The sequence below is a fragment of the Azospirillum sp. VT-I1 genome (assembly GCF_055698305.1).
In genome coordinates this window covers 341,010-1,235,357 of record NZ_CP168800.1, presented here as the reverse complement: position 1 = coordinate 1,235,357, position 894,348 = coordinate 341,010, and the positions used below count along the sequence as shown (strand labels likewise).

General features: G+C 68.3%; 849 protein-coding genes, 12 tRNA genes, 2 other RNA genes, 12 pseudogenes and 2 riboswitches (2 of these 877 running past the window's edge). Of the genes and pseudogenes, 438 read left to right on the top strand and 437 right to left on the bottom strand.

Features of this window, described 5'->3' with window-relative positions:
• Nucleotides 1–46, top strand: the end of a protein-coding gene (locus tag AB8P05_RS05960; protein ID WP_455172327.1) for an SMc00767 family acetate metabolism repressor. It extends 179 nt beyond the left edge of the window; the window shows 46 of its 225 coding nt (coding positions 180–225); its start codon lies beyond the left edge, outside the window; it ends in the stop codon at nt 44–46.
• 172 nt (nt 47–218) lie between these two features.
• The gene (locus tag AB8P05_RS05955; RefSeq protein WP_472759168.1) at nt 219–443 is read left to right on the top strand and encodes a hypothetical protein; all 225 of its coding nucleotides are present in this window, start codon (nt 219–221) and stop codon (nt 441–443) included.
• A gap of 34 nt (nt 444–477) precedes the next feature.
• Here the strand turns inward: AB8P05_RS05955 and AB8P05_RS05950 are convergent, their stop codons facing one another.
• On the bottom strand, nt 478–2,613 hold the full coding sequence (locus AB8P05_RS05950; protein WP_472759167.1) for an ATP-binding protein: 2,136 nt from the start codon (nt 2,611–2,613) through the stop codon (nt 478–480).
• 108 nt (nt 2,614–2,721) lie between these two features.
• A complete protein-coding gene (locus tag AB8P05_RS05945) occupies nt 2,722–3,573 on the bottom strand; it encodes a TorD/DmsD family molecular chaperone (protein WP_472759166.1) in 852 nt (283 codons plus the stop codon).
• A 277-nt stretch (nt 3,574–3,850) separates the two neighbouring features.
• Here AB8P05_RS05945 and AB8P05_RS05940 point away from each other — a divergent pair, with 277 nt between their 5' ends.
• Nucleotides 3,851–4,240 carry a carboxymuconolactone decarboxylase family protein gene (locus tag AB8P05_RS05940; RefSeq protein WP_472759165.1) on the top strand — a complete coding sequence of 130 codons (390 nt, stop codon included), beginning with the start codon at nt 3,851–3,853 and terminating at the stop codon, nt 4,238–4,240.
• A gap of 7 nt (nt 4,241–4,247) precedes the next feature.
• Here AB8P05_RS05940 and AB8P05_RS05935 read toward each other — a convergent pair whose 3' ends face one another.
• Nucleotides 4,248–4,559 carry a hypothetical protein gene (locus tag AB8P05_RS05935; RefSeq protein ID WP_472759164.1) on the bottom strand — a complete coding sequence of 104 codons (312 nt, stop codon included), beginning with the start codon at nt 4,557–4,559 and terminating at the stop codon, nt 4,248–4,250.
• 117 nt (nt 4,560–4,676) lie between these two features.
• Nucleotides 4,677–5,336 carry an XRE family transcriptional regulator gene (locus AB8P05_RS05930; protein WP_472759163.1) on the bottom strand — a complete coding sequence of 220 codons (660 nt, stop codon included), beginning with the start codon at nt 5,334–5,336 and terminating at the stop codon, nt 4,677–4,679.
• A gap of 93 nt (nt 5,337–5,429) precedes the next feature.
• Here AB8P05_RS05930 and AB8P05_RS05925 point away from each other — a divergent pair, with 93 nt between their 5' ends.
• Nucleotides 5,430–5,630: a helix-turn-helix domain-containing protein gene (locus AB8P05_RS05925; protein ID WP_109105773.1), complete on the top strand. Its 201-nt coding sequence runs from the start codon at nt 5,430–5,432 to the stop codon at nt 5,628–5,630.
• Nucleotides 5,631–5,700: 70 nt separating this feature from the next.
• Here AB8P05_RS05925 and AB8P05_RS05920 read toward each other — a convergent pair whose 3' ends face one another.
• The 9 genes from AB8P05_RS05920 to AB8P05_RS05880 all read right to left on the bottom strand — a co-directional run bounded on the left by AB8P05_RS05920 (nt 5,701) and on the right by AB8P05_RS05880 (nt 14,778).
• Nucleotides 5,701–6,636 carry a ribose-phosphate pyrophosphokinase gene (locus tag AB8P05_RS05920; protein WP_014248495.1) on the bottom strand — a complete coding sequence of 312 codons (936 nt, stop codon included), beginning with the start codon at nt 6,634–6,636 and terminating at the stop codon, nt 5,701–5,703.
• 201 nt (nt 6,637–6,837) lie between these two features.
• A complete protein-coding gene (gene pgeF / locus AB8P05_RS05915; protein ID WP_472759162.1) occupies nt 6,838–7,605 on the bottom strand; it encodes a peptidoglycan editing factor PgeF in 768 nt (255 codons plus the stop codon).
• Nucleotides 7,606–7,739: 134 nt separating this feature from the next.
• Nucleotides 7,740–8,894, bottom strand: a complete 1,155-nt coding sequence (locus tag AB8P05_RS05910; protein WP_472759161.1) for a class I SAM-dependent methyltransferase — start codon at nt 8,892–8,894, stop codon at nt 7,740–7,742.
• 4 nt (nt 8,895–8,898) lie between these two features.
• Nucleotides 8,899–9,720, bottom strand: coding sequence for a prolipoprotein diacylglyceryl transferase (gene lgt, locus AB8P05_RS05905; RefSeq protein WP_455172319.1), 822 nt, complete (start codon nt 9,718–9,720; stop codon nt 8,899–8,901).
• A gap of 11 nt (nt 9,721–9,731) precedes the next feature.
• Nucleotides 9,732–10,718 (bottom strand): ADP-glyceromanno-heptose 6-epimerase, encoded by a 987-nt coding sequence (rfaD, locus tag AB8P05_RS05900; protein WP_472759160.1) that lies wholly within the window; start codon nt 10,716–10,718, stop codon nt 9,732–9,734.
• Between the two features lie 268 nt (nt 10,719–10,986).
• On the bottom strand, nt 10,987–12,678 hold the full coding sequence (gene leuA / locus AB8P05_RS05895; RefSeq protein ID WP_472759159.1) for a 2-isopropylmalate synthase: 1,692 nt from the start codon (nt 12,676–12,678) through the stop codon (nt 10,987–10,989).
• 413 nt (nt 12,679–13,091) lie between these two features.
• Nucleotides 13,092–13,814 carry an LrgB family protein gene (locus AB8P05_RS05890; protein WP_472759158.1) on the bottom strand — a complete coding sequence of 241 codons (723 nt, stop codon included), beginning with the start codon at nt 13,812–13,814 and terminating at the stop codon, nt 13,092–13,094.
• Nucleotides 13,811–14,206 (bottom strand): CidA/LrgA family protein, encoded by a 396-nt coding sequence (locus AB8P05_RS05885; protein ID WP_472759157.1) that lies wholly within the window; start codon nt 14,204–14,206, stop codon nt 13,811–13,813. The genes AB8P05_RS05890 and AB8P05_RS05885 overlap by 4 nt, the downstream gene beginning before the upstream one ends.
• Nucleotides 14,207–14,328: 122 nt before the next feature.
• Nucleotides 14,329–14,778 (bottom strand): pilus assembly protein TadG-related protein, encoded by a 450-nt coding sequence (locus AB8P05_RS05880; RefSeq protein ID WP_472759156.1) that lies wholly within the window; start codon nt 14,776–14,778, stop codon nt 14,329–14,331.
• 373 nt (nt 14,779–15,151) lie between these two features.
• Between AB8P05_RS05880 and AB8P05_RS05875 the strand changes: the two genes are divergently transcribed.
• Together AB8P05_RS05875 and AB8P05_RS05870 are read left to right on the top strand one after the other, a co-directional pair.
• Nucleotides 15,152–15,328: a hypothetical protein gene (locus AB8P05_RS05875; protein WP_472759155.1), complete on the top strand. Its 177-nt coding sequence runs from the start codon at nt 15,152–15,154 to the stop codon at nt 15,326–15,328.
• Nucleotides 15,329–15,398: 70 nt separating this feature from the next.
• Complete coding sequence (locus AB8P05_RS05870; RefSeq protein WP_472759154.1) at nt 15,399–16,802, top strand: 3'-5' exonuclease; 1,404 nt, start codon at nt 15,399–15,401, stop codon at nt 16,800–16,802.
• Here the strand turns inward: AB8P05_RS05870 and egtB are convergent.
• The 10 genes from egtB to AB8P05_RS05820 all read right to left on the bottom strand — a co-directional run bounded on the left by egtB (nt 16,799) and on the right by AB8P05_RS05820 (nt 28,017).
• Nucleotides 16,799–18,124, bottom strand: a complete 1,326-nt coding sequence (egtB, locus tag AB8P05_RS05865) for an ergothioneine biosynthesis protein EgtB (protein WP_472759153.1) — start codon at nt 18,122–18,124, stop codon at nt 16,799–16,801. The genes AB8P05_RS05870 and egtB overlap by 4 nt on opposite strands.
• 242 nt (nt 18,125–18,366) lie before the next feature.
• Nucleotides 18,367–18,534, bottom strand: a complete 168-nt coding sequence (rpmG, locus tag AB8P05_RS05860) for a 50S ribosomal protein L33 (RefSeq protein ID WP_012974790.1) — start codon at nt 18,532–18,534, stop codon at nt 18,367–18,369.
• Nucleotides 18,535–18,692: 158 nt separating this feature from the next.
• Nucleotides 18,693–20,273, bottom strand: a complete 1,581-nt coding sequence (locus tag AB8P05_RS05855; protein ID WP_472759152.1) for a S41 family peptidase — start codon at nt 20,271–20,273, stop codon at nt 18,693–18,695.
• 357 nt (nt 20,274–20,630) lie between these two features.
• A complete protein-coding gene (rnr, locus tag AB8P05_RS05850) occupies nt 20,631–22,787 on the bottom strand; it encodes a ribonuclease R (protein ID WP_472759151.1) in 2,157 nt (718 codons plus the stop codon).
• Nucleotides 22,788–22,835: 48 nt separating this feature from the next.
• Entirely contained in the window at nt 22,836–23,420 is a 585-nt protein-coding gene (locus AB8P05_RS05845; protein ID WP_472759150.1) for a hypothetical protein, read from the bottom strand.
• 64 nt (nt 23,421–23,484) lie between these two features.
• The gene (gene aroC / locus AB8P05_RS05840; RefSeq protein WP_472759149.1) at nt 23,485–24,564 is read right to left on the bottom strand and encodes a chorismate synthase; all 1,080 of its coding nucleotides are present in this window, start codon (nt 24,562–24,564) and stop codon (nt 23,485–23,487) included.
• 138 nt (nt 24,565–24,702) lie between these two features.
• Nucleotides 24,703–24,777: transfer RNA gene (locus tag AB8P05_RS05835), tRNA-Thr, on the bottom strand.
• Between the two features lie 36 nt (nt 24,778–24,813).
• Nucleotides 24,814–24,888, bottom strand: a tRNA-Thr gene (locus tag AB8P05_RS05830).
• Between the two features lie 171 nt (nt 24,889–25,059).
• Nucleotides 25,060–26,994 carry a polysaccharide biosynthesis protein gene (locus AB8P05_RS05825; protein WP_472759148.1) on the bottom strand — a complete coding sequence of 645 codons (1,935 nt, stop codon included), beginning with the start codon at nt 26,992–26,994 and terminating at the stop codon, nt 25,060–25,062.
• Nucleotides 26,995–27,072: 78 nt separating this feature from the next.
• Nucleotides 27,073–28,017 carry a UDP-glucose 4-epimerase family protein gene (locus tag AB8P05_RS05820; protein ID WP_472759147.1) on the bottom strand — a complete coding sequence of 315 codons (945 nt, stop codon included), beginning with the start codon at nt 28,015–28,017 and terminating at the stop codon, nt 27,073–27,075.
• Between the two features lie 172 nt (nt 28,018–28,189).
• Here AB8P05_RS05820 and AB8P05_RS05815 point away from each other — a divergent pair, with 172 nt between their 5' ends.
• Entirely contained in the window at nt 28,190–29,239 is a 1,050-nt protein-coding gene (locus tag AB8P05_RS05815) for a glycosyltransferase family 2 protein (protein WP_472759146.1), read from the top strand.
• On the opposite strand, the gene AB8P05_RS05810 is transcribed toward AB8P05_RS05815, so the two are convergent.
• The 3 genes from AB8P05_RS05810 to AB8P05_RS05800 are packed head-to-tail and all read right to left on the bottom strand — an operon-like array spanning nt 29,201 to nt 32,068.
• Entirely contained in the window at nt 29,201–30,040 is an 840-nt protein-coding gene (locus AB8P05_RS05810) for a glycosyltransferase family 2 protein (RefSeq protein ID WP_472759145.1), read from the bottom strand. The two genes, AB8P05_RS05815 and AB8P05_RS05810, sit on opposite strands and share 39 nt — an antisense overlap.
• Nucleotides 30,041–30,045: 5 nt before the next feature.
• A complete protein-coding gene (locus tag AB8P05_RS05805; protein ID WP_472759144.1) occupies nt 30,046–31,050 on the bottom strand; it encodes an MraY family glycosyltransferase in 1,005 nt (334 codons plus the stop codon).
• Nucleotides 31,051–31,084: 34 nt separating this feature from the next.
• Nucleotides 31,085–32,068, bottom strand: coding sequence for an SDR family NAD(P)-dependent oxidoreductase (locus tag AB8P05_RS05800; RefSeq protein ID WP_472759143.1), 984 nt, complete (start codon nt 32,066–32,068; stop codon nt 31,085–31,087).
• A 168-nt stretch (nt 32,069–32,236) separates the two neighbouring features.
• Between AB8P05_RS05800 and AB8P05_RS05795 the strand changes: the two genes are divergently transcribed.
• Entirely contained in the window at nt 32,237–32,575 is a 339-nt protein-coding gene (locus AB8P05_RS05795) for a hypothetical protein (RefSeq protein WP_472759142.1), read from the top strand.
• A 35-nt stretch (nt 32,576–32,610) separates the two neighbouring features.
• On the top strand, nt 32,611–32,757 hold the full coding sequence (locus AB8P05_RS05790) for a hypothetical protein (RefSeq protein WP_472759141.1): 147 nt from the start codon (nt 32,611–32,613) through the stop codon (nt 32,755–32,757).
• Nucleotides 32,758–32,904: 147 nt separating this feature from the next.
• Here the strand turns inward: AB8P05_RS05790 and AB8P05_RS05785 are convergent, their stop codons facing one another.
• Nucleotides 32,905–33,336, bottom strand: coding sequence for a GNAT family N-acetyltransferase (locus tag AB8P05_RS05785; RefSeq protein WP_472759140.1), 432 nt, complete (start codon nt 33,334–33,336; stop codon nt 32,905–32,907).
• A 163-nt stretch (nt 33,337–33,499) separates the two neighbouring features.
• Here AB8P05_RS05785 and dcd point away from each other — a divergent pair, with 163 nt between their 5' ends.
• The 3 genes from dcd to AB8P05_RS05770 all read left to right on the top strand — a co-directional run bounded on the left by dcd (nt 33,500) and on the right by AB8P05_RS05770 (nt 35,945).
• A complete protein-coding gene (dcd, locus tag AB8P05_RS05780; RefSeq protein ID WP_014248468.1) occupies nt 33,500–34,054 on the top strand; it encodes a dCTP deaminase in 555 nt (184 codons plus the stop codon).
• A 55-nt stretch (nt 34,055–34,109) separates the two neighbouring features.
• Nucleotides 34,110–35,402, top strand: a complete 1,293-nt coding sequence (murA, locus tag AB8P05_RS05775; protein ID WP_455172297.1) for a UDP-N-acetylglucosamine 1-carboxyvinyltransferase — start codon at nt 34,110–34,112, stop codon at nt 35,400–35,402.
• A 63-nt stretch (nt 35,403–35,465) separates the two neighbouring features.
• Nucleotides 35,466–35,945, top strand: coding sequence for a DUF2948 family protein (locus tag AB8P05_RS05770; RefSeq protein ID WP_472759139.1), 480 nt, complete (start codon nt 35,466–35,468; stop codon nt 35,943–35,945).
• 48 nt (nt 35,946–35,993) lie between these two features.
• Here AB8P05_RS05770 and AB8P05_RS05765 read toward each other — a convergent pair whose 3' ends face one another.
• Entirely contained in the window at nt 35,994–36,350 is a 357-nt protein-coding gene (locus AB8P05_RS05765; RefSeq protein ID WP_472759138.1) for a hypothetical protein, read from the bottom strand.
• A gap of 133 nt (nt 36,351–36,483) precedes the next feature.
• Here AB8P05_RS05765 and AB8P05_RS05760 point away from each other — a divergent pair, with 133 nt between their 5' ends.
• Nucleotides 36,484–37,056: a type 1 glutamine amidotransferase domain-containing protein gene (locus tag AB8P05_RS05760; protein WP_472759137.1), complete on the top strand. Its 573-nt coding sequence runs from the start codon at nt 36,484–36,486 to the stop codon at nt 37,054–37,056.
• 151 nt (nt 37,057–37,207) lie between these two features.
• Here AB8P05_RS05760 and AB8P05_RS05755 read toward each other — a convergent pair whose 3' ends face one another.
• Entirely contained in the window at nt 37,208–37,876 is a 669-nt protein-coding gene (locus AB8P05_RS05755; protein ID WP_014248463.1) for a LuxR C-terminal-related transcriptional regulator, read from the bottom strand.
• Between the two features lie 470 nt (nt 37,877–38,346).
• Here AB8P05_RS05755 and AB8P05_RS05750 point away from each other — a divergent pair, with 470 nt between their 5' ends.
• The 13 genes from AB8P05_RS05750 to AB8P05_RS05690 all read left to right on the top strand — a co-directional run bounded on the left by AB8P05_RS05750 (nt 38,347) and on the right by AB8P05_RS05690 (nt 48,469).
• The gene (locus AB8P05_RS05750; protein ID WP_472759136.1) at nt 38,347–39,000 is read left to right on the top strand and encodes a LuxR C-terminal-related transcriptional regulator; all 654 of its coding nucleotides are present in this window, start codon (nt 38,347–38,349) and stop codon (nt 38,998–39,000) included.
• Between the two features lie 90 nt (nt 39,001–39,090).
• A complete protein-coding gene (locus tag AB8P05_RS05745; RefSeq protein ID WP_472759313.1) occupies nt 39,091–39,972 on the top strand; it encodes an urease accessory protein UreD in 882 nt (293 codons plus the stop codon).
• Nucleotides 39,973–40,096: 124 nt separating this feature from the next.
• Entirely contained in the window at nt 40,097–40,399 is a 303-nt protein-coding gene (locus tag AB8P05_RS05740) for an urease subunit gamma (protein WP_085089984.1), read from the top strand.
• A gap of 12 nt (nt 40,400–40,411) precedes the next feature.
• Nucleotides 40,412–40,717: an urease subunit beta gene (locus AB8P05_RS05735; RefSeq protein WP_136704390.1), complete on the top strand. Its 306-nt coding sequence runs from the start codon at nt 40,412–40,414 to the stop codon at nt 40,715–40,717.
• A 26-nt stretch (nt 40,718–40,743) separates the two neighbouring features.
• Nucleotides 40,744–42,453 carry an urease subunit alpha gene (ureC, locus tag AB8P05_RS05730; RefSeq protein ID WP_472759135.1) on the top strand — a complete coding sequence of 570 codons (1,710 nt, stop codon included), beginning with the start codon at nt 40,744–40,746 and terminating at the stop codon, nt 42,451–42,453.
• A gap of 142 nt (nt 42,454–42,595) precedes the next feature.
• Complete coding sequence (gene murI / locus AB8P05_RS05725; RefSeq protein ID WP_472759134.1) at nt 42,596–43,438, top strand: glutamate racemase; 843 nt, start codon at nt 42,596–42,598, stop codon at nt 43,436–43,438.
• On the top strand, nt 43,438–43,920 hold the full coding sequence (locus AB8P05_RS05720) for an urease accessory protein UreE (protein ID WP_472759133.1): 483 nt from the start codon (nt 43,438–43,440) through the stop codon (nt 43,918–43,920). Before murI ends, AB8P05_RS05720 begins: the two co-directional genes overlap by 1 nt.
• The gene (locus AB8P05_RS05715) at nt 43,904–44,635 is read left to right on the top strand and encodes an urease accessory protein UreF (protein ID WP_472759132.1); all 732 of its coding nucleotides are present in this window, start codon (nt 43,904–43,906) and stop codon (nt 44,633–44,635) included. Before AB8P05_RS05720 ends, AB8P05_RS05715 begins: the two co-directional genes overlap by 17 nt.
• Entirely contained in the window at nt 44,632–45,276 is a 645-nt protein-coding gene (gene ureG / locus AB8P05_RS05710; protein WP_042694999.1) for an urease accessory protein UreG, read from the top strand. The genes AB8P05_RS05715 and ureG overlap by 4 nt, the downstream gene beginning before the upstream one ends.
• An 85-nt stretch (nt 45,277–45,361) precedes the next feature.
• Entirely contained in the window at nt 45,362–46,267 is a 906-nt protein-coding gene (locus AB8P05_RS05705) for a PRC-barrel domain-containing protein (RefSeq protein WP_455172288.1), read from the top strand.
• A gap of 61 nt (nt 46,268–46,328) precedes the next feature.
• Entirely contained in the window at nt 46,329–46,769 is a 441-nt protein-coding gene (locus AB8P05_RS05700; protein WP_472759131.1) for a YgaP family membrane protein, read from the top strand.
• 321 nt (nt 46,770–47,090) lie between these two features.
• Entirely contained in the window at nt 47,091–47,876 is a 786-nt protein-coding gene (gene fabI / locus AB8P05_RS05695; RefSeq protein ID WP_472759130.1) for an enoyl-ACP reductase FabI, read from the top strand.
• 182 nt (nt 47,877–48,058) lie between these two features.
• The gene (locus AB8P05_RS05690) at nt 48,059–48,469 is read left to right on the top strand and encodes a bacteriohemerythrin (RefSeq protein ID WP_455172285.1); all 411 of its coding nucleotides are present in this window, start codon (nt 48,059–48,061) and stop codon (nt 48,467–48,469) included.
• Between the two features lie 18 nt (nt 48,470–48,487).
• On the opposite strand, the gene serB is transcribed toward AB8P05_RS05690, so the two are convergent.
• Nucleotides 48,488–49,381: a phosphoserine phosphatase SerB gene (gene serB / locus AB8P05_RS05685; protein WP_472759129.1), complete on the bottom strand. Its 894-nt coding sequence runs from the start codon at nt 49,379–49,381 to the stop codon at nt 48,488–48,490.
• A 133-nt stretch (nt 49,382–49,514) separates the two neighbouring features.
• Here serB and miaA point away from each other — a divergent pair, with 133 nt between their 5' ends.
• The 7 genes from miaA (at nt 49,515) to AB8P05_RS05650 (ending at nt 58,797) form a co-directional block, all read left to right on the top strand.
• Nucleotides 49,515–50,519, top strand: coding sequence for a tRNA (adenosine(37)-N6)-dimethylallyltransferase MiaA (gene miaA / locus AB8P05_RS05680; RefSeq protein ID WP_472759128.1), 1,005 nt, complete (start codon nt 49,515–49,517; stop codon nt 50,517–50,519).
• Nucleotides 50,520–50,536: 17 nt separating this feature from the next.
• A complete protein-coding gene (locus tag AB8P05_RS05675) occupies nt 50,537–51,748 on the top strand; it encodes an aminotransferase-like domain-containing protein (RefSeq protein WP_472759127.1) in 1,212 nt (403 codons plus the stop codon).
• A gap of 325 nt (nt 51,749–52,073) precedes the next feature.
• Nucleotides 52,074–53,837 carry an acetolactate synthase 3 large subunit gene (locus tag AB8P05_RS05670; protein WP_472759126.1) on the top strand — a complete coding sequence of 588 codons (1,764 nt, stop codon included), beginning with the start codon at nt 52,074–52,076 and terminating at the stop codon, nt 53,835–53,837.
• A gap of 34 nt (nt 53,838–53,871) precedes the next feature.
• Nucleotides 53,872–54,378, top strand: coding sequence for an acetolactate synthase small subunit (ilvN, locus tag AB8P05_RS05665; protein ID WP_472759125.1), 507 nt, complete (start codon nt 53,872–53,874; stop codon nt 54,376–54,378).
• A gap of 184 nt (nt 54,379–54,562) precedes the next feature.
• Complete coding sequence (ilvC, locus tag AB8P05_RS05660; RefSeq protein ID WP_455172279.1) at nt 54,563–55,582, top strand: ketol-acid reductoisomerase; 1,020 nt, start codon at nt 54,563–54,565, stop codon at nt 55,580–55,582.
• Between the two features lie 271 nt (nt 55,583–55,853).
• On the top strand, nt 55,854–56,516 hold the full coding sequence (locus AB8P05_RS05655) for an acetyltransferase (protein WP_472759124.1): 663 nt from the start codon (nt 55,854–55,856) through the stop codon (nt 56,514–56,516).
• 61 nt (nt 56,517–56,577) lie between these two features.
• Nucleotides 56,578–58,797, top strand: a complete 2,220-nt coding sequence (locus AB8P05_RS05650; protein ID WP_472759123.1) for a glycosyltransferase — start codon at nt 56,578–56,580, stop codon at nt 58,795–58,797.
• Between the two features lie 147 nt (nt 58,798–58,944).
• Here the strand turns inward: AB8P05_RS05650 and mrdA are convergent, their stop codons facing one another.
• The 5 genes from mrdA to AB8P05_RS05625 form a co-directional block, all read right to left on the bottom strand.
• A complete protein-coding gene (gene mrdA, locus AB8P05_RS05645; protein ID WP_455172276.1) occupies nt 58,945–60,831 on the bottom strand; it encodes a penicillin-binding protein 2 in 1,887 nt (628 codons plus the stop codon).
• A 17-nt stretch (nt 60,832–60,848) separates the two neighbouring features.
• Nucleotides 60,849–61,361 (bottom strand): rod shape-determining protein MreD, encoded by a 513-nt coding sequence (gene mreD / locus AB8P05_RS05640; protein WP_455172275.1) that lies wholly within the window; start codon nt 61,359–61,361, stop codon nt 60,849–60,851.
• Between the two features lie 37 nt (nt 61,362–61,398).
• Nucleotides 61,399–62,268 carry a rod shape-determining protein MreC gene (gene mreC, locus AB8P05_RS05635; protein ID WP_455172274.1) on the bottom strand — a complete coding sequence of 290 codons (870 nt, stop codon included), beginning with the start codon at nt 62,266–62,268 and terminating at the stop codon, nt 61,399–61,401.
• A gap of 95 nt (nt 62,269–62,363) precedes the next feature.
• Nucleotides 62,364–63,404 (bottom strand): rod shape-determining protein, encoded by a 1,041-nt coding sequence (locus AB8P05_RS05630; protein ID WP_012974729.1) that lies wholly within the window; start codon nt 63,402–63,404, stop codon nt 62,364–62,366.
• Nucleotides 63,405–63,774: 370 nt separating this feature from the next.
• A complete protein-coding gene (locus tag AB8P05_RS05625) occupies nt 63,775–64,314 on the bottom strand; it encodes a TIGR00645 family protein (RefSeq protein WP_472759122.1) in 540 nt (179 codons plus the stop codon).
• Nucleotides 64,315–64,534: 220 nt separating this feature from the next.
• Between AB8P05_RS05625 and phoU (AB8P05_RS05620) the strand changes: the two genes are divergently transcribed.
• Both phoU (AB8P05_RS05620) and hisE (AB8P05_RS05615) read left to right on the top strand, forming a co-directional pair.
• The gene (gene phoU / locus AB8P05_RS05620; RefSeq protein ID WP_455172272.1) at nt 64,535–65,266 is read left to right on the top strand and encodes a phosphate signaling complex protein PhoU; all 732 of its coding nucleotides are present in this window, start codon (nt 64,535–64,537) and stop codon (nt 65,264–65,266) included.
• A gap of 159 nt (nt 65,267–65,425) precedes the next feature.
• Nucleotides 65,426–65,752, top strand: coding sequence for a phosphoribosyl-ATP diphosphatase (gene hisE / locus AB8P05_RS05615; RefSeq protein WP_455172271.1), 327 nt, complete (start codon nt 65,426–65,428; stop codon nt 65,750–65,752).
• 42 nt (nt 65,753–65,794) lie between these two features.
• Here hisE (AB8P05_RS05615) and AB8P05_RS05610 read toward each other — a convergent pair whose 3' ends face one another.
• Nucleotides 65,795–67,324 (bottom strand): methyltransferase regulatory domain-containing protein, encoded by a 1,530-nt coding sequence (locus AB8P05_RS05610; protein WP_472759121.1) that lies wholly within the window; start codon nt 67,322–67,324, stop codon nt 65,795–65,797.
• 254 nt (nt 67,325–67,578) lie between these two features.
• Between AB8P05_RS05610 and AB8P05_RS05605 the strand changes: the two genes are divergently transcribed.
• Together AB8P05_RS05605 and AB8P05_RS05600 are read left to right on the top strand one after the other, a co-directional pair.
• Nucleotides 67,579–67,654 (top strand) — tRNA-Lys (locus tag AB8P05_RS05605).
• Nucleotides 67,655–67,677: 23 nt separating this feature from the next.
• Nucleotides 67,678–67,753, top strand: a tRNA-Lys gene (locus tag AB8P05_RS05600).
• 247 nt (nt 67,754–68,000) lie between these two features.
• On the opposite strand, the gene AB8P05_RS05595 is transcribed toward AB8P05_RS05600, so the two are convergent.
• From AB8P05_RS05595 to AB8P05_RS05585, 3 genes are all read right to left on the bottom strand, one after another.
• The gene (locus AB8P05_RS05595) at nt 68,001–68,399 is read right to left on the bottom strand and encodes a bacteriohemerythrin (RefSeq protein ID WP_472759120.1); all 399 of its coding nucleotides are present in this window, start codon (nt 68,397–68,399) and stop codon (nt 68,001–68,003) included.
• A gap of 104 nt (nt 68,400–68,503) precedes the next feature.
• The gene (locus AB8P05_RS05590; protein WP_472759119.1) at nt 68,504–70,318 is read right to left on the bottom strand and encodes a M3 family oligoendopeptidase; all 1,815 of its coding nucleotides are present in this window, start codon (nt 70,316–70,318) and stop codon (nt 68,504–68,506) included.
• A 60-nt stretch (nt 70,319–70,378) separates the two neighbouring features.
• The gene (locus tag AB8P05_RS05585; protein WP_472759118.1) at nt 70,379–71,278 is read right to left on the bottom strand and encodes a LysR family transcriptional regulator ArgP; all 900 of its coding nucleotides are present in this window, start codon (nt 71,276–71,278) and stop codon (nt 70,379–70,381) included.
• 96 nt (nt 71,279–71,374) lie between these two features.
• On the opposite strand from AB8P05_RS05585, the gene AB8P05_RS05580 reads away from it, so the two are divergent.
• Nucleotides 71,375–72,016: a LysE/ArgO family amino acid transporter gene (locus AB8P05_RS05580; RefSeq protein WP_472759117.1), complete on the top strand. Its 642-nt coding sequence runs from the start codon at nt 71,375–71,377 to the stop codon at nt 72,014–72,016.
• Here the strand turns inward: AB8P05_RS05580 and AB8P05_RS05575 are convergent.
• Entirely contained in the window at nt 72,013–72,945 is a 933-nt protein-coding gene (locus AB8P05_RS05575) for an NAD(P)/FAD-dependent oxidoreductase (protein WP_472759116.1), read from the bottom strand. The two genes, AB8P05_RS05580 and AB8P05_RS05575, sit on opposite strands and share 4 nt — an antisense overlap.
• 158 nt (nt 72,946–73,103) lie before the next feature.
• Between AB8P05_RS05575 and AB8P05_RS05570 the strand changes: the two genes are divergently transcribed.
• Complete coding sequence (locus tag AB8P05_RS05570; RefSeq protein WP_472759115.1) at nt 73,104–73,547, top strand: Rrf2 family transcriptional regulator; 444 nt, start codon at nt 73,104–73,106, stop codon at nt 73,545–73,547.
• Between the two features lie 3 nt (nt 73,548–73,550).
• On the opposite strand, the gene AB8P05_RS05565 is transcribed toward AB8P05_RS05570, so the two are convergent.
• On the bottom strand, nt 73,551–73,916 hold the full coding sequence (locus AB8P05_RS05565; RefSeq protein WP_472759114.1) for a hypothetical protein: 366 nt from the start codon (nt 73,914–73,916) through the stop codon (nt 73,551–73,553).
• 105 nt (nt 73,917–74,021) lie between these two features.
• Here AB8P05_RS05565 and AB8P05_RS05560 point away from each other — a divergent pair, with 105 nt between their 5' ends.
• Nucleotides 74,022–74,489 (top strand): DUF3574 domain-containing protein, encoded by a 468-nt coding sequence (locus tag AB8P05_RS05560; RefSeq protein WP_472759113.1) that lies wholly within the window; start codon nt 74,022–74,024, stop codon nt 74,487–74,489.
• Between the two features lie 186 nt (nt 74,490–74,675).
• A complete protein-coding gene (locus AB8P05_RS05555; RefSeq protein WP_472759112.1) occupies nt 74,676–76,613 on the top strand; it encodes a propionyl-CoA synthetase in 1,938 nt (645 codons plus the stop codon).
• 54 nt (nt 76,614–76,667) lie between these two features.
• Here AB8P05_RS05555 and AB8P05_RS05550 read toward each other — a convergent pair whose 3' ends face one another.
• Nucleotides 76,668–77,321: a DsbA family oxidoreductase gene (locus AB8P05_RS05550; RefSeq protein ID WP_455172260.1), complete on the bottom strand. Its 654-nt coding sequence runs from the start codon at nt 77,319–77,321 to the stop codon at nt 76,668–76,670.
• Between the two features lie 166 nt (nt 77,322–77,487).
• Between AB8P05_RS05550 and AB8P05_RS05545 the strand changes: the two genes are divergently transcribed.
• Nucleotides 77,488–77,943 (top strand): hypothetical protein, encoded by a 456-nt coding sequence (locus AB8P05_RS05545; protein WP_472759111.1) that lies wholly within the window; start codon nt 77,488–77,490, stop codon nt 77,941–77,943.
• A 6-nt stretch (nt 77,944–77,949) separates the two neighbouring features.
• Here AB8P05_RS05545 and AB8P05_RS05540 read toward each other — a convergent pair whose 3' ends face one another.
• Both AB8P05_RS05540 and AB8P05_RS05535 read right to left on the bottom strand, forming a co-directional pair.
• Entirely contained in the window at nt 77,950–78,309 is a 360-nt protein-coding gene (locus AB8P05_RS05540; RefSeq protein ID WP_472759110.1) for a hypothetical protein, read from the bottom strand.
• Between the two features lie 178 nt (nt 78,310–78,487).
• A complete protein-coding gene (locus AB8P05_RS05535; RefSeq protein ID WP_472759109.1) occupies nt 78,488–78,775 on the bottom strand; it encodes a hypothetical protein in 288 nt (95 codons plus the stop codon).
• Between the two features lie 166 nt (nt 78,776–78,941).
• On the opposite strand from AB8P05_RS05535, the gene AB8P05_RS05530 reads away from it, so the two are divergent.
• The 30 genes and pseudogenes from AB8P05_RS05530 to AB8P05_RS05385 all read left to right on the top strand — a co-directional run bounded on the left by AB8P05_RS05530 (nt 78,942) and on the right by AB8P05_RS05385 (nt 106,426).
• Nucleotides 78,942–79,169: a hypothetical protein gene (locus AB8P05_RS05530; RefSeq protein WP_455172256.1), complete on the top strand. Its 228-nt coding sequence runs from the start codon at nt 78,942–78,944 to the stop codon at nt 79,167–79,169.
• A 197-nt stretch (nt 79,170–79,366) separates the two neighbouring features.
• Nucleotides 79,367–79,443: transfer RNA gene (locus tag AB8P05_RS05525), tRNA-Asp, on the top strand.
• Between the two features lie 314 nt (nt 79,444–79,757).
• Nucleotides 79,758–80,126 (top strand): NADH-quinone oxidoreductase subunit A, encoded by a 369-nt coding sequence (locus AB8P05_RS05520; RefSeq protein ID WP_014248419.1) that lies wholly within the window; start codon nt 79,758–79,760, stop codon nt 80,124–80,126.
• Nucleotides 80,117–80,662: a NuoB/complex I 20 kDa subunit family protein gene (locus tag AB8P05_RS05515; protein ID WP_174470176.1), complete on the top strand. Its 546-nt coding sequence runs from the start codon at nt 80,117–80,119 to the stop codon at nt 80,660–80,662. The genes AB8P05_RS05520 and AB8P05_RS05515 overlap by 10 nt, the downstream gene beginning before the upstream one ends.
• Before the next feature lie 93 nt (nt 80,663–80,755).
• A complete protein-coding gene (locus AB8P05_RS05510) occupies nt 80,756–81,385 on the top strand; it encodes an NADH-quinone oxidoreductase subunit C (protein WP_455172255.1) in 630 nt (209 codons plus the stop codon).
• A 107-nt stretch (nt 81,386–81,492) separates the two neighbouring features.
• Entirely contained in the window at nt 81,493–82,641 is a 1,149-nt protein-coding gene (locus AB8P05_RS05505) for an NADH-quinone oxidoreductase subunit D (protein ID WP_335645184.1), read from the top strand.
• Nucleotides 82,638–83,285, top strand: a complete 648-nt coding sequence (gene nuoE / locus AB8P05_RS05500) for an NADH-quinone oxidoreductase subunit NuoE (protein ID WP_455172254.1) — start codon at nt 82,638–82,640, stop codon at nt 83,283–83,285. The genes AB8P05_RS05505 and nuoE overlap by 4 nt, the downstream gene beginning before the upstream one ends.
• A gap of 15 nt (nt 83,286–83,300) precedes the next feature.
• On the top strand, nt 83,301–84,590 hold the full coding sequence (nuoF, locus tag AB8P05_RS05495) for an NADH-quinone oxidoreductase subunit NuoF (RefSeq protein WP_472759108.1): 1,290 nt from the start codon (nt 83,301–83,303) through the stop codon (nt 84,588–84,590).
• Between the two features lie 15 nt (nt 84,591–84,605).
• The gene (gene nuoG / locus AB8P05_RS05490) at nt 84,606–86,669 is read left to right on the top strand and encodes an NADH-quinone oxidoreductase subunit NuoG (protein ID WP_472759107.1); all 2,064 of its coding nucleotides are present in this window, start codon (nt 84,606–84,608) and stop codon (nt 86,667–86,669) included.
• Nucleotides 86,662–87,672: an NADH-quinone oxidoreductase subunit NuoH gene (gene nuoH, locus AB8P05_RS05485; RefSeq protein WP_063635036.1), complete on the top strand. Its 1,011-nt coding sequence runs from the start codon at nt 86,662–86,664 to the stop codon at nt 87,670–87,672. The genes nuoG and nuoH overlap by 8 nt, the downstream gene beginning before the upstream one ends.
• 113 nt (nt 87,673–87,785) lie before the next feature.
• A complete protein-coding gene (gene nuoI, locus AB8P05_RS05480) occupies nt 87,786–88,274 on the top strand; it encodes an NADH-quinone oxidoreductase subunit NuoI (RefSeq protein WP_063635035.1) in 489 nt (162 codons plus the stop codon).
• 18 nt (nt 88,275–88,292) lie between these two features.
• The gene (locus tag AB8P05_RS05475; RefSeq protein WP_455172250.1) at nt 88,293–88,907 is read left to right on the top strand and encodes an NADH-quinone oxidoreductase subunit J; all 615 of its coding nucleotides are present in this window, start codon (nt 88,293–88,295) and stop codon (nt 88,905–88,907) included.
• A gap of 2 nt (nt 88,908–88,909) precedes the next feature.
• Entirely contained in the window at nt 88,910–89,218 is a 309-nt protein-coding gene (gene nuoK / locus AB8P05_RS05470; protein WP_014248409.1) for an NADH-quinone oxidoreductase subunit NuoK, read from the top strand.
• Nucleotides 89,219–89,227: 9 nt separating this feature from the next.
• Nucleotides 89,228–91,324 carry an NADH-quinone oxidoreductase subunit L gene (nuoL, locus tag AB8P05_RS05465; protein ID WP_472759106.1) on the top strand — a complete coding sequence of 699 codons (2,097 nt, stop codon included), beginning with the start codon at nt 89,228–89,230 and terminating at the stop codon, nt 91,322–91,324.
• Nucleotides 91,325–91,349: 25 nt separating this feature from the next.
• Nucleotides 91,350–92,876 carry an NADH-quinone oxidoreductase subunit M gene (locus tag AB8P05_RS05460; RefSeq protein ID WP_455172248.1) on the top strand — a complete coding sequence of 509 codons (1,527 nt, stop codon included), beginning with the start codon at nt 91,350–91,352 and terminating at the stop codon, nt 92,874–92,876.
• A 13-nt stretch (nt 92,877–92,889) separates the two neighbouring features.
• Nucleotides 92,890–94,338, top strand: coding sequence for an NADH-quinone oxidoreductase subunit NuoN (nuoN, locus tag AB8P05_RS05455; protein WP_472759105.1), 1,449 nt, complete (start codon nt 92,890–92,892; stop codon nt 94,336–94,338).
• 10 nt (nt 94,339–94,348) lie between these two features.
• Nucleotides 94,349–95,143: a biotin--[acetyl-CoA-carboxylase] ligase gene (locus AB8P05_RS05450; protein ID WP_472759104.1), complete on the top strand. Its 795-nt coding sequence runs from the start codon at nt 94,349–94,351 to the stop codon at nt 95,141–95,143.
• A gap of 32 nt (nt 95,144–95,175) precedes the next feature.
• Nucleotides 95,176–95,949 (top strand): type III pantothenate kinase, encoded by a 774-nt coding sequence (locus AB8P05_RS05445; RefSeq protein WP_063635030.1) that lies wholly within the window; start codon nt 95,176–95,178, stop codon nt 95,947–95,949.
• The gene (locus AB8P05_RS05440) at nt 95,946–97,661 is read left to right on the top strand and encodes a ribonuclease J (RefSeq protein ID WP_472759103.1); all 1,716 of its coding nucleotides are present in this window, start codon (nt 95,946–95,948) and stop codon (nt 97,659–97,661) included. The genes AB8P05_RS05445 and AB8P05_RS05440 overlap by 4 nt, the downstream gene beginning before the upstream one ends.
• A 71-nt stretch (nt 97,662–97,732) precedes the next feature.
• A complete protein-coding gene (mce, locus tag AB8P05_RS05435) occupies nt 97,733–98,137 on the top strand; it encodes a methylmalonyl-CoA epimerase (protein WP_063635029.1) in 405 nt (134 codons plus the stop codon).
• A gap of 34 nt (nt 98,138–98,171) precedes the next feature.
• Nucleotides 98,172–98,426: a DUF1467 family protein gene (locus AB8P05_RS05430; RefSeq protein ID WP_149222098.1), complete on the top strand. Its 255-nt coding sequence runs from the start codon at nt 98,172–98,174 to the stop codon at nt 98,424–98,426.
• A gap of 22 nt (nt 98,427–98,448) precedes the next feature.
• On the top strand, nt 98,449–99,024 hold the full coding sequence (locus tag AB8P05_RS05425) for a DNA-3-methyladenine glycosylase I (protein ID WP_472759102.1): 576 nt from the start codon (nt 98,449–98,451) through the stop codon (nt 99,022–99,024).
• A gap of 476 nt (nt 99,025–99,500) precedes the next feature.
• Nucleotides 99,501–100,403 (top strand): hypothetical protein, encoded by a 903-nt coding sequence (locus AB8P05_RS05420; protein ID WP_472759101.1) that lies wholly within the window; start codon nt 99,501–99,503, stop codon nt 100,401–100,403.
• A complete protein-coding gene (locus AB8P05_RS05415) occupies nt 100,400–100,867 on the top strand; it encodes a hypothetical protein (protein ID WP_472759100.1) in 468 nt (155 codons plus the stop codon). The genes AB8P05_RS05420 and AB8P05_RS05415 overlap by 4 nt, the downstream gene beginning before the upstream one ends.
• Before the next feature lie 144 nt (nt 100,868–101,011).
• Nucleotides 101,012–102,325, top strand: a complete 1,314-nt coding sequence (proS, locus tag AB8P05_RS05410; protein ID WP_472759099.1) for a proline--tRNA ligase — start codon at nt 101,012–101,014, stop codon at nt 102,323–102,325.
• A gap of 291 nt (nt 102,326–102,616) precedes the next feature.
• Nucleotides 102,617–102,904: a hypothetical protein gene (locus tag AB8P05_RS05405; protein WP_472759098.1), complete on the top strand. Its 288-nt coding sequence runs from the start codon at nt 102,617–102,619 to the stop codon at nt 102,902–102,904.
• Between the two features lies 1 nt (nt 102,905).
• Nucleotides 102,906–103,352, top strand: a complete 447-nt coding sequence (locus AB8P05_RS05400; RefSeq protein WP_472759097.1) for a hypothetical protein — start codon at nt 102,906–102,908, stop codon at nt 103,350–103,352.
• Between the two features lie 127 nt (nt 103,353–103,479).
• Nucleotides 103,480–104,726 (top strand): annotated as a pseudogene (locus AB8P05_RS05395) (lipoprotein-releasing ABC transporter permease subunit).
• Entirely contained in the window at nt 104,719–105,459 is a 741-nt protein-coding gene (locus AB8P05_RS05390; RefSeq protein ID WP_472759096.1) for an ABC transporter ATP-binding protein, read from the top strand. Before AB8P05_RS05395 ends, AB8P05_RS05390 begins: the two are co-directional and overlap by 8 nt.
• Before the next feature lie 109 nt (nt 105,460–105,568).
• Complete coding sequence (locus AB8P05_RS05385) at nt 105,569–106,426, top strand: dienelactone hydrolase family protein (protein WP_472759095.1); 858 nt, start codon at nt 105,569–105,571, stop codon at nt 106,424–106,426.
• Nucleotides 106,427–106,569: 143 nt separating this feature from the next.
• Here the strand turns inward: AB8P05_RS05385 and AB8P05_RS05380 are convergent, their stop codons facing one another.
• A complete protein-coding gene (locus tag AB8P05_RS05380; RefSeq protein ID WP_472759094.1) occupies nt 106,570–107,145 on the bottom strand; it encodes a cysteine hydrolase family protein in 576 nt (191 codons plus the stop codon).
• A gap of 109 nt (nt 107,146–107,254) precedes the next feature.
• Here AB8P05_RS05380 and crcB point away from each other — a divergent pair, with 109 nt between their 5' ends.
• The 4 genes from crcB (at nt 107,255) to AB8P05_RS05360 (ending at nt 110,107) form a co-directional block, all read left to right on the top strand.
• Nucleotides 107,255–107,656 (top strand): fluoride efflux transporter CrcB, encoded by a 402-nt coding sequence (gene crcB, locus AB8P05_RS05375; protein WP_455172236.1) that lies wholly within the window; start codon nt 107,255–107,257, stop codon nt 107,654–107,656.
• 109 nt (nt 107,657–107,765) lie between these two features.
• Nucleotides 107,766–108,722 carry an RluA family pseudouridine synthase gene (locus AB8P05_RS05370; protein WP_472759312.1) on the top strand — a complete coding sequence of 319 codons (957 nt, stop codon included), beginning with the start codon at nt 107,766–107,768 and terminating at the stop codon, nt 108,720–108,722.
• Entirely contained in the window at nt 108,722–109,408 is a 687-nt protein-coding gene (locus AB8P05_RS05365; RefSeq protein WP_472759093.1) for an HAD-IA family hydrolase, read from the top strand. The genes AB8P05_RS05370 and AB8P05_RS05365 overlap by 1 nt, the downstream gene beginning before the upstream one ends.
• Before the next feature lie 3 nt (nt 109,409–109,411).
• Nucleotides 109,412–110,107: an ATP12 family chaperone protein gene (locus AB8P05_RS05360; protein WP_472759092.1), complete on the top strand. Its 696-nt coding sequence runs from the start codon at nt 109,412–109,414 to the stop codon at nt 110,105–110,107.
• Nucleotides 110,108–110,254: 147 nt separating this feature from the next.
• Here AB8P05_RS05360 and AB8P05_RS05355 read toward each other — a convergent pair whose 3' ends face one another.
• Both AB8P05_RS05355 and ygfZ read right to left on the bottom strand, forming a co-directional pair.
• Nucleotides 110,255–110,830 carry a PRC-barrel domain-containing protein gene (locus tag AB8P05_RS05355; protein ID WP_472759091.1) on the bottom strand — a complete coding sequence of 192 codons (576 nt, stop codon included), beginning with the start codon at nt 110,828–110,830 and terminating at the stop codon, nt 110,255–110,257.
• A 95-nt stretch (nt 110,831–110,925) separates the two neighbouring features.
• Nucleotides 110,926–111,834 (bottom strand): CAF17-like 4Fe-4S cluster assembly/insertion protein YgfZ, encoded by a 909-nt coding sequence (ygfZ, locus tag AB8P05_RS05350; protein WP_472759090.1) that lies wholly within the window; start codon nt 111,832–111,834, stop codon nt 110,926–110,928.
• A gap of 282 nt (nt 111,835–112,116) precedes the next feature.
• Between ygfZ and AB8P05_RS05345 the strand changes: the two genes are divergently transcribed.
• The 5 genes from AB8P05_RS05345 to AB8P05_RS05325 all read left to right on the top strand — a co-directional run bounded on the left by AB8P05_RS05345 (nt 112,117) and on the right by AB8P05_RS05325 (nt 117,405).
• Entirely contained in the window at nt 112,117–113,694 is a 1,578-nt protein-coding gene (locus AB8P05_RS05345) for an ABC transporter ATP-binding protein (RefSeq protein ID WP_455172230.1), read from the top strand.
• Between the two features lie 27 nt (nt 113,695–113,721).
• Nucleotides 113,722–114,798 carry an ABC transporter permease gene (locus AB8P05_RS05340; RefSeq protein ID WP_472759089.1) on the top strand — a complete coding sequence of 359 codons (1,077 nt, stop codon included), beginning with the start codon at nt 113,722–113,724 and terminating at the stop codon, nt 114,796–114,798.
• The gene (locus AB8P05_RS05335; protein WP_455172228.1) at nt 114,795–115,724 is read left to right on the top strand and encodes an ABC transporter permease; all 930 of its coding nucleotides are present in this window, start codon (nt 114,795–114,797) and stop codon (nt 115,722–115,724) included. The genes AB8P05_RS05340 and AB8P05_RS05335 overlap by 4 nt, the downstream gene beginning before the upstream one ends.
• 79 nt (nt 115,725–115,803) lie before the next feature.
• Nucleotides 115,804–116,880 carry a BMP family ABC transporter substrate-binding protein gene (locus tag AB8P05_RS05330; protein ID WP_472759311.1) on the top strand — a complete coding sequence of 359 codons (1,077 nt, stop codon included), beginning with the start codon at nt 115,804–115,806 and terminating at the stop codon, nt 116,878–116,880.
• 84 nt (nt 116,881–116,964) lie between these two features.
• The gene (locus AB8P05_RS05325) at nt 116,965–117,405 is read left to right on the top strand and encodes a DUF29 domain-containing protein (protein WP_472759088.1); all 441 of its coding nucleotides are present in this window, start codon (nt 116,965–116,967) and stop codon (nt 117,403–117,405) included.
• 19 nt (nt 117,406–117,424) lie between these two features.
• Here AB8P05_RS05325 and AB8P05_RS05320 read toward each other — a convergent pair whose 3' ends face one another.
• Nucleotides 117,425–117,895: a hypothetical protein gene (locus AB8P05_RS05320; protein ID WP_472759087.1), complete on the bottom strand. Its 471-nt coding sequence runs from the start codon at nt 117,893–117,895 to the stop codon at nt 117,425–117,427.
• 131 nt (nt 117,896–118,026) lie between these two features.
• Here AB8P05_RS05320 and AB8P05_RS05315 point away from each other — a divergent pair, with 131 nt between their 5' ends.
• Together AB8P05_RS05315 and AB8P05_RS05310 are read left to right on the top strand one after the other, a co-directional pair.
• Nucleotides 118,027–118,725 carry a phosphatidylserine decarboxylase gene (locus AB8P05_RS05315; RefSeq protein ID WP_455172226.1) on the top strand — a complete coding sequence of 233 codons (699 nt, stop codon included), beginning with the start codon at nt 118,027–118,029 and terminating at the stop codon, nt 118,723–118,725.
• Nucleotides 118,722–119,645, top strand: a complete 924-nt coding sequence (locus AB8P05_RS05310) for a CDP-alcohol phosphatidyltransferase family protein (protein WP_472759086.1) — start codon at nt 118,722–118,724, stop codon at nt 119,643–119,645. Before AB8P05_RS05315 ends, AB8P05_RS05310 begins: the two co-directional genes overlap by 4 nt.
• Before the next feature lie 30 nt (nt 119,646–119,675).
• Here the strand turns inward: AB8P05_RS05310 and AB8P05_RS05305 are convergent, their stop codons facing one another.
• Entirely contained in the window at nt 119,676–120,011 is a 336-nt protein-coding gene (locus AB8P05_RS05305) for a hypothetical protein (RefSeq protein ID WP_472759085.1), read from the bottom strand.
• Between the two features lie 335 nt (nt 120,012–120,346).
• Between AB8P05_RS05305 and AB8P05_RS05300 the strand changes: the two genes are divergently transcribed.
• Nucleotides 120,347–120,502, top strand: coding sequence for a DUF3309 family protein (locus tag AB8P05_RS05300; protein ID WP_082860756.1), 156 nt, complete (start codon nt 120,347–120,349; stop codon nt 120,500–120,502).
• 8 nt (nt 120,503–120,510) lie between these two features.
• Here AB8P05_RS05300 and AB8P05_RS05295 read toward each other — a convergent pair whose 3' ends face one another.
• On the bottom strand, nt 120,511–120,756 hold the full coding sequence (locus AB8P05_RS05295) for a hypothetical protein (protein ID WP_472759084.1): 246 nt from the start codon (nt 120,754–120,756) through the stop codon (nt 120,511–120,513).
• Between the two features lie 160 nt (nt 120,757–120,916).
• Here AB8P05_RS05295 and AB8P05_RS05290 point away from each other — a divergent pair, with 160 nt between their 5' ends.
• Nucleotides 120,917–121,399, top strand: a complete 483-nt coding sequence (locus AB8P05_RS05290) for a CYTH domain-containing protein (RefSeq protein WP_472759083.1) — start codon at nt 120,917–120,919, stop codon at nt 121,397–121,399.
• Between the two features lie 34 nt (nt 121,400–121,433).
• On the opposite strand, the gene AB8P05_RS05285 is transcribed toward AB8P05_RS05290, so the two are convergent.
• The 7 genes from AB8P05_RS05285 to AB8P05_RS05255 all read right to left on the bottom strand — a co-directional run bounded on the left by AB8P05_RS05285 (nt 121,434) and on the right by AB8P05_RS05255 (nt 130,515).
• Entirely contained in the window at nt 121,434–123,851 is a 2,418-nt protein-coding gene (locus tag AB8P05_RS05285; protein WP_472759082.1) for a methyl-accepting chemotaxis protein, read from the bottom strand.
• Between the two features lie 119 nt (nt 123,852–123,970).
• Entirely contained in the window at nt 123,971–125,179 is a 1,209-nt protein-coding gene (locus AB8P05_RS05280; protein ID WP_472759081.1) for a GNAT family N-acetyltransferase, read from the bottom strand.
• A 36-nt stretch (nt 125,180–125,215) separates the two neighbouring features.
• Nucleotides 125,216–126,304, bottom strand: a complete 1,089-nt coding sequence (queG, locus tag AB8P05_RS05275; RefSeq protein ID WP_472759080.1) for a tRNA epoxyqueuosine(34) reductase QueG — start codon at nt 126,302–126,304, stop codon at nt 125,216–125,218.
• Nucleotides 126,291–126,755 (bottom strand): preQ(1) synthase, encoded by a 465-nt coding sequence (gene queF / locus AB8P05_RS05270; protein WP_472759079.1) that lies wholly within the window; start codon nt 126,753–126,755, stop codon nt 126,291–126,293. Before queF ends, queG begins: the two co-directional genes overlap by 14 nt.
• Complete coding sequence (gene tgt / locus AB8P05_RS05265; RefSeq protein WP_472759078.1) at nt 126,748–127,962, bottom strand: tRNA guanosine(34) transglycosylase Tgt; 1,215 nt, start codon at nt 127,960–127,962, stop codon at nt 126,748–126,750. The genes queF and tgt overlap by 8 nt, the downstream gene beginning before the upstream one ends.
• Nucleotides 127,959–128,987 carry a tRNA preQ1(34) S-adenosylmethionine ribosyltransferase-isomerase QueA gene (gene queA, locus AB8P05_RS05260; protein ID WP_472759077.1) on the bottom strand — a complete coding sequence of 343 codons (1,029 nt, stop codon included), beginning with the start codon at nt 128,985–128,987 and terminating at the stop codon, nt 127,959–127,961. The genes tgt and queA overlap by 4 nt, the downstream gene beginning before the upstream one ends.
• 181 nt (nt 128,988–129,168) lie before the next feature.
• Entirely contained in the window at nt 129,169–130,515 is a 1,347-nt protein-coding gene (locus AB8P05_RS05255) for an ABC1 kinase family protein (protein WP_472759076.1), read from the bottom strand.
• Between the two features lie 584 nt (nt 130,516–131,099).
• Between AB8P05_RS05255 and AB8P05_RS05250 the strand changes: the two genes are divergently transcribed.
• The 4 genes from AB8P05_RS05250 (at nt 131,100) to guaB (ending at nt 135,847) form a co-directional block, all read left to right on the top strand.
• A complete protein-coding gene (locus tag AB8P05_RS05250; protein WP_455172215.1) occupies nt 131,100–132,323 on the top strand; it encodes an ABC transporter substrate-binding protein in 1,224 nt (407 codons plus the stop codon).
• Between the two features lie 113 nt (nt 132,324–132,436).
• Nucleotides 132,437–133,459 carry a Ppx/GppA phosphatase family protein gene (locus AB8P05_RS05245; protein ID WP_455172214.1) on the top strand — a complete coding sequence of 341 codons (1,023 nt, stop codon included), beginning with the start codon at nt 132,437–132,439 and terminating at the stop codon, nt 133,457–133,459.
• Nucleotides 133,460–133,553: 94 nt separating this feature from the next.
• Nucleotides 133,554–134,261, top strand: coding sequence for an RlmE family RNA methyltransferase (locus AB8P05_RS05240; protein ID WP_455172213.1), 708 nt, complete (start codon nt 133,554–133,556; stop codon nt 134,259–134,261).
• A 107-nt stretch (nt 134,262–134,368) separates the two neighbouring features.
• A complete protein-coding gene (gene guaB, locus AB8P05_RS05235; RefSeq protein WP_455172212.1) occupies nt 134,369–135,847 on the top strand; it encodes an IMP dehydrogenase in 1,479 nt (492 codons plus the stop codon).
• Between the two features lie 161 nt (nt 135,848–136,008).
• On the opposite strand, the gene AB8P05_RS05230 is transcribed toward guaB, so the two are convergent.
• Nucleotides 136,009–136,527 carry a hypothetical protein gene (locus AB8P05_RS05230; protein ID WP_472759075.1) on the bottom strand — a complete coding sequence of 173 codons (519 nt, stop codon included), beginning with the start codon at nt 136,525–136,527 and terminating at the stop codon, nt 136,009–136,011.
• Nucleotides 136,528–136,683: 156 nt separating this feature from the next.
• Here AB8P05_RS05230 and ligA point away from each other — a divergent pair, with 156 nt between their 5' ends.
• Nucleotides 136,684–139,050, top strand: a complete 2,367-nt coding sequence (gene ligA / locus AB8P05_RS05225) for an NAD-dependent DNA ligase LigA (protein WP_472759074.1) — start codon at nt 136,684–136,686, stop codon at nt 139,048–139,050.
• A gap of 217 nt (nt 139,051–139,267) precedes the next feature.
• Complete coding sequence (locus tag AB8P05_RS05220) at nt 139,268–139,687, top strand: bacteriohemerythrin (RefSeq protein WP_472759073.1); 420 nt, start codon at nt 139,268–139,270, stop codon at nt 139,685–139,687.
• A 274-nt stretch (nt 139,688–139,961) separates the two neighbouring features.
• Here AB8P05_RS05220 and lpxC read toward each other — a convergent pair whose 3' ends face one another.
• The 24 genes from lpxC to AB8P05_RS05100 form a co-directional block, all read right to left on the bottom strand.
• Nucleotides 139,962–140,897 (bottom strand): UDP-3-O-acyl-N-acetylglucosamine deacetylase, encoded by a 936-nt coding sequence (lpxC, locus tag AB8P05_RS05215; RefSeq protein WP_472759072.1) that lies wholly within the window; start codon nt 140,895–140,897, stop codon nt 139,962–139,964.
• A 389-nt stretch (nt 140,898–141,286) separates the two neighbouring features.
• Nucleotides 141,287–143,221, bottom strand: coding sequence for a cell division protein FtsZ (gene ftsZ / locus AB8P05_RS05210; protein WP_472759071.1), 1,935 nt, complete (start codon nt 143,219–143,221; stop codon nt 141,287–141,289).
• A gap of 122 nt (nt 143,222–143,343) precedes the next feature.
• Nucleotides 143,344–144,618: a cell division protein FtsA gene (gene ftsA / locus AB8P05_RS05205; RefSeq protein ID WP_455173055.1), complete on the bottom strand. Its 1,275-nt coding sequence runs from the start codon at nt 144,616–144,618 to the stop codon at nt 143,344–143,346.
• Nucleotides 144,619–144,702: 84 nt separating this feature from the next.
• On the bottom strand, nt 144,703–145,665 hold the full coding sequence (locus AB8P05_RS05200; RefSeq protein ID WP_472759070.1) for a cell division protein FtsQ/DivIB: 963 nt from the start codon (nt 145,663–145,665) through the stop codon (nt 144,703–144,705).
• Nucleotides 145,650–146,597 carry a D-alanine--D-alanine ligase gene (locus AB8P05_RS05195; RefSeq protein WP_472759069.1) on the bottom strand — a complete coding sequence of 316 codons (948 nt, stop codon included), beginning with the start codon at nt 146,595–146,597 and terminating at the stop codon, nt 145,650–145,652. Before AB8P05_RS05195 ends, AB8P05_RS05200 begins: the two co-directional genes overlap by 16 nt.
• A complete protein-coding gene (murB, locus tag AB8P05_RS05190) occupies nt 146,594–147,526 on the bottom strand; it encodes a UDP-N-acetylmuramate dehydrogenase (RefSeq protein ID WP_472759068.1) in 933 nt (310 codons plus the stop codon). Before murB ends, AB8P05_RS05195 begins: the two co-directional genes overlap by 4 nt.
• Before the next feature lie 14 nt (nt 147,527–147,540).
• Nucleotides 147,541–148,959, bottom strand: a complete 1,419-nt coding sequence (gene murC, locus AB8P05_RS05185) for a UDP-N-acetylmuramate--L-alanine ligase (protein WP_472759067.1) — start codon at nt 148,957–148,959, stop codon at nt 147,541–147,543.
• Nucleotides 148,960–148,966: 7 nt separating this feature from the next.
• Entirely contained in the window at nt 148,967–149,152 is a 186-nt protein-coding gene (locus tag AB8P05_RS05180) for a hypothetical protein (RefSeq protein WP_455172202.1), read from the bottom strand.
• 59 nt (nt 149,153–149,211) lie between these two features.
• Entirely contained in the window at nt 149,212–150,453 is a 1,242-nt protein-coding gene (gene murG / locus AB8P05_RS05175) for an undecaprenyldiphospho-muramoylpentapeptide beta-N-acetylglucosaminyltransferase (RefSeq protein WP_472759066.1), read from the bottom strand.
• Complete coding sequence (locus AB8P05_RS05170) at nt 150,450–151,571, bottom strand: FtsW/RodA/SpoVE family cell cycle protein (protein WP_455172200.1); 1,122 nt, start codon at nt 151,569–151,571, stop codon at nt 150,450–150,452. The genes murG and AB8P05_RS05170 overlap by 4 nt, the downstream gene beginning before the upstream one ends.
• The gene (murD, locus tag AB8P05_RS05165; protein WP_472759065.1) at nt 151,568–152,977 is read right to left on the bottom strand and encodes a UDP-N-acetylmuramoyl-L-alanine--D-glutamate ligase; all 1,410 of its coding nucleotides are present in this window, start codon (nt 152,975–152,977) and stop codon (nt 151,568–151,570) included. The genes AB8P05_RS05170 and murD overlap by 4 nt, the downstream gene beginning before the upstream one ends.
• Nucleotides 152,978–152,990: 13 nt before the next feature.
• Nucleotides 152,991–154,076, bottom strand: a complete 1,086-nt coding sequence (mraY, locus tag AB8P05_RS05160) for a phospho-N-acetylmuramoyl-pentapeptide-transferase (RefSeq protein ID WP_472759064.1) — start codon at nt 154,074–154,076, stop codon at nt 152,991–152,993.
• A 9-nt stretch (nt 154,077–154,085) separates the two neighbouring features.
• Nucleotides 154,086–155,594, bottom strand: coding sequence for a UDP-N-acetylmuramoylalanyl-D-glutamyl-2,6-diaminopimelate--D-alanyl-D-alanine ligase (locus AB8P05_RS05155; protein ID WP_472759063.1), 1,509 nt, complete (start codon nt 155,592–155,594; stop codon nt 154,086–154,088).
• The gene (locus AB8P05_RS05150; protein ID WP_472759062.1) at nt 155,591–157,066 is read right to left on the bottom strand and encodes a UDP-N-acetylmuramoyl-L-alanyl-D-glutamate--2,6-diaminopimelate ligase; all 1,476 of its coding nucleotides are present in this window, start codon (nt 157,064–157,066) and stop codon (nt 155,591–155,593) included. Before AB8P05_RS05150 ends, AB8P05_RS05155 begins: the two co-directional genes overlap by 4 nt.
• Entirely contained in the window at nt 157,032–158,927 is a 1,896-nt protein-coding gene (locus tag AB8P05_RS05145) for a peptidoglycan D,D-transpeptidase FtsI family protein (RefSeq protein WP_472759061.1), read from the bottom strand. The genes AB8P05_RS05150 and AB8P05_RS05145 overlap by 35 nt, the downstream gene beginning before the upstream one ends.
• Entirely contained in the window at nt 158,924–159,709 is a 786-nt protein-coding gene (ftsL, locus tag AB8P05_RS05140) for a cell division protein FtsL (protein ID WP_472759060.1), read from the bottom strand. Before ftsL ends, AB8P05_RS05145 begins: the two co-directional genes overlap by 4 nt.
• On the bottom strand, nt 159,706–160,680 hold the full coding sequence (gene rsmH, locus AB8P05_RS05135) for a 16S rRNA (cytosine(1402)-N(4))-methyltransferase RsmH (protein ID WP_472759059.1): 975 nt from the start codon (nt 160,678–160,680) through the stop codon (nt 159,706–159,708). The genes ftsL and rsmH overlap by 4 nt, the downstream gene beginning before the upstream one ends.
• Nucleotides 160,680–161,126: a division/cell wall cluster transcriptional repressor MraZ gene (locus AB8P05_RS05130; protein ID WP_455172193.1), complete on the bottom strand. Its 447-nt coding sequence runs from the start codon at nt 161,124–161,126 to the stop codon at nt 160,680–160,682. The genes rsmH and AB8P05_RS05130 overlap by 1 nt, the downstream gene beginning before the upstream one ends.
• Nucleotides 161,127–161,974: 848 nt before the next feature.
• Nucleotides 161,975–162,376: RNase P RNA component class A (rnpB, locus tag AB8P05_RS05125), an RNA gene on the bottom strand.
• An 85-nt stretch (nt 162,377–162,461) separates the two neighbouring features.
• Nucleotides 162,462–163,154, bottom strand: a complete 693-nt coding sequence (locus tag AB8P05_RS05120; protein WP_472759058.1) for an N-acetylmuramoyl-L-alanine amidase — start codon at nt 163,152–163,154, stop codon at nt 162,462–162,464.
• A complete protein-coding gene (locus tag AB8P05_RS05115) occupies nt 163,151–164,029 on the bottom strand; it encodes a DMT family transporter (RefSeq protein WP_455172191.1) in 879 nt (292 codons plus the stop codon). The genes AB8P05_RS05120 and AB8P05_RS05115 overlap by 4 nt, the downstream gene beginning before the upstream one ends.
• Entirely contained in the window at nt 164,026–165,858 is a 1,833-nt protein-coding gene (locus tag AB8P05_RS05110; RefSeq protein WP_472759057.1) for an ATP-binding cassette domain-containing protein, read from the bottom strand. Before AB8P05_RS05110 ends, AB8P05_RS05115 begins: the two co-directional genes overlap by 4 nt.
• A 123-nt stretch (nt 165,859–165,981) precedes the next feature.
• Nucleotides 165,982–167,118 carry a hypothetical protein gene (locus tag AB8P05_RS05105; RefSeq protein ID WP_472759056.1) on the bottom strand — a complete coding sequence of 379 codons (1,137 nt, stop codon included), beginning with the start codon at nt 167,116–167,118 and terminating at the stop codon, nt 165,982–165,984.
• A 131-nt stretch (nt 167,119–167,249) separates the two neighbouring features.
• Entirely contained in the window at nt 167,250–168,029 is a 780-nt protein-coding gene (locus AB8P05_RS05100) for a TerB family tellurite resistance protein (protein ID WP_455172188.1), read from the bottom strand.
• Nucleotides 168,030–168,321: 292 nt separating this feature from the next.
• On the opposite strand from AB8P05_RS05100, the gene AB8P05_RS05095 reads away from it, so the two are divergent.
• Nucleotides 168,322–168,903, top strand: coding sequence for a GNAT family N-acetyltransferase (locus AB8P05_RS05095; RefSeq protein ID WP_455172187.1), 582 nt, complete (start codon nt 168,322–168,324; stop codon nt 168,901–168,903).
• A 197-nt stretch (nt 168,904–169,100) separates the two neighbouring features.
• Nucleotides 169,101–172,769 (top strand): hydantoinase B/oxoprolinase family protein, encoded by a 3,669-nt coding sequence (locus AB8P05_RS05090; RefSeq protein ID WP_472759055.1) that lies wholly within the window; start codon nt 169,101–169,103, stop codon nt 172,767–172,769.
• Nucleotides 172,770–172,923: 154 nt separating this feature from the next.
• Here the strand turns inward: AB8P05_RS05090 and AB8P05_RS05085 are convergent, their stop codons facing one another.
• Both AB8P05_RS05085 and AB8P05_RS05080 read right to left on the bottom strand, forming a co-directional pair.
• A complete protein-coding gene (locus tag AB8P05_RS05085; protein WP_472759054.1) occupies nt 172,924–174,345 on the bottom strand; it encodes a sigma-54-dependent Fis family transcriptional regulator in 1,422 nt (473 codons plus the stop codon).
• Complete coding sequence (locus tag AB8P05_RS05080; RefSeq protein ID WP_472759053.1) at nt 174,276–174,860, bottom strand: GAF domain-containing protein; 585 nt, start codon at nt 174,858–174,860, stop codon at nt 174,276–174,278. Before AB8P05_RS05080 ends, AB8P05_RS05085 begins: the two co-directional genes overlap by 70 nt.
• A 256-nt stretch (nt 174,861–175,116) precedes the next feature.
• Here AB8P05_RS05080 and AB8P05_RS05075 point away from each other — a divergent pair, with 256 nt between their 5' ends.
• A complete protein-coding gene (locus AB8P05_RS05075; RefSeq protein ID WP_472759052.1) occupies nt 175,117–176,031 on the top strand; it encodes a GGDEF domain-containing protein in 915 nt (304 codons plus the stop codon).
• 116 nt (nt 176,032–176,147) lie between these two features.
• On the opposite strand, the gene AB8P05_RS05070 is transcribed toward AB8P05_RS05075, so the two are convergent.
• The 7 genes from AB8P05_RS05070 to epsC form a co-directional block, all read right to left on the bottom strand.
• Nucleotides 176,148–176,222, bottom strand: a tRNA-Met gene (locus AB8P05_RS05070).
• 178 nt (nt 176,223–176,400) lie between these two features.
• Nucleotides 176,401–177,564, bottom strand: coding sequence for a tRNA 2-thiouridine(34) synthase MnmA (gene mnmA / locus AB8P05_RS05065; RefSeq protein ID WP_472759051.1), 1,164 nt, complete (start codon nt 177,562–177,564; stop codon nt 176,401–176,403).
• A gap of 132 nt (nt 177,565–177,696) precedes the next feature.
• Nucleotides 177,697–178,026 (bottom strand): ferredoxin family 2Fe-2S iron-sulfur cluster binding protein, encoded by a 330-nt coding sequence (locus AB8P05_RS05060; RefSeq protein ID WP_014248228.1) that lies wholly within the window; start codon nt 178,024–178,026, stop codon nt 177,697–177,699.
• Nucleotides 178,027–178,078: 52 nt separating this feature from the next.
• Nucleotides 178,079–178,768, bottom strand: coding sequence for a molecular chaperone DnaJ (locus AB8P05_RS05055; protein WP_472759050.1), 690 nt, complete (start codon nt 178,766–178,768; stop codon nt 178,079–178,081).
• 201 nt (nt 178,769–178,969) lie between these two features.
• A complete protein-coding gene (locus tag AB8P05_RS05050; protein ID WP_472759049.1) occupies nt 178,970–180,109 on the bottom strand; it encodes a cysteine desulfurase family protein in 1,140 nt (379 codons plus the stop codon).
• A 35-nt stretch (nt 180,110–180,144) separates the two neighbouring features.
• Nucleotides 180,145–180,630 (bottom strand): Rrf2 family transcriptional regulator, encoded by a 486-nt coding sequence (locus tag AB8P05_RS05045; protein ID WP_085089868.1) that lies wholly within the window; start codon nt 180,628–180,630, stop codon nt 180,145–180,147.
• On the bottom strand, nt 180,627–181,421 hold the full coding sequence (epsC, locus tag AB8P05_RS05040) for a serine O-acetyltransferase EpsC (RefSeq protein WP_472759048.1): 795 nt from the start codon (nt 181,419–181,421) through the stop codon (nt 180,627–180,629). The genes AB8P05_RS05045 and epsC overlap by 4 nt, the downstream gene beginning before the upstream one ends.
• 346 nt (nt 181,422–181,767) lie before the next feature.
• Here epsC and AB8P05_RS05035 point away from each other — a divergent pair, with 346 nt between their 5' ends.
• Nucleotides 181,768–182,430 (top strand): alpha/beta hydrolase, encoded by a 663-nt coding sequence (locus tag AB8P05_RS05035; RefSeq protein ID WP_149222034.1) that lies wholly within the window; start codon nt 181,768–181,770, stop codon nt 182,428–182,430.
• A 172-nt stretch (nt 182,431–182,602) separates the two neighbouring features.
• Here the strand turns inward: AB8P05_RS05035 and AB8P05_RS05030 are convergent, their stop codons facing one another.
• The 6 genes from AB8P05_RS05030 to AB8P05_RS05005 form a co-directional block, all read right to left on the bottom strand.
• Nucleotides 182,603–183,007 carry a DUF2155 domain-containing protein gene (locus tag AB8P05_RS05030; RefSeq protein WP_472759047.1) on the bottom strand — a complete coding sequence of 135 codons (405 nt, stop codon included), beginning with the start codon at nt 183,005–183,007 and terminating at the stop codon, nt 182,603–182,605.
• 168 nt (nt 183,008–183,175) lie between these two features.
• Entirely contained in the window at nt 183,176–183,442 is a 267-nt protein-coding gene (locus tag AB8P05_RS05025) for a hypothetical protein (RefSeq protein ID WP_472759046.1), read from the bottom strand.
• Nucleotides 183,443–183,570: 128 nt separating this feature from the next.
• Nucleotides 183,571–184,092, bottom strand: coding sequence for an outer membrane lipid asymmetry maintenance protein MlaD (gene mlaD, locus AB8P05_RS05020; protein ID WP_452002719.1), 522 nt, complete (start codon nt 184,090–184,092; stop codon nt 183,571–183,573).
• Nucleotides 184,093–184,184: 92 nt separating this feature from the next.
• A complete protein-coding gene (locus AB8P05_RS05015) occupies nt 184,185–184,577 on the bottom strand; it encodes an NADH:ubiquinone oxidoreductase subunit NDUFA12 (RefSeq protein WP_455172174.1) in 393 nt (130 codons plus the stop codon).
• 550 nt (nt 184,578–185,127) lie between these two features.
• A complete protein-coding gene (locus AB8P05_RS05010) occupies nt 185,128–186,378 on the bottom strand; it encodes an MFS transporter (RefSeq protein WP_472759045.1) in 1,251 nt (416 codons plus the stop codon).
• 155 nt (nt 186,379–186,533) lie between these two features.
• On the bottom strand, nt 186,534–187,475 hold the full coding sequence (locus AB8P05_RS05005; protein ID WP_472759044.1) for a LysR family transcriptional regulator: 942 nt from the start codon (nt 187,473–187,475) through the stop codon (nt 186,534–186,536).
• A 117-nt stretch (nt 187,476–187,592) separates the two neighbouring features.
• Here AB8P05_RS05005 and AB8P05_RS05000 point away from each other — a divergent pair, with 117 nt between their 5' ends.
• A complete protein-coding gene (locus tag AB8P05_RS05000; RefSeq protein ID WP_472759043.1) occupies nt 187,593–188,057 on the top strand; it encodes an NUDIX hydrolase in 465 nt (154 codons plus the stop codon).
• Here the strand turns inward: AB8P05_RS05000 and AB8P05_RS04995 are convergent.
• From AB8P05_RS04995 to hisS, 9 genes are all read right to left on the bottom strand, one after another.
• Nucleotides 188,014–188,886, bottom strand: a complete 873-nt coding sequence (locus AB8P05_RS04995; protein ID WP_455172167.1) for an EAL domain-containing protein — start codon at nt 188,884–188,886, stop codon at nt 188,014–188,016. The two genes, AB8P05_RS05000 and AB8P05_RS04995, sit on opposite strands and share 44 nt — an antisense overlap.
• Before the next feature lie 200 nt (nt 188,887–189,086).
• Nucleotides 189,087–190,757, bottom strand: a complete 1,671-nt coding sequence (locus AB8P05_RS04990) for a Na/Pi cotransporter family protein (RefSeq protein ID WP_472759042.1) — start codon at nt 190,755–190,757, stop codon at nt 189,087–189,089.
• A gap of 146 nt (nt 190,758–190,903) precedes the next feature.
• Entirely contained in the window at nt 190,904–192,004 is a 1,101-nt protein-coding gene (gene ychF / locus AB8P05_RS04985) for a redox-regulated ATPase YchF (RefSeq protein WP_455172165.1), read from the bottom strand.
• 104 nt (nt 192,005–192,108) lie between these two features.
• Complete coding sequence (gene pth / locus AB8P05_RS04980; protein WP_310112770.1) at nt 192,109–192,681, bottom strand: aminoacyl-tRNA hydrolase; 573 nt, start codon at nt 192,679–192,681, stop codon at nt 192,109–192,111.
• 89 nt (nt 192,682–192,770) lie between these two features.
• On the bottom strand, nt 192,771–193,364 hold the full coding sequence (locus tag AB8P05_RS04975; RefSeq protein ID WP_472759041.1) for a 50S ribosomal protein L25/general stress protein Ctc: 594 nt from the start codon (nt 193,362–193,364) through the stop codon (nt 192,771–192,773).
• A gap of 290 nt (nt 193,365–193,654) precedes the next feature.
• Nucleotides 193,655–195,295 (bottom strand): TolB family protein, encoded by a 1,641-nt coding sequence (locus AB8P05_RS04970; RefSeq protein WP_472759040.1) that lies wholly within the window; start codon nt 195,293–195,295, stop codon nt 193,655–193,657.
• Between the two features lie 241 nt (nt 195,296–195,536).
• Nucleotides 195,537–196,505, bottom strand: coding sequence for an SDR family oxidoreductase (locus AB8P05_RS04965; protein ID WP_472759039.1), 969 nt, complete (start codon nt 196,503–196,505; stop codon nt 195,537–195,539).
• A 77-nt stretch (nt 196,506–196,582) separates the two neighbouring features.
• A complete protein-coding gene (locus AB8P05_RS04960; RefSeq protein WP_472759038.1) occupies nt 196,583–199,627 on the bottom strand; it encodes a transglycosylase domain-containing protein in 3,045 nt (1,014 codons plus the stop codon).
• Nucleotides 199,628–199,725: 98 nt separating this feature from the next.
• The gene (gene hisS, locus AB8P05_RS04955) at nt 199,726–201,075 is read right to left on the bottom strand and encodes a histidine--tRNA ligase (RefSeq protein WP_472759037.1); all 1,350 of its coding nucleotides are present in this window, start codon (nt 201,073–201,075) and stop codon (nt 199,726–199,728) included.
• Between the two features lie 271 nt (nt 201,076–201,346).
• Here hisS and AB8P05_RS04950 point away from each other — a divergent pair, with 271 nt between their 5' ends.
• Together AB8P05_RS04950 and pyrC are read left to right on the top strand one after the other, a co-directional pair.
• On the top strand, nt 201,347–201,883 hold the full coding sequence (locus AB8P05_RS04950) for a hypothetical protein (RefSeq protein ID WP_472759036.1): 537 nt from the start codon (nt 201,347–201,349) through the stop codon (nt 201,881–201,883).
• Nucleotides 201,884–202,041: 158 nt separating this feature from the next.
• On the top strand, nt 202,042–203,097 hold the full coding sequence (gene pyrC, locus AB8P05_RS04945) for a dihydroorotase (RefSeq protein ID WP_455172158.1): 1,056 nt from the start codon (nt 202,042–202,044) through the stop codon (nt 203,095–203,097).
• Nucleotides 203,098–203,127: 30 nt separating this feature from the next.
• On the opposite strand, the gene tcuB is transcribed toward pyrC, so the two are convergent.
• The 3 genes from tcuB to xseA form a co-directional block, all read right to left on the bottom strand.
• Nucleotides 203,128–204,261 carry a tricarballylate utilization 4Fe-4S protein TcuB gene (gene tcuB / locus AB8P05_RS04940; protein WP_472759035.1) on the bottom strand — a complete coding sequence of 378 codons (1,134 nt, stop codon included), beginning with the start codon at nt 204,259–204,261 and terminating at the stop codon, nt 203,128–203,130.
• Complete coding sequence (tcuA, locus tag AB8P05_RS04935; RefSeq protein WP_472759034.1) at nt 204,248–205,615, bottom strand: FAD-dependent tricarballylate dehydrogenase TcuA; 1,368 nt, start codon at nt 205,613–205,615, stop codon at nt 204,248–204,250. Before tcuA ends, tcuB begins: the two co-directional genes overlap by 14 nt.
• A gap of 137 nt (nt 205,616–205,752) precedes the next feature.
• Nucleotides 205,753–207,375, bottom strand: a complete 1,623-nt coding sequence (gene xseA, locus AB8P05_RS04930) for an exodeoxyribonuclease VII large subunit (protein WP_472759033.1) — start codon at nt 207,373–207,375, stop codon at nt 205,753–205,755.
• 73 nt (nt 207,376–207,448) lie between these two features.
• Here xseA and purD point away from each other — a divergent pair, with 73 nt between their 5' ends.
• The 3 genes from purD to AB8P05_RS04915 all read left to right on the top strand — a co-directional run bounded on the left by purD (nt 207,449) and on the right by AB8P05_RS04915 (nt 209,523).
• Complete coding sequence (gene purD, locus AB8P05_RS04925; protein WP_472759032.1) at nt 207,449–208,735, top strand: phosphoribosylamine--glycine ligase; 1,287 nt, start codon at nt 207,449–207,451, stop codon at nt 208,733–208,735.
• A 69-nt stretch (nt 208,736–208,804) separates the two neighbouring features.
• A complete protein-coding gene (locus AB8P05_RS04920; RefSeq protein ID WP_472759031.1) occupies nt 208,805–209,134 on the top strand; it encodes a nucleotidyltransferase domain-containing protein in 330 nt (109 codons plus the stop codon).
• Nucleotides 209,131–209,523 carry a HEPN domain-containing protein gene (locus AB8P05_RS04915; RefSeq protein ID WP_472759030.1) on the top strand — a complete coding sequence of 131 codons (393 nt, stop codon included), beginning with the start codon at nt 209,131–209,133 and terminating at the stop codon, nt 209,521–209,523. The genes AB8P05_RS04920 and AB8P05_RS04915 overlap by 4 nt, the downstream gene beginning before the upstream one ends.
• 71 nt (nt 209,524–209,594) lie before the next feature.
• Here the strand turns inward: AB8P05_RS04915 and AB8P05_RS04910 are convergent, their stop codons facing one another.
• A complete protein-coding gene (locus AB8P05_RS04910; RefSeq protein ID WP_472759029.1) occupies nt 209,595–211,100 on the bottom strand; it encodes a methyl-accepting chemotaxis protein in 1,506 nt (501 codons plus the stop codon).
• Between the two features lie 229 nt (nt 211,101–211,329).
• On the bottom strand, nt 211,330–211,782 hold the full coding sequence (locus AB8P05_RS04905; protein WP_472759028.1) for a nucleoside deaminase: 453 nt from the start codon (nt 211,780–211,782) through the stop codon (nt 211,330–211,332).
• A 105-nt stretch (nt 211,783–211,887) separates the two neighbouring features.
• Here AB8P05_RS04905 and AB8P05_RS04900 point away from each other — a divergent pair, with 105 nt between their 5' ends.
• From AB8P05_RS04900 to oxlT, 3 genes are all read left to right on the top strand, one after another.
• Nucleotides 211,888–213,201, top strand: a complete 1,314-nt coding sequence (locus AB8P05_RS04900) for a pseudouridine synthase (RefSeq protein ID WP_472759027.1) — start codon at nt 211,888–211,890, stop codon at nt 213,199–213,201.
• Nucleotides 213,182–213,742: a 16S rRNA (guanine(966)-N(2))-methyltransferase RsmD gene (gene rsmD, locus AB8P05_RS04895; RefSeq protein ID WP_472759026.1), complete on the top strand. Its 561-nt coding sequence runs from the start codon at nt 213,182–213,184 to the stop codon at nt 213,740–213,742. Before AB8P05_RS04900 ends, rsmD begins: the two co-directional genes overlap by 20 nt.
• A 661-nt stretch (nt 213,743–214,403) precedes the next feature.
• Nucleotides 214,404–215,747 carry an oxalate/formate MFS antiporter gene (oxlT, locus tag AB8P05_RS04890; protein ID WP_472759025.1) on the top strand — a complete coding sequence of 448 codons (1,344 nt, stop codon included), beginning with the start codon at nt 214,404–214,406 and terminating at the stop codon, nt 215,745–215,747.
• A gap of 105 nt (nt 215,748–215,852) precedes the next feature.
• Here oxlT and AB8P05_RS04885 read toward each other — a convergent pair whose 3' ends face one another.
• On the bottom strand, nt 215,853–216,074 hold the full coding sequence (locus tag AB8P05_RS04885) for a hypothetical protein (protein ID WP_472759024.1): 222 nt from the start codon (nt 216,072–216,074) through the stop codon (nt 215,853–215,855).
• Nucleotides 216,075–216,405: 331 nt separating this feature from the next.
• Between AB8P05_RS04885 and AB8P05_RS04880 the strand changes: the two genes are divergently transcribed.
• Nucleotides 216,406–218,085: an alpha-amylase family protein gene (locus AB8P05_RS04880; protein WP_472759023.1), complete on the top strand. Its 1,680-nt coding sequence runs from the start codon at nt 216,406–216,408 to the stop codon at nt 218,083–218,085.
• Nucleotides 218,086–218,127: 42 nt separating this feature from the next.
• Here the strand turns inward: AB8P05_RS04880 and AB8P05_RS04875 are convergent, their stop codons facing one another.
• Nucleotides 218,128–218,565 carry a winged helix-turn-helix transcriptional regulator gene (locus AB8P05_RS04875; protein ID WP_472759022.1) on the bottom strand — a complete coding sequence of 146 codons (438 nt, stop codon included), beginning with the start codon at nt 218,563–218,565 and terminating at the stop codon, nt 218,128–218,130.
• A 164-nt stretch (nt 218,566–218,729) separates the two neighbouring features.
• Here AB8P05_RS04875 and AB8P05_RS04870 point away from each other — a divergent pair, with 164 nt between their 5' ends.
• On the top strand, nt 218,730–219,341 hold the full coding sequence (locus tag AB8P05_RS04870) for an NAD(P)-dependent oxidoreductase (RefSeq protein ID WP_472759021.1): 612 nt from the start codon (nt 218,730–218,732) through the stop codon (nt 219,339–219,341).
• Between the two features lie 57 nt (nt 219,342–219,398).
• Here AB8P05_RS04870 and AB8P05_RS04865 read toward each other — a convergent pair whose 3' ends face one another.
• The 6 genes and pseudogenes from AB8P05_RS04865 to AB8P05_RS04840 all read right to left on the bottom strand — a co-directional run bounded on the left by AB8P05_RS04865 (nt 219,399) and on the right by AB8P05_RS04840 (nt 223,623).
• On the bottom strand, nt 219,399–219,773 hold the full coding sequence (locus AB8P05_RS04865) for a helix-turn-helix domain-containing protein (RefSeq protein WP_472759020.1): 375 nt from the start codon (nt 219,771–219,773) through the stop codon (nt 219,399–219,401).
• Nucleotides 219,774–219,775: 2 nt separating this feature from the next.
• Nucleotides 219,776–220,072 (bottom strand): type II toxin-antitoxin system HigB family toxin, encoded by a 297-nt coding sequence (locus AB8P05_RS04860; protein ID WP_324869510.1) that lies wholly within the window; start codon nt 220,070–220,072, stop codon nt 219,776–219,778.
• Nucleotides 220,073–220,074: 2 nt separating this feature from the next.
• Complete coding sequence (locus AB8P05_RS04855) at nt 220,075–220,332, bottom strand: AbrB/MazE/SpoVT family DNA-binding domain-containing protein (RefSeq protein ID WP_472759019.1); 258 nt, start codon at nt 220,330–220,332, stop codon at nt 220,075–220,077.
• 144 nt (nt 220,333–220,476) lie between these two features.
• Complete coding sequence (locus tag AB8P05_RS04850; protein WP_472759018.1) at nt 220,477–221,145, bottom strand: L-2-amino-thiazoline-4-carboxylic acid hydrolase; 669 nt, start codon at nt 221,143–221,145, stop codon at nt 220,477–220,479.
• 126 nt (nt 221,146–221,271) lie between these two features.
• A pseudogene (gene mutL, locus AB8P05_RS04845) lies at nt 221,272–223,197 on the bottom strand (DNA mismatch repair endonuclease MutL).
• A gap of 60 nt (nt 223,198–223,257) precedes the next feature.
• Entirely contained in the window at nt 223,258–223,623 is a 366-nt protein-coding gene (locus tag AB8P05_RS04840) for a hypothetical protein (protein ID WP_455172139.1), read from the bottom strand.
• A gap of 280 nt (nt 223,624–223,903) precedes the next feature.
• On the opposite strand from AB8P05_RS04840, the gene AB8P05_RS04835 reads away from it, so the two are divergent.
• Entirely contained in the window at nt 223,904–225,148 is a 1,245-nt protein-coding gene (locus AB8P05_RS04835; protein ID WP_472759017.1) for a DUF3095 family protein, read from the top strand.
• Nucleotides 225,149–225,164: 16 nt separating this feature from the next.
• Here AB8P05_RS04835 and AB8P05_RS04830 read toward each other — a convergent pair whose 3' ends face one another.
• Nucleotides 225,165–225,605, bottom strand: a complete 441-nt coding sequence (locus AB8P05_RS04830) for a YccF domain-containing protein (protein ID WP_455172137.1) — start codon at nt 225,603–225,605, stop codon at nt 225,165–225,167.
• A gap of 271 nt (nt 225,606–225,876) precedes the next feature.
• Here AB8P05_RS04830 and AB8P05_RS04825 point away from each other — a divergent pair, with 271 nt between their 5' ends.
• Together AB8P05_RS04825 and AB8P05_RS04820 are read left to right on the top strand one after the other, a co-directional pair.
• Nucleotides 225,877–226,425, top strand: a complete 549-nt coding sequence (locus AB8P05_RS04825; RefSeq protein WP_472759016.1) for a hypothetical protein — start codon at nt 225,877–225,879, stop codon at nt 226,423–226,425.
• A 215-nt stretch (nt 226,426–226,640) separates the two neighbouring features.
• On the top strand, nt 226,641–227,354 hold the full coding sequence (locus tag AB8P05_RS04820; protein ID WP_472759015.1) for an alpha/beta fold hydrolase: 714 nt from the start codon (nt 226,641–226,643) through the stop codon (nt 227,352–227,354).
• A gap of 140 nt (nt 227,355–227,494) precedes the next feature.
• Here AB8P05_RS04820 and AB8P05_RS04815 read toward each other — a convergent pair whose 3' ends face one another.
• Entirely contained in the window at nt 227,495–228,166 is a 672-nt protein-coding gene (locus tag AB8P05_RS04815) for a LuxR C-terminal-related transcriptional regulator (RefSeq protein ID WP_472759014.1), read from the bottom strand.
• 322 nt (nt 228,167–228,488) lie between these two features.
• Nucleotides 228,489–229,169 (bottom strand): LuxR C-terminal-related transcriptional regulator, encoded by a 681-nt coding sequence (locus AB8P05_RS04810; RefSeq protein ID WP_472759013.1) that lies wholly within the window; start codon nt 229,167–229,169, stop codon nt 228,489–228,491.
• A gap of 541 nt (nt 229,170–229,710) precedes the next feature.
• Here AB8P05_RS04810 and AB8P05_RS04805 point away from each other — a divergent pair.
• The 11 genes from AB8P05_RS04805 to AB8P05_RS04755 all read left to right on the top strand — a co-directional run bounded on the left by AB8P05_RS04805 (nt 229,711) and on the right by AB8P05_RS04755 (nt 245,677).
• Complete coding sequence (locus tag AB8P05_RS04805; protein WP_472759012.1) at nt 229,711–232,092, top strand: ATP-dependent helicase; 2,382 nt, start codon at nt 229,711–229,713, stop codon at nt 232,090–232,092.
• A 125-nt stretch (nt 232,093–232,217) separates the two neighbouring features.
• Entirely contained in the window at nt 232,218–233,414 is a 1,197-nt protein-coding gene (locus tag AB8P05_RS04800) for a hypothetical protein (RefSeq protein WP_472759011.1), read from the top strand.
• A 122-nt stretch (nt 233,415–233,536) separates the two neighbouring features.
• Nucleotides 233,537–234,427 (top strand): 50S ribosomal protein L11 methyltransferase, encoded by an 891-nt coding sequence (locus AB8P05_RS04795; RefSeq protein ID WP_014248173.1) that lies wholly within the window; start codon nt 233,537–233,539, stop codon nt 234,425–234,427.
• 65 nt (nt 234,428–234,492) lie between these two features.
• Entirely contained in the window at nt 234,493–234,966 is a 474-nt protein-coding gene (locus AB8P05_RS04790) for a tellurite resistance TerB family protein (RefSeq protein WP_472759010.1), read from the top strand.
• Between the two features lie 270 nt (nt 234,967–235,236).
• Nucleotides 235,237–237,288, top strand: coding sequence for an aminopeptidase P family protein (locus AB8P05_RS04785; RefSeq protein ID WP_472759009.1), 2,052 nt, complete (start codon nt 235,237–235,239; stop codon nt 237,286–237,288).
• Between the two features lie 285 nt (nt 237,289–237,573).
• Nucleotides 237,574–237,939 (top strand): chemotaxis response regulator CheY, encoded by a 366-nt coding sequence (locus AB8P05_RS04780; protein WP_012974572.1) that lies wholly within the window; start codon nt 237,574–237,576, stop codon nt 237,937–237,939.
• A 115-nt stretch (nt 237,940–238,054) separates the two neighbouring features.
• Entirely contained in the window at nt 238,055–239,167 is a 1,113-nt protein-coding gene (locus AB8P05_RS04775) for a protein phosphatase CheZ (protein WP_472759008.1), read from the top strand.
• A 212-nt stretch (nt 239,168–239,379) separates the two neighbouring features.
• Nucleotides 239,380–240,105: a protein phosphatase CheZ gene (locus AB8P05_RS04770; protein WP_472759007.1), complete on the top strand. Its 726-nt coding sequence runs from the start codon at nt 239,380–239,382 to the stop codon at nt 240,103–240,105.
• Between the two features lie 127 nt (nt 240,106–240,232).
• Nucleotides 240,233–241,048, top strand: coding sequence for an outer membrane protein assembly factor BamD (locus AB8P05_RS04765; protein ID WP_455172126.1), 816 nt, complete (start codon nt 240,233–240,235; stop codon nt 241,046–241,048).
• A gap of 8 nt (nt 241,049–241,056) precedes the next feature.
• Nucleotides 241,057–242,733, top strand: coding sequence for a DNA repair protein RecN (gene recN / locus AB8P05_RS04760; RefSeq protein ID WP_455173053.1), 1,677 nt, complete (start codon nt 241,057–241,059; stop codon nt 242,731–242,733).
• A 394-nt stretch (nt 242,734–243,127) separates the two neighbouring features.
• Nucleotides 243,128–245,677: an HWE histidine kinase domain-containing protein gene (locus AB8P05_RS04755; RefSeq protein WP_472759006.1), complete on the top strand. Its 2,550-nt coding sequence runs from the start codon at nt 243,128–243,130 to the stop codon at nt 245,675–245,677.
• Between the two features lie 129 nt (nt 245,678–245,806).
• On the opposite strand, the gene AB8P05_RS04750 is transcribed toward AB8P05_RS04755, so the two are convergent.
• The 3 genes from AB8P05_RS04750 to mltA form a co-directional block, all read right to left on the bottom strand.
• Nucleotides 245,807–246,571: a TrmH family RNA methyltransferase gene (locus AB8P05_RS04750; protein ID WP_472759005.1), complete on the bottom strand. Its 765-nt coding sequence runs from the start codon at nt 246,569–246,571 to the stop codon at nt 245,807–245,809.
• 70 nt (nt 246,572–246,641) lie between these two features.
• Nucleotides 246,642–247,199, bottom strand: coding sequence for a GNAT family N-acetyltransferase (locus AB8P05_RS04745; protein ID WP_472759004.1), 558 nt, complete (start codon nt 247,197–247,199; stop codon nt 246,642–246,644).
• Complete coding sequence (gene mltA / locus AB8P05_RS04740) at nt 247,196–248,362, bottom strand: murein transglycosylase A (protein ID WP_472759003.1); 1,167 nt, start codon at nt 248,360–248,362, stop codon at nt 247,196–247,198. The genes AB8P05_RS04745 and mltA overlap by 4 nt, the downstream gene beginning before the upstream one ends.
• Before the next feature lie 310 nt (nt 248,363–248,672).
• Between mltA and AB8P05_RS04735 the strand changes: the two genes are divergently transcribed.
• The 5 genes from AB8P05_RS04735 (at nt 248,673) to AB8P05_RS04715 (ending at nt 253,751) form a co-directional block, all read left to right on the top strand.
• The gene (locus tag AB8P05_RS04735; RefSeq protein WP_472759002.1) at nt 248,673–248,807 is read left to right on the top strand and encodes a hypothetical protein; all 135 of its coding nucleotides are present in this window, start codon (nt 248,673–248,675) and stop codon (nt 248,805–248,807) included.
• Nucleotides 248,807–250,111, top strand: coding sequence for an RsmB/NOP family class I SAM-dependent RNA methyltransferase (locus AB8P05_RS04730; RefSeq protein WP_472759001.1), 1,305 nt, complete (start codon nt 248,807–248,809; stop codon nt 250,109–250,111). Before AB8P05_RS04735 ends, AB8P05_RS04730 begins: the two co-directional genes overlap by 1 nt.
• Nucleotides 250,112–250,401: 290 nt before the next feature.
• Complete coding sequence (locus tag AB8P05_RS04725; RefSeq protein ID WP_472759000.1) at nt 250,402–251,910, top strand: leucyl aminopeptidase; 1,509 nt, start codon at nt 250,402–250,404, stop codon at nt 251,908–251,910.
• Between the two features lie 20 nt (nt 251,911–251,930).
• Nucleotides 251,931–252,380, top strand: coding sequence for a DNA polymerase III subunit chi (locus AB8P05_RS04720; RefSeq protein WP_472758999.1), 450 nt, complete (start codon nt 251,931–251,933; stop codon nt 252,378–252,380).
• Between the two features lie 114 nt (nt 252,381–252,494).
• A complete protein-coding gene (locus tag AB8P05_RS04715; protein ID WP_472758998.1) occupies nt 252,495–253,751 on the top strand; it encodes an ATP-binding response regulator in 1,257 nt (418 codons plus the stop codon).
• Here the strand turns inward: AB8P05_RS04715 and AB8P05_RS04710 are convergent.
• Together AB8P05_RS04710 and AB8P05_RS04705 are read right to left on the bottom strand one after the other, a co-directional pair.
• On the bottom strand, nt 253,738–254,505 hold the full coding sequence (locus tag AB8P05_RS04710; protein WP_310112848.1) for a class II glutamine amidotransferase: 768 nt from the start codon (nt 254,503–254,505) through the stop codon (nt 253,738–253,740). The genes AB8P05_RS04715 and AB8P05_RS04710 overlap by 14 nt on opposite strands.
• A gap of 149 nt (nt 254,506–254,654) precedes the next feature.
• Nucleotides 254,655–255,719, bottom strand: coding sequence for a DUF2125 domain-containing protein (locus AB8P05_RS04705; protein ID WP_472758997.1), 1,065 nt, complete (start codon nt 255,717–255,719; stop codon nt 254,655–254,657).
• A gap of 93 nt (nt 255,720–255,812) precedes the next feature.
• Between AB8P05_RS04705 and AB8P05_RS04700 the strand changes: the two genes are divergently transcribed.
• The 3 genes from AB8P05_RS04700 (at nt 255,813) to AB8P05_RS04690 (ending at nt 260,297) form a co-directional block, all read left to right on the top strand.
• Nucleotides 255,813–256,418 (top strand): gamma-glutamylcyclotransferase, encoded by a 606-nt coding sequence (locus AB8P05_RS04700; protein ID WP_472758996.1) that lies wholly within the window; start codon nt 255,813–255,815, stop codon nt 256,416–256,418.
• Between the two features lie 181 nt (nt 256,419–256,599).
• Nucleotides 256,600–258,279 carry a methyl-accepting chemotaxis protein gene (locus tag AB8P05_RS04695; RefSeq protein ID WP_472758995.1) on the top strand — a complete coding sequence of 560 codons (1,680 nt, stop codon included), beginning with the start codon at nt 256,600–256,602 and terminating at the stop codon, nt 258,277–258,279.
• 44 nt (nt 258,280–258,323) lie between these two features.
• Nucleotides 258,324–260,297, top strand: a complete 1,974-nt coding sequence (locus AB8P05_RS04690; RefSeq protein ID WP_472759310.1) for a M1 family metallopeptidase — start codon at nt 258,324–258,326, stop codon at nt 260,295–260,297.
• 209 nt (nt 260,298–260,506) lie between these two features.
• On the opposite strand, the gene AB8P05_RS04685 is transcribed toward AB8P05_RS04690, so the two are convergent.
• From AB8P05_RS04685 to rpsU, 8 genes are all read right to left on the bottom strand, one after another.
• Complete coding sequence (locus tag AB8P05_RS04685; RefSeq protein ID WP_472758994.1) at nt 260,507–261,691, bottom strand: CobW family GTP-binding protein; 1,185 nt, start codon at nt 261,689–261,691, stop codon at nt 260,507–260,509.
• Nucleotides 261,661–262,131, bottom strand: a complete 471-nt coding sequence (locus tag AB8P05_RS04680; protein ID WP_455172110.1) for a Fur family transcriptional regulator — start codon at nt 262,129–262,131, stop codon at nt 261,661–261,663. The genes AB8P05_RS04685 and AB8P05_RS04680 overlap by 31 nt, the downstream gene beginning before the upstream one ends.
• A gap of 281 nt (nt 262,132–262,412) precedes the next feature.
• Nucleotides 262,413–263,882 carry a cryptochrome/photolyase family protein gene (locus tag AB8P05_RS04675; RefSeq protein ID WP_472758993.1) on the bottom strand — a complete coding sequence of 490 codons (1,470 nt, stop codon included), beginning with the start codon at nt 263,880–263,882 and terminating at the stop codon, nt 262,413–262,415.
• 67 nt (nt 263,883–263,949) lie between these two features.
• On the bottom strand, nt 263,950–264,633 hold the full coding sequence (gene pdeM / locus AB8P05_RS04670) for a ligase-associated DNA damage response endonuclease PdeM (protein WP_472758992.1): 684 nt from the start codon (nt 264,631–264,633) through the stop codon (nt 263,950–263,952).
• A 126-nt stretch (nt 264,634–264,759) separates the two neighbouring features.
• Nucleotides 264,760–265,611, bottom strand: a complete 852-nt coding sequence (locus tag AB8P05_RS04665; RefSeq protein WP_472758991.1) for a class I SAM-dependent methyltransferase — start codon at nt 265,609–265,611, stop codon at nt 264,760–264,762.
• A 20-nt stretch (nt 265,612–265,631) separates the two neighbouring features.
• The gene (locus AB8P05_RS04660) at nt 265,632–268,139 is read right to left on the bottom strand and encodes a ligase-associated DNA damage response DEXH box helicase (RefSeq protein ID WP_472758990.1); all 2,508 of its coding nucleotides are present in this window, start codon (nt 268,137–268,139) and stop codon (nt 265,632–265,634) included.
• Between the two features lie 85 nt (nt 268,140–268,224).
• Nucleotides 268,225–269,058 carry a 3-methyl-2-oxobutanoate hydroxymethyltransferase gene (gene panB, locus AB8P05_RS04655; RefSeq protein WP_472758989.1) on the bottom strand — a complete coding sequence of 278 codons (834 nt, stop codon included), beginning with the start codon at nt 269,056–269,058 and terminating at the stop codon, nt 268,225–268,227.
• A gap of 204 nt (nt 269,059–269,262) precedes the next feature.
• Nucleotides 269,263–269,466: a 30S ribosomal protein S21 gene (gene rpsU / locus AB8P05_RS04650; protein ID WP_012974546.1), complete on the bottom strand. Its 204-nt coding sequence runs from the start codon at nt 269,464–269,466 to the stop codon at nt 269,263–269,265.
• Between the two features lie 203 nt (nt 269,467–269,669).
• On the opposite strand from rpsU, the gene def (AB8P05_RS04645) reads away from it, so the two are divergent.
• Together def (AB8P05_RS04645) and AB8P05_RS04640 are read left to right on the top strand one after the other, a co-directional pair.
• Entirely contained in the window at nt 269,670–270,221 is a 552-nt protein-coding gene (def, locus tag AB8P05_RS04645) for a peptide deformylase (protein ID WP_472758988.1), read from the top strand.
• Nucleotides 270,222–270,245: 24 nt separating this feature from the next.
• On the top strand, nt 270,246–270,941 hold the full coding sequence (locus AB8P05_RS04640; protein WP_455172104.1) for a COQ9 family protein: 696 nt from the start codon (nt 270,246–270,248) through the stop codon (nt 270,939–270,941).
• Between the two features lie 41 nt (nt 270,942–270,982).
• On the opposite strand, the gene AB8P05_RS04635 is transcribed toward AB8P05_RS04640, so the two are convergent.
• From AB8P05_RS04635 to ssrA, 3 genes are all read right to left on the bottom strand, one after another.
• Nucleotides 270,983–271,345 carry a TfoX/Sxy family protein gene (locus AB8P05_RS04635; RefSeq protein WP_472758987.1) on the bottom strand — a complete coding sequence of 121 codons (363 nt, stop codon included), beginning with the start codon at nt 271,343–271,345 and terminating at the stop codon, nt 270,983–270,985.
• 13 nt (nt 271,346–271,358) lie between these two features.
• On the bottom strand, nt 271,359–271,856 hold the full coding sequence (locus AB8P05_RS04630; protein ID WP_472758986.1) for an SspB family protein: 498 nt from the start codon (nt 271,854–271,856) through the stop codon (nt 271,359–271,361).
• Nucleotides 271,857–271,933: 77 nt separating this feature from the next.
• Nucleotides 271,934–272,294: a transfer-messenger RNA gene (gene ssrA, locus AB8P05_RS04625) on the bottom strand.
• A 118-nt stretch (nt 272,295–272,412) separates the two neighbouring features.
• Between ssrA and thyX the strand changes: the two genes are divergently transcribed.
• Together thyX and AB8P05_RS04615 are read left to right on the top strand one after the other, a co-directional pair.
• Nucleotides 272,413–273,354, top strand: coding sequence for an FAD-dependent thymidylate synthase (thyX, locus tag AB8P05_RS04620; RefSeq protein WP_472758985.1), 942 nt, complete (start codon nt 272,413–272,415; stop codon nt 273,352–273,354).
• A gap of 16 nt (nt 273,355–273,370) precedes the next feature.
• Nucleotides 273,371–273,823: a tetratricopeptide repeat protein gene (locus AB8P05_RS04615; protein WP_472758984.1), complete on the top strand. Its 453-nt coding sequence runs from the start codon at nt 273,371–273,373 to the stop codon at nt 273,821–273,823.
• A 33-nt stretch (nt 273,824–273,856) separates the two neighbouring features.
• Here AB8P05_RS04615 and ruvX read toward each other — a convergent pair whose 3' ends face one another.
• Nucleotides 273,857–274,399, bottom strand: coding sequence for a Holliday junction resolvase RuvX (gene ruvX, locus AB8P05_RS04610; protein ID WP_455172099.1), 543 nt, complete (start codon nt 274,397–274,399; stop codon nt 273,857–273,859).
• A 76-nt stretch (nt 274,400–274,475) separates the two neighbouring features.
• Here ruvX and AB8P05_RS04605 point away from each other — a divergent pair, with 76 nt between their 5' ends.
• From AB8P05_RS04605 to gatA, 4 genes are all read left to right on the top strand, one after another.
• Entirely contained in the window at nt 274,476–275,018 is a 543-nt protein-coding gene (locus AB8P05_RS04605; protein ID WP_472758983.1) for a GNAT family N-acetyltransferase, read from the top strand.
• Between the two features lie 118 nt (nt 275,019–275,136).
• Nucleotides 275,137–275,454 (top strand): hypothetical protein, encoded by a 318-nt coding sequence (locus tag AB8P05_RS04600; RefSeq protein ID WP_472758982.1) that lies wholly within the window; start codon nt 275,137–275,139, stop codon nt 275,452–275,454.
• Nucleotides 275,455–275,542: 88 nt separating this feature from the next.
• Nucleotides 275,543–275,830: an Asp-tRNA(Asn)/Glu-tRNA(Gln) amidotransferase subunit GatC gene (gatC, locus tag AB8P05_RS04595; RefSeq protein ID WP_014248134.1), complete on the top strand. Its 288-nt coding sequence runs from the start codon at nt 275,543–275,545 to the stop codon at nt 275,828–275,830.
• On the top strand, nt 275,830–277,311 hold the full coding sequence (gene gatA, locus AB8P05_RS04590) for an Asp-tRNA(Asn)/Glu-tRNA(Gln) amidotransferase subunit GatA (RefSeq protein WP_472758981.1): 1,482 nt from the start codon (nt 275,830–275,832) through the stop codon (nt 277,309–277,311). The genes gatC and gatA overlap by 1 nt, the downstream gene beginning before the upstream one ends.
• Nucleotides 277,312–277,508: 197 nt before the next feature.
• Here the strand turns inward: gatA and AB8P05_RS04585 are convergent, their stop codons facing one another.
• Nucleotides 277,509–277,694 (bottom strand): hypothetical protein, encoded by a 186-nt coding sequence (locus AB8P05_RS04585; RefSeq protein WP_149221960.1) that lies wholly within the window; start codon nt 277,692–277,694, stop codon nt 277,509–277,511.
• Between the two features lie 74 nt (nt 277,695–277,768).
• Nucleotides 277,769–277,963 (bottom strand): hypothetical protein, encoded by a 195-nt coding sequence (locus AB8P05_RS04580; RefSeq protein ID WP_149230039.1) that lies wholly within the window; start codon nt 277,961–277,963, stop codon nt 277,769–277,771.
• A gap of 175 nt (nt 277,964–278,138) precedes the next feature.
• Between AB8P05_RS04580 and AB8P05_RS04575 the strand changes: the two genes are divergently transcribed.
• Complete coding sequence (locus AB8P05_RS04575; RefSeq protein ID WP_472758980.1) at nt 278,139–278,438, top strand: hypothetical protein; 300 nt, start codon at nt 278,139–278,141, stop codon at nt 278,436–278,438.
• Nucleotides 278,439–278,477: 39 nt separating this feature from the next.
• Here the strand turns inward: AB8P05_RS04575 and glnA are convergent, their stop codons facing one another.
• Together glnA and AB8P05_RS04565 are read right to left on the bottom strand one after the other, a co-directional pair.
• Nucleotides 278,478–279,887, bottom strand: a complete 1,410-nt coding sequence (gene glnA / locus AB8P05_RS04570) for a type I glutamate--ammonia ligase (RefSeq protein ID WP_200192932.1) — start codon at nt 279,885–279,887, stop codon at nt 278,478–278,480.
• A 292-nt stretch (nt 279,888–280,179) separates the two neighbouring features.
• Entirely contained in the window at nt 280,180–280,518 is a 339-nt protein-coding gene (locus AB8P05_RS04565) for a P-II family nitrogen regulator (RefSeq protein ID WP_012974531.1), read from the bottom strand.
• 368 nt (nt 280,519–280,886) lie between these two features.
• Between AB8P05_RS04565 and AB8P05_RS04560 the strand changes: the two genes are divergently transcribed.
• The 10 genes from AB8P05_RS04560 to AB8P05_RS04515 all read left to right on the top strand — a co-directional run bounded on the left by AB8P05_RS04560 (nt 280,887) and on the right by AB8P05_RS04515 (nt 291,623).
• Nucleotides 280,887–280,962 (top strand) — tRNA-His (locus AB8P05_RS04560).
• A 177-nt stretch (nt 280,963–281,139) separates the two neighbouring features.
• A complete protein-coding gene (locus AB8P05_RS04555; RefSeq protein WP_472758979.1) occupies nt 281,140–282,603 on the top strand; it encodes an NAD(P)H-hydrate dehydratase in 1,464 nt (487 codons plus the stop codon).
• Nucleotides 282,604–282,693: 90 nt separating this feature from the next.
• Nucleotides 282,694–284,232 (top strand): malonyl-CoA decarboxylase, encoded by a 1,539-nt coding sequence (locus AB8P05_RS04550; protein WP_472758978.1) that lies wholly within the window; start codon nt 282,694–282,696, stop codon nt 284,230–284,232.
• Between the two features lie 137 nt (nt 284,233–284,369).
• A tRNA-Leu gene (locus AB8P05_RS04545) sits at nt 284,370–284,454 on the top strand.
• A gap of 91 nt (nt 284,455–284,545) precedes the next feature.
• Complete coding sequence (gene tig / locus AB8P05_RS04540; RefSeq protein WP_472758977.1) at nt 284,546–285,877, top strand: trigger factor; 1,332 nt, start codon at nt 284,546–284,548, stop codon at nt 285,875–285,877.
• Nucleotides 285,878–285,989: 112 nt separating this feature from the next.
• Nucleotides 285,990–286,616: an ATP-dependent Clp endopeptidase proteolytic subunit ClpP gene (gene clpP, locus AB8P05_RS04535; protein WP_111066576.1), complete on the top strand. Its 627-nt coding sequence runs from the start codon at nt 285,990–285,992 to the stop codon at nt 286,614–286,616.
• Nucleotides 286,617–286,870: 254 nt separating this feature from the next.
• Entirely contained in the window at nt 286,871–288,133 is a 1,263-nt protein-coding gene (gene clpX / locus AB8P05_RS04530) for an ATP-dependent Clp protease ATP-binding subunit ClpX (RefSeq protein WP_111066575.1), read from the top strand.
• 426 nt (nt 288,134–288,559) lie between these two features.
• Nucleotides 288,560–290,971 carry an endopeptidase La gene (gene lon, locus AB8P05_RS04525; protein WP_472758976.1) on the top strand — a complete coding sequence of 804 codons (2,412 nt, stop codon included), beginning with the start codon at nt 288,560–288,562 and terminating at the stop codon, nt 290,969–290,971.
• A 197-nt stretch (nt 290,972–291,168) separates the two neighbouring features.
• On the top strand, nt 291,169–291,441 hold the full coding sequence (locus AB8P05_RS04520; RefSeq protein ID WP_455172089.1) for an HU family DNA-binding protein: 273 nt from the start codon (nt 291,169–291,171) through the stop codon (nt 291,439–291,441).
• A 107-nt stretch (nt 291,442–291,548) separates the two neighbouring features.
• Nucleotides 291,549–291,623 (top strand) — tRNA-Val (locus tag AB8P05_RS04515).
• Between the two features lie 91 nt (nt 291,624–291,714).
• On the opposite strand, the gene AB8P05_RS04510 is transcribed toward AB8P05_RS04515, so the two are convergent.
• Together AB8P05_RS04510 and AB8P05_RS04505 are read right to left on the bottom strand one after the other, a co-directional pair.
• On the bottom strand, nt 291,715–292,905 hold the full coding sequence (locus AB8P05_RS04510) for a hypothetical protein (RefSeq protein ID WP_472758975.1): 1,191 nt from the start codon (nt 292,903–292,905) through the stop codon (nt 291,715–291,717).
• A 133-nt stretch (nt 292,906–293,038) separates the two neighbouring features.
• Nucleotides 293,039–295,303, bottom strand: coding sequence for a DNA topoisomerase (locus tag AB8P05_RS04505; protein WP_472758974.1), 2,265 nt, complete (start codon nt 295,301–295,303; stop codon nt 293,039–293,041).
• A 75-nt stretch (nt 295,304–295,378) separates the two neighbouring features.
• On the opposite strand from AB8P05_RS04505, the gene AB8P05_RS04500 reads away from it, so the two are divergent.
• The 11 genes from AB8P05_RS04500 (at nt 295,379) to AB8P05_RS04450 (ending at nt 304,743) form a co-directional block, all read left to right on the top strand.
• Entirely contained in the window at nt 295,379–295,582 is a 204-nt protein-coding gene (locus AB8P05_RS04500; RefSeq protein WP_472758973.1) for a hypothetical protein, read from the top strand.
• Nucleotides 295,504–296,124 (top strand): trypsin-like serine peptidase, encoded by a 621-nt coding sequence (locus tag AB8P05_RS04495; RefSeq protein WP_472758972.1) that lies wholly within the window; start codon nt 295,504–295,506, stop codon nt 296,122–296,124. The genes AB8P05_RS04500 and AB8P05_RS04495 overlap by 79 nt, the downstream gene beginning before the upstream one ends.
• A 96-nt stretch (nt 296,125–296,220) precedes the next feature.
• Nucleotides 296,221–296,568 (top strand): RidA family protein, encoded by a 348-nt coding sequence (locus AB8P05_RS04490; protein ID WP_014248117.1) that lies wholly within the window; start codon nt 296,221–296,223, stop codon nt 296,566–296,568.
• A 228-nt stretch (nt 296,569–296,796) separates the two neighbouring features.
• On the top strand, nt 296,797–298,938 hold the full coding sequence (fusA, locus tag AB8P05_RS04485) for an elongation factor G (RefSeq protein WP_472758971.1): 2,142 nt from the start codon (nt 296,797–296,799) through the stop codon (nt 298,936–298,938).
• Nucleotides 298,939–299,291: 353 nt separating this feature from the next.
• Nucleotides 299,292–299,762, top strand: coding sequence for a tetratricopeptide repeat protein (locus tag AB8P05_RS04480; RefSeq protein WP_472758970.1), 471 nt, complete (start codon nt 299,292–299,294; stop codon nt 299,760–299,762).
• Nucleotides 299,763–299,921: 159 nt separating this feature from the next.
• Nucleotides 299,922–301,313 (top strand): hypothetical protein, encoded by a 1,392-nt coding sequence (locus AB8P05_RS04475; protein ID WP_472758969.1) that lies wholly within the window; start codon nt 299,922–299,924, stop codon nt 301,311–301,313.
• Between the two features lie 171 nt (nt 301,314–301,484).
• Nucleotides 301,485–301,853 (top strand): 30S ribosomal protein S13, encoded by a 369-nt coding sequence (gene rpsM / locus AB8P05_RS04470; RefSeq protein WP_014248113.1) that lies wholly within the window; start codon nt 301,485–301,487, stop codon nt 301,851–301,853.
• Between the two features lie 15 nt (nt 301,854–301,868).
• Nucleotides 301,869–302,267 carry a 30S ribosomal protein S11 gene (gene rpsK, locus AB8P05_RS04465; RefSeq protein WP_012974490.1) on the top strand — a complete coding sequence of 133 codons (399 nt, stop codon included), beginning with the start codon at nt 301,869–301,871 and terminating at the stop codon, nt 302,265–302,267.
• 136 nt (nt 302,268–302,403) lie between these two features.
• On the top strand, nt 302,404–303,420 hold the full coding sequence (locus tag AB8P05_RS04460) for a DNA-directed RNA polymerase subunit alpha (protein ID WP_085089782.1): 1,017 nt from the start codon (nt 302,404–302,406) through the stop codon (nt 303,418–303,420).
• A gap of 160 nt (nt 303,421–303,580) precedes the next feature.
• Complete coding sequence (gene rplQ, locus AB8P05_RS04455) at nt 303,581–304,009, top strand: 50S ribosomal protein L17 (protein WP_455172082.1); 429 nt, start codon at nt 303,581–303,583, stop codon at nt 304,007–304,009.
• 155 nt (nt 304,010–304,164) lie between these two features.
• Nucleotides 304,165–304,743, top strand: coding sequence for a YqaA family protein (locus tag AB8P05_RS04450; protein ID WP_455172081.1), 579 nt, complete (start codon nt 304,165–304,167; stop codon nt 304,741–304,743).
• Between the two features lie 14 nt (nt 304,744–304,757).
• On the opposite strand, the gene AB8P05_RS04445 is transcribed toward AB8P05_RS04450, so the two are convergent.
• On the bottom strand, nt 304,758–305,030 hold the full coding sequence (locus AB8P05_RS04445) for a hypothetical protein (protein WP_455172080.1): 273 nt from the start codon (nt 305,028–305,030) through the stop codon (nt 304,758–304,760).
• 124 nt (nt 305,031–305,154) lie between these two features.
• Between AB8P05_RS04445 and AB8P05_RS04440 the strand changes: the two genes are divergently transcribed.
• Together AB8P05_RS04440 and AB8P05_RS04435 are read left to right on the top strand one after the other, a co-directional pair.
• Nucleotides 305,155–305,526, top strand: coding sequence for a hypothetical protein (locus tag AB8P05_RS04440; RefSeq protein ID WP_455172079.1), 372 nt, complete (start codon nt 305,155–305,157; stop codon nt 305,524–305,526).
• A gap of 10 nt (nt 305,527–305,536) precedes the next feature.
• Nucleotides 305,537–306,880: a replication-associated recombination protein A gene (locus AB8P05_RS04435; protein ID WP_472758968.1), complete on the top strand. Its 1,344-nt coding sequence runs from the start codon at nt 305,537–305,539 to the stop codon at nt 306,878–306,880.
• 134 nt (nt 306,881–307,014) lie between these two features.
• Here the strand turns inward: AB8P05_RS04435 and AB8P05_RS04430 are convergent, their stop codons facing one another.
• The gene (locus tag AB8P05_RS04430; protein WP_455172077.1) at nt 307,015–307,242 is read right to left on the bottom strand and encodes a hypothetical protein; all 228 of its coding nucleotides are present in this window, start codon (nt 307,240–307,242) and stop codon (nt 307,015–307,017) included.
• A 173-nt stretch (nt 307,243–307,415) separates the two neighbouring features.
• Nucleotides 307,416–308,273, bottom strand: a complete 858-nt coding sequence (locus AB8P05_RS04425) for a cell envelope integrity EipB family protein (RefSeq protein WP_472758967.1) — start codon at nt 308,271–308,273, stop codon at nt 307,416–307,418.
• 109 nt (nt 308,274–308,382) lie between these two features.
• On the opposite strand from AB8P05_RS04425, the gene AB8P05_RS04420 reads away from it, so the two are divergent.
• The 13 genes from AB8P05_RS04420 to arfB all read left to right on the top strand — a co-directional run bounded on the left by AB8P05_RS04420 (nt 308,383) and on the right by arfB (nt 321,990).
• Nucleotides 308,383–309,384: a 2-hydroxyacid dehydrogenase gene (locus AB8P05_RS04420; RefSeq protein ID WP_472758966.1), complete on the top strand. Its 1,002-nt coding sequence runs from the start codon at nt 308,383–308,385 to the stop codon at nt 309,382–309,384.
• Between the two features lie 242 nt (nt 309,385–309,626).
• Nucleotides 309,627–310,361, top strand: a complete 735-nt coding sequence (locus AB8P05_RS04415) for a GGDEF domain-containing protein (protein WP_472758965.1) — start codon at nt 309,627–309,629, stop codon at nt 310,359–310,361.
• Nucleotides 310,362–310,647: 286 nt separating this feature from the next.
• Nucleotides 310,648–311,055 (top strand): response regulator, encoded by a 408-nt coding sequence (locus AB8P05_RS04410; RefSeq protein WP_472758964.1) that lies wholly within the window; start codon nt 310,648–310,650, stop codon nt 311,053–311,055.
• A 42-nt stretch (nt 311,056–311,097) separates the two neighbouring features.
• The gene (locus AB8P05_RS04405) at nt 311,098–312,492 is read left to right on the top strand and encodes a PleD family two-component system response regulator (protein ID WP_472758963.1); all 1,395 of its coding nucleotides are present in this window, start codon (nt 311,098–311,100) and stop codon (nt 312,490–312,492) included.
• Between the two features lie 102 nt (nt 312,493–312,594).
• On the top strand, nt 312,595–313,260 hold the full coding sequence (locus AB8P05_RS04400) for a phosphatase PAP2 family protein (RefSeq protein ID WP_472758962.1): 666 nt from the start codon (nt 312,595–312,597) through the stop codon (nt 313,258–313,260).
• A gap of 511 nt (nt 313,261–313,771) precedes the next feature.
• Nucleotides 313,772–314,416: a hypothetical protein gene (locus tag AB8P05_RS04395; RefSeq protein ID WP_472758961.1), complete on the top strand. Its 645-nt coding sequence runs from the start codon at nt 313,772–313,774 to the stop codon at nt 314,414–314,416.
• Nucleotides 314,417–314,592: 176 nt separating this feature from the next.
• Nucleotides 314,593–316,962: a DEAD/DEAH box helicase gene (locus AB8P05_RS04390; RefSeq protein ID WP_472759309.1), complete on the top strand. Its 2,370-nt coding sequence runs from the start codon at nt 314,593–314,595 to the stop codon at nt 316,960–316,962.
• Between the two features lie 111 nt (nt 316,963–317,073).
• Nucleotides 317,074–318,624 carry a tetratricopeptide repeat protein gene (locus AB8P05_RS04385; RefSeq protein WP_472758960.1) on the top strand — a complete coding sequence of 517 codons (1,551 nt, stop codon included), beginning with the start codon at nt 317,074–317,076 and terminating at the stop codon, nt 318,622–318,624.
• Nucleotides 318,625–318,702: 78 nt separating this feature from the next.
• Nucleotides 318,703–319,587 carry a helix-turn-helix domain-containing protein gene (locus AB8P05_RS04380; protein ID WP_472758959.1) on the top strand — a complete coding sequence of 295 codons (885 nt, stop codon included), beginning with the start codon at nt 318,703–318,705 and terminating at the stop codon, nt 319,585–319,587.
• Between the two features lie 10 nt (nt 319,588–319,597).
• Nucleotides 319,598–320,332 carry an AzlC family ABC transporter permease gene (locus tag AB8P05_RS04375; RefSeq protein WP_472758958.1) on the top strand — a complete coding sequence of 245 codons (735 nt, stop codon included), beginning with the start codon at nt 319,598–319,600 and terminating at the stop codon, nt 320,330–320,332.
• Nucleotides 320,325–320,633 (top strand): AzlD family protein, encoded by a 309-nt coding sequence (locus tag AB8P05_RS04370; protein WP_472758957.1) that lies wholly within the window; start codon nt 320,325–320,327, stop codon nt 320,631–320,633. Before AB8P05_RS04375 ends, AB8P05_RS04370 begins: the two co-directional genes overlap by 8 nt.
• Nucleotides 320,634–320,689: 56 nt before the next feature.
• Complete coding sequence (gene rsmA, locus AB8P05_RS04365) at nt 320,690–321,574, top strand: 16S rRNA (adenine(1518)-N(6)/adenine(1519)-N(6))-dimethyltransferase RsmA (protein WP_472758956.1); 885 nt, start codon at nt 320,690–320,692, stop codon at nt 321,572–321,574.
• A complete protein-coding gene (gene arfB, locus AB8P05_RS04360) occupies nt 321,571–321,990 on the top strand; it encodes an alternative ribosome rescue aminoacyl-tRNA hydrolase ArfB (RefSeq protein ID WP_472758955.1) in 420 nt (139 codons plus the stop codon). Before rsmA ends, arfB begins: the two co-directional genes overlap by 4 nt.
• Nucleotides 321,991–322,000: 10 nt before the next feature.
• Here arfB and AB8P05_RS04355 read toward each other — a convergent pair whose 3' ends face one another.
• Both AB8P05_RS04355 and AB8P05_RS04350 read right to left on the bottom strand, forming a co-directional pair.
• Nucleotides 322,001–322,345 carry an HVO_A0114 family putative DNA-binding protein gene (locus tag AB8P05_RS04355; RefSeq protein WP_472758954.1) on the bottom strand — a complete coding sequence of 115 codons (345 nt, stop codon included), beginning with the start codon at nt 322,343–322,345 and terminating at the stop codon, nt 322,001–322,003.
• A complete protein-coding gene (locus AB8P05_RS04350) occupies nt 322,342–322,635 on the bottom strand; it encodes a toxin-antitoxin system TumE family protein (RefSeq protein WP_472758953.1) in 294 nt (97 codons plus the stop codon). The genes AB8P05_RS04355 and AB8P05_RS04350 overlap by 4 nt, the downstream gene beginning before the upstream one ends.
• 210 nt (nt 322,636–322,845) lie before the next feature.
• Between AB8P05_RS04350 and AB8P05_RS04345 the strand changes: the two genes are divergently transcribed.
• Nucleotides 322,846–324,084 (top strand): MFS transporter, encoded by a 1,239-nt coding sequence (locus tag AB8P05_RS04345; RefSeq protein WP_472758952.1) that lies wholly within the window; start codon nt 322,846–322,848, stop codon nt 324,082–324,084.
• Between the two features lie 22 nt (nt 324,085–324,106).
• On the opposite strand, the gene AB8P05_RS04340 is transcribed toward AB8P05_RS04345, so the two are convergent.
• The 7 genes and pseudogenes from AB8P05_RS04340 to dprA all read right to left on the bottom strand — a co-directional run bounded on the left by AB8P05_RS04340 (nt 324,107) and on the right by dprA (nt 332,820).
• On the bottom strand, nt 324,107–325,402 hold the full coding sequence (locus tag AB8P05_RS04340; RefSeq protein WP_472758951.1) for an O-acetylhomoserine aminocarboxypropyltransferase: 1,296 nt from the start codon (nt 325,400–325,402) through the stop codon (nt 324,107–324,109).
• A 21-nt stretch (nt 325,403–325,423) separates the two neighbouring features.
• The gene (locus AB8P05_RS04335) at nt 325,424–325,960 is read right to left on the bottom strand and encodes a CoA-binding protein (protein ID WP_472758950.1); all 537 of its coding nucleotides are present in this window, start codon (nt 325,958–325,960) and stop codon (nt 325,424–325,426) included.
• Entirely contained in the window at nt 325,957–326,775 is an 819-nt protein-coding gene (locus tag AB8P05_RS04330) for an enoyl-CoA hydratase (protein ID WP_472758949.1), read from the bottom strand. Before AB8P05_RS04330 ends, AB8P05_RS04335 begins: the two co-directional genes overlap by 4 nt.
• Nucleotides 326,776–326,989: 214 nt before the next feature.
• Nucleotides 326,990–328,378 carry a tetratricopeptide repeat protein gene (locus AB8P05_RS04325; RefSeq protein ID WP_472758948.1) on the bottom strand — a complete coding sequence of 463 codons (1,389 nt, stop codon included), beginning with the start codon at nt 328,376–328,378 and terminating at the stop codon, nt 326,990–326,992.
• A 230-nt stretch (nt 328,379–328,608) separates the two neighbouring features.
• Nucleotides 328,609–328,803 (bottom strand): annotated as a pseudogene (locus tag AB8P05_RS04320) (tetratricopeptide repeat protein); the annotation flags it as partial.
• Nucleotides 328,804–328,838: 35 nt separating this feature from the next.
• The gene (gene topA, locus AB8P05_RS04315; RefSeq protein WP_472758947.1) at nt 328,839–331,637 is read right to left on the bottom strand and encodes a type I DNA topoisomerase; all 2,799 of its coding nucleotides are present in this window, start codon (nt 331,635–331,637) and stop codon (nt 328,839–328,841) included.
• A gap of 46 nt (nt 331,638–331,683) precedes the next feature.
• Nucleotides 331,684–332,820 (bottom strand): DNA-processing protein DprA, encoded by a 1,137-nt coding sequence (gene dprA / locus AB8P05_RS04310; RefSeq protein ID WP_472758946.1) that lies wholly within the window; start codon nt 332,818–332,820, stop codon nt 331,684–331,686.
• Nucleotides 332,821–333,487: 667 nt separating this feature from the next.
• On the opposite strand from dprA, the gene AB8P05_RS04305 reads away from it, so the two are divergent.
• A complete protein-coding gene (locus tag AB8P05_RS04305; RefSeq protein WP_472758945.1) occupies nt 333,488–335,017 on the top strand; it encodes a methyl-accepting chemotaxis protein in 1,530 nt (509 codons plus the stop codon).
• 19 nt (nt 335,018–335,036) lie between these two features.
• Here the strand turns inward: AB8P05_RS04305 and AB8P05_RS04300 are convergent, their stop codons facing one another.
• Nucleotides 335,037–335,834, bottom strand: a complete 798-nt coding sequence (locus AB8P05_RS04300; protein ID WP_472758944.1) for an oxepin-CoA hydrolase, alternative type — start codon at nt 335,832–335,834, stop codon at nt 335,037–335,039.
• 234 nt (nt 335,835–336,068) lie between these two features.
• Here AB8P05_RS04300 and AB8P05_RS04295 point away from each other — a divergent pair, with 234 nt between their 5' ends.
• The 3 genes from AB8P05_RS04295 (at nt 336,069) to AB8P05_RS04285 (ending at nt 339,593) form a co-directional block, all read left to right on the top strand.
• Nucleotides 336,069–336,785 (top strand): rhomboid family intramembrane serine protease, encoded by a 717-nt coding sequence (locus AB8P05_RS04295; RefSeq protein WP_472758943.1) that lies wholly within the window; start codon nt 336,069–336,071, stop codon nt 336,783–336,785.
• Nucleotides 336,786–336,885: 100 nt separating this feature from the next.
• Entirely contained in the window at nt 336,886–337,761 is an 876-nt protein-coding gene (locus AB8P05_RS04290; protein WP_472758942.1) for an S-methyl-5'-thioadenosine phosphorylase, read from the top strand.
• 743 nt (nt 337,762–338,504) lie between these two features.
• Complete coding sequence (locus AB8P05_RS04285) at nt 338,505–339,593, top strand: TRAP transporter substrate-binding protein (protein ID WP_455172051.1); 1,089 nt, start codon at nt 338,505–338,507, stop codon at nt 339,591–339,593.
• Nucleotides 339,594–339,749: 156 nt separating this feature from the next.
• Here AB8P05_RS04285 and AB8P05_RS04280 read toward each other — a convergent pair whose 3' ends face one another.
• Nucleotides 339,750–340,112 (bottom strand): MaoC/PaaZ C-terminal domain-containing protein, encoded by a 363-nt coding sequence (locus AB8P05_RS04280; RefSeq protein ID WP_472758941.1) that lies wholly within the window; start codon nt 340,110–340,112, stop codon nt 339,750–339,752.
• 148 nt (nt 340,113–340,260) lie between these two features.
• Here AB8P05_RS04280 and AB8P05_RS04275 point away from each other — a divergent pair, with 148 nt between their 5' ends.
• Nucleotides 340,261–340,854, top strand: a complete 594-nt coding sequence (locus AB8P05_RS04275; RefSeq protein WP_472758940.1) for a TetR/AcrR family transcriptional regulator — start codon at nt 340,261–340,263, stop codon at nt 340,852–340,854.
• Between the two features lie 96 nt (nt 340,855–340,950).
• Here AB8P05_RS04275 and sciP read toward each other — a convergent pair whose 3' ends face one another.
• From sciP to AB8P05_RS04245, 6 genes are all read right to left on the bottom strand, one after another.
• Nucleotides 340,951–341,277 carry a CtrA inhibitor SciP gene (sciP, locus tag AB8P05_RS04270; protein ID WP_455172048.1) on the bottom strand — a complete coding sequence of 109 codons (327 nt, stop codon included), beginning with the start codon at nt 341,275–341,277 and terminating at the stop codon, nt 340,951–340,953.
• Between the two features lie 188 nt (nt 341,278–341,465).
• The gene (locus tag AB8P05_RS04265; RefSeq protein WP_472758939.1) at nt 341,466–342,215 is read right to left on the bottom strand and encodes a flagellar hook assembly protein FlgD; all 750 of its coding nucleotides are present in this window, start codon (nt 342,213–342,215) and stop codon (nt 341,466–341,468) included.
• 63 nt (nt 342,216–342,278) lie between these two features.
• Nucleotides 342,279–344,171, bottom strand: coding sequence for a flagellar hook-length control protein FliK (locus AB8P05_RS04260; protein WP_472758938.1), 1,893 nt, complete (start codon nt 344,169–344,171; stop codon nt 342,279–342,281).
• 310 nt (nt 344,172–344,481) lie between these two features.
• A complete protein-coding gene (locus AB8P05_RS04255) occupies nt 344,482–344,991 on the bottom strand; it encodes a flagellar basal-body protein (protein WP_472758937.1) in 510 nt (169 codons plus the stop codon).
• Nucleotides 344,984–345,313, bottom strand: coding sequence for a rod-binding protein (locus tag AB8P05_RS04250; protein ID WP_472758936.1), 330 nt, complete (start codon nt 345,311–345,313; stop codon nt 344,984–344,986). The genes AB8P05_RS04255 and AB8P05_RS04250 overlap by 8 nt, the downstream gene beginning before the upstream one ends.
• Nucleotides 345,313–346,455, bottom strand: a complete 1,143-nt coding sequence (locus tag AB8P05_RS04245) for a flagellar basal body P-ring protein FlgI (protein WP_472758935.1) — start codon at nt 346,453–346,455, stop codon at nt 345,313–345,315. The genes AB8P05_RS04250 and AB8P05_RS04245 overlap by 1 nt, the downstream gene beginning before the upstream one ends.
• A 230-nt stretch (nt 346,456–346,685) precedes the next feature.
• Here AB8P05_RS04245 and AB8P05_RS04240 point away from each other — a divergent pair, with 230 nt between their 5' ends.
• The 3 genes from AB8P05_RS04240 (at nt 346,686) to AB8P05_RS04230 (ending at nt 348,283) form a co-directional block, all read left to right on the top strand.
• Nucleotides 346,686–347,111, top strand: a complete 426-nt coding sequence (locus AB8P05_RS04240; RefSeq protein ID WP_472758934.1) for a flagellar assembly protein FliX — start codon at nt 346,686–346,688, stop codon at nt 347,109–347,111.
• A 189-nt stretch (nt 347,112–347,300) separates the two neighbouring features.
• The gene (gene dksA, locus AB8P05_RS04235) at nt 347,301–347,720 is read left to right on the top strand and encodes an RNA polymerase-binding protein DksA (protein WP_012974451.1); all 420 of its coding nucleotides are present in this window, start codon (nt 347,301–347,303) and stop codon (nt 347,718–347,720) included.
• A gap of 302 nt (nt 347,721–348,022) precedes the next feature.
• The gene (locus AB8P05_RS04230) at nt 348,023–348,283 is read left to right on the top strand and encodes a DUF6494 family protein (RefSeq protein WP_472758933.1); all 261 of its coding nucleotides are present in this window, start codon (nt 348,023–348,025) and stop codon (nt 348,281–348,283) included.
• Here AB8P05_RS04230 and AB8P05_RS04225 read toward each other — a convergent pair.
• Nucleotides 348,258–349,403: an ATP-grasp domain-containing protein gene (locus AB8P05_RS04225; RefSeq protein WP_472758932.1), complete on the bottom strand. Its 1,146-nt coding sequence runs from the start codon at nt 349,401–349,403 to the stop codon at nt 348,258–348,260. The two genes, AB8P05_RS04230 and AB8P05_RS04225, sit on opposite strands and share 26 nt — an antisense overlap.
• Nucleotides 349,404–349,608: 205 nt before the next feature.
• Here AB8P05_RS04225 and AB8P05_RS04220 point away from each other — a divergent pair, with 205 nt between their 5' ends.
• Nucleotides 349,609–349,773 carry a DUF1289 domain-containing protein gene (locus AB8P05_RS04220; RefSeq protein WP_472758931.1) on the top strand — a complete coding sequence of 55 codons (165 nt, stop codon included), beginning with the start codon at nt 349,609–349,611 and terminating at the stop codon, nt 349,771–349,773.
• 67 nt (nt 349,774–349,840) lie between these two features.
• Nucleotides 349,841–350,008 carry a hypothetical protein gene (locus AB8P05_RS04215; RefSeq protein WP_472758930.1) on the top strand — a complete coding sequence of 56 codons (168 nt, stop codon included), beginning with the start codon at nt 349,841–349,843 and terminating at the stop codon, nt 350,006–350,008.
• A 29-nt stretch (nt 350,009–350,037) separates the two neighbouring features.
• Here AB8P05_RS04215 and AB8P05_RS04210 read toward each other — a convergent pair whose 3' ends face one another.
• From AB8P05_RS04210 to flgF, 5 genes are read right to left on the bottom strand one after another with little or no spacing between them, the layout of a single operon-like run.
• Entirely contained in the window at nt 350,038–351,051 is a 1,014-nt protein-coding gene (locus AB8P05_RS04210; RefSeq protein WP_472758929.1) for a class I SAM-dependent methyltransferase, read from the bottom strand.
• 58 nt (nt 351,052–351,109) lie between these two features.
• Complete coding sequence (flgH, locus tag AB8P05_RS04205; protein ID WP_472758928.1) at nt 351,110–351,874, bottom strand: flagellar basal body L-ring protein FlgH; 765 nt, start codon at nt 351,872–351,874, stop codon at nt 351,110–351,112.
• 13 nt (nt 351,875–351,887) lie between these two features.
• The gene (gene flgA / locus AB8P05_RS04200) at nt 351,888–352,655 is read right to left on the bottom strand and encodes a flagellar basal body P-ring formation chaperone FlgA (RefSeq protein ID WP_472758927.1); all 768 of its coding nucleotides are present in this window, start codon (nt 352,653–352,655) and stop codon (nt 351,888–351,890) included.
• 51 nt (nt 352,656–352,706) lie between these two features.
• Nucleotides 352,707–353,492: a flagellar basal-body rod protein FlgG gene (gene flgG, locus AB8P05_RS04195; protein ID WP_472758926.1), complete on the bottom strand. Its 786-nt coding sequence runs from the start codon at nt 353,490–353,492 to the stop codon at nt 352,707–352,709.
• A gap of 31 nt (nt 353,493–353,523) precedes the next feature.
• Complete coding sequence (flgF, locus tag AB8P05_RS04190; protein WP_472758925.1) at nt 353,524–354,246, bottom strand: flagellar basal-body rod protein FlgF; 723 nt, start codon at nt 354,244–354,246, stop codon at nt 353,524–353,526.
• Between the two features lie 530 nt (nt 354,247–354,776).
• On the opposite strand from flgF, the gene AB8P05_RS04185 reads away from it, so the two are divergent.
• The 4 genes from AB8P05_RS04185 to AB8P05_RS04170 all read left to right on the top strand — a co-directional run bounded on the left by AB8P05_RS04185 (nt 354,777) and on the right by AB8P05_RS04170 (nt 358,073).
• The gene (locus AB8P05_RS04185; RefSeq protein WP_455172033.1) at nt 354,777–355,328 is read left to right on the top strand and encodes a flagellar basal body-associated FliL family protein; all 552 of its coding nucleotides are present in this window, start codon (nt 354,777–354,779) and stop codon (nt 355,326–355,328) included.
• A 28-nt stretch (nt 355,329–355,356) separates the two neighbouring features.
• A complete protein-coding gene (fliM, locus tag AB8P05_RS04180; protein WP_085089732.1) occupies nt 355,357–356,430 on the top strand; it encodes a flagellar motor switch protein FliM in 1,074 nt (357 codons plus the stop codon).
• Nucleotides 356,427–357,059, top strand: a complete 633-nt coding sequence (locus AB8P05_RS04175) for a DUF6468 domain-containing protein (RefSeq protein ID WP_472758924.1) — start codon at nt 356,427–356,429, stop codon at nt 357,057–357,059. Before fliM ends, AB8P05_RS04175 begins: the two co-directional genes overlap by 4 nt.
• Nucleotides 357,060–357,488: 429 nt before the next feature.
• A complete protein-coding gene (locus AB8P05_RS04170; protein WP_472758923.1) occupies nt 357,489–358,073 on the top strand; it encodes a MotE family protein in 585 nt (194 codons plus the stop codon).
• A gap of 227 nt (nt 358,074–358,300) precedes the next feature.
• Here AB8P05_RS04170 and parC read toward each other — a convergent pair whose 3' ends face one another.
• Nucleotides 358,301–360,526 carry a DNA topoisomerase IV subunit A gene (parC, locus tag AB8P05_RS04165; protein ID WP_472758922.1) on the bottom strand — a complete coding sequence of 742 codons (2,226 nt, stop codon included), beginning with the start codon at nt 360,524–360,526 and terminating at the stop codon, nt 358,301–358,303.
• A 21-nt stretch (nt 360,527–360,547) separates the two neighbouring features.
• Nucleotides 360,548–361,270, bottom strand: a complete 723-nt coding sequence (gene recO, locus AB8P05_RS04160; protein ID WP_472758921.1) for a DNA repair protein RecO — start codon at nt 361,268–361,270, stop codon at nt 360,548–360,550.
• A 195-nt stretch (nt 361,271–361,465) separates the two neighbouring features.
• Between recO and AB8P05_RS04155 the strand changes: the two genes are divergently transcribed.
• Genes AB8P05_RS04155 through AB8P05_RS04145 form a run of 3 tightly spaced genes read left to right on the top strand, consistent with a single transcriptional unit; the run spans nt 361,466 to nt 364,011 of the window.
• Nucleotides 361,466–361,999: a PAS domain-containing protein gene (locus tag AB8P05_RS04155; protein ID WP_472758920.1), complete on the top strand. Its 534-nt coding sequence runs from the start codon at nt 361,466–361,468 to the stop codon at nt 361,997–361,999.
• Nucleotides 361,986–363,593: a putative bifunctional diguanylate cyclase/phosphodiesterase gene (locus AB8P05_RS04150; protein ID WP_472758919.1), complete on the top strand. Its 1,608-nt coding sequence runs from the start codon at nt 361,986–361,988 to the stop codon at nt 363,591–363,593. The genes AB8P05_RS04155 and AB8P05_RS04150 overlap by 14 nt, the downstream gene beginning before the upstream one ends.
• 34 nt (nt 363,594–363,627) lie before the next feature.
• Nucleotides 363,628–364,011 (top strand): hypothetical protein, encoded by a 384-nt coding sequence (locus AB8P05_RS04145; protein WP_109096859.1) that lies wholly within the window; start codon nt 363,628–363,630, stop codon nt 364,009–364,011.
• Between the two features lie 116 nt (nt 364,012–364,127).
• Here AB8P05_RS04145 and AB8P05_RS04140 read toward each other — a convergent pair whose 3' ends face one another.
• Genes AB8P05_RS04140 through AB8P05_RS04130 form a run of 3 tightly spaced genes read right to left on the bottom strand, consistent with a single transcriptional unit; the run spans nt 364,128 to nt 366,873 of the window.
• Nucleotides 364,128–364,910 carry an SGNH/GDSL hydrolase family protein gene (locus AB8P05_RS04140; RefSeq protein ID WP_472758918.1) on the bottom strand — a complete coding sequence of 261 codons (783 nt, stop codon included), beginning with the start codon at nt 364,908–364,910 and terminating at the stop codon, nt 364,128–364,130.
• Nucleotides 364,907–365,674: an SGNH/GDSL hydrolase family protein gene (locus AB8P05_RS04135; RefSeq protein WP_472758917.1), complete on the bottom strand. Its 768-nt coding sequence runs from the start codon at nt 365,672–365,674 to the stop codon at nt 364,907–364,909. The genes AB8P05_RS04140 and AB8P05_RS04135 overlap by 4 nt, the downstream gene beginning before the upstream one ends.
• A 20-nt stretch (nt 365,675–365,694) precedes the next feature.
• Nucleotides 365,695–366,873 carry an OpgC family protein gene (locus AB8P05_RS04130; RefSeq protein WP_472758916.1) on the bottom strand — a complete coding sequence of 393 codons (1,179 nt, stop codon included), beginning with the start codon at nt 366,871–366,873 and terminating at the stop codon, nt 365,695–365,697.
• A gap of 589 nt (nt 366,874–367,462) precedes the next feature.
• Between AB8P05_RS04130 and AB8P05_RS04125 the strand changes: the two genes are divergently transcribed.
• Nucleotides 367,463–368,560 (top strand): TRAP transporter substrate-binding protein, encoded by a 1,098-nt coding sequence (locus AB8P05_RS04125; protein ID WP_472758915.1) that lies wholly within the window; start codon nt 367,463–367,465, stop codon nt 368,558–368,560.
• A 210-nt stretch (nt 368,561–368,770) separates the two neighbouring features.
• Here AB8P05_RS04125 and AB8P05_RS04120 read toward each other — a convergent pair whose 3' ends face one another.
• The 9 genes from AB8P05_RS04120 to AB8P05_RS04080 all read right to left on the bottom strand — a co-directional run bounded on the left by AB8P05_RS04120 (nt 368,771) and on the right by AB8P05_RS04080 (nt 377,505).
• The gene (locus AB8P05_RS04120; protein WP_472758914.1) at nt 368,771–369,580 is read right to left on the bottom strand and encodes an MBL fold metallo-hydrolase; all 810 of its coding nucleotides are present in this window, start codon (nt 369,578–369,580) and stop codon (nt 368,771–368,773) included.
• The gene (locus AB8P05_RS04115; protein WP_472758913.1) at nt 369,577–370,356 is read right to left on the bottom strand and encodes a TatD family hydrolase; all 780 of its coding nucleotides are present in this window, start codon (nt 370,354–370,356) and stop codon (nt 369,577–369,579) included. The genes AB8P05_RS04120 and AB8P05_RS04115 overlap by 4 nt, the downstream gene beginning before the upstream one ends.
• 9 nt (nt 370,357–370,365) lie before the next feature.
• Complete coding sequence (metG, locus tag AB8P05_RS04110) at nt 370,366–372,069, bottom strand: methionine--tRNA ligase (protein WP_472758912.1); 1,704 nt, start codon at nt 372,067–372,069, stop codon at nt 370,366–370,368.
• Entirely contained in the window at nt 371,964–373,076 is a 1,113-nt protein-coding gene (locus tag AB8P05_RS04105; RefSeq protein WP_472758911.1) for a DNA polymerase III subunit delta', read from the bottom strand. The genes metG and AB8P05_RS04105 overlap by 106 nt, the downstream gene beginning before the upstream one ends.
• Nucleotides 373,073–373,732 carry a dTMP kinase gene (tmk, locus tag AB8P05_RS04100; protein ID WP_472759308.1) on the bottom strand — a complete coding sequence of 220 codons (660 nt, stop codon included), beginning with the start codon at nt 373,730–373,732 and terminating at the stop codon, nt 373,073–373,075. Before tmk ends, AB8P05_RS04105 begins: the two co-directional genes overlap by 4 nt.
• Before the next feature lie 11 nt (nt 373,733–373,743).
• Nucleotides 373,744–374,946 carry a D-alanyl-D-alanine carboxypeptidase family protein gene (locus tag AB8P05_RS04095; RefSeq protein ID WP_472758910.1) on the bottom strand — a complete coding sequence of 401 codons (1,203 nt, stop codon included), beginning with the start codon at nt 374,944–374,946 and terminating at the stop codon, nt 373,744–373,746.
• An 86-nt stretch (nt 374,947–375,032) separates the two neighbouring features.
• Nucleotides 375,033–376,004 (bottom strand): septal ring lytic transglycosylase RlpA family protein, encoded by a 972-nt coding sequence (locus tag AB8P05_RS04090; RefSeq protein ID WP_472758909.1) that lies wholly within the window; start codon nt 376,002–376,004, stop codon nt 375,033–375,035.
• Between the two features lie 159 nt (nt 376,005–376,163).
• Nucleotides 376,164–377,018: a YdcF family protein gene (locus AB8P05_RS04085; RefSeq protein ID WP_472758908.1), complete on the bottom strand. Its 855-nt coding sequence runs from the start codon at nt 377,016–377,018 to the stop codon at nt 376,164–376,166.
• A 139-nt stretch (nt 377,019–377,157) separates the two neighbouring features.
• Nucleotides 377,158–377,505, bottom strand: coding sequence for a hypothetical protein (locus tag AB8P05_RS04080; protein ID WP_472758907.1), 348 nt, complete (start codon nt 377,503–377,505; stop codon nt 377,158–377,160).
• Nucleotides 377,506–377,710: 205 nt separating this feature from the next.
• Here AB8P05_RS04080 and AB8P05_RS04075 point away from each other — a divergent pair, with 205 nt between their 5' ends.
• A complete protein-coding gene (locus AB8P05_RS04075; protein WP_472758906.1) occupies nt 377,711–380,578 on the top strand; it encodes a [protein-PII] uridylyltransferase in 2,868 nt (955 codons plus the stop codon).
• A 151-nt stretch (nt 380,579–380,729) separates the two neighbouring features.
• Here AB8P05_RS04075 and ccoG read toward each other — a convergent pair whose 3' ends face one another.
• Together ccoG and AB8P05_RS04065 are read right to left on the bottom strand one after the other, a co-directional pair.
• Nucleotides 380,730–382,247, bottom strand: coding sequence for a cytochrome c oxidase accessory protein CcoG (gene ccoG, locus AB8P05_RS04070; protein WP_472758905.1), 1,518 nt, complete (start codon nt 382,245–382,247; stop codon nt 380,730–380,732).
• Between the two features lie 122 nt (nt 382,248–382,369).
• Nucleotides 382,370–382,948 (bottom strand): HD domain-containing protein, encoded by a 579-nt coding sequence (locus AB8P05_RS04065; protein ID WP_472758904.1) that lies wholly within the window; start codon nt 382,946–382,948, stop codon nt 382,370–382,372.
• 85 nt (nt 382,949–383,033) lie between these two features.
• Here AB8P05_RS04065 and AB8P05_RS04060 point away from each other — a divergent pair.
• Both AB8P05_RS04060 and AB8P05_RS04055 read left to right on the top strand, forming a co-directional pair.
• Nucleotides 383,034–384,223: pseudogene (locus AB8P05_RS04060) on the top strand (vWA domain-containing protein).
• A gap of 136 nt (nt 384,224–384,359) precedes the next feature.
• A complete protein-coding gene (locus tag AB8P05_RS04055) occupies nt 384,360–385,652 on the top strand; it encodes a hypothetical protein (RefSeq protein WP_472758903.1) in 1,293 nt (430 codons plus the stop codon).
• 198 nt (nt 385,653–385,850) lie between these two features.
• Here AB8P05_RS04055 and AB8P05_RS04050 read toward each other — a convergent pair whose 3' ends face one another.
• Genes AB8P05_RS04050 through AB8P05_RS04040 form a run of 3 tightly spaced genes read right to left on the bottom strand, consistent with a single transcriptional unit; the run spans nt 385,851 to nt 386,655 of the window.
• Nucleotides 385,851–386,027: a hypothetical protein gene (locus AB8P05_RS04050; protein WP_472758902.1), complete on the bottom strand. Its 177-nt coding sequence runs from the start codon at nt 386,025–386,027 to the stop codon at nt 385,851–385,853.
• Between the two features lie 45 nt (nt 386,028–386,072).
• The gene (locus AB8P05_RS04045) at nt 386,073–386,423 is read right to left on the bottom strand and encodes a type II toxin-antitoxin system RelE/ParE family toxin (RefSeq protein ID WP_472758901.1); all 351 of its coding nucleotides are present in this window, start codon (nt 386,421–386,423) and stop codon (nt 386,073–386,075) included.
• Nucleotides 386,424–386,430: 7 nt separating this feature from the next.
• Nucleotides 386,431–386,655 carry a hypothetical protein gene (locus AB8P05_RS04040; protein ID WP_472758900.1) on the bottom strand — a complete coding sequence of 75 codons (225 nt, stop codon included), beginning with the start codon at nt 386,653–386,655 and terminating at the stop codon, nt 386,431–386,433.
• 225 nt (nt 386,656–386,880) lie between these two features.
• Here AB8P05_RS04040 and AB8P05_RS04035 point away from each other — a divergent pair, with 225 nt between their 5' ends.
• On the top strand, nt 386,881–387,621 hold the full coding sequence (locus tag AB8P05_RS04035; RefSeq protein WP_472758899.1) for a hypothetical protein: 741 nt from the start codon (nt 386,881–386,883) through the stop codon (nt 387,619–387,621).
• Between the two features lie 115 nt (nt 387,622–387,736).
• Here the strand turns inward: AB8P05_RS04035 and AB8P05_RS04030 are convergent, their stop codons facing one another.
• Entirely contained in the window at nt 387,737–389,965 is a 2,229-nt protein-coding gene (locus AB8P05_RS04030) for an SLC26A/SulP transporter family protein (protein ID WP_472758898.1), read from the bottom strand.
• A 274-nt stretch (nt 389,966–390,239) separates the two neighbouring features.
• Between AB8P05_RS04030 and AB8P05_RS04025 the strand changes: the two genes are divergently transcribed.
• The 7 genes and pseudogenes from AB8P05_RS04025 to AB8P05_RS03995 all read left to right on the top strand — a co-directional run bounded on the left by AB8P05_RS04025 (nt 390,240) and on the right by AB8P05_RS03995 (nt 395,891).
• The gene (locus AB8P05_RS04025; RefSeq protein WP_472758897.1) at nt 390,240–392,348 is read left to right on the top strand and encodes a multicopper oxidase family protein; all 2,109 of its coding nucleotides are present in this window, start codon (nt 390,240–390,242) and stop codon (nt 392,346–392,348) included.
• Between the two features lie 148 nt (nt 392,349–392,496).
• Complete coding sequence (locus tag AB8P05_RS04020) at nt 392,497–393,942, top strand: NADP-dependent isocitrate dehydrogenase (RefSeq protein ID WP_472758896.1); 1,446 nt, start codon at nt 392,497–392,499, stop codon at nt 393,940–393,942.
• A 75-nt stretch (nt 393,943–394,017) separates the two neighbouring features.
• Nucleotides 394,018–394,536, top strand: coding sequence for an RNA polymerase sigma factor (locus AB8P05_RS04015; protein ID WP_472758895.1), 519 nt, complete (start codon nt 394,018–394,020; stop codon nt 394,534–394,536).
• Nucleotides 394,536–394,604: pseudogene (locus AB8P05_RS04010) on the top strand (hypothetical protein); the annotation flags it as partial. The gene AB8P05_RS04015 and the pseudogene AB8P05_RS04010, both read left to right, overlap by 1 nt.
• 185 nt (nt 394,605–394,789) lie before the next feature.
• Nucleotides 394,790–395,092 (top strand): hypothetical protein, encoded by a 303-nt coding sequence (locus tag AB8P05_RS04005; RefSeq protein ID WP_472759361.1) that lies wholly within the window; start codon nt 394,790–394,792, stop codon nt 395,090–395,092.
• Between the two features lie 41 nt (nt 395,093–395,133).
• On the top strand, nt 395,134–395,349 hold the full coding sequence (locus AB8P05_RS04000) for an anti-sigma factor family protein (RefSeq protein WP_472759360.1): 216 nt from the start codon (nt 395,134–395,136) through the stop codon (nt 395,347–395,349).
• A 173-nt stretch (nt 395,350–395,522) separates the two neighbouring features.
• A complete protein-coding gene (locus AB8P05_RS03995; RefSeq protein WP_063634799.1) occupies nt 395,523–395,891 on the top strand; it encodes a GcrA family cell cycle regulator in 369 nt (122 codons plus the stop codon).
• Between the two features lie 126 nt (nt 395,892–396,017).
• Here the strand turns inward: AB8P05_RS03995 and AB8P05_RS03990 are convergent, their stop codons facing one another.
• The 10 genes from AB8P05_RS03990 to rpsF all read right to left on the bottom strand — a co-directional run bounded on the left by AB8P05_RS03990 (nt 396,018) and on the right by rpsF (nt 403,378).
• Nucleotides 396,018–396,464 carry an NfeD family protein gene (locus tag AB8P05_RS03990; protein WP_455171999.1) on the bottom strand — a complete coding sequence of 149 codons (447 nt, stop codon included), beginning with the start codon at nt 396,462–396,464 and terminating at the stop codon, nt 396,018–396,020.
• Nucleotides 396,465–396,468: 4 nt separating this feature from the next.
• Entirely contained in the window at nt 396,469–397,425 is a 957-nt protein-coding gene (locus tag AB8P05_RS03985; protein WP_472758894.1) for an SPFH domain-containing protein, read from the bottom strand.
• An 89-nt stretch (nt 397,426–397,514) separates the two neighbouring features.
• On the bottom strand, nt 397,515–397,895 hold the full coding sequence (locus tag AB8P05_RS03980) for an oxidoreductase (RefSeq protein WP_472758893.1): 381 nt from the start codon (nt 397,893–397,895) through the stop codon (nt 397,515–397,517).
• A gap of 131 nt (nt 397,896–398,026) precedes the next feature.
• The gene (locus AB8P05_RS03975; protein WP_455171996.1) at nt 398,027–399,250 is read right to left on the bottom strand and encodes an NADP-dependent isocitrate dehydrogenase; all 1,224 of its coding nucleotides are present in this window, start codon (nt 399,248–399,250) and stop codon (nt 398,027–398,029) included.
• Nucleotides 399,251–399,575: 325 nt separating this feature from the next.
• Entirely contained in the window at nt 399,576–399,917 is a 342-nt protein-coding gene (locus AB8P05_RS03970; RefSeq protein WP_472758892.1) for a class I SAM-dependent methyltransferase, read from the bottom strand.
• Nucleotides 399,884–400,831 carry an SAM-dependent methyltransferase gene (locus AB8P05_RS03965; protein ID WP_472758891.1) on the bottom strand — a complete coding sequence of 316 codons (948 nt, stop codon included), beginning with the start codon at nt 400,829–400,831 and terminating at the stop codon, nt 399,884–399,886. The genes AB8P05_RS03970 and AB8P05_RS03965 overlap by 34 nt, the downstream gene beginning before the upstream one ends.
• Nucleotides 400,832–401,095: 264 nt before the next feature.
• Nucleotides 401,096–401,659, bottom strand: a complete 564-nt coding sequence (rplI, locus tag AB8P05_RS03960) for a 50S ribosomal protein L9 (RefSeq protein WP_472758890.1) — start codon at nt 401,657–401,659, stop codon at nt 401,096–401,098.
• Nucleotides 401,659–402,618 (bottom strand): YybS family protein, encoded by a 960-nt coding sequence (locus AB8P05_RS03955; RefSeq protein ID WP_472758889.1) that lies wholly within the window; start codon nt 402,616–402,618, stop codon nt 401,659–401,661. Before AB8P05_RS03955 ends, rplI begins: the two co-directional genes overlap by 1 nt.
• Nucleotides 402,619–402,667: 49 nt before the next feature.
• The gene (rpsR, locus tag AB8P05_RS03950) at nt 402,668–402,937 is read right to left on the bottom strand and encodes a 30S ribosomal protein S18 (protein WP_012974291.1); all 270 of its coding nucleotides are present in this window, start codon (nt 402,935–402,937) and stop codon (nt 402,668–402,670) included.
• Complete coding sequence (rpsF, locus tag AB8P05_RS03945) at nt 402,938–403,378, bottom strand: 30S ribosomal protein S6 (protein WP_012974290.1); 441 nt, start codon at nt 403,376–403,378, stop codon at nt 402,938–402,940.
• 419 nt (nt 403,379–403,797) lie between these two features.
• On the opposite strand from rpsF, the gene AB8P05_RS03940 reads away from it, so the two are divergent.
• The 7 genes from AB8P05_RS03940 to AB8P05_RS03910 all read left to right on the top strand — a co-directional run bounded on the left by AB8P05_RS03940 (nt 403,798) and on the right by AB8P05_RS03910 (nt 410,063).
• Nucleotides 403,798–404,784 (top strand): acyltransferase family protein, encoded by a 987-nt coding sequence (locus AB8P05_RS03940; protein ID WP_472758888.1) that lies wholly within the window; start codon nt 403,798–403,800, stop codon nt 404,782–404,784.
• A gap of 269 nt (nt 404,785–405,053) precedes the next feature.
• A complete protein-coding gene (gene fabD / locus AB8P05_RS03935; protein WP_472758887.1) occupies nt 405,054–405,995 on the top strand; it encodes an ACP S-malonyltransferase in 942 nt (313 codons plus the stop codon).
• 39 nt (nt 405,996–406,034) lie between these two features.
• Nucleotides 406,035–406,772, top strand: a complete 738-nt coding sequence (gene fabG, locus AB8P05_RS03930) for a 3-oxoacyl-[acyl-carrier-protein] reductase (protein ID WP_455171990.1) — start codon at nt 406,035–406,037, stop codon at nt 406,770–406,772.
• 188 nt (nt 406,773–406,960) lie between these two features.
• Entirely contained in the window at nt 406,961–407,200 is a 240-nt protein-coding gene (locus tag AB8P05_RS03925; protein WP_014247969.1) for an acyl carrier protein, read from the top strand.
• Between the two features lie 127 nt (nt 407,201–407,327).
• Nucleotides 407,328–408,590: a beta-ketoacyl-ACP synthase II gene (fabF, locus tag AB8P05_RS03920; RefSeq protein ID WP_472758886.1), complete on the top strand. Its 1,263-nt coding sequence runs from the start codon at nt 407,328–407,330 to the stop codon at nt 408,588–408,590.
• Between the two features lie 48 nt (nt 408,591–408,638).
• Complete coding sequence (gene mltG, locus AB8P05_RS03915) at nt 408,639–409,646, top strand: endolytic transglycosylase MltG (RefSeq protein WP_472758885.1); 1,008 nt, start codon at nt 408,639–408,641, stop codon at nt 409,644–409,646.
• Nucleotides 409,647–409,760: 114 nt separating this feature from the next.
• Nucleotides 409,761–410,063 carry a DUF2934 domain-containing protein gene (locus AB8P05_RS03910; RefSeq protein ID WP_472758884.1) on the top strand — a complete coding sequence of 101 codons (303 nt, stop codon included), beginning with the start codon at nt 409,761–409,763 and terminating at the stop codon, nt 410,061–410,063.
• A 61-nt stretch (nt 410,064–410,124) separates the two neighbouring features.
• On the opposite strand, the gene AB8P05_RS03905 is transcribed toward AB8P05_RS03910, so the two are convergent.
• Together AB8P05_RS03905 and AB8P05_RS03900 are read right to left on the bottom strand one after the other, a co-directional pair.
• A complete protein-coding gene (locus AB8P05_RS03905; protein WP_455171986.1) occupies nt 410,125–410,364 on the bottom strand; it encodes a hypothetical protein in 240 nt (79 codons plus the stop codon).
• A gap of 244 nt (nt 410,365–410,608) precedes the next feature.
• Nucleotides 410,609–412,603 carry a methyl-accepting chemotaxis protein gene (locus tag AB8P05_RS03900; RefSeq protein ID WP_472758883.1) on the bottom strand — a complete coding sequence of 665 codons (1,995 nt, stop codon included), beginning with the start codon at nt 412,601–412,603 and terminating at the stop codon, nt 410,609–410,611.
• Nucleotides 412,604–412,818: 215 nt separating this feature from the next.
• Between AB8P05_RS03900 and AB8P05_RS03895 the strand changes: the two genes are divergently transcribed.
• From AB8P05_RS03895 to recG, 7 genes and pseudogenes are all read left to right on the top strand, one after another.
• Nucleotides 412,819–414,030, top strand: coding sequence for a methyl-accepting chemotaxis protein (locus AB8P05_RS03895; protein WP_472758882.1), 1,212 nt, complete (start codon nt 412,819–412,821; stop codon nt 414,028–414,030).
• A 128-nt stretch (nt 414,031–414,158) separates the two neighbouring features.
• Nucleotides 414,159–414,925 (top strand): annotated as a pseudogene (locus AB8P05_RS03890) (CheR family methyltransferase).
• Complete coding sequence (locus tag AB8P05_RS03885) at nt 414,922–416,334, top strand: chemotaxis protein CheW (protein ID WP_472758881.1); 1,413 nt, start codon at nt 414,922–414,924, stop codon at nt 416,332–416,334. Before AB8P05_RS03890 ends, AB8P05_RS03885 begins: the two are co-directional and overlap by 4 nt.
• Nucleotides 416,331–417,398 (top strand): chemotaxis-specific protein-glutamate methyltransferase CheB, encoded by a 1,068-nt coding sequence (cheB, locus tag AB8P05_RS03880; RefSeq protein WP_472758879.1) that lies wholly within the window; start codon nt 416,331–416,333, stop codon nt 417,396–417,398. The genes AB8P05_RS03885 and cheB overlap by 4 nt, the downstream gene beginning before the upstream one ends.
• A gap of 56 nt (nt 417,399–417,454) precedes the next feature.
• Nucleotides 417,455–417,868: a response regulator gene (locus tag AB8P05_RS03875; protein WP_472758878.1), complete on the top strand. Its 414-nt coding sequence runs from the start codon at nt 417,455–417,457 to the stop codon at nt 417,866–417,868.
• Nucleotides 417,869–417,908: 40 nt separating this feature from the next.
• Complete coding sequence (locus tag AB8P05_RS03870; RefSeq protein ID WP_472758877.1) at nt 417,909–420,872, top strand: chemotaxis protein CheA; 2,964 nt, start codon at nt 417,909–417,911, stop codon at nt 420,870–420,872.
• A gap of 413 nt (nt 420,873–421,285) precedes the next feature.
• Complete coding sequence (recG, locus tag AB8P05_RS03865; protein WP_472758876.1) at nt 421,286–423,367, top strand: ATP-dependent DNA helicase RecG; 2,082 nt, start codon at nt 421,286–421,288, stop codon at nt 423,365–423,367.
• Here recG and AB8P05_RS03860 read toward each other — a convergent pair.
• Nucleotides 423,319–424,128: a DUF502 domain-containing protein gene (locus AB8P05_RS03860; protein ID WP_472758875.1), complete on the bottom strand. Its 810-nt coding sequence runs from the start codon at nt 424,126–424,128 to the stop codon at nt 423,319–423,321. The genes recG and AB8P05_RS03860 overlap by 49 nt on opposite strands.
• An 82-nt stretch (nt 424,129–424,210) precedes the next feature.
• The gene (locus AB8P05_RS03855; protein ID WP_472758874.1) at nt 424,211–424,612 is read right to left on the bottom strand and encodes a hypothetical protein; all 402 of its coding nucleotides are present in this window, start codon (nt 424,610–424,612) and stop codon (nt 424,211–424,213) included.
• A gap of 219 nt (nt 424,613–424,831) precedes the next feature.
• On the opposite strand from AB8P05_RS03855, the gene AB8P05_RS03850 reads away from it, so the two are divergent.
• Nucleotides 424,832–425,536, top strand: a complete 705-nt coding sequence (locus tag AB8P05_RS03850; RefSeq protein WP_472758873.1) for a Crp/Fnr family transcriptional regulator — start codon at nt 424,832–424,834, stop codon at nt 425,534–425,536.
• A 141-nt stretch (nt 425,537–425,677) separates the two neighbouring features.
• On the opposite strand, the gene AB8P05_RS03845 is transcribed toward AB8P05_RS03850, so the two are convergent.
• Nucleotides 425,678–425,875: a hypothetical protein gene (locus AB8P05_RS03845; RefSeq protein ID WP_472758872.1), complete on the bottom strand. Its 198-nt coding sequence runs from the start codon at nt 425,873–425,875 to the stop codon at nt 425,678–425,680.
• A 36-nt stretch (nt 425,876–425,911) separates the two neighbouring features.
• Nucleotides 425,912–426,106 (bottom strand): hypothetical protein, encoded by a 195-nt coding sequence (locus AB8P05_RS03840; RefSeq protein ID WP_472758871.1) that lies wholly within the window; start codon nt 426,104–426,106, stop codon nt 425,912–425,914.
• Between the two features lie 262 nt (nt 426,107–426,368).
• Between AB8P05_RS03840 and hisE (AB8P05_RS03835) the strand changes: the two genes are divergently transcribed.
• Nucleotides 426,369–426,758: a phosphoribosyl-ATP diphosphatase gene (gene hisE, locus AB8P05_RS03835; RefSeq protein ID WP_455171972.1), complete on the top strand. Its 390-nt coding sequence runs from the start codon at nt 426,369–426,371 to the stop codon at nt 426,756–426,758.
• A 7-nt stretch (nt 426,759–426,765) separates the two neighbouring features.
• Here hisE (AB8P05_RS03835) and AB8P05_RS03830 read toward each other — a convergent pair whose 3' ends face one another.
• Nucleotides 426,766–428,478 (bottom strand): sensor histidine kinase, encoded by a 1,713-nt coding sequence (locus tag AB8P05_RS03830; protein ID WP_472758870.1) that lies wholly within the window; start codon nt 428,476–428,478, stop codon nt 426,766–426,768.
• Nucleotides 428,479–428,972: 494 nt separating this feature from the next.
• Here AB8P05_RS03830 and AB8P05_RS03825 point away from each other — a divergent pair, with 494 nt between their 5' ends.
• From AB8P05_RS03825 to AB8P05_RS03810, 4 genes are all read left to right on the top strand, one after another.
• The gene (locus tag AB8P05_RS03825) at nt 428,973–430,742 is read left to right on the top strand and encodes an ATP-binding response regulator (RefSeq protein WP_472758869.1); all 1,770 of its coding nucleotides are present in this window, start codon (nt 428,973–428,975) and stop codon (nt 430,740–430,742) included.
• Nucleotides 430,743–430,844: 102 nt separating this feature from the next.
• On the top strand, nt 430,845–431,396 hold the full coding sequence (locus tag AB8P05_RS03820) for a SiaB family protein kinase (protein WP_472758868.1): 552 nt from the start codon (nt 430,845–430,847) through the stop codon (nt 431,394–431,396).
• A 23-nt stretch (nt 431,397–431,419) separates the two neighbouring features.
• Nucleotides 431,420–431,818, top strand: a complete 399-nt coding sequence (locus AB8P05_RS03815) for a DUF1987 domain-containing protein (protein ID WP_455171968.1) — start codon at nt 431,420–431,422, stop codon at nt 431,816–431,818.
• Nucleotides 431,815–432,840, top strand: a complete 1,026-nt coding sequence (locus AB8P05_RS03810) for a sensor histidine kinase (RefSeq protein WP_472758867.1) — start codon at nt 431,815–431,817, stop codon at nt 432,838–432,840. The genes AB8P05_RS03815 and AB8P05_RS03810 overlap by 4 nt, the downstream gene beginning before the upstream one ends.
• Before the next feature lie 35 nt (nt 432,841–432,875).
• Here the strand turns inward: AB8P05_RS03810 and AB8P05_RS03805 are convergent, their stop codons facing one another.
• The 4 genes from AB8P05_RS03805 to ftsH form a co-directional block, all read right to left on the bottom strand.
• Entirely contained in the window at nt 432,876–433,637 is a 762-nt protein-coding gene (locus tag AB8P05_RS03805) for a response regulator transcription factor (RefSeq protein ID WP_472758866.1), read from the bottom strand.
• A gap of 189 nt (nt 433,638–433,826) precedes the next feature.
• Nucleotides 433,827–435,398 (bottom strand): SpoIIE family protein phosphatase, encoded by a 1,572-nt coding sequence (locus AB8P05_RS03800; RefSeq protein ID WP_472758865.1) that lies wholly within the window; start codon nt 435,396–435,398, stop codon nt 433,827–433,829.
• Nucleotides 435,395–436,195 carry a substrate-binding periplasmic protein gene (locus AB8P05_RS03795; protein WP_472758864.1) on the bottom strand — a complete coding sequence of 267 codons (801 nt, stop codon included), beginning with the start codon at nt 436,193–436,195 and terminating at the stop codon, nt 435,395–435,397. The genes AB8P05_RS03800 and AB8P05_RS03795 overlap by 4 nt, the downstream gene beginning before the upstream one ends.
• 134 nt (nt 436,196–436,329) lie before the next feature.
• Entirely contained in the window at nt 436,330–438,111 is a 1,782-nt protein-coding gene (gene ftsH / locus AB8P05_RS03790) for an ATP-dependent zinc metalloprotease FtsH (RefSeq protein WP_472758863.1), read from the bottom strand.
• A 239-nt stretch (nt 438,112–438,350) separates the two neighbouring features.
• On the opposite strand from ftsH, the gene AB8P05_RS03785 reads away from it, so the two are divergent.
• From AB8P05_RS03785 to AB8P05_RS03770, 4 genes are all read left to right on the top strand, one after another.
• On the top strand, nt 438,351–439,172 hold the full coding sequence (locus AB8P05_RS03785; RefSeq protein WP_472758862.1) for an ABC transporter ATP-binding protein: 822 nt from the start codon (nt 438,351–438,353) through the stop codon (nt 439,170–439,172).
• A 7-nt stretch (nt 439,173–439,179) separates the two neighbouring features.
• Nucleotides 439,180–439,980, top strand: a complete 801-nt coding sequence (locus AB8P05_RS03780; RefSeq protein WP_472758861.1) for an ABC transporter permease — start codon at nt 439,180–439,182, stop codon at nt 439,978–439,980.
• A gap of 24 nt (nt 439,981–440,004) precedes the next feature.
• Nucleotides 440,005–441,033 carry an ABC transporter substrate-binding protein gene (locus AB8P05_RS03775; RefSeq protein WP_455171960.1) on the top strand — a complete coding sequence of 343 codons (1,029 nt, stop codon included), beginning with the start codon at nt 440,005–440,007 and terminating at the stop codon, nt 441,031–441,033.
• Between the two features lie 150 nt (nt 441,034–441,183).
• Entirely contained in the window at nt 441,184–441,618 is a 435-nt protein-coding gene (locus tag AB8P05_RS03770; RefSeq protein WP_472758860.1) for an ArsC/Spx/MgsR family protein, read from the top strand.
• A 240-nt stretch (nt 441,619–441,858) separates the two neighbouring features.
• Here the strand turns inward: AB8P05_RS03770 and AB8P05_RS03765 are convergent, their stop codons facing one another.
• Nucleotides 441,859–442,254, bottom strand: a complete 396-nt coding sequence (locus AB8P05_RS03765) for an acyl-CoA thioesterase (RefSeq protein WP_149221828.1) — start codon at nt 442,252–442,254, stop codon at nt 441,859–441,861.
• Nucleotides 442,255–442,362: 108 nt separating this feature from the next.
• Between AB8P05_RS03765 and parE the strand changes: the two genes are divergently transcribed.
• Both parE and AB8P05_RS03755 read left to right on the top strand, forming a co-directional pair.
• Complete coding sequence (gene parE, locus AB8P05_RS03760; RefSeq protein WP_472758859.1) at nt 442,363–444,351, top strand: DNA topoisomerase IV subunit B; 1,989 nt, start codon at nt 442,363–442,365, stop codon at nt 444,349–444,351.
• Between the two features lie 99 nt (nt 444,352–444,450).
• The gene (locus AB8P05_RS03755; protein WP_472758858.1) at nt 444,451–445,005 is read left to right on the top strand and encodes a hypothetical protein; all 555 of its coding nucleotides are present in this window, start codon (nt 444,451–444,453) and stop codon (nt 445,003–445,005) included.
• Nucleotides 445,006–445,021: 16 nt separating this feature from the next.
• Here AB8P05_RS03755 and AB8P05_RS03750 read toward each other — a convergent pair whose 3' ends face one another.
• Both AB8P05_RS03750 and AB8P05_RS03745 read right to left on the bottom strand, forming a co-directional pair.
• Nucleotides 445,022–445,741, bottom strand: a complete 720-nt coding sequence (locus AB8P05_RS03750; protein ID WP_472758857.1) for an alpha/beta fold hydrolase — start codon at nt 445,739–445,741, stop codon at nt 445,022–445,024.
• 16 nt (nt 445,742–445,757) lie between these two features.
• A complete protein-coding gene (locus tag AB8P05_RS03745; protein WP_472758856.1) occupies nt 445,758–446,303 on the bottom strand; it encodes a hydrolase in 546 nt (181 codons plus the stop codon).
• Nucleotides 446,304–446,560: 257 nt separating this feature from the next.
• Between AB8P05_RS03745 and AB8P05_RS03740 the strand changes: the two genes are divergently transcribed.
• Together AB8P05_RS03740 and AB8P05_RS03735 are read left to right on the top strand one after the other, a co-directional pair.
• Nucleotides 446,561–448,147 carry a DEAD/DEAH box helicase gene (locus AB8P05_RS03740; protein ID WP_472758855.1) on the top strand — a complete coding sequence of 529 codons (1,587 nt, stop codon included), beginning with the start codon at nt 446,561–446,563 and terminating at the stop codon, nt 448,145–448,147.
• Nucleotides 448,148–448,151: 4 nt separating this feature from the next.
• Entirely contained in the window at nt 448,152–448,394 is a 243-nt protein-coding gene (locus AB8P05_RS03735) for an Lrp/AsnC ligand binding domain-containing protein (protein WP_451974621.1), read from the top strand.
• An 82-nt stretch (nt 448,395–448,476) separates the two neighbouring features.
• Here AB8P05_RS03735 and AB8P05_RS03730 read toward each other — a convergent pair whose 3' ends face one another.
• From AB8P05_RS03730 to AB8P05_RS03715, 4 genes are all read right to left on the bottom strand, one after another.
• Nucleotides 448,477–449,322: a class I SAM-dependent methyltransferase gene (locus AB8P05_RS03730; RefSeq protein ID WP_455171953.1), complete on the bottom strand. Its 846-nt coding sequence runs from the start codon at nt 449,320–449,322 to the stop codon at nt 448,477–448,479.
• A complete protein-coding gene (locus AB8P05_RS03725) occupies nt 449,319–449,630 on the bottom strand; it encodes a hypothetical protein (protein ID WP_472758854.1) in 312 nt (103 codons plus the stop codon). Before AB8P05_RS03725 ends, AB8P05_RS03730 begins: the two co-directional genes overlap by 4 nt.
• A 139-nt stretch (nt 449,631–449,769) precedes the next feature.
• On the bottom strand, nt 449,770–450,105 hold the full coding sequence (locus AB8P05_RS03720) for a hypothetical protein (RefSeq protein ID WP_455171951.1): 336 nt from the start codon (nt 450,103–450,105) through the stop codon (nt 449,770–449,772).
• A 203-nt stretch (nt 450,106–450,308) separates the two neighbouring features.
• Nucleotides 450,309–451,226, bottom strand: a complete 918-nt coding sequence (locus tag AB8P05_RS03715) for a transglycosylase SLT domain-containing protein (protein WP_472758853.1) — start codon at nt 451,224–451,226, stop codon at nt 450,309–450,311.
• Between the two features lie 676 nt (nt 451,227–451,902).
• Here AB8P05_RS03715 and AB8P05_RS03710 point away from each other — a divergent pair.
• The gene (locus AB8P05_RS03710) at nt 451,903–452,685 is read left to right on the top strand and encodes an RNA polymerase sigma factor (protein ID WP_455171949.1); all 783 of its coding nucleotides are present in this window, start codon (nt 451,903–451,905) and stop codon (nt 452,683–452,685) included.
• A 293-nt stretch (nt 452,686–452,978) separates the two neighbouring features.
• Here AB8P05_RS03710 and AB8P05_RS03705 read toward each other — a convergent pair whose 3' ends face one another.
• Nucleotides 452,979–453,143 (bottom strand): DUF1328 domain-containing protein, encoded by a 165-nt coding sequence (locus tag AB8P05_RS03705; RefSeq protein ID WP_042689062.1) that lies wholly within the window; start codon nt 453,141–453,143, stop codon nt 452,979–452,981.
• A 341-nt stretch (nt 453,144–453,484) separates the two neighbouring features.
• Here AB8P05_RS03705 and AB8P05_RS03700 point away from each other — a divergent pair, with 341 nt between their 5' ends.
• A complete protein-coding gene (locus tag AB8P05_RS03700) occupies nt 453,485–453,892 on the top strand; it encodes a hypothetical protein (protein ID WP_472758852.1) in 408 nt (135 codons plus the stop codon).
• A 2-nt stretch (nt 453,893–453,894) separates the two neighbouring features.
• On the opposite strand, the gene AB8P05_RS03695 is transcribed toward AB8P05_RS03700, so the two are convergent.
• Together AB8P05_RS03695 and AB8P05_RS03690 are read right to left on the bottom strand one after the other, a co-directional pair.
• The gene (locus AB8P05_RS03695; protein ID WP_472758851.1) at nt 453,895–455,973 is read right to left on the bottom strand and encodes a YjbH domain-containing protein; all 2,079 of its coding nucleotides are present in this window, start codon (nt 455,971–455,973) and stop codon (nt 453,895–453,897) included.
• A gap of 98 nt (nt 455,974–456,071) precedes the next feature.
• Complete coding sequence (locus tag AB8P05_RS03690; RefSeq protein WP_455171946.1) at nt 456,072–456,491, bottom strand: OsmC family protein; 420 nt, start codon at nt 456,489–456,491, stop codon at nt 456,072–456,074.
• A gap of 165 nt (nt 456,492–456,656) precedes the next feature.
• Here AB8P05_RS03690 and AB8P05_RS03685 point away from each other — a divergent pair, with 165 nt between their 5' ends.
• On the top strand, nt 456,657–457,598 hold the full coding sequence (locus tag AB8P05_RS03685) for a cation diffusion facilitator family transporter (protein ID WP_472758850.1): 942 nt from the start codon (nt 456,657–456,659) through the stop codon (nt 457,596–457,598).
• Between the two features lie 4 nt (nt 457,599–457,602).
• On the opposite strand, the gene AB8P05_RS03680 is transcribed toward AB8P05_RS03685, so the two are convergent.
• The 3 genes from AB8P05_RS03680 to murJ all read right to left on the bottom strand — a co-directional run bounded on the left by AB8P05_RS03680 (nt 457,603) and on the right by murJ (nt 461,186).
• A complete protein-coding gene (locus AB8P05_RS03680; protein ID WP_472758849.1) occupies nt 457,603–458,118 on the bottom strand; it encodes a phasin family protein in 516 nt (171 codons plus the stop codon).
• A gap of 82 nt (nt 458,119–458,200) precedes the next feature.
• On the bottom strand, nt 458,201–459,409 hold the full coding sequence (gene metZ, locus AB8P05_RS03675) for an O-succinylhomoserine sulfhydrylase (RefSeq protein WP_472758848.1): 1,209 nt from the start codon (nt 459,407–459,409) through the stop codon (nt 458,201–458,203).
• A gap of 79 nt (nt 459,410–459,488) precedes the next feature.
• Nucleotides 459,489–459,568: riboswitch (SAM riboswitch) on the bottom strand.
• The gene (gene murJ, locus AB8P05_RS03670; protein WP_472758847.1) at nt 459,552–461,186 is read right to left on the bottom strand and encodes a murein biosynthesis integral membrane protein MurJ; all 1,635 of its coding nucleotides are present in this window, start codon (nt 461,184–461,186) and stop codon (nt 459,552–459,554) included. (Overlaps the previous riboswitch by 17 nt.)
• A 354-nt stretch (nt 461,187–461,540) precedes the next feature.
• Here murJ and AB8P05_RS03665 point away from each other — a divergent pair, with 354 nt between their 5' ends.
• The gene (locus AB8P05_RS03665; RefSeq protein ID WP_472758846.1) at nt 461,541–463,574 is read left to right on the top strand and encodes a sensor histidine kinase; all 2,034 of its coding nucleotides are present in this window, start codon (nt 461,541–461,543) and stop codon (nt 463,572–463,574) included.
• Nucleotides 463,535–463,948 carry a response regulator gene (locus AB8P05_RS03660; RefSeq protein WP_472758845.1) on the top strand — a complete coding sequence of 138 codons (414 nt, stop codon included), beginning with the start codon at nt 463,535–463,537 and terminating at the stop codon, nt 463,946–463,948. The genes AB8P05_RS03665 and AB8P05_RS03660 overlap by 40 nt, the downstream gene beginning before the upstream one ends.
• Nucleotides 463,949–463,963: 15 nt before the next feature.
• Here AB8P05_RS03660 and AB8P05_RS03655 read toward each other — a convergent pair whose 3' ends face one another.
• The 8 genes from AB8P05_RS03655 to AB8P05_RS03620 all read right to left on the bottom strand — a co-directional run bounded on the left by AB8P05_RS03655 (nt 463,964) and on the right by AB8P05_RS03620 (nt 471,851).
• The gene (locus tag AB8P05_RS03655) at nt 463,964–465,835 is read right to left on the bottom strand and encodes a PAS domain-containing sensor histidine kinase (protein ID WP_472758844.1); all 1,872 of its coding nucleotides are present in this window, start codon (nt 465,833–465,835) and stop codon (nt 463,964–463,966) included.
• 225 nt (nt 465,836–466,060) lie between these two features.
• Nucleotides 466,061–466,201 (bottom strand): hypothetical protein, encoded by a 141-nt coding sequence (locus AB8P05_RS03650; protein ID WP_472758843.1) that lies wholly within the window; start codon nt 466,199–466,201, stop codon nt 466,061–466,063.
• A complete protein-coding gene (locus tag AB8P05_RS03645) occupies nt 466,198–466,947 on the bottom strand; it encodes a VOC family protein (RefSeq protein WP_472758842.1) in 750 nt (249 codons plus the stop codon). Before AB8P05_RS03645 ends, AB8P05_RS03650 begins: the two co-directional genes overlap by 4 nt.
• Nucleotides 466,948–467,057: 110 nt before the next feature.
• The gene (locus tag AB8P05_RS03640; protein WP_472758841.1) at nt 467,058–467,984 is read right to left on the bottom strand and encodes an electron transfer flavoprotein subunit alpha/FixB family protein; all 927 of its coding nucleotides are present in this window, start codon (nt 467,982–467,984) and stop codon (nt 467,058–467,060) included.
• A gap of 166 nt (nt 467,985–468,150) precedes the next feature.
• Nucleotides 468,151–468,900 (bottom strand): electron transfer flavoprotein subunit beta/FixA family protein, encoded by a 750-nt coding sequence (locus AB8P05_RS03635; protein WP_472758840.1) that lies wholly within the window; start codon nt 468,898–468,900, stop codon nt 468,151–468,153.
• Between the two features lie 40 nt (nt 468,901–468,940).
• Entirely contained in the window at nt 468,941–469,471 is a 531-nt protein-coding gene (locus AB8P05_RS03630) for a thioesterase family protein (RefSeq protein WP_472758839.1), read from the bottom strand.
• A gap of 115 nt (nt 469,472–469,586) precedes the next feature.
• On the bottom strand, nt 469,587–469,979 hold the full coding sequence (locus tag AB8P05_RS03625; RefSeq protein WP_111066436.1) for a MerR family transcriptional regulator: 393 nt from the start codon (nt 469,977–469,979) through the stop codon (nt 469,587–469,589).
• Between the two features lie 114 nt (nt 469,980–470,093).
• Complete coding sequence (locus AB8P05_RS03620) at nt 470,094–471,851, bottom strand: long-chain-fatty-acid--CoA ligase (protein ID WP_472758838.1); 1,758 nt, start codon at nt 471,849–471,851, stop codon at nt 470,094–470,096.
• A gap of 173 nt (nt 471,852–472,024) precedes the next feature.
• On the opposite strand from AB8P05_RS03620, the gene AB8P05_RS03615 reads away from it, so the two are divergent.
• From AB8P05_RS03615 to AB8P05_RS03605, 3 genes are read left to right on the top strand one after another with little or no spacing between them, the layout of a single operon-like run.
• Nucleotides 472,025–472,327: an SCP2 sterol-binding domain-containing protein gene (locus AB8P05_RS03615; protein WP_014247907.1), complete on the top strand. Its 303-nt coding sequence runs from the start codon at nt 472,025–472,027 to the stop codon at nt 472,325–472,327.
• Between the two features lie 50 nt (nt 472,328–472,377).
• A complete protein-coding gene (locus AB8P05_RS03610) occupies nt 472,378–473,046 on the top strand; it encodes a DUF6134 family protein (RefSeq protein ID WP_472758837.1) in 669 nt (222 codons plus the stop codon).
• 21 nt (nt 473,047–473,067) lie between these two features.
• Nucleotides 473,068–473,352 (top strand): DUF1488 family protein, encoded by a 285-nt coding sequence (locus AB8P05_RS03605; protein ID WP_455171933.1) that lies wholly within the window; start codon nt 473,068–473,070, stop codon nt 473,350–473,352.
• A gap of 9 nt (nt 473,353–473,361) precedes the next feature.
• Here the strand turns inward: AB8P05_RS03605 and AB8P05_RS03600 are convergent, their stop codons facing one another.
• Nucleotides 473,362–473,853 (bottom strand): flavin reductase family protein, encoded by a 492-nt coding sequence (locus AB8P05_RS03600; RefSeq protein WP_472758836.1) that lies wholly within the window; start codon nt 473,851–473,853, stop codon nt 473,362–473,364.
• 303 nt (nt 473,854–474,156) lie between these two features.
• Here AB8P05_RS03600 and AB8P05_RS03595 point away from each other — a divergent pair, with 303 nt between their 5' ends.
• The 6 genes from AB8P05_RS03595 to AB8P05_RS03570 all read left to right on the top strand — a co-directional run bounded on the left by AB8P05_RS03595 (nt 474,157) and on the right by AB8P05_RS03570 (nt 481,094).
• Complete coding sequence (locus AB8P05_RS03595; protein WP_472758835.1) at nt 474,157–475,356, top strand: flagellar motor protein MotB; 1,200 nt, start codon at nt 474,157–474,159, stop codon at nt 475,354–475,356.
• A 256-nt stretch (nt 475,357–475,612) separates the two neighbouring features.
• Nucleotides 475,613–476,995 (top strand): circularly permuted type 2 ATP-grasp protein, encoded by a 1,383-nt coding sequence (locus tag AB8P05_RS03590; protein WP_472759307.1) that lies wholly within the window; start codon nt 475,613–475,615, stop codon nt 476,993–476,995.
• Nucleotides 476,992–477,969, top strand: a complete 978-nt coding sequence (locus AB8P05_RS03585) for an alpha-E domain-containing protein (RefSeq protein WP_455171930.1) — start codon at nt 476,992–476,994, stop codon at nt 477,967–477,969. Before AB8P05_RS03590 ends, AB8P05_RS03585 begins: the two co-directional genes overlap by 4 nt.
• 72 nt (nt 477,970–478,041) lie before the next feature.
• The gene (locus AB8P05_RS03580; protein WP_472758834.1) at nt 478,042–478,785 is read left to right on the top strand and encodes an arginyltransferase; all 744 of its coding nucleotides are present in this window, start codon (nt 478,042–478,044) and stop codon (nt 478,783–478,785) included.
• A 236-nt stretch (nt 478,786–479,021) separates the two neighbouring features.
• Nucleotides 479,022–479,561, top strand: a complete 540-nt coding sequence (locus AB8P05_RS03575) for a TRAP transporter small permease subunit (RefSeq protein ID WP_455171928.1) — start codon at nt 479,022–479,024, stop codon at nt 479,559–479,561.
• Between the two features lie 18 nt (nt 479,562–479,579).
• Nucleotides 479,580–481,094 (top strand): TRAP transporter large permease, encoded by a 1,515-nt coding sequence (locus tag AB8P05_RS03570; protein ID WP_472758833.1) that lies wholly within the window; start codon nt 479,580–479,582, stop codon nt 481,092–481,094.
• Nucleotides 481,095–481,197: 103 nt separating this feature from the next.
• Here the strand turns inward: AB8P05_RS03570 and AB8P05_RS03565 are convergent, their stop codons facing one another.
• From AB8P05_RS03565 to metC, 4 genes are all read right to left on the bottom strand, one after another.
• A complete protein-coding gene (locus AB8P05_RS03565) occupies nt 481,198–481,692 on the bottom strand; it encodes a PRC-barrel domain-containing protein (RefSeq protein ID WP_455171926.1) in 495 nt (164 codons plus the stop codon).
• A gap of 140 nt (nt 481,693–481,832) precedes the next feature.
• The gene (locus AB8P05_RS03560) at nt 481,833–482,513 is read right to left on the bottom strand and encodes a calcium-binding protein (RefSeq protein WP_455171925.1); all 681 of its coding nucleotides are present in this window, start codon (nt 482,511–482,513) and stop codon (nt 481,833–481,835) included.
• 570 nt (nt 482,514–483,083) lie between these two features.
• Nucleotides 483,084–483,518, bottom strand: a complete 435-nt coding sequence (hisI, locus tag AB8P05_RS03555) for a phosphoribosyl-AMP cyclohydrolase (protein ID WP_472758832.1) — start codon at nt 483,516–483,518, stop codon at nt 483,084–483,086.
• Between the two features lie 28 nt (nt 483,519–483,546).
• Nucleotides 483,547–484,725 (bottom strand): cystathionine beta-lyase, encoded by a 1,179-nt coding sequence (metC, locus tag AB8P05_RS03550; protein WP_472758831.1) that lies wholly within the window; start codon nt 484,723–484,725, stop codon nt 483,547–483,549.
• A gap of 361 nt (nt 484,726–485,086) precedes the next feature.
• On the opposite strand from metC, the gene AB8P05_RS03545 reads away from it, so the two are divergent.
• From AB8P05_RS03545 to AB8P05_RS03525, 5 genes are all read left to right on the top strand, one after another.
• Nucleotides 485,087–486,106: an amino acid ABC transporter substrate-binding protein gene (locus AB8P05_RS03545; protein ID WP_455171922.1), complete on the top strand. Its 1,020-nt coding sequence runs from the start codon at nt 485,087–485,089 to the stop codon at nt 486,104–486,106.
• A gap of 216 nt (nt 486,107–486,322) precedes the next feature.
• Nucleotides 486,323–487,522, top strand: coding sequence for an amino acid ABC transporter permease (locus AB8P05_RS03540; protein ID WP_472758830.1), 1,200 nt, complete (start codon nt 486,323–486,325; stop codon nt 487,520–487,522).
• Nucleotides 487,523–487,527: 5 nt separating this feature from the next.
• Nucleotides 487,528–488,634, top strand: a complete 1,107-nt coding sequence (locus tag AB8P05_RS03535; protein WP_455171920.1) for an amino acid ABC transporter permease — start codon at nt 487,528–487,530, stop codon at nt 488,632–488,634.
• 29 nt (nt 488,635–488,663) lie between these two features.
• Nucleotides 488,664–489,452, top strand: coding sequence for an amino acid ABC transporter ATP-binding protein (locus AB8P05_RS03530; RefSeq protein ID WP_455171919.1), 789 nt, complete (start codon nt 488,664–488,666; stop codon nt 489,450–489,452).
• Nucleotides 489,453–489,615: 163 nt separating this feature from the next.
• A complete protein-coding gene (locus AB8P05_RS03525; RefSeq protein ID WP_472758829.1) occupies nt 489,616–490,701 on the top strand; it encodes a pyridoxal phosphate-dependent aminotransferase in 1,086 nt (361 codons plus the stop codon).
• Between the two features lie 315 nt (nt 490,702–491,016).
• On the opposite strand, the gene AB8P05_RS03520 is transcribed toward AB8P05_RS03525, so the two are convergent.
• The 8 genes from AB8P05_RS03520 to AB8P05_RS03485 form a co-directional block, all read right to left on the bottom strand.
• On the bottom strand, nt 491,017–491,259 hold the full coding sequence (locus AB8P05_RS03520) for a hypothetical protein (RefSeq protein ID WP_236783757.1): 243 nt from the start codon (nt 491,257–491,259) through the stop codon (nt 491,017–491,019).
• Between the two features lie 321 nt (nt 491,260–491,580).
• Entirely contained in the window at nt 491,581–492,198 is a 618-nt protein-coding gene (locus AB8P05_RS03515) for a GNAT family N-acetyltransferase (RefSeq protein ID WP_472758828.1), read from the bottom strand.
• Entirely contained in the window at nt 492,174–492,608 is a 435-nt protein-coding gene (locus AB8P05_RS03510; RefSeq protein WP_472758827.1) for a GNAT family acetyltransferase, read from the bottom strand. Before AB8P05_RS03510 ends, AB8P05_RS03515 begins: the two co-directional genes overlap by 25 nt.
• Entirely contained in the window at nt 492,605–493,507 is a 903-nt protein-coding gene (locus AB8P05_RS03505) for a sulfurtransferase (protein ID WP_472758826.1), read from the bottom strand. The genes AB8P05_RS03510 and AB8P05_RS03505 overlap by 4 nt, the downstream gene beginning before the upstream one ends.
• Nucleotides 493,508–493,541: 34 nt before the next feature.
• Nucleotides 493,542–494,249 carry an alanyl-tRNA editing protein gene (locus tag AB8P05_RS03500; RefSeq protein ID WP_472758825.1) on the bottom strand — a complete coding sequence of 236 codons (708 nt, stop codon included), beginning with the start codon at nt 494,247–494,249 and terminating at the stop codon, nt 493,542–493,544.
• 28 nt (nt 494,250–494,277) lie between these two features.
• On the bottom strand, nt 494,278–495,279 hold the full coding sequence (locus AB8P05_RS03495; RefSeq protein WP_472758824.1) for a cysteine synthase A: 1,002 nt from the start codon (nt 495,277–495,279) through the stop codon (nt 494,278–494,280).
• 127 nt (nt 495,280–495,406) lie between these two features.
• Nucleotides 495,407–496,015 (bottom strand): NUDIX domain-containing protein, encoded by a 609-nt coding sequence (locus AB8P05_RS03490; protein WP_472758823.1) that lies wholly within the window; start codon nt 496,013–496,015, stop codon nt 495,407–495,409.
• A gap of 97 nt (nt 496,016–496,112) precedes the next feature.
• Complete coding sequence (locus tag AB8P05_RS03485; RefSeq protein ID WP_472758822.1) at nt 496,113–497,129, bottom strand: S1C family serine protease; 1,017 nt, start codon at nt 497,127–497,129, stop codon at nt 496,113–496,115.
• A 230-nt stretch (nt 497,130–497,359) separates the two neighbouring features.
• Here AB8P05_RS03485 and AB8P05_RS03480 point away from each other — a divergent pair, with 230 nt between their 5' ends.
• Together AB8P05_RS03480 and AB8P05_RS03475 are read left to right on the top strand one after the other, a co-directional pair.
• Nucleotides 497,360–497,539, top strand: coding sequence for a hypothetical protein (locus tag AB8P05_RS03480; protein ID WP_455171910.1), 180 nt, complete (start codon nt 497,360–497,362; stop codon nt 497,537–497,539).
• Nucleotides 497,540–497,603: 64 nt separating this feature from the next.
• A complete protein-coding gene (locus AB8P05_RS03475) occupies nt 497,604–497,843 on the top strand; it encodes a hypothetical protein (RefSeq protein WP_310113376.1) in 240 nt (79 codons plus the stop codon).
• Nucleotides 497,844–497,853: 10 nt separating this feature from the next.
• Here AB8P05_RS03475 and AB8P05_RS03470 read toward each other — a convergent pair whose 3' ends face one another.
• The 3 genes from AB8P05_RS03470 to AB8P05_RS03460 form a co-directional block, all read right to left on the bottom strand.
• Entirely contained in the window at nt 497,854–498,108 is a 255-nt protein-coding gene (locus tag AB8P05_RS03470) for a hypothetical protein (RefSeq protein WP_472758821.1), read from the bottom strand.
• A 264-nt stretch (nt 498,109–498,372) separates the two neighbouring features.
• Nucleotides 498,373–498,448, bottom strand: a tRNA-Asn gene (locus AB8P05_RS03465).
• 242 nt (nt 498,449–498,690) lie between these two features.
• A tRNA-Cys gene (locus tag AB8P05_RS03460) sits at nt 498,691–498,764 on the bottom strand.
• Between the two features lie 340 nt (nt 498,765–499,104).
• On the opposite strand from AB8P05_RS03460, the gene AB8P05_RS03455 reads away from it, so the two are divergent.
• From AB8P05_RS03455 to AB8P05_RS03435, 5 genes are all read left to right on the top strand, one after another.
• Nucleotides 499,105–499,761, top strand: a complete 657-nt coding sequence (locus tag AB8P05_RS03455) for a protein-L-isoaspartate O-methyltransferase family protein (RefSeq protein WP_455171908.1) — start codon at nt 499,105–499,107, stop codon at nt 499,759–499,761.
• A gap of 103 nt (nt 499,762–499,864) precedes the next feature.
• Entirely contained in the window at nt 499,865–500,191 is a 327-nt protein-coding gene (locus tag AB8P05_RS03450; RefSeq protein WP_472758820.1) for a rhodanese-like domain-containing protein, read from the top strand.
• Nucleotides 500,192–500,193: 2 nt separating this feature from the next.
• Entirely contained in the window at nt 500,194–501,597 is a 1,404-nt protein-coding gene (locus AB8P05_RS03445) for a TolC family outer membrane protein (RefSeq protein ID WP_472758819.1), read from the top strand.
• A gap of 126 nt (nt 501,598–501,723) precedes the next feature.
• Nucleotides 501,724–502,383, top strand: a complete 660-nt coding sequence (locus AB8P05_RS03440) for a DUF2497 domain-containing protein (protein WP_472758818.1) — start codon at nt 501,724–501,726, stop codon at nt 502,381–502,383.
• Nucleotides 502,384–502,434: 51 nt separating this feature from the next.
• On the top strand, nt 502,435–505,083 hold the full coding sequence (locus AB8P05_RS03435) for a valine--tRNA ligase (RefSeq protein ID WP_472758817.1): 2,649 nt from the start codon (nt 502,435–502,437) through the stop codon (nt 505,081–505,083).
• 102 nt (nt 505,084–505,185) lie between these two features.
• Here the strand turns inward: AB8P05_RS03435 and mutS are convergent, their stop codons facing one another.
• Nucleotides 505,186–507,882, bottom strand: a complete 2,697-nt coding sequence (mutS, locus tag AB8P05_RS03430) for a DNA mismatch repair protein MutS (RefSeq protein WP_472758816.1) — start codon at nt 507,880–507,882, stop codon at nt 505,186–505,188.
• Between the two features lie 244 nt (nt 507,883–508,126).
• Here mutS and AB8P05_RS03425 point away from each other — a divergent pair, with 244 nt between their 5' ends.
• The gene (locus AB8P05_RS03425; RefSeq protein ID WP_472758815.1) at nt 508,127–508,633 is read left to right on the top strand and encodes a hypothetical protein; all 507 of its coding nucleotides are present in this window, start codon (nt 508,127–508,129) and stop codon (nt 508,631–508,633) included.
• A gap of 5 nt (nt 508,634–508,638) precedes the next feature.
• On the opposite strand, the gene AB8P05_RS03420 is transcribed toward AB8P05_RS03425, so the two are convergent.
• The 5 genes from AB8P05_RS03420 to AB8P05_RS03400 form a co-directional block, all read right to left on the bottom strand.
• Nucleotides 508,639–509,220, bottom strand: coding sequence for a class I SAM-dependent methyltransferase (locus AB8P05_RS03420; RefSeq protein ID WP_472758814.1), 582 nt, complete (start codon nt 509,218–509,220; stop codon nt 508,639–508,641).
• 43 nt (nt 509,221–509,263) lie between these two features.
• Nucleotides 509,264–509,983 (bottom strand): exopolysaccharide biosynthesis protein, encoded by a 720-nt coding sequence (locus tag AB8P05_RS03415; protein ID WP_472758813.1) that lies wholly within the window; start codon nt 509,981–509,983, stop codon nt 509,264–509,266.
• On the bottom strand, nt 509,980–511,875 hold the full coding sequence (locus AB8P05_RS03410; RefSeq protein ID WP_455171900.1) for an ABC-F family ATP-binding cassette domain-containing protein: 1,896 nt from the start codon (nt 511,873–511,875) through the stop codon (nt 509,980–509,982). The genes AB8P05_RS03415 and AB8P05_RS03410 overlap by 4 nt, the downstream gene beginning before the upstream one ends.
• Nucleotides 511,876–511,944: 69 nt before the next feature.
• A complete protein-coding gene (sppA, locus tag AB8P05_RS03405; protein ID WP_472758812.1) occupies nt 511,945–513,696 on the bottom strand; it encodes a signal peptide peptidase SppA in 1,752 nt (583 codons plus the stop codon).
• Nucleotides 513,697–513,753: 57 nt separating this feature from the next.
• On the bottom strand, nt 513,754–514,326 hold the full coding sequence (locus tag AB8P05_RS03400; RefSeq protein ID WP_472758811.1) for a peroxidase-related enzyme: 573 nt from the start codon (nt 514,324–514,326) through the stop codon (nt 513,754–513,756).
• 168 nt (nt 514,327–514,494) lie between these two features.
• Here AB8P05_RS03400 and AB8P05_RS03395 point away from each other — a divergent pair, with 168 nt between their 5' ends.
• Nucleotides 514,495–515,568 (top strand): response regulator, encoded by a 1,074-nt coding sequence (locus tag AB8P05_RS03395; protein WP_472758810.1) that lies wholly within the window; start codon nt 514,495–514,497, stop codon nt 515,566–515,568.
• A 54-nt stretch (nt 515,569–515,622) separates the two neighbouring features.
• On the opposite strand, the gene AB8P05_RS03390 is transcribed toward AB8P05_RS03395, so the two are convergent.
• Complete coding sequence (locus tag AB8P05_RS03390; RefSeq protein WP_472758809.1) at nt 515,623–517,695, bottom strand: methyl-accepting chemotaxis protein; 2,073 nt, start codon at nt 517,693–517,695, stop codon at nt 515,623–515,625.
• A 316-nt stretch (nt 517,696–518,011) separates the two neighbouring features.
• Here AB8P05_RS03390 and AB8P05_RS03385 point away from each other — a divergent pair, with 316 nt between their 5' ends.
• The 5 genes from AB8P05_RS03385 (at nt 518,012) to AB8P05_RS03365 (ending at nt 523,594) form a co-directional block, all read left to right on the top strand.
• Nucleotides 518,012–519,286 (top strand): LL-diaminopimelate aminotransferase, encoded by a 1,275-nt coding sequence (locus AB8P05_RS03385; protein ID WP_455171893.1) that lies wholly within the window; start codon nt 518,012–518,014, stop codon nt 519,284–519,286.
• Complete coding sequence (locus AB8P05_RS03380) at nt 519,286–520,590, top strand: homoserine dehydrogenase (protein ID WP_472758808.1); 1,305 nt, start codon at nt 519,286–519,288, stop codon at nt 520,588–520,590. Before AB8P05_RS03385 ends, AB8P05_RS03380 begins: the two co-directional genes overlap by 1 nt.
• A gap of 77 nt (nt 520,591–520,667) precedes the next feature.
• Nucleotides 520,668–521,669, top strand: a complete 1,002-nt coding sequence (gene glpX / locus AB8P05_RS03375) for a class II fructose-bisphosphatase (RefSeq protein WP_188092220.1) — start codon at nt 520,668–520,670, stop codon at nt 521,667–521,669.
• Between the two features lie 233 nt (nt 521,670–521,902).
• Nucleotides 521,903–522,115 (top strand): DUF1127 domain-containing protein, encoded by a 213-nt coding sequence (locus tag AB8P05_RS03370; RefSeq protein ID WP_455171890.1) that lies wholly within the window; start codon nt 521,903–521,905, stop codon nt 522,113–522,115.
• A gap of 279 nt (nt 522,116–522,394) precedes the next feature.
• On the top strand, nt 522,395–523,594 hold the full coding sequence (locus AB8P05_RS03365; RefSeq protein ID WP_472758807.1) for a hybrid sensor histidine kinase/response regulator: 1,200 nt from the start codon (nt 522,395–522,397) through the stop codon (nt 523,592–523,594).
• 35 nt (nt 523,595–523,629) lie between these two features.
• Here the strand turns inward: AB8P05_RS03365 and AB8P05_RS03360 are convergent, their stop codons facing one another.
• Nucleotides 523,630–523,947 carry a hypothetical protein gene (locus AB8P05_RS03360; RefSeq protein ID WP_472758806.1) on the bottom strand — a complete coding sequence of 106 codons (318 nt, stop codon included), beginning with the start codon at nt 523,945–523,947 and terminating at the stop codon, nt 523,630–523,632.
• A gap of 126 nt (nt 523,948–524,073) precedes the next feature.
• Between AB8P05_RS03360 and cutA the strand changes: the two genes are divergently transcribed.
• The 3 genes from cutA to AB8P05_RS03345 all read left to right on the top strand — a co-directional run bounded on the left by cutA (nt 524,074) and on the right by AB8P05_RS03345 (nt 526,724).
• Complete coding sequence (gene cutA / locus AB8P05_RS03355) at nt 524,074–524,406, top strand: divalent-cation tolerance protein CutA (protein WP_472758805.1); 333 nt, start codon at nt 524,074–524,076, stop codon at nt 524,404–524,406.
• 186 nt (nt 524,407–524,592) lie between these two features.
• On the top strand, nt 524,593–525,822 hold the full coding sequence (locus tag AB8P05_RS03350) for a molybdopterin molybdotransferase MoeA (RefSeq protein ID WP_472758804.1): 1,230 nt from the start codon (nt 524,593–524,595) through the stop codon (nt 525,820–525,822).
• On the top strand, nt 525,819–526,724 hold the full coding sequence (locus tag AB8P05_RS03345; RefSeq protein WP_472758803.1) for a LysR substrate-binding domain-containing protein: 906 nt from the start codon (nt 525,819–525,821) through the stop codon (nt 526,722–526,724). The genes AB8P05_RS03350 and AB8P05_RS03345 overlap by 4 nt, the downstream gene beginning before the upstream one ends.
• 12 nt (nt 526,725–526,736) lie before the next feature.
• Here AB8P05_RS03345 and AB8P05_RS03340 read toward each other — a convergent pair whose 3' ends face one another.
• Together AB8P05_RS03340 and AB8P05_RS03335 are read right to left on the bottom strand one after the other, a co-directional pair.
• Nucleotides 526,737–528,092, bottom strand: a complete 1,356-nt coding sequence (locus AB8P05_RS03340) for a PepSY-associated TM helix domain-containing protein (protein ID WP_472758802.1) — start codon at nt 528,090–528,092, stop codon at nt 526,737–526,739.
• A gap of 49 nt (nt 528,093–528,141) precedes the next feature.
• Complete coding sequence (locus tag AB8P05_RS03335; protein ID WP_472758801.1) at nt 528,142–528,588, bottom strand: hypothetical protein; 447 nt, start codon at nt 528,586–528,588, stop codon at nt 528,142–528,144.
• A gap of 179 nt (nt 528,589–528,767) precedes the next feature.
• Between AB8P05_RS03335 and AB8P05_RS03330 the strand changes: the two genes are divergently transcribed.
• Nucleotides 528,768–533,981: an MG2 domain-containing protein gene (locus AB8P05_RS03330; RefSeq protein WP_472758800.1), complete on the top strand. Its 5,214-nt coding sequence runs from the start codon at nt 528,768–528,770 to the stop codon at nt 533,979–533,981.
• 227 nt (nt 533,982–534,208) lie between these two features.
• Entirely contained in the window at nt 534,209–536,248 is a 2,040-nt protein-coding gene (gene pbpC / locus AB8P05_RS03325) for a penicillin-binding protein 1C (RefSeq protein ID WP_472758799.1), read from the top strand.
• Nucleotides 536,249–536,258: 10 nt separating this feature from the next.
• Here pbpC and AB8P05_RS03320 read toward each other — a convergent pair whose 3' ends face one another.
• A complete protein-coding gene (locus tag AB8P05_RS03320; protein ID WP_472758798.1) occupies nt 536,259–536,465 on the bottom strand; it encodes a hypothetical protein in 207 nt (68 codons plus the stop codon).
• Nucleotides 536,466–536,627: 162 nt separating this feature from the next.
• On the opposite strand from AB8P05_RS03320, the gene AB8P05_RS03315 reads away from it, so the two are divergent.
• The 3 genes from AB8P05_RS03315 to AB8P05_RS03305 all read left to right on the top strand — a co-directional run bounded on the left by AB8P05_RS03315 (nt 536,628) and on the right by AB8P05_RS03305 (nt 538,685).
• On the top strand, nt 536,628–536,873 hold the full coding sequence (locus AB8P05_RS03315; RefSeq protein ID WP_472758797.1) for a hypothetical protein: 246 nt from the start codon (nt 536,628–536,630) through the stop codon (nt 536,871–536,873).
• 56 nt (nt 536,874–536,929) lie between these two features.
• Nucleotides 536,930–537,079, top strand: coding sequence for a hypothetical protein (locus AB8P05_RS03310; protein WP_472758796.1), 150 nt, complete (start codon nt 536,930–536,932; stop codon nt 537,077–537,079).
• A gap of 79 nt (nt 537,080–537,158) precedes the next feature.
• Nucleotides 537,159–538,685, top strand: a complete 1,527-nt coding sequence (locus AB8P05_RS03305; protein ID WP_472758795.1) for a multicopper oxidase family protein — start codon at nt 537,159–537,161, stop codon at nt 538,683–538,685.
• Nucleotides 538,686–538,712: 27 nt separating this feature from the next.
• Here the strand turns inward: AB8P05_RS03305 and AB8P05_RS03300 are convergent, their stop codons facing one another.
• The 4 genes from AB8P05_RS03300 to AB8P05_RS03285 form a co-directional block, all read right to left on the bottom strand.
• Nucleotides 538,713–538,925 carry a SlyX family protein gene (locus AB8P05_RS03300; protein ID WP_455171879.1) on the bottom strand — a complete coding sequence of 71 codons (213 nt, stop codon included), beginning with the start codon at nt 538,923–538,925 and terminating at the stop codon, nt 538,713–538,715.
• Nucleotides 538,926–539,009: 84 nt separating this feature from the next.
• Complete coding sequence (locus AB8P05_RS03295) at nt 539,010–540,299, bottom strand: Nramp family divalent metal transporter (protein ID WP_472758794.1); 1,290 nt, start codon at nt 540,297–540,299, stop codon at nt 539,010–539,012.
• 230 nt (nt 540,300–540,529) lie between these two features.
• The gene (locus AB8P05_RS03290; protein WP_472758793.1) at nt 540,530–542,731 is read right to left on the bottom strand and encodes a helicase-related protein; all 2,202 of its coding nucleotides are present in this window, start codon (nt 542,729–542,731) and stop codon (nt 540,530–540,532) included.
• Nucleotides 542,728–543,537, bottom strand: coding sequence for a TrmH family RNA methyltransferase (locus AB8P05_RS03285; protein WP_472758792.1), 810 nt, complete (start codon nt 543,535–543,537; stop codon nt 542,728–542,730). The genes AB8P05_RS03290 and AB8P05_RS03285 overlap by 4 nt, the downstream gene beginning before the upstream one ends.
• Nucleotides 543,538–543,692: 155 nt before the next feature.
• On the opposite strand from AB8P05_RS03285, the gene AB8P05_RS03280 reads away from it, so the two are divergent.
• A complete protein-coding gene (locus tag AB8P05_RS03280) occupies nt 543,693–544,775 on the top strand; it encodes a patatin-like phospholipase family protein (RefSeq protein WP_472758791.1) in 1,083 nt (360 codons plus the stop codon).
• A 3-nt stretch (nt 544,776–544,778) separates the two neighbouring features.
• Here the strand turns inward: AB8P05_RS03280 and AB8P05_RS03275 are convergent, their stop codons facing one another.
• Genes AB8P05_RS03275 through AB8P05_RS03265 form a run of 3 tightly spaced genes read right to left on the bottom strand, consistent with a single transcriptional unit; the run spans nt 544,779 to nt 549,139 of the window.
• The gene (locus AB8P05_RS03275) at nt 544,779–547,907 is read right to left on the bottom strand and encodes an efflux RND transporter permease subunit (RefSeq protein WP_472758790.1); all 3,129 of its coding nucleotides are present in this window, start codon (nt 547,905–547,907) and stop codon (nt 544,779–544,781) included.
• Nucleotides 547,908–547,922: 15 nt separating this feature from the next.
• Nucleotides 547,923–548,807, bottom strand: coding sequence for an efflux RND transporter periplasmic adaptor subunit (locus AB8P05_RS03270; protein ID WP_472758789.1), 885 nt, complete (start codon nt 548,805–548,807; stop codon nt 547,923–547,925).
• Entirely contained in the window at nt 548,705–549,139 is a 435-nt protein-coding gene (locus tag AB8P05_RS03265; protein ID WP_472758788.1) for a hypothetical protein, read from the bottom strand. Before AB8P05_RS03265 ends, AB8P05_RS03270 begins: the two co-directional genes overlap by 103 nt.
• 394 nt (nt 549,140–549,533) lie before the next feature.
• Here AB8P05_RS03265 and AB8P05_RS03260 point away from each other — a divergent pair, with 394 nt between their 5' ends.
• Entirely contained in the window at nt 549,534–550,550 is a 1,017-nt protein-coding gene (locus AB8P05_RS03260; protein ID WP_472758787.1) for a lytic transglycosylase domain-containing protein, read from the top strand.
• Between the two features lie 483 nt (nt 550,551–551,033).
• On the opposite strand, the gene AB8P05_RS03255 is transcribed toward AB8P05_RS03260, so the two are convergent.
• From AB8P05_RS03255 to AB8P05_RS03245, 3 genes are all read right to left on the bottom strand, one after another.
• Nucleotides 551,034–553,217, bottom strand: a complete 2,184-nt coding sequence (locus AB8P05_RS03255; RefSeq protein WP_472758786.1) for an eCIS core domain-containing protein — start codon at nt 553,215–553,217, stop codon at nt 551,034–551,036.
• Between the two features lie 319 nt (nt 553,218–553,536).
• Complete coding sequence (guaA, locus tag AB8P05_RS03250; protein ID WP_455171870.1) at nt 553,537–555,105, bottom strand: glutamine-hydrolyzing GMP synthase; 1,569 nt, start codon at nt 555,103–555,105, stop codon at nt 553,537–553,539.
• A gap of 36 nt (nt 555,106–555,141) precedes the next feature.
• The gene (locus tag AB8P05_RS03245; RefSeq protein WP_455171869.1) at nt 555,142–555,720 is read right to left on the bottom strand and encodes a GNAT family N-acetyltransferase; all 579 of its coding nucleotides are present in this window, start codon (nt 555,718–555,720) and stop codon (nt 555,142–555,144) included.
• 270 nt (nt 555,721–555,990) lie between these two features.
• Between AB8P05_RS03245 and lptG the strand changes: the two genes are divergently transcribed.
• The 3 genes from lptG to pdxA all read left to right on the top strand — a co-directional run bounded on the left by lptG (nt 555,991) and on the right by pdxA (nt 559,756).
• Nucleotides 555,991–557,085, top strand: a complete 1,095-nt coding sequence (lptG, locus tag AB8P05_RS03240) for an LPS export ABC transporter permease LptG (protein ID WP_472758785.1) — start codon at nt 555,991–555,993, stop codon at nt 557,083–557,085.
• Between the two features lie 185 nt (nt 557,086–557,270).
• Complete coding sequence (locus tag AB8P05_RS03235) at nt 557,271–558,731, top strand: peptidylprolyl isomerase (protein WP_472758784.1); 1,461 nt, start codon at nt 557,271–557,273, stop codon at nt 558,729–558,731.
• Nucleotides 558,731–559,756, top strand: coding sequence for a 4-hydroxythreonine-4-phosphate dehydrogenase PdxA (gene pdxA / locus AB8P05_RS03230; RefSeq protein ID WP_472758783.1), 1,026 nt, complete (start codon nt 558,731–558,733; stop codon nt 559,754–559,756). The genes AB8P05_RS03235 and pdxA overlap by 1 nt, the downstream gene beginning before the upstream one ends.
• Nucleotides 559,757–559,828: 72 nt before the next feature.
• Here pdxA and AB8P05_RS03225 read toward each other — a convergent pair whose 3' ends face one another.
• Entirely contained in the window at nt 559,829–560,476 is a 648-nt protein-coding gene (locus tag AB8P05_RS03225; RefSeq protein ID WP_455171865.1) for a LabA-like NYN domain-containing protein, read from the bottom strand.
• A 261-nt stretch (nt 560,477–560,737) separates the two neighbouring features.
• On the opposite strand from AB8P05_RS03225, the gene rpoZ reads away from it, so the two are divergent.
• Entirely contained in the window at nt 560,738–561,172 is a 435-nt protein-coding gene (gene rpoZ / locus AB8P05_RS03220; protein WP_149221747.1) for a DNA-directed RNA polymerase subunit omega, read from the top strand.
• Between the two features lie 142 nt (nt 561,173–561,314).
• The gene (locus AB8P05_RS03215; protein ID WP_455171864.1) at nt 561,315–563,474 is read left to right on the top strand and encodes a RelA/SpoT family protein; all 2,160 of its coding nucleotides are present in this window, start codon (nt 561,315–561,317) and stop codon (nt 563,472–563,474) included.
• Nucleotides 563,475–563,850: 376 nt separating this feature from the next.
• Here AB8P05_RS03215 and AB8P05_RS03210 read toward each other — a convergent pair whose 3' ends face one another.
• Nucleotides 563,851–564,270: a hypothetical protein gene (locus tag AB8P05_RS03210; protein WP_472758782.1), complete on the bottom strand. Its 420-nt coding sequence runs from the start codon at nt 564,268–564,270 to the stop codon at nt 563,851–563,853.
• Nucleotides 564,271–564,584: 314 nt separating this feature from the next.
• On the opposite strand from AB8P05_RS03210, the gene AB8P05_RS03205 reads away from it, so the two are divergent.
• From AB8P05_RS03205 to era, 5 genes are all read left to right on the top strand, one after another.
• Complete coding sequence (locus AB8P05_RS03205) at nt 564,585–565,334, top strand: pyridoxine 5'-phosphate synthase (protein ID WP_472758781.1); 750 nt, start codon at nt 564,585–564,587, stop codon at nt 565,332–565,334.
• Complete coding sequence (gene acpS / locus AB8P05_RS03200; RefSeq protein ID WP_472758780.1) at nt 565,331–565,801, top strand: holo-ACP synthase; 471 nt, start codon at nt 565,331–565,333, stop codon at nt 565,799–565,801. Before AB8P05_RS03205 ends, acpS begins: the two co-directional genes overlap by 4 nt.
• The gene (lepB, locus tag AB8P05_RS03195; RefSeq protein WP_472758779.1) at nt 565,798–566,571 is read left to right on the top strand and encodes a signal peptidase I; all 774 of its coding nucleotides are present in this window, start codon (nt 565,798–565,800) and stop codon (nt 566,569–566,571) included. The genes acpS and lepB overlap by 4 nt, the downstream gene beginning before the upstream one ends.
• A complete protein-coding gene (gene rnc / locus AB8P05_RS03190) occupies nt 566,572–567,357 on the top strand; it encodes a ribonuclease III (RefSeq protein WP_455171860.1) in 786 nt (261 codons plus the stop codon).
• A gap of 247 nt (nt 567,358–567,604) precedes the next feature.
• Nucleotides 567,605–568,510, top strand: coding sequence for a GTPase Era (era, locus tag AB8P05_RS03185; protein WP_472759306.1), 906 nt, complete (start codon nt 567,605–567,607; stop codon nt 568,508–568,510).
• 71 nt (nt 568,511–568,581) lie between these two features.
• Here the strand turns inward: era and AB8P05_RS03180 are convergent, their stop codons facing one another.
• Nucleotides 568,582–568,887 (bottom strand): hypothetical protein, encoded by a 306-nt coding sequence (locus tag AB8P05_RS03180; protein ID WP_472758778.1) that lies wholly within the window; start codon nt 568,885–568,887, stop codon nt 568,582–568,584.
• A gap of 500 nt (nt 568,888–569,387) precedes the next feature.
• Entirely contained in the window at nt 569,388–569,672 is a 285-nt protein-coding gene (locus AB8P05_RS03175) for a (2Fe-2S)-binding protein (protein ID WP_455171858.1), read from the bottom strand.
• Nucleotides 569,673–569,939: 267 nt separating this feature from the next.
• Between AB8P05_RS03175 and AB8P05_RS03170 the strand changes: the two genes are divergently transcribed.
• The gene (locus AB8P05_RS03170; RefSeq protein WP_472758777.1) at nt 569,940–570,851 is read left to right on the top strand and encodes an SAM-dependent methyltransferase; all 912 of its coding nucleotides are present in this window, start codon (nt 569,940–569,942) and stop codon (nt 570,849–570,851) included.
• A 10-nt stretch (nt 570,852–570,861) separates the two neighbouring features.
• Here the strand turns inward: AB8P05_RS03170 and AB8P05_RS03165 are convergent, their stop codons facing one another.
• From AB8P05_RS03165 to AB8P05_RS03155, 3 genes are all read right to left on the bottom strand, one after another.
• Nucleotides 570,862–571,680: a M10 family metallopeptidase C-terminal domain-containing protein gene (locus tag AB8P05_RS03165; protein ID WP_472759305.1), complete on the bottom strand. Its 819-nt coding sequence runs from the start codon at nt 571,678–571,680 to the stop codon at nt 570,862–570,864.
• 74 nt (nt 571,681–571,754) lie between these two features.
• Entirely contained in the window at nt 571,755–572,441 is a 687-nt protein-coding gene (locus AB8P05_RS03160; RefSeq protein ID WP_472758776.1) for a matrixin family metalloprotease, read from the bottom strand.
• An 81-nt stretch (nt 572,442–572,522) separates the two neighbouring features.
• Complete coding sequence (locus AB8P05_RS03155; protein ID WP_472758775.1) at nt 572,523–573,527, bottom strand: patatin-like phospholipase family protein; 1,005 nt, start codon at nt 573,525–573,527, stop codon at nt 572,523–572,525.
• A gap of 321 nt (nt 573,528–573,848) precedes the next feature.
• Here AB8P05_RS03155 and AB8P05_RS03150 point away from each other — a divergent pair, with 321 nt between their 5' ends.
• From AB8P05_RS03150 to AB8P05_RS03130, 5 genes are all read left to right on the top strand, one after another.
• Complete coding sequence (locus tag AB8P05_RS03150) at nt 573,849–573,977, top strand: hypothetical protein (protein WP_455171854.1); 129 nt, start codon at nt 573,849–573,851, stop codon at nt 573,975–573,977.
• Nucleotides 573,978–574,256: 279 nt separating this feature from the next.
• A complete protein-coding gene (locus tag AB8P05_RS03145) occupies nt 574,257–574,964 on the top strand; it encodes a protein phosphatase CheZ (RefSeq protein WP_472758774.1) in 708 nt (235 codons plus the stop codon).
• Between the two features lie 4 nt (nt 574,965–574,968).
• Nucleotides 574,969–575,745: a hypothetical protein gene (locus AB8P05_RS03140; protein ID WP_472758773.1), complete on the top strand. Its 777-nt coding sequence runs from the start codon at nt 574,969–574,971 to the stop codon at nt 575,743–575,745.
• Nucleotides 575,742–576,449, top strand: a complete 708-nt coding sequence (locus AB8P05_RS03135) for an OmpA/MotB family protein (RefSeq protein ID WP_472758772.1) — start codon at nt 575,742–575,744, stop codon at nt 576,447–576,449. Before AB8P05_RS03140 ends, AB8P05_RS03135 begins: the two co-directional genes overlap by 4 nt.
• A gap of 1 nt (nt 576,450) precedes the next feature.
• Nucleotides 576,451–580,020 (top strand): tetratricopeptide repeat protein, encoded by a 3,570-nt coding sequence (locus AB8P05_RS03130; protein WP_472758771.1) that lies wholly within the window; start codon nt 576,451–576,453, stop codon nt 580,018–580,020.
• Between the two features lie 65 nt (nt 580,021–580,085).
• Here AB8P05_RS03130 and AB8P05_RS03125 read toward each other — a convergent pair whose 3' ends face one another.
• The 6 genes and pseudogenes from AB8P05_RS03125 to AB8P05_RS03100 form a co-directional block, all read right to left on the bottom strand.
• Nucleotides 580,086–580,631 carry a fasciclin domain-containing protein gene (locus AB8P05_RS03125; protein WP_455171849.1) on the bottom strand — a complete coding sequence of 182 codons (546 nt, stop codon included), beginning with the start codon at nt 580,629–580,631 and terminating at the stop codon, nt 580,086–580,088.
• Between the two features lie 180 nt (nt 580,632–580,811).
• Nucleotides 580,812–582,709 (bottom strand): annotated as a pseudogene (locus AB8P05_RS03120) (potassium transporter Kup).
• Nucleotides 582,710–583,007: 298 nt separating this feature from the next.
• Nucleotides 583,008–583,796, bottom strand: coding sequence for a flagellar type III secretion system pore protein FliP (fliP, locus tag AB8P05_RS03115; protein WP_472758770.1), 789 nt, complete (start codon nt 583,794–583,796; stop codon nt 583,008–583,010).
• Nucleotides 583,793–584,173, bottom strand: coding sequence for a FliO/MopB family protein (locus AB8P05_RS03110; RefSeq protein WP_472758769.1), 381 nt, complete (start codon nt 584,171–584,173; stop codon nt 583,793–583,795). Before AB8P05_RS03110 ends, fliP begins: the two co-directional genes overlap by 4 nt.
• Nucleotides 584,174–584,194: 21 nt before the next feature.
• The gene (locus tag AB8P05_RS03105; RefSeq protein ID WP_472758768.1) at nt 584,195–584,548 is read right to left on the bottom strand and encodes a hypothetical protein; all 354 of its coding nucleotides are present in this window, start codon (nt 584,546–584,548) and stop codon (nt 584,195–584,197) included.
• Between the two features lie 44 nt (nt 584,549–584,592).
• Complete coding sequence (locus AB8P05_RS03100) at nt 584,593–584,937, bottom strand: EscU/YscU/HrcU family type III secretion system export apparatus switch protein (protein ID WP_472758767.1); 345 nt, start codon at nt 584,935–584,937, stop codon at nt 584,593–584,595.
• Between the two features lie 283 nt (nt 584,938–585,220).
• Between AB8P05_RS03100 and flgB the strand changes: the two genes are divergently transcribed.
• The 8 genes from flgB (at nt 585,221) to recA (ending at nt 592,569) form a co-directional block, all read left to right on the top strand.
• Nucleotides 585,221–585,625: a flagellar basal body rod protein FlgB gene (gene flgB / locus AB8P05_RS03095; protein ID WP_472758766.1), complete on the top strand. Its 405-nt coding sequence runs from the start codon at nt 585,221–585,223 to the stop codon at nt 585,623–585,625.
• 43 nt (nt 585,626–585,668) lie between these two features.
• Nucleotides 585,669–586,079, top strand: a complete 411-nt coding sequence (gene flgC, locus AB8P05_RS03090) for a flagellar basal body rod protein FlgC (protein ID WP_455171842.1) — start codon at nt 585,669–585,671, stop codon at nt 586,077–586,079.
• A 49-nt stretch (nt 586,080–586,128) separates the two neighbouring features.
• Nucleotides 586,129–586,428 carry a flagellar hook-basal body complex protein FliE gene (fliE, locus tag AB8P05_RS03085; RefSeq protein ID WP_472758765.1) on the top strand — a complete coding sequence of 100 codons (300 nt, stop codon included), beginning with the start codon at nt 586,129–586,131 and terminating at the stop codon, nt 586,426–586,428.
• Between the two features lie 60 nt (nt 586,429–586,488).
• A complete protein-coding gene (locus AB8P05_RS03080; RefSeq protein WP_472758764.1) occupies nt 586,489–586,848 on the top strand; it encodes a flagellar biosynthetic protein FliQ in 360 nt (119 codons plus the stop codon).
• Complete coding sequence (fliR, locus tag AB8P05_RS03075; RefSeq protein ID WP_472758763.1) at nt 586,845–587,615, top strand: flagellar biosynthetic protein FliR; 771 nt, start codon at nt 586,845–586,847, stop codon at nt 587,613–587,615. The genes AB8P05_RS03080 and fliR overlap by 4 nt, the downstream gene beginning before the upstream one ends.
• Before the next feature lie 13 nt (nt 587,616–587,628).
• Nucleotides 587,629–588,708 (top strand): flagellar biosynthesis protein FlhB, encoded by a 1,080-nt coding sequence (flhB, locus tag AB8P05_RS03070; RefSeq protein WP_472758762.1) that lies wholly within the window; start codon nt 587,629–587,631, stop codon nt 588,706–588,708.
• Nucleotides 588,709–588,802: 94 nt separating this feature from the next.
• On the top strand, nt 588,803–591,337 hold the full coding sequence (locus AB8P05_RS03065; protein WP_472758761.1) for an ATP-binding protein: 2,535 nt from the start codon (nt 588,803–588,805) through the stop codon (nt 591,335–591,337).
• A 152-nt stretch (nt 591,338–591,489) separates the two neighbouring features.
• A complete protein-coding gene (recA, locus tag AB8P05_RS03060) occupies nt 591,490–592,569 on the top strand; it encodes a recombinase RecA (RefSeq protein WP_472758760.1) in 1,080 nt (359 codons plus the stop codon).
• Between the two features lie 244 nt (nt 592,570–592,813).
• Here recA and AB8P05_RS03055 read toward each other — a convergent pair whose 3' ends face one another.
• On the bottom strand, nt 592,814–593,389 hold the full coding sequence (locus tag AB8P05_RS03055; RefSeq protein WP_472758759.1) for a hypothetical protein: 576 nt from the start codon (nt 593,387–593,389) through the stop codon (nt 592,814–592,816).
• Nucleotides 593,390–593,478: 89 nt separating this feature from the next.
• Nucleotides 593,479–596,088 (bottom strand): glycosyltransferase family 2 protein, encoded by a 2,610-nt coding sequence (locus tag AB8P05_RS03050; RefSeq protein WP_472758758.1) that lies wholly within the window; start codon nt 596,086–596,088, stop codon nt 593,479–593,481.
• Between the two features lie 253 nt (nt 596,089–596,341).
• On the opposite strand from AB8P05_RS03050, the gene AB8P05_RS03045 reads away from it, so the two are divergent.
• Both AB8P05_RS03045 and AB8P05_RS03040 read left to right on the top strand, forming a co-directional pair.
• Nucleotides 596,342–596,812, top strand: coding sequence for an HIT domain-containing protein (locus tag AB8P05_RS03045; RefSeq protein ID WP_472758757.1), 471 nt, complete (start codon nt 596,342–596,344; stop codon nt 596,810–596,812).
• The gene (locus AB8P05_RS03040) at nt 596,809–597,006 is read left to right on the top strand and encodes a hypothetical protein (protein ID WP_472758756.1); all 198 of its coding nucleotides are present in this window, start codon (nt 596,809–596,811) and stop codon (nt 597,004–597,006) included. The genes AB8P05_RS03045 and AB8P05_RS03040 overlap by 4 nt, the downstream gene beginning before the upstream one ends.
• Nucleotides 597,007–597,183: 177 nt before the next feature.
• Here the strand turns inward: AB8P05_RS03040 and AB8P05_RS03035 are convergent, their stop codons facing one another.
• From AB8P05_RS03035 to AB8P05_RS03025, 3 genes are read right to left on the bottom strand one after another with little or no spacing between them, the layout of a single operon-like run.
• Nucleotides 597,184–598,137, bottom strand: coding sequence for an ACT domain-containing protein (locus AB8P05_RS03035; RefSeq protein WP_472758755.1), 954 nt, complete (start codon nt 598,135–598,137; stop codon nt 597,184–597,186).
• Nucleotides 598,125–601,778, bottom strand: coding sequence for a transcription-repair coupling factor (mfd, locus tag AB8P05_RS03030; RefSeq protein ID WP_472758754.1), 3,654 nt, complete (start codon nt 601,776–601,778; stop codon nt 598,125–598,127). The genes AB8P05_RS03035 and mfd overlap by 13 nt, the downstream gene beginning before the upstream one ends.
• 54 nt (nt 601,779–601,832) lie before the next feature.
• Complete coding sequence (locus tag AB8P05_RS03025; protein ID WP_472758753.1) at nt 601,833–602,039, bottom strand: FAD assembly factor SdhE; 207 nt, start codon at nt 602,037–602,039, stop codon at nt 601,833–601,835.
• Nucleotides 602,040–602,423: 384 nt separating this feature from the next.
• Here AB8P05_RS03025 and sugE point away from each other — a divergent pair, with 384 nt between their 5' ends.
• Entirely contained in the window at nt 602,424–602,741 is a 318-nt protein-coding gene (gene sugE, locus AB8P05_RS03020; protein ID WP_472758752.1) for a quaternary ammonium compound efflux SMR transporter SugE, read from the top strand.
• An 81-nt stretch (nt 602,742–602,822) separates the two neighbouring features.
• Here the strand turns inward: sugE and AB8P05_RS03015 are convergent, their stop codons facing one another.
• The 4 genes from AB8P05_RS03015 to tldD all read right to left on the bottom strand — a co-directional run bounded on the left by AB8P05_RS03015 (nt 602,823) and on the right by tldD (nt 606,005).
• A complete protein-coding gene (locus tag AB8P05_RS03015; RefSeq protein WP_455171827.1) occupies nt 602,823–603,362 on the bottom strand; it encodes a glycine cleavage system transcriptional repressor in 540 nt (179 codons plus the stop codon).
• Nucleotides 603,363–603,480: 118 nt separating this feature from the next.
• On the bottom strand, nt 603,481–603,768 hold the full coding sequence (locus AB8P05_RS03010; RefSeq protein ID WP_472758751.1) for an immunity protein Tsi6 family protein: 288 nt from the start codon (nt 603,766–603,768) through the stop codon (nt 603,481–603,483).
• Between the two features lie 88 nt (nt 603,769–603,856).
• Nucleotides 603,857–604,429, bottom strand: coding sequence for a polymorphic toxin type 46 domain-containing protein (locus tag AB8P05_RS03005; RefSeq protein WP_472758750.1), 573 nt, complete (start codon nt 604,427–604,429; stop codon nt 603,857–603,859).
• Between the two features lie 142 nt (nt 604,430–604,571).
• A complete protein-coding gene (gene tldD, locus AB8P05_RS03000) occupies nt 604,572–606,005 on the bottom strand; it encodes a metalloprotease TldD (protein WP_472758749.1) in 1,434 nt (477 codons plus the stop codon).
• 247 nt (nt 606,006–606,252) lie between these two features.
• Between tldD and AB8P05_RS02995 the strand changes: the two genes are divergently transcribed.
• On the top strand, nt 606,253–607,626 hold the full coding sequence (locus AB8P05_RS02995) for a DUF3422 family protein (RefSeq protein ID WP_472758748.1): 1,374 nt from the start codon (nt 606,253–606,255) through the stop codon (nt 607,624–607,626).
• A 185-nt stretch (nt 607,627–607,811) separates the two neighbouring features.
• Here the strand turns inward: AB8P05_RS02995 and AB8P05_RS02990 are convergent, their stop codons facing one another.
• From AB8P05_RS02990 to cobS, 3 genes are all read right to left on the bottom strand, one after another.
• Nucleotides 607,812–608,342, bottom strand: coding sequence for a pyridoxamine 5'-phosphate oxidase family protein (locus tag AB8P05_RS02990; protein ID WP_472758747.1), 531 nt, complete (start codon nt 608,340–608,342; stop codon nt 607,812–607,814).
• 75 nt (nt 608,343–608,417) lie between these two features.
• Nucleotides 608,418–609,038 carry a histidine phosphatase family protein gene (locus AB8P05_RS02985; protein ID WP_472758746.1) on the bottom strand — a complete coding sequence of 207 codons (621 nt, stop codon included), beginning with the start codon at nt 609,036–609,038 and terminating at the stop codon, nt 608,418–608,420.
• Nucleotides 609,035–609,769: an adenosylcobinamide-GDP ribazoletransferase gene (cobS, locus tag AB8P05_RS02980; RefSeq protein WP_472758745.1), complete on the bottom strand. Its 735-nt coding sequence runs from the start codon at nt 609,767–609,769 to the stop codon at nt 609,035–609,037. The genes AB8P05_RS02985 and cobS overlap by 4 nt, the downstream gene beginning before the upstream one ends.
• 378 nt (nt 609,770–610,147) lie before the next feature.
• On the opposite strand from cobS, the gene def (AB8P05_RS02975) reads away from it, so the two are divergent.
• Genes def (AB8P05_RS02975) through truA form a run of 3 tightly spaced genes read left to right on the top strand, consistent with a single transcriptional unit; the run spans nt 610,148 to nt 612,392 of the window.
• Complete coding sequence (gene def / locus AB8P05_RS02975) at nt 610,148–610,660, top strand: peptide deformylase (RefSeq protein WP_472758744.1); 513 nt, start codon at nt 610,148–610,150, stop codon at nt 610,658–610,660.
• A 32-nt stretch (nt 610,661–610,692) separates the two neighbouring features.
• Nucleotides 610,693–611,649, top strand: coding sequence for a methionyl-tRNA formyltransferase (gene fmt / locus AB8P05_RS02970; protein ID WP_472758743.1), 957 nt, complete (start codon nt 610,693–610,695; stop codon nt 611,647–611,649).
• Between the two features lie 5 nt (nt 611,650–611,654).
• A complete protein-coding gene (gene truA, locus AB8P05_RS02965) occupies nt 611,655–612,392 on the top strand; it encodes a tRNA pseudouridine(38-40) synthase TruA (RefSeq protein WP_472758742.1) in 738 nt (245 codons plus the stop codon).
• Here the strand turns inward: truA and AB8P05_RS02960 are convergent.
• The gene (locus AB8P05_RS02960) at nt 612,386–613,270 is read right to left on the bottom strand and encodes a LysR family transcriptional regulator (RefSeq protein WP_472758741.1); all 885 of its coding nucleotides are present in this window, start codon (nt 613,268–613,270) and stop codon (nt 612,386–612,388) included. The genes truA and AB8P05_RS02960 overlap by 7 nt on opposite strands.
• Before the next feature lie 85 nt (nt 613,271–613,355).
• On the opposite strand from AB8P05_RS02960, the gene AB8P05_RS02955 reads away from it, so the two are divergent.
• The gene (locus AB8P05_RS02955; RefSeq protein WP_472758740.1) at nt 613,356–613,961 is read left to right on the top strand and encodes a cysteine hydrolase family protein; all 606 of its coding nucleotides are present in this window, start codon (nt 613,356–613,358) and stop codon (nt 613,959–613,961) included.
• A 38-nt stretch (nt 613,962–613,999) separates the two neighbouring features.
• On the opposite strand, the gene AB8P05_RS02950 is transcribed toward AB8P05_RS02955, so the two are convergent.
• Nucleotides 614,000–615,610, bottom strand: a complete 1,611-nt coding sequence (locus tag AB8P05_RS02950) for an ABC transporter substrate-binding protein (protein ID WP_472758739.1) — start codon at nt 615,608–615,610, stop codon at nt 614,000–614,002.
• A 201-nt stretch (nt 615,611–615,811) separates the two neighbouring features.
• Here AB8P05_RS02950 and AB8P05_RS02945 point away from each other — a divergent pair, with 201 nt between their 5' ends.
• From AB8P05_RS02945 to AB8P05_RS02900, 10 genes are all read left to right on the top strand, one after another.
• A complete protein-coding gene (locus tag AB8P05_RS02945) occupies nt 615,812–616,831 on the top strand; it encodes an aspartate-semialdehyde dehydrogenase (RefSeq protein WP_455171814.1) in 1,020 nt (339 codons plus the stop codon).
• A gap of 764 nt (nt 616,832–617,595) precedes the next feature.
• Complete coding sequence (gene coxB, locus AB8P05_RS02940; RefSeq protein ID WP_472758738.1) at nt 617,596–618,453, top strand: cytochrome c oxidase subunit II; 858 nt, start codon at nt 617,596–617,598, stop codon at nt 618,451–618,453.
• Nucleotides 618,454–618,593: 140 nt separating this feature from the next.
• Nucleotides 618,594–620,222 (top strand): cytochrome c oxidase subunit I, encoded by a 1,629-nt coding sequence (gene ctaD / locus AB8P05_RS02935; protein ID WP_472758737.1) that lies wholly within the window; start codon nt 618,594–618,596, stop codon nt 620,220–620,222.
• A gap of 141 nt (nt 620,223–620,363) precedes the next feature.
• Nucleotides 620,364–621,275, top strand: coding sequence for a heme o synthase (gene cyoE / locus AB8P05_RS02930; protein WP_472758736.1), 912 nt, complete (start codon nt 620,364–620,366; stop codon nt 621,273–621,275).
• Nucleotides 621,272–621,457, top strand: coding sequence for a hypothetical protein (locus AB8P05_RS02925; protein WP_455171810.1), 186 nt, complete (start codon nt 621,272–621,274; stop codon nt 621,455–621,457). The genes cyoE and AB8P05_RS02925 overlap by 4 nt, the downstream gene beginning before the upstream one ends.
• Nucleotides 621,457–622,119, top strand: a complete 663-nt coding sequence (locus AB8P05_RS02920; RefSeq protein ID WP_472758735.1) for a cytochrome c oxidase assembly protein — start codon at nt 621,457–621,459, stop codon at nt 622,117–622,119. Before AB8P05_RS02925 ends, AB8P05_RS02920 begins: the two co-directional genes overlap by 1 nt.
• A 21-nt stretch (nt 622,120–622,140) precedes the next feature.
• Complete coding sequence (locus AB8P05_RS02915; protein WP_472758734.1) at nt 622,141–623,016, top strand: cytochrome c oxidase subunit 3; 876 nt, start codon at nt 622,141–622,143, stop codon at nt 623,014–623,016.
• A gap of 100 nt (nt 623,017–623,116) precedes the next feature.
• On the top strand, nt 623,117–623,458 hold the full coding sequence (locus AB8P05_RS02910) for a DUF983 domain-containing protein (protein ID WP_455171807.1): 342 nt from the start codon (nt 623,117–623,119) through the stop codon (nt 623,456–623,458).
• Nucleotides 623,455–624,309 (top strand): SURF1 family protein, encoded by an 855-nt coding sequence (locus AB8P05_RS02905; protein ID WP_472758733.1) that lies wholly within the window; start codon nt 623,455–623,457, stop codon nt 624,307–624,309. The genes AB8P05_RS02910 and AB8P05_RS02905 overlap by 4 nt, the downstream gene beginning before the upstream one ends.
• Nucleotides 624,287–625,774: a carboxypeptidase M32 gene (locus tag AB8P05_RS02900; RefSeq protein ID WP_472758732.1), complete on the top strand. Its 1,488-nt coding sequence runs from the start codon at nt 624,287–624,289 to the stop codon at nt 625,772–625,774. Before AB8P05_RS02905 ends, AB8P05_RS02900 begins: the two co-directional genes overlap by 23 nt.
• Nucleotides 625,775–625,807: 33 nt before the next feature.
• Here AB8P05_RS02900 and AB8P05_RS02895 read toward each other — a convergent pair whose 3' ends face one another.
• The gene (locus tag AB8P05_RS02895) at nt 625,808–626,272 is read right to left on the bottom strand and encodes a hypothetical protein (protein WP_472758731.1); all 465 of its coding nucleotides are present in this window, start codon (nt 626,270–626,272) and stop codon (nt 625,808–625,810) included.
• 228 nt (nt 626,273–626,500) lie between these two features.
• Here AB8P05_RS02895 and AB8P05_RS02890 point away from each other — a divergent pair, with 228 nt between their 5' ends.
• Nucleotides 626,501–628,492 carry a PAS-domain containing protein gene (locus AB8P05_RS02890; protein WP_472758730.1) on the top strand — a complete coding sequence of 664 codons (1,992 nt, stop codon included), beginning with the start codon at nt 626,501–626,503 and terminating at the stop codon, nt 628,490–628,492.
• Nucleotides 628,493–628,508: 16 nt separating this feature from the next.
• On the opposite strand, the gene AB8P05_RS02885 is transcribed toward AB8P05_RS02890, so the two are convergent.
• Nucleotides 628,509–630,563, bottom strand: a complete 2,055-nt coding sequence (locus AB8P05_RS02885; protein ID WP_472758729.1) for an ATP-binding protein — start codon at nt 630,561–630,563, stop codon at nt 628,509–628,511.
• Nucleotides 630,564–630,829: 266 nt separating this feature from the next.
• Between AB8P05_RS02885 and AB8P05_RS02880 the strand changes: the two genes are divergently transcribed.
• Complete coding sequence (locus AB8P05_RS02880) at nt 630,830–631,042, top strand: hypothetical protein (RefSeq protein WP_472758728.1); 213 nt, start codon at nt 630,830–630,832, stop codon at nt 631,040–631,042.
• A 79-nt stretch (nt 631,043–631,121) separates the two neighbouring features.
• Here AB8P05_RS02880 and AB8P05_RS02875 read toward each other — a convergent pair whose 3' ends face one another.
• The 3 genes from AB8P05_RS02875 to AB8P05_RS02865 form a co-directional block, all read right to left on the bottom strand.
• Nucleotides 631,122–634,622 (bottom strand): indolepyruvate ferredoxin oxidoreductase family protein, encoded by a 3,501-nt coding sequence (locus AB8P05_RS02875; protein WP_472758727.1) that lies wholly within the window; start codon nt 634,620–634,622, stop codon nt 631,122–631,124.
• A gap of 269 nt (nt 634,623–634,891) precedes the next feature.
• A complete protein-coding gene (locus AB8P05_RS02870; protein ID WP_472758726.1) occupies nt 634,892–635,266 on the bottom strand; it encodes a hypothetical protein in 375 nt (124 codons plus the stop codon).
• The gene (locus AB8P05_RS02865; protein ID WP_472758725.1) at nt 635,266–635,901 is read right to left on the bottom strand and encodes a response regulator; all 636 of its coding nucleotides are present in this window, start codon (nt 635,899–635,901) and stop codon (nt 635,266–635,268) included. The genes AB8P05_RS02870 and AB8P05_RS02865 overlap by 1 nt, the downstream gene beginning before the upstream one ends.
• 367 nt (nt 635,902–636,268) lie before the next feature.
• On the opposite strand from AB8P05_RS02865, the gene AB8P05_RS02860 reads away from it, so the two are divergent.
• Nucleotides 636,269–636,829 carry a hypothetical protein gene (locus tag AB8P05_RS02860; protein WP_472758724.1) on the top strand — a complete coding sequence of 187 codons (561 nt, stop codon included), beginning with the start codon at nt 636,269–636,271 and terminating at the stop codon, nt 636,827–636,829.
• A 178-nt stretch (nt 636,830–637,007) separates the two neighbouring features.
• Here AB8P05_RS02860 and AB8P05_RS02855 read toward each other — a convergent pair whose 3' ends face one another.
• Nucleotides 637,008–638,294: a lytic murein transglycosylase gene (locus tag AB8P05_RS02855; protein ID WP_472758723.1), complete on the bottom strand. Its 1,287-nt coding sequence runs from the start codon at nt 638,292–638,294 to the stop codon at nt 637,008–637,010.
• Nucleotides 638,295–638,635: 341 nt separating this feature from the next.
• Between AB8P05_RS02855 and AB8P05_RS02850 the strand changes: the two genes are divergently transcribed.
• Both AB8P05_RS02850 and AB8P05_RS02845 read left to right on the top strand, forming a co-directional pair.
• Nucleotides 638,636–639,703, top strand: coding sequence for a glycosyltransferase family protein (locus AB8P05_RS02850; RefSeq protein WP_472758722.1), 1,068 nt, complete (start codon nt 638,636–638,638; stop codon nt 639,701–639,703).
• 97 nt (nt 639,704–639,800) lie between these two features.
• On the top strand, nt 639,801–640,295 hold the full coding sequence (locus AB8P05_RS02845; protein ID WP_455171796.1) for a GNAT family N-acetyltransferase: 495 nt from the start codon (nt 639,801–639,803) through the stop codon (nt 640,293–640,295).
• A gap of 24 nt (nt 640,296–640,319) precedes the next feature.
• Here the strand turns inward: AB8P05_RS02845 and AB8P05_RS02840 are convergent, their stop codons facing one another.
• Nucleotides 640,320–640,535 (bottom strand): hypothetical protein, encoded by a 216-nt coding sequence (locus AB8P05_RS02840; protein WP_472758721.1) that lies wholly within the window; start codon nt 640,533–640,535, stop codon nt 640,320–640,322.
• 512 nt (nt 640,536–641,047) lie between these two features.
• Complete coding sequence (locus tag AB8P05_RS02835; protein ID WP_472758720.1) at nt 641,048–641,182, bottom strand: hypothetical protein; 135 nt, start codon at nt 641,180–641,182, stop codon at nt 641,048–641,050.
• A 395-nt stretch (nt 641,183–641,577) separates the two neighbouring features.
• Here AB8P05_RS02835 and fumC point away from each other — a divergent pair, with 395 nt between their 5' ends.
• From fumC to AB8P05_RS02815, 4 genes are all read left to right on the top strand, one after another.
• Nucleotides 641,578–642,969, top strand: coding sequence for a class II fumarate hydratase (gene fumC, locus AB8P05_RS02830; RefSeq protein ID WP_472758719.1), 1,392 nt, complete (start codon nt 641,578–641,580; stop codon nt 642,967–642,969).
• Nucleotides 642,970–643,056: 87 nt separating this feature from the next.
• On the top strand, nt 643,057–643,272 hold the full coding sequence (locus AB8P05_RS02825; RefSeq protein ID WP_472758718.1) for a ribbon-helix-helix domain-containing protein: 216 nt from the start codon (nt 643,057–643,059) through the stop codon (nt 643,270–643,272).
• A gap of 110 nt (nt 643,273–643,382) precedes the next feature.
• Nucleotides 643,383–644,105 carry a DUF599 domain-containing protein gene (locus tag AB8P05_RS02820; protein WP_472758717.1) on the top strand — a complete coding sequence of 241 codons (723 nt, stop codon included), beginning with the start codon at nt 643,383–643,385 and terminating at the stop codon, nt 644,103–644,105.
• 86 nt (nt 644,106–644,191) lie between these two features.
• Nucleotides 644,192–644,467: a hypothetical protein gene (locus tag AB8P05_RS02815; RefSeq protein ID WP_472758716.1), complete on the top strand. Its 276-nt coding sequence runs from the start codon at nt 644,192–644,194 to the stop codon at nt 644,465–644,467.
• A gap of 13 nt (nt 644,468–644,480) precedes the next feature.
• On the opposite strand, the gene AB8P05_RS02810 is transcribed toward AB8P05_RS02815, so the two are convergent.
• The 4 genes from AB8P05_RS02810 to purE form a co-directional block, all read right to left on the bottom strand.
• A complete protein-coding gene (locus tag AB8P05_RS02810) occupies nt 644,481–645,533 on the bottom strand; it encodes a sensor histidine kinase (protein WP_472758715.1) in 1,053 nt (350 codons plus the stop codon).
• A gap of 90 nt (nt 645,534–645,623) precedes the next feature.
• Entirely contained in the window at nt 645,624–647,372 is a 1,749-nt protein-coding gene (locus AB8P05_RS02805) for an EAL domain-containing protein (protein ID WP_472758714.1), read from the bottom strand.
• Between the two features lie 336 nt (nt 647,373–647,708).
• On the bottom strand, nt 647,709–648,833 hold the full coding sequence (locus AB8P05_RS02800; protein ID WP_472758713.1) for a 5-(carboxyamino)imidazole ribonucleotide synthase: 1,125 nt from the start codon (nt 648,831–648,833) through the stop codon (nt 647,709–647,711).
• A gap of 21 nt (nt 648,834–648,854) precedes the next feature.
• Nucleotides 648,855–649,406: a 5-(carboxyamino)imidazole ribonucleotide mutase gene (purE, locus tag AB8P05_RS02795; RefSeq protein WP_472758712.1), complete on the bottom strand. Its 552-nt coding sequence runs from the start codon at nt 649,404–649,406 to the stop codon at nt 648,855–648,857.
• A gap of 213 nt (nt 649,407–649,619) precedes the next feature.
• Here purE and AB8P05_RS02790 point away from each other — a divergent pair, with 213 nt between their 5' ends.
• Nucleotides 649,620–650,072: a group III truncated hemoglobin gene (locus tag AB8P05_RS02790; protein ID WP_455171785.1), complete on the top strand. Its 453-nt coding sequence runs from the start codon at nt 649,620–649,622 to the stop codon at nt 650,070–650,072.
• A gap of 42 nt (nt 650,073–650,114) precedes the next feature.
• Here AB8P05_RS02790 and AB8P05_RS02785 read toward each other — a convergent pair whose 3' ends face one another.
• Nucleotides 650,115–650,315: a YdcH family protein gene (locus AB8P05_RS02785; protein ID WP_012974357.1), complete on the bottom strand. Its 201-nt coding sequence runs from the start codon at nt 650,313–650,315 to the stop codon at nt 650,115–650,117.
• Between the two features lie 267 nt (nt 650,316–650,582).
• Here AB8P05_RS02785 and AB8P05_RS02780 point away from each other — a divergent pair, with 267 nt between their 5' ends.
• Nucleotides 650,583–651,677 (top strand): ATP-dependent 6-phosphofructokinase, encoded by a 1,095-nt coding sequence (locus AB8P05_RS02780; protein ID WP_455171784.1) that lies wholly within the window; start codon nt 650,583–650,585, stop codon nt 651,675–651,677.
• Entirely contained in the window at nt 651,674–652,129 is a 456-nt protein-coding gene (locus AB8P05_RS02775; RefSeq protein ID WP_472758711.1) for a TIGR02444 family protein, read from the top strand. Before AB8P05_RS02780 ends, AB8P05_RS02775 begins: the two co-directional genes overlap by 4 nt.
• 17 nt (nt 652,130–652,146) lie before the next feature.
• Here the strand turns inward: AB8P05_RS02775 and AB8P05_RS02770 are convergent, their stop codons facing one another.
• Nucleotides 652,147–652,572 carry a hypothetical protein gene (locus tag AB8P05_RS02770; protein WP_472758710.1) on the bottom strand — a complete coding sequence of 142 codons (426 nt, stop codon included), beginning with the start codon at nt 652,570–652,572 and terminating at the stop codon, nt 652,147–652,149.
• A gap of 181 nt (nt 652,573–652,753) precedes the next feature.
• Between AB8P05_RS02770 and AB8P05_RS02765 the strand changes: the two genes are divergently transcribed.
• Both AB8P05_RS02765 and AB8P05_RS02760 read left to right on the top strand, forming a co-directional pair.
• Nucleotides 652,754–653,887 (top strand): tetratricopeptide repeat protein, encoded by a 1,134-nt coding sequence (locus AB8P05_RS02765; RefSeq protein WP_472758709.1) that lies wholly within the window; start codon nt 652,754–652,756, stop codon nt 653,885–653,887.
• Nucleotides 653,833–654,528, top strand: coding sequence for a glycosyltransferase family 9 protein (locus AB8P05_RS02760; protein WP_472758708.1), 696 nt, complete (start codon nt 653,833–653,835; stop codon nt 654,526–654,528). The genes AB8P05_RS02765 and AB8P05_RS02760 overlap by 55 nt, the downstream gene beginning before the upstream one ends.
• Here AB8P05_RS02760 and AB8P05_RS02755 read toward each other — a convergent pair.
• The 5 genes from AB8P05_RS02755 to AB8P05_RS02735 all read right to left on the bottom strand — a co-directional run bounded on the left by AB8P05_RS02755 (nt 654,504) and on the right by AB8P05_RS02735 (nt 658,271).
• Entirely contained in the window at nt 654,504–654,770 is a 267-nt protein-coding gene (locus tag AB8P05_RS02755; protein ID WP_472758707.1) for a hypothetical protein, read from the bottom strand. The two genes, AB8P05_RS02760 and AB8P05_RS02755, sit on opposite strands and share 25 nt — an antisense overlap.
• A gap of 114 nt (nt 654,771–654,884) precedes the next feature.
• Nucleotides 654,885–655,565: a carbonic anhydrase gene (locus tag AB8P05_RS02750; protein WP_455171779.1), complete on the bottom strand. Its 681-nt coding sequence runs from the start codon at nt 655,563–655,565 to the stop codon at nt 654,885–654,887.
• Nucleotides 655,566–655,689: 124 nt separating this feature from the next.
• Nucleotides 655,690–656,283 carry a UbiX family flavin prenyltransferase gene (locus AB8P05_RS02745; RefSeq protein ID WP_472758706.1) on the bottom strand — a complete coding sequence of 198 codons (594 nt, stop codon included), beginning with the start codon at nt 656,281–656,283 and terminating at the stop codon, nt 655,690–655,692.
• 46 nt (nt 656,284–656,329) lie between these two features.
• Nucleotides 656,330–656,944 carry a DUF1013 domain-containing protein gene (locus AB8P05_RS02740; RefSeq protein WP_472758705.1) on the bottom strand — a complete coding sequence of 205 codons (615 nt, stop codon included), beginning with the start codon at nt 656,942–656,944 and terminating at the stop codon, nt 656,330–656,332.
• Nucleotides 656,945–657,254: 310 nt separating this feature from the next.
• Nucleotides 657,255–658,271, bottom strand: a complete 1,017-nt coding sequence (locus AB8P05_RS02735; protein WP_472758704.1) for an NAD(P)H-quinone oxidoreductase — start codon at nt 658,269–658,271, stop codon at nt 657,255–657,257.
• Between the two features lie 140 nt (nt 658,272–658,411).
• Here AB8P05_RS02735 and AB8P05_RS02730 point away from each other — a divergent pair, with 140 nt between their 5' ends.
• Nucleotides 658,412–658,609 carry a DUF1192 family protein gene (locus AB8P05_RS02730; RefSeq protein WP_455171775.1) on the top strand — a complete coding sequence of 66 codons (198 nt, stop codon included), beginning with the start codon at nt 658,412–658,414 and terminating at the stop codon, nt 658,607–658,609.
• Nucleotides 658,610–658,668: 59 nt separating this feature from the next.
• Here the strand turns inward: AB8P05_RS02730 and AB8P05_RS02725 are convergent, their stop codons facing one another.
• Nucleotides 658,669–659,481 (bottom strand): DUF2189 domain-containing protein, encoded by an 813-nt coding sequence (locus tag AB8P05_RS02725; protein WP_472758703.1) that lies wholly within the window; start codon nt 659,479–659,481, stop codon nt 658,669–658,671.
• Between the two features lie 189 nt (nt 659,482–659,670).
• Nucleotides 659,671–659,853, bottom strand: coding sequence for a DUF4169 family protein (locus AB8P05_RS02720; protein ID WP_472758702.1), 183 nt, complete (start codon nt 659,851–659,853; stop codon nt 659,671–659,673).
• Between the two features lie 366 nt (nt 659,854–660,219).
• On the opposite strand from AB8P05_RS02720, the gene AB8P05_RS02715 reads away from it, so the two are divergent.
• From AB8P05_RS02715 to AB8P05_RS02670, 10 genes are all read left to right on the top strand, one after another.
• A complete protein-coding gene (locus AB8P05_RS02715) occupies nt 660,220–662,331 on the top strand; it encodes an AsmA family protein (protein WP_472758701.1) in 2,112 nt (703 codons plus the stop codon).
• Nucleotides 662,262–663,458, top strand: a complete 1,197-nt coding sequence (locus tag AB8P05_RS02710) for an AsmA family protein (protein WP_472759304.1) — start codon at nt 662,262–662,264, stop codon at nt 663,456–663,458. Before AB8P05_RS02715 ends, AB8P05_RS02710 begins: the two co-directional genes overlap by 70 nt.
• A gap of 114 nt (nt 663,459–663,572) precedes the next feature.
• The gene (locus tag AB8P05_RS02705; protein WP_472758700.1) at nt 663,573–663,968 is read left to right on the top strand and encodes an accessory factor UbiK family protein; all 396 of its coding nucleotides are present in this window, start codon (nt 663,573–663,575) and stop codon (nt 663,966–663,968) included.
• Between the two features lie 291 nt (nt 663,969–664,259).
• Complete coding sequence (locus AB8P05_RS02700; RefSeq protein WP_014247736.1) at nt 664,260–664,763, top strand: type III secretion system chaperone family protein; 504 nt, start codon at nt 664,260–664,262, stop codon at nt 664,761–664,763.
• Nucleotides 664,764–664,801: 38 nt separating this feature from the next.
• Nucleotides 664,802–665,626 (top strand): pyrroline-5-carboxylate reductase, encoded by an 825-nt coding sequence (proC, locus tag AB8P05_RS02695; protein ID WP_472758699.1) that lies wholly within the window; start codon nt 664,802–664,804, stop codon nt 665,624–665,626.
• An 11-nt stretch (nt 665,627–665,637) separates the two neighbouring features.
• Entirely contained in the window at nt 665,638–666,120 is a 483-nt protein-coding gene (locus AB8P05_RS02690; RefSeq protein WP_472758698.1) for a YbaK/EbsC family protein, read from the top strand.
• Nucleotides 666,121–666,198: 78 nt separating this feature from the next.
• Nucleotides 666,199–666,885, top strand: coding sequence for a TetR family transcriptional regulator (locus tag AB8P05_RS02685; protein ID WP_472758697.1), 687 nt, complete (start codon nt 666,199–666,201; stop codon nt 666,883–666,885).
• A gap of 181 nt (nt 666,886–667,066) precedes the next feature.
• Complete coding sequence (locus AB8P05_RS02680; protein WP_455171767.1) at nt 667,067–667,501, top strand: phasin family protein; 435 nt, start codon at nt 667,067–667,069, stop codon at nt 667,499–667,501.
• Nucleotides 667,502–667,642: 141 nt separating this feature from the next.
• Nucleotides 667,643–667,978 carry a tRNA-binding protein gene (locus AB8P05_RS02675; RefSeq protein ID WP_472758696.1) on the top strand — a complete coding sequence of 112 codons (336 nt, stop codon included), beginning with the start codon at nt 667,643–667,645 and terminating at the stop codon, nt 667,976–667,978.
• 244 nt (nt 667,979–668,222) lie between these two features.
• A complete protein-coding gene (locus AB8P05_RS02670) occupies nt 668,223–670,169 on the top strand; it encodes a methyl-accepting chemotaxis protein (RefSeq protein ID WP_472758695.1) in 1,947 nt (648 codons plus the stop codon).
• Between the two features lie 75 nt (nt 670,170–670,244).
• Here AB8P05_RS02670 and AB8P05_RS02665 read toward each other — a convergent pair whose 3' ends face one another.
• Nucleotides 670,245–670,985 carry a response regulator transcription factor gene (locus AB8P05_RS02665; protein WP_324871367.1) on the bottom strand — a complete coding sequence of 247 codons (741 nt, stop codon included), beginning with the start codon at nt 670,983–670,985 and terminating at the stop codon, nt 670,245–670,247.
• Between the two features lie 948 nt (nt 670,986–671,933).
• Here AB8P05_RS02665 and AB8P05_RS02660 point away from each other — a divergent pair.
• The 4 genes from AB8P05_RS02660 (at nt 671,934) to der (ending at nt 676,351) form a co-directional block, all read left to right on the top strand.
• Nucleotides 671,934–672,575 (top strand): response regulator transcription factor, encoded by a 642-nt coding sequence (locus AB8P05_RS02660; protein ID WP_455171764.1) that lies wholly within the window; start codon nt 671,934–671,936, stop codon nt 672,573–672,575.
• Between the two features lie 303 nt (nt 672,576–672,878).
• Nucleotides 672,879–673,523 (top strand): DUF2659 family protein, encoded by a 645-nt coding sequence (locus AB8P05_RS02655; protein WP_455171763.1) that lies wholly within the window; start codon nt 672,879–672,881, stop codon nt 673,521–673,523.
• A gap of 9 nt (nt 673,524–673,532) precedes the next feature.
• Nucleotides 673,533–674,915 carry an outer membrane protein assembly factor BamB family protein gene (locus AB8P05_RS02650; protein ID WP_455171762.1) on the top strand — a complete coding sequence of 461 codons (1,383 nt, stop codon included), beginning with the start codon at nt 673,533–673,535 and terminating at the stop codon, nt 674,913–674,915.
• A gap of 41 nt (nt 674,916–674,956) precedes the next feature.
• Nucleotides 674,957–676,351, top strand: a complete 1,395-nt coding sequence (gene der / locus AB8P05_RS02645; RefSeq protein WP_455171761.1) for a ribosome biogenesis GTPase Der — start codon at nt 674,957–674,959, stop codon at nt 676,349–676,351.
• A gap of 225 nt (nt 676,352–676,576) precedes the next feature.
• On the opposite strand, the gene AB8P05_RS02640 is transcribed toward der, so the two are convergent.
• From AB8P05_RS02640 to map, 4 genes are read right to left on the bottom strand one after another with little or no spacing between them, the layout of a single operon-like run.
• The gene (locus tag AB8P05_RS02640; protein WP_472758694.1) at nt 676,577–677,023 is read right to left on the bottom strand and encodes a cupin domain-containing protein; all 447 of its coding nucleotides are present in this window, start codon (nt 677,021–677,023) and stop codon (nt 676,577–676,579) included.
• Nucleotides 677,016–677,609 (bottom strand): Uma2 family endonuclease, encoded by a 594-nt coding sequence (locus AB8P05_RS02635; protein WP_472758693.1) that lies wholly within the window; start codon nt 677,607–677,609, stop codon nt 677,016–677,018. The genes AB8P05_RS02640 and AB8P05_RS02635 overlap by 8 nt, the downstream gene beginning before the upstream one ends.
• Before the next feature lie 38 nt (nt 677,610–677,647).
• Nucleotides 677,648–678,238, bottom strand: a complete 591-nt coding sequence (locus tag AB8P05_RS02630) for an NUDIX hydrolase (protein WP_472758692.1) — start codon at nt 678,236–678,238, stop codon at nt 677,648–677,650.
• On the bottom strand, nt 678,235–679,044 hold the full coding sequence (map, locus tag AB8P05_RS02625; protein ID WP_472758691.1) for a type I methionyl aminopeptidase: 810 nt from the start codon (nt 679,042–679,044) through the stop codon (nt 678,235–678,237). Before map ends, AB8P05_RS02630 begins: the two co-directional genes overlap by 4 nt.
• Nucleotides 679,045–679,233: 189 nt before the next feature.
• Here map and radA point away from each other — a divergent pair, with 189 nt between their 5' ends.
• The 4 genes from radA (at nt 679,234) to AB8P05_RS02605 (ending at nt 683,738) form a co-directional block, all read left to right on the top strand.
• Nucleotides 679,234–680,682 (top strand): DNA repair protein RadA, encoded by a 1,449-nt coding sequence (radA, locus tag AB8P05_RS02620; protein ID WP_472758690.1) that lies wholly within the window; start codon nt 679,234–679,236, stop codon nt 680,680–680,682.
• A 27-nt stretch (nt 680,683–680,709) separates the two neighbouring features.
• A complete protein-coding gene (locus tag AB8P05_RS02615) occupies nt 680,710–681,399 on the top strand; it encodes a CvpA family protein (protein ID WP_455171756.1) in 690 nt (229 codons plus the stop codon).
• 103 nt (nt 681,400–681,502) lie between these two features.
• The gene (gene purF / locus AB8P05_RS02610) at nt 681,503–682,951 is read left to right on the top strand and encodes an amidophosphoribosyltransferase (RefSeq protein WP_455171755.1); all 1,449 of its coding nucleotides are present in this window, start codon (nt 681,503–681,505) and stop codon (nt 682,949–682,951) included.
• Nucleotides 682,952–683,030: 79 nt separating this feature from the next.
• A complete protein-coding gene (locus AB8P05_RS02605) occupies nt 683,031–683,738 on the top strand; it encodes an SDR family NAD(P)-dependent oxidoreductase (protein WP_472758689.1) in 708 nt (235 codons plus the stop codon).
• Nucleotides 683,739–683,823: 85 nt separating this feature from the next.
• Here AB8P05_RS02605 and AB8P05_RS02600 read toward each other — a convergent pair whose 3' ends face one another.
• The 3 genes from AB8P05_RS02600 to purM form a co-directional block, all read right to left on the bottom strand.
• Entirely contained in the window at nt 683,824–683,967 is a 144-nt protein-coding gene (locus AB8P05_RS02600; protein WP_455171753.1) for an aa3-type cytochrome c oxidase subunit IV, read from the bottom strand.
• Between the two features lie 124 nt (nt 683,968–684,091).
• The gene (purN, locus tag AB8P05_RS02595; protein ID WP_472758688.1) at nt 684,092–684,745 is read right to left on the bottom strand and encodes a phosphoribosylglycinamide formyltransferase; all 654 of its coding nucleotides are present in this window, start codon (nt 684,743–684,745) and stop codon (nt 684,092–684,094) included.
• A 21-nt stretch (nt 684,746–684,766) separates the two neighbouring features.
• On the bottom strand, nt 684,767–685,828 hold the full coding sequence (gene purM, locus AB8P05_RS02590; RefSeq protein ID WP_472758687.1) for a phosphoribosylformylglycinamidine cyclo-ligase: 1,062 nt from the start codon (nt 685,826–685,828) through the stop codon (nt 684,767–684,769).
• Nucleotides 685,829–685,970: 142 nt separating this feature from the next.
• Here purM and AB8P05_RS02585 point away from each other — a divergent pair, with 142 nt between their 5' ends.
• The 7 genes from AB8P05_RS02585 to AB8P05_RS02555 all read left to right on the top strand — a co-directional run bounded on the left by AB8P05_RS02585 (nt 685,971) and on the right by AB8P05_RS02555 (nt 693,315).
• Nucleotides 685,971–687,305 (top strand): DUF2066 domain-containing protein, encoded by a 1,335-nt coding sequence (locus tag AB8P05_RS02585; protein WP_472758686.1) that lies wholly within the window; start codon nt 685,971–685,973, stop codon nt 687,303–687,305.
• A complete protein-coding gene (locus AB8P05_RS02580) occupies nt 687,302–687,862 on the top strand; it encodes a CDP-alcohol phosphatidyltransferase family protein (protein WP_472758685.1) in 561 nt (186 codons plus the stop codon). The genes AB8P05_RS02585 and AB8P05_RS02580 overlap by 4 nt, the downstream gene beginning before the upstream one ends.
• Complete coding sequence (locus AB8P05_RS02575; RefSeq protein WP_472758684.1) at nt 687,859–688,926, top strand: AI-2E family transporter; 1,068 nt, start codon at nt 687,859–687,861, stop codon at nt 688,924–688,926. Before AB8P05_RS02580 ends, AB8P05_RS02575 begins: the two co-directional genes overlap by 4 nt.
• A gap of 13 nt (nt 688,927–688,939) precedes the next feature.
• Nucleotides 688,940–689,662, top strand: coding sequence for an HdaA/DnaA family protein (locus AB8P05_RS02570; protein WP_472758683.1), 723 nt, complete (start codon nt 688,940–688,942; stop codon nt 689,660–689,662).
• 37 nt (nt 689,663–689,699) lie between these two features.
• Nucleotides 689,700–690,479 carry an SDR family oxidoreductase gene (locus tag AB8P05_RS02565; RefSeq protein ID WP_472758682.1) on the top strand — a complete coding sequence of 260 codons (780 nt, stop codon included), beginning with the start codon at nt 689,700–689,702 and terminating at the stop codon, nt 690,477–690,479.
• Between the two features lie 207 nt (nt 690,480–690,686).
• On the top strand, nt 690,687–691,178 hold the full coding sequence (locus AB8P05_RS02560) for a MarR family winged helix-turn-helix transcriptional regulator (protein ID WP_472758681.1): 492 nt from the start codon (nt 690,687–690,689) through the stop codon (nt 691,176–691,178).
• Nucleotides 691,179–691,779: 601 nt separating this feature from the next.
• The gene (locus AB8P05_RS02555) at nt 691,780–693,315 is read left to right on the top strand and encodes an AAA family ATPase (protein ID WP_472758680.1); all 1,536 of its coding nucleotides are present in this window, start codon (nt 691,780–691,782) and stop codon (nt 693,313–693,315) included.
• Nucleotides 693,316–693,387: 72 nt separating this feature from the next.
• On the opposite strand, the gene hutG is transcribed toward AB8P05_RS02555, so the two are convergent.
• Nucleotides 693,388–694,212 carry an N-formylglutamate deformylase gene (hutG, locus tag AB8P05_RS02550; protein ID WP_472758679.1) on the bottom strand — a complete coding sequence of 275 codons (825 nt, stop codon included), beginning with the start codon at nt 694,210–694,212 and terminating at the stop codon, nt 693,388–693,390.
• Between the two features lie 368 nt (nt 694,213–694,580).
• On the opposite strand from hutG, the gene AB8P05_RS02545 reads away from it, so the two are divergent.
• From AB8P05_RS02545 to AB8P05_RS02525, 5 genes are all read left to right on the top strand, one after another.
• On the top strand, nt 694,581–695,084 hold the full coding sequence (locus tag AB8P05_RS02545) for a hypothetical protein (RefSeq protein WP_472758678.1): 504 nt from the start codon (nt 694,581–694,583) through the stop codon (nt 695,082–695,084).
• Between the two features lie 73 nt (nt 695,085–695,157).
• A complete protein-coding gene (locus AB8P05_RS02540; RefSeq protein WP_472758677.1) occupies nt 695,158–696,339 on the top strand; it encodes a hypothetical protein in 1,182 nt (393 codons plus the stop codon).
• Between the two features lie 19 nt (nt 696,340–696,358).
• The gene (locus AB8P05_RS02535) at nt 696,359–697,666 is read left to right on the top strand and encodes a glycosyltransferase family 4 protein (RefSeq protein ID WP_472758676.1); all 1,308 of its coding nucleotides are present in this window, start codon (nt 696,359–696,361) and stop codon (nt 697,664–697,666) included.
• Nucleotides 697,659–698,639 (top strand): hypothetical protein, encoded by a 981-nt coding sequence (locus AB8P05_RS02530; RefSeq protein ID WP_472758675.1) that lies wholly within the window; start codon nt 697,659–697,661, stop codon nt 698,637–698,639. Before AB8P05_RS02535 ends, AB8P05_RS02530 begins: the two co-directional genes overlap by 8 nt.
• Nucleotides 698,636–699,619: a glycosyltransferase family 2 protein gene (locus AB8P05_RS02525; protein WP_472758674.1), complete on the top strand. Its 984-nt coding sequence runs from the start codon at nt 698,636–698,638 to the stop codon at nt 699,617–699,619. Before AB8P05_RS02530 ends, AB8P05_RS02525 begins: the two co-directional genes overlap by 4 nt.
• Here AB8P05_RS02525 and AB8P05_RS02520 read toward each other — a convergent pair.
• The 3 genes from AB8P05_RS02520 to AB8P05_RS02510 form a co-directional block, all read right to left on the bottom strand.
• A complete protein-coding gene (locus AB8P05_RS02520; protein ID WP_455171737.1) occupies nt 699,529–699,996 on the bottom strand; it encodes a helix-turn-helix domain-containing protein in 468 nt (155 codons plus the stop codon). The genes AB8P05_RS02525 and AB8P05_RS02520 overlap by 91 nt on opposite strands.
• Nucleotides 699,997–700,130: 134 nt before the next feature.
• Entirely contained in the window at nt 700,131–700,925 is a 795-nt protein-coding gene (locus AB8P05_RS02515; protein WP_472758673.1) for a glycosyltransferase, read from the bottom strand.
• Entirely contained in the window at nt 700,922–703,756 is a 2,835-nt protein-coding gene (locus AB8P05_RS02510; protein ID WP_472758672.1) for an SLBB domain-containing protein, read from the bottom strand. The genes AB8P05_RS02515 and AB8P05_RS02510 overlap by 4 nt, the downstream gene beginning before the upstream one ends.
• Before the next feature lie 348 nt (nt 703,757–704,104).
• On the opposite strand from AB8P05_RS02510, the gene AB8P05_RS02505 reads away from it, so the two are divergent.
• Together AB8P05_RS02505 and AB8P05_RS02500 are read left to right on the top strand one after the other, a co-directional pair.
• Nucleotides 704,105–705,139, top strand: coding sequence for a histone deacetylase family protein (locus AB8P05_RS02505; RefSeq protein ID WP_472758671.1), 1,035 nt, complete (start codon nt 704,105–704,107; stop codon nt 705,137–705,139).
• A gap of 86 nt (nt 705,140–705,225) precedes the next feature.
• Nucleotides 705,226–705,801, top strand: a complete 576-nt coding sequence (locus tag AB8P05_RS02500) for a putative metalloprotease CJM1_0395 family protein (protein ID WP_472759303.1) — start codon at nt 705,226–705,228, stop codon at nt 705,799–705,801.
• Between the two features lie 31 nt (nt 705,802–705,832).
• On the opposite strand, the gene aguB is transcribed toward AB8P05_RS02500, so the two are convergent.
• Nucleotides 705,833–706,741, bottom strand: a complete 909-nt coding sequence (aguB, locus tag AB8P05_RS02495; RefSeq protein ID WP_472758670.1) for an N-carbamoylputrescine amidase — start codon at nt 706,739–706,741, stop codon at nt 705,833–705,835.
• A 558-nt stretch (nt 706,742–707,299) separates the two neighbouring features.
• Between aguB and AB8P05_RS02490 the strand changes: the two genes are divergently transcribed.
• Complete coding sequence (locus tag AB8P05_RS02490; RefSeq protein WP_472758669.1) at nt 707,300–707,815, top strand: MarR family winged helix-turn-helix transcriptional regulator; 516 nt, start codon at nt 707,300–707,302, stop codon at nt 707,813–707,815.
• 61 nt (nt 707,816–707,876) lie between these two features.
• Here AB8P05_RS02490 and AB8P05_RS02485 read toward each other — a convergent pair whose 3' ends face one another.
• Complete coding sequence (locus AB8P05_RS02485; protein ID WP_472758668.1) at nt 707,877–709,193, bottom strand: pentapeptide repeat-containing protein; 1,317 nt, start codon at nt 709,191–709,193, stop codon at nt 707,877–707,879.
• A gap of 188 nt (nt 709,194–709,381) precedes the next feature.
• Between AB8P05_RS02485 and phoU (AB8P05_RS02480) the strand changes: the two genes are divergently transcribed.
• From phoU (AB8P05_RS02480) to AB8P05_RS02470, 3 genes and pseudogenes are all read left to right on the top strand, one after another.
• Nucleotides 709,382–710,101, top strand: a complete 720-nt coding sequence (gene phoU / locus AB8P05_RS02480; protein WP_472758667.1) for a phosphate signaling complex protein PhoU — start codon at nt 709,382–709,384, stop codon at nt 710,099–710,101.
• Nucleotides 710,102–710,374: 273 nt separating this feature from the next.
• Nucleotides 710,375–712,006 (top strand): anthranilate synthase, encoded by a 1,632-nt coding sequence (locus AB8P05_RS02475; RefSeq protein ID WP_472758666.1) that lies wholly within the window; start codon nt 710,375–710,377, stop codon nt 712,004–712,006.
• A pseudogene (locus AB8P05_RS02470) lies at nt 711,904–712,634 on the top strand (glutamine amidotransferase-related protein). Before AB8P05_RS02475 ends, AB8P05_RS02470 begins: the two are co-directional and overlap by 103 nt.
• Before the next feature lie 47 nt (nt 712,635–712,681).
• Here AB8P05_RS02470 and AB8P05_RS02465 read toward each other — a convergent pair.
• Nucleotides 712,682–714,058 (bottom strand): ATP-binding protein, encoded by a 1,377-nt coding sequence (locus AB8P05_RS02465; RefSeq protein ID WP_472758665.1) that lies wholly within the window; start codon nt 714,056–714,058, stop codon nt 712,682–712,684.
• A complete protein-coding gene (locus tag AB8P05_RS02460) occupies nt 714,055–714,756 on the bottom strand; it encodes a response regulator (protein WP_455171727.1) in 702 nt (233 codons plus the stop codon). The genes AB8P05_RS02465 and AB8P05_RS02460 overlap by 4 nt, the downstream gene beginning before the upstream one ends.
• Before the next feature lie 168 nt (nt 714,757–714,924).
• On the opposite strand from AB8P05_RS02460, the gene AB8P05_RS02455 reads away from it, so the two are divergent.
• Nucleotides 714,925–715,194: a hypothetical protein gene (locus AB8P05_RS02455; RefSeq protein ID WP_472758664.1), complete on the top strand. Its 270-nt coding sequence runs from the start codon at nt 714,925–714,927 to the stop codon at nt 715,192–715,194.
• Between the two features lie 19 nt (nt 715,195–715,213).
• Here AB8P05_RS02455 and AB8P05_RS02450 read toward each other — a convergent pair whose 3' ends face one another.
• Nucleotides 715,214–715,726 carry a MarR family winged helix-turn-helix transcriptional regulator gene (locus AB8P05_RS02450; protein WP_098739700.1) on the bottom strand — a complete coding sequence of 171 codons (513 nt, stop codon included), beginning with the start codon at nt 715,724–715,726 and terminating at the stop codon, nt 715,214–715,216.
• A 113-nt stretch (nt 715,727–715,839) separates the two neighbouring features.
• Nucleotides 715,840–716,796: an iron exporter MbfA gene (mbfA, locus tag AB8P05_RS02445; protein ID WP_472758663.1), complete on the bottom strand. Its 957-nt coding sequence runs from the start codon at nt 716,794–716,796 to the stop codon at nt 715,840–715,842.
• 274 nt (nt 716,797–717,070) lie between these two features.
• Between mbfA and tpiA the strand changes: the two genes are divergently transcribed.
• The 3 genes from tpiA to AB8P05_RS02430 all read left to right on the top strand — a co-directional run bounded on the left by tpiA (nt 717,071) and on the right by AB8P05_RS02430 (nt 720,237).
• A complete protein-coding gene (gene tpiA / locus AB8P05_RS02440; protein ID WP_472758662.1) occupies nt 717,071–717,826 on the top strand; it encodes a triose-phosphate isomerase in 756 nt (251 codons plus the stop codon).
• 167 nt (nt 717,827–717,993) lie between these two features.
• Nucleotides 717,994–718,335, top strand: a complete 342-nt coding sequence (secG, locus tag AB8P05_RS02435; protein WP_455171723.1) for a preprotein translocase subunit SecG — start codon at nt 717,994–717,996, stop codon at nt 718,333–718,335.
• 270 nt (nt 718,336–718,605) lie between these two features.
• Complete coding sequence (locus tag AB8P05_RS02430; RefSeq protein WP_472758661.1) at nt 718,606–720,237, top strand: CTP synthase; 1,632 nt, start codon at nt 718,606–718,608, stop codon at nt 720,235–720,237.
• Nucleotides 720,238–720,324: 87 nt separating this feature from the next.
• On the opposite strand, the gene lexA is transcribed toward AB8P05_RS02430, so the two are convergent.
• The 8 genes from lexA to AB8P05_RS02390 all read right to left on the bottom strand — a co-directional run bounded on the left by lexA (nt 720,325) and on the right by AB8P05_RS02390 (nt 726,478).
• A complete protein-coding gene (gene lexA / locus AB8P05_RS02425; RefSeq protein ID WP_455171721.1) occupies nt 720,325–721,047 on the bottom strand; it encodes a transcriptional repressor LexA in 723 nt (240 codons plus the stop codon).
• Between the two features lie 211 nt (nt 721,048–721,258).
• Nucleotides 721,259–722,488, bottom strand: coding sequence for a molybdopterin molybdotransferase MoeA (locus tag AB8P05_RS02420; protein ID WP_472758660.1), 1,230 nt, complete (start codon nt 722,486–722,488; stop codon nt 721,259–721,261).
• 4 nt (nt 722,489–722,492) lie between these two features.
• Nucleotides 722,493–722,993 carry a cyclic pyranopterin monophosphate synthase MoaC gene (moaC, locus tag AB8P05_RS02415; protein ID WP_472758659.1) on the bottom strand — a complete coding sequence of 167 codons (501 nt, stop codon included), beginning with the start codon at nt 722,991–722,993 and terminating at the stop codon, nt 722,493–722,495.
• Nucleotides 722,990–723,463, bottom strand: coding sequence for a GNAT family N-acetyltransferase (locus AB8P05_RS02410; RefSeq protein ID WP_472758658.1), 474 nt, complete (start codon nt 723,461–723,463; stop codon nt 722,990–722,992). The genes moaC and AB8P05_RS02410 overlap by 4 nt, the downstream gene beginning before the upstream one ends.
• 4 nt (nt 723,464–723,467) lie before the next feature.
• The gene (gene trpC / locus AB8P05_RS02405; protein ID WP_472758657.1) at nt 723,468–724,271 is read right to left on the bottom strand and encodes an indole-3-glycerol phosphate synthase TrpC; all 804 of its coding nucleotides are present in this window, start codon (nt 724,269–724,271) and stop codon (nt 723,468–723,470) included.
• Entirely contained in the window at nt 724,271–725,305 is a 1,035-nt protein-coding gene (trpD, locus tag AB8P05_RS02400) for an anthranilate phosphoribosyltransferase (protein WP_472758656.1), read from the bottom strand. Before trpD ends, trpC begins: the two co-directional genes overlap by 1 nt.
• Nucleotides 725,302–725,910, bottom strand: a complete 609-nt coding sequence (locus AB8P05_RS02395) for an anthranilate synthase component II (protein WP_472758655.1) — start codon at nt 725,908–725,910, stop codon at nt 725,302–725,304. Before AB8P05_RS02395 ends, trpD begins: the two co-directional genes overlap by 4 nt.
• A 112-nt stretch (nt 725,911–726,022) precedes the next feature.
• Nucleotides 726,023–726,478, bottom strand: a complete 456-nt coding sequence (locus AB8P05_RS02390) for an STY0301 family protein (RefSeq protein ID WP_472758654.1) — start codon at nt 726,476–726,478, stop codon at nt 726,023–726,025.
• Between the two features lie 432 nt (nt 726,479–726,910).
• On the opposite strand from AB8P05_RS02390, the gene AB8P05_RS02385 reads away from it, so the two are divergent.
• The 3 genes from AB8P05_RS02385 to AB8P05_RS02375 all read left to right on the top strand — a co-directional run bounded on the left by AB8P05_RS02385 (nt 726,911) and on the right by AB8P05_RS02375 (nt 728,369).
• Complete coding sequence (locus AB8P05_RS02385; protein WP_472758653.1) at nt 726,911–727,786, top strand: divergent polysaccharide deacetylase family protein; 876 nt, start codon at nt 726,911–726,913, stop codon at nt 727,784–727,786.
• A gap of 27 nt (nt 727,787–727,813) precedes the next feature.
• Entirely contained in the window at nt 727,814–728,020 is a 207-nt protein-coding gene (locus AB8P05_RS02380) for a heavy-metal-associated domain-containing protein (protein ID WP_455171712.1), read from the top strand.
• A 118-nt stretch (nt 728,021–728,138) separates the two neighbouring features.
• Nucleotides 728,139–728,369 carry an FmdB family zinc ribbon protein gene (locus AB8P05_RS02375; protein WP_455171711.1) on the top strand — a complete coding sequence of 77 codons (231 nt, stop codon included), beginning with the start codon at nt 728,139–728,141 and terminating at the stop codon, nt 728,367–728,369.
• 145 nt (nt 728,370–728,514) lie between these two features.
• Here the strand turns inward: AB8P05_RS02375 and AB8P05_RS02370 are convergent, their stop codons facing one another.
• Nucleotides 728,515–730,500, bottom strand: coding sequence for a lytic transglycosylase domain-containing protein (locus AB8P05_RS02370; RefSeq protein ID WP_472758652.1), 1,986 nt, complete (start codon nt 730,498–730,500; stop codon nt 728,515–728,517).
• Between the two features lie 35 nt (nt 730,501–730,535).
• Between AB8P05_RS02370 and dapA the strand changes: the two genes are divergently transcribed.
• The 3 genes from dapA to AB8P05_RS02355 are packed head-to-tail and all read left to right on the top strand — an operon-like array spanning nt 730,536 to nt 732,955.
• Nucleotides 730,536–731,411, top strand: a complete 876-nt coding sequence (dapA, locus tag AB8P05_RS02365; protein WP_472758651.1) for a 4-hydroxy-tetrahydrodipicolinate synthase — start codon at nt 730,536–730,538, stop codon at nt 731,409–731,411.
• A gap of 30 nt (nt 731,412–731,441) precedes the next feature.
• Nucleotides 731,442–731,915 carry an SsrA-binding protein SmpB gene (gene smpB, locus AB8P05_RS02360; RefSeq protein WP_014247453.1) on the top strand — a complete coding sequence of 158 codons (474 nt, stop codon included), beginning with the start codon at nt 731,442–731,444 and terminating at the stop codon, nt 731,913–731,915.
• A 5-nt stretch (nt 731,916–731,920) separates the two neighbouring features.
• On the top strand, nt 731,921–732,955 hold the full coding sequence (locus AB8P05_RS02355) for a methyltransferase (RefSeq protein ID WP_472758650.1): 1,035 nt from the start codon (nt 731,921–731,923) through the stop codon (nt 732,953–732,955).
• Nucleotides 732,956–733,045: 90 nt separating this feature from the next.
• Here AB8P05_RS02355 and AB8P05_RS02350 read toward each other — a convergent pair whose 3' ends face one another.
• On the bottom strand, nt 733,046–734,029 hold the full coding sequence (locus AB8P05_RS02350; protein ID WP_472758649.1) for an aldo/keto reductase: 984 nt from the start codon (nt 734,027–734,029) through the stop codon (nt 733,046–733,048).
• Nucleotides 734,030–734,151: 122 nt separating this feature from the next.
• Here AB8P05_RS02350 and AB8P05_RS02345 point away from each other — a divergent pair, with 122 nt between their 5' ends.
• A complete protein-coding gene (locus AB8P05_RS02345) occupies nt 734,152–734,772 on the top strand; it encodes a TetR/AcrR family transcriptional regulator (protein WP_472758648.1) in 621 nt (206 codons plus the stop codon).
• Here AB8P05_RS02345 and AB8P05_RS02340 read toward each other — a convergent pair.
• The 5 genes from AB8P05_RS02340 to AB8P05_RS02320 form a co-directional block, all read right to left on the bottom strand.
• The gene (locus AB8P05_RS02340) at nt 734,744–735,604 is read right to left on the bottom strand and encodes a helix-turn-helix transcriptional regulator (RefSeq protein WP_472758647.1); all 861 of its coding nucleotides are present in this window, start codon (nt 735,602–735,604) and stop codon (nt 734,744–734,746) included. The two genes, AB8P05_RS02345 and AB8P05_RS02340, sit on opposite strands and share 29 nt — an antisense overlap.
• Before the next feature lie 33 nt (nt 735,605–735,637).
• Nucleotides 735,638–736,195, bottom strand: a complete 558-nt coding sequence (locus AB8P05_RS02335; protein ID WP_472758646.1) for a YbhB/YbcL family Raf kinase inhibitor-like protein — start codon at nt 736,193–736,195, stop codon at nt 735,638–735,640.
• Nucleotides 736,196–736,288: 93 nt separating this feature from the next.
• The gene (hemB, locus tag AB8P05_RS02330) at nt 736,289–737,293 is read right to left on the bottom strand and encodes a porphobilinogen synthase (RefSeq protein ID WP_472758645.1); all 1,005 of its coding nucleotides are present in this window, start codon (nt 737,291–737,293) and stop codon (nt 736,289–736,291) included.
• Nucleotides 737,294–737,309: 16 nt separating this feature from the next.
• Nucleotides 737,310–738,329 (bottom strand): metallophosphoesterase family protein, encoded by a 1,020-nt coding sequence (locus AB8P05_RS02325; protein ID WP_472758644.1) that lies wholly within the window; start codon nt 738,327–738,329, stop codon nt 737,310–737,312.
• 39 nt (nt 738,330–738,368) lie between these two features.
• On the bottom strand, nt 738,369–739,241 hold the full coding sequence (locus AB8P05_RS02320; protein WP_472758643.1) for a diacylglycerol/lipid kinase family protein: 873 nt from the start codon (nt 739,239–739,241) through the stop codon (nt 738,369–738,371).
• Nucleotides 739,242–739,559: 318 nt separating this feature from the next.
• On the opposite strand from AB8P05_RS02320, the gene AB8P05_RS02315 reads away from it, so the two are divergent.
• From AB8P05_RS02315 to AB8P05_RS02285, 7 genes are all read left to right on the top strand, one after another.
• Nucleotides 739,560–740,621 (top strand): enoyl-CoA hydratase/isomerase family protein, encoded by a 1,062-nt coding sequence (locus tag AB8P05_RS02315; protein ID WP_472758642.1) that lies wholly within the window; start codon nt 739,560–739,562, stop codon nt 740,619–740,621.
• A gap of 252 nt (nt 740,622–740,873) precedes the next feature.
• The gene (locus AB8P05_RS02310) at nt 740,874–741,347 is read left to right on the top strand and encodes a MarR family winged helix-turn-helix transcriptional regulator (RefSeq protein ID WP_012974024.1); all 474 of its coding nucleotides are present in this window, start codon (nt 740,874–740,876) and stop codon (nt 741,345–741,347) included.
• 297 nt (nt 741,348–741,644) lie between these two features.
• Nucleotides 741,645–742,937 carry a cation:proton antiporter gene (locus AB8P05_RS02305; RefSeq protein WP_472758641.1) on the top strand — a complete coding sequence of 431 codons (1,293 nt, stop codon included), beginning with the start codon at nt 741,645–741,647 and terminating at the stop codon, nt 742,935–742,937.
• 210 nt (nt 742,938–743,147) lie between these two features.
• Nucleotides 743,148–744,377, top strand: coding sequence for an ABC transporter substrate-binding protein (locus tag AB8P05_RS02300; RefSeq protein ID WP_472758640.1), 1,230 nt, complete (start codon nt 743,148–743,150; stop codon nt 744,375–744,377).
• A 112-nt stretch (nt 744,378–744,489) separates the two neighbouring features.
• Entirely contained in the window at nt 744,490–745,377 is an 888-nt protein-coding gene (locus AB8P05_RS02295) for a branched-chain amino acid ABC transporter permease (RefSeq protein WP_149223622.1), read from the top strand.
• A gap of 4 nt (nt 745,378–745,381) precedes the next feature.
• On the top strand, nt 745,382–746,386 hold the full coding sequence (locus AB8P05_RS02290) for a branched-chain amino acid ABC transporter permease (protein ID WP_472758639.1): 1,005 nt from the start codon (nt 745,382–745,384) through the stop codon (nt 746,384–746,386).
• A gap of 245 nt (nt 746,387–746,631) precedes the next feature.
• Complete coding sequence (locus AB8P05_RS02285; RefSeq protein ID WP_472758638.1) at nt 746,632–747,294, top strand: phasin family protein; 663 nt, start codon at nt 746,632–746,634, stop codon at nt 747,292–747,294.
• A 142-nt stretch (nt 747,295–747,436) separates the two neighbouring features.
• Here the strand turns inward: AB8P05_RS02285 and AB8P05_RS02280 are convergent, their stop codons facing one another.
• Both AB8P05_RS02280 and AB8P05_RS02275 read right to left on the bottom strand, forming a co-directional pair.
• Nucleotides 747,437–748,279, bottom strand: a complete 843-nt coding sequence (locus AB8P05_RS02280) for a 23S rRNA (adenine(2030)-N(6))-methyltransferase RlmJ (protein WP_472758637.1) — start codon at nt 748,277–748,279, stop codon at nt 747,437–747,439.
• Nucleotides 748,280–748,348: 69 nt separating this feature from the next.
• A complete protein-coding gene (locus tag AB8P05_RS02275) occupies nt 748,349–748,951 on the bottom strand; it encodes a transglycosylase SLT domain-containing protein (RefSeq protein WP_472758636.1) in 603 nt (200 codons plus the stop codon).
• Between the two features lie 681 nt (nt 748,952–749,632).
• Here AB8P05_RS02275 and AB8P05_RS02270 point away from each other — a divergent pair.
• Complete coding sequence (locus AB8P05_RS02270) at nt 749,633–750,976, top strand: tetratricopeptide repeat protein (protein WP_472758635.1); 1,344 nt, start codon at nt 749,633–749,635, stop codon at nt 750,974–750,976.
• Here the strand turns inward: AB8P05_RS02270 and AB8P05_RS02265 are convergent.
• Together AB8P05_RS02265 and AB8P05_RS02260 are read right to left on the bottom strand one after the other, a co-directional pair.
• Nucleotides 750,894–752,519, bottom strand: a complete 1,626-nt coding sequence (locus AB8P05_RS02265; RefSeq protein ID WP_472758634.1) for a hypothetical protein — start codon at nt 752,517–752,519, stop codon at nt 750,894–750,896. The genes AB8P05_RS02270 and AB8P05_RS02265 overlap by 83 nt on opposite strands.
• Nucleotides 752,520–752,609: 90 nt before the next feature.
• Nucleotides 752,610–752,834 (bottom strand): anti-sigma factor family protein, encoded by a 225-nt coding sequence (locus AB8P05_RS02260; protein WP_455171691.1) that lies wholly within the window; start codon nt 752,832–752,834, stop codon nt 752,610–752,612.
• A gap of 346 nt (nt 752,835–753,180) precedes the next feature.
• On the opposite strand from AB8P05_RS02260, the gene AB8P05_RS02255 reads away from it, so the two are divergent.
• On the top strand, nt 753,181–754,047 hold the full coding sequence (locus AB8P05_RS02255; RefSeq protein WP_472758633.1) for an SDR family oxidoreductase: 867 nt from the start codon (nt 753,181–753,183) through the stop codon (nt 754,045–754,047).
• Nucleotides 754,048–754,119: 72 nt separating this feature from the next.
• Here AB8P05_RS02255 and AB8P05_RS02250 read toward each other — a convergent pair whose 3' ends face one another.
• The 3 genes from AB8P05_RS02250 to AB8P05_RS02240 form a co-directional block, all read right to left on the bottom strand.
• On the bottom strand, nt 754,120–755,811 hold the full coding sequence (locus AB8P05_RS02250; RefSeq protein ID WP_472758632.1) for a methyl-accepting chemotaxis protein: 1,692 nt from the start codon (nt 755,809–755,811) through the stop codon (nt 754,120–754,122).
• A 322-nt stretch (nt 755,812–756,133) separates the two neighbouring features.
• Nucleotides 756,134–756,607, bottom strand: a complete 474-nt coding sequence (locus AB8P05_RS02245) for a sigma-70 family RNA polymerase sigma factor (RefSeq protein ID WP_085089358.1) — start codon at nt 756,605–756,607, stop codon at nt 756,134–756,136.
• A 472-nt stretch (nt 756,608–757,079) separates the two neighbouring features.
• The gene (locus AB8P05_RS02240) at nt 757,080–757,439 is read right to left on the bottom strand and encodes a GNAT family N-acetyltransferase (protein WP_472758631.1); all 360 of its coding nucleotides are present in this window, start codon (nt 757,437–757,439) and stop codon (nt 757,080–757,082) included.
• 364 nt (nt 757,440–757,803) lie between these two features.
• Here AB8P05_RS02240 and AB8P05_RS02235 point away from each other — a divergent pair, with 364 nt between their 5' ends.
• From AB8P05_RS02235 to AB8P05_RS02215, 5 genes are all read left to right on the top strand, one after another.
• The gene (locus AB8P05_RS02235; RefSeq protein WP_455171687.1) at nt 757,804–760,302 is read left to right on the top strand and encodes a glycogen/starch/alpha-glucan phosphorylase; all 2,499 of its coding nucleotides are present in this window, start codon (nt 757,804–757,806) and stop codon (nt 760,300–760,302) included.
• A 390-nt stretch (nt 760,303–760,692) separates the two neighbouring features.
• Nucleotides 760,693–761,733, top strand: a complete 1,041-nt coding sequence (locus AB8P05_RS02230) for an aspartate-semialdehyde dehydrogenase (protein WP_455171686.1) — start codon at nt 760,693–760,695, stop codon at nt 761,731–761,733.
• Nucleotides 761,734–761,867: 134 nt separating this feature from the next.
• The gene (locus AB8P05_RS02225; protein WP_472758630.1) at nt 761,868–763,475 is read left to right on the top strand and encodes a peptide chain release factor 3; all 1,608 of its coding nucleotides are present in this window, start codon (nt 761,868–761,870) and stop codon (nt 763,473–763,475) included.
• Between the two features lie 213 nt (nt 763,476–763,688).
• Nucleotides 763,689–765,260: a sensor histidine kinase gene (locus AB8P05_RS02220; RefSeq protein ID WP_472758629.1), complete on the top strand. Its 1,572-nt coding sequence runs from the start codon at nt 763,689–763,691 to the stop codon at nt 765,258–765,260.
• Nucleotides 765,253–765,633, top strand: a complete 381-nt coding sequence (locus tag AB8P05_RS02215; protein WP_472758628.1) for a response regulator — start codon at nt 765,253–765,255, stop codon at nt 765,631–765,633. The genes AB8P05_RS02220 and AB8P05_RS02215 overlap by 8 nt, the downstream gene beginning before the upstream one ends.
• A gap of 29 nt (nt 765,634–765,662) precedes the next feature.
• Here AB8P05_RS02215 and AB8P05_RS02210 read toward each other — a convergent pair whose 3' ends face one another.
• The 4 genes from AB8P05_RS02210 to AB8P05_RS02195 form a co-directional block, all read right to left on the bottom strand.
• Complete coding sequence (locus tag AB8P05_RS02210; RefSeq protein WP_472758627.1) at nt 765,663–766,586, bottom strand: transglutaminase family protein; 924 nt, start codon at nt 766,584–766,586, stop codon at nt 765,663–765,665.
• Nucleotides 766,587–766,590: 4 nt separating this feature from the next.
• Entirely contained in the window at nt 766,591–769,200 is a 2,610-nt protein-coding gene (locus AB8P05_RS02205) for a circularly permuted type 2 ATP-grasp protein (RefSeq protein ID WP_472758626.1), read from the bottom strand.
• 222 nt (nt 769,201–769,422) lie between these two features.
• A complete protein-coding gene (locus AB8P05_RS02200; protein ID WP_472758625.1) occupies nt 769,423–771,474 on the bottom strand; it encodes a di-heme-cytochrome C peroxidase in 2,052 nt (683 codons plus the stop codon).
• Nucleotides 771,475–771,649: 175 nt separating this feature from the next.
• Nucleotides 771,650–775,003, bottom strand: coding sequence for a transglutaminase family protein (locus AB8P05_RS02195; RefSeq protein WP_472758624.1), 3,354 nt, complete (start codon nt 775,001–775,003; stop codon nt 771,650–771,652).
• 291 nt (nt 775,004–775,294) lie between these two features.
• Here AB8P05_RS02195 and AB8P05_RS02190 point away from each other — a divergent pair, with 291 nt between their 5' ends.
• The gene (locus AB8P05_RS02190) at nt 775,295–776,182 is read left to right on the top strand and encodes a hypothetical protein (protein WP_472758623.1); all 888 of its coding nucleotides are present in this window, start codon (nt 775,295–775,297) and stop codon (nt 776,180–776,182) included.
• Between the two features lie 34 nt (nt 776,183–776,216).
• A complete protein-coding gene (locus AB8P05_RS02185) occupies nt 776,217–777,065 on the top strand; it encodes a lysozyme inhibitor LprI family protein (protein ID WP_472758622.1) in 849 nt (282 codons plus the stop codon).
• Between the two features lie 28 nt (nt 777,066–777,093).
• Here AB8P05_RS02185 and AB8P05_RS02180 read toward each other — a convergent pair whose 3' ends face one another.
• A complete protein-coding gene (locus AB8P05_RS02180; RefSeq protein WP_472758621.1) occupies nt 777,094–777,873 on the bottom strand; it encodes an SDR family oxidoreductase in 780 nt (259 codons plus the stop codon).
• Nucleotides 777,874–778,039: 166 nt separating this feature from the next.
• Here AB8P05_RS02180 and AB8P05_RS02175 point away from each other — a divergent pair, with 166 nt between their 5' ends.
• Nucleotides 778,040–778,954 (top strand): LysR family transcriptional regulator, encoded by a 915-nt coding sequence (locus AB8P05_RS02175; protein ID WP_472758620.1) that lies wholly within the window; start codon nt 778,040–778,042, stop codon nt 778,952–778,954.
• A gap of 18 nt (nt 778,955–778,972) precedes the next feature.
• Here the strand turns inward: AB8P05_RS02175 and AB8P05_RS02170 are convergent, their stop codons facing one another.
• Nucleotides 778,973–779,869 (bottom strand): aldose 1-epimerase, encoded by an 897-nt coding sequence (locus AB8P05_RS02170; RefSeq protein ID WP_472758619.1) that lies wholly within the window; start codon nt 779,867–779,869, stop codon nt 778,973–778,975.
• Nucleotides 779,870–780,173: 304 nt separating this feature from the next.
• On the opposite strand from AB8P05_RS02170, the gene AB8P05_RS02165 reads away from it, so the two are divergent.
• Both AB8P05_RS02165 and AB8P05_RS02160 read left to right on the top strand, forming a co-directional pair.
• Nucleotides 780,174–781,280, top strand: coding sequence for a hypothetical protein (locus AB8P05_RS02165; protein ID WP_472758618.1), 1,107 nt, complete (start codon nt 780,174–780,176; stop codon nt 781,278–781,280).
• A gap of 8 nt (nt 781,281–781,288) precedes the next feature.
• Nucleotides 781,289–782,860: a serine/threonine-protein kinase gene (locus tag AB8P05_RS02160; RefSeq protein WP_472758617.1), complete on the top strand. Its 1,572-nt coding sequence runs from the start codon at nt 781,289–781,291 to the stop codon at nt 782,858–782,860.
• A 75-nt stretch (nt 782,861–782,935) separates the two neighbouring features.
• On the opposite strand, the gene AB8P05_RS02155 is transcribed toward AB8P05_RS02160, so the two are convergent.
• On the bottom strand, nt 782,936–783,505 hold the full coding sequence (locus AB8P05_RS02155; RefSeq protein WP_455171673.1) for a peptidylprolyl isomerase: 570 nt from the start codon (nt 783,503–783,505) through the stop codon (nt 782,936–782,938).
• A gap of 187 nt (nt 783,506–783,692) precedes the next feature.
• Here AB8P05_RS02155 and AB8P05_RS02150 point away from each other — a divergent pair, with 187 nt between their 5' ends.
• From AB8P05_RS02150 to AB8P05_RS02135, 4 genes are read left to right on the top strand one after another with little or no spacing between them, the layout of a single operon-like run.
• The gene (locus AB8P05_RS02150) at nt 783,693–785,363 is read left to right on the top strand and encodes an intermembrane phospholipid transport YdbH family protein (RefSeq protein ID WP_472758616.1); all 1,671 of its coding nucleotides are present in this window, start codon (nt 783,693–783,695) and stop codon (nt 785,361–785,363) included.
• Between the two features lie 8 nt (nt 785,364–785,371).
• Nucleotides 785,372–785,635 (top strand): YnbE family lipoprotein, encoded by a 264-nt coding sequence (locus AB8P05_RS02145; RefSeq protein WP_455171671.1) that lies wholly within the window; start codon nt 785,372–785,374, stop codon nt 785,633–785,635.
• Entirely contained in the window at nt 785,635–786,003 is a 369-nt protein-coding gene (locus tag AB8P05_RS02140; protein ID WP_472758615.1) for a YdbL family probable chaperone protein, read from the top strand. The genes AB8P05_RS02145 and AB8P05_RS02140 overlap by 1 nt, the downstream gene beginning before the upstream one ends.
• Entirely contained in the window at nt 786,000–788,021 is a 2,022-nt protein-coding gene (locus AB8P05_RS02135) for an O-linked N-acetylglucosamine transferase, SPINDLY family protein (RefSeq protein WP_472758614.1), read from the top strand. Before AB8P05_RS02140 ends, AB8P05_RS02135 begins: the two co-directional genes overlap by 4 nt.
• Here the strand turns inward: AB8P05_RS02135 and AB8P05_RS02130 are convergent.
• The 7 genes from AB8P05_RS02130 to AB8P05_RS02100 form a co-directional block, all read right to left on the bottom strand.
• Nucleotides 788,012–788,737 (bottom strand): hypothetical protein, encoded by a 726-nt coding sequence (locus AB8P05_RS02130; RefSeq protein ID WP_472758613.1) that lies wholly within the window; start codon nt 788,735–788,737, stop codon nt 788,012–788,014. The genes AB8P05_RS02135 and AB8P05_RS02130 overlap by 10 nt on opposite strands.
• Nucleotides 788,738–788,863: 126 nt before the next feature.
• Nucleotides 788,864–791,254 (bottom strand): LPS-assembly protein LptD, encoded by a 2,391-nt coding sequence (locus AB8P05_RS02125; RefSeq protein ID WP_472758612.1) that lies wholly within the window; start codon nt 791,252–791,254, stop codon nt 788,864–788,866.
• A gap of 155 nt (nt 791,255–791,409) precedes the next feature.
• Nucleotides 791,410–792,831 (bottom strand): homospermidine synthase, encoded by a 1,422-nt coding sequence (locus AB8P05_RS02120; protein ID WP_472758611.1) that lies wholly within the window; start codon nt 792,829–792,831, stop codon nt 791,410–791,412.
• A 143-nt stretch (nt 792,832–792,974) separates the two neighbouring features.
• A complete protein-coding gene (locus tag AB8P05_RS02115; RefSeq protein ID WP_472758610.1) occupies nt 792,975–794,258 on the bottom strand; it encodes a type III PLP-dependent enzyme in 1,284 nt (427 codons plus the stop codon).
• A gap of 437 nt (nt 794,259–794,695) precedes the next feature.
• Nucleotides 794,696–795,100 carry a 1,2-dihydroxy-3-keto-5-methylthiopentene dioxygenase gene (locus AB8P05_RS02110; RefSeq protein ID WP_472758609.1) on the bottom strand — a complete coding sequence of 135 codons (405 nt, stop codon included), beginning with the start codon at nt 795,098–795,100 and terminating at the stop codon, nt 794,696–794,698.
• Nucleotides 795,064–795,258, bottom strand: a complete 195-nt coding sequence (locus AB8P05_RS02105) for a hypothetical protein (protein WP_472758608.1) — start codon at nt 795,256–795,258, stop codon at nt 795,064–795,066. Before AB8P05_RS02105 ends, AB8P05_RS02110 begins: the two co-directional genes overlap by 37 nt.
• Nucleotides 795,259–795,366: 108 nt before the next feature.
• The gene (locus AB8P05_RS02100) at nt 795,367–796,575 is read right to left on the bottom strand and encodes an MFS transporter (protein ID WP_455171663.1); all 1,209 of its coding nucleotides are present in this window, start codon (nt 796,573–796,575) and stop codon (nt 795,367–795,369) included.
• Nucleotides 796,576–796,792: 217 nt separating this feature from the next.
• Here AB8P05_RS02100 and serS point away from each other — a divergent pair, with 217 nt between their 5' ends.
• From serS to AB8P05_RS02080, 4 genes and pseudogenes are all read left to right on the top strand, one after another.
• Nucleotides 796,793–798,064: a serine--tRNA ligase gene (gene serS, locus AB8P05_RS02095; protein ID WP_472758607.1), complete on the top strand. Its 1,272-nt coding sequence runs from the start codon at nt 796,793–796,795 to the stop codon at nt 798,062–798,064.
• Entirely contained in the window at nt 798,064–798,846 is a 783-nt protein-coding gene (surE, locus tag AB8P05_RS02090) for a 5'/3'-nucleotidase SurE (protein WP_472758606.1), read from the top strand. The genes serS and surE overlap by 1 nt, the downstream gene beginning before the upstream one ends.
• Complete coding sequence (locus AB8P05_RS02085; protein ID WP_455171660.1) at nt 798,843–799,496, top strand: protein-L-isoaspartate(D-aspartate) O-methyltransferase; 654 nt, start codon at nt 798,843–798,845, stop codon at nt 799,494–799,496. Before surE ends, AB8P05_RS02085 begins: the two co-directional genes overlap by 4 nt.
• Nucleotides 799,493–800,632, top strand: a pseudogene (locus tag AB8P05_RS02080) (LysM peptidoglycan-binding domain-containing protein); the annotation flags it as partial. The gene AB8P05_RS02085 and the pseudogene AB8P05_RS02080, both read left to right, overlap by 4 nt.
• Before the next feature lie 90 nt (nt 800,633–800,722).
• Here the strand turns inward: AB8P05_RS02080 and AB8P05_RS02075 are convergent.
• A pseudogene (locus AB8P05_RS02075) lies at nt 800,723–801,610 on the bottom strand (ATP-binding protein); the annotation flags it as partial.
• 225 nt (nt 801,611–801,835) lie between these two features.
• Between AB8P05_RS02075 and yajC the strand changes: the two are divergent.
• The 4 genes from yajC (at nt 801,836) to AB8P05_RS02055 (ending at nt 805,369) form a co-directional block, all read left to right on the top strand.
• Nucleotides 801,836–802,267, top strand: a complete 432-nt coding sequence (yajC, locus tag AB8P05_RS02070) for a preprotein translocase subunit YajC (RefSeq protein WP_472758605.1) — start codon at nt 801,836–801,838, stop codon at nt 802,265–802,267.
• A 126-nt stretch (nt 802,268–802,393) separates the two neighbouring features.
• Nucleotides 802,394–803,992 carry a protein translocase subunit SecD gene (secD, locus tag AB8P05_RS02065; RefSeq protein ID WP_472758604.1) on the top strand — a complete coding sequence of 533 codons (1,599 nt, stop codon included), beginning with the start codon at nt 802,394–802,396 and terminating at the stop codon, nt 803,990–803,992.
• Between the two features lie 11 nt (nt 803,993–804,003).
• On the top strand, nt 804,004–804,960 hold the full coding sequence (gene secF / locus AB8P05_RS02060) for a protein translocase subunit SecF (RefSeq protein ID WP_455171655.1): 957 nt from the start codon (nt 804,004–804,006) through the stop codon (nt 804,958–804,960).
• A gap of 31 nt (nt 804,961–804,991) precedes the next feature.
• On the top strand, nt 804,992–805,369 hold the full coding sequence (locus AB8P05_RS02055; RefSeq protein WP_472758603.1) for an Mth938-like domain-containing protein: 378 nt from the start codon (nt 804,992–804,994) through the stop codon (nt 805,367–805,369).
• 76 nt (nt 805,370–805,445) lie between these two features.
• Here the strand turns inward: AB8P05_RS02055 and AB8P05_RS02050 are convergent, their stop codons facing one another.
• From AB8P05_RS02050 to AB8P05_RS02030, 5 genes are all read right to left on the bottom strand, one after another.
• Nucleotides 805,446–806,039, bottom strand: a complete 594-nt coding sequence (locus AB8P05_RS02050; RefSeq protein WP_063634414.1) for a superoxide dismutase — start codon at nt 806,037–806,039, stop codon at nt 805,446–805,448.
• A 6-nt stretch (nt 806,040–806,045) separates the two neighbouring features.
• On the bottom strand, nt 806,046–806,357 hold the full coding sequence (locus AB8P05_RS02045; protein WP_472759302.1) for an FAD-dependent oxidoreductase: 312 nt from the start codon (nt 806,355–806,357) through the stop codon (nt 806,046–806,048).
• Nucleotides 806,354–807,433, bottom strand: a complete 1,080-nt coding sequence (locus tag AB8P05_RS02040) for a hydroxysqualene dehydroxylase (protein WP_472758602.1) — start codon at nt 807,431–807,433, stop codon at nt 806,354–806,356. Before AB8P05_RS02040 ends, AB8P05_RS02045 begins: the two co-directional genes overlap by 4 nt.
• Nucleotides 807,434–808,357 carry a presqualene diphosphate synthase HpnD gene (gene hpnD, locus AB8P05_RS02035; RefSeq protein ID WP_472758601.1) on the bottom strand — a complete coding sequence of 308 codons (924 nt, stop codon included), beginning with the start codon at nt 808,355–808,357 and terminating at the stop codon, nt 807,434–807,436.
• 70 nt (nt 808,358–808,427) lie between these two features.
• Nucleotides 808,428–809,300, bottom strand: a complete 873-nt coding sequence (locus tag AB8P05_RS02030; RefSeq protein ID WP_455171651.1) for a squalene/phytoene synthase family protein — start codon at nt 809,298–809,300, stop codon at nt 808,428–808,430.
• A gap of 123 nt (nt 809,301–809,423) precedes the next feature.
• On the opposite strand from AB8P05_RS02030, the gene AB8P05_RS02025 reads away from it, so the two are divergent.
• A complete protein-coding gene (locus tag AB8P05_RS02025; protein WP_472758600.1) occupies nt 809,424–810,278 on the top strand; it encodes a phytoene/squalene synthase family protein in 855 nt (284 codons plus the stop codon).
• A 22-nt stretch (nt 810,279–810,300) separates the two neighbouring features.
• Here the strand turns inward: AB8P05_RS02025 and trmFO are convergent, their stop codons facing one another.
• The 6 genes from trmFO to AB8P05_RS01995 form a co-directional block, all read right to left on the bottom strand.
• Nucleotides 810,301–811,644 carry a methylenetetrahydrofolate--tRNA-(uracil(54)-C(5))-methyltransferase (FADH(2)-oxidizing) TrmFO gene (gene trmFO, locus AB8P05_RS02020; protein ID WP_472758599.1) on the bottom strand — a complete coding sequence of 448 codons (1,344 nt, stop codon included), beginning with the start codon at nt 811,642–811,644 and terminating at the stop codon, nt 810,301–810,303.
• 176 nt (nt 811,645–811,820) lie between these two features.
• Complete coding sequence (locus tag AB8P05_RS02015; protein WP_455171646.1) at nt 811,821–812,015, bottom strand: hypothetical protein; 195 nt, start codon at nt 812,013–812,015, stop codon at nt 811,821–811,823.
• 61 nt (nt 812,016–812,076) lie between these two features.
• A complete protein-coding gene (gene uvrA, locus AB8P05_RS02010) occupies nt 812,077–814,944 on the bottom strand; it encodes an excinuclease ABC subunit UvrA (protein WP_472758598.1) in 2,868 nt (955 codons plus the stop codon).
• 169 nt (nt 814,945–815,113) lie between these two features.
• The gene (locus AB8P05_RS02005) at nt 815,114–816,718 is read right to left on the bottom strand and encodes a CYTH and CHAD domain-containing protein (protein ID WP_472758597.1); all 1,605 of its coding nucleotides are present in this window, start codon (nt 816,716–816,718) and stop codon (nt 815,114–815,116) included.
• A gap of 82 nt (nt 816,719–816,800) precedes the next feature.
• Entirely contained in the window at nt 816,801–817,004 is a 204-nt protein-coding gene (locus AB8P05_RS02000; RefSeq protein ID WP_472758596.1) for a hypothetical protein, read from the bottom strand.
• The gene (locus AB8P05_RS01995) at nt 817,004–817,318 is read right to left on the bottom strand and encodes a SixA phosphatase family protein (protein ID WP_472758595.1); all 315 of its coding nucleotides are present in this window, start codon (nt 817,316–817,318) and stop codon (nt 817,004–817,006) included. The genes AB8P05_RS02000 and AB8P05_RS01995 overlap by 1 nt, the downstream gene beginning before the upstream one ends.
• Nucleotides 817,319–817,508: 190 nt before the next feature.
• Between AB8P05_RS01995 and AB8P05_RS01990 the strand changes: the two genes are divergently transcribed.
• Nucleotides 817,509–819,656: an RNA degradosome polyphosphate kinase gene (locus tag AB8P05_RS01990; RefSeq protein WP_472758594.1), complete on the top strand. Its 2,148-nt coding sequence runs from the start codon at nt 817,509–817,511 to the stop codon at nt 819,654–819,656.
• 23 nt (nt 819,657–819,679) lie between these two features.
• Nucleotides 819,680–821,230 (top strand): Ppx/GppA family phosphatase, encoded by a 1,551-nt coding sequence (locus AB8P05_RS01985; protein WP_472758593.1) that lies wholly within the window; start codon nt 819,680–819,682, stop codon nt 821,228–821,230.
• A 68-nt stretch (nt 821,231–821,298) separates the two neighbouring features.
• Here AB8P05_RS01985 and AB8P05_RS01980 read toward each other — a convergent pair whose 3' ends face one another.
• From AB8P05_RS01980 to AB8P05_RS01960, 5 genes are all read right to left on the bottom strand, one after another.
• Entirely contained in the window at nt 821,299–822,063 is a 765-nt protein-coding gene (locus AB8P05_RS01980; protein ID WP_472758592.1) for an SDR family oxidoreductase, read from the bottom strand.
• A gap of 96 nt (nt 822,064–822,159) precedes the next feature.
• Nucleotides 822,160–823,344 carry a glycosyltransferase family 4 protein gene (locus AB8P05_RS01975; protein WP_472758591.1) on the bottom strand — a complete coding sequence of 395 codons (1,185 nt, stop codon included), beginning with the start codon at nt 823,342–823,344 and terminating at the stop codon, nt 822,160–822,162.
• A gap of 127 nt (nt 823,345–823,471) precedes the next feature.
• Nucleotides 823,472–824,776 (bottom strand): CCA tRNA nucleotidyltransferase, encoded by a 1,305-nt coding sequence (locus AB8P05_RS01970; RefSeq protein ID WP_472758590.1) that lies wholly within the window; start codon nt 824,774–824,776, stop codon nt 823,472–823,474.
• Between the two features lie 54 nt (nt 824,777–824,830).
• Nucleotides 824,831–825,493 carry a CoA pyrophosphatase gene (locus tag AB8P05_RS01965; RefSeq protein ID WP_472758589.1) on the bottom strand — a complete coding sequence of 221 codons (663 nt, stop codon included), beginning with the start codon at nt 825,491–825,493 and terminating at the stop codon, nt 824,831–824,833.
• A gap of 71 nt (nt 825,494–825,564) precedes the next feature.
• Complete coding sequence (locus tag AB8P05_RS01960) at nt 825,565–826,077, bottom strand: DUF1285 domain-containing protein (RefSeq protein WP_472758588.1); 513 nt, start codon at nt 826,075–826,077, stop codon at nt 825,565–825,567.
• A gap of 384 nt (nt 826,078–826,461) precedes the next feature.
• Between AB8P05_RS01960 and AB8P05_RS01955 the strand changes: the two genes are divergently transcribed.
• From AB8P05_RS01955 to AB8P05_RS01935, 5 genes are all read left to right on the top strand, one after another.
• The gene (locus tag AB8P05_RS01955; protein ID WP_455173049.1) at nt 826,462–827,427 is read left to right on the top strand and encodes an AAA family ATPase; all 966 of its coding nucleotides are present in this window, start codon (nt 826,462–826,464) and stop codon (nt 827,425–827,427) included.
• Nucleotides 827,428–827,446: 19 nt separating this feature from the next.
• Nucleotides 827,447–828,358 (top strand): DUF58 domain-containing protein, encoded by a 912-nt coding sequence (locus AB8P05_RS01950; RefSeq protein WP_472758587.1) that lies wholly within the window; start codon nt 827,447–827,449, stop codon nt 828,356–828,358.
• Nucleotides 828,359–828,453: 95 nt separating this feature from the next.
• Nucleotides 828,454–831,177: a DUF4159 domain-containing protein gene (locus AB8P05_RS01945; protein ID WP_472758586.1), complete on the top strand. Its 2,724-nt coding sequence runs from the start codon at nt 828,454–828,456 to the stop codon at nt 831,175–831,177.
• The gene (locus AB8P05_RS01940) at nt 831,177–833,282 is read left to right on the top strand and encodes a glutamine amidotransferase (RefSeq protein WP_472758585.1); all 2,106 of its coding nucleotides are present in this window, start codon (nt 831,177–831,179) and stop codon (nt 833,280–833,282) included. Before AB8P05_RS01945 ends, AB8P05_RS01940 begins: the two co-directional genes overlap by 1 nt.
• A 116-nt stretch (nt 833,283–833,398) precedes the next feature.
• Nucleotides 833,399–833,473, top strand: a tRNA-Gln gene (locus tag AB8P05_RS01935).
• Nucleotides 833,474–833,618: 145 nt separating this feature from the next.
• Here AB8P05_RS01935 and AB8P05_RS01930 read toward each other — a convergent pair.
• A complete protein-coding gene (locus tag AB8P05_RS01930; RefSeq protein ID WP_472758584.1) occupies nt 833,619–834,467 on the bottom strand; it encodes a helix-turn-helix transcriptional regulator in 849 nt (282 codons plus the stop codon).
• A 109-nt stretch (nt 834,468–834,576) separates the two neighbouring features.
• Between AB8P05_RS01930 and AB8P05_RS01925 the strand changes: the two genes are divergently transcribed.
• On the top strand, nt 834,577–835,341 hold the full coding sequence (locus tag AB8P05_RS01925) for a class I SAM-dependent methyltransferase (RefSeq protein ID WP_472758583.1): 765 nt from the start codon (nt 834,577–834,579) through the stop codon (nt 835,339–835,341).
• Here the strand turns inward: AB8P05_RS01925 and AB8P05_RS01920 are convergent.
• A complete protein-coding gene (locus tag AB8P05_RS01920; protein ID WP_472758582.1) occupies nt 835,338–836,519 on the bottom strand; it encodes an MFS transporter in 1,182 nt (393 codons plus the stop codon). The two genes, AB8P05_RS01925 and AB8P05_RS01920, sit on opposite strands and share 4 nt — an antisense overlap.
• A 129-nt stretch (nt 836,520–836,648) precedes the next feature.
• Here AB8P05_RS01920 and AB8P05_RS01915 point away from each other — a divergent pair, with 129 nt between their 5' ends.
• Complete coding sequence (locus AB8P05_RS01915; protein WP_472758581.1) at nt 836,649–837,551, top strand: LysR substrate-binding domain-containing protein; 903 nt, start codon at nt 836,649–836,651, stop codon at nt 837,549–837,551.
• Nucleotides 837,552–837,637: 86 nt separating this feature from the next.
• On the opposite strand, the gene AB8P05_RS01910 is transcribed toward AB8P05_RS01915, so the two are convergent.
• The 3 genes from AB8P05_RS01910 to AB8P05_RS01900 form a co-directional block, all read right to left on the bottom strand.
• Nucleotides 837,638–838,132, bottom strand: coding sequence for a single-stranded DNA-binding protein (locus AB8P05_RS01910; RefSeq protein WP_472758580.1), 495 nt, complete (start codon nt 838,130–838,132; stop codon nt 837,638–837,640).
• A 304-nt stretch (nt 838,133–838,436) separates the two neighbouring features.
• Nucleotides 838,437–838,865 carry a response regulator gene (locus AB8P05_RS01905; protein WP_472758579.1) on the bottom strand — a complete coding sequence of 143 codons (429 nt, stop codon included), beginning with the start codon at nt 838,863–838,865 and terminating at the stop codon, nt 838,437–838,439.
• A gap of 204 nt (nt 838,866–839,069) precedes the next feature.
• Nucleotides 839,070–839,891, bottom strand: a complete 822-nt coding sequence (locus AB8P05_RS01900) for a hypothetical protein (RefSeq protein ID WP_472758578.1) — start codon at nt 839,889–839,891, stop codon at nt 839,070–839,072.
• Nucleotides 839,892–840,222: 331 nt separating this feature from the next.
• Between AB8P05_RS01900 and AB8P05_RS01895 the strand changes: the two genes are divergently transcribed.
• Nucleotides 840,223–841,029: a hypothetical protein gene (locus AB8P05_RS01895; RefSeq protein ID WP_472758577.1), complete on the top strand. Its 807-nt coding sequence runs from the start codon at nt 840,223–840,225 to the stop codon at nt 841,027–841,029.
• Nucleotides 841,001–841,789 carry a hypothetical protein gene (locus tag AB8P05_RS01890; protein ID WP_472758576.1) on the top strand — a complete coding sequence of 263 codons (789 nt, stop codon included), beginning with the start codon at nt 841,001–841,003 and terminating at the stop codon, nt 841,787–841,789. The genes AB8P05_RS01895 and AB8P05_RS01890 overlap by 29 nt, the downstream gene beginning before the upstream one ends.
• Before the next feature lie 71 nt (nt 841,790–841,860).
• Here AB8P05_RS01890 and AB8P05_RS01885 read toward each other — a convergent pair whose 3' ends face one another.
• The 3 genes from AB8P05_RS01885 to AB8P05_RS01875 all read right to left on the bottom strand — a co-directional run bounded on the left by AB8P05_RS01885 (nt 841,861) and on the right by AB8P05_RS01875 (nt 844,429).
• Nucleotides 841,861–842,418, bottom strand: coding sequence for a hypothetical protein (locus tag AB8P05_RS01885; RefSeq protein WP_472758575.1), 558 nt, complete (start codon nt 842,416–842,418; stop codon nt 841,861–841,863).
• Nucleotides 842,415–843,050, bottom strand: a complete 636-nt coding sequence (locus AB8P05_RS01880; protein WP_472758574.1) for a hypothetical protein — start codon at nt 843,048–843,050, stop codon at nt 842,415–842,417. The genes AB8P05_RS01885 and AB8P05_RS01880 overlap by 4 nt, the downstream gene beginning before the upstream one ends.
• A 149-nt stretch (nt 843,051–843,199) precedes the next feature.
• Entirely contained in the window at nt 843,200–844,429 is a 1,230-nt protein-coding gene (locus AB8P05_RS01875; RefSeq protein ID WP_472758573.1) for an acetoin utilization protein AcuC, read from the bottom strand.
• A 23-nt stretch (nt 844,430–844,452) separates the two neighbouring features.
• Nucleotides 844,453–844,560: riboswitch (TPP riboswitch) on the top strand.
• 85 nt (nt 844,561–844,645) lie between these two features.
• Between AB8P05_RS01875 and AB8P05_RS01870 the strand changes: the two genes are divergently transcribed.
• From AB8P05_RS01870 to AB8P05_RS01855, 4 genes are all read left to right on the top strand, one after another.
• Nucleotides 844,646–845,362, top strand: coding sequence for an ABC transporter ATP-binding protein (locus AB8P05_RS01870; protein ID WP_472758572.1), 717 nt, complete (start codon nt 844,646–844,648; stop codon nt 845,360–845,362).
• Nucleotides 845,359–846,126, top strand: coding sequence for an ABC transporter permease (locus AB8P05_RS01865; protein WP_455171613.1), 768 nt, complete (start codon nt 845,359–845,361; stop codon nt 846,124–846,126). Before AB8P05_RS01870 ends, AB8P05_RS01865 begins: the two co-directional genes overlap by 4 nt.
• Before the next feature lie 16 nt (nt 846,127–846,142).
• Entirely contained in the window at nt 846,143–847,084 is a 942-nt protein-coding gene (locus AB8P05_RS01860; RefSeq protein WP_472758571.1) for an ABC transporter substrate-binding protein, read from the top strand.
• Between the two features lie 107 nt (nt 847,085–847,191).
• Nucleotides 847,192–848,019, top strand: coding sequence for a universal stress protein (locus AB8P05_RS01855; RefSeq protein ID WP_472758570.1), 828 nt, complete (start codon nt 847,192–847,194; stop codon nt 848,017–848,019).
• Between the two features lie 37 nt (nt 848,020–848,056).
• On the opposite strand, the gene AB8P05_RS01850 is transcribed toward AB8P05_RS01855, so the two are convergent.
• The 14 genes from AB8P05_RS01850 to AB8P05_RS01785 form a co-directional block, all read right to left on the bottom strand.
• Nucleotides 848,057–848,869, bottom strand: coding sequence for an inositol monophosphatase family protein (locus tag AB8P05_RS01850; protein WP_472758569.1), 813 nt, complete (start codon nt 848,867–848,869; stop codon nt 848,057–848,059).
• A gap of 37 nt (nt 848,870–848,906) precedes the next feature.
• Complete coding sequence (locus AB8P05_RS01845) at nt 848,907–849,506, bottom strand: hypothetical protein (RefSeq protein ID WP_472758568.1); 600 nt, start codon at nt 849,504–849,506, stop codon at nt 848,907–848,909.
• Nucleotides 849,507–849,590: 84 nt separating this feature from the next.
• Entirely contained in the window at nt 849,591–849,896 is a 306-nt protein-coding gene (locus tag AB8P05_RS01840; RefSeq protein ID WP_455171608.1) for a hypothetical protein, read from the bottom strand.
• Between the two features lie 198 nt (nt 849,897–850,094).
• The gene (gene hflX / locus AB8P05_RS01835) at nt 850,095–851,363 is read right to left on the bottom strand and encodes a GTPase HflX (protein ID WP_472759301.1); all 1,269 of its coding nucleotides are present in this window, start codon (nt 851,361–851,363) and stop codon (nt 850,095–850,097) included.
• 52 nt (nt 851,364–851,415) lie between these two features.
• Nucleotides 851,416–851,664, bottom strand: a complete 249-nt coding sequence (hfq, locus tag AB8P05_RS01830) for an RNA chaperone Hfq (RefSeq protein ID WP_012974114.1) — start codon at nt 851,662–851,664, stop codon at nt 851,416–851,418.
• Nucleotides 851,665–851,727: 63 nt separating this feature from the next.
• On the bottom strand, nt 851,728–852,456 hold the full coding sequence (locus tag AB8P05_RS01825) for an HAD family hydrolase (protein WP_472758567.1): 729 nt from the start codon (nt 852,454–852,456) through the stop codon (nt 851,728–851,730).
• A 39-nt stretch (nt 852,457–852,495) separates the two neighbouring features.
• The gene (locus AB8P05_RS01820) at nt 852,496–852,903 is read right to left on the bottom strand and encodes a type II toxin-antitoxin system VapC family toxin (protein ID WP_472758566.1); all 408 of its coding nucleotides are present in this window, start codon (nt 852,901–852,903) and stop codon (nt 852,496–852,498) included.
• 7 nt (nt 852,904–852,910) lie between these two features.
• Entirely contained in the window at nt 852,911–853,180 is a 270-nt protein-coding gene (locus AB8P05_RS01815) for a type II toxin-antitoxin system Phd/YefM family antitoxin (protein WP_472758565.1), read from the bottom strand.
• A gap of 62 nt (nt 853,181–853,242) precedes the next feature.
• Nucleotides 853,243–854,643: a nitrogen assimilation response regulator NtrX gene (gene ntrX, locus AB8P05_RS01810; RefSeq protein ID WP_455171604.1), complete on the bottom strand. Its 1,401-nt coding sequence runs from the start codon at nt 854,641–854,643 to the stop codon at nt 853,243–853,245.
• A complete protein-coding gene (locus tag AB8P05_RS01805; protein WP_472758564.1) occupies nt 854,633–856,951 on the bottom strand; it encodes a sensor histidine kinase NtrY-like in 2,319 nt (772 codons plus the stop codon). Before AB8P05_RS01805 ends, ntrX begins: the two co-directional genes overlap by 11 nt.
• A gap of 205 nt (nt 856,952–857,156) precedes the next feature.
• Nucleotides 857,157–858,602: a nitrogen regulation protein NR(I) gene (ntrC, locus tag AB8P05_RS01800; protein WP_455171602.1), complete on the bottom strand. Its 1,446-nt coding sequence runs from the start codon at nt 858,600–858,602 to the stop codon at nt 857,157–857,159.
• Nucleotides 858,602–859,816 (bottom strand): two-component system sensor histidine kinase NtrB, encoded by a 1,215-nt coding sequence (locus AB8P05_RS01795; protein ID WP_472758563.1) that lies wholly within the window; start codon nt 859,814–859,816, stop codon nt 858,602–858,604. The genes ntrC and AB8P05_RS01795 overlap by 1 nt, the downstream gene beginning before the upstream one ends.
• Nucleotides 859,816–860,802, bottom strand: a complete 987-nt coding sequence (gene dusB, locus AB8P05_RS01790; protein ID WP_472758562.1) for a tRNA dihydrouridine synthase DusB — start codon at nt 860,800–860,802, stop codon at nt 859,816–859,818. Before dusB ends, AB8P05_RS01795 begins: the two co-directional genes overlap by 1 nt.
• A 125-nt stretch (nt 860,803–860,927) precedes the next feature.
• Nucleotides 860,928–861,755: a cytochrome C assembly family protein gene (locus AB8P05_RS01785; RefSeq protein WP_455171599.1), complete on the bottom strand. Its 828-nt coding sequence runs from the start codon at nt 861,753–861,755 to the stop codon at nt 860,928–860,930.
• Nucleotides 861,756–861,920: 165 nt separating this feature from the next.
• Here AB8P05_RS01785 and AB8P05_RS01780 point away from each other — a divergent pair, with 165 nt between their 5' ends.
• The 3 genes from AB8P05_RS01780 to AB8P05_RS01770 are packed head-to-tail and all read left to right on the top strand — an operon-like array spanning nt 861,921 to nt 863,865.
• Complete coding sequence (locus tag AB8P05_RS01780; protein ID WP_472758561.1) at nt 861,921–863,093, top strand: bifunctional 2-C-methyl-D-erythritol 4-phosphate cytidylyltransferase/2-C-methyl-D-erythritol 2,4-cyclodiphosphate synthase; 1,173 nt, start codon at nt 861,921–861,923, stop codon at nt 863,091–863,093.
• Between the two features lie 37 nt (nt 863,094–863,130).
• Nucleotides 863,131–863,634, top strand: coding sequence for a CinA family protein (locus AB8P05_RS01775; protein ID WP_472758560.1), 504 nt, complete (start codon nt 863,131–863,133; stop codon nt 863,632–863,634).
• Nucleotides 863,635–863,676: 42 nt separating this feature from the next.
• A complete protein-coding gene (locus AB8P05_RS01770; protein ID WP_014247666.1) occupies nt 863,677–863,865 on the top strand; it encodes a 4-oxalocrotonate tautomerase in 189 nt (62 codons plus the stop codon).
• Nucleotides 863,866–863,895: 30 nt separating this feature from the next.
• Here AB8P05_RS01770 and AB8P05_RS01765 read toward each other — a convergent pair whose 3' ends face one another.
• The 9 genes from AB8P05_RS01765 to AB8P05_RS01725 form a co-directional block, all read right to left on the bottom strand.
• Nucleotides 863,896–864,351, bottom strand: a complete 456-nt coding sequence (locus AB8P05_RS01765) for a type II toxin-antitoxin system RatA family toxin (RefSeq protein ID WP_472758559.1) — start codon at nt 864,349–864,351, stop codon at nt 863,896–863,898.
• A 36-nt stretch (nt 864,352–864,387) separates the two neighbouring features.
• The gene (lipA, locus tag AB8P05_RS01760) at nt 864,388–865,344 is read right to left on the bottom strand and encodes a lipoyl synthase (RefSeq protein ID WP_111066153.1); all 957 of its coding nucleotides are present in this window, start codon (nt 865,342–865,344) and stop codon (nt 864,388–864,390) included.
• Nucleotides 865,345–865,406: 62 nt separating this feature from the next.
• Nucleotides 865,407–865,892, bottom strand: coding sequence for a DUF29 domain-containing protein (locus AB8P05_RS01755; protein WP_472758558.1), 486 nt, complete (start codon nt 865,890–865,892; stop codon nt 865,407–865,409).
• Between the two features lie 43 nt (nt 865,893–865,935).
• A complete protein-coding gene (gene lpdA / locus AB8P05_RS01750; protein ID WP_472758557.1) occupies nt 865,936–867,333 on the bottom strand; it encodes a dihydrolipoyl dehydrogenase in 1,398 nt (465 codons plus the stop codon).
• A 15-nt stretch (nt 867,334–867,348) separates the two neighbouring features.
• Nucleotides 867,349–867,651, bottom strand: a complete 303-nt coding sequence (locus AB8P05_RS01745) for a chorismate mutase (RefSeq protein ID WP_472758556.1) — start codon at nt 867,649–867,651, stop codon at nt 867,349–867,351.
• 19 nt (nt 867,652–867,670) lie between these two features.
• Complete coding sequence (locus tag AB8P05_RS01740) at nt 867,671–869,005, bottom strand: pyruvate dehydrogenase complex dihydrolipoamide acetyltransferase (protein WP_472758555.1); 1,335 nt, start codon at nt 869,003–869,005, stop codon at nt 867,671–867,673.
• Between the two features lie 16 nt (nt 869,006–869,021).
• Entirely contained in the window at nt 869,022–870,431 is a 1,410-nt protein-coding gene (locus AB8P05_RS01735; RefSeq protein ID WP_472758554.1) for a pyruvate dehydrogenase complex E1 component subunit beta, read from the bottom strand.
• Nucleotides 870,432–870,551: 120 nt separating this feature from the next.
• A complete protein-coding gene (pdhA, locus tag AB8P05_RS01730; protein ID WP_472758553.1) occupies nt 870,552–871,571 on the bottom strand; it encodes a pyruvate dehydrogenase (acetyl-transferring) E1 component subunit alpha in 1,020 nt (339 codons plus the stop codon).
• Between the two features lie 192 nt (nt 871,572–871,763).
• The gene (locus AB8P05_RS01725) at nt 871,764–872,135 is read right to left on the bottom strand and encodes an FtsB family cell division protein (RefSeq protein ID WP_455171588.1); all 372 of its coding nucleotides are present in this window, start codon (nt 872,133–872,135) and stop codon (nt 871,764–871,766) included.
• 387 nt (nt 872,136–872,522) lie between these two features.
• On the opposite strand from AB8P05_RS01725, the gene AB8P05_RS01720 reads away from it, so the two are divergent.
• A complete protein-coding gene (locus AB8P05_RS01720; protein WP_455171587.1) occupies nt 872,523–872,834 on the top strand; it encodes a hypothetical protein in 312 nt (103 codons plus the stop codon).
• 63 nt (nt 872,835–872,897) lie between these two features.
• On the opposite strand, the gene modC is transcribed toward AB8P05_RS01720, so the two are convergent.
• From modC to modA, 3 genes are read right to left on the bottom strand one after another with little or no spacing between them, the layout of a single operon-like run.
• On the bottom strand, nt 872,898–874,016 hold the full coding sequence (gene modC, locus AB8P05_RS01715; RefSeq protein WP_472758552.1) for a molybdenum ABC transporter ATP-binding protein: 1,119 nt from the start codon (nt 874,014–874,016) through the stop codon (nt 872,898–872,900).
• Nucleotides 874,017–874,018: 2 nt separating this feature from the next.
• Nucleotides 874,019–874,714: a molybdate ABC transporter permease subunit gene (gene modB / locus AB8P05_RS01710; RefSeq protein WP_324872017.1), complete on the bottom strand. Its 696-nt coding sequence runs from the start codon at nt 874,712–874,714 to the stop codon at nt 874,019–874,021.
• Between the two features lie 10 nt (nt 874,715–874,724).
• The gene (gene modA / locus AB8P05_RS01705; RefSeq protein ID WP_472758551.1) at nt 874,725–875,534 is read right to left on the bottom strand and encodes a molybdate ABC transporter substrate-binding protein; all 810 of its coding nucleotides are present in this window, start codon (nt 875,532–875,534) and stop codon (nt 874,725–874,727) included.
• A 219-nt stretch (nt 875,535–875,753) separates the two neighbouring features.
• On the opposite strand from modA, the gene rpe reads away from it, so the two are divergent.
• Entirely contained in the window at nt 875,754–876,407 is a 654-nt protein-coding gene (gene rpe, locus AB8P05_RS01700; RefSeq protein WP_455171584.1) for a ribulose-phosphate 3-epimerase, read from the top strand.
• A 97-nt stretch (nt 876,408–876,504) separates the two neighbouring features.
• Here rpe and AB8P05_RS01695 read toward each other — a convergent pair whose 3' ends face one another.
• Nucleotides 876,505–877,326, bottom strand: a complete 822-nt coding sequence (locus AB8P05_RS01695) for a DUF4142 domain-containing protein (RefSeq protein ID WP_472758550.1) — start codon at nt 877,324–877,326, stop codon at nt 876,505–876,507.
• A 262-nt stretch (nt 877,327–877,588) separates the two neighbouring features.
• On the opposite strand from AB8P05_RS01695, the gene AB8P05_RS01690 reads away from it, so the two are divergent.
• Complete coding sequence (locus tag AB8P05_RS01690; RefSeq protein ID WP_455171582.1) at nt 877,589–877,846, top strand: GlsB/YeaQ/YmgE family stress response membrane protein; 258 nt, start codon at nt 877,589–877,591, stop codon at nt 877,844–877,846.
• A 107-nt stretch (nt 877,847–877,953) separates the two neighbouring features.
• Here the strand turns inward: AB8P05_RS01690 and AB8P05_RS01685 are convergent, their stop codons facing one another.
• The 3 genes from AB8P05_RS01685 to AB8P05_RS01675 form a co-directional block, all read right to left on the bottom strand.
• Complete coding sequence (locus AB8P05_RS01685) at nt 877,954–878,757, bottom strand: response regulator (protein WP_472758549.1); 804 nt, start codon at nt 878,755–878,757, stop codon at nt 877,954–877,956.
• A gap of 234 nt (nt 878,758–878,991) precedes the next feature.
• On the bottom strand, nt 878,992–879,579 hold the full coding sequence (locus tag AB8P05_RS01680) for a thermonuclease family protein (protein ID WP_472758548.1): 588 nt from the start codon (nt 879,577–879,579) through the stop codon (nt 878,992–878,994).
• Nucleotides 879,557–880,297 (bottom strand): SOS response-associated peptidase, encoded by a 741-nt coding sequence (locus AB8P05_RS01675; RefSeq protein WP_472758547.1) that lies wholly within the window; start codon nt 880,295–880,297, stop codon nt 879,557–879,559. The genes AB8P05_RS01680 and AB8P05_RS01675 overlap by 23 nt, the downstream gene beginning before the upstream one ends.
• Before the next feature lie 151 nt (nt 880,298–880,448).
• Here AB8P05_RS01675 and AB8P05_RS01670 point away from each other — a divergent pair, with 151 nt between their 5' ends.
• Together AB8P05_RS01670 and AB8P05_RS01665 are read left to right on the top strand one after the other, a co-directional pair.
• Complete coding sequence (locus AB8P05_RS01670) at nt 880,449–882,782, top strand: xanthine dehydrogenase family protein molybdopterin-binding subunit (RefSeq protein WP_472758546.1); 2,334 nt, start codon at nt 880,449–880,451, stop codon at nt 882,780–882,782.
• A gap of 204 nt (nt 882,783–882,986) precedes the next feature.
• The gene (locus AB8P05_RS01665; protein WP_472758545.1) at nt 882,987–883,685 is read left to right on the top strand and encodes an EAL domain-containing protein; all 699 of its coding nucleotides are present in this window, start codon (nt 882,987–882,989) and stop codon (nt 883,683–883,685) included.
• Here the strand turns inward: AB8P05_RS01665 and AB8P05_RS01660 are convergent.
• Nucleotides 883,682–884,167, bottom strand: coding sequence for a GNAT family N-acetyltransferase (locus AB8P05_RS01660; protein ID WP_472758544.1), 486 nt, complete (start codon nt 884,165–884,167; stop codon nt 883,682–883,684). The two genes, AB8P05_RS01665 and AB8P05_RS01660, sit on opposite strands and share 4 nt — an antisense overlap.
• A gap of 159 nt (nt 884,168–884,326) precedes the next feature.
• On the opposite strand from AB8P05_RS01660, the gene cysQ reads away from it, so the two are divergent.
• From cysQ to rnhA, 4 genes are read left to right on the top strand one after another with little or no spacing between them, the layout of a single operon-like run.
• Complete coding sequence (gene cysQ, locus AB8P05_RS01655; RefSeq protein ID WP_472758543.1) at nt 884,327–885,103, top strand: 3'(2'),5'-bisphosphate nucleotidase CysQ; 777 nt, start codon at nt 884,327–884,329, stop codon at nt 885,101–885,103.
• On the top strand, nt 885,100–885,933 hold the full coding sequence (locus AB8P05_RS01650) for a ferritin-like domain-containing protein (protein ID WP_472758542.1): 834 nt from the start codon (nt 885,100–885,102) through the stop codon (nt 885,931–885,933). The genes cysQ and AB8P05_RS01650 overlap by 4 nt, the downstream gene beginning before the upstream one ends.
• A 13-nt stretch (nt 885,934–885,946) precedes the next feature.
• Entirely contained in the window at nt 885,947–886,930 is a 984-nt protein-coding gene (locus AB8P05_RS01645; RefSeq protein WP_472758541.1) for a homoserine kinase, read from the top strand.
• A 51-nt stretch (nt 886,931–886,981) separates the two neighbouring features.
• Nucleotides 886,982–887,410, top strand: a complete 429-nt coding sequence (gene rnhA, locus AB8P05_RS01640) for a ribonuclease HI (RefSeq protein ID WP_472759300.1) — start codon at nt 886,982–886,984, stop codon at nt 887,408–887,410.
• Between the two features lie 126 nt (nt 887,411–887,536).
• Here the strand turns inward: rnhA and AB8P05_RS01635 are convergent, their stop codons facing one another.
• The 3 genes from AB8P05_RS01635 to AB8P05_RS01625 all read right to left on the bottom strand — a co-directional run bounded on the left by AB8P05_RS01635 (nt 887,537) and on the right by AB8P05_RS01625 (nt 890,676).
• Complete coding sequence (locus AB8P05_RS01635; protein WP_149230328.1) at nt 887,537–888,019, bottom strand: peroxiredoxin; 483 nt, start codon at nt 888,017–888,019, stop codon at nt 887,537–887,539.
• A 137-nt stretch (nt 888,020–888,156) separates the two neighbouring features.
• Nucleotides 888,157–888,510, bottom strand: coding sequence for a zinc ribbon domain-containing protein YjdM (locus AB8P05_RS01630; protein ID WP_472759299.1), 354 nt, complete (start codon nt 888,508–888,510; stop codon nt 888,157–888,159).
• 90 nt (nt 888,511–888,600) lie between these two features.
• Nucleotides 888,601–890,676: a protein-disulfide reductase DsbD family protein gene (locus tag AB8P05_RS01625; protein WP_472758540.1), complete on the bottom strand. Its 2,076-nt coding sequence runs from the start codon at nt 890,674–890,676 to the stop codon at nt 888,601–888,603.
• Nucleotides 890,677–890,870: 194 nt separating this feature from the next.
• Here AB8P05_RS01625 and AB8P05_RS01620 point away from each other — a divergent pair, with 194 nt between their 5' ends.
• The gene (locus AB8P05_RS01620) at nt 890,871–891,461 is read left to right on the top strand and encodes a YqgE/AlgH family protein (RefSeq protein ID WP_455171570.1); all 591 of its coding nucleotides are present in this window, start codon (nt 890,871–890,873) and stop codon (nt 891,459–891,461) included.
• Nucleotides 891,462–891,483: 22 nt separating this feature from the next.
• Here the strand turns inward: AB8P05_RS01620 and moaE are convergent, their stop codons facing one another.
• The 6 genes and pseudogenes from moaE to mobB form a co-directional block, all read right to left on the bottom strand.
• A complete protein-coding gene (moaE, locus tag AB8P05_RS01615) occupies nt 891,484–891,936 on the bottom strand; it encodes a molybdopterin synthase catalytic subunit MoaE (RefSeq protein WP_455171569.1) in 453 nt (150 codons plus the stop codon).
• 9 nt (nt 891,937–891,945) lie between these two features.
• Nucleotides 891,946–892,191, bottom strand: a pseudogene (gene moaD / locus AB8P05_RS01610) (molybdopterin converting factor subunit 1); the annotation flags it as partial.
• A 10-nt stretch (nt 892,192–892,201) separates the two neighbouring features.
• On the bottom strand, nt 892,202–892,468 hold the full coding sequence (locus AB8P05_RS01605) for a hypothetical protein (protein WP_472759298.1): 267 nt from the start codon (nt 892,466–892,468) through the stop codon (nt 892,202–892,204).
• Between the two features lie 66 nt (nt 892,469–892,534).
• Nucleotides 892,535–893,421 (bottom strand): annotated as a pseudogene (locus AB8P05_RS01600) (molybdopterin molybdotransferase MoeA); the annotation flags it as partial.
• 114 nt (nt 893,422–893,535) lie between these two features.
• On the bottom strand, nt 893,536–894,207 hold the full coding sequence (locus AB8P05_RS01595; RefSeq protein ID WP_472758539.1) for an HAD hydrolase-like protein: 672 nt from the start codon (nt 894,205–894,207) through the stop codon (nt 893,536–893,538).
• A 33-nt stretch (nt 894,208–894,240) separates the two neighbouring features.
• A protein-coding gene (mobB, locus tag AB8P05_RS01590) for a molybdopterin-guanine dinucleotide biosynthesis protein B (protein WP_455171564.1) crosses the window boundary here: on the bottom strand, nt 894,241–894,348 show its 3' end. It continues 393 nt past the right edge of the window; the window shows 108 of its 501 coding nt (coding positions 394–501); its start codon lies off the right edge, out of view — the gene reads right to left on this strand; its stop codon occupies nt 894,241–894,243.

Genomic DNA, 894,348 nt, shown 5'->3' with positions numbered 1-894,348 from the left:
CAACTGGGGCGACCAGCTCACCCCGGTGATCCGCCCGGGCAAGTGAGCGCGTCCGGCCCAGCCGGCCGGAACCTCAGCGAAAAGGCCCCATCCGTCCAGCGGATGGCGGCCTTTTTCGTATGCCGATAAAATTCCACCGATGACGGAAGAAAGGGTGGCCGGCGGCGGCGGCGGCTACAAACTTCCTGGGCATTCCGCCATCGATGCGAGGCCCAGCCATGCCGTCACCCGACCCCGACCGGCGCGCAGCCGCAAGCCGTGAACAGACCGACTTCCGCAACGACCCCGACGATGCCTCCCCGACGCCCGGCGACCTGAACGCCATGTGGAGGCTGCACCGCCTGGAACAGCCGACCTTCGACGACTTCACCCGCGGCCTTTGCCTGGGTCTCGTCTGGTGCATGGCGATGTGGACGCCGATGTTCGTCAGCGCCCTGACCTGACCCCGGCGGGCGCCGCCGGGTTCAAACGCCGAACCTACGGATTGGCCAGCGCCCTGATTCGCGCTGCCAGCTGATCGGGCGTGAAGGGCTTGGCCAGTACCGAGGCGGTGTCCGCCCCCATGGTCGCCAGTGACTCCGGGCTGTAGCCGGACGCCAGCAGGACGCGCAGCTGCGGCCAGCGTTCGCGGATGTGACGGGCCAGATCGATGCCCGACACGCCGCGGGGCATGACGACGTCCGACACGACCAGATCGAACTCGCGGTCGGTCTCCAGCAGCTCCATGGCCGCCACGCCGTCCTCCGCGGTCTCCACCGTGAAACCCTCCTGGGTCAGCCCTTCCACCGTCGCCATCAGGACCAGCGGATTGTCCTCCACCACCAGGATGCGCAGCGGGCGGTGGACCGGTTCCGGCGCGTTCGGGGCGGGGGGCGGTTCCGGCGGCTTCGCCTCGGTCAGCGGCAGGTCGATGCGGACGCGCGTGCCTTCGCCCGGCCGGCTGTCGATGGCGGCGTTGCCGCCGGACTGGCGGGCGAAGCCGTAGACCATCGACAGGCCGAGCCCGGTGCCCTTGCCGACGCCCTTGGTGGTGAAGAAGGGATCGAAGGCGCGGGCGATCACGTCCGGCGGCATGCCGGCCCCGGTGTCCGACACCTCGATGCGCGCGCTGCGGGGCTCCGGTCCCGGCGACGCGGCGATGCGGATCCGTCCGCCGCCGGGCATGGCGTCGCGGGCGTTCAGCACCAAATTCAGCACCGCCATTTCCAGCTGGACCGGATCGACGGCGACCGCCATCGGCACCAGCGCTATGTCCCATTCCAGCGCGATATCGGCCCGGACCGACCTTTCCAGCAGGTCGCCCATCCGGCGCAGGCTGTCGCCCAGATCGACGACGGTCGGATTCACCGCGTCCTGGCGCGAGAAGGACAGCAGCTGGCGGGTCAGCTTCTCCGCCCGTTCCAGCGCGGTGTTGGCGCCGGTCAGGAAGCGCTGCCCTTCCGCCGGCAGATGGCGGCCCAGCAGATGTAGATTGGCCATCGCCGCGGTCAGCAGGTTGTTGAAATCGTGGGCGACCCCGCCGGTCAGCTGGCCCAGCGCCTCCATCTTCTGGCTCTGGCGCAGGGCCTCCTCCAGCCTTTCGCGGTTGCGCACCTCCTCCGCCCAGCGGCGCACCGCCGCGTTTTCGGAGGCGGCGCGGCTGTAGGCCAGCCAGGCGATCAGCGCGAGCGCCAGCGTGGCCGGGGCGACGAAGGCGCCGTCCAGCGCCATATTGCGCCACCACGACCGGGTGATCTGCGCCTGGTCCAGCCCATAGACGACATAGACCGGGAAATCCCCGACCCGCTTGTAGGCGAACACGCGGGCCAGCCCCTGCACATGGCTGTTGTCGGTGCGGAACAGCCCCTCGGCAGGCTGCTTGCGGATTTCCTCGCGCAGGCCGCGGTCCGGCGGCAGGGTTGGGAACGCCGCCGGCCCCTGCCGTCCTTCCAGCGGCGGATAGCGCATCAGGATCACGCCGTCGTCGCGGATCAGCGAGATGGATTCGCCCTCGGTGCCGATGACCTGCCGGTAGAAGCTGAAGAAATAGTCGGGATTGACGATGGCGGCGATGATTCCGTCGAAGCTGCCGTCGGGGCCGCCGGGGCTGCTTCGGCGCCGGCTGATGCCGAAGGTGGCCCGGCCGGTGCCCGCATCCGCGATCGGTCCGGCGATCAGCAGGCCGGCGTCGCTCTCCCGCTGCTCCTGGAAATCGGCGCGGTTCCCGATATGGCTTTTGCGGGACGGGAAGACGCGGCTGGAGTTGCGCACGATCCCGTCCGCATCGGTCAGACCGATGGCGCCCACCTGCGCCAGCTCCCCTGTCAAGGTCCGCAAGTAGCGGTGCAGCGATTCCGATTCGGCGATCTCGCTCCAGCTGCGGCCGTGGATGCGCTCGTCCACCCGGTCCAGCACCTGCGACATGGTGTCGAAGACCTTCAGCACATGTTCGTGCAGGATCAGCGCGTTCTTGCTGGCATTCCGCTCCGCCTCCTCCTGCGCTTCCCAGCGTTCGCGCCATCCGATGCCGGCGAACAGCACGAGCGGCAAAGCCACCGACACCGCCAGCAGGAGGCGAAGCAGCCGCAGGGAGCCCCTGCGGTCGGTCCGGCTTTCGGGGCTGCGAAGGAGCATCACCATCCAATATTGGGAAAGGCCGAGGGACGTCGCACGGGCGCCGTCCCCATCACCTTGGACGATGCACTGAAGCCGGGGCAACTCCGACTTCCGGCAGGGCGAACCTTACGATTCGCAGGTGCAGGCGCGGGGGAACCGTCCCTCCGTCCAGCGGCGGCGGCGGATGTCCGAGTCCTCTTCCCCCTGGCGCGGCATGCCGCAGGCGGCGCCCAGCCGGTCGCGGAGATGATCGAGATGGGCGTTGGTCAGGATGGCGATGCCGGCGAAGAAGGGCTCCCGGCAGCGGGTGGCGACCCGGCTGCAGAAATTCGGCACCCAGCGCAGCGGATGGCGGTCGAGGAAGCGGACCGCGTCGGCCGTCCGGCCGCGGTCGAGCAGGGCGGCCAGCAGCGCCAGTTCCGCCGCGACATGGTCGTCGGGCAGTCGGTCGAACGGCGGGCGGCGCAGTTCCGTCTCCAGCCCCGTCCGCCAGCGCTGGAGCGAGGCGGCGGCGTCGGACCGGACCCGCTCGTCCAACCACGCCGCTTCGGTCGGGCAGGCGCGCAGGTCGCCGCCATGATGGATGGCGGCGAAATCGGCGGCCAGCGGGCCGAGGCTGCGGCGGGTAATCCGGTCGGGCAGGTCGCTCACCACCTCGTCCACCAGGGCGGCGGCCTGCAGGGCGTCGTCACGGTCAAGCGCCAGCGGGCCGCGGCCGACCGGGCTTTGGCGCAGCGCCGCCAGCTGGGCCGGCGTCGGCTCTTCCGCATGGAAGCGGGCGAGGCGGCGCAGGGCCTCGGCCGAGTCGCACAGTCCCGGCTCTTCCCGACGGAGATCCGCGGGCGCGGCGGCGGCGCCGTCCCGGCAGGGGGTGCTTCGGCCGTTCCAGGACGCTTGGCCGTTTCGAGAAGCATGCTCTCCACGCTGTTCCTCCCGGCAGTCGGGCCTGACCGGGCGTGTGCCGGAACCGGGCCGCATGGGAACGCTGCACGAATGGGCTTCGTGTCTTGTCGATGTCTTGGTTTGATGTCCGTCGGCGGCCGGCTGGCGGTCCGAACGTTTGCGCGATCTTGTTCGTTGTCTTTACTACCAGCGGGACGGTCCATGGTCAACGCGGCCGATCGGCAGGGGCATGGGCAAGGGGCATGTGCAGCACGGCGGGCATGGGCATAGGCCGGCGATTGCCTTGCGGCGCGGTGTCCGGCCATATCGCCGTGTCGAAGTGTCCCACCCCCTGCGAGGAGCCCCGGCCATCATGCCGCTTCCCCTTATCGAACAGGACGCCGCCGCACCGGAGGTGCGCGCCGTCTACGACGACATCAAGGCGACGCGCAACGTCCCCGACGTGAACAATTTCTGGAAGATGATCGCCCACCACCCGCCGACCCTGGCGCGGACCTGGGACAGCCTGAAGGAGGTGATGGCTCCCGGCGCGCTGGACCCGCTGGTGAAGGAGATGATCTTCGTCGCGGTCAGCGTCACCAACAACTGCCAGTACTGCATCCGCTCCCACGAGGCTGCGGCGCGCCGGCTGGGCATGACCGATGCGCAGTTCGGCGAACTGATGGCGGTGGTCGGCATGGCGAACGAGACCAACCGCCTCGCCGTCGGCTATCAGGTGGAACTGGACGAGCGGCTGAAATGACGCTGCCTCAGGCGGCCCGCTTCCGCGGCCGGGCCGCCGTTTCATCCAAAGGCTTCTGCACACCGATCTCCGAGCGCTGCTCCAGGCGACGTTGCGGAAGTCCGTTGATCAGGTCGCTGCGGACGGTGAAATGGGCGATGCTGCGTCCGTCCCCCAGCTCTTCGCTGGCGATGCGCTCCACCCGCACCTCCACGTCCCAGCCGATCTTCGCCCAGGCTTCCCGGATGCGGCGGGCCAGCTCGCGGGCGCCGCGCTCGCTGAAGCCGTCGAGCCGCCCGCCGCAAGGGCCGGGATGGAAGCGGGGGTAGAGCTGGGGCATGGCCGTTTCTCCTTGGCTGGTCGGTGCGCCGGGCGTGTCCGGCGGTCCGTGCAGCCAAGGAATAATCCAAATTGGATTATATGAGCCAGCGAATGCCGATACCGGATCGGTATAGCCTCAGGGCTCCTGCAGCCCGACGACGGTGTGCAGGGTGTCGAGCTCTTCCAGCGGAACGGCAAACTCGCGGTCGGCCGGCTGGTATTCGCGCAGCACCACGGCCTCGGCACCGCGGCGCACGAACTCCTTCACCAGCACCGCCTTGTTGCGCTTGACCACCACCACACCGGCCCCCGGCGCCGGCGGCTTGTGCGGGTTGACGTGCAGCAGCTGCGCCGGCCGGAAGCGCGGCATCATCGATTCGCCGACGACATACATGGCGTAGGGATCGCGGGCGTTCTTCAGGTAATCGGGGCGTGCGATCCAGTCGATCGGCCCATCCTCCAGGAACATCTCCTGGTCCACCCCGCCGCGCGCCGCCGCCCGCACCGGCATGGATGCGGCCGCCTGGGCTTGGGTGCCGACGGGCGGGGTGCGCAGCAGCGGCGGCATCGCCGGCCGTGCCGGGCGCGCCGCCACGGGGGCGGCCGGCAGGTCGAGGCCGAGCAGGACTGCCGGTTCCACGCCCAGCGGCTGGGCGAGCTTGACCGCCCAATCGACGGTCATCTTGCGCTGGCCGGTCTCCAGCTTGTTGATCTGGGGCTGGGAGGTGCCGGCCAGCTCGGCCAGCTTCTCCTGGCTCAGCCCGGCGGCTTGCCGCAGTTCGCGCATGGTGGTCATGGACCGTTCATACCAAAACGGCTTTGGAAAGTCCAATGCTGCGGAATAAATCCAGTTGCGCGCAGAAGCCGGCCTGGTCTAAACCATTGCGGTATGACGCTTGATGACTGGCTCACCCGGACCGCAACCAAGGAAGAGGCCTTCGCCGCCCTGATCGGGACGAGTCAGGCCACGGTCAACCGTTACCGCCATGGCCGCCGGGTTCCCCGTCCCGCGGTGATGGCCCGCATTGCCGCCGCGACCGGTGGGCAGGTGACGGCGAACGACTTCCATGGGCTGGCGGGTGAGGGCTGATGACGGAAGGCGCACAACAAAAAAGGCCCTCTCCCACCGGGAAAGGGCCTTTTCCGTGAAGTTGCCGCTGTTACGAGAACAGGCTCGACACCGACCGCTCCTCGCTGATGCGCATGATGGCTTCGGCGAGCAGGGGGGCGATGGTCAGCTGGCGGATGTTGCGCGACACGCGGACCGCCTCGGTCGCCTGGATGCTGTCGGTGGTGACCAACTGTTCCAGCGGGGAGACGGCGACGCGGGCAACCGCACCGCCGGACAGCACGCCGTGGGTGCAGAAGGCATGGACCGACTTGGCGCCGGCTTCCATCAGCGCGACGGCGGCGTTGCACAGAGTGCCGCCCGAGTCGACGATGTCGTCCAGCAGGATGCAGCGGCGGCCGTTGGCGTCGCCGATGATGTTCATCACCTCCGACACGCCGGCGCGCTCGCGCCGCTTGTCGATGATGGCCAGATCGGCGTCCAGGCGCTTGGCCAGCGCGCGGGCGCGAACCACGCCGCCGACGTCCGGCGACACGATGGTGACCTCGCCGATGTTCTCGAAGGACTGGCGGATGTCCTTCTCGAAGACCGGGGCGGCCATCAGGTTGTCGGTGGGGATGTCGAAGAAGCCCTGGATCTGGCCGGCGTGCAGGTCCATCGTCAGCACGCGGTTGGCGCCGGCCTGGGTGATCAGGTTGGCGACCAGCTTGGCCGAGATCGGCGTACGCGGGCCGGTCTTGCGATCCTGCCGGGCATAGCCGTAGTAGGGGATGACCGCCGTGATGCGCCGGGCCGACCCGCGCCGCAGCGCGTCAATCGTCACCAGCAGTTCCATCAGGTTGTCGTTGGCCGGGAACGAGGTCGACTGGACGACGAACACGTCCTCGCCGCGCACGTTCTCCAGGATCTCGACGAACACCTCCATGTCGGAGAAACGGCGCACGCTCGCTTTCGTCAGCGGCACGCCGAGACAGGTGGAGATCGCCTCGGCCAGCGGACGGTTGCTGTTGCCGGCAAGCACCTTCATCGGGGTCGGCTCTCTTTGCAGGGAAACGGCTCAAGGCACGTCCGCCGCTCGCGCGCCGCCGCCCCTTGAAAACGGGGCGGACCATAACAAAGGGGCGTGCCCATGTAAACGTTCGATGACGGTAGGGTCTTTCCCCATTGGGGAAGGCCGCCCTGCGCGGGCGGCATGACCGTGGCGTTGAAGCTGTCCGTTCGGGGGGACTCAGTTCTGCAGGACGATGGCCGAAAGACCGCGTCCGTAATCCGGTTCACCCCGAAGGCAGGAGCGGCGGTAGCTGAAAAAGCGGTCCTCCTCCGCCACCGTGTCGTTGGGGCAGCGCTGGATCACCGTGACGCCGGAGTCGCCCAGCCGCCGGGTGACGTAGGCAGCCAGATCGAACAGGAAATGGCCGGGTTTGCGGGCCGGGGCGAAATAGTCGCGGTTGCGCGGGTCCTCCTCCTCGAACGGGGCGGGGAACTCCGGCCCCACCTCGTAGGAGCGCTGGGCGATGCAGGGACCGATGCAGGCGACGATCCGGTTCGGCTTGGCGCCAAGCTCCACCATGCGGGCGACGGTCGCCTCGATGACGCCGCCCTTGGCGCCCTTCCAGCCGGCATGGGCGGCGCCGATGACGCGGGCCTTGCTGTCGGCGAACAGCACGGGCGCGCAGTCGGCGGTCAGGATGCCCAGCGCGATCCCCGGGCTGCGGGTCGCCATGGCGTCGGCCTTGGGCGCCGTCTCCGGCGTCCACGGCTCCTCCACCACCACGCAGGTCGGGCTGTGGACCTGATGGCAGGTGACGAGGTTTTCGGCCGCGACTTCCAGCCGGGCCGCTGCGCGGGCACGGTTCTCATGCACCGCCGCGGCTGAGTCGTTGGAGCCCAGCCCGCAGTTCAGCGAGGCGTACAGTCCGGTGGACACCCCGCCGGTGCGGGTGAAAAAGGCGTGGCGGATATGGGTGATGTCGTTCAGCGCGCCGAGTGTGATCACGAACGCCGTCCTTCCCTGTTCAGTGGCCCCCGCATGCCCAACAGGGCAGGAAGCCGCGATGCACGGTCCGCCCGGTTTGGTTCGGGGGCGGTTCCGGTGCTCTTGCCTCTAACCGGTTGTCTGCGCTTGCGCCGTCAGAAGCCCGCCGGCGGGGTATCGTCGGCGAAGGCTCCGGGCGTGGCCAGCGCGACCAGCTTGAACAGCCTGCCCATTTGCGCAGGATCGATCAAGCGGTCCATCGCACTTCGGATATCCTTGGCCTGTGCCGGGGTAGCCTTGGCCGCCAGGGACGATGCCCGTTGGTGGATGCCCAGGCGGGTCAGCCAGTCCCCCTGTTCGACCGGGCCGAAGGACTGGGCGCCGCCCTCCCGCGCCGCGGCGGCGATGCCGGCGAAATCGACATGCGCGGTCAGGTCGGCTTCGCCCGGCGCCTCCAGCACCGGGGCGAAGGCATGGCGGCGCAGTGCCTGCAGCGTGTCGCCCACCGCGGGGCCGTGGGCATAGCCGTAATCGATCACCAGCGCCGCGCCGGGGGCGGCGGCCAGCCGGGCGCCGATCAGCCGCGCCACCGCCTGCGAGGCGGGGGAGACCTCGACCACGCTGCCGTCCGGCGCATCGCGGAGCGCATCGGGCACCAGCCGGCTGCCGGAACTGCCGAAGGCCTCCAGCACGAAGCGGAAGCGCGGGTCGGAGTCGGTGCTTTCCGGCTCCAGGTCCACCAGCCGTTCGAACCAGCCATGGCCGGTCTTCTGCACCTGACGGATCGGCAGGGCGTCGAAGAACTCGTTGGCGATCAGGATGGTCGGGCCGTCCGGCACATCCTCCAGCCGGTCGTGCCACTGGATGGCGTCGCCGAGGATGGGCTGAAGCGTCCGGCGCTGGCGCTCGCGCAGGGCCGGGCTGGTCTCCACCAGATGGACGGCGGCGTTGTCGCGGAACAGCGGCAGCACGGCCGCGGCCCGCAGCAGGTCGGCCATCAGCGTGCCGCGGCCGGGGCCAAGCTCCACCAGATGGAAGGGGCCGGGGCCGCCAAGCCGCGCCCAGCTGTCGACGCACCACAGCCCGACCAGCTCGCCGAACATCTGGCTGATCTCGGGCGCGGTGGTGAAGTCGCCGCCGCTGCCGAACGGGTCCTGGCGGATGTAGTAGCCGAGCCGCGGGTGGCCCAGCGCCTCCGCCATGAAGGCGCCGACGCTGATCGGGCCGTCCAACAGGATGCGGCGGGCCAGCAGGCGGGCCAGCGTCTCGGCACCGGTGTCTTCGGGTCCCGCGTTCTCTTCCCCCGCCATGGCGTCAGGCCGGGATGGCGTGGCGCCGGCCGCGCAGGACCAGCCACAGGCCGACCGCGACCATCGGCAGCGACAGCAGCTGCCCCATCGTGGCCCCGGCGAACAGGAAGCCCAGCTGCGGGTCGGGCTCGCGGAAGAACTCCACGATGATGCGCGACACGCCATAGCCGATCAGGAACAGCCCGCCGACGGTGCCCGGCCGGTTGCGCAGCGCCGGGCTGCGGATGGCGATGGCCAGCAGGATGAACAGGACCACACCCTCCAGCGCCGCCTCGTACAGCTGGCTGGGATGGCGCGGCACCTGCAGCGGATCGCGCGGGAACACCATGGCATAGGCGAAATCGGGCGCCGCCCGGCCATAAAGCTCGCCGTTGATGAAGTTGGCGATGCGGCCGAAGAACAGGCCGATTGGCGCGCAGGCGGCGATGATGTCGCCGAAGACATAGGGCGAGATGCCGCGGCGCCAGCAGAACAGCCCGATGGCGGTCAGCACGCCGACCATGCCGCCATGGAAGGACATGCCGCCGTGCCAGACCTGCAGCGCGTCCAGCGGGTTTTCCAGATAATAGGGCAGGTTGTAGAACAGCACATAGCCCAGCCGCCCGCCCAGGATGGTGCCGATCACCGCCCAGGTCAGGAAGTCGTCGAACTCCTCCGGCTTCGGCCGCCGGTCGGGATCGAGCCGCGCCAGCCCCAGGCAGTAGCGCCAGCCCAGCACGAAGCCGGCGAGATAGGCCAGCGCGTACCAGCGGACGACGACCGGGCCGACGGAAAAGGCGACCGGATCGATGGTGGGAAAGGCGACGACTGGCAGGGCGGCGAACATGGGAACTCCGGTCAGCGATACGGGTCTGGCTGCGACAGGAAATCCTGCACATAGCGCCGGACACCCTCTTCCAGCTCGGTGAAGGGCTGGTCGAACCCGGCGGCGCGCAGGCGATCCGTCGTCGCCTGCGTGAAATATTGGTATTTGCCGCGCAGATGCTCGGGCATGTCGAAGTACTCAATCCGGGGAGGCAGCCCCAGTGCCGCGAAGGTCGCCAGCGCCAGATCCTTGAAGCTGCGCGCCTTGCCGGTGCCGACGTTGAACAGGCCGCTGACCTCGGGATGGTCGTACAGCCACAGCATCACCGCGACGCAATCGTCGACGTAAATGAAGTCGCGCAGCTGGCCGCCGTCCTCGAAGCCGTCCTTGTGCGACTTGAACAGCCGCGCCGGCTGGCTGGCCGTCAGTTGCGGATGCAGCTTGGCGACCACGCTCATCATGTCGCCCTTGTGGGCCTCGTTGGGGCCGTAGACGTTGAAGAACTTCAGCCCGGCCCATTGCGGCGGCAGGAGGTCGCCGGTGGCGACCGCACGGGCGATGCGGCGGTCGACCAGATGCTTGGACCAGCCATAGGCGTTCAGCGGCCGCAGCCGCGCCAGCCCGTCGCAGGACCCGTCATCGTCGAAACCGGCGGACCCGTCGCCATAGGTAGCGGCGGAGGAGGCGTAGATCAGCCGGCAGCCGCGCCAGGAACACCAGCGCCACAGGTCGAGCGTCAGCGCGACGTTGTTGGCGACGATCTTGTCGACGTCCCGCTCGGTGGTGGCGGAGACGGCGCCGAGATGGAAGACCGTGTCGATCTCGGCGGCATGCTGGTCGAGGAAGGCGAGCGTCTGCTCGGGCGGCACCAGCGTCGCGACCTCGCGCTTGGCGAGGTTCTGCCACTTCTCGCCGTCGCGGAAGCGGTCGACCACCGCCACGTCGGTGATGCCGCGCGCGGCCAGCGCCGCGACAAGGTTGGACCCGATGAAGCCGGCCCCGCCGGTGACCACGATCATAGCGCTGTCCGCTGTTGCTCGACGCGTTTCGTGGGGACTTATAGGCGGGGAGGGGCTTGGGGGCAAGGTTGGGGGAGTGCGGGCGGGCGATGCCCCCACCCTGACCCTCCCCGCTTTCAGCGGACCTATGGTCCGCCTGCCGCGTCAGCACAAAGCGGAGCTTTGTGCGAGAGCTGGGCGGGGGAGGGGATTGGACTTTTGTCGGCGTTCGGCGGCAGTCCCTCCCCGCCCAGCGGGGAGGCTAGGTGGGGGTATCGAAGCCGACCCCTTACCGCGCCGCCCGATTGGCCGCGCTCACCAGCGCCCGCAGCGAGGCGGTCACGATGTCGGCGTCGATGCCCACGCCGAACAGGGTCTTGTCGCCGGCCTTCACCTCGACATAGGCGCAGGCCTGGGCGTCCTCGCCGGCGCCGATGGCGTGCTCGCGGTAGTCGACGACGTGCATGTCGGTGCCGCAGCCCTGGCGCAGGGCGTCCAGGAAGGCGTCGATCGGACCGTTGCCCTTGCCCTTGGTGGTGATGATCTCGCCGTTGCGGCGCATCACCACGCTCATGGCGCGAGCGCCGGAGTTCGGGCCACGTGGCTCGGTCGAATGCTCGACCAGTTCCAGCGGGCTGTCGGCGTCCAGATACTCGGCCTTGAAGGCGGCGTGGATGTCGGCGGGCGACAGCTCCTTGCCGGTCTCGTCGGCGACGCGCTGCACCACCTTGGAGAACTCGATCTGCAGGCGGCGCGGGATCTGCAGGCCGTAGTCCTTCTCCAGCACATAGGCGATGCCGCCCTTGCCGGACTGGCTGTTGATGCGGATCACCGCCTCATAGCTGCGGCCCAGATCCTGCGGGTCGATGGGCAGGTACGGGACCTCCCACTTGCCGGTGTTGGACTTGGACAGCGCCTTCAGCCCCTTGTTGATGGCGTCCTGGTGCGAGCCCGAGAAGGCGGTGAACACCAGCTCGCCGGCATAGGGATGGCGCGGATGCACCGGCAGCTGCGTGCAGTATTCGGAAATGCGGACGATCTCGTTGATGTCGTCGATGTTCAGCTCCGGATCGACGCCCTGGGTGAACATGTTCAGCGCCAGCGTGACGACGTCGACGTTGCCGGTACGCTCGCCGTTGCCGAACAGGGTGCCCTCGACGCGGTCGGCGCCGGCCAGCAGCCCCATCTCCGCCGCGGCGACGCCGGTGCCGCGGTCGTTGTGCGGATGCAGCGAAATGATCGCCGACTCGCGGTTCTTCAGGTTGCGGCAGAACCACTCGATCTGGTCGGCATGCACGTTCGGCATCGACATCTCGACCGTGGCCGGCAGGTTCAGGATGACCTTGTTGGCGGGGGTGGCGCCCCAGGTCTCCATCACCGCCTCGCAGATCTCGACCGCGAAGTCCAGCTCGGTGCCGGTGAAGCTTTCCGGCGAGTATTGCAGGACGATCTCGGTCTCCGGCGTCTCGGCGGCCAGCTGCTTGACCAGCTTAACGCCGGCGACGGCGATGTCGATGATGCCCTGGCGGTCCAGCCCGAACACCACGCGGCGCTGCAGCTCCGAGGTGGAGTTGTACAGGTGGACGATGGCGCGCTTGGCGCCCTTGATGCCGTCGAAGGTGCGGCGGATCAGCTCCTCACGCGACTGGGTCAACACCTGGATGGTGACGCCGTCGGGGATCTTGCCCTCGTCGATCACCTCGCGGCAGAAGTCGAAATCGGTCTGCGACGCGGCGGGGAAGCCGACCTCGATCTCCTTGAAGCCCATGCGCAGCAGCAGGTCGAACATCGCGCGCTTGCGGTCCGGCCCCATCGGCTCGATCAGCGCCTGGTTGCCGTCGCGCAGGTCGACCGAGCACCACATCGGCGCCTTGTCCAGGGTGCGCGACGGCCATTGGCGGTCGGTCAGCTTCACCTGGGGGAAGGGGGCGTACTTGGACGGGGACTTCGGCAAAGTCGGAATATTGGTCGCGGTGCTCATGACGTCGTTCGGCTCCAGTGGCGGCTCCGGCGCTCTGAAATTTTTTGCGGCCGGGAGCGGCGGATCGGATTTTGAAAGGCGGAGGGACCGGCGAGGGGTACGGCCGCGGAGCCGCCGGATGTGGCTCAGCGACCGTCGGTAAGTCGCAGTCCCGGCCCCGGCCGGGCGACGCCGATGCCGGCGCCTTTGGAAACATCGCTCATGGAACAGACACTTCGACCGATGGAAATGGTGTGCGAACGCGACAAACCCGGACGCTTAAAGCGCCGGGCCGAGAAGTCGAAGAAGGGCGTTCTGGCGGTCGATGCAGGTCATGGGCCGCACTGTGCGCAGGTGCGGCAACGCTGTCAAGCCCGGATTGGCGGAAAACGGACTGCGGGACACGCGAACCATCGCTCCCATCCAGGTCCGGATCAGCCCCAGATCAGATGATAGAGCGTCGGCAGCAGCAGCGCCGTCGCCAGCCCGTTCAACCCCATGCCCAGCCCGGCGAAGGCGCCCGCCACCTCGTTGACCTGCAGGGCGCGGGCGGTGCCGATGCCGTGCGCCGCCACCCCCATGCCGAATCCGCGGGCGCGCCAGTCCTTCACCCGCACCAGGTTCAGCACCCAGGTGCCCAGGCTGGCGGCGACGATGCCGGTGATGATGACGAACACCGCGGTCAGCGACGGCAGCCCGCCGATCTGTTCCGACACGCCCATGGCGATGGGGGAGGTGACCGATTTGGGCGCCATCGACAGGATCGTCGCCGCCGATCCGCCGAAGGCCCAGACCAGCGCCACCGCGCTCAAGGCCGACGCCGCCGACCCGACCAGCAGCGCCACCACCAGCGCCAGGGCCGAGCGGCGGACCTCCTGGAACTGGTTGTAGAGCGGGACGGCCAGCGCCACGGTGGCTGGACCCAGCAGGAAATGGACGAACTGCGCGCCATCGAAATAGGTGCGGTAATCGATGCCCGACAGGCTCAGCACCCCGGCGATCAGGATGACCGCGATCAGCACTGGGTTCAGCACCGGGCGCCGGCCCAGCTTCTCGAACAGCCACAGCCCGCACTGGTAGGCGACCAGGGTCAGGGTCAGCCCGGCCAGCGGGTTTGCCGACAGATAGACCCAGATCTGGTGAAGGTCGTCGCTCATGCCCGGTCCCCCTCCCCTGGTTTTCCGGCCGCCGGTTCCTCCTCCAGCCGCGGATCGGTGCGGCTCAGCAGGAATGCCATCAGCTTGGCCGTCACCGCGATGCCGAACAGGGTGCTGCCAAACAGCGCGACGACGATGGGCAGCGCCTCCGCCTCCAGGCGGGTGACATGCACCATCACCCCGACGCCGGCCGGCACGAACAGCAGGGACAGATGCCGCAGCAACCCGCCCGCCGTATCCTGCACCGCAGCCGGCACGCCGCCGCGCAGCAGAAGGCCGGCGAACAGCAGCAGCATGCCCAGCACCGGCCCGGGAACAGGTAGGTGCAGCAGGCGGGCGGCCAATTCGCCCGCCAGTTGGCAGAGCAGCAGAAGCGTCAGGGTTCCGAGCATCGCGGACTCCGGTGGAAGGGGCGCTGTCCGTCCTTCTACCGCAGTGGCGAAGCCGCCGGGCTGCATTCCGCGAATGCGAGCGTCGCGAATCGGCTATGTGGCGGCGTGGCCGCGAAGGGTGCTTACTGCAGCTTGCTGCGGGCGTGGTGTCCGCGGCGGACGATGGACTGAGCCTCCACCGTCACTTCCTTCTTGCCGAACAGGCGCAGGAAGATGGCGTTGACGGTGGCGTGGGCGCTGACCGTCAGGGTGCCGGCTGCCGCATCTTCCGCGATCGTCAGGGGCGACAGATGCGATCCCAGGAAGCCGCTGGGGAACGCCTTGTCGAAGAAGCTGCGGATATGCCCGTCGCGCTGGGAGTCGAACATCACCCGTCCGCCGGCCAGTGCGGCGGCATCGACGGCCTGCGCCAGCCGAGCCTCCACCGCATAGCTGCGCAGGGCATCGACAGTGCAGCCGGCACCGAGCACGGTCGGAATGGCAAGGATCAGGGCCACCACCAGAATGAGGTGGCGGCCTGTCCGCCGGTCTTCGTGCCCGCCATAGGGCAGGGGACGATAGACCAAAGTCATTGCCGGCCTCCCAAGGAATTGCCTATGCGGAAAGGAGTGTTGTCGCTGGATGACCTACTCTTAGCACCATCCGACAAGCAGGCAAACCAGGAAATGCAACAGAGCGATAGCAAAAGATCGGTCGGGAGTTGGTATGTATTTTACGCAAAGGCGGTAATCCGTGTTTGCGGCGGCTACCGCAAAGGGTAACCCGGCGGGTTTGAAGCGAAAAGCGCGGACTCGACTTGAAAAAACGCTTCGGAATTGCGATTCGACGGTGTCAAAAGCAGGACAAGCCATTCGATCCCCGTTGCCGTTAAGCATTCGTTGGGCTTTCCCGCGGGTAGGCTGGTGCGCATTCCGCATTTTTGTCCCGTGCCGGAGCCCGCCTGCCATGCCGCCGATCCATCCGCATTTCCGCAACCGAGCGAATCGGCCTTTCCTCGACCATGCGCTGGCCGTCGTGCTGGTGGCGCTGCTGATGCTGGGACTGTCGGGAGAAGTCAGGGGGGCGCTGGCCGGGCTGATGCAGCAGGTGGACGGCGCGCGGGCCGCGCTGCTGGCACGCTGAACACGCGCGCGGCTTCTCCGTTTCCCTTCAGCCCGGTAGAATCGGAGCACAACGAGGGGGAGGCGGCCCGATGAGGGGCGGCGTTTGGCGCGTGGCGATGCTGGGGCTGGCGGTGGCGGCGGCCACGCTGGTCTTTCTGGGCGTGGAGATCACGCAGCTGGCGGCGGCGGACCGGACCGCCTTCACGCGCGACCTGACAGTCTGCGGGATCGGCCTGCTGGCGGTCTGGTTCGTCTTTTCCCGCCTGACCCGCCATTTCGGCGACCTGGAGCGCTTGGCGGACCGCCTGTCCGGCGGGCGCAACCGCGTCGACCTGGAGCCCTGGTCCGGCGGGCGCGGCGGCGAAGTCGGGCGTCTGGCCGAGGCCGCCGCGGGGCTGATCCGCGGCGGGGAGCCGATGCCGGCGGATGGTCCGTCGGCGGATGGCCCGCTCGGGGGCGGACCGCAAGGGGTCGGACTGCTGGGCGGCGGACGCATGGACCGGGCGGTCCGCGCGGCGCTGGTCCTGGCCGACGACCCGTTGCTGATCGTCGACGAGCGGGGACGGGTGGAGCGGCTGAACCCCGCCGCCGCCCGGCTGCTGGAGGTGGAGGAGGGCGCCGACATCGGCAAGGCCCTGCTGCGTGACGATCTGGCCCGCGCCATCGAGCGTGCGCGCGGCGGCGGGGCACCCGTCACCGCGGTGCTGCGCCGGACGGAGGAGGGCGAGCTGTCGGCGAGGCTCGTCGATCTCGGCCTGAATTCCGGCGTGATCCTGTCCTTTCCCGCCCGTGGCATGGCCAACGGCGCCGGGCTGACCGGCAAGCGCGCGCTCACACTTCACCAATCCCACCCTGCGGCCCCCCTGGGTGACGACGAACCGCTGGCCGCGCTGCCCTTCGTCGCGCTGTGGGTGGCGACCGCCGGGGTGGAGCCGGATGCCGGCCCGGTCATCGCGGTGGGTACGGTGCGGCTGGCGGGATCGCGCATCTTCCGCACCGTCTCGCTGGCCCTCCTGATCGACCCCATCGACCCGGTGCCGGAGGAGGCGACCGCCCGTCACGGCATCGCCACTGCCATGGTGGCGGGCGAGCGTCCCTTCGCGGCGGTCTGGCCGGCGATCCAGGACGCGCTGCACAATTGCATCGCCGTCGGCATCGGCATCGACCAGGCGCTCGCCGCGCTGGCGCGCTCGGCCGCCCAGGCGGGCGTCGCCGAGCCGGCCCTGCCGCAGGCCCTCGACCTCGGGGTGCTGGCGGCGGCTCTGGACCCGGCGCTGGCCGGTGCCTCCACCGACCAACTCGCCGACGCGTTCGGCCTGCCCCGCCGACCGCGCAGCGGTCCCCAGGGAGAGGCCATGGCCGTGGCGGAACTGGCCGCCGCGCTGTTCACCCGCCTGACCGAACGCGGCATCCTGACCCAGGGGCAGGCGAGGGCGCTTGTGGCCGGGGACGGGGCGGCAGGCGCGGCCGCGGTAGCGTCAGGCCAATCCTAAGCCGCATCCTCCGCCAACCGGAAGCCGCTCACCGACAGGCGGGTCTCCGGCCTCAGGTAATGCCGAGTCCAGGGGCCGGCATGGTCGAAGGGCGTCAGGCAGCTGCCGCCGCGCAGCACCATGCGGTTGCCGGCAAGCCGGCCGTTGACCGCCTCGTCCGGGCCGTCGGGCCGGCGGTAGCCGGGATATGTCGCGAAGGCGTCGGCGGTCCATTCCCACACATCGCCGCACATCTGCCAGGGCCCGGTGCCGTGACAGGTGCCGGCGCGCGGGTGGCGGTGGCCGGTGCCCAGCAGATTGCCCATGCTGTCGCAGCCGGCGGCGACCGTCTCCCATTCTGCTTCGCGGGGCAGGCGCTTGCCGGCCCAGCGCGCATAGGCGTCGGCCTCGTACCAGCTGACATGGCAGACCGGCTCGTCCGGGTCGAGCGGCTGCATCCCGTAGAGGGTGAAGACCCGCCAGCCGGACCCGCCGCCCAGGTCGCTGCTGCCGCGCTCCCAATAGAGCGGCGCGCTCCAGCCCTCCGCCAGCGCGGCGTCCCAGCCGTCGGACAGCCAAAGCGAACGGTCGCTGTAGCCGCCGGCCTCGATGAAGGTCAGGAACTCGCCGCAGGTGACCGGGCGGGCGGCCAAACGGTAGGGCTCCAGCCAGACGCGGTGGCGCGGCCCCTCATGGTCGAATCCGGGGAGCGGGGCGGGGCGGCCGACCTCGACCAGACCGCCCGCCTGCTCCACCCAGCCGTCGGGCGGCGCTCCCAGATGGGGGTGGTCCGGCGCCGGCTCGTAGGCGGGGCGCAGGGGGTTGGACCACAGGGCGTGCTTGATGTGCAGGAGCATGCGCTCCTGGTGGCGGCGTTCGTGGGCGATGGCCATCACCAGCGCCGTTTCCACCGCGTCCCACAGCCCGTCTTCGACCTGCTCGATCAGATGCAGCACCGCGGCGTTGATCTGGTCGCGGTGGCGCATGATCTCCGCGGCGCCGGGTCGGGACAGCACGCGCGGCGGGGCGGCGAAGCGCTTACCGCGCGCCGCGAAAAGGTCGAGGAAGACGGGGTCGAAGGGGCGGTAGCCGGGGCTGAAGGGGATCAGCACCGCCGCCTCGAACAGCCAGCTGGTATGGGCGAGGTGCCATTTCGCCGGCGCGCCGTCGGGCACGGTCTGGACCATCAGGTCTTCCGGCGACAGGGTGGCGACCAGCTCCGCCGTGCGGGAGCGCGCCTTCTGGAATCGGGTGGCGAGTGCCTGCCGCCGGTCGCCGTCCGGCATGGTCGCGCCGGAGTCGGCAAGCGGTCCGGCGGATGGGATGAGATGCGTGTCGGGCATGATCGGTCCCTCCGGAGTCGGTTACCGTCCGACCAGTGTCCGCCCGAAGTGGCCCGTTTGGAATGCACGCATCCGTGGTGCGGCGGTCACCGCAAATAGCGGCAGCGACCGGATGCCGCACCGGCCATGGTGCGGAAGATGCAGCGCTTTGGCGAGAAAAAGAAAAGAGTCCTGGGAAACGAAAAGGCCGCCCGAAAAGGCGGCCTTGTTCATTCGAAGCACAGCTCAGTGTCGGACAAGACTTACTTGATCTTGGCTTCCTTGAACTCGACGTGCTTGCGCGCCACCGGGTCGTACTTACGGAACGACAGCTTCTCGGTGGTCTTCTTCGGGTTCTTCTTCTTCACGTAGAAGAAACCGGTGTCAGCCGTGCTCACCAGCTTGATGAGGACGGTGTTCTGCTTGGCCATGATCTCGATCCCGACAAAAAATCCGTGCCCCGCCGGCCCGGCGGGGCGGCGTCGTAGCGGCGGAAAATACCGTCTGACGCCGCAATGTCAAGCCTTATGGGCGGTGAAATCGGTGTCCGACTTCGATTGCCACAGGCCGGCCGTTCCCCCGGCTGGACTCAGCGCTCCGCCACCGTGTTGACGACGGCGCTGGCGACCGCGCGCTGGTATAGTGCCGGTTCGGCCAGCAGCCGCATGGCGACCTTCAGGTCCAGGTCCGGCTCATGCTCCTTCCAGGGGCAGGCCTCGCGCAGCGCGCTCAGCGCCTTTTCGTCGTCGGCCGCCTTGGAGCGCCAGCTGGCGATCTGCGCCGGGCGCAGGCGCCCTTCGCGCAGGTCGGACAGCAGGGAGTCCGGATCGGTCTGGCCGGCGCGGCTGGTGCAGACGGTGGGCTGCACGCCCTGGCGGTGCAGGGTGTAGCCGGCCGGCGTGTAGATGCGGCTCCAGGTCAGGAACAGTTCGCCGTCGTTGGGAAGCCGGGTGACGGTCTGGACGCTGCCCTTGCCATAGCTGGACGCGCCCACCACCACCGCACGGCCCGAGTCCTGCAGCGCCGACGCCACCACCTCCGCCGAGGAGGCGGAGCGGCCGTCGACCAGCACCACCAGGGGCAGACCGTCCAGCAGATCGTCCGGGTTGGCGTCGAAGCGCTGGCGGCTTTCGGGGTTGCGGCCTTCGGTGGAGATGATCCGGCCGCGGCGCATGAACAGGTCCGCCACCGCGACCGCCTGGTCCAGCAGCCCGCCCGGATTGCCGCGCAGGTCCAGCACCATCCCGCTCAGGGTCGGGCCGGCGGTCTGGCGAAGGGTGTTGACCGCCGTCCGCAGGCTGGAGGCGGTGGTGGCGTTGAAGCGGTCGAGCTTGACGATGCCGACGTCGCCGGACAGCGAATAGGTGATGGTGTTGGGCACCACCCGTTCCCGCCGCAACGGCAGGCGGCGCGGGGCGCCGTTGTCGCGGGCGACGGTCAGGGTGACCAGGGTGCCGGTCGGGCCGCGTAGCCGGTCGCGCATCTCGGCCGGGGTCATCCGCGTGGTCAGCTCGCCGTCGATCGCCAGAAGCTGTTCACCGTCGGTGATGCCGGCGCGCTCGGCCGGGCTGTGCGGCATGATGTCGTGCACGGTGACGCGGCCGTTGGTGCCGCTGTCCAGCGAGATGCCGACGCCGCCGTAGCCTTCGCGCTGCGCCCGCTCGTTGGTCGCGCGCTGGACGCCGGTGTAGCGGGAATAGCCGTCGAGGTCGGCGGTGATGCCGTCGAACACCACCTGGTACAGCCGTTCCGGCGTCGTCTTGGACAGGACGGGGGAATAGCTGCGCGCGCGGTCGATGACGCGGGTGGTCAGGGCTGCCCAGCCGCCGGCATCGGCATCGGGCGCCGCCCCGTACTCCGCGGCCAGCGTACCCGACACGTACAGGCGTACGGTGCTGCCGGCGCGTTCCACCGTCACCGCGGGATCGAGCGCGCTCAGGCCCTTCAGCCCGTCCATGCCCAGGCGGTTGAAGGACACGGCGTCCAGATAGACCTCGGCGATCTTGCCGAAGCCGACGGCGAACACCTGTTCGCTGACGGACGGCGGCGCGCTGGCCGGAACGGATTGGCTGGGAGCTGCGACGGCGGCGGAGGCGAGGAGCGCCACGGCCGAAAGAGAAAGGGCGGAATGACAAATGGAGCGGCGCAGGCGGCGCGCCAGGCTCGACATCGCGGGGATCCGAAACGGCGACACGCGTGACGGTACGGTGTGATCGCACGCGCTGTGATCGCAATTGGCCATGGGGCGAACCGCGGCCTCCCTTTCCTGCAGCCGGACCGGACGAGGATGATGCCGGTCCCGGATGGGGGATAGATACACCTTCGTTCAGGAGGGTGTGCGGGACAAAATTGCGGAGCGATTCGCAATGTTGCGGATTGTCCCGGCCTGTGTCGCCAAGGCCACGCTTGTATGGTGCGGCAACGCTGCAGCTGTGGCGAACCCTTGGCTTTGCCACGAGATTGCCATCGGTTCGCCACACCGCTTAAGCGTTGCCGCAAAGCAACGGTATCGGACGGAGACCGAGGCTCACTCCGAGTCGGCCAGCCGGAAGAGCATGCTGCCGCTGACCGGATCGGCCTCCGTCAGCAGCACCTTGACCGGGCTGCTGAGGCGGTATGTCCGCCCCGTACGCTGCCCCACCAGGGCGTGCGCCGCCTCGTCATGGTCGTAGCGGTCGTCGGGCAGGGTGCTGACCGGGATCAGCCCATCGGCGCCGCTCTCGTCCAGCCGTACGAACAGCCCGAAGCGGCTGACGCCGGCGATGCGGCCGCTGAAGCGTTCCCCCACCCGGTCGGCGAGGAAGGCGGCGGTGTAGCGGTCCACCGCGTCGCGTTCCGCGGCGGCGGCGCGGCGTTCGGTTCCGGACAGATGCTCCCCGATCTCCGCCAGTCGGCCCAGTGTCTCGTCGTCCAGCCCGCCGACCCCCAGCCCCAGCGTGCGGATCAGCGCCCGGTGGACGATCAGGTCGGCATAGCGGCGGATCGGCGAGGTGAAATGGGCGTAGCGGTGCAGAGCCAGCCCGAAATGGCCGATGTTGTCCGGGCTGTAGGCGGCCTGGGCCTGGGCGCGTAGGATCACCTCGCTGACCAGCGGCGCGTGCGAGGTGCCCTCCACCTTACGCAGGATTCGGGTGAAATGGCTGGGCGTCAGGTCGGCGCTCTTGACCAGCGGATGGCCGATGCCGGCCAGGAAGCCGCGCAGCGCCTCCATCTTGTCCATCGAGGGGCGGTCGTGGATGCGGTAGAGGCCGGGCATGGTGCGCCGTTCCAGCACCTCCGCCGCCGCGACGTTGGCGGCGATCATGAACTCCTCGATCAACCGGTGGCTGTCGTGGCGTTCGCGCACCGCGATCTCGGCGACGCAGCCGCGTTCGTCGATGCGGACCCGGCGTTCCGGCAGGTCAAGCTCCAGCGTGCCGCGCCTGGCACGGGCGGCGGCCAGCCGGGTGTACGCGCCGAACAGCGGAGCGATCACCCCGTCGGCCAGCGCCGCCGTCACCTCGTCCGGCCGGCCGTCGTGGCAATCCTGCACCTGTTCATAGGTGAGGCGCGCCGCCGACCGCATGAGTCCGCGGACCAGCCGATGCCGGATCAGCACACCGTTGCGGTCGATCCACAGGTGGAAGGCCAGGCAGGCGCGGTCCTCCCCCGGCCGCAGCGAGCACAGCCCGTTCGACAGCGCCTCCGGCAGCATCGGCACGACGCGGTCGGGGAAGTACACGGAGTTGCCGCGTTCGTACGCCACCCGGTCGAGCGCCGATCCGGGACGCACGTAATAGGATACGTCGGCGATGGCGACGATCAGGTGCCAGCCTTCCGGATTCTCAGGATCGCTGTCCGGTTCGGCCCACACCGCATCGTCGAAGTCGCGGGCGTCGGCGCCGTCGATGGTCACCAGCGGGAAGTCGCGCAGATCCTCCCGCTGCATCAGCGCCGGCACCGCCGCCAGTTCCGCCTCGCGCAGGGCCGCGTGGGGGAAGACGGTGGGAATGCCGTGGGCGTGGATGGCGATCAGGCTGAAGGCGCGCGGCTCGTCGGTGGAGCCCAGCCGCTCCACCACGCGGGCCTGGGGCTGCCCGGCGCGCCCGGCCGGCAGGATGTCGGCGAAGACGAGGTCGCCGGCCTCCGCGTCGCCGCGGTTGGGCGGCAGCACCAGGAACTCGGTCTTGTGGCGGCGGTCGGTGGGGTGGATGCGTCCGCCGTCGGCGCTCGGCCGGTAGACGCCGAGGATGCGGCCCTCGCGCTCGCCATCGATGCGGCGGATGACGCGGGCCTCGTACAGGCGGTCGTTGATGCGGGCGAGCTTCGCCAGCAGCGTGTCGCCGACCGCCAGCGGCTTATCCTCGCCGCGCGACCTCTTTTCCGGCAGCAGGAAGATGCGCGGCGGGTCGCCCTCGCCGGTCCAGGTCAGCGGGCGGGCCGACAGCTCGCCGTCCGCATCGATGCCGGTGACCAGCAGCACGGCGACGGCCGGCAGGGCCTGCGGCGGGGCCATGCGCTTGTTGCGGCCACGCTCCACCGCGCCGTCGGCCTCCAGCTCGCGCAGCAGGTCCTTCAGCATCTCGCGGTCGGCCGATCCGGACAGCTTGAAGGCGCGGGCGATCTCGCGCTTGCCGACGGGGGTGGTGCTGGACCGGATAAAGGCGAGAATGGCGTCCTTGCCGGGGAAATGGCTGTCGGTCACGGGGCGGGGAGTCCGTCGGTTCTTGTCGCTGGTATCGCTATATAGGGATCAATCGGCATCGGGGCGGGTCGCCCACGGTCTGCCGGCCATCGCGCGGATGGCGTCGCTGCGCTCCACCGCCTCGCGGAAGCCGGCAAGCGGGAAGCGCACCTCCGTCTTCTCGCCGGCCGGCGACTGGCCGACGATGGAGACTTCCGGCGCCGGAGCGATCCGCTCCACCATGCGGCGGTTGATGTCGGGATCGGTCACCGCGCAGGTGTTGGTCTCGAACCGGTAGGGCTTGCAGGGGGAATCGGGCTTGAACACCGCCCGGTCGGACCAGACCCGCACCAGCTTGTCGAGGTCCAGCGATTCGGCGGAAACGCGGAAGCGCAGCCCCTCGCGCCATTTCTCGGTCGAGCGCAGCCAGACCAGCCGCGCGGTGCGGTCGTTGACGCCGCGGGCGGTCAGTTCGCATTCCACCTGACGCGTGGCGGTCCAGAGCTGGCAGTAGAGCTTCCAGGATTTGAAGGTCTCGTCGAACTCCCGGAAGGGCCTGTCGTTCGCCATGGCCGCCGGAACCGCGCCGGCAGAGAGAGCGGCCAGCATCGCCAGGGCGAGGATCAGGCGCTGTCCGTGGCGGAGGGCGGGCATGGGGTGGTCCTGTGGGGCTGATTGAAAGGGGTGGGGGTCTAACCTTGCAAGGCTCTCCTACCCCTCACTCCCGCCGCTCGGCCCGCCGCCGCAGCAGATGGTCGGCCAGCACGCAGGCCATCATCGCCTCGCCCACCGGCACGGCGCGGATGCCGACGCAGGGGTCGTGGCGGCCCTTCGTCAGGATGTCTGTGTCGTTGCCGGCGGTGTCCACCGTCTGGCGCGGCGTCAGGATCGAGCTGGTCGGCTTCACCGCGAAGCGCACGACGATGTCCTGCCCGGTGGAGATGCCGCCCAGGATACCGCCCGCGTTGTTGGACAGGAATTGCGGCTGGCCGTCAGGGCCCATCCGCATCTCGTCGGCATTCTCCTCGCCGGTCAGCTCGGCGGCGGCGAAGCCGTTGCCGATCTCCACCCCTTTCACCGCGTTGATCGTCATCATCGCGCAGGCGAGGTCGCTGTCCAGCTTGTCATAGAGCGGGTCGCCCAGCCCCACCGGCACGCCGGACGCCACCAGCTCCACCACCGCGCCGACGGACGAGCCGCTCTTGCGGATGCCGTCGAGATACTCGGCCCACTGGGTAGCAGCGACCGGGTCGGGGCAGAAGAAGGGGTTGTTGTCGATCTCCGCCCAGTCCCAGCGGCTGCGGTCGACCTTGTGCGGGCCGATCTGCACCAAAGCACCGCGCACCTGGATGGTGGAGCCCAGCACCTTGCGTGCCACCGCACCTGCGGCGACCCGGCAGGCGGTTTCCCGCGCCGAGGAGCGGCCGCCGCCGCGGTAATCGCGGATGCCGTACTTCTGCCAGTAGGTGTAGTCGGCATGGCCGGGGCGGAATTTGCCGGCGATGTCGCTGTAGTCCTTGGAGCGCTGGTCGGTGTTCTCGATCAGCAGCGAGATCGGGGTGCCGGTCGTCTTGCCCTCGAACACGCCGGACAGGATCTTCACCTGATCGGGTTCCTGGCGCTGGGTGGTGTAGCGCGACTGGCCGGGCCGGCGCTTGTCCATCCAGGGCTGGATGTCGGTTTCCGCAACGAGGTCGATCAGCGACGGGCAGCCGTCCACGACGACACCAATGGCCGGACCGTGGCTCTCGCCCCAGGTGGTGAAGCGGAAAAGCGTGCCGAAGCTGTTGCCGGCCATGGTGACATCCTCCCGAGACGAACCTGCGCCTGTGACTTCACAAAATGTGAAGAAGCGGGAGGTTTCTTGCGGCCTTTCGGCGGCAAGGTCAAGGAAGCGATGAACCGATTTTTAAGGGAAGTTTTTAAAAGAGGAGGATGGTGCTGCCAGAGAGGATTGAACTCTCGACCTCTCCCTTACCAAGGGAGTGCTCTACCACTGAGCTACGGCAGCGCCAGATGCAGGCGCCCGGTGACAAGATCGGAGGAATGGTGCTGCCAGAGAGGATTGAACTCTCGACCTCTCCCTTACCAAGGGAGTGCTCTACCACTGAGCTACGGCAGCCCCGATAACCGATCATCGCTGAGGCGATGCGTTCGGGTGAGGCGTTCAGGCTTGACCGCCCCCCGAAGTGGCGCGGGTTATGCCACAGGCTTTTGGGGGATGCAAGCGCTTAAAATCACCTCATCACTCACTTTTTTCGCGCCCGGAACGAGCCCCCCGATCAGGTCCCGATCACGCCTGCGTGGCGGCGGGCGGAAGCACCGCTTCGGCACGGAAATCGGGCACGACGGTGCCGAGGATCGACAGCACACGGTCGCCGTCGCCGGCCCGCGCCGCCGCCTCCAACTCGCCCACCGCGCGGTTGACCAGCGCATAGTCGATCAGCCGGGGGGAGGCGAGGAAGACGCCGTCTGCCTCGGTGCGGCTCGGCGCCTCCGCGGCGGTCAGGATCTCCTCGAACAGCTTCTCGCCCGGGCGCAGGCCGGTGAAGGCGATCTCGATGTCCACCCCGGGCCGGTAGCCGGCCAGCCGGATCATCTGGCGGGCGAGGTCGGCGATCTTCACCGGCTCACCCATGTCCAGCACCAGGATCTTGCCACGGTCCTCAGCGCGGGTGGCGCCGTGGGCGGATGCCTGCAGGACCAGTTCCACCGCCTCGCGCACCGTCATGAAATAGCGGCGCATGTCCGGGTGGGTCACGGTCAGCGGACCGCCATTGGCCAGCTGCCGGGTGAAGAGCGGCACCACCGAGCCGGAGGAGCCCAGCACATTGCCGAAGCGTACGGTCATGTAGCGGGTGGCATGCTCCGTCCCGTCGCGCGGCGGCAGCACGTCCAGCGCTTGGCAATAGGTCTCGGCGAAGCGCTTGGCCGCCCCCATCACGCTGGTGGGGCGGATCGCCTTGTCGGTGGAGATCAGCACCATGGCGAGGCAGCCGGCGGCGCGGGCCGCATCGGCGACGTTGCGGGTGCCGACCACATTGGTCAGCGCTCCCTCGCACGGGTTGGCCTCCACCAGCGGCACATGCTTCAGCGCCGCGGCATGGAAGACCAGGGCGGGCCGCTCGTCCTGGAACAGGCGCATGACGCGGTCGCGGTCGCGCACGTCGGCGATCACCGCGCGGGTGTCGAGGGCGGGGAACTTCTCCCGCACCTCCATCTCGATGCTGTAGAGGTTGAACTCCCCGGCATCGAGCAGGATCAGCCGTTCCGGACCCAGTGCCGCAATCTGGCGGACCAGTTCGCTGCCGATGGTGCCGCCGGCGCCGGTGACGATCACCCGCCGCCCGCCGATCAGCCCGGATATGGCGCCGCGGTCCAGCACCGCCTGCGGGCGGCCGAGCAGATCCTCCAGCGCGATGGGTCGCACCTCGACACCCTTGCCTTCGCCTAGTGCCGATTTGAACTCGGTCAGGCTGGGCAGGCGGGACATGACCAACCCCAGCGCCTCCGCCCGGTCGAGCAGGCTGCGCAGGGTCGATCCCTTCAGCTCGGCATTGCCCTTGGTGACGATCAGCCGCTGCGGCCGTTCGCCCTTGCGTTCCAGAGTCTGGACCACCTGTTCGAGATCGTCGGGGCCGCCCAGCACCGGCACGCCGCGCACGGCATGGCCGATGCGTCGGCCCTTGTCGTCGAGGATGCCGACCACGCGGTAGGCCGACTGTCCCGGCTGGTCGAGCGAGCGGATGAACAGCTCCGCCGCGTCGCCGACGCCCAGCAGCAGGACGGGGATGCGCGGCACGCCCTCCACCGCCTCGGCCCAGCTGAAGCGGCGGTCCTTCAGGAAGCGGTAGGCGAAGCGCGGTCCGCCCAGCAGAAGCATCTGCACCAGCCACAGGATCGGCGGCAGCGAGCGGGGCAGCAGTTCGGCGCGCGTCAGCAGGAACATCGCCAGCACGAAGCACAGCACCGCCACGGTGACCGCGCGCACCACCTGGATCAGGTCGGGAATGGAGGCGTAGCGCCAGATGCCGCGGTACAGCCCGAACAGCACGAACACCGCCGCCGAAACGCCGACCAGCACCGGCAGCGCGATGGACAGCGCGTCGGAATAGAGACCGAAGGCGGAACCGCCCACCCGCAGATAGAGGGCGACGACCAGGGCGACCCCGGTCATCACCAGATCATGCAGGAACACCAGGAATGCCCGTGCGGACGGGATGCGCATGCCGCTAAACCTTGTTCATTCGTTCGGCTTTGAGACCCGGCGGCCGGACCCGGCGATGGCGGGTTCCGGCCTCGGCAATCAGCCGCGGGAAGCTTTGAACCATTCCGCGGTGGCGCGCAACCCGGTCGCAAGGTCATGGGGCGGGCGCCAGCCGAGCCGGTTGCGGATGGGGCCGTCATCCACCGTCAGCGTGCCGGCCAAGCGGTCGAACACCGCCCGCGTCCCGGTCAGCGCCGCGCCCAGCGCCATCAGCCCCTGCGGCACCGGGATCAGCCGGGCCGGCCGGTCGAGCGCGGCGGCGATGGCGCGCACCAGATCGGCGGTCGAAACCGGTTCCCCATCCTGGACCAGAAAGGTCTGTCCGGCGGCGTCCGGATGCTCCAGCACCGTCACCACCGCATCGGCGAGGTTGCCGACATAGATCAGGCTGCGCCGGTTGTGGATGCCGCCCAGGGGCAAGGGCAGGCCGGTCGCCACCAGTTTCAGCAGAGCGCGCATGTTACCGGCGGCACCGGGGCCATACACCAGCGGCGGGCGGATCACCGCCACCTCCATGCCGGTGCGGGCCGCGATCTCCACCAGCGCCCGCTCGGCCTCCAGTTTCGAGATGCCGTAGGGGCTGTGCGGGTCGGGCGTGGTTGCCGCGTCCAGCGGGGCAGGGCGGCTTTCGTCCACCATTGCCTTGATGCTGCTGAGATAGACGAAGCGCTTCACCCCGGCGGCCGCGGCCTGCTCCGCCAGCCGGATCGTGCCGGCGGTGTTGACGCGGCGGAACTCCGCCAGCGGATCGGAAGCCGTGTCGCGCATCACATGGACACGGGCCGCCATGTGGATCACCGCGTCGATGCCGGCGAGCGCTGCCGTCCAGTCGGTATCGGGGCCGATGTCGCCGACGACGGACGGCTCCCATGGTCCCTCGGAGGCGGTGCGCAGCGCCGCGCGCACCCTATGTCCGCGGGCGGCCAGCAGCGGGACGGTGTGGCGGCCGACGAAGCCGGTCGCGCCGGTCAGGAGAACGCGCATGGGCAGGATGGTCCGGGCTGGGATCGGATGGTGGATGGGGCGGTGATTTATTATCCGGTTTGGCCAGGGGGCGCCACGGCGCAAAGTCCCACGCCTGTTTTCCGGCTTTCGGTCGATGAAGGGAATGGTTATAAGCTGGACAGGGACGCGTGAATAAGGACGCTACCAAGACATGTCACATCTCGTGGACGATGCGAATGATCGGCACAGCCGAATCATCATCGTCAGCTTTAATTGCGCCGACTTCGTCAATCGCGTCATTGGCTGTCTGCTCGACCAGACCGATCCCGCATTCGAGGTGGTGATCGTCGACAACGCCTCGAAGGACGTCGACGGCATCGCTCTGCCCGCCGATCCGCGGTTCCGGATGTTGCGGCTGGACACGAATGTGGGCTTCGCCAAGGCCAACAACATCGGTGCCGCCGGCGCCACCGTTCCCTGGATCGTCACGCTGAATCCCGACGCCTTCCCGCGCCGCGACTGGATGGAGCGGCTGCAGGCCGCCGCCCGGGCGCAGCCCGACGTGGCGATGTTCGGCTCGACCCAGCTCTTCTCGCACGATCCCCGCATGATCGACGGGGAGGGTGACCAGTATTCCATCTTCGGCTTCGCCTGGCGGGTCAATTACCGCCGCATGCTGAAGCCGCCCTACTACAGCGGGACGGTCTTCTCGCCCTGCGCCGCCGCCGCCATGTACCGGCGCGACTGTTTCGAGGCCGTCGGCGGCTTCGACGAGGATTTCTTCTGCTATTGCGAGGATGTCGACCTCGGCTTCCGCATCCGCCTGAACGGCGGCCCGGCGGTGCAGGTCGGCGACGCGGTGGTGGAGCATGTCAGCAGCGGCGTGTCCAAGCAGTACGGCACCTTCGCCCAGTATCACGGCGTCCGCAATCTGGTGTGGACCATGGTGAAGAACATGCCGCTGCCGCTGCTGCCGCTGGCCTTCGCCGGCCATGCGCTGCTGGTGGTCTATCTGGTGGTGCGCAGCCTGGGCAGCGGGCGCACCGGCGCCATCGGCCGCGGCATCCGCGACGCGCTGTGCGGCCTGCCGCGCATGATCGCCAAGCGCCGCGCCATCCAGCGCGACCGCAAGGCCACGCTGGGGCAGGTCGCCCGCATGATCGCCTGGAACCCGCTGCTGCTGAAGACCCGCGGCCGTCCGGGGCTGCGGAAGTCGCACAGCTCAGACCAGCCGCCATCCGTGGGTGTTGAAAAAGCGTAGGGCGGAGCGGGCGAACATCCGGATGTGCGCGCCGCCCTTGCGCGCCGCCTTGCCGCCGAAATGGACCATGCGCACGTCGGGCACATAGGCGATCTCGCCCAGCGCCATCGCCCGGCGCGACAGGTCGAAATCCTCGAAATACAGGAAGTATCCGTCGTCGAAGCCGCCCAGCCGGGCCAGCGCGTCGCGCCGGAACAGCATGAAGGCGCCGCTGACCTGCTCCAGCCCGGTGACGACCGAGTCGCGGGTGACGTCGCGCATCTCATAGCGGTCGAGCCGCCGGGCGAACATCCGCTTGACCGAAGCGGGGGCGAAGGCGCGCAGGCCGAGGTCCAGCACGGTCGGCCGGCGCTTGCACAGGAATTCCTGCTCCCCCGAGGGGCCGAACACCTTGGGCGTCAGCAGCACCGTGCCCGGATGCGCCTCCATATAGCGCCAGCCGGCGAGCAGCGCGTCGGGCTCCAGCAGGATGTCGTAGTTCAGGATCAGGTGATAGGGCGCGTCGCCCTGCCGGATTGCCAGATTGTGCCCGGCGCCGTAGCCGACATTGCCGTGTCCTGCGATCAGCGTCACCGGCGGCCGGCCGGCTTCCGCATAGCGGTCCAGCAGCGCCCGGAACGGGTTGGATCCTGGGTCGCTGCCCTCCGGTGCGCCATTGTCGATGATCCACAGCCGGGTCTGCACCCCGGTCCCCTGGGCCAACCGGTCGGCGGCGGCACCGATGGTGTCGAGGGAGCGGGCCAGCAGGTCCGGATCGGGATGGTAGAGGACGACCGACAGGTCGAGGAATGCGGCGGTCATCGGGATCAGGCCTTCGACATGCGCGTCAGCGTCGCCAGCAGCAGCGCGACGGTCACCGCACCGGGCAGGAGGGTCCAGGCGCCGAAGCTGCCGGCGGCCAGCGCCGCGACGACCAGGACGAGGCTGTAGGCGATGATGGTCAGCACGACGCGGTCGTGCCGGCCGACACCCTTGGCGGCCTTCTGGTAAAAATGCTCGCGGTGGGCCCGCCAGATCTTCTCGCCGCGCAGCAGCCGGCGCAGCAGCGTGATGGTGGCGTCGGTCAGGTAGTAGGCCGGCAGGATCAACGCCGCCGCCCAGTCGCCGCGCGCCGCCAGCGAGGCGAGCAGGAAAGCCAGGATATGGCCCAGCGGGATGCTGCCGACATCGCCCATGAACATGCGGGCCGGCCGCCAGTTGTGGGTCAGGAACCCCGCAGCCGCCCCGGCCAGCGCCGCCCCGGCGACTCCGGTCAGCCCGAAATCGCCCATCACCAGCGAGACCAGCGCTACGCCGCCGCCGATCAGGATGGTCTCGCTGCCGGCCAGCCCGTCGATCCCATCCATGAAATTGTAGAGGTTGACGAACCACAGCCACAGGAAGGCGGTCGCCGCACGGTCCAGCGCCCAGGGCAGCCAGCCCTGCCAGACCAGCTGGTCGGACGGCAGTGCCAGCAGCCCGAACGCCACCGCCAGCGCCTGCACCGCCAGCCGCAGCAGCGGCGACAGCTCGCGCCGGTCGTCCATCCACGACACCCCCATCAGCGCCAGCGTGCCCAGCAGCACCGCCCCGGTCTCCAGCGGCCGGCCGAAGACGATCCCGGCGACGGCGAAGACCGGCACCACCGTCAGCATCACCGCCCAGCCGCCGCCGCGCGGGGTGGGGGCCTGATGGCTCGACCGTTCGTTCGGGATGTCCATGATGCTGCTGGCCAGCAGATAGCGCAGCACGCGGGTGGACAGGTACCAGCCGGCGGCCAGACACAGCAGGAAGACGCCGATCAGCGCGGTCGAATAGGCGGTGGAGGTCATGGTGGCTCGGGCGGTCGGGGGCGGGGCAAGACGGTCAGAGCTTGTGATAGCCCTTGTACCACTCCACGAAGCGGGGCAGGCCGATCTCGATCGGGGTCTTCGGCTCGAAACCCAGGATCTGGCGGCTCAGCTTGATGTCGGCGGCGGTCTCCTGCACGTCGCCGGCCTGCATCGGCTCCATCACCTTCACCGCCTCGCGGCCGAACGCCTGCTCCAGCACGCCGATGAAGCGCATCAGCTCCTCGCACCGGTTGTTGCCGAGATTGAAGACGCGATGCGGGGCGCCGGTCTCCGCATCGACCGGGGCCGGGCGGTCGAGCGCGGCCAGCACGCCGGCGACGATGTCGTCGATGTAGGTGAAGTCGCGCTTCATCTTGCCGCCGTTGAAGACGCGGATCGGCCGGCCGGCGGTGATGGCGTCGGCGAACAGCCAGGTCGCCATGTCCGGACGGCTCCACGGACCATAGACCGTGAAGAAGCGCAGGCCGGTCATCGGCAGCTGATAGAGGTGGCTGTAGGTGAAGGCCAGCATTTCCGCCGCCTTCTTGGTGGCGGCATAGACCGAGACCGGGCTGTCCACCCGGTCTTCCACCGAGAACGGCATTTTGCGGTTGGCGCCATAGACCGAGGAGGTCGAGGCATAGACGAAATGCCGCAAGGCCGGCATGCGCCGTGCCGCCTCCAGCAGCGTCACCTGGCCGGTGACGTTGGCGTCGACATAGGCATAGGGGTTCTCGATGGAGTAGCGCACGCCCGGCTGCGCCGCCAGATGAACCACGCCCGTCACGTCACCGAACTGCGGCCAAAGCCCCTCGACCGTCGCGCGGTCGGAAATGTCGGCCTTTATGAAGCGGAAGCCGGGGCGGTCGGTCAAACGGGCGAGCCGCGCCTCCTTCAGCGCCACCGCGTAATAGTCGTTCAGGTTGTCGAGGCCGAGCACGCTCTCCCCGCGGTCCAGCAGCGCAGCCGCGACATGCGATCCGATGAAGCCGGCGGCCCCGGTGACGAGGATGGTCATGGTCTCAAGGTCCTTATGACGATGGTCCGACGGACTTATGCCCCAGCGGCGGCCGGGGCGCCAGCCTGCATCCATGCCGGTCCGCCGACCGGTTCGCATGCTTGACAGCCGATCCGCCCTGCCGGTCTACTGCGCGACCGCGACACATCAGGACCGATGGGACCATCGATGCCCCCGAAGAAGAATCCGCTGAACCTGAACCCGCTGCAGCTGCGCACCCTGACCCTGCTGCAGGAACTCGCCCGACTGGAGAACAAGCCGGCCGAGGACGAGGAGGGTGGCTTCCAGATCACCGCCCTGCCGCACGCCCACGGCAACCATTTCCATCTCGGCCATTCCGTCGTTTCCGCCAAGGACGCCACCGGCCTGCAGAACGACGCGGTCTGGACCATCCTGGAGCGCAAGGGCATCGTGAAGCGCACCCCGGGCGCCGCGATCCTGACCGCGACCGGCGTCGAGTACGACACCGGCCTGCGCGACCAGATCCTGCACCAGTCCAACCACTGAAGCTGGCCACTGAGGCTGGCTGCGGAGCCGCTCCGATGGACGACACCGCCGAGACTTTGAATACTCCGCCGGCCTCGGTGAAGCCGAAGCCGGCGGCACCGTCCCGCGACGAACGCCTCGCCGCCCGCCTGCGCGAGAACCTGCGCAAGCGCAAGGAGCAGGCGCGGCAGCGCGGGGAGTGAGTGGGGCGCAATGCACCGATGCCCCCTCCCTAACCCTCCCCCACCTTTGGTGGGAGAGGGGACTGCCGCCGCTTCGCATAAGGCACCCTCTCCCTCGAAGAGGGGGAGGGTCGGGGAGGGGCGAGCGACCGAAGGCCGCTCCACCCCCTAAGCCAAATCCTTCCTGAACCAGATCTGCCTGTGTCCGGGCGGATATCCTTCCATCTCCGCCCACACCTGATAGCCCTGCTTCGGGTAGAAGCCCGGCGCCTGGAAGTCGTAGGTATAGAGCCGCGACCAGCGGCAGCCGCGCGTCTTCGCCTCCGCCTCCGCCGCGGCCAGCAACCGGCCGCCGAGACCGCTGCCGCGCGTGGAGTCGTCCACCCACAGCAGGTCGACATACAGCCATTCCCAGTTGGTGTAGCCGACCAGGCCGCCCTTCAGCGTGCCGTCCGCATCGCGGGCGACCGCCACCAGGTCGCGGCGGTCATAGGCGCGGCCGAGCGACGCCTCGTTGTAGGCGCGCAGGCCGTCGAAGACTCCGGCGAGGTCGGCCGGGGCGGGGGTGTCCGTCACGGACAGGGTGAAGTTCTGGATCATGGCGGGGAGCTTAGCCGCGGCGGCGGGCAAGACCAGCGCCGTGATAAAGAACCGTCCATGCGTCCCAAGCGGCCTACCTTTCCTTGAGCCCCGCCGCGTGCTCGGCTACAAACCAGCCTTCACGACCCTCAATCCAATCGATACGCCAAGGAGTACCCCCGCGATGGGCATCATGCCGGACAGCTGGATCCGCGAGATGGCCGAGACCAAGGGCATGATCGAGCCCTTCGTCGAGACCCAGAAGCGCGAAGGCGTGATCTCCTATGGCGTGTCATCCTACGGCTACGACGCCCGGGTCGCCGACGAGTTCAAGATCTTCACCAACGTCGACAACGCCATCGTCGACCCGAAGCGCTTCGACGATTCGAGCTTCGTCGACCGCAAGACCGACGTCTGCATCATTCCGCCCAACAGCTTCGCGCTGGCCCGCACGGTGGAGTACTTCCGCATCCCGCGCGACGTTCTGGTCATCTGCCTGGGCAAGAGCACCTATGCCCGCTGCGGCCTGATCGTGAACGTCACCCCGCTGGAGCCGGAGTGGGAAGGCCACGTCACGCTGGAGATCTCCAACACCACCCCGCTTCCCGCCAAGGTCTATGCGAACGAGGGGCTGTGCCAGTTCCTGTTCCTGAAGGGCGACAGCGTGTGCGAGGTGTCCTACGCCGACAAGTCCGGCAAATACATGGGGCAGAAGGGCGTCACGCTGCCCCGGCTCTGAGCACTCCTAATCTGAACGCCTTTTCCGAAGGCGTATCCGCGAAAGAAACAGGTCCATGGACAAGATCCGCATCCGCGGCGGCCGCCCGCTGAACGGCTCCATCACCGTTGGTGGGGCCAAGAACGCCGCCCTGCCGCTGATGACGGCGTCGCTGCTCACCGACGAGACGCTGACGCTGACCAACCTGCCGATCCTGGCCGACATCAACACGCTGTGCAATCTGCTGTTGCAGCATGGCGTGGCGATCCACATGGCCGGGGCAGGCGGCGATTGCGCCGGCCGCGCCGTGGACTTCACCGCCCGCGACATCACCAACACCACCGCCCCCTACGATCTGGTCCGCAAGATGCGCGCCAGCGTGCTGGTGCTGGGGCCGCTGCTGGCCCGCTGCGGCGAGGCCAAGGTGTCGCTGCCCGGCGGCTGCGCCATCGGCGCGCGTCCGGTGGACCTGCACATCAAGGGTCTGGAGGCGATGGGCGCCGACATCCGGATCGAGGCGGGCTATATCGTCGCCAAGGCGCCGGCCGGCGGCCTGCGCGGCGCGGAATACGTCTTCCCCAAGGTGTCGGTGGGTGCGACCGAGAACCTGCTGATGGCTGCCACGCTGGCCAAGGGCACCACCATCCTGGTCAACGCCGCGCGCGAGCCGGAGGTGACCGACCTCGCCGAATGCCTGGTCAAGATGGGGGCGAAGATCACCGGCATCGGCAGCGACCGGCTGGTGATCGAGGGTGTGGACCGGCTGCACGGCGCCCGCCACATGGTGGTGGCCGACCGCATCGAGACCGGCACCTACGCCATGGCCGCGGCCATCACCGGGGGCCGTCTTGACATCATGAACACCCGTCTCGATCTGATCAAGGCGGCGGTCAAGGCGCTGGCTCCGGCCGGCGTCGCCTTCGAGGAGATCGAGAACGGGATCCGCGTTTCGCGCGCCAACGGCGAACTGCACGGCGTCGACGTGATGACCGAGCCGTTCCCCGGCTTCCCCACCGACCTTCAGGCCCAGATGATGGCCCTGATGTGCACGGCCAAGGGTGCGGCGATGATCACGGAAACGATCTTCGAGAACCGCTTCATGCACGCGCCGGAACTGACGCGCATGGGCGCGCGGATCACGGTCCACGGCTCGTCGGCCCTGGTGCGTGGCGTGGAGCGGCTGACCGGTGCGCCCGTGATGGCGACGGACCTGCGCGCTTCGGTGTCGCTGGTGCTCGCCGGGCTGGCGGCGGAAGGGGAGACGACGGTCAACCGCGTCTACCACCTCGACCGCGGCTATGAGCGGGTGGAGGAGAAGCTGGCGGCCTGCGGTGCGGAGATCGAACGCATCCACGGCGGCGACGAGTAAGCGGCGGGGGCGCCCCTCCCGCCTTCCCATGAGGTTGGCCTTTCCCGAGAGGTGCCCCCGATTATGACGGCCATCACCCCGATCCGCCTGCGTGCCGAGGACGAGGAGGACCTGAAGGTCGTCTCCGCCTGTCTGCAGGACGCCATCCTGCCGGTCGGCGACATGTGCTTCCAGCCCGACGAGAAGCGGTTCGTCATGGTGGTCAACCGCTTCCGCTGGGAATCCGCCGACCAGCCCCGGCCCGGCCCCAGCGCCGACGACGACGATCTGGCTCCCTATGAGCGGGTCCATTGCGGCCTGCGGGTGGAGGGGGTGACCGGCGCCAAGCTGCGCGGCTTCGACCTGAAGGACCGCGGCCGGATCCTGGAACTGCTGTCGATGGAGACGGTGGAGGGCGGCGTCGCCCTGCATTTCGCCGGCGGCGGCTGCGTCCGCCTGGATGCGCCGTCCTGGCGCATGGTGGTGGAGGATCTGGGTGAACCCTGGCCCACCGGCTGCAAGCCCTGCCACCCCGAAGAAAGCGCTCCCGACCAGACCGCCTGAGTTCCCGGGCGGCCGGCGGAGCGCCGGTTCAGCGCTCCGCGGACCGGGTCAGCGCTCCGCGACCTGGGTATCGCTGTGCAGGCGGCGGATCACCTCCTGCGCGGTCTTCCTATAGGTGACGGTGTCCTCGGCCTCGCCCGGCGTCAGTTGCGAGCGGTGGACGGTGAAGAAGCGGTGGCCGACGTCCAGCATGCCGCTGGCCTCGACCAGGATGCTGTCGTCCTTGCCGTGGGCGGCGGGTGAAACGGAAACGATCTGGCCCAGCTCTTCGCCGAGCAGGCCGGTCACCTCGACGCCGATGAGGTCGTCGCCGCCGCGCGGATCGGCGGCCAGCGCCGACTCGGCGTGGGCAAAGGGAAGGGTCGCCGCCAGCGCAAGGCCGGCCAACAGGGTCTGGAACCGCATGGATCGGGCTCCCATCGCTGATGTGTGTCTCGTATGTCACAATCAACATAGGAATTGCGGGACAGTTCCCAGGGAACCATCCAGGGGTAATCCGGTTGCTGCGGCATAGGCCCTCAGCGAAGGAGACTACCCAATGGCTCAAAAACTCGACGGAAAGACCGTCGCCGTCCTCGCCACCGACGGCTTCGAACAGGTGGAACTGACCGAACCGGTGAAGGCGTTGCGCGATGCCGGCGCCACCGTGCATGTGGTGGCACCCAAGGGCGGGCAGATCCAGGGCTGGAACCACCATGACCGCGGCGACATGGTCGATGTGGACGTGACGCTCGACCAGGCCGATGGCGACCGCTACGACGCGCTGCTGCTGCCGGGGGGCGTGATCAACCCGGATGCGCTGCGGCTTGAGCCCAAGGCGATCGAGTTCGTGAACAGCTTCGTCACGTCCGGCCGTCCCATCGCGGCGATCTGCCACGGCCCGTGGACGCTGATCGACGCCGATGGTGTGCGCGGCAAGCGCATGACCAGCTGGCCGTCGCTGCAGGCCGACCTGCGCAACGCGGGCGCCACCTGGGTGGACGAGCAGGTGGTGACCGACCACGGGCTGGTCACCTCGCGCAAGCCCGACGACATCCCGGCCTTCTGCCGCAAGATGATCGAGGAGTTCTGCGAAGGCCGGCATACGGGCCATCGCCACGCGGCGGAGTAGGGGGTGCTTTTGCCCCCTCCCTAACCCTCCCCGCTTCGCGGGAGAGGGGACTGCCGCCGCATTGCAAACTTACCCTCTCCCGCGCAGCGGGGAGGGAGGGACCCGCGGCGGAGCCGTGGGAGGGAGGGGGCAACCCTACTGCAACAACCCCCTACGCCGTCACCAGCGGCGACAACCCATTCTGGATCGCCCACACCGCGGCCTGGGTGCGGTTCTGCGCGTTGATCTTCCGCATCACGTTCTTGAAATGCATCTTCACGGTCGATTCCGTGATGTGCAGGTTTCGCGCGATGGCCTTGTTCGACTGGCCGGCCAGAAGACAGCGCAGGATCTGCACCTCGCGCTTCGACAGGTCGCCGCTGGGCGGCATGGCGATGGGTGTCGGCGTGTGCTGCGGGCGCTCGTTCGCCGCGGCCATCAGAAGGCCGGCGACATGGGTGGGATAGACCACCTCGCCCAGCATCACCAGCCGAAGGGAGCGCAGCAGGCTCTCGCTCGACATGCTCTTGTTCAGATAGGCGTCGGCACCCGCCTTCAGCGACTGCGACAGGCTGCGGTCGGCGATGGTGTCGGCCAGCACGACGATCCGCGCCGACGTGCCTTCGCGCAGGCGGCGGATGCCGGCGATCTCCTCGGGCATGCCGTCCTGCAGCGCCAGCACGATCAGGTCGGGCTGGTCGCCGTCGGCAATCAGGTCGAGCGCGTCGTCGGCGCTGGCCGCGTGGGCGCTGACCCGGAAGGGGCCGCCGCCGATCAGCGTTGCCAGGGCCGCCGAAAACAGCCGGTCATGGTCGACCAGCATCACAGTCCATGTCTTCATCGATCATCCTCCGCTGGGCCGCCCTTTGCCGGGCGGCGGCGATCCCCCTTTGATCTGCTCCCCCTGGAACCCCGATCCGAAGACCAGGGCCAAGGACCGGGCCGTTCGATCCGGTCCAGGCAGACTCCGAACATGAAAAATTAGAACAATATTGTTCGGAACAGCGGGCTTTACGCTTCGTGCCGGGATGATTTATACGGTTCATTAACCAACGGCGCAAGATGAGAACAGGAAAGTCACAGCCAATAGATCGGATTTGGGCAGAAATTGAACGGAGATCCGTTCATTCGATATTTAGAGGTAGGCGAGCCATAGAGCGGCGCGAATGAACCGCTTTCCCAATGGGGCTTTTTGGTGTTCTTGGCCCTTCTGGTAAAGCGGTCCGCTGAGCATAAGGGGACACGATGGAGTTCGAGCTTCAAGCGCGCGGCAGTTCGCGTAGCGCGGGCAATCCGACGCGGATTTTTCTGGTGGTCGACGAGCAGCCGATGGTCCGCCACGGCTTCGCCCTGTCCATCGGCGAAATCTGCCCCGGAACGCGCGTGCTGGAGGCGGGGTCGTTGGATGAAGCGCTGGATGTCGGCCGCAAGACTCCCGAATTGGCCCTGATTCTGTTCGATCCCGGCCCGCCGCGCGGGGATGAGGACGAGGCCGGCGGCGGCGCCATCGCCGGCCTGCGCCGCCTGAAGGAGACGCTGGGCGAGGTGCCCGTGCTGATCCTCACCAACTCCGACGAGGTGGCCGACATCGTCGACAGCGTCCGCATGGGTGCCCGCGGCTATGTGCTGAAGACCAGCCCGCCGGAAGTGCTGGAGCATGCCATCTCGCTGGCGCTCAGCGGCGACGTCTTCCTGCCGCTGCCGCGCGCGGTGCTGAACGGGGCGCTGAGCGAGGGGCCGCGCGGCAACGACGACATCCTGGACCGGCTGACCGACCGCCAGCGCGACGTGTTCGAACTGCTGCTGGCCGGCCATTCCAACAAGGAGATCGCCCGCGGACTGGGCGTGCTGGAAGGCACGGTGAAGGTGCATGTCCGCGCCATCATGCAGAAGCTGGGCGTGCGCAACCGCACCCAGGTCGCGGTGGTCGCCGCCCGCAACGGCTGCTTCTCCGGCGAAGGATAATCCGGACCCTCGTCCGCATTGCCTGAACCGCTCCGCTTCCGGCAGACTGGCGCCCGCAACATCCAGGGTGGGAGCGGGCGCTTGGTTGAAGTGGCGGTGGCCGACAGGCCGGAGGACTCTGCACGCGAGTGGAACGCGCAAGAGGAGAAGAAGGTCGCCGTCCATGGCGCCGCGACCGTCCGGTTCGAGCATCGCCATGGGCAGACCCGGCTGGCGACGCTCTACCACCATGACCCGCTGCGGGTGCTGATGCCGACGCCGCGCCGCGACGACCTTCCCATCGCGGTGCTCGCCACCACGTCGGGCGGCATGGTCGGCGGCGACCGCATGGACATCGCCCTGTCCGTCGGGTCGGGTGCCAGGGCCCTGGTCACCACCCAGGCGGCCGAGAAGGTCTATCGCTCCACCGGCGCCGACTGCCGCATCGACACCGCCTTGTCGGTGGAGGACGGCGCGTGGCTGGAGTGGATGCCGCAGGAAGCCATCGTCTTCGAAGGCTCGCGCCTGCGCCGCCTGACCCGGATCGACCTGTCGGGCGACGGTCGCGCCATCGCCGGCGAGATGCTGGTCTTCGGCCGCGCCGCCTTCGGCGAGACGGTAACCCGCGGCCTGATCCGCGACGCCTGGGAGGTCGCCCGCGACGGCCGCCTGATCTGGGCTGACGCCCTGCATCTGGACGACGACATCGCCGAGGCGCTGGCCCACCCCGCCGGCTTCGGTGGAGCCGCCGCCTGCGCCACTCTGCTGCACGCCGCCCCCGACGCCGCCCGCCATCTCGATGCCGTCCGCGCGCTGGCGGAGGCGCAGGAGGGTACGCGCATCGGCGCCACCGCGCTGGACGGTCTGCTGGTCGTCCGCATCCTTGGTGGCGATGCCCGCACGGTGCGCCGCGCCTATGCCGCGCTGTGGTCCGGCCTGCGCAGCGAGGCTGCCGGCCTGCCCACCCGCCTGCCGCGGCTGTGGGAGGTGTGAGGGCGGCGTTCGAGCTTTCCCGCCAGCACTTTCAAGCGTCTACGTCATACGACGCACTTGGCGAGCCGCATCGGCGTGGCATAATCGCCGGCAACGAACAGGGTGGCGAAAGGGCAATCCCCCGATGAACCTGACAGGGCGCGAGAAGGACAAGCTGCTCGTCGCGATGGCGGCGATGGTGGCGCGGCGGCGGCTGGAGCGTGGCGTCAAGCTGAACCATCCGGAGGCGGTTGCCCTCATCACCGATTACGTGGTGGAAGGTGCGCGCGACGGCCGCACGGTGGCCGAGCTGATGCGCGACGGCGCTACCGTCCTGACCCGCGATCAGGTGATGGACGGCGTGGCCGACATGATCCACGACATCCAGGTCGAGGCGACCTTCCCCGACGGCACCAAGCTCGTCACCGTCCACCAGCCGATCCGTTGAGGGGGAGATCCCATGAAACCCGGTGAAATCTTCCCCGCGGCCGGCGAGATCGTGCTGAACGACGGCCGCGCCACCGTCGAACTCGACGTCGCCAATGCCGGCGACCGGCCGATCCAGGTCGGCTCGCACTTCCATTTCTACGAGACCAACAGCGCGCTGACCTTCGACCGCGAGAAGGCGCGCGGCTTCCGGCTCGACATTCCGGCCGGGACGGCGGTGCGCTTCGAGCCCGGCCAGACCCGCCGCGTGACGCTGGTCGCCTATGGCGGCGACCGGGTGGTGATCGGCTTCAACCGCAAGGTCAACGGCGCCCTCTGACGGGCCGACAGGAAGGGCGAACGACAATGGCGCACCGCATCGACCGGGCCGAATATGCGGCCCTCTACGGCCCGACCACCGGCGACCGCGTCCGGCTGGCCGACACCGACCTGATCGTGGAGGTCGAACGCGACCACACCGTCTATGGCGAGGAGGTGAAGTTCGGCGGCGGCAAGGTGATCCGCGACGGCATGGGGCAGTCCCAGCGCTCGCGCCACCAGGGGGCCGTCGACACCGTCATCACCAATGCCCTGATCATCGACCATTGGGGCATCGTCAAGGCCGACATCGGCATCACCGGCGGGCGCATCGCCGCCATCGGCAAGGCCGGCAACCCCGACATCCAGCCCGGCGTCGACATCATCGTCGGTCCGGGCACCGAGGTGATCGCGGGCGAGGGCAAGATCGTCACCGCCGGCGGCATCGACGCCCACATCCATTTCATCTGCCCGCAGCAGGTGGACGAAGCGCTGAACAGCGGCGTCACCACCATGCTGGGCGGCGGCACCGGCCCGGCCGCCGGCACGTCCGCCACCACCTGCACGCCCGGCCCCTGGCATATGGAGCGGATGCTCCAGGCCGCCGAAGGGCTGCCGATCAACCTGGGCTTCTTCGGCAAGGGCAACGCCAGCCGTCCCGACGCGCTGCTGGAGCAGATCGCCGCCGGCGCCTGCGGCCTGAAGCTGCACGAGGATTGGGGCACCACGCCCGACTCCATCGACACCTGCCTGACGGTGGCCGACCAGCTTGACGTCCAGGTGGCGATCCACACCGACACGCTGAACGAATCGGGCTTCGTCGAGGACACCATCGCCGCATTCAAGGGCCGCACCATCCACACCTTCCACACCGAAGGGGCGGGCGGCGGCCATGCGCCGGACATCATCCGGGTGGCCAGCCTCGGCAACGTGCTGCCCAGCTCGACCAACCCGACGCGGCCCTTCACCATCAACACGGTGGACGAGCATCTGGACATGCTGATGGTGTGCCACCACCTCAGCCCGCGCATTCCGGAAGACGTCGCCTTCGCCGAAAGCCGCATCCGGCGCGAGACCATCGCGGCGGAGGACATCCTGCACGATCTGGGCGTCTTCTCCATGATCTCGTCGGACAGCCAGGCGATGGGCCGGCTGGGCGAGGTGGTGATCCGCACCTGGCAGACCGCCCACAAGATGAAGCTCCAGCGCGGCCGGCTGCCGCAGGAGACCGGCGACAACGACAATTTCCGGGTCAAGCGCTACATCGCCAAATACACCATCAACCCGGCGCTGTCGCACGGCATCGGCCATGTCGTCGGCTCGGTCGAGGTCGGCAAGCTGGCCGATCTGGTGGTGTGGTCGCCGGCCTTCTTCGGGGTGAAGCCCGACATGGTCATCAAGTGCGGCACCATCGCCGCGGCGCTGATGGGCGACCCCAACGCCTCGATCCCGACGCCGCAGCCGGTGCATTACCGCCCGATGTTCGGCGCCTTCGGCCGGGCGATGCAGGCCAGCAGCGTGACCTTCGTCAGCGCCAAGGCGATGGAGCTGGAGGTCGGCCGGCAACTCGGCCTGCACCGCGAGCTGATCGCCGTCCGGGGCACCCGCACCGTCGGCAAGAAGGACATGATCCACAACGATGCCACCCCGCACATCGAGGTGGACCCGGAAACCTACGAGGTGCGGGCAGACGGGCAACTGCTGACCTGCGAACCGGCCGACGTCCTGCCGATGGCGCAGCGGTATTTCCTGTTCTGAGGCGTTTTTTTAATCCCCTCTCCCCTCCGGGGAGAGGGTTAGGGTGAGGGGGAACCGCTTCGAGGATTTCTTCGGCTTTGCCGAACCCCCTCATCCCAACCTTCTCCCCAGGGGGAGAAGGAGTCTTACGCAGGGTCTATTCGTGATCGGTGTATTCGACTCAGGACATGGCGGATTGACGGTGCTGCGCGCCCTGGTGGACGCCGCACCCGACCGGCCATTCGTCTATCTCGGCGACCATGCCGCGGCTCCCTACGGTCCGCGCAGCGAGGACGATATCTACCGGCTGACCATCGCCGGGATGGACCGGCTGTTCGCCCAGGGCTGCCGGCTGGTCGTCATCGCCTGCAACACCGCAGCCGCGGTGGCGTTGCGCCGGCTGCAGCAGGAATGGCTGCCGTCGGCCCATCCGGGCCGCAATGTGCTGGGCGTGCTGGTGCCGATGGTGGAGGCGATCACGCGGGTGCCGTGGATGATCGACACCGTTCCACCCGACCATCTCGCCGAGCCGCGCAGCGTCGGCATCTTCGCTACGGCGGCGACGGTCAACTCCGGGTCCTTCCCGCGGGAGATCGGCAAGCGCGCACCCTCAATCCGCGTCGTCCAGCAGGCCTGCCCCGACCTCGTGCCGCTGATCGAGCGCGGCGCGTCGGATGACGAGATCGAACCCGCGGTCGCCGGCTATGTCCGCGTGCTGCTGGACAAGATGGGCAGCCAGCCGTTGGACACGGTGGTGCTGGGCTGCACCCATTATCCGCTGGTCCGCCACCTGTTCGCCCGCGCCCTGCCGCCGGGGGTGGAGGTGCTGTGCCAGCCGACGCTGACCGCCCGCTCGCTGGAACAGTATCTCGACCGCCACCCCGAATACCGGCCCGACCTGGCCGAGCGGGGCCTCAAATTCTTCACCACTGGGGACGCGGCGCTGGTCAGCGAACTGGCCGGCCGCTTCTTCGGCCACCCGACCCCCTTCGAACGGCTTAGCTGATGACCGACCCCACCCGCCGCGCCACCCGTGTCCATGCCCGCGACCATTGGCCCGCCGAGCAGGCGGCCGGCACCGTGACGCTCGCCTTCGACGACCGCTTCCGCCGCCGCATGGCGATGACCGACGATGCCGGCGGCGCCTTCCTGCTCGACCTGCCGCGGGCGGTGGCGCTGGATGACGGCGACGGGCTGGAACTGGGCGACGGCAGTTTCCTGCGCGTGGTCGCCGCCGCGGAAGACCTGATGGAGGTCCGCGTGCCCGGCCCGGTCGAGGCCTTCGCGCGGGTCGCTTGGCATCTCGGCAACCGTCACCTGCCGGTGCAGATCGTCGGCGACACCATCCGCCTGCGCCGCGACCATGTGATCGAGGACATGCTGCGCGGCCTGGGGGCCGAGGTGCGCGACGTGACGGCACCCTTCATGCCGGAAGGCGGCGCCTATGGCGGGCATTCGCATGGCGGCGGGCATGGGCATTCGCACTGAGATCGGATCCAGTGGGGTGGACGGCGTTTCCACCCACGCCCTGACGCGGCTGCTGGCGTGGCTGTCGCCCAGCTTTCCGGTCGGCGGCTTCTCCTACAGCCATGGCATCGAGGCGGCGGTGGAGCAGGGGCTGGTGCGCGACCGGGCGACGATGATCGTCTGGTTCGACGGCATCCTGCGCCATGGCGCCGGGCGGACCGACGGCATGCTGTTCGCGGCCGCCCACCGCGCCGTGCTGGCCGGTGACGAGGCCGCCTTCGCCTGGGCGGTGGAGCGCGCCGACATCCTGCGCGCGTCCTCCGAAACCGCGCTCGAATCGCGGGCGCAGGGACAGGCTTTCCTGCTGGCGATCCGCGCCGCATGGCCGCTCGAAGACCTGCCGCGCTGGGACGCGGTGATCGCCTCAACCGGCCGGCCGGTCGCCTATGCGGTGGCGGTGGCACTGGCGGCGGCGTTGATCGGCGTGGCGGAAGGGCCGGCGCTGACCGCCTATCTGCATGCCTTCGCCGCCAACCTCGTTTCAGCCGGCGTGCGGCTGGTCCCGCTGGGCCAGACCGACGGGCAGCGGGCGCTGGCGGCACTCGACCCCATCACCCACAGCGCGGCGGAGGCGGCGCTGGCGGCCCCGCTCGACGATCTCGGCGGCCGGGCGATGGCCGTCGACTGGACCTCGATGATCCACGAAACCCAATATACGAGGCTGTTCCGCTCATGAGCGCTCTCCCCGCTATCGAAAAGAGCCACGCCGGTCCGCTTCGCGTCGGCATCGGCGGCCCCGTCGGCTCCGGCAAGACCGCGCTGACCGACGCGCTGTGCAAGCGCATGCGCGACGATTGGGAGGTCGCGGCGATCACCAACGACATCTACACCAAGGAGGACGCGGAATTCCTCACCCGCTCCGGCGCGCTGAAGCCGGAACGGATCATGGGTGTCGAGACCGGCGGCTGCCCGCACACCGCGATCCGCGAGGATGCCTCGATCAACCTCGCGGCCGTCGACCAGATGAACGCAAAGTTCCCCAACCTCGACCTGATCTTCATCGAATCGGGCGGCGACAACCTCGCGGCCACCTTCTCGCCGGAACTGGCGGACATCACCATCTACGTCATCGACGTGTCGGCCGGCGACAAGATCCCGCGCAAGGGCGGGCCGGGCATCACCCGGTCGGACCTGCTGGTCATCAACAAGACCGACTTGGCCCCGATGGTCGGCGCCAGTCTTGAGGTGATGGACCGCGACGCCCGCAAGATGCGCGGCGACCGCCCCTTCGTCTTCGCCAACGTCAAGGCGGGCGAGGGGCTGGACGCCATTCAGTCCTTCATCGTCCAGCGCGGTGGCCTGCCCCTGCCGGGCTGACCGGCCCCCAGGGATGCTTCGGGAACCTCCGGCTTGACCATGCTGTTCATGCAGCATGAGACGATTCAAGCCGGAGGATGCCCTGATGACGCGCCCGACCCCCGCAACGGCCTTGGGCACTGCGCTGCTGCTGGCCGCGCTGGCACCCATCGCCGCGCCCGCGCTGGCCGCCGATGACTGCGCGGCCGGGCTCGACCGGCTGGGACAGCAGGCGGCGGCACTCGAAGCCGCGGCACCCAACAATCCGGCGCCGGTGACCCAGCAGGAAATCGCGCAGCTGCGTGCCCTGCAGCAGGCGGCCCAGGGCGCGGCGCAGAAGGGCAATGCGCCGGCCTGCCACGCCATCCTGGGCGAGGCCACGGCGCTGCAGGAGTCCATCGCCCATCCCCGCGCGATTGCTGCCGACGATCTCGAAGACGCCAAGCTGCGCAGCCCGGACGGCAAGGACATGGGCAGCGTCTCCGAACTGGTGATTGATCCGGCGACCGGGCGCATCGCCTATGCGGTGGTCGAACTGGGCGGCTTCCTCGGCATCGGCGACAGCGACTTTCCCGTTCCGTGGGCGTTGTTCACTCCGTCCGGCGACGGCTATGTCCTGAACGTCCCGAAGGACAAGCTGACCAACGCCCCGCGTTTCGACGACAGGAACCGCCCGAACATGAACGACCGCCAGTGGGCGATGGCGGTGCACACCTATTATGGCGTCGCTCCCTATTGGATGCAGCAGTCGGCGACGCTGGCCGCCATCGCCGGTACGACGGGCGGCGGCAGCGACGCCGCGGCGGCCCCGCTGCGCCAGGAGGTGCAGCGCCTGTCGCAGGAGGTGTCGCGGCTGAATCAGGAACTGCAGCAAGCGCGGGCATCCGGTTCCAGCGCCGCGCCGGCCGGCGGCGGGAGCGGGCAGGGCGGCGCGACGCAGACGTCCCCTCAGGCATCTCCCCAGGCGCCGGCTGGGAACGACACCCCCCAGCCGCCGGTTTCCCAACAGTGACACGATAACGATCCGATCGCGGGGGCACCCGGCCACGGGCCCCGCATCCAGGAGGACCGACATGGAACTCTCTTCCATCACCGAGACGGCCCAGCGCAACCTGCGCGGCTTCAACGACCGCATCCATGGTCCCGGCGGCGGCTACACCATCAATGTCGGCCACAGCGAACGGCTGGCCTCGCTGGCCGGAGGCGTGGCGCTGGCGGTGCTGGGCCTGCGCCGGCCGAACTGGACCGGCGCCGCCATGGCACTCGCCGGCGGCGTGCTGGTGGCGCGCGGCCTGACCGGCTTCTGTCCCGGCAAGTCGATGCTGGCCGATTGGGCCCGAGGCGACCGCGCGGCCATTCCGTCGCAGGATGTGGAACGCGGCATCGACCGCTATTCCCGCCATCCCGGCGACATCTATCAGGAGACCTGCGAGGAGGAGATCGTCGACGAGGCGTCGCAGGAATCCTTCCCGGCCAGCGATCCGCCCTCCTTCACGCCCGGTGTCGCCCGGTAAGAGGTGGGTCGGATAAGCGGTGTGGCTACATAACAAAAATTTCATCAAGAAACGACCTTCCAGACCGACCTCGGAAGGCCGTCTTGATATGGATCAATGAAAGGGGTGGCAGGTAGGACTTCTGCTTTTACTGAACATGCCTGCATCAATGCTGCGCGTTGATTGGGTCTGGGGTGTGGATTGCATCCATTACATGTTGCGGACCTCCCGTGATTGGTTTATGGTGCACCGCACAAGGAACGCCGCGTGTCCTGGCTTTGCCCGAAGCCACCGGGGTTGCGGCCGCTCCTCCCGTCACACCCGACCGCAGGACCGTCCGCCATGACCACGATCATTCCCGCCGCCGCCACGCTCGAAGGCAAGAAGGGGCTCGTCCTTGGCATCGCCAACGACCAGTCGATCGCCTGGGGCTGCGCCCGCGCCTTCCGCGCGCTGGGTGCCGACCTTGCGGTCAGCTATCTGAACGACAAGGCCAAGAAGTTCGTCGAGCCGCTGGCCCAGCAGCTGGAGGCCGAGATCTTCGAACCGGTGGACGTCACCGGTGAAGGCCAGCTTAAGGCCATGTTCGACAAGATCGGCGAGAAGTGGGGCAAGCTGGACTTCGCTCTCCACAGCATCGCCTTCGCGCCGAAGGAGGACCTGCACGGCCGCGTCGTCGACTGCTCGCGCGAAGGCTTCCAGCAGGCGATGGACGTGTCCTGCCACTCCTTCATCCGCATGGCGAAGTACGCCGAGCCGCTGATGAAGGACGGCGGGTCGCTGTTCACCATGTCCTATTTCGGCGCCAACCGCGTCATCGACAATTACGGCGTGATGGGTCCGGTCAAGGCCGCGCTGGAGGCCAGCGTGCGCTATCTGGCGGCGGAACTCGGCCCGAAGGGCATCCGCGTCCATGCCATTTCTCCCGGCCCGATCAAGACCCGCGCCGCTTCCGGCATCGCCCATTTCGACGAGCTGATGAACAAGGCCGCCGAGCGGGCTCCGGAAGGCCGGCTGGTGACCATCGAGGAGGTCGGCTACACCACCGCCTTCCTCGCCACCGATGGCGCCAAGGGCATCACCGGCGACACCACCTACGTCGACTGCGGCTATTCCATCATCGGCTGAAGCCGGCCGATTTCCGGTTGAAGAACGGGGCGGGTGCGGCGACGCACTCGCCCCGCTTCGTTTGAAACACCTCTCCCAGGTGCGTCAAATTGCCATGTGACGTCCCGACTGTTTGGGTACGGTGGTAGCACCAGCCATAATCCGCCCAAACGGGGTGCCGGCAAGGGGGAGGCCGCAAGGTCATGGGCGCCATCACATGGCGACGGCAGTTGAGCGTCGGCCAGCCGGCCATCGACGACGATCACAAGCACCTGATCGAGTATCTGAACGAACTCGACGCAGCACTGGCCGCCCCGCGGTTCCAGCCGGTTCGCGTCGCCAAGATTCTGGTCAAGCTGCTGGAATACACCAAGGAGCATTTCGCCCGCGAGGAGCGGATCATGCAGATCGTGCGCTACCCGAAATTCGAGGAGCACGTCGCCATGCACCGCGCCGCGGTCAAGATGGTCAGCGAACTGTCCAACCGCTTCTCCGTCGAACCCACCCACGAGAACGCCGAGAAGCTGTACAAGTTCACCGCCGACTGGCTGGTCCGCCACATCATCCTGATGGACACGCAGCTGACCCCCTATGTCCGCGGCGTCTGGGCCTGAGCGGACGGGGACGGGCGCTTACCCCACGAACTCCGTGGCGCGATAGCCCTGGGCGTAGAGCAGGGCGGTCAGGTCGCCATGGTCGACGCGGGCGCGGGCTTCGGCCGCAACCACAGCCTTGGCGTGGAAGGCGACGCCCAGCCCGGCGGCCAGCAGCATCGGCAGGTCGTTGGCGCCGTCGCCGACGGCCATGGTCTCGGCCACCGGCACGCGGTGCTCGCCGGCATAGGCCATCAGCGCCTGCAGCTTGCTGTCCTTGTCCAGGATCGGCTCGATCACCTTGCCGGTCATCACGCCGTCCACCACCTCCAGCTCGTTGCCGCGGTCGTCGTCGAAGCCGATCCAGCTGCGCACCCGGCCGGTGAAGCAGCGGAAGCCGCCCGATACCAGGACACAGACGGCGCCGTTGGCCCGCATGGTGCCGATCAGCTGGGCCGCACCCGGCATCAGGGTGGCGCGCTGCCACACCTCGTCGATCACCGTTTCCTTCAGGCCCTTCAGCAGGGCGACCCGCTCGCGCACCGCGTCCTTGAAGTCGATCTCGCCGTTCATGGCGCGGGCGGTGATGGCGGCGATGTGGTCCTTCAGCCCGACATAGTCGCCGAGTTCGTCCAGCATCTCCTGCTCGATGATCGTCGATTCCATATCGGCGACCAGCAGCCGCTTACGCCGGGTCGCCGCCGGCTGGGCCACGATGTCCAGCGTCGCGCCTGTCAGGGCGTGGCGGATCGCCGCCTCCGCCTGTTCCGGCGCGAGGTTGCCGAAGGGCAGGTCGCAGGCGGTGCCGGGCGCCAGCCAGTCCGGCGCCCCGGCATCGGCGCCCAGCCCGACCAGCGCCGCCTTGGCGGTCTGGACGGCGGACTCGTCGAGCGTGGCGGTGCGGGGGGCGATCAGCGTGGCGACGGCGTTCATCGGCGGGTGTCCCGAGGAAAAGAGGGCCTTTGCGCGCTGCCTACCACAGGCGGGGAGCCGGGTCCAACGAAGCTTCGGCGTCGGCATGCGGTTGGGTGTTGCAAAGAGAGCGCCGGAACGCCATGGAAGGACGATGAGCGACCTTACCACCCATCTGACCGACGTCATCGTCATCGGCGGGCCGACCGCGTCGGGCAAGTCGGGGCTGGCGCTCGCCGTCGCCGAGACGTTCGGCGGCATTGTCATCAATGCCGACAGCATGCAGCTCTACGCCGACCTCGATCTGCTGACCGCCCGTCCGCCGGCCGAGGATCTGGCGCGGGCGCCCCACCGTCTTTATGGCGTACTGCCGGCGGCGGAGCGCGGATCGGCGGCGCGCTGGCGTGACATGGCTCTGGCGGAGATCGACGCTGCCAGGAAAGACGGCCGGCTGCCCGTGGTGGTCGGTGGCACCGGTCTCTATCTGCGCGCGCTGATGCAGGGCTTGAGCGAGGTGCCGCCCATTCCCGACGAGGTGCGCGCCGCCGCCCATGCCCGGCTGGCGTCCATCGGCGGCGAGGCCTTCCGTGCCGAACTGGTCGACCGCGATCCGGCGTCGGCCAAGCTGAACCCCGGCGACACCACCCGCCTGACCCGCGCCTGGGAGGTGCTGGAGGCGACCGGCCATCCGCTGTCCCACTGGCAGAGCCAGACCGCCCAGGGTGCCCCGGAGCATCTGCGCTTCACCGTCATCGTGCTCGACCCGCCGCGGGCCGACCTCTATGCGCAGTGCGACAAGCGCTTCCACCTGATGATGGAGCAGGGTGCGCTGGAGGAGGTGCGGCAATTGGACGCCCTGGCGCGGGCGCAGGATCTCGCTCCCGACCTGCCGGTGCTGAAGGCGCTGGGCGTGCCGGAACTGCGCCGCCACCTGCATGGCGAACTCCCGCTGGCCGAGGCGGTCGCGCTGGCCCAGCAATCCACCCGCCGCTATGCCAAACGGCAGGTCACGTGGTTCCGTCATCAGATTGTTGGCAAAACACCCGATATGCTGGTAAGTCATACAGGACAGCATAGCTGCCATACCATCGATCTGCCTTGTTCGTCTGCGGTACGAAATGCAATGCTCGACCGCCTGAGAACGATACTAAATTACTGATCCGAAGGAGAAGCACCGTGTCGGTTGATTGGGGTCATGTGTTCGCGGGCCGCGTGGGCGGCATGACGGCGTCCGAAATCCGGGAACTGCTGAAGCTGATCGACCGTCCGGAGATCATCTCCTTCGCCGGCGGCATTCCCGATCCGGACCTGTTCCCCAGCTCCGCCATCGCGCGGTCCTACGAGAAGATCTTCCAGTCCAACGCCGGTGCCGGTGCCGCGCTGCAATATTCCATCACCGAAGGCTACACGCCGCTGCGGGAATGGATCTGCGACTACATGGGTGGCAAGGGCGTCAACATCGGGCTGGACGGCGTGCTGGTCACCAACGGCTCGCAGCAGGTGCTGGAGTTCGTCGGCAAGCTGCTGATCGGCCCCGGCGACAAGATCGTCGTCACCCGCCCGACCTATCTCGGCGCGCTGCAGGCGTTCTCGCCCTATGAGCCGACCTATCTCTCGATCCCGATGGACGAGGAGGGGCCGGAGATGACGGTGCTGACCGAGGCGCTGGCGCAGAAGCCGAAGTTCTTCTACCTCGTCCCCGATTTCCAGAACCCCAACGGCACCACGGTGACGCTGGCCCGCCGCCACGCCATCCTGGACGCCTGCGAGGCGGCCGGCGTGCCGGTGATCGAGGACACCGCCTATTGCGAGCTGCGCTATGACGGCGAGCATCTGCCGCTGATGGCGGCGCTCGATTGCGAGCGCAACGGCGGCAAGCTGACCAACGTCATCTTCGGCGGCACCTTCTCCAAGACGATGGTGCCGGCGATGCGCGTCGGCTGGGTCAATGCGGCGCCGGAGGTGGTGAACCGGCTGGTGCTGATGAAGCAGGCGGCCGACCTGCATGCCAGCACGATCAACCAGATCGTCATGCACGACGTCGTCTCGCAGATCTTCGACAGCCACATCAAGCTGCTGCGCACCCAGTACAAGGAGCGCCGCGACGCCATGCTGGCGGCGCTGGACGAGTTCGCCCCGCCGGGCGTCACCTGGACCAAGCCGGAAGGCGGCCTGTTCGTCTGGATCGAAGCGCCGGAGGGCGTGGACGGCACGGAGTTGCTGGCCCGCGCCATCAAGGAGGCCAACGTCGCCTTCGTCCCCGGATCGGCCTTCCACGCCGACCGGTCGGGCAAGAACACGCTGCGCCTCGCCTTCTCCGTCACCAAGCCGGCCCAGATCCGCGAGGGCATCCGCCGGCTGTGCGAGCTGCTGAAGACGGCCGCCTGACGGCACGTCCCTCCCAGTCGTCGCCTGTTCGGAACGGCGGCCGCGCTTCGGTGCGGCCGCCGTTTCCGTTTCGGGCAAGCGGTGGCCTGGCAGGGTGGACACCACCAACGGGCGCGCAACAATTGGAAAAACTGCGGCAAAAAAACTTTGCGAACATTCGCGAATTGGGTTGACCTATGACGGATGATTTGACTAATTTGCCGCTCCCAGCACACGCCATCGGGGCTAAGCCGTTGTTCTGAACGGCATCCCCTCCCGGCAGGGTTGGTGTTCCCAAGGAACCGGGCGCCCTAGAGGAGGCGCCCACATGAGAAGGTCGTGAGCGATGTCCGAACAGAAGCTGACCGGCGCCCAGATCGTCATCAAGGCCCTGAAGGATCAGGGCGTTGACATCATCTTCGGCTATCCCGGCGGCGCCGTACTTCCCATCTACGACGCGCTGTTCCAGCAGAACGACCTCAAGCATGTCCTTGTACGCCACGAGCAGGCCGCGGTTCACGCGGCGGAGGGCTACGCGCGCTCGACCGGCAAGGTCGGCTGCGTGCTGGTGACCTCCGGCCCCGGCGCCACCAACGCGGTGACCGGCCTGCTGGATGCCCTGTGCGACAGCATTCCGCTGGTCTGCCTGTCGGGGCAGGTGCCGACCCATCTGATCGGCAACGATGCCTTCCAGGAAGCCGACACCACCGGCATCACCCGTCCCTGCACCAAGCACAATTACCTGGTGAAGGACGTCGACAGCCTGGCCCGCACCCTGCACGAGGCCTTCTATGTCGCGCGCAGCGGCCGCCCCGGCCCGGTGCTGGTCGACATCCCGAAGGACGTGCAGTTCGCCGACGGCACCTACGTCCCGCCGGCGGAGGTCAAGCACAAGACCTACCGTCCGCAGGTGAAGCCGGAGATGGCCCGCATCGAGGAGGCGGTGGAACTGATCGCCAACGCCAAGCGGCCGGTCTTCTACACCGGCGGTGGCGTCATCAACGCCGGTCCCTTCGCGGCCAAGCTGCTGACCCAGTTCGTCAAGGCCACCGGCTTCCCGATCACCTCCACCCTGATGGGCCTGGGCGCCTTCCCGGCGTCGGACAATCAGTGGCTGGGCATGCTCGGCATGCACGGCACGTACGAGGCGAACCTCGCCATGTACGAATGCGACGTCATGATCAACATCGGCGCCCGCTTCGACGACCGCGTGACCGGCAAGCTGTCGGCCTTCTCGCCGGGGTCCAAGAAGATCCACGTCGACATCGATCCCAGCTCGATCAACAAGAACGTGGCGGTCGACATCCCGATCGTCGGCGACTGCGGCGCCGTGCTGGAAGACATGCTGCGGATCTGGAAGGCGCGCGCCAAGTCGCCGGACAAGGCCGCGCTGAAGGAGTGGTGGGGCAAGATCGAGGGCTGGCGCGCCCGCAACTGCCTGAACTACAACCGCACCGAGTCGGTCATCAAGCCGCAGTATGCGCTGGAGCGCCTGCGCGAGGCCCTGCGCGGCAAGGACCACTACATCACGACCGAAGTCGGCCAGCACCAGATGTGGGCCGCGCAGTTCCTGCCCTTCGACCAGCCGAACCGCTGGCTGACCTCGGGCGGGCTCGGCACCATGGGCTACGGCCTGCCGGCGGCCATCGGCGCCCAGATGGCCCATCCCGACGCCATCGTGGTGGACGTGTCGGGCGAGGCCAGCTTCCTGATGAACATGCAGGAGATCGGCACCGCCGTGCAGTACCGCGCGCCGGTCAAGATCTTCATCTTGAACAACCAGTATATGGGCATGGTGCGCCAGTGGCAGGAGCTGCTGCACGGCTCGCGCTATTCCCAGAGCTATTCGGAAGCCCTGCCGGACTTCGTGAAGCTGGCGGAGGCCTGGGGCTGCGTCGGCCTGCGCGCCACCACGGTGGCCGAGGTCGATCAGGTGATCGAGAAGATGCTGGCCGTCACCGACCGTCCCTGCATCGTCGACATCGCCGTCGACCAGAAGGAAAACTGCTTCCCCATGATTCCGGGCGGCAAGGCCCACAACGAAATCCTGTTCGGTCCGGACGACAGCCCGTCCGACGCCACGCCGGAAGACGGCATGGTGCTGGTCTGATCGGCTGACGACGAACGAACAGGGGGAAGACGTCATGGACAACGTGATCGAGAAGCACACCATCGCCGTGCTGGTGGACAACGAGCCGGGCGTTCTCGCCCGCGTCATCGGGCTGTTCTCCGGCCGCGGCTACAACATCGAAAGCCTGACGGTGGCGGAGGTGAACAACGCCGACCACCTGTCGCGCATCACGCTCGTCACCTCCGGCACCCGGATGATCATCGAGCAGATCAAGGCGCAACTCGGCCGGCTGGTTCCGGTCCACCGCGTCCACGACCTGACCGACGAGGGACCGTCGGTGGAACGCGAACTGGCGCTGGTCAAGGTGGCCGGCACCGGCGACCGCCGGATCGAGGCGCTGCGCCTTGCCGACATCTTCCAGGCCAAGGTGGTGGACGCCACGCTGAACAGCTTCGTCTTCGAGCTGACCGGCACCACCGAGCAAGTCGATGATTTCGTCGGCCTGATGGGCCAGCTCGGCCTCGTGGAGGCCAGCCGCACCGGCGTGGTCGCCATGTCGAAGGGGGCGGCGGCGTTCTAAGGCGCTGGCACCCGCAGAAAAACATTCTGCGAAAGATTGGGGCGGCAAAAACGCAAGGAAGCTTTGCATTTTGCCGTTCCGTCGAGCGATTGTTTCCCTTGACGTGCGGCATTGCTCAATGGAGTAATCCGCCGCAGGAAACGCACTCTGTCTTCGTTCGTTGCGAATTCAAGGAACCATCTCCATGCGCGTCTATTACGATCGTGATGCCGACGTCAACCTGATCAAGGGCAAGAAGGTCGTCATCGTCGGCTACGGCAGCCAGGGCCACGCCCACGCCCACAACCTGCGTGACAGCGGCGTGAAGGACGTGCGGATCGCGCTCCGCCCGGGTTCGGCCACCACCAAGAAGGCCGAGGCCGCCGGCTTCACCGTGATGAACCCGGCCGAGGCTGCCGCCTGGGCCGACGTGGTGATGGTTCTGACCCCCGATGAGCTGCAGGCCGACCTGTACCGCGACGATCTGGCCCCGAACATGAAGCAGGGCGCCGCCCTGGCCTTCGCGCACGGCCTGAACGTCCACTTCAACCTGATCGAGCCGCGCGCCGACCTCGACGTGTTCATGATCGCGCCGAAGGGCCCCGGCCACACCGTGCGCAGCGAATACCAGCGTGGCGGCGGCGTGCCGTCGCTGGTCGCCGTTCACCAGAACGCCTCGGGCAATGCGCTGGACATCGCTCTGTCCTACGCCTCGGCCAATGGCGGCGGCCGCGCCGGCATCATCGAGACCACCTTCAAGGAAGAGTGCGAGACCGACCTGTTCGGCGAGCAGGCCGTGCTCTGCGGCGGCCTGACCGAGCTGATCCGCGCCGGCTACGAGACGCTGGTCGAGGCGGGCTACGCCCCCGAGATGGCCTACTTCGAGTGCCTGCACGAAGTGAAGCTGATCGTCGACCTGATGTACGAGGGCGGCATGGCCAACATGCGCTACTCGATCTCCAACACGGCCGAATACGGCGACTACCGCACCGGCCCGCGCATCATCACCGCCGAGACCAAGGCCGAGATGAAGCGCGTGCTGACCGACATCCAGGAAGGCCGCTTCGTCCGCGACTGGATGCTGGAGTGCAAGGCCGGCCAGCCGTCCTTCAAGGCGATCCGCCGCCGCAATGCCGAGCACGAGATCGAGAAGGTCGGCGAGAAGCTGCGCGCCATGATGCCGTGGATCGCCGAGCGCCGTCTGGTCGACAAGTCGAAGAACTGATCCGGCGAAAGCCAAGTCGGTTTGCCGGAAAGCGCGTCCCTTCGGGGGCGCGCTTTTTCTATTGGAGATGCGCATTTTCGCGAAGCCATCTTTTCCTCCCCGACCAGCTGGAGCGGGAAGGTGCAAGGGACTCGACGGGGACTGCTACCCTAAGCTGAAAGCTGCATCCTTGTATCGCTTTTGTCTCATTATATTGTTCGAATGAGTAAGAGATGATAGGATTTAGTTGGCTGGTTATGAATATGCGTAACACCTAAGAAGCGTGATTGAAATGAGTGTTTCCTTTCCCCCTGTATCCGAGGGCCTGTTGCTGGTTGGCGGGGGCAGGAACGCTCGCAATCTAATTTGTATTCTGGAAACCGCGGGAATTACCATCAGCAGAGTTGTGGATGACCGACCTGCCGGATCGGTTCTCGGGCATGAGGTCGGTTTCATCGATGAAGTGGATGGCGCGCAGGTCGACGCTCTCCTGACGGTTGCGGACCCCGATCATGCTCAATCCATCCGCGAACGCCCGGCCTTGCGTGGCTGTCGGTGGCCTCGAATCATCCATCCATCCTCGGTGGTTTCGTCTCACGCCCGGATCGGCGAGGGGGGCTACATCGGTCCCTTCGCGGTCGTCACCGATGTCGATCTCGGCAGGCACGTTCATCTCTTTGCGCACAATGTTCTGGGTGCGCGGGTCGCGGTCGGTGATTTCAGCGTCGTCCTGCCCCATGCGACCGTGGCAAGCGATGTGCAGATCGGTAAGCGGTGCATGATCGGGATGGGCGCACGCATTCATGCCGGGGTCACCATCGGTGACGACTGCCGGATCGGCGTCAATGCCGTCGTCCGAAATGACATGCCGGATGGCTCCATAGCCATTTGCAATCGTCCGACATCCATCCGGAACCGTCTTGCCTTCGCGAGAGCAGGACGCAGCGGTGCGTGATCCATAGGGTAAGCGGCCCGTAGCCAAGCGGACGCCCAATCACCCTGTTCGCCGCCGCCACATGAGCAAGACCATGATCCTTGTCCTTACCTATGCCAAGGTCTGCACAACCTCCATAACCGAGCTGCTGGCCGCGCGATTTCCGGGTGAGGTCTTCAACAGCCATGGGCTCGAATCCTGGCTGCACGAACCTTTGGCGCGTGCTCTTGCCTCACGGGCGACGACCGGGCAGAACATGCCGCTGTTTCACACCGAGGCGCCCGGGGTTGCCCGCCGTCTGGCCGAGGCCATGGCCGCCGGTGAGTCCGTAACCATCGTCAGCGGTGTCCGCGACCCGATCGCCCGCTCGATCTCGGTCGCCATGCAGAACCTCGAAGCCGACTTCGCGGACTGCCTTGCCGCCACGGCGGAAGCGACGGCGGAGGCTCTCGCCGCGCGCATCGGCGATCTGTGGCTCCGGGATACGCCCGACGGCGATCCGAATCGCCTTTATCTGGAGCGGATGATCCGGGCGCCCCTGATCTGGTTCCGGGAAGAGATCGAGAAGCCATTCGGTTTCGATCTGCAGGCGCATGCTTTCGATCGGGAGCGCGGCTATTCGATCCTCACCAGGGGAAATGTCCGCCTCCTGCTGTTCCGTCACGAGAGCGCACCGACGGCGATCCAGAACGGATTGGCCGAACTCTTTCCGGGAATGGAGTTCCAGCTGCCGCATTCCAATGACGGCACGACCAAACCGACGAGCGAGATCTACCGGGCTCTGAAGAGCCGGTTTCGTCTGCCCCGTCCGGCATTGGAGGCGATCTACAGCCACCCGAACGTCAGCAGCTATTATGGTGCGGATGAAATCGCCGGCGCTATCGACCGGTGGTCCGAGGATAGCTCCGTCCAGCCGCCGGCCGCTCCGCATCAGAGCTTTGCGGCGACGGTTTTCATCCCATTGCGAAATCATGCGGGGTGGATCGGCCAGCAGTTGGACAGCCTGTTTTCGCAATGGCGATCAGACACTGAACTCGTTCTGATCGACGACGGGTCCGAAGACGGCAGTTTTTCCATCGCGCTGGAACGGCTGGCCGGCCGGCCGGAGGTGGCTGCGACGGTGATGCGGAACAGCCAGGCCATCGGTCACGGCATGCTGCCCGCCCTCGTCTCCTTCTCGCGGGCACCGCTGCTCATCCAGGCGGACAGCGACGACATCACCCTGCCGGGTCGGCTCGACACGATCATCGATCATTTCGCCGCCCATCCGGATTGCCGGCTGTTCACGTCCAATGCGGTCCTGCTGAGCGAGGGGGGCGTCCCGATCTCCCTGAGCGGTGCGGAGATGCCGGACATGGATTTCGACGACCCCAGCACGCTGGTCGACCGGCAGACGGAACCGTGCTGGCTGGGCGCCTCGTCGGCCTATCATCGTTCCGTGATCGAGGCATTTCCTCCGCTTGACCCGGAACTCTGCCCTTACGGCCTCGATCTGCTCACCGGCTTCAGGGCAACCCTGCTCGGAACCCACCATTACCGGTCACGCCCTTTGGTCGGCTGGCGGCAGCATGCCAGAAACAGCCATCGGGTCAGCGGGTGGTCGGGTTCGGAACTTGCCGGTCAGGAACACTCCGCGGCCTTGAAGCTCATGGTCTGTGCCCAGCGGCTGCGCGACGTCGCTTGGCTGCGCACCCAGGGAAAGCTGGATCCGGTGCTGGCGGCTGCGACCGAGGCCCGCTGGAATGCCGATTTCATGGCGCAAACCGACCATTGGATGCGGTCCCGCAACCGCCTCACCGGGACGCATGCCGCTTCGGCTCCCCAGGCGGCCGGAGGCAATGACGGGAGCAGGCGCTACATCCCGGCAATTCCGCCGATCGTCACCCTGCTGCGGGGGCGGGAATACCCGGTGGCGGGGGGAATCGGCTCCGTTCTGTCTGGCTGGACCGGCTTCCATGACCATGAGGGGAATTGGATCTGGACCAGCAGGCAGGCGATCGTCGTTCTGCGCATACCGGGGACCGCGCCTCAATCGCTGCTCGTCACGCTGGCAGGTCTACCCTATCGCGAGCGGCAGTCGGTCTTCCTCTCCCTGAACTTCGCACAGCCGGTCGAGGCCAAGCTGGGTGCCGGTCAAGCCGTGTCGGTGGCCGTGCCGATTCCCCGGCGCGAGGACAGGGAGGGCGATCTTGTGACCCTGTGGATCGACGCGCCTGATGCTGTCCGCCCTGTGACGGTCGATCCTCGCAACAACGATGCCCGTCTTCTCGGCACGGCGCTGTTCGGGTTGCAGGTGGTCTGAGGGCGCAGGGAGCCCGGACAGGCTCTTGTCGGCAGCATCGCTCCGATCACGAGACCTCATATCATCGAGCGTAAAGCATGACACATCAGGCTTTACGCTCGCCCTCAAACGGCGGGCGCGGCCGTCCGGCCGCTTGCCTTCGCAGTATCAGCCCCGCGGCTCTGCCAGTCCGCTGGGTGGAGTTTCGGCGACGGCGGCGCGGCCGGGGTCGCGCTTCTGGGTTTCCAGCAGGATGTCGCGGGCGATCGGCGCCGCCGCGGTGGAACCGCCGCCGCCATGCTCCACGAAGACGGCGCAGGCATAGCGCGGCGCCTGGACCGGGGCGTAGGCGACGAACAGGGCGTGGTCGCGCTCGCGCCAGGGCAGATCCTCGTTCTTCTTCACGCCGGTGGTGCGTTCCGCCATGGTGATGCGGCGGACCTGGGCGGAGCCGGTCTTCCCGGCCATCTCGTACCCGACCTCGGTGATGCGCGACTTGAAGGCGGTGCCGTTGGGCGCGTTGGTCACCTCGTTCATGCCGCGCAGCACGATGTCGAGATTCTCCTTCTTCACGCCGATGCTGGGCCAGGCGGTCTGTTCGCCGCTGACGGTCTTGATCTGCTTGGTCAGGTGCGGCTTGACCGCATAGCCGCCATTGGCCAGCCGGCAGGTCATCACCGCCAGCTGCAGCGGCGTCGCCAGCACATAGCCCTGACCGATGGAGGCGACCAGCGTCTCGCCCATGTCCCAGCCCTTGCCCAAGGTCGCCTTCTTCCAGGCGATGGACGGCATCAGCCCGGCGCGCTCATGCGGCAGGTCGATGCCGGTGCGGGCGCCCAGCCCGAAGCGGTTGGACATTTCGGCGATGCGGTCGATGCCGATGCGGCGCGACACGTCGTAGAAGAACACGTCGCAGGAATGGCGCAGCGCCCCGACGAAATCGACCGTGCCGTGGCCGCCGCGCTTCCAGCAGTGGAAGCGGTGGTCGCCCAGCTCCATGTGGCCGGGGCAGAAGACGGTGTGCCGGCTGCTGACGATCCCCGATTCGAGCGCCGCCAGCGCCGCCATCATCTTGAAGGTGGAGCCGGGCGGATACTGGCCAACCACCGCCTTGTTGTTCAGCGGCGTCGCCTGGTTGGACAGCAGCTCCTCCCACAGCTCGGCGCTGATGCCCATGGTGAACTGGTTGGGGTCGTAGCTGGGATGGGAGGACAGGGCGTAGATGCCGCCGGTGTGCACGTCCATCACCACCGCCGACGCGCTGACCTCCTTCGACAGGCGTTCCTGGACGAAGCGCTGCAGCGCCATGTCGATGGTCAGCTGGATCTCGCGGCCCGACTGCCCTTCGTCGCGCGACAGCTCGCGGATGACGCGGCCGACGGCGTTGACCTCCAGCTGGCTGGTGCCGGCGGTACCGCGCAGGACCTTCTCGTGATAGCGTTCGATGCCGGCCTTGCCGATGCGGAAGCCGGGAAGCGACAGCACCGGATCGCTGTTGCCGCTCAACTCCGCTTCCGACACCGCGCCGACATAGCCCAGAATATGGGCGGTGGCCTCCGCCTGCGGGTAGTGGCGCAGCTCGCCCACCTCGATCGCCACGCCGGGCAGGTCGGGGGTGTTGGTCTCCAGCGTCGCCACCTGCTCCCAGGTCAGGTTTTCGCGCACCGTGACGGGGACGAAGCGGCGCTTGCGGTGAAGCTCGCGCAGGACGCGGCGGCGGTCGCCGTCGGTCAGCGGCACGATGCGCGAGATCTTGTCGAGCGTTTCCTGGATGTTGTGGGTGCGCTCCGACACGACGACGACGCGGTAGTTCTGCTCGTTCACCGCCAGCGGCACGCCGAACCGGTCGACGATGGTGCCGCGCGACGGGGCGATCAGCCGCAGGCTGATGCGGTTCTCCTCCGCCAGCATGGTGTAGCGCGCGGATTCGACAACCTGCAGGTAATAGAGCCGACCGACCAGCGCGGACAGCCCGGCCAGCTTGATGCCGCCCAGCACCAGGGCGCGGCGCGCCAGCAGGCGGGAACGGTCGGTATCGCGATCGATCGAACTCATGAAACCGCCGGGACCCTTTACCCGTTCAAGAACGCGCGATGGACGCGGATCAGCAGCCAGCCCACCGCAGGAAACACCGCCACCGTCAGCAGGCCCTGGAACAGCGCCGGCAAGATCGACAGCGCGGCTGAATCCAGCGCGGAGAAGGCCAGCCATTGCAGCACCACCGCACCGGCCATCACCAGGGTGAAGCCGAACCACAGCAGCGCGAAGGTGCTGGCCAGGAAGACCCGGCGCTGGTTCAGGACCGCCCACTGCGCCACGACCAGCATCAGGGCATTGACGCCCAGCGGCCCGCCGATCAGGAAATCCTGCAGCAGCCCGATCAGAAAGGCCACCCCCGGACGCATCAGGTCAGGCCTGTGGATCGTCCAGTAATAGACGGACACCAGCGTCAGGTTCGGCGCCACCGGGGCATAGCCCGGCACCGGCACCGGGATCATGCCGACCAGGACCATCATGACGGTGACGGCGAAGGGCGCCAGATTGCGCCCGGCCTTGTCCACCCGTTGCCAGAACGTCGCCGTCATGCCGGCGGCCTTCCCGCCGGAGCGCTGTCGGATCGGCTCACTTCCACTCCGGCGACGAATCCAGGTCGGTGCCGGGCAGTCCGAAATCCACCAGGCGCAGATGCTCGATGCGCGACAGGTCGGCGCTGGGCAGCACGCGCACGCCGCGCTCGCTCACCGCCGTCACCACGCCGACCGGCAGGCCGGGCGGGAACAGGCCGCCGTCGCCGGAGGTCACCACCTGTTCGCCCACCTGGATCGGCGATTCCGGCGGGAGATAGAGCAGCTTGGCCTGATCGGAATTGTCCCCGGCCAGGATGGCGCGCTGGCGCGTGTTGGCCAGGACCACCGGGACACGGGCGTTGATGTCGGTCAGCAGCAGGATGCGGGACGACCATTCGCCGACCTCGATCACCCGGCCGACCAGACCGGCCCCGGCCAGCGCCGCCTGTCCCTTGCGCACCCCGTCGCGCCGGCCGGCGGTGACCACCAGCGTGCGGACGAAGGAGCTGCCGGGGGTCGCGATGACGCGGGCGGCGATGTAGTTGACGGAGGGCTCCGGGCGGACGCGCAGCAGGCTGCGCAGGCTGTTGTTCTCCGCCTCCAGCCGCAGGGCCGCCTGCTTCCACTGCAGCAGCCGGGCGTTCTCCGCCTTCAGCCGCTGGTTCTCGTCGAAGGCGTTTTCAAGCTCCACCACCGACTCGACGACGCGGGCGGCGGTCGCGGCAGGGCGGGAGATGGCATCGAGGATCGGGGCGAAGGCGTCCGTCACGCGCGCGCGGGCGCTGTCCACCGAGACGGACTCGATCTTGCCGACCATCATCAGCGCGATGGAGGCCAGGACCAGGAGGAGGAAGGAGAAACGCTGCGCGAGGGCCCGCAAAGGCGCGGCAAGGCGGATGACGGAGCCGGATGAGCGTGACTTCACAGGAAATTCCCGTCCAGATACGCGGTCCGTCTCCGGTCCTCACCGCCCGGGGGATGGGCGTCGGACCGGAGGCCTTCCAACCAGGGATACACCAATCAGTAGGCGCTGACCAAGACGTTTCGCAGCGTCTTCATCTCCTCCAGCGCGCGGCCGGTGCCGAGCGCCACGCAGGAGAGGGGATCGTCGGCGATCGACACCGGCAGGCCGGTGGCGTGGCGCAGGACGAAGTCCAGGTTACCCAGCAGGGCGCCGCCGCCGGTCAGCACGATGCCCTTGTCGACGATGTCGGCAGCCAGTTCCGGAGCGGTGTGCTCCAGCGCCACCTTCACCGCCTCGACGATGGCCGAAACGGGTTCGGCCAGCGACTCGGCGATCTGGCGCTCCGAGATGATCAGCTCCTTCGGGACGCCGTTCATCAGGTCGCGGCCCTTGATCTCGAGGATGCGGCCCTCGCCGTCCTCGGGCGGGCAGGCGGAGCCGATTTCCTTCTTGATCCGCTCGGCGGAGCCTTCGCCGACCAGAAGGTTATGGCTGCGGCGGATGTAGCCGATGATGGCCTCGTCCATCTTGTCGCCGCCGACGCGCACCGACCGCGAATAGACGATGCCGCCCAGCGACAGCACGGCCACCTCGGTGGTGCCGCCGCCGATGTCGACGACCATCGAGCCCGTCGGTTCCGTCACCGGCAGCCCGGCGCCGATCGCGGCGGCCATCGGCTCTTCGATCAGGAAGACGCGGCGGGCGCCGGCGGCCTCCGCCGATTCCTGGATCGCCCGGCGTTCCACCGCGGTCGAACCCGACGGCACGCAGATGATGACCTGCGGGCTGGCGAAGCTGCGGCGGTTGTGAACCTTGCGGATGAAATGCTTGATCATTTCCTCCGCGACTTCGAAATCGGCGATGACGCCGTCGCGAAGCGGCCGGATGGCCTGGATGTTGCCGGGGGTTCGGCCGAGCATCATCTTCGCCTCGTCGCCGACGGCGAGGACCTGCTTCTTGCCGCGCACGTTGGCGATGGCGACGACGGACGGTTCGTTCAGGACGATGCCGCGGCCCTTGACATAGACCAGGGTGTTGGCCGTGCCCAGATCGATCGCCATGTCGGCGGACAGAACGCCCAGCAGTTTGGAGAGCATGGAGCTGACGAACTCTATCAAAGCGGTTGAGACGGCCGAGCCGGCGGCGACTGGCATAGCATGCCCGCCGCCGGTTCCATAGTCGAATGCGTCCGCACGCTCAAGCGGAGAGTGCGCCCGGCAGGCCTGACCCGTGTCGCGAAAGCAGGTTCCGGTTCGCCGGCGCCCGCCGCCCCTTGCGGTGTCTGGTGAAGGCGAAACTGGCGGATCAGGGTTAATTTTCCGTCAACGGACGGACTCTTGCGGCCGGCCCTTGCGGTGAACCCCATCCTGATCTGCCGATGGCCTGTCCGCCGGTGTGACCCTTCAGTGTCTAGTCCGAACCATGTTGCGCCGCAACGGGCAATTGGCCGCCGACCGGTGGAGATTCTCAGTGATGCGCAGTGCCGGTCTTGCCGGCCGGCTTGGCCGCATGGGCGTGGTGCCCCTCCAGCCGGTCCATGAAGGCCAGCAGAACGCCGGACAGCACGAAGGTCATGTGGATGATGACCAGCCACATCAGTTCCTCTTTCGAGGTCTGGGCCAGATTCATGAAGGCCTTCAGCAGATGAATGCCGGAAATGGCGACGATGGAGGCGATCAGCTTCAGCTTCAGCCCGCCGAAATCGACCTTGCCCATCCAGTCCGGCCGGTCTTCGTGATTGGCCACGTCGATCTTGGACACGAAGTTCTCGTAGCCGGCGAAGATCACCATCAGCAGAAGGTTGCCGGCGAAGGACAGGTCGATCAGCGTCAGCACGGCCAGCAGCACGTCCTTCTCGCTCATGTCCAGCACATGGGGAAGGATATGCAGGATTTCCTGGGTGAACTTCACCAGCAGGACGACCAGCGAGACCACGAGCCCGAGATAGAAGGGGGCGAGCAGCCAGCGGCTGGCGAAGATGATCTGTTCAAAACGGCGTTCGATCATGGCAGGTTCGGCGGGGCTGTTGATTAGGGAAGATGCGGAGACGGCAGAGGTGTGCCGATGCTGCGGCGCAAAATCAACCGGGCAATTCAACCGCCGCGCAGGGGAGCGGATCTCCCGTTCGTCATAGGGGCCGTTCGTCATAGGCGTTGTCATCGTACCGTAACGTCCGGGCGTTATGGTCCTGGCTTCGGATGAGACCGCCGGGAAGGGTTTGGCGACCATGAAGACCTCCGCTCCGCACATCGTGTCCGCGTTCGAGGACGCGCTGAAGCGGATGAAATCCGCCATCGTTCAGATGGCCGGCGCTGCGGAGACGCAGATCGATCAGGCGCTGACCTGCCTGGCCCAGCGCAATCCCGAGCTGGCGCGGGAGATCGTCGAGTCGGACGCGCGACTCGACTCCTTCGAACATGACATCGAGGCGCACTGCATGCGCCTGCTGGCCCTGCGCCAGCCGGTGGCCGACGACCTGCGCGAGGTGGTGGCGGCGCTGAAGATCGCCGGCAACCTGGAGCGCATCGGCGACCATGCCGCCAACACCGCCAAGCGCGCGGTCGCCATCTTCAGCCTTGCCGACTCAGCCTCGCTGTCGGGCCTGCCGCAGCTCGGCCGGCTGGTGCGCGAACGGCTCAGCGCCGTGGTCGACGCCTATGTCGACAGCGACAGCGAGGCCGCCCTGCGCATCTGGCGCACCGACGACGAGGTGGACGCGCTCTACACCAGCCTCGTCGCGGAGGTGGAACGGTCGGCCCTGGCCGCGCCGGACCAGTTCATGGCGCACATGCACCTGATGATGATCGCCAAGAACCTGGAGCGCATCGGCGATCACGCCACCAACATCGCCGAGGTCGTCCATTTCGTCAGCACCGGCCACACCCTGCTGGAAGAGCGCCCGAAGGCCGACCATTCCTACGATCCGGTGGGCGGAAGCGGCGGGCCGGGGACGAACTGAGGGCGCGCCGCGCGAACCGCGGCCTCGGGGGGCGATACCGCAAGGCATAAGGCGATGGTGCGGCTTGGGACCGGGCCGATGGGGGATAGCAATTTCGTTGCGGAACGATCAGGTTAACAAGATGCAGTTCCCTCCCGCAGACGAGACACACCCTTCCTGATGACCGACGACCTGATCCGCCTCTACGCCGCCATCCTCGACCGCCAGCAGATGGACCCGGCGCAGTCCAAGACGGCCCGGCTGATCGCCGCCGGTCCGAAGAAGATCGCCAAGAAGGTGGGCGAGGAGGCGGTCGAGGTGGCGCTGGACGCCATGAACGAGGATCGCCAGGGCGTCATCAACGAAAGCGCCGACCTGCTGTACAACCTGTCGGTCCTGTGGGCGACGCTGAACATCCATCCGGACGACGTGTTCGCCGAAATCCGCCGGCGCGAAGCGCTCTACGGCATCGCCGAGAAGCTGCCGAAGGTCGTCGTCGAGCGCTGAAGCCGGGTGGGGGCGTCGAGGCCGATCACCGCCCCGAGCCCATCAAACCACCCCCAACCTTTCCAGCAACGGCAGCCGCCGCTGCGTGAAGGCCGTATGCCGGCGCGCCAGTTCGGCCCGGCTGGCCTCATCCCCCTCGCACCGCTCGCCGTCGCGGCCGAGCGTGATGCCGTCGGCCGACAGGTGGCGCCAGGCGAAGGCGGCGGGCTCCTCGCCCAGCCGGGCGGCCAGCAGGAACAGCGCCTCGATCCGTGACAGCGGCACGCCGGCACCCAGCAGCGGCGAGGCGAGTTGCCCCGGCGTGTCGCCGAAGCGGTGGCGCTCCAGAACCGCGGCGTTGAAGCGGTCGGTCGAGGCGCGGCGCTCGGCAAGCCCATCCTCCGGCATCACCGGTGCGGCCAGCGACAGGCTGGTCAGCAGGACCAGCGCGCGCAGCACCGCCTCCTCCCCTTGCGCCGCCAGGGACGGGCGGGCGAGCAGCGCGTCGAGGCTCTGCGGCCCGTCGGCCAGCGCCTCGCCCAGCGGCTGGTAGAGCGCACGGGGGAAGGGCAGGCGGCCGACGGGGGTGGAGGCGACCTCCGGCAGGTCGTCGGCGGCCACCAGGAGCGCGAAGCCGGTGCCGCCGAGCAGCGTGCGCCGCTCCGCCTTGCCCAGCCGCTCGCCCCCCTTCACGAACAGGTCACGGCGGAAGCTGCGGTTGGTCATCACGTCGCGCAGGGTCTCGGCCTGGGCCGGGTCGCTCGCCTCCGCCGCCAGCGCCTGCTGCGCCGGAGACAGGATGAGGTCATGCAGCTGCTCCATCGGCACGGCGGCGCCGGCGAACTCCAGCTTGGCGGCTGCCAGCTCGCGCGCCACGTCGGCGTGGTAGAAGGCCGTCCAGTCGCCGTTCAGATATTCGTGGGCGATGTAGTTCGGCGACTTGTGGCGAAGCTGCTCGATCCGCTCCACCACGCCGTCGGTGGCGCCGAGCCAGCCGCCTCCCTGCGCCGCCATCCGCGAGGCGAACTCGACCGCCCGGGCGATGCGGTCGGGCAGGGGGCCGTCGCCCTCGGCGCAGCGTTCCACCAGCAGGCGGCGCAGCGGCATATGGACCAGCGTGCCGGGCAGGGCATTGTAGCTGACGAAGACGACCCCGCCGGGCGCCAGCCGGCGGCGCAGCACCTCCAGCAGGATCGCCCGGTTCTCGGCACTCACCCAGGACCAGACGCCGTGCAGGGCGACCGCGTCCAGCATCGGCCCGTCGCGCCGGGCATACTCCGTGAAGCTCTCTTCCAGGAAGTCGGCATTGGCCAACCCGGCATCGGCGGCCAGCCGGCGGACACCGGCGATGTGCGAGGGGTTGAAGTCCATCGCTTCGAACCGCGCCGCCGGGTGGGCGCCGGCCAGCAGCGCGCTGGTCAACCCATGGCCGCATCCCGGTTCCGCCATGGCGAAGCTTCCGCGGCGCAGCGCCTCGGGCGGACGCCAGCCGCGCAGCGTCAGGGCGAAGCACAGCAGGGCCGGCGACCAGTCACGATAGACGGCGCGGATATAGTCGATGCCGCCGACATAGCCTTCGGTCCAGCCGCCCATTCCCGATCTCCCGTTCCGATGCCCTGGCCCGATGCCCAAGCCCGATGCCCAAATTCGACAGCGCCGGTGTAGCCGCCGGGGGTGGAATTCGGCCACCGAAAAGCGCGCGCCAAAAAATTCACATGGGGTGCGATTTTGCTATCGACAGGCCAAAAGCCCTTCGCTATAAACCGCGCCACACCGGCCGGGACAACGGCTTGGCCGGCGCGATGAACAGTCGGCTCGTTTCGGCTAAGTTCATGGCATCAAGAGATGGGCGCATAGCTCAGTTGGTAGAGCAGCTGACTCTTAATCAGCGGGTCCAAGGTTCGAGTCCTTGTGCGCCCACCATCTCTTGAACATTTCCTACGGATGGGCGCATAGCTCAGTTGGTAGAGCAGCTGACTCTTAATCAGCGGGTCCAAGGTTCGAGTCCTTGTGCGCCCACCATCCATAAGGGGCTGGAACCGAGCAGGTTCCGGCCCCTTTCCAGTTTTGGGGTTTCTGTTGGAGGGCGTGGCGTCTCGCGTGATGCCCCCTCCCTAACCCTCCCCGCCCTCGGCCGGCCAAAGGCCGGTCCGATCGCGGGAGAGGGGACTGCCGCCGCTTTTCGACGACGTCATGCTTACAAGCGTCCTACCCCCTCTCCCACCGAAGGTGGGGAGGGATGGGGAGGGGGCAGCCAGCTGCCGAATCCTCACGCCTCCGCCTGCGCCAGGAAATCTGCGGTCACCCGGTCCATCGTCGCCAGATGGGTGTGGAACCAGTCGGGGAAATGCTCGGTGACGTACAGGCGGGCGCGGTCCTCCTTGCCCTCCGCTAACTCCGCTTCCATCGTCGCGACCACCTTCAGGACGCGGGCGTGTTCGTCCATGTGGCAGTGCAGGGCGAAGAAGCCGTGCTGCGTCATCAGCGCATTCTCGCGGGCGAAATGCTCGCGCAGATGCTTGGCGAAGGCGGCGAAGGGCGCCCGGAGTTCGCCGGTCGGCGCATCGCAGGCGGCCTGCAGCAGGGCAACGGAATCGACATGGTCGCGGTCCATGACCGCATAGCCGAGCATGGGGACATCGCCGGCGGGCGTGGTGGTCGCAAGCATGATGTTCGCTTCCAAAAAGATGGCCTTCGGAGACGACGCTCCGAAGGCCACCATACCCGCACTGCCGTCATGGTCTCTTGACGGCGGTCAAGACACCCGAATCGTCAGCCCTTCGCCTCGCCGGCCTCCAGCTCGTCGATGAAGCCGCGGATGACGCCGAGGCCCTTCTGCCAGAAGGCCGGGTCGGAGGCGTCCAGCCCGAAGGGGGCCAGCAGCTCCTTGTGGCGCAGCGTGCCGCCGGCCGACAGCATCGCCAGATACTTCTCGGCGAAGCCCTTCTCCGCATCCTGGTAGACCGCGTAGAGCGAGTTCACCAGGCAGTCGCCGAAGGCATAGGCGTAGACGTAGAAGGGCGAGTGGATGAAGTGGGGGATGTAGGACCAGTAGTGCCGGTATCCCTCGTCGAAGCGCAGCGCCGGGCCGAGGCTCTCGGTCTGCACCGCCATCCAGATCTCACCAATGCGGTCCGAGGTCAGCTCGCCCTCCCGCCGTTCGGTGTGGACGCGGCGTTCGAAATCGAAGAAGGCGATCTGGCGGACCACCGTGTTCAGCATGTCCTCGACCTTACCGGCCAGCATGATGCGGCGGCGCTTGGGGTCAGTCTCCGCCGCCAGCAGCGCGCGGAAGGTCAGCATCTCGCCGAACACAGACGCGGTCTCCGCCAGCGTCAGCGGGGTGTCGGACAGGAAGTGCCCCTGCTTGCCGGCCAGGATCTGGTGGACGCCATGGCCCAGCTCATGGGCCAGCGTCATCACGTCGCGCGTCTTGCCCTGATAGTTGACCAGCAGATAGGGGTGGACGCTGGGGACGGTCGGATGGGCGAAGGCGCCCGGCGCCTTGCCGGGGCGGACCGGCGCGTCGATCCAGGGATTGTCGAAGAAGCGTTTTCCCAGGCTGGCGAGGTCGGGGGAGAAACGGCCATAGGCGCCGAGCACGATGTCGCGCGCCTCCTCCCACGGGATGCTGCGGTCGGCATCCTCCGGCAGGGGAGCGTTGCGGTCCCAATAGTCCAGATGGTCCTGGCCGAACCACTTGGCCTTCATCGCGTAATAGCGGTGGGACAGGTCCGGATAGGCGCCCTTGACGGCGGAGACCAGCGCATCGACCACCTCATCCTCGACCCGGTTGGACAGGTTGCGGGCGGAGGTCGGCGTCGGGTAGTTGCGCCAGTCGTCCTCGATCTCCTTGTCCTTGGCCAGCGTGTTGGTGACCAGCGCGAACAGCCGCGCATTCTCGCCCAGCACCTTGCCCACCACCTCGCCGGCCTCGCGGCGGATCGCGGGGTTGCGGTCGGACAGGCGGTTCAGCGCCTCCGCGCAGGTCAGGTCCTTCCCGCCCATGGGGAAGCGCAGGCTGGCGATGGTCTCGTCGAATAGGCGGTTCCAGGCGGCGCGGCCGACGACATGCTTTTCGTGCAGCAGCCGCTCGATCTCGTCGGACAGCTGGTGGTCGCGATAGAGGCGGACATCACGCAGCCACGGCTCGTAATGGCGCAGCGCCGCGGAAGCCTTCTGCTTGGCCGCCAGATCGGCCTCGTCCAGCCGGTTGATCTCCAGCGTGAAGAAGATCAGGTGGGCGGAGATGTCGTTCACCCGCTCCTGCGCCGACTGGTAGAATTTGGCGATGGTCGGGTCGACCATGTTGCCGTTGTAGACCAGCCCGGCATAGGACATGACGCGCGACAGCGTCTCGTCGATGCTCTCATAGCTGTGGATCGCGGCGGCCAGTTCTTCGCCCTTCAGCGTGGCCAGCTTGCCGGCGTAGCGTTCGCGGAAGGCCTTGCACTCCCGCTCCATCCGGTCGAGGTCGGCCTTCAGCTCCGGCGAGTCCATGCCGGGATAGAGGTCGCTCAGGTCCCAGGTGGGAAGCGCGCCCAGTTCGGGGGTGTCGTTTGCGGCCGTGGCGGCGCTGCTGGTCATCGAATCCCTCCAGAGATTGGTTGGATCCATATAAGCGCGCACGCGCCGCGGGCAAAGTCCTCATGCGGACCCATGCAACGCCTGCCGGCCGGCGCGCAGGACGGCACGCGACAGCCGGGCCAGCGCCGTTCCGGCGATGCGGCTCTGCTGCCAATGGAGCGGCACGTCCAGCGGCCGGCCGGGCACCAGCTCCACCAGCCGGCCGGCCGCTAGATGGTCGGCCACCAGCGGATCGGGGTTCATCCCCCATCCCAGCCCGGCCAGCGCCCCGTCGACGAAGGCGTGGGTGGAGGGCAGCCAATGGGTGGGCGGAGTCGGCACCGGCGAGTCGTGGTCGCCCAGCACCGACTTCAGCCACTGCGCCTGCAGCCGGTCCTTGCGGTTGAAGGTCAGGCAGGGTGCGCGGGACAGCGAATCGGCGGTCACGTCATCCGGGAAATGGCGGCGCACATAGTCGGGGCTTGCGGTGGCGCGGTAGCGCAGCGCGCCCAGCGGATGGCTGTTGCAGCCGGGGACCGGCGCCGCGCTGGCGGTGACGGCGGCCAGCACCTCGCCCTTGCGCAGCCATTCGGCGCTGTGGTCCTGGTCGTCAAGGACGAGGTCGAACAGGCAATCGGGCAGCTCGGCCATCGCCGCGACGAACCAGGTGGCGAGGCTGTCGGCGTTCACCGCGATGCGCAGGGTGGCCGGCCCCTCCGCCGGGATCAGGCCGGGCAAGGCGCCGCGCAGCTCGCTCTCCAGCAGGGCCACCTGCTCCACATGCTGGCACAGGCGCTGGCCGGCGGCGGTCCCGGTGCAGGGCTGGCCGCGCACCACCAGCACGCTGCCCAGCCGCTCCTCCAGCAGCTTGACCCGCTGCGACACCGCGGAGGGCGTGACGTGCAATTGCTGCGCGGCGCGTTCGAAGCTGCCGGTGCGGATCACCGCGGCCAGGGCGGTCAGCAGCGGATAGTCCAGCATGGATTAGCTCTGCTTAATCGGATCAAGCAGGATTAAGTACGGCAAAGGGCGGTCCGATGGTAGCGGATTGGTGTCCACCGCCTCCGGAACCGTGCCATGAACGATCCCTTCACCGCTTCGATGGTTTCCTCCGCCCTCGTGACCGCCTTTCTGCCGGGCCTGTTCCTGGGGTTCAGCCTGATCGTCGCCATCGGGGCGCAGAACGCCTTCGTGCTGCGCCAGGGCCTGCGCAACGAGCATGTGCTGGCGATCTGCGCCACCTGCGCCCTATCCGACGCGGTGCTGATCCTGGTCGGCGTCAGCGGATTCGCCACGGCCGGCGCACGCTGGCCCTGGTTGGAGCCGTTGATGCGCTATGCCGGTGCGGCCTTCCTGCTGATCTATGGGCTGCGCAGTGCCCGGTCCGCCCTGCGCGGCGGGAGCGGGCTGACCCCGGCGGAGCGGGAGCCGGCCGGGCTGCTGCCGGCGCTGCTGACCTGTCTGGCGCTGACCTGGCTGAACCCGCATGTCTATCTGGACACGGTGGTGCTGGTCGGCTCCGTCTCCGCCCGCTTCGCCGAGGCGCGGGGAGCCTTCGCGTTGGGGGCGATGACGGCGTCCTTCCTGTTCTTCTTCGCACTCGGTTATGGCGCCCGCCTGCTGCGCCCGCTGTTCGCCCGGCCGGCGTCCTGGCGGGTGATGGACGGCCTCATCGCGCTGGTGATGTGGGCCATCGCCGCCGGGTTGCTGATCGGCTAGGGACGGGCGAACAGGGCTACGTCCTCGCAGAACAGCAGCGAGCGGTGCAGCGCCGTTCCGGCGATCGTGCCGGCGCCGACGGCCAGCGCCACCGATCCCGCCGCCCGCGCCGCGTCGCCACAGGCGAAGACGCCGGGGACGCTGGTCTCCTGCATCGCATCGACCCGGATGTGGGTGCCGAGCGGCCCGTCCTCGGTCGCGCACCCCAGCTGTGCGGCGAGCGGGCTCGCGATGCGGCTTCTCGGCACCACGAACAGGCCGGCGAAGGGCAGACGGCGCCCATCGGCGAGCGTGACCTCCGCCGGATCGCCGCCGATTTCGGTGATGGGGCTGGTTTCCACGGCGACACCGCGCCGGGCCAGATGGGCCGACTGGTCGGCGTCGGGCTCGAACGCCCCGTTCAACAGCAGGGTCGTCGGTCCCCAGTCCGGCAGCATCAGCGCGTGGTGCATCGACTGCCCGGACACGGCGACGACGCCGATCCGGCCCTGCATCAGCTCATAGCCGTGGCAGTAGGGGCAATGGAAGACCGAGCGTCCCCAGCGTTCCTGCAGGCCCGGAATCGCCGGCAACTCGTCGACCACCCCGACGGCGAGCAGCAGCCGGCGTCCCCGGTGGCCGACGCCATCCGAATCGGCGATGTGAAATCCCTCGGCCGTCCGCGCGGCGTTCTCGGCCCGGCCGGTCTTCCAGGTGACGGTGGGATAGCGCATCAGCTGCTCGCGGGCCTCGGCGGCGATGTCGCCCGGCGGACGGCCGTCCTGGCTGAGAAAGCCATGGGAGTGGGAGGCGAAGCGGTTGCGCCGCACCCCCTCGTCGATCACCAGCACCCGGCGCCGGGCGCGGGCCAGCTGAAGTGCTGCGGCCATGCCGGCATAGCTGCCGCCGATGATGATCGCGTCGTAGGTCGTCCTGTCGTTGGCGTCCATGACCGTACCTTTCCACGGATTGGCCGGGCGCGCCGTCCGCACCCGATCACGACACACGATAAGTTACATGAAAGGCCGCGGTCAATGTGCCATGTAACTTATGAAGTGGCCTGACTTGACTGGCTACCCGGCGCGATGGGGGAGGGGACCGACCACCGATGAGACAGGACAGCCGTCTTTCCCGCATGCTGCATGTGCTGATCCACATGGACCGGCATGACGGCGCCCTGACGTCGGAAGCTATCGCCGACATGCTGAACACGAATCCGGTGGTCATCCGCCGGACCATGGCGGGGCTGCGCGACGCCGGCCATGTCCGGTCGGAAAAGGGCCATGGCGGCGGCTGGCGGCTGGCACGGCCGCTTGGCGCGATCACGCTGCTCGACATCCACCGGGCGTTGGGAGAACCGGGGATCTTCGCCATCGGCCCGACGGCGGACGAGCCGAGATGTCTGGTGGAACAGGCCGTCAACGCTGCCCTGGACGAGGCATTGCGCGAGGCGGAGGCGGTGCTCGTCCACCATCTCGGCCGGGTGACGCTTGCCGACCTCGCCGCCGATTTCGACCGGCGCATGACGGCGCGGGGGAGTTGCGGAGCCTAGAGCCTACGCCCTTTCGGTCGTCTCCCCCTCCTGCGCCCGGCGGATCGCCGCCTCCACGCATTGCAGGTGCAGCTTCTTGCGGGCGAGCTGGCGGGCGCGGCGCTCCTCCAGGTCGGTGGTCGCCATCGCTTCGATGCTGCAGCCGCGCCAGCCGTTGCCGTCCAGCGCGCGGGCGACCTCCGCATAGCCGAAATAGCCCTTATCCGGCTGTTCCCACGGCGCGCGGAAATCGGCGCGGCGCAGGACGAAGCGGTTGGACTGGCTGCCGCCGCCCAGATTGGTGAGACGGGCCACGATCAGCCGTTCGCCGTTGGCGTGGACGACGGTCAGGATCGGGCGAATCCCGGTGATGGGTGGATCGGTGGCCATGATCCATGCATAACGGTCCGGGGGCGTCCTGACCAGAGCATCGCTGCTCCTCATGGTGCCCGCCCGACCTGACGCGCCGTCCGGCGCCCGAACGGAGACACGCCGATGCGTCCCGTCCCCACCCTGTGGTCCGTCCTTTTCCCGCTCCTGCTGCTGAGCGCGCCGGCCGCGGCCCAGCTGGCGCCCCCTTCCGCTCAGCCCGCCTTTGCCCCGGCCGCGCCGACGCTGGCCTGCGAGACCTATTCGGCCGCCCCGATGATCGAGGCGCAGCTGTTCTTCGGCCGCAACATCGGCGCGGACGTCGGCGTCAGCGACCACGACTGGGCCGATTTCCTGGATGGGGAGGTGACGCCGCGCTTTCCCAACGGCCTGACCGTCATCGACGCCTCCGGCCATTGGCGCGACAGCGAGACCGGCCGGCTGATCCGGGAGCCGAGCAAGGTGCTTACCCTGCTGGCCGAAGGCGGTCCGGCGACCTTGGCTCTGATCCGCGAAATCGTCGAATCGTACAAGGAGCGCTTCCACCAGCAGTCGGTCGGACTCGCCATCCGGCCGGTCTGCGTTTCCTTTTGAATTCCAGGTTCCGGAACGGAGTTTCACGAACGGGGAATGCGACAGCTCGCCGCACCCCCGACCTTCTGACATTTGCCTGCACTTATGCTTTTGTCGCAGATTGTGGAGGCGGCGGAACTGATCGTTTCGCGGCCGAGAGGAAATACGCACCGAATAGTACCAAAATAGAACGAGGGACGCCCTGCCATGAGCCCGACCGCCAGCACCACGACTGCAGAGCTTTTCGACCAGATGCATGCCCGCTCCCTGTCGGACCCCGCCGGGTTCTGGGGCGAGGCGGCGAAGGACATTTCCTGGTTCAAGCCGTGGGACAAGGTGCTGGACGACAGCAACGCCCCCTTCTACCGCTGGTTCACCGGCGGGGAGCTGAACACCTGCTACAACGCGGTGGACCGCCATGTGGAGGACGGGCGCGGCGCCCAGGCGGCGATCATCTATGACAGCCCGGTCACCCAGACCGTCCAGACCATCACCTATGCCGAGCTGCAGGACCAGGTCGCCCGCTTCGCCGGCGCGCTGCGCGCCCAGGGCGTGGAGAAGGGCGACCGCGTCCTCCTCTACATGCCGATGATCCCGCAGTCGGTCGTCGCCATGCTGGCCTGCGCCCGTCTCGGCGCCGTGCATTCGGTGGTGTTCGGCGGCTTCGCCCCGCATGAGCTGGCGACCCGCATCGACGACGCCAAGCCGAAAGCCATCGTCTCCGCCTCCTGCGGCATAGAGCCGAACCGCATCGTCAAGTACAAGCCGATGCTGGATGCCGCCATCGAACAGTCGTCCCACAAGCCCAGCAGCGTCATCGTCTGGCAGCGCCCGCAGGAGACCGCGACCCTGGTCGCCGGCCGCGACGTCGACTGGACGGAAGCCGTTACGACGGCCGAGCCGGCGGAGTGCGTGCCGGTCAAGGCGACCGACCCGCTCTACATCCTCTACACCTCCGGCACGACCGGCCAGCCCAAGGGCGTGGTGCGCGACAACGGCGGCCATGCGGTGGCGCTGCGCTGGACCATGACCAACATCTACAACGTCAAGCCGGGCGAGGTGTATTGGGCGGCGTCGGACGTGGGCTGGGTCGTCGGCCACTCCTACATCGTCTATGCGCCGCTGCTGACCGGCTGCACCACCGTGGTCTTCGAAGGCAAGCCGGTCGGCACCCCCGATCCGGGCACCTTCTGGCGCGTGATCGAGCAGCACAAGGTCGGCACGCTGTTCACCGCCCCCACCGCCTTCCGCGCCATCAAGCGCGAGGATCCGGATGCCAATTACCTGAAGAAGTATGACCTGTCCCACTTCCGCGCCCTGTTCCTGGCCGGCGAGCGGTCGGACCCCGACACGCTGCATTGGGCCGAGGACAATCTGAACGTTCCGGTCATCGACCACTGGTGGCAGACCGAGACCGGCTGGGCGATCTCCGGCAACCCGCTGGGCGTCCACCTGTTCCCGATCAAGTACGGCTCCGCCACCCGTCCGATGCCGGGCTGGGACGTGCGGGTGCTGAACGCCGAGCTGCAGGAGGTCCCGCGCGGCGACATCGGCGCCATCTGCGTCAAGCTGCCGCTGCCTCCGGGCACGCTGCCGACCCTGTGGAACGCCGACGATCGCTTCAAGAAGTCCTACCTCGCCGATTACCCGGGCTATTACCAGACCGGCGACGCCGGCTTCATCGACGATGACGGCTATGTCTACGTCATGGCCCGCACCGACGACATCATCAACGTCGCCGGCCATCGCCTGTCCACCGGCGCGATGGAAGAGGTGCTGTCGAGCCACAAGGACGTCGCCGAATGCGCGGTGATCGGCGTTGCCGACGACCTGAAGGGTCAGGTTCCGCTCGGCTTCGTCTGCCTGAAGGCCGGCGTCACCCGCCCGCATGAGGAGATCGTCAAGGAGGTCGTCCAGCTGGTGCGCGAGCAGATCGGCCCGGTCGCCGACTTCAAGCGCGCCCTGGTGGTCGACCGCCTGCCGAAGACGCGGTCGGGCAAGATCCTACGCGGCACCATGCAGAAGATCGCCGACAGCCAGGACTACAAGATGCCGGCGACCATCGACGATCCGGGCATCCTGCCGGAGATCGCCGACGCGCTGAAGACGCTGGGCTACGCCAAGTCCAGCACCACGCCGGCCTGATCGGGCGGACAGGGAAGGGGCGGCCTACGGGCCGCCCTTTCTCATTTCAGGGGCTCAGCCGGAAACGACCGACAAATTCTCCGGCTCCTCGCTGCCGAGGTCGAGCAGCGGCAGGAAGCTCGCCGGCTCCTGCGCGCCGGACAGCGCGTAGCGGCGGTTGAAGATATAGCAGGGCACCGCCTGCAGCCCCATCTGGCGGGCCAGCGCATCGGCCGCATGCACCGCGGCCGATTCGGCGTCGGTGGACAGCTGGCGCCGGGTCTCGGCGAAGTCCAGCCCCAGCCCGGCGGCGACGCTGGCCAGCGCGTCACGGTCGCCGATGTCCACGCCCTCGACGAAATAGGCGGCGAACAGCGCATCGGCCATGGCATTGCCCAGCCCGTGGCGTCCGGCGATGCGGACCAGCCGGTGCGCGTCGAAGCTGTTGGGCGTGCGCTGGATGCGGTCGAGCGCCAGCGGCAGCCCGTCGCGCGCCGCCGTATCCTCCACCACCCGGTGAATCTGCCGGGCCCGTTCGCCGCCGCCGAATTTGGCGGTCAGGTAATCCTCGCGCGACATCCCGCCGCGCGGCATGTCGGGGTTCAGCTGGAACGGCTGCCAGCGCAGTTCCGGGCGCAGGCCGGGCCGCTGCATCAGCGCACGGTCGAGCCGGCGCTTGCCGATGTAGCACCAGGGGCAGATCAGGTCGGCGAAGGTTTCGATCAGCATCCCGCCACTATCCGCGCGTCCCCAACCGACGGCAACCGCTTCTTCCACCCTTCCGCAAGGTGCAGAGCTTCTTGCAACCGTTTGTTAACCGAGTTGGCCCGACAGTCCCGGATGGCTCCGCCGATGACGACGCGGCTGGCGGACATATCCCGGTGGGCGATTCCCGATGAGCAATTCATACGTCGACGGCAAGGTCCGCGAAGCGATCCTGGCAGCCAAGGGCAGCCGGATGAACGCCCAGAAGATCCTGATGGCCTGGGCCGTCGAGGACCCCGACCTGCTGCGGGGCATCGCCCAGCCCTTCCTGAAGGCCATCGCCGCCGCCGCCATCGAGCGCGCCGGCCGTCCGCCCAGCCGAAGCCCGGCATCGCGCCCGGCTGCCGGCGGCGGGGCTGGGGGAGGGCGGCCCTCCGCCTCGGGACTCAGCCGCGACGCACTTGAAAACCTGCTGAACCAGTTGGGCCGCGACTCAGCAGAGCCGGTTCCGCAGCGCGGCGCCCCCGCCGGAAAGGCCGCCGCAGCGAAGGGTGCCACCGTTCACGAGGCCCCGGCCGGCGGCCCGTCGCACGAAAAGGCGATGATGGCCATCGCCAAGGCATTCGTCGCCAAGAAGGTGCGCTGAGGCCCCTCAGGTCCCGTTGTTCGCGGTATAGGGCGTGGCGTCGTCGAACCAGCCCCTTTTGCGCGGCACCGTCCGGATGTCCGGCGGCGGGCTGGCGAGCGCGGCGCTGCCGTTGCGGTAGGGGTCGGGAATGTGGTGGCAATCGACATCGGCCAGCGTGCGGTAACAATAGACCCGCGAACGGTCGATCACCACCTTGTCCGGGCAATAATCGCCGGTCTGCTCGAAGCTGATGATGGAGCAGTCGCGGCCGGTCGCGGCCGACACCACATGGTCGCCGATGGTCTTCTTGGTGGCGTTCAGCGTCACCACATCCGCGCCGGCGGCCGCCAGCCCGAGCGGGGACGTGCAACCGGCCAATGCCATGACCGCTCCCGCCAGCGCAATCGCCGGCCAACCCCGCATTGACGCCGTCCGTGCCATTCCCATCACCATCCGGCCCCTCATCCGGCCCCCGTTGCACGCGCGCACCGCATGCGATCCGCCATGTTCCGCAATTGCGCGCGACCGCGGTTAAAAAGCGGTGAATTCGGCCATGCGGGCTTCAGCGCGCCAGCGCACAGATGCGCGACCGGCACTGAACGACCACGAAGGCGTCCTTGTCCTCGCTGCAGCCGATCTTGAAGGTCGTCGCCCCCTCGCGCCCCACGGTATAGCGCAGCACCTCGACCTTGGCCGGGGTGCAGTTGCCCATCGACTTGGCGATCTCCTTCGCCTCCGCCTGGGCTGCGGAGACGTTCGAGGCGGCCAGCGACGGTCCTGCCGCCAGGGTGAGGGCGGCGGTCAGCAGAAGGAAACCGAGAACATGGCGGGGCTGTGCTTTGAACGGCATGGGCGGACTATCGCATGGGGCGGCCCCGAATCGGAAGGGGTGCCTCCGAAATGTCGCAGCGTGCGATTCACGCCGCTCCGGTGCGGCGAAACTGCTATCCTGCATAGATGAACCGGAACGCGGCGGCAGAACGTCGTCCGCAGAAATCAACGGGCTGGGGAAACGCATGACTTCGAACGACCGGCGGCTCGGCGACCGCATCCTCGCCGCACTGGAACTGGCACTGGAGCAGAAGCATCTGGACGTCGCCGAACATCTGGCCCGCGCCCTGGAAGAGACGCTGACCCGGTTCGGTGGACCCGATGCGGTCGACCATCGTGAATTGTCGACAGGCATGATCCAGGCCTTCGACCGGCTGGAAGCGTTGCGCCGGGAAGCGCATCGACTGCCTTGAGCGGGGCAGGGAGACCCCCGCGCCAAGCCGGCGGCCGGGCATGAATTTTTTGCAATTTGGTGATTGACAGGCGGCCTTCCGGGCGACTACAAACCGCCCACCGAACGACGGGGGCCGCAACGGTCCCGGTGAAAAACAGCAGGCGGTTCAAAGCGTTGGCTTTGCGATTGGCTGGTGTGGATCGCAAGTCGCTCTGCGCGGGTGTAGCTCAGTTGGTTAGAGCGCCGGCCTGTCACGCCGGAGGCCGCGGGTTCAAGTCCCGTCACTCGCGCCACTTTCATTTTGAAAATCGTCGCCATTCGCCAGTAAGGCCCAAGGACTCGCCGATCGCGGGTCCTTTTTCGCATGCGTACAGTCTTCCCTTTGTCCTTTTTTAAAAACGTGGTATTACCAGGCTCTAGCGCGGGGACCGGCTTGTCCTTCCGCGTAGTGAAAAGCGATTCAAAGCGCTTTCCTTGCCCACGGTCTCGGCATATATTCCGGCCCGTCTGATGGGCTAATCCAAGGCATGGCTGCCACGGCTTTGCGCTTCCGCCGATTTCCCGGCCGGAACGGCGCCCGTGGTCGTGGGCTTATGGGAGGAACGCGGTGTCGACTCCGCTGATCATTGAGTATCTTCCGATCCTGGTGTTTCTGCTGATCGGCATCGCGCTGGCCGCGGTGATGGTGGGGGCATCCTACGTCATCAGCCCGAAGAACCCGGACGCCGAGAAGGTCTCCCCCTACGAATGCGGCTTCGAGCCGTTCGAGGACGCGCGCACCAAGTTCGACGTGCGGTTCTACCTGGTCTCGATCCTGTTCATCATCTTCGACCTGGAAGTCGCCTTCCTGTTCCCGTGGGCGATCGCCCTGGGCGACATCGGGCTGTTCGGCTTCTGGTCGATGATGCTGTTCCTGGGCATCCTGACCATCGGCTTCATCTATGAGTGGAAGAAAGGAGCTCTGGAATGGGAGTAGAGGTCGCCAAGCCGCTGGCGCCGATTCCGCCCGGACCGGAACAGGACGCCTACATCCGCGCGGTCTCCGACGAGATCCAGGACAAGGGCTTCGTGCTGGCGAAGTACGAGGATCTGCTGGCCTGGGCCCGGACCGGCTCGCTGTGGCCGATGACCTTCGGCCTGGCCTGCTGCGCGGTGGAGATGATCCACGCCTATATGAGCCGGTACGACCTGGACCGCTTCGGCGTGATCCCGCGTCCCAGCCCGCGCCAGTCCGACTGCATGATCGTCGCCGGCACCCTGACAAATAAGATGGCCCCCGCGCTCCGCAAGGTCTACGACCAGATGCCGGAGCCGCGCTGGGTGATCTCCATGGGGTCCTGTGCCAACGGCGGCGGTTACTATCACTATTCCTACGCCGTGGTTCGTGGCTGCGACCGGATCGTGCCGGTCGACATCTATGTGCCCGGCTGCCCGCCGACGGCGGAGGCGCTGATCTACGGCATCCTCCAGCTCCAGAAGAAGATCAAGCGCGGCAACCGCATCGCCCGCTGACCACGGCGTACCGCCCCGCAACCGGGCCATCCGCCCGGATGCGGGTCGAACGACAAGCGCGCTGAAGACAAGTAGGAAGGCAGGGTCCCACCCATGTCCGAACAGGCGTTGAAGGAACTCGGGGACGTCATCGCGGCCAAACTCGGCGGCGACGTCCTGAAGGTCGAGGTGAGGCTCGGCGAGCTGATGGTGACGGTCAAACGGCCGGCCATCCTGACGGTGCTGACCGCGCTGCGCGACGATCCGGCCACCCGGTTCGAGCAGCTGACCGACATCACCGCGGTCGACTACCCGGATCGCGTCGAGCGGTTCGAGGTCGTCTATCAGCTGCTCAGCTACACCCACAACCGGCGCATGCGCGTGAAGCTGACCACCGACGAGGACACGCCCGTCCCGTCGGCCGTTTCCGTCTTCAGCGCGGCCAACTGGTTCGAGCGCGAGGTGTGGGACCTGTTCGGCATCTTCTTCGAGAATCATCCGGACCTGCGCCGCATCCTCACCGACTACGGGTTCGAGGGGCACCCCTTCCGCAAGGATTTCCCGCTGACCGGCTATGTCGAAGCCCGGTACGACGAGGACCAGAAGCGCGTGATCTACGAGCCGGTCCGTCTGACCCAGGATTTCCGCGCCTTCGACTTCCTCAGCCCGTGGGAAGGCATGACCAACGTCATGCTGCCCGGCGATGAGAAGGCGGCCCTCCAGGACGGGAGCAAGAAGCCGTGAGCATGACCGTTTCGACCGAATCGGCGACCGGCGTCGTCACGACTGGCCCCACCGGGCCGATCAGCGCGTCGGGGCCCGAGACCAAGACGCAGATCAAGCCCTACACGATGAATTTCGGGCCGCAGCACCCGGCCGCCCACGGCGTGCTCCGTCTGGTGATGGAGCTGAACGGCGAGGTGGTAGAGCGCTGCGACCCGCACATCGGCCTGCTGCACCGCGGCACCGAAAAGCTGATCGAGTACAAGACCTACGTCCAGGCCGTGCCGTATTTCGACCGTCTGGACTATGTCAGCCCGATGTGCATGGAGCACGCCTATGTGCTCGGCATCGAGAACCTGCTGCAGATCAAGGCGCCGCTGCGCGCCCAGTACATCCGCGTGCTGTTCTCGGAGATCACGCGCATCCTGAACCACATCCTGTCGATCACGACGGGTGCGCTCGACGTCGGCGCCATCACGCCGGCCCTGTGGGGCTTCGAGGAACGCGAAATCCTCATGGAGTTCTACGAGCGCGTGTCGGGTGCCCGCCTGCACGCCAACTATTTCCGGCCGGGCGGCGTCGCATGGGACCTGCCGGACGGCCTGCTGGACGACATCTGGGCCTTCACCGAGCGTTATCCGAAGTTCATGGACGACCTCGAGAGCCTGCTGACCGAGAACCGCATCTTCAAGCAGCGCACGGTCGACATCGGCATCGTCACCAAGGAGCAGGCGCTCGACTGGGCCTTCACCGGCCCGATGCTGCGCGGCTCCGGCGTCGCCTGGGACCTGCGCAAGTCGCAGCCCTACGAGGTCTATGACCGCATGGAGTTCGACGTCCCGGTCGGCCTGACCGGCGACTGCTGGGCGCGCTACCTGGTGCGCATGGAGGAGATGCGGCAGTCGCTGCGCATCATCCGCCAGTGCTGCAAGGAGATGCCGGCCGGTCCCTACAAGATCGAGGACCGGAAGGTGTCGCCGCCGCCGCGTGGCGAGATGAAGCGCTCGATGGAGGCGCTGATCCACCACTTCAAGCTCTTCACCGAGGGCTTCCACGTCCCCGCCGGCGAGACCTACACCGCCATCGAAGCGCCCAAGGGCGAGTTCGGCGTGTATCTGGTTTCCGACGGCACCAACAAGCCCTATCGCTGCAAGATCCGCGCGCCGGGCTTCGCCCATCTTCAGGGCCTGGACTTCATGTCGAAGGGTCACATGCTGGCCGACGCCGTCGCCAACATCGCCTCGATGGACATCGTTTTCGGAGAAATCGATCGATGAGCGCGCCCGCTTCCGATCACGGCCACGCCGAGCCGACCAGCTTCACCTTCACTCCGGAAAACCTGGAGCTGGCGAAGCGCATCATCGCCAAGTACCCGCAGGGCAAGCAGGCCAGCGCCTGCATGCCGCTGCTGGACGTCGCCCAGCGCCAGAACGGCGGCTGGCTGCCGCGCGTCGCCATGGACGCCGTGGCCGACCTGCTCGGTATGCCCCGCATCCGCGTGTACGAGGTCGCGACCTTCTACACGATGTACAACAAGAACCCGGTCGGCAGGCACCACATCCAGGTCTGCACCACCACGCCCTGCTGGCTGCGCGGGTCGGACGACATCGTCCACACCTGCAAGAAGAAGCTCGGCATCGAGGTGGGCGAGACCACGGCCGACGGCCAGTTTACGCTGGGCGAGGTCGAGTGCTCGGGCGCCTGCGTCAACGCGCCGGTTGTGCAGATCGGTGACGATTACTACGAAGACGTGGCCCCGGAGCACATGGAGCGCATCCTCGACGCGCTGGCGCGCGGCGAGACGCCGAAGCCCGGTTCGCAGATCGGCCGTCAGTCCTCGGAGCCGGTCGGCGGCCCGACGACGCTGAAGGCTTTCACCACCGCGCAAGCGGACGCCACCACCGCGCAAGCGGACGATTGAGGGGAGGGGACAGCGATGCTTCGCGATGAGGACCGCATCTTCACCAACCTCTACGGCTACCAGGACTTCGGTCTCGAGGCGGCCCGCAAGCGCGGTGACTGGGACAACACGGCATCCTTCCTGGCCAATGGCCGGGACTGGATCATCGAGCAGGTGAAGGAATCGGGGCTGCGCGGCCGCGGCGGCGCCGGCTTCTCGACCGGCATGAAGTGGTCCTTCATGCCGAAGAACGTGACCGACAAGCCCGTCTACCTCGTCATCAACGCCGACGAGGGCGAGCCCGGCACCTGCAAGGACCGCGATATCCTGCGTCACGATCCGCACAAGCTGATCGAGGGCTGCCTGATCGCCGGTTTCGCCATCGGCGCCAGCGCCTGCTACATCTACATCCGTGGCGAGTTCTACAACGAGGGCTCCAACGTCCAGCGCGCCATCGACGAGGCGTATGCGGCGGGGCTGATCGGCAAGAACGCCTGCGGCACCGGCTACAACTACGACGTCTACATCCACCGCGGTGCGGGCGCGTACATCTGTGGCGAGGAAACCGCGCTCATCGAGTCGATCGAGGGCAAGAAGGGGCAGCCGCGCAACAAGCCGCCGTTCCCCGCCCAGGCCGGTCTCTATTCCTGCCCGACCACGGTGAACAACGTCGAATCCATCGCGGTTGTTCCCACCATCCTGCGTCGCGGCGCCTCCTGGTTCGCCGGCCTCGGCCGTCCGAAGAACTCGGGCACCAAGCTCTTCTGCATCTCCGGGCACGTCAACAAGCCGTGCAACGTGGAAGAGGAGATGGGCATCCCGCTGAAGGAGCTGATCGAAAAGCATGCCGGCGGCGTGCGCGGCGGCTGGGACAACCTGCTGGGCATCATCCCCGGCGGCTCGTCGGTTCCGGTCCTGCCGAAGTCGATCTGCGACACCGTCCTGATGGACTTCGACTCCTTGCGCGAAGTGCAGTCCGGCCTCGGCACCGCCGCGGTGATCGTGATGGACAAGTCCACCGACATCGTGAAGGCCATCGCCCGCCTGTCGCAGTTCTACGCGCATGAGTCCTGCGGCCAGTGCACGCCGTGCCGCGAAGGCACCGGCTGGATGAACCGCGTCATGCAGCGCATGGTCACCGGCAACGCGCGCATGGAAGAGATCGACATGCTGCTGCAGGTCACCAAGCAGGTCGAAGGCCACACCATCTGCGCGCTCGGCGACGCCGCCGCCTGGCCGATCCAGGGCCTGTTCCGCCACTTCCGTCCGGAAGTCGAGCGGCGCATCCAGGCCTACCGCAACAGCGCCCCGCTGGCGGCCGAGTAAGGAGTTCCCGTTCCCATGCCGAAACTGACCATCGACGGGATCGAGATCGAGGTCGAGCCGGGCACCTCGATCCTCCAGGCTTGCGAGCAGCTGGGGATCGAGATTCCGCGCTTCTGCTACCATGAGCGCCTGAGCGTGCCGGCCAACTGCCGCATGTGCCTGGTGGAGATGGAGCGCGCGCCCAAGCCGGTCGCGTCCTGCGCCATGCCCTGCGGCGACGGAATGGTCGTCCGCACCAACAGCGAGACCGTCCTGAAGGCCCGCAAGGGTGTCATGGAGTTCCTGCTGATCAACCACCCGCTGGATTGCCCGATCTGCGACCAGGGCGGCGAGTGCGACCTGCAGGACCAGGCCATGGCCTACGGCTTCGACCGCGGCCGCTACGGCGAGAACAAGCGGGCGGTCAAGGACAAGTATATGGGTCCGGTCATCAAGACCATCATGACCCGTTGCATCCATTGCACCCGCTGCATCCGCTTCATCAACGAAGTGGCCGGTGTTCCCGATGTCGGCGCCATCTATCGCGGCGAGCATATGGAGATCACCACCTTCGTCGAGAAGGCGATCGGTTCGGAGCTGTCGGGCAACCTCGCCGACGTCTGCCCGGTCGGTGCGCTAACCCACAAGCCCTACGCCTTCACGGCGCGGCCGTGGGAGCTGCGCAAGACCGAGACCATCGACGTCCTCGACGCCGTCGGCTCGAACATCCGCGTCGACGCCCGTGGCGCCGAGGTGATGCGCGTCCTGCCGCGCGTCAACGACGATATCAACGAGGAGTGGCTGAACGACAAGAGCCGCTACTCCTATGACGGTCTGAAGCGCCAGCGCCTGGACCGCCCCTACATCCGCCAGAACGGCAAGCTGGTCCCGGCCAGCTGGGCCGAGGCCTTCACCGCCATCGCGGCGCGTCTGAAGGGCCTGCCCGGCAACCGCATCGCCGCCATCTCGGGCGATCTGGTCGATGTCGAGGCGCAGTTCGCTCTGAAGGAGCTGCTGTCGCGTCTGGGTTCCGCGAACCTGGACTGCCGTCAGGACGGTGCGCGGTTCGACACCTCGGTGCGCGCCGGCTACCTGTTCAACTCGGGCATCGCCGGCATCGAGAAGGCCGACGTCATCCTGCTGGTCGGCACCAACCCGCGCTGGGAAGGCACGCTGGTCAACGCCCGCATCCGCAAGCGCTATCTGGCTGGCGGCGTCACCATCGCCTCCATCGGCGAGCAGCGTGACCTGACCTATCCCTACAGCGTGATCGGCTCCGGTCCGGAGACGCTGCGGCAGCTGGTCGACGGCAGCCACCCGTTCGCCGAGACCCTGCGCGCCGCCAAGAACCCGATGATCATCGTCGGCATGGGCGCCTTCCAGCGCGCCGACGGTCTCGCGGTCCAGGCCGCAGCCCGTCTGGTCGGCGAGGCCTACGGCATGTTCCGCGACGACTGGAGCGGCTTCAACGTGCTGCACACCGCCGCGGCGCGGGTCGGCGGCATCGAGGCCGGCTTCCTGCCGGGCGAGGGCGGCCGCGACCTCCACGGCATCCTCGACGGCGCGTCGAAGGGCGAGATCGACGTCGTCTATCTGCTGGGCGCCGACGAGATCGACACCGCCAAGCTGGGCAACGCCTTCGTCGTCTACCAGGGCCACCATGGCGATGCCGGCGCCCACCGCGCCGACGTCATCCTGCCGGGTGCCGCCTACACCGAAAAGAACGCGGTCTACGTCAACACCGAAGGCCGTCCGCAGCTTGCCCGCCTCGCGGTGTTCCCGCCCGGCGAAGCGCGCGAGGACTGGAAGATCGTCCGCGCCCTGTCGGAAGTCCTGGGCACCACGCTGCCCTTCGATACCCACGGCCAGCTGCGCCAGCGGCTGATGGCGGCCAACCCGATCTTCGGTGCGATCGGCGAGATGACCCCGGCCGCCTGGGCACCCTTCGGCGCACAGGGTCCGGTCGACGCCGCACCCTTCGTGACGCCGATCACCAACTTCTACATGACCGACCCGATCAGCCGGGCATCGGTGACGATGGCCAACTGCACGGAAGCGCTGGTGGGCCCTGCTCAGGAGAGGACTGGCACCCATGGCTGAGTTCTGGAGCGGCTTCCTCCTGCCGCTGATCATTATGGTCCTGCAAATCCTGGCGATCACCGTGCCGTTGCTGGTGGCGGTCGCCTTCATGACCTATGCCGAGCGCAAGATCATGGGCGCGATGCAGCTCCGTCAGGGTCCGGCCATCGTCGGTCCCTTCGGCCTGATGCAGCCCTTCGCCGACGGCCTGAAGCTGTTCGCGAAGGAGCAGGTCCTGCCGGAAGGTGCCAACCGCGTCGTCTTCTACATCGCGCCGATGATTACCTTCTTCCTGGCGCTGATCGCCTGGGCGGTCATCCCATTCGACTACGGGGTGGTGCTGTCCAACATCAACGTCGGCGTGCTGTACCTGTTCGCGATCTCGTCGCTGGGCGTGTACGGCATCGTGATGGCCGGCTGGGCGTCGAACTCGCGCTACGCCTTCCTGGGCGCGCTGCGCTCCGCGGCGCAGATGGTGTCCTACGAGGTCTCGATGGGCCTCATCATCATCACCGTGCTGCTGTGCGTCGGCTCGCTGAACCTGACCGACATCGTGAAGGCGCAGGAAACGGTGTGGTTCGCCATCCCGCTGCTGCCGATGTTCGTGATGTTCTTCATCTCGGCGCTGGCCGAAACCAACCGCGCCCCCTTCGACCTGCCGGAAGGCGAGTCGGAGCTGGTTGCCGGCTTCATGGTGGAGTACAGCTCCGCTCCCTTCGCGCTCTTCTTCCTTGGCGAATACGCCAACATGATCCTGATGAGCGCGATGACGAGCATCCTGTTCCTCGGCGGCTGGCTGCCCCCGCTGCCCTTCGCCCCCTTCACCTGGGTGCCGGGCATCGTGTGGTTCGCGCTGAAGATCGCGCTGTGCCTGTTCACCTTTGTCTGGGTTCGCGCCACCATGCCGCGCTACCGCTACGACCAGCTGATGCGGCTGGGTTGGAAAGTCTTCCTGCCCTTCTCGCTGTTCTGGGTCGTGCTGACCGCCGGCGTCCTGGTGACCTTCGGCTGGCTGCCCAAGTAACCGGGCCCCACAAGCCAGCCTGCACCGAACCCATCACTGATGTGTCGATTTGAGTGCCGGCGAGCCGTCCGAACGAAAGGGCGTCCGCCGGCGAGGAAGGAGACGAAGAGGCCATGGCGTTCCTCGACCGCGCGGCGCGCAGCCTGTTCCTGACCGAGCTGCTGGGCGGCATGGCGCTGACCTTGCGCTATATGTTCAAGCCCAAGGTCACGATCAACTATCCCTATGAGAAGGGCCCCATCAGCTCGCGCTTCCGCGGCGAGCATGTGCTCCGCCGCTATGCGAGCGGCGAGGAGCGCTGCATCGCGTGCAAGCTCTGCGAAGCGGTGTGCCCGGCTCTCGCCATCACCATCGAGGCCGAACCGCGTGACGACGGCAGCCGCCGCACGACGCGCTACGACATCGACATGACCAAGTGCATCTACTGCGGCCTGTGCCAGGAAGCCTGCCCGGTCGACGCGGTGGTCATGGGGCCGAACTTCGAGTTCTCCACCGAATCCCGTGAAGAGCTCTTCTACAACAAGCAGAAGCTGCTGGCGAACGGCGACCGCTGGGAGGCGGAAATCGCCCAGAACCTCGCGGCCGAGGCTCCTTACCGGTAAGCGGAAGCGAGAAAAACGATGATACTCCAAGGCATCGCCTTCTACGTGTTCGCCGCGCTGCTGGTGGCCTCCGGTGTGATGGTCATCTCGGCGCGGAACCCCGTTCATTCGGTCCTTTTCCTGATCCTCGCCTTTTTCCAGGCGGCCGGTCTCTGCGTCCTGATGGGCGCCGAGTTTATCGCGATGATCCTCGTCATCGTCTATGTCGGCGCCGTGGCCGTGCTGTTCCTGTTCGTGGTGATGATGCTCGACATCAACTTCCGCGAACTGCGGAAGGGTGCGATGGAAGCGCTGCCGCTGGGCGCGCTGGTCGGTCTGATCCTGCTGGCGGAACTGGCGGCCGTGCTCGGCGGCTGGATCGTGGCTCCGAACGTGGCGACCGTCGCCGGCGCGCCGACCCCGGCGCTCGACCAGGTGACGAACACCCACGCGCTGGGCCGGCTGATGTACACGCAGTACGTCTACCTGTTCCAGGCGTCGGGTATCGTCCTGCTGATCGCCATGATCGGCGCCATCGTGCTGACGCTGCGGCACCGTCCGGGCGTGCGCAAACAGAATGTCGGCGTCCAGATTGCCCGTCGCCGGGAAGACGTGGTCGTCGTTCGCAAGGTCACGACCGGGGAGGGCGTGTGATCATGGAGATCGGTCTCGGACATTACCTGACGGTCTCGGCCATCATCTTCACGCTGGGTGTGCTGGGAATCTTCCTGAACCGGAAGAACGTCATCATCATCCTGATGTCGATCGAGATGATGCTGCTGGCGGTGAACCTCAACCTCGTCGCCTTCTCGACCTTCCTGCACGATCTGGTCGGCCAGATCTTCGCCATGATCATCCTGACCGTCGCCGCCGCCGAGGCGGCCATCGGCCTCGCCATCCTGGTGGTCTACTTCCGCAACCGCGGCTCGATCCGAGTCGAAGACATCAACATGATGAAGGGCTGAGGCGGCGCCATGGAAGTGCTAGTCGTATTCCTTCCGCTCCTGGCGTTCCTCGTCGCCGGATCGATCGCGCTGTTCGGCGGGCCAAAGGCCGAGCCGGCGGCTGCCGGTCACGGAAGCCACGGTCATGGCCATGACGATCACGGGCACGCCCAGATCGCCCACGCCCATGACGATCATTCCCACGACGATCATGGCCATGACGACGGTCATGACGACCATCACGTCGTTGCCGGTCCGCCGACCGTCGGCGACCGTGCCGCGCAGTTCGTAACTGCGGGCGCCGTGCTGATCTCGGCGATCCTGTCCTGGGTGCTGTTCTTCGACGTCGCCGTCGGCGGTCATCCGCGCACGATCGAGCTGATGACCTGGATCCAGAGCGGCACGCTGGACGTGAAGTGGGCGCTGCGCGTCGACCAGCTCACCGCGGTGATGCTGATCGTCGTCAACACCGTCTCGGCCTGCGTGCACGTCTACTCCATCGGCTACATGGCCGAGGATCCGCAGAAGCCGCGCTTCATGGGCTACCTGTCGCTGTTCACCTTCGCCATGCTGATGCTGGTGACGGCGGACAACCTCGTTCAGCTGTTCTTCGGCTGGGAGGGCGTCGGTCTGGCCTCCTACCTGCTGATCAACTTCTGGTACGAGAAGCCCTCGGCCAACGCCGCCGCCATGAAGGCCTTCCTGGTCAACCGCGTCGGCGACTTCGGTTTCGTGCTCGGCATCTTCGCGATCTTCGTGCTGACCGGTTCGGTCCAGTTCGATGCGATCTTCGCCAAGGCCCCGACGCTTACCGGCGAGACGCTGCATTTCCTCAGCTGGGACTTCAACGGCCTGACCATCGCCTGCCTGCTGCTGTTCATCGGCGCGATGGGCAAGTCGGCGCAGCTCGGTCTGCACACCTGGCTGCCGGACGCCATGGAAGGCCCGACCCCGGTGTCGGCCCTCATCCACGCCGCCACCATGGTCACCGCCGGCGTCTTCATGCTCTGCCGCCTGTCGCCGGTCTTCGAATACGCGCCGACGGCGCTGGAAGTCGTCGCGGTGGTCGGCGGCCTGACCGCCTTCGTCGCGGCGACCATTGGCTTCACCCAGTTCGACATCAAGCGGGTCATCGCCTATTCGACGATGTCCCAGCTCGGCTACATGTTCTTCGCCATCGGCGTGTCGGCCTACGGCGCCGCCATGTTCCACCTGTTCACGCACGCCTTCTTCAAGGCTCTGCTGTTCCTTGGCGCCGGCTCGGTCATCCATGCCCTGCACCATGAGCAGGACATGCGGAAGATGGGCGGCGTCTGGCGCAAGATCCCCTTCACCTACGCGGTGATGTGGATCGGCAATCTGGCGCTCGCCGGTCTGCCCTTCTTCGCCGGCTTCTACTCCAAGGACATGATCCTGGAGGCGGCCTTCGCGTCGGGCAGCGGAGTTGGACGCTTCGCCTTCGCGCTCGGCATCGCCGCCGCGCTGATGACCGCCTTCTACTCCTGGCGCCTTCTGTTCATGACCTTCCACGGCACGCCGCGGATGGACAAGGAAGTGTACGACCACGCCCATGAGTCGCCGGTCGTCATGCTGGTGCCGCTGGCGGTTCTGACGCTGGGCGCGCTGTTCGCCGGCGTCGGCTTCCACGAGTGGTTCATCGGTCACGACCGCGCCGAGTTCTGGGGCAAGGCCCTGATGGTCCTGCACGACCATGACACCATCGAGGCCGCGCACCACCACACCCCGGGCTGGGTCAAGCTGGCTCCGCTGGTGGTCGGCCTGCTTGGCATCGCCATGGCCTATGTCGGCTACATCATGATGCCGGGCCTGCCGGGCCGGATCGCCGGCACCTTCCGCGGCATCCACCAGTTCCTCTACAACAAGTGGTACTTCGACGAGCTGTATGACGCGCTGTTCACCCGTCCGGCCAAGGCCCTGGGTTATGGGCTGTGGAAGGCCGGCGACGGTGCGGTGATCGACGGCGTCGGTCCCGACGGCGTTGCCGCCGCCACCCGCGATGTCGCGGCGCGCGCCAGCCGTCTGCAGTCCGGTTACGTCTATCATTACGCCTTTGCCATGGTGATCGGGGTCGTCCTGTTCGTCGCCTGGCTGTCGGTCTTCGGCTGAGCGGTATCGAAGGAGAACAACAACAATGGCTAGCTGGCCGATCCTGTCGTTCGCGACCTTCCTGCCGCTCGTGGGCGTCGCGCTGATCCTGCTGTTCTGTCGGGGCAACTCCCCGGACGTGCTGCGGAACGTGCGGTACATCTCGCTGTGGACGACGCTCGTCACCTTTGTGCTGACCCTGCTCGTCTGGGCCAACTTCGATCCGCGCAATCCCGGCTACCAGATGGTCGAGAAGGCCGCCTGGATCCCGGAATTCGGCATCAACTACCACATGGGCGTCGACGGCATTTCGGTGCTGTTCGTCGTCCTGTCCGGCTTCCTGATGCCGCTGTGCGTCCTGGCGAGCTGGGAGTCGGTGCAGGTCCGGGTGAAGGAATACATGATGGCCTTCCTCGCGCTGGAAACCCTGATGATCGGGATGTTCTGCGCGCTGGACTTCGTGCTGTTCTACATGTTCTTCGAAGGCGTGCTGATCCCGATGTTCCTCATCATCGGTGTCTGGGGCGGTCCGCGCCGCGTCTATGCCGCCTTCAAGTTCTTCCTGTACACGCTGCTCGGCTCGGTCCTGATGCTGCTGGCGATCCTGGCCATGTATTTCGTGGCCGGCACCACCGACATCCCGACCATCACCGCCACACAGTTCCCGCGCAACATGCAGCTGTGGCTGTGGCTGGCCTTCTTCGCCTCCTTCGCGGTGAAGGTGCCGATGTGGCCGGTCCACACCTGGCTGCCGGACGCCCACGTCGAGGCGCCGACCGCCGGTTCGGTCATCCTGGCCGGCGTGCTGCTGAAGATGGGCGGCTACGGCTTCCTGCGCTTCAACATTCCGATCCTGCCGGAAGCCACCGAGTATTTCGCGCCGCTGATCTACACCCTGTCGGTCGTCGCCGTGATCTACACCTCGCTGGTCGCTCTCGCCCAGGAGGACATGAAGAAGCTGATCGCCTACTCGTCGGTCGCCCACATGGGCTTCGTCACCATCGGCATGTTCGCGCTGAACCAGCAGGGCATCGAAGGCTCGATCTTCCAGATGCTGTCGCACGGCATCGTGTCGGGCGCCTTGTTCCTGTGCGTCGGCGTCGTCTATGACCGGCTGCACACCCGCGAGATTGCGCGCTACGGCGGTCTGGTGAAGAACATGCCGAAATACGCGGTGATCTTCCTGTTCATGACCATGGCCTCGGTCGGCCTGCCGGGCACCGCCGGTTTCGTCGGCGAGTTCCTGGTGCTGCTCGGCGTCTTCCGCGACAACACCTGGGTCGCCGCCCTGGCCGCCACCGGTATGGTTCTGGGTGCCGCCTACGCATTGTGGCTATACCGCCGCATCGTGTACGGCAAGCTGGTGAAGCCGGACGTCAAGGCGATGTTCGACATAACCCCGCGCGAGATCGCGGTGTTCCTGCCGCTGGTCGCCGTCGTCCTGTGGATGGGCGTCTATCCCAGCAGCTTCCTGAACGTCACCTCGGCATCGGTCGAGCAGCTGATCCAGACCTACCAGACCAAGCTGGCCGCGTCGCATGCCGCGTCCGGTGTCTCGGTCGCCGCTCGGTAAGGGGTTCTTCGACATGACCGCAGTGTTTCCCGACATCTGGCCGGCCCTGCCGGAGATCTTCCTGGCGCTCTCGGGCGTCGCCCTGCTGATGCTGGGCGTGTTCCGCGGCGACGGTTTCACCCGTCCCGTCTCCTACCTGTCGATTGTCTGCATGCTGCTCGCCGCCGTCCTGGCGATGGGCTACGGCAGCGGCCGCGTCGTCACCTTCAACGGCATGTTCGTGATGGATGCCTTCGGCGTCTTCATGAAGGTGCTGGTGCTGGTCTCGGCGGCCTTCGCGGTCATCCTCTCGCTCGGCTTCAACGAGCGGGAGCAGATGGCCCGCTTCGAGTTCCCGGTGCTGATGATCTTCGCGACCCTCGGCATGCTGATGATGATCTCGGCCAACGATTTCATCTCGCTGTATGTCGGGCTGGAGACGCAGAGCCTCGCGCTCTACGTCATCGCGGCCTTCCGCCGCGACAGCGCCAAGTCGTCGGAAGCCGGCCTGAAGTATTTCGTCCTCGGCTCGCTCTCCTCGGGCATGCTGCTGTACGGCGCTTCGCTGGTCTACGGCTTCGCCGGCACGACCTCCTTCGACAAGGTGGCGGCCCTGTTCGCCGGCGGCGCCCATGTGTCGCCGGGTCTGGTGATCGGCCTCGTCTTCGTGATGGCCGGCTTGGCCTTCAAGATCTCCGCGGCCCCGTTCCACATGTGGACCCCGGACGTCTATGAGGGCGCGCCGACCCCGGTCACCGCCTTCTTCGCGGCGGCCCCGAAGGTCGCGGCCATCGCCCTGCTGACCCGCGTGGTGATGGAGCCGTTCGGCCATCTCGCCGCCCAGTGGCATCAGGTCCTGGTCGCCGCCGCCGTGCTGTCGATGGTGATCGGTTCCTTCGTCGCCATCATGCAGACCAACATCAAGCGCCTGATGGCCTACAGCTCCATCGGCCATGTCGGCTATGCGCTGGTCGGCCTGACTACCGGGACCCAGGACGGTGTGCGCGGCGTGCTGATTTATATGGCGCTCTACATTGCCATGAATATCGGCGCCTTCGCGGTCATCCTCAGCATGAAGGCCAAGGGCCGGATGCTGGAGGAGATCAAGGACTTCGCCGGCCTGTCGAAGACCAACCCGATGCTGGCCGCGACCATGGCGATCTTCATGTTCTCCATGGCTGGCATCCCGCCGATGGCCGGTTTCTTCGGCAAGCTCTATGTCTTCCTCGCCGCCATCGCCGCGCAGGAATACACGCTGGCCGTGATCGGCGTGCTGACCAGCGTCGTCGGCGCCTTCTACTACCTGCGCATCATCAAGATCATGTACTTCGATGAGCCCGCGGTGGTGGTCGACAAGGTGGACGACGACGGCATGACCGGCGTCCTGGTGGTCACAAGCCTGTTCACCCTGCTGTTCTTCGTCGCTCCGGCGCCGATCCTGAACGGTGCGGCGGCTGCCGCGGCGGCCCTGTTCGCCGGCTGACGGCGGAGCGATGTCGTTATCTCTCGAAGCGGAGGCGGCGCGTCTGCGCCTGCCTCCGGGCTTCCAGGTCAAGGCCTTCGACTCCGTCGGCAGCACGAACGACGAAGCGAAGGCCTTGTCGCGTTCCGGGGCACCCGAAGGCACCATCGTCTGGGCCCGCCGGCAGGAAAGCGGGCGCGGCCGGCGCGGCCGGGCCTGGACCTCGCCCGAAGGCAACCTCTACAGCACGACCATCCTGCGGCCCGGCCTGCCGCCCGCGGAGGCCGCCCAGGTCTCCTTCGTCGCCGCACTCGCCATTGCCGAGACAGCCGAATCGGTGTTGCCCGATCCCGGCGGCGTGCGCTGCAAATGGCCGAACGACGTGCTGGTGCATGACCGCAAGCTGTCCGGCATCCTCCTCGAGTCGGAGCCGGCGGCGGATGGCAGCGTGGCCTGGGTGGTGCTGGGCGTCGGCATCAACCTGCGGCATTTTCCCGCGACCGCCGATTACAGCGCGACATCGCTGATCGCCGAAGGGGCGCCGCCGATGGGGGCGGGCGCGCTGCTGGAGGTCTTCGCCGGCCATCTGGCAACCTGGTACGGCCGCTGGCGGGCCCATGGCTTCGCCCCTGTGCGGGAGGCGTGGCTGTCGCGTGCCCGCGGGCTCGGCGGGCCGATCGTGGTTAGGCTGGCCGATCGGACGATCCCCGGCACCTTCGCCGATCTGGACAGCGACGGCGTTCTGTTGCTTGATCCAACAGACGGCGGACCGCGTCAGCGGATCGCCGCCGGGGACGTGTTCTTCACGCCGCCGACCGAAAGCTGATTCCAAGCGACCAGAGCCTTCAGGACCACGCCATGCTGCTTGCCATCGACGCCGGAAACACGAACGTGGTGTTCGCCATCTATGACGGCGACCGCCAGCGCGGCATCTGGCGCACGGCGACCGACCCCAAACGCACCTCCGACGAATACATGGTGTGGCTGACGCACCTGATGGCGCTGAAGGGGCTGAAGCCGGTCGACATCCACGGCGCCATCATCGCCAGCGTCGTGCCAGGTGCCACCTTCAACCTCAAGCGGCTGTGCAAGGACCATTTCGGTTGCGAACCGGTGATCGTCGGCCAGCCAGGGGTCGATCTGGGCGCCAAGGCACTGGTCGACCGGCCGGAGGAGGTCGGGGCCGACCGGCTGGTCAACACGGTGGCCGCCGCCGCGACCTACAAGACCCCGCTGATCGTCATCGATTTCGGCACGGCGACGACCTTCGACGTGGTGGATGCCGATGGGAACTACTGCGGCGGCGTTATCGCGCCCGGACTAAACCTGTCGCTGGAGGCGCTGCAGATGGCCGCCTCCAAGCTGCCGCGGGTGGAGATCCAGCCGCCGGCCGAGGTGATCGGCAGGAACACCATCGCCTGCATGCAGTCGGGCATCTTCTGGGGGTATGTCGGCCTGATCGAAGGGCTGGTGGCCCGCATCCGGGCGGAGTACGGCGAACCGATGCGGGTTGTCGCCACTGGCGGATTGGCTGTTCTTTTCGCCAAGGCTACCCATGTGATCGAACACACCGACAATGAGCTGACGCTCCGCGGTCTCCTCCTGATCCACAAGCGCAACACGGTCCAATGACACAATCCTCCAAGACAGCCGCCGGAACCCATGACGCCCCGGCGGACACCTTCGTTCCGGAGGATGGCGCCCTGTATTTCCTCCCGCTCGGCGGTTCCGGCGAGATCGGGATGAACCTCAACCTGTACGGTCACCAGGGCAAATGGCTGATGGTGGACCTCGGCATCTCCTTTGCCGACGACACCATGCCCGGGCTGGACGTGATCATGCCCGACCCGGCCTTCATCGCCGAGCGGCGGGCGGATCTGGTCGGGCTGGTGCTGACCCACGCGCATGAGGACCATCTGGGCGCCGTGCAGTATCTGTGGCCGGAACTGCGCTGCCCCGTCTATTGCACGCCCTTCACCGCGGCTTTCCTGCGCGCCAAGCTGCATGAGAAGGGCCTGAGCACCACGGTGCCGATCCACGAGATACCGCTGGGTGGCACGGTGGAGATCGGTCCCTTCTCCGTCGAATACGTCACCATGACGCATTCGATCCCGGAGCCGAACGCGCTCGCCATCCGCACCTCCGCCGGCACGGTCCTGCACACCGGCGACTGGAAGCTCGACCCCGATCCGCTGGTCGGCGACACCGCCGATGAGGCGCGGCTGCGCGCCATCGGCGACGAGGGCGTGCTGGCGCTGGTCGGCGACAGCACCAACGCGCTGGTTCCGGGCTCCGCCGGGTCGGAGGCGACGGTGCGCGCCTCGTTGATGGAGCTGTTCGGCCGCTACCGCGACTCGCGCATCGCCGTCAGCTGCTTCGCCACCAACGTGGCGCGGCTGGAGAGCATCGCCGCCGCCGCCGCCGCCCATGACCGCCATGTGGCGCTGGTTGGCCGGTCGCTGTGGCGGATCAACGAGGCGGCGCGGGCCAGCGGCTATCTGACCGGTGTGCCGAAATTCCTGTCGGAGCATGACGCCAGCTATCTGCCGCGGGAGAAGCTGGTGCTGATCTGCACCGGCAGCCAGGGGGAGCCGCGCTCCGCCCTTGCCCGCATCGCCGCCAACGACCATCCGCAGGTGACGCTGTCGCGCGGCGACGTGGTGATCTTCTCCTCCCGCGAGATCCCCGGCAACGAGCGCGCCATCGGCCGCATGCAGAACCAGCTGGTCGCCCAGGGGGTTGAGCTGGTGACGGCGGACGACGCCGCGGTCCATGTCTCCGGACATCCGGCGCGGGACGAGCTGGTGCGCATGTACCAGTGGGTCCGGCCGCGGATCGCCGTACCGGTCCATGGCGAGCAGCGCCACCAGCAGGCCCATGCCGCGCTGGCGGAGGATTGTCAGGTCGCCCACAGCATCGTTCCGGCCAACGGCGAGCTGATCCGGCTCGACGGGGCGGAGGGCGCGCAGGTGGTGGCCCATGTGCGGGCCGGCCGCATGGCGGTGGACGGCAAGCGGTTGGTGCCGCTCGACACCGGCATGATGCGGGCGCGCAACCGCATGGTGAACAACGGCGCCGCCGTGGTGACGCTGGTGATGACCGGGACGGGCGAGCTGCTGACCGCGCCGCAGGTGGCGGTGATGGGGCTGATCGACGAGGCGACCGACCGCGACCTTCTGCTGGACGTGATCGACGCGGTGCGCGAATCGGTGGCGATGCTGCCGAAATCGGCACGGGCCGACGATGCCCAGGTGAAGGAGGCGGCGCGGATCGCCGTCCGCCGCTGCTTCAACGCGTCCCATGGCAAGAAGCCGGTGACGGAGGTCCATCTGGTCCGCGTCTGACGGAAACTGTGTATAACAGGCTTATCAGAGCCCGCTAACGGGCCGAATGGACAGCCAGCGAGAGGACACGCATGATCGGGAAGCTCAACCATGTCGCCATCGTCGTTCCGGACCTGCCGGCGGCGACGGCGCTCTACCGCGACACGCTGGGGGCCGCGGTGTCGCAGCCGGTGGATCTGCCGCCGCACGGCGTCACCGTGGTGTTCGTCACCCTGCCCAACACCAAGATCGAGCTGCTGCATCCGTTCGGCGAGAAGTCGCCCATCGCCGGCTTTCTGGAAAAGAATCCGTCCGGCGGCATCCACCACATCTGCTACGAGGTGGACGACATCCTCGCCGCCCGCGACCGGCTGAAGGAGCAGGGCGCCCGCGTGCTGGGCGACGGCGAACCGAAGATCGGCGCCCACGACAAGCCGGTCCTGTTCCTGCATCCCAAGGATTTCTGCGGGACGCTGGTGGAGCTGGAACAGGCCTGATCCGGCCTGACGGGATGCGAGCGCGGAGAGGGCGATGGACAACTGGGTGACGGCGGTCTTCGTCTACATCGTCGTGTGGTGGGTGGTGCTGTTCGGCGTGCTGCCCTGGGGTGTCAGGACGCCGGACGAGCCGGAGCCCGGCATGGCCTCTTCCGCGCCCGTCGAGCCGCGCATCCTGCGCAAATTCATGATCACCTCGGTGGTCGCCCTGCTGGTGTGGCTGGTGATCTTCGGCGTGGAGCGGTCAGGGATCATCTCCTTCCGCGAGATGGCGCGGCATATGTATTGACCGACTGGAGAGGAGAGGGCGGGTGAGCCTGACCTATTGCGCGGCCGCACCCGGCCATCCCCACCACGGCCCCTACCATGACGGCGAATACGGCTTCCCCAGCACCGACGACCGGGTGCTGTTCGAGCGGCTGGTGCTGGAGATCAACCAGGCCGGGCTGTCCTGGCTGACGATCCTGAAGAAGCGCGAGGCGTTCCGCGCCGCCTTCGGCGATTTCGACATCGACCGGGTCGCCGCCTATGGCGAGACCGAGCGGGCGCGGCTGCTGGCCGATGCCGGCATCATCCGTAACCGGCTGAAGGTCGATGCGGTGATCGAGAATGCCCGCCGCATCGTCGCCCTGCGCGAGACCCACGGCTCCTTCGACGGCTGGCTGCGCGCCCACCATCCGCTGACCAAGGCGGAGTGGGTGAAGCTGTTCGGCCGGACCTTCCGTTTCACCGGCGGCGAGATCGTCGGCGAGTTCCTGATGAGCCTGGGCTATCTGCCGGGCGCACACCAGCCGGATTGTCCGGTCCACGCCGTGGTGCTGGCGCAGAGTCCGCCCTGGAAAGCCGCTGTCGACGACGGCTATCGCGGGTACGAGCCCATGAAATAGGCAAAGGCCCGGTCAGAATGGCGGCATTCGCCGAAGCGCTGGGCAAAAATGCAAAAACTTTGAGCATGGCAGGGTTCTGCCTCTGTTTTGGGCTTGCCATGGCTGCGGCTCGGGTTCACTCTTTTCCTGTGACGAGGGGGGATCTTCCTCCCTTTCCGACGCCTGGTGGCGATTCCTCCCTAAACTCGACAGGCCGCGCCGCATTTGCCGCGCGGCCTTTCTTTATCCGCAATGCAGATGATTCGCCTGCGGACAGGAAATTTCCGCTGCAGGTCCAGAAAACGTTAACGGTTTACTTGTTAGCGTTGCTCGGGCCAACTTGGGCCTGGGGTTTCCCCAATCCGGCCGGATTGGCCGTGAGAACACCGCCGGGAGGCAATAACCGCCCCGGTGGCCGTTTGCATTGGCTGATCGGGCCAGCCGGTCAATCGCCCGCTCCGGCGGGCGTCAGAAGAAGGACGACAGTCGAGGCGCCGATGGCCGCGAACGAAAACGAACGGTTCGATCAGTTCGCCGCGGTTCTGACGACCGAACTGTTGGAGCGGACCAGGAAAAGCATGGAGTTGCTGGCGCCGGATCAGCAGCCTTGCTCCATGCTGCCCTTCATCCAGACGCCGTCCTTCGTCGAATTCTATCAGGAGTTGGTGCGCGTCGGCATCCTGCCGGTGGTGCTCAGCCGCCGTCCGGTCCGCGCCATCGTCGGCGACGTCGATTGGGCGCGCGAGGGGCGCGAATATCTGCTGACCGTTCTGGACGACCGGTCCAACGCCATCTTCACCGCCTGGGAATATGCCTGGGATTCGCTGTGGGACGAGCGCAAGGTCGGGCAGGACGGCGGCGGGGCCGGTGGTGGCGCCAAGCCGAAGAAGGGCTTCTTCAGTTCCCTGTTCAGCCGCAAGCGCGAGGAGAAGGCCGACGGCGGCAACGGTGCGGGTGCTGAGGGCGGCGTGATGGCCGGGCTGCACATCATGCTGACCGAACTGGCGGAGAAGCGTGGTTTCCTGCCATTGTTCCACGAAGACGTGCGCATCCTGAAAGCGTTGCCGCGGCTGAAGCCCGGCCGGGTCGCCCAGGCGTGGAAGGAGATCTCGCAGTACCACCACCAGGAATTCTATATGCCCGAACCGGAGCAGGCGAAGCCTGGCGCGACCTCCGACTGCCTGCAGAAATGGCACTACAATCTGCCGGACAAGATCGGCGAGTTCCTGGTGCTGAAGGCTGCGGTGGACCTGGAGCATGTGAACAAGCCCTTCATCGGCAAATACATCCGCCAGTCGGCGCGGACCCAGGAGGAGGCGGAAAAAGGAATGCCCTACCTGTCGCTCTACTGGAAAGCCATGCGCAACCCGGCCCCGGTGGCCGAGCGGCACACGCTGTGACGGCCCGCAAGACCCTGCGCGCCGGGCTGGCGGCGTGCCTGCTGGTCCTGGCGGCCGGTTCGGCCTCGGCCCAATCGCAGGCGCAACTGCCGGGACCGATCCAGCTGACCCCCGACGCCGCCCGCGACCGGCCGGTGATCGATCTGTCCGTGTGCCAGCGGCTGACACGCCATGTGCCGGCCGCCGATGTGGAATACCGGCCGGGCGTGGATGTGAACGGCCGCCCGGTGGCGCCGGCCGACCTGCCGGGAAGTGCGGGCGCGCAGCCGCCGATCCCCATCGACCTGCCGCTGTCGGTCGATCTCGCCCGGCGGATGGGCATCGCCCTGCCATCGGTGCCCTTCCTGCCCGACGACGTGACGGCGGTCTGGCTCAGCGTGGTGGGCGACCGGCTCTACCTCAACGGCCAGCCGATCGATCCGGGGGCGGAGGAACGCCTCTACGCCTATTGCCGCACCCGGTAGCGGGAGAAGCGGGCGGGGGGCTTACAGTGGACAAGTGCGGGCGACCTTCCTAAAGTCGCTCACCCGCCGCCCGAGTCCGCCCTTTCCTTGCAAGGGGCATGTCCGTGCGGCCTTGTCGAACACCTCGCACACGAGAGCAGAGCCATGCGGCTGTCCAGCTTCTTCATGCCGACCCTCAAGGAGACCCCGACCGAGGCGCAGATCGTCTCGCACCGCCTGATGCTGCGGGCCGGGATGATCCGCCAGACCAGCGCCGGCATCTATGCCTGGCTGCCGCTGGGCTATCGGGTTCTGCGCAAGATCGAGCAGATCGTCCGCGAGGAGCAGGACGCCGCCGGCGCGCAGGAACTGCTGATGCCGACCATCCAGTCGGCCGATCTGTGGCGCGAGAGCGGCCGTTACGACGATTACGGCAAGGAGATGCTGCGCATCACCGACCGTCACGACCGCGAGATGCTGTTCGGCCCGACGAACGAGGAGATGATCACCGACATCTTCCGCTCCTTCGTCAAGAGCTACCGCCAGCTGCCGCTGAACCTCTACCACATCCAGTGGAAGTTCCGTGACGAGATCCGCCCGCGCTTCGGCGTGATGCGCGGCCGCGAGTTCCTGATGAAGGACGCCTATTCCTTCGACATCGACCCGGCCGGCGCCCGCCGCTCCTACCAGAAGATGTTCCTGGCCTACCTGCGCACCTTCGCCCGCATGGGTCTGAAGGCGATCCCAATGCGCGCCGACACCGGCCCGATCGGCGGCGACCTGAGCCACGAGTTCATCATCCTGGCCGAGACCGGCGAGAGCGGCGTCTTCTGCCACAAGGACTGGATGAACCTGGACGTGCTGAAGGACGCCCCCGGCATGGAGGACGACCTGCAGCCCTTCTTCGACCGCGTTACCGCCATCTACGCGGCGACCGACGAGAAGCACGACCCGGCCAACAGCCCGGTTCCGGAGTCCGATCTGGTGTCGGCCCGCGGCATCGAGGTCGGCCACATCTTCAACTTCGGCACCAAATATTCCAAGCCGATGAACGCCGTGGTCGCCGGCCCGAACGGCGAGTCGATCCCGGTGGAGATGGGCAGCTACGGCATCGGCGTGTCGCGCCTGATGGGTGCGATCATCGAGGCCAGCCATGACGACAACGGCATCATCTGGCCGGACGCCGTAGCACCCTTCAACGTCGGCCTCATCAACCTGAAGTCCGGCGACGCCGAGACCGACCGTGTCTGTGCCGAGCTGAACGCGAAGCTTGAGTCGGCCGGGCTGGAGGTCGCCTATGACGACCGCGACGAGCGCCCCGGCGCCAAGTTCGCCGACATGGACCTGATCGGCGTTCCCTGGCAGCTGGTCGTCGGCCCGCGCGGCCTGAAGAACGGCGTCGTCGAGCTGAAGCGCCGCGCCACCGGCGAGAAGGAAGAGCTGTCGGTCGAGGCTGCGCTGGCGAAGCTGCTGGGCTGACCTCCCCGCAAGTTCGATCAAAAAAGCGCCGGCTGCGTCCGGCGCTTTTTTTGTTGGGCGCGAGTCGCGGTCGAATTTGCAGCATTCTGCGCCGCGGGAAGGCGCGCAATGATTGCCGATATTGGTGCCCATGATAACTAGGGCGGTGATTCTCTTACATTTTTCAACTAATATTTGACCGGCCCAGTGGCGTGGGGAAGGATCAAGTTCCGACCAATTCTGTCCGGGCGGCATCCCGAATATGACCGTTCGGCGGGAGTGGAACGTGGAAATGCAATGGGAGATCGATCAATGGCCTTCGCCTTTTCGCCGATTGAGAGCCAGCGCATCAGCCTTACATCCACCAGCACAGGAACCTTCGCGCTGCCGGCAATCGGCCGCAATGTCCGGGTGGCCAATCTCGGGCCGTCGGATGCCCGGATCAAGTTTACCGCGGCCTTCACCTCGACCGGTGTCAATACGCTGACCATCATGGCGCGCACCGTCGAGATTTTCGATCGTCAGGCCAACGGTTTCATCACCGGCATCGGCGTAAATGGCGGGACGGTGCTGGACGTCACCACGGGTGAGGGCCAGTGACATGGCGTTGCGAGCGGTCGCACCCGCTGCGGCGACACGATGGGGAGTGTTCCGTCTTTCCGCCAACCAGACCGCCGGTCTGACGGTCAACAGCCCCATCCGGTTCGACATGGTTGCTGATGGCAACCTGACGCTGGCAACCTATTCCATACAGTTGCCCGAAAATCGGACCTTCCGGCTGACGTCCGGTCTTTCCTTCAGCTTTTCCAGCAACAACGGTTCGGTGCAGACCTGCTGGTACGACCAGACCGCCGGCAAATATGTCGGTGTCGCATCGCAGCACATTCCGCCGACCAACACCACGCCATGGTCGCAGCAGCCGGTCGCTCACGCGGTGATCGGCACCGCTGGCGGGGCGCGCTCGGTCCAACTCCGCATTTCCGCTGCAAGCAGCCCGAATGGCGTGTTCGCGGCGTGGTCCTTCGCAGAGGTGATCGAAATCGTCTGAAGGGCAAACCGACGGACGATGCCACAAGGCAGCCTTTGCGCCGCCTTCCAAGGTGTCCTATCTTCCGGTGGCGAACCTCAAGGTTCGCCACTTTTTCGTCTTCCCCACCGGCAGGCCGGATTTTCTCATGATCTTCAACGCCTTCGAACGCATGGTCGCGATGCGTTACCTCCGGGCGCGCCGCCAGGAAGGGTTCATCTCGGTCATCGCGGGGTTCTCGCTGCTGGGCATCGCGCTCGGCGTGGCGACGCTCATCATCGTGATGGCGGTGATGAACGGCTTCCGGGCGGAGCTGCTGGGCCGCGTGCTCGGCCTCAACGGGCATCTCAACGTCTACAACATGCGCGGCGGGCCGCTGCCGGACTTCGACATCCTGGCCGGCAAGCTGCGCAACACGCCCGGGGTCAGCACCGTCACCCCGACGGTGGAGGGGCAGGCGCTGGTGTCGGTGCGCGGCGTCGCCTCCGGCGCCGTCATCCGCGGCGTGCGGGCGGAGGATTTCCGGGTGCGGCCGACGCTCGCCAACAACGTCATCCGCGGCTCGGCCGAGGAGTTCGGGGAGGACCGCGTCGCCATCGGCTCGCGCATGGCGCAGCGGCTGGGGCTCAGCGTCGGCGACCAGATCACGATGATCGCGCCGCAGGGCAACGTCACCGCCTTCGGCACAGTGCCGCGGATGCGCAGCTATCCCATCGGCGCGATCTTCGACGTCGGCATGTTCGAGTACGACAACAGCTTCATCTTCCTGCCGCTGGAGGAGGCGCAGGCCTTCTTCCGCACCGGCGACGCCGTGACCTCGCTGGAGGTCTTCGTGAACGACCCGATGCAGATCGCGTCCGCCCGCGCCGCCGTGCAGTCCGCGGTCGCGGGGGAGGAAGGGTGGTCGACTGGCAGCAGTCGAACGCAAGCTTCTTCACCGCCCTTCAGGTCGAGCGCAACGTGATGTTCCTGATCCTGTCGCTGATCATCATGGTCGCGGCCTTCAACATCATCTCCAGCCTGATCATGCTGGTGAAGGACAAGGGGCGCGACATCGCGATCCTGCGCACCATGGGGGCGACGCGCGGCATGGTCATGCGCATCTTCTTCCTGTCCGGCGCCAGCGTGGGCGTGACGGGGACGCTGCTGGGGCTGGCGCTGGGCGTGTCCTTCGCGCTGAACATCGAGAGCATCCGGCAGGTCATCCAGGGCCTGACCGGCACCAACCTGTTCAACGCCGAGATCTATTTCCTCTCCCACCTGCCGGCCAAGATCGACTGGAGCGAGGTGGTGCAGGTGACGCTGATGGCGCTCGGCCTGTCCTTCGCCGCCACCATCTACCCGTCCTGGCGCGCCGCCCGGCTCGATCCGGTGGAGGCCCTGCGCTATGAGTGACGCCGTCATGAAGCCGATGCTGGAGCTGAAGGGCATCGTCCGCCGCTTCGAACAGGCGGGCGAGACGCTGGAGGTGCTGCGCGGGGTCGAGCTGACCGTCGGCGCCGGCGAACTGGTCGCCCTGGTCGGCCCATCGGGCGCCGGCAAATCGACCCTGCTGCATATCGCCGGCCTGCTGGAACGCCCCACCGGCGGCACCGTGCGCATCGCCGGCGCCGACGTGTCGAACCTGGACGACGGCAAGCGGACCGAGGTGCGCCGCCGCTCCATCGGATTCGTCTACCAGTTCCATCACCTGCTGCCGGAATTCTCTGCGCGGGAGAACATCGTCCTGCCGCAGATGATCGCGGGCGTGTCAAAGTCGGTCGCCCGCCAGCGTGCGGACGAGCTTCTGCGCATGGTTGGGCTGGAGCAGCGCGGCACCCACCGCCCGGCCCGCCTGTCGGGCGGCGAGCAGCAGCGTGTCGCCATCGCGCGTGCGCTGGCCAACGCCCCGTCGCTGCTGATCGCCGACGAGCCGACCGGCAACCTCGACCCCCACACGGCGGAGCATGTCTTCACCATGCTGTCGGCCATCGTCCGGCAGGCCAAGGTCGGGGCCCTGGTCGCCACCCACAACCTGGACCTCGCGCGCCGCATGGACCGGGTTCTGGAGATGCGCGACGGGCGGCTGGTCGAATACCAGCCGTCGGAACTGGTCCCGCTGGCCGAGGCGGTGCCGGACGCGTCATAGGCCGAAAGCGCGTCGTCCCCCCGGTTGCCAAGCCGGTGCCGTGCCCCCACTCTCAAGCGCGACCGCACCGGCTGAGATGCGGTGTACGCAAGAACTGGGGGCATCGGGGATGGACCAGCGTATCATCGACCTCTACGACGAATACACCCATGCGCCGCTGCCGCGCCGTGTCTTCCTGGAACGGCTGGCGGTGCTGGCCGGCAGTGCGGCAGCGATCCCGGCCATCCTGTCGGCGATCGAACCGAACTATGCCCACGCCGCCATCGTTGGCGAGGACGACACCCGTCTGGCGGCGGAAAAGGTCAGCTTCCAGGGCGCGACCGGCGACGTGGCCGGCTATCTCGCCCGGCCGAAGCTGTCGGACAAGGCCCCGGCGGTGATCGTCATCCACGAGAACCGCGGCCTGAACGCCTATGTCGAGGATGTTACCCGCCGGCTTGCCACCGAAGGCTTCGTGGCGCTGGCGCCAGACCTGCTGTCGCCGCTGGGCGGCACGCCGCAGGATCCCGACAAGGCCCGCGACATGATCGGCCAGCTCGACGCCGACAAGACGGTCAACAACCTGATCGCGGCCATGAGCTACCTGATGGCCTACCGCTATTCCTCGGCCAAGGTCGGCGCCGTCGGCTTCTGCTGGGGCGGCGGCATGGTCAACCGGCTGGCGATCAAGGCCCCCGACCTGAAGGCCGGCGTCGCCTTCTACGGCCCGGCGCCCGACCCGTCGCTGGTCACCACCGTCAAGGCGCCGCTGATGCTGCATTACGCCGGGCTCGACCAGCGCATCAACGCCGGCATCCCCGCCTATGACGAGGCGTTGAAGAAGGCCGGCGTCGAACACGAGATCCACATGTACGAGGGCGTCAACCACGCCTTCCACAATGACACCTCGGCCGAGCGCTACAACAAGGAGGCCGCCGATCTGGCCTGGAAGCGGACGGTGGAGTTCTTGAGGGCGAAGCTGGCTTAGGGGCCAAGTTAGACCCCCACCCTAACCCTCCCCCGCTGGGCGGGGAGGGGACAGGTGCTGATGCGTAAATGCGGCGGCAGTCCCTCCCCCGCGGTCGGACCGGCCTTCGGCCGGCCGAGAGCGGGGAGGTTAGGTGGGGGCAGTCACCGCAACGCCTCTCCCAACACCTCCGCCGTCTCCACCACCGTCGCATATTCGCCGTCCATGTTGGAGAGCGACAGGTCGTGGACCTCGTCCGCCGTCCACACTCTGCCCGATCGGCCGGTTCTGGCGAAGGTGAAGCAGGCGTCGGCGACCAGACGCACGTCGTAGCCCAGGTTCCCGGCCGTCCGCACCGTCGCCTCGACGCTGTTGTTGGTGATGACGCCGGCCACCACCAGCGTGCCGATGCCGCGGCTGTGCAGCCACTCGTCCAGCTCCGTGCCGATGAAGGCGCTGTTCACCCGCTTGCCGATCACCGTCTCACCCGGAAGCGGCATGGCCTCCGCCTTGAAGGCATGGCCGGGGCCGCCGGGGCGGTAGGTGGAGTCGGGTTCCACCGAATCGTGGCGGATGTGGACGATGGGCCGGCCGTCCCGCCGCCACGCGGCCAGCAAGGCGGCGATGTTGGCCTCGGCCTGCGGGTTGTTGCGCGGGCCGACGCGGCTCCAGCGCGGATCGTCGATGGCCTTCTGCAGGTCCACGATCAGCAGGGCGGCATTCCGGGGGAGCGTTTCCATGCAGACGATCCTGCCGCGATTGTCCACCGCGTGACAAGTGGCGCGGTTTCTGGCTCTAATCCGGCGCTCGATGCCAACTTCCAACGTCCTGTGCCGAATCGGAGGCGCCGTGCTCGCATCCCCCATGTCCCTGCTTGCCGTCGCCGTCGGAGGCGCCGCCGGATCGGTGGCGCGCTATCTGATGCTGCTGGCGGTCATGCAGTGGGCCGGCACCCGGTTTCCGGTGGGGACGATCATTGTCAACGTGATCGGCTGCACGGTGATGGGCGTGCTGTCGGAACTGGCGGCGCTGGCGTGGTCGCCGTCGCCGGAGCTTCGGGCATTGCTGCTGGTCGGCGTGCTCGGCGGCTTCACCACCTTCTCCTCCTTCACGCTGGACATCGGCGTCCTCGTCGCCCGTGACGAGTTCGCCGCGGCGGCGGGATATTTCCTCGCCTCGACGCTGTTCAGCGTGGTGGGCTTCTTTGCCGGCCTGTGGGCCGTGCGTTCTCTTGTTCCGGTGTCCCTCTGATGACTGACTCCCCAATCCCGCTGCCGATCACGTCGATACCACGTCGACCGAAGCCAAGAACGGCGACAGCAAGGTCGAAATCCGCACCGTGACGGCCGACGAGGCCGACATGCGGCTCGACCGCTGGTTCAAGCGGCATTTCCCCGACGTGAACCACAGCTACCTGCAGAAGCTGCTGCGCACCGGCCAGGTCCGCATCGACGGCAAGCGGGCGGAGACGTCGTCGCGGCTGGCGGCCGGGCAGGGCGTGCGCATCCCGCCGCTGGCCGCCTGGGCCGCACCGGTCAAGGGGCCGAGCCCGGCGGCTGGCAAGCCCAAGGGCATGTCGGACAAGCAGATCGCCGAGCTGCAGGCGCTGGTGCTCTACCGCGACGCCGACGTGATCGCCATCAACAAGCCGGCCGGTCTGGCGGTGCAGGGCGGCACGGGCACCTCCAAGCATCTCGACGCCATGCTGGACGCCCTGCGCTTCGACGGCACCGAGCGGCCGAAGCTGGTCCACCGGCTGGACAAGGACACCTCGGGCGTCCTGCTGCTGGCCCGCAACACCTTCGCCGCCAGCAAGCTGACGGAGCTGTTCCGCGGCAGTGCCGTGCGCAAGATCTACTGGGCCGCCACCGTCGGCGTGCCGAAGCCCTACCAGGGCAAGATCGACCTCGCGTTGGCCAAGGAAGGCGGCCCGCATGGCGAACGGGTGGCGGAGAACAAGGAAGAGGGCAAGCGCGCCGTCACCGTCTATTCGGTGCAGGAGAATGTCGGCAAGCAGGCGGCCTTCGTCGCCATGTGGCCGCTGACCGGCCGCACCCACCAGCTGCGCGTCCATATGGCCGCGGTCGGCACGCCGATCCTGGGCGACGGCAAATATGCCGGGCAGGGCGCCTTCCTGGCCGGGGCGGAGGTGGCGAAGAAGCTGCACCTGCATGCCCGCCGGCTGATCCTGCCGCATCCGCGCGGCGGCAAGACCATCGACGTCACCGCGCCGCTGCCCGACCACATGCAGGCGACCTGGAAGTATTTCGGCTTCAGCCCGAACCTGCGCGACGACCCGTTCGAGGATTTCGAGTGATGCCGACCCCAGGCAGACCGTCCCTGCGCCTCGCCCTGTTCGATTGCGACGGCACGCTGGTCGACAGCCAGTTCGCCATCATCGACGCCATGACCCAGGCCTGGGCCGAGCATGGGCTGGGCGAACCGGATCCGATGGCGGTCCGCCGCATGGTCGGGCTGTCGCTGGTGGAGGCGGTCGCCCTGCTGCTGCCCACCCACGACGCCGAGGCCCATGTCGCGGTGGCGGAGAGCTACAAGCGCGCCTTCTCCGCCGCGCGCGGGCGGGGCGAGGTGGACGAGCCGCTGTTCCCCGGCATCGTCGACACGCTGGCGGCGCTGGAGGAGGCCGGCGTCCTGCTGGGTGTCGCCACCGGCAAGTCGCGCCGCGGACTGGACGCGGTGCTGAAGGGGCATGGGCTGACCGGCCGCTTCGTCACGCTGCAGACCGCCGATGTCGGGCCGGGCAAGCCGAACCCGCATATGGTCCAGCGCGCGCTGGCGGAGACCGGCGCGGAAGAGGCAGGCACGATTGTGATCGGCGACACGACCTACGACATTCAGATGGCCCGCAACGCGCGGGTGCGGTCGGTCGGCGTCTCCTGGGGCTATCACGCGGTGCCGGAGCTGGAGCGGGCCGGCGCGGACCGCATCGTCCATCGCGGGCGCGACGTCGCCACCGCGGTGCTGGAGCTTTTGGAAGGGTAAGCGATGAAGCGTTTCTACAAGGCGGCGGGGGTCGGCGAGACCGAGGGCGGTTTCCGGGTCGAGCTTGACGGCCGTCCGGTGCGCAGCCCGGCCAAGGCGCCGCTGGTCTTCCCCAGCCGGCCGCTGGCCCAGGGCGTGGCCGACGAATGGGCGGCGCAGGGCGACCAGATCGATGCCCATTCCATGCCGCTGATGCAGCTGTCGAGCACCGCCGTCGACCTGATCCCCGCCAAGCGGCCGGACATCGTCCAAGCCATCAGTGCCTATGCCGGCACCGACCTGCTGTGCTACCGCGCCGAACATCCCCAGCCGCTGGTGGACCGTCAGGCGCAGCTTTGGCAACCGCTGCTCGACTGGGCGGCGCTGACCTACGACGCGCCGCTGCAGGTCTGCGCCGGCCTGATGCCCAAGCCGCAGCCGGAGGAGGCGCTGGCCGCCCTGCGGCGGGTGGTGGAGCGGACGGACGACTGGTATCTGTCGGCGCTGCAGACGGCGACCGGCGTCTGCGGCTCCATCGTCGTGGCGCTGGCCCTTCTGGAAGGGCGTCTCAGCGCGGAAGAAGCTTTCGAGGTCTCGCAGCTGGACGAGACCTACCAGATCGAACAGTGGGGCGAAGACGCCGAGGCCACCAAGCGCCGCACCAACGTGCGTGCGGAGATCGTGGCCTGCCGGCGCTTCGTGGATCTGCTGCGGGGGTAGGTTGCTGGGATGGAGGCCCCCTCCCTCCCACGGCTCCGCCGCGGGTCCCTCCCTCCCCCGCCTAGGCAGGAGAGGGGGGATTTCCGATAGCGGCGGCAGTCCCCTCTCCCTCGAAGAGGGGGAGGGTTAGGGAGGGGGAAAGCGGCGTTACTTCGCCGTGCTGCTGCCGGTGGTCCCGGTCGAACCGGCGGTCGGGGCGGCGCCCGGCGCCATCTTTTCGTCCTCGGCCGGCTTCCGGTTCTTGTTCAGCGACGTCATGGTGTCGTCGTACTTGAACTCCGGCATCGCCTTCACGTCGTCGCGGCTCATGCCGGCGAGGTTCAGGCGGTTGTTTTGCGAATCCCAGTTGGCAGCGGTGTAGTCGACCGCGACCTGCTTCTCGCCGATGCCGAGGAAGCCGCCGGAGCTGACCACCAGCTGCTTGGCCTGCCCGTTGGCGTCGAGGATGACGTCGTCGACCTCACCGATCTTCTCGTTGTCGCGGCCGTAGACGTTCTTGCCGATCAGTTCGTCGGCGCTGGCCAGCTGGCCGCCGGTGGCGCCGGTGGTGGCCGCCGTGCTGCCGGCCGTGCTGCCGGTGGTCGCGCTGTCCGGCGCGGCGGTGTTCGACATGCTGGAGGTCGACGAGGACGGGTTGCCCACGGTCGGCGAGGTGGTCTGCGCGACGGCGGCGCCGGAGAGCAAAGCCAGCGTGGCGGCGGTGGCGATCAGGGTGCGACGCATGGGGTGGCTCCTTTGTCGTTGTGTCGAAAGACACCGGTACAACAGGCCCAAGTCGCGTTTTGATCTAACCTTCCGTGAACTCTTTCGGTGTGGGACTAGCCCTTCGTGGTAGGGTCCCAGTCCGGCTCACTGGGCGTCAGCGTCGCTGCACCTGCCTGGAAGCGCAGCCCGTTCTCGGCCGCGCGCCGCACCTCCTCCAGCCGCAGCAGGGCGAGCGCCGCGCCGCCATGGACGCTGCGGACCTCCCCGGCCTCCTTGCCGTCCAGCGTCACCGGGCTGCCGGGCTCCGGCGCCGGCCCGTCGATGGCGGCGGGGAACAGCTTCTTCTTGATGAGGGCGCGGTACTTGGTGCGGGCGGTCAGCTCCTGCCCCATGTAGCAGCCCTTGTCCCAGGAGATGGCGTTCAGCGCGTCCATCCGGTTCTCCAGGGGAATCGACTTCTCCGGGATCAGTTCGCCGCTGCCGTCCGGCACGCCCAGCGACAGGCGAAGGCCGTCATAGTCCGCGGCATCCCGTCGCACCAGCCCGGCCTCCTCCAGCGCAGGGATGCCCTCCGCCGGCAGGAAAAGGCGGGCGCCGAGCGCCGGCAGACGGGGATCGATGAAGGCGATGCCGCCGCCGAAGGGCCGCGCCGCGCCGGCTTCCGCCGGCAGGCCGAGCGCCGCCAGCGCGCCGTCGCCGAAGGCCACGACGACCTGCAGTGCCCCGGCCCGGTCCTCCAGCGCGATCTTCGAGCGCAGCTTGTACATCTTCAGCCGGCGCAGCAGGTCGGCCCGCCGGTCCGTCTCCGGATCGAGCAGCAGGGCGGTGTCCGAACCCGACTCGACGACGGTGAAATCATGCAGGAACTTGCCCTGCGGGGTCAGGAACAGGGCGTAGGCGGCATGGTCCGGGGTGACGCGCAGCATGTCGTTGGACACCAGCCCCTGCAGGAAGGCCTTGCGGTCCTCCCCCGTCACCGCAACCACGCTCCGCCGGTCCAGCACCGCGTAACCCGCCGACATCCTTGCCTCCGCCTAATCCGGTCGGCAAAACCGCCGACCATCCGGAGTGTTGGTCCGAACGTGCCGGCTGGCAAGGGTCTGCCGCATCGCAGCAGCCCCCCGGGCGAAAGGCTGGGTTGCCGCCGCGGACTGTGGCATGATGACCAAAGCGGCAAATGCATTGCGTATAGGCAGAGGATCGGCTGTTGACGGCCGGTGGTGCCACCGGATTACTCTGTTGGTAGCGGTGGCACGGCTTTGGCATTGCCATGCAGGTTTGACCTTATCCCGGATTTCCCCTCCTTGCCTTCGCACGCCGAGACTATTCCCCCGGACGCTCCGCCGCCCCGCCTGGAGTTGCGCGGCATCACCAAGCGATTCCCCGGATGCCTCGCCAACGACCATGTCGACCTCGTCCTCCAGCCGGGCGAGATCCACGCGCTGCTGGGTGAGAACGGCGCCGGCAAGTCGACCCTGGTCAAGATGATCTACGGGGTGCTGCATCCCGATTCCGGAACCATGCTGTGGCAGGGGGCGGAAACGACCGTCCCCGATCCGGCCGGCGCCCGGCGGCTGGGGATCGGGATGGTGTTCCAGCATTTCTCGCTGTTCGACACGCTGACGGTGACGGAGAACATCGCGCTCGGCCTGGACGATGCCGGCCGGATGGACGATCTCGCCGCCCGCATCCGCAGCGTGTCCGAGCGGTACGGCCTTGCGCTGGATCCCGAACGCCACGTCTTCCACCTGTCGGTGGGCGAGCGGCAGCGGGTGGAGATCGTGCGCTGCCTGCTGCAGGACCCGAAGCTGCTGATCATGGACGAGCCGACCTCCGTCCTGACGCCGCAGGAGGCCGCCAAGCTGTTCGAGACGCTGCGCGTCCTGGCGGCGGAGGGCTGCACGATCCTCTACATCTCGCACAAGCTGGAGGAGATCCGCGCGCTGTGCAGCCGCGCCACCGTGCTGCGCGCCGGCAAGGTGGTGGGCGCCACCGACCCGCGGCAGGAGACCGCGCGCAGCCTTGCCGAGATGATGATGGGGGCGGAGCTGTCCACCCCCGAACGACCGCCGCAGGGTGCCGCCGGGGCCGCGCGCCTGTCGGTGCGCCACCTGTCCACCACCTCCGACAACCCCTTCGCCACCAACCTGAAGGATGTCAGCTTCGAGGTGCGGGCCGGCGAGATCCTGGGCATCGCCGGCGTCGCCGGCAACGGGCAGGCGGAGCTGATGGCCGCGCTGAGCGGCGAGATGCTGATCGCCGACGCCGGCGCCGTGGTGATCGAAGGCACGTCTGCCGGGCATCTGGGGCCGCGGGCGCGCCGTTCGCTGGGCCTCGCCTTCGTGCCGGAGGAGCGGCTGGGCCGCGGCGCCGTGCCGGAACTGAGCCTGTCGGAGAACGCGCTGCTGTCGGGCTATGCCCGCGAACCGCTGGTGCGCGGCGGCATGGTCCATTTCGGCCGGGCGCGGGCCTATGCCGAGACGATCATCCGCGGCTTCAACGTGGTCGCCCATGGCCACCGGGCGGAAGCGCGCTCGCTGTCGGGCGGCAATCTGCAGAAGTTCATCATCGGCCGCGAGATCCTGCAGAAGCCCAAGCTGCTGGTCGTCGGCCAGCCGACCTGGGGCGTCGATGCGGGCGCCGCGGCGGCGATCCACAAGGCGCTGATCGGGCTGGCGCGCTCGGGCGCCGCGGTTCTGGTCATCAGCCAGGATCTGGACGAGCTGTTCGTGCTGAGCGACCGGATTTCCGTGCTGTTCCACGGCCGCCTGTCCGACAGCCGGCCGACGCACGAGACGACGGTGGAACGCATCGGCCTGCTGATGGGCGGCCTGTTCGGCACGCCGCCGGACGAAGACGGGGAGATCACGCGTGCGGTCTGATGGTTTCGTGAACGCCGGAGACGCCGCATGAGCCTCATCCGTCTGGAACCGCGCGGGCAGGCGTCGAAGACCATGGTCTACGTCACGCCGCTGCTGGCGGTGGCGCTGACCCTGCTCAGCGGATTCATCCTGTTCCTGGCGCTGGGCTTCGATCCGGTGAAGGCGCTCCATGCCTTCTTCATCGCGCCGCTGACCTCGGTGCGCGGGCTGGGCGAGCTGGTGGTGAAGGCCACCCCGCTGGTGCTCTGTGCCGTCGGCCTCGCCATCGGCTTCCGCGCCAATGTCTGGAACATCGGTGCCGAAGGGCAGCTGACGCTGGGCGCCATCACCGGCGGCGGGCTGGCGCTGGCCTTCTATGGCGAGGGCGGCTGGTGGCTGTTGCCGATGATGGTGATCGGCGGTGCGGTCGGCGGTGCTGTGTGGGCGGCGGTTCCGGCCTTCCTGCGGCTGCGCTTCAACGCCAGCGAGATCCTGACCAGCCTGATGCTGAACTATGTGGCGCTGCTGCTGCTGAACTATCTGGTCCACGGGCCTTACCGCGACCCCGACGGCTTCGCCTTCCCGGAGTCGCGGCTGTTCGAGGCCGACGCCGTGCTGCCGATCCTGTGGAGCGGCACCCGCGTGCATCTGGGCGCACTGTTCGCCCTGTTGGCGGTGGCCGGCGGCTGGCTGCTGATCGCGCGGACCTTCATCGGCTTCCAGATCAAGGTGATCGGCCTGACCCCGGCGGCCGCCGGCTATGCCGGTTTCGACCAGAAGCGGATTGTCTGGCTGGCCCTGCTGCTGTCGGGCGCCCTGGCCGGCATCGCCGGCATGGGCGAGGTCGCCGGCCCGATCGGCCAGATCACTGCCGGCATCTCGCCGGGCTACGGCTATACCGCCATCATCGTCGCCTTCCTGGGCCGCCTGCATCCGGTCGGCATCCTGCTGGCGGCGCTGCTGATGGCGCTGTCCTTCATCGGCGGCGAGGCGGCGCAGATCGCCATGGGCCTGCCCAAGGCCATCACCGGAGTGTTCCAGGGCATGCTTCTGTTCTTCCTGCTGGCGAGCGACGTGCTGATCCGCTACCGGGTCCGCTTCGGGGCGCGGAGGGCCGCGGCATGAACGACCTCGCTCTGATCGGGCCGATCCTGGCGGCCATGTTCGCCGCCGCCACGCCGCTTCTGTTCGCCGCTCTCGGTGAACTGGTGGTGGAGAAATCCGGCGTCCTCAATCTGGGTGTCGAGGGCATGATGCTGGTCGGCGCCGTCTGCGGCTTCGCCGTGACGATCCAGACCGGCAGCGCCGTCACCGGCTTCCTGGTCGCGGCGCTGGCCGGTGCCGCCACCGCCTCGCTGTTCGCCGTGCTGACCCTGTTCCTGCTGGCCAACCAGGTGGCGACCGGCCTTGCGCTCACCCTGTTCGGCGTCGGCCTGTCGGCGCTGATCGGGCAGGGCTTCGTCGGCATCCCGCTGGAGGGGCTGCCCAAGCTGTACATCCCCGGCCTGACCGACCTGCCGGTGGTGGGGCAGGCGCTGTTCGGGCAGGACATCATGGTCTATCTGGCGGTCGCCGCGGTGCCGCTGGTCCATCTGTTCCTCTACCGCACCCGCGCCGGGCTGGTGCTGCGCGCGGTGGGGGAGAACCACACCGCCGCCCATGCGCTGGGCTACAAGGTGCTGCGCATCCGCTTCCTGGCGGTGCTGTTCGGCGGCGCCATGGCCGGGCTGGGTGGCGCCTTCCTGTCGATGGACTACACGCCGATGTGGGCGGAGAACATGACGTCCGGCCGCGGCTGGATCGCGCTGGCGCTGGTGGTCTTCGCCACCTGGAAGCCGGTGCGCGCCATGCTGGGCGCCTGGCTGTTCGGCGGCGTCACCATCCTGCAACTGCACGTTCAGGGGCTGGGCATCGACGTGCCGTCGCAGCTCTTGTCGATGCTGCCGTATCTGGCTACCGTTCTGGTCCTGGTGCTGATTTCGCGGGACGTCGCCCGCATCCGCCTGAACGCGCCGGCCTGTCTGGGAAAACTGTTTCATCCCGATGCTTGACGCGTCGTTTTGAAATCGAAACAAAGCCCATATCACACAGATATCAAGAACAAGGAGCTTCGACGTGAACAGAAGGACGATGGGCAAGGCGGTGCTGGGTCTGGCCGGTGCCGCCATCGCGCTGAGCGTAGGCATGGGCTCCGCCCTGGCGCAGGACAAGCTGAAGGTCGGCTTCGTCTATGTCGGCCCGGTCAGCGACCACGGCTACAGCTATCAGCACGACCAGGGCCGTCTGGCCGTGGAGAAGGCGCTGGGCGACAAGGTCACCACCACCTTCGTCGAGAATGTGCCGGAAGGCGCCGACGCCGAGCGCGTGATCGAGCAGCTGGCCGCCAGCGGCCACAAGCTGATCTTCACCACCTCCTTCGGCTTCATGAACCCGACGCTGAAGGTGGCCAAGCGCTATCCCGACGTGAAGTTCGAGCACGCCACCGGCTACAAGCGTGCCGAGAACGTGGCGACCTATTCCGGCCGCTTCTATGAGGGCCGCACGGTCATCGGCGCCATCGCCGGCAAGATGACCAAGTCGAACATCATCGGCTATGTCGGTTCCTACCCGATTCCCGAGGTGGTCGGTGGCATCAACGCCTTCACCATCGCGCTGCGCGAGCAGAACCCGAAGGCCGAGGTCCGCGTGGTGTGGGTCAACAGCTGGTACGACCCCGGCAAGGAGGCCGAGGCGGCCAAGGCGCTGATCGACCAGGGCGCCGACGTCATCGTCCAGCACACCGACAGCCCGGCCCCGATCCAGACCGCGCAGGAGCGCGGGCTGTGGTCGGTCGGCCAGTCGTCCGACATGACCCGTTTCGGTCCGAAGTCGCACCTGACCGCGATCGTCGAGGACTGGAACGGCTACTATGTCCAGCGCGTCAAGGCGGTGCTGGACGGCAGCTGGAAGCCGATCGACACCTGGGGCGGCATCAACACCGGCATGGTCGAACTGGCCCCCTACAACCCGGCCATTCCGGCCGACGTCGTGAAGATGGCCGACCAGCTCAAGGCCGACATCGTGACGGGCAAGCGCCACTCCTTCCAGGGCCCGGTCAAGGACCAGGCCGGCAAGGTCGTGATCCCGGAAGGCAAGACCGCCACCGACGAGCAGATCCTGAAGATGGACTGGTACGTCGAGGGCGTGCAGGGCAAGGTTCCGAAGTAAGCACGCGCGATGCGCGGCATCGGGTCGGGGACGTAAGCCTCCGGCCCGAGGCCCGCGCGCGGCGGCGATGTGGGGAGGTGGGCCATGGACGGAAGCAGCCTCTACGACCGCGATTTCTACGCCTGGGCGAACGAACAGGCGGCCCTCCTGCGGGCCGGCAAACTCGACGCGGCGGACATCGAGCACATCGCCGAGGAGATCGAGAGCATGGGCAAGACCGAGAAACGCGAGTTGATCAGCCGGCTGCGCGTGCTCTTGCACCATCTGCTGAAATGGGCACATCAGCCGGCGCGGCGCGGGAACTCCTGGCGTCTGTCCGTCGCCAACAGCCGCGACGAGATCGAGACGCACCTGCGCGACAATCCAAGCCTAAAATCGAAACTCGACGAATCGATTGCCGACGCATACCGCTTGGCGCGGCGTGATGCCGCTGCCGAAACAGGCTTCGACGAAGCGGTTTTCCCGGTGCATTGCCCGTGGAGCTTCGCCCAACTTATGGATGAGGCGTTCTGGCCGGAGGGCTGAAGGCGTCCGGCCGTCCCGTTTACAGATACTCCCCCAGCAGCCGCAGGAACGGACGCGCTTCCTGCAGGACCAGGGTGGTCTGGTGGAACAGGTCCTCGGGCGAGGCGTGGTGTTCCAGCCTGATTTCCGAGAACAGGATGATCTTCTGCCCGCCCTGGACGATGAAGCGGACGGTGGGCAGTCCCTCGATCCCGCGCAGGACCGCCAGCAGGGCGCGGCGGCGCTCCGGCGCCTGGGCGGTGTAGGGCACATGGCCGACATCGGCCCAGATCTGGCAGATCGACCCGCCGCCTTCCTCTTCGCTCTCGTGGCGGACGGCGACGTTGAAGGGCAGGCCGTCGGCCATGAAGGTCAGCTTGCAGGGGCGGGGCGGCTTGGCGATGCCCAGCACGCCTTCCGGCGTCATCTCGATGGAGCCGGGGCTGATCGGCAGGGCGCCGTCGGGCACCTCGGCCAGCGATTGAATGGTCTTCAGATCGGGAACGGACAAGGCGGTACGCTCGGCTTCAGGGGCGACGGAGACGACAGCATGGGCTTCGCCAGCTAAAATTCTGTAAAGGCTCGGAACGCGCGTCTAGAATGGCTGTTCGCTGTGGTCTGAAAATACGAAGAAAGCAGGCGATGTCCGCCATCGATACCGTCGTCGTCCCCATCCACCGTGCCGGCTGGCCCTTCATCGCCGGTTTCGCCGTGGTCTCCCTGGTTCTCGGTCTCGCCGTCTGGGCGCCGCTCGGCTGGATCGGGCTGGTCCTCACGCTCTGGTGCGCCTACTTCTTCCGCGATCCCGACCGCGTGACGCCGACCCGGCCCGGCCTGCTGGTCAGCCCGGCCGACGGGCGCGTGACGATGATCGTCCAGGCCGTGCCGCCGAAGGAACTGGGCATGGGCGACAAGCCCCTGACCCGGATCAGCGTGTTCCTCAACGTCTTCAACGTCCACGTCAACCGCGTGCCGGCCGACGGCACCATCGTGGCGGCCGAATACCACAAGGGCACCTTCGTCAACGCCGCGCTGGACAAGGCCAGCGACGAGAACGAGCGCATGGCCTTCCGCCACCGCCTGCCCGACGGGCGCGAGATCGCCTATGTCCAGATCGCCGGTCTGGTGGCGCGCCGCATCCTGTGGTGGGTCAAGGCGGGGCAGGAGGTGAAGGCGGGCGAGCGGTTCGGCCTGATCCGATTCGGCAGCCGCACCGACATCTACCTGCCGGACGGCGTCGCCCCGCTGGTCTGCGTCGGCCAGACCGCCATCGGCGGCGAGACGATCCTGGCCGACCTGGACGGCACGGAACCGCAACGGCAGGGGGATGTGCGGCGATGAAACGACCGCCCGTCTTCCGCCAGCAGATCTTCCGCCCGCGCCGGGCGCGCCGCCCCGGCCGGCCGCACCCGCGGCTGAAGGGGCTGTCGATCAACCACCTGCTGCCGAACGTCCTGACGGTGCTGGCGCTCTGCTCCGGCCTGACCGCGATCCGATTCGCCATGCAGGAGCGGTGGGAGCCGGCGGTCATCGCCATCGTCATCGCCGCCATCCTGGACGCGCTGGACGGCCGGATCGCCCGCCTGCTGAACGGGCAGAGCAAGTTCGGCGAGGAGTTGGACAGCCTGTCCGACGCCATCAGCTTCGGCGTCGCGCCGGCCTTCATGATGTATCTGTGGGGGCTGAACGGGGCGGGGAGCCTGGGCTGGATCGCCTCCATGGCCTATGCCGTGTGCTGCGCGTTGCGCCTTGCGCGCTTCAACTCGCGACTCGGCGTGGTCGACCTGCCGCCCTGGGCCTACAACTACTTCACCGGCGTTCCGGCGCCGGCCGGCGCCGGTCTGGTCCTGCTGCCGATGATCCTGGGCTTCGAGATCGGGCCGCAGTTCCTCGGCCATCCGGCGGTGATCGTGCCCTGGACCCTGCTGATCGGCGGGCTGATGGTCAGCACCCTGCCGACCTTCTCCTTCAAGGGCGCCCGCGTGCCGGCCCAATGGGTGGTGCCGGCTCTGGCCGGCGTCGGCCTGCTGGCGGCGATGCTGGTCAGCCAGCCCTGGTGGACGCTGTCCATCGTCGGGCTGGCCTATCTGTCGATGCTGCCCTTCTCCGTCCTCCAGTTCCGCAAACTGCAGAGTGCCGCGGAACTGATGCGGACGGAGATCGAGGAACCCGGCCCTGAGCCGGCGGCGTCCGAGCCTTCGCCGGAGCCGCAACAGCCGGACGCCGCCGTGCCGGGAGAGGAGCCGCGGAAGCCGGTCTGACCGGCTTTCCGACCGTTACTCCCGCAGCCGTTACTCCGCCGCAACCAGTTCCGCGGCGGAGGCGGTGGCGGCAAGCTCCGCAACGGTGACCCGCGCCACCATCGGGATCTGTCCCAGGCAGCGGCCGATATGGTCGGTCTCCGCCTGGGGCAGGTCGCCCACTTCCATTGCGATGGCGAGCCTATCGTCGGTCAGGCGGCTGTGCAGGGCGAGCGGAACCAGCCCGCGCTTCGCGACGAATTCCAGAACGCGGGGCAAGGTGCCGGGATCGGCATCGGCGACCAGGGAAAAGGCGACCCGGCGGCCGGGCGCGGTGGCGCGCGCGTCCGGAGCGGACGCAACGGCGGTGTTCACGGTGTTGGACATGGCGTGATCGTGCCTTCAGACGGTTCTGCGAAACGGACGAGCGAAATCCCCGGCTCTCAAAGGAGAACCGGGCCGCTAATTCGCAGAATGCCGTCGAAGCGATGCATGATCATGATGCCAGCCTAAGCCGCCGCGGCCGGTCCGTCAACAGGGGCCGACCGGCCGAAGAACCGCAGTCCGCCGTTCGGAGAGCGCCGGAGGAGCCGCATCCCCCTTGGGGACCTCCCTTGGTGGTGGAGAACGGTCACGTTCGAGCCGGACAGGAACAATGTCCACGGATACCCGTTCCGTTTCCGCTTGTCCGTCACGAACGCTCCACCAGAAGGGAGAAGGCCATGCTCGGCACGATTCTGCTCATCATCTTGATTCTGCTTCTTCTTGGCGCCGTCCCGGCCTGGCCGCACAGCCGCGGCTGGGGCTACGGTCCCAGCGGCATCCTCGGTGTGCTGCTGATTGTCCTGATCGTTCTGCTTTTGATGGGCCGGATCTGATCCCCGTCCTATCCGTTTGATGCCCGGCGGGGCCGGCGGAGGGCGAACATAAGCCACCCGACCGGCCCCAGCATCAGCACCATCACCAGCCAGCCGGCGCGCGGGCCGAAGGGGCAGCGCGATCCCGCAGGCGGGCGCCAGCCGCCACCGCGGCGCGACAGCGCCACATGGAGCAGCGGCAGCCCGTAGAAGGCGAACAGGACCGCCCAGGGAATGGTGGCCTGGAGGATGTCTGCGGAGGACTCGGCGTTCATCGCTCCAGGATAGCACCGAAGCGGTCGCATTTGCGACCGATCGTCACGGCATAGTACGCCCGCATGCAGTCTCGGTTGCGTCGCACACAGGGCAGCGAGGTTGAAGGCGGGCGGGACTTTCGGCTAGGGTCGTCGGCGAGTTCGTCCGAAGGGCCTGGTCATGGCACTGGAAATCGAGCGACGGTTCCTGGTCCGCAAGGACGTCCGGCATATCTGCCGGGACGGGGTGCGAATCGTCCAGGGATACCTACCGTCCGACGGCATCAGCACGGTCCGCGTCCGCATCGCCGACGACCGCGCCACGCTCACCATCAAATCCATGAAGCAGGGGGCTTGCCGCGAAGAGGTGGAACATCCTCTCTCGCTGGATTTCGCTCGCCGCCTGCTGCTCCATGGCTGCGAAGGGCGGGTGATCGACAAGACGCGATACCGTCACTGCCAGGACGGCCTGTGCTGGGAGATCGACGTCTTCCACGGCGAGAACACCGGCCTGGTCATCGCGGAGGTCGAGCTGGAAGACCCCGACCAGACCGTTCCGTTGCCGGACTGGATCGGGGCGGAGGTCACCACGCTGCGCGCCTACGGCAACTCCTCGCTGTCCCGCGCGCCGATCCAGCGCTGGCCCTCGCCGGCCGCCGCCTGAACGGGAAGCCGCGGACGTTGGCCTCCTGACGGCGTTACGCCGTCCGCACCTTGTCGAGGAAGCCCTGCACCTCGCCGCGCAGGCGGTCGGCCTGGGCGGCCAGCGTGCGGCTGGCGTTCAGGACCGCATCGGCGGCGCCGCCGGTCTTGGTGGCGGCGGTGGTCACCTCGGCGATGTTGCGCATCACCTGCTGGGTGCCTTCCGCGGCCTGCTGGACATTCTGGGCGATCTCGCGGGTGGCGCTGCCCTGCTGCTCCATCTCATGGGCGATGTCGGTCACGGTTCCGCTGATGGCGGTCACCGCTTCGGAGATGGTGCGGATCGCCTCCACCGCGCTGGAGGTGGCGGTCTGCATTTCCGCGACCTGGGCGGAGATCTCCTCCGTCGCCTTGGCGGTCTGGCCGGCGAGGTTCTTCACCTCCGTCGCCACCACGGCGAAGCCCTTGCCGGCCTCGCCGGCGCGGGCCGCTTCGATGGTGGCGTTCAGAGCCAGCAGGTTGGTCTGCTCGGCGATCTCGCCGATCAGTCCGACCACCTGACCGATTCGCTCCGCGGCAAGCGACAATCCTTCGACGATGCTGTTGGTCTGCACCGCCTTGTCGGCCGCACCGGACGCGGTGGCGGAACTGGCGTTCAGCTGGCGCGAGATTTCGGCGATGGAGGCGGACAGCTCCTCTGCCGCGGCGGCGACGGTCTGGACATTCGCCGTCGCCTGCTGCGAGGCGGTGGCGACGGCGGTCGACTTGGCGGTGGTCAGCGCGGCGTCCGACGACATCTCCTGCGCGTCGCGGCCCAGCGAGCCGGCCGATTCGGTCAGCGACATCACCACGCCGGACACCGCCTGTTCGAACCCGTTGGCGAACTCGTTCATGGTGCGGCGGCGGTCGGCGTCGATCTGGATGCGCATCTCCTCGCGTTCGCGCTCCATCCGCCGCATCTCCAGGGCATTGTCCTTGAAGATGGTCATGGCCGCGGCCATGTGGCGCAGCTCGTCCTTGCGGTCGCCGCCGGGGATTTCGACCGTCAGGTCGCCTTCGGCCAGCCGGCCCATCGCCCCGGTCATGGCGTGCAACGGGTGGGTGATCGCGCGGTCGATGATCCAGGCCATCAGCGCGCCCAGCAGCAGGGCCACGGCGGCACCGATGGCGATCACCATCCCGGCGCTGGCGCGGCCGGCCTCGCGGTCCTCACGCTGCAGGGTGACCAACTGGCCGACCTGTCCGCTGACGGCGGCGGAGGCCCGCGCCATGGCGGCCGACGCCTCGTGCTGCTTGGCGGAGGCGGACGACAGCGCTGCGAACTCCGAATCGAAGGCGTGGGCGGCGTCGGTGATGGCGGCGATCAGCGCGCGCCCTTCCTGGTCGACCAGCACGGATCCGGCCTGCCCGGCGATGACGAGGATGTCCTTGACCGCCGCGGCGACCGCCGCCTTCGCGCCGGCGGTGGCATCCGGCGTGCCGGACAGCAGGAAGTCGCGCTGGCCCAGCATCGCGCCCTGGGCGTCCTGGACCAGACGCATCGCCAGTCCGCGCAGCATCACCGCCTCGTTCACCTCGCTCTGGGCGAATTTGGAGGCTTCGCGCAGGGCTTCGGTGACGATGGCCTGGTTCTGCTGAAGCTCCACGGCGCGCTCCTGTACACCGCGGGCGGCCTCGTCCAGACCGGCGGCAACCCCGGCATCGGCCAGCGCCGCGGCTCCCCGGCCGCGCAGGGCCTGCACGGTGTCGTGATAGGCGCGCGTGTCGTCGGCGATCCGCGCGGCCAGCGCCTCGTCGTTGGTGCCGACGAGGTCCTTGGCGACGGTGTCGGTGGTCTGCACCAACTCGTCCAGCGCCTCCAGGATTTGGGCGGCCAGCGCCTCCTCGGGATTGCGGCGCAGCTCGCTCTGCCGGCGGCGGACCTCCAGCACCCGTTCGATCACGCGGTTGGCGCGCTCGGCGGTGTCCATGGCATGGCGCAGTTCGGCGTCGGCGTCGCGCTTGCTGGCCATGTTCAGGTCATAGCGCTCCGACTGCTGGGCGCCGATCTTCTCCGCGATCTCGCGCAGGGCGCGCGCGCGCGTCTCCATGCTGGCGGTGCGGGCGTGCGCCTCGGCGTCCTGGGCGACGAAGTTGGTGAAGGCGGCGCGATAGCCGTCGATGCCGGAGCGCACCTCGTCCAGCAGGCGCCGGCCCTCTCCCTCGGCGAGCGCGGCGCGGGTCTGCTGCGCTTCGGCCTGAAGGGCATCCAGCATGCCCGGAACGTTGGCCGCGGCCTTGGCGTCGCGCTCGGTCACGAAGCGCGCCTCTTCCAGCCGCACCGACTTCAGCCGCGTGTCGAGATCGGCGGTGTGGGCCGCCAGATCGACGCGTTCGGCATAGGTGCTGAGGCTGTTCCAGCCGACGAACGCCACGCCAACCGTCAGAAGCAGCACGGTGGCGAAGCCAATCGCGATCCGCGTTCCGATCGTCATGAATGGTGGACTCCCCGCTCGCGTCGCCGTTTCGCAGACGCTTTTCTCCCGATCATCATCCGATTGAACCACAGGTCGGTTAACGTCCGGTTTGATTCAGGTCAGGAAACCGCCTTATTTCAGAAGCGATCGGGCATCCAGGGCGCCGCGCCGCAAAATATGCGATGCAGCCGGTCGATCATCTTTTCTTCACCATAAAGCAATCCAGCCCGCCACAATGCGCGAGCGCTTGCGTGCCCCGTGAACAGAGTGGCGAAGGTGCCGATCGCCATCCGGACCGGTGCTTCGACAACTTGCCCTGTTTGAGAGATATTCCCTCTGGTGTTGGCAACCTCAAGGTGGTATTGCCCGCAATTATCGAGAATTAACGAATCTTTTATCTCGAAGGTGGCCGATTCCGCCAGGCCGGCCGGATAACCCCGCTTCTCAAGCGCCGCAGCGACATCCAGCGGACGGACCATCCATTCCTCCCGCCCATCCAGGCGCAGGCCGTCACCGGCCAGGAGCGCCAGCGGGTCGTCGGGGCCGCCGCACCATGTCACGCGATCCACCTGGGCGTGGAAGCCCGCCAGCACCCCCATCGCCGCAGTCAGCGTCGGGCCGGAGGGCAGGCAGTGATCGGCGACCGCGAGCTTCCGGTCCCGCGGCGGAACGATGGCGATGTAGCCGTCATCGCTGCGGAACAGGTCGGCCGGCTCGCCGTCCGGGCAGAGCGCGAGCGTCCACAGCGCCTCCGTCCGTTCCGGCAATCCGTTGCCGTCCGCCAGCAATGGACGGCGGAGCAGCGCCAGCGGCACGGCATCGAGCGGATCCGCAGGCCGAAGGGCGGCGGCGCCGGACGACGTGGCGGCGAAGGCGGCAGGCGGCGCGCTCCACTGGCAGGTGACGCCGCCGCAGCCGTACCCAAGCCCGCGATAGAAGGGCAGCGTGGCGGGGCAGAGGACGGACAGGGCCGCCCCGGCGGCACGCGCCTCCGTCAGCAGCGACCGCATCATCGCCTTGCCATGGCCGGCGCCGCGCATCGCCGGATCGACGGCCACCATGGCGACCGCCTGCACCGGGACCGGCCGGCCGCCGAACCACTGGTCCATTATCCAGTGCGCCGCACAGGCGGCCGGGATGGTGCCGGTGGCCAGCGGGATTCTCAGCAGCCGGATGGTGTCGGGGCCGAACAGCGCCGCATAACGGTCGAACAGGTCGCGCGACAGCCCGAAGCCGAGCCGGGCAAGCCGGGCGACGGCGCTCAGTTCGTCGGGATGGGCCGGACCGTAGTCATGCGATGCTGTCGGGATGGGATTGATGGTTGGCCTCCACCGGTTCTGCCCCATGATGCGGGACCGGATGATAGCACAACGGCTTCGGCCTCATGCTGAAGTGCGTGCCGCCCCGGCCAACCGACCTGCTGCCCACCCGGCCGCCTCGCGCACCACGTCGCTCGCATCCTCGCACAGGGCTTCCGCCACCGGGCGCAGAGCCGGATCGCCGCTGTTGCCGATGGCGACCAGCACGTTGCGGACGAAGCGGTCGCGGCCGATGCGCTTGATGGGGGAGCCGCTGAACACCTGCCGGAAGCCGGCATCGTCCAGCTGCGCCAGATCGGCCAGCCGCGGCGCCGTCAGTTCGGCGCGCGGCAGGAAGGCGGGCTCGGTCGTCGCGCGGGCGAACTTGTTCCAGGGGCAGGCGGCCAGACAGTCGTCGCAGCCGTAGATGCGGTTGCCCATCAGCGGCTTCAGATCGTCGGGGATCGGTCCCTTGTGCTCGATGGTCAGGTAGCTGATGCAGCGCCGGGCGTCGATCTGGTAGGGCGCCGGGAAGGCCGCGGTCGGGCAGGCGACCTGACAGCGGTCGCAGGAGCCGCAGCGGTCGCGCGCCGGCGGGTCGGGCGGCAGTTCCAGCGTCGTGTAGATCTCGCCCAGGAACAGCCAGGAGCCATGGTCGCGCGACACCAGATTGGTGTGCTTGCCCTGCCAGCCCAGCCCGGCCTGCGCCGCCAGCGGCTTTTCCATCACCGGGGCGGTGTCGACGAACACCTTCACCCCGGCCTTGGTCTGGTGGGCCAGCCATTGCGCCAGGGTCTTCAGCCGCCCCTTCACGAGGTCGTGGTAATCGCGGTTGCGGGCATAGACCGAGACGATGCCGCGGTCGGGATGCTCCGCCAGCCGGCGCGGGTCGTCGTGCGGGGCGTAGCTGGTGCCGAGCGCGATGACGGTGCGCGCCTCGTCCCACAGGGATTGCGGATGGCTGCGCTGGTCGCTGCGCTCGGCCATCCATCCCATGTCGCCGTGCCGTCCCTCGGCGACGAAGCGGGCGAGGCGCTCGCGCGCCTCCGGCCCCAGAGCAGCGGGGGCGAAACCGACCGCGTCGAAACCCACCGCCAGCGCGCGGTCGCGGATGGCGTCCCGCAACCGCGCCGGGTCGGCGGAAGCCAGTGGGGCGGGCTTAGCCGCGGCCACGGTAGGTCGGGACGTCCTGCGACGGGATCCAGACGCCCTTCGGCGGCTCACCGGTCTGGAAGAAGACGTCGATGGGGATGCCGCCGCGCGGATACCAATAGCCGCCGATGCGCAGCCACACCGGCGACAGCTCGTCCACCAGCCGCTTGCCGATGCCGACCGTGCAGGCCTCGTGGAAGGCGCCATGGTTGCGGAAGCTGGTCAGGAACAGCTTGAGCGACTTCGATTCGACCAGCCAGTCGCCGGGCACATAGTCGATGACCAGATGGGCGAAGTCCGGCTGGCCGGTGATCGGACAGAGCGAGGTGAACTCCGGCGCCGTGAAGCGCACGCAATAGGGATCGCCGGGGTTCGGGTTCGGCACCCGTTCCAGCACCGCCTCTTCCGGGGTCTTGGGCTGGATTGTGGAGCCGCCGAGCTGGGTCAGGCCGGCATAGATGTTCTCACTCATCGGTCTTTTCCTCCGCCGCCCGGTCCTTCTTCGGCGGGCGGCCTTGTTTCGGCGGCTTGCCGGGCTTGGCGATGGGGTCCAGGGTCGCCTCGATGTCGCCTTCGTTCAGGCGGGCTTCCATGGCGCCGGCGACCTCCTCGAAATTGCCGTTCTCGATGGCCTGCCGCATCGTCCGCATCACGTCCTGGTAGTAATGCAGGTTGTGCCAGGTCAGCAGCATCGGCCCCAGCATCTCGTCCGCCTTGAACAGATGATGCAGATAGCCCCGGCTGTAGCTGCGGCAAGCCGGGCAGTTGCATTCCGCGTCGAGCGGACGCTCGTCATGGGCATGGCGGGCATTGCGGATGTTGATGGTGCCGCGGCGGACGAAGGCCTGACCGGTGCGGCCCGAGCGGGTCGGCATCACGCAGTCGAACATGTCGACGCCGCGCCGGACCGCGCCGATCAGGTCGCTCGGCCGGCCGACGCCCATGAGGTAGCGCGGGCGGTCCTTGACCATCAGCGGCTCGGTGAAGTCCAGCACGCGGAACATCGTCTCCTGACCCTCGCCGACCGCCAGCCCGCCGATGGCGTAGCCGTCGAAGCCGATGTCGGTCAGGGCGGCGACGCTCTCCGCCCGCTGCTCCGGATAGATGCCGCCCTGGACGATGCCGAACAGGCCGTAGCCGGGCCGTTCGACGAAGGCGTCCTTGCTGCGCCGTGCCCAGCGCATCGACAGGCGCATGGAGGATTCGGCCTGCGCCTCGGTCGCCGGGAAGGGCGTGCATTCGTCCAGGCACATGGTGATGTTGCTGTCCAGCATGTGCTGGATCTGGATGGAGCGCTCCGGCGTCAGGTGGTGGCGGCTGCCGTCCAGGTGCGATTTGAAGGTGACGCCTTCCTCCGACATGGTGCGCAGGTCGGACAGGCTCATCACCTGGAAGCCGCCGCTGTCGGTCAGGATCGGCTTGTCCCAGTTCATGAAGCGGTGCAGTCCGCCCAGCTGCGCCACCCGCTCCGCCGTCGGGCGCAGCATCAGGTGATAGGTGTTGCCGAGCAGGATTTCCGCACCGGTCGAGGCCACCGCGTCGGTGGTCATCGCCTTCACCGTCGCCGCGGTGCCGACCGGCATGAAGGCCGGCGTCTCGATGGTGCCGTGGGCGGTGGTCACGCGGCCGCGCCGCGCCCGCCCGTCGGTCGCCAGAAGGTCAAAGCCGATGCCGGTCATGATGGGTCCGTCCTGTGCAGCAGCGAGGCGTCGCCATAGCTGAAGAAGCGATAGTTGGTGTCGATGGCGTGGCTATAGGCCGCCCGCATGCGGTCATAGCCGGCGAAGGCGCAGACCAGCATGAACAGGGTCGATTTCGGCAGGTGGAAGTTGGTCCACAGGAGATCGACGATGCGGAACCGGTAGCCGGGGGTGATGAAGATGTCGGTGTCGCCGCTGAACGGGATCAGCGTCCCGTCCTCGCGCCCCGCCGTCTCCAGGATGCGCAGCGCCGTGGTGCCGACAGAGACGATGCGGCCGCCGGCCTTGCGCGTCTCGTTCACCGCGGCGGCGGTCTCCGGAGAAATCTCGCCCCATTCGCTGTGCATCTTGTGGTCGGCGATGTCGTCGACCTTCACCGGCAGGAAGGTGCCGGCGCCGACATGCAGCGTCACCGGCACCCGCCGCACCCCGCGTTCGTCCAGCGCCGCCAGAAGCTCCGGCGTGAAATGCAGACCGGCAGTGGGGGCGGCGACGGCGCCTTCGCGGGCGGCGAAGACGGTCTGGTAATCGGCATTGTCGCCCTCGTCGGCCTTGCGGCGGATGTAGGGCGGCAGCGGCATCCGGCCATGGCGGTGCAGCGCCTCCATCAGCTCCGCCCCGCCGGCGGAGAAGCGCAGCCGCACCTCCATCCCGTCCTTGGCGATCACCTCGGCGCCGAAACCGTCTGCGATGTCGATGGTGTCGCCGGGCTTCAGCCGCTTGCCGGGCTTGGAGAAGGTCGCCCATTCCCGCTCGCCCAGCCGCTTGTGCAGCGTGATCTCCACCGCGACCTCGCCGCGCCGGCCGTCGAGCCGGGCGGGGATGACGCGGGTGTCGTTGACGACCATCAGGTCGCCCGGTTGCAGCAGCGTCGGCAGGTCCCGCACGATGAAGTCGCGCAAGGTCGGGCCCACCTCCAGCAGGCGGGCGGCGTCACGCGGCCGGACGGGATGCTCGGCGATCCGGTCGGGCGGCAGGTCGAAGTCGAAGTCGGCGGTCTTCATGGGAGGGGCAAGCTATAGACTGAACGGTGGGCGGATGGGAAGGGTTTGGGGGCCGCGAACCTATGCCCCTCCCTAACCCTCCCCGCCTATGGCGGGAGAGGGGATTCAGTGCGGGAGCAGCGGAGTTCCCTCTCCCTCGAAGAGGGGAGGGTTAGGGAGGGGGCATTCGCCCACCACTCCCTCACTCCGCCTGCGGCAGCCCCTGCGCCGCCAGCGCCGCGCTCTGCCGTGCCGTCAGCGCCTCGACATCGAAGTCGCGGATCAGCCCCTGGAACATCTGGTACCAGTTCAGCTCCGCCTTCAGGTGCAGGAAGACCGATCCCAGCCCCACCGCGGCGCGGTCCATGAAGACGAACTCGCGCGGGATCTCGACGCCGCCGACGCGGCGCAGTTCGGCATGGACCTTGGTGGCGGTCTCGCGGCCGTAATGGCCGCCGTTGGTCTCCTCGATCTTGCGCTGGCGGTCTTCCATGATCGGGGCATAGACGAAGCGCGCCCAGATGTTCAGCACGTCGACCAGCTCGTTCGACGGATTGACGAAGCCCCAGGTGCGGTAGGCTTCCACCGCCTGCTCGCGGTTGTCGGTGCGCAGCGCGTTGTAGAGGTCGATCACGCCCTTCACGAAGCTGGGCTTGAAGACGCGGATGCAGCCGAAATCCAGGAGGTTGATCGAGCGGTCGGGCCGGACCGTGTAGTTGCCCAGATGCGGGTCGCCATGGATGACGCCGTAATTATAGAAGGGCACGTACCAGGCGCGGAACATGTTCATCGCCAGTTCGTCGCGGGCTTCCGGATGCTCGGCGACGAAGTCCAGGATCTTGCGGCCATGCACCCAGCCCATGGTCAGCAGCCGCTTGGTCGACAGCTCCGGCACCACGTCCGGCACATGGACGCCTTGTGTCCCGTCCAGCATCGACCGGTAGAGGCGGGCGTGCTTGGCTTCGCGTTCGTAATCCAGCTCCTCGCGCAGGCGGGCGCCGATCTCCGCCTGGATCTGGCGGGTGGAGATGGCGCTGTCGGTGCGCTCGAAGATCGCGAAGATCAGGCCCAGCTGCCGCAGGTCGGCCTCCACGGCCGAGGCCATGTCGGGATACTGCAGCTTGCAGGCAAGCTCCCGCCCATCCGGTCCGATCGCCTTGTGGACCTGGCCCAGCGACGCGGCGGCGGCGGCCGTGTGCTCGAAGCTCTGGAACCGCGACTGCCAGTTGGGGCCAAGCTCGCTCGCCATCCGCCGCTTGACGAAGGGCCAGCCCATCGACGGCGCATCGGCCTGAAGCTGCGCCAACTCCTGGGTGTATTCCTTCGGCAGTGCGTCGGGGATGGTGGACAGGATCTGCGCCACCTTCATCAGCGGCCCCTTCAGCCCGCCGAGTGCGGCGCGCAGTTCCGCCGCGTGGCGTTCCCGCTCCACGCGGATTCCCAGCACGCGCTCGCCCGCCAGCCGCGCGGCCAGCCCGCCAACGGCGGTGCCGACCCGCGCATATCGCGCGACCCGTCCGCCCCATGTGTTCTCATCGTGTTCCGGCATGCCCACAAGGTGGGTGCGCCCCTGGCAAAAGGCCAGCCCTCCCCCGTTCGGAGACTGCCGATGGAATCTCCTCCGATGGCGTTGCGGCGCAGCATGCGATTTTCTTGACAGCTCTGTGAAAGGGGAGCAGGCTTCGTCTTACAGTAATCGACATCGAGGTGAAGTGAGCGAGCATCGGAAACGCCTTACCGTTCAAGCGGATAGCTTGGGCGGAACAGTAGAGACCGATACCAGGGAGGGTGAGTAAGATCATGACTCCACCGGCGCTTACCTGATTATGCCGATCTGCTCGGCCGATATAACTGAGATTCCAGTTTCCATTTCTTTCGCCTGATTGGCGACTTCATCCGGGCCGTAGATGCCCGCTGCGAAAGCCCTCGCCCCATCTCGGAGCGAGGGCTTTTGTTTTGCCCAGAGCTTTACCCCTTCCCGAGACAGGCGAGGCAAAGCTCGAAGCAAGACGTTTCAAACGATACTGTTTGCGCATGAAACCAAATCCCGCTATCCACGGACTCGAACGGTGCGGCAGGACGCCGCAGGTCGGCACACGCCCGTCACACAAAACGAGGATGGGGGAGGATCGCATGGGTCGGTTGCTCAAGCCTTTGGCGCTGGCGGCTCTGCTCGCCACAACGGCGTTGTCCGGGACGACCTTGTCCGCGCAGGCGCAGACCGCCAAGCCGGTGCGCATCGGCGTGCTGGCGGACGAGGCCGGATTCGCATCGGACATCGGCGGCAAGGGGGCGGTCCTCGCCACCCGGATGGCGGTGGAGGATTTCGGCGGCAGCGTGCTCGGCCGGCCGGTGGAGGTGCTGTCGGCTGACATGCAGAATAAGCCGGACGTGGCGTCCAACATCGTGCGCAGCTGGTTCGACGTCGATGGCGTCGACATGGTGACGGACATCCCGGTCTCTTCCGTGGCGCTGGCGGTACAGGCGGTGGCCCGCGAGAAAAAGAAGGTGCTGATGATCAGCGCCGCCACGACCACCGAACTGACCAACGCCCAATGTTCGCCCTACAGCATCCATTGGGCGGACGATACCGCGTCGCTGGCGGTCGGCACGACCAAGGCGGTGGTACAGTCGGGCGGCACCAGCTGGTACTTCATCACCGCCGACTTCGCCTTCGGCTCGGCGATGGAGAAGGCGGCGACCGAGGCGATCAAACAGGCCGGCGGCACGGTGGTCGGCGGCGTGCGCCACCCGATGGGCACCAGCGATTTCGGGTCCTACCTGCTGAGCGCCCAGGGCAGCGGCGCCAAGGTGGTGGCGCTCGCCAATGTCGGAGCCGAGACCATCGGCACCATCAAGCAGGCGGGCGAGTTCGGGCTAACCGAGTCCGGACAGCGGCTGGTCGGCTACATCGTCTTCATCACCGACATCCACTCCCTCGGCCTCGACCTCGCCAAGGGGCTGTACGTCACCAGCGGCTTCTATTGGGACAAGAACGACCAGACGCGGGCATGGTCCAAGCGCTTCTTCGAGCGCCAGGGCAAGATGCCGACCAAGGAGCAGGCCAACACCTATCTCGCCACCCTGCACTGGCTGAAGGGCGTCAAGGCGGCGGGAAGCACCGATGCCGAGGCCGTCACCGCCGCGATGAAGGCGATGCCGACCGACTATTTCGGCACCCCCGGCAGCATCCGTAAGGACGGCCGCGTGCTGTACGACCTTGAGCTGTACCAGGTGAAGACCCCGGCGGAGAGCAAGGCGCCGTGGGACTATTACAAGCAGGTCCGCAGCATCCCGGCAGCCGAAGCCTTCCTGCCGCTGGAAACCAGCGCCTGCCCCTTCGTCAAAGCCCAGTAACACGCGCAGGGGAGACCTGCGGGGTCCGGCCGGCGGGATCGGGGTCGAGAGGGGTTCCCGCCGGACTGCGATCCGGGTTACACTCCGCTCTTTAGGCGCAGCGGGGACGGTACGTGGATCTACAGGTGCAAAGCGAGCGGCAGAACGACACCGGACGGTTGCGTTCGTCGGCGCTGGCGCGCCCGGTCTTCGCCGCCCTGGATCTCGGCACCAATAATTGCCGGCTGCTGATCGCCAAATCCGCACCCGGCGGTTTCCGCGTCATCGACGCTTTTTCCCGCATCGTTCGGCTGGGCGAGGGGCTGAGCCGCAACGATCATCTGTCGGAACCGGCGATGGAGCGCACCATCGCCGCTCTGCGGGTCTGTGGCTCCAAGATCGAACGGCGCGGGGTGACATCCGTGCGCGCGGTGGGGACGGAAGCCTGCCGCCGTGCCGCCAACGGCGCCGCCTTCGTCGAGGCGGTGGAGCGCGAGACCGGCATCTCCCTCGAAATCATCTCCAGCCAGGAGGAAGGGCGTCTGGCGCTCGCCGGCTGCGCCGCCCTGCTGGAGCCGACCCATCCCTATGCCATCGTGTTCGATATCGGCGGCGGCTCCACCGAACTGATGTGGTTGGCGGTGGAAAAGGGGCGGGTGCCGCGCCTGCTCGACCAGACCTCCATCCGCTGCGGCGTGATCGGCCTGACCGAGGAGTATGGCGGCCCCAACGTCACCCGCGTCAATTACGACCAGATGGTGGAGGCGGTGGCCGACGCCATCGCCCCGTTCGAGGCGCGCAACCGCATCCAGGACCGTATCGCCGCCGGCAAGGTGCAGATGCTCGGCACCTCCGGCACGGTGACGACGCTGGCCGGCGTGCATCTGGGGCTCTGCCGCTATGACCGGCGGGCGGTGGACGGCAGCTATCTGCGCGTCGACCATGCCCGGACGGTGATCGACCATCTGGTCTCGCAGGATTTCGACGGCCGCGCCCGCCATCCCTGCATCGGGCAGGACCGCGCCGATCTGGTGGTCGCCGGCTGCGCCGTGCTGGATGCGCTGTGCGACGTCTGGCCGGTGGAGCGGCTGCGCATCGCCGACCGCGGCCTGCGCGAAGGGATTCTGGTGGACCTGATGGGGGCCGCCGGCGAGTGACCGGATTTGGCCGGCGAGCGGCCGGAATTGTATAAGCCGGGCAGGGGAGACGGTTCCCCCGCCCGTGCCGGATGACCGAGGAACTGCAGCGATCATGACCGAAAAGACTCCGTCGACGCGCCCGGGCGGGCGCCGTGCCACGGTCCGTGTGAAGACCGCCGGCAAGCGCACGGAATCCTCCAAGCGCTGGCTGGAGCGCCACCTGAACGACCCCTATGTGGCCGAGGCGACCAAGCGCGGCTACCGCTCGCGCGCCGCCTTCAAGCTGCTGCAGTTGGACGAGAAGTTCCGCCTGCTCGGCCCCGGCAAGCGCGTGGTCGATCTGGGCGCCGCCCCCGGCGGCTGGACCCAGATCGCGGTGGAGAGGGTGCAGACCGCCAAGGACGGCTGGAAGGTCGTCGGGCTCGACATCCTTCCCATGGACCCGGTGCCCGGCGCCACCACCATGCAGGCCGACTTCCTGGAAGAAGGCGCGGCGGACAAGCTGAAGGAAGCGCTGGGCGGCCCGGCCGACCTGGTGCTGAGCGACATGGCCGCCCCCACCACCGGCCACCAGCAGACCGACCACCTGCGCATCATGGGACTGGCCGAGGCCGCCTATGATTTTGCCGAGGAGGTGCTGGCCCCCGGCGGCGCCTTCGTCGCCAAGCTGTTCCAGGGCGGGGCGGAGCGCTCGCTGCTCGACCGGCTGCGGCGCGACTTCGCCGTGGTCAAGCACGCCAAGCCGCCGGCCAGCCGTGCGGAGTCGTCGGAGACCTACGTCGTCGCCACCGGCTTCCGCGGCGGCAATGTGAACGACTGACTACAACTCTTTTCGCACTTGCATAACAGATGCTGTGTGCGCACGGGTTCACAAGCCCATGGTCTTGTGTATAAGTGCGCCACGTTTATCTTCCGGGAGATTCACACATGGCGCGCGACACCAAAATCCGCGAAGCCCTGACCTTCGACGACGTGCTGCTGGTTCCGGCCGAAAGCTCGGTCCTGCCGAACGACGTGGACACCCGGACAAGATTGACGAAGACCATCGAGCTGGGCATCCCCCTGATGTCCTCGGCGATGGACACGGTGACCGAGAGCCGGCTTGCCATCGCCATGGCCCAGGCCGGCGGCATCGGCGTCGTCCACCGCAACCTGACCATCGAGCAGCAGGCCGAGGAGGTCCGCAAGGTCAAGCGGTTCGAATCGGGCATGGTCGTCAACCCGATCACCATCACGCCGAACGCCACGCTGGCCGACGCGCTGCAGCTGATGGCCGACTATCGCATCTCCGGCATCCCGGTGGTGGAGAGCCGCGACCAGCTCGGCAGCGGCAAGCTGGTCGGCATGCTGACCAACCGCGATGTCCGCTTCGCCAACGATCCCAAGCAGCCGGTCAGCGAACTGATGACCAAGGAGCTGGTGACGGTCCGCGAGGGCGTCAGCCAGGAGGAAGGCAAGCGCCTGCTCCACCAGCACCGGATCGAGAAGCTGCTGGTCGTCGACGAGGATTACCGCTGCATCGGCCTCGTCACCGTCAAGGACATCGAGAAGGCGCAGGCCTATCCGAACGCCTGCAAGGACAGCAAGGGCCGCCTGCGCGTCGCCGCCGCCACCGGCACCGGCAATGACGGTCTGGCCCGTGCCGAGGCGCTGTTCGACGCCGGCGTCGACGTGCTGGTGGTCGACACCGCGCACGGCCATTCCGCCAAGGTGCTGGAGCAGGTCCGCGCCGCCCGTGCCATGTCCGGCTATACCCAGGTCATCGCCGGCAACGTCGCCACCGCCGAAGCGGCCAAGGCGCTGATCGACGCCGGTGCGGACGCCGTCAAGGTCGGCATCGGTCCGGGGTCCATCTGCACCACCCGCATCATCGCCGGCGTCGGCGTGCCGCAGCTGACCGCGGTGATGGACGTGGTGGATGAGTGCGAGAAGCACGGCATCCCGGTAATTGCCGACGGCGGCATCAAGTATTCGGGCGATCTGGCCAAGGCCATCGCCGGCGGCGCCAGCGTCGCCATGCTGGGCAGCCTGTTCGCCGGCACCGACGAGAGCCCGGGCGAGGTCATCCTGTTCCAGGGCCGCTCCTACAAGAGCTATCGCGGCATGGGCTCGGTCGGCGCCATGGCGCGCGGCTCGGCGGACCGTTACTTCCAGCAGGAGGTTTCGACCATGAAGCTGGTGCCGGAAGGCGTCGAGGGCCGCGTCCCCTACAAGGGTCCGGTGTCGGCGGTCATCCACCAGCTGGTCGGCGGCCTGCGCGCGGCCATGGGCTACACCGGCAGCGCCTCCATCGCCGAGATGCGCGAGAAGTGCCAGTTCGTCCGCATCACCAACGCGGGCCTGCGCGAAAGCCACGTCCACGACATCACCATCACCAACGAGTCGCCGAACTACCGTCAGGGGTGAGGGTGTGTTTTGGGGGCTTCGCGGATAATCGCCGTCTTCGATTGCCCCCACCCCAACCCTCCCCCGCTGGGCGGGGAGGGGGTAAATGCTTGTTTGGGCAACTGCTTGCTGCGAAGGCGGCGGCAGTCCCTCCCCGCCCCGCGGGGAGGATAGGTGGGGGTCTAACTCGCCACCTGCTTCCAGAACTGCCACCCGCCCAGCCGCACGCCGACGGCGAGGCTGGTGAAGGGGATCCGCAGCTCGATGTCCCGCGGCTGGAAGAAGGTCAGCCGTTCCGGCTCGCCGCGCGCGTCGAATTCCAGCCGGGCGCCCTTCGGTTCCGGCGCATATTCGTCGCTCATCACCTGCCAGATTTCCAGGTCGCCGCCATGGTTGGTGATCTTGTACTGGCCACAGCGCCAGGCCGTCGATTCGCCGACGCTGCCCTCCACCACCTTCTTGTCGCCTTCCATCCGCACGTCGCCGACCCCCGCGGCCTCGCCCTTCATCGAGGGGCCCTGGGTCTCGGCACGGAAGCCCAGCCGCAGCCAGCCGGAGCGGCCGTAGGGGATCAGGCGGCGCACGGTGCGCGCGTCCTCCGCCGCGAAATGGTCGGGGTCGTCGTAGAGGATGCGGTCCAGAGCGGCGGCGACGATCATGCGGTCGTCGATGCGCAGGTCCGGGACATGGGCTTTGCTCATCAGGCAGGCGGACTCCGAAAAGATGTGCCCGTCAGTATATAGGGACTCCCGCCGGCCGTCGCCCCGATGGACTCCCGAAACCGGTCTGCAGGCGCTATCCTGCGCGGCCCCCCGGAAGCCTCCGCGGGAAGCCCCCGATTCGTCACGAGACGCGCCATGCAGGACCTGTTCGACACGCCGCCCAATCCCCGCAGCATCGATGTCGAGGCGCTGACCCCGGATCAGGCCGCGGCGGAACTGGCGGCGCTGGCCGCCGAGATCGCCCATCATGACCGGCTCTATCACCAGCAGGACCAGCCGGAGATCTCCGACGCCGATTACGACGCGCTGGTCCGCCGCAACCTCGCCATCGAGACGCGCTTCCCCGACCTGCGCCGCGCCGATTCGCCCAGCCTGCGCGTCGGCGCCGCCCCGGCGGCCGGCTTCGGCAAGGTGCGCCATGCCATCCCGATGCTGTCGCTGGGCAACGCCTTCGCGCCCGAGGATGTGGCGGAGTTCGACGCCCGCGTCCGCCGCTTCCTCGGCCTGTCCGACGATGCGCCGCTGACCTTCGTGGCGGAGCCGAAGATCGACGGGCTGTCCTGCTCGCTGCGCTATGAGAAGGGCGAGCTGGTGCTGGCCGCCACCCGCGGCGACGGGGCGGAGGGCGAGAACGTCACCGCCAATGTCCGCACCATCCGCGACGTGCCGCACCGCCTGCCGGCACCCTTCCCCGACGTGCTGGAGGTCCGCGGCGAGGTCTATATGAGCCGCGACGACTTCCTGGCGATGAACGCCGCCCGCGCCGAGAAAGGCGAGCAGCTGTTCGCCAACCCGCGCAATGCGGCGGCCGGCAGCCTGCGCCAACTCGACCCGTCGATCACCGCCGCCCGGCCGCTCTGCTTCTTCGGCTATGCGCTGGGCGAGCTGTCGGAGCCGATCGCCGAGACGCAATGGGGCATCCGCGAGCGGCTGAAGGGCTGGGGCTTCCAGCTGAACCGGCCGGCGGAGCTGTGCGACGGCAAGGACAAGCTGCTGGCCTATTACGAGGGCATCGGCCGGCGGCGCGCCGGCCTGCCCTTCGACATCGACGGCGTCGTCTACAAGGTCGACAGCCTGGAGCTTCAGCAGCGGCTCGGCTTCGTCAGCCGGGCGCCGCGCTGGGCCATCGCCCATAAATTCCCGGCGGAGCAGGCGCAGACCCGTCTGAAAGCCATAACCATCCAGGTCGGCCGCACCGGCGCGCTGACCCCCGTCGCCGAGTTGGAGGACATCACCGTCGGCGGCGTCGTGGTCAGCCGCGCCACCCTGCACAATGAGGACGAGATCGCCCGCAAGGACATCCGCGTCGGCGACCTCGTGGTCGTCCAGCGCGCCGGCGACGTGATCCCGCAGGTGGTGGAGGTGGTGCTGTCCCAGCGCCCGGCCGACTCGGTCCCCTATGTGGCTCCGGAGACCTGCCCGGTCTGCGGCAGCCTCGCCATCCGCGAGGCGGGCGAGGTGGTGCGCCGCTGCACCGGCGGCCTGATCTGTGCCGCCCAGGCCAAGGAGCGCCTGCGCCATTTCGTGTCCCGCGACGCCTTCGACATCGAAGGGCTGGGCGAGAAGATCATCGAGGAATTCTGGGAGGAAGGCTTCATCAAGTCGCCGGTCGACATCTTCACGCTTGAAGGGCGCGTTGAGCTGATCGGCCGGCCGGGCTGGAAGGAGAAGTCGGTCCAGAACCTGTTCAAGGCCATCGAGCAGCGCCGCAACGGCATCGAACTGCACCGGGTGATCTACGCGCTGGGCATCCGCCATGTCGGCGAGGTGACGGCCAAGTCGCTGGCCCGGCAGTACAGGACGATGGCGGCTTGGGTCGACGGCATGCTGGCGGCGGAACAGGCCATGCCGGGGCAGGAATGGCGCGACCTGCATGAGCTGAAGGGGGTGGGGCGGGCGACCGCCGACGCCATCCTCGGCTGGTTCGCCGATCCCGACTGCGGAGCGAAGCTGGACTTCTATGCCGGCAACGACGCGCTGCGGCTGGAGACCATCATCGCCTCGCTGGGCATCAAGGGCGTGAAGAAGCCGGCGGCCCAGGCGCTGGCCGAACGCTACGGCACGCTGGCCGACTGGCGGGCGGCGATGGAGCGGGCGGCCGGACAGCTGCCGGGGCAGCCCTGGCTCGATCTGGTCGCCACCCCCGATGTCGGCGAAGTCGCGGCCGAGGAGCTGGCCGGCTTCTTCGCGGAGGAGCGCAACCTCGCCATCGTCCGCGGCCTGATGGAGCGGCTGACCGTGCTGGAGGCGGAAGCGCCCAAGGCCGGAAATTCCCCCATCGCCGGCAAGACGGTGGTGTTCACCGGCACGCTGGAGCGGATGACCCGGTCGGAGGCAAAGGCGCGCGCCGAGTCGCTGGGCGCCAAGGTCGCCGGGTCCGTCTCCGGCAAGACCGACTATCTGGTCGCCGGGGCCGATGCCGGCAGTAAGGCGGCCAAGGCCAAGGATCTGGGTGTCGAAATCCTGACCGAGGATGAATGGCTGGCCAAGATCGGCGGTTGACCCGACGCTTCGTCCGCCGCATTGCCAAAATGTCGCATCTCCGTTCGGTCGGATTGACGGACGGGGACAGGGGGAGTGAGATCAGACAACGCTTATAGTCGAAAGCCAAACGATGCCAGGCAGGCGGCCCCGGCCCGGATCCCGGGCGGTGCCGACGGGCGGCCAACGCCCGCATCCGCCTGCCTGGCAGCCAACGAAGGGGGACGAAGGAAACGCCATGGAGCCAATTCAGTGGTCGCGCTGGATGAGCGTGGGCAACGACGCTCTGGACGAGGATCACCGTGTCCTGATCGGTATCGTCAACAAGCTGTATGACGAGGCCAACCGCCAGGACCCCGCCCTGATCGAAGCGATCCTGGACGAGCTGATCGTCTACACCCGCCACCATTTCGCGGAGGAGGAGGCGCAGATGCAGCGCCTGAACTACCCGACCTTCGCCGCGCACAAGGCCCTGCACGACCGTCTGACCCGACAGGTCGAAAGCTACCGCGACGATTTCCGCGTCAACGGTGGCGCCATCAGCGGCGAGGAGGTGTTCCTGTTCTGCTCCGACTGGCTAGGCAAGCACATCCTGAAGGAGGACACCCGCTTCGGTGAATTTGCCGGCAGCGAAGCGGAACTGGTGGCGGCGGGGTAGGGGGCACTCCCTCTCCCGTCCCGGGAGAGGGCAATTTCAGTGTTCTCGAAGCGCCATATGAAGAAAATTACTTAAAATACTGAAATAACTCGGAAAACGGCAAGCAGCTGTGGAAATGAGACCGGCGCCCACCCCGAAAGGGGAGGGCGCTTTCTTTTGCGTGACTCTCCCTGCCGGCAGGGGAGGGGAGTGCGCGCAAAGAAAAAGCCCTCCCCGGTAGGGGAGGGCAGGGGCAAACCCAATCGAAAACAGGCCCAACCGAAAACGGCTGTGGTCAGGCGACCGCCAGCTGCTCCAGGCCGCGGCGCGCCACCGGCAGCGACACCGCCGTCTCGTAGCGCCAGGCGCTGCGGTCGGCGAACAGGGCGCGCAGCAGCTGGTTGTTCAGGGCATGGCCGGACCGCACGCCGTGGAAATGCCCGACGATCGGGGCGCCGGCCAGATACAGGTCGCCGACGGCGTCCAGGATCTTGTGGCGCACGAACTCGTCGGTGAAGCGGAGGCCCTCGGCGTTCATCACCGTGTCGCCGGAGATGACCACCGCGTTGTCCAGCGAGCCGCCGCGGGCGAGGCCCATCTTGCGCAGCCCCTCCACCTCGTGCAGGAAGCCGAAGGTGCGGGCGCGGCTGATCTCGTCCTTGAAGCTGTCGGTGTCGATCTCCAGCGCATGCGCCTGCCGGGAGATGGCGGCGCTGTCGAAGTCGATCTCGAAGCTGTAGGTGGTCGCGACGTCGGGGGTGAAGGACGCGCTCTTCACGCCGTCGCCGATGACGACCGGCTTCAGGATGCGGATGACGCGGCGCGGGGCCTTCTGCACGGCGATGCCGGCCTGCTCGATGGCGGCGACGAAGGGGGCGGCGCTGCCGTCCATGATCGGCACCTCGATGCCGTCCAGCGAGACGACGGCATTGTCGATGCCGCAGCCGGCCAGCGCGGACATCAGATGCTCGATCGTGCCGACGGTGGTGCCGTGTTCGTTGCCGATCACGGTGCACAGGCGGGTGTCGACCACCGTGTCCCAGCGCGCCGGAATGACGGCGGCGGCGCCACGGAGATCGCTGCGCAGGAAGGTGATCCCGGAATTCGCATCGGCCGGCGAAATCGTCAGCGTGACGATGACGCCCGAATGCAGACCGACGCCGGCGATGGTCACCGACTTCTTCAGGGTCTGCTGGAACATACCGTCCGCGTTGCTGCGATTGTTGGCCACGATGTCTTTTCCATCTTGGTCATGAAAGGGAGGTTCCCGGCGACGCCGCGCCGCATGATCTTGGGAGATCATCGCGTCGGCGGCTTTCGCTTTCGACCATGCTGATAGGTAACACTTGGGTTCGGAAATCGGCAAATCACTCATTGTTACCGTTTGTTGCAGGGCAAAAGAGGTGCGGTCTGCAAGCAATCGGGTATACGCACAATAGTGATGCAACAAAAAATCCCCGGAGACGCACGCAGGCGTCCCGGGGTCCGAAAGGTTCGGTCAGGTTGTGGAGCCGCCGGCGCCGCGATTGATAGGCTGCGGCGACGGCGGTTATCTCCGGCTTTCGCCGGGATCGGCCGACCGCCGCGGGAGGCTCCGCGGCGGTCCGGAACGGTGGGTGCTCAGTTCGCCTGGCGGCGCAGGAAGGCCGGGATGTCCAGTTCCTCCTGCTCACCCGGCTTGGCGTCGGCGCGCGGGGCCGGGGCCATCGGCTGCGGAGCGGCCGGATAGCTGGGCGCCTGCGGAGCCTGCTGCGGCGCCGCCTGCTGCGGCGGATAGACCGGAGCCTGCTGCGGGGCGGCCGGGTAGGACGGGGCCGGCTGGTAGGCCTGGGGCGCCTGCGGCTGCTGCGGGTAGGCCGGCTGCTGCTGCGGATAGGCCTGCGGAGCCGGCTGGTACTGCTGCGGGGCCGGCTGCGGCTGGTAGGCCTGGGGCGCCGGCTGCGGGGCCGGTGGGTGCGCCGGTTCGGACTTGCGGCCGAGGCCGGTCACCAGACCGAACAGGAAGTTGCCCTTGCGGGCCGGGGCCGGTTCCGGTGCGGGGGCCGGCGCCGGGGCCGGGCCGACCGACAGGCCGCCCGGATGCGGCTGGTGGGCCTGCGGGGCGGCATGGTGGTGATGCTGCTGGGCCACCGGAGCCTGCTGCGGCTGCGGCTGGAGCTGCGGCTGCTGCTGGTGGGCCTGCGGCGCATGCTGCTGGACGGCGGGCTGCTGCGGCTGGGGGGCGGACAGCGGGGCGGCGCCGACGGTCACCGGCTGGCGCGGACCGGCATCGGCCGGCTTCGGCGCGAAGAAGTGGCCGCCCTGGTTCTCGCCGTGCAGCGGGCCGCCGGCCGGCTTCGGCGCCTCGGCGTGCTGCTGCGGGGCCTGCGGCTGCGGGGCATGCTGCTGGGCCGGGTCGTGCTGGATCGCGGCGGCGCCGGCGGTCACCGGCTGCGGGGTGCGCAGGCCGGCGGCGGCGCTGGGGATCGCCGAAGCCGGGGCGGCGGCGGGCGCGCCGGTCAGGTTGCCGGGAGCGGCCGGCTTCTTGGCGCGGTCGCCGGGGACCAGCGACAGGTTGACCGGGTGCAGGGTGCGCGGGTTGCTCATCGCCGCGGCGTCGATGCCGGTGGCGACGACCGACACGCGCATCACGCCGTCCAGCGAGCTGTCGAAGGTCGAGCCGAAGATGATGTTGGCGTCGGGATCGACCTCGTCACGGACGCGGTTGGCGGCCTCGTCGACCTCGAACAGGGTCATGTCGTAGCCGCCAGTGATGTTGATGAGGACGCCGCGGGCACCCTTCATCGACACGTCGTCCAGCAGCGGGTTGGAGATGGCGGCCTCGGCGGCTTCGATGGCGCGGCGCTCGCCGCTGGCCTCGCCGGTGCCCATCATCGCCTTGCCCATCTCGGTCATGACGGACCGGATGTCGGCGAAATCCAGGTTGATCAGGCCGGGCATCACCATCAGGTCGGTGACGCCGCGGACGCCCGAATGCAGAACGTCGTCGGCCATCTTGAAGGCGTCCGCGAAGGTCGTCTTCTCGTTGGCGATGCGGAACAGGTTCTGGTTCGGGATGATGATGAGGGTGTCGACATACTGCTGCAGCTCGGCGATGCCGCCCTCGGCCAGCCGCATGCGGTGGCCGCCCTCGAAATGGAAGGGCTTGGTGACGACGCCGACGGTCAGGATGCCGCGCTCGCGGGCCGCGCGCGCGATGACCGGGGCAGCGCCGGTGCCGGTGCCGCCGCCCATGCCGGCGGTGATGAACACCATGTTGGAGCCTTCGAGATACTGGACGATCTCGTCGATCTGCTCCTCGGCCGACGCACGGCCGACATCCGGCTTGGAGCCGGCGCCGAGGCCGCGGGTGGTGCCGGTGCCCAGCTGGATGCGCTTTTCGCACAGCGAACCCTTCAGCGCCTGCGCGTCGGTGTTGCCGACGACGAAGTCCACGCCTTCCAGGTTCGACTTGATCATGTTGTTGACGGCGTTGCCGCCAGCGCCGCCGACGCCGAACACGGTGATGCGCGGCTTCAGCTCGGGCTCGATCTGGGGAATGGTCACGTTGATCATGCTGTTCAGGCCTCCACAACCTGTTTTCGTTGGGTTTGATGTTTGATATGCCGCGAACGGCGCCCGGTTGTGTCCGGTGTCTGTCCGTTCGGGAATCGGTGGATGGCGGCGGGAAGAGTCATCTACAGATTCTCCCGCAGCCACAGGCCGACACGGCCGATGAGCCCGGTGGACGCGACCGCCTCTTGGCCGGTCACCATCAGCTCCGTCGGGTTGCGGACGGCGTGTAGCAGAAGGCCCGCGACCGTCGCGAAGGCCGGTCCGCCATGCGCCTCGTTGAGGCCGGCGATCCGGGTCGGACGGGCGATGCGGACCTGCTTGTCCAGGATGGGGGCGGCCATGTCGCGCGTGTTGGGCAACTGGCTGGCGCCGCCGGTCAGCACGACGCGCCGGCCGACCAGCCGGGAATGTCCCGACTGCTCGATGGCGCTGCGCACCTCTTCGAAGATTTCCTCCATCCGCGCCTGGATGATGCTGACCAGGAAGGAGCGCGGGTGGCTGGCGGTGCCGCTGCCGCTGCGCTCGTCCTCGCCGATCTGCGGCACCTCGATCATCTCGCGCTCGTCGGCCGGGTTCACCCGGGCGCTGCCGTAGAGCACCTTCAGCCGTTCGGCATGGACCAGCGGCGTGGCCAGCCCGTGGGCGATGTCGTTGGTGACGTGCCGGCCGCCCAAGGGCACGAAGCCGGTCCAGACCAGATTGCCCTCGGCGAAGATCGAGATGGTGGTGCCGCCGCCGCCGATGTCGACGCAGGCCGCCCCCATCTCCATCTCGTCCTCCACCAGACAGGCGAGGCCGGAGGCGAAGGGGCTGACCACGATGGACTCGATGTTCAGGTGGCAGCGGGCGATGCAGGCGTGCAGCGTGCGGATGGCGCCGGCCGCGGCGGTGACGACATGCAGCTGGGCGCCCAGCGAATGGCCGCTCATCCCCTTGGGGTCGCGGATGCCGCGGCTGCCGTCCAGGCTGAAGCCCAGCGGGATGGTGTGGATCAGCGCCTGATCGGGGCCGGCCTGCAGGGTGCGGGCATGGGCCATGGCGCGGCGGATGTCGCCCTCCGTCACCTCCTGGCCGGAGACGGGGACCGTGGCGGTGAAGGCGTGGGAGCGCGGCTGGCCCATCGACAGGTTGACCACCACGTCGTGCACCGTCTCGCCGGCCATCTGCTCGGCGGCATGCACGGCGGCGCCGATCGAGGTTTCGGCCGCCTCCATGTCGATGATGGTCCCGGCGCGGATGCCCGTGGCGATCTGGTGGCCGACGCCGATCACGCGGAGGGAGCCGGGCTCCTCCATCCGCGCGATGACGCAGCACACCTTCGTCGAGCCGACGTCCAGCGCCGTGACGATCCCGCCACGGGCCGGCCGCTTCGGCTTCTTGGCGCCGTTGAATCCCATCCCGAACATGCCCCCCAAACGTCCCCTCTACTCCTGTCCGCCGGCGGCGGGCTTCCCCCGGAAAGGCCCGGCGCCGGTCCGTCCCTACGATTTCTTGCCGTTCTTCTTCTTCGCCTCATCGTCCCAGCCCGGAAGCTGGGCGGTGGCGGAGGTCTGGATCGCGGCGCGGCCGGGCAGCCGCAGGTCGATGGCGACGATGTCGCGGTCCAGCACATGGCTGGCCGCATGCATCTGCTCCAGCTGCTGAAGGGCGCGGCGCATCTCCGCGGTGCCCTCCGGCAGCTTCACCGTCACGCCGTTGCTGAGCTGCAGGTTCCAGCGCCGGTCGCTGATCCAGCTGGCCGAGGACAGCAGCGGGGCGACGGTGGGGGCGCTGTCCAGCGCCGACAGCAGGGTATGGACCTGCTGCGGGGCGTTGGCGCCGATCACCTGGGGCAGCGTCTCGATGCGCTGGTTGCCGCGGCGCGCCAACTCCGCCGCGTCGGCCAGCGGACGGCCGGCGCGGTCGATGACGGTGAACTGCCGCTCATGCTGCCAGATCGCCATCGGCTGGCGTTCCGACAAGCGGATGTAGAGGAAGCCGGGCAGCCGGCGCTCGATGGAGGCCGACGACACCCAGGGCAGCTCTTCCAGCCGCTGCTTGGCCTCGGCGAGGTCGATGGACAGGATCGGCTCGCCCCGGCGCACGCCCAGCGCGTCGAGCACGGCGTCGCGCTCCGTCTCGCTGCGGCCGACAACCAGGATCTCCGACAGGCGGAAGCCCAGGTCGCCGGTGGTCTGGATGACGCTGTCGCGCGCCGCGTCCAGCGTATCGGCCAGGGTGCCGCGCTTCCAGGTCGTGCCGGCGGCGGCGGTCAGCCCCAGCACCGGCACCAGGATCAGCGCCGCTTTGACGGCCGAGCGGGTCCAGCGCGGCCAGGCGCGCCGCCGCTTGCCTTTCTGCGCCGACGCGGCCATGGCGCGTGGCGGGGTCGGCATCTCGTCCCGGGCGCGCGCGCCGGCAGCGGCGGCACGAAAGTCCGGATCGGCCATCAGGCGAGCTGACATGCGGCATTCTCCACCAGCCAGCCGACCAGCGCGCCGTAGGAGATCCCCACATGCGCCGCCTGCTCGGGCACCAGCGACAGGGGCGTCATGCCCGGCTGGTTGTTGATCTCGAGGAAGTACAGCCCGTCCGTTCCCGGCCGGCTGTCATCCCAGCGGAAGTCGCTGCGCGAGACACCCCGGCAGCCCAGGGTGTGGTGCGCCAGCACCGCCAGCCGCTTCGCCTCCTCCGCGACGGCCTCGGGGACCGCGGCGGGGATGGTGTGGACGGCATGGCCGGCGCTGTATTTCGCGGTGTAGTCGTAGACCTGAGCCTGAAAGACGATCTCGGTCACCGCCAAAGCGCGGTCACCCATGACGCCCACGGTCAGCTCGCGACCGGGGATGAACTCCTCGACCAGCGCACGCTCACCGAAGGTCCACGCGTCGCCGACCGGGCTGTTCTGCCCCTCGCGGACCAGGGTTACGCCAACGGTCGAGCCTTCGTCCACAGGCTTGACGATATAGGGCGCCGGCATGGGGTGGGCCCCGCCGGTGATCTCCCCACGGGACAGCACCATTCCTTTGGGGGAGCGGATGCCGACGGTGTCCAGCACGCGCTTGGTCATCGCCTTGTCCATGGCGATGGCCGCCGCCTGGACGCCGGAATGGGTGTAGGGCAGGCCCAGGAACTCCAGCACGCCCTGGATCGTCCCGTCCTCGCCGCCTCGGCCGTGCAGGGCGTTGAACACCACGTCGGGGCGCGGGTTGGACAGGGCGTGCATCAGCCCGCCCAGGTCGCGCTGCACGTCGATGGCGGTGACGCGGTAGCCTTCCTCTTCCAGCGCCTTGGCGACGCCGGCCCCGCTGACCAGCGACACCTCGCGCTCGGCCGACCAGCCGCCCATCAGGACGGCGACATGCTTCTTGTGGGCGTGGAGAAGGGCTTCGGTCATTGGGCGGTGCTTCCTTCGGCGGCGGGGACGCCGATGCGCTTGATTTCCCATTCCAGCGTCACGCCGCTGGTCTCGAACACGCGGCGGCGAACCTCCTCGCCCAGCGCTTCCAACTGGGCGGCGGTGGCCGTGCCGTTGTTGATGAGGAAGTTGCAGTGCTTTTCCGAAACCTGGGCGTCGCCGATGGACAGGCCGCGGCAGCCGGCCTTGTCGATCAGTTCCCAAGCCTTATACCCGTCAGGGTTCTTGAAGGTCGAACCGCCGGTGCGCGAGCGGACGGGCTGGCTGTCGGCGCGCTTGTCGGAGATCTCCGCCATGCGCCGCGCGATCTCCAGCGGGTTGCCGGGTTCGCCGCGCAGGACGGCGCCGGTGAAGATGCAGTCCTCGGGCGCTGCGCTGTGGCGGTAGGTGAAGCCCATGCCGGCATGGCTGAACTCCAGCCGCCGGCCGTCGCGCGCAACGGCGGTGGCGGAGACCAGCACGTCGGCCAGCTCGCGGCCATAGGCGCCGCCGTTCATGCGCAAGGCACCGCCGATGGTGCCGGGGATGCCCGACAGGAACTCCAGCCCGGCGATGCCGGCATCGCGGGCGACCATGGCGACGTTGAGGTCGAGCGCCGCCGCGCCGGCGGTCAGCGTCATCCCATCGGCCGCGATGTCGGTGAAGCCGCGGCCGAGCCGGATGGTGATGCCCGGCACGCCGCCGTCCCGCACCAGCAGGTTGGAGGCGACGCCGATCACCGTCACCGGCACCTCGGTGGGCACGGCCGCCAGGAAGTCGGCGAGATCGTCGGCGTCGGCCGGGCGGAACATCACCTCCGCCGGGCCGCCGACGCGGAACCACGTCACCGGCGCCAGCGGGGCGTCGGCGGTCAGCCGGCCGCGCACTGCAGGCATCCGTTGGATCAGATGGCCGTCAGGGAGGCTCATGCGCGGCGCCGCCGTCATCGGCCGGCGCCGTAGAGGGCCGACAGCTCGCCCGGCAGGGCGTTCGCCCACTGGGTGATGTTGCCGGCGCCCAGGCAGACGACGAAGTCGCCGGGCTTGGCCATCTCGCGCACCACCTGCGCCAGCTCCTGCTGGTTGTGCAGGGCCACGACATGGCGGTGGCCGTGCATGCGCAGGCCCTCCACCAGGCTGTCGCGGCTGACGCCCTCGATGGGCGCCTCACCGGCGGCATAGACGTCGGCGACGATCACGGCGTCGGCGTCGTTGAAGCAGGTGCAGAACTCCTCGAACAGGGCGGCGAGGCGGGAATAGCGGTGCGGCTGGACCACGGCGATGGTGCGGCCGGTGCCGGCGGTGCGCGCGGCCTTCAGCACCGCGGCGATCTCCACCGGGTGGTGGCCGTAATCGTCGATGACGGTGATGCCGTTGGCCTCGCCGGTCTTGGTGAAGCGGCGCTTCACGCCCTGGAACTTGGCCATGCTGTCGCGCATCACCACGTCGGGCAGGCCCATCTCGTTGCCGACCGCGAAGCAGGCCAGCGAGTTCTGGACGTTGTGCGGCCCGTACATCGGCAGGCGCACGCCGGCGATGGCGCGGCTCTCGCCGGTGTGGCGGTCGTAGATCAGCACGTCGTACTTGGCGCCGTCGGGGCCCAGCTCCACGTTCACCGCGCGGATGTCGGCCTGCGGCGAGAAGCCGTAGGTGACGATGCGGCGGTCGGACACGCGGGGGATCATCGCCTGCACTTCGGGATGGTCGATGCAGAGTGCCGCGAAGCCGTAGAAGGGGATGTTCTGGACGAAGCTGTCGAAGGCGGCCCGCGCGTTGTCGAAGGTGCCGTAGAAGTCCAGATGTTCCGGATCCATGTTGGTGACGACGGCGATGCAGGCCGGCAGCTTCACGAAGGTGCCGTCGCTCTCGTCCGCCTCCACCACCATCCAGTCGCCGGTGCCGAGCCGGGTGTTGGAGCCGTAGGCGTTGATGATGCCGCCGTTGATGACGGTCGGGTCGAGATTGGCGTGCTCCAGCATATGGCCGACCATCGAGGTGGTCGTGGTCTTGCCATGGGTGCCGCCGATGGCGATGGCCCATTTCAGGCGCATCAGCTCGCCCAGCATCTCGGCGCGGCGAACCACCGGCACCAGGGCCGCGCGGGCGGCGACCACTTCCGGATTGTCGCGCTTGACGGCGGAGGAGACGACGACGACCGCCGCACCAGCGATGTTCTCGCCGCGATGGCCGACGAACACCTTGATGCCCAGTTCGCGCAGGCGCTTGACGTTGGCGTTCTCGGCGAGGTCGGAGCCCTGGACGGTATAGCCCAGGTTCCGCAGAACCTCGGCGATGCCGCTCATGCCGATGCCGCCGATGCCGACGAAGTGGATGGTGCCGATCGAGAGGGGGAGGGCGCGCATGTCAGGCTTACTTTCCGCGGCGAAGCATCAGGCGAAGGGTGGCGTCGACCGCCTCGTCGGACAGGTCGTTGGGGAGAGGCTGCGATCCGTGGATCATCGACAGGCGGTCGCGCAGGAAACCGCCTTCGGCAAGGAAGCGCGGCACCAGCGGGCAGCCCGGGCGGTTGTACCAGCCGCCCTCGGTCCGAGTCATGTCCGCCGGCCAGTCCTGCAGCGGTCGCGGCGTCGGTCGGGTCAGAGTCCTGGCTTTGATCATTCCGCGGCCCCCTTGGCGCTGGCGCCGGCGGCAGACCGCCGGGCGTTGTGGGATCGGTCGTGGTCGGTCGTGGTCTGGTCGGACCCGGCGCCGGCGCCGTGAAGCGTCCGCTTGCCGCCGTCCAGCATCGCCAGAACGGCGTCGGCCAGGGCGCTGGCGGCGTCGGCGGTGCCCCAGCCATGGGCGGCCTGTGCCGCGACGGCCAGGGACTGCGGGTCGGCCAGCAGGGCGGACAGCCGTTCGGCAAGCGCGCTCGCGGTGAAGGCGGGCTGCGGCACCAGCCAGGCGGCGCCGGCCTCGGCCAGATGGCGGGCGTTGGCGGTCTGGTGGTCGTCGGTCGCGTGCGGATAGGGCACCAGGATCGCCGGACGGCCGACGCAGGTCAGCTCGGCGATGGTGGAGGCGCCGGCGCGGGTGACGGCGAGATGGCAGGCGGCCAGCCGTTCCGGCACGTCGCGGAAGAAGGTCTGCAGCTCCAGCCGGGCGAGGCCCAGCGGCTCCAGCGCGTCGCGGGCGGCCTCCAGGTCTTCGGGGCGGCATTGTTGCGCCAGATGGATGCGGGCGCGCAGGTCGTCCGGCAGCAGGGCCAGCGCCGCGGGGATCACCTCGGAGAAGACGCGGGCGCCCTGGCTGCCGCCCATCACCAGCAGGCGGACGGGGCCGCCGGGCTGCGGCGCCTCGTAGGGGGACAGGCGGCGGGCGGCGACGGCGGGACGGACCGGGTTGCCGGTGCGGACGATCTTGCCGCGCTGCGCCTCGCCCAGCTTCTCGATGCCGGGGAAGGCGACGGCGATGCGGCGGGCGCCCGCGATCAGCATCCGGTTGGCACGGCCGAGGACGGCGTTCTGCTCGTGCAGCAGGGCCGGCAGCTTGGACTGGATGGCGGCATAGACGGTGGGGACGGACGGGTAGCCGCCGAAGCCGACCACCGCCGCCGGGTCGAGCTGCCGCATCAGCGCGCGCGCCTCCAGCAGGCCCAGCCCCATCTGCAGGGCGGCCTTCAGCTTGCCCACGATCCCGGCGCCGGGGGAGGCGGCGCGGATGCGGTGGACCGGCACCTCCGGCAGATTGTCGCCGAAGGCGTGGCCGCGCTTGTCGGTGACCAGGGTCACGGCGCGGCCGCGGGACAGCAGCTCGCGCGCCAGCGCCTCGGCCGGGAACATATGCCCGCCGGTGCCGCCGGCGGCCAGCACGATCACCTTGTGCGCGGTGGGGTCCAAGTCCGTCGGCCTCCTCATTCCGCGGGGCCGAAACGTTTGCGTGTCAAAGCCAGTACCATGCCCATGCCGAACCCGAGTGCGAGCAGCGAAGAGCCGCCGTAGGAAATGAAAGGCAGGGTCATGCCCTTCGTCGGCATAAGATGCAAGGCCGATCCCATGTTGATCGCCGCCTGAAGCCCGAACTGGATCAGCAGGCCGGCGGTCGCCAGCAGGACGAAGTAGTTGTTGTCGTTGAAGACCCGCGCGAATCCGCGCAGGACGACGAAGGCGAACAGCACCACCAGCCCGAGGCAGAAGATCAGCCCCATCTCTTCCCCGGCGACGGCGAAGATGAAGTCGGCGTGGCTGTCGGGCAGATAGAACTTCACCGTGCCCTGGCCGGGGCCGGTTCCCATCAGCCCGCCGTTGGCGAAGGCCTCCAGCGAGCGGTTGACCTGATAGTTGTCGCCGGCATGCGGGTCGAGGAAGCGGTCGATGCGGCTGGTGACGTGCGGCAGCGTGTAATAGGCGCCGATCAGCCCGACCACGCCCAGCCCGCCGAGCGCCATCACCAGCACCAGGTTCAGCCCGGCCAGGAAGAATTGGGTGAACCACACGGCGGAGACGACGAAGGTCATGCCCAGGTCGGGCTGCAGGATCAGGCCGGCCACGGTGATGCCGTACAGCACCATCGACACCAGCGCGCCGGGAAAGCCGGGGTTGGTGCGCGACAGCGAGAACAGCCACGCCGCCACCACCGCGAAGGCGGGCTTGACGAACTCCGACGGCTGGATCGACAGGCCGGGGATGTGGATCCAGCGCCGCGCGCCCTTGATCTCCATGCCCACCACCAGGGTGGCGAAGACCAGCAGCACCGAGAACAGGAACACGCCCAGCGCCACCCTCCGCACCCCGCGCGGGCTGAGCAGCGAGACGCCGACCATGATGATGATCGCCGGGATCAGCATCATCAGATGGCGTTCGACGAAATAGAAGGTGTCCTGGATGCCGATCCGCTCGGCGACCGGCGGGCTGGCCGCGGTGATCAGGACGGTGCCGAGGAACATCAGCAGGGCGATGGCGCCCAGCTGCCAGCGGTCGACGGTCCACCACCAGCGGCCGAAGATGGATTGGTCGGTACGGTCGAAGGTGATCATGCAGCGTCCCCGCTCGTCGCATCGCGCGCGCCGAGTATGCCCGCGACATAGGCCGCGAAGGCCTCGCCACGCTTCTCGAAGTTGGCAAACTGGTCCCAGGACGCGCAAGCTGGGGACAACAGCACGCAGGCGCCGTCCAGCCGTTCCGCCAGAGCCAGACCGGCCGCCTTCGCGGTTGCGATATCCAGCGTTCCGCAGCGTGTATAAGCAACGCCTTGTGCGTCAAGCCATGCGGCGAATTGTTCCTGCGCCTCGCCGATCAGGAAGGCGTGGCGGACACGGCCCATATAGCCCTCCAGCCCGTTCAGTCCGGTGTCCTTGGCCTGTCCGCCGAGGATCCAGTAGATCGGGTCGAAGGTCGCCAGCGCCTTTTCCGTCGCGTCGGCGTTGGTCGCCTTGCTGTCGTTGACGAAGCGCACGCCGTCCGCCTCGCCGACCAGCTGCTGGCGGTGGGCGAGGCCGGGGAAGGTCGCCATCGCCGCGACGATGGCCGGCACCGGCAGGCCGGCGGCCTTGCAGGCGGCGAAGGCGGCGGCGGCGTTCTGCCAGTTGTGGGTGCCCAGCAGGGTGGGCAGGGTGGACAGTTCCACCACGCGGGCGGCCTCGCCGTCGGTGTCGTCGACCAGCCAGCCGTCGGCGGCATAGACGCCGCCCGCGACCGGCCCCAGGGCGGAGACCGGCCAGATGCGCTGGTCGCCGGCCGCCACGAGGTCGGCGTGGATCTTGCGGCAATGCTCGTCGTCCACGCCGATCACCGCCGTGCGCGGCCAGGTCTGGCGGTGGAAGATCAGTTTCTTGGCGGCGACGTACCCCTCCATCCCGCCATGGCGGGCGAGATGGTCGGGCGTGATGTTCAGCAGCACCGCGATGTCGAAGGTGATGGAGTGGGTCAGCTCCAGCTGGTAGCTCGACATCTCCAGGACGCAGGTGCCGCCGGAACCGATCGGGTCGAAGCTCAGCACCGGCGTGCCCAGGTTGCCGCCCACAGCGGCCTTGCGCCCGGCGGCGGCCATGATGTGGCCGATCAGGGTGGTGGTGGTCGACTTCCCGTTGGTGCCGGTGATGCCGATGAAGGCGCAGTCGCGCTCCGCCCGGCCCAGCAGCTCGATGTCGCAGATCAGCTCGATTCCCATCGCCTTGGCGCGCTCGGCCACCGGGTGCGGCTTGGGGAAGCTGTGGGGGATGCCGGGCGACCAGACGATGGTGGTCAGGTCAGACAGGTCGGCGGTGGCGAGATCGACCACGGCGAAGCCCTCGGCCTCCGCCGCGGCGCGGGAGGCGGGGTTGTCGTCCCACACCCGCACCTCCGCCCCGCTGTCGCGCAGAGCGCGGGCGGTGGCGAGGCCGGACTTGCCCAGCCCCATCACCGCGACGGGCAGCTCCTGCATATAGAACAGGTCGATCATCGCCTAGGCCCCCTCAGCGCAGCTTCAGCGTGGACAGGCCGACCAGTGCCAGGATCGAGGCGATGATCCAGAAGCGGATCACCACCGTCGGTTCGGCCCAGCCTTTCTTCTCGAAATGATGGTGCAGCGGCGCCATGCGGAACACGCGCTTGCCGGTCAGCTTGAAGGACGCGACCTGCACGATCACCGACACCGTCTCCAGCACGAACAGGCCGCCGATGATGGCCAGCACGATCTCGTGCTTGGTCACCACGCTGACGGCGCCGAGCGCGCCGCCCAGCGAGAGCGACCCGGTGTCGCCCATGAAGACCATGGCCGGCGGGGCGTTGTACCAGAGGAAGCCCAGACCGGCGCCGACCAGCGCGCCGCAGAAGACCGCCAGCTCGCCGGAACCCGGCACATGGTGGATCTGCAGGTAGTTGGCGAAGATGGCGTTGCCCGACAGGTAGGAGATCAGGCCGAAGCAGCCGGCCGCGATCATCGTCGGCACGATGGCCAGCCCGTCCAGCCCGTCGGTCAGGTTCACCGAGTTCGAGGCGCCGACCATGATGAAGGCGCCGAAGGGGATGAAGAACCAGGACAGCTGGATCAGGAAATCCTTGACGAAGGGCACCGCGACGCCGCCCGACAGCGGCGGGGCCGACACCCACATGATGAGCGTGGAGGCGACCAGCCCGATGGCGATCTCCCAGCCCAGGCGGAAGCGGCCGGACAGCCCCTTGGTGTTGCGCTTGGTCAGCTTCAGGTAATCGTCGCCGAAGCCGATCAGGCCGTAGCCGATGGTCACCAGCAGGACGATCCAGACATAGGCGTTGGTCAGGTCGCCCCACAGCAGGGTGCTGACCGTCATGGCGATCAGGATCATCAGGCCGCCCATGGTGGGCGTGCCCTTCTTCTTGAAGTGGCTTTCCGGGCCGTCGGCGCGGATGGGCTGCCCTTCGCCCTGCTTGCGCTTCAGCCAGGCGATCAGGCGCGGAAAGAACACGAAGCTGATGACCAGCGACGTGATGACGGCGCCGCCGGTGCGGAAGGTCAGGTAGCGGAACAGGTTGAACGGCGTGAAGACGTCGGCCAGTCCGAAGAGGAGGTTGTAGAGCATTTGGGTCCGTCAGCCTCGCGGGCCTTGCTGGCCTTGCGCGGCCGCCTGCGGCTGGTTGGTGGTTCGGGAGGCGGCTTTGTCCTCGCTTTCGCGTCCGCTGTCGAGTGCCGCGAGCGCATCGACGACCAGACCTGTACGACTGCCCAGGGACCCCTTGACCATGATAACGTCGCCGCCCTTCACGGCTGCGGTCACGATGGGGGCGAGGTCCGGGCTGGTCTCGGTCCAGGCGCCGCGCATGGCCTCCGGCAGGCGGTCGAACAGGGCCTTCATGTGGGGGCCGCAGGCATAGACGGTGTCGACCTGCGCGGCGCGCAGCGGCTCTGCCAGGGCGATGTGCAGCGCGTCGGCGCGGTCGCCCAGCTCGCGCATGTCGCCCAGCACCGCGATGCGGCGGCCGCCGGCACCGGGATCGATCTTGCCCAGCACCTCCAGCGTCGCCGCCATGGCGGCCGGGCTGGCGTTGTAGCTCTCGTCGATCAGGGTGAAGGCGCCCTGCGGCAGCTTGATCCGCTTGCGGGTGCCGCGGCCCTTGACCGGCTGCAGGCTGGACAGGGACCGGGCCGCGGTGGCGACGTCGGCGCCCAGCGCCTTCACCGCCAGAAGGACCGCGAGGCTGTTCATCACCCAATGCTTGCCGGGCAGCGACAGGCAGTATTGCAGCCGCTCGCCGCGGATGACCGCGGTCACCGCGCTGCAGGTGGCGTGCAGCGAGCAGTCGATCAGGCGGGCGTCGGCCTCCTCATGGGCGCCGAAGCTCCAGATGTGGGTCAGCCCCTGGCGGCGGGCGGCGGCGGCCAGCCGGGCATACTGCCCGTTGTCGCGGTTCAGCACGGCGACGCCGTTGGCATCCAGCCCCTCGAAGATCTCGGCCTTGGCGTCGGCGATGGCCTCGACGCCGGAGAAGAACTCCAGATGCGCCGCCTCGACCGTGGTGATGATGGCGACATGCGGCTTCACCTGCCGCGACAGCGGGCCGAGTTCGCCGGCATGGTTCATCCCCAGCTCGAACACGCCATAGGCGCTGGCGGCCGGCAGGCGGGCGAGCGACAGCGGCACGCCCCAATGGTTGTTCAGGCTGCCTTCGGTCGCATAGGTCGTGCCTTGCGCCGACAGGACGTGGCGCAGCGTCTCCTTGGTGCCGGTCTTGCCGACGGAGCCGGTGACGCCGACGATCCGCGCGCCGCAGCGAGCGCGCGCCGCGGCCCCCAGCGCCGCCATCGCCTCCAGCGTATCGGCCGACGCGATCAGCAGCGGCGCGTCGGCGGGCAGTCCGTCCGGAACATGGTCGACCAGCGCCGCGACGGCTCCGGCGGAGAGGGCGGCGGCGACGAAGGCGTGCCCGTCGAAATTCGGCCCGCGGATGGCGACGAACAGGTCGCCCGGCGCCACCTTGCGGCTGTCGATGGTGACGCCGGTGGCGGTCCAGGCGGCCGGGCCGGTCAGGCGCCCGCCGGTGGCGGCCGCCGCGTCCCCCGCGGTCCAGAGGACCGTCTTATCCGTCTCGTCCTGGCTCATGCTCCAACCTCCGCTACGGCTTTCCGGGCCTCGTCCGCGTCGTCGAACGGACGCACCTCGGTGCCGATCGTTTGTCCCTGCTCGTGGCCCTTGCCGGCGATGACCAGGACGTCGCCGGGCTGAAGCTGCCGCACCGCGGTGCGGATCGCCTCGGCCCGGTCGCCGATCTCCTCCAGCTTTCCGGCCAGTTCCCCGGTGGCGCCGGCCAGCACCTGCCCCCGCACGAAGGCGGGATCCTCGGTGCGCGGGTTGTCGTCGGTGACGATGGCGCGGTCGGCCAGTCTGGCTCCCAGCGCTCCCATCACCGGCCGCTTGCTGCGGTCGCGGTCGCCGCCGCAGCCGAACACCGCCACCAGATGGCGCGCGGCATGCGGCTTCAGCGCCCGCAGCACCGTTTCCAGCGCGTCGGGCGTGTGGGCGTAATCGACGTAGACCGTCGCCCCGTTGGGGTGGGTCGCGACATGCTGCAGCCGGCCCGGCACGCCTTCCAGCGAGGGAAGGGTGGCGAGCGCCCGCTCGGCGTCGCCGCCGGATCCGATGACCAGACCGAGAGCGCAGAGCACGTTCCAGGCCTGGAAGCGACCCGCCAGCGGCAGGTCCACCGTCACGTCGCGGCCGAGCACGGACAGGGAGAGGCGCTGGCCATGGGCCAGCGGCTCCACCCCGGTCACCCGAAGCTCGGTTCCGGCCAGACCATAGGACAGGACCCGGTGTCCACGGTGGTTACAAATGGTGGCAAAATGTTGAAATTCCGGAGAGTCGGCGTTCAGTACCGCGACGCCGCCCGGCGGCAGGACCCGGTCGAACAGCATCGCCTTGGCGTCGCGGTACGCCTCCATCGTGCCGTGATAGTCCAGATGGTCCAGCGTCAGGTTGGTGAAGCCGGCGGCCTTGATCGTCACGCCGTCGAGCCGGAACTGCTCCAGCCCGTGGCTCGACGCCTCCATCGCCAGATGGCCGATGCCGGCGCCGGCCGCGGCGGCGAGATCGCGGTGGAGCGACACCGGGTCGGGCGTCGTCATCCCGCCATAGCCGTGCAGACCGGGGCCGAGCAGTCCCAGTGTGCCCAGGCTGGCGGCGGGCAGGCCGAGCCGCGTCCAGATCTGGGCGGTGAACTGGACGGTGGAGGTCTTGCCGTTGGTGCCGGTCACGGCGACCACCGTCTCCGGCTGGCGCCCGCCATGGAAGGCGGCGGCCATGAGCGCGAAGGCGAGGCGGGGCTGGGGATCGGTCAGCAGGATGGCGGTGGAGCCGGCGGGCAGTTCCGTGCCCTCGGGCGCCAGAACCGCGACGGCGCCCTTGGCGAGCGCGTCGGCGATGAAGGCGCGGCCGTCGGCCTTCACGCCGGGCAGGGCTGCAAAGACGAAGCCGGGCCTGACCGCACGGCTGTCGGCGGTCAGCCCGGCGATGTCGGGGTCGGCAGCGCCGAAAGTGGCGTCAGCGCGGCTTGGTCTGAGTTGGGAAAGACGCAACGGTGCTTCCCTTCGACGGGGGTGGGGCGGAGACGGGAGGCAGGGACTGCTGCCAGTTGGTGGAGCCGGCGGCGTTCAGGTAGGTGGCGTTCAGCACCTCGGGCGAGCTTTCGTCCACCGTCGGCACGTTCAGCAGCGGACCGATCTGCTTGACGATGCGGCCGGCCGCCGGGGCGGCGACCCAGCCGCCGGTGGCGAAGCCGTAGGTCTTGGCCGTCGCCTTGGGCTCGTCGACCAGCACATAGACGACATAGCGCGGGTCATGCATGGGGAAGGCGCCCAGGAACGACGACATGCGCGAGTTCTTCTGGTAATGCCGACCCTTCTGCTTGTCGGCGGTGCCGGTCTTGCCGCCGACGACATAGCCTTTTACATCGGCCGACTTGCCGGTTCCTTCGGTGACGACGAAGCGGAACATGCGCCGCATCATGTCGGAGGTCTGGCGCGACACCACCTGTTCGGTCGGGATGTCGCCGTCCGGGTTGCGCTTCAGCAGGGTCGGCTTGTGGAAGAAGCCGCCGTTGATGACGGACGCGGCGGCGGCCACCGTGTGCATCGGGCTGACCGAAATGCCGTGGCCGAAGGAGATGGTGTAGCTGTTCACCTCGCGCCACGGGTTGGGCACCAGCGGCCAGCCGCTTTCCGGCAGCTCCAGACCGGTGGGCTTGGTGAAGCCCATCTTGGTCATGAAGGCCTTCTGCGCCGCGATGCCCACCTGCTGCACCATGCGCACGGAACCGAGGTTGGAGGAGTGCTGGAACACTTCCGCCACCGTCAGGGCGCGATGCAGGCTGTGGTAGTCGTTGATGGTGAACCGGCCGACCTTGATCGGATTCTTCGCGTCGAACATGTCCGACGGGCGGATCCTGCCGGTGTCGAACGCCAGCGCCGTGTTGAAGATCTTGAAGGTGGAGCCCATCTCGTACACGCCGAGCGTCGCCCGGTTGAACAGTGTGTCGGGGTTGAGGCCGGTCGGGTCCTGCGGGTCGAAGTCGGGAAGCGAGACCATCGCCAGGACTTCGCCGGTGCGCACGTCGAAGACGATGCCGGCGGCGCCGATGGCGCTGAACTCCTGCACCGTCGCGGTCAGTTCCTTCTTCAGGACATGCTGCAACCGCAGGTCTAGGGACAGCTGCAGCGGCGTGCCGGGATCCTCGGTCAGGCGCTTGTTGAAGCCCTGCTCCATGCCGGCGAGGCCGTTGTTGTCGATGCCGGTGAAGCCGACCACATGCGAGGTCAGGGGTCCGGCCGGGTAGAAGCGCCGCTCCTCCCGCTCGAAGGCGATGCCGGGGATGCCCAGGCGGTGGACGGCGGCCTGCTGCTTCGGCGTCAGGTTGCGCTTCAGCCAGACGAAGCGGCGGTCGCCGCTCAGCTTGCCCACCAGATCCTTGTAGTCCAGCTCCGGCAGGACGCTGACCAGCTTCTGCGCGGCCTCTTCCGGGCGCGAGACCAGCTTGGGGTCGGCGAAGAGCGACTGGGTGACCAGCGAGGTCGCCAGCAGGTTGCCGTTGCGGTCGATGATGTCGGCGCGGTTGGTGGTGGTGTTGTCCACCTCCAGCGCCACATGCTGGCGCGGCTCGCCGCCGCCGGCGACCAGCGTCGCCATCGCCAGCTTGATGCTGATCGCGGTGAAGACCGTCGTGACCACGGCAGCCGTCACCAGCAGGCGGTAACGGCTCTGTTCCAGCGCGACGGCCAGCGAGGTCCGCGGTCTGGCGGACGGCTGCTGGGGCGGCTGCTGGTAGGGCGAGGGCGCCGGGGGCGGAACATAGGTGCTGCCGGGGCTTCCGGGCACCCCGCCGCCTGATCCGCCGCCGGGCTGGCCGTAGCCGGCCGGACCGCCGTGGTCGTAACCGCTCATCGATTGACCCCCAGGCGCGCGACGAGCAGGCCCAGGCTGTCGGTCGGCTTGGGCTGGTAGGGCTGCTCGGCCGCCGCTGGCTTGGGAGCGGCTGCCGGCGGCGCCGGCCGGGTCGCCACCTCGGTCGTCCGGTTGGGCGCGGTCGGGGCGTTCGGAGCCAGCTTGCCGGCGGCGCGGTCGGGCGAGGCCTTTTCAGGGGCCTTCTCCGCCGGCGCGCGGGCAGCGCCCGGCACCAGAGCCGACGGCTTGACGCGCGAGGCCGGATCGGCAAGGCGGGCGCCCGACGGCAGGGAGGCGGGCACGACGACCGCCGCGCGTTCCAGCGCCTTGTCCATCGGCAGCGGCTTCGCGGCGGCCGGAACGATTCCGGCGGCGGCCGTGTTGTTGGGGACGGCAGGAACGCGGGCGGAGGCGACCTGCGAGGAGCCGGTGCCGGGCGCGCGGACCATCGGCGGCAGCGGAGCGGCACCGGGCAGGGCAGGGGCCGGCGGCGGAACGGCGTCGGCCGGGCGCATCGGGATCAGGTCCATCGCCATGTGCTGGCGCGGCTCGGTCGGCTGCAGCGCCAGATAGGCTTGCGCCATCTGCTCCAGCTTCGTCGGGTCGTTCAGGTAGCTCCATTCGGCCTTCAGGACCTGGATGGACTCCTGCTCATGGATGATCTTGCGGTTCAGCCCGGCGAGCTTTTCCTCCAGATCCTGGACGTCGTAGCTGGTCTGGAACAGCACGCCACCGGCGGCCGCGATCAGGCCACCCCAGAACAGCCAGGTCTTGCCTTTCATGCTGCCTCCTTGCCGGGCGCCGGAAACGCGGGCGCCTCGGTACGTTCAGCCGCGCGCAGCCGGGCGGACCGGGCGCGGGGGTTGTTGCGGGCTTCGGCCTCGCTCGGGTCCACGGGTTTCCGGGAGAGCAGGCGGAAGGATGGGTGATGCGCCGCGACCGCGGTCACGGGCGTATGGCGGGAAGGGGAGGGCGGCGGCGAGGAGCGTTCCCGCAGGAACGCCTTGACCTCGCGGTCCTCCAGCGAATGGAAGGAGACGACGGCCAGACGCCCGCCGGGCGCCAGCAGCGACTCGGCGGCGGACAGGCCGCGCCGCAGTTCGCCCAGCTCGTCGTTCACATGGATGCGCAGCGCCTGGAAGCTGCGGGTGGCCGGGTCGATCCCGTCGCCCTTCCCCTTCGGCACCACGGAACGGATGATCTCGGCCAGCCGCGCCGTACGCTCGATCGGCGCCTCGCGGCGGGCGGCGACGATGGCGCGGGCGACGCGGCGCGCCATCCGCTCCTCGCCCAGGTGATAGATGATGTCGGCCAGCTCCGCCTCGTCGGCGGTGTTGACCACGTCGGCGGCGGTCGGCCCATCCCGTCCCATCCGCATGTCGAGCGGACCGTCGAAGCGGAAGGAGAATCCGCGCTCCGGCTCGTCGATCTGGGGCGAGGAGACGCCGACGTCGAGCGCCACGCCGTCGACCTTGTCCACGCCATGGTCGGCCAGCAGCCGGTCCATATCGCCGAAACGGCCTTCGATCACCTCCAGCCGGCCCGGAAACTCCTGGGCCAGCACACGGCCGCGCTCGATCGCGGCGGGGTCGCGGTCGATGCCGATGACGCGGCAGGAGGCTGACCGCAGCAGGGCGCGGCTGTAGCCGCCGGCGCCGAAGGTGCCGTCGACGTAGAGGCCGCCGTCGCGAGGGGCGAGTGCGGCGATCACCTCGTCCAGCAGGACGGGGATATGGATGGGGGTGTCGGTCATCAGGCGCCCTCCCCGCTCCGGCCGGCGGCGCCGCGGGAGGCCTTGGCGACGATCTGGCTGAGGGAGATGTCCTTGCGCACGACCTGCTCGCGCAGGGCGGCCTCGTGGGCCTTCAGGGCGTCGGGTTCCCAGATCTGGAAGGTCTTGCGGCGGCCGATGAAGGCGGCCTCCTCGGTGATGCCGGCGAATTCCGCCAGCTCCTTGGGCAGGACGATGCGGCCTTCGGCGTCGGAGGAGACGGGGATCAGCTTTCCGAAGATGAAGGTCTCGATCATGTCGCGCTCGTCGGCATCGAGGTCGGGGGATTCGAGGCTTTCGGAGAGTACGTCGAGATAGTCCTGGTCGGCGCCTTCCAGCGCCTGGTGGTTCAGCGAGGGCCAGAGATAGACGGTGTTGGGAGCCGACGTTTTGGCAAGCGACTGCCTGAACTGTGCCGGGATGGACACACGCCCTTTCCTGTCAACCTTGTTGACGTATGTGGACAGGAAAACGGCCATAGGCCCGGCGATCCCCCCTGCTATCCCCCGTGCGCGGTCGGGTGCTCCGCGCTAGCCCCGCTTGGCCCATTCAGCTCCCGCCCCCGGTGTTAACCAGAATGGGTAGAAGCCCCCTTAAATGGGCATTCTTGGGATAGCATGGGACGGCATGGGCGTCAACGGCCCCCGAGTATTCAGACGGGGGTGTCAAGACTTTCGGGTCAGGCTGTGGCATCTGCGCAAGTTGGTGTACGAATTCTCAGAATCTTCGCAGTATTCCGCTGGACTCCGCCGATGTGGATAAAGTTATCCACACAGGTTCCTTGAATGTTCCAAAATTTTAAGAAAATGTGACTGATCCATGGTTTGTTACACCGCCGAATCGACCCCCTCCGACGGCATAGAACCTTGGGTGGGAAAGGGCGGTCCGGCATGGGACGGCATGGGAAATCGCCCCACAGTTATCCACCGGCTGTGGATTAGTCTGGGGAAAATGTGGATGGGGCCGTGCACATCCTGGGGATGGCCGTGGGAAAGCCCGGCGGACCGCGAGATGCGGGGGAGGGGTGGTCGCATCCGCCCTGTGGATGAAGCCGTCATCCGCCCATGCCGTCCCATGCCGCCCCGCCCAAAGGGGCGGGGCGGGGGCAAATGGGTGCCACCATGGGGCGGCATGGGATAACCGCCGCCTGGAGGGCGCCATGGGACTATCGCCGCCGGAAGGCGGCATGGGACCATTGCCGCCGGAAGGCGACATGGGATCATGCGCCCCGGCCGGCTGCCCGAACTGGGAGGGACTGGGCAAATGAGATGGGAAAAGCGCCAGATGGCCTGTAAGCCGGGTTCTGTATCCCGCCCCGAAGGGCAGGCGATGGCCATTCGTCTGGGACGCCGGTTGCCCGGACGCCTCGCGCGACCAACCCGAGCGGCGGCGCGGAAACGCGCTTGACCCACGCCCGTCCCGTTGCGGGGACGGTGGTCGGGCCGCTCCTATTCGGTCTTGCTCCCGGTGGGGTTTACCGTGCCGTCCCCGTTGCCGGGTCCGCGGTGCGCTCTTACCGCACCCTTTCACCCTTACCTGCGTCGAAACGCCGGCGGTTTGCTTTCTGTGGCACTTTCCCTAGGGTCGCCCCCGCCGGTCGTTAACCGGCACCGTGTTTCCGTGGAGCCCGGACTTTCCTCCCCCGGCCGAAACCGAAGGCGGCCATCCGGCCATCTGGCGCGGTCGTTCATATAGGGAAGCGGCCGGGGGGCAAATCCCAAATCACGCAGCGGTTCGATCGATCGGAAGAACCGCGCGTGCCATCACCGTCCCGTCAGCCGCAGCAGCGCGCGCAGGCGCCGCACCGTTTCGGGATCGGCGGTGCCGGTCAGGCGGCCGGGATGGAAATGGCGCTGGAAGGCGAGCAGCGCCCGCGGTTCGGCCGGGTCGTACCCATAGCGTCCCAGCAACGCTGCGACCTCCGCCTCGCCGAAGGAAGCGTCGTCGGCCTGGGACAGCGTGGGCCAGAGCCCGATCCCCTGGGCGGCAAGGCCCGGCCAGTCGAACAATTCGCCCGGATCCTCCTTGCGGGCGGGCGCCACGTCGCTATGGCCCAGCACGTCGGCGGGGGCGATACCGTGGCGCTCGATGATGGCCCGGCACAGATCCGCCACCGCCGCCATCTGCACGGGCGGGAAGGGGCGATAGCCGAACTCGTGGCCGGGGTTGACGATCTCGATGCCGATGGAGCGGCTGTTGACGTCCTCCGCCCCGCGCCAGCTCGACCGGCCGGCATGCCAGGCGCGCCGGTCCTCCGGCACATGGGCGTAGACGGTGCCGTCCTCGTCCACCGTGTAATGGGCGCTGACCTGGGCTGCCGGATCGCACAGCCGGTCCAGCGCATGGGCGGCGGTCGGCATGCCGGTATAGTGCAGGATCAGTAGCTCCACCCGCGCGCCATCGGCCCGCGGGCCGTGGTTGGGGGAGGGGCGGTCGATCCGGCGGAAGGCGCTCATGTCGGATTCGTGACCGTCTCGTTGACCGCCTTCGCTCCGCGCCGGACGATCACCGCGACGCCGCCGATGGTCAGCAGCCCGCCGATGGCGAGGTTGATCGTCAGCGGATCGCCCATCAGCAGCGCGCCCGACGCGACGCCGAAGATCGGCACCGTCAGCAGGTAGGGCATGGTCTGGTTGACGGAGTAGCGGCCGAGCAGCGGATACCACAGCCCATAGGCGATGATGGTGACCGCGACCGCCATGTAGACGATCGATGCCCAGCCCACCCAGGTGGAGTTGGCGAGCGCCTCCATCTGCCCATGCTCCAGCAGCAGCGACAGGACCAGCAGCTGCGGCATGGCGAACAGCGCCATCCAGCCATTGACGGCGAAGCCGTTCACCGCGCCGATCAGCTTCATCTGCACGCTGGCCACCGCGAAGGCGAAGCTCGCCGCCAGGATCAGCAGCAGCGAATAGAGCGACTCGCCCAGCCGCGGCTCGCCCGCGATCACCGCCACCCCGGCGAAGGCGGCGGCCATGCCGATGCCGCGGCGCCAGCCCAGCTTGTCCTTGAACACAACCGCCGCCAGCAGGGAGGAGAAGGGCACCTGCGCCTGCGCCGCCAGCGAGGCGGTGGCGGCGTCGATCCCCTGCAGCCCGGTGAACATCATCGGGAAATGGATGCTGCCGAGCGTCACCGACAACAGCGCGATCTTCCACAGCTTGTCGCGCGGCATGCGGAAGAAGGGGATGATCAGCACCGCCACCAGGGCGAAGCGCAGGAACATGACGAACAGCGGCGGGAATTCCGCCAGCGCCCATTTCGCCACGACGAAGTTCAGCCCCCACAGCGCCATCACCGCCAGCGCCTGGAGCGTGTGGGCGAAACTCATGCCCGGCCGCCTTCCAGCTCCTCGCGCATCGCCTCCAGCTCCAGCCAACGCTCCTCCGCCGTTGCGAGATCGGCCTGTTTGGCGTGCAGCTGCTCGCTGGTCTTCTGGAATTTGGCAGGATCGCGGGTGAACAGGTCGGGGTCGGCCAGCGCCTTCTCCAGCTTGGCGATCTCGGTCCCGAGCCCGTCCATGCGGGCCGGCAGCTCGTCCAGTTCGCGCTGGTCCTTGTAGCTCAGCTTGCCGCGCGGCTTGGCCGCGGCGGCAGGCGCCTGGACGGCGGGCTTCGGCTTGGTCGCGGCGACGACAGGGGCCGCCTTGGCCGGGCGCTGCACCAGATAGTCGGAATAGCCGCCGGCATATTCGGTGGCGGTGCCGTCACCCTCCAGCGCGATGGTGGCGGTCACCAGCCGGTCGAGGAAGTCGCGGTCGTGGCTGACCAGCAGCAGCGTGCCCTGATAGTCGCCCAGCACGTCCTCCAGCAGGTCCAGCGTGTCCATGTCGAGGTCGTTGGTCGGCTCGTCGAGGATCATCATGTTGCTGGGCTTGGCGAACAGCCGGGCCAGCAGCAGCCGGTTGCGCTCGCCGCCCGACAGCGCCTTGACCGGGCTGTCCAGCTGCCGGGTGTCGAACAGGAAGTCCTTGATGTAGCCGGCGACATGGCGCGACACGCCGTTGACCATCACGGCGTCGCCGCCGAAGGGGCACAGCACCTTGCGGATGGTGTCCTCCGGGTCCAGCCCCTCGCGCCGCTGGTCGAAATAGGCGGTGTCCAGGTTGGTCCCCAGCTTCACCGTGCCCTCGTCGGGGTCCAGCTGGCCGGTCAGCATCTTCAGCAGGGTGGACTTGCCGGCGCCGTTCGGCCCGATCAGACCCACCCGGTCGCCGCGCAGGATGCGGGTGGAGAAGTTCTTGACGATGGTCTTGCGCCCCTCGGGCGTGTCGAAGCCCTTGGAGATGCCGGTCGCCTCGATCACCAGCCGGCCGCCGCGTTCGGCTTCCGCGATGGCGAGCTTCGCCTGCTGGCCGCCCTTGATCTGCTCCGCGCGCCCGGCGCGCAGGTCCAGCAGGTTGCGGACGCGCCCCATGTTGCGGGTGCGCCGGGCGGAAATGCCCTCGCGCAGCCACTTCATCTCGCTTTCGATCTTGCGGTCCAGCTTGTGGGCCGCGGCCTCCTCCGCCTCGAACACTTCGGCCTGCCAAGTCTCGAACTCGGCGAAGCCGCGGTCGGTGGCCCGCACCGTGCCGCGGTCGAGCCACAGCGTCCGCTTGGCCAGCCGGTTCAGGAAGGCGCGGTCGTGGCTGATCAGCAGCAGGCCGCCGCGGAAGGACAGCAGCTCCTCCTCCAGCCACTCGATGGTGGGGAGGTCGAGGTGGTTGGTCGGCTCGTCCAGCAGCATGACGTCGGGATTGCCGACCAGCGTGCGGGCCAGCGCCGTGCGGCGCGACTCGCCGCCCGACAGGGTGCGGGGGTCGAGCCCGCCGTCCACCTGCAGCTTGTCCAGCACGGCGTCGACCCGGTGCGCCTCGTCCTGCTCATCGGCAGGCAGGCCCTGCACGACATAATCGTGGACGGTGGCGCAGCCGGCGAAGTCCGGTTCCTGCGGCAGATAGGCGATCCGGGCGCCCGGCTGGACAAAGACGGTGCCGCCGTCGGGGTGGATCATCCCGGCCAGCACCTTCATCAGTGTCGACTTGCCCGACCCGTTGCGGCCGACCAGACAGGCGCGGTCGCCGCGGGCGATGGACAGGTCGATGCCGTCGAACAGCGGACGGCCGCCGAAGGTGACGGAGACGCCCTGGAGCGCCGTGATGGGTGCGGGAGGAGCCATGGACCGTTCGTGCGCCGGAAAATCGAGGGAAGGGGATGGGTTATAGCGCGCCGTCCCCCTTCACCGCGACCCGGAAAAACGGTTGGGCGGGTTGCGTCCGGCGGAGCCGGGCGTCCCCCGTCCTCAGCCCGCCGCCGGAATCGGACCCGTCGGCGTCGCCACCTGCTGCTCCTGCATCTTGAAGCCGAAATAGGTGCCGTTGCTGATGCCGGTCAGCGCCAGCAGGTTGGCCGACAGCTCCGGCATGCCCAGCGTGCGGGTGACCTCGTAGAGGAAGGTGATGCCCAGCACCATGGTCCAGGCCAGCAGCTGCAGCCGGTGGATGTTGTAGCCCGCGGCGTCGCTCAGTAGGTCGGGCAGCAGCCCCTGCGTCGGCGGATAGACCTCGTTCAGGCTGGCGGCCATCGTCGCCTGGTCGGACGGATTGGCGGCCGCGGCGGCGCGGTAGGCGGCGGCATGCTGCTGGCGCCGGGTCTCGTCGTCGCCCGGCCGGCGGTCCTGGAAGGCGGCCAGCACGGAGGTGCCGCCGACGATCCCCATCAGCGCCATGGTGCCGGTGGTGACGGTGTCCATCGACCCGGTGATGGTCAGGATGGCGACGTAGGAGGAGGTGACGATCCCGCTCCACCACAGCAGCTGGAAGCGGGAGAGGCTGTAGGGCGCCCGGTAGCCGGCCGGCATCGGCACGCCCGGCACGGCGGTGATCGAGTCCATGCGGCCGAAATGGCGGAAGAAGGCGAACAGGAACAGCGCCGCCACCAGGGCGAACCAGATCGCCGCCAGCCCCAGGTCGCGGTCGCTCGCCCCCTGGATGGAGACCAGCTTCGGCGGGGTGGTCATGCCGCCGGTGGCCGGGCCGAAGGCGACCGGCAGGGTCTTGGTGGTGGCGAGGCTGAAGAAGCCGCTGAAGGCGGCCTGCCATGCAGCCCGCCGCTGGGCCGCGTCGTCGCCGTTGCCGGCGATGGAGGTGGAGGCGGTTCCCACCAGTTCGCCCTTGGCGGAGCAGCCGAAGCTGGCGCGCGCCCCCGGGATGGTCTGGCCGTTGGCGACCAGGACCAGCGCCTGCGCGTTCAGCGCCGCGGCCTGGGTCGGGCAGTCGGTGCCGGCCGGCGGAGCCCCCAGATTGAGCGTCAGCGGCTGGCCCAGCACCACCGGGCCGTCGATGGAGGCCGTCTGCGCCTGGGCGCCGCAGGGTGTGCCCGCCGCCAGCAGGCCACCCAAAGCCGCAGCGAAGATCGTCCGGATGATCATGCGTTGCATGTCGTGTCGTTCCCAATGCCGGCGGGCAACCGGTCGCCCGCCCCCCGCCGGGAACGATACGTCAGGAAACGAGATAAAGCCTAAGGTAAAGCAATTTAAAATCCAGTAATCCCGTGACGAATCCCGACATGCTAGATCAGCGCCGCTGCTCCTTCCCGTTCGCGGCGGATGCGGTCGTAGGCGGCATTGACCAGAGCCAGCTTCTGCGTCGCGACGTCCACGAACTCCTGCGGCATTCCCTGGGCGATCAGCCGGTCGGGATGATGTTCGCGCACCAGCGCCCGGTGGGCGGCCTTGATCGTTTCGGCCGCGGCATGGCGCGGCACGCCAAGCACCGCATAGGGATCGGTCTCGGTCGGGGTGCCGGCCAGATGGTGGCCGGCGACGATGCGGCGGAAATCGGCCTCGTCGAAGCCGAAGATCACGGCGACGGCGCGCAGATACTCAACCTCGGTCTCGTGCAGCTCGTCGTCGGCCTCGGCGATCATCAGCAGGCTGTCGAGCAACTCCTCCAGCACCGCGTGCTTGTTCTCGAACAGCTTGGCGATCTGGCGGGCATACTCCTCGAACCCGCGGGTGTCGCGGCGGGCAAGGTCGAAGACGCGGCCGACATTCGCCAGCTCGTCCGGCGGGACGCGGAACAGCCGCTTGAAGGTATCGACCTCCACGCGCTTCACCACGCCGTCGGCCCGCGCCATCTTCGCCGCCAGGGCGATCACGCCGATGGTGAAGGCGACGGTCTGCTTCGCTTCCTCCGCCTCGGCTTCGGTCATGGGCTTGCGCTGGTCGCCCGCGCCGCAGGGTGACCACAGGTCGGCCGCCTGCCCGGCAAGGCTGCCCAGAAGGCTGGCCAGTGGCCCACCGCTGAACAGGCTGGCCGCGCTGCCCAGGATTCTGCCCCAAATGCTCATGCTTCGCCTTCCGCGTTCCGCTCGCCGGTCATCCCGTCGGCCGGCAGCATAGCGACCGTATGGTTATTGTCCAACTGTGGCGCAGCTGCAACAGGCCAGCATTGTTCGCATTGCGAATTTCTAATAAGCGCTTGCGAATCCCGCCCGAGGCGCCATGTTGCACTGCAATAAATGGCGCCGCAGAGAGCGCCGGTTTCGATAAGAACGGCTGCCGCCGCTTGCGGTGCCGGGTTCTGGGGAAAAACGTTCTGCGCGAATGCGTTTTCGGATTTCGAGAACCGTGAGCAGAGCCATGCCTGTCATCCGCAAGATCATGCCGACCGAACTGCCGCAGTACCGGGCGCATCTCCTCCGCCTGGACCGCGCCGACCGCTATGCCCGCTTCACCGGCACGTTGTCGGACGAGGCGGTGGAGCGGCATTGCGCGGCCATCGACTGGGGCCGGACGGTCCTGCTGGGCGCCTTCGAGGACGGTGTCCTGCGCGCCGCGGTGGAGCTGTGCGGCGACCGCATCCTCTGGCCCGATCAGGCGGAAATCGGCATCAGCGTCGAATCGGGTCTGCAAGGCAAGGGGATCGGCAGCACGCTGGTCCGCCGCATCCTGACCGTCGCCCGCAACCGCGGCATCCGCCACGTCCACATGATGTGCCTGGCGGAGAATGTGCGCATGCGTGCCCTGGCCCGCCGGTTCCGCGGCCGGCTGGCGCTGGACGGCGGCGAGGTCGCCGCCCTGTTCGAGTTGCCGCCGCCCAACCAGTTCTCCCTCGCCCTGGAAGCGCTGGAGGACGGCAGCGGCGCCTTCAACAGCATCCTGTCCGGCAACGCCATCCTGGCCCGCCTGCCCGGCACCACGCCGGAGCGGCTCGCCGCCTGATCGGATAGCGGCCTACCGTCTGATGGGCGGGCCGGTTCATCGGTGATCCTGTGTTCTTTCCGCCGCGGCCGTCTGTCTTGATGGCTGTCCTGACGGGCGAGGGACACGGTGGCGGTTGAAATTCGCTGCCGGATCGCGAAACTCCGGCCCACGCGCGGTGCGGTTGCCGCGCATGGACTCCGGCGGGTGCGACGACGATGGCTGAGAATGAAGGCGCGGCGATGGGCGGAACGGCGGAGGCCAAGCCCGCCCGGTGGCAATTCTGGGTCGACCGCGGCGGCACCTTCACCGACATCGTTGGCCGCCGGCCGGACGGATCGGTCGTCACCCATAAGCTGCTGTCGGAGAATCCGGAGCGCTATGCCGACGCCGCCGTCCAAGGCATCCGCGAGTTGCTGGGCCTGAAGCCCGGCCAGCCGATCCCGCAGGATACGGTGGAGGTGGTCAAGATGGGCACCACCGTCGCCACCAACGCCCTGCTGGAACGCAAGGGCGAGCCGACCGTCCTGCTCATCACCGAAGGGCTGGGCGACCAGCTGCGCATCGGCCATCAGGCCCGCCCGAAGATCTTCGCCCGCCACATCCACCTGCCCGACCAGCTCTATTCCCATGTGGTCGAGGTGCCGGAACGGGTGATGGCCGACGGCCGGGTGCTGAAGCCGGTCGACCTGCACGCCGTCCGCCGCGGCCTGGAGGAGGCCTACCGCCAGGGCTTCCGCGCCGCCGCCATCGTGCTGATGCACGGCTACCGCTATCCGGAGCATGAGCGGCAGGTCGCCTCGCTTGCCCGCGCGGTCGGCTTCACCCAGGTCTCGGTCAGCCATCTGGTCAGCCCGCTGATGAAGCTGGTCGGCCGCGGCGACACCACGGTGGCCGACGCCTATCTCTCCCCCGTGCTGCGCCGCTATGTCGACCGGGTCGCCAACGACCTCAGCGTCGACGGCACGCCGGTGCCGCTGATGTTCATGCAGTCGAACGGCGGCCTGACCGACGCCCGGCGCTTCCAGGGCAAGGACGCCATTCTGTCCGGTCCGGCCGGCGGCGTGGTGGGTGCGGTGCGCACCGCCGGCATGGCCGGCTTCGACCGGGTCATCGGCTTCGACATGGGCGGCACCTCCACCGACGTGTCGCACTATGCCGGCGAGTATGAGCGCGCCTTCGACGCGGTGGTGGCCGGCGTGCGGGTGCGCGCGCCGATGATGCACATTCACACCGTGGCAGCCGGCGGCGGCTCGCTCTGCGTCTTCGACGGCACCCGCTTCCGCGTCGGGCCCGACAGCGCCGGCGCCAATCCGGGCCCGGCCTGCTACCGCCGCGGCGGGCCGCTGACCGTCACCGACTGCAACGTGATGGTCGGCAAGATCCAGCCGCGCTTCTTCCCGCATGTCTTCGGCCCGAACGGCGACCAGCCGCTGGATGCCGAGGTGGTGAAGGCCCGCTTCACCGAACTGGCCGCCACCGTCAACGAGAAGCTCGGCACGACGATGACCCCGCAGGAGGTCGCCGAGGGCTTCCTGCGCATCGCCGTCGACAACATGGCGAACGCCATCAAGAAGATTTCCGTCGAGCGCGGCTATGACGTCACCGGCTACACGCTGAATGGCTTCGGCGGGGCGGCGGGCCAGCATGTCTGCGCTGTCGCCGACGCTCTCGGCATGACGCGGGTGTTCCTGCACCCGCAGGCCGGCGTGCTGTCCGCCTACGGCATCGGTCTGGCCGACACCGTCGCCATCCGCGAGCGCGCGGTGGAAGGTCCGCTGAGCGACGCCGTGGTCGACCGGCTGACCATGCTGTTCACCGACCTGGAGACCGAGGGGCGGGCGGAACTGGCCCGCCAGGGCGTCGCCGCCGACCGGCAGGCGATCAACCGCCGCGTCCATCTGAAGGCCGCCGGTTCCGACACCACGCTGACGGTGGCCTTCGGATCGAAGGTCGCGATGACCAAGTCCTTCGAGGAGGCGCACCGCCGCCGCTACGGCTTCCTCACCCCCGGCACCGCGCTGGAGGTGGAATCCGTGACGCTGGAGGCGGTCGGCCTGACCGACGTGCTTGAGGATCCGGAGCTTCCCGCCACCACCGCGGTCCTGCCGCGCCGGCTCGCCACCGTTGCCATCCATAGCGGCGGCCAGCGCCGCGAGGCGCCGCTCTACGACCGCCGGCAGCTCCAGCCCGGCAACCGCGTCGTCGGCCCGGCGATTCTGGCCGAAGCGGTCTCCACAACCGTGGTCGAGCCAGGCTGGATGGCGGAGGTCACCCGCAAGAACCATCTGGTTCTGACCCGGTTGGAACCGGCGACCCAGCGTCAGGCCGCCGGCATCAAGGGCGGGGCGAAGGTCGATCCGGTGATGCTGGAGGTCTTCAACAACCTGTTCATGTCCATCGCCGAACGGATGGGCGTGACGCTCGAGAAGACCGCACGCTCGGTGAACATCAAGGAGCGGCTGGATTTCTCCTGTGCCCTGTTCGACCGCGACGGCGGGCTGATCGCCAACGCTCCCCACATGCCGGTCCATCTGGGATCGATGGGCGAGAGCGTGCGCGCCGTCATCCAGCGCCGCGACGGCAAGTTCACCGCGGGCGAGAGCTTCGCGCTGAACGACCCCTACCATGGCGGCACCCACCTGCCGGACATCACCGTCGTCTCCCCGGTGTTCGACGAGGCGGGCAAGGAGCTGCTGTTCTTCGTCGCCTCACGCGGGCATCACGCCGACGTCGGCGGCATCACCCCCGGCTCCATGCCGCCGGATAGCAAGACCATCGCCGACGAAGGCGTGCTGATGGACTGCGTGCCGCTGGTCGAGGACGGCCGGTTCCGGGAGGAGGCCCTGGTGGAGCTTCTGCGCTCCGGCCCGCACCCGGCGCGCAACCCGGCGCAGAACATCGGCGACCTCAAGGCGCAGGTCGCCGCCAACGAGCAGGGTACCCGCGAACTGCACCGCGTCGTCCGCCTGCACGGCCTGTCCACCGTCATCGCCTATATGCGCCACGTCCAGGACAATGCGGAGGAGCAGGTCCGCCGCGCCATCGGCGTGCTGAGCGACGGCGATTTCGCGGTGACGCTGGACAATGGGGCGGTCATCAAGCTGCGGGTTTCCATCGACCATGCCGCGCGCTCGGCCATCGTCGATTTCTCCGGGACCAGCACGCAGCTGACCAACAACTTCAACGCTCCTTCGGCGGTCTGCCGGGCAGCGGTGCTCTATGTCTTCCGCTGTCTGGTGGATGACGAGATCCCGATGAACGAGGGCTGCCTGCGTCCCATCGAGATCGTCATCCCGCCGGGCTCCATGCTGTCGCCCAATTCGCCCGCCGCGGTGGTGGCCGGCAATGTGGAGACCAGCCAGTGCATCGTCGATGCGCTGTTCGGCGCGCTGGGGGTGATGGCCTCGGCCCAGGGCACCATGAACAACACCACCTTCGGCAACGAGCGGCACCAGTATTACGAGACGGTCTGCGGCGGGTCGGGCGCCGGCAACGGCTTCGACGGCACCGACGCGGTTCAGACCCACATGACCAACTCCCGCCTGACCGATCCGGAGGTTCTGGAATGGCGCTTCCCGGTGCTGGTGGAGGGCTTCCGCATCCGCCGCGGCTCCGGCGGGGCAGGGCGCTGGCGCGGCGGCGACGGTGTGATCCGCCGCCTGCGCTTCCTGGAGCCGATGACCGCCGCCATCCTCGCCAACCACCGCAAGATCGCCCCCTTCGGCCTGAAGGGCGGCGCCGACGGCGCGCTCGGCCGCACCTGGGTCCAGCGCACGGACGGCAGCGTGCAGGAACTGGCCTCCCAGGACAGCACGGCGATGCAGCCCGGCGACGCCCTGGTGGTAGAGACGCCGGGCGGCGGCGGGTTCGGTGGGGTGGGGTGAGGAAAGGCTTCGGGGGCGTGATGCGCCCCTCCCTAACCCTCCCCGCTATCGCGGGATAGGGGACTGCCGCCGTCCTTTGCTGAAACTCTACAAGCGTCCAACCCCCTCTCCCGCGAAGCGGGGAGGGATGGGGAGGGGGCAACCGCTACCGCACTCACTCCGCCCTATGCGGCGCCACGATGCCGAAGCGGTGCATCTGCCGGTGGACGGTCGACCGGTCGACCCCCAGCGCCCGCGCCGTCGCCGACACGTTCCAATGGTGCCGCCGCAGCGTCTCGCGCAGCCGGGAGGCGGGGTCCTCCTCCTCCTCTGCCGCGACCGTCTCCGCGGCTTCCGCCGGCCAGGCCTGGAACAGGCCGCTGTGCTGCACCGGCTCCGGAATGTCGGCGAGGTCGATCAGCCCGCCGTCGCTGACCGCGCAGGCATAGTCCAGCGCATTGACCAGCTCCCGCACATTGCCCGGCCAACCATGGCCGCGCAGGGCTGCCAGCGCCGCCGGGGTGAGGCGATAGGCGACGCCGTCGCGCTCGGCCCGCTCGGCCAGCAGCCGTTCGATCAGCCAGTCCAGGTCGCCGCGCTGGCGCAGCGGCGGCACGGTGAACACCGCGCCGTTGAGACGAAAGTACAAGTCGTCGCGGAACTTGCCGGCTTTGACCAACTCCACCAGATCGCGGTGGGTGGCGCCGATGACGCGGACGTCCACCGACACCGCCCTGGTCCGGCCGATCGGCGTCACCTCCCGCTCCGCCAGCACGCGCAGAAGGCGGGTCTGCGACGACAGCGGCATGTCGCCGATCTCGTCCAGGAACAGGGTGCCGCCGTCGGCCTCCAGGATCAGCCCCTTCTTGCCGCGGGCCGTCGCCCCGGTGAAGGATCCGGGCTCGTAGCCGAACAGTTCGCTCTCGATCAGGTTTTCCGGCAAGGCGGCGCAGTTGACGGCGACGAAGGGCTTGTTTCGGCGGACGCTGGACTTATGCAGCGCCTTGGCTAGATGCTCCTTGCCCGTGCCGGTCTCGCCATGGATCAGCAGGCTCATGCGGGTGTTGACCAGCTTCGCCGCCCGCGTCAGCACCGCCTTCAGCGCCGGGTCGCCGCCGGACACCACGCGCAGCGGTTCCGGCAGCGGGTCGTTCCCCTGGTCGTGGGAATGGCTGCGGGGCAGGGACACGGCGGGCGGCGGCATCGCCTGGGCGAACAGCGGCAGGCCGGTGCGGCGCAGGCGCAGCGTGCGCTGTTCGGTCGGCAGGGCGCGGACGAAGCGGACCAGATCGTCCACCTCGCAGTCGAACAGCTCCGCGAAGGACCGGCCGAGCGGCGACACCCCGTCCTCAGCCAGCAGGTCGTGGGCCTTGTGGTTGAAGCCGACCACCCGGCCGCCGCCGTCCAGCGCCAGCACGAAGTCGGGATCGACCTCCGCGAACTCCTGCGACGCCGACAGCTTCACCACCCAGTCGCGGCGGAAGTTGTTGTAGAGGTTGGCGGTTTCGATCTTGTGGACATAGGCCTTCACCATCTGCAGCGCCAGATACTGGCTGATCTTCGGTTCCGGCGAATGCAGGGCGGAGATGTCCAGCACGGCGGCCAGCTCTCCCCGCTGTCGAACACCGGGGCGGCGGTGCAGGTCAGTGGGATGTGGGTGGTGTCGAAATGGTCGGTCTGGTGCACGGTCAGCGCCTGGGCGGTGGCGATGCAGGTGCCGACTGCGCAGGTGCCGGCATGCCCCTCGTTCCAGTCGGAGCCGAGATACAGCCCGGCCCGGCGCAGATGGTTGTCGAAGGTCGGGTCGCCGATGAAGTCCACCGTGACGCCGTTGCTGTCGGTCAGCAGCAGGACATAGCCCATGCCGGCAACCTGCCGGTACAGCGCCTCCAGCCCGAAGCGGGCCATGCGCAGGAATTCGTCCATCGCGTCGCGGTGCTCGCGCAGCCGTTCCTGCGGCAGGATGTGCGCCTCGCGCCCGATGGTGGGGTCAAGCTTGTGGTCGGCGACGCAGCGGCGCCAGGAGCTTTCGATGATCGGATCGCGGGCTGACGGCACACCGGCGGAGACACGGACGAGTTCATCGATGTGGGCCGCGCGCGCGCTGTCCATGGTCGTGCCTCCCGCAGATATCGTCCGCTTGTCCCGCGAACAAATTTAAACGAAACATTACCAACCGCTCGGGCCGCTAGGCAACATGTGCAAAAGCATCAGACGGCCGCCGGCAGCCCGGCATGGACACGCCATGCGCTATGCATGCGTATGACCTCGGCGTTTTGTTATCGTTCTGCGACATGACGTTAAGGACATTTGCACATGTCGGGCCTCATGCTCCATAAACGGGCAGGGATCGCCGGGAGCTTTCGATTTGCGGATTCTGATCGTCGACGATTCGCCGCGTCACCTGACGATGATGGTGTATGAGCTGACGAAGCTCGGCTACGCGACCAGCGTGGTCGAGACCGGCGCCGCCGCCATCGAGGCGGTGGCGAACGAGCGGTTCGACGTGGTGATGGCCGACATCCGCCTTGCCGACATGACCGGCATCGAGCTGTGCTGGCACCTGCGTACCGCCCAGGGGCTGCGCCACCTCTACCTGATCCTGATGATCCCCGGCAGCATGACCGACCAGTTCCACGAGCTGGTGGAGGCCGGTGCCGACGAGTTCCTGCGCAAGCCGCTGGACTGGAAATGGACGGCGGCGCGCCTGCTGGCCGCTTCGCGCGTGGTGGCGATGCAGCGCGACCTGGAACGGCTGGCCACCACCGACGCCCTGACCGGCGCCCTGAACCGCCGCCGCTTCATGGAGCGGGGGGGCGAGGAGTTCGGCCGCTCGCGCCGCTACGAGCGGCCGCTGTCGGTGGTGATGCTGGACATCGACCATTTCAAGCGGGTCAACGACACCCACGGCCACGCCACCGGCGACGAGGCGATCCGCAGCACGGTGCGTGCCTGCAAGGAGGCCCTGCGCACCAGTGACATCATCGGCCGCCTGGGCGGTGAGGAATTCGCCGTGGTGATGCCCGAAACCCCGCCGGTCAACGCCTACGCCGTCGCGCAGCGCCTGCGCCAGGCCGTCGCCGCCATGCCGGTGCGGCTGGAGACCGGCGGCGAGATGAGCGTGACCGTCAGCCTGGGGCTGAGCTGGCTGAACGCGACCGACGCCGGCATCGAACCCCTGCTGGCCCGCGCCGACGCCGCCCTCTACCGCGCCAAGCACGCCGGCCGCAACCGCGTGGAGGTGGAACCGCGGATTGCGCTGCCGAAGTCGATGATTGGGTAGGGGAGGCCGTCGTCGGTATTTCGATTGGCTGTGCCGCAGTCGAGGCTGCGTCACGCCGACGATGCGCAAAGAAAAACCCCCTGGTCTCCTTTCGGAAATCAGGGGGTTTTCTATGATGGTAGCAGCGGAGGGATTTGAACCCCCGACCAAGGGATTATGATTCCCCTGCTCTACCACTGAGCTACGCTGCCATCGTGTTCGCCGTTGTTGGCGTTTCCGCCGCCGTGGCTACCATCGTGTCCCGTCGTTGCCGCCGGGAGCCGCTATATAGGATAGGGCGACTTGGCCTGTCAACGCGGAATTTTCGGGGGTGCGATTTTTTTCGGCCCACTGTCGGCCCAATGGCGGAAAGCCGCTTAACCCCCTGATTCAGGCCGCCGTTTCACTCACCTCCGTCCTCGCGTCCACAGCCCCGGCGGTGCCGGAGATCCAGCCGCCGCCCAGCACGCGGTCGCCCTGATAGACGACGCAGGCCTGTCCCGGAGCGATGCCGTGCTGGGGCTCCTGCAACTCCACCCGCGCGCTGCCGTCCGGGCCGGCGCGCCAGATCGCGGGGGCGGCGGGCTGGGCGGAGCGGAGCTTCACCGACACCTCGATGCCGTCCCCCCCGGCCAGATCGGGACCCAGCCAGTTCACGTCGCGCACCATCACCAGCGAGCGGGCGAGATCGCGGCGCGGGCCCACGATGACGCGGCGGCGGGCGGGCTCCAGGCGGACGACGTAGAGCGCCTCCTCCTCCTGGCCGCGGATGCCGCCGATGCCCAGCCCCTTGCGCTGGCCGACCGTGTAGTGGACGACGCCCTTGTGGCGGCCCAGCACACGGCCGTCGACATGGACGATGTCGCCGGGCTCGACGGAGCCGGGGCGCAGCTTCGCCACCACCTCGGCATAATTGCCGTTGGGGACGAAGCAGATGTCCTGGCTGTCGGGCTTGGCCGCCACCTCCAGCCCGTGCCGCTCGGCCAGCGCGCGGGTCTCCGGCTTGGTCAGGCCGCCCAGCGGGAAGCGCAGGAACTCCAACTGCTCGCGCGTGGTGGCGAACAGGAAATAGCTCTGGTCCTTGGCGGGGTCGACGGCGCGGTGCAACTCGGCACCGTTCGGGCCGGCGATGCGGCGGACGTAATGGCCGGTGGCGAGCGCATCGGCGCCCAGGTCGCGGGCGGTGTTCAGCAGGTCGCGGAACTTGACGCGCTGGTTGCAGCGCACGCAGGGGATCGGCGTCTCGCCGCGCAGATAGCTGTCGGCGAAATCGTCCATCACGTCCTGGCTGAAGCGGCCTTCGTAATCCAGGACGTAATGCGGGATGCCGATGCGGTCGGCGACCTGACGGGCGTCGTAGATGTCCTGTCCGGCGCAGCAGGCGCCCGGCTTCTGCAAGGCGAGGCCGTGGTCGTAAAGCTGCAGCGTGATGCCGACGACGTCATAGCCCTCCTCCCGCAGCACGGCGGCGGTGACGGAGGAATCCACCCCGCCGGACATCGCGACGACGACGCGGGTGTCCTGGGGGCGCTTCGATAGACCGAGGGAGTTCATGGCGCCCTATATGGTACGGGCAGGCGCCCGGAAAAGTAGGAAATCGAAACGGAGGAGGGGCGGGGAAAGGGGCCGCCGGATATTGCGTCGCCTGACGCGGGTCCGGCGGCCGGAACAGGTTCCCCTGGCCCTTTACTTCATCGCGTTGTTGCTGCCGCCCGGCAGGCGGACGACCAGGCCGTCCAGCTCTTCGGTCATGATGATCTGGCAGCCCAGCCGCGAGGTCTTGGTCAGGCCGAAGGCGAGGTCCAGCATGTCCTCCTCGTCCTCCTGCGCTTCCGGCAGGACGTCGAACCATTCCGGCTCGATCACGACATGGCAGGTCGAGCAGGCCAGCGAGCCCTCGCAGGCGCCTTCCAGGTCCAGGCTGTTCTTGTGCGCGATCTCCAGCACGGACAGGCCGAGCGGGGCGTCCACCTCGCGGCGGCTGCCATCGGGCTCGATGAAGGTCATCTTGGGCATGGGGTCCTCGTTCTTCTAAGGTTGCCTAGCGATTGAAAGGGAAAGAGCCGGGTCAGGGACGCGGCGGCGTCCGGGCGGCGCGGCGGTCGCGGACGTCGGCGGCCAGCGCCTCCAGCCGTTCCAGCCGGGCCAGGATGCGGGCGGCGCCGTCGGTGGCCGGCGGGCTGTCCGGGGCCGACGCCGTCTGCGCCTTGCGGAAGGCGGGGGCGAGATACTTGATGCAGGCCTCGATCCGTTGGCCGAGGTCCAGGCCGATGCGGTCCAGCTCCAGCGCGTCGTCGGCGCGGGCCAGCCGGGCGGCGATGTCTGCGATCTCCTCGTCTCCATTTCCGGCCTCATCGCCGGCGGCCGGCGTGCCGCCCAGCAGCGACAGCAGCGCATGGGCGCGGCGGATGGGATCGCGCAGCACCTCGTAAGCCTCGCGCAGGGCATCGACCTGGGCCTTGGCGTTGGCCTGCTGGCGCGGGCCGCGGGCGGCGAAGCGTTCGGGGTCCATGGCGCGGGTGAAGCCGGCATGCTGCTTCGACAGCTGTTCCAGGTCGATGTCGAAGCGCCGTTCCAGCCCCAGCCGGGTGAAGGGGTCGAGCGGCCGCGGCGGCTGCGCCGCACCGCAGGCATGGCAGAACAGGGCGCGCGGCGCCACCGAGCGGCCGCAGGTGCCGCAGGGCTCCAGATCGCCGGCGATGGCGCCGGAAATACCGCCGCTGTTGTTGCCGGGCGGGCCGGATTTGGAACGGGTCATGCGCGCAGTCCGTCAAAACGCCGATGGGATCGGCCGATAGGATGGTTTACCCGACATCATGCCACCACCGCCATCCGGTCCGACACCAAAGGGGCCTTGCGCGGGGTCATACCCAGAAGCCGCATCCGGCGCAATGCGCGAATGCAGGCTTTCCGGACGGGAGACAGATGGTCGCGCAGCCATGCCGGCGGTTCGGTGTCTTCAGCCATCCGCGGGAGCGTTTCGCCGCGCCATCGCGGTCCAGGCCGTCAGGAACCGGTCGACCGCCTCGTCATCGCTGGTCCAGCCCAGGCTGACGCGGATGGCGCTGGCGGCGGCGCGGTCGTCCTCGCCCATCGCCGCCAGCACATGGGACGGCTTGACCTTGCCGCTGGAGCAGGCCGAACCGGCGCTGACCGCCACCCCGGCGAGGTCGAGCGTCATCACCTGGGTCTCGCCGGGCAGGCCGGGCAGCATCAGGCAGCTGGTGTTGGCGACCCGCGCCGCGCCGGCGCCCATCACGCGGGCGCGCGGCATGGCGGTCAGCGCCTCGCGCTCCAGCCGGTCGCGCAGGGCCGCGAGGTCGGCGGCCTCCGCCAGCCCGTCCAACGCCAGCCGCGACGCGGCGCCGAAGCCGACGATGCCCAGCAGGTTTTCGGTGCCGGCCCGCTTGCGCCGCTCCTGTCCGCCGCCGCGGATCAGCGCGTCGGGCTCCAGCCCTTCGGCCAGGATCAGGGCGCCGACGCCGGTCGGGCCACCCAGCTTGTGGGCTGACAGCGTCATCAGGTCCACGCCGAGACCGGACAGCGACAGCGGCAGCCGTCCCGCCGCCTGGACGGCGTCGCAATGGACCAGCGCGCCATGGGCATGGGCGATCCGGGCGGCATCGGCAACCGGCTGGATCACCCCGGTCTCGTTGTTGACCAGCATCAGCGAGACCAGCGCCGGTCCGGTCCCGCCGGCCAGCCGGCGTTCCAGATCCTCCAGGTCGGCGACGCCGTCGCGGGTGACGCCGAAGCGCTCCGCCTCGGGCCGGGCGGCCAGCACCGACTCATGCTCGATGGCGGAGGTCAGCAGCCGGCGGCCGGCGAAGCCGCGCAGGGCGAAGTTGTTGGCCTCCGTCCCGCTGCCGGTGAACAGCACCTGGGCCGGCTTGACCCCGGCGAGCGCGGCCACGGCGGCACGTGCCTCCTCCACCGCGCGCCGGGCGCTGCGGCCGAAGGCGTGGACCGAGGACGGGTTGCCGACCAGATCCATCGCCTGACCCATCGCCGCCTTCACCTCCGGCTTCAGCGGGGCGGTGGCGTTGTGGTCGAGATAGACTCCGGTCCGCCGGAACGGGGTGACGGGCGGGGTTGTCACTTTTCAGGCGTGCTCGCGTCCGGAAAGGGTCGTCTTCACTCGGCCGCGGCGACCGCGGTGCTGTCGGCGGCCGGTGCCGGGCGCAGCAGGTTCAGGCCGCTGGTGCCGATGATCCGCCGCTCCACCACGTCGGCCACGGTGACCGAGCTGAGATACATATGGATCTGGTTGCCCAGCTCTTCCCACAAATCGTGGGTCAGGCAGCGCGATCGGTTGGTTCGGCAGCCCTGCGGCGTGCCATTGGCGCAGCGGGTGGTGCGGATCGGCTCGTCCACCGCGAGGATGATGTCGGACACCCGGGTGGCGTCGGCCGGATGGGCGAGCAGATAGCCGCCGCCGGGGCCGCGCACGCTCTTCACCAGCCCGCCCTTGCGCAGCTTGGCGAACAGCTGTTCCAGATAGGAGAGCGAGATTTCCTGCCGTTCCGCGATGTCCGCCAGCGCGACCGGGCTGCCCTGGCTGGTGGCGGCCAGATCGACCATCGCCATCACGGCATAGCGTCCCTTGGTGCTGAGTCTCATCGCGGTTCTCCTTGGGCTTCTTGCATCCCGACAGCATGGGACGCCACCGCTTCCAGCGGTGTGGGTGTTGAACGGGGAAGGGCGGGGGCGGACGGGGGCGGGTTGGCCGCCTCCAGCTCGCCGACACGGGCCTGCAGCGCCGTCACCTGATCGAGCAGACCGGACAGCGCGCGGGCCACCAGGTCGGGGATCTCGCCGCAGGGGGTGCCGTAGGGCATGAACTTGCGCGTTTCCGCCTGGTCGCGCGGGGCGACGGGCTTGGCCGGGATGCCGACGACCGCGGTCTCGGCCGGAACGTCGGCCACCACGACGGCGTTGGCGCCGATGCGCGCGCCGCGCCCGACGGTGATGGCGCCCAGGATCTTGGCGCCGGCGCCGACGATCGCGCCGTCGCCCAGCGTCGGATGGCGCTTGCCGGGATTGAGCGAGGTGCCGCCCAGCGTCACCCCATGATAGAGCATGACGTCGTCGCCGATCTCCGCCGTCTCGCCGATCACGACGCCCATGCCGTGGTCGATGAAGAAGCGGCGGCCGATGGTGGCCCCGGGATGGATTTCGATGCCCGTCAGCGAGCGGGCGATCTGCGAGACGAGGCGAGCGGTCAGGTGCCAGCCGGCGTCGCGGGCACGCCGGGCGATGCGGTGGAGCACGATCGCATGAAATCCAGGGTAGCAGAGCGCCACCTCCAGCCGGGACCGCGCCGCCGGGTCGCGCGCCATGATCCCGTCGATCTCTTCGCGAAGATGCTTGAACACGCCATCACCCGCCGTGGTATAGTCCGCCGCTCTCATCGGCCGCCCGCGCCCGGCTTCGGCCTGTCGGACCCTTGCGGTTCAGGACCTTCCGGTCCGGAACCTTGCGGATCCGGCCGGCATGGACCCGGTCTAACGGCCGGTCCCGCCAGCGCTGGGCCGATCGGGCGGGTCAGGCGGGTTGCCCCGGAGGACGTTACGACGCATATATGATGACCAAGCAAAACGGTCAAGAATTGTGTGCGAAAAACCCCACTCCAATGCGGGAAAATCCGTGACGGGCTCCCATATGGACCCGTGCGTCGGGGCGGCAGGCCGGATCATCTCCGGTTCGTCGCCGTGGCGGTCCCAATAACCCTTTGTCCGCGTCAGGAACGTCGTTCCCATGCCTGAAGTGCTCTTCAACGGTCCCGCCGGTCGCCTGGAAGGCCGTTACACCCACGGCAAGCAGCCGAACGCCCCGGTCGCGCTGCTGTTGCACCCGCACCCGCAGCACAATGGGACGATGAACAACAAGGTGGTCTTCACCCTGTTCCAGTCCTTCACCAAGCGCGGCTATTCGGCGCTCCGCTTCAATTTCCGCGGTGTCGGGCGCAGCCAGGGCACCTACGACAAGGGGGAGGGGGAACTGGCCGACGCCGCGGCGGCGCTCGATTGGCTGCAGACCTACAATCCCAACGCGCCGGTCTGCTGGATCGGTGGCGTGTCGTTCGGCGCCTGGATCGGCATGCAGCTGCTGATGCGCCGTCCGGAGATCGACGGCTTCGTCTCGGTCTCGCCGCCGGCCAACCTGTTCGACTTCTCCTTCCTGGCGCCGTGCCCGTCCTCCGGCCTGATCATCCATGGCGACAAGGACGAAGTCGTGCCCCAGGCCGCGGTGACCAAGCTGGTGACCAAGCTGTCGCACCAGAAGGACATCCGCATCGACCACCGCGTCGTCCCCGGCGCCAGTCACTTCTTCGTCAACCGCACCGACGATCTGGCGACGCAGGTCGACGATTATCTGGACAAGGCGCTGGGCAATCCCATCGCGGCGGTGGCGGAGTAAAGGGGAGGTTCCGTGGCGGATGCCCCCTCCCTAACCCTCCCCCTCTTCGAGGGAGAGGGAACTGCCGCCGCACGGTGACAGCGTCACACTCTCGCAAAGTTCCTACCCCCTCCACCGCAAAGCGGGGGAGGGATGGGGAGGGGGCAATAAGCCCGACCCTTCCCCACACACCTCACTCCTCGCAGCTCAGAACCCACACGTCGTAGATCGGGTTCTCCATCGCCGACAGGGCGGGGCTGGAGGCGAACATCCAGCCGCTGAAGACCTGCTCCGCCTGCTCGCCGGGCTTGATCTCCGTCACCTCCAGGAAGGCGGCGGATTCCGGCGTTTCGATCGGCGGGTTCTCGCGGCAGGCACGCAGGGTGATGCGCAGGCTGCTCATCGCCTTGGTCTCCCCCACCTTCATGGTGAAGGTGGAGGTGCGGGCGGTGACCTTGTCCAGCCATTGCAGCTTTGCCGCCGGCCGTTCGATCATCTGGTTCGGGACCGGGGCGGCCTGGACGGCCAGCGGGGCCAGCACCGCCGCGGCACCCATCAGCCGGGCGGCCGGACGGATAAAGCTTAAGAGTCGCGTCACGTCGGATCGCTTCCGTTATTGCGGACGGCGCTCTTGCGGCCAGACCTGCCTGTCGGCGTGGGGTCGGCCGGGGGGCGCTCCGCCTTCTAGCCCGGAAGCGGGGGCAGCGTCCAGTGGCGGGGACGCCGGGATGGGTTGTCCGTGTGGGATGGTTCGGCGCCGGATGGCTCAGCGCGTGACGCTGCTGCGCGACGCCGGGGCGCTGTAGGTGGAGCCGGTGCCGGTCTGCGGCTCGTTGCGGTCTTCGATCTTCTGGGTCGCCGCCCCGGCCCCTGCACCGGCCGCGGCGCCGACGACCGCACCCACCGGGCCGCCGACCACGGCGCCCGCGGCGGCACCGCCAAGTCCGCCGCTGGCCGACTTCTCTTCCATGTTGGCGCCGCAGGCGGCGGTCGCCAGGGCCAGGCCAAACACGGCCAAGTGGGAGAGACGCATCGCACTTCCTCCTGCTTCGTGATCCGGCGGCGCCGCCTCTGGGGTCGGGGCCGTCCGGATACGGGGAGGAACGCTTGAGCGTGGCCACTGGTTCCGGCCACGGCCCTGCTTCGTATCGTAGCCTGGTATCAGAGCTTCGGCGGCTGGGCCGGGGCCTGTGCCGGCGCCTGGGAGGACTGGCCGCTGGCTTGGTCGCCCGGCTTGCTCATGCTCTGCAGCGAGAAGATGACCTGACCCAGCAGCTGTTCCAGGCCCGGCGTGCTCTGCGTGAACTCGATCTTGCCGTTCGGCTTGATCGTGTCGGGATCGCCGCCCGGTTCCAGCGACAGGAACTTGCCGCCCAGCAGGCTTTCCGACGCGATGACCGCCGCGGTGTCCTTCGGCAGCTTCACCGAATTGTCGACCGACAGGTGGACCACCGCCTGATAGCTGGTGGGGTCGAGGGACAGCCCGGTGACCGTGCCGACCTTCACGCCGCTGATGCGGACGTCGGCGCCGCCCTGCAGGCCGGTGATGCTGGTGAAGTTGGCGGTGATGTCATAGCCCTGCACCTTGCGCAGATCGGCGCTTTTGTAGGCGAAGGCAAGGAACACGGCGGCCACGGCGAGCACGACGCCGCCCAGCACGGTTTCGATCACATTCCGGCGCATAGAGCTATCCTGCTGCGAGTTCCAGAAACGAAACCCGGCCCGAAAGGGGCCGGGCTTTCCGCTCTGACGTGAGGGTCAGTCCTTGGCAGGGATCAGCTCGGCGTCCAGGGCTCGTAGTCGCCGGTGGCCGGCACGCGCTTGCCGCCGGCCAGCGCATGGCCGGGCGGACGATAGGCCTGCACCGAGCCCGACATGTTGGGCAGATGCTCCTTCTGCCACGGCTTGTGGAACGCGCTCGACCCTTCGGGCAGCGGCTCCTTCGTGGTGTGGTGCAGCCAGGCATGCCATTCCGGCGGGATCTTGGACGCGTCCGGCTCCCCGGCATACAGGACCCAGCGGCGCTCGCGCGTGCCGGCCTTGGTGTCCTTGCTGCGGTAATAGACATTGCCGAAGCGGTCGCTGCCGACCTTGGCGCCCCGACGCCACGTGACGTAACGGATGTGGATGTTCGCCAGTTTGGTGAACAGGGAGATCGGCTCGCTCATCGTCGCTCACGAATTCCGGAGTCTGGCCCCGCGGACACGGGGCTGGTCGAATGCGGGCCGCACTATGACACCGCAAGGGACGCGCGTCCACCGTTGGTGAGGCCCAAGCTGCTCCACAGGGCGGAAAGACACGCCTATTGCAGGCGGGTCGAGGCGATCTTGGCGGCGTCGACCGGGGTGGCCGTGCAGCCGCCCAGGGTCGGGCCGACCGGAAGCTCGCCGAAGGCGGCAATCGCGCCCTCCGCCTTCAGCCGGCCGACGAATCCGGGTTCCGTCCCGCGGGCGACCCAGGCGATCCGAGCCAGGTGGAGCGCACCGGCTCACCCCCGCCCGCACCATCGCCGCCAGGGCTTCCGCGTCGCTGGTGCCGGGGGAGAAGACCGCCAGCATCATGCCGTCGGTCGCATCGGGCAAGGCGGCGCGCTGCAGCGACAGCCCCATCAGCCCGGCCCACACCAGCAGGACGCCGCCGAACAGCGCCGCGGCGAGGCCGTGGCCGATGGGCAGTCCGGAAGGGGAGGGGGCGGGGTTGTCGCTCATGACGCTCACCTTACGCCTTCGCCTCGGCCGCCGCCAGCGACGGGGCGGGCTTTTCGGCGATCGGCCAGTGGACGATGGTCGCGAACATGGCCAGCGCCACGCCCAGCCACCAGACCACGTCGTAGGAGCCCGTGCGCTCATACAGAACGCCGCCCAGCCAGACGCCCAGGAAGCCGCCGACCTGATGGCTGAAGAAGGCGAAGCCGTAGAGCGTGCCCATGTAGCGGGTGCCGAACATCAATGCGACGAGGCCGGAGGTCGGCGGCACGGTGGACAGCCACAGCAGCCCCATCACCGCGGCGTAGACGATCACCGTCACCGACGAGATCGGCAGCAGGATGAAGATCGCCGTGGCGATGCCGCGCGAGAAATAGTTGGCGCACAGCAGGTAGCGCTTGCTGACCTTACCTGCCAGCACACCCGAGGCGTAGGAGCCGATGACGTTGAACAGGCCGATCAGCGCCAGCGCCCAGGCGGCGAGCGACGCGCTAATGCCGGCCTCGGTCAGGTAGGGCGGCAGATGGGTGGTGATGAAGGCCAGCTGGAAGCCGCAGACGAAGAAGCCGGCGACCAGCAGCACATAGCTGCGGTGCTGGAAGGCCTGCCGCACCGCGGCGATGTAGCCGATGTTGGCGCCGGTCACCGCCGGGGTGCCGCTCGCCGATATGCCCTTCGGTCCGGGGAAGACGCCGGCCAGCAGCGGCACCGCGATCATCGAGGCCGCAAGCAGGAGCAGGGCGGTCTGCCAGCCGAAGCCGGCGATGAAGGCCTGACCCATCGGCGCGAACAGGAACTGGCCCATCGATCCGGCGGCGGTGGCGATGCCGACCGACCAGCTGCGCTGCTCCGGCGGCAGCAGCCGGGTGAAGCCGGCGATGATGATGCCGAAGGAGGCGCCCGACAGCCCCAGCCCGATCAGCACGCCGGCCGTCAGGTACAGCTCGACGCTGGTCGTCGCATAGGGCATCAGCGCCAGCCCGGCGGCATAGAGCAGGCCGCCGCCGGCCAGAACCGGGGCGGGGCCGTAGCGGTCGGTCAGCGCCCCGGCGAAGGGGCCGCCGGCCCCCCACAGGATGTTCTGGATCGCCATCGCCAGCGCGAAGACGTCGCGGCCCCAGCCGCGGGTTTCCGAAAGTGGGCCGATGAACAGGCCCATGCTGGACCGCGGTCCGAAGGCCAGCATCGAGATCAGGCAGCCGCAGACGACGACGAGTGCTGGCGTCCTCCAGGAGGGCGCCGGTGTGGGGGTGGCGGTGGTCAAGGCATCCTCCCGGAAGGGGCTGGCGCCGCGCGCCGGTGGTTCGGAACTGCGCGCCGTCGAGTTGCACGCCGTGGAGCGGCGCGTTGTGGCGTTATGCTGCCACCGACGATAGGCCGGGCATCAACAGTTCGGCAAATTCATAATCGGTAACCGGGTCATTCCGCAGCGGAATGCAGGAATGCGACCCGTTCCATCGCTTGCTTCACCGGCTGAGCGGCGGGCAGCTCGCCCCGAAGTGCCTCTTCCAGCCGGTCGAACACCGGGGCGATGCGTCCGGTCGCTCGCGACTGGATCAGCCAGATGGTGACCGACATCCGAAAATTGGGCAGATCGACTGGCCGGACCATGGCGAACCCGGCGATCGGCGCGATCAGCCCCATCGGCGCCAGCCCGAAGCCGACGCCGCGCGCCACCAAAGACACCAGCAGGCTCTGGTCGTAGGCCTCCACCGTCACGTTCGGCTGCAGCCCCAGCGGCGCCAGCGCCTGATGAAGCGCCTCGCGGTACCGGCAGCCGTTGGGCTGCAACACCCAGCCGCGCTCGTTCATCGATGCCAGATCGGTGCCGACCGAACTGTCGGGGGAGGCGACGATGCTGACCGCCTGGGTTCCGATCCGTCGGGCCGGCAGATCGTCGGGCGGCGCCTGCTCCTCACACAACAGGATCAGCCCGCCGTCGAGCGTTCCGGCGCGGACCTGTTCGATCAACGGGTTGCTCCAGTCCGAATGCAGCCGCAGCGTCAGCCCCGGAAAGCCGGCGCGCAGATCGTCCAGCGGCCGCCCGGCGGCAAGCGCGGTCAGCACATGCGCCACACCGAGCCGCAGCAGCCCGCGCGGTTCGGCGGATCCGGCGAAGGCGTCGGCGAAGTCGCAGGCCGCCGCCAGGATGCGCCGCGCATGGGCCAGCGCCAGTTCGCCGTCGCGGGTCAGCGCCAGCGGCTTGGTCTGCCGGTCGAACAGGATGACGCCCAGCTCCGCCTCCAGCCGCTGGATCAGCCGGGACACGGCCGACTGGGTCAGCCCCAGCCGGTTGCCGGCCTCCTGCACCGACTGCGCATCGGCCACGGCGATGAAGGTGCGGATTTCGTTGAGCTTCATGGGGTGGCCATGGGGACTGTTGGGGAGCCGGTGGGACGCGGAGATGCGTCTTCGCGTCTGGTGTACCAGTGTCGGATCGCGCTAACGTCGGGTCAAGCCATCGATAGGGAGCCGCGCATGTCCACCACCCAGCCCGACCGCTCCAGCCGCGAATATCCCGACCGTCCCTGGGTGGGGGTGGGGGTCGTCGTCTGGCGCGGGGACCGGGTCCTGCTGATCCGGCGGGGCAAGGCGCCGCGGCTGGGGCAGTGGAGCCTGCCGGGCGGGGCGCAGTCGGTGGGCGAGACTGTCTTCGAAACGGCGATCCGCGAGGTGCGGGAGGAAACCGGGCTGGAGGTGGTGCCGACCGGCATTGTCACGGTGGTGGACGCCATCACCCCCGATGCCGAAGGACGCGTCCACTACCACTACACGCTGGTGGAGGTGGCGGCGGACAGCGCAGAGGGCGATCCGCTCTGCGCCGACGATGCGCTGGAAGCCTGCTGGGCCACCGCCGACGAGGCAGGAGCGTTGACGGAGTGGGACGAGACCCGGCGGGTCATCCTGATGTCGGCGGAACAGCGGAAGGCCCGGACGGCTTGAGGCCGACGACGACGTTGCGCTCGGACAGGAATGCCGCCACGCCATCGGCGGTCAGCGGGCGCGACAGCCAGTAGCCCTGCAGCGTGTCGCAGCGGTAGGCCTGGAGATACAGGCGCTGCTCCGCCGTCTCCACCCCCTCCGCCACCACGCCGAGGTCGAGGGCATGGGCGAGGGCCACCACCGCCTGGACGATGGCGGCGGCGTCGCGGTCCTCCACCATCGCCTGGACGAACTGCTTGTCGATCTTCAATGCCTCGACCGGCACCCGGCGCAGGGTGGCGAGCGACGACCAGCCGGTGCCGAAATCGTCCAGCACCATCCGGATCCCGGCGCCGCGCAGCTGCAGCAAGGCTTCCCGCGCGTCGGCAGTATGGCTGAACATCGCGGTCTCGGTCAGCTCCAGCTTCAGGTTGGCGGCGGGCAGGCCGGTTTCGGCCAGAATCCCCAGCACCTTCAGCACCAGACCGGGGTCATCGAGCTGACGGGCCGACAGGTTCACCGACACCGGTACGTCGACGATGCCGGCGCGCAGCCAGCCGGCGGCAGCCGTGCAGGCGGCACGCAGGGTCCATTCGCCCAGAAGGTGGATCGCCTCCCCCTGTTCGGCCATCGGCACGAAGACGTCGGGGGGCAGCATGGTGCCGTCGGACAGGCGCCAGCGCGACAGCGCCTCGAACCCGGTCAGGCGGTTGGTGAAGACGTCGGCCTGCGGCTGGAAGACCAGCGACAGCTCCTGCCGGTCGATGGCGTCGCGGACCCGCTCGACGAATCCGGCGTCGGATGTCCCCGGTGTGTCGGGCCCGTTCGACGTCGCGCGCGTGTTCGCCACCGTCCGCTCCATTCCGCCAACCATCGCCGGCCGCTGCCCGGCTCTCCCTGGCATAACAACCACAGCAACGGTTTGTTAACCATGTCGCGAAAGAGCTTGACGAATTTTATATGGTTACGAAAGAGTTAACGTTGCTGGGCTGGTGACAAGAAAAGGGCGAAGCGCGGGCCTCGCCGCACTCCTTTCTTTAAGTACACGACTCACCCGTGGGTTGCCCCATGCTTGAGCCGGCTGGGCAGCAACTCCCCCGATTGATCGAGCACCGGGTAGGCCGCGGCGACCAGATGGGCGTTGATGCGGCGCAGGTCGCGCAGGATGTCCAGGTGGAGGGCGCTGGTCTCGACGCTCTCGGTGCGGCCGGCGCGCAGGCGGGCGAAATGGGCATCGGTGGCACTGGTCTCCAGGTCGCGGATCACCTCCTTCTCGCGCATCAGCGCGCGGGCGGACCGGATGTCGCCGGACACGAAGACGGCGGCGGCCAGCCGCTGGGTCTCGCTCAACCGCTCCAGCATGCCGGCGATCTCCGCCGCTCCTTCGGTGGAGAAGCGCAGCTTGCGCCGGATCTTCTTCGATGCCGCCTCCATCAGGTTGCGGTCGACGATGTCGCCGACATGTTCGAGGTTGATGGTGAAGGTCAGCACGTCGGACACCCGGCGGGCGTCGCGCTCGTCCAGATCCTCCACGTTGATCTGGGTGAGATAGCGTTTGATCGCGTCATGCAGCCGGTCGAGGACATTGTCCATCCGGCGGATCTCCTGCACCCGCTTGCGGTCGTCGCTCTGGATCACGTCCAGCGCGCCGCGCAGCATGCTGTCCACCGTGTCGGCCATGCGCAGCGCCTCGCGCGAAGCGTTGGCGATGGCGAGGTGGGGGACGCGCAGCGCGCTGCGGTCGAGATAAAGCGGCATCGCCGGGTCGGCGACCGCCACCCGCTCCGGGAACAGCCGGGTCAGCGCCTGCGCGAACCAGGGCAGCGGGCCGATGAACAGAGCGGCCATCGCCAGATTGAAGGCGAGGTGGAAGTTGGCGGCCAGCCGCGTCGCGTCCGGCGACACGGTCTGCAGCCCGGCGGTGATCGGCTCCAGCAGCGGCACGACGATCAGGCATCCGACGACGCGGTTGACCAGATTGCCCACCGGCAGCCGCCGGGCCGCCGGGTTGTGGCCGTCACCGCCCGGCCCCTCGATGATCGGGTTGATCGCGCTGCCCAGATTGGCGCCGGCCACCATGGCGATGGCGGCCTCCGGCCCGATCACCCCGCCGCCGGCCAGCGAGGCGATCAGCAGGATCGCGGCGACGCTGGAATGGGCGGCCCAGGACAGGATGGCGGCCAGCAGAACCGCCACCACCGGATCGGCGGTCAGCATGCCCAGCATCCGCCGCAGCATCGGCGCATTCTCCGCCGGGGCGATGGTCGCCAGCAGCAGGTGCAGGGACAGCAGCATCAGCCCCAGCCCGATGGCGACCCGGCCCAGGTCGCGGCTGCGCGTCCGCCCGCCGCGGCGGAAGGCGAGGAAGCCGCCCAGCAGCAGCACCGGCGCCACATGGGCGACGTCGAAGGCAAGGACCTGGACGATCAGGGTGGAGCCGACATTGGCCCCCAGCATCACCGCCAGCGCCGGCATCAGCGACACCAGCCCGCTGGCGGTGAAGCCGGTCGCCATCAGGCCGGTGGCGGTGCTGCTCTGCAGCAGCATGGTGATGCCCATGCCGGACAGGAAGGCGGTCCAGCGGTTGCGCAGCCCGGCCCCCAGGATGCGGCGCAGGTCGCCGCCCAGCGCGCGGGTCAGCCCGCTCTGCACCATGTGCAGCCCCCACAGGAGCAGCACGACATTCCCGGCCAGTTCCAGCAGCACCCGCGTCGCCTGCATCGCACCCCCTCTGTCGGATCGGGGGTACGGTCTGGCCTCACCCCTGGCTTAAGGGTGGGGAGTGCGGAATGTTACGACAATATGACAGTTGGGTGACAGCGGAGGTGGAGTGGGGGGCGGTTGAGGCCCCCCAGACCCTGGTCCGATCAGACGTTGAAGCGGAAGTGGAAGATGTCGCCGTCCTGGACGACGTATTCCTTGCCTTCCTGGCGCATCTTGCCGGCGTCCTTCGCCCCCTGCTCGCCGCCCAGCGTGGTGTAGCTGGTGAAGTCGATGGTCTCGGCGCGGATGAAGCCGCGTTCGAAGTCGGTGTGGATGACGCCGGCGGCCTCCGGGGCCTTGGCGTTGCGGCGCACGGTCCAGGCGCGCGCCTCCTTCGGGCCGACGGTGAAGAAGGTGATCAGGTCGAGCAGCTTGAAGCCGGCGCGGATCAGCTTGTTCAGGCCGGTTTCCTCCAGCCCCATCGATTCCAGGAACTCGGCCTTCTCGGCCGGATCGGAGAGCTGGGCGACCTCGGACTCGATGGCGGCGGAGATGACGACGACCTCGGCATTCTCGGCCTTGGCCTTCTCGGCGACGCGGGCGGAGAAGCTGTTGCCGGTGGCGGCCGACGCCTCTTCGACGTTGCAGACATAGAGAACCGGCTTGGCGGTCAGCAGCATGAACTGCTTGAACACCGGCCACTCCTCGTCCGACACCTCGACCACGCGGGCCGGCTTGCCGTCCTGGAGCACCTTGAGGGCGCGCTCCATCAGGTCGGCCTTGATCTTGCTGTCCTTGTCGCCGCCCTTGGCCTTCTTCTGCAGGCTGGTGAGCTGGCGTTCCAGGCTTTCCATGTCGGCGAGCATCAGCTCGGTCTCGACCACCTCGGCGTCGCGCAGCGGATCGACATTGCCCTCGACATGGGTGATGTCGTCGTCCTCGAAGCAGCGCAGCACATGGACGATGGCGTCGACCTCGCGGATGTTGGCGAGGAACTGGTTGCCCAGCCCTTCACCCTTCGACGCGCCGCGGATCAGGCCGGCGATGTCCACGAACTCCAGCTGGGTCGGGATGATCTTCTGCGACTTGGCGATCTCCGCCAGCTTCTCCAGCCGCGGGTCGGGCACGCCGACGCGGCCGACGTTCGGCTCCTTGGTGCAGAAGGGGAAATTCGCCGCCTCGGCCGCCTGGGTGGCGGTCAGCGCGTTGAACAGGGTCGACTTGCCGACGTTCGGCAGGCCGACGATGCCGCAATTGAAGCCCATGGGTGGGTGCTCGCCGTCGGAAATGCTGGAATTGACGCGCTTTATCCTACGATGGGGACCAAAGCGCAAACGCGAAGTGGGGGAAGGGGCGGGCAGGCCGCGGCTTATCGCGCCTGCGTCGCCACCGTCACCTTGTTCATGAACAGCTCCGGCTGGCCTTCCACCATCAGGGGAAGGTTGTCGGAGACGGCGTCGAGCAGCGGGTCGATCCAGCCCTGGTCGGCCTTGGCGAAGTCGTGCAGGACATAGCCGCTGACCAGATCCTTGTTGCCGGGGTGGCCGATGCCCAGGCGGATGCGCCAGTATTCCTTGCCGATATGCGCGTCGATGGAGCGCAGGCCGTTGTGCCCGCCATGGCCGCCGCCCTTCTTCACCCGGATCTTGCCGGGGGGCAGGTCCAGCTCGTCATGGATGACGACGACGTTCTCGGGCTTCAGCTTGTAGAACTGCAGGGCCGCCACCACGGACTGGCCGGACAGGTTCATGAAGGTGGCGGGCTCCAGAGCCAGCACCTTGTCGCCGGCGACGGTACCCTCGGCGGTCTGGCCCTGGAAACGCTTCTTCCAGGGCGTGAAGCGGTGGCGCTGGGCGATGGTCTCCACCGCCATGAAACCGATGTTGTGGCGGTTGCGGGCATACTCGTTGCCGGGGTTGCCCAGTCCGACCAGAAGCAGCATGTCCCTCACCCTTTGGAAAGCACTCTCCACAAACGAAGCGGGGGGCCGAAGCCCCCACTGTAACCATCCCTGGCGGATGAACGCTCCGTTTAGGAGGCGCCCTCTTCCGACTTCAGGCCCGACGGAGCAACGATGGTCGCGATGGTGAAATCGCGGTCGGTGATCGTCGAGGTCACACCCTCCGGCAGCTTGACCGAGGAGATGTGGATCGAGTCGCCGACGTCGAAGCCCTCGCACGAGATGGTGATGTGCTCGGGGATGTTGTCGGCCGGGCAGCTCAGCTCCAGCTCGTGACGGACGATGTTCAGCACACCGCCGCGCTTCAGGCCGGCCGACTTGTCCTGGTCGACGAACTCGACCGGAACCTGCACGTTGGTGCGGGTGTCGGCCGAAACGCGCAGGAAGTCGACATGCAGCGGGATGTCGGTCACCGGGTGGAACTGCACGTCGCGCGGCAGGACGCGATGGGCGGTGCCGTCGACGGTGACGTCGAACAGGTGCGTGAAGAAGCCCGGCTGATGCAGGACGCGGGTGAACTCGAACTTCTCGAGCGAAATGGTCAGGGGAGCCTGCTTGCCACCGTAGATGACGGCCGGAATGCGGCCGTCACGGCGGGTCTGGCGGGCGGTCCCCTTGCCGGCCCGTTCGCGCGTCTCAGCGCCGAGCGGAATGATCTTGGTCATGACGATGCTCCAAAACGAAAAGGGCGCCGGCCTCCAGGGGTGCCGACGCGTGCGCGGCGTGCTTACGGCAATCGGGCCGGCGCGTCAAGGGGCGTGGCGGAAATTCACGCCCACCGGCGGCGGATGGAACGTTTGGAACGGCATGAAACAGATTCCACGCCGCTGTTCAGTGTTCACTTCGCCGGTGCCGCCCGATGGCCATGACGGACCGGCCCTTGGCCCGTCCATCCTATCATGGACGGCTTGGCGGCTTAAGCATTGCGGGAAAAAGGGGGCGGCGAAGCCTGCGGTCACACCGCAATGAACCATGCGGGGGTGACGTCGTCCGGTGCGATGCCGGCCAGCGTCAGGCTGCCGGAGCCCCTGACATCGACCACCGCGTCGCCCGATCCGTTGGTGCGGACCCGCCAATGGGGACCGCCGGCAAGGCCGATGCGGTCGCCCTCGGCGAAATCGAAGTCGGTGACCAGATCGCGGCCGCCGCCCCGGCCGGTCACGAACAGGTCGGCGCCCTCGCCGCCGGTCAGCGTGTCCTTTCCCCGGCCGCCGATGAGCAGGTCGTCGCCCGCCCCGCCGGCAAGCAGGTCGTTCCCCGACCAGCCGCACAGCGTGTCGTCGCCGCCGCCGCCGGTCAGGGTGTCGGCCCGCCGCGTGCCCCGGATCTTCCGGCCGGGCTCGGGCTCGGCCCCCAGCGTGGCGACGAAGACGTCGAGGAGGGGGCCGTTGGCGTCGTCCGGCGACAGGTCGGGGGCGGCGCTGCTGAAGGCGACGCGGCTGCCGTCGAAGGAAACCGTCGCCGCATCGCCCCAATTCGCCCCGCTGCCGGTCCGGCCATCCGGCGACAGGCTGACCAGCGCGATCTCACCGGTGGTCAGGTCCTTCATGAACACGTCGGTCAGACCGTTGCTGTCGTTGGGCACGAGGTTGGTGGCATTGCTGACGAACACCACCTTCGTTCCGTCGCCGGAGATGCGCGCGTCGCCCGACCAGCCGTTGGATTGCACGCCCCCGGCCGTCTGGCTGACCAGGGTCAGGGAGCCGGTCGTCAGATCCTTCACGAACACATCGTCGGTATCGTTGGGTTCGTTCGGCACCAGATTGTCGGCGGCGGTGGCGAACACCACCCTGGTTCCGTCGGCCGAAAGGGAGGTGCCGCCGGAAAGCCGGTTCGGTTGGGTCCCGTCGGCCGCCTGGCTGACCAGCGTGATCTGCCCCGTGGCCAGATCCTTGAAAAAGGTATCCATCTCCCCATTCGCGTCGCCGGGCACGAGGTTGGTGGCGGCGCTGGTGAAGACCAGCTTCGTCCCGTCGGCCGACAGCAGCGGAGAGACGCTCATGCCGTCGGTCTGGGCGCCGCCTGCGGTCAGGCTCGCTAGGGTGACGGCCCCCGTGGCCAGATCCTTCACGAAGATGTCGGGCAGGCCGTTGCCGTCGCCGGGCACGAGGTCGCTTGCCGAACTTTCAAAGGCGACGATGCGTCCTTCGGCGGAAAGGGCAGGCGCTGTGCTGCGGCCGTTGGCGGGAATGCCGCTGGCCGATTGGCTGACCAGCGTCACCTGCCCGGTGACCATATCCTTCACGAACACGTCGAAGGTGCCGTTGGTGTCGCCGGGAACGAGCGAGTCCGAATCGCTGGCGAAGGCCACCGTCCGTCCATCGGCCGACAGCTGGAAATTGGAGAAGAATCCGTTTGCAATCGTGCCATCGGCAGTCTGGTTGACCATCGCGATGGCGCCGGTCGTCAGATCCTTCAGGAAGAGGTCGTACTCGCCGTTGGTGTCGCCGGGGACCAGATCGTCGGCGGCGCTTTGGAAAACCACCTTGGTCCCATCGGCGGAGATCACCGGGGCGGAGGAGTTGGAGTTGCCCCCCATACCCTCTGCGTTGGAACTGGCAAGCTCGAGGTCGATGACAGGCGTGGTCGCAGCCATGGCGTATCCTCCCCCCGTGCCCTTCCCGGGGCTTCGGTGTTGTGGCGGTTCCGAAGGGTGGCGGGGGCAGTCGTTCTCCAGCGCCGCTCTGGGATCAATTCGCGGTCGTTCACCGTCCGCCGCCGATCGAGATCAGGCAGGATCTTTAGCGAGTCGAGTGTAGCGGAATGCAGCTTCCGGCGCGGTGAAATTTAAGGTTACGGATGATCCCTATCGGTGCGAGCGGAAGCTGCAAGAGCGGTCAGTGCCGCCGCAAGCTGCGGTAGGCGGCAAAGGCGGCGACCGCGGCACCGGCCATCAGCACCGGCGAGACCCAGGCGGGCGGCGGGGTGTAGAAGCCGCCGGTGACGTCGCGGCCCCGCTCGACCGGCTGGAACAGGTTGCCGTCGCTGTGCGGTGCCGGGGGCTGGCGTTCGAAATGGCGGTGGGCGCCATAGCCGGCCACCGCCTCCACCAGACGCGGCGCCAAGGCATGGCCGAGCCGGGCCAGCGGAGTCAGCGCCCCGACCATCGCCTTGGCGCGCGGCCGGCGGGCGACTGCCACCATCGTCGCCGCCACGTCTTCGGGATCGTCGTAGATCGGCCCTTCCGGCGACAGCTCGTGCCCGGTGTAGTTGGCCCCGTGCATCATGCCGGGCGTGTCGGTGAAGGCGGGATAGACGCCGCAGACATGCAGGCCGGGGCTGTCGACCAGCTCCGCCCGCAGGCTTTCCAGCAGCCCGTCCAAGCCGTACTTGCTGGCGGCATAGGCGGCGGCATAGGGCGCCGGGGCGAAGGCGCCGACCGACACGGTGGCGATGAAGGTGCCGTGGCCCTGGCGGCGGAACAGGGGCAGCACGGCATGGGCGCCGTGGAGCGGTCCCAGCAGGTTGGTCTCGATCACCCGGCGATGCGCCTCGACCGGGGTGTCCTCGAAACGGCCGACCGCGCCGACGCCGGCATTGGCAATCCAGATGTCGATGGAGCCGAACTCCTCCACCGTGCGCTCGGCGAGGCGCTTCACCGCGTCGGCATCGGTCACGTCGGTGGGGACGGCGACGGCGCTGGCACCCAGGCCGCGGCACTCCTCCGCCACCTCCTCCAGCAGCTCCTCCCGGCGGGCGGCCAGCGCCAGCCGGGCGCCCTCGCGCGCGAAGGCCAGCGCGGTGGCCCGACCGATCCCGCTCGATGCTCCGGCCACCACGACGGCGGCGCCCTGCAGATCCCGCATCCTTCTCCCCTCCGGCTTACGCTGTGTCGACAGCCTCAACAGGAGGGGAGGGCGGTTGTCGCGCTCCGTCGCGGCTCTTACAGCCCGGCCGGGGCCGGCCGCGTGTCGGCGGTGCGGGTGGCGTTCTGGTCGACCAGCGGCTGCAGCGCCGGGGCGAGGCTCTTCAGCAGCTGGGCGGGCAGGGCGCTGGTGAAGCGGTAGTCGTCGGCCTCCGGCCCCTGGACGAAGGCGGTCATGGTGCCGAAGAAGCGGTCGCCGATGTAGAAGACGAAGGTGGCGGTGCGGGCGACCGCCTTCGATTCCAGCAGAACGCCGCCCGGACCCCAGCGCTCCAGCCGGTGGTCGCCGGTGCCGGTCTTGCCGCCCATGGGGATCGCGGCACCCGACGGATCCTTGAAGGAGCCCCAGACCCGCTTGGCGGTGCCGTTCTGTGCCACGTCCATCAGCGCGCGGCGCAGGGTGGCGCAGACCTCCGGATGCAGCACGCGCTCGCCCTTCAGCGGACCCAGCCCCAGCTTCGTCTCGTAAGGCGTGCCGGCGGCGAAATGCAGCGAGCGGATGCGCACCGTCGGCTGGCGCACCCCGTCGTTCAGGATCAGGCCCATCAGCTCCGCCAGCGCCGCCGGGCGGTCGGCCGAGCTGCCGATGGAGGTCGCCAGCGACGGCACCAGCGTGTCGAAGGGATAGCCGACGCTGCGCCACTGGGCGGTGATGCGCTTGAACGCCTCCTCCTCCAGCCCGATGCGGATGCGGGTGTTCTGGGCGGCCATGCCCTTCTTGAACAGCCAGCGGTAGCTTTCCTGCCGCTGGTCGGCGCTGGCGGTCAGGATCTCGGCCCGCGTGGCGTTCGGATTGTTCTGGAGATGGGCGACCAGCCACAGCTCCAGCGGATGGACGCGGGCGAGATAGCCCAGGTCGTTCAGCGGGAAGCGGTCCGGCCCGTATTTGGCGTAGAGCGCCGACAGCTCGCCGTCGGACAGCGCCTTGTCCGGCAGCCGGCCGCGCAGGAAGGCGGAGAACTCGGCCAGCCCGGCCTTGGGCCGAACGGTGCGGAAGACCACCGCCAGCCGGTAGGGCACCGGCCGGGACCGGGACGCCAGCCGGGCCAGCGCGTCGTCGGGCGTGCGCCTGCGGTAGTCGTTGTAGAAGCGGTTGAGGAAGTCCGACCCCTCGCGGTCGGCGAAGCGGGCCAGATAGGCCTGACGGGCGGGGTGGTCGGGCGTGCGCAGGATCTCGGCGCCGTCGTCGGCCCCTTCGTCCATGTAGAACTGGACGATGTCGCGCATCAGCCGGATGAAGGGCAGGTTGACGCTGCTCCGCAACGCTTCCTGTATGGTCAGGATGCGGCCGTTGTCGTCCTTGTTGAAATTCACGAAGCTGTGCTGGCCGCCGCCGGTGAAGAACACCTCGCCCGGGCTGGCGGAATAGCGCCGCTCCATCGCCGCATCCAGCATGGCCGGCAGGCGGCGGTCGGGTGCGGTCGCCAGCCAGGAGGCGGCCCAGCGCGTCAGGTTGTCCGACGCCTCGTCCTGGACGTCGGCGAGGAAATCCTTCGGCAAATGAGCGTAGCGGCTGTGCAGCTCCGCCACGATCTGCAGATAGGTGACCAGCGTGCGCAGCTTGGCGGTGGATCCCAGGTCCAGCTTGGCGCCCTCGTTGATGTCCAGCGGCTGGTCGAGGTTGTCGGCCTGGACGCGCAGATAGTTGGCCTCGGGGCCGCGTTCGTAGAGGGTGATCGAATAGACCAGCTTGGACAGGTCGTTGTTGCGGGCGTCGAGCAGCCGTTCGCCGGTCAGCCCCAGCGTGCGGGCGTAATCGGGATCGTTCAGCTTGCCCAGCACCTCCACCACCCGGGCCTGGGTTTCCGCATCCAGGGTCGATTGCGCGGTGAGGTCGAGCCGGTCGAGCTGGTAGAGGCTGGGCACCCCCAGCATGCCGAGTAGCCGGGCGCGGACGGCGTTGGTCGCCTTCTGTTCGATGAAGGAGGTGGCGGCCGGCATCGGCGCCTCCTCGCGGAAGACCAGCGGGATGGCGAGGGCGGCGTCGCGCAGCGCCGGGTCGATCACGCCAGCCTGGGCCAGCGCCCGCAGATGGGCGTCGGCCAGCCGGTCGAGCGCCGCGCGGTCCTGGATCAGGTAGTAAGAGGGCCGCCGCTGGGCCAGCAGCAGCGCCAGCACCTGCTTGTAGGCCAGCGCCTTCAGCCGCAGGGCGCGCGGCTCCGCAGCCGGTTCGGTCAGCACGCGCTTGGCGATGGACAGGTCGGTGCCGAACCAGGCCCACAGCCCGTCGCCCAGCCCGTTCACCTCGCCGAAGCCCTGCCGCGCGGTCAGCGGCGTGGAGTTCAGGTAATCGACCAGCACATGGCGGCGCGCCTCGGTGGTGTCCTCGCCGTTGCGATAGGCGCGGACGCTGGCCGACACCATCTGGCGCAGCTTCTCCACGCTGCCGGTGGTCTGGCCGTCCGGCGAATGGCGGTACTTCTCGATCTGGGTGGCGAGAGTCGAGCCGCCGGGGGAACGCTGGCCCGGCCGCACCATCTGCAGCGGCAGCATCGCCACCGCGGCGCCGAAACGGTCCCACTCCACCGCCGGGTTGCGGCGCGGCTCGTCCTCGTTCAGCAGTTCGCGGTTCTCGATGAACAGCAGGGTGTCGGCGACCAGGGGCGGCACGTCCCCGAAGCCCTCGAACACGCGTTCGGGGAAGCGCGCGGCGTACATCGGCACGCCGTTGCGGTCGAGCAGGGTCAGGCCGGCCTGCGTCTTCTCGTGATAAATCGGAAAGCCGCCGCCGGCCATGAAGCGGTCGAGCGCCGGCGACAGAACCGCCTGCTGTTCGACGGCGTAGAGATCGCGGGTCAGCGTCTCCAGATAGCCGGGCAGGGCGGTGTAGCCGAGGCGCTCGTTATAGGGGCCATGGGCGGGATAGCGCGCCGCCGGGTTGGGGCCTTCGCGCAAGGACACGGTCATCGACTGGGCGACGCCGGACAGCAGCCGCGCCTGGAGCCGCGACGTTTCCATCTCGCGCCAGCCGGCATAGCCGGCGGCGGCCACGGTGGTCGTCAAAGCGACCCCGATCACCGCCCGCCGCGCCCAGCGCCCCGCCTGCACCCACGCCTTTGCCATACCGGATGCGTGTCCCCTGCCGCCCGACCCACATGGTCGGTGTCGGCCGGAACGGTAGGGGATTCATGGTTAATAGGGGTTTAAGGGCGGGGCTCCTCTCACCCCTCCAGCAGCGCCTTCGCGCGCATGGCCAGTTCGGCCAGCGGGACCTCGACCTGTTCGCCCTTGACCAGGTGCTTCAGGGTCGCGGTGCCGCGGGCCTTCTCGTCGGAGCCCATCAGCAGGACGACGGGGATGCCGGCGCGGTCGGCATATTTCATCTGCTTGGCGATCTTGCCGCCGTCCAGCTGGATTTCCGTGTTGATGCCGGCGGCGCGCAGCTCGCTGGCCATGCGGAAATAATCGGCGGACAGGGCCGGGTCCATCTGCGTCACCAGCACCTGGGCGGTGGGGGCGGCGTCCTTGATGAGGCCGGCCTCCATCAGCTGGTAGAACAGGCGGGTGGCGCCGATGGAGATGCCGACGCCCGGCAGCTTCGACTTGGTGTAGTGGCTGGCGAGATTCTCGTAGCGGCCGCCGGAGCAGACCGAGCCGATGCCGGGATGGTCGTTCAGGAAGGTCTCGTAGACGGTGCCGGTGTAGTAATCGAGGCCCCGCGCGATGGCGAGGTTGATGCGCACCGTCCCCTCCGGCACCTGGAAGGCGTTCAGCCCCTCGATGACGGTGGTCAGCTCGCCCACGCCTTCGCGGAAAATGGCGTTCTCGATGTCGAGGGCGCCGAGTGCGGCCAGAGTCTCGGCGTTGGTGCCCTTCATGGCGATCAGCGACAGGATGGTGTCGGCGGCATGCTCCGTCACGCCGAGGCCGAGCAGGCTCTCGCGCACCTTGTCGCGGCCGATCTTGTCCAGCTTGTCGATCTCGCGCAGCACCAGCACGCGGGTGTCGGCGTCGGCGACGCCAAGGCCGTCGAGCAGGCCCAGCAGGATCTTGCGGTTGTTCACGTTGATGGTGAAGCCGCCGAGATTCAGCTCGGTGAAGACGTGGTGGATCACCGCCGGGATCTCGGCGTCGTAATGGGCGGACAGGCTGTCCTTGCCGATCACGTCGATGTCGCACTGGTAGAATTCGCGGAAGCGCCCGCGCTGCGCCCGCTCGCCGCGATAGACCCGCTGGACCTGGTAGCGGCGGAAGGGGAAGGCGAGGTCGCGCTCATGCTCCGCCACATAGCGGGCGAGCGGCACGGTCAGGTCGAAGCGCAGGGCCAGCTCCGGCTTGTTGCCCTGCTGGATGGCGCCGGTGGACTGGACGAAATAGACCTGCTTCTCCGTCTCGCCGCCCGACTTGGTCAGCAGCGTGTCCACCGTCTCGAACACCGGGGTTTCGACGGGGACGAAGCCGAACCGCTCGTAACCGCGGCGGATGGTGTCCAGCATGCGCTGGAAGGCCACCTGCTGGCGCGGCAGCAGCTCCATCGTTCCGGGCGGGGTGCGGGGCGTGATCAGGCTCATCGGAGAAGGTCCGCGCTTGGATAGGAAAAGCGTGCGTTTTCTAGCCCCTTTCGCCGGCCCCGTCACCTGCGCCCAAAAAGGCGGGGAAAAAATTTTCGGGGCCCGCGAAAATTTTTTGGAATGGCGTGGAATGAAGAGCAGCGGGGCCGCGTTCATCTAAGCACGATCCCGCAACGAGGATCGCTCACCGAAATGGAGAAACCAAATGTCCGGCACCGTCTTTGGGTCGCGTATCCGCTCGTCCGTTTCGACCTTTGCGTTTGTCGCCCTGATGGCGACGGCCCCCGTGCTGAGCGCGGGTGCGGCAACGGTCGCGCCGGCCGCTCCGGCGACGCCGGCCCCCGCCGCGACGACCGACTCCACCACCGCGACGCCGGCCCCGAAGGCCGAGCAGAAGGCGGTTACCAAGAGCGAGGGCACCAAGACCGAAGCCACCAAGGCCGAAGCCCCGAAGGCGGACGCCACCAAGGCGGATGCTGGCAAGGCCGATGCCACCAAGGCCGACGCCGGCAAGACCAAGCATGAGCAGGTCGCCGCCACGCCGAAGGCCGAAGTGACCAAGGCCCAGGCCGACGCCGTCGCCAAGGAGCTGGGCGCCAAGCCGAGCGACCAGCTGTCCGCCCAGCTCGGCAAGTACCACGAGCAGATGCTGGCCGCCCATGCGCTGAAGGACAGCGCCGCCCGCGACAAGGCCGTGGCTGACGCCCGCCAGCAGCTCGCCTCCATCGGCGGCAAGCCGGTGACCGCCGAGCAGGCCGCGAAGATCGACGGCATCCTGGGGGTGAAGACCTCGACCAACATCCAGTAACGCCTCTGCAGGACGGCCGCCCACCCGCCAACGCCGGCCGGCGGGTGGGCGGCCTGTCCCGGCAACCGGACCGCCTCTGTTGAGATGCGGCGGCGATGGCGATAGAACGTCGTCCAAGCTCACCGCCCCCTACGACAGCAGCGCCGGGACCCCGATCCATGCCGAACGACCGTCTTGTCATCCGCCGTCCCGACGACTGGCATGTCCATCTGCGCGACGGCGCCATGCTGAAGGCGGTTCTGCCCTTCACCGCCCGCCAGTTCGGCCGCGCCATCGTGATGCCGAACCTGAAGCCGCCGGTGACCACGGCCGCCGATGCCGTCGCCTACCGCGAGCGCATCCTGGCGGCACTGCCGGACGGCGTCGCCTTCACCCCGCTGATGACCGCCTACCTGACCGACGGCACCGACGCCGCCGATCTGGCGCAGGGCTTCAAGGATGGGGTGTTCGCCGCCGCCAAGCTCTATCCCGCCAACGCCACCACCAACAGCGCCCATGGTGTCACCGACATCGGCCGCCTCGCTCCGGTTCTGGAGCGGATGGCGGAGATCGGCATGCCGCTGCTGATCCATGGCGAGGTGACCGACCAGTCGGTCGACATCTTCGACCGCGAGGCGGTGTTCATCGACAGCATCCTGGCCCCGCTGCTGGAGCGGCACCCGAGCCTGCGCGTCGTGCTGGAGCATGTGACGACCGCCGACGCCGTGCAGTTCGTGCGGGCGCATGCCGCCAGCGGCCGGATCGGCGCCACCATCACCGCGCACCATCTGCTGATCAACCGCAGCCACATCTTCCAGGGCGGCATCCGTCCGCACCTGTACTGCCTGCCCATCGCCAAGCGCGAAACGCACCGGGTCGCCCTGGTCGAGGCGGCGATCTCCGGCGAGGGGCCGTTCTTCCTGGGCACCGACACCGCGCCGCACACCGTCACCGCCAAGGAATCCGCCTGCGGCTGCGCCGGCTGCTTCACCGCCGCCAATGCGCTGGAGCTTTATGCCGAGGCCTTCGACGAGGCCGGGGCGCTCGACAAGCTAGAAGCCTTCGCCAGCATCAACGGTCCGCGTTTCTACAACATGCCGGTCAGCGAGGAGCGCGTGGCGCTGGAGCGCCGTCCGTCGGTCGCCCCCGACCTGATCCTGGTCAGCGAGGGTGACGCGGTCCTGCCCTTCCGCAGCGGCGAGACCCTGCGCTGGAGCTTCGCCGGCCCGGTCTGAGGCAGGGCCGCGACGGTCCCGCCCTGTCCGTCAGGCGCGGGGCCGGTCGCGGGCTTCGGCCTGCCGTTCCATCGCCGCCCGCAGCAGGGCGGCGACGCGGAACGGGGCGTGCAGGAACTTGCCGTAGGGCAGAGTCGCGAACAGGCCGAGCACGATGCCGAGATGGACCAGCAGCAGCGGTCCCATCGCCGCCGTCTCGCGCAGAGCCAGCAGGGCGAATCCGCTGGCTGCCGTCAGGAACAGCAGCAGCAACAGGGCATAGTCGGCGCCGGTGACGCTGGCCGCCACCGGTCCGGGGTCGGCGCGGCGCTTCAGCAGGGCGAGCCCGGCCGTCCCGGCAATCATTCCGGCGCCGCCCAGGCTGCCCAGCAGGACCGGCAGGCTGAAGAGCGGATAGGGCGCCTGCCAGCCCAGCAGATGGTCGTACAGCGTGGCGACCCCGGTGGCGGCGAAGCAGAGCGCCACGCCATAGAACAGCGCATGGTGGCAGCGCCGCCGCGCCTGGGACAGCCCGCCGTCCCTACCGTCGCAGCCGGCCCCGCCCCCGCCCAGATTGCGCAGGGTGGCGGCGTCGCGCAGCGTCTCCCACAGCACCGGCAGCAGCGGCACGCCCGAGGGGGCCGGCCCCATGCTGCGCCAGAAGGCGGCGACGCTGAAGCCGATGGCCAGCAGCGACCACAGCATCACGAGTCCGGCCAGTCCGGCCATGATCTCCCACGGCACCACCCGGTAGAAGGCGCCGGGGCCGGCATGCTGCCCGAACAGTGTCTCCGGCGGAACCGCGAGGAAGGCGGCCAGCGAGAGGACCGCGACCGCCAGCAGGGCGACGACGACGACTGCCCGCCCTGAATAGCGCAGTCGCCCCCGCAGGACCGGCGGCCAGGTATGGTCGCGGTAGGAATCCTGCCGGACCAGGCTGAGGCTCTTCGGCAGGTTGACAGCGAAGGCGTGCGGCGGGGCGTACTGGCAGGCGTGATAGCAGGACCGGCAGCTGTGACAGAGGTTCGCCAGGAAGAGCATGTCTGCCGTCCCGACCTGCCGCCGCAACTTCAGCGCCAGGAACACGGCGCAATAGCCGTTGCAGTACTGGCAGGCGTTGCAGATCTCCAGCGCCCGCCGCGCCTCCGCCGCGATCCGCTCGGGGCTGTCGTCAGTGCAGGGCATAGGCCGCGGCCTCCCGGCCGGCGATGCGTCCGAACACTGCGCCGATGGACATGGCGCTCCCCGCCAGATAGCCGCGGCCGAGGATGTTGGGGGCCATGATGACGCCTGCGGCGAAGACGCCCTCCATGGCCCGACCATCCTCCCGCAGGACCCGCGCCTGTCCATCGACCCGCACGCCGAGGCAGGTGGAGGTGACGCCGGCCCGCATCGGGTAGGCGCCGAAGGGCGGCACCCGGATCGGTGTGGCCAGCCGCGTCTTCGGCGGCTGGATGCCCATGGCGGAGCCGTCGTCGCCGATGGCGGCGTTGAAGCCTGTCACAGTGGCCTCCAGCGCTGCCGGGTCGATGCCCAGCTTCACCGCCAGTTCGCCGATGCCCTCCGCGCGGACCGCCGGGAAGATGGAGGGGCGGAAGCGCGTCTCGATGGCCGAGTCGAAGACCGAGAAGGCGACGGCGCCCGGACAGCGCGCCACACGATCTCCCCAGGCCGAGAAGCGCGTCGGCCCGGTGTGGGAGCCCTCGTCGGCGAAGCGGCGGCCGTCGCGGTCCACCACGATGCCATGGGCGATTCCGTCCAGCCGCGTGACGATGCCGGCGTCGAAGCCGGGGGATCGGCCGTCCACCGCGACCATGTGGCAGTGGCCGGCGGCCCCCACCGGCCGCGCCCCGTCCTCCAGCAGCGCTTTCAGCATGGTGCCGGTCGCGTGGGGGGTGCCGCGGATCACGAAGCGGTCGGCCGCGTCGCCCCAGTCGTCGCGCAGCCAGCCGCGGTCCGCCTGGAACCCGCCGGAGGCGACGACGACCGCCCGCGCCCGGATCACGCGCATCGCCTTGGGATGGCGGACGGTGACGGAGGGCAGCCCGTCCTTCGCGTGAAGCGCGCAGGCATCGCTGTCGTAATGGATGGTGACGCCAAGCCCCTCGGCGGTGGCGTAGAGCGCATTGACCAGCGCCTTGCCGCCGCCGAGGAAGAAGGCGGTCTTGCGCGAATAGGGCAGGGCGTCGTCGGCGCCGCTCTGGAACCGCACGCCGTTCCCGCCCATCCAGCCGACGATCCCGGCGGACTCGGCGATCAACAGGCGCGCCAGCCTCTCGTCGGCCGCACCGTCCGTCACGGCTTCCAGGTCGGACCAGTAATCCTGTGCCGGGTAACGGCCCTGCAGCCAGGGCGTCGGATTGTCATGCATGACGCGGAAGTTGCGGGAATGGCGGGCGTTCCCGCCGCGCAGCGCCTTGGGCGCACTCTCCAGCAGGGTGACGGCGGCGCCGGACCGGCGGGCGGAAATGGCGGCGCAGAGCCCTGCATTCCCGCCCCCGATCACCAGGACGTCGCAGTCGCGCGGAGCAGAGGTCATGAATCGGCCATCGGGAGGAGGCCCGCCACGGATCGTCCGAAGCGGGCCGGTGAAGCCGATGGCTTTAGTCCCGGCGGCTGCCGCCTGGGAAGGGGTGCTGCCTGCGACAGATGGCAGCGGACGGCAGGGCTATGCCGTCAGAACAGCGTGCCCTGCACCGGCGCCACGCGCGGCTTGGCCTTCTTCTCCGGCTTCGGCTCGGGCTTCGGCTCGGGTTTCGCCTCGGTCTTAACGTCCGCCTTGGGCGCGCCGCCGTCGATGGTTGCAGCAACTTTGGCGTCATCGGCGAAGACGATGTTGACGGCCAGACCCGGCGTCGCCTGATCGGCGCGGGTGACCGGCCGGCCGTCGCGGTCCTCCACCAGGGCGAAGCCGCGGGCCAGCACGCCCTTGTAGCTGTAGCTCTCCAGCAGCTGGCCGAGCGACGCCAGCTTGGCCGCCTTGTCGGCAACCCCCTTGGCATAGCTGCGGTCCAGTCGCGGCGTCAGGTCGGCGATGCGGCGGGCGCCCTCTTCCTGCTTCACCCGGGCCGGGGACAACGACAGCCGGCCGGCGATGCGGTCGAAGCGGCCGGCTGCGGTGGTCACGGCATGGCGCAGCGCGGAGTCGAGCGCGCGGCTTTCCGACGCCAGCTTCTGCTCCGCCTGGGCCAGCTTCTCGCGCGGGTGGCGCAGCTTGGCGGCCAGTTCGCCGACGCGGGTGCGGCGCCGTTCCAGCAGGGCCATTGCTGCGAGGTTCAGGCGTTCGGCCCGGTCGTCCAGCCGCTGGGCATGGCCTTCCAGCAGGGCGCGGGGGTCGCCCAGGCCGCGGGCCAGCCCCTCCACCCGGTTGCGGCGGTCCTCCACCGCGCGCGAGGCGCAGGCGAGCAGGCGGCGCTCGTCGTCCAGGATCTGGGCCATCAGCTCTCCGCGCACCGGCACCGCCATCTCGGCGGCGGCGGTCGGGGTGGGGGCGCGCAGGTCGGACGCGAAGTCGATCAGGGTGGTGTCGGTCTCGTGCCCGACGGCGGAGATCAGCGGGATGGCGCTGCTTGCTGCGGCGCGGACGACATTCTCCTCGTTGAAGGCCATCAGGTCTTCGAGCGAACCGCCGCCGCGCGCCACGATGATGAGGTCGGGGCGGGGAATGCGCCCGCCCGGCTGGATGCGGTTGAAGCCCTCGATGGCCGCCGTCACCTCGGCCGCCGCGCGCTCGCCCTGGACGGCGACCGGCCACAGCAGGACATGGCGGGGGAAGCGGTCGTTCAGCCGGTGCAGGATGTCGCGGATCACCGCGCCGGTGGGGGAGGTGACGACGCCGATCACGTCGGGCAGGAAGGGGATGCGCTTCTTGTGGGCGGGGTCGAACAGCCCTTCCGCCGCCAGACGGCGCTTGCGCTCCTCCAGCATCTTCAGCAGCGCGCCTTCGCCGGCCAGCTCCATCGACTCGACGATCAGCTGGTATTGCGAGCGGCCGGGGTAGGTGGTCATCCGCCCGGTGACGATGACCTCCAGCCCTTCCTCCGGCCGGACCGCCAGCTTCGCCATGGTGCCGCGCCAGCACACCGCCTCGATCACCGCGGTGTCGTCCTTCAGGCGCATGTAGCAATGGCCGGAGCTGTGCTTCTTCGGCTGGCTGATCTCGCCGCGGACGCGGACGAAGCCGAATTCCTCCTCGATGCTGCGTTTCAGCCGGCGGGCGAGGTCGCCGACGGTGAATTCCGGAAGGTTGGAGCCGGGGCGCGGTTCGGGGGCGATGAGGGGTGCGTTTTCGGACGTCATGGCGCTCTTGAGTTGGGGCGCCGCCATGATACAAGGCGCGCAGATCGCAACAAGGCGGAAGGAGCGCCACCCCATGAAAGTCCTCGTCGTCGGATCGGGCGGTCGTGAGCACGCGCTCTGCTGGGCCATTTCCAACTCGCCGCTGTGCGATGCACTCTATTGCGCGCCGGGCAATGCCGGCATCGCCGACGTCGCCACGCTGGTGCCCATCGGGTCGGAGGACGTGGATGCGCTGGTGCGCTTCGTCCAGGACACCGCCATCGACTTCGTCGTCGTCGGCCCGGAAGGCCCGCTGGTGCTGGGGCTGGTGGACCGGCTGACCGCGCTGGGCGTCAAGGCCTTCGGGCCGAGTGCGGCGGCGGCGGAGCTTGAGGGCTCCAAGGGCTTCATGAAGGACATCCTGGCGAAATACGGGGTGCCCACCGCCTTCTACGAGCGCTTCAAGGATCCGGAAGCCGCCAAGGCCTATGTCCGCAAGCATGGCGCGCCCATCGTGGTGAAGGCCGACGGTCTGGCCGCCGGCAAGGGCGTCACCGTCGCCCGCACCGAGCAGGAGGCGTTCGAGGCCATCGACGACGCGCTGGTCGGCGGCCGCTTCGGCGCCGCCGGGGCGGAAGTGGTGGTGGAAGAGTTCCTGGACGGCGAGGAGGTCAGCTTCTTCGCGCTGTGCGATGGCGAGAACGCGCTGCCGCTGGCCTCGGCCCAGGACCACAAGGCGGTGGGCGACGGCGACACCGGCCCCAACACCGGCGGCATGGGCGCCTATTCCCCGGCCCCGGTGCTGACCCCCGACCTGCAGGACCGCGTGATGCGCGAGATCATCCTGCCGACGGTCAAGGGCATGGCGGCGGAAGGCAAGCCCTTCAAGGGCGTGCTGTTCGCCGGCCTGATGATCATGCGGACGCCGGACGGCCCGGTGCCGAAGACGCTGGAGTTCAACGTCCGCTTCGGCGACCCGGAATGCCAGACGCTGATGATGCGGCTGAAGTCGGACGCGCTGGCGGCGCTGGTCGCGGCGGCCGACGGGGTGCTGGACAGCATCGACCTGCGCTGGCACGACCAAACCGCGCTGTGCGTGGTGATGGGGGCCAACGGCTATCCGGGCGACTACGCCAAGAACACGGAAATCCGCGGGCTGGACAAGGCCGGGGCGGTGGACGGCGTGACCGTGTTCCATGCCGGCACCAAGCGGGCCGAGGATGGCCGGGTTCTGTCGGTCGGCGGCCGGGTGCTGGGCGTCACCGCGCTGGCGCCGACGGTGGCCGAGGCGCAGGCGGCGGCCTACAAGGCGGTGGATGCGCTGGACTGGCCGGACGGCTTCTGCCGCCGCGACATCGGCTGGCGGGCGGTGGGGCGGTAAGGGAGCTACAAAAATAGTCCGGGAAGGGCTATTTTGGGCTTGGTCCCAACAGATGCCGTTTGCTCCGGTATGGACACCGCTCCCCAGACCCGCGCGGCCATCGCCGCATTCCGCCAGGGGGCCGAAGCCGTCTTCGGCTCCCGTCTGGAATCCATCCTGCTGTTCGGGTCGCGCTCACGCGACGATTACACCGAGGAATCCGACCTGGATTTGGCGGTGATCCTGAAGGACGAACCGGCGGATCCGCTGGAGGAGGCGGACCGCGTCATGGACATCGCCTTCGTGCCGACCATGGAAGCGGGGAGGGTCGTCCAGCCCTTCGTCTGGTCGGCGCAGACATTGCGCACGTCCCAGCACCCGCTGATCCGGACGGTGCGGGAGCAGGGAGTTCCGGTGTGAGCGGAACCATCGAGCCTCTGGCGCGTCTGGGCCGGGCCGAAGAGGCTCTGAATGCGGCAAGACTGCTCTATTCAGGCGGGTTCCCGCGCGACAGCGTCAATCGTGCGCATCTTGCGATGGAATTGGCCGCATTGGCGATCCTGACCCGGTACGGTTTCGGGTCGAAGTCGCATCGCGGCGTACAGGCCCTTTTCTTCGAGCATGTCGCCAAACCCGGCCTGATGCCGATGGAGCACGCCCAGGCGCTGGCGGCGGCATTGCGTGATCGCCTGCTGACCGATTACGAGGAACCTGCGGCGGATGTGACGCGCGAACGTGCGGCCAAGCATCTTGCCAACGCCGAGCGTCTTCTTGCCGATGTCCGCTCCATCCTGACCGCATCTCCCTGACATAGGTCGCGGCTTCCCGGTTCGACGGAGATGCGGGGGCGCATCGCTGCGCCCCCTTTTCATTTCCGCATTTAAGCCCGCAGACGTTCCGACGCGGTGGCGATGTTCTGCGACACCACTTCGATGTCGCGGACCACGCGGGTGACGCTGTGGGCGATCTCCTTGGTCGCCGATTCCTGCTGCGACACGGCGGCGGCGATGGTGGTGGAGATCTGCTGGACGTCGGAGACGATGGCGCCGATGCGGCGAATGGCGTCCACCGCGTGCAGGGCCTCCTGCTGGACCGAGGCGATCTGGGCGGCGATGTCGTCGGCGGCGCTGCCGCTCTGCTGGGCCAGCGACTTCACCTCGTTCGCCACGACGGCGAAGCCGCGGCCAGCCTCGCCGGCGCGGGCGGCTTCGATGGTGGCGTTCAGCGCCAGCAGGTTGGTCTGGGACGCGATGCTGTTGATGAGTTTGGTGATCGCGCCGATCCGCTCGGCCGAGGTGACGAGCGCCTCCACCGCGGCGTTGGTGCGGGTCGCCTCCTCCGACGCCTTCAGCGAGGCGCCGGACGCCTCGCTGGCGCGGGTGCTGATGTCGGAGATCGAGGCCGACAGTTCCTCCGTCGCGGCGGCGACGGTCTGGGCGTTGGCGGTGGCGCGGTCGGCGGCGGTGCCCACCTCGCGGTCCAGCGATTCGGCCAGAGAGGTGACGCTGCGGCGGCGCTCGCCGTCCATCTCCACCTGCCGCAGTTCGGCCAGCTTCTCCGCGTCGATGTCGATCAGCGACCCGCAGGCGCGCAGCGCCAGACCGTTCGCATCGCGGGCGACGCCGCCGATGGCGCGGAACCAGCGGTAGCTGCCGTCCTTCAGCTTCAGCCGGTAATCGACGTCGTAACCGGTGCGGCCGCTGCGGTCGTTCAGGCAGGCCATGAAGGCGTCGAAGGTGCGCTTGGCGTCGTCGGGATGCAGCCGGTCGGCCCAGGACCCGACCTTGTCGGGGAAGCCGGCCTTGTCGTCGCGGTCGAAGCCGGCAAGACGGCGGAATTCCGGCGACCAGTGCCAGCGGCTCTGCGCATGCATCGGGTCGGCGTTGTGGAAGACCGCGTCCCATAGCCCGACGCCGGCATGGCGGTCGAGCAGCTTGGCCCGCTCCAATTCGTTGCGCTCGGCGTCGATGTCGATCAGGGAGCCGCAGGCGCGCAGGGCAAGGCCGCTGGAGTCGCGGGCGACGCCGCCGATGGCGCGGAACCAGCGATAGCTGCCGTCCTTCACCTTCAGCCGGTAATTCACGTCATAGCCGGTGCGGCCGCTGCGGTCGTTCAGGCAGGCCATGAAGGCGTCGAAGGTCGGCTTGGCATCGTCGGGATGCAGCCGGTCGGCCCAGGAGCCGACCTTGTCGGGAAAGCCGGCCTTGTCGTCATGGCCGAAGCCGACGAGGCGGCGGAATTCCGGCGACCAGTGCCACCGGCTCTGCGCGTGCATCGGATCGCCATTGTGGATCACCGCATCCCACAGCCCCACGCCCGCATGGCGGCCCAGCAGCGCCAACTCTTCGGCAGCCTGATTGTCCTGCGGCTTGCGGAACGACAACATTCGTAACTCCTGATGGCTGGAAGCGGTCAGCACATCTCTGGCATATATTCGCTGAACAAACACTTAACAGAATATACTGTTTTTATAAGAACGACGCACCAGGTTGTGTGGGGTCGGCAGATTTTCATCCGAGCTATTGGGATGGATCCCGGGTTCGTTTATGGATGACTTCCTGTTTTTATATTTCTAACAACAGAAACGATGTTACGGAAACCGATCCGGCGCAGCTTCAGCGCCGCTGCCTGAAGAAGTCGCGCAGCAGGGCGCCCGCCCGCGTCTCGCCGATGCCGCTGTAGACCTCCGGCGCATGGTGGCAGGTGGCCTGCGTGAAGAAACGCGGGCCATGGTCCACCGCGCCGCCCTTGGGATCGTAGGCGCCGTAATAGACCCGCCGGATACGGGCGAAGCTGATCGCGGCGGCGCACAGCGCGCAGGGCTCCAGCGTCACATACAGGTCGCAGCCGGGCAGGCGGGGCTGGCCGCGGGCGGCGCAGGCTTCACGGATCGCCAGCAGTTCGGCATGGGCCGACGGGTCGCACAGCTCCTCCGTCCGGTTGCCGGCGGCGGCGAGCACGGCGCCCGTCGCCGGATCGACGACGACGGCGCCGACCGGCACCTCGCCGCGCGCGGCGGCGGCCTCGGCGGCGGCGAAGGCGAGGTCCATATAGCGGGGAGACGGCATGGCCGGGCAGGGTGCCAACCGCCCGCCGAGCGCGTCAACCGGATTCCGGTGTCCGGGCGCGGGACTCGTGTTGCGGGCGGCGCGTCCAGGCCCTATGGTCCGGCCATGGACCGCTCCGATACTGCCAAGAAATCCGATTCCGCCACCAATGGCGGTGAACGCATCGCCAAGCGACTGGCGCGCGCCGGCCTCTGCTCGCGCCGCGACGCCGAACGCTGGATCGCCGAGGGCCGCGTCGCGGTCAACAGCCGCGTGCTCGACAGCCCCGCCTGCGTGGTGCGCCCCGGCGACATCGTGCAGGTCGACGGCAAGGTCATTCCGGAGCCGGAGCCGGCCCGCCTGTGGCGCTATCACAAGCCGTCGGGGCTGGTCACCACCGCCCGCGACGAGAAGGGGCGCGAGACCGTCTTCGACCGGCTGCCGGCGGACCTGCCGCGCGTGGTCTCCATCGGCCGTCTCGACCTGACGACCGAGGGGCTGCTGCTGCTGACCAACGACGGCGAGCTGGCCCGCTTCCTGGAGCTGCCGGCCACCGGCTGGACCCGCCGCTATCGCGTGCGCGTGTTCGGCGAGGTGGACGAGAAGCAGCTGGCGGCGCTGGAGAAGGGGCCGACCATCGAAGGCGTGAAGTACGGCCCGATCGAGGCCGTGCTGGACCGCATCCAGGGCCGCAACGCCTGGCTGACCGTCAGCCTGAAGGAAGGCAAGAACCGCGAGATCCGCAAGGTGATGGAGTCGCTTGGGCTCCAGGTGAACCGGCTGATCCGCGTCGCCTACGGTCCCTTCCAGCTCGGCAAGCTGGAGGAGGGCGCCGTCGAGGAGGTGCCGAAGCGCGTCGTCCGCGAACAGATCGCCCCCTTCTTCGGCACGCCCGAAGGGGCGGAGCCCGCCGAGTCCGGCACCAAGCAGCGCGCCAAGGCGAGGGCCGATGCGGCGGTGAAGGCCGCGCCCGCCAAGACGGCGCCGACCAAGACTGCGCCGGGAAAGGCCGCAGCGGCGAAGGCCGATGCCAAGGCGGCGCCGAAGCGCGCCCCGCGCTCCGCCACCAAGCGGCACGAGGCCGAAGCCGCCCGCGCCGAAGAGGCCAAGCCCGCCCGGCGCGGCACGCTGTCGCTCGGCAAGTCGGCGACCGGTGCGGCCAAGTCCGGCCGTCCCGGCAAGCCGGAAGGCCGCGACGGCGCCAAGCCGGCCGGTCCGCGCGGCTCGAAGCCCGGCGGGTTCAAGTCCGAGGGGTTCAAGTCGGACTCTTCCCGGTCCGAGGGCGTCAGGTCCCGTGACTCCAAGCCCGCCGGCCCGAAGGGTGCCGGTCCGGGTCCGAAGGGCGGGCCGAGGTCGGGCGGCGACAGGTCCGGTGGTGACAGGTCCGGCGGCGGGGCCGGCGGACGGACGGAGCGCCCGCGTGCGGATCGTCGGCGGTAAGCACCGCGGCCGCGGTCTGGTGGCACCGGTCGGACGCGACACCCGCCCCACCACCGACCGCACCCGGCAAGCCATCTTCAACATCCTGGCCCATGCCGACTGGGCGCCCGAATTCGAGGGCGCCGCGGTCGTCGATGCCTTCTGCGGAACCGGCGCGCTGGGGCTGGAGGCCCTGTCGCGCGGAGCGTCCTGGTGCGGCTTCCTCGACATGGGCAAGCCGGCGCTGGACGCGGTGCGCGCCAATGTCGAGGCGCTGGGCGAAACCGGCAACGCACGGATCCTGCGCGCCGACGCGACGAAGCCGCCGACCGCCCCGCGGGCCTGCGGCCTCGCCTTCCTCGATCCTCCCTATGGCCAGGATCTGGCGCCGCGTGCGCTGGATGGGCTGCTGAAGGCCGGTTGGCTGGCCGACGGCGCGCTCGCCGTGGTCGAGGTGGCCGACCGCGACCCCCTGCCTCTGCCCGACGGCTTCACCGCCGTCGATGAACGCCGCTACGGCGATACCCGCGTCGCTTTCCTGACGGTCCGCCGCCCGGCCTGACCCGCGGCGGCGCACTGCGGCTCCCGTCCTTGGGGTGCCCGGCCCGCCGCCTCTCTATCCGAGTTTCATTTTTTGCGCCTGCGGCCACCGGCCGGATGGGGAAGGGCTCTGCATGTTCCAAGGCGCCCTCCGGTGTTTTTCCATCATACGGAAAGCCCAAACGGACTGTTGAGTTCCAAAACAATCCGAGCAAAAGATTATGTGTCGCCGATGCGGTTCCTCTATGGAAACGGCGGCATCTATCTATCTCCTAAGACTGCACACCCTCGTTCGAGGGGGCCGTGCAGGTACCGGCACGGCTTCTTTTTACAGGATGTGCGTCGCTTCGAGTGATCGGACACAAGAACCGATGTGGACCGAACAGGTCGAGCGGCATCGAGCGTAAGTTTTACTTGGTCAGTATGTGTGCATACGGCGTCGGACCATTCGTCCGGGTCTTTCTGTCCCCGGTTTTGGCATACCAGATTTCATATCTGGTATTCCTAAATCGGGACAATCGAACTCCGAGCGATTGTCGGCATCCGCGCCGAGTTCCGGAACGGAACCGTCAGCAAGAGCGGTCCGTCCGGGTCATTCCGCAATCGTGATTGGTGTGCCGGTCCCCGGGAGAGGGGTCGAGCCACCGGCTCAGGCAAGATCATTGGGAGGCACGATGGCTCATATGAATTCACAACCGGCGGCGGCACAGGCGCCGGTGTCCGACGCGGTCCGCTGGACGCAGATCGTCGTTGGCATCGTCTGCATGGTGGCTGCGGCCAACATCCAGTACGCCTGGACGCTGTTCGTCCCGGAAATCCAGGCGACCCACGGCTGGACGCGCGCTTCGATCCAGACCGCCTTCACCATCTTCGTCGTCGTGCAAACCTGGCTGACGCCGATCGAGGGCTACTTCATCGACAAGTACGGTCCCCGCGTGATCGTCGGCGTGGGCGGCTTCCTGACCGGCATGTCCTGGATCATCGACAGCTATGCCGGCTCGCTCAGCATGCTGTATGTCGGCTCGGCCATCGGCGGCGTCGGCGTCGGCTGCGTCTATGCCACCTGCGTCAACAACGCGCTGAAGTGGTTCCCGGAGAAGCGCGGTCTGGCGGTCGGCCTGACGGCCGGCGGCTATGGCGCCGGCTCGGCCCTCACCATCCTGCCGATCTCGGCCATGATCGCCAGCAGCGGTTACCAGGCGGCCTTCTTCTGGTTCGGCCTGCTGCAGGGTGCCATCATCATCGCCGCCGCGTTCTTCCTGCGCATGCCGCAGAAGGAGCAGGTCAAGGCCTCCACCAAGGTCGCCCAGACCCGCCGCGACTACACGCTGGGCGAAGCCGTCCGTACCCCGGTGTTCTGGGTGATGTGGGCGATGTTCATCGGCACCGTCACCGGCGGCCTGATGGCTGTGGCCCAGCTGGGCGTCATCGCCCACGACCTGGGCGTGAAGGAAGCCCCGGTCAGCATCTTCGGCCTGACCATGGCCGCTCTGCCCTTCGCCCTGATGCTGGACCGCGTGATGAACGGCATCTCCCGTCCGCTGTTCGGCTTCATCTCGGATCACATCGGCCGTGAAGCGACCATGTTCGTCGCCTTCACCCTGGAAGGTCTGGGCATCATCATGCTCAGCAAGTTCGGCCACGACCCGATGATGTTCCTGCTGCTCAGCGGCATGGTCTTCCTGGCCTGGGGCGAAGTGTACAGCCTGTTCAGCGCCACCTCGGCCGACACCTTCGGCACCAAGCATGCCGGCAAGATCTACGGCGTCCTGTACTGCGCCAAGGGTGTCGCCGCCCTGCTGGTCCCGCTGGGCAACCTGCTGATGGAAGCCACCGGCACCTGGGCCACCGTGCTCTACGTCACCGCCACCATGGACCTCACCGCCGCGGCCTGTGCGCTGCTGGTCCTGAAGCCGATGCTGGCCCGCCACCACGCCCGCAACGAAGAGCTGGCGCGCCGTGCGGAACAGGGTGAAGCCGCCCGTGCCGTCCCGGTCGGGGTGGCCACCGGCACCGCCAACGGCTGAAAAGCCGACAGGCAGGAGCGCAAGCGTAAGGGATCGGTCTGAAAGACCGGCGTAAGAAGACAGGGAACGGGCCGGGGACGCGGAAAGCGGTCCCGGTCCGTTCCGTCATTCAAGCCAGAAGGGACGATCCTCACCCTTCGTGGACCCGGGCTTCTTCTGGGGCGTCTGCTGGAAGCGGTCGGAGGTGAACAGGATCGTCTCCTCCTCCGTCTCCTCCTTCTCCGGCTCGATCACGGTGAAGCCGCCCCGGCCGCTGGCGGCCATGTAGACGGCATGACCGATCATGCCGGTCAGCGCGAGGAACAGAAGGGCCTGGGTCTCGATCATGGCGGGGCATCCTTATCGTGTGGGAGGAAGGCCAGGGGAGGGGCATCGACAGGGACAACAGCGCATGACACCGATTTGCTTCGGCCGCGGACGGGAGATTCCGGCGGTCAAGCCTGGGCCATGCTGTACCGCAACATAAGCAAACTGGCATGCCATCGCAAAAAGTTTTGCATGCCAGATACCGGGGGCCTGACCTGCAACTTTGCCGCAGTGCTACCGGCCCAAATGGTCAGTGCACCCCGCAACCAAAGTGGCCTTGCCGCTGTTGCCCCGCTGTCGCTCCCGGTCCGGGACGGCGATCGCCACCGGTATGATGCGGGACGGAACGGCCATGATCGGGGATCTCTGGTACAAGAATGCGGTGATCTACAACCTGTCGCTGGCGACCTTCATGGACGCCAACGGCGACGGCATCGGCGATTTCCAGGGGCTGCTGCGCCGGCTGGACTATCTGCACGGGCTGGGGGTGACCTGCCTGTGGCTGGGGCCGTTCCAGACCTCGCCGATGAAGGACGACGGCTATGACGTCGCCGACTACTACACGGTCGATCCGCGATACGGCACGCTGGGCGACTTCGTGGAGTTCACCCACGCCTGCGAGCAACGCGGCATCCGGGTCATCATCGATCTGGTCATCAACCACACCTCCGACCAGCATCCCTGGTTCAAGGCGGCCCGCAGCGACCCGAACAGCAAGTATCGCGACTGGTATGTCTGGTCGGACAGGAAGCCGGAGAATGCCGACACCGGCATGGTCTTTCCCGGCGTGCAGAAATCGACCTGGACCTATGACCGCGAGGCGAAGGCCTGGTACTTCCACCGCTTCTACAAATTCCAGCCCGACCTGAACACCGCCCATCCGGAGGTGCATGCCGAGCTGCTGAAGATCATGGGCTTCTGGATTCAGCTGGGCGTCGCCGGCTTCCGCATGGACGCCGTTCCCTTCATCATCGCCGAGAAGGGGCCGGACGTGACCACGCCCAAGGAACAGTTCGGCATGCTGCGCAGCTTCCGCGAATATGTGCAGTGGCGCCGCGGCGATGCCGTTCTGCTGGCGGAGGCGAACATCCTGCCGGAGGACGACCTGCATTATTTCGGGTCGGACGGCGACCGCTGCCACATGATGTTCAACTTCCAGGTCAACCAGAACCTGTTCTATGCGCTGGCCACCGCCGACACCACGCCGCTGGCCAAGGCGCTGCAGGTGACGAAGCCGCGCCCGGCCACCGCGCAATGGGGCTGCTTCCTGCGCAACCACGACGAGCTGGACCTCGGCCGCCTGAGCGAGGAGCAGCGGCAGGCCGTCTTCGCGGCCTTCGGCCCCGACAAGTCGATGCAGCTCTACGACCGCGGCATCCGGCGGCGGCTGGCGCCGATGCTGCACGACGACCGGCGGCGGATCGAGCTGGCCTACAGCCTGATGTTCACCCTGCCGGGGACGCCGGTCATCCGCTATGGCGACGAGATCGGCATGGGCGACGACCTGTCGCTGCCGGAGCGCAACTGCGCCCGCACGCCGATGCAATGGTCGGACGAGCCGCATGGCGGCTTCACCAAGTCGGACGAGCCGGAGATCCCAGTCATCAGCGGCGGGGTGTTCGGCTATCAGCGGATCAACGCCGCCGTGCAGCGCCGCGACCCCGAATCGCTGCTGAACTGGACCGAGCGCATCATCCGCATGCGCAAGGAATGCCCGGAAATCGGATGGGGCGACTTCCAAATCCTGAAGACCGGGCGGAAGCAGGTCCTGGCCCTGCGCTATGACTGGCGCAACAACGGGCTGGTCGTCCTGCACAACCTGTCGGACATGCCCTGCGAGATCGTGCTGGACGTGGAGGGCCACGGCGAGACCTGCCGGCTGGTCAACCTGCTGTCGGAGGACCACAGCGAACCCGACGCCGAGGGGCGCCACCATCTGGTGCTGGAGGCCTACGGCTACCGCTGGTTCCGGGTGGGCGGGCTGGACTATCTGCTGCGCCGGACGGAGGCGGAGGAGAAGCCCGAGAAGTGACCGGCGGCGGGGGCGGGGTGGCGGGTTTCAGGCGATCCCGGTTCAGGCGACGTCGAGGCGGGTTGGGGCGTCGCGCTCCTCGCGGTCGTAGGCGGCGCGGGCCTCCAGCATCCGGGCGATGTGGGTCTCGGCCCAGATGCGCAGGGGCACCAGCGTTTCGGCCAGCGTGGCACCCAGCGGCGTGATGGCGTATTCGACGGTGACCGGCACGGTGGCGAACGCCTTGCGGCTGACCAGCCCGTCGCGCTCCAGGCTTCTCAGGGTCTGCGACAGCATCTTCTGCGAGATGCCCTCGATCTCGCGGCGCAGCTGGTTGAAGCGCATCGGGCCGCCTTCCAGCAATCCCAGGATCAGCACCGTCCATTTGTCGGCGATGCGGTCCAGCGCCTGCCGCGTCGGACAGGCGGATACATAGGCGTCGGGCAGCTGGTCCACCTCCGACGGCTTCTTTCCGCCCAGCCCAAGCAGAGTCCTGTCCATCCGCATCCACTCCTTGAAAGGCGAGGCTCCCCGGCGGTTGCGCCCACCGGTTACGCCCACCGGTTACACTGGGGTGACCATGTCACGAAAAGGTGCCTTCTTTACACCAGATTTCCAAAGCGGCATCAAGTCACTATTGGAAACCTAGTGAGGGGACACCCGCCATGAACATCGCCATCATCGGCGCCGCCGGCCGCGCCGGCAGCCGCATCCAGGCCGAACTGCTGCGCCGCGGCCATAGCGTGACCGCCATCGTCCGCGATCCGTCCAAGGTCGCCGCCGCTCCCGGCCTGACCGTGAAGGCGGGCGACGCCAACGACGCCGCGACGCTCGCCCCGCTGCTGGCCGGTCATGACGCGGTGGTCAGCGCCGTGATGTTCCTGATGGGCGATGCCGACAGCCTGATCGGTGCGGCGAAGGCGTCGGGCGTGCCGCGCTATCTGGTGGTCGGCGGCGCCGGCAGCCTGGAGGTGGCGCCGGGCGTGCGCGTGCTCGACCTGCCGGAATTCCCCGAGATCTACAAGGCCGAGGCCACCAAGGGCGCCGAGTTCCTCGACCGCCTGAAGGCCGAGCCCGACCTGAACTGGACCTTCCTGTCGCCGTCGGCGGAGTTCGTGCTGGGCGAGCGCACGGGGAAGTTCCGGCTTGGCGACGACGCGCTTCTGGCGGACGCGAGCGGCCGCAGCTGGATCAGCTACGAGGACTTCGCCGTGGCGCTGGCCGACGAGATCGAGACGCCGAAGCACGAGCGCAAGCGGTTTACGGTGGGGTACTGAGGGGAGGCGAGCGGCGTGTTCGGAAAGGAGCGCCGCCCGCTTAGTTTGGAAAGCGCGTCAGGCCGCCCGCTGGACGGGATAGTCGCGCACCAGGATATCGACGGGGATCTTCAACCCTTCCGACAAGCGGCGGATCATCGGCAAGGTCAAGGCCCGCTTCCGGTTCAGGATTTCGGCGACACGGGCGCGGCTGCCGATCATCGGTTCCAGATCGTGCCGGGTCAGCCCGCGCTGCTCCATCATGAACTCGATGGCGCTGATCGGATCGCTCCGCGGGATCGGGTGGTTGGCTTCTTCATAAGCCTCCACCAGCATCATCAGGATTTCGAGCCGCGCACCGTCGGCGGTGCCGGGATCGGCGCCCCACAGGCGTTCGATCTCCTCCAGGGAAGCGGCGTGGTCCTCATCGGACCGGATCGGGCGGATATCCATGATTACACCGTCCTCACATCGATGGCGTCGTATTCGCGATGCGTGCCGACCCATTTCACATAAACCGTGCGATACCGGTAATCGATCCCGGCAACGAGCCGGTACTTGTTGCCGGCAATGTTGAAGACCACCCGGTCACCCACGAACGACGCCGAGCGGAATTGAGCCTTGACCGCTGCCGTATCCGGCCAATCGACATTGCGAACGACGTTGAACCAATCCGTCAACGGCGCCTCGCTGTCGCCCCGTCCGGGCTTCTCCCAATGCTCCCGCAGGGTTCGGCGTGAAATGATCCGCATGGTTAGAGTTTACAGCGCTCCCATCGTGGGAGCAAGTCAGGCGATCCATCGTCGAAGGACTCGTCCGGCAGATTGTCCGCGGTGATGCCGGCGAGCAGATCGTCCAGGGCGTAGTGTGGGACAGCCGGGCGAATGACGATCCGTCCGTCCTCAATTTCGATTTCGACCGGCGTACCTTCGGCAAAGCCGGTCTGATCGGCAATCGGTCGCGGCAGACGAAGGGCGAGACTGTTGCCCCAACGAATGACTTCGGTGCGCATGATGGGCTCCCGTCGCAGATGCGGGGACTATATGGAAGATAGATCGGGAAGTTGATGAATGCGCGTGTATGACAAGCTCATATGGTTAAGGGGTGTTGTTACGCCGCTTCCACTCGGAAAGGCGTTGAATGCGGCCTTCTATTTTCACTTGATTCGCGAGAACCGGAAATTGCAATGGCTTGCACCGCCGGCCAGCGTTTGCGTCCGTTCGAGGTGAATGCCCCGTGTGCCGTAAGCTTCAAAATCCAGTCCGCAAATGTGGGTTAGAATTGCCTCATCACCATATCGTCTGGCAAACTTGCAAAAGCCGCATTCCTTGTAATCGATGCCGAACTCGAAATTATCTCCTGGACCGGGTTCGATAAAATCATAGACAAAGTCCTCTGCGTACTCCCGTTTGTGGCTCTTCTCTGCCTGCTCGCCCATAAGAGCTTGATTTTCCGGAGACATAAATTGATGTCCCGACGCTAGGCGTTCCTCCTCCGGGATGGTCAGCAGCTGGGCCTTATAGCTTTCTCGTTCGATATCGCCGATTACGGCGGGCGCAACGCCATGCCGATGAAGTACGCGCCCGATTGCCATGAAACCCAGTAAACGCATGAAAAAGTCCGTCATGCGACTGGCGGAACCGCCGACATAAGGCATCTGGACGAGCACGACTTCAAACTCGTCCATCACCTCTTGCTTGATTTTATCGGTATCCGAGAGCTGCGCGTTCTCGCGCAACATTGTCTCGGCAAGATCGAGGCGCTGACGCAAGGCGCCCTCCATCGCATCACGATGAGCCAGATAAAAGGGATGAATGTCAGCCATGAGCTTCCCCCATCTGCAAAGCAAAATTTTCCTGTATGAACTTGGTCTAGATTACTCCGGCCTACACGTGGAGAGTTGCAACAGGTCCGTCACTTTCACAATGCGGACTTTGGTTGGGCTATTCCCCTACCTCCGCCCAAACAGCCTCTCGATATCCGCCAGCTTCAGCTCCACATAGGTCGGCCGCCCGTGGTTGCATTGCCCACTGTGCGGAGTCGCTTCCATCTGCCGCAGCAGCGCGTTCATCTCGTCGACGCTGAGCGTGCGGCCGGCGCGGACGGACCCGTGGCAGGCCATGGTCGCGCAGACCTCCTCCAGCCGCTCCTTCAGGGACAGGGCATCGCCCAGTTCGGACAGTTCCTCGGCTAGGTCGCGGATCAGGTTCTTCACGTCGGACTGGCCGAGCAGGGCCGGAACCTCGCGCACCATGACGCAGCCGTGGCCGAAGCCCTCGATCACCAGACCCAGCTCGGCCAGTTCGGCGCTGCGGGCCAGCAGGCGGTTGGCGGAGGGCTCGTCCAGCTCGATCAGTTCGGGGATCAGCAGGGCCTGGCGCTTGACCCCGCCTTCCAGAAGGGCGGTCTTCATCCGCTCATAGACCAGCCGTTCATGGGCGGCGTGCTGGTCAACGATGACGATGCCCTCGCGGGTCTGCGCCACGATGTAGGTGGTGTGGACCTGCGCCCGCGCCGCACCCAGCGGGTGGCTGTCGGGCGGCGGCTCTGGCTTGTGGGCGGACGGGTCGGGGGTGCGGTATTCCGGCGGGCGGGCCGAGGGGGCGAAGCCGTTGCCGAAGCCGCTGAGGCGGCCCTGCAGCGGCGGCAGGCCGGTCTGGGTCGGCGCCTGGAAGGCGGCGGAGCGCTCCGCCAGACCGCGCGGCACGGCGGCCGGCGTGTAGGAGCCGCCCCAGCTTCCGCCCGACCCGCCACCGCCCGACCGGCCGTAGGGCAGGGGGAGGGGGTGAAGCCGCCATCCCTTTGGCCGTCGGTCTCTCCCGCCGATTCGGGCCGCAGGGCGCCCAGCGTGGCGAGGCCGACGGTGGTGGAGGCGCGGTGGCCGGCCTCGGCCAGGGCGTGCTTCAGCGATCCGACGATCAGGCCGCGCACCAGACCCTGGTCGCGGAAGCGCACCTCGGCCTTGGCCGGGTGGACGTTCACGTCGACCTCCTGCGGGTCGATGTCGAGGAACAGGGCCAGCATCGGGTGGCGGTCGCGCGGCAGGAAATCGGCATAGGCGGCGCGGACCGCACCCACCATCAGCTTGTCGCGCACCGGGCGGCCGTTGACGAACAGATGCTGGTGCTTGGCGGTCGGGCGGTGCAGGGTGGGCAGGCCGATCCAGCCGGCCAGCGTCACGCCCTCGCGCGCCGCCGTCACCGGCACGGCGTTCTCCTGGAAATCGCGGCCCATCAGCGCGCCCAGCCGGGTCAGCCGGGCATCCAGCAGGTCGCCCTGCGCCGCACTCAGCCGCAGGCCGCCGCGCCCGCCGTCGCTGAGCGTGAAGGCGACGCCGGGATGGGCCATCGCCAGACGTTCCAGGCAATCGGCGATGTGGTCGTATTCGGTGCGCGACGCCTTGAGGAACTTCAGTCGGGCAGGCACGGCGGCGAACAGGTCGCGCACCTCGATCCGCGTGCCCTGGGCCAGCGCCGCCGGCTGCGGCGACCCCTTGGCCCCGGCATCGACCGTCAGGCTCCAGGCGCTGTCGGCACCGCGGGCGCGGCTGGTGATGGTCAGGCAGCTGACGGCGCCGATGGACGGCAGCGCCTCCCCGGAAACCGAGGGAGCGGATGTCGAGCAGGTCATCGCCCGGCAGCTTGGAGGTGGCATGGCGTTCGACCGCCAGCACCAGCTCGTCCGCGGTCATGCCGCAACCGTCGTCGGTGACGGCGATCAGCGACTTGCCGCCATCGCGCGCGACCACGTCGATGCGGGTGGCGCCGGCGTCGATGGCGTTCTCCACCAACTCCTTCACGGCGGCGGCGGGACGTTCGACCACCTCGCCGGCGGCGATGCGGTTGACGAGCGTTTCAGGGAGAAGACGGATCGGCATGCCCATAGATATAGTGGCAGCCGGCGTTCGGCACCACCATCTTCGGGCGCGATTGCGGCATTACAGCCCCTTCAGCGCCTTCAGATATTCGATCAGCTTGCGTTCGTAGAAGGGCTGGGGCGACTGGAAGCGGGCGACCAGCCCGGCCTCCTCCGTCAGCTTCACCACCATGCCGATGCAGGACACGTCCACTGGATCGCCGCCGAGGTCGAACTGCAGGCGGAAATCGAACTTCTGCTTGGCGATCAGGTCGCCGTCATAGGGGCGGATGCGGAAGGAGCCGAGGACGAACTCCTCCGGTACATATTCGTGGTGGTCGATGACGATCGTCGGCGGCGCGGACGGACGCTCCCTCTGCGGTCCGGCGCTGGATTTCGCGTCGCCGGACGCTTTGTTGCCCCCGGAAAAAATCGACAGCCAAGACATGAAGAGCGATGTCCCCTCGTTCCGGAAGCCTGAAACCACACCGACATTTTCCGACAGTTTCGGGGGCATATCCTTTAGTAACGGTTAATGACGTAAGCATCGGTTACAGCGCGGAAATTTTCGCACTGCAAACTCGCTCATGCGGCAATGATGCGCCCGACAATCGGGGGCCACCGCTCTGCCGCGACGGCCAGGGCCATGCTAGGGTGAGCGCCGAGCGGCCGGCTCCGGCCAGCGCCGGTCCCCGATCATGGCCGTCCCAGACAGCGGAGGTGCCCCCATGCCTCTATTGCCGGTGATTCGCGATTTCGCCGCCGAAGCCTCGGACCCCCGACATTATGCAAGGCTGGGCGAAGGCTGGTCGCTGGCGGTCGCCGACGTCACCGGCAGCACCCGGCTGGCCGGGCAGGGGCGCCACCGCGACGTGAACTTCGTCGCGGCCGGGGTGGTCGCCGTGCTGTCCGACGCGGTGCGGCTGGAGGGGGAGCCGGCGGCCTGCCAGTTCGGCGGCGACGGCGCCATCGCCGCGGTCCCGCCGGGGCGGGAGGATGCGGCGGGGGCGGCCCTGTCGGCCCTTGCCCACTGGTCGGCGGAGGTGATGGACGTGCCGCTGCGCGTCGGTCTGGTGCCGGTGGGGGCCCTGCTCGACCGCGGGCTGGAGGTTCTGGCCGCCCTGCAGGATGTCGGCAACGGCAACAGCTTCGGCCTGTTCCTGGGCGCCGGGGTGGTGGCCGCCGACGCCTGGGTGAAGGAGGATGCGCGCTGGCGCTTGCCCCCGCGGCCGGGGCCTCTGCCGGGGCTGGAGGCGGTGTCCTGCCGCTGGAACCCGGTGCCGCCGCGCCGCGGCACGGTGCTGTGCGTCATCGTCGATGCGGTCGAGCCCGGGGCGGCGGGTCTGCTGGAACTGGCCCGCGTCCAGCGCGCCATCGAGGCCATCGTGCCGACGGCCGGCGCTGCCCCGCTCGGCGGCGGCGAAGGTCTGGAGGCGCGCTGGCCGCCGGCCTGGCGCTCGCTGTGGATGGAGGCGCGGGGCGATCGGGACGGGGATGCGGCGGGGCCGGCGGCGCGCGCCGGCAGGGTGGTGAAGGCGCTGGCCGGGTCGGGCCTGCTCGCCCTGCTGCTGAGGATGGGATGGACGCTGCGCGGCTTCGATCCCGAGATCTACCGCAGCCGGATGGCGGAGCGCACCGACTTCCGCAAGTCGGCGGGCGGGCCGCGGCTGGTGCTGGACGTGACGGAGGCGGAGGCCGACGCGATCGAGGAGCTGCTCGCCCGTGCCGCCGGCGCCGGTTCGATCCGCTACGGCACCGCGCGGGCCGATGCCACCACGGTGACCTGTCTGGTCGGCGACGTCATGGCCGACCGCCATGTCCATTTCGTCGACGGCGCCGGGCTGGGCTTCTGGCGCGCCTCGGTGATGCTGAAGGCCATGAAGGCCCGGGAGGCCGGCGGCGCGGCGGCGGAGCCGGGAGCCGCTGCCGCCTTGCCGGCCCCCGACCCAATCCCGGCCCCGGCTGGGCGCTGAGGCCGGGGGCGAAGCGTCAGATCCGGCCGAGCATGCGGCGGCGGTCGGCGTTCTCGGCCGGCACGATCTCGGTCCCGACCGGCCAGAGGGCGAGCAGCGCCAGCTTCAGATGCGCCCAGGCGAAGGGCAGGCCGATGATGGTGATGGCAAGGCCCACCGCGGCGATCAGATGCCCGGCGGCCAGCCACCAGCCGGCCAGCACGAACCACACCACGTTTCCGATGAAGCCCAGCGCGCCGGTGCCCATGTCTTCGCGCCCGCGGAACTCATCCCGCCGTACGGCGGTTTGTCCAAAGGGAAGCAAGGTGTAATGGGCGATGGTCAGGGCGGACCGGGCCCAGGGCAGGCCGATGATGGACAGAGCCATCAGGACCGCGGCCAGGAGCCAGCCGAGCGCCATCCAGATGCCGCCCGTGACCAACCACAGCACATTGAGGAGAAGACTGAGCAGAGGCATGACACGAACCCTCCCTTTCGCCGCAGATGTGGGGACGGCCCCCGCCGCGGACCAGAGGGGCGGCTTTCGATTGCGGGAACCGCCACGAAGATGGGGCACCCCGTCCGGCGGCGCGAAAGAGAGGGAGGTTCATGCAATCCGTGCCTTGAACCGGATCCATCGGGTCCACAGATCCGGAACAGGCATCATGACGACGAGTCCGGACGGGTCCATCCGCCGGCAGCACCGCCGGCGGGCCGCTCGCATCCGGACCATACGGATCGGAGGCCGCATGAACGAGGCTTTGAACACCGACCCCGGCGCCGATGCGCCGAACATGCCGCGTGAGGGCGAATCGCTGTCGCCGGTGGTCGCCGCCATCCTCGGCACCGCCGTCGCGGCGGCGACCAAGCGCGGCAGCGGCGGCGACGTCGTCCGCGGGCTGATCGCCGGCCTGCGCGTCCTGCGCGCCACCGTCGAGGAGGAGGCCGGCTACACCATGGCCGCCGCGGTCGACAACGCCATCCGCACCCGCCTGCTGGCCGACAACCTCTCTCGCCTGCGCGTGAGCGGGGAGAAGCCGCAGGCCATCCCGCTGCCCGATCCCGGGCCGGGCACCAGCGCCGCCGCCGCCATCTTCGAGAGCGCGGCCGAGTCCTGCCTGACCGTCAACGCCCATGCCGAGGACAACGGGCCGCTGGAGCACGCGGTCTTCGCCTTCACAGCGCAGTTGCTGCAACAGCTGGGCGGGGCGCCGGAATGGCGGAGTCTGGCCGGCGAGCTGCGCCGCCCGATGGCGGTTGCCCCGGACGGCGAGGATGTGGAGGTGACGCTGCATTGAGCCGTTGCGAAGAGCGCCGGCAAGTAATGGAATTTGGTTTGCTTTTGAGCCGTTTCGGCGGCGGCTGAAACCTTTTGCGGGCAAGGCGGCCTCCAGGGCCGCGTTAAGGGTTTTGCCCGATTTATCGTACGGGACGACTTGCGTTCGGCTTCGTTAGGGTTGGGTTCGGCGGTGGGAACGTCCCATCGCAAACGCCAGCACCGGGGAACCCGAACGTGTCCTTTCACACCCAGCCCTCCACCGTCCGCAGCGGACGGGCAGAGTCCGTCCGCGTCCCGGTGACCGGCACGGCACCGGACCGGATGGATGCCCGGAAGGATGCCCAGTTCGACGTCGGGACGGCCTGCGATCGGGCGGGCGATCCGTTGGGCCGGCGGGTGATCTTCCTCCATCCCGGAAAGGGCGCCTGGTGGCGCCTGCTCGACCATGTGCCGGCGGGCCAGGAATGGCTGACCTTGCCCGCCTCCGCGGCGGCGCGGCTCTCGCCGCTGCTGGTGGAGCGCGGCGGCCGGCGGCCGGTGCTGGTGGCCAGCGCGGCGACGGCGCCGCTCGCCATCGTCGCGGCGCTGGATTTCCCGGATCAGGTCGGCGGCGTGATGATCGTCGACGACGTCGGCGCCGATTCGCCGCTGCGCCGGCATTGGAACGCCCTGTCCGCCCGTTTCGGCCGGCCGCGGCCGCGCGACCTAACAGACCGTCTGGGCGAACTGGAGGCGGAACTGCCGGCGGTGCGCGTGCCGGTGACCCTCATGCAGGGAAGCGAACCGGCGGAGCTGTTTGCCCGGCTGGAGAGCCGGCTGACCGGCTGCCGGACGCTGACCGTCGTCGCAGTGCCGTCCGCCGCCGCCGTCCGCCCGCGCACCCATGCCGCCGAACTGCGCGGCGCCCTGCTGGCCCTGGTCTCCGCGGTGGAGCGGGCGCAGCGGTAGGGAGCGCTTGCGCTAAGGGAGACACCTTCCGGTCGTCATTCCCGCGAAGGCGGAAACCAGCCGGCTGAGCGGCTGAACCGTGAGGTCTCATGGATCCCCGCCTTCACGGGGATGATCGTGGAAGAGTAACGCTTAGGGGGTCACAGGCTCTGCGCCGTCAGCGCGGCCTGGGTGCGGTTGCGCACGCCCAGATGTCGCAGGATGGCGGTGACATGGACCTTCACCGTCCCTTCCGTCAGCCCCAGCTCGTGGGCGATCTGCTTGTTGGACTTGCCGTCGCGCAGGCGGGCCAGAACGTCGCGCTGGCGCGGCGTCAGCTGGTCGCCGCTGCCGTTGCCGAGCGCCGCGGTGTCGTCCAGCGGCTCGCCCGCGCTGCTGCCGCCGTAGCCGCCGTGCGTCTGGTCGAGACGGTCGCCGCCGCGGATCGCCTGTTCGGGAAGATAGATGCCGCCGGCGAGCACCAGTTGCAGGGCACCCAGCAGCACCTTGGCGCTTGAGGATTTCGGGATGTAGCCGGCCGCACCGTTCTCCAGCGCGGCCAGGAGGTCGGAGCGCTTCTCCGATCCCGACACCACCACCAGCAGGGCCTTGGGCAGGCCGGCATGGATGTCGCCCAGCGCGGAGAAACCGGTCCAGCCCGGCATTCCGAGATCGAGCAGGATCAGGTCGAAGGGCCGCGTCCCGTCGCAGAGCGCCCGCACCTCGTCATAGGTGCTGGCCTCGAAAAACGTCATGTCGGCGTCGAATTGCGCCAGCAGGCGGCGCAGACCGTCTCGGAACAACAGGTGATCGTCGGCGATCAGCACGTTCATCGCGGGCATTTCCAAGGAGGGTTGCGGCGATGGCACACCGGGATGGCGTCATCGGCCCGGACGTTCACATAGGCATGGTCATTCTGGCGCTGTAGTTCGCTTTTGGTCTTAGACCGCTTCCTCTATGCCCGTGCCTTTCGCGTCCGCGCCGGGTCGCGTCCGCATCGGGGCGGTCAGCCGGTCCTGCGGCCCGAATCGGAAAACGGCACCGCGCCGCTCCGCCGACCGCCGGCCCCGGATGGAAGGGGCGGGCGGCCGGGACGGAAAGCGGGCGAGACCTTGCGAAACGCTGGGCTGCGCGAAACGCCGGGCAGCGAGGAAATCAGACGGTGGCGGCGACGCCGGTCTCGGCGGCCTGGTCGCCGATGCCGTTGTTCAGCGCCCAGATGGCGGCCTGGGTGCGGTTCGACGCGTTGATCTTGCGCAGCAGGCTCTTCAGGTGAACCTTCACGGTGGCTTCCGTGATGTTCAGGTGGTTGGCGATCATCTTGTTGCTGTTGCCGTTCAGCAGGCAGCGCAGGATCTGCACCTCGCGCTGCGACAGGCCCTTGCGGCGGGTCGGCAGCTCGGCGCCCATGTCCTCGGTGCGGCCGTTGACCAGCAGCTCGGCCAGATGGGTCGGGAACACCTTCTCGCCCATCATCACCAGCTTCAGCGACTGCATCAGCGCCTCGCAGGCGATGTCCTTCAGCAGGTAGCCGCCGGCGCCGGCGCCCAGCGCGCCCGACAGGCGGCGGGTGTCCAGGTCGTTGGTCAGAATGACGATCTTGATCGACGGATGGCCTTCGCGCAGCGTGCGCATCGCCTCGACTTCCTCGTCGGCACCGCTCGGCAGATCGATCAGGATCAGGTCGGGGGTGCTGCCGGTGCCGAGCGCCGTCAGGCCCTCGCGCAGGGTGCCGGCTTCGCCGACGACGTTGAAGGACGTGCCTTCGAACAGGCGCTTCATGCCCTCACGGAAAAGCTTGTTGGCATCGATGAGGAAAACGTTGATGGCATCCATGGTCTCAGCCCGCCTTTTGTTCCGTTCCGATCAAAGTTGCGCCGAATGGCGCTTCCGGGGCATCCCCGACCGCCGCTCCCGCGTCCGGCCCGCTTCCCCCTCAGGGTGTGGGGTGCCTCGTTGTGATCCATAGATACCCCCGATTTGCGCGGCGCAAAATTTCGCTTAGGTAAATTTCGCGTCGAGCAATGGGCATATGCCGTAAGACCGCATAAGACAAGATGCGGACATAATTCGAACTTTGATGGTCGGGTGGAATAACGGACTGTGACAGAAAAGGGGAAATCGTTAACCGCCGCCCTCTGACTTGGTCATGTTTCTCGGATGCAATATGGCGGGACTTCGGCGCTGGCCGGCATAGGCCGCGTGAGAATTGTGCCCCTGTCCGATGGGTGGAGTCCTATGTCCTGAACATCCGCCCTACGGCCTAGGCTTGGCCGCCCGGCGGCGCATTCCCGAACGGGGACGCCGCCTCGCGCGGGGTTCGTGCCGGGGCGCCCTGTGCTATATACGTTCCGACCGCAAGACAGCATTCCCATGCTTGAGCCGATTTTTCTTCTTTTCCCCAAGCCGGGCCGCCCATGTCAGACGCGTACGACGACGATCCGTTGAGCCATGCCGCTCCCCCGCCGCCGCTTCGGCCGGGGGCTTTCCAAGCGCGGCGCAGCGCTTCGCCTATCTGGACGGGCTGAACCCGACCCAGCGGGCGGCGGTGGAGGCGCTGGACGGGCCGGTGCTGGTCCTGGCGGGTGCGGGCACCGGCAAGACGCGGGTGCTGACCACCCGGCTCGCCCATCTGCTGATGACCCGCCGCGCCGCGGCCTTCCAGATCCTGGCGGTGACCTTCACCAACAAGGCGGCCCGCGAGATGCGCGAGCGCGTCGCCCATCTGGTGGGGATCGAGCCGGAGGGCTGGTGGCTGGGCACCTTCCACGCGCTGGCCGCGCGCATCCTGCGCCGCCATGCCGAGCTGGTCGGGCTGAAGTCGAACTTCACCATCCTCGACACCGACGACCAGGTGCGGCTGATCAAGCAACTGCTGGAAGCCGAGAACATCGATTCCAAGAAATGGCCGGCCCGGCAGGTTCTGGGCGCCATCGAGCGCTGGAAGGACCGCGGCCTGACCCCCGACCGGCTGGGCGACGCCGACGGCGGCGACGTGGCCGGCGGCCGGGTGGTGGCGATCTACCGCGCCTATCAGGAACGCCTGCGCACGCTGAACGCCTGCGACTTCGGTGACCTGCTGCTGCACAACCTCGCCATCTTCCAGAACAATCCGGACGTGCTGGCGGAGTATCACCGCAAGTTCAAGTATGTGCTGGTGGATGAATATCAGGACACCAACGTCGCTCAGTATTTGTGGCTTAGAATACTGTCGCAAGCTCACAAGAATATTTGTTGTGTCGGTGACGAGGATCAGTCGATCTACGCCTGGCGCGGTGCGGAGATCGGCAACATCCTGCGTTTCGAGACCGATTTCCCCGGCGCCACCATCATCAAGCTGGAGCAGAACTACCGCTCCACCGGCCATATCCTGGCGGCGGCATCCGGGCTGATCGCCAACAACCAGGGGCGTCTCGGCAAGACGCTGTGGACCGAGGCCGACGGCGGCGAGCCGGTCAAGGTCAAGGCGGTGTGGGACGGCGAGGAGGAGGCGCGCTGGGTCGGCGAGGAGATCGAGACGCTGCAGCGTAAGGGAACGCCGCTGTCGCAGATCGCCGTGCTGGTCCGCGCCGGCTTCCAGACCCGTGAGTTCGAGGAACGCTTCATCACGCTCGGCCTGCCTTACAAGGTGCTGGGCGGTCCGCGCTTCTACGAGCGGCAGGAAATCCGCGACGCGATGGCCTATTTCCGCGTGGTCAATTCCGGCGACGACGACCTCGCCTTCGAGCGCATCGTCAACCTGCCCAAGCGCGGCGTCGGTCCGGCCGCCATGCAGACCCTCTACACCGCGGCCCGCGCGCAAGGCATTTCGCTGACCGAGGCCGGCTGGGCGCTGACCGAGACGGACGAGCTGAAGCCGAAGCTGCGCGCCACCCTGCGCGGGCTGCTGCAGGACTTCTTCCGCTGGCGGACCCTGATGGCGACGGTGCCGCACACCGAGCTTGCCCGCACCATCCTGGACGAGTCCGGCTACACCCGCATGTGGCAGGAGGACAAGACGCCCGAGGCACCCGGCCGGCTGGAGAACCTGAAGGAACTCATCACCGCCATGGCGGAGTTCGAGAACCTGCCGGGCTTCCTGGAGCATGTCGCCCTGGTGATGGAGAATGCCGAGGCCGCCGGGATCGAGCAGGTCACGGTGATGACGCTGCACGGCGCCAAGGGGCTGGAGTTCGACCATGTCTTCCTGCCGGGCTGGGAGGAGGGCGTGTTCCCCAACCAGCGCGCGCTGGACGAGACCGGCATCGCCGGGCTGGAGGAGGAGCGGCGGCTGGCCTATGTCGGCCTGACCCGCGCGCGCCGCCGCGCCTATGTCAGCCATGCCGCCAACCGCCGCCTCTACGGCAACTGGGTCAGCGCCGTGCCGTCCCGCTTCGTCGAGGAAATCCCGCAGGACAATGTGGAGGCCGAGGCCGCCAACGGCCTGTTCGCCGGCAGCGGCGGGCGCGGCAGCTTCGGCGGAGGATTCGGCGGCGGGGCGGGGGGCTATGGCGGGGGCGCCGGCGGCTTCCAGTTCCGCGGCTCCACCCGGCAGGCACCGGCGCCCAAGACCATCACGCTGGACCAGGGCGCCTATGCGGTGGCGCCCCGGCCGCGGCCCGATGCGCCCTTCGCCAAGGGGGCGCGCGTGTTCCACCAGAAATTCGGTTACGGTACCGTCACCGCGGTGGCGGAGGACAAGCTGGAGATCGACTTCGACCACTCCGGTGCCAAGAAGGTGATGGACAGCTTCGTCGTCCCCGCCGACAAGGCGGGGTGACGGGACGGGGCAGGGGACGGGGCAGGACCGGCTGACGGTTTGCCGCACTGTGACGGCCGTCACAGCGGCGGCCCCCGCCGCCGGCCAGTATTGCAGCATTGCAACGGAGCCGGAGGTCGTCCGCCGTGTTCGGAACGGGCAGCGTCAGCTATGAGGTGCAGAGCCGCCGGGAGGGGCGCTGGCTCATCGAAGGCGCCTACACCGACCAGGAGGCGGCGCTGTCCGCCGCCCGCTCCCAGTTGGCCGCTTCCGGGGTGCAGGAGGCGAAGGTGGTGAAGTTCCGCACCATCGCCGGCCTGTCGCTGGAAACGGTGATCCTGCACAAGACGGTGCCTCAGACTGCGCGCAAGGGCATGACCCTGGGCGGGACGGCGGAGGGGGCGCCGCTCTGCCGAACGCCGGACGACCTGTGCGGTTTCGAAAGCCGGGTGGTCATCGGCCGGCTGCTGCGTCCCTATCTGGATGCCCAGCGCATCACCCCGACCGAACTGCTGCATTCCTGGCCGCTGTTCCGCCGCCTGGAGGAGCAGGGCGCGCTGCTGGGCGCCGCCATCCATGCGGCGGCCCGCCATCATGCCGACCTTCACGGAGTTTCCCACGCCGCCCGTGCCCGCGAGCTGCGGCAGATGGTGGAGGCGGTCGCCGGAGCCGCCCGCGACGCGCTGGCCGACCGGCGCCGGCTTCCGCGCTTCGACGCCGCCGACCTGCCCGGCACCAGCAACAGGATCGAGGAGGCGGTGGGGGAGGCCGGGCATGACCGGCTGTTCCTCATCCTCCTGTGCCAGCATCTGGAAGGCGGCGGCCCGCTGGCCGGCAAACTGGACCTGCTGCTGGCGATGATGGGCGAGGATGTCTGGCCGCGGCATCTGGCCCTGCTGGACGGCGTGGTCGCCGACATCATGGGCTCCGCCGACACGATGAAGGAGCTGCTGGGGGCGCAGCCCAGCCTGCATGCCGGGCTTTGCGCGCTGGCCGACGCGCTGTTCGACCGCGATCCCGACCCCGGGCTGGCGCCGATGGCCGCGTCGCTGCGCCGGGTCTGCCGTCTCGGCCTGCAGGGCCGCGCGCCGCAGAGCCGGGCCGTCCTGCTGGACCGGCTGTGCCGGAGCATCGCCGGCGACCAGCCGCTCGACCGCCGCGACGCGAAGGCTGACGGGATGCTGACCCACGACCTTGCCGGCCGGCTGAAGGGTGCCGACGGCGCGCTGCTGGGCGGCGCGGCGATGGAGAAGGCGCTGGACCGCCGCCTGCTGCGCCACCGCCAGTCGGTGCTGCGCGCGCAGGGCATGCACGACATCGCCGACCGGCTGTCGGGCAGATAGAAGCGGGGCGGTGGAAGCGCACGGATAAGGGTTCCCCCAATATCCGGAATCCTTGGTGTCTTTCCGGCTTGATGCTAAAAACGCCGCTTCTGTTCTCGCGTCGTCGTCGGAAAGCCCCTGTCATGTCGCAAACCCCGCTCTGGCGCATCGCGCTGGTCGTTCCCGAAGCCCATGCGCCCGCCTTCGCCGAGGCGGTGGGGGACCATGCCGATGCGGTGTCGACCTTCGAACTGGAGGAGGGCGGCAACTGGCTGGTCGAGGCGACGCTGTACGGCGCCCCCGACGAGGCCCGGCTGCAGTCGCGCGTCGCCGTGCTGGCCAAGGCGCTGGGGATCGAGGAGCCGCGGCTGGCGGTCGAGAACCTGCCGCCCATCGACTGGGTGTCGCACAGCTACCAGGGCTTCCCGCCGATTCGCGCTGGCCGCTTCTTCGTCCACGGCTCCCACCATGAGGGCATCGTGCCGGCCGGCAGCATCCCGCTGCTGGTGGACGCCGCCACCGCCTTCGGCACCGGCGAGCATGGCTCGACCAACGGCTGCCTGCAGGCGCTCGACCGGCTGTCGCGCCATCTGAAGCTGCCGCGCGGCGGCCGTCGCGGCGCGCTCGACATGGGCTGCGGCTCCGGCATCCTGGCGCTGGCGGTGGCCAAGCGCTGGCGCGTCGCCGTGACCGCCGTCGACATCGATCCCGAAGCGGTGCGCGTCACCCGCATCAACGCGGCGCTGAACGGGGCGAAGAACAGCATCCGCGCCCAGGGCGGCGACGGCTACAACACCCGGATCGTCGGCCGGCACAAGCCCTACACGCTGATCACCGCCAACATCCTGGCCCGCCCGCTGTCGCGCATGGCGCCGCAGCTGCGCCGCCACCTGAAGAAGGGCGGCTATGCCGTGCTGGCCGGCCTGCTGAACCGGCAGGAGCGCCACGTCATCCAGGCCCACCGCAACCAGGGCCTGCGGCTGGTCGCGCGCATTCCGGTCGGGGAATGGACCACTCTTGTGGTGAAGCGTTGAAACCAAAGGGCCGGGTTGCGACTTCCCCTAGGGACGATGTTTCGACATTCACCTGGGGAGCCACCATGCTGAACCGCATCCGGTCCTTGTTCGCAGGCGACGACGACGGCGCCGAGCCGGGCGAGGACGCCCTGCAGGCCGCCGCCGCCGCCCTGATGGTCGAGGCCGCACGCACCGACGACACCATCACCCAGGCGGAGCGCGACCGGATCATCTCCGTCGCCCAGCGCCACTTCCACCTGAACGAGGAAGAGGCGCAGGACCTGCTGTCCGCCGCCGTGTTCGACACCGAGGACGTGTCGCCCTACCACCGCTATATCAGCGTAATCATGGACCGCTGCCCGCCGGGCAGCCGCGTCTGGATCATCGAGATGCTGTGGGAAGTGGCCTATGCCGACGGCGTGCTGAACGACCTGGAGGCCAGCCTGCTGCGCCGCATCGGCGGCCTGCTGCACGTGTCCGACCTGGAGCGCGGCGAGGCCCGCAAGCGCGTGCTGGAGCGGCTGGGGCTGCCGGACGATGCGGGGTTGCCGGTTTAGGGGTGCTGCATCGGGTACCCCCTCCCTAACCCTCCCCGCCCTCGGCCGGCCAAAGGCCGGTCCGATCGCGGGAGAGGGGGCTGCCGCTGTCCTTTGCATAGACATTCACAAGAGTCCGATCCCCTCTCCCGCGAAGCGGGGAGGGATAGGGAGGGGGCATTCGCTTTTGCCCCACCCCAACCGGCATAGCCGCCGCCCCGCCGCTTGCGCCGGACCGGCCGGGTGCCTAGCCTGTAGCCACAGGCTTCACCCTTCCGAGGAACACGTTCCGTGTCCAGCGCGACTCCTTCCGGCGCTTACCGTGGCGACGACGCCCTTGCGACCCTGTTGACCGAGGCCGGGACCGGCCGCACCCCCGCGGATGTCCGCGCGCTGCTGGCCGGCGTGCTGGCGGCGCCGGAAGGGGAGGACCCGTCGGAGTGGCTGGTGCTGGTTGGCGAGACCCTTCCGCCGGCCCTGGCCGAACAGCTCCAGGCGCTGAAGGCGGTCCTCGCGGCGGAGACGCCGGCGGCCCGGCCCGGCGCGGCCGAACGGCTGGCCGATCTGCGCGCGGCGCTGAAGCGCCGGGAACTCGACGGCTTCATCATCCCGCGCGGCGACGAGCACCAGGGCGAGTATGTGCCGCCGCGCGCCCAGCGCCTGAGCTGGCTGACCGGCTTCACCGGCTCGGCCGGCAACGCGGTGGTGACATCCGGCCGTGCGGCGATCTTCGTCGACGGCCGCTACACCCTCCAGGTCCGCAGCGAGGTGCCGGCCGACCTGTACGAGTACAAGCATCTGGTCGAAGACCCGCTGACCGACTGGATCGTCGCGGCATTGCCCGAAGGCGGGCGCTTCGGCTTCGATCCCTGGCTGCACACCATCGGCTGGGTGGAGAAGACCCGCGCCGTGCTGGAGCGCGCCGGCATCCTGCTGATCGCCTGCGAGGACAATCCGCTCGATTCGGTGTGGCAGGGCCAGCCGCCGCCGCCCCTCGCCCCGGTGGTGCCGCAGGACGAGGCGCTGGCCGGCGAAAGCTCCGCCGACAAGCGGGCCCGTCTGGCCGAGGAGCTGGCGCAGAAGGGCATCGCCGCCGCGGTGCTGACCCAGCCGGACAGCATCGCCTGGCTGCTGAACATCCGCGGCGCCGACGTGCCCTGCACGCCACTGCCGCTGTCCTTCGCCATCCTGTCGGCCGATGCGTCGGTGGACCTGTTCCTCGACCCGCGCAAGCTGGCGCCGCAGACCCGGCCCCATCTGGGCAACCGGGTGCGGGTGCGGCCGGTGGAGGAGTTCGGCCCGGCGCTGGACGCCGTCGCCCGCGGCTCCGCCCGCGTGCTGGCCGACCCGTCCTGCACCTCGGCCTGGATCGTCGACCGGCTGCATCTGGCCGGCGCCAAGGTGGAGCGCGACGGCGATCCCTGCGCCCTGCCGAAGGCCGGCAAGAACGCGGCGGAACTGGCCGGCACCCGAGCCGCCCACACCCGCGACGGCGCCGCCATCGTCCGCTTCCTGCACTGGTTCTCGGAGGAGGCGCCGAAGGGCGGCCTGACCGAGCTTGCGGTGGTGGAGCGGCTGCTGGCCTTCCGGCGGGAGAACGAGCGCTTCCGCGGCGTCAGCTTCGACACCATCGCCGGAGCGGGGCCGAACGGCGCCATCGTCCATTACCGCGTGACGCCCGAGACCGACCGCCGGCTGGAGCCGGGCAGCCTGTTCCTGCTGGACAGCGGCGCGCAGTATCTCGACGGCACCACCGACGTCACCCGCACGCTGGCGGTCGGCGACCTCGACCCGGCGACGGCGGCGGAGATGCGCGACCGCTTCACCCGCGTGCTGAAGGGCCACATCGCGCTGTCCACCGTGCGCTTCCCGCGCGGCACCACCGGATCGCAGCTGGACGCGCTGGCGCGGCTGCCGCTGTGGCAGGCGGGGCTGGACTACGACCACGGCACCGGCCACGGCGTCGGCAGCTTCCTGTCGGTGCATGAGGGGCCGCAGCGCATCTCCAAGGTCGGCAACACCGTCGCCCTGCAGCCGGGCATGATCCTGTCGAACGAGCCCGGCTACTACAAGACCGGCGCCTACGGCATCCGCATCGAGAACCTGATCGTCGTCCGGCCGGTGGAGCCGGAGGGCGCGCTTGCCGGTGCCGAGCGCCAGATGATGGAGTTCGAGCCGCTGACCCTGGTGCCCATCGACCGCGCGCTGATCGACCGCGCGCTGCTGTCCGATGCGGAGGCGGCCTGGGTCGACGCCTATCATGCGCGGGTGCGCGAGTCGCTGTCGCCGCTGCTGGACGAGGCGGCCCGCCGCTGGCTTGCCGGGGCGACGGCGCCGCTGTGACCCGTGAGGCGGCGGCATCGGAACGGGTGCCGCCGTCCATTCCGGCGCGATCCGGGGCGATCGGCCGTAAACGAATTTGGGGATGACCCTGATTCGGCAAGATGATGTCCCGCGTGGTAACACGTTCTTTACCAGGCTGATGCAGTGTGTCCCAAGGGGATGACTTTTGGCGGCAGTTAGGGCACTACAGTCGGCATCACTTCCCGGATTACGGCGCAGCCCCCGCGCCGGGTGGGCGTAACGGCCGGACAGACACCGGCAACGGATTATTGCGGAGACGTCTAGATGAAGATCCTCGTCGTCGATGATTACGCCACCATGCGGCGCATCGTGCGGAACCTGTTGACCCAGATCGGCTACACCGACATCGACGAGGCCGGCGACGGTGTGTCGGCGCTGGCGAAGCTGCGTGAGAGCAAGTTCGGCCTCATCATTTCCGACTGGAACATGGAGCCGATGACCGGCCTCCAGCTGCTGAAGGAAATCCGCGCGGACGCGAAGCTGGCGGCGACGCCCTTCATCATGGTCACCGCCGAAAGCAAGACCGAGAACGTCATCGCCGCCAAGCAGGCCGGCGTGAACAACTACATCGTCAAGCCCTTCAACGCCGACACGCTGAAGCAGAAGATCCAGGCCGTCATCGGCGGCTGATCCCGCAAGGGAAGATCTGGGCCTATCGCGACCGGTCCGGGTGGACGGCGGCCTATGCCGGCCGGCACCCGGTCCAATGGGCGGCTGGCGAATCCAGTTTGGGGAGTGGACCGGTTTGGAGCAGCTTCCGCAGCTGTCCGATGAGGAGTTCGAGCAGATCGAGGACGCCATCGCCCGATCGGCGAAGGGCAGGGCGTTCCTGCGGCGGCTCCACCGGCGGTCCCTCGGGGCCGCGACGGAAGAGGTGCGCGCCATGCTCCAGGAGTTCCGCGACTCCTGGAACCGTCAGAACGACGCGGTGGAGGCCGGCAAGCATGTCGGCGTCCTGCGGCGCGAGCTGATGGAGATGGCGGCTTCGATCGAGCAGGCCCGGCGGGAGGTTGCGGCACTGCGGCCGCCCGACGGTTCCGGCGACAAGATCCTCTCCGCCACCAACGAACTCGATGCCATCGTCATCTCGACCGAACGGGCGTCCTTCGAGATCCTGAACGCGGCCGAACGGCTGATGGATCTGGCGGGCAAGCTGCGCGCGAGCGGGGCCGACCCGTCGATGTGCAACGAGATCGACACGCAGGTGAACGACATCTTCACCGCCTGCTCCTTCCAGGACCTGACCGGCCAGCGCACCAGCAAGGTGGTCAACGCGCTTCGCTACATCGAGCAGCGCGTCATGGCCATGATCAGCATCTGGGGCGAGGACGGGCTGGCCGGCATCGTCGTCAAGGAAGAGCAGACCGACAGCCGTCCCGACGCCCATCTGCTGAACGGCCCGCAGCTGGACGGCCACGGCGTCAGCCAGGCCGACGTGGACAGCATGTTCGACAGCCCGGCCGCCATCCCGGCGCCGGTTCCGGCCGCACCGCCGCCGCCGCCGGCGGCCCCGGTCCAGGCGAGCCAGGCCGACATCGACAGCATGTTCGACGCCCCGGCGCCTGCGGCCGCCCCGGCGAAGGCAAGCCAGGCGGACATCGACAGCATGTTCGACACGCCGGCGCCCGCCGCCGCACCGGTGCAGGCCAGCCAGGCCGACATCGACAGCATGTTCGACAGCCCCGCCCCTGCGCCGGCACCGGCCCCGACGACGGCAAAGAAGCCGGTGCCGAAGCCGCCCGGCGCAGCACCCAAGGCCAAGGCCGCCCCCAAGCCCGCCGCACCGCCCCCGCCGCCCGCGGCGGCGGAACCGCCGGTGCCGCTCGATCAGGCGGCCATCGACGCTCTCTTCGGATAGGAGGGGGAAAGCCGCGCCGGTCCGCCCGGCGGCCGACCTCCCTCCCAGGTTTCCCCCGATTGACCCGCCCGGCCGGCCGATGGCTTCCTGCGGTGCGGTCGACGGCTCCAGAACGCAGACCCGGTACGCAACCAGACATTCCACCACCCCACATATTCACCACCCAGGCCACAGGCGGCCGTTTCCGAGAGGCGGGACCGAGGATGAAGCAGATGACCAAGCCCTTCATGGCCGAGCTTCAGAAGGCCCGCAAATCCGGGCACCCGTTCCAGGCGCTGATCGAAGACGCTGCGGCCGTTGCGGCGCTGCCGGTGCCGGCCCAGATGGTCCAGGCCGACAACACCGAGGTGCTGCGGGCCATCGGCGACCTGGGTGCCAAGCTGGACCGCTTCCTGACCATGGACGCGGCGCAGATCGACCAGATCCAGGTGGAGATCGCCGACATCTCCGGCCGCATCAAGGCGACCAAGGTGGAAATGGCGGCCATCCGCCACCCGCTGGCCGGTGACGACAAGTTCCAGCAGGCAAGCCAGGAGCTGAGCGCCGTCGTCGCCGCGACGGAGGCCGCGACCAACACCATCATGGCCTGTGCCGAAGAGCTGGAAGAGGTGGTGTCGGAGCTGAAGTCGTCGCTGCCGGAGGGCTATCACAATGACCGCGTCAACGACATGGTCGACGTCATCGTCCGCATCTACGAGGCCTGCAACTTCCAGGATCTGACCGGCCAGCGCATCACCAAGGTCGTCCGCGCCATGTCCTTCATCGAGGAGCGCGTGGACGCCATGATGGGCCTGTGGAACAAGCGCGAGTTCGAGGCGATGCCGCTGCCGCCGTCGGTCACCAAGAAGGACGAGGACCTCGACCTGCACGGCCCGGCCGAGGCCACCCCCGACAGCGGCAACATCAGCCAGGCCGACATCGACGCGCTGTTCGGGTAAGGGCGCATTCGATCCATTTTCCGCGAGCGGCGGGGAGGGGCATATCGCCCACCCCCGCGTTACCGCTTGCGGCGCCCTTACCCCGGCGTGCTATACAGGGGCAACTTCGAAAGCGCCCAAGACGACGATGCTTCCTCGCCCGTACCGCCTGCCGCTGACGGCCATCCTCCTGTCGGCCGCCCTGACCGCCTGCTCCTCCACCAAGGAGGACGCGTATGTCGAACGTCCGGCCGACCAGCTTCTGTCGGAAGCGGATGCTGCGATGCGCGAGGAGTCCTTCAAGAAGGCCGCAAGGCTCTACGACGAGGTGGAGCGGCAGCATCCCTATTCGGATTCGGCCAGCAAGGCGCAGCTTCTCGCCGCCTACGCCCACTATCAGGATCTGAAGTACGACGACGCCATCCTGGCGCTCGACCGCTTCATCCAGCTTCATCCGGGCAGCCCGGATGTGGACTACGCCTATTACATGCGGGCGCTGTGCTATTACGAGCAGATCACCGACGTGCGCCGCGACCAGCGGATGACCCGGCAGGCGCTCGACGCCCTGTCGGAGGTGGTGCGCCGTTTCCCGGACAGCAAATACGCCCGCGACGCCAAGCTGAAGATCGACCTGACCAACGATCACCTTGCCGGCAAGGAGATGGAGGTCGGTCGCTTCTACCTGCGTCAGCAGCAGTACACCGCCGCGATCAACCGCTTCCGCGTCGTCGTTGAAAATTACCAGACCACGTCCCATGTGGCGGAGGCGCTGCACCGCTTGGTGGAGTGCTATCTGGCGCTGGGCGTGACCGACGAGGCGAAGGCCGCCGCGGCCGTGCTCGGCCACAACTTCCCCGGCAGCGAATGGTACACGGACAGCTACGCACTGCTGGTGGACGCCAATCTGCGTCCCGAGCGAAACGAGAAGTCGTGGATCAGCAAAGCCTGGAACTCCCTGTTCTAGGCCGCTCCATGCTCGTGTCGCTGACGATCCGGGACGTCGTCCTGATCGAGCGGCTGAGCCTGTCCTTCCGCAAGGGCCTGTGCGCCCTGACTGGCGAGACCGGTGCTGGCAAGTCGATCCTGCTCGACGCGCTGGGGCTGGCGCTCGGCGCGCGCGCCGATTCCGGTCTGGTCCGCCACGGCGCCGATCAGGCCGCGGTCACCGCGGAGTTCGAGCTGTCGGGCGACCATCCGGCCTTCGCCATCCTGAAGGAACAGGGGCTCGACGCCGATGCAGGCGATGGCGCCCTGGTGATCCGCCGCACCGTCAACACCGACGGGCGCAGCCGCGCCTGGGTCAACGACCAGCCGGTCGGCGTCGGCCTGCTGAAGACGCTGGGCGCCGAGCTGGTCGAGGTGCATGGCCAGTTCGACACCCATGGCCTGCTGAACCCGCAGACGCACCGCGGCGTGCTGGACGCCTATGCCGGCCTGTCGGCCCAGGCGGCGCAGGTCGCCGCGGCCCACCGCGCCTGGAGGCAGGTGGAGGACGCGCGCCATTCCGCCGCCGCCGACATCGCCCGCGCCCGGTCCGAAGAGGAATATCTTCGCCACGCCGTGGCCGAGCTGGACGCGCTCGCCCCCAAGCCCGGCGAGGAGGAGGAGCTGTCGGAAACCCGCGCGGTGCTGATGCACCGGGAAAAGCTGGTCGACGGCATGAACGCGGCCTATGCGGAGCTGTCGGGCGACCGCGGCGTCGAACGGGCGCTGTCCTCTGCCATCCGCACACTGAGCCGCATCGCCGACAAGGCCGGCGGCACGCTGGACCCGGTGATCGCCGCGCTCGACCGCGCCGCGACCGAGGCGGGGGAGGCCATCGCCGCCCTGCAGGCCGCCTCCAGCGGCGTCGACATGGACCCGCGCGCGCTGGAAAAGCTGGAGGAGCGGCTGTTCGCGCTCCGCGCCGCCGCCCGCAAGCATGGCGTGGACGTCGACGCGCTGGCCCGCCTGCGCGAGGAGATGGCCGGGCGCCTGCTGCTGATCGAGGATCAGGGCGACCTGCTGGCCAAGCTGGCGAAGGAGGCCGAACAGGCCCGCGCCGCCTTCCACAAGGCCGCCGAGGCGCTGAGCGCCGCCCGCCGCGAGGCCGCCGGCCGGCTGGACGTCGCGGTCGCCGGTGAACTGGCGCCGCTGAAGATGGAAAAGGCGAAGTTCCGCACGCTGGTCGAACCGCTCGACGAGGCGGAATGGAACGCGTCCGGCATCGACCGCGTCGCCTTCCAGGTCGCGACCAACCCCGGCTCCCCGCCGGGTGCCTTGAACAAGATCGCGTCGGGCGGCGAGCTGGCGCGCTTCATGCTGGCGCTGAAGGTGGTGCTGGCCCAGACCTCCACCGTCGGCACGCTGGTGTTCGACGAGGTGGACACCGGCATCGGCGGCGCCGTCGCCGCGGCGGTGGGCGAGCGGCTGGAGACGCTGGGCCATGGCCTGCAGGTGCTGGTCGTCACCCACAGCCCGCAGGTGGCGGCCCGCGGTGCCGTCCATCTGAAGGTGCAGAAGTCGCAGAAGGGCGAGCAGGTGACCACCGGCGTCGCCGAACTGGACGGCGACGAACGGCGCGAGGAGATCGCCCGCATGCTGTCCGGCGCCACCGTCACCGCGGAAGCCCGCGCGGCTGCCGACAGCCTGATCGCCGGCCGCGGCTGACGGTCGAACCCACCCCCTCATCCGAAAGCCGGGAGTCCGCCGTCGGGGCCGGACTCCCGGCTTTTCTGCTTCGCCGATCGCTCCATTCCCTGCGGAGGGACCGATGGAGGTGGCAATGCGGAAATCGCGATTCAGGGTTGTGCAACTGACCTGAATAGCCCTAAGAACCGCTCGCAAAAATACTGCGCTTGAGCAAAATCATGGGCGCGACGCTTCGTAGATTATCCTATGTTAAGTTAACGCTGCTTAATCAGAGCATAGGAATAGCCATTTTGGAGCGTTGCGGCGCTTCGTAGTCCTGCCTAGATTGTTATCCACATCCCTTGGCAGGGCGTGACAAACGCCGCTGGTCTAGCTTCCGCTCGAGGTTGCGTTTGTCCGAAGTCTTCGTTCGATGAACGGCCCGGTTCCTTCGGGGTCTGTCGACCTCACCGATTGTGACCGGGAGCCCATCCATCAGCTGGGTCTGATCCAGCCCACTGGATTCCTGATCGCCGTCACGGCCGATTGGATCGTCCTGCACGCCTCCGCCAACATCGGCCGCTGGCTGGGGGTGGAGCCCGAGGATCTGCTCGGCACGCCGCTGTCCCGCGTCATCACCATGGACGCGCTGCACACCATCCGCGGCAGGCTGCAGGTCGCCCACATCAACGGCAGCGTCGAACGCGCCTTCGGCGTCCATCTGTCGGCAACCGCGCCGGTCTGCGACGTCGCCGTCCATCTCTCGGGCTCCACCATCGTGATCGAGGCGGAACCCAGCGAGGGGGAGGGGCCGCAGGATTCCGGATCGCTGCTGCGCTCCATGATCGGGCGGGTGCAGAACACCCGCGGCTTCGAAGGCTTCTGCCGCGAGGCGGCGCGCCAGATGCGGGCGCTGACCGGCTTCGACCGGGTGATGGTCTACCGCTTCGACGCCGACGGGGCGGGGGAGGTGATCGCGGAATCGGCGGTGCACGGCATCGGCAGCTTTCTCGGCCAGCGCTATCCGGCCTCCGACATCCCGCAGCAGGCCCGGCGCCTGTACGAGCGCAGCTGGCTGCGCTGCATCGCCGACGTCAACGCGCCGCCGGTGCCGGTGGTCCCGGCGCTGGACCCCACCGGCCAGCCGCTGGACCTGTCGCTCAGCCTGCTGCGCAGCGTCTCGCTGATCCATGTCGAGTATCTGCGCAACATGGGGGTCAACGCCTCGCTGTCGGTGTCGATCCTGCGGCACGGCAAGCTGTGGGGCCTGTTCGCCTGCCATCACCGGCAGGCCCGCTCGCTCTCCTTCGAGCGTCGCACCACGGCGGAGCTGTTCGGTCAGATGGTCTCGCTGCTGCTGGAAGGGCGGGAGCGCGAGCAGGAGGACCAGCGCGAGGCGCAGGTGCGCCGCGCCCATGTCCGCATCATGTCGATGCTGGCCGACAGCGAATCGCCGCTGGAGAGCCTCGTCACCTTCGCCACCGAACTGCGCACGCTGATCCGGTGCGACGGCTTCGCCTGCTGCATCGACGGCCAGCTGCATATGGAGGGCGAGACACCGACGCGGGAGGAGACGCAGGGCGTCATGCGCTTCCTGCACCGGACCCCGCCCAGCAAGGTCTATTTCACCGACCAGCTCGGCACCGTCCATCCGCCGGCCCGCGACTTCACCGAACGGTCCTGCGGCCTGCTCGCCATCCCGGTGTCGCGCACGCCGCGCGACTATCTGGTGTTCTTCCGCAAGGAGATGGTCCGCACCGTCACCTGGGGCGGCGACCCGTCCAAGCCGGCGCAGTACGGCCCCAATGGCCCGCGCCTGACACCGCGCAAGAGCTTCGAGGCCTGGAAGGAGACCGTGCACGGCCGGTCGCAGCCCTGGACCGAACTGGACCAGCGCAGCGCCGAATCGCTGCGGGTCACCCTGCTGGAGGTGGTTCTGCGGCTGGCCGACGTCGCCGGCCGCACCCGCAAGGAGGCGACCGAGCGGCAGGAGCTGCTGATCGCCGAACTGAACCACCGGGTCCGCAACATCCTCAGCCTCGTCCGCGCGCTGGTGCGCCAGAGCGAAAGCGGGGCGGAGACGGTGCAGCAGTTCGCCGCCATCGTCGCCGGCCGCATCGAGGCGCTGGCCCGCGCCCACGACCAGATCACCGCCGACAATTGGGGGCCGGCCTCGCTCCGCGCGCTGATTGCGGCGGAGATCGGCGCCTATCTGTCGGCCAAGAGCGAGCGGGTGCGGCTGACCGGCCCGGAGGTGCTGCTGGCGCCCCAGGCCTTTTCCGTCTTCGCGCTGGTGGTGCATGAGCTGACGACCAACTCGGCCAAATACGGCGCGCTGAGCGACAGCGGCGGCTGGGTCGAGGCCGAATGGTCGATCGACGAGGGCGGGCGGCTGCTGATCGAGTGGGAGGAGAATGGCGGTCCGCCGGTGCGTGCGCCCTCGCGGACCGGCTTCGGCACCACGGTGATCGAACGCTCCGTCCCGCACGACCTGCGGGGCGAGGCCGAGGTGACCTATGCGCTGTCGGGCCTGCGGGCGCGCTTCATGATCCCGGCCCAGTATGTCACCGTCGCCGACAGCCTGCCCGGCGGCGGCCGGACCAGCCTGCCGGTGCCGGCGGCGGACTTCTCCATCGACGGCCCGGTGCTGCTGCTGGAGGACAACATGATCATCGCCATGGCGACGGAGGACGTGCTGCTGAGCTTCGGCGCCAGCCGCGTCAACACCGCCGCCGGCGTCCGCCACGCCCTGCGCCTGCTCGACGAGGATCCGCCGGTGGTCGGGGTGCTGGACATCAATCTGGGCAACGAGACCTCGGTCGCGGTGGCCGACCGGCTGCGGGAACTGGGCATCCCGTTCGTGTTCGCGACCGGCTATGGCGAGTCCGCCGCGGTGCCGGAACGCTTTTCGGACGTGCCGGTGCTGAAGAAGCCCTACGGGTCGGACCAGGTGGTGCAGGTGCTGGCTTCGGTGATGGGGTAGGGGGCTTCGGCTGACGATTGCCCCCTCCCCAACCCTCCCCGCTTTGCGGGAGAGGGAGTCGAGCGCAAGGGCGGCGGAGTTCCCTCTCCCACCAAAGGTGGGGGAGGGTTAGGGAGGGGCATCCGAAGCCTACCCCCTCACCACCCCATACCGCGCGAACAGCGCCACGCTGACCGCCACGGTGGCGTTCAGCGACTCCACGGCACCGGTCGTCGGCACCGACAGCCGCGTCGCCGGGCAATCGGTCGGCACGCCCTGGCCTTCCTCGCCCAGGATCAGCCGCATGTCCGTCGGCCAGTCGAAGCGGGTCAGGTCCTCGCCGCCGCCGTCCAGCGCGTAGAGCGGCCCCGCCGCCTCGTTCACCGCGTTCCAGCGCGGGCCGCGCAGCAGAGTCAGCGCGAACTGCGCGTTCGACGCCGCGCGCAGGCATTTGGGGTGGAAGGGATGCGCCGCCCCCTCCAGCAGCACGATCCGCGACACGCCGAAGGCCGCCGCACTGCGCAGCAGCGCGCCCAGGTTGCTGGGATCGCCCAGCGCGCACAGCAGCTCCAAGCCCTGCGGCGGCTGCGACAGGTCGATGGCCGGCATCTTCGGCACCGCGCCGACCAGCAGCGGGAAGCCGGTGCCCGACACGTCCAGCGTCCGGAACAAGGCGGGGGCGAGCTGCACCGGCTCCACCCCCGGCGGCAGGCGCCAGCCCGCGATCTGGGCGGGGTCGGTGAACAGGATGCGCTCGAAGCGGTCGGGGTGCTGGCGCAACGCCTCCGGCACCGTCTTCAGGCCGGCCAGCAGGAACTTGCCGTTCTTCTTCAGCCCGCGGCTTTCCAGCGCCGATTCCCACAGCTTGAACTGCGGGTTCTGCGGGCTTTCGATCAGCAGGGGTGGGCGGGTCATGGCAACGGGCTTTCCGGCAGGGAGTTGCTCCTGCCTAGCACAGCCATGCCTTCAAAGTCAGGGGCCGAAGTCAGGTGTCGAGGCGCAGGCCGAGGAACAGCAGCGGCCCGCGCTGGCAGGCGTCGGTGAAGCCGGCGCGCTGGTAGAACTCGACATTGCGGGCGAAGACGGCGGTGACCAGATGCAGGCCGGGCAGGCCGTCGGCCCGGCAATCCTCGGCGAAGCGGTCGACCAGCCGTCGGCCCAGCCCATGCTCTCGCCAGCCCGGCCGGACATTCACATGGAAATGGGCGGGGTAGGCGGCGAAACGGTCGGCGAAGACCTCGTATTTCGGGATGCGGCGGGCAAGCTCCGGCGTGCCGGCGCTGTCCTTGCAGCCGGTGAGGTAGCCCACCACCAGCCCGTCGCCCGTCACCGCCATCCAGATGTCCCGCGGCGCCGCCGCCACATACCAGCCGGTCCAGGTGTCGAGGAAGGCGGCGCGGTCGGCGGCCGACGCGAACTCCGTCCGGGTGGTGGAGGCGAAGAAGATCTCCTCCAGCGCCGCCAGCGCGGCATCCCGGTCGGGAAGGGCGGTCAGCCGTTCCAGCCGGATGTCGCCGCCGGCGGTCGTCACTTCGGCGGTCATCGCCGCTGGGCGGTCTCGACCGACAGGTTGCGCGGGGCCAGCATGGTGTAGCGACCGCGCGCCTTCATCACGCCGGCCCCTTCCTCCGCCTGGGCCCCGTGACCCCAGAACAGGTCGCCGCGCACCGGTCCCTTGATGGCGCCGCCGGTGTCCTGCGCCACCACCAGCCGGTTGATGGCGCCGCCCGGCACCGGGGCGTCGCGCACCTCCAGCCACAGCGGCACGCCCAGCGGGATATGCTCGGCATCCACGGCAAGGCTGCGGCCGGGCGTCAGCTCCATGTTGCGGGCGCCGCGGGCGCCGACCTCGGGCTTCACCTTGAAGAAGACGTAGGAGGGATTCAGGTTCATCACCCGCTGGGCCTCGGCCGGATGGTCCTTCAGCCAGCGCCGGATCGTCTGGAGCGACATCTGCTCCGGCGTGGCGTCGCCGCGGTCGATGATATGGCGGCCGATGGGGTAATAGCTATGGCCGTTCTGGCCGCCGTAATGGATGCCGACCACCGACCCGTCCGCCATGATCGCCCGGCCGGAGCCCTGGATCTCCAGGAAGAAGGCGTCGATGGGGTCGTCCACCCACATCAGTTCCAGCCCCTTGCCCTTCAGCGCGCCGGCTTCGATCCGTGCCCGGCTGGGCAGGCCCTTCTTGCCGCGCGGCGGCATGCGGTAGAGCGGGACGTTGTAGCGCTCGGTCCGGGTCCAGCTGCCGCGCAGCTCGATCTCGTAATAGCCGGTGAACAGGCCGTCCTCGCCGTTGGCGACGTCGCGGGGGGCGAAGAAGGCTTCGAAGAAGCGGCGGGCCGCCTCGCTGTCGCCGGGGGGAAGATCGCGGGCGGCGGCGCAGATGGCGCGCCAGTCGTCGGTGGTGCCGGCGGCGCGCAACTGTCCCAGCGGCTTGCCGGGCGGCTGGTTCTTCACCCAGCCGCAGGTGCGCTGCACCGCGGGCACCGCCTGGGCATGGTCGTCGTCGATCCAGCCGGCGAGGTGGCGGAAGTCGGGCGCCACCTGATCGAGCGTCGGCCGCTGCGAGACCCGGCGCTGTCCCTCGACCGCCGGGGTGGTGCCGGCGCAGGCTGCCAGCGTCGCCAGAAGGCCCGCGACCAGCGACAGCCGTCCGGCCCGCTTCAAGACACGCGCACACGCCACCCCAGCCGCAGCCGCCATCGCGCAACTCCGCCGTAAAATCCGTCATGTCGGTCGAAGACCCCGCCGCCCGCCGGTCGAAGGGCCGGGACGGTCACGACAAGGTCATATCACCCGATCGTTTGTGCCGATGGTTACCCCGAGTCGTCAATCCCCAACCTGCACTTTCGGATAGGTCGCGGCCGGTTGTCACGGGGGTGGGGCGGAGCGGTGTGCCCGAGTCGCGGTCTGGGCAGCCGCGCGGCGGCGAAGCGTGACAGCGGGCGGCAAACGCGGTATCGACAGCCCATACGCGAAGGACCGCCCGAACTCCGGATCATCGACCCGGAACATGCCGGCCCCGGTCCTGTTCGCCGCCATGAGACACCCCAAGGGACCAGACGCCATGACACCCGCCGCCCGCCTCCAGGCGGTCATCGATCTGCTGACCGAGATCGACGAGACCCTCGCCCCGCCGACGCGGTGATGAGCGCCTATTTCCGCAACCGCCGCTACATCGGGTCGAAGGACCGCACCGCCATCGCGCAGATGGCCTACGCGATCCTGCGGCGCCACGCGCGGCTCGGCTGGTGGATCGAGCGCGGCGGCTACGAGCGCGCCACCCCGCGCGCCCGCGTCCTGGCCTATCTTCTGCTGGAGGAGAACCGCAACGCCGGTGTGGTGCTGGAGATGTTCAGCGGCGGCAAGTTCGCTCCCGCCCGCCTGACCGAAGACGAACTGGCGATGGTCGGCAAGCTGGAAAGCCACACGATGGACCATCCCGACATGCCGGAGACGGTGCGGGTGGAGTGTCCGGAGTGGGCGGAGGGGCCGATGCGCGCTTCGCTCGGCGACCGCTTCGGGGTGGAGATGGAGAAGCTGCTGGAGGCCGCACCCCTCGACCTGCGCATCAACCCGCTGAAGGCCAACCAGCAGAGCGCCATCAAGGCGCTGGCCAAGGCGCAGATCACGGCGGAGACCACGCGCTGGTCGCCGCTGGGCCTGCGCGTCAAGGGCCGGCCGCCGCTGGGCAGCGTCGACGCCTTCAAGGACGGTCTGGTCGAAATCCAGGACGAGGGCTCGCAGCTGGTGGCGCTGGCGGTGGCGCCGAAGCCCGGCCATCAGGTGGTGGATTTCTGCGCCGGGGCGGGCGGCAAGACGCTGGCGGTCGCCGCGCTGATGAAGAACAAGGGCCGCGTCGTCGCCTGCGACGTGCTGGACAAGCGCCTGAAGCGCGCCGCCGAGCGGTTCCGCCGCGCCGGCCTGCACAACATCGAGGCGCATCCGCTGACCAGCGAGCGCGACCCCTGGGTGAAGCGCCACAAGCGCAAGTTCGACCGCGTGCTGGTCGACGCGCCCTGCTCCGGTACCGGCACCTGGCGCCGCAACCCGGACGCCCGCTGGCGCCAGCTCGGCCCGGGATTGGAACAGCTGCTGCCCTTGCAGGCCAACATCCTGGACAGCGCGGCGCGTCTGGTGAAGCCGGGCGGGCGGCTGATCTACGCCACCTGCTCCATGCTGCATGACGAGAACGAGGCGCAGGTCGAAGCCTTCCTGCAGACCCACCACGACTTTATCGTGAAGCCGGTCGCCGAGGTGTGGGCGGAGGAGGAGGCCGGCGCGCCGCCGCCGGTCGAGGGTCCGTACCTGCGCCTGACGCCGGCCAAGCACGATACCGACGGCTTCTTCGCCGCCGTGCTGGAACGCCGCGCGGAGGAGACGGTGTCGGAGGTGGCGCTGGAGCAGGGCGAGGTCGATCCGGTCGAGCTGGGCAAGGCGATCGATGCGTGAGTGAGGGGGAGGTTAGACCCCCACCTATCCTCCCCGCACTCAGCGGACCTACGGTCCGCCTGCCGCGTCAGCACAAAGCATAGCTTTGTGCGAGAGCTGGGCGGGGGAGGGACTGCCGCCGCTCTCCCGCTTAAGCACTTGCCCCCTCCCCGCCCAGCGGGGGAGGGTTGGGGTGGGGGTCTGACGCCGCAAGACTCCAACCACCGCCCCGCCCTTGACAGCCGGGGTGGCGCGCTCCTTATCGGTGGGGTAGGCTTTCCGCCGCGCAAACTCCCCCTCAAGAGGACCAGATGAAGTTCTCCTTCGCCAAGCCGTCGCTGCCCGCCTCCGGCGTGCTCGCCGTGACCGTCGCCGCCGACCGCAGCCTCGGCCCGATCGGGCGGGAGCTGGATCAGAAGACCGGCGGTGCGCTGGCCCGCGCCATGGCCGCCGCCCGCTTCAACGGCAAGAAGGACGAGACGCTGACGCTGCTCGCCCCGGCCGGGACCGAGCTGGACCGCATCCTGCTGGTCGGCATCGGCAAGGGCGCCGACCTGACCGACCTGATCCTCCAGGCCGCCGGCGGTGCCATCGCCGTTCAGCTGGACAAGGCGACCGACGAGGCGGCGCTGCTGGTCGAACTGCCCGACGGCGCCACGCTGTCGCCCGCCGCCGCCGCTGCCGAGATCGCCTTCGGCGCGCAGCTGCGCAGCTACAAGTTCGACAAGTACCGCACCAACGACAAGAAGTCCGACAAGAAGGAGCCGAAGCCCAGCCTGCGCAAGCTGACGCTGCTGGTCGAGGACGAGGGTGCGGCCAAGTCGGCCTTCAAGAAGCTGGACACGCTGGCCGACGCTATCCGCTTCACCCGCGACCTGGTGTCGGAGCCGGCCAACGTCATCTATCCGGAAAGCCTCGCCGAAAAGACGAAGGAACTGGAGCAGTTCGGCGTCGAGGTCGAGATCCTCGACCAGAAGAAGCTGAAGAAGATCGGCATGGGCGCCCTGCTGGGCGTCGCCCAGGGCAGCGCCTTCGAGCCGCGCGTGGTCGTCATGCGCTGGAACGGCAACCCGGACGCCGACGACAAGCGTCCGGTCGCCTTCATCGGCAAGGGCGTGACCTTCGACAGCGGCGGCATCTCGATCAAGGGTGCGGCCGGCATGGAAGACATGAAGTGGGACATGGGCGGCTCCGCCACCGTGATCGGCACCATGTACGCGCTGGCCGCCCGCAAGGCGAAGGTGAACGCCATCGGCATCGTCGGGCTGGTGGAGAACATGCCGTCCGGCACGGCGCAGCGTCCGGGCGACATCGTCACCTCGCTGTCGGGCCAGACCATCGAGGTCATCAACACCGACGCCGAAGGCCGTCTGGTGCTGGCCGACTGCCTGTGGTACGCGCAGGACGTCTACAAGCCCAAGCTGATGATCGACCTCGCCACCCTGACCGGCGCCATCATCGTGGCGCTGGGCCACGAGCATGCCGGCCTGTTCGCCAACGACGACGACCTCGCGATGAACCTGACGGCCGCCGGCCTGAAGGTAGGCCAGCCGGTGTGGCGCATGCCGCTGGGCGACGCCTATGACAAGGAGATCGAATCGCCGGCCGCCGACATGAAGAACACCGGTTCGGGCGGCGGCGCCGGCAGCATCGTCGGCGCGCAGTTCCTGAAGCGCTTCGTCAACGACGTGCCCTGGGCCCACATCGACATCGCCGGTGTCGCCTGGGCGAAGAAGGACGGCGCCACGGTTCCGAAGGGCGCCTCCGCCTTCGGCGTGCGCCTGCTCGACCGCTTCGTGGCCGACTTCCACGAAGCTTGATACGCGTGCGTGAAGGAGCCATGACCGAAGTCCGCTTCTACCACCTGCAACGGCGCACGATGGAGCAGGCGCTGCCCAAGATCCTGGAAAAGGTTCTTGAGCGGAACTGGCGTGCCGTCGTGCTCGCCGGCTCGGCCGAGCGGGTGGACATGCTGAACCAGCATCTGTGGACCTACGATCCCGGCTCCTTCCTGCCGCACGGGGCGGCGCGCGACGGCTTCGCCGACAAGCAGCCGGTCTGGCTGACCGACGCCGACGAGAACCCGAACAACGCCACCGTGCTGGTGACGGTGGACGGCTGCGTCAGCGACCGGATGGAGGGCTATGACCTCGTCTGCGACCTGTTCGACGGCAACGACGACGAGGCGGTGCTGGCCGCCCGCCAGCGCTGGAAGGCCTGCAAGGCCGCCGGCCATGCCTTGACCTACTGGCAGCAGAACGAACGCGGCGGCTGGGAGAAGCGGGCCTGACCGGGCCGGATCGGGGTGATCCGGCGGCGGGTTCCGCTCATTTCATTTGCATTTGATCCGTTCAGAGGCGAATCTGATTGCCCGTGTGGATGGTTCAAAGGTGCGAACTCCCCGATGAACAGGAGCCAGTTCGACCCGGCGCTCGCCCAGCAGGTCAGGGACGCCAGCATCCTGATCGTGGACGACAACCAGTCCAACGTCGACCTTCTGCGCGAAATCCTGAGCCATGACGGCTACACGCGCGTGCGCGGCGAGACCGATCCGCGCAAGGTGCCCGACCTCTGCGCGGCCGAGCCGTTCGACCTGCTGCTGATCGACATCCGCATGCCGCACATGAGCGGCTTCGAACTGATGGAGCGGCTTAAGCCGGTCTTCGGCGACGATTACGTGCCGGTGCTGGTGCTGACCGCCCAGACCGACCAGGACACCCGGCGCAAGTCGCTGGAACTGGGCGCCAACGACTTCCTGACCAAGCCCTTCATCGCCTGGGAACTGCTGCACCGCGTCCGCAACATGGTGGAGATCCGCAAGCTCTACCGCCGCGCCGCGGAGCAGAACCGCGAGCTTGAACATCGGGTGTCGGAACGCACCGCCGAACTGTCCGACGCGCTGGAGGCGGCGCGCAAGGCCGACCGCGCCAAGCTGGATTTCCTGGCGGTGATGAGCCACGAGCTGCGCACGCCGCTGAACTCCATCATCGGCTTCGCCGACGTGCTGGCGGGGGAGGGGATGGGCAAGCTGGGCCATCCCGATTACCTGGAATATGTGAAGCTGATCGAGGACAGCGGCCGGTCGCTGCTGACCATGGTCAACAACATCCTGGACTACACGCGCGGCTCCACCGGCTCGATCGAGATCCAGGAGAGCGATGTCGACGTCCCCCAGCTGCTGGCCGGCTGCGCCGACATGCTGTCGCCCAAGGCTTCGGCCAAGCGGCTGACGCTGACGGTGCATCCTTGCCCGTCCTTCCGCATGCGGATCGACCGCCGCCGGCTGCGCGAGATGGTGCTGAACCTGCTGGACAATGCGGCGAAGTTCACCCAGCCCGGCGGCCATGTCGCGCTTGCGGTGGAGGATCGCGGCAGTTTCGTCGGCGTGACCGTGCGCGACGACGGGCCGGGGATTCCGTCGGAGCTGATGGGCCGCATCTTCAACCCCTTCACCCAGGCCGAACGCTCGCTGGTCCGCCAGCATGAGGGGGTGGGACTGGGGCTGCCCATCGTCCGGCGCTTCGCCGAACTGCATGGCGGCGGCGTGGAGGTGGACAGCGCACCGGGGCGGGGTACGGCGGTGACGATCCTGCTGCCGAAGGAGCGGTTGCTGGGGGGTGAGGGACACGCGGCGTTCGCCCCCTCCCTCAATGAAACGTGAACATCTCCGGCGCGGCGCCGATGCGGGCGACCAGCCCGCCGCCGGGCGGGACCGGGCGCCACTGGTCGCGCTGGGAATCGACCGGCTCCGACACCACGATCAGGCCGTTGTCGCCGCGCCGCCAGTAGAGGCTGGGCGGCTTGTCGTCGGACGCCCAGCGCACGGCCCAGACCCGCTCGCCGTCGGTCCAGGTCGCGGTGAAGCGCAGGGGGGACGTGATGTGCAGCGCCCGCATCTCGTCGCGGATGGCATGCAGGACGCGCTGGAAGGCGCCAACCGAATCCCGCTCCAATCCCTGGCCGAGCGCAGCGAGGAAGATCGCCTCGCTGTCGGTGGTGCCGGTCCGGGCGCCATACAGCTCGTCCGGGATCATCGCCTCCACCTTGCGGCGCAGGCGGGGCCAGTCGCCGACCTGCCCGTTGTGCATGAACAGGAAACGTCCGGCCTTGAAGGGATGGCAGTTGGCGCGGCTGACCGCCGTGCCGGTGGCCGCCCGGACATGGGCGAAGAACAGGTGAGAGCGGACATGGCTGCAGATCGACTGCAGGTTCTCATCCGACCAGGCCGGGCGGATCTCGCAGTAACGGCCGGGCTCGGTCCGCTCGCTGTACCAGCCGACGCCGAAACCGTCGCCGTTGGTCTCGGTCTTCGCCTCCGCGGCGTGCATCGACTGTTCGATCAGGGAATGGCAGGGCGTGCAGACCAGCGTTTCCAGGAACACAGGCTCGCCGCAATAGGCAAGGAACCGACACATCGACCGACGCACCATGGCAGCCGCGACAGGGACTGCGTCAATTTGACCCGATGCCGGGTGTGAAACAAGGGGGCGGAGTCACGGAACCGTCATGCCGCCCGCCGGGTGTTGCATTTCCGCCGGTTCCGCAAGGCGGCGCCCCGTTTTTGTCACCACACGACTCTGGGCAGGGCGGCGACGCGCAGCGGGCCGACGAACAGGGCGCGGTCCTGCACGGTGACGGGGGCGGTGACCACCGGCTCGCCGTTCGGGCCGGTCGGGCGGGCCAGCATGGTCAGGACGGTGCGGGCGATGGCGGCCTCGTTCGGGCGCATCATCGGCTTCACCGCGTCCAGGATGGCGGGGGCGCCGCGGATCTCGGCGGTCAAGGCCGCCTGCGGCTGCAGTTGCGCGTCCAGCGCCAGCGTGCCGGACAGCACCGCTCCCAGCGGTCCCCAATCCAGCGCCAGCCGATCCACCTCCACCGTGCCGCCGTCGCGGCTCCAGGCCGACAGGCTGGCCGGTTCGGGGCGGGGCGGGGTGCCCATGACGCGCAGGGTCAGCTCCGTCCGTTTCACCTCGCGGCCCAGCGTCGGCGGCATGCCGTCGGGCAGGGTCAGGCCGTCGGCGGACAGCGTCAGGGTCAGGCCGGCGGTGGTGCGTTCGGCCGGCGGCTGGTCCGGCTGGGCGGCGCTGACGTCCAATGCCGCGACCGGCACCGTCTGTCCGGCGACCTGGGCGGTCAGGCCGGTGAAGCGCAGGGCGAGCCGCTCCAGCGTGCCCGACATCCGCATGGTCACGTCGCCGCTGCCGCCCTGCGGGGCCAGGACGTCGATCGGCGGCTGGCCGGGCTGCACCACCGACAGGCGCTGTTCGCCGGGGAAGGTCAGGGCGATCCGGGTGGGGTTCCAGGGGGCGGCCTCCGCCACCAGCCGCGTGCCCTGCCATTCGGCGCCGCGGGTGGCCAGATGCGGCTTTTCCAGCTCCGCCCGCAGGGCGAAGGGGAAGCCGCCGACGGTGAGGCCGCCATGCTCCACCACCGCGCCGTTGTCGCGCTGGGCGGCGACCCAGTCCTCCAGCCCGCCGCGCACGGCGCGGGCCGCCTGCCACCACCACAGGGAATAGACGACGGCGGGCAGCAGCAGGACCATCAGCAGCAGGATCATGGCGATCCTGCGCCCGGTCAGCAGGCGGCGCGGCGCGGAAGTGGTGGCGGTGGGTCGCATCGGTGGCATGTCCGTTCCATCTCCGTACCCTTATAGCGACCCCGGGAGGCGCATGCTAGGTTTGGGCATCGCCGATTCGCCTCCGGACACCCTTCATTCTCCATGGCCCCCGATTCGCAGCTTCCGCGCCCCGCCTGGTCCGCCGACATCACGGTCGAACCCGGCAGCGACCTCTGGGTGTTCGGCTATGGCTCCCTCATGTGGAACCCCGGCTTTCCCTTTGCCGAGCGGCATGCAGCGACGCTGCCGGGCTATCACCGCAGTTTCTGCGTCGCCTCCCACCGCTACCGCGGCACGCCGGAACGGCCAGGGCTGGTGCTGGGGCTCGACCGTGGCGGCTCCTGCCGCGGGATCGTCTTCCGGGTGCCGGCGCCGGACGTGCCGGCGGCGCTCGACTATCTGTGGGAACGGGAGATGGACAACCGCGTCTATCTGCCGAGGATGCTGCAGGTGCGGCTGCGCGACGGCCGGTCGTCCGAGGGGCTGGAGACGGTGCGCGCCTGCTGCTTCGTCGTCGACCGCAGCCATCCCCAATATTGCCGGGGCATGGAGGAGACTGCGGTCGTTTGTCGCATCGCCGGCTGCCGCGGCCAGCGCGGCCCCAACATCGATTACCTCGCGAACACAGTCCGACATCTGGAGGAGCTGGGGATTCGCGACGAAAGGTTGTCAAAGTTGTATGATCGGGTGCGCCGCTATCCTGGTTGACCTATGTCTGTGCGTGCTTGCTCTGAACATTTTCGGCAAATGTGATTATTTGTGCCAGTCTTGACGTTACCTTGTAACGCGGCTCTGAACTTTGTCAGCGAATTATGTCTGAATTGTACGGTTTTGACTCGGACCAACCGGATCCATAGAGTTCGAATTGTCTATCCGGGAGGTCGTTTGAATGCAAAACGTCAGTATAAGAAAAAAGTTCCTCACCATTTCCGCAGTCATGCTCTGCGCGATCATTGGTATCGCAACGATCCTGCTGTCTTCCCTCCGCGATACCCAAGAGGAATCAAGCCGGGAAAGGGTCCAGTCCATCGTCGAGGTGGCGATCGGCACAATCAGGGACTTCGAAACGCGCGCTGCCAAGGGCGAGATGCCGCTGGACGCCGCCCGTGCGGCGGCGCGGAACGCCATCCGCGCGATGCGGTATGATGGAGACGAGTATCTGTTCGTTACAGACTTGGACTCGCGTATCGAAGTCCACGGCGGGCAACCGCAGATCGAAGGGCAAAATCTCGGAAGTGCCAAAGACCCGAACGGCGTTCCCTTCGCACAGCTTCTGGTAGAGGCGGCGCGCAAGGGCGGCGGCTACGTCTCCTATTCCTGGCCCAAGGCCGGGCAGACGGCGCCCAGCCCCAAGATCGCCTATGCGCAGATGACGCCGGGCTGGAACTGGGTGGTCGGCACCGGCGTCTATGTCGACGACATCGAGGCCGATTTCCGCCGCCATGCGATCGAGGCGGCCCTGCTCGGCGGCGTGCTCGGCATCGGCGCGCTGCTGCTGTCGCTGTGGATCGCGCGGTCGATCACGCAGCCGCTGTCGCGCCTGACCGCGGCGATGCGCCGGCTGGCCAATGACGATCTGGACGTCGAGGTCACCGATACCGGCCGGCGCGACGAGATCGGCCAGATCGCGGTGACGGTCGGCGTGTTCAAGGAACGCGGCCTGGACAACCGCCGGCTCCGCGCGGAGCAGGAGGAGATGCGGGTGAAGGCGGAGGCGGAACGGGTCGCCCTGCTGTCCAGGCTGGCCGACGGGTTCGAACGGTCCATCGGTGAGGTGGTGCGGCAGGTGACGGCATCGGCCGGAACGATGCGCCAGACCGCCCAGGCGCTGACCGTCAGCGCCGCCACCGCGGCGACCCGCAGCAGCGCCGCCGCCCAGGCCGCGGAAGAGGCTGCGGTCAGCGTCAACACCGTCGCCGGCGCCACGGAGGAGCTGTCCAGCTCCATCGGCGAGATCGGGCGGCAGGTTAGCGCCTCCAACGAGGTCGCCAACCAGGCGGTGGCCGAGGCGACCAAGACCAACGAGGTGATGAACGGTCTGGTCCGCGCCGCCAACGAGGTGGGCGAGGTGGTGAGCCTCATCAACTCCATCGCCGGGCAGACCAACCTGCTGGCGCTCAACGCCACCATCGAGGCGGCGCGTGCCGGCGAGCACGGCAAAGGCTTCGCCGTCGTGGCGAGCGAGGTGAAGGGGCTGGCCAACCAGACCGCCCGCGCCACCGAGGACATCCAGCGCAAGATCGCGGAAATCCAGCAGGCCACCAACGTGGCGGTGGTGGCGATCCGCGACATCGGCCATGTCATCGGCGAGATGACCAGCATCTCCAGCGCCATCGCCGCCGCGGTGGAGCAGCAAGGGGCGGCGACCCGCGACATCTCCGCCAATGTTCATCAGGCGGCACAGGGGGCGCAGGCGGTCTCCGCCAACGTCGCGGTGGCCAGCGAGGCGACGGGCGACGCCGGCACCAAGGCCGACGAGATGCTGGGCGAATCCGGCCGCCTGACCGGTGTCGCCGACCGGCTGCGCGGCGAGGTCGACGGCTTCCTGGCGAGCATCCGCGCCGCGTAAGGCGGCGCTGGCGCAGCGGCCGGACGTGGCCCATCTTGAGTGGCATGACGACCCTGCGCATCCGGGCCCCAGTCCTTGGGGCCCTGGCGGGAGCGGCGCTGGTCCTGGGCGTGGTCGCCCCGGCCGGCGCCGCCCCGCTTCACCATGACATCGACCTGACGCTCGACCCGGCCGCCGGCCGGCTGGAGGCGGTGGACCGGCTGACCCTGCCGGCCGGGGCGCAGTCGCTGCGCCTCGACCCCGCCCTGACCCTGCACGAGCTGCGGGTGGGCGACCGCGTGGTCCCCGCCGACCGGCGCGGCGACCGGCTGCACCTGGAGGTGCCGGAGGGGGGCGGACAGGTGACCATCCGCTATGGCGGGCGGCTGCCGGGCTTCACCGCCAGGACCGGAGTGGCGCTGGACGGGGAGGGGGCCTTCCTGCCGGGGCAGGGCGGCTGGTTGCCCGACCATGTGGCCGGTTCGGCCGCCGATGGCGACGGGCCGCCCAGATGGCGGCTTTCGGTGCGGGTGCCGGCGCCTTACGTCGCGGTCGCCACCGGCCGGCTGGTGGAGGAGGGACGCGACGCTGCCGGCTACCGTGCCGTCTTCGAGGAAACCCGCAGCGTCGAGGAGCCGTCCGTCTTCGCCGGCCCCTGGACGGTCGAGGAGCGGATGGCCGGCACCCTGCGCCTTCGGCTCTACCGCCATGCCGAGCAGACCGGGCTGGCTGACGGCTATCTTGCCCTGTCGGAGCAGGCGATTGCCGCCGGGGCCGCCCGCATCGGCGCCTATCCCTTCGACGGCTTCAGCATCGTCTCGGTTCCGCCGCCGGTGGGGTTGGGCTTTCCGGGGCTGACCGCCATCGGCCGCTCCGTCCTGCCGCTGCCCTTCATCCGCAGCCAGTCGCTGACCCACGAGATCATGCACAACTGGTGGGGCAACGGCGTGCGCGTAGGCGCCGGCGGCAACTGGGCGGAGGGGCTGACCACCTACATGGCCGATTATGCCGCCGCGCGCGACCGCGGCGCCGACGCGGCTCGGGCGATGCGGCTGGACTGGCTGCGCGACTATGCCGCCCTGCCGGCCGAGCGCGACCGTCCGCTGACGGAGTTCCGTTCCAAGACGCACGACGCCGCGCAGATCGTCGGCTACGGCAAGGCGGCGATGCTGTTCCACATGCTGGAGGCGGAGATCGGCCGTGACGCCTTCGATGCCGGCATCCGGCGCTTCTGGAGCGACCATGCCTTCCGCGACGCCGGCTGGTCCGACCTGCGCCGCGCCTTCGAGACGGCGTCCGGCCGCGACCTGGGCGGGCTGTTCGCCCAATGGCTGGAGCGGCGGGGGGCGCCGCTGCTGACGCTGGCGGATGCCCGTGCCGACGGTGACGGCGTGTTGCTGACGCTGCGGCAGGAGGCCGACCGGCCCTATGCCCTGACCGTGCCGGTGCGGCTGGAGACGGCGGCGGGGGTGGAGAACCGCAGCGTCCGCTTCGATGCGCGGGAGGCGACCCTGCGCGTGCCGGCCGGCGCGGCGGTGCGGGCGGTGGCGGTCGATCCCGATTTCGACCTGTTCCGCCGGCTGGCGCCGGGCGAGGCGCCGCCGATCCTGCGCGACGTCACCCTGCGCCCCGGTGCCGAGCGGGTGATCGCCGCCGACGGCGGCGCGGCCGAGGCCGCAAGGGCGCTGGCCGGCCGGCTGATGGACGGCGCGGCGCGGGAGAGCGGCGGCAGGGCGGCACCCCTGCTGCTGGTGGGGACCGATGCGGCGGTGTCGCGGGAGTTGGAGCGGCGCGGGCTGCCGCCGGTGCCGGCGGAACTGGCCGGACGGGGCAGCGCGCGGGTGTGGGTGTCGCGCGCGGCGGACGGGCGGACGGCGCTGGTGGTGTCGGGCGCCGATGCCGCGGCGCTGCAGGCGCTGGTCCGCCCACTGCCGCATTACGGCCGGCAGAGCTGGCTGGTGTTCGACGGGGCGAAGGTGGCCGACCGCGGGGTGTGGGCGGTCGGCGACAGTCCGCTGCGGCGGGTTGTGGGGCGGTGAGGTGTCGGCTGACGATGCCCCCACCCCAACCCTCCCCCGCTGGGCGGGGGAGGGGGTAAGTGCTTGTTTGGAAAGGCAGTGGCAGTCCCTCCCCCGCCCAGCTCTCGCACAAAGCTCCGCTTTGTGCTGACGCGGCAGGCGGATCGAAGGTCCGCTGAGAGCGGGGAGGATAGGTGGGGGTCGAACGTAGGCAAGCAAGAGGACTGACTCTACTTCCCCTCACCCCAGACCAGTCCGTTGAACAGCGGCTCGATCACCGACTGCCCGACGTCGCGGGTGATGAAGACCAGCTTGGTGCGGTGGTCGTCGCTGGGCCAGTCCTCCAGGCGGACGGGCGGGTGGAACATGTGCTGGACGCCGTGGACGACCACCGGCAGCTCGCTTTCCTGAACGTTCAGCAGACCCTTCACCCGCAGCAGGTTCTCGCCGGCCTGGGCGATCAGTGCCTCCATGAAGTCGACGAAGCCGTTCCACGGAACTGGCCGGTCGATCACCATGCAGAAGGCGCGGATGTGATCGTCATGGCGGTTGGCGTCATGGTGATGATGGTCGTGGCCGCAGTCGGGACCGCAATGGTCGCCATGGTCATGCCCATGGTCATGATGATGATGGTCGTGCCCGTGGTCATGATGTCCGTGATCGTGGTCATGGTGCTCGTGCGCCTTGGCCTGTTCCTCGCGATAGGCCTCCTCGCGCAGCCAGCGGGCGACGTCGGGGCTCTTGGTCTCGGGATTGTAGAGCCCGGCGTCGAACAGCCGCTTGGGATCGACCTCGCCATGGGCGGCGGGAAGGACCGGGGCGGCCGGGTTGATGGCGGCGAGGCGCTGCATCAGGGCGGCGGTCGCCGCCGGGGTGGCGACGTCGGTCTTGGTCAGGACGATGCGGTCGGCGACGGCGGCCTGCTTCACGCTTTCCGGCTGGCGGTCGAGCTGGAGGGAGCCGTGCGCCGCGTCCACCGTGGCGATCACCCCGTCCAGGCGGAAACGGGCGGCCAGCAGCGGGTCCGACATCAGGGTGTGGATGATGGGTGCGGGATCGGCCAGCCCGGTCGTCTCCACCACCACCCGGTCGAAATCGGGGATCTCGCCCTTCACCCGTTTCAGGAACAGGTCGCGCAGCGTATCGACCAGATCGCCGCGGATGGTGCAGCACAGGCAGCCGCTGTCCATCAGCACCATGTTCTCCGACGCCTTGGCGACCAGCAGATGGTCCAGCCCGACCTCTCCGAACTCGTTGATGACGATGGCGGTGCGCGCCATGGCCGGGTTGCGCAGCAGCGCCTGCAGCAGCGTGGTCTTGCCGCTGCCGAGGAAACCGGTCAGCACCGAGACGGGAAGGCGGGCGGGAGTTGCGGCGGGAGCGCTCAACGGGGTTTCTCCTGACAGGATTTGCACAGGCCGCGCACCTCGACGGTGGGGCGCTGGACGCGGAAGCCGCGCTCCGCCGCCGCGGCGACAATCGCCGAGCCGACGCCCGGGTCGTCGATCTCGGCCGCATCGCCGCAGGCATCGCACACCAGGAACTGCCCGGCATGGACGGCCCCCGGTGCTGCGCAGCCGACATAGGCGTTCAGCGATTCGATGCGGTGGACCAGCCCCTGTTCGACCAGGAATTCCAGCGCGCGGTAGACGGTCAGCGGCGCCGCCGCCTTGCCGTCCTGCTGGCTGAGGTCTTCGAGGATGGCGTAGGCGCCGCGCGGCCGGTGGCTGGACCACACCAGTTCCAGCACGCGGCGACGCAGCGCGGTCAGCCGCGCGCCCCGTTCGGCGCACAGCGCGTCGGCACGGGTCAGGGCGTCGGCGATGCAGTGGGTATGGTCGTGGAGCGAGGACATGGGTGTTACTTTATAACATCCGGGTCCGTGACGCAACGCGCATGGAAAAGGCGGCCCCGGGGCTGGGGCCGCCTTGCCGAGTGGCGGTTGTTCTTTTTGGGGCCGGGCTCTTGTCCGAGCCTGGACATGCATCGGCCGCGGCGGAGCGGCCGGCGTCCTTATCGCTTCTGACCCTTGACACTGGGCGGGACAGGGCGGCCGCACCGGGCCACCACAGGCAGATTAGCAGCCGGGAATGACCGTTTGCGGGCATGGCGGTGACGCTTCGGTGAAGATGGCGGTCACGACGCCGGCTCCACCCGTCCCTTGCGCTCGTTGTACAGCGCCAGCGCGCGGTCGCGGGCGGCGCCATGGTCGAGGATCGGCCGCGGGTAATCGTCGCCCAGCCGGACGCCGGCCTGCCGCAGCACCTCGGTCGGCGCGGCCCAGGGCTGGTGGATCCAGCGCGGCGGCAGCCGGTCCAGTTCGGGGACGTAGCGGCGGACGTAATCTCCCTCGGGATCGAACTTCTCGCCCTGCAGGACGGGATTGAAGACGCGGAAGAAGGGGGCGGCATCGGCGCCGCAGCCCGCCACCCATTGCCAGTTGCCGGCATTCTGGGCGAGATCGCCGTCGACCAGCGTGTCCCAGAACCAGCGCTCTCCCTCCTGCCAGGGCAGCAGCAGGTCCTTGACCAGGAAGGAGGCGACGATCATCCGCACGCGGTTGTGCATCCAGCCGGTCTCCCACAGCTGGCGCATGCCGGCATCGACGATGGGATAGCCGGTGCGCCCGCGCTGCCACGCCCGCAGGCCCGCCGCATCCTCGCGCCAGGGAAAGTCGGCGAAGCGGGGATCGAGCGGCCTGTCGGGCAGCTCCGGCGCATGGTGCAGCAGATGATACTGGAACTCGCGCCAGCCGACCTCGCGCAGGAAGGAATCGACGCCGGGGGCCAGTTCCGGCCGGGCGTCGGCGGCATGGCGGGCGGCATGCCAGACCTGCCGTGGCCCGATCTCCCCGAATGCCAGATAGGGGGACAGGGCGGAAGTGCCGTCGCGGTCCGGCCGGTCGCGCTCCGTCGCATAGACGCCGACCGGTCCGTCTAGGAAATCGGCCAGATGGGACAGCGCCGCCGTCTCTCCGGGAACCCAGCGCTTGCGCAGGCCGGCGGCCCAATCGGGCCTGGTCGGCAGCAGACCCCAGCTTTCCAGCTCATCACTGGCCGGTGCCTTGTCCGGCGCCTTCAGGGCGGCGGGCGCCCGGTTCGGCAGCGGCGGGTTCAGCGTGGCCGACAGGTGGCGCCAGAAGGGGGTGAAGACCTTGAACGGGCCGCCGCTCTTGTTGCGGACGGTCCAGGGTTCGGCCAGCAGGCCGGCATTGAAGCTGCGGGCATCGACGCCGCGTGCCTTCAGCCGCTCCTTGATCGCCGCATCCCGCGCGGTCTGGGCGGGGGTGTAGCGGCGGTTCCACAGCACGCACTCCGCCCCCGTCTCCGCCACCAGCGCGTCGAGCACGGCGCCCGGCTCGCCACGGCGCAGAACCAGCGGCGAGCCGTGGCGGGCGCAGCAGGTGGCGAGCCGTTCCAGGCTGCCGTGCAGCCACCAGCGCTGTGCCCCGCCGAACGTCCAGGGATCGCCGGTCTCCTCCTCCAGGATGTAGAGCGGGATGACCGGCGCGCCGCGCTCGGCAGAGGCTTGGGCGGCTGCCGTCAGCGCCGGGTTGTCGGCCAGACGAAGGTCGTTGCGGAACCAGACGATGATGGGGGCGGACATGCACGGCGCTCGGTTGGTCTACTCCGGACCAACCGATATAGGCCGCGCTCACGCTTCGGCCAGAGCGTCAACGTGCGCGGTCCGGCGACAATCGGGCGCAGGGGAAGCGGTAGACCCGGTCGCGCACCGTCATCAGCACCTCGAATTGCCGCGCCAGCAGCCCGTCGAAGGCGGGATCCAGCACATTCAGCCCGCCGGTGAAGCTGCCGAAGGCCGGCAGGATCAGCTTGGCGCCATCGGTGACGAAGCAGCGCTCGCGCACCCGGCGTCCGGCCAGCGCCAACGCGGCGGCGGGGTGCAGGTGGCCCGACAGCTCTCCCACCGCGCCGGGCTGCGCCTCGTGCCGGAAGGTGAGCGGGCCGAGCGACAGCTCCGCCGCCACCCGGCCGCCAAGGCCCTGCGGCGGTTCGGGATCGTGGTTGCCGGTGATCCACACCCAGTCGGTGACGGCGGCGGTCAGGCCGCGCAGCCGATCCACGTCGGCAGAGGCCATCCGCTCGGCCGCCCGCCGGTCGTGGAAACTGTCGCCGAGGCAGAGGACCCGCGTCGGCCGGAACCGCGCGATCAACTCCGCCAGCCGGTCCAGCGTCGCCCGCGTGTCGTAGGGCGGCAGCATCCGTCCGCGCGCGGCGAAGGCCGACCCCTTTTCAAGATGCAGGTCGGCGACGGCGATCAGGTCCTGCTCCGGCCAATGGACGGCACCGGACGGGTCCGCCGCCAGCGTCACGCCGGCGAGGGGGAGAGGATGCATGAGTACTTCCCCGTTGCAACGCGTGTTGTTTCCCATATTCGGCAGGAACGGTCTTGCGCGATCCTCTCCGGCAGTCGCGCCGGGTCCGAGCGAGCGCGGCACCGGCGCAAGCCGATGCAGGCCGTCTTACCGGCCCTTCCTCGCGACAAGGCCGTACATGAGCGGAATACGCGGCATGCCCTCCGGTGGAACCATGCGCCGTCCGCCGATGTCGCGCATGCCTTCAAAGCCGCGCCACCCGTTGGCATAGGGGAACTCCTCCATCCTCTCGAGCGTCAGTCCCGCCCGGATGAGTGCCGACACCACCTCGCCGATTCCCCAATAGAACTCGTATGAATTGTGGGGATTTCGGAAGTCCACCACGCCGGTCTCGCTGCCCCCCGGCGTAAGGCCGGTGCCGGAGTCTGCCACATAATCGCCGACGCCATCCTCCTCGACCGGCGCGTTGTTGAAATAGTCGTAGAACGGCTGCCACCGTTCATTGAACACCATGGCGAAGGGGTGGAATTCCATGAACACGAACCGCCCGTCCGGCCTCAGCACATTTGCGATGCCGCGCGCCCAGGCGTCGAGGTCGGAGAGCCAGCAGATCGTCCCGTACGAGGCGAAGACCCGGTCGAACGATCGGTGTTCATCGGCCGCTTGCTCGAACCATGCGAACAGATCCTCCCGCTCGAATCGCGCCGGGATGCCGCTTTCCTGCGACAAGCGACAGGCGAATGCGATCGCCTCGTCAGAGATGTCGACACCCGTCACGTCGGCACCGAGTCTCGCGAGACTCAGGCTGTCCTGGCCGGAGTTGCATTGCAGGTGAAGCAGGCTCAGGCCGCGAACCTCGCCGAGGAGTTCGATCTCCTCCGGAAAGAGCGTCGAACCACCGTTCCGGAAGAAGGCGGCCTGGTCGCCCTTGTGGCTGTTGTGCGCGGTTGTCGCGGCGTTCCAGGAGAGGCGGTTCGCCTCGTGAAGATCCTTGCGCATTATGACGGTCTTTCAGGTGGTCATTGGCCCAAGCGGCGCGGCGCGTCCATGCCGGGCAAGCTCGCCTCGTCGCGCCGCGGTTCCTTCACAAGCTCCGGCATCGCCTCCGCCAGCAATTCGGCCTCGGCGGCGGCAAGCAGTTCGTCGGTGGCGCTGCCGTCCACACGCTCGCGCCCGATCTCCAGGATCACCGGCACCGCCAGGGGGGAGATGCGGTCGAGGTCCTTGTGGGTGATGCGCCCGCGCACCCGGGCCAGGAAATCGGACAGGCGGCGGATGTCTGTCAGCCCGCCCGCGGCATCGGCCCGCGTCGCCCGCAGCAGCACATGGCCGGGGTCATGCTTGCGCAGCACGTCATAGATCAGGTCGGAGGAGAAGGTGACCTGCCGTCCGGTCTTCTCCTGTCCCGGATGGCGGCGGTCGATCACCCCGGCGATCAGCGCCACGTTGCGGAAGGTCCGCCGCAGCATCGACGACTCGTCCATCCAGGCTTCCAGATCGTCGCCCAGCATGTCCTGGTCGAACAGCGCGTCCATATCGGTTGGCGACCGCAGCGACCACACCGCCAGCACGTAATCGGTGGCGACGAAGCCCAGCGGTCCCAGCCCGAACCGTTCCATCCGCCGGGTCAGCAGCATGCCCAGCGTCTGGTGGGCATTGCGCCCCTCGAAGGCATAGGCGACGAGGAAGCGCTTGCCGGCCTTCGGGAAGGTCTCCACCAGCAGCCCGTCGCGGTTGGGCAGGACGGAGCGGTAGCGCTGCAGCCGCAGCCATTCCTGCACATCCTCCGGCAGCCCGTCCCACTGGCGCGGGTCGGCCAGCATGGCGCGCACGCGGTCCGCCAGATGGGTGGTCAGCGGCAGCCGCCCGCCGGCATAGGCGGGAACCTTCGGGTCACCGGTGCCGCCCTTGGCGACCTGCGCCTCCATCTCGCGCACGCCAAGGAACTTCAGCAGCTGGCCGGCGAACAGGAAGGTGTCGCCGGGGGTCAGTCCCTGGATGAAATACTCCTCCACCTCGCCCAGCACCGGCCCGCGGTTCAGGCGGACGCGCAGCAGCGCCTCCTGCGTGATGGTGCCGACATTCATGCGGTACTGGCGCGCCACCGCCGGACCGGCCACCGCCATCCGCCCGTCCTCGCGCAGCTTCAAGCGCTGGAAACGGTCATAGGCGCCGAGCGCGTAGCCGCCGGTGGCAACGAAATCCAGCACGTCGTCGAACTCGTCGCGCGTCATCGCGGCATAGGGGGCGGCGGAGACCACCTCCTCATACAGCTCGTCCGCCAGGAAGGGCGCGGCGCAGGCCATGCCGAGCAGATGCTGGGCCAGCACGTCCAGCCCGCCCGGCCGCGGCGCATCGCCGTCCAGCGTGTGGTCGTGCACCGCCTCCAGCGCGGCGCGGCATTCCAGCACTTCGAAGCGGTTGGCGGGGACCAGCAGGGCGCGGCTGGGCTCGTCCAGCCGGTGGTTGGCGCGGCCGATGCGCTGGACCAGCCGGCTCGACCCCTTGGGCGCGCCGATCTGCACCACGAGGTCGACCGCCGCCCAGTCGATGCCGAGGTCGAGCGAGGAGGTGGCGACCACCGCCCGCAACTCGCCGCGCGCCATGGCGCCTTCGACCTTGCGGCGCTGTTCCACCGCCAGCGAGCCGTGGTGGAGCGCGATGGGAAGGTTGTCGTCATTGACCCGCCAGAGCGCCTGGAACACCAGCTCCGCCTGGGCACGGGTGTTGACGAACAGCAGGGTGGTGCGCTGGCGGCGGACGCGCTCGTAGATCTCCTTCATGGCGTGCATCGCCATGTGGCCGGCCCAGGGCACCCGCTCCTGCGAGGTCAGGATCTCCACCTCCGCCTGGGCGCCGCTGCGGCCGACCACGAGGCGAACGTCGTCGGAGTCGGTGCCGTCATGCCGGCCGCGGCGCGACAGCCAAGCCAGCAGCCGCTCCGGCTCCGCCACCGTGGCCGACAGCCCGACCCGCCGGGCGGCGGGGGCGAGGCGCGACAGGCGGGCGAGCCCGAGGGCCAGCAGGTCGCCGCGCTTGGTGCCGGCCAGCGCATGAAGCTCGTCGATGATGACGCAGCGCAGGTTGCGGAACAGCCGGTCGGCGTCGGTGTAGGACAGCAGCAGCGCCAGACTTTCGGGCGTCGTCATCAGCATGTGCGGCGGATGGGTGCGCTGGCGCTTGCGCTTGGCCTCCGGCGTGTCGCCGGTGCGCGTCTCCGCCCGGATCGGCAGCCGCATCTCGGCGATCGGCTGTTCCAGGTTGCGCTGGATATCGACGGCCAGGGCCTTCAGCGGCGAGATGTAGAGCGTGTGCAGCCCTTCGCGCGGCCGTTCGGCCAGTTCGATCAGCGAGGGCAGGAAGCCGGCCAGCGTCTTGCCGCCGCCGGTGGGCGCGATCAGCAGGGCGCTCTCGCCGCGCTCCGCCGCCTCCACCATGGCGACCTGATGCGGGTGCGGCGCCCAGCCGCGTGACTGGAACCAAGCGGCGACGTTGGGCGGGATCAGGGCAGGGGAGGGGGCATCCATGACGGCCGGACTTTACCGGATCGCCTGGAACGGAGGAAGAACGAAGTGCACTGAGTTTTCCCTCTCCCGCCCCCGGGAGAGGGCTTTACACCGCCGCGGCCTTCTTCACCCCGAAGCAATGCTCCGGTCCCGGGAAGGCGCGGGTCCGCACCTCCGCGGCGTAGGCGGCGGCGGCCTCGCTTACCGTCTCGCCCAGATTGGCGTAGCGCTTGACGAATTTCGGCTGGAAGGCGCCGAACAGGCCGAGCATGTCGTCGGTGACCAGCACCTGCCCGTCGCAGGCCGGCGAGCCGCCGATGCCGATGGTGGGGATCGCCACCTCCTCAGTGATGCGGCGGGCCAGCGGCTCCATGGTGCCCTCGATCACCAGGGTGAAGGCGCCGGCCTCGGCAATCGCGCGGGCGTCGGCGGCGATCCGTTCCGCCGCCTCGGCGTCGCGGCCGACGGCCTTGTAGCCGCCGAGCGTGTTGACGGATTGCGGCGTCAGCCCGACATGGCCCATCACCGGGATGCCGCGGGCGGTCAGGAAGGCCACCGTTTCCGCCATCTCCAGCCCGCCTTCCAGCTTGACCGCCTGGGCGCCGGTCTCCGCCATCACGCGGGCCGAGGCGCGGAAGGCGGCCTCCTTGCTTTCCTGGTAGCTGCCGAAGGGCAGGTCGACCACGACGCAGGCCCGTTCGGAGGCGCGGACCACCGCGGCGCCATGGGCGATCATCATGTCCAGCGTCACCGGCAGCGTGCTGTCCAGCCCATAGACCACCATGCCCAGCGAATCGCCGACCAGCAGCAGGTCGACATGCGGATCGAGCAGCCGAGCCACCGGGGCGGTGTAGGCGGTCAGGCAGACGATGGGCTCGCCCCCCTTGCGGGCGCGCAGCGCCGGGACCGATTGGCGGGCGGTGAGGTTGGAAGCGCTCATGAATCGGGCCTTTCCACGACGGCCGGGCGCTTGGCTGGCTGGCCGTTCAATACGCTTGTCCGACGCACAGTTCCGGCAAAGCGAAATGACGCAGATACACCAAAACCGCCCACGCGAAGATCGCGGGACGGTCGGGTGCAAGACACAAGGGGTCTTGGGCGCGCATCACACGCGCCCTTCGCAGTCGCTAAGCGCGACCGGCGATTAGTAGCCCTCGCGTTCCATCCGCTTGCGGAGAAGCTTGCGGGTGCGACGCACCGCTTCGGCCTTCTCACGCGCGCGCTTCTCCGAGGGCTTCTCGTAGTTGCGACGCAGCTTCATTTCACGGAAAATGCCCTCGCGCTGCATCTTCTTCTTGAGCGCGCGGAGGGCCTGATCGACGTTGTTGTCTCGGACCAGAACTTGCACGTTTACCGTCACCCTTCCAAGTGAAGCATGTTGCGCAAAGGCAACAAATAGGCATGCGCGGCGGGCGCACCCCTTGTGTGGGCGCAGTGTGTAGCACGCCCCATCGCCTTTGTGAAGGGGAGTCTTCGGTTCGCAAGCATGAACCGGGCTGGACGCACAGGAAACGGTTGCTCCGGCCGTGTCCGCACTCCAGATATAGCGTCATGCCAGTGCTTCCAATCGCCCGGATGGGCAATCCCGTTCTCCGCAAGATCGCGGAGCCCATCGCCGATCCCACCGATCCGGCCGTTGCCCGGCTGGCGGCCGACATGATCGCCACCATGCTGGACGCTCCCGGAGTCGGTTTGGCCGCGCCGCAGATATCGGAGTCGCGGCGGATCATCGTCTTCCGCGTTCCCGCCGACCGCGGGGAGGGGGAGGAGGTGGCGAACACCGTCCTGGTCAACCCGGTGATCGAACCGCTGTCCGACGACAAGGTTCGCGGCTGGGAAGGCTGCCTGTCGATTCCGGGGCTGCGCGGTCTGGTGCCGCGCCATCCGCGCATCCGCTATCGCGGCTATGGCCTGGACGGCGCCCGGATCGAGCGCGAGGCGTCGGGCTTCCATGCCCGTGTGGTCCAGCACGAGGTCGACCACCTGGATGGCGTGCTCTATCTTGATCGCATGGACGATCTGCGGCTCCTCGTCTGCACCGAGGAGATGCATCATATCAACGCCGCGCTCGCCGCGGCCACGGACGCGCCGTCCCGGACCTGAGGGCGGGCGCAGGGAGAGTTGGCTATGAGCATCGACACGCTTCGCGACGACATCCTGGTTGCGAGCCTGCCCAATGTCGTCTTCGACGGCTGGAGCCTGCAGGCCCTGCGCGACGGCACCCAGATGGCCGGGCACGAGCCGTCGGCGCTGCTGCGCGCCTTCCCCGGCGGCGTGACCGACGCGGTGGAGCATTTCGCCGACTGGACCGACCGCCAGATGCTCGACCGGCTGGAGGCCCTGCCGCTGGCCGAGATGAAGGTGCGCGAGCGCATCTCCCTCGCCGTCCGCACCTATTTCGAGGTGCTGGAGCCCCACCGCGAGGCCAAGCGCCGGCAGCTCTCCTATCTGGCGATGCCGCAGAATGTGGCGCTCGGCCTGCGGCTGCTCTACCGCACGGTGGACGCCATGTGGTTCGCCGCCGGCGACACCTCCACCGACTATAACCACTATACCAAGCGGGCGCTGCTGTCCGCGGTGGTCAGTTCCTCCACCTTCTATTGGCTGGACGACAAGTCGGAAGGCCATGTGGAGACCCGCGCCTTCATCGACCGCCGCCTGGCCGACGTGATGGCGGTGGGCAAGGCGACCTCGTCGGTCGGCAAGCTCGGCTCGCTGCTGAACGTCTTCCCCAACCCCCTGCGCTTCGCCCGCCAGATGCGCCAGCGCACCACCGGCGCCCAGGCCAGCAACGCGACGATCCACATGGCGGAGAATATCTGAGGGCGCTTGAGTTACCCTCTCCCGTCCCGGGAGAGGGTGTCTCACTTCCGCTTTACCTTCGCCGCCTTCTTCGCGGCGGCCCGCAATGCCGCCTCGAACCCCGACCGGGCCCAGGGCAGCAGTTCGTCGCGGTCGTCCAGCGCCGAATCGGGTGGGGGATAGTAGGACAGGGTGGTCGGCTTGTCCGGCATCGGCCGGAAGGGCTCCAGGCCCAACTCGACGAACGAGCCGCGGTTCACGTCGTCCGCCTTGAAATACAGCGTCTCATCCGCGACCAGCGCGAAGGTCAGCCCGTCGATGGACAGGCCATAGCCGCCGAACATGCGGCGCGCCCGCACATCGCCCAGCGGCGCCATCATCTCGCAGAGACTGGCGACATACTCGCTGGGCGGCCGGGCGGGCATCGGTGGGAGGCGGTTACTTCTTGCGGAAGGCGTCCAGCGCCACGACCTCGCCGCGCTTCGGCTCCTCGGCCGGAGCGGCTTCCTCGGCCTTCTCCTCGGCGCGCTCGGCGGCGGCGCGGGGCGGCATGGAGGAGACCTCCGCCGACTCGGCGGCGGCCAGCGGCTGGAACTGCAGCGCGAAATTCACCGACGGGTCGGCGAAGGTGGTGATGGCGGCAAAGGGGATCACCAGCCGCTCATGCACGTTGTTGAAGCTCAGCGTCACCTCGAAATGATCGTCCGTGACGTCCAGCCCGTAATACTGGAACTGCAGGACGATGGTCATCTCGTTGGGATACTGGGAGGCCAGATAGTCGGGAATCTCGACGCCGGGGAAACCGGTGCGGAAGGTCAGGTAGAAATGGTGATTGCCCGGCAAGCCGCGCTCGGCAACCTCGGTCAGCGCGTCGCGGACAACGCCGCGCAACGCGGTCTCGACCATGCGGTCATAGCGGAGCTGCTCTTTCGGCATGCTTGGGCGGGTCCCTGATAACGCGTCGGTCTGGCATCCCGCCGGCAGGCAAGCCTGGTCCGGATGCCGGGAAGAGAGGTGTGGGCCTTCTGTTGCTAGGCGGCCCACGGCCCCACCCTTGGGCGCTAACCCGCGGGGATTAGGTTTAGGCTACCAGCCGCCGTTAGGCAGCGAGGCGAGCCTGAGCAACGTTGTCGTTGGCAACTATTGCAACGGCCCGATAACGGCGGAACCATGCCGAGCGAAAACCATGCCTTTACCACGCGTGTCGATCCTGTTTCGCCCCCAACGACCCCGGTCAACGAGTCCGGTGTATGGTTGGTGGAGGCGCCGGGTACCGCCCCCGGGTCCACAACGCTTATTCCACAAGGCGTTTATCGCCATAGTCGGCGAACCGACGACGCGAATATAGGCACTCCCGTCCGGCAAGGGAAGGGGTGTGTGCATGATCGCCGAATGCGTTGCTGTGACGCGGGTGGGACGGTCGGTAGAAAGGCGGCTTGCACCCCGGTGCCGCACTGCTTAAGAGTCCGGCCGTTGCAGCCCCGGAGTCACCATGCCGATCACGCCCGAGCAGCGCGACGAAATCGATCGCCTGCGCGCCGTCACCGCCACCACCCGCCGCGCCACCGTCCCGGCCCTGGAGGAGATCCTCTATCAGCCGCTGGAGGTGCTGGACCACGGCTTCGTCCGCGTCATCGACTATATGGGCGACGATGCGGCGGTCGTGCAGGCGGCGCGCGTGTCCTATGGCAAGGGCACCAAGAAGGTCAGCGAGGATTCCGGCCTCATCAAGTATCTGATGCGCCACCGCCACTCGACCCCGTTCGAGATGTGCGAGATCAAGTTCCATGTGAAGCTGCCGATCTTCGTCGCCCGCCAGTGGATCCGCCACCGCACCGCGAACGTGAACGAATATTCGGCCCGCTACTCCATCCTCGACCGCGAGTTCTACGTGCCGGCGCCGGAACAGCTGGGCGCCCAGGCCGTGGTGAACCGCCAGGGCCGCGGCGACGTGCTGGAGGGCGAGGAGGCGGCCGACGTCATGCGGCTGCTGCGCGAGGATTCCGAACGCGCCTACATCCACTATGAGGAGATGCTGAACCACCGCGAGGACGGCACCGTCATCGACCCGTCCCGCCAGGGGCTGGCTCGCGAGCTGGCGCGGATGAACCTGTCGCTGAACTATTACACGCAGTGGTACTGGAAGGTCGATCTCCACAACCTTCTGCACTTCCTGTCGCTGCGCGCCGACAGTCACGCCCAGTACGAGATCCGCGTCTATGCCGAGGCGATGCTGGACGTGGTGAAGCGCTGGGTCCCGGCGGTGTTCGAGTCCTTCACCGAATACCGCATGGGCGGCGCCCACCTGTCGCGCACCGGCCTGGACGTGGTGAAGCGCCTGCTGGCCGGGGAACCGGTGACGCAGGAGGCCAGCGGCCTGTCCAAGCGTGAATGGCGCGAGCTGATGGACCAGCTCGGCCGCCCCGAAGCCTGAGCCGGGAGCAGGGACGATGACGCCGGATCAGGCCGAAAGCATCTACCGCCAGGGCCTGATCGCCGCGCAGGCCGGCCGCTGGGCCGAGGCGCAGGAGATGATCGCCCAAGCCATCACGGCCCGGCCGGGCGTTCCCGTCTGGTGGGCCACCTACGGGCTGGTGCTGGAAAGCCAGGGGGATCTGCCGGGTGCGGTGCAGGCATTCGCCGGGGCGCTGAACCTCGACGGCGATCTCGCCATGGCGATGAACGGCCTGCTGACGGTGGCGGAGACGCTGGCCGCTGCCGGCCACGCCGATCTGGCGGAGGGGATCTACTGCCGCGCGCTGGCGCTCACGCCGGACACGCCGGCCGCCCTCGTCAAGGCCAGCGCCCTGCTGCTGGTGCAGGAGTCGACCCGGCAAAGCTTCTTCGCCGTGCCGCACTGCTTCAGCCCGAGCGCCATGCCCCCGAGCACCATGCCTGAATGACCCGCGACTTGCGACCGGCGGCCGGGACCGGTCTCAGTCGCGGTCGTCGTAATCCTCGTCGCGGTCGTCCTCTTCATCCGCTTCCGCGGCGAGGCGGCGCTGGTTGGCCAGCATGTCGAGCGCGCCCTGCAGGATGTAGGCGGCGGCCATCTTGTCCACCACCTCGTCCCGGCGCTTGCGGGTCATGTCAGCCTCGCCGATCATGAAGCGCTCAACCGCCGAGGTCGACAGCCGCTCGTCCCAGAAGGCGATCTCGGCCTCCCAGCCCAGCAGGTCGGGACGCTCCAGCAGATTCTTGGCGAAGGCGCGCACCGATTCGGCGCGCGGCCCCTCCGTCCCGTCCATGTTCAGCGGCAGCCCGACCACCAGACCGCCGATGCCGTAATCGCGGATGGTCTTGGCAAGCTCGCGCGCGTCCTGGGTGAATTTGGTGCGCTTCAGCGTGCCGATCGGGGATGCGACGATCAGTCCGGGATCGGCCACCGCCAGCCCGACGGTCTTGGTGCCGACGTCAAGGCCAAGCAAACGTTGGTTTTTGCCCAGCCGGGCCGCGAGTTCGGAGAGGGTGTGGATCATCCCCCGACCATAGGGCCGCAGCCTTGTCACCGCAAGATCGCTTGAGTTGTTGTTAAAGATACTTATTCTTCTAAGTATGAGCAGCGCATCGCCCCCGTCCATCCTGTCGCACCGGCCCCTTACCGACGGCGACATCCCGACCGTCTGCGGTTTCCCCCGCAGTGCGGAGGAATTGTATTTCCTGTTCCCGCGCGCGGTCTGGCCGCTGACCCCGGATCAGGTGCGGGCCACGCTCGGCACCCGGCGCGACCCGACCGTCGCGACCCTGGCGGAGAATGGGCGGGAACGGGTGGTGGGCTATGCCAACTACGCCACCTTCGAGGATGGACGGACCGCCAGCATCGGCAATGTCAGCGTCGATCCGACCCTGCGCCGCCGCGGCGTCGCCGAGTATCTGGTGCGGACGATGATCGACCGCGCCTTCGACCATCACCGCCTGCCTGAACTGACCCTCTACTGCTTCAACACCAACACGCCGGCCCTGCTGCTCTATGCGAAGCTGGGCTTGGTGCCGGTGGCGCTGGAAACACGGGTGACGCCCTGGGGCGAGCCGATCGCGCTGTTCAAGCTGCGCATGGACCATGCCAGCTGGCATTCGGCCACGCGCATCGCCGCCTGAGCTTGCGGCTATTTAATGATTCGGCCGCTGGCGGTCCGGACCGCGCGGCGTATAGTCGGTTCCCTGCGGAAACGGCTGCCCCCGGCGCGCAGCCCGAACCCATCGACGGAGCGGACGGATGAGCAGGACTGGGACAGGTGCGAACCGGCGTGCGGTGCTGGCCGGGCTGGCGGCCGGCGGAGCCGGGCTTTTTGCCGCCGGCGGAACGCAGGCGATCACCGCGCAGCCGCGCTCCGACTATGGCGCGATGCTGGATGCCGCCTGCGGCGCCAGCGCCGACCACCGGCGGCAGATCGCGGAGGTGGAACGCGCGCTCGGGCTGGCGCTGCCCGATGCGCGGCTGCTGCAGGTGCTCCAGCAGACCACCTGCCGGTCCTGCGGCTGCCCGCTGGCGCTGGCCGCCGCGGTGCCCGGCGGCCGTCCGGACGCCTTCTGAGCGGGTCCTGGGCCGCAAACGTTGCGGTGGACGTGCGCGGGTGATAGCTTCGCGGCCGATTTCCAATGTTTTGGAAGAGAGTAGAGGCATGTCGCTCGACAAGGCCACGGTGGCCAAGATCGCGCATCTGGCCCGCATCAAGGTGCCGGACGAGGAACTGGAATCCCTGGCCGGGGAACTGAGCCAGATTCTGACCTTCGTGGAACAGCTCAACGAGGTCGACACGAAGGACGTGCCGCCGATGACCAGCGTGGCCGCGCAAAAGCTGCGCCGCCGCAAGGACGAGGTCACCGACGGCGGTTACGCCGCGCAGGTCCTGTCGAACGGTCCGGAAACGGCCGAAGGCTTCTACGTCGTGCCCAAGGTGGTCGAGTGATGACGGCGCTCACGCATCTGACGATGGCGGAGGCCCTGGACGGCCTCGCCAAGAAGGAATTCACCGCGGTCGAGCTGACCGAGGCGCATGTGCGCGCGGTCGAGGCCGTGCGCCCCTTCAACATCTTCATCACCGAGACCCCGGACGCCGCCCTGTCGATGGCCAAGGCCAGCGACGAGCGCCGCGCGAAGGGAGAGGCCGGGCCGATGGACGGCCTGCCCATCGCGGTGAAGGACCTGTTCTGCACCAAGGGCGTTTCGACCACCGCCGGCAGCCACATCCTGGACGGCTTCAAGCCGGAATATGAATCCACGGTGACCTCCCAGCTGTGGCGCGACGGCGCCGTCATGCTGGGCAAGGTGAACCTGGACGAGTTCGCCATGGGCTCCGCCACCATCACCGCCCACCAGGGCGAGACGGTCAGCCCGTGGAGCCCCGGCGCGCCCGGCGCCTGGGAGAAGAAGATCGTCGCCGGCGGTTCGTCGGGCGGGTCCGCCGCGGTCATCGCCGCGCGTGCTGCGCTGGGCGCCACCGGCACCGATACCGGCGGCTCGATCCGCCAGCCGGCCGGCTACACCGGCACCGTCGGCATCAAGCCGACCTACGGCCGCTGCTCGCGCTGGGGCATCGTCGCCTACGCCTCCTCGCTGGACCAGGCCGGGCCGATGACCCGCACGGTCGAGGATGCGGCGATCATGCTGCGCTCCATGTGCGGCTTCGATCCGAAGGACTCCACCTCCGTCGACATGCCGGTGCCGGATTTCCGCGCCGCCCTGACCGGCGACATCCGCGGCCTGCGCGTCGGCATTCCGAAGGAATACCGGGTGGAGGGCCTGTCGCCGGAGATCGCCGCGCTGTGGGACCAGGGCATCGCCTGGCTGAAGGAGGCCGGTGCCGAGCCGGTCGAGGTCAGCCTGCCGCACACCAAATACGCTCTGGCCGCCTACTACATCATCGCGCCGGCCGAGGCGTCGTCCAACCTCGCGCGCTATGACGGCGTGCGCTACGGCCTGCGGGTCGAGGGCGGCAACCTCAAGGAGATGTACGAGAACACCCGCGGCGCCGGCTTCGGCAAGGAAGTGCAGCGCCGCATCCTGATCGGCACCTATGTGCTGTCGGCCGGCTATTACGACGCCTACTACAATAAGGCCCGTCAGGTGCGCACGCGCATCAAGTGGGACTTCGACGAGGCGTTCAAGAGCTGCGACGTCATCCTGACGCCGACCGCCCCCAGCACGCCCTTCGCAATCGGCGAGAAGATGGACGATCCGGTTCAGATGTACCTGAACGACGTCTTCACCGTTCCGATCAACCTCGCCGGCCTGCCGGCGATGTCGGTCCCGGCCGGTCTCGGCGCCGACGGCCTGCCGCTCGGCCTCCAGTTGATCGGCCGTCCTTTCGACGAGGAGACGCTGCTGCGCGTCGGCCAGGTCGTGGAGAAGGCCGCCAACTTCACCGCCGTTCCGCCCTTCGTGGCGTGACGCTGGTGTGATGACAGCGAAAGGGCCGGCTCGCAGGAGCCGGCCCTTTTCGTTTGGGCGGTTGGTCGCTTGTGAGGGTTTGACAAAGGGCATCGGCAGTTCCCTCTCCCGTGATCGGACCGGCCTTCGGCCGGCCGAGAGCGGGGAGGGTTAGGGAGGGGCATCGCCAGCCGACGCTTATCCATCACACCCACCCATCACGCCCCGCCGATCCCCTGCACATAGGTCTCGCCGGTCTTCGGATCGATGTTCTCGCCCGTCCCCGGTGTGCCCGGCGGCGCTTCGTCCTTGTCGCTCATCGGCTCGACCGCCGGCTTCACCGGGATCGGCTTGGTGGCGGGACGGTCACCCTGCGGCATGTCGGACGTCTTCTCTTCGGCCATGGCGGCAGTCTCCCTCTGGTGGACGCTTCACCCCCACCAACAGGCCGGCCGCCGCTTCGTCACCCCCGGCCCCGCTATTCCGCGGCCTCCAGCGCCACGCGCGCAAGTTCCAGCAGCTTCTTGTCCACCTCCTCCTCGTCATAGCCGGGGTTGTCGGCCAGGGAGTCGCGCAGGCGCATGGTGATGAACTCACCGGTGTGGTGCTTCTCGTACAGGCGGACGTCGCCCAGCGCCTTGGCGACGCGGTGCAGCCGATCGCGATCCATCATGCTCTCCCGTCCTGGTCACTCGTCTCGAACACTGCTGCGGCAACAGCCGGGCCGGCGCATCATTCCTGTGCGTTGAGTTCCCCTTGCGCCGTACTGCGCATGGATGCCGGAACAGGACGCGGCTTTCGGGCGTCCCTGTTCATGGCTGCAATCATTGGCGACTGGGGGCGAAGGCATGGACCCGGGGCACGATCAACGACGCGAACTGCTCACCCGCGTGCGCCATGTCGTGGAGCATTACGAGCGCCACAGCACCGCCGGCCCCGCCATCATGCGCGGCGTCCGCTATGACCTCGCGGTACGGGCCACCGACCTGAACGGCGACGGCTGCCTGTTCCCCGCCTGCACCTGTGCCAAGGCCGACTGCGCAGAGCGCAGGGGCTGTGCGCCGCCGGACGTCGGCGTCTGGATCGAACAGACCAAAAAGAAAACCGCCCCCGGCGCGAACCGGGAGCGGCTTTCGAATGATGCGTGACCGGCCGCGGCGCCCGTTGCCGGACGCCGCGAGGCAACATCAAACCGAGTAGTACATCTTGTACTCGATCGGGTGCGGCATGGTCTCGAAGGCCATCATCTCTTCCGTGCGGAGGTCGATGTAGCCGTCGATCATGTCCTGCGTGAAGACGTCGCCCTTGCGCAGGAACTCGTTGTCCTCGCGCAGAGAGTTCAGGGCTTCGCGCAGCGAGCCGCAGACGGTCGGGACCTTGGCCAGCTCTTCCGGCGGCAGGTCGTACAGGTTCTTGTCCATCGCGTCGCCCGGATGGATCTTGTTCTGGATGCCGTCCAGGCCGGCCATCAGCATGGCAGCGAAGGCCAGGTACGGGTTGGCCGACGGATCCGGGAAGCGGACCTCGACGCGCTTGCCCTTCGGCGAGGCGACGTACGGGATGCGGCAGGACGCCGAACGGTTGCGGGCCGAGTAGGCCAGCAGGACCGGGGCCTCATAGCCCGGGACCAGGCGCTTGTAGCTGTTGGTCGACGGGTTGGTGAAGGCGTTCAGCGCCTTGGCGTGCTTGATGATGCCGCCGATGTAGAACAGCGCCAGCTCCGACAGGTCGGCATACTGGTTGCCGGCGAACAGCGGCTGGCCGTCCTTCCAGATCGACTGGTGGCAGTGCATGCCCGAACCGTTGTCGCCGAACACCGGCTTCGGCATGAAGGTCGCGGTCTTGCCGTAGGCGTGGGCGACGTTGTGCACCACGTACTTGTAGTACTGCATGTTGTCGCCGGTGCGGACCAGCGTGTCGAACTTGATGCCCAGCTCATGCTGGGCGGCGGCCACCTCGTGGTGGTGCTTCTCGACCGGGACGCCCATCTCGGCCAGGACGCTCAGCATCTCGGCGCGCAGGTCGTTGCAGCTGTCGATCGGGGCGACCGGGAAATAGCCGCCCTTGGTGCCCGGGCGGTGGCCCAGGTTGCCGTCCTCATACTCCTTGCCGGAGGAGTAGGAACCCTCGTCCGAGGCGAACTCGTAGGACACCTTGTTCATGTCGACGGAGTACTTGACGTCGTCGAACACGAAGAACTCGGCTTCCGGACCGAAGAAGACGGTGTCGCCGATGCCGGCCGAAGCGGTGTACTTCTCGGCGGCCTTGGCGATGCCGCGCGGGCAGCGGGCATAGGCGCCGCCGGTGCCCGGATCATACACGTCGCAGAGGATGTTCAGCGTCGGCTGGGCGGCGAACGGATCCATGACGGCCGTCGTCGGGTCCAGCTTCAGGATCATGTCCGACTCTTCGATGCCCTTCCAGCCGGCGATCGAGGAACCGTCGAACATGATGCCATCCTCGAACACATCCTCGTCGATGGTCGAGACGTGCTGGGCCGTGTGGTGCAGCTTGCCGCGCGGGTCGGTGAAGCGCAGGTCCACGTACTTGACGTCGTGTTCCTTGATCAGGTCGAAGACCTTGCTGATGTCGGACATGTCTCTTTTTCCACGCTTTAAGAGGGTTGGATCCCGCTGCGTCAAGCCGCCGCCCAGACCCCGGAGGGGCTTCGGCGGCGGAGGGCGGCGCTCGCGGCGGACGTTATCTCACGCCTTTCTTCCCCGTACAACGCGCCAACCCAAAAAGTCGCACGTTCGCCATAGGCGGCCATCGGCCGTTCGGCGGAGGGTGCGGCCGGGGCCGGCGAGAAGGGGCGGGGAAAGCGGCGCATGTTGGCGGATGCTGGTCGGAAGGGAGCCGGTTGGAAGGGCGGAGGGTGGCTGGGCGCGATCAGATCGCGTCCGCACCCTTCTCGCCGGTGCGGATGCGGACCACTTCCTCCACGGGCGTGACGAAGATCTTGCCGTCGCCGATGCGGCCGGTATGGGCGGCCTGCTGGATCGCCTCGATCGCCCGTTCCACCAGGGAGTCTTCCATCACCACCTCGATCTTCACCTTCGGCAGGAAGTCCACGACATATTCCGCGCCGCGGTAAAGCTCGGTGTGGCCCTTCTGGCGGCCGAAGCCCTTGGCTTCGGTGACGGTGATCCCCTTGATCCCGACCTCGTGAAGGGCTTCCTTCACCTCGTCGAGTTTGAACGGCTTGATGATGGCTTCGATCTTCTTCATGGGTCTCTCGTGTACGAGGTGCCAACGCCGGCAGGCACCGTCCACGGCACTGCCGACAGCGACGACGGTAAGCATGGAGCGTGCCACATTCGGCCGATCCGGTCCGGCGGCATCGACGCTGGTCATAAGACGGTCGGGTGCCGTCCGATGGGGCAGGGTGCTGCCGAAGGATTCAGCGGAGTGAACAATATTTGTGCAACTGGCGCAAGCGCTCCGCTGCCTGCGCGTCGTCGAAGGCGGCATTTGCGGTCGAAAGGGGTGCCCGCCGGCCCCGAAAGAAGTTTTTTCGCTTTTTGTGAAAAAGACGCTTGACCGGAAAGCCGAGGTGGAGGATAACGCGGCTCCCGACGGCGGAAACGCTGACGGCGGCGGTGGTAGCTCAGTTGGTAGAGCCCTCGGTTGTGGTCCGAGTGGTCGTGGGTTCGAGTCCCATCCATCGCCCCATCTTCCCTTTCCTTTCCTCTTAAAATCCGCTCTTCTTATCGTCCGCACGGCTTACTGGCCGTCTTGCGGGCGTTTATGCTTGTCTGCGCCGTCCGTTCCGGGCAAAGACGCAGCCCACGGGTAGAGTGGGGGCGTGCAAGTTCGCCCGCAACGGAATGCAGCGCCGGGGAGTGGGGGATGGATGAGCTTCTGTCCGTCGCGGAGATGTATCGGGCCGACCAGCTGGCCATCGCCGCCGGGGTTCCCGGCCCGGCCCTGATGGAGGCCGCCGGCGCTGCCGTGGTCCGCGCGGTGTGCGAACGCTGGGCGCCGCACCCCACCGCCGTGCTCTGCGGACCCGGCAACAACGGCGGCGACGGCTTCGTCATCGCCCGGCTGCTGCTGGAGGCCGGCTGGCCGGTGCGTCTGGCGCTGCTCGGCACGCGCTCCGCGCTGACCGGCGATGCCGCGCTGGCCGCCGACCGCTGGCCCGGCCCGATCGAGGCGGCCGATCCCTATATCCTCAAGGGCAACCCCCTGGTCATCGACGCGCTGTTCGGCGCCGGACTGTCGCGGCCGCTGGACGGGCACGCCCGCGCCATCGTCGAGGCGATGGAGGGGCGCACGGTGGTGGCGGTGGACGTGCCGAGCGGCCTGCACGGCGACAGCGGCCGGGTGCTGGGCGCCGCTCCCCAGGCGGCGCTGACCGTCACCTTCTTCCGCCGCAAGCCCGGCCATGTCCTGCTGCCCGGCCGCACCTTGTGCGGCGAGGTGGTGGTCGCCGACATCGGCATCCCGGATCGGGTGCTGGACAGCATCGCGCCGCAGACCGCGGTGAACGAGCCGTCGCTGTGGCGCCACCGCTTCCCCTGGCCGGCGCTGGACGGCCACAAATACGCGCGCGGCCATGCTGTGGTCCTCGGCGGGGCGCGGATGACCGGCGCGGCGCGGCTGGCCTCGGTGGCCGCTCTGCGCGCCGGCGCCGGGTTGGTCACCATTGCCTGCCCGCCGGAAGCGTTTCCGATCTATGCCGCCGGCTGCGCCAGCGTGATCGTCGATCCGCTGGAGGATGACGGCGCCTTCGCCCGGCTGCTGCAGGACCAGCGGAAGAACGCGGTGCTGATCGGGCCGGGGGCGGGGAAGGGCGCGCAGACCCGCGCCGCGGTGATGGCCGCGCTGGACGCCCGCAGAGCCTGCGTGCTGGATGCCGACGCGCTGACCAGCTTCGCCGAGTCGGCGGACGAACTGCTCGACCGGCTCGGCAAGCGCTGCGTCCTCACCCCGCATGAGGGGGAGTTCGCGCGGCTGTTCGGCGACTCCGTGGGCATGGACGGCGACAAGCTGTCGCGGGTGCGCGCCGCCGCCGCCCGGTCGGGGGCCGTGGTGGTGCTGAAGGGGGCCGACACCGTGGTCGCCGCGCCTGACGGCCGCGCGGTGGTGAATGTCAACGCGCCGCCCGATCTGGCGACCGCCGGGACCGGAGACGTGCTGGCCGGCATCGTGCTGGGCCTGCTGGCGCAGGGGATGGACGGGTTCGAGGCCGCCTGCACAGCCGTCTGGCTGCATGGCGAGGCCGGGCGCTCGCTCGGCCCCGGCCTGATCTCCGACGATCTGGCGGGCGCGCTGCCCGGCGTGCTGAAGGCGCTGAAGGCGCAGGGCTGAGGGCTGCCAAGCGGCCGTTGGCGGTACTCCGGACGATGGCGTCCGCGCGCCCCCTTGCGGCGGCGGTCGAGGCAGGTCAGACTCCGGTCTATGAGCGACGCACCCGACACCACCACGCTGGAGCCTGTGCCGCCATCCCCGGCCGCGCAGCCCAATTTCTTCGACCGCGCGCTGGACAACCTGCGCACTCGCTGGCGCGAGATCGCGGCATCGGCCCGCGGCGCCGTCGGCGCGGCGCCGCGCACTCACCTGCCCAAGGAGGATGCCGAGCGGCTGAAGGAGCAGATCGAGGCCTGCCTGGAATCGCGCGGCGGCGAGGTTTCAGCCCGCGCCCGCGCCGCCCAGCTCGGCCGCACCTATCTGGCGCTCGATCCCCAAGGCCGGCGCAATTTCCTTGTTATGCTCGCGCGCGACTTCGACGTCGACCGCGACGCGGTGACGGACGCGATGGCGACCTTCCAGGCGGCAACCGATCCGGTCGCCCGCGGCCATGCCGAACGCGCGCTGCGCCGGGCGCTGGAACCGCCGCGCCTGCGCCTGCTGACCCAGTTCAACGCCCTGCCGGAAGGGGTCAAGTTCCTGGTCGACCTGCGGGCCGAGCTGATGGAGATGGCGCGCGGCGAACCGCTGCTGCAGGCGCTGGAAGACGATCTGAAGAACCTGCTGCGCGCGTGGTTCGACGTCGGCTTCCTGGAGATGCACCGCATCACCTGGGACAGCCCGGCCTCGCTGCTGGAAAAGCTGATCAAGTACGAGGCCGTGCACGAGATCAGCGGTTGGCAGGACCTGAAGGACCGGCTCGATTCGGACCGGCGCTGCTTCGCCTTCTTCCATCCGCGCATGCCGCACGAGCCGCTGATCTTCGTCGAGGTGGCTCTGGTCCAGGGCATGTCGGACAATGTGCAGGCGCTGCTCGACCCCACCGCCCCGGTCTGCGACCCGAAGAGCGCGGACAGCGCCATCTTCTATTCGATCTCCAACGCCCAGACCGGGCTGGCCGGCATCAGCTTCGGCAATTTCCTGATCAAGCGGGTGGTCGACGGGCTGGCGACCGAGTTCCCCAACATCAAGTGCTACGCCACCCTGTCGCCGATCCCCGGATTCCGCCGCTGGTTCGACCGGACGCTGGACCGCGACGGCGACGCCGTGCTGACCAACACGGAGGCCGAGCGCATCGCCGAGCGGCTGGCCGAGCTGGAGCAGGCCGACGATGCCGGGGCGATGACGGAGGGCGGCGTCGGCACCGACGAATCGCCGCTGCTCGCCCGCGCGATCGCGCGCCCCGGCTGGGCGGAGGACGAGGAGCTGCAGAAGCGCCTGCGCGGTCCGCTGATGCGGATGTGCACGCATTACCTGACCGGCGTGCAGGAGGCGAAGGGCCATGGCCGCGCCCGCGCGGCCCGCGCGCAAGATCCGGTGGCGCATTTCCACCTCACCAACGGCGCGCGGATGGAGAGGCTGAACTGGCTGGCCGACCGCTCGGCCAAGGGGCTGAAACAGTCGCTCGGCATGATGATCAACTACCGCTACCGGCTGGGCGAGATCGATGCCAACCACGAGGCCTACACCGGCGAGGGGCGTATCATCACCTCGTCGGCGGTGCGGTCGCTGGGTAAGGCCGGCGGTTGAGGCGAACAGAGCGGGCCTCACTCTCTTGAGTGGGGCCATTTTGCCTGTTTGCTTCCGGCGCGCTGTGCTATAGACCGGACTTCGCCGGCGGTCCGGCGGGTGTTTGCGCACCCGTCGCGGCTGCCTTTGCCATGAACGCGGGCGTGGCGGAATTGGTAGACGCGCTGGATTTAGGTTCCAGTGACTTCGGTCGTATGGGTTCAAGTCCCTTCGCCCGCACCATGGCAACACCTTGGACCGCATGGACAACACGGATTCGGGCCGCCCGGACGGGCGCCGCCGGGCCGGAACAACGAGATAGGCTTTCGTTCCGATGAACATCACCGAGACCAGCACCGACGGCCTCAAGCGCGAATTTCAGGTCGTCATTTCCGCCAAGGACATCGAAGAGAAGGTGAACGGCAAGCTGGAAGAGCTGCGCCGCACGGTCCAGCTGCCGGGCTTCCGTCCGGGCAAGGTGCCGGTCACCGTGATCAAGCAGCGCTATTTCGGCGGCGTGCTGTCCGAGGTGCTGGAGGACGCCATCTCCGACAGCTCGCGCCAGGCGCTGAACGAGCGCGGCCTGCGCGTCGCCCTGCAGCCGAAGATCGAAGTCGAGAAGTACGAGGACGGCGGCGACCTCACCTACAAGATGGCGGTCGAGCTGCTGCCGGACGTCGAGCCGGGCGACTTCACCGGCATCGAGCTGGAGAAGCCGGTCGCCGAGGTCAGCGAAGAGGCGGTGCAGGAAGCGCTGACCCGTCTGGCGTCGGCCCACTCGACCCAGGCCCCGGTCACCGAGGACCGCGCCGCCGAGAACGGCGACATCGCCGTGATCGACTTCGCCGGTTCCGTGGACGGCGAGGCCCTGCCGGGCATGGACGGCAAGGACTATCCGCTGGAGCTGGGCGCCGGCCGCTTCGTTCCGGGCTTCGAGGAGCAGCTGGTCGGCGCCAAGGCCGGCGAGCACCGCACCGTCAACGTCACCTTCCCGGAAGATTACCCGCACGAGCGCCTGAAGGGCGCCGCGACCGTCTTCGAGGTGGACGTGAAGGAGCTGCGCAAGAACGTCCCGGCCGAGGTCAATGACGAACTCGCCAAGGAGTTCGGCATGGAGAGCCTGGAGAAGATGCGCGAAGCCATCCGCGACCGCATCAAGGGCGAGTATGACGGCCTGTCGCGCCTGCGCGTGAAGCGCCAGCTGCTCGACAAGCTGGCCGAGGCCCATTCCTTCGAGGTGCCGGCCGGTATGGTCGACATCGAGTTCGAGGGCATCTGGGCCCGCCTGCAGGAAGAGCTGAAGAACGGCACCGCCGGCGAGGACGCCAACAAGTCCGAGGACGAGTTGAAGGCCGAGTACCGCTCGATCGCCGAGCGCCGCGTCCGCCTGGGTCTGCTGCTGTCGGAAGTCGGCCGCCGCAACAACATCCAGGTCACCCAGGACGAGGTGAACCGCGCCCTGATCAACGAAGCCCGCCGCTTCCCCGGTCAGGAGCGTCAGGTGTTCGAGTTCTTCAAGCAGAACCAGCAGGCTCTCGAGAACCTCCGCGCCCCGATCTTCGAGGACAAGGTCGTCGACCACATCCTGGATCAGGCCAAGGTCACCGAGAAGACCGTCAGCGTCGAAGAGCTGACGAAGGACGACGACGAGGCTGAGGCGGCCTAACTCCCCAAAAGGAGTGGGGGCGGACTACCATCCGCCCCCAAAGGTTCCTATATGTGGTTCCGTGCCGGCAACGATCACCGGTTCAGCCAACTGCGGGGGCAGGGAAGAACACATGTACGACTTCGAGCCGAAGATGAATGCTCTGGTCCCGATGGTCATCGAACAGACCAACCGGGGCGAGCGCGCGTACGACATCTATTCGCGCCTGCTGAAGGAGCGGATCATCTTCCTGATCGGCGGAGTGAACGACGCCGTCGCCAGCCTGATCTGCTCGCAGCTGCTGTTCCTTGAGTCGGAGAACCCGAACAAGGACATCGCGCTCTACATCAATTCGCCGGGCGGCTACGTCTCGGCCGGCCTCGCCATCTACGACACCATGCAGTACATCCGCCCGCAGGTGTCGACGGTGTGCATGGGGCAGGCCGCCTCGATGGGCTCGCTGCTGCTGGCCGCCGGCGCGCCGGGCAAGCGCTTCTCGCTGCCCAACAGCCGCATCATGATCCACCAGCCGTCGGGCGGTGCCCAGGGCCAGGCCTCGGACATCGAAATCCAGGCCCAGGAGATCCTGAAGCTGCGTTCGCGCCTGAACGACATCTACGTCAAGCACACCGGGCAGGACCTCGACACCATCGAGTCCGCCATGGAGCGCGACAAGTTCATGTCGCCGGAAGAGGCGAAAGCCTTCGGTCTGATCGACGAGGTGGTGGAGAAGCGCCCGGGCGTCGACCACCATTCGTGAGCCGCGGGACCTGAGCCCTCCCAACAAAGGGTTGATCGGGTCGTGACGCTGTTGTTGAATGGCAGTGACACGATCCGGTCATGGGAGAGTCCCGGACAGGGACCCGGCCATGCGGATCGTGATGCGTCGCAGATCGGCGCATGACCTTGTCGCGGGCGTCGTCCGCGATAACCTGAGTAGGACCGGCGTCGGGGGGCGCCGCGAACGGGCATGGTCCCCTGGGGCCACGCCTCCCGCGAGATGACGGAGTACCGATGAGCAAGTCCAGCAGCGGCGATTCGAAGAATACGCTCTACTGCTCCTTCTGCGGCAAGAGCCAGCACGAGGTCCGCAAGCTGATTGCCGGTCCGACGGTGTTCATCTGCGATGAATGCGTCGAACTGTGCATGGACATCATTCGCGAGGAGAACAAGACGACCCTCGTGAAGTCCCGCGACGGGGTTCCGACTCCGCGCGACATTCATGCGGTGCTCGACGATTACGTCATCGGACAGTCCTACGCCAAGCGCGTGCTGTCGGTGGCGGTCCACAACCACTACAAGCGCCTCGCCCATGGGACGAAGCACAACGACGTCGAACTGGCGAAGTCGAACATCCTGCTGATCGGCCCGACCGGCTGCGGCAAGACGCTGCTGGCCCAGACCCTGGCCCGCATCATCGACGTTCCCTTCACCATGGCCGACGCCACGACGCTGACCGAGGCCGGTTACGTCGGCGAGGATGTCGAGAACATCATCCTCAAGCTGCTGCAGGCCGCAGACTACAATGTCGAGCGGGCGCAGCGCGGCATCGTCTACATCGACGAGGTCGACAAGATCAGCCGCAAGTCCGACAACCCGTCGATCACCCGCGACGTGTCCGGCGAGGGCGTGCAGCAGGCCCTGCTGAAGATCATGGAGGGCACCGTCGCCTCCGTGCCGCCGCAGGGCGGGCGCAAGCATCCGCAGCAGGAATTCCTGCAGGTCGACACCAGCAACATCCTGTTCATCTGCGGCGGCGCCTTCGCCGGCCTGGACAAGATCATCGCCCAGCGCGGCAAGGGCACCAGCATCGGCTTCGGCGCCGATGTGCGCTCCGCTGACGAGCGCGCCACCGGCGAGATCCTGCACGAGGTCGAGCCCGAGGATCTGCTGAAGTTCGGCCTGATCCCCGAGTTCATCGGCCGTCTGCCGGTGCTGGCCACCCTGTCCGACCTGGACGAGGCGGCGCTGGTCGAGATCCTCAGCAAGCCGAAGAACGCCCTGGTCAAGCAGTACCAGCGCCTGTTCGAGATGGAGGACGTCCATCTGGAGTTCTCCGAGGACGCCATGCGCGCCATCGCCCACAAGGCGATCCAGCGCAAGACCGGCGCCCGCGGCCTGCGCTCGATCATGGAAGCCATCCTGCTCGACCCGATGTTCGACCTGCCGGGCCTGACCGGCATCGAGAGCATCCTGGTCAACAAGGAAGTGGTCGAAGGGCGCGCCAAGCCGCTCTACGTCCATGCCGAACGTCGCAGCGAGGCGCCGGGCGCCTGACCCGGTGACACTCCGCCGCAACTCTTGCGGCAAGCGGACAATGAGGGGCGCTTCGGCGCCCCTTTTCTTTTGCCTGACTGTCTCCGGTGCGAATCGTCGTCCCGCTCAAGCCATCCTGCCGGTCCGGCGGCGTGTTGTGGCGCGAACGGGGCCGTAATGCTCCCCTTCGGGCGGCCGAACGGGCACCAAACCGGTCCGAACCGGCGTTCAAGCCGTCCGAAAGGGGAGTAAAGGCTGCGTTGGCCGGCGGAATGGCCGTCTCACCCGGTGGAAACGGCGCGGAGGGCGGCGGAGCCCCCTTGAAGGGCGCATGACCGTGTGCCACGTTAGTCGGGTGCCGTAGGCGATCCCCGCGCTCAACCCGAGGCGGGGGCTGTGTCAGGCCCATTCCGGGCTGGCGGCGATCCATTCATTGAGGCCCTGCCCATGATCGAACTCTCCCGTGGTGCCCTCTACCCGGTCCTGCCGCTGCGCGACATCGTGGTTTTCCCCCACATGATCGTTCCGCTGTTCGTCGGGCGCGAGAAGTCCGTGCGCGCGCTGGAAGACGTGATGAAGGATGACAAGCAGATCCTCCTGGTCACCCAGAAGAACGCCGCGCAGGACGATCCGACTCCGGCCGACATCTACAGCGTCGGCACCGTCGGCACCGTGTTGCAGCTGCTCAAGCTGCCGGACGGGACCGTCAAGGTGCTGGTGGAAGGTGGCCAGCGCGCCGCCATTACCAAGTTCGCCGACAATGAGGAGTTCTTCCAGGCCCAGGCCGAACTGGTCGAGGAAAAGACCGGCGAGAACCAGGAGCTCGAAGCCCTGAGCCGCGCCGTTGTCTCCCAGTTCGAGCAGTACATCAAGCTCAACAAGAAGATCCCGCCGGAAGTGCTGGTCTCGATCAACCAGATCGAGGAAGCCGGCAAGCTGGCCGATACCGTCGCCTCGCATCTGGCGCTGAAGATTCCGGAAAAGCAGCAGCTTCTGGAATGCGCCACCGTGTCGGAGCGTCTGGAGCGGGTCTATGCCTTCATGGAAGGCGAGATCGGCGTGCTGCAGGTGGAAAAGCGCATCCGCAACCGCGTCAAGCGGCAGATGGAGAAGACCCAGCGCGAGTACTATCTGAACGAGCAGCTGAAGGCGATCCAGAAGGAACTCGGCGAGACCGAGGACGGCCGCGACGAATCGGCGGAGCTGGAAGAGAAGATCAACAAGACCCGCTTCTCCAAGGAAGCCCGCGAAAAGGCTCTGGCCGAGCTGAAGAAGCTGCGGTCGATGAGCCCGATGTCGGCGGAAGCCACCGTGGTCCGCAACTACCTGGACTGGATGCTGTCCATTCCGTGGAAGAAGCGCACCAAGGTGAAGCGCGACCTGAAGCTGGCCCAGAAGGTGCTGGACGCCGACCATTACGGTCTGGAGAAGGTCAAGGAGCGCATCCTTGAGTATCTCGCGGTCCAGAACCGCATGAACAAGGTCAAGGGCCCGATCCTCTGCCTCGTCGGTCCGCCCGGCGTCGGCAAGACCTCGCTCGGCAAGTCGATCGCCAAGTCTACCGGCCGCAACTTCGTCCGCATGTCGCTGGGCGGCGTCCGTGACGAGGCCGAGGTCCGCGGTCACCGCCGCACCTACATCGGCTCGATGCCCGGCAAGGTCATCCAGGGCATGAAGAAGGCCAAGTCCTCCAACCCGCTCTTCCTGCTGGACGAGATCGACAAGCTCGGCGCCGACTGGCGCGGCGACCCGTCGTCCGCCCTGCTGGAGGTCCTGGATCCGGAGCAGAACGGCACCTTCAACGACCATTACCTGGAGGTCGATTACGACCTGTCCGACGTGATGTTCGTCTGCACGGCCAACACGATGCGCATGCCGCAGCCGCTGCTGGACCGCATGGAGATCATCCGCGTCGCCGGCTACACCGAGGACGAGAAGGTCGAGATTTCCAAGCGTCACCTGATCGAGAAGCAGGTGGAGGCGAACGGCCTGAAGAAGGGCGAGTTCACCATCTCCGACGACGCGCTGCGCGATCTGGTCCGCTACTACACGCGGGAAGCCGGCGTCCGTTCGCTGGAGCGCGAGATCGCCAACCTCTGCCGCAAGGCGGTGAAGGAGATCCTGCTGAAGGGCGGCAATGCCAAGGTCGCGGTGACCCGCCGCAACCTCGACAAATATGCCGGCGTCCGCCGTTTCCATTATGGCGAGGCGGAGCTGGAGGATCTGGTGGGCGTCACCACCGGTCTGGCCTGGACCGAGGTCGGCGGCGAGCTGCTGTCGATCGAGGCCGTCGGCCTGCCTGGCAAGGGCCGCGTCACCACCACTGGCAAGCTGGGCGACGTGATGAAGGAATCGGTCCAGGCGGCCGAGAGCTACGTCAAGTCGCGCGCCATCGCCTTCGGCATCAAGCCGACGCTGTTCGAGAAGAAGGACATCCACGTCCACGTTCCCGAAGGCGCCACGCCGAAGGACGGCCCGTCGGCCGGTGTCGCCATGGCCACCTCCATCGTCTCGGTGCTGACCGGCATTCCGGTGCGCAAGGACGTGGCGATGACCGGCGAGATCACGCTGCGCGGCCGGGTCCTGCCGATCGGCGGCCTGAAGGAGAAGCTGCTGGCCGCTCTGCGCGGCGGCATCAAGCATGTGCTGATCCCGAAGGACAATGAGAAGGACCTTGCCGACATCCCGGACAACGTGAAGCGCGGGCTGGAGATCATGCCCGTCAGCACGGTGGACGAGGTGCTGCGCAACGCGCTGGTCCGCCCGCTGGAGCCCATCGAGTGGACCGAGCCGGAGGTCGATCCGGCCGCGGCGAAGGTCCAGGAGAAGGGCGCCGACGGCGAGGCCCTGCGTCACTGATCCGGGGTCGGCGGTTGCGATCCGATCGTGGCCGCCTCCGGACACGCGACTTTTGGGACATCAGGAGCTTTGCCGCCCGTCGGGAATTGACGGGCGGCAAACGCTGTGCTTATCCTTTGCTTCCAAAAAGTCGTGGACGAAAAGTCCTGGGGCGGCTTTTGTCTTTCAGTATTTGCTGAATTTGGAAGGGGGATTGCGTGAACAAGAACGATCTCGTGGCGCATGTTGCCGAAGCGTCCGGTTTGTCCAAGACGGATGCTACGAAGGCCGTCGACGCCGTGTTCGACAGCATCGCCGAATCGCTGAAGAAGGGCGATGAGGTCCGTCTGGTCGGCTTCGGCACCTTCGCGGTGGCTGAGCGTCCCGCGACCGAGGGCCGCAACCCGCGCACGGGCGAGAAGATCGACATCCCGGCGTCCAAGCAGCCGAAGTTCAAGGCGGGCAAGACCCTCAAGGACGCGCTGAACTGAGCGTCGTCCGACCGGGCTTGAAGTTTCCTGCCCGTTCAGGGCATAGTGCGGCCGGCCGGGTATCCCCGGCCGGCTTGTGTTTGAAAGCAAAGCGTTTTTCAAGGTTCGGGCGATTAGCTCAGCGGTAGAGCGTCTCGTTTACACCGAGAATGTCGGGGGTTCGATCCCCTCATCGCCCACCATTCCCAGCCCCTTATCGGCAGACAGGCCCCGCTCCGGGGCTTTTTTCATGCCCGGACAGTGAGGGGCGCCGGAAGGGCGCCCCTTTGCCGGTCACTGCTCGCCGCAGGGATTCGGCTGGTCCTTCATGCCGACATATCCCTGGCTCGCGTCATACAGGAACTGGTACTGCCGCAGGAAATGGCGGCCGGTGTTGATGAAGGGCGCCTTCTTGGGGGCGGGCGGCGGCGGCTCGGTGCTCATGGGGATCACCTGCGCCGGTTCGTTCGGGACGCCGCTGCCGATGATGAAGGCGTCGGTGGCGATGCTGACGTTCGCGGTGTCGAGGATGTGCACGGCGACCGAGGTTTGCGGCGCCATCACGTTCACCGTCTTCGTCGGCTCGCTCAGATCGGGCTGTTCCACCCGGTTGAACTGGATGCTGGGCGGCAGCGTCACGTAGCTCTGCGGGATGCCGGTATCGACCAGGATGTTGGCGGGGGTGCAGATCGGACCGTTGGCGTCGCGATTCACCTCCGGATTCACTCCGATGCAGCCGCGGGGCATCATCCAGTCGCCGGGATACTGGGTGTAGGGCTCCAGCTTGGCGAAGCGGAAGCCGGCGGTGTTGTCGGCGGTCAAGCCGACCTGGATGCCCTGGCGGCCGATGATGTAGCCCTTGTTCAGCGAACCGTCGGCCACCGGCTGGCCGTTGACGCTGCGCAGATTCAGCAGGACGTTCTTGTCCGGCGTGCCCTGCGGCTGGAAATCCGCCTCCTGGCCGAAGCCGACGCCCATGTAGAGGACCGGCTTTTCCGGCGCCGGCAGGCCGGAGCAGATCTGCTGGTCGGTCTGGTAGCTGTCGCAGCGGCCGGATTTCTCCACGCCCAGGATGAAGACCTCCGACGTCGCGACCGGCTTGTTGGCGCGGTCATACAGGGTGACCGTCATCGGAACCCAGGTGCCGACCCACAGAACCTTGCTGCTCGAAAGGAACTGGGTGCCCGGCTTGGCGCCCGGCGCGATCTTCAGCGTGTCGTAGTTGGGGATGTTGGTGGCGGACATGGCGACGCCGACCGATCCGGTGTCCATCGTCACCGTGTGGATGGTGCTGTCGCCGGCGATGCTGAAATTCAGCTTCGGTGGATCGGTGAAGGACACCGACTGGAAATTCGCGAAGGGAATGCATTGCGTCACACTGGCACCGCCGTAGCTCGGCAGGGTTTGGGCCAGGGCAGGGACCGTCGCGACCAAGGTCAGCGCGGCGGCGGTGACGATGCGCGATGTCCGACCGGAGACTCTCATGGGAAATGCTCAGCATTGATTGAGAATGCCCTGAGAGTTGCCTCTCGTGCGGTCCGGGTCCAGCAATCAATATCGTCAAAATCGCGCATTTCTAGACGTGGATGCAACCGTTGGCGCGGCAGTTCAGCCACGGTCAGCGGGCGTGCTGATCCAGGAAGCTGCGGCATTGATCGAAATCGCGCAGGCAGGGGTCGGGCAGGGCAATGCCCTTGCGCTCCGCCAGACTGCGGGCGAAGGCCACCATGCGTTCGGTCGGCTCGCGCCGCCGCCGCGCCTCCTGCAAGGGCTGGTCCGTGACCGGTGCACTTTCCGCGCCCTTCGCCACCGGCGGTGGGCCACCGTCGACCTTCACCTTGCGGGTGCGGCGCGGCTTCGGCGTGGCGGGCTCCCCATCGGTGGATGCCGTGGTTTTGCGTGTCCGCCGCCGCACCGGCTTCGCCGCGTCGCTGGACATTGCAGCGCCGCCGCGGGCAGCCTTCCCCCTTGCGGTCGTAGCCGTGCCGGTGCCGCGGCGGGCGAACCGTGCCTTGGGGGCGGGCAGGCCGAGGTCGAGCGCCGTGCCGCGCTGCCCGACCAACGCACCGATCAGCCGTTCCGCTTCCGTCGCGATAGCGTCGATCACGCGGCGGAAATCGGCGCGGCCGGTGACCACCTCGTCCAGCTTCATTTCCCACAGGGCGGTGGTGCCGGGATCGACCAGCGTCGGAGCGGCGGCGCGCAGCGTCTCGAACAGGTGCAGGCCGGCCGGCGTCGGGACCAGCCATTTGCCGTCCGCCCCCAGCAGGTTCTGCCGGCGCAGCCCCTTGATGACCTCCGCGCGGGTGGCCGGGGTGCCGATCCCCTTGGCCTCCTTCAGCCGGTCGCGCAGGGCCGGGTCCTCGACGAACCGCCAAGCGTTCTGCATGGCGTCGACCAGCGTGCCTTCGTTGTAGCGCGGCGGCGCCTGGGTCCGCTTGGCCTCCACCTTCGGATCGCTCAAGCTGGCCGATTCGCCGTCGGTCAGCGGCGGCAGGGTCTGCTCGGTCTCCTCCTCCGGCTTGCCGTCGGACTCGGCGGAGCCGAAGGCGGCCTTCCAGCCCAGCTTCAGCGGGATGCGCCCGACGGCGCGGAAGGCGACCGGCTTGCTCCCCTCGGGCGTCGGCACCGGCACCGGCATGGTCACGCTGGTCTGGCGGTATTCGTAATCCGGCATCACCGCGGCGAGGTAGGAGCGGCAGATCAGCGCGAACAGCCGCTTCTCGTCATCGGTCAGCCTGACCAGCCGCGATTCCAGGTCGTCCAGCACATTGACGTTGGGGATCACCGCATGGTGCGACACGCCTTCCAGCGCCTTGTCGCAGAAATGGCCGGACTTGCCCTTGCGGATCACCGGGCGGGCAATGTCGAGATGGGCGAAGCCGCGCAGCCGGGTCAGCGCCCCGACGATGGCGGGTGCGTCGACGATCTGGTTCTCCGACAGATAGCGCGCCTCGGCGCGCGGGTAGGTGATGAGCTTCTTGCCCTCGCCGTCATACAGCTCCTGCGCCACCGCCAGGGTGCGGTCGGCGGTCCAGCCCCAGCGCTGTCCGCAGGTCTTCTGCAGCGAGGGCAGGTCGTAGAGCTTGGGCGGCGCCTGCCGCTTCTCCTCCACCGTCACGGTCAGCGGGCCGCGATGGTTGTCGGCGGCCCGCGCGATGGCCTCGGCGGTGGCGCGGTCCTTGATGCGGTCCTTCGGCGCCGGGGCGTGGCGCATCTGGAAGCTGCCCTCCGCCACGTTGGCGGTCGCCACGACCTCGAAATAATCCTCGGGCTTGAAGTTGCGGATTTCCAGTTCGCGCAGACAGACGATGGCGAGGGTCGGAGTCTTCACCCGGCCGATGCCGATGACGCCGCGGGTGCCGGGGGCGAGCAGGGTCTTGGTCGCGGTGCGGGTCAGCGACAGGTTGTAGATCTGGTCGGCCTGCTGGCGCGCCACCGCCGCCTCATAGAGCGGGCGCATGCTGTCGTTGGGCTTCAGGGCGGAGAAGGCGTCGCGTAGGGTCTTCGGATCCTGGGCGGTGAAAAGCGCGCGCCGCACCTTGCCGCGATAGCCGACATGCTCCAGGATCTCCTGCCCGATCAGCTGGCCTTCGCGGTCGCAGTCGGTGGCGAGGATCACCTCGTCGCAGGCGCGCAGCGCCGCGGTGATGGCCTGCAGCTTCGCCGCCTTGTTGCCGCCCTGGTCGGGGCGGGTGGGGTAGAGCCCGTCCGGCTTCAGCAGGGTCGGCGACCAGCGCTTCCAGGCGGGATCGACCTCGTCCGGTTCGGCCAGCCGCAGCAGATGCCCCTCGGCCGGCAGGATGCGGCCGTAACGGTCGCCCAGGGCCGCGCGCAGGTCCTTCGCCTGGCTGGATTTCTCGGTGATGATCAGCGTCGCCATGCGCCGGAGGATACGGGATTGAGGGAAACGGAGCAAGAACATGCACGCGGCCGGCGTCACCTCGGCCTCGGCACCATGGCCGCAGCCGCGCTTGCCCTGACGGTGCTGGCCGGTGCGCCCGGCGCCCATGCGGAACGGCCGCTGCTGCCCGGAGTCGGGCCGGGGGACCGGCGGGTGCCGGTCGATGCGACTGCGGCGCCGTGGCGCAGCGTCGTCCGGGTGCAGACGATCTGGCCGGCCGCTGCACCGGGGCGCTGGTCGGGCCGCGCACGGTGGTGACTGCCGGCCATTGCCTGTTCAACCCGCGCACCCGGCGCTTCCTGCAGGCGTCCTCGCTGCATGTGCTGTTCGGCTACGACCGGGGGGAATTCACCCGCCATGTCAGGGTGGCGGGGGTGGCGACCGATCCGGCTTACGATCCCGCCGCCGCGACGCCCATGGTCGCCGCCGACTGGGCGGTGCTGACCCTGTCCGAGCCGGCGCCGGAGTCGGTCCCGCCGCTCCCCGTCGGCGCCGCTCCCCTGCCGGCCGGGACGCCGCTGATGCTCGGCGGCTACAGCCAGGACCGGGCGCAGGTGCTGATGGCCGACCGCGACTGCCGGCTGCTGGGCGAGAGCGCCGGGCTGCTGGTGCATGATTGCGACGCCACGCGCGGGACCAGCGGCGGACCGCTGCTGGTGCGCTCGGCCGATGGACAGGGCTGGGCCGTCGCCGGAGTCGGCGTCGCCGCCGGAAACGCGCCCGCCGTGCGTAATTTCGCGGTCCCCACCGCGCGTTTCGCCGCACTTTTGGCGAAGGATACCGCTGCGGGTCAGCCCTGAGCGGCGGATGCGCATTTTTTGCTTCGCGCGCGGCCCCGAATGGCATAGACGTACCCGCGTCTTTTTCGAGCCCCCGGAACCCGGAGTCTTTCCGTCATGTCGATCCAGCGCTTCCACACCGGACCGCGCATGAGCCAGATGGTCGTCCATAAGGACACGGTCTATCTCGCCGGTCAGGTCGCCGACGAGCCGACGCCCGACGTCGAGCGTCAGACCGCCCAGATCCTGGCCCAGATCGACGCCTTGCTGGCGGAAGCGGGCAGCGACAAGAGCAAGCTGCTGTCGGCCACCATCTATCTGGTGGACATCGCCAGCTTCGGCGCGATGAACAAGGCGTGGGAAGCCTGGGTCGACCCGGCCAATCCGCCGGCCCGCGCCACGGTGGAAGCCAAGCTGGCGGCCCCGGAATATCTCGTTGAAATTCAGGTCACCGCCGCTAAATAAGGCGGCGGAAACGGGGCGACCCGGCAGCCTCGGTTGGGGTGTGCCGGCGTGGCCCGAACGCTGTGAGGGCCGCGCGCTTCAATATTCCGACAAATTGCTTGTCGGTTTACGGAATGTTAATGACGCCTTAACAGATCGCCCGTAAAACCCCGACCAACCTCTGCCGCCGAAGCGGACGACCCTGACGGTCGCGCTTCGGTTGTCGCGTTACTGCAATGGAACCGCAACATGCCGCGCCAAACGCCACTGTCTGACATTCGGAACATCGGCATCATCGCCCACGTCGACGCGGGCAAGACGACGACCACCGAGCGCATTCTGTACTATACCGGTCGCAAGCACACGATCATCGACGTCCACGAGACGAAGGATCTGAAGTCGTCGACCACGACCGACTACATGGAGCAGGAGCAGAAGCGCGGCATCACCATTCAGTCCGCCGCGGTCTCGGCTTTCTGGCGCGACAAGAAGATCAACGTCATCGACACCCCCGGCCACGTCGACTTCACCATCGAGGTGAACCGCAGCTTGCGCGTGCTCGACGGTGCGGTCGTGGTGTTCGACGGCGTCGCCGGCGTGGAGCCGCAGTCGGAAACCAACTGGCGTCTGGCGGACAACTACAACGTTCCGCGTATCTGCTACGTCAACAAGATGGACCGCTCGGGCGCCAACTTCCAGCGCTGCGTCAGCATGATCCGTCAGCGTCTGAACGCCCGTCCGGTCTGCATCCAGGTTCCGCTCGGCTCGGAAGACAACTTCCGCGGCATGGTCGACCTCGTCGAGATGAAGGCCTATGTCTGGTTCTCGGACGACAAGGACGCCAAGTGGGAAGTCTGGGAGATCACCGACGATCTCGCGGCCAAGCTCAACCTGACCGTCAAGGAAGACCTGGACAACGTCGCCAGCATCCCGGCCCTGCGCGCCGAACTGGTCGATACTGCTCTGGAGCAGGACGACGCGGCGATGGAAGCCTACCTGGAGTCGGGTGAGGAGCCGTCGCCGGACGTGCTGCGCGCCTGCCTGCGCAAGGGCACCATCTCCGGCGCCTTCACCCCGGTGCTGTGCGGCTCGTCCTACAAGAACAAGGGCGTCTGCCAGGTTCTGGACGCGGTCGTCGACCTGCTGCCGGCCCCGACCGACGTCGAGGCCATCAAGACGGTGGACGAGGACGGCAACCCGAACGGCGAGCGTCTCAGCTCCGACGACGCGCCCTTCTCGGCGCTGGCCTTCAAGGTGCTGAACGACACCTACGGCTCGATGACCTTCATCCGCGTCTATTCGGGCGTGCTGACGAAGGGCATGTCGATCCTGAACTCGACCCGCGGCAAGCGCGAGAAGATCGGCCGCATGGTCGAGATGTTCGCGAAGGACGCCAACCCGATCGAGGAAGCCCGCGCCGGCGACATCATCGCGCTCGTCTCCCTGCAGGAGACCGAGACCGGTGACACGCTCTGCGACGCCGCCCACCCGGTCATCCTGGAGCGCATGCGCTTCCCCGACCCCGTCATCAGCGTCTCGGTCGAGCCGAAGACCAAGGGCGAGCAGGAGAAGTTCTCGATCGCGCTCGGCAAGATGGTCCGCGCCGATCCGTCGCTCCGCCTGGAGACCGACCGTGAAACCGGCCAGACCATCCTGCGCGGCATGGGCGAGCTGCACCTGGAAGTGACGCTGGACCGCATGCGCACGGAGTTCGGCGTGGAAGGCAACATGGGCAAGCCCCAGGTCGCCTACCGCGAGACGATCACCAAGCCGGTCGAGTACACCTACACCCACAAGAAGCAGACCGGTGGTTCGGGCCAGTTCGCCGAAGTGAAGATCATCTTCGAGCCGCTGGAGCGTGGCGCCGGCTTCACCTTCAAGGACGAGACGGTCGGCGGTTCGGTTCCGCGCGAATACGTGCCGTCGGTCGGCAAGGGTCTGGAAATGCAGAAGGAAGACGGCGTGCTCGCCGGCTACCCGACTGTGGACTTCAGCGCCCGCCTGGTGGACGGCAAGTACCACGACGTCGACTCGAACGCCCTGACGTTCGAAATCGCCGCCAAGGCCTGCTTCCGCGAGGCTCTGCCGAAGGCCGGCCCGATCCTGCTCGAGCCGGTGATGAAGGTCGAGATCGTCACGCCGGAGGATTACCTGGGCGACGTCATCGGCGACGTGAACCGTCGTCGCGGTACCGTCCTGGGCCAGCTGGAGCGTGGTTCGAACATCGCCGTCGAGGCCAATGTCCCGCTGAACGAAATGTTCGGCTACATCGGCCAGCTGCGCGGCATGACCTCGGGCCGTGCGTCCTACTCGATGGAGTTCAGCCACTACGAGCCGGTGCCGCGCAACGTCACCGACGAAATCGTGGCCGGCCGCAACAAGGCCGCCTGATTGCCTATCGGGCAATCGGGACACATCCGGTAAAGCAGACGGCCGGCGGAGCGATCCGCCGGCCGTTCGCCGTTTCAAGGGCTTGCGAACCGATCTTCAACTTCCGGCTCAGGTCGGTTCCGACATCCGTTGGGGACTGTACCGATGGGATAACCGTCATAGATCGGCGGCTCAGGGCGCCGAGGCAGCGCCTCAGACCAATTCCTTACCGTTTTGCAACCAAAAAATAGTTGGCAGCTCGACGAATCCGTGCCCAAATTTGGGGCATGATGATTCGACGCTTCTTTTCCTTGACTGTGCTTTTGCTGCTGACCCTCGGGGTGCCGGCCGGGGCAGGACAGGGGAATCTGCGTTTGGACGGCCTTTTCCAAGCCCTGCACAGCACCACCGACGCGGCCTATGCCGAATCGGTGGAGGAGCATATCTGGGACTTCTGGCTCGACCATCCCGATCCGGCGATGGTCCGCGACATGCGCGCCGGCGTGCTCAGTCTGAACGGCGACGACTACGAGTCCGCCCTGAGCGCTTTCGACGCGGTGATCGCCCGCGACCCCTCCTATGCGGAAGGCTGGAACAAGCGCGCCGCCACCCACTACATGCTGGGCGACTATCGCTCCGCCATGCTGGACCTGCGTCACGCCCTGTCGCTGGAGCCCCGGCATTTCGGGGCGCTGGTCGAACTCGGCCTGGTCTATCTCGCCCTGGGGGACGAGAAGCCCGCGCTGCGCGCCTTCGACGCCGCGCTGAAGATCAATCCCCATCTCGGCCGGGTGCGGGCGCAGGCCGACGCCATCCGGCACCGGGCTGCCGGAACCGATCTCTAGGCAGGGTGCCGGGCCGTCTGTCACCTATTGTCACGAGTATTAGTCTCCTAAAAAGCGCGCGATGGGGGTATAACCCGCGGCGGTGCGACCGCAGGGTGGTCGCCGTCTCAAGCCCGTGCGCCCGCATCCGGTGTGGCCGGGCCGGATGCCGGGGGGACGATGTTCGACGAAGTTATCCATGTCGTTGGCGAGTTGCGGGTGCTGAGCGCGATCGGCCTGCTCTGCCTGTCCTTCATATTGCCGCTGACGATCTTCATCGGCCGCAGCAACATCAAGAATGTCCGGCAGAAGATCATCGCCGACCTCGAATCGGTCTTCCGCATCGAGGGGCGCGCGCATGACCAGCTGATCCCGTCCTTCGAATTCGCCGCCTACAAGTACCGCGCCCTGCCGCAGGGGCCCGACAACACGCAGACGTCGGAATGGCGGGCCTATTTCTTTCCCGTCCTGGTTTTCATCATGGTGTCCTTCAGCGGCTTCCTGACCTCCAGCGGCATGCTGCTGAGCAAGGACCGCCTGGATCATTTCCAGCCGCTGTTCAGCGGGATGACGTTGTACGGGGTCGACGGGGTCACGCCGGTCGATCTGGTGCATTACCAGCTCCAGACCGTGGCGGTGCTGTCCTTCACCTTCTTCGGCGCCTATGTGTGGTCGATCAACTACCTGATCCGCCGCATCTCGAACTACGACCTGTCGCCGATCTCCTTCCTGCGGGTGACCGGCCACATCATCCTGGCCTGCGTCACCTCTGTCACCCTGCATCACGGCTATATGGATCTGGCGCAGATGGTGCCGCAGGGGGCGGTCGGCGACCGGGTGCCGGAGCTGATCGTGGCCTTCCTGGTCGGCTTCTTCCCGACGCTCGGCTTGCAGACGCTGCTCAGCCGGGTGCCGCAGCTGCAGATCCGGCGGATCGACCCGCGGGCGCAGGGCTTCATCCGCGAATATCCGATCGACATGATCCTGGGCATCGACGCCTCCATCAAGTTCCGGCTGGCCGAATTCGAGATCGAGGACGTGCAGAATCTCGCCACCGCGAACCCGATCCTGCTGTTCGTCGAGACGCCCTACGGAATCTACGAAACGGTGGACTGGGTGGCGCAGGCGCAGTTGATCCTGGCGCTCGACCTCGACCAGATCGAGGCGCTGCGGGTCGTCAATGTCCGGACCATCTTCGACATCGAGCGCTTCATGGCGCGGCCGGAGTCGCGGCCCCGGCTGGCCCAGGCGCTGAACTGCCCGAAGACGGACGGCAAGGGCAACGTGCTGCTGGCCGACCGCGGCATCACGCTGGAGAACCTGGAGTCGGTGGTGCAGGCCATCGGCGAGGACCTCCATGTCCAGCGGCTCCGCCAGATCTGGCGCAACATCGAACTGAAGCTTAGCATCGACCTGCCCCAGGTGAACCGCGACCGCGCGCTGCTGGACGCCGGACGGCTGCCGCTGAACCCGGTGCCGGCCAGGGGCATGGCGGTCAACGACACCGACACCGGTTGCGAGCCGCCCGATGCCGCGCCGGGGCTCGTCCGGCCGGCGGTTCCGGCCGAGTAATCGGCCTTGACAAGTTCCGGGGTTTTTCTATAGTCCCACCCTCTCGCCGCCCCACCGGGTGGCGGGTAACATTGTGCGTTCCCGGGTCCGGCCTTGTGCCGGTTGGGATTTGCTCGGTGTGTAGGCGGCCCGACGGGCTGCCGTTGAGATATCGAGATCGAGGAGAGTAACGTGGCGCGTATCGCTGGCGTCAACATCCCCGCGCAGAAGCGCGTGGAGATCGGGTTGACCTACATCCATGGCATCGGCCCCTTCAAGGCCAAGGAAATCTGCGCGAAGCTGGACATCCCGGCCGAGCGTCGCGTGAACGAGCTGACGGACGACGAAGTCCTGAAGATCCGCGAGACCATCGACGCCGATTACCGCGTCGAGGGCGATCTTCGTCGTGAAGTCGCCATGAACATCAAGCGTCTGATGGACCTGGGCTGCTACCGTGGCCTGCGTCACCGCAAGGGCCTGCCGGTCCGCGGCCAGCGCACCCACACGAACGCCCGCACCCGCAAGGGTCCGGCCAAGCCGATCGCCGGCAAGAAGAAGTAAGAGGACGAACGCAAAATGGCCAAGCCCTCCGCCGCTTCTCAGCGCCTGCGTCGCCGCGAGCGCAAGAACATCACCGCTGGCGTCGCTCATGTGAACGCCTCGTTCAACAACACGATGATCACCATCACCGACGCGCAGGGCAACACCATTGCCTGGTCGTCGTCGGGCACCATGGGCTTCAAGGGTTCGCGCAAGTCGACGCCCTACGCCGCCCAGGTCGCTGCCGAGGACGCGGGCCGCAAGGCCCAGGAACACGGCATGAAGACCCTGGAAGTCGAAGTGAAGGGCCCGGGTTCGGGGCGTGAGTCCGCCCTGCGCGCCCTGCAGTCGATCGGCTTCCAGATCACGTCGATCCGCGACGTCACGCCGATCCCGCACAACGGCGTTCGCCCGCCGAAGAAGCGCCGCGTTTAAGTTCAGTACCGTTTCCGCACCCGCGGGGACCGACCGTTCCGGGACAGGGGGCCGCCGCCATCGCGGCCCCCTCAGCATGGGAATGGTTCGGGCCCCGCGGGTTCGTGTTCACCCGATGGCATCTTGAGGTCGATCCGTGCTTCAGAAGAACTGGCAGGAACTGATTAAGCCGAGCAAGCTGGACATCCAGCCCGGTGACGACGCCGACCGCTTCGCGACCGTGGTCGCCGAACCGCTGGAACGCGGCTTCGGTCTGACGCTCGGCAACGCGCTGCGCCGCATCCTGCTCTCCTCGCTGCAGGGTGCCGCCGTCACATCGATTCACATCGACGGCGTGCTGCACGAGTTCTCGTCCATCCCCGGCGTCCGCGAGGACGTGACCGACATCGTCCTGAACATCAAGACGATGGGTCTGCGCATGGGCGGCGACGGCCCGAAGCGCATGCGCCTGCGCGCCGAAGGCCCGGGCGAGGTCAAGGCCGGCATGATCGAGACCGGTCCCGACATCCAGGTCATGGATCCGGAACTGGTCATCTGCACGCTGGACAACGGCGCGCGCCTGAACATGGAACTGACGGTCGAGACCGGCAAGGGCTACGTCCCGGCCAGCCAGAACCGTCCGGAAGACGCGCCCATCGGCCTGATCCCGATCGACGCCCTGTTCTCCCCGGTCCGCAAGGTGTCCTACAAGGTCGACAATGCCCGCGTCGGGCAGGTCACCGACTATGACCGCCTGTCGATGACGGTGGAGACCAACGGTTCGGTCAAGCCGGACGACGCGGTGGCTCTGGCCGCCCGCATCCTGCAGGACCAGCTGCAGCTGTTCATCAACTTCGAGGAGCCGACGCACGCCGTCTCCGAGGAGAAGCACGAGGAGGTTCCGTTCAACAAGAACCTGCTCCGCAAGGTGGACGAGCTGGAGCTGTCGGTCCGTTCGGCCAACTGCCTCAAGAACGACAACATCGTCTACATCGGCGACCTGGTGCAGAAGACGGAAGCGGAAATGCTCCGCACGCCGAACTTCGGCCGCAAGTCGCTGAACGAGATCAAGGAAGTGCTGTCCCAAATGGGCCTGCACCTCGGTATGGAAATCCCGAACTGGCCGCCGGAGAACATCGAAGAGCTGGCCAAGCGTCTGGAAGAGCCGTACTAAGCATCTCGCTTGTTTCCGCGTCCTTTCCGTCCACGGGCGGGGAGGGCGCGTTTCCCAGGGCCGCCACGGCCCGACCCCGCGGCCGTACCAGCGCTATGACTGGGCGGCGGGGTTCACGATCGGCTCCCCGAGGGGGGCCATGCCATGAAGGAGGACCGCCATGCGTCACGGCGTTTCGGGACGTAAGTTCAGCAAGACCAGCAGCCACCGCAAGGCCATGTTCTCGAACATGGCGAACGCGGTGATCAAGCATGAGCAGATCACCACCACCCTGCCGAAGGCGAAGGACCTGCGTCCGATCGTCGACAAGCTGATCACGCTCGGCAAGAAGGGTGGCCTGGCCAACCGTCGTCTGGCTTTCGCCCAGCTGCGCGACAACGAGACGGTCACCAAGCTGTTCACCGTTCTGGCGGACCGTTACAAGGACCGTCAGGGTGGCTACAGCCGCGTCCTGAAGGCCGGCTTCCGCTACGGCGACGCCGCCGACATGGCCGTGTTCGAGCTGGTCGACCGCGACGTCTCCGCCAAGGGCCAGAACTCCGGCCCGACGCAGAACGCCGCCGAGGCCGAAGCCGAGACCGCCGAGTAACATGACCGGCAATCGCGCCGGTCTCCCGCCCTGTGCGGCATCGGGTCTCAGACCCCCGAGTTGCACAGGACGGAACCGCCGATATCGGTGATATATTAGACCCTTCCTTCGGGGCCATCCCCGGAGGAGGGGTTTTCTCTTATGTGGCCGGTCAAATGTTGCGTTCTCTTTACACGCGCCTCCAGCGCCTCTCCGCCCGCGACGATGCCGTTTGGTGGATGTCGGCGATCTCCTTCGCCGAAAGCTCCTTCTTCCCGTTGCCGCCGGACGTGATGCTGGTGCCGATGTGTCTGGAGAAGCCGAAGAAGCTGTGGTTCTACACCAACATCTGCGCGTTCGCGTCGCTGCTGGGCGGGCTGCTGGGCTATGCGCTGGGCTTCTATCTGTTCGAGAGCGTCGGACGGATGATCATCGACTTCTACAACGCGCAGGAGTCGTTCCAGCATTTCCAGGAGATGTTCGCCGAGTTCGGCCCCTGGTTCCTGATCCTGAAGGGGGTGACGCCGATCCCCTACAAGCTGCTGACGATCACCGCCGGCTTCGCGCATCTGGACCTGACGGTCTTCATCCTCTGTTCGATCGTCGCGCGCTTCTCCCGGTTCTACATGATCGCCATCCTGCTGCATTTCTACGGCCCGCAGGTTCAGCAGATCATCGAGAAGCGTCTGATGCTGGTGGCCACCGTCCTTCTGGTCGTGGTGGTCGGCGGCCTGCTCAGCTTCAAGTTCGTCTGATCAAGAGCGCCCGATCAGTCCGGCATGCCCTGGTCCTGGCGGTTGCGCCGGGACGGGGGCAGCGCGTCGCGGTCGGCACGGTCGCGGCGCACGATCATGACGATGGCGACCGCCACCAGCAGCCCGCCGAGCAGCGGGATGATCATCTCCGCCATGCCGATGTTGGGCAGCGCCAGCGCGCGCGATCCCAGCATGACGAGACCCAGGACGAGCAGGGCCAGCAACAGGCGCAGGGAGCGGTTGCGTGGCGGGTTGCGTGTTGATCTGCCGTCCGATTCCGGTGTCATTTCAGTCATTCCCTTATCGATGCGGTTATCGGCATAGTGGGGGGCGAACGGGGGATGGTCCAGAGGGGTGTGGCATTCCGCCATGCCTGCGGCCGTCCTCACAACAAGAACAATAGGAGCCGTCGTGGCTATGTTCCGTCCGGTCCGTCTCATCGCCCCGCTGGTGGCCGTTGCCCTGCTCGGCCTGTCGGCCTGCGCCGACCGTCCGTCAGACCGTCCGTCCGCCTCGGGCCCGGCGCCCACCGTCACCGTCGTGCCCGGCCCGTCGACCCCGCGGGGTGGCGCCGACGACCAGTCGCTGCGCCTGGACAACGGCGCCGCTGTCGGCGGCACCTGTCAGGCCCAGTGCGAGCGCAGCCACAATGTGTGCATGGATTCGGTGGCGGCGCGCAACCAGGGCGGCATCGACCGCACCGACTCGACCCCCTTCAGCCCGACCGACAACTGCGGCTTCCAGCTGAAGCAGTGCTACCAGCGCTGCGGCGCGGCGCGCTGAGGCAGCGGCCATGGCGAAACGCGGCGAGTCGGGCGGGGATGCCGGCCTGTTCGAGTCGGCGGCTCCCCGCCCGCTCGCCGACCGGCTGCGCCCGCGCACGCTGGACGAGGTGGTCGGCCAGGACCATCTGCTGAAGCCGGACGGGCCGCTGGGCCGCACGGTCGCGGCGCGGCGGCTGGCCTCCATGATCCTGTGGGGGCCGCCCGGCTGCGGCAAGACCACCATCGCCCGGTTGCTGGCGCACAGCACCGACCTGCATTTCGAACCGCTGTCGGCGGTGTTTTCCGGTGTTGCCGACCTGCGCAAGGTGTTCGACGCCGCCCGCGCCCGGCGGGTGGCGGGGCAGGGCACTCTGCTGTTCATCGACGAGATCCACCGCTTCAACCGCTCGCAGCAGGACGGCTTCCTGCCCTTCGTCGAAGACGGCACCGTCACGCTGGTGGGCGCCACCACCGAGAATCCGTCCTTCGAGCTGAACGCCGCCTTGCTGTCCAGGGCGCAGGTGTTCGTGCTGAACCGGCTGGACGACGCGGCGCTGGAAAAGCTGCTGTCGCGGGCGGAGGCGGAGATGGGCCGGCCGCTGCCGCTGGACGCCGATGCGCGGGCCGCGGTGAAGGCGATGGCCGATGGCGACGGCCGCTTCTGCCTGAACCTGTGCGAGGAGCTGTTCGCGCTTCCCGGCGAGACCGTGCTGGACACCAACGCGCTCGCCGCCACCATCCAGCGCCGCGCTCCCCTGTACGACAAGTCGCAGGAGGGGCATTACAACCTCATCAGCGCGCTCCACAAGTCGCTGCGCGGGTCGGACACCGACGCCGCGCTCTACTGGTACAGCCGGATGCTGGACGGCGGCGAGGACCCGCGCTACATCGCCCGCCGCCTGACCCGCTTCGCGGTGGAGGATGTCGGGCTGGCCGATCCCAACGCGCTGACGCAGGCCATCGCGGCGTGGGAAGCCTATGAGCGGCTGGGCAGCCCGGAGGGCGAGCTGGCCCTGGCGCAGCTGGTCATCTATTTGGGGACGGCGCCGAAATCGAACGCCGGCTATACCGCCTACAAGGCGTCGGTGCGCGCGGCGAAGGAAACCGGCTCGCTGATGCCGCCCAAGCACATCCTGAACGCCCCGACCAAGCTGATGAAGACCATCGGCTACGGCAAGGGCTACGAGTACGACCACGACACGGCGGAGGGATTCTCCGGCCAGAACTATTTTCCGGAGGGGATGGCGCGGCGCGAGTTCTACCAGCCGGTGGAACGTGGCTTCGAGCGCGACCTGCGCAAGCGGCTGGACTATTGGGCCAAGCTGCGCGAGCGGCGGGGGAGGAGTAGGGGGCTCGGCGTCTTGCGGAGTTAGACCCCCACCTAACCTCCCCCACTGGGTGGGGGAGGGACTGCCGCCGCTTTTACGATCAAGCACTTGTTCCCTCCCCGCTCAGCGGGGGAGGGTTAGGGTGAGGGTAACCGGCCGAGGATTTTTCGAGTCTCTACTTACGCCGCCATCCCATCCGACGGCGCAGCCGCGATCAGGCGGTAGTGGCTGGTGTCGGCCAGGACCGAGCAGCTCAGGGTCTTGGACACGCCGTCGTCTTCGGTGCTGACGACGCGGGCGTGGGGGATGCCCAGCAGGTTGACCGTTGCCGTCACCCGCCAACCGCGGACGCCGGCGGTGCCGACCGGTTGGAAAACCTGCCCGATCTGGACATGCTTCTTGCTCATGACGGATAAACCCTTGGTCGGCCGCCAGCACCCCGTCACGGGGGCGGGCCGGCCTGTTGCGCGAAACTCAACCCGCAGTTAAGCGCAGCAACGAGTCGCGATCAACAGGGAAACCACCGTTCTTCCGCCTGATGCGATAAAGCCCGCGTGATTGTCACGGGGACGGCGCCCGGTCAGCACCCCGACTTGGGCAGCGCCTCGATCTTCTCCAGCACGGCGTTGACGGTGAAATCGCCGTAGTCGATCTGCATGGACTCGGCGATGCCGTTCTCCAGCAGGCGCAGGCTCATCTCATATTCCGGCTGGGCCGAATCGCTCTGCAGGGGGAAGAAGGCCATGCGGACCGGCCAGGACTTCTCCACCTTCAGCAGTGGATCCTTGCCGGATTCCTTCGGTGCGCCCGGCTTGCCGGCGACGGTCGACACCTCGGTCGGCCCCTCGGCGTCAGAACCGTCGAAGATGGTCCGGGTGAAGAAGGGCTCGTTCCGCTCGGCATGGTCGAGGATCGCCAGCGTATGGGCGGTGGGGAACATGGTTCCGGCCGGCAGCTCCATCTCCTGCGGTTCCGGCTTGGTGAACTGGGCGGTGCCGGCGCCGTCGGCCTGCAGGTTGGCCTCGCCGCGCACCTCCTCGTCCAGCTCGCCGTTCACCAGCTTGCGGACGTTGAAGCGGTAGCGCAGGCCGTTCTTCGCCTCCCACGTCGTATAGTTGGTGTTCATCGCCATGTCGTCGCCCTCGCTGTAGACGAAGCGCAGCTGGAAGCGCTGCTCCGTCGTCCAGCCGTCGCAGGCGTCGGCCCATTCGAACATCATGCGGCCGCGGACGTCGCTGACCTTCGACCCGTTGCGCGCCGATCCCAGCGACATGGCGTAGATCGCCCGGTGCGGCTGGATCTTGGCCGCGACCGCCGCCATCGAGGTGGCGGCCGGCTGTGCCAGGACGGGAGTGGCCGCGAGGAGCGCACCGGCGGTGACGGCGGTGGCGAGGACCGTGCCGACGGTCGCCGGCAGGGCAGAGAGACGGTCGAGCAAGACGGGATCCACAGGTGATTGACGGCTCTGGGTGAAGTATGGGTGTTTTTGCCGCGGTCCGAAAGAGCCGCCACCCTTGATTCCTAATCAATGGAAGGGAACAGCCGGAATGACAAGCCCTGCCGAGACCCCGCCGGACGGCGCCGCCCGCCCGGTGCTGCTGCTGACCCGCCGCCTTCCCGACGCGGTGGAAGCGCGGGCGTCGCGCGATTACCGGGCGGTCCTGAACCCGGACGACCGGGCCTTCAGCGGGGCGGAGATCGCCGCCCGCGCCGCGGAGGCCGGGGCCGACGCCGTCCTGTGCTGTGCCGGCGACCGGCTCGACGCCGCCGCCATCGCCGCCCTGCCGGAGCGGGTGCGGGTGCTGGCGACCTTCTCCGTCGGGACCGACCATATCGACCTGGAGGCGGCGCGCGCTCGCGGCCTGACCGTTACCAACACGCCCGACGTGCTGACCGACGCCACCGCCGACATCGCTCTGCTCCTGCTGCTGGGGGCGGCGCGCCGCGCCTCGGAGGGGGAGCGGTTGATCCGGGCGAACGCCTGGACCGGCTGGACCCCGACCCAATTGATGGGCACCCATGTCGGGGGCAAGCGGCTGGGCATCGTCGGCATGGGCCGCATCGGGCAGGCGGTGGCCGCCCGCGCCCGCGCCTTCGGCATGGCGATCCACTATAGCAACCGCCGCCGCCTGCCTCCGGACCTGGAACTGGGCGCCACCTACCATGCCGACCCGGAGGAGATGCTGGCAGTCTGCGACGTGTTGTCGCTGCATTTCCCCGCCACGGCGGAGACCCGCCATTGGCTGAACGCCGAGCGGATCGGGCGGATGCCGCCGGGGGCGATCCTGGTCAACACCGCCCGCGGCAGCGTGGTGGACGACGAGGCGGTGATCGGCGCCCTGAAGAGCGGACGGCTGGCGGCGGCCGGGCTCGACGTGTTCGAGAACGAGCCGAACCTGCATCCCGGCTACCGCGACCTGCCCAACGCCTTCCTGCTGCCGCATCTGGGCAGTGCCACGGTGGAGACGCGCAACGCCATGGGCTTCAAGGCTCTGGACAACATCGACGCGGTGACGTCCGGCCGCCCGGCGCCCGACCGGGTGGTGTGAGGCGCCGGCCGGGCCGGCGTTGCGGAATGCCGCCCGGCAGGGATTTCCTGCCTCGAAAGAGCGGCGGTGGGCAGAAGATGCCGGTCGGGTGGGAAAGACGCTCCATGCCCGGCCGGTGATCGGCAGGCACAATTCGCCGGAAATCGATAAAATGCTTTGTATCTGCGGGGTGCGGCGGGTTGGCACAGCGGTTGCTTAGGTGAGGTCGAAGTGTTCCGACCTTCATCAGAGGAGCCGACCCCATGAACGCCATCGTCGCCGCCCTGGACCTGAAGCATCATGCCTCCGACCGTTTCGACGTGCCGGCCGGCTGGTCTCCGGTTGCGCTGGCCTCGCGCGTCGGGCTTCTGCGGGGGACCGAGCGCCAGACGCTGGACGAGACGATCGGCCTGCTTGCCGAGGCCAAGGAAACCATCGCCGAGCTGCAGGAGCGCATCGCCTACCTCGAAAGCCTGACGATGACGGACGAGCTGACCGGTCTGCTGAACCGGCGCGGCTTCTACAGCCACTTCCGCCGCGAGCTGGCATCCGCCCGTCGCAACGGGTCCGCCGGCGGACTGCTGGTCATGATCGACCTGGACGGGTTCAAGGCGATCAACGACACCCACGGCCATGTCGCAGGCGACGCCTATCTGCGGCAGGTCGCGCGGATGATCGTCGGCAACGTCCGCCAGGAGGACGTGGTCGCCCGGCTGGGCGGCGACGAGTTCGCCGTGCTGCTGACCAACACCGACACCGCCAGCGGCCTTGCCCGCGCCCGCCAGCTGGCGGCCATCGCCGACGCCACCCATGTGGAATGGGGCGGGCACAGCTTGCCGGTCCGCTTCTCCGTCGGCACCCAGCCCTATGGCGCCGAGGACAACGAGGACGAGGTGATGCGCCGCGCCGACGCCATGATGTACGGCGCCAAGGGCGCCCGCCGCCGCGACGCCAAGCGCAAAGGCGAGGTCAAGCGCAAGGTCAGGCGCGCCGCCTGAGGCGCGGTTCCCCATCCGGCCATTGCTGGATCGGAAAACACCGGACCGTATCCAAGACCGCCCGCGCCCGCCGCGGGCGGTTTTTCCTGTCCGGACAGGGCGATCGACGGTATCAGGGGTGCCTTCCATTGGTCGGGTAACGACTATTTAACCGTCGCGACCTAATCAGAAAGGGGGTATACCGGAGTGCGATGCCGCACGCGCGCCCGTCGCCCGATGGTCGAACGGCAGGCGCATCCGGGTAACGGACGGCGTGACGGCGGGGGCCAGACCCAGGGGAGGATGCATGTCAGCGGAGCCGGGCGGTCCATCCTTGGCCGGTGGTAATCCGACGAAGACCGTCCTCATCGTCGAGGACAACGAGCTGAACATGAAGCTCTTTCATGACCTGCTCGAAGCGCACGGCTACGGCACCCTGCAGACCCGCGACGGCATGGACGCGATGCGGCTGGCCCGCCGGCACCGTCCCGATCTGATCCTGATGGACATCCAGCTGCCCGAGGTATCGGGGCTGGAGGTCACCCGTTGGATCAAGGACGATCCGGACCTGAAATCGATCCCAGTCGTGGCCGTTACCGCCTTCGCGATGAAGGGCGACGAGGAAAAGATCCGTCAGGGTGGCTGCGAAGATTATGTGGCAAAGCCCATTTCAGTCGTGAAGTTCCTCGAAACCGTTAAGAAGTTTCTTGGGTAAGTCGGTTTTCTCTGTAGCAATTCTGCAGGAATTTGCCTTCCGATGTCCGCGCGTGTCCTTGTCGTCGATGACGTTCTGCCCAATGTGAAGCTGCTCGCGGCGAAGCTGACGCGCGAGTACTTCAATGTGCTGACGGCGTACAACGGGCCGGACGCGCTGGAGATGGTGCGCCGGGAATCGCCGGACATCGTCCTGCTGGACGTGATGATGCCGGGCATGGACGGGTTCGAGGTGTGCGAGAAGATCCGCTCCGATCCCGCGACCATGCACATCCCCATCGTGATGGTGACGGCGCTGTCAGACATCGCCGACCGCGTGCGCGGGCTGGAGGCCGGGGCCGACGATTTCCTGACCAAGCCGGTGAACGACATCGCGCTGTTCGCGCGCGTGCGCTCCCTGGTCCGCCTGAAGATGATGATGGACGAATGGCGCCTGCGCGAAAGCACGTCCGGCCAGTTCGGCGTCATCGAACGCAGCGGCACCATGCTGAGCGAATCCTTCGAGCACGCCAACGTGCTGGTGCTTGAGGACTCCGTTCTCGACCTGGAAAAGGTGACGGAGACGCTGCGGCGCGACCACGGCACGGTGATGTCCGCCGACACCTGCGCCAAGGCGCTGGAACGCGCGCTGGGCGGCGATCTGGACCTCGTGGTGGTCAGCCTGACCCTGCTGAACGAGGACGGGCTGCGGCTCTGTTCGCAGCTGCGCTCGCATGAGCGGACGCGGCAGGTGCCCATCCTGCTGATGGTGGACGAGGGCGACCTGGGTCAGGTGGCCAAGGGCCTGGAACTCGGCGCCAACGACTATGTGGTCAAGCCGGTCGACCGGAACGAGCTGCTGGCCCGCGCCCGCACCCAGATCCGGCGCAAGCGCTATCAGGAACGGCTGCGCTCGAACTACGAGCAGAGCCTGTCGATGGCGCTGACCGACAGCCTGACCGGCGTCTTCAACCGCCGTTACGTCAACGCCCATCTGCCGCGGCTGCTGGAACGCGCCATCGACAGCCACAAGCCGGTGTCGGTGCTGATGTTCGACATCGACCATTTCAAGGTCGTCAACGACACCTACGGCCACGCCATCGGCGACGAGGTGCTGCGCGAGGTCTCCGCCCGCGCCAGCCGCAACCTGCGCACCTTCGATCTGGTCGCCCGGCTGGGCGGCGAGGAGTTCGTCGTCATCTTGCCGGACACCGACGGGGAAGCGGCGCTGATCGTCGCCGAGCGCCTGCGCTCGCGCATCGCCGACACCCCCTTCGCCGTGTCGGCCGACCGCGGCGAGATCAACGTGACCGTCTCCATCGGCATCTCCATCGGCGGCCGGCTGGGCGACACCGCCGAAGGGCTGGTCCGCCGTGCCGACGAAGCGCTGTACGAGGCGAAGCGGTCAGGCCGCAACTGCGTCATCGCCGACGCGCGCGCCGATCAGGTGGAGGGGTAGGGGGACGGCCCGTCCGTAGCCCTTTTTCGTCCCCTTGCTGTCCGTGCTGCGCCGCACCATCTGGCAAAGCCGTTCCTTTCCACCGGCATCCACGGGGACCCGATGTTCGCCACCGCCAGCGGCGCCATCACCCATCTGGGCAGCAGCAGCCTTCTCGTTCCGCTTTCCGCCCTCTATGCGACCGCGCTGTGGCGGCACCATTCGGCGCCGCTGGCGCTGCGTTGGCTGCTGGCGCTGTCGCTCTGCCTCGGCGCCATGGTGGTGCTGAAGCTGGTGGGGCACGGCTGCGGCCTGCCGGACTTTCCGCTGTTCCCCTCGCTGTTCGCCGGCGACCGTTTCGTCAGCCCCAGCGGGCATGCCGCCTTCGCCGCGGTCTTCTACGGGTCGGTGGCGGCGCTGGCGGCGCGCGACGCCGGCTCCGTCTGGCTCAGGGTCGGGCTGCCGCTGGCGGCGGTGGCGCTGGTGCTGGCCATCGGCGCGTCCCGCGTCGCCGTGTCTGCTCATTCGGGGGCGGAGGTGGTGGCCGGGCTGCTGATCGGCGGCCTGTCGGTCCTGCTGTTCCTGTGGACCAGCCGGAAGGACGGTGCACCGCGGCTGCGCATCTCGCCCTGGCTGCTGGGGGCGCTGGCGCTCGGCCTTGCCCTGCTGGTCCATGCCGGCGACCCGTCCTTCGTCGAGGGGACCATCCGCCGCGTGGCCTATCATCTCGGAAGCGGCGCCGGACTGTGCGAGCTGGCCGGCCGGGTCTTCCCGGGTGCCCGCGGATAAGCCACCAATCGGGATGAAGCCGGCGGCGTCCTGTGGTATGACGGGCGGTCGCGCATCACCCGGAGGCTTGGGCCCCCGGAAGCCCGGCACCCCCGCAAGCTTGAGCCAGGGGGCTTGCGTCCCGCGGCGCAAGAGCCTATACCGACGCCCCGTTTCCGTTCCGTTCCGGACAGGTCACTTCCGCACCGCATGTCGCTTTTCGATGCCCTGCCGCGTGGCCCTTCGGGGGCGCCGCCGTCCCCTTCGCCCAGGAGGACCTGACGCGCGTCTTCGATGCCAAGACGCTGCAGCGCGGCCGCACGCTGATGATGACCGGCGCGGTGACGCTGGGGCCACCCGGCGGCGACCGGATCAAGGCGGAGGTCAGCGACCTCGGCCGCCGGCTGGGGGTGACGGTCTATCCGGTGCAGGGCAAGCGCGGTGTCGTGCTCGACCGCAGCTGCACCTGCGGCCGCAACGCCTGCGCCCACATGGCGGCGGCGGCGATGCTTGCGTTGGAGAGCCGCCCGGAATGGCGCCGCGCCTCCCTGTTCGACGTCGCCGACGTGAAGGCGCCGCTGGCGCCGCCTCCGCCGCCCCCGCCTCCGCCGTCCATGCCGGCTGCCGCGCCGGTGAGCCTCCCGCCGACCCTGCAGCCGAAGCCGCCTGCCGCACCGTCGGCACCCCCGGCACCCAAACCCCCGCTGTCCCTGGTCCGCCCGCCGGTCCCGCCGCCGATCCGCAACGTCGCGCCTCCCCTCCTGCGCCAGCCCCGCAGAGGCCGGAGCCGGCGCGCAGCCTGCGCTGGACGCTGGAGCCGGGGCAGGGCGACGTCGCCTGCTACATCCTGGCGGAGTTCGCGGCGGAGGGTTCGGCCGACGCCAGCCCCGCCACGCCGCGCGATGTGCTGGCCAAGGCCCCACGCTCGCTGGACGGCGACGCCGACCGCGCCATCGCCCGGCTGCTCGGCGGCGGCGGGACCGAGCGCACCCCCGTCGCCAAAAGCCGGGGGAGGCGGTGGATCGCCTGCTGCGCCGCCTGCTCTCCACCGGGCGGCTGCGCTGGCGCGACGGCACCCCGCTGGCCGAGGCGCCGGGCCGCACCGTCCGCGCCTTCCGCGACCCCGCCACCCGCAAACTGCGCCCGACCGGCCTGCCCGAACGCAGCGTGCTGGTGAAGGGCCAGTCCTATTGGTGCGTGGACAGCGCCACCGGCACCGTCTTCCCGGTCGATCTCCAGGTGGTGGAGGTGCCGAAGGCCAAGTCGGTGCCGCCGGCCCCGGTCCCGCCGCCGGTTCCGTCCAAAGCGACGCCGTCCCGCCTGTTCGGCCCGTCGCGCGGTTCCGTCGCGTCGATGCCGCGCATCACGGCGCCGCCGTCGGCCCCGGGTTCCAGCTTCCGCGACAACGCCATTCCCGGCGTGCGCAGCGGTGCGGCCGACGCCGCGGCCATCGTCGAGCGCTCCCCCCGCATCATCGCCCGGCTGGGCCGCGTGGTGACGCCGGCCGACGGGCTGGTCGACGTGCTGCGCCTGTCCTTCGACTATGGCGAGCCCGGCCGGCCGGTGGAGATCGAGCCCGACGACCAGCGCCAGTTCGCCCGTTACGAGGATGATTTCGGCGACGTCACCTTCGTCCGCCGCGACAAGGCTGACGAGCAGGGGGCGCTGGACCGTCTGTCCGGTCTCGGCTTCGCCCAGGCGCGGATCGAGCCGCCGAAGGGCGCCTTGAACGCCCGCGGCTCGCGCGTCCACTGGCTGACCGGCCGCGACGTGGAGGAGCGCTGGCAGCATTTCCTCACCACCGAGGTCCCGGCCCTGACCAAGGCCGGCTGGGTGGTGGAGGTCGGCGCCGATTTCGGCACCAAGGTGATCGAGCCGGGCGCCGAGGTGGAGGTCGCGGTGCGCGACGCCGGCGACGGCTGGTTCGACCTGGATGTCGGTGTCGAGATCGACGGCGAGCGCCAGCCGCTGCTGCCCATCCTGGCCCGGCTGGTGGAGAAGGGCGGCCTGTCGACCACCCGCATCATCGACGGGCGCGCCCACATCGTTCTCGATGACGGCAACGTCCTGGCCCTGCCGGCCGAGCGGATCGAGCGGCTGCTGAGCGTTCTCGAAGCCATGCTGGACAGCGGGCGCAGCAGCGGCGACCGGCTGAAGGTTCCGCTGGCCGAAGCCGACTCCCTGCTGGACATCGACGACCTGATCGCCCGGCGCGGCGACGAGACGGCGCAGATCGACGGCTATCTGCAGCGCCTGCGCGCCGACGAGGTTCCCGGCGATATGACGCCGCCGCCGGGCTTCCGCGGCGAGCTGCGCGATTACCAGCGCGCCGGGCTGGCCTGGATGCAGAGCCTGCGTGCCAACAACGTCGCCGGCATCCTGGCCGACGACATGGGGCTGGGCAAGACCGCCCAGACGCTGGCCCACATCGCCATGGAAGAGCATGAGGGCCGGCTGACCGAGCCCTGCATGGTGGTGGTGCCGACCAGCCTCGTGCCCAACTGGACGGCGGAGGCGGAGCGCTTCACCCCGCATCTGCGGGTCGTGGTGCTGCACGGCGTCGACCGCCACGGCAAGCTGGCCGACATCGACCGCGCCCACATCGTGGTGACCACCTACGGTGTGGTGGCGCGCGACGTCGACCTGCTGAAGCGGCTGACCTGGCACATGCTCGTCCTGGACGAGGCGCAGGCGATCAAGAACCCCGACGGCAAGGCGACCCGCGCGGTGGCGGCGCTGCCGGCGCGGCACCGGCTCTGCCTGTCCGGCACGCCGGTGGAGAACAATCTGGGCGAGCTGTGGAGCCAGTTCGCCTTCCTGATGCCGGGCCTGCTGGGCGACCGCAAGGAGTTCGGCAAGCGCTACCGCGTGCCGATCGAGAAGCGCGGCGACAACACCCGCGCCAACCTGCTGATGCGCCGCATCCGCCCCTTCCTGCTCCGCCGCACCAAGGAGGCGGTGGCGAAGGAGCTGCCGCCGAAGACCGAGGTGGTGGTGCGCATCGACCTCGACCGCGACCAGCGCGACCTGTACGAGACCATCCGCCTGTCGGTGAACGAGACGGTGCGCGCCGCGCTGGCCGCCAGCGGCAAGGGGCTGGGCCAGAACGCCATCGCGGTGATCGACGCGCTTCTGAAGCTGCGGCAGGTCTGCTGCGACCCGCGCCTGCTGAAATCCGTCGCGGCGATGGGCGGCAAAACACGCCAGAGCGCCAAGTTGCACGCCCTGACCGAGATGGTGAAGGAGATGGTGCCGGAAGGCCGGCGCATCCTGATCTTCTCGCAGTTCACCACCATGCTGGACCTCATCAAGCTGGAGCTGGAGAAGGCCGCCGTCCCCTATGTGGAGCTGACCGGCCGCACGCTGGACCGCGCCGAGCCGGTGAACCGCTTCCAGAACCGCGAGGTCCCGGTCTTCCTCATCAGCCTGAAGGCCGGCGGGCGCGGCCTGAACCTGACCGCGGCCGACACGGTGATCCATTACGATCCCTGGTGGAACCCGGCGGCCGAGGATCAGGCCACCGACCGCGCCTATCGCATCGGCCAGGACAAGCCGGTCTTCGTCTACAAGCTGATCGCCGCCAACACGGTGGAGGAACGCATCCTCGACCTGCAGCGCCGCAAGGGCAGCCTGTCCGCCGCCACCATCGAGGGCAAGGGGCTGGTCAGCGCGCTCGACGGCGGCGACATCGACTATCTGCTGGGCGACGGCGAGGAGGAGTAGGCGTCTGCGCGGCCTTGGCCGATAGGCAGCGGATTGCGGCTGTGCGACAGTGTGCGCCGCTGTTTTCGGCCGTTCCGCCCGTCATTGTCCGGGATGTGTTTGGGGAGTGTCATGGCCTCGATTCAGGAAGCCTTGCGGGTCGCTGTCGACCACCACGGGGCCGGGCGGCTGCGGGAGGCGGAAATCCTCTATGGCCGCATCCTCGACGCCGCTCCCGACACAGCCGCCGCTTCCCATCTGCTGGGCATGCTGCTGGCGCAGACCGGTCGTCTGGAGGACGCGGCGACACGCATCGCCGATGCGGTGCGGGGCCAGCCGGACATCGCCGACTACCACCGCGACCTCGGCAAAGTCCATCAGGCGCTCGGGCTGCCTGTGCAGGCCATGGCCGGCCAGCGCCGCGCCGCCGCCCTGCGGCCGGGCGACGCGGCGGCCCTCGCCCTCCTCGGCGTGGCGGCGCAGATGACGGGCGACACCGGCGCCGCCATCGATGCGCTGGACCGGGCGTTGACGCTCGACCAGCAAGACGGCGAGACCCGGCGACGGCTGGGCCTGTTGCTGGAGCTGCGCGGCCTCGACCATCTGGAGCAGCGGCGGGCGGAGCCGGCGGTCGCCGATCTGTCGCGCCTGAACGCCTTGGAACCGCCGACGGCGGAGCGGCTGTTCCAACTCGGCAACGCCCTGTCACGCGCCGGGCGGCCCGGCGATGCGCTGGCCCGTTACCGGCGGTCGCTGGCGCTGCAACCCGACCATGTCGGGGCGGTCTTCAACCTCGGCGTCGTCACCCGGCAGGTGGCCGGGCTCGATCTGGCGGCGCTGGAGCAGGCGGCGGCGATTCTGGGCCGGGCGGCGGCGCTGGCACCCGATTTCCTCGACGCCCGCGAGAACCTCGCCATCACCCTCTTCCAGTCCTACCGGGAGGAGGAGGCGCTGGCCGAGGGCGACAGGCTCCTCGCGATGAAAAAGCGGATCGCGGCGCAGGAAGGCGCGGCGCTCGCCCTGCCGCCGCTTCGCGAGCGCCCGGCCGCTCCGGAGGGCCGCATCCGCGACGTGGTCGCCTTCAGCCTATGGGGGACGGCCGACATCTACCGCCGCGGCGCGGTGGAGAATGCCCGGCTGGTGCGGTCGGTCTATCCCGGCTGGACCTGCCGGATTTACCACGACGACAGCGTGCCGCCGGAGATTCTGGCGGAGCTGGACGAACTGGGGGCGGAACGGGTGGCGATGCCGCCCGGCAGCGGCCCGGTCAGCGGCCTCTACTGGCGCTTCCTGGCTTCCGACGATCCGACCGTCCGCCGTTTCGTCTGCCGCGATTGCGATTCGCGCGTCGGTCCGCGCGAATGGGCGGCGGTGGAGGCATGGATCGCCTCGGGCAAGCCCTTCCACGTCATGCGCGACCACCCGCTGCACAGCGAATTGATGCTGGCCGGCATGTGGGGCGGGACCGCCGGTCTGCTGCCGCCGCTGGCGCCGCTGGTCGAGCGCTTCGCTGCGGTGGAAGCCGACCGCTGGCAGGACCAGCGCTTCCTCCGCTCCCACCTGTGGCCATTGATCGCCGATGCGTGTCTTGTCCATGACAGCCACCAGCCGGGCCACGGCGTCCCCTTCCCCGACCATACCGGCAACCCGGCGGAGCATGCCGTCGGCCGACGCATAGCCTAGGCCGCAATCCGGTCCCGGCAATCCTGTCCCCGCAATCCTGTCCAAGACGACCGCCGTCCCCGCCTGTTAGACTGCGGCATGGACCAGCAATCCGCATTGATGCAGGCACCGGCCGCCGGCGGCGATTTCGCCCGGCTGTGGCGGGAAGCGCGCTTCGACGGCATGGAATGCCTGAACGCCCGCTTCCAGCGCCACAGCTACGCGCCGCACACCCACGAGACCTATGTGGTCGGCGTCATCACCGCCGGGACCGAGCTGTACCGCTGCCGCGGCACCGAACGGGTGGCGCGGGCGGGGCAGGTGGTGGTGCTCGACCCGGAGGTCCTGCATGACGGCCGTCCGGCGGAGGACGGCTATGCCTACCGCATGTTCTACCCGTCGGTGGCCCTGTTCGAGCAGGCGATGGCCGACGCGCTGGGCCGGACCGTCACGCCGCATTTCGCCGCCACCGAACTGGACGACCCGGCGCTGTTCCAGGCCCTGCGCGGCCTGCATCATGGGCTGGAGGGACCACATCGCGAGGCGCTGCGCACCGACACGGACGCGCTGCGCGCCTTCACCGCGCTGGCCCTGCGCCACGGCGACCTGACGGTGCGTCCACGGGATGCGGGGCGGGAGCCGGCGGCGGTCCGCCGCGCGCGGGAGTATCTGGACGCCCATCTCGACAGTCCGGTGGAACTGGCCGATCTGGCCGAGGCGGCGGGGCTCAGCCGCTTCCATCTGCTGCGCGTGTTCCGCGCGGCGGTGGGAACGACCCCGCACGGCTACCTGACCGACCGGCGGGTCGCCCGGGCCAAGCGGCTGCTTGCCGGGCCTTTGCCGCTCGCCGACGTGGCGCTGGCCTGCGGCTTCTGCGATCAGGCGCATTTCAACCGGGTGTTCAAGGGGCGGGTCGGCGTCTCCCCCGGCCAATACCGGCGCGGCAGCAATCCCGTCCAAGACGCCGCCGCCGCGGCCGCCTAGCTTGCCGCGCATGAGCATGGACAGCATCACCATCCCGGCATCCCCGCGACAGGAGTTCGCGGCGGGCGTCGTCCATTGCCTGCCCATCGTGGCGGGCGCGGTTCCCTTCGGCTTCCTGCTGGGCAGCCTCGCCGCCAAGGCCGGCCTGTCGGCGCTGGACATGGGGCTGATGAGCGCCCTGGTCTTCGCCGGCAGCTCCCAGTTCGTCGCCGTCGAGCTTCTGGACAAAAATGGGAGCGGGGGCACCGCCGGTCTGGCCGTGGTCGGCGCGATCCTGCTGGTCAACCTGCGCCACCTGCTGATGGGGGCGACGCTGGAGCCGCGCTTCCGCGGCATCCCCCGCGCGCGGGCCGGTCTGGCGCTGTTCTTCATGACCGACGAGCAATGGGCGCTGGCCCTGCGCCGCGGGCCGGAACTGACGCTGGCCTATTGGTACGGGGTGGCGGCGACGCTCTATCTGGCGTGGCTCGCCAGCACGGTGGCCGGCACGCTGGCCGGCGCCCTGATCGCCGACCCGACCGCCTGGGGGCTGGATTTCACCTTCATCGCCGTCTTCCTCTGTCTGCTTGCCGGATTCTGGCAGGGAGCCGGCTCGCTGCCGCCCTGGCTGGCGAGTGCTGCCGCCGCGCTGGCCGTGCATGCGCTGTCGCCCGGCGGCACCTGGCACATCATCGCCGGTGCGCTGGCCGGCGGCGCCGTCGCCGCGGTTCAGGCCAAGTGGCAGGGGAGGGCGGGCGATGCTTGAGTCGCTGCATCTGGACTGGAGCATCCTCGCCATCGCACTGGGCGGGGCGCTGGTCACCTGGATGACCCGGATCGGCGGGCCGTGGCTGGTGGCGCGGGTGCGGCTCGGCCCGGCGGCCAATGCGGCGCTGGAAGCCACGCCGGGCGCGGTGCTGGTGGCGCTGGTGGCGCCCGCCGCCCTGTCGCGCCCGTCCGACGCGCTGGCCGCCGCCTTCGTCTGCCTGATCGCCCGGCGCGTGCCGATGGTGGTGGCGGTGGCGGCCGGCGTGGCCACCGTCGTGCTGCTGCGCCGCCTGCTGTAGCAACTGTTGCAAACTGCCGTCTGGTGAAGCGCGCGGGGGATGCCTATAAGTCGGGGATGACCGACCCGATCTCCGCCCCTGCCGCGCCCGCCGCTTTCGACCCGCATGCCCTGCCGCCGCTGCGCGACGTGATCGCGCGCTTCGGGCTGGAGGCGCGCAAGGCGCTGGGGCAGAACTTCCTGCTCGACCTGAATTTGACGGGACGGATCGCGCGCTCGGCCAACCTTCCGGCCGGCACCACCGCCATCGAGGTCGGCCCCGGTCCCGGCGGCCTGACCCGCGCGCTGTTGGCGACCAACGCGGTCAAGGTGATCGCCATCGAACGCGACCGCCGCTTCATCGAGGCGCTGCAGGACGTCATCGAGGCATCGCAGGGCCGGCTGAGCATCGTGGAGGCCGACGCCCTGACGGTGGACCCGGAGGACCTCGCCCCCGCGCCGCGCGCCATCGTCGCCAACCTTCCCTACAACGTCGCGACGCCGCTTCTGCTCGGCTGGCTGGCGCGCATCGACGCCTATGTCAGCCTGACGCTGATGTTCCAGAAGGAGGTCGCCGACCGGCTGGTGGCGAAGCCGGGCAGCAAGGCCTATGGCCGGCTGTCGGTCATCACCCAATGGCGCTCCGACGCCCGCGTGCTGTTCAACCTGCCGCCGCGCGCCTTCACCCCGCCGCCGAAGGTCGAATCGACGGTCGTCCACCTCACCCCGCGGGCCAATCCGGAGCCGGCCGACTGGCGCGCGCTGGAGCAGGTCACCGCCGCCGCCTTCGGCCAGCGCCGCAAGATGCTGCGCCAGAGCCTGAAGTCGCTGGGCAACGCCGAGGCGCTGCTGGAGGAGACCGGCATCGCCCCGACCGCGCGGGCGGAGGAGATCGACGTCGCCGGCTTCGCGGCACTCGCCCGCGCCTTCCGCGCCCGCCACCCGCTGGAGAGTCCGGCATGATCCGGGTCAACCCCCGCATCAGCCTGGACGAAAGCGAGCTGCAGGAGGAGTTCGTCCGCGCCTCCGGCCCCGGCGGCCAGCATGTCAACAAGACGGAGACGGCGGTCCAACTGCGCTTCGACGTGCGCCGCTCGCCCAACCTTCCCGACCCGGTGCGCCACCGGCTGGAGCGGCTGGCCGGCTCCCGCCTGACCCAGGACGGCGTGCTGATCCTGGTGGCCGACCGCTACCGTTCGCAGATGCGCAACCGCGAGGACGCCCGCGAACGCCTGATCGACCTGATCCGCGAAGCCGCCGCCCCTCCGCCGCCGCCCCGCCGCCCGACCAAACCGACCAAGGGTTCCAAGGAGCGGCGGCTGGAAGGCAAGGCCAAGCGGTCGGAGGTGAAGAAGATGCGCGGGAACGTTCACGACTGAGCATTGCCGGTCAGAGCGCCATCTTCATCTCGACATCGTCGTATTCGACGCGCAATCCATCCTGATCGTCGATCAGACCGGCCTCGACCAGCGCCGTCACATCCAGGTGGACGTTGCGATAATCGCGGCCCAGCGCTCCGGCAAGCGCCCGGATGCTCGCGGTGGGATTGCGGTGCAGATACCGAAGGATTTCCAGCCGCTTCGGCGTCAGGATCCGGGCCATCCCCTCGAAGGACTCGAAGGTGATGTGGTGTTCCCGGACGGTCTCCCCCGCTTCATGGCGGCGGAGAGCATCCTTGATCGCAGCCGCCTCGGCATGGAGATCGACACCGATGTGGATCTGAAGCGTCGTCATAATCTTCCCTCCCTGACCGCGGCAACATCGGTGAAGAACTCGTCGATCAACCGCTCGATGGTTTCGAACCGAACCGGCACTTCCTGACCCCGGATGTGCTTGTGGTCGCCCTTGCCCTTCTCGTTGTCGTACCCGACGATCCGCTCGCCGTGCCTGCCGTAGAACAGGCTGTATTTGTACCGGTGTTCCGACGGCGGCACCGGAGCCGCAACCGACCAGACCCGCACTTGTACGATGCTACCGTCGTCGTAGACGGTCTTGCGGGAAAGGATGAGCGCGGCTTTATGCATGCTTCAATATAGGTCGCCCCCGCGATGTGGTGAAGACACATATGGCAGTTCACCACATCAGGCTGCTCGCTGCAGCTCTCCGACTCCATGCAGCATGCCCGCCATGAGGCAGGCGCATTGGACGGTTCAACCATCCCGTGCCAGCCTTTGCTCTTCGCTTGCCCGTGAAACATTCCCCCGCGAGGACAAATCCGGGGCCGGAGACGTTCGATGAGCCATCCATCCGCCAGCGCCCTGCCGTCGCCGACCTCGGCCCGGCTGTCCGTCGGCTTCGCCTGGGTCGGGCACACGCTGATGCACATCGTGTCGGCGCTGTTCCTCACCATCGTTCTGGCGCTGGAGACCGAATGGAAGCTCTCCTATGACGAGCTGATCCGGCTGTGGACGCTGGGCGCCTTCATGATCGGGCTGGGGGCGCCGCTGGCCGGCTGGCTGGGCGACCGCTGGAGTTCGGCCGGCATGATGGCCGTCTTCTACCTGATGACCGGCGGCGGGGCGGTGCTGGCCGGGCTGTCGAACGGGCCGGAGATGCTGATGTGGTCGCTGGCCCTGCTGGGGCTGGGGGCGTCGATCTACCACCCCGTCGGCATGGCCTGGATGATGGCGAATGCGGAGAATCGCGGCAAGGCGATGGGCTGGCTCGGCCTGTTCGGCACCTTCGGCGTCGCCACCGCCGCGGTGGTCGCCGGCAGCCTGACGGAATGGCTGAACTGGCGCATGGCCTTCATCATCCCCGGCGCGCTCTGCCTCGTGATGGGCGCCGCCCTGGCCCTGCTCATCATGAGCGGCATCGTCCAGGACCGCCACGCCGACGTGAAGCCGCAGCCCAAGCCGTCGCGCGGCGACGTGGTGCGCGCCTTCTTCGTGCTGTCGCTGACCATGGTCTGCGCCGGGCTGATCTTCAACGCCATGCAGGTCGTGCTGCCCAAGCTGTTCGAGGCGCGTCTGGGCGGCTGGCTCGGCGGCGGAACGCTGGGGGTCGGCGGGCTGGTGACGGCGGTCTACCTGATCTCCGCCCTGCCGCAGATGATCGGCGGCGTGCTGGCCGACCGCCATTCGCTCAAAAGGGTTTACATGCTCTGCCTGCTGGCCCAGATCCCGCTGATGGCGGCGGTCGCGGTGCTGGCCGACCTGCCGCTGGTGGCCGCCGCCGCCCTGGTCGTCATCGCCTCGCAGACGCAGATTCCGGCGGAGAACATGCTGCTGGCCCGCTACACCCCGGACAAGCACCGCGGTCTGGCCTTCGGCGCCAAATACATCCTGTCCTTCGGCGCAGGCCCGCTGGCGGTCCAGCTGGTCGCCTGGGTCTATGAGCGCACCGGCGAGTTCACCATGCTCTACCTGACCCTGTCGGCGCTGGCCGCCCTGGCCTTCGCCGCCGCCCTGCTGCTGCCCGACGACCGCCGCAAGGCCGAGCCGGTGGCGGAGCCCCTGCCGGCGGCGGAGTGACCCCGCCGCCGGACCGAGAGCCTTACGCAATCGTCTTGTTCAGCGCCTGATCCAGGTCGGCGATGATGTCCTCCGGCGTCTCCAGCCCGATGGACAGGCGGATCACCTCGGGGCCGGCGCCGGCCGAGGCCTGGGCCTCCGCCGACAGCTGGCGGTGGGTGGTCGAGGACGGGTGGATGATCAGCGACCGGGCATCGCCGATGTTGGCGAGGTGGCTGAACAGTTCCACGCTCTCCACCACCTTCACGCCGGCCTCGAAGCCGCCCTTGACGCCGAAGGTCAGAACCGCACCGGCGCCGCGCGGCAGGTACTTCTGCGCGAGCGCGTGGTACTTCGACGATTCCAGCCCGGCATAGCTGACCCAGCCCACCGCGGGGTGGCTTTCCAGGAACCGGGCCACCTTCAGCGCGCTGTCGGCGTGGCGCTGCATGCGCAGCGGCAGCGTCTCGATGCCGTTCAGCGTCAGGAAGGCGTTCATCGGCGCCTGGCTCGGCCCCAGATCGCGCAGGCCGACGGCATGGCCGTGGATGGTGAAGGCCAGATGGCCGAAGGTCTCATGGAAGCGCAGGCCGTGATAGCCAGGGTCGGGCTCGCTCAGCGCCGGGAACTTGCCGGACTTGCTCCAGTCGAACTTGCCGCTGTCCACCACCACGCCGCCGACCGAGGTGCCGTTGCCGGACAGGAACTTGGTGGTCGAATGCACCACCAGCGTGGCGCCCCACTGGATCGGGTTGATGAGGTAGGGCGTCGCCAGCGTGTTGTCGACGATCAGCGGGATGCCGGCCTCGTCGGCGATCTTCGCGATGGCCTCGATGTCGGTCACCACGCCGCCGGGGTTGGCAAGGCTTTCCACGAAGATCGCCTTGGTCTTCTCGGTCAGCGCCGCCTTGACGGTGTTCACGTCGTCGGTGTCGACGAAGCTCGGCTGCCAGCCGAAGGCACGCGGGAAGCTGATGCCGAGCTGGTTCAGCGAGCCGCCATAGAGCTTCTTCGACGCGACGATGTGGTCGCCCGGCGCCATCAGCGGGAACAGGGCGAGCAGCTGGGCCGCGTGGCCGGACGAAGTCGCGGTGGCGCCGGCGCCGCCCTCCAGGTTCGCCAGACGCTCCTCCAGCACCGCCACCGTCGGGTTGGTCAGGCGGGAATAGATGAAGCCGACCTTTTGCAGGTTGAACAGCGAGGCGGCGTCGTCGACATCCTCGAAGACGAAGCTGGTGGTCTGGTAGATCGGCGTCTGCCGCGCGCCGGTCGCCGGGTCGGGAGCGGCGCCGGCATGGATGGCGCGGGTCTCGAATCCGAAGCTCTTCTGCTCAGTCATCTGCGTGGTTCCCCCAGTTTTTCAGATCAGCTTTTTGAACGATTTCGTCGGCGCCATGCGGCGCGTCACCAGCACATTGGAATTGACCCCGATCCGGCCGATCTCGCCGTACAGGCGCTGGATCTCCATCTTGGGGCAGCGGTCCATCACCACGGTCAGGCCGGCGGCCTGCGCCCGCGCCGCGGCCTCGTCGTTGCGCACGCCCAGCTGCATCCACACCACCTTGGCCCCGGCGGCGATGGCCTCGTCCGTCACCCCGCCGGCGGCGGCGGAGTTGCGGAAGACGTCCACCATGTCCGGCGGCTCCGGTAACTCCTTCAGGCTGGCGTAGACGGGCAGGCCGAGAATGGTCTGCCCGGCCATCTTCGGGTTGACCGGGATCACCGTGTAGCCCTTGTCGCGCAGATACTTCATCACGAAGAAGCTGGCCTTCACCGGATCGGCGCTGGCCCCAACCACGGCGATGCTCTTCGCGTTTTCCAGGACGGTGCGCAGGAAGACGTCGGTGTAGCCGGCCGGATCGGTGACCTTGATCTCGCTCGTCTTGAGGTCGGTCATCGGCCGCACCAGACCGGCGTCCGCTTGCCCAGGAAGGCGTCGATGCCCTCGGCGGCGTCCTGCGCCATCATGTTCTCGGTCATCACCCGGGCGGCATAGGCATAGGCCCCTTCCGCGTCCAGTTCGATCTGGCGGTAGAAGGCCTCCTTGCCGGTGGCGAGCGTCAGCGGCGACTTCGACGCGATCTTGGCTGCGACGCCGTCCACCACCTCGTCCAGCTGGTCGGCGGGAACCGCGCGGTTGACGAGGCCGATGCGCTCCGCCTCCTCGGCGTCGATCAGGTCGCCCAGCAGCAGCATCTCCATCGCCGCCTTGCGCCCGACCGCGCGGGTCAGCGCCACCATCGGCGTCGAGCAGAACAGCCCGATATTCACCCCCGGCGTGGCGAAACGCGCGTCCTCTTCGCAATAGGCGAGGTCGCAGGTCGCCACCAGCTGGCAGCCGGCGGCGGTCGCCACGCCGCGCACCTTGGCGATCACCGGCTGGCGGATGCGGTTGATCGTCAGCATCAGGCGGGAGCACTGGGTGAACAGCGCTTCGTACAGCTCGCGCGACGGGGCAGCGCGCATCTCCTTCAGGTCATGCCCGGCGCAGAAGGCCCCGCCGGCCCCGGCCAGCACCACGGCGCGGACGGAACGATCCTCGTTTATGGCGTCCAGCGCGTCCTGCAGCGCCGCCATCAGCCCCACCGACAGCGCGTTGCGCGCCTTTGGCCGGTTCAGCGTCAGCGTGGCGACCCCATCGCGGTCCTGGCGCAGGACCATCGGGGCATCCTGCGGGGCATGGGGCTCATGTGTGGAAACCGCGGCGCTCATGGTCGTTGTCCTCCCGTATTGCTTGGGTTGCGCAGCGCCGGCAGCTTAACGCGCCCGGCCTGCGGGTAACACGGGGAACCTGCGGGCCGGGTGGAATGAGACGACAGCCGGCGAAAGAGTTCAACGGAAAAATCTGCTATAACTGAAATTAAATCTACTTCACAAATAGGGAATTTGGCCGCCGATGTGGCACAGACCGTCGCGGCAGGGATGGTCAGATCGAGAAGTGAAGGCGTCCGGCGATGTAGCTCAGGCCGGCTTCGACCATGTCGCCGGCTTGGACCGTCCGGTCGCTCGTCAGGAACTGCAGGGCCTGCTGCCAATGGCGCGACTCCGACCCGGGGGCGGTGGACAGCACCGTCCGGTCGTCGATGTGCAGTTCGAACCAGAAGGCGATGGCGTGCAGGGCACCGTCGGCGGCAATGGAGAGGCGGGCGGAGCCGACCGGACCATGCGCGGGCGGATTGCGCAGGTCGATCCAGCAGACATCGGTCGGCGGCCCCAGAGGCCGGTGCGGCAGGTCGTTCAAGGCCAGCACCATGTAGGAGGGGTTGCGATACGCCTCCAGCCGGGACAGGTCGAAGCCGGCGATGGTGCCGACCGGGTTCACGCTGCGCAGGGCCGGGCATTCGATCGGCATCGCCTTGATGACCGCGCCTTGCGGCAGGATCGCGGCGCCGGGCTTCACCAGGGATCGCGCGGCCTTGGCGACGCTTGCCGCGGCCCCCTCGCCCAGCAGTCCGGCGTCGAGGATTTCGGAGATCAGCAGATCGGCCGGTTCGGGAAGATCGAGTCCGACGCGCAGTTCCGACGACCGCTTGTTGATGATGGTGATCCGGTCCGACAGTCCGTTATCGGCCACGATCCCCCGCGCAAGCTCCGCCAGCGGCCGCGACAGTTCGCAGCTGTAGACATGGGCGGCGCCGGCCCTCGCGGCCATCAGGGCGAGCAGGCCGGCACCGGTGCCGATCTCCAGAACGATCATGCCGGGCTTCACCGCCGCGCCGATCGCACGCTGGTAGGCGGCATTGCGGGCCTGATCGGCCAGCATGGTGAAATGCCAGGCCGGAAACTGACGGCCGAGCACGAGGCGAAGATCGAGTTGCGCCGCCTGGAGAGACGGATCGACGGCCAGCGCCCGGCGGTATCCCGCGGTTGCGGCATCCATCCGGTGCCGGTCCTTCTCGACGGACGCGAGGCTGTACCATGCCTCGGCATCGCCCGGCGTCAGCGCAAGCGTCCGGCGGTAGCCGGCCGACGCGGCCTCCAGGCTGCCCGATTCGTGATGAAGGCCGGCGCGGTTGAAGTGGGCCTCCGCCAAATCCGGGGCCTTGCGGACCAGATCGTCGAGGAGCGCAATGGCGCCGTCCACCGCGCCGGATCGCGACAGGGCCATGGCGGCGCGAAGGGTCGAGCCGAAGGAGTCCGGGACCAGACGGGCGACCCGCAGGAAGGTGACGGCGGCCTCCGCCGGCCGGTCGGCTTCCAGCAGTTCGGCCGTGGCATGAAGCGCCGCGGCATGGGCGGGCGACAGCGGCAGGCAGGCGCGGAAGCTGTCCAGCGCCTCTCCCCGCGCCCGAGCCGGCGCAGCAGAACGCCGCAATTGAACGCCGTCTCTTCCTTCAGCGGGTCGAGACGGCCACTGCGGCGGGCAAGCGCCAGCGCTTCGGCCGGATCGGCGGTCATGGCGGCGAGATTGCCCAGCGCATCCGGATGATCGGGTTCCAGGGCAAGCGCGACGCGGCAGCAGGCGCGCGCGTCGTCCTGCCGCCCGAGCGCCTTCAGGGCATTTCCGGCATTCGACCGGTAGGAGGCCAGTTCCGGCCCGAGACGGATCGCCGTCCGGAAGGACGCGACGGCCTCGGCCGCGCGCCCCATCTGCGTCAGCGCTACGCCCAGCAGATGATGGGCATCCGCCTGGCCGTGATCGGCCTCGATGATGCGGCCGTAGAGCGTCGCTGCCGCATCGAGCCGGCCGGCGGCGTGGTGGTCGAGGGCGGCAAGCAGCGCTTCACGGATCGTCGCCATCGCTCAATCCCAGCCATGCGCCGCCTGCCGCCCGGTCACGATGCCTTGGCGGTCTTCTTCTTCGGTGCCGCGGCCTCCGCCGGAGCGTCCTTGGCCGCCTTGGCCTTGGTCGCCTTCTTGGCGGCGGGCTTCTTGGCCGCGGTCTTTGCCGGGGCCTTCGCCTTGGCGGGCTTCTCCGCCTCCGTGCCCTCGGCCTTGGCCGGTTCGGCGTCCTTCGGGGCCTTGCCCTTCTTGGCGGCGTCCTTGGCGACCTTGGCGTCGATCAGCTCCAGCGCCTGTTCCAGCGTGACGCTGTCCGGCTCGGTCCCCTTGGGGATCGAGGCATAGACGCTGGCGTGCTTCACATAGGGGCCGAAGCGGCCGGAGCCCATGGTGATCGGCTTGCCGGTCTTGGGATGGTCGCCCAGCGTCTTGGCCGGGGCCGACGCCTTCTTGGCCGCACCGGCCAGCAGGTCGACAGCGCGGTTGATGCCGATGGTCAGCACGTCGTCGTCCGGCGTCAGCGACTTGTAGACGCTGCCATGCTTCAGGTAGGGACCGAAGCGGCCGATACCGGCGCTGATCTCCTCGCCCGTTTCCGGGTGATTGCCGATGCTGCGGGGCAGGGCCAGCAGCTTCAGCGCGGTGTCGAGATCGACGTCGGCCGCGGCCATGCCCTTGGGCAGGGACACCCGCTTGGGCTTCGGCGTGTCGTCCTTCTTCTTTTTCTTCGCCTTGGGCTTCTTGCCGTCGGCAGCGGGCTCCTCGGCGGCCGGTTCCTCAGGCGGAGTCGCGGCGGCCGGCGCCGGACCCAGCTGGATGTAGGCGCCGAAGGGGCCGCGGCGCACCGTCACCGGCAGGCCGGTTTCCGGATCGTTGCCCAGCTCGCGCGGGCCTTCCTGCGCCTCGCCGTTCTCGTCGTTGGCGACGGCCAGCGGCCGGGTGTAGCGGCACTCCGGATAGCGCGAGCAGCCGATGAAGGCGCCCATCTTGCCCAGCTTCAGCCCCAGCCGGCCCTCGCGGCAGACCGGGCAGACGCGCGGGTCGTGGCCGTCCTCGGTGGCGGCGGGGAAGAAATGGGCGCCCAGCTCGTTGTCGAGCGTGGTCAGCACCTGGGTGATCGTCAGATCCTTGGTGCCGTTCACCGCCGCGTCGAAGGCGGTCCAGAAATCGCGCAGGACGGTCTTCCAGTCGATCTTGCCGTCGGAGATCTCGTCCAGCTGGTTCTCCAGCTCCGCCGTGAAGTTGTACTCCACATAGCGGTGGAAGAAATTCTCCAGGAAGGCGGTCACCAGCCGGCCGCGGTCCTCCGGAATGAAGCGCCGCTTGTCCAGCCGGACGTAATTGCGGTCTTGCAGCACCTGCAGGATCGAGGCGTAGGTGGACGGCCGGCCGATCCCGAGTTCTTCCAGCTTCTTGACGAGGCTGGCTTCGGAATAGCGCGGCGGCGGCTGGGTGAAATGCTGTTCCGGATTGATGTCGCCGCGGTCGAGCGCATCGCCCTGGTCCATCGCCGGCAGGCGGCGCTCCTGCTGGTCGTCCTCGGCCGCGTCGTCGCGGTCCTCCTGGTAGACCTTCAGGAAGCCGTCGAACACGACGATGGAGCCGGTGGCGCGCAGCACCACGTCCTTCGACGGGCTGGCGATGTCCACCGCCACCTGGTCCAGAACGGCGCTTTCCATCTGGCTGGCCAGCGTGCGCTTCCAGATCAGCTCGTAGAGCCGCAGCTCGTCCCCTTCCAGATAGGCGGAGACCGTGTCCGGGCGGCGCTGCAGGTCGGTCGGCCGGATGGCCTCGTGGGCCTCCTGGGCGTTCTTGGCGGCGGTCTTGTAGACGCGCGGCTGGGCCGGCACGTAGCGCTCGCCATACTGGGAGCCGATCAGGCTGCGGGCGCCGTCGATGGCTTCCTGCGACAGGCTGACGCCGTCGGTTCGCATATAGGTGATGAGGCCGACCGTCTCGCCGCCGATGTCCACGCCCTCATACAGCCGCTGCGCCGTGCGCATGGTGCGGGTGGCGCCGAAGCCCAGCTTGCGCGAGGCCTCCTGCTGCAGGGTGGAGGTGGTGAAGGGCGGCGACGGGTTGCGGCGGCTCTGCTTGCGCTCCACCTGCGACACGGCGAAGGCCTGCGGGCGGATCTTCGCCACCGCGGCCTCGGCCGCCTCGCGGTTGGGCAGGCCGAACTTGTCGAGCTTCTTCCCGTCCAGCTGGGTCAGCGACGCCGTGAAGGAGGAGCCGGCCGGCGTGGTGAAGCCCACCGCGATGGACCAGTATTCCTGCGGCTTGAAGACCTCGATCTCCGACTCGCGCTCGCAGATCAGGCGCAGCGCCACAGACTGCACGCGGCCGGCCGACTTGGAGCCCGGCAGCTTGCGCCACAGCACCGGCGACAGGGTGAAGCCGACCAGATAATCCAGCGCCCGGCGCGCCAGATAGGCGTCGACCAGTTCGCGCGACACGTCGCGCGGGTTGGCGATGGCGGCCTGCACCGCGCTCTTGGTGATCTCGTTGAAGGTGATGCGCTGGACGTCGCGATTGTCGGTCAGGTGCTTTTCGCGCAGCAGCTCCGACAGGTGCCAGGCGATGGCCTCTCCCTCGCGATCCGGGTCGGTTGCGAGATAGACGCGGTCGGCCGACTTCACCGCCTTGGCGATCTCGTCGATGTGGCGCCGGGAGCGGTCGCCCAGCTCCCATTCCATCGCGAAGTCTTCATCCGGGCGCACCGACCCGTCCCGCGCCGGAAGGTCGCGGACATGGCCGAAGCTGGCGATGACGGTGTAGTCGTCGCCCAGATACTTGTTGATGGTCTTCGCCTTGGCCGGCGATTCGACGATGACGACGTTGCTGCCCGGCAAGAAACCAGCCCTTCGCGTATGCCCACTCAAACCACGGCGCTGCCGATCAGGCGAGAGAGACCTGATGACCGGGAAGACGCTGGACTCGGCCGGCAAGCTCAAGTTCCAGAACCACGGTCAGCACCACCGGAGCGGACAATTGGCACCCGCGGACGAGTTCGTCAATGGTGACGGGCGAGGGGCCGAGGTTTTCCAGCACCAGGGCGCGTGCCTTCGCAAGGTCGGATTCGTCCGGTTCCGCGGTGGGTCCGGCGGTCAATCCGGCGGCGCTGAACAGGTCGCGCGGCCGTTCCGCCAGCGTCGGCGGGCGCAGGTTTTCGATGGCGCGCAGCACGTCGTCGGCCCTCTCCACCAGCGTCGCCCCCTGGCGCAGCAGATTGTTGGTGCCGTGGCAGCGCGGGTCGAGCGGGGAACCCGGCACCGCCATCACCTCGCGCCCCTGTTCCAGCGCCATCCGAGCGGTGATGAGCGAGCCGGAACGCAGCGCCGCCTCCACCACCAGCACGCCCAGCGACAGGCCGGAGATCAGGCGGTTGCGGCGGGGAAAATGACGGGCCTGCGGCTGGGTGCCGATGGCGCTTTCCGCCACCACCACGCCCTGCGCCACGATGTCGCGGTAGAGTCCTTCATTCTCCGGCGGATAGACGACGTCGATGCCGCCCGCCAGCACCGCGGCGGTGCCGCCGGCGATCGAGCCGGCATGGGCGGCGGTGTCGATGCCGCGGGCAAGGCCGGAGACGACCAGCAGCCCGGCCGCGCCAAGCTCCCGTGCCAGCGACTCGGCGAACTTCTTGGCGTTCAGCGAGGCGTTGCGCGCCCCGACGATGGCGACCGCGCGCCGCCTCAGCAGATGGGCATGCCCTGCCACCGAGATCACCGGCGGCGCATCGTCGACCGCGGCCAGCGGTTCCGGATAGTCGGGTTCGCAGGCGCAGATCAGCCGGGCGCCGAAGCGGCGGTTCGCCTGCATCTCCCGCTCCGCATCGGCCTTGGACGCCACACGAAGCGGCTTCGTCCGTCCGCCGCGCCGCGCCAGTTCCGGCAGGGCGTCCAGCGCCGTGCGGGCGCTGCCATACTGCTCCAGCAGGCGATGAAAGGTGATCGGCCCCACATTCTCGGTGCGGATGAGGCGAATCCAATCGAGCCTTTCGGCATCGGACAAGGGACGGCGCGGTTGTGTCATGCCCGAAGCTTATACAACTATGCGGCTTGGGGCGGCAACATGCAAACGTATGGCGGCATGTTCGTCGGGCGCGATCTCCTCCCAATGGCGGGTCTGCCGCCGCTGCAATCCATCGGGCGGTGTCGTGTCGTCCGTCTGCCGCCTTGAACTCCGCGGCGGCCATGGTAGCTTTGTGGGCAGGAGGTGACGCGAGTTTCCATCCTGAAGGCGAAGCCGGTTTCCCGGCCCCGCCCGTCGGCCCTTAGCTATCCCGGTCCTTGTTGAAGCCGGCTTGGAACTCGATCTTCAACTTGAACCAGAAGCGGTCGAGCCACTTCAGGAACTTCTTCACTCGCGTCACCTCCTTTCGGATCGCCGGGCGGGAGATATCCCCGCCGGCCCCGCAACACCATGTGGAACCTGCGCATGTGTCAATTGCGGCGGGGTGTCGCGTGGTCGCGCAACGGGAGCCAAATGGTCGCCTTGTTGCTCCCGACGATAAACTTCATGCATCGAGTAATAAGAACTTCAGTCCATTGACTGGCCGCCAAAGCGATATCTTGTTAATTGGGGCGTGTGTTGGTGGGCGGCAACTTCAATCGGGGATTATAGAATTCTTCTAGAAAAGCGTATTGTGACATTTTCAAATTTCGGCGATTGCCGGAGTTTCCCCAATAGAACCGTTCGCATGCTTATGTATCATCAGTCCACATATTATGGACTGTGGTGGGGTGGGGCGATGTTCGGACGGGGAAAAGTCAACCGGGCGCTGGCGCGGAAGATGTCGGCGCTCGATGCCCTGCGGGCGAAGGTGATGGTGGCCGACGAGGATCTGACCATCGTCTACGTCAATCCGGCGGTGGTGACGCTGCTGCGCGAAGCGGAAGGCGACCTGCGCAAGGATTTGCCTCGGCTGGACGTCAGCCGGCTGGTCGGCAGCAACATCGACGTGTTCCACAAGAACCCTGACCACCAACGCCGGATGCTGGCCACGCTGACCAAGCCGTACAACGCCACCATCAAGGTCGGCGGCCATCAGTTCGACCTGCTGGTGACCCCGCTAACCGAAGGCACCCAGCGCATCGGCTTCGTCGTCGAATGGGCCGACGCCAAGGAACGGCTGGAAAATCTCGACTATGCGGCGCAGATGGCGGCGATCAGCCGGTCTCAGGCGGTGATCGAATTCACCACGGACGGAACCATCACCAAAGCGAATGACAATTTCCTGAAGGTGATGGGCTATCGCCGGGACGAGGTGATCGGCAAGCATCACAGCATGTTCGTCGAACCGGCCCAGCGCAACAGCGCCGACTACACCCGCTTCTGGGACACCCTGCGCCGCGGCGAGTTCCAGGCCGCACAGTACAAGCGCATCGGCAAGTCCGGCAACGCCGTTTGGATCGAAGGGGCCTACAACCCGATCTTCGACGAGAAAGGGCAGGTCACGAAGGTCGTCAAGTTCGCGGTGGACGTCACCGCCCAGGTCGCCCTGCTGAACAATCTGAAGGTGATGATCGACAAGAATTTCGGCGAGGTCGATCAGGCTCTTCGCCTGTCGCTGGGGGAGGCGGGCTCCGCCAACACCGCTGCCGGCTCGACGTCGGCCAGCGTCCAGGCGGTGGCCGCCAGCGCTGAGGAACTGGTCGCCTCTATCGCCGAGATCTCGCAGAGCATGGTCCGCGCGCGTGCCGCGACCGATGGCGCCTTCGACCGCACCGTGGCGGTGGCGGAAAGCACCGACCGGCTGGCCGCCGCCGCCCAGGCGATGAACGGCATCGTCGGGCTCATCAACTCCATCGCCGGCCAGATCAACCTGCTGGCCTTGAACGCCACCATCGAAGCGGCCCGCGCGGGGGAGGCCGGCAAGGGCTTCGCCGTCGTGGCGAGCGAAGTGAAGAACCTTGCCAATCAGGCCGGCAAGGCGACGGAACAGATCTCCGCCGAAATCGAGGGCATCCAGTCGACCTCCACCGAAGTGGCCGGCGCCCTGAACGCCATCCGCGAGGCGGTCTCCGTCGTGCGGGAGCATGTGACCGGCACCGCCTCCGCGGTGGAGGAGCAGAGCGCCGTCACCCAGAACATGTCGGCCAACATGCAGACCGCATCGGCCGCCGTGGCGACGGTGACCGCCAACATCACGGCGATCTCCACGGCGGTCAATCAGGTGGCCGGGGCGGTCGAACGGACCAAGGAGGCGGCGCACGTCCTGGTCCGCTGACGGCCACCGGCCGGCCCGGTCAGCGCCTGTGGAACACCGGCGGGCGCTTTTCGAAGAAGGCGGTGATGCCCTCCTTCGCTTCGCCATGGTGCAGGGCTTCGACGAACAGGTCGCTTTCGCGGGCGAGCTGGGTGGCGAAGCTGCCATAGGCCAGCTCCATCAGCTTCTTGGCCCGGCCCATGGCGCCGCTCGGGCCCTCGGCGATGGTCTGCGCCCAGGCGACCGCCTCCGGCAGCGCCCGTCCCGGTGCCGTGACGCGGTTGACGACACCCGCCGCATGCAGGCGGGCGGCGTCCACCGGGCCGCCGGTCAGCATCAGTTCCGCATAAAGCTGCGGCGGCAGCGCGCGGGCCAGCGAGGCGGAGGCGCCGCCGTCCGCCGTCAGCCCGACCTTGACGTAGGCGGTCAGGAACTGCGCGTCCTCCGCCGCGACGATCAGGTCGCAGGCCAGCGCCAGCGAGAATCCGGCCCCGGCCGCCGGACCTTCGACCGCTGCCACGATCGGCTTGGGGCATTCGCGCATGGCGCGGACCCAGCCGTGGAAGCGCTCGATCCCGTCCCGGTTCTCCGACCGCGAGCGGCTGCCGTGGTGATAGAGGTTGTTCAGGTGCCCGCCCGAGCTGAAGGCGCCGCCGGCCCCCGTCAGCACGACGGCGCCGATGCCGGGGTCGTGCGTCGCCTCGTCCAGCGCGTCGCGGCCGGCGGCCATCATGCGCAGGCCGAGCGCGTTGCGGGTGCCGGCGTCGCTCATGGTCAGCACCATGACGCGGCCCTGGCGTTCCACCGTCATGCTGCCGGTATCCTGACGTTCGTTCATGGTCGTTTCTTCCCCGGTCGTCATTGTCCGGCGGAGGGATCCTCGCCGGATGGTAGAGCCACTGTGACAGTCGGCGGGTTCCTCTCCAATCCGTCCGACCGGTATAGGAAGGAGCCGGGCGCCGCGGAAAACGCCTGTTCTTCCACAATACCCCTTCCTACATTGGGGTGAGACCGATCGCCGCGGCAAAGCTTGGCGGACCGGCGTGGCGTGACCGAAGGGCGGAGGCGGGGGATGGCGCTGGCTCTGGATCGGCAGGGGGATGGGCAGGGGGACCGGCAGGGGCGGGGCAGGGGAGGCGGGAAGCGTCCGGTCATCGCCGCGCCCCTGCCGCCCTATGCCAACCGCAGCGTCATCCTGGTCTGCGTCCTTGCCTTCGTCCTGAAGCTTCCGCCGGAATCCTTCGCCTTCGTGCCCGCCTATTTCTTCGGAACGGTCGAGCTGGCCGGGCCGCTGCCCACCGCCGCCCTGTGGCGCGGGCTGTTCGGGCATGTGCTGATCCACGGCGACCTCACGCACCTGACCTCCAACATGGCGGTTCTGTGGCTGCTGGGCGACGTGGTGGAGCGCGAGGCCGGGCACTTGCGCTATCTGCTGCTGTTCTTCGCCGGCACCGTGGCGGCGGCGCTGACCGAGGGGCTGCTGGCCGCCGACCGGATGGCGCCGCTGATCGGGGCGAGCGGGGCGATCTGCGCGCTGATGGGGGCTTTCCTGTGGATGCGCCCGCGCTTCGGTCTGCTGTCGCGGCGGCTTCCCCGGCGGCTGGTGCAGGGGGCGATCCTCGTCTTCGCGCTGCTCAACGCGGCGATGACGCTGATGCCGCCGCCTGCCGGCTCTCCTCTGGCGGAGGTCGGCTGGGGCGCCCATGCCGGCGGGCTGGCCGCCGGGCTGCTGCTGGGGGCATTGCTGCTGTGTCTGGCCGGACCCCGGCGGCCGGCGGCGGCCGGGTAGAGGCGGCCGGGTAGCGGCCTCCGGTCCCGGCTCTGCGACGGTTGCAATCCTCCTCCATGCCCGAAATACTCGCGCCATCGTCAGCGGGAGAAAGCGGACCATGGGGAACGACGCAGTTCTGGGCGTGATCGGCGGCAGCGGCCTTTACGACATCGACGGGCTGGAGAACACACGCTGGGTCACGGTGACGACGCCCTTCGGCGACCCGTCCGACCAGCTGCTGACCGGCGAGTTCGAGGGCCGCAAGCTGGTCTTCCTGCCGCGCCATGGCCGCGGGCATCGGATTCCGCCGTCGGAGCTGAACTTCCGCGCCAACATCCACGCGCTGAAGCAGCTGGGCGTGACCGACATCCTGTCGGTTTCCGCGGTCGGTTCGCTGAAGGAGCATCTGCCGCCGGGCACCTTCGTGGTGATCGACCAGTTCATCGACCGCACCTTCGCCCGCGACAAGACCTTCTTCGGCAGCGGGCTGGTCGCCCATGTGGCGCTGGGCCATCCCGTCTGCGGCCGGCTGGGCGACCTGATCGAGCAGGCGCTGGCCGAACTGGACATCCCGCACCAGCGGCGCGGCACCTACATGGTGATGGAGGGGCCGCAATTCTCCACCGTCGCCGAATCGAACCTCTACCGCAGCTGGGGCTGCGACGTGATCGGCATGACCAACATGCCGGAGGCCAAGCTCGCCCGCGAGGCGGAGATGTGCTACGCGACCGTCGCGATGGTCACCGACTATGATTGCTGGCACGAGGGGCACGACCATGTCTCGGTCGATGCGGTGATCAAGGTGGTGGTCGCCAATGCCGGCAAGGCGCGCTCGCTGGTGTCGGCGCTGGCGCCCAAGGTGGCGCACCGCGACGGCCCCTGCGCCCAGGGCTGCCACACCGCGCTCGACAACGCGATCATGACCGCTCCGTCCCACCGCGACCCGGCGATGCTGGACAAGCTGTCGCTGATCGTGAAGCGCGCGCTGGGGTGAATCCTTGCGGGTTGAACCGTTGCCGACGGCGTGAAAACGCATTACTTTTTGGGGTGGGTGTGCCGGGGCGTCCTCCCCGGCACACCCACCCGATCAGCGGTTCAGATACTCAAGCACCAGCTTAAGCAGCTGCAACAGCAGGATCAGGAGAGTGAGGATCTGGTTCATCCTCTTGCCCTCCGTCGGTGCGGCGCGGGCGGTGGCCAATCCACCGCCCCGACCGCGGCGCAAACACGCCAAGCATCCCCGCCGGCTCGAAGCCGCAAGCTGTATGTAATTTTGCGCGCTCGCTTTTATGTGTGCACGAAGCGCTTGCCCGCGGCATGGGGAAGCGACTCCCGTCCTGCCTGACCCCTGAACGAAAGTAGGGGTGTGTGCCTTTCCGGACGTCGAATATATCATCGGTACACGTAACCATTCAGGTGACGGCAAGACGGTTCCGCGGTTGATCGATGCGGCTGATGGATGCTCTCAGGAGCAGACCCCGGTCTTCGCATGGTCCTGCGATGCATCGCTTTGAAAATTCCGGGGGCGGCGACGAACTGTCGGCGCCGGTACAGTCGCGCATGCGCGCTGTATTTTCCACGCGATGGAATAAAACCGGAATGGATGCCATGCATTTTGGCGATTTGCCGGAAAGCCGCTGCGATTTCTAGGATTGTTCAGGCACCATAGTGTCTGCTGTTCGGTGAAAGACGCCTTTACGCAATGGGCGTCATGGCCACAACGATGAGGAAACGTTCATGAAGCGTCGTTCCTTCCTGACCTCGGCTGGCGTCGGCGTCGCCGCCAGCACGCTGGCGGCTCCCGCCATCGCGCAGTCCCAGCCGGAAATCCACTGGCGTCTCGCCTCCAGCTTCCCCAAGAGCCTGAACACCATCTATGGTGGCGCCGACACCATCGCGGCGCGCGTCGCCGCGGCGACCGACGGCAAGTTCACCATCCGCGCCTTCCCCGCCGGTGAAATCGTCCCCGGCCTGCAGGTGCTGGACGCCGTGCAGAACGGCACGGTCGAATGCGGCCACACCGCCAGCTATTATTATGTCGGCAAGGATCCGACCTTCACCTTCGACGCGACGGTGCCGTTCGGCCTGAACGCCCGCCAGCAGAACGCCTGGATCTACAGCGGCGGCGGCATGGCCCTGCTGCGCGAGTTCTTCGACGGCTATGGCGTCATGAACTTCCCGGCCGGCAACACCGGCGTGCAGATGGGCGGCTGGTTCCGCAAGGAGATCAAGACCGTCGAGGACCTGAAGGGCCTGAAGTTCCGCATCGGCGGCTTCGCCGGCCAGGTTCTGTCGAAGCTGGGCGTCGTGCCGCAGCAGATCGCCGGCGGCGACATCTATCCGTCGCTGGAAAAGGGCACCATCGACGCCGCCGAGTGGATCGGCCCGTATGACGACGAGAAGCTCGGCTTCAACAAAGTCGCCAAGTACTATTACTATCCGGGCTGGTGGGAAGGCGGGCTGAACGTCTCGCTGCTGGTCAACAAGCAGCAGTGGGAACAGCTGCCCAAGCAGTACCAGGCCGTCCTGGAGGCCGCCTGCTTCGAGGCCAACCTGACCATGGCCGCCAAGTACGACGCCGAGAACCCGGCGGCGCTGAAGCGTCTGGTCGGCGGCGGCGCCCAGCTGCGTCCCTTCCCGCGCGACGTGATGGAGGCCTGCTACAAGTCCGCCACCGAGCTGTACGAGGAAACGGCCAAGACCAACCCGAAGTTCGCCAAGATCTACGAGCCGTGGAAGAAGTTCCGCGACGACGAGTATCTGTGGTTCCGGGTGGCCGAGAACTCCTTCGACAACTTCGCCTTCACCGCCGGCCTGAAGCGCTGACGGCAGAAGGCAAGGTCCAAAGCCCCCGCGGCCCGTCCGGTCGCGGGGGCTTTTTCTTGTTCAGGCGTTTTCTTGTTCAGGTTGGGCGGCCGGGCGCCAGCAGGTTGGCGACCATGGTCTGCACCACCTCGTCCTTCTGGTTGAAGGTGGTGGTCTTCACCCGCAGCACGCCCTGGTCGGGACGCTTGGCGGAGCGCCGGGCCTCCAGCACCTCCATTTCGATCGCAGGACGTCGCCGGGGCGGGTCGGCCGCGGCCAGCCGATCTCGTCGACGCCCATGCCGATATAGCCGCCGGCCAGTTCGGCATCGCTGCCGACGATCATGCGCATGGTCATCCCGGCGGTGTGCCAGCCGCTGGCCGCCAGCCCGCGGAACAGCGTGTCCTTCGCCGCCTCCGGGTCCAGGTGGAAGGGCTGCGGGTCGAACTTCTCGGCATAGGCGACGATCTCCGCCGCATCGACCGTCAGCGGCCCGCCGGTGAAGCGGTCGCCCACCGTGACATCTTCGAAATAGCGCATCCCCCGGAACTCCGTTCGTCGTTGTGGTCAGGGCCGGACCGGCCGGCTATGATACAGACCTGTCTCTTCCGGTCGATGGTAGAGACAGGTCTGTATCATTGTCAACGGCCAAGCCCTGGGCGCGGCCGTCCTGAACGGGTGGGGTCGGATGGCAGAGGCGGCAGCGGCCAGGAAGCCGGCGCGCGAGCGGATTCTGGATACGGCGGCGGAGCTGTTCTATCGCGAGGGCATCCGCGCGGTCGGCATCGACACGATCATCGCCAGATCCGGCGTCGCGAAGATGAGCCTGTACCGGAACTTCGCATCCAAGGACGATCTGGTCTGCGCCTATCTGGAGCGCAACATCGCCCAGCATGCCGCGTGGTGGGACCGGGTGACCGCCCGCCATCCCGGCGACCCGCGGGCGCAGATGAAGGCGCTGTTCGTAGCGCTCGGCCACTGGATCGACCATCCGAAGTTCCAGGGCTGCCCCTTTACCACCGCCGCCGCCGAACTGCGCGATCCGGCCAACCCCGCCCATGCGCTGGCTCTGGCCCACAAGCGGATGGTCGGCGACCGCCTGCGCGCGCTGGCCGCCGCCGCCGGTGCCGACGATCCGGACCGGCTGACCGGGCAGCTGCAATTGCTGATGGAAGGTGCCTACGCCGCCGGCCGCGCGCTGGATCTCGGTCCGGGCAACGGAGCGGTGGCGAGCGCGGCGGCGGCGCTGATCGACGGAGCGTGTGGCGAAGGGCGGGAATAGGCGACGGATGCCATCCTCATCCCAACCGACACGGACCCGAACGCAAAAAGCGCCGCAGGACAGCCCTGCGGCGCTTCTTCGATTCGGCAGGCCGCGTCAGTCGGCGCCGATGCGGTCGCGGACGGACTGGCCGGGGCGGTAGTCCTGCAGGCGGGTGGCGCGCAGGCCGCGCATGCCGTGGCTGTCGATCAGCCGCTGCCAGGACAGGAATTCCTCCACCGACAGCGTGTAGCGGCGACAGGCTTCCTCCAGGCTGATCAGGCCCGATCGGACGCCGGCGACCACCTCGGCCTTGCGGCGCATCACCCACCGCTTGGTGTCCGGCGGGGGAAGGTCGTTTTCGGTCATGGGACGCCCCTCAGGACCAATGACCGATGCACCGGCCGCAGAGTCGTCGCCGGTGTCGAGTTCTATGAGTGCCATGCGCGGACGCTCCAACCCAAAATGTGGATTCCACGATTTCGGGGTACTGTAGGAGCCGGCACTTAACAAATGGCTAAACGATAGGGTTAACTTTTTATCGCGGGTTAACCCCTAACCCGAATGGACAGCTGCCCGGCCAGACCCGGGCGGCGGCCCCAGACGCCCGGCCGCCGCCGCCGCAATCGCCGTCAGTAGACCATGGTCAGCTTGGACAGCGGGACTTCGCTGGAGCCGATGTTCAGCACGGTCTCGCCGGCCTTGTTGTTGCCGATGCCGGCCACGGTGCCGAAGGTGTAGGTGGTGGTCTTGATGGTGGTGTCCTTGTTCTCGGACACCGGGGCGACGTTCATGCGGTAGGCGCCCGGCTGGACGGCGCGGCCGTTGTTGTCCTTGAAGTCCCAGTTCACGGCATGCTTGGTCCCGGCGCCGGTCTCGCCCTGCATGGAGCGGACGATGTTGCCCTTTGCGTCCAGGATGTCGACGCGGACCGACTTGGCGGAGGTCGCCAACTCGTAGCCCAGCGGGGCCTGGGTCATGCCCTGGGTGTACTGGAAGCTGTCGCCTTCGAAGGCGACCATGCGGCCGAGATAGGCCAGGTTGGTGGAGGCGGTGCCGGCGGACTGCAGCTGCACCAGCTTGTCCAGGCGGCTGTTGGTGCCGATGTTCTGCTCGACATTGGCGAAATCGACCAACTGCTTGGTCATGTCGTTGGTGTCGAGCGGCTTCAGCGGGTCCTGGTTCTTCATCTGCGTGGTCAGCATGGTGAGGAACGTCTGGAAATTGTCACCCAGCCCCTTGGTTGCCGACGCGGTCTTGTCGGCGTCGGTCTGAGGAATCTTCGCCGTCTCGTCCGCCGTCTTCGACCCGGTGGACTTGCCGCCCGAATAGGTGCCGTACTGGTTGACGGGCAGGCCGAAGCTGTTGGTGGTCGTGGTCATGGCGGTCGTCCTTCGTGGCTCTTGCGGCCGGTGTCTTGAGTGCGGCGGCTGGGCTGCCGGTTATCAGGCGCGGATGTCGAGACGTCCGTTGCCGAGCGTCGCGGTGTAGACGGCGGCGTCGGAGTCGTCGTCGCCGCTTCCGTCGGTGCCGCGGCCGCGCCGTCCCGCTCCGGTCCCCTTGCCGTCGCCACGCCCGTCGTTGCCGAAGGGATTGCCTTCGCCGCGCAGGCTGAAGTTCAGGCTGTTGGAATCCGTCTGCAGCCCAGCCTCTTGCAAGGCGCGTTCCAAGCCGCGGCTGTCCCGCTGCAGAAGTTCGAGCGTCTGGGCCCTTTCCACCGCGACCATCGCGCTGACCCGGCCGTCGGCGCCGATGTCCAGCTTGATGTCGATCCGCCCCAGCTCGGCCGGGTGCAGGTTGATGGTGAACTGGTCGACCTCGTCGGCGACCTGCTTCTTGATGTGGACGGCGATCTGGTCATGGACGCCCATCGGCATGCCGGCGGCGCCGCGCGACGGGCGCAGCGTCGCCGTCGCCTGCGGCTGGTCGATGCCGGGAATGCCTCCGGCAATGCCGCCATGCATCCCCTCCATGGCGGCCAGCGCCGGATGGGTGTGCATGCCGGCGGCACCATGGGCGGAGCCGGCGGCCGCGGCGGCCCCCTCGATCCCGTCGAGCGCGCCGGTCGCCTTGACGGTCGACGCGGCAATTGTTTCCGCCGGTTGGGGAGCCGCTTGGGCGGCTGCGGCGGGCTGCGGCATGGTCTGGGGCTGGGCATCGTTCCGGCTGCCGCCGTCGGTGCCGGCCTGCCTGCCGCCCTGCTTCGCTTCGCCGGACTTCGCCTTGGCGGCGGCCAGCAGGTCGGCGAAACGGTCGGGCAGGGCGGAGTCATCGTCCGGCAGAGCTTCCGCCGCGTCCTCACCGCTTTCCGTGCCGCTTCCGGCACCGTTCAGGGCCGCGGCCTGGGCCTGCCGGGCGGCGTCCCCGTCCACGGGCTTTGCGTCGGCACCGCCGGCAAGCTTCGCCGCGGCATCCGCAGCGCCGGTCGCCGCGGCCTGGGCCAGTTGGGCGGCGGGATCGACGGTGCCGGCCGCGGGGGCGCCGGCCGCCGCTGCGGCCCCATCGCCGCCCTGGCCTTCATCGCCGGACGCACCGTCGGCGGTCTGGCCGGGAGCCGTCAATCCGGCGAGGATGATCGCGCTGGGCTGCGGCACCGGCTGCTGCAGGGCGGACTCGGCGATGGCGGGCAGCGGCTGGTCGCCGGTCTGCTCTTCCGCGCCGGCATCACGGGCGGACGGATCGTCGCTGCCGCCCCCTTCGGCCATCGCCGTTTCGAGGTCCGCCGGTTCGGCCCCTGCGTCCGCAATCAGCGCGTCCGTTTCATCCTCCGCCAGCGCCTGCTCCGCACCGGCGGCCTCGGTGCCGCTCTTCGCCGCATCGCTCTTCGCCATGTCGGACTTTGTGCCGCCGGACTTCGTGCTGTCGGATTTGGCGCCATCGGCCCTGGAGCCGTCGGCCTTGCCGCCTTCGGTCCTGGTGGATTCCTTCGCCTTGTCGGTTCCGGCCGGCTTGCGGTCGTCCTGCCTGGCCTGGACCTCGCGGTCGCCGTCCGTCCCGGCGGCCTTCGGGGTCTGCGGCCGGGCGGGTTCGGCATCCGCATCATTCCGGCGCGCGGCCTGGGCGCGGGTGTCGCGGCTGAGGTCGGGCTTCGGCTCCGCCCGGATGGCCGCCTTGCGCTGGGCCTCGGCTGCGCGGGCGTCGCGGGCCTCCTTCGCCTGACTGGCGGAGTCGCGGGCGGCGTCGGCCGCCTGCTCGCGCTTGCGCGCGGCGGCGTCGGCCAGCATGCGGTCCATCATCTTGGAGAACAGGTCGCTCTTCGCCGCCGTCCCCTGATTCTGCTGGGACTGGGCGAGACCGTCGAACAAGGATGCGGCGATGTTGTTCGATTGGATATCCATGGAACGGCCTCTCAGGATGGCGGAGCGCACCGACGGCGATGCGGCGGGAACAATGCAACGGGCGGGCCAATCTCAGAACGGCCTCCGCCATGGTGCCGGACGGGCGGACGGGTGGGGCAGGGCGGCAGTTCCGGCCCCCTGCCGGGACCGCGACCGGCAAAAATCTCCACCCGCGGGGTCGTTCTTGCCGCAACAGCCCACAGTTGACGCGAGAGCCGGCCCCGCAAAGAGAAAGGCCGCCCTCCGGGTCGGGAGGGCGGCCGTTCGAGCGGTCTCGGCAGTCACGGATGAAGGCGGCGGGCGGCGGCGGTCAAAGCCGGGTGTTGAGCGCCGCCGAGGTGCGCGGTCCGCTGGGCGGCGGGGAATAGCCGCGGCCGCCGCCCATGTGCGCGGCATAGGCGGTTGCAGGCGCCTTCTGCTGGCGGGTGATGACGGTGACGACGGTATCGACCATCACCTTCTGGGCCTCGCCGCCGATCCGCAGGGCCTCGGCATTGTCGGCGGTGGCGGCATAGAGCTTGCCGGTGGCGTCCTTCAGGGCCGTCTTCAGCTCCGCCGGCAGCGCCATCAGGCCATCGCGGTCGACGCGCAGCAGGCGGCTGATCTCCTCATAGACCAGCGTCATCGGCTGCTTGTCCCTCACGATCTGGGCCAGCTCCTTCGCCGGGCGGCGGGCGCGGACGGCGGCGGCCTCGCGCTCCAGCAGGGCGGTCAGGCGGCCCATCAGCTCGACCAGGGCCACCGCGCGCTCCTGGGCGTTCTTCGGCAGGTTGGCGGCCGGCTTGGGCTGTTGGGGGAAACGGACGTCGACCTTATCCATGGCTGGCCTCCTGGGCGCGAAGAAGCTCTCCGTAAACCTGATTGGCGATGCCAAAACCGCCGCGCTGGGTGATCTGCTTGCCGAACTGCTCGATCAGCATCGGGCGGAACATCTCCTCGCCGCGCCCGCCGCCGAAGGTCTCGTCGGTGCCGATCCCCTCGAACATCGGCCCCAGCATCTGCGAGATGAACTGGCTCTCGAACTCGTTGGCCGACTTGCGCAGCTGGGCAAGCTTTGCCGGGTCGGTCTTTGCCTCCAGATCGGAAATCTTCGCCTGGGTGCGCACGCCGAAACCGGCGGAAATGGCGGAGCTCATGGACATCAGATCACCTCGATCTCGGCTTGCAGGGCGCCGGCGGCCTTGATCGACTGGAGAATGGCGATCATGTCCCGCGGTCCCACCCCAAGCGCATTCAAGGACTGTACCAACTCCTGCAGCGTCACCCCGGCATTCATCACGGCGAGGCGGTTGTTGGACTGGTCGTCGACCTGGATGTCGGTGCGCGGCACCACCGCGGTCTGGCCCTGGCTGAACGGGCCGGGCTGGCTGACCTGCGGGGTCTCGGTGATGCGGATGGTCAGGTTGCCCTGGGCGATGGCGACGGTGGAGATGCGGACATTCTCGCCCATCACGATCACGCCGGACTTCTCGTCCACCACCACGCGGGCGACCTGATCGGGGGTGATGCGCAGCTGCTCGATCTCCGTCACCAGTCCCACCACGTCGCCGCGCCGCGTCTCCGGCACGTTGATGAGGACGGAGGACGGGTCGGTCGCCTGGGCGCGGTTGCCGCGCAGCTGGATGTTGATGGCGGTCGCCACCCGCTGGGCGGTGGTGAAGTCGGGGTTGCGCAAGCTGAGGCGCAGGACCGGCAGCTCGGCCAGCGAGAACTGGATTTCCCGCTCCACGATGGCGCCGGAGGAAATGCGGCCGGAGGTCGGCACGCCGCGCGTCACGCTGGCGCCCTGGCCCTGGGCGGTGAAGCCGGAAACCGCGATCGGCCCCTGCGCCACGGCATAGACCTCGCCGTCGGCGCCCATCATCGGGGTGACCAGCAGGGTGCCGCCCAGCAGGCTCTTGGCGTCGCCCATCGCCGACACGGTGACGTCGATGCGCGTGCCCTGCGCCGCATAGGCGCCCAGCGTCGCCGTCACCATCACCGCCGCCACGTTCTTGGTGCGCAGGTTGGTGCCGCGGGTGTTGACGCCCATCCGCTCCAGCATGCCGGTCAGGCTCTGCTCGGTGAAAGGCGAGTTGTTCAGGCTGTCGCCGGTGCCGTTCAGGCCGACCACCAGCCCATAGCCGATCAGCATGTTGTCGCGCACGCCCTCCACATCGACGATGTCCTTGATGCGGGCGGACGCGGCGAGCGCCGGTGCGGCCTGGACACCGAACGCCAGCAGGGCGGTCAGCACGACCAGGACGGTGCGGCGGCGCAGAAGGCGAAGGGCGGTGGGGATCATGACGCGGACACTCCTGAACTCGTGCCCGGTCCTATACAAACGCCGTGCCAGCGGCGGCCGGCGGCCGATTCCGGTCGTTGCCCTGAAAAACGCCCGCGATATGACGCGTTTCGGTCACAGCCGGCCGGCAATTTTTGCCCGATTGCGGCAAGCCTTGACCGGATGTTAAGGTTGATCCATCTACAGTGCGCGCGTTTACGCATCCTTTACTGCAAACGGTTGCACGGATCATGAAAGTCGAAGGCACCGGAAACATTCGCGGCAGTGGTTCGGTCCGCCGCACCGGCAAGGCCGAAGGCTCGTCCGGCGCCGCGTTCTCCAAGCAGCTGGTGGGAGAGACCGGCTCCGCCCACGGGGTCAGCGGCACCGCCGCGACGGCTGGGGTTTCGGGCGTGCTGGCCCTGCAGGAGGTCGATGCGACCGACGACGCCACCGCGCGCGCGTCGCGCGGCAAGATGCGGGCGGAGGAGATGCTGGACCGGCTGGAGGAAATCCAGCACGGCCTGCTGTCCGGCACCCTGTCGGTGCAGAAGCTGGTGGACCTCGCCAAGGTGGTCCAGTCCCGCCGCGTCCAGGTCGACGATCCCGGCCTTGCGGAAATTCTCGACGAGATCGACCTGCGCGCGCAGGTGGAGCTGGCGAAGCTGACCTCCTGACATGATGGCGGCCTTGCGGCCGCTGCGCGCGCACGGGTTGTGGCGGCGAAATCGCCACGGTCACAAATCTTTTTTATTCCAAGGGCTTGTTTGGTCGTTGCGGGGGCGAACCATAGGGTTGCGGTCCTGACGTGGCGTGCCTATACTCCGCGCCGCCCGGATCACCCCTTTTTCGCTGGATGCTTTCGGATGACGTCGCCGCTTCTGCCCCAGAACTATTCCCCGTCGGAAGACGAGGAGTTCATGAACCCGATCATGCGGGAGTATTTCCGCCAGAAGCTGCTGCGCTGGCGCGCGGAACTGCTGGCGGAATCCACCGGCACGCTGAACAGCCTCCAGGAAGGCGGTATCCAGGAACCGGATATCGCTGACCGCGCCTCGGCGGAGACCGACCGCGCGCTGGAACTGCGCACCCGCGACCGCGAACGCAAGCTGATCTCCAAGATCGACGCGGCGCTGGAACGCCTCGTCGACGGCAGCTACGGCTATTGCGAGGAGACGGGCGACCCCATCTCCGTCCGCCGGCTGGATGCCCGCCCGATCGCGACGCTGAGCCTGGAGGCCCAGGAGCGTCACGAGCGGATGGAGCGCACCCAGCGCGACGACTGACGGACGGTCCGCGGCCGCAAGGGCGACCCGCCGGTCCCGGTCGCCGGCGGCGATGCTCCGCGCGTCCCCCGGACCCGACGGCCGCGGTTCGCCGTCGGCATCGGCAATAGGCTGCGGCAGCCGGCCGCGGCAGTCCGGCGCAGCGCCGGCTCTCAAGAAGGCATCGGTCGTCCCCGGCCGGTGCCTTTGCCATATGTAGGGTTCGGCTTTCCCATGGAAGGGGCGGGCGGTGCGGAACCAAAGCCGCCCCGCAGGGTTCGCAACGGCAGGGCATGCTGCGGTTCCGACTCCGGGGGCGATCCATGGACAACGAGACCTTCAACCTCGACCTGCGCAAATTCCTGAAGCAGGTCGGCGTCACCTCCCAGCGGGAAATCGAACTGGCCGTCGGCCGTGCGCTGGCGGACGGGAGGCTGGACGGCGTGGCTTCCCTGCCCGTGCGCGTGGTCCTGACCGTGGAGGGAATCGGCCTGACCCACGAGGTCGGCGGCGAGCTTTCGCTGGAACCGTCACCGGGACAGGCGCCGGGTCGGGCGGTCAGTTCGGGTGGATCTGCGGGGTGATGCCGAGGATCGCCGCGGTCATCCGGCGCTCGTTCCACGGGACGTCATGGTGGGCCGCCGTCAGATAGCGGCTGTTGGGGTCGCGGATCCATTCGGCCGGAAACAGGGCGACCGGCATGCCGGGGATCCGGCCGAAGCTGCCGTCATGCGGGCGCCCTTCCAACGCACAGGCCAACGCCCGGCACAGGTCGGCCCCCACCAGGCCGCCGAGATGGCTGGTCTGGGTGGGGCGGGCATTGAACTCAAGGAAAACCGGTGCGCTGCCGTCCTCCGGCAGGATCGCGTCGATCCCGCCGAAGCCGGAATAGCCGGTCAGCTCCACGATGCGGCGGGCCATGTCGATCAGGGCCGGATGGTCCGCCACCTCGATGACGGAGGCCGGGCCGAAGGGCTCCGGCTGGCGGTGCAGCGCGGTGTAGGCGAAGCCTTCCAGCATCCGTCCGCGCAACGCGCTGAACGAAACCGACGCCGCGCGCCCTTTCACGAATTCCTGCGCGACGATGCGTCCATCGGCCGGCATCGCGGTCCCGTTCTCCCGCCAGCCCTGTGCGGCCTGCGCCGCAAGGTCCAGTGCAATCCGCGGACTGCAGGCCAACTGCACCCCACGCCCGGCCGAACTGTAATCGCACTTCACCAGCAAGGGCGCGCCCAGTTCCGCCAGATCGGCCGTGCCGGTGCGTCCCGGATCGACCGCGATCTGCCGCGGCGTGCGGATGCCGGCGGCGGAGACGCGCTCCACGCACTGCGAGCGCATCGTTTCCCAACGCTGTCCGCCGTACCACGCACGGACCATGCGCAGGCAGCGAGCATCGGCGCCGTCCCCCGGCACCTGTTCCAGCAGCCGTCCGGCGGAGCCCAGCACCGTGGCAGCGCTCTCCTCGCAGGCGATCACGATGTCGGCCCGAAGCTGTCCCGCCGCCCTGGCCGCGATCACCGTCAGGTCGTCGCGACTGAAGCCGGGGGCGAAGCAGTGCCTGCCGTCGATGCTGTCGCTGAACTCCAGAAGGGAATTCTGCGGACAGATGGCGAAGACGCGAAAACCCGCCGCCTTCAAGGCGGCCGGCATCCGGGCGGTGCCGTAACGATAAATCGCGCAGGACACGAGCAACGCCGTGGGCATGCACACCTTCATAAGTGATCGGCCGCAAGAATGGTTTAATCCCTTAGTATCGCGGCTGCAATCGGGACCGCCCCGCGGAAGGACAGGCATGCATATCCGGGTAGGTTGGGACAGGGCGGCCTTTGCCGGTGCGCATCTTGAGACGCGGGCGGATTTCGGCTAGGGATGGGGCCGCTTCACCATCAGTCGGAAGGGCCGGACCGGCATGAGCGACGATCCCGATTGCCTGGGCATGTGCGCCATCGACGGCGACGTCTGCACCGGCTGCGGCCGCACTCTGGACCAGATCAACGCCGCCCGCGACGATTCCGCCGCCGATTCCGCCGCCGATTCCGCCGCCGAAGCCGGGGGCGCAAGGTCGGCCGGCTGACCGGCGGGGACGATCCCGTGCTCCGGCTGTTTCCTCGTCACACCCTATGCGACGGAGGAGCATCCCGATGACGGACCGGCCCACCCATCAGCCCGAAAACGCCAAACCCGAAAACGCCAAACCGGATGGCGGGCCGCAGAAGCCCGCGGGCGACGCCGGCAAGATCGACAGCCGCACCGAAAAGGCCCAGGAGGAGGCGGCAAAGGACCGTGCCCGCGAAGGCGGCTATCAGTAAGACGGAGCCGGCGGCCCGGGGTCCGGCGGTCAGTCGGCGCGTTCGACGACCCACAGCCGGTCACCGGGTTCGACGGCCGGGGTCGCGTCGAAACCGCCCAACTCGGCCAGCACCCGGAATCCGTGCCGCTGCAGCAGCGCCTTCATTTCCTCCGGCAACATCCAGCGGAGGGTGAGGTCCTCATCCCGGCTCTGAAGGATCGTCCCCGCCTTGTCCATGATGTCGTAGGTCACGGTGAAGACCGCGGTCTGCGCTTCCCAATCGATGGCTTCGCTTTTGAAGGTCCGTGCCACCGAGAAGCGCGACCCTTCGATGTTGACCACGGCCCGCCGGTGCGGGCTTGCCGGACGCATCGGCTTGGGACCGTTCGACACTCCCCAGCAATCCAGTACGGCCCGGCCACTGGAGGACAGGTGGCGGTGCAACGCGTTCAGGAACAGGCTCTGGTCGTCGTCGGTCAGGAGAAAATTGAACAGGCGGTAGGGGGCGATCGCCAGATCGAAGGTCCGGCCCAGATCGAGCCGGCGTGCGTCGCCCGATGCGAAGGTCACCCGCTCCCGAACGTCCGGCGCGGCCGCTTCCAGCTTTCGGTTCGCGATGTCGAGCATGGCCGCCGAAAGCTCGACGCCGATCACCCGGTGCCCGGCCTCGGCGAGAGAGAAGGAAAGCCGTCCCGTGCCGGCGCCGATTTCCAGGACCGGCGTCGTCGTTCCGATGGCCATCGTCCTGTAGAAGGTCGGCTCGCTTTCCGGACACAGGGCGCCATCGATCAGATCGTAGAGCGCGGCGCTGAAGCTGCCCTGATCATAGTAGGGGGTGCCATGGTCCTGCTGCGGTCCTCCCGCCCTTGGGATCGATGCGGAAGGGCTATAGTCAATTTCGCGCGCATCCGCCAGCCCGGCCGGGCTGTTCCCTGGGGAGAACGCCGGAGCCCCTGGTGCCGAGGCCGCTTCCCGGCAACATCGGCCCGGCACGTCCCGCCGGGCGGCAACATTTTCCCGGGTGAGCTCCCGATCCGACGGCCGGCAGGCGGGCGGGGCCATCCCGCATGGGTGGCCCCGCCCGCCCGGTCAATTCAGGCGCCGATCCTCAGTACCGTCCTCAGAACGGCATGATGATGTCGTACAGCTGCTGGCCGTAGCGCGGCTGCTGGACGTCGGTGATCTGGCCGCGGCCACCGTAGGAGATGCGGGCCTCGGCGATCTTCTCGTAGCTGATGGTGTTCTGCGCGGTGATGTCCTCGGGACGGATCACGCCGTGGATCTGCAGGTCGCGCAGCTCGTAGTTCACGCGGACCTCCTGGTGACCCTGGATCACGAGGTTGCCGTTGGGCAGGGTCTGGGTCACCAGCGCCGCCACCTTCAGCTCGATCTTCTCGTTGCGGTCCACCGAACCCTTGCCGTCGTTCGACGTGTCGCTCGACAGGTCCACCAGGCTGGAGGCCGAGGCGCCGGCCGGCAGGACGCGGCTCAGCGTGGCGCCTTCCAGGCCGAACAGGTTCGGCATGCCGGCCTTCTCGCTGTTGGCGCGCGACCGCTTGCTCTCGTTCGACAGCTTGGCCTGGTCGGCGATGGAGATGTTGATGGTCAGGATGTCGCCGACCTTGGCCGCGCGCTGGTCCTTGAAGAAGGCCTTGGAGCCGTTCCGCCACAGCGAGTTCGGGTTGCGCTCCGTCGGCAGCGGGGTCGGCATCGGCAGGCTGATCGGCTGGTAGCCGGGGCGGGCCTGCGGGTCCTGGATGCCGCTCATCTCGGGCGCCTTGCCGATGTCGGCGATGCGCGAGGCGGCGCCGCAGGCGGTCAGCGAGGTGGCGGCGGCGGCGATCATCGCGAAGCGGATCAGGCGGGCGGTCATGGTGGCGGACATTGGAGCTTTCTCCTCACTGCGCGATGGTGCCGGGCTTTGCCACGGCGACGACGTTGGGGCCCGCGACCGTCGCTTCGACGATGCGGTTGGATTGGGTGTTCACGACGCGGATGACCTCGCCCTTGCCGCCGTCCTGCAGGGCCTTGCCCTGGGTGGTCAGCGTCATGGACGGCGTCGACAGGGTGATGGTGACCAGGGATCCCTTGTCGACCATGCGCGGCGACTGCAGGTCGCGCAGGCGGACGGGCTGGTTGGTGGACACGCCGCGCTTGGGCGTCATGCCGATCAGCTGGGCGTCGGTGGCGGCGGTGTCGCTGGTGGTCTGGTCGGCGCGCACGTCCTGCCAGTCGATGTCGCCCGGGCCGATGACGTCGCCGGGGATGATGCGGCGGGACAGCACCGGGATCTGCACCACGCCGAAGGCGCGGCCCGACACCGGCAGGCGGACCTGGCTGCCCGTCACCACGATCTCGGCGGCGAAGCGGCCCTGGATCGGGCTGTAATAGAGGTTCTCCACCGCCAGCCCGCCGGCGCCCTGGGGCGCGCGCAGCTCCACCGCCCGGTTGTCCAGCTCCATCTGCAGCCGGCCGACGGTGACCACCCGCGACAGCGCGTCCGACAGCACCGCCTCCACATGCGGCATGCCGTAGACGACGTCCGGAACCGGCGCCGTCACGCCCGTGGCCGGAACCGTGGCGGCCGGCACCGCGACCGGGGCGGTCAGCAGGGCGGCGCCGAGGAACAGGGCGGGCAGGCGGCGGGCGGCGAGGTGGCGGATCATGGCGGTGGTTCCCGGTTTCGAGGCTGGAGCGAGGCGCCGGCGGTGCCGGCGTTACCTCATCTGGCTGGCCTGCTGCATCATCTCGTCGGTGGTCTTGATGACCTTGGAGTTCATCTCGTACGCGCGCTGGGCGGTGATCAGGGTGGTGATCTCCTGCACGACGTTGACGTTGGAGGTCTCCAGCGCGCCCTGGACGACGCGGCCGAAGCCGGGGGCGCCGGGGTTGCCGGTCACCGACTGGCCGGAGGCGCCGGATTCCAGGAACAGGTTGTCGCCGGTGGCTTCCAGGCCGGCGGCGTTGGCGAAGGTGGCGAGCTGGATCTGGCCGACATTCTGCGTGGCGGTCTGGCCGTCCAGCTTGACCAGCACCTCGCCCGACGAGTTGATGGACACGTCCACCGCGTTGGCCGGGATGGTGATGTTCGGCTGGATCGGATAGCCGTCGGCGGTGACCATCATGCCTTCCGGCGACAGCTTGAAGTTGCCGGCGCGGGTGTAGGCGGTGTCGCCGCTGGGCAGCGTCACCTGGAAATAGCCCGACCCGTTGATCGCGACATCCAGCTTGTTGTCGGTGATGTTCAGGTTGCCCTGTTCCAGCACGCGGGCCACCGCGGCGACGCGCACGCCGGCACCCACCTGCACGCCGGTCGGCACGATGGTGCCGGCATCCGACGAGGTCGAGCCGATGCGGCGGAAATTCTGGTACAGCAGGTCCTGGAATTCCGCCCGCTGCTTCTTGTAGCCGGTGGTGGTCGAGTTGGCGATGTTGTTGGAGATCGTCTCGACGTTGAGCTGCTGGGCGATCATGCCGGTGGCGCCGATGGCGAGGCTGCGCATGGTGGTCTTCTCCTCTCGTCGTCGGTCTGGTTCAGACGCTGCGGCCCAGCCGCTGAAGCATCGTGCGGACGCGCTCGTGTTCGGTGTCCATCATCCGCTGTGCGGACATGTATTGGCGCTGGAGTTCGATCATCTGCGTCATCTCGACCACGGGCTTCACGTTCGAACCTTCTAGCAAGCCCTGTGCCACTTTCGTCTCGGCCGGGGCGGGCTCCGGCTGCTCGTCGCTGACGTACAGGCCGCTGCCGACCTCGGTCATCAGCTGCTCGTTCTTGAAGGTGACGATGTTCAGCCGGCCGACCGGGCCCAGTTCGGTGGAGACGGTGCCGTCGCCGCTGACCTTCACGTCGCTGGTGCCGGCCGGGATGGTGATGGGCTGGCCGTTGTTGGCCAGAACCGGCAGGCCGCCGGCATCCACCAGCTGGCGCTGGTCGTTCAGGCGGAAATTGCCGGCGCGGGTGTAGCGGGGGCCGCTGGCGGTATCGACGGTGAAGTAACCCTGGCCGGTCAGCGCCAGATCCAGCGGGTTGCCGGTCTGGGTCATGGCGCCGTTGGACAGGTCGCGCACCACGGCGCGGTCCTGAACGAAGCTGACCTTCTCATGCAGGCCGGGCCGTTCCAGGAACTCCGTGAACAGCATCCGCTGGTTCTTGTAGCCGGTCGTGTTGACGTTCGCGATGTTGTTGGAGGTCACGTCCAGCTGGCGCCGCAGGGCCATCTGGTGCGACAGGGCGACGTAGATCGAGTTTTCCATCTTGCGGCCTCTTCACCTTGCGAACGGATCGGGCGACAGCGTCCGACCGGCGAAAGGGGTATTGCAGGCGCCGTGCCAACTTCGCCGGACCGCTGGAAACCGCTGAATCCGGGCAAGGCGGGGGCGGTCCCGCCGGATGGGGCAGGGGATGCCGGGCAGAATCTGCCGGGACAGGGGCGAAGCTTGCCGGGTATCGCCGGGCAAGACTCTCCCGTTCCCGCCGCGGGGGAGGGGCGGCGGGGTGATGGGCGGCGGCCCGGCCGGCCCAGGGAAGGGCGGCGGGTCGCGGCGGGCGGAATCCGGGCGTGGCCCGGCCGGTCTTGCCGGACGGGCGGCGGACTGCCGGGCAGCCCCAATCAAGAACCGTGCCGAAACGGCCACAACAAGGCGAAACCTGCTCGTCCGGGGTGTCCCATCAGCCACTCGAAAGGAGTTATTAACTATCCCAAAAGTAGCTTTGGCATGGACAGACGGTGGGGCGGGCGGCGGATGCCTGCACCTGTTGCGCACCTCGAACGATCCAGGATGTCATGGCTGCCGAAACCGACGCTGGCGAACTTTCGACCGACGGCCTGCCGCGGAAGAAATTCAGCGGCAAGAAGCTGGTCCTGTTCGTTGTCCTTCCCCTGGTCCTGCTGATCGGCGCCGGTGCCGGGGTGTATTTCTCCGGCCTGCTCGACAGCCTGCTGGGCAAGGAGGAACAGGCCGCCGAGGGCGAGCATGCCGCGGCGGAGGGCGACCACAAGGCGGAGCCGGGCAAGCCCGATCCGCATGCCGCCCCGGTCTTCTACGACCTGCCGGACATGCTGGTGAACCTGAACACCGGCAACAAGCGTCCGGCCTTCCTGAAGATCAAGATCTCCATCCAGCTGTCGAAGCCGGAGGATGTGGGCGCGGTGGAGCATGTGCTGCCGCGCATCATCGACAACTTCCAGGTCTATCTCCGCGAATTGCGGCTGGAGGATCTGCGCGGGTCAGCCGGCATGTACCGGCTGCGCCAGGAACTGCTTCTGCGCATCACCGCCGCCGCCTATCCGGTGAAGGTGAAGGACGTGCTGTTCAAGGAAATGCTGGTCCAGTGAGGGCGCGGTCAGGTGGGGATGTGGGCCGATGAGCGACACCGGTGAACTGAGCGAAGAGGAACGGCTTGCCGCGGAATGGGCGGCGTTGGCCGAGGACAGCGGCGATGTCGGCGACATGGGCGGCGGCGGGTCCACCCGCGTCCTGAACCAGGACGAGATCGACAGCCTGCTGGGCTTCGACCAGGGCGGCGCCGGCGACGGCGACAATTCCGGCATCATGGCGCTGGTCAACTCGGCGCTGGTCAACTACGAACGCCTGCCCATGCTGGAGGTGGTCTTCGACCGCCTCGTCCGCATGATGTCCACGTCCTTGCGCAACTTCACCTCCGACAACGTCGAGGTCAGCCTCGACCAGATTTCCTCCGTGCGTTTCGGCGACTACCTGAACTCCATCCCGCTGCCGGCGATGCTGTCGGTCTTCAAGGCGGAGGAGTGGGACAATTACGGCCTGATGGTCGTCGATTCCGCGCTGATCTATTCCATCGTCGACGTGCTGCTGGGCGGCCGGCGCGGCACGGCGGCGATGCGCATCGAAGGCCGTCCCTACACCACCATCGAACGCAACCTCGTGGAACGCATGGTCCATGTGGTGCTGTCCGACCTGTCGGCCGCCTTCGATCCGCTGTCGCCCGTCACCTTCCGCTTCGACCGGCTGGAGACCAACCCGCGCTTCGCCACCATCGCGCGGCCCGCCAACGCGGCGGTGCTGGTCAAGCTGCGCATCGACATGGAGGATCGCGGCGGCCGGCTGGAGCTGATGATCCCCTATGCGACGCTGGAGCCGGTGCGTGAACTGCTGCTCCAGATGTTCATGGGCGAGAAGTTCGGCCGTGACTCGATCTGGGAAACCCACCTGGCCTCGGAGCTGATGGTGACGGACGTCGATCTGTCCGCCGTGCTCGACGAGGTAACGATGACCCTGCACGACGTGCTGAACTGGCGCGTCGGCACCCGCATCCTGCTGAACGCCACCCCCGACGGCGCCATCGAGCTGCGCTGCGGCGACGTGTCGATGTTCCAGGGGCGGATGGGGCGCAAGGGCGGGCACATCGCCGTCCGCCTGGAAAAGGAACTGCCCAAGCAGGAGGTCATGAGGTTATGAGTCCGCTGATCTCCATCATCATCGACGTCGTGATGGTCGGCCTGCTGGCCGCGACCATCGCCTATGCGATCATCCTGAACCGGCAGATCATCGCGCTGCGCGAGAGCCGCGGCGAGATGGCCGAACTGATCCAGGGCCTGAACGACGCGATGGCGCGGGCGGAGACCGGCGTGCGCACGCTGAAGAAAGCGGCGAGCGATACCGGCGAGGAGCTTCAGCGCACCGTCAACAAGGCGCAGACCCTGCGCGACGAGCTGGAATTCATGATCGAGGCGGCCGACGCGCTGGCCAACCGCCTGGGCAGCGTCGGCGAGCGTGACGGCGGCAGCCGGCGCGAAGGCGGACGTTCGGCGGCGGTGGCTCCGGCGCTGGCCTCGCGCATTCCGGCCAAGGCGCCGCTGGTGGCGCCGCGCCCGGCCCTGCGCAGCCTGCCGGCCGAGGACGACCGCGACCATGACGACCACGCGCCGCCGCCGGCCCGGCTGGACGCGCCGCCGCGTCGCGCCGCCGCCCGCGCCGAACCGCCGGCCGAGCCGCGCGATCCCATCACCCGCGATGGCGAGAGCCTGTCGCGGGCCGAACGCGAACTTCTGCAGGCGATCGAGAATGCCGGTAAGGGGCTCGGATGACCATGCGCAGCAGTGACGGCAAGCCCGCCGCGGCGGGCGGCGAACCCAAAGTCGTGATCCGCCCGGCCGGTGCCGCGCCGACCGGCGTCCGCACCTCTTCCACACTGGCGGCCCAGCAGGTTCAGCAGGCGCAACTGCCGGCGGTCCGCCCCGCGACGGGCAAGGTCCTGGCGAAGAAGGGCAAGGCCAAGGGCAAGGCGCGCAAGCCGGCGACGCCGCGCGTGCCGCTGACCGAGCGTCTGCGGGCACGTCTGCGCGGCTTCCGCTTCCGTCTGCTGCCGCTGACCATCTTCGTCGCGGTGATGATGCTGGGGGTCCGGGTCGGCGACCTGTGGCGCCTCGCCACCCATGACGCCCGTCTGCCGGATTTCCCGGTCAGCCTCGCCCAGGGGCCGCAAAGCTCCCCCGGCGACGCCGCCCGCCCTGACCGTGGCCCAGGCTTCCGCCCAGACCCCGGCCCAGGCGCCCGCCGCCACCACCAAGCCCGCCGGCAAGGAAGCCCCGCCGGCCCCCGGCGGGTCGAGCGGTGCCGCGAATGCCCCGGCCGCCAACGCTCCGGCCGCGGCCGCGCCGCTGGCGCCGCTCGGTCCGATCAACAACCAGGAACTGCTCCAGCATTTCGCCGACCGCCGCGCCGAGATCGAGCGCCGCACCAAGGAGATGGAGCAACGCGAAGCCCTGCTGGCCGCTGCCGAAAAGCGGATCGAGCAGAAGGTGGCGGAGATGGAGAAGACCAAGGCCGACATCCAGAAGCTGATGGCCCAGGGTGACGAGAAGCAGTCGGCCCAGTTGGAAAGCCTGGTGAAGATCTACGAGACGATGAAGCCGAAGGAAGCGGCCCGCATCTTCGAGGAACTCGACATGCCGGTGCTGCTGGGCGTCATCCAGAAGATGAAGGAACAGAAGACAGCGCCGATCCTGGCGGCGATGGATCCGGTCAAGGCCAAGGAAGTCACCTCGGCATTGGTGGAGCGGCGCGTGCCGCTGTCGGCGACGGTGACGGTGCCGAAGTAAGGTTCATTCGGCGAGGTCAGGCCCCCACCCTAACCATCCCCCGCTGGGCGGGGGAGGGGACTAGCGCTTGTTCGGGATGGCGCTTTCAGGAAGAGCGGCGGCAGTCCCTCCCCCGCTCAGCTCTCGCACAAAGCTCCGCTTTGTGCTGACGCGACAGGCGGACCGCAGGTCCGCTGAGAGCGGGGAGGCTAGGTGGGGGTTTAACTTCCCCACCCAATTCACCCACCTCACATGAACCGGTTGTTCTTCGGGAACCCGTTCGGCGGCATCTTGCCCTGGCCGGCGCGGTCGCCCATCCAGCCGGTCAGGTCGGTGACGACGAAATTCCGCTCGCCGTTCTTCCAGCTCAGCCCCTCAGCCAGCGTGAAGGTCTTCACGTCGGCAACGCTGGCGTCCTTGTATTTCTGAAGCTGGACGCCCTTGCCGCGGGTCATCACCGGCACCTGCTCCAGCGGGAAGACCAGCATCTTGCGGTTGTTGCCGATGATGGCGAGGGTGTCGCCGGTCACCGGATGGCAGATGCGGGCGGACTTGCCGTCCTCCAGGTTCAGCACTTGGCGGCCGGCGCGGGTCTGGGCCAGCACCTCGGCTTCCTCGACGCGGAAGCCGCGGCCGTCCTCCGACACCACCAGCAGGGTGCGGCCGGGCTGGTGGCGGAACAGGTCGACGATGTCCACGTCGTTGCCGAGGTCGATCATCAGACGCACCGGCTCGCCGAAACCGCGGCCGCGGGGCAGCTTGTCGACGCCGATGGTGAAGAACTTGCCGTTGCTGGCGAAGACCAGAAGCTTGTCGGTCGTCTCGCACCGCTCGACGAAGCCGCGGGCGTCGCCGTCCTTGTACTTCACGTCCTCCGCTTCCGCGTCGGTCAGGTGGCCGCGCACCGTGCGGATCCAGCCCTTGGCGGAGCAGATGACGGTCACGGGCTCACGCTCCACCAGCGCGTCCAGCGGCACCTCGATCACGGCCGGCGCGTCGGCCACGTCGGTCCGCCGCTTGCCCAGCGCGCCGCCGCCGAACTTCTTCTTGATCTCGGCGACACCCTCGGCGATCCGCTTCCAGCGCAGGGTCTCGTCGCCCAGCAGCTCCAGCAGGCCGTTCTTCTCGGTGGTCAGCGTGTCGTGCTCGCGCCGGATCTCCATCTCCTCCAGCTTGCGCAGGTTGCGCAGCCGCATGTTGAGGATGGCGTCGGCCTGCACGTCGGTCAGGGTGAAGGCGCGGATCAGCTCCTGCTTCGGCTCGTCCTCCTCGCGGATGATGCGGATGACCTCGTCCAGGTTCAGGTACGCGGCGAGATAGCCGCCGAGAACCTCCAGACGGTGGTCGATCTGCTTCAGCCGGTGGTTGGACCGGCGGACCAGCACCTCGTGCCGGTGGTCGAGGAAGGCCTGCAGCACCTCGCGTAGGTTCATCACCCGCGGCACATGGTCCGCACCCAGCACGTTCATGTTCAGCGAGAAGCGGATCTCCAGGTCGGTCGCCTGGAACAGCGAGGCCATCAGCACCTCGGGATCCACGTTCCGGCTCTTCGGCACCAGGACCAGGCGGACATCCTCCGCCGACTCGTCGCGGACATCCTCCAGCAGGATCAGCTTCTTGGCCAGCAGCAGCTCGGCGATCTTCTCGACCAGCCGGGCCTTCTGCACCTGATAGGGCACCTCGGTGACGACGATCTGCCAGGTGCCTTGCCCCAGCTTCTCCACCTCCCAGCGGGCGCGCAGGCGGAAGGCGCCGCGGCCGGTGCGGTAGGCCTCCACCACATTCTCCCGCGACTCGACCAGCACGCCGCCGGTGGGGAAGTCGGGGCCGGGCATGAAGTTGACCAGCGTCTCGATCGAGGCGTCGCGGTGCTTGATGAGGTGGCGCAGCGCGTCGCAGATCTCGCCGACATTGTGCGGCGGGATGTTGGTCGCCATGCCCACCGCGATGCCGCTCGACCCGTTGGCCAGCAGGTTCGGGAAGTTGGAAGGCAGCACCGCCGGCTCGTCGCCGTCGCCGTCGTAGGTCGGGCGGAAATCGACCGCGTCCTCGTCGATGCCTTCCAGCAGGGCCTTGGCGACCTCGGTCAGGCGGGCTTCGGTGTATCGCATCGCCGCGGCGTTATCGCCGTCGATGTTGCCGAAATTGCCCTGGCCGTCGACCAGCGGATAGCGGACGGAGAAGTCCTGCGCCAGCCGCACCAGCGCGTCGTAGACGGAGGTGTCGCCGTGCGGGTGGAATTTGCCGATCACGTCGCCGACGACGCGGGCCGACTTCTTGGGCGGCGTCGTCGGCTCCAGCCGCAGCTGGCTCATGGCGAACAGCAGGCGTCGGTGCACCGGCTTCAGCCCGTCGCGCACGTCGGGCAGCGAGCGGGACATGATGGTGGACAGCGCGTAGCTGAGGTAGCGCTCGCCGAGCGCGTCGGCCAGCGGCTTTTCCAGAATCTCGGAGGCGGGGTTTTGCGGCTTCATGATCGGGTCGGTTTAACAGTTTCAGGCGGAGCGCGCTACCGCGTTCGCGTAACGTTCTCTCAGGCGTTCGCGCGCGGGCGGCAGCGGCCCGTTCAGCACGTGGCGTTCCAGGAAATGCGCGGTCAGCCGCAGCCCGTCGGACACCGAGGCCGGCCCGCCGCCGCCGCGTCCGGCCAGGAAGTCGGGCAGGGGCAGCAGCCGGTCGCGATAGGGCTCTCCCACCGATGCGGTCACCGCGCGGCCGGTGCGCGGGCTGACATAGGCGAGATAGTCGTTAGCCCCTGACACCGCACAGCGGTCGAGGTCGAGGCCGAATCCAAGCTCCGCCAGCAGCCCGACCTCCCACCGCACATAGCTTTCCGCCCAGGCCGGGCTGTCCAGCAAATCGAACAGGGCGAGCAGCCCGTCGAACAGGGCAGGGTGCGCCTCCCGCTCCGGCAAGGCCGCCTCCACCAGCGCGCAGGCGCTGATGAGTGCCGCCAGCGCCTGTGCGTCGTCGAAGAAGTTGGCGGCATAGCCCTTCACCGGCTCCAGCGTGAAATGGCCGAGATGCTCCGGCAACCGGCCGCGCCAGCGGGCATGGACCAGCGTCCCCGGCTCCAGCGTGCCGCGCTGGCGCGCCGACCGGCCGCCCATCACCATGCCGGCATGGCGGCCATGGTCGCGCGTCAGCAGGGTCGCCACGGCGGACCCTTCCCCCTGGGGGCGGGCGGACAGAACGATTCCCTGGTCGGACCAATCCATCGGTGCCGTTCGCGGATGAGGTGGCGAGCTATCCTAATATAGGAAAAAATCTCCACAAGGGAACCGGTCACGAAGAAGGGGACCGCCCGCATTGGGGGCATTCACCGATTCTTCACCAAACCTCCCCTACAATCGTGAGCTAAACGGTGGGAAGCCCCACCAATCGCTGGCCGCCAACGGGTCCGACGAGGGGTTTTGCACACCAACATCGACCGATATCTGCTGGCTGAAAAGGCCGGCTCCGAAGGCGTCTGGGATTGGGACCTGCGTAGCGACACGCTGTATCTCTCCCCGCGCTTCAAGGATTTTCTCGGTCTGCCCCCGGCCGATTCCGGCCGCGAGGCCAACCGGCCGAACGACTGGCTGTCGCTGGTCCACCCTGAGGACATCGACTGGCTGCACGCCTCCTTCGAGGCGCAGATGGTCGGGCTGACGGTTCCCTTCCAGATCGAACACCGCGTCCGCCGCGCCGATGCCGCCGCCGCCACGCCGCAATGGCGCTGGCTGGTCTGCCGCGGCATGGCGGTGATGGACGATGCGGGGATGCCGATCCGGCTGGTCGGGTCCGTCGCCGACATCACCGACCGCAAGCTCGCCGAGCAGCGCCTGCGCCAGAGCGAGGAGCGCTATGCGCTGGCCGCCGCCGGCGCCGCCGACGGTCTGTGGGACTGGCACATCGACAGCGGCGAGATCTACTACTCCCCGCTGGAAGGCGATGCTGGGCTATGAGGATGCCGAGATCGGCGGCACTGTCGACGAGTGGTTCGGGCGCGTCCAGCCCGGCGACCTGGACGGGCTGCGCACCGCGATCAATCTGCACCTGACCGGCGAGCGCCCGCATCTCCAGTATGAATTCCGCATCCGCGACAAGGCCGGCGGGGAGATGTGGATGCTGGTGCGCGGGCTGGCGGTGCGGAACGAGAAGGGCTGCGCCGTCCGCATGGCCGGCTCGATGACCGACATCACCGCGCGCAAGCGGGCCGAGCAGCAGATCCTGTTCGACGCCGTCCACGACGCCATGACCGGGCTGCCGAACCGCACGCTTCTGCTCGACCGCATCGGGCAGGCGCTGGACCGCAACCGCCGGGTCGGCGCCCGGCCCTTCGCCGCGATCATCATCGACCTGGACCGCTTCAAGGCGATCAACGACGCGCTGGGCAGCAGCGCCGGCGACCGCGTGCTGCGCATTGTCGCCAGGCGGCTCGACACCAGCCGCCGCGTCGGCGACACGCTGGCCCGCCTGTCCGCCGACGAGTTCGCCGTGCTGGTGGACGAGCTGGACGATGCCGGCGACGCGCTGGAGGCGGCGGAGCGCATGGCTCGCGCCATCTCCCGCCCCATCACGCTGGAGGAGGGGCGCGGCCTCGTGCTGACCGCCTCCATCGGCGTGGCGCTGAGCCAGACCGGTTACGACCGGGCGGAGGACATGCTGCGCGACGCCAGCCTGTCCATGTACCGCGCCAAAAGCGGCGGGCGGGCGCGCATCGACGTGTTCGACGCCAATCTGCGCCGGCAGGCGATGGCCGCCATGCGGATGGAGGCCGATCTGCGCGCCGCTCTGGAACAGGGGCAGCTCTGCCTGCACTACCAGCCCATCGTCCTGCTGGAGACCGGGGCCATCGCCGGCTTCGAGGCGTTGATGCGCTGGAACCACCCCGACCGCGGGCTGGTCCCGCCGGCGGAGTTCATCCCGCTGGCCGAGGAGACCGGCCTGATCGCGCCGATGGGCCGCTGGGCGCTGGGGGAGGCGGTGCGGCAGCTGGCGCTGTGGCAGGCGCGTTTCCCGCGCACCACGCCGCTGTTCATGAGCGTCAACGTCTCCACCCGGCAGTTCCGCGACGACGATCTGGTCGGGGCGGTGCGCGACCTGCTGGACGCCGTGCCGATCCCGCCGTCCAGCCTGAAGCTGGAGCTGACCGAAAGCCTGCTGATGCAGGATCCGGACGAATGCCGGATGCTGATGCAGAGCATCCGCGACATGGACGTCCGCCTGTCCATCGACGATTTCGGCACCGGCTATTCCTCCCTGGCCTATCTGCACAAGCTGCCGGTGGATGTGCTGAAGATCGACCGCAGCTTCGTCCGTGCGGTCTCGACGGGGGAGGGCAACGCCGCCATCGTCCAGGTCATCGCCGGCCTTGCCACCATTTTGCGGCTGGACGCGGTGGCGGAAGGGGTGGAAACGGCGGACGAAGCGGTGTATCTGCGCGGTCTGTGCAAGTACGCCCAAGGCTATCACTTCGCCCGCCCGGCCCCGCCGGACGCGGTGGAGCGGCTGCTGGCCGCCGAAGACGAGCACATCGCCCTGCCAGCACCGGCTTGAGGCCGCTGCGAGCCGCTGATTTGGAGTTTGCGTGATGTCGGACCGCACCTGCGGTGAATGCACCCTCTGCTGCAAGCTGATGGGGGTGCCGGAGCTGAAGAAGCCTTCGGCCAAATGGTGCGCGTCCTGCGACCAGGGCAAGGGCTGCTCGATCTACGAGGAGCGGCCGCAATCCTGCCGGAACTTCCAGTGCTTCTGGCTGATGGACGAGAATTTCCCCGACGAGTTCCGCCCCGACCGCATCCACGCGCTGGCCGCCTTCAACGACGTGAAGGACAGCTGCGTCCTGCATGTCGACCCCGCCAAGCCGCGCGCCATGGGCAGCCCCGAGGTGCAGGCGCTGACCGACGCCCTGCTGAAGGTTTATTCGAAGGTGTTCTTCCTGTGCGGCAAGGAAAGCGCGATGATGCAGCGGTGATATCCCCTCTCCCCGCTTTCGCGCAAACGAAGTTTGCGCTGTCGCGGCGGGCGGACCAAAGGTCCGCTGAGAGTGGGGGAGGGAGACCTCCCGGAGAGAGGGGCTCTGAGAGCCCCCTACCGCTTCACCCCGCTCTCATGGACGCGCACCGCGTCCTCGATCCCCATCGCCAGCATCCGCGCGACGCAATCGTAACCGCCGTCGTTCTGGTGGACGCCGTCCGGACCGATCAGGTCGGTGACGGCCATGCCGCGCTTTTCCACCAGCGACCGCATCACCTCGAAGCGATGGAACAGGCCGACCCGCTGGTCGGCGGCGATCCCGGCGATGCGCGTCAGCATCGGGGCGACGCCGGTCTTCTCCAGCATCTTCGGGGCGTATTGCAGGTCCATCAGCACCACGTCCACCCCGGCGGCGCGTAGCCGTTCCACCCCCTGGCGGACGGAGCGCTCGCTCAGGTCCTGGTCGCCGTCGCGCAGCACCGTGTTGGCGCCGACCTGCCAGATCACCAGATCGGGCTTGGCGCCCAGGGCGTCGGCGTCGATCCGCTTTTCGGTCTGGTCGTCGGTCTCGCCGTTGACGCCGCGGTTCAGCACGGCAATCTCCGCATTGCGGAACCGTTCGGCCAGATAATGCGACAGGCGGGCCGGATAGGTCTTGTCGGGCGCGCTCGCCCCCGCCCCGGCGGTGGAGGAGGAGCCGATGGCGACGATCCGGATCGGCGCGCCGGTGGCGATGCGCTGGGACAGATGGGGCAGGGGCGCCGAAAGCGCCGCGTCGCCGCGCGGCAGCTGGCACTGCGCCGGGCTGGCGGGATCGGCGGCCAGGGCGGGAATGGAAATGGTGAGGGTGGCGATCAGTGTCAGGGTGCGGGCGGCGCGATGCAGGATGCTGCTCAAGGACTCGTTCCATTGCTTCGGGCGACCGCCGGCGGGGCGATCATCGTGGCGATGCTTTCCGCCAGCAATTGTCCGATGCATTGGTGAACGAAATCATAAGACCTCCGCTTCGCCTCTTCCCCCTCGTCGGTGAAATCGACCCGGCCTTCCTCCACCCAGCGCCGCATGATGTCGTAGCGCGGGAAATGGAAGACGTCGGAGCCCTGGGCCAGCCACGCGATGTAGGACAGGTAGGGGGCGAAGTCGATCAGCTGCGCCGTGTGCATGCTGTACTGCATGTCCATGATGACGATGTCGGCGCCGCGGCGCTGGACCTCGTCGATGCCGGCCTGCAGCGCCGTGCCGAAGCTCTCGGGATCGAGGTTGCGCATGGCGTCGACGGTGCCGGTCTGCCAGACCACCAGCGTCGGGCGCTGGTCGTCGACGGCCTGGGTCAGCGGCGCCACCATGGCGGGGGCGGGCTCGCCGGGCAGGCTCAACACGGTGGTCCGCACGGCGCGGCCGGGCAGGCGGCGCTTCAGCTCCTCCTCCAGCCGGGTGGGGTAGCCGACGATGCCGGGCTTCGACGCCTGCTTGCCGGAATGGACGATCAGGACCGACAGCGGCCGGCCGGCGGCGAACTTCGCGGCGGCCCGCGGCAGCCGCTCACCGGATGCGAGCAGGGAGTCCGGAACGGCACAGGCCGGGTCGATCGCCACGGACGACGCGTGGCCCGGACCTGAAAGGGTGGAAACCGCCAGCACCACGGCCGCGGCCGTCAGCAACCGTCTGAACCCCCGTCCCTTCATGCGCCCACATTCCTGCTGGCCGTGACCCTGCCGTGGCGGCGCGCCCGTTCGGCCGACTGGTACCATATCAGGAAGCGGGCCAGCAGCACCATCGTGGCGATGCCGAACACCGTGACAAGGAATTGTGCCGAAAGCGATCCGCTGACATGGACCAGCACGGTCTGCCCGGCGAAGGACAGCAGCACGCCCAGGCAGAACACCTGCAGCGACTGCCGCCCGCAGTCGAGCACCGGGGCGGCCAGCGGCCCGCGCAGCCAGGACGCGCCGGGCGGCACCAGCCACAGGACCAGATAGGTCAGCGCGAAGAAATGCAGCAGCCGCAGCGGGTCGAGGTCGGTCTTGCTGATGGGGTAGAGGATCTCCGCCACCCTTTCCGGGATCACCGTGTGCAGCGGGGGGAACTTCCAGGACAGCGTCAGGAACAGGCTGGCCAGCAGGATGGCGACCGCGACGGCCATCACCGGCAGGCGGAAGCGGGTCAGGGACGCGCGCAACTCCGGCTGGAACTGAAGCGCGCCGCCGGCCACGAACAGCAACTGCCAGGTGAAGGGGTTGAAGTACCAGACGCCGCCGTCGGGATGGGTGGGCAGGTTCCAGCCCCAGTAACGCGCCGCCAGATAGACCGCGCCGGAGCCGGCCAGGACCGCCAGCGGCCGGCGGCGCAGCGCTGGCAGCAGCAGGGGAAAGGCCAGCAGAAGCACGATGTAGAGCGGCAGCACGTCCAGGTTGGCCGGCCGGAACTTCAGCAGAAGGGCCTGGGTCAGGGCGGTGACGGGATCCTGGAAATAGCTGGCGATGCCCATCTCCTCCGCGAACAGCGGACTGTCGAAGGCGCGGGCGGTGTAGGCGATCTGCGCGGTGAAGGCGAAGAACAGGATGATGTAGGTGGCGTAGAGCGTCCAGCAGCGGTGCAGAACCTGCGCCGCCGTCATCGGCATGCCCTGCCGCTCCAGCGTCCGGCCATAGACCAGCGCCGCGGTGTAGCCGGAGATGAAGACGAAGATCTCCGTGGCGTCGCTCAGGCCGAAATTGCGCGGCGTCAGCCAGGAGATCTGGTTGGCCGGGATGTGGTTGACGAAGATGAACCACAGGGCCAGCCCGCGGAAGAAATCCAGCCGCAGGTCACGCGCCGCGGCGGCTTCCGCCCCGCGCTCCGTCGCAGTCGCCTCTTTCATGGCCATCCAACCCGCAAGTTCCCGTTCTCCCTCATCAACACTCCAGCCCGGCCGCTGCTCCGCGGCTGGACGATTTCCAGGACCTTCGGCTGTTCCTGCAACAAATGGGGGTATCGCCGCCGGTTTCGAGTGGGTGGGTGGCGGACCCTGCGCAGCCGGCGCCGGAGCGGAGTGGTTGAGCACCCCCGCGGCTTCGCGCCGCACCGTTAAACCTCTGAAATACGGACGTCAATTCCGCTTCGCGCTTGATCCCGACCGTTGGCTTACTGCATAATCCGGTCAGCGAAAGAAAGCTGGGACGGATCGGCCCAAAGGCCGGCTGCAACCCGGATGGATGGGAGGAAGCGCGAGTAGAGACCGGAAACGGCCGGGCCGCCCATGCGCAGGCGCCTGAGTTTCCGCGATGTCCCCAATGCGCCGTCCGGCTTGGCCGGGCGTGCATCCCGACCACTCCCGCTTTTCCCGCTCAACCGGTGCCGTCCGGTCCCGTCGAGGGGCCGGCTTTGCCGGTTGCGGGCCGGCTGACCCCGGTCCGGCTATAAGAACGCATAACAACGCATAACAGAGAACGGACAAAGGGAGCTTCTGGATGAAACGTCGTGCATTTCTGACCTCGGCCGGTGTGGGCGTCGCCGCCAGCACGCTTGCCGCCCCCGCCATCGCCCAGTCCTCGCCCGAGATCAAGTGGCGTTGCGCCTCCAGCTTCCCGAAGAGCCTCGACACCATCTATGGCGGTGCCGAGTTCGTGTCCAAGCGCGTGGCCGAGCTGACCGACGGCAAGTTCCAGATCCGCGTTTTCGCGGCCGGTGAGATCGTCCCGGCGCTGCAGGTTCTGGATGCGGTCAAGGACGGCACGATCGAGTGCGGCCATACCGTCTCCTACTATTACGTCGGCAAGGATCCGACCTTCGCCTTCGACGCGGCGATGCCGTTCGGCCTGAACGCCCGCCAGCAGAACGCCTGGATGACCCATGGCGGCGGCAAGGAGCTGATGGCGGAGTTCTTCGCCGGCCACAACCTCGTCGCCATCGGCGCCGGCAACACCGGCACCCAGATGGGCGGCTGGTTCCGCAAGGAAATCAAGTCGGTCGAGGACCTGAAGGGCCTGAAGTTCCGCATCGGCGGCTATGCCGGCACCATCATGGCCCGCCTGGGCGTCGTGCCGCAGCAGATCGGCGGCGGCGACATCTACCCGGCGCTGGAGAAGGGCACCATCGACGGCGCCGAGTTCGTCGGCCCCTATGACGACGAGAAGCTCGGCTTCAACAAGGTCGCTAAGTACTACTACTATCCCGGCTGGTGGGAAGGCGGCCCGCAGGTCTCCATGATGTTCGGCAAGGAGAAGTTCGAATCGCTGCCGCCGGCCTACAAGGCGGCGCTGCACGCGGCCTGCGCCGACGCCACGCTGGACATGCTGGGCAAGTACGACGTCCAGAACATGACCGCGCTGAAGCGTCTGGTCGCCGCCGGCACCCAGCTGCGTCCCTTCCCCAACGAGGTGATGCAGGCCTGCTATCAGGCCGCCATCGAGGTGTACGAGGAAGAAGCGGCGAAGAACGAGAAGTTCCGCAAGATCTACGAGGCGTGGAAGAAGTTCCGCGAGGAGGAGTATCTGTGGTTCCGCGTCGCCGAATACAGCTTCGACCGCTTCGTCTACGCGGCCCCGCCGCTTGAGAAGAAGAAGTAAGGCGGAGTTTGGGGGGCGTCGGCTTCGATTGCCCCCACCCCAACCCTCCCCCGCTGGGCGGGGAGGGGGCAAGTGCTTAGGCGGGAGAGGGGCGGCAGTCCCTCCCCGCCCAGCTCTCGCACAAAGCTATGCTTTGTGCTGACGCGGCAGGCGGACCGTAGGTCCGCTGAGAGCGGGGAGGTTAGGTGGGGGCATTCGTAAGCCAACCCCTCACACCTCGATCACCATCCCATCAAACGCCGGCTCGACCCCCTCCGGCAGCATCCGCCGCAGGCTGTCGTAGTCCATCGTGTTGTCCATGTGGGTCAGATAGGCCCGCCGCGGCTGCACCCGCGCGATCCATTCCAGCGTCAGCGCCAGATGCGCATGCACCGGATGCGGCGGCTCGATCCGGCCGCAATCGACCATCCAGGTGTCCACCCCCGCCAGCGCTTCGAACGCGCGTTCGTCCAGCCGCACCACGTCGGTCGAATAGGCGAAGCGCCCGAACCGGTAGCCGACCGTCCGCATATAGCCGTGGTCCTGCTCGAACGGCGTCACCTCCAGCCCGCTCACGCTGAACGGGCCGTCGATGCGGTGCGACCTCAGCACCGGGCGGTAGAAGGGATAGCCGTCGGGCAGCGGATCGAAGCAGTAGGGGAAGCGGATCTCGATGTCGCGCAGATGCTCGTCCCAGCCATAGGCGTCGATGGGCGCATGCATCTGCCGGCAGATCTCGCGCAGTTCGTCGATGCCGTGGCAGTGGTCGGCATGCTGGTGCGTCCACAGCACGGCGTCCAGCCGCGCGCAGCCGCTGTCGAGCAGCTGCTGCCGCAGGTCGGGGGAGGTGTCGACCAGGACCGACACTTCGCCGCTCTCGACCAGCACCGACGGGCGCATGCGGCGGTTCTTCGGGTTGGTCGGATCGCAGCGGCCCCACTGGCCGCCCGGCACCCCGGCGATCACCGGCACGCCGCGCGACCCGCCACAGCCAAGGACGGTTACGCGCACAGCACCGGTTGATGCGCCGTCCACACTCATGCAGCCGCCTTGGCGAACAGGCGGAAGAAGTTGTCGGTGGTGACGCGGGCCAGCTCGTCTGCCGACACGCCCTTCACCTCCGCCACGCAGGCGGCGGTGTGGGCGACATAGGCCGGCTCGTTGCGCTTGCCGCGGAAGGGGATCGGCGCCAGATAGGGCGCGTCCGTCTCCACCAGGATGCGGTCGAGCGGCACGTCCTTCACGATGGCGCGGAGATCCTCCGACTTCTTGAAGGTGACGATCCCCGACAGCGACAGGCTGAAGCCGTACTCCACCGCCTCCTCCGCCAGCGCCCGGCCGGAGCTGAAGCAGTGCAGCAGCCCCTTCACCTTTTGTCCGGCCGCTTCCTCCTTGACGATGCGCATGGTGTCGTCGTCGGCGTCGCGGGTGTGGATGATCAGCGGCAGGCCGGTCTCCAGGCTGGCGCGGATGTGCCGGCGGAAGCACTCCTGCTGCTGGTCGCGCGGGCTCTTGTCGTAGAAATAGTCGAGCCCGGTCTCGCCCAGCCCGATCACCTTGGGATGGCGCGACAGCTCCACCAGCTTGTCCACGGTGGTGATGGCGAACTCCTCTGCCGCCTGATGGGGATGGACCCCAACCGAGCAGAGGATGTCGTCATAGCGCTCGGCCACCGCCAGGATGCGGTCGAACCGGCTGATATAGGTGCAGATGGTGACCATCCGCCCGATGCCGGCCTGCCGGGCGCGGTCGACGACCGCGTCCAGCTCTTCGGCGAAATCGGGAAAGTCGAGATGGCAATGGCTGTCGACGAGCATAAGGGAAACTCAGGCCTTCGGTTCTTCGACGTAACGCGGGAAGACGCCCTGCGGCGTCGGCAGCGGCGTGCCGGCGACCAGCGCCCCCAACGGACCCAGCGTGCCGAAGCCGCGCGCGTCCGGACCCAGCGCCAGCAGGTCGAGGATCCGGGCGGAGGCGTCCGGCATCACCGGCTGGGTCAGGATGGCGAGATGGCGGATCGTCTCGGCCAGCACATACAGCACCGTCGCCATGCGCGCCGGATCGGTCTTCTTCAGCGCCCAGGGGGCCTGTTCGTCGACATAGCGGTTGGCGTCGCCGACCACGGCCCAGATGGCGTCCAGCGCCTTGTGGAAGGCCTGCGCCCTGATCTCCGCCCGCACGATATCGAGCATGCCGTAGGCCGAGCCAAGCAGCGCGTTGTCGGCTTCGGTGAACTCACCCGGCGTCGGCACGGCGGCGCCGCAGTTCTTGCCGATCATCGACAGGACGCGCTGCACCAGATTGCCGTAATCGTTGGCGAGGTTGCCGTTGATCCGGTTGACCATCTGCTTGTGCGAGAAGTCGCCGTCATTGCCGAACGGCACTTCGCGCAGCAGGAAATAGCGGGTCTGGTCGAGGCCGTAGGTGTTGACCAGCGTTTCCGGCGCGATGACGTTGCCCAGCGACTTCGACATCTTCTGGCCTTCGATCGTCCACCAGCCATGGGCGAAGACCCGCTTGGGCGGCTGCAGGCCGGCGGCCATCAGGAAGGCCGGCCAGTAGACGGCATGGAAGCGCAGGATGTCCTTGCCGACCATGTGCAGGTCGGCCGGCCAGTATTTGGCATACTCGCCCGTCGTGTCGGGATAGCCGACGGCGGTGATGTAGTTCGCCAGTGCGTCGAGCCAGACATACATGATGTGGGCGTCGTCGCCCGGCACCGGGATGCCCCACTTGAAGGTGGTGCGGCTGACCGACAGGTCCTTCAGCCCCGACTTGACGAAGGCCATCACCTCGTTGCGCTTGCCGGCCGGCGCGATGAAGTCCGGATTCTGCTCGTAGAACTCGATCAGCCGGTCCTGCCAGGCCGAGAGCTTGAAGAAGTATGAGGGCTCCTCGACCCACTCGCACTCGGCGCCGGTCGGGGCGATCTTCTTGCCCTCGGCGTTGGTGGTCAGCTCGTCCTCGCCGTAGAAGGCTTCGTCGCGAACCGAATACCAACCGGCATAGGAGCCGAGGTAAATCTCGCCCTTCTCCTTCAGCACCGTCCACAGCGCCTGAACCGACTTGACGTGGCGCGGCTCGGTGGTGCGGATGAAGTCGTCGTTGGAATAATTCATCAGCGACACGAGATCGCGGAAGTTCTGCGACACCCGGTCGGTGAAGTCCTGCGGCGGGATGCCGGCCTTCTCCGCCGACTTCTCCACCTTCTGGCCGTGCTCGTCGGTGCCGGTCAGGAACTTCACGTCATAGCCGTCGAGGCGCATGAACCGGGCGAGGACGTCGCAGGCAAGCGTCGTGTAGGCGTGGCCGATGTGCGGCACGTCGTTCACGTAATAGATCGGCGTCGTCAGGTAGAAGGTCTTCGGCCCGGCCATTTGCGGCACTTTCTTCCAGTAGGTTTGTCGGCTCGTCTCGAAAAACGCTAGGCGGCGGCCGTTTCCAGCGCCGACAGCGCGTTCAGGACCACCTGCTTGCGGTCCAGGTTTGCGGATTCCGCGCGCGCGAAAAGACGCTGAACCTTTTCCCACACCTCCACCCAACGTTCAAGGCCGCGGGCGTTGGCCAGCCGGGTCATCAGGGCGGCCTCGCCCGGCACCACCTCCGCCGGCCAGGAGCCGCGGGCGAGCGACCGGGCGAAGCGGGCCAGCCACCAGACCAGCAGCTCCGTCGCCGTCTCGAACATCCCGTCGTCCTGTTTGCGGGTCAGCTTGTCGCCGAAGGCGTGGGCCGCGACGATGTCGATGCGCGGCAGGTCCGACAACAGCCCGATCATCTCGCGGTAGAGCGCCAGCCCGCCCGCATCGGCCAGATCGATGGCGCGGCCGACGCTGCCCTCCGACAGGCGGGCCAGCGCCGGACGGTCGTCGGCGGCGATGTCGGGCCGGTGCTGCCCCAGCAGGTCGATCACCGTTTCCTCCGCCAGCGGCTTCAGCGTCAGCTTGCGGCAGCGCGAGCGGATGGTCGGCAGCATCCCGCCGGGATTGTCGCTGACCAGCAGCAGCAGGGCGCCGGGCGGCGGCTCCTCCAGGATCTTCAGGATGGCGTTCAGGCCGCTCAGGTTCATGCGGTCGGCGCCGTCGATCACCGCGACGCGCCAGCCGCCTTCCGCCGAGGTGCGGCGCAGGAAGGGGCCGATCTTGCGCACGTCGTCCACCGCGATGTCGCGCTTCAGCCGGTCCTTCTTCTCGTCGCGCTGGCGCTCCACCGTCAGCAGGTCGGCATGGCCGCCCGAGGCCACCCGCCGGAACACCGGATGGTCCGGGCCGATGTGCAGGGACGTGACCGGAGCATTCCCACCGAACAGGCTGTCGCCCGGCTGCTCCTGCGCCAGGACGAAGCGGGCGAAGCGGAAGGCCAGCGTCGCCTTGCCGATTCCCGGCGTCCCGCCGATCAGCCAGGCATGCGGCAGCCGGCCGGAGTTCCACGCCTCCAGCAGCAGCCGCTCCGCCTCCTCATGGCCGACGAGGTCGGGGTTGCGCCGGGGGGCGAGCGCCTCCTCCGCGGCCGGGGCGGCCGGGGTGCGCGCCTTGCTCAAGACACCAGCCCCAACCGGCCGGACACCGCGTCCCAGATGCGCGCCTGCACGGTGTCGAGGTCGGCATCGGCGTCCACCACCGCGCAGCGCTCGGGCTCCCGCCGGGCGATGTCGAGGAAACCGTCGCGCAACCGCTGGTGAAAGCCGATGTCCATCCGCTCATAGCGGTCCTCGCCGCCATGGCGCGCCACCGCGCGGCGCAGCCCCGTCTCCACGTCGATGTCGAGGATCAAGGTCAGGTCGGGGCGGAAGCCGCCCAGCGCCGCCGTCTGCAGGGTCTCCACCAATTCCCGCCCCAGCCCCAGCCCATAGCCCTGATAGGCCATGGTGCTGTCGAAGAAGCGGTCGCACAGCACCCAGTTGCCGGCCTCCAGCGCCGGCCAAACCGTGCGCTCCAGATGGTCGCGGCGGGCGGCGGTGTGCAGCAGTGCCTCGGTCACCGGGCTCCAGCGCCCGGTCTCGCCGGTCACCAGCAGGCCGCGGATCTCCTCGGCCCCCGGTGACCCGCCCGGCTCCCGCGTCGTCACCAACTCCAGGCCGCGGGTGCGCAGGGCCTCCCGCAGGGTTTCGGCCAGCCGGCGCAGCTGCGTCGACTTGCCGGCCCCTTCGCCGCCTTCCAGCGTGATGAAGCGCCCGCGATGTGGAGAGGTCGGCATGGTCGTCACGGTCACAGGCTGTTGCCGAAGACGAGATACTTGGCGGCGGCGAAGGCGCGGCCGAAGATGCCGGCCTTCGGCACGTCCTGGGCGGCCACCACCGGCACCTCCTTGCCCGGGAAGCCGGGGGCGGTGATCACCAGCTTGCCCACCGTGTCACCCTTCTTGATCGGTGCGGCGACCGGGGCGTTGCTGACCAGCGACACCTTCATGCCGGGGCGGTCGGCGCGGCCCATGGTGACGCTCAGGTTCTGCGGCACGGTGACGGGCACCGTCTCCTGCTCGCCCAGCCAGACCGGCACCTGCTCGATCGTCTCGCCGCCCTTGTAGAGCGTGTAGGTGGCGAATTCGCGGAAGCCCCACTCGATCAGGCGGGCCGACTCATCGGCGCGCGCCTGCATGCTGGGCAGGCCGTTCACCACCAGCAGCAGGCGGCGCCCCTCGCGCTCGCCCGACGCGGTCAGGCCGTAGCCGCCGGCTTCGGTATGGCCGGTCTTCATGCCGTCCACGTCCATGCCGCGGTACAGCAGCGGGTTGCGGTTGCCCTGGTTGATGCCGTGATACTTGAACTCCCGGATCGAGTAGTAGTGGTAGTATTCCGGATAGTCCTTGATGAGATGCTCGGCCAGCAGCGCCAGATCGCGCGCGGTCATGTAGTGGTTGGGGTCGGGCCAGCCGGTGGAATTGACGAAGTTGCTGCCCTTCAGCCCCAGCTCGCGCCCCTTGCGGTTCGCCTGCTCGGCGAAGGAGCCCTCGGACCCGGCCAGACCCTCGGCCAGCACGATGCAGGCGTCGTTGCCGGACTGGACGATCATGCCCTTGATGAGGTCGTCAACCTTGATGTTGTTGTGAAGCTCCACGAACATCTTGGAGCCCTGCATCCGCCACGCCCGCTCGCTGACCGGCAGCGAGCTCTCCAGCGTCAGGCGGCCGGCCTTGATCGCCTCGAAGGTCAGGTAGGCGGTCATGATCTTGCTCATCGACGACGGCGCCATGCGCTCGTCGGCGTTCTTCTCGAACAGCACGGTGTTCGAGGTGAGGTCGAGCAGGATCGCCTGCTTGGCGATGGTGTCGATGGTCGCAGCCTGGACGGAGGCCGCGGTCATGCCGGCGCCTATCGCGGCCCCGGCCATCGCGATTCCGGCCGCCATTCCGGCCGAAAGGGCGACGGAACGGCCGAAAACGGCGCACAGGCGGACGACAACAGCGTTCATGGCAACAATCCTCCAAGGGCACTCGGTCACAGGCGCTGGGCACAGCGGTCGAGGTGGGCGGTCACAGTGGACATCGGCTGGCCGGTTCATTCCACCACGATTTTGGCCTCCGTAAGGCCGGCCTGTATGATCTGGTTGAGCAGGGTGTCGGCACGATCGACGCTGTCCAGCGGCCCGACCCTGACGCGATGCAGGGACATGCCGCCCGACCGCGTCAGGCTGACGCTGGCGCGCTGGCCCATGGCGGACAGCCGGGCGCGGGCCTTCGCCACATTCTCTTCGCTGCCGAAGGCGCCGACCTGGACATAGATCGCCTCCTGCGGCTTCACCGGCAACTGCGCCACCACCGGCGCCGGGACGAACCGGCCTTCCGACATGCTGCCGGCGACGGTGGCGGGCGGCGGCACCGGGGCGCCGACCACCGCCGGGCGCGGCGCTCCGGTCGAAGCCGACACCGTCGTCACCGGCCCGGCCGGTCCGGACACCTCGATCCGGCCACGCGGAGCGGCCTTGGGCGGCGGGCCGTCGATCTCCGCCAGCAGCGGGGCCGGGGTTCCCTGGCGCGCCGCGGCGGCGATGGCCCGGCTTTCCTCCGCCAGGATCTGCACGCGGACCTTCGCCGTGCCGGGACCGTCGAAGCCCAGCAGTTGGGCGCCGCGGCGCGACATGTCGATGATGCGGCCGTTGGCATAAGGACCGCGGTCGTTGACCCGCACCACGATGGAGCGACCGTTGTCCAGGTTGGTGACGCGCACCAGGCTCGGCATCGGCAGGGTCCGGTGCGCGGCGGTCAATTCGTTCTGGTCGTAGATCTCGCCGTTGGCGGTGTTCTTCTCATGGAAGCCGGGCCCGTACCAGGAGGCGATGCCCGTCTCGTCGTAGCTGTAGTCTTCCTTGGGATAATACCAGACGCCGTTGATCTGATAGGGCTTTCCCACCTTGTAGATGCCGCTGGTCGGCAGGCCCGAGCCGGTGCCGGCGGGCTTCTGCGCACAGGCGGCGAGCGTTGCCACGCCGACCAGCACGACGATCCTGCCCACCCCGCGCCAGCGACGCATCCGCCAAACCCCTCGATCTCCCGGTCGCCTCGAACCGCCAAGGCGGCGGCACTCTAGCGGAGTGGCACGGCCACGCCAATGGCTGGAAACGCCCGGAAACACGATGACACAGGCGGAGCGGGATCCTGGCCCCCGGGCGTCGAACTCAGGACGTCGAATTCAGGGCGCCGGAAACAGCGCCGCGGTGCGCCCCATCATCCAGTAGGCGGTCAGGCCGATCCATTCCCGCACCGCATCGTCCAGGATCACCAGATTCTGGGCGAACTCGAAGCGGATATAAGGCTTGGCGCCGGTCCGCGTGCGGTAATCGACGGGGTAGGGGATCACCTCCCAGCCGACGGCACGGAAGATGCCGACCGACCGCGGCATGTGCATGGCGGAGGTGACGAGGACCCAGCGCTCGCCCGGCGCCGGCTTCACCAGCTCCTTGCTCAGCACGGCGTTCTCCCAGGTGTTGCGGGACTGCGCCTCGTAGATCACGCGGTCCTCGGGGATGCCGGCCTGCAGGAGGGCGGCGCGGGCGGTCACGTCCTCCTTGTATTCCTGCCCGAGCAGCCGGCCGGACCCGCCGGTGAAGACCGCCTTGGCTTGCGGATGGCGGCGGACGAGGTCGGCGAAGCCCAGGATCCGCTCCGCCGCATCATTCAGGGAGGGATCGCCGCGGTCGGCGGTGATCGGCGGGTTGAGGGCGCCGCCCAGCATGATGATGCCGTCGATCCGCCCGTCCGGCTCGCTCTTGGGAAAGCGGTTTTCCAGCGGCAGCGCCACCAGCGCGCCCAATCCGGTGTAGGTCACCAGCAGCAGCAGGACCGCCGCCAGCGTGACCATCCGCTTGCCCGCCCGCTGCCAGCGCCGCGTCCGCAGCAGCAGCGCTCCCAGAGCCACCGTCAGAACCAGCGCATTGCCCGGCGCCATCACGGCCCAGAACAGCTTCGACAGGATGAAGGACAGCACCGGACGGTCCATGGCCGTGGAAGGGTGGCCAGCATAAGCGCGGCGGTCGCCGGTGGGCAACGGCGCTAAACTCCCAAATCCCCCTCTCCCCCCGGTGAGAGGGTCGGGGTGAGGGGATGCATTGGGTGGATTCTCGGTAAAATCCCGCCGCGCTTCCCCCTCACCCTAACCCTCTCCCCGGGGGGAGAGGGGATCCTTTTCACGCCGCCGCTCTGACCGCCATCCGCCGCTCCACCATCTGCAGCCCATGCGCCCGGTACTGCGCCTGGACGATGGACGCCCAGCCCATCCGGATCAGCGTCAGCTTCACCGCGTCCGACACGTCGTCGCCGGTGACGAGGTCGGTGACCTGCCACATCAGCGTGTCGTCGACCGAGCGCGGATACATCGCCGCCACCCGCAGCAGCCGCGCCATCAGCGCCGCCGTCGACTGGCGGCCGAGACCCCGTTCGGCCAGCGTCAGCGCATCGTTCAGCGCCGCCAGCTCCCGCCGCGCCTTCACCGAAACTTCGCCCGCCGCGCGACCCGTGCTTTTTCCGCCGGTCATGGCCCGTCTCCCCTATTGCGATCCATGTGGGACAGTCTCTCCTCGCAATCCGGGTGCCGCTGTGACGGCCGTCACTCCCCCATGGCCGCGGGGCTGGTTTTCCAGTGCGGGCGTGCTACCTGAAGGCTTTACCGCTATAGTGCGGATGCCGCGGCCCGTCCGGATCGCCCGAAAGCCGCCAGAATGCCGAGGTTTTCCCCGACCGATGCTGTCCGCCCGCTCCAAGACGCCGACGCCGCCCGAATCCGTTGCGCCGGCCATCCCGAACAAGCGCGCCATCATCTCCCGCCGCAAGCTGTCGGGGGAGTTGGAGGATCTGGTCGCCGAACACGGCACCGGCGACAAGCTGCGCCCGGCGCTGATCGCCTGCCTGCGCAAGGCGCTGGCCGACGGCCGGGCGGAGGTGCGGCGCCGCTTCGACGACGGCGGGTCGGGCGAGCAGTGCGTGCGGGAGAACTGCTATCTCGCCGACCGGGTGGTCGGCACGCTGGCCGACTTCACCGTCCGCCACATCTTCCCCACCGCCAATCCGACCTCGGGCGAGGTGTTCGACGTGGCGGCCACCGGCGGCTACGGCCGCGGCGAGCTGGCGCCCTTCTCCGACATCGACCTCTTGTTCCTGCTGCCCTACAAGCGCACGCCGCGGGTGGAGCAGGTGGTCGAATACATGCTCTACATCCTGTGGGATCTGGGGCTGAAGGTCGGCCATGCCGTGCGCAGCGTGGACGACTGCATCCGCCAGTCCAAGGCCGACGTCACCATCCGCACCGCCATCCTCGAATCGCGCTATCTCTGGGGTCCCGGCAAGCTCTTCGCCGAGCTGCGCAAGCGCTACGACAAGGAGGTCGTCGCCGGCTCCGGTCCCGAATTCGTCGAGGCCAAGCTGGCGGAGCGCGACAACCGCCACCTGAAGATGGGCGACAGCCGCTATGTGCTGGAACCCAACCTGAAGGACGGCAAGGGGGGCCTGCGCGACCTGCAGACCCTGTTCTGGATTGCCAAGTACCTCTACCGCGTCGAGGGCGTGGACGAGCTGGTCGGCAAGAAGGTGCTGACGCCGGAGGAGGCGCAGCGCTTCGCCAAGGCGCAGAACTTCCTGTGGACCGCGCGCTGCCACCTGCATTACCTGACCGGCCGGCTGGAAGACCGCCTGACCTTCGACGTCCAGACCAGCATCGGCGCCGCCATGGGCTACACCGACCATGCCGGCACCAAGGGCGTCGAGCGCTTCATGAAGCATTACTTCCTTGTCGCCAAGGACGTCGGCGACCTGACGCGCATCTTCTGCGCGGCGCTGGAGGCCGAATCGAAGCGTCCGCCCAAGTTCAACCTGCTGCGGCTGGCCTCGGTCGCCCGGCGCAAGGACGTGGACGGCTTCATCGTCGACGGCGAGCGGCTGAACGCCCGCAGCGACAAGCAGTTCAAGGAACAGCCGATCGACATGATCCGCCTGTTCCACACCGCCCAGATCCACGACATCGACATCCATCCGGCGGCGCTGCGCGCCATCACCCGCTCGCTGTCCGCCATCGGGCCGAAGCTGCGCAACGATCCCGAAGCCAACCGGCTGTTCCTTGAGATTTTGACCGGTCCCAAGGATCCGGAGATCACGCTTCGCCGCATGAACGAAGCCGGAGTGATGGCCCGCTTCATCCCCGACTTCGGCCGGGTCGTGGCCCAGATGCAGTATGACATGTACCATGTCTACACGGTGGACGAGCACACGCTGTTCGCCCTCGGCATCCTGCACAAGATCGCCTCGCGCGAGCATGCCGACGAGCTGCCGCTGTCCACCGAGGTGATCCACAAGGTGGTGTCGAAGCGCGCGCTCTATGTCGCCGTGCTGCTGCACGACATCGCCAAGGGTCGCGGCGGCGACCATTCGGTGCTGGGCGCCCGCGTGGCGGAGAAGCTCTGCCCCCGCCTTGGCCTAACGGCGGAGGAGACGGAAACGGTGGCGTGGCTGGTGCGCTGGCACCTCGCCATGTCCCACACCGCCTTCAAGCGCGACCTGGAGGACGACAAGACCGTCCGCGACTTCGTGGCGCTGGTCCAGTCGCCGGAACGCCTGCGCCTGCTGCTGGTGCTGACGGTGGCGGACATCCGCGCGGTGGGGCCGCAGCGTTGGAACAACTGGAAGGCCACGCTTCTCCGCGAGCTCTACAACCGCTCCGAAGAGGTGATGTCCGGCGGCATGACGGTGGAGGGCAGGGGACGCCGCATCCAGGCCGCCCAGTCCGCCCTGCGCGCCGAGCTGACCGATTTCGACGATGCCGCCTTCGAGCATCACAAGGGGTTGGGCTATCCCGGCTACTGGCTGGCCTTCGACACCGACACGCTGGCCCATCAGGCCCGCATCGTCCGCGACGCCGAGCGGGAGCAGCGCCCGTTGACGGTGGAAACCCGCGTCGACCGCGGCCGCGCGGTGACGGAGGTGACGATCTACGCCACCGACCACAGCGGCCTGTTCTCCCGCCTCGCCGGGGCGCTGGCCGCCTGCGGGGCGGACATCGTCGATGCCCGCATCTTCACCATGACCAACGGCATGGCGCTCGACGTCTTCTCGGTGCAGGACGCCGCCGGCGGCGGTGCGTTCGAGAGCGGCGACAAGCTCGCCAAGCTGTCGGTGATGATCGAGAAGGTGCTGTCGGGCCAGCTGAAGCCGCTGAACGACCTGTCCACCCGCCGCACCACCCAGGCCAGCCGCACCCGCGTCTTCCATGTGCCGCCGCGCGTGCTGATCGACAACAACGCCTCCACCACCCACACGGTGATCGAGGTGAACGGCCGCGACCGACCCGGCCTGCTCTACGACCTGACCCGGGCGCTGTCGAACCTGACCCTGCAGATCAGCTCGGCCAAGGTCTCCACCTTCGGCGAGAAGGCCATCGACGTCTTCTATGTGAAGGACGTCTTCGGCCTGAAGGTGACGCATGACGGCAAGCTGGCGAAGATCAAGGAACGCCTGCTGAGCGCGCTCGACGACCCCACCGGCGACGCCCCGCCGCCCGCGACCGTGAAGCGGACAAGGACGAAGGTGACGGGGGTAAGGAAGGCCCTTCCGGAGCGGTAACCCTCTCCCGTAGCGGATACCCTCTCCCCCCGGGGAGAGGGCTGGGTGAGGGGGATGCACATGCCGAACCTTCGTCGAAGTCCCGCCGCGCATCCCCCTCACCCTGACCCTCTCCCCAGGGGGAGAGGGGATTGGTTCCCCGAAACGGCCGTTACGGCGCCATGAACACGCTGGCGTGCTTGCCGACCTCGCCGCTCGCCTGATCCTTGGCGATCACCGACACATCCGTCGAGCCGGACTTCACAGCCGACGCCGGCACCTTCACGAACACGCGGTAGGTCGCCACCGAGTCCGCCTCCCCCTTCAGCGTCAGGCTGCCGCCGCTTCCGGCCTCGTCATTGCCGGCCACCGACAGATGCGCGTCGCGCAGCCCCTCGACCGTCACCGCATAGCTGCGGGCGATGTGCGTCTTGTTCAGCAGCTTGATGGTGTAGGCGTTCTGCACCGACCCGTCCGACAGGGTCACGAACAGCGGCGCCCGGTCGCGCAGCACGCTGACGTCCAGCGTCGGGCGCAGCACCAGCGCGATGGCCATGGCGCAGACGACGATCACCATGATGAGCGAATAGATGACGGTGCGGGCGCGCACCAGCTTCACCCGTTCCGGCTTGCCGTCGATCTTGGCGATCTGGTTCGACTGGGTGTCGAAGCGCACGAGGTCGAGCGGCCGGCCGATCTGCTTCATCACGTCGTTGCAGGCATCCACGCACAGGCCGCAGCCGATGCAGGAGATCTGCTGGCCTTCGCGGATGTCGGTGCCGGTGGGGCAGACATGGACGCACTGCTTGCAGTCGATGCAGTCGCCCAGCCCCGCCGCCTTGCGCTCCTCCCAGCTCTGCGACTTGCGCAGCGGCGCGCGGCCCTCGCCGCGCCAGTCCTCATAGGTGACCAGGAAGGTGTCCTCGTCCACCATCGCCGACTGGAAGCTGCGCCACGGGCAGACATAGATGCAGATCTGCTCGCGCGCCCAGCCGGCGAAGAAATATGTGGTGAAGCTGAACAGCGCGATGAAGGTGGCGACGCCGCTGGTGATGTTGCCATGCAGCAGGTCGTTCATCAGCGTCGGCGCGTCGTTGAAGTAGAAGACCCACGCCCCGCCGGTCAGCACGGAGATCGCCACCCACGCCGCATGCTTGGCGGTCTTGCGCGCCAGCTTGGCCCCGGTCATCGGCGCCTTGTCCAGCCGGATGCGGGCGGTGCGCGGCCCTTCGATCTTGCGTTCCACCCACATGAACAGGTCGGTCCACACCGTCTGCGGGCAGGCATAGCCGCACCAGACGCGCCCGAACAGGGTGGTGGCGAAGAAGATGCCGAAGGTGCCGAGAATCAGCAGGCCGGTCAGGTAATAGACCTCCTGCGGCCAGATTTCGATCCACAGGAAGTAGGCCCGGCGCCCGACCATGTCGATCAGCACCGCCTGGTCCGGGATGCCCGGCCCGCGTTCCCAGCGAATCCACGGCGTGACGTAGTAGATCGCCAGCAGAACGATCAGGGCCGCCCATTTCAGTTGGCGGAAGCGCCCTTTGACGTCGGCGGCATAGACCTTCGGCCGGTTCACGAACCAGTGCCGGCCCGGCTCCTCATGCGGTTCGGCGTGGGAGGAGGCGGCCGGCCTGGCCGCTTGCGCGGGGCGGCGGGTGAGGGTGGAGTCTTCTTGCGGAAGGGACATGGCGTGGTTCCTCGGCCGTCGGCGGCACGGGTGGCGTCAGCTTCGTCCCTTCTCCATAAGACTTCCGTCATGGAGCCGCATTGCGCGATATCAATCGGCCCCCGCTTTATCCCTCCCCAGCCTCACACCGTCTGCCCGCGCAGCTCCGCCAGCCCGTCGTGATAGGCGCGGTCGAACAGGGCCTCCAGCCGGGCGTCGGTGCCGCGCAGGCCGGCGACCACCGCATGGGCCCATTCGAAATACTCGACCTTGCGCGACAGCGGCCAGTCGGCGGGCGGGCTGTGCGCCATGGACCGCAGGTTCGACACCTTGTCGGCCAGCTTCACCAGCTTCGCCCGCGTCGAGGCATGGGGGGCGGCGTCGATCTGGTGCTGCTTGCGCTCGGCCTTCGACATGCGCTTGTCGTCGGTGGTCTCGGCGACGACCTGCACCACCTCCGCGCCGAACAACTGCTCGATCTCCTCATAGCTGGCGTCGGTGTCCTCCAGCGTGTCGTGCAGCAGGGCCGCGATCACCACCACCGGGTCCTTGCCCGCCGTCGCCTCCGCCACCAGCAGGGCGACCTCCGACAGGTGGTTGACGTAGGGTTCGGCGCGCACGCCCTTGCGGCGCTGGTCGATGTGCTTGTGCGCGGCGAAATCCAGCGCCCGCGCAAAATCGAGGAGGGGAGCGCCCGGCAAGGAAGAGTTTGGAAGGCTCATGCTGTTCTCTCGGCTGGGGCATTGCATTATTCTCCGCCCCGGGGGAATCCCGCCCTTGGGGAACTCCGTGCGAAGGACCGCGCCCATGTTCACGTCTTTCTTCTTCGATCTGCGCAAGGCCGGCGTCCCCGTCTCGCTGACGGAGTACCTGACGCTCATGGAGGCCATGAAGCAGGGCACCGCGTCCTTCCGCGTCGAGGATTTCTATTATCTCAGTCGTGCATGCTTGGTTAAGGACGAACGCAACCTCGACCGCTTCGACCGCGTCTTCGGCGCCACCTTCAAGGGCCTGACCGACGAAACCCCGGCCGCCGACGAGGTCCCCGTCGCCGACCTGCCGGAGGAATGGCTGCGCAAGCTGGCCGAACGCTTCCTGACGGACGAGGAGAAGGCGCAAGTTCAGGCGCTCGGCGGCTGGGACAAGCTGATGGAGACGCTGGCCCAGCGCCTTGCCGAGCAGAAGGGCCGGCACCAGGGCGGATCGAAATGGATCGGCACCGCCGGCACCTCCCCTTCGGCGCCTACGGCTACAACCCGGAGGGTGTCCGCATCGGCCAGCACGAGAGCCGCCACCGCCGCGCCGTCAAGGTGTGGGACCGCCGCGAGTTCAGGAACCTGGACGACCGGGTGGAAATCGGCACCCGCAACATCAAGGTGGCGCTCCGCCGCCTGCGCAAATTCGCCCGCAGCGGTGCGGCCAGCGAACTGGACCTTCCCGGCACCATCCGCGCCACCGCCAACAACGCCGGCTGGCTCGACCTGAAGATGGTCCCGGAGCGCCACAACACGATCAAGGTGCTGCTGTTCCTCGACATCGGCGGCTCGATGGACGACCACATCCGGCTGGTGGAGGAGCTGTTCTCCGCCGCGCGCAGCGAATTCAAGCACCTGGAGCATTTCTACTTCCACAACTGCGTCTACGAGGGCGTCTGGCGCGACAACGCGCGGCGCCATACCGAGCGCATCTCCACCTGGGACGTGCTGCACACCTATCCCGCCGACTACAAGCTGGTCTTCGTCGGCGACGCCGCCATGAGTCCCTACGAGATCGTCTACCCCGGCGGCAGCGTCGAGCACTGGAACGAGGAGGCCGGGCAGGTGTGGATGCAGCGCCTGCTGTCGGTCTACGGCAAGGCCGTCTGGCTGAACCCGACCCCGCCGCAATACTGGGACTACACGGAAAGCACCCGCCTGCTCCAGCGCCTGATGGGCGGCCGGATGTTCCCACTGACGCTGGAGGGGCTGGACGGGGCTATGCGGGAGTTGGGGAGGTGATAGGTATTCAAAATCCGCTGTTCCATGAGTTTTAGTATACTAATTGGCTTATTAGGGATGGCTATAATAACCTCAGATGGATATTCAGATTAATTTTACTTTTTAAGTTTAGGAGTGCAGGAGTGCGCAATAATTTATGATTGTGGTGACCAAAGTGACAACCATTAGAAGTGTAAGGCTTTCCATCGATAGAAAAACCTGGAACCCGCCGAGAACGCCAACTTTTCCAACCGCATTCAATCCTATCAATCGCATTATTAATTTAGATGTACAGTCTATGCTTCACAGGTTGGGGCTGCTAACTACCCCTGTAACAGCATTGGGAATGTCTCTTGCGGAGCATTGGGCCTGGATAAGGTATTTTTATGCCTTTACCACTGCGCCAGCTGACAAGACTTTAACGTTGGCGCCGGAGTACGTTAACCTTGATCCCCATCAGAAAACGATTCTGAGTGATGACATTGGCGTTGCTGTGCCTGTGCACTGGCTGATGAATACACTCAACATTCATGAAATGCCAGTTGATGGTGTTTACTTTGTAAAAAGGATGGCTCATCTTCTTAATAAGCCGATTCGACGTACTAATAAGAGGGGGCCATTGAAGACTCCTGATTTTGTAATGAGAGATATATATGGCAAATGGCACGTTCTCGAGTGTAAAGGGACACAGTCAAGCATTTCTGCTAGAAATAAGCAGCTATCTCACAATACAAAGAAAGGAGCGAATGGCGCTGTTATTCAAAAAACAATGATTGAACTACGACCGGAGATTTCCGGTCAGCGCTTAGGTAGTGGATTGTTTATTGGAGTCCAGGGCGGAAAAGAGAAAAGTCATCTTAAGATTGTTGATCCTGAATATGTTCCTTTGATTGATGTGTCCAAAAATGACGAAACTCTTCTGGAGGATGTTGTTGTTAGAAGTGCGGTGTCTAAGTCTTTGATTTTGTCTGGCATGACCTCCGCGGGCTCGGCTTTTGGATCTCCTGAAGGCTTCCTTGAGTATTTTGATGATGTGTCGCCTATGAAGTTTCGGCCTCCATCCGGTAGTGGACGATTTGCTGGTAGGGAGGTGGAGGCGAGGCAAGAATTATCCGATTTAAGGAACAATGATACCGTTTTGATCAATAATGAGCTTTATTACATTGTGAATAGAAGAGTGGAGCTTCCAAGGCCACTGTATTTCGGTGGGCGTATGCTGAGCGCTTTCTTAGTACGGAATTATATATCAAATACAATGGTGGATGCTATTGAGGAAGGTGGATTTAAAGATAAGCCAATTGAAGGTGGTTCATCTGAATGGGGCGAAATGGTTGGCGGGACATCGATTGAAAGACATGGAGGGGCAACTGAATTATCTGTTGGGAAAATTTTCAAAATGAAGTTGATTGCAATGGAAGGTAATAAGGAATCTATCCCTATCGATCAATAACGACTAGGGGTACCCGTCGAATCACGCCACCCGAAACTTCTCCAGCGCCCGCAACACCGCTTCCGGTTCATGCTCGATCACGGCCAGATAGGCCGTGGTCGCGGCGGCCTTGCTCCCAGTCGCGCAGGCTGGCCGTGGGAAAGCCGAAGCGTTCGGCGAAGGCCGGCTGGGTCAACCGCAGCCGCTCGCGAATCTCCTTCACGCGCTGCCGAAGGTCGCGCGAATCAGGTCGGCGTCGGACAGGATCGGGGCGGCATCAGGGTTGCCGGCGACTTGCCGCGCGATCTCTTCGTCGGTCGTCGCGTCCACGGCCGCCCAGTCGATCCCCCGGAGCGGGTCTTCCGCCATTTCCTTGGTGACCTTTACCGTAGCCATGTCCGTTGCTCTCCCTCACCGGCTTTGTGGTGCCGAAGTTCCTATTCACCGCTCACTGAATTCACGCACCCGCTTCTTCAACGCCTTCCCGCGCGGCCCATACAAATCATCATGCTGGCAGATCAGCAGCGGTCGCACGATGTTGTTCTTGTCGGTGTAGATCAGCAGTATATCCGCCGCCAGATGGCATTCGCGGAAGCCGGACAGGTCGCCGGTCAGGTGGTGGTCGCGCATGCTGCGCGGCAAGTCGGTGGGCGGGCGTTCGATCTTGCAGCGGACGAAGGCGTGAAACGCCTCGACGATCTCCGGATGGTCGTCCCTGTAGCGCCGGTATAGCCTCTGGAATTCGTCGATCGGTTCGAAGCGCGCAACGACAGGTCCAGAGGGCGGCGCCATGAGGATGTCAGCCGTTTAACCAGCGGAGATAGTCTTCGCCGTTCATCGCCTCTCCGGAAGCCGGGGCTTCCGACAGAGTCTTCACCCGCTCGACGGTCTCCGTCTTATAGGACGGTTCGGCCACCGGGCGCGCAGCCACCACGAAGCGACCGGTTACGCTGTCGCGGTTCACGCGGACAGTGCCGACCTTCTTCTCGCTGCGATGCTCCAACGGTCTGCGTTGGGTGCCCATGGTCGAACTCCGACAAGCTGTCTTCGAAGACTACAGGTGGTGTCTTTCAGCGTCAAAAGCAAAGAGGCGCGTGGTCCGGTCCCGTTGCCGCACCCCGCAGTCTTCCGGCGGCAGGGCCAGTGCAAGCGGTCTCCGCAATCCGCAGAATATGAAAATTATCCTAGAATCCTGCAGAAAACCTCGCTGAAATAGGAGCGTCCACCCACCCACTCCCGGAGACACCCCATGCCCGACTGCCTGAACCCCGCCGAAGCCGCCACCTCCACCGCCCGTCCCGCCGACCGCTTCCCCTGCTGGGCCGAAGAGCCGCCGGTCCCGCCCGATGGCTCCCTCGTTCCCGGTTCGCGCTTTCACGAGGAACAGTGGGTGATGGCCGCCGGCATGCTGGCGCGGGGCGCTTCCTTCCAGCAGGTCGCCCGTGCCATGGGCTGCAGCCGCACCACGCTGTGGCGGGCCTATTACGGCTCGCAGCCCTTCCGCCATCGCGTCTGGTGGGAGAGGCAGGCGCTGAACCGCGAGGCGGATCTCCGCCTGGCCTCGCTCCGCGATCTGGTGACGGAGCAGATCGAACGGCTGGTGTCCATCGGCGATCCCGGCACCGTGCGCTGGCTGGCCGAGAAGCTGGGCCTGCTGAAGGAGTTCGGTGCCGACCGCACGGACACCGCCGCGGCCACCGCGAACAACCGCACCCCCGCTCCGGCCGCCGCGGAAGCCCCGGCCGCCGAATCGTCCGCCGCTCCGCCTCCGGCCTTCGACTCCACCTTCGATGACGACAGCATCCCCGGCGCGATCCGCGAGCGCCGCCTGCCGGAGCCGGAAGACATCGCCGCCATCCTCGCCCGGCCGGAGGCCGAGGGGCCGAAGGGCGTCTATCCCTGGACCTACAATCCCAGCGATCCCTACCCCAACCTGGGTTCGGCGTTGGAACGGCAGGGCGGGGAGGGGCCCTACACCCGCCGCCGGTGAACGGCTCCCGGTGAACGGCCCCCGCCGAAGGGAGTGAACGGTTGAACGCCTCCCGGATAACGGTTCACGGCGTTCCAGACGTTCCATTCCCGTCCCAAGGCGCTGACCGACCGCCTCAGCCAGCCGCCTGCTCGATCACCCGGTTCGCCAGTGTCACCTTCTGGGCCAGCGTGGTCGCCAGGATGCGGTGCAGGAGCAGCGCCAGTTCCGGGTCCTCGCGCTCCAGCCGGGCCAGGGTCGCGGCGGTCAGGCGGTGGATGGTGGAGGGTGCCTCCACCACCACGTCGGCGCCGCGGGTCTGGCCCAGCAGCAGGGCGATCTCGCCCACCACCGCCCCGGCGGTCATGGTGCGCAGGCGCAGCGGACGGCCGTCGGGCAGGGTGATCTGCACCTTCACCCGGCCGCTGCCGATGATGAAGATGTCGCTCGCCGCCTCCCCGGCGCGGATCAGCAGCTCGTCCGGCTGCAGATGCAGGGTGTCGAGCGCCGCCACCGCGTCGGCCAGCCGTGGGTGCGGTCCGGTCATCCCCTCCAGATGGCGCAGCAGCGGGGCGTCGCCGCCATCCCGCCCGGTCTCGGCCAGCAGCGCCTCCTCGCAGGATTCCAGCGCATGGTCCAGGTCGGGGGCGCGGCGCAGCACCGGGTCGCGGTCGGGGTCCAGGCCGCTGTTGCGGAAGGTCTCCGCCACCGCGGCGGGCAGGGCGCTCAGCACCAGGGTGGCGCCGGCCGTCTCCATCAGGTTGCGGATGCGCCTGAACACCCCGGCCGCCGCCGAATCCATGCCCTTGATGTGGCGGAAATCGATGACCAGGAAGCGCAGGGACGGCCCGCCCGCCTGCTCCAGCCGACGGCGGACCGGGGCGACGATCTGCTCGGCGGTGCCGAAGAACAGGTATCCCTGCAGCTGCATCGCCTCGATGGCCGCACCGGCGCCGGTCAGATGCAGGCTGGCCGCCGGGCTGCGGTCGACGCGGCTGCGCAGCTCGGTCCCGCTGTGACGGCCGCGGATCACCGGCAGCCGGGAATAGCTGTAGACGAACATCGCCAGCGACACCGCCAGCCCCAGCGCCAACCCTTCCATGAAGCCGATGCCGGCAATCGCCAGCACCACGGCCAGCACGATCAGCCATTCCGTCCGCGGCAGGCGGTGGCGGGCCTCGATCAGCCATTCCATCAGCAGCTCGATGCCCAGGAACAGGATCAGCCCGGCGGTCAGGAACACCGGCGTCACCGACACCAGCCACCCCGCAACGAACAACCCGCCCAGGATCACCGCCGCGGTCGCCAGCCCGGCCCCGCGCCCGGTGGCGCCCATCCGCCCGGCCAGCAGGGTCATCCCCAGCCCGACATAGCCGGACGGCCCGCCCAGCGCCCCGGCCATCAGGTTGGCGGCGCCGGTGGTCCGCAGCTCCGCATCGGCGTCGATGTCGCGGCCCTGCGCCAGCTCGATCCCGCTGACATTCAACAGAAGGCCCAGCATGCCCAGCACCGCGACCGACACCATCGCCGGCAGCGCCTCCGCCACCCGGCCCCAATCGGCCAGGGCCAGGATCTCGGTCGGCACCGGCAGGCTGAACCCCGCATCCCCGGCCATGCCGGGCAGCCATCCCCAGCCGCGCGCCTGCTCCGCCGTCAGCCCCAGCAGGGGCAGGGCGGCATGGAAGGCCAGCGCCGCCGCCAGCAGAACCAGCGGCATGGCGAAGGGGCTGTCGCTGCGCCGCATCACCGCGACCAGCAGCGCCGCCAGCCCGACCGCCGCCGTCGCGGTGACGGCCATCGCCGGGCTTGCCAACTCCGCGATGCCGGCCGCCAGCCCGTGCCGGCCGCTGACCATCGCCAGCGCGCCCTCCACCAGAAGCCAGCCCGACCCGGCCAGGAAGCCGGCCACCACCGGATATGGAAAGAACCGCACCAGCCGGCCCAGCCGCAGCCGACCCACCGTCCAGAACAGCAGCCCGGTCAGCAACGTGCTGCCGCCCAGGATCGCGAAGGCGGTGGCGACCCTCACCCCGTCCGGCGCGTCCTGCAGCCCAGCCGCCATGGTCGCGACGGTGGAGGCGAGGATGGCAACCCCCGTCTCCTGCACCAGGGCGACGGAGTTCGGCTGCGTGCTGCGCAAGGCGACCAACAGGGCCAGGATTGCGGCGCTCAACAGGACCACGCCCACCCCGGCGCCCAGCCCGGCGGCCAGCGGGCCGGTGAACAGAAGTGCGGCAATCGCCAGCCCGTTGCCCAGATTGTCGATGCCGGCGATCAGCCCGATCATCGCCGAAGCGGCCAGTCTTCTGCCGCGTCCGGCCTGTCCGTTCTGCGCCTCTCTGGTCCGGGGAAGGGCGTCGCTCATGATGTCGGGTCTGGTCCGGTGTTCCTGGCCGGGGGCGGCCATTGCTGTCGGGGGGCCTGATTTCTACGGCGCCGGCCACCGGCGCAGGCGTGACAGTGAGCAGATTTCCACGCCCCCGGGCAAGCAGTAAGCGGTGATGATTTGTGTTCCTCCACCCAGCATTGCGCCGCCACCCATCGATGGGCGCCGCATGACTCAACGTGTGACAATGTTACAATTCACAATTTTCAGGACGCGTCATACGCTCCGTCATCGGTATATGATGGAGAATTTTATGAAGAATACATATTTATGGGGTCTGCTGCTGCCTCTGGCGCTGGGCATCGCTCCGGCTGCCATGGCGGCGGATGCCCCCGCGAAGGGCAGCGCCGAAACGGCGGGCGAGGCGTTTGGCAATCCGCCGGTCCTGACCAATTCGGACTCCCCGCGCGCCGGCTCGCTCCTGCTGCGCCAGCCGCAGGCGGCTCCCCGGCCGCACACCGGGCAGGTGCGCAATTACGACCTGTTCGTGACCTTCACCGACGGCTACATCCGCAACCCGGCGCAGGGGCGGCCCGACCCGGTGCGGCTGCGCAGCTACCGCGGCACCGCCGTCGATCCCAACCATCCCTATGTCGCCCCGACCATCGAAGCGACGCCGGGCGACACGGTGCGCATCAAGCTGCAGAACCAGCTGCCGGCCGATCCGGACTGCAACAATCAGGCGTCGGCGGACATCAACACCCCGCACTGCTTCAACGGCACCAACCTGCACAGCCATGGCGTCTGGGTCAGCCCGACCGGCAACAGCGACAATGTGCTGGTGTCGATCAATCCCGGCGTCAGCTTCGAATATGAATACAACATCCCGGCCGACCATCCGGCCGGCACCTTCTGGTATCACCCGCACCGCCACGGCTCCACCGCGCTGCAGGTGGGCAGCGGCATGGCGGGCGCGCTCATCATCCGCGGCGACCGCCCGCCGACGCGCGAGGCCAACGGCGATCTCGACACTCTGCTGAAGAGCCCCAAGGGCGTCGCGATGACCGAGCGGGTCCTGCTGTTCGAGCAGATCCCCTACGCCTGCACCAAGGACGGCAAGCTGAAGACCAAGTCCGACGGGTCCATCGACTGGAGCTGCGCGCCGGGCGAGGTGGGCGAGATCGTGTCCTACGACCAGTTCGGTCCGAACACCTGGGAACAGTCCGGGCGCTTCACCACCGTCAACGGCCGCGTGCGCCCGATCTTCGCCAATGCCAAGGTGGGCGAGACCGAGCGCTGGCGCCTGATTCATGGCGGCGTGCGCTCCCCCATCACGGTGGAGTTCCGCAAGCTCGACGTCACCGACTTCTTCCAGCGGGAGAAGACCCTGTCGGCCGCCGAGCAGGACCGCTTCGCCAAGGAGCGCTGCACCGGGCAGCCGGTGCCCTACATCCTGGCCGCCGCGGATGGCCTGACCATGAACGAGGGGCAGGTGCGCACCAGCGTTCCGATGCAGCCCGGCTATCGCGACGACCTGCTGGTGAACTTCCCGGAACCCGGCATCTACTGCGTCGTCAACAAGCCGGCGGCGGCCAACGCCAGCCCGGACCAGACCGCGACCTCCACCGGCGTGCTGGGCTTCGTCCGCGTCCGCGGCGACCGGGTGGTCAAGGACCCGGTGAAGGAGATCATCCGCCAGCTGTCGGTCAACGCGACCAAATATGCGCCGGATGTCGCCAAGGAGGTGATCGGCGACCTGAACGCCCGCTGTTTCGGCAAGACGATGGTGGACACCCCTTACTGCCCGCGCTTCACCCGCTTCACCGCCCACCCGCCGATCACCGAGCATGAGGTGGTGCACCAGCCCAAGCAGGAACTGGTCTTCTACATCAACCTCCCGCCCAAGGGGGCGACGCGGACCAACCCGCTGTTCCAGGTCTCCAACAGCTTCGAGGTGGTGCAGAACCCGGACGGCACCTATGGCCCCAAGGGGGCGTCGGCCTATCAGCCGGGCGTGGTAGACTGGCCGGTGGTGCTGGGTACGGCCCAGCAGTGGGAACTGCAGTCCTACTTCGTCAGCCACCCCTTCCACATCCACGTCAACCCGTTCCAGGTGGTGTCGATCATCGGTCCCGACGGGCGCGACGTCAGCGAGGCCGGCTCCGGCGATCCCGACTATGCCGGCATGAAGGGCGTGTGGAAGGACACCATCTGGGTGAAAAGCGACATCACCCAGCCGCTCACCTCCACCGAGCCGCCGAAGGGCACCTACAAGGTGACCGTCCGCACCCGGTACGAACGCTTCATCGGCGAGTATGTCCTGCACTGCCACATCCTCGACCATGAGGACCAGGGCATGATGCAGAATGTCAGCATCGGCGTTCCGGACGGCCGCGGCGGCCTTGCCGGGGCCCATCACTGACCGGTTGCTGCCCCCTCTTCCCCGCCCATGCGGGAAGAGGGGGTTCCCCCGCCGTCCCCGGCCGGTTGCTGCGATCCGTCGCTGCCTCCAACCATTGAAAAATCCCCCGGTTTCCGTCTACGGTCGCGCGTCCCCTTGGAGCGAGTGCATGCGCGATATCACCCCCATCACGGTCGCCCGCGGCGACGGCATCGGCCCCGAGATCACGGACGCGGTGCTTCATGTGATGACTGCCGCCGGCGCGCGGCTGAAGGTGGAAGAGGTCCCGGCGGGCGAGGCGGTCTACAAGCGCGGCCATCCCGGCGGGCTGGATGCCGCCGGCTGGGGGTCGATCCGCCGCACGCGCGTCTTCCTGAAGGGGCCGATCACCATGCCCCAGGGATACGGCAACAAGTCGCTGAACGTCGTCGCCCGCACCACGCTTGGCCTGTTCGCCAACGTCCGTCCCTGCGTGTCATACCACCCCTATGTGCGGACCCGGCACCCGCGCATGGACGTGGTCATCATCCGCGAGAACGAGGAAGACCTGTATGCCGGGATCGAGCACCGGCAGACCGACGACGTCATCCAGTCGGTGAAGCTGATCTCTCGTCCGGGCTCTGAACGCATCGTCCGCTACGCCTTCGACTTCGCCCGCTCCAACCACCGGCAAAAGGTGACGGCCTTCGTCAAGGACAACGTCATGAAGATGACGGACGGGCTGTTCCTGAAGATCTTCTACGAGATCGCCGCCGACTATCCGGAGATCAAGGCAGACCACATGATCGTCGACATCGGCGCCGCCCGGCTGGCCGACCAGCCGGAGCGCTTCGACGTCATCGTCACCCTGAACCTGTATGGCGACATCGTGTCGGACATCGCCGCCCAGCTGACCGGATCGGTCGGGCTGGCCGGCTCCGCCAACATCGGCGAGACCTGCGCCATGTTCGAGGCGATCCACGGCTCCGCCCCGATGATCGCCGGGCAGGGGATCGCCAACCCGTCCGGCCTGCTGATGGCCGCGGTGATGATGCTGGTCCATATCGGCCAGGGCGACATCGCTGCGCGCATCCACAATGCGTGGCTGAAGACTATCGAGGACGGCATCCACACCGCCGACATCTACGCCCGCGGCCTGGGCCGGGTGCGCGCCGGCACCGGCGCCTTCGCCGAGGCGGTGGTTGAGCGGCTGGGCCAGACCCCCGTCACCATGCCGCCGGTCGGCTATTCCACCATGCGCCCGGCCTATGACGGCTTGAACCGGCTGGCGCCGCGCGTCCGCGCCTTGAAGGAGCTGGTGGGGGTCGACGTCTTCCTGCAATGGTCGGGCGGCCTGCCCGATGATCTGGCGGAACTGGTGCTGCCGCTGTCGACCGAGGCGCTGACACTCGCCAGTATCTCCAACCGCTCCCAGCGGGTCTGGCCCGACGGCAATGCCGACGTCTTCTGTACCGACCACTGGCGCTGCCGCTTCCTGTCTCAGCATGGGCCGGTGCAGCATGGCGCCATCGTCGAACTGCTGGGCCGGCTGGCGGCGGCCGGGATCGACTTCACCCAGACCGAGAACCTCTGCAATTTCGACGGCAAGGCCGGCTTCTCCTCCCCGGGGCTGTGAATCCGTGGCGGCGGGCGGAATAAAGCGGCGGGGCAGGGCGTCATGACCGGTGACGACGCCCTTCCCGGACCCTTGATGAGCCCGCCCGACATCGATGACCGCGCCATCGCCGACCATGTGCCGCGGCTCCGGCGCTATGCCACCGCCCTGGTGGGCAACCGTTCCGACGCCGACGATCTGGTGCAGGATTGCGTGGAGAAGGCACTGGCCAACCGCCATGCCCTGCGCGATCCGTCGAAGCTGGGCGGCTGGCTGATGACCATCCTGCACAACCTCCATATCTCAGGTCAGCGTGGCCGGCGGCGGCGCGGGGCGGAGGTGCCGGTGGAGGATCTGGCCGACGATCTGGCGCTGAGTGCGCCGCCGGCCGACCGTGGGGCAATGCGTGACTTCGTCCGCGCCTTCGCGCAGCTGAGCGACGAGCACCGCACCATCCTGCTGCTGACGGGAATGGAAGGGCTGTCCTACCGCGAGGTTGCGGAGGTTCTGGAACTGCCGATCGGGACGGTGATGTCGCGGCTGGCCCGGGCGCGCGAGAAGTTGAGGGTCCTGCTGGACGGTGGAACTCAGCAGGCGGTCAGGAGGATCAAGTGATGAGCGGCACCCGCAATCCCGTGACCGAGGCCGAGCTGCATGCCTGGCTGGACGGCGAATTGCCGGAGGAGCGGTTGGCCGATGTCGAGCGCCACCTCGCCGACCATCCCGAGGTCGCCCAGCGTTTCGAGCGCTACCGGTCGCAGCGTGCCATGCTGGGGCAGTGTTTCGGCCCGCTGATCGACCAGCCCTTGCCTGACCGCCTGACCCCGCCCTTCACCGCGCGCGAACATCCGGTGTCCACGCCCAGCCGTTGGAGTGTCGCACGCTGGGGCAGGGGGCGCTGTGGGGTACGGCGGTCGCCGCCTCCCTCCTGGTCTTCGTCGCCGGCGGGGCCAGCGGCTGGCTTCTGCGCGACCGGATGGCCGGGGCGGGAGCGCCGCCGACCGCCGCCTTCATCGCCGACGCGGTTGCCGCCCACCGCGTCTTCTCCGTCGAGGTCCGCCATCCGGTCGAGATTTGGGTGGATGAGGAGGCGCATCTGGTCAACTGGCTGTCGAAGCGGTTGGGCAAGAATATGCGTTGCCCAAAAGTCACACGAGGGGGTACCAACTGATCGGCGGCCGTCTTTTGGCCGATTCCGCTGGACCTGTGGCCTTGTACATGTACGAGGATGCGGCCGGGCGTCGCATTACGTTGTATATCCGCCCTGCTCCCAACACCCCAGGTTCAGCATTCCGTTTCGCCCAGGATGGCGGAGTGCGCGCTTTGTATTGGCAAGACAATGGCTTAGCGTTGGCCGTCACCGGCGAGCTTGATCGGGACACTCTGTCCGGCGTCGCCGAGGAGGTGTATGGCGCGCTGAATTCATGAGTCTACCCACGGACTTATCAACAGGAATGTTGCCGCGCCCCCTATCGTCATCGGCCGTCATCTGGTAGCTTCTTCACCGGCTGGCACAAAATGTTGCGGCTTATGGAAAACGGCACTAGACCGTGACCTGTTTGCCACAGCATAACCGGACACCGGATCGGGAGTACTCGGGGATGAGTTGGACGGACGAGCGGATTCAACAGCTCAAGGATCTCTGGTCCCAGGGGTTGAGCGCGAGCGAGATCGCCGACATTCTGGGAGACATCACCCGCAACGCGGTCATCGGCAAGGCCCATAGGCTGGGTCTGTCGGGACGGCCGTCGCCCATCAAGAAGAAGCCGACGCGCGGCGCCACCATCCTCGCCCTGACGGAGCGGATGTGCAAATGGCCGGTCGGCGACCCCAAGCACCAGGATTTCCATTTCTGCGGCAAGACGGCCTTGCCCGGCATGCCCTATTGCGCCGAACACGCTGCACTGGCCTATCAGCCTGCTTCGGGCAGCAAGAAGCGTGACGAGGAACGCAACGTCGGCGCTGCCTGAGCCGCCGACCGCCTGTTCAAAAAGCCCGCTCTCGGGGGAGAGGCGGGCTTTTTTGTTGCGATGTTCGTCGCCTGCGGCCGTCGCAGGGGGCTGAAGACGTGTGTGCAGGCGCCCGCCCGGCGGGTCCTACCGCGCCTCCACCGCATCCCTCAGCACCAGCACCAACCCCTTGTGCCCGGCGACCACCATCGCGGTACCAGCCGGCCTGTCCGGTCCTTCGACGGACCACAGCGTGTCGCCGACGAACACTCGCCCGCGTCCGTTCGTGATCGGCTCTGTCAGCGTCACCGCGCGTCCGACAAGCTGTCCCGCCCGGTCGTTGATCCGCACCGCGTCGGCAGCACCGGCCCGCGCATTGCGCCTCCGTGCCAGCATGATGGCCGTGACCACCGCGGCACCTGCGGCAATGGTGAAGAAGCCGGCCTCGTTGACCGCCCCCCAATCGTGCCAGAGCGCGGTGACGAGGCCGGTCAGCAAAGCGGCCCCGCCGAACCAGATCAGGAAAATCCCGGGCAGCACCAGTTCCGCTGCGATCAGCAAAGCGCCCAGTGCTCCCCACAGCAGAGGCGACATGCGATCACTCCCCATCCGGCGAGGAGGAGGTCGGCGGCACGGACCAGGGATTGCGCGGAGGGGAGGGCGGTGCGGCGGGCGTGCGGGGCGGGGTGGCGTCACGCACCAGCTCACCCAACCCGGCCAGGGCGCCGGCGACGCCGGCCAGCTCCACCGGCAGGATCATGGTCTTCTGGTTCGGGGAGGCGGCGAAGGCCTTCAGCGCCTCCATGTATTTCTGGCCGAGGAAATAGCCCAGCGCCTGGTTCGATCCCTGGGCGACGGCTTCGGAGACCATACGGGTCGCCTTGGCCTCCGCTTCGGCCAGCCGTTCCCGTGCTTCCGCCTCCAGCTTGGCAGCTTCAAGCTTGCCTTGGGCAATGCGGATCTGGCTTTCCTTCTCGGCGTCGGCCTCAAGGATCTGGGCACGGCGGTCGCGTTCGGCTTTCAGCTGCCGGCCCATCGCCTGGACAATGTCGTCGGGCGGGGTGATGTCGCGCAGCTCGATGCGCGTTACCCGCACGCCCCAGGACGCGGTTGCCTCGTCCACCGCGCGCAGCAGGCTGGCGTTGATCGCCTCGCGCTGGCTCAGCAGCTCGTCCAGATCCATGGAGCCCATTACCGTTCGGGTGGTGGTCATCGCCAGGGTCTGGATCGCCCGCTGCAGGTCGTTGACCTCATAGGTCGCCTTCATCGGGTCGAGCACCTGGAAATACAGCACACCGTCGGCGGTCACCGCGGCGTTGTCCTTGGTGATGACGCTCTGCGACGGCACGTCCACCACGGTCTCGCGCATGTCGACCTTCGCGCGGACCGAGCTGATGACCGGAAAGATGACGTTGAAGCCCGGCAGCAGCGTTTCCTGATAACGGCCCAGCCGCTCGACGATGAAGTTGAAGCCCTGGGGGACGATGCGGACGCTGGTGATCGCCAGGATGACGACCAGCACGAACGCCGCGATGACCAGAATGCCGAGTTCCATGGATGGCCGCTCCTGACATGGGCGGGTGTCGCAGCGGACACCCCGCGCCCATCATGAGACAATTCACGGAAGCTGCAAATCCCGCCGCCTCAATAGTCCTGCGTGTCGTGCTTCAAGCGCACCAGCTCGCCGTTCAGCAGCGACAGCATCAGTTGCACGACCATCTCGTGGACGATCACCGTGTGATGGTTGCCGGTTTCCTGCATCGCCTTGCGCAGGGATTCGCGGACCGCCGGCACGCCGGTGACGTCGATCAGCACGTCCAGCCGCTCGCCCAGGTCCGCCAGTTCGCGGAAGTCGGTGGCGGTCTTCACGCCGCGATGGTTGGCGAGACGCATGCCCGGCGCCTCCGGATCGAGGTCCGCAACGCCAAGCAGTTCGACGAAGGGGGCCGACAGCAGTTTGCGCAGCAGGGGCGTTCCGGTCTCGCCGGCGCCGACGACGGCGACGCGGAACAGATCGTTGGGCATGGGGTTCGGTCCTTTCCTGAACTGGACAAGAAAAAAGCGGGGAGCCGAAACTCCCCGCCCGAACCCTAGCCGAGCCGCGGTCCGGTTTGACCCGGACGCGGCGTCGCACCCTGAGAAAGACGGTGCCGGCCTTACGACCAGGCGGCCATCTTCTTTTCCAGATTGTCCGACAGCTTGTCCAGGAACTGCTTGGTGGTCAGCCACGGCTGCTGCGGGCCGATCAGGATGGCCAGATCCTTGGTCATGTAGCCGGACTCGACGGTCTCGACGCAGACGCGCTCCAGCGTCTGGGCGAACTTGACGACATCCGGCGTGTTGTCGAACTTGCCGCGATAGGCCAGACCCTGGGTCCAGGCATAGATCGAGGCGATCGGGTTGGTCGAGGTTTCCTTACCCTTCTGGTGCTCGCGGTAATGGCGGGTCACCGTGCCGTGGGCGGCCTCGGCCTCGACGGTCTTGCCATCCGGCGTGACCAGAACCGAGGTCATCAGGCCCAGCGAGCCGAAGCCCTGAGCCACGACGTCCGACTCCACGTCGCCGTCGTAGTTCTTGCAGGCCCAGACGAAGCCGCCTTCCCACTTCAGGGCGGAGGCGACCATGTCGTCGATCAGGCGGTGTTCATAGACCAGACCCTTGGCCTTGAACTGGTCGGCATAGGTCTCGTCGAAGATCTTCTGGAAGATGTCCTTGAAGCGGCCGTCATAGGCCTTCAGGATCGTGTTCTTCGTCGACAGATAGACCGAGTAGCCGCGCTCCAGGCCGTACATGAAGCTAGAGTGGGCGAAGCCTTCGATCGACTCGTCCAGGTTGTACATGCCCATCGCCACGCCGGCGCCGGGGAAGTCGTAGACTTCATGCTCGATCTTCTCGCCGCCCTCGGCCGCTTCCCACTTGATGGTCAGCTTGCCCGGACCCGGAACGACGAAGTCGGTGGCCTTGTACTGGTCGCCGAAGGCGTGACGGCCGATGATGATCGGCTTGGTCCAACCCGGGACATAGCGCGGAACGTTGGAGCAGACGATCGGCTCGCGGAAGACGGTGCCGCCCAGGATGTTGCGGATCGTGCCGTTCGGCGACTTCCACATCTTCTTGAGGTTGAACTCCTTCACCCGCGCCTCATCCGGGGTGATGGTCGCGCACTTCACGCCGACGCCATACTGCTTGATGGCGTTCGCCGACTCGACGGTGACCTTGTCGTCGGTCTTGTCGCGGTTCTCGATGCCGAGGTCGTAGTACTTCAGGTCGATGTCGAGGTAGGGCAGGATCAGCTTGTCTTTGATGAACTGCCAGATGATGCGCGTCATCTCGTCGCCGTCGAGTTCGACGACCGGATTGGCTACCTTGATCTTGGTCATGGGTGCGAGATCTCCCCGAACGGGTAAGGGCGTTGTCATTCCTTGGGAGCCGGGCGCGTCGTCCAGCGGGCGCTTGTTGCCGGGGAGCATGCCGCATGGGTGGCTCCCCGGTACCCCGGGCGGAAATCAATCGCGGTTATATAGCATCGCCCCGTGACGGAAAGGAAGGCACGGCGGCGGCTTAGGCGTCGATGTCGCACGATTCCGCTTGCAACACGGCGCGTCGGCCGGCCATGATGATCAATTGGTATTACCGGTTGGCCGGATCACCCCCTTCCAGCGGCCGGAAGCCTCCTGAAAAGTTCGGAATGCGGCCGTCGGCCGGTCAGTTTGCCGACTCCGGGGCGTGTGCGGGCCGCAGCCCCAGCCTGTCGTCGGCCAGATGGCGTTCCGCATTCACCATGTAGTCGCGGGTCAGCGGCACCGCGCCCAGGGAGCGTGCGAGCTGCACCTGGAACACCATGTGCCCCTGCAGCCGGAACGACAGTTCCGCCCCGGCCAGATAGAACTCCCACATCCGGCAGAAGCGCTCGTCGTACAGCGCCTTCGCCTCCTCCCGCCGGGCGTCGAACCGGGCCCGCCAGTGGCGCAGCGTTTCCGCATAATGCAGGCGGAGCACCTCCAGGTCGGTCGTCAGCAACCCTGACCGCTCGATGACCGGCAGCACCTCCGACAGGGCGGGGGAGTAGCCGCCGGGGAAGATGTACTTGCGATCCAGGGGTTGGTGGTCCCCGGTGTATCCAGCCGGCCGATGGAATGGATCAGCGCCACGCCGTCGTCGTTCAGCATGCCGCGCACGGCGTCGAAGTAATCGCGGTAATGCGGCACGCCGACATGCTCGAACATGCCGACCGAGACAATGCGGTCGAAGGCGGCCGGGTGGGCTGCGGCGAACTCGCGATAGTCGCGCAGCTCGAAGCTGACGCGGTCGGCCAGCCCCGCCTCATCCGCCCGCCGCTTCGCCACCGCCAACTGCTCCGAGGACAGCGTGATCCCGGTCACCCGCGCTCCCGTATGCCGGGCGAGATAGAGTGCCATGCCGCCCCAGCCGCAGCCGATGTCGAGCACGCGCATCCCCGGCACCAGCAGCAGCTTGGCCGCGATGTGGCGCTTCTTGGCCTCCTGCGCGTCGTCGAGCGACATGCCCGGTTCGGAGAAATATGCGCAGGAATACTGCATGTCGCGGTCGAGGAAGAGTTCGTAGAACCGGCGCGACAGGTTGTAGTGATGCTCGACGTTCCGTCGTGAGCGCCGCATCGGGTTGTGCTGCTGCATGAGGCGCAGAAGCGGCGACAGGGTCCCGACGGCGCGGCCGAGCGCCCCCTGCACCTCGCTGCCGCTCATCAGCATCGACAGCAGGTCGTAGATGGTGCCGCCCTCGATGGACAGGCGGCCGTCCATATAGGCTTCGCCGAAGCGCAGGCGCGGATTGATCAGCAGGTCCCGCTCCACCGCGCGGTCGTGAAGGCGAAGCGTCAGCGTCGGAGGACCGGCGCCGATGCGGTGGTGTCTTCCATCGGCGGTGACGAGATTCAGGGTTCCGTCGCCCTTGGCGGCGGCAAGCAGACGAACCAGCAGCATGCCGAACTCCTTCCGCGGTGCCGAATTCAGCATGGCGCCGGGGTGGGGGAGCGGCAATCCGTCAATCGGTCAGGACTGCTACCCAAATCGGGCATTACGGATGTATGCGTGCCCGCCGATAGCTCGCCTGGGCGGTGAAGCCTGTCCCTGAATGCGGAAAACCGCCCGGCCCCGGGTGTGGGGCGGGCGGTTTCCGGACGAGCGGTACGACGGTGCCGCGGCGATTCCGGACATCGATCCGGACCGCCGGCGGCAGAAGGGCGATCAGCCCTCCTCTTCCTCGGTCGCGGTCTCTTCGACGAAGGTCTCTTCTTCGTCCTCGTCGTCGCGCAGGTCGGCGGCGGTGATCATGCCACCGCGCTGGGCCTGCAGTTCGGCCTCTTCAGACGAACGGGCGACGTTCACGGTGACCGTGATCGACACTTCCGGGTGCAGGACGACGCGCAGCTTGAACAGACCCAGGGTCTTGATCGGGGTATCGATCTGGACCTGCTTGCGGTCGGTCTTATAGCCGGCGGCGGTCAGCGCATCGGCGACGTCGCGGGTGGTCACCGAGCCGTACAGGACGCCGGTCTCGGCAGCCTGACGGATCACGACGACCGTCACGTTGTCCATCTTGGTCGCGACCTGCTCGGCGTCCTTGCGGCGCTCCAGGTTCACGGCCTCAAGGTGGGCCTTCTGCTTCTCGAAGACCGCCATGTTCGCCTTGGTGGCGCGCATGGCCTTCTTCTGCGGCAGCAGATAGTTGCGGGCGAAGCCGGGACGCACCTTCACGACCTGGCCCATCTGGCCGAGCTTCTCGACCCGCTCCAGCAGAATAACTTCCATCACTCGTCCTCCTGACCGGGGGCCGCGGGGGAAAACCGGCGGCGCAGCCCGATCCATTGCTCGATCATGCCCAGGCCGACCAAAAGCAGGATCGGCCACCCGAAGAGAAACAGCATCATGTAGAAGCCAACGAGGATCAGCGTGCGCGCCGATCTGCTGCTGGCGAATACATGAACCACCGAAAGCCCGGCGAAGGCGAAAGGTACCGCCAGGATCAGCGCCAGATTGACCGCCAGGAACCCGACGGTCCCCGGCACGACCGAAGCCGCCGCGACCGACACCGCGAACAGCGGCGCCAGCCAGTTGGGTAACTCCAGCTCGGCCAGACGCATGGCAGGGCGCCGGTTGCGGCCGAACCGCATCAGCGCCCCCTGCGCCAGCGCCGCGTTGACGATCGTCATGACAAGCCATGAGACCGCAACCAGCCCCGGCAGGACGGCCGCCACCCAGAACGCCTCGGGATCCGGGGCCTGCTGGCCCTGCATGCGGAAGGCCGGCTCGACGACTCGGGCCAGGGTCTGCCGCATCAGCCCTTCGAGCCCACCGGGCTCTCCGAGCGTCAGGATCACCGCGGCGAGCAGCGCCGCCACGCCCATCCCGGTCAGGCCCATCAGGACCCGGCCGGGCGGATACCATTCCAGGGTTCCATCCTCCCGCGAGCGGGCCAGCAGCGCCTGCCGCACCACCAGGATCGCCGGGGCGGCCCCGGTCACCAAGTAGGACAGCGCCACCAGCATGCTGCCGGAAGTGCCCAGCATCACCGCGGCGGCGCCGGCCAGACCGGCCACCGTCACCGCGGGCGCCCCCAGCCACAGTCCCGTGAGGAACAGGGGCAGGGGGGCCAGATAGCCCAGGATCAGCGCTCCCATCCCGCCGAACATGACGGACAGGTAGAAGAACGCGCTTATCAGACCGCCGCCGACGGCGACCACCAGCGGACCGGCCGGACCCAAGGCCATGGAAACCCCTTGACTGCCTTCACCGAAACCCTTCGGCCGTTTGCCGGGCTTACTTCACCACGTAGGGGAGAAGGGCCAGGAAACGGGCGCGCTTGATGGCGCGGGCCAGTTCGCGCTGCTTCTTCGTCGAGACCGCGGTGATGCGGCTCGGGACGATCTTCCCGCGCTCGGAGATGAAGCGGGACAGCAGCTTGACGTCCTTGTAGTCGATCGCCGGAGCGTTCGCACCCGAGAACGGGCAGGTCTTGCGGCGGCGGAAGAACGGACGGCGGGCGCCGCCGGTGCGGGCGGGAGCGCCCGTGGTCTGCTTGTCGGACATTTACGCGGTCTCCCCTTCGGCGGCGGCAACGTTTTCCTGGCGGCGCGGCGGACGCGGGCCACGGTCGTCGAAGCGACGCGGGCCACGGTCGCCACGCTCGCCGCGCTCACCACGCTCGTTGCGGCTCTGCATCATCGCCGACGGGTTGGCATCGAGGGCGTCGACACGCACGGTCATGAAGCGCAGCACGTCTTCGCTGATGCTCATGTTCCGCTCCATCTCGGCGACGGCGGCGGCCGGCGCGTCGATGTTGAAGAGGGTGTAGTGACCCTTGCGGTTCTTCTTGATCTTGTAGGTGAGGGTCTTCAGACCCCAGTATTCGCTCTTGGCGATCGTGCCGCCGTTGTCGCGGACGATCTGGGCGAACTGCTCAGAGAGCTGCTCGGCCTGGGCGGCCGAAATGTCCTGGCGCGCGATCAGCACGCACTCGTAAAGTGCCATTGCACTCCCCATGGCTGTTCATGGTCCGGCGCTGCACCCCATCCCTCATGGATCGGATCAGCCGCCCGGGCCTAGCCGACGGCGGACCGCCGGCAAGGAGTTATGAAGCGGCGCAGTATGCACAGGCCGGCGGTGGTAGCAAGCGAAAATCCAGCGGTCTTCGCTGCCACTTTCAGAAAATCCATCCCCTTTCTAGGAAATCGCCCGGATGAGCCCGGGCGCGTCGTTTCGGCCGTGTGCAGGGTAGGCCCGGTGCAACGGTGGATATCGCGCGGGATAGCTTCGGCGCATTTGACCGAAGTGCAATCGACCTGCTCAGGCGCCATGTTCCGCTAGCCGTTCAAGGCGGAGCTTGCGGTCCGGTGCGTCCGGTCGCGCGGCCGGCCGGCGGCGATGACAGCCCGGTGTCCGGAGTAGCCATGCGCAAGAACCAGTTGCCGTATCATGTGGTGGAGTTGAGGGGGCTGGCCTGCATCCTGTTGGTCGCCTACCATGTGGTCGGCATTCCCGGGGCGGGCATGCAGGTGGCGGACGGATCGATCTACCGCTACGCCACCGACAGCTTCGAGCTGATCCGCATGCCGCTCTTCACCTTCATCTCCGGGCTGGTCTATGCCCTTAACCCGGCCCGGGTCGAACGGCTGACGACCTTCTTCATCAAGAAGCTGCGCCGGCTGGGCTTCCCGTTCCTGGTGGTGTCCGCCCTCTTCTACTTCCTGCAGACCCACGCACCCGGAGCCAACGGGACCCTGGTTCCCGATTCGATGTGGAAGATCTACGTCTTCCCCTATGCCCATTTCTGGTACCTGCAGGCGCTGTTCCTGATCTTCTCCGTGGTCGGCCTGCTCGATGCGGCCCACCTGATCGACCGGCCCGGCGGATTCGCGCTGGCGATGGCCGTGGCGGTGACCGCCTGCCTGACCGTGCACTTCGACTCGAATATCCTGTCGGTGAACGAAGCCTGCTTCCTGTTGCCGCATTTCCTGCTGGGGGTGGGGGTGACCCGCTTCCGCGCCATGGTGCCGCGGACCGTGCTGCTGGCCGCCGCCGGGACCGCGCTCGGGCTCGGGGTTTCCCTGCATCAGGCCTCGCTCTGGGGATATCTGCCGCATTTCGGCTGGAACAGCGGCGTCGCCCTGCTGTGCGGCATGGGCGGGGCGGTGACGCTTCTGCATGCGATGCCCTCCAGCCGCGTTTTCCGCACTGTGGGAGCGTCGTCCTACGCGATCTATCTGCACCATGCGATGTTCGCCGCCGGAGCCCGCGTGGTGCTGCACCGCATGGATGCCGGGGACGGCGTGATCTTCTGCGTTGCGTTGATGTCTGGGCTGGTCGGGCCGATGGTGCTGGAGGCTCTCGCCCAACTGAGGCCCTGGACCCGGGTGGCCCTGGTCGGCAAAGCCTGATCGTCGGCCCGCGATGCGCCGTTGATTTGCGTGCTTTGTTTGCGGTGCAGGATACAGCGCAAGACCCGGCGGACAACGCCTGCGAACAACCCCTTCCGGCCGGCGGTTTTTCGTGGGCGTTCTGCCTTATTACGTGACGTTTTATCGCACCATTGGCGCTTTGGTCATCGCGCGTCGCTTGACTTGCTAAAAAGTGAGGGTATGACTGTCGCCCAATCCATGGTGCCGCCGCAGGGGCGGGGCGCTTTCATCCAGGGTTTCACCGAAGCATGACCAGGGCGTTCGTCTTTCCGGGGCAGGGCAGCCAGGCCGTCGGCATGGGCCGCGAACTCGCCGAGGCGTTCGAGGTCGCTCGTCACACCTTCGAAGAGGTGGACGATGCGCTGAACCAGCGGCTGTCGCGCCTGATGGTCGAAGGCCCCGAGGCCGACCTGACCTTGACCGAGAACGCGCAGCCCGCCCTGATGGCGGTCAGCGTCGCGGTGATGCGGGTTCTGGCGAGCGAGGGCGGGGTCGACCTGTCCAAGCACGCAACCTTCGTCGCAGGCCACTCGCTGGGCGAATACTCGGCGCTCTGCGCCGCCGGCGCCTTCACGCTGGCCGACACCGCGCGCCTGCTGAAGCTGCGCGGCCAGGCGATGCAGAAGGCGGTTCCGGTGGGGCAGGGCGCCATGGCCGCCCTGCTGGGTGCCGATCTGGAGCAGGCCCAGGCGATCGCCGCCGACGCCGCCCAGGGTGAGGTGTGCAGCATCGCCAACGACAATTCGGTCGGGCAGGTGGTGATCTCCGGCAGCGCCGAGGCCATCGATCGCGCCATCGTGCTGGCGGCTGAACGCGGGCTGAAGCGTTCGGTGCGGCTGCCGGTGTCGGCACCCTTCCACTGCTCGCTGATGCAGCCGGCCGCCGACGCCATGGCGGAGGCGCTGGCGAACGTCACCATTTCCGCGCCGGTCGTTCCGGTCGTCGCCAACGTCACGGCGTCGGCGGTGTCGGATCCCAACGCCATCCGCCGCCTGCTGGTGGAGCAGGTGACCGGCATGGTCCGCTGGCGCGAATGCGTTCTCTTCATGAAGGAGCAGGGCGTCGAGCGGCTGGTCGAGGTCGGGTCGGGCAAGGTGCTGGCCGGGCTGACCAAGCGCATCGACAAGGATCTGGCTGCGGTGTCGGTCGGCACTCCGGCCGATGTCGAGTCGTTCCTGAAGACCCTGTGACCGTCAGTCCCCCGATACATCAGCCTCGTGAGGCCATCCATGTTTGACCTGACCGGCAAGTCGGCCCTCGTCACCGGCGCGTCCGGCGGCATCGGCGCGTCGATCGCCCGTGCCCTGCACGCCCGGGGCGCCGCCGTCGCGCTGTCCGGCACCCGCGTCGCCCCGCTGGAGGCGCTGGCCGCCGAACTGGGCGAGCGCGCCTTCGTCGTGCCCGGCAACCTGTCCGAGGCCGCCGCGACCGAGCAGCTGTTCAAGGATGCCGAGGCGGCGCTGGGCAAGATCGACATCCTCGTGAACAATGCCGGCCTGACCCGCGACCAGATCGCGATGCGGCTGAAGGACGAGGACTGGCAGTCCGTCATCGACGTGAACCTGACGGCGGCCTTCCGCCTGTCGCGGGCCGCCATGCGCGGCATGATGAAGCGCCGCTGGGGCCGCATCGTCAACATCACGTCGGTCGTGGGTGTCACCGGCAATCCGGGGCAGGCCAACTACGCCGCGTCGAAGGCCGGCCTGATCGGCATGTCCAAGTCGCTGGCGGCCGAGTTGGCCTCGCGCAACATCACCGTCAACTGCGTCGCGCCGGGCTTCATCGCCACGGCCATGACCGACGCCCTGAACGACGAGCAGAAGCAGAAGCTGCTCCCCGCCATCCCGGCCGGCCGCATGGGCCAGCCGGAAGAGATCGCCGCCGGGGTCGTGTACCTCGCGAGCGAGGAGGCCGCCTACGTCACCGGCCAGACGCTGCATATCAACGGCGGCATGGCCATGATCTGATGAGGATCGGACGGGGCGGCATCGCCACGTGTGAAGAACGGCGCCTGCCGGGCTCCCTCGCGGGTGCTGGTCAAGGCTGCTGAAATGTGTTATCGGACGGGGCTTTTCGCGGCAGGACGGCACGTTCTTCGCGTGTTGCTCCGACCGGATTATCCCGAGCGGTTTCAAGGATTGGAAGGTCTTAAAAGATGAGCGACATCGCCGAGCGCGTGAAGAAGATCGTTGTGGACCACCTGGGTGTCGAGGAGTCGAAGGTGGTGGAGAACGCCTCCTTCATCGACGATCTGGGCGCCGACAGCCTCGACACCGTCGAGCTGGTCATGGCCTTCGAGGAAGAGTTCGGTGTCGAGATCCCGGACGACGCCGCGGAGAAGATCCTGTCGGTGAAGGACGCCATCGACTTCATCAAGGCCAACGCCGCCGCCTGATCGGGCCGCGGGCATTGAGCCCCCGAGGGCCAGGCGTACCGCAACTGCATCTTCCGCAACGCGGGGCCTGGCCGTCGACGACCAGATCGTCGACTTTATTTTCGAGGAAAGGTCAAGGAACAGCCTCATGAGACGTGTCGTCGTCACCGGCCTCGGTATGGTCACGCCGCTCGGCGTCGGCCACTCGCTGAACTGGGAGCGGCTGATTTCCGCGACGTCGGGAATCCGCGGCATCACGGGGTTCGACGCTTCGGACCTGGCCTCGAAGGTCGCCGGGCAGGTCCCGCGCGGAACGGGTGACGGCGAGTTCAACGCCGACGCCTTCGTTCCGCCGAAGGATCAGCGCAAGATGGATGACTTCATCATCTTCGCCATCGCCGCGGCGCAGGAAGCAATCAAGGATTCCGGCTGGGTTCCCCAGACCGATGAGGAGCGCGAGCGGACCGGCGTCATGGTCGGGTCCGGCATCGGCGGCCTTCCGGGCATCGCCGACGGCGCCGTGACCCTGCACGAAAAGGGTCCGCGCCGCCTGTCGCCCTTCTTCATCCCTGCCTGCCTGATCAATCTGGCCTCCGGCCACATCTCGATCCAGCACGGCTTCAAGGGCCCCAACCACGCGGTCGTCACCGCCTGCTCGACCGGCGCGCACGCCATCGGCGACGCCGCCCGCCTGATCATGTGGGACGATGCCGACGTGATGGTCGCCGGCGGCACGGAGGCGGCGGTCAGCCGTCTCGGCGTCGGCGGTTTTGCCGCCATGCGCGCTCTGTCCACCAACTTCAACGACACGCCCGAGAAGGCCTCGCGTCCCTATGACAAGGACCGCGACGGCTTCGTCATCGGCGAGGGCGCCGGCGTCGTGGTGCTGGAGGAGCTGGAGCACGCGAAGAAGCGCGGTGCCACCATCTATGCCGAGGTCGTCGGCTACGGCATGTCGGGCGACGCCCACCACATCTCCGCTCCGGCGGAGGACGGCAATGGCGGTTTCCGCGCCATGAAGGCGGCGCTGAAGCGCGCCGGGCTGAACCCGTCCGACGTCGATTACGTCAACGCCCACGGCACCTCGACGCCGCTCGGCGACGAGATCGAGCTTGGCGCCGTGAAGCGCCTGTTCGGCGATGCCATGGACAATCTGGCGATGTCCTCCACCAAGTCGGCCATCGGCCACCTGCTGGGCGCCGCCGGTGCGGTCGAGGCGATCTATTCGATCAAGGCGATCAACCACGGCGTCGTTCCGCCCACGCTGAATCTCGAGAATCCCTCGGAAAGCTGCCTGGGTGTGAATCTGGTTCCGAAGGTGGCGCAGGAGCGCCGGGTGCGTGCCGCCCTGTCGAACTCCTTCGGGTTCGGCGGCACCAACGCCTCGCTGGTGTTCAAGGAATTCGCGTAAGCGAAGCCCTGACCGGCGTTGCGTCATACTGCCATCAAGAGGTGAGCGATGGGCTGGGGTCTCCGAATCTTCGCGGGGACGCTGGCCCTCGCTGCTGCCGCGGCGGGTGGGGTCGGCGTCTGGGGGAGCCAGCGCTACACGGCTCCCGGTCCGCTGGACCAAGCCGAGACGGTCGTCATTCCCCGCGGCAGCGGGTTGGAGGCCATTGCCATCACGCTGGGCGACTCCGGCGTGATCGGCTCTCCCTTGGTTTTCGCCGCCGCAGCCAAGCTGACCGGAACCTTCCGTGAGTTGAAGGCCGGCGAGTATCAGTTTCCCGCGGGAATCAGCATCGAAGGCGTTCTGGAGCAGATGCGCCAGGGCCGCACCGTGGTGCGCCGCATCACCGTACCGGAAGGCCTGACCTCCGCCCAGGTGGTGGCGCTGCTGGAACGCGAAACGGTGCTGACCGGCGAGATCGCGAAGTCGCCGAAGGAAGGCTCCCTCCTGCCGGAGACCTATCACTTTGCCTATGGCGACAGCCGCGCGGCACTGGTCGAGCGCATGCAGACGGCGATGACCCAGGCGCTGGCGGAAGCGTGGAAGAACCGGGAGCCCGGCCTTCCCCTGGAAACGCCGCAGCAGGCGCTGACGCTGGCCTCCATCGTCGAGAAGGAGACCGGCGTGGCGGCGGAACGACCGCGGGTCGCCGGCGTCTTCGTCAACCGGCTCGAAGCCGGCATGAAGCTGCAGTCCGATCCCACCGTGATCTATGCCCTGACCGACGGCAGCGGTGAATTGGGGCGGGCGCTGACCCGCAACGACTGGAAGCTCGAGTCGCCCTACAACACCTACCAGATCGCCGGCTTGCCGCCGGGTCCGATCGCCAATCCGGGTAAGGCCTCGCTCCAGGCCGTGATGAAGCCGGAGCGGCACGACTACCTGTATTTCGTCGCCGACGGCACCGGCGGCCATGTCTTCGCCAAGTCGCTGCCGGATCACAACCGCAATGTCGCGAAGTGGCGCGAGTTCCAGCAGAACCGGCAGTCGGATCCCGGCGAAACGTCATCGGATTGACGGCCGAGGACTGGGGCGGAGGGCCGATAACCATCCGCTTGGTTGCACGCTCTCCGCAATTTCGGCAGTCTTTGCATCGCAGCAAACCTGACCACCATTCCCTGGGGAGATGTGATGACCGTGGATGTCGAGCAGCGCATCCGTGACCGCGCCTATGCGATCTGGCTGGACGAGGGCTGTCCGGACGGTCGCGATGCCGAGCACTGGTTGCAGGCCGAGCGCGCGATCCTGGCCGAAGCGGCTGCCGTTCCCGACCGCTCTCCGGTCGTGGCGGTGGTGAAGGCGCCGCGCAAGACGACGAACGCCAAGCCGAAGACGGTCAAGACCATCGAACAGACCACCGTCCAGCCGGAAACCGTGGCGGCCGAGCCCCCCAAGGCGCGCAAGCCACGGGCCCGCAAAACGGTAACGGCCTGACCGGAAATCGGCGTAGCCGGGCTGGCGAGAGGCTGCCGGCCCCAAATCGGGCGACCGGGGATCAGGCGGCGTTGGAGGCCTGCGGCAGCGGCAGGTTCGAGACGACCATCACACCGGCGGTCGTGCCATAGGATTTGCGGGCGGCGCGCAGCCCCTCCAGCGCCTCCAGCAGGCTTTCCTCGGCGAAGCCCGGGGCCAGTCCGGCCAGTTCCCGCTCCGTCAAGTCGATGAAGGCGTCCAGAAGGCGCGCGTGGATGCGGCTGGCCATGCGGACTTCATCGGCGACCATCTGTGCGGGCATGGGTAGCTCCCTTGGTATCGTGTGGGTCTAATGTTCGGGTGTGCGTCTTCTCGGGATCATGCGTTCCCGCGTGTGGATTAGGCGCGGAATAGGGTTAAAAGAAGTTTAAATGCCAGATATCTCCGCCGGGGATTAAGAATTACCACTTCGGATATTTGGCGTGTACGGGATGTCCGGCTCCCGGTCACCGATGGCCGGGCCTCGCATTCACGCTACGTGAAACGACTTCGGCAATTGCCGCGCTTCAGCCGGCCTGGAAACGCGAGACCTGACGCCGCGTCTCGTCGGCCAGCCGGGACAGGTGGACCATGGTGGCGGCGATCTCCTCCGACGCGGCGGCGTTCTTGGAGGCGACGGTGCGAACGCTCTCCACCGACCGTTCGATCTCGCGGACCGACGCCTGCTGTTCCTCCATCGCCACGGCGACCGACTGGAAGGCGCCGTCGATGCGGTCAACCCGTTCTGCCAGCCCGTCCATGCGGCGGCGGGCCTGCTCGGTGACGGCCTTTCCTTCTTCGGCCAGGGCTGCGGCGGCCTCGATGATTTCGGCGATCTGACGGGCGCTTTCCACGGCGTTGTCGGCGAGCTTGCCGACCTCCTCGGCGACGACCTCGAAGCCCTTGCCCTGCTCGCCGGCGCGCGCCGCCTCGATGGAGGCGTTGACCGACAGGATGTTGGTCTTCACCGCGATCTGGGTGATCGCCTCGGTGATGCGGCCGATGCGGCGGCTGTTCTCCGCGATGGTCTGCGACACGCGCAGCAGCCGCGCCATGTCCTCCCGCCCGCGGTCGGCGAAATCCGCGGCGTCCTTCACCATGTCGGAGGCATCGCGCGTGCTGTCGGTGACATGGGCGATGGCGCGGGCCGATTGGCCGACCGCGGTCGCCACATGGTCGAGGTCGTCGGTCTGCTCCGACGCGCCGTCCGAGACATGGGCGATGGCCGTGCTGGCCTGGCCCGCCGCGACGGCCACCTGGGTCGCCTGCTCCCCGATGGCCCGAAAGGCGGCGCCGGTTTCCTGCAGCAGCGCCACCATCTCGCCATAGGCGCCATTGAAAACCGGGGCGTTCGCCGTTGCGGCGTCGTCCAACGGCTTGCCGGACAGCCGGTGCATTTCCCCATGGAGCCCGTGCAGAACCTGGATGACCGTGGCGACCGCGCGCCCGATGGAGCCCAGCTCGTCGCGCCGGCCGGTGTTGGGCACCGCGACCGTCAGGTCGCCGTCCGAAAGCCGCTGGACCGCGGCCGTGGTGGCGGCGATCGGGCCGGTCAGGCTGCGGGCGATCAGCATCGACAGCACCGCGCCGGCCGCCAGCGCGCCCAACGTGCCGCTCCACAGCAGCATCACGGCGCGCGACCGGCCGGCCTCCCGCTCCGCCGTCTGGGCGTGGACCAGCTGTGCGACCTGATCGCTGACGATCGCGGCGGCATCGCGCATCGCCGCGCGGGCGGCGCTGCGCCGGACCACGATGTCGGCGACCAGCAGGAACTCCGTTTCCACGCCCATGACGGCGGCGGTCAGCTTCTCCGTCTCGCGCAGCGTTTCGGGGTCGCTGGAGGCCTTCTGGACATCGCCGATGATGGTCAGCAGCCGGTCGATGGCGGCGTTGGGCGAATTGCGGCCGGACCCGCCCTGTTCGATCAGGTATTGCTGGACGTCCAGCAGGGCGCCGCGGGTGTCCTGGATCAGCCGTCCGGCGATGCCGGTCAGCAGCACGGACGACTCCAGCGTCCGCAAGGCGGCTGCGTCGCCGGGATCGGCCTTCACCCGTGCCAGCGCGTCGGCATAGCGCGCCGACTGCTCGTGCGTCAGCGTCTGTGCCACCACCAGCAGGGAGGCCGTCTGCTTGCGGAGCTTCGCGAGGCTGGCGAAGCGGTCGACCTCCAGCTGCACCACCTCGTCGAAGGATTTGCGGTAGGCCGCCAGCTTCGCCAGCACCTCCGTCAGCGCGTCGGGGGCGACGGCATGGCCGGGCAGGGCCTGCAGCGCCTCCGCCTCCGCCTTCAGCTGCTCGGTCAACTGGCGCACCCGCCGGCTGGCGGACGGATCGACGTCGATCAGATAGCGCGCCTCCTCCTGCCGCGCGCTGAGCAGCAGCGTGTCGAGGCGGGAGGTGCGGGCGGCGATCTCCACCTGCGTGGCGTAGGTGTTCAGGCCGCTCCAGCCGACGACGGCGACGGCGAGGGTCAGCAGCAGGACGGCGGCGAAACCCAGGGCGATGCGGGTGGCGATCGACATGCCGGTGGAGGTCCATTCAGGGCCGCGTGGCGGCGGAGCCGGGTCGGGCGGGGCAGGGCATGGGCGGCCGGTGCCGCGGGATGCGGCATCCGACACCACCCACAGGAATCACCTTGCTTCGGTTGGGGTGCATCCGGCAAGTCATAAGGGTGGCGTGCGTCGTCCGCGAGTTGTCGCGGGGCGCCGCTGGTCGATCGTGAGGAGCCGTTACCGCAATGTCCTTTCCGGCCAGCCTGCGAGTTCTTCCCCGGTTCGGCATCGCCGTCCTGCTGCCTTCCGCCGCGGCGCTTCTGCCGCTTCTGCTTCCCCGCCTCGTTCCGGACATCGCGCCGCAAGCCCTGTGGCTGGCGACGGGCGGGGCGCTCGCCCTTGGGCTGCTGGTCGCGTCGGTGCTGGCGCTCGACCTGTCGGACGCGATGGCCCGGCTGCAGGATGCCGCCTCGCGGCTCGCCGAAGGGACGGAAGGCGATGCTCCCGCCCCGGTGTCCCGCGGGGACGAGGCCGGCGCGGTCGCCGCGGCCCTGGCACGCAGCATGGCGTCCCAGGATGCGCTGCATGCCGCCCTCGTCCGCCTGACCCGCGAGGCGGAGGACGGCGACCATCCACTGCCGGCACTGCCCGGCCGCTATGCCGAGATGGCGGCGCTGGTGGAGGAGGCCCGCAGCTCCTTCCTGCGCATCGGCCAACAGGCGGCCCAGGTCGCCGTCGCCGCGGGCCAGGCCAGCACGGCGGTATCCCAGGTCGCGGACGGCGCCTCCATCCAGACCGAGGATCTCGACCGGGTAGTGAACGCCGTCGGCCGGTCCGTCCGCGCCATCGCGGAGGTGACGGACAGCACCCGCGCCGCCTCCGACATGGTGCGCGTCACCGCCGGCTTCGCCGACAAGGGCAAGGCGGAGATGGCGCGGCTCGTCCGGGTGTCGCAGACCATCGGCGACAACAGCCGCCGCATCGGCCGCATCACCGAGGCGATCACCCAGATCGCGGTGAAGACCAACATCCTGTCGGTCAACGCCTCCATCGAGGCGGCGCGCGCCGGCGAGCAGGGCAAGGGCTTCGAGGTCGTTGCCGAGGAGGTCGGCAAGCTCGCCGACAATGCCGTGGAAAGCGCCCGCCAGATCGCCGAGATCGTCGAGGCCGCCGCGGCGATGGCGGAGGAGGGCATGGCCGCCACGGCGGAGGTGGTTCAGATGATGGACGGCATCGCCGAGCGCGTGGCCCAGATCGACCGCATGGTCCAATCGGTCGCCGCCGCCATGGCCCATCAGCAGGACCACATCGTCGAGATCGAATCGAACGTCGGCAACATCCGCACCGTCGCGTCGAAGAATGCCGCCGCGTCGGAGGAGATCACCGCCACCATGGTCCACCTGTCACGGCTGGCCGACGACACGCGGCGGCTGGCCGAGCGCTTCCGGGCGTCGTGAGCGGGGGCGTCGCTCCTCCCGGCCCGCTCGACGCCCTGGCCCGGCGGCTGCTGGACGATGTCCGGCGCAAGGCGGGCATCCGCCACGACCGCCCGCTGGAACGCAAGCTGGCGCGCATCCTGGCGGCGATGCCCCTGCCGGTGCTGGAGGAGTGGGTGGCGCAGATCGAACGGGCGCCGGCCGACAGTCCGGACTGGCTCAGCCTGATCGAGAACCTGACCATCCACGAAACCTATTTCTTCCGCGACCTGCCGCACCACGCCCATCTGCGCGGCCATCTGCTTCCCCGGCTGATCGCCGACCGGCGGGCGGACCGGAGCTTGCGGATCTGGAGCGCCGGCTGCGCCACGGGGAGGAGGCCTACAGCCTCGCCATCGTGACACTGGAGGCGCTGGCCGACGCCGGGGAGGCCCGCCGGACCGCGCAGGGGCTGGAAACCGACTGGGACCTGCAGGTTCTGGGGACCGATCTCAGCCGCCTCGCCGTGCGGCAGGCCGCCAACGCCTGCTATGGCGGGGAGGGGCTGGGGCCGTTCCGCGAGATGCCGGACGGCTATGGCGGCTGGTTCGTCCCGCTGGGGAGCGAGGCGCCGCTGCACCGCCGGGTGCATGCCGACGCCCGCCGGATCGTCCGCTTCGCCCGCCACAACCTGATGGATGCCGGACTGCCGGACGGCGCGCCGGCGGGGGGCTTCGACCTCGTGTCCTGCCGCAACGTCATGATCTATTTCGACGACGACAGCCGCGACCGGGCGCTCTCCCTGCTGACGGCGGCGGTGGCTCCGGGCGGCTGGCTGGTGCTGGGCACCACCGACCGGCTGGCGGAGGATGGCCGGTTCGAGCGTCACCGCGGCGACCGGGCGCTCGCCTACCGGCGGCGGGAGACGGGGCCATGACCGCCCGCGGTTTCCTGACCTTCGACATCGCCGGCACGCCCTTCGCCGTTCCGGCCGACCGGGTGGAGGAGGTCGCCGAATCGACCGGCACCACCCGCCTGCCCTTCGCGCCGCCACAGGTGGAAGGGCTGGCGACCGTCGGGGGACGCATCCTGCCGGTGCTGGACGTCACCGGCTATCGGTCGCTCGGGCTGGCCTGGGCCGGCGGCCGGCGGGGCGGGCTGCTGATCGTCCTGCGTGCCGGTGCCGGGCTGCTGGCCCTGCGCGCCGGCCGGATCGGCGGCACCCTGCCGGCGGAGCGGGTGACGCTCGCCGAAGCGGAGCCGGAGGATGGCGGGACGCCGGTGGCCGGCCGCCTGCGCCATGGCGAGCGCTCGCTGCGCCTGCTCGACCCGGACCGGATGGAGTTGGGGCGCGGTCCCTTCCGGGCCGGGCCGTTCGATGCCGAGGCGCTGACCGGCGCCGCCGCCGAACCGCCCGACCCGTCGCGCGAGCGCGCCAGCGTCCGGTTGCTGATGGTGGAGGTCGCCGGCCAACCGCAGGCGCTGGAGATGGCCGACCTGCTGCTGGTCTTCCCGCTGGCCGACCTGCGCCCTCTGCCCAACGCGCCGGCCATCGTCCGCGGTGTGGCGCCGGTGCAGAAGCGCTCCGTCCTGGTCACCGACCCGCTGGGGGTGGGCGACCGTCCCGGCGGCTATGCCGCCGTGCTGCGGACGGGGCGCGGTCCGGTCGGCGTGCGGGTGGACGGCGTGCGCGGGGTGGTGCGCGTGCCGCTGGACCGCGTGCGCGCCGGGGAGGCCGGTGCGCCGGCACGGGTGGTGGATTACGATGGGACTTGGCTCGACGTGAGGAGCGGAGCGCGCATGCTGGGCGATCATCTCGACGACATCGGCGGCTTCGTTCCGGAGGGCGGCGACCCGGACGACGATCTGGCCGAAAGCCGCCTGCCGCGCCGCTTCTACCGCCGCTTCCTGACCTTCGTGGTGGAGGCGCGGGTCTATGCGCTGGAGTTCGAGAAGGTGCGCCGCGTCGTGGAGGCGTCCGACCGCCTGCGCCTGCCGCAGGGGGCGGAGAGCTTCGACGGGTTGACCGACGTGGATGGCCGCATCCTGCCCGTGCTCGACCTGCGCCGGCTTCTGTCGCAGGGACCGGTCGGCACCGCGCCGCCGACGGCGGGAATCGCGATCCTGGTGGAGATCGACGGGGGCACAGTGGCGGTGATCGCCGACGAGATCCAACGCATCCGCAAGATCGCCGCCGAGGACGTCGATCCGCTGTCCGACCGCCTGACCGCCGCCGTCATCCGCCTGGACCATGCGCTGATCCCCGTGCTGAGGCCGGAGGGGCTGACCGCCGCCGCCTCACCCACCGCAACCAGGGCCCTCCCGGCCGGGACCGCCGCGCCATGACCGGCCCGCGCATCCGCCTGCTGGTGGTGGACGACAGCAACTTCGTCCGCATCGCGCTCCGCAAGATGCTGGAGCCGGCATCGGACATCGAGATCGTCGGCGAGGCGCGCAACGGCGCCGAGGCGCTGCGCCTGTCGCGCAAGCTGAAGCCGCATGTCGTGGCCATGGACCTGAACATGCCGATCATGGACGGCATCGAATCGGTGCAGGCCATCGCGGCGGAAAAGGGACCGCCCTGCATCATGGTCTCCAACGAAACGTCGGAGGGGGCGGCGGCCACCATCCGGGCGCTGGAGACCGGGGCGGTGGATTTCGTCTGCAAGAACAGCTCCTTCATCACCTTCGACATGGCGTCCATCGAACGCCAGTTGACCGAGAAGGTGCGCCACTGGGGCCGCTGGCGCATGGCCCTGACCGGGGAGGCCGGCGGCGTCCCTGCGCCCGTGCTCTCGGTGGAGCCGCCGGCGCCGCCGCGCCCCGTCATCCGCGGGCATCGTCCCGACCTGATCGTGGTCGGCGTCTCCACCGGCGGGCCGGTTGCGCTGGCGGAACTGCTGGGCGCGCTGGGGCCGCTGCCCTGTCCGCTGGTGGTGGCGCAGCATATGCCGGCCAGCTTCACCGCGGGCTTCGCCGCCTCCCTCGTCCGCTCGCTCGGCCGGCCGGTGGTGGAGGGCTGCGACAATGCGGCGCTCGACCCCGGCGTGGTGACCATCCTGCGCGGCGGCGGCGACTGGACGGTGCGCCGTCCGTCCTCCGGCCGATTCTCCCTGCATGCGGCGGACCCGGCGGAGACCATCTACCACCCCTCCGCCGACCGGCTGTTCCGCAGCGCCGCCGAGGCGGCGGAGTCGCCGGTCGCCGTCGTGTTGACCGGCATGGGCGAAGACGGCAGCCTCGGCGCGGCGGCCTTCGCCGAGCGGCGCCTTCCCGTCCTGGTCCAGGATCCGGCGACCTGCGCCGTCGACGGCATGCCCAAGGCGGCGATCCGCGCCGGCGTCGCCACGGAGGTGTTGCCGGTCGCGGGAATCGCCCGCAAGCTGAACATCCTCTTCACACCCGCCTGACCCGAACGCGGATTCCGAACGCCGACTGGCACTGCAAGCATAGGAAATTCTCACCCATGGCGAAGCCGACGATCCTGCTGGTCGATGACTCGGTGCTGATGCGCACCATCATCGGCGACATCGTGCGCGCGGACGACGAGCTGTCCCTCGTCGGCGCGGCCGAAAACGGCAAGGTGGCCCTGGAGATGGTCAAGAACCTGAAGCCGGACATCGTCCTGCTGGACATCGAAATGCCGGAGATGTCGGGGCTGGAGGTGATGGAGCATCTGTCGCTGATGTCGCGCGCCAAGGTCATCATCATCTCCTCCGTCGCCCAGGTCGGCTCGCCCGAGGCGAACGAGGCCCGCGCGCTGGGCGCGGTGGAGATCATCGCCAAGCCGTCCGGCACCATGAGCCTCGACCTCGCCCACAAGAAGGGCCACGACATCGTCGCCGCCATCCGCCGCGCCGCCGGTCTTCCCCGCCCGTGAAGCCCTGATCCCAGGCTCTACGCCTCCTGAGCGGTGAACAATGAGCAGCGAACTGATCGAGACCCTGTGGCGGCAGTTCGGCGTCGAGGCCGGCGAGCATTTCGACCTGCTGGAAAAGCTGCTCTCCGCCACTCCCGGCGGCGTGCCGGACGCGGAACGGATCGCCGCCCTGTTCCGCTCCTTCCACTCGCTGAAGGGCGCGGCGCGCGCCATGGACCTCTTCGCGATGGAGGCGGTGGCCCACAGGGCGGAGACGATTCTCGGCCGCGTCCGCACCGGCGCGCTGCCCCTGACGGAGGACGTCGCCGCCCCGCTGCTGGAAGCGCTGGACGCGCTGCGCGGACTGGCCGAGTCCGGCATGCGCGACCGCCGCGACGGGCAGGCGCCGGCCGACCTGCTGGCGCGGCTCGACGCGCTGGGCGGCGAAGCCCCGGCGGCCAAGCCGGTTCCGGCATCGCCGCCTCCTCCGCCGGTGCGGCTGCACGAAAACGAGCGGATGCTCGGTCTCTTCGTCGGGCTGCTGCATGACGGCATGGCGACGCTGACCCGCGCGCTCGACCTCGACAGCCTGGACGGGGAGGGGCTCAGCAGCGTCGACGACACCGCCGACCGGCTGCAGCTGGCCTGCGAGAGGCTGAATTTCCTGCCCTTCGCCGATACGCTGCGCCGTTTCCGCGAGGCGCTGGCGGCCCGCGATGCGGACGGCATCCTGCGGGAACTGCAGGCGGTCGCCACCGCCAGTGCCCGCATCGGCCGGCTGACCGGCAAGGATGCCGGTGCGGCGATCCTGGCCACCCTGCTGGCCGACCACAATGCCCAGCTGCTGGCCCAGGGCGCTGCCCGCGCCGATGCGCTGCTGGCTGACCCGGCATCCCTGGTCGACGGGGCCGCGGCCGAACTGGCGGGGCTGCTCGACCGCATGGCCTCGACGCTGGACATCGTCCGGCTGCCGCGCGGCTCCGCCCTGCTGCGGGTGCTGGCCGACGTGATGCGCCGGGCGCCCGCCGCCGGCCATGCCGACTGGCCGATCCTGCTGGCCGATGCCCGCAGCGCGCTCGCCGATCTGGCAGCGCGCGCGTCCTGCGACCCGGCGGAGGATTTGGACGCCGACGGCGCCATGGTGCTGGAAGGGCGCCTGCGCGCCTTCGTCGATGCCGTCTCCGCCGAGAGGGAGGCCGGGGAGGCGCGCCGGCCGCTGACCGCCGAGGAGCTGTCCGCCCTCGGGCTCGATCCCGGGCTGCTGCGTTTCCTGTCGCCGGACAGCACCGCCGATCTGCGCGCCGCCATCGCCGATCCTGCCGTCCGCCTCTACGAGGTCACCGCCTTCCTGGAGACCTCGGCTGAGGTTGCCTCCGGCTTCGTCCAGTGGATGGGCAGCAAGGTGCGGGCGATCACCAACTGGCCGGAGTTCATCGAAGGCAAGACCTGGCTGCGCGTCCTGATCGCCTCCCCCCAGGAGCTTCCCGCCCTGGCCGACGCCCTGGCCGGCATCGATCCAAGCGGCGGGTTCCTGCGCATCCGCCCCTGCACTCCCATGGAACCGGCCGGGGCGGGCGGGGTGTCGGCGGACGCCGAACCGGCCACCGAATCGGCCGGGGATCAGCCGAGTTCGGCCTTGCCGGCGGTCGCGCCCGCCGCCGCAATGACGCCCGGCTTCACCCCCGATCTGCCGCCGGCGATGCCCGCCGCCCCGTCGCGCCCGGCCGCGGCGCCCGGCGGCGGCGTGCTGCGCGTCCCTGGCGAGGTGGTTGACCGCTTCATGGCGCGCATCGACGGCATGGTCCTGCTGTCCGGCGACCTGAACGCCACCGCCAACGACCTGCGCCTGGAAAGGGCGCTGGCGGGGCTGGCCGAGCGGCTGGGCGCCGGCGACCCCGACCTGCGCGCCCTGCAGGAGGCGGTGGAGCACCACCGCCGCGACCTTCTGGACCTCGACACCCAGCTCAGCCGCTCCGTCGACCGGCTGCGCGAGGCGGCGCTCGACCTGCGCGTGGTGCCGATCGAAACCCTGTTCAACCAGTTTCCCCGCATCGTGCGCGAACTGGCACGGATCCAGGGCAAGTCGGTGCGTCTCGCCATGGAGGGCGGCGAGGTGCGCATCGACAAGAGCATGGTGGAGACGCTCTACGACCCGCTGATGCACATGGTACGCAACGCGATCGACCACGGCATCGAGACACCGGCCGACCGCGAGGCGGCGGGCAAGCCGGCCCAGGCGACGCTCTGCCTGCGCGCCATCCAGCGCAACAGCCGCGTGGTGGTGGAGATCGCCGACGACGGCCGCGGCATCGCCGCCGAGGCGGTGCGCGCCAAGGCGGTCCGCCAGGGCTTGATCGGCGAGGAGGACAGCCTGCTGCTTTCGCCGGAGGCGGTGCGCGAGTTCATCTTCGCCCCCGGCTTCTCCACCGCCGACACGGTGACCGAAACCTCGGGCCGCGGCGTCGGCATGGACGTGGTGCGAAACGCCATCAACCGGCTGGGCGGCAGCATCGCCATCCGCACCCGGGAAGGGGCGGGCACCGCCTTCGCCATCGACCTGCCGCTGTCGGCCGCGATTCTGCGCACGCTGCTGGTCCAGGTGGACGATCAGGTGCTGGCGATACCCGACCGCTTCGTCGAGGAGGTCTGCGGCTTCACCGCCGACGATTTCCACCAGCTGTCCGGCTGCTGGACCGTTCTGCGCCGCAAGCGGGTGCTGCCGGTGGTCCGGCTGGCCGACGCGCTGGGCTTTCCCGCCGAAGGCGAATGGCCGCCGGCCGGCCCCGGCCAGAGCCTCGTCGTTGTGCTTCGCCACGGCAACCGCCGCATCGGGCTGGAGATCGACAGACTGTTGCGCCGGGGCGACCTGTTCGTCCGCGAAAGCCATCCCGGCCTTGCCGACGTGCCGGGGGTCGGCGGCGTGTCGCTTCTGAACGACGGGCGCATCGTCATCATCCTGGACGGCGACGAACTCTATCGTCTGGCTGCTGCGGCACAACGGCGCGAGGCGTCCACCCCGGCATGAACGCCGGTTCATGACGTGGATTTCATGGTCGGGTCAGGTTCGGGACAGGGCCACGGGGCTACAGTCCTTCTTGTGACGCGGTCGGGCCAGCCCCCCTGAAACACCGGCCAGTCATCCAGAGCGTCTTCTCATCTGGTGTCTCTTCCCGATGGTCCCCTGCCATCGGACATGACCGTCCGGCTCTCCCGTTTGCCACTGGACGGTACCTATCGGCGGAGCGCGTCCAGGGCCATTTTCCGGCCGACGTTGCCCCCCACCGCAGGCCCCGGCCCTGGGTGTGCTCCGCCGTTCCTTCCCCCGGCAGCCAATTGCCCTGCAGCCTTTTGCCCGGCCACCGTCCAGCGGCCTTGACGCCGCCCCGCCCAAGCGGCTTTCTGAAGGCCGTCCAAGGCTTTCCCGATAGCGTCCCGCTCGTGCGTCCCGCCATCCTGTTTCCGCTGTTCAAACCGGTCACGGCTCTCCCCGGCCTCGGCCCCCGGCTGGGCAAGCTGGTGGAGAAGCTGGCCGGCGCCCATGTGGTCGATCTGCTGTGGCATCTGCCCTGCGGGGTGGTGGACCGCCGCTTCTCGCCGAAGATCGCGCAGGCGCCGCACGGTCGCATCGCCACCCTGACGGTGCGCATCGATTCGCACGCGCCGCCGGTGAACCCGCGCCATCCCTACAAGATCCGCTGCACCGACGAGACCGGCGTCCTGGAACTGGTGTATTTCCACGTCCGCGGCGACTGGCTGTCGAAGCAGATCCCGGCGGGAACCACCATGGTGGTCTCCGGCAAGGTGGAGTGGTTCAACGACACCGCCCAGATCACCCATCCCGACGCCGTGGTCCCGGTCGATTCGAAGGAAGACCTGGAACTGGTGGAGCCGGTCTATCCGATGACCGCCGGCCTGCCGGCCAAAACCCTGCGCAAGGCGGTGCGCGCCGCCCTCGGCGACGTTCCGAAGCTCGACGAATGGCAGGACCCGGCCTGGCTCGCCCGCCGGCAATGGCCGGGCTGGGCCGAGGCGCTGACCCGCGCCCACACGCCGGAGGATGAGGGCGACCTCGCCGCCACCGCCCCCATCCGCTGCCGCCTCGCCTATGACGAGCTGCTGGCGAACCAGCTGGCGCTGATGCTGGTACGGGCCAGCCAGCGGCGGCTTGCCGGGCGGGTGACGCAGGGCGACGGCAGCCTGCGCCGTGCCGCGCTGGCGGCGCTGCCCTTCTCCCTGACCGGATCGCAGGCGGCGTCGCTGGAGGACATCTACGCCGACATGGCGGCCGAACGGCGCATGTTGCGGCTTTTGCAGGGCGACGTTGGCAGCGGCAAGACCGTCGTCGCGCTGATGGCAATGCTGAACGCGGTGGAGGCCGGCGCCCAGGCCGCCCTGATGGCGCCGACAGAGATCCTCGCCCGCCAGCATGCCGAAAGCCTGGCGCCGCTGTGCAAGGCGGCGGGGGTGGAGATCGGGCTGCTCACCGGGCGCGACAAGGGCAAGGCGCGTCAGGCGGTGCTCGACCGGCTGGCGTCGGGCGAGCTGCCGCTGCTGGTCGGCACCCACGCCTTGTTCCAGGAGGATGTCGCCTTCAAGGATCTGGCGCTGGCGGTGATCGACGAACAGCACCGCTTCGGCGTGCACCAGCGCCTGCAGCTGTCGGCCAAGGGGCGGGCGGTGGACGTGCTGGTGATGACCGCGACGCCGATCCCGCGCACCCTGACGCTGACCGCCTACGGCGACATGGACGTGTCGCGCCTGACCGAGAAGCCGGCCGGCCGCAAGCCGGTGCAGACCGTCACCATCGCGCTCGACCGGCTGGAGGAGGTGGTTGGCGGCATCCATCGCAAGGTGGCGGAGGGCGCGAGGGTCTATTGGGTCTGCCCGCTGGTCGACGAATCGGAGCAGAGCGACCTCGCCGCCGCCACCGAACGCCATGCCTTCCTGCGCGCCACCTTCGGCGACCGCGTCGGACTGGTGCATGGCAAGATGCGCGGGCCGGACAAGGACGCGGTGATGGCCGCCTTTGCGGAGGGCAGCCTGGACGTGCTGGTCGCCACCACTGTGATCGAAGTCGGCGTGAATGTGCCGGAAGCGACGGTGATGGTGATCGAGCATGCCGAGCGCTTCGGTCTCGCCCAGCTCCACCAGCTGCGCGGCCGGGTCGGGCGTGGCGAGAAGCCGTCGAGCTGCCTTCTGCTGTTCGATTCGAACCTGACCGAAACGGCGCGGGCGCGTCTGAAGACCCTGCGCGACACCGAGGACGGCTTCGTCATCGCCGAGGAGGATTTGCGCCTGCGCGGTGCCGGCGAGGTGCTGGGCACGCGCCAATCCGGCCTGCCCGGATTCCGGCTGGCCGATCTGGCGGTGCACGGCGATCTGCTGGCGGTTGCGCGCGACGACGCACGGCTGGTGGTGGAGCGCGACCCGGACCTCGCCAGCCCGCGCGGACAGGCCTTGCGGACCCTGCTCTATCTCTTCGAACGCGACGCGGCGGCGAAGACCTTGCGGTCGGGCTGATCCCGGCCGTCATCCGGGCTTCGGCCCTCCTCGTCGGCGGGCGGCGGCGCCACCAGAGTCGGTCGGCGGTCGGGCGGAACCACGATGCCCCCGGACATCACCAGCTTCAGGCCGTCCTCAACCGACATGTTCAGCGCGGTCACCTCGTGCCGCGGCACCATCGCCAGATAGCCGGCGGTGGGCGGGGCGCAGGGGATGAAGACGTTGACCATGTCGTCGGCCTGTCCGGCCAGCTGCAACTGCACCTCCGGATGGGCATTGCCGGTGATGAAGCCCAGCGACCAAACACCGGGCCGCGGATACTGGATCACCACCACCTCGCGGAAGGCGTTGGATTTCTTGGCCAGCACGGTCTCGAAGATCTGCTTCACCGCGCCATAGACGGAGCGGACGACCGGCATGCGCCCGACCACCCCTTCGCCCACTCCGAGGACCAGCCGGCCGACATAGCCGGCGGCGAAGGCGCCGATCAGGGTGACGACGACGATCACCACCAGCAACCCAAGACCGGGGATCGAGAAGGGCAGGTAGTTTTCAGGATTGTAGGCGCTGGGGATCAGGGGCCTGATATGGCCGTCGATCAGCGACACGAACCACCAGGCGATATAGGCGGTGATGGCGATGGGGGCGGTGACCAGGATGCCTGCCAGGAAATAGGCGCGCAGGCGTCCCATGAATCCGATGCCCTCGCGGCGGTGCCGCGCCGGTTCCGTCGGCTGGGATTTTTCCTGTGCCTTCAGGTCCTTCTGATCTCCGCTCACGCCTGCCCACCCGCCTGTCGTCTGCCTGCGCCATAGTGGGGCAAGCGCGCCGCGCTCTCAACTGCCGTGTGGTGCGGACGGGTCAGCCGACAAGCGATCCGGCGATCACGCACAGCAGGGTGACCGCCCCGGCAATGGCGGCGCCATCGACATGGTTGGGGAAGGCCTGCCAGAACTCCTCACCGGAGATCGGTTCCGGCGCGTCGAACTCGTCCATCGACAGGCCGGCGGCCATGCCGCCGCAGGTGCGGTCGGCGATTGCACCCGACAGGTGGGCCATGGCGACGGCCAGATAGCAGAATGTGGTGAAGTCCAGCAGGAAGCCGAGCGTGCTGGTCGATTCGCCGAGCGGGCTGGCGGTGAAGCCGGTGGCGGCGACCGTGCTCGCCATGGCGACGGACGCTGCGAAGGGGATCAGCGCGACCGACAGCAGGCGCTGGGAATCGACGCGGCGGGCGGTGGGCACGGGGAACAGGTTGGGCATGGTCGGCACTCCGGCAACAGAGGAGGGGGCGGAGAAGGGCTGATTGGCGAGGCGTCAGTCCCTTCTGCCCCCTCAGCGTTAACGGAGGGTTGACACCGGCCATTGGTCACAACGCCTTCCCCTTTGTGCAGGTCGAGCTATCCTTTCGCGCAAGAAGCAATCCGGGCCGGAGGCCGAAACAGTCCCGTGTCAAAAGCCGAGTTGCCGAATCCAGACGCCATGCCGGACGCACCGCCCGGCGGGCTGGACCGCATCGCGCTGCTGCACCCGCTCTCGGCGGATCAGCGGGCGGCCGTGGCGCGCCAATGCCGCTGGCGTCGCTTCGCCCCGGACGAGCAGCTGATCGACCATTGGGCGGACACCCGTGACGTCGCCTTCATCGTGGACGGCAGCGTGCGGGTGGTCAGCCACTCGGCCGGCGGGCGCGAGGTGAGCTTCAGCGACATCGAAAGCGGGGAACTGGTGGGGGAGATGTCGGCGCTCGACGGCCGGCCGCGCTCCGCCTCCGTCGTGGCGCTGGGGGAGGGGGCTTTGATCGCCTTCCTGCCGGCCCGGCCCTTCCAGCAGCTGGTGGCCGCCCATCCCGAACTGGCGATGGCGATGATGCTGCGGCTTTGCGACAAGCTGCGCAGCGCCACCGACCGCATCATGGAACTGTCGACGCTGGGGGCCAACAACCGCATCCATGCCGAACTGCTGCGCCTTGCCAAACGGGGCACGCGGCGGGGGGCCTCGGCGATCATCGCCCCAATTCCGGTTCATTCCGATATCGCGTCCCGCGTCAGCACGACGCGCGAGACCGTGGCGCGCGTGCTGAGCGATCTGACCCGCGACGGCATTCTGGAACGGCGCCCCGATGCCCTGGTGGTGCGCGACCTGCCTAAACTGGAACTGTTGGTCGAGGATGTCCGCGGCGGCGTGTGACGCGCCGGCGGCGGGGAGCGGCCGGTCGACGACCAAGCTCAAGGAAGTAGCGAATCTGGACATGAAAAGGCCGCGGCCGCCCGTTGGAACGGGCCGTGCCGCGGTCGCCTTTCGGATCCGGTCTAGCGTGCCGCGCGGGTGTCAGCGCTGCAGCGAGCGGAACAGGATCGCCATGGGAGTGGCCTGCACCCAGTCCGCCAGGAAGGTGCCGACCGGACGCAGCAGGATGGCCGCCGGGGTGGCTTCCAGCCAGTCGGCGACGAAATCGCGGACCGGATGCAGCGACAGGCCGTCGCCATGGATGTCGTGATCGCCGCGATGAAGGCTGAGGCTGCTCATGATGGTCTCCGTCGAACAGAATGGATAGGAAAGGGGTCAACGCTTCAGCAGGCCGAGGACGATGCCGGCGGGAGTGGCGGCGACCCATTCGCGCAGGAAGGCCGCGACCGGGCGCAGGACCAGATAGGCCGGGGTGGCTTCGAACCAGGCCACCGGAAATTCGGCGACGGCATGCAGGGCATCGGTCGAAGTGTTGTGATCGGTGCCGGGCTGGAAAGTGGTGGTGGTCATGATCGGTCTCCATCAAGCTGGTGAGGAGACTATATACTGGTATACCCAATGCCAAATACGCTCTGTCTGCATTGCTGGCTGCTGCAAAAATTACAGCTTGACCGAGATTTTCTTCGGCAGATCATCAGTCGCATTATTAATCAGCGATACTGACGTTCGGTGATTGAAATATCCGTTGGAGGGGTTCCCGTTTCGCCGCTGAAATGTTCGGACATCAAACCAATATCTTGACAGCGCATCCCGAAAAAACGACTTCAAGCCCATGGTTCAGTACATTGGTCCCGATCCGCTCCGCAGCCTGTACGAAGCGGTGCAATCCCTGCGGCGCGAGCCCTCCGCCGCACCTGAAGCCTCACGCACGGCAAAGCTGCTGGCCCAGGGGCGTGCCCGCATGGCCCGCAAGGTTGGGGAGGAGGCGATAGAGGTGGCGATCGAGGCCATGCGCGGCGACCGCGACGCGCTGGTGATGGAGGGGGCCGACCTCCTCTACAACCTCGTCGTCCTGCTGGCGGACCTGGACATCGCCCCGGACGAAATCCTGGCTGAACTGCGCCGCCGGGAACTGGCCTTCGGAATCGCGGAAAAGCTGCCGAAGTCCGACGACCCGATCAACGGCGTGGCGACCGCGCCGGCCAAACGGAGCAAGCGCTGAGCGGTGTCTAGGACGCCTCCTCCTCCTGCGGAAAACAGAGGTCGAATCGCGTGCCGTCCGCGCGGGTGAACCGGTACTCGCCACGGATTTGCCGGGCAAAGGCGCGGATCAGGTCCATGCCCATGGAGCGCCGTCCGGGTTCCGCCGCCGGCTGCGGTTCGGGAGCGCCGGTGCCGTCATCCGCCACCGTCAGGTGCAGCATCCTGTCCTCCGCCGTGACGGTGATGGTGATGGTGCCGGAACAGCGGTCCGCAAAGGCATGCTTGAAGGCGTTCGACACCACCTCGTTCAGGATCAGGGCGAAGGGCACCACCCGGTTCAGGTCGACGGCGAGCGGTTCCACCCGGTGGCGGATGGTGATCTCCCGGCCCGGGCGCCGGTGGAAGCTGCCGAGGTGACCGGCCAGCGCCTCGATGAAATTGTCGAGCCGGACCGAAGACACCCCTGTCGAGCGGTAGATCTGCTCGTGGATCAGCCCCATCGTGTTGATGCGGCTCAGCGCTTCGCTGAACGGCGCCTCCAGTTCCGGCGAACGCTGCGCCTGCAGTTCCAGCAGGCTGAGGATGACCTGCAGGTTGTTCTTCACCCGGTGGTGGATGTCGCGCAGCAGCACCTCCTTGTCGGCCAGCGCCTGGTCCAGGTGGCGGGTACGCTCGGCGATCCGGCTTTCCAGCGCTTCGTTGGCGAGGCGCAAGGCATCCTGCGCGTCGGCGGCCTGCCGGGACCGGCGCAACGCGATGAAGCCGAGCAGCCCGAGCAGGCCGAAAGACGGAAGGGCGAACAGGGCATAAGGCTCAACTCGGCTTCGCCATGCCGCCTCGATGGAAGCGAGGTCGGTGCCATACACCACATAGACCGGGAGATTCGGCACCTTGCGACGGGCCAGCACCCGCTCCACCCCGTCGAAGGAGGTCACGGCGCGGAAGGTGCCGTTCCTGTCGGGTGTGGTGACCAGCTCCGGAAAATGGCCGATGTCGGCACGGTTGGGGTCGCCGCCCAACGGCTCCCGCACCATCAGCTGACCGTCTTCGCGCAGAAGCAGGATGACGTCGCGCGGATCATGCAGGACCGACCGGTAGAATTCGGCGAAATAGTCGGGAAGCAACGAGATCTGGACCACGCCCTGGAACCGGCGGTCGGGCAGTTCCATCCGGCGGCTGAGGGTGAAGAAGATCTCCGAGTTGATCTTGCCGCTCAGCCGCGGACCGATGTGGATGGTGTCGCCTTTGCCGAGATGCGCGCGGAAATACTCGCGATCGGCCGCGCTCAGCATCCGCATAGGCCATTCGAAGCTGCTGGCGCGGACGCGACCCGTCTCGTCGGTGATCCAATAGGACTGAACCTCCGGCGTCTGCGAGGCGAAGATCTTCAGCCGTTCGTGCAGCAGGGGCGAAGCGTCGATGCGGTCCCATCCCAGATCGTCGACCATCCATTCCAGGTGCAGCAGCGTCATGGCATGGATGCCGAGCGTCTTGGCCGCATGTTCTTCCAGCACGCGGGCGATGGCCGTGCTTCGGTTCTCCGCCTCCGCCGTCACCTGGCTGCGGTACTGGTGGGCGGCGATCGCCAGCATGGCGACGGTAAGGGCAAGGGCGACGGCAAGCAGCGCCAGGACTGCCGGAGAGGCGGCCTTGCGCCCCGCCCGTACGCTGTCCGGTCCATGCAGCGCTGTCGAATCCCCGGCGGCGTGCGCATGCTGTTCGAAACCGGCGGGGGTCATCTGGGCAAGACGTTCCGTTGATGAAGGGCGATGGTTACGGTCAAGCATAGCGCAACGCCCGACCTTCGTCACCCTGCAACCAGGCAGGGATTTTGTTCTCATGATTATCTCGCTATGGTCGGGCTGTGGACCGGCGGCTTCGCCGCAAGGCACGGCAGCGGCCGTGGAGCGGGAGGTAACCATATGGAGCCTGATGCAAAGGGAAGCACAGAGGCGCGGTGCCGCCGGACGCAAGCCTCGTGGTCGTAAACACACTGAACGTTTCCATAGACAAGCTTCCGGCACTTCGCGGGCAAGCATCTTCTTCCGGATGATTATCGGCGGGCGGCGACGATCCTCCGTCATATGCGACAAATTGAAACGAATGCTACCGAACGGGTCGAATCGGCCTTGGAAGTGGTCGCGGACAGTGCTTCCATCCTGACTGAACGTCGTACAGGCAGGTCGGGCGGGCGGGCCGGGGCCGACCTGTGCCGGCCAAGGGGGAGACGGGAATGATGGGGAAGGATGGCGGACCGGACGACGAGCTGCTGTTCGGTCCGGAGGACGGGGCCGTCACGGCGGTGCGTCCCCAACGGCCTTCCGGCTCGCCCTGGCCCATCCTGGTGGTGGACGACGATCCGCAGGTCCATGCCATGACCGCGGTGCTGCTGCGCGACTTCGACTTCGACGGCCGCCCCTTCGAGGTGGTGAGCGCCCTGTCGGCGGAGGAGGCGAAGGAGATCCTGGCCCTGCGGCCGGACCTGCCGGTCGCACTGCTGGACGTGGTGATGGAAACGGAGGATGCCGGCCTCAGGCTGGTCCGCCACATCCGGCAGGATCTGGGGAACCAGCGCATGCGCATCATCCTGCGCACCGGGCAGCCGGGGCAGGCGCCGGAGCGCGACGTCATCGTCGGATACGACATCAACGACTACAAGGCCAAGAGCGAGCTGACCGCCCAGCGCCTGTTCACCACGCTGGTCAGCGCGCTGCGGGCGTGGCGCGACATCGTGACCATCGAACGCAACAGGCAGGGTCTGGAGCGGATCCTCAACGCATCGTCGTCGCTGTTCGAGATGCGGTCGATGGGCGCCTTCGTCGAACGGTTAGCGGAGCAGATTGCCCGCCTCGTCGATCCGGGCGGCACGCCCTCCGTGCTCGCCTGCCGGCCGCTGGAACGCGGTGACGGCAGCCGGACGGTCGCGCTGGTGGCCGGCCTAGGGGAGTTCGCCGGCAGCATCGGCATGCCGGTCGCCGCCGTCCTGCCGGCCGGCGCGGTGGCGGAGATCGAGGATGCGCTGCGGACCCAGCGCAATCTCTACCATGACGACCGCTGCGTCCTGGTCTTCCGCACGCGTGAGCATGGCGTGACCGTTTTCCGGCTGGAACGGGCGGAGCCCTACACCCCCGACGAACACCGGCTGCTGGAGCTGTTCTGCAACCGGGTCGCCATCGGCTTCGACAATGTCTGCCTTTACGAAGAGCTGGTGGCGCTGAACCGCTCGCTCGAGCGGCGGGTGGAGGAGCGCACCAACGAGCTTGCCGCCAACCAGAAGGCGCTGATCCTCGCCAAGGAGCGGGTGGAGCGCGCGCTGGAGTGCGAGTTGCTGGCGCGCGACCGCCAGCGCCAGTTCCTGGGCATGGTCAGCCACGAGTTCCGTACCCCGCTCGCCATCATCGACAGCGCCGCCCAGCTGCTTGCCATGAAGGCGGAGCAGGTGGAGCCGGAAATGCTGGAGAGGCTGGCGGTGATCCGCGGCAGCGTCCAGCGCCTGACCGGCTTGATCGACGCGCATCTGACCGACGAACGGCTGCAGAGCAACGCGCTGGTCCTCGACCGCGCCGAGATCGATCTCCCGGACCTGATCCGCAGCGTCGTCCGGCCTTTCCGCGTCGCCTACCCCGACCGCGAGTTCCGGATGGAGCTGGACGGCCTGCCGCGTCTGGCGGAAATCGACGCCCATCTGATCGGTCTGGTTCTGACCAACCTCGTCAACAACGCGGTCAAGTATTCGGGGCGGGACGAACCGATCCTGCTACATGGCGAAAAGGACGGCGCCATGGCCGTGATCGAGGTGACCGACCATGGCCGGGGCATCCCTGCCCAGGAGATCCCGCGCCTGTTCGACCGCTTCTTCCGGGGGTCCGGCGCCTCGGGCGTTCCGGGGACCGGCATCGGGCTGCATACGGTCCAGCAGATCGTCCTGCTGCATGGCGGCGCTGTGGCGGTGGACAGCGAACTCGGCAAGGGATCGACCTTCCGGGTCCTGTTGCCGGTGTGATGGCGCCCGATGTCAAGCCCGAGCGAAATGCTATGGCCCTTTGGGATAAGGAATGAGATAGTCGGCACATGTCCGGCACTGACGGAAAATCAGGCGGCTCCCATGCTTGCACAGCAGTATGCGGCGATCAAACGCGATCTGGATGACAAAGGTATTCTGTTTTCCTTCAGTGGATACTTGTCGGAAGGGATACTTTATTCTCTGGGCGAGGCGTTGCGCGAAAAGATGGCTCTGGAGGAGGCCGATGGTCCCACCATCCGCCGGGTCTTTTCCGTCTTTGTTGAGCAGATGCAGAACATCATCCGCTATTCGGCGGAAAAGATGTCGGGCAGCGCTGGCCGCGCGGTGGAACTCAGCGCCGGCATGGTGACCATCGGGGTGGAGGACGGCAAGGTCTTCATCGTCTGCGGCAATGCCGTCCGCAACGGCGACGTCCCGCGACTGAGGCAGCGCCTGGATTATCTGAAGAGCCTCGACCGCAACGGCATCAAGAGCTACTACCGCGAGCAGCTTCGGGAGGAGCCGGACGACGGCAGCCGGGGTGCGACCCTGGGGCTGATCGAGATCGCCCGGCGGGCCAGCGATCCCATCGACTATGATTTCGATACGATGGACGCGGACCGCAGTTTCTTCTGCCTCAAGGTCCGCGTCTGAGCGGCCGAACCGAGCGACGAGCCATGGACAGCCTGACCATTCCCGCCACCGGACGCACGCCGGGCGTCTCCTTCGACTTCGCCGGCGGCCATTTACGCATGACCGGCGAATCCTATCCCGACGACGTCGCCGGCTTCTTCGGCCCGGTGTTCGACGCGCTGCGCGGCTATCTTGCCCGCGCCGACGGCGGCCCGATCCGCTTCGACATGGAACTGCTGTATTTCAACAGTTCCAGCGCCAAGGCGCTGATGAACATCTTCCAGATGCTGGAGACCGTGGCGAAGGCCGGCCGCCCGGTGACGCTGACCTGGTGCGTGGAGGAGAACGACGAGTCCATGCGCGAACTGGGCGAGGATTTCGCCGAGGATCTGCGGCATGTCGTCTTCCGGATGCGGGAGATCCCCGCCGGCGGCGGTCCATGAGCTTCAACCTCTTCGCGGCCGAGGAGGAGGCGCTCGCCAAGGCCCGCGCGCTGGAGAAGAGGCTGGAGGCGCTGGCGCCGCAGTGCCTGTCCGAGTTCCGCGAATTCGTCGCCGCCTTCGAACTCAGCACGCGGGAGCAGCAGCGGCTGGTCCGGGTCAGCGACCGCCTGCAGGCCCAGCTGAGCGACGCCAACCACGAGCTGGAACGGCGGCGCAGCGAGGCCGAAGCCGCGCTGGAAAGCCTGCGCGAGGCGCAGGAGGCGATGGTTCAGTCGGAAAAGCTGGCGTCCCTCGGGGCATTGGTCGCCGGGGTCGCGCACGAGATCAACACGCCGGTCGGGATCGCCGTCTCCTGCGCCTCCCACCTTGCCGATGCCACCCAGTCCCTGCGCCGCCGGGCGGCGGATGGGGAACTGGGCAAGGCGAAGTTCGCCCGCTACCTCGCCACCGCCATCGACACCACCGACCTGATCCTGGGCAACTGCGAACGGGCGTCGCAGTTGATCGCCGGCTTCAAGCAGGTCGCGGTCGACCGGGCAAGTGCCGTGCGGCGCTGCGTCAACCTTGCCGCCTACATCCAGGATACGCTGGTCAGCCTGCAACCGAAGCTCCGGCCCTCCGGCCATGCGGTGTCGGTGAGTTGTCCCGGCGATCTGGAACTGGACAGCTATCCGGGCGTGCTGTCGCAGATTCTGTCGAATCTGGTGATGAACGCCCTGACCCATGCCTTCGCCGACGGTCGGCCGGGAGACATGGCGATCACGGTGGACCTCCCGACTCCGGATACGGTCCGCCTGTGCTTCACCGACACCGGCCGCGGCATGAGCGAGGAGCACCGCGCCCGGATCTTCGAGCCGTTCTTCACCACGCGCCGCGGGCGCGGCGGCAGCGGGCTGGGGCTGCACATCGTCCACAATCTGGTGGTCGGCGTGCTGAAAGGGTCCATCGCGGTGGACAGCGCGCCGGACCGCGGAACCAGTTTCACGCTGCTGTTCCCGCGCCGGACGCCGGGTCAGGACTGATACCAGCGGTCATTGAGGATGACCGCTGGTATCAGTCAGCCCTGTGCCGCGCCCACCACCCGGATCGGCGCGGAAAAGACATAGCCGACACCGTGCACCGACTTCAGCGGGGCGGGACCGCCAATGGCGCCCTCCACCTTGTGGCGCAGCCGGCCGACGACGGTGTCGATGGAACGGTCTTCCGGGTTCCAACGGCGGTTGTAGAGGGCCTGCGAGATCTGGTCGCGAGTCGCCGGCTTGCGTGCCTGGGCGGCCAGCAGGCTGGTCAGCTTCATTTCCATGCTGGTCAGGCTGATGCGGATACCGGCCGGATTGGTCAGGCTCCATTCCGTGGGATCCAACGACCAGCGGGCCTCGTCGATGCCGTCGTGACCGGCGTCGGCGGGCGGCGTGCCGCCGGCCGCCTGGGCTGCCGATTCGGCGGCGCGCTCGCTCAGCCGGCGCAGCAGCGACTTCACCTGCGCTTCCAGTTCGCGCAGCTCCACCGGCTTCACCAGATAGGCGTCGGCGCCGATCTCCAGCCCGACCACCCGGTCCACGGTGGAACCGCGGGCGGTGACCATGATGATGCCCGCACCATGGCCGTCGCGCAGACGCGCCGCGATCTTGAACCCGTCCTCGTCCGGAAGGTTGACGTCCAGGATCACGACCGCCGCATTGTGATCCTGGAGCAGACGGTCGAGTTCCGCACCGTCGCGCGCGCCGATCGCATGGAATCCGCAGCCCGTCAGGTATTCCACCATATCGGAGCGGAGCGAACTCTCATCTTCGACCACGACGATCGTCGGACCTGCCATGCCGTGCTCTCCCTGATGCCGCGCCTGTGCACACCACTACAACGGGTGGAACATACCCTAGAATGCCTAAATTTTAAAACAAAGTTGATGGGCTTCGGAATCTGGGCTGGACCTGCTGCGGACGGCGCGTCACAACCTGTCACAAAAGGTGTCATCTCTGTAACAGATTCGCGCGGACGGTCCAGGCCTTTATGCGGCGCGACGGCCTGATCCGGCCCGGTTCGCGGCTGCTGCGTCGGTCAGCCGCACGCGGAAGCCGAAAAGAGTGATGTCGTCGCGCTGTTCGCGTCCCGACTGGAACCGGTCGAGGGAGGATTCCAGCTCCGTCTTCAGCCGGTCCAGCGGGCCGGTTCCGCCCTGGCGGAGCATGTCCCGCAAGCGTGTCCTGCCGAAGCTGCGCCCATGTTCCCCGCCATTCTGGTCGGCCAGCCCGTCGGTACCCAGGATGAAGGTCTGGCCCGGCCGCAGGGCGATGCCGTGGTTGGTGAAGGACGACTCGGCAACCGACCGGTCCGCCGCCTGCCCGGCCGGACGGTAGCCAAGGCTCCTCCGGTCGCCGCGCAGCTCGGTCACGCCGTCGTCCGTCACGATCAGCAGGGGGATGCGGGCGCCGGCAAAAACCAGCCGCCCCTCGGCGGGCCTGATGTGGCAGAGCGCGAGATCCAGCCCGTTGTCGAAGCATTCGGCCCCGCTTCGGGCTTCCCCCTCCTGATGCAGGGCGGCGCGCACCTTGCGGTCGACGGCGGCAAGCACCGCCGCCGGGTCGGCGGCGCCCAACTGGTCCAGCGCGTTGTTCAGCATCGCGCTGCCGGTCATCGTCATGAAGGCGCCCGGCACGCCATGCCCCGTACAGTCGGCGACCGCGACGACGAATCCGTCCGCCACCTCCCGGCAGACATAGAAATCGCCGCTGACCACGTCGCGCGGGCGCCACAGGACGAAATGCTCGGTCAGGCCGGCCGACAGCGCATCGGCGGACGGCAGGATGGCGGACTGGATCAGCTGTGCGTAGTTGATGCTGTCCATGATGGCGCGGTTGGTGGCGGCCAGCGCCTCCGTCCGTTCGCGGACCCGGCTTTCCAGCATGCCGGTGTGATCCTGCACGGTGGCGGCCATGCGGTTGAAGCCGTCGGCCAGCACGCCGATCTCGTCGGTGCGGCCGGCATCCACGCGGGCGCCATAATCGCCGCGCGCCATGGCGCTGGCCAGCTGGGTCAGCCGGCGCAACGGGCGCAGCACCATGCGGTTCATCGTCAGGCCCAGCACCGCCATCGCCCCCAGCAGCGAAAGCAGCAGCAGCCCGACCACCGGCACCAGCGCATCCAGGGTGGCCTGCCGGACCTCCGCCGTCGAATAGGCGATCCGCAGGGTGCCGACCGTCTGGACCCGGCCTTCGCGCCCGTGCAGGACGATGGGGCGTTCGACGGTGATGCGCTCCGCCTTGTCCTCGCCGGTCGCCGTGATCTCCGCCAGCGGCAGGTCGCGGTCGGTCTCGAACACCGTGATGGAGCGGATGGCGGGGTCGCGGCCGGTCAGCGCCTCGATCATCCGCTGGGCGCTGCGGTTGTCCAGTTCCCACACCGGGCCGCTCAGCGCGTCGGCCTGGGTCGCCGCGACCAGTTCGGCGCGGCGCAGCAGGTCCTGGTGGCGCTGGTCCTCCACGATCCGTTCCGACAGCAGCACGGCCGCCGACCCGATGGTCGCGGTGGTCAGCAGGATGGCCCCGGCCACCCGCGCCAGCAGGGAGGATCGGCGCCTCACGTCAGAATCCCGCTCCGTCGCCACAGCGACTCCAGCCGCCCGTCCGCGGCGAGGCGGTCGAGCAGCGAGTCGAGCCACGCGGTCGCGACGGTTCCGCCCCGGCGGGTCAGGATGGTGTGCTCGTAAATCTGGTCGGTACGCTCCGACACCAGCAGCTGCCGGCCGAGGTCCGGCTCGCGCTGCAGGAAGCGGGTCAGGAAGGAGCGGGTGACGATGGCCAGATCGGCCCGGCCCGCGACCACGCTGCGGACATTGCCCTCATGCGTCACCGTGACGCGGGTGCGGAAGCGCTGTTCGAGGATTTTCGGGTCGGCCTCGAACCCGGCGAAGGCGTAGTGGAACCCCAGCCGCCCGAGAATCGACTTGCCGGACAGATCGTCGAAAAAGCGCTGGTCGATGCCGGGGGCCGCGCGGGCGACGAAGACCTCGGCGTCGCGCAGGAAGGAGCGGGTGGCCTCGACCGGCCGGTCCTGCCAGCCCCAATTTCTGCATTCGAAGGCGATCATATCGAACCGCCCCTGCTCCAGGTCGTCGTACCGCCGCTGCGGGGCGGTGCGGACCATCTCGAACCGCCGTTCCGACTGCGCTGCGTTGAACAGGTCCAGCAGGTCGCGGGTGACGCCGCCGCCCTTTTCATCGACATAGGGCGGGAATTCGTAAGCGCCGACCCTGATGACGGCGGCAGCGTCGGCTGCTGCAGTGTGTGCCCCGGCCGGTCGGCCCGGAAGCAGGGGCAGGGATGCGAGGAGGGGCAGCGCGGTCCGCAGAACCGTGCGGCGGGATAGCGGCCCCGTCATCGCGCCCCCTCTGTTACCCAGTTCCCATCCGGATTAATCTACCCCGGTATGCACCTGCGCCGCAATGCGGGACATTTCCTGTCGGGTTGATGGGGCTGCATGCCCGCCCTTGGCTGCCGCCGCGTTGCGCGATCTCAGGCCGCCTCGGTCGCGCGCTCCTCCTCGCGGTCGGCCAGTTCCGTGATCTCGTCGCCGCTCAGGGTCTCCCGCTCCAGCAGGGCCTGGGCGATGCCGTCCAGGGCGGCGCGGTCGGTGCGCAGCAGGCGGCGGGCATGCTCCATGCCTTCGTCGGTGATGCGGCGGACCTCCTCGTCGATGCGCCATGCGGTGCGCTCGGACCGGGCGCCCGGCTCTGCGGCGGCATGGGCGACATAGCCGATCTCCTCGCTCATTCCCCAGGCCGTGACCATGCGGCGGGCGAGGTCGGTGGCGGCGCGGAAATCGGCCTCCGCACCGGTGGTGACATGATCGGGGCCGAAGACGATCTCCTCGGCGGCCCGGCCGGCCATGGCGACGGCGATGTCGGCCATCAGCTTGGCGCGCGAGACCGAGACGCGGTCACCCTCCGGCAGCCGCACCACCATGCCCAGCGCGCCGCCACGCGGGATGATGGTGGCCTTGTGGATCGGGTCGGCCTGCGGGCAGCGCAGGGACACCAGCGCGTGGCCGGCCTCATGGACGGCGATCAGCCGCCGCTCGTGCGCCGACAGGGCGAGGCTGCGGCGCTCGGTGCCCATCAGCACGCGGTCCTTGGCGGCCTCGTAATCGGCCATGGTGACGACGACCCGGCCCTGGCGCGCCGCCGACAGGGCGGCCTCGTTGGTCAGGTTCGCCAGCTCCGCGCCGGAGAAGCCGGGCGTGCCGCGCGCCACCGTGCGGGCGCAGACGTCGGGCGCCAGCGTCAGCCGGCCGGCATGGACACCCAGGATGGCCTCGCGTCCCGCCACGTCGGGCAGGCCGACATGGATGTGGCGGTCGAAGCGGCCGGGACGGAGCACGGCGGCGTCCAGCATCTCCGACCGGTTCGTGGCGGCGATCACCACCACCTCGCCGCCCTCGACGATGCCGTCCATTTCGACCAGCAGCTGGTTCAGCGTCTGCTCGCGTTCCGAATGGCTGTTCGATTCGCCGCGCTTGCCGGCCAGCGCGTCGATCTCGTCGATGAACAGGATGCAGGGCGCGCTGGCGCGGGCGGTCTTGAACAGGCTGCGGACGCGCGCCGCACCCAGCCCGACGAACATCTCGACGAAGTCGGAGCCGGAGGCGGCGAAGAAGGGCACGCCGGCCTCGCCCGCCGCCGCCTTGGCCAGCATGGTCTTGCCGGTGCCGGGCGGGCCGACCAGCAGGATGCCTTTGGGCACGCGGGCGCCGGCCATGGCGAAGCGGCGCGGGTCCTTCAGGAATTGCACCGTCTCGCGCAGTTCCTCCTTGGCCTCGTCCACGCCCGCCACGTCGGCGAAGACGGTCTTGGTGTCCTCCGGACGCACGCGGGTGGTCCGGCCCATGCCGAAGAACTGCCCGCTGCTGAGCAGCAGCCCGCCGATCAGCAGGGCGACCACCAGGAAGGGCGCTGCGCGGTCGAGCACGCGGACCGTCTGCGCCATCAGCCCGTCCGGCCCTTCGTCGAAGGCGATGGCGACCTTGTGGCTGCGCATCTCCTTCAGCAGGTCATCGGTGACCGGCATCACGATGCGGTAACGGCTGCCGTCGGTCGCCACCGCATGGCCGGCGCCGTTGGAAAAGGTGACGGACTCGATTTCGCCGCGGCCGGCCCGTTCGATCAGCGCGCTGTAGGTTGCCGGCTGTTCGTCCGCCCGCCGGCTGTGATCGTACCATGCCGCGAAGCCGAGCCACGCGGCGAGCAGGGCGGCCAGGACGGCAAGCGCGATCATCGGGCGTTTCGGCAGCGTGGGCATCTCGGCTCCGCGGAATGGTAGGGACTGGCTTTCGGTCTATGACATTGATGCGGGACATGCTGCCGTTGCGGCAACCGATAACGCCCCCGGTCCCTTCTTTGACACCGTAAGCGGTGCGTTTGCGGAATGGCTCCCCTCGGATTCGGTGGCGATCTCAAGAGGTTGCCGATACGCCGATGATCGGACAGTATGGCTTCCCAACCAAATTGCACCGCCCGAACGATAAGGACCACACCGATATGGCCGAGGCCGCCGCGGCACCCGCCCTCCAACTGGACGGCGTGACCTGCACTTTTCCCTCACCCGACGGCCGGGGACGATCCTATACCGCCGTGCAAGGCGCCAGCTTCACCGTCGCCGACGGGGAGTTCGTGTCGATCGTCGGCCCGACCGGCAGCGGCAAGTCGACGATGCTGAACGTCGCCGCCGGCCTGCTGAAGCCCAGCGAAGGCCGCGCGCTCTCCTTCGGGGAGCCGGTGACCGGCATCAATCCCAAGGCCGGCTACATGTTCCAGGCCGAGGCGCTGATGCCCTGGAAGTCGGCGCTGGACAATGTCGCCGCCGGGCTGGAGTTCCGCGGCGTCCCCAAGGCGCAGGCGCGGGAGCGCGCGCGGCCCTGGCTGTCCCGCGTCGGGCTGGAAGGGTTCGGCGACCGCTTCCCGCACCAGCTGTCGGGCGGCATGCGCAAGCGCGTGGCGTTGGCCCAGACGCTGATCGTCGATCCCAAGATTATCCTGATGGATGAGCCCTTCTCGGCGCTCGACGTCCAGACCCGCCAGATGATGGAGAACGAGCTGCTCGACCTGTGGGCGGCGGACCGCAAGTCGGTGGTCTTCATCACCCACGACCTGGAGGAGGCGATCGCCATGTCCGACCGGGTGCTGGTGCTGTCCGCCGGCCCGGGCGCGCGTCTGATCGGCGAATACCGCATCGACCTGGAGCGCCCGCGTGACGTGGCGGAAATCCGCATGACGCCGCAGTTCCTGGCCCTTCACAAGGAGATCTGGGGCCAGCTGCGCGACGAAGTTCTGAAGGGCTACGCCCAGACCAAGCTGCGGTGACGACATCATGAGATCCCATGTCAAACGCCTGCCCGGCCGTCCGGTCATCCTGCTGCTACAGCTGGGCGTCCTGGTCGCCTTCTTCCTGGTCTGGCACGTCCTGACCGACACGAAGATCCTCAGCCCCTTCTTCTTCGGCACGCCGGGGGCGGTGCTGGCCCGCACCTGGGCCGACTTCGCGTCGGGCGTCATCTGGTATCACCTGGGCATCACGCTGCTGGAAACGGCGCTGGCCTTCGTCATCGGCACGGTGGCGGGCATCGCCTTCGGCTTCTGGTTCGCCCGGGCGCCGCTGGTCTCGCTCGTCTTCGACCCGTACATCAAGGCGATCAACGCGCTGCCCCGCGTGGTGCTGGCGCCGATCTTCGCGCTGTGGCTCGGGCTCGGCATCTGGTCGAAGGTGGCGCTGGGGGTGACGCTGGTCTTCTTCATCGTCTTCTTCAACGTCTACCAGGGCGTGAAGGAGGTCAGCCCGGTGGTGCTGGCCAATGCGCGCATGCTGGGCGCCAGCTCCCGCGACCTGTTCCGGCATGTCTATCTGCCCTCGGCCCTGTCCTGGGTTTTCTCCTCGCTGCACACCGCCGTCGGCTTCGCGATGGTGGGGGCGGTGGTGGGCGAGTATCTGGGCTCCGCCGCCGGGCTCGGCTACCGCATCCATCAGGCGGAAGGCGTGTTCGACACCGTCGGCGTCTTCTCCGGCATGCTGGTGCTGACGATCTTCGTCGTCCTGATCGACGCCGGCGTCACCATGATCGAAAAGCGGCTTCTGCACTGGCGCCCGCAGGACACCCATGGCGGGCAGCACTGATTTCAAATTTGGGGGAGGAAAACGATGACGCTCAAATCGCTGATCGCGGCCGCCGCGGTCGCCCTGACTCTCGGAACCGCCGGACTGGCGGCAGCCCAGCAGAAGCTTGAGAAGACCGACATCAAGATAGCGGTCGGTGGCAAGCCGCTGCTCTATTACCTGCCGCTGACGCTGGCGGAACGGCTGGGATACTTCAAGGAAGCCGGTCTGACCGTCGAGATCAGCGACTTCGGCGGCGGGGCCAAGAGCCTGCAGGCCCTGGTCGGCGGCTCGGCCGACGTCGTCACCGGCGCCTACGACCACACCATCCAGATGCAGGCCAAGGGCCAGCCCATCGTCGCGGTGGCCCAGCTCGGCCGCTATCCCGGCATCGTGCTGGCCGCGGTCAACAAGTCCGGCGCCGTCAAGTCGGTGCAGGATCTGAAGGGCAAGAAGGTCGGCGTGACCGCCCCCGGCTCCTCCACCAACTTCATGCTGAACTATGTGCTGACCTCCATGGGCATGAAGCCGGAGGATGCCTCGGTCATCGGCGTCGGCGGCGGCCCCAGCGCCATCGCGGCGATCAAGCGCGGGGAGATCGACGCCATCGTCAACCTGGACCCGGTCATCAGCCAGGCCCAGGCCGACGGCGACATCACCGTCCTGCTCGACACCCGGACGGAAAAGGGCACCATGGACGTCTATGGCGGTCCCTATCCCGCCGCGGTGCTCTACATGAAGCCCGACTTCATCAAGGAGAACCCGAAGACCACGCAGGCGCTGACCGACGTCTTCGTCCGCACCATGCTGTGGCTGAACAAGGCCAGCACCGACGACGTGCTGAAGGTCCTGCCGGAGGAGTATTTCCTGGGCAACAAATCGCTCTACGCCCAGGCCTTCGAGCATTCCAAGCCGACCTATTCGCCGGACGGCCGCTTCACCCAGGACGGCGCCGATGCCGCGCTGAAGGTGCTGAAGGCCTTCGACCCTGCGGTGGCGTCGGCCAGCATCGACCTGTCCAGGACCTACACCAACCAGTATGTCGAGGATGCGCTGAAGCGCCTGCAGAAGTGAGCCTTGCCGGCCCATCCCGAATACCCATAGAAAAAATGTGGGCGCGACATTCCGTCGCGCCCTTTTTCATGCTGCACCGCCGTTAGACTGGACGAAATCGGTCCTGATTGCTCCCCGATCTCGACCGTCCACCCGACAGCGGAGTGCCCCATGGCCGAGGTGATTTTCTACGGACTGGCCGGTTGCCCGGCGAACGCCAAGCAGAAACAGCAGCTGGTCGCCGCCGGCCACACGCTGGTCGAACGCGACCTTGCCACCGCCGACCTGACGGCGGCCGACCTCCGGGCCTTCTTCGGCGACAAGGACGTCGATGCCTGGTTCAACCGCCGCGCCGCCGCCGTGAAGTCGGGCGCGGTCAATCCCGATGCGCTCGACGAGGCCGCCGCGCTGTCCGCCATGCTGGCCGACCGCGAGTTGATCCGCCGTCCGCTGATCCAGTCCGGCGACCGCCGCGAGGCCGGCTTCGATCCGACCACGCTGCATGGCTGGATCGGCCTGACCTCCGGCGAGAGCTGCGACGACAAGCACGCCCGCGGCCAGTGCGACCACGGCCACCAGCATTTCGTCAAGGCGCCGGCGGCGTAAGGACAGGCAACTGCCTGACCGCGACTTGCGGCAAGCGCCGACAAGAATCGACACGGATTACACGGATTGGAGCCGGATTTCACGGAACTGTGCAGCGCAGCGCTTTCCGTACCCGCGGGTGCGCTCTGCGGAAACAACCCGATCCGTGTAATCCGTGTCAAAATCCGTGTAATCCGTGTTTCAGCTTGTCCGCGACGATGCGGCTTGGCATTCCAACCACCGCCCCGGACCAGACGAACCTCACTCCGGCGGCACTTCGCGCGGCTTGCGGTCCTCGCCGATGGCGACGTAGGTGAACACGCCCTCCGTCACCTTGATCGGGTCGGAGCCGGAGCGTTCGCGTCGCACCCAGGTCTCGATGCGGACGCGCAGCGAGGTGCGGCCGACCTTCTCGATCCGGGCGAAGCAGCTGACCTCGTCGCCGACGAAGACCGGCTTGTGGAAGGTCATCGCCTCGATGCCGACGGTGGCGACGCGGCCATGGCTGCGCCGCACCGCCACCGTGCCGCCGGCCAGATCCATCTGCGCCAGCAGCCAGCCGCCGAAGATGTCGCCGTTCGGATTGGTGTCCGCCGGCATCGCGATGGCCCGCAGGGCAGGGCCATTGTCGAAGTCGTATGCGTGGGCTGCGCTCATGCTTCCTCCGGCGTCACGAAAATTTCCTGCACAAAAGCTTGTGGCACCGCACTATAAACGGCACAGGATGCGCTTGCGCACCCCTGACGAAATTCCTATCATCCCGTCATGAGCGATCTTTTCGAGAACACGGCCCCCAAGGCCGACAGCTACTCCGCCCAGGATATCGAGGTTCTGGAGGGGCTGGAGCCTGTCCGGCGCCGGCCGGGCATGTATATCGGCGGCACCGACGACCGTGCGCTCCACCATCTGGTGGCGGAGGTGCTGGACAACGCCATGGACGAGGCGGTGGCCGGCCATGCCAGCCGCATCGACCTGGAACTGGCCGCCGACGGCACGGTGATGGTGCGCGACAACGGGCGCGGCATCCCCATCGACGACCACCCGAAATACCCGGGCAAGTCGGCGCTGGAGGTCATCATGACCACGCTGCACTCCGGCGGCAAATTCTCCAACAAGGTCTACCAGACCTCGGGCGGTCTGCACGGCGTCGGCCTGTCGGTGGTGAACGCCCTGTCGGACCGCCTGACCGTCGAGATCGCCCGCGAAAAGCAGCTCTACGTCCAGGAATACAGCCGCGGCCTGCCGCAGGGGCCGCTGGCCCACCGCGGCAACGTCAACCGCCGCGGCACCACCATCCGTTTCCATGCGGATGCGGAGATCTTCGGCGAGACCGCCCATTTCGAACCGCACCGGCTGTACCGGCTGGCGCGCTCCAAGGCCTATCTCTACCGCGGCGTGGAAATCCGCTGGAGCTGCGACCCATCGCTGCTGTCGGTCGACGCCACCACGCCTGCGTCGGAGACCCTGCATTTCCCCGGTGGGCTTCAGGACTACCTGACCGCCGCGCTGAAGGACCGCAAGACGCTGACCCCGTCGCCCTTCGCCGGCGCGCTCGACTTTCCCAACAGCCAGGGCCGGGTGGAGTGGGCGGTGGCGTGGCCCGACGACGACGAAGGCTTCTCGCACACCTACTGCAACACCGTGCCGACCCCGCTGGGTGGCACGCACGAGGCCGGCCTGCGCACCGCCCTGACTCGCGGCCTGAAGGCCTATGGCGAGTTGACCAACAACAAGCGCGCCGGACAGGTGACCGCCGACGACGTGATGGGCGACGCCTGCATCCTGCTGTCGGTCTTCATCCGCGAACCGCATTTCCAGGGCCAGACCAAGGAAAAGCTGGTGACGGCGGAGGCGCAGCGCCTCGTCGAGACCGCGGTGAAGGACCATTTCGACCATTGGCTGTCCGGCGATCCGCAGAGCGCCAACGCCCTGCTCGAACGCCTGATCGAGAAGGCGGAGGAGCGGGCCCGTCGCAAGCAGTCCAAGGAGATGACGCGCAAGTCGGCCACCCGCCGCCTGCGCCTGCCTGGCAAGCTGGCGGACTGCTCGCGCAACTCCCCGGAAGGCACCGAGCTGTTCCTGGTGGAGGGCGACTCGGCCGGCGGCTCGGCCAAGCAGGCGCGCCAGCGCGAGACCCAGGCTATCCTGCCGCTGCGCGGCAAGATCCTGAACGTCGCCAGCGCTTCGGTCGACAAGATGAAGGCCAACCAGGAGCTGAACGATCTGGTGCAGGCGCTGGGCTGCGGCGTCGGCAAGGACTTCTCGACCGACAAGCTGCGCTACGAGCGGGTCATCATCATGACGGACGCCGACGTCGACGGCGCCCACATCGCCTCGCTGCTGATGACCTTCTTCTACCGCGAGATGCCGGGCCTGATCCAGGAGGGCCACCTGTATCTCGCCCTGCCGCCGCTCTACCGCCTCAGCCACGGCAACAAGCAGGTCTACGCCCGCGACGACGCCCACAAGGACGAGCTGCTGTCGAAGATGTTCAAGGGCAAGAAGCCTGACATCAGCCGCTTCAAGGGCCTGGGCGAGATGATGCCGGCCCAGCTGCGCGACACGACGATGGACCCGTCCAAGCGCTCGCTGCTGCGCGTGGTGGTGCCCAACGCCGCCGATCCGGAGGAAAAGCCGGAGTTCGAGCGCACCCGCTCCCTGGTCGAGGAGCTGATGGGCAAGAAGGCGGAGCTTCGCTTCCGCTTCATCCAGGACAATGCGAAGTTCGTGAAGGCGGACGACATCGACGTGTAGGTTCAATGGGCGGCTGGCGAGCGCGATTGGGAGCACCACTCGCCATGCCGACCGCCGCTTCCCATATCGGAGGCAGGAATCCCAACGGACGATCCGATCATGCGCATGCTCCCGCCGCTCGCCGCCCTTGTGCTGGGCGCCTTGGTCCTCGCCGCCTGCTCCAACGAGCGGGTGGTGGCGAGCGAACCGGCCCCCGCCTACACGCGCAGCGAGGTCTCCTATGCGGCGGGGAACCGCGACCTGCGGGTGGTGCTGCATGGCAACCCCTTCGGCCTGCCGCCGGAACGCTTCGCGGAGAAGGTCCTGCCCCACATGCAGAACCGCGTGTCCGGGGTGAAGACCAACCTCACCACCACGCCGAACGAAACGGCGCGGCGCGACTACAAGGTGGTTCTGGCCTTCAACGTCGCGGAGAACATGCTGAACTCGTCGCTCTGCACCGACGGGCCGATCCCGACGTCGCCGCCGGGCGGTCCCATCGTCGTCCAGGGGGCGTTCTGCCGCTCCGGCGGAGCGCTGACCTCGGCGACCGGCTGGCTCGACCGGCCGCAGGGGCCGGACGATCCCGATTTCCGCAGCCTGATCAGCGATATGACCTTCACCCTGTTCCCCAGCCGGCGGGCAGACCTGTTCTGCGGCGCCATCGACTGCTGAGGGAGGCGGGGAGCCGTCAGTCCCGCAGCAGCCAGTCGCGCATCAGGGCCGTCACCGCCTGCGGCTGCTCCATCGCCGCCAGATGCCCGCAATCCTCGATCAGCACCAGCCGGGCGCCGGGGATGCCCTCCGCCATCTCCTCGTGCAGGGCGGGCGGGGTCAGCGCGTCCTGGCGCCCGCAGATCACCAGGGTCGGGCAGCGGACGGCGGCGAGGCCGGGCCGGCTGTCCGGACGGTTGATGATCGCCTCCTGCTCGCGGGCATAGCCGTCGACGCCCACCCGCTCCATCTGGGCCAGCACCGACCGGACGAAGGCTTCGTCGGCCATGCGGCCGGGGTGGATCAGGCGGGGCAGGGCGGCACGGATCACCTGCCCGTACCGCCCCTGGCGGGCGAGCGCCACCGCCTCGCGCCGGGTGGCTGTGGCCTCGGCCGTGTCGGGGCGGGCGTTGGTGTCGAGCAATGCCAGCCTGTCCACCCGCTCCGGCGACCGGCGCAGGATTTCCAGGGCGACATAGCCGCCCATCGACAGGCCGGCCACAGCGAACCGCCCTGGTGCCGTCGCCAGCACCTTGTCGGCCATGGCGGCGATGGAGTCGCAGTCCGCCAGCTCGACCACCCGCGGGTCGGCGACGTCGGCGAGATGGCGGACCTGATGGTCCCACAGCGCCGCGTCCAGCGGCATGCCGGGCAGCAGGATCAGGGTGGGGCGTTCAGGCGGACGACCGTTCGGCATGGGGCTTCTCCCGCGCTCACTTGACCAGGGCGCTGACGACCTTGAAGACCGGCGTGCCGGCCCGTTCCATCCATTCGAACAGCACCATCTCGGTGGTGACGATGGTGACGCCGGCGGCGCGCATCCGCTCCAGCGCGGCGGCGTGGTTGGTGGGCGTGCGGGAGGACACGGCGTCGGCGACCAGATAGACCGCATGGCCCTGCTGGCGCAGCCCCAGCGCCGTCTGCATCACGCAGACATGCGCCTCCATCCCGCACAGCACGATCTGCGGACGCTTCAGCTCATCGATCGCGGCGTTGAAGGCCGGTTCGCCGGTGCAGCCGAAGGTGATCTTCTCGATCACCGGGGTGCCGGGCGGCAGGTCGGCGCGCACCGCCTCCACCGTCGGCCCGAGGCCGCGGGGATATTGCTCCGTCACCAGCACCGGGACGGACAGGGCGGCCGCGGCCTTCAGCAGCATCCCAGCATGCCGGACGACGCGGTCGGATTCGTGGATGGCCGGCAGCAGGCGTTCCTGGACGTCGACCACCACCAGCACCGATTCCTGGGCACGAAGAATCATCAAATGCACTCGACCGTTCCATTTGGGGCTTGGCGTCCCTGTTCAGGGCGCCGGCAATGGCCGCGACTCGCGGCAATGCCGTCGGACAGCCTAGCGCAGGGCGTCGATTTCGCCAACGCGGCGTGTTTTCGCGCCTATTTTCGGTATCGGAACATCGGATCTATTGACATGGCGCTTTGACTTCCTATTCTTCGGCCTCATCCAGGCATCGGGCGATGATCGCTCGATTTGCGCACTCCAGAACAGAAACAGGTTGGATGCTTTTTTCGGAACTTGGGCTTGGCCCTGACGTCCTGCGCGCCATCGAGGACAAGGGTTACACCCAACCGACGCCCATTCAGGAACAGGCAATTCCCTGTGTCCTGCAACGCCGCGACGTGCTGGGCTGCGCGCAGACGGGCACCGGCAAGACGGCGAGCTTCACCTTGCCCATGATCGACATCCTGGCGTCGGGCCGTGCCCGGGCGCGGATGCCGCGGTCCCTGATCCTGGAGCCGACGCGCGAGTTGGCCGCCCAGGTGGCGGAAAGCTTCGAGACCTACGGCAAGCACCACAAGCTCAGCATGGCGCTGCTGATCGGCGGAGAGACCTTCACCGAACAGGTGAAGAAGCTCGACCGCGGCGTGGATGTACTGATCGCGACTCCGGGTCGTCTGATCGACCTGTTCGAGCGCGGCAACATCATGCTGAACGACATCAAGGTCTTCGTCATCGACGAAGCCGACCGCATGCTCGACATGGGCTTCATCCCGGACATCGAGCGCATCGTCAGCAAGCTTCCGAAAAGCCGCCAGACCCTGTTCTTCTCGGCCACCATGCCGCCGGAGATCCGCCGCCTGGCCGACGCCTTCCTCAGCGATCCCATGGAGATCAGCGTCGCCCCGCCCGCCTCGCCGGCGGAGACGGTGACGCAGGCCATGGTCCTGGTGCACGAGATGGACAAGCGCAAGGCGCTGCGCCATCTGCTGCAGACCGAGGACGTCAAGAACGCCTTCATCTTCTGCAACCGCAAGCGCGACATCGCCGTGCTGCAGAAGTCGCTGGAGCGCCACGGCTTCAACGCCGGCGCGCTGCATGGCGACATGGTGCAGTCCAAGCGGACCGAGACGCTGGAGCGCTTCAAGCAGGGCGAGATCACCCTGCTGGTCTGCTCCGACGTCGCTGCGCGTGGTATCGACGTGCAGGGCCTCAGCCACGTCTTCAATTTCGACGTGCCGCTGACCCCCGACGATTACGTCCACCGCATCGGCCGCACCGGCCGCGCGGGCAACAAGGGCCGCGCCTTCATGCTGGCGACGCCCGACGACACGAAACTGGTCGGCGCCATCACGCGCCTCATCAAGCGGGAGATCCCCATGATCGCCATCGACGGCCTGGAGACGGCCGAGTTCGGCGAGGAAGACAGCAGCTCCCGCGGGCGTGGTCGTGGCCGTGGTGGCCGTACCGCCAAGTCGGAAGCCCGTCCGCCCCGTGGCGGCCGTGAAGACCGCGCCCCGCGTGAGGAACGCGCGCCCCGCGAAGAGCGTGCCGCCCGTGAGGAACGTCCCGTTCGCGAGGAGCGCCCCGCCCGTGAAGAGCGCCCCGTTCGTGAGGAACGGTCTGCCCGAGACGACCGTCCGGTGCGCGAGGAGCGTCAGCCCCGCGAATCGCTGGCCGCCGCCGAGGCGCGCCGCGGCAACGACCCGCGCCGCGATCGTGACCGCGACCGCCGCCGCCGCCGTGACGATGACGACGACGATGTGCCGGTGATCGGTTTCGGCGACCATATGCCGGCCTTCATGCTGCGCTCCGCCCGTCCGCGTCCGTCCGCCGAAACCTCGACCGACTCGTCGCAGGAGGGCTGAGCCCGTGCAGACCATCTTCGTCATGGTCAAATGCGATCTCGGCAAGGCTTATGGGGTCGCCGATCAGGCCGTGCAGCTGATCGAACAGGTGTCGGAGGTGCATTCCATCTCCGGCCAGTACGATCTGCTGATGAAGTGCTATCTGAAGCAGGACGACGACATCGGCCGCTTCGTGACCGAGCATGTTCAGACCCTGCCGGGGGTGCGCGACACCTTCACCCTGATCGCGTACAAGGCGTTCGCCTAAGCATTGCTGGTTCGACAACGGAAAGGCCGGGCGTTTGCCCGGCCTTTCTGCTTTTCGGAGATGATTGGCCGGAATTCGGCCTTTACCATCCCACGACGATGCGGGCATGCGACGGCACCGGCACGATCCCGTCCACCGCCTGTGCATCGAAGCGCCGCGCGATATCGGCCTCCAGCGCGCCGCGCCGTTCGGCGTCCAGGCCGCCCAACCGGTGGCCGAAGCTCATGTCGAGGGCGGCGCGCCAGAAGGGCTGGCCGGCCGGGGCCTTGCGGACCGGGGTCAGGTCGGTCTCCGCGGTCTCGCCGAATCCCGCGGCCCGCATCGCGTCGGCGAGCAGTCCCGGCCCGGCGAAGCGGAACAGCGGGTCGAGGCTGCCGTCCTCGCCCAAATGGTCGGCCACGACGTCGCCGATCTCGGCGAACAGCCCGTTGCCGGCGCGCGGTCCCCACACCATGAAGGCGGCCTTGCCGCCGGGGCGAAGCACGCGCCGGACCTCGCGCAGGGCGGCGTCCACCGCCGGTACGAACATGATCCCGAAGCGGCAGGTCACGCGGTCGAAGGCGCCGTCGGCGAAGGGCAGGGCGGTCATGTCCGCCGCGGTGAAGGCGGGCGCCGGCCCGTCGATGCCGCGGGCGCGGCGGACCGCGCCGGCCATCATGCCGGGAACGAGATCGCTGCCGACCACCAGCCCGCCCGGCCCGGCGCGGCGTGCGGCGCTCAGCGCCGGCTCCCCCGCCCCCGACGCAAGGTCGAGCAGCCGCTCCCCCTCCGCCAGTCCGGCGGCGTCCAGCAGCGGGCGGTTCAGCTTGTCGGCCAGATCGGCCATCGGATCGGCCCAGCGGTCCCAGGCGTCGGCGCTGGCGGCCCAGCGGTCGCGCTCGCGGGTGGCATCGGGGCTTGCGGAGTCGGAAAGCGGTGTCGCGGTCAATGAAGAAGCCTCGCCGTGCCGGCCACGCGCTGGACCGTGTCGGCATCGCTCAGCCGCTCGCCGAGAGCGGTCAGCTCGTCGGACATCTTGCGGTTGGCGTCGGTCAGTTGCTGGATGCGGGTCTGCGCCGCCTGATGCTGCGCCGACAGCGTCGCCACCGTCTCCGTCAGCTTGCGGATTTGCTGGGACTGGCGCACCGACGCCTCGTTCAGGCTGCGGCGGATCGATCCGACGGCCAGCAGCACGACAAGGCTGATGGTCACGCCGGCCGCGATGGCGACGATGCTGATCCCCGTGAACCAGTCCATGGGCGGCAAGCTTCCGCCCATTTCACCGATTGGTCAAGCTGCCCGACAATCCGTGACCGCCGCGCAAATGCCGAAAACCCGGCGCCGTCTGCGGCACCGGGTCCATCGGGGCAAAACTCTGTTCAAAGGAAGGCGGCGGTCAGCCGACGGTGCCGCTCACCGGACGCTCCGCCTTCATGCGCACTTCCTTCAGGTGGTCGCCGAAGGCGCGCAGGACCGGCAGGATGCGCTGGGTCTGGTCGGCGGTGACGTGGGCGTCCGTCTTCAGCACGATGGTCGGCGCCTCGCCCATCAGGCGCTTGGCCCGCATCGGGCCGACCTTGTCGTCGAGGAACATGGCCATGCCCATCAGGATGCCCAGCGTGACGTCGTCCGGAGCCTTGGGCAGGGCCAGGACGTCATGAAGCTCGTTCAGCAGCGTATAGGCGACGATGGAGGTGCGTTCGATGGTGTCGACGTCGGCGGCCATGGGCATCGGGCAGGTCCTCGGGAAACGTTCGGATGAAACGTTGCGGGTGAGACGCTGGCGGGTGACGCGGGATGGCGTCCTTTCCAGGGCGCCAGCGCTTGCGAAATCCGTCGTTCCCCGAGGGTAATCGTCACTTTATAACCAAAGTGTTAACCAAACGCGCCCCGAGTCGCCCGAGTCGCATTTTTCCGAGTCGCAATCTTGCGTTCTCAGCGTTTTCCGCTGCTGCGCGTCCTGGTCGAAAGCGACAGCTCGGCGACCTCTTCTCGCGCTGTGCTGACCAGACCGGCGGACTGCACGATTCCGCGGTTGAAGGGATGATAGGTCTGCGCGTAGATGCTGCGGATCTTGACCACGTAATCCTGGGTCTCGCGGTAGGGCGGGATGCCCTTGTACTGCAGGACCGCCCCTTCGCCGGCGTTGTAGCCGGCCAGCGCGTGGGTGACATTGCCGTCGAAATAGGCCAGCAGCCAGCGCAGATACTTCATGCCGCCGCGCAGGTTCTGTTCCGCGTCGAACGGGTTGGTGACGCCGAAGCGCTCCGCCGTTTCCGGGATCAACTGCATCAGCCCCTGGGCGTTCTTGTTCGACACCACGTCGATGCGGTAGCCGGACTCCACCGCGATGACCGCCAGGACGAGGTCGGGGTCGAGGCCGTAGGTCGGCGCCATCTTCTGCACCATGGCGCGGATCTCGGCGGGCGGCTTGCGGATGACGCCCCAGCGCAGGTTGGGCGGCTCGCAGCGGTCGGGCGTCTTCACGCTGCCGCTCGGGCTGCCGACCAGCCGTTCGGCCTGCTCGCTGCCCAACGCCGCGGCCTTCCTCAGCCAGGCCCGGCCCAGATCGGCATCCTTCGTGACGCCGCCGACTCCGGCCATGTGCATCCGCCCGGCCATCAGCGCCGCGTCGGCATAATCCTGACGCGCCGCCCGGCAATAGAGCGATAGCGCAAGCCGCGGGTCGACCTTCACCCCGCTGCCCCGTTCGTAATGCTGTGCCAGTTCATACTGGGCCCGGACGCTGCCCTTGCTGGCGAGGGCTTCCAGCGCCGCGACGGTCTTCTCCGCGATGCCGGCCTGGGCGGGAACCGCCGCCAGCATGCCCGGCAGCATCAGGGCCGCGGCCACGGCACCGATGCGCGCACGGCTAGCGATGTGCCGGCGGGTACGCTGAAGGGTTGCGGAAACGGTCAGCGCGGACGGTGTACCGCAAAGGTTCGTGTGGTGTTCCACCGGACCCCCCTGTATGATTTTCTTGAAGCCGTTTGAGACCATCGAAAGGTCGAGGTCAGAACTCACAGGGAGGACGCCGCAGCGCCTGCTGCACCGACTGGCAGAGCTGGCGGCATAACACGAAACGGAAGGTTGGCGGCCTGTCAATACATCGCCGGAAGTGCTTGATGTGGCGCCACCAATAAAAAATTCATAGACCGATCGACGTGTTTCGGTCGGTCTTTTTCTTTTCATGTTGGTCATGCGTCCTCCAATCGTGTTGGAGAGATAACGAAAGACCAAATTTTAAGCCAATGCCCGAACGGTGACCTTCGCGGGATACACGGGGTACTCTAGGGGTAATCTGGCCCGATTGTATGACCCACTAGCCTTTTTCCCAACTGGCAGCCCGTTTGTACGCTCATTACGTAGGGATCGGGCCAGATAATCGGCTGCAAATTCGACGGCCCCGGACGAAGGAAGCACTCCTCGTCCGGGGCCGTCGCGCCGGAGGCCCCGGCTGTGTCGGCAAGCCGCGAAAGCGGCAGGCGCGGCCGTGGCGAACGGCATTGAAGGAGGCATCGTTTCACCGATGGCGAACCACGTCGCGACCACCTTGAGCCACCGAATGCGCGGCCCGGCCCCGGTCGAGCCTGCTGTCTTCGTCGCCGAGGCCGTCGGCCGGACCCGTTCGGACCGCAAGCCGACCTATAGTGACCAGACCCCCACCGACGGCGCGCAGGATGCCGCGGCCCAGACGGAGACCCATTTGAACGTTCATGCGGAGGCCATCGAGGCCGAAGCCGGGAGCGATCCAGCCGCCGACACTCCCGCCGACGACGAGTTCCGTCCCGATCCCAATGCCCCGCCCGACCCGGCGGTGATCCGCCAGATCGAAGAGGAAATCCCGCGCCTGCGCCGTTTCGCGCGCGCCATGGTGCGCGACGCCACGCTGGCCGACGATCTGGTCCAGGAATGCCTGGAGCGCGCGCTGTCGCGGCTGCATCTGTGGCGCCCCGGCACCAACCTGCGCGCCTGGCTGTTCACCATCCTGCGCAACCTGCACATCAACGGCGTCCGCCGCCGCCAGCCCGTCGTCGATATCGATGCCGAGGCGCAGGCCGCCATCGGCGCGGCGCCGGGATCGCAGTTCGTGCGGATGGAGCTTCGCGACCTGCGCCGCGCGCTGGCCCTGCTGCCGAACGAACAGCGCGAGGTCGTGCTGCTGATCGGCCTGGAAGGGATTTCCTACAACGAGGCGGCCGACATTCTCGGCATCTCGATCGGGACCGTGAAGTCGCGCCTGTCGCGCGGGCGCCGTGCGCTCCGCCTGCTGATGGAGGGCCGCGACCCGGGGGAGGACGCCGACGCCTGATCCTTCGGAAGGCTGGTTGGAAAAAGCGGGGTGTCCGGTTGCCGGGCGCCCCGTTTCCATGTCCGGCTCCGGAAAAGTCCGGGCTTTCCAAAAGAACGGCGGCGTCTTGGGGGAGACGCCGCCGAAGGCGGGGACAATAGAAGCACCATCCGGGCTCGCCGGCCCTGACGTCACTTCCGGGGGAGAGAGAGTGCTGCAGCATCGGGAGATGCCGCAATCAACCGGGCGATCCGCCGATGGTTCCATCCCGCGGCGGGAAGACCGTCGGCCGATCGCCCGGCCTGTGCCGCGGTCTACCGTCGCCGCACCAGACCCATGATCAGGCTGATGGCGAACAGCACCAGGAACAGGAAGAACAGGATCTGCGCGATGCCGGAACTGGCCGACGCGATCCCACCGAACCCGAGCGCGCCGGCAATCAGCGCGATGACGAAGAAAACAAGAGCCCAATAGAGCATCATACCCTCCCTCGCTCGGCCGAAGATCCGGAAAGGACTTCGGGCGTCGCGCATGAGACAAGTCGTGGCCGCACCCGCCGTCCCGTCGTCTCCGCCCCCCGTTGTCTTCCTCTGCGGAAAGACGGGCCAAGGTGACGGTAAGCACAGCCGGTGCGGCGGCATTCGAAGATCAGAACAATGCCGTGGGCACGATGTTCCCGGCTCCTGTATCGGCCGGAGTATACGTGCATGGCGGGACCGCGAAGGTCTGGCATTTATGCAACAACGGGCGGTCTCGGGCGTTTCCTTCCCCTGACGGCCGGCGGTTCGACCTCCGGCGACCATCCGCAGGAGAGGGAAAGATGAAGAGCAGGCTCTGGCTGGCGGCCTTCGCCGTCACGCTCGCGGCGGCACCGGCCGCCATGGCGCAGTACACCTATTCAAGCACCTATTCCGGCAGCACCGGCTCCGACCGCTCGACCTCGACCGGCATGGGTGGCTCCGGTATGGGAAGCTCCGCGGGTGCGTCCTCCGACATGGCCGGCCGCCGCGTTCCCGGACAGAAGCCCGTCGAACTGCAGCAGACCACGCTGCTGAACCAGCTCAGCGCCGCCGGCTATGTGTCGGTGCGCGATTTCCGCAAGGATGGCGACCGCTACGTCGCCAGCGCCATGGACCGGCAGGGTCAATGGACGACCGTGGTCCTCGACCCGCACGCCGCCACCACGACCCCCGCCACCACGACCCCCACCGCCGCGCCTGTCCGCTGACCTCAGTTCAACAGGCGGGACCATGTGCCGGCGAGGCGCCCGTAGCCTCCCGGCACCCGCAGGTCGTAGAGCGGCAGCGGCTGCCGCAGGCGCTGCCCGGCATCGCGGCCCAGGGTGCGGACCGCCGTCTCCACGCTGCCGCCGACCGGTAGCCAGCCCGAAGCGCCGATCGGCACCACCAGCGCCAGCCCCCAATCCATCCGTCCGCCGAACCGGCTCTGGGCACCGTCCGGCCCCTCGGTCCAGGTGGCGTGGGCGGTCAGGCCGATGCCGCCGTCGAACCGCCGCATCACCTCCACCGTTCCGCCCCAGTCGCCGCCCAGATAGCGCCCGAGCCGCAGGGCGGTCGTGGTGCCCGCCCCCGGCGCCTCCCAATAGAGGCTGGCATGGCCGGTGCCGCGCGCATCGCCGCGGTCGATGCCGAACAGGCTGTCCGGACGCCGCTTCCACACCCGGTTGAGGTCGAGGCCGACGGCCCAGCGGGCGGCCAGCGGCTGGTACAGCGCTTCCGCTCCGATGCCGCCATACATCTCCTCCAACTGCCCCAGCGACAGCCGGGTGGTCACCCCCTCCGCCGGAGTGGCGAGCCACGCCGCATAGGCATGGTCGAGCGACAGCGGACGGTCCACATAGCGCGGCAGGTCGCTGCGCACCGGATGGGCGGCGGGCAGGGCGTTGGTGTCGAGCAGTTCCAGTTCGCTGCCGGCGTCGATGCGCAAGCCCCCGCCCAGCACCAGCCCGCGCAGAGGCTCGCCGCGCAGCATCACGTCGGTGTGGGTGCGCTGGGCGAGCGTGGTCCCGAGTTCCGCCAGATCGAAGGTCGCGACCAGCCGGGTCGACAGGTCGAGCCGCGGACGCCAGTCCGGCGGCGGGCCGTCGGCCGGTCCGATGACGGTGGTGCGCCAGATCTCCTCCGGGCTGCCGCGGTGACGGGCGGCACGCTCCAGGTCGCGGCGCAGCAGGGTGGTGGCTGCCGACGCGATCCCGGCGGCACCGGTGACCACGCGCAGCCTCTCCACCTGCGGCGGAGCCAGATCGGCGAGCAGCCGCGCCGCGTCCCCCACCTCGCGGGCCGGCGGCAGCCGCCCGCCGCCGGCCGGGTCGAGCCACAGGGTCGCCATGTCGCCGTCGAGGCTGACCGACCGGACGGGCAGGCCGCGGCTGCGGGCGACCAGCGCGATGGCCTCGGCCGACAGCGCAGCCCCTTCGGACGGTCTCGGTCCGACTGTCGGCGGCGGACCTTCGAAGCGGTCGCCGTCCACGGCCGGATCGAAGCGGACGGACAGGCGCAGCATCAACCGCCGTCCCTGCTCGTAGGCGGCACCCAGATCGGCCCAGGATGCCGGCCGCCAGGACAGGCCGAGGCTGTAGCGGCTGCCGGGAACGAAGCCGGGCTCGTCCTGCCGTTGCGCCCGGAACCGGTCGCCGGACGATTCCAGCTTCAGGCTCAGCCCGTCCAGCGGTCCCACGGCCGGCATGTGCCATTCCGCCCCGCCGAACAGGGCCACCCGCTCGCCGCTGAACCATGCTCCCGGTCCGCGGCTGGTCGGCCATGCCGACGGGTCGCGGTCGTGCCGGAACCGGCCGCCGAGGAAGCGCAGCGGGTTGCGCAGATGCCCTGCCTCGCCAAGCGTTCCCCATCCCATGCCGACCGTCAGGTCCACGTCCCACCAGCGGCGCGACAGGGCGATGTATTCACCGGCGAAGCGCCCCTTGCCCGGCAGGTCCAGCCCCGATCCGGTGACGTCCCGCCCGCCGACGACCAGCGCCGGCCCATGTTCGTCCTCCCGCCGCAGACGGAGCTTCAGGTCCAGGCCGGGTTCGCTGAGGCCGTAATAGCCGGGATAGGCGCTGTTGCGCGCCGTCACCTCCAGCCAGGGCAGTGGCTGCGCGGAGATCGCATAGTGACGGTGCAGATCGCCGAGAGCGGTCAGTCCGCCGCTCATCGACCCGTCGGGGGCCATCCGCGCGTTCGGCATCTGCAAAAGCCCGACCCCACCCCAGTCGGACAGGCTGGATCGCGAATCGTCTGCAAGGGCAGGGAAGGCTGCGATAAGGATAAGGAATATGGTGATGCGCACGCGATGATCGCGAAGGAGCGGACGGTCTATCCGATCCTTCGCTTTTCATGCGTATGGATGCAACTGAAAAAGGCGGCGGAAGCCGCCGGGGAGCGTCCTTACGGCGCCTCGACCACTTCGAAGTCGTGGGTGATGGTCGCGGTCTGGCCCAGCATGATGGAGGCGGAGCAGTATTTTTCCGCCGACAGCGCGATGGCGCGTTCCACCTTGGCCGGGTCCAGCTTGCGGCCAGTGACCGTGAAATGGACGTGGATCTTGGTGAAGACCTTCGGGTCGGTCTCCGCCCGCTCGGCCTCGATGGCCGCGACGCAATCGGTGATCTGCTGGCGGCCCTTCTCCAGGATCATCACGACGTCGAAGCAGGTGCAGCCGCCCATGCCGATCAGCAGCATCTCCATCGGGCGGATGCCGGCGTTGCGGCCGCCGGATTCGGGCGCACCGTCCATCACCACGGCATGGCCGCTGCCGGATTCGCCGACGAACATCTTGCCGTCCACCCAGGTGACGCGCGCCTTCATGACCAGTTCCTTCGTTCACGGTTGATGCGAGTGACCGCGCGAAGCTAGGCGCCATGGCGGATCGGCGCAAGAGGGCGGTCCGCCGCCGCACGGGCCTTGTCCTCCCGCGGCCGCGGGCCCAGAGTTGCGTGCGCTGCAATGTTCCTTCCGACGAGGTTTTCCACCATGCCGCATGGACACACCCACGGCGGCCATACCCATGGCTCCCACACCCATGGCGGCCATCATCACGCCCCCGCACGCTATGACCGCTCCTTCGCGCTGGGCGCGTTGCTGAACATCGGCTTCGTGGTGGTGGAGGCGGTCTATGGTCTGCTCGCCAACTCCACGGCACTGCTGGCCGACGCCGGTCATAACCTCAGCGACGTGATGGGGCTTCTGCTGGCCTGGGGGGCGGTGTGGCTGGGGCGGCGGTTGCCGAAGGGGCGCTACACCTACGGATTCGGCAACGCCTCGATCCTGGCGTCGCTGCTGAACGCGATGATCCTGCTGATCGCCGTCGGCGCCATCCTGCTGGAGGCGGCGACCCGGCTGGTGCAGCCGGAACCGGTGGCGGAAACCACCGTGATGGTGGTGGCGATGATCGGCATCGTCATCAACAGCTGGACCGCCTGGCTGTTCATCGGCGGGCAGAAGCAGGACATCAACCTGCGCGGCGCCTATCTGCACATGGTGGCCGACGCGGCGGTGTCGGCCGGCGTCGTGATGGCGGCGCTGGCGATCCGCTTCACCGGCTGGTTCTGGCTCGATCCCGTGACCAGCATCGTCATCGCGCTGGTGATCGTCGCCGGCACCTGGGGACTGCTGCGCGATTCGGTGCGGCTGGCGATGAACGCGGTGCCCGACGGCATCGACCGGGCGGGCGTGGAGCGCTATCTGGCCGGACTGCCGGGCGTCGTCGCCGTGCACGACCTGCACATCTGGCCGATCAGCACGACCGAAACGGCGCTGACCGCCCATCTCGTTCGTCCCGGCATTAGCCAGGACGACGCACTGCTGCTGGAGGTCGCCACCGTGCTGAAGGACCGCTTCGGCATCGGCCACGCCACCATTCAGGTGGAGCATGACGGCAGCTGTTGCCGTCTGGCTCCGGCTGACGTGGTGTGAGGGGTCAGGCCTGCTCGCGGGCGAGACGGCGGGCGTTGGCCCGGACCGTGCGGTAGGCGGGGTTGATGCCCGCGGCAGCCAGCGCGGCCGTCGTCTCGATCAGGTGCAGGTTGGCGTGGATGCCGGCATCGACGGCGTCCGCCAGCAAGCGTTGCTGGACGTCGACGATCTCCACCGGGTTTTTGCAGGCGGCAAGACCGCCGATGGTCACGGCAGCCGCCTGGGTCTGCTTCGTCACCATGGTGAACCAGGCCTGTCCGAACTCGCTGATACCGGTGGCGACGGCGTGGAAGGCCTCCACCATCGCCTCGACCTTTTCGGAGCCCATGCGGATGAATTCCGGGTTGGCGAAGTCGATGGGATTCGACATCGCCGCCGCCATCATCGCCGTGCGGTAGCCGATGGTCTGTGCCGCCGCGACGCCCATTTCGCTGCTGCGAAGGCCGGTCTTGGTGAGCTGGCCCGCCACCGCCATGAGCCGGTCGGTGGGGTGGCCATTGCCGGCGTTCTTTCGTGACATGGGCGTCGCCTCTCTCAAATCGTTGCCGGAACCACAGCTTCAGCGTCAACGCTGCACTGCAGCATAAGTTCCGGCACGATCTTTACGCCTCGGCGAGCGCGCGGTCGAGATCTTCGATGATGTCCTGCGGATCCTCGAGACCAACGGACAGGCGCAGCAGGCCGGGTTCGATCCGGGCGGCGACCTTCTCCTCGTCGGTCAGCTTGGAATGGGTGGTGGTGGCGGGGTGGGTGATGAGGCTCTTCGAATCGCCGAGATTGTTGGAGATCATCACCATCCGCAGGCCGTTCAGCGCATTGAACGCCTCGGTCTTGCCGCCCTTCAGGAAGACCGATAGCATGTTGCCGCCGCCGGTCATCTGCTTGCGCACCAGATCATATTGCGGGTGGCTGGGCAGCAGCGGGTACAGCACCTGGGCGACCTTCGGGTGGCTTTCCAGGAACTCCGCCACCTGCAGCGCCGCCGACGACTGGGCGTGCACGCGCAGCTCCAGCGTCTCCATGCCCTTCAGCAGCAGCCAGGAATTGAAGGGGGAGATGGTCGGGCCGGTGTGGCGCAGGAAGGGATGGATGACGTCCGCGCCGTACTTCCTGTCCTTGGCCAGGATGACGCCGCCCAGACAGCGGCCCTGGCCGTCGATGTGCTTGGTCGCGGAATAGATGACGACGTCGGCGCCGAATTCGAACGGGCGCTGCAGCACCGGCGTGGCGAAGGCGTTGTCGGCGACGACCACCGCGCCCGCCTGGTGGGCCAGCTTGCAGACCGCCTCCAGATCGACGACCTCCAGGCCGGGGTTCGACGGGGTTTCCAGGAAGACCGCCTTGGTCGGCTTGGACAGCGCCTCTTCCCACTCCGCCAGATTGGTGCCGTCGACGAACACCGATTCGATGCCGAAGCGGCTGCACAGCTCCTTGACGATCCAGTAGCAGGAGATGAAGAGGGAACGCGGCGCCACCACCCGGTCGCCGGTGCGCAGCCCGCTCATCAGCGCGCCATGCACCGCCGCCATGCCGCTGGAGGTCGCATAGGCCCACTCAGCCCCTTCATATTCGGCCAGCCGGTCCTCGAACATTGCCGAGGTCGGGTTGCGGAAGCGCGAATAGACATGGCGCGAGCCGTCGTTGGCGAAGGCGTGCTCCGCCTCCTCCGCCGAGCCGTAGACGAAGCCGGAGGTCTGGTACAGCGCCTCGCAGGTCTCGTCGAACTGCGAGCGGCGGATGCCGCCATGAACCAGCTTTGACCGCGGGCGCAGCCCCGCGACGTTCGGATTGCGATGATCGGTGCGCGACATTCCGCCACTCTCCCCTGATGATCGCCGGTGGGGCAGGGCCGGCCGCAAACGAAAAAGCCCCGACCGATCGGGTCGAGGCGCGGACGCGGCTCGGACCTTTTTAGCGGGTTGTTTTACGTGGCCCGCAAGCCGGTCGACCAAATCACCACGTGGGCTCGCTTGTACGACTGCCTATGACCGCCGTCAAGTGGGGTAGCCCTGCATCATCCTCCTCTCTCCTCTGCGGGAGCAGGGATTTCGACAGCATCCCCTTCACATCCCCCAGGCTCGCCCCGCCCAGCGCCACCGCCAGCGCCGCGAAGGCGGCGGCACCGCCGCAGACCAGCAGGGCCAGCGCGGCGAAGCGCACCGCGGTGGACGGTGCCTCCAGCCAGGGGGCCAGCAACCCGCCGCCCAGCGCCAGCGCCGCTCCCATGCCCGCCGCCGCCATGGCGATGCGCGGGGCGCGGCGCTTCAGCCGGTCATCCAGGTCGAACAGGCCGCGCCTGCGCATCGCCGCCACCAGCAGCCCGACATCCAGCCATGCCGTGAGCCCGGTGGCGAGCGCGATGCCGACATGCTCCAGCCACGGCATCAGCGCCAGCGCCAGCGCGGCGGTCGCGACGGTCACGATGACCGCGACGCGCACCGGCGTCACCGTGTCGTGGCGGGCGAAGAAGGCGGCGTTCAGCGACTTCACGATCACATAAGCCGGGATGCCGAGGGCATAGGCGGCGAGCGCCATGGAGGTGGCATGCGCCTCCTCCGGGCCGAAGGCGCCGCGCTGGAACAGGACCGACACCATCGGCGCCCCCGCCACTCCCAGCGCGACCGCTGCCGGCAGGCCGAGCAGCAGGCTGAACTCCAGTGCGCGGCTCAGGTAATGGCGCACCATGCCCTCGTCGCCGGCAGCGGCGTGGCGGGCCAGCACCGGCAGCAGGGCGGTGCCGATGGCGATGCCGATGACGCCCAGCGGCATCTGGTTCAGCCGGTCGGCATAATAGAGGAACGACACCGCGCCTGACGGCAGAAGCGAGGCGAGCACGATGTTCAGGAACAGGTTGATCTGCATGACGCCTGCCCCGATGGCGCCCGGCCCGATCAGCCGGAACAGCCGCCGCATGCCCTCCGTCATCCTGGGCGGCCGCAGGCGCAGCGTCACGCCGGCATTTCGGCAGGCCCAGGCCATCCACGCCACCTGCACAACACCCGACAGGGTGACAGCCGCCGCCATGGCGATGCCGGGCTCCAGCCCCAGCCGCGGCGCGACCAGCAGGGCGGCGACCAGCGTCAGGTTGAAGGCGATGGGTGCTGCGGCGAAGGGGCCGAAGCGGTCCAGCGCGTTCAACACCCCGCCCAGCAGCGCGACCAGGGAGATCAGCGCCAGATAGGGGAAGGTCAGCCGGGCCATGTCCACCGCCAGGGCGAACTTGGCTGGCTCGTCGGAGAAGCCGGGGGCGAGGCCGTGCATCAGCAAGGGCATGGCGACGACGGCCGCCAGCGTGAAGGGCAGCAGCATCGCCAGCAGCATCGCCAGCGCTTCTTCCGCGAAGCGGATGGCGGCCGTGCGGCCGCGGGTCTGCAGTTCCGCGGCGAACAGGGGGACGAAGGCGACGCCGAAGGCACCTTCCGCGAACATACGGCGGAACAGGTTGGGCAGCTTCAGCGCGACGAAGAAGGCATCGGCGACCGGACCGGCGCCAAGTACGGCGGCGGTCAAAATGTCGCGTGCGAATCCGGCCAGCCGGCTCAGCAGGGTCAGGCCGCCGACGGTGGCGATGGCGCGGGCAAAGCTCATCGCCGCGGTATAGCCGCCGGCAGGAGCGCAGCAAAGCAGGCATTTCGGCGGGCAGACCCCACGCAACCGGCCGGCGGGCGTGCCGGATCGCATAGCCGGAGAGAGTATGAGGTGCGCCGTGGCCGCGAATGGTTCGCATGGGTGGAGCAACTTTGTTGCGCTGCCACCTTCCCGGTAACGTCGTTGCGTCCGCACCTGCGTTGCGGCATGCTTGCGTCCGCCTGCCGCCGCCGTCCGCCTTTTGCCGATGGACGCGGCCGGCGGACGATCCACTGCGTTCGGGGTATACGTGAAGCGGGCGCTCTGGCTTTTTCCGGTTTCGGCGGGCGCCTGGTCCTGCCCGCCCTGGCGGTCGTGCTCGCGATAGCCGCCCTTTGGTGGATTCTGCTCGACCGGCTGCACCGGGAGGAGCAGCTGCTGGACCTCACGGTCCATGAAAAGACCGCCGTCGTCGCCCGGCTGGTGGAAGAACATGCGATCTCCACCTTCCGCCGCGTCGACGACCTGCTGCTGGACCTGATCGCCAACACCGAGCGGAACCGGACCATGCGCCTGGACACCCGCCGTGCCTTCGAGGAAGGGCTGGTGGTGGGGGTGCGCGTCTATGACTCGGCCGGGCTGCTGACCATGGGCGGGGGGCGGGCGACCTTCCAGGGCAGCGTCGCCGACCGCGACGAATTCAGCATCGCCCGCGACAGCGCTCCGCGCGGGCTGGTGATCGGCATGCCCTATGCGTCGTCGGAGACGCAGGATGTCCTGATCCCGGTGTCGCGCCGGCTGGAGAACGGCGACGGCACCTTCGCAGGCATCGCGGTGGCCGACATTCCGGTCGAATCCTTCGTCCGCTACTACCGGGTGCTGGGACTTCCCATGGACGGTGCAGCGGCGCTTCTGCGCGCCGACGGCGTCATCATCGCCCGCAATGCCAGCTCCAGTTCCGTGTCCGGCCGCGGCACCGCCAACACCGAGCTTTGGCAGGCGGTCAAACAGAACCCCATCGGCCATCTCCGCATGATCAGCCCGGTCGATGGGGTGGAACGCATCCTGGCCTTCCGGTCGGCCCCGGACTATCCGGTGATCGCCATCGTCGGCGAATCGGTGGAGACGGTGTTCGGTCCCTGGCGCGACAATGCCCGCCTCTATATCGGCTGGGCGGTCGCCACCACGGTGGTGATCCTGCTGTTCATCGTCGCCTTCATCGTCGAGTTGCAGTGGCGCCGCCACACCGACCGGGCCCTGCGCGTCCGCAACCGCGCGCTGGCCTGGAGCAACGACGGCATCATGATCGCCGACGCGACCCAACCCGGCATGCCCATCGTCTATGTCAATCCGGCGCTGGAAAAGCTGCTGGGCACGCCGATGTCTGGCCTGATGGGCAGCGGCGCCCTCACCGCGCTGGAACGGGCGACGAACGACCGGGTGGCGTTGCAGCCGTTGCGCGACGCCATCGTCGTCGGCCGCGACGCGCGGGTCGAACTTCCGCGCGCGGGCGACGGGCCGGCGGATCTCCGCTGCCTGGAGCTGAGCGCCTCGCCGGTGCGCGACCACGACAACCGGCTGGTCAGCCTGATCGCCACCGTCCGCGACATCTCCGAACACAAGCGCGCCCAGGCGGCGCTGACCGACGCCCGGCGGGAGGCCGACCGCGCCAACGTCGCCAAGTCGAAGTTCCTGGCCGCCGCCAGCCACGACCTGCGCCAGCCCGTCCAGTCGCTGATGCTGCTGATGGAGGTGCTGTCCAGCCGCGTCACCGACGGGATGACCCGCAACGTCCTGGGCACCATGGAGCGGGCGCTCGGCGCGCTGAAGATGCTGCTGGACGGCCTGCTCGACGTTTCCCGGCTGGAGGCCGGCGCCGTGGTGCCGGAGGTGGAGGTGTTCCCCCTGTCCGAGGTGATGGACCGCGTCGCCGCCAGCAGCCGGTCCGTCGCCGTCCAGAAGGGGCTGATCCTGCACATCGTGCCGTCCCGCGCCCATGTGCGCAGCGACCCTATGCTGCTGGGGCGCATCCTGCAGAATCTGGTGGAGAACGCGCTGCGCTACACCGACAGGGGGCGCATCCTGATCGGCTGCCGCCGCCGCGGCGGGACCCTGCGGATCGAGGTGTGGGACACCGGCATCGGCATCCCGGCCGACCAGCAGGACGACATCTTCCAGGAGTTCGTGCAGGTCGGCAACGCCAGCCGCAACCGCGACCAGGGGCTCGGCCTCGGGCTGGCGGTGGTGCGGCGGCTTTCGGTGATGCTCGGCCATCCGGTGACGGTGCGCTCCGCTCCCGGCCAGGGCTCCGTCTTCTCGGTCGAGGTGCCGCTGGCCCCTCCGCCCCCGCCAAGGCGCCGATCCCGGCATTGGCGCCGCGTCCGGCCTTCGCGACCACGGTGCTGGTGATCGAAGACGACGGGATCGTCCGCGAGGGGCTTCGCGCCATGCTGGCCGAATGGGGCTACACCGTGCTGGCCGCCGAATCCTGCGCCGAGGCGCTGGATCTTGCCCATCGCGGGCCGCCGCCCGACCTGATCGTCGCCGATTACCGCCTGCGCGACGGCCGCACCGGGACGGAGGCGATCCGCGAGGTGCGTCTGGCCCTCGGCCGCATCCTGCCGGGCATCCTGGTCACCGGCGACACCGCCCCCGCCCGCGCCCAGGAGGCGGAGGCCGGCAATTTCCGCGTCATGCACAAGCCGGTGATCGCCGCCGACCTGCGCCGTGCCGTCGCCGAGGCGCTGGAGCCGCTGCTGCGCGAACGTCAGACGGTGGCGTAGGCAAGGCCCGGCCTTTCAGTCGAGGTCCGGCGCCCGCCGCGGCACCCGCAGGGTGAAGACGGCTCCCCTGCCGGCACCCCCATCCGCGGCATTGCCGGCGCTCAGCTGACCGCCCAGCGTCTGCGTCGCCAGATTGTAGGCGATGTGCAGCCCCAGCCCGACGCAGCCGGCATGGCGCGCGGTCGTGAAGAAGGGGTCGAAGATCCGCGGCAGATCGGTCTCCAGGATGCCCTGGCCGTCGTCGCTATGCACCACCTCGATCCAGTCGTCGCCGTCGGCATGGATGTCGATGACGATCCGCCCGCTCTGTTCCGGACGGAAGGCATGCATCAGCGCGTTGCGCACCAGATGGGTCAGCACGCGGGCGAAGGCGCCGGGGAAACTCTCCAACTGCAGCGCCTCCGGACAGATCAGCTCCACCCGGTGGCCGGACGATCCGATCTGCGTGTGCAGGCTCAGCAGCACATCCTCCGTGTATTCGCGCAGGTAGAAGGTGCGGCGCTCGTCGCCGGTCTGGTCGGCGGCCACCTGCTTGAACATATGGACCAGCGACGCGATCCGTTCGGTGTTGCCGACCAGAAGCTGCCCCGCCTCCTGTGCCACCTCCAGGAACCCGGCAAGGGCGGAGCGGGTCAGGGCGTTGGCGGCGAACTGGCGCTTCACGTCCTCCGCCCTGCTCAGCAGGTGCGAGGCGGTGGTCAGCGCCACGCCGACCGGGCCGTTCACCTCATGCGCCACCCCGGCGACCAGCTGGCCGAGCGAGGCCATCTTCTCGGTCTGGACCAGGCTGTCCTGCGCGTCCTGCAACTCGCGGTAGGCCTGCTCCACCCGGTCCTTGGCGGCGCGCAGCGCCTCCGCGGCGCGTGCCCGCTCCGTGGTGTCGAGCATCACCCCGAACAGGTGGGTCAGTCGCCCGTCCAGGTCGAAACGCGGCGCGCAGGAGGAGGAGACGTAGCGGACCTCGCCGCCAGCATCGATCACCCGGTATTCGACATAGACGCGCCTGGAATTGCCGATCACGCTTTCCAGCATGTTGCCGAAGGACAGGCGGTCTTCGGGGTGGAGGATGTCCAGCAGGCCGTCGAAGGTCGGCGCGAACCGCTCCGGATCCTGGCCGTAGATGTCGAAGGCCTCGCGGTTCCAGACCAGCGTGCCGCTGTGGATGCCGTATTCCCAGTAACCGAGATGGCCGGTGCGGTAGGCCTCCTCCAGCCGTTGCTTGGCGGCTTCCAGCTGTGCCGCCGCCTCGGCCCGTTCGGTGCTGTCCATCATCACGCCGAAGACATGGGTCAGCCGCCCGTCGGCATCCAGCCGCGGCGCGCAGGAGGAGGAGACGTAGCGGACCCGCCCGTCCCCGTCATGGACGCGGTATTCCACATAGACCCGCTTGGGGTTGTCGACCACGCTTTCCAGCATGTTGCCGAAGCGCGGCCGGTCGTCCGGATGCAGGATGGCCAGCAGAGCGTCGAATCCGGAGGCGAAGCGGTCGCGGCCATGGCCCAGCACGGCCAGCGCGGAGTCGTTCAGCACCAGCTCGCCCGACTGGATGCCGTATTCCCAATAGCCGAGCTTGGCGGTGTGATACGCCTCCTCCAGCTTTTCGGTCGCCAGATCGAGGCTGCGGGCGGTGCGACGCTGGTCCGTTACGTCCTCCACCGTCGCGATCCATGGCGGGCCGCCGACGCGGACCAGCAGGTCCAGCACTTCGCCGGAGCCGGCACAGGCGGAAACCTCCCGCACCGTGCCGGGACGCGCCTCCGCCAGGTCGGCCGGCATGGAATCGGCACTTCCGTAGCGGGCAAGGAAACTGCGGTTGCCGCACAGCCGGCCGCCCTCGTCGCGCAGCAGGGCCGGAACGGGCAGGGCGTCGAACAGCGGATCCGGCATCGGGTGGATCCCCGCTCCCGGAGCCCCCGCCGAATCCTCGGTTCCGCCCGCTGCCATCATATGCGTCTCCACAGCCGGCACCGTCCGCAGGTGCCACTGTCGGTGAACACTACACAAGCAACTTTGCCCGTCCTATGCCCAATTCGACGCGAATTGTCGCTAGTCCATGTCGGGATCGATATGGACCGGATGGGGCCGCCGCCGGCGCGTCCGATCTCCGGGAGATCAGGGAATCAGGCCGTTGAGGTCGAATTCCTGGGCGAACGCGATCATCGCACCGCAGGCGCCGGGCGAGTTCACCCGCATCACGCCGTTGCCGACCACGGTCGGCACCTTGCTCTTCTGCAGGGCCTGCTGGGTTTTCACCGGATCGGTGACGCGAACGACGAAGCCGGCGAAGAAGGGAAGGGGGTTGCGAAGGCCGGGTCGGCGGTCCAGGCCCAATGCAGCCGGTCCGGCGTGGCGACCAGCACCGGAACCTGCCCGTCGCCGGACCGGCCGGGCTCCACCACGCGCGCCGCACCCCGGTCGGTGACGGTGCCGCCCAGCAGCAGGGCATAGGTCGCGGCCACCGCGTCGGGATCGTCGGCGGCGATCACCAGGGCCTCCAGTCCGACGGCGCTGTTGGCATGCTCAAGCTGGTCGGGGCGCCAGACGAGATCCGGCGTGTGGTGCTGGCACAGGAAGACGCGGCCGGCCGGGGTGGCGGCGGGGTCGATCTGGGTGATGGTGAAGCTGGCGTCGCGCGTGCCCTCCGGCAGTTCCACCGGCCGGCCGAAATCGACGGACTCCGGCGCGGGGAAGCCGGCGGCGGCCAGCGGCCCGGCGGCGGCGCGGGCATCCGGCGTCTTCAGCGCGATGGCGGCGATGCCCTCGCGCTGGCGCAGGAAGGCGGCGTAATGGGCGTTGGCGGGGCGCTGCTCCTCGATCCCCAGCAGTTCCAGATAGGTGCCGGTCGGGAACAGGATGGTGTGGTTGGCGGACTTCAGCTGCGTGTGGTGCCCGCGCGGCGTCACCGTGAAGCCGAGCCGGCTGTAGGCATCGCGCGCCGCGTCCAGGTCGCGGGTCGCGATGACCAGATGATCCAGTCCGGTGATGCCGTCGATGCTCATGGCGTCCTGCCGCTGTCGGGTTGCTGTGCCGCCAGCGATAGAACAGCCGGCCCGCCGCGGCAAGGGCGAAGCGGCCGGGCCTCTCTCCGTGGGAGGGCCCGGCCATGCGATCACAGCGCCTGCTGCAATTCCGGCATCGCCTTGAACAGGTCGGCGACGAGGCCGTAGTCGGCGACCTGGAAGATCGGCGCCTCCTCGTCCTTGTTGATGGCGACGATCACCTTGCTGTCCTTCATGCCGGCCAGATGCTGGATGGCGCCCGAGATGCCGACGGCGACATAGAGGTCCGGCGCCACGATCTTGCCGGTCTGGCCGACCTGATAGTCGTTGGGCACGAAGCCGGCATCGACGGCGGCGCGGCTGGCGCCGACGGCGGCACCCAGCTTGTCGGCGATGGCCTCCAGCAGGTGGAAGTTGTCGCCCGACTGCATGCCGCGACCGCCCGAGATGACGATGCGGGCCGAGGTCAGCTCCGGACGCTCCGACTTCGACAGCTCGGCCGAGACGAAGCCCGACAGGCCCGGATCGACGGCGGCGGCGACGCTCTCCACCGGGGCGCCGTTGGTGGCAGCGGCGGCCTCGAAGGCGGTGGTGCGGACGGTGATGACCTTCACCGTGTCGCCGGACTGCACGGTGGCGATGGCGTTGCCGGCGTAGATCGGCCGCTCGAACGTGTCGGCGGAGACCACGGCGGTGATGTCGGAGATCATCGCCACGTCGAGCAGTGCCGCGACGCGCGGCAGCACGTTCTTGCCCACCGAGGTGGCGGCGGCGAGGAGATGGCTGTAGCCGGGGGCGAGCGAGACCAGCAATGCTGCGACCGGCTCGGCCAGGGCATGCTCGTAGGCGGCATCGTCGGCGAGCAGCACCTTGGCGACGCCGGCCAGCTTGGCGGCGGCATCCGCGGCCGGTGCGGCGTTGCGGCCGGCGACCAGGATGTGGATGTCGCCGCCGAGCTTGGCGGCGGCAGTGACCGCGTGGGCGGTGGCGGGCTTGAGGCTGGCGTTGTCGTGGTCGGCGAGGATCAGGATGGGCATGGGGCGGGTCCTTGGTTGGCGGGTGGCGAGGTGTCGGCTTCGAATGCCCCCACCCCGACCCTCCCCCGCTGGGCGGGGGAGGGGGCAGGATGTTTGCGGGCGTTCGGCGGCAGTTCCCTCCCCGCCCAGCGGGGGAGGGTTAGGGTGGGGGCACCGGGGCCGGCGCTCAGATCACCCGCGCCTCGTTCTTCAGCTTGTCGACCAGGGTGGCGACGTCCGGCACCTTGATGCCGGCCTGACGCTTGGCCGGCTCGGCCACCTTCACCGTCTTCAGCCGCGGCGTGACATCGACGCCGAGCGCGTCCGGCGTGACCGTCTCCAGCGGCTTCTTCTTCGCCTTCATGATGTTAGGCAGCGAAGCATAGCGCGGCTCGTTCAGGCGCAAATCGGCCGTCACCACCGCCGGCAGCTTCAGCTCCACCGTCTCCAGACCGCCGTCGATCTCGCGCGTCACCGCGACCGAGCCGTCGCCGGCGACGACCTTCGAGGCGAAGGTGCCCTGGCCCCAGCCGAGCAGGGCGGCCAGCATCTGGCCGGTCTGGTTGCAGTCGTCGTCGATCGCCTGCTTGCCGAGGATCACCATCCCCGGCGCCTCCTTGTCCACCAGCGCCTTCAGCACCTTGGCGACGGCCAGCGGTTCGGTGGTCACATCAGTCTGCACCAGAATGGCGTGGTCGGCACCCATCGCCAACGCCGTGCGCAGCGTCTCCTGTGCCTGGGCAACGCCGACGGACACCACGACGATCTCGGTCGCCTTGCCGGCTTCCTTCAGGCGCACGGCCTCCTCGACGGCGATTTCGTCGAAGGGGTTCATGCTCATCTTCACGTTGGCGGTCTCGACGCCGCTGCCGTCCGCCTTCACGCGGACCTTCACGTTGTAGTCGACGACCCGCTTCACGGGCACCAGCACCTTCATGATGGCGTGTCTCCTCTCGGATGGTGTTCTTGATTGGACTCTAGGCGGCGGCGGACAGACCTTGTCCGCGCAAGGCGGCGACCGCATCGGGGATCGGCGGGGAGGCGGCGGTGGAGCCCAGTGTCGCCAGCACCTCGGCCGGCGGGACGACGCTCCCGGAACCGACGAAGGCGCCCTGGACGACGGCCAGCGCCGCCAGCCCGCCCCGCGTTTCCATGCGGTGTTCGATGAAGATGTACTTGTCGTCCCAGCACAGCACCCGGCTGACCAGGGTAAAGCGCTGGAACGGCCGCAGGGAGCGGCGATAACGGATGGTGGCCCCGCCCAGAACCGGCTGCCAGCGGTTGCGCAGGATCGCCGGCCCCAGCCCGACGCGGATCATCAGATCGGTCCGCCCCAGGTCCATCACGCTGAAATAGCGCGCGTTGGTCATGTGCAGGTTGATGTCCAGGTCGGTCGGCCAGACCCGGAAGCGCAGCGTCGACGGCTCCAGCAGCCCGGCGCGGCGCCCGCGCAATGCCGCGAGGATGGCGGCGGCGGCGACCGCCAGCAGGCGGAAGATCAGGTTCATGACCGCTCGCCCCCACCATACGGGAGGAGGCCGACTGCCGCCTGTGGCCGAGACTGTCCCTTCATGCTCCGATCCCTCGTCAGGGCCGGCCGGAGCGCGTCGGGCGTCCGGCCGGTCAGCTGTCCTTCGCGGCGGCCTTCAGCTCCGCCAGGGTGTTGGTGACCTGCACCTCGATGTCGTGCAGTTCCTGCACGGTGGCCTCCAGGTCCTCGCGCTGCTGGGCGAGGTCCTTCAGCCGCTTCTGCACGCGCTTCAACAGGTTCTTCTGCTGCTCCACCCCGCCATTGACGTTGTAGAGGTCGAGATATTCGCGGATCTCCGCCAGCGAGAAGCCCAGCCGCTTGCCGCGCAGGATCAGCTTCAGCCGGGCGCGGTCGCGCTTCGTGTATACCCGGTTGTTGCCGACACGGTTGGGCGCCAGCAACCCCTTGACCTCGTAGAAGCGCAGAGCCCGCGGCGTGATGCCCAGCTCTTCAGCAAGCTGGTTGACCGTGTAGAGCTGTTCCATCCCTGGGAAGACCTTTTGTTCGTGTCCGGCACAATGCGCCTGTCGCTTGGTAGCACAGCTGCCGTCGCGTGATAAGGCTTCCCTTTACGTCCGGGTCAGGACGGTGACTTCGGGTCATCCTCCGTTCGATAGAGCCTGCTGCGCCTCGGCGATCAGTTCCTTCTTCGACAGCTTGCCGACGGCGGTTTTCGGCAGCTCCTCGCGGAACTCGATGGCGGTCGGCATCTCGATGCGGGAGATCTTGTCGCGCAGGAAATCGCGCAGAGCCTCCGCGGTCAGGGTGGCGCCCGGCTTCAGCTGCACGAAGGCCTTCGGCGTCTGGCCGCGGTAGTCGTCGGGCAGGCCGATGACGCAGGCGGCGACCACGTCGGGATGCTGGTAGATCGCCTCCTCGATCATGCGCGGATAGACGTTGTAGCCGCTGCAGATGATGAGGTCCTTCAGCCGGTCGAGCAGGAAGACGTAACCGTCCTCGTCCATCGTCCCGACATCGCCGGTCAGCAGGAAGCCGTCGACCACGGTGCGATCGCTCTCTTCCGCCCGGCCCCAATAGCCGGCCATGACGTTGGGGCCGGCAATCGCCACCTGACCCTTCTCGCCGATGCCGAGCTTGCGGGTCGGGTCCTCCAGGTCGCGGATCTCGATGGCGATGCCGGGCAGCGGCAGGCCGATCGAGCCCTCCTTGTTGACGCCGTTCAGCGGGTTGGCGGCGCAGACCGGGGACGCTTCGGACAGGCCGTAGCCCTCGATCAGGACGCAGCCGGTGGCCGTCTCGAACTGGCGCTTCAGCTCCATCGGCAGCGGCGCGCCGCCGGAAATGCAGTAGCGGATCGAGGTCATCGGATAGCGGCCGACCTGCGGGTGGCCCAGCAGCGCCTTGTACATGGTGGGCACGCCGGGAACGAGGGTCGGCTTGCGCTTGGCGATGGTCTTCAGCACCTGCTCCGTCTCGAAGCGCGGCAGCATGATCAGTTCGGCCCCGCAGGCCAGCCCCATGTTCAGCACCACGGTCATGGCGAAGACATGGAAGAAGGGCAGCACCGCCAGCATGCGCTCCTGCCCCAGCGCCACGTTGGGGAACCAGGCCTGCACCTGCCGGGCATTGGACAGCAGGTTGTGGTGCGTCAGCATCGCGCCCTTCGGCACGCCGGTGGTGCCGCCGGTGTATTGCAGCACGGCGACGTCGCGCAGCCCGTCGATGCGCACCGGGCGCAGCTTGCCGTCATTGGCCAGCAGGCCATCGAAATCGAGGTGACGGTTGTCGCGCGGCACCGCGGCGATCTCGCTGCGCTTCAGAACGCGGAACAGCGCGCTCTTCACCGCCGGCAGGATGGTGGGCATGCGGCAGACGACGATCCGCTTCAGCGGCGTGCGGTCCAGCATCGCGGCGACGCGCGGATAGATCTGCTTGAGGTCCAGCGTCACCATGATCTCGGTCTGCGAGTCGGTGATCTGGTGTTCCAGCTCCCGCTCGACATAGAGCGGGTTGTAGTTGACGACGGTCCCGCCGGCCTTCAGCACCGCGAAATAGGAGATGACGTAGGTCGGGCAGTTGGGCAGGCACAGGCCCACCCGCACCCCCGGACCGACGCCCAGGTCCTGGAAGCCGCGAGCGGCACGGTTCACCAGATCCAGCACCTCGGCATAGCTGTAGCGGCGGCCCAGGAAGTCGAGGCAGGGGCGGTCGGCATAGCGCCCGGCCGCCTCCTCGAACAGCATGTGCAGCGGCATCGGCGCGAAATGCTGGTCCCAGGCGATCCCCTGGGGGTAATGCGCCAGCCAGGGCCGGGCGGAGTTGGCGGCGGCGGCGTTTACGGCGTCATTTTGGGCGGCGGTCGGCGGGTTGGCGCTCTGCGCAAGCGGCTCGGGCATGTTTCGCTCCCCTTGGCGGTGGCGCGTTCCGGATCACCTGTCTGCCGACATTTGGGCCAGCCGGCCGATGGGGCGGTGGGCGTCTGAAACGCTTTCGTTATGACGTTGACGTAAACGTAATGCACGCCTACTGTCAAGACCAGTCCTACGAACAATCCTGAGGGCACGCTTTCATGGTCGACGACATTCTGCAGGAACTGCGCAGCCGCAGCGGCGATCTGCGCTCGCTCAACGCCTCGGTCCGCTTCCTGCTGGGGAAGGAGGGCGAGGTGATCCGGGTCGATGGCCGTGCCAACCCGATCAGCATCAGCCGCGAAGATGCCGAGGCGGACTGCACCATCCGCATCTCGCCCGAAAACCTGCAAAAGCTGATCAACGGCAAGCTGAACCCGATGCTGGCCTTCACCATGGGCAAGCTGAAGGTCGAGGGATCGATGGGCGTCGCCATGAAGCTGGCGCAGCTGCTGGACGACTGAGCGAGCGGCCGGAAGAGCCGCCGACCACATCCAACCGGGAGGAAATGCACATGACGACGACGCGCACCAAATGCGCCACCCTGTCCGCTGCCCTGGTGGCGGCCTCGCTGCTGACCGGCCTGCCGGGTTCCGCCTCGGCGCAGGGCGCCGCCCAGGGAACCGCACGGACGCTGACCTACCAGATCCTGATGGGCGAGGATCCCATCGGCAGCGAGCAGGTGAAGATCGAACCGCAGGGCGACCGCACCAAGGTCACCGTCACCGCCACCACGCGGGTGAAGGTGCTGTTCATCAACTTCCGCTACGACCACAAGCGGGAGGAGCTGTGGAAGGGCGGGGTCCTGGAATCGATGACCGCCACCACCGACGACGACGGCACGCCCCACAAGATCGAGATGGCGCGCGAGGCCGGCGGCTATCGCCTGACAATCGACGGCAAGACCCAGCAGGCGCCGGCCGGCGTCCTGCCGCTGACCCTGTGGACGCCGCAGGTGCTGAAACACACGCAGCTTCTGTCGGTCATCGACGGCGCTCCCTACAAGGTCGCGGCGCGCAAGGTCGGGGCTGAGCCGGTTGAGACCGGCGGCAAGGCGGTGGAGGCCGCCCATCACCGCATCGAGGGCGATGTCGAACGCGACCTGTGGTTCGCGGCGGACGGCACGCTGCTGAAGACGCGCTTCAAACGCAGCGGCTATGATATCACCTATCTTCTGAAGTGATTCCTGCCTGCCGAGGACCCGATGCCCATTTTCCTGTTTCCCGACGAGCCCTTCTGGAACGAGGAGGCAGACGCCGTGGAGTTTCCGGTGCAGGTCGGGGAATATCAGGGCCGGGTCTTCGTCACCCGCCGCACCCTGCAGGGCATCGTCGGCCATACGCCGAAGCCGGAGGAGGCGGTTCAGCAGGTCTGCATGAACCGCCCCCTGTTCGAACGGGCGACCGAACAGCGCATCATGGCCCGCGCGCTCGACCCCGACGCCAACATCCACCTGACCGGCCGCGACCTTCACCGCGCGGCCGGGTAGGAGGGCTCCTCACCCCAGACGGGCGTAGCGGCCGCGGAAATACAGAAGCGGGTCGCCGTCCTCGCGCGAGGTCAGCTTGCGCACGCGGCCCAGCACGATTACGTGGTCGCCGCCGTCCAGCAGATGCTCGCGGTCGCATTCCAGCGTCGCGAGGCAGCCGGTCAGCAGGCGCACGCCACCGCGGCCGGTGGTGGTCTCCAGGCCGGCCCAGCGCTCCTGCAGGTCGCGGCGGGAGAAGCGGTTGGACAGCTCCTCCTGGTCGGCGGCCAGAATGTTGACCGCGAAATGCTGGGCGACGTTGAAGGCCTCATAGGACATCGCCGCCCGGCCCAGGCAGAACTGCACCAGCGGCGGATCGAGCGACACCGACGAGAAGGAATTCACCGTGACCCCCAGCGGCAGCCCGTCGGGGGCGATGGTGGTGATGACGGCGATCCCGGTGGCGAAGCAGCCGAGGGCGGAACGGAACGCAAGCGGATCGATCGGCTGTTCGGTGGTCATGACGTCCTGTGATGCGGGCCAAAGTGGAGGGGACTGACAGGGCAGAGCAACTGCCGACGGCCGTGGAGCCGCCGAAGATGACACTCAAAGTAGGAAATACCGGGAATTAATCCAGCACGCCACCCCGTGCAAGCCGCATCTCGGCCGCGTCCGCGCCTCCGGCAACGTCGTTAAACGGATCTTAATGAAACCCCGTCAGGGTTTTGCCGCGGCGGACGGCCGCCGCTTCGATTGCGGTTTCCGTCTGGGGGCCGCGCGCGAAATTAGGCCTTCGGGCCGCGAACCATTCGCCACGGCCAGGGCATGAGCGGGAATTCCGGCGGCAACGAGCGGCCGATCATCATCAAGAAGAAGAAGGGCGGGCACGGCGGCCACCATGGCGGCGCGTGGAAGGTTGCCTATGCCGACTTCGTGACCGCGATGATGGCCTTCTTCCTGCTGCTGTGGCTGCTGAACGTCACCACCTCGGACCAGCGCAAGGGCATCGCCGACTATTTCTCGCCCGTCTCGGTCAGCCGTGAGCAGTCGGGGTCCGGCGGCATGCTGGGTGGCAAGACCATCACGGTGCCGGGCGCGCAGATCTCCCCCAGTTCGCCGATGTCGGCCGACGTGCCGGTATCGGGACCGCCGGGCTATTCCTCGCAGCAGACCGACGACGCCGACGACCCGACCGAATCCACGGCCGGCGCCGGCCAAGGCACCGGTCCCGGCCAGTCCGGAACGGAGGCCGCCGCCAACGGCTTTGCGGCGAACGCCGACGTGGCCGACCAGAAGCCGAACGAGACCCGCGCCGAGTTCCAGAAGCGGATGGAGGAGATGGCCAGGCAGCTGGGCATCCCCGGCCAGAAGCCCGGCGAGAAGCTGTCCGACTTCGGCGAGCGGGTGAAGGAGGCGATGGAGAGCCTGCAGGGCGCGGCCAAGGAGGCCCGCCAGTTCCAGCAGGCCGCGACCGAGATCCGTCAGGCCATCCAGTCGGTGCCGGAGTTGGAGCCGCTGGCCCAGAACCTGATGATCGACCAGACGCCCGAAGGTCTGCGCATCCAGATCGTCGACCAGGACCGCGTGTCGATGTTCCCGGGCGGCTCCGGCCAGATGTATCCGCAGACCCGCCAGCTGGTGCAGCAGGTGGCGAAGGCCCTGTCGAAGCTGCCCAACAAGCTGTCGATCAGCGGCCACACCGACTCCACCCCCTTCCCGGCAGGGTCCGGCCGCGACAACTGGGATCTGTCGACGGAGCGGGCGAACGCCACACGCCGAGCCCTGCTGGCCGGCGGCATCGACCCGACGCGATCCAGGACGTCGTCGGCAAGGCCGACCGCGATCCGCTGGTCGCCGACCAGCCCAACAGCCCGCGCAACCGGCGCATCACCATGGTCCTGCTGCGCGAAACCCAGGCGGCTCCGGCCGCCGGCGGGCGGTCGGGCGGCGGTGCCGCGCCCAATGCCGCCGCGAGCGCGACCAAAGCACGATAACACTTTCGCGCTTCTGGTACTTTGGCGCTAACTTCCGAAAGCGTCTGCGTCCGATTTCTTGCTTTGTCATTGCGTCGCACAACGGGTCACGCGTTTGCCCTGTTCAAAGCGCGCAGCGATGGGTCATACTTCCTGCACAATGCGACATGGCCGGGGCGATGCCGCCCGGCCCGCGATGATCGGTCAGATACAAGCGCGGGGAGTCTGTGAGCGTACCCGAGGGCAAACCGTCCGACCTTTTGTCATCCTACAATCCTGGCCTGTACTTCGACGAGCTGTTCGGAGCCATGGATTTGCCGGCCGAACATACGGCGCTGATCCGTCAAAGGCTGGCCGCGCTCGACTTCGATGAACTGCGCCGCCGCGCGCAGGATGCGGAGCGGGAGCTTTACAATCTCGGCATCACCTTCATCGTCTATTCCGACAAGGACGCCGTCGACCGCATCCTGCCGTTCGACGTCATCCCGCGGGTGATTTCCGCCCCGGAATGGTCGCATCTGGAGGCGGGCGTCAAGCAGCGGGTCGCCGCGCTGAACCTGTTCCTGCACGACATCTATCACGACCAGAAGATCCTGAAGGACGGCGTGATCCCGCGGGAACTGGTGGAAGGGAACCATAACTTCCGCCCGCAGATGATCGGGCTGGACGTTCCCTTCAACACCTACATCCACATCATGGGCACCGATCTGGTGCGCGACCGGCACGGCACCTTCCGGGTGCTGGAGGACAACGGCCGCGTGCCGTCGGGCGTCTCCTATGTCGTCGAGAACCGCCACATGATGCAGCGGGTCTTCCCCGACCTGATGCAGGACATCGGCATCCGCCCCGTGGACAATTACGGCCACAAGCTGCTGGACGCGATGGTGGAGATCGCGCCGGTCGACGACCCGCAGGTGGTTCTGCTGTCGCCGGGCACCTACAACTCCGCTTACTTCGAGCACATCTTCCTGGCGCGCGAGATGGGCGTGCCGCTGGTGGAGGGGCGCGATCTGGTGGTGGACAACGACCGCGTCTTCATGAAGACGACCAACGGTCTGGCCCCGGTCCATTCCATCTACCGCCGCCTGGACGACGCCTTCCTCGACCCCAAGGCCTTCAACCCCGACAGCCTGCTGGGCGTGCCCGGCATCCTGGAGGCCTACCGCAAGGGCAATGTCGCGCTGGCCAACGCCATCGGTACCGGTGTCGCCGACGACAAGGCGGTCTACTGCTACGTCCCGCGGATGATCAAATACTATCTGGACCAGGACCCGATCATCCCCAACGTCGACACCCGCATCTGCCGCGAGCCGGACGCCCTGCAATACACGCTGGACAATCTGGCCGATCTGGTGGTGAAGCCGGTGGGCGAGGCCGGCGGCTACGGCATCACCATCGGCCCGCGCGCCAGCAAGGCGGAACTGGAGGATTGCCGGGCCAAGCTGCTCGCCGATCCGTCCAACTACATCAGCCAGCCGGTCGTCGACCTGTCGGTCTGCCCGACCGTCTGCGACGACGCCATCGAGCCCCGCCACGTCGATCTGCGCCCCTTCGCCATCACCGGCAAGAGCACCTGGGTCCTGCCCGGCGGCCTGTCGCGCGTGGCGCTGAAGAAGGGCACGCTGATCGTCAACTCGTCCCAGGGCGGCGGCTCCAAGGACACCTGGGTTCTGGAAGGTGGTGCGGCATGAACCTGCTGTCCCGTTACGCCGAGTGCATTTTCTGGATGGCCCGCTACATGGAGCGGGCAGAGAATCTGGCCCGCATCCTGGACGTGCACGAAACCTTCGCGCGCGACACCCGCGGGGCCACCAATTGGTTCTCCATCGTCCAGCTGAACGCCGACGAGAAGGACTTCTTCAGCCGCCACGACCGCCCGACGGCGGAAGCGGTGATCCACTATTACATGTTCGACGCGCAGAACCAGAATTCGCTGCTGTCGATGCTGCGGATGGCGCGGGAGAACGCGCGGACGCTGCGCCCCTGGATCTCGACGGAGATGTGGACGCAGATCAACGTGTTCCACAACAAGCTGCTGGAGATGTCGGTCAAGGACGTGGCGACGCAGAACCTGTCCAAGGTCTGCACCTGGATCAAGGAGGAATGCCAGACCCACACCGGCATCACCGAAGGCACCTTCTACCGGGACCAGGGCTGGTACTTCTACCAGATGGGCAAGTATATCGAGCGGGCGGACCAGACCACGCGCCTGCTCGACATCAAGTACCACACGCTGCTGCCGTCGCCGGTTGAGGTCGGGTCCACGCTGGACGTCAGCCAGTGGACGACGGTCCTGCGCTGCACCGCCGGCTACCACGCCTTCCGCCGCGTCTATCCACGCGGCATGTCGCCGACCACCGTTGCCGGCTTCATGCTGTTCAACGAGGGGTTCCCGCGGTCGGTGGTGATGTGCGTGCGGCAGATCGACGGGGTTCTGACGCGGATGCGCTCGCGCTATGACCTGCGCGGTGGGTCTGCGGCGATGGAGCGGGTGGACGAGCTGCTGGCCGCCCTGCTGTCCCGGCCGATCGACGCGGTGCTGCGCGACGGCCTGCACGAGTATCTCGACTGGATCCAGCTGCAATTGAGCGGCATCACCACCGAGATCGCCCAGGCCTTCTTCGGCGTCCAGCCGCCTCTGGCGGTTCAGAGCCAGTCGCAGTAAGCTGCGGGTCCGGCGGAGGGGCGGCGACGCTCCTCCGTCTCCTCCTCACTGTCGTGGTGGTCGTCGGTCAGAATGTCGGTCATCCAGCCGCCGCAGCGTCCCCTGCAGCAATTCTTCCGGTCGGGGCCGATGCCCTGTCCCTACCTGCCCGGACGTGTGGAACGCAAGCTGTTCACCCGCCTGATCGGTCCCTACGCGACCGAGGTGAACTCCACCCTGTCGCGGGCCGGCTTCCGCCGCAGCCACGACATCGTCTATCGCCCGGTCTGTCCCAACTGCCAGGCCTGCGTACCCGTGCGCGTTCCCGTGGCGGAGTTCATCCCCAGCCGGTCGCAGCGCCGCGTCCTGAAGCTGAATGCCGGCGTCACGCTGGCCGAACGGCCGGCCTACGCCACGTCCGAGCAGTACCGGCTCTTCTCGCTCTACCAGAACTCCCGCCACGGCGATTCCGACATGGCCCGCATGGCGATGGGCGATTTCGCCGCCATGGTGGACGAGGGCAGGGCGGATACCAGCCTGCTGGAGGCCCGTGACGACCGCGGCCAGCTGGTGGGCTGCATGCTGACCGACCGATTGTCGGACGGCTATTCGGCTGTCTACAGCTTTTACGATGCGGCGCAGGACCGCCGCAGCCTCGGCACCTTCATGATCCTCGGCCTGATCGAGCGGGCCCGGCTCGCCGGCATGCCCTATGTCTATCTCGGCTACTGGATCGCCCACAGCCGCAAGATGGCCTACAAGGCGAAGTTCCATCCGCTGGAATGCCTGGGCGAGGACGGCTGGCGCGTCGCCGACATCCCGGCGGACGAGGAATAGGGCGGTCGCGCCGCTGCGCCGCCGGTCCTGTGCCGCATCGGGATCTACGGGTTTCTACGTAGCTCCAACGTAGCCCTTGCCGGTGAATGCCCGGAAAGGAATAGTCCCGCCCAATCCTATCTTTTGGTATACCCTCCGTCCGAGAGAGGGTTGCGACCTGCCGCGCCTATGCGGCTGCAACAAAAGCAAAAGGGGACGGCCGCGGCCGCTCCCCCTGCAACAGGGAGGTTTCTCCTTTGAGAGGTCTGCTCAAACTTAGCGGGCTGATCGATGCCGTGAACGAGGGCATCGGCAAGCTGGCATATTGGCTCGTGCTGGTCGCCGTCGTCGTCAGTTCGGCCAACGCGGTCATCCGCTACGCGCTCAACACCAGCTCCAACGCCTGGCTGGAGCTGCAGTGGTATCTGTTCTCCGCGGTGTTCCTGCTTTGCGCGGGCTACACGTTCCTGCGCAACGAACACATCCGCATCGACATCGTGCTGGGCCGCTTCTCCAAGCGCGTCCAGGCCTGGGTCGACATTTTCGGGATCCTGGTCTTCATGTTCCCGATGACGATCCTGATCATGGTGCTGTCCTGGCCGATGTTCCTGGACAGCTATCTCACCCACGAGATGTCCAGCGATGCCGGCGGCCTGATCCGCTGGCCCGCGAAGATCCTGGTCCCGGTCGGCTTCTTCCTGCTCACCGCACAGGGTGTGTCGGAACTGATCAAGCGCGTCGCCTATCTCACCGGCCATCGTGACGAGCCGGGCGAGAAGATGCACAGCCATTCCTAAGGACCGGGAGCGCCCCTGATGGTCGAGTTCGTAACCGCCAATATGGCGCCGCTGATGTTCGGCGCCCTGGTTCTTTTCCTGTTGATGGGTTTTCCGGTCGCTTTCGCGCTCGCCGCGAACGGCCTCGTGTTCGGTCTGATCGGCATTGAGCTTGGTCTGCTGACCCCGGCGCTGTTGCAGGCGCTGCCGGAACGCGTGTTCGGCATCATGCGCAACGACACGCTGCTGGCCATTCCCTTCTTCACCTTCATGGGCCTGATCCTGGAACGCTCCGGCATGGCCGAGGATCTGCTCGACACCATCGGGCAGCTTTTCGGTCCGATCCGTGGCGGTCTGGCCTATGCGGTGATCTTCGTCGGCGCGCTGCTGGCGGCGACCACCGGCGTCGTCGCCGCGTCGGTCATCTCCATGGGCCTGATCTCGCTGCCGATCATGCTGCGCTACGGCTATGACCGCCGCATCGCATCCGGCGTCATCGCCGCGTCGGGTACGCTGGCCCAGATCATTCCGCCGTCGCTGGTGCTGATCGTGCTGGCCGACCAGCTCGGCCGTTCGGTCGGCGACATGTATGCCGGCGCGCTGATCCCCGGTCTGGTCCTGACCGGCCTCTACACCGGCTACATCCTGGTCACCAGCATCATCCGCCCGTCGGCGGTTCCGGCCCTGCCGCCGGAAGCCCGTACGCTGCGTGGCTTCCAGCTGCTTCTGCGCGTCATCACCTCGCTTGTGCCGCCGCTGGTGCTGATCTTCCTGGTGCTGGGCACCATCTTCCTCGGCATCGCCACCCCGACCGAAGGCGGCGCCATGGGTGCGGCCGGCGCCATTCTGTTGGCGCTCGCCAAGCGTCAGCTCAGCTGGAACCTGATGCGTCAGGCCATGGACTCCACGGCCAAGCTGTCGTCCTTCGTGGTGTTCATCCTGATCGGCTCGACCGTGTTCGGCCTGGTGTTCCGCGCCGTCAACGGCGACCTCTGGGTCGAACATCTGATGACCAGCCTGCCGGGCGGCCAGTTGGGCTTCCTGATCGTCTGCAACATCCTGATCTTCGTCCTGGCCTTCTTCCTCGACTTCTTCGAGCTGGCCTTCATCATCGTCCCTCTGCTGGGGCCGGTGGCGGACAAGCTGGGCATCGATCTGATCTGGTTCGGCGTGCTGCTGGGCGTCAACATGCAGACCAGCTTCATGCACCCGCCCTTCGGCTTCGCCCTGTTCTTCCTGCGGTCGGTGGCGCCGAAGACGGACTACATCGACAAGATAACCGGGCAGAAGATCGCAAGGATCACAACCGGCCAGATCTACTGGGGTGCGGTGCCCTTCGTGGTCATCCAGCTCATCATGGTCGCCCTTGTCATCGCCTTCCCGCAGATGGTCGATGCCGGCCGCGACAAGGGTCCGGCGATCAATCTGGACGATGTGAAGATCGAGATTCCGGCCTTCGACAACCAGGAGGTGGCGCCGCCCTTCGGTGCCGCTCCCGGCAGTCAGGAGAACAACCAGGCCGACGACATCATGAAGCAGCTTCAGGGCAAGTGACGGCGGAAAGCCTGAACGGATACCTGAACGAAAATGGGGGCCGGTTCGTCCGGCCCCCTTTTTTATGCGTGCGCTTCCAACGGGAAAGGGTCAGCGAAGGAGATCAGCGCGGCTGGGTGGCTCCGGCCCAGTTGGTCGGCGCCGTGCCGCCGGCCGCAAGGGGAGCCCCGCCGCCGGGACCGCCGCCAAGCGACATCATGCGGTCGCTGACGCCGGTGGGCGGCAGGGCGGCGAACTGCTCCACCGTCATGCCGGTCAGGATCACGGCCTGACGGTTGTGGGCGTAGCGCAGGTTCTCGCTGTTGACCGTCACCTTGTGTTCGGTCGGGTAGCGGGGGGCGCCGACGGTGACGATCGCCTGCTCCACCCGGTTGGTCGGCCCGATCACGAGGTCGGAGACGTTCCCCAGGATGCGCCGTCCGTCCGGCGTCTGCACGGTCAGTCCGACCAGTTCGATCGGTGGCTTGGTCGCGACTTCGGCCGATGGCACGCCGCCCATGTCGGAGGAACCGGCGCAGGCGCCGAGCACCAAGACCGACAGGATGGGCGCCGACAGCAGGAGGCGGCGCGGTCGCAAGGATTGGCGGCGTTGGTCCATCGGTTCTTGGCCCTTCTTCTGGCGGCGCGCCTTGCAACGGCGCGGATGTGTCCGCCGATGCAACAGCGCAAGCCGTGCCGGAGGTCCCGCGCGCCGACGGGGTGACCCCATCGCCCGCGGGAGTCCTCCGTCCGGACAGGTCAGGTGAAGATGAAGTCCTGGCCGGCGCTCAGCCCGATCTGGTCGACCGTCAGCGACGACCCGTCGGTGAAGGCGAAGGTCGTGGCGGTGCCGTTGTTGGTCATCCCCATCTCCCAGGCGCGATAGCCGCGGAACTCGATCTGGTCGATGCCCTTCTCGAAGTAGTTGATCGTGTCGGTGCCGAAGCCGCCGGTCGCCTGTTCGATCAGGAAGCGGTCTACGAGACCGTCGGTGTAGCTGACCATGCTGTCGTTGCCGGTGCCCGGCTGGAACAGGTCGGCGCCGCCGTCACGGTAGCTGTCGTACAGCATGTCGTTGCCGCTGCCGCCGATCATGGTGTCGTTGCCGCGCATGCCCTTGACGATGTCGTCGCCGGTGCCGCCGTTCAGCCAGTCGTCGCCGTCGCCGCCGAACAACTGGTCGTTGCCGGCGTCGCCCCACATCGAGTCATTCCCGGCCTCGTTCCCATAGGGATCGCCGAGCCAGTCGTTGCCATCGCCGCCATAGAACTTGTCGTTGCCCAGCCCGCCGATCAGCGAGTCGTTCCCGCGTTCGCCATACAGCAGATCATTCCCGCCGGCGCCGTTGATACGGTCGTCCCCGTCCAGACCGTCGAGGCGGTCGTCATTGGCGGTGCCGGTCATGGTGTCGTTTTTCGAAGTCCCCCAGAACTGGCGCATGGCGTCTCTCCATCAGTGCCGTTAACGTGCTGTTAACGATTAACCAGATGTTAACCATGGGTCCTGGGCGGTCGAAAAGCGATAAAGGAGCAATACAAAGGGGATTTGAGGAAATGACACAGATGTTCGTAGATTGATTAAATGTTCGTCCCTTTATGTTTCTTTTTTCGATGTATTTGTGACCGAAAGCGGTCGGTTCTTGGGACAGGAATGGGATTTCTTCTCCCATATGGACAGGCTTCGGCTCGCGGAAGGGCAGCGTCGGCCGTGCCGAAGGCCATGTTGCGCATTGGAAGGCCCTACGCCCCGGTCGGATGACAGTGCCGGAGCGGATCGTCCGGAAGAGGTTCGGCGGCGCAAACGCGTCATCCGCTGTCCGGGATTGCGGGGCAGGCGACCGCGCAAAATTACCGGGCGTTCGAGGGAACGCCCGGTGCAGTCATATACAGGGAGGGTTAGAGACAAGAAGATGTCTATACCCTTCGGCGGGGGCGCTGCTTTGATGTGGATCAACGAATGGGCATGTGCCGTCGCCGACGGGGCGGCGACTCGACCCCCGCCTGCCGTTCCTCAGCCGTGGCTGTGCGAATGCCCGCCATAGAGGATGGCCGGATCGGTCTCGACCTCCTGGATGGTCTCCAGCCGACCATCGCGCCAAGCGCGATAGAAGCAGCTGCGCCGCCCGGTGTGGCAGGCGACGCCGTCCTGCTCCACGATCAGCAGCAGGGTGTCGCCGTCGCAGTCCACCCGGAAATCCTTCAGCCGCTGCATCTGGCCCGAAGTCTCCCCCTTGCGCCACAGCCCGCCGCGCGACCGCGACCAGTAGCAGACCCGGCCGGTCGCCAGCGTCTCCACCACCGCGTCGCGGTTCATCCAGGCCATCATCAGGATCTCGCCGGTGCCGTCCGCCTGGGCGATGGCGGGCACCAGCCCGTCGGCGGTGAAGCGGATGGCGGCGAGCACCTCTTCGAACGGCGCCGCGTCGATGGACGGTGTGTCCGTCATGGCAAATCACTCCTTGCAGGGCCGCCGGTCACAGGGCGGCGGCCATCCGGCGGAAGCCGGCGTCCAGGTCGCGGATCAGGTCGTCGGCGCTTTCCAGCCCGGCATGCAGGCGCAGGACCTGCCCCGGTTCGGTCCAGCGGGTGGCGGAGCGCACGGCGGCCGGGCGCGTCGGTAGGATCAGGCTTTCGAAGCCGCCCCAGCTGTAGCCCATGCCGAACAGCTCCATCCCATCCAGCATCGCCGCCAGCGCCTTGCGCGGGACTTGGTTGATGACGATGGAGAACAGGCCGCTCGACCCGGTGAAGTCGCGCTTCCACAGGGCATGGCCGGGGAAATCGGGGCGGGCGGGATGCAGCACGCGCGTCACCTCCGGCCGCGCCGCCAGCCAGTCGGCCAGCGCCAGCGCGCTTTCCTGGTGCTGGCGCATGCGCACCGACAGCGTCCGCAGGCCACGCAGGCCGAGATAGAGGTCGTCCGGGCCGCCGCAGATGCCGAAGCGGGTCGCGGCCTTCTTCACCGCGGTCCAGGTCGCCTCGTCGCGGCAGGTGACGACGCCCAGCATCGCGTCGGCATGGCCCACCATGTATTTGGTGGCGGCATGGATCGACACGTCGACGCCATGGTCGAACGGGCGGAAGAACAGCGGAGTCGCCCAGGTATTGTCGATCATCACCGTGGCGCCGGCCTTCCTGGCCGCAGCCGCGATGGCCGGCACGTCCTGCACCTCGAAGGTCAGCGACCCCGGCGATTCGAGGAAGACCACGCTGGTGTTCGGCCGCAGCAGCGCGTCGATGCCGGCGCCGATGCAGGGATCGTAGAACTCCACCTCCACGCCGTAGGGGGCCAGGGTCTCCTTGGCGAAGCGGCGCGTCGGGCCATAGGCGCTGTCGGTGATCAGCACATGGTCGCCGGCCTTGGTGAAGGCCGACAGGGCCACCGCGATGGCGGCAAGCCCGGAGCCGGTGTTCACCGCCCTGAATCCGCCCTCCAGCGCCGCCGCCGCCTCTTCGAAGGCGAAGGTGGTGGGCGTGCCCATGCGGCCGTAATGCACGCCTTCCAGCGTGTTGCGGTCGCTCGCCTCCAGCGCGTCGAGCGTCGGGAACAGCACGGTCGAACAATGATAGACCGGCGGATTGACAATGCCGTGGTTGTTCCGCGGATCGCGGCCGGCGTGAACGAGAATCGTGTCCTGCGTGACGTCCTTCATCGACTGTCCGTTTTGCTGGAGCGGTATCGCGCCCGCCCTTGAGTCGCCCCGCGGGAAGCTGGCCTCCCGGAGCAGCGGCGGCGCGGCCGAACATTGTGTCATTCCCGAAGCCCCGCGGCCATCGCCGATTGCGTCGGACGGGTCGCCCGCCGTCGGGATCTTCTGGTAACACCACCAATGCACAGAGGATTCGACAAGCCGGATCAACTTGATGCACTCTTGTGCCACGCGCATGGCTGCGTCGCGATCCCCACAGGGTTGGCCCGGTGCCGACCCGTCGGGAGCCATCGGCCGGCGTGGTCAGGCGCGTCGTCAGACCGCTCAAATGCGAAGAACGCAAGAACAGGGTGGAGTTCATAATATGAAGTCAGGGTTCCTGGCCGCCGCCGCAGCGGCCGTGGTCGTTTCCGCCAGTGTCGCCGCCGGCGCCGCCACGCTCGACACCGTCAAGCAGCGCGGCTTCGTCCAATGCGGCGTCAACGCGGGCCTGCCGGGCTTCGGCAACCCCGACAGCGCCGGCAACTGGACCGGCCTGGACGTCGACTATTGCCGTGCCGTCGCCGTCGCCATCTTCAACGACCCCAACAAGGTCAAGTTCACCCCGCTGTCGGCCCAGCAGCGCTTCCCGGCCATCCAGTCGGGCGAAGTCGACCTGCTGTCGCGCAACACGACCGCCACGCTGACCCGCGACACCTCGGTCGGCCTGAATTTCGCCCCCGTCACCTATTATGACGGCCAGGGCTTCATGGTTCCGAAGAAGCTCGGCGTGAAGAGCGCCAAGGAGCTGAACGGCGCCACCGTCTGCGTCCAGTCCGGCACCACGACCGAACTGAACCTCGCGGACTATTTCCGCGCCAACGGCATGAGCTACAACCCCGTCGTCATCGAGTCGAACGACGAGGTGAACGCCGCCTACTTCGCCGGCCGCTGCGACGTGCTGACCACCGACGTGTCCGGTCTGGCCGGCACCCGCGCCGGCGTCGCCCCGGTTCCGGACGATCACGTCATTCTGCCGGAAGTCATCTCCAAGGAGCCGCTGGCCCCGGCCGTGCGCCATGGCGACGACCAGTGGTCCGACATCGTGAAGTGGACGGTCTTCGCGACCATTCAGGCCGAGGAATTCGGCATCACCTCCAAGAACATCGACGAGTTCACCAACTCCAAGAACCCGGACATCCAGCGCTATCTCGGCACCACGCCGGGCATGGGCAAGGCCCTGGGCCTGGACGAGAAGTGGGCCTACAACGTCGTGAAGAAGGTCGGCAACTACGGCGAGATCTTCGACCGCAACGTCGGCCCGGGCACCCCGCTGAAGCTGGAGCGCGGCCTGAACGCGCTGTGGACCAAGGGCGGCCTGATGTACGCCCAGCCGTTCCGGTAAGGCACGGAACCGCTTGAAGCGCCGCCCGCAGGCCCGTTGCCGGGGGCGGCCTTCCGGTTCTTTGAGGAGCGGTCGCGCAGGGCGCCGGTGAAGCGCCCGCGCAGGGGACCGCATTGGGAGACATGTCGCATCCCCTACGGTGTGGGAAATGCCCGGAAGAACGTCCGGGACCGCGTGGGCACCGTATGGGGCGCGATGGTTGGGGGAGAGTAGTCCGTGGCGACCGAGACCCGGACCACCCAAGGCGCTCCGCCGCCGGGTGGCGTATCGTTTTCCCTCAGCGACCCGACGTTCCGCGCCATCGTCTACCAGATCCTGGTGGTCGGCGCGGTCGTCCTGGTCGGCTGGTTCTTGATTTCAAACACGCTCGACAACCTCGCGCGGCGCTCGATCGCGACCGGTTACGATTTCCTGGAGCGTGAAGCGGCCTTCGGCATCGGCGAATCGCTGATCGACTATTCGCCGAAGGACAGCTATGGCCGTGCCTTCCTGGTCGGCGTGCTGAACACGCTGAAGGTGTCGATCATCGGCGTCATCCTGGCGACGATCATCGGTACGATCATCGGCGTCGCCCGCCTGTCCAGCAACTGGCTGATCGCCAAGCTCGCCTCGACCTATGTCGAGGTCGTGCGCAACATCCCGCCGCTGCTGCAGCTGTTCTTCTGGTACGCCCTGGTGTCGGAAAGCCTGCCGCCGGTGCGCCAGGCGCTGAACCCGATTCCGGGCGTCTTCCTGTCGCAGCGCGGCCTGCGCGTGCCGGTTCCGGCACCCGATCCCGTCTGGGCCAACATGGGCATCGCCCTGCTGATCGCCGTCGTCGCCGCCTGGGGCGTGTCGCGCTGGGCCAAGGCGCGGCAGGCGCGGACCGGGCAGCCCTTCCCGGCCGGCTGGACCGGGCTGGGCCTGATCGTCGGCCTGCCGCTGCTGACCTGGATCGCCGGCGGTGCGCCGGTGGCGATGGACGTGCCGAAGCTGGCCGGCTTCAACTTCGCCGGCGGTGCCGCCATCTCGCCCGAGTTCTTCGCCATCCTGACCGGCCTGACCATCTACACCGCGGCCTTCATCGCCGAGGTGGTGCGCAGCGGCATCACGGCGGTCAACTGGGGCCAGACGGAGGCGGCGCGCGCGCTCGGCCTGCCCAGCGGCCCGACCTTGCGTCTCGTCATCCTGCCGCAGGCGCTGCGGGTGATCGTGCCGCCGCTGACCAGCCAGTATCTGAACCTGACGAAGAACAGTTCGCTGGCGCTCGCCATCGGCTATCCCGATCTGGTGTCGATCGCCAACACGACCCTGAACCAGACCGGTCAGGCGATCGAGGGCGTGACGATGATCATGGGCACCTACCTGATCATCAGCCTCAGCATCTCGATCTTCATGAACTGGTACAACAAGCGCATCGCGCTGGTGGAGCGGTAACGGCCATGACCGACAACGTGCAAAGCGTCGGCCTGCCGGACGAGCGTCCGCCGGCCAACACCGTCGGCCCCCTCGCGTGGCTGCGGAACAACCTGTTCAACACCTGGTACAACGCCATCCTGACGGTGCTGGTGCTGGCGCTTCTGGCGTCGGCGATCCCGCCCTTCGTCAACTGGCTGCTGATCCGCGCCCACGGATTCGATGCCGCCTCCACCGTCTGCCGGCAGGATGCCGGCGGCGCCTGCTGGGGCTTCATCAGCGAAAAGCTGCGCTTCATCATGTTCGGGATGTTCCCGTGGGATGAGCAGTGGCGCCCGCTGCTGACGATCTGCATCATCATCGCCCTGCTGGTCGTCAGCTGCGACCGCCGCTTCTGGAAGCCTTGGCTGGGGCTGGTCTGGGCGGCCGGGCTGGGGCTGGTCGGCGTGCTGATGTGGGGCGGCGTCCTCGGCCTGACCTATGTCGAGAACACGCTGTGGGGCGGCCTGCCGCTGACCCTCATCCTGTCGGTGATCGGTCTGGCCGTGGCCTTCCCGGTGGCGATCCTGCTGGCGCTGGGCCGGCGGTCGAACATGCCCGCGGTCAAGGTGCTGTGCGTCACCTACATCGAGCTGATCCGCGGCGTGCCGCTGATCAGCCTGTTGTTCATGGCGTCTGTGATGCTGCCGCTGTTCCTGCCCAATGGCGTGTCGATCGACAAGCTGCTGCGCGCGCAGATCGCCTTCATCATGTTCGCCGCCGCCTATATGGCCGAAGCCATCCGCGGCGGCCTGCAGGCGATCCCGAAGGGCCAGTACGAGGCCGCGGACGGGCTGGGGCTCAGCTATTGGCAGAAGATGCGCAAGATCATCCTGCCGCAGGCGCTGGCCATCGCCATTCCGCCGCTGGTGAACACCTTCATCAGCTTCTTCAAGGACACCTCGCTGGTCATCATCATCGGCCTGTACGACCTGCTCGGCACCGCGAAGGCGGCACTGTCCGATCCGTCCTGGCGCGGTTTCTACCGCGAGGCCTATCTGTTCATCGGCGTGATCTATTGGGTCTTCTGCTACAGCATGTCCAAATATAGCCAGAAGCTGGAACGCGATCTCAATCGCGGCCACCGTCGCTAGATCCACGCCGTCAAGGGAGACCACGTCACATGTCCCAGGCCATGTCCCAGGGCACCGCCAAGGCCAAGCACGTCCTCAGCGGCGAGGAGATCATCCGCTGCACCGGCGTCAACAAATGGTACGGCGAGTTCCACGTCCTGAAGAACATCGACCTCAGCGTCCAGAAGGGGGAGCGTATCGTCGTCTGCGGCCCGTCGGGTTCCGGCAAATCGACGATGATCCGCTGCCTGAACCGGCTTGAGGAGCATCAGAAGGGCACCATCGTCATCGATGGGATCGAGCTGACCAACAACCTGAAGAACATCGAGCTTGTCCGGCGCGAAGTCGGCATGGTGTTCCAGCACTTCAACCTGTTCCCGCACCTGACGGTTCTGGAGAACTGCACGCTCGCCCCGATCTGGGTCCGCAAGAAGCCGAAGGCGGAAGCGGAAGAGATCGCCATGAGCTACCTGAAGCGGGTGCGCATCGCCGAGCAGGCCCACAAGTATCCCGGCCAGCTGTCGGGCGGCCAGCAGCAGCGCGTCGCCATCGCGCGGTCGCTGTGCATGAGCCCGAAGGTGATGCTGTTCGACGAGCCGACCTCCGCCCTCGACCCCGAAATGGTCAAGGAGGTGCTGGACGTCATGATTGGTCTGGCCGAGGACGGCATGACCATGCTCTGCGTGACGCACGAGATGGGCTTCGCCAAGTCGGTCGCCGACCGCGTCATCTTCATGGACCGCGGCGAGATCGTCGAGCAGGACACGCCGGACAACTTCTTCTCGAACCCGAGGTCGGAGCGCACGCGCCTCTTCCTCAGCCAGATCCTGAACCACTGATCCCCGGGGTCGGACCGGCGATTTCGTCCGGTCCGTCATTGGGAAACAAAACACCTCGGCCAATGGTGCGCGGCGCAATGTCCTGTAGCGCTGCGCACCGGTTTGCGGTTCAATCGGTCGCCTGACGTGCTGTTCGACCGAATCGCTCACGGAGACCGAGGTTATGGACCTGCTCAGCCCCCGTCCCAGCGTTGGCCAGATCAAGCCGTACCGTCCCGTTCGCCCGCCCCGCGACGGCCGCCGGTGGATCGACCTGTCCCTGACCCACAATCCGCTCGGACCCAGCCCGCTGGCGCTGGATGCCTATTGCGAGGCGGCCACCCGGATCCACTGCTATCCCGACTGGGATCAGGATCCGCTGCGCCATGCCATTGCGCGCCGCCATTCCATCGACGCCGACCACGTCGTCTGCACCGCCGGATCGGAGGAGCTGATCCATCTGGTGGCCCAGGCCTTCGCCGGCCCCGGTGACGAGGTGCTGTGCCACGAACGTGGCTATCGCGGTTTCCTCAAGGCGATCCGCGCCACCGGCGCCACAGCTGTCATCGCGGCGGAGCGCGATATGGTCGTGGATGTGGAAGCCATGATCGACCGCGCCAGCGAACGCACGCGAATCTGCTTCCTCGCCAACCCGAACAACCCGACCGGCACCTATATCCCGGCCGACGCTGTGCAGCGGCTGCGCGCCGGCCTTCCGCCGCACACGCTGCTGGTGCTGGATTCGGCCTATGCCGACTATTGCCGGATGCCGGACTACAGCGATGGGACGGAGATCGTCGAAAACTCCGACAATGTCCTGCTGATCCGCACCTTCTCCAAGATGCACGGGCTGGCCGGGCTGCGGGTTGGCTGGGGCTACGGCCCCTCCACCGTGATCGAGGCGGTGAACGCCATCCGCGGCGCTTTCAACGTCTCGCTGCCCGCCCAACTGACCGCCGCCGCCGCGCTGAGCGACGCGGAGCATGAGGAGGCGACCTTTGCCCACAATGCGCGATGGCTGCCCTGGCTATCGCGCGAGCTGGAGCGGGTGGGGCTGCGCGTCTATCCCAGCGTCTGCAATTTCGTGCTGGCCCGCGTGCCGACCGATCCGTCGCTGGGCACCCAGGCGGTGATCGATCATCTCGCCCGCCGCGGCATCCTGGTGAAGCCGGTGGCCGATTATGGCCTACCGGACTGCCTGCGCATCACCATCGGCCGCGAGGAGGAGAACAAGGCACTGGTCGTGGCGCTGGCCGAGATCCTGGGCTGAGGACTTTGGGGCGATCAGTCGGCAGGGATTTTCACTGGTTTTGATTCAGATCAACGAAGGGCATATCCGGTTCAGAATAGGGTCCTTCTTGTCTCTAACCCTCCCTGTATCACTGAACCGGAGCATCCGCATGGATGTCTCCGGTTTTTCTTTTCCCCGATGCAGGCCGGCGGAAAGTGCCGCTCCGTTGACATGCATCAACGCGGCAGGCGGGGTGAGGGCGTAGACCTATGACTGTCTCTAACCCTCCCTGTTTCACAGGAGGCCCCGGTTCCGGTGCCTCCTGTTTTTTTGTCTGCGATCGGGCTGCGGGGGTCAGGAGGGCGGACGGGAGCGGTTCCAGCGCAGGATCAGCCCCAGCAGGGACAACGGCACCACCACCACGGCGCCGATCAGGATATAGGGCAAGGCCCAGCCGCCGGCCTCGACAAGCAGGGCCGCGATGTCCTGCACCGTCTGCCAGCTGTTGGTCAGGATGTTGGCCGGGTTGATGTTCAAAAACGACAGCACGAAGCCGACGACGAAGCACAGCACCAGCGTCCGAATGATCCAGCCCACCAAGGCCCCATCTCCCGTTCGTCACGGCGGAGCTTCCGCCTTGCCCGAAGAAACGCGCCGGCCCGCGACCGGGTTCCGGCATCCCGCGGTAGATGGGGCGGGGTGGACGGGGTGGTCAAGGGGGAGATGTCGGCTGGCGATGCCCCACCTTATTCCTCCCCGCTGGGCGGGGAGGAGACAAGTGCTTGTTCGGAGAAGCAGCGGCAGTCCCTCTCCCGCCCAGCTCTCGCACAAAGCTATGCTTTGTGCTGACGCGGCAGGCGGACCGTAGGTCCGCTGAGAGCGGGGAGGGTTGGGGAGGGGGCAAACGGCGCTTCAGCCTCACCCCGCCAGCGGCACATGCTCCCCCGCGCTGCGCGGCAGGACGCCGTCCAACCGCGGGTCGCGGACTTCGCGGGTGACGTGGCGGGTGGGGACGAATCCCATGCTCTGGTAGAGCGGCAGCGCCTTCGGGTGGTCGAAGCTGCAGGTGTTGACGAGCAGCTTCTTCGCGCCGCCCTCCCACGCCTTGCGGATGGCGGTGTCGAGCAGCCAGGGGCCGAGCTTGTGGCCGATGAAGTCGGGGATCAGGCCGAAATAGGCCAGATCGGTCTCGTCGGTCCGCCGGTCCAGCTCGGCGAAGCCGGCGGGCGTGCCGTCGACATAGAGCACCCAGACCTCCACCAGCGGGTCTAGGATCGAACGCTCCAGCTCCTTGCGCGGCATGCGGCGGCGTTCGTGCCACAGCCAGGGCTCGCCCACCGTGTCGTAGAGATAGCGGTAGAAGGACCAAGTCGGCGGGTTAGCCCGCAGCAGCGACAGGTTGCCCTTCGGCTGGCGCACCGGCTCATGGGCTGGAGGCGCCGTCATCTGCAGATAGGTGACGATCACCGGCAGATGGCCCGGCCGGCTGGCGGCGGGAAGGGCGGGGCGGGTCAGGGGGAGGGGTTGGTCAGCCATTTCTGCATCATCGTGACGGGCGATCTGGCATAGCCGAGGCGTTCATAGAAGGCCAGCACCCGTTGGCTGGTCTCGCGGACGAGGAGTTGCGCCTTGGGCATGCCGGCAGCCGCCAGCCAGCCCTCGGCTTCCGCCACCATGCGGCGGCCAAGGCCATGGCCTTGCCGGGCAGGGGCCACCGCGACGTAATAGATCCAGCCGCGATGCCCATCCTGCCCGACCATGGCGGTGGCGACGATCCTGCCGTCTTGAAACGCGCCAAGCACCGTGGAACTGGTCTTCGACAGCGCCAGCGCGAAGTCCGCCGCCGGGTCGTTCCACGGCACCACCAGCCCGCAGGCGGTCCACAGCGCCACGACGGCGTCGCGGTCCTCCGCCCTGCAGGGCCGGACGGTGAGGGGATCGGTCACGGCTGCCGCGTTTCGGCTTCGCGCGGTCCGGTTTCCAGCGGCAGATCCTCCCGCAGGCCCCATTCGGCCCAGGAGCCGTCATAGATCGCCACGTCCGGCTTACCGGCGGCGGCGAGGCCCAGCGCGAGGACGCAGGCGGTGATGCCGCTGCCGCAGGACGCGACCACCGGGCGGCCGAGATCCAGACCGGCGGCGCGCGCCTTGGCGGCGATGGCATCCGGCGGCAACAAGGTCTTGGCGTCGGGGTCGATCAGGTCGGTGTGGGGCAGGTTGAAGCTGCCGGGAATGCGGCCGCTGCGCCGTCCGGGCCAGGGCTCCGCCACCGCGCCTTCGAATCGCGGCTGGGCGCGGGCGTCGGTGACCTGATCGGCCTTCGCGTCGATGTTGGCGAGAATCTGATCGGCGCTGCGGATCAGCTCCGGCCGCTTGCGCGCGGTGAAGACTGCCGGCTCGGCCGGGGCGGGCTCGCCCGATTCGGTCGGGCGCCCTTCCGCCAGCCATTTCGGCATGCCGCCGTCCAGAACCGCCACCCGGTCGAAGCCGAACAGGCGGAACAGCCACCAGACGCGCGCCGCGGCGGTCGCCATGCCGGCGGTGTCATAGACCACCACCGTGTCGCCGTCGCCGATGCCCAGCGCGCCGATCTTCGCGGCGAAGGTCGCCTCGTCCGGCGCCATGTGCGGCAGCGGGTGGGTGTCCGGTGCCGCCACCTCGTCGACATCGCACAGGCGGGCGCCGGGGATGTGGCTGGCCGCGAACTCCGCCCGGATGTCGCGCTTCAGGGCCGGCATGTGCCAGGACCCGTCGAGCAGCTTCAGGCCCGGCCGGCCGAGGTTGCGGGCAAGCCAGTCGGTGGAGACGACGGGGCCGGTCAGCGGATCAACGGTGCTGTCGCTCATGCTGCGCGTCCTTCAAGGGGCTCGGTGAATGGGCTCAGTCCTTCAGCGCGATGACGACGCGCCGGTTCTGCTTGCCCTTGTTTTCGATCTTCGTCACCTCGATTCCGCCGATCTCGCCGGTGCGGGCGACATGGGTGCCCCCGCAGGGCTGCAGATCGACCCCTTCCACGTCGAGCAGGCGGACGCGGCCGCTGCCGGTCGGCGGCTTCACCGACATGGTGCGCACCAGGTCCGGCTGGGCCGCCATCTCCTCGTCGGTGATCCAGCGGGTGCCGACGGGGGTGTCGGCGGCGATCAGCCGGTTCACCGCCTCCGCGATGGCGTCCTTGTCCAGCGATTCGGCCGGGACGTTGAAGTCGAGCCGGCTCTTGTCCGCGCCGATCTGGCCGCCGGTGACAGATCCCGGAACGACCGCGCACAACAGGTGCAGGGCGGTGTGCATCCGCATGTGGCGGTAACGGCGGTCCCAGTCGATCTCCGCCTCCACCGCCGTGCCGGGGGTGGGCAGCTCCTGCCCGTCCTCCGGCACATGGATGACGTCGTCGGGGCCGCCATCGCCTTTCACCGTGTCGCGGATGCGGACTTCCAGCCCGTCGAAGCGCAGGGTCCCGCTGTCGCCCGGCTGGCCGCCACCGGTCGGGTAGAAGACGGTGCGGTCGAGCCGGATGCCGCGTTCGTCCACCGCCGTGACGGTGGCGATGCAGTTGCGGGCGTAGGCGTCCTCGCGGAAAAGCGCGTCCATGTCTCCCCTGGGTCTCCCTTGGAAGGAATCAGGCCAGCCAGTCTGGCACCGGAAGATTCTTCTCACGGAGGAAGTCAGGATTGAAGAGCTTCGATTGGTAACGCTGCCCCCCGTCGCACAGGATGGTCACCACCGTGTGGCCGGGGCCGAGGTCGCGCGCCACCCTGATCGCCGCGGCGATGTTGATGCCCGACGAGCCGCCCAGCACCAGACCCTGGGTCTTGATCAGGTCGAAGACGATCGGCAGCGCCTCCTCATCCGGAATCTGCAGCGCGTCGTCGATCGGGGCGTCCTCCAGGTTGGCGGTGATGCGGCCCTGGCCGATGCCTTCGGTGATGGAGCTGCCTTCCGACTTCAGCTCCCCCTTGGTGTAGTAGCTGAACAGGGCAGCACCCATCGGGTCGGCCAGCGTGATGCGGATGTTCGGGTTCCGCTCCTTGAGCGCCAGCGCGATGCCGGCCAGCGTGCCGCCGCTGCCCACGGCGCAGGTGAAGGCGTCGATCTTGCCGCCGGTCTGCTCCCAGATCTCCGGGCCGGTGGTGGTGCGGTGGCCTTCGCGATTGGCGGTGTTGTCGAACTGGTTGGCCCAGACGACGCCGTTCGGCTCCGTCTTCGCCAGTTCCTCGGCCAGCCGGCCGGAATAGCGGACGTAATTGTCGGGGTTGGAATAGGGGACCGCCGGGACGAGGCGCAGGTCGGCGCCGATCAGCCGCAGCATGTCCTTCTTTTCCTGGCTCTGCGTCTCCGGCATCACGATGACGGTGCGATAGCCGAGCGCGTTGCCGACCAGGGCCAGCCCGATGCCGGTGTTGCCGGCCGTGCCCTCTACGATGGTGCCGCCGGGGCGCAGCAGCCCGCGCTGTTCGGCATCGCGCACGATGGCAAGCGCTGCGCGGTCCTTCACCGACCCGCCGGGGTTCAGGAACTCCGCCTTGCCCAGGATCTCGCAGCCCGTCGCCTTCGAAGGTCCTTCCAGGCGGATCAGCGGCGTGTTGCCGATGGCGCCGATGAAGCCGTTGCGGATGTCCAAGGCGGGTACTCCTAAGGTCTGATGTGGATTTCTGCCGATACTATCAGGGCTGCGGTCCGCTGTTTCAAGGTGGCGGTGTGAAATGCTGCATTGAACATTTCGGAGACGTGAAAAATCAGGCAGGATTTCAGGTGTTGAGCCAGCGCTCGCGCAGGGAGTCGCGGTGGCGGGCCAGCCAGCCGATAGCGATGATGGCGACGGAATTGCGAAGGCGGTTCTCGTCCATCATGCGGATCGCCTCATCCGCGGGCATGGCCAGGATGCGGATGTCCTCGTGCTCCTCCTCCAGCCCGCCGGTGGCGGCGAGGTTGCGGCTGTCGACCCGGCCGCAGAAGACGGTGACCAGTTCGGTGAAGGCGCCGGGGCTGACGTAATAGTCGCAGATCCTCTCGATCTCCCGGATTTCGCAGCCGGCCTCCTCAAGCGATTCGCGGCGCGCTACCTCCTCCGGCGTCTCGCCTTCACCGACCATGCCGGCGACGATCTCGGTCATCCAGGCGGGGCCGCCGGCCGCGGCGGAGCCGACGCGGAACTGCTCGATCATCACCACGGTGTCGCGGTCCGGGTCGTACAGCAGGACGCCCACCGCCTCGCCGCGGTCGCAGACCTCGCGCGGGGGCAGCACGTCGGTCCAGGTCCCGTCGAACTTCTTGTGGCGCAAGCGGTAGACATCGATGGTGAGGAAGCCCTTGTAGGGGGTCTTCTTGTCGAGGATCTCGATATCGGGATGGTTCATGGTCGGCGCGGTCCCACGGGATGGCTGTTGCCGGCAGGGTGCACCGCCGGAACGGCGCCGACAAGCACGCGGCCGGGCAAAAGGCTTGAGCGCCCGGTCACAGCGTCGGGTTCAGCCGCAGGAACCTCACGCGGTCGGCCGAGGGCACCGGCACCGGGGTCAGGGTGGCGCCGCGCATCACCTCCAGCGGGACGACCACCCCCGCCGGCCCCAGGCCCCAGAGCTTGCGGTAGAAGTCGGCCAGTCCGGTGAAGCGCTGCCCGCCGAGGCCGACGATCCGGTCGCCGGGACGCAGGCCCGCCGAGTCGGCCGGGCTGCGCGGCGACACCTTCTCCACCATCAGCTGGCCCATCTCCTCCCGCAGAGTGACGCCCAGCCAGGGCCGCGCCGGCTCCTGCCGCCGGCCGTAGGCGAGCAGGTCGGCCAGGATCGGTTCCAGGGCGGAAATGGGGACGAACATGTTGCCGGGAACGCCGCGGCCTTCCATGGCCTCCATCACCAGCAGCGACCCGATGCCGACCAGCCTGCCTTCGCGGTTGACCAGGGCGGCGCCGTTGAAGGCGCGGATCGGCGGGAAGGTGAAAAGGGCCTCGTCCAGCAGATACTCCCAATAGCCGGCGAACTCCCGCTTGCTGACCAGCTTCACGGCGGCGGCGCCGCGGCCGTCGCCGCCGCTCAGCGCCAGCAGCGTATCCCCCTCCTTCACCGCCGACGAATCGGCCAGCCGCAGCCAGGGCGCCTGGAATCCCAACTCCGCCCGCAGCAGGCCGAACCCGCTGACGTGGTCGTAGGCGACCATGTTGGCGGGATAGCTGCGGCCGTCAGCGGCGGTGACCTGAATCTGCGAGGCCTCCATCACCGTATAGCCGATGGTCAGGATCAGGCCGGAGCCGTCGATGACGACGCCGCTGCCCTCGCGTTCGGTCCCCAGGCTGCGGGCGCTCTGGCTGTCGGGCGGCACCACGGCGCGGATGCCGACGATGGAGCGGACGACGCGCTCCGGATCCAGCTGATCCGGTTCGGCCGCCGGGGCCGGTCCGAAGGCCAGGGCGAAGGCAAGGAACAGGATGCCGGCCGCCCAGCGCGGCGCGACCGGTGTTGAGACGACCCGCATGACACCGCACTCCCGCGCAAGGGCAGGGCCAGAAGGCACCCCCGCTGCCGCGCAGCCCTGTCCGTCGCGACTCGGGTGACACTCACATGACATTGCGTGCGAGTCGCCGCTCATCAAGCGGTCATTCATCGCGAGCCGGGCGTCTCGGGCCGGGCGGGAGGCGCGGAAACATACCGGGGTCGGCCGCTGTTGTCCTGAACGACCGAAAAGCCAGAGGGAGAGACGGTATCATGCCCATCGACAGCGATCAGGACCTGGAGCGGGCGGTCCAGGAGTTCCAGCGCCTGAGCGACGCGCCGGAGGACTCGGAGGAGGGGCGTCGCCGCAGCGTTCTGGACGCGGACATCAAGGCGTATTACGCCAAGTGCGCCAACACGCTCCGGCCGGGAAAGCCGCCCTCCACCGGCTGAGGGGAGGGATCGCGGCACATGCGGTGACCGGGGCGGCCGGCGACGAGAAGGAGACCGGTCCGCGATGAAGCGACTCGATACCTGCTACACCTGCCGCTTCTGGGAGGGGCAGGGGCTCCGCCAGCGCGGGCCGAAGGGGACCTGCCGGCGCTATCCGCCGGTGGTGACCCCGCGCAGCCCCGAAGGCGATTTCCCCATCACCCTGTCCACCGACTGGTGCGGGGAGTGGAAACGGGTGGCCGTCGCGGCCGGCGCCGATCCGTCCGACCCCGACGGGACCATCTACGACGATCTGGTCGAATAGGCCGGGCGCCTCAGCGCGGGTGGGGCGGGATGACCAGGACCGGCGTGTTCTCGTAGGCCTGCGGCCTGCTGTCGGTCGCCGTCCCGTCCCAATCGGCGCTGAAGGCAAGCAGGGCCAGCAGCACGGCCGCGAAGAACAGCAGGATTGCGGTGACGCAGTCGGTGGTCCGGACCGGCTGTTCGCCGTTGTCGGGCGACCGTCGATGGCCGGGGCCGTCGACCGGGGGTGCGGTGCGGAAGCGTTCGGACTGGAATGGCAGAAGCACGGCGAACCTCCATCGGCTGGAGACGCCCGGCCCACGACTTAGGTCCGGAATTGTTATCAAGTCTAACGCCGCGCGGCTTCACGCGGCATTTCGCTTCCGGCAAGTCTGGATCGTCTTTTGGGTCTAGTTCTGAGTAGGGCGGGCAGCCATGGGACCTAGCCCGGCCGCTTTAAACCGAATTCGGGTACTGAAGCGCCACAGTCAAGCGTCAATAGCCGTCAAAGAGAAAAGGCCGGATGCGCTGGGCATTCGGCCTTTTCGATCTGGCTCCCGGTGCTGGACTCGAACCAGCGACAAGCGGATTAACAGTCCGCTGCTCTACCAACTGAGCTAACCGGGATCGGTGACCCACCTTTCGGCGGCCGCCGTTGTTGGCGTGGCGGGTGTATAGCCGAACCGTTCGGCCCTGCCAAGCCAATTCCGACAGAAAAGCGAATTTATTTTCCGAAGGGGTTGGGCGGCCGTTTCGCCAACGAAAACAAGGCCCAAACGCGAAAAGCCCCGCCGGGGGCGGGGCTGTGGTCTGACCGCTGCGCTGGGGCTTTGGCTGTCTTCGTTACTCTGTCTTCAATTGGTCAGGTATGGAGGCACGGGCGGGAATCGAACCCACGTACACGGATTTGCAGTCCGCTGCATCACCACTCTGCCACCGCGCCATCCTGACCGGCACCGGCGCGCCGTTTCCGGTGCGCCCTCGGTGTGGAGCGGTGGTATAGCGGCACGGAACGGAGCGGTCAAGGCGAATGGTGACGATTTTTGAACATCGTCGAACGTCCCGGCCGGACAGGTCCGCAGGCCCCATCTGCCCCCCTGTCCGATGCAGCCGTGCGGGATGCGTTTTTCCAGTCCCCGGCAAAGCCCCTCGGCGGCCCGGCGCCGGGATCCCTGTGGCGTTGTGTTCGCCCGGCCTTTGCGGCTATATACCGCCATGGCAGGAAGCCGTCCGCTGTTCGGCTTGGTGCCGGTGTCGTCACAACACATCAATAAGCGACCGCCATGACCGATTTCGCCGCCGCACGCTATTTCATGGTCGAGGGACAGATCCGCCCCAACAAGGTGACCGATCATCGTCTCGTCGATGTCCTGTCGGAGCTTCCGCGCGAAGCCTTCGTCCCTCCGTCGGCGCGCGGCGTCGCTTATGTCGACGACGATCTTCCCATCGGCAAGGGCCGCTTCCTGCTGGAGCCGATGGTGTTCGCCCGCATGCTGCAGGCGGTCGCCGTGCAGGAGACCGACCGGGTGCTCGACGTCGGTGCGGCCGGCGGCTACTCCACCGCGGTGCTGGGCCGTCTGGCCGCCTCCGTGATCGGCCTCGACTGCGACGAGGAGCTGACCGCCGCCGCCACCGCGGCATTGGCCGGGCAGGGCATCGCCAACGCCAAGGCCGTCACCGGCCCGCTGGCTGAGGGGTACGCCCAAAACGCCCCTTACGATGTCATCGTCGTCGAAGGTACCGTGCCGGAAGTGCCGGCCGCGCTGACCGAGCAGCTGGCCGAAGGCGGGCGTCTCGTCGCGGTGGTGCAGGGCAGCGGCAGCGTCGGGGAGGTCCGCCTGTTCCAGCGCATCGCCGGCATCGTGTCCAGCCGCATCCTGTTCGAAGCCAAGCCGCACGCCCTGCCGGGCTTCGAAAAGAAGGCGTCTTTCGTGTTCTGACCGGTTTCACCGGTTGGATGAGGTCTTGAACTGAACCGTGCAGTTTACCTCTGCGCGGTTCTGCGCTACCGTCGCCGCCGCCCTTGCACGAAAGTGAGCATCCATGGCCGCACCGTTTGAGATCGAGGTGGAAGAGCTAGACCGTCGCCGGAAGGCCGGCGACGAGATGGTTGTCCTCGACGTGCGCGAGCCGTGGGAGTTCGCGCTGTGCGCCATCGACGGCAGCCTGCACATCCCGATGAACGGGCTTCCCGGCCGGGTGGGCGAGCTGCCGACGGACCGCGACGTCGTCGTCGTGTGCCATCACGGTGGACGCAGCGCGCAGGTCACCATGTGGCTGCGTTCCAAGGGTTTCGACCGTGCCATCAACCTCGATGGCGGCGTCGACGCCTGGGCGCGCCGAATCGACCCGAACATGAAGGTCTACTGAACATGACCGTGCGAAGCCGTTTTGCGCGCCGCTGGCTGCTGGCGACGGCCCTGACCCTGACCGCCACCATGGGCACAGCAGTGACCGGCGGTGGTACGGCCCAGGCGCAGACCCTCGAACAGGCCCTCGCCCAGGCCTATGCCAACAACCCGACCATCGGCGCCCAGCGCGCCCGCCTGCGCGCCGTCGACGAAGGCGTGCCCCAGGCGCTGTCCGGCTACCGCCCGACCGCGCGGGTCACCGCCGGCATCACGCGCTCGATGGGCGAATCGAAGTTCGACGGCGGATCGACGGGGTCGGAGGCCAATGCGAAGAGCGTCGGCGTCACCGCGACCCAGCCGATCTACGACGCCACCGTGGCGCCGGCCGTCCGCCGCGCCGAACGGCTGGTCGAGGCGCAGCGCGCCACCCTGATCGCTTCCGAGCAGTCGGTGCTGCTGGCCGCGGCGCAGGCCTATCTGGACATCGTCCAGAATCAGGCCATCCTGCAGCTGCAGACCAACAACGAGCAGGTGCTGCGCCGCCAGCTGGACGCCGCCCGCGACCGCTTCCGCGTCGGTGAGTACACCCGCACCGACGTCAGCCAGTCCGAGTCGCGCCTGTCGGCCGCCATCGCGTCGAAGATCTCGGCCGAAGGCACGCTCCGCGCCTCCCGCGCGACCTACGAGCGTCTGGTGGGATCGGCTCCCGGCGAACTGAAGGCTCCCAAGCCGGCCTTCCGCCTGCCGAAGAACCTGGACGAGCTGGTCGAGCTGGCCCGCGCCAACAACCCGAACGTCCTGTCCGCCTCCTACTCCGAGGCGGCGCAGCGCGAGGCGGTGGACCAGCAGTACGGCCGCCTGTTGCCGTCGGTGAACCTGTCGGCAAGCGGCACCCGCACCTATGATCCGGGCCGCACGTCCGGCGTCGAGCTGAACCGCTCCGACAGCGCGCAGATCACCGCCCAGGTGACCATCCCGCTCTATCAGGCCGGCCAGCCCGAAGCGCTGGTCCGCGAGGCGAAGCAGACGGCCAACCAGGCCCGCCTGCAGATCGAGGAAAGCCGCCGTCAGGTGACCGAATCGGCGGTCAGCGCCTGGCAGGCCCTGCAGACCGCGCGCGCCAGCATCGAGTCCTACACGGCGCAGATCAAGGCGGCGCAGATCGCCCTGGAAGGCGTCCGGCAGGAGGCGCAGGTCGGGTCGCGCACCGTGCTCGATGTGCTGAACCAGGAGCAGGAACTTCTGAACGCCCGCGTCTTCCTGGTCCGTGCCCAGCACGACGAGATGGTCGCGGCCTTCAATGTTCTGGCGGCCAGCGGACAGTTGACCGCCGACCGGCTGAACCTGCCGGTCCAGAAATACGACCCGCAGGCGAATTACGACAAGACGCGGGGCAAGTGGTTCGGAACTTCGGTGACCGAATGAACGAAGCGGCCCGCGAAAGCGGGCCGTTTTTGTATTATGGCTTTTTTGTCAGCCCTGCCCTAGGTTTGGGTCAGGTTGACGTCTCGGGTTGCCACGATGAGCGATAAGGGCCAGCAAGAACCTTCGATGGAGGAAATCCTCGCCTCCATCCGGCGGATCATTTCCGAGGACGGCGAGCCGGCCAAGTCGGAAGCCCAGGCGCCTTCGCCGCCTCCTCCGCCGCCACCCCCTCCGCCGCCGCCCCCGCCACCCCCGCCGGTGGATGAGGACGACGACGTCCTGGAACTGACCCAGATGGTGGAGGACGAGCCGGACGAGCGGCCGGACTTCGGCCAGCCGGACCCCGATCCCTGGCCCGACGAACCGGCGTTCCCGGAACCGTCGCCGCCGCCCCCTCCGCCGCCGCGCTGGGAGGAGCCGGAACCCGATCCCGTGCCGCCGCCGCGCCCGGCGCGCCGGCCGATGCCGGCCTTCGACGAGTTCGAGGACGACGAGCCGCCGCCCCCGCCGCGTCCGCGCCGCCGGCCGGTGGAGGTCGATGACGGGCTGATCTCCCGCCGGACGGCGGAGGATGCCTCGCATCACCTGACCCATCTGGCGCGCGAGTTGGGCGACGACCTGTCTATCGGCCCGATGCCCATCGGCATCCGCACGGTGGAGGAGGTGGTGCGCGAACTGCTGAAGCCGCTGTTGAAGGAGTGGCTGGACGAGAACCTGCCGACCGTGGTCGAGCGGCTGGTCCAGCAGGAGATCGACCGCATGATCCGGCGGTCGCAGAAGTTCTGATCCTGCCTCCCCAAGCCCTGGTTGAGACGTTTCTAGCGAAAGTTCGTGGTGATGTTGGAAAAGACGTACCGGCCCGCCGAGGTCGAGGAGAAGCACTACCGCCTGTGGGAAGAGTCGGGCGCTTTCGCCGCCCAGCCGCAGGGGAACGGCAAGCCCTACACCATCATGATGCCGCCGCCGAACGTCACCGGCAGCCTGCACATGGGCCATGCGCTGACCTTCACCATCCAGGACGTGCTGACCCGCTACAACCGCATGCGCGGCCGCGACGCGCTGTGGCAGCCGGGCACCGACCACGCCGGCATCGCCACCCAGATGGTGGTTGAGCGCAATCTGGCCAAGGACGGCAAGACCCGCCACGATTTCGGCCGCGACGCCTTCATCGACAAGGTGTGGGAGTGGAAGGCCGAGTCGGGCGGCACCATCACCCGCCAGCTGCGCCGCCTGGGCGCCTCGCCCGACTGGCCGCGCGAGCGCTTCACCATGGACGAGGGGCTGAGCCGCGCCGTCCGCAAGGTGTTCGTGGAACTGCACCGCCAGGGGCTGATCTACAAGGACAAGCGGCTGGTCAACTGGGACCCGAAGCTGCACACCGCCATCTCCGACCTCGAGGTCGAGCAGAAGGAGATCAAGGGCAACCTCTGGCACTTCCGCTATCCGATCGACGGGGAGGAGGGCCGCTACATCGTGGTCGCCACCACCCGTCCGGAAACCATGCTGGGCGATACCGGCGTCGCGGTGCATCCGGAGGATGAGCGGTACAAGGACCTGATCGGCAAGATGGTCCGCCTGCCGCTGGTCGGCCGGCTGATCCCCATCGTCGGCGACGAGTATGCCGATCCGGAGACCGGGTCGGGCGCGGTGAAGATCACCCCGGCCCACGACTTCAACGACTTCGAGGTCGGGAAGCGCTGCGGGCTCGAGCAGATCAACATCATGGATCGCGATGCCCGGCTGAACGACAATGTTCCCGAGGCTTATCGCGGGCTCGACCGGTACGAGGCGCGCAAGAAAATCGTCGCCGAGCTTGAGGCGCTGGAGCTTCTCGAGAAGATCGAGCCGCACACCCACATGGTCCCGCACGGCGACCGTTCCGGTGTCGCCATCGAGCCGTGGCTGACCGACCAGTGGTATGTCGACGCCGCGACGCTCGCCAAGCCGGCCATCGAGGCGGTGGAGACCGGCAAGACCGTGTTCGTGCCCAAGCAGTGGGAGAACACCTATTTCGAATGGATGCGCAACATCCAGCCCTGGTGCATCAGCCGCCAGATCTGGTGGGGCCATCAGATCCCGGCCTGGTACGGTCCGGACGGCACCTTCTTCGTCGAGGAGACGGAGGAGGAGGCGCGCGCCGCCGCAACCAAGCACTACGGCAAGGATGTCGAACTGACTCGCGACGCCGACGTGCTCGACACCTGGTTCTCGTCGGCGCTGTGGCCCTTCTCGACGCTGGGCTGGCCCGACCAGACGCCGGAGCTGGACCGCTATTACCCGACCGACGTGCTGGTGACCGGCTTCGACATCATCTTCTTCTGGGTCGCCCGGATGATGATGATGGGCCTGCACTTCATGAAGGATGTGCCCTTCCGCACCGTCTACATCCATGCCCTCGTCCGCGACGAGAAGGGGCAGAAGATGTCGAAGTCGAAGGGCAACGTCATCGACCCGCTGGAGATCATCGACCAGTACGGCACCGATGCGCTGCGCTTCACCCTGTCGGCGATGGCGGCGCAGGGCCGCGACATCAAGCTGGCGGTGAACCGGGTCGAGGGCTACCGCAACTTTGCCACCAAGCTGTGGAACGCCGCCCGCTATTGCCAGATGAACGGCTGCGAGCCGGTCGCCGGTTACCAGCCGGTCGGCCTGACCCAGACGGTCAACCGCTGGATCGTCGGCGCGCTGGCCGATGCGGCGAAGAAGGTCGCCGAGTCGATCGGCGCCTACAAGTTCAACGAGGCCGCCGCAGCCGCCTACCAGTTCACCTGGGGCACCTTCTGCGACTGGTACATGGAGTTCACCAAGCCGATCCTGGCCGGGTCGGATGAGGCGGCCAAGGCGGAGACGCGGGCGACCACCGCCTGGGTGCTCGACCAGATCCTGCACATCCTGCACCCGCTCATGCCCTTCATCACCGAAGAGCTGTGGGAACAGCTGTCGCCGGCCCGCGCCAACCGCCTGATCTCGGCGGAATGGCCGGAGTTCGCCGCCGACATCGTCGATCCGGCCTCGCGCGACGAGATGGATTGGGTGGTGCGGCTCATCACCTCGGTCCGCTCGATGCGGTCGGAGATGAACGTCCCGCCGGCGGCGCAGATCGAGCTGAAGCTGAAGGATCCGAACGCGGTCAGCCTGAAGCGGCTGGACACCCACCGCGACCTGATCCTGCGCATGGCCCGCCTGTCCAGCGCCGAGCCGCTGCAGGGCGACGTGCCGAAGAGCAGCGTGCAGGCCGTGCTGGACGAGACCACCCTGGTGCTGCCGCTGGAAGGCATCGTCGATCTCGACAAGGAGAAGGCGCGCCTGTCCAAGGAGATCGACAAGCTGACCGGCGAGATCAAGAAGATCGACGCCAAGCTGTCGAACGAGCAGTTCGTCGCCAAGGCCCCGGAAGAGGTGATCGAGGAGCAGCGCGACCGCCGCGAGGCCGCCGACCAGGCCCGCGACAAGCTGCAGAAGGCGTTGGAGATGCTGGCCGGCTGATCGTCGGCGAGCGGTAAAGGAAAAGCCCCTCTCCTGCGGTAGCGGGAGAGGGGCTTTTTGCTTTCGGCGTTCAGCGCCGAAGAGTGGGGCAGGGGCTTCGGCTCAATGCCGCAGCAGCCCGCGCAGGCGGTACAGCTCGTCCAGCGCCTGCCGTGGCGTCAGGCTGTCAGGGTCGATGCCCGCCAGGGCTTCCTCCACCGGCGACGGTCCTGAAGGCGCCTCGGCCACCGTTTCCGCCTTCGGTGGCGGCCGCTTCAGAGCGGCGCTGAACAGCGGCAGGTCTTCGGCCAGCCGGTGGATCGTCGCGTTCTGGTCTCCCGATTCCAGCAGTTTCAGAACCTCGTCGGCCCGGCCGACCACGGCGGGGGGCAGGCCGGCCAGCTTGGCGACATGGATGCCATAACTGCGGTCGGCGGCGCCGGCCGTCACCTCGTGCAGGAACACCACGTCGCCCTGCCACTCCTTGATCCGCATCGTGTGGCAGGACAGCGCCGGCAGCTTGGAGGCCAGCATTGTCAGTTCATGGTAATGGGTGGCGAACAGCGCGCGGCAGCGGTTCACGTCGTGCAGATGCTCGACGCAGGCCCAGGCGATGGACAGGCCGTCGAAGGTCGCGGTGCCGCGGCCGATCTCGTCCAGGATCACCAGGGCGCGCGCGCCGGACTGGTTCAGGATCGCCGCCGTCTCCACCATCTCGACCATGAAGGTGGACCGACCGCGGGCGAGGTCGTCGGCGGCGCCGACCCGGCTGTAGAGCCGGTCGACCACGCCGATATGCGCCCGCTCCGCCGGAACGAAGCTGCCCATCTGGGCCAGCACGGCGATCAGGGCGTTCTGGCGCAGGAAGGTCGACTTACCGGCCATGTTCGGGCCGGTCAGCAGCCACAGACGGTTGTCGGGCGCAAGATCGCAGTCGTTCGCCACGAACGGCCCGCCGTGGACGGCGTCCAGCACCGCCTCCACCACCGGGTGCCGGCCGCCCTTGATGGCGAAGGCGAGGCTGTCATCCACCAGCGGCCGGCTGTAGCGCCGCTCCTCCGCCAGTTCGGCCAAGGAGGTGGCGACGTCCAGGGCCGCCAGCGCATGGGCGGCCTGGGCGATGGCATCGGCGCGGGCACTGACCGATTCCACCAGCCCGGCAAACAGCTCCAACTCAACCGCCAGCGCCTTGTCGGCTGCCTCGGAGATGCGGCGTTCCAGATCCGACAGCTCCACCGTGCCGAACCGCACGGCGTTCGCCATGGTCTGGCGGTGCATGAACACCTCGCGGCCCTTGTCCGACATCAGCTTGTCGGCATGGGCGGCGGTGACCTCGATGTGATAGCCCAGCACGTTGTTATGCTTGACCTTCAGCGACGGAACCCCGGCGATTTCCGCGTATTTGGCCTGCAGCCCGGCGATCAGCCGGCGGCTCTCGTCGCGCAGCGTCACCAGCTCGTCGAGCGCATAGCTGTAGTCGCGGGCGATGAAGCCGCCGTCGCGGGCCAGCAGCGGCAGCTCCGGCGCCAGCGCCTGGGTCAGTTGGTCGACCAGTTCCGAATGGGCGCCCAGCCGCTTGTCGAGCGCCGCCAGCCCGTCCGGCAGCGGCATAGCCCCGGCCAGCAGCTCGCGGATCAGCCCCGCCTGCCGCAGCCCGTCGCGGATGGCCGCCAGATCGCGCGGACCGCCGCGGCCCAGCGTCAGGCGCGACAGCGCGCGTTCCAGGTCGGGACAGCTGCGCAGGGACTGGCGCAGGTCGCCGCGCAGACGCTCCTCCGTCAGCGCGAACTCCACCATGTCGAGCCGGCGGCCGATGGCGGCGGGATCGGTCAGCGGGGCGGCGAGATGGGCGCAGAGCAGCCGGGCGCCGGCCCCCGTCACCGTGCGGTCGATGGTGGCGAGCAGGCTGCCGCGCCGCTCCCCGGTCAGCGTCCGTGTCAGCTCCAGGTTGCGGGCGGTGGAGGCGTCGATCTCCATCACCGCGCCCGGCCCGACGCGCCGCGGCGGCGACAGGCGCGGCACGCGGCCCTTCTGCGTCAGCTCGACATAGCCGACCAGCGCGCCGGCCGCCGCGACCTCTGCCCTGGTGAAGCTGCCGAAGGCGTCCAGCGTGCCGACACCATACTGGGTCAGCAGGCGCTGCTTGCCGTTCTCGCTGTCGAAACGCGGGGTGGGCTGCACGGTCAGCCGCGACTTCCATTCGCCCCAAAGCTCGAACAGCTCCGGCGTCTGCGACAGCTTTTCGGAGATCAGCACTTCCTGCGGATCGAGCCGGCCCAGCGCGGCGCCGAGTCCCGTCCGCTCCACCGGCTGCACCACCAGTTCGCCGGTCGACATCTCCAGCCATGCCAGCCCCAGCCCGCCGGCCGCCTCCGCCACCGCCGCCAGCCAGTTGGAGGAGCGGGAATCGAGCAGGCTGTCCTCGGTCAGGGTGCCGGGGGTGACGATGCGGATGACGCCGCGCTTCACCACGGATTTGGAGCCGCGCTTCTTCGCTTCGGCCGGGTCTTCCATCTGTTCGCAGATGGCGACGCGGAAGCCCTGGCGGATCAGGCGCTGCAGGTAATTCTCGTGGCTGTGCACCGGCACGCCGCACATGGGGATGTCCTCGCCCAGATGCTGGCCGCGCTTGGTCAGCGCGATGTCCAGCGCCGCCGCGGCATTGACCGCGTCGTCGAAGAACATCTCGTAGAAATCGCCCATCCGGTAGAACAGCAGGCAGTCGGGATGCGCCTGCTTGATTTCCAGATACTGCGCCATCATCGGGGTGGCGTCGGGCGGAATAACGATCTCTGCAGCGGTGTCGGACACGGGAACCATGAAGCGGTGGATGGGTGTGAGTCAGGGGCGCACCCTATCACGGGATATGCAGCCGCGGGATAGGCGGGATGGCCGGTGCTGGGACAATCCGGCCTGCAGGACCGATCCTGGCCTGCGTCCCCGTGGCGGTTGACGGGCGCTTACCGCCGGTCGCTACAATAGGGCAGGGCCCCGCCGGGACGCTTGCGGGGGAACCCGCGCGATCGGACGGAACTCCGACCATGAAAATAGGGAGACGGCCATCATGACGCAAACGACCCAGGACACGGCGCCCGCCGAGGTGCGGGAGGTCGTTGCCCTCTTCTCCACCCGCGCCGGCTTCAACCGGGCGGTCGACGCTCTGCTGGCCGCCGGTTTCGACCGCGCCGACCTGTCGGTGCTGGCCAGCCACGCCTCGCTGGACGCGGCCGACCCGAAGGGCAAGCCGCGGGACGAGGCGCTGACCGGTCTGGTGGGCGAGCTGAAATACGCCTTTCCCCTGACCACCGCCGGCCTGATCGCCATCGTTGGCGGTCCGATCGAAGCGGCGCTTGCGGCCCTGGTCGCCGCCGGTGTCGGCGGGGCCGCGATCAAGGACTATCTGGACGAGCTGACCAGCCACCCCAAGCCCGACGAGTTCACCCGCGCGCTGGAGGCCGGCGGCGTCATCCTGTGGGTGCGCGTCGGGACGCCGGAACAGGAACGGGAGGCGTCCGCCCTGCTCGACCGCGAGGGCGGCGGCAACGTCCATGTGTCGGTGCGCGAGGCGTAAGGCCGTCAGGCCCGCCAATAGCCCCAGACGGACGCGGGCGGCAGGTTCCGCAGGGTGAAGCCCAGCCTGCGGCCCTCCAGCCCCAGCGCCGCCCGGTCCAGCGGGGAATGCGGCATGAAGCTGTAGAGCAGGAAACGGCCGCCCGGCCGCAGGATGCGGAAGGTCGCGTCCAGCACCTCGCGCTGGAAGGCGAGCGGGAAGGTGATCATCGGGATGCCGATCACCACCGTGCCCACCTTGCCGCACAGCGACTCGCCCAGCAGCTCCGGCGCCTTGCGGCAATCGTCGGCGAAGACGGTCACGGCGGGGCAGCGGTTGCGCAGGTGGCGGGCCAAATCCCGGTCGATCTCGAAGCTGAACAGGCGGTCCGCCGGAATGCCGGAGTCGAGGATCGCGGCGGTGATCGGACCGGTGCCGCCGCCGAACTCCACCACCACCTCGTCCGCATCGCAGCGGATCTCGCGGGTGATGCGGCAGCGCAGGGACCGGGAGGACGGGGCGACGGAGCCCATCGCCCAGGGATCGGCCAGCCAGCGGCGGAAGAACAGCCAGGATTCGGAAAGCGGGGCGGGTGCCGTCTGGGTCATCGGAGCCTCCCTGTGTCGGGACGGCCCGTCGGCGGCCGCCCTGCTACAGCGTTGCTGCCAGAAGTTGGTGACCTGCGTATGACAGGCTGCTCGCCACCAGCGTCAGAAACACCAGTGCGGCCACGGTCAGGCCCAGCCCGACGCCGATGGCCCCGCCGTCGCGCTCGATCAGCCCCAGCGAGATCAGCACCAGCGCGAAGCCCGGCAGCCAGCCGGTCAGCGGCAGCGGGATGATGCAGGTCAGCGTCAGGATGAACAGCAGCAGCCCGAACCAGCGTTCCTGGTCGATGCGGGCAAGGCGGTGAAGCCGCGGCTTCAGCATCCGCTCGATCCACACCAGCCGCGGCATGGCGGCGTCCAGCGTGCGGGCGGCCAGCCCGGTGCCGATGGAGCGGCGCAGCAGCCAGTCCGGCAGCCCCGCCCCACGCCGCCCGAAGGCGAGATGGGCGGTGTAGAGCACGATGGGCAGGTCGAACAGGCAGGACACGCCCAATGGCACCGGGGCGATGGTGGGCAGTGACAGCGCCAGCAGGATGGTGCCGAGCGACCGGTCGCCCAGCGCCCGGATCAGGTCACCCAGCGTGACCCGGCCGGCAGGCAGGTTGGCGCGGAAGCGGGCCAGAACGTCGGAGGTCCGTTCCTCCTCCGCTTCGGCGCAGACGGCGGGCAGGGCGACGGTGCCGTCCCGCTGGGCCTCGCGTTCCAGCGACTCGCCATCGAACGCGTCGCTGTCGGCGTCGTCGATGCGGCGGCGGGCGTTCAAACGCCGGCCTCCGCCGCGGCGCTCTCGTAGCTTTCGAGCGCCTCCAGCCAGCTTTCCTCGGCGGTCGCCAGTTTCTTTTCCACCGTGCCCAGTTCGATCTGCAGCTTGGTCAGCTTGTCGGAGGGGCCGGTGTAGAGGGCGGGATCGGCCATCTTCGCCTCGATCTTACGCTTTTCCTCGCTCAGCTTGTTCACCAGCGCCTCCGCGTCGGTCGCCTTGCGCTTCAGCGGGGCGAGCGCGGTGCGCGCCTCGGCGGCGGCGCGGCGCTGGTCCTTCTTGTTCGGGCCGGCGTCGCGCTCGGTGCCGCCCTTCGCCACCGCCCGTTCCGCCTTGGCGCGGTCCAGCAGATAGCGGCGGTAATCGTCCAGGTCGCCGTCATAGCTCTGCACCGTGCCGTCGGCGACCAGGAGCAGCCGGTCAACGGTCATCTCGATCAGGTGAGGATCGTGGCTGATGATGATGACGGCGCCGGGGAAATCGTTGATCGCCTCGATCAGCGCTTCGCGGCTGTCGATGTCCAGATGGTTGGTAGGTTCGTCCAGCATCAGGATGTGCGGGACTTCCCGGCTCATCAGCGCCAGCAGCAGGCGCGCTTTCTCGCCGCCCGACAGGCTGGCGATCTTGGTCTCCGCCTTCGCCTGGGGGAAGCCGAAGCGGCCCAGATGGGCGCGGACCTTCTCCTCCAGCGCCAGCGGCATGATGCGCTGGGTCTGCTGGATCGGCGTCAGCGACAGGTCCAGCTCCTCGGCCTGATGCTGGGCGAAATAGCCGATGCGCAGCTTGGACGACCGCCGCATCTCGCCGGCCATCGGCTGCAGCCGGTTGGCCAGCAGCTTGACCAGCGTCGACTTGCCGTTGCCGTTGGCGCCCAGCAGGCCGATGCGGTCCTCCATATCGATGCGCAGGTTGACGCGGCGCAGGATGACCTTGTCGCCGTAGCCGATGCTCACCCCCTCCAGCGCGATCAGCGGCGGCGCCAGCTCGTCGGGCGGCGGGAAGTTGAAGACGACCTCGGGATCGTCCTCCATCAGCGTGATCGACTCCATCTTCTCCAGCAGCTTCAGGCGGCTCTGCGCCTGACGGGCCTTGCTGGCCTTGAAGCGGAAACGGTCGACATAGGACATCATGTGCTTGCGGCGCGCCTCCTGCTTGGCGGCCATGGAGGCGAGGCGCTCCTGGTTGGCGCGGCGCTGTGCCAGGAACTGGTCGTAATTGCCGCTGTAGGTGACGAGCTTGCCCTGGTCGATGTGGATCGTCGTGGTGGGCACCGCGTTCAGCAGCTCGCGGTCGTGGCTGACCAGCAGGATGGTGTGCGGGTAGTTCTTCAGATAGCCCTCGAGCCAGATGGTGGCTTCGAGGTCGAGGTGGTTGGTCGGCTCGTCCAGCAGAAGCAGGTCGGGGCGGGAGAACAGCACGCCGGCCAGCGCCACGCGCATCCGCCAGCCGCCGGAGAAGTCGGAGCAGGGGCGTTGCTGCGCCTCGGCGTCGAAGCCCAGGCCGGAAAGAACCTGCGCCGCGCGCGACGGGGCGGAATGCGCCTCGATGTCGGCAAGCCGGGCGTGGATCTCGCCGATCCGCATCGGGTCGGTCGCCGTCTCCGCCTCCGCCAGCAGGGCGGTGCGTTCGGTGTCGGCGGCCAGCACGGCGTCGATCAGGGTGGTGGGGCCGCTGGGCGCCTCCTGCGCCACCATGCCCATCCGCATACCGGCCGGCAGCGTGACCGCACCGGCATCGGTCTGCAGCTGGCCCGAGATCAGCTTCAGCAGGGTGGACTTGCCGGTGCCGTTGCGGCCGACCAGCGCCACGCGGTGCCCCTTGGGCACGACCGCCGTCGCGTGGTCGAACAACACTCGGCCGCCGAAGCGGAAGGTCAGGTCATTGATGTGCAGCATAGCGGCGAGGATGTAGCACGGGACCCCGCGGATTTGAAGCGGGGCCCGCCGATTGGCACGGCTTTGTCCTCAACGCTCCAGCGACATCGCCGGCATCCGGGCCTGCACGCCGTCGCCCTGGACGGCAGCGACCAGCGGGCGCAGCTGGGCCAGCAGGGGGCGCAACTCCGCCACCGCGGCCATGGCGCCCACCAGCTCGCCGCGGCCGGACATCAGCTCCATCAGCTGTTCGGTGACGGATTTCGGCGGCGGGTAGGGGGCCAGCGTCACCGCGGCGTCCGGCGACAGGCCGGCGGCGGTCCGCGCCAGGACCAGCGCCTGTTCCTGCCCGCCCAGCTCGTCGACGAGACCGAGTTCGCGGGCCTGCGCGCCGGTCCACACCCGCCCCTTGGCGACGTTGCGCGCCTGATCCGGCGACATGCGGCGGGCTTCGGCGACCCGCTGCAGGAAATTGGCGTAGGTGTCGTCGATGATGGCGTTCAGCCGCTCCGCCCCGCTGTCGTCGAAGGGGCGCAGCGGCGACCACAGGCCGGCGTTGCGGGCGCCCTGCACGCGGTCCCAATGGATGCCCAGCTTGTCGGACAGGCCGCCGACGCCGAACTTGCCGGCGACGACGCCGATGGATCCGGTGACGGTGGCGGGCGAGGCGACGATGCGGTCGGCCGCCAGCGCGATCCAATAGCCGCCCGACGCGGCGGCGTCGCCCATGCTGGCGATGACCGGCTTGCCGTTCTGGCGCGCCTTTTCCAGAGCCCGCCGGATCGCCTCCGACGCGGAGACGGAGCCGCCGCCGCTGTCGATGCGGAACAGGATGGCGCGCACGTCGGGGTCGTCGGCGGCCTCCTCGATGGCTTCGACGATGCTCTCGGACCCGGCGGCGACCTCGCCCAGCGCCGGCTTCTCGCTCTTGCCGCCGGAGATGGTGCCGACGGCGTGGATCAGGGCGATGGTCGGGCCGCTGTCGTTGGGACCGCCGGCCACCGACAGGTAATCGAAGGGTTCCACCAGTTCCGCCCCGGCGCCGGCGCGCTTCAGCGCCGCGTCGCGCGCCTCGTCGGCATAGCCGAGCCGGTCGACCAGCTTCTGGTCCAGCGCCTCGCGGCTCAGCAGCGGGGCATTGTCCATGGCGGTCCGTACCGCGGCGGGGGCGAGGCGTCGGCTGGCGGCGATGCCGTCGACCAGCTGCCTGGTGAGGTCGGCGACCAGCGCCTCCATCATCTCGCGGTTGGCCGGGGTCATGCCGGACTTGGTGAAGGTCTCGGCGAAGCTCTTGTATTCCTCGCGCTGGGCGAATTGCGGCTGCACGCCCAGCTGTTCGAAGGCGTCGCGGGCGAAGGGCAGCTCCACCGACATGCCGGTGATGCCCAGCGTGCCGAGCGGCTGCAGCCACACCTCGTCGAAGGCGCTGGCCAGCAGGTAGGAACGGTTGCCCGGCCCGGCGCCGCCATATTCCTCCGCGAAGGCGACGGCGAAGCGGCCGGACGCGCGGAAGCGCTCGATGGCCGCCCGCAGCTCCTGCGTTTGGGCGAAGCCGATGCTGTCGTCGCCGAAGCGGGCCAGCACGCCCTTCACTTTCGGGTCGCGCCGGCCGCCGTCCAGCGCATCCAGCACTTCCCGCAGCGTCGTTTGGTGCTCGAAGAAGCTGCCGATCCTGCCGCTCTCGCTCTCGGCCAGCGGCTTGGTCAGGTCGAGTTCCAGCACCACCGCGTCGGGCAGGGCGGGCTCGTGGCGGACGGCCAGCACCACCACCGCCACCGCACCGGCCACCAGCAGGAAGCCGATGACGGCGAACAGTCGCACGAAGAAGCGGACGATCCTCATGATTCCAACCCTGTGTGGCCTCGGTGGTGCCGGAAGACGGGCGTCGGCGGCCCGGCGTTAACGATCCTGGCTGTGGTACTCGCGGTTGGGGATCATGTCCACCGCGGTCGCGAGACGGTTGGACATGTTGTAGAAGCCGACCGTATCGGCAATGTCGAAGATGTCCTCCGCGCTGAATCCGACGGCGCGCAGGGCCTCGCGGTCGGGCTCGCCCACCGACATCGGCTCCTTCGTCAGCTTCCAGGCGAAGTCGAGCATGGCGCGCCGGCGCGGCTCCAGCGGGGCGACGCGGTAGTTCGCGACCAGCATCTCGCCCAGCTCAGGGTCGCCGGACAGCTTGCGCACCGCCTGCCCATGGGCGACGAGGCAGTAATAGCAATGGTTGGCCGAGGAGACGACGACCGCGATCATCTCGCGCTCCAGCTTGCTGAGGCCGCTCTCGCCCAGCATCAGCTCGTTGTAGAGCATGGCGAAGTTGCGCAGCTTCTTCGGCCGCAGGCTGTAGGCCTGGAGCACGTTCGGCACGAAGCCCAGCTTCTCCACGCATTTGTCGAACAGCGCCTGCATGTCGGGATCGAGGTCCGGCTTTTCCGGCAGGGGCAGGGCCATGACGTGATCGGGCTGCGGCATCGGGCGAATCCTCTCGTTGTTGGTTGGTGCGTCTGTTTGCAGGGCGGAGGGTAACCGCCGCGACGCCTTCTGTCTCGTTCGGCTTGTCTCTCGCCAAAGGCGCGTGGCTGTGCCAGAAGAATGGGTGGTGAATGCGGGGATATGGCCCGGTTTCTCAAGCAGAGGGCGATGACCCAGCCGAAGCTCGATCTTCTGTCGGTCCTTGTGGTGGAGGACAGCAGCTTCATCCGCGCGGTCCTGACCGCCACCCTGCGCACCATTGGCATCGGCCGGGTGGAGGGGGTGGCGAGCGGCGCCGACGCCATCCGCTGGCTGGAGGAACGGCGCGCCGCCCTGCCGCCGGGGACCGCCCCGGTCGACCTGATCCTGTCCGATCTGGTGATGCCCGAGGTCAACGGGCTGATGCTGCTGCGCTGGATCCGCTACAGCCCCAGGAGCCCGGACAAATTCCTGCCGGTCCTGATGCTGTCGGGTGCGGCCGACCGCCAGTATGTGGAGCAGGCGCGCGATCTCGGAGCCACCGACTTCATCGCCAAGCCATTCTCCGCGCACACCATCGCCAGCCGGCTGCTGTTCGCCATCGCCCGGCCGCGCCGCTTCGTCCTGGCCAAGGGCTATTTCGGCCCCGACCGCCGCCGCGCCGACAAGCCGGTCGCCATGGATTGCCGGACGACCGCGCCGTCGGAAATCCTGGTGGTGCACAGCGCGTCGAAGGCGCGCGGGATCGACCGCTTTCCGGTGATCTATTTCGACCTGCCCAACCGGCTGGGCGCCAAGGTCGGCCTCGCCCCGCGCGACCCGGTTCCCACTCTGCCGCCGGAAGTGCTGGCCGCCGCGGAGGAGGAAATCCTGAACCGGGCCGGCGACTACGCCGTCTGGATCGGGGCGGAGGTTGAGGAGATGGGCCGCCGCATCGACCGCCTGCCGCGGGAACCGGACGCCGTGTCCGGCCTGCTGGCCCAGGTCAACCGCTCCGCCCACGAGATGCGCGGGCAGGGCGGCATCTTCGGCTATCCGCTGATCACCCACATCGCCAAGTCGCTTTACGAAGCGACCCGCGGCGGCCTGACCACGGTCACCGCCAACGAACATCTGCTGTTCAAGGCCCATGTCGACGCGATCAAGGCGGTGATGACCGGCCGCGTCAGCGGCGACGGCGGCGCTACCGGTCAGCAACTGCTGGCGTCGCTGGAGGTGGCGAAGAAGAAGTATGCCAAGGCGGCGGAGATGGGGCGGGGGTGAGGTCGTCCGTCAGCGAAGTGATTTCGCTCCGGCTATGCGACCTCACCCATCCCCTCACGCCGCCCGGATCTGCTCGATGAAGTTCGTCACGTCGCTGCGCAGGCTGTCGGCGTTCTGCTTGAGGGCGTCGGCCATCGACAGCACCTCCTTCGCCATGGCTCCGGCACGGCCGGCTTCGGTGCTGACCAGGGCCGCGTTGTGGGAGACCTGGTCGGTGCCGTCGGCCGCCTGACGGACGTTGCGGCCGATTTCCGCGGTGGCGGCGTTCTGCTCTTCCACCGCGGCGGCGACGGCGGAGATGTTCTCCTCGATGCGGGTGACGATGGTGCCGATGCCGCCGATGGCCTGCACGGTCTGGTCGGTGGCCGCCTGGATTTCCGTGACCTTCGCCGTGATGTCGTCCGTCGCCTTGGCCGTCTGGTTGGCGAGGCTTTTTACCTCCTGAGCGACCACGGCGAAGCCCTTGCCGGCCTCGCCCGCGCGTGCGGCCTCGATGGTGGCGTTCAAGGCCAGCAGATTGGTCTGGCTGGCGATCTCGGTGATCATCCGCACGATCTCGCCCACCTGCTGGGCGGCGCCGCTGAGGTCGGCAATCACGTCGGCGGTGCGGCGCACGTCGGTGACGGCACGTTCCGCCATCTGGGTGGAGCCCGCCATCTGGCGCCCGATCTCGGCGATGGAGGCGGTCAGCTCCTCCGTCGCGGCGGCGACGGCCTGGACGTTGCTGGATGCGCCTTCGGACGCGCGGGCGACCGAGAGCACATGCTCTTCGGTGTCGGAGGCGATGCGGCTCATGTGCTCGGCATTGCCGCGCAGCCCGGTGGCGGCACCCGCCAGCCGTTCGGCCACCGATTCGATGTGGCGGTCGAACTCCGCCACCAGCCGTTCCAGACGCTCGGCCTCGCGCAGGCGTTCCTCCTGATGCCGCTGCTGTTCGGCGGCGAGCCGGTCGGCCTCGGCGAGGCTGAGGCGGAACTGGTCCAGGCGGCGGGCAATGGCGCCCAGTTCGTCGGCGCGCCCGGCCCCGGCGATGGCCAACTCGCGCTCGCCCGCTTCCAGCCGGGCCATGTCGCCGTTCAGGCGGGCGATGGGACGGGTGATGTTGCGGGCGACCAGGAAGGCGATCAGCGTCATCATCACCAGCAGCACCGCCACCCCGATGATGACGCCGGTCAGACGGGTCATCGAATCCCGCACGTCCCGGTTGGCCAGCGCGATCAGATTGTCGGCCACCCGGGTTTCGACGGTGCGCAGCATGTCGATGGTGACGGTGATGGCGTCGAACCACTTGCCGGCATCCACCCCCTGGTTCCCGGCGCCATAGGCGGAGGCGATGCCGATGCGGCGCATCCGTTCCACCTCCTCGACCGCGCCGCCCGCAAGGGTCCGGTCGAAGAAGGCCGCCTCATCCGCCGTCAGCTTGGCCTTCAGGCCGGCCATCAGCGCCTTGTATTCGCCGTTCAGCTCGATGAAGCGTTCATGCGCGTCGGTGGGGAACCGGTCCTTGCGGAAGGCGGCCCCGCCGACCGCGCGCTGCTGGCCCAGCCGCTCCTTCGCCTCCGACAGGGAGACCATGGCGTCGGCCGCGCGCAGCTGGTCGCTGTCGTCGGACATGCTGCGGGCCTGTCCGGCGGCGTCCAGCAGCTTGCGGATCATGACGGTGTAGCTCGCCACCGTTTCCAGCGGCGACTGGGTCATCGCGTTCACGCCGCTGCGCAGGCCGGTCAGCTGCGACAATGCGTCGCGGGCGCTGTCCATCGCCGTGGCCACATGGCGGTCGCGGATGCGGGCGGAGGCGAACTGCGGCATCAGCTCCGCCAGCTTGGCGTCCGACGCGGTCCGCACCGTCTCCATCCGCCGGCGGTCCTCGTCAAGCTTGCCGCTGAGGAACACGGAAGACGATCCGCGTTCCTTCTGCAGCTCGTGCACGAGGCTGGTCATGCCGACCGACAGGCGGGTCACGGACGCCAGATCCTCGGCGCTGCGGCTGGCCTGCAACTGATCCCACACCAGCAACGACGATGTCACCACCACGCCCGCCATCGGAATGGATAGGGCGAGCGCCAGCTTCCGCGTGACGCGCATGTTGCCGAGCAGGCCGTCGACCGCCCTCAAAAGCGAAACCATCTCATCTCTCCAGCAGACCGGACCGTCTGATCACGTTCAGGTGCTTCTGCCATGCACTCTGTCATAAAGGTATGGAAGCTAATGAGTTAAGGCACAGTTAGGTTTAACCATGACATAGTTGAGGGAATTACTCGGCTGTTCCGCCGTTGCGCCGTCCGGGCATCGCATCCGGGCGCCCCGCCGCCAATGCGCCGATTCCGCCGTGCTTCACGCGAAATTTGCCTCGCTTCCGTCGCGTTAGGGCGGTAGAACGTCAGTCCCGGTCCGCAGGTCTCTTGGGTTCGTGGCGTGACCGGAGCGGTCTTCCGGAGCGTCCATGTCCAACACCGAATTCCATCGCATCAAGCGCCTGCCGCCCTACGTCTTCGCCGAAGTGAACGCGATGAAGGCGCGAGCCCGAGCTAACGGCGCCGACATCATCGACCTCGGCATGGGCAACCCCGACCAGGCGACCCCGCAGCACATCGTCGACAAGCTGGTCGAGGCCGTGCGCGACCCGAAGACGCATCGCTACTCGAACTCCCGCGGCATCCCCGGCCTGCGCAAGGCCCATGCCGCCTATTACAAGCGCCGCTTCAACGTCGACATCGACCCCGAGACCGAGTGCATCGTCACCATCGGCTCGAAGGAGGGGCTGGCCAACCTCGCCCAGGCGATCACCAGCCCGGGCGACATCATCCTGGTGCCGAACCCCAGCTATCCGATCCATCCGTTCGGCTTCATCCTGGCCGGCGCCTCGGTGCGCCACCTGCCGGTGGGCATGGAGAACGGGGCGTCGACCGACATCGACAGCTTCATGATCATGCTGGAGCGCGCCGTGCGCCACAGCGTGCCGAAGCCGCTGGCGCTGGTGCTGAACTACCCGTCGAACCCGACGGCCGAGGTGGTCGGTCTGGACTTCTACCGCCCGATCGTCGAGTTCTGCCGCAAGCACGGCATCTACATCCTGTCCGATCTGGCCTATGCCGAGATCTTCTTCGACAACGACCCGCCGCCCTCGATCCTGGAGATCCCGGAAGCGCGCGAGATCGCGGTCGAGTTCACCTCGATGTCGAAGACCTATTCGATGGCCGGCTGGCGCATCGGCTTCGCCACCGGCAACAAGACGCTGATCACGGCGCTGGCCCGTATCAAGTCGTACCTCGACTACGGCGCCTTCACGCCGATCCAGGTCGCCGCCGCCGCCGCGCTGAACGGTCCGCAGGACTGCGTGCAGCAGGTCCGCGACATGTACAAGCAGCGCCGCGACGTGATGATCGAGGGTCTGGCCGCCGCCGGCTGGGAAGTGCCCAGCCCGAAGGCGTCGATGTTCGCCTGGGCTCCGATCCCGCCGCAGTTCGCCCATCTCGGCTCGCTGGAATTCTCCAAGCTGCTGCTGCAGCAGGCGGAGGTCGCGGTGGCGCCCGGCATCGGCTTCGGCGAATACGGCGACGGCCATGTCCGTCTGGCGATGGTGGAGAACGTTCACCGCATCCGTCAGGCGACCCGCAACATCAAGGAGTTCTTCCGTTCCAACGCCGGCGGCGTTGCGGCGAGCAAGGACCCGGCGGCCCGCGCCGCCCTTCTGGAATCCGAGAAAGCGAAAGCCTGATGCCGAACGCCCAGCAAGCCCCCCTGAAAATCGCCGTCGCCGGCCTCGGCACGGTCGGCGCCGGTGTCCTGAAGCTGCTGGAGACGCAAGGCTCGCTGATCGAACAGCGCTGCGGCCGCCGGATCGAGGTGGTCGCGGTCAGCGCCCGGTCGAAGGGCAAGGACCGCGGCGTTGACCTGTCGCGCGTGCAATGGTTCGACGATCCCGTCGCCATGGCCGCCCAGGCCGGCGCCGATCTGGTGGTGGAGCTGATCGGCGGATCGGAAGGCCCGGCGCGCGACACCGTCGCCACCGCGCTGGAGACTGGCAAGCATGTCGTCACCGCCAACAAGGCTCTGCTGGCGGTCCACGGCACCGAAATCGCGCAAAAGGCCGAATCGCGCGGCCTGACCGTCGCCTTCGAGGCGGCGGTGGCCGGCGGCATCCCGATCATCAAGGGACTGCGCGAAGGTCTGGCCGGCAATGCCGTGTCGGAAATCCACGGCATCCTGAACGGCACCTGCAACTACATCCTGACGGAGATGCGGACCACTGGCCGCGACTTCGCCGACGTGCTGGCCGACGCCCAGGCTCTCGGCTATGCCGAGGCCGATCCCAGCTTCGACATCGACGGCGTCGATGCCGCGCACAAGCTGGCGATCCTGGCCTCCGTCGCCTTCGGCACGCCGGTCGATTTCTCCTCTGTCTACATCGAGGGCATCCGGCAGGTTTCGGCGGTCGATTTCGACTATGCCGACCAGCTGGGCTTCCGCATCAAGCTGCTGGGCATCGCCCGCCGCACCCACGCGGGCGTCGAGCAGCGGGTGCATCCCTGCATGGTGCCGAAGACCGCCCCCATCGCGTCGGTGGACGGCGTGTTCAACGCCGTGGTGGCCCAGGCCGATTTCGCCGACCGGGTGCTGTTCGTCGGCCGCGGCGCCGGTGCCGGGCCGACCGCCTCGGCGGTGGTCGCCGACCTGATCGACATCGCCCGCGGGCGGTCTACGCCCACCTTCGGCGTTCCGGCCGATCGGCTGGGCGCGGCAATCCCCTCGCCCATGGAATCGCGCCGCGGGTCGTACTACGTCCGCCTGATGGTCGTGGACCGCCCCGGTGTGATAGCGGATATCGCAGCGGCGATGCGCGACCAGAACGTCTCCATGGAGCAGTTCCTGCAGCGCGGCCGCTCGCCGGGCGAAGGCGTTCCGGTGGTCCTCACCACCCACGACACCGACGAGGCGGCCATGCAGCGCGCGCTTGCGACCATCGCGGCCAGCGACAACGTGCTGGAGCCGCCGCGGATGATCCGGATCGAGCAGTTCTGAAACAATCCTGACCTGCCCCGTTTCCCAGAATAACCAAACACAGCCTTATACGACCGAAGAGTCGGGGGGAGCACACGATGTCTACGCCGTCTACGCATGTCGACCTGTCCCACATGGACCGCAACCTCGCGCTGGAGGCCGTCCGCGTGACCGAGGCCGCCGCCCTGTCGGCCTCGCTGCTGATGGGTCGCGGCGACGAGAAGCTGGCCGACCAGGCCGCGGTCGACGCCATGCGCCAGGCGCTCAACACGCTCTACATCGACGGCACCGTCGTGATCGGCGAGGGTGAGCGCGACGAGGCCCCGATGCTGTACATCGGCGAAAAGGTCGGCGCCGGCATCGGCTCCGGCCCGAAGGTCGACATTGCGCTCGATCCGCTGGAAGGCACCACCATCTGCGCCACCGGCGGCCCGAACTCGCTGGCCGTCATCGCCATGGCGGAGGAGGGCGGCTTCCTGAACGCCCCCGACGTGTACATGGACAAGATCGCCGTCGGCGCCGGCCTGCCGGACAACATCGTCGACCTGGACGAGACGCCCGCCAACAACCTGAAGGCGCTGGCCGCCGCCAAGGGCACCGAGGTGCAGGAACTGCTGGTCTGCATCCTGAACCGTCCGCGCCATGCCGAGCTGATCGCCCGCGTCCGTGAAGCCGGCGCGCGCATCATGCTGATCAACGACGGCGACGTGTCGGGCGTCATCGCCACCAGCCAGGCCGGCACCGGCGTCGACATGTATGTCGGCTCCGGCGGCGCGCCGGAAGGCGTGCTGGCCGCCGCGGCCCTGCGCTGCATCGGCGGTCAGTTCCAGGGCCGCCTGCTGTTCCGCAACGACGACGAGCGCGCCCGCGCCGCCAAGTGGGGCGTCACCGACCTGGACAAGAAGTACAGCCTGCACGAGCTGGCGCGCGGCAACGTCATGTTCGCCGCCACCGGCGTCACCGATGGTGCCATGCTGAAGGGTGTCCGCCGCGTTCCGGGCGGCGCCTACACCCACTCGGTCATCATGCGCTCCAAGTCGGGCACGGTCCGCTACATCGAGGCGCACCACAACCTGTCGCGCAAGCCGGCCGTGAAGTAAGCTGGTCGTGAAGTAAGCCGGTCGCGGCTAAGCCACTGTTCCAAAAAGCGCGCGGGGGAAACCTCCGCGCGTTTTTTTGTGCCCGCTTTGATCTGGCTCCATTTGCCTACAAAGGTTCTATCGAATTCGTGCAGGTCTGCCGCCGCCGCGCCGCAGAGGCCCAGCCATTGATTTCGCGGGTGCAAAAGGCAAAATAGGCTCATGTAATCGAGCGCCAAGCGCAGGAGATCATCATGGCCTACTCTTCGATCCACTCTACGTCCGGCGAATTGTTCGGCGCTGGAACAAAGGGCAACACTGTCTTTCAACGTGTCGTTCATTGGGTCCGCGAACGGATTGAGCTTCGCCGCGCGGAAAGTGAGCTGAACCATATGTCCGACGCCGAACTGTCCGACATCGGGCTGACCCGGGGCGAGATCCACAACGCGGTTCGCCGCGGATTCTGATCGACAGACTATCGAAGGGTTTGCCCAAGGCGTCTGGCGCCCGGCGACCCATCCGAGTCCCGAATGCGGAAAGCCCCGGAACATTCCCGGGGCTTTCGCATATGCACACGCATTAACCTTTTCTTCATCGACCCTGCCCATGCGGCACATATGCCTGGGAGGGGTTGCGCGCTGCAGCACAGTTATGGTTAATGCAGTTTAACATTAACCCCGGTTCTGTTCTAAAATGGAAACGGGGCGCCTTCGGGAACCCCAATCCTCCGTGAGAGCCGTGGCCGCATGAGTCTCATTCATCGCCTTCAGTCGCTGGAAGCGGAGCGCGACGCCGCCCGGGAGGAAGCCGAGCGGGCCAACCTCGCCAAGTCGAAGTTCCTCGCCGCCGCCAGCCACGATCTCCGCCAACCCCTGCAAGCGCTGTTCTTCCTGTCCGCGGCCCTGGCGCGCCATGTCGGCGACCACAGCGGGCGCGACCTGCTGTCCCGGCTCGACCAGGGGCTGGACACCATGAAGGGGCTGCTGGACGGCCTGCTGGAGGTCTCCCGGCTGGAGGCGGGGGTGGTGACGCCGGTGCTGGACACCTTCGCCGCCGGCGAGATCACCGACGCGCTCGACGCCGCCTATGCCGAGCAGGCCACCGCCAAGGGGCTGGTCTGGCGCGTGGAGGGCTGCGACGCCGTCCTGCGGACCGACCGCGGCCTGTTGATGCAGCTGCTGCGCAATCTTGTCGACAACGCCCTGCGCTATACCGAGGCCGGCGCCATCCGCATCCGCTGCCGGGTGGATGGCGAGAGGCTGGCGATCGAGGTGCAGGACACTGGCATCGGCATTCCGCCCGAACATCTGGACCGCATCTTCGAGGAGTTCCATCAGGTCGGCAATCCGGAGCGCGACCGGCTGCGCGGGCTCGGGCTGGGGCTGGCCATCGTGCGGCGGCTGTCGCAGCTGCTCGACCATCCGGTCCAGGTGCGCTCGGTGCAAGGGCAGGGCTCCGCCTTCCGCGTGCTGGTGCCGCTGGCCCCGGCCCGCCTCATTCCCACCCGTGCCGGCGGGGTGGACCGTCGGCCGGTGATCGACCGGCCGCGGCTGGCCGTGCTGGTGGACGACGACGCCGTGGTGCTGCTGGGCCTGCAGACGGTTCTGACCGAATGGGGGTTCCGCGTGGTGGCGGCGGACGGGGCCGACCGGGCGATGGACCGGCTTGAGGCGCTGGACCGCGCGCCGGACATCGTCATCGCCGATTACCGGCTGCGCGAAGGCCGCGTCGGCACCGAGGTGATCCGTCGTGTGCGCGAACGCTATGGGGCGGAGGTCCCCGCTATGATCCTGACCGGGGAGACCGGCATCGACACGCTGGCCGACGTCTCCGCCCACGGGGTGTCCGTGCTGCACAAGCCGGTGACCCCGCGCCAGCTGCAGGCCGAGGTGGACCGGCAGCTGCGGATCAAGCGCGGCGACGGCGTCGCCCGGGCCGCGCAGTAGGGACCGGCCCGCGGCAGGGCGTCGCCATCATCCTGTCAGATCAGCGCCCCCTGGCGCGCATCGTCCTCCGCCCCGTCGGCGGGGGTTTCGTCGTTGCGGCCGTTGCCGTTCAGCGCGATGCGGCCGGCTTCGGTCAGGCGGCAGACCAGCCAGTCTGGCTTCAGCGGATTGTCGAACCAGCGTTCCGCCCAACCGGCCTTCAGGCAGGCCTCGACCGTCGCCTTCTTCACGCGCTGCCCGCGCTCGTCGAACAGCGGCAGCTTGCCGCCCGGCTGGTCCAGACCGCGGCGCAGCCATGCCCCTTGGACGTCTGACGGGGCGCTGCGGGACGGGGAACGGCGGGGCTTGGCCATGGACGGGCAACTCTTGCGGATGCGGGATCGGACAGGGGATTGCCGGCCCCGGCGGGGGCTGTGGCAAAGTGGGGGCATCCTACGCGAAAGCGCATCCCGGATGCATCGAAAAGGAGGAGCCCACCCATGCCCGAGACCGGGACCGACCCTCTCGTCTTCGCCTATGTCACCGCCGGCTCCCGCGAGGAGGCGCTCCGCATCGGCCGCACATTGGTGGAGGAGCGGCTGGCCGCCTGCGCCAACGTGCTGGACGGCATGACGTCCGTCTATCGATGGAACGGCGCCGTCGAACAGGCGGAGGAGGCGGTGCTGATCGCCAAGACCCGGTCCTCTCTGTTCGACCGGCTGACCGCCCGTGTGCGCGACCTGCACGGCTACGACACCCCGTGCGTGGTGGAGCTTGCGGTGGGGCGCGGCAATCCCGCCTATCTGGACTGGCTGCGGGCGGAAACGGCCTGACCGCGTGGCAGGCGGACGGGCGGCGCAACCGGCACATGCCGAAACAGGATCTTGACGTCGATCAAGGTCGCGCGCTGCAGTTGACGCTAGGGATCGCGGGACTTGGCCGCTCCTTCGCGCCGACAGCCGACATCGGCCGGCCGCGTTGCCGGACCACCTTATCGAGGACATCGAGACCATGGACGATTGCTCCGCACACGGCCCCACCCCCTGTCGCTGGACGAGGCGGTCGCGCGCGTCGCGCAGGGCTACGGCGCCGTGACCGGAACGGAGGAGGTGCCGCTGCGCCAGGCCCTCGGCCGCATGCTGGCGGAGGAGGTGGTGGCACCGGTGAACGTGCCGCCGGCCGACGTTTCCGCCATGGACGGCTGGGCCTTCGCCGCCGAGTCCGGGGAGGGCTTCCGGCGACTGGAGATCGTCGGGCGCGTGCCGGCCGGCTCGAAGTACGAGGGAACCGTCGGGCCGGGGCAGGCGGTGCGCATCTTCACCGGCGCGCCGGTCCCGGCCGGCGTCGACACCGTGGCGATGCAGGAGGATTGCCGGACCGACGGCGACGCCGTTCTGGTCCCGGCCTCGCTGAAGCGCGGCTCCAACGTCCGTTCGGCCGGAGAGGACATGACGGCCGGTGCCGTCGTGCTGCACCCCGGCCAGCGGATGCGCGCTCAGGAGGTCGGCCTCGCCGCCGCGGTTGGCCGCTCCAGCCTGACGGTGCGCAAGCGGCTGACGGTGGTGCTGTTCTCCACCGGCGACGAGCTGCGGGAGCCGGGGGCGCCGAAGCCCGACCATGCCATCTATGACGCCAACCGCTACACGCTGGCCGCACAGCTCGATGCGCTGGGGGTGGAGGTGCGCGACCTCGGCATCCTGCCCGACCGGCCGGACGCCACCCGCGCCGCCCTGGCCGAGGCGGCCGGCACCGCCGACCTGATCGTCACCAGCGGCGGCGTGTCGGTCGGCGAGGAGGACCATGTCAAGGCGGCGGTCAACGCGCTGGGCTCCATCGACCTGTGGACGCTGGCGATCAAGCCGGGCAAGCCGCTGGCGCTGGGGCGGGTCGGCGATACGCCCTTCCTGGGGCTGCCCGGCAACCCGGTGTCGGCGATGGTGACCTTCCTGCTGGTCGGCCGGCCGCTGGTGCTGCGCCTGTCGGGGGCAACAAGCATCGCCACGCCGCGCAGTCTGGTGGTCGCCGATTTCACCTTCACCAAGAAGCCCGGCCGCCGCGAGTTCCTGCGCGCCCGGCTGGAGCGCGGCGAGGACGGCCGCCCGGTCGCGGTGAAGTTCCCCAGCGACAGCTCCGGCGTGCTGACCTCGATGGTGGAGGCGGACGGGCTGGTCGACATGCCGGCGGAGGCCACCGCGGTGCGGCCGGGCGATCTGGTGGACTTCCTGCCTTTCACCGGCCTGTTCGCGTGACGCTGGAGCAACTGCGCATCTTCGCCACGGTTGCGGAGATGCTGCACTTCACCCGCGCCGCCGAGGTGCTGCACCTGTCGCAGCCGGCGGTCAGTGCCGCCATCGCCGCGCTGGAGGCGGAGCATGGACTGCGCCTGTTCGACCGCATCGGCCGGCGGGTGGAACTGACCGCTGCCGGCCGGCTGCTCCATGGTCAGGCCCGCGCCATCCTGGCCAAGGTGGAGGAGGCCGGCACCATGCTGGCCGAGCTGTCGGGCCTGTCGCGCGGCTCCTTGCGCCTGGCGGCGAGCCAGACGGTCGGCAACCACTGGCTGCCGCCGCGCCTGCTGCGCTTTGCCGAGGCTTATCCGGGCATCCGCGTGGATCTGTCCATCGGCAACACCGAACAGGTGGCCGAGGCGGTGCGCGACGGCCGTGCCGAACTGGGCATCGCCGAGGGCGCGGTGGCCGATCCGGCGCTGGTCAGCGAACCGATCGAGGGCGACCGGCTACGGCTGGTGGTCGGGGCGGGACATCCCTGGGCCGGGTTGGGCCGGGTGCATCGCGATGCGCTGGCTGCGGGGCGCTGGATCCTGCGCGAATCCGGCTCCGGCACCCGCGCGCTGCTCGAGGCGGCGATGCGCGGCGCAGGAGTGGAGCCGGACGGGCTGGATGTGGCGATGACGCTGCCCGGCGGCGGGGTCATCCGGGCGGCGCTGCTCGCCGGGATCGGTGCCAGCGTGCTGTCAGACCTGATCGTCGCGGAGGATCTGGCGGCGGGGCGGATCGTGGCGCTGGAGGGGCTGGACTTGCCGGCCCGGCCCTTCCATCTGCTGCGCCACAGGGACCGCCACCGCAGCCTTGCCGAACGGGCGTTCGTCCGAGCCGCGCTGGACGGCGGATCGGCGACGGCCCCGCCCTGACGGGATCGCCTATCAGGCTGTCCGCAACCGTCGTGCGCCGAAGGCGGCGGCTTCGATGGCGGCGAATGCCAGCATCGAGATGCCCACCATCGGGAAGAAGAGGCCGCCTGCGACCGCGATGACGATCAGCCCCTTCGGCACGGTGGTTCCGGCCGGCAGCCGCGGTGCACCCAGGCTGCCCGCCGGGCGGCGCTTCCACCACATCACCAGCCCCGACAGCGTCAGCCCCACAATCGCCACCAGCGAGGCGAGCAGGACCAGCTGATTCGCCAGTCCGAAGGCCTGTCCCATGTGGATGCTGACCCCCCATTCGGCCAGACGGCCGAACAGTCCAAGGTCCTTCAACTGCATGTCGAACAGCGGCTTGCCGGTATACTGATCGAGATGGACGACGCGCTCCTTCGTGATGTCGTCTGGATAGACCGATGCCGTGAAAACGCCGTCCGGCTTGGTCGGAATGACGATGGCGTAGCCCGGCTCCATTCCCAGTTCATCGACCGTCCGCACCACGTCGTCCAGCTTGGCGGGAACGCCGGATGCCGTCTTGGACAGCGGGGTCGGCAGATTCTCGACGATCCAGGGGGCGCGGTCGATGGTATCCTTCAGCGGCACGGTGGAGACCGGATACTTGTCCCAGTAGCCGTCCGGCATGCCCATGCCGACCGCATAGGCGGCGCTGTAGAACTGCTTGCCCCAATATCCGGACCAGGGCAGGCCGGTCATCGCCAGAAAGACGATGAACACGCTGACGAAGATGCCGGTGACGGCATGGAGATCGCGCCAGAACATCCTTTTCCCCGGCCGGCCGCGGACGGTCACGACACCGCCCTTCTGACCGCGCGGCCACCAAAGATAAATGCCGGAGGCGGTCATCAGCACCATCCAGCCGGCGACGCCTTCGACGATGCGTTCAGCGAACCAGCCGACATATTGCAGGCTGTGCAGCTTGCGCACGACATACATGGTGGGCGATCCGGCGAAACCGCCATCCCACAGGCTGCCCAGCACCCGGCCGTCGTAAGGATCGACATAGACGATGTCCTTCAACCCGTCGGTGCCGACGATCTTCACCTCGGCAGGACGGTCGGGCGCGGCGGGTGGGGCGTAGCCCTTCAGCGTGCCGGGATGGGCTTCAAGCGCCTTCGCCACCAGGGCGGACGGAGCCAGCCGCTCCGTCGTTCGGGGGGCGACGATGCGCAGGTCGCGGTGCAGGCTGTCGTTGATCTCATCCTTGAACAGATAGATGGCGCCGGTGACGGACAGCAGGATGACGATGGGGGCGCAGATCAGGCCGGCAAAGAAATGCCAGCGCCACAGCGCACGATAAAGGGCAGAGCCGATGGCTCCGCCTTGCAGAGGTCCAGTCATGATTTTCCATTCGGTCGTCGCAGTGCGGATAGCCCGAAGTTCGGGCTGTTCAGTGCTTCGGCTGACGACCGGATGGCGGGGCCTGGGACTGGAAGGGCTTCCGCTCCTTCGGATGGAAGAGCCCGTCGGGCTTCGGCAGCTCCGCGGACAGCAGGATCGCAAGCGGCATGACCGGCATCTGGAAGGCCGGCAGCAGAGCGACATAGTGACCGAGCCAGCTGCAAGGCAGATGCAGCGGGGAGAGCTTTTGCGTGTCGGTGCCGTCGGCATCCGTCAGGGGAACGCTGTCCCGCAGGGGAACGCCGTCCCGCAGGGGAACGCCGTCCCGGTCGACCGGAAGATAGACGATCTCGCCGCCGGTGCAGATGGCGACATAGCCGTCGCGGTCGGCGGCGCCGGCAGCGGGAGCGGCGATGCGGACGAAGAGGCTCAGCGCCAGCGCGAGTGCAAGCGCCAGCCCCCACCGTTCCTGCAGTCCGCGGCAATAAGCCAGCATCCCGTTGCGACCGTCTCGCAGATCAGATGGTCGGGATCGTTACCTGATCCGCGACAGGCGAACAAGCGCCGTGAGTTCACCCTACGGCCGAAAGGTGCATCGGCGGTTCGCCATATCGCCAGCATCCGATTATCGGCGCTATAAACGGAGCGTCCCGTTTCCGGTGGTAAGGCGATATGATGGCACGGCTTTTGACGCTGCTCTGTGTCCTGGTGGTTATGGCCGTCGCGGCCGGTCCGGTCCGGGCCGACTACACTCCGCCGGGGGCGCTGTCCGACGCCACCGCCTATGCCAATGGGCTGCTGCTGAAATCGCCGCCGCAGCCGAAGCCGCAGGTGATCGCCGACCTGTTGAAGCAGGCGCGCGCCGCCCGCGACCGCAAGGACATGGCCGGCGCCATCCAGGCCTATGAAAAGACCATCACCCAGGGTGGCGGCTCGCCGTCGGTCTGGCTGGAGCTGAGTGCGGCCTGGATGGCCGCGACGCCGCCCAACCGCGACCGCGCGCTGCAGAGCGCCGTCATGGCCGGCCAGTTCAACCCGAAGGACGAGGAGCGCGTCGCCATCCTCTGGCGCATCGCCACCCTGATGGACGAGGCGTTCGGCAAGCCGGACGAGGCGGTCAAGGCGCTGAACGCCATCCGCCAGCTGGCGCCGAAGCTGGAGGCGGCCACCCTCGACACCCAGGCGCCGAAGCTGGAGGAGCGGTTCGTCGCCATGCGCCGCAAGGCCGGGCTGGCGATGACCGGCGTCACCGTCAATGCGGAGGGTAGCAGCCCGCGCGTCTGCTTCCAGTTCTCCGACCGGCTGAGCGGCAAGCAGGGCGTGCGTTTCGACGATTACGTCCGGGTGGAGCCGCCGACCAAGACCGCGCTCGAAGCGCGGGAGAACAGCCTGTGCCTGCGCGGCGTCAGCCACGGCAATGGCTATACCGTCACCCTGCGCCAGGGCCTGCCCGGCGAGGACGGGGTGGCGCTGAAGGCCGACGAGACCCAGCGCGTGCGCGTACCCGACCGGCCGTCGATGGCCGCCTTCCGCGGCTCCGCCTACATCCTGCCGCGCAAGGGCGCCGACGGCATCCCGGTGGTCAGCGTCAACACCGATCGGCTCGACGTGTCGGTCTACCGCATCGCCGACCGTGCGCTGGTGTCCAACAAGTACGAAGGCAGCATCTTCAACGAGCTGACCGGCTATTCCGCCGACCGGCTGGCACAGGAGAACGGCGAGCTGGTGTGGTCCGGCTCGCTGGAGGTGAAGGGGGAGCGCAACCGCGACGTCACCGCCGCGATTCCGTTCCGGCAGGCGGTGGGCGACGATCCCAAGGCCGGGCTCTATGTCGTCACCGCCCGTCCGCATGACGTGGAGGAGTCCGACCGCTGGGACGCGCTGGCGACCCAATGGGTCCTGCTGTCCGACATCGGCCTGACCAGCTTCCGCGGCGCCGACGGGCTGACCGTCTTCGCCCGTTCCTTCGGGTCGGCCAAGCCGCTGCCGGGGGTGGATGTGGCGCTGGTCGCCCGCAACAACTCCGAACTGGCCCGCGCCAAGACCGACGAGTTCGGCCGCGCCCGCTTCGCGCCCGGCCTGCTGAAGACCGGCGGCAATGCGCCCGAGATGGTGATGGCCTATCTCGGCACCGATTTCGCCATGCAGGATCTGACCGGCGCCGCCTTCGACCTCAGCGACCGCGGGGTGGGTGGGCGCCCGGCGCCCGGGCCGATGGACGCCTTCGTCTATTCCGACCGCGGCGTCTATCGCCAGGGCGAGACGGTGAACCTGTCGATCCTGCTGCGCGACGACAAGACAGAGGCGGTCGACAATTTCCCGCTGACCGTGAAGGTCCTGCGTCCCAGCGGCACCGAATATTACAGCGGCGCCCTGAAGGGCCAGGAGGCCGGCGGCTTCTTCCTGCCGCTGACCCTGACCCGCACGGCGCCGCTCGGCGGCTGGTCGGTGCTGGTCTACAGCGATCCCAAGGGCGAGCCGATCGGCCACGGATCCTTCCAGGTCGAGGATTTCGTGCCGATCAAGCTGGCGCTCGACCTGACCGCCAGCGCGCCGATCCTGGTGCCGGGACAGCCCTTCGAGGTGACGGCGCAGGGCCGCTTCCTCTACGGCCCGCCGGCCGCCGGTCTGGACGGCACCGCCGAGGTGGCGCTGAAGACCGACCCGATGCCCTATCCGGCCTTCAAGGACTATCGGTTCGGCCGGGTGCAGGACAATCCGACCGAGCGGCTCGACCCGCTGGAGTTCCCGACCACCGACGATCAGGGCGTGTCGCATGTCGCCGTGACGCTGCCGGAACTGCCCGACACCAGCAAGCCGCTGCGCGCCGACATCCGCGTCACCCTGTCGGAGCCGGGCGGCCGCCCGGTGCACAAGTCGGTGAGCGTGCCGGTCCGGCCGAAGACCCATGCGCTGGGCCTGCGCCCGCGCTTCTCCGACGGCCGCATCGGCGAGGGGGCGGAAGCCGCCTTCGACCTCGTCGCGGTGGCACCGGACGGCAGCGCCATCGCCAAGCCCGGCATCAAGTGGGAGTTGGTGGAGGAGCGGGTTTCCTTCGTCTGGTTCCGCCGCGATGGCCGTTACAGCTACAACGCCACGGTGCGCGACGTGCCGCTGGCGTCCGGCACCGTCGATGTCGCCGCCGACAAGCCGGCGCAGGTGGCGCTGGGCAGGCGCGACTTCGGCCGCTACCGGCTGGAGGTGACGGACAAGGCGGCGGGCGTCGCCAGCTCCTACCGCTTCTATTCCGGCTGGGCCAGCGGTGACGAGACCGCCGACATCCCGGACAAGCTGGAAGTCTCGACCGACAAGCAGTCCTACAAGCCCGGCGAGACCGCCCGCATCCGCGTCGCTCCGCCGTTTGCCGGCGAGTTGCTGGTGACGGTGGCGACCGACCGCATCTTCGACGTCCGCACCCTGTCGGTTCCGGCCGAAGGCGCGACGGTGGAAATCCCGGTCGATGCCGCCTGGGGTCCCGGCGCCTATGTCACCGCCACCGCCTACCGTCCGCCGGTCAAGGGGCGGGAGCGTCAGCCGGTCCGCGCCATGGGCGTGGCCTGGGTCGGCGTCGATCCGTCGGTGCGCACGCTGGCCGTCACGCTGGATGCGCCGCAGGTGATGCGCCCGCGCAGCCGGCTGGATGTCGGGGTGAAGGTCGCCGCCGCCGATGGCGGTTCGTTGGAGGACACCTATGTCACGCTGGCCGCGGTGGACGAGGGCATCCTGCGGCTGACCGACTTCGCCAGCCCGCAGCCGGAGAAGCATTATTTCGGCAAGCGCCGGCTGGGGCTGGACATCCGTGACGATTACGGCCGGCTGATCGACCCGCTCGACGGCCCCTATGGCGCCATGCGCCAGGGCGGCGATTCCAGCGGCGCCGGTCTGCCGGTGGTGCCCTTCACCGTCGTCTCGCTGTTCCAGGGGCCGGTCAAGGTGGGGGCCGACGGCATGGCCCGCATCGGCTTCGACGTGCCGGACTTCAACGGCGAGCTGCGCGTCATGGCGGTGGCCTACAGCCGCGGCCGGGTCGGCTCCGCCGCCGGTCCGGTGACGGTGCGCGATCCGCTGGTGGCCGACGCCATCCTGCCGCGCTTCCTCGCCCCCGGCGACGACAGCCGCGTGACCCTGTCGCTGCACAATGTGGAGGCGGCGGCCGGCACCTATGAGGTGGCGGTCACCGCGCGCGATGCGGTGTCGGTGGAGGGCGGCAACCTGTCGGTCCCGCTGGCGAAGGGCGAGCGCAAGACCCTGGTGGTGCCGCTGAAGGGTGTTGCTGCCGGCATCGGTCATGTCGCCGTGGCGGTGAAGGGGCCGGAAAACTTGGCGCTGAACCACGATTACGGCATCACCGTCCGCCCGGCCCGCGCGGTGGAGACGCAGTTCGTCACCCGCCAGATCGCGCCCGGCGAGAGCGTCCGCTTCGACGGGGCGGAGCTTGCCACCTACCTGCCGGGAACCACCAGCTGGTCGGCCAGCTTCACCACCGCCCCGCCCTTCGACGTCGCCGGCATCCTGCGGGCGCTCGACCGCTACCCGTACGGCTGCCTGGAACAGACGGTCAGCCGCGCCCTGCCGCTGCTGGTGGTGCGCGACGTGGAGCTGGCGCTGGGCAAGGACCGCAAGTCGGACGACGGGCTGGAGGCGCGGGTTCAGCAGGCGATCTCCCGCACGCTCGACAAGCAGCGCTTCGACGGCGCCTTCGGCCTGTGGGGCGCCCATGACGAGGCGGACGGCTGGCTGACTGCCTATGCCGCGGAGTTCCTGGTCCGCGCCAAGCAGAAGGGGGAGGCGGTTCCCGACAAGCCGCTGACCGATGCGCTGTCCTGGCTGCGCCAGCGCGCCATCGCCAGCGCGTCGGAGCCCAACGAGCTGGCGGTCCGCGCCTATGCCCTGCACACGCTGGCGCTGGCCGGCGTGTCGCTGCCGGGGCCGGCGCGCTATCTGCACGACACCGCTCTGGAGAAGCTGCCGACACCGCTCGCCAAGGGGCAGCTGGGGGCGGCGCTGGCCCGCATGGGCGACCAGGAGCGGGCGGCCAGCGCCTTCGACAGCGCGGTCGGTCATCTGGCGCGCGAGGAATGGCATGTCGATTACGGCTCCACCGTGCGCGACTCCGCGGCGCTGGTGGCGCTGATGACCGAGGTCAACATGGCCGGCAACCGCATCCCGGCCCTGATCGACCGGCTGCCCGCCTCGGCCACCGCCGCCAACCGCACCAACACGCAGGAGAAGGCGTGGTCGGTGCTGGCCGCCGACGCGCTGCTGCGCGGCGCGCCGGCCAAGGTGGAGGTGACGCTGGGCGGCACGCGGCGCGACGGATCGCGGGTCGATCTGACTCCGACGCTGGCCCAGCTGAAGGCCGGGATTCCGGTCGCCAACGCCGGCAAGGCGGCGGTGTGGCAGGCGGTGTCGCTGTCCGGCGTGCCGGTGGCGCCGCAGCCGGCGGCGCGCGAGGGGCTGCGCATCAAGCGCAACTTCTTCACCCGGAAGGGCGAGGTGCTGAACCTCGACACCATCAAGCAGAACGACGTCTTCGTCGTCGTGCTGGAGGGCGAGGCGAACACCAAGCTGTTCCACCAGGGCATCGTGACCCACGCGCTGCCCGCCGGCTGGGAGATCGAGAACGCCAAGCTGGGCGGCGGCACGCCGGAGGAGATGCAATGGCTGGGCGAGCTCAGCTACACCCGCACGACCGAGGCGCGAGACGACCGTTATGTCGCCGCGGTGGACCTGACGGAGGACCAGCAGACCTTTAAGCTGGCCTTCATCGTCCGCGCCATCACCCCCGGCACCTATGAGCTGCCCGGCGCGACGATGGAGGACATGTACAAGCCGCGCTTCTTCGCCCGCCAGACCACCGGGCGGATCACGGTCCATCCGGCGGAGTGACGATTGCGGAGGTGGTTTCGGCCATTGCGCCTGAGGTCAGACCAGCAACTCACAGTCTCGGATGCCCTTCTCCCCTTGCGGGAGAAGGGTTGGGATGAGGGTGCGGCGGCCAAAGGCCGGGTGCAAATCCAAATAGGATTGCGCCCCCTCACCCCAACCCCTCTCCCGCGAGGGGAGAGGGGCTTTCTCATCGGCGCATCTCGACCCTGCTCATTCGGCGGACGGGTATGGCGGCAGCCGGTGTCGCCGCCCTGATGGGGACGGCGCTGGTGCTCGACCGGCTGTTCCCGCCGCCGCTGGACCGGCTCGCCGACCTGTCGGTGACGGTCACCGACCGCAAGGGCCAGCCGTTGCGTGTCTTCACCAACGGGGTGGGGGCGTGGCGGCTGCCGGCGACGGCGGATGACGTCTCGCCCCTGTTCATCGAACTTTTGCTGGCCTATGAGGATCGGCGGTTCGAAAGCCATGCCGGCGTCGATCCGCTGGCGGTGCTGCGGGCGGCGGCGCAGAATCTCGGGGCCGGGCGGGTGGTCTCCGGCGCCTCCACCATCACCATGCAGGTCGCCCGCCTGCTGGAGCCGCGACCGCGCACCTTCTCCGCCAAGCTGATCGAGGCGGCGCGGGCGGCGCAGCTGGAATGGCGCTACGACAAGCGCGACATCCTCAGCATGTACCTGACGCTCGCCCCCTATGGCGGCAACATCGAGGGGATCCGCGCGGCCTCCCTGATGCTGCTGGGCAAGGCGCCGGTGGAGCTGGACGCGGCGGAGGCGGCGCTGCTGGTCTCGCTTCCGCAGTCTCCGTCCCGGCTGCGGCCCGACCGCTATCCCGAACGGGCGCAGGCGGCGCGCGACAAGGTTCTCGACCGCGTGGCTGAAGCGGGCGTCCTGACGCCCAAGGCGGTGGCGGAGGCCAGGACGCTGCCGGTTCCATCGGCACGCCTCGCCCTGCCGGCCTCCGCCCCGCATCTGGCCGACCGGCTGCGCAGCGCCAACCCCGGCCGCGCGGCCATCGCCACCACCATCGACGGCACCCTGCAGCAGGCGGTCGAGGCGCTGGCCCGCCGGGCGGCGGAGACGCTGAACCCGCAGGCCGGGCTGGCGGTGCTGGTGGTGGACAACCGCGACCGCTCGGTGCTCGCCTATCTCGGCAGTCCCAACGCGCTGGACGAGACGCGGCAGGGACCCATCGACATGGTGCGGGCGGTGCGCTCGCCGGGGTCGGCGCTGAAGCCCTTCATCTATGGACTGGGCTTCGACGACGGCATCATCCATCCGCTGACCCAGATCGCCGACGTCTCAACCCGCTTCGGCGACTGGGCGCCGCGCAATTTCGACCGCAGCTTCACCGGCGACCTGACGGTGATGGAGGCGCTGCAGCGCTCGCTCAACGTGCCGGCCGTTCTGGTGCTCGACCGCGTCGGGCCGTTGCGCTTCGCCGAGGCGTTGCGGCGGGCCGGCGCGCGGCTGGTGCTGCCCCATGGCATGGCGCTGCCCGGCCTGCCGGTGGCGCTGGGCGGGGCGTCGATCAGCCTGTGGGACATGACGGCGCTCTACAGCGGGCTGGCACGCGACGGGCTGGTGGCGCCGCTGCGGACCGGATCGGAGGACCCCGGCGGGGCGGAGCACCGGTTCCTGTCCGCCACGGCGGCGCAGCAGGTGCGGGCGATCCTGGAGGGCGCACCGCCGCCGCCGGGCGTGGTGCAGGCGCAGGAACTGCGCGGCAGCGGGCCGGTGGCGCTGAAGACCGGCACCAGCTACGGCTTTCGCGATGCCTGGGCCTTCGGCGTGACCGGGCGCTACACGGTGGGGGTTTGGGTCGGACGGCCGGACGGCACGCCCAGCCCCGACCATTACGGCCGCAACACGGCCGCACCCCTGCTGTTCGAGGTGTTCGACCGGCTTCCGGCCGAGCGTGGCCGGCCCGCCGGCCCGGTGCGCAACGATGCGCCGCCGGAACTGCTGCGCCGCCTGCGACCCGGCGAGGCGGAACTGGCCGGACCGCGCCAGACCGACCGGCTGCGCCTGACCTTCCCGGTCAGCGACATGGTTCTGGAGGCGCTGGGGCCGGACGGCAAGGGGGAACCGATGACCCTGACCGCCACCGGCGGCCGGCGGCCGTTGTCCTGGCTGATCGACGGGCGCCGGATCGCCCAGTCGCCCATCGCGCGCGAGGTGGTGTGGCGGCCGGAGGGACCGGGGCCGGTGCGCGTCACCGTGCTGGACGCCGACGGCCGCAGCGACAGCGCGACCGTCGAGATTCGCTGAGGAGTCGAGGCTAGGACGCGCGGCGGAGGAAGGGCGAGTCGTCGCGCCGGCTCCAGACCCGCGTGCGGACCCGCATCTGCTTCTGGCAATCCACCGAGCAATAGAGCGGTGCCGGCCCCCGGCTGGACGGACGGACGAACGGACGGCCGCAGCAGGCGCAATGAAGCTGGCGGGTCGCGGTGTGCGGGCTGTTGGCCGGACGGGCGGAGGCGGACATGGTCTCGATTGGGGTGGTCTGTTTCGGGTGAGCGCGAATATAGGCGAGCTGTGTTGCAGTTCCATGCTCGGGAAAGCTCTTAGGACTGAATGGGTAGAGGGGCTGTCCGGGGGTCGGCGGCGATTGACCGCATCCACCCGACGGCCTATCTGGAAAGGCGGAATGACAACCGGGAGCGTTGCGGTGCCGACCTGCATCTCCAGCCGGCTGCGGAGGCTGACGGGTATCGCGGGGGCTTTGGCCCTGGCGATGCTCGCCCTGCTGCTGTGGCAGGGGGCGCCGCCGCATGCCCGCACGGCGGCCACGGTGACGGTCCTGCGCCTGCGGCTTTGGTGCAGCATCACCTGCAGTCCGCCGCCGACCATTGCCAGTCCGCACCGGTCCACCGGCAAGGGCCGGGCGGGGTAGGAACGGGCAGTCAGGGATCGCATCCGCATGGTGCGCCGCAGCCCTGTTGCGGCGGCATGGCCTGCGCCGCCGTGGCGGTGGCAGCCCCCGGCGAAGGGTTGACGGCGCCGGTGGAACTGGCGGGGTCGGCGCCGGGCTGGCCCGCCGGTCCGCTGCGCAAAGGGCAGGGGGTGCGGCCGGATCTGCCGCCGCCGCGGCTGGGGTGAGACCTCCGCGCCGTTCCCTCCCTTCGGGGGGCTGTGGCGCCTTCGGCACTTTCCCCAATTCCAAAATCCGGTGTCCGCTATGACTATCGCGCTTTCGCGCCGCCGTCTGCTGTCGACGGCCATGGCCGGCGGCTGTGCCGCCCTGCTGCCGGCCTTTCCCCGTTCTGTCCTGGCCGCCACGCCGGCCGCGGATCGGCCCTTTCACCTGACCATCGAGCGCCGCACGCTGGACGTGAACGGCAAGGCGGCCAGCGTGTTCGGCATCCGCCAGCCCGACGGCACGCATGGGCTCGCGCTTGACCCCGGACGTCGCTTCCTGGTCGATCTCGCCAACCGGGCGGGGGAGGAGGCGGTGATCCACTGGCACGGCCAGACGCCGCCCTATGCCCAGGACGGCGTGGCCGACATGAACCGGCCGACCATCGGTGACGGCGCCTCCGCTTCCTACGATTTCGCGCCGCGGACGGGGACGCACTGGATGCACTCCCACCATGGGCTGCAGGAACAGCTGCTGATGGCCGCGCCGCTGGTGGTCCGCAGCGCGGACGACCTCCGCGCCGACGAGCAGGAGGTGACAATCCTGCTGCACGACTTCACCTTCCGCGATCCCGCCGAGGTTCTCGCCTCGCTGACCGGGTCGGCCGGCGGCACGGGACATGGTGGGCATGGCGGGCATGGCCAAATGGGGCATGGCTCCCACGGTTCCATGGGCCACGGTTCCCACGGATCCATGAACCATGGCCAGACGGGGCATGGCTCCATGGGGCACGGCATGCCGGGCGGCATGGCGATGGACCTGAACGACGTCGAGTATGACGCCTATCTCGCCAACGACCGCACCCTTGCCGACCCGGAGGTGGTGCGGGTGGAGCGGGGCGGACGGGTGCGGTTGCGGATCATCAACGGCGCCACCTCCACCGCCTTCCATCTCGACCTCGGGCGCCTCACCGGGCAGGTGATCGCGGCGGACGGCAATCCGGTGCATCCGGTCGAGGGGAACCGCTTCGGCATCAGCATGGGCCAGCGGCTTGACATCCGGCTGACCCTGCCCGCCGACGGCGGCGCCTTCCCGATCCTCGCCCTGCGCGAAGGGGCGGTGCAGCGGACCGGTATCATCCTCGCCACGCCCGGCGCCGCGGTGCAGCGCGTGGCGGAGCAGGGACAGGCGGCAACCGGAGCGCTCGACCTGTCGCTGGAGCGGCGGCTCGTGGCCGGGCAGTCTCTTCCCACCCGCGCGGCGGACCTGACGGCGCGGGTGCGGCTGACCGGGTCGATGGAGCCCTATGTCTGGAGCCTGGACGACCGGACCTTCGGCACGCACGCGCCGCTGGTGGTGCGCCTGGGACAGCGGGTGGAACTGACCTTCGAGAACCCGTCGATGATGGCCCACCCCATGCACCTGCACGGCCATCATTTCCAGGTGGTGGCAATCGACGGCCAGCCCCTAGTGGGTGCGGTGCGGGATACCGTGCTGGTCCCGACCATGGGCAGCGTGACGGTGGCCTTCGACGCCGACAATCCCGGCCGCTGGCCGCTGCACTGCCACAACCTGCTGCACATGGCGACGGGGATGATGACTGAGGTGGTGGTCGAGGGGGTGGGATGATTCTTGTGGCGTTAGGCCCCCACCCCCTCAATAATGCGGCGGCGGCCGGTCGTCCTGCGGTGAGGCTATCGCGTATTCCGCCGCCTCCACCCGGTCGCGCATGCGCTTCAGCTGGGCGGTCAGGCGGTCGATGGTCTGGCCCTGGGCGAAGATGACCTCGGACATCTCCTCCGCCATGCGCTCGTGGTGGGCGAGGCGGCTTTCCAGGTCGGCGATGCGCTGTTCGAGGGCGGGATCCATGGGGGCACCGGTCAGGACAGAAGGAAACGGGGAGGGGCCGCAAGATGGACCATTCCCCGCTTCGGGTCGAGGGTGCCGTTCCGCTCAGACCATCGCCGTGGTGCCGGCCAGCCAGCCCGACAGGCCGGTCAGCAGCAGGACGGTCAGGCTTGCCAGCCGCAGGGTCATCGGCGCCATCGCCAGCCCACCCATCAGCTTGGCATTGCGCAGCAGCAGCAGCATCGGGATCAGGATGAAGGGCAGGGTCAGGGCCAGTACCACCTGACTCAGCACCAGCAGTTCGTCCACCGCGCCGTCACCGGCGCTCCCCAGAACTGCCAGCGCCGGGACCAGCGAGGCGCCGCGGGTGATCAGTGCGCGGGTGACGGGGCGCAGTCGCAGGTTCAAGAAGCCTTCCGTCACCATCTGCCCGGCCATGGTGCCGGTGGTGGTGGAGCTTTGGCCGGCGGCCAGCAGGGCGATGGCGAAGATCAGCGCGGCGCCGCCGCCGATGCTGCTACCCAGCAGGGCGTGCGCATCCTCGATGCCGGGCGTGGCACCGGTCGCAACCCCCTGGAAGGCGACCGCGGCCACCGCCAGGATGGAGCCGTTGACCAGACCGGCCAGCGCCAGCGCGGTCGACAGGTCGATGGTCAGCCAGCGGGCGGCCTGCCGGCGCTCCTCCTCCGTCTTCACCTGGGCCAGCCGCGAGCGGACCAGGCCGGAGTGCAGGAACAGGTTGTGCGGCATGACGGTGGCGCCGATGATGCCCAGCGACAGGTACAGCATCTCCGGATCGCGGGCCAGCTCGATGGTCGGGACCAGCCCGGCCAGCAGGGCGCCGGGATCGGGGCGGGCGATCACCAACTCCCAGGCGAAACACACCACGACCACGCTCATCAGCGCGCCGACCACCAGTTCGGGCGCACGGCCCCGCGCGCCGGGCAGGGCCAGGATGCCGAAGGTCAGCACGGCGGAGATCACCACGCCGGCCATGATCGGGATGCCGAACAGCAGCTTCAGCGCGATGGCGCTGCCCAGCAGCTCGGCCAGATCGGTGGCGATCATCGCCAGCTCAGACACCACCCAGACCGCCATCGCCACCGGGCGGGGGAAGCGGTCGCGGATCAGCCGGGCCAGATCCTTGCCTGTCGCCAGCGTCAGCCGGACGATCAGCCCCTGCAGGAAGATGCCGGCCAGACTGGCGATCAGCACCGCCGACAGCAGCGCGAAGCCGAAGCTGGAGCCCGCCGCGATGTCCGTCGCCCAGTTGCCCGGGTCCATATAGCCGACCGCCACCACGAATCCGGGGCCGAGCATGGTCCAGAACCTGCGCCCCGCTGCGGGGTTGCGGGTGGGAATGTCGGTGTCGATGGTGGGGGATGCGGTCTTCACGCCGGTTGCTCCTGAACGGTCCCTGGCGGCCGGAGACTTGGCCGCCGATACAAGAATGGGCGGCCGCTTCGATAGTGTCCAATCGATGATTCCGAACACCTCAATAGGACGTGTCTATCGACATGGGGGCTCAGCCGGAGCAGGTCCAGTTCAGAACAGCAGGAGTGTCACTTCGTTCGCAGTGCAGCAGTGCCTTGCGGACGAATTTCGTCGGGAACCAATCGCGACCCTCAGCGCCGCCGGGGTCCGAAGCGCTTGCGGGGAGCGCCGCGGAAGCCTGCGGCGGGCGGCGGTTCGCGGCGGCGGGCGCGGGAGGCGAGCGCGTCCGACAGCCGCTGGCCGATGGCGTCGCGGGCGCTGCGCACCCGGTCGCGGTCGGGCAGGGCGTCTGGGAACTTGCGCGATGCCCAGAAATAGAGGTCGCAGGCCCGCGATGCCGCCTCCAGCACCTCGGCGGTCAGCCCGTCGAACCGGGCGGGGATCAGGCGCGCGAGCGGCAGCACCTCCCCCGCCTCCACCGCGTCGAGGATGGCAGCGAAGACCTTGGCATCCTCCGGCTCCTCGAGGTCGGCGGGGGCGAGCAGCAGGTCGAGCTTGGCGGACAGGGTCAGCCGCCGGGCGTCCAGCATCGGCGCGGCCCGGCGCAGGGCGGACAGATCGGCCAGCCGGAAGGGGGAGCCGGCAGTGGCCGCGGTGCCGAAGCACTCCACCAGCAGCCGGGTCTCGTCGCTGTCGATGTGGCTGGCGAGGCGGGCCAGCATGGCGCGGGTCGGGCGGACCGGCAGCGGCGCGTCGGCGCGAAGCCGACGGTCGGGCGCCTCCAGCAGGCGTTTCAGGGCGGCGGGGGTGCCGCGGGCGATGACGCCGAAATGCCCTTCCTCGAACTGGCCGAAACGGCCGGCGCGGCCGGCGATCTGCTTCACCTCCGTCGCGGTCAGCGGGCGGACGCTGCTGCCGTCGAACTTCTCCAGCGCCGTGAACAGCACGCGGCGGCAGGGCAGGTTCAGGCCCATGCCGATGGCGTCCGTCGCCACCACCACGTCGGCCTCGCCCGACAGGAAGCGCGCCGCCTCGCGCCGCCGCACCGCCGGGGCCAGCGCGCCATAGACGGCGGCGACCGACAATCCCTGGGCCAGCAGCGTGTCGCGGACGCTGTGCACCTCGCGGCGGGAAAAGGCGATCAGGGCGTCGCCGCGCTCCACCTCCGCCCATTCCAGCCGGCGGTCGAGCATCGACAGCGGGGTCTTGCGGTCGAGTTCCACCACCTCCAGCGCTTCGCCGAGATGGGCGGCGGCACGCTCCACCAGCGGGCGGACCTCGGGCGCGCCGAGGATGTAGACGGTCTCCGCCGGGACACCCATCAACGCGGCGGTCCAGGCCCAGCCGCGCGCCGGGTCGGCCAGCATCTGGATCTCGTCGATGACCGCCACCTCCACCGGTCGGTCGGGGTCCATCACCTCAATGGTGGAGGCGGTGTGGCGGGCGCCGGGGGTGCGGATTTCCTCCTCCCCGGTGATGAGGGTGGTGGGGGTGCCCTCGGCGTTCAGCCGCTCCATCACCTCCAGGGCCAGCAGGCGCAGCGGGGCGAGATAGACGCCGTCGCGCGCCTCGCGGAGTGCCGTGATGGCGCGGTGGGTCTTGCCGGAGTTGGTCGGGCCGATCACCAGAACCAGCCGGCGGTTCATGCCGCGGGCCACGGGGAACAGGCGTTCGAAGCGGGAGAAGTCGAAATGCCGGTCGACATAGGCCCGGCCGCGCGCCTCCGCCCGGTCGCGGCGCCACTGGTCGTACTCGCGGTCCCAGCGGTCGAGCAGCTCGTCGGCGTCGGTGCGGTTGCGGGCGGCCTTGTTCAGGCGTTCGGCGAGACTGGCGAAGCCCCAGTCGAAATCGTCGCCGGCCCGTTCCGCCAGATCGCGCAGACGGGCGGCGACGCGCGACAGCGCGTCGTCGAGGGCGGTGCGCAGGGCCGGGTCGTGGTCCAGCCGCGCCGACAGCTCGGCGTCGGACAGGTCCGACAGCTCCAGCGCATCGAAGGTCCGCGAGACCTGCAGCCGGACCGCGGGCGACAGGCCGGGCCAGGGCAGCTCGTCGCCGCGGACGGCGCGGACGCGGGTGCGGTCCTCGCAGGACAGCAGCGCGGTATGGCCGCCGGACAGCGCCCGCCGGCCCTGCGCCAGCAGCGCGTCGCGCCGATAGGCACGGTCGATGCGGCCGGCGATCTCCAGCAGGATGGCCTCCCGCCGCTCCGCCGGGACCAGCAGGTCGCGCTTGCCCTTGGGCAGCGGCAGGCCGAGCGGCACCAGCCCGCGCGCCTCGGCGTCAGGCATCCGCAGCAGGCCGGCGGCCCCCAACGTCGTCACCTCCGGATGGGAGACGGCGAGGTCGTGGACCAGATGCGGGTCGGCTGCAGGCGTGTTGCTGTCGTCGGTCATAGGGCCTGTCCGGAGGCGACATGGTGCAGCACGATGCCGCTGGTGGTCGCCACGTTGAGGGAATCGAAATCGCCTGCCATCGGGATGCGGACGCTGCGGGCGCGGGCCAGCAATGCTTGCGGCAGGCCCGGCCCCTCCGACCCGAACAGCAAGGCGGCGCGGCGGGGCGGGGTAAGGGCGGTAAGCGTCTCGGCACCGGCGGGGCTCAGCGCCACCGCCTCGAACCCGAACCGGTCGAGCAGGGCGAGCGGGTCCTCGCCGGCGGCAAGCCTTGCGGTCGGCACCAGCAGGGTCGCTCCCACCGAGACGCGGATGGCCTTGCGGTAGAGCGGATCGCAGCAGCCGGGATCGAGGATCACCGCGTCGGCGCCAAAAGCGGCCGCGTTGCGAAAGATGCCGCCCATGTTGTCGTGATTGCCGATGCCAAACAGCATCACCACCCGGGCGACTGGACCGCAGGCGCCCAGCAGATCGGCTGCCGTAGGCACCTCGGTCCTCTCGCCCACCGCCAGGATGCCGCGGTGCAGGGGAAAGCCGGCGATGCGGTCGAGCACGGGCTGGGTGGCGGTGTAGACCGGCGTGTCGGCGGGCAGTGCCGCCAGCATCGGCTCCAGCGCCTCCACCCGCTTGTCGGCGATCAGCAACGAGCGGGCGCGATAGCGGGTGGATTGGACGAGGCTGCGCACCACCACCGCACCTTCCGCGATGAACAGACCGTCCCGGCCGACGAGATCGCGTTCCCGCACGTCGCGGTAGGGCTCGATGCGCGGATCCTCAGGATCGGTGATGGGGATGATGGTGGGCAAGGGGACGCTCGGCATCTGGAGTGTGCGCCTACTTAGTGCATATGGAGGCGGCTTTCCAATCCCATGGCGCGGCCCCCATGGACATACCCCCTTGCCGAACCGGAAGGCCCCGCTCATGTTGCAATGCAGCATAAGCGAGCGGGGACGTGCCGACCATGACCATCATTCGCAAGCTGTGGAACCGCGTTTGCGGCAAGCCCGCAACCGTCCAGCCGGCCGAACCGACCGACCCGCTGGAACTCGCCGGTCCTGGGCCGATGCTCGCCCTGCCGCCGCCGAAACCCACCCTGGCGCTGGCGTTGCAGGGTGGTGGGGCGCATGGGGCCTTCACCTGGGGCGTGCTCGACCGGCTGCTGGAGGAGGACATCCGGCTGGTCGGGGTCAGCGGTGCCAGTGCCGGGGCGATGAATGCCGCGATGCTGGTTCAGGGCTGGGCGCGGGGCGGATGCGCGGGCGCGCGGGCGGAATTGGCGACTTTCTGGGAGCGGGTGAGCGCCGCCGGACGGCTGGGGCCGATCCGCCCGAGCGTGACCGACCGGTTGCTCGGCCGCTGGAACGTCGACAATGCGCCGGGGTCCCATCTGGTGGAGTGGGCGAAGCGCTGGATCACCCCCTATCAGACGCAGTCGGCGGATTTCCACCCCCTGCGCGGCCTGCTGGCCGAGATGGTGGAGCCGGAGCTGATCCGGCGGAGCGGGCTGCGCCTGTTCGTCAGTGCCACCAACGTTCGCAGCGGCGCCCTGCGCCTGTTCGACGAGACGGAGGTCGAGGTGGACCATCTGCTGGCGTCGGCCTGCCTGCCGCACCTGTTCCGCGCGGTGCGGATCGATGGGCAGGATTACTGGGACGGCGGCTATCTCGCCAACCCGCCGCTGTCGCCGCTGGCGGAGGCCTGTCCCGGCGCCGACCTGCTGGTGGTGGCGATCAACCCCTTCACCTGCGCCACCACGCCGGAGGATCCGGCCGGCATCGCCGCCCGCCTGAACCAGATCACTTTCAACGCCGCCCTGCTGCAGGAGCTGCGCTGCCTGTCCGCGCGCGCCGACTCCCCGCGCCTGCATCTGATCGATGCCGACGAGCATCTGCAGGATCTGGGCGTCTATTCGAAGCTGATGACCGACTGGACCTTCCTCAACTGGCTGCGCGATGCCGGGCGGGAGGCCGCAGGGCAGTGGGTGGAGCGGAACCTGCACCGTGTCGGCAGCGAGGGCTCCGCCCGGACGCCGGCCCTGGCATGACGCTCACTCCGCCGGGTGGCGCTGGGCGGCGTCGGGGTCGGGGTGGGCGAACCAGCGCTTCATCCGGCGCGACAGGGCGTCCAGATAGGTCAGCACCACCGGCACCACCAGCAGGGTCAGGATGGTGGAGGACAGCAGGCCGCCGATCACCGCATGCGCCATCGGCGCCCGCTGCTGCGCGCCCTCGCCGATGCCGAGCGCCAGCGGGACCATGCCGAAGATCATCGCGGCGGTGGTCATCACGATGGGACGCAGGCGGATGATGCCGGCCTCCACCAGCGCGTCGTGCAGGTCGGCGCCGCGCCGGCGCGCCTGGTTGGCGAAATCGACCAGCAGGATGGCGTTCTTGGTCACCAGACCCATCAGCATGATGAAGCCGATGGCGCTGAAGATGTTCAGCGTCGATCCCGCCACCAGCAGCCCCAGGAACACGCCCACCAGCGACATCGGCAGCGAGGCCATGATGGCGAGCGGCTGAAGGAAGCTGCCGAACTGCGAGGCCAGGATCAGGTAGATCAGGATGACGGCCAGCGCCAGCGCCTGCGCCGCGTAGCTGCTGGTCTCCGCGATGTCCTTGGTGGAGCCGCCGAAGACGATGCGGTAGCCGGGCGGCAGCTCGATCTTCGCCAGTTCCGCCTGCAGCTCGCGCCCGGCGTCGCCGGCGGCGCGGCCCTGGACGTTGGCCTGGACATTCACCTCGCGCTGCAGGTCGCGCCGGTTGATCTGCGAGGCGCCCAGCGTCGTCACCACCTCCGCCACCTGGGACAGCGGGACCATGCGCGGCGTGCCGTTGGCGTCCACCCCGCCGGAGAAATAGATGCGGTCGAGGTCGGCGCGGCCGGCACGGTCGCCCTCCGGCAGCCGGACCAGCACGTCGTAGCTCTCGCCGTCCGGCGCCTTCCAACTGGACACCGTGTCACCGGCGAACAGCGGGCGCAGCGTGTCGGCCACCTTCGCGGTGCCGATGCCGAGGTCGCTGGCGATGTCGCGCCGCAGCCGCACCGCCAGGGTCGGCTTGGCCGCCTTCAGCGTGCTGTCGACGTCGACGAAGCCGGGGATGGCGCGCATGGCGCCGATGACCTTCTGCGACAGACGGTCCAGCTCGGCGATGTCGCGGCCCTGCACCGACACCTGGATCTGCTTCTGCACGCCGCCGACGCCGGGAATGGCGATGCCGGTGGTGACGCCGGGGATCGCCGACAGCCTCTCGCGCAGCAGCGGGGCGAGGTCGTTGGGAGAGCGCCTGCGCTGCTCGATCGGGGTGTAGCGCAGATAGATGCTGCCGCGGTTGCGTCCGACCGAAACGCCGGTGTTGACGGTGCTGTAGGTGTAGGCGATCTCAGGAAACTCGCGGATCGCCGCCTCCACCTGCTTGGTCTTGGCCGTGGTGGTGGCGAGGGAGGAGCCGACGGGGGTTTCCACCTCCACGATCTGCTCGCCCAGGTCGGCGGCCGGCACGAACTCCACGCCGATGCGCGGCACCAGCAGGAAGCTGCCGAAGAAGGTCGCCAGCGCCACGATCATCACCAGCCAGCGCCGCCGCAGGCCCCAGCGCAGCACCGCGCCGTAGCCGTGCGAGACCGCGTCGAAGCCTCGTTCGAACCATGCGGCGAAGCGGCCGAAGATGGAGCGGCCATGCTTGCCGTGCGCCGCCGGGTCGTACCACACGCTGGACAGCATGGGGTCGAGCGTGAAGGACACGAACAGCGAGATCAGCACCGCCGCCGAGACGGTGATGCCGAATTGCAGGAAGAAGCGGCCAATGATGCCGCCCATGAAGGCGACCGGCAGGAACACCGCGACGATGGTCAGCGTGGTCGCCAGCACCGCCAGCCCGATCTCCGCCGTGCCGTCGAGTGCGGCCTGCCGGTGGCCCTGGCCGCGGGCGAGGTGGCGCATGATGTTCTCGCGCACCACGATGGCGTCGTCGATCAGGATGCCGATGGCGAGCGACAGCGCCATCAGCGTCATCATGTTCAGTGTGAAGCCCATGGCGGCCAGCATGCCGAAGGTGCCCAGCACGGCGACCGGCAGGGTCAGCGCGGTGATGACCGTGCTGCGCCACGATCCCAGGAACAGCATGACGATCAGGATCGTCAGGATGCCGCCCTCGATCAGGGTCTTCTGCACGTTGCTCAGCGAACTGGTGATGCCGCGGGAACTGTCGCGCACCACCGCCAGCGTCACGTCCGCCGGCAGCGAGCCGTTGGTCCGCAGATCCTGGATCGCCGCGTGCAGGCCGCGCGCGACCTCCACCGTGTTGGCACCCTGGACCTTCACCACGTCGACCGCCAGCGCCGGCTTGCCGTTCAGCAGGGCGGCGGAGTCCTGCTCCTCCTGCCCGTCGATCACCTCGGCGACCTGACCCAGCCTGACCGGGCTGCCGCCGCGGCGGGCGACGATCAGGTCCAGCAGGTCCAGCGGGTTGCGCACGCGCCCTTCCACCTGCACCACGCGCTCCCGCCCCTGGCCGGTGACGGTGCCGGCGGGCACGTCCTGGTTCTCGCCGGTTACGGTGGCGATCACCTCATCGACGCCGATGCTCAGCGCCTCCAGCTTTTCCGGCTTCAGCCGGACCAGGATCTGGCGCTTCACCCCACCGGCGATGGTCGCCTTGCCGACGCCGCGGACATTCTGCAGTCGCTTCAGGATGATCTGGTCGGTCAGGGTGGTGAGGTCGCGCAAGGACCGCAGGTCCGACGTCACCGCGATGGACAGGATCGGCTGGTCATCCGGGTTGAAGCGGGTGATCTGCGGGTCCTTCACCTCGTCGCGGAAGCCGGCGCGGATGGCCGACACCTTCTCGCGCACGTCCTGCAACGCCTGGACCGAGGAGGTCTTCAGGTCGAACTCCGCAATCACCACCGACTGGCCTTCGTAGGAGCGCGAGGTCAGCGTCTTGATGCCGGCGATGGTGTTGATCGCATCCTCGACCGGGCGGGTGATGTCGGTCTCCACCGTCTCCGGGCTGGCGCCGGGATAGGCGGTGCTGACCACCACCACCGGGAAATCCACGTCGGGAAACAGGTCGACGCCCAGCCGGTTGTAGGAGAAGAGGCCGAGCACCATCAGCGCCACCATCATCATGGTGGCGAAGACGGGATTGTCGACGCTGATGCGGGTGATCGGCATGGGGCGGTCCGTGGATCAGGAGCCGGTGCCGGCGACCGTGACGGCGCGGCCGGCGGTCAGGCCGGGCAGGTTGCCGGTGACCACGCGGTCGCCCGGCGCCAGCCCCTCCACCTGCACCAGATCGCCGCGCGCCCATTGGGCCACGCGCGTGACCGGACGGCGTACGGTACGGCCGTCGGCGATCGCCAGAACGAAGTCGCCCCGGTCGTCGTGGCGGATGGCGACCGGCGGCACGGCGATGGCGTCCGACGCCTCCGCCACCAGCACCTCGCCGCTGGCGAACATGCCGCCGCGAAGCGCGCCGTCGCGGTTGTCGATGGTGACATAGACCGGGATGGCGCGCGAACCCGCCCGTGCCATCGGGTTGATGCGGGCGACGCGGCCGGCGAACTCCCGCTCGCCGAAGCCCTCCACCCGCAGCCGGACGGACTGGCCGACTGCGAGCCGGGCCACCTGCTCCGCCGGGACGGTCGCCTCGACCTCCACCCGCGACAGGTCGACGATGGTGAACATGGCGGCATTCACCGCAAGATTTTCGCCGGGATTGACCAAGCGGAGGGCGACCATCCCGTCGATGGGGCTGACCACCACCGCGTCGCGCAGGGCCTTGCGCGCCAGCTCCACCTGGGCGGCCAGCGCATCCACCTGCGCCCGCTGGAAGCCGAAGCTGCTCTCTGCCTGATCCAGGCTGGTGTCGGAGACGATGTTGCTGCGGTTCAGGGTGCGGTTCTTGGCCAGCGTCTTCTCCGCCAGGACCAGCTGGGCGCGGGCGCCCTCCAGGTTCGCTTGCTTCTCGTTCAGGCGGGCGGCGAGTTCGACGATTTCGAAACGGGCGAGCACCTCGCCCCGGCGAACGGCCTGCCCCTCGCGCACCGGCACCTCGGCCAGCCGGGCCGCCACCTCCGCCTTGATCGCCGACTGTTCCAGGGAGAGATCGAACCGCTGAGGCGGACGGTCTCGGTCAGCGCGCGCGGGGCGACGGCCGTCACCTCCAGCGCCGACAGTTCCACCGGGCGTTCGCCGGCGGGTACCGGCGGGGCGGCCGGCGTCGCCGCCGGACCCTGGGTCCGCCACAGGGCAACCCCGCCTGCCGCCAGCAGCAGGACGAGCAGCCAGACGACCCAGCGGAAGCGCCGCGGGCGGGGCAGGGGTGGCGTGTCGTACTGCGGGGAGGGCCGTTGCGGCTGCAGCGGCTGCGGGGCCGGCGGAACGGTCCGTTGGGGGGCGGTCATGATGCTCGATCCAGGTTCGGCCGGTCCTGCACGGTAGTCAGCGTCGGCACCGGTTGAGGGCGCGGCCGCCATCCATTAAGTGTGGCGCCGATGTTCCGTCAAGGTTCCCATTGTCGCGGCTTGTGACGGTATTGTCCTGCTCGAAGGGACAGCGAACATAGGCATACCTGCATTTGCCGAAAATCCTAATTGCCCACTTCAGGACAAGGGATCAATAGGGCTTTTTTGGGGCATCTTCGGGACAGGATTCGGAAAACGGTCGCGTTGTCGCTTGACAGGCGTGGGCTATACATTGAAAAGCGATCCATCTCTTGTCCCGCCCGCGCCAACAGCACGGAAATCACCTCGTGGTCAAACGGAACCTCGCGACGATCAACGCCGCCGGAGCTATGCTGTGCCTCGCGCTCGGCCTGGCCGGCTGTGCCACCGAAGCGCCGCAGGTGCAGACGGCACCCCTGTCGAAGCCGCCTATGTCCCCGACCCGAACGATCCGCTGTCGCGCTGGGTCCCGCTGATCCGCGAGGCCTCCCAGCGTTACGACATGCCGGAGAAGTGGATCCGCGCGGTGATGATGCGGGAAAGCAACGGCCGCGCCACCAACCGCGACGGCAAGGTTCTGACCAGTTCCGCCGGGGCCATCGGCCTGATGCAGGTGATGCCCGGCACCTACGAGCTGATGCGGGCGCAATACGGCCTGGGCCCCGACCCGTCCGACCCGCGCGACAACATCCTGGCCGGCACCGCCTATCTGCGCGAGATGTACGACCTGTTCGGCGCACCCGGTTTCCTGGCCGCCTACAATTGCGGGCCGGGCTGCTATGCCCAGCATCTGGCCGGCAAGCAGCGCCTGCCGCGCGAGACCAAACTGTATCTTGCCGCCCTGACCCCGGTTCTGCGCGGCTCGGCCCCCCGCGAGCCGTCGCTGGCGGCCGGTGCCGGCGCCATCGAGATCGCGGTGGTGCCGGACGACGCGCCGAAGCCGCGCGGCGGCCAGCCGGCGGCCCCGCAGCGCGTCGAGCCCGCCCCCGTGGTGGTCGCATCCGCCGAAGCGCCGCCGTCCCGCGCCGTCGAGCCGCGCCGCATGGAACCCCGCCCGGCCGAGCAGAAGGCTGTGGAACCCGTGGCGGCTCCTGTTCCGGCCCCGGCACCGGTGGTGGTCGCGTCGCTGCCGCAGCCGGCCGCCGCACCCGCCATGCCGGTCCAGGTCGCCAGCGTCGAACCGCCGCCGGCCCCGGCGACCCACAGGGTCAGCCCGCAATTCACCACCCAGGTCGCCGAGGCTCTGCTGCCTCCGCAGTCGGTCGGCAAGGGGGAGCGCGTGGTGATGCGCTTCGTCTCGCAGCGAGCCGATGGCTGCGGCAGCCTCGCCGGCCGCGACCGCGCCTGCGTGGCGCTGGCGGACGCACGGTAACGGGAATCCACCGCAAGGGGATCGGGGCTTGCGGCCCCGTCCCGGCGTCGACGGAGGGCGGATCGCGGACGCGGTGCCGCCCTCACCTTGAGCTGAACAATTTTTCTCTTCTTGCGGTCGGATTTGATCCGCATCACTTACGGATCGCCCCGTCACTGGCATAACGGTGTGATGGACCGGTCCGAACGCACATCCAGCCCATATCCGCCCTGCACCCGCTGCGGCGAAGAGGTTCTGCTCGGCGAGCCGATGTACTGGACGCCGGAGCGTCCGGGGCATGTCTGGCACGACCCTTGCGCGCAGAGAGAGGGGCTTTTGCCGTCCACGCTTAAACCGATGCGCAGCAAACGGCGTAAGAAGGCGGAAGGCGAGCCGCTGTTCTGAGCGGAGATTCTGAGTGGAGCGGAGGGCCCATTGCGAAATCGGGCGCCTGCCGCCACCCGTCGCCGGCCGGTGGTGTCCGGGCGCTTTCCGGTCCAGTGATCACGATAGGATGCGTTCCAGTATTTTTTTGTTTTCGATGTCCGGATATTCCATCAAGTCAAGGATTGCGTGGAACAGCTGAGGTCGGTTCGCCCACAAAATTGCGAATGATTTTGGGTAGGCACTCCGCATGGTGAGCAGGTGTTGCTTGATGCTGTCAGCGGCCACCAGCGTTCCATCTTCTTGAGGATCGATGCCGGGGGCATCTTCCGGCTCCAGGTCATGATCAGCGACCTTTCTGACCGCCTTGTGGTCGTAAAGATTCCAGAACGCGTTGAGAAGGGTTTGAAAGGTCCTGGCGGGTTCCTGTTCATTCAGCGTCCAAATGAGGAAGTCGGACTCGAAGAAGCGCATGATGGCTCGGTTGCGCCGTTCGGAGTTGGCATTGGCAAGGCCGCCGTTACTCTGTGACAGCGGAACCGTATTGCGGAAGGCGAGATAGGCTTTGATCAACTGCTGCAACCGCGGCTGGAGTTCCAAATCGGTTGCAGGAACCTTCGCGGCCGCTTCCGCTTTTTCTAGGTCGATTGCCGCCTGTTCGAGCCAAGGTCTCTGATTTTTAGTCAAATTGCCGATACGCGTGATGCCGGGCAGGTCCCGCAGTTGCTCGCACAATGTCAGCATGCCCTCTGTCGCGCCCGCATAACTCTTGTTGAGGACCGCGAGCCGGACGGCGTCCCCATAGACCAGCCACGCCGTCGAATGACTGCCCTGTGCGGTTCCCAAGGCGGTTGTCGGCCGGCTGCCGATGTGGAGCTTGTCGATCTTGCCATCGGCGCTGGTTTCGATCTGCACGGAAAAGAGCCCCTGATTGGCGGGGCCGTTCGTCAGCACCCTGTCGTCGTTTTCGCTGGATATCCTTTCGGGCGCCTGACCATAAAGCGCCTCGATCTCGCCATAGATCTCGTTCTGGTATGGGCCGATGCACCCGATTTGGGTGAGGTAGTCGCGGACCGAGTTCTCACCGTCCATCTCGGCGTTGCGAAAAGCTGTCTCGTAAGTGCTTTCAAGCGTCCAGAGATGTTGGACGATCACTTCGGCGATACGGCGGGTCGGGCCTCCATGCTCTCCTTCGACCATTCCGGGGGTGGTCTGCGGCGTGGCGGCAAGGTCTTGGAAATGCTTGATGACCCCTTGGTCCAGCAAGCTCCACATCGCGCCGCGTGTTTGCTCCGCTGCAGTTTCCGTCAACCTTAAGCGGTCTGCCTCATGGGGGTTGTCCTCCCATCCAACCTGCAAATCGTTGACGGGTCTCAATTTTTCCAAAGCTGCGGGTTCACCGTGGCCGGTGGCCGCCCCGATATCCACCTGCGACAGCGGAATGACGTTGCGGTATGCCAGGAATCCTTTTGCCAAGCGCTGCAAGTGGTCGATCTTCAACACCTCGGCGAGCGCCGCGTGATCCGTCGCGACAAGCGCCTCCATGGTGGCCTTGGCGCTGTCGTACTGGGCTTTGGCGGCGCCGGTCAGATTGTCGGCCCGCGCGACGCCCGGCAGATTTTTGGCGTCGAGATAGAGATCGTGCACCGCCGTCACCGCACCATCCACGGTACGGCCCAGGACGGCGTTGCGCAATTGATCAGTGTACAGCGCCCAAGCCGTGGTGTGGCTCTTTTCGGCGTTTTTGAACAACCCGTGAGGCCGACCTGCAATGTGGACCGCCGAGATTCGGATCTCCTTATGCGTGGTCTGCATCATCCCTTGCATATTCGGATCGTCGATCTCGAACTCGCCCAAGCTCACCTCGACGGCGAATTTGCCCTGGACCACCTTGGTTCCGGAGTGCGGCCGGGTATCCAGCGCGATCGGGCCGGAAAGCTGGCTTGCGGCGGCCCGCCGTCCCATGACGTCGGCCTCCCGCTCCAACCCGGTGTCGTCGTTGATCTGCACGTTGGCCTTCAACGACATAGTCGGCCGAACTCGTCCCTGCGCCTGCTGGACCACATGCCAGGCTTCATGTGCCAGATGCTTCGACTGTCCGGGACCCAGATAGATGTCGCGGCCCTGCGTGTAAGCGAAAGCGTTCAGCTGCGCCGGCTTGGGCGAGTTGTGATGAACCGCGACGCCGCCCATCGACATGCCGGACAGCGCCTCGATTCCCCGTCTCAACGACTCCGGCAGGCCGCTGCGGTGGGGAGCGAGGGCTGTTAGTCGCTGGACTGCCGGGGCGGCGTTGAGCCGCACCGACAAATTGGAAAGTTGGTCATGGTATGGCCCGGCGGCACCTGGAGCCGCTTCCGCCGACCTCGTCGTCGCCGAGCCGGCATTCGCCAAATTGGGATGAGGGGCTTGCCGCCGTGGCATGTTCTGGAGAGGCATGCCTCATTAATATAGGAATCAATCCCACATTACAACTGAACGACGAACGATTGAGGCATGCTTTCGCGTTCTTTGCCCGTTCTGCGCCGGCTGCGGCGATGGTGACTTCGGTGGCCGCCTTGCGGAGGCCACCGTTGAAGCCGCGTGCATCGGCGGAATGCTCAGATCCGCGGCGCCGTGTCCATCATTCCCACTCGATGGTGCCGGGCGGCTTCGACGTGATGTCGTAGACCACGCGGTTCACGCCGCGGACTTCGTTGACGATGCGGTTGGACACGCGCGCCAGGAAGTCGTGGGGGAAGGGATACCAATCGGCGGTCATGCCGTCGGTGGAGGTCACCGCGCGCAGAGCCAGCACATGGTCGTAGGTGCGGCCGTCGCCCATCACGCCGACGGTACGGACCGGCAGCAGCACCGCGAAGGCCTGCCAGATCGCGTCGTAAAGGCCGGCGTTGCGGATCTCCTCCAGATAGATCGTGTCGGCCTTGCGCAGGATCTCCAGCTTCTCCGGCGTGATCTCGCCGGGGACGCGGATGGCGAGGCCCGGGCCGGGGAAGGGATGGCGGCCGATGAAGGCGGCGGGCAGGCCGAGTTCGCGGCCGAGCGCGCGGACCTCGTCCTTGAAAAGCTCGCGCAGCGGCTCGACCAGCTTCAGCTTCATGCGGTCGGGCAGGCCGCCGACATTGTGGTGCGACTTGATGGTGACCGACGGGCCGCCGGTGAAGGACACGCTCTCAATCACGTCGGGGTAGAGGGTGCCCTGGGCCAGGAACTCCGCACCGCCGACCTTGTGGCTTTCCTCGTCGAAGACCTCGATGAACAGGCCGCCGATGATCTTGCGCTTCTGCTCCGGATCGGTGACGCCGGCCAGCTTGCCGAGGAACAGGTCCGACGCCTCGCGGTGGACCAGCGGGATGTTGTAGTGGTCGCGGAACAGGCGCACGACCTCCTCCGCCTCGCCGGCGCGCATCAGGCCGGTGTCGACGAAGATGCAGGTCAGCTGGTCGCCGATGGCCTCGTGGATCAGCACGGCCGCGACCGACGAATCGACGCCGCCCGACAGGCCGCAGATCACCTTGCCGGTGCCGACCTGGGCGCGGATCTTCTCGATGGCCTGCTGCTTGAAGGCGGCCATGGTCCAGTCGCCCTTGATGCCGGCGACGCGGTGGACGAAGTTCGCCAGCAGCTGGGCGCCGTGCGGGGTGTGGACCACCTCCGGGTGGAACTGCACGCCGTACATGCGGCGCTGGTCGTCGGCGATGGCGGCGAAGGGCGCGCCGTCGCTGACCGCCACGGCGCGGAAGCCGTCCGGCAGCACGGTGACGCGGTCGCCGTGGCTCATCCACACCTGTTCCTTGGACCCGACCTCCCACAGCCCGTCGAACAGGGCGCAGGGCTCCTTGATCTCGATGAAGGCGCGGCCGAACTCGCGATGGTCGGACCCGGAGACGGTGCCGCCCAGCTGGTGGCACATGGTCTGCTGGCCAAAGCAGATGCCGAGCACCGGGACCTTCAGGTCGAACACCGCCTGCGGGGCGCGCGGGCCGTTCGCCTCGGTGACGGAGGCCGGGCTGCCGGACAGGATGATCGCCTTCGGGTCATACTCGCGGATACGCTCGTCGCTCATGCCGAAGGGGTGGATTTCGCAATAGACCCCGCTCTCGCGCACGCGGCGGGCGATGAGCTGGGTCACCTGCGACCCGAAATCGAGAATGAGGACGCGTTCGGCGGAAAGGGAAGCGGCGCTGGACATCGAAGAATCCTGATGCGGGGGACTCAAGGCCCCTCACTACCGCACCTCCGGCCCCGCCGACAAGCGTGCAAGCGGCGTCAGGTCGCGCCAGCCATAGGCGATCTCCACCAGATCGGTGTTGGCGAAGCGGATCGGACGCTCCGCCACCTTGATCCCGCCCAGCCGCTCGTAGAACCAGCGCGACGGGTTGTCGCGCAGGCACCACACCGCGGCGGAGCGGACCCCGGCCGCCAGGAAACGGTCGGCCATCGCCGCCATCAGCCGACGCCCGATGCCGTAACCCTTTGCGTCGTCTAGCAGATAGAGCGCGTGGAACTCCCCGGTGTGCCCCTGAACCGTCACCCGCCGCGTCCCGAAGGAGGCGATGCCGACGATGGTGCCGGGCGCCGCGATCAGGCCGGCGACGTCGACCGCGACGAAGGCGCCCTGCCCGGGGCCGCGCGTTTCGGCGATGGCTGCCCAGCGCTGGGCGGCGGGCGGTTCCGACAGGTTGACCAGGAACTGCGCCGGGATCAGGCCGGGGTAGGTGGACCGCCAGCTCTGCACATGGACGCGGGCCATGCCGGCGGCGTCTGCCGCGTTCGCCTGGCGGATTGCGACCGTGGTGTCCGTCATCGACCGACCCTCCCGTGCAGCCTCTGTACCAACAGTTTGGATTGCCGATGCAGGAAGTCCAGCCGGAAAAGGAGGCAGGAATTTGGCGCTGTCGATACGGTCCGGCGGGGCGCGCCGCCCCGGCCCGGTTGTCATCGCTGCGCAACGGGGGTAAACAGCCGGAACCTGTTCCGGCGGGTGCCGCGTTCGACCCCATCGGCCGCGGCGGCCCGCCAGTCCGCCCCAAGCGCCATGCCGGTGCCGGGCGGGGCTCCGGAGACCGGACACCGCATGTATTCCTCGCCTACGCTCTCCCGTTACATCGGACGGCAGTTCATCGTCTGGTTCTGCCTGCTGATGGTGATCCTGCTCGCCATCGTGCTGCTGCTGGATACGGTGGAACTGCTGCGCCGCGCCGGCAGCAAGCCGAACGTCACCTTCGGGCTGGTGATCCAGATGGCTCTGCTGAAGCTGCCGGAGATCGGCCAGCAGATCTTTCCCTTCGTCATCCTGTTCGCGGGCATGTTCACCTTCTGGCGGCTGACCCGCAGCGCCGAGCTGGTGGTGGCGCGTGCGGTCGGCGTGTCGGCCTGGCAGTTCCTGATGCCGGTGATGTTCGCTGCCGCCGCCATCGGCGTGGTCAAGGTGACGCTGATCAACCCGGTCGGCGCGGTGTTCGTCGCCAAGTACGAACAGCTGCAGGACCGCTACCTGAAGCTCCAGTCCAGCACGCTGAACATCTCCCGCTCCGGCCTGTGGCTGCGCCAGACCAACGAGAAGGAGCAGTTCTTCATCCATTCGGAACTGGTGAACCCGGTGACCTTCGAACTGTCGAACGTCATCGTCTTCCTGTTCGACGCCGACCAGAACTACCTGGGACGCATCGACGCCCCCAGCGCCGTCCTGAGGGACCGCAAGTGGGAACTGCAGGACGCCGTCCTGAACCGGGCGAAGAAGGATCCGGAGCTGCTGGACACCTACACCATCCCGACCGAACTGGACATGGCGACCATCGAGGAGAGCTTCGCCCCGCCGGAAACCATCTCCTTCTGGGAGCTGCCGCGGTTCATCCACACGCTGGAGACCACCGGATTCCCAGCCGTGCGCCACCGGCTGCATTACCAGTCGCTGCTGGCCCAGCCCTTCCTGTTCCTGGCGATGGTGCTGTTCGCCGCCGCCTTCTCGCTGCGGCTGCCGCGGCGGGGCGGGACGATGGCGATGGTAACCGGCGGGGTGCTGACCGGCTTCGTGCTGTTCGTGATGACCGACGTGGTGCGCACCTTCGGCATGTCGGAGACGATCCCGATCATCATGGCCGCCTGGAGCCCGGCCGGAATCAGCCTTCTGCTCGGTACCGCGGCGCTGCTGCATCTGGAGGATGGCTGAGACGCGGTCCCGGCTTTCCCGAGAGAGGGCGGGGTGGGGCCATTCGCCGCAAAGCGGGGGTTATCCCTGTCGGTCATAATTCCGCCCCGTTGGTTTTGCACTGAAAGGGTGGGGTCGGATTCCGTTTGCATGGGGCACCGGCCCCACCGTAATAACGGGCGACCCGTTTTTGGAGCTTGAGCACCATGTCGAGTTTGCGAGCCGTCCGGACCACCGTCGCCGTGGCGACCGCCTGCGCGCTTCTGGCCCTGCCCGCCGCGGCGCAGTCCAGCAAGGCCGCCGCCGGTGCCGCGGCGCCGAAGACGGGCGACGAATCCACCCGTCCGGCACGGGCGCCGGGGGCGGAGGGCATCGCCGCGGTCGTGAACGACGAGGTTGTCTCGGTCTCCGACGTCAACGCCCGCATCCGCATGGCCCTGCTGAACGCCGGTACCGCCGGCAATCCGGAGACGATCCAACGCCTGACGCCGCAGGTCATGCGCCTGCTGATCGACGAGCGGCTGCAGATGCAGGAGGCCAAGCGCCTGGGCATCACCGTGTCGGCGGCCGAGATCGACGAGGCGATCAAGCGCATCGCCGAACAGAACCGCATGAACGGCCAGCAGCTTCAGGACATGCTGAAGCGGCAGAACGTGCCGGTCTCCACCCTGAAAGACCAGATCCGCTCGCTGCTGGCCTGGCAGAAGGTGATGCAGCGCCGCATCCGCCAGGAGGTCGTCGTCGGCGAGGACGAGATCGACGCGGCGATGGAGCGGCTGAAGGCCAACATCGGCAAGCCCGAATATCTGGTCGCCGAGATCTTCCTTGCGGTGGACAGCCCCGACCAGGACGACGAGGTGCGCCGCAACGCCGAGCGTCTGGTGGAGGAGGTGAAGCGCGGCGGCAACTTCGCGGCGCTGGCCCGCCAGTTCTCGCAGTCCGCCGGTGCCGCCGCCGGCGGCGACCTGGGCTGGGTGCGCAGCGGCGAGCTTTCGCCGGAGGTCGACAAGGCACTGGCGGGAATGCGCGGCGGCCAGCTTTCGACGCCGATCCGCACGGCCACCGGCTATCACATCCTGCTGGTGCGCGGCCAGCGGCCGTTCGGCACCAGCGGCGGCGAGGTGCCGATGCCCGCCGCCCAGCCGGCGGCGCCCCGTCCGCAGCCGCGGCCCGACGTGGCCAAGGCCACGGTCAACATGAAGCAGATCATCATCCCGATCGAATCCCCCGATCAGACCAAGGCCGTCAAGGAGCAGGCCGAGAAGCTGCGGAAGTCGATCAAGAGCTGCGGCGATTTCCAGGCCCGCGCCAAGGAGACCGGCATGCCGGAATCGGGCGACATGGGCACCATGCGCGTCAAGGACATGGCGCCCGGCCTGCAGAACCTGGCGCTCGGCATTCCGCTGGGGCAGGCCAGCCCGGTCCTGATGAGCCAGGCCGCCGCGGTGATCCTGATCGTCTGCAAGCGCGACGTCCCGATGATCCAGCCGCCGCCGGAGGCCCGTCCGGCCCCGCCGCCGCCGCCCGCGCCGACTCCGATCAAGGAGGCCACGCTGCCGGGCCGCGAGGAGGTGGAACGCGACCTGATCAACGAGCGTGCCGAACTGCTGTCGCGCCGCTACCTGCGCGATCTGCGCCGTACCGCCTTCATCGAGACGCGCCTGTGATGGCCGCCCTGCCGGACAGCCTGCCGCTGGCCCTCACCATGGGCGAGCCGGCCGGCGTCGGCGGGGACATCACCCTGAAGACCTGGGCGGCACGCCACGACGCGGTGGTGCCGCCCTTCGTCGTTCTGGACGATCCCGCCCGGCTGGCCGCGCTGGCGGCAAGGCTCGGGCTGGAGGTACCGGTCCGGGAGGTCGCGTCCCCCGGCGAAGCGGCGGCGCTGTTCGACCAGGCCCTGCCGGTCCTGCCGGTGAGCCTCGGCAACCCGGTCGTCGCCGGAACGCCGGACCCGGCCAACGGGGCGGCGGTGATCGCCAGCATCGACCGCGCGGTCGCCCTGGTGCAGGCGGGGCAGGCGGCGGCGGTGGTCACCAACCCGATCCAGAAATCGTCGCTCTACGCCGCCGGCTTCCGTCATCCCGGCCATACCGAATATCTGGCGCATCTGGCCGGCCTGACGGAGGAGCCGATCATGATGCTGGCCGCCGCCGACCTGCGGGTGGTGCCGGTCACCATCCATGTGTCGGTGCGCGATGCGGTCGATCTGCTGACCACGGACGCCATAATCCATGCCGGCCGCGTCACCGCGGCGGCGCTGTCGCGCGACTTCGGCATCGCGCGGCCGCGGCTGGCCGTCGCCGGCCTCAATCCCCATGCGGGGGAGGGCGGGGCGATGGGGCGGGAGGAGATCGACGTCATCGCCCCCGCCGTCGCGGCGTTGCGCGCCGACGGCATCGAGGTGTCCGGCCCCCGTCCGTCCGACACCATGTTCCACGCCGCCGCCCGCCGCGGCTATGACGTGGCGCTGTGCATGTACCACGATCAGGCGCTGATCCCGGTGAAGACGGTGGATTTCGACGGCGGCGTGAACATCACGCTGGGCCTGCCCTTCGTCCGCACCTCGCCCGACCACGGGACGGCGCTGGACATCGCCGGGACCGGGGCGGCGAATGCGACCAGCCTGATCGCCGCGCTGAAGACCGCGGACGAGATGGCGCGGAACCGGCGGCGGCCGGTCACCGCCTGAGGGCGGCCTGTTCCGCAAATGAAAAAGGAGCGCCGTTGCGCTCCTTTTTCCATGCCGTGCTCGGTATCGGCCTCAGCCGCGGTCGTCCGGGTCGTACATCGTCGGACCGCCCTGGTGGTCGTGGTGCGACGGCGCCTGTTCGCGGTGATGGTGGGTGCGGGCGATGAAGGGCGCCAGTTCCTGCAATTCGATGAAGTTGTCGGCCTGACGGCGCAGTTCGTCGGCCACCATCGGCGGCTGCGACCGCACGGTGCTGACGATGCTGAAGCGCACGCCCTTGCGCTGCACCGCCTCCACCAGCCGGCGGAAGTCGCCGTCGCCGGAGAAGAGCAGGATGTGATCGACATGGTCGGCCATCTCCATCACGTCGATGGCCAACTCGATGTCCATGTTGCCCTTGATCTTGCGCCGGCCCGACGCGTCGGTGAACTCCTTGGTGGGCTTGGTCACCATCGTGTAGCCGTTATAGTCGAGCCAGTCGACCAGCGGACGAATCGGGGAGTACTCCTGATCCTCGACAAGCGCGGTATAGTAGAAAGCCCGGACCAGCCGGCCTTCCGCCGCAAAGCCGTCCCGCAACCGCTTGTAATCAATGTCGAAGCCCAATGATCGCGCGGCGGCGTAGAGGTTTGCGCCGTCGATGAAAAGAGCGAGACGCTCTTCCTTGTAAAACAACTTGCTGACATCACGCGGCAAAGTCGAATTGCGCTCCAATGCCATAATCCTTTCATAGCAAATCGGGTAATTTCATGGAACATGCGCAAAAAGCTCGCGTTCCAATTTTGAAATCTAGTGTATTATCGGCGGACGTACAAGGGGGCAACGGTCCGCCGACTGTGATTGCCGGCCCTTTGAACCGGTCTTCGACCGGCATCCGGCTGTTCCACTGACGCAATGCAGCAACGCTGTCGTTCGCGCTTGCACCTATCGGGCCACATCCATATAGTCTAGAGCCTCCTATGAATCCGGAGTTCGTCTGGCATGGCCCGCGTTACCGTTGAAGATTGCGTCCTGAAGGTTCCGAACCGTTTCGAGCTGGTCATGATGGCTGCCCAGCGCGCCCGCGAGGTCGCGAGCGGCGCTCCCCTGTCGATCGACCGCGACAACGACAAGAACCCGGTCGTGGCGCTCCGCGAGATCGCGGACGAGACGGTGTCGCTGGAGTATCTGAAGAACGCCCTGATCAAGGGTCACCAGAAGCATGTCGAGCCGGACGAGCCGGAGGAAGAGATCGTCGAGCTGATGGCCGGCGAGAACGACTGGGCCGCCCGCGGCAACAACTCGCTGGGTGACGAAGACGGCATGAGCGAGAGCGACGGCGAGGAGTTGGGCGAGGACGACGACGTCGCCGCCGACATGGACGCCGAGCCGGGCGCCGGTTTCGCCATGACCGAGGATCCCGACGGAGACCTCTGATTCTGGACAACGACCACAGGACCCGGAGGGGGCGCGACGTCCCCTCCCCGAAGAGAAGGGCGGGGGGCATCCGGCTCCCCTCCGGTTCGAACAGAACCACCACGAACACATATGAGGCGCCGCGCGCGCCGGGTCGGGCCGCATGATCCGGCAGTACGAGCTTGTCGAGCGCGTCAAGGCGTATGATCCCTCGGCCGACGAGGATCTCCTCAACCGCGCCTATGTCTATTCCATGAAGGCGCATGGATCGCAGACGCGCGCGTCGGGCGATCCTTATTTCCTCCATCCGCTGGAGGTCGCCGGCATCCTGACCCAGATGAAGCTGGACGCCGGCACCATCGCCACGGCGCTGCTTCACGACACGGTCGAGGACACCGTCGCCACGCTCGAGGACATCGAGCGGGTGTTCGGCAAGGAAATCGCCCGGCTGGTCGACGGCGTCACCAAGCTGTCGCGGCTGGAGCTGAACAGCGAGCAGGCCAAGCAGGCGGAGAATTTCCGCAAGCTGGTGCTGGCGATGTCGGAGGACATCCGCGTCCTTCTGGTGAAGCTGGCCGACCGGCTTCACAACATGCGCACGCTGTTCCACCTGAAGAAGCCGGAAAAGCGCAAGCGCATCGCCCGCGAGACCATCGAGATCTACTCGCCCTTGGCCGAGCGCATCGGCATGCACAAGATTAAGGACGAGCTGGACGATCTTGCCTTCGCGGAACTGAACCCCGACGCGCGCGACAGCATCCTGGCCCAGCTTGCCCGTCTGCGCAGCGAGGGCGAGAACCGCGTCCAGACCATCATCAGCGAACTGCGCGAGCTGCTGGCCGCCGAAGGTCTGCCCGATGCGTCGGTTACCGGGCGCGAGAAGTCGGCCTATTCGATCTGGCGCAAGCTTCAGCGCAAGAATGTCAGCTTCGAGCAGCTGTCCGACATCATGGCCTTCCGCATCACGGTCGGTTCGGTCGGCGAATGCTATCAGGCGCTGGGCATCGTGCATGCCCATTACCCGGTGGTGCCGGGGCGCTTCAAGGACTACATCTCCACGCCCAAGCCCAACGGCTACCGCAGCCTGCACACCGGCGTGATCGGTCCCGGCCGCAACCGGATCGAGGTTCAGATCCGCACCCAGGACATGCACGAAATCGCCGAGCTGGGCGTGGCCGCCCACTGGGCCTACAAGCAGGACCACCAGCCGCGCCCGAACGGCGGCGAGTACCGCTGGCTGCGCGAGCTTCTGGACATCCTGGAGCATGCGCAGAAGCCGGAAGAATTCCTGGAACACACCAAACTGGAGCTGTTCCAGGACCAGGTGTTCTGCTTCACGCCGAAGGGCGACCTGATCGCGCTGCCGCGCGGGGCGACGCCGGTCGACTTCGCCTATGCTGTCCATTCGCAGGTTGGCGACCATTGCGTCGGCGCCAAGATCAATGGTCGCATGCTGCCGCTGCGCACCCAGCTGCAGAACGGCGATCAGGTCGACATCGTCACCTCCAAGGCGCAGACGCCGGTTCCGGGCTGGGAGCGCTTCGTCGTCACCGGCAAGGCCCGCGCCCGCATCCGCAAGTTCCTGCGCACCCAGCAACGTGCCCAGTACATGGAACTGGGCCGCGGCATGCTGATGCGGCAGTTCAAGTCGGAAGGCTACGAGTTCACCGAAAAGGCGCTGGAAAACGCCATCAAGATCTTCCAGCAGCCGACGGTGGACGATCTGATGGCCGGTGTGGGCTCCGGCCTGCATTCGGTACGCGAGGTCTTCCACGCCGTCTTCCCCGGCCACAAGGCCCAGGCGGCACCCGCCCTCCGCGAGGTGGAGGAGACCGCGCCCAAGCCGAAGGCGAAGGCCCGCAAGGAATCGGCCCTGCCGATCCGCGGCCTGATCCCCGGCATGGCCGTGCATTACGCCCGCTGCTGCCACCCGCTGCCCGGAGACCGCATCGTCGGCATCGTCACCACCGGCAAGGGCGTGACGATCCACACCATTGACTGCGAGACGCTGGAGAGCTTCCACGAGTCGCCGGAACGCTGGATCGACGTGTCGTGGGAGACCGGGCCGGATTCGCCGGAGGAGCATGTCGGCCGCATCAGCGTCGTCATCGCCAATGAACAGGGCTCGCTCGGCACGTTGTTCACGGTGATCGGCAAGAATCAGGGCAACGTCATCCATCAGAAGATCACGAACCGCAGCACCGACTATTTCGAGCTGCTGATCGACATCGACGTGAAGGATGCCAAGCACCTGACCAACATCATGGCCGCTTTGCGCGCCACCCCGGCCATCCATTCGGTGGAGCGGGCGCGGGGACGGTGAAACCGCCTTTGGCGACCGCGTCCATTCATGGACGCGGTCGCCGCAGATATCCGCTGGCGGAAGCGCTGCGAATCATGATCCACATTCGCTGGCACACATCCTTCCACGAGTGGGCCAGCCATGGGATTTCAGGCATTCTGCCACTTCGGCATCGTGAACCATCATACTCTTGATCGCGCGATTGTATTCAAGGCACTCGTCAAGGTTGGATTTGTACCGCTGTTGGCAGTTAGAGCACTGCTGTTGGCGAAGTGATTGACGCTGGTATTCAGCGTCTGGTGCACTGTAAACCGGCTGAGAGTTGTAAGTTGAGGTTGGTCTGCTGGAGCAAGAGCTGAGCAGAAGGCCGGAGAAAATTATCAGAAACGCGGCTCTTTTAGTATTGAAGAGCCTCACCATGCTTTCCTCCAATGTAAATGATATCATTTTCGTCGTATCCTTTTGAGCGCAAGCATTCTATCCTGGCTTGTAATTTGTATATAAAATTTTGGTCTCCCATTCGGTTTCCAGCTCTTGTGCATGTTAAAAGGGCTTCGGTAGCCTTCTTATCAAATTTCTCGACGTCATAAGATGTGTGAATGCCGTTCCTGACAATAAATTGTTCGATAAAGAGTGTGCCTTCTTGAGGAACGATGCTGTTCCTGGGTATCGTCACAGATTTTTCGGCCGCATTGGCGGAAGCAATGCGCAAGTTCAATCCAAGCAATTCGATGCCTTGCTTGAAGATGTTGGCAGCTACGCTTATGCCAGGCGGTGTTGGTGGTGGGATATACTGAGGATTTTCGGACTTCGTCATGTAATTAACCCATATTACAAGACCGATGAAAAAGAGAATCCACTGGAGACGCATTTATAGCCTCTATACAAGCAATGGTTGAGAAAAGCGAAAAAGGTATCCCTAAGATCGTGTGAATATAGTGCAATGCACGCGATGAGTCTCTAATGAAGTTGCCTAGTCTCATGGCGCGAGTGCTTGCATGTGCGGTGGCGCCATTCGTCTGCCGGTTCGAACGGAGTTCCCATGGGTGATGACGCGCACCGGCCGGAGGGCTATATAGACGCTGTCAGCACCGACTCCATGGCACGGTGGAGCGTTACCGGAGTTCTTTGATGTCCCGTTTCCTGCGCCTCGGCGTGAACATCGACCATGTGGCGACCGTCCGCAACGCACGCGGCGGGGCGCACCCCGATCCCGTGCGCGCGGCGAGGCTGGCCATCGAGGCGGGGGCCGACGGCATCACCGCCCATCTGCGCGAGGACCGGCGCCACATCGTGGATCGTGACATCGAGCGTCTGATGGCCGAGATCGACCGTCCGCTGAACTTCGAGATGGCGGCGACGGATGAGATGCTGGGGATCGCGCTGCGCCACAAGCCGCACGCCGCCTGTCTGGTTCCGGAAAAGCGCACGGAGGTGACGACGGAAGGCGGGCTGGACGTGATCGGCCAGTACGATCATCTGGTGCGGCCGGTTGGCGAACTGGGTGAAGCCGGCATCCGCGTCTCGCTGTTCATCGATCCGGAACCGGCGCAGCTCGACGCCGCCAAGCGGCTGGGCGCCCCGGTGGTCGAACTGCACACCGGCGCCTATTGCGACGCCGTCGAACCGGCGGAGCGCGAGGCGGAACTGGCGCGCATCGTCCGCGCCGCCGCGCATGCCGAGGCGATCGGGCTGGAATGCCATGCCGGCCATGGGCTCAGCTACGACACCGTCGGTCCGGTGGCGGCGATTCAGACCATCGTGGAGCTGAACATCGGCCACTTCCTGGTCGGCGAGGCGATCTTCGTCGGGCTGACCAACTCCATCGCCCGCATGCGCAAGGCCATGGACAGGGCGCGAGCCGCGGCGGCCTCCGCATGATAATGTCCGGCACCATTCTCGGCATCGGCAACGACCTGATCGACATCCGGCGGGTCGAGAAGTCGCTGGAGCGCTTCGGGCAGCGTTTCATCGACCGCATCTTCACCGAGGTCGAGCAGGCGAAGTCAGAGCGCCGCGCCGGTTCGGCCGCCAAGAACAATGCCCGCGCCTCCACCTACGCCAAGCGCTTCGCTGCCAAGGAGGCCTGTTCCAAGGCGCTCGGCACCGGGTTCCGTGACGGGGTGTTCTGGCGCGACATGGGGGTGGTCAACCTGCCGTCGGGCCAGCCGACCATGCGTCTGACCGGCGGGGCGTTGGCCCGGCTGGAGGCGATTACGCCGCCGGGCATGCGCGCCCGCATCCATGTGACGCTGACCGACGAATACCCGATGGCCGAGGCCTTCGTCGTAATCAGTGCCGAACCGATCGATTCTGCAATGCCCACCAACACGGCGACCCCAGAATGACCTTTCAAAAGCAAACGGCGGCCAAAGCCAAAGGCAACACCAAGGAATCCGGGTTCGTCGAGACTGTGAAGACGGTGTTCTTCGCCGTGCTGATCGCGTTCGGCGTGCGGACTTTCGCGTTCGAGCCCTTCAACATCCCGTCGGGGTCGATGATCCCGACTCTGCTGATCGGCGATTACCTGTTCGTTTCGAAATTCAGCTACGGCTACAGCAAGTACACGGTCGGCTTCGGCCTGCCGCTGTTCGAGGGCCGGATCCTGGGGGCGGAGCCGAAGCAGGGCGATGTGGCGGTGTTCAAGCTGCCGCGCGACAACAAGACCGATTACATCAAGCGCGTCGTCGGCCTGCCCGGCGACAGCATCCAGATGATCGGCGGCATCCTGCACATCAACGGCAAGCCGGTGAAGCGGGAGCGGATCGAGGATTACGTGACCACGGATTCGCTGGGCCGCAGCATCCGCACCGCCCAGTTCCTGGAGACGCTGCCCAACGGCCGCAGCCACCGCATCATCGAGGAGTCGGACAACGGCCCGCTCGACAACACGCCGGTTTTCAAGGTTCCGGCCGGCCACCTGTTCATGATGGGCGACAACCGCGACAATTCGCTGGACAGCCGCGTGCCGTCGCAGGTGGGCTTCGTCCCCATCGAGAACATGGTCGGCCGCGCCGAATTCCTGTTCTTCTCGCTCGACGAGGGCACGCGCTTCTACGAGATCTGGCGCTGGCCGGTCGACCTGCGCTTCAGCCGCCTGTTCAACGGAGTCCGGTAAGTGTCAACCGTCACCAAGGCGCCCGCCGATGCGGGTGCCGGCTCCGAAACCGAGACCGACGGCGCCGTCCAGTCCGCAGACGTGGCGGAACTGGCGCGCGCGCTGGGCTACAGCTTCTCCGATCTCTCCTTGTTGCGCGATGCCGTCACCCATCCCAGCCTGATGGGTCTGGAACGGGCCGGCCGCAAGTCGCACAAGGGTCCCGGCATCGCCTATGAACGGCTGGAGTTCCTGGGCGACCGCGTCGTCGGGCTGGTCGTCGCGCAATGGCTGCTGGAACGCTATCCCAACGAGCGCGAGGGCGCGCTCGCCAAGCGGCACGCCGCGCTGGTGCGCCGGGAATCGCTGGGCCGCGTCGCCGACGCCATCGGGCTGGGCGCCTATCTGCGCCTGTCCCCGGCGGAAGCGCAGAGCGGCGGCCGAGAGAACCGTACCATCCTGGGCGACGCCTGCGAGGCGGTGCTGGGCGCCATGTATCTCGACGGCGGGCTGGAGCCGGTGACGCGCTTCGTCCGGCAGGCCCTGGCCGGCGAGATCGACAAGGCGACGCCGCCGCCGTTGGACAGCAAGACGACGCTGCAGGAATGGGCACAGGGGCGCGGCAAGCCGCTGCCCCGTTATGAACTGATCGAACGCAGCGGCCCGGCGCACGAGCCGCTGTTTGTGGTCGCTGTGCATGTCGCGGGCATGGATCCGGTCAACGGCTCCGGCTCGTCCAAGCGCATCGCGGAAAAGAAGGCGGCCAGCGCGTTGCTGCGCCAGGTGGGAGTGCAAGTCGATGACTGACGGTCGCGACGACATCGACAAGACGAAGATCGGGACGCCCGGATCCGAAGCCGCGGAGCCGGCACCGGAGTCCGTGCCCCCGGAGTCCTTGGAGGACGACGAGACGCTGGACCATGAGGGCGGCGACGTCGAGGGTGAGGACGCCGAAGAAGGCGACTTCGACGACGAAGACTATGAGGACGAGGAGTTCGACGATGAGGACGCCCCGCGCGGGCAGCCCATCTCCGTCCTGCCGCCGCTGCCGACGATGCCGGAGCATCCGCGCTGCGGCTTCATCGCGCTGGTCGGCGCGCCGAATGCCGGCAAGTCGACCCTGCTGAACGCGATGATCGGCAGCAAGGTGTCGATCGTCAGCCCGAAGGTGCAGACCACGCGCACCCGCGTGCTGGGCATCACCATCCAGGGCGACGCCCAGATGATCTTCGTCGACACCCCCGGCATCTTCAAGCCGAAACGCCGGCTGGACCGCGCCATGGTGGCGGCGGCCTGGCAGGGGGCGGAAGACGCCGACGTGATCGGCGTGCTGTACGACGTGTCGCGCCGTTCCATCGACGAGGACACCCGCAGCATCGTCGCCCGCCTGAAGGAGCAGGGGCGCGAGGCGATCCTGATCCTGAACAAGATCGATCTGGTCAAGCGCGACGTCCTGCTGGGCATCGCCGACGCCTTCCGGCAGGAGGGGATCTTCTCCGACATCTTCATGGTGTCGGCCTTCACCGAGGACGGCGTCGCCGACCTGAAGCAGTTTCTGGCCGACCGCCTGCCGGAAGGCCCGTGGCATTTCCCGGAGGACCAGATCTCCGACATGCCGATGCGCCTGCTGGCGGCGGAGATCACCCGCGAGAAGCTGTTCCTGCAGCTTCACCAGGAGCTTCCCTATTCCGCCACGGTCGAGACCGAGGTGTGGGAGGAGTTCGAGGACGGGTCGGTGAAGATTTCGCAGGTCATCTTCGTGCAGCGCGAAAGCCAGAAGGCCATCGTGCTGGGCAAGGGCGGCCAGCGGATCAAGGCTCTCGGTTCCGCCGCGCGGTCCGAACTGGAAGGCATGCTGGAGCGCCGCGTCCACCTGATCCTGTTCGTGAAGGTGCGCGAAGGCTGGGTCGACGATCCGGAACGCTACTCGGCCTGGGGCCTGGATTTCGGGGCTTCGTGATGAAAAAGGCCCTCTCCCGAACGGGAGAGGGCCTTTTCCTTTTGGCAAAGCGCTGCGGTTCGGCTGCAGGCTTATGCGGCCAGCAGGCGCAGGTGGCCGTCGAAATCGTCGAGCGCGCGCATGAGGTCCATCATCGCCTGATCGGCCTGGGCGCGGGCGAAGGGCCATGCGTCGTCGTCCGCCAGATGGGCGGCCTCGATACGGGCGATGGCGCGGTTGTTCAGGCCGCGGAGTCGGTCGAGCGTGCGCTCCCACGTCTCGCGCCGGCTGCTGTCGGCGCGCTCCACCATCGACCGGAGGGTTTCCATGCGGTCGGTGGCGCGAAGGACGAGATCGCGGCTCAGCGTGTCGAAGGCGTGCCGGTTGCGGCGGCTCATGAAAATCCTCCTTTGATCCTCAACCGTTCAAGACGTCTCGGCCGGACAGAACGATAGCGCCGCGCCCATGCTGCGAGAACGCATCGGAAGCGCAGTCGGCACAGCCCCTTTGGGAGATGGCCGCGATGCGTTTGCGAAATGCGTGAGCAGTTGCGGTACGGCTGCCTGAATCCAAATCTCGCCGGGCTGCCCCGATCCTTTACGGACAAGGCAAACCCGGTGTCCAAGGAAGTCTTCCCGGTTGGATTGCGTTTCCTCCAGGACCGGTTTCATCCGGCCCATTGGCTTTTTTATACGCCGCCATTTTGACGACGTTCTTTTGTTTTGGTGACGCTTTTGTGCCGGATTGGGGGTGCTGGGTCAATCCGCCCAAAAATCATAGACGGAGCGCATTCTGTCGCAGCCGAAAGGCGAGGTTGTAGTCCCGGTATCGACCTGAAAGTCGGAAGTGGTAGAGCTTGCGATAACGCAGCCGGCCCGGAGGCGGTCGTCCGCAGCGATCACTCGGCCGCGATGGCGTAGGCGGGAACGGCTTCGGCATTGGCGGGCTCGGGCACCGCCGCGCCGCAGCAGGGGACCGGAACGGCCGCCGCGGCGATGGTTGCGGCCTGCTGGGCCATGGCGGCGCGATGCTCGCTGGCCATGCTGCGCATCATCGGCACGCATTTGCCGCACTGGACCTGGCAATTGTGGTGGCGGAACACCGAGGCCGGGGTCGTGGCGCCTTTGTCCAGCGCAGCCTTGACCTTCTTGTCGTTCAACGCGTGGCAGATGCAGACGTACATAAGCCCTCGGCGATCGTCGGTGTGAGAAGATTGTCCTGAACCCAGCATTACCTGAGAGTGAGAATCGTTGTCAACGTCCACCTTGCGAACCAGTCGCATATAAGAAGTTCCGAGACGCTTTGTCACAGCCCCCTTCGCGTCACCGCGAAAGGGGCAGGCCGCATCCTTGCGCTTGCAATCCCCGGCCGGCGGCGGTAGCCCGTGGGACATGGACGACAGCACCCCCAAAACACATCCGCTCCCCAGCCGCAGGCCGCTCCCGGCGCGGTGGTGACCCCGCTCGGCCAGACGGTCTATCTGGCGGCCGACGGCTTCCTCGACGATCTGGTGGCGGAACTGGGAGAGGTCGCGTCGGTCGACGGCCGGCTGGTCTTCACAGACGGCCCGGCACGGCCCGCCGCCTGGGCGCAGAACATCTGGTACGACCCGGTGCGCATCGAATTCGCCTCCATCAAGAGCGGGGCGAAGGCGCTGCGCGGCATCCAGCGCAATTGGTCGCTGTGGTCGCAGCGGCACCACCGCCGCGCCGCGCTGATCCAGGAGAACCTGCCGCACGTCTCGGCCAAGCCGGTGGTCTTCCCGTCGCCCTTGCCGACCGCCCCTCTGGGGTCCTGGACGCTGGCCGACGAGTCCACCATCATCGCCGCGGCGCACTGTTCCAGCCCCTTCCGCAACGGCGAGGTCACCTTCGTCGAGAACCGCACGGCCCCGCCCAACCGCGCCTATCTGAAGCTGTGGGAGGCGCTGACCCTGTTCGGGGAGCAGCCGGGGCCGGGCGACCGCTGCCTCGACCTCGGCGCCTGTCCGGGCGGCTGGACCTGGGTGCTGCACGAGCTGGGCGCGTCGGTGGTCAGCGTCGACAAGGCGCCGCTCGACCCCGCCATCGCCGCCCTGCCGCGGGTGGAGATCCGCCAGGAAAGCGCCTTCGGCCTGAAGCCGGCGACCGTCGGCCCGGTGGATTGGCTGTGCTGCGACGTGATCTGTTACCCAACCCGCCTGCTGCGGCTGGTGAAGGACTGGATGGACAGCGGACTGGCCAAGCGCTTCATCTGCACGCTGAAGTTCCAGGCCGAGACCGACCACGAGACCGCTCGCGCCTTCGCTGCGATCCCCGGCGGCCGGGTGCTGCACCTGCACCACAACAAGCACGAGCTGACCTGGATGTGGCCGGCGAAGTGAGCGCCGACGCTCAGGCGAACGCCCGGCCCTCGGCGAAGCCGTAGCTGACGTAATGCTGCTTGGCGGCGGCGATGTTGCCGCCGACGGCGGCGTTCACGTCGGGGTTGGCAGCCAGATAGCCGGCGGTGTTGAATCCGTCGAGGGAACGGCCCTCGAACCGGCCGTTGACGATGTAGTGAAGCTCTGCCGCCTCGCGGTTGCTGCCATAGGCGGCGATCAGGTCGCGGTTTCCGGCCTGATAGGACAGCGTGTCGAACAGGGTGGAACTGCGGCCCTCGCGGTTGCCGACCTCGATGTAATGGCGGGTGGCGGCGCCGACATCGCTGCCGAACGCGCCCAGCAGGTCGCCATGGCCGGCCAGATAGTTGTAGGGGTTGAACCCGGTCAGGCTGCGCCCCTCGAACACGCCGGCGCCGGTGAGATGCTGCGTCGCGGCGGCGCCGTCGGTGCGGAAGGCGGCCATCAGGTCGGGGTTGGACGCAATGTAGCGCAGGGCGTCGAAATTGCCGGAAACGCTGGCCGACAGCGTCGTCCCGGCATCGGAAAAGCGCAGATACTCGATGTTGGTCAGCAGATCGACGCCGTCGGCGCCGCTGACGACGTAGCGGCCGCCGTCCATCTGCTGCACGCGGTATTGCGACCGGCTGCCGCTGAACACCACGCTGTCGGTGCCGGCGCCGCCGTCCAGCACATTGCCCAGCCTGTTGACCGTGAACGTGTCGTCGCCCTTGCCGCCAACCGCCAGCTGGACCGTGGTGCCGTAGGCCAGCGCCAGGAAGGTGGTGCCTCCGGCGCTGCTGAATGCGCCTGACCGCAGATCCAGCGACAGTGCCGCCGTCTGCGCGCTGCCGTTCAGCGTGTTGCGGCCGTTGGGGTCCCACAGCGTGGTGAAGCTGGCGGTGTTCAGCGCATAGCTGGAATCCCCGCCCCGGCGGCCATGTTGGCGCCGTAGAGATACTGGATCGCCGCGATGTCGTAGAGGCTGGGTCCGGTCAGGTAGGTGCCCGACGGCAGCGCGCCGTTCGCGACATAGGACATGATGCTGTAGGCGTAATTGTCCGTCGCCGACGGGAGATAGGGCCCCTCCGTTCCCGTGCTGTCGCCGGCGTCGTAGTTGCCGGGATGCTTCAGGCCCAGTGCATGGCCGATTTCGTGGACGACCGTCATGTAGGCATAGCTTCCGGGCGTCGGGTTGACGTTTGCGGCGCTGTCGTTGGCGAGGAAGACGTCGCCGCCTTGCGACGAGGGGAACGGGTAATAGGCGTAGGCGGCGGTCTGGCCGTTCTGCCGGTTGGTGCCGAACCGCATCGTGGCGCTGGAAACGTCGGCCGTCTCGACGAAGGAGATGTTGGCGACCGCGCTCCAGGCCGCCAGCGCCTGCCGGACGGCGGCGCGCTGCTCGCCGTTCATCGTTGCGAAGCCGTTGGCGTCGGTGGCGGCCACCTGACGCGCGCTGGTCGCGAAGGCGAAGGTGACGGTGACCGCAGCCCCGACGGAACTGCCGTCCAGCACAGTTCCGCCGGGACCCCAATGCGACGTTCCGCTGGTCAGAAGGGCGGAGATGTAGTCGGTCGGCGCGGATTGGCTCATGGACTCTCAACTCTCGCGGGGATCGGGGACGGACGGCGGCACAGGGGCGTGCCGGTCGGTGGCAGGGGGATGGGGGAGCGGTCAGGCGCGGCGCAGGGCCAGCTCGATTGACGGGCGGAGCATCGACGCGGCGGCGTAGCCGATCTCCACCGCCTCCGCCGCGCGGTCGAACTCCAGGATGCCGATATGGGCGAGCCTCGGCGCGATCAGCACGTCCGGCGGCTCGCCGGCAAGGCGGGAGCGGGTGATGCGGTCCTGCATGATGTCGATGGAGCCCGCCATCACCTCCAGCGCGTTCGGCATCTGCTTGTGCGCATGGGCATCGTCGATCTGGTCGGCCAGGAACTGGGTGCGCCGGCTGGGCTTGCGGCCGAGCCAGGTGGAGATCTGGCTGGTCAGATGCGACAGCGCCGGAGAGCCCGCATCGCCGCCGGCCACCACGGCCTCCGGCACGGGAGCCTTGGCGACGGGAGTCTTGACGTTCGACTTGCCGTTCCCGCGACCGTTCGGGCGGCCGAGCGGGGACAGTTCGCTGTTCAGGTTCACCGCCACCACGACGTCGGCGCCCAGAGCCCGGCAGAGCGACACCGGCACCGGGTTGACCAGCGCACCGTCCACCAGCAGGTGATGGTCGCGCCGCACCGCGGGGAACAGGCCGGGCATGGCGGCCGACGCCATCACCGCCGACATCAACGGCCCGTCGCGCAGCCAGATCTCGCGCCCGGTCGACAGGTCGGTGGCGACGGTGGCGAAGGGCAGCCGCAGATTCTCGATCAGGATGTTGCTGCGTTCGTTGTCGAAGCGGCCGAACGCCTTTTCGGCGGCGACCAGACCGCCGCGGCGGAAGGTGAGATCGATGATGCCCAGCATGCCGAGCCAGCCCATCTTCTGCGCCCAGGCCTGAAGCTCGTCCAGTTGGCCGGTCAGGTAGGCGGCCCCGACGGCCGCGCCGATGGACGTGCCGCAGATCACGTCCGGTTCGATCCCGATCTCCTCCAGCGCGCGCAGGACGCCGATATGCGCCCAGCCCCTTGCGGCCCCGCTGCCCAGCGCAAGCCCGATCTTCAGGTCGGTTCCCTTCGCCATCCGCATCCCCTGTCGGTGCCGCCCGGCCGACCCCGGCGGCTTGGTCTAGAGCGTATCATCTAGGCATTGCCGGCCGGTAACGGAAGCGGCCGGAAGGGGCACGCCGCCGGCGCCCGGCCCATCGCCGCGCGGGCGCTGGGAAATGTCGAAAATTTGGCCGATCTTTGACCTGCATCATCGGCCGGGATGCGGGGACTGTGGCATTTCTGTGCCAGTTGGTCGGGAAGAGTGCTTCTGTGCTGGGTGTTAACCATGCGTCAACTGGACCCGGCGCAGTTTCGTTGCGTTGCAGTGTAGTATCTCGAAACCGGAAGGTCTGTCATGGCCGACGAACTGAAAAGCTTCAGGAAGGACTGGAAACGCTGGTCGCCGGCGGAACGGCTGGTTGCCGTCACCGTCCTGATCCTGATCGCCCTTCTGGGCGCGCCGGCCGCCGCCGGCCTGTTCTGAGCGCGCACCCCTGACCGCTTGGCCGGACCGCATACGGACCGGTCACACTGTGGCGGACAGGCAACGACTGCGCTCCTGCGGGAGCGTCTTTACGGGCTCTTAACCCTCGCGCCATAGGCTTGGTCGGCTCGGACAGTTCCTGGGACGGTCGGGCGCCACATGCGGCCGGAGCGTTGAGGCTCCGCCCTGCGGCACCGACGGGCGCTCGCTGGAGGGCGCCGACCGGGGAGGATCCGGCATCTTCCGCCAAGGCCTAGCCCCTCTCGCTGGACACGCCCGATGACCTTCTCCGCCCATTCCGCCGTGACGGAACAGAAGCTTCTGAGACAGCGCCTCGACGCCGCTTTCGCGGAGGCTGCCAAGCCCCTGTCGCGGGAGGAGGTGACGGACATCGTCCGGACCATCCTGGGCAGCATGGACGGCGACATTTCCGCCACGGACCTGCGCCTCTACAAGGAGGTGGTGGACCTCGCCAAGTACATCGAGAACGCCAAGCAGGAGATCGCGGCGCTGCAGCCGGCGGAGATCCGCGACGAGCATATCCGCACCGCCACGGACGAGCTCGACGCGGTGATCGGCGCGACGGAGAAGGCGACCTTCGCCATCTTCGACGCCTGCGACGCCATCGGCGCCATCGCCGGCCAGTCGGATGCGGAAACCGCCGCCAAGCTGAACGACCAGATCACGGCGATCTACGAGGCCTGCAACTTCCAGGACATTACCGGCCAGCGCATCAGCAAGGTGGTGCGGACGCTGAAGCACATCGAATCGAAAGTGGACATGATCGTCGCCGCCTTCGGCAGCGAGGTGCGCCAGAACCACGCCCCCCGGCTGGCCAAGCTGGCGGCGGAGGACGCCGAGGCTGCCGTCCATTACGAGCCGATGAGCGCGGAGGAGGCGGACAAGCAGCTTCTCCACGGGCCGCAGCTGCCGGGCAACGCCATGGACCAGGACGAGATCGACCGCCTGCTGGCCAGCTTCGACTGACGCCATGCTGGCCGGCAAACCCACCAGCGGGCCGAGCAGCGGTCTGACGACCCAAAGCCGCGGACCGGGTCCGGCCGCCGCCGGGTTTCCGACGCTGCGGGTTGGCCGCGGGGGCGGGCAGGGGCATGCCAATCCCAACAACGGCAGCATCCTGCTTTTGCTGTCGCTGTTCCTTCTGCTGCTGGTCTTCTTCATCGTCCTGAACGCCCATTCGGTGCAGACCGTGCAGAAGGTGAAGGCGGTCGCCGCGTCGCTGGAGCGGACCTTCCCGAGCTTCGTCATCGACCCGCGCCTGCGCGACGGGACGGAGCCGGTGGCCTCGCGCGCCGGAACGGTGTTCGCGGTGCAGCGGCTGGACGGCATCGGCACGCTGTTCGCCACCGAGGTCGCGGTCGCCAAGGTGGAGGTGGTCGCTCCCGGCCAGCTGCTGGAGGTGCGTCTGCCGGCCGACGACCTGTTCGTTCCCGGCACCATGATGCTGCGGCCCGACCGCCAGGGCCTGATCGACCGCATCGCCGACGCGCTGCGCCAGTCGCGCCAGGGCGAGCGGGTGGAGCTGGACGCGCTGTTGGGCATCGGCCCGACCGGAACGCCGAGCCAGCCGCCGGGGCCGGTCGCCCGCGCCGGGGCGCTGGCCCGCGCGCTGATCGCGGACGGCGCGCCGGCCCGCAACGTCACCGTCGGGATCGAGCGCGGCGAGCCGGGCGGGGTGCGCCTGCTGTTCTCCCTGCGCTGGGACGAGGACGGAGCGGCAAGGCGCAAGCCGGAGGTGCGGAAATGATCCGCGTTCCCAATGTGACCGGCCGGTCGGCGGCGGAGGATCACGGCGGCCAGCGCAAGACGCTGTGGCTGATCAGCTTCACCGACCTGATCTCCTTGATGCTCGCCTTCTTCGTCCTGATGTATTCGATGAGCGAGCCCGAGGCCGAACGCTGGACCCGTCTGGCGAAGGGCGTGGCGGAGACGATCCCGGCGGCGCGGTCCACCGCCGCCGCCCCGTCGGACCGGCCGGCCGACCCGTCCGCGGCCTTCAACGCCCAAGCGGTCGAGCCGCGGGCGGCCATCGACCTGCATTATCTGGCGGCCCTGCTCGGCAGCCAGCTGCGGTCGAACGCCGAGCTGTCGGTGGTCGATGTCCGGCGCGAGGACGACCGCGTCGTCATCCGCCTGCCGGGGGAGCGGATGTTCGATCCCACCGGCGGCGCCTTCACCGAGGAGGGGCGGCGGGTGCTGTTCCTGCTGGGCGCCGTCATCGGCCGCATCGGCAACCGGATCGAGCTGGTCGGCCATGCGGAGCGCGAGGATCCGGCCGGCGGCGTGGCCTGGGAACGGGCGCTGACCCGGGCGGTCGCCGTCTCCGCCGCGCTGCGTGAGACCGGCTATCGCCGCGATCTGGTGGCGCGGGCGGTGATGATGCCGGTCGAAGGGACTGGCGCAGGACGCCTGCCGGTGGATATCGTGGTGCGAGAGGAAGGAGCGGATTGAGGTGACGGACCGGTCGGCATATCGGAGAAGGCGTTGGCTGCGCGGCTGTGCCGCCGCGGTGGCGCTGCTGGCCGTGCCGGTCCTGCTGTCCCCCCTGCCGGCGGACGCCGCCACGGTGCCGGTGCGCGGCGGCACCCACAAGGAATTCGGACGGCTGGTCTTCGACTGGCCGGGCAAGGTGGATTTCACGGCGTCGGTGGACGGCGACCGGCTGGTCATCGCCTTCACCGAGCCCATCGACGCGCAGCTGGACCGTCTGGTGCGGGCGCTGCCCGGCTATCTGGCCGGCGGCCGGGTGGAGGCGGACGGCAAGACGGTCATCTTCGACCTGAAGCGCCCGGTCTCGCTGAAGAGCTTCCGCAACGGCAATGCCGTCGCCATCGACCTGTCCCCGGCTACGGCGCAATCGGCCGCGATCCAATCGACTGGGGCGCAATCCACTGCGGCGGGTTCGACGACGATGGAGTCTGCGAGGGCGGAGCCTGCGAAGGCGGAGCCCGCAAAGGCGGAAGCCGCCAAGCCGGTGCCGTCGGCCGGGCGGGTCCGGGTGCGGGGTGCCGACCAGCCGGACCAGAGCCGCCTGACCTTCGACTGGCCTTCGCCGGTCGGCTATTCGGTCAAGCGCGACGGGGCGGCGGTCACCGTCTCCTTCGACAAGGGCGGAACGGCCGACCTGTCGGCGCTGGCCAGGGCGACGCTGCGCAACATCCGCAACGTGGAATCCTACCGCCAGCCGGACGGATCGCTGGCCGTGACGCTGGCCGTGCCGCAGGACGCGGAGGTCAGCGACAGCGCCTCCGGCAAGAGCATTGTGCTTTCCGTGGGTAATCCCGGATCGCGCGCCGGCCTGCCGAAGACCGAGGCCGCGCCGCCGGTCGCTGGATCGCAAGGGGCGGCACCGCCGCCGGGCGGCCAGGGAAGCAGCCAGACCCCGGCATCCGGCGGGCCGATCGTGGCGTCCACCACCACCGTCCGCTCCGCAACCGCCGCCAACGCCGCGGCTGCGACGTCGGCTGCGCAATCGGCCGCCGCCCCGGCGGAGGTGAAGGCAGCGCCGCAGGCGCCCGCGGATGCGAACGCTCAGCCGGCGGCCGGGCTGCGGGGGCCGGTTCTGACCTTCGAGACCGGCGGGCCGTCGTCCATCGCGGTCTATCCACGCGCCGGGCAGCTCTACATCGTGTTCGACCGGCCGATGCCCATCGGCGCCGGCAAGCTCAGCGGCCCCGGTTCGGAGTTGATGGGGGCGGTGGAGCCGGTTCCGGCGACCGGCGGCAGCGTGTTCCGCACCAAGATCGGTCCGATGGTGTGGCCGACGGTGGAGCGGCAGGGCACCGCCTGGCGCATCCTGTCCTCCGGCCGGCCGGCCAACATGGGCAGCGCCGGCGACCTGCGGGTCGAGCCCGATCCTGATTTCCTGCTGGGTGCCCGACTTCTGGTCCGCGCGCCCGACGCTGCCAATGTCGTGCAGTTCGCCGATCCCGACGTCGGCGACCGCATCCAGGTGGTGCCGCTGCCCACCCCAGGGCGCGGCCTGCCCGAGCCCCACCGCTATCCCGACCTGGAGGTCATGCCCTCCTATCAGGGTGTGGTGGTGCGGCCGATCTCCGACAATGTGACGGTCCGCGCAATCAAGGAGGGGGTGGAGCTGACCACCGCCGGCGGTCTCCACCTCTCGCCGGCCGCCGATGCCGGCAATCCGGCCGTGGCGCCGCCGCCCGCGATGCCGGCCCCGCAGGCGGCACCCCAGCCGGTGCCGGCACAGCTTGCCGCCGCCCCGCAGCCGGTTCCGTCCACCGGCGGCGCCTCCTCCGCCATGGAACCGCCGAAGGCGCAGGCGGCCCCGGCCCAAGCCCAGGGTCGCCGCCTGTTCAACCTGCCGGCCTGGAAGCGTGGCGATCTCGACCAGTTCACCCAGGCCCGCCAGGACCTGCAGCTTGCCGTCGTCAACGCCCCGGAATCGGAACGGGCGAAGGCGCAGCTCGACCTCGCCCGCTTCTATTTTGCCAACGGCTTCGGTCAGGAGACGCTGGGACTGCTCGACGTGCTGCAGCAGAACCAGCCGGACCTGGAAGGCTGGCCGGAATTCCGAGCGCTGCGCGGAGCCGCCCGCGTGCTGGCCGGCGACCTCGACGGCGGCGAGGCGGACCTGTCGATCCCCGCCCTGGCCAACAACCCGGAAGCCAGCCTGTGGCGTGCCGCCATCGCCGCCGACCGGCGCGACTGGCCGAAGGCGATGGCGGGCTTCAAGGCATCGGGCCAGATCCTGAACAGCTACCCTGAGCCGATGATCGGCAAGCTCGGCCTGCGGGCGGCCGAGGCGGCGCTGGAGACGCGCGACACGGCGACCGCCAAGCGGCTGTTCGACCGCGTGATCGAACACAGCGGCCCGGAGCAGGAGGAGAATCCGCAGACCCAGTATCTGCGCGGCCTGCTCTATGCCCAGACCGGCGAGATCGATCAGGCGCGCGAGCAGCTGACCGCCGCCTACAATAGCTATGACCGGCTCTATCGCGCCAAGGCGGGGCTGGCGCTGACCAATCTGGAGCTTTCCGAAGGCAAGATGTCGCCGACCGCGGCGGCGGAGCAGCTGGCCGGTCTGACATTCACCTGGCGCGGCGACGATCTGGAGATGCAGATCCGCTCGCGCATGGGGGAGGTGCTGATCGCCGGCGGCGAATATGCCAAGGGCTTCAACACCATGAAGGAAACGGCTGCCCTGGTCGCCGACACGCCGCGGGCGGAGGCGATCACGCGCGAGATGTCGCGCATCTTCGCCGACCTGTTCAAGGACGGGGCGCAGCGCCTGCCGACTCTGGACGCGATGCAGCTCTACGACCAGTTCCGCGAACTGACTCCGGTGGGCGAGGCCGGCGACGACATCATCCGGCAGCTGGCGGAACGGCTGATCTCCATCGACCTGCTGAACCGCGCCGCCGATTTGCTGCAGCATCAGGTGGAATTCCGCCTGTCCGGGCTGGACAAGGCGCGGATCGGCACGCGTCTGGCCTCCGTCCGCCTGCTCGACAACAAGCCGGAAGAGGCGCTGAAGGCGCTGGAGCTGTCGAACGTCGCCGGCCTGCCGGCCGAACTCGCGGCCGAACGCCGGCTGATGCAGGCGAAGGCGCTGGCCGAGCTGAACCGCGGCGAGGAGGCGATGCAGCTGCTGGCGCAGGACGACAGCGGCAACGCCAACCTGCTGCGGGTCGACATCGCCTGGAAGGGCCAGAAGTGGGATGCGGCGGCGCTGGCGCTGAACAAGGTGATCGGCCCGCCCCCGGCGGCAGGAAAGCCGCTGGACCCCAACATGTCGCAGCTGGTTCTGAACCGGGCGGTGGCGCTGGCCCTGGCCGGCGACGGCAACGGGCTGAACCTGCTGAAGAGGGACTTCGAAGGGGCGATGAAGGGCGGTCCGAACGAGGACGCCTTCCGCATCCTGACCCGCCCGGAGCAGGCGATGGGGCTGATCGATGTCGGGACCATCCGCTCCCGCGTGGCGGAAGTGGATATGTTCAAGAAGTTCCTGAAGGAATACCGCGGCGCCAAGCAACCCGCGGACAAGCCCACGTCCTGAAGAATCTGAGGCGGCGGAACGCGCCCTTGGGGGCTCGGACCCGCCCCGCCGCCCCGTCCGCGCCGTTACTTCGGCAGCAGGACCTTGTCGATGACGTGGACCACGCCGTTCGACTGCTGCACGTCGGCGATGGTGACGCGGGCGGTGTTGCCCGACGCGTCGGCGACCATCACGGCATCGCCGGACTGGGTGAATGTCAGCGGCATGCCTTCCACCGTCTTCAGCATCGCCTTGCCGTTGCCCTTCTTGATGTCGGCCACGAGGTCCTTGGCGTCCAGCTTGCCGGGGACGACGTGGTAGGTCAGAACCTTGGTCAGCTGGCCCTTGTTCTCCGGCTTCAGCAGCGTGTCGACGGTGCCGGCGGGCAGGGCGGCGAAAGCCTCGTTGGTGGGGGCGAAGACGGTGAAGGGGCCCTTGCCGCTCAGCGTGTCGACCAGCCCGGCGGCCTTCACGGCGGCGACGAGCGTGGTGTGGTCCTTCGACTGGGACGCGTTCTCCACGATGGTCTTGTTCGGGTACATCGGCGCGCCGCCGACCATCTTTTCCATGGCGGCATTGGCGCAACCGGCAAAAAGAAGGGCGGCGATCGCCACGGTGGCAACCTTCTTCATAGCATTCCCTCTTATCGGTGAAGGTCCGCTTCCCGCGGACACAGCACCGTTACGGGGAAGGCTTCCGGTCAGATCACAGGGAGTTGACGGCGAAGCGCCGATTCTTGTGCGTGCGAAAGGGGTAATTCTTTGGAAGTGCTTTGCCCCGACCCATAGGACGGGGCAAAGCGCGACGTTCCCCTACAACTGCACCTGCGTTCCCAGCTCCACCACCCGGTTGGGCGGCAGCTTGAAGAAGTCGGTGGCGCTGACCGAGGTGCGGGACATCACCACGAACAGCTTCTCGCGCCACAGTGCCATCTGGGAGTTCATCTGCGGGATCAGCGTCTCGCGGCCCAGGAAGAAGGAGGTCGCCATCACGTCGAACTCCAGCCCGAACGCCTTGCACAGCCGCAGCGCCTTCGGGATGTTCGGTTCCTGCGAGAAGCCGTAGCGCACGGTGATGCGGTAGAAGCCCTCTGCCAGCCCCTCCACCACCACGCGATCCTTGGCGGGCACGCGCGGCACGTCCTCCACCACCACGGTAACGAAGACGACACGCTCGTGCAGGACCTGATTGTGCTTCAGATTGTGCAGCAGCGCGATCGGCACGGTGTTGGAGCTGGAGGTCATGAAGACCGCCGTCCCCTTCACCCGGTGGATGTCGGTGGATTTCGCCTGTCGCTTGATGAAGGCGTCGAGCGGCAGCGACTCCTCCGCCAGCCGCATGGTCAGCACGGCCCGGCCGCGGCGCCAGGTGGCCATCAGGCCCAGCGTGATGACCGCGATCACCAGGGGCACCCAGCCGCCATGGGGGATCTTCACCGCGTTGGCGGCGAAGAAGGAAATCTCCACGGTCAGGAACACCGCACCGACGGCGAGGCACAGCGGCAGGCTCCAGTTCCAGCGCCGCCGCGCCACCACCAGGAACAGGGTGGTGGTGATGATCATGTCGCCGGTCACCGCGATCCCGTAGGCCGCCGCCAGCCGGCTGGAGGACTGGAACACCACCACCAGCCCAAGCACCGCGGCCAGCAGGCCCCAGTTGGCGCGGGGGATGTAGATCTGCCCCTCCTCCTCGTTGGAGGTGTGGCGGATGTCCAGCCGCGGGCAGAGGCCCAGCTGCACCGCCTGCCGGGTCAGGGAGAAGACGCCGGAGATCACCGCCTGGCTGGCGATGACGGTGGCGGCGGTCGACAGGCCGATCAGGGGATAGAGCCCCCATTCCGGCGCCAACAGGTAGAAGGGGCTGCGCACCGCCGACGGATCGCTCAGCAGTAGCGCGCACTGCCCCAGATAGTTCAGCAGAAGCGCCGGCAGCACCACGGTCAGCCATGCCACCTGGATCGGGCGGCGGCCGAAATGGCCCATGTCGGCGTAGAGCGCTTCGCCGCCGGTCACCGCCAGCACGACGGCGCCCAGCACCAGGAATCCGGCCACCCCATGCTCGATGAAGAAGGACACGGCATAGACCGGGCTGAAGGCGACCAGGACGCCCGGCTGCTGCACCACCTCCACCAGCCCCAGGATGCCGAGCGTGGAGAACCACGCCAGCATGATCGGGCCGAACAGCGCGCCGACGCGCGAGGTTCCGTGGCTCTGGATGGCGAACAGGGCGATCAGGATGGCGACCGTCAGCGGCACCACCACCGACTCCAGCGCCGGTTCCGCCACCTCCAGGCCCTCGACCGCCGACAGCACGGACATCGCCGGGGTGATCATGCCGTCGCCGTAGAACAGGGCGGCCCCGAACAGCCCCAGCGCCGTCAGCAGGGTCAGCCGGCCCGACGCATCGGGCCGCGTCTTCGACGCCAGTGCCAGCAGGGAGAGGATGCCGCCTTCGCCCTTGTTGTCGGCCCGCATGACGAAGCCCACATACTTGACGGTGACGACCATCACCAGGGCCCAGAACACCAGCGACATGATGCCGAGGATGTTGTCGGGGTCAGCGGCAGCCCGTGTTCGCCGCCGAAGCATTCGCGCAGCGTGTAGAGCGGGCTGGTGCCGATGTCGCCATAGACGACGCCGAGCGCGCCCAGGGTCAGCGTCGCGAGCTTGCCGTTGTCTGGCGGCGCGGCCTTCAAAGCGGTGTCAGTCATGCAGTGGTTGCGGTCCGAGGTTGGTCCGTCGTTTGCGATGGCGCCCGGTGCGACGGTGACAGCCCGCACTGTCCAACGCCGGTCCGGCGGTGGCGACAGGTCGGAGCCATCCGGCGGGCCGGCCCCCAGCCGCTCCCCCGCCGACGCTCATCGGCTTCCTCATACGCGTTTACGAGCGCGGACGCCAGCGCCCGCTTGCGCGGCGAAGCCCAAGTGCGGGGGATGCGACGAAGTGCCCAGGGCAGTTCGCGCTCCGCGTGTGCTCTCTCCCGCAGCCGCCTTCAAGAGGGGACCGTCTTCAGAGCGTCCCGAAGCTGCGCGCCAGCGATCCGGCGATCAGGTACCAGCCGTCGACCAGCACGAAGAAGATGATCTTGAACGGGATGGCGACCATGGTCGGTGGCAGCATCATCATGCCCATCGACATCAGGATCGACGACACCACCATGTCGATGATCAGGAAGGGCAGGAACAGCAGAAACCCGATCTCGAACCCGCGCTTGATCTCCGAGATCATGAAGGCCGGGACGAGGACGTGCAGCGGCATGTCCGACGGTTCCGGCACCGACTGGATGCGCGCCATGTCCATGAACAGCCGCAGGTCCTTCTCGCTGGTGTGGTTCAGCATGAACTCGCGCAGCGGCGCCACCGTGCGGCGGAACGCCTCCATCTCGTCGATTTCCTGGGCAATCAGCGGCTGGATGCCCTGGGTGTAGCTGCGCTCGAACACCGGGGCCATCACGAAGAAGGTCAGGAACAGGGCCAGCGACATCATCACCGTGGTCGGCGGCACCTGCTGCACGCCCAGCGCGTTGCGCAGGAAGGACAGCACGATGACGATGCGGGTGAAGGCCGTCATCATGATCAGGATCGACGGCGCCAGCGACAGCACCGTGATCAGCGCCACCATCTGGACGATGCGGCCGGTCGCGGTGCCGCCGGCGTCGCCCAGGTCGAAGGTCAGGCTCTGCGCCAGCGCCGGCCCGGCGCCGAGGCCGACGGCGGCCCCGACGGCCAGCGCCAGCAGCAGCCCGGCGGACAGCGGCTTCCAGCTGCCGGCGATGCGGCGGAGGAGGACCGACGTCATTGCGGCTGGCTCCCGGTCGCGGCCGGAGGCGCCGGAACGGGGAGCGCCGGGGAGGGCGCAGACGGCGTGTCGGCCGCCCTATCGGTCGACTTGGCGAGCGCGCTGTCGAAGCCGCCGGCCGTGCCGCTGTCGACCAGCAGGTCGCCATTGGCGCTCAGCAGGATCAGATGCTCGCGGTCGTCGCGGCGGACCAGGATCAGCCGCCGCTTGGCGTCGATCGGCAGCGCCTCCACCACGCTCAGCCGGCGCTGTCGGGCGCGGCCGCGGACGGTGCCGCCGGCCATGCCGACGCGGCGCATCACCCAGGCGACGACCATGATCAGCGCCACCACGAAGAACAGCGCCAGCAGGAAACGGATATACTGATCGAGATCCATGGAAGCGGCAGGCTTTCTGTATCAGGGCAGGTCGTCGGTGCGGCCGGGGCCGGAACGCCCGTAGGCGGCGGCCGCGCGCTGGCGGGCGGTGTGCGGATCGTCGCGGCCGGCCAGCGCGGCGGCGATGGTCTGTTCGCGCTTGGCCTGCTGATCGGTCAGGGCTGCGGCCAGCGGGTCCAGTGCCGCCACCAGATCGCCGAGCGGGCCGAGCAGGGCCCGCGCCTCGTTCCGCGACATTCCCTCCGCCTCGGCGCAGAGGCGGGCGATGCTCTCCTCCAGCCCGGCAAGGTCGATCAGGACGCCGGCCTCGGCCTCCTGCCGCGCCTCCTCCAGGGCGGCGCCGAGGCTTGCCGCCCGTTCGGCGAGTACGGCCACGGAGTCGGCGCCTTCAGGGGAGCGGGGCGGGGATGGCGGACGGGTCACGGCTTGTCCTCCATATGTACGGCGGGCGAGGGGGCGGCGGGCATGGGTTTGGCTGGATCTTCCGCCTGCAGTTCCGGCGGCAGGGTGCCGTTGGCGCGGTAGACGTGGGCCAGGATCTCCGCCACGGCGGCGATGGCCTCCACCGGGATGTCGCTGTCGACCTCGATCGCCGACAGGATCTCCACCAGATCGGCGTCCTCGCGCACCTTGACGCCGTTGGCGAAGGCGACCTCCAGGATCTGCTCCGCCACCGTTCCCTTGCCGGTGGCGACGATCCGCGGCAGCGTCTCGGTCCCCAGCTCGTACTTCAGCGCGACGGCGACCGGACGCCGCGCAGGCATGCGCCCGGACGGACGCGGGGACGCGCCAGCCGGCTGCGATGCGGGGGTGCGGGACTGCGCGGACAAAAGGCGGCCTTTTCAAGGGGTCCTTCCTGGCCCGCATCCTGGACCGGTAGGCTTAACGAACTGTAAAGGCGGTCGCCCGGCACGATTCGCGACCACCGGGATTCATCCTTCGTTAACGCAAACGGGCGACCATTGGGAGTGCTGCCTTGCCGTCCTTTGTGTCGGCCGCGCGGCATCGTTTGGCGGGACACTCGGCATCAGGGACGGGATCAGGGCCATGGACCTCGGAAATCTCGGCATCTTCAAGCTGATGTCGCGCAAGATGGACTGGCTGACCCAGCGTCAGGAGGTCGTCTCGCAGAACATCGCCAACGCCAACACGCCGGAATACAAGGGCCGCGACCTGAAGCCCTTCACCTTCCGCGACGCGCTGGGCGACAACCGTCGGCTGACCCCTGTGGCGACGAATCCGTCCCATCTGGCCGGCACGCGCGGTGCCGGCGGCCTCGCCAAGGAAGAGAAGTTGCGCGACCCGTACGAGACGGCGCCGGACGGCAACAACGTCGTCCTTGAAGAGCAGATGATGCGGATGAGCCAGAACGCGATGGATTACCAGACCATCACCAACCTGTACAAAAAGCAGGTCACGATGATCAAGTCGGCGATCCGCTCCGGCGGCTGAGCGGGTGTCTTGCGGATAGCGGTTGTTTGAGGAGGCGGTTGCTATGGATCTCTACAAGTCGATGGCGGTGTCCGCCTCGGGCCTGAAGGCGCAGGGCACGCGCCTGAGGGTCATTTCGGAGAATCTGGCCAACGCCAACACCACGGCGGAAACGCCGGGCGATCTTCCCTATCGGCGCAAGACGGTGATCTTCAAGAACGAGCTGGACCGGGCGATGGACGTCGAGAAGGTCCGCGTCGCCAAGGTCGGCGTCGACAAGGGCGACTTCCAGCGCCGCTACGACCCGTCCCACCCCTCGGCCGACGCCGACGGCTATGTCCTGCTGCCCAACGTCAATTCGGTGGTGGAGGCGATGGACATGCGCGAGGCGCAGCGCAGCTACGAGGCGAACCTGTCCGCCATCGACACCGCGCGCCAGATGCTGACCCGCACCATCGACATCCTGCGCACCTGATACCGTCCGCTCCACCGTTCCATCTCCCTGACCGACCGGAAACGCCGCCATGATCAATCCGCTGAACGCCGCCGCGGCCTACGCCACCACCGCCGCCAAGACCACCGGTCCCGGCATGACCGCGCGCGACGGCGTCTCATTCGGCGACGTGCTGGAGCAGGCGGCCAAGGAGAGCATCGGCACCCTGAAGAAGAGCGAGGACATGTCGGCGCTGGCCGCGGTCGGCAAGGCGGACCTGAACGACGTGGTCCAGGCCGTGACCAATGCGGAAGTGACCCTGCAGACCGTCACCGCCGTCCGCGACAAGGTGCTGAACGCCTATCAGGAAATTCTGCGCATGCCGATGTGACGGCGGGCCGTCGCCCCGCAACCGCATCGAAGCAGCCGCACCGAAGCAGCAGTCATCGTCATGAGCGAGACCGAAGTCATCGAGCTTTGCCGCACCTCGATCATCACGCTGGTGATCGTGTGCGGGCCGATTCTCGTCATCATGATGATTCTCGGCACGGTCATCTCGATCTTCCAGGCCGTCACCCAGATCAGCGAGCAGACGCTGGCGATGGTGCCGAAGGTGATGCTGGTCTTCGGGCTCAGCATCCTGCTGATGCCCTTCATGCTGGGCAAGCTGACGGAGTTCTTCGAGCATGAGGTCGCCGACCGCATCGTCGCCATCGGCGTCGGCGCCCACGACAACGGCGGCGCTCCCTTCACGCCCGGCACCGGCATAACGCCGGCCCCGGCGCCGACCCCCGCCGCGGCGGGCGGATGAACGTCCTCCAGCAGCTTCTGGGCGAACAGATCTTCGTCTGGATGTTGGTCTTCCTGCGGGTCGGCACCGCCTTCAGCGTGATGCCGACCATCGGCGACGCCTTCATCACCCCCCGCACGCGCCTGCTGTTCGCGCTGGCGGTCAGCGTGGTGGTGGCGCCGGTAATCCGGCCGCAACTGCCGCCGATGCCCGGCAGCCCCTTCCAGCTTCTGGTGCTGGCGGCCGGCGAGATGACGGTCGGCATCTTCCTCGGCACAATCGCACGGCTGCTGATGGGCACGCTTGAGGTCGCCGGAACGATCATCAGCCTGCAGAGCGGCCTGGCCAACGCCCAGATCTTCAACCCCGCGCTGGCCACCTCAGGGTCGCTGCCGGGTGCGCTGATGGGCTGGCTGGGGCTGCTTCTGCTGTTCGTGACCGACCTGCACCATCTGCTGATCATGGCGGTGGTCGACAGCTATGTCACCTTCACGCCGGGGGCTGCGATCCCGGTGGACGACATGGCGAACGTGGTCGGCCAACTGGTGTCGAAGACTTTCCTGCTGGGGGTGCAGATGTCGGCCCCCTTCCTGATCACCGGCATGCTGTTCGCCCTGGCGCTCGGCCTGCTGAACAAGCTGGCGCCGCAGGTGCAGGTGTTCCAGATCTTCACCTCGGTCCAGGTGCTGCTGGGGCTGTTCCTGTTCGCCCTGACCCTGGGCGCCATGATGCTGTTCTGGCTGTCGCGCTTCGAATCGAGCTTCGTCGAGCTTCTGAAGCCGCTATAGAGGAAGGAAGCCGATGTCTTCGGAAGAGCCGGACGAGTCCTCCAAAACAGAAGACCCGACATCCAAGAAGCTTGACGAGGCCCACAAGGAGGGCCAGTTCGCGATGACGCGCGAGGCCGCGAACTGGCTGATGGTCGCGGCGATGCTGGTGGTCCTGATCTCCATCCTGCCCGGCACGATGAAGGGGATGGTCTTCCGCCTGAACTACTACTTCGAGAATCTTGACCATTTCACCTTCGATCGCGCCGGGGTCGGGGCGCTGCTGTACCGGGTGATGGCCGATGTCATGTGGGCCCTGTGGCTGCCGATCCTGCTGTTCGTGGTGGCCGGCGTGCTGTCGACCGTCGGGCAGACCGGGTTCCACGTCTCCTGGAAACTGATCGAGCCGAAATTCTCCAAGCTGAATCCGCTTCCCGGCCTGATGAATCTGTTCAAGGCCGACCAGGCGGTGGAACTGCTGAAGAGCATCGCCAAGCTGGCGGTCGTCGGCGGCGTCGCCTACATGGCGCTGAAGCCGATGTTCGCGGGGGTCGAGGCCTTCATCGGCATCGACATGATCGCGATGCTGCTGCAGCTCGATTCGCTGACCACGCGCCTGCTGATCTGGGTTCTCGTGGTCCTCACCTTCATCGCCGCCGGGGACTTCATCTGGCAGAAGACCCAGTTCGACAAGAAGATGAAGATGACGAAGCAGGAGGTGAAGGACGAGCACAAGCAGGCGGAAGGCGATCCCACGGTCAAGGGCCGCATCCGGCAGCTCCGCTTCGAACGCGCGCGCAAGCGCATGATGGCAGCGGTGCCCAACGCCGACGTGGTGGTCACCAACCCGACCCACTTCGCAGTGGCCTTGAAGTACGATCCCAGCCAGATGGGCGCGCCGCTGGTGCTGGCGAAGGGCGTGGATCAGGTCGCCTTCAAGATTCGCGAGATCGCCGAATCGAACAATGTTCCGGTCATAGAGAACCCGCCTCTCGCCCGTGCGCTCTATGCCGCATGCGATATCGACGAGGAAGTCCCATCCGAGCACTATCGGGCGGTCGCCGAAGTCATTACCTATGTCTTCAAGCTGAAAGGCCGGTCGCTGCGCAACTGATGCGCGTCCGAAGCGGTTGACGGCATCGGGTGGGACGACTGACCTTCGCGCGCTCTGACATTTGGGGCTTGGGGTTCTGGTGCCTGGAGATCTGGTGGACGAAACGACTTCCCTTTCCGACAGCGCACGCAACGCAGCCCGCCGTGCGGCACCGTCCGGCGGGGCCCTGATGCTGCTCCAGTACTGCGTGGCGCCGGCCGGGCTGCTGGTTCTGGCCGCCGGCCTGCTGCTGGACCGTGAAGAGATCGGATGGATTGGGGCGGTGCTGGCGGCGGCGGGGGTGGCCCTGCTGATCGGCCGCAGCATCGCCGTCGTCCGGCGGTCGGCGCGCATCGGCGCGCTGCTGGGCGGGGCGCTGGAAGGCATGCCGGCGGGTCAGCTGGTCTGCGACGGCTCCGACGAGGTGGTCTTCGTCAATGCGGCCTTCCGCGAGCTTGCCGGCTGGCGCCGCGGCGAGCGGCCGCTGGATGCGCTGGCGCGCCAGTTCTCCGACGATCCCGACAGCGCGCGCGAGTTCCGCCGCCTGCGAGAGCGGGTGCGGGCGGGTGCCGCGGCGTCGGCCGAACTGGCGATCCCGGCGCTGGACCACAATCCGCCGGAATGGCGCAAGGTGCAGGGCCAGCCGGTGCCCGGTTTCCCCGGCTCCGTCCATTGGCGGATCGAGGACATCACCGCGCGGCGCGAGCTGGAGCATGTGATGCTGCGCGAGCAGGCCAAGCTCGCCGACTTCATGGAGCATGCGCCGGTCGGCTTCTTCTCCGTCGATCAAAACGGCCAGTTCCTGTTCGTCAACGCCACCCTGGCCCAATGGCTGGAGGCTTATCCCGGCGACCTGACCGATGGGGAAGCGCGCCTGCACGGCATCCTGGCCGCGCCGCCGCAGTCCGCCGCCCCCTACGACCTGTTCGATCATGGCGGCAGCGAGCAGCGCGGCGAGCTGACCATGGTGGGCTTGCGCGGCCGGCGGTTCCAGGTGGCGGTGGCGCAGAGCGTGGTCCATGGCGACGACGGGACGATCCACACCCGGTCGGTGGTGCGCGACCTGTCGCCCGAACGCGAATGGCAGGAGGCGCTGCGCCAGTCCGAACAGCGGTTCCAGCGCTTCTTCGAGGATGCGCCGATCGGCATCGCGCTGGTCGACGAGACCGGCCAGCTGACCGAATGCAACGAGGCGTTCCTGGCGCTGATCGGCAGCGAGGCCGGCAGCGTCATCAACCGCCCGATGGCCGACCTGATCGTCCCGGCGGAGCGCGAGGCGGTCACCGCCCGGCTGAAGTCGGTCCAGGGCGGCGCCGACCCGGCCCATCCGCTGGAGGTGCGGCTGTCCGGCGGGCGGGAGCTGACGGCCCAGCTCTATGCCCGTCGCCTTGCCAACCCGGTCCGCACGGACGGGCGCGGCGAGGCGGACAGGAACGGGCTGGGCGTCGGCCTGATCCTGCATTTCATCGACATGACCGAGCGCAAGAGCCTGGAGGCCCAGTTCGCCCAGTCGCAGAAGATGCAGGCGGTGGGCCAGCTGGCCGGCGGCGTCGCGCACGACTTCAACAACCTGCTGACGGCGATGATCGGCTTCTGCGACCTGCTGCTGCTGCGGCACAAGCCGGGCGACCAGTCCTTCAGCGACATCATGCAGATCAAGCAGAACGCCAACCGCGCCGCCAACCTCGTGCGGCAGCTGCTGGCCTTCTCGCGCCAGCAGACCCTGCAGCCGCGCGTCATCAACGTGACGGACGTGCTGGCGGAGTTGGCGAACCTGCTGCGCCGGCTGATCGGCGAGAACATCGAACTGAAGATGATCCATGGCCGCGACCTGGGGCTGGTCAAGGTGGACCAGAACCAGCTGGAGCAGGTCATCATCAATCTGGTGGTCAACGCCCGCGACGCCATGGCCGGTGGTGGTAAGCTGACCATCAACACCACCAACTACGTCGTCACCCAGCCCGAGCGGCGCGAGCATGAGACGGTGCCGCCCGGCAGCTACGTCTCAATCGAGGTGATCGACACCGGTTGCGGCATCGCGCGGGAGAACCTGCAGCGTATCTTCGAGCCGTTCTACACGACCAAGGAGGTCGGGTCGGGCACAGGTCTCGGCCTGTCGACGGTGTACGGCATCGTCCGGCAGACCGGCGGCTTCGTGCTGGTCGATTCGGCGGTGGGGGAGGGGACGACCTTCACCATCCTGCTGCCGCACCACCAGGGTGAACTGCGCCCGGTCGACACCGCCGAACCGCGCGAGCGGCGCGGCAGCGACCTGACCGGCAGCGGCACCATCCTGCTGGTGGAGGACGAGGACGCGGTGCGCGTCTTCTCCGCCCGTGCGCTGCGCAACAAGGGCTATCAGGTGCTGGAGGCCAAGAACGGCGAGGCGGCGCTGCAGCAGATCGAGGCCAACGGCGCGTCCATCGACCTGCTCATCACCGACGTGGTGATGCCGCAGATGGACGGCCCGACGCTGGCCCGCCATGTGCGCAAGCTGCGTCCGGAGATGCGGGTGATCTTCATCTCCGGCTATGCCGAGGACCGCTTGGGCGAGATCGACGGCGTCGAGGTTGCCCATTTCCTGCCCAAGCCCTTCTCGCTGAAGCAGTTGGCCTCCAAGGTGAAGGAGGTCATCCGCGACGGGCGGTGAGGGGTTGGGGAGGGGGCAAAATCCCATCTCGCAGGCCCCTCAAAAATAGGAACACACAGGCAACATCAGTCCTTGCAAACGAGAACGAAGAGAGTACATTTAGCCTCGTTGCAAGAGCGCCGACCGTGTGTTCTAAGAGAGGGGTACCGGGCATGTCGTCCGCACAGCTTCGTTTGGTCGAGAAGGATTCCATGGACAAGCAGAAGGCGCTCGATGCCGCCCTGAGCCAGATCGAACGCGCGTTCGGCAAGGGCTCGATCATGAAGCTCGGCGCCAAGGAGAACTTGGTCGAGACGGAGGTTGTGTCCACCGGCTCGCTGGGTCTCGACATCGCGCTGGGCATCGGTGGCCTGCCGAAGGGCCGCATCATCGAAATCTACGGGCCGGAAAGCTCGGGCAAGACCACGCTGGCGCTGCACGCCATCGCCCAGGCCCAGAAGGCCGGCGGTACCTGCGCCTTCGTCGATGCGGAGCACGCGCTCGACCCGTCCTACGCCCGCAAGCTCGGCGTCAACATCGACGAACTGCTGATCTCGCAGCCGGATGCCGGCGAGCAGGCGCTGGAGATCGCCGACACGCTGGTGCGCTCCGGCGCCATCGACGTGCTGGTGGTCGACTCGGTCGCCGCGCTGGTTCCGCGCGCCGAACTGGAAGGCGAGATGGGCGACAGCCATGTCGGCCTGCACGCCCGCCTGATGAGCCAGGCGCTGCGCAAGCTGACCGGCTCGATCTCCAAGTCGAACTGTCTGGTGATCTTCATCAACCAGATCCGCCTGAAGATCGGCGTGATGTTCGGCAACCCGGAGACGACGACCGGCGGCAACGCGCTGAAGTTCTACGCCTCCGTCCGCCTCGACATCCGCCGCATCGGTTCGATCAAGGACCGCGAGACCGTCGTCGGCAACCAGACCCGGGTCAAGGTGGTGAAGAACAAGATGGCCCCGCCTTTCCGCGTGGTCGAGTTCGACATCATGTATGGCGAGGGCGTGTCGAAGGTGGGCGAGTTGCTCGACCTCGGCATTCAGGCCGGCGTGGTCGACAAGTCGGGTGCGTGGTTCAGCTATGACGGCACCCGCATCGGCCAGGGCCGCGAGAACGCCAAGAACTATCTGCGCAACAACCCCGAGGTCGCCGACGCGATCGAGGCCAAGATCCGCGGCAACGCCGGTCTGGTCGCCGATGCGATGATGGGCACCCCGGAAGCCGACGGCGAAGCCTCCTCTCCGGAGTGACGCCGCGGCGTGTGGGATGAAAAGCCCCGCCTTCCGGAAGGGAGGCGGGGTTTTTGCTTTTGGTGGTGTGGATGATGCGGGGGGCGAATGCCCCTCCCTAACCCTCCCCACCTTCGGTGGGATAGGGAACTGCCGCTGCTTCGTGATCAACTCACGCCCACAAGCATCCTGCCCCCTCTCCCTCGAAGAGGGGGCAGGATGGGGAGGGGGCACCCGGCAGCCTACACCCCACCAACGCGGCCCCTCACACATCCACCACCATATGCGGCCGGAACGCCCCCTCCAGCGTCAGCAGCAGGTGCAGGTAGACCGCCACCTTGCGCGCGCGGTCGGTGTTGCGGGCGAGGCAGTCGCGCAGCTGTTCCGCCAGCCGGGCAGTCTCCTCGTCCTGTTCCGGTGCGGCGGCGGTGACCGCTTCGACGATATGTTCGGGATCGACGGGGAGCGGGGCTGCCGGGTCCTTCAGCAGGGCCTCGGCCAGTGCCTCTTCGTCGTGATGGACAGCGGGCTGAGCGGTAGCGGGTGGTGGTGCGCGCCGCGACAGATGGCTTCGCAGATTGTCCTTCAGCCGCGTCCGCTGGCGCTCGTCCAGCCCGTCGAACTGATCGACTTCCTCGAACAGAAGGTCATAGAGGCGGCGGCGTTGCGGATTGGGCGGGTTGTGGTCGCGCCGTTCCCGTTCGCGGTCGTGTCGTTCCTGGCGCGGGTCGCGGCGGTGGTTGCGGTCTGTGGCGCTGCCGGCCCGCTCGACGCCGGCGGTGGTGCGGACGCTGAATTCCGGAGGGCCGATACCGCGGCCGGAGGTGAGATTGCCGGACATGAGCCGCCTCCCGGGAAATGTTTCCCCTGCGAATCAAGTCTGGCAGAGCCGGCGCTTTCGTCAATCCGAAAGCGCCGGCTTGTCCCAGGTCAGTCGCCGGCTCCGGCCCCGACGGCGTCGTCGGCCGCCGGCTTGCTCTTGCCGAAGCCGATGGTGGGGAAGACGTTGATCAGCGCGGTGATGAAGGCGGCCAGATAGGGCAGCGACTGCACCACCAGCAGACCCGACCACATGAAGGCGTCGCGGTTTTCGTGGCCGAAGACCATAACGATGGCCAGTGCGGCACCCCACAGCGACACCAGCAGCACCAGCTCTTCCCGCGCCATCAGGAAGGCCTGCATCAGCGCCGGCTGGTTCTCGCACTTCGGCGTGCGGACGAAGGGCCGGCCGGAGGTGAAGATGCCCAGCCACATGGCTCGGCCGACCGTATGGGTCAGCGCCATGCCGGCCACCGCCGCGCCGACCTTGTCCCAGAAGCCGCACTTCACCCGCGCCTCGTAGAGCCAGAGCGAAGCGCCGACCTTGAAGGCGAAGACGCTGAGCGTCGGGATCATGAAGACGTTGGGCGGGAACTCGAAATATTTCGGGAAGGCCATCAGGCCGATCGACCACAGGATGCCGGCGATGCCGAAGATCATGTGGGCGGCGTCGGCGAACCAGGGCAGCCAGCCGGTGATGAAATGGTACTTCTGGCCGGCCGTCAGCTCCTTGGCACCCGGCGACAGCTGCCGCCAATGGTGCTTCAGGATCTGCACGGCGCCGTAAGCCCAGCGGAAACGCTGCGTCTTGTAGGCGGAGAAGCTGTCGGGGACGAGGCCCTTGCCATAGCTCTCCGGCATATAGACGGCCTCATAGCCATGCTCGAACAGGCGCAGGCCGAGATCGGCGTCCTCGGTGATGCACCACTCGCCCCAGCGGCCGACCTTTTCCAGGGCCGACTTGCGGATGATGGTCATGGTGCCGTGCTGGATGATCGCGTTGCGCTCGTTCCGCTGGATCATGCCGATGTGGAAGAAGCCGGCATATTCCCAGTTGGTCATGCGCTGGAACAGGTCGTGTTCCCACTCGCGATAGTCCTGCGGCGACTGGACGAAGCCGACCTCCGGCCGGTTGAAGTGCGGGATGGTCGCCTTCAGCCAGTCGGGATGGACCTGATAGTCGCTGTCGATGACGGCGATGTGTTCGGCATCGGGCGCGGTCTGCGCCAGACCGAAATTCAGCGCACCGGCCTTGAAGCCCGGCCAGTTGTCTAGGTGGAAGAAGCGGAACTTCGGCCCCAGCTTCTTGCAATATTCCTCGACCGGGCGCCAGACGGCCGGATCCTTGGTGTTGTTGTCCAGCAGCAGGACTTCGTAGTTCGGGTAATCGAGCCGGGCCAGCGCGTCCAGCGTCTGCATGACCATGTGCGGCGGCTCGTTGTAGCAGGGCACATGGATCGACACCTTCGCCGCGTTCGGCAGCGGGGCGGCGGAGCAGGGGACGAACTTGCGCTTGAACTTGTGCTGCCAGACGACCTCCGTCAGCTCCATGCCGTCGATCAGCATGACCGCGAACAGCACCAGCTGGCAGAAGATCAGCAGGCCCCAGGCGATTTCGGTGGTGAGCGCGAGGCCGGCGGCCGACGCGGCGCTGACGGTGAAGACCAGGACGGAAGCCACCGCCTGGATCAGCGCGCCGTAGAAGATCTGCCCGCCGATCTTCAGGTCGCTGCGGCGCCACAGGAAGAACACCAGCGGCAGGAAGCCCAGAGCCACGGCGGTGGCGCACTTGACCTCCCAGTTGCGGATCTCCTGCACCCCGCCGATCATCGGGAATTTCGGGTTGCGCTGATAGTCCCACAGGCCCCAGCTGGTGCCCGCCGTGCCCTCGATCTCCCGCTTCCAGGGCTGGTCGAAGGCTTCCATGATGAAGTAGTCGAGCTTGTTCTGCGCGGCGACGTTCAGGAAGTTGCGGATGAACTTGGCCTGGTTGACCTGGCTGGCCTCGGCGCCGCGGCGCCACGGGCCGTCGGCCGGCCAGCCGATTTCGCCGATCAGGATGTGCTTGTTCGGGAACTTCTGCTTCAGCTCGTTGTAGCGGAACATGGCGTAATCGACCGACTGGTCGACCGGAACGCCTTCCCAGTAGGGCAGCAGGTGGACGGCGAGGAAGTCCACGGCATCGGCCAGTTCCGGGTGCTTCAGCCAGACGTGCCACGGCTCGGCGATGGAGACCGGGACGTTGACCTTCTTCTTCACCCGCTTGACGTACTCGATGGCCTGCGGAACGGTCAGGTCGGCGCGCAGGATCGCCTCGTTGCCGACCAGCACGCGGCGCACGTTGCTGTTGGCCCGCGCCAGCTTGATCAGGCCGGCCAGCTCGGGTTCGTCGATCTCGGGCTTGCCGGCGGTCCAGGCGCCGGCGGTGACCGGCAGGCCATGCTTGGCGGCGATGGCCGCAACCATTTCCGAGCCGTCGGTGGTGGAATAGGTGCGGACGGCCTTCACGGCGCCTTGCAGCGCGGCCATGTCCTTTTCAATGTCGTCTGCGGTCGCCTTGTCGCCCTTCGACGGGCTCTTGTCGGTGTGGAAGGGGGTATAGGCGACGCCGGTGATGGCGCCGGCCCAGGACCGTTCGTCCACCGGGCGGTTCCACAGCGCCCAGAGGGCGACGTTGCCGAGGATCACCAGGATCAGAACCGCGAAGGCTGATTTGCGCATGTGGGTCGTTCTCGCTCGCCGCACCAAAAACATGGATACGGCCCGGAAAATGGCGCAAAGCGACTGTTGCCGCCCCGACCATGACCCGGACCGAACTCAATCATCGTCCAACGAATGCCGCTGCGCCGTATGGCCGGCGCGCACGGCCTTCTATACAAGCTTCGCGGTTGCCCCGCCACTGCCGGCTATAACAGAGCAGCGTCCGGTTTATTCCCCGAGTTGCGTCCCCGGGACGCCACCAACGGAGTGAAGCATGTTTTCCCTTAACGAACGGCTACGGGCCGACACCCGCCATGTGACCGATCTGGATCTATGCCGGGTGTTGCTGATGAACAACGCCCTGTGGCCATGGCTGATCCTGGTGCCGATGCGCGAGGATGCGGTGGAAATCCACCGGCTTGACGAGGGCGATCAGCTGGCCCTGATGCGCGAGATCGCGCTTGCCTCCCGCGTGGTGGAGCGGCTGTTTGCGCCGGACAAGATGAATGTCGGGGCGCTGGGCAACATGGTGCCGCAGCTGCACGTCCATGTGATCGGCCGGACGCGCGGCGATCCGGCCTGGCCCGGCCCGGTCTGGGGGCCGGCCATGCCCGGCCCTACGAGCCGGCGGAGGCGGAAGTGCTGGTGGGTCGGCTGGCGGAGGCCCTGCGCGCGGGCGCGTGAACTTTGCCGGGGCTGGGGTGTTTGTGTGGTCAGCCACCATTTTGGGAGACCGCCGCCATGACCGACCAGGACCGCCCCAAATCCGTGACCTCCGACGCGCCGTCGGACGCCGCCCAGCGAATCGAGGACAAGCTGGTCGACAAGACCGGCAAGGCGTCCGGCGATCCCGACAAGCCCGTCCAGAAGAAATGGGAGGAGATGGGCGAGCGGGAGGAGATCATCGAACGGAGCCAGCGGGAAGGTGGCGGCGGCTGAAGGGCGAACTGTTGCCCCCTCCCTAACCCTCCCTAACCCTCCCCGCCCTCGGCCGGCCAAAGGCCGGTCCGATCGCGGGAGAGGGGACTGCCGCCGCGATGCGAATCCACCCTCTCCTGCGAAGCGGGGAGGGTGGGACCCACGCGCCAGCGTGGGAGGGTGGGGGCAATCGGGCCCCTACCGCTTCACCGTGCAGCTCAGCGAGAGCACGTCCGCGGCCTTGTCCAGGTCGTCGGCGCGGACCAGCACATAGTCGGTGTTGTAGGTGGAGATCGCGAAGATCGGCACATGAGCCTGGGCCAGCGGCACCGCGATGCGGGCCAGGATGCCGAACAGGGAGAAATCCACCACCCCCTCCACCCGGAAGGCACGCCAGCCGCGTTCGGCCTTCACCCCGTCGGGAACGCGGTCCTCGCGGCAGAGGATCGACAGCTCCTCGCCGGTGCGGGTGGCGCCGACCAGCGGGTCGGTCCAGTCCAGCCAGTCGGGCAGGCCGCTGCCGGGGGGCAGCTGCGCCACCGCCAGCCGGTCGGGCAGCACAGACAGGGTCAGGCCCGTCTGCTCGCGCACCAGCGCCGCGGTCAGCGTCGCCTCGTCCACCTCGAAGGGCTTCAGGATGCGGCGGGCGCGGGCGGCCAGCGACGGCACGCCGGAGCGCATGGCGCGGCCCAGCATCTCCGCCGAGGTGGCGCGCAGGTTCGCGTCCGATTCGGCGAGGTCGACCACGGCCTGCAGCGCGCTGGTCTGGACGATGCGGCTGGGGCTGTTCTCGAACCAGTCCGCCAGCAGGACAGCGGCTCGGTGGCGCTGTTCGTCGTCCATGGTCAGGCGCGGCACGATCTGGGCGATGTGCCAGCGCACCTCCGCCTGCTCGATGGCGACGGCGTCGGTCAGCAGATGGTCGACATACGGATCGAGCCAGCCGGGGTTGCCGCGAGACACCCGCTCCAGCGCATCGGCGGCGCGCATGCGCACGCTGGCATCCTTGTCGAACAGGCAGCCGACCAGTTCCGCCAGCTTGCCGCGGTCGGCCGAAACCTCGTCGGCGACGGAGGGGGCATCGCCCACCGTCCGCCGGTCGCCGCGCGCCAGCCGGCGGGCGAGCGACGCGTCGCGGGTCAGATCGTCCATCTCAGCGCCGCCCGGTCGGACGGCCGAAGCGCGACGGCGTGCCGAAACGCGACGCGATCTTGGCGCCGGTCGGCTTGGGCGGCGGCGGTGGAGGGGGGCGGCGGGGTTTCGCCGCGCGGCACGCCGCCGCCCGACGCCATTTCCGCCAGATCCTTCACCAGCTTCTGCACGCTGCGCACCCGAGCCTGCGGATCGGGCCATTCGCGGCTGTAGACCAGCTTGTGGTCAGGGCGCAGCTTCATCAGCGTCAGGTGCTGGGCGATGTAGGTCAGCAGCTTGGCCGGCTCGGCATAGAAATTGTCGTGGAAGGCGAGGACCAGACCCTTCGGCCCGGCATCGACCCGGTCGATGTTGGCCTGCTTGCACCAGCGCTTGATGGTGACGACGTCCAGCAGGTTCTCCACCTCCTCCGGCAGCTTGCCGAAGCGGTCGATCAGTTCGGCGGCGAAGCCGTCCACCTCCGCCCGGTCGACCAGATCGGCGATGCGGCGGTAGAGCGACAGGCGCACCGTCAGGTCGGGGACGTAGCTTTCCGGGATCAGCACCGGCGTGCCCAAATTGATCTGCGGCACCCACTCCTGCGCCGCGGCGGCGGCCACCGCCCCCTCCTGCATCGCCGCGCGGGCATTGGCGACGGCCTCCTCCAGCATCTGCTGGTAAAGCTCCACGCCAACTTCGCGCACCTGCCCCGACTGTTCCTCGCCCAGCAGGTTGCCGGCGCCGCGGATGTCCATGTCGTGGCTGGCCAGCTGGAAGCCGGCGCCCAGACTGTCCAACGTCTCGATGACGTGCAGGCGCTGCTGGGCGGTGCTGCTCAGCGGCTTGTTGGGGGCGTAGGTCAGATAGGCGTAGCCGCGCTTCTTCGACCGGCCGACGCGGCCGCGGATCTGGTAGAGCTGGGCCAGCCCGAACAGGTCGGCGCGGTGGACGATCAGCGTGTTGGCGTTGGGGATGTCCAGGCCGCTTTCGATGATGTTGGTGGCGAGCAGCACCTCGAACTTGCCTTCGTCGAAGGCGGTCATCACCTCTTCCAGCTCGCTGGCCGCCATCTGGCCGTGGGCGGTGACGATCTTGACCTCCGGCACCAGTTCGCGCACCCGTTCCGCCACCTTCGCCAGATCCTCCACGCGCGGGCAGACATAGAAGGTCTGGCCGCCGCGGTAATGCTCGCGCAGGATCGCCTCGCGGATTACCACCGGGTCGTAGGGCAGGACGAAGGTGCGCACCGCAAGACGGTCCACCGGCGGCGTGGCGATCAACGACAGCTCGCGCACGCCGGACAGCGCCATCTGCAGCGTGCGCGGGATCGGCGTGGCAGTCAGGGTCAGGACGTGGATGTCGGCGCGCAGCTCCTTCAGCCGTTCCTTCTGCTTCACGCCGAAATGCTGCTCCTCATCGACGATGACCATGCCCAGCCGCTTGAAGTCGAGCCCCTTGGCGAGCAGGGCATGGGTGCCGACGACGATGTCGGCCGTGCCCTCCGCCAGTTCCTTCTTCACCAGCGTCTGTTCGCGGGCGGTGACCATGCGCGACAGCTGGACCACGCGCACCGGCAGCCCGGCAAAACGGGTGGAGAAGGTGCGGAAATGCTGGCGCGCCAGCAGGGTGGTCGGCACGACGACGGCGACCTGCTTGCCGCTCATCGCCACCATGAAGGCGGCGCGCAGAGCCACCTCGGTCTTGCCGAAGCCGACGTCGCCGCAGACCAGACGGTCCATCGGCCGGCCGCTGCCGAGATCGGTGAAGATGTCCTCGATCGCTTTCAGCTGGTCGTCGGTTTCGGGATAGGGGAAGCGGGCGGCGAATTCCTGATAGACGCCCTCCGGGGTCAGCACCGGATCGGCCTTCTTCAGCATGCGTTCCGCCGCGATCTTCAGCAGGGCTTCCGCCATGTCCTTCAGGCGCTTCTTGACCCGCGCCTTGCGGCCCTGCCAGCCCGCACCACCCAGCTTGTCGAGCTGGACGTTGGCGTCCTCGGAGCCGTAGCGCGACAGCACCTCGATGTTCTCGACCGGAACGTAGAGCTTGTCGCCGCCCTCGTAGATGATGCGCAGGCAGTCGTGCGGGGCGCCGGTGACCTCCAGCGTCTCCAGCCCGTCATAACGGCCGATGCCGTGGTCCATGTGGACGACGATGTCGCCTTCATGCAGGGCGGAATGCTCGGCGATGAAGTTGGCGGCCTTGCGCTTCTTCTTGGCCGGGCGGACCAGACGGTCGCCCAGGATGTCCTGTTCGGTGATGACGGCCAGATCGGCGGAGGTGAAGCCATGCTCCATCCCCAGCACGATGGTGCCGATGATGCCGCGGTCGAAGCGGCGGACATCCTCCATGCTCTCCGCCGGCTCCAGGCCGGGGATGCCGTGGTCGGCCAGCACGTTGGACAGGCGGTCGCGCGACCCGGCGGAATAGCCGGCGATCAGCACCCGCCGCCCGTCGGCGCGCAGCGCCCGGATATGGTCCTTCACCGCGTCGAAGACGTTCACGTCGGGGCGGTTGCGCTCCTCAGCGAAGTCGTGGCCGCGCTTGCCGCCGGCGTCCACCGTGCCCTTGATGCCGGGGGGCGTGGAGAAGATCTGGAGCTGCGCCAGCGCGCGCTCCGCCATCAGCGCGTCCCAGCCGGTGGAGTCGAGGAACATCGAGGCGACCGGCACCGGCTTGTAGACCGGCGAGCCGGTGCGCTTCTCGATGGTCATCATGCTGTCGCGCGAGGCGTGGAAATCCACGATCTGCGCGATGCGGGCGTCGCGCGCTTCGTTCGCCTGATGGTCCAGGCTGACAATGCCGCGCGGCAGGTAATCCAGCACCGTATCCATGCTCTCGTGGAACAGCGGCAGCCAATGCTCCATCCCGCCATAGCTGCGGCCGGCGGAAATCGCCTCGTACAGCGGATCGTCGTCGGTCACCGCGCCGAACAGCTCGCGGTAGCCGGAGCGGAAGCGGGCGATCCCGGCATCGTCCAGGAACACCTCCGACATCGGCTTCAGCTCGACGCGGTCACGCTTGTCGGTGGTGCGCTGGGTCATCGGGTCGAAGGCGCGCACCCCCTCCAGCTCGTCGCCGAACAGGTCGAGGCGCAGCGGCTCCTCCGTGCCGGGCGGGAACAGGTCGACGATGCCGCCGCGCACCGCGAACTCGCCCGGCTCCCGCACCGTCTGGGCGCGGGTGTAGCCGTTGCCGGCGAGGTAGCGCTGCAGCTTCTCCAGGTCGATCCGGTCGCGCAACTTGGCGGAGAACACCGCGTCCTTGAAGGCGCTGCGCGGCGGCACCTTCTGCACCACGGCGTTGACGGTGGTCAGCACGATCAGCGGGGCCAGCCCATCGCGGTTCGACGCCGCCTCTCGCCGGGCGATCAGCCGGGTCAGCGTGTCGATGCGCCGGGCGACGATGCCGCCGTTCGGCGACACCCGGTCATAGGGCAGGCAGTCCCAGGCCGGGAAGGTCAGCATCTCCAGTTTCGGCGCGAAGAAGGCCAGAGCCTCCGCCAGCAGGGCGCAGCGCGTGTCGTCCAGCGCCACATGCAGCAGGCCATAGGCCCCGGCCTTCTGCGCAAGCTCCGCCAGGATGCGGGCGTCATGACCCTCGGGCGCGCCGCCGATCAGGAGACGGCCGGCGCGGCCGGGCTGGAGATCGTAACTGACCAAAGGAGGATGCCTCGGAGAAGGGGAACGCTGGTCGTGGAGCCTTGACCGGCTCCGTCAGGAGCCTTGACGTGGTGTGTAACGGAACGCCGTCAACAGGCGCATCACGTCGCTGTCATGTTCGGCCGGCACCGGTTCGCGACCCGACATCCAGTCGTAGAGGTCGGGATCGCCAAGCTCCAGCAGCGCCTCAAAGCGGTCGAGCATGGCATGGTCGAAGTCGCCGACATGGGCGTCGGCGAAGCTGCCCATCAGCAGGTCCATCTCGCGCGTGCCGCGATGCCAGGAGCGGAAGCGCAGCCGCTTGCGCCGGTTCTCAAGCGATTCGGCCTTCTCGGAAGCCGGCGTTTCGGAAGCCGGGGGTGCCGTTTTCGGTCATTGCTGTCCAACGTCGAAAGCCCCCAGCGCCACCAGCGGCGAAGGGGGAACCATTCAGGAACCCCATCCTGCACGGGCGGGCGCCGCGATGCAACCTCGGCCGCCTGCCCAGACTGCCGCCATCTTGACCGCTGCAATCTTGAACGCCGCCATCTTGACCATGGGTGGTGGATGTCCTATCTGCCCTCTGGCCCGCGGGGACGACCCCGCCGATGAAAGAGGGTTACCGGGTGGGGACGACCCCGCCATTCCAAGACGGAGGTACCCGTCATGGCGTGGGTCACGCTGTTCTTCGCCGGTCTTTTCGAAATCGGTTGGGCCGTCGGCCTGAAATATACCGAAGGCTTCACCCGTCTGGTCCCGAGCGTCCTGACCGCCGCGGCGATGCTGATAAGCATCCTGCTGCTGGGGGCGGCGTTGAAGACGCTGCCGCTGGGCACGGCTTACGCGGTGTGGACCGGGATCGGCACCTTGGGCACCGCGGTGCTGGGCATGTGGCTGTTCGGCGAGCCCGCCGGCGCGCTGCGGCTGCTGTGCATCGCGGCGATCGTCGGGGGGATCGTGGGGCTGAAGGTTCTGCATGGGTGAGTGGGGTTCAGGTCCGCACTTGCCCCCACCCTAACCCTCCCCGCCCAGCGGGGAGGTTAGGTGGGGGTCTAACTTATCCCCTCAAACCCCCTCCGCCCGGCAGGTCAGCCCCAGCGTCTCCGCCGTGTTCGCCACCGCCGAGAGGCAGACCTCCGCCCGTTCCGCCGGGATCGACACAGAGAAGCGCAGGACATAGCGCTCGCCCGCGCGGTCGGGCAGGGTCTGCGCGTCCAGCCGCACGATGTTGGCGTCGAACTGCGTGAAGATCTCCGACAGGCGGGCAACGAGCCCCGGCTGGTCGCCGCCCGACACCTCGACGCGGTGGGTGACCATCGCCTGCGGACCCGGCTGGGGATCGAAGGCGAAGGGCGTGACCTTCACCTCGGCGCCGGCCAGGACGGGGAGGGACGACAGGCTGGCCTGGACCTCCGCCACCGTCAGGCCGGACGGCAGTTCGCAGACGGCGGAGAACTCCGCCCCGGTGCCGAGCGAGGCGAAGGTGGCGTCGCGCAGGTTGATGCCCTGTTCGAACAGGTGGCTGGTGATGCCGGAGACCAGCCCGACCCGGTCGGGGCAGAAGGTGGAAACCAGGGCCAGCCCGGCAGTCGATTCCGTCGCCATCGCACGTCTCCCGTATCGCATTTTCTCGCGGGCACGGTTTCGGCCGTGCCGTCCGGAGGGCCGATCATCGAAGCGGGCTGCAGCGAACGCCAGCAGAAAATGACCCTCGGCCGCAAGGTCAGCCGCCGAACAGCCGGCGGGTGGCGGCGCTGATGGCGTGAAGCTCCGCCGCCAATGCCGGGTCGACGTCGTCGACATAGTGGGAGGCGAGCAGGCCGAAGTTCAGGTCGTCGGCACGGTCGAGCCGCTCGGCTCCATCCCGTGCCGCGCCGTCCACATAGTCGAGCTGGCGCTGGATGCTGGTCAGCCAGCTGTTCTCCGGTTCCCGTCCGGCCAGTGCCGCGACCCCGGCGGAGGCGCGTGCGATGCGCCGGCGCAACTCGTCGGTGGTGGCGATGTCGGACATGGCGAGACTCCGTTGCTGAAGGACCGCGGCCAGTCTGGACCACCGCCGCCTTCCGGTGAACAGTGGAAGGCGGCGTCCGGTTGCGGAGTTACGGGACCAGCCCGCCGTTGGTGACACCGGCCTTTACGGTGTTCGGCACCACCACCTGGGTGCAGCCGCCCTGGGTCTGTACGCAGGTGCCGGGGACGGTCCAGCAGTCGGGGATCGGGGCCGCAACCGACTTCAAGCCCTGGCCGGCGGGCATCACCGCCTTGTATTCGGCCCGGCCGGTGCCGGAGATTCCCAGGCAGGTGGGCGTCGCCGTCGCTACGGGAGAGAAGAAGTTCCCGAATCGGATGCTGTCGTAGCCGGTGCGGACATACTGGTACCAGGTCGTGCCGGCGGTCACGTCGATCACCTCCAGCGGCTTGGAGAAATCGATCCCCTTGGAGTCGTCGGCATAGCGGGCGGAGGTGAGATCGGTCGAAGCATAGAAATAGCTCGCCACCACCACGCGCGCGTTCAGCTGCTCGGCGCTGGACCCTGTGGCCTTGGCGACCGCCACCTGCTCCCCGGTCGGAGCGGTCTGGGCATTGCCCGGCAGCGCCGCCGCCACCGACAGGCCCAATGCCAGAGAAAGGGCGAGCAGCGGCGCCCTGAGAAGACGTGAAAAGGACTTCATTGGTATTCATCCTATCCGGAAAATTGAAAATCTACGACAGGATGATACCAATGCAATCGGCCGGTCCAAGGCTCGAATGTAAAAGGGGCCGGACCATTGCCGGTCCGGCCCCTTCCTCGCTTGCGGTGCGGCGGGTTCGCCGTCAGGCGGCGGTGCCGCCCACGGTCAGTCCCTCCAGCTTCAGCGTGGGCTGGCCGACGCCGACCGGCACGCCCTGGCCGTCCTTGCCGCAGGTGCCGACACCGGGGTCGAGGCGGCTGTCGTTGCCGATCATCGACACCTTGGTCAGGCTGTCCGGGCCGTTGCCGATCAGGGTGGCGCCCTTCACGGCGGGACCGAGCTTGCCGTCCTCGATCAGGTAGGCCTCGCTGGCCGAGAACACGAACTTGCCGTTGGTGATGTCCACCTGGCCGCCGCCGAAGTTCTTGGCGTAGATGCCCTTCTTGACCGACGCGATGATCTCGTCCGGCGTGTGGTTGCCGTTGCGCATCACCGTGTTGGTCATGCGCGGCATCGGGTTGTAGGCGAAGCTCTGGCGCCGGCCGTTGCCGGTCGGGCGCATGCCCATCAGGCGGGCGTTCATGCGGTCCTGCATGAAGCCGACCAGGATGCCGTCCTCGATCAGCGTGGTGCACTGGCCGGGCGTGCCCTCGTCGTCGACGCTGATCGAGCCGCGTGAGTTCTCGATGGTGCCGTCATCGACGATGGTGACGCCGGGGGCGGCAATGCGCTGGCCCATCAGGCCGGCGAAGGCGGAGGTCTTCTTGCGGTTGAAGTCACCCTCCAGCCCGTGGCCGATGGCCTCGTGCAGCAGGATGCCGGGCCAGCCGCTGCCCAGCACCACCGTCATCTCGCCGGCCGGGGCCGGGACGGAGGACAGGTTGACCAGCGCCTGCCGCAGCGCCTCGTCGACGAAGCCGCGCCAGGTTTCCGGCTGGATGTAGTGTTCGTAGGTGACGCGGCCGCCGCCACCATAGCCGCCGGTCTCCATCCGGTCGCCCTCGGCCACCACGACCGAGACGTTCAGGCGGACCAGCGGGCGCAGGTCGGCGACGCGCACGCCGTCGGCGCGCATGATCTGCACCGCCTGCCATTCGCCGCTGATCGAGCAGCTGACCTGCCGCACCCGCTCGTCCTTGGCGCGGGCATAGGCGTCGATGTCGGCCAGCAGCTTCACCTTCTCCTCGAAAGGGACGAGGTGCAGCGGGTTGTCGGGGATGTAGAGCGCGCGGTTGGTGCCGGCCGGCGGCTCCGCCAGGGTGCCGGTGTGGCCGGCCTGCACGGCGCGCACGGTGGATGCTGCACGTCGGATCGCCTCTTCCGACAGGTTGCTGGCATGGGCGTAGCCGGTCGCCTCGCCGGCGATGGCGCGCAGGCCGAAGCCCTGGGTCGTGTCGAAGCTGGCGGACTTCAGCTTCCCGTCGTCCCAGCCCAGCGATTCGCTCTGGGCGTATTCGAGGTAAAGCTCCCCATCGTCGGCACTGTGCAGGGCGTCCTGCACGACGCCTTCAACGCGGGCGCGGTCCATGCCGGCGCGGTTGAAGAAGAGATCGTCGGTGACGGCAAGCGCGCTCATGTAAACTCCGAACCTGTGATGGGGCGGAACCCGGCTTGGGGCAATCGCCTGCCGGATTCCATCGCCTGATTCCATAGTAGGACACAGTGTCATAGCGGGCGGCCTCGCGCCCTGCCGTACGATGTGTTCTAACGGTCAGACTATAGTGTGGCGACGCTGGCGCGATCCGGCAAGTTCGCCGATGCCTGATTGTGTAACCTGATGGCAGGCGTGGGCAGGGGGCGGTGCTGAGATGGCGGAGGGAAGCATGACCGACGGCACGGTGCGGACAACCACGGATAGCCTGAACCGTGCCGGCGTGCCCGGAACCGGTATCACCGGCCCGCGCCCGCTACGCGACCATCCTCTGCGCCAGGTCCTGACCAACGAGGTCCATGCCCGTCCGCCGGAATCGGTGGCGGCGCCGGTGCGGGCCACGATGCTGGCGATGCTGTCGGGGGAGGGGGCGACCGAGGCCGACCGCCGCCATCTGGAGGCGCTGTGCGACTGGGCCGGCGTCGTCCGCCCGCCGCAGGGCGCTACCCACCACAGCGCGTCCTTCGGCAGCTTCCATCTGAAGTGGGAGCGTCACACCGAATTCTCAACCTGGACCGTCTTCCGCCCCAGCGCGATGCCGGCGGGTGCCCTGGTCGATCCCTTTCTGGAGCCGGCGCTGCATGCCCTGCCGCGCGAGTGGCTGGCCGGGCTGCCGGGCGAACTGCTGGTCGGCATCCATGTCGCCGTTCTCGACGCCGACACGCCGGAACCGTCACCGTCCATGATGGCGGCGATGTTCGGGTCGGAGAGCTATGTCGGATCGCGAATCGCCGGCCGGTCGGCGACCGCCTGGACCGATTTCCGCATCCACGGCGACGGCTTCTCCCGCATGCTGGTCGCCGACCATTCGATGACTCCGCGCCAGACCGGCCGGGTGGTGCAGCGCCTGCTGGAGATCGAGACCTACCGGGTGCTGGCCCTGCTGGCGCTGCCGATGGCCCGCGGCGTGCTGCCGCGCATCGGCCCCATCGAATCGGGGCTGGCGGAAGTCACCAACCGCATCGCCAGCCTGCGCGGCCTGCAGGACGAACGCGACCTGCTCGACCGGCTGACCCTGCTGGCGGCGCAGACCGAGCAGATCTCGGCCGAGACCGCCTACCGGTTCGGCGCCGCCCGTGCCTACTACGAACTGGTGGAACGGCGGATCGAGGAACTGCGGGAGATCCGCATCGAGGGGCTGCAGACCGTCCAGGAGTTCATGGACCGCCGCCTGACGCCGGCCATCCGCACCTGCGAGGCGGTCGAGCAGCGGCTCGAGTCGCTGTCGCAGCGGGTGGCGCGGGCGAGCACCCTGCTGCGCACCCGCGTGGAGATCGCGGTGGAAGGCCAGAATGCCGAGCTTCTCCAATCGATGGACCGCCGCGCCCAGTTGCAGCTGCGCCTGCAGGAGACGGTGGAAGGGCTGTCGGTGGTGGCGATCAGCTATTACCTCGTCGGCATCGTCGGCTATGCGGCGAAGGGGCTGAAGGGATTCGGGCTGAAGGTCGATCCCGACCTGCTGGTGGGCGTGATGATCCCCATCGTCATCGCCTTCGTCTGGTCGGGGGTGAGGCGGATCCGCAAGGTGCTGGTCGGCGGGCATTGAGGGCGAACTGCTCGGGAAACCATAGACCCAATCGCCCTCTTCCTAACCCTTTCCCGCTCAGCGGGGGAACCGCTGGGAGTGGCAACCCCCAGCGGTTCGATCCGTCAGAGACACGGTAACCCAAACCCAACATGCAAGGGATGGGTAGGGGGCATCCGGCAGCGACCTAAAGGATCACCGGCAGCTTACTGAAACGCGATCTTCGCGTTGTCGCCCGGATCCGGCGACTGGCCGGTCAGCTTCGCCTTCACATAGCCATAGGCGTAGACCATGGTGCTCGACGGGCTGTCCCAATACTCGGCCTGATCGACCGACACCTTCAGCAGCGCCACTTCCGGGTCGTCCGGCCCCTGCGGGAACCAGGTGCTCATGATGTCGCGCCACAGGAAGCGGATCTTGTCGCGGTCGCGCACCACTTCGGCGATGCCGGAGACGGAGACGTAATCCTGCTTGTCGGGGTTGGAGTAGGCGAGGTTGACGCGCCAATGGCGGTCGATCTCCGCCACCTTTTCGGAATGGGCGCGGGTGAAGAACCACAGGGTGCCGTCTTCGAACCCCGCATGGGACAGAGTCGCCATCGGACGGGAGTTCAGCCGGCCGTTGTCGTCCAGCGTCGTCATCATCGCGACCTGAACGCCCTTCATCATCTCCCAGAGCTTCTTGATTTCGCCCTGGTCGGGGCTGTGGCCGTGGCCGGCGGTGGTGCTATGGACCATGGTCTGCCTCTCGTTCGGTAGCCCAGCGGAGACAGGGGAACGCCCACGGCGGTCAGAAAGTTCCAGCCTGCTGGTTCACTCCCCGACCGACCAGGATCCTGTCCCGGCGTGGTAGTGGTCGATCCGGGTCAGCGACCAGGGGTCGATCCGCAGCCGCAGCGCCGCCTCCGGCGTCAGATCCAGCGCCAGTGCCAGCGCGCCGCGGATGGTGCCGGCATGGATCACCGCAACCAGATCGCGTCCGGCATGGCTGTCGGTCAGCCGCCGCAGCGCCTCGGCCGTGCGCTCCATCACCGTGGCGAAGCTCTCGCCGCCGGGCGGGGCATGGCGGGCCGGATCACGCCAGAAACGGGCCGCGGCTTCCGCATCGCGCAGGGCGGCGGTGTCGTGGCTGATGCCCTCCCACTCACCGAAATCCTGCTCGGCCAGCGCCGGCTCCACCACCGCCGTGTCGGCAAGCCTGGGATTGCGGGTCCACAGCGCCTGCGCGGTCTGCCGGCTGCGCCGCAACGGGCTGGTCAGCCACAGGGCATCCGCGGGCAGGCCGGCCGCGAGTGCCGCCGCCGCCGCGCGGTTGCCGGTGTCGGCCTCGCGGTCGCTCGACCCGCAGATGACGTTGTCCGGATTGCGGACCGGCGCATGGCGGATCAGCCACCAGCGGGTGACGGTCAGGGGGGTGAGGCTCACCGCGTTCATGCCGATGCTCCCAGGACGGTGGAAAGGGTCAGCAGCACCGCGGCCTCCGCCACCTGCTGGGCCGCGCCGAAGACGTCGCCTGTCTGCCCGCCGAGGTGGCGCCGGGCGAGGGCGCCCATCGCGACCACCGCCAGCAGCGCCGCCGCCAGCGCCGGCAGGGCCAGCCCGCCGAGCGCCGCCGCCGCGATGGCGATGCCCGATCCCAGCGCCAGCAACACCGTTGCCATCGCCGGCCGTCCCTGCGCCGCCGCAAGCCCGTCGCGCCGCGCCGGGGACAGCACGCGCGCCATCGCCGCCAGCCCGCAGCGAGACAAGGCACCCGCCGCCACCAGTGCCGCGACCGCCGCCGGCACCGGCAGGGCCGCCAGCGCCGCCGCACGGATGCCGACCGAGAAGACCAGCGCCAGCACGCCATAGCTGCCGACGCGGCTGTCGCGCATGATCTCCAGCTTGCGGGCCAGATCGCGCCCGCCGCCGAAGCCGTCGGCGACGTCGGCCGCGCCATCCTCGTGCAACCCGCCGGTCAGGCGCACCGTCGCCGCCAGCGCCAGAAGCGCCCCGGCCAGCGGCGGCAGGTTCAGCGCCGCGGCGGCCGCGAACACGGCGCCGCCCGCCAGCCCGACGAGCGCCCCCACCAGAGGAAACCATCCCATTGCCCGCGCCGCCGCACCCTCGGCGAGCGGCCCGTTGAGGGGACCCAGGGGCGGGAAGGGCAGGCGGGTCAGGAACACCAGCGCCAGGGCGGCGTCCTGGGTCCAGCGCGGGGAGGGGTGGGGGCGGTGGTCGCGTCACGCATGATCGGCATCGACTACGCCCAACCGGCGCCCGGCGCAACCTCATCCACTCCCTCTCCCGCCCCGGGAGAGGGAAGGGGCCCAAGCGGAGCTTGGGAAGGGTGAGGGGTAGTGCAAGGAACCATGCGCTTCTGGATGCTTGGATCACCCCTCACCCTCCCCACGCCTGCGGCGCGGGTCCCCTCCCTCTCCCGAGGCGGGAGAGGGCATGACGCAGCCCATTTCACATCATTCGCATAGGTCCGATTCCTTGACCAAAACACTCGGTCCGCCTACCTTGTCCGTTTGAACTCCCCCTATCAGCATCGAGCACCCATGGCCCGTCTTCCGATCCTCGTCGCCCCGCATCCGATCCTCAAGCGCAAGGCGCAGCCCGTCGCCGAAGTGGATGCGCGCGTCGCCAAGCTGATGGACGACATGGTGGAGACCATGTACGACGCCAACGGCATCGGTCTGGCCGCCCCGCAGGTCGGCGTGCTCGACCGCGTCATCGTCGTCGACGTCCATGAAAAGGACGAGCCTGCGAACCCCATCCGCCTCGCCAACCCGGAAATCGTCTGGTCGTCCGACGAGAAGTCGGTGTGCGAGGAGGGCTGCCTGTCGGTGCCGGAGCAGTATGCCGAGGTCACCCGTCCCCAGCGCATCCGCGTCCGCTATCTGGACGAAAAGAACCAGCAGCAGGAGCTGGAGGCCGACGGGATGCTCGCCACCTGCATCCAGCACGAGATCGATCATCTGAACGGCGTTCTGTTCGTCGATTACCTGTCGATGCTGAAGCGGAACATCCTGCTGAAGAAGGTCCAGAAGCTTCAGAAGGCGACGGCCTGACCCGCCCAAAAGCAGATCGGCGATAGAAAAAGATGACCCCGCTCCGTCTCGTCTTCATGGGCACGCCGGACTTCGCCGTGCCCAGCCTTGCCGCGCTGATCGAGGCGGGGCATCAGGTCGTCTGCGCCTACAGCCAGCCGCCGCGCCCGGCCGGCCGTGGCCAGCAGGTGCAGAAATCGCCCGTCCACCGCTTCGCCGAGGAGCACGGCGTCCCCGTGCGCACGCCCAAGAGCCTGCGCAATGCCGAGGCCCAGGCGGAGTTCGCCGACCTCAAGGCCGACGCCGCGGTGGTCGCCGCCTATGGCCTGATCCTGCCGCAGCCGATCCTCGACGCGCCGCGGCTGGGGTGCGTCAACGTGCATGGCTCCCTGCTGCCGCGCTGGCGCGGGGCGGCGCCGATCCAGCGTTCCATCCTGGCCGGCGATGCCGAGACCGGGATTACCATCATGCAGATGGACATCGGGCTCGACACCGGCGCCATGCTGTCGAAAGAGGCGGTGGCGATCACCCCCGCCACCACCGCCAGCAGCCTGCATGACGAACTGGCGGCACTCGGCGCCCGCATGATCGTCCCGGCGCTGGAAGGGCTGGCCGCCGGCACGCTGACCGCCGTGCCGCAGCCGGAAGAGGGCGTCACCTACGCCGCCAAGCTGACGCGCGAGGATGGCCGGCTCGACTGGACCCAGCCCGCCGCCTACGTCGAGCGGCAGGTCCGCGCGCTCACCCCCTGGCCCGGCTGCTGGTTTGATGCGGCGAATGGGGCCGCCAACGGCGAGCGGATCAAGGTTCTGGCCGCCGAACCCGCGGCCGGCCGGGGCACCCCCGGCACTTTGCTGGACGACCGGCTGACGGTCGCCTGCGCCGATGGCGCGGTGCGGCTGACCAAGGTGCAGCGGCCCGGCAAGGCGCCGGTGGACGGCGCGGCCTTCCTGCGCGGCTTCGCGCTGGCGGTCGGGCAGCCTGTTTCCGCAGAAGCCGTCGCGGACTGACGACCGTGCAACGCTGGAAACTGACCGTCGAGTATGACGGCCGTCCGTTCGTCGGCTGGCAGCGCCAGGACAACGGTCCCTCCGTCCAGCAGAGCCTGGAGGAGGCGGTGCAGCGCCTGTCGGGCGAGGTGGTTCGGGTCCATGGCTCCGGCCGCACCGACGCCGGGGTGCATGCGCTGGGGCAGGTCTGCCATTTCGACCTGGAAAAGCCCTTCACCGGCCTGAAACTGCGCGACGCCCTGAACTTCCACCTGAAGCCGGCCCCCATCGCGGTGCTGGAGGTGGAGGCGGTCGGCGAAGACTTCCATGCCCGCCTGACCTCGACCGGCCGCGCCTATGTCTACCGCATCGTCAACCGCCGGGCGCCGTTGGCGCTCGACGCTGGCCGGGCGTGGCACGTCACCCGTCCGCTGGATGCGGAGGCGATGCAAGCGGCGGCGCAGGTGCTGGTCGGCCAGCATGACTTCACCAGCTTCCGTGCCGCGCTGTGTCAGGCGAAGTCCCCGGTGAAGACGCTCGACCGGCTGGATGTGGAGCGGCAGGGCGAGGAAATCCGCGTCCATGCCGCCGCACGCTCCTTCCTGCACCATCAGGTCCGCAACATGGTCGGCACGCTGGAACTGGTGGGTGCCGGCAAATGGACCCCCGACGACGTGCGCCGTGCGCTGGAGGCCCGCGACCGCGCCAAGGCCGGGCCGACCTGCCCGCCGGACGGGCTGTATTTCATGGCGGCGCGTTACTGAGCGACTGCGCTTCCCTCCAGCCGGTCCCGCTCGGCGGAGAAGACCGCCACCAGATGCTCGATCACCGCCCGCACCCGCGGCACCTCGCGGCGGTCGCGATGGACCAGCAGCCATGCCTCACGGGTCAGCGGTGGGCCGGGCAGCGGGTGACGTTCCAGCCCCGGCACGCCGTCCGCCAGCATGCAGGGCAGGAAGGCGATGCCGAAGCCGGCGACTGCCGCCGCAAGCTGTCCCTGCACGCTGTTGGAACGGAAAGCGACGCGCCGGCCGCCGCCATGGCGATCCAGCCACAGCGCCTCCGGCAGTTCCGCCATCGACTCGTCATAAGCGATCAGGGTGTCGGGCGCGTCCGGCGCGGCATAGAGCCCATAGCCCAGAGTCGCCAGCCGCCGCCCGACCAGATCGCCGCGCTGCGGCCGGGCCAGCCGGATCGCCAGATCGGCCTCCCGCCGGGCAAGGCTGAGGGTGCGGTTGTCGACGATGATTTCCAGGTTCAGGGACGGGTTGGCCGTCCGCAACGGACCGAGGCGGGGGATCAGGAAGATGTCGGCCAGCGCCTGGGTCATGGTCAGCCGCACGGTGCCGCTCAGCCCGGCCGCGTCGCCCTCGCGGCGGCGGATCGCCTGCGCCCGCTCGTCCATCGCCTCGGCCAGGGCGCGGACGCTCTCACCCTCCTCGGTCAAAACATAGCCGTCGGGACGGCGCTCCATCAGGCTGCGGCCGAGTGCCGCCTCCAGAGCAGCCAGCCGGCGCCCGACCGTGGCATGGCTCAGCCGCAGGCCGCGCGCCGCCGCCGACAGGCTGCCGGCGCGCGCCAGTTCCAGGAAGACGCGCAGATCGTCCCAATCGAGCGGGCTTGTGAATTTCTGAACAGTCATCGTGCAAGGATAGCGAATGGCTGCGCATCGGTGAACGGGGCAGCATCGCCGTCATCAACCTTCAGCGAAAGCGGAGCCTCCCCCGATGACGACCCAAACTGCCAAGACCCTGCGCCAGATCGTCGGCGCTCCGGCCACGCCCGCCCCGCTGGACAAGGCGGTGCTGGTGCTGATCGACCTGCAGCGCGAATACACCGACGGCGCCCTGCGGCTGTCTGGCGTCGATGCGGCGGTGGAGAAGGCGGCGGCGCTGCTGGACCTCGCCCGCACCAACAACGTGCCGGTGATCCACATCGTCCACCACACCGCGGCGGGCGCCCCGGTGTTTGATCCGACCGGTCCGATGGCGGAGATCGTCCCGGCGGTCGCCCCGCGCGCCGGGGAACCGGTGATCGTCAAGAAGCTCGCCAACGCCTTCGCCGGGACCGACCTGCAGGCGGTGGCCCGCGACACCGGGCGGACAGAGATGATCGTCGCCGGCTTCATGACCCACAATTGCGTCAGCAGCACCGTGCGCTCGGCGGTGGATCATGGCTGGCGGGTGACGGCCGTGGCGTCGGCCACCGCCACCCGCGACCTGCCGGACGGCAAGGGCGGCGTGGTGCAGGCCGCCGACATCCAGCGCGGCGTGCTGACCGGCCTGTCCGACAGCCTCGCAGTGGTGGTGGAGGATGCGCGGGCCTGGGGGTGAGCAGGGAGAGGGGCGCGGCCAGCGCCCCCTCCGCATCCTTACTTCTTTTCGGCCTTCCAGTAATAGTTGGTGTCGAAGCTCGGACCCCAGACGAGGCCGGAGACGTTCTTGCGCTCCGCCACCATCTCCGTCTGCTGGAACATGATGACGAAGGGTGAGTCGGCCAGGACCGAGCGCTGAAGCTCCTCGTACATCCGGGCGCGCTTGGCGCTGTCGCGCTCCTCGACCGCGGCGGCGGTCTTCCTGGTCAGTTCCGGGATGTCCCAGGCGTTGCGCCAGGCCAGCGGCTTGGACTTGGCGTTGTCGCTGTTGTCCGGGTTGGAAGCGAAGGTATCGGCGTTGGAATTCGGGTCCTGATAGTCGGCACCCCACTGCTGGATCATCAGCTCGTGGTTGCGGGCGCGGTATTTGGTCAGCACCTGCTTGCCGTCGCCGGGGATGATCTCGATCTTCACGCCGGCCTTGGCGGCGCTGGCCTGGATCGCCTGGGCCATGTCCTGGGTCGGGTTGGTGTTGCGCACGTCCATGCTGACGGTGAAGCCGTCGGGATAGCCGGCCTTCGCCAGCAGCTCCTTCGCCTTGGCCGGATCGTACTTGTAGGGGTTGTCGTTGACCGCACCCAGGAAGCCCTTGGGCAGGAAGGCCTGATGGACGGCGCCGATGCCGTTCATGATGGTGTCGGCCATGCCGTCATAGTCGACGAGGTACTTGAACGCCTCGCGCACCTCCGGCTTGGCCAGGGTGGGGTTCTTCTGGTTCAGGCTGAGATACCACAGCGTGCCCTTCGGCGCCTGGACCAGACGGATGGCGTCGCTGGACTTCAGCGGTTCGAACTGCTCCGGCTTCAGGTTGCGCGCGACATCGACGTCGCCCTTCTCCAGCAGCAGGCGCTGGGTCGCCGGTTCCGGGATGTGGCGGATCAGCACGCGCTTCAGCTTCGGCGCACCCTGCCAGTATTTCGGGTTGGCGTCGAAGGTCAGCAGTTCGCTCGCCTTCCACTGCTTCAGCATGAAGGGGCCGGAGCCGGCGGAGGCGGTCTTCAGCCAGCCGGTGCCGAAATCGCCGTCCTTCTCCTTGCTCTTCACCAGCTTGGAATCGACGACCGATGCCACGTCGGCGGTCAGGCAATAGAGCACGAAGGTCGGCGCATAGGCCTTGTCGGTGGTGAAGACCAGCGTGCGCGGGTCGGTCGCGCGGACCATCTGCTCCACATTGTCCGGGGTCAGGCCGAACTGGGTCAGGATGAAGGCCGGACCCTTGTTCATCTTCACCGCGCGGGCGAAGGACCATGCCACGTCCTCGGCGGTCAGCCGGTTGCCGGAATGGAAGGCGATGCCGTCGCGGATCTTGAAGGTGAAGGTCTTGCCGTCGGGCGACACGGTCCAGCTTTCGGCGACTTCGCCCTCGATCTTGCTGACGTCGTTGACGTCGAAATGGATCAGGCGGTCATAGACCTGGGCGCTGTATTCCGCCCCCGACAGCTCGAAGATTTCGGCCGGGTCGAGGCTGACGATATCGTCGAACTGCCAGGCCATCACCAGCGCGTCCTTCGGCGTGTCGGCGAGGACCGGAGCGGCGAAACCGGCAAGGGCGAGAGCGGCGGCGCCAAGAACCGTTTGCGCGATCAGGCCGCGCTTGAAGCTGGTCATCCCGTGAAGTCTCCCTGGAGGCCCGTTCGGGCGCTGTTGAGGGGCGGAATCTTCCCGCCGCCTTCCATGGCCTGTCAACCCGGCCGGAGGGCAGGTTTCATAAGGGGACGGGTTGCAATTCGCGGGGAAAGCGCCTAGCTCCTAACGCCCCCCGGCACCATTCTTGTATTCGCGGACATTCGGCAGAAGGAAACCACCGTCATGGGCTATACCGTCGCGGTCATCGGCGCCACCGGCAATGTCGGACGCGAGATCCTGCAAACGCTGGCCGAACGGAAGTTCCCGGCCGACAAGGTCATCGCGCTCGCCTCCGAAAAGTCGATCGGCCAGGAGGTGTCCTATGGCGAGGACGACGTCCTCAAGGTCCAGGACCTCAACAAGTTTGACTTCCATGGCGTGGACATCGTGCTGTCGTCGCCCGGCGCCAAGGTGTCGGCCGTGCATGTGCCGCGTGCCGCTGCGGCCGGTGCCATCGTGATCGACAACACCTCGCACTTCCGCATGGATCCCGACGTGCCGCTGGTGGTGCCGGAGGTGAACCCGGAAGCGCTGATCGGCTATCGCAAGCGCGGCATCATCGCCAACCCCAACTGCTCCACCATCCAGATGGTGGTGGCGCTGAAGCCGCTGCACGACCGCTACAAAATCCGCCGCGTCGTGGTTTCGACCTATCAATCCGTCTCGGGCGCCGGCAAGGAGGCGATGGACGAGCTGTTCACCCAGACCCGCGCCATCTTCGTCAACGATCCCATCGCCAAGAGCGTCTTCCCCAAGCAGATCGCCTTCAACGTCATCCCGCACATCGATTCCTTCATGGAGGACGGCTCCACCAAGGAAGAGTGGAAGATGATGGTAGAGACCAAGAAGATCCTCGATTCGAAGATCAAGGTCGCCGCCACCTGCGTCCGCGTGCCGACCTTCATCGGCCATGCCTTGTCGATCAACATCGAGACGGAGGAGCCGATCAGCGCCGAGGAGGCCCGGGTCATCCTGCGCGCCGCCCCCGGCGTGTCGGTGGTCGACCAGCAGACCGGCGACGGTTATGTCACCCCGGTCGAGGTCGCCGGCGACAACCCGGTCTTCGTCAGCCGCATCCGCGACGACTTCACGGTGGAGAACGGCCTGTCCTTCTGGTGCGTCGCCGACAACCTGCGCAAGGGCGCCGCGCTGAACGCGGTGCAGATCGCGGAACTTCTGGTGCGGGATTATATGGTGGAGTGACAGGCGGGCGCAGTGTTGCCCCCTCCCTGACCCTGTCCCGCCTTCGGCCGGCCAAAGGCCGGTCCGATTGCGGGAGAGGGGACTGCCGCTGAACTCCCGCAAAGGTCCTACCCCCTTGTGGACCGCGCCGGGTTTCCCGGAGGCCATTTGGCTGGAGTCGCGCCGCCATGACGACGTCCTCGATCCGGACCTAACAGCGCGCTTCGGCCTCGGCATGAAGAATGTGCCGACGGGCTCGAGCAGGCGCCTGTGGTTGAGCCGGTCGACCCACTCCAGGGTGGCGCCTATCACCTTCGCGCATCTGGCCCGAAGCCCAGAGCTGACCCATCCTTAACTCCTGAGTCGCGTCCAAGCACCGCAATAATCCTGCGCACCGGCCCGCGAGCCCACACGCATCCTTTCAAAACCCTATCCTCGTAAAAATCCGCTGATCCAACGGACTGCGACGGAATGTCGCATGGTTTAACCCCTGTACGCGCTCAACCTTTGTTCCCATGGCGCAGCTGAATGTGAGGAAAAGTCTATGCAATCGGTGGGAGAGAGGAAAGGCTTGTAACCCAGCGTGGCGTGGGGATAAGCTCCGGATGCGGGTATATGTCGCGCTAAGATGGCGTGATCCCTGCATAAACTGGCGTTCGCTGATAAGCCCAACTATGGACCGCACGAACGGATGACGGTCCGGTGGAGAAGAGGGCGGAGGGGGCGTCGGCGGGAAGAGACGACCGCGGGCCATGACGAGCGTCGCGGCTAAGAAGGGGTTGGGGATGAGAAGGCAAAGCCTGTACGCCGCCGGCCTGGCGGCGGTCCTGTCGATGGTCGGGCCGACGATGATGGGGTGGGGTGCCGCCCTGGCGAACGAGCCGAAGCCGTGGGAGATGGGCATGCAGCCCTCCGCCTCCCCGGTCAAGCACCTGATGACCTCGTTCAACGACCTGCTGACCATCATCATCACGCTGATCGTCATCTTCGTCGCGGCGTTGATGGCCTACTGCATCGTCCGCTTCGATGCGCGGAAGAATCCGGTCCCGTCCAAGACCTCGCACCACACGGTGCTGGAGGTCGCCTGGACGGTCGTGCCGGTGATCATCCTGATCGTGATCGCCGTGCCGTCCTTCAAACTGCTCTATGCCGCGGAACGCATTCCGGAAGCCGAGATGACCGTCAAGGTCACCGGCCGGCAGTGGTACTGGGACTATGAGTATCCCGACCACGGCAATATCGCCTTCTCCAGCTACATGATCCCTGAATCGGAGATCAAGCCCGGCCAGCGTCGCCTGCTGGAGGTCGACAATCGGGTCGTCGTCCCGGTCAACACCACGGTGCGGCTGATGGTGACCGCGGGCGACGTGATCCATTCCTGGGCGATGCCGGCCTTCGGGGTCAAGAAGGATGGCGTTCCCGGCCGCATCAACGAGACCTGGTTCAAGGCCGAGCGCGAAGGCGTCTATTACGGCCAGTGCTCTGAAATCTGCGGCACGAACCACGGCTACATGCCGATCGCGGTCGAGGTGGTGTCCCGCGAGGCTTTCGACGCCTGGGTCGCCAAAACCAAGTCGGCCTCCATGCCGAAGGACCCGACCCGCGACGTGGCGGCGCGTCCGACCGGAACGCTGGTCGAATGAGGATGCCGGGCGGGGGCGCGGACTTCGCACGGCCCGGCACAGGGATGACGCGATAAGAAGAACAGAACATACCCAGCCGCCGCCGGCCCGCGGAAGAACGGGCGGTGCTGCGGCCAGGGACAGCGACGAAGGGTAGAGACATGGCAAACGCCACACCGGGACAGGATCACGCCCATGGACAGGATCACGGGCATGGTCACGGGCATGACGACCATCACATGCCCGGCTTCGTGCAGCGCTGGTTCTATTCGACCAACCATAAGGACATCGGCACGCTCTATCTGATCTTCTCGGTGATCGCCGGGCTGATCGGCGGCCTGTTCTCCGTCATCATGCGTGCGGAGCTTCAGTCGCCGGGACTTCAGTTCGTTGCCGACGGCCAGATGTGGAACGTGCTGATCACGGCGCATGGCCTGATCATGGTGTTCTTCGTGGTGATGCCGGCGCTGATCGGCGGCTTCGGCAACTGGTTCGTGCCGCTCATGATCGGCGCGCCCGACATGGCCTTCCCGCGCATGAACAACATCAGCTTCTGGCTGATCGTGCCGGCCTTCCTGCTGCTGCTGGGCTCCGCCTTCGTCGGCACCGGCGCCGGCACGGGATGGACCATCTATCCGCCGCTGTCGGCGCAGCTGGGACACAGCGGGCCGTCGGTGGACATGGCGATCTTTGCCCTGCATCTGGCCGGCGCCAGCTCCATCCTTGGCGCGGTGAACTTCATCACCACCATCTTCAACATGCGCGCCCCGGGCATGACGCTGCACAAGATGCCGCTGTTCGTCTGGGCGATGCTGGTGACGGCCTTCCTGCTGCTGCTGGCGGTGCCGGTTCTGGGCGGCGCCATCACCATGCTGCTGACCGACCGCAATTTCGGCACCACCTTCTTCAACCCCGAAGGCGGCGGCGACCCGATCCTGTTCCAGCACCTGTTCTGGTTCTTCGGCCACCCCGAAGTCTACATCATGATCCTGCCGGCCTTCGGCATCATCAGCCACATCGTGTCGACCTTCTCCAAGAAGCCGGTGTTCGGCTATCTCGGCATGGCCTACGCCATGGTCGCCATCGGCGTGGTCGGCTTCGTCGTGTGGGCGCACCACATGTACACGGTCGGCCTCGACGTCGACACCAAGGCCTATTTCACCGCAGCGACCATGATCATCGCGGTGCCCACGGGCGTGAAGATCTTCTCCTGGATCGCCACCATGTGGGGCGGGTCGATCGAGTTCCGGGTGCCGATGCTGTGGGCGCTGGGCTTCATCTTCCTGTTCACCGTCGGCGGCGTGACCGGCGTGGTGCTGGCGAACGGCGGCCTCGACAACTATATGCACGACACCTACTACGTCGTGGCGCACTTCCACTATGTGCTGTCGCTGGGCGCGGTGTTCTCGATCTTCGCCGGCTGGTATTACTGGATCGGCAAGATGTCGGGCCGGCAGTATCCGGAGTTCTGGGGCAAGGTCCATTTCTACACCACCTTCGTCGGCGTCAACCTGGTGTTCTTCCCGCAGCACTTCCTGGGCCTGTCGGGCATGCCGCGCCGCATCCCCGACTATCCGGATGCCTTCTGGGGCTGGAACATGGTGTCGTCGCTGGGTGCCTATCTCTCCTTTGCCTCCACGCTGCTGTTCGTGTGGATCGCCTGGAAGACCCTGCGCAGCGGCGAACGGGTGCCGGGCGCCTATTGGGGGCCGCAGGCCGGCACGCTGGAATGGTCGGTCAGCTCGCCGCCTCCGTTCCACGCGTTCGAGACGTTGCCCCAGGTGAAGTAAGCATGCTAACGGGCGGGCGTTGCCGCACTGCAGCGCCCGACCCATCTGGAATGGACGAAGCCGGACAGCCCGAACAATGGGTGCCGGCAGGACGGGCGGCGCGGCGGCGGACCCGGGGTTAGAAGACGACAAGGACATGACATGACGGACGTGACGAACGAACTGACGCTCAACCAGACCGGAGGGGCGTCGGCCGGTGACTTCATCGAGTTGCTGAAACCGCGGGTCATGTCGCTTGTGGTGTTCACCGGACTGGCAGGCATCGTCCTGGCGCCCGGTCACATCCATCCCTTCCTGGCCGTGGTCGCCGTGCTGTGCATCGCCGTCGGCGCCGGGGCGTCGGGCGCCATCAACATGTGGTACGACAGCGATATCGACGCGGTGATGACCCGCACGGTCAAGCGTCCGATCCCGTCGGGCCGCGTCGAGCCGTCGGAGGCGCTGGCCTTCGGCGTGACCCTGTCGGTGCTGTCGGTCGTGGTGATGGGGCTGGCGGTCAACTGGGCGGCGGCGTCGCTGCTGGCGCTGACCATCGGCTTCTACGTCTTCGTCTACACCATGTGGCTGAAGCGCCGGACCCCGCAGAACATCGTGATCGGCGGGGCCGCCGGCGCCTTCCCGCCGATGATCGGCTGGGCCGCGGTGACGGGCAGCGTCGATCTGCCGTCGATCCTGCTGTTCCTGCTGATCTTCCTGTGGACGCCGCCGCATTTCTGGGCGCTGGCCCTGTTCCGCAACGGCGACTACACCCGCGCCGGCGTGCCGATGATGCCGGTGGTGGCGGGCGAGGCGGCGACCAAGCGCCAGATGCTGGCCTACACGCTGATCCTGCTGCCGGTGGCGGCGGCGCCGTCCTTCGTCGGGATCGCCGGGCCGGCCTATCTGGCTGTGTCGGCCGTCCTCGGCCTGATGTTCGTCGGCTATGCCGTCCGCGTCCTGCGCGCGACCGACGACAAGCCGGCCAAGAAGATGTTCGGTTTCTCGATCCTGTACCTGTTCCTGCTGTTCGCCGTGATGATGGCTGAGCGGCTGATCCTTGGAGGGTGGGCATGACGGTGATGGAACGCGATACCCCGACCGATACCCGCGCCTCGGTGGACGAGCAGAAGCGGCAGGAGGCGGACTTGCGCGCCCGGAAGCTGCGCGGACGCAATCTGGCCGTGCTGGCGGCGCTGCTGACGCTGGTCGCCCTGTTCTACGCCATAACCGTCGTGCGGATGGGCGGGGCGCACTGATGGCCAAGAGCGGCGAGATGACCAAGCGCGACGACAGGCTGCGCCGCCGCAACCGGCTGGTCCTGGGCTCCCTGTTCGGGCTGGTGGCGGGGATGATCGGGCTGACCTATGCGTCGGTCCCGCTCTACAACCTGTTCTGCGCCGTCACCGGCTTCGGCGGCACGACCCAGCGGGCCGAGCAGCCCGCCAACCGCGTCGTCGACCGCAAGGTCACCATCCGCTTCAATGCCGACACCAACAACGCGCTGCCCTGGTCCTTCAAGCCGGAGCAGAAGGAACTGGCGCTGAAGCTGGGCGAGACCGGCTTCGCCGCCTACCGGGCGGAGAACCGCGGGACCAAGCCCACCGTCGGCACGGCGGTCTACAACGTCTCGCCGGACAAGGCGGGCATCTATTTCAACAAGATGCAGTGCTTCTGCTTCACCGAGCAGATCCTGGAGCCCGGCCAGGCCGTGGACATGCCGGTGATCTTCTTCGTCGACCCGGCGATGGCCGACGACCCGAACATGGACGACGTGACCACCATCACGCTGTCCTACACCTTCTTCCGCGCCAAGGACAGCGAGGCCCGGCTTGCCCAGCATGCCGCGTCTCCCGCCCCGTCCGGCGGTGCGGAGGCAAGCAAACAAAAGGCGGAGCCGGGGGCGACCGCCACAAACTGAACCATATGGGGTAGTGAGACGATGGCCGACATCACCCACGGGCAAATGCCGCACGCCGAACCGTCAGCCCATGAACCGGGCGCCGGCATCCCGCATCCCTACCATCTGCTGAAGCCCAGCCCCTGGCCGCTGATCGGCGCCTTCTCCGGCGGGCTGCTGGCGACCGGACTGGTCGTCTACATGCATGACGGCGGCTCCTTCCTGATGATCCTGGGGGTGCTGGCCATTCTGGTGACGATGTTCGGCTGGTGGCGCTCCGTGATCCGGGAATCGGTGGTGGAGCATGCCCACACCCCGGTGGTGAAGATCGGCCTGCGCTATGGCATGGCGCTGTTCATCGCGTCGGAGGTGATGTTCTTCGCCGCCTTCTTCTGGGCCTTCTTCCACGCCGCCCTGGATCCGAAGGCGTCGCCGATCAACCCCGACGCCATCTGGCCGCCGCCGAACGTGCATGTCATCGACCCGTTCGACATGCCGCTGATGATGACGCTGACCCTGCTGCTGTCGGGCGTCACCGTCACCTGGGCCCACCATGCCATCCTGGAAGGGCGTAACCGCGAGGCGGCCAAGGCGCTGGGCCTGACCGTGCTGCTGGGCGTGCTGTTCTCCTTCTTCCAGGTCTATGAGTATGTCCACGCCGCCTTCAAGTTCACCGACGGCATCTTCCCGTCGACCTTCTACATGGCGACCGGCTTCCACGGCTTCCATGTGCTGGTCGGCACCATCTTCCTGGCGGTCTGCTGGGTCCGCACGCTGAAGGGCCATTTCACCCCGGAAAGCCATTTCGGCTTCGAGGCGGCGGCTTGGTATTGGCACTTCGTCGACGTGGTCTGGTTGTTCCTGTTCGTATCGGTCTACTGGTGGGGTGGTTATGGCGGCGTGATCGCCAGCCACTGACGCCACCGGCGCCGAGCCGTTCCCGCAGCCTTCACCCTCTGCCGGAGCGGCGCGAACGGGAGGTTTCAGCGTGAGCGACCATTACCCCAGGGTTCCCCCGATGTCCGCGGGCATGCGATGTGTCTGCCCGCGCTGCGGACGGGGGCGGCTGTTCTCCGGCTACCTGACGGTGGCGGACCGCTGCAACGTCTGCGGCCTCGACTTCTCGCAGGTGGACAGCGGCGATGGTCCGGCGGTCTTCCTGATCTTCATCCTGGGCTTCCTGGTTGTGCCGGTCGCGCTGTGGGTGTCGATGACCGTCGAATGGCCGCTGTGGCTGCACGCCATCGTCTGGAGCATCGTGGTGCTGGCTCTGACGCTGGGCATGCTGCGGCCGGCCAAGGCCTATGTCATCGCCCTGCAGTACCGCTACCGCCGCAGCGAGGTCGAGAAGGGATCATGAAGGCCGCAACCACCGGAACGGGGGCGGCGGGAGACAGCGCCGGATCGCGGGAGCGCCGCCGCTTCCGCCCGTCCCTGGGCGCCACCCTGGTGACGCTCGTGGGGCTGGCGGTCGCCATCGGCCTCGGCACATGGCAGCTGGAGCGGCTGCAGTGGAAGACCGATCTGGTCGCCCGGATCGCCAGCCGCATGGCCGAGCCGCCGGTGTCGCTGCCGGCCCGCATCGACGATCCCGCCGCCTGGGAGTTCCGGCCCGTCACCCTGACCGGCCGCTTCCTCAACGACAGGGAAATGCTGCTGATCGCCCGTCCGCACCAGGGACGGGTCGGCTACGAGCTTCTTGTCCCGTTCCAGCGGGCCGATGGGGCCGGCATCCTGCTGGTCAACCGCGGCTTTGTGCCGATGGACCTGCGCGACCCTGCCTCCCGCCCCGCCGGCCGGGTGGAGGGGGAGGTCGCCGTCAGCGGCATCGTCCGCCTGCCGCAGCAGCCCGGCCTGTTCCAGCCCGGCAACGGCACCCCGCAGCCGGGCTCCGCCTGGATGCGCGCCGATCCGCCCGCCATGGCGGCGGCGCTGTCGCTGGACCGCGTGGCGCCGGTGCTGGTGGAGATGCTGCCCGGCCAGACCCTCGGTTCCCCCAACGCCGGCCTGCCCGGCGCGCCATCCGGCATCCCGGCCGGCACCCTGGCGGGCATCGAGCCGCGGGTGGACCTGCCGAACAACCATCTGCAGTATGCCTTGACCTGGTACGGGCTTGCGGCAACGCTCGCCGGGATCTACGTGCTGTCGCAGCGCAAGCGCGCCGACACCGGAACCGACGGACGATCCGATGACCGCATATCAGGAGCTTGAACGCCGCCACGCCCGCATCGCCGCCATCGGCGACGCGCTGGGCATTCTCGGCTGGGATACCCAGACGATCATGCCGGAGGGGGCCAACGACGGCCGGGCGGAGCAGACCGCGACCCTGTCGGTGATCGCGCACGAGCTGGCGACCGACCCCCGCATGGCCGACCTGCTGGCCGAGGCGGAGGCGGACGGCAGCCTCGACCCCTGGCAGCGCGCCAACCTGCGCGAGATGCGCCGCCACCATATCCAGTCGACCGCCATCCCCGCCGATCTGGTGGAGGCGACCAGCAAGGCCGTCTCGGTCTGCGAAATGACGTGGCGCGCCGCGCGTGCGGAAAGCGACTTCGCCAAGCTGCTGCCGTCGCTGACCGAGGTACTGGCCCGCGTCCGCGAAGGGGCGGAGGCGATGGGAGCCGTCATGGGAATCAGCGCTTATGACGCGCTGCTCGATAGCCATGATCCGGGAGCGCGGGCGGAGCGGATCGACGCGCTGTTCGCCGACTTGTCCGCCTTCCTGCCCGACCTGATCGGCCGCGTGCTCGACCGTCAGGCCGCCGCCCCGGCGGCGGTCGATCCGCAGGGACCGTTCCCGGTGGAAAAACAGCGCGAGCTGGGCGTGCGGATGATGGAGCGGCTGGGCTTCGATTTCAGCCGCGGCCGGCTGGACGTGTCGCTCCACCCCTTCTGCGGCGGGGCGACCGGCGATGTGCGCATCACCACCCGCTATGACGAGGCGAACTTCACCGACGCGCTGATGGGCATCCTGCATGAGACCGGCCATGCGCTGTACGAGCAGAACCGTCCGCGCGCGTGGCTGGGACAGCCGGTGGGCCAATCCCGCGGCATGGCGGTGCATGAGAGCCAGTCGCTGCTGATGGAGATGCAGGCCTGCCGCTCGCCGGAGTTCATCACCTGGCTGGCGCCGCTGGTGCGCGAGACCTTCGGCGGGGAGGGGCCGGCCTGGGAGGCCGACAACCTGCGCCGCCTCTACAGCCGGGTGGAGCGTGGGTTCATCCGCGTCAATGCCGACGAGGTCACCTATCCCGCGCACATCATCCTGCGCTATCGCCTGGAAAAGGCGCTGATCGCTGGCGACCTGACCTTGCCCGACCTGCCCGGCGCCTGGAACGACGGCATGGCGGAACTGGTGGGCGTGGTGCCGCCGAACGACAGGCTGGGCTGCCTGCAGGACATCCACTGGCCGGGCGGCGGCTGGGGCTATTTCCCGAGCTACACCCTTGGCGCGATGACCGCGGCCCAGCTGTTCGACGCCGCGCGCACCGCCGATCCGGAGATCGTGCCCGCCCTGTCACGCGGGGAGTTCGCGCCGCTGGTGGCCTGGCTGCGGGTGAATGTGCATGAGACCGGTTGCTTCCATGCCTCCGGCGACGAGCTGCTGACGGCGGCGACCGGCCGTCCGCTCGACGCGTCGGTGTTCAAGCGGCATCTGGAGCGCCGATATCTCTGATTGGGTGACCGGGGCCGGTCCGGACGCCGGTCCCTACACCGCGATCTGCGTGACCATCGGCGTGTTCACCCCGGCATCGGCGCGGCGGTAGGCATCGATGGCGTCCGACCAGGGTTCGATGGTCAGCCCGCTGCCCATGGCTTCCTGGTGTATGCTCTGCGCGACATAGCCGGCGTTGGGAAGGGCGGTCAGCGGAACCGGGCCGCCGCTGACCGGGCTGGCGCCGTCCGCTGCGGATCCGGTGGTGAAGCTGCCGGCCGATCCGCTGGCGCCGCGCGTGCGGGTGGTCGTCGAGTCGGCGCCGGCACGGCCGCTTCCCTGCAGGGCGTCGCCGGTGGCCTCGGTCCCTTCCCGGTTCCGCTTGCGCTCCTCCTCGCCGGGGACGCGGCGGATCGGCTGAACGGCCGCTGCATCGCTCGCCAGCATCTGACGCAGCTTCGCAATGCCCGAGGTGGGCATCGCGCCGGTCGGTGCGGGCAGGGCGGCCAGTCCGGACAAGGGGCGGTTCCCTCTAAGGCGGCGGGAAGGCGGGCGGGCGGTCGTGCGACCGGGTCGATCTTGCACAAACAGCCCGGGATTCGAAACAGGGTAGTGGGACAAAGGTTCCGAAAAGTTTAAAATGCCCGTTAAATGTCCCAGGATTGCGACATCCTGGCAGACGCGAAAGCTCGGCAGGACCGGATCCGGCTGTTACAGTGGTTCGTTCGATCTCGGACCCGCGTAACGATGGATGGCGCGCCCACCTTGCCAGCCCAGATCCCCGATCTTCCGACGAACCTCTCCGCCACCGCCCGGACCATCGGACCGGACCCGTCCACCGGCAACGACTTGTCTATGCTGGCGCTGGAGCAGATGGACCAGGGCGTGATCCTGGTCGATGCCGATCTGACCGTGAAGGTCATCAACGGCCCGCTTTACGAGTTGTTCGGCCTGCCGCGGGGATACATGCCGGGGGCAGACTATGCGCAGATCGTCCGGTTCCTGGCCCGCAACGGCGAATATGGGCCGGGCGATCCGGACGTCATCGCCGCCCGCCATATGGAAAGGGCGCTGCGCGCCGACCCGCCGTCCTACGAGCATCGCCGCCCCGACGGCCGGGTGCTGGAGGTTCGGACCCGGCACACCACCGGCGGCGGATTCGTCCGCACCTACACCGACGTCACCGAGCGCCGCCGGGCGGAGGACGATCTCGCGACCCAGCGCCAGCTGCTTCGCCTGACCCTGGAGAATATGGGGCAGGGCATCGTTCTGCTGAACCGCGACCTGCGCTACATCGCCTGGAACGGCCTTGCCCTCGACATATTGGGGGTGCCGGAGGAACTGATGCGCGGCAGGCCGCGGCTGCAGGACGTGGTGCGCCACCAGATCGCCAGCCGGATGGTGGAATTGCCGGCCGGCTCCCCCGACTTCGGCGGCGACCTCGATGCCAAGACGGCCTATCTGATGGAGCGGATCGGCCGGCCTGATCGCGAGTTCGTCTATGCCCGGCCGCAGGGCGACGGACGCTTCATCGAGGTGCGGGTGGTGCCCCTGCCGGACGGCGGGCAGGTGCGCACCTTCACCGACATCACCGACCGGGTCATCGCCGACGAGGCGGTGCGCCAGAGCCGGGAGATCCTGACCGGCGTCATCGACGCCATTCCGGCGCTGATCGACGTGAAGGACCGCGACGGCACCGTCCGCCTGACCAACCGCTTCTACCGCGAGACCTACGGCCCGACCGAGGCCCCACCTCCCGGACCGCCCGCCGACCGCGCCGCCGCGCTGGACCGGCTGGTGGTGGAGAGCGGCCAGGGCGTGCCGTTCCACGAGGACCGCGCGCCGGACGGCGACGGCACCCTGCGCGACTGGCTGACCACCAAGATGCCGCTGATGGACGAGGAGGGAACGGTCACCCACATCGTCACCGTGGCGCTGGACATCACCGCGAGGAAGCGGGCCGAGGCGGAACTGCGCGACGCTCAGGCCAGCCTGATCCAGGCGGAAAAGCTGGCCTCGCTGGCCCAGCTGGTCGCCGGGGTGGCGCATGAGGTGAACACGCCCATCGGCGTCACCCTGACCGCCATCTCGCATCTCGGGGAGGAGGTTGGCCGCATCCGCACCCTGTTCGAGGAGAACCGCATCCGCCGCAGCGACTTCCAGGATTTCCTGGACGTGGCGTGGGAATCGACGCGGATGATCCTGTCCAACGTCGAGCGCGCCACCGGCCTGATCCAGAGCTTCAAACAGGTGGCCTCGGACCAGGCGAGCGGCGAGCGCCGCCCCTTCGACCTCGCCGCCTATGTGGACGAGGTGCTGCTGAGTCTGCGCCCCCGCCTGCGCCGGACCCGCGTGACGGTGGAGTTGGACATTCCCGCCGGCCTGATCGTCGACGGCTATCCCGGCGCCTTCGCGCAGGTGCTGTCCAACCTCATCATCAACGCCCTGGTCCATGCCTATGACGAGGGCGGGACCGGCCGCATCCTGCTGTCCGCCCGCGAGCAACCGGCCGGCTGGATCGAGATGCACTATGCCGACGACGGCAAGGGCATCCCCGCCGCCATCCGCCCCCGCATCTTCGAACCCTTCTTCACGACCAAGCGCGGCATGGGCGCCAGTGGCCTGGGCCTGAGCATCTGCGCCAACATCATGGCCGGCACCATGCGTGGCAGCATCGTGCTGGACGAAGGCGGGGATGAGCCCGGGGCGCGGTTCCTGCTGCGGTTTCCGATGGGGTAGGGGAGAACAGCCTCTCTCACCCCGCGATCAGGTCCCTGATCCGGGCCGCCAGCACGTCCATGGCGAAGGGTTTGGTCAGCACCGACATGCCCGGCTCCAACTGGCCGTTGTTCAGCAGCGCGTTCTCGGCGAACCCGGTGATGAACAGCGCCTTCAGCGTCGGGCGGCCGACGCGGGCGAGGTCGACCATCTGGCGGCCGTTCATGCCGCCGGGAAGGCCGACATCTGTCACCACCAGATCGATGCGCGCGTCCGATTGCAGGATCCGCAGGCCGGCGGCACCGTCCGCCGCCTCTATCGCCACGTAACCCAGGTCGTTCAGCAGGTCCATCACCAGGAATCGCAGGCTCGGCTCGTCGTCCACCACCAGGACGGTTTCGCCTTCCCGCGCCGGCGGGGTGATCGCCGATATGTCGCGGACCTCCTCCTCCTCCGCCTCGCCGCGGTGGCGGGGCAGGTAGAGGCAGACCATGGTGCCTTCGCCGACCTCCGAATAGATCTTCACATGGCCGCCGGACTGCTTGGCGAAGCCGTAGATCATCGACAGCCCAAGCCCGGTGCCCTGGCCGATAGGCTTGGTGGTGAAGAAGGGATCGAAGGCCTTTTCGATCACGTCCGGCGTCATGCCGGTACCGTTGTCGGACACGCAGAGGGAGACATACTGCCCCTCCTGCATGTCCTGCTGCCGCGCGCCCTCGCGGTCGATCCAGCGGTTGCCGGTCTCTATGGTGATCCGGCCGCCGTTGGGCATGGCGTCGCGGGCATTGATGCACAGGTTCAGCAGCGAGTTTTCCAGCTGCGAGGGGTCGACCATCGTCGCCCACAGGCCGGACATCCCGACCATCTCCACCTGGATGCCCGGCCCCACCGTGCGCTGGATCAGCTCCAGCATTCCGCCGACCAGCCTGTTCATGTTCACGGCCTTCGGCGCCAGCGTCTGCTGCCGGGAGAAGGCGAGCAGCCGGTGCGTCAAGGCCGCCGCCCGTCTCACCGCCCCCTGGGCGGCGATGATGAACTTGTCCAGTTCGTTGACGCGGCCCTGGTCGATGCGGGCGGCGATGCGCTCCAGCGCGCCCGAAATCCCGGCCAGCAGGTTGTTGAAGTCATGCGCCAGTCCGCCGGTCAGCTGCCCGACCGCCTCCATCTTCTGTGACTGGCGCAGTTGCTCCTCGGCCTTCATCAGTTCGGCCGTGCGCTCGGCGACGCGCAGTTCCAGCGTTTCGTTCAGCGCACGCAGGGCCGCGGCCGCCCGGTCGCGCTCGGCCTCCACGGCGCGGCGCTCCTCCACGTCCAGCAGCACGCCGGGGAAGCTCAGCGGCGTGCCGTCCGGCCCACGCTCGACACGCCCGTTCGCCTCGATCCAGTAGTATTTCCCGTCCGCCCGCCTGACCCGGTACTGGTGGGCATAGGTTCCGCCGCGAGCGACGGCCTCCTGGACCGCGGCGATCAGGCCGGGCCTGTCGTCGGGATGGACGCTGGCGACCACCTGCTCCAGGTTGAGGCCGTCGCGGCCCAGCGCCGGATCGAGGCCGAAGGCTTCGGCAAAGGGCTCGTCCACCGTGAAGCGGTTTTCGGCGATGTCCCAAATCCAGGTGCCGATGATGGCACCGGCCGCCAGCGCCAGCTGGACGCGCTGCACATTCTCCCGCGCCAGCGCCTCGCTGACGCGCAGGGCTTCCTCCGCCCGGCGGCGGGCGGTGATGTCGCGGAACAGGACGGAGACTTGCCGCCGGCTGGCCGGCTCCACACGGGCGGCCGACACCTCGATATAGCGTTCGACCAGCGCGAAGTAGCGCTCGAACCGGATCGGCTGGCCGGTGCGCAGCACATTGCCGTACAGTTCGATCCAGCCGTCGGCCTCGGCCGGGGCGAGGGTGCGGACCGCCATGCCGACGATGTTGCGGATTCCGGTCTGCCGCTCGTAGCCGTCATTGGCCTCGATATGGATGTAATCGGTAAGGTTGCCGTCGGCATCCTCACTGAACTCGATGATGCAGAATCCGTCTTCGAGAGCATTGAACAGGGCGCGATACCGGTCCTCGCTTTGCGCCGACACATCGGTCGCCATCATCTGCTCTGTCACCCGGTGTCTCCATCGTCCAGCCGGAACAAGCTCGCCGACTTATCCAAGCTCTCTTATCATGCGCATCTTATGGGGCAATCGGACGATGTAGATATGCGGAAGGATCAACTCCTCCAGGGTCGGGATGCGGCAAACATGATGCGCGATCTTCCGATCCCTTGCGAATTCGCAATGCCGCCCGCCCGGTATCGCATTAGCGTGTACTCATATTCCCCCATCGACGCGCGATGCGGCACCGGAATGGAGAACAGGCCATGACCACCCACGCCGACCCGACCACCCCCGTCTATGAGCGCTTCAACCTCGGCATCTTCCTGCTCGGGCTGCTCGCCGCGGCGGTGATGCTGCTGATCCTGCCGATCGGCTTCATCTTCCATCCCACCATCATCCTGTACGCGGCATTGCTGGGCACCGCGCTGTATTTCGTGGCGATCTGGAAGATGACGGCCGGATCCAAACGGACCTGAAAACGCAAAGGCGCCCTCCCCACCATGAGCGGGGAGGGCGCCTTCGCCTTGCCTCACGTCAACCGGGAGCCCGAGGCCCTCACTCCGCCGCCAGCGGCTGCGGGGCGGCGACCGGGGCGCGGTAGGCGTCCAGAAGCTTGGCCTCCTTCGCCTTCGCCACCGAGACGTTGCGGGCCTTCACCGGGCCGTAGCCGCGCATTTCCATCGGCAGCTTGGCGATCTCGACCGCCAGATCCAGCTTCTCGCGGGTCAGGCCGTGCAGGACCTCGCCCATCACCGCCTCATACTCGGCGATCAGCTGGCGTTCCTGGCGACGCTCGGCGGTGCGGCCGAACGGGTCGAACCGGGTGCCGCGCAGGCGCTTGCCCTTGGCCAGCAGGCGCAGGACCGGCAGCATCCACGGGCCGAAGGTCTTCTTCTTCGGCTCAGCGCCATCCGCTTCGGCTTCGCCCATCACCGGCGGGGCCATGTGGAAGGTCAGCTTCCAGTCGCCTTCGAACATCCGCGCCACATTCTCGACGAAGCCGGTGTCGGTGTAGAGCCGCGCCACCTCATACTCGTCCTTGTAGGCCATCAGCTTGAAGTGGGACCGGGCGACCGCCTCGGTCAGCACGGTGGAGCCGGGGATCTTCTGCTGCTCGATCCGGCGGGTCCAGTCGACCAGCGCATGGAAGCGGGCGGCATAGGCGGCGTCCTGGTAATCGACCAGGAAGCGGTGGCGGCGGTCGATGACCTCGTCCAGGCTGCCGGATTGGCGGCGCTGGTCGAGCAGCAGCGACGGGACGGCCTGCACCGGCTCCTGGGGCTTTGCGGCGGCCTCGACTGATGCCAGATCGACCGCGGCGCGGCGGCCCCACTGGAAGGCGTCAAGGTTCAGCTTCACCGACACGCCGTTGAGCTCGATGGCCTTCAGGATCGACTCCTCGCTGAGCGGGATCAGGCCCTTCTGCCACGCATAGCCCATCAGGAACGGGTTGGCGTAGATGCTGTCGCCCAGCAGCGCGGTGGCGAGCTTCGTCGCGTCGAAGGCATCGACATTGGACTCGCCGCAAGCCTTCCTGATGTCGCCGACGAGGTCGCGCACCGGGATCACCATGTCCGGCTTCTTGATGAAGTCGGCGGTGATGCTGTCATGGGTGTTGATGACGGCGCGGGTGCGGCCGGCGGTCATCTTCGACAGCCCGTCGCCCGCCGCCGCGACGATCAGGTCGCAGCCGAGCACCGCGTCGGCCCCGCCGGCCGCGATGCGGACGGAGTGGATGTCCTCCGGCGTATTGGCGATGCGGATGTGGCTGGTCACGGCGCCGCCCTTCTGGGCGAGGCCGGTCATGTCCAGCACGCCTACGCCCTTGCCCTCGATATGGGCGGCCATGCCCAGCAGCGCGCCGATGGTGACGACGCCGGTGCCGCCGACGCCGGTGACGTAGAGGCCCCAGGTCTTGTCGAAGCTGGGGATGGTGGGGGCCGGCAGGCCGGCGCCGTCGGCCGACTTCGCAGTGGCCGGCTTCGGCTTGCGCAGCTGCCCGCCTTCCACGGTCACGAAGCTGGGGCAGAAGCCCTTGGTGCAGGAATAATCCTTGTTGCAGCTGGACTGGTCGATCTGGCGCTTGCGGCCGAACTCGGTCTCCTGCGGGATCACCGACACGCAGGACGACTTGGCTGAGCAGTCGCCGCAGCCTTCGCAGACCAGTTCGTTGATGACCACTCGCTTGGCCGGATCGACCATCTTGCCGCGCTTGCGGCGGCGGCGCTTCTCGGTGGCGCAGGTCTGGTCATAGATCAGGACGCTGACGCCGGGGACCTCGCGCATCTCCTTCTGCACGCGGTCCAGGTCGTCGCGGTGCTCGACATTGGCGTACTGCGGCAGGCCGTTGCCGATGCCGTACTTGTCCGGCTCGTCGGTGACGACGGTGATGCGCTGCACGCCCTCCGCCCGCAGGACATGGGCGATGGACTGCACGGTCAGCGTGCCGTCGAAGGGCTGGCCGCCGGTCATGGCGACCGCGTCGTTGAACAGGATCTTGTAGGTGATGTTCACCTTGGCGGCGATGGCCTGACGGATCGCCAGGATGCCGGAGTGGAAATAGGTGCCGTCGCCGAGGTTGGCGAAGATGTGCTTCTCGTCGGTGAAGGCAGCCTGACCGACCCACGGCACGCCTTCGCCGCCCATCTGGGTGAAGGTGTCGGTGGAGCGGTCCAGCCACGTCGCCATGTAATGGCAGCCGATGCCGCCCAGCGCGCGGCTGCCTTCCGGCACCACGGTGGAGGTGTTGTGCGGGCAGCCGGAGCAGAAGGTCGGCTTGCGCACCACGCGCGCCACATGGGCCTTCTGCTTCTCCTGCGCGTCGAGGAAGGCGATGCGGCGGGCGAGGTTCTCGTTGTCGACGAAGCGCTGCAGGCGGCGGCCGATCACCACCGCGATCTGGGCGGGCGACAGCTCACCGGCGCTCGGCAGGATCCACTCGCCCTGCTCGTCGAACTTGCCGACCACCTTCGGGCGGACGTCGGGGTTCCAGTTGTAGAGCTGTTCCTTCAGCTGGTTCTCGATGACCGCGCGCTTCTCCTCCACCACGATGATCTCTTCCAGACCTTCGGCGAAGTGGCGCACGCCGTCACGCTCCAGCGGCCAGGGCATGCCGACCTTGTAGACGGTGATGCCCCAGTCGGCCGCCATCTCCTCGGTGATGCCCAACTCGTCGAAGGCCTGACGGACGTCGAGATAGCTCTTGCCGGTGGTGACGATGCCGAAACGCGGACGCGGGCTTTCCATCACCACCTTGTCCAGCTTGTTGGCACGCGCGAACGCCAGGGCGGCGTACAGCTTGTGCTTCATCAGCCGGTATTCCTGCTCCAGCGGCGGGTCGGGCCAGCGGATGTTCAGGCCGCCGGGCGGCATCGGGAAATCGGTGGGGATGACCGGGGAGACGCGGTGCGGGTCGATATAGACCGACGCCGAGGTGTCCACCGTCTCCGCGATCGTCTTCATGGCGATCCAGCAGCCGGAAAAGCGGCTCATCTGCCAGCCGATCAGGCCGTAATCCAGGATCTCCTGCACCCCCGACGGGTTCAGCACCGGGATCATGGAGTGCATGTAGGCGTGTTCGGACTGGTGCGGGAAGGTGGAGGATTTGGAATTGTGGTCGTCGCCGGTCAGCACCAGCACGCCGCCATGCTTGGAGGTGCCGGCCGCGTTGGCATGCTTGAACACGTCGCCCGACCGGTCGACGCCCGGCCCCTTGCCGTACCACATGGCGAAGACGCCGTCATACTTGGCGCCCTTGAACATGCCGACCTGCTGGCTGCCCCAGACGGCGGTGGCACCCAACTCCTCGTTCACGCCGGGCTGGAACTGGATGTGGTTCTTTTCCAAGAACTTGCGGGCGTTCCATAGATTCTGGTCGAAACCGCCCAGCGGCGAGCCGCGATAGCCGGAGATGAAGCAGCCGGTGTTCAGCCCGGCGGCGAGGTCGCGCTGGCGCTGCATCATCGGCAGGCGGACCAGCGCCTGGGTGCCGGTGAGGTACACACGGCCCTGTTCGAGCGCGTACTTGTCTTCGAGCGAGACAGTTGCGAGCGCCATTCTTCATTCCCTCCCATCGGTCGGCATCCTGGCAAACTCCATGACGGAGTGCTGGGGCGTCGATTTGTTCGCTGGGCAAAAAGGTAATGAAGGCTGTCTTATATCGCAACGCCCGTGGCCGGCCGTTCTGCAAAAAGCAAGGAACGGCGCGGCAACCGGCGGTATTCCGTAACGGAGCGTATGGAAAGCCCTGCCTTGTGGAATTTCCTGCTCCGCCCCCTCTCGCCCAGACCCTCTCCAGACGATATGGGGGCGGACTCAGCGTCCCGTCAGGGGGATTTGCCGGAAGGCACCGGGCTGCCACCCTCCGGCCAAGTGCCGAAGTCGGTCTGGCCGCGGGCGGCAAGGGTGCGGACGCTGGCGCGCAGGGTGCGGATCAGGCACAGCGCCACCGCCATCGACTGGGTGCTGCCGTCGGAACCCACCAGCCAGCGCAAGGCCGCGGCATGGGCCTGCAGGGCGTCGACATAGCCCTCCACCTCCGGCTCCACCCAGGTGATGCAGGTGGACAGCGACGAGACGATCGACGACGCGGCGGAATCGCCGGCGGCAGCCAACTGCAGGTCGGACAGGGCGTGGCGCAGCCGGCTGCCGATGGGGTCGGGGCGGTCGATCGCCGCTTCCAGCTTGTCGAGCGCCAGCATCAGCCGGACCCGCTTGGGATCGTCACTGCGCAGCGTTGCCGCCCCGGAGTCCGGCGGGGTTGCCGTAGGGGGCAGGGACGGCGGAGCCGGCGGCGGCAGCTGCGCTCCTCCACCCGAGGGCGGGCGCAATGCCGCGGGCAGCGGGGCAAAAGGCTGTGAGGGGGCTGGTGAGAGGAAGGCTGGTTGCCGCCGGTGCGGCTCTCGTTGCGGGGTTCGGTGCCGCTGCGGGGCGCCGCTTCGCGCCGGTTCAGCACCGCGTCGATGCGGCGGGCCAGCGTGGCGGCGGGCACCGGCTTCGCCAGGACGGAATCCGCCCCGGCATCCCAGGCGCTGCGCACGGTGGCGAGGTCGGCGTTCGCGGTCAGCACGATGATCGGCATGGCGGGGCGCATGCTGTTCGCGGACTGGCGCACCCATTGGATCAGCTGGGCGCCGCCCACCGGCTCCATCACCCAGTCCGTCACCATCAGGTCGTAGACCTCGCGGCGCAGGGCATCCTTGGCTTCCTGGCCATTGGCGACCGCGGTGATCTGACCGACGCCCCAGAGCCCCAGCATGTCCTTCAACGCCCGCTGCAGCAGCGGGTTGTCGTCGACGATCAGGATCTTGACGGGAGAGGCGGGGCGCTTCGTCATGGAGCGGTTCCGGTGATGCGGCTGTCTCACCCCCATATCCGCCTCGTGCCGCGGCTTTTCATGGAGGGGGACGGGTGACCGACCAATGAGACGTCGCCTGCACCCTTCGGCAGGCGGGATTATCCCTGCCGCTGTTCGAAAGGGTTGGGGCACGGGACGGGCACCCCTTTCGATGACATCGCGGACCCGGCGCCTGTTATATTAGAATATCCTGATGGGAGTGGACGGGCTGGCGGGCGGCTTCTATGATCCTGGTCCGGGTCGTTTGTGAAAGGGCGGAGAGATGGACGGCGGATGCTGTGGCGGTTCCTGTGGCGGCGGCGGATCCCCCCGGCCGGCGGGTGGATCGGGCGACCTGAAGCACACGATGCGGATGTCGATGGTGGTGAATGGGCTGCTCGGCGCCCTGCTGCTCGCCGCCGCCAATGCGACGCAGGCGGTCTCCCTGTGGGCGGCGGGGCTGCTGGTTCTGAACCATGCGGCGACCAACGGCGCGGCGCTGGCCGGCATGGGACATGCGCCGGAATGGCGTGCGCGGCTGTCGGCCATGCAGGGGGTGGTGCTGGCCCTCGCCGCGGTGGCGCTGGTGGTGGTTGCCGGGCGCAGCATCACCGGCATGGCGTTTCCCGACGTGCCGCTCGCCAGCCTCGCCCTGCTGTTCGCCATCGGCGTGACCGTGACCGCCGCGACCCTGCTGTTCGCCGGGCGGCGCGGCACGCTGACCCTGCGGGCGATCTGGCTGTGTTCCCGCAAGGATGTGCTGCCGCTGGGCACCGGTCTGGCGGGGCTGGCGGTCAGCTGGCTGTTGATGGACGGTGCACCCGATGCGCTGGTAGGTGCCGGGGTGGCGGCGATGCTGCTGCCGGTGGCTTGGGGGCTTGTTCGCGGCGAGATGGTGGGTGAGGGCGGGTCCGCCCGGATGCGTTAGACCCCCACCTATCCTCCCCCGCTCTCAGCGGACCTATGGTCCGCCTGTCGCGTCAGCACAAAGCGAAGCTTTGTGCGAGAGCTGGGCGGGGAGGGACTGCCGCCACACTTCGACAAAGCTCCTATCTCCTCCCCGCCCAGCGGGGGAGGATCAAGGTGGGGGTCTAACCTTCACCCCCTCACGACCGCTGCCGCAGCCGCTCCAGCAGCGCCTTGGTCGCGAAGCCGTCCGGGATCTCGCCGATCGACGCCTGGAAGCGGCGCACGGCGTTGCGCGTGTTCGCTCCGACGATGCCGTCGGCAGCCCCCGGCTCCATGCCCAGCGACGCCAGCCGCTGCTGCAGGTCGATGCGTTCGTCGCGGCTCAGCGCCTGTTCCTCGCGCGGCCAGCCGCCCTGGACGCCGGGCTTGCCGGTCATGCGGTCGGCCAGCATGGCGACGGCCAGCGAATAGCTGGTGGACGGGTTGTAGCGCATGATGGCGCGGAAATTGTCGCGCACCAGGAAGGCCGGGCCGCGATGACCGGCCAGCACCAGGATCGCCGCCGGGGCGTCGCCCGAGAGATCGCTGCCGTCCAGCGGACGCACGCCCAGCCGGCGCCATTCCGACAGCGGCTTGGTGATGCTCAGCTCCGCCTGGTCGTAGGGGAAGCCGTCGGGAAGCCGCACCTCCTGCCCCCAGGGTTCGCCCTGCTTCCAGCCGTTGGCGAGCACGAACTTGGCGGTGGAGGCCAGCACATCCGGCATGCTGCCCCAGATGTCGCGGTGGCCGTCGCCGTCCTCGTCCACCGCGTTGCGCAGGAAGACCGTCGGCATGAACTGGGTCTGGCCCATGGCGCCGGCCCAGGAGCCGGTCATGCGTTCCGGCGCGATGTCCCCGGAATCGAGGATGCGCAGCGCCGCCAGCAGTTCCGACCGGAAGTAAGCGGCGCGGCGGCCCTCGAAGGCCAGCGTCGTCAGCGCGTCGATGACGGAGAAGTTGCCGGTCGACTTGCCGTAGTCGGACTCCACGCCCCAGAAGGCGACCAGGATCTCCCCGGGAACGCCGGTGCGGCGGGTGATGCGGGAAAGCAACGCCGCATGCTCCTGCAGCTTCCGCCGGCCGTCCTGGACGCGCTTTTCATTCACGGCGCTGTCCAAATACTGCCACACTTGCCGGGTGAACTCGGGCTGGGACGAATCGAGTTCCACGACGCGCTCGGACAGCTTCACGCGCTGGAAGGCGCGGTCGAAGGTCTGCGGACGGATGCCCTGCGACAGCGCCTCGGCGCGCAGCGCCGCCAGCCATTCGGCGAAGGAGACGGACTGTTGCACGGCGACCTGCGACGGGACGGCGGCGGGTGCCGCAGCACCGGAGGTGGCGGCCGGGCCGCCCGCCACCGGGGCGGTGGCGCCGGTGCTCTGGCAGCCGGCCATCAGCAGGGTGGCGAGAAGGAAGCGGGCGGGATGACGGAACGGAAGTCGCATGCGCTCGACCGTGATCGGAAGGGGAGGGCGGAGCGTGACCCTAGGACGCCCGGCCGCGCCGCTCAACCGTCAATTCGCCTTCATAACGGCCTATGCCGCGCTTTGCATCCATGCCGGTCCGCGGGTGCGCTTGCACGGCGGGCGGCGCGGTCCATATCACCTTTCGTACCCATAGCTTCGCGGCCCTCGCCCGGCGGGTCTTCGTCCTTTGGGACCGCTTCGGCACAGGGAAGCGGCACCCGGACCATATGCCGGAACCCGCCCCGACCAGCCGCGTTGACTTGCTGCCGCTTCCATGAAGGGGCCGCCTTCTGCCACGGAACGCCAAAGGTGCCGACGCCATGAAAATCGTGATCTTCGGCTTGACCAACGGATATCGCCACGACGGCGGGCACATGGTGCGCTGGCGAGCGCTGATCCAGGCGCTGGCGATCCGCGGCCATCGCGTGGTCGCGGTCGAACGGGCCGGCCCGGACGCGGCGACGCCCTGGACGATCCCCGGCGGCGACGTGCTGTCCTACGGCGACTGGGACGCCGTGGCGGTGGACGCGGCGGCGCAGGCCGACGATGCCGGCGTGGCGCTGGTGGTGGCGCACGGACCGGACGCCCGCGCCGCGGCCAACCTCGTCCGCAACTCCAAGGCCGTTCGCCGTGCGCTCTACGATCCAGAGGCTCCGGTCAGCCTGACGGCGCTGGAGGCGGGGGAGACGGTGGACCATCTGCCGGCCGACGGGCTGGGCGGCTTCGACATGGTGCTCGCCTCCTGCGGCGGGCCGGCGCTGGAGCGTTACCGCGCCAAGGCGGGGGCGGAGGCGGTGGCGCCGCTCTATCCCTGGATCGTGCCGGAGGCGGACAAACCCGGCGACTTCAAGCGGGACTATCTGGGCGACCTCTGCTGCATCGTCTCCGGTCCTGACGGAATCCGCGAGGGGCTGGGCAGCTTCTTCATCGATCCGGCGCAGCGGCTGACCCGGCGGCGCTTCGTGCTGGTCGGCACCGACCTGCCGGATGGGGTGCCGCGCGCCTCCAACATCCTGACTTTCCCGGATCTGGATCCAGCCGCGCATGCCGATGTGCTGGCATCCGCCAGTCTGGCGCTGACGCTGGCGCGCGACGACGAGCGGAAGATCGGCTGGTGCCCGTCCGACCGGCTGTTCCTTGCCGCCGCCTGCGGCGCCGCCATCGTCGCCGACCAGTGGGAGGGGCTGGACAGCTTCTTCGAGCCCGGCCGGGAGATCCTGGTCGCCGCCCAGACCGACGACGTCACCACCGCGATGATGCTGCCGCGCAACCACCTGACCGACCTGGGCCGGCGGGCGCGCAAGCGGGTGCTGTCCGAACACAGCGCCGAGCGGCGCGTGCAGGAACTGCGCAGCATCCTGGACCTGAAGGGCGGCGGCGACGACTGAGCGGTGCGGCCGGTTCAAGAGGGATGCGGAAAGGCGGGGGGCGGGCTATGGTCCGCTCCCTTTTTCGTTTTCATCCCAAGCGGGGAGCCTGCCGCCGATGCCGACCGTCACCATCCGCCCCGCCGTCGAGGCGGATTGCGCCACCATCCTGCGGTTCGTCCGTGAACTGGCCGAGTTCGAGCGCGAGGCCGACGCGGTCAAGGCCACCGAGGAGGATTTCCGCCGGGACGGCTGGGGAGAGCAGCCGGTGTTCGAGGCGTTGATCGCCGAACTGGACGGCGCGCCGGTCGGGTTCGCCCTGACCTTCCGCAACTTCTCGACCTGGGAGGGACGGCCCGGTCTGTATGTCGAGGACCTCTACGTCACGCCGGATGCCCGCCGCTACGGCGTCGGCCGCAAGCTGCTGGCCGCGGTGGCCCAGCGCGCGGTGGAGCGCGGCTACCGCCGTGTGGATCTGAGTGTCCTGGACTGGAACCCGGCGCGCGGTTTCTACGACCGGGTGGGCTTCCGCCAGATGAAGGAATGGCTTCCCTACCGGCTGACCGGCGACGCGCTGTCAGCGCTGGCGGCAGAAGGGGACGCTGAGACCTGAAGGTCCGGACCGGAGAGGCCGGGATCAGGCGGCGCGGTTCAACGCGGACACGCCGATGATCTCGGCATAGTCGGCGCGTTCGTTGCGCAGGCTGGACAGGAGATCGACAAGACTGTCGCGGACGAAGGCATCGTCCTGTTCCACGATGGTGTCTTGAGTCAGCCGAATGAACTGGTCGAGAAGCGCGATGTGAGCCGCAGAGGATGCGTTGATCTTCTTCGAGTTGACGGCGCCGATCATGTAAATCTCCCTTGGCCTGAGCGTTCCCGATGGACTTATCAAGCCATCGGGCCGGTTAAGGACTTCCTAACAGGGATATGCGGCAGGTCGTATCTTCGGTGGTACTTCCGATCTGAAGCAATAGCGCTATGACCATTCCAAAGAGGTAATCCGATCGCATGGGGCGATGGCCCGAAACCTGCGGCTTTCCTTCCTTGCCGGATGTCCCGGCGCGTGCCCTGTTCCTAGAACAACACGCAACGCTATGTCCGGTTTCTCAGAGCGCCCGGGGAATTGGAGGGATGGACTACCAAAGGGTGCATCCTCCGCAGCCTATCGGATAACCACAACCCCCTGAAAATGCTGACGCTTCTGCCGCCGTCGGCAACGCCGAGGGATGGCGGAGCGGGCGCGGACGGATGTACTCCGCCGCTGCCCGACTGTGAGGGAACTGCGATAATCCGCAGTCGGATCAATGGGTAAGCCGGATTTACGCCTTCTTGGAAGCCATCACCGGGTCGAGACCGCCGACCTCAGGCGGCGCGGCGGGCGTCGATCCGGTCTCGGGTGTCGGCACGCTCCAGCGCGCGGGCGATCAGGTCGTCGAAGAGCCCGCCGATGGGGGCGTCGAGCACCGCCGTCCGGCTGGCGAGCATCGGGCCTTCCATCAGGATGGACCCTTCTTCCCCCGGGCCGAGAACGCGCCAGCCGCGGCTTTTCATTTCCGCAACGCGCGTCCGGGCAATGAACGCGCGGACATGGTCCGGTGCAAGATCGTCCATTCCGTCCCCCATTGGCTTCGACAGCCGCCTGCGCGGCCTTCATCGGGCGCCATCGCGGCAACCCGTTGGTTCACCAGGAAAGCGTACGGAAGAAACACGAACGCAACAAGAACAAATTCGAGGGAAGAGCGAGGATTCCTGCCGAGTCGCTCGCGCTCATGCTTGCTATGCCCTTGGCGTCCCTTGCCGTCGGGGGCATCGCCTCAAAGATCAGGCGGGGCGGCGGCGATTGCAACCCGTCCCACCCGTGACCAAAAGCGGCGATCAGGAAAGGTCCAGCCATGAGTGGCGTCCGCACCGAAACCGACAGCTTCGGCCCCATCGAAGTTCCGGCCGACCGTTACTGGGGCGCGCAGACCCAGCGCTCCCTGCAGAATTTCCGCATCGGCGGGGAGCGCATGCCGGTCCCGCTGGTCCGCGCGCTGGGCATCCAGAAGCGCGCCGCCGCGGCGGCCAACATGAAGCTGGGCGTTCTCGACCCGAAGCTCGGCGCTGCCATCATGGCCGCGGCGGACGAAGTGATAGACGGCCGGCTGGCCGATCACTTCCCGCTGGTGGTCTGGCAGACCGGCTCCGGCACCCAGACCAACATGAACGCGAATGAGGTGATCGCCAACCGCGCCATCGAGGCGCTGGGCGGCACCATGGGGTCCAAGACGCCGATCCACCCCAACGACCATGTCAATATGGGGCAGTCGTCGAACGACAGCTTCCCCACCGCCATGCACATCGCGGCGGCCGACGAGATCGTCCGCAGCCTGATCCCGGCGCTGGAGCATCTGCGCACGGCGCTGGACGCCAAGGCCGACGCCTTCCAGGACATCGTGAAGATCGGCCGCACCCATCTGCAGGACGCGACGCCCCTGACGCTGGGGCAGGAATTCTCCGGCTATGCGGCGCAGGTGTCCTACGGCATCGGCCGGGTGAAGGGATCGCTGCCGCAGCTCTACCGGCTGGCCCAGGGCGGCACGGCGGTCGGCACCGGGCTGAACGCCAAGCCGGGCTTCGCCGAAGCCTTCGCGGAGGAGGTGGCGGCCTTCACCGGCCTTCCCTTCGTCACGGCGGAGAACAAGTTCGAGGCGTTGGCGACCCACGATTCCCTGGTTGATGTCCACGGCCACCTGAACACGCTGGCGGTGTCGCTGATGAAGATCGCCAACGACATCCGCCTTCTGGGCTCCGGCCCGCGGTCGGGCATCGGCGAGCTGTCGCTGCCGGAGAACGAGCCCGGATCCTCCATCATGCCCGGCAAGGTCAACCCGACCCAGTCGGAGGCGATGACGATGGTCTGCGCCCAGGTGATGGGCAACCACACCACCGTCACCGTCGCCGGCGCCACCGGACATTTCGAGCTGAACGTGTTCAAGCCGGTGATCGCTTTCAACGTCCTGCAGTCGATCCGCCTGCTGACCGACGCGGCGATGAGCTTCACCGACAATTGCGTGGTGGGAATCGAGGCCAACCGCGACCGCATCGCCAGGCTGGTGTCCGACAGCCTGATGCTGGTGACGGCGCTGAACCCGCACATCGGCTATGACAATGCGGCGAAGATCGCCAAGAAGGCCCACAAGGAAGGGACAAGCCTAAAGGAGGCCGGGCGGGAACTCGGACTCCTGACGGATGAGCAATTCGATCAATGGGTTCGCCCCGAACGGATGGTTGGTCCCGGCTAAGCTTGGGGTTAGGGTGGGGGTGTCCGTCCCGGCCGTTCCGGCCTTCCTCTGACCACCCCCATCCTGTAAACCGATGCGTGCGTGACCATGAAGAAGCGTTCGGTCCTGATTGCCGGCCATCCCACCAGCGTTTCCCTGGAAGAAGAGTTCTGGGACGCCCTGAAATCCGTGGCGCAGGCGCGCGGCCTGTCGGTGAATGCCCTGATCGAGGAAATCGACCAGACGCGCACCGGCAACCTGTCCAGTGCCATCCGCGTCCATGTGCTGAAGGCGGTGCAGGGGCGCGGACAGGGGGATGGGTAAGGCGGGGTAAGGCGGGCGCCGCCGCGATCCGCGACATCCCTCGATGGACAGCCGTGCGCGGCGGGCGTACACGGTGCGGGCTGTCCGCCACCTGACGCGATCCCGCCATCATGCCGCCCGATGCCACCACGCTCGACATCATCGCCTTCGTCTGGTTCGTCGCCTCCTGGGTCGGTTTCACCGTCATCCAGGACCATCTGCTGTCCGGCCGCAACGTGGTCAATCAGCATCTGAAGGTCGTGCGCCGCCATTGGATCGAGCGGATGCTGGAACGCGAGAACCGCATCATGGATTCGCAGCTGGTCGGCCACACCATGCACAGCTGCACCTTCTTCGCCTCCACCAACATGCTGGTGCTGGCCGGCCTGATCGGGTCCTTCGGTGCGGCGGAGCGGGCGCAGGAACTGGTGTCGAACCTGTCTTTCACCGTCCATACCTCGCGCCAGCTGTTCGAGATCAAGATGCTGCTGATGGTGGTGATCTTCACCTTCGGCTTCTTCAAGTTCACCTGGGCGCTGCGCCAGTACAATTACTGCTGCGCCCTGATCGGATCGGCGCCGATGCCGCCGGTGAGCATTGAGGACCGCGATGCCATCTCCCGGACCATCGGCGAGGCGCTGACCCTGGCCATCACCGCGCTGAACGGCGGCATGCGCGCCTATTACTTCGCGCTGGCGGCACTTGCCTGGATCATCGGGCCGATTCCCCTGATCGCGGCCAGCAGCGGCGTCATTCTGGTTCTTACCCGCCGTCAGGCATTTTCCGCCACCGAAAAGGTGATCCGCGTTCAAACCGATTGGCTGAAGAGAAACGATTCAATCAATCGAAAATAACAAATTAAAAGCCACTCTTTTTCCGGAACGTGCGACCAAATATCCTCTACCTGACCGTGAATTGCGGTGGTTAGTGTTACCGGCATGTGACGGACCGCACCGCGAAGGCCGGGGGCGGCGAAGAGAAGATGAGGGCGACGATGGACGCCAATACCGCATTGAGCATCATGGAAACGCTGGATCAGGCAGAGGATCTGCTGCGCCGCATGCGGCTGCACGACGGCCACGCCGGTAACGACTTTCTTGCCCGCAACCGGGAACTTCTGGACGCCGCCCGCCGCCGCCTTGACCAGGTCCACAGCATGCCCGGAATGGACGCTCTCGATGGCTGTTCCTGCCGGGGCGTGGCGCTGCCGGCCTGAGGATCGGGGGTCTCTACGCCGGCAGCATCGGCCCGCGCAGGGTGAATACGGTTCCCGCCGTGCGTTCGATGTCCAGAACCGCGCCCAGCTGCCCCGCCAGCGTCTTCACCAGCCGCATGCCCAGTGAACGGAGCGACGTCCGTTCGAAGCCGTCGGGCAATCCGATGCCGTCGTCGGCAACCTGAAGAAGCCAGCCCTCCTCCGTCGGTGCGAAGCGGACAGCCACGCGGCCGCGGCGGTTCTCCGGGAAGGCATGCTTCAGGGCGTTGGTCACCAGCTCGTTCGCCAGCAGGGCCAGCGGCAGGGCGGTGTCGGTCGGCAGGACCATCGGCTGGATGTTGAGGTCGAGCGCGATCCGCAAGCTGTCCGTCCCGGCGGCCATCGATTCCTTGCACAGTTCGCCCAGGAATTCGCCGAAGTCGACCGACTCGACATCTTCGATGCGGTAAAGCCGTTCATGCATCTGCGCCACCGCGGTCACCCGGCGCCCCGCCTCGTCGAAATGGCTTCGGGCTGCCGGATCGGCGACCTGATGGCCCTGCAGTTGAAGGAGGCCGACGACCATCATCAGCGAGTTCTTCACCCGGTGATGGACCTCCTTGATCAGCGCTTCCTTCGCGGCAAGCGCTGCGGCCAGCTTCCGTTCGATCAGTTTGCGTTCCGTGATGTCGACGGCGATCAGCACCGCGCCGATCATCCGCTCGCCCTGCAGCACCGGCGCGTTGGAGCAGGCGACATGGACCATGCTGCCGTCGCGGTGGAAAAACACGTCTTCGTGCTTGTCCAGCGTCTGATGCCGGACGAAGACATCGCCAAGCGGGCATTCCGACATGGGAAAGGGGCGGCCGTCGGGATAATGGTGGTGCAGCATGTCATGCAGCACCTCCCCCCGCATCTCCGCCAGCGACCAGCCGAAGGTGCGCTCGGCCGCCGGGTTGGCGAAGACGGTGCGGCCCTCCGTATCCATGACGAAGATCGAATCGGCGGCGTTCTCGACCACCAGATTCGCAAGATCGAGGGAGAGTTCCGGCGCCTCGCCACTCCCCAACGGAAGGTGGATCGGCATGGCGCTCCCCGTCGTTTAGTGTCTAAAGGTTAGGTAAACGCCGGGGTAAAGCCAAGGGCAAAAACGGCGGAACGCGGGAGTTGTACAGTTTCAGCTCTTCAGCAGCACCTTGCCGCCGCTGCGCACCTTGGACCAATCCTTGGCGAAGTAGGCGAAATCCCGCGATGGCCGGCTGAACAGAAAGCCCTGTGCCAGCGTCACGCCGAGGCCGGTCAGCAGGTCCGCATGTACCGTCTCCTCCACCTGCTCGCCGATCAGTTCCATCCCGAGTTGGCGGCAGACATCCACCATGGAGCGCAGCATCGCCATGTCGCGCGGGCTGTTGACCGCGCCACGGACGAACTTGCCGTCGATCTTGGCATATTCGGCCTGGATGCCGTAGAGCGACTGGAAACTGGTCGATCCCGCCCCGACATCGTCCAGGCAGATGCGGAATCCGGCCTCGCGCAGCTTTTGCAGCACCTCGTTCAGCTTGGCGATGTCGGTGACGACCACCGTTTCCGTCACCTCGATCAGCAGCTTCGCGGCCAGATCGCCATAGGGGGCGACGACCGACAGGAACTGCTTGAGGAAGATCGGGCTCATCAGCGTCTTGGCCGACAGGTTGATCGCCACGTCCGGCAGCTTCGGCTCCTTGCGGAACTCCTTCAGCGTGTCGAGCACCGTCTGGGTCAGCAGCAGGTCGAAATCGTAGATCAGCCCGACATCCTCGGCGAAGGTGATGAAGTCGGCCGGCGAACTCGTCCCCTCCACGCGGGTCAGCGCCTCCAGGTGATGGACGGCGCCGGTGGCGATATCGACGATTGGCTGGTAGACGACGATGAAGTCGCGGTTGTCGATGGTGGCGCGCAGCTGCCCGATCCGCTCCACCGCGCCGGCCATCAGGCGGTTGGCGCCATCCTCCAGGCTGGAGATGGTGAATTCCCCGCCCTGGGCGGAGGCGAAGGCCTGCACGGTATAGACCAGCGCGCGGGCGGCGTCGGCAGGGTCCAGCCGGTCGTCGGCCATGTCCAGGGTCCAGGAGCGGATGCCGCCGGGCAGGGCGCCGCCCGCCGCCTCGATGATCTGGGCGATGTGGCCCTGCACCTCGCGCCCGTCGATGTCAGCGGCATGGACGATGCCGTAGCGGTCGCCGCCCAGTTGGCCCGCGCTGTCGCCGTCGGCGGAGATGCCGCGCAGATAGGCGTCGATGCCGTCGCGCACCTCGGCCGCCGCCCCTTCCGGCATCGCATCGACCATCGCCTGCAGCCCTTCGACCAGCAGCAGCGTCAGCCCCTGGTCCAACCCCTTCTCGCGGGCGGCGAGCAGCCGCTCCTCCAGGATGTTGGCGAAGCCGGTCTGGTCCAGCAACTCCCCCTGCGCGGCGGAGCCGGTGGCGCCGGTCCGCGGCGGCACGGTCAGCAGAACGGTCAGGAACAGCGACCCCGGACAGGAATCGAGCCGGCAGCCGCCCAGGAGAGCCGGGAACTGCTGCCCGTCAAAGGACTGGAACAGCACGCGCGACGGCTTGATCCGCGCCTTCTCCCGGATGCGCTCGAACAGGACATGGACGTATTTGCGGTCGCTCGGGGCCACCACCTCCATCAGGTTGGTGCCCACCAGCCCGCCGACCTCGCCCTTGGTCAGGCGGCAGCGGGCGCCGGCGGAAAACAGGATGTTGCCGAGCCCGTCCGTCTCGATCAGCAGATCGGCGGCGGCGAAGGCGAAGCCGACGAAGCGGTCCCGGTCGCGGCTGGACTGAGGCCGTCGAGGTCCGACCGGACCGGCCAGCGATCCGACGACCGGGCCTATCACGGGGGTGGAGCGTCCTGCATTGTCCTGCGCCAGGGGCATCGTCATGCGGCTACAAATTACATCAAAGTTTAGAGAGTTTCAGCGTGAATGTGACGTAGAGTAACCAATGTTGACATGGGTTAAAAGCCTGTCGAGGACCGAAGAGCTTCGGCCCGGCAAAACGCGACAATTTGTGACATCTCTGTCGCGAATGTGAATAAACCGGTATGGCCTCTTCACATTTTTCGGAATGGAGTTATCCCAGGGCGCAAACAGGGCGCGATCATTCCGGTTACGTAATGGATTCGGCCGGTCCGGCAGCGAGCGGCGAAGGGCCAGAATGAAAAAGGCCCCGCCGACCGGAGGATCGCGGGGCCTGGGAAACGGTACGATTCAGACAGGTCAGCGGCGCGGGAACAACCGGTTGACGTGGCCCATCTTGCGGCCGGGCCGCGCCTCCGCCTTGCCGTACAGGTGCAGGCGGGCGCCGGGTTCCGCAAGCAGGTCCGGCCAGCGCAGCACGTCGTCGCCGATCAGGTTTGTCATCTCGGCATCGGCCACCCGCTCAACGGAGCCCAGCGGCAGGCCGCAGACCGCGCGCACCAGCTGCTCGAACTGGCAGGTGGCGCAGGCGTCCATCGTCCAGTGGCCGGAATTGTGCGGGCGCGGCGCCATCTCGTTGACCAGCACGGCGCCGTCGGCGGTGACGAACATCTCCACCGCCAGGACGCCGACCAGATCCAGCGCCTCGGCGATGCGCCGGGCGATGCGGTCGGCTTCCGCCGCCGTCTCCGCCGATACCTTGTCCGGCGAGGCGGGGGCGACGGTGACGTCGAGGATGCCGTCCTTGTGCCGGTTCTCCACCGCCGGATAGGCGACCATGGTGCCGTCGGCGCCGCGGGCGACGATCACCGACACCTCGCAGGCGAAGGTGACGAATCCCTCGACGATTCCTTCGACGCCGGGCTTGCCGCCGCCGATGGCGCTCCAGGCGGCGGCCGGATCGCCGCCGGCCTCCAGCCGCGCCTGCCCCTTGCCGTCATAGCCCAGCCGCGTCGATTTCAGGACGCAGCGCGGCCCGATCTCCGCCACCGCACGGGCGACCTCCTCGGCACTGTTGGCGGCGCGCCAGGGTGCCGTCGCGATGCCCAGCCGGTTGACGAAGCTCTTCTCCGCAATGCGGTCCTGCGCCACCGACAGCACGTTGGGGCCGGGATGCAGGTTGGTGAAGCGGCGCAGATGCTCCGCCGTCGCCACGGGGACATTCTCCCACTCCAGCGTCACCACGTCGACCGAGCGGGCGAAGCGTTCCAGCGCGTCCAGGTCGTCCCAGCCGGCGACGGTCGCCGCGGCGCTGACCTGTGCCGCCGGGCTGTCCGCCGCGTCGGGGGCGTAGACATGGGTCTTGTAGCCCAGCCTTGCGGCGGCCAGCGCCGTCATCCGGCCGAGCTGCCCGGCACCCAGCATGCCGATGGTGGAACCGGGGGCGAGACGGGGCAGGGCGGTGCCAGTCGGATTGCCGGTCATGGGGGTACGGTCTTCTCGCTGTCAGGTCGGGTCGTCGACGGGCGCCTCGGCCACCGCGGCGGTCTGGCGCGCGCGCCAGCCGTCCAGCGCCTCGGCCACCGCCGGGTTCATCAGCGCAATGACCGAGCCGGCCAGCAGGGCGGCGTTGATGGCGCCCGCCTTGCCGATGGCCAGCGTGCCTACGGGAACGCCGCCCGGCATCTGCACGATGGAGAGCAGGCTGTCCATGCCCTTCAGCGCGTGGCTTTCTACCGGGACGCCGAAGACCGGCAGCGGAGTCATCGACGCGGCCATGCCCGGCAGATGGGCGGCGCCGCCGGCGCCGGCGATCACCACCTTCAGCCCGCGCGCCTTGGCGGTGGTGGCATAGTCCACCAGCCGATGGGGCGTGCGGTGGGCGGAGACGATCCGGACCTCGTGCGGGATGCCCAGCGCCGCAAGGGTATCGGCGGCGTGCTTCATGGTCGTCCAGTCGGACTGGCTGCCCATGATGATGCCGACCTGCGGCAGGACGCCGTCGGCCGCGACGTCGTTGGCCGGAACGGCGCTGTTCGGGGAGTGTTCGGCGGACACGGCGTGGCGCTTTCCTCAAGGTCCGGAAAGCGGCGCATTATAGGTGGAGTCGGGCCGCTGTCCAGAGGCGCCGCCGGCCCGGAGCCCGCCGCAGGGCGAATCCGCCCCATCGGCTGCGACATCCCGGCCCTTCCGGCGGAACATGGTTCCACCTATGGTGCGGTCCTATATGAACAGGATAGACCCTAGGCAATTCCGGACCGGACCCATCGCATGACCGACAGCGTTCCCAGCGACGACCAGCGCAACGAGCGCCGCGACATCCGCACCGCCATGGCGGAGGAGCGGATGGCGACCGTCGGCATCGACGAGGCGTCGATCGAAAGACTGGTCCGGACCTTCTACGGCAAGATCATGAAGGACGACGTGCTCGGCCCCATCTTCGGCCGGGCGATCACCGATTGGGAACCGCACCTGCGCAAGATGATGGATTTCTGGTCGTCCATCGCCCTGCTGACCCAGCGCTATGACGGGCGTCCGATGCCCGTCCACATTTCTCTGGGGCTGGAGCCGCAGCATTTCGAACGCTGGCTGGGCCTGTTCCGCGAGACCGCGCACGAACTCTTCCCGGCCGACGGCGCCGCCTTCCTGATCGGCAAGGCCGAGAACATCGCCCGCAGCTTCCAGATGGGCATCCAGTTCTTCACGGTGCCGAAGAAGGGCTGAGGGCGGGTTCGACGCCCTCTTCCGCAGTGGGAGAGGGCATGCCTACGCGATGATGTCCGGCAGGAGCCGGCTCTCCAGGACCATGATCTGGTCCTTCAGCATCAGCTTGCGCTTTTTCAGCCGCTGCATCTGCAGCTGGTCGTAGGGCGCGCGTTCGGCAAGCCGGGCGATGACGTCGTCCAGGTCGCGGTGCTCGCTGCGCAAGCTCGCCAGCTTTTCCTTCAGAATCTCTTGCTCGTTCATCGCGCCCGTTGGAAATGGCCGTTTCCCCGGGTGGATCGGGGTGCTCTTGCGGGTGGCCCTTTGGCTGGGCGGGCCGGACTATACCAGATTTCCGGCGGTGCGGCACCGTCAAACCACGGGTTCGGTCCTTTGGCGATAAGGAATGGTGCGATCACTGGACAGGGGCATTCCACCTTTGCGGATGCGGGCAACGATTGCGGGAAATGCCTGTTCCGGTAACATGGTGGTCGATTTCAACAAACAGGCGAACGGGACGGGAACCCCTCAATGACTGCCCCAAAGAAAGCCGGCAAGCGCATCGGCATCCTGACCAGCGGCGGCGACTGCGCCGGGCTGAACGCCGTCATCCGTGCGGTGGTCCACCGCGCCACCGGCTATGGCTGGCAGGTGCTGGGCATCAAGGAAGGCACGCAGGGCCTGCTTCAGCGCCCGGTGCAGTACCAGACGCTCGACCTCGGCTCCGTCGACGGCCACATGATGCGTCAGGGCGGCACCATCCTGGGCACGACCAACCGCGGCGACCCCTTCGCCTATCCGATGCCCGACGGCACGCTGAAGGACCGGTCGGACGAGATCATCGGCGGCTACCGTGAACTTGGCCTGGATGCGCTGATCGGCATCGGCGGCGATGGCAGCTTCGCCATCCTGCACAAGCTGGCGCAGAAGGGCGGCTTCCCGATGGTGGGCGTGCCCAAGACCATCGACAACGACCTGGGCAAGACCGAGGTGTCGGTCGGCTACGACACCGCCGTCGCCGTGGCGGTGGAGGCGCTGGACCGCCTGCAGCCGACCGCGGCCAGCCACCACCGCGTGATGGTGCTGGAGGTGATGGGCCGCGACGCCGGCCATATCGCGCTGGCGGCCGGCATCGCCGGCGGGGCCGACGTGATCCTGATCCCCGAGATCGCCTATTCCATCGAGAGCATTGCCGCGAAGATCCAGGACGTCCGCAATTCCGGCCGCAACTTCGCCCTGGTGGTGGTGTCGGAGGCGGTGAAGACGCTGGAGGGAACCGGCGTCAAGAAGGTGCTGCAGGGTGGCGAGAAGCGCTATGGCGGCATCGGCGACTATATCGGCGAGAAGATCGCCGACGCCACCGGGGCCGAGACGCGCGTCACCGTCCTGGGCCATGTCCAGCGCGGCAGCATGCCCAGCCCGCGCGACCGGCTGATCGCGTCGGCCTTCGGCGTCCATGCCGTCGACCTGATCGCGGAGGGCAAGTTCAACCGTATGGTCGCCTGGTCGAATCGCGGCGTCATCGACGTGCCGATCACCGAGGCGATCGAGCATTACTCCTGCGTCGAACTGGACGGGGCGCTGGTCAAGACCGCCCGCGGCCTGAACATCAGCTTCGGCGATTGAGCGGGACGGCGAACCCGTTCTGGGACTTCTCCCTGGCCGTCTATGGGCGGCCGGGGGTGCCGGCCCTTTGCCTGTCGCTGCAGGACCGCCGCGGGGTGGACGTCAATGTGCTGCTGTTCGCCGCCTGGGCGGGGCTGAAGTGCGGCGTCCGCCTGTCCGAGGCCGAACTGGCCCGCATCGATTCGGCCGTTTCCGGCTGGCGGGAGGAGGTCGTCCGACCCCTGCGCGCCCTGCGCCGCCGCGCCAAGGCGGAGGACGACGCATTCTACCGCCGCATGAAGGCCGCGGAACTGGAGGCCGAGCGTGTCCAGCAGGACCGGCTGTTCGCCGCCGCCGGCCTCATCCCGCAGCCGGGCGGCAGTGCGGGGCTGGCCGCCGCCAACATGGCGCTGCTGGTGCCGGACGGCGACCCCGCGCTGGACGAACTGGCGGGGATCCTGGCCCGGGGTTGAGCGCTTGGGCCTGTACCCTACCGGTTCAGGATCAGTTCGTTGGGATCGCGCACGGTGTCCGACACCAGGACGGGCTTGCCGGCATAGAAGGCGCTGCAGCGCTTGCCGCTGACCAGACGGGTCAGTGCTGCTTCCCACTCGCGGCCCTTGGGGCCGATGATGCGCAGCTTCAGTTGGTCGACCAGCGGAAAAACCTTGAACTGCTCGATCTCGATCGGTTCGGCGGTCACGGCGGTGAAGGCGTCCTGCTTCAGGGTCAGGGTCTTGCCGTTGATCTCCAGCGTGATGTCCTGCGCCCACGGGCAGCCGTTTGGCTTCGCGCCTTCGCTGGCGAGCGCCGGGGCCGCCGCGACGCCGAGCGACAGCATGAGAGCCGCGGCGGCAAGAGCGCAGGGCCGGCAGGCACCGTATTGGGAAAAGGCCCGGGCTGGGCGCGAGGTCATGATCCGCTCCTTGCAAAACGGCGCGGACAATAGCGATGCGTCAGTCTCATGACAATCCAGGGAAAATCCCGATTCTGTGACCGTTTGCGACGATTGGCGACGGCGTCCGGCTGGACTGGCAACGTCGCGGCGGCGCATGATTTGGGACGCCGCCGGCCCCCGCCAACCCGCAAGAGTTCCGATGGTTACTTTGTCACAGGCCCTGCTGATCGCGCTCGACCACCATCAGGCGGGCCGGGTGACGGAGGCGGAGGACATCTACCGCCGCATCCTGGGCGCTGACCCCGAATATGCCGATGCCATGCAGCTTCTGGGCGTCCTCGCCGCGCAGACCGGCCGGGGGGAGGAGGCGGTGCGGCGGCTTCGCCTTGCGGCGGCGCTGCGGCCCGATTCGGCCGGCGGCTGGTCCAATCTGGCCGGGGCCGAACAGTCGGCGGGCGCGGTGGAGCGGGCGGTGCAGCTCTATGGCCGGGCGTTGCGCCTGATGCCGGAACTGGCCGATGCCCATGCCAGCCGGTCCGGGGCCCTGCGCAGGCTGGGACGGTCCGATGCGGCGCTGGCCGCGGCCGGACAGGCGCTGGCGCTGGCGCCCGACCATGCCGATGCGCTGGCGAACCGGGCCGCGGCCTTTCTGTCCCAAGGCGATTCGCAGGTGGCGGAGCGCTGCGCCCGCCGGTCGTTGCGCCTGAACGGCCGGTCCGCCGTGGCCCATGCCACCCTGGCCGCCGCCCTCGCCGCACAACGCCGCTGGAACGAGGCCGAGGGAACGGCCCGCGACTCGCTGGCGGTCGACCGCGACACCGGGGAGGCGTGGGAGGTGCTGGGGGCGGTGCTGGCGAAGCTGGGCCGCTTTGCCGAATCGCTGGACGCCTTTGCCCATGCCGAGCGGCTGCGGCCCGGACCCTCGCTGTGGGCCGCCCGCGGCACTGCTCTGATCGCCATGGCCCAGCCGGCGGAGGCCGCCACCGCGTTTGAGCGCGCGCTAGCTGAGCGGCCGCAGGATGCCGGGCTGCACTGGAACCTCGGCTTCGCCCGGCTGATGGCCGGCGACTATGCCGGCGGCTGGCCGGAGTTCGAGTGGCGCCGCCATGATGACCGTGCCGAGCCGCCCTGGCGCCGCTTCTCCCAGCCGGCATGGCGGGGGAGGCGCTGGAGGGCCGGACCATCCTGCTCTATGCCGAACAGGGGCTGGGCGACACGCTGCAGTTCCTGCGCTACGTCCCGCTGGTGGCGGCCCGCGGCGGCAGGGTGGTTCTGGAGGTGCAGCCGTCCCTCCTGCCGCTTGCGGCGGGGGTGGAGGGGCCGGCGCAGGTGATCGCGCGCGGCGATCCGCTGCCGCCCTTCGATCTGGAATGCCCGCTGATGAGCCTGCCGCGCGCTTTCGGCACGGTGGTAGACGAGGTGCCGGCGACCGTTCCCTATCTGAAGGCCGATCCCGCGCGCGTCGCGGTCTGGCGCGGGCGCCTTGCGCCGGCGGACGGGCTGCGGGTCGGCCTCGTCTGGGCCGGCAACCCGCGCTTTCCCAGCGACGACCAGCGCTCCCCCCGGCTGGCGGGCCTGAAGGGGCTTCTCGACGTGCCGGGCTGCAGGTTCTACGGATTGCAGATGGGTCCGGGGCGCGAAGACCTTGCCGGCGCGGCCTTGCCTGACGGCTTCACCGATCTGGGACCGGAGATCGGCGACTTCGCCGATACGGCGGCGATCATGGCGAATCTGGACTTGGTGATATCGTCCTGTACCGGTCCCGCCCATCTGGCCGGGGCGCTCGGCGTGCCGCTATGGGTGGCGCTGCCTTTTTCGGCGGACTGGCGCTGGATGACCGGCCGCGACGACAGCCCATGGTATCCGACCGCCCGGCTGTTCCGCCAGCCGGCGCCCGGCGATTGGCGATCGGTCGCCGGGCGCATGGCCGCCGAACTCGCGGTCGCCGCTCAGCGCTTCAGCCCGTCGCCGTAGCGCGAGCAGTCGTAATCGTCCGTACCGGCTTCCGCCCGCCCGCCGTTGGAGGTGTTGTAGCGCGGATCGTCGCAGCGGCCGTTGCGGGCATAGGACGAATCGGAGCTGCCCGACCCGAACAGTCCGCCGCCGCCGCTTCCGCCGAACAGCCCACCGCTGCTGCCGCTGTTGCCGGTCTGGTTGCAGGCGGCCAGCGCAAGGGGAGCGGCGACCAGGATCACAAGTGGAAGTGCAGTCTTCATGGCGTTCCCTACCTCTTGTCGGAGTGAAGAAAACCTCTTTCCTTCGCTCTCAACAGGGTAGGGCGCCCCGAAATTCCCGTACCCGCGCCTGGGTACGGCGTTTGCGCGGTCTTCCTACTCGACCGGCTGGAACAGGCGGGTGGTCGGGTTGATGGCCCACATCTCGCCCGACTGGATGTCGAACCACCAGCCATGGATGTTCAGCGTGCCGGCTTCGACGCCTTCTCGCACGAAGGGGAAGGTCATCAGGTTGTCGACCGACGCGCGGACCGCCGCCCGTTCGATCACCGCCGGGGTGTTCTGCAGCTTCTCCGCATCGGCCCGCGCCTGTTCGGAGCCTTCCGGCCCGACATAGGGATCGAGCGCCGAACCGGCGATGGACACCCAGGGGGACACGAAATCGTCGTCGGACTTCTGGCCGGCGCGCAGCCGGATCAGGCCCTGGATGCCGCCGCACTGGGCGTGGCCCAGCACGATGATCTCCGACACCTTCAGCGACTTGACCGCATATTCGATGGCGGCCGAGGTGCCGTGATAGGCGCCGTCGGGCTGGTAGGGCGGGACGAGGTTGGCGACGTTGCGCACGACGAACAACTCGCCGGGCTCCGCCATGGTCAGCAGGGCGGGATCGACGCGGCTGTCGGAACAGCCGATCAGCAGAACCTCCGGATGCTGCCCTTCGGTTGCCAGCTGCCGCATGCTGTCGGGCCGGCGCTCGTAATAGCGGGCTCGGAACGCCTTGATGCCGGCCAGTAGCTGGCGGATGGGCTCGCTCGGTTGACTGCTGAAGGGCATGGTCGGCTTGTCCCGGTTACTGCCGGCCGGCGGCTGCGCCGGCCCCGCATCATTTCGCATCGACAGCGGTATAACGGCATTGCGCCCGCGGTCCAAGACGCCTGTTGTCGCGATGCAGCGCAGGTCAGCCCTCCGCCGGACGCTCACCCCACCGGCGCAGGTTGCCGGCATCCAGCCCGAACAGGTCCAGGACCCGCCCGACCGAATGGTCCACCAGATCGTCGATGCCCTCGGGCCGGGCATAGAAGGCGGGCACCGGCGGCGCGATCACCGCCCCCATCTCCGCCAGCGCGGTCATGGTGCGCAGATGGCCCAGATGCAGCGGCGTCTCCCGCACCATCAGCACCAGCCGCCGCCGCTCCTTCAGCGCCACGTCGGCGGCACGGGTCAGCAGGGTGGAGGTGACGCCGCTGGCGATCTCGCTCATCGTGCGGACCGAACAGGGGGCGACCACCATGCCCAGCGTGCGGAAGCTGCCGCTGGAAATCGCCGCCCCGATGTCGGCGGCGGAATAGCTGACGTCGGCCAGCGCCCGCAGCTCCGCCACCTTCATGCTGGTTTCATGTGCCAGCGTCACCTCGGCGGACCGGCTGACGACCAGATGCGATTCGACGCCGATCCGCCGCAGCGTCTGCAGCATGCGGATACCGTAGATCACCCCCGACGCGCCGCTGATGCCGACGACGAGCCGGGGCGGAGGTGTGTTGCGGTCGGTCATCGCGTGCTTTCACGCCCTCTCCCGCGGCGGGGAGAGGGAGATGGCATCAGTGGGCGTCTTCCTGTTCGGAATAACGGTCGTCGTCGCGGTTCTCGCCGTAGAAGTCCTCGGCGGCATCCTCCGGCGCGCGGGGCACGCCGCCGCGGCGGATGGCCAGGGCCAGCGCCTCTTCCAGCTCACGGCCGGAGCAGAGGCCCAGCATGACCGGACTGCGCGGCTTGATGTTGGCGACGTTCCAGTGGGTGCGGTCGCGCACCGCGGCGATGGTCGGCTTGGTGGTGCCGATCAGGCGGCAGACCTGGGCGTCCGACAGCTCCGGATGATGCTTCAGCAGCCAGGCGATGGCGTCGGGCTTGTCGCCGCGCTTGGTGATCGGGGTATAGCGCGGGCCCTTGGACCGGGAGGCGACCTGCGGCAGGTCGGCGACCAGCAGCTTCAGGCGCAGATCCTGGTTCTTCTCGCAGCGCTCGATCTCCTGCTTGGTCAGCTGGCCGTTGGCGATGGGGTCCAGCCCCACCATGCCGACCGCGACCTCGCCGTCGGCGATGGCCTGGACTTCCAGCGAATGCATGCCGCAGAAGGCGGCGATCTGCTCGAAGGACAAGGACGTGTTCTCGACCAGCCAAACGGCCGTCGCTTTCGGCATCAAGGGCAGTGCCATCATCCCTCCTGACAACTCTTCACCGGCCGCACCCGCTGGCGGGTGGTGCGGCCGGCCGTTCGAACTGGTTATGCGGCGCGAGAGCGGTTCCGCGATTCCGGGGCGGCTGCCCCATTCTCGTCACCACGATATAGGGCGATTGCCGGTCCGCGTAAGCATGCTTGCGCAGGCGCACCGGGAAATCCCGGCCGCCCGCTCGCCTCTGCTAACCCGTCTTGGCAGCATATGGCAAGCCCGACGGCACCGGATCGGCGAAGAAAGCGCAAAATGCGGTCCGGTTCGCGCGCCCGGACCGCTCCCGACGGGCTGCTCAGGCCGCGTCCGGGCCGATCGTCAGCACGATCTTGCCGATATGGGCGCTGCTTTCCATCAGGCGATGGGCCTCGGCGGCCTCCTCCAGCGGGAAGGTGCAGTGGATCTGCGGCTTGATGCCGCCGGACTCCAGCAGCGGCCAGACATGTTCGCGCAGAGCGGCGGCGATGCGGCCCTTCTCCGGCACCGGGCGGGCGCGCAGGGTCGACCCGGTCAGGGTCAGCCGCTTGGTCATCACCGGGGCCATGTTCAGCGACACCTTCGCCCCCTGCAGGAAGGCGATGGAGACGTGGCGCCCGTCGACCGCCATGATGTCGATGTCGCGGGCGATGTAGTCGCCACCGACCATGTCCAGCACCACGTCGACGCCGCGCCCGCCGGTCGCCTCGCGGATCACCGCGACGAAATCCTCGGTCCGGTAGTTGATGGCCCGGTCGGCGCCGAGCTGCTCGCAGGCGCGGCACTTGTCGTCGCTGCCGGCGGTGGTGAAGACGGTGGCGCCGAAGGCCTTGGCCAGCTGGATCGCCGTGGTGCCGATGCCGCTCGACCCGCCATGGATCAGCAGCGTCTCGCCGCGCTTCAGGGCGCCGCGCTCGAACACGTTGGTCCAGACGGTGAAGAAGGTCTCCGGCACCGCCGCTGCCTCGACCATCGACAGCGGTCCGGGCACCGGCAGGGCCTGCACCGCCGGCACCGCGCAATACTCGGCATAGCCGCCGCCGGCCACCAGCGCGCAGACCCGGTCGCCGCTGGCCCAGGTCTCGACACCCTCGCCGATGGCGATGACCGTGCCGGACAGCTCCAGCCCCGGCAGGTCGGACGCGCCCGGCGGCGGATCGTAGCGGCCCTGGCGCTGCAGGGTGTCCGGGCGGTTCACGCCGGCGGCGGCGACCTCCACCAGGATCTCGCCGGGGCCCGGCACCGGGGCGGGGCGGCGGGCGGGGCGCAGCACCTCCGGCCCTCCGGGCTGGGTGATCTCGACGCAGCGCATGCTGTCGGGCAAGGCGAGGCCCATGGCGTTCTTCCCTTCTTTTGCGTGGCCGGGCAGGCGTTTGCCGGCACCGGTGCATTGGAATTGTCAGGCTCGAAAGGTAGATTTGCCCGGCCGGCCTGACAAGGCGAAGGCGGAACACGCGGCAGGGAGGGACCCATACCATGGCCATCGACGACCGTTTCGAGGATCTGGAGCCGCGCAAGGCCAAGCCGGCGCCGAAGGACCTGACCGTGATGGGCGTGGCCGAGATCGAGGCCTACATCGCCACCCTGCAGGCGGAGATCGAACGCGCCCGCGCCGCCATCGCCGCCAAGCAGGCGCAGAAATCGGCGGCGGAGGCGTTTTTCAAGAAGAGCTGACGAAAAAGCCCTCTCCCGCGGACGGAAGAGGGCTTCCTCATGCCGGGCTTGCGGCAGCGTTACCGCCCCGGGCCGACCAGATCGCGGTAGCAGTGCCACGAGGCATGACCGATCACCGGCAGGGCGATGGCCAGACCGATGAAGGCGGTGACCATCCCGGCGCTCATGAACAGGGCGATCAGGAAGCCCCAGGCGATCATCGGCCGGATGTTCGCCCGCACCACGGCGATGCTGGTCGCCATGGCGGTGAAGACGTCGGTCTCGCGGTCCAGCAGCATCGGGATCGACACCACGGCGACGGAGAAGACCGCCGTCGCGATGATCCCGCCGAACAGCGTCCCGGTCAGCAGGAACGGAATGGTCTCCGCCGAGAAGAAGATGCGCTCGACCAGCTGGTCGAGTGCCGGCGGCTCGCCCGAGAAGAACAGGGCGAAGATCAGGAAGGCGATGCGGATCCAGGCCAGCATCGCCAGCATCAGGACCAGCCCGATCCCTGCGATCTGCACCCCGTTGCGGCGATAGGCGGCGGCCACCTTGCCGAAGGTCGGCCGTTCGCCAAGCTCGAGCAGCCGGCTGGTTTCGTAAAGTCCCACCGCCAGGAGCGGGCCGACCAGCATGAAGCCGGCCGCCATCGGCAGCAGGAGATATTCCATGTCCAGCATCGCCAGCCCGACCACGAGCACGAAGCTGGAGATCACCGCCAGCGCCCCGTAGGCGAAGCTGATGGCGGGGGCCGCCATCATGTCCTGCCAGGCCGATGCCAGCCAGACCCAGGGGCGGGCGGTATCCACCGTCCGGATGGGCGGCAGCCATGCCGAATTGTGCGTCTGAGGCGTTTGAACGGATCCGCGATACGACGTCATGTCGACCATGATGACGGCCCTCCCCGACAGCCAACGGGGGCGCCCGCCGGCGCCCTTGGCAGGCACTGTCCCATGATCGGGCGGATAGTCGCAATAGGGAACTATCGGTATATCCAATAGTAACAAAAACGCTGAGGTTATTCCCAGTGGGAAGCTCGGTCTTTGCCGTATATCAGGCCATGCTTTTGGATGGACCGGTCAGGCCTCGCCGTCCAGCTTATGCCCGTCCAAAGTCTGAGTGCGCCGCTCGGCTTCCTTGCGGTCGCGCTCCTTCTCGGCCTTGGTGCGTCCGAATCGGGCCCGATTCGCTTCGGCTTCCTTCGCGCGTTCGGCCCGTTCGCGGGTCTTGCGGAAGCGGTTGAGGTTGACCACGTCGCCCATGGCACGGTCTCCGGCGGCTGAAGGTGGGGTTTCAGGCCCGGCGCGGCCGGACGAGGCGGAGGCGCGCGGGGAAAGCTGGGGAAAAAATCGGGCAGGCCCCAACTTGGCCGTGGGATTGCCCAAATTGCTTGTTTCTTCTGCGGGCGCTAGCTTACCGAAGGACGGTCCTCATCGGAAGCAGCCATCGGATGCCGGCATCGGCGGCCGATCGGCGCGGAAGGGGAGCGGTACCGAAGGCAGGCGCGCGTCGGCACGTACCTCATCCGGGTATGGGCGGCCGCGGGTCGATGACGGCGATGTGGCAACCATGACGTGGCAAAGGGGCACGGCCGAGGATAAGGCCGGCGCAGGGAAGGCGGACACCCGGTGAAGAAGATCCTGATCGCTGCACTGGCCGGACTGGTGGTTCTGGCCGGCATCCTGTTGGCAGCGCCGAGCCTCATCGACTGGAACGCCTACAAGGGCACCATCGCGGAGCGTGTGTCGCAGGCGACCGGACGCCGGGTGGAACTGCGGGGGGACGTCGGCTTCACCCTGCTGCCGTCGCCGGCGCTGACGGTGCGCGACGCCCGTCTCGCCAACGCCGCCGGGGCCGCCGAACCCGACATGGTGCGGCTGAAGAAGCTCGACGCCCGCGTCGCGCTCGGCCCCCTGCTGGGCGGCCGCATCCAGGTGGAGAGCATCACGCTGGTCGAGCCGACCTTCGTGGTGGAAGTCCTGATGGACGGCCGGATCAACTGGGACCTGTCCACCGCCGGCAGCCGGCCCGGCGACGGGCTGGGCGCGGCCGAGGGGCTGGTGTCCGCCGTCAGCTTCGATCAGGTGCTGATCGACAACGGAACCGTCATCTACCGCGACGACCGCAACGGCCGGACCGAGACGGTGGAGGGGCTGAGCGCCCGCATCGCCGCCGGCAGCCTGAACGGCCCCTTCCAGATCCAGGGCGATTTCCGTTTCCGCGGCCTGCCGCTTCACGGCGAGGCGACCGCCGGCCGCTTCACCGAAGGGGCGGCGGTTCCGGTGCGGGCCACCCTGTCGATGCCCCACACCGACGCGACCCTCCGCTTCGCCGGCATTCTGACCGGCGGCGGCGGATCGAAGGTGCAGGGCGACCTCCGCGCCGAAGGCAGCGACTTCGCCAAGCTGGTGGACGCGCGCCGGCCCGCGGCGCTGGCCCAACCCTTCAACCTGCGCGCGACGGTGGAGGCGGGGACCAGCCTCGCCACCTTCTCCAGCCTGGAGGTCCAGCTGGGCGACACGCGCGCCACCGGCAACGCCACCCTGCGTGCCGGCGATCCGGCCAAGCGCGAGGCGCCGCGGACCGAGCTGACGCTCGCCGTCAACCGGATGGACCTGGATTCCTGGCTGGCGCGGGGCGGGCAGGGGGGCTCGGTGAGCGGGTCCGCCGCCCAGGCTCCGGCAAGCCCGGCCGCCGGCGGCGCCAGACAGCCGGGCCTGTCCTTCGCCCTGCCGATGGGGGTGGAGGCGAAGCTGGACGTGGCCGTCGACGCCATGAGCTACAATGGCGGCGTGGTGCGGCAGGGCCGGATCGAGGCGAGCCTGACCGACGGCCGGCTGAACATCGACCGGGTCAGCGCCCTGCTGCCCGGCGGATCCGATTTCGTCGCGGCGGGGGAGGTGACCACGCCGGGCAGCCAGCCGACGCTGGACATGCGGATGGAGGCGAACGCCGACAACCTGCGCGCCCTGCTGGAGTGGGCGAAGCTCGATATCCGCTCCGTTCCCGCCGACCGGCTGCGCCGCGCCTCGCTGTCCGCCCGGCTGCAGGGCCATGCCGACCGCTTCGAGATGTCGGGCATCGATTTCCGTTTCGACAGCAGCCGCCTGAGCGGTGCCGTCGCCTATGTCGACCGCGGCCGTCCCGCCTTCGGCGCCCGCCTCGAACTCGACCGCCTGTTTCTCGACGGCTATCTGCCGTCGGAGCCGGCGCCGGCCCAGCCTGCCGGTCCGGCCGCTCCGCAGACCGGGGCAGCGCGCGCGGTCGGACCGCGGTCCGCCACAACCGCCGCAGCGCCGATGCCGCAGCGGCTCCTCGGCCTCGCCGACGCCAACCTCGACCTGCGCGTCGGTCAGCTGACGGTCGGCGGGCTGCCGGTCCAGGGGCTTCATCTGGATGCGACGGTCGCCTCGGGCGCGCTGACGGTGCGCGAGGCCAAGGTGGACAACATCGCCGGCCTGACAGCCCGCCTGGACGGGCAGGTCGCCAGCCTGATGCCGCTGCGCGGCGTCAACCTCGCCCTGGCGGCGGAAGCGAAGTCGCTCGGGGGGTGCCCAGCGCCGTCGCCTGGCCGCCCGGCCTGCCGGTGCCGGAACGGCTGGGCGCGGTCAGCGCCAAGGCGCGGCTGGCCGGCGACGGGGAGCGGTTGGCGGTGGAGGCGTCCGCCGGCATGCTGGGCGGCACGCTGGAAGCTGGCGGCGCCGTCCTGGGGCTCGACCGCACGCCCAGCGCCGACCTGAAGCTGCGCGTGACCCATCCCGAGATGGGGCGGATCGCGGCGCTGTTCGACGACCGCGGGTTGGCCCGAGCCTTCGGCCCGCTGGACCTCTATGGCGAACTGACGGGAACCGCGGTGTCGCCAGTGCTGAACAACCTGCAGGGAATGGTGGCCGGCGTCCCGGTGCGCGGCAAGCTGGTGCTCGACCGCAAGCCGGCGCGGCCCGCCTTCCAGGCCGATCTGCAGACGGGCGACCTCGACCTCGACCGGCTGCGCAGCGCGCCGCTGGTGGGCGACGGCGCCGGCCGCAACCAGGGCGCATCCGCCACGGATCCGGCCGTTGCTTCCTCCGCAGACCCGCTGGCGGAGCTTGGCTGGATCGGCTCGGCGGACGGCCGCCTCGCTCTGACCTCCACCTCGCTGACGCTGGGTGGACAGCGCATCGTGCAGCCGGCGCTGAGGGCGACCCTGTCCGGCGGAACCGCGACGCTGGAACAGCTGGACGGCGAATGGCAGGGCGGCCAGATCGGCGTCAGCGGCCGTCTTGCCGCCACTCCTGGTCAACAGCCGAAGCTCGACGCCGACATCACCGTCATCAAGGCCGATCTCGGGACCGCGCTGTCCGGCTTCGCCGGGCTGGGGCTCGGCGGCGGGGTCGTGGATCTGGACATGACCCTTTCCGGCAGCGGCAATGGCGAGGCGCTCGTGCGCAGCCTGACCGGCCGCGGCCGGGCGGTGGCGTCGGGCGGCGTGCTGCGCGGCGTCGATCTCGCCGCGCTGCGCGGCCGGCTGGCCGGGGTGGAGCGCACGCAGGAGGTGCTGGGCGCCGTCGCCGGGGCCCTGCAGGGCGGGGAGACCAAGCTGGACCGGCTGGACATCCGCTTCGCCATCGACAATGGGGTGATTCGCACCGACGATGCCCGCCTGACCACCGCGCCGGCCGACGGCACGCTGGCGGGGACGGTGTCCCTACCCGACCAGCGGGTGGATTTGGGGTTGACCCTTAAGGTGAAAGCCGACGGCGACCTGCCGCCGCTGACCCTGCGCATCGCCGGCCCCTGGGACGCTCCGACCCAGACTCTCGACCTGACCGCCCTGCGCGACCGCTTCAACGCGGCCTCTCCGGCCGCACCGGCGGTCAGGCCGTGAGGTCCGCCGCATGCCACGGCTGCGCGTCGCGGCACGGGTGCGATCGGCCAAGGGCGTTGAAGTCGCGGCGCTCGGCGTCCATAATGATCGAACGGTAACCGGAAGTCAGAGCCGATGCAGGTGGACAACAGGATTTTGGACGATCTCGCCCGTGTGGCGGGGGGCGCTCTCGGCGCCTTTTCGTCCTTGCGCGAAGAGGCCGAAGGTCAGCTGCGCGCTCAGCTCGAACGCGTGCTGTCGCGGATGGACGTGGTCAGCCGCGAGGAATACGAGGCTGTCCGCGCCATGGCCGCCAAGGCCCGCGAGGAGCAGGAGGCGATGGCCGAGCGGCTTGCCGCGCTGGAGGCCACCGTCGCGACCCTGACCGCCGGGCATGCCCCGCTGCCGGTCGTGGTCGAGCAGGCCGGCGTTCCGGCGGTGGTCGACACCGATCCGGTGACCCCGGCAGCGGCTCCGGCGGCGGCCAAGCCCGCCGCGGATGAGGCCGGCAAGGGGCCGACGGCATCCTGAGCAACGGTGCGTCCGCACCACCCGGCGCCCCTCCCGTCAACGTTCCGGCCTTTGCCGCCATCGGCGGATCGGCCGGTGCGTGTCCGGCCGACGACCCGAACGTCGGCCGGTCCGCAGCTTGACCGGGCGCCAGACGGGTCGGAAACCGCATCCCATGCTCGATCTTTTCACCACCTTCGGGCTTTTTCATCACCTTCGGGGTATTGGCCCGGACCCGCGCGGTTCATCATGCGCGTCATCTGGTCCGGGTGAACGGTACCGCCCATTGCGCCTTCACAGGAGGACGCTGACATGTCGGCAGTAGCCGTCGAAACCACCACTTCCGCCCACAACCCGCTCGACGTGGTCGAGGAGATCGTAACCGCCAACGAATGGCCCTTCGATCGCGCCACCGAGGACGAGCTTGTCGTCGAGATCGGCGGGCGCTGGTGCGATTACCGGCTTTATTTCGTCTGGCAGCCCGATGTCAGCGCGATGCAGTTCTCCTGCCAGTTCGACATGAAGGTCCAGGCCGCCCGCCGCACCGCCGTCGCCGAACTGCTGGCGGAGGTGAACGGCCGCATGTGGCTCGGCCATTTCGACGTCTGCTCGGAGGAGCATACGCCGATGTTCCGCCAGACCATGCTGCTGCGCGGCGCGCGTGGTGCGGCGGTGGAACAGCTGGAGGATCTGGTGGAGATCGCCCTTTCGGAGTGCGAACGCTTCTACCCGGCCTTCCAGTTCGTGATCTGGGGCGGCAAATCGGCGCCGGAGGCGGTGTCCGCCGCCATTCTGGACACCATGGGCGAAGCGTAAGCCCGAACATCGGCATGAACAGGGGGAATGACGGGGTCATGACGGCGGATACGGGTGCGTCGCTGCTGCTGGTCGGCTGCGGGAAGATGGGCGGGGCGATGCTGGACGGCTGGCTCGCCGCCGGAACCGCGTCGCGTGTCGTGGTGGTCGACCGGGCCGGCTTGCCGGACCGGCTTGCCGGCGACGGGCGCGTCTCCCTGGCCGCCGGTGCCGACGCCCTGCCGGACGGCTTCGTGCCCGACGTCGTGGTGCTGGCGGTCAAGCCGCAGGTGATGGAGGAGGCGCTGCCGGCCTACCGGGCGCTGGTCCGTCCCGGCACCGTCTTCCTGTCGATCGCCGCCGGCAAGACCATCGCTTATTTCGAACGCCTGCTGGGGGAGGGGGCGGTCGTCGTCCGCTCCATGCCCAACACCCCGGCCGCCATCGGCCGTGGCATGACCGTCGCCGTGCCCAACGCCCATGTCAGCGCCGCCCAGCGCGAGCTGTCGGACCGTCTGCTGCGCGCCGTCGGCGATGTCGCCTGGGTCGAGGATGAAGGGCTGCTGGATCCGGTCACCGCGGTGTCCGGCAGCGGCCCTGCCTATGTCTTCTTCATGGTCGAGGCGATGGCCAAGGCCGGCGAGGCCGCCGGTCTGCCGGCCGATCTGGCGATGCGGCTGGCCCGTGCCACGGTCTCCGGTGCCGGCGCCCTGCTCGACGCTTCGCCACAGCAGGAGGCCGCCGACCTGCGCAAGGCGGTGACCAGCCCCAACGGCACCACCCAGGCCGCCCTTGAGGTGCTGATGGCCGAGGATGGCATGCAGCCGGTGATGACCGCCGCCATCGCCGCCGCCTCTCGGCGGTCGCGCGAGCTGGCGGGCTGACGGGGGCGGATATGACGACGCTCAGCCCGTCGGCCGCCCGCGTCCAGGCCCTGCTGGACGGCATCGGCCTTGGCCACCGCGTGGTCGAGCATGAGGGCAGCACCCGCACCTCCGAGGATGCGGCCGCCGCCGTCGGCTGCGAAGTGGCCCAGATCGCCAAGTCGCTGATCTTCCGCACCAAGGAGTCCGGCCGGCCGGTTCTGGTCGTCGCCAGCGGCGCCAACCGCGTCGACGAGAAGGCGGTCGGCCGGCTGATCGGCGAGAAGATTGAGCGTGCCGATCCGGAGTTCGTCCGCGAATCGACGGGCTTCGCCATCGGCGGTGTTTCGCCCATCGGGCATGCCGTGCCGCCGCTGGTGCTGATCGACGACGATCTGATGCGGCTGGAGACCATCTGGGCCGCCGCCGGCACCCCCAACGCCGTGTTCCGCCTGACCCCCGCCGATCTGGTCAGCATGACCGGCGGCCGGGTGGAGACCGTGCGCAAGGCCTGACGATTTCGGGGGACGGGTGACGTTCGCCCGTCCGCGCACCACCTTATGATGCGATCCCCGTCGCCTGGAGGTGGTGCCATGTCCGACATGTCGTCCGATAAGCCTGAAGACAGCAGCTTCCGGTCCGATCCCGTGGACCCCGATTCCCTCGACCGCAGCGTTGCGGCGGCGGCGATGCGGCTTGCCGCCGAGAAGGGCTGGCGCCGCGTCGGCCTGCTGGAGGTGGCGCATGCCGCCGGCATCCCGCTTTCCCGTTTCCATCACCGCTATCGCGGGCGTCCTGACCTGCTGGCCGCGGTGTCCCGCGTCGCCGACGCCACCGTTCTCGCCGCCGACGCCGCGGCCGACCCGACGGAGACGGCGCGCGACCGGCTGTTCGACGTGATGATGCGCCGCTTCGACGCGCTACGCCCCTTCCGCGACGGCTTGCGCGCGGTGGCGCGCGACCTGCCGGGGGAACCGGCGACCGCGCTGGCCTATTCCTGCGCCTTCGGCCGGTCGATGGCCTGGATGCTGCGCGCCGCCGGGATCGATCCCGACCAGCGCGGCGGTGCGGCTCTCGTCGCCGGGCTCGGCGCCGTGCATGCGCGGGTGATGCGGGTCTTCCTGAACGACGACACCGCCGACCTGTCGCGCACCATGGCGGCGCTCGACAACGGGCTGCGCGGGGCGGAGCGCTGGGGCGCGACCTTCTGCCGCTGGACGGGGCGCCGCGGGCCGCTCGGCCGGACAGCCGGGCCGGACTCCATGGCGTCAACGGTTTAGACGATGTTGGTCATGCGGAAGGTAAGGCGGCGTGGGATTTTTACCCGTCAAGGTTATGCTGCGCCGCAAAATCCGGATTGACTAACTTTTCGGCACTCTGCATAGTCGGCCCATCAATGTTGCGTCGCAACATGCCCGGATTCCGATGCGGGCAGCAAACACCGATGCTGGGATGAGAAACATGGCCAAGATGAGCGGTAACCCCTTCCTCGAATTCGATCCGTCCAAGCTGATCGGCGACCTCAAGGTTCCGGGCGTCGATATCGAGACCATCATCGCCAGCCAGCGCAAGAACATCGAGGCGGTGACCGCCGCCAACCAGCTGGCTTATGAGGGCTTCCAGGCCATTGTCCGCCGTCAGGCCGAGGTGCTGCGCACCGTGACCGAGGACGTGAACCGCGCCGTCGGCGAGCTGACCGCCGCCGGCACGCCGGAAGAGAAGGCCGCCAAGCAGGCCGATCTGGTCAAGGCCGCCTTCGAGAAGTCGCTGGCCAACATCCGCGAGCTGAGCGAGATGATCGCCAAGTCGAACACCGAAGCCGCCGAGATCCTGACCAAGCGCGTGTCGGACAGCCTGGACGAGGTCAAGGCCGCCATCGCCAAGGCCAAGGGCTGATCCAGTCTCCGGTCCGCCGGAGCCTGCGAGAAGGGTCGCCTCCGGCGGCCCCTTTTGCTTTTCCGGATGGAGGCTTCCGGGTTCCGGGATCGGGGCGGGCGCGTTACCCTGGCGCCGGTTCTCAACCGGATCGGGACAGCCATGACCATCTCCTACGACGATTTCGCCAAGGTCGACATCCGCGTCGGCACCATCCGCGCCGTGGATCCCTTCCCGGAGGCGCGCAAGCCCGCCTACAAGCTGACCATCGATTTCGGCGGCGACATCGGGACCAGGCGCAGTTCCGCGCAGATCACCGCCCATTACGCCGCCGATGAACTGGTCGGCCGTCAGGTGCTGGCCGTCGTGAACTTTTCGCCCAAGCGCATCGGCCCCTTCACCAGCGAGGTGCTGTGCCTGGGCCTGCCCGATGCGGACGGGGCGGTCGTGCTTGTCGGTCCGGACCGGCCGGTGCCGGACGGCGTCCGTCTGTTCTGACGGCGACAGATTCGGACAGGCTTCGGGTTCAAAAGAAACGCTTCGGGGTTGAAAGAATTCAAGAGTAATATCGCGACAAGTGGTCGCAGGGGTCGTATGTATTTTAAATGAATGCAGTCTAAACCAGGATGGCATAGTGCGCGCGAACTTGAACTCGCACTCCTAAACTGTTTCCTGGTGGATGGCACTCATGGATGCCCTGCGCGCCTTTGTCGGCCGGCTTTCGATTTCCACGAAAGTCACGGTGTTGAACCTCTTCGGCATGCTGATCCTCAGCACGGCGATCCTGTTCGCGATCGGGCAGGTGATCGTCCGCGACCTGGAACGGCAGGCGATCGAGATGCAGCGCCTCAGCATGGACATCGCCTGGTCGTCGCTGAACGAACGCGGCGGCGCCTTCGAGGTCTCCGACGGCAAGCTGATGCTCGACGGCGTCGTGATGAACGACAACAACCTCGTGGTCGACAAGATCAAGCGCATCACCGGGGGGACCGCCACCCTGTTCCTGGGTGACCGCCGCATCGCCACCAACGTGATGGCCGCCGACGGCACCCGCGCCGTCGGCACCACCCTGGCCCGCGGCCCTGCCTACGACTCGGTGCTGCGCCAGGGCGTTCCGTTCCGCGGCATGGTCGATATCCTGGGCGAGCCCTATTACGCCGCCTATGACCCGATCAAGGACAAGTCCGGCAAGACGGTCGGCATCCTCTATGTCGGCATCAAGAAGGCGGAGGTGTTCAAGACCTTCGACGACAGCATGCGCTTCGCCACGATGCTGGTGGTGCTGTGCGCCGTCGTGCTGGCGGTGCCGGGCTATCTGGTGTCGCGCCGGCTGCTGCGCCCGCTGGGCCAGCTCAGCCAGGTGATGACGGCCCTGTCCTCCGGCAACCTGACCGCCGAGGTCGCGGGTGCGAAGCGGCTGGACGAGATCGGCGCGATGTCGCGCTCCGTCCTGGTCTTCCGCGACGGCATGGCCGAGGCGGAGCGGCTGCGCGCCGAACAGGAGCATCAGCGGGTCCAGGGCGAGGCGCTGAAGCGCAAGGCCCTGCAGTCGATGGCCGACACGGTGGAGCAGGAAAGCCGCGGCGCGGTGGAGCGGGTGGCCGCCCGTACCCAGGAGATGGACCGCAACGCCGACGCGATGGCGAAGTCGGCCGGGCTGGTCGGCGCCAATGCCCAGAACGTCGCCGCCGCCGCGGCGCAGGCGCTCAGCAACGCCCAGGCGGTCGCATCGGCCGCGGAGCAGCTGACCGCCTCCATCGAGGAGATCGGGACCCAGGTCGGCCATGCCGCCAGCGTCACCCGTGCCGCCGTGGCCGCCAGCACCGAGACCGAAAACACCATCGAATCGCTGTCCTCCGCCGTCGGCCGCATCGGCGACGTGGCGGAACTGATCCAGGGGATCGCGGCGCAGACCAACCTGCTGGCTCTGAACGCCACCATCGAGGCGGCGCGGGCAGGGGAGGCCGGCAAGGGATTCGCCGTCGTCGCCAACGAGGTGAAGAATCTGGCCAACCAGACCTCGCGCTCCACCGAGGAGATCTCGCGCCTGATCACGGAGATCCAGTCGGTCACCGCCCGGAGCGTGGAGGAGGTGCGCGGCATCAGCCGGACCATCGGCGAAATCGACGCCATTTCCGGCACGGTGGCCGCCGCGGTGGAGCAGCAGGCGTCGGCGACCCAGGAGATCTCGCGCAATGTCGGCCAGACGGCCAGTGCCGCCACCGACGTTTCGACCCGGATCGACGAGGTCTCGCGCGAGGCCAAGGTGACGGAGGAGCGCGCCGACCAGTTGCGGGCCGGCGCATCCGAGGTCACCCACAGCATCGACGAGCTGATGCATGTGCTGGTCCGGGCGGTGCGCACGGCGACGGAGGATGTCGACCGCCGCAGCCTGCCGCGCTATCGGGTGGAGGCCCCCTGCACTGTGGAGGGGCCGGACGGCCGGCTGACCGTGCGGCTGCTCGACATCTCCCGCCACGGTGCGGCGCTGGCCGAGGCCGACGCCGTCGGCAGCCACGGCACGCTGCTGTTCGACAGCCTGGGCGTGGCGCTGCCCTTCGAGGCCTTCACCCGCGAGGAGGGGGTGGTGCGCGTCCGCTTCCGGCTCGCCGAGATCGACCGGCAGACCTTCGACGCCCGCTTCGACCGCTTCGAGGAAGCGATGGCGGGCCGGCGTCTGGCCGCCTGACCTCCGGCTGGCTGAACGGTACGCTTTGCTAGGTCCGCCCGCAGGGGCGGGTCCCGAACGGTGGGGCCGGGGCCCTCAGACCCCGGCGCGCCGGGTTGCGGCGGCATGCATGTGCGGCGGGGTCATGCCGGACCGCGCCTGCTCAAGCGCGCCCTGCTGCCGTGCTGCGAAGACGCCGGCTTCCGTCCGGTTGCGGAAATGCAGCTTGGACAGCACGCTGCGCACCATCGACTTGATCACCGCCTCCGACAGGTCCAGCGCGTTGGCGATGGTCCGGTTGTTCATGCCTTCGCCCAGCAGGCGCAGGGTCTCGAACTCCGGGTCGGACAGGCGCGGCAGAAGCGTCAGACGGATTTCGTCGACGCCCAGCCGCGACAGGAACTGCTTGGGCATCAGGCAATGCCCTTCCAGGCCGAGATCCAGCAGTTCGTTGATGCGGTCGACGTTCAGATCCTCGAACACCCAGGCATCGGCGAAGGCCAGGATATGCGCGGCATCCAGCAGCTCGCGCGAGGACAGCACCACGACGATCCGCGACCGGCGGGACAGCCGGAGATAGACCATCGGTTCGTTCTCGCGCAGAGCCGTGAACTGCTGCAGTCCGATCAGGATCGCATCCGGCGTCAGCGCGCTCTGGGTCAGTTCCCCGATATCGTGCAGCACCGTCACGCGGTGGCGTCCGCCGCGGTCGAGCTGCTGCACCACATTCTCGGTCAGCGCGTTGTTGTCGAGGATCAGGCAGACATGCATGGGAGTCACCGCGTTGCGGGTCTGGTGTGATGCTTTCTCATGGGCGTACTCATGGTGTGTGTGCATGGGTCAGCTCTGTCTGGAGGAGGCATCCACGGCCGGCCCGGCTCGGGGCGTCGCCGCCTGCGTCTAAGGGTTGAAAAGGAGTCCGGCCGGTTGGCCCAGGCACGTCTTCGGTCAAGCTCAAAACGGTTACCGGATATATCCCTGGCAAGTATTTCCGCGTTGCTCGTAATCCGCCGGATATCCCGCCGAGGGAAGTCCTGGTCGCACCGCGTGATTTAGAAATGAACGGCGCTCCGCGTAAATCAGGCGATGGATGATCAGCCAAGATCGCTTTTCGTCTCCTTGTTGGTCGCCTCAGGTTTCGAAACGGTAACACCTATGGAATGATGTGTGCTGGCCGGGTCACACGGGAATGCGCGTTGGTACAGGCATCCTTCAGGACTATCCGATCGGTTTGAATGCGGGTTTTCCTTCCTCTCTTGCGCGGCCGAATCGGGGTTAGCCGATGTCCTGACAAACGAACGCCGCAAAGATGGCAAGGTTCCAGAAAAATTCCCGTCGCTAATGGAGACGACAGGTCTCAATCCGAATAATCCCAATAGGGACAAGTGAATCCGATGAGCTTGCGCGATAACGCCATTCGCGCGCGCAGCAAATTCTATGACCTTCGTCGGAAGCGTTGCTTTGGCCGGCCATGACCTATGGCTCCTCGAATGGGGGTGTCAGCCTCGAATGACCTATGGCCCTTGTCCGGATACAGGGGCTCTTCCGATCGTGGTATCAGGTACCCAACACAGCGAAAACAAGCCAACAACGGCAGACGGCCTTACGGCCGATACCGGACAGAGGCCGCTGGAACGATCGACCACCAAGCCGAAGAGATGGTGTGAGCGGGGCGATCCGGGTGCCGCGGGGGCGCATCGGACAACATCGACAACAGCCCAGGCGGGGAGCGGCCTTCACCGGCAGGCTCCGGGACCGGGCCGGCGAGCGAGGATGACGGGGACCATGAAGATTCTGATCGGGGATGACCATCTGCTGTTCCGTGAAGGCCTGCGGCGGTTGCTCGAGCAGTTGCAGGGCGATGCCAGCTTCGTCGAGGCCGGAACTTTCGACGAGGTGCTGGACCAGTGCCGCGCCGGCGGCACCTACGACATCATCCTGATGGACCTGCATATGCCGAACTGGCCGGGCTTCGACGGCCTGCGCGAAATTCAGGCTCTGCAGCCGGGCGTGCCGGTGGTGGTGATCTCCGCGTCGGAAGCCCTGGGCGACATCCGCGGCGCGCTGGACCATGGCGCGACCGGCTACATCCCGAAGTCGAGCAGCGTGAAGGTCATGATGGGCGCCCTGAACCTGGTGTTCTCGGGCGGCATCTACCTGCCGCCGGGCGCGCTGACCGCCAGCATGGAAGCCGCGCCGCGCCGCCGCACGGTGGAGGTCGCCGACCGCAACGCCGGTTATGGCCTGACCCAGCGCCAGCGCGAGGTTCTGGAATGCCTGCGCCTGGGCAAGTCGAACAAGCAGATCGCTTATGAGCTGGGCCTGTCGGAAGGCACCGTGAAGATCCACGTCACCGCGATCTTCAAGTCGCTGGGCGTCAAGAACCGGACCCAGGCGGTCATCGCCGCCGCCGCCATGTCGGCGTAACAAGTCGGCGTAACAGCCGGCGCAACGAACCGGAAGGCTGCTGCCGATCCGGATGACGGTGCGGATTGCAGAAACGGGCCGCGGGGGATCGTCTCCGCGGCCCGTTTTTCTTTCGGCGTCCGGGTCTTCTCCCGCTCGCCGGAGAGGGAGGCTCTTGACCCGACGGGTTGCCCGATGCTATCCGCCCCTCTTGATCTTGCGGAGCCATCCGTCCGGGTAACCGGCCGGCGTGGCTCCGTCCGACCCGCGCCGCCATCCGGGCCGTGCGCGAAGCCGCCACCGCAAGGACGCCACCGCAGCGCCATGAGCGATATTTTCCGCGAAGTCGACGAGGATCTGCGCCGGGACCGCGCGGAGCACCTTTTCAAGAAGTATGGCGGCGCCATGATCGCCGGCGTCGTCCTGATCGTCGCGGCGACCGGCGGCTACAGCTTCTGGCGCCATTGGCAGGCGCAGAAGAAGGAAGAACAGACCGCCGCCCTGGTAACCGCCATTGCGCAGAGCGCGCAGGGGCCGGAGAAGGGGGTGGAGGCGCTGGCCGCCTTCGCCGGGTCCGCCAACCCCAGCCTCGCCGCCATCGCCCAGTTCAACGCCGCCGCCCTGATGATCCGCCAGGGCAAGCCGGCCGAGGCCGCCACCGTCTATGACGGCATCGCCGCCAACGGCTCCGTCCCCGCCGAGTACCGCGACCTCGCCACCTTGCTGGCGGTGATGCAGCGCACCGACGGCGGCGACCCGGCGCAGCTGACGGCGAAGCTGCAGCCGCTGACCGCCGACGCCAGCCCGTGGCGCTTCACCGCGCGCGAGCTGACCGCCGTGCTGGCGGTCCGCGCCGGCGACACGGAGAAGGCCCGCACGCTCTTCAAGCAGCTGGCGGACGACCAACAGGCGCCGTCGGGCGTGCGCAGCCGCGCCGCCGATCTCGCCTCCCTCTACGGCAAGGGCTGACCCAAGGCCATGACGACCCATCAGGCGAACCTCCGCAACACGGCGGGCACCAAGACCCGCAACATCCGCCGCACCGCGCTGCTGTCCGCGTCGCTGCTCGCAATCTTCCTCGGCGGCTGCGACACGCTGGACAGCTGGATGGGCAAGACCCCCGACCCGCCGCTGCCCGGCAAGCGCGTCGCCGTCCTGCAGCGCGAGCGCAAGGTGGAGCCGGATGCGCAGCTGGCCGCCGTGGCCGTCACCGTGCCGCCGGCGGTCGCCAACGCCGCCTGGGCGCAGCCGGGCGGCACGCCGGACCATGTCGTCGGCAATCTCGCCCTGTCAGCCAACCCGTCCGACGCGTGGCGCGCCGACATCGGCTCCGGTTCCAGCAGCTCGCGCGCGCTGCTCGGCACGCCGGTGATCGCCGACGGGCGCATCTTCGCCATGGATGCCGATTCGCACGTCTCCGCCCTGAACGAGCGCAGCGGCCAGTCGCTGTGGCGCGTCGATACCCGACCGGAAAACGAGCGCGGCGGCGCCACCGGCGGCGGCGTCGCCTATGCCGACGGCCGCGTCTATGCCGCCACCGGCTTTGCCGAAGTGCTGTCGCTCGACGCCGGCAGCGGAAAGGTGCTGTGGCGCAAGCGCATCGCCGGCCCGGTCCGCGGCGCCCCGACAGTCGCTGGCGGCCGGGTGATGGTCATCACGCTCGACAACCAGACCATCGCGCTGTCGACGGACGACGGCTCGGTCCAATGGTCGCACCAGGGCATCCTGGAGACCGCCGGCCTGCTCGGCGCCGCCAGCCCGGCCGTCACCGGGACGCTGGTCGTCGCCCCCTATTCCTCGGGCGAGCTGTTCGGGCTGCGTCCGGAGAACGGCCGCGTCGCCTGGCAGGACAGCCTCGCCGCCATCCGCCGCACCGGCCAGCTGAGCAATCTGGCCGACATCCGCGGCCTGCCGGTGATCGACCGCGGCGCCGTCTATGCCATCGGCCATTCCGGCCGCATGGTCGCCATCGATGAGCGCATCGGCGCGCGGATCTGGGAAACGGAGATCGGCGGCGTCAACACCCCCTGGGTGGCCGGCGACTATCTGTTCACCGTCACCAACGACCAGGAGGTCGTCGCGGTGGCGCGCCAGAACGGCAAGGTCCGCTGGGTCGCTCCGCTCGCCCGCTTCAAGGATCCGGAGGACAGGACCGGCCCCATCGTCTGGTCCGGCCCGGTGATGGCCGGCAACCGCCTGTGGGTTGCCGGCTCCAACGGCCAGCTGCTGGGCCTGTCGCCCTCCGATGGCAAGGTGGAGGTGACGCGGTCGCTGCCCACCGGTTCCTACTTGTCTCCGATCGTTGCCAACAACACTCTTTATGTGCTGTGCGACAACGGAACGCTGGTCGCGTTCCGCTGATCGCGGATTTCCTCCGTCTGTTGTGAAAGGCCTTTGGCCCCATGTCGTTCACCGTGGTCCTCGTCGGTCGGCCGAATGTCGGCAAATCGACCCTCTTCAACCGTCTGGCCGGCAAGAAGCTGGCCCTGGTGGACGATACGCCGGGCGTCACCCGTGACTGGCGCTCGGCCCCGGCCCATGTCGGCGGCCTGTCCTTCACCGTGGTCGATACCGCCGGCCTGGAGGATGTGACCGACGACAGCCTGGAGGCGCGCATGCGCCGCCAGACCGAGCAGGCCCTTGCGCGCGCCGACGTGGCGCTGTTCATCATCGACGCCCGCGCCGGCATCACGCCGCTGGACCGCCATTTCGCCAACCTGCTGCGCCGGGGCAAGACCCCGGTCCTGCTGGTCGCCAACAAGACCGAAGGCAAGGCCGGCCAGCCCGGCCTGTTCGAGTCCTACGAGCTTGGCCTGGGCGATCCGATTCCCCTGTCCGCCGAGCATGGCGAGGGCATGGCCGATCTGGTCGAGGCGCTGCTGCCCTATGCTCCGGCCGAAAATTCCGCCGAGGTTGAGGACAAGGACGACGGCTTCGACCCGTCCATCCCCATCGGCGACCAGCCGGAGCCTGAGGAGGATCGCAGCAAGCCGATCCAAATCGCCATCGTCGGCCGCCCCAACGTCGGCAAATCGACCCTGCTGAACAGCTTGCTCGGCGAGGAACGCGTGCTGACCGGTCCCGAGGCCGGCATGACCCGCGACGCCATCGCCGTCGATTGGGAATGGCGCGACCGCCGCTTCAAGCTGGTCGACACCGCCGGCATGCGCCGCCGCGCCCGCGTCGACGAGAAGGTCGAGAAGCTGGCCGTCGCCGACAGCCTGCGCGTCATCCGCATGGCGAATGTCGTGGTGCTGGTCGTCGATGCCGGGGCCATCCTGGACAAGCAGGACCTGACCATCGCCCGGCTGGTGATCTCCGAGGGCCGCGCCCTGGTGATCGCGGTCAACAAATGGGACACGGTCGACGACCGCGCGATGGCGCTGCGTCAGGTCGAAGACAAGCTCGAAGCCTCGCTTGGCTACATCAAGGGCGTGAAGGTCGTCACCATCTCCGCGCTGAAGGGCCATAAGCTCGACACGCTGCTGGACGGGGTGCTGGAGACCTACACCGTCTGGAACCGCCGCATCCCGACCGCCCAGCTGAACCGCTGGATCGAAGGCGTGCTGGACCACCATCCGCCGCCCCTGGTGGAAGGCCGCCGGGTGAAGATCCGCTACGTCACCCAGGTGAAGACCCGTCCGCCGACCTTCGCCCTGTTCGTGAACAAACCGCTGGACCTGCCGGAAAGCTACCAGCGCTACCTGACCAGCCACCTGCGCGAGAGCTTCGACATGCCCGGCGTGCCGGTGCGGCTGCTGCTGCGCAAGGGCAAGAACCCGTACGCGGAGGATTGAGGAGGGGAGGGGCGTCGGCTTACGGTGCCCCCATCCTCTCCATGCTTCGCATGGGTCCCCTCCTTCCCCCGCTTCGCCAGGGAAGGCGATCTTCTCCATAAGGCACGTGATCCCCTCCCCGCCCAGCTCTCGCACAAAGCCATGCTTTGTGCTGACGCGACAGGCGGACCTTAGGTCCGCTGAGAGCGGCGGAGGGTTAGGGTGGGGGTCTAACTCCGCATAGCATCATCTACCGGGCGGCTCCCACCCCTCCGGCGCCATCCTGAACCCGGCGAACTCGAAGGCCGGTGCCACGGTGCAACTCACCAGCGACCAGCCGTCCGGCTCCTCCGCCAGGCTCCGTGCCGCCTGCCAAGCCCCGACCGGCACCACCGCCTGCGGCCGTTCGCCGCCCGCGATGTCCATCCCCAGACGGCGGCGCTCGACCGCACCGCCGTCCTCATAGACCGACAGCTCGAGCGGCGCCCCGCCGTGCCAGAGCCAGATCTCCACGGCATCCACCGTATGCCAGTGAGACCGCTCCCCGGCCCGCAGCAGGAAGTAGATCGCCGTGACCGCCCCGCGCCCGTCATCCGCCGGCGCCCGGTAGGTCTCTGCGTAGCAGCCTCCCTCCGGATGCGGCTGCAATCCCAGCAACTCGATCAGCCGCGCGGGGGTCATGGGTTCAGGCATCGTCGGTGTCGCTCGTAGGGATCGTCAGGTCGAAGGACACCTGCGTGTCCTCATAGATGGTGGATAGAGGCAGCGTGACCTCCAGCGCCGGGATCGTCAGTGTCCCGTCACGCCCGGACAGCAGCTCATGCGTCCAGCCGTCTCCCGCCCGCCGGAAACTCTCCACCACCGCCACGCGCTGATGAACCAACACATATTGTGTGAGGGAGGGCAGGCTGCGGTAGGCGGCGCTCTTGGTGGTGTGGTCGTAGCTGGACGTGCTGTCGGACAGGACCTCGACGATCACCGTCGGCTCGGTGGCCAGCCGGTCGCGGTCGTCCATCGCGGCGCAGGTGACGAAGACGTCGGGGTAGAACACCGATTCGGCGGCAAGAATCCGCATCGTCTCCTGGAACACCCGGCAGGGCGAACCGCGCAGCTCGGCACGCAGGGCGGCATAGACGTTGCCGGCGATCTGGTTGTGGGCGACCGTTCCGCCGACTATGGCGACGACCTCGCCCTGGAGGAACTCATGGCGGTCGTCCTGCCGCTCTTCCCAGCCGAGGAACTCGTCAAGGGTCATCCGGCGGTGCTTGCGCAGGGCCATGAGCGCACTCCCGGTCGCTGAAGGGTCGCCCTTCCTTTCTACACCGACCGCGTCCGCGCCGCCATGCCCAGCCCCTCGCGCAGCTCCGGCATCAGCATCGCCCCCAGCATGGCGATCACCGGCAGCACCGCGTAGTCGCCGCGCGCCGCCGCGTCGATCAGCTCGCGGGCGCTGTGCAGTTCGATCCGCATGTCTTCCAAATCGCCATGGTCGGGTTCCGCCACCTTGCGGGCGCCCTTGGCGTGGAACATGTGGCAGGTGCTGCCCTTGGAGTTCGCCCCGACCACGAAGCCGCCCAGCGCCGTCCAGTCGTCGGCGGCATAGCCGGTCTCCTCCAGCAGTTCGCGCCTGGCGGCGGCCAGCGGCTCCTCGCCGGGTTCGATGGCGCCGGCGGGGAAGGTCAGGCTGACGCGGCGGGCACCGTGCTTGTAGGTGCGCAGCATCACCACCCGGCCGTCCTCGGTCTCCACATACATCAGGGCGAAGTCGGGCTGGTCCAGCTGGTAGAAATTCTCCACCGTCCGGCCGTCCGGCAGCCGGACCGTCTCAGCCCGCACCTTCAGATAGGGGCTGGCGTCCAGCAGGTCGCGGCTGCCCAGCACGTCCCAGGACTTCTGCTCGTCGCTCATGCGGCGTTTCCATAGGGCGGCTGGGTGAAGCCGGCGGGGGAGAGGGTGAAGATCTCGCAGCCGTCCTCGGTGATGCCGATCTGGTGCTCGAACTGGGCCGACAGCGAGCGGTCGCGTGTGACCGTGGTCCAGCCATCGGACAGGATCTTCACCTCGTGGCGGCCGGCGTTGATCATCGGCTCCACCGTGAAGACCATACCGGGGCGCAGTTCCACGCCGGTGCCGGGCTTGCCGAAATGGTCGACGTGCGGCGCGTCGTGGAATACCTGCCCGATGCCGTGCCCGCCGAAATCGCGCACCACCGAACAGCGCGCCGCCTCCGCCATCGTCTGGATGGCATGGCCGATGTCGCCCAGATGGTTGCCAGGCTTGGCCTGGGCGATGCCGGCCATCATGCAGCGATAGGTCAGATCGACCAGCTTGCGTGCCTTCACACCAATCTTCTCGCCGACGAAGTACATGCGGCTGCTGTCGCCGTACCAGCCGTCCAGGATGACGGTGACGTCGATGTTGACGATGTCGCCGTCCACCAGCTTCTTGTCGTCGCTGGGGATGCCATGGTTGACGATGTGGTTGGGGGATATGCAACTGCTGGCCGGATAACCCTGATAGCCCAGGGTCGCCGGGATGCCGCCGCGGTCGCGCTGGAATTCCTCGATCAGCTTGTCGAGCCTGCCGGTGCTGACGCCCGGCACCACGAATGGCGTGATGTAGTCCAGCGTCTCGGCCGCCAGCCGGCAGGACTTGCGAAGCGCCTCGAACCCTTCCGGACCGTGCAACACGATCCGCCGTCCATCCTTGTCCATCAAACCGTCATCCGTCACGTAAGTCCTCTGGTCTCTTATTCAGCCGCTGCGCCCATCCGCAAACCGCGCAACAAGCTATCACGCCACAGGTCTGAAAAAAGCCCCTGCATTCCACCCCTGCAAGCATAGGATTCGGCGGATCGGCTTGCTATATGTGGCGGGCCTTATCCCCATCGGACTACCAGACCTTTGGCGAAGCCCACCACCCGATATGTCTGTCAGGCCTGCGGCGCCTCCTTCCCCAAATGGGCGGGCAAGTGCGATGCCTGCGGCGAATGGAACAGCCTCGTCGAAGAGGCGGCACCCGACAGCGCGCCCAAGGGGCTGGGGTCGGCCCGCGGCCGCCGCATCGACTTCGTCGGCCTCCAGGGCAGCAGCGAGGCGCCGCCGCGGCGCATGACCGGCATCGCCGAGTTCGACCGCGTGTGCGGCGGCGGGCTGGTTCCCGGCTCGGCCATCCTGATCGGCGGCGATCCCGGCATCGGCAAATCGACCCTTCTGCTCCAGGCGATGGCCCGGCTGTCGCAGGACCACCGCTGCGCCTACGTCTCGGGCGAGGAGGCGGTCGATCAGGTCCGCCTGCGTGCCCAGCGTCTCGGTTGCGCCTCAGCCCCCGTCGATCTGGCCTCGGCCACCAGCGTACGCGACATCGTCGCCTCGCTGGACGACGCCAAGGGGCCGGAGGTGATCGTCATCGATTCGATCCAGACCATGTATATGGACAATCTGGACAGCGCCCCCGGCACCGTCGCCCAGGTCCGCGCCAGCGCGCAGGAGCTGATCCGCGTCGCCAAGCGGCGCGGCGTCGTCCTGCTTCTGGTCGGCCATGTGACCAAGGAAGGCATGATCGCCGGTCCCCGCGTGCTGGAGCATATGGTGGACACCGTCCTCTATTTCGAAGGCGAGCGCGGCCACCAGTTCCGCATCCTGCGCGCTGTGAAGAACCGCTTCGGCCCGACCGACGAGATCGGCGTGTTCGAGATGGGCGACGGCGGCCTCGGCGAGGTCGCCAACCCGTCCGCCCTGTTCCTGGCCGAACGGCGCGGCGACGTGTCGGGCGCGGCAGTCTTCGCCGGGATGGAGGGCACCCGCCCCGTCCTGGTGGAGGTGCAGGCGCTGGTCGCCCCGTCGCCGCTCGGCACGCCGCGCCGTGCGGTGGTGGGCTGGGACTCGGCCCGGCTCGCCATGGTGCTGGCGGTGCTGGAGGCGCGCTGCGGCGTGCAGATCGGCGCCAACGACGTCTATCTGAATGTCGCCGGCGGCCTGCGCATCACCGAACCGGCCGCCGACCTCGCCGTCGCCGCCGCGCTGGTGTCGTCGCTGACCGGCGAACCGGTTCCGGCCGACGCGGTGGTCTTCGGCGAGATCGGCCTGTCCGGCGAGGTCCGCGCCGTCGGGCAGAGCGACACGCGCCTGAAGGAAGCGGCGAAGCTCGGCTTCTCCTCCGCCATCTTCCCGGCGCGGCGCACCGGCAAGAAGGGAAGCCGCGGCGACAACGGCCTGAAGACTGTCGAACTGCAGCAACTGGGCGAACTGATGCCGCTGTTCCAGGCGCAGGGCTCCGCCGGCCGGCCGCCCTCCCGCCGACCGCATGACGACAACGACACGCGCCGCTGGCGCGACGACGAATTCATCTGACCGCACTCTCATAATCGGCACAGGGCCATGGACAACCTTCCCGTCAATCCGGTGGACATCGTCGTCATCGCCGTCCTGCTTCTGGCGGCGCTGCTCGCCTTCAGCCGCGGCATGGTGGCCGAGGTGGTGTCGGTCGCCGCCTGGGCCGGCGCCGCGGTCATCACGCTCTATGCGCTGCCCCATGTCCTTCCCTATGCGCAGATCTATATCCGGTTCGAAATGCTGGCCTACGCCGCCTCGGCGGTCGGGGTGTTCATCATCGCGCTGATCGTGCTGTCGCTGCTCGGGCGCAGCCTGTCGCGCGGGGTGCAGGCTTCTGCGCTGTCGGCGCTGGACCGCACGCTGGGCTTCGTTTTCGGGCTGGTGAAGGGCGGGGTGCTGGTGTCAATCGCCTACCTGTTCTTCCTGTGGCTGGTGCCGAACCCGGCCGAACAGCCGGTCTGGCTGCAGCAGGCCAAGACCCGCCCCTTCCTGGCGATGGGCGCGGAGACGCTCTACGGCTTCGTGCCGGAGACACTGCGCAAGGATGGGCTCGGCCAGATGGACATGGCACGCGACCGCGCACGTCAGGCGATGGAGGCCAAGCAGGCGCTCGACCGCCTGTCGACGCCGGTGCCCAGCCCCGCGAAGACCGGGGGTGCACAGGCCCCCGATACCGGTTATAAGGACCGCGACCGCGCCGATTTCGAAAGGCTGATACAGAACAACGCCCACTGAGCTTGACCGCTCGGTTTTGGCGCGATCGACGTTTGTGGACCGTTTTTCCGTTGCATGTGCTGACGCGCGCCGACGGCGCCTCTTGGACGAAGGACTTCTGGTGATGCTGACGACGCATCCGTTCGACGACGACAAGCTGCGCGAAGAGTGCGGCGTGTTCGGCATCTACGGCAACCCGCAGGCGGGCGCCATCACGGCGCTGGGCCTGCATGCCTTGCAGCACCGCGGGCAGGAGGCGGCGGGCATCGTCAGCTTCGACGGCGGGCGCTTCCACCTTCAGCACACGCTGGGTCTGGTCGGTGACCATTTCAGCTCCGAGGCGATCATCGCCAAGCTGAAGGGCGCCAGCGCCATCGGCCATGTGCGCTACGCCACCACCGGCGACACCTCGATCCGCAACGTCCAGCCGCTCTATGCCGACTTCGAGTTCGGCGGCTTCGCGCTGGCCCACAACGGCAACCTGACCAACGCCCAGGTGCTGCGCCGTCAGCTGGTCCGCCGCGGCTGCCTGTTCCAGTCCTCCACCGACACCGAGGTGATCGTCCACCTGATGGCGACCGCCCGCGGCGGCTCGCCGGTCGACCGCCTGATCGAGGCGGTCCGGCAGGTCGAGGGCGCCTTCTCCCTGGTGGCGCTGACCTCCAAGGAAGTCATCGGCGTGCGTGACGCTCTCGGCGTCCGTCCGCTGGTGCTGGGCAAGCTGGGCGACACCCACATCCTGGCGAGCGAGACCTGCGCCTTCGACATCGTCGGCGCCGAATATGTCCGCGACGTCGAGCCGGGCGAGATGATCGTCATCGACGGCAGCGGCGTGCACAGCCTGCGTCCGTTCCAGCCGCAGCAGCGCCGGCTGTGCATCTTCGAATACATCTACTTCGCCCGTCCGGACAGCGTGATGGAGGGGACCTCCGTCTATCAGGCGCGTCAGCGCATCGGCCGCGAGCTGGCGCGCGAGGCCGGCGTTCCCGCCGACGTGATCGTGCCGGTGCCCGACAGCGGCGTGCCCGCGGCGCTGGGCTACGCCCAGGAAGCCGGCGTGCCCTTCGACCTCGGCATCATCCGCAACCATTATGTCGGCCGCACCTTCATCGAGCCGACCGACCAGATCCGCCATCTGGGCGTGAAGCTGAAGCACAACGCCAACCGTGCGATGATCGAGGGCAAGCGCGTCGTGCTGGTGGACGATTCGATCGTCCGCGGCACCACGTCGAAGAAGATCGTCGAGATGGTGCGCGCCGCCGGGGCCGCCGAGGTGCACATGCGCATCTCCAGCCCGCCGACCTCGCACCCCTGCTTCTACGGCATCGACACCCCGGAGCAGGGCAAGCTGCTGGCCCACCGCATGACGGTGGAACAGATGCGCGAGTTCATCCAGGCGGACAGCCTCGCCTTCATCTCGCTCGACGGCCTCTATCGGGCAATGGGCGAAGAGAAGCGCGATCCGGCCAAGCTCGGCTACTGCGACGCCTGCTTCACCGGCGATTACCCGATCCCGCTGACCGACGCGCTGGAGAATCCGCCCGTCGAGGCGAACGTCGCCGTCCGCGCCTGATCCAGAAACCCTCCCCCCGCAACGGGGGAGGGTTTTTCATATGTGAACGAACAATAATCCCAGGAAACGAGTCTCCACCATGTCCCGTCTCTCCGGCCGCATCGCCCTCGTCACCGGCGCGTCGCGCGGCATTGGCGCCGCCGTCGCCAAGCGCTTCGCCGCCGAAGGCGCCCATCTGGTCCTGGTCGCCCGCACCGTCGGCGGGCTGGAGGAGACCGACGACGCGATCCAGAAGATTTCCGGCCAGTCGGCGACCCTGGTGCCGATGGATCTGCGCGACTACGACAAGATCGACCAGCTCGGCCACGCGCTCTACCAGCGCTTCGGCAAGCTGGACGTGGTCGTCGGCAATGCCGGCGCGCTGGAGGCTCTGGGGCCGGTCGCCCAGTATGATCCGAAGCTGTGGTCGCGGGTGATGGATCTGAACGTGACGGCCAACTACCGGCTGATCCGTTCGATGGACCCGCTGCTGCGCGCATCCGGCACCGGCCGCGCCATCTTCGTCACCTCGGCCGCCGCCAAGGCTCCGCAGCATTACTGGATGCCCTATGGCGCCAGCAAGGCGGCGCTGGAGATGATCGTGAAGACCTATGCGATGGAGGTGGCAAGCTCCACGGTGCGGGTCAACCTGATCGACCCCGGCGTGGTCGCGACCAAGCTGCGCACCCAGGCTTTCCCCGGGGAGGATCCGACCAAGATCACCCAGCCGGACCAAGTGACCGAGCGATTCGTGGAACTGGCCGAGGCCGCCTGCAGCAAGCACGGCGAGCTGGTACTGGCGCAGTGACCATACCAAGTCCTTCCCCGCGGCCGGCGGACGCCGGGCGGGGAAGGGCAGGGCATTGAAGCCCGTGCTTTCGGACCTTCCCCGTCTACAGGGTGAAGATCGCCAGCAGGACCAGCACCGCGACGACGCCGGCGATGCTGTACTTCATGAATTTGGTGAAGGCGATCCAGGTCGCCTGATGGGTGCGTACGGTCTCTTCACTGACCGGGTTGGGACTCACGGCCGCCATATCGATCAACCCTCCAACAGTTTCTTTTGCCCGCAATTCTGACGCAGGCGTACGGAAACGCAACAGATTCCGAGCGGAACCGTCAACCATGCCGGAAGGGTAGGGGCCGGAGGATGAAACCCGCCTAAACGGGCGGGTTGAGGACGGCCGTCAAATCGGGACTCGGGCCGTCGATCCGCACCAGGTCGCCGTCCACGCGGGCGCGGCGCTCCGCGATCAGGCGGACGGCGTGGGGATAGAGCTTGTGCTCGGCCTCAAGAACGCGGTCGGCCAGGCTGTGGGCGTCGTCGCCGGGCATGACCGGGACCGCGGCCTGGGCGATGATCGGGCCATCGTCCATCGCCGGGCGGACATAATGGACGGTGCAGCCATGGAAACGGACGCCGGTGGCCAGCGCCCGTTCATGAGTGTCCAGCCCCTTGAAGGAGGGCAGCAGGGACGGGTGGATGTTGATGAGCGCGTCCTGCCATTGTCCGACGAACCAGGGCGACAGCAGCCGCATGAAGCCGGCGAGGCAGACCAGCTCGACGCCCGCCTCCCGCAGCCGGGCGTCCATTGCCGCCTCGAAGGCCGGCTTGTCGCCGGGATAATCGAGGTGGCTGACCACCGCGGTGGCGATCCCGGCCGTGCCGGCACGTTCCAGGCCGAAGGCATCGGCCTTGTTGGACAGCACCAGCGCGATTTCCGCCGGGAAATCCGGCGCGGCGCAGGCGTCGATCAACGCCTGCAGATTGCTGCCGCGCCCTGAGATCAGGACGCCGAGCTTCAACTTGCTCATCGAACTATCCTTGGGCGACCCTTACGCGGTCCAGGCCGCGTCCATGCCGTTGACGGTCACGCGGGCGTCGCCGTCCTTCAGGGCGGTGACGGTGCCGACGGTGTAGACCGTCTCGCCGCCCTCGCGCAGGATGTCGATGGCCTCCTGCGCCTTGTCGGCGGGAACCACGACGACCATGCCGAGACCGACGTTGAAGGTGCGCGCCATCTCGTAGGGGGCGATGCCGCCGGTCTTCATCAGCCAGGAGAAGACGGGAGGCAGGGTCCAGGTCGAGGCGTCGAGCACCACGCCCAGCCCGTCGGGCAGGACGCGCGGGATGTTCTCGATCAGGCCGCCGCCGGTGATGTGGGCCATCGCACGGACCGTGCCGGCGCGCACCGCCTTCAGCGTGCTCTTCACATAGATGCGGGTCGGGGTCAGCAGGGCCTCGCCCAGCGTCTTCGACTCGTCCCACGGGCAGGCGGCGTCATAGCCGAGTCCCGACTTCTCCACCAGCTTGCGCACCAGCGAATAGCCGTTGGAGTGCACGCCGGTCGACGCAAGGCCGAGAACCACGTCACCCGTCTGGACGGCGGAACCGGTCAGGGCATGCTGGCGTTCAACAGCACCGACGGAGAATCCAGCAAGGTCGTAATCGCCTTCCGAATACATGCCCGGCATCTCGGCGGTCTCGCCGCCGACCAGCGCGCAGCCGGCCTGACGGCAGCCTTCGGCGATGCCGGCGACGATGTCGCGGCCGGCGGCCACGTCGAGCTTGCCGGTGGCGTAGTAATCCAGGAACAGCAGCGGCTCGGCGCCTTGGACCACCAGATCGTTGACGCACATGGCGACGAGGTCGATACCGACGGTGTCGTGACGGTTGGCGAGAATCGCCACCTTCAGCTTGGTGCCGACGCCGTCGGTCGTCGCGACCAGGAGCGGATCCTGGTAGCCGGCGGCGCGCAGGTCGAACAGGGCGCCGAAGCCGCCCAGGCCCGCGTCGGAGCCGGAACGCGCGGTGGAGCGGGCAAGGGGCTTGATCGCTTCGACAAGCGCGTTGCCCGCATCGATGTCCACACCGGCCTGCTTGTAGGCGTCGGACATGTTATAGGACTGGGTGCTGATGGTATCCTCGCTTGGGCTGAGCTATATACCGGGCCTTGGGCTCGGGCCGAACATACTCGAATCGGAAGGCTTTGCAATGCTCCACCGCCGCCGTGCGCCGCTCCTCGCCGGTCTTGCTGCCATGTCCACCGCTCTGGTCCTGACCATGACCGGACCGGCGGGCGCGCAGACCGGTTCCCCGCCGCCGGCCGCCGCCACTTCTGCCGCCATGCCGTCCGCCGCGGATCCTTTCGCGGTGACGGGCGTCAGGGTCGACATCAACGGCAGCAATCCGACCACGGTCCGCGACCAGGCGATCCGCGAGGCACAGGCCAAGGCCTGGGCGGAGCTGTACCGGCGCCTCGTCCCCGGCGGCACCCCGCCGCGCCTGTCGGACATTGAGATCGCCAAGCTGGTCCAGGGCTTCGAGATCGACGAGGAGAAGGTGTCGGCCAGCCGCTATGTCGGCGCCATCACCGTGCGGTTCCGCCCCAACGCCGTGCGCGACGCGCTCGGCCAGAGCGGCGGCGCCACCCAGTATGTGGAGCCGCCGTCGCGGCCCTTCGTCATCCTGCCGGTGACCCAGACCGAAGGGCGCACGATCCTGTGGCAGGACCGCACCCCCTGGCGCGCGGCTTGGGAGGCGCGGCAGCCCGCCGCGTCCCTGGTGCCGCTGGTCCTGCCGGACGGCGAGCTGTCCGATGCCCAGGCGATCAGCGGCGAGGACGCCATCGCCGGCAATGCCGAGGCGCTGGGCCGCATCGCCCAGGCCTACAAGGCCGGCGGAGTCGTGGTCGCCCGCACCGATCTGCCGGCCAATGGCCCGGATGCCGCACGCGGCATGACCGTGGATGTCACCCGTTACGGGATGGACGGCACGCGCGACAACCAGGTCGTGCAGGTTAAAGGCGGCAGCAGCGCCGACGACGTGCTGACCCGCGCGGTCGCCGCCGTCGGCACCCAGCTGGACGAGTCCTGGCGGCGCGAACACACCACCGCGACCGGGCCGGAGCAGACCACCATGGTCCGCGTGCCGCTGTCGGCGGTGAACGACTGGGTGGAGACGCGCAAGCGGCTTGCCTCCGTCAATGCGGTGACCCGCAGCAACCTCATGTCCATCAGCCGCAGCGAGGCGCTGGTCACCCTGACCCACCGCGGCGACCCGGACCAGCTGGCCCAGGCGCTGGCCCGCCAGGATCTGGGCTTTGCCCGTACGGCCGCGGCGGCGCCCGCCGGCTATCCGCCGGCCTATCCCGGTGCACCGCTGCCGGTTCCGTCCGCCGACTGGCAGCTGACCCTGCTGCCGCGCGGGTCGGGGGCGGCGTCCGCCGGTGCCGTACCGTCCGCCGCGTCCCCGGTCGCCTCCCCGGCCACGCTGGCGCCGTCGGCGCCGCTGGATGCCGGCGGATCGGCGGGCGGCACGCTGGGCGCTCCGCCGCGCAATCTGGGAACGCTGCCGGCCAAGAGCCTGCCGTGAGCGTTCCCAACATCATCACCTTCCTGCGCATCCTGGCGGTTCCGGCCGCGATGTACATGATCCTGACCGGCCGGATGGAGTGGGCCTTCGCCCTCTTCGTTGCGGCCGGCCTGTCGGATGCGCTGGACGGCGCCATCGCCCGCATGTTCCGGGCGCGTACTGTGCTGGGCGGCTATCTCGATCCGCTGGCCGACAAGGCGCTGATCGTCGGCGTGTATGTGGCGCTGGCCTGGGTGGGGACGATCCCGCTCTGGCTGGCGATGATGGTGATCTTCCGCGACATCATGATCATCGGCGGCGTCATCCTGCTGTTCACGCTGAAGGAGACGCTGGCGATGCAGCCGCTCTATATCAGCAAGGTGAACACGGTGGTCCAGATCGCGCTTGCCGCCGCGGTGCTGGCGCCGCCTGCGCTGGGCCTGCCGGAGATCCATCTGTACGGGTGGGAACTGGTCGATGTGCTGGTGTACGCCTGTACGGTGACCACGGTGCTGTCCGGCCTGCTGTACGCGCGGCGCGGCGCCTTGCTGTTCAACCGGCTCGGCGGCGTTCCATGACGTCGGCCAAGCAGATCCGGTTCTGGCTGATCGGGCTCGGGCTGTTCGTCCTCGCGCTGTGGCTGCTGTCCGACATGATGCTGCCCTTCGTGGTCGGGCTGGCCATCGCCTATCTGCTCGATCCTCTGGTCGACCGGCTGGAAGGTGTGCGGCTGCCGCGCTGGCTCGGCACCACGCTGGTGCTGCTGGGCTTCCTGCTGGTCCTGGTGCTGATGGCGCTGCTTCTGGTGCCGCTGGTGCAGGGCCAGATCTCCCACTTGCTGGAGGTGCTGCCGACCTACGCCACCCTGGTGAAGGAGCGGCTGATCCCGGCGCTCGACCGCTTCATCCATCGGCTGCCGGCCGACGATGTGGAGCGGCTGCGCGCCGCCGCCGGCAACTATGCCGGCGAGGTGGCGGGGATGGTCGGGCGCATCGTCAGCCACATCCTGTCCGGTGGGCTGGCGGTGTTCGACATCGTCACCCTGATGTTCATCACCCCCATCGTGGCCTTCTATCTGATGCGCGACTGGGACGTGATGGTGGGGAAGGTCGATTCGTGGCTGCCGCGCCAGCATGCCGAGACGGTGCGCGAACAGGCGCGCGAGGTGAACGTGACGCTGTCCGGCTTCGTGCGCGGGCAGGCGTTGGTCTGTCTTGTCCTGGGCGTCTTCTATGCGCTGGCGCTGTCGGCGGCAGGGCTGGATTTCGGGCTGGTGATCGGGCTGATGGCCGGGCTTTTGTCCTTCATTCCCTATGTCGGCAGCCTGTTCGGCTTCGTCGCCAGCACCGGTCTTGCCCTGCTGCAGTTCGATGAGTTCTGGCGGGTGGCCGTCGTGGTCGGCATCTTCCTGTTCGGGCAGGCGGTGGAGGGCAACGTGCTGACGCCGAAACTGGTCGGCGACAAGGTTGGTCTTCATGCGGTCTGGGTCATGTTCGCCCTGCTGGCCGGCGGCAGCCTGTTCGGCTTCGTCGGCGTTCTGCTGGCCGTACCGGTGGCTGCGGTCATCGGCGTGTTGACCCGCTTCGCGTTGCGCCAGTATCTCTCAAGCCCGTACTACCGCGGCACCGACGCGGAACGCTGATGGGTGTGTCCGCATGAGCTTGCCGGCGCAGATACCGCTCGACCTCGGGCACCGGACGGCGATGGGCTGCGAGGACTTCCTCGTTGCGCCCAGCAATGCCGACGCGGTGGCATGGCTCGACCGCTGGCCCTCCTGGCCCGCCCCGGCGCTGACCGTGTTCGGGCCGGCCGGCTGCGGCAAGACCCACCTGTCCCAGGTCTGGCGCGCCCGCAGCCATGCGGCCGTCACCAGGGGCGAGATGCTCGACTCGGGCTCGGTGCCGGCCCTGCTGGCGCCCGCCAACGCCGTGGTGGTCGAGGATGCCGACGCGGTTTCCGGCAGGCCCGAGCGGGAAGAGGCGCTGTTCCATCTCTACAACCTCGCCCGCGAGCAGCAGGGACACCTTCTGCTGCTGTCGCGCAAGGCGCCGTCGCGCTGGCGCACCCGGCTGGCCGACCTGCGGTCCCGCATCAAGGGGGCGCCGGCGGTCGAGGTCCGTCCGCCCGACGACGCGCTGCTGGCCGCCGTGCTGGTGAAGCTGTTCGCCGACCGGCAATTGCGGCCGGGGCTGGAGGTGATCACCTATCTGCTGGCGCGGATGGAACGGTCGCTGGACTTCGCCCGGCGGCTGGTCGCCGCACTGGACCACGCCTCGCTCGCCGCCCATCGCGGGGTGACCGTGCCGCTGGCGCGTGAGGTCCTTTCGGAACTGCAACGGACGGAACCGCAACGATCCGGTTCCAAAACGACCCGCTGAAGACATCCGGGCGGAAAACACCAAGGAAGGGACGAGCATGGATTTGGGAATCGCCGGCCGACGCGCCATCGTCTGCGCCGCCAGCAAGGGGCTGGGCCGCGCCTGCGCCTTCGCGCTGGCCCGCGAAGGCGTGCATGTCACCCTGACCGCCCGCAGCGCCGACGCGCTGGAGGCGACGGCGGAGGAAATCCGCAAGGCCACCGGCGTCACCGTGACCACCGCCCCCGGCGACATCACGACGGAGGAGGGACGGGCTGCGGCACTCGCCGCCTGTCCGGAGCCGGACATCCTGGTCAACAATGCCGGCGGGCCGCCGCCCGGCGATTTCCACGACTGGGACCGCGAGGACTGGATCCGCGCGCTGGACGCCAACATGCTGGCGCCGATCTTCCTCATCAAGGCGACGGTGGATGGGATGATCGCCCGCCGATTCGGCCGCATCGTCAACATCACCTCGGCCGCGGTGCGGGCGCCGATCCCGATCCTGGGCCTGTCCAACGGTGCGCGCAGCGGCCTGACCGGCTTCGTCGCCGGCCTGTCGCGGCAGACGGTGAAGCACAACGTCACCATCAACAACCTGCTGCCCGGCCCGTTCGAGACCGAACGCCTGCGCAAGACGATGGAGGGTGGAGCCAAGGCCGCCGGGCGCAGCATCGACGAAGAGATGGAGATTCGCCGCAAGGGCAACCCCGCCGGCCGATTCGGCGATCCGGAGGAATTCGGGGCCGCCTGTGCCTTCCTCTGCGCCGCGGGGTCCGGATTCATGACCGGCCAGAACATTCTTCTGGATGGCGGAGCCTACCCGGGGACCATGTGACGGGGCGGTTAGGGGGCCGAAAAGCCGCCGCGTCTCAAGTTTGTCCCTCCAATTCGCATCAAAATCCGCCCATCGTCACAGGCCATTAAGAAACGACCGCGGGAAGGGGGCTCCGGCGCCGCTTCCCCGGTCCGCCGGTTCGCAATCGCGGCGGTGCCGCGGCGACCGGACAACGGCTGACAAGCCACTGGCACAGGAACGATGAGCATGCAGCAGAGCGTGGCGGCCCCCGCGGTCTACACCGACCTTGGCCGCGTCATGGAAAGCATCACCCGGCGCTTCCTCGACGTGCTTCGGATGGAACTGGCCCGGATCGGCGTGACCGACCTCAGCCCGACCCAGGCCCTGATGCTGCTGCACATCGGCACCGAGGAACTGTCGGTCCGCGACCTGCTGGAGCGCGGTTACTACCTGGGCTCCAACGCCTCCTACAATCTGAAGCATCTGGTGGAGGCCGGCTATGTCGACCGCAGCCCCTCCCTGCGCGATCGCCGGGCCGCAAGGCTCAAACTGTCCGAACAGGGGCTTGCCACCTGCGAGGCGTTGAAGAAGCTGGAGGCGGCGCGTGCCGACAGCCTGCTGCGCAGCGACAGCGACGGCGCCGATTTCGAGACCACCTACCGCACGCTGCGACGGCTGGAGCGCGCCTGGACCGACCTGATCCGCTACGACGACGCCGATCAGGCCGGAAATTTCTGAACTTCCGACACGTAATCTTATACCCGCCTACCCGTTCGATCTGTGTCCGGAAGGGAACACCCGCGCTCATAACAGGAACATAGACGGAACTTGCCGATTGCCGTTCTGCGTCCGTTCTGGTAGCTATAGCGGAACAAGACACGAACAATGGAGGTTGGCATGTCGGTTCTGGCTTTCCTGCGTGAATGCATGACCCTCGCCCTGTTCCTCGCCGTGCTCTATGGCTGGGCAACGGTCGGGCCGATCCTGATCGGCTGAGCGGGCCTATGGCGTCGGGGTGCCCGCCCCTTCGGAAGAGGTCCCCGAACGAGGGATGCCGCGTCGGTATTATATCCGAAATCCCAGCCCACCCCGGCCGACGCAGCGCTTACATCGGGAACACGCGGAACCGTTCCTGGCCCGACAGAGAAGCCGAAAGGGGAACGGTTCCGCGAACGCCGACAACGCGTGGGGATTGGGACGGATGCGGAATTTCTTTCGGAAGCGTCGCTCGGCCGCCGTGGCGGACGAACGGATGCCGGCGGCTGGCGGTGCGGGTCTCGGCGGTAGCGGACTTGGCAGCAATGGACTGGGCGGCGGCCTGACCGGCACTGGAATGGGCATGAGCGGACCCGGCATGTCGGGTCCGGGGATGTCCGGTCCCGGGCCTGCCACCGGCAATTTCCCCAATGCTCCCGGATTCTCCCGGCCCGGCGCGACGCTGCTGCGTCCCGTCGACGGGGGGCAGGGCGGCGGACAGGGCGGAGGACCGGGACGCGCCGGGTTCGAGGCGATGCGCGGTCCTGCCGCGCCGCGTCAGCCCGACATCATCGACAACGACGCCACCGGCGACCGCCGCGGCCACATGTTTCCTCAGCCCGGCGGGCGCGAGGCGGAGAGCGAGCACGACCTGCCGCGCTTCACCATGTCGGTCAACGGCGGTTATCGCGGCGGCATGGGCGCCAACGCGCCGGCCATGCTGAAGGGCCTGACGCCCGAACTGAACGGCCTGCTGCGCGAGGCTTTCACTCCGACCCGGCCCAAGCAGCAGCTGAACGGGCTGTTCATCGGCCGCAACGACACGCTGCGCCGCATCATCTCGGCCATCGAGGAGGAGCGGGCGCACGTCATCCTCTACGGCGACCGCGGCCGCGGCAAGACCTCCGTCGCCAACGCGATCGAGAAAATCGCCGGGCAGGCCGGCTACCTGTCGCTGAAGCTGACCTGTAGCGGCGAACTGAGCTTCGAGGATATCTTCAGGCACTTCCTGAAGAAGATCCCCTCCACCTATTACCGCTCCGCGCTGGACAACCCGTTCGCGGCCCGGCGCAACTTCGCCAGCCTGAACGAGCTGCTGCCGGACGGCACCTTCAGCGTGACCGAACTGAACGAGGTGCTGTCGGGCATCCACGCCACCCATGTGCTGCTGATCCTGGACGAGTACGACCGCGTCCTCGACGAGGATTTCCGCAACAAGCTGGCGGAGCTGTTCAAGAACCTGACCGACAGCTCGATCCCCGTCACCCTGCTGGTGGTCGGCGTTGCGGAGAATCTGGATCAGCTGCTGGGCAAGCATCCCTCGATCCAGCGGTCGCTGGTGCCGGTGCATCTGCCGCTGATGACCGACCAGGAGATCGGCCGTCTGATCCAGGCCGGCGCCCAGAATGCCGGCATCGAGTTCGCGCCGGACGTGGTGCGGCGGATCGCCGAGTTCGTACGCGGTCTGCCCTATTACGCGCAGCTTCTCGGCCTGCATGCGGCGCGCAGCGCCGTCAGCCGTGGCAGCAAGCTGGTGGAGCGGCCGGATCTGGCCTATGCCGTCGCCCGCTGCCTGCAGGAGGCCGAGCGCGGCATCGTGGAGAGCTACGCCCGCGCGCTGGCGGCCGACCGCCGTGCCGAGCTGGAGGACGCGCTGCTGGCCGCCGCCCTGTGCCCGGCGGATGCCTATGGCGTGTTCGATCCCAACGATCTGGCGGGCGACAGCGGCGAACTGCCGAGTGCCGCGACGCTGGACCTGCTGAAACGCCTGACCCGCGAGGACCATGGTGGCGTCCTGGCCCCGGTGGTGGAGCCGGGCCTGGAACGCTACCGTTTCCGCAATCAGATGATGCGCCAGTACGTCCTGATGCGTCAGGCGAGCGAGCGCGGCCAGATCTGATCCATCCCCGATCAGGCCGTCCTTCGGCCCTTCTCCGGCGACGGGGGAGGGCCACTCTTTCTTAAGGGGGTGTTACAGGAACGCCGCGCGGCGCTGTCCGCTGGCCTTCTGCCACGCCCATTCGACGACCGCGCTCATCAGCCGCTCCAGCCCCGGCTTCACCTCCGCCGCCAGATCGGGGCGGAAGCGGTAGGGGGCTTCCTCGTCCATGTAGGTGGACTGGGTCAGTTCCAACTGGATGGCGTGGATGTTCTCGTCCGGCCTGCCGTAGCTGCGGATGATGAAGCCGCCGCGCATGCGGCCGTTCAATGCGGCAGAGTAACGTTCCGACGCCGAAAGGACGTTCATCAGGCGGGTGACCAGCGGCTGGGCGGCGCTGCTGCCGTCGCCGGTGCCCAGGTTGAAATCGGGCAGGGTGCCGTCGAAGAAGCGCGGAACCCGGCTGCGCACGGAATGGGCATCGAACAGCACCGCAACCCCGAACCGGTCGCGCAGGGCATGCAGTTCGCTGTGAAGCTGCTCGTGGTAGGGACGCCAATAGGCGCCGACCCGCCTTTCGATCTCCGCCCGGTCCGGCTCCTGTCCGGCGGGGTAGATGGGCGCATGGTCGAAGGTGGTCAGCGGGCAGATTTCCGTCGGGTCGAGCCCGGGCTGGGCGACGAGGCCGTCGGGATCGCGGTTCAGGTCCACGACGTAACGCGAACAGAGCGCCGTCAGGAAACCGATTCCGAGCGCCGGGGCGAAGTGGTACAACCGGTCCAGATGGCGATCGACGTCTGGCTGCGCCAGCCCCTGGTCGGTCATCGTCGCGGCGATGTCCGGCGGAATCATGGTCCCGACATGCGGAATGCTGAGCAGGACCGGGGTTTCGCCCGGCTGGAAGCGGAAGGTTTCCATGGCTCGTCTCGTTACGGGAACGGCTGGCTCAGGGCTGTGTGCAGTGCGGCAGGGACAGCCGGTGGACTATGGAGCGACGTGGCGTATTCCGTCAAACAGATTGCGTTTTTTTGAAATCGTCGGTGTTGCCGCACCCGCGCGCCCTGTCCTTCCGGATCCCATTCCCTACCACGGCACACCGAAATGGGCGTTGACCGGAAGCTCGACTTGCCGGACACTCCCGCGCAATCGGCGACCGTCCGGCAGAAGGCGGCGCCCCACACCGGATCATGCTGTCCCCCGGCGACCGGACCGAAGACTTCCAGAACACACGGCGCCCCAATTTCGCAGCCCCGGTGACGAAGCAACGCAGCAGGGGAGAAGCGACCATGAACACCGCCACCCGTCTCGGCGCGGCCATGCCCGGCCGGCGCCAGATCTTGTTGCCGCTTGCGCTGGCACCCGTCGCCGGCTGGGCCGTGTGGGCCGCCGGCACGCCGGACGCGCCCAGCCATCCCGCCGGCCCCTTCCACCTGCCGCTGGACGAGGCCACGGCGCTGTGGCGCGACCTGGGCGCGGTGCGGCTGGGCGGACTTGCCGGCGATCCGCAGTTTCCGGTCAAGGTGTCGGCGCTGGACGGCCGCACCGTCACCGTCCGGGGCTTCATGGTTCCGCTGACCGGCGGCGCCAGCCACAACCGCTTCATCCTGTCCGCCAACCCCATGGGCTGCCCCGCCTGCGAAAGCCCCGGCCCCGGCAGCATGATGCATGTCCACTCCTCCATCGCGCTGGCTGCCACGCGGGAACCGGTGACCCTGACCGGAACCCTGCGCCTGCGTCCGCAGGAAGGGCTGTTCTACCGGCTGGACCGCGCCGAGCAGCGCTGGGCCTGACCGGCGCCTGCACCACTTCACCGGTGCAGCGGTGATAGCCGCGGCTGGGCCGCATCCGGTCGCTCCCTTTGCGATGGCGGCGGCACTGCTGCTCTATGGCGGCGTCAGCGTTCCGGCACCGCCGTCCCTGCGCTGGGGCGAGGCGGCCATCGGGCTGCTGATCCTGCTGTGCGTCGGCTGGAAGCGGCCCTTGGCGGTGGCGACCGGCCACGCCCTGCGCGGCTCGGGTGACGCCGCCTGGATGTCGGTTGCGGTCGCGGCACTCGGCTGGCTGCTGTGGGCGCCGCTGCTGCGCGGGGCGGTGCTGGGCTGGGATGCGGCGGACATCCTGCGCGACGTGGTGCCGCTGTTCTATCTGTTCCTGCCCGTTCTGCTGGTGCCCGCCTTGCGGCCTGCCGGAGCCTGGGGCGTGCGCCTGCTGGCCGGCGGGTTGGCGCTTGCCGGGCTGCTGCTGGCCCTGCGCTGGTGGAAGCAGGCGGGCTGGGGCTTCGGCGCCGTCGGCACGCGGGCAATGGCCGACGGCGGCGCCTATCTGCTGAACGCGCCATCCGTTCTGTTCGCCGCGGTGGCGTTGCCGGCGTTGGCGCTTTCGCTGGTGGCGATCGGGGGACCGGCCCGCCGCTGGATCGCGGCGCTCGCCTGTGCCGCCGGGGGAGCGCTCTGCCTCGGCGCCCTGGCCGGCGCCGTCCACCGCACCGCTCTGGGACTGGCGGCGCTGTCGCTGGCGACGGTCGCGCTGTGGTGGGTGCGGCGGCGGCTCTGGCTGGCGGCGCCTCTGTTGCTGGCCGCCGGGCTCGTCGCCTTTCCGGCCGGAGACGCGCTGGTCGGCGCGTGGCAGCAGGCGGCGGAAAAAACGAGGTTGACCGGCGCCAACACGCGCTGGGAGGAAGCAACGGCGGTGATCGACCATGTCGTGTCATCGCCCTGGGCGCTGCTGTTCGGCGATGGGTGGGGCGCGCGAATCGCCAATCCGGCGGTGGGCGGATGGCGGGTCGGCTACACCCACACTCTGGTCAGCTATGGCCTGCTGAAGACCGGGCTTCTGGGCGTGCTGGCGCTTGGCGCCTATCTGGTCGCCCTGGTCCGGCCCTGGCGCCGCCTGCTGGCGGAGGATCCGCTCCTGGCGATGGCGGTGGTGCCGCCGCTGCTGATGGCGCTCTGCCTTCACACCAGTTTCAAGTATCTCGACACCGGCGTCATCCTGTCGCTGATGCTCTTGGCATCCGAACTCAGGAAAGGGTTGTCCAGAGGCTGAAGCGCAAGCATACTTACGCGTGCAAATCAGGCTTTGGTGCGCTGTGTCGCTCGACAGACCTTCAATCCTGTTCGTCAATCGGGTGTTCCCGCCGGACCGCGGGGCGACCGGACGTTGCCTCCACGATCTGGCCGTCCGCATGGCGGCTGCGGGGTGGAGGGTCTCGGTTGTCGCGGACGGCGGGGGCGCAGACGGTGGAATCGCGGACGGCAGGCAGGCGCGGGCGGAGGCGTCGGACGGCATCGCGCTCCACCGGACCGGCGGCAGCGTGCCGGAGGGGGAGCGGCCGGACGCCCGTGCCTATCTCGAGTCATTGTGCCGCCTGACCGGTCGCGCCCTGCGCCTGCCGCGCCATGACGTGGTGGTCACGATGACGGATCCACCGATGATGGCGCTGGCCGGGCCGATGCTGGCGGCACGCCATGGCGCGGCGGCGCTGCATTGGTGCCAGGATCTCTATCCCGATTTGCTGCCGGTGCTGGGGGTGCGGATGCCGGCACCGCTCCGCCGGCTGGCCGGGTTGGGCATGGCCCGCGCCTTGCGCCGGCACGACGCGGTGATCGCGATAGGACGCTGCATGCGCGACCGGATCGCCGCGATGGGGGTGGCGGCGGAGCGGCTGCGCCTTCTGCCCAACTGGTCCGATCCCGCCATCCGCCCCCTGCCAAAGGCCGGGAACGGGGTCCGCCGCTCTCTGGGAATGACGGACGGCCAAGCGGAAGGGGAAAGCCGCTTTCTGGTCGCCTATTCCGGCACGCTCGGCCTCGCCCATCCCATGAGCGGCGTGCTTGAAGCGGCGGCGCGGCTGCAGGACAGTGACCCGGGCATTCTGTTCCTGCTGGCCGGGGAGGGGCGGGGGTTCGCCGCGGTGGAGGGGGAGGCGCGAAGCCGCGGCCTGCGCAACCTGCGGCGCCTGCCCTGGCAGCCGGCCGGCCGGTTGGCGGAGAGCCTGTCCGCCGCCGACCTGCATCTGGTGGCGATGCACCCGGCCGCGGAAGGGATGCTGGTGCCGAGCAAGCTTGCCGGCGTCCAGGCAGCGGGGCGCCCCTGCCTGTTTCTGGGACCGCGCGGGAGCGAAGCGGCGGCGCAGGTGGCCGGTTGCGGCCTTGTCGTCGACCCGTTCGACGGTGCGGCCATCGCCGACGCGGTCCGTTCCTATGCCGCCGATCCCCTGCGCTGCGCGGCGGAGGGTGACCGTGCCGCCCGCCGGTCCGCGGCCTGGACGGCCGATCATGCCGCCGCCGCCTTTGCCGCGATGGCCGAACGTCTCCTGCCGGTGCGGGGAGCCCCACGTCCGATGCTGGCGAGGCCGCTCCCCCATGCCTGACGGCGCGCTCGCCCAACCCGACGCCATGACTTTGCGGCTGCCCACGCGGGACGGCGAGGGCGACCTGCGCGGCGTCGTCCGCCTGCTGCGCCGGGGCTGGCGCTGGCTTCTCGTCGGCGCGGCCGGGGGGATCGCGTTGGCGGTCTGTGCCCTGTGGCTGGTCACGCCGGCCTATACGGCGGCGATGGTGATCGGGCCGACGGCCCGGGTCGGGTCCGCCGCCATGGGGGCGCGCGTGCCGACCCTCAGCGGTCGCGACTCCGCCGCGATGGCCGAGCCGGGGGCCGGCGACGAATCGCTGTCCGACTTCGCCCGCTATCTGGAGCTGTTCGGCTCCGGCCCGGTGGCGGAGCAGCTGGCGCGCGATCCCGGCGTCCTGCACGCCCTGTTCCCCGACCGTTGGGATGCGCAGACGCAAGGCTGGCGTCCGCCCGCCGGGGTGATTCCGGCGGTGAAGCGGATCTTGCTGGCGCTGGTCGGCCGGCAGGACTGGGTCGAACCGGATGGGGAGCGGGTGGCGCGCGCCCTGCGCGACCGGCTGGTAATCGACATGCTGCGGTCGGGACCGATGCGGCGGGTCACGCTGCGCCATCCCGACCGCGCGACGGCGCTCGACCTGCTGGGACGCATCGCGGCGGCCACCGACGCCCATCTGCGGGCGGAGGCCGCGCGGCGCAGCGCCGCCCAGATCGCCCATATCAGGGACCGGCTGGGCGCCGTCACGGTGGCCGAGCATCGGCAGGCGCTGAGCGACCTGCTGCTGGACCAGGAGCGGGTGGCGATGATGATCGGGGTCGATCTTCCTTTCGCCGCCGACATGATCCAGCCGCCCGTCGCCGCGGCCCTGCCGGACTGGCCCAACCCGGCGGTTGTGGTGCCGCTGGCAGGACTGGCCGGGTTAGCCGCTGCCTGCTTCGCCCTGTCGGCCTGCCATGCCCTGCGGGACGGACGCACGGGGGAGGGGATGCGATGACCGGGATCCCCGTTTCCGTCGTGGTGATGACCCGCAACGAGGCAGCCAACCTCGCCGCCTGCCTCGAGGCCCTGACCCGCTTCGCTGAATGCTTCGTTGTCGACAGCGGCAGCGACGACGGCACGCCGGACATCGCCCGGTCGCTCGGCGCACGGGTGGTTCCCTTCCGTTGGAACGGACGCTATCCGAAGAAGAAGCAATGGTGCCTGGACAACCTGCCGCTGGCCCATGACTGGGTGCTGTTCGTCGATGCCGACGAGCGGCCGACCGCGGCGCTGGTCGGGGAGATCGCCGGGCTGATGGCCGGCGGGCCGCGCCATGCCGCCTATTGGATCGACGGCCGGCCGGTGCTGCGCGGGCGGGCTCTGCGCTTCGGCTGCTGGAACCGCAAGCTGGCCCTGCTCGACCGCCGCCATGTCCGCTTTCCCGATCAGCCGGACCTGGACGTCGCTGCCATGTGGGAGGTCGAGGGGCACTACCAGCCGCTGGTTGCCGGCACGACCGGGCGCCTGCGCCATCCGATGGACCATGGCGACGCCAAGCCGCCGTCCGCCTGGTTCGATCGGCACAACCGCTATTCCGACTGGGAGGCGGCCTTGCGTGCCGATGGCCGGATAGAGCGGCTGATTGACGGCGAGCCGGGCGACGGCGGGTTGCTGCGGCGGCGGACGCTGAAGCGGCTGTTCCAGCGCCTGCCGGGCCGTCCCCTCTGGGCCTTCCTGCATGCCTATGTGCTGCGCCTGGGAATCCTCGACGGCACACGCGGGCTCGACCACGCGTTGGCACGCGCGTTCTATTACTGGCAGGTCGGGCTCAAGATGCGGTCCGCCGTCCGGGCGCAGGATTCCGCCGCGCGCCTTCCGTCGGGCTGCTCCCCTTCGCCTGCCCCTTATTCCTCGACCAGCGCGATGCGGTCGCCGCCCAGCGCCTTCAGCAGGTCGAAGGTGCGCTTGCGCACGCCCGGATCCTCGATCCGGTAATAGGCGCGCACCAGCTCCAGCGTCTCGCGGCGGGCCATCGACTCGAATTCCTCGGTCTCGCTCGCGCTTTCGGCCGGTGCCTCGGCGGCGATCTGGTCGGGAGACGGCATGTCGTCGAAGAAATAGCTGACCGGCACGCCCAGAACCTGGGAAAGGTTGTACAGGCGGCTGGCGCTGATGCGGTTCGACCCGCGTTCGTACTTCTGCAGCTGCTGGAAGGTGATCCCGACCGCCTCGCCCAGCTTTTCCTGGCTCAGGCCAAGCAGGGTGCGGCGAAGCCGCAGGCGGGCACCGACATGGATGTCGATCGGATTGGGACCTTCGCCGCGGCGCGACAGAGTGTGGGCGGGGGCGAGTTTGGTCTTGGTCGCGCTCATAAGTCGTACCTCGAAGGGAAAGCCGGAGGGAAGGCGCCGCGAGAATGCTTAGTTCAGAAAGTAAATTCTATGCAACCATTTGTGCGCATCAACGGTCCGTTTGGGTGGAAGTGGGAGGTGGCGCGTGAAAGACATTAAGTTTCCGGGCATCTGAAACGTAATTTCGCGTAAGCCGTGGGAAAGCGGTGGCGCACTGCCAGCACGACTCGCTGCGCTGCGGTGATGGCCGCCGCGCATGCCCGGCCCTGCCCAAGCTGAAGCCGTCGAATCGCCTCCTGCTCGCGACGGCCAGCGGCGGCATCACGTTGCGACAGCCCTCCGGGGGCAAACAGGCAGACCGGCCAGTCGAGCCGGACCGCCGGTCCGCGTTCGAGCGCGGCGAGCGTGAAGGCATAGTCGGCCGCGATCCTGAAAGCGGGATCGAAGCGGAGGCCCGCCAGGGCCGGTACGCCGTAGATCATGGCCTGATGGTGCGTGAACATGCCGAAGGACGCCCAGCGGTGAGACCGCGCGCGCTTAACCAGGATACGTCCGTCGCGCTGCCGCTCCAGCGCATTTCCGTAGAGAAGGGCGGCGCCGGGGTGGCGGCCGGCGGCATCCACGATTCGGGCCGCGCTGTCCGGCGCCGCGAGCCGGTCGCCGGCGTTCAGGAACAGCACATGGCTGAAGCCGAGGCGCCGGACGGCATCGAGCCCGTCGTTCATCGCCGCGTAGAGCCCATTGTCGGGCGCGGATCGCCACCAGACCGGTAAATGGGCATTGTCCGCCAGCCACTCCGCGGTTCCGTCGGTGGATCCGCCGTCGGCGACCATCCAGGCGACGGTCGCGCCCAGCTGCCCCCGCAGGCTGTCATGGGTGTCGATCAGACCGGCGCGGTCGTCGCGGACCACGGTCAGGATCGCAAGACGGGGAGGGGGCGTCATGGTCATCGCGCGATCACCGAGACGGAGGCGGCGGTGATGGCGAGCTGGCTCAGGATGTTGCCGAACACCTTGGCGGCATCCAGCCCGTCGAAAGGCCGCGGGTCGCGCGGCACCACCAGGATGGATCCGGGTGGGATCGTCTCCACCCGATGGTTCCAGGAGGACAGGGCCAGCGGGCGCGCCCGGCCGTCGGGCAGAACCAGGAAGCTGCGTCCGGTGTCGGCGTCGCGGGTCGGGCCGCCGGCCTCGCTCAGGTAATCGTCGGCACTCTTGCCGCTGACGAATTGCGCGGTGGTGGGGTGCAGGACCTCCCCGGCGACCGCCACGGTCAGCGGCCGCTTGGGAATGAGGATGCGGTCGTCGGGCTCCAGCAGCGGGTCCAGCTCGGGCCGGGTGCGCAGGACGGCGGGGTCCGCCTCCACCACCACGCGGCCGAGCGGTTCGGCACCGCGAAGCTGGGCGGCGAGCTGCCGCGCCAGGGCGACATTCTCGGCCTTCACCGGTTCGCCCTTTTCCACCTCCAGGGCGAGCGTCCGCTCCAGCTCGCGCGCCTGACGCTGGAACTGCTCCTTCTCGCGGCGGCGCTCGCTCTCGCGGGTCAGGACGGCACCGGCGGGATAGGCGTCCTCCAGAAGGCCGCCGGCCCGCGCGATCAGGGAGGACAGCGTCTCGCCGCGGCCGATGTCGTAGCGACCGGGCCGGCGCACCGCCCCTTCGATGGCGACGGCGCGCGACTCCAGCGCCTGCGGACGCGGATTGATCCTCAACGCATCGCCTGGGCCGACCGTGCGCGTGCCGTCGCGGCCGAGATCGACGACGTTGCGGCCGCCGGTCGCGGCGGTCAGCTCGGCCGCAGCCGGATCGGCATCGGCGGACAGCCCGCCGGCGACAGCGACCAGAGCCGACAGCGGCGTGCGGTCGGCGACGGGATAGCCGCCGGGTTCGCGCACCGCGCCGCGCACCTGCACCGTGCGCTCGGCGATCACCGCGACGATGGCCGGGTCGAGCAACGCGGCCAGCATCGGCGGCTCGTCTGCCGTCTCATCCGCCGACTCGGCGGACTTGGCATCCGTGTGGATGTTGGCAGGCTTCACAAGGCTGCGGATGTCGTCCGCGGCGAACAGGTGGATGCGGTCGCCGTCGGCAAGCCCGCGATCAGCCCGCCCGGCGGCCACCTCCTGCGGGGAAAAGGGCAGATAGGCGCGGGTCAGGCTGCGCCGGTCGTAGCGTTCTACGATGCCCAGCAGCGGATAGACGTCGCGTTTCAGGGCCTTGCCCTCCGCCAACGCGCCACGCAGCGTGGTCCCCGCCGTCAGGCGACGGGTGCCAGGACGACGGATATGGCCGATCAATTCGTACTGTGGCGCCTCCGACTCGACGATGGTTTCGCGGTGGCCCGGACTTCCGGTGTTGGTTCCGGACCCGCCGACGACCGGGTAGAAGCCGGGGCGCGACACACCGGACAGCCGAAGCACGGCATGGCGTAGCGCCAGGGGAAGCAGGTCGGGCACCGCGGCGAACAGGGGCGGGCAGGGCGTGCGCGCGCCGGCCAGCCCGGCGGCGGCGCGGGCCTGCGGACCGGTGGCGAGCGGCCCGTCGGGCTCCGCGGCAAGACTGCGGGCCAGCGCGACCAGCCCGGGGCAGGCGTCCTCCGGCGGCTTGCGCTCCCCGCGCAGTAGGGCCAGCACCGGCTCCGCGGTCAGGAAATCGACATCGCCGGCCCCCAGCACATGGAGGATGTCGCCCTCGGCCAGCCGCCGGCGGTCGCGCCCGTTCAGCACGGCGGAGAGATCGACCGGCTGGAGAATGCGCGATCCCGTGGCGGGGTCGCCGGTCTCCAGTACCGCGAAAGGCAGATAGGGGTCGGGGCGCAGATCGCTGCGGGAGAGCAGTCCGGCGAGCGTCCCGCCCTGCGGAAGGGCGCGCGGACCGGGGCGCAGGACATGCCCCTCCAGCCGCACCTCGCCGCGGCGGTCCTCGCGCAGCGGGGCGAGCAGCAGCAGGTCGCCGTCGCCGAACCGGCGGCTGTCGGCGTCGGCGATCTCCTCCGCCGTTTCCTCGCCGGACGGGCCGATGCCGAGTCGCAGCAGCCGGGCACGGCCGGGCCGCAAGGCGCCGCCTGCCAGATCGCGCAGTTCCGCCGCCGACAGCGGACCGCCGCCGGGCGGCAGTTCATAGATGCCCGGCCGCTTGACCGGCCCGGCGATGCCGACGGTGGCGCCCAGCGGCGGAACGAACAGGCGGTCGCCGTCGCGCAGCGGCAGGTCGGCGTTGCCCGTGGCCCCCGCCAGTTGCAGGGCATACAGGTCGATTGCGATCCCGCCGCCCGCCCGCATCAGGCGAATGGCCCGCAGGCTGCCGCCCCGGTCCACCCCGCCGGCCGCCGACAGGGCGTCGAGAGCGGTGGCGAAGGCGCTGACCTCCTGCCGGCCGGGATTCCGGACCGCACCGGTCACCACCACGCCGATCCGCCGCACCTCCGCCAGGGTGGCGAAGGCTTCGGTGTTGGGCCAGGTGGCGGTCACCGCGGCGGCAAGCTCCCGCCGCAGGGCGTCCAGCGACAGGCCGGCGGCGGTGACCGGGCGCAGGTCGTCCACCACCAGCTGGCCGTTGCGGTCGACGGTGAAACGCTTGCTGAAGGATTTCTGGCCGCGCAGCGTCACCGTCACGGCGTCGCCGGTGTTCAGCACGTAATCGCCCTGAACGGCACCGGGGGCGCCGGAGTCACCGGTCGCCGCATCGCGCGCGGGGGCGAACAGGTCATAGCCGAACTGGCGCAGCGGCTCGCCGGCGCGGGCGGAAAAGGCGGCTTCCAGGGGAGAGGCGGACGGCGGCAAAAGAGGATCGTTTCGCGTCGGCCCGGCGGCCAACACGGCGCACGCCCACAGCAACGGCACCGCCCCCGGTGCCAATCGGGCGAATATCCTGCACGCAGCAGCCAGCATCGATGTTCAATATCCGGTCATTCACCCGCCCTAAGCGAGCTGAAATAGGTGAACACTATCGAATGCATTCAACCGGAAGGCAATGGTCCGCATCCGGTGCGCCATGCAAAAGGGCGGGATCCGTGGGCCGGCGGGCAGGGCTATGATGCGCCGTCCGCCCATTGCAGCTGAAGCGGCTGCAACGAAGGGCGGCACGGCGCCGGCAAGCGGCCGGGGAAAACACCGAAGGATACCAGTGGCGTGATCGTCATCCACAGCGAAGAGCACCGGCTGCAGGCCGGCCGGTCCGAACTCAACGACGGCCAGCTCGTCCCCTGCTACGAGAAGCCGGCCCGTGCCGACATCGTGCGGGCGCGGATAGAGGCGGTCGGGCTCGGGCCCATCGTCGAACCCACCCGCCATGGCCTCGCCCCGCTGGAGCGGGTGCATGACGCCGGCTATCTCGGCTTCCTCCAGACCGCTTGGGACGAGTGGGTGGCGGAACATGGCGCCGACATCGATGCGCTGCCGCTGAACTGGGTGGCGCCGGGCATGTCGCGGCGGCGGGTGCCGCGGTCCATCGACGGGCGACTCGGCTTCTACTCCTTCGATGCCGGGACGCCGATCACCTCCGGCACCTGGCGCGCGGCGACCGCGGCGGCGGACAGCGCGTTGACCGGCGCCGACCGGCTGCGCGCCGGCGACCGCAGCGCCTTCGCGCTCTGCCGGCCGCCCGGCCACCATGCCGGACACGCCTTCTACGGCGGCTATTGCTTCCTGAACAACGCGGCCATCGCGTCACAGTCGCTGCGCGACGGCGGTGCCGCGCGGGTGGCGGTGCTGGATGTCGACTACCACCACGGCAACGGCACGCAGGAGATCTTCTGGGAGCGCGGCGACGTGCTGTTCGTGTCGATCCATGCCGACCCGGCCGACGAGTTCCCCTATTTCTGCGGCCATGCCGACGAGACCGGCGCCGGAGCGGGCGACGGGGCGAACCTGAACCTGACGCTGCCCTGGGGCACCGACTGGGCCGGCTATGCCCAGGCGCTGTCCGCGGCGGCGGAGCAGATCAGGGCGTTCGGGGCCGACGCGCTGGTCCTGTCGCTGGGGGCGGACACCTATGGCGGCGATCCGATCTCCCGCTTCCGGCTGCTGTCGGAGGATTTCCTGCGCATGGGGGCCGCCATCGCCGGCATCGGCCTGCCGACGCTGTTCGTGATGGAGGGCGGCTATGCCGTCGACGATCTGGGGGTGAATGTCGCCAATGTCCTGACCGGCTTCGAGCAGGGGTGAGCGAGCCTGCGGGACGAACCGGCCTCGCCGTTGCCGGCACGGCCGATTCGTCCTAAATTTGGCGGAGAACCGGCCCCTTCTTGAGGATGCGGACGGTGGCTGCCGACCTTTCGATCTCCAGCCTGCCCATCGGGACCTACGCCGCTCCGCGAAGCCAGCCGTCGCGGGGCGAAAGCAGGAGTGCGCCCGAAGGGAAGGACGGCGGTGGGACCGCCGGGCCGTCGGACACGGTCACCCTGTCCGACGCGGCGCAGCAGCAGGTCCAGAAGCTCAAGCAGATCGACGCCAACGTCCGCCAGCACGAGGCGGCGCATCAGGCGGCCGGCGGCAGCCATGCCGGCAGCGCGTCCTTCACCTACACCCGCGGGCCGGACGGCAAGAACTACGCCGTTGCCGGCGAGGTGCCGATCGACGTCAGTTCCGAATCGGAGCCGGCCGCAACCATCGCCAAGATGGAACAGGTGAAGGCCGCCGCCCTCGCCCCGGCCGACCCATCGCCCCAGGACATGCGCGTCGCGGCGCAGGCCGATGCGGCGAAGCTGCAGGCGCAGGCCGAACTGCGCCGGCAATCCGGGGACTCGCCGGCCGGACGTGCCGCTGCGGCCTACGGAGCGGCACAGTCCCTGGGCAACTCCCGATCCGGCACAGGGCTGACGGTCTGACGGCGGTGCGGCGGGGATGCCGCCGCGACGCTCAGCGCCGCGGCGTGGTCTCTCCGTCCAGCGTCAGCAGGGCGCCGTACAGTTCCGGACGGCGGTCGCGGAAGACGCCCCAGGAGGCGCGCTGGGCGGCGATGCGGTCGAGGTCGAAGGTCGCGGTCAGCACCGTCCGGCTTTCACGGTCGGCCTGCGCCACGATCTCCCCCTGCGGACCGGCGATGAAGGAGGAGCCATAGAAGGTCAGCGCGCAGCTTTCCCCCTGTTCCACCCCGACGCGGTTGGAGGCGACGAGCGGCATCAGGTTGGCGCCGGCATGCCCCTGCATCACCCGCGTCCAATGGCCCTGGCTGTCGATGGAGGAATCCTGCGGCTCCGACCCGATGGCGGTCGGATAGAGCAGGATCTCCGCCCCCTTCAGTGCCATGACGCGGGCGGTCTCGGGAAACCACTGGTCCCAGCAGATGGCGCAGCCGACGGTGGCGTAGCGGGTCTTGAACACCGGGATGCCGGTGTCGCCGGGGCTGAAATAGAACTTCTCCTGATAGCCAGGACCATCGGGGATGTGGGACTTGCGGTAGACGCCCAGCAGGCTGCCGTCCGCATCCACCATGGCCATGGAGTTGTAATAGGCGTTGCGCGCCTTCTCGAAGAAGCTGACGGGGATCACCACCGACAGCTCGCGCGCCAGCGCCCGCATCCGCTCGATCACCGGATGGCCTTCGGCCGGAGCGGCGAGTTCGAACAGCGACTGCTTCTGGTCCTTGCAGAAATAGGGGGTCTCGAACAGCTCCTGCGGCAGGATGATCTGCGCGCCCTTGGCGGCAGCCTCGCGAATCAGCGATTCGACGCCGTCGACGTTGGCGGCACGGTCCCAGCTGCAGGCCATCTGGGTGGCGGCGACGGTGACGGTACGGGACGAAGGGACGGTCGGCGAAGCGGTCATTGCGGTCGCTGGCTCCTGTGGCGGCAAGGGTGGCGGTAGGGCATCGGGTCGATTGACGTCTGTGTGACCAAAGGTCGCGGCGGATACAAGCGGTTGGGCGGGACTCTGCGGGATTTTAGCGAAATGTTCACATTTCACCGTCTCCGCGATACGAATTGGCAAATAAAACCGATCCAAAGGGAAATCTTCGCGCCTCCTACCATATGCGGATATGGCAACTGACGCTTGCGTCAAAAAGATCGACCCTACACAGGGCGGCCATGCACCGTATCCGCGTCACCGTTCTGCTTAAGTTGGATGATATTTGCCGATCCTTTGACCGACATATCATTGCATGCCTGCGACCGATGGCTGCGCAATTGATTTGCGCTTTGCACACAGCACGTTATGATTGGATGACGCAGCCAGGACCATTCGTGTCAAGGTGGTATCACCGGGATGGCATGGACCCGATCGACGCGATGGCGCCAGGTACCCTCACGGGCGACCGCCCGGCGCTTGCACCCGGTGGGCGGGAATGGTTGTCGACTTGGTAACGACGGCAGAGAGATTGTCGGTATGGAGGCGTCTGTCAAGGGGTGGGAGCCGGAGCGCCCCGGCGGTTCGGAGGATGCGGCCGGTTCGGCCGACGGTGCGTTATCGTTCGTCGTCCGTGAAGTGAACCGCGCCTTCGCCCGCGCCCTTCAAACCCGTATCGCGCGGTCGGGCGTCAGCATGGGGCAGTGGTTCTTCCTGCGCGCCCTGTGGGAGGAGGATGGCCTGACGCAGCGCGAGTTGAGTCACCGCGTCGGCATGATGGAGCCGACCACCGTCACCGCCGTCAACGTGATGGAAGGCCAGGGGCTGGTCCAGCGGGTGCGCAACAGCCACGACCGCCGCAAGATGAACATCTTCCTGACCGACAAGGGCCGGGCGCTTCGCGATTCGATGATGCCCAGCGCCTCGGAAATCGCCCAGCTCGCCATCCAGGGCATCTCGCCGGACGAGCTGGACCTGACGCTGGACGTGCTGCGCCGCGTCGGCGCCAACCTCAACGCCGCAGCGGCCTCCGCCCGCGACGGCGAGGAGGAGTGAGCCGGGCGGCCTCGCGCCGCCCGCGTTTCCAGCATTCGGGTTTTCAGGGCTGCGGGCAGCCTCAGTCGTCGTCCGGATCGGGCGGCGGCGGCAGGCTGGCGCCGGTCAGGTTCGCTCCGGTGAACTTGGCGTCGCGGATGTTCGCGTCGCTCAGGATCGCGCCGGTCAGGTTGGCATTGGCGAAGTCGCAGCCCGACAGGTTGGCGCCGCGCAGGTTGGTGCGGACGCAGGATGCGCCGGTCAGCCGCGCGCCGGTCAGGTTCGCCGCCCACAGCCGTCCGGTCGGCTGGCCGTCCGGTCCCTTGATGTCGACCCAGCCGATGCCGGCGCCGTCCAACCGCACGCCGTCCATATTGGCGCCGCGCAGGTTGGCGCCGTCCAGGATCGCCCCGCCCAGGTCGGCGCCGGCCAGCACCGCTTCCGAGATGTCGCACATGATCAGCAGCGCTTCGCGCAGCTTGGCGCCGCTGAGATTGGCCCGCTTGAGGTTGGCGCCGGACAGGTTCACGCCGGACAGGTCGATGTGGCTGAGGTCGGCGCCGGTCAGGTCGGCCCGCGCACCCATCGTGCCGTTGGTGTTGATCCAGGTGTAATGGCTATGCAGGGCCTGCTGGATCTGGACGGAGAAATTGTCGGCCGACCGCGCCAGATTGGCGCCGGTGGTATCGGCTCCGGCCAGATCGGCCCCTTCCAGCTTGGCGCCCTGCAGGTCGGCGTTGCGCAGGTTGGCGCCGGCCAGCATCGCGCCGGTCAGGTTGGCGTCGCGCAGCACGGCGCCCTGCAGGTTCACGCCGGACAGGTTGCTGCCGCGCAGGTCGGCGCGGGCGAGATTGCAGCTCTTCATGCTGGCGCGCATCAGCGTGGCGCCGGTCAGCAGCGCGCCCTCGCAGTCGGCGCCGTTCATCGACACGTCGGTCAGGTCGGCGCCGGACAGGTTGGCGTTGGTCAGCGACGCATCGTCGAAATCGGTGCCGGACAGGTCGGAGCGGACGAAATCCAGCCCCTTGCCCCCCTTGCTTCCGCCCGGCCCGCCATAGAGCAGGGCGCCGCCGCGCAGGTCGGCCTCCTTCAGGATGGCGCGCTTCATCTTGGCGCCGCGCATGTGGGCGCCGCGCAGGTCGGCGCGGTACAGGTTGCAACCCGACAGGTCGGCCTTGGTCAGGTGGGCGGCGAACAGGTCGGCGGTGCTGAGATTGGCGTTGGACAGGTCGCAATGGGACAGGTTGGCGCCGGACAGCTTGCCCTGCGCCAGGTTGACCCCGGACAGGTTCGAGCCTTCCATGTTCGCCATGGTCAGGTTGGCGCGCGAACCGCCCGACTTGTTCTTCAGCCAGCGCTCGTGCTTTTCCAGCACGGCAACCAACTCGTGCGGTGTCATCGGCCCTGTCCGGTGTGTCTGGTTGCGTGGTCCATCGATAGACCAGTGTCCAGAAATAATCTATGCCAAAGGTTAAGGCCGCTTCCAGTGCGCTTCCAGTGCATGGGCGGCTTGGCGCGGCGGCGCCCGCGCCCCATCTCCGGGGCGTCGGGCGCCGGACCGCCTGTCACAGCAAGGAGTTGGGGATCATGTCGGGTGGACACACGCTTGCGGCGTTCGACACCGAACTGGAGGCGCTGCGGACCGCCATCGACCGCATGGGCGAACTGGTGGAGCGGCAGGTCGGGCTTGCCCTCGATTCGCTGGCCGGCCCGGACGCCGACATCGCGGCCGAGGTGCTGAAGGGCGATGCCGAGATCGACCGTCTGGAGATGGAGGTGGAGGCGATGACCGTCCGCCTGCTCGCCCTGCGCCAGCCGATGGCCAAGGACCTGCGCGAGATCGTCGCGGCACTGAAGATCGCCTCCAACCTGGAGCGGATGGGGGATTTCGCCGGCTCCGTCGCCAAGCGGGCGGTCACGCTCGCCACCCTGCCGGTGGCGCCGCCGGTCGCCTCGCTGGTCCGGATGGGCCGCATGGTGCAGGCGATGATCGGCGACATGCGCCGCGCCTACACCGAACAGAACGCCGATCTGGCCGCCTCCGTCCGCGATTGCGACAGTGAGGTCGATGCGGCCTATACCAGCCTGTTCCGCGAGTTCCTGACCTACATGATGGAGACGCCGGCCCAGATCACCGGCTGCACCCACCTGCTGTTCGCCGCCAAGTCGATCGAGCGCATCGGCGACCACGCCACCAACGTGGCGGAGAACATCAGCTTCCTGGTCAAGGGCCGCCTGCCCTCGGACGAGCGCCGCAAGGAGGACCTCAGCAGCTACGCCGTCGCACCGCCGCCGGAAGGGGCGTGAATGGTGGGGCTTGACAGCCGGCCGTTGCATGTGTTGCGTTTGGTCCCATGAAAATGTCCTCTCCCCTCCTGTCGCAGCATTGGTGGTGGCCCGTCTCCAACGGGCCGGCCTGGCGACGCGTGTGAACGTGGATTGACGACAAAAGGCCGCCCGGTGCATCCGGAGCGGCCTTTTCCTGACCCGGTAACGGGTCGACCGACGGAAAGACGGACAGGCAGGCGGAAGCACCGTGCGGCGTCACCAGCAAGACGCCCGAATCGGAGCCCCGCCGCCATGACCCCGTCCCACCTGTATCCGGCCCACATCTTCCTGGCCGATCCCGCCTTCCTCGACCCGTTCGCCACCACCACCGGCGGCGGGCTGGAGGTGCGCCGCACCGCCGAGCCGGTGGGGATCGCCGAGGCGCTCGACACGCTCGCCGTCGCGCTGGACGAACGGCGCGGCCTGCTGCTGTCCGGCGGGGTGGAGGCGCCCGGCCGTTATCGCCGTCAGGCCATGGGCTTCGTCGATCCGCCCCTGGCGGTGACCGCCCGCGGCCGCAGCGTGCGCATCGACGCGCTGAACCCGCGCGGCCGCCTTCTACTGCCCGCGGTCGCCGGGACGCTGGACGGGCATGAGGCGCTGGTCGGGCTGGAGGTGACGGCGGGCCGCGTCACCGCCCTGGTCCGCCGGCCGACCGGCGTCTTCGCGGAGGAGGAGCGCAGCCGTCAGCCGTCGGTCTTCAGCGTGCTGCGGGCGCTGATGGCGCTGTTCGCCTGCCCGGACGAGCCATTCCTGGGGCTCTACGGCGCCTTCGGCTACGACCTCGCCTTCCAGTTCGAGCCGATCCGCCGCCGGCTGGAGCGGCCGGACGACCAGCGCGACCTCGTGCTGTATCTGCCCGACCGGCTGCTGGTGGTCGATCATGGCGCCGGGGTGGCGCGCCGCTTCGCCTACGAGTTCGTGGTGGATGGCGCTTGCACGGAGGGAATCGCAGGCGGCGGACGGATCCATGGCTACCGTCCGGACACCAACGCCGCTGCGGCCTGCGACCATGCCCCCGGCGAGTACCAGCAGGTGGTGCGGGCGGCGAAGGAGGCGTTCCGCCGCGGCGACCTGTTCGAGGTGGTGCCCGGCCAGACCTTTGCCGAGCCCTGCGCCGACAGCCCTTCCACCATCTTCCGCCGGCTTCGCGCCGCCAATCCGGCCCCCTATGAGGCGCTGATAAACCTGGGCGACGGCGAGTTCCTGGTCGCCGCCAGCCCGGAGATGTATGTCCGCGTCGGCACCGGTCCCACGACCGGGCGGGTGGAGACCTGCCCGATCTCCGGCACCGTTGCGCGCGGCGCCGATGCGCTGGGCGATGCGGCACAGATCCTGACGCTGCTGAACTCCGCCAAGGACGCGGCGGAACTGACCATGTGCACCGACGTCGACCGCAACGACAAGGCGCGGGTGTGCGAGCCCGGTTCCGTCCGAGTGGTCGGCCGGCGGATGATTGAGCTGTATTCGCGCCTGATCCATACGGTGGACCATGTGGAGGGGCGGCTGCGCGAGGGTTTCGACGCGCTGGACGCCTTCCTGACCCACAGCTGGGCCGTTACCGTGACCGGCGCGCCGAAGCGCTGGGCCATGCAGTTCCTGGAGGACACCGAACGGTCTCCGCGCCGCTGGTATGGCGGGGCCTTCGGCCGCATCGGCTTCGACGGCGGGATGGACACCGGGCTGACCCTGCGCACCATCCGCATGAAGGACGGTGTCGCCTTCGTCCGTGCCGGCGCCACCCTGCTGTCCGACAGCGACCCGGAGGCGGAAGACGCCGAATGCCGCCTGAAGGCGTCCGCCTTCCTCGACGCGGTGCGGGGGAAGGGGCGCCGCCGAGGCTGGCGCTGGTCGCCGCCGCCCCGCCGCCCGGTGCCCGTCTGAGCGGGGAGGGGCGGCGGGTGCTGCTGGTCGATCATGACGACAGCTTCGTCCACACGCTGGCCGACTATTTCCGCCGCACTGGTGCTGCGGTGACGACGCTGCGCCACACCCACGCTCGGGCCGCGCTGCGGGACGATCCGCCCGACCTGCTGGTGCTGTCGCCGGGTCCGGGACGTCCTGCCGATTTCGACGTCGGCGGCAGCGTGCTTGCGGCCCTGGATCTGGGCGTTCCGGTGTTCGGCGTCTGCCTGGGCCTCCAGGGGATGGCCGAGTGCTTCGGCGCGACGCTCGACCGCTTGCCGGAGCCGATGCACGGCAAGGCTTCCCCCTGGTCCACCAGGGCAGCGGCCTGTTCGAGGGGCTGCCGCAGGGGATGCGGGTCGGCCGCTATCACTCGCTGGTGGCAAAGCGCGACAGCCTGCCGCCGGACTTGCGCGTTACGGCGGAGACGGAGGACGGGACGGTGATGGCGATCGAACACCGGACGCTGCCGCTGGCCGCCGTGCAGTTCCATCCCGAATCGATCCTCTCGCTGGAGGGCGGCCATGGACTGGCGCTGATAGACGCGGTGATGGCGACGCTGGCCGGACGCGCCGGCACGATGCGGAAGCGGGAGGCGGCGGCCTGAGAAGGGAGCGGGGAGCAAGGCGCCGCCCGCTCCCCGGCCGCGCGCTGTCACACCGGCAGCCGGATCACCGCGCGCAGGCCGCCATAGGGGCTGTCGTCCAGCGTGATGTCGCCGCCATGGCTGCGCGCCACGTCGCGGGCGATGGTCAGCCCCAGGCCCGAGCCGCCGGTGTCAAGGTTGCGGCTGCTGTCGACGCGGAAGAAGGGCTTGAACACGTCTTCGCGCAGATAGGCGGGAATGCCGGGGCCGTCGTCGTCGATGGTGATTTCGATCACGCCTTCCTTCGGTTCCGCCTTGACCCAGGCGGTGCCGGCATGGCGTCCGGCATTGACCAGCAGGTTGGCGATGCAGCGGCGAACGGCGTTGGGGCGCAGCGGCAGTACCAGTCCCTCCGGCACCGTCAGGGTCACCTCTGTCCCGTCGCGCCGCGCACCGGCGGCGACCTCGTTCAGAAGCCGGGTCAGGTCGGTCGGCTGCACCGCTTCCGTCCCTTCGCCGCGGGCGAAGGCGAGATAGCCTTCGATCATCTGCTCCATCTCGGCGACGTCGGCCTTCAGCTCCTCCACCTCGGGGTCGAGGTCGGGATGCTCGATCATGTCCAGCGCCAGCTTCATCCGGGTCAGCGGCGTGCGTAGGTCGTGGCTCACGCCGGCCAGCATCTCCGTGCGCTGGTTCATCTGGCGCTGGATGCGTTCGCGCATCAGCAGGAAGGCGGAGGCCGCCTGCCGCACTTCCGTCGCCCCTTCCATCTTGAAGTTGGACACGTCGCGGCCTTTGCCCAACGCGTCGGCGGCGACGGCCAGCCGCTTGATCGGGCGGATCTGGTTGCGCATGAACAGGATCGCCACAGCGAACAGCACCACGGCCGACCCGACCATCCACAGGATGAAGATGTAGCTGGTCGGCGTGAACAGGCGGCGTTCCGGCGACATTACCGACAGGACGCCGTCGGCCATCTGCACCCGGATCTCGTACCATTCCCGCGCGACGCGCGTGTTGATGGTGAAGGGGCGGCCGATCCGCTCGTCCAACGCCTTGCCCAGCGTGCGTTCCAGCAGACCGCTCAGCCGCCGGCGCTTCTCGGGCAGGAACTGCTCCGGCTCCACCGTCACGATCAGGTCGGTGGTGCGGGCTACGGTTGCCAGCGTCCAGTCGCGCCCCTCCTGCGAGGGGTCGCGTTCGATCATGGCGATCACGGTGGCGATGTCGCCGGCCACGGCATAGGCCAGCCGGTTCGTCACCGTGTCCCAATGGCGGTCGTAGAAGATCCAGGTCGCCACCGCCTGGGCCAGGATCACCGGCGTGACGATGATCAGCAGCGTCCGGCCGAACAGGGTGCGCGGCAGGAAGCGCTTCAGGAACGGCGTTCGCCGCCGCCGTTCGGCGCGCCGGGTCGCGACGGTCGGGTTCGATGCCGCCGTCAAGGATCGGGCCTCAGCACATACCCCTCGCCGCGGACGGTGTGGAGGTAGCGCGGCTCGCGCGGGTCGGCCTCGATCTTGCGGCGCAGGCGGGTGACTTGGACATCGACGGTGCGGGCGTTGCCGGCGACCTTGCTGCGCTCCGTCAGCTCCTCGCGCGTGAAGGTGACGCCGGGCGAGGCGGCGAGGATGCGCAGCAGGCTCGCCTCCGCCGTGGTCAGGCGGATCACCTCGTCGCCGTTGCGCAGCTCGTCCCGGTCGGGCAGGTAGGTCAGCGGGCCGAGCCGCACCGGGACGGCGGGCGGGGCCGCCGGTTCCGGCGCGCGAGCGGCCTGCCGGCGCAGGATGGAGTTGATGCGCAGCAGAAGCTCGCGCGGGTTGAAGGGCTTGGCGAGATAGTCGTCGGCCCCGGCCTCCAGCCCGGCGATGCGGTCGTCCGGCTCGTCGCGGGCGGTCAGCAGCAGGATCGGCACGTCGCGCTCGCGCCGCAGGGACTCGGTCAGCGACAGCCCGGATTCGCCGGGCATCATGATGTCGAGCACCAGCAGGTCGAAGGCCAGCCCGCCCAGCTGCGCGCGGGCGTCCGCGGCGTCACGGGCCGTGCTGACCAGAAAGCCGTTGCCGGCAAGATACTTGCGCAGAAGCTCGCGCAGGCGGGTGTCGTCGTCGACGACCAGGATGTGAGGCTGATCTTCGGTCATGGCGCGACTATAACGCGTGTCCCCGCAATCGACATAGCAACACCATGGGCGACGCATCATAGGTGCGCATGGCGGGCAGTCGTGTAAGCGGTTGGCCGTTTTGCCCTCGTTCCGTGTTACCCTCCATATGTCCTCCTCAGAGGGCCGAGAGACACAGGAGCGATCACGATGGCCTACGACCACAGGTCCAACGACCCCCGGGACCTGGACGCCCAAGACCTCGCCGAAATGACCCGCAACTTCCTGGCGAAGGGCGGCAACATCGTTCAATGTCCGCCGGGTGCTTCCGAAAACGTGGTGTACCGCAAGGGCGGCTTCCGCCGCCGCACCCCCAACGACACGAAGGCCGCCGCCGAAAAGCCGGCGGAGACCAGCAACGCTCAGGCCAGCACGGAGACCGGCTCCAAGGACACCGGTCCGGCGGCGAAGACGGAATAGAGCGCCGGCCGAAGCGCCTTCAGCGCTTCACGGCAAGCCGGGCAGGGGGAACGGGCGGCGCGAACTTCGCCCGGTCCTCCTCGTCCAGCATGCCCATCATCACCTTGCGGAATCCCTCCACCGCCTCCGCCCCGGCCATGCGGTAGGCGCGGGCGATGCGCTGACGCTGGGTTTCGGACAGCTGGCGTTCCAGCTCCACCCCCTTTTCCGTCAGCTCCAGCAGCCGTTGCCGCCGGTCGCGGGCGCCGGTCTGCTGGTCGATGAAGCCCTGGCGCACCAGTTCGCCCAGCACGCGCGACAGGCTCTGCTTGGTGATCTTCAGGATCGCCAGCAGTTCCGACACGGTGATCTTGGGATAGCGGCCGACGAAATAGATCACGCGGTGGTGCGCGCGGCCGAAGCCGATCTCCGCCAGAATTTCGTCCGGTTCGGCGGTGAATTCGCGATAGGCGTAGAAAAGCAGCTCCATCCCGGTACGGAGTTCCTCCTCGCGGAGGAAGAGCTGGTTCACGCCTGCTTTCAGGTCAGCCATGGCGACGCGGTTGGTTCGATTTGTTCTAATTAGGACAGCGACTCAGACATAAACAATCGTACGTCCGGTTACAAGAACAAGCTCGTTCCCGGACGCGGCTTTTCCTCCGCCGGTCAGGCGCTGCCGATCAGGATTCCGGTGGCGAAGACCAGAAGGCCGCCGACCACCACCTGGAAGGCCGCGGACAGCAGCGGCGTGTCCATGTAGCGGTTGCGGATCCAGGCGATGACGGCCAGTTCGACCACCACCACGGCGATGGCGATGGCGGTCGCCGTCCAGAAATGCGGGATCAGGTAGGGCAGGGCGTGGCCCAAGCCGCCCAGCGTGGTCATCGCGCCGCAGACCACCCCGCGCAGCCACGGGCTGCCGCGCCCGGTCAGCGACCCGTTGTCGGACAGCGCCTCGGCGAAGCCCATGGAGATGCCGGCGCCGATGGAGGCGGCCAGACCGACCAGGAAAGTCTCGTGGCTGTCCTGGGTGGCGAAGGCGGCGGCGAACAGCGGGGCCAGCGTCGAAACCGACCCGTCCATCAAGCCGGCCAGACCCGGCTGGACGATCTGCAGCACGAAGAGCCGGCGTTCCGATTCTTGCTCCCGCTCCCGCACCGCAGGCGAGATGTATTTCGCCTCCAGACGTTCGGCCTTGGCCTCATGCCGGCGTTCCTCCTCGGCCAGATCGCCCAGCAGCTGGCGGATGGCAACGTCCTGCGACCGCTGGGCGGCGCGGGCATAGAAGCGCTTGGTCTCCGCCTCCATCACCTCCGCCTGCCGGCGGACGGTGTCGAGCCCCAGCGGACGGGTCAGCCAGACCGGCTTGCGCTCCACGAAGCCCTTCACGTCCTGGCGGCGGATCAGCGGGATGTGGTCGCCGAATCGCGTGCGGAAGAGTTCCAGCAGCCGGTGCCGATGGCCGTTCTCCTCCGCCGCCATGGCGCTGAACATGCGCGCGGTGTCGGGATAGTTTTCGGCCAGACCGTGGGCGAACTCGTCATAGATGCGGCTGTCCTCCTCTTCCAGCGCGATGGCGAGCGCCAGCAGCTCCTTTTCCGTCAGGTCCGAGAAGTTCTTCATGGGATCAGGCCTTCGCCACGTATGGATGGTGCGTTGCGAATGAACCTATTTCGGATAGGGGTTTCTTCAACTTGGCGGTTCGGCCGATATGGCTGCCCCGGAACCGTCACGGCATAGGCGGGGTGCTACACGATGTCCCTTAAGGCCAGCGGGGGCGGATGCGCCGGTCGGGTGAGTGGAAATTCGGCGGCGGGCTTGCTATGGGCTGTGGTCACGAGAGGCCAAGAACGTTCCGCAAGTTCCCATACAAAGCCTGCACAAGAAGGAAACGACCATGACCGCACGCCGCAAGCTGATCGCCGGAAACTGGAAGATGAACGGGTTGAAGGCCGACGGGCTGGATCTCGCCTCAGACCTCGCCGGGCGGCTGAAGGGCGCCGGGCCGGTCGCCTTCGACATGCTGGTCTGCCCGCCCTTCCCGCTGCTGTTCCCGGTGGGGGAGGCCATCGCCGACAGCCCGCTGGCGCTGGGCGGCCAGGACTGCGCGCCGAAGACCTCCGGCGCCCACACCGGCGACGTGGCCCCGACCATGCTGAAGGACGCCGGCTGCCGTTTCGTCATCCTCGGCCATTCGGAGCGCCGTGCCGACCATGGCGAGAGCGACGCCGTGGTCAACGCCAAGGCGGTCGCCGCCCACAAGGAGAGCCTCGTCGCCATCATCTGCGTCGGCGAGACGGAGGCGCAGCGCGACGCCGGTCAGGCGAATGCCGTGGTGTCGGGCCAGCTCGCCGGCTCCATCCCCGCCGGTGCGGATGCGGAGAACACCGTCATCGCCTATGAGCCGGTCTGGGCCATCGGCACCGGCAAGACCGCGACTCCGGACGACGTAAGGGCGATGCACGCCCACATCCGCGCCGAGCTGGCCGGCAAGATCGCCGACCCGGACAAGGTGCGCATCCTCTACGGCGGCTCGGTCAAGCCCGGCAACGCGGCGGAGCTGATGGCGGTGGACAATGTCGACGGCGCGCTGGTCGGCGGCGCCTCGCTGAAGGCCGACGATTTCTGGGGCATCGCCACCGCCTGCCGCTGATACCGAAGGCCGGTGTCAGCCATGCCGCGAACGGATACGGCATAGGTATTTTGGCGCTGGCATATCGCGCGGCTCCGCGGTACAAACAGTGGGCGCGCGCCACGGGCCCTTAAGACGGCCTGTGGCGCGCTATTCGATTTTTGGGATGGGTGTGGGGTGAGCATCGCATGGAATCGGTGATTCTGGTTATTCACCTGCTGATCGCCATCGGGCTGGTCGGCGTGATCCTGATCCAGCGGTCGGAAGGCGGCGGGCTCGGCATCGGCGGCGGCACCATGGGCGGCATGATGAGCACCCGCGGAACGGCCAATCTGCTGACGCGGACCACCGGCATCCTGGCCGCCTGCTTCTTCGCCACCAGCATCGTGCTGGCGATCCTGGCCGGTGGGCATTCTCGCCCGGCGTCGATCATCGACAGCCTGCCGACGGCGCCCGCGCAGTCGACCGCTCCGGCGGCCCCGGCGCAGCCTGCCGCTCCGGCCCAACCCGCGCCGCCGGTGGCCCAGTAAAGGGATCACCCCAGCAGCGCACGGGTACGAGCGAACAGCGAGGCGGCCTCCCCGAAGCCGCCTCTTTCTTTTGAGGGCCGACGTTCGCGGCGCCACGTCACGGCGGCATCACGGCGGCGACCCTTCGGGGGACGTTGAACATCTCTCCCCTCTGGGGAGAAGCACGATCCATCCCCTCTGGGGAGAAGGACAATTCCGTCCCCTATGGGGACATCAGCCATCCGTCCCCCCACGGGGACATGGAACAGCTCTCAAGCTCTTCGGACGGACATGACTCGCTACATCTTCATCACCGGTGGCGTCGTTTCTTCGCTGGGCAAAGGTCTGGCGTCGGCGGCGCTTGGGGCGCTTCTCCAGGCGCGCGGCTACAAGGTGCGTCTGCGCAAGCTGGACCCGTACCTGAACGTCGATCCCGGCACGATGAGCCCCTACCAGCACGGCGAGGTCTTCGTGACCGACGACGGGGCTGAGACGGACCTGGACCTCGGCCATTACGAGCGTTTCACCGGCGTGTCGGCCCGCAAGGGCGACAACATCACCACCGGCCGCATCTATTCCACCGTGATCGCCAAGGAGCGGCGCGGCGACTATCTGGGCGGGACCGTCCAGGTCATTCCGCACATCACCGACGAGATCAAGGAGTTCATCCGTGCCGACGCGACGGATGAGGATTTCGTCCTGATCGAGATCGGCGGCACGGTGGGCGACATCGAGTCGCTGCCCTTCCTGGAGGCGATCCGCCAGTTCGGCAACGAGGTCGGGCAGGAGAACGTCCTCTACATCCACCTGACCCTGCTGCCCTACATCCCGACCGCCGGCGAGCTGAAGACCAAGCCGACCCAGCATTCGGTGAAGGAGCTGCTGAGCGTCGGCATCCAGGCCAACATCCTGCTGTGCCGCGCCGACCGTCCGATTCCGGAGAACGAGCGCAAGAAGATCGCGCTGTTCTGCAACATCCGTCCGGAGCGGGTGATCGCGGCGCTGGACGTCGATTCGATCTATCAGGTGCCGATCAGCTACCACGAGGAAGGCTTCGACACCCAGGTCCTGAGCTATTTCGGCCTGCCGACCGACAAGGAGCCGGACCTGTCGCGCTGGACCCGCATCATGGAGCGGGTGCGCAAGCCGCAGGGCGAGGTCACCATCGCGGTGGTCGGCAAGTACATCAGCCTGCTCGACAGCTACAAGTCGCTGGCCGAGGCGCTGACCCACGGCGGCATCGCCAACAACGTCAAGGTCAACCTCGACTGGATCGATTCGGAGATCTTCGAGGATGACGACGCGGCGGTGAAGCGTCTGGAGAACGTCCACGGCATCCTGGTGCCGGGCGGCTTCGGCTCGCGCGGGACGGAAGGCAAGATCCGGGCGGCCAAGTTCGCTCGCGAGCGCAAGGTGCCCTATTTCGGCATCTGCTTCGGCATGCAGATGGCGGTGATCGAAGCCGCCCGCAACATGGCGAAGATTGAGGATGCCGGCTCCACCGAGCTGGGCAAGCCGGGCAACCCGGTCGTCGGCCTGATGACGGAGTGGATGCGCGGCAACACGCTGGAGCGCCGCGGCGAGGCCGGCGACCTGGGCGGCACGATGCGGCTGGGCGCCTATCCGGCCAAGCTGCAGGAAGGCAGCAAGGTCGCCGAGGTCTACGGCACCACCGACATCTCCGAACGGCACCGTCACCGCTATGAGGTGAACGTGTACTACAAGGAGCGTCTGGAGCGCTGCGGCATGCGGTTCAGCGGCCTGTCGCCGGACGGGGAACTGCCGGAGATCGTCGAGATTCCCGACCATCCCTGGTTCATCGGCGTACAGTTCCACCCGGAACTGAAGTCCAAGCCGTTCGAGCCCCATCCGCTGTTCACCGCCTTCATCAAGGCGGCCATCGACCAGAGCCGGCTCGTCTGAGGAGCGTGGGGGGCGACGTCAGCCCCCACCCTTACCTTCCCCGGCATTGCGGGAAAGGCGAGGGTGGAGGCTGACCGACGCAACTGGTCAGTACTTCCGGACCAGGCCGACCAGCTTGCCCTGCACACGGACACGGTCGGCGCCGAAGATGCGGGTTTCATAGGCGGCGTTGGCGGGTTCCAGGGCGATGGTGTTGCCCTTGCGGCGCAGACGCTTCAGCGTCACCTCGCCCTCGTCGACCAGAGCGACGACGATGGTGCCGTTTTCAGCGGCGTCGCAGCGCTGGATGATGATGGTGTCATGGTCGAGAATACCGGCCTCGATCATCGAGTCGCCGGAGACCTCCAGCGCGTAATGGTCGCCGCTGGTCAGCATCGAGGCAGGAATATCCACGAAGGCGCTGTTGTCGCGCAGGGCCTCGATCGGCGTGCCGGCGGCGATGCGCCCGTACAGCGGCAACTGCACCGTCTCGTTGGCAGCCGCCGGGGTCGGGGCAGGGGGAGCGGTGTCGCGGCCGGCGAAGGCGAAGTCGCCCTTGATGACGTTGGGCTGGAATTTCGGCTTGGGCGCCGTGCGAGAGCGGGCGGCGTCCAGCCCCTCGGGCAGGCGCAGAACCTCCAGCGCGCGGGCGCGGTGGGGCAGGCGGCGGATGAAGCCGCGTTCCTCGAGCCCCGTGATGAGACGGTGGATGCCCGACTTGGACTTCAGCCCCAGGGCGTCCTTCATCTCGTCGAACGACGGCGAAACCCCGCCCTGGCCAAGCCGTTCGTGGATGAACAGCAGCAATTCGTGCTGCTTGCGCGTGAGCATGGATGCCTCCCGGCCGTGGCCAGACTGAAGATGGAACAAAAACTAAACGTTGCTCCATGTTCTAGTTTGGTTCCTGCCGCGCGTCAAGTCCCCCATCGACCCGATTTCGAAGGTGAATGGAACATTCGAAACAGCATGCAGCAGTTTTCGGGCTGCTGTTCATTGTTGAATCCGATGATTTGGACCGGAGACTTGACTGGTTTGGCGGCGGTCAGATGCTGAGCGCACCATCGGTCAGGAGAAGCACGCTCACCATGGCGCCGGCCGGTTCCGGATCGGCGTTGGGCGGGCGCGGGATCAGGCAGTCGGCCTGGGCGTAGAGCGAGGTGATGGCGCTGTCCTGCCGGGCAAAGGGCGTGACGGTCAGGACGCCGTCGGCGCCGGCGGCGAGGGTGGCGCGCAGAAACTCCTCGCGCCGGTCGTTCGCCTTCAGCGCGGTGGTCAGCCGGGCGCGCAGCGGCGGCCGGTCGTCCTCCGGCGGCAGCCCCTGCAGCAGACGCAGGACCGGGCGCAGGAACAGGACGGCGGTGACGCCGGTGGATACCGGGTTGCCGGGCAGGCCCAGCAGCGGCACCCCACCGGCCCGGCCGAACATCAGCGCCTTGCCCGGTCGCATCGCCACCGTCTGCACCTCCAGCGCCACGCCGCGGTCGGCCAGCACGTCGCGCACGAGGTCGTAATCGCCATGGGCCGCACCGCCGGTGGTGACCAGCATGTCACAGCCGGCGGCCCCCTTCGCCAAGGCGGCCACACTGTCGGCCGTGTCCTTGGCGACGCCGAGATTGTGGGCGAGCCCGCCCTGGGCTGTCACCAGTGCGCAGAGGCCTAGCGCATTTGTGCTGACGATCTGGCTCGGCCCCAGCGGGTCGCCGGGCAGGGCGATCTCGTCGCCGGTGGCGAGGATGGCGATGCGCGGCCGGCGGTGGACCGACAGCCAGGGCACGTTGCCGCCGGCGGCCAGGGCGATGTCGCGGGCGGTCAGGCGGCGGCCCTTCGGCAGAAGCTCCTGCCCATGGGCGAAGTCGAAGCCGGCCTGACGGACGAAGCGGCCGGCGGCGACGGCCCGGCCGATCCGGACCGTCGTATCGTCGGCGTTGCAATCCTCCTGCATCACCACGGCGTCGGCACCATCGGGCAGGGGCGCGCCGGTGAAGATGCGCACAGCCTCGCCGGGGCCGACGCTGCCGCCGAAGGCATGGCCGGCGGAGGATTCGCCGATGCGGCGCAGCGGGATGGGGGTCTCGGCGGTCGCGGCGGCGATGTCGGCGGCGCGCACGGCCCAGCCATCCATCGCGGCGGCGTGGAAGGGCGGCTGGGTCAGCCGGGCGATGACCGGTTCGGCCAGCACGCGGCCGAGCGCGTCGGGCAGGGCGACCGTCTCCGCCGGCAGAGGGGCGAAGGCCGACAGGATGCGGGCGCGCGCCTCTGCGACGGAGATCATGGCGTCAGGCTCCGGCCAGCGGAACGCCGGCGGCAGCGCCCCATTCGCCGCTCTTGCCGCCGGCCTTGTGCAGCAGGCGCACGTCGGTGATGGTCATGCCGCGGTCCACCGCCTTGCACATGTCGTACACGGTCAGCGCGGCGACGGTGACGGCGGTCAGCGCCTCCATCTCCACGCCGGTTTGGCCCTTCAGCTTGCAGGTGGCGGTCACGTCCACCGCGTTGCGCGCCGGATCGCAGGTGAGGTCGACCTTGACCGAGGTCAGCATCAGCGGGTGGCACAGCGGGATCAGATCCGGCGTGCGCTTGGCCCCCATGATGCCGGCCAGCCGGGCGACCGACAGCACGTCGCCCTTCTTCACCCCGCCCTGCATGATGAGAGCCAGCGTTTCCGTCTGCATCAGCACGGTGGCCGCGGCGGTGGCGGTGCGTTCGGTGTCCGCCTTGTCGGACACGTCGACCATCACCGCTTTGCCCTCGGCGTCGAAATGGGTGAAGCCGCTCATGCGACGGTCTCCCGCAGGGGTTTTTCCATGAAGACGCTGACGCCGTTCTCTTCGTAGCAGGCATAGGGGCCGCGCTCGGTGAAGCCGGCCTTGCGGTAGAGCGCCAGCGCCTCGTGCTGATGGATGCCGGATTCGAGCAGCAGGGCGGTCAGCCCCTCCGCCCGCGCCTGCTCCTCCAGCCGGGCGAGCAGCCGGTCACCGATGCGGTGGCCGCGGGCGGCGGGATCGACATACATGCGCTTCACCTCGCCATAGCCGGCCGGATCGACGCGGAGCGCCGCGCAGCCGACCGGAACGCCGTCCTTGCGGGCGACGAAGAAGCGGACGTCCGGCGCCTCCAACTCCCCGATGTCGAGCAGGTGGCAGGTATCGGCCGGATAAAGCTCCAGCAGATAGCGGTCCAGCGCGGCGACCAGCGCGATCACGGCGTCCTGGCGCGGGCTTTCCGCGGCTATGGCGATCTCGGTCATCGGTTCAGACCGGAGCCAGCAGGGCGCGGGTCGCGGCGGTCACATCGGCCTGCCGCATCAGCGATTCGCCGACCAGGAAGCAGCGCGCCCCGACCTTCGCCATGCGCGCCAGATCGGCGGGGGTGTAGAGCCCGCTTTCGGCGACCAGCATGCGGTCGGCCGGCACGTTGGCCGCCAGTTCCTCCGTCGTCGCGATGTCAACCGCCAGCGTCTTGAGGTTGCGGTTGTTGACGCCCAGCAGCGGCGTCTTCAACAGCAGCGCGCGGTCCAGCTCGGCGCGGTCATGCACCTCGACCAGCACGTCCAGCCCTTGGGCGATGGCGGCATCCTCGATCTCCGCCGCCTGGGCATCGGACAGCGAGGCCATGATGATGAGGATGCAGTCGGCACCCAGCGCGCGGGCCTCCACGATCTGATAGGGATCGACCATGAAATCCTTGCGCAGCACCGGCAGATCCACCGCGGCGCGGGCGGCGACCAGATATTCGTCCTTGCCTTGGAAATAGGGCTCGTCGGTCAGAACCGACAGGCAGCTCGCCCCACCCTCGCGATAGGCACGGGCGAGCGCCGGGGGATCGAAGTCGGCGCGGATCAGGCCCTTGGACGGGCTGGCCTTCTTGATCTCGGCGATCAGGCCGTAGCGGCCGGCCTCGACCGCGGCGCTCAGCGCCCTGATGAAGCCGCGCGGCGGGTTGGTCTCGTTGGCGGCCCTGGCGGCGGCCTCCACCTCCGACAAGGGGCGGGCGGCCTTGCGGGAGGCGACCAGCGCGCGCTTGTCGTCGTTGATGCGGGTAAGAACGTCGCTCATCAGGCCACCGCCTCGTTGGTGATGGCGACCAGCCGGCGCAGGCGGTCGCGGGCGCCGCCGCTGTCGATGGCGTCGGCGGCCATGGCGACACCCTCCTTCAGCGTCGCGGCCTTGCCGGCCACATGCAGGGCGGCGGCGGCGTTCAGCAGAACGATGTCGCGGTAGGGGCTGCGCACCCCGTCGAACAGGGCGTGGATCGCCTCGGCGTTGACCTGGGCGTCACCGCCCTTCAGGTCCTCGATCCGGGCGCGGGGCAGGCCGGCATCCTCCGGCGTCACCTCGAACACCGTCACCTCGCCGTCCTTCAACTGGGCGACGGTGGTGGGGCCGGTGGTGGTGATCTCGTCCAGCCCGTCGGAGCCGTGGACCACCCAGGCCGTTTCCGAGCCCAGCCGCTTCAGCACATGGGCCAACGGCTCCACCCACTGCTTGGAGAAGACGCCCAGCACCTGCCGTCGGGCGGTCGCCGGGTTGGCGAGCGGACCCAGCAGGTTGAAGACCGTGCGGGTGCCAAGCTCGACGCGGGTCGGGCCGACGTTGCGCATGGCAAGGTGGTGGCGCGGCGCCATCAGGAAGGCGATGCCGGCATCCCACAGCGCCTTGCGCACCAGCGCGAAGTCGCAGTCGAGGTTGACGCCGAGCGAGCCCAGCACGTCGGCGGCACCGGACTTCGACGAGATGGCGCGGTTGCCGTGCTTGGCGACCGGCACGCCGCAGGACGACACCACCAGCGCTGCGGCGGTGGAGATGTTGTAGGTGCCGGCGCCGTCGCCGCCGGTGCCGCAGGTGTCGATGGTGCCGGGAGGCGCTTCGACCGGGATCGCCTTGGCGCGCATGACGCGGGCGGCACCGGCGATCTCGTCCACCGTCTCGCCGCGGACGCGCAGAGCCATCAGGAAGCCGCCCATCTGCGACGGGGTGGCGTTGCCGGACATGATGATGTCGAAGGCGAAGCCGGCCTCGGCCTCGGTCAGGGCGGCGCCGGTGGCGACCTTGCCCAGGATGGCCTTCATGTCGCTGAGATCGCCGCTCATGCCGCGTTCTCCAGGGTCGCGCTTTCCGGGCGGGGACGGGTTAGGTCCAGGAAGTTCTGCAGGATCTTGTGGCCGTGCTCGCTCTCGATGCTTTCGGGATGGAACTGCACGCCGTGGATCGGCAACTCGCGGTGGGCCAGCGCCATGATGAGGCCGTCTGCGGTCTCGCCGGTCACCTCAAGGCAGGCGGGCAGCGTCTCGCGCTCGACGATCAGCGAGTGGTAACGGGTGGCGCGGAACGGGCTGGGCAGGCCGGCCAGAACGCCGCGGCCCTCGTGCCGGATGTTGTCGACCTTGCCGTGCATGGGAACCGGCGCGCGGATCACCCGGCCGCCGAAGGCCTGACCGATGGACTGGTGGCCCAGGCAGACACCCATCAGCGGCAGGCGAGCCTTGGCGGCGGCGTCGATCAGCGGAAGGCAGATACCGGCGCGGTCGGGATCGCAGGGGCCGGGGGAAAGCACGATGCCGTCGGGGCGGAGCGCCATCGCCTCCTCCACCGTCAGGGCGTCGTTGCGGCGGACCTGCACGTCGGCGCCAAGCTCGCCCAGATAATGGACGAGGTTGTAGGTAAAGCTGTCGTAATTGTCGATGAGCAGCAGCATGCGCCTTCCACCTTCGCCCGGATCGTCGGGGCCGTTCCGCCCCTGTTCCAACGACGGACACCCTAGCGGCTGAGGGGGCGGATTTCCAGCCTCCGCGCAGAACTCCGCGGCATCAGCGGCAGTCGAGCTGCGGCAGGGTCTTGGGATCGTCCGACACGGCGCCGCGGATGTCGGTCTCCAGCGTCAGGGTGCAGCGGCGGATCTGGCGCGGCAGGTCGGCGGCGAGCGTCGCCTGGGTGTTGCGGTAGCGGCAGACGAGGAAGACATTCTCCCGCCGCGAACCGGAGAACTCCCAGACCTGGACGATGCTGCGCCCGCGCCGCACCTCGCGGTCGGGGGCGAGGGTGGCGGGGGTGGCGGAGGTCATCTGGCTGGCACGGTCGCCCTCGACGATGGAGATGCCGCCGAAGCTGTGGCTGTCGCGGCCGGGGTAGGGCGACCAGCCGCCGGGGGCGTCGGGCTGCGCCTGGACGGTCAGGCTGGCCGGGCAGTCCAGCCCCTGTGCGGCCGGCGCCGGGGTCGCGGCGGCGGTCAGCAGCAGGGCGGCGATGACAAAGATGGGACGCATCGGGCGGACTCTTCGGGCGGACTCTTGCGGATGGGCTCGGCCGGACGGAACCGGGGGCGCCGCAGCGGCCTTTTGCGCCGATTGGGCGATTGCGGTCACGGCGGCAGGGTGCCACTGTGCGGCGCCCATGTCGCAGGATGGACGTCGTCACCATGGCCCGCAAGGCGCCTTCGAAAGCCCGCAAGTCTCCGCTTCCCCCTTCCTGTCGAACCCGTTCCTCCTGGCGCTGGCCGCCGTCGCCGCGGTGTTCGCTGTGGCGTTGGGGGTGGCGACGCTTACCGGCGGAGGAGGGTCGGGCGGCGAGGCCGGCAAACCGGCGCCGGTGCAGCAGGCAGCCCAGCATCCGGCTGGGCAGCAGGCGGGTGGGCAGCAGCCGGTGCAGCCCCCGCCGGTGCCCCCGGCGAAAGCGGAGCCGCCGGCGGCACCCCGCGCGTGGCCGTCCAGCCCAATGCGGAAGGCCCTGAACATGCGGTGGCGGAGAAGCCGGCGCAGGCCGAAGTCCGCCCGCCCGCGACGGCGGTGGCGATGCTGCCGCCGCCGGTTCCGCCGGTCCAGACGCCGCAGGTGCAGGCCCCTCCCGGCAACGCCGCGCTGTGGCGCAGGAATGCCCTGCCGGCGGAGGTGCCGCAGGGCAAGCCGATGATCGCCATCGTCATCGACGACATGGGGCTGGACCGGAAGCGTTCGACCCGGATGGCCGGGCTGCAGGGGCCGTTGACGCTGTCCTGGCTGCCCTATGCCCGCGACCTGCAGGCCCAGGCCAGGGCGGCCCGGGCCAACGGGCACGAGTTGATGCTGCACATGCCGATGGAACCCAGCGTGAAGGCCGATCCGGGCCCGAACGCGCTGCTGGTCTCGCTGGACCGGGGGGAGATCGTGAAGCGGGCCCGCGCGGCGCTGGACAGTTTCGACGGCTATGTCGGGGTCAACAACCATATGGGCAGCCGCTTCACCGCCGACCGCGCCGCGCTGGCGCCCGTGCTGGCCGAGTTGCATCGCCGCGGCCTGCTGTGGCTGGACAGCCGGACGACGCCGAACAGCGCCGGCATCGGGCTGGCGCGGGAGATGAAGATGCCCTGGATCGGCCGTGACATCTTCCTCGACAACCAGGAGACGGTCGCCGCGGTCAGGGCCCAGCTGACGAAGACGGAACAGGTGGCGAGGAAGCAGGGCTACGCCGTCGCCATCGGCCACCCGCATGATGCGACAATCGACGCCCTGGCGTCCTGGCTGCCGGAGGTGCAAAAGCGTGGCTTCGTTCTTGTCCCGGTCAGCGCGGTGGTGCGGACGCATCATGCCGGCGGCTGACCCGACCGTGAGAGGAGCCCCGTGACGATGGCCGATGCATACAAGGTGGATGGGATGACCTGCGGCGGCTGCGCCCGCTCCGTCTCGAACGCGATCACCAAGGCAGCGCCCGATGCGGCCGTGACCGTGGACCTCGCGACCGGGACCGTGCTGGTGGATGGCGGAATTCCGGCCGACGTGGTGCGGCAGGCGGTGGAAGCTGCCGGCTTCGATTTCGGCGGTACGGCAGCCTGACTTTGGCGTCCTGACTGCGGCACCGTTCGCCGCGTTTGGTGCGGCGCAACAAAACCGTTTTCATAATGTGGATATTGCTGGATAATCGGGACGACGCGATTCGTGCGGAGAGGTCCCGATGCCGCTCTATTCCTACCGCTGCAAAGCCTGCGACCATGGGTTCGAGACCCTGGTGCGCTCGGGCGAGACGCCTGCCTGCCCGTCCTGCGGCGCCACTGACCTGACACGAGAACTGTCGAACGTGGCGCCGGAGGGCAAGTCCGGCGCCATCGTCCAGTCGGCCCGCCGGTTGGCGGCGAAGGAGGGGCATTTCAGCAACTATTCACGGGCGGAACGGCCGAAGGGGTGAGCAGTTGCTCCTTGCGGAGTTAGACCCCCACCCTGACCCTCCCCCGCTGGGCGGGGAGGGGAATGGACCTTTGTCGGCCTGCGGCGGCAGTCCCTCCCCGCCCAGCGGGGAGGTTAGGTGGGGGCTAGCCTCACCCATCGCCCCCCTACCGCCGCAGATCCCTGTCCAGGTTCGGCTCCACCCGGTCGCCGCCCAGACGGGCGCGGTAGACCTGGACGGCCTCCAGCACGCGCTGGACATAGTTGCGGGTCTCGGAGATCGGGATCAGCTCGATCCAGTCGACCACGTCCACCGCTTCCGTCCGCGGATCGCCATAGGTCTGGAGCCACTGGCGCACCCGGTTCGGCCCGGCATTGTAGCCGGCGATGGCCAGCACCCAGGACCCGTTGAAGCGGTCGATCAGCTCCGACAGATAGGCCGAACCCAGCGTGACGTTGTAACCGGGATCGGAGGTCAGCCGGGCCTGGGTGTGCTTCAGCCCCAGCTTGCCCGCCACCAGCTGTGCCGTGGCCGGCATCAGCTGCATCAGGCCGCGGGCGCCGGCCGACGACACGATGGTGGGGTTGAACGTGCTTTCCTGCCGGATGATGCCGTGGACCAGCGCCAGTTCCGGCGCCGCCGGCCGGGCGTCGATCATCGGATAGCCGGCATCGACCAGGAAAACCTCGTTCTGCGCGGCGTCCTTGGCGGCGGCGACGGCAAGGTCGCGGCGGCCGACCTCGCTCGCCAGCCGGGCGGCCAGCACATAGTCGGCCGGCGTCTTGGCATCCAGGCTGATGCGGCGGACGAAGCTGCCCAGCCGGTCGTCGGTGCTGCCGCCGATCTCCGCCAGCAGGCGGGCGACGCGCACCACCTCGCGCCGGTTGAAGGCGGCGGTATCGGCGCTGGACACCGCCGGCGGCGTCGGCAGAGTGACCGCACCATTGGAGACATGGCGGAAGGCAAGCTGGCCGTAGAAGGTGGTGGGGTAGGTCGCGGCCTTGGCGTACCAGTCGCGCGCCGGTTCCGTCTGTCCCAGCGCCTCCGCCGCCCGTCCGCACCAGTAGGCGCCGCGCGCCTTGCTGATCGGCGCCGAGACGGAGCGGTAGAGCTTGTGGAAATGGGCGAAGGCCTCCGACGGCTTGTCGAGGAAGCGCAGCGCCAGGAAGCCCGACAGGAACTCCGCGTCGGCAAAGGCGCTGCCCTCGGTCATGCCGTGGGTGCTGACGAGGCGGTAGGCGAGATTGAAGTCGCCGCGCTCCATCGCCCGGCGGGCCAGCAGATGGCGCTCCGGCCACCAGGCCTGCGGACGGCCGAGATCTGTGCCGGCGCGGGCCATGATCTCCAGCGCGCCGGCATCGTCGCCCTTGCGGCGCAGATAGCGGGCGCGGTCGAACATCAGGCCGGGATCGTCGCGCAGGCCGGGGGCGACGCGCGACAGCGCCGCATCGGCACCCGGGCTGTCGCCGTCCAGCGCGATGCGCGCCTCGATCAGCGTATCATAGGCCTCATCGAAGAAGGGCAGCATCCGGCGCACCGGCGCGTCCTGCCGGGCCCAGAGCAGCCGGTCGATGCGCGCCTTGTGGTCGTGCTGGCGCAGGTAGGGGGTGTAGTGGGCGAGGAAGGTCGCCTCCTCGTCCGGGGTGAAGGTGGCGTCGGCCCACTGTTTGCGGATCAGGCCGGTCGCGCGCTCCACGCTGCCGGTGGCGATCAGCGCGTCGGCATAGCGGACGAAGCCGTCGTTGGTCTGCGGCGGGGATTGCCGGAACCACTCCACCACCTCGGCCGGCGGGATGTCGGGCATCGCCAGCTCGGCCTGACGGCGCAGCGCCGCCATGTTGGGCCAGTCCGGATTGTCGCGGATGAAGGCCGTGATGTCGGCGAAGCTGCCGCCGCCGGGGTTGGCGAGCGCCATCCAGCGCAAAACCTTCGCCGGTAACGGGTCCTGCGCCCGCGACACGGCGGACAGCGCCTCGGCCAACCGGTCATTGTCGGCCAGCTTGAAGGCCTCGCGATAGATGGCGATGTCCTGGGCGCTCAGCGCCGCGGCGGGCAGGGCGCCGGGAACCGCGGCGATTAGGGTGAGGAGACCCGCGAAAACAGCGGTCCGGGCGCTCTTGCCGAGGGCGGCGGGGAGGGATAATGTGCGCAACTCTTTTTCCAGCTAAGCCGACTGAGGAGGCAGCCATGTTCCACGGTTCCATCGTCGCCCTTCTGACTCCGTTCAAGGGCGGGAAAGTGGACGAGAAGGCCTTCCAGTCCTTCGTGGAGTGGCAGGTCGCCCAGGGCACGCACGGTCTGGTGCCCTGCGGCACCACCGGCGAGTCGCCGACCCTGTCCCACGAGGAACACAACCGCGTCGTGGAGCTTTGCATCGAGGCGGCCGGCGGCAAGGTGCCGGTGATGGCCGGCACCGGCTCCAACTCGACCGACGAGGCGATCGCGCTGACCCGCCATGCCAAGCAGGCCGGCGCCCAGGCGGCGCTCGTGGTCACGCCCTATTACAACAAGCCGTCTCAAGAGGGTCTGTACCAGCATTTCAAGGCGATCCATGACGCGGCGGATTTGCCGATCTTCATTTACAACATTCCGGGCCGCAGTGTCGTGGATATGTCTGTGGCGACGATGGCCCGGCTGGCGAAGCTGCCGAACATCGTCGGCGTGAAGGACGCCACCGCCGACCTGTCCCGCCCGTCCCGCCTGCTGCAGGAGGTCGGCCCCGACTTCATCCAGCTGTCGGGCGAGGATGCCACGGCGCTGGCCTTCAACGCGCAGGGCGGCGTGGGCTGCATCTCCGTCACCGCGAACATCGCGCCGGCGCTGTGCTCCGCCATGCAGACCGCCTGGGCGAAGGGCGACCTCAAGGAGGCGTTCCGCCTGCGCGACGTGCTGTCGCCGCTGCACGACTCGATGTTCGTGGAGACCAGCCCGGCCCCGGTGAAGTTCGCCGCCAGCCTGCTGGGCCTCGCCAGCGACGAGGTGCGCCTGCCGCTGGTTCCGGCGTCCGAGGCCGCCCGTGCCGCCGTTCGTGGAGCCATGACCAAAGCCGGCCTGTTGTCGTAAGCGACGGAACGGGCCGTATAGGAGAGAGACTTGGCGACGCGCGAGGAAGCTAAAAAATACGCGGCGCAGAACCGCCGCGCGCGATTCGACTTCTTCATCGATGATGTCCTCGAGGCCGGGATCATGCTGACCGGGTCCGAGGTGAAGTCGTTGCGCGGCGGCCGCGCCAGCGTGAACGAGGCCTATGCCGGCCTGAAGGGCGGGGAACTGTTCCTGTTCAACGCGTACATCCCCGAATATCTCCAGGCCGGCCGCGTCGATCAGCATGAGCCGAAGCGCCCGCGCAAACTGCTGGTCCGCCGCCGCGAGCTGGACAAGCTCGCGGCCGGCATCAAGCAGAAGGGCGTCACGCTCGTGCCGATGTCGGTCTATTTCAACGATCGCGGCTTCGCCAAGGTCGAGATCGGTCTCGCCACCGGCAAGAAGAAGCACGACAAGCGCGAGAGCGAGAAGGAACGCAGCTGGCAGCGCGACAAGGCGCGGCTGATGCGCGACAAGGGCTGATTAAGGTGGCACGTCTCGACAACCGGGCCACGGACCGCGACTCCACCGTCGCCGCCGTGGCCGCCGAAGCCCTGTCCGAAATCCGGCCGCAGGGCCGGATCCTGGTCGCCTTCGACAGCGACGGCGCCATCGCCGAGGCCCTGCGCGACGGCGGGGCGGAGGTGGTGGTTTGGAACCGGCTCGCTGTTGCCAACAAGGGCGGCGGGCAGGTTGCAACGCCCTGGCCGGCGGAAGGGCCGTTCGACGGTGCGGTACTGCGCCTGCCGCGCGGTTGGGCCGGGTTCGAGATGGCTCTGCATGCGCTGGCCTCGCGCCTTGCCCCTGGCGCCCCGCTGTGGATCGCCGGAGGCAACGACGAGGGTGTGACCAGCGCGCCCAAGCATCTGGACGGGCTGGCCGAAGAACCGGACACCCTCATCATCAAGCGCCGCGCCCGCCTGCTGCTGACCCGCCGCACCGATGCGCCGGCCAAGGGGCAGTTGGAGGATTGGCGGCAGACCGTCAGCCTGGCGCTGCCCGACCGGACGCTGGAGCTGGTGTCCTATCCCGGCCTGTTCGCCCACGGGCATCTGGATGCCGGCACCGAATGCCTGCTGAAGGTGCTGCCGGAGGTGGCCGCCGGCACCCGCGTGCTGGATTTCGGCTGCGGCGCCGGGGTGATCGCGCGGGCGGTGCGGGAACGCCAGCCGGACGCGCCGCTGACGCTGCTGGACATCGACGCGGTGGCCCTGCACGCCGCCCGCCAGAATGTGCCGGACGCCGAGCTGGTGCTGAGCGACGGACTGGCTGGGCTGGGCACCCGCGAGCGCTTCGGCCTGATCCTGTCCAACCCGCCGCTCCACCGTGGCAAGGACGAGGATTTCGGCATGCTCGACGCGCTGGTGGCCGGGACGAAGCAGTATCTGAAGCTGCGCGGCACGCTGGTGGCAGTGACCCAGCGGACGGCCGGCGTCGGAAAGCTGTTCAAGGCTGCCTTCGGGCACAGCGACATGCTGCTGGAGACCACGCAGTTCCAAGTCTGGGCGGGGACGCCGAAGTAGTTAGCTGTCGGCTGCCGAGAATGCCCCCACCTATCCTCCTCCGCCCAGCGGGGAGGATAGGTGGGGGGCTAACGTCGCCAAAAACGCACCCTACACATTCACCCCCCGCATCCCCTCCGCCGTATAGCGGTCGCCCGCCGCGGCACCTGGGGGCAGCGCGTCGCCCAGCGCCTTCACCTCTGCTTCAGTCAGCGTAACCGCGGCGGCGCCGACATTCTCCTCCAGATACTTGATCCGCTTGGTCCCCGGGATCGGCAGGATCTCCGGCCCCTGGGCCAGCAGCCACGCCAGCGCCACCTGTCCGGGCGTGCAGCCCTTCTGCGCCGCCAGCGCCTTCACCTGCTCGACAAGAGCCAGATTGCGGTCGAAATTGTCCCCGGCGAAGCGCGGCGCCACCCGGCGGAAGTCGTTCTCGGCGAACTGGTCGCGGCTGCCGATGGCGCCGGTCAGCATGCCGCGGCCAAGCGGGGCGTAGGCGACCAGCGAGATTCCCAGCTCCCGGCAGGCCGGCAGCACCGCATCCTCCAGGTCGCGCGTCCACAGCGAATATTCGCTCTGCACCGCAGTAATGGGATGGACGGCATGGGCGCGGCGCAGGGTGGCGGCCGAGACCTCCGACAGACCGAGCGCCCGGACCTTGCCGGCCTTCACCAGATCCGCCATGGCGCCGACCGTTTCCTCCACCGGGATGTCCGGGTTCAGGCGGTGGGCGTAGTAGAGGTCGATGGTCTCGACCCCCAGCCGCTTCAGCGAGGCGTCGCAGGCCTGCGCCACATAGGCAGGACTGGTGTCGATGCGGCGGGCGTACTCGCCGGGCTGGCGGACGATGCCGAACTTCGTGGCGACCACCACCCTGTCGCGCTTGCCGGCCAGGAAGCGGGCGAGCAGCGATTCGTTGTGGCCGCTGCCGTACATGTCGGAGGTGTCGTAATGGGTGACGCCAAGCTCCAACGCCCGCTCGAGCGTGGCGAGCGACTGGGCATCGTCGGTCGGGCCGTAGAACTCCGACATGCCCATGCAGCCGAGGCCGATCTCGGAAACGGAAAGAATGCTGCCGATGCTGCGTTGTTTCATCGCTTTACCCCTCCCGTGCCGCGGCCGGGCGGATTACCCTGTGAGCCTGCGGCAACAAATACACTACACGGTGCAGTGTACTTGTTGACCGGTGAATGTCAATGTCTCGAGAGGGGAATGCTGTGCGTGGTTCGGCGAAGCGGGATGCGGTGGTGGAGGCGGCGACCCGCGCCTTCCTGACCCACGGGTACGAGGCGTCATCGATGGACGCCATCGCCGCCGACGCCAACGTGTCCAAGCGCACCGTCTACAATCACTTCCCCGGCAAGCGGGAACTGTTCCAGGCGGTGGTCGCCGGCCTGTACAAGGGGTTCAACAGCGACGGCGACCAGACCCTTCGCCACGACCAGCCGCCGGAGCAGGCGCTTCCCGTTTTCCTGCGGTCGCTGCTGGTCCATATGCGCCGGCCGGAGGTGCGCGGCCTGCTGCGCCTCGTCATCGCCGAGCATCAGCGCTTTCCCGAGCTGTCGCAGGACTATCTGGAAGGCGGGAAGGGGCAGGCCTATGCGCTGCTCGACGACTATATTGCCGCCCAGCATGCGCGCGGCCGCCTGAACGCCCCCGACCCGCATGTGGCGGCGACCCAACTGCTGGGCGGCCTGAAGGAGGTGCTGTTCTGGCCGACCATGCTGGGCCTGCCGGTCACCGCCGATCCGGAGCGGGTGATCGCCGATTCGGTGGCGGCGCTGGTGCGGGCCTATGGCACGGCGGCGGTCAGCGGTCGCGAAGGTCCGACGGGTTGACGCCGACGGCGGCTCGGATGCGCCGAGCGAAGTGGGAACGGTTGGCGTAGCCGCAGGCCTCCGCCGCCTCCTGCACGCTCAGCCCCTCGCGTTCCAGGAGATCGCGGGCGTGGGCGACGCGCTCCTCGACCAAGATGCTGCGGACCGAGCAACCTTCCTCCGACAGCCGGCGGCGCAGGGTGCCGGTGCTGAGGTTGAGCGCGCCGGCGACGCTGTCCGCCGTCCAGGCGGTATCGGGCCGGGTGCGCAGCAGTTGGCGGACGGCGTCGGCGGTGCCGGTTGGTGCGACCGGACCCAACCACCAGACGCCATCCTCCAGCAGGGCCAGAAGCACCTCCATGCAGCGATGCTCGGCCAGCTTGGGCGGCAGCTGCGGGGCGGCGGTCAGGCCGGCGGCGGCGTGGTGGATGGCGTCGGTCAGGGCCGGCGTCAGGGCGACATGCCAGTCGCCCGGCCGGGCGCGCTGGGTCAGCCCCTCCGTGCCATGGGCGCGCAGCAGGCGCCGCACCATCTCCGCCGGGAACTCCAGCACCAGCGCGCGGTAGCGGCCGGCGGAACCGGGATCGTTCACCACCGACCCGCACCAACCCGGCGGCAGCAGCATGGCCGTGCCGGCGGGGAAGTTGCGGGTGGTGCCGGCGGCGTCGGTCAGCTCCTTGACGCCCTCCAGCACGGCGATCAGGGCGGTGCGCTCGATCCGCACCTCCGCCAGCCGTTCGCAGTCATGGGCGATGAAGGCCCACAGCTCCGGCCGGTGCGGACGGTCGCCCGCTCCGGGACGCTGGTCGCGGGCGGCGAAGCGGGACAGGCGGGCAAGGAGGTCTGGACCCATGGGCACCATCCTATGGCGGCGGCCGGCCGGCGATCAACGGCCGTAGCGGGCGGTCAGCGTTGCTTTCGCCAGGGTGGCGGCGTTCAGGTTGAAGCCGACCATGGCGCCCGACGCATCGGCCGGCAGCGGCAGGCTGTCGACCTTCAGCGCATGGACAGTGACGATGTAGCGGTGGGGCGTGTCGCCCTGCGGCGGGCAGGGGCCGCCATAGCCGGCTGTGCCGAAATCGGTGCGGCCCTGCACCGCGCCGGCGGGCAGCAGCGGCTTGACCGGATCGCCGGCACCGGCTGGCAGGCCGCGGGTGTCGGCCGGCAGGTTGAACAGCACCCAGTGCCACCAGCCGCTTCCGGTCGGCGCGTCGGGATCGTAGATGGTGACGGCGAGGCTGCGGGTGCCGGCCGGCGGTTCGGTCCAGCTCAGGGCCGGGGACCGGTTGCCGCCGCTGCAGCCGAATCCCGCGAAGACGTTGCGCTCCGGGATCGGCGAGGCGTCGGTGAAGTCGGGGCTGCGCAGTTCGAAGGCCGAGACGGGGGCGGAGGCCAGCAGCAGGGCGGCCAGCACAGCCGGGCGGAACAAGGCGGTCGGGGTCATCGGGGGCGTCTCCGCTGTGTGGAACGCCCCTGACGATAAAGGGCCGCGGATCGCGCCGCGGCCCCGGACGGCTCAAAGATGGCTCCGAACCGCTCAGCCCTGCTTGAGCAGCTTCGCGGCGTCCACCGCGCCATAGGTCAGGATGGCGTCGCAGCCGGCGCGCTTGAAGCCCATCAGGGTCTCCAGCAGGGCCTTGTCGTAGTTCAGCCAGCCATTGGCCGAGGCGGCGCGCAGCATCGCGTATTCGCCCGACACGTGATAGGCGAAGGTCGGAACCGCGAACTGGTCCTTCACCCGGCGGATGATGTCGAGATAGGGCAGGCCGGGCTTCACCATCACCATGTCGGCCCCTTCCTGCAGGTCGCAGGCGACCTCGCGCAGGGCCTCGTCGGTGTTGGCGGGGTTCATCTGGTAGGTGGTCTTGTCGCCCTTCAGGAACCCGCCGGAATTCACCGCATCCCGGAACGGTCCGTAGAAGGCGGAAGCGTACTTGGCGGCATAAGAGCAGACGCGGGTCAGCTGGTGACCGTCCTTGTCGAGCGCGTCGCGGATAGCGCCGATGCGGCCATCCATCATGTCCGACGGGGCGACGATGTCGCAACCGGCTTCCGCCTGCGACAGGGCCTGGCGGACCAGAACCTCGACAGTCTCGTCGTTCTGGATGTAGCCGTCGCGCATGAGGCCGTCATGACCGTGGATGGTGTAGGGGTCGAGCGCGACGTCGCCGAGAATGCCGACATCCGGCGCCGCCGCCTTCACCGCGCGGATGGCGCGGTTCATCAGGTTCTCGGGGTTGTAGGACTCCGCGGCGTCCTCCGACTTGGCGTCGGATCCCACGACCGGGAACAGGGCGATGCAGGGAATGCCGAGCGTACCGGCGGACGCCACCGCCTCGCACAGCAGGTCGATGGTCAACCGCTCCACACCCGGCATGGAGGCGACCGGCTCCCGACGGTTCTCGCCCTCGATCACGAAGACCGGCCAGATCAGGTCGTCGACGGTCAGCGTGTTCTCGGCGACCAGACGGCGGGTCCAGGCGTCGGCGCGGTTGCGGCGCAGACGGGTGCGCGGGAAGGCGGCGGGGAGGGAGATCGGCATCGGGAAGACCATGCACTTAGAACGAGTGCGGCGATCCTACGCCTTCCCTCATAGTGAACTCAAGCCGCGGGGCCGGCCGCGGTCCTTTGGGACGGGCCGGCTGCCTTGCACCGGCCTCATGCCCTGTCCCGGTCCTCCCCCTTGCAAGCCGGTCGGCGGCTTCCCAGGCGGCGGCGACCGGATCGGCGGAGGGGCCGGCGGTCACAGGCCGGAATCCGGTGTCCTGCGCCTGCAGGGCCCAGCGGTTCCCCTGCTTGCGGTAAGTCGACACCAGCCCGCCGGTGAAGGCCGCCCCCTCCCACGACCGCACCTCGAATGTGACGGTCGGATGGGCAACGGTGATGAGGTTGTAGGCGTTGGCCTCGTTCCGCAGGCGGGTGGAGGTCGCGGTGGATGCCTGGGCGACGAGGATCGAGCGGGCGATCTGGGTGTGGAAGCTCATGATGTCGCCGGAATAGGCCTTGTGCAGATGGCCGGCCAGCAGCAAGTCGATGCCGCAGCTTTCCAGCGCCGGCAGGGCCAGCTTGTGCCGTCCGACCAGCTGGGTCTTCGGCAGATCTGGCGGCGGCAGGAAGGGATGGTGGGTGAACAGCACCTTGAACATGCTGTCGGGCATGCCGCAGAACACCTCGCGCACGCGGGCGATCTGCTTCCTGTTCATCCGCCCTTCGGAGAAATCCATGATGACCGGACGGGCGGTGTTGATGCCCAGCACCGCGATCTCGTCATCGATGTGCAGCGGGCTGAAATCGCTGCTGATGTAGCGCCGGTAATGGCCGAACGGGTCGGTGAAGCGCTTGAACACGTTATAAACCGGGATGTCATGATTCCCCGGTACAGCCATGTAAGGAAAGGGCAATTTCTGCAGGAAGGCCCGCGCTTCCTCGAAGTGGCGTGCTTTCGCCCGCTGCACGAAGTCGCCGGAGATGACGATCAGATCGGGTGCTTGGGCCGTCAGGTCGGCCAGCAGCCCGTCGACCACACGGGCGTCGATCCGCCCGAAATGCAGGTCGGAGATGTGAGCGAGCCGTTTCACGCCAGCTTCATCCTTTCTCTCAGCCGGGTGCCAGAACCTTCAGGGCGCCTGGACGATCCGGTAGTGAAGCGGCGCGTGCAGCTTCCGGATTTCGCCGTCATTGACCATTTTCAGGCGGTGGCGGCGGCTGTGGACCGTCAGGCTGGTGACCGCATAGGTGTCGAGCGCCTCGTCCTGCTTCCAGGATCCGGCGATCAGCCGTCCCATCAACCGAAGCATCGCGAAGGCGTTCCGTTCGCGGGCGACGTAGACCCCAAGTTTTCCGGCATCCAGCGCTTGGCGTGTCAGAACAAGACCGAAGCCGTCGTCGTAGACGTTGTTGGAGACCACCAGGATCGGGGTGCGCATCCGCTTCGGCCCCTCGCCCCAATCCAGGCGCACATCCAGCATCGGCAGCCGGTACAGCGTCTTCGCCAGGGCCAGCGCGGCGCCCGGCCATTTCAGCAGGCGGTGCTGCTTGCGCTGGCGTTCGCGCTCCTGCACCACCTGCGGGTAGAAGCCGAGGATGGAGCTGTTGGTGTAGGGCTCGCCATTCACCTCGGCGATGTCGATGACGCGGACGCGGCCGGCGGCCAGCGCTTCCGCCGCCGCCTCCAGTTCAAGCGGGATGTGAAGATCGCGCGCCAAAAGGTTGAGAGTGCCCAGGGGAATCACCCCAAGCGTCTTGCCGGTGGGCAGCGCCAGCTTCACCGCGCTGTGCAGCGTGCCGTCGCCGCCGCCGACCACCACCGTCTCGGCGTCGGACTCCAGCACCCGCTGGATCGTCTCGGTGCATTGGGCACCGTCGACGGTGTGCAGGTCCACCTCGGCACCGTGGCGCTCGAAGGCGGCGCGAATGGCCTGTCTGGCGCCGTCCAGGGGGCGGTCGACCAGGGAACCGGCCTGCTGGTTCAGGATGATACCGACCTTCATGGCTGACCGGCCGGGTTGGGAAGCGGCATGGCGTCGAACCTTCCGTGGAATTGCTCTTGGATCTGCGTTTCGCGACCGTGCTGATCAGATGAGAGCGTGAGCGCAACGGTCCAAGGGGGCAAAGTTCCGCAAGCGGACGGACCGCCGCGTCCGCGAACATGCGGCACCGTATGGCCGGTTTGACAGAGGCGCAGGCTCCCGTATCATCTGCGGCGGCCGCAAGCTTCACCCGATGTATCAGGGGATGCACCGGGGTTGGACGAAGCGGGTGGCCCGCCACCGCCCGATCTGCAACGATAATCGAGAAAATACAAGACGATGAGCGACGCTGCTGAGATTCTGTTCGAACGTCGGGGCGCCATCGGCCTCGTCACGCTCAACCGGCCGAAGGCGCTGAACGCCCTGACGCTGGGCATGATCAGGCTGTTCGATCCGCAGCTGCGGGCCTGGAACGCCGACCCGGAGGTCAAGGCCGTCGTGATCCGCGGTGCGGGCGAGAAGGCCTTCTGCGCCGGCGGCGACGTCGTCAGCCTGTACGAGGCCGGCAAGGCGGCGAAGGAAGGGCGTGGCGACACGGCACCGGTGCGCGCCTTCTTCAGCGAGGAGTATGTGCTGAACCGGCTCATCAAGCGGTTGTCCAAGCCCTATGTCGCGCTGGTCGACGGCATCTCCATGGGCGGCGGCGTCGGCCTGTCGGTTCATGGCAGCCACCGCATCGTCACCGAACGCACCCTGTTCGCCATGCCGGAGACCGGCATCGGCCTCTATCCCGATGTCGGCGGCACCTATTTCCTGCCGCGGCTGCCGGGGCAGGTCGGCATCTGGCTGGGGCTGACCGGCGACCGGCTGAAGGCCGCCGACATGCTGGCCATCGGCGCCGCCGACGCCTTCGTGCCGAGCGCGAAGATCGACGCGCTGATCGCCGATCTGGCGGCCGGTATCCCGGCGGACGAAGCGGTTGCTGCCCATCGCGGCGAGGCCGGCGAGGCGTCGGTGACGGCGATTCGCGCCACCGTCGACCGCTGCTACGCCTTCGACAGCGTCGAGGCGATCGTCAAGGCGCTGGAGGCCGAGGGGACGGAGTGGGCGGCCGGGCAGGTCGCCACGCTGCGCCGCGTCTCGCCGACCAGCCTGAAGGTGACGCTGGCGGCGCTGCGCCGCGGTGCCAAGCAGGATTTCGAGGCCTGCATGGTGCAGGAACTCCGCCTCAGCCTCGCCTGCCTTGCCGGTGACGATTTCTACGAAGGCATCCGCGCGGTCCTGGTCGACAAGGACAAGAACCCGAAATGGAAGCCGGCCGATCTGGCCGATGTCGGCCCGTCCGACGTGGAGCGCCATTTCGCCGAGCCCGCGGGCGGCGACCTGGTGTTCCGCGACTGACCGGTAAGGGTGAAGGGGGCGGCCCCGGCGCGGTCTTCGGGGCCACTCCGTTCCGGTTATGCCGGGGCGTCCACCCGGACGAAAACATTCGGATGGGGGCACTTGGCGAAAGGGGCCTGTACAGACGGGTTGTGCCAGACTTTTTCCGGAATTATTAGGATGATTGCCGACGAATGATCGGTTAATCTCGCTTTAAGGTCCCGGTATCGTCCTTGCGCGGGGAACGGCCGGTTAGAGCCAAAGGAGACCGCGGTGCGCAAACCCTATTACGAGAGCATTCTGTTGATCGAGCGGCTTCACCGCCACTTTCTCGAAGTGCTCAAGACCGAACTCGACCGGCTTGGGATCCAGGACATCAACAACGTCCAGAGCCTGATCCTCTACAATATCGGTGAAGACGAGATGACGGTCGGCGAACTGACCGCGCGCGGCTATTACCTGGGCTCCAACGTCTCCTACAACGTCAAGAAGATGGTCGAGAACGGCTATCTCGGACAGGAACGCTCTCCGCACGACCGCCGGTCCGTCCGCGTCCGCCTGTCGGAGAAGGGCCTGGATCTGCGGGAGAAGATCAGCGTCATGTTCGAACGTCATCTGGCCGCCCTGGAAAAGGCCGGCTTCAGCGACGAGGAACTGACCAAGGCGAACGAGACCCTGCGCAAGCTGGAACGTTTCTGGTCGGCCTCCCTCGACTACAGCGGCTTTCCGATGACGTCGGCGGCCTGAACAAGGCCGGGTTTCGCGACGGCCCCCGCGGTTCCGGCTCCCGCGGGCGGCATCCAGGCACGCTTCCCGGTCCTGTGCGCTCCCGTGTGGTTCAGGGCGCTCCCAGTAGAATACCGGCAGGACGAAGTCAGGGAAGCAAAGCCGAACGAGCCGGTACCTCCATAGTCTTTCCGCACTGTTCCTTTTTTGTCGCTGAACCCTTCCGCGTCTTTGCGCGTTGACGGGACTCGGTTCCTGCACGCTTGGAGGATGTCCAGACGGCGGGCCGCTTCGGGGCATCACGGGGACAGGCGGCGCATGTCTTACATCGTCCTCATGGTCGGACTCGGATTCCTGATCCTGCTGGTGGCTTGGCTGCCGATGATGCTGAAGGAACTGCCGCTGTCGCTGCCGATCATCTGCGTCGGGCTGGGAGTCGCGGTCTTCAGCGTCTTGCGGCTCGACAATCCGGCGCCGCTGGCCTTTCCGGAGGCGACGGAGAGGCTGACGGAACTGATCGTCATCATCTCGCTGATGGGCGCGGGGTTGAAGTTGGACCGCCGCATCGGTTGGCGGAGTTGGATCATCACATGGCGGCTGCTGGGCATCACCATGCCGCTGTCGATCCTGATGATAGGGCTGATCGGCTGGTACTGGCTGGATTTCCCGCTGGCGGCGTCGATCCTGCTGGCGGCGGCGCTCGCGCCCACCGATCCGGTCCTCGCCTCCGACATCCAGGTCGGCCCGCCCAAGTCGGGAGAGGAGGACGAGATCCGCTTCAGCCTGACGTCGGAGGCCGGGCTGAACGACGGTCTGGCCTTTCCCTTCGTCCATCTCGCCATCGGCGTCGCCCTGCTGAACAACAACCCGCCCTGGGAGATGCTGCAGCATTGGGTGCTGCTGGACGTCGTCTGGCGGCTGGCGGCCGGGGTGGGCGTCGGCTGGCTGGTCGGGCGCTTCCTCGGCTACGTCACCTTCCGGGTTCCGAATCGGGCCAACCTGTCGCGGACGGGCGACGGTTTCGTGTCGCTCGGCATCACGCTGATCGCCTATGGGCTGACCGAACTGGCCAGCGGCTATGGCTTCGTCGCCGTGTTCGTCGCCGCGGTTGCTCTGCGCGATGCTGAGCGGGACAGCGAGTATCACGAGCGGCTGCATGACTTCGTTGAACAGACCGAACGGTTGATGATGATGCTGATGCTGGTCCTGTTTGGCGGCACGCTTGCCCACGGGCTGATCGACGCCCTGTCCTGGAGCGCGGTCGGGGCGGCCGTGGTGATCCTGTTCCTGGTGCGGCCGGTGGCAGGAATCGCCGGGCTGGCCGGGGTGCCGATGCCGCTGGGGGAGAAGCTGGCCATCGGATTCTTCGGCATTCGCGGCATGGGCAGCATCTATTACGTCGCCTACGGCTTGAACGCCGCCGAGTTCGACGTTCCGAACGCGCTGTGGGCGGTGACCGCGCTGATCGTGCTTCTTTCGATTCTCGTCCACGGCACGACGGTGACGCCGATCATGCGGCGGATCGACCGGCGCCGGCAGGGTTCGGACCGGCCACCGGCCGCCGCCATACACCGCCGGATGGAAAAAGCGGGTGTTTCGCCCGACTCTTGATGAAAATTGTTTGTGCAGCTGAAATTCCGCTTCGCTTACAACGCGATGCCCCTGCATAGTGGTTTGGAAGCGGCGGCGCGAACGGCCTGACGGCTCCGGAAACAACCGGACGGAACGGCCGGCGCGACCGCCGGGGACGGCCCGGCGAACCGGCTCGGTCCGTCACCCGAATCCATGCGCAACGCAACGCTGAGGGGGAGGAATTCACGCATGATCGCACGTCTTTTGACCGGTGCCGCCCTGGCCGCCCTGACGATCGGTGTCCTGTCCACGGGACCGGCCAATGCCCAGCAGGGCAAGCTGACCGGCGACATGGTCAAGATCGGTGTGCTCAATGACCGCTCCGGCCTTTACGCCGATCTCGGCGGCGAGGGATCGGCGGTCGCCGCGCGCATGGCGGCGGAGGAGTTCGGCAACAAGATCCTGGGCAAGCCGATCCAGATCATCACCGCCGACCACCAGAACAAACCCGACATCGGGTCCAACCTCGCCCGCCAGTGGATCGACCAGGACGGGGTGGACGTGATCGTCGACGTGCCGAATTCCGGCGTTGCGCTGGCGGTCCAAGAGGTGACGAGGGAAAAGAAGAAGATCTTCCTGATGGAAGGCCCGGCCACGTCGCGCCTGACCGGCGACGCCTGCTCCCCCACCGGTTTCCATTGGGCCTACGACACCCGTGCGCTGGCTGTCGGCACCGGCCAGGCCATCGTGAAGGAGGGCGGCGACAGCTGGTTCTTCATCACCGCCGACTACGCCTTCGGCCATCAGCTGGAGGCCGACACCTCGGCCGAGGTGAAGAAGGCCGGCGGCAAGGTGGTGGGTTCGGTGAAGGCGCCGCTGAACACGGCCGACTTCTCCTCCTTCCTGCTGCAGGCGCAGGCGTCGGGCGCCAAGATCGTCGGGCTCGCCAATGCCGGCGGCGACACCATCACCTCGATCAAGCAGGCGTCGGAATTCGGCCTGACGCAGAGTGGGCAGCAGAAGCTGGCCGGCCTGCTGATCTTCCTGTCCGACGTCCATGCGCTGGGTCTGCAGGTGGCCCAGGATCTGGTGCTGACCACCGGATTCTACTGGGACCGCGATGAAGAGACCCGGGCCTGGTCCAAGAAGTTCTTCGACCGTCACGGCAAGATGCCGACCATGGTGCAGGCCGGCAGCTATTCCGCCGTCCGCCATTACCTGAAGGCGATCGAGGCGGCCGGGACCGACGACGGCCCGACCGTCGCCGCCAAGATGAAGGAGATGCCGGTCAACGACATGTTCGCCAAGAACGGCACCATCCTGCCCAACGGGCGCATGGTCCACGACATGTATCTGGCGCGGGTGAAGAAGCCGTCGGAATCAAAGGGGCCGTGGGACTATTACGAGATCCTGCGCACCATCCCCGGCAAGGAGGCCTTCGCCACCTTCGAGGAGAGCGGCTGCAAGCTGCCCAAGTAAGGACGTGACGTGAGTAAAGGCATGACGTGACGGAGCGGCGCCTGCCGCCGCCGGATCGGCTGGTCTGGCCGATGCGGCGGCGGAGGTGCCGCAGGGGAGTGCGACGCTCATGATGGGGACGATCTTCGGCATTCCGCCCCAGGCGCTGTTCGGACAGCTTCTGCTGGGGCTGATCAACGGGTCGTTTTACGCGCTGCTCAGCCTGGGGCTGGCGGTGATCTTCGGCATGCTGAACGTCATCAACTTCGCCCACGGCGCGCTCTACATGATGGGCGCCTTCGTGTCCTGGCTGCTGCTGACCAAGCTCGGCATCGGTTACTGGTGGGCGCTGCTGCTGGCGCCGCTGATCGTCGGGCTGTTCGGGGTGGTGCTGGAAAAGACTCTGCTGTCGCGGCTGTACAAGCTGGACCACCTCTACGGCCTGCTCCTGACCTTCGGCCTCGCGCTGATCGTGGAGGGCGCCTTCCGCCACCAGTACGGCGTTTCCGGACAGCCCTATCCGATTCCCGATGCACTGAAGGGCGGGCAGAATCTGGGTTTCATGTTCCTGCCAAACTATCGCGGCTGGGTCGTGGTGGCGTCGCTGGTCGTCTGCCTCAGTACCTGGATCGCCATCGAGAAGACGAAGCTGGGCGCCTATCTGCGTGCCGCGACAGAGAATCCGGTGCTGGTCCAGGCTTTCGGCATCAACGTACCGCGCATGGTGACTCTGACCTATGCCTTCGGGGTGGCACTTGCCGGACTGGCCGGCGTGCTGGCGGCACCCATCTACCAGGTATCGCCGCTGATGGGATCGAACCTGATCATCGTGGTGTTCGCGGTGGTGGTGATCGGCGGCATGGGGTCGATCCTGGGCGCGGTGCTGACCGGCTATGGGCTGGGCCTGTTGGAAGGACTGACCAAGGTGTTCTATCCGGAGGCCTCGAACATCGTGGTCTTCGTCATCATGGCGGTGGTGCTGATGATCAAGCCCGCCGGCCTGTTCGGACGGGAAAGGTGAGCGCATGAGCCTTCATTCGCAAAGCGGCGGCCGGGCGTCCGCCAAGGCTCCCCGCGCCGCGGCCCGGGTGGCTGCCCCCGACAAGGGCCTGACCCCGGCCAGGATCGGCGCGCTGGTGGTTCTCGCCGGCCTGCTGGCGGCGCCCTTGCTGCTCTATCCCGTCTTTTTGATGAAGGTTCTTTGCTTCGCGCTGTTCGCCTGCGCCTTCAACCTGCTGATCGGTTTCGGCGGCCTGCTCAGCTTCGGCCATGCCGCCTTCTTCGGCAGCGCCGCCTATGTGACCGCCCATGCGGTGAAGGTCTGGGGCCTGCCGCCGGAACTGGGCATCCTGCTCGGCACCGCGGCCTCCGCATTCCTCGGGCTGGTGTTCGGCGGCATCGCCATCCGCCGGCAGGGCATCTATTTCGCCATGATTACGCTGGCGCTGAGCCAGATGATCTTCTTCCTGGCCCTGCAGTTGCCCTTCACGCACGGGGAGGACGGCATCCAGGGCGTGCCGCGCGGCGTGCTGTTCGGGGTCTTCGACCTGAACAACCCGATGGCGATGTATTACACCGTGCTGGCGATATTCCTGATCGGCTTCGCCATCATCTGGCGCACTGTGCATTCGCCCTTCGGTCAGGTCCTGAAGGCGATCCGCGAGAACGAACCGCGCGCCATCTCGCTGGGCTACCGCACCGACCGCTACAAGCTGGTGGCCTTCATTCTGTCGGCGACGCTGGCGGGCCTTGCCGGCGGAACCAAGGCCATCGTCTTCCAGCTGGCCAGCCTGACCGACGTGACATGGCAGATGTCGGGCGAGGTGGTTCTGATGACGCTGCTGGGCGGCATGGGCACGCTGTCCGGTCCGGTGATCGGTGCGGCGCTGGTGGTGACGCTGGAGAATTATCTGGCGGCGACCAGCCTGCCGGTGCCGGTGGTGATCGGCTGCATCTTCGTCGTCTGCGTCCTGGTCTTCCGCCGCGGAATCGCCGGCGAAATCCAGGCGAGGCTCGGGAAAAAACATTGATCTCGAAGCAGTTCCCCAAAAGAGGACAACAGGTGAAGTAAGAACTGTTTCGTAAGAAAGACGTTTCGGTTTCAATGCAGCACGTACCCCGAAAGAAAGGGTGCGGTGCTATTATTTTGCGTCCTGGAACGTTCTGCTTGTCGGGTGTTATACGACTCAACGCGTGCGGCGGTGCAGCAAAATGACCGACGCGAGCTTTGGGAAGAAGCGTCCACCCGGACGAACGTATTCGAGGAGCATCCCGCATGGCCACGGACAAAGACACCACGACCACCACGCGCGACACCGCCAACCGTGCGAAGGGCACGGTGGAGGAGATGACCCGCGCCGGTGAGGCGACCACCCGCCGCGCCGCCGATGCCGCCCGCTCGATGGGCGAGGAGGCGGCGGAGACCGGCCGTCAGGCCGCCGATGCCGGTGCGGAGGCCGGCCAGAAGGTGATGGGCGCCGGTGCCGACATGACCCGCCGGACCGCCGACACCGCCCGCGCGGTGATGGGCACGGCCAGCGACGTCGCCGGCCGCACGTCGGAGCAGCTTCAGCGCGCCCTCGGCCTGTCCAAGGAAGCGCAGGGCGAGGTCGCCAGCCAGACGCGCGAGACCATGGACGTCATGGTCCAGTGCGGCAGCGTGCTGGCCGACGGCTGGCAGAACGCCTGGCGCGAATGGATGGGGCTGGCGCAAGAAGTCGCCAGCCGCAACGCCGAGGGCATGAACGCGCTGCTGCGCAGCCGCACGATGCCGGATTTCTATGCGACGCAGAGCCGGATGCTGAAGGACAACATGCAGCTGATGCTGAGCCGCAGCGTCAAGATCTCCGAGCTGTCGGCGAACACCGCCAACACCGCCATCGGCAAGCTGAACGCCCGCCTGGAAGGTGCGGCCCAGCAGACCGAGCGCCGCTTCTAAGCATCCATCAATCCCAGAAGGAACGGTCTCCATCCTGACCTGAACCCCGGCCCGCAAGGACCGGGGGTTTTTCTGTGCCGGGAACGTCCTTTCGCGACGCCTCCGGCGCAAACTTGGTTGCGACGCCTCCGGCGTCAGTCTCTTACGACGCTTCCGGCTTCAGCCAACTCACCGACGCGCCGCCGCCGGTGGAGGGCAGGGCCTCGTGCAAAGCCGGCAGCATGGCGCGCAGCGTCTCGTCCAGTTTCCAGGGCGGGTTGACGATCAGCAGGCCGGAGCCGTTCAGGCGCAGGTGGGTGTCCTCGGGATGCCATGTCAGCTCGACGATCAGCACCTTGGGGATGCCGGTCTTCTCCACCGCGTCCTGGAAGCGCCAGACCGCCGCCCGCTCCTTGATCGGATACCAAAGGGCGAAGATGCCGGTGGACCAGCGGCGATGGGCCAGCGCCAGCCCTTCGGCCATGCGAGCGAACTCGTCCGGCTGTTCGAAGGGCGGATCGATCAGGACCAGCCCGCGCTTCTCCTTGGGCGGCAGATGGGCCTTCAGCGCGGTGTAGGCGTCCGACTGGTGGACGGACACGGCGCGGTGGCCGGCGAACTCCGCCTTCAGGCTGCGGGCGTCGTCGGGGTGCAGCTCCACCAGGACCATGCGGTCCTGCGGGCGCAAGGCGGCGCGGGCGATGCGGGGGGAGCCGGGATACCAGCGCAGGGAACCGTCCGGGTTCAGCGCCTGCACGGCGTCCAGGTAGGGTGCCAGACCGGGATGGGATGCCGGGTGTCCCCACAGGCGGGCGATCCCGTCGTCGCTTTCCGCGGTCTTGCGCGCCGGTTCGGAGGTCAGGTCGTAGCGCCCGATGCCGGCGTGGGTGTCGAGCACGCAGAAAGGCGCCGGCTTGGCGCGCAGATGATCCAGGATCAGCGCCAGCACGGCGTGCTTCATCACGTCGGCCGGGTTGCCGGCGTGGAAGATGTGGCGATAGTTCATGCGCCGGGGTTTACCCGATCACGCCGCTTTGCGCCAGCGGTCATGCCGGCGCCATTGTCGATGCGAGGATCAGTTGATTGCGGCGACTTGCTGGGCGTTGCGGAAGCTGCGGCGGGTGCCGGGGGCGACGCTGACGGGATCGGTGTCTTCACAACGGGAGGAGGCGAGCAGCTTGGCGCTCTGCGCGTCCAGTTCGGACAGGCTTTGCCAGATCTTGCAGACATAGGCCTGGGCGCGGCGGCCGGAACCGCCGTTGTAGCGGGCCAGCGCGGTCTTCCAGTTGCCTTCCTCGCCGTGGAAGCGGACCAGCAGCTGGCCGGCGTAGAAGACGTTGTCGCGCGGTTCTACGATCTTTTCCACCGGCTGGAATTCGCCCCGGTGCGAAGCGACCGACAGCTGCATGCAGCCGACATAGGTGTTTGAACGAAGCTGTCCGCGATGGTCACGAAGGTGCCGGGCGGCATCGTTGACGTTGCGGGCGTAATAGGGACGGCCCTGCACGCTCATCGCGAAGGGATGCGGCGCGCCGTCCTGACCGCTTTCGACCAGGGCGATGGCGACCAGCATGCCGGACGGAATGCCGAGCTTCTGTTCGGTCTCGACTGCGTGGGTGACGCAGCTTTCCTTGGCGAGGGCCGGGGTCGCGATCTGGGCCTGGACGGGAGTTGCCATCGTCAGCGCCACCAGGGGGGCCGTCAGCAGTCCCGCAGCCAGTGCGACGCGTCCACCCGCTGTGGCGCATACGCGCTGATTTCGTCCCCGCATCCCAAACCTCCTTCTGCTGTCGCCCCGTGTTCTACGGCGGCTGTTTGACCCCCGCGCGGGGCCGTTGTTCCGGTCACCGAGTCGCTTACGGCGACCGCCTCCTACCCAGATGTTCGACGCCTCCCAATCGGGCGCCGCGGCCACACTTCCAAAAATTTGATCCATCGTCAACCGCCTTGCACCCTGGTAATACCACAGCTTTCGTCCGTCGGATGTCACGCAGAGGCGCCGGGCGGACGGTCTAGGCCCTTCGGCGGCGGGCATAAGCCTTTGAATCGCCACATTTGCCGGCAAAATCGAATGGGGTGTCCCAAGTGGCTTGGTCTGCCTTCCGTACAGGGGGCAAAAAGGGGCTACTGCGACCGCGTGTCGCCGGAATCACACTTCCAGATGATTTTCGCGACCCCCTTGCGCGGCGCAGCATGTTGGGGCAGTAAACTCCGCCGCCTTGTTTCCCTGGACTCGGGCGGGCCGGGTTCGAGGGTGCCGCCGTGGGCTGATTGCCAGTGGATCGCGGCAGGCGGATGCCGGACCTGACGGGCCGGGGCATCCCGGTCGCGCAGGCCCGACCTCAGAGGAAACCACCCCTTGTCCGCGGACCCGTCCTTCGGCGGAGCATCGCCCGCTCCCGATCTCGATCAACTGTTCCGCCTCGGTTACGACCGGCTCTACGCCGGGGATTCCGCCGGGGCCGTCCGTGGATTCCGGATGGCTGCCGCCGCCGATCCCGCGAACGGCGAAGCCTGGGCGGCGCTGGCCGATGCCTGCGCCGGGGCGGATCTGCCGGAGCGGGCGGCGGCCTGCTACCGGCGTGCCGTGGCGCTGGATCCTGGCAGCTGGGCATGGCGGCTGATGCTGGCGGAAGCCCTGCGGCAGTGCGGCGAATTCGATGCTGCGCATGCTCTATATAGTGTGCTGGCGACGGAGCGGAGCGATTCGGCGGCGGTGCGACTCGGGCTCGCCCACTGCCTGTCGGCGCTGGGCCGGCATGAGGAGGCGCTGGAGGAGTATCGGGAGGCAGTGGCGCTGCGCCCGAACGACCGCGATGCCGTGCTGGCCCTGGCCGAAGCGCTGACCATGGCCGGCGACGCCCTGGCCGCGGTGGAACTGCTGCAGCCGCTCGGCCGGCGGCTTGAGGACGATGCGACGGTCCACCATGCGCTGGGCCGCTGCTGGCTGGCGCTGCGCGAACCGGTGAAGGCGCTGGCGGCACTCCGCCATGCGCGCGAGGTCGCCGAGGGGGAGGAGGCGGCAACGGTCGAACGGCTGATCGCGGCGCTGGAGGCCGGGGAGGGCACGGACCTGTCGGCCGCCTATGTCCGCGCCCTGTTCGACCGCTACGCCGACCGTTTCGACCAGGATCTCGTCGGCAAGCTCGGCTATGCGGCGCCCGACCTGTTGCGGGCGGCGGTCGACCGCGTGATGCCGGGGGCGGCGGGCCTGCGGATCCTCGATCTCGGCTGCGGCACCGGTCTGGCCGGCGTCACCTTCAAGGCGCTGGCGGCGCATCTGTCCGGCGTCGACCTGTCGCCGCGGATGGTGGAGAAGGCCCGGCAGCGCGGGCTTTATGACGAACTCGGCGTCGGCGACGTGGTGGAAGCGATGCGGCGCACCCCCGGTGGCTGGGACCTGCTGGTCGCCGCCGACGTGCTGGTCTACATCGGCGACCTCGGCCCCGTCTTTGCCGCGGCGGCCCATGCCCTGCCGCCGGGCGGCCGCTTCGCCGCCACAGTGGAGCGGCTGCCGGCCGAGTCGGAGGAGGCGTTCGCCCTTGGCGCCACCCGCCGCTATGCCCATGCCGAAGCCTATGTCCGCCGCACCGCGGAGGAGGCGGGATTCGTTGTACGCCTTATGGAACCCTGCACACCGCGGCGGGAGAAGGGCGTGCCGGTCGCCGGGCTGCTGTTCGTGGTCGAACGCGCGCCGTCCTGACCGGACACCACCAGCCAAGCCCGCTATATGGCCTGGGCGTAGCGGCCTGCGTCGGCGGGCAGGCACCAGCGGGCGTGCAGCTGGCCCTTGCCGTCGAAGCTGCAGGCGATCCATCCCGGACCGTGCAGCATCCGGCGGCCGCCCTCCGGGAAGGGCGGCATCTCGAACCTGTGGGCGGGCAGGGGATGGTCCGGCCGGGCCGCCAGCGGTTCCGCCAGCCGAACGCGCCAGCCCGGACGGACGGCGGCAAGGGGCGAGGCGGCGAAACGCGGGGCATAGAGCTGCCACATCTCCAACCCGCCGCCGCGCAGCACCCCCGGCCGGCCCCGCCCGACAGGCCGCGCGACGCGATGGTGACGCGGCAGCCGGTGCGCCGGGAGAAATCGCCGAGGGTGCGGAGCATCCGCTCCCACTCGGCTTGACGACCCGGCGTCGTCCAGCGATCACCCAGGCCATGCGTCAGCCGGCGCCGCAGGGGAGCCGGCAAAGCCGCGCCCAGCCGGTCGAGCGCCGCAGCAGCAGGGGCCAGCAGCGGCGCGCCGCTGATCAGGATCAGGTGGCGGCAATCGGCGAAGCGGTCGAGCCAGTCCGGCAGCAGGCTCCAGTCACGCTCCGACAGGATGCGCCGGGCGCTGCGGTCGGTCCACAGGTCGAGCGCCAGCAGCCCGGCCTCCCCCATGACGAAGCCCTGGGCCAGGGTTCCGCAGGCGGCCCCCCACAGGCAATCGGGCGGGGAATCGGTGACGGAGCCGGTTTGGAACAGCTGGACCTGCCGACGGGTGGCCACCATCAGCGGGCGCAGGCTGCGCGAGGCGGCGTCGCCGTCCTCCCGCCCGGCCCACGCGCCGGCCAGCATCCGGCCAAGGTCGGACCCGTCCCACATCATCACCGATGGGATGGAGGCCAGCACAGCCGCCGCAGCGGCACCGCTCCAGCCGCGCAGCATCCGGTCGAATCCGGCGGACATCATCTCCTCCGCCACGACGGGCAGGGGCGGTCCCAGCCGGCGGGAGGCGTCGCCCAGCAGCGATGCCGCCTGCGGGGCGGCGGCCAGCACGGCATCGCCGTCGATCTGCCCGCCGGCCTGAATCAGCAGGTGGTAGCGGTCGGCCGAATGGCGGGCGAGAAGGTCGGGCCATAGGGGCGCAGGGAGCGCCGCCGATATGGCCGCAGCCTCCGGCTGTCCGGCAGCTTTCGCGGCACCGGTCATTCCGCTTCCGTACAGAATGGCCATTCGTGGGAGTGATTGACGGCCCGGAACGACCACGTTCCAGCTGGGCCCGTCGGGGAAGCCATAGGCGACATCGGTGTCGCGCATGCCGCGGGGGACCGCGAAATCGAAGCGCCAGACATGGCGGCGTCGCCAGACCGTCAGGTGGCGCGGGGGGACCGGCAGGGTGACGCCGTCCACCCGCAGGTCGTCGGGCTCGACATCCCCGTCCAGCACGAACAGCGCCGACAGCCACCAGCGGTCGCGCTGCTCACCACGGAAATACAGGATGGGGCCGAGCAGGATGCTCGGCTCCGCTCGTCTGCGCGCCATGCCTCATCCGTCCGAACCGGGCCCCCAAGGGGGCGTCAGCGCATCCCATAGCGCATGGCGCCGCGGGACGGAGAGGAAAATCGCGCGTGCTCAGCCTTTCCGCTTGCGCAGCAACTCCAGCATGCGGGGCGGCACCTCTTCGTTCAGGACCGGGTCGTACAGGCGATGAAGTTCCTCCACATGCTGGCGATGCTGGGCGAGCAGCGCCTTTGCGTCGGGATCGCTCTCGACCACGCTCTCGAATTCCGCGCGCTCCCGTTCATCGAGGGCGCCGTCCAGATAGGCGTTTATATCGGTCATCGTCACACGCTTCATCTCTGTCGTTCCCGGATGGGTCGCCGGGGTTTTCCCCTGGGACACGATCAACCGTGACACGTCCGGTGGCTCCACCGTTCCCGGAAAGATCGGCCGAAAGGACGCCTGCCCAATCTTATGGGCATGATCCTCCGCCATACCAGTCCGACAAACGGCGCGATCACTGCTCCCTTTCGAGGCGAGCAATCCGGCACCGCCATCCTCTTTCGCGTCGCCCGGCCAAGTAACAGGGCGGTGTTGCTGATTGTTCCAGCCGGCGACGGGGCGGAACGCGACGCAATCGGGGTTGTTGTGATTGTGCAACGCATCCCATCCGCGCCCCGTCAGGGGTACTGTGAAAGGAGAAATGCCCGTGGCCCAGCAGGAGAGCAGGCAGCCGCCCCAGCACCAGGACAGCCGCCCCGGCCATCAGGCCCCGATGGACCCCCAGCCCTCGGAAACCCGGCCCAGCTACCGAGGCAGCGGCAAACTGCGCGACAAGGTGGCGCTGATCACCGGCGGCGACAGCGGCATCGGCCGTGCCATCGCCGTGCTCTACGCCCGCGAGGGCGCCAAGGTCGGCATCCTGTATCTGAACGAGGACGACGACGCCCGCGAGACCCGCCGGCTGGTCGAGGCGGAAGGCCAGCCCTGCAAAATCCTGAGCGGCGACGTCGGCCAGGAAGAAACCTGCCGCAAGGCGGTGGAAAGCATGATCGGCGAGCATGGGCGCATCGACATCCTCATCAACAACGCGGCCGAACAGCACCCGCAGAAATCGATCGAGGACATCACGGCCGAACAGCTGGAGCGGACCTTCCGCACCAACATCTTCGGCCAGTTCTTCATGGTGAAGGCCGCCCTGCCGCACATGCACGAGGGTGCCTGCATCATCAACACCACCTCGGTCACCGCCTACAAGGGCAGCCCGGAGCTGCTAGACTATTCGGCGACCAAGGGCGCCATCGTCGCCTTTACCCGGTCGCTGTCGATGGCGCTGGCCGACCGCGGCATCCGCGTCAACGCGGTCGCCCCCGGTCCGATCTGGACCCCGCTGATCCCGTCGACCTTCGACGAGGAGAAGGTGGAGAAGTTCGGCGGCAACGTGCCGATGAAGCGGGCCGGCCAGCCGGACGACGTGGCGCCGTCCTTCGTCTTCCTGGCGTCGGACGACTCTTCATATATGTCGGGTCAGGTCCTGCACCCGAACGGCGGAACGGTGGTGAACGGCTGACGCCCACCGCACCGATAAAAAAGGCCCGCTGCGTCCGATCCGGCGCAGCGGGCCTTGTCGCGTAAGATCCGATCAGGCCGCGCGGATACGGACGACGAAGGCGTTCACCGATTCCCGCAGGTTCTGCGCCTGGACGCCGAGGCTGCCGGCGGCCTGGAGCACTTCGGCCGCCGACCGACCGGCTTCCTGCGATGCGTCGTTGACACCCATGATGCTGCGCGACACCTCCGCGGTGCCCTGGGCGGCCTGCTGGACGTTGCGGGAGATCTCGCCGGTGGCCGCGGTCTGCTCCTCCACCGCCGACGCGATGGAGGTGGCGATCTGGTTGACCTGCTGGACCGTGTCGGCGATGCCGCGGATGGCGCCGACGGCTCCCTGGGTCTCCTTCTGGATCGCCTGGATCTGGCCGGAGATCTCTTCCGTCGCCCGCGCGGTCTGGTTGGCGAGGCTCTTCACCTCGCTGGCGACGACGGCGAATCCCTTTCCGGCCTCACCGGCGCGCGCCGCCTCGATGGTGGCGTTCAGGGCCAGCAGGTTGGTCTGGCTGGCGATTTCCTGGATCAGCTGGACAACGCTGCCGATCCGCTCGGCGGCCTGGGCAAGGCTTTCGACGGTGGCGTTGGTGCGCTGCGCCTCGTCCACCGCGGAGCGGCTCATACGGGTGGCGGATTCCAGCTGGCGGGCGATCTCGCTGATGGAACTCGCCAGTTCCTCGGAAGCGGAGGCCACCGTCTGGACGTTGCTGAGGGTCTGGTCGCTGGCTGCGGCGACGGAGGAAGCCTGACGGGTCGTCTCCTCCGCGGTGGAGGACATGCTTTCCGCGTTGCTCTGCAGCTGGGTGGCGGCGGAGGACACGGCGCCGACCACGTCCTGGACGCTCGCCTCGAAGCTGTCGGCCAGCTCGTTCATCGACCGGGTCTTTTCCGCGGCGGCCCTTGCCTCGGCCTCCCTGGCCTCCTGCTCCATGCGGCGGTTGTTGAGCAGGTTCTGCTTGAAGACCTCCACCGTGCGGGCCATCGACCCGACCTCGTCCCCGCGATCGGTCCCGGTGACGGCAACGGTCGCGTCGCCCTTGGCCAGCTGCTCCATCACGCCGTTCAGCGCGGTGATCGGGCGGCGGATGCCGAGGACGGCGATGACGACCGAGGCGGCGCCGGCAAGCAGGATGGCGGCGATCATCGCGCCGATGGCCCAGGTGATGACCGCGGCGGTCTCGCCGCTCAACCGGCTGGAGGACAGCTGCACGACCGCATTCACCTCATCCGCCAGCTTGGCGGCGGTATTGAAGGTCTCCACCACCAGCGGGCGGCATTCCTTGGCGTACAGGGCGGCGGCACCGGCATGGTCGCCCTTTTCCTTCAGCGCCAGGACGTCGGGCAGGGCGCGCTTGATCGACGCCATCATGTCGGTCATCCGGGCGACGGTCGCCGTCGCCTCCGGCTTGGCCAGGCGGGTAACGACCGCATTGGAGTCGGAGATTGCGGCCTGGATTTCGGTGATGGACTTGGCGAGCGGCGCAAGTCCTGCCGGCTCCTGAAGAAGCAGGACGTTGTTCATTTGGCGGCCCAGATTCGCGAGGTCGCCACGCATCCGTTCAAGCTTCTGGGCAAACGTGATGTCGGTGTCGATCAGGACGGAGTAGTTCCCGTCGACACGATTGAGCGTATTCGCCATGAAGGCGGACAGTCCGGCCGCCACCGCGCTGAGAATGAACACGACGAAGTAGATCTTCGGACCGATACCGACACGGGCCAAGGGATTCATGGCTTTCACCTACGCTGAAGCATACATATGTAATATCTGCGATGGATGCGAGCATCAGACGCTCACCATCGATTGAAACAATTGGACCTTTCAGTGTAAAAGATTGTTTAACGCGAGATGATGCCTACACCTATGAAAAAGGTTGTAGGTTTTGATTATCGCGGTACTGGGATTCGATCCAGATTGCCGATAACCTATTCTGACACGCAACGCGCGGCAGTGATCTGAATCAACCTTTGCGGAATCAACACACCCTCCGCAACGGGTTGCGGAGGGTGTGTGTCCCGCCGGCCGGGACCGGCCGTGGAGGCGGAGGAGGCGGTCAGGCGGTCATCAGGTTGTTCAGCCGTTCCCGTGCGCGGCACAGGCGGGAGCGGATGGTGCCGATGGAGACGTTCAGCGTTTCCGCCGCCTCCTGATAGGGCCGGCCTTCGATGGCCACCAGCTTCACCACCTTGCGCTGGCTGGGGGTGAGGGAGGAAAAGGCGCGGTCGACGTCACGGAAGACAAGGCGCGACATCTGCGCCGCATCGACGGACATGGCGCCGTCCCACAGCTCCACCTTCGTCACATGGCGGTCGCGCTGCAGGTTGTTGAAATGCAGGTTCTTCAGCATGGTGGTCAGCCATGCCTGCATGTTCGTGCCGGGTTCGAAACGATGCTGGCGCGACAGGGCACGGGCCAGGCAGTCCTGCAGAAGGTCCTCCGCGGCGTTGGCGTCGCGGGTCAGTTTGCAGGCATAGCGCTGCAGGTTCGGCATGCAACGGATCAGTTCGTTTTCGAACGAGTACGCCATAGTCTTTCCTTCCTCCACGGTCTGATTCGTCCTTGCTGGCCGGGTGAGCGGCGGCGCCCTTCGGATGGAGGCGGGGCACCAGGCAGGGACGGCGTTTGGCGTTCCGGCGCGCGAGGGTTGCGTCGCCGGTTCGAAAGGCTGAGTGTCGAAGCTGTTTTTCTAAGTCTTGCGGCGTCAGGCGGCCCGGCGGGATGCCATCGGCCGGCCCGTCATGGGACCAGGGCCGGCAATCCCCGTGGGAGTCCCTGGCGGGTGTCGCGGAACGATCCGGTCGGCGGTGGCGTCATTGAGGCGGTCCCGTTGTTGCCCGTCGTTGATCGTGTCGGGAGCTAAACGCGCCGTCGGTCGCGGATGTTCCACCGCCGGATTCGGAAAGAGTGACTTCGGTGGCAGATCGCGGCGATTCCGGTGGCGGTTCCGCTTCGCGGGCTTACCACCACCGAACGCGCCCGGCGGTGCCGGAGCGCAACAGTCAGGAAGCGGCCGCGGCCTGTGCCGGAAGCGGCTTTTCCAGGCGCAGCGCCGCCATGTCGTCCTCGTAATAGGCGGGATAAACGGCGAAGCGGCGGAAGCCGGCGGCGGTATAGAGCGCAATCGCCGCCCCGTTGTCCGCCCGGACCTCCAGCCGCAGTCCGGCGCAGCCGTGGGCCGCCGCCGCGTCCTCCAGCGCCGCCAGCAGGCGGCGGGCGATCCCGCGGTCCCGGCTATCCGGCGCCACGGCGAAGGAGGTGAGGCGGGCAAAGGGGGTTCCGGCATGGAAGCCCAGCATGCCGTAGGCGACCGGCCGACTCCTTATGTCGGACGGGCAGCCGCCCACTTGGCAGTCGGCCACAAGGACCACACCTTTTGCTTTAAGGATTGCATAGCGGAAGTTGCGCCGCGTCATCCGGTCGGTCGCGAAGCTCTGCTCCTCGATCGCCAGAAGCGCGGAAATGTCTGCCGCTGTGGCACGGCGGATGACGATGCATGTTGCATCGCAGTGGACAGGATCGATTTCGTGACGCATCGTTGACGGGAAAAAGGGGAGGGGTTGCGACTCTACTCCCTTTTACCACAGTGAAACGACGGTATGGTCCGCGTGGGGAAAGCATTGTTTAACCAACAGCGCCGACACTTCCCCCCATGTTGGCCCCCTGTTGGAGCGCTGTCCTTCCAGCCGCCCGCTCCCATTGGCCTTTCAAGCAGAAAGTCAGGACATGGACGCTCGGTTTAAATCTCGCGACATCGAACGCCGCAGCCTGGATGTCGACGGCCTCAAACGGTCGTTCCTGGAATGGCTTGTCTATTCGGTGGGCAAGGATGCCCGCGCCGCCACCCGCCGCGACTGGTTCCACACCGTGGCGCTGGCCGTGCGCGACCGCGTCGTCGACCGCTGGATGGATACGACGCGCAGCTACTACCAGGAAGACGCCAAGCGCGTTTACTACCTGTCCCTGGAGTTCCTGATCGGGCGGCTGCTGACCAACAGCCTGTCGAACCTGGGCATCATGGACGAATGCCGGCAGGCGCTCGACCGCCTGGGCCTGTCGATGGAGGACGTGGTCGACGCGGAGCCGGACGCGGCGCTCGGCAATGGCGGCCTCGGCCGTCTGGCCGCCTGCTTCCTCGACAGCATGGCCTCGCAGGGGCTGCCCGGCTACGGCTATGGCATCCGCTACGAGTTCGGCCTGTTCGAGCAGCGCTTCGAGAATGGCTGGCAGGTCGAGTATCCGGAACAGTGGCTGCAGTTCGGCAACCCGTGGGAATTCGCCCGTCCGGAGGTGCTGTACCCGGTCCAGTTCTACGGCCGCGTCGAGGAGTTCCGCGACAGCGTCGGCGAGCGCGCCTATCGCTGGGTCGATGCCGACCGCGTGCTGGCGATGGCCTATGACACGCCGGTCGTCGGATTCGGCGGCGAGACGATCAACACGCTGCGCCTGTGGTCGGCCCGCGCCACCCGCGACTTCAACTTCGGCCACTTCAACGACGGCGCCTACATGAAGGCGGTCGAGCAGAAGATCCTGTCGGAAAACCTCAGCCGCGTCCTCTATCCCAACGACGCGACGGAGACCGGCAAGGAGCTGCGGCTGAAGCAGGAGTATTTCTTCACCTCCGCCTCGCTGCAGGACATCCTGCGCCGCTATCTGCAGCATCATTCCAGCTTCGAGAATCTGCCCAACAAGGCGGCGATCCAGCTGAACGACACCCACCCGGCCATCGGCATCGCCGAGCTGATGCGTCTGCTGGTCGACCAGCATGCGCTGCGCTGGGACGACGCGTGGGAGATCACGCGCGCCACCTTCGCCTACACCAACCACACCCTGCTGCCCGAGGCGCTGGAAGCCTGGCCGGTGCGGATGATCGAGCGGGTGCTGCCGCGCCACATGCAGATCATCTACGAGATCAACGCCAAGTTCCTGAATCGCACCAAGGCGCGTGCCGAGGGTGACAACGCCAAGCTGTCGCGCCTGTCTCTGATCGACGAGCGCGGCGAGCGGCGCGTGCGCATGGGCAACCTCGCCTTCCTCGGCTCGCACAAGGTCAACGGCGTGTCGGCCCTGCACACCGAGCTGATGAAGCAGACGGTGTTCGCCGACTTCCACCAGGAATTCCCGGACCGCATCAACAACAAGACCAACGGCATCACCCCGCGCCGCTGGCTGAAGCAGGCCAACCCGGCCCTGTCGGAACTCATCACCACCCGCATCGGCGAAGGCTGGATCTCCGACCTGTCGCAGATCGCGGCCCTGCGCGAGAAGGCCGACGACGTGGTGTTCCGCGAGGAGTTCCGCCGGGCCAAGCGCAAGAACAAGAAGCGTCTGGCCGCCTACATCGCCCGCCAGACCGGCGAGGAGGTGCTGGTCGACAGCATCTTCGACGTCCAGGTCAAGCGCATGCACGAGTACAAGCGCCAGCTGCTGAATGTGCTGCACACCATCGCGCTGTACAACGAGATGCGCGACAACCCGACGGTGAGCTGGGTCCCGGTGACCAAGGTGTTCGCCGGCAAGGCGGCGCCGTCCTACCACATGGCCAAGCTGATCATCAAACTGATCAACGACGTCGCCAAGGTGGTGAACCACGACCCGTCGGTGCATGACAACCTGAAGGTCGTGCTGCTGCCGAACTACAACGTCACCGCGGCGGAGATCATCATCCCGGCCGCCGACCTGTCTGAGCAGATCTCCACCGCCGGCATGGAGGCGTCGGGCACCGGCAACATGAAGCTGGCGCTGAACGGCGCGCTGACCATCGGCACGCTGGACGGCGCCAACGTCGAAATCCGCGAGCATGTGGGTGCGGACAACATCTTCATCTTCGGCATGACCGCGGACGAGGTGAACGACCTGCGCGCCAGCGGCGGCTTCAACCCGCGCGAGGTGATCGCGTCGAACCCCAGCCTGAAGCGGGCGCTCGACATGATCTCCACCGGCGCCTTCTCGCCGGACGACCGCAACCGCTACCACCCGATCGTCCAGGCGCTGACCGACGGCGGCGACCATTTCCTGGTGACGGCGGACTTCGCCGACTATTGCCGGGCCCAGGACGCGGCGATGCAGCTGTACCGCGACCCGGAGGAATGGACCCGCAAGGCCATCCTGAACACCGCCAACATGGGCTGGTTCTCGTCCGACCGTACGGTCAACGAGTATGCCGGGGAAATCTGGGACGTACACCCGGTGAAGCCCAACCATGACGGCGAGGGGTTCCGGTAAGGGGGTTGCCCCCTCCCTAACCCTCCCCGCTTTGCGGGAGAGGGAACTCCGCCGCTCCCGCACTCAACTCCCTCTCCCGCGAAGCGGGGAGGGTCGGGGAGGGGCAATCCACAGCGAACACCCAACCGCAACCGGCGCTTTACAAGCCCCCTCCATTGGGCTATGACAACCAGCATGAACCGCAAGGCCATCACCACCACTACGACCAAAAAAGCGACTCGCTTCGGCGGGCAGCGTCGTGGTGCGTGCTGATCGGATCGACCAGCGTTTCTTCCACGAGGCAGGCCCCGCCGGACAACGGACGGGGCCTCGTCGTATCCGGGGTCCGCTGTCCGAACGACCGATAGGCCGGTCCGATCAACAGTGCGATAGACAGGACGGAACCCCGACATGAGCAGCAACAACGCCTCCGCTTCCTCCAAGTCCCTCCGCGTCGCCGTGGTCGGCGCCACCGGCGCCGTCGGCCGCGAGATGGTCAAGGTCCTGCACGACCGCAACTTCCCGGTCGCCGAACTCGGCCTGTTCGCCTCCGAGCGGTCGGCCGGCAAGGTGCAGGAGACCCCCTACGGCGCCCTGACCCTGAAGGCGTTCGACGCCGCGGTGGTGAAGGGCTATGACGTTGTCCTGCTGGCGGTGTCGGGCGACTTTGCCAAGGCGCACGCCAAGGATCTGGCCTCGGCCGGCGCGCTGGTGATCGACAACAGCTCCGCCTTCCGCTACGACGCCGACATCCCGCTGATCGTTCCGGAAATCAACGCCCACGTCTTCCGCGAAGCGTACGCCAACGGCTCGCGCCTGATCGCCAACCCGAACTGCACCACGGCCATCGCCGTCGTGGCGCTGGGTCCGCTGCACAAGGCCTTCGGCATCAAGCGCGCCATCGTCTCCACCTATCAGGCCACCAGCGGCGCCGGCGCCGAGGGCATGGCCGAGCTGGAGGAGCAGACGCGCAACCAGCTGGAGGGCAAGCCGGTCACCAACAGCGTGTTCCGCCACCCGATCCCCTTCAACCTGATCCCCCAGATCGACGCCTTCCAGGAGAACGGCTACACGAAGGAGGAGATGAAGGTGACGTGGGAGACGCGGAAGATCATGGAGGTCCCGGACCTGCTGGTCAGCTGCACCGCCGTCCGCATCCCGACCTACCGCGCCCACTCCGAAGCCATCACGCTGGAGACGATCCAGCCGGTCACGCCGGACGCCGCGCGCGCCGTTCTGGCCGATGCGGCCGGTGTGAAGGTGGTGGACGATCCCGCCGCCGGCGCCTATCCGATGCCGCTGAACGCCACCGGACAGTATGACGTCGAGGTCGGCCGCATCCGCAGCAATCTGGTGTTCGGCGACCATGGCCTGGACCTGTTCGTCTGCGGCGACCAGCTGCTGAAGGGTGCTGCCCTGAACGCCGTGCAGATCGCCGAGCTGGCCCTGTAAGCAAAGGCCCAAGGCTCTGGAATCCCAGGGCCGGCACTGCTATGTAATGCGACGGGGGCCGATGGGCGAGTTTCGCCTGTCGGCCCTTTCGCCGTTCGTACCGAATCACGCCTTTCAAGTCACGGGACCCGCGCATGTCCGAACTTCAGGACGCCGTCTCCCGCCGTCGGACCTTCGCCATCATCGCGCACCCCGACGCCGGTAAGACCACGCTCACGGAAAAGCTGCTGCTGTTCGGCGGCGCCATCCAGATGGCAGGCGCCGTCAAGGCGCGCGGCGAGCAGCGGCGCGCCAAGTCGGACTGGATGAAGGTGGAGCGCGAGCGCGGCATCTCCGTCACCGCCTCCGTCATGACCTTCGATTATGAGGGGCGCACCTTCAACCTGCTCGACACGCCGGGCCACGAGGACTTCTCGGAGGACACCTATCGCACGCTGACCGCGGTCGACAGCGCGGTGATGGTCATCGACGGCGCGAAGGGCATCGAGGCGCAGACGCTGAAGCTGTTCGAGGTCTGCCGTCTGCGCGACGTGCCGATCATGACCTTCTGCAACAAAATGGACCGCGAGGCCCGCGATCCCTTCGACCTGATCTCGGAGATCGAGAGCGCGCTGGCGCTGGAGGTCACGCCGGCCAGCTGGCCGATCGGCATGGGCCGCGACTTCCTCGGCTGCTACGACCTGATCCGCGACCGGCTGATCCTGATGGACCGCAGCAAGGGCGACGAGATCGACGAGGGCATCGAGTGCAACGGCCTGGATGATCCCCGTCTGGACGAGCTGCTGCCCGCCCACGCCGTCGCCAAGCTGCGCGAAGAGGTGGAGATGGCGCGCGGCCTGATGCCGGCCTTCGACCTGGAGGCCTATCGCGCCGGCCATCTGACGCCGATCTATTTCGGCTCCGCCATCAACAATTTCGGCGTGCGCGAGCTGCTGTCCGGTCTGGCGGAAAACGCCCCGCCGCCGCGCCCGCAGCCGGCCGATCCGCGCACCGTCCAGCCGGACGAGGAGAAGGTCACCGGCTTCGTGTTCAAGGTCCAGGCCAACATGGACCCGAACCACCGCGACCGCATCGCCTTCGTCCGCCTATGCTCCGGCCGCTACAAGCGCGGTGCCAAGCTGAAGCATATCCGCTCCGGCAAGCTGATGGCGGTGAACAACGCCGTTCTGTTCCTGGCCCGGGACCGCGAGGTGGCGGAGGAGGCATGGCCGGGCGACATCATGGGCATCCCCAACCACGGCAGCTTGCGCATCGGCGACACGCTGACGGAGGGCGAGGATCTGCGCTTCACCGGCGTGCCCAGCTTCGCGCCCGAACTGCTGCAGCGCGTCCGTCCGGACGATCCGATGCGGGTGAAGCACCTGCGCAAGGCGCTGGAGCATTTCGCCGAAGAGGGCGCTTCGCAGGTGTTCAAGCCGCTGACCGGTGCCGACTGGGTCGTCGGCGTCGTCGGCCAACTGCAGTTCGAGGTTCTGGCCTCGCGCATCGAGGCGGAATACGGCATCGCCGCCCGTTTCGAGGGCGCCGGGCTGGACGCCGCCCGTTGGGTCGAGACCGACGACAAGGCCCAGCTGGAAAAGTTCATCGAGCTGAACCGTTCGGCGCTGGCGGAGGACCATGACGGCGCCCTGGTGTTCCTGGCCCGCAACGCCTGGCACCTAAACCGCGCGCAGGAGGATTTCCCGGCCCTGCGCTTCCTGAAGACGCGTGAACAGAACCGCAAGGTCCACACCGCGGCCTGACGGAGATCACGCCGTCCCTGCCGCCCGCCCCCGGCAAAGCCCGGGGGCGGGCACCGCTCCACGACACAAGACAATCTGCGTACCGGTCTCCCCGGCTGGACGGACGGCTTGACGGCGCCTGTCCGGTGTCGGAACTTGTGCGGGTACGCTTAACGGTTTCGACACGTAATCAATGGCCTCCGTCGGACGGACAGGGTCGGAAATGAGGCGGACATGGCGCTGGGATTGAACGAACTCCTGGACACCAGCGGCTTCGTGCCGCATGGCGTCTGCCTGCTCTGGCGGTCCGACATCCTGGCTCTGCATGTCGCGTCGGACATGCTGATCGGCCTGTCCTATTTCTCCATCCCGGTGGCCCTGGTCTATTTCGTCATGCGGCGGCGCGATGTCGAATTCGGCTGGATGGCGATCCTGTTCGCCCTGTTCATCATCGCCTGCGGCACCACCCACTTCATGATGGTTTGGACGCTGTGGAGCCCCGATTACGTGCTGGAGGGGCTGATCAAGGCGGTCACCGCCCTGGCCTCGCTGGGGACCGCGGCAACGCTGTGGTGGCTGATGCCGCGCCTTCTGGCCCTGCCCAGCCCGAAGCAGCTGGAAGCGACCAACCGCGCGCTGGAGCAGGAGATCGCCATCCGGCGCCAGATGGAAACGCGCTACACCGGCTTCTTCAACAATCTGGCGGAGGCGCTGTTCATCGTCCAGGTCCTGCCCGACGGCGACTTCGCCTATGAGGCGATCAACCCGGCGCTGGCCCGGGCCAGCGGGTTGGATCCGGAGCAGCTGCGCGACCGCCGCGTCCGCGACGCCCTGTCGCCGGAGGTGGCGGATGAGGTCATCCCCCGCTACACCGCCTGCCGTGACGGCGGCGTGAGCATCGATTACGAAGAGACCTTGGATCTGCCGATCGGCCAGCGCGTCTTCCACACCATGCTGGTCCCGGTGAAGGACGCCGCCGGGCGGGTCGTACAGATCCTGGGCAGCGGCCGCGACGTGACCGAGCGCAAGCGGCTGCAGGCCGAGGTGGTCCAGACCTCGAAGCTGGCGACGCTGGGCACGCTGGCCGCGGGCATGGCGCACGAGATGAGCCAGCCGCTGAACATCATCCGGCTGTGGACGGAGAACATGCTGTCCCGCCTGCGGGAAAACCTGCTGGAGCCGCAGCGTGCCGAACGGTCGCTGACCCTGGTGATCGAGCAGACCGACCGCATGGCAAAGCTGATCGACCATGTCCGCACCTTCGGCCGGCGGGACGGCGGCGGCATGCAGGCCTTCACCCCCGCCCATTGCGTCCAGAGCGCGGTGGAACTGGTGCGCCACCAGTATGCGTTGGAAGACATCGAGATCATTGAGAGTGCCACGTCGGCGCAACTCCCGGTGACCGGTCGTCCACTTGAATTGGAGCAGGTGATCCTCAACCTGTTTTCGAACGCGCGCGACGCAATCGTCGCACTTCGTGCAACGGGCCGGGAGGCGGGGCGCATCATGGTGGCGGTCAGCGACGACCGGGACGGGAAAACCGTCGCCATCCAGGTGACGGATGACGGCGGCGGCATAGACCCGTCGGTTCTGCCCCAGATCTTCGACCCCTTCTTCACCACCAAGGAGGTCGGCAAGGGATCGGGGCTCGGCCTGTCGATCGGCTACGGCATCATCGACGGCATGGGCGGCCGCATCGATGCCCGCAATGTCGACCTGGAAGACGGGCGGCGCGGCGTCCGCTTCACCATAACCCTGCCCAGCCAGCCGGTATCCCAATCCGACAGGGAGCTGTCGCATGCCTGATCCGTACCATATCCTGATCGCGGAGGACGAAGCCCTCGCGGCAATGGCGCTGGAGGATTTCCTGTCGCTCAAGGGCTTCCGCGTGACCGTCGCGGCCAACGGGGTGGAAGCGCTGGAACGCTATGGCCGTGAGCAGGTGCATGCACTGGTGACCGACCTGCGCATGCCGCGCATGGACGGCCAGACCCTGATCCGCAAAATCCGCGACCGGGACGCCAGCTTGCCGGTGGTGGTGATGACCGGCTATCTGACCGAGGACAGCGACCTGAAGCACGAGCGCTGGAAGCCGCTGGAGATCCTCAGCAAGCCGGTGAACCCGCGCGTCATCTGCGAAGCGCTGCACCGCATGCTCGGCCTGCCGCTGGAGGCTTAAGGCAAGAAGGCGGCGACAGGCGGCGCGGCTCAGTCCGCCAGCGGTTCGACGTCCACGCTGACGGTCAGGCCATGGCCGGCCCCGCCGACCAGCACGCCGCGGGCCGGGCTGACGTCGTCGTAATCGCGGCCCCAGGCGATGGTGATGAAATCGCGGTTGGCAATGCAGGCGTTGGTCGGGCAGATGTCAAGCCAGCCGGCACCGGCCCCGCACCAGACCGACGCCCAGGCATGGCTGACGTCCGCGCCCACCAGCCGCGGCTGGCCCGGCGGGGGCAGGGTGCGCAGGTATCCCGACACATAGCGGGCCGGCAGCCCCATGGCGCGGACGCAGCCGACGGCGATGTGGGCGAAATCCTGGCAAACGCCGCGGCGGTTGCGCATCACCGCCGCCAGCGGCGTCGCGACGGTCGTCGCGGTGGGGTCGAAGGCGAATTCCCGGTTGATGCGGTTCATCAGGTCGATGGCCGCCGCCACCGCCGGCCGGCCGGGAGTGTAGCTGCCCCGCGCATAGTCCAGCAGTTCCGGGCTGGAAGCGACCAGAGTGCTGTCGAAGCAGTATTGCGTGACCTCTGCCCCGTCGTCCGGGCCGGACAGGCCACGCAGGCTGTCGCGCACCTGTTCCCAGGGGGCCGATGCCTCGGGCGCCGGCACCGGCGTTTCGAACACCTCCACCTCGCTCTCCGCGACGACGGAGAAGGTCCGGTGCGGCTCCTGCACGGCGACATAGGTGACGGTGTTGCCGAAATAGTCCACCCGCTCCGTCCGCACCGCCGGGACCGGATCGATGGTCAGCATGGCGCGGCGGATGCGCTGGCGCGGGTGCGGCCGGGCGGTCAGGTGCAGCAGATGGTGGGAGATCGGCACATCCTCGCCATAGTCGTACGAGGTGGCGTGGCGCACGCGGTAGCGGGTGGAGAGGCCGCTGCCGCCGGGAAGCGGGGGAGGGGTCATCGGGTCAGGCCGATCGTGCGAAGGCATGGCTGAAATAGGCATGGGCCAGGAAGTTGGACACGTCCGGCAGCGACATCGCCAGCGTGTCCAGCAGCGCCCGCAGCGCCTCGCCGGAGGCCAACGCGTCGGACCGCTCCAACCCGTTGCGCGCGGCGGCGACGATGGCCAGCGCCCCGCCGGTGGGGTCGGTGCCGGTGCCCACGCCCTGGCTGGGCAAAGCCCGCATGTGCCGGTCCAGCGCCGCCAGCTGGAAGGCCAGCGCACGGGGGTTGGCCTCCTCGCACAGCAGCAGATCCAGCACGGAGCCGCGCTGGACGCTGGTCAGGTGGCGGGCGCGGTAGGTCATCACGCTCTCGCCCAACTCCAGCAGGACCGCCAGCGTGGCGGCCTGCGCCGGCTCCTCCAGCCGGTCGAGGTCGGCGACATGGACGCCGCGCATCAGCGCGATCATGTGCAGCGACCGCTCGATCCGCCGCCCGATGTCGAGGAAGCGCCAGCCGGCGCCGCGCGTCATGCTTTCCTGCTCCAGGCCGGAAAAGGCGGCCAGCGTGATCATCACGTCGTCCAGCCGCAGCAGGAGCGCCGCCGCGTCCATCCGCCCCTTCGGCGGCTGGGTCTGGCGGTCGATGGCCGACACCACCCGCCACATGTCCATCGACAGGCGGTCGCGCACCGAATAGGCGGTGCGGTGCAGGCGCAGAACCTGGGCGCGCAGGCTGTTGGGGTGGTCGGGATCCGTCACCGCCGCGTACAGTGCCTCGCGCAGGCCGCGGTTGGCGCCGCTTTCCGTCACCCGCGCCATCTCCGCCGGGATCATGCCGAGCGAGCTGAGCAGGTCGAGCAGCGGGCGGAGCTGTGCGGTGGCGCCGGGCATGTTGCTGTCGATCAGCCGGCTCTGCGTCGCGCGCAGCAGGCGCAGCGCCCCCTCCGCCCGCTCCGCATAGCGGCCGAGCCAATAGAGGCCGTCGGCGACGCGGCTGGGCAGGTCGTTGGCGGACGGGCGGGCGCCGCTGGCCGTCGGCTCCGTCGCCGGTGCCGGGCGCGGCTGGGTGGAGGCGACGTCGGTCCGCCGCGGCGTCAGGATCCAGGTGTCCTTGCTGCCGCCGCCGCTCTGCATCGACACCACCAGTCGGCCGGATTCGCTGGACACGCGGGTCAGCCCGCCGGGCATCACCGCATAGCCGCCGCTGGGCGTGGCGCAGAGGAAGACGCGCAGAACCAGCGGGCGCGGCTGCAGCCGTCCATCCTGCCAGACCGGGGCGGTGGACAGCGCCATCTGTTCCTGCGCCACGAAATACCAGGGGCGCCGCTTGATCCGCTCGATCAGGGCCGACCGCTCGGCGGCCGACAGCTGGGCGCCGAAGATCGGTTCGAAGGACAGCGAGGGGAAGGCCGGCTTGACCACCAGCCCGTCGAGATGGTCGATGACGTAGGCGCGCTCCGCATCGTTGCCGCACCACCAGCTGGCGACACCGGGCAGCCGCAGCTCCTCCCCCAGCAGATGGCGGCAGAGCGTCGGCAGCGACGACTTCATCGCCATCGATTCCATCAGGCCGGAGCCGAGCGCGTTCGCCACCACCACATTGCCGGCGCGCACCGCCTCAATCAGTCCGGCGACACCCAGCGAGCTGTCGGCGCGCAGTTCCAGCGGGTCGGCGAAATCGGCGTCGAGCCGGCGCAGAATGACATCCACCTGCTCCAGCCCGGACAGGGTCTTCAGGAACACCTGCCGGTCGCGCACCGTCAGGTCCGCCCCCTCAACCAGCGTCAGGCCGAGGTAGCGGGCGAGATAGACATGCTCGAAATAGGTTTCGTTGTAGGGGCCGGGGGTCAGCAGGACCACGCGCGGCAGGCCGCCGGAACCGTTCCCGCGCGGCGCCAGGGACAGCAGCGTTTCCTTGAAGGTGTCGAAGAAGCCGGTCAGCCGCTCCACCTGGCAATGGCGGAAGCTGTCGGGCAGCACCTTGGCGATCACCGCGCGGTTTTCCAGCGCGTAGCCGCTGCCGCTGGGCGCCTGGGTGCGGTCGGACAGCACCCACCAGCGCCCGTCCGGCGCGCGGGCGAGGTCGACCGCGTAGAAATGCAGGTGGACGTCGTTCGGCACGCGGATGCCGTGGACAGCGCGGCGGAATCCCGGGTCGGCATGGATCACCGACGGCGGCAGCCGGCCATAGCGCGTCAGGGTCTGCGGCCCGTACAGGTCGGTCAGGATGGCGTTCAGCAGCGAGGCGCGCTGGATCAGCCCCGATTCGACGGCCTTCCATTCATGCGCCGGCAGCAGCAGCGGCATCATGTCGAGCGGCCATGGCCGCTCCATCCCGTTGGGGTCGCCATAGATGTTGTAGGTGACGCCGTTCTGGTGCAGAAGCCGCCGGGCCTCCTCCCACCGTTCCGCCATCTGTTCGGCGTCGAGCGGCCCCAGCGTGCTCATGAAGGTCTGCCAGTGCGGCCGCAGCCGGCCCTGGCCGGTCACCATTTCGTCATAGACCTGACCGGAGCCATAGCCGATGGCGTCGGCCTCGCCGAACAGCGATCCCTGCGTGAAGGGAACCGGCGGCATGCCCGACGGGACCACGGGCGCCGGCGCGCGGAAGGGCTGATCGGGCTGGGACAAGGTCTGACTGGTGCTTTTTGCCTATGAACGGAGCAACAGTCTGAACGTCCGCGTGCTGCGATGCAAGGCTGGCGGCCGGCGGACCCATCCGAAAGAGGAAAGAATCCGTGGCGATCCGTTCGCCGGCGGATGGATCGGGGCGCGCAGCTCCGACAGAAAAAACCGGAGCGCCGCGTATAGCGACGCTCCGGCTTGCCGGATGTTGCGGGAAGGCGCTGACGGTCAGAGCGTCTTCAGGTACTCCAGCAGCTGCCAGCGCTGCGTGTCGGTCAGGCCGGCGCCGAACTCGTGGCCGGTGTTGCGGTTGCCGGGCTTCGTCGTGTCATAGACGAAGGTGGCGCCCGCCGCCGAGGAATCCACGCCGACCTTGACCGGGTCGATGGAGGTGCTGCCCATGCGGAAGGTCGCCGACCGCTGGGACGCCGGCAGCAGCATCTCATACAGGTTCGGGACCGAGCCGTTGTGCATGTAGGGCGCCGTCGCCCACACGCCGTCCAGCGGACGCGCCTTGTAGGCCATCAGCTGCTTGATGGTGGCGGCCAGCGCCTCCGCGTCGGAGGGGGCGGTGGCGCTGGCGGCGGCCTTGGCGGGAGCGGCGGCGGCCTTCGCCTGGGCCTTCGCCGCGCTGCCGCCGGCCGGGACGGAGCCCACGGTCGGCTTGGTCTGGCCGCGGTCGGTCAGGGCGGCGATCACCTTCTGGTGGTCGGCGGTCTGCTTGGCGCCCGGCTTCACGAAGGGCGTGGTGTCCAGCGTGCCGCCCTTCGCCTGGGACTCCGGCGACCAGCCGGCAGGAGCGCTGGCGGTCAGCCACGGCGCCGGGGCGTTGTCGCCCTTCATCAGGTCGACCAGCAGGCCCGGTTCGCGCACCAGATCGCCGAAGATGGCGCCGATCACCGCGTTGGACAGCAGGTTGGCGGCGAGGTCGGGGTTCGCCAGCGGCTTGCCGCCGAGCAGCTGCGGCGGCATGGCGACGTTGGCGATGGCGCCAGTGTCGACCTTACGGCACAGCGCATCGACCGCCATCTTCGGATCGGCGTCGTAGTTGACCGTGATCATCTTGGCCGCCACCGCGGCATCGACGCCCTTGGTGCAGATGGTGGTGAAGGCCGTGACCACCGCGACCGCATCGTCCGGTTTCGCCCAGTTGAACAGTGGCACCATCTGGATCGGGGCCGTGGTGTAGGTCTCGCCGCGCGGCAGGATGGCGTGGCAGCTCTCGCAGTTTTCCTTGTAGATCGGCTCGCCGGCCGCGGCCTTCACGATGTCGACGTCGCCGGCCAAGCTGTCCGGCCAAGCGGGCGACCGCAGCTTGCGCAGCTGGTTCTCCATGTCGACAAGGTTCCGGCCGCGGACCGTGGACTTGTAGTAATAGTGGGCAGCGTCGGCCGGCGGCTTCAGCGTCACCTTGCCGAACACGCCCAGCACCTCGCCGGCATTGCGGCCCAGCGCATCGAAGGCGGTGGCGTTCGGCAGCAGGCCGTTCCACTGCACGCGCGGCTGGTGCGGCGCGTCCCACAGGTAGGGGTAGCTGACCGGCGCGTTCGGCGCGCGGTTGTTCTTCGGCAGGTTCAGGTCGATCGCCGACACGCGGTTGAAGATCATGCCGAAGGCGTCGGTGCGCATCGGCCCCCAGGGCGTGTCGGGCTTGCTGGCCGCGACGAAATCGGCGAAGGAGCGGTCGAAGTCCTTCAGCGCGTCGTACAGCGCCAGCTTCTGCTGGTCGGTGGCGTTGGCGCCCAGCACGCGGGTGGCGAAGGGCTGGAAGGCGGCGTCGCTGGTCACCGTGGTGTGGACCGCGTTGCTCAGCCCGCTGATGAAGCCGTAGAGGTCGCCGGTGGTGACCGCGCCGTCGATGCGCATGGTCTTGCCGTTCACCGTCACGTCGCCGGTATGGCAGGCGGCGCAGGTCATGCCGAACCATTCGGTCTTGTCGGGATCGGTGTCCTTGACGAAGCCGACGGGCAGCAGGTCGGGGTTCCAGGTCGCCGACGTGTTGGCCGGATAGCCGTAGCGGGTGATGCTCTTGACGAAGGGCTGCTTGGTCTGCGGATCCTCCAGCGCCATGAACCAGTCATAGCGCATGATCTGCGAGCCCTGGGTAGTGGTGTAGTACCACTGGCGGGCTTCCTGCGACCAGCCCTGGTCCAGATACCACAGGCCGTTGACCTCGGTCGGCGGCTTCACCGGCACGGGGCGGGGCGGCTTGGGCGGCTCGGCGCAGGAGGCGAGCAGCAGCGCGGTGGCGGCCAGGGTCGCGTAAATGGGAGTTTTCATCCCTATTGTTCCCTTCTCGGTGGCGTAGCGCATGGGCCTTCGACCGAAGAGGGTACTACCGATAATATTTGCGCGCGAAAATATATCGCGTTATGGCGCTGAAAAGTTGATGTCGCAGCGGTCATGCAACCGTTCCTCTCCCTGGGGGGAAGGAACGGTTGCATGGGAGGAGGGCTTATCCCCGCCGCAGGTCCAGGGTCATCGGGAATTGCGGGTTGCGTTCCTCCGCCGGGACGTCCATCGGGCCGGGGGTGTGGCCGAAGGGGAAGAAGCGGGCCAGACGGCGCCCTTCCGCCTCGTTGGCGTTGACCGGGAAGGTCTCGTAGTTGCGGCCGCCCGGATGCATCACGTGATAGGTGCAGCCGCCGATAGACCGGCCGGCCCAGCTGTCGAGGATGTCGAAGATCAGCGGGGTGTGGACGGGGATCGTCGGATGCAGGCAGGAGGGCGGCTGCCAGGCGCGATAGCGCACGCCGCCGACGAACTCGCCTTCCACCCCGGTCGGGATCAGCGGCACGCGCCGGCCGTTGCAGGTGATGACGTGGCGGGCGTCGATCAGGCCGGTGACGCGCACCTGCACCCGCTCAACCGAGCTGTCGACATAGCGCACCGTGCCGCCGCCACCCGGCTCCTCGCCCAGAACGTGCCAGGGCTCCAGCGCCATGCGCAGTTCCATGGTGATGCCGCGCTGGCTGACATGGCCGTAGACCGGGAAGCGGAAGTTGAAGTGCGGCGCGAACCAGCTGTCCTCCAGCGGGTAACCGTGGTCGCGCAGGTCCTGCAGCACGTCGGCCATGTCCTGCTGGACGAAGTGCGGCAGCATGAAGCGGTCATGCAACTCCGTGCCCCAGCGCACCAGCCGCCCCTTGTAGGGATGCTTCCAGAAGCGCGCGACCAGCGCCCGCATCAGAAGCTGCTGGGTCAGGCTCATCTCCGCATGTGGCGGCATCTCGAAGGCGCGGAACTCGACAAGGCCGAGGCGCCCGGTGGAGCTGTCCGGCGAATAGAGCTTGTCGATGCAAAATTCCGCCCGGTGGGTGTTGCCCTGCACGTCGACCAGCAGGTTGCGCAGCACCCGGTCCACCAGCCAGGGCGGGCAGTTGCCGCTCGCCGCCGCCTGGTCGATCTGGTTGAAGGCGATCTCCAGCTCATAGAGCTGGTCGTCGCGAGCCTCGTCCACCCGCGGGGCCTGACTGGTCGGGCCGATGAACAGGCCGGAGAAGACGTAGGACAGGGCAGGGTGGTTCTGCCAGTAGGTGATGAGGCTGCGCAGCAGATCGGGCCGGCGCAGGAAGGGGCTGTCGGCCGCGGTGGCGCCGCCCATCACCACATGGTTGCCGCCGCCGGTGCCGCAATGGCGCCCGTCGATCATGAACTTCTCCGCCCCCAGGCGGGACTGGCGCGCATCCTCGTACAGCGCGATGGTGTTGCGCACCAGATCGTCCCAGCTGTGGGCCGGGTGGATGTTCACCTCGATCACGCCCGGATCCGGGGTGACGGCCAGGGAGTTCAGGCGCGGGTCCTTCGGCGGCTGGTAGCCTTCGATGACCACCGGCATGTCAAGCTCGACCGCCGTCGCCTCGATCTCCGCCAGCATCGCCAGATAGTCCTCCAGCGTGCTCATGGGCGGCATGAACAGGTGCAGGCGGCCGTTGCGCGCCTCGCAGGTCAGGGCGGTGCGGACGATCCACCAAGCCGACTTGCCTTCCTCCGGCAGCTCGTCGCGCACCTCCGCCATGATGCGCTGGCGCTGGGCGATGCGCTTGTCGGTGTGGACGCCGCGGTCGGATTCCTGGACCGCGCCGCGGACCTCCTGCCGGCGCTGCACCGGATGCGGGGGCAGGGGACCGCGCTCCTCGAACGGATCGGTCTCCCAGCCATAGGGATAGTCGGACTTCGACACCCAGGGCAGCGAGCCCAGCGGCAGGCGGTAGCCGACCGGGCTGTCGCCGGGGATCAGCACCAGCTTCTCCTGGCGCAGCGGCCATGTGCTGGACAGCCAGACCGGTCCCTGCTGGGTCATGCGGCGGTTGATCGGCAGGGCGAATCCCACCGGCTCCGCCAGACCGCGGGTGAAGACGCGGGCCAGCCGCTCGCGCTCCTCCTTGTCCTCCAGCTTGCTGTTCAGCGGATCGACGTTGATGGGCAGCTGGGATTCCTTGCGCAGGTAGTGCCACGGGTCCTCATAGGCGCCCAGCACCAGCTGCGGGTCGATGCCCAGCCGCTTCGCCAGCGCCATCAGGAAGACGCCGGCATCCTGGGCGGTGTGGCCGTAGTCGGTGTCCTCGCGCGCCAGCAGGTCGCTGTTGGCCCACAGCGCCTCGCCGTCGCGGCGCCAGTAGACGGTCATCGCCCAGCGCGGCAGCGATTCGCCGGGATACCATTTGCCCTGGCCGAAATGCAGCAGGCCGCCGGGGGCGAAGCGGGCCATCAGCCGGTGGATCAGGTCGGCGGCCATCTTGCGCTTCTGCGGACCCAGCGCCGTGGTGTTCCATTCGGCGCCGTCCATGTCGTCGATGGAGACGAAGGTCGGCTCCCCACCCATGGTCAGGCGGACGTCCTCCGCCTTCAGGTCCTCGTCCACCCGGTGGCCCAGCGCCTCGATGGCCGCCCATTGCTGCGGGTTGTAGGGCTTGGTGACGCGCGGCGCCTCGTAGATGCGGGTGACCGACATCTCATGACCGAAATCGACCTCCGCCTCGTCCACCATGCCGGAGATGGGGGCGGCGGAGGAGGCGTCGGGGGTGCAGGCCAGCGGGATGTGCCCCTCGCCCGCCAGCAGGCCGGAGGTGGGGTCGAGCCCGACCCAGCCGGCGCCGGGCAGGAACACCTCCGTCCAGGCATGCAGGTCGGTGAAGTCGCTCTCCGGACCGGACGGACCGTCCAGCGCCTTCTGGTCGGCGGTCAGCTGGATCAGATAGCCGGAGACGAAACGGGCGGCGAGGCCCAGGTTGCGCAGGATCTGCACCAGCAGCCACGCCGAATCGCGGCAGGACCCGGTGCGCTTGGTCAGCGTCTCCTCACAGGTCTGGATGCCCGGCTCCATCCGGATGACGTAGCCGATGTCCTGCTGAAGCTGCTGGTTGACGGCGACCAGGAAATTGATGGTCGGCGTCTTTTCCCGCGGGATGGCCTTGAGGTACGCGGCCAGTTCCGGCCCCGGCTCCTCCGTCTCCAGATAGGGGCGCAGCTCACGCTGCAGCCAGTCCTCGTAGGCGAAGGGGATGTGGCTCGCCTTCTCCTCCAGGAAGAAGTCGAAGGGGTTGATCGCGGCGATCTCGGCGACCAGATCGACCTCGACGATGAACTCCCGCGTCTTTTCCGGGAAGACGAAGCGGGCCTGGAAGTTGGACTGCGGGTCCTGCTGCCAGTTCAGGAAATGCTGCTTCGGCGTGACCTTCAGCGAATAGCTGAGGATCGGCGTCCGGCAATGGGGCGCCGGGCGCAGACGGATGATCTGCGGGCCGAGGGACACCGGCCGGTCGTAGCGATAGATCGTCTTGTGGTTCAGCGCGACGTGGATCGCCATGGAAAACCCCGCCTCATGCCTGTTCGATGATGTTCGCGCCCCGGTTTGGTCCGGGGTCGCCGCTGCAACGGTAACACCGAAAAATCCGCCCCGACAGGGCGGCCCGTCCCCGATCCTACCGCAGTTGCGAAAAAGTCACGAAGTTGCCGATGACTCGCGCCGCGGCTTTCTTCCGTTCGCGTTACCCTTTATATCCTAAGCGAATGGGGTATCGCTGCGGCGGGGTCTCGCGTCCGGATGGTGTCGGTGGCGGCTTCTTCGATATTGGGCGGCAACCGTGGGATGGGTGGAATGGGCGACGCAGGCAACGGCGGCGCCGGACGGGGCGTCGTCACCGGGAAATACTTCAATTTCAAGCCGCTGCCCCCGCCGGCCGACATATTGGGCAACCCGTTGGTGGTGCCGAACCTGCCGACGCACAAGCTGCCGAAGGAGACGTTCGGCAGCCGGGTGAAGCGCTTCCTCGCCCGGATGAATCTGGGCAGCCAGTCGGCGGAGACCCGGCTGCGCTGGAAGCTGTACGACACCATCCAGGCGACCATGGCGTCGCTGTCGCCCGCCGTGACGCTGGTGGCGGAAAAGCGGGCGCCGGTGAAGCAGAAGAAGCTGTCGGTTCCCATCGTGGTGGTGCGCCATCCCTATCACCTGCGCCACGTGTTCGAGATGCTGCCGAACATCCCCGACGCGCTGGCGGCGGAACAGCGGTTCATCGAACTGCTGATGACCCGCGCGCTGAAGCGGTATGGCGAACAGATGGCCCTGATGAAGGGCAGCCCCTTCTCCTTCGAGCATGAGGCGAGGGAATATTTCTTCGCTGGCTTCAAGCTGGAAAAGCAGATCAAGAAGGTCAACAACCCCGACGAGCGTTTCGCGGCGCTGCAGGCGATCCACACGAACTACTTCCATGGCCGAAATTATTACTATTTCGCGCTGCTGAGGCGGGAGAAGCTGGCGCCGGACAACAAGCTGTTCATGCTGTTCGCCCGCGCGGTCTATTTCATGGCGCGGGTCGATTGGAACGGCGAGCTGTTGGAGAAGCCGAACCCGCGCGCGCTGCCCAGCCGCGACGACATGCTGTTTTTCGTGGAGCGTGACAAGTCGGTCGTGACGCGCTATCGCACCGACCAGGATTTCCAGCGTCAGGTCAAGGCCGTGCTGGAAGCCTTCCCCGCTTCGTGACGCCCTGCCTCACCATTATCCAAGGTTTCCTGCCATGCGTGCCCTGTCCCTGGTGAGCGGTCTCCTGGCCGCCGGCTCCATGCTCGCGATGCTGGCGGCGACCCCGGCGCCGGCGCAGTCGCCCGCCCCGGACGCCGCCGCGCCGACCTGCGATGCGGCGGAAACGCCGTCGGCGCAGCTGCTCTGCCGCGACGCCGGTCTGGCATCGGCGGGTGCGGCGATGGAGGCTGCTATGGAGGCGCTGGGGGCGACCACCGACGCGACCGGGAGGGCGGCGATCGAAGCCGGCCAGACCGTCTGGCGGGCGCGGCGCGACGATGCCTGTCCGGTGACCGCCGCCGACCTTGCCGATGCCAAGGCGACCAAGTCCCGCACCGACTGCCTGATGCGCGTCATCCGCCAGCGCACCGCGGCGCTGGAGGCGGAAAGACTGGCCCGGTCGCGTCCGGTCGCCGACCTGCCCCTGGCCGTCACCGGGGCCGCCGCACCGCGATTCGTGGCGCCGCAGGTTCCGGTGCCGCCGGTCAACCGCAAGGCGACGATGGCGGCGCTGGGCGGCCGCTGGGCCAAGGCCGATCCCAACGACCGCACCGCCATCGACGATTGCCGCAGCTCCTATCTGGAGATCGGTGCCGACCGCAAACTGAACGCCGTGGATGAGCGGGTGCCCCAGTTCCCGCTGACCGGCAGGCTGCCGGCCGACGGCGACCCGGTGCAGGAGGTGACCGTGCAGCCCCTGCCGCCGGAGGGCGCGGCGGAGGCGGCTGAACAGCCTTTGGCCACCCTGCGGCTGCTGCCCGCCGACTCGGCACGCTTCGACCGGCTGATCCTGCGCATGGCCCCGCCCGCGACCTTTGCGGCGGAATTCGTCCGCTGCCGCTAACCTCGTCCGGCGCTCCGGTGGGAGGGTCCTAGGCGGTGGGGATCGTGCCGCCGTCGATGACATATTCGGTGCCGGTTATCGTCCCCGCGCGGTCGGAGGCGAGGAAGGCGATCAGGTTGGCAACGTCTTCCGGCTTCGACGGCCGGCCGATCGGGATGCCTCCGAGCGAGTCCATGATGATCCGCTTGCCGCCCTCGTAATCGGTGCCGGCATCCTTCGCGAGCCGCTCCGCGAACCGTACCGATGCCTCGGTTTCGATCCAGCCGGGGGAGACGCGCACCACGCGCACGCCCTTGGGCGAGACTTCCTTCGAAAGACTCTTGCTGTAGGTCGAGAGCGCGGCCTTCGCGGCGGCATAGGCCGTCGTCGCGTCCGGCAACGGCAGCTGGCGCTGGATGGAGGTCACATGGATCACCACGCCGTGCCCCTGCGCCACTATCGCCGGCACCAGTTCGCGGTCGAGCCTGACGGCAGGCATCAGGTTGAGATCCAGCTCCCTCCGCCATTCCTCGTCGCTCAGCGCCGCGAAGCCGCCCGCGGGGGCGGAGGATCCGCCAAGCATGTGAACGATGACGTCGACTCCCCCAAGACGCTCCCTCACGGCGGCGGCCAGCGCTGCGCAACCCATCGGCGTCGTCAGATCCGCGGAGACGAACATTTCCTCGTTGAGCGTGTCCGGCCGGGATCGGGCGGCGGTCAGCACGCGGGCACCGAGGTCGCGAAACAGCTGGACCGTGGCGGCTCCCGCGCCGCGCGTGCCCGAGGTGACCAGCGTCCGCTTGCCCTTGAGATCGATGAACGGGATCATTCGTTCGTTCGTCCCGGCGTCGTCGATATGGGCTTGATTCGATGAGGGGAGTGTCATTGCGCGGTTCCTTGTGATCGGGTTTTGCTCTGTCCCCTCCAATGTGAAGCTGGACGCGTGTCCCGATAACCGGGATAAATCTGGATGCGAAATTTCGGATTCTGGGACAATGCACCGGCCTGAACTGAACGACCTGGATGCGGTGATCGCCATCGCCCGCCGGGGATCCTTTCGCGCCGCGGCGCTGGAGCTGGGCATGTCGGCGACCGCGCTCAGCAACGCCATCGGCAAGCTCGAAGCCGGCCTGGGCGTCCGTCTGTTCAACCGGACGACGCGGAGCGTGTCGCTGACCGATGCCGGACGGGTGTTCGTCGATCAGGTCGGCCCGGCGCTGCAGGACATCCACGGCGCGCTGGAGGCGGTGCGGTCGCAGCAGACGGTTCCTTCAGGCACGCTGCGTATCAACGCCTTCGCGACGGCGGCACGCGAGATCCTGTCGCCGTTGGTGCTGGAGTTCCTCCGCCGCCATCCGCAGGTGCATGTCGATCTCGTCACCGAAGGGCGGCTGGTGGATATCGTTGCCGAAGGTTTCGATCTCGGCCTGCGGGTGGCCGATCTCGTGCCCAGCGACATGATCGCGATCTCCCTGGGCCGGCCGCAGCGATTTGCCGTCGTCGGCTCGCCAGCCTATTTCGTGGAGCGTGACAGGCCGCGGGTCCCGCCCGACCTTCTCGACCACCGCTGCATCCGGGTCCGCCTACCGAACGGGGCTCTCTACCGCTGGCAGTTCGAGAAGGACGGACAGGCGGCGCAGATCGACGTCGACGGACCGATCACCCTGGACGAGGCCAGTCTTGCGCGGATCGCCGTCCTTGACGGCATCGGGTTGGGCTTCTTCATGGAACCGGACGTGCGGGCCGATATCGCGGCGGGCCGCCTCGTTCGTGTCCTCGACGATTGGACACCGCCGCGGGCCGGGCTCTGCCTCTATTATCCTGGACGGCGCAACCCGTCGGCCGCCTTCCGGGCGTTCATCGGCCTCGCCCGCGAATTCGCGGCAAAGGACGCTTCCACAGGCCCGTGATACCTAGGCCCGTGACACTCAGGTTCGTGACACCAGGAAGCGCACGGTCATCGACAGCCTCTCCCCCGCCGGCAGGGCGATGACGCCGGCATCCGCCTCCTGCGGGCGGTTCAGCGCGTCGGTCATGTGGGTGACCGGCTCCAGGCACAGGTAGGGTTCGCCGGGCGGGGCATAGACGATCAGGTGGCCGACCGGCCCGTCGGCGAGCATGGTCAGGCGCAGCCGCTCCCGCGGACGGTCCAGCGTCGCCGTGCCGGACCACCCGGTGAAGCCGTTGTCCAGCGCCGCATGGTCCATCGCCACGCCGTGGCGGAAATCCCAGGCGGCGGGAAGGGGGCGGCGGCGGGATGGCAGGATGGTGTCGTCATTGTCCCAGACGGCACGCACGTCGGCGGTGACGACGCTGCCCGGCGACTTGGCGAAATAGGGATGCAGACCAAGCCCGGCCGGCATGTCGCCGTCGGATTCGTTGACGAGGTCGAGGGTGACGGTCAGCCCTTCACCGTCGAGCGCCACGGTCTGGGTCGCGCGGTAGCTCCAGGGCCAATCGTCGGCCCGATGGCTGAAGCCCATGCGCAGCGCATCCTCAGCCGCCGCCTCCACCGTCCAGGGATTGGACCAGCCATGGCCGTGGATGCGGTGCGGCGAGCCGGGATCGGTGGCGAGCACGACCTCCCGACCCTGGAAGACGAAGCGGCCGCCGCCGATGCGGTTGGAGAAGGGGACCAGCGGGAAACAGGCCATGTCCGGGGCGAAGTTGCCGGCCAGGGCACGCTCCGACGCGGGGCGGAACAGATCGACCGGACCGTTGGGCGTCGACAGGCTCCAGCCCGCCAGCGAGCCGCCGATGTGCGGGGCCGCGGTGAGCGTCATCGGCCCGTGCCGCAACGCGATGATGGTGCCGGTCCGGATCATGCGCTTCTCCCATCGTCAGCGTCGCGGTTCTTATCGCATATGCGAAGACCGAAGGGAACGGCCGCCGCCGATGGCGCAACGCTGACACAGTTTCTGTGTGTTTGACGAAAAATGTGGGTATCGTACACCCCTCCTTTACCCTCCACCGGCGAAGATGGGGGCAAAGCGGGGGATGGCGGCCGCGGATGACAACGCGGGGAGCGCCCCCGTTGTTGCAGACCGCCCCGCGGCACCCGGCGGGCGTCCGGCAGGTCATCGTTGAGAACGCCATCGCCAGGAAAGCCACCGGCAGGAAAGGTCGCGAGTGTCCAGTTCACCGCTCAGCCGCGCGATGCCGCCATCGCAGCCCACCATGGGCTCGCTCGAGGAGGCGGAGCTGTGCGGCGGCCTGGAGGATTACCACGCGCTGCCGGCGCGGATGGTGATCGGCGTCGTGCTGCGCCAGTATCTGGATCCGCTGTGCCTGACGCCCACCGAACTGATCCATCTCGCCAAGCCGCTGAAATCCTGCCTGGACCACGGGACGCTGGTCGACTCCGCCGTCGCCAGGGTCGCCGCCGTGCAGGCCCGCGCACCGGGGCAGGAACAACAGAGACGCCGTCAGGCCATCCGCAGCGCGGTGGACGAAAGCTGGGCGAGGGCGCGCGCCGCGCAGTCCGCCTTCGCCGCCATGCCGCGCGGCCGCCGGCCGGTGGACTGGCTGCTGTCGCAGGGAACCGGCACGCCGACCGGCGATGCCGGGTACGACTTGCGGGTCGCCGTCGCCCTGGAACTGGTGGAGATCAAGAGTTGGGGCGGCAAGCTGGACCGGCTGCTCGAACTGCACCAGTGGGACCGGGTCGAAGGGCTGGCCGCCGCCGTTGACGGGGTCATCGGCGATGTCCTGGCCTCCGTCGCCGCGGGGGCGGAGCTGTTCGGCGCCAACCTGTTGCCCGGATCGCTGCTGTCCACCCTGTGCGACATGCTGTTCGGCCGCATCGGCATGGAGGCGATGGGGCCCAACCGGATTGGCGTGCTGAATGCGCTGTTCCGGCAGGGCAAGCTGCCGATGGCGAGGGCCGCCGTGCTGGACCGCATCCGCCGGCAGCTGAAGGCGCCCCAGCCGCTGGGCCGCGGCGCCTTCGACCAGGAGGCGGAGCTGCTGAAGACGCTGACCGGCCATTTGCTGACCCGCGACGGGCTGATCGGCGGGGCGGCGATGGCCGATGCGCTGACCGTGCGCTATTCGCGCCGGCTTGAGCAGGGCGGGGCCAGCGCCTATCGCCGCTCCATCGTCGGCCTCAGCGAAGGGCAGCCCGACCTGATCTGCCGCGTCCATTATCTTACCCGCGTCGCCGCCGCCCCTGCGGGGAGCGCCACGCGGACGAGATACTCGCCTCGCTGGAGGCCGCGGTCGCCAACGAACTTCTGATCGAGAACATGCTGGTGCAGACGCCGGACACGGCGCTGCTGGAGCGTGACTTCGCCCGCGCGCTGGCGGCCGTCCGCTCCGCCCCGCTGCCGGCCGATGCCTGCGACCGGATCGCCGCCAGGGCCGAACGCGCCGTCGACGATTATGTGAAGACCGGCCAACTGGCCACCCGGCTGAAACAGGTGGAGCCGATGCTGCGCCGCCGCACCATCCGGCTGGCCGAGGTCGCCTGCTCCGGGTTGATCCGCGAGGATGGCGCCCTGCCGCTGATGCGGCAGCATATCCTGGAGATCGTCCGCCAGCCGCAGTTCCAGGCGGAGATCGCCCAGCCCGACAGCGATGTCGCCCAGGCCGAGGTGCGCCGGCTGCTGCATCTGCTGGACCGCCTGCGCCAGATGGCCACGGCGCCGGCCCCGCCGCCGGTGCCGATCCCGGTGCCCGCCGCACACCAGCCGGGTCCACGCAGTGCCGACACCGTCTGCAATCCGGTCGCCGCCCCCATGCCTGGCCCCATGCCTGGCCCCATGCTTGGTCCGATGCCTGCCGGGAGGCGGGTGCCGGCGGACACGGTTCTGGTCGGGGCGCAGGGCGCCGCCGCGCCCGTTGCCGTGGCGGATGAGCTGTGCCCCAGCTGCTACGCCGCCCTCCCTTCGGCCGGTTCCTGCGCCGGCTGCGGCTTTCCCGCCAAATCGGACAACCGGCCGGGGGTGCATCTGCCGCCCGGCACGCTGCTGCACGGCCGCTACCGCGCCGGGCGGGTGCTGGGGCAGGGCGGGTTCGGCGCCACCTATCTGGGCTGGGACGACAGGCTGCGGGTGAAGGTGGCGATCAAGGAATTTTACCCGGCCAACCTGATCGCACGGCTTCCCGGCGGCGCCGCCGTCTCCCCCTTTTCCGACGAGCATGCGGAGACTTTCGCCGCCGGCCTCGCCAAATTTCTGGAGGAGGCGCGGACGCTGGCCCGCCTTCGGGACGTGCGCGAGATCGTCGGCGTCCAGGACTTCTTCGAAGAGAACGGAACCGCCTATCTGGTGATGGAACTGTTGGAGGGCCGGACCATGAAGAGGTATCTGGCCGACTGCGGCGGCCGGATCGACGTGAAGCGGACGCTGTCGGTGGTGACGCCCATCGCCAAGGCGCTGCAGGCCATCCACGAGCAGGGGCTGATCCACCGCGACGTCAGCCCGGACAACATCTTCCTGACCAACGGCGGCGACCGCAAGCTGCTGGACTTCGGCGCCGCCCGGCAGACGGCGCGGCCGGGCGCCGGGCTGACCGTCATCCTGAAGCCCGGCTATGCCCCGCCGGAGCAGTATTCGAACGAAGGGCGCCAGGGACCCTGGTCGGACGTGTATGCGCTGTGCGCCACGATCTATCTGGCGCTGACCGGCCGCACGCCGCCCGACGCCACCGCCCGCTTCATGAACGACAAGGTGCCGCGCCCGTCCGAACTGGGAGCGGCGCTGCCGCCTGGGTTCGAGCGGGTGCTGATGTCGGGACTGGCGATGCGCTGGCAGGACCGGCCGCAGTCGATGAAGGACCTGCTGCGCGCGATGACCACGGCATTGGCCGCCGGCTGAACTTCGCGGAATGCGGCCATGAAAAAGGGGACCGGCGCACCGGTCCCCCTTTCCTGGTCCGCTGGGACGACCGCCTTACTTGGCGTCGGCCGCGACCTGCATCTTGATGATCTTGTCCGGGTCGGTGACCTGACCGTTGCGGGACTGGCTGCCCTTCTTGATCATGTCCACGAACTCCATGCCCTCGACCACGCGGCCCCAGACCGTGTACTGGCGATCCAGGAAGTTGGACGGCGCGAAGCAGATGAAGAACTGGCTGTCGGCGCTGTTGGGATCCTGCGCGCGGGCCATCGACAGGGTGCCGCGGATGTGCGGGGCGCTGGAGAATTCGGCCTTCAGTTTCTTGCCGGAGCCGCCCATGCCGGTGCCGGTCGGGTCGCCGGTCTGGGCCATGAAGCCGTCGATGACGCGGTGGAAGACGACGCCGTCGTAGAAGCCCTGGCGGGTCAGTTCCTTGATGCGGGCGACATGGTTGGGCGCCAGGTCGGGCCGCAGTTCGATCACCACGCGACCGTCCTTGAGGTCGAGGTAGATGGTGTTTTCCGGATCCAAGGCCTTCGCCTCCCCTTGCGAGACTGTAAAGAACGAGACAGTGAAGATTGTGGCGAACAGGGCCGCCAGCAACGCGCGGGTCCACCGCTTCATGCGAAACACTCCGATGAGCCGAAATCCGCGCACCGGACCATAGGGGAAAAGCAGGGGAATGCAAAGCCGCGCTGGCGGGGGAGGCGATCCGCCAAAAGTCACGGATGACGGACGCTTGTCCGGGTGTTCATCCCGGCATGGACGTGGCAAGCCATCGGCATCGCATGAAGCGGGGAGGGGACGGCGGGTGAGGCTGGGACGGGCGATAGCGGGAACGGCGGCGGTTGCGGTGACGCTGGGCGTCGCCGGCCTTGGCGGTGCCATTCTGGCCGGGCCCGCCCTGATCGGCGGCGTTGCGACCGAGCTGCTGCGCGACTCCGGCTTCGCCGGTGCGGAAGTGACCGTCACCGGCCTGCGGATCGCCGACGGCTGGGACGGGCTGCGGCTGGACTTCACCGCCGGCAGCGGACCGCTGGAGGAAGCGGCCAGGACGCTGGATCTGCCGATGGCGGGACGCGTCACCCTGTCCGGCGCTCTGCGGGTGGGGATGGAGGGCGGGACGCTGACCGTCAGCCCCGACGGCTGCCTGCCTGCCGCCGCCGAGAAACTCGTCGTCAGCGGCCAGACTCTGGTCCTGCCGCAGGGGGCGTCGGTCTGCGCCGTGCCGGATGCGCCTCTGCTGCGCTGGTCTCCATCGCTGATGGATTTGGCGGCGGAGGTGAAGGCCCCGCGGCTCGACCTGCCGGCCGGCAGCCTGCGCGCCGACCAGCTGGTGCTGCGGCTGGGGCAGGACGGGACGGGGCGGCGGGCGGACGCCACCGTCGCCAAGCTGACCAACACGGCCAAGCCGGCGCCGGTCGTGCCGCTCGCCGTCACACTCCGCGCCGTCCAGGAGGGGGAGCAGCCCTGGAAGATCGACGGCAACGCGAAGGATGCGCAGGGCCTGCTGTCCGTCACCCTGGCCGGCAGTTACGACCAGACCGCCGGCAGCGGCCGGGTGGAGGCGGTGGCCAAGCCGGTGACGCTTGCTCCGGATGGACCGGGACTGGCCGTGCTGTCGCCGCTGGCTGCGACATTCCTTCAGAAGGCGTCGGGCACCCTGTCGGGCAAGGCCACGGTCGCCTGGGACGCCAAGGGCATGACCACGGCCGGGCAGGCGTCGGTGAAGGGGCTGGCCGGAATCGCCGGGCCGGTGACCGTCGCCGGGGTCGGCGGCACGGTCGCCCTGTCCAGCCTGTCGCCGCCGGTGATCCCCGGCGGGCAGAAGCTGTCCGTCGGCCTGCTCGACGTCGGTATTCCGCTGACCGACGGCACGCTCTCCTTCGGGTATGGGCGCGACGGGCGGCTGGATGTGGGGCGGGCGGAATGGCGCTGGGCCGGCGGCACGCTGCGCGCCGACCCGTTCAAGCTGGCGCCCGCCGCCCCCAAGGGGACCGTCACCCTGCATGCCGACGGCATCGACGCGGCCAGGCTGCTGGAGCTGATCGCCGTCGACGGGCTGGAGGCGAGCGGCAAGCTCGCAGGCACCCTGCCGGTGGTCTTCGCCGACGACACGGTGACGCTGAACGGCGGCGTGCTCGAATCCGCCGCCCCCGGCACCCTGCGCTACGACCCCGCCGACCCGCCCGCCGCGCTGAAGGGGGAGGAGGGAAGCCCGACCGCCATGCTGATGGGGGCGCTGACCGACTTCCGATATGACAGCCTGCGCATCACCATCGACGGTCAGGCCGGCGGCGAACTCAGCGCCGGCCTGTCGCTGCGCGGCGCCAACCCGTCATTCTACGATGGCTATCCGGTTGCGCTTAACCTTAAGCTGTCCGGCGCGCTCGACCGGATTCTGCGCCAGAACCTCGACGTCTATCGGCTTCCCGACACGATTCGGGACCGCATGACCGGCTTCGACCAGAAGGACCCCTGATCGCCACCATGCTGACCAAACTTCCACCCAACCATCTCATGGCCGCGCGCCTGATGGCCGCCCTGCTGCTGCCTGTCGCCGCGGCGGCCTGCGCTCCCACGGTCAAGATCGAAGCGCCCGACAAGCCCATCGAGATCAACCTGAACGTCCGCATCGAGCAGGAGGTGCGGGTCAAGCTGGAACGCGACGTCGACGACGCGATCCGCAACGACCCCGCCCTGTTCGGCCTGCCCGCGGACTCCGTGCCCTCTCCTGCCAAGGGGAAGAAGTGATGACGACCCATCCCATCACCCGCCGCCGCTTCAACCGGCTGGCCCTGTCCGTCGTGGCCGCGGGGCTGCTGGCCTCGGCGGTGCCTTCACTCGCCTTCGCCCAGGATGCGCTGGCCGCCGCCAAGGCCGCCGGCCAGATCGGCGAGCGTCCCGACGGGCTGGTCGGCGCCGTTCCCGGCGCCCCCGCCTCGGCCCAGGCGCTGGCCGAGCAGGTGAACGCCCAGCGGCTCGCCCGTTACCGGGAGATCGCCAAGGGCAACGGCACCGCGCTCGACAAGGTCCAGGCGGTCGCCGGCCAGCAGCTGATCGAGCGCACCCCCGCCGGCCAGTTCGTGATGACCGCCGCCGGCCAGTGGCAGCGGAAGTGACCGACGCGGCCACCGTCGCCGACCTGCGCCGCCGTCTGGCCGGCAAGCCCGGCGACGGCGCGCTGCTGGCCGCCCTGTTCGGCGCGCTGGACGCGCTGGCGCAGGCGGGTACGCCGGAAGAGGCGGTCGCCCGCTCCAACTTCGGCGAATCGCTGCGGCGGCAGGGCCGGCTGGCGGAGGCGGAGGTCCATCACCGCAAGGCGCTGGCATGGCTGCCGGATTTCGGCGGCAACCATTTCAACTGGGGCGTGACCCTGCAGGCGCTCGGCCGCCCGGCGGAGGCGGCGTCCGCCTATGGCGAAGCCGCAAGGCTGATGCCGCGCTTCGCCCCGGCGCCTTGCAACCAGGGGGTCCTGCTGCGCGAACTTGGCCGGCTGGACGAGGCGGAGGCGGCACTGCGCCGCGCTCTGGATATCGACCCGCTTCTGGTGCCGGCGCGGCTTGCCCTGGCGGCGCTGCACCGCGACCGCGGCGACCTCGACCGCGCCGTCGCCGGCTTCCGCAGTTGCCTGTGCCTGCGGCCCGATCTTGCGGAAGGGCAGGCGAACCTCGCCCTTGCCCTGAAGGAACGCGGGCAGCGGGGCGGTGCCAAGGACGATGCCGCCAGCCTGACGGGATTCGAGCGTGCCCTGCACGTCGGCCTCCCCGATCCCGGCGGGGTGCTGGCGCAGCTGGTGCAGCAGCGCCGGCATCTCTGCCGCTGGGACGGGCTGGCGGCGCTGTCGGCGCGTCTGGTGGCTCTGGTACGAGAGGGGCGGACGCAACAGGTCCATCCCTGGATCTTCCTCGGCGAAGGGGCAGGGCCGGAGTTGGAACGGGCCTGCGCCGAACGCTATTCCACCTGGAAGACCCGCGGCATCGGACCGGCCTTCCCGAACCGCACCGGCCGTGGCGCCAAGCTGCGCATCGGCTATCTGTCCGCCGACTTCCACGAGCATGCGACCGCGGTGCTGATCGCCGAACTGGTCGAGCGGCATGACCGCGGGCGGTTCGAGATCGTCGGCTGCTCCCACGGTCCCGATGATGGCGGGCCATTGCGCAGGCGGCTGGCCGCGGGGTTCGACCACTTCCTCGACCTGTCCGCCCTGACCGACGAGGCGGCGGCGCAGGCGATCCATGGGGCGGGGATCGACATCCTCGTGGACCTGAAGGGCCACACCCAGGGCGCCCGGCCCGGCATCGCCGCCCGCCGGCCGGCGCCGGTGCAGGCGCAATGGCTGGGCTATCCGGGAACGACGGGCAGTCCGGCCATCGACTATGTCATCGCCGATCCGGTGGTGGCGCCGGCCGATCACCAGCGCTTCTACAGTGAGCGCATCGTCCATCTGCCCGGCAGCTACCAGCCCAACGACCGCAAGCGCGCCATCGGGCCTGTGCCCGGCCGGGCCGACTGCGGCCTGCCGGCGGACGGCATCGTCTTCTGCGCCTTCAACGCGCCCTACAAGATCGGGCCGGACCTGTTCAGCCGCTGGTGCCGCATTCTGCGGCAGGTGCCGGGATCGGTGCTGTGGCTGCTGGAGGGGCCGGCGGAGGTCGCCGTCAATCTGCGCCGCGCCGCGGCGGAGCGGGGGATCGCGGCGGAGCGGCTGGTCTTCGCCCCGCGGCTGCCCGGTCCCGCCCATCTGGCGCGCCACCGGCTGGCCGACCTGTTCCTCGATACCGGGCCGGTCGGCGCCCACACCACGGCCAGCGATGCGCTCTGGGCCGGATTGCCGGTGCTGACGGTGCCGGGCCGCTCCTTCGCCGGGCGCGTCGCCGCCAGCCTGCTGCGGACCGTCGGGCTGCCGGAACTGGCGGTGCCCGACTGGGACGCCTATGAGGAGACGGCGCACCGTCTGGCGGAAACTCCGGGCGAGCTGACCGCGCTGAAAATGCGGTTGGAGCAGGGGCGCGCGGCCGCCCCGCTGTTCGACACCGACCGCTTCGCCCGCTCCATCGAGGCCGCCTACCTGACGATGTGGGACATCCACGCGGCGGGCGGTCCGCCGCGCGGGTTCGAAGTTCCGCCTCAGGGATAGGCGCAGCGGTCCGCCGTGACCTCCACGAAGGCGCGCTGGGAGGCGGCGATGGTGAAGCGGTATTCGTTGTTGTCGACCACCAGCGACTGGTGCAGGGGCAGCACGCCGGTGACCGTCGCGGTCTTGCCGCCGATGCCGGTCATGCGGATGGTCACCGGCTGTCCCGGATCGAACCAGCTTTCGGCATTGCCCTGCGCGTTGTGGGCGGACTGGCCCTCGCCAGTGACCGTCACGGTGCCGTTGGCGAAGGTCACGCCGCGCGAGCCGCCCTTCAGCAGCGGGGTGGTCAGCGTGAAGCGCTTGGTTTCGGCCGGCTGGCAGTTGCGCTGAACCTGCGCCTGGGAAATGACGAAGGACAGGCGGTTGGCGTCCAGCCCGCCCTTCAGCCGTTCGGATACCAGCTGGGTCAACTTGGCGAGGTCGCCGGTCGGCACCTCCCGCTGCAGGCGGCCTTCCAGCTCGGCGGCGCGCGCCTCCGCAGTGCGGGCGGCGTGCTGCATCTGGGTGGCCAGCAGTTCCAGCTCCGCCTTCTGGCGCGACAGGGTGGCGATCTCCTCCCGCAGGGTGACGTCGCGGCCCTTCAGCTGCTCGATCCCCATCTGGTAGGAGAAGAGCCCGACGCCGAGAACCAGCGCGGCCAGCAGCAGGAACTTGATAACACCCGCCCGCATGCGCCGGCGGTACCGTCTTTCGTAGTCGTAACGTCCCAGGGTCATGATGTCGGTCGCGGCGGGCTGTCTCGTCGGGCGATATGGCTAACGGCAACGGCCAAGGGATGCAACCCCTTGGCCGTCCGTTTCGCCGAGATGCCTTGTCGCTGGCGGCGCGATCGCGCCACGCCGCTACTGGTTGGCGGAACCGCCGCCCAGGAAGCTGGCGTTGATGCCGGGGCTCTTGAACTCGCCGACATTCTTGAAGACCAGACGGAAGAAGATGGTGTTGCCGTCCTGCTCGCCGGTGGTGCTGACCGTGTAGTCGCGGCGCGCGATGGTCTGGAACACCAGGCATTCGTCCGCATAGGACAGGACCGCAAGGCTGGACCGCGGACCCGGCTGCGGTTCCATCGCCTGGGTATGGCTGACACCGATGCTCCAGTAATCGGTGAACTGCGACGACACGCCGAACGACGCCTGCTCCACCCGGTCGCGGGTGACCGCGTTGCGTGCCGTGGTCTGGTCGACATAGGTGTAGGAGGTGGACAGCCGCAGCAGCGGCACACCGGCCGAGGCGTTCAGCGAGTGGCGGCGGGGCCGGAGCGTCTCGTGGTCGATGCGGAAGCCGTAATTCACGTCCAGCCAGTCGGCCGGCTGCAGGTCCAGGCGGCCGACATAGTCGGACACGCGGTCCTCCAGGCCGGATCCGCCGGTGAAGCCGGCGTTGGTGTCGGTCAGGCGGCGGCTCTGGCCGAGGAACAGGCTGGCGGAGCCCTGCGTGTTGCCGTAGATCGCGGTGCGCAGGCCATAGGTGAAGCGCATGCCGTCGTCCAGCCGGTCGATGCCGGTGAAGCGGTTGGGCTGCAGCAGGTTCACGTCGTCGAACTCGATGTCCAGGCTGTCCTCGTTCGGGAACACCCGGCCGTTGGGCAGCTTGGGCGCGAAGGTCAGCTGCCCGATCGGCTCGATCAGCTGGGACGAGCTTTCGCCGTAGCGGACGAAGGGATAGCGGACGGTGGCCTGCCCCTGCGGGAAGAAGCGGAAGCGGCTGATGTTGTCGTTTCCGCGGACCGTCGGGTCGGTGTTGTTGAACTGCTGCGCCTTGTAGCCGGCGACCAGAACGCTGCCCGACAGGTTGGTCACGAAGCCGGCATTGGAGACGATGTTGCGCTCCCACCCCGGCTGCACCATGACGCGCTGGGTGTCCGGTCCGGCATTCTGGAAGCGCGACACCCCCAGCAGGCTGGTGTCCAGCGACCAGCGGCCGCCGAACAGGCTCCCCGGCTCGCCCAGCGCGTTGTACTGCGCATAGGGCAGGGCGACCGGCTCGGGAATGGTGTTCCCATAGCGCATGTCCTGGAAGCTGTAGCCGGTGATCGCCGCATAGTTCCGACCGCGGAAGCCCTCCACATAGGCCTTGCTGGTCAGGTAATCCTCGCGGAAATCGTAATAGCGCCGCAGAAAGGTCGGGTCGCTCGCCCGCTTGATATCGAAGCCGGCGCGCCAGGTCTCGTCGATGTCGAACAGGCCGCGCGCGGCGACATAGCCGCGGGTGCGCGTCTCCTTCGGCGCCGTGTTGCTGTTGCCGCCGTCGCCGCGGGTGATGGCGCCTTCCAGCTCCAGCCGGCCGTTCTCGAAGCGCTTGCGGTACTGGCCGCCCAGCAGGGGGCCCTGCTGGGAATAGTAATGCAGGTCGAAGGTGGCGTCCTGGTCCGGCCCGATGTCCCAGTAGTAATGGGTCTTGAGGATGGCGCCCAGGTTGGAGCTGTTGCCGAAGGACGGGGTCAGGAAGCCGCTCTTGCGGTCGACCGACGGATCGGGATGCGACAGGTAGGGCGTGTAGGCGACGGGGATCCCGAAGATCTCCATCGTCGCGTCCTTGTAGCGGACCTCGTGCTCCTCGTTGTCGTGCACGATGCGCACGGCGCGGATCTGCCACAGCGGCGGCCGGGTCGGGTCCTCCTTGCAGAGGTCGCAGGGGCTGTAGACGCCGCGGTTCACGCGCGTCAGCCGGCCCTCGCGCCGCTCGCCCTCGGTGCCGGCCACCCGGCCGTTGTCGGTCATCAGGACGCGGATGTTCTCGATGAACACGTCCTTCAGGTCGTCGGTCAGTTCGGCGTAGTCGGCGAAGATGATGTCGCCCGACGGCTCCACCAGCCGGATCTTGCCGGTGGCGGTGACGACCTTGGTCTTCTGGTTGTAGGTGATCTTGTCGGCGCGGACGCTGCGCTTGCCCTGCGCCAGCTCGACGTTGCCGCTGGCGGTGACGAGGCTGTTCACCTCGTCGAAGGTGACCTGGTCGGCGGTGAGCAGCACCGGGTCCTGCTTCTGCGCCGTCCCGTTCGCGGCCGTGCCGCCGGCAGTGCCGTTCCCGGTTCCCTGGGCGGCGGCCTGGGGCGCGGCCGGCTTGGTTCCCGGAACCGGGGTGGCCGGCGATTGGGCGCTCGCCGTGTCGGTGAGGGCCAGATCCACGGCGGCGACCCCGCAAGCCACCATCAGCCCGACGATGCCGGAGCGCAGGATGGGATTGGCGGCGGTCGGAGCTTTGGCGCGGGCGCGCCGGGAGACGTGCTTGGGCATGGCGGAACGATTGGGGGAAGCGAAAGCCCAAGTCAACGGTTTCAAGACCCCACCGCGGGCATTGTCACCCGGTCGCCGTCCGCCCTGTGGCAGCGACGCCGCAGCCCCCGCCGCCGGAGCGGCGGCAGGAGCCGCGGCACTTCATCCAACCTGTCTCAAACGACCCGGAAGTTCTTGAACTGCCAGGGATCGTCCTCGTCGATGTCCTCCGGGAACAGGACATTGCGGTCCTGCAGGGGCGTCCAGTCGCCATAGGCGCCGACCACCTCGCCCAGATAGGGGGAGGCAATGTCCAGCACCCGGCGGAAGTCGACCTCGTCCGGTTCCACCACGCCCCGAGTCGGGTTCTCCAGCGTCCAGACGATTCCGCCCAGAACGGTGGAGGTCACCTGCATCGAGGTGGCGTTGTTGTAGGGGGCGAGCGACCGCGCCGTGTCGATGTCGAGCCGCGAGCCGTACCAGTAGGCGCCCTTGGGATGCCCCATCAGCAGGACCCCCAGCTCGTCCATGCCGCCGGTGATCTCGTGCATCATCAGACGCTGTTCGGCCTGCATGTTGAAGTTCTTGCCGGCCAGCTCGTGCAGCGACATCACCGCGTCGTCGCAGGGATGGTAGGCATAGTGGCAGGTCGGCCGGTAGACGACCTTGCCGCCCTCGCGCACCGTGAAATAGTCGGAGATCGAGATCGCCTCGCTGTGGGTGATGAGGAAGCCGTGGAACGGCCCCTCCAGCGGGGTCCAGGTGCGCACGCGGGTGGCGGCACCCGGACGCATCAGGTAGATGGCGGAATCGCAGCCGAACTCGTGCCGGCGCCCGTCGGGCGGCAGTTCCTTCTCGTGCGTGCCCCAGCCGAGTTCGGCCGGCTGGCAGCCCTCGCTGACGAAGCCGTCGATCGACCAGGTGTTGACGAACTCGCCGATCTGCTTGGGCTGGTTCGACACCTGCGTGTCGCGCTCCGCCACATGGATCGTCTTGATGCCCAACCTCTGCGCCAGCCGGCCCCAGCCGTCGCGGTCGGTGGGCACGTCGGTCTCGACACCGGTGTCGGCGGCGATGTTCAGCAGAGCCTGCTTGACGAAATGCGACACCAGACCCGGATTCGCCCCGTGGGTGATCAGCGCGGTCGGGCCGCCTTCGAATCGGCTGCGCAGCGCCAGCGCCGTTTCGCGCAGCGCATAGTTGGAGCGCAGCGACGGCGACAGGCTGGAATCGGTGTAGCCGCCCGCCCACGGTTCGGTACAGGTGTCGGTGTAGAAGGCGCCGACCCGCTGGCAGAATTCGATCAGCGCGACCGACGACACGTCGACCGACAGGTTGACCAGGAAATCGCCCTTGTCGATCAGCGGCTTCAGAATCTGGAAGAAATTGTCGTTGTCGAGCGGGTTGTTGTGGAAGGCGACGCCGTAATGCTCCGCCTCCTCGCGCCCGCGCTCCTCGGCGGTGACGATGGTGATTCGGTCAGCCGTAAGTCCGTCGATGTGACGGAGAAGCAGAGGCAAGACACCCTGGCCGATCGAACCGAATCCAACGATGACCATGCGGCCTGTGAACGTGCAGAGCTTCGTGTCCAGGGCCATGATTTTTTGTCTCCCCGAGGTAGTTTAGGCCAACGACATGGTCCGGCGCTTCCGCCCACTTCGGAGAAGTGGGAGCGGAACGCGCCGGACCGGTGAATGTTACGGGTGTCTTTACGCTTTATCCACAGATTCCGGCGGCGCAATCAGGCTGCGCAGGAGCGCAATTGATAGCCGGGGGTGGCAAGCAGCGGCGCGTCCGACACTTCAACGACGCGCGCCTGGTCGAAACCGTTGAAGGCGGTGCGCAGGCAGGACCCATAGGCGCCGAGCTGACCCAGCTCGATCCAGTCGCCGGCCTTGACGTCGGCCGGCAGATGGAAGGGGCCGTTCATCTTGTCGGCGCTGTCGCAGGTCGGGCCGTAGAAGCTGAACGCCTCGTCCGCCGTGTCGGCCATCGCCTCGAACGGGCGGATCAGCCGCGCCGGGAAGCGGAAGCCCGGCACGCCGGCATCCGACAGGGCGCCATAGACGCCGTCGTTGATGAACAGCTCGCTGCCGCGCCGCTTGACCACCTGCACCACCAGCGAGACGCCGGGGGCGACCAGGGCACGGCCCGGCTCGCACCACAGGCGGCAATGCGCCGGCAGGTCGATGGATGCGACGCCGCGGGCGATGGCGGCCATGAAGTCGCCGAGCGGCGGCGGGGTGACGCCCGGATAGGACACCGGGAAACCGCCGCCGACGTCGAGCACGTCGATCGACACGCCGCTTTCGGCGATGACGTAGCCGGCGAGCGCGATGGCGCGCTCGTAGGCCGACGGGTCGAGCATCTGCGAGCCGACATGGAAGGACAGCCCGACCTTCGGCGCCACGGCGCGGACGGCGCGCAGCAGTTCCACCGCGTCGGTCATGGTCGCGCCGAACTTGCCGGACAGGTCGTAGACGGCATTGCCCTTCGGCAGCGCCAAACGCACGACGAGGCCGAGATCGGCGGCGTTGTCCGTCTCCTCCAGGATCTTGTCCAACTCCTCGCGGCTGTCGAGCACGAAGTCGCGGACGCCATACTGGTGGTAGGCGTTGCGGATCGCCTGACGGCCCTTGACCGGGTGCATGTAATGCAGAACGGCGTCCGGGAACATCTGGCGGATCAGGCGGATCTCGCCGGGGGAGGCGACGTCGAAATGGCGCACGCCGCCGGCCCACAGGGCGCGCAGCACCGCGGGTTCCGGGTTGCACTTCACGGCATAGAGCACGTCGCCGCCGCGGGCGACGGCGTCCGTCGCCTCGGCGAAGGCGGCCAGAAAGCTGCCGGCGGTGTCGGCCAGCACGCCGGGGCGGATGCAATGCATCGGCTCTTCCGGCCGGTGCAGGGCGACGGCCTGCGCCACCGTGGACCGGCGGCCGGTGGCGAGCGAAACGGCGCTGCTGTCGTTCAGGCCGACGCGGCGCAGCGGGGTGACGGCGGAACGGGAACGCAGGAAGCCCATGGCGCACTCCTATCCCCGGACGGCGGCATGCAAACCGGTCCGGTGAGCAGACGGCGATCCCCGGCCGCGCCACGAGCCGACCAGCACAAGGCTGTGGCGCGGGTGGTGCAGCGGAATCGGCGATTGATCGGATTTGGAAAAGGGGGAGACGGAAAAAGCCGGTGCGAGCAGCGGCCCCGGGCTGTGAAGCTCCAGGCAACAGCGCGTCGTTTACCGGCTAAAGGGCTACCGTCTCACAGCCCCACCGTGGGCAGCGTACATACTGACCTCCCTCTCGGGACCGACCCACTGGAATGGTCGGTTCTGCCAAAAAGGACGCGGTACGTCGTAGCATAACCACAGAGGGCCATAGGCACGTGCGGGTGCGTCGTGCCGATTGATTTACGCTTTTCCGCCCGCGATTCAAGTGAAATTTTTGGGGCGCGAATAAGGCGGACTCAGGCCGGCTCCACGGCCGCGGGTTCGAACAGGGGAAAGCGCGCGGCGATGGTGTCGCCGGTCGGGCTGGCGACCCAGCCGTCGGGCCGCGTGAAGAAGCGGATCGCGGTGAAGCGGGGCCGCGGCCCCATGTCGAACCAGTGCGGCGTGCCGGCGGGGATGCTCAACAGGTCGCCCGCCTCGCACACCACGCGGAAGACCCGGCGGTCGAGATGGATGTAGAAGGCGCCGGCCCCTTCGACGAAGAATCGTGCCTCGTCCTCGTCATGGGTGTGCTCGTCCAGGAACTTGGCGCGCAGGGCGGCGACGCCCTCCGTCTCCGGCGCGACCCGCACCACGTCGACGGAGCCGAAGCGGCGGGCTTCCTTCAGCGCCCCGACCGGCGCAGCGTAGGCCGCCAGCACCGCCTCGCCGTCGGCGGAGGCGGGCAGGGGGTGCCGGCGGTCCAGCGTTCGAACAGGATGCCGACATGGGCCAGATGCCCGGCCATCAGGGCGGGGTCGGCCGTGCTCAATTCCGGCCGATGGGCGTCGTTTTCCAGATAAACGGTCAGGTGACTCAAGACCCGCACTCCCGCCGAACCAACCTACACAGCCTGAAGTGATGCCGGACGCAACGCAATAAGCGGATTCGCAAGCGCGACCGTTCGCCGCTCCGGTTGGCCGCGCGATCAGCGGCTGCGCTGGAGCCCCGCCGTTACCGCGACCGCGATCAGCAGCAGCAGCCCGACGAAGGCCGCCACCCCGGTCCATCCGTAATCGTGCCAGAACAGCCCGCCCAGCGTCCCGGCCAGCGTGGAGCCCAGATAGTAGCAGAACAGATAGATCGACGACGCCTGACCGCGCGCCGCCGTGGCCCGCCGGCCGATCCAGGCGGACACGATGGAATGGGCGCCGAAGAAAGCGAAGGTGAACAGGGCGATGCCGGGCGCGATGGCGAACAGGCTGTCGATCTCCATCAGGACGAGCCCACCCACCATCAGCGCCACCGCCGTCGCCAAGGTGCGGTTAGACCCGAAGCGGCCCGACCAGCCGCCGAACAGCGGCGAGCTGACGACGCCGAAGCTGTAGACCAGGAACACCGCGCCCACCACCGCCGGCCGCAGCTCGAACGGCGGCTCGCTGAGGCGGAAGCCGATGTAGTTGAAGACGGTGACGAAGCCGCCCATCAGCAGGAACCCGAGCGAGAACAGCCCGAGCAGCGCCGGATCGGTCAGCAGCCGGCGCCAGGCCAGCACCAGCGCCTTCAACCCGGCGGCGCGGCGGACGAAATGGCGCGACGGCGGCAGGGCGAACCAGACCGTGACGGCCGCGGCCACCGCCAGCGCGCCGACCACCCCGACCGCCAACCTCCAGGTGCCGAGATCGGTGACCACCGCGGTCAGCACCCGGCCCGACATGCCGCCGATGGCGGTCCCGCCGATGTAGAGCCCCATGGCGACGCCGGCCGATTTCGGATCGACCTCTTCGGAGACATAGGCCATGGCAACGGCCGGCAGGCCGCTCAGCGCCAGCCCTTCCAGCGCCCGCACCGCCAGGAAGCCGTGCCAGTCCGGCATCAGCGCGCCGACGATGCCCAGCAGGCCGGCGGCGAGCAGGGCCGCAACCATCACCGGCTTGCGTCCGATCCCGTCGGAGATGGCACCCGCCACCAGCAGGGCGCCGGCCAGAACGCCGGTGGTCAGCGACAGCGACAGGCTGGATTCGGCAGGCGTCACGCCGAATTCCCGCACGAAGTCGGGCAGAAGCGGCTGGACGCAATAGAGCGTGGCGAAGGTGGAGAAGCCGGCGACGAACAGGATGCGGCTGGCGCGGCGATAGGCGGGGGTGCCGGCCTGCAGATAGGAAGTTTCGGCACCGGTCTCGATCTCGTCGCGCACGCGCTGGGCTCCGTCATGGGTCTTCGCGCAGCTTGCTGCGGCGCACCCGCGACATTGCCTTGCGGCGCCCCTCCGTTCCAACTGCCGCCGCGGCGCAGCGGCCATGCCGTTCGTGCAGGTCCCTATCAGGAGTGGTGCCGCCGCGGCCTTGCACTGGACCTTGGCCGGGCCGCGCCGTATAACCAGTGCCCCACACAATTCGTTGATTGTTCGAGCCATGCACGACCTTCGCGCCATCCGTGAGAATCCCGAAGCCTTCGACCGCGGCCTTGGCCGCCGCGGACTGGCGCCGATGTCGTCCTCCGTGCTCGACCTCGACGGCCGCCGCCGCGCCGCGCAGACCCAGATGCAGGAGATGCAGGCCCGCCGGAACGAGGCGGCGAAGGAAGTCGGCCTCGCCAAGCGCGAGGGCCGCGACGCCCAGCCGATCCTGGACGAGATGGCGGCCCTGAAGGACCGCCTGCCCCAGGTGGAGGAGGAGGAACGTGCGCTCGGCGCCGAGCTGGAAGCGCTGCTGGCCGGCCTGCCCAACATCCCGGCCGACGACGTGCCGGACGGACCGGACGAGACCGCCAACGTCGAGGTCCGGCGCTGGGGCACCCCGGCCGACATCGCCAACCCCAAGCAGCATTACGAGCTGGGCGAGGCGCTGGGCCTGATGGATTTCGAGGCGGCGGCCCGCATGTCCGGCGCCCGTTTCACCGTTCTGAAGGGCGGGCTGGCCCGTCTGGAGCGCGCTCTCGCCGACTTCATGCTGGACATCCACACGTCCGAGCATGGCTTCACCGAGATCGCGCCGCCGCTGATGGTGCGCGACAACGCCCTGTTCGGCACCGGCCAGCTGCCGAAGTTCGAGGAGGATCTGTTCAAGACCACCTCCAGCGACCATTACCTGATCCCGACCAGCGAGGTGCCGCTGACCAATCTGGTCAACGACCAGATCGTGGCGGCTGAGGAACTGCCGCTGCGCTACACCGCGCTGACCCCCTGCTTCCGCGCGGAAGCCGGCTCGGCCGGGCGCGACACCCGCGGCATGATCCGCCAGCACCAGTTCTGGAAGGTGGAGATGGTCGCCATCACCGCGCCGGAACAGTCGGAGGACGAGCACCAGCGCATGACCCGCTGCGCCGAAACGATCCTGGAACGGCTGGGCCTGCCCTACCGCACCATCGTGCTGTGCACCGGCGACATGGGCTTCTCCTCGCGCAAGACCTATGACGTCGAGGTCTGGCTGCCGGGCCAGAACGCCTACCGCGAGATCTCCAGCGTGTCCAATTGCGGAGATTTCCAGGCGCGGCGGATGAAGGCCCGTTGCCGTGCCAAGGGCGAGAAGCAAACTCAATTCGTGCACACCCTCAACGGATCGGGTGTGGCGGTCGGGCGCTGCCTGATCGCGGTGCTGGAGAACTACCAGCAGCCCGACGGTTCGATCCTGATCCCGGAAGCGCTCCGCCCCTATATGCGCGGAGTGGAGAGGATTTCCATCTGATGTTCAACCTGCCGCTCGACCTGTCCCAGACGCGCATCCTCGTCACCAACGACGACGGCATCCACGCGCAGGGATTGAAGGTCCTGGAAGCCATCGCGCGCGAACTGTCCGACGACGTCTGGGTGGTGGCGCCGGAGATGGAGCAGTCGGCGGCCAGCCATTCGCTGACCATCAACCGGCCGCTGCGCCTGCGCAAGCTGGACGAGCGCCGCTACACCGTCGACGGCACGCCGACCGACTGCGTTCTGCTGGCGGTCAATCATGTGATGCGGGACGCCCGTCCGACGCTGGTGCTGTCCGGCGTCAACCAGGGCTCCAACATCGGCGAGGACGTGACCTACTCCGGCACCATCGCCGCGGCGATGGAGGCGACGCTGCTGAACGTGCCGGCCATCGCCATGAGCCAGCATTACGAGCCGGGCCAGCCCATCGACTGGTCCGCCGCCGCCGCCCATGGGGCGGAGGTGGTGCGCAAGGCGGTGACGGTGGCCTGGCCGAAGAACGTGCTGCTGAACGTCAATTTCCCGGCCCGCCCGGCCGAGGAGGTGACGGGCATCCAGGTGGTGCGCCACGGCAAGCGCAAGATCGGCGACGAGCTGTTCGAGCGTGTCGATCCGCGCGGCAAGCCCTATATCTGGATCGGCACGCTGCGCGGCGAGGCCGACGTGTCCGACGACACCGACATCCATGTCGTCTTCAACGGCGGCATCTCGGTGACGCCGATCTATCTCGACCTGACCCACACGCCGACGCTGCAGACGTTGAAGCAGGCTTTCGTGTGACCTACAACCCGCGCAAGATCCGCTTGCTGATGGCCCTTCGCGGGGCCGGCGTCACCGACACCAAGGTGTTGGCGGCCATCGAGCGGATCCCGCGCGAGCTGTTCGTCCCGGACGCCTTCCAGGACCGGGCGTGGGAGGATACGGCGCTGCCGATCGACCTGGGCCAGACCATCAGCCAGCCGCTGGTGGTCGGCCTGATGACCCAGGCGCTGGAGTTGCACCCCCGGCACCTCGTGCTGGAGGTCGGCACCGGTTCCGGCTATCAGGCGGCGGTGCTGTCCCGGCTTTGCCGCCGGGTCTTCACCATCGAACGGCTGAAGCCCCTGCTGGGCGAGGCGGAGGCCCGGTTCAAGGCGCTGGGCATCGGCAACATCACCACGCGGCTCGGCGACGGGACGCGGGGCTGGCCGGAACAGGCGCCCTTCGCACGCATACTGGTCACGGCCGCCGGCGGGCCGGAACCGCCAAAAGACTTGACGGATCAACTCGCCGTTGGTGGTGTCATGGTCATTCCGCTGGGGACCGATCACCGCGACCAAAGGGTGGTGCGTTTCCGGCGATCCGAAGCTGGCCTTATCCGGGAGGACCTGTGGCCCGTCCGTTTCGTTCCGCTGCTGTCCGACCCGCCACCACCGGTCCGTTCCGCATGAGACCCGTCATGTCCGCACGCCTTCTGCCGGCCCTGGCCCTGTCCGCCGCCGTCCTGGCACTCGGTGCCTGCGAACGGGTGGGCGGGCTGGCTCCCTTCACCCATGTCTCCGAAACGCCGGATTCGGCCGGCGGAGCCATCACGGTGCAGAAGGGCGACAGCGCCTACAGTCTGTCCCGCCGCTACAATGTGCCGCTGCGCGACCTGATCGAGGCCAACAAGCTGGCCCCGCCCTACCGGCTGGAGGTCGGCCAGCGGCTGATCCTGCCGACCTCGCGCCAGTACATCGTGCAGAAGGGCGACAGCCTCTACAGCATCTCGCGGATGCACAATGTGGATGTCAGCGAACTGACGCGGCTGAACAACCTGTCGCCACCCTATGCGGTGCAGGCCGGCCAGCCCCTGCGCCTGCCGGGTGCCAACGACGGCAGCGGCACCATGGTGGCGTCGGGGGCTGCCTCCGGCGGTGCGGTGCCGCTCACGCCGCAAGGCTCCCCGGCCGGGCGCGGTTCGGTCCAATCGGCGGAACTTCCGCCCCCGGGTTCGCCGTCCTCGCCGTCCGGCGGCATCTCCGCTACGCCGCTGCCGCCGCCGTCGAAGCCGGCCGGCACTGCCGAGCCGGCGCCGGCCCAGATCGCGCAGGCTCCCGCGGGCGACACCACCTATCAGCCGGGACAGGCGCCGACCATGCTGCGCCCGCCCGGCGCCAAGCCGACGCCGACCCCGATCCCGGCCCCCTCTGCGGCTCCCTCTGCGGCACCCGCTCCGCAGCAGGAAGTCGCCACCGCTCCGCCGCCCAAGCCGGAGCCGAAGGCCGAGGCCGCGACCCCGCCGCGCGGCGGCGCCCGCTTCCTGTGGCCGGTGAAGGGCAAGCTGATTTCCGGATTCGGGCCGAAGCCCGACGGGTTGCACAATGACGGCCTGAACATCGCGGCGCCGAAGGGCACCGCGGTGGTCGCCGCTGACAACGGCGTGGTCGCCTATGCCGGCAATGAATTGCGCGGCTTCGGCAACCTGCTGCTGCTGAAGCACTCTGATGGCTGGATCACCGCCTACGCCCATCTCGACAAGATCGAGGTGGAGCGCGGCGCCACGGTGAAGCGGGGGCAGGTGATCGCCCGGGTCGGCCAGACCGGCGGCGTCTCCTCGCCCCAGCTCCATTTCGAACTGCGCAAGGGCAGTCAGGCCGTCGACCCGAGCGATCAGATGGACCGCAAGGTCAGCGAAGGGCTTCCCGAGGCGGCCAGCCAGGTCCTGGATGAACTGCCAAGCCACCCGGCCCGACCGGCTTCCGCGCGTGACCGACCACTCCACGGCTTCCGCGCGCAGTTGGTCGCCCGGGATGTCCAGGCCGTAATGGCCGACATAGCCCTCGATCATGGCGAAATAGGTGTCCTGGTCGCAGTTGTGGAAGCCCAGCCACAGCCCGAAGCGGTCGGACAGCGACACCTTCTCTTCCACCGCCTCCGCCGGGTTGATGGCGGTCGACCGCTCGTTCTCGATCATGTCGCGCGGCATCAGGTGGCGGCGGTTGGAGGTGGCGTAGAACACCACATTGTCCGGCCGCCCCTCGATCCCGCCGTCCAGCACCGCCTTCAGCGACTTGTAATGCGCGTCGTCATGGTCGAAGGACAGATCGTCGCAGAACAGGATGAAGCGGCGCGGCTCGCCCTTCAGCCGCGACAGCAGGCGGGGCAGGGTGGGGATGTCCTCCCGGTGGATTTCGACCAACGCCAGCTCGCCCGGCCGTTCCGCGCAGACGGCGGCATGGGCGGCCTTGACCAGCGAGCTTTTGCCGGTGCCGCGCGCGCCCCACAGCAGGGCGTTGTTGGCTGGAAGGCCGGCGGCGAAACGCCGCGTGTTGTCCAGCAGGATCTCCCGCTGCCGCTCGATCCCCTGCAGAAGCAGGATGTCGACGCGGTTGACCGCCGGAGCCGGCTCCAGCCGGTCGGGATCGGGGTGCCAGGTGAAGGCGTCGGCCGCGGTGAAGTCCAGTGGGCGGTCCGGCGGCGGGGCCAGCCGTTCCAGCGCCTCCGCGATGCGGGTCAGCAGCGGAATCAGGGCCTGATCGGCACCGGAGGGGCCAGCACCGGAGCCAGTGATGGATTGCGACATAATTCTCCGGATATTTTTTCTGGATGTTCCATGGAAAGCGGGCGCCTGCGCAGCCATCTTTCCGACGCCATCGCACCGTAGCACAGCAAGGCAAGCACACAAGCCGTGGCGGACCCGCGGATTGTGGCGCATCACCATTGCATCCCGGTCATGGGCGTTTATAGTCGCGGCGTCCCGGCGGAACGCCGATCCGGTGCCGAGACCAAACCTGTAAGGAGCTTCCAGATGTTCGTTTCGACGGCTTATGCACAGACGGCGGCGCCGGCTGGCGGCGGCGGTGACATGCTCGTCCAGTTTCTGCCGCTGATCCTGATCTTCGTCGTCTTCTACTTCCTGCTGATCCGCCCGCAGCAGAAGAAGATGAAAGAGCATAAGGCCATGCTGGCGGCCATCCGCCGCGGCGACCGCGTCGTGACCGGCGGCGGCATCATCGGCGTCGTCACCAAGGTCGCCGACGACGAACTGACCGTCGAAATCGCCGAGAACGTGCGCGTGCGCTGCCTGCGCTCCACCGTGAACCTCGTTCTGGCCAAGACCGAGCCGGCCGGCAAGTCCGGCGGCGACGCCACCCCGGCCGCCACCACCGCGGAAGGCGAGGCCAAGCCGGCCGACGCTCCCGCCGCCGGCGGCATCGGCAAGCTGTTCGGCCGCAAGTAAGCCGCAGCCGGGTTCCTCTCACGCGGGCCAGCCCGAAGGCGCTTCCCATCCGGACCGGCCGGCCGCCGCATGACCGCGGCGGACCGGCCGTCCCGGCTTGGGTGTCTGATCGGATTCGAGTGACGCATGCTCTATTTTTCGCGCTGGAAGATTTACCTGATCCTGGCGACCTGCATCGCCGGCTTCATCATGATGCTGCCCAACTTCCTGGGCCGTGACACGCTGGCGGCGCTGCCGTCCTGGTATGCGAACAGCAAGGTGTCGCTTGGCCTCGACCTGCGCGGCGGATCGCATCTGTTGCTCGAGGTCGACATGGCCACCGTCATCCGCGACCGGGTGGAAGGGCTGGTCGACGGCGCCCGGCAGCAGCTGCGCACCGCCAATGTCGGCTACACCGCGCTGAACGCCGGCGATCGCGCCGTGACCGTCCAGCTGCGCGACCCGGCCCAGGCCGATGCGGCCGTGAAGGCGCTCCGCCAGCTCGCCACCCCGGTGGGCGGTACGGCGCTGGGCGGCGGGCAGCCTGACCTGACCGTGTCGGTCGACGGCGGCACGGTGACCGTGGCGCTGAGCGAGGTCGCGCTGCGCGACCGCGCCACCCAGGCCATCGAGCAGTCGATCGAGATCGTCCGCCGCCGCATCGACGAGACCGGCGTGAACGAGCCGACCATCGCCCGCCAGGGCACCGACCGCATCCTGGTCCAGCTGCCCGGCGTGGAGGATCCCGACCGGATCAAGCGCCTGCTCGGCACCACGGCCAAGATGACCTTCCGGCTGGTCGACGTGAACGCCGACCCCAACAGCGGCCGCGCCCCTCCGGGATCGGAGATCCTGCCGTCCACCGAGGGCGACCGCTACCAGTCGAAATACGTCATCCGCAAGAAGGTCGAGGTCGACGGCGCCACGCTGCAGAACGCGTCCGCCGGCACCAACCCGCAGACCGGCGAATGGGTGGTGAACTTCGAGTTCAACACCGCGGGCGCCAACCGCTTCGCCGAAGTGACCCGGCAGAATGTCGGCCGGCCCTTCGCCATCGTGCTCGACAACAAGGTGATCAGCGCGCCCGTGATCCGCGAGCCGATCACCGGCGGACGCGGCCAGATCAGCGGCAACTTCACCGCCGCCAACGCCAACGACCTCGCCGTGCTGCTGCGCGCCGGCGCCCTGCCGGCTCCGCTGAAGGTGATCGAGGAGCGGACCGTCGGTCCCGACCTGGGCGCCGACTCGATCCGCGCCGGCCTGACCTCCGTCGCCGTCGGCTTCGCCATGGTCTGCGTCTACATGATCGCGTGCTATGGGCTGTTCGGCGCCTTCGCCTGCTTCGCGCTGTTCGTCAACATCGTGCTGACGCTGGCGGCGCTGTCGCTGCTGCAGGCCACGCTGACGCTGCCGGGCATCGCCGGCATCCTGCTGTCTCTGGGTCTTGCCGTTGACGCCAACATCCTGATCAACGAGCGCATCCGTGAGGAGACGAAGAAGGGCCGGGGCGTCTTCGCATCGATGGAGGCCGGCTTCAGCCGCGCCTACAGCACGATCGTCGACTCCAACCTGACGACGGCCATCAAGATGGCGCTGCTGTTCATCTTCGGCACCGGCGCCATCAAGGGCTTCGCCGTCACCATCACCTTCGGCATCCTCATCTCCATGTTCACCGCCACGGTGCTGGTGCGCCTGATGATGGTGACGTGGCTGCGCCGGACGCGTCCGGCCGTGTTGCCGGTCTGAGAGGTCTTCCGATGTTCCATCTCCGCCTCGTCCCCGACAACACCAAGATCCCCTTCATGAACGGCCGCATCGCCGGCCTCGTCGTGTCGGCGGTTCTGTCCATCGCGTCGGTCATCCTGTTCTTCCATCCCGGCCTGAATTACGGCATCGACTTCCGCGGCGGCATCGTCATCGAAGCGCGCACGCCGCAGGCCGCGGATTTCGCCTCGCTGCGCCATACCCTGTCCGGCCTCGGCATGGGGCAGGTGGCGCTGCAGGAGTTCGGGTCGCCCCAGGACGTGCTGATCCGCCTGGAACGCCAGCCCGGCGACGATGCCGCCCAGCAGGTTGCCGCCGACAAGGTGCGCAACACGCTGGCCGAAGCCGTCCCCGGCACCCAGGTGCGCCGCGTCGAAGCCGTCGGCGCGTCGGTCAGCGGCGAGCTGTTCGCCAACGGCATGCTGGCGCTCGGCCTCGCCATGGTGGCGATGCTGGTCTACATCTGGTTCCGCTTCGAATGGCAGTTCGGCTTCGGCGCCGTGGTGACGCTGTTGCTGGACATCACCAAGATCATCGGCTTCTACGCCATCACCGACATGCAGTTCAATCTGACGGCGGTGGCGGCGATCCTGACGGTCATGGGCTATTCTGTGAACGACAAGGTCGTGGTCTATGACCGCATGCGCGAGAATCTGCGCATCTACAAGAAGATGCCGCTGCGCGACCTGATCGACCTGTCGATCAACGAGACGCTGAACCGCACGGTCGGCACCTCTGTCTGTACGCTGCTGTCGATCATCCCGCTGGCGCTGTTCGGTGGCGAGGCCCTGCAGGACTTCGGCATCGTGCTGATCTTCGGCGTTATCCTTGCGACCAGCTCGTCCGTGTTCATCGCGGCACCCATCTTGCTGTTCCTCGGCGAGAACCGCCTGCGGCGCGGCAACCCGACCGATGCGGCGCCGGGCAACACTCCGGCGACCACGCCGTAACGCCGGGCGACAGACGTAAGGAGAGGGCAGCATGGCCGACATCATGCCGATGATCCCGTCCGACCGTCAGGTCATCGACGGCTACGGTCCGGGGCAGTTCTGCGTCTCCGGCCAATGGCGGGTCGGCGCGGTCGTCGTGCTGCCCGACCGCACCCAGGCGTGGGAGGCGACCGACGCCGCCTCCCTGACCCTGGAGGACTTCGCCATGGTGCTGGCCGCCGATCCGAAGGTGGAGATCCTTCTGCTCGGCACCGGCCCGACCATGAAGATAATCCCGAAGGCGCTTCGCCAGAGCCTGCGCGAGCAGGGGATTGTGGTGGAGCCGATGGACAGCCGCGCCGTCTGCCGGACCTACAACGTCCTGCTGGCCGAAGGTCGGCGGGTGGCTGCGGCGATGTTGCCGGTTTAGAAGCAGGACACGGTTCCGGAAACGACAAAGGCGCCCTTTCGGGCGCCTTTGCTTTTTCAACCTTCGACGGGAAGGATCACGCGGCCAGCTGCTCGGCGGCGAAGTCCCAGTTGGCGAGGTTGTCGATGACGGCCTTCACGAAGTCGGCGCGGCGGTTCTGGAAGTCGACGTAGTAGGCATGCTCCCACACGTCGATGGTGAACAGCGGCTTGTGGCCGTGCGCCAGCGGGGTGTCGGCGTTGCCGGTCTTGCCGATCTTCAGCTTGTCGCCGTCCAGGTACAGCCAGGCCCAGCCGGAACCGAACTGGGTCAGGGCGGCCTGGGTCAGCTCTTCCTTGAACTTCTCGACGCTGCCGAAGTCGGCGACGATGCGCTGCTCCAGGGCCGCCGGCATCTTGCCGCCATCCTTCTTCAGGCACTGCCAGAAGAAGGTGTGGTTCCACACCTGGGCGGCGTTGTTGAAGATGCCGACCTTGGAGGCGTCGCCGGCCGAGGCCTTGATGACCTCTTCCAGGCTGGCGTCGGCCAGGGGGGTGTCCTTGGTCAGGTTGTTCAGGTTGGTGACGTAGGTCTGGTGGTGCTTGTCGTGGTGCAGGTGCAGCGTCTCCGACGAGATGTACGGAGCCAGAGCGTCGTACGCATACGGAAGCGGCGGAAGTTCGAACGCCATTTTAATTCACCCTCTCTTCTTTGATTGTCCTTCCGGGCCGGGCCTTGCGAGCACGGCACCTCCGTCCGTCCAAATAGGCCGATGACGGAAGCTTGTGAAGGCCGGAAACGGTCTCAAGCGACGTATAGGGTTATTTCCGTTCGACAAAGCGGCCTCCGCCGCCCGGTTTCCCGAGCGTACGGCGGCCTCCAACGTGGCTGGAAGCCCCGTTTCCGTCCAGTCTCCGGCCAGCGTCAGGTGGCGCCAGCGCGTGCGCGGTCCCGGCCGGCGTGCGACCGAGTCGGGCGACTGGTCGGGCGTCGCCCGCCGCTCCTTCACCACGCGGAAGGGCCGAATCGGCCCCCGAGTCGCGGCTCCAGGCCGAGCCGCGGGGCGACCTCCGCCCAGAGCGTCGTGGCGGCTTCCTCGGCCGGAAGCCCGGCCAGCGCGTCGGCGTCGCTGACGGTGATGGACAGCAGGTCGTCGCGGGCGAACAGCCACTCCGCCGTTCCGCCAACCAATCCCAGGAAGGGCAGGCCGCCGGGCAGCCGCACCGGGCCGTCCAGCCGGACATGCAGGTTGACGATGGCCGCGCCCGGCGGCGGCGCGGTCAGGCCGGGCACCAGCCGCTCCGCCGCCCAGGCCGGCGCGGCGACGATCACCGCATCGGCCGGGCCGAGCGTCACCGCACTGCCGCCGGCGGAGAAGCCGGTCACGCGGTCGCCGTCGAAGCTCAGCCCGTCCACCCGTGCGCCGAGATGCAGGGTGGCTCCCGCCGCCCGCAGCCGGGCCAACGCCGGATCGACGAAGGCGGCGGACAGGCCGCGCGGTGCCAGAACCGGGCGGCAAGCCGCCTCGCCGCGCAGCAGCGTCTCGCGCAGGACCGCACCGAAGAGGCGGGCCGAGACCCGCTCCACCGGTCCGTTGAGGGCGGAGACCGCCAGCGGGCGCCACAGCGGCTCGAACAGCCGGCCGTCGGGCCGCAGGCGATCGGCGACCGACTGGTCCTTGCGGGCGGTCAGGGTGCGCAGGGCGGCGAGATAGTCCAGCGGCCGGCTTCCCGGAACCCGACGCGCCGGATCGAACAGCCACAGCCCGCCCGGCCGCAAGGTCCAGGTGGCGCCGTCGCGCAGGTCCAGGAAGGGGAAGGCCGCCGGGCGGACCTCCTCCAGGGCATCGGCGCCGCCGGTGCGCCGGGCATAGTCGAGAAGATCCCGATTGCCGCTGAGCACCATATGGCTGCCGTTGTCAATGGAGCGGCCCAGCGTGGCGTCGTGGAAGCTGCGACAGCGTCCGCCGGCCTGCGGGGCCTGCTCATACACCACCACGCGCCGGCCGGCCTCCGCCAGCCGGACGGCGGCAGCCAGCCCGGCCAGCCCGGCGCCGATCACATGGACGGTCTGGGCTGCGGTCATTCAGGTGGCCGGCGGAAAGCCGAGCATGCAGCGCACCGCGACCCAGGCGCTCTCCCGCCGCCCGACCCGGACGCGGGCGTTCAGGTCGCGCCAACCGGCCGCGCGCAGGCGCCGCAGCAGCCGGTGATACAGCACCATCATCGCCGTCGCCGCCCAGAGCGAGCCCCGCGCCTGTCCGCCGATCGCCGCCCGCGCCTCGGCGAAGCGGGTCTCCGCGAGGTCCGCCAGCGCCTCGCAGGCACGGGGCAGGGCGGGGTGGGCCAGCACCTCCGCCGGCCGGTCGGCGGTGATGCCAGCGGCCAGCAGCAGTTCGCGCGGCAGGTAGAGCCGGCCGAGTTCGGCGTCCTCGGCCAGATCGCGCAGGATGTTGGTCAGCTGCAGGGCCTCGCCCAGCGCCAGGGCGAAGCGTTCTGTGGCGGGATCGGCGCGGTCGAAGACGCGGATCGCCAGCATGCCGACGGCGCCGGCGACGCGGCGGCAATAGAGGCGCAGGGCATCGAGATCGGGCGCGCGCATACCGCCGGACGCCTCTCCCGCCACATCCATCGCCATGCCGTCGATCAGCGCCTCGAACTCCGTCCTCGGCAGGCCGTAGCGTTCGATGGCGCCCTTCAGCGCGGCGGTCAGCGGGCCGTTGGGCGCGCCGCCGACATAGAGGTCGCGGATATCCCGGCGCCAGACGTCGAGCGCCGCACGCTTGTCGGCCGGCTCTCCCGGCTCGTCGGCGATGTCGTCGATGCGGCGGCAGAAGGCATAGATGGCGAACATCGCCGCCCGCTTGGACGCGGGCAGCAGACGCATCGGCCAGTAGAAGGTGCTGCCCGATTTGGCAGTGACGGCCGATGCCGTATCGGGAGCCTTCTTGTCCGGCACTGTCGTGGACACCGGTTCCAGCGGGGCCGTCTCCAGCGGCGGAGGGGTCATCTGTCGCATCCTGGGCATTGCACGCGGGGACGTGCCTGGCGGTGCACGTCGTGACGTGTGGCCCCGGAGTTTATGCGGCGGAGAAGCTCCGCGCCAGCCCCCGCGCCACCGCCGCGAGCTTGTGATGCGCGCCCAGCGTCACCCGCGCCTTCATCGGGTCGCGCGCCTTCAGCCGCCGCGACAGCGATTCGGCGAGGCTCAGGATCACCGCCGCCTCCATCCGCAGCCCACGGTGCTGGATCAGGCCGGGCAGGGCGGCGGCCCGTTCCAGCAGCCGATCGGTATGCTCCAGCGCCTGATCGAAGATGGCGCGCATGCGGACGTCGCTTTCGCACTCCACCATACGCTCGACGCTGATCCCGGCATCGTCGAACCAGACCAGCGGGATGTAGCAGCGGCCGAGCTGGGTCCAGTCCTCCCGCGCGTCCTGCAGGTGGTTCAGCACCTGCAGGGCGGAGCAGAGCGCGTCGGAGGCCGGCCCGGCGGCTACCCCCTCGCCATGCAGCTCCAGCAGATAGCGGCCGACCGGGTTGGCGGAGAAGCGGCAGTAGAGCAGCAGGTCGCTCCAGCTGTGGCAGCGGGCGCCGACCGCGTCGCGGCGGAAGGCGCGCAGCACCTGCCGGGCGTGGCGGTCGCTGACGCCGGTCTTCTGCAGGCTCTCGCGCAGCTCGGTCGCCGGCTTCAGGTAGGCGTGCTTGGCTTGGCCGGAGGTCAGCGCCCGTTCAAGCGCCTCCAGATAGGCCAGCTTGGTCTCGGGTTCGAGATCGGGATCGTCGGCGATGTCGTCGGCCAGCCGCACGAAGCGGTAGAAGGCGATCACATGCGGGCGCAGGTGTTTCGGGATCAGGCGGGAAGCGACCGGGAAATTCTCCCCCGTCTCGTCCTTGCGGGCGACCGGGCCGGTCTTGCGGGTCTTCGTCGGGGCGATGTTGAAATCCGTCATGGGATCCCTGCCTGCTGCGCGTCGGGGCTGGCGATGCGACCTTGTGTGCTTCATATAGGCGTGGCAACAGGCTTTGGCCCGTCCTTCCTCTGATCCTCCCCTCTTTTTCCAATCAGGCATCCCATGGTGAAGGCTGCGACCGACCTGTCCTATTGCGGACGGGAGGTTCGGAAATATGACAACGACCACTTTCTGGCAGGTCTGTTCGTTCCCGCCGACAGGCGAGAGGCGATGTTCGCCCTCTACGCCTTCAACCTGGAGATCGCGAAGACCCGTGAGGTCGTCAGCGAACCGATCCTGGGCCAGATGCGGCTTCAATTCTGGCGCGACGGCATAGAGGCCGTCTATGAGGATGGACCCGTACCCCGCCATGGCGTGATGGACCCGCTGGCCGAGGCCGCCCGCGGGCTGGGGCTGAGCCGGGCCCTGTTCGACCGGCTGATCGACGCGCGCGAAGCCGACCTGGACGACACGCCGCCGGCCGACCTGACCTGCCTCGTCAACTATGCCGAGGTGACCGGGGCGCCGCTGGTGCAACTCGCGTTGGAGATTCTCGGCGTGCGCGACGAGGCGGCAATGGCGGCCGGGCGCCATGTCGGGATCGCCTATGCCCTTGCCGGCATCCTGCGCGCCGCCCCCTTCCTGGCCCGCCAGCATCGCCAGCGCCTGCCGGAGGACCTGATGCAGCGCCATGGCGCGAAAAGCGAGGACCTGTTCGCCGGCCGCTCCGCGCCGGAACTGCGGCCGGTGGTGGGCGAGATCGCCGACGTGGCGCGCCGGCATCTGGCCGAGGCGCGCGCCCTGCGCCGGGATGTGCCGAAGGCGGCGGTGCCGGCGCTGCTGCCGGCGACGCTGGCCGACCTGCATCTCGGCGTGATCGCGCGGGAGGGCAACGACGTGTTCGCCCCGCGCGTGCTGCTGCCCAACCCGTTCCGGCAACTGCGGCTGGGCTGGGCGGCGATGCGCGGGCGCTACTGACGCCCGCGCGCCTTCAGGCCCGTCAGTCCTTCAGCCAGCCATCCAGGTCGGCAAGCGCCCGGCGGGTGTAGGCCAGCTTGCGGTCGCGGCCGCGGATCTTGTCGTCCACCGGCGGGAACAGGCCGAAATTAACGTTCATCGGCTGGTAGGTCTCCGCCTCCGCCCCACCGGTGATGTGGCCGAGGATGGCGCCGAGCGCCGTGGTGACCGGCGGCCTGGCGATCTCCTGGCCCAGCCGCTCCGCCGCGGCGAAACGGCCGGCGAGCAGACCGACGGCAGCACTCTCCACATAGCCCTCGCAGCCGGTGACCTGCCCGGCGAAGCGCAGGCGGGGCAGCGACTTCAGCCGCAGGGCGCCGTCCAGCAGGCGGGGGCTGTTGAGGAAGGTGTTGCGGTGCATGCCGCCCAGCCGGGCGAACTCGGCATTCTCCAGCCCGGGGATCATGCGGAAGATGCGCGCCTGTTCGGCGTGGCGCAGCTTGGTCTGGAAGCCGACGAGGTTGTAGAGCGTGCCCAGCGCATTGTCCTGGCGCAGCTGGACCACCGCATAGGGGCGGCGTTCCGGCTTGTGCGGGTTGGTCAGGCCCACCGGCTTCATCGGACCGTAGCGCAGGGTGTCGACGCCGCGTTCGGCCATCACCTCGATCGGCAGGCAGCCTTCGAAGTAGGGGGTGTTCTTCTCCCACTCCTTGAAGTCGAGCTTCTCGCCCTCGATCAGGGCGGCGATGAAGGCGCGGTACTCGTCCTTCTCGAAGGCGCAGTTGATGTAGTCCTTGCCGGTGCCGCCGGGGCCGGGCTTGTCGTAGCGCGACTGGAACCACGCCTTCGACAGGTCGATGCTCTCCAGATAGACGATGGGGGCGATGGCGTCGAAGAAGGCCAGCGATTCCTCGCCGGTGTGGTCGCGCACGGCATCGGCCAGGGCGGGGGAGGTGAGGGGGCCGGTGGCGACGATGACGCTGTCCCACTCCTCCGGCGGCAGGCCGGCGACCTCCTCGCGCTGGAGGGTGATGAGCGGGTGGCTGGCGATGGCCTCCGTCACCGCATCGGCGAAGCCGTCGCGGTCCATGGCCAGCGCGCCGCCGGCCGGCACCTTGTGGGCATCGGCGCAGCGCAGGATCAGCGAGCCGCAGCGCCGCATCTCCTCATGCAGCAGCCCCACCGCGTTGTATTCGGCGTCGTCCGACCGGAAGGAGTTGGAGCAGACCAGCTCCGCCAGCTTGTCGGTATCGTGGGCCTCGGTCTTGCGGACCGGCCGCATCTCGTGCAGCACGACGGGCACGCCGCGCGAGGCGAGCTGCCAGGCGGCTTCCGATCCGGCGAGACCGCCGCCGATGACGTGGACGGGGCGAAGGGTGTCGGTCATTGAGACGATGTTCCAGACAAAAGACTGCGGATGATTTGCGCGCAATCTAGGCTGTCTCTTCCCAAAACGACAGTCCTCAAACGGCGGCATCCCAACACAGATCGGCCGGCCTCCACAGGGAAGGCCGGCCGCAAGTCGATCAGGAGTCAATCAGAACCGTGTCGTCGAGCGAGCGCTCACTCGCTCTTGGTCGTCGTGCTGCGCTCGATGGTCGTGGAACCGGTCGGGGCCGGGGCCGCGGTGGTCGAGCCGTAGCTGGGCGTGGTGGTCGTCGTGGTCGTCGTGCTGGTGGTGGTGCCGTCGGAGCCGCAGGCCGCCAGCAACAGCGCGGCGCCCAGGGCGGCGCCGACACCGGTCAGAATCGTCTTCATGCTCCCATCTCCCATGCAGTGCGAACTCTGCAGGGGAGAACACGGCGCAGCTTGCGTTTGTTCACGCCCTCTTTCGGGTTGCCGATTTCCGCACTGCCGGCTTCGCCTTCAGGTAGGGGGCGAGGTAGCGGCCGGTGTAGCTGCGCTCCACCGTCGCGACATCCTCCGGAGTGCCTTCGGCGACGATCTCGCCGCCGCCGGTGCCGCCCTCCGGCCCCAGGTCGATGATCCAGTCGGCGGTCTTGATGACCTCCAGATTGTGCTCGATCACCAGCACCGTGTTGCCCTGGTCGACCAGCGCATGCAGCACCTCCATCAGCTTCTCCACGTCGGCGAAATGCAGGCCGGTGGTCGGCTCATCGAGGATGTACAGCGTGCGCCCGGTGGCGCGACGGCTCAGTTCCTTGGACAGCTTGACGCGCTGCGCCTCGCCGCCGGACAGGGTGGTCGCCGCCTGCCCGATGTGGATGTAGCCGAGGCCGACGCGCTCCAGCGTATCCATCTTGTCGCGGATGCCGGGCACCGCCTTGAAGAACTCCTTGCCCTCCTCGACCGTCATGTCCAGCACGTCGGCGATGGTCTTGTCGCGATAGGTGACCTCCAGCGTCTCGCGGTTGTAGCGCTTGCCGTGGCAGACGTCGCAGGTGACGTAGACGTCGGGCAGGAAGTGCATCTCGATCTTGATGACGCCGTCGCCCTGGCAGGCCTCGCAACGTCCACCCTTCACGTTGAAGGAGAAGCGGCCGGGGCCGTAGCCGCGCGCCTTCGATTCAGGCAGTCCGGCGAACCAATCGCGGATCGGCGTGAAGGCCCCGGTGTAGGTCGCGGGATTGGAGCGCGGAGTACGGCCGATCGGCGACTGGTCGATGTCGATGACTTTGTCCAGATGCTCCAGACCCAGCACCGCGTCATGCTCGGCCGGATGTTCCCGCGCCCCCATCAGCTTGCGGGCCACCGCCTTGTACAGCGTCTCGATGATCAGCGTCGACTTGCCGCCGCCCGACACGCCGGTCACGCAGGTGAAGGTGCCGAGTGGAATTTTTGTCGAAACGTTCTGCAGGTTGTTGGCACGCGCGCCCTGAACCTCAAGGAACTGGCCGGGATGGCCGGGTCGGCGGGTATCGGGCACGGGCACGAAGCGGGTGCCGTTCAGATACTGGGCGGTGATGCTGTTGGGGTTCTTCTGAACCTCTTCAGGCCGGCCCTGGGCGATGACGGTGCCGCCATGCTGGCCGGCGCCGGGACCCATGTCGACCAGATAGTCGGCGCTGCGGATGGCGTCCTCGTCATGCTCGACGACGACCACCGTGTTGCCGATGTCGCGTAGCCGCTTCAGCGTTTCCAGCAGCCGATCGTTGTCGCGCTGGTGCAGGCCGATGGACGGCTCGTCCAGCACATACAGCACGCCGGTCAGGCCGGAGCCGATCTGCGAGGCCAAGCGGATCCGCTGGCTCTCGCCGCCGGACAGCGTGCCCGACCCTCGGCTGAGCGTCAGATATTCGAGGCCGACCGCGTTGAGGAAACCGAGGCGCTCGTTGATCTCCTTCAGGATGCGGTAGGCGATCTCCCGATCCTTCGGTCGCAGATGCTCGTTCAGCTCGCTGAACCAAGCACCGGCTCCGGCGATGGACAGTTCCGCCGCCTCCGAGATGTTGCGGCCGCGGACCTTGACCGCCAGCGCTTCCGGCTTCAGGCGAGCGCCCTTGCAGACTTCGCAGGGCTGAGAGGACTGATATTTCGAAAGCTCGTCGCGGGTCCAGGCGCTGTCCGTCTCGCGGAAGCGCCGTTCCAGATTGTTGACGATGCCCTCGAACGCCTTGTTGGTCTGGTAGCGCCGCAGTCCGTCGTCGTAAGTCATGGTGATGGCCGACCCGCCTGAGCCGAACAGGATGGTCTGGCGCACCTTTTCCGGCAGATCCTGCCAGGGCGTGGTCATCGATGCGCCGAAATGCTCGCAGATGCTCTCAAGCGTCTGGTCGTAATATTTGGAGGTCGACCCGGCCCACGGCGCGACGGCGCCCTTGGCGAGAGTCAGCCGTTCGTCCGGCACCACCAGCATCGGGTCGAAATAGATCTTGCTGCCCAGACCGTCGCAGGCCGGGCAGGCGCCGAACGGGTTGTTGAAGGAGAACAGCCGCGGCTCGATCTCCGGAATGGTGAAACCGCTGACCGGGCAGGCGAATTTCTGCGAGAAGACGGTCTGCTCGTTGGTCTCGGCATTCTCGACCCAGACGATGCCGTCGGCGAGCCCCAGCGCGGTCTCCAGCGAATCGGCCAGACGGTTGCCCAACCCTTCGCGCACCACGATGCGGTCGACCACCACCTCGATGTCGTGCTTCAGCTTTTTGTTGAGCGCCGGCACCTCGTCGATCTCGTACATCGTGCCGTCGACCCGCACGCGCTGGAAGCCGCGCTTGCGCAAGTCCTGGATTTCCTTCTTGTACTCGCCCTTGCGGCCGCGGACGAAGGGGGCCAGCAGCAGCAGGCGCGTGCCCTCGGGCATCGCCATGATGCGGTCGACCATCTGGCTGACCGTCTGGCTTTCGATGGGCAGGCCGGTGGCCGGCGAATAGGGAATGCCGACCCGCGCCCACAGCAGGCGCATGTAGTCGTAGATCTCCGTCACCGTGCCGACGGTGGACCGAGGATTCTTCGACGTCGTCTTCTGTTCGATGGAGATGGCCGGCGACAGCCCCTCGATCGAATCGACGTCCGGCTTCTGCATCAGCTCTAGGAACTGGCGCGCGTAAGCCGACAGGCTCTCCACATAGCGCCGCTGCCCCTCGGCATAGATCGTGTCGAAGGCGAGCGACGACTTGCCCGATCCCGATAGGCCGGTGATGACGATCAGCTCGTCGCGCGGCAGATCCACATCGACGTTCTTCAGGTTGTGTTCCCGCGCGCCGCGGACGCTGATATACTTGTTCATGGAGTGTTCTTTTACCCGAAGCTTATCCGGATGGAAAGCGGCAAGCTGCCGAGACGCATGACGAAAAACGGACCGCCTCGTGCAGTCCCCTGCGGAACCGCCGGCCGCCGGCCGGCTGACGATATATGCGCCGAGCGCGCCATTGCCACCGGCGCGCGGCGCGGGTCCGTCATGACCAGAAGGGCGGCACGGCGCGGAAGCGCTTCCACAACTCGGGCAGCGCCTTGCGCCGCTTGTCCGACTGGCGCTCGATCCAGGCGGCGACGGCGGCGGCCGTCTTCGGGTCCGCACCCTTCAGTCCGGCCAGCATGCGGGCGCCGGTGACGGCGTCCTGTTCGGCGTCCAGCGCCGCCTGCAGCGGCTCCAGCGCGGCGAAGAAGGGCAGGGCGGCGGCCTCCGGATACAGGCCGCGGAAGAAGTCGGCGGTGTAGCGCAGGCTGCGCAGCCGGCGGCGCAGCTTGTCGCGCGCCTTGGCATCCTCCGGCGGCTTTGCCGCCTTGCCGAGCTTCGCCATGCGGGCCGACAGCCAGCCGCCGGCCAGCGTGCCGACCGGCGCCGACAGCATGGCACGGCGGTCGCCCTCGGCCTCCGACATCCAGCGGCCATGCTCCAGCCACGCGCCCAATGCCAGGACCATGGTGGTGCAGCCGGGCGCCAGGATCGCCGCCACCGCCTCCCGCGCCGGACCGGCCCCGGCGGAACGGGCGAGGGTCGCCAGCCGGTCCAGCGCCGCGCGGTCGATGCCCGGCAGCGCCGCGGAATCGGCCAGAAGCGGATCGATCACGCCGGACATCAGCACGTCCCACCCCCGCGCCGGCCCCAGCCGCTTCGCCAGCGCCCGGCTTTCCTCCACCAGCCGGTCGGCCTCCGGTGACGCGATCAGCGGCGCGAACAGCCGGTGGGCGATGCGCAGCCGGCGCAGCGCGACGCGCATGCGGTGCAGCCCCTCCACGTCGCCGCCGCCGAGCGCACAAGCCTCGTTGGCGAGGAACTGGCGCAGCGCGTGGCGCAGGATGTGGCGGTAGGCCTCCGCCACCGTGGTCAGCGGCGAGAGGCCCAGCGGCTCCGCTTCCACCGGCGCCGGCGCCCTGCCGGTGACCAGACGAAGCCCGGCCTCCGCCTTGCTTTCGGTGCCGATGCGCATGGGGATGGCAGCCTGCAGGGTCAGCGCCAGATCGAACAGGCTGGCTACCTTCCCCGCCTTCAGCTCCAGTTCCACCTCGCTGATCGGCAGCGAATTGCCGCCGGCATAGACCCGCCCGTCATCCACCGCCATCTCCACCGCCGTCAGCGGATCGGGGCGCAGCAGCAGGGTGGTGCGGCGGAAATCGGTGATGAACAGGCAGTCCAGATCGTCGAGCGCCGCAGCCGGCACCAGCCCGGCGACTCCGGGATCGGTCAGCACGCCGCGGTCCACCGCCTCGCCCGCGACGGTCCAGTCCCACTCCCGCCGCACCGCCACCGCGGCGGAATCGCCGGGGCTGGCGCTGTTGACGGTCTTCAGGGTCTGGACGAAGCGGTCGCCCTCCTGCCGCACGCGCAACGCCACGCCGTTGGCCGCCAGCTTCAGGTTCGGCGTGTCGAAATAGGCGGTGCGTACGCGCCGCGTCTCCGCCGGCCCGTCGGCCAGCGCCAGCAGCGCCGGCAGCGAGGCGACCCGCGCCAGATCCGCCGATGCGGCATGGAGCTTAAGCTCCACCTCGCGGAAGGCGGGGGTGGAGGGCTGCGCATCGGGGACGGCGGACGGGCTGGCGGGCGGAATGGCGGGTGGCAAGGGTCGGCATCCTCCCGAATCCGGCCGAGGCGGCCTGGAATTGAACAGGTGGTTCCGTGGATACTCCAACCGCCGCCGCAGGTTAAGAGAGTTTACGCGGCTGCACAAAATCCGCCAGCCGGCCGGCGCCAAGCTCCAGGTCGGCCCACTGCAGCGTCTCGAAGACCAGCACGGCGCAGGCGCCGGTCGGGAATTTGTCGGCAAGATCATGGCGCAGGCCATGGTCGCCGCTGCCGGTCAGCGCGTTGGCAAGCTCGTGCAGATCCGGATTGTGGGCCACCAGCATCAGGCCGGTCGCCGAATCCGGTACGTCGCGCAGCCGCTCCAGCAGCGTGCGGGCGCCGCACAGATACAGGCCGCGCTCATGCTCCACCGGCGGGTAGGGGGCCCCATCGCCGCCATCACCCGCTTGCGCGTTTCCACCGCCCGCACGGCGGTGGAGCACAGCACGAGGTCGATGTGCGCATGGTGCTTGGCGAGATAGCCGCCGACCAGCGTCGCCGCCTTCTCTCCGCGGGCGTTCAGGGGACGGTCATGGTCGCCCAGCGACGGATCGTCCCAGGAGGATTTGGCGTGGCGCAGCAGGAACAGCGTCTTCATGGCGGGATTCGGTCGGTTTGGGCCGGCCCCGGGGCGGGCGAGGGGGAATGGACGGGGTGGGAGATGACCAAATGGGAGTCCTGAAACCGTAACGCATATGGGATACTCTGTCTGCCCACCATATAACGGTTGCCCGAGGCGCCGCATTGCGGGCCGGGGCATACGGGGTCCCAAGATTTCAGAGGTTGACGTGACGCATCTCCAGGAACTCGAGTCGGTTGGCATCGAGCCCAACGCTCCGGAACGCTTCATCAATCGGGAGCTGTCGTGGCTGGCCTTCAACCAGCGCGTCCTGGACGAGGCCGCCAATCCGAACCACCCGCTGCTGGAGCGGCTGCGCTTCCTGTCGATCTCCGCCAGCAACCTGGACGAATTCTACATGGTCCGCGTCGCCGGCCTGAAAGGGCAGGTGGCCGCCGGCGTGAAGGCGCCCAGCCCGGAGAATCTCACGCCCGCCCAGCAGCTGACCGCCGTCAAGCAGCGCATCGCCGCGCTGATGGACAGCCAGCAGACCATGTGGCGCTCGCTGAAGGAAGAGCTGCGCGAGGCCGGCATCTCCGTCGTCGATCCGGCCGATCTCAGCGAGGGCGAACTGGACTGGCTGGAGGCCAAGTTCCTCGACGACATCTTCCCGATCCTGACGCCCATTGCGGTCGACCCGGCCCATCCCTTCCCGTTCCTGCCCAACCTGGGATTCTCGCTGGCGCTGCAGCTGCACGATCCGGTGAAGGGCCGGCACATCGACGCGCTGGTGCCGCTGCCCTCGCAGCTGGAGCGTTTCCTGCGCCTGCCCGGCTCGGACATCCGCTTCATCCAGCTGGAAAAGGTGGTGATGCAGTTCATCGACCGCCTGTTCCCTCCGTTCCAGGTCAAGGCGCACGGCGTCTTCCGCGTCCTGCGCGACAGCGAGATCGAGATCGAGGAAGAGGCGGAGGATCTGGTCCGCACCTTCGAAAGCGCGCTGAAGCGCCGCCGCCGCGGCAGCGTCATCCGGCTGGCCACCGACAGCGGCATGGCCGCCGACCTGCGCGAATTCCTGCGCCATGAGCTGAACGTCGCGTCGGACGACGTCTTCATCCTGGACGGGCTGATCGGCCTGACCGACACCAAGCTGCTGATCGTGGACGAGCGGCCGGATCTGGTCTTCCGCCCCTTCAACGCCCGCTTCCCCGAGCGGATCCGCGATTTCGGCGGCGACTGCTTCGCGGCGATCCGCCACAAGGACATCGTCGTCCACCACCCCTACGAATCCTTCGACGTGGTGGTGCAGTTCATCCGGCAGGCGGCGCGCGACCCGCAGGTGGTGGCGATCAAGCAGACGCTGTACCGCACCAGCAAGGACAGCCCCATCGTCGCCGCCCTGATCGAGGCGGCGGAGGCCGGCAAGTCGGTGACCGCTCTGGTGGAGCTGAAGGCCCGCTTCGACGAGGAGGCCAACATCCGCTGGGCGCGCGACCTGGAACGCGCCGGCGCGCAGGTGGTCTACGGCTTCGTCGATCTGAAGACGCACGCGAAGGTGTCGCTGGTGGTGCGGCGCGAGAAGAAGGCGCTGCGCAGCTACGTCCATTTCGGGACCGGCAACTACCACCCGATCACGGCGAAGGTCTACACCGACCTGTCCTTCTTCACCTGCGACCCGGCGCTGTGCCACGACGCCGCCGTCATGTTCAACTTCATGACCGGCTACGCCACGCCCAAGGTGCTGGAGAAGATCGCCATCGCGCCGATCACCCTGCGCCAGCGCCTGTCCGACCTGATCGAGGCGGAGATCGCCCATGCCGCCGCCGGCCGTCCGGCCGCGATCTGGGTGAAGCTGAACTCCCTGGTCGATCCGGTCATCATCGACAAGCTGTACAAGGCGTCCCAGGCCGGGGTGCAGATCGACATGATCATCCGCGGCATCTGCTGCCTGCGGCCGGGGGTGAAGGGGCTGTCGGAGAATATCCGGGTGCGCAGCATCGTCGGCCGCTTCCTGGAGCATGGCCGCGTCATCTGCTTCGGCAACGGCCACGGCCTGCCCAGCAACCAGGCCAAGATCTTCATCTCCTCGGCAGACTGGATGACCCGCAACCTCGACCGCCGAATCGAGACCCTCGTCCCCATCGAGAACCCGACGGTGCATGAGCAGGTGCTGGACCAGATCATGGTCGCCAACATGAAGGACGACGCAAGCACCTGGAAGCTCGGCCCCGATGGCGTGTACCATCGTGTCAAGGCTGGCCCTGATGCATTCAGCGCCCATAATTACTTCATGACCAACCCCAGCCTGTCAGGCCGGGGCAGCGCGCTCAGCAGCAAGCGCACGCCGCCGCGGCTCATGCTGCACGCGGTGTCCTGAGGACGGGTGACGGGAGTCTGAGTATGAGCAAGGACAATCGCGCGTCCGCCGTTCCGGGCGACGTTTCCGCCATCTGGAATCCGTCGGCCGGGGGTATGGCGGAGCGCGTCGGCGTGATCGACATCGGGTCCAACTCGATCCGTCTCGTCGTCTATGACGGGCTGACCCGCTCACCGCTCGCCCTGTTCAACGAGAAGGTGCTGTGCGGCCTCGGCCGCGGAGTGGAGAAGTCGGGCCTGCTGAACCCCGACGGCGTGGCCCAGGGTCTTGCCGCGCTGGAACGCTTCGCCACGCTGGCCCAGGGCATGCGGGTGGGCCGGCTGGACGTGATCGCCACCGCCGCCGTGCGCGACGCCCGCGACGGCGCCGCCTTCGTCGATGCCATCCGCCGCCGCGCCGGCCTGACCGTCCGCGTCATCTGCGGGGAGGAGGAGGCGCGGCTGTCCGCCATGGGCGTGCTGTCCGGCACGCCGGGCGCCGACGGCCTCGTCGGCGATCTCGGCGGCGGCAGCCTGGAACTGGTGACGCTCGACCGCGGCGTGATCGGCAAGCAGGTGACGCTGCCGCTCGGGCCCTTGCGGCTGATGGAGGTCGGCGCGACCAAGGGCGGTCCGGCCAAGCTGATCGACCAGCATCTGGAATCGCTGCCCTGGCTGCCGGCGATGAAGGGGCGGCCCTTCTACCCGGTCGGCGGAAGCTGGCGCGCCATCGCCAAGCTGCATATGGAGCAGTCCGGCCATCCGCTGCACATCATCCACCACTACACCATCCCGTCCGCCGACGCGCGGGACTTCACGGCGCTGATCGGCCGGCAGAGCCGTTCGTCGCTGGAGAAGATGGCGGGATCGCGCCGCCGGCTCGACACGCTGCCCTTCGCCGGGCTGGTGCTGGAACGGCTGCTGCGCATCGCCCAGCCGTCGAAGCTGGTGTTCTCCGCCTACGGCCTGCGCGAAGGCCACCTCTATTCGCTGCTGTCGCCGGAAGGCCAGCGGGAGGATCCGCTGATGGCCTCCGCCGCCGACTGGGCGCGGCGCTTCGTGCGGATGGGCGACCCGGCGCTGCTGATGTCCTGGACCGCCGGGCTGTTCGCCGGCGAGGACGACAACGCCATCCGCCTGCGCCATGCCGCCTGCCTGCTGAGCGATGTCGGCTGGGCCGACCATCCCGATTACCGGGCCGAGCACGCCTTCCTGCGCGTGCTGCGCTACCCGTTCCCGGCGCTCGACCATGACGAGCGCGCCTTCCTGGCGCTCGCCGCCCATGCCCGCTATTCGGGCACCATCGACGTGCCGCTGACCACGCCGGTGCGGACCCTGGTGACGGAAGGGCAGGGGATGAAGGCGCTCGTGCTGGGACTGGCGCTCCGCCTTGCCCACACGTTGTCGGGCGGCGCCACGGCGCTGCTGGAGCGGACCAGCCTGAAGGTGGGCGACGGGCGCATCGTGCTGACCCTGCCCGACGACGGCAGCGTACCGGCCGGCGAAGCGGTGCAGCGCCGCATCGACGCGCTCGCCAAGGCGATGAACCTGAAGGGCGACGTGGTCCAACCGCTGCGGCCACAGGCGGCGGAGTAGGGCGGAGCAACAGGACCGACCGCCGAAGACTGGCGGTCGGCCCGAGCCCGTCAGGTCCTGGTGGCCCGTCAGGTCCTGGTGATGGAAACCCCGCCATCCACCAGCAGTGCCGTCCCGGTGGTGAAGCTGGAGGCGTCCGACGCCAGATAAAGCGCGGACTGAGCGATCTCCCGCGGCGTGGCGAGGCGTTTCAGCGCATGAAGCCCCTGGACGAAGGCCAGGGCCTCCGGCGTGTTCGACACCGCCCGGCCCATGGGCGTGTCGGTGCCGCCCGGCAGCAGCGCGTTGGCGCGGATCCCCTGGGGGCCGTATTCGGCGGCGATGACCCGCATCAAGCCGATCAGCCCGGCCTTGCCGGCCGCATAGGCGGCCATTCCCGGAAAGCCGACCGTATGGCCGACGAAGGTGGAAGTGAAGATCAGCGATCCGCCGCCGCGGGCGAGCATCGCCGGAATCTGGTGCTTGGCGGCATGAAAGGCGCTGGTCAGGTTGGTGTCGATCACCTCATGCCACGCCTCTGCGGTCATGTCCGGAATCGAGGTCTGGGCGCCGGTCATGCCGGCATTGTTGAAGGCGATATCCAGCCCGCCGAACCGCTGCGTGGCGACCGCAACGGCTTCGCGCGCGACATCGGCGTCCCTGACATCGCCGGCCACCACGGCCGCTTCGCCGTCTCCGTCCCGGATTTCCTGCGCCAGCCGTTCCAGTTCGCCGATCCGCCGTGCCACCAGCACCAGCTTCGCGCCATGCTCCGCGAACAGCAGTGCAGCCTCGCGCCCGATCCCGGAACTGGCGCCCGTGACGATTGCGATCTTTCCAGCGAGTTGTCCCATATCCGCTCTCCGTCATGATGAACGGTGCGAAAATCGCGAACAGGGGCCATGGCCGGCTATCCGGTTCTTGCTATCGAATTCTCGTTCCGGAGCGGTTCAACCATCACAATCCTTCACCAGGGCAGCGACGCCGTGCGCATAGTTCTGCCAAGTCAGGAGCGACATGGCCGCCGCTCCTGCCGAAGCGATTTCGGCGGCGCGTTTGCGGTCGGTGTAGGCCGCTTCCAGCTTTTCCACGATCTCCTCGACATCGGACTCGCCCCAACCCTCGGCGCCGTAGCGTGTGTCGATCGCGGCCTGGCGGCTGAGAACATAGCAGTTGTCCCGGCCGATCAAGTCCAGATGCCCGGTGTTGGCCGACAGGATTACGGGAACGCCGCAAGCCATGCATTCCATGGCGACCAGGTTGGTGCCGCCTTCACCCCGGTTCGGGAACAGGCCCACGTCGGCCTCGCGCAGGATGCGAGCCATATCGGCATTCGGCACATGTCCCAAATCGAACACCTGGTCGGCACGCAGTCCATTGGCGACAGCCCAGCCGATGACGTCGAACCGTCCGTCTTCCTTGAAAACCGTTGGCGACAGCATAGGATTCGCATCCAGCGTTTTCGCTGATTGCGGCCATGGGCTGTGCCACGCCGTCAGCAGAAGGGCGTCGGAATGCCGTTCGGCAAAGGCCCTGAACGCGGCAAGCACAAGGTCTTGTCCCTTGCGGAATTCCGGCTTTCCACCGGAAAAAACAGTGAATCGGCCATTGAACCAACCGGAGCGCGGGGCAGGGTGGAAATGGGTGGGATCCACGCCCTGCAGGACGACGCGCGACGGAATGCCCGCCGCTGCCAGCCTTTGCTTCACGAATGTGGAACCGGCGACGATCCCGTCGTAGAGTTTCGCCCGCTCCGGCACTTCGGCATCGAATGCCGTATCTTCAAGGTAGCAGACGCCGATCATCGGCCGGCCGATCACGGTGTTCTGTCCGACTGATCTACTGCCGGCCAAGTTGTTTCCCAGCCCGCGCAGCACGGGGACCGATACGGAAATCTCCTGTCCGGAATGCGGCGCCAGTTGTTCGCAGAACGCATTGGAGTTCCGAATGAAGTCCGCGAGCATAGACAGTTCCATCGGAGAGACGGAAATTTCTTCGCCTCGCAGCGGTAGGGAGCATACCGGTGCGTACAGCCCCTCCCGTACCCAGTTCAATACGATGTTGAGCCCGTTGACGCCCCATCCACTATAGCTGGATATTCCCCATTGAATAATGGCGGGTGATAGCGATGGCATGCCTGACATCTCCGTATGAGCGCATTGGAGTTCGCATCATACTGAAATGCTTTTTATAACTTCTCCTTAAACTTGCATTCCGCTGCCGATTGATACCGAGGGATAAGCCGTGCGGTCGGAACTCGCCTTAATGTTTTCCATAATCTTCCTTATGTGTTTTTCGTGTTCCCTTCGGACCGAGATCAGGATGGCAGCCCCCGATCAGGCCGCGCGCCATCTCCAGACACGCATCGCGGCCGGGCTGAAAATCCTCGGCGATCCACCAGCCTTCGATCCGCTTCAGCGTTTCGCCGACGGCCGGGCCACGCGGGATGCCGAGGTCCAGCAGGTCACGGCCGGCAATCGGCAGGCGCAGAGTCGGCAGGTCGCCGGCCGCGGACATCGCCGCGCGCACTGCGGTGAGGTCGAGCGGGCCGTCATGGATGGCGGCGGCAATCAGGAGCAGGTCGCAGAACAGCTCGCCATCACCGACACGATACAGTCCTTTGCGCAGCGCCTTGCAGTCGTCGGACGGCGACAGCGCCACCGGCGGCTCGACCAGCGCCAGCAGCCGGTCGCGCTCATGGTTGGACAGGCGGAGTGCTTCCGCCGCGCGCAACGCTCCCGGACGGTCGCTGTCGAGCACCGCGGCCAGTCGCCGGGTCGGATCGGGGACGATGCCCAGGTCGCGCTCCACCGCGATCAGCCGGTCCAGCCGGCCGGTGTCCATCGCCTCCGGCAGCAGGTGGACCATGATCCCCTGCCCCATCATCAGCCGCCAGACCGCCGCCGCGCAGGGCGCCGTCAGCAGGCGGAACAACTCGCCGCGCACCCGCTCGCCGGACAGCGTCGGCAGGCGCGGCGCCAGCTCGCGGCAGGCGGCCATCGCCTCGGCATCGGGTTCCCCGCGGCCATAATGGGCATGGAAGCGGAAGAAGCGCAGCAGGCGCAGCACATCCTCCTCGATCCGCCGCCGCGCCTCGCCGACGAAGCGGACGCGGCCGGCGGCAAGGTCGGCCAGACCGCCGAAGGGGTCGAACATCGCGCCGTCCGGCGTGCAGCTCAGCGCGTTCATGGTCAGGTCGCGGCGAGCGGCGTCCTCTACCCAATCGTCGGTGAACTCGACGCGGGCATGGCGGCCATCCGTCTCGACATCGCGCCGCAGCGTGGTGATCTCGTAGGGCTTGCCGCCGCACAGCGCGGTGACGGTGCCATGGGCGATGCCGGTCGGAATGACGCGAATCCCGGCGGCATCCAGCAACTCCATCACCCGCTCCGGCGGCGCATGGGTTGCTATGTCGATGTCCTTCACCGGCCGGCCGAGCCACGCGTCGCGCACGCAGCCGCCGACGAAGCGCGCGTCGGCGCCGCCGGCGTCGAGGGCGGCGAACACCGCCCGGCTTTCGGGCGCGGTCATCCAGGGCTGCGGGGACAGGCGTGCGGCGACGGTCATGGCGCGCGACGCTATCCGATTCCCAAGGGTCGATCCACCACCGTCAGCCACCGGTCAAGGTGCGCCCGACGGCGCCCCGCCCTCCCCCGCCTCGCGCGCGGCAGCGCCCAGCACGTCGCGCAGGTTCACCAGCATGCCGGCGGTGGCGCCCCAGATGTAGCGCTGCGGATAGGGGAAGGCGTAGAACCAGCGCGGCTTGCCCAGGAACTCGCGGCTGTGGCGCTGCGGGTTTGACGGGTCGAGGATGAAGGACAGCGGCACCTCGAACACCTCCGCCACCTCGGTCGGGTCGGGCGTCAGGATGAAGGGCGGCGTCACCACCCCCACCACCGGCGTCACCCGGAATCCGGTGCGCGTGACGTAGGTGTCCAGCCTGCCGACGATCTCGATCCGGCCGCGCTCCAGCCCGATCTCCTCCGCCGTCTCGCGCAGTGCGGTTTCCTCCGGGCTGCCGTCCTCCGGCTCCATCCGGCCGCCGGGGAAGCTGATCTGGCCGGCATGGGCGCTCAGCGTCGCGGTGCGCTGGGTGAAGATGACGGTCAGTTCCTCCGGCCGGTCGACCAGCGGGACCAGCACCGCCGCCTCGCGCAGCGTCGCCGGCGGCCCCAGATCCGGGTTCAGGTCGTGATCCCCGCGGATTTTGGCCGCATGCCGGGGCGCCATCCGGTTCGAACGGACCGCGTTCTCCACCGCCGCGTCAATCATATCATCGGACATCTCATCGGACGCCTCGCTGAACGTCTCGCCGGGGTTCATCGCCGGGAAGCGCCGGCGGACCTCCTCCAGGCTCAATCGCCAGGCAGCCTGCCCAGCGCGAAGAAGACCTTGTTGCTCCATAGACCCACCTCGGACTCGCCGGTTTCGGTGCGGCGCGTCTCGCTGCGCTCCACCATGTCGTAGAACACGGGCCGCAGGATAAGCGCCTCCAGCCGGCTTCTGATTTCGATGTAGGGTGCCGGCTCCCCGGTTTCAGGGTTCACGGCGACGCGGATCGGATGTTCGGGGCCGGCCTCCACCCAGTGGTCGAGGTTGGTGCGGAAGGACAGGACCTGATCGGCCCCGCTGCCCGCCACCGTCATCTCCACCGCGACGAACGGCGCGTCCTCCACCACGATGCGGCCGCGCTCCACCGGCGTGACCAGCCAGTAATCGCCGTCGTCCTCACGGCGGAGGACGGTGGAGAACAGCTTCGCCAGTTCGATTCGGCGGATCGGATCGCCATTGTGGAACCAGGTGCCGTCGCGCGCAATGCGGATGTCGTACTGTTCCAGCGTCGGCGTCCGGCCCAGGGCCGCGGGCATATCCGGCGGCGTCTCCGGAACGGGTGGCCCATCTGCGCGCTTGTCTTTCGCCATCGCGTTACCGACCTTCATGGGATTGGGAACCGTTTTGTCCCCCAACATGCGTATTTTCGCCACACTCGACCGTTAGGTCCACTCCAATGGCCCGTCGGCCCTACCCGGTCCGGCAGCGGGATCCGGAAAATGGGTGTCGACAACGCGCAGGAACAGGGCCAACCATGCGGATCCCGTGTTTCCCGTCGCGGACGACCGCGACTGCCACGCCGAACCGGCCCATCCCTGGGCCAGCCCATCATCGGGCCCATCATCGGGGAGCAGCAGACCTTGAGCGCACAGGACATCCTGAGGGGGCAGCCACCCGTGCCGGAGGACCCGCAACGGCTGATGGAGGAGATCGAGGCGCTGGGCGACCGCCTTGCCTCGGTCCGCGACCGCATCGGCCGCGTGATCTTCGGCCAGCAGGAGGTGATCGACCGCACGCTGGTCACGCTGCTGGCGGGCGGCCATGTGCTGCTGATCGGCGTTCCCGGCCTTGCGAAGACGCGGCTGGTGGAAACGCTGGGTATCGTCCTGGGCCTCGCCGAAAAGCGCATCCAGTGCACGCCCGACCTGATGCCCGCCGACATCCTCGGCTCCGAAGTGCTGGAGGAGGGCGACAACGGCCGCCGGTCCTTCCGCTTCATCCCCGGTCCGGTGTTCAGCCAGCTTCTGATGGCGGACGAGATCAACCGCGCCAGCCCGCGCACCCAGTCGGCGCTGCTGCAGGCGATGCAGGAGCATCGCGTATCGGTCGCCGGCCAGTACCATCCCCTGCCCCAGCCCTTCCATGTCCTGGCGACCCAGAATCCGCTGGAGCAGGAAGGCACCTACCCGCTGCCGGAAGCCCAGCTCGACCGCTTCCTGATGCAGATCGACGTGGAGTATCCGGACCGCGAGGCGGAACGCCGGATGATGATCGCCACCACCGGCTCCGCCGACGAGCGCGCGGTGACGGTGCTGTCCGCCGCCGACCTGCAGGCGGCGCAGCGCCTCGTCCGCCGCGTTCCGGTGGGCGAAGGGGTGGTGGACGGCATCCTCGACCTCGTGCGGCGCGGCCGGCCGGAAATGTCGGAACTGATGGAGGTCCGCCAGCATGTCGCCTGGGGTCCCGGACCGCGCGCCAGCCAGTCGCTGATGCTCGCCGCCCGCGCCCGTGCGGTGCTGGACGGCCGGCTGTCGCCGTCGCTGGACGACGTGGTGGCGCTGGCCAAGCCGATCCTGAAGCACCGCATGGCGCTGAATTTCGCCGCGCGGGCGGACGGGGTGACGCTGGACGACGTCATCGACCGCCTCTGCGCGCCCCTGATGTAACCCCCGGAGCGGAGCAGCGATGCCGCGAAGCCCTCAGCAGAAGACCCAGGCGGCGACGACGCTGCTTGCCCGGCATCGCGCGGAGGAGTTGGCCTCCGCCCTGCCCCCGCTTCTGGTCGCGGCGGAACGGGTGGCGGCGACCGTCGCCCAGGGCGTGCACGGCCGGCGCCGCGTCGGGCTGGGCGAGACCTTCTGGCAGTTCCGCCGCTACCAGCCCGGCGACGCGCCGTCGATGATCGACTGGCGCCAGTCGGCCAAGACCCAGCCGGTCTATGTGCGCGAGAACGAATGGGAGGCGGCGCAGAGCGTCTGGCTGTGGCGCGACCGCTCGCCCTCCATGGATTTCCGGTCGGCGACGGGCCTGCCGACCAAGCGCGAGCGGGCCGACCTGCTGACGCTCGCCACCGCCGTCCTGCTGGCGCGCGGCGGCGAACGGGTGGCGCTGCTGAACAGCGGCGTGCGCCCCGACCATGGCAAGACCGCCATCGACCGCATCGCCCGGCTGATGACCGACCCGCGCGCCGCTGCGGCGCCGGACCCTCTGCCGCGGGTGGAGCCCCTGCCCCGCCACGCTCAGACGGTGCTGTTCGGCGACCTGCTGTCGCCCCTGCCGGAGATCCACGCCACCGTCGCCGGCCTGACCGGCCGCGGGCTGCGCGGGCATCTGGTCCAGATCCTCGACCCGGCGGAAGAGACGCTGCCCTATGACGGCCGCGTCGATTTCCATGGGATGGAGGGCGAACAGAATCTGCTGGTTCCCCGGGTGGAGGCGGTGCGCGAGGCCTACCGCGAGCGCCTGAAGGCGCAGCAGGACGGTCTGGCGGCGCTGGCCCGCACCGCGGGCTGGAGCTTCGCCGTCCACCGCACCGACCGTTCCCCGCAATCGGCGCTGCTCACCCTGTGGGGTGCGATGGCGATGGAGGCGGTGTGAAGCGGCGGCCGGCGTCCCATACTCATGAATGGTCGTCCTCTCCGCGCAGGTGCGGATGACCGATTTCCGCCCCTCTCCCTCGTGAAGACGCGCCAATGCTGGGTCTCGGACCGATCGCTTTCGCCGCCCCCTGGGTCTTGACCGCACTGGCCGCCTTGCCGGTCCTGTGGTGGCTGTTGCGCGTCACGCCGCCGGCGCCGCGCGCCGTCCAGTTTCCTGCCATCCGCCTGCTGCGCGACCTGACCGCGCGGGAGGAGACGCCGGCCCGCACGCCCTGGTGGCTTCTGCTGCTGCGCCTGGTCGTGGCGGCGCTGATCATCCTGGCCCTGGCCGGGCCGCTGCTGAACCCGCGGGCGGCGCTGCCGGGCGGCGGGCCGCTGCTGCTGGTCGTCGACAATGGCTGGGCCGCCGGGCGCGACTGGCCGGCGCGCAAGCGCACGATGGACGAGCTGATCGCCCAGGCCGAGCGCCAGCAGCGTCCGGTGATCCTGCTGCCCACCGCCCGGCCGGCGGACGGCCAGCCGATCCACGCCAGCGCCGTCCTGCCGGCACCCGAGGCCCGCCGGCTGGCCCAGGCGCTGGCCCCCCTGCCCTGGCCGACCGACCGTGCCGCGGCGCTGGAGGCGCTGAAGGCGGTGGCGGCCCAGGCGAACGGGCGCGGCTCCATCCATGCGGTCTGGCTCAGCGACGGTGTCGGCGACGGCCGGGCCGCAGCGCTGGCGGCCGGGCTGCAACGCCTGGGCTCCGCCGACGTTCTGGACGATTCGGCCGAGCGGCCCCCTCACCTGCTGCTTCCGCCGTCGAGCGAGGGAACGGTGCTGGCCGCCCGCATCGTCCGCGCCGACCCGTCCAGGCCGGAGCCGGTGACCGTCCGCCTCACCGCCGCCGACGGCCGGCTGCTGACCCGCCAGACCGTGGCCTTCGAGCCCGGCCAGAAGGTTCGGGAGGTTCGGCTGGACGTTCCCACCGAACTGCGCAACGACGCCGCCGCCCTCCGGGTGGAGGGCGACACCACCGCTGGCGCCACCGTGCTGCTGGACGAGCGCTGGCGTCGCCGCCCGGTCGGGCTGGTTTCCGGCCGGTCGGACGGCGAAAGCCAGCCGCTGCTGTCGGACCTCTATTACCTGGAACGCGCGCTGTCGCCCTACAACGAGGTCCGGCGCGGCGACACGCTGGACCTGCTGAAGCGCGATCTGTCCGTGCTGATCCTGTCCGACATCGGCGCGCTGACCGGCAGCGAGGTGCAGGACATCGAAGATTGGGTGAAGAAGGGCGGCGTTCTGCTGCGCTTCGCCGGGCCGCGTCTGGCCCAGCATGCCGACACGCTGGTGCCGGTCCGGCTGCGCATCGGCGACCGCGCGCTGGGCGGCGCCCTGTCCTGGTCGGAGCCGGCGCGGCTCCAGCCCTTCCCGGCCAAATCGCCCTTCGAAGGGCTGACCATCCCCGCCGACGTCCAGGTCAACCGGCAGGTCCTGGCCGAACCGGCGCTGGATCTGGCCGACCGCACCTGGGCGCGTCTGGCCGACGGCACGCCGCTGGTAACCTCGCAGAAGCGTGGCGACGGCTGGATCGTGCTGGTCCACACCACGGCCAACCCGGACTGGTCGAACCTGCCGCTGTCGGGCCTCTATGTCGACATGCTGCGCCGTCTGGTGGCGCTCAGCGGCGGCGTGACGGGAACGGCGGCGACCACCTCGCTCGACCCGGTGGAGGTTCTGGACGGCACGGGCCGTCTGGTGCCGCCGCCGCCCACCGCCTTCCCGATTCCCGGCAATGCCGGCGCCGACGTGATCGGGCCGCGCCATCCGCCGGGCTTCTACGGGACCGACGATGCCCGCCGCGCCCTGAACCTGTCCTCCGCCGTCACCACCATCGACCCGCTGCCGCCCATGCCGGGCGGAGTCGGCCGCGACGGCTATGGCGGCCGGGGCGAGGTTCCGCTCAAGCCGTCGCTGCTGGCGGTGGCGCTGGCCCTGCTATCCATCGACCTGCTGATCGCGCTGGCGCTCCGCGGGCTGCTGCGCGCACCCCGCCTGCGCCGCGGGGCCGGTGGTGCGGCGGCCGGCTTGCTTCTGGCGGTCGCACTTGCCGCCGCGCCGCAGCCGGCACGGGCGCAGGACCAGGACAACGCGGTCAAGGTGACGGCGGAGACCTACCTCGCCTATGTCCAGACCGGCGACAGCGGCGTCGACGACACCGCGCGCGCCGGGTTGGAGGGGCTGGTCAGCGTTCTCAGCCTGCGCACGGCGGTGGAGGCGATGGGGGCGGTCGGCGTCGATCCGGAACGGGACGAGCTGGCCTTCTATCCCCTGCTCTACTGGCCCGTCTCCGACCGGCAGCGGCCGCTGTCCGACCGGGCGCGCCAGCGGGTGAACGAATATATGCGCAGCGGCGGCACCATCCTGTTCGACACCCGCGACCAGTCGCCGGGCGGAGGCTCCAGTGTCCTGCAGCGGCTGGTCCAGGGGCTGGATATCCCGCCGCTGGCGCCGGTGCCGCAGGACCATGTGCTGCGCAAGTCCTTCTACCTGCTGACCGACTTCCCCGGACGGCAGGCCGGCGGCCAGCTGTGGATCGAGGCGCGGGAGGGGCCGGCGAATGACGGCGTCTCCTCCGTCGTGATCGGCGGCAACGATTGGGCCGCCGCCTGGGCGGTTGGCCGCAACGGCCAGCCGATGTACGCGGTCATTCCCGGCGGCGAGCGCCAGCGCGAGATGGCCTATCGCTTCGGTGTGAATGTCGTGATGTACGCCCTGACCGGCAACTACAAGGCCGATCAGGTCCATGTGCCCGCCATCCTGGAAAGGTTCGGCCAGTAATGCCCGTCGATCTGCTCTCCGGACTTTCGGTGGCTCTGGCGCCGCTGCTGCCCTGGCCGGTGCTGGGCGCCCTGATCGGCTTCGCCCTGCTGGTGGTGCTGGTCGCGGCCCTGCGCCGGGCGCGCGGCACGCTGCTCCGCCTGCTGGCCGTGATCGTGCTGGCGCTTGCGCTCATCAACCCGTCGCTGGTGCAGGAGAAGCGCGACCCGATCAAGGACGTGGCGGTCATCGTGGTCGATGAGTCGCCCAGCCAGGCCATCGGCGACCGGCGCGCCCGCACGGAACGCGCGGTGGAACAATTGACCGAGCGTCTGAAGCGCTTCGACGACCTGGAAGTCCGCGTCGCGCGCACCGGCGAAGGGGCCGAGGCCGGCGGCACCATCAACGAGACGCATCTGTTCGACGCGCTGAACCGCGCCATGGCCGACGTGCCGCGCCGCCGCATGGCCGGCGCCGTCTTCATCACCGACGGTCAGGTGCATGACGTCCCGCAGGTGCCGGGCAAGCTGGCGGACATCGGCCCCGTCCACACCCTGCTGACCGGCGACCGCAACGAGGGCGACCGCCGCATCGCCATCGTGCAGGCACCCAACTACGGCCTCGTCAGCAAGTCGGTGGAATTGACCATCCGCGTCGACGACATGCCCGGACGCCAGTCTCCCGACGCCGCGGTGACGCTGCGCCAGGACGGCGGCCCGCCCGGCACCATCCGCGTGCCGGTTGGCCGCGACGTGCGCGTCGACCTGCCCGTCACCCATGGCGGACAGAATGTCTTGGAGTTGGAGGTCGAGGCGGCCAAGCAGGAGCTGACGCTCGCCAACAACCGCGCCGCGGTGGTGGTGAACGGTGTGCGCGACCGGCTGCGCGTCCTGCTGGTCTCCGGCGAGCCCCATGCCGGCGAACGCACATGGCGCAACCTGCTGAAGGCCGATCCTGCGGTCGATCTGGTGCATTTCACCATCCTGCGCCCGCCGGAGAAGCAGGACGGCACGCCGATCCGCGAACTGTCGCTGATCGCCTTCCCGATCCGCGAGCTGTTCGAGGTGAAGCTGGACGAGTTCGACCTCATCATCTTCGACCGCTACCGCCGCCGCGGCGTTCTGCCCCAGATGTATCTGGAGAACATCGCCGATTACGTCCGCAAGGGCGGCGCCCTGCTGGAGGCGTCGGGCCAGGGCTATGCCTCGCCGCTGTCGCTCTACCGCACGCCCCTGGGCGCCATCCTCCCCGCCGCCCCCAGCGGGCAGACGGTGGACCGTCCCTTCCTGCCGACCGTCACCGATGTCGGCCGCCGCCATCCGGTGACCGCCGGGCTGCCCGGCGACCGCATCGATGCACCGCCGACCTGGGGCCGCTGGTTCCATCAGGTCGACGTCGCCCCCAACGGCGGCACCGTGGTGATGCAGGGCGCCGACAACCGTCCGCTTCTGGTGCTGGACCGCGTCGGCAAGGGCCGGGTGGCGCAGTTGGCCTCCGACCAGATCTGGCTGTGGAGCCGCGGCTTCGAAGGCGGCGGCCCGCAGGCGGAGCTTCTGCGCCGTCTCGCCCACTGGCTGATGAAGGAACCGGAACTGGAGGAGAACGACCTGCGCGCCCGGGTGGACGGCAGCCGCATCACGGTCGAACGCCGGTCGCTCACCCCCGATCCGCGCGCGGTCACACTGACCGACCCGTCCGACCGCACCAGCACCCTGCAGTTGGAAGACGACCGGACCGGCCGCGCCGTCGCCACCGTGACGGCGAGCGCGCCCGGCATCTACCGCATCTCCGACGGGGAGCGGACGACGCTGGCCGTGGTGGGCGCGGTCAACACGCCGGAACTGGCCGATGTGCGGTCCACCGGCGACCGGATGCAGCCGGTGGCCGAGGCGACCGGCGGCGGCATCCACTGGGTCACCGACAGCGACGGCGTTCCCAATCCCGGCATCGAGGTGCGCCGCACCCAGCCCGACCGCAGCCAGAGCGGCTCCGGCTGGATCGGCCTGCGGGCCAACGGCGACTATACGGTGACCGGCGTGACGGAGGTGCCTCTGCTGCCGGTCGGCGCGGTGCTGGCGCTGGTGCTGGGCGGCCTGCTGATGGCATGGAGGCGGGAAGGACGCTGACCTGTCGCGAGGCTGATTCCGCAGCGAAAATTTTCCGAAAACAGCCTGTTGCGTTCGGCCGGGCTTCCGATTATGGTGCCGCTCCTTCCGGCGATACGAGAGATCGCCGCGCCGGTTGGGGCGTCGCCAAGCGGTAAGGCAGCGGTTTTTGGTACCGCCATTCCCAGGTTCGAATCCTGGCGCCCCAGCCAACTTTCCCCGTTCATGCTTTGATTGTTAATCCTCGTGCGTTGATCGCTGTCATGCCGATTTTTCGGCTACAATCGGACATGCTTGAGTTCGAACGATTGCGAAAGCCTGGATGACACTCCCACGCTCCGTCCGATCGATCGCAACTCAGTCGGATTTTGGTGGATCGACCAGCATGACCAGCGTGTAGCCGGATCGCCCGCCGGGCCGCAGGGTCACCTGTTCCAAAGTCACCGGCCCATCAAGAGGATGGGCGAAGCGGCGCAAGCCTCCTTCCCGCTCGAGCACGCTATGATCGTCCCACAGACGAGCGAACGGCGGGCTCTCTTTTCGCAACCCGTCCACCAGGGCCTGCACCGATGGTCCCACAGTGGGGTTGTCCTGGTGCGCCGCGGTGTCGGCCCGGAACTCCGCCAGCAATCGGCGGGCACGGTTTTCCCAGTCCAGGATGAAGCTCCGCGCCGTGGGATCGAGGAAGACATAGCGCAGCAGGTTTCGTTCCCGGCCCTCCTCCCCGCTACCGAGCCAGCCGCCGAACAGCCTTTCTGCCGCCGGGTTCCAACCGACGGCGGTCCATAGCCTGTCGAGCAGATAGGCCGGCGCTGTCATCGTCGCCAGTGCTGCCAGCAAGGCCGGAGGCGGCTTATCCACCGGTCCGCCAGCCGGTGCATTCGGGTCTCGCCTGCGCGTCAATTCGAACAGATAAGCCCGCTCCGCCGAGGTCAGGTGCAATGCCTCGGCCAACCGCGCCAGGGCGGTGGCGGAGACGGACACATCCCGCCCCTGTTCCAGCCATGTGTACCAGGTCGGGCTGATGCCGCAGAGTTGCGCAATTTCTTCCCGCCGCAGGCCCGGGGTGCGGCGTCTCGCGGAGCCGGACTGTATGCCGGCTTCCACCGGGGTCATCCGTTCACGATGTCGGCGCAGGAACGCACCCAGCAGGCGACGGCGGTCGGCGGCCGGGTCTGAACCGGGTTCGGGGAAAGCAGTCGACATGATGGCAGTTCTTATACCAGGATAACTGCCTGCCTTGTACCCGGTTATGGAAGGCGCGATCCTTGCCTTGTCAATCAATCGGCCAACCAGCCAGGCAGGGGATCTTTCCATGACGCAGAGCCATCACGGCGTCGTCACCGATCATTACGGCCCACGTGCCGATGCCTATGTCGCCAGTGCCGTTCATGCTGGCGGCGCCGACCTCGACCAGATCGAGGAAATCCTGCGAGGCCGTTCCGCCGCCCGGGTTCTGGATCTGGGATGCGGCGGCGGCCATGTCAGCTATCGCGCCGCTCCCCGTGTGGCCGAGGTGGTGGCCGTCGACATCACGCCGGAAATGCTGGACGTGGTCGCCCGGACCGCTGCCGAGCGCGGTCTGGCCAACGTCGTCACTCATCAGGCGCCGGCCGAACAGTTGCCCTTCGAGGACGGACGGTTCGATGTCGTGCTGTGCCGCTTCACCGCCCACCATTGGCGTGATTTCGAAGCGGGACTGCGCGAGGCTCGGCGGGTGCTTTCCCATGGCGGCATGGCGGTCTTCATCGATTGCGTCGCCCCCGCCGCCGCCATTCTCGACACCCATCTGCAGGTGGTGGAGGTGCTGCGCGATCCCTCCCACGTCCGCAACTACACCGTGGCGGAGTGGGTGGCCGCGCTGGCCCGAGCGGGCTTCGCCATCCGTTCGCTGACGCCGCGGCGCCTGCGCATGGAGTTTCCGGTCTGGACGGCCCGAACCCGCACGCCGGACCTCCATGCCCAAGCCATCCGTTCGCTCCAGCGTGACGCTTCGGCGGAGGTCCAGCGCCATTTCGACATCACCGACGATGGCAGTTTCCTGCTCGACACCCTGACGATTGAAGCGGAGGCGGCTTAGCCGGTGGCGAGGGCTGCCCGTTCCCGCCGGTCGAGCGCACCGCTTGCCAGCGTCAGGACCAGCCCGCCCAGAACGAACAGGCCGCCGACCCAGGGCGTGGCGCCGAGGCCGAGCGGCGAGGAGACCACCTGCCCGCCGAAGAAGGCGCCCGCCGCGATGCCCAGGTTGAAGGCGGCGATGTTGAGCGCCGATGCCACGTCCACCGCGCCCGGCGCATGCCGCTGCGCCAGTTGGACGACATAGAGCTGAAGCCCCGGCACGTTGGCGAAGGCCAGCGCGCCCATGCCGGCAAGCGTGATAAGCGCCGGGATCTTGGCGTCGGCGGTGAAGGTGAAGACGATCAGGACCAGCGCCTGCAGGGCGAACAGCCAAGCGAGCGCCCGCACCGGGCGCCGATTGGCCAGCCTGCCGCCGACGACGTTTCCGACGGCGATGGCCGCACCATACAGAACCAGCACGAGGCTGACGGTGGCGCTGGAGAATCCGGTGATCGTCTCCAGGATCGGCGCCAGGAAGGTGAAAGCGACGAAGGTGCCGCCATAGCCGAGTGCCGTGATGGCGAAGGCCAGCAGAAGCCGCGGCTTCGCCAGAACCCCCACCTGCGCGCCCAATCCGGCCGCCGGCGGCTGGCTGAGGCGGGATGGCACCAGCGCCGCGACGCCAAGGCCGCCGATAACGCCAAGGGCGGAAACCGCCAGGAAGGTGGCGCGCCAGCCGAAAGTCTGGCCGATCCAGGTGCCCAGCGGCACACCGGTGACGATGGCGATGGTCAGGCCGGAGAACATCATGGCAATGGCCGAGGCGCGCTTGTCCTCGGGCACCAGATCGGCCGCGATGGTCGACCCGACGGAAAAGAAGACGCCATGGGCGAAGGCGCTCAGCACCCGTGCCACCAGCAGGGTCTCATAGTTCGGGCTGACGCCGGCCAGCAGGTTGCCGGCGACGAAGACGCCCATCAGGCCCAGCAGAAGCGGCTTGCGCCGAAGCCTGCCGGTCAGGGCGGTCAGGACGGGCGCCCCGAAGGTGACGCCCAGGGCATAGACGCTGACCACCATCCCCGCCAACGGCAGGCTGACATCCAGGTCGCTCGCCACCGTGGGCAGCAGGCCGACGACGACGAACTCGGTGGTCCCGATCGCATAGGCGCTGATCGCCAGCGCCAGAAGTGCGAGAGGCATTTTGAAGGTCTCCATTTCCCGAAGGACTGTTCCGGGGAGACCATGTGCGTCATAAGGTCCGGAACGGGAATGCCTGCCGCATTCCCATGATCTTGTCATCCCGTGACAAGGCTGAGGAGGAGGTGTTCGATGAGCGATCCGCGCGCCTGGGAAATGCGGGTCTTCCTGCGCGTCGCGGCACAGGGCAGTTTCAGCGCCGCCGGCCGGGACGTCGGCATGACGCCCTCCTCCACCGCCAAGCTGATCACCCGGCTGGAGGAAAGGCTGGGCGTGCGGTTGGTGGAGCGGTCAACCCGCAAGCTGCGGCTGACCGCGGAAGGCGAACTGTACCGCGAGCGGGCCGAGGCGCTGCTGGGGGAGATGGACGCCCTGGACGCCGAGATCGTCGGCGGCGCCCGCGCGCCGACCGGGCTGATCCGCGTCAACGCCTCCGTTCCGTTCGGCCAGCACTGCCTGCTGCCGCTGTTGCCGGAGTTCCTGCGCGACCATCCCGGCATCACGATGGACGTGACGATGACGGACGAGGTGGTGGACCTCTATGCCGCCCGCGTGGACGTCGCCTTCCGTGCCGGCCCCTTGAGCGATTCCTCGCTGCTCGCCCAGCGGCTGGGCACGGTGCGTCGGCGGATCGTCGCCTCCCCCGCCTATCTGGACCGCCGGGGCGTGCCGCAGACCGCGGCGGATCTGGAAGCGCATGACTGTCTGGGCTTCAACTTCCGCCGCGCGGCCGCGGTCTGGCCGCTGAAGTCCGGCGGGCGCCTCGTCGACCGCGAGGTGCCGACGCGCATCCTGGCGAACAACGGCGAGACTGTGCGGCACATGGCGCTGCTGGGATTGGGGCTGGCGCGGCTGGCCGAATACCATGTGCGCGACGATCTGCGCGACGGGCGGCTGGTGGCCGTGCTGGACGATGTTCTGGTGGACATGGAGGAGATCCATGCCGTCTACACCGGACGCGATCGCGCCCCGCGCCGGGTCCGCGCCTTCCTGGACCACATGGCGCCGCGCCTGCGCTCCCGGCTTGCCGAGTGATCGTTCAAAACGGCCTGGCCCCGGAAACGACTTCGGCCGGATGACGGGCATCCGGCCGAAAGCGCGTACCGTCGGGGCGTTCAGCCTCAGAACGGAATTTCGTCGTCGAGGTCCTCGTGACGGGGCGGAGCGCCGCCGCCGCTGCGGCCGCCCGACGAACCGCCGCCGTAGTTGCCGCCGCCGCCGCCGCCACCATAGCCGCCGCCGCTTCCGCCGCCGCGCGATTCGTAGCCGCCGCCGCCACCGCCAAAGCTGCCGCCGCCGCCTTCTTCACGGGCGCCGCCGGTGAAGTCGATCTCGGCCACGCGGACCGACAGGCCAGCGCCGCGGGTGCCGTCGCGCTTCTCATACTCGCGCAGGGTCACTTCACCCGACACGACAACGCTCTTGCCCTTGGTCAGGTGCGGAGCGAGCGACTCGGCGCGGCGGCCCCAGATCGAGCAATCGACCCATTGAGTCGTCTTGCGATCCCCGAAGCCGACGTCGTTGGCGACGCGGAAGCCCAGCACCTTCTCGCCGCTCTGGGTCGTGCGCAATTCGCCGTCCGCGCCCAGGCGTCCCGTAAACGTCCAAACATTCATCGCTCGTTGCTCCTAAGCGCGAGTGTCCCAGCATCCATGCCGACCCGTCAGGATGCCCGGCGGAGGCACCCAGATGCCGAGGGTTCCCATTCGCAGGGCCGGCTGTTCAATGGCGACCATCCCCCCGGTCCGGCGCAACGAAGCACGATGGACCGACGCCGGTCAACCGCCGTCGGAAATGCCCTGGCGACACCCGGACCGGCGCACTCGCCCTGCCGATCCGGACCAGAACACTCCATGAACAAATATAGCAGAGCGGCAGGCGCGGGAAAACCGATTCCTTCGAAGTAGCGCCGGTTTCCGGTCAGCGCAGGCGTCGCGCCGCCAGATCCAGCGCGACCTTCAACTGCGCGTGGGAGAAGGGCCGGTGGACCACGCCGAGCGGATAGCTCTCGGTGATGCGGGCCATGGTGCCGTGGTCGCTGTTGCCGGACAGGTAGATGGAGCGCAGTCCATGGTCCAGGTGCAGCCGCCGCGCCGCCGCGATGCCGTCGCCACCGCCGAGCCGCACCTCCATCAGCGCCAGATCCGGCCGTTCGCGCAGGGCGAGATCCGCTGCTTCCGCCTCGGTCCGGGCGACGCCGCACACGGTATGGCCGAGGTCGCTGACCACCACCGCAAGTGCATCGGCGGCGGACTCGTCATGCTCGACCACCATCACGCGCAAGGGCTGGCCGGGCGCGCGGGTGCGGTTTGCGGACTGGGGCTTTGCGATGGCGTCGATCCTGAGCATGCGACCGACCTCCGAAACTCACGGCGTTGAGCGACAAGCGGCGAATTTTGGTAAAATCACGTTTACCGATAGGCCGTTTGTACTACACCACCCCGAATTTGCAAGATCAATCGTTCAGGATCTCACCTTTTGCGCTGGACGATGCGGAAAAAGCTCACCCCGAGTCGCCGCGCGGTGGACGGTTCCGGCAGGGCAGGAAAACGGTCAGCGTCCGGCCGGACCGAGCCAGTCGATTCCGCCGGGCGGGCGCGGCCTGCCGGTGCCGTTGCTGCGCACGGTTGCCGCCCTCGACGGCGGCGGCGGCGGAGCCGGTTCGCTGGCGAGCCACGCGGCCTGGGCTTCGGCGGATCTGGCAGGGGCCGGCGACGGCGGAGCCGCGAAGGGAGAGGGCTGGTCGGCGGGGACCGGTGCAGATAGGCTCGCCGCCGGACGGAACGGCTCGGCCATCGGGGCCGGCGCGACGGGTGCCGCCAATGCCGGCCGGGCCGGCACGTCGGCGGGCGGCGGTGCCATGGGATCGGACAGCGGGGCAGAGGACGGCGGCACTGAGGACAGCGGCACTGAGGACAGGGGGGCGGCGGACAGAGGTTGCGCCCCGGTCGAAGGGGCTTCCTCGCTCCATGCTTCGTCGTCCCAGGCGGGGGGCGCGGAGGGGCGCAGCCGCGGCGCCTCCGCGGCCCCCAGCCAGGAGGGGCGTTCGTCGTCGGCCAGCGGTCCGGTGCGGGTGTTCAGCTGCCGCGCCTGCTCGCGGATCTCCAGCAGGGTGGTTACCGCGAGTTGCAGAAGCGGGGCCAGAACCATCGGGTCGGCCATTTCCTCCGCGTTCAATGCGGCGAATCGGTCGCGGACATCCTCCACCGCCTGTTCGACGCCGTCGCGCAGCGCGCCGGCCTCGTGGGCCAGCCGTTCCAGATCCTCGCGCAGCGCAGAGATCTCGCACGCCTGCCGCAACTCGTGGAAGCCGATTCCCGCCCCCAGCGCCGATGCGGATCGCCGGTCCCGTGACGAACCAAAATCGTGAGGCATCCTGCCCAACCCCGGTTCCAAGCCCAGCCCAATGAAAACGCACGCCGCGACGGAAGAAGCCGGACGCCCGTATTGCAAACCGCGCAACCGGACCGCGGTTCCAACAGCCGACGTCATGGCGCGGTCTGCCGGAACGTCGGCGAAGTTGCCGTACGTCACGGCCGGCGCCCCCGGACGGAGAGCGATGTTTAGCGCCGTTGATGTCGTTTGGAAACCGTTTGCGCGTGATGGCCGCTTGTACTATTTTTTCGGCCCCAGGGGAATGGATTCCTTGTGATCCAACGTCCGGGCGCCTCCCCGCCGCCATTTCATCTTGCCGGAATCCCATACGGTGTCGATCGACCGCTCGGAACTTGAACGGCTCCTTGCCGATCGCCCGGCTGGCAACCGCAGCGCCATGCAGGCGGTGCGCGAAAGCTATGCCGACATCGGGCTGATGCGCGAACGCGGCCTGTCCTGGGCCGAGATCTCCGACCTGCTGGCCAAGCTGGGCATCACCGCACGCGACAGCCAGCCGATCTCGCCGGTCACCCTGCGCTCCGCCTTCTTCCTGGTCGGGAACGAGGGGCGCGGCGAAGCGGCCGGCGACCATGGCGGCGCCGCCGCGGCCATGCCGGCCGAAACGCTGGCCGCCGTCCATGAGGCCGCCCTGTCGGCCGGGCTGAAGGACGGCGACGACGAAGAGAGAGGCGATACCGCCGCCCCCGCTCCTGTCCCGCCGTCGGCGGAGGCGCCCGTGTCCGATCCGCAACCGGCCGACTCCGTTTCCGGACCGGACGCCGAAGAGCCCGCCTCCGAAGAGCCCGCCTCCCCTGCCCCGAGCCTGCTGGCTCCCGCGGCGAAGCAGGCCGGCGACGAACCGGCAGAGGCAACTCCGGTAACCGCTGCGGCGGAGATGCCGACTCCGGAAGCCCCCGGAAGCTGCGGCGGATGCCGCAGGGACGGAGGCGGAGGAGGAAGAGGCCCCGCCCCCCGAACCGATACCGGAGCCGGTCCCGTGGCCGGCTCCCCACCCGACGTCCACGGCGGCCGCGCAGAACACCGGCTCCTTGATGTCCCCCCCGATGCTTCACGACGACTCAACAAACGTAGACTGGAAAGGCGATCGCATGCTGGGCACGATCTTCGTCCTCAATGACCGCGGCGGCGTCGGCAAGACGCTGCTGTCCCATCACCTGATGGCGACCGCCATGCTGGAAGGCCTGCAGCTGAAGGTCGTCGAGTACGAGGTGAACGAGCGTCTCGCCCGCCTGTTCGGCCCGGACGTGGTCGAACACCGCCGCATCACCCAGGATTTCATGAACATGATGGGGTCGGGCGACGGCTTCTACGAGTTCTGGGACCTGATCGGGCCGGAGCTGCAGCGCGGCGGCCGCCTGTATGATTTCGGCGGCAACATCTCGCAGTGGTTCTTCAACTGGGCCGAGGTGTCGGGCTTCGACTATTACGTCGGCGACGGCGAGCGGCTGACCTTCATGGTGCCGGTGACCGTCGACCTCGCCTCGCTGTCCACCGGCATGACCACGCTGGAGCGTGTGGCGACCATCGCGCCGAAGGCCAAGCGCGTCCTGGTGGAGAACGGCTTCTCCGGCCCCTTCTCGCAGCTGGAGGACAGCCAGTACGCCCGCCGCAAGGCCGAGATGGTGGAGCGCGAGGGGCTGCAGGTCATCTCCATGTCGCCCTGCACCGCCCCGGCCTGGGCACGCCTGACCGGCCACCGGCTGGATCAGGTGGCGACCATGACCCGCGAGGATCTGGTGAAGCTGGGCATGACCCCGCCCGTCGCCTCCCGCTCGCTCATCATCATCCATGAATGGCTGCGCAACATGCGCCAGGCGCTGTCGCCCTACCTGCACGACGCCTTCCGCCAAACCCCGGCGACCGCCAAGGCGCGCTGAGCTTCCGGCCCGGCCGGCCAGCCCTTCGAAGCCCTTCTTCCCCTGCGGAAGAAGGGCTTTTCTCTTGCCGGTCAGGCCGCCGCGTTGCGGGCGGCGTTTGCGCTGTAGAGGTCTTCCTTCACCGCCGCCACCGACTTCACCTGATAGCCGGGGCGGGCGCTGAAGCGCCGGCTGGCGCGTTCGGCCGCCTCGCGTTCCGACTCCGCCCAAACCAGGTAATCGCGCCCGCGCGCCCATTCGACGGCCAGCGGGTGGGCGGCGTCGATCTCGCCGATCTGCTGGTTCACCACGGTGACCAGCCATTCCTTGTCGCCGGGGTTGCGGCGGTCGGTCAGGATCAGGATTTGCGGGCGGCGGCGGCTCTGCACCTCGGTCAGGCGTTGCTGCACCTCGACCTGCTTCTTGCGCAGTTCCACCATGTCGCGGACCAGTTCCTCGATCTCGCCGTGGAGGTTCTCCTCCTCCCGGTGCAGGCGATGGATGGTCGCATCCAGCTTGTCCAGCGTGCCGCGGACACCGCGGACGCGCTGCCGGGTCTGCGACACCCGCTGCTCCACCGACAGCAGCACGTTGCCGAGCCATGCGCCGATGGCGACGATGCCCAGGACGATGATGAAGTTGATCATCATGTCGCGGCACCGGACGTGACGGCGGACGCCTTGGCCCGCGCCGTCGCCGGGGGCTGGGGCACGCCGCCCTTCGCACCCCCGCCCTTCGCCCCGCCGCTCCGCACGTCGCCGCGCATGAACGACTTCTGGAAGCCCAGCTTGAAGGGAAAGGCGACGTCGACCATCTGCTTCGCCTCGTCGAAGCTGGAGGCCCACACTTCCGCCACGTTGGCGCAGCGCCAGATCTGGTTGACCGGACCGCGCTCGCCGGCAGCCCTTGCGGCGGCAGATGCCTTCTCCTGCGTGACGGTCGCGACGAACTTCATCAGGCCGGCCTGGGGATCGCCGACCTCATGCACGAACAGCGGCGGCTGTTCCGCCAGTTCCCTGATCTGCTTTTCCGCCTTGCGGATGTCGCTTTCCAGCCTTGCGCGCTCGGACGACTGGCTGTTGCGGCGCTGGACCAGATGGTTGACGCGGTTCTGCAGCTCGTGCGCCTCGGCATGCAGCACATAGACGCGGTTCTCGATCTGCTCCAGCCCGCTGCTCTTTTCCAGAATGTTCGGCAGGAAATCCTTCAGCATCATGGCGACCGGAACGGCGGCCAGCATGATGATGACGATGGCGATCAGGAACAGCGTCGTGTTCGACATCCGCCCGCCCGTTCTCCTCCCGAAACCCGCAGTGCCCGACCGGCCGGAATCGGAGGGATCGGCACAAATGCGGAGTTTCAAGGATCAACGAACAATCCAACCCCGTCAACGAATCGTCGCGGCTTCGTTCGATATTCGTCAGAAATGAGTCAGGATACCGCCATTTCCGCCACCCGCTTCACCGCATCGCGCACCGGCCCCGGCCGGCGTTCGTCCGCCAAAGTCGTGAACCAGTGCTCCGGCGGGTTGCGGCCGGCGGCGCGGTTCCAGGTGATGGCGCGCAGCACCCCCTCCGCCTCCGCCGTCGGCGGCACGGCGGGGTCGATCCCGTTCATCACCGCCCAGATCCCGGTCCAGCAACGCCCGACCGACCAGGGGTTATAGCCGCCGCCGCCGACCACCAGCACCCGCGGTGCCAGCGGCAGCAGGGCGGCCACCGCTTCCCACAGCGCATGGTTGGACAGCTCCAGCCGGCTCAAGGGATCCTCGGCCAGGGCGTCGGCGCCGGTCTGGATCACCATCGCCTGCGGACGGAAGGCACGGGCCAGCGGCAGCACTGCCGCCTCCATCACATGCTCCATCTCGCTGTCATTGAAGCCCGGCGGGACCGGCAGGTTGCGGGCCAAGCCGCCGGCGCGGTCCTCCGCCTTACCGGTATAGGGCCAGCGCCCGTCCTCGTGGATGGAGATGGTCAGCACCCGGTCGTCGTCGGCGAACGCCTCCTCCACCCCGTCGCCATGGTGGGCGTCGAGATCGACATAGAGAACCCGCTCCAGCCCATGGTCGAGCAGTTCGAGGATGCCCAGCACCGGCGCGTTGAAATAGCAGAAGCCGCTGGCCCGGTCGCGGCGCGCATGGTGGGTGCCGGCGGCCGGCGCATACACGAGGCCGGCCGGCCGGTCGCCCAGAATCCGCGCCGCCTGCAGGGCCGACCCGCTGCTGTGGGCCGGCCGCCGGTACATCTCGGCAAAGACGGGGTTCTCCAGCTTGCCCAGATTGTGGCGGGCCGCCGTCGCCTCGTCCACCCGCTGCTCCGCCTCCGCCCGCTTCAGCGCGGCGATGTAGTCCGCGGTGTGGAAACGCGCCAGTTCGCGTTCGCTCGCCACATGGGTGTCGAGATAGACCTCGTCGGGCAGCCACCCCATGGCGCGGCTGAGGTCGATGACGGTCGAAACGCGCGGGATCGCCAGCGGATGCTTCGGGCCATAGGTCGAGCCGCGATAGATCTCGCCGCCGATGAACAGAGGGGTGCGGAGAGGCGTGGTCAGGGGATGATCTCCATCGGTCCCGCCAGAAACTAGGCGGAGCCGCGCGCCGGTCAAGCGCCGCCCCGCCGCTTCCACGCTCCGCAAGCCGCCACCGGCAATGCTTGCGGTCACGGATCGTCCGCGCTTATAGTCGCGGCCTTCACTGGGGGAGCCGATGGGCGGCTGAGAGGTCCCGTTGCGGGACGACCCCTGGAACCTGATCCGGTTCATGCCGGCGTAGGGATCAGTGATGGCTGCCTGCAAGCGCACCCTATCCGCCATACCGCCATGCTCGCGCCCAGGCTTGCGACCAGTCTCGCTTAAGGCCCGGCGATGACGCCGCTTTCGGTGACCGTCTCGCGTGCGCGGCTGACCTTCGGCGGCACGCTGCTGTTTTCCGACCTGACGCTGGAGCTGCCGCCGGGGCGGACCACCTGCCTGCTGGGGCCGAGCGGCGTCGGCAAGACCACGCTGCTGCGCATCCTCGCCGGGCTGGCGGAGCCGGAGCCGCCGACCACCGTCACCACCGGCGACGGGCTGCCGCTCGCCGGCCGCATCGCCTACATGGCGCAGCAGGACCTGCTGCTGCCCTGGCTGACCGTTCTGGACAATGTCCTGCTGGGCGACCGGCTGCGCCACCGCCGACCCGATGCCGCGCGGGTGGAGCGCGCCAGAGCGCTGCTCGGCCGCGTTGGGCTGGCGGGACGGGAGCGCGACCGCCCGGCCGCCCTGTCCGGCGGACAGCGGCAGCGGGTGGCGCTGGCCCGCACGCTGATGGAGGACAAGCCGCTGGTCCTGATGGACGAGCCCTTCTCCGCGCTCGATGCCATCACCCGCCTGAGGCTGCAGGAGACGGCGGCGGAGACGCTGGCCGGCCGCACCGTCCTGATGGTCACCCACGACCCGCTGGAGGCCCTGCGCATCGGCGACCGCCTGCATGTGATGACCGGCCGCCCCGCGATCATGGGGCCGGCGCTGGAGCCGTCCGGCCCGGTGCCGCGCCGGGTGGACGACCCCGGATTGCTGGCGCTGCAGGCGGAGCTGTTGCGGAGGCTGGCGGAATGAGGGCGCTGCTGCGCGCCTTGGTGACGCTCGCGGTGCTGGTCGCCGGCTGGCAGGCGCTGGTCTGGGCCACCGGCCTGCCGCGCTACCTGCTGCCCGGTCCGCTGGCCGTGGCGGACGCGATGCGGCGGCAGGCGCCGCTGCTGTGGAGCCATGGACTGACGACGCTGACCGAGATTCTGATCGGGCTGGTGGCCGGCGTGGCCCTGGGCGGCGTCAGCGCGCTGCTGCTGGCGCGGTTCCGCACGGCGCGGCGCTGGCTGATGCCGCTGCTGCTGGTCAGCCAGGCGATTCCGGTCTTCGCGCTGGCGCCGCTGCTGGTGCTTTGGCTGGGCTACGGCATGGCGTCCAAGATCGCCATGGCGGTGCTGGTCATCTATTTCCCGGTGACGACGGCGCTGTTCGACGGTCTGCGCCGCACCGATCCCGGCTGGCTCGACCTTGCCCGCACCATGGGCGCCTCGCCCGCCGCCATCCTGTGGCGCATCCGCCTGCCCGCCGCCCTGCCCGCCTTCTGGTCGGGCGTTCGGGTGGCCGCAGCTGTCGCGCCCATCGGTGCGGTGATCGGCGAGTGGGTGGGGTCGTCCTCCGGCCTCGGCTACCTGATGCTGCACGCCAACGCCCGCATGCAGATCGACCTTCTGTTCGCCGCCGTGCTGGTGCTGGGGCTGTTCGCGGTGACGCTCTATGCCGCCGTCGATGCGCTGGCCCGCCGCGCCCTGCCCTGGCAACCCGATACGCAACCGGCCGAAGACGCCAATCCTTGAAGGGGAGAGAGATCCGATGAAGCACCTGTTCGCCGCCGGCCTGATGGCGGCCGGCCTGATGACCGCGCTTCCGGCGCTGGCCCAGGACAAGCTGTCCGTGATGCTGGACTGGTTCGTCAACCCGGACCATGCGCCGCTGGTGGTGGCGCAGGAGAAGGGCTTCTTCAAGGATGCCGGGCTGGAGGTGACGCTGACCGCCCCGGCCGACCCCAACGATCCGCCGAAGCTGGTCGCCGCTGGCGGCGCCGACCTTGCCGTGTCGTACCAGCCGCAGCTGATCCTGCAGGTGGCCGAAGGGCTGCCGCTGGTCCGCGTCGGCACGCTGGTGTCCACCCCGCTGAACTCCGTCGTCGTGCTGCGCGACGGGCCGGTGAAGACGCTGAAGGACCTGAAGGGCCGCAAGATCGGCTTCTCCATCGCCGGCTTCGAGGATGCGCTGCTGGGGGCCATGCTGGAGAAGCAGGGGCTGAGCCTGAAGGACGTGGAGCTGGTGAACGTCAACTTCTCGCTGTCGCCGGCGCTGCTGTCGGGGCAGGTCGATGCGGTGGTCGGCGCCTTCCGGAACTTCGAACTGAACCAGCTGGACATCGAAAAGCGTCCCGGCCGCGCCTTCTACCCGGAGGAGGAAGGGGTGCCGCCCTATGACGAGCTGATCCTGGTCGCCCACAAGGCCAAGGCAAACGACCCGCGCTTCAAGCGCTTCCTGGCGGCGGTGGAGCGCGCGACGCTCTACATCCTGAACCATCCGGAGGAATCGCAGGCGGCCTTCGTCAATGGCAGGCCGGAACTGAACGACGAGCTGAACCGCCGCGCCTGGGCCGACACGCTGCGGCGCTTCGCCCACAGCCCGGCCGCCCTGGACGGCGAGCGCTACACCCGCTTCGCCGAGTTCCTGAAGGCGCGCGGCCTGATCAAGGAGGTGGCGCCGCTCGAGCAGTATGCGGTGGTCGTGAAGTAACCCGCCCCCAGACGACATTGCCATACGGGCCGGCGGCGCGTTACCTAGACTGAAACCGCTCCGCCGCCCGATGATCGGCGGCGGCATAAATCGGGAGACGCAAGGGTATGCCGATCAAGACCATCCTGCTGCACATGGCCAACGACGACGCCCACGCCGGCCGGATGGCCGTCGCGGCGGCACTGGCCAAGCGTTTCTCCGCCCACATCCACGCGCTCTACATCGCCACGCCGGTGTCGATGCCGGCGGGCGCCACCGGCCGCGCGGCCTCCTACGGCTACATGGCGGAAGCCACCGCCATCGCCCACGAGAATGCCGAGCGGATCGAGCAGGAGGTGCGGCAGGCACTGGACGGCCTATCCTATGATTGGGCGGTCGAGGAGGGCGACCATGTCGACCTGCTCGCCGCCCGCACCTCCTACGCCGATCTGGTCGTGGTGGCGCAGTCGGCGGCGGTGCGGGCGGGAGACCGCATTTCCCTGCACAACATCCCCGACCGCCTGCCCCTCGAGACGGCCACGCCGGTGCTGGTCCTGCCGCCGAGCCAGCCGGCCACCGCCGCCATCGGCCGCCATGCGCTCGTCGCCTGGAAGAACAGCCGCGAATCCGCCCGCGCCGTCCGCGCCGCCATGCCCTTCCTGCAGGAGGCGGAGTCGGTCACCGTCCTGACGGTGGAGCCGCCCGGCCAACGCAGCGACGAGGCCGCCGCATTGACCGAATGGCTGCACCGCCACGGCATCGCCGCCCGTCCCCAGTCGGTCATCGCGTCCGGCGGCGAGATCGGCGACATGATCCTGTCCTGCTGCGCCGACCAGGGCGCCGACCTGCTGGTGATGGGGTCCTACGGCCACTCCCGCCTGCGCGAACTGGTGCTGGGCGGCGCCACACGCGAGGTGCTGGAAGGGCTGACGCTGCCGGCGCTGATGACCCATTGAGGGAGTGTGGGGGCAAAGGCGCTCCCCCACCCACCATTCACCCGAACAGCTGCCCGTGCAGCGCCTGCCAGCTGTCCCGGTCGGGCGCCAGCAGGATGCTGCCCCGCAGCAGCCCGGGCCGATAGGGCGTGCCGTCGATCAGCGCCGAATAGCCGCCGGCCTCCGCATGCAGCAGCACGCCCGCCGCATGGTCCCACGGCATCAGCCGGTGATAGAGCGAGTAATGCGCCCGTCCCTCCAGCAGCCGCAGATACTCCTGCGCGGCGCTCGACAGGCAGGCACGCTCGCCGAGGCCGGCACTTCGTTCCTCCAGCTGCCGGCTCATCTCTTCAGCGCAGAAGCGGGTGGACAGCGCGCCGACCATCTGCGGCAGCGGCACCGCCGGCGCGACATGGACACGGCGCCCGTCGAGCCATGCCCCCTGCCCCTTCACCGCCGTCGCCATCCGCCCATCCACCGGGTCGTGGATCCAGCCGGCGACCGTCTCGCCCTTGCAGGCGAGCGCCACGATCACCGCGAACATCGGCCGGCCCTGGGCGAAGTTGATGGTGCCGTCCACCGGATCGATGATCCAGACCGGATCGTCGCCGTGGATGCGGTCGAGCACGCGCTCGTCCTCCGACGCCGCCTCCTCGCCGATCACCCGGCTGCCGGGGAGCAGAGCCGACAGCGCCGGGGTCAGCGCCCGTTCCGCCGCCTCGTCCGCCAGGGTGACGAGGTCGGTCGGCCCGGTCTTCTGCCGGATGCCGGCGGCGTCAAGCTTTTGAAAATAGGGCATGATCTCCGTCCGGGCGACGGAGCGGATCAGGTCGGACACGCGGTCGATGTCGGGGATCGGGAAACCCGTCATGGTTGGGCGCTCTCACTGGATTCGGGGTGATGGACCGTCATGGCTTCGCCGCCGGCTTGCCCGGTTGGCTGTCCAGCTTCAATGTCGGATCGCCGCCGTTGGGATTGGTCAGCAGGACCTTGCCGTCCAGACCGCTGTCCTTCAGCGCTTTCGACAAGGCGTCGAGCGTGGCGCGGTCCGCGGCGGCCGCCGCGGCCTCCTTGGCCTGATCGGGCGGAGGCGGCGGCACCGGGCCGCCCTGCGCCGGCTGGCGCGGCGCATTGGGATCGATCCGCGGCGGCGGGGGCGGAGGGGGCGGGGGGCCGGCCGTGTCCTTCTCGGGCTCCGGTGGCGGAGGGGGCGGCTGCCAAAGGCGGAAACAGTCGGTGAAGGCCGGCTGCTTGCATTCCTTCAGCAATTCGACGGCGTCCGGCGCGACGAAAAGCGGTTCGTCGGGGGCCACCGGAAGGGGCTGCGGCGGGGGTGGAAGCGGGTCTTCCGGCGGCACGTCCGGTTCCTCGACAAAACCGGGCGCAAGGGGCGTTCCCGGCCGCAAGGACGCCGCGACCGACGGCAGGGCCAGCGCCACCAGCACCGGCAGGGCCGGCAGCAGGCGACCGGCACCGGTCAGGACGGAACGGGAGGGGGAACGGAGCACGACGGAACCGCGGCGATGGCGAACGGCCCATTATGGCCTGCCATCACCGGCGCCGTCATCCATCAAGCGTGTGTCAAATCACCGTCATGCGGCAGCGCGGTGGTTTCCTTCGGCGAAGCCGGCGGACCGCCGCCCCTCGCCATAGCCCCAGGCCGAAAGCTCGCGGCAGATCGCGGCGATCTTCGCGGCTTCGTCGGCATTCGGCTCCCGCTGGGCGGCAGCGTCGATCAGATGGATCAGCTTGGCGCGTCCTTCCGGGGTGCGCGACAGCTCCTGCAGACGCAGCAGCGCCGCACCCGGCGGCAACTTCTCCTCACGGGCCACCAAGGCAACCTGATCGGCGAGGAAAGCCGTGATCGAAAAACACGACGGGTCGGTTTGCAACCGCATTGGCAGTCCTCCTCCTGGGGGAGCGGAGTGCTCCGTTCCCATAATCGGACCCCAACGGGGAAATCACCACGCCGCATTCGTCTTAAGACCGGAGTGGGGTGCAACAGGTCATAGCCCACTGTTGCACCCATTCCGTTTGGCCAGTGAGGTATGGCGCAGCCACAGGTTGTCCCCGGCCGCGCCGTCCTCCGAGTACGGTCAGGCCTGGGACTGCGGCTGGAACCGCTTCTCGAACCGTGCGAGGTCGGCCGGGTCGAGGGAGACGTGCAGATGCGCCCGCTCCTCGTCGTCGCGGCGTTCCAGCACCTCGCCCTTGGCGTAGAGCCAGGCGAGTGCCGCACCGTCGCCCAACTCCACCGACAGATCGACCACCTGCCGGTTGACGTTCATCCGCTGGTCGAGCAGGCGGTCGAGATCGTCGATCCCCTCGCCGGACAGGGCGGACACCGCCACCGCACGCGGGTTGCGGCCGGTCTGGGCAAGGATCGCCGCGCGGCGTTCGCCGTCCAGCGCGTCGATCTTGTTCAGCACCTCGATCACCCGGTCGTCCGTTTCCGGATCGATGCCCATGTCGGACAGCACCTCATGGACGTCGGCCTTCTGGGCGTCGCTGTCGATGTGGGCGATGTCGCGGACATGCAGGATGATGTCGGCGGCGTCCACCTCCTCCAGCGTGGCGCGGAAGGCGGCGACGAGGCCGTGCGGCAGGTCGGAGATGAAGCCGACCGTGTCCGACAGGATCACCTTGCGGCCCGACGGCAGCGTCACCTGCCGCATGGTCGGGTCGAGCGTCGCGAACAGCAGGTTCTGGGCGAAGACGTCGGCATTCGCCAGCCGGTTGAACAGCGTGGATTTGCCGGCGTTGGTGTAGCCGACCAGCGCCACCACCGGATAGGGCACCTTGGCGCGCGCCTTGCGGTGCAGGCCGCGGGTGCGCCGCACCTCCTCCAACTCCTTCTTGATCTTGATGATCCGGTCGCCGATCAGGCGGCGGTCGAGTTCGAGCTGCGATTCGCCGGGGCCGCCGAGGAAGCCGAAGCCGCCGCGCTGCCGTTCAAGGTGGGTCCAGGACCGCACCAGACGGGACTTCTGGTAAGTCAGGGACGCCAGCTCGACCTGCAGCATGCCTTCGCGCGTCCGCGCGCGGGCGCCGAAGATCTCCAGGATCAGGCCGGTGCGGTCGATGACCTTGGCCTTCAATGCCCGTTCGAGGTTGCGCTGCTGCACCGGCGACAGGGCATGGTCGAGGATGACCAGCGTCGCCTCGTTCTCCTCGACGACCTGCGCCAGATGCTCCACCGTGCCGGAGCCGAGCAGGGTCGATGGCTGCGGCCGGTTCACCTTGGCGCATTCGGCATGGATCACATCCAGCTGAATCGCCTGGGCAAGACCGATCGCCTCCTCAAGCCGGGATTCGGGAGGGCGCATGTCCCCGTCCGCCTCGTTGCGGAGGACGGGGTGGACCACGATGGCCCGCGCGGCGCCTTCCGGGGCCGCGCCGTTGCCATTGGTCAAGGGATCAGACGCTTTCACCTTCCTTGGGCGGCTCGAAAAGTTGAATGGGATGGGCCGGCATGACCGTCGAGATTGCGTGCTTGTAAACGAGCTGGGAATGCGCGTCGCGCCGCAGAAGTACCGAGAAGTTGTCGAACCAAGTAATGATGCCCTGGAGTTTCACGCCGTTCACGAGAAAGACGGTTACGGGAGTCTTGTTCTTACGGACGTGGTTCAGAAACACATCCTGCACGTTCTGGCTTTTTTCAGACATTTTTCATGCCCCCTTCTTCAATGTTCTTGGGACCCCTTGTCTAAAGGCGGTCCGCTCCCCGTTTCACGGTGTAGGATTGGTGCGCGCAGGTACCGTCTCGACAGCCGTTTGGAGGGATATGGTATCACCATTGCCATCCACCAAGCCACACAGGACGCTCTGCAGCGCCGTACAGTCGGTGTGGCGATGTGCGGGAGGAAAACGGTCGAAGCCGCTCCCCTCGCCAAGCCCTATTAGCACCGGAACGAGACCGGCGCCATGGGCGCATTCCATGTCGATGTCGGCATCGCCGAGAAACCAGACGTCGGGCCCCGGTTCGATCCCCGCCGGCTCAAGCGCCATCCGCACCGGGGCAAGGTGCGGCTTGTCGAACTCCGCGTCCTGGGCGCCGACCAGCTTGCCGAAATAACGGGTCCAGCCCAGCGCCTCGGCCTCCGCCCGCAGGAACTTGCCGTTCTTGTTGGACACCACCGCCTGATAGACGCCGCGTTCGTGGAAATGGGCCAGCAGCGTTTCCGCACCCGGCAGCGGCTTCAGCCCGTCCAGGTGGTGGGCGGCGAAATAGCCGTAGAAGAGATCGCGCGCATCGGTCCAGCGCTCGCCGAAGATGCGGGGAAAGCTGTCGCGCAGCGACGCCTTGATCCGCTCCCGCGCCTCCTCCGCGCTCCAGGGGGCGAGGTCGAAGGACACCAGCGCGTGGTTCAGCGCCTCACGCACCGTGTCCCAGTTGCTGACCAGGGTGTTGTCCCAGTCATAGATGACGGCACGCGGCAGGGTGATTGGGGCGGACAAGGGGATGCTCCGGTCAAAGTCGGTGGGGGCGGACCTGGATCAGCAGGCATGCACCCGAATGGTCCCGGATGTGGCTGCATACTCGTGGAGCAGCCTGTCCCGGGTCATTAGAGGAACCCCGAGTTCGCGGGCGGTGGCGATCAGCATGCGGTCGGCCGGATCGTTATGGAGCGGTTCCGGCAGGCTCGATGCCCCCAGCGCCGCTTCGAGCGATAGAGGCAGGCAGCGCAGCCCGGCAGATGCCAGGAACCGCTGCATCCAGGCCAATGGCTCGAGATCCAGACGAATCCGGCCCTTGCGCACCAGAGTTCCGATTTCCCAGGCCGAGACCGTCGAGATCAGGAGTCCGCCGGTCGACCTTTCCTGCTCTATGCGTTCTCGTGCATCGGCAGAAAGCTCGATCCCAGCGTCGAGCCATAGGATCGCGTGGGTGTCGAGAAGGATCATTCGGCGGTCACCGGTGAAGGATCCCGCTTTCGGCGTCGAAGGTGTCGTCGTCGAAGGTTGGCTGGGTCAGGTCATAGTCGCCGACCACCTCGACGGAACCAGGATGGGCGCCGAACAGTGGCGACAATGTCCTGTCCGGAGGGTTCAATTCGGCCACAGGACGACCGTGCCGCGTCACCACGATCTTGGCGACGCGGTGATCCTCCAGATCGTCGAACAGCGACAGGCATTTCGCCTTGAACTCGGTCACGCTGACTGTCACCACCGGCAAACCCACGGCAACCTCCGCCAAAATGGTCAAATCAATATGACCATTTTGGCGTTCCGATACAAGTGACCTCACTCGATGAACATCTTCCCCTTCTCGCTGCCATGGACGCCCAGCGACTTCAGCTTGCGGTGAAGGGCGGAGCGTTCCATGCCGACGAAGGAGGCGGTGCGGGAGATGTTGCCGCCGAAGCGGGTGACCTGGGCCAGCAGATACTCGCGCTCGAACACCTCGCGCGCCTCGCGCAGCGGCAGGCCCATGATCTCACCGCCCTTGTCCCATTTCAGGACCGTGGGCGTGATGGCGCCGATCTCCGGCGGCAGGGTGTCGGCGCGGATCGGCTCCTTCGGGTCGCCGTGGGCCATGATCAGCAGCCAGTCCACCACGTTGCGCAGCTGGCGCACGTTGCCCGGCCAGTCATAGGCCTGAAGCGCCGCCATCGCGTCCTCGCCGAATTCGCGGATCGGCAGGCCGGACGCCTCGGCCGAGCGCTGCATGAAGTGGCGGGCCAGAACCGGGATGTCTTCCCGCCGTTCGGCCAACGACGGCACGCGGATCGGCACCACCGACAGGCGGTAGAACAGGTCCTGGCGGAAGCGGCCCTGCTCGATCTCCGCCTGCAGGTCGCGGTTGGAGGTGGCGATGACGCGCACATCCACCTCGACCCGCTGGCCGCCGCCAACACGCTCGAACACCTGCTCCTGCAGGGCGCGCACGATCTTGCCCTGGGTTTCCAGCGGCATGTCGGCGACCTCGTCCAGCAGCAGCGTGCCGCCGTGAGCCTGCTCGAAGGTGCCGATCTTGCGGCCGGGACCGTCGACGCCGGCTTCGGTGCCGAACAGCTCCATCTCCAGCCGTTCCGGCCGCATGGTGGCGCAGTTCAGCCCGACAAAGGGGCCGCCGGCGCGGCGCGACCGGGCATGGATCAGGCGGGCGACCACCTCCTTGCCGGCGCCGGGCGGGCCGGAAATCAGGACGCGGCTGCCGGTGGGCGCCACCTTGTCGATCGACTGGCGCACCTGGTTGACCGCGGACGACCGGCCGATCAGCTCGGCGTCGCCGCCGGCGCGCAGCTTCAGTTCCTGGTTCTCGCGCTTCAGCCGCGCCGCCTCGATGGCGCGTTCCACCATCAGTAGCAGGCGGTCGGCCTTGAACGGCTTCTCGATGAAGTCGTAGGCGCCGACCTTGATCGCCTGCACCGCGGTTTCGATGTTGCCGTGGCCGGAGATCATGATGACCGGCAAATTCGCATGGTCGCGCATCAGTTGTTCGAGGATCTGCAGGCCGTCCAGCCTGCTGCCCTGCAGCCAGATGTCGAGCACGACGAGGCTAGGCCGGCGCGCCGCCACCTGGGCGAAGGCCTGATCGGCGTCGGCGGCCTCGCGGGTCTTGATGCCTTCGTCGTTCAGGATGCCGGCGATCAGCATCCGGATATCAGCTTCGTCGTCGACGATCAGAATGTCATGCGCCATGGGCTTCGTGCCTCATCTCTCCGCCGGTCTCCGCCGGCCTGTCGTCACGGCCACCCGCGTCGTTCGCGGCCGCAACCGGGTGTGGAACGACCAGGGTCACGCGCGCCCCGGTCCCGCCTTCGCGGTCCTCCAGGGTCAGCACGCCGCCGTGGTCCTCCATGATCTTCTTGACGATGGCGAGCCCCAGCCCGGTGCCCTTGGCCCGCGTCGTCACATAGGGTTCGGTCAGCCGGTCGCGCTGCTCGCCGCCGGGCAGGCCCTTGCCGTTGTCCTCGACGGTGACGACGACCTTCTCGCCGTCATCCGCCACCGCGATCGACACCTCGCCGGGCGGCAGCTCCGACCCGTCGGCGGGCGGCGTGCGTCCTTCGATGGCGTCGGCGGCGTTCTGCAGCAGGTTGGTCAGCGCCTGCGAGATCTGGCGGCTGTCGCAGGCCACCGTCAGCGGTCCCGCCGGCAGCCGCGTGTCGAAGCGGATCTTGCCGGTGTGCGCGCTGGATTGCAGGAACACCGCCTGCCGGACCAGATCGTTGATGTTGACCGGCTTCATCACCGGCTGCGGCATGCGCGCGAAGGCGGAGAATTCGTCCACCATGCGGCGGATGTCGTCCACCTGCCGCACGATGGTGTCGGTGCACATGGTGAAGACCTCCGTATCGCTGGAGATCTCCTTCAGGTACTTGCGGCGCAGCCGTTCGGCCGACAGCTGGATCGGCGTCAGCGGGTTCTTGATCTCATGCGCGATGCGGCGCGCCACGTCGGCCCAGGCCGCCTTGCGCTGCGCCGACACCAGTTCGGTGATGTCGTCGAAGGTGACGACATAGCCGCGCACGTTGCTGTCCCGCACCTCCGCCGCGATGCGGACCAGAAGGGTCAGCGTCGGCTTGCCGGGGCGGCGGATCTGGATCTGGTCCTGCACGACGCGTCCGGGCTTCCTCGGCGCATTCTCCAGCAGGTCGCCCATGTCCGGCAGCAGTTCGACCAGCGGCATGCCGACCAGCCGTTCCGGATCGTCCTCGCCCAGCAGGCGGGCGGCGGACAGGTTCGGCAGGTTGATGACGCCGTCGGCATCCAGCCCCAGCACGCCGGCCGACACGCCGGACAGCACCGTTTCGGTGAAGCGGCGGCGTTCGTCCAGCAAGCGGTTGGTCGACAGCAGCTCCCGCCGCTGGCCCTCGATCTCGGTCGTCATGCGGTTGAAGGCGCGCGACAGCAGGACGAACTCGTCCTCTCCCGGCGGCTCCGACACGCGGACGGTCAGGTCGCCGGCGCGCACCCGCTCGGCGGCGCCGATCAGCGCGCTGATCGGGCGGACCAGCCGGGTGGCGAAGTTCAGGCCGGCCCACACCGCCGCCAGCAGCAGCAGCATCGCCACCATCAGGAAGATCAGGGTGAAGGTGACCTGCAGGCTGCCGCGCTGGCTTTCCAGCGCGCTGTACTCCTTCACCGCCCCCTCGGCCGCCGCCATGTGCTGCAGCACCCGCGGCTCCACCATGCGGCCGACATAGAGGAAGGTGTCGGACATCCGGTCCAGGCTGACCAGCGCGCGCACGCGGTCGTCGGACTCCTTGACGATCAGCGCGACCTCGCCATTGCGGGCCTGCTGCAGCTTCTCTTCCGGGATCGGTTCGAATTCCAGGGTGAAGGTGTAACCGACGCGGGCGACGATGGCGCCGGTGGTGCCGTTGAAGACGATGGCCTCAGACAGGGCGCGCAGCATCGCCTGGGTGGCGACGACCTGCTCGAACCGCTGCGGGTCGCTGGAGAAGCGGGCCTCCTGCGACAGGTCGTTGGCCATGGCCAGCGCGTCGGCGCGGATGTTCTGCTGGTGCTCGTGCAGATAGGCGCTGGCGACCACCAGGGATTCGTTCACCGCCGTGCGGACGCGGTCGCTGAACCAGCTCTGCACCCCGGCATAGAAGAACAGGGTCGAGAAGACCGTCATGATGATGGCGGGCGCCACCGCCAGTACGCTGAACACCAGCACCAGCCGGGTGTGCAGCCGCGACCCCGCCAGTCCCCGCCGCCGCCCGATCATGATCGCCACGATCCGCCGCGCGATCAGCACGCCCAGCGTCAGCAGGATCGCGAGGTCGAGCGTCAGCAGAAGCGTGACCGTGCGCGGATTGGCCTGACCGAAGGGCGCGCTTTCGGTCATCGCCGCATAGGTGGCGAAGCCCGCGGCCAGCGCCGCCAGCGACAGGGCAAAGGCCAGCCGCTTGCCCAGGCCGACCCGGCGGGACCATTGGAGGAATTTCTGCCAAACCGGCATCTGGCCGGCCGCAGGAATGTCGGAAGTCAGGGGCATGTTCCGGCGCTAATCTGTTGCCGGAAAGATACACCTCTGTTGCGGCCCTGCCAAGCTGCAATGGCTCTGTCTTTCGGACAGGGCCTCGATATGCCGCCCGGCATGGGCTGGGCGGACGGATGACAGCCCCGAAGCGCGCATCCGTCCGTGCCAAGCCTGTGTCACAATTTTGGCACGGACCGGTTGCGGTCGCGTGGCGGAACCGCTACTTGATCCCGCGCATCACCTGAATGTCCAGATCGCGGATCTTCTTGCGCAGGGTGTTGCGGTTCAGCCCCAGCAGCTGGGCGGCCTTGATCTGGTTGCCGCGGGTCGCCGACAGGCTCAGCGAGATCAGCGGCCGTTCAATCTCACGCAGCACCCGGTCATACAGGCCGTTGGACGGCATGCCGTCCTTGTGTGCCGCGAAATAGTCCTTCAGATGGCGTTCGACGGCGGACGACAGCCCCTCGCTCTGCGGCTCCTCCACCGGCTGGGCGGCCGGGGTGGCGTCGGCCAGTTCGGCCTCGACCACGTCCAGCCCGATGACCTCCTGCGAATAGAGGGCGGCCAGACGGCGGACGAGGTTTTCCAGCTCGCGGACGTTGCCGGGCCAGCGATAGCGCTTCAGCCGGTCCATCGCCGCCTGGTCGATGCTCTTGGCCGGAAGCCCCTGGCTGATGCCGAGATTCAGGAAATGGCGGACCAGCAGCGGAATGTCCTCCGTCCGCTCGCGCAGCGGCGGCAGGCGGATCGGCACCACGCACAGGCGGTAGAACAGGTCCTCGCGGAACAGGCCCTGGCGGATCAGGGTGCGCAGGTCGCGGTGGGTCGCCGCGATGATGCGCACGTCGGTCTTGATCGCGGTGCGCCCGCCGACCGTGGTGTATTCACCCTCCTGCAGAACGCGCAGCAGGCGGGTCTGCGCCTCCAGCGGCATGTCGCCGATCTCGTCCAGGAACAGGGTGCCGCCCTGCGCCTGTTCGAACCGGCCGGTTGACCGGTTGGTGGCGCCGGTGAAGGCCCCCTTCTCGTGGCCGAACAGTTCGGACTCGATCAGCTCGCGCGGGATGGCGGCCATGTTGATGGCGACGAAGGCGCCGTTGCGCCGCTTGCCGTAATCGTGCAGGGCGCGGGCCACCAGCTCCTTGCCGGTGCCGGACTCGCCGGTGATCATAACCGTCAGGTCGGTGCCCATCAGGCGCGCCAGCACCCGGTAGATTTCCTGCATCGCCGGCGACCGGCCGATCAGGGGAAGCTGCTCCTCGCTCTCCTGGTCGCCGCCGGGCATGGCGGCGGGCGCGTTGTTGGCGTTCAGCGCGCGCTCGACGACCGACACCAGTTCCTTCAGGTCGAAGGGCTTGGGCAGATATTCGAAGGCCCCGCGCTCCGCCGCCTTCACCGCGGTGATCAGCGTGTTCTGCGCGCTCATCACGATGACGCGCATTTCCGGCCGCAGCTTCTTGATGCGCGGGATCAGGTCCAGGCCGTTCTCATCCGGCATCACCACGTCGGTGATGACCAGATCCCCCTGCCCGTCCGCCACCCAGCGCCACAGGGTCGCGGCGTTGCCGGTGGTGCGCACCTCGTGCCCCAGCCGGGCGAGCGCCTGCGTCAGGACGGTGCGGATGGCGCGGTCGTCATCCGCGACGAGAATGGTCGCCGCGCCCATCAACGAGTCCCCCGGCCGCCCTTGGACTGCGAGCCAGCGTCAGAAATCCTCGAATTCCCGGTAAGCTTCGAGTCTTCGTGTTTCGAATCATCGTACATCGGCAGCGACACCTTGAAGACTGTCCGGCGAGGCTGGCTGTCGAACTCGATGGTTCCGCCATGGTCGCCTATGAGTTTCGCCACCAATGCAAGACCAAGGCCAGTGCCGTTCACCTTGCTGGTCACGAAGGGATCGAACAGGTTCGACTGCAGATCTTCCGGAATGCCGTCGCCATTATCCTGAACCGTCACCAGCAGCGGCAGATGCCGGCGCGTGTCGCCGCCCGGCAGGGCCATGCGCACACCATGCTGGTAGGAGGTGGTCAGCGTGATCTCGCCGCCCGATTCAGGGGCAGCCTCTGCCGCATTTTTAATCAGGTTCAGGAAAACCTGCACAAGTTGGTCGCGATTGCCGTAAACAGGAGGCAGCGACGGGTCGTAACGCTCGACAAAGCGTATTTTTCGGGCAAACCCGCTCTGGGCGACCTTGCGCACATGCTCCAGCACGGTGTGGATGTTCACCGCGGCCCGTTCCAGCGGCCGTTCGTCGGAGAACACCTCCATCCGGTTGACCAGCGCCACGATGCGGTCGGCCTCGTCGCAGATCAGGCGGGTCAGCACGCGGTCCTGGTCGCCGGCATTCTCCTCCAGCAGCTGGGCCGCACCCCGGATGCCCGACAGCGGGTTCTTCACCTCATGCGCCAGCATCGCCGCCATGGCGGTGACGGAACGCGCGGCATGGCGGTGGGTCAGCGAATGGTCGATCTTGCGGGCCAGCGACCGTTCATGGATGGTCAGCACCACATGGTCCGGCGGATCGCCCATGGCCGCCACCTGCACCGTCACATGGTGCGGCCCGATGCGGGGCGTGTCGATGACGACGCCGTCCTGCGACACCCGGCGGCTGCCGCGGCGCACCTGCTCGATCAGGCCCATCACCGGGCTGTCGGGCGGCAGCAGGTCGGGCAGCGGCATGCCTTCCATGGCGTTGGCGGACAGGTCGAAGAACTCCTGCCCTTCCAGGTTGACGAAACGGATCTCGCCGTTGCCGTCCACCACCAGCACCGGATCGGGCAGGCTGTTCAGCACCACCAGGGAGTCCAGCCGCGGCGCCCGCGAGGCACCCGACCGGTTGCGGCCACGCTGGCCTGGGACGGTCATCGGTACGGGTTCCATCAGGCGGCCATCCTTTCGATTGCCGGTTCGTAGAAGGCGCGGATGCGGTCGCGCACCGCCTCCGGATCGCCCAGCCGGTTGACCTCCTGCCGGAACTCGTTGGAGTCGCGCAGGCCGGTCGAATACCAAGACACATGCTTGCGGGCGACCTTGATGCCGCCGTCCTTGCCGTAATGGCTCAGCATGCTGTCGAAATGCTCCAGCAGCGTGTCCATCTGATCGAGCAGCGGCGGGTCGGGCAGCCTCTCGCCGGTGGCGAGGTAATGCATGACCTGGGACGGGAACCAGGGGCGGCCGTAGCTGCCGCGGCCGATCATCACGCCGTCGGCGCCGCTTTCGGCAAGCGCCCGGTCCACCGCCTCGAAGCTGGTGATGTCGCCGTTGACCACGACGGGGATCGACACCGCCTCCTTCACATGGCGGACATAGGTCCAGTCGGCGGTACCGGTGTAGAACTGCATGCGGGTGCGGCCATGGACCGTCACCATCCGGATGCCGCACTGCTCGGCGATGCGGGCGAGGTTCGGGGCGTTGCGGTTGGTCTCGTCCCAGCCCAGCCGCATCTTCAGCGTCACCGGGATGCTGACGGCCTTCACCACCGCCTCGAGGATACGCCCCGCCAACACCTCGTCCCGCATCAGGGAGGAGCCGGCATGGCCGTTGACCACCTTCTTCACCGGACACCCGAAATTGATGTCGACGACCGCCGCGCCGCGGTCCTCGTTCAGCTTCGCCGCCTCGGCCATCACCTCGGGCTCGCAGCCGGCGAGCTGGACGGCCATCGGGAATTCCTCCGGCTCGGTCTCCACCATGCGCAGGGTCTGGCGGTTCTCGCGGATCATCGCCTGGCTGGCGATCATCTCCGACACCACGAGGCCGCAGCCCGCGCGCTTCACCAGACGGCGGAACGGCAGGTCGGAGACACCCGACATGGGCGCCAGGATCACCGGTCCGGCGAGCGTGATGGGTCCGATTTGTATGGTCATTCTCACCTGCCCGATTGATGGGCAAAACAACAAAGTGCCAACATTTTAAGCAAGTTATCACGCAGGCCCGGCGCGGTGCAAGGGCGAAGCCCGCCCGTGCCCAAGCTGCCGCGGCCGGGCGCCCTTTACCAGGTCCACTGTCCGATCAGCACGTTCGACACGAACTTGACGCCGGGATAGGCGAGCGTCGCCAGCAGATAGACGATCAGCATCGTCCGCGCCGCCGTCCGTCCGCGCACGCCGGTGCGGTATTCCGCCAGCAGCAGCAGGCCGATCACCACGAAGGTCGCCAGCGACAGCAGGCTCTTGTGGTCGGTGCGGAACAGGCGTCCCTGCTCGAAATACAGAACCGCCATGCCGGTGGCGAGGCCGGCGCCCAGCACCACCTCCGACGCGATCAGCAGGCGCAGCTGCAGCCTTTCGCTTTCCGCCACCGGCGGCAGGAAGCGGCTGAGCGGGGTCGGCCGCTTGGTCTTCAGCGCCCGCGTCTGCAGCACCGCGGCCAGCGAGGCCACGGCGCTGAGCGTCAGCAGCGCATAGGTGAAGACCGACACCGCGATGTGCAGGTCGATCCACACGCCGGGAGCGTTGCCGCGCATGACCGGGGCCGGTGCGTCCTCCGTCAGGGTGGCGAACAGGCAGACGACCAGCAGGTAGGGCAGCAGCAGCGGCGACAGCCTCCAGGCCGTGCCGTGGAACAGGCTGAGCCCGATGAACAGAGCCATGCAGGCGGCGGTGGTCACCCACAGCGCGGTGGAAAAGCCGGTCTGCCACTGTCCCGCGACCTGCAGGATCGCCCACATGCCGGGTCCGGCGGCGGCGAGCAGCAGGGCACCCCAGAAGGACCAGCCGCGCCCCTCCGCCCCCTGCCCCGCTATGCGCCGGTAAGGATAGAAGGCGGCCGGCACCAGGGTCACCAGCGCCGTCAGGCTCAAGAGGATGTTCTGCGACATGGACCCGAACGCACTCCCGTCTTTCCGCCCCGACATGCCGCCGCCGGTCCACCGGTAACCGTCCGGCGATGAAACAGGCAGGCTCGGCACTTGGCGGAACCACGGCGACAGGCTAGGCTCCGCGACGTTTCCGTCAAGTGGCTATCATATCTTACGGTTTGCCTCATGCCCACCTGCATCGCGCCCGCCTGCATCGCCCTGATCGTTGCCGGCGGATCCGGCCAGCGGTTCGGAGCCGAACGGCCGAAGCAATATCTCGACCTCGCGGGCAAGCCGGTGCTGCGCCGGACGGTGGAGGCTTTCCTCAGCCATCCCCAAGTCACCGGCGTGCGCGTGGTCATCGACCCGGCCTGGCGCGACGCCTATGACGCGGCGGTATCCGGGCTTGGCCTGCCCGACCCCGTGGCCGGCGGCACCAGCCGGCAGGACTCGGTGCGCAACGGGCTGGAGGCGCTGGCAGCCGACGGTGCCCCCGACCTCGTGCTGATCCACGATGCCGCCCGCCCCCTGATCGACGAAGCGACCATCGGCGCGGTCATCGCCGCGCTGGACGACAAGCCCGGCGCCATCGCCGCGGTGCCGGTGGCCGACACGTTGAAGCGCGACAAAGACGGGAACATCGGCGCGACGGTGGACCGCGACGGCCTCTGGCGAGCGCAGACCCCGCAGGGATTCCGCTTCCCGGCCATCCTGGAGGCGCACCGCGCCGCCGCCGGCCTGTCGCTGACCGACGATGCCGCGGTGGCCGAGCGCGCCGGGCTGGCCGTCGCCCTGGTGCCGTCCAAGGAGGATAATTTCAAGGTGACCACCCCCGACGACCTGACCCGCGCCAGCCGCGCGATCATGAGCAGCCTGTGGGATGTGCGGACCGGCAGCGGCTTCGACGTGCATCGCTTCACCGACGGCGACTTCGTGACGCTCTGCGGCCTGCGCGTGCCGCACAGCCACGGGCTGGAGGGGCATTCCGACGCCGATGTCGGGCTGCACGCCCTGACCGACGCAATTCTCGGCGCGCTGGCCGCCGGCGATATCGGCAGCCACTTTCCGCCGACCGATCCGCGCTGGCGCGGGGCGGACAGTGCCAAGTTCCTGCGCCATGCAGCCGATTTGGTGGCGGAGCGCGGCGGCGTCATCGCGCATGCCGACGTGACCATCATCTGCGAGCGGCCGAAGGTCGGTCCCCACCGTGCCGCGATGGCGGAACGGATTGCCGAAATTCTAGGCATCGAGGTCGGTCGGGTCAGCGTCAAGGCGACCACCACCGAACAGCTGGGCTTCGCCGGCCGGCGCGAGGGCATCGCCGCGCAGGCGGTGGCGACCGTCCGGCTTCCCGGATAAGATCCCAGGCCGACGCCACCAACCGGGAGAGGCCGTCATGTTTCCCGAGACCATCCGCGAGCTTGCCGCCCAGACACTGGCCGAATACGGCCTTGCCGGCTACATGATCGCGACCGCCGAATCCTGCACCGGCGGGCTGATCGCCGGCGCGCTGACCGACATCGCCGGATCCTCCAAGGTGGTGGACCGCGGCTTCGTCACCTACACCAACATCGCCAAGACCGAACTGCTCGGTGTCCCGGCCAGCCTGCTGCATGCCCATGGCGCCGTCAGCCCCGAAGTGGCGGTCGCGATGGCGGTCGGCGCGCTGGCGAAGTCGCGGGCCGATGTGACCGTGGCGGTGACGGGGATCGCCGGCCCCGGCGGTGCCACAGAGACCAAGCCGGTCGGCCGCGTCTATGTCGCCACCGCGGTGCGCGGCGGTGCGGCCAAGGCCAAGGAATACACCTTCCCCGGCGACCGCGACGCTGTGCGCATGGCGACCGTCCAGGCGGCGCTGGAACGGCTGCGGTTGGCCCGCCCGACCGGAAGCCTGCGCTGAACAAACACCCGTAAGTTCTTCACACAAAGGGGAAAAGGCACCATGCCGACCATCAACATCCAGCTTTTCGAAGGCCGCACGGTCGAGCAGAAGCGCGAATACGCCAAGGCGCTGACCGAAGCGACCGTGAAGGTGCTCGGCTGCTCGCCCTCGGCGGTGGACATCATCTTCCAGGACGTGAAGAAGAGCGATTGGGCCAGCGGCGGGGAGCTGTGGTCGGACAAGACCTGACCCGCCTGCTTCCATAAGGCCCGCAGGGTGTCACGCCGGTTGCGTCGCCCTGCCCGGCCCGTACAGCTGCGCCGCCCGCGTCTCGAAGGCCTGCACCATGCGGCGCACGGCCTCGTTGAACAGCAGGCCCATGATCTTCTGCAGCATCTTCGAGCGGAACTCGAAATCGACGAAGAAGTCGACGCAGCAGCCGCCGCTGTGCTCGCTGAAGATCCAGTGGTTGTTCAGGTACTGGAACGGGCCGTCGGTGTACTGCACATCGATGCGGCAAGCGGATTCGTTCAGCTCCACCCGCGACGTGAAGCGTTCGCGGACCATCTTGAAGCCGATGATCAGGTCCGCGAACATGACGTTGCCTTCGCGCTTGCGGATACGGGCCGCCAGGCACCAGGGCAGAAACTCCGGATACTTCTCCACGTCGGCGACCAGGTCGTACATCTGCCGGGGGGTGTAGGGAAGAACCTTCTTTTCCGCGTGCGTGGGCATGCCCGTACCATTTCCTTTCTTATTGAGCCGCCTGCATCAGGCGGCGGCGACCCCCAGCTTGCGCAGCCGGGCTTCGCGCAGCTTCTCGAAATCCGCGCCCGCATGATAGGACGAGCGCGTCAGCGGCGACGAGGCCACCAGCAGGAAGCCCTTGCCGCGGCCGACAGTGGAATAACCGTCGAACTCCTCGGGAGTCACGAAGCGATCCACCGCCGCATGCTTGGGCGTGGGCTGGAGATACTGCCCAATCGTCAGAAAGTCCACATCGGCGGAGCGCAGGTCGTCCATCACCTGCCCGATCTCCTCCTTCGTCTCGCCCAGCCCGACCATCAGGCCGGACTTGGTGAAGATCGTCGGGTCCAGCTCCTTCACCCGCGCCAGCAGCTGCAGCGAGGCGAAATAGCGAGCACCCGGACGGATGTTGGGGTAGAGGCGCGGAACCGTCTCCAGATTGTGGTTGAAGACGTCGGGCTTGGCCTCCACCACCACCTCGACCGCACCCTTCTTCTTCTGGAAGTCGGGGGTCAGGATCTCGATGGTCGTCTCGGGCGACGCGGCGCGGACGGCGCGGATGGTGCGGGCGAAATGCTCCGCACCGCCGTCGGCCAGATCGTCGCGGTCGACCGAGGTGATGACAACATGGCTCAGCTTCAGCTTGCCGACCGCCTCGGCCACATTGTCCGGCTCATGCGGGTCCAGCAGGTCCGGGCGCCCGGTCTCGACATTGCAGAAGGCGCAGCCGCGCGTGCAGATGGAGCCCAGGATCATGAAGGTGGCATGCTTGTGCTTCCAGCACTCCCCGATGTTCGGGCAGGCGGCTTCTTCGCAGACCGTGTTCAGCTTCAGCCCGCGCATCAGTTGGCGGGTCTCGTTGTATTCCTGGCTCATCGGCGCCTTGACCCGGATCCAGGCCGGTTTGCGCTGGATCGGGTTGTCGGGCTTATGGGCCTTCTCGGGGTGGCGCAGCTTCTCGGTCTGGTCGACGAGGGTCATGGTCTAAAGCTCCCGATGGCCGACGCGATGCCCCGGCCCCGACAATAGGTGCGATGAGGGTGTCAAACCCGCCATTCCGGCGGAAACAGCTCGGCCGGATAGGCCGGATCGAGCGCCTGGTCAAGCGTGAAAGGCGGCTCGACCGGGAAATGGCCGTCGGGGACATCCGCCTCGACGGCGGCCCGCAGGCGGGCGCGACGATAAACCTTGTCGCAGATGGATTCGCAGAACGGTCGCAGGCTGGGGCTCGCGGCGATCTCGTCGATCAGCTTTTCCCGCTGCTCCCGAATGGTCAGTCGCCAGCCACGCTCGCATCGTTCGCGCAGGTCCGGACAGAACAACCATTTCAGCAAATGCACGAACAGCACGGTCAGCCGGCTGTCGATCTCGGACTTCTGGCTGCGGCCCATGCTCTCGATCTCCTCGGCGACGTTCTCCCAGTCGACCGGGGCATTGTTCCGCTCGGCGCCGGCACGGCGAAGCTCCTGCGCCTGGGCTTGGGTCCAGGCGTAGAAATCCTCGTCATAGGCGGCGCTGCTGCGGTCCATGGCTCCGTCCAAAGGGGAAAAACGTCACCTCGGAAAATCCTAGTTAAAAGTGGATCGCTCGGCCATAGGCATCAAGGACCGACTCATGCATCATTTCCGAAAGGGTCGGGTGCGGGAACACCGTGTGCATCAGCTCGGCCTCGGTCAGCTCCGACGATTTGGCGATGCCATAGCCCTGGATCAGCTCGGTCACTTCCGCGCCGATCATGTGGGCGCCCAGCATCTCGCCGGTCTTGGCGTCGAAGATGGTCTTGATCAGGCCTTCCGGCTCGCCGAGCGCGATGGCCTTGCCGTTGCCGACGAAGGGGAAACGGCCGACCTTGATCTCGTAGCCGGCTTCCTTGGCCTTCTTCTCCGTCAGGCCGACCGACGCGATCTGCGGGTGCGAGTAGGTGCAGCCCGGGATGTTGCGGACGTTCAGCGCATGCGGATGCTTGCCGGCGATGTGCTCGGCCACGATCACGCCCTCGTGGCTGGCCTTGTGGGCGAGCCAAGGGGCGCCGGTCACGTCGCCGATGGCGTACACGCCCGGCTCGTCCGTCTCGCACATCGGGTTGGTCTGGATGTGGCCGCGGTCGGTCTTGACCTTGGTGTTCTCCAGGCCGAGGCCCTCGGTGTTCGGGCTGATGCCGACGGCCACGATGACGCGGTCGACCGTGATGTCCTCGGTCTTGCCGCCGGCCTCGACGGCCACGGTCACGCTGTCGGCGGCCTTGCGCAAGTTGCCGGCCTTGGCGCCGGTGATGATGCGCATGCCCTGCTTTTCAAAAGCTTTCCGGGCCATTGCGGAGATTTCCTCATCCTCCACCGGAAGGATGCGGTCCATCACCTCGACCACTGTAACTTTCGCGCCCAAGGCGTTGTAGAAGCTGGCGAATTCGATGCCGATGGCGCCCGACCCGATGACCAGCAGCGACTTCGGCATGCTGTCGGGCGTCATCGCCTTGCGGTAGGTCCAGACCAGCTTGCCGTCATCCTCCAGGCCCGGCAGCGTGCGGGCGCGCGCACCGGTGGCGATGATGATGTGCTTGGCGCCGAAGGTACCGACCGGGGCCTCGCCCTTGGTGACCGCGACCTGCCCCTTGCCGAGCAGCTTGGCGGAGCCTTCGATCACCGCGACCTTGTTCTTCTTCAGCAGGTGCTTGACGCCGCCGTTCAGCTGGCCCGCGACCTTGCGCGAGCGGGCGACGACCTTGTCCAGGTCGAAGGACGGGTTCTGGATGACCAGGCCGTAGTCGGCGGCATGCTTGGCGAGATGCAGGACCTCGGCCGAGCGCAGCAGCGCCTTGGTCGGGATGCAGCCCCAGTTCAGGCAGATGCCGCCCAGGTTCTCACGCTCGATGACTGCGGTGTGCAGGCCCAGCTGCGCGGCGCGGATCGCCGCCACGTAACCGCCCGGCCCGCCGCCGATGACGATGACGTCGTAATTCATGTCGGCCAAGGGTGTTCTCCCCATTCAGGAGCGAGGCGCATCCTCGCGGCCGGCGGCAAAGATGCCTTCCTCGACCCGGCACGCCTCGTCGATGATCGTCTGGTACAGGGTGGCCATGAAGTCCGGATCCAGGCCGTAAGCCTTGCCCGCCTCGGCCGCCCGCCGCTTGACCGCTTCGACGCGGTCGGGCAAGACGGCCGGCAGCCCCTCCGCCATCTTCACCGCTGCGACGCGGTGAACGACGGACAGGCGCTTGCCCAGCAGCGCGACGATCTGGTCGTCGATGGCGTCGATTTCGGCGCGGAGCGGGGCAAGGCTTTTCGACATGGATCCGGTCCTCAAACCGTCAGAGCAGCATCGAGAGCGGATCCTCGAGCAGCTTCTTCACCGCTCCAAGGAATTCCGCACCGACGGCGCCATCGGCCACGCGGTGGTCGAAGGTGCCGGTCAGGCTCATCACCGTGGCGATGGCCAGAGCGCCGTCCTTCACCACCGGGCGCTGCTCGCTGGCGCCGACCGCCAGGATGCAGGCCTGCGGCGGGTTGATGATCGCCTGGAACTGCTTGATCCCCATCATGCCCAGGTTGGAGATGGAGATGGTGCCGCCCTGATACTCTTCCGGCTTCAGCGCATTGTCGCGCGCCTTCTTGGCCAGCGTCTTCATCTCGTTGGAGATATCGGCCAGACCCTTGGTCTCCGCCTTCTTGACGATCGGGGTGATCAGCCCGGTCGGGGTGGCGACGGCGACCGAGATGTCGGCATGCTGGAACTGCAGCATCGCCTCGTCGGTCCAGGCGGCGTTTAGCGCCGGGACCTTCTTCAGCGCCAGCGCCACGGCGCGGATGATGAAGTCGTTCACCGACAGCTTATACGCGTCGGACCGGCCGTTCAGCTCGGCGCGGACCTTCATCAGCGCGTCGATCTCGACGTCCACCGTCAGGAAGTAGTCGGGGACGGTGCGCTTCACCTCGCCCAGGCGCTTGGCGATGGTCTTGCGCATGCCGCTGTTCGGCACGGCGGTATAGGCCATGCCCAGCTTGTCGGCCAGCGCCTTGGCATCGACACCCTCGGCCTTCGCCGGGGCCGGAGCCGCCGCGGGAGCCGGGGCGGCGGCGGCCGGAGCCGGAGCCGCGGCGGGAGCGGCAGCGGCCTTGGCCGGACCGGCGGCCTTGGCGGCTTCCACGTCGGCCTTGACGATGCGGCCGTGCGGGCCGGTACCCTTGACGGTCTTCAGGTCGACGCCGGCCTGTTCGGCGATGCGGCGGGCCAGCGGGCTGGCAAACACGCGCTCGCCGGACGCCGCCGGGGCCGGAGCCGCGGCGGGTGCCGGAGCCGCGGCGGCCGGGGCAGCCGCCGGAGCGGGAGCCGCAGCCGGGGCGGCAGCGGTCGGGGCAGGCGCCGGAGATGAGCCGGCCGAAGCCAGCGCGCTCTCGTCCTCGCCCTCTTCCAGCAGGATGGCGATGGGGGTGTTCACCGCCACGCCCTGGCTGCCGGCCGGGACCAGGATCTTGCCGATGCGGCCTTCATCGACCGCTTCGACTTCCATGGTGGCCTTGTCGGTCTCGATCTCGGCGAGCACGTCGCCGGACTTCACCGTGTCGCCTTCCTTCTTCAGCCACTTGGCGAGGTTGCCCTCGGTCATCGTGGGAGAGAGGGCGGGCATCAGAATCTGAACGGTCATCCTATCAGCCCTCCTCTCAGCGGTAGCAGGCTTGCTTGGCGGCCTTGACGATGTCGGCGACCTGCGGCAGCGCCATCTTTTCCAGGTTGGCGGCGTAGGGCATCGGCACGTCCAGGCCGGCCACGCGGGCCACCGGCGCATCGAGATAGTCGAACGCCTGCTCCATCATCAGCGCGCACATTTCCGAACCGATGCCGGCGAAGGGCCAGCCTTCCTCGACGGAGACGAGGCGGTTGGTCTTCTTGACGCTGTTGACGATGGTGGCGGTGTCCAGCGGACGGATCGTGCGCAGGTTGATGACCTCCGCGTCGATGCCTTCCTTCGCCAGCTCCTCGGCGGCGGCCATGGCGTGGCCGACCATGATCGAGAAGGCGGTGATCGTCACGTCCTTGCCGGCGCGCTCGATCTTGGCCTTGCCGATCGGCAGGACGAACTCCTCGTCCTCCGGCACCTCGAAGCTCTGGCCGTAGAGAATCTCGTTCTCCAGGAAGACGACCGGGTTCGGGTCGCGGATCGCCGCCTTCAGCAGGCCCTTGGCGTCGGCCGCCGACCAGGGCGAGACGACCTTCAGGCCCGGGCAGTGCGCGTACCAGGAGGCGTAGCACTGCGAGTGCTGCGCGGCGACGCGGGCGGCGGCGCCGTTCGGGCCGCGGAAGACGATCGGGCTGCCCATCTGGCCGCCGGACATGTACAGCGTCTTGGCGGCGGAGTTGATGATGTGGTCGATCGCCTGCATGGCGAAGTTGAAGGTCATGAACTCGACGATCGGCTTCAGCCCCTTGAAGGAGGCGCCGACGCCCAGACCGGCGAAGCCGATCTCGGTGATGGGCGTGTCGATGACGCGACGCTCGCCGAACTCCTGCAGCAGGCCCTGGGTCACCTTGTAGGCGCCCTGGTACTGCGCGACCTCCTCGCCCATGACGAAGACCTTGTCGTCGCGGCGCATTTCCTCGGCCATCGCGTCGCGCAGGGCCTCGCGGACCGTCTTCTTCACCGTCTTGGCGAAGAACTTGTCCTCGTCGGAGTCCGGGGCCGACACCGGGGCGGCCGGCACGGTGGGCGCCGGTGCCGGAGCCTGCACCGCCGACGGGGCGGCCTTGGTCTCTTCGGAAGCGGGGACGGCGTTGGTCGGGCCGGCGACGGTCGGCTTGTTGCCGCCCTCGCGCAGCGCGCTCTCGTCCTCGCCCTCTTCCAGCAGCATGGCGATGGGGGTGTTCACCGCGACGTTGTCGGTGCCTTCCGGCACCAGGATCCTGCCGACGCGGCCTTCATCGACCGCTTCGACTTCCATGGTGGCCTTGTCGGTCTCGATCTCGGCGAGCACGTCGCCGGACTTCACCGCGTCGCCTTCCTTCTTCAGCCATTTCGCCAGCTTGCCCTCGGTCATGGTGGGCGACAGGGCCGGCATCAGCACTTCGATCGGCATTCCTCAACCTCCGGCGGCGCGGGGGAACCCGGTTGCCGCTCCCATTTCGGGGGCAACCCGTTCCGGTCGGCGCCGCTCCTGCTTTTCGTTGACGTCAGGACCAGACGGTGGATTCGACGATCAGGTCTCGACCAGAATGTCGGTCCACAGTTCCGCCGGATCGGGTTCGGGGCTCTGCTGCGCGAACTCGGCCGATTCGGTGACGATCGCCTTCACTTCGCGATCGATCTCCTTCAGCTTGTCCTCGTCGGCATGGCCGCCGGCCAGCAGCTTGGCCTTCAGCTGGTCGATGGGATCGGACTCCGACCGCATCTTCTCGACCTCTTCCTTCGTCCGGTACTTGGCCGGATCGGACATGGAGTGGCCGCGGTAGCGGTAGGTCTTCATCTCCAGGATGACCGGGCCGTTGCCCTCGCGGATGTAGTTCACCCACTGGTCGGCGGCGGCCTTCACCTCGAGCACGTCCATCCCGTTGACCTGATAGCCGGGGATGCCGTAGGCGGCGCCGCGCTGGTGCAGCTCGCCGGCCGAGGCGCGCTCCTGCGAGGTGCCCATGGCGTACTTGTTGTTCTCGATGACGAACAGCACCGGCAGCTTCCACAGCGCCGCCATGTTGAAGCTCTCGTACACCTGGCCCTGGTTGATGGCGCCGTCACCGCAATAGACAGCGGAGACGCCGCCGTCATTGAGGTACTTGTGGGCGAAGGCGAGGCCGGTGCCGAGCGGAACCTGGCCGCCGACGATGCCGTGGCCGCCGTAGAAGTTCTTCTCGCGGCTGAACATGTGCATCGAGCCGCCCTTGCCCTTGGAGTAGCCCCCGATGCGGCCGGTCAGCTCGGCCATCACGCCCTTGGCCTCCATGCCGCAGGCCAGCATGTGGCCGTGGTCACGGTAGCTGGTGATGACGGTGTCGCCCTGCTTCAGGGCGGCCTGCACGCCGACCACGACGGCTTCCTGGCCGATGTACAGATGGCAGAAGCCGCCGATCAGGCCCATGCCGTACAGCTGGCCCGCCTTCTCTTCGAAGCGGCGGATCAGCAGCATCTCGCGGTAGTAATGAAGAAGCTCTTCGGAAGAGACGGCTTGAGCGGGCGCGGTGTCGGTCTGCGCCTTGGTCGGACGGCGTCGGGACGCGGCCATGATTCCTCCCCAGGGTTCAAGCGGCATTGGGCCTTAGACAACCCTTGCCGCCACGCGTTGCGGGCATGCGAGAGCCCGCACCGGAAGCGAATATGGCGCGCACACTACACGAGCTTTACAGCCCGCGCAAATATCTGTTTTTGCAGCGCTATTTTCGATTAACCGGATTTCGGTTAATCGGCTGATTTCCCCTTACTTCTGCACCGGGGCCCCTTCCGGATCGGCCATCTTCGGCAGCTTGACGATGATGTCGCGCGGGTTGGAGAAATTCAGCATCAGCCGGGCCCGCTCCTCCAGCATGTCGCGGTCGAGCCCGTCGCCGCGCAGAAGCTGGGCGCGCCGTTCCATCTCCTCCCGCTCGGTGCGGAGCTGGTTCAGGACCTCTTCGGCCTGGGCGATCTCCCCCTGGATCTGCTTCATCGCCACCAGCCCGCGATCGCCATGGATCGCGTAGTAGGCGAAGTAAGCGACCACGCAGGCGCACAGCGCCGGCATGATGGCTTGGCGGAGCGCGCTCTTGGCGGCGCGGGCGAGCGTGTCGGTGAAGTCGGCGATCATCGTCATGGTGCTGCGATGGAATCACAGCGACTTTCCGCCGGTCAAACGAAAAAGATGGAACAGGCAAGTCGCAAAAGTGTCGTGTTCTTTGCGCAACCCAGTAATGGGTACCCGCCACGCCCACGCCACAAGTTTTCGGAACGTTCCGTGAAAGTTCTCCGCACCTGCCGGCAGGCTGTTCCGGCCACCCTTCCGGGCGGCTGGCGGGTGCGCCCTGCCCCGTCGCCGGACGGCATCCACTCGGCATAGTGCTAAGGGGGAATGGAATGAAACCGGCGGTGGCGTGTTTCGACCCACACACGGCGTTGCCGGAGCCGTACCGGGATTGGCGAAAGCGCTTCCGGTTGCCGGCCTCCCTGGCGGCGCCGCCCAATGGCTGAGGAGATACACTCCATGCGCAGCAAGTTTCTGATCGCGGCCCTTCCCGCCCTGCTTCTGGGGCTGGCGGCCTGCGACGACCAGAACGCCCAGAACTCCAACGCGGCGAACCAGACCAGCCCGACCACCAGCAGCGGGTCCAGCAGCGACTCTACCACGGTCCCGCCGCCGTCGACCGGCGTCCCGGTGCAGGGCGGCACCTCCGGCAATTCGATGAACGACAGCAGCGGTGCCACCACGACGATGCCGGGCGGCTCCACGGCCGGCGGATCGGCGGGCGGCGGCGCCAGCACCGGCGGATCGGCCACCCCATCGGGCGGCCAGTAAGGTCCAGCGGAACACCCCCTCTCCCACAGGGGGAGGGGAGTTTCTCAAGGGAAAGCCGGTTCCTCACACATCGACGACCCGCCGCCCTTCGCTGGTCGCGCCGGTGCTCCCCGGTTCGAAGGCGATGCCCTTCACCAGCGCGACCACGGGGCGGCCGGGCGTCAGGTCCAGTTCGCGGACGGCCGCGCGGGTGATGCGCGCGATCAGGAAGGAGCCGCCCACCGCCAGCCGCACGTCGGCGGACGACGGCCCCGACTCCGCGACCTCCGCCACCGTGGCGGTCAGCGCGTTCCGCACGCTGACGCCGACCGGCTGCTGCAGGGCGACGATGACGTCGCGGGCGTGGATGTGCAGGCGCACGGCGGCACCGACCGGCCGCTCCACCTGCGGCACGGTCAGATGCCCGCCGTCGAAGGCCAGCACGGTCAGCCCATCCTCCGGGACATGGCGCTCCACCGTCAGGTCCAGCACCGCGCCGGCATCCTGCGCGCCGGTTACGGCCGACAGATCGAGCCGCCCCATCACCGTGCCGACCGGGCCCACGGCGCGCACCCTGCCCTCCCCGATCAGCACCATGGTGGTGGCGAGGCGCACGACCTCGTCCAGCGCGTGGCTGACCATGACGATGGGGATGTTCATCTCGTCCCGCAGCCGTTCGATGTAGGGCATGATCTCCGCCTTGCGGGCGGCATCAAGCGAGGCCATCGGCTCGTCCATCAGCAGCAGGCGCGGCTGGGCCAGCAGGGCGCGGCCGAAGGCGACGCGCTGCTTTTCGCCGCCCGACAGCCCGCGCGGCCGGCGGTCCAGCAGATGGCCCAGCCCCAGCAGTTCCACCACCGGTCCGAAGGCGATGCGGCGTTCGGCGGCCGCCACCCGACGCAGCCCGAATTCCAGGTTGCTGCGCACGGTCATGTGCGGGAACAGGCGCGAATCCTGGAAGACATAGCCGATGCGCCGCTTTTCCACCGGCACGTCGAGGCGATGCGCGCTGTCGAAGAACACCGTCTCGCCGATGCGGATATGTCCGGAATCGGGGCGCGTCAGCCCGGCGATGGCGTTGATGACGGACGTCTTGCCGGAACCGGAGCGGCCGAACAGGGCGGTCACCCCGCGCTCCTCGGCGGTGAAGGCGATGTCGAGCGTGAAGGCGCCCAGCCTCTGGCGGATCGAAAGGTCGAGCATCGTCAGGTCTGTCCGATCAGCCGCCGGACGCGGTGCGCCAGGAACTCCGACAGCATGAGCGCGATCAGGGCGACACCGAAGGAGATGGCCGCCAGCCGCGCCGCCACCGCGTCGCCGCCGGGTTCCTGGGTGGCGGCATAGATCGCCAGCGGCAGGGTCTGGGTCTGGCCGGGGATGTTGGACACGAAGGTGATGACCGCCCCGAACTCGCCCATCGCCGCGGCGAAGGCGACGATGGCGCCGGACAGCAGGCCGGGCGCCATCAGCGGCAGCAGGATGGTGAAGAAGCGGTCGACCGGCCCGGCGCCCAGCGTGCGTGCCGCCGCCTCCAGTCCACCATCGATCGCCTCCACCGACAGCCGGATGGCACGCACCATCAGCGGGAAGGAGGTCACGGCGACCGCCAGCGACGCGCCTTCAGCCGTGAAGATCAGCTTGATCCCGAAGGTCTGGTACAGCCAGCCGCCGACCACCCCCTTGGTCCCCATGGTCACCAGCAGGATATAGCCGGTGACCACCGGCGGCAGCACCAGCGGGAGATGGACCAGCCCATCGACCAGCGTCTTGCCCGGAAAGCTGTAGCGCCCGAGCACCCAGGCGGCGAGCACGGCAACCGGCAACCCCAACGCGATGGCGACGCCCGCGACACGCAGGCTCAGCAGCAACGCGGTGGTCTCCATCGGCGTCAGGATATCCATGCCGCAGAGCTTACGGTGCTTTGGGGGCCGGAACGAAGCCGAATTCCTTCCACACCGCCATGCCGTCCGCCGACTTCATGAAGTCGAGGAAGACGGCGGCGCCGGTGCTCTTGGATGCCGCCACCAGCGCCGCCGGATAGATGATCGGCGGGTAGCTGTCCGGCGGAAACACCGCGGCGACCTCCACCCCCGGATCGATGGCGGCGTCGGTGCGATAGACGATGCCCATCGGCACCTCGCCCCGGCTGACCAGCACCAGCGCCGCGCGCACGCTGTCGGCCCGCGCCAGCCTGGGTTCGACCGCCTTCCACTGGTCGAGAGACTCCAATGCCGCCTTGGCGTACTTCCCGACCGGAACGTTCGACGGGTCGCCTGTGGCCAGCCGCCCGTCGCCCAGCTGCTCCGCCAGCTTGCCGCCCTTCGACAGGTCAGGCTTCAGCGCGGTCCCCTTCGGCACCACCACCACCAGCTCGTTCCCCAGCAGGTTTGTTCGGCTGTCGGTTTTGATCAGATTGCGCTTCTGTAAATAGTCCATCCAGTCGAGATCGGCGGAGATGAAGATGTCGGCCGGCGCATCATTCTCGATCTGCTTGGCAAGGGCGGAGGATGCGGCGAAGGACGAGGTCACCGACAGTCCCGTCTTCGCCTTGAACTGGGAGGCGAGCTTGTCCACCGCATTCTTGGTGGAGGCGGCGGCCAGAACCAAAACATCCTGCGCCATCGCCGCCGGCGCCGCGAGGGTCAGGCCGAAGCCCAGCACCGCCGCCGACATCGCAAGCCTGAGTCCGCCCCGCCCCAGGATCGAACGCACACCGATCATCGCCACCTCCTGCCATGTTCGACGCCAAACCTATATACAGATGGATACAGCGCTTCGCGGTTGCGGTAAAGCGCAAACGGCCGGGTTCGCGCTTGCGGAACCCTGCGGAGAGGTCCGCTGCAATTCACATCATGTCATGACTTGCCGCGCCGGCCCGTGATAGGAAGTGCGGCGAATCGGACCCGGTCCCAGCCCTCACCTCTGCTTCAGGAACCTCCCATGCGCGCCGTGAAGATTTCCCCCTCGATTCTCTCCGCCGACTTCGCCCGGCTGGGCGAGGAGGTCCGCGCGGTCGATGCCGCCGGCGCCGACTACATCCACATCGACGTGATGGACGGGCATTTCGTCCCGAACCTCACCATCGGGCCGGGCGTGGTGAAGGCGCTGCGGCCGCATTCCGCCAAGGTCTTCGACGTCCATCTGATGATCTCGCCGGTGGACCTGTTCGTTCCGGAATTCGCCAAGGCCGGTGCCGACATCATCACCGTCCATCCGGAAGCCGGTCCGCACCTGCACCGGACGATCCAACTCATTAAGTCGCTGGGCAAGAAGGCCGGCGTCTCGCTGAACCCGGCGACGCCGGTGGACGCCATACAGCATGTGCTGGAGGACATCGACCTCGTCCTGGTGATGACGGTGAACCCCGGCTTCGGCGGCCAGAGCTTCATCAAGAGCCAGCTGCCGAAGATCCGCGACCTGCGCGCCCGCATCGACGCGCTCGGCAAGCAGATCGACCTGGAGGTCGACGGCGGCATCAACCCGGAGACGGCCCGTCTGGCGATCGAAGCCGGCGCCGACGTTCTGGTCGCCGGCACCGCCACCTTCACCGGCGGTCCGGACCAGTACGCCGCCAACATCCGCGCGCTGCGCTGATCCGCAGCGGATCTGCGAACGGGCACGGCCCCGCAGCGCCCCCCGGATGGGGAGCGGTGCGGGGCCGTTCCGTTTTCGGCCGTTCAGAGCGGCGGGATCAGCGGGCGCTGGCGAGCGGCGCGCTGGCCGCGATGCCCTCGATCTCATTCAGATGCTGCTGCAGCTTCGGCAGGGTCTGCTGCGCCAGGCTGCGGTAGGGCTGCAGGTCCGGGTCGGTGCTGCTCGCGACGGTGCGGTACAGGTCGACCGCCTCACGGTGCGCCAGGACCTGCTGGTTCACATACATGCGGTCGAAGGCCGCACCGCGAACGCCCTGCAGCTGGCTCAGCTTCTGCTGCTGGTCCAGGTCGGGCTGGGCCGGCGGCTCGATGCCGCTGGCGCGGGCCTGCGTCTTCACCAGTTCGCTGGTGGTGGTGTGGTCCATGATCATGTGGCGGGCGAACTGGCGCACCGCCTCGTTGCCGGAGCGTTCGACCGCCATGCGGCTCGACGACAGCTCGAACAGGTCGCTCTGCGAGGCGCGGTTCACGAAGTCGGCGGCACTGGCCACCGGGGCCATGCGGGCGGCGCGGTCCTGGTCGGCCATGCTGCCGCCGGCGATGCTGCTGCCGGTCATCGCGGCACCCGCGCCGGCGGTGGAGCCGGCGATGCCGGTCGCCATCTGCTGCTCCATGCGACGCTCTTCGGCAAGCCGGCGGGCGCCGATGCCTTCACCCAGCACGACCACCTTGCCGCCCTGCGGCGTGTCGGTCACCGGCAGCCCGCGGGCCGGCGCGTCCAGCGGCGGGATGCCGCCCGACGGCGTTCCCATGGTGTAGCTCGATCCGGCCTGCGGCGAGGTCGCGCCGCCCACCTGTGCCATCGCCGTGGTCGACAGCAGAACCGCGCCCATGGCGGTGAAAACGAACGTCCTGGTCATGAGAAATTCTCCCAGCTTTCCTTGCGGAACGGCCCGGCCGAAAGGGCGTGGCGGCGTTCCGCTCCTCCGCGTCAGCACCGAAGCGCGACGGCGGTCATGTGCTGCGGAGAACATCATGCCTATGCGAAAGGTTCCGGCTGCCCGAAAGAGCATTGGGCCAAAAGAGCATCGCGCCAAAAGATCCGCCGGGAAGGAGAACCAAACGCCGCTTTGCCCGTTATTGGGCATGGGAAGACGGTCCCGCAACGGAAGGGAAAACACCATGGGCATTCTCTGGACGATCATCATCGGCTTTCTCGCCGGCATCGTCGCCAAGTTCCTGATGCCGGGTCGCGATCCGGGCGGCTTCATCATCACCACGCTGCTGGGCATCGCCGGTGCCTTCTTGGCCACCTATCTCGGCGCTGCCGTCGGCTGGTACCGTCCGGGCGAAGGTGCGGGCTTCATCGGCGCCATCGTCGGCGCGATCATCATCCTGGCCATCTACCGCATGATCGCCGGCCGCCGGCACACGGTATAACGGGCACCGGCCGAAGCAGGCGGCTTCCTGGAGGCCGCCTTGCAGAAAAAGGGACCACCGGATTGCCGGCGGTCCCTTTTTTCATGGCCTCGACAGGTCCATACCCCTCACGCCAGCGCGACCGGCTGCGGCATGAAGATGGCGCGGGAGATGGCGGCCTGGATGCCGGCGTTGGTAAAGGGCTTGCGCACGATCTGCCCCAGATGGCGGGCGTCCAGGGCGCGGATGTCGTCGTCGAAGGCGGTGACGAAGATGGTGCGCAGGTCGCGCACGCGCTTCAGCCGGCGTGCGATCTCGATCCCGCTGCCGCCGTCTGCAAGCCGGACGTCGAGCAGGGCCAGCGTCGGCCTTTCCGCCTTCAGCAGGGCCAGCGCCTCCGCCTCGTTGCCGGCAGTGCCGCAGACGACATGGCCCATGTCGGCGACCAGCTCCCCCAGCTCCATCGCCAGCAGGGCATTGTCCTCGACCACCATGACCCGCTGGACCATCGCCGAGCGCACGCGGGCGCGGGCGGCCTTCTGCCGGTCGATGGCCTCCCCCGCCGGCAGTTGCAACACCTTCGCCGCCTGCCGGATGCTCAGCCCTTCCAGCGCGGTCAGCAGATACAGGCGACGGTCGGTCTCCGGCAGGTCGGCCAGCGCGCGCTCGATGGGATGGGGCGAGGGCAGCGGCCGGCCGGGCGGGCCGAACTCTTCCGGGGAGCGGTCGAACAGCAGATTCAGCAGGGCGTACATCGACAGCCGGGCACCGTCCCCGCCGCGGTCGAGGCCGAAGCGCGACGGCGCCATCACTGCCGCCTCGACACAGCGCGTAACCAGTGCGTCGCCACGGTCGGTGGCGCCCGTCAGCGCCCGCGCATAGCGGCGCAGGATCGGGACCACCTCGAACAGTTCGCATTCGTAAACGAGCATACCCGTGACTCCGCTCCCCTGCGGGAGTTGCCGATCCGGAATTCAGCCTCTCTGCCAGCCTCTCCAATCGTTCGCCGGGAAACCCTACCGGCCCGCGGAGGTCGTTATTCGCCTTGGCGGAATCCTACCACGCCAACCGAAGCGGTCGAATGGGAAATGGAGGTGTGCAAGCCAACGAACGACCTCAGCCCGTCAGTCAGTGCCGAAGGGCAGTTACCGAACGACCAAATGCTCTCACTTCGCCTTTTCGCGAAGCTGGCGGGAGCGCCATTGCCACGGCTTCTCCACCTGCCCGGCCCACAGACCCATCCGCTTGCTCTGGGCATAGGCTTCGCCCTTCTGATAGGCCGGCGACAGGCTGGCATATTGAAAGGCCCAGCCGCGCGACACCATCGCCGCCCCGAGATCGACGCCGCGGACCCGGCATTCGCCCTTCTTCTCGCCGGTGCGGTCCTGTTCGGTGACGATGCAGGTCACCTCCTCGCCCTTCACCATATTGGCGAGCACGGCGGTGGCGACCTTGAAGCAGTCGAGTTCATGGCCGTAGCGGTTCTTGCATTTCTGCCCCGGATCCGGCGCGTCGATTCCCATCAGCCGAACCGCCGTGCCGTTCACCGTCAGCAGGTCGCCCTCCACCGCCATGGCGGCGCCCTTGATGGTCTGGTCCGGCGTGTTTGCGATGGGGCCGCGCCCCTTGGCGGCTTGGTTGGTCTGCGCCACGGCGGGACTTGCCTGCACCAAGCCGGCCAGCACCAGACCGCAGAGCAGAAGCAGCGCGATTCTCGTCACCGGCAGCAGCTCAGAACAGGCTCGGCTGGTCATCGTCCGGCTTCCCCTTGGCCGGTTTCGTGACGGCAACGGCCTCTTCCGGCGGGTCGAGGCAGGAGCAGTCGTCGTTGCGCACGCTGTTCACTTTCGGCCCCACCGGCACCACGTCCAGCCAGTCGTCCGGGGCGGAGCGGATCAGCCCCTCCACCACCGGCAGCGGGGTCGCCGGATCGAGCCATGCGTCCCAGTCGGCGGGGTCGAGCACCACCGGCATGCGGTCATGCAGGAAGGACAGGGTGGCGTTGGTCGCCGTCGTCACCACCGTCGCGGTTTCCAGCGGCGGGTCGAGCGGTGCGGCGCCCTTCGGTCCGCGCCAGCGTTCCCACAGCCCGGCCAGCGCGAACAGGCCGCGGTCGCGGCGGCGGATGACGTGCCCCTGCTTGCGCGGCTTCGCCCCCTCCCCCACGCTGGTCCATTCATAGAATCCGTCCAGCGGGATCAGGCAGCGGCGCTTGCGGAAGGCGTCGCGGAAGGCCGGCTTGTCCGCCACCGATTCGCCGCGGGCGTTGATCATCCGCCCGCCGATGGACGGATCGTCGGCCCAGGGCGGCACCAGCCCCCAGCGGACCATCGCCAGATGGCGGCCGTCCTCCTCCCGCCGGATGACGGGGATGTCCTGGGTCGGGGCGATGTTCCATCGCGGCATCAGGTTCGGCCGTTCGGGAACGCCGAACAGACGCTGGACCTCGCTGACCGGGGTGGTGAGTAGCATGCGTCCACACATGTTTTGGAATATGGGCCCTGCGGCCGGCGGGCGCCAGCCTGCAGTGCCCGGCCACCGCCGGGGGTTTCCCTGACGCTTGAGCCGGCCTATCTTCGCGAAGCACAACAATCGCATCGAACCGGAAGGCGGGAGTTCACCCATGAAGTTCGGCATCGGACAGGCGGTTCCGCGCACCGAAGACGCCCGGCTGCTGACCGGCGGCGGCCGCTATACCGACGACGTGTCTCTTCCCGGCCAGGCCTATGCGGCCTTCGTCCGCTCCCCCCATGCCTTCGCCGCCATCGGCTCGGTCGATGCGTCGGAAGCGCTGGCGCAGCCCGGCGTGCTGGCGGTCTACACCGTCGCCGACCTGGATGCCGAGAATGTCGGCATGATCCCCTGCCAGGCGGTGCTGAAGCAACGCGACGGGTCGAACTATGTCCGCACCCCGCGCCCGGCGCTGGCCCGCGGCTTCGCCCGCCATGTCGGCGATCCCGTCGCCATGGTGGTGGCCGAAACGCTGGAGGCCGCACGGGAGGCGGCCGAGCTGGTGATGGTCGATTACGAGGACCGCGACCCCGTCACCGGCACGCTGGAGGCGCTGGAGCCCGGCCGGCCGCTGGTGTGGGACGCGGCGCCGAACAACCTCTGCTTCGACTGGGACACCGGCGACGAGGCGGCGGTGGAGGCCGCACTCGCCGGCGCCCACCGCGTGGTGGAGCTGGAGCTGGTCAACAACCGCGTTGTCGCCAACCCGATGGAAGGCCGCGCCTGCGTCGCCGGCGTCGAATCGGGTGCCGACGGCGCGCCAGGCCGCCTGCTGATCTACGTCACCAGCCAGGGCGTCCACGGCCTGCAGAAGCAGTTCGCCAAGATCCTGAACGAGCCGGAACAGCGCATCCGCGTGCTGACCACCGATGTCGGCGGCGGCTTCGGCATGAAGCTGTTCAACTATCCGGAATATGTCGCCTGCCTGTTCGCCGCCCGCCGGCTGAACCGCGCGGTGAAATGGGCCGCCGACCGCATCGAGGGCTTCATCAGCGACGACCATGGCCGCGACCATGTCAGCAAGGCGCGCCTCGCCCTGGATGCCGACGGCCGTTTCCTGGGGCTGCGGGTGGATACCGTCGCCAATCTCGGCGCCTACCTGTCCAACTACGGCCCCTTCATCCCGACCGATGCCGGGTCGGCGATGCTGGTGGGCTCCTACCGCACGCCGGCGGTCTATGTGCGGGTGAAGGGCGTCTTCACCAACACGCAGCCGGTGGACGCCTATCGCGGCGCCGGCCGGCCGGAGGCGGCCTATCTGCTGGAACGGCTGATCGACCATGCCGGGCGGGTCACCGGCCTCGGCCCGGCGGAGATCCGGCGGCGCAACTTCATCCCGCCGACCGCCATGCCCTACGCCACGCCGATGGGGCAGGTCTACGACACCGGCGACTTCGCCCGGAATCTTGAGGATGGCCTGATCCTCGCCGACATGGCCGGCCTGCCCGCCCGCAAGGCGGAGGCCAAGGCCCGCGGCAAGCTGCGCGGCGCCGGCCTGTCCACCTATATCGAAGCCTGCTCGGGCGGCGGGCCGGAGCAGGCGACCGTCCAGGTCAACGGCGACGGCAAGGTGGTGCTGATGATCGGCACCCAGACCAACGGCCAGGGCCACGAGACCGCCTACAAGCAGATCCTCGCCGACCGGCTGGGCGTTCCGCCGGAGGATGTGGAGGTGGTGCAGGGCGACACCGACCGCGTCAGTTGGGGCTCCGGCACCGGCGGCTCGCGCTCCGTCCCGGTCGGCGGTTCGGCGCTGGCGGAGGGGGCGGCCAAGGTGGTGAAGGCTGCCACCGCCGTTGCGGCCGATCTGCTGGAGACCGCTGAGGTAGACGTGGAGTTCGCCGACGGCCGCTTCACCGTCGTCGGCACCGACCGCGCGGTGTCGCTGAAGGAGGTCGCGGCCAAGGCCGCCGAGGGCGGCAGCGGCATCGCCTTTTCCGAGATGGCGCGCTGGACCCCGCCGGCCAGCACCTTCCCCAACGGCTGCCACGTCGCGGAGGTGGAGATCGACCCCGCCACCGGCGTGATCGAGGTGGTGCGCTACAGCGTGGTCGACGATTTCGGCACGGTCATCAACCCAATGCTGGTGATCGGCCAGATCCATGGCGGCGTCGCCCAGGGGCTGGGTCAGGCATTGCAGGAGCGGGTGGTGTTCGACCCCGACAGTGGACAGCTGCTGTCCGGGTCCTTCATGGACTATCAGATGCCGCGCGCGGTGGACATGCCGCCGATCGAGGTGAAGCTGAACAGCGTACCCAGCACCACCAACATGCTGGGCATGAAGGGCGCCGGCGAGGCCGGGGCCATCGGCGCGCCGCCGGCCATCATCAATGCGGTGGTGGACGCGCTGTCCGACCTCGGCATCACCCATATCGACATGCCGGCGACGCCGGAAGCCGTCTGGGCAGCGATCCGCGGTGCCGAAACCCGCATGGCGGCGGAATAGGCGGTTTCCAGCGTCCTATTGCGGGTGTCAGGGAAAGTCCTAGTCGGAAGGTGTGGCACTTGCCACACCTCCGTCGGATGAAATCCATGGTATAGCCGCTTACCTAAAGGTGGAGTCCACTGGTCTGACGGGGGTAGGGTGATGGCGTTTGGCGACGGCGGGTGCGGCGGTCAATGTGCGGACCGTCTCGATCTGGACTTCACGATGGCGTTCCAGCCCATCGTCGATGTCTCCAGCGGTGCCGTCTGGGCGCATGAGGCGCTGGTCCGCGGCGCCGCCGGCCAGGGCGCCGGCTGGGTCCTGGGGCAGGTGACCGACGCCACGCGCTATGCCTTCGACCAGTCCTGCCGCGTCAAGGCCATCGAGCTGGCCGCGACCCTGCCGATGAACGGCGCCCGCCTGTCGATCAACTTCCTGCCCAACGCAGTCTACAAGGCGGAAGCCTGCATCCGCGCGACGCTGGCCGCCGCCCGCCGCACCGGATTCCCCACCGACCGCATCATCTTCGAGGTGACGGAGAACGAGCGGGTGGTGGACCACGACCACCTGAAGAGCATCTTCAACGAATACAAGCGCCAGGGCTTCCTGACCGCCATCGACGATTTCGGCTCCGGCTATTCCGGCCTGAACCTGCTGGCGGAATTCCAGCCGGACATCATCAAGCTGGACATGGAGCTGACCCGCAGCATCGACACCGAACGGGCGCGGCGCAGCATCGTCAAGGCCATCCTCGCGGTGTGCGAGGACCTCGCCATCACCCCCATCGCCGAAGGGGTGGAGACGGCCGGCGAAGCGAAGGCCCTGCGCGACCTGGGCGTCACGCTGATGCAGGGCTACCTGTTCGCCAAGCCCGCCTTCGAGGCGGTGGTGACGAATCCGGAGATGGCGATGCTGACGGCCTAGGCCCGCACCGGCGCCGTCATGTAGCTCATCCCGCCACCATAGCTCTCCAGCTTCGCCGCCAGAGCCGGACCGCCGTCCCGGTACGGCGTGAAGCCGACCCGGTCCCAATAGCTGCGCGCGCCCGGCGTCGAGGTCAGCGCCAGCCAGCGCCAGCCTTCCCGCAGCGCCAGCCCATGCGCATAGTCCAGCACCGCAGCCCCCAGCCCGGTGCCGCGCGCCTCCGGCAGCAGCGCGATGTCGTGCAGGTAGAGACAATCGGCGTCGGCCGGCAGGCTGCCCAGCGGGGTGTCGAGCGGCGGCGGGACGCCCAGCCTGCCCGGATGCATGACGCCATAGCCGATGGTCTCGCCGCGGCATTCCGCCACACGGCAGCCGGCGGGGTAAAGCGCCAGCCTCTCCTCAAACACGCTGCGGTCCTCCGGGTAGTCCGGATGCACGATGTCCGCAATGGCAAGCAGCCGGTCCAGATCGGCCGCGGTCATAGCACGCCATAGGGCCGATGCGCCTGCACCGACCACCCGACCACCCTCCGACCGCTCTGCCACCGTCATCCGCCTTCTCCGTCCGACATCCGTTCAAAAGCTTCCGGCCCGCTGGCGGGCACGGTATGCTGACTCTTCATACCATAGGGAGATCACCCCATGCCCGACGCCGCTGTGGCGAGCCTGCTGCCGACGGTCCGCACCATCGCCCATGAGGCCGGTCAGGTCATCCTGCGCTTTTACAACGACGGCATCGACGTCGCCACCAAGGTCGACGGCAGCCCTGTCACGCAGGCCGATCAGGCGGCGGAGGCGGTGATCATCCCGGCGCTGCACCATCTCCTGCCCGGCGTTCCCGTGGTCGCGGAGGAGGCCGTGGCCGCCGGCCACCGGCCCGACGTCTCCGGCGGACGCTTCTGGCTGGTCGATCCGCTCGACGGCACCAAGGAGTTCATCTCCCGCAACGGCGAGTTCACCGTGAACATCGCCCTGATCGAGAATGGCGTGCCGGTGCTCGGCGTCGTGTATGCGCCCGCCACCGGCGACATGTACACCGCGGCCGGCCTTGGCACCGCGGTCCATTGCGCCGAGGGGCGGCACGACCACGCCATTTCCGTCCGCAACCCGCCGGCCGACGGGCTGACCGTCGTCGCCAGCCGGTCCCACGGCAGCGGTTCGGTGCTGGAGGAGTTCCTCGGCAACTACACCGTCAAGGACCGGGTGTCCTGCGGCAGCTCGCTGAAATTCTGCACGGTGGCCAGCGGCAAGGCCGACCTCTACCCGCGCTTCGGACCGACCAGCGAGTGGGACACCGCCGCCGGCCATGCCGTGCTGATCGGCGCCGGCGGCCGGGTGGAGCAGCCGGACGGCTCGCCGCTCGTCTATGGCAAGGACGACATCCTGAACCCGAACTTCGTCGCCTACGGCTGGAAATGACCTCCTCCGTTACGTGCCTGGGCGAGGCGGCGACCGCGGTTCTGACCACCGCGGCGCCGCTGGAGAAAGTGCGCCTCACCCGTGACTACGCCGCCGCATGGCGCGACGGCCTGCTGTCCCCCGAGGTGCCCGCCCCGCCGCCGGACCGCCCTGCCCGCCCCGACCGGCCGGAGCTGAAGCTGCCGCGCGACATGCCCAAGCGCGGGCGCGGCGGCAGCGCGCAGAACCGCATCGCCCTGCTGCACGCGTTGGCGCACATCGAGTTGAACGCCATCGACCTCGCCTGGGACATCGTCGCCCGATTCGCGCATCTCGGCCTGCCGAAGGGCTTCACCGACGACTGGGTGCAGGTGGCCGACGACGAGGCGCGGCATTTCCGGATGCTGGAGACACGGCTGAACGCGCTGGGCTCCTCCTATGGCGACCTGCCCGCCCATGACGGGCTGTGGCAGGCGGCGACGGAGACCGCCCACGACCTCGCCGCCCGGCTGGCGGTGGTGCCGATGGTGCTGGAGGCGCGCGGGCTGGACGTGACGCCGGAGACGGTGCGCCGCCTGCGCGACTTCGGCGACGCGGAGAGCGCCGACCTGCTGCAGACCATCCATGACGAGGAAATCGGCCACGTCGCCGCCGGCCGCCGCTGGTTCGTCCATCTCTGCACCGGGCGCGGGGCGGAGCCGGTCGCCCTGTGGCAGGAACTGGTCGGACGCCATTTCCGCGGCGGGCTGAAGCGTCCCTTCAACGTCACCAGCCGCCAATTGGCCGGCTTCGGCCCGGAATATTACGAGCCGATCACGCCCGAAATTGACCGCAAGCCGGAAACCCGGTAAGGCGCTGCACATCATGGCCGTATACACCGAAGTCACCGACGAGGATCTCAGCACCTTCGCCGCCCAGTACGATCTGGGCGCGGTGCTGTCGTGCAAAGGCATCGCGGAGGGGGTGGAGAACTCCAACTTCCTGCTGGTGACCGAACGCGGCCCCTACATCCTGACGCTCTACGAAAAGCGCACGCGGAAGGAGGATCTACCCTTCTTCCTCGGCCTGATGGAGCATCTGGCGGAGAAGGGCATCGCCTGCCCGCTACCGGTCGCGGCGCGCGACGGCGTCGCTTTGCGCGAGCTGTGCGGCCGCCCGGCGGTGATCGTCACCTTCCTGGCCGGCATGTGGCCGCGCCGGATCATGCCGCAGCATTGCGCCCAGTTGGGCGAGGCTCTGGCCCGCCTGCATCTGGCGGTCGGCGATTTCCGCATGGAGCGGCCGAACGCGCTGGCCCTGCCGGGCTGGAAGGACCTCTTCGCCAAGTCGGCCGAGCGCGCCGACGAGGTGGCGCCCGGCCTGCGCGCGACGCTGGAGGCGGAGCTGGCGGCGCTGGAGGCCAACTGGCCGGTCGGGCTGCCGGCGGGCGTCATCCATGCCGATCTGTTTCCGGACAACGTCTTCTTCCGCGGCGACAGCCTGTCCGGCCTGATCGACTTCTATTTCGCCTGCAACGACTTCTTCGTCTACGACGTGGCGATCTGCATCAACGCCTGGTGCTTCGAGATCGACGGGTCCTTCAACGCCACCAAGGCGCGGCTGCTGCTGTCCAACTACCGCAAGGTCCGGCCGCTGTCGCGGGCGGAGCTGGACGCCCTGCCCTGGCTCTGCCGCGGCAGCGCGGTGCGCTTCCTGCTGACCCGCCTCTATGACTGGCTGAACCATCCGCCGGGCGCCTTCGTGCGGCCGAAGGACCCGCTGGAATATCTGCGCAAGCTGCGCTTCCACCAGACGGTCCGCGGGCTGGGCGACTATTTCCTCGACGACTCGGAAACGGGCGGGGCCTGATCTGATGACGGACGACGCCCCCCGACCGAAACCGCCCGCAAGACGGTCGACATCTTCACCGACGGTGCCTGCAGCGGCAATCCCGGCCCCGGCGGCTGGGGCGCCATCCTGCGCTATGGCGAGGCGGAGAAGGAGCTGTATGGCGGCGAACCGGCGACCACCAACAACCGCATGGAGCTGATGGCCGCCATCATGGCGCTGGAGGCCCTGAAGAAGCCGGTGACCGTCCGCCTCTTCACCGACAGCGAATATGTGAAGAACGGCATCACCAAGTGGATCCATGGCTGGAAGGCCAAGGGCTGGATGACCGCCGACCGCAAGCCGGTGAAGAACGTCGATCTGTGGCAGCGCCTGGAAGAGGCGAAGCGGCAGCACCAGATCGAGTTCCACTGGGTCCGAGGCCACGCCGGCCACCCGGAAAACGAACGCGCCGACGAACTGGCCCGGCGCGGCGTCGCCGACGTGCGGGCACGGGGGTAAGCGGAACATATCCCCTCTCCCCCCGGGGAGAGGGTTAGGGTGAGGGGACGCGCGGCGACAAGCGTTCGGCCGGCGGCTCCCCCTCACCCCGACCCTCTCCCCGGGGGAGAGGGAGAACACCTTAGCTCAGAGCTTCTCCAGCACCGCCTCGGCCGAGGACACCTCGAACTTGCCGGGGGCCTCGACGGCGACGTGGGTGACCTTGCCGTCTTCCGCCACCAGGGCGAAGCGCTGGCCGCGCGTGCCCAGGCCGTAGCCCGAGCCGTCCATGGTAAGGCCGAGCGCGGTGGTGAAGGTGGCGTTGCCGTCCGGCAGCATCGCGACCTTGTCGCCGACGCCGCCCTTGTCACCCCAGGCGCGCATCACGAACGGGTCGTTGACCGCCAGGCAGATGATGCTGTCGACGCCCTTGGCCTTCAGCGCGTCGGCCTGCTGGACGAAGCCGGGCAGATGCTTGGCGGAGCAGGTCGGGGTGAAGGCGCCGGGGACGGAGAACAGGACGACCTTCTTGCCCTTGAACAGCTCGTCCGTGGTCACTTCCTGCATGCCGTTGTCGGTCAGCCACTTCAGCGTGACGGACGGAATGGTGTCGCCAACCTGGATGCTCATGGTCTCTAGCCCTTCCCGTTTTGGGGTTTGTCCCTTTTGGCAGGGCCGAACCCTCTTGGCGGAGCCCGGCCCTGCATCCCTTCTATCCCCCGCGGCGAATGGCCGCAAGGTAGGGATCGTGTCCCATACAGGGCGCGTCAGGCCTTCTTCACGAACTCCGACTTCAGGTTCATGGCGCCGATGCCGTCGATCTTGCAGGCGATGTTGTGCCCGTCCGCGCCATCGACCAGACGGATGTTCTTCACCTTGGTCCCGCCCTTCACCACAAGGGACGAGCCCTTCACCTTCAAATCCTTGATGACGGTCACGCTGTCGCCGTCGCTCAGCGGATTGCCGTTGGCGTCCCGCACGCCCTGCCCGGCCTCAAGCTCCGCAGCGGCAGGGGCGGTGTCGGGGTTCCACTCGTGCCCGCAGTCGGGGCAGTTCCACAGGCTCCCGTCATTGTAGGCGTTCTCGGAGCCGCACTGCGGGCAGTTGATCTGATCGTCCATCATCGTCCTCATGGCGCGGGAGAAGCTCCCGGAGGCGCCCTGTTACCGCAGAATAGCCGCAGCGGCCATAGGCCTTTTCCGGACGGCCGGTCAGGCGCCCTTTCCGGCGGCCCGGCTCAGCGCTTCGAGCACCGCGCCGTCGCTCAGCAGTTCGGGCAGGGCGATGCCGTCCGGCGCGCCGGGGCCGTAGACGATGTTGAAGGGAATGCCGTACCGGCCGTGGTCGGCGAGGAACTTGGCGATCGCCGCATCCGGCCGGGTCCAGTCGGCGCGCATCGCCACCAGCGACGGATCCTCCATCCGCTTGGCGACCTCATCGCGGTTCAGCACCAGCTTCTTGTTGGCCTGACAGGTGATGCACCAATCCGCGGTGACGTCGACGAACACGATGCGGCCGGCCGCCACATGGTCGCGGATCGCGGATTCGGCGAAGGGCACCCAGCGCGTCTTGGCGTCGGCGGCCACCGGCGCGGCACCGGCGGACGGACCGACCGCCGCCGGCATGGCGAAAGCGGCGATCGCCAGCACCCCGGCAAGCGCCGGCCCGGCGACCCGCGCCGCGCCGCGGGCGCTGCGTCCGATCCACAGCGCCAGCACCAGCCCCGCCATCAGCAGCCCGACCGTGGCGGCGGCGACCTCGCCTATCTGCGCGGTCAGCACCGACAGCAGCCAGACCGCCGTCAGCATCAGCGCGAAACCCAGCACGATCTTCAGCGTCGCCATCCAGCGCCCGGGCCGCGGCAGCCAGCCAGCCACCCGCGGCCAGGCCGCCACCGCCAGATAGGGCAAGGCCAGCCCGACACCCAGCGCCGCGAAGATGGCATAGATCTCCGCCGGCCCCTTGGACAGCGCGAAGCCCACCGCCGTGCCCAGGAAGGGTGCTGAACAGGGGGTTGCCAGCAGGGTGGCGAACATGCCGGTGGCGAAGGGGCCGGCCAACCCCTCCCCGCCAAGCCGGTCGGCCAGCACGCGCGGCAGCGGCACCTCGAACAATCCCCACAGGTTGGCCGAGAACAGGGTGACCAGCACGACCATGAAGACGAGGAACAGCGGCTGCTGGAACTGGATACCCCAGCCGACCGCTCCGCCCGCCGCCTTCACGCCGACCAGAACCGACGCCATCAGCAGGAACGAGGTCAGGATGCCGGCGGCGCTCGCCAGGAAACCGGCGCGCACCGCGGTCGGGGCCTGCCCGCCATGCTTGACCACCGACATCAGCTTCAGCGACAGCACCGGCAGGACGCAGGGCATCAGGTTCAGGATCAGCCCGCCGAGCAGGGCCACGCCCAGCATCGCCACCAGCCCGGCCCCGGCGGGGACCGCCAGGGCGCTGCCGGCCGATGCCGTCGCCGGCGCCTCGACCGCCTTGTCGCCGTCGACCAGCGTCAGCGTCATCGCGCGTCCGGCGAGATCCAGCCCCGGCTGCGCTTCGGTCGCCGTCAGGGTCAGGCGAACATGGCGGTCGTTGTCGGAAAAGACGGTCTTGGGTGCGGAGAAGGTCAGCGGCGGATCGGTCTCCACGAACAGATCCGGGCTGACGAAACCGTCGGCGGCGGTCGCCTCGACCTCCAGTGTGGCGCCGGCCGCGCGCACTGCGTCGATGCGCAGCAGCCCGTTGGGGCCACGCGGCACCAGAGCCTGCGCGCGCGCCACGTCGTTCGCCGCATCGCTCGGGTCCGCCGGTCCGGCCGGCAGGGCAAGGGCGAGGGTCAGCGTCTGCGGCACGCAGATGTCGGAACAGACCAGCAGTTCCGCGGTCAGCGCCAGATCGACCGGCTTGCCGGGCTCGGCGGGCTTGCCCTGGATCGGGAACAGGACCGCGGTGTCATAGCCGGCGGTCTCGAACCCCAGGACGGAGAAGCGGTGCGGGGCCGGATAGGACAGCGTCGCCCCAGCCAGATTGCCGGATTGGCTCCAGTCCAGCCGCGGCGCGAATCCGGCATCGCCGGGAGAGCGCCAGTAGGTCTTCCATCCCGGTTCCAGCCGCAGTTCCAGCCCAAGCGGCAGCGCCGTCAGGTCGCCGGTGCCGCGGACGGCGGAAACCAGACGCGCCTCGACCTGCCCGGCCTTGACCCAGGGTCCGACCCCATCCTGTGCAGCGGCGGGAAGGATGCCGCCCGCCAGAACGGCCAGCAGCAGCAGGAGGATGGGGGCATGTCTTTTCATCGCGCGCACTGTTCTCTTCCCGGGAAGGGGCGCAACCGCGTCCCCCACACCCTATATGATAGCTCATATACAGGTGACAAAGCTCGACCGGTGCTGTCACACTCCGGTGAAAGCGTCGCCAGAGCGCCAACCACAACCGACCGTACGGACGGAGGCGGTCTTCCGCACCGGACCGACGACAAGGATACTCGCCCATGCCGCGCCTGACCAAGTCTCCGGACTCCAAGACCACGGAATCGCTGACCGGCCAGCTGCTGATCGCCATGCCCGGAATGGAGGACCCGCGTTTCCAGCGCACGGTCATCTATGTCTGCGCCCACAACGAAGACGGCGCGATGGGTCTGGTGGTGAACCGGCTGTTCGGGTCGATCACGTTCGAAGACCTTCTGGAACAGCTCGACATGACCGTGCCGCAGCCGATGAACAACCTGCCGGTCCATTACGGCGGGCCGGTGGAATCGGGCCGCGGCTTCGTCCTGCATTCCACCGACTATGTCCGTGACGGCACGCTGGTGGTGAACGACGACGTGGCGCTGACCGCCACCATCGACATCCTGCGCGCCATTTCCGAAGACCGCGGCCCGCGCCGCAACATCCTGCTGCTGGGCTATGCCGGCTGGGGTCCTGGTCAACTGGACGCCGAATTCCAGGCCAACGGCTGGCTGAACGTGCCCTGCGACGAACAGCTGCTGTTCGACACCGACCTGGACGCCAAGTGGGAACGCGCCATCGGCAAGCTGGGCGTCAGCGTCTCCATGCTGTCGGGCGAAGCCGGTCACGCCTGAGCGGCCCCGCCCGACCCGGACCCTATTCGCTCCACCGCGCCGCCGCGGCATCGTCGCTGTCCTTCGCCTCGACCCAGCGCTCGCCGCCCGGCGTGGCCTCCAGCTTCCAGAAGGGGGCCTTGGTCTTCAACCAGTCCATCAGGAAACGGCAGGACTCGAAGGCTGCGTCGCGATGGGCCGACGCGGTGGCGACCATCACGATGCGGTCGCCCGGCTCAAGCCGGCCATGACGGTGGATCACCAGCACGTCGTCCAGCGGCCAACGCCGCCGCGCCTCCTCCTCGATCGCCTCCAGCTGCTTCTCGGTCATGCCGGGATAGTGCTCCAGCGTCATGGCGCTGACCGCCTCGCCGCCGGCGATGTCGCGCACCAGCCCGACGAACATGGCCACCCCGCCGACGCTGGTGCGGCCGGCGGTGAAGGCGGCATATTCGGCGCCGACGTCGAAATCCTCCGCCTGGACGCGGATCGCCATGGCGTCAGCCCCCGTCACCGGCGGGAACAGGGCCACCTCGTCGGTCGCCGAAATCGGGTGGTCGTAGGGCACATGCTCCTGGTTCACCGCGACCTTGACCACCTTGCTGTTGGCCAAAGCCTCGGCATGGCGCGGGCTGCGGGTCTTCAGCCACTCGACGAGTTCGCCGGCGGTGGCAACCTCCGCCGGCAGCTCCACCGTCTCCGTCGGCACGCCGATCTTGCTGCGCAGCCAAGCGAAATAGAGAATCTTCATCACGCGTCCCCTAGAGGAATTCCTTGAAAGGCAGATAGTCGACGATCATACCGGGCTCGACCCCTGCCAGATCCTCCGGCAGTTCGATCAGGCCGTCGGAGTCGACCAGCGACGACAGCACGCCCGCCCCGTCACGCGGGTATTTGGTAACGGCGAGCGCGCCATCGGGCTCCCGTGTCAGCGACCCGCGCAGGAACTCGCGCCGGCCGGGCTTCTTCTTGTGGGCGAAGGCGGCGCGCACCGGGATCGGCCGCGGCGTCTCGTCCGCCGCCCCCATCAGCCGCAGCAGGATCGGCCGGGCGATGCGCAGGAAGGTGACCACCACGGCAACCGGATTGCCGGGCAGCCCGACGAACACGGCATCGCGGACCCGGCCCAGCGCCACCGGCCGGCCCGGCTTGATCGCCAGCCGCCAGAAATCCAGCCGCCCGTTCGCCTCCACCGCCGGCTTGACGTGGTCCTCCTCGCCGGTGGACATGCCGCCGGAGGTGATCAGCGCGTCATGGCCGGCCGCGGCCTCTGCCAGCGCATCGCGGATCGCCTCGAACCGGTCGGGCAGGATGCCAAGGTCGGTGACGGCACAGCCCAGCCGGGTCAGCAGCGCGATCAGGGCATAGCGGTTGGCGTCGTAGACGGCGCCCGGCTCCAGCGCCTGCCCAGGCTGCCGCAGCTCGTCGCCGGTGGAAAAGACCGCCACCCGCAATCTGCAGCGCACCTCAAGCGTCGCATGGCCGAGTGAGGCGGCGAGCGCGATGTCCTCCGGCCGCAGGCGGCGCCCGGCGGAGAGCACCACCGACCCCTCGCGCACATCCTCGCCGGCCAGCCGCCGGTTCACGCCGCGGCGGTTGCCGGCCGGCAGGGTGACGGTGGCGCCGCCCTCGCTTTCAATGGCGCGGCAATCCTCCTGCATGAAGACGGTGTCCATGCCCGCCGGCATCGGCGCGCCGGTGAAGATGCGCACCGCCTCCCCCGCACCGCCGGCCGGCCGAGCCATTGCCCGGCGGCGACCCGCGCGGTGACCGGCAGCACCGTCGGAGCGTCGGCGGCGAGATCGTCGAAGAACACGGCGTAGCCGTCCACTGCCGCATTGTCGTGCGGCGGCACGTTAAAGGGTGCGATCAGATCGGCGGCCAGCACCCGGCCCAGCGCATCGGACAGCGGAACCGTCTCGGTCGCCGTCACCGGCCCGACCCGTCCGGCCAGCAGCGCCAGTGCCGGCTCCACCGCCATCATCGGCCCGCCGAAGGCGAAGCAGTCATTGTCGAGTTGCACCATGGGGCCACTCTAGTCCGTCGCGGCGCTGGGTGCGAAGAGGGAAAAGGCGTGCTTTCCGGGACGTGGCACTTAGCCGCCGAAAAGCCGGGATATCTCCTCCACCCGCGTCAGCAGCCGGTCCGGCCGCCGCGCCGCCAGCGCATCGCCGCGGGCATAGCCCCAGGTGACCGCCGCGCAGCCCATGCCCAGCTTCCGCGCCGCATCGATGTCCCGCACCTCGTCGCCGATGCCGATGGCCCGGCCGGCGGGAATGCCGGTGGTCTGCAGCATCTTGCGGAACTTCGCCGCCTTGCCGAACAGCGAGGCGCCGCAGCCGTAATGGGCCACCTGCCCGGCCGCCTCCGGCCCCAGGATCCTGCGGATGTTCTCCACCGAATTGGAACTGACGATGGCGACGGTCACACCCCGGCCGTTCAGCGCGCGCAGCATCTCTGGCACCCCGTCGAACAACCGGATGCCGTCGATGTCGCGCGCCATCAGGCGACGCATGTGGTTGGCGATGAAGGGCAGTTTCCAGTTCGGCACGCGCAGGTGCCGCATGATCTGCCGCGCGTCATACCCGCGCAACCGCTCGACCTCCTCCGGCCGCACCCGGTTGAAGCCGTACCGATCGGCGACGCCGTTCAGAACGCCGATGAACCAGGGGAAGGAGTCGGCCAGCGTGCCGTCGAAATCGAAGATGGCGAGTTGATAGCCGCGGCGGTCGAGCGCCTGCGAGCTTTGCGAATGTGCGTTGTCCATGTTGTCCTGCGAATGCGGCAAAAGCCGCTTGAATCACCCCAACCCGCAACGCTCGACCACGAAGGCCGCAACCGCCTCGGCGTCGTTCAGGTCGAGGATCGGCACCGGGCATCCCGGCACCGGGCCGTCGCTGGCCACGGC

What these genes read in the sequence shown, in the direction of transcription:
- AB8P05_RS05955 (WP_472759168.1), top strand. Translation starts at nt 219, where the DNA reads ATGCCGTCACCCGACCCCGACCGGCGCGCAGCCGCAAGCCGTGAACAG.
- AB8P05_RS05950 (WP_472759167.1), bottom strand. Translation starts at nt 2,613, where the DNA reads ATGCTCCTTCGCAGCCCCGAAAGCCGGACCGACCGCAGGGGCTCCCTG.
- AB8P05_RS05945 (WP_472759166.1), bottom strand. Translation starts at nt 3,573, where the DNA reads ATGCGGCCCGGTTCCGGCACACGCCCGGTCAGGCCCGACTGCCGGGAG.
- AB8P05_RS05940 (WP_472759165.1), top strand. Translation starts at nt 3,851, where the DNA reads ATGCCGCTTCCCCTTATCGAACAGGACGCCGCCGCACCGGAGGTGCGC.
- AB8P05_RS05935 (WP_472759164.1), bottom strand. Translation starts at nt 4,559, where the DNA reads ATGCCCCAGCTCTACCCCCGCTTCCATCCCGGCCCTTGCGGCGGGCGG.
- AB8P05_RS05930 (WP_472759163.1), bottom strand. Translation starts at nt 5,336, where the DNA reads ATGACCACCATGCGCGAACTGCGGCAAGCCGCCGGGCTGAGCCAGGAG.
- AB8P05_RS05925 (WP_109105773.1), top strand. Translation starts at nt 5,430, where the DNA reads ATGACGCTTGATGACTGGCTCACCCGGACCGCAACCAAGGAAGAGGCC.
- AB8P05_RS05920 (WP_014248495.1), bottom strand. Translation starts at nt 6,636, where the DNA reads ATGAAGGTGCTTGCCGGCAACAGCAACCGTCCGCTGGCCGAGGCGATC.
- AB8P05_RS05910 (WP_472759161.1), bottom strand. Translation starts at nt 8,894, where the DNA reads ATGGCGGGGGAAGAGAACGCGGGACCCGAAGACACCGGTGCCGAGACG.
- lgt (WP_455172319.1), bottom strand. Translation starts at nt 9,720, where the DNA reads ATGTTCGCCGCCCTGCCAGTCGTCGCCTTTCCCACCATCGATCCGGTC.
- rfaD (WP_472759160.1), bottom strand. Translation starts at nt 10,718, where the DNA reads ATGATCGTGGTCACCGGCGGGGCCGGCTTCATCGGGTCCAACCTTGTC.
- leuA (WP_472759159.1), bottom strand. Translation starts at nt 12,678, where the DNA reads ATGAGCACCGCGACCAATATTCCGACTTTGCCGAAGTCCCCGTCCAAG.
- AB8P05_RS05890 (WP_472759158.1), bottom strand. Translation starts at nt 13,814, where the DNA reads ATGAGCGACGACCTTCACCAGATCTGGGTCTATCTGTCGGCAAACCCG.
- AB8P05_RS05885 (WP_472759157.1), bottom strand. Translation starts at nt 14,206, where the DNA reads ATGCTCGGAACCCTGACGCTTCTGCTGCTCTGCCAACTGGCGGGCGAA.
- AB8P05_RS05880 (WP_472759156.1), bottom strand. Translation starts at nt 14,778, where the DNA reads ATGACTTTGGTCTATCGTCCCCTGCCCTATGGCGGGCACGAAGACCGG.
- AB8P05_RS05875 (WP_472759155.1), top strand. Translation starts at nt 15,152, where the DNA reads ATGCCGCCGATCCATCCGCATTTCCGCAACCGAGCGAATCGGCCTTTC.
- AB8P05_RS05870 (WP_472759154.1), top strand. Translation starts at nt 15,399, where the DNA reads ATGAGGGGCGGCGTTTGGCGCGTGGCGATGCTGGGGCTGGCGGTGGCG.
- egtB (WP_472759153.1), bottom strand. Translation starts at nt 18,124, where the DNA reads ATGCCCGACACGCATCTCATCCCATCCGCCGGACCGCTTGCCGACTCC.
- rpmG (WP_012974790.1), bottom strand. Translation starts at nt 18,534, where the DNA reads ATGGCCAAGCAGAACACCGTCCTCATCAAGCTGGTGAGCACGGCTGAC.
- AB8P05_RS05855 (WP_472759152.1), bottom strand. Translation starts at nt 20,273, where the DNA reads ATGTCGAGCCTGGCGCGCCGCCTGCGCCGCTCCATTTGTCATTCCGCC.
- AB8P05_RS05845 (WP_472759150.1), bottom strand. Translation starts at nt 23,420, where the DNA reads ATGCCCGCCCTCCGCCACGGACAGCGCCTGATCCTCGCCCTGGCGATG.
- aroC (WP_472759149.1), bottom strand. Translation starts at nt 24,564, where the DNA reads ATGGCCGGCAACAGCTTCGGCACGCTTTTCCGCTTCACCACCTGGGGC.
- AB8P05_RS05825 (WP_472759148.1), bottom strand. Translation starts at nt 26,994, where the DNA reads ATGCGCATCCCGTCCGCACGGGCATTCCTGGTGTTCCTGCATGATCTG.
- AB8P05_RS05820 (WP_472759147.1), bottom strand. Translation starts at nt 28,017, where the DNA reads ATGCGCGTTCTCCTGACCGGCGCGACCGGCTTCGTCGGCCGCCACACC.
- AB8P05_RS05815 (WP_472759146.1), top strand. Translation starts at nt 28,190, where the DNA reads ATGTCACATCTCGTGGACGATGCGAATGATCGGCACAGCCGAATCATC.
- AB8P05_RS05810 (WP_472759145.1), bottom strand. Translation starts at nt 30,040, where the DNA reads ATGACCGCCGCATTCCTCGACCTGTCGGTCGTCCTCTACCATCCCGAT.
- AB8P05_RS05805 (WP_472759144.1), bottom strand. Translation starts at nt 31,050, where the DNA reads ATGACCTCCACCGCCTATTCGACCGCGCTGATCGGCGTCTTCCTGCTG.
- AB8P05_RS05800 (WP_472759143.1), bottom strand. Translation starts at nt 32,068, where the DNA reads ATGACCATCCTCGTCACCGGGGCCGCCGGCTTCATCGGATCGCATGTC.
- AB8P05_RS05795 (WP_472759142.1), top strand. Translation starts at nt 32,237, where the DNA reads ATGCCCCCGAAGAAGAATCCGCTGAACCTGAACCCGCTGCAGCTGCGC.
- AB8P05_RS05790 (WP_472759141.1), top strand. Translation starts at nt 32,611, where the DNA reads ATGGACGACACCGCCGAGACTTTGAATACTCCGCCGGCCTCGGTGAAG.
- AB8P05_RS05785 (WP_472759140.1), bottom strand. Translation starts at nt 33,336, where the DNA reads ATGATCCAGAACTTCACCCTGTCCGTGACGGACACCCCCGCCCCGGCC.
- dcd (WP_014248468.1), top strand. Translation starts at nt 33,500, where the DNA reads ATGGGCATCATGCCGGACAGCTGGATCCGCGAGATGGCCGAGACCAAG.
- murA (WP_455172297.1), top strand. Translation starts at nt 34,110, where the DNA reads ATGGACAAGATCCGCATCCGCGGCGGCCGCCCGCTGAACGGCTCCATC.
- AB8P05_RS05770 (WP_472759139.1), top strand. Translation starts at nt 35,466, where the DNA reads ATGACGGCCATCACCCCGATCCGCCTGCGTGCCGAGGACGAGGAGGAC.
- AB8P05_RS05765 (WP_472759138.1), bottom strand. Translation starts at nt 36,350, where the DNA reads ATGCGGTTCCAGACCCTGTTGGCCGGCCTTGCGCTGGCGGCGACCCTT.
- AB8P05_RS05760 (WP_472759137.1), top strand. Translation starts at nt 36,484, where the DNA reads ATGGCTCAAAAACTCGACGGAAAGACCGTCGCCGTCCTCGCCACCGAC.
- AB8P05_RS05755 (WP_014248463.1), bottom strand. Translation starts at nt 37,876, where the DNA reads ATGAAGACATGGACTGTGATGCTGGTCGACCATGACCGGCTGTTTTCG.
- AB8P05_RS05740 (WP_085089984.1), top strand. Translation starts at nt 40,097, where the DNA reads ATGAACCTGACAGGGCGCGAGAAGGACAAGCTGCTCGTCGCGATGGCG.
- AB8P05_RS05735 (WP_136704390.1), top strand. Translation starts at nt 40,412, where the DNA reads ATGAAACCCGGTGAAATCTTCCCCGCGGCCGGCGAGATCGTGCTGAAC.
- ureC (WP_472759135.1), top strand. Translation starts at nt 40,744, where the DNA reads ATGGCGCACCGCATCGACCGGGCCGAATATGCGGCCCTCTACGGCCCG.
- AB8P05_RS05720 (WP_472759133.1), top strand. Translation starts at nt 43,438, where the DNA reads ATGACCGACCCCACCCGCCGCGCCACCCGTGTCCATGCCCGCGACCAT.
- AB8P05_RS05715 (WP_472759132.1), top strand. Translation starts at nt 43,904, where the DNA reads ATGGGCATTCGCACTGAGATCGGATCCAGTGGGGTGGACGGCGTTTCC.
- ureG (WP_042694999.1), top strand. Translation starts at nt 44,632, where the DNA reads ATGAGCGCTCTCCCCGCTATCGAAAAGAGCCACGCCGGTCCGCTTCGC.
- AB8P05_RS05705 (WP_455172288.1), top strand. Translation starts at nt 45,362, where the DNA reads ATGACGCGCCCGACCCCCGCAACGGCCTTGGGCACTGCGCTGCTGCTG.
- AB8P05_RS05700 (WP_472759131.1), top strand. Translation starts at nt 46,329, where the DNA reads ATGGAACTCTCTTCCATCACCGAGACGGCCCAGCGCAACCTGCGCGGC.
- fabI (WP_472759130.1), top strand. Translation starts at nt 47,091, where the DNA reads ATGACCACGATCATTCCCGCCGCCGCCACGCTCGAAGGCAAGAAGGGG.
- AB8P05_RS05690 (WP_455172285.1), top strand. Translation starts at nt 48,059, where the DNA reads ATGGGCGCCATCACATGGCGACGGCAGTTGAGCGTCGGCCAGCCGGCC.
- serB (WP_472759129.1), bottom strand. Translation starts at nt 49,381, where the DNA reads ATGAACGCCGTCGCCACGCTGATCGCCCCCCGCACCGCCACGCTCGAC.
- miaA (WP_472759128.1), top strand. Translation starts at nt 49,515, where the DNA reads ATGAGCGACCTTACCACCCATCTGACCGACGTCATCGTCATCGGCGGG.
- AB8P05_RS05670 (WP_472759126.1), top strand. Translation starts at nt 52,074, where the DNA reads ATGTCCGAACAGAAGCTGACCGGCGCCCAGATCGTCATCAAGGCCCTG.
- ilvN (WP_472759125.1), top strand. Translation starts at nt 53,872, where the DNA reads ATGGACAACGTGATCGAGAAGCACACCATCGCCGTGCTGGTGGACAAC.
- ilvC (WP_455172279.1), top strand. Translation starts at nt 54,563, where the DNA reads ATGCGCGTCTATTACGATCGTGATGCCGACGTCAACCTGATCAAGGGC.
- AB8P05_RS05655 (WP_472759124.1), top strand. Translation starts at nt 55,854, where the DNA reads ATGAGTGTTTCCTTTCCCCCTGTATCCGAGGGCCTGTTGCTGGTTGGC.
- AB8P05_RS05650 (WP_472759123.1), top strand. Translation starts at nt 56,578, where the DNA reads ATGAGCAAGACCATGATCCTTGTCCTTACCTATGCCAAGGTCTGCACA.
- mrdA (WP_455172276.1), bottom strand. Translation starts at nt 60,831, where the DNA reads ATGAGTTCGATCGATCGCGATACCGACCGTTCCCGCCTGCTGGCGCGC.
- mreD (WP_455172275.1), bottom strand. Translation starts at nt 61,361, where the DNA reads ATGACGGCGACGTTCTGGCAACGGGTGGACAAGGCCGGGCGCAATCTG.
- AB8P05_RS05630 (WP_012974729.1), bottom strand. Translation starts at nt 63,404, where the DNA reads ATGCTCTCCAAACTGCTGGGCGTTCTGTCCGCCGACATGGCGATCGAT.
- AB8P05_RS05625 (WP_472759122.1), bottom strand. Translation starts at nt 64,314, where the DNA reads ATGATCGAACGCCGTTTTGAACAGATCATCTTCGCCAGCCGCTGGCTG.
- phoU (WP_455172272.1), top strand. Translation starts at nt 64,535, where the DNA reads ATGAAGACCTCCGCTCCGCACATCGTGTCCGCGTTCGAGGACGCGCTG.
- hisE (WP_455172271.1), top strand. Translation starts at nt 65,426, where the DNA reads ATGACCGACGACCTGATCCGCCTCTACGCCGCCATCCTCGACCGCCAG.
- AB8P05_RS05610 (WP_472759121.1), bottom strand. Translation starts at nt 67,324, where the DNA reads ATGGGCGGCTGGACCGAAGGCTATGTCGGCGGCATCGACTATATCCGC.
- AB8P05_RS05595 (WP_472759120.1), bottom strand. Translation starts at nt 68,399, where the DNA reads ATGCTTGCGACCACCACGCCCGCCGGCGATGTCCCCATGCTCGGCTAT.
- AB8P05_RS05590 (WP_472759119.1), bottom strand. Translation starts at nt 70,318, where the DNA reads ATGACCAGCAGCGCCGCCACGGCCGCAAACGACACCCCCGAACTGGGC.
- AB8P05_RS05585 (WP_472759118.1), bottom strand. Translation starts at nt 71,278, where the DNA reads ATGCTGGACTATCCGCTGCTGACCGCCCTGGCCGCGGTGATCCGCACC.
- AB8P05_RS05580 (WP_472759117.1), top strand. Translation starts at nt 71,375, where the DNA reads ATGAACGATCCCTTCACCGCTTCGATGGTTTCCTCCGCCCTCGTGACC.
- AB8P05_RS05575 (WP_472759116.1), bottom strand. Translation starts at nt 72,945, where the DNA reads ATGGACGCCAACGACAGGACGACCTACGACGCGATCATCATCGGCGGC.
- AB8P05_RS05570 (WP_472759115.1), top strand. Translation starts at nt 73,104, where the DNA reads ATGAGACAGGACAGCCGTCTTTCCCGCATGCTGCATGTGCTGATCCAC.
- AB8P05_RS05565 (WP_472759114.1), bottom strand. Translation starts at nt 73,916, where the DNA reads ATGGCCACCGATCCACCCATCACCGGGATTCGCCCGATCCTGACCGTC.
- AB8P05_RS05560 (WP_472759113.1), top strand. Translation starts at nt 74,022, where the DNA reads ATGCGTCCCGTCCCCACCCTGTGGTCCGTCCTTTTCCCGCTCCTGCTG.
- AB8P05_RS05555 (WP_472759112.1), top strand. Translation starts at nt 74,676, where the DNA reads ATGAGCCCGACCGCCAGCACCACGACTGCAGAGCTTTTCGACCAGATG.
- AB8P05_RS05550 (WP_455172260.1), bottom strand. Translation starts at nt 77,321, where the DNA reads ATGCTGATCGAAACCTTCGCCGACCTGATCTGCCCCTGGTGCTACATC.
- AB8P05_RS05545 (WP_472759111.1), top strand. Translation starts at nt 77,488, where the DNA reads ATGAGCAATTCATACGTCGACGGCAAGGTCCGCGAAGCGATCCTGGCA.
- AB8P05_RS05540 (WP_472759110.1), bottom strand. Translation starts at nt 78,309, where the DNA reads ATGGCATTGGCCGGTTGCACGTCCCCGCTCGGGCTGGCGGCCGCCGGC.
- AB8P05_RS05535 (WP_472759109.1), bottom strand. Translation starts at nt 78,775, where the DNA reads ATGCCGTTCAAAGCACAGCCCCGCCATGTTCTCGGTTTCCTTCTGCTG.
- AB8P05_RS05530 (WP_455172256.1), top strand. Translation starts at nt 78,942, where the DNA reads ATGACTTCGAACGACCGGCGGCTCGGCGACCGCATCCTCGCCGCACTG.
- AB8P05_RS05515 (WP_174470176.1), top strand. Translation starts at nt 80,117, where the DNA reads ATGGGAGTAGAGGTCGCCAAGCCGCTGGCGCCGATTCCGCCCGGACCG.
- AB8P05_RS05510 (WP_455172255.1), top strand. Translation starts at nt 80,756, where the DNA reads ATGTCCGAACAGGCGTTGAAGGAACTCGGGGACGTCATCGCGGCCAAA.
- AB8P05_RS05505 (WP_335645184.1), top strand. Translation starts at nt 81,493, where the DNA reads ATGAATTTCGGGCCGCAGCACCCGGCCGCCCACGGCGTGCTCCGTCTG.
- nuoE (WP_455172254.1), top strand. Translation starts at nt 82,638, where the DNA reads ATGAGCGCGCCCGCTTCCGATCACGGCCACGCCGAGCCGACCAGCTTC.
- nuoF (WP_472759108.1), top strand. Translation starts at nt 83,301, where the DNA reads ATGCTTCGCGATGAGGACCGCATCTTCACCAACCTCTACGGCTACCAG.
- nuoG (WP_472759107.1), top strand. Translation starts at nt 84,606, where the DNA reads ATGCCGAAACTGACCATCGACGGGATCGAGATCGAGGTCGAGCCGGGC.
- nuoH (WP_063635036.1), top strand. Translation starts at nt 86,662, where the DNA reads ATGGCTGAGTTCTGGAGCGGCTTCCTCCTGCCGCTGATCATTATGGTC.
- nuoI (WP_063635035.1), top strand. Translation starts at nt 87,786, where the DNA reads ATGGCGTTCCTCGACCGCGCGGCGCGCAGCCTGTTCCTGACCGAGCTG.
- AB8P05_RS05475 (WP_455172250.1), top strand. Translation starts at nt 88,293, where the DNA reads ATGATACTCCAAGGCATCGCCTTCTACGTGTTCGCCGCGCTGCTGGTG.
- nuoK (WP_014248409.1), top strand. Translation starts at nt 88,910, where the DNA reads ATGGAGATCGGTCTCGGACATTACCTGACGGTCTCGGCCATCATCTTC.
- nuoL (WP_472759106.1), top strand. Translation starts at nt 89,228, where the DNA reads ATGGAAGTGCTAGTCGTATTCCTTCCGCTCCTGGCGTTCCTCGTCGCC.
- AB8P05_RS05460 (WP_455172248.1), top strand. Translation starts at nt 91,350, where the DNA reads ATGGCTAGCTGGCCGATCCTGTCGTTCGCGACCTTCCTGCCGCTCGTG.
- nuoN (WP_472759105.1), top strand. Translation starts at nt 92,890, where the DNA reads ATGACCGCAGTGTTTCCCGACATCTGGCCGGCCCTGCCGGAGATCTTC.
- AB8P05_RS05450 (WP_472759104.1), top strand. Translation starts at nt 94,349, where the DNA reads ATGTCGTTATCTCTCGAAGCGGAGGCGGCGCGTCTGCGCCTGCCTCCG.
- AB8P05_RS05445 (WP_063635030.1), top strand. Translation starts at nt 95,176, where the DNA reads ATGCTGCTTGCCATCGACGCCGGAAACACGAACGTGGTGTTCGCCATC.
- AB8P05_RS05440 (WP_472759103.1), top strand. Translation starts at nt 95,946, where the DNA reads ATGACACAATCCTCCAAGACAGCCGCCGGAACCCATGACGCCCCGGCG.
- mce (WP_063635029.1), top strand. Translation starts at nt 97,733, where the DNA reads ATGATCGGGAAGCTCAACCATGTCGCCATCGTCGTTCCGGACCTGCCG.
- AB8P05_RS05430 (WP_149222098.1), top strand. Translation starts at nt 98,172, where the DNA reads ATGGACAACTGGGTGACGGCGGTCTTCGTCTACATCGTCGTGTGGTGG.
- AB8P05_RS05420 (WP_472759101.1), top strand. Translation starts at nt 99,501, where the DNA reads ATGGCCGCGAACGAAAACGAACGGTTCGATCAGTTCGCCGCGGTTCTG.
- proS (WP_472759099.1), top strand. Translation starts at nt 101,012, where the DNA reads ATGCGGCTGTCCAGCTTCTTCATGCCGACCCTCAAGGAGACCCCGACC.
- AB8P05_RS05405 (WP_472759098.1), top strand. Translation starts at nt 102,617, where the DNA reads ATGGCCTTCGCCTTTTCGCCGATTGAGAGCCAGCGCATCAGCCTTACA.
- AB8P05_RS05400 (WP_472759097.1), top strand. Translation starts at nt 102,906, where the DNA reads ATGGCGTTGCGAGCGGTCGCACCCGCTGCGGCGACACGATGGGGAGTG.
- AB8P05_RS05390 (WP_472759096.1), top strand. Translation starts at nt 104,719, where the DNA reads ATGAGTGACGCCGTCATGAAGCCGATGCTGGAGCTGAAGGGCATCGTC.
- AB8P05_RS05385 (WP_472759095.1), top strand. Translation starts at nt 105,569, where the DNA reads ATGGACCAGCGTATCATCGACCTCTACGACGAATACACCCATGCGCCG.
- AB8P05_RS05380 (WP_472759094.1), bottom strand. Translation starts at nt 107,145, where the DNA reads ATGGAAACGCTCCCCCGGAATGCCGCCCTGCTGATCGTGGACCTGCAG.
- AB8P05_RS05370 (WP_472759312.1), top strand. Translation starts at nt 107,766, where the DNA reads ATGCGGCTCGACCGCTGGTTCAAGCGGCATTTCCCCGACGTGAACCAC.
- AB8P05_RS05365 (WP_472759093.1), top strand. Translation starts at nt 108,722, where the DNA reads ATGCCGACCCCAGGCAGACCGTCCCTGCGCCTCGCCCTGTTCGATTGC.
- AB8P05_RS05360 (WP_472759092.1), top strand. Translation starts at nt 109,412, where the DNA reads ATGAAGCGTTTCTACAAGGCGGCGGGGGTCGGCGAGACCGAGGGCGGT.
- AB8P05_RS05355 (WP_472759091.1), bottom strand. Translation starts at nt 110,830, where the DNA reads ATGCGTCGCACCCTGATCGCCACCGCCGCCACGCTGGCTTTGCTCTCC.
- ygfZ (WP_472759090.1), bottom strand. Translation starts at nt 111,834, where the DNA reads ATGTCGGCGGGTTACGCGGTGCTGGACCGGCGGAGCGTGGTTGCGGTG.
- AB8P05_RS05340 (WP_472759089.1), top strand. Translation starts at nt 113,722, where the DNA reads ATGAGCCTCATCCGTCTGGAACCGCGCGGGCAGGCGTCGAAGACCATG.
- AB8P05_RS05335 (WP_455172228.1), top strand. Translation starts at nt 114,795, where the DNA reads ATGAACGACCTCGCTCTGATCGGGCCGATCCTGGCGGCCATGTTCGCC.
- AB8P05_RS05330 (WP_472759311.1), top strand. Translation starts at nt 115,804, where the DNA reads ATGGGCAAGGCGGTGCTGGGTCTGGCCGGTGCCGCCATCGCGCTGAGC.
- AB8P05_RS05325 (WP_472759088.1), top strand. Translation starts at nt 116,965, where the DNA reads ATGGACGGAAGCAGCCTCTACGACCGCGATTTCTACGCCTGGGCGAAC.
- AB8P05_RS05315 (WP_455172226.1), top strand. Translation starts at nt 118,027, where the DNA reads ATGTCCGCCATCGATACCGTCGTCGTCCCCATCCACCGTGCCGGCTGG.
- AB8P05_RS05310 (WP_472759086.1), top strand. Translation starts at nt 118,722, where the DNA reads ATGAAACGACCGCCCGTCTTCCGCCAGCAGATCTTCCGCCCGCGCCGG.
- AB8P05_RS05305 (WP_472759085.1), bottom strand. Translation starts at nt 120,011, where the DNA reads ATGTCCAACACCGTGAACACCGCCGTTGCGTCCGCTCCGGACGCGCGC.
- AB8P05_RS05300 (WP_082860756.1), top strand. Translation starts at nt 120,347, where the DNA reads ATGCTCGGCACGATTCTGCTCATCATCTTGATTCTGCTTCTTCTTGGC.
- AB8P05_RS05295 (WP_472759084.1), bottom strand. Translation starts at nt 120,756, where the DNA reads ATGAACGCCGAGTCCTCCGCAGACATCCTCCAGGCCACCATTCCCTGG.
- AB8P05_RS05290 (WP_472759083.1), top strand. Translation starts at nt 120,917, where the DNA reads ATGGCACTGGAAATCGAGCGACGGTTCCTGGTCCGCAAGGACGTCCGG.
- AB8P05_RS05285 (WP_472759082.1), bottom strand. Translation starts at nt 123,851, where the DNA reads ATGACGATCGGAACGCGGATCGCGATTGGCTTCGCCACCGTGCTGCTT.
- AB8P05_RS05280 (WP_472759081.1), bottom strand. Translation starts at nt 125,179, where the DNA reads ATGGGGCAGAACCGGTGGAGGCCAACCATCAATCCCATCCCGACAGCA.
- queF (WP_472759079.1), bottom strand. Translation starts at nt 126,755, where the DNA reads ATGAGTGAGAACATCTATGCCGGCCTGACCCAGCTCGGCGGCTCCACA.
- tgt (WP_472759078.1), bottom strand. Translation starts at nt 127,962, where the DNA reads ATGACCGGCATCGGCTTTGACCTTCTGGCGACCGACGGGCGGGCGCGG.
- queA (WP_472759077.1), bottom strand. Translation starts at nt 128,987, where the DNA reads ATGAAGACCGCCGACTTCGACTTCGACCTGCCGCCCGACCGGATCGCC.
- AB8P05_RS05255 (WP_472759076.1), bottom strand. Translation starts at nt 130,515, where the DNA reads ATGCCGGAACACGATGAGAACACATGGGGCGGACGGGTCGCGCGATAT.
- AB8P05_RS05250 (WP_455172215.1), top strand. Translation starts at nt 131,100, where the DNA reads ATGGGTCGGTTGCTCAAGCCTTTGGCGCTGGCGGCTCTGCTCGCCACA.
- AB8P05_RS05240 (WP_455172213.1), top strand. Translation starts at nt 133,554, where the DNA reads ATGACCGAAAAGACTCCGTCGACGCGCCCGGGCGGGCGCCGTGCCACG.
- guaB (WP_455172212.1), top strand. Translation starts at nt 134,369, where the DNA reads ATGGCGCGCGACACCAAAATCCGCGAAGCCCTGACCTTCGACGACGTG.
- AB8P05_RS05230 (WP_472759075.1), bottom strand. Translation starts at nt 136,527, where the DNA reads ATGAGCAAAGCCCATGTCCCGGACCTGCGCATCGACGACCGCATGATC.
- ligA (WP_472759074.1), top strand. Translation starts at nt 136,684, where the DNA reads ATGCAGGACCTGTTCGACACGCCGCCCAATCCCCGCAGCATCGATGTC.
- AB8P05_RS05220 (WP_472759073.1), top strand. Translation starts at nt 139,268, where the DNA reads ATGGAGCCAATTCAGTGGTCGCGCTGGATGAGCGTGGGCAACGACGCT.
- ftsZ (WP_472759071.1), bottom strand. Translation starts at nt 143,221, where the DNA reads ATGATCAACGTGACCATTCCCCAGATCGAGCCCGAGCTGAAGCCGCGC.
- ftsA (WP_455173055.1), bottom strand. Translation starts at nt 144,618, where the DNA reads ATGGGATTCAACGGCGCCAAGAAGCCGAAGCGGCCGGCCCGTGGCGGG.
- AB8P05_RS05200 (WP_472759070.1), bottom strand. Translation starts at nt 145,665, where the DNA reads ATGTCAGCTCGCCTGATGGCCGATCCGGACTTTCGTGCCGCCGCTGCC.
- AB8P05_RS05195 (WP_472759069.1), bottom strand. Translation starts at nt 146,597, where the DNA reads ATGACCGAAGCCCTTCTCCACGCCCACAAGAAGCATGTCGCCGTCCTG.
- murB (WP_472759068.1), bottom strand. Translation starts at nt 147,526, where the DNA reads ATGAGCCTCCCTGACGGCCATCTGATCCAACGGATGCCTGCAGTGCGC.
- murC (WP_472759067.1), bottom strand. Translation starts at nt 148,959, where the DNA reads ATGCGCGCCCTCCCCCTCTCGATCGGCACCATCCACTTCGTCGGCATC.
- AB8P05_RS05180 (WP_455172202.1), bottom strand. Translation starts at nt 149,152, where the DNA reads ATGACTCGGACCGAGGGCGGCTGGTACAACCGCCCGGGCTGCCCGCTG.
- murG (WP_472759066.1), bottom strand. Translation starts at nt 150,453, where the DNA reads ATGAGGAGGCCGACGGACTTGGACCCCACCGCGCACAAGGTGATCGTG.
- AB8P05_RS05170 (WP_455172200.1), bottom strand. Translation starts at nt 151,571, where the DNA reads ATGATCACCTTCGACCGTACCGACCAATCCATCTTCGGCCGCTGGTGG.
- murD (WP_472759065.1), bottom strand. Translation starts at nt 152,977, where the DNA reads ATGATCGACCTGTTCTATATGCAGGAGCTGCCCGTCGCGGTGATGGGG.
- mraY (WP_472759064.1), bottom strand. Translation starts at nt 154,076, where the DNA reads ATGCTCTACAACCTCCTCTTCGGACTGGCCGACGTCTTCACGCCGTTC.
- AB8P05_RS05155 (WP_472759063.1), bottom strand. Translation starts at nt 155,594, where the DNA reads ATGAGCCAGGACGAGACGGATAAGACGGTCCTCTGGACCGCGGGGGAC.
- AB8P05_RS05145 (WP_472759061.1), bottom strand. Translation starts at nt 158,927, where the DNA reads ATGAGCGGTTACGACCACGGCGGTCCGGCCGGCTACGGCCAGCCCGGC.
- ftsL (WP_472759060.1), bottom strand. Translation starts at nt 159,709, where the DNA reads ATGAAAGGCAAGACCTGGCTGTTCTGGGGTGGCCTGATCGCGGCCGCC.
- rsmH (WP_472759059.1), bottom strand. Translation starts at nt 160,680, where the DNA reads ATGACCGACACCCCCATCCATATCCCCGTCCTGCTGGACGAGGTGATC.
- AB8P05_RS05120 (WP_472759058.1), bottom strand. Translation starts at nt 163,154, where the DNA reads ATGAGCGCCTTCCGCCGGATCGACCGCCCCTCCCCCAACCACGGCCCG.
- AB8P05_RS05115 (WP_455172191.1), bottom strand. Translation starts at nt 164,029, where the DNA reads ATGAGTTTCGCCCACACGCTCCAGGCGCTGGCGGTGATGGCGCTGTGG.
- AB8P05_RS05110 (WP_472759057.1), bottom strand. Translation starts at nt 165,858, where the DNA reads ATGGCTCCTCCCGCACCCATCACGGCGCTCCAGGGCGTCTCCGTCACC.
- AB8P05_RS05105 (WP_472759056.1), bottom strand. Translation starts at nt 167,118, where the DNA reads ATGCAACGCATGATCATCCGGACGATCTTCGCTGCGGCTTTGGGTGGC.
- AB8P05_RS05100 (WP_455172188.1), bottom strand. Translation starts at nt 168,029, where the DNA reads ATGAGCATTTGGGGCAGAATCCTGGGCAGCGCGGCCAGCCTGTTCAGC.
- AB8P05_RS05095 (WP_455172187.1), top strand. Translation starts at nt 168,322, where the DNA reads ATGCCTGTCATCCGCAAGATCATGCCGACCGAACTGCCGCAGTACCGG.
- AB8P05_RS05090 (WP_472759055.1), top strand. Translation starts at nt 169,101, where the DNA reads ATGGCTGAGAATGAAGGCGCGGCGATGGGCGGAACGGCGGAGGCCAAG.
- AB8P05_RS05080 (WP_472759053.1), bottom strand. Translation starts at nt 174,860, where the DNA reads ATGGACAGCGCGCGCGCGGCCCACATCGATGAACTCGTCCGTGTCTCC.
- mnmA (WP_472759051.1), bottom strand. Translation starts at nt 177,564, where the DNA reads ATGAACTCCCTCGGTCTATCGAAGCGCCCCCAGGACACCCGCGTCGTC.
- AB8P05_RS05060 (WP_014248228.1), bottom strand. Translation starts at nt 178,026, where the DNA reads ATGCCCAAGATGACCTTCATCGAGCCCGATGGCAGCCGCCGCGAGGTG.
- AB8P05_RS05055 (WP_472759050.1), bottom strand. Translation starts at nt 178,768, where the DNA reads ATGACCCGTTCCAAATCCGGCCCGCCCGGCAACAACAGCGGCGGTATT.
- AB8P05_RS05045 (WP_085089868.1), bottom strand. Translation starts at nt 180,630, where the DNA reads ATGAGACTCAGCACCAAGGGACGCTATGCCGTGATGGCGATGGTCGAT.
- epsC (WP_472759048.1), bottom strand. Translation starts at nt 181,421, where the DNA reads ATGAGAGCGGCGGACTATACCACGGCGGGTGATGGCGTGTTCAAGCAT.
- AB8P05_RS05035 (WP_149222034.1), top strand. Translation starts at nt 181,768, where the DNA reads ATGCCTGAAGTGCTCTTCAACGGTCCCGCCGGTCGCCTGGAAGGCCGT.
- AB8P05_RS05025 (WP_472759046.1), bottom strand. Translation starts at nt 183,442, where the DNA reads ATGCGTCTCTCCCACTTGGCCGTGTTTGGCCTGGCCCTGGCGACCGCC.
- mlaD (WP_452002719.1), bottom strand. Translation starts at nt 184,092, where the DNA reads ATGCGCCGGAATGTGATCGAAACCGTGCTGGGCGGCGTCGTGCTCGCC.
- AB8P05_RS05015 (WP_455172174.1), bottom strand. Translation starts at nt 184,577, where the DNA reads ATGAGCGAGCCGATCTCCCTGTTCACCAAACTGGCGAACATCCACATC.
- AB8P05_RS05005 (WP_472759044.1), bottom strand. Translation starts at nt 187,475, where the DNA reads ATGAAGCTCAACGAAATCCGCACCTTCATCGCCGTGGCCGATGCGCAG.
- AB8P05_RS05000 (WP_472759043.1), top strand. Translation starts at nt 187,593, where the DNA reads ATGTCCACCACCCAGCCCGACCGCTCCAGCCGCGAATATCCCGACCGT.
- AB8P05_RS04990 (WP_472759042.1), bottom strand. Translation starts at nt 190,757, where the DNA reads ATGCAGGCGACGCGGGTGCTGCTGGAACTGGCCGGGAATGTCGTGCTG.
- ychF (WP_455172165.1), bottom strand. Translation starts at nt 192,004, where the DNA reads ATGGGCTTCAATTGCGGCATCGTCGGCCTGCCGAACGTCGGCAAGTCG.
- pth (WP_310112770.1), bottom strand. Translation starts at nt 192,681, where the DNA reads ATGCTGCTTCTGGTCGGACTGGGCAACCCCGGCAACGAGTATGCCCGC.
- AB8P05_RS04975 (WP_472759041.1), bottom strand. Translation starts at nt 193,364, where the DNA reads ATGACCAAGATCATTCCGCTCGGCGCTGAGACGCGCGAACGGGCCGGC.
- AB8P05_RS04970 (WP_472759040.1), bottom strand. Translation starts at nt 195,295, where the DNA reads ATGGCTGCGACCACGCCTGTCATCGACCTCGAGCTTGCCAGTTCCAAC.
- AB8P05_RS04965 (WP_472759039.1), bottom strand. Translation starts at nt 196,505, where the DNA reads ATGCGGGATCTGCAGGGCGCCGCCGTCGTGGTGGCCGGAGCATCGAGC.
- AB8P05_RS04960 (WP_472759038.1), bottom strand. Translation starts at nt 199,627, where the DNA reads ATGGCAAAGGCGTGGGTGCAGGCGGGGCGCTGGGCGCGGCGGGCGGTG.
- hisS (WP_472759037.1), bottom strand. Translation starts at nt 201,075, where the DNA reads ATGAGCCTGATCACGCCCCGCACCCCGCCCGGAACGATGGAGCTGCTG.
- AB8P05_RS04950 (WP_472759036.1), top strand. Translation starts at nt 201,347, where the DNA reads ATGGCGACGGCCCCCGTGCTGAGCGCGGGTGCGGCAACGGTCGCGCCG.
- pyrC (WP_455172158.1), top strand. Translation starts at nt 202,042, where the DNA reads ATGCCGAACGACCGTCTTGTCATCCGCCGTCCCGACGACTGGCATGTC.
- tcuB (WP_472759035.1), bottom strand. Translation starts at nt 204,261, where the DNA reads ATGCCCTGCACTGACGACAGCCCCGAGCGGATCGCGGCGGAGGCGCGG.
- tcuA (WP_472759034.1), bottom strand. Translation starts at nt 205,615, where the DNA reads ATGACCTCTGCTCCGCGCGACTGCGACGTCCTGGTGATCGGGGGCGGG.
- xseA (WP_472759033.1), bottom strand. Translation starts at nt 207,375, where the DNA reads ATGACGTCCGAAAACGCACCCCTCATCGCCCCCGAACCGCGCCCCGGC.
- purD (WP_472759032.1), top strand. Translation starts at nt 207,449, where the DNA reads ATGAAAGTCCTCGTCGTCGGATCGGGCGGTCGTGAGCACGCGCTCTGC.
- AB8P05_RS04920 (WP_472759031.1), top strand. Translation starts at nt 208,805, where the DNA reads ATGGACACCGCTCCCCAGACCCGCGCGGCCATCGCCGCATTCCGCCAG.
- AB8P05_RS04910 (WP_472759029.1), bottom strand. Translation starts at nt 211,100, where the DNA reads ATGTTGTCGTTCCGCAAGCCGCAGGACAATCAGGCTGCCGAAGAGTTG.
- AB8P05_RS04905 (WP_472759028.1), bottom strand. Translation starts at nt 211,782, where the DNA reads ATGCCGTCTCCCCGCTATATGGACCTCGCCTTCGCCGCCGCCGAGGCC.
- AB8P05_RS04900 (WP_472759027.1), top strand. Translation starts at nt 211,888, where the DNA reads ATGGACCGCTCCGATACTGCCAAGAAATCCGATTCCGCCACCAATGGC.
- oxlT (WP_472759025.1), top strand. Translation starts at nt 214,404, where the DNA reads ATGAATTCACAACCGGCGGCGGCACAGGCGCCGGTGTCCGACGCGGTC.
- AB8P05_RS04885 (WP_472759024.1), bottom strand. Translation starts at nt 216,074, where the DNA reads ATGATCGAGACCCAGGCCCTTCTGTTCCTCGCGCTGACCGGCATGATC.
- AB8P05_RS04880 (WP_472759023.1), top strand. Translation starts at nt 216,406, where the DNA reads ATGATCGGGGATCTCTGGTACAAGAATGCGGTGATCTACAACCTGTCG.
- AB8P05_RS04875 (WP_472759022.1), bottom strand. Translation starts at nt 218,565, where the DNA reads ATGGACAGGACTCTGCTTGGGCTGGGCGGAAAGAAGCCGTCGGAGGTG.
- AB8P05_RS04870 (WP_472759021.1), top strand. Translation starts at nt 218,730, where the DNA reads ATGAACATCGCCATCATCGGCGCCGCCGGCCGCGCCGGCAGCCGCATC.
- AB8P05_RS04865 (WP_472759020.1), bottom strand. Translation starts at nt 219,773, where the DNA reads ATGGATATCCGCCCGATCCGGTCCGATGAGGACCACGCCGCTTCCCTG.
- AB8P05_RS04860 (WP_324869510.1), bottom strand. Translation starts at nt 220,072, where the DNA reads ATGCGGATCATTTCACGCCGAACCCTGCGGGAGCATTGGGAGAAGCCC.
- AB8P05_RS04855 (WP_472759019.1), bottom strand. Translation starts at nt 220,332, where the DNA reads ATGCGCACCGAAGTCATTCGTTGGGGCAACAGTCTCGCCCTTCGTCTG.
- AB8P05_RS04850 (WP_472759018.1), bottom strand. Translation starts at nt 221,145, where the DNA reads ATGGCTGACATTCATCCCTTTTATCTGGCTCATCGTGATGCGATGGAG.
- AB8P05_RS04840 (WP_455172139.1), bottom strand. Translation starts at nt 223,623, where the DNA reads ATGTCTTGGCTGTCGATTTTTTCCGGGGGCAACAAAGCGTCCGGCGAC.
- AB8P05_RS04835 (WP_472759017.1), top strand. Translation starts at nt 223,904, where the DNA reads ATGCCTCTATTGCCGGTGATTCGCGATTTCGCCGCCGAAGCCTCGGAC.
- AB8P05_RS04830 (WP_455172137.1), bottom strand. Translation starts at nt 225,605, where the DNA reads ATGCCTCTGCTCAGTCTTCTCCTCAATGTGCTGTGGTTGGTCACGGGC.
- AB8P05_RS04825 (WP_472759016.1), top strand. Translation starts at nt 225,877, where the DNA reads ATGAACGAGGCTTTGAACACCGACCCCGGCGCCGATGCGCCGAACATG.
- AB8P05_RS04815 (WP_472759014.1), bottom strand. Translation starts at nt 228,166, where the DNA reads ATGAACGTGCTGATCGCCGACGATCACCTGTTGTTCCGAGACGGTCTG.
- AB8P05_RS04810 (WP_472759013.1), bottom strand. Translation starts at nt 229,169, where the DNA reads ATGGATGCCATCAACGTTTTCCTCATCGATGCCAACAAGCTTTTCCGT.
- AB8P05_RS04795 (WP_014248173.1), top strand. Translation starts at nt 233,537, where the DNA reads ATGTCGCAAACCCCGCTCTGGCGCATCGCGCTGGTCGTTCCCGAAGCC.
- AB8P05_RS04790 (WP_472759010.1), top strand. Translation starts at nt 234,493, where the DNA reads ATGCTGAACCGCATCCGGTCCTTGTTCGCAGGCGACGACGACGGCGCC.
- AB8P05_RS04780 (WP_012974572.1), top strand. Translation starts at nt 237,574, where the DNA reads ATGAAGATCCTCGTCGTCGATGATTACGCCACCATGCGGCGCATCGTG.
- AB8P05_RS04770 (WP_472759007.1), top strand. Translation starts at nt 239,380, where the DNA reads ATGACCAAGCCCTTCATGGCCGAGCTTCAGAAGGCCCGCAAATCCGGG.
- AB8P05_RS04765 (WP_455172126.1), top strand. Translation starts at nt 240,233, where the DNA reads ATGCTTCCTCGCCCGTACCGCCTGCCGCTGACGGCCATCCTCCTGTCG.
- recN (WP_455173053.1), top strand. Translation starts at nt 241,057, where the DNA reads ATGCTCGTGTCGCTGACGATCCGGGACGTCGTCCTGATCGAGCGGCTG.
- AB8P05_RS04755 (WP_472759006.1), top strand. Translation starts at nt 243,128, where the DNA reads ATGAACGGCCCGGTTCCTTCGGGGTCTGTCGACCTCACCGATTGTGAC.
- AB8P05_RS04750 (WP_472759005.1), bottom strand. Translation starts at nt 246,571, where the DNA reads ATGACCCGCCCACCCCTGCTGATCGAAAGCCCGCAGAACCCGCAGTTC.
- AB8P05_RS04745 (WP_472759004.1), bottom strand. Translation starts at nt 247,199, where the DNA reads ATGACCGCCGAAGTGACGACCGCCGGCGGCGACATCCGGCTGGAACGG.
- mltA (WP_472759003.1), bottom strand. Translation starts at nt 248,362, where the DNA reads ATGGCGGCTGCGGCTGGGGTGGCGTGTGCGCGTGTCTTGAAGCGGGCC.
- AB8P05_RS04735 (WP_472759002.1), top strand. Translation starts at nt 248,673, where the DNA reads ATGCCGGCCCCGGTCCTGTTCGCCGCCATGAGACACCCCAAGGGACCA.
- AB8P05_RS04730 (WP_472759001.1), top strand. Translation starts at nt 248,807, where the DNA reads ATGAGCGCCTATTTCCGCAACCGCCGCTACATCGGGTCGAAGGACCGC.
- AB8P05_RS04725 (WP_472759000.1), top strand. Translation starts at nt 250,402, where the DNA reads ATGAAGTTCTCCTTCGCCAAGCCGTCGCTGCCCGCCTCCGGCGTGCTC.
- AB8P05_RS04720 (WP_472758999.1), top strand. Translation starts at nt 251,931, where the DNA reads ATGACCGAAGTCCGCTTCTACCACCTGCAACGGCGCACGATGGAGCAG.
- AB8P05_RS04715 (WP_472758998.1), top strand. Translation starts at nt 252,495, where the DNA reads ATGAACAGGAGCCAGTTCGACCCGGCGCTCGCCCAGCAGGTCAGGGAC.
- AB8P05_RS04710 (WP_310112848.1), bottom strand. Translation starts at nt 254,505, where the DNA reads ATGTGTCGGTTCCTTGCCTATTGCGGCGAGCCTGTGTTCCTGGAAACG.
- AB8P05_RS04705 (WP_472758997.1), bottom strand. Translation starts at nt 255,719, where the DNA reads ATGCCACCGATGCGACCCACCGCCACCACTTCCGCGCCGCGCCGCCTG.
- AB8P05_RS04700 (WP_472758996.1), top strand. Translation starts at nt 255,813, where the DNA reads ATGGCCCCCGATTCGCAGCTTCCGCGCCCCGCCTGGTCCGCCGACATC.
- AB8P05_RS04695 (WP_472758995.1), top strand. Translation starts at nt 256,600, where the DNA reads ATGCAAAACGTCAGTATAAGAAAAAAGTTCCTCACCATTTCCGCAGTC.
- AB8P05_RS04690 (WP_472759310.1), top strand. Translation starts at nt 258,324, where the DNA reads ATGACGACCCTGCGCATCCGGGCCCCAGTCCTTGGGGCCCTGGCGGGA.
- AB8P05_RS04680 (WP_455172110.1), bottom strand. Translation starts at nt 262,131, where the DNA reads ATGTCCTCGCTCCACGACCATACCCACTGCATCGCCGACGCCCTGACC.
- AB8P05_RS04675 (WP_472758993.1), bottom strand. Translation starts at nt 263,882, where the DNA reads ATGTCCGCCCCCATCATCGTCTGGTTCCGCAACGACCTTCGTCTGGCC.
- pdeM (WP_472758992.1), bottom strand. Translation starts at nt 264,633, where the DNA reads ATGCATCCTCTCCCCCTCGCCGGCGTGACGCTGGCGGCGGACCCGTCC.
- AB8P05_RS04665 (WP_472758991.1), bottom strand. Translation starts at nt 265,611, where the DNA reads ATGCGCAAGGATCTTCACGAGGCGAACCGCCTCTCCTGGAACGCCGCG.
- AB8P05_RS04660 (WP_472758990.1), bottom strand. Translation starts at nt 268,139, where the DNA reads ATGGATGCCCCCTCCCCTGCCCTGATCCCGCCCAACGTCGCCGCTTGG.
- panB (WP_472758989.1), bottom strand. Translation starts at nt 269,058, where the DNA reads ATGAGCGCTTCCAACCTCACCGCCCGCCAATCGGTCCCGGCGCTGCGC.
- def (WP_472758988.1), top strand. Translation starts at nt 269,670, where the DNA reads ATGCCAGTGCTTCCAATCGCCCGGATGGGCAATCCCGTTCTCCGCAAG.
- AB8P05_RS04640 (WP_455172104.1), top strand. Translation starts at nt 270,246, where the DNA reads ATGAGCATCGACACGCTTCGCGACGACATCCTGGTTGCGAGCCTGCCC.
- AB8P05_RS04635 (WP_472758987.1), bottom strand. Translation starts at nt 271,345, where the DNA reads ATGCCCGCCCGGCCGCCCAGCGAGTATGTCGCCAGTCTCTGCGAGATG.
- AB8P05_RS04630 (WP_472758986.1), bottom strand. Translation starts at nt 271,856, where the DNA reads ATGCCGAAAGAGCAGCTCCGCTATGACCGCATGGTCGAGACCGCGTTG.
- thyX (WP_472758985.1), top strand. Translation starts at nt 272,413, where the DNA reads ATGCCGATCACGCCCGAGCAGCGCGACGAAATCGATCGCCTGCGCGCC.
- AB8P05_RS04615 (WP_472758984.1), top strand. Translation starts at nt 273,371, where the DNA reads ATGACGCCGGATCAGGCCGAAAGCATCTACCGCCAGGGCCTGATCGCC.
- ruvX (WP_455172099.1), bottom strand. Translation starts at nt 274,399, where the DNA reads ATGATCCACACCCTCTCCGAACTCGCGGCCCGGCTGGGCAAAAACCAA.
- AB8P05_RS04605 (WP_472758983.1), top strand. Translation starts at nt 274,476, where the DNA reads ATGAGCAGCGCATCGCCCCCGTCCATCCTGTCGCACCGGCCCCTTACC.
- AB8P05_RS04600 (WP_472758982.1), top strand. Translation starts at nt 275,137, where the DNA reads ATGAGCAGGACTGGGACAGGTGCGAACCGGCGTGCGGTGCTGGCCGGG.
- gatC (WP_014248134.1), top strand. Translation starts at nt 275,543, where the DNA reads ATGTCGCTCGACAAGGCCACGGTGGCCAAGATCGCGCATCTGGCCCGC.
- gatA (WP_472758981.1), top strand. Translation starts at nt 275,830, where the DNA reads ATGACGGCGCTCACGCATCTGACGATGGCGGAGGCCCTGGACGGCCTC.
- AB8P05_RS04585 (WP_149221960.1), bottom strand. Translation starts at nt 277,694, where the DNA reads ATGGCCGAAGAGAAGACGTCCGACATGCCGCAGGGTGACCGTCCCGCC.
- AB8P05_RS04580 (WP_149230039.1), bottom strand. Translation starts at nt 277,963, where the DNA reads ATGATGGATCGCGATCGGCTGCACCGCGTCGCCAAGGCGCTGGGCGAC.
- AB8P05_RS04575 (WP_472758980.1), top strand. Translation starts at nt 278,139, where the DNA reads ATGGACCCGGGGCACGATCAACGACGCGAACTGCTCACCCGCGTGCGC.
- glnA (WP_200192932.1), bottom strand. Translation starts at nt 279,887, where the DNA reads ATGTCCGACATCAGCAAGGTCTTCGACCTGATCAAGGAACACGACGTC.
- AB8P05_RS04565 (WP_012974531.1), bottom strand. Translation starts at nt 280,518, where the DNA reads ATGAAGAAGATCGAAGCCATCATCAAGCCGTTCAAACTCGACGAGGTG.
- AB8P05_RS04555 (WP_472758979.1), top strand. Translation starts at nt 281,140, where the DNA reads ATGGATGAGCTTCTGTCCGTCGCGGAGATGTATCGGGCCGACCAGCTG.
- AB8P05_RS04550 (WP_472758978.1), top strand. Translation starts at nt 282,694, where the DNA reads ATGAGCGACGCACCCGACACCACCACGCTGGAGCCTGTGCCGCCATCC.
- tig (WP_472758977.1), top strand. Translation starts at nt 284,546, where the DNA reads ATGAACATCACCGAGACCAGCACCGACGGCCTCAAGCGCGAATTTCAG.
- clpP (WP_111066576.1), top strand. Translation starts at nt 285,990, where the DNA reads ATGTACGACTTCGAGCCGAAGATGAATGCTCTGGTCCCGATGGTCATC.
- clpX (WP_111066575.1), top strand. Translation starts at nt 286,871, where the DNA reads ATGAGCAAGTCCAGCAGCGGCGATTCGAAGAATACGCTCTACTGCTCC.
- lon (WP_472758976.1), top strand. Translation starts at nt 288,560, where the DNA reads ATGATCGAACTCTCCCGTGGTGCCCTCTACCCGGTCCTGCCGCTGCGC.
- AB8P05_RS04510 (WP_472758975.1), bottom strand. Translation starts at nt 292,905, where the DNA reads ATGAGAGTCTCCGGTCGGACATCGCGCATCGTCACCGCCGCCGCGCTG.
- AB8P05_RS04505 (WP_472758974.1), bottom strand. Translation starts at nt 295,303, where the DNA reads ATGGCGACGCTGATCATCACCGAGAAATCCAGCCAGGCGAAGGACCTG.
- AB8P05_RS04500 (WP_472758973.1), top strand. Translation starts at nt 295,379, where the DNA reads ATGGCCGCAGCCGCGCTTGCCCTGACGGTGCTGGCCGGTGCGCCCGGC.
- AB8P05_RS04490 (WP_014248117.1), top strand. Translation starts at nt 296,221, where the DNA reads ATGTCGATCCAGCGCTTCCACACCGGACCGCGCATGAGCCAGATGGTC.
- fusA (WP_472758971.1), top strand. Translation starts at nt 296,797, where the DNA reads ATGCCGCGCCAAACGCCACTGTCTGACATTCGGAACATCGGCATCATC.
- AB8P05_RS04475 (WP_472758969.1), top strand. Translation starts at nt 299,922, where the DNA reads ATGTTCGACGAAGTTATCCATGTCGTTGGCGAGTTGCGGGTGCTGAGC.
- rpsK (WP_012974490.1), top strand. Translation starts at nt 301,869, where the DNA reads ATGGCCAAGCCCTCCGCCGCTTCTCAGCGCCTGCGTCGCCGCGAGCGC.
- rplQ (WP_455172082.1), top strand. Translation starts at nt 303,581, where the DNA reads ATGCGTCACGGCGTTTCGGGACGTAAGTTCAGCAAGACCAGCAGCCAC.
- AB8P05_RS04450 (WP_455172081.1), top strand. Translation starts at nt 304,165, where the DNA reads ATGTTGCGTTCTCTTTACACGCGCCTCCAGCGCCTCTCCGCCCGCGAC.
- AB8P05_RS04445 (WP_455172080.1), bottom strand. Translation starts at nt 305,030, where the DNA reads ATGACACCGGAATCGGACGGCAGATCAACACGCAACCCGCCACGCAAC.
- AB8P05_RS04435 (WP_472758968.1), top strand. Translation starts at nt 305,537, where the DNA reads ATGGCGAAACGCGGCGAGTCGGGCGGGGATGCCGGCCTGTTCGAGTCG.
- AB8P05_RS04430 (WP_455172077.1), bottom strand. Translation starts at nt 307,242, where the DNA reads ATGAGCAAGAAGCATGTCCAGATCGGGCAGGTTTTCCAACCGGTCGGC.
- AB8P05_RS04420 (WP_472758966.1), top strand. Translation starts at nt 308,383, where the DNA reads ATGACAAGCCCTGCCGAGACCCCGCCGGACGGCGCCGCCCGCCCGGTG.
- AB8P05_RS04415 (WP_472758965.1), top strand. Translation starts at nt 309,627, where the DNA reads ATGAACGCCATCGTCGCCGCCCTGGACCTGAAGCATCATGCCTCCGAC.
- AB8P05_RS04410 (WP_472758964.1), top strand. Translation starts at nt 310,648, where the DNA reads ATGTCAGCGGAGCCGGGCGGTCCATCCTTGGCCGGTGGTAATCCGACG.
- AB8P05_RS04405 (WP_472758963.1), top strand. Translation starts at nt 311,098, where the DNA reads ATGTCCGCGCGTGTCCTTGTCGTCGATGACGTTCTGCCCAATGTGAAG.
- AB8P05_RS04400 (WP_472758962.1), top strand. Translation starts at nt 312,595, where the DNA reads ATGTTCGCCACCGCCAGCGGCGCCATCACCCATCTGGGCAGCAGCAGC.
- AB8P05_RS04395 (WP_472758961.1), top strand. Translation starts at nt 313,772, where the DNA reads ATGGCGCCGCGCCTCCCTGTTCGACGTCGCCGACGTGAAGGCGCCGCT.
- AB8P05_RS04390 (WP_472759309.1), top strand. Translation starts at nt 314,593, where the DNA reads ATGCCGCGCATCACGGCGCCGCCGTCGGCCCCGGGTTCCAGCTTCCGC.
- AB8P05_RS04385 (WP_472758960.1), top strand. Translation starts at nt 317,074, where the DNA reads ATGGCCTCGATTCAGGAAGCCTTGCGGGTCGCTGTCGACCACCACGGG.
- AB8P05_RS04380 (WP_472758959.1), top strand. Translation starts at nt 318,703, where the DNA reads ATGGACCAGCAATCCGCATTGATGCAGGCACCGGCCGCCGGCGGCGAT.
- AB8P05_RS04375 (WP_472758958.1), top strand. Translation starts at nt 319,598, where the DNA reads ATGAGCATGGACAGCATCACCATCCCGGCATCCCCGCGACAGGAGTTC.
- AB8P05_RS04370 (WP_472758957.1), top strand. Translation starts at nt 320,325, where the DNA reads ATGCTTGAGTCGCTGCATCTGGACTGGAGCATCCTCGCCATCGCACTG.
- rsmA (WP_472758956.1), top strand. Translation starts at nt 320,690, where the DNA reads ATGACCGACCCGATCTCCGCCCCTGCCGCGCCCGCCGCTTTCGACCCG.
- arfB (WP_472758955.1), top strand. Translation starts at nt 321,571, where the DNA reads ATGATCCGGGTCAACCCCCGCATCAGCCTGGACGAAAGCGAGCTGCAG.
- AB8P05_RS04355 (WP_472758954.1), bottom strand. Translation starts at nt 322,345, where the DNA reads ATGACGACGCTTCAGATCCACATCGGTGTCGATCTCCATGCCGAGGCG.
- AB8P05_RS04350 (WP_472758953.1), bottom strand. Translation starts at nt 322,635, where the DNA reads ATGCATAAAGCCGCGCTCATCCTTTCCCGCAAGACCGTCTACGACGAC.
- AB8P05_RS04345 (WP_472758952.1), top strand. Translation starts at nt 322,846, where the DNA reads ATGAGCCATCCATCCGCCAGCGCCCTGCCGTCGCCGACCTCGGCCCGG.
- AB8P05_RS04340 (WP_472758951.1), bottom strand. Translation starts at nt 325,402, where the DNA reads ATGACTGAGCAGAAGAGCTTCGGATTCGAGACCCGCGCCATCCATGCC.
- AB8P05_RS04335 (WP_472758950.1), bottom strand. Translation starts at nt 325,960, where the DNA reads ATGACCGACCTCAAGACGAGCGAGATCAAGGTCACCGATCCGGCCGGC.
- AB8P05_RS04330 (WP_472758949.1), bottom strand. Translation starts at nt 326,775, where the DNA reads ATGAGCGCCGCGGTTTCCACACATGAGCCCCATGCCCCGCAGGATGCC.
- dprA (WP_472758946.1), bottom strand. Translation starts at nt 332,820, where the DNA reads ATGACACAACCGCGCCGTCCCTTGTCCGATGCCGAAAGGCTCGATTGG.
- AB8P05_RS04305 (WP_472758945.1), top strand. Translation starts at nt 333,488, where the DNA reads ATGCTTATGTATCATCAGTCCACATATTATGGACTGTGGTGGGGTGGG.
- AB8P05_RS04300 (WP_472758944.1), bottom strand. Translation starts at nt 335,834, where the DNA reads ATGAACGAACGTCAGGATACCGGCAGCATGACGGTGGAACGCCAGGGC.
- AB8P05_RS04295 (WP_472758943.1), top strand. Translation starts at nt 336,069, where the DNA reads ATGGCGCTGGCTCTGGATCGGCAGGGGGATGGGCAGGGGGACCGGCAG.
- AB8P05_RS04290 (WP_472758942.1), top strand. Translation starts at nt 336,886, where the DNA reads ATGGGGAACGACGCAGTTCTGGGCGTGATCGGCGGCAGCGGCCTTTAC.
- AB8P05_RS04285 (WP_455172051.1), top strand. Translation starts at nt 338,505, where the DNA reads ATGAAGCGTCGTTCCTTCCTGACCTCGGCTGGCGTCGGCGTCGCCGCC.
- AB8P05_RS04280 (WP_472758941.1), bottom strand. Translation starts at nt 340,112, where the DNA reads ATGCGCTATTTCGAAGATGTCACGGTGGGCGACCGCTTCACCGGCGGG.
- AB8P05_RS04275 (WP_472758940.1), top strand. Translation starts at nt 340,261, where the DNA reads ATGGCAGAGGCGGCAGCGGCCAGGAAGCCGGCGCGCGAGCGGATTCTG.
- sciP (WP_455172048.1), bottom strand. Translation starts at nt 341,277, where the DNA reads ATGGCACTCATAGAACTCGACACCGGCGACGACTCTGCGGCCGGTGCA.
- AB8P05_RS04265 (WP_472758939.1), bottom strand. Translation starts at nt 342,215, where the DNA reads ATGACCACGACCACCAACAGCTTCGGCCTGCCCGTCAACCAGTACGGC.
- AB8P05_RS04260 (WP_472758938.1), bottom strand. Translation starts at nt 344,171, where the DNA reads ATGGATATCCAATCGAACAACATCGCCGCATCCTTGTTCGACGGTCTC.
- AB8P05_RS04255 (WP_472758937.1), bottom strand. Translation starts at nt 344,991, where the DNA reads ATGGATAAGGTCGACGTCCGTTTCCCCCAACAGCCCAAGCCGGCCGCC.
- AB8P05_RS04250 (WP_472758936.1), bottom strand. Translation starts at nt 345,313, where the DNA reads ATGTCCATGAGCTCCGCCATTTCCGCCGGTTTCGGCGTGCGCACCCAG.
- AB8P05_RS04245 (WP_472758935.1), bottom strand. Translation starts at nt 346,455, where the DNA reads ATGATCCCCACCGCCCTTCGCCTTCTGCGCCGCCGCACCGTCCTGGTC.
- AB8P05_RS04240 (WP_472758934.1), top strand. Translation starts at nt 346,686, where the DNA reads ATGAAAGTCGAAGGCACCGGAAACATTCGCGGCAGTGGTTCGGTCCGC.
- dksA (WP_012974451.1), top strand. Translation starts at nt 347,301, where the DNA reads ATGACGTCGCCGCTTCTGCCCCAGAACTATTCCCCGTCGGAAGACGAG.
- AB8P05_RS04230 (WP_472758933.1), top strand. Translation starts at nt 348,023, where the DNA reads ATGGACAACGAGACCTTCAACCTCGACCTGCGCAAATTCCTGAAGCAG.
- AB8P05_RS04225 (WP_472758932.1), bottom strand. Translation starts at nt 349,403, where the DNA reads ATGCCCACGGCGTTGCTCGTGTCCTGCGCGATTTATCGTTACGGCACC.
- AB8P05_RS04220 (WP_472758931.1), top strand. Translation starts at nt 349,609, where the DNA reads ATGAGCGACGATCCCGATTGCCTGGGCATGTGCGCCATCGACGGCGAC.
- AB8P05_RS04215 (WP_472758930.1), top strand. Translation starts at nt 349,841, where the DNA reads ATGACGGACCGGCCCACCCATCAGCCCGAAAACGCCAAACCCGAAAAC.
- AB8P05_RS04210 (WP_472758929.1), bottom strand. Translation starts at nt 351,051, where the DNA reads ATGGCCCCGCCCGCCTGCCGGCCGTCGGATCGGGAGCTCACCCGGGAA.
- flgH (WP_472758928.1), bottom strand. Translation starts at nt 351,874, where the DNA reads ATGTCCGCCACCATGACCGCCCGCCTGATCCGCTTCGCGATGATCGCC.
- flgA (WP_472758927.1), bottom strand. Translation starts at nt 352,655, where the DNA reads ATGATCCGCCACCTCGCCGCCCGCCGCCTGCCCGCCCTGTTCCTCGGC.
- flgG (WP_472758926.1), bottom strand. Translation starts at nt 353,492, where the DNA reads ATGCGCAGCCTCGCCATCGGCGCCACCGGCATGATCGCCCAGCAGCTC.
- flgF (WP_472758925.1), bottom strand. Translation starts at nt 354,246, where the DNA reads ATGGAAAACTCGATCTACGTCGCCCTGTCGCACCAGATGGCCCTGCGG.
- AB8P05_RS04185 (WP_455172033.1), top strand. Translation starts at nt 354,777, where the DNA reads ATGGCTGCCGAAACCGACGCTGGCGAACTTTCGACCGACGGCCTGCCG.
- fliM (WP_085089732.1), top strand. Translation starts at nt 355,357, where the DNA reads ATGAGCGACACCGGTGAACTGAGCGAAGAGGAACGGCTTGCCGCGGAA.
- AB8P05_RS04175 (WP_472758924.1), top strand. Translation starts at nt 356,427, where the DNA reads ATGAGTCCGCTGATCTCCATCATCATCGACGTCGTGATGGTCGGCCTG.
- parC (WP_472758922.1), bottom strand. Translation starts at nt 360,526, where the DNA reads ATGAAGCCGCAAAACCCCGCCTCCGAGATTCTGGAAAAGCCGCTGGCC.
- recO (WP_472758921.1), bottom strand. Translation starts at nt 361,270, where the DNA reads ATGGATTGGTCCGACCAGGGAATCGTTCTGTCCGCCCGCCCCCAGGGG.
- AB8P05_RS04150 (WP_472758919.1), top strand. Translation starts at nt 361,986, where the DNA reads ATGCTGGGCTATGAGGATGCCGAGATCGGCGGCACTGTCGACGAGTGG.
- AB8P05_RS04145 (WP_109096859.1), top strand. Translation starts at nt 363,628, where the DNA reads ATGTCGGACCGCACCTGCGGTGAATGCACCCTCTGCTGCAAGCTGATG.
- AB8P05_RS04130 (WP_472758916.1), bottom strand. Translation starts at nt 366,873, where the DNA reads ATGAAAGAGGCGACTGCGACGGAGCGCGGGGCGGAAGCCGCCGCGGCG.
- AB8P05_RS04125 (WP_472758915.1), top strand. Translation starts at nt 367,463, where the DNA reads ATGAAACGTCGTGCATTTCTGACCTCGGCCGGTGTGGGCGTCGCCGCC.
- AB8P05_RS04120 (WP_472758914.1), bottom strand. Translation starts at nt 369,580, where the DNA reads ATGAGTGTGGACGGCGCATCAACCGGTGCTGTGCGCGTAACCGTCCTT.
- AB8P05_RS04115 (WP_472758913.1), bottom strand. Translation starts at nt 370,356, where the DNA reads ATGCTCGTCGACAGCCATTGCCATCTCGACTTTCCCGATTTCGCCGAA.
- tmk (WP_472759308.1), bottom strand. Translation starts at nt 373,732, where the DNA reads ATGCCGACCTCTCCACATCGCGGGCGCTTCATCACGCTGGAAGGCGGC.
- AB8P05_RS04095 (WP_472758910.1), bottom strand. Translation starts at nt 374,946, where the DNA reads ATGAACGCTGTTGTCGTCCGCCTGTGCGCCGTTTTCGGCCGTTCCGTC.
- AB8P05_RS04090 (WP_472758909.1), bottom strand. Translation starts at nt 376,004, where the DNA reads ATGCGTCGCTGGCGCGGGGTGGGCAGGATCGTCGTGCTGGTCGGCGTG.
- AB8P05_RS04080 (WP_472758907.1), bottom strand. Translation starts at nt 377,505, where the DNA reads ATGACCGGCGGAAAAAGCACGGGTCGCGCGGCGGGCGAAGTTTCGGTG.
- AB8P05_RS04075 (WP_472758906.1), top strand. Translation starts at nt 377,711, where the DNA reads ATGCTGTCCGCCCGCTCCAAGACGCCGACGCCGCCCGAATCCGTTGCG.
- ccoG (WP_472758905.1), bottom strand. Translation starts at nt 382,247, where the DNA reads ATGTCCCTTCCGCAAGAAGACTCCACCCTCACCCGCCGCCCCGCGCAA.
- AB8P05_RS04065 (WP_472758904.1), bottom strand. Translation starts at nt 382,948, where the DNA reads ATGAGCCTTCCAAACTCTTCCTTGCCGGGCGCTCCCCTCCTCGATTTT.
- AB8P05_RS04055 (WP_472758903.1), top strand. Translation starts at nt 384,360, where the DNA reads ATGATTGTGGTGACCAAAGTGACAACCATTAGAAGTGTAAGGCTTTCC.
- AB8P05_RS04050 (WP_472758902.1), bottom strand. Translation starts at nt 386,027, where the DNA reads ATGGCTACGGTAAAGGTCACCAAGGAAATGGCGGAAGACCCGCTCCGG.
- AB8P05_RS04045 (WP_472758901.1), bottom strand. Translation starts at nt 386,423, where the DNA reads ATGGCGCCGCCCTCTGGACCTGTCGTTGCGCGCTTCGAACCGATCGAC.
- AB8P05_RS04040 (WP_472758900.1), bottom strand. Translation starts at nt 386,655, where the DNA reads ATGGGCACCCAACGCAGACCGTTGGAGCATCGCAGCGAGAAGAAGGTC.
- AB8P05_RS04035 (WP_472758899.1), top strand. Translation starts at nt 386,881, where the DNA reads ATGCCCGACTGCCTGAACCCCGCCGAAGCCGCCACCTCCACCGCCCGT.
- AB8P05_RS04030 (WP_472758898.1), bottom strand. Translation starts at nt 389,965, where the DNA reads ATGAGCGACGCCCTTCCCCGGACCAGAGAGGCGCAGAACGGACAGGCC.
- AB8P05_RS04025 (WP_472758897.1), top strand. Translation starts at nt 390,240, where the DNA reads ATGAAGAATACATATTTATGGGGTCTGCTGCTGCCTCTGGCGCTGGGC.
- AB8P05_RS04020 (WP_472758896.1), top strand. Translation starts at nt 392,497, where the DNA reads ATGCGCGATATCACCCCCATCACGGTCGCCCGCGGCGACGGCATCGGC.
- AB8P05_RS04015 (WP_472758895.1), top strand. Translation starts at nt 394,018, where the DNA reads ATGAGCCCGCCCGACATCGATGACCGCGCCATCGCCGACCATGTGCCG.
- AB8P05_RS03995 (WP_063634799.1), top strand. Translation starts at nt 395,523, where the DNA reads ATGAGTTGGACGGACGAGCGGATTCAACAGCTCAAGGATCTCTGGTCC.
- AB8P05_RS03990 (WP_455171999.1), bottom strand. Translation starts at nt 396,464, where the DNA reads ATGTCGCCTCTGCTGTGGGGAGCACTGGGCGCTTTGCTGATCGCAGCG.
- AB8P05_RS03985 (WP_472758894.1), bottom strand. Translation starts at nt 397,425, where the DNA reads ATGGAACTCGGCATTCTGGTCATCGCGGCGTTCGTGCTGGTCGTCATC.
- AB8P05_RS03980 (WP_472758893.1), bottom strand. Translation starts at nt 397,895, where the DNA reads ATGCCCAACGATCTGTTCCGCGTCGCCGTCGTCGGCGCCGGCGAGACC.
- AB8P05_RS03975 (WP_455171996.1), bottom strand. Translation starts at nt 399,250, where the DNA reads ATGACCAAGATCAAGGTAGCCAATCCGGTCGTCGAACTCGACGGCGAC.
- AB8P05_RS03965 (WP_472758891.1), bottom strand. Translation starts at nt 400,831, where the DNA reads ATGCTGCTGGTTCGTCTGCTTGCCGCCGCCAAGGGCGACGGAACCCTG.
- rplI (WP_472758890.1), bottom strand. Translation starts at nt 401,659, where the DNA reads ATGGAAGTTATTCTGCTGGAGCGGGTCGAGAAGCTCGGCCAGATGGGC.
- AB8P05_RS03955 (WP_472758889.1), bottom strand. Translation starts at nt 402,618, where the DNA reads ATGGCCTTGGGTCCGGCCGGTCCGCTGGTGGTCGCCGTCGGCGGCGGT.
- rpsR (WP_012974291.1), bottom strand. Translation starts at nt 402,937, where the DNA reads ATGTCCGACAAGCAGACCACGGGCGCTCCCGCCCGCACCGGCGGCGCC.
- rpsF (WP_012974290.1), bottom strand. Translation starts at nt 403,378, where the DNA reads ATGGCACTTTACGAGTGCGTGCTGATCGCGCGCCAGGACATTTCGGCC.
- AB8P05_RS03940 (WP_472758888.1), top strand. Translation starts at nt 403,798, where the DNA reads ATGCGCAAGAACCAGTTGCCGTATCATGTGGTGGAGTTGAGGGGGCTG.
- fabD (WP_472758887.1), top strand. Translation starts at nt 405,054, where the DNA reads ATGACCAGGGCGTTCGTCTTTCCGGGGCAGGGCAGCCAGGCCGTCGGC.
- fabG (WP_455171990.1), top strand. Translation starts at nt 406,035, where the DNA reads ATGTTTGACCTGACCGGCAAGTCGGCCCTCGTCACCGGCGCGTCCGGC.
- AB8P05_RS03925 (WP_014247969.1), top strand. Translation starts at nt 406,961, where the DNA reads ATGAGCGACATCGCCGAGCGCGTGAAGAAGATCGTTGTGGACCACCTG.
- fabF (WP_472758886.1), top strand. Translation starts at nt 407,328, where the DNA reads ATGAGACGTGTCGTCGTCACCGGCCTCGGTATGGTCACGCCGCTCGGC.
- mltG (WP_472758885.1), top strand. Translation starts at nt 408,639, where the DNA reads ATGGGCTGGGGTCTCCGAATCTTCGCGGGGACGCTGGCCCTCGCTGCT.
- AB8P05_RS03910 (WP_472758884.1), top strand. Translation starts at nt 409,761, where the DNA reads ATGACCGTGGATGTCGAGCAGCGCATCCGTGACCGCGCCTATGCGATC.
- AB8P05_RS03905 (WP_455171986.1), bottom strand. Translation starts at nt 410,364, where the DNA reads ATGCCCGCACAGATGGTCGCCGATGAAGTCCGCATGGCCAGCCGCATC.
- AB8P05_RS03900 (WP_472758883.1), bottom strand. Translation starts at nt 412,603, where the DNA reads ATGTCGATCGCCACCCGCATCGCCCTGGGTTTCGCCGCCGTCCTGCTG.
- AB8P05_RS03895 (WP_472758882.1), top strand. Translation starts at nt 412,819, where the DNA reads ATGTCCTTTCCGGCCAGCCTGCGAGTTCTTCCCCGGTTCGGCATCGCC.
- AB8P05_RS03885 (WP_472758881.1), top strand. Translation starts at nt 414,922, where the DNA reads ATGACCGCCCGCGGTTTCCTGACCTTCGACATCGCCGGCACGCCCTTC.
- cheB (WP_472758879.1), top strand. Translation starts at nt 416,331, where the DNA reads ATGACCGGCCCGCGCATCCGCCTGCTGGTGGTGGACGACAGCAACTTC.
- AB8P05_RS03875 (WP_472758878.1), top strand. Translation starts at nt 417,455, where the DNA reads ATGGCGAAGCCGACGATCCTGCTGGTCGATGACTCGGTGCTGATGCGC.
- AB8P05_RS03870 (WP_472758877.1), top strand. Translation starts at nt 417,909, where the DNA reads ATGAGCAGCGAACTGATCGAGACCCTGTGGCGGCAGTTCGGCGTCGAG.
- AB8P05_RS03855 (WP_472758874.1), bottom strand. Translation starts at nt 424,612, where the DNA reads ATGCCCAACCTGTTCCCCGTGCCCACCGCCCGCCGCGTCGATTCCCAG.
- AB8P05_RS03850 (WP_472758873.1), top strand. Translation starts at nt 424,832, where the DNA reads ATGCCGGACGCACCGCCCGGCGGGCTGGACCGCATCGCGCTGCTGCAC.
- AB8P05_RS03845 (WP_472758872.1), bottom strand. Translation starts at nt 425,875, where the DNA reads ATGAGCAGCCTCAGCCTTCATCGCGGCGATCACGACATCCATGGCGAC.
- AB8P05_RS03840 (WP_472758871.1), bottom strand. Translation starts at nt 426,106, where the DNA reads ATGACCACCACCACTTTCCAGCCCGGCACCGATCACAACACTTCGACC.
- hisE (WP_455171972.1), top strand. Translation starts at nt 426,369, where the DNA reads ATGGTTCAGTACATTGGTCCCGATCCGCTCCGCAGCCTGTACGAAGCG.
- AB8P05_RS03830 (WP_472758870.1), bottom strand. Translation starts at nt 428,478, where the DNA reads ATGACCCCCGCCGGTTTCGAACAGCATGCGCACGCCGCCGGGGATTCG.
- AB8P05_RS03825 (WP_472758869.1), top strand. Translation starts at nt 428,973, where the DNA reads ATGATGGGGAAGGATGGCGGACCGGACGACGAGCTGCTGTTCGGTCCG.
- AB8P05_RS03820 (WP_472758868.1), top strand. Translation starts at nt 430,845, where the DNA reads ATGCTTGCACAGCAGTATGCGGCGATCAAACGCGATCTGGATGACAAA.
- AB8P05_RS03815 (WP_455171968.1), top strand. Translation starts at nt 431,420, where the DNA reads ATGGACAGCCTGACCATTCCCGCCACCGGACGCACGCCGGGCGTCTCC.
- AB8P05_RS03810 (WP_472758867.1), top strand. Translation starts at nt 431,815, where the DNA reads ATGAGCTTCAACCTCTTCGCGGCCGAGGAGGAGGCGCTCGCCAAGGCC.
- AB8P05_RS03805 (WP_472758866.1), bottom strand. Translation starts at nt 433,637, where the DNA reads ATGGCAGGTCCGACGATCGTCGTGGTCGAAGATGAGAGTTCGCTCCGC.
- AB8P05_RS03795 (WP_472758864.1), bottom strand. Translation starts at nt 436,195, where the DNA reads ATGACGGGGCCGCTATCCCGCCGCACGGTTCTGCGGACCGCGCTGCCC.
- ftsH (WP_472758863.1), bottom strand. Translation starts at nt 438,111, where the DNA reads ATGCCCACGCTGCCGAAACGCCCGATGATCGCGCTTGCCGTCCTGGCC.
- AB8P05_RS03785 (WP_472758862.1), top strand. Translation starts at nt 438,351, where the DNA reads ATGGCCGAGGCCGCCGCGGCACCCGCCCTCCAACTGGACGGCGTGACC.
- AB8P05_RS03780 (WP_472758861.1), top strand. Translation starts at nt 439,180, where the DNA reads ATGAGATCCCATGTCAAACGCCTGCCCGGCCGTCCGGTCATCCTGCTG.
- AB8P05_RS03775 (WP_455171960.1), top strand. Translation starts at nt 440,005, where the DNA reads ATGACGCTCAAATCGCTGATCGCGGCCGCCGCGGTCGCCCTGACTCTC.
- AB8P05_RS03770 (WP_472758860.1), top strand. Translation starts at nt 441,184, where the DNA reads ATGGCCGAGGTGATTTTCTACGGACTGGCCGGTTGCCCGGCGAACGCC.
- AB8P05_RS03765 (WP_149221828.1), bottom strand. Translation starts at nt 442,254, where the DNA reads ATGAGCGCAGCCCACGCATACGACTTCGACAATGGCCCTGCCCTGCGG.
- parE (WP_472758859.1), top strand. Translation starts at nt 442,363, where the DNA reads ATGAGCGATCTTTTCGAGAACACGGCCCCCAAGGCCGACAGCTACTCC.
- AB8P05_RS03755 (WP_472758858.1), top strand. Translation starts at nt 444,451, where the DNA reads ATGCGCATGCTCCCGCCGCTCGCCGCCCTTGTGCTGGGCGCCTTGGTC.
- AB8P05_RS03750 (WP_472758857.1), bottom strand. Translation starts at nt 445,741, where the DNA reads ATGCCGAACGGTCGTCCGCCTGAACGCCCCACCCTGATCCTGCTGCCC.
- AB8P05_RS03745 (WP_472758856.1), bottom strand. Translation starts at nt 446,303, where the DNA reads ATGATTCTTCGTGCCCAGGAATCGGTGCTGGTGGTGGTCGACGTCCAG.
- AB8P05_RS03740 (WP_472758855.1), top strand. Translation starts at nt 446,561, where the DNA reads ATGCTTTTTTCGGAACTTGGGCTTGGCCCTGACGTCCTGCGCGCCATC.
- AB8P05_RS03725 (WP_472758854.1), bottom strand. Translation starts at nt 449,630, where the DNA reads ATGGACTGGTTCACGGGGATCAGCATCGTCGCCATCGCGGCCGGCGTG.
- AB8P05_RS03720 (WP_455171951.1), bottom strand. Translation starts at nt 450,105, where the DNA reads ATGCCCATGGCCGCCGACGTCGACACCATCGAACGCACCTCCATCGTC.
- AB8P05_RS03710 (WP_455171949.1), top strand. Translation starts at nt 451,903, where the DNA reads ATGGCGAACCACGTCGCGACCACCTTGAGCCACCGAATGCGCGGCCCG.
- AB8P05_RS03705 (WP_042689062.1), bottom strand. Translation starts at nt 453,143, where the DNA reads ATGCTCTATTGGGCTCTTGTTTTCTTCGTCATCGCGCTGATTGCCGGC.
- AB8P05_RS03700 (WP_472758852.1), top strand. Translation starts at nt 453,485, where the DNA reads ATGAAGAGCAGGCTCTGGCTGGCGGCCTTCGCCGTCACGCTCGCGGCG.
- AB8P05_RS03690 (WP_455171946.1), bottom strand. Translation starts at nt 456,491, where the DNA reads ATGAAGGCGCGCGTCACCTGGGTGGACGGCAAGATGTTCGTCGGCGAA.
- AB8P05_RS03685 (WP_472758850.1), top strand. Translation starts at nt 456,657, where the DNA reads ATGCCGCATGGACACACCCACGGCGGCCATACCCATGGCTCCCACACC.
- AB8P05_RS03680 (WP_472758849.1), bottom strand. Translation starts at nt 458,118, where the DNA reads ATGTCACGAAAGAACGCCGGCAATGGCCACCCCACCGACCGGCTCATG.
- metZ (WP_472758848.1), bottom strand. Translation starts at nt 459,409, where the DNA reads ATGTCGCGCACCGATCATCGCAATCCGAACGTCGCGGGGCTGCGCCCG.
- murJ (WP_472758847.1), bottom strand. Translation starts at nt 461,186, where the DNA reads ATGAGCTTTGCCCGCGCCATCGCCACCGTCGGCGGCCTGACCCTGCTG.
- AB8P05_RS03655 (WP_472758844.1), bottom strand. Translation starts at nt 465,835, where the DNA reads ATGCCGGATCCGCTGTTCGACGCCCTGCCCGTTCCGGCCCTGCTGCGC.
- AB8P05_RS03645 (WP_472758842.1), bottom strand. Translation starts at nt 466,947, where the DNA reads ATGAGCATCGACGGCATCACCGGACTGGATCATCTGGTCATCGCGACC.
- AB8P05_RS03640 (WP_472758841.1), bottom strand. Translation starts at nt 467,984, where the DNA reads ATGCCCATCCTGATCCTCGCCGACCACGACAACGCCAGCCTCAAGCCC.
- AB8P05_RS03635 (WP_472758840.1), bottom strand. Translation starts at nt 468,900, where the DNA reads ATGAAGGTGCTGGTGCCCGTGAAGCGGGTCGTCGACTACAACGTGAAG.
- AB8P05_RS03630 (WP_472758839.1), bottom strand. Translation starts at nt 469,471, where the DNA reads ATGAACCTGATCTTCCGCCTGCTGGCGGTCGCCGCCGCCGCCATCCTC.
- AB8P05_RS03625 (WP_111066436.1), bottom strand. Translation starts at nt 469,979, where the DNA reads ATGGAACAGCTCTACACGGTCAACCAGCTTGCTGAAGAGCTGGGCATC.
- AB8P05_RS03620 (WP_472758838.1), bottom strand. Translation starts at nt 471,851, where the DNA reads ATGCCCGAGCCGCTTGCGCAGAGCGCCAACCCGCCGACCGCCGCCCAA.
- AB8P05_RS03615 (WP_014247907.1), top strand. Translation starts at nt 472,025, where the DNA reads ATGGTCGACGACATTCTGCAGGAACTGCGCAGCCGCAGCGGCGATCTG.
- AB8P05_RS03610 (WP_472758837.1), top strand. Translation starts at nt 472,378, where the DNA reads ATGACGACGACGCGCACCAAATGCGCCACCCTGTCCGCTGCCCTGGTG.
- AB8P05_RS03605 (WP_455171933.1), top strand. Translation starts at nt 473,068, where the DNA reads ATGCCCATTTTCCTGTTTCCCGACGAGCCCTTCTGGAACGAGGAGGCA.
- AB8P05_RS03600 (WP_472758836.1), bottom strand. Translation starts at nt 473,853, where the DNA reads ATGACCACCGAACAGCCGATCGATCCGCTTGCGTTCCGTTCCGCCCTC.
- AB8P05_RS03595 (WP_472758835.1), top strand. Translation starts at nt 474,157, where the DNA reads ATGAGCGGGAATTCCGGCGGCAACGAGCGGCCGATCATCATCAAGAAG.
- AB8P05_RS03590 (WP_472759307.1), top strand. Translation starts at nt 475,613, where the DNA reads ATGGATTTGCCGGCCGAACATACGGCGCTGATCCGTCAAAGGCTGGCC.
- AB8P05_RS03585 (WP_455171930.1), top strand. Translation starts at nt 476,992, where the DNA reads ATGAACCTGCTGTCCCGTTACGCCGAGTGCATTTTCTGGATGGCCCGC.
- AB8P05_RS03580 (WP_472758834.1), top strand. Translation starts at nt 478,042, where the DNA reads ATGTCGGTCATCCAGCCGCCGCAGCGTCCCCTGCAGCAATTCTTCCGG.
- AB8P05_RS03570 (WP_472758833.1), top strand. Translation starts at nt 479,580, where the DNA reads ATGGTCGAGTTCGTAACCGCCAATATGGCGCCGCTGATGTTCGGCGCC.
- AB8P05_RS03565 (WP_455171926.1), bottom strand. Translation starts at nt 481,692, where the DNA reads ATGGACCAACGCCGCCAATCCTTGCGACCGCGCCGCCTCCTGCTGTCG.
- AB8P05_RS03560 (WP_455171925.1), bottom strand. Translation starts at nt 482,513, where the DNA reads ATGCGCCAGTTCTGGGGGACTTCGAAAAACGACACCATGACCGGCACC.
- hisI (WP_472758832.1), bottom strand. Translation starts at nt 483,518, where the DNA reads ATGACGGACACACCGTCCATCGACGCGGCGCCGTTCGAAGAGGTGCTC.
- metC (WP_472758831.1), bottom strand. Translation starts at nt 484,725, where the DNA reads ATGAAGGACGTCACGCAGGACACGATTCTCGTTCACGCCGGCCGCGAT.
- AB8P05_RS03545 (WP_455171922.1), top strand. Translation starts at nt 485,087, where the DNA reads ATGAAGTCAGGGTTCCTGGCCGCCGCCGCAGCGGCCGTGGTCGTTTCC.
- AB8P05_RS03535 (WP_455171920.1), top strand. Translation starts at nt 487,528, where the DNA reads ATGACCGACAACGTGCAAAGCGTCGGCCTGCCGGACGAGCGTCCGCCG.
- AB8P05_RS03530 (WP_455171919.1), top strand. Translation starts at nt 488,664, where the DNA reads ATGTCCCAGGCCATGTCCCAGGGCACCGCCAAGGCCAAGCACGTCCTC.
- AB8P05_RS03525 (WP_472758829.1), top strand. Translation starts at nt 489,616, where the DNA reads ATGGACCTGCTCAGCCCCCGTCCCAGCGTTGGCCAGATCAAGCCGTAC.
- AB8P05_RS03515 (WP_472758828.1), bottom strand. Translation starts at nt 492,198, where the DNA reads ATGGCTGACCAACCCCTCCCCCTGACCCGCCCCGCCCTTCCCGCCGCC.
- AB8P05_RS03505 (WP_472758826.1), bottom strand. Translation starts at nt 493,507, where the DNA reads ATGAGCGACAGCACCGTTGATCCGCTGACCGGCCCCGTCGTCTCCACC.
- AB8P05_RS03500 (WP_472758825.1), bottom strand. Translation starts at nt 494,249, where the DNA reads ATGGACGCGCTTTTCCGCGAGGACGCCTACGCCCGCAACTGCATCGCC.
- AB8P05_RS03490 (WP_472758823.1), bottom strand. Translation starts at nt 496,015, where the DNA reads ATGAACCATCCCGATATCGAGATCCTCGACAAGAAGACCCCCTACAAG.
- AB8P05_RS03485 (WP_472758822.1), bottom strand. Translation starts at nt 497,129, where the DNA reads ATGCGGGTCGTCTCAACACCGGTCGCGCCGCGCTGGGCGGCCGGCATC.
- AB8P05_RS03480 (WP_455171910.1), top strand. Translation starts at nt 497,360, where the DNA reads ATGCCCATCGACAGCGATCAGGACCTGGAGCGGGCGGTCCAGGAGTTC.
- AB8P05_RS03475 (WP_310113376.1), top strand. Translation starts at nt 497,604, where the DNA reads ATGAAGCGACTCGATACCTGCTACACCTGCCGCTTCTGGGAGGGGCAG.
- AB8P05_RS03455 (WP_455171908.1), top strand. Translation starts at nt 499,105, where the DNA reads ATGACCGATTTCGCCGCCGCACGCTATTTCATGGTCGAGGGACAGATC.
- AB8P05_RS03450 (WP_472758820.1), top strand. Translation starts at nt 499,865, where the DNA reads ATGGCCGCACCGTTTGAGATCGAGGTGGAAGAGCTAGACCGTCGCCGG.
- AB8P05_RS03445 (WP_472758819.1), top strand. Translation starts at nt 500,194, where the DNA reads ATGACCGTGCGAAGCCGTTTTGCGCGCCGCTGGCTGCTGGCGACGGCC.
- AB8P05_RS03440 (WP_472758818.1), top strand. Translation starts at nt 501,724, where the DNA reads ATGGAGGAAATCCTCGCCTCCATCCGGCGGATCATTTCCGAGGACGGC.
- AB8P05_RS03435 (WP_472758817.1), top strand. Translation starts at nt 502,435, where the DNA reads ATGTTGGAAAAGACGTACCGGCCCGCCGAGGTCGAGGAGAAGCACTAC.
- mutS (WP_472758816.1), bottom strand. Translation starts at nt 507,882, where the DNA reads ATGGTTCCCGTGTCCGACACCGCTGCAGAGATCGTTATTCCGCCCGAC.
- AB8P05_RS03425 (WP_472758815.1), top strand. Translation starts at nt 508,127, where the DNA reads ATGACGCAAACGACCCAGGACACGGCGCCCGCCGAGGTGCGGGAGGTC.
- AB8P05_RS03420 (WP_472758814.1), bottom strand. Translation starts at nt 509,220, where the DNA reads ATGACCCAGACGGCACCCGCCCCGCTTTCCGAATCCTGGCTGTTCTTC.
- AB8P05_RS03410 (WP_455171900.1), bottom strand. Translation starts at nt 511,875, where the DNA reads ATGCTGCACATCAATGACCTGACCTTCCGCTTCGGCGGCCGAGTGTTG.
- sppA (WP_472758812.1), bottom strand. Translation starts at nt 513,696, where the DNA reads ATGAGGATCGTCCGCTTCTTCGTGCGACTGTTCGCCGTCATCGGCTTC.
- AB8P05_RS03400 (WP_472758811.1), bottom strand. Translation starts at nt 514,326, where the DNA reads ATGCCGCAGCCCGATCACGTCATGGCCCTGCCCCTGCCGGAAAAGCCG.
- AB8P05_RS03395 (WP_472758810.1), top strand. Translation starts at nt 514,495, where the DNA reads ATGACCCAGCCGAAGCTCGATCTTCTGTCGGTCCTTGTGGTGGAGGAC.
- AB8P05_RS03390 (WP_472758809.1), bottom strand. Translation starts at nt 517,695, where the DNA reads ATGGTTTCGCTTTTGAGGGCGGTCGACGGCCTGCTCGGCAACATGCGC.
- AB8P05_RS03385 (WP_455171893.1), top strand. Translation starts at nt 518,012, where the DNA reads ATGTCCAACACCGAATTCCATCGCATCAAGCGCCTGCCGCCCTACGTC.
- AB8P05_RS03380 (WP_472758808.1), top strand. Translation starts at nt 519,286, where the DNA reads ATGCCGAACGCCCAGCAAGCCCCCCTGAAAATCGCCGTCGCCGGCCTC.
- glpX (WP_188092220.1), top strand. Translation starts at nt 520,668, where the DNA reads ATGTCTACGCCGTCTACGCATGTCGACCTGTCCCACATGGACCGCAAC.
- AB8P05_RS03370 (WP_455171890.1), top strand. Translation starts at nt 521,903, where the DNA reads ATGGCCTACTCTTCGATCCACTCTACGTCCGGCGAATTGTTCGGCGCT.
- AB8P05_RS03365 (WP_472758807.1), top strand. Translation starts at nt 522,395, where the DNA reads ATGAGTCTCATTCATCGCCTTCAGTCGCTGGAAGCGGAGCGCGACGCC.
- AB8P05_RS03360 (WP_472758806.1), bottom strand. Translation starts at nt 523,947, where the DNA reads ATGGCCAAGCCCCGCCGTTCCCCGTCCCGCAGCGCCCCGTCAGACGTC.
- cutA (WP_472758805.1), top strand. Translation starts at nt 524,074, where the DNA reads ATGCCCGAGACCGGGACCGACCCTCTCGTCTTCGCCTATGTCACCGCC.
- AB8P05_RS03340 (WP_472758802.1), bottom strand. Translation starts at nt 528,092, where the DNA reads ATGACTGGACCTCTGCAAGGCGGAGCCATCGGCTCTGCCCTTTATCGT.
- AB8P05_RS03335 (WP_472758801.1), bottom strand. Translation starts at nt 528,588, where the DNA reads ATGCTGGCTTATTGCCGCGGACTGCAGGAACGGTGGGGGCTGGCGCTT.
- AB8P05_RS03330 (WP_472758800.1), top strand. Translation starts at nt 528,768, where the DNA reads ATGGCACGGCTTTTGACGCTGCTCTGTGTCCTGGTGGTTATGGCCGTC.
- pbpC (WP_472758799.1), top strand. Translation starts at nt 534,209, where the DNA reads ATGGCGGCAGCCGGTGTCGCCGCCCTGATGGGGACGGCGCTGGTGCTC.
- AB8P05_RS03320 (WP_472758798.1), bottom strand. Translation starts at nt 536,465, where the DNA reads ATGTCCGCCTCCGCCCGTCCGGCCAACAGCCCGCACACCGCGACCCGC.
- AB8P05_RS03315 (WP_472758797.1), top strand. Translation starts at nt 536,628, where the DNA reads ATGACAACCGGGAGCGTTGCGGTGCCGACCTGCATCTCCAGCCGGCTG.
- AB8P05_RS03310 (WP_472758796.1), top strand. Translation starts at nt 536,930, where the DNA reads ATGGCCTGCGCCGCCGTGGCGGTGGCAGCCCCCGGCGAAGGGTTGACG.
- AB8P05_RS03305 (WP_472758795.1), top strand. Translation starts at nt 537,159, where the DNA reads ATGACTATCGCGCTTTCGCGCCGCCGTCTGCTGTCGACGGCCATGGCC.
- AB8P05_RS03300 (WP_455171879.1), bottom strand. Translation starts at nt 538,925, where the DNA reads ATGGATCCCGCCCTCGAACAGCGCATCGCCGACCTGGAAAGCCGCCTC.
- AB8P05_RS03290 (WP_472758793.1), bottom strand. Translation starts at nt 542,731, where the DNA reads ATGACCGACGACAGCAACACGCCTGCAGCCGACCCGCATCTGGTCCAC.
- AB8P05_RS03280 (WP_472758791.1), top strand. Translation starts at nt 543,693, where the DNA reads ATGACCATCATTCGCAAGCTGTGGAACCGCGTTTGCGGCAAGCCCGCA.
- AB8P05_RS03275 (WP_472758790.1), bottom strand. Translation starts at nt 547,907, where the DNA reads ATGCCGATCACCCGCATCAGCGTCGACAATCCCGTCTTCGCCACCATG.
- AB8P05_RS03265 (WP_472758788.1), bottom strand. Translation starts at nt 549,139, where the DNA reads ATGACCGCCCCCCAACGGACCGTTCCGCCGGCCCCGCAGCCGCTGCAG.
- guaA (WP_455171870.1), bottom strand. Translation starts at nt 555,105, where the DNA reads ATGTCCAGCGCCGCTTCCCTTTCCGCCGAACGCGTCCTCATTCTCGAT.
- AB8P05_RS03245 (WP_455171869.1), bottom strand. Translation starts at nt 555,720, where the DNA reads ATGACGGACACCACGGTCGCAATCCGCCAGGCGAACGCGGCAGACGCC.
- lptG (WP_472758785.1), top strand. Translation starts at nt 555,991, where the DNA reads ATGTATTCCTCGCCTACGCTCTCCCGTTACATCGGACGGCAGTTCATC.
- AB8P05_RS03235 (WP_472758784.1), top strand. Translation starts at nt 557,271, where the DNA reads ATGTCGAGTTTGCGAGCCGTCCGGACCACCGTCGCCGTGGCGACCGCC.
- pdxA (WP_472758783.1), top strand. Translation starts at nt 558,731, where the DNA reads ATGGCCGCCCTGCCGGACAGCCTGCCGCTGGCCCTCACCATGGGCGAG.
- AB8P05_RS03225 (WP_455171865.1), bottom strand. Translation starts at nt 560,476, where the DNA reads ATGGCATTGGAGCGCAATTCGACTTTGCCGCGTGATGTCAGCAAGTTG.
- rpoZ (WP_149221747.1), top strand. Translation starts at nt 560,738, where the DNA reads ATGGCCCGCGTTACCGTTGAAGATTGCGTCCTGAAGGTTCCGAACCGT.
- AB8P05_RS03215 (WP_455171864.1), top strand. Translation starts at nt 561,315, where the DNA reads ATGATCCGGCAGTACGAGCTTGTCGAGCGCGTCAAGGCGTATGATCCC.
- AB8P05_RS03210 (WP_472758782.1), bottom strand. Translation starts at nt 564,270, where the DNA reads ATGACGAAGTCCGAAAATCCTCAGTATATCCCACCACCAACACCGCCT.
- AB8P05_RS03205 (WP_472758781.1), top strand. Translation starts at nt 564,585, where the DNA reads ATGTCCCGTTTCCTGCGCCTCGGCGTGAACATCGACCATGTGGCGACC.
- acpS (WP_472758780.1), top strand. Translation starts at nt 565,331, where the DNA reads ATGATAATGTCCGGCACCATTCTCGGCATCGGCAACGACCTGATCGAC.
- lepB (WP_472758779.1), top strand. Translation starts at nt 565,798, where the DNA reads ATGACCTTTCAAAAGCAAACGGCGGCCAAAGCCAAAGGCAACACCAAG.
- era (WP_472759306.1), top strand. Translation starts at nt 567,605, where the DNA reads ATGCCGGAGCATCCGCGCTGCGGCTTCATCGCGCTGGTCGGCGCGCCG.
- AB8P05_RS03180 (WP_472758778.1), bottom strand. Translation starts at nt 568,887, where the DNA reads ATGAGCCGCCGCAACCGGCACGCCTTCGACACGCTGAGCCGCGATCTC.
- AB8P05_RS03175 (WP_455171858.1), bottom strand. Translation starts at nt 569,672, where the DNA reads ATGTACGTCTGCATCTGCCACGCGTTGAACGACAAGAAGGTCAAGGCT.
- AB8P05_RS03160 (WP_472758776.1), bottom strand. Translation starts at nt 572,441, where the DNA reads ATGAGCCAATCCGCGCCGACCGACTACATCTCCGCCCTTCTGACCAGC.
- AB8P05_RS03155 (WP_472758775.1), bottom strand. Translation starts at nt 573,527, where the DNA reads ATGGCGAAGGGAACCGACCTGAAGATCGGGCTTGCGCTGGGCAGCGGG.
- AB8P05_RS03150 (WP_455171854.1), top strand. Translation starts at nt 573,849, where the DNA reads ATGGCCGACGAACTGAAAAGCTTCAGGAAGGACTGGAAACGCTGGTCG.
- AB8P05_RS03145 (WP_472758774.1), top strand. Translation starts at nt 574,257, where the DNA reads ATGACCTTCTCCGCCCATTCCGCCGTGACGGAACAGAAGCTTCTGAGA.
- AB8P05_RS03140 (WP_472758773.1), top strand. Translation starts at nt 574,969, where the DNA reads ATGCTGGCCGGCAAACCCACCAGCGGGCCGAGCAGCGGTCTGACGACC.
- AB8P05_RS03135 (WP_472758772.1), top strand. Translation starts at nt 575,742, where the DNA reads ATGATCCGCGTTCCCAATGTGACCGGCCGGTCGGCGGCGGAGGATCAC.
- AB8P05_RS03125 (WP_455171849.1), bottom strand. Translation starts at nt 580,631, where the DNA reads ATGAAGAAGGTTGCCACCGTGGCGATCGCCGCCCTTCTTTTTGCCGGT.
- fliP (WP_472758770.1), bottom strand. Translation starts at nt 583,796, where the DNA reads ATGACGTCGGTCCTCCTCCGCCGCATCGCCGGCAGCTGGAAGCCGCTG.
- AB8P05_RS03110 (WP_472758769.1), bottom strand. Translation starts at nt 584,173, where the DNA reads ATGGATCTCGATCAGTATATCCGTTTCCTGCTGGCGCTGTTCTTCGTG.
- AB8P05_RS03100 (WP_472758767.1), bottom strand. Translation starts at nt 584,937, where the DNA reads ATGCCTGCGCGGCGTCCGGTCGCCGTCGCGCTGAAGTACGAGCTGGGG.
- flgB (WP_472758766.1), top strand. Translation starts at nt 585,221, where the DNA reads ATGGACCTCGGAAATCTCGGCATCTTCAAGCTGATGTCGCGCAAGATG.
- flgC (WP_455171842.1), top strand. Translation starts at nt 585,669, where the DNA reads ATGGATCTCTACAAGTCGATGGCGGTGTCCGCCTCGGGCCTGAAGGCG.
- fliE (WP_472758765.1), top strand. Translation starts at nt 586,129, where the DNA reads ATGATCAATCCGCTGAACGCCGCCGCGGCCTACGCCACCACCGCCGCC.
- AB8P05_RS03080 (WP_472758764.1), top strand. Translation starts at nt 586,489, where the DNA reads ATGAGCGAGACCGAAGTCATCGAGCTTTGCCGCACCTCGATCATCACG.
- fliR (WP_472758763.1), top strand. Translation starts at nt 586,845, where the DNA reads ATGAACGTCCTCCAGCAGCTTCTGGGCGAACAGATCTTCGTCTGGATG.
- flhB (WP_472758762.1), top strand. Translation starts at nt 587,629, where the DNA reads ATGTCTTCGGAAGAGCCGGACGAGTCCTCCAAAACAGAAGACCCGACA.
- recA (WP_472758760.1), top strand. Translation starts at nt 591,490, where the DNA reads ATGTCGTCCGCACAGCTTCGTTTGGTCGAGAAGGATTCCATGGACAAG.
- AB8P05_RS03055 (WP_472758759.1), bottom strand. Translation starts at nt 593,389, where the DNA reads ATGTCCGGCAATCTCACCTCCGGCCGCGGTATCGGCCCTCCGGAATTC.
- AB8P05_RS03050 (WP_472758758.1), bottom strand. Translation starts at nt 596,088, where the DNA reads ATGCGCAAATCAGCCTTCGCGGTTCTGATCCTGGTGATCCTCGGCAAC.
- AB8P05_RS03045 (WP_472758757.1), top strand. Translation starts at nt 596,342, where the DNA reads ATGTTTTCCCTTAACGAACGGCTACGGGCCGACACCCGCCATGTGACC.
- AB8P05_RS03040 (WP_472758756.1), top strand. Translation starts at nt 596,809, where the DNA reads ATGACCGACCAGGACCGCCCCAAATCCGTGACCTCCGACGCGCCGTCG.
- AB8P05_RS03035 (WP_472758755.1), bottom strand. Translation starts at nt 598,137, where the DNA reads ATGGACGATCTGACCCGCGACGCGTCGCTCGCCCGCCGGCTGGCGCGC.
- AB8P05_RS03025 (WP_472758753.1), bottom strand. Translation starts at nt 602,039, where the DNA reads ATGGACCTGCTGATGGGCAGCTTCGCCGACGCCCATGTCGGCGACTTC.
- sugE (WP_472758752.1), top strand. Translation starts at nt 602,424, where the DNA reads ATGGCGTGGGTCACGCTGTTCTTCGCCGGTCTTTTCGAAATCGGTTGG.
- AB8P05_RS03015 (WP_455171827.1), bottom strand. Translation starts at nt 603,362, where the DNA reads ATGGCGACGGAATCGACTGCCGGGCTGGCCCTGGTTTCCACCTTCTGC.
- AB8P05_RS03010 (WP_472758751.1), bottom strand. Translation starts at nt 603,768, where the DNA reads ATGTCCGACATCGCCACCACCGACGAGTTGCGCCGGCGCATCGCACGC.
- AB8P05_RS03005 (WP_472758750.1), bottom strand. Translation starts at nt 604,429, where the DNA reads ATGAAGTCCTTTTCACGTCTTCTCAGGGCGCCGCTGCTCGCCCTTTCT.
- tldD (WP_472758749.1), bottom strand. Translation starts at nt 606,005, where the DNA reads ATGAGCGCGCTTGCCGTCACCGACGATCTCTTCTTCAACCGCGCCGGC.
- AB8P05_RS02995 (WP_472758748.1), top strand. Translation starts at nt 606,253, where the DNA reads ATGACCGACGGCACGGTGCGGACAACCACGGATAGCCTGAACCGTGCC.
- AB8P05_RS02990 (WP_472758747.1), bottom strand. Translation starts at nt 608,342, where the DNA reads ATGGTCCATAGCACCACCGCCGGCCACGGCCACAGCCCCGACCAGGGC.
- AB8P05_RS02985 (WP_472758746.1), bottom strand. Translation starts at nt 609,038, where the DNA reads ATGAACGCGGTGAGCCTCACCCCCCTGACCGTCACCCGCTGGTGGCTG.
- def (WP_472758744.1), top strand. Translation starts at nt 610,148, where the DNA reads ATGGCCCGTCTTCCGATCCTCGTCGCCCCGCATCCGATCCTCAAGCGC.
- fmt (WP_472758743.1), top strand. Translation starts at nt 610,693, where the DNA reads ATGACCCCGCTCCGTCTCGTCTTCATGGGCACGCCGGACTTCGCCGTG.
- AB8P05_RS02960 (WP_472758741.1), bottom strand. Translation starts at nt 613,270, where the DNA reads ATGACTGTTCAGAAATTCACAAGCCCGCTCGATTGGGACGATCTGCGC.
- AB8P05_RS02955 (WP_472758740.1), top strand. Translation starts at nt 613,356, where the DNA reads ATGACGACCCAAACTGCCAAGACCCTGCGCCAGATCGTCGGCGCTCCG.
- AB8P05_RS02950 (WP_472758739.1), bottom strand. Translation starts at nt 615,610, where the DNA reads ATGACCAGCTTCAAGCGCGGCCTGATCGCGCAAACGGTTCTTGGCGCC.
- AB8P05_RS02945 (WP_455171814.1), top strand. Translation starts at nt 615,812, where the DNA reads ATGGGCTATACCGTCGCGGTCATCGGCGCCACCGGCAATGTCGGACGC.
- coxB (WP_472758738.1), top strand. Translation starts at nt 617,596, where the DNA reads ATGAGAAGGCAAAGCCTGTACGCCGCCGGCCTGGCGGCGGTCCTGTCG.
- ctaD (WP_472758737.1), top strand. Translation starts at nt 618,594, where the DNA reads ATGGCAAACGCCACACCGGGACAGGATCACGCCCATGGACAGGATCAC.
- cyoE (WP_472758736.1), top strand. Translation starts at nt 620,364, where the DNA reads ATGACGGACGTGACGAACGAACTGACGCTCAACCAGACCGGAGGGGCG.
- AB8P05_RS02925 (WP_455171810.1), top strand. Translation starts at nt 621,272, where the DNA reads ATGACGGTGATGGAACGCGATACCCCGACCGATACCCGCGCCTCGGTG.
- AB8P05_RS02920 (WP_472758735.1), top strand. Translation starts at nt 621,457, where the DNA reads ATGGCCAAGAGCGGCGAGATGACCAAGCGCGACGACAGGCTGCGCCGC.
- AB8P05_RS02915 (WP_472758734.1), top strand. Translation starts at nt 622,141, where the DNA reads ATGGCCGACATCACCCACGGGCAAATGCCGCACGCCGAACCGTCAGCC.
- AB8P05_RS02910 (WP_455171807.1), top strand. Translation starts at nt 623,117, where the DNA reads ATGTCCGCGGGCATGCGATGTGTCTGCCCGCGCTGCGGACGGGGGCGG.
- AB8P05_RS02905 (WP_472758733.1), top strand. Translation starts at nt 623,455, where the DNA reads ATGAAGGCCGCAACCACCGGAACGGGGGCGGCGGGAGACAGCGCCGGA.
- AB8P05_RS02900 (WP_472758732.1), top strand. Translation starts at nt 624,287, where the DNA reads ATGACCGCATATCAGGAGCTTGAACGCCGCCACGCCCGCATCGCCGCC.
- AB8P05_RS02890 (WP_472758730.1), top strand. Translation starts at nt 626,501, where the DNA reads ATGGATGGCGCGCCCACCTTGCCAGCCCAGATCCCCGATCTTCCGACG.
- AB8P05_RS02885 (WP_472758729.1), bottom strand. Translation starts at nt 630,563, where the DNA reads ATGATGGCGACCGATGTGTCGGCGCAAAGCGAGGACCGGTATCGCGCC.
- AB8P05_RS02880 (WP_472758728.1), top strand. Translation starts at nt 630,830, where the DNA reads ATGACCACCCACGCCGACCCGACCACCCCCGTCTATGAGCGCTTCAAC.
- AB8P05_RS02875 (WP_472758727.1), bottom strand. Translation starts at nt 634,622, where the DNA reads ATGGCGCTCGCAACTGTCTCGCTCGAAGACAAGTACGCGCTCGAACAG.
- AB8P05_RS02870 (WP_472758726.1), bottom strand. Translation starts at nt 635,266, where the DNA reads ATGCTGGCGCTCGACAAGCTGGAAGCGGCGATCGACCGCCCCGACCCC.
- AB8P05_RS02865 (WP_472758725.1), bottom strand. Translation starts at nt 635,901, where the DNA reads ATGACGAAGCGCCCCGCCTCTCCCGTCAAGATCCTGATCGTCGACGAC.
- AB8P05_RS02860 (WP_472758724.1), top strand. Translation starts at nt 636,269, where the DNA reads ATGCGGATGTCGATGGTGGTGAATGGGCTGCTCGGCGCCCTGCTGCTC.
- AB8P05_RS02855 (WP_472758723.1), bottom strand. Translation starts at nt 638,294, where the DNA reads ATGCGACTTCCGTTCCGTCATCCCGCCCGCTTCCTTCTCGCCACCCTG.
- AB8P05_RS02850 (WP_472758722.1), top strand. Translation starts at nt 638,636, where the DNA reads ATGAAAATCGTGATCTTCGGCTTGACCAACGGATATCGCCACGACGGC.
- AB8P05_RS02845 (WP_455171796.1), top strand. Translation starts at nt 639,801, where the DNA reads ATGCCGACCGTCACCATCCGCCCCGCCGTCGAGGCGGATTGCGCCACC.
- AB8P05_RS02840 (WP_472758721.1), bottom strand. Translation starts at nt 640,535, where the DNA reads ATGATCGGCGCCGTCAACTCGAAGAAGATCAACGCATCCTCTGCGGCT.
- AB8P05_RS02835 (WP_472758720.1), bottom strand. Translation starts at nt 641,182, where the DNA reads ATGGAAGGCCCGATGCTCGCCAGCCGGACGGCGGTGCTCGACGCCCCC.
- fumC (WP_472758719.1), top strand. Translation starts at nt 641,578, where the DNA reads ATGAGTGGCGTCCGCACCGAAACCGACAGCTTCGGCCCCATCGAAGTT.
- AB8P05_RS02825 (WP_472758718.1), top strand. Translation starts at nt 643,057, where the DNA reads ATGAAGAAGCGTTCGGTCCTGATTGCCGGCCATCCCACCAGCGTTTCC.
- AB8P05_RS02820 (WP_472758717.1), top strand. Translation starts at nt 643,383, where the DNA reads ATGCCGCCCGATGCCACCACGCTCGACATCATCGCCTTCGTCTGGTTC.
- AB8P05_RS02810 (WP_472758715.1), bottom strand. Translation starts at nt 645,533, where the DNA reads ATGCCGATCCACCTTCCGTTGGGGAGTGGCGAGGCGCCGGAACTCTCC.
- AB8P05_RS02805 (WP_472758714.1), bottom strand. Translation starts at nt 647,372, where the DNA reads ATGACGATGCCCCTGGCGCAGGACAATGCAGGACGCTCCACCCCCGTG.
- AB8P05_RS02800 (WP_472758713.1), bottom strand. Translation starts at nt 648,833, where the DNA reads ATGACCGGCAATCCGACTGGCACCGCCCTGCCCCGTCTCGCCCCCGGT.
- AB8P05_RS02790 (WP_455171785.1), top strand. Translation starts at nt 649,620, where the DNA reads ATGACCGACAGCGTTCCCAGCGACGACCAGCGCAACGAGCGCCGCGAC.
- AB8P05_RS02785 (WP_012974357.1), bottom strand. Translation starts at nt 650,315, where the DNA reads ATGAACGAGCAAGAGATTCTGAAGGAAAAGCTGGCGAGCTTGCGCAGC.
- AB8P05_RS02780 (WP_455171784.1), top strand. Translation starts at nt 650,583, where the DNA reads ATGACTGCCCCAAAGAAAGCCGGCAAGCGCATCGGCATCCTGACCAGC.
- AB8P05_RS02770 (WP_472758710.1), bottom strand. Translation starts at nt 652,572, where the DNA reads ATGACCTCGCGCCCAGCCCGGGCCTTTTCCCAATACGGTGCCTGCCGG.
- AB8P05_RS02765 (WP_472758709.1), top strand. Translation starts at nt 652,754, where the DNA reads ATGGTTACTTTGTCACAGGCCCTGCTGATCGCGCTCGACCACCATCAG.
- AB8P05_RS02755 (WP_472758707.1), bottom strand. Translation starts at nt 654,770, where the DNA reads ATGAAGACTGCACTTCCACTTGTGATCCTGGTCGCCGCTCCCCTTGCG.
- AB8P05_RS02750 (WP_455171779.1), bottom strand. Translation starts at nt 655,565, where the DNA reads ATGCCCTTCAGCAGTCAACCGAGCGAGCCCATCCGCCAGCTACTGGCC.
- AB8P05_RS02745 (WP_472758706.1), bottom strand. Translation starts at nt 656,283, where the DNA reads ATGACCGACCGCAACACACCTCCGCCCCGGCTCGTCGTCGGCATCAGC.
- AB8P05_RS02740 (WP_472758705.1), bottom strand. Translation starts at nt 656,944, where the DNA reads ATGGCACTGCCCTTGATGCCGAAAGCGACGGCCGTTTGGCTGGTCGAG.
- AB8P05_RS02735 (WP_472758704.1), bottom strand. Translation starts at nt 658,271, where the DNA reads ATGGGCCTCGCCTTGCCCGACAGCATGCGCTGCGTCGAGATCACCCAG.
- AB8P05_RS02730 (WP_455171775.1), top strand. Translation starts at nt 658,412, where the DNA reads ATGGCCATCGACGACCGTTTCGAGGATCTGGAGCCGCGCAAGGCCAAG.
- AB8P05_RS02725 (WP_472758703.1), bottom strand. Translation starts at nt 659,481, where the DNA reads ATGGTCGACATGACGTCGTATCGCGGATCCGTTCAAACGCCTCAGACG.
- AB8P05_RS02720 (WP_472758702.1), bottom strand. Translation starts at nt 659,853, where the DNA reads ATGGGCGACGTGGTCAACCTCAACCGCTTCCGCAAGACCCGCGAACGG.
- AB8P05_RS02710 (WP_472759304.1), top strand. Translation starts at nt 662,262, where the DNA reads ATGCTGGGCGGCACGCTGGAAGCTGGCGGCGCCGTCCTGGGGCTCGAC.
- AB8P05_RS02705 (WP_472758700.1), top strand. Translation starts at nt 663,573, where the DNA reads ATGCAGGTGGACAACAGGATTTTGGACGATCTCGCCCGTGTGGCGGGG.
- AB8P05_RS02700 (WP_014247736.1), top strand. Translation starts at nt 664,260, where the DNA reads ATGTCGGCAGTAGCCGTCGAAACCACCACTTCCGCCCACAACCCGCTC.
- proC (WP_472758699.1), top strand. Translation starts at nt 664,802, where the DNA reads ATGACGGCGGATACGGGTGCGTCGCTGCTGCTGGTCGGCTGCGGGAAG.
- AB8P05_RS02690 (WP_472758698.1), top strand. Translation starts at nt 665,638, where the DNA reads ATGACGACGCTCAGCCCGTCGGCCGCCCGCGTCCAGGCCCTGCTGGAC.
- AB8P05_RS02685 (WP_472758697.1), top strand. Translation starts at nt 666,199, where the DNA reads ATGTCCGACATGTCGTCCGATAAGCCTGAAGACAGCAGCTTCCGGTCC.
- AB8P05_RS02680 (WP_455171767.1), top strand. Translation starts at nt 667,067, where the DNA reads ATGGCCAAGATGAGCGGTAACCCCTTCCTCGAATTCGATCCGTCCAAG.
- AB8P05_RS02675 (WP_472758696.1), top strand. Translation starts at nt 667,643, where the DNA reads ATGACCATCTCCTACGACGATTTCGCCAAGGTCGACATCCGCGTCGGC.
- AB8P05_RS02665 (WP_324871367.1), bottom strand. Translation starts at nt 670,985, where the DNA reads ATGCACACACACCATGAGTACGCCCATGAGAAAGCATCACACCAGACC.
- AB8P05_RS02660 (WP_455171764.1), top strand. Translation starts at nt 671,934, where the DNA reads ATGAAGATTCTGATCGGGGATGACCATCTGCTGTTCCGTGAAGGCCTG.
- AB8P05_RS02655 (WP_455171763.1), top strand. Translation starts at nt 672,879, where the DNA reads ATGAGCGATATTTTCCGCGAAGTCGACGAGGATCTGCGCCGGGACCGC.
- AB8P05_RS02650 (WP_455171762.1), top strand. Translation starts at nt 673,533, where the DNA reads ATGACGACCCATCAGGCGAACCTCCGCAACACGGCGGGCACCAAGACC.
- der (WP_455171761.1), top strand. Translation starts at nt 674,957, where the DNA reads ATGTCGTTCACCGTGGTCCTCGTCGGTCGGCCGAATGTCGGCAAATCG.
- AB8P05_RS02640 (WP_472758694.1), bottom strand. Translation starts at nt 677,023, where the DNA reads ATGCCTGAACCCATGACCCCCGCGCGGCTGATCGAGTTGCTGGGATTG.
- AB8P05_RS02635 (WP_472758693.1), bottom strand. Translation starts at nt 677,609, where the DNA reads ATGGCCCTGCGCAAGCACCGCCGGATGACCCTTGACGAGTTCCTCGGC.
- AB8P05_RS02630 (WP_472758692.1), bottom strand. Translation starts at nt 678,238, where the DNA reads ATGAGCGACGAGCAGAAGTCCTGGGACGTGCTGGGCAGCCGCGACCTG.
- map (WP_472758691.1), bottom strand. Translation starts at nt 679,044, where the DNA reads ATGGACAAGGATGGACGGCGGATCGTGTTGCACGGTCCGGAAGGGTTC.
- AB8P05_RS02615 (WP_455171756.1), top strand. Translation starts at nt 680,710, where the DNA reads ATGGACAACCTTCCCGTCAATCCGGTGGACATCGTCGTCATCGCCGTC.
- purF (WP_455171755.1), top strand. Translation starts at nt 681,503, where the DNA reads ATGCTGACGACGCATCCGTTCGACGACGACAAGCTGCGCGAAGAGTGC.
- AB8P05_RS02605 (WP_472758689.1), top strand. Translation starts at nt 683,031, where the DNA reads ATGTCCCGTCTCTCCGGCCGCATCGCCCTCGTCACCGGCGCGTCGCGC.
- AB8P05_RS02600 (WP_455171753.1), bottom strand. Translation starts at nt 683,967, where the DNA reads ATGGCGGCCGTGAGTCCCAACCCGGTCAGTGAAGAGACCGTACGCACC.
- purN (WP_472758688.1), bottom strand. Translation starts at nt 684,745, where the DNA reads ATGAGCAAGTTGAAGCTCGGCGTCCTGATCTCAGGGCGCGGCAGCAAT.
- purM (WP_472758687.1), bottom strand. Translation starts at nt 685,828, where the DNA reads ATGTCCGACGCCTACAAGCAGGCCGGTGTGGACATCGATGCGGGCAAC.
- AB8P05_RS02585 (WP_472758686.1), top strand. Translation starts at nt 685,971, where the DNA reads ATGTCCACCGCTCTGGTCCTGACCATGACCGGACCGGCGGGCGCGCAG.
- AB8P05_RS02575 (WP_472758684.1), top strand. Translation starts at nt 687,859, where the DNA reads ATGACGTCGGCCAAGCAGATCCGGTTCTGGCTGATCGGGCTCGGGCTG.
- AB8P05_RS02570 (WP_472758683.1), top strand. Translation starts at nt 688,940, where the DNA reads ATGAGCTTGCCGGCGCAGATACCGCTCGACCTCGGGCACCGGACGGCG.
- AB8P05_RS02565 (WP_472758682.1), top strand. Translation starts at nt 689,700, where the DNA reads ATGGATTTGGGAATCGCCGGCCGACGCGCCATCGTCTGCGCCGCCAGC.
- AB8P05_RS02560 (WP_472758681.1), top strand. Translation starts at nt 690,687, where the DNA reads ATGCAGCAGAGCGTGGCGGCCCCCGCGGTCTACACCGACCTTGGCCGC.
- AB8P05_RS02555 (WP_472758680.1), top strand. Translation starts at nt 691,780, where the DNA reads ATGAGCGGACCCGGCATGTCGGGTCCGGGGATGTCCGGTCCCGGGCCT.
- hutG (WP_472758679.1), bottom strand. Translation starts at nt 694,212, where the DNA reads ATGGAAACCTTCCGCTTCCAGCCGGGCGAAACCCCGGTCCTGCTCAGC.
- AB8P05_RS02545 (WP_472758678.1), top strand. Translation starts at nt 694,581, where the DNA reads ATGAACACCGCCACCCGTCTCGGCGCGGCCATGCCCGGCCGGCGCCAG.
- AB8P05_RS02540 (WP_472758677.1), top strand. Translation starts at nt 695,158, where the DNA reads ATGGCGGCGGCACTGCTGCTCTATGGCGGCGTCAGCGTTCCGGCACCG.
- AB8P05_RS02530 (WP_472758675.1), top strand. Translation starts at nt 697,659, where the DNA reads ATGCCTGACGGCGCGCTCGCCCAACCCGACGCCATGACTTTGCGGCTG.
- AB8P05_RS02525 (WP_472758674.1), top strand. Translation starts at nt 698,636, where the DNA reads ATGACCGGGATCCCCGTTTCCGTCGTGGTGATGACCCGCAACGAGGCA.
- AB8P05_RS02520 (WP_455171737.1), bottom strand. Translation starts at nt 699,996, where the DNA reads ATGAGCGCGACCAAGACCAAACTCGCCCCCGCCCACACTCTGTCGCGC.
- AB8P05_RS02515 (WP_472758673.1), bottom strand. Translation starts at nt 700,925, where the DNA reads ATGACCATGACGCCCCCTCCCCGTCTTGCGATCCTGACCGTGGTCCGC.
- AB8P05_RS02500 (WP_472759303.1), top strand. Translation starts at nt 705,226, where the DNA reads ATGCGGACGGTGGCTGCCGACCTTTCGATCTCCAGCCTGCCCATCGGG.
- aguB (WP_472758670.1), bottom strand. Translation starts at nt 706,741, where the DNA reads ATGACCGCTTCGCCGACCGTCCCTTCGTCCCGTACCGTCACCGTCGCC.
- AB8P05_RS02490 (WP_472758669.1), top strand. Translation starts at nt 707,300, where the DNA reads ATGGAGGCGTCTGTCAAGGGGTGGGAGCCGGAGCGCCCCGGCGGTTCG.
- AB8P05_RS02485 (WP_472758668.1), bottom strand. Translation starts at nt 709,193, where the DNA reads ATGACACCGCACGAGTTGGTTGCCGTGCTGGAAAAGCACGAGCGCTGG.
- phoU (WP_472758667.1), top strand. Translation starts at nt 709,382, where the DNA reads ATGTCGGGTGGACACACGCTTGCGGCGTTCGACACCGAACTGGAGGCG.
- AB8P05_RS02475 (WP_472758666.1), top strand. Translation starts at nt 710,375, where the DNA reads ATGACCCCGTCCCACCTGTATCCGGCCCACATCTTCCTGGCCGATCCC.
- AB8P05_RS02460 (WP_455171727.1), bottom strand. Translation starts at nt 714,756, where the DNA reads ATGACCGAAGATCAGCCTCACATCCTGGTCGTCGACGACGACACCCGC.
- AB8P05_RS02455 (WP_472758664.1), top strand. Translation starts at nt 714,925, where the DNA reads ATGGCCTACGACCACAGGTCCAACGACCCCCGGGACCTGGACGCCCAA.
- AB8P05_RS02450 (WP_098739700.1), bottom strand. Translation starts at nt 715,726, where the DNA reads ATGGCTGACCTGAAAGCAGGCGTGAACCAGCTCTTCCTCCGCGAGGAG.
- mbfA (WP_472758663.1), bottom strand. Translation starts at nt 716,796, where the DNA reads ATGAAGAACTTCTCGGACCTGACGGAAAAGGAGCTGCTGGCGCTCGCC.
- tpiA (WP_472758662.1), top strand. Translation starts at nt 717,071, where the DNA reads ATGACCGCACGCCGCAAGCTGATCGCCGGAAACTGGAAGATGAACGGG.
- secG (WP_455171723.1), top strand. Translation starts at nt 717,994, where the DNA reads ATGGAATCGGTGATTCTGGTTATTCACCTGCTGATCGCCATCGGGCTG.
- AB8P05_RS02430 (WP_472758661.1), top strand. Translation starts at nt 718,606, where the DNA reads ATGACTCGCTACATCTTCATCACCGGTGGCGTCGTTTCTTCGCTGGGC.
- lexA (WP_455171721.1), bottom strand. Translation starts at nt 721,047, where the DNA reads ATGCTCACGCGCAAGCAGCACGAATTGCTGCTGTTCATCCACGAACGG.
- AB8P05_RS02420 (WP_472758660.1), bottom strand. Translation starts at nt 722,488, where the DNA reads ATGATCTCCGTCGCAGAGGCGCGCGCCCGCATCCTGTCGGCCTTCGCC.
- moaC (WP_472758659.1), bottom strand. Translation starts at nt 722,993, where the DNA reads ATGAGCGGCTTCACCCATTTCGACGCCGAGGGCAAAGCGGTGATGGTC.
- AB8P05_RS02410 (WP_472758658.1), bottom strand. Translation starts at nt 723,463, where the DNA reads ATGACCGAGATCGCCATAGCCGCGGAAAGCCCGCGCCAGGACGCCGTG.
- trpC (WP_472758657.1), bottom strand. Translation starts at nt 724,271, where the DNA reads ATGAGCGACGTTCTTACCCGCATCAACGACGACAAGCGCGCGCTGGTC.
- trpD (WP_472758656.1), bottom strand. Translation starts at nt 725,305, where the DNA reads ATGAGCGGCGATCTCAGCGACATGAAGGCCATCCTGGGCAAGGTCGCC.
- AB8P05_RS02395 (WP_472758655.1), bottom strand. Translation starts at nt 725,910, where the DNA reads ATGCTGCTGCTCATCGACAATTACGACAGCTTTACCTACAACCTCGTC.
- AB8P05_RS02390 (WP_472758654.1), bottom strand. Translation starts at nt 726,478, where the DNA reads ATGCGTCCCATCTTTGTCATCGCCGCCCTGCTGCTGACCGCCGCCGCG.
- AB8P05_RS02380 (WP_455171712.1), top strand. Translation starts at nt 727,814, where the DNA reads ATGGCCGATGCATACAAGGTGGATGGGATGACCTGCGGCGGCTGCGCC.
- AB8P05_RS02375 (WP_455171711.1), top strand. Translation starts at nt 728,139, where the DNA reads ATGCCGCTCTATTCCTACCGCTGCAAAGCCTGCGACCATGGGTTCGAG.
- dapA (WP_472758651.1), top strand. Translation starts at nt 730,536, where the DNA reads ATGTTCCACGGTTCCATCGTCGCCCTTCTGACTCCGTTCAAGGGCGGG.
- AB8P05_RS02350 (WP_472758649.1), bottom strand. Translation starts at nt 734,029, where the DNA reads ATGAAACAACGCAGCATCGGCAGCATTCTTTCCGTTTCCGAGATCGGC.
- AB8P05_RS02340 (WP_472758647.1), bottom strand. Translation starts at nt 735,604, where the DNA reads ATGGGTCCAGACCTCCTTGCCCGCCTGTCCCGCTTCGCCGCCCGCGAC.
- AB8P05_RS02335 (WP_472758646.1), bottom strand. Translation starts at nt 736,195, where the DNA reads ATGACCCCGACCGCCTTGTTCCGCCCGGCTGTGCTGGCCGCCCTGCTG.
- hemB (WP_472758645.1), bottom strand. Translation starts at nt 737,293, where the DNA reads ATGCCGATCTCCCTCCCCGCCGCCTTCCCGCGCACCCGTCTGCGCCGC.
- AB8P05_RS02320 (WP_472758643.1), bottom strand. Translation starts at nt 739,241, where the DNA reads ATGAAGGTCGGTATCATCCTGAACCAGCAGGCCGGTTCCCTGGTCGAC.
- AB8P05_RS02315 (WP_472758642.1), top strand. Translation starts at nt 739,560, where the DNA reads ATGAGCGACGCTGCTGAGATTCTGTTCGAACGTCGGGGCGCCATCGGC.
- AB8P05_RS02305 (WP_472758641.1), top strand. Translation starts at nt 741,645, where the DNA reads ATGTCTTACATCGTCCTCATGGTCGGACTCGGATTCCTGATCCTGCTG.
- AB8P05_RS02300 (WP_472758640.1), top strand. Translation starts at nt 743,148, where the DNA reads ATGATCGCACGTCTTTTGACCGGTGCCGCCCTGGCCGCCCTGACGATC.
- AB8P05_RS02295 (WP_149223622.1), top strand. Translation starts at nt 744,490, where the DNA reads ATGGGGACGATCTTCGGCATTCCGCCCCAGGCGCTGTTCGGACAGCTT.
- AB8P05_RS02290 (WP_472758639.1), top strand. Translation starts at nt 745,382, where the DNA reads ATGAGCCTTCATTCGCAAAGCGGCGGCCGGGCGTCCGCCAAGGCTCCC.
- AB8P05_RS02285 (WP_472758638.1), top strand. Translation starts at nt 746,632, where the DNA reads ATGGCCACGGACAAAGACACCACGACCACCACGCGCGACACCGCCAAC.
- AB8P05_RS02280 (WP_472758637.1), bottom strand. Translation starts at nt 748,279, where the DNA reads ATGAACTATCGCCACATCTTCCACGCCGGCAACCCGGCCGACGTGATG.
- AB8P05_RS02275 (WP_472758636.1), bottom strand. Translation starts at nt 748,951, where the DNA reads ATGGCAACTCCCGTCCAGGCCCAGATCGCGACCCCGGCCCTCGCCAAG.
- AB8P05_RS02265 (WP_472758634.1), bottom strand. Translation starts at nt 752,519, where the DNA reads ATGGCGCGCAGACGAGCGGAGCCGAGCATCCTGCTCGGCCCCATCCTG.
- AB8P05_RS02260 (WP_455171691.1), bottom strand. Translation starts at nt 752,834, where the DNA reads ATGAAGCGTGTGACGATGACCGATATAAACGCCTATCTGGACGGCGCC.
- AB8P05_RS02255 (WP_472758633.1), top strand. Translation starts at nt 753,181, where the DNA reads ATGCCCGTGGCCCAGCAGGAGAGCAGGCAGCCGCCCCAGCACCAGGAC.
- AB8P05_RS02250 (WP_472758632.1), bottom strand. Translation starts at nt 755,811, where the DNA reads ATGAATCCCTTGGCCCGTGTCGGTATCGGTCCGAAGATCTACTTCGTC.
- AB8P05_RS02245 (WP_085089358.1), bottom strand. Translation starts at nt 756,607, where the DNA reads ATGGCGTACTCGTTCGAAAACGAACTGATCCGTTGCATGCCGAACCTG.
- AB8P05_RS02235 (WP_455171687.1), top strand. Translation starts at nt 757,804, where the DNA reads ATGGACGCTCGGTTTAAATCTCGCGACATCGAACGCCGCAGCCTGGAT.
- AB8P05_RS02230 (WP_455171686.1), top strand. Translation starts at nt 760,693, where the DNA reads ATGAGCAGCAACAACGCCTCCGCTTCCTCCAAGTCCCTCCGCGTCGCC.
- AB8P05_RS02225 (WP_472758630.1), top strand. Translation starts at nt 761,868, where the DNA reads ATGTCCGAACTTCAGGACGCCGTCTCCCGCCGTCGGACCTTCGCCATC.
- AB8P05_RS02220 (WP_472758629.1), top strand. Translation starts at nt 763,689, where the DNA reads ATGGCGCTGGGATTGAACGAACTCCTGGACACCAGCGGCTTCGTGCCG.
- AB8P05_RS02215 (WP_472758628.1), top strand. Translation starts at nt 765,253, where the DNA reads ATGCCTGATCCGTACCATATCCTGATCGCGGAGGACGAAGCCCTCGCG.
- AB8P05_RS02210 (WP_472758627.1), bottom strand. Translation starts at nt 766,586, where the DNA reads ATGACCCCTCCCCCGCTTCCCGGCGGCAGCGGCCTCTCCACCCGCTAC.
- AB8P05_RS02200 (WP_472758625.1), bottom strand. Translation starts at nt 771,474, where the DNA reads ATGAAAACTCCCATTTACGCGACCCTGGCCGCCACCGCGCTGCTGCTC.
- AB8P05_RS02195 (WP_472758624.1), bottom strand. Translation starts at nt 775,003, where the DNA reads ATGGCGATCCACGTCGCGCTGAACCACAAGACGATCTATCGCTACGAC.
- AB8P05_RS02190 (WP_472758623.1), top strand. Translation starts at nt 775,295, where the DNA reads ATGGGCGACGCAGGCAACGGCGGCGCCGGACGGGGCGTCGTCACCGGG.
- AB8P05_RS02185 (WP_472758622.1), top strand. Translation starts at nt 776,217, where the DNA reads ATGCGTGCCCTGTCCCTGGTGAGCGGTCTCCTGGCCGCCGGCTCCATG.
- AB8P05_RS02180 (WP_472758621.1), bottom strand. Translation starts at nt 777,873, where the DNA reads ATGATCCCGTTCATCGATCTCAAGGGCAAGCGGACGCTGGTCACCTCG.
- AB8P05_RS02175 (WP_472758620.1), top strand. Translation starts at nt 778,040, where the DNA reads ATGCACCGGCCTGAACTGAACGACCTGGATGCGGTGATCGCCATCGCC.
- AB8P05_RS02170 (WP_472758619.1), bottom strand. Translation starts at nt 779,869, where the DNA reads ATGATCCGGACCGGCACCATCATCGCGTTGCGGCACGGGCCGATGACG.
- AB8P05_RS02160 (WP_472758617.1), top strand. Translation starts at nt 781,289, where the DNA reads ATGCTGGTGCAGACGCCGGACACGGCGCTGCTGGAGCGTGACTTCGCC.
- AB8P05_RS02155 (WP_455171673.1), bottom strand. Translation starts at nt 783,505, where the DNA reads ATGAAGCGGTGGACCCGCGCGTTGCTGGCGGCCCTGTTCGCCACAATC.
- AB8P05_RS02145 (WP_455171671.1), top strand. Translation starts at nt 785,372, where the DNA reads ATGCTGACCAAACTTCCACCCAACCATCTCATGGCCGCGCGCCTGATG.
- AB8P05_RS02140 (WP_472758615.1), top strand. Translation starts at nt 785,635, where the DNA reads ATGACGACCCATCCCATCACCCGCCGCCGCTTCAACCGGCTGGCCCTG.
- AB8P05_RS02130 (WP_472758613.1), bottom strand. Translation starts at nt 788,737, where the DNA reads ATGACCCTGGGACGTTACGACTACGAAAGACGGTACCGCCGGCGCATG.
- AB8P05_RS02125 (WP_472758612.1), bottom strand. Translation starts at nt 791,254, where the DNA reads ATGCCCAAGCACGTCTCCCGGCGCGCCCGCGCCAAAGCTCCGACCGCC.
- AB8P05_RS02120 (WP_472758611.1), bottom strand. Translation starts at nt 792,831, where the DNA reads ATGGCCCTGGACACGAAGCTCTGCACGTTCACAGGCCGCATGGTCATC.
- AB8P05_RS02115 (WP_472758610.1), bottom strand. Translation starts at nt 794,258, where the DNA reads ATGGGCTTCCTGCGTTCCCGTTCCGCCGTCACCCCGCTGCGCCGCGTC.
- serS (WP_472758607.1), top strand. Translation starts at nt 796,793, where the DNA reads ATGCACGACCTTCGCGCCATCCGTGAGAATCCCGAAGCCTTCGACCGC.
- surE (WP_472758606.1), top strand. Translation starts at nt 798,064, where the DNA reads ATGTTCAACCTGCCGCTCGACCTGTCCCAGACGCGCATCCTCGTCACC.
- yajC (WP_472758605.1), top strand. Translation starts at nt 801,836, where the DNA reads ATGTTCGTTTCGACGGCTTATGCACAGACGGCGGCGCCGGCTGGCGGC.
- secD (WP_472758604.1), top strand. Translation starts at nt 802,394, where the DNA reads ATGCTCTATTTTTCGCGCTGGAAGATTTACCTGATCCTGGCGACCTGC.
- secF (WP_455171655.1), top strand. Translation starts at nt 804,004, where the DNA reads ATGTTCCATCTCCGCCTCGTCCCCGACAACACCAAGATCCCCTTCATG.
- AB8P05_RS02055 (WP_472758603.1), top strand. Translation starts at nt 804,992, where the DNA reads ATGGCCGACATCATGCCGATGATCCCGTCCGACCGTCAGGTCATCGAC.
- AB8P05_RS02050 (WP_063634414.1), bottom strand. Translation starts at nt 806,039, where the DNA reads ATGGCGTTCGAACTTCCGCCGCTTCCGTATGCGTACGACGCTCTGGCT.
- AB8P05_RS02040 (WP_472758602.1), bottom strand. Translation starts at nt 807,433, where the DNA reads ATGACCGCAGCCCAGACCGTCCATGTGATCGGCGCCGGGCTGGCCGGG.
- hpnD (WP_472758601.1), bottom strand. Translation starts at nt 808,357, where the DNA reads ATGACCCCTCCGCCGCTGGAGACGGCCCCGCTGGAACCGGTGTCCACG.
- AB8P05_RS02030 (WP_455171651.1), bottom strand. Translation starts at nt 809,300, where the DNA reads ATGACGGATTTCAACATCGCCCCGACGAAGACCCGCAAGACCGGCCCG.
- AB8P05_RS02025 (WP_472758600.1), top strand. Translation starts at nt 809,424, where the DNA reads ATGGTGAAGGCTGCGACCGACCTGTCCTATTGCGGACGGGAGGTTCGG.
- trmFO (WP_472758599.1), bottom strand. Translation starts at nt 811,644, where the DNA reads ATGACCGACACCCTTCGCCCCGTCCACGTCATCGGCGGCGGTCTCGCC.
- AB8P05_RS02015 (WP_455171646.1), bottom strand. Translation starts at nt 812,015, where the DNA reads ATGAAGACGATTCTGACCGGTGTCGGCGCCGCCCTGGGCGCCGCGCTG.
- uvrA (WP_472758598.1), bottom strand. Translation starts at nt 814,944, where the DNA reads ATGAACAAGTATATCAGCGTCCGCGGCGCGCGGGAACACAACCTGAAG.
- AB8P05_RS02000 (WP_472758596.1), bottom strand. Translation starts at nt 817,004, where the DNA reads ATGCTGGTGGCCCACAATCCGGATCTGCACGAGCTTGCCAACGCGCTG.
- AB8P05_RS01995 (WP_472758595.1), bottom strand. Translation starts at nt 817,318, where the DNA reads ATGAAGACGCTGTTCCTGCTGCGCCACGCCAAATCCTCCTGGGACGAT.
- AB8P05_RS01985 (WP_472758593.1), top strand. Translation starts at nt 819,680, where the DNA reads ATGAGCAAGGACAATCGCGCGTCCGCCGTTCCGGGCGACGTTTCCGCC.
- AB8P05_RS01980 (WP_472758592.1), bottom strand. Translation starts at nt 822,063, where the DNA reads ATGGGACAACTCGCTGGAAAGATCGCAATCGTCACGGGCGCCAGTTCC.
- AB8P05_RS01975 (WP_472758591.1), bottom strand. Translation starts at nt 823,344, where the DNA reads ATGCCATCGCTATCACCCGCCATTATTCAATGGGGAATATCCAGCTAT.
- AB8P05_RS01970 (WP_472758590.1), bottom strand. Translation starts at nt 824,776, where the DNA reads ATGACCGTCGCCGCACGCCTGTCCCCGCAGCCCTGGATGACCGCGCCC.
- AB8P05_RS01965 (WP_472758589.1), bottom strand. Translation starts at nt 825,493, where the DNA reads ATGTCCGATGATATGATTGACGCGGCGGTGGAGAACGCGGTCCGTTCG.
- AB8P05_RS01960 (WP_472758588.1), bottom strand. Translation starts at nt 826,077, where the DNA reads ATGCCCGCGGCCCTGGGCCGGACGCCGACGCTGGAACAGTACGACATC.
- AB8P05_RS01955 (WP_455173049.1), top strand. Translation starts at nt 826,462, where the DNA reads ATGGAGGAGATCGAGGCGCTGGGCGACCGCCTTGCCTCGGTCCGCGAC.
- AB8P05_RS01950 (WP_472758587.1), top strand. Translation starts at nt 827,447, where the DNA reads ATGCCGCGAAGCCCTCAGCAGAAGACCCAGGCGGCGACGACGCTGCTT.
- AB8P05_RS01945 (WP_472758586.1), top strand. Translation starts at nt 828,454, where the DNA reads ATGCTGGGTCTCGGACCGATCGCTTTCGCCGCCCCCTGGGTCTTGACC.
- AB8P05_RS01940 (WP_472758585.1), top strand. Translation starts at nt 831,177, where the DNA reads ATGCCCGTCGATCTGCTCTCCGGACTTTCGGTGGCTCTGGCGCCGCTG.
- AB8P05_RS01930 (WP_472758584.1), bottom strand. Translation starts at nt 834,467, where the DNA reads ATGTCGACTGCTTTCCCCGAACCCGGTTCAGACCCGGCCGCCGACCGC.
- AB8P05_RS01925 (WP_472758583.1), top strand. Translation starts at nt 834,577, where the DNA reads ATGACGCAGAGCCATCACGGCGTCGTCACCGATCATTACGGCCCACGT.
- AB8P05_RS01920 (WP_472758582.1), bottom strand. Translation starts at nt 836,519, where the DNA reads ATGCCTCTCGCACTTCTGGCGCTGGCGATCAGCGCCTATGCGATCGGG.
- AB8P05_RS01915 (WP_472758581.1), top strand. Translation starts at nt 836,649, where the DNA reads ATGAGCGATCCGCGCGCCTGGGAAATGCGGGTCTTCCTGCGCGTCGCG.
- AB8P05_RS01910 (WP_472758580.1), bottom strand. Translation starts at nt 838,132, where the DNA reads ATGAATGTTTGGACGTTTACGGGACGCCTGGGCGCGGACGGCGAATTG.
- AB8P05_RS01905 (WP_472758579.1), bottom strand. Translation starts at nt 838,865, where the DNA reads ATGCTCAGGATCGACGCCATCGCAAAGCCCCAGTCCGCAAACCGCACC.
- AB8P05_RS01900 (WP_472758578.1), bottom strand. Translation starts at nt 839,891, where the DNA reads ATGCCTCACGATTTTGGTTCGTCACGGGACCGGCGATCCGCATCGGCG.
- AB8P05_RS01890 (WP_472758576.1), top strand. Translation starts at nt 841,001, where the DNA reads ATGCTGGGCACGATCTTCGTCCTCAATGACCGCGGCGGCGTCGGCAAG.
- AB8P05_RS01885 (WP_472758575.1), bottom strand. Translation starts at nt 842,418, where the DNA reads ATGATGATCAACTTCATCATCGTCCTGGGCATCGTCGCCATCGGCGCA.
- AB8P05_RS01880 (WP_472758574.1), bottom strand. Translation starts at nt 843,050, where the DNA reads ATGTCGAACACGACGCTGTTCCTGATCGCCATCGTCATCATCATGCTG.
- AB8P05_RS01865 (WP_455171613.1), top strand. Translation starts at nt 845,359, where the DNA reads ATGAGGGCGCTGCTGCGCGCCTTGGTGACGCTCGCGGTGCTGGTCGCC.
- AB8P05_RS01860 (WP_472758571.1), top strand. Translation starts at nt 846,143, where the DNA reads ATGAAGCACCTGTTCGCCGCCGGCCTGATGGCGGCCGGCCTGATGACC.
- AB8P05_RS01855 (WP_472758570.1), top strand. Translation starts at nt 847,192, where the DNA reads ATGCCGATCAAGACCATCCTGCTGCACATGGCCAACGACGACGCCCAC.
- AB8P05_RS01850 (WP_472758569.1), bottom strand. Translation starts at nt 848,869, where the DNA reads ATGACGGGTTTCCCGATCCCCGACATCGACCGCGTGTCCGACCTGATC.
- AB8P05_RS01840 (WP_455171608.1), bottom strand. Translation starts at nt 849,896, where the DNA reads ATGCGGTTGCAAACCGACCCGTCGTGTTTTTCGATCACGGCTTTCCTC.
- hfq (WP_012974114.1), bottom strand. Translation starts at nt 851,664, where the DNA reads ATGTCTGAAAAAAGCCAGAACGTGCAGGATGTGTTTCTGAACCACGTC.
- AB8P05_RS01820 (WP_472758566.1), bottom strand. Translation starts at nt 852,903, where the DNA reads ATGATCCTTCTCGACACCCACGCGATCCTATGGCTCGACGCTGGGATC.
- ntrX (WP_455171604.1), bottom strand. Translation starts at nt 854,643, where the DNA reads ATGGCGCATGACATTCTGATCGTCGACGACGAAGCTGATATCCGGATG.
- AB8P05_RS01805 (WP_472758564.1), bottom strand. Translation starts at nt 856,951, where the DNA reads ATGCCCCTGACTTCCGACATTCCTGCGGCCGGCCAGATGCCGGTTTGG.
- ntrC (WP_455171602.1), bottom strand. Translation starts at nt 858,602, where the DNA reads ATGGGCGCGGCGACCATTCTCGTCGCGGATGACGACCGCGCCATCCGC.
- AB8P05_RS01795 (WP_472758563.1), bottom strand. Translation starts at nt 859,816, where the DNA reads ATGGAACCCGTACCGATGACCGTCCCAGGCCAGCGTGGCCGCAACCGG.
- dusB (WP_472758562.1), bottom strand. Translation starts at nt 860,802, where the DNA reads ATGACCATACAAATCGGACCCATCACGCTCGCCGGACCGGTGATCCTG.
- AB8P05_RS01785 (WP_455171599.1), bottom strand. Translation starts at nt 861,755, where the DNA reads ATGTCGCAGAACATCCTCTTGAGCCTGACGGCGCTGGTGACCCTGGTG.
- AB8P05_RS01780 (WP_472758561.1), top strand. Translation starts at nt 861,921, where the DNA reads ATGCCCACCTGCATCGCGCCCGCCTGCATCGCCCTGATCGTTGCCGGC.
- AB8P05_RS01775 (WP_472758560.1), top strand. Translation starts at nt 863,131, where the DNA reads ATGTTTCCCGAGACCATCCGCGAGCTTGCCGCCCAGACACTGGCCGAA.
- AB8P05_RS01770 (WP_014247666.1), top strand. Translation starts at nt 863,677, where the DNA reads ATGCCGACCATCAACATCCAGCTTTTCGAAGGCCGCACGGTCGAGCAG.
- AB8P05_RS01765 (WP_472758559.1), bottom strand. Translation starts at nt 864,351, where the DNA reads ATGCCCACGCACGCGGAAAAGAAGGTTCTTCCCTACACCCCCCGGCAG.
- lipA (WP_111066153.1), bottom strand. Translation starts at nt 865,344, where the DNA reads ATGACCCTCGTCGACCAGACCGAGAAGCTGCGCCACCCCGAGAAGGCC.
- AB8P05_RS01755 (WP_472758558.1), bottom strand. Translation starts at nt 865,892, where the DNA reads ATGGACCGCAGCAGCGCCGCCTATGACGAGGATTTCTACGCCTGGACC.
- AB8P05_RS01745 (WP_472758556.1), bottom strand. Translation starts at nt 867,651, where the DNA reads ATGTCGAAAAGCCTTGCCCCGCTCCGCGCCGAAATCGACGCCATCGAC.
- AB8P05_RS01740 (WP_472758555.1), bottom strand. Translation starts at nt 869,005, where the DNA reads ATGACCGTTCAGATTCTGATGCCCGCCCTCTCTCCCACGATGACCGAG.
- AB8P05_RS01735 (WP_472758554.1), bottom strand. Translation starts at nt 870,431, where the DNA reads ATGCCGATCGAAGTGCTGATGCCGGCCCTGTCGCCCACCATGACCGAG.
- pdhA (WP_472758553.1), bottom strand. Translation starts at nt 871,571, where the DNA reads ATGGCCGCGTCCCGACGCCGTCCGACCAAGGCGCAGACCGACACCGCG.
- AB8P05_RS01725 (WP_455171588.1), bottom strand. Translation starts at nt 872,135, where the DNA reads ATGACGATGATCGCCGACTTCACCGACACGCTCGCCCGCGCCGCCAAG.
- AB8P05_RS01720 (WP_455171587.1), top strand. Translation starts at nt 872,523, where the DNA reads ATGCGCAGCAAGTTTCTGATCGCGGCCCTTCCCGCCCTGCTTCTGGGG.
- modC (WP_472758552.1), bottom strand. Translation starts at nt 874,016, where the DNA reads ATGCTCGACCTTTCGATCCGCCAGAGGCTGGGCGCCTTCACGCTCGAC.
- modB (WP_324872017.1), bottom strand. Translation starts at nt 874,714, where the DNA reads ATGGATATCCTGACGCCGATGGAGACCACCGCGTTGCTGCTGAGCCTG.
- modA (WP_472758551.1), bottom strand. Translation starts at nt 875,534, where the DNA reads ATGATCGGTGTGCGTTCGATCCTGGGGCGGGGCGGACTCAGGCTTGCG.
- rpe (WP_455171584.1), top strand. Translation starts at nt 875,754, where the DNA reads ATGCGCGCCGTGAAGATTTCCCCCTCGATTCTCTCCGCCGACTTCGCC.
- AB8P05_RS01695 (WP_472758550.1), bottom strand. Translation starts at nt 877,326, where the DNA reads ATGACCAGGACGTTCGTTTTCACCGCCATGGGCGCGGTTCTGCTGTCG.
- AB8P05_RS01690 (WP_455171582.1), top strand. Translation starts at nt 877,589, where the DNA reads ATGGGCATTCTCTGGACGATCATCATCGGCTTTCTCGCCGGCATCGTC.
- AB8P05_RS01685 (WP_472758549.1), bottom strand. Translation starts at nt 878,757, where the DNA reads ATGCTCGTTTACGAATGCGAACTGTTCGAGGTGGTCCCGATCCTGCGC.
- AB8P05_RS01680 (WP_472758548.1), bottom strand. Translation starts at nt 879,579, where the DNA reads ATGACCAGCCGAGCCTGTTCTGAGCTGCTGCCGGTGACGAGAATCGCG.
- AB8P05_RS01675 (WP_472758547.1), bottom strand. Translation starts at nt 880,297, where the DNA reads ATGCTACTCACCACCCCGGTCAGCGAGGTCCAGCGTCTGTTCGGCGTT.
- AB8P05_RS01670 (WP_472758546.1), top strand. Translation starts at nt 880,449, where the DNA reads ATGAAGTTCGGCATCGGACAGGCGGTTCCGCGCACCGAAGACGCCCGG.
- AB8P05_RS01665 (WP_472758545.1), top strand. Translation starts at nt 882,987, where the DNA reads ATGGCGTTCCAGCCCATCGTCGATGTCTCCAGCGGTGCCGTCTGGGCG.
- AB8P05_RS01660 (WP_472758544.1), bottom strand. Translation starts at nt 884,167, where the DNA reads ATGACCGCGGCCGATCTGGACCGGCTGCTTGCCATTGCGGACATCGTG.
- cysQ (WP_472758543.1), top strand. Translation starts at nt 884,327, where the DNA reads ATGCCCGACGCCGCTGTGGCGAGCCTGCTGCCGACGGTCCGCACCATC.
- AB8P05_RS01650 (WP_472758542.1), top strand. Translation starts at nt 885,100, where the DNA reads ATGACCTCCTCCGTTACGTGCCTGGGCGAGGCGGCGACCGCGGTTCTG.
- AB8P05_RS01645 (WP_472758541.1), top strand. Translation starts at nt 885,947, where the DNA reads ATGGCCGTATACACCGAAGTCACCGACGAGGATCTCAGCACCTTCGCC.
- AB8P05_RS01635 (WP_149230328.1), bottom strand. Translation starts at nt 888,019, where the DNA reads ATGAGCATCCAGGTTGGCGACACCATTCCGTCCGTCACGCTGAAGTGG.
- AB8P05_RS01630 (WP_472759299.1), bottom strand. Translation starts at nt 888,510, where the DNA reads ATGGACGATCAGATCAACTGCCCGCAGTGCGGCTCCGAGAACGCCTAC.
- AB8P05_RS01625 (WP_472758540.1), bottom strand. Translation starts at nt 890,676, where the DNA reads ATGAAAAGACATGCCCCCATCCTCCTGCTGCTGCTGGCCGTTCTGGCG.
- AB8P05_RS01620 (WP_455171570.1), top strand. Translation starts at nt 890,871, where the DNA reads ATGCCGCGCCTGACCAAGTCTCCGGACTCCAAGACCACGGAATCGCTG.
- moaE (WP_455171569.1), bottom strand. Translation starts at nt 891,936, where the DNA reads ATGGCGATCCGCGTCCAGGCGGAGGATTTCGACGTCGGCGCCGAATAT.
- AB8P05_RS01605 (WP_472759298.1), bottom strand. Translation starts at nt 892,468, where the DNA reads ATGGGGGCGGCGGACGAGACGCCGCGGCCGATCCCGGTGCGCGCCGCC.
- AB8P05_RS01595 (WP_472758539.1), bottom strand. Translation starts at nt 894,207, where the DNA reads ATGGACAACGCACATTCGCAAAGCTCGCAGGCGCTCGACCGCCGCGGC.